Origin of the sequence: Nocardia sp. BMG111209, from assembly GCF_000381925.1 — a bacterium.
Classification (GTDB): domain Bacteria; phylum Actinomycetota; class Actinomycetes; order Mycobacteriales; family Mycobacteriaceae; genus Nocardia.
The window spans coordinates 976,456-1,899,201 of sequence record NZ_KB907307.1 but is presented as its reverse complement, the minus strand read 5'-3'; the positions used below and the strand labels follow the sequence as shown (position 1 = coordinate 1,899,201).

833 protein-coding genes, 2 tRNA genes and 10 pseudogenes (2 of these 845 cut by a window edge) are annotated in these 922,746 nt (G+C 69.7%); 390 read left to right on the top strand and 455 right to left on the bottom strand.

The genetic code is table 11. From position 1 onward, the window contains the following. Nucleotides 1–806, top strand: the 3' portion of a protein-coding gene (locus G361_RS46755; RefSeq protein WP_081635332.1) for a CopD family protein. Its footprint begins 352 nt before the window's first position; only the last 806 of its 1,158 coding nucleotides appear in the window; its start codon lies beyond the left edge, outside the window; the stop codon is at nt 804–806. A 9-nt stretch (nt 807–815) separates the two neighbouring features. Then, on the top strand, nt 816–1,397 hold the full coding sequence (locus G361_RS51580; protein ID WP_019926672.1) for a TetR/AcrR family transcriptional regulator: 582 nt from the start codon (nt 816–818) through the stop codon (nt 1,395–1,397). Between the two features lie 18 nt (nt 1,398–1,415). On the opposite strand, the gene G361_RS0108650 is transcribed toward G361_RS51580, so the two are convergent. Then, nucleotides 1,416–2,597 carry a cytochrome P450 gene (locus tag G361_RS0108650; RefSeq protein WP_019926671.1) on the bottom strand — a complete coding sequence of 394 codons (1,182 nt, stop codon included), beginning with the start codon at nt 2,595–2,597 and terminating at the stop codon, nt 1,416–1,418. Nucleotides 2,598–2,704: 107 nt separating this feature from the next. Here G361_RS0108650 and G361_RS0108645 point away from each other — a divergent pair, with 107 nt between their 5' ends. Further along, nucleotides 2,705–3,148, top strand: coding sequence for a VOC family protein (locus G361_RS0108645; protein WP_019926670.1), 444 nt, complete (start codon nt 2,705–2,707; stop codon nt 3,146–3,148). A gap of 8 nt (nt 3,149–3,156) precedes the next feature. Here the strand turns inward: G361_RS0108645 and G361_RS0108640 are convergent, their stop codons facing one another. Genes G361_RS0108640 through G361_RS0108600 form a run of 9 tightly spaced genes read right to left on the bottom strand, consistent with a single transcriptional unit; the run spans nt 3,157 to nt 10,435 of the window. Further along, nucleotides 3,157–3,570 carry a nuclear transport factor 2 family protein gene (locus tag G361_RS0108640; protein ID WP_019926669.1) on the bottom strand — a complete coding sequence of 138 codons (414 nt, stop codon included), beginning with the start codon at nt 3,568–3,570 and terminating at the stop codon, nt 3,157–3,159. 9 nt (nt 3,571–3,579) lie between these two features. Further along, nucleotides 3,580–4,353: an SDR family NAD(P)-dependent oxidoreductase gene (locus G361_RS0108635; protein WP_019926668.1), complete on the bottom strand. Its 774-nt coding sequence runs from the start codon at nt 4,351–4,353 to the stop codon at nt 3,580–3,582. Continuing rightward, on the bottom strand, nt 4,350–5,510 hold the full coding sequence (locus tag G361_RS0108630) for an aromatic ring-hydroxylating dioxygenase subunit alpha (protein ID WP_019926667.1): 1,161 nt from the start codon (nt 5,508–5,510) through the stop codon (nt 4,350–4,352). Before G361_RS0108630 ends, G361_RS0108635 begins: the two co-directional genes overlap by 4 nt. Beyond that, entirely contained in the window at nt 5,507–6,955 is a 1,449-nt protein-coding gene (locus tag G361_RS0108625) for an amidohydrolase family protein (protein ID WP_019926666.1), read from the bottom strand. The genes G361_RS0108630 and G361_RS0108625 overlap by 4 nt, the downstream gene beginning before the upstream one ends. A 55-nt stretch (nt 6,956–7,010) precedes the next feature. Beyond that, nucleotides 7,011–7,361 (bottom strand): nuclear transport factor 2 family protein, encoded by a 351-nt coding sequence (locus G361_RS0108620; protein WP_019926665.1) that lies wholly within the window; start codon nt 7,359–7,361, stop codon nt 7,011–7,013. After that, nucleotides 7,358–8,212, bottom strand: a complete 855-nt coding sequence (locus G361_RS0108615) for an SDR family NAD(P)-dependent oxidoreductase (RefSeq protein ID WP_019926664.1) — start codon at nt 8,210–8,212, stop codon at nt 7,358–7,360. Before G361_RS0108615 ends, G361_RS0108620 begins: the two co-directional genes overlap by 4 nt. After that, complete coding sequence (locus G361_RS0108610; protein ID WP_019926663.1) at nt 8,209–8,463, bottom strand: biotin/lipoyl-containing protein; 255 nt, start codon at nt 8,461–8,463, stop codon at nt 8,209–8,211. The genes G361_RS0108615 and G361_RS0108610 overlap by 4 nt, the downstream gene beginning before the upstream one ends. Beyond that, a complete protein-coding gene (locus G361_RS0108605) occupies nt 8,460–9,449 on the bottom strand; it encodes an alpha-ketoacid dehydrogenase subunit beta (RefSeq protein ID WP_036494768.1) in 990 nt (329 codons plus the stop codon). The genes G361_RS0108610 and G361_RS0108605 overlap by 4 nt, the downstream gene beginning before the upstream one ends. Nucleotides 9,450–9,454: 5 nt before the next feature. Continuing rightward, complete coding sequence (locus G361_RS0108600; protein WP_026342830.1) at nt 9,455–10,435, bottom strand: thiamine pyrophosphate-dependent dehydrogenase E1 component subunit alpha; 981 nt, start codon at nt 10,433–10,435, stop codon at nt 9,455–9,457. Nucleotides 10,436–10,610: 175 nt separating this feature from the next. Here G361_RS0108600 and G361_RS0108595 point away from each other — a divergent pair, with 175 nt between their 5' ends. The 6 genes from G361_RS0108595 (at nt 10,611) to G361_RS0108570 (ending at nt 17,196) form a co-directional block, all read left to right on the top strand. Continuing rightward, nucleotides 10,611–11,372 carry an SDR family NAD(P)-dependent oxidoreductase gene (locus tag G361_RS0108595; protein WP_019926660.1) on the top strand — a complete coding sequence of 254 codons (762 nt, stop codon included), beginning with the start codon at nt 10,611–10,613 and terminating at the stop codon, nt 11,370–11,372. Between the two features lie 35 nt (nt 11,373–11,407). Then, on the top strand, nt 11,408–12,874 hold the full coding sequence (locus tag G361_RS0108590) for an aldehyde dehydrogenase (protein WP_019926659.1): 1,467 nt from the start codon (nt 11,408–11,410) through the stop codon (nt 12,872–12,874). Between the two features lie 37 nt (nt 12,875–12,911). Further along, entirely contained in the window at nt 12,912–13,883 is a 972-nt protein-coding gene (locus tag G361_RS0108585; RefSeq protein ID WP_369797882.1) for a TIGR03619 family F420-dependent LLM class oxidoreductase, read from the top strand. After that, nucleotides 13,880–14,980, top strand: a complete 1,101-nt coding sequence (locus G361_RS0108580; protein ID WP_019926657.1) for a sucrase ferredoxin — start codon at nt 13,880–13,882, stop codon at nt 14,978–14,980. The genes G361_RS0108585 and G361_RS0108580 overlap by 4 nt, the downstream gene beginning before the upstream one ends. Nucleotides 14,981–15,055: 75 nt before the next feature. Continuing rightward, entirely contained in the window at nt 15,056–15,493 is a 438-nt protein-coding gene (locus G361_RS0108575; RefSeq protein ID WP_019926656.1) for a MarR family winged helix-turn-helix transcriptional regulator, read from the top strand. Further along, a complete protein-coding gene (locus G361_RS0108570) occupies nt 15,493–17,196 on the top strand; it encodes an MFS transporter (protein ID WP_019926655.1) in 1,704 nt (567 codons plus the stop codon). The genes G361_RS0108575 and G361_RS0108570 overlap by 1 nt, the downstream gene beginning before the upstream one ends. Here G361_RS0108570 and G361_RS0108565 read toward each other — a convergent pair. After that, nucleotides 17,174–17,995: a DUF3097 domain-containing protein gene (locus tag G361_RS0108565; protein ID WP_019926654.1), complete on the bottom strand. Its 822-nt coding sequence runs from the start codon at nt 17,993–17,995 to the stop codon at nt 17,174–17,176. The two genes, G361_RS0108570 and G361_RS0108565, sit on opposite strands and share 23 nt — an antisense overlap. Nucleotides 17,996–18,074: 79 nt before the next feature. On the opposite strand from G361_RS0108565, the gene G361_RS0108560 reads away from it, so the two are divergent. From G361_RS0108560 to G361_RS0108520, 9 genes are all read left to right on the top strand, one after another. Then, on the top strand, nt 18,075–18,506 hold the full coding sequence (locus G361_RS0108560; protein ID WP_019926653.1) for an NfeD family protein: 432 nt from the start codon (nt 18,075–18,077) through the stop codon (nt 18,504–18,506). Continuing rightward, entirely contained in the window at nt 18,506–19,774 is a 1,269-nt protein-coding gene (locus G361_RS0108555; protein WP_019926652.1) for an SPFH domain-containing protein, read from the top strand. Before G361_RS0108560 ends, G361_RS0108555 begins: the two co-directional genes overlap by 1 nt. A gap of 106 nt (nt 19,775–19,880) precedes the next feature. Beyond that, nucleotides 19,881–21,200, top strand: a complete 1,320-nt coding sequence (locus G361_RS0108550; protein WP_019926651.1) for a hypothetical protein — start codon at nt 19,881–19,883, stop codon at nt 21,198–21,200. Beyond that, on the top strand, nt 21,197–23,110 hold the full coding sequence (locus G361_RS0108545; RefSeq protein ID WP_019926650.1) for a hypothetical protein: 1,914 nt from the start codon (nt 21,197–21,199) through the stop codon (nt 23,108–23,110). Before G361_RS0108550 ends, G361_RS0108545 begins: the two co-directional genes overlap by 4 nt. Continuing rightward, nucleotides 23,107–25,620, top strand: coding sequence for a hypothetical protein (locus G361_RS0108540; RefSeq protein ID WP_019926649.1), 2,514 nt, complete (start codon nt 23,107–23,109; stop codon nt 25,618–25,620). Before G361_RS0108545 ends, G361_RS0108540 begins: the two co-directional genes overlap by 4 nt. Nucleotides 25,621–25,979: 359 nt before the next feature. Then, nucleotides 25,980–26,321: a transglycosylase family protein gene (locus tag G361_RS0108535; protein ID WP_019926648.1), complete on the top strand. Its 342-nt coding sequence runs from the start codon at nt 25,980–25,982 to the stop codon at nt 26,319–26,321. 197 nt (nt 26,322–26,518) lie between these two features. Continuing rightward, nucleotides 26,519–27,565 carry an alpha/beta hydrolase-fold protein gene (locus tag G361_RS0108530; protein WP_019926647.1) on the top strand — a complete coding sequence of 349 codons (1,047 nt, stop codon included), beginning with the start codon at nt 26,519–26,521 and terminating at the stop codon, nt 27,563–27,565. Nucleotides 27,566–27,590: 25 nt separating this feature from the next. Continuing rightward, the gene (locus G361_RS51730; protein ID WP_019926646.1) at nt 27,591–27,821 is read left to right on the top strand and encodes a ribbon-helix-helix protein, CopG family; all 231 of its coding nucleotides are present in this window, start codon (nt 27,591–27,593) and stop codon (nt 27,819–27,821) included. Continuing rightward, nucleotides 27,821–28,144 (top strand): hypothetical protein, encoded by a 324-nt coding sequence (locus G361_RS0108520; RefSeq protein ID WP_231387004.1) that lies wholly within the window; start codon nt 27,821–27,823, stop codon nt 28,142–28,144. The genes G361_RS51730 and G361_RS0108520 overlap by 1 nt, the downstream gene beginning before the upstream one ends. Here G361_RS0108520 and G361_RS0108515 read toward each other — a convergent pair. Beyond that, a complete protein-coding gene (locus G361_RS0108515; protein WP_019926644.1) occupies nt 28,141–28,815 on the bottom strand; it encodes a TVP38/TMEM64 family protein in 675 nt (224 codons plus the stop codon). The two genes, G361_RS0108520 and G361_RS0108515, sit on opposite strands and share 4 nt — an antisense overlap. Before the next feature lie 341 nt (nt 28,816–29,156). Here G361_RS0108515 and G361_RS0108510 point away from each other — a divergent pair, with 341 nt between their 5' ends. From G361_RS0108510 to meaB, 3 genes are read left to right on the top strand one after another with little or no spacing between them, the layout of a single operon-like run. Continuing rightward, nucleotides 29,157–31,016 carry a methylmalonyl-CoA mutase family protein gene (locus G361_RS0108510; protein WP_019926643.1) on the top strand — a complete coding sequence of 620 codons (1,860 nt, stop codon included), beginning with the start codon at nt 29,157–29,159 and terminating at the stop codon, nt 31,014–31,016. 2 nt (nt 31,017–31,018) lie between these two features. After that, nucleotides 31,019–33,286, top strand: coding sequence for a methylmalonyl-CoA mutase (gene scpA, locus G361_RS0108505; RefSeq protein WP_019926642.1), 2,268 nt, complete (start codon nt 31,019–31,021; stop codon nt 33,284–33,286). Continuing rightward, nucleotides 33,283–34,497 carry a methylmalonyl Co-A mutase-associated GTPase MeaB gene (gene meaB, locus G361_RS0108500; protein ID WP_019926641.1) on the top strand — a complete coding sequence of 405 codons (1,215 nt, stop codon included), beginning with the start codon at nt 33,283–33,285 and terminating at the stop codon, nt 34,495–34,497. Before scpA ends, meaB begins: the two co-directional genes overlap by 4 nt. Nucleotides 34,498–34,799: 302 nt before the next feature. On the opposite strand, the gene G361_RS0108495 is transcribed toward meaB, so the two are convergent. Genes G361_RS0108495 through G361_RS0108485 form a run of 3 tightly spaced genes read right to left on the bottom strand, consistent with a single transcriptional unit; the run spans nt 34,800 to nt 37,985 of the window. After that, complete coding sequence (locus tag G361_RS0108495; protein ID WP_019926640.1) at nt 34,800–35,681, bottom strand: amidohydrolase family protein; 882 nt, start codon at nt 35,679–35,681, stop codon at nt 34,800–34,802. A gap of 9 nt (nt 35,682–35,690) precedes the next feature. After that, nucleotides 35,691–36,731, bottom strand: coding sequence for a nucleoside hydrolase (locus G361_RS0108490; protein WP_019926639.1), 1,041 nt, complete (start codon nt 36,729–36,731; stop codon nt 35,691–35,693). Nucleotides 36,732–36,782: 51 nt separating this feature from the next. Further along, nucleotides 36,783–37,985, bottom strand: coding sequence for an FAD-dependent oxidoreductase (locus tag G361_RS0108485; protein WP_019926638.1), 1,203 nt, complete (start codon nt 37,983–37,985; stop codon nt 36,783–36,785). Between the two features lie 103 nt (nt 37,986–38,088). Between G361_RS0108485 and G361_RS0108480 the strand changes: the two genes are divergently transcribed. The 3 genes from G361_RS0108480 (at nt 38,089) to G361_RS0108470 (ending at nt 41,139) form a co-directional block, all read left to right on the top strand. Then, nucleotides 38,089–38,679, top strand: coding sequence for a TetR/AcrR family transcriptional regulator (locus G361_RS0108480; protein ID WP_019926637.1), 591 nt, complete (start codon nt 38,089–38,091; stop codon nt 38,677–38,679). Between the two features lie 121 nt (nt 38,680–38,800). Then, nucleotides 38,801–40,204, top strand: coding sequence for an IS1380 family transposase (locus tag G361_RS0108475; protein WP_019925568.1), 1,404 nt, complete (start codon nt 38,801–38,803; stop codon nt 40,202–40,204). Between the two features lie 182 nt (nt 40,205–40,386). Continuing rightward, the gene (locus tag G361_RS0108470; RefSeq protein ID WP_019926636.1) at nt 40,387–41,139 is read left to right on the top strand and encodes a thioesterase II family protein; all 753 of its coding nucleotides are present in this window, start codon (nt 40,387–40,389) and stop codon (nt 41,137–41,139) included. Nucleotides 41,140–41,145: 6 nt separating this feature from the next. Here G361_RS0108470 and G361_RS0108465 read toward each other — a convergent pair whose 3' ends face one another. From G361_RS0108465 to G361_RS0108420, 10 genes are all read right to left on the bottom strand, one after another. Beyond that, nucleotides 41,146–41,697, bottom strand: coding sequence for a DUF3291 domain-containing protein (locus G361_RS0108465; RefSeq protein ID WP_019926635.1), 552 nt, complete (start codon nt 41,695–41,697; stop codon nt 41,146–41,148). After that, nucleotides 41,694–42,560: a hypothetical protein gene (locus tag G361_RS0108460; RefSeq protein ID WP_026342826.1), complete on the bottom strand. Its 867-nt coding sequence runs from the start codon at nt 42,558–42,560 to the stop codon at nt 41,694–41,696. The genes G361_RS0108465 and G361_RS0108460 overlap by 4 nt, the downstream gene beginning before the upstream one ends. A 53-nt stretch (nt 42,561–42,613) precedes the next feature. Then, nucleotides 42,614–44,158 (bottom strand): class I tRNA ligase family protein, encoded by a 1,545-nt coding sequence (locus tag G361_RS0108455; RefSeq protein WP_019926633.1) that lies wholly within the window; start codon nt 44,156–44,158, stop codon nt 42,614–42,616. Between the two features lie 21 nt (nt 44,159–44,179). Then, complete coding sequence (locus G361_RS42815; RefSeq protein WP_019926632.1) at nt 44,180–44,761, bottom strand: serine O-acetyltransferase; 582 nt, start codon at nt 44,759–44,761, stop codon at nt 44,180–44,182. After that, the gene (locus G361_RS0108445; protein WP_019926631.1) at nt 44,733–45,914 is read right to left on the bottom strand and encodes an FAD-binding oxidoreductase; all 1,182 of its coding nucleotides are present in this window, start codon (nt 45,912–45,914) and stop codon (nt 44,733–44,735) included. The genes G361_RS42815 and G361_RS0108445 overlap by 29 nt, the downstream gene beginning before the upstream one ends. Further along, nucleotides 45,911–46,294, bottom strand: coding sequence for a cupin domain-containing protein (locus tag G361_RS0108440; RefSeq protein ID WP_019926630.1), 384 nt, complete (start codon nt 46,292–46,294; stop codon nt 45,911–45,913). Before G361_RS0108440 ends, G361_RS0108445 begins: the two co-directional genes overlap by 4 nt. 27 nt (nt 46,295–46,321) lie before the next feature. Continuing rightward, nucleotides 46,322–47,659 carry a SidA/IucD/PvdA family monooxygenase gene (locus G361_RS0108435; RefSeq protein ID WP_019926629.1) on the bottom strand — a complete coding sequence of 446 codons (1,338 nt, stop codon included), beginning with the start codon at nt 47,657–47,659 and terminating at the stop codon, nt 46,322–46,324. Beyond that, nucleotides 47,656–49,047, bottom strand: a complete 1,392-nt coding sequence (locus G361_RS42810) for an aspartate aminotransferase family protein (protein ID WP_019926628.1) — start codon at nt 49,045–49,047, stop codon at nt 47,656–47,658. Before G361_RS42810 ends, G361_RS0108435 begins: the two co-directional genes overlap by 4 nt. Nucleotides 49,048–49,086: 39 nt before the next feature. After that, nucleotides 49,087–50,391: a SidA/IucD/PvdA family monooxygenase gene (locus G361_RS42805; RefSeq protein WP_019926627.1), complete on the bottom strand. Its 1,305-nt coding sequence runs from the start codon at nt 50,389–50,391 to the stop codon at nt 49,087–49,089. 691 nt (nt 50,392–51,082) lie between these two features. Continuing rightward, nucleotides 51,083–52,366: an APC family permease gene (locus G361_RS0108420; protein ID WP_155981363.1), complete on the bottom strand. Its 1,284-nt coding sequence runs from the start codon at nt 52,364–52,366 to the stop codon at nt 51,083–51,085. A gap of 40 nt (nt 52,367–52,406) precedes the next feature. Between G361_RS0108420 and G361_RS0108415 the strand changes: the two genes are divergently transcribed. Then, nucleotides 52,407–53,381: a GlxA family transcriptional regulator gene (locus tag G361_RS0108415; protein ID WP_019926625.1), complete on the top strand. Its 975-nt coding sequence runs from the start codon at nt 52,407–52,409 to the stop codon at nt 53,379–53,381. Here the strand turns inward: G361_RS0108415 and G361_RS42800 are convergent. Further along, complete coding sequence (locus tag G361_RS42800; RefSeq protein WP_019926624.1) at nt 53,354–55,690, bottom strand: AAA family ATPase; 2,337 nt, start codon at nt 55,688–55,690, stop codon at nt 53,354–53,356. The two genes, G361_RS0108415 and G361_RS42800, sit on opposite strands and share 28 nt — an antisense overlap. Nucleotides 55,691–56,005: 315 nt before the next feature. On the opposite strand from G361_RS42800, the gene G361_RS0108405 reads away from it, so the two are divergent. The 3 genes from G361_RS0108405 to G361_RS0108395 all read left to right on the top strand — a co-directional run bounded on the left by G361_RS0108405 (nt 56,006) and on the right by G361_RS0108395 (nt 60,332). Continuing rightward, a complete protein-coding gene (locus G361_RS0108405; protein WP_196814445.1) occupies nt 56,006–57,259 on the top strand; it encodes a hypothetical protein in 1,254 nt (417 codons plus the stop codon). Nucleotides 57,260–57,642: 383 nt separating this feature from the next. Continuing rightward, nucleotides 57,643–59,901, top strand: coding sequence for a sensor histidine kinase (locus G361_RS42795; protein WP_052172634.1), 2,259 nt, complete (start codon nt 57,643–57,645; stop codon nt 59,899–59,901). A 62-nt stretch (nt 59,902–59,963) separates the two neighbouring features. Then, nucleotides 59,964–60,332: a DUF742 domain-containing protein gene (locus tag G361_RS0108395; protein WP_019926623.1), complete on the top strand. Its 369-nt coding sequence runs from the start codon at nt 59,964–59,966 to the stop codon at nt 60,330–60,332. Nucleotides 60,333–60,344: 12 nt separating this feature from the next. Here the strand turns inward: G361_RS0108395 and G361_RS42790 are convergent, their stop codons facing one another. Then, nucleotides 60,345–61,316 (bottom strand): LysR family transcriptional regulator, encoded by a 972-nt coding sequence (locus tag G361_RS42790; protein WP_019926622.1) that lies wholly within the window; start codon nt 61,314–61,316, stop codon nt 60,345–60,347. Between the two features lie 243 nt (nt 61,317–61,559). On the opposite strand from G361_RS42790, the gene G361_RS0108385 reads away from it, so the two are divergent. From G361_RS0108385 to G361_RS0108365, 5 genes are all read left to right on the top strand, one after another. Then, complete coding sequence (locus G361_RS0108385) at nt 61,560–62,198, top strand: NAD(P)-dependent oxidoreductase (protein ID WP_019926621.1); 639 nt, start codon at nt 61,560–61,562, stop codon at nt 62,196–62,198. Nucleotides 62,199–62,346: 148 nt separating this feature from the next. Beyond that, entirely contained in the window at nt 62,347–63,105 is a 759-nt protein-coding gene (locus tag G361_RS0108380) for an SDR family oxidoreductase (protein ID WP_019926620.1), read from the top strand. Between the two features lie 19 nt (nt 63,106–63,124). Beyond that, the gene (locus G361_RS0108375; protein WP_019926619.1) at nt 63,125–63,916 is read left to right on the top strand and encodes an SDR family NAD(P)-dependent oxidoreductase; all 792 of its coding nucleotides are present in this window, start codon (nt 63,125–63,127) and stop codon (nt 63,914–63,916) included. 62 nt (nt 63,917–63,978) lie between these two features. Then, entirely contained in the window at nt 63,979–64,719 is a 741-nt protein-coding gene (locus G361_RS0108370; protein WP_019926618.1) for a hypothetical protein, read from the top strand. Continuing rightward, on the top strand, nt 64,712–65,701 hold the full coding sequence (locus G361_RS0108365) for a sigma-70 family RNA polymerase sigma factor (RefSeq protein ID WP_019926617.1): 990 nt from the start codon (nt 64,712–64,714) through the stop codon (nt 65,699–65,701). The genes G361_RS0108370 and G361_RS0108365 overlap by 8 nt, the downstream gene beginning before the upstream one ends. On the opposite strand, the gene G361_RS42785 is transcribed toward G361_RS0108365, so the two are convergent. Then, nucleotides 65,676–66,551: a carotenoid biosynthesis protein gene (locus G361_RS42785; RefSeq protein ID WP_019926616.1), complete on the bottom strand. Its 876-nt coding sequence runs from the start codon at nt 66,549–66,551 to the stop codon at nt 65,676–65,678. The genes G361_RS0108365 and G361_RS42785 overlap by 26 nt on opposite strands. Before the next feature lie 270 nt (nt 66,552–66,821). On the opposite strand from G361_RS42785, the gene G361_RS0108355 reads away from it, so the two are divergent. Then, on the top strand, nt 66,822–67,499 hold the full coding sequence (locus G361_RS0108355; RefSeq protein ID WP_019926615.1) for a TetR/AcrR family transcriptional regulator: 678 nt from the start codon (nt 66,822–66,824) through the stop codon (nt 67,497–67,499). A 60-nt stretch (nt 67,500–67,559) separates the two neighbouring features. Here G361_RS0108355 and G361_RS0108350 read toward each other — a convergent pair whose 3' ends face one another. Next, nucleotides 67,560–68,345 (bottom strand): SDR family oxidoreductase, encoded by a 786-nt coding sequence (locus G361_RS0108350; RefSeq protein WP_036494749.1) that lies wholly within the window; start codon nt 68,343–68,345, stop codon nt 67,560–67,562. A gap of 276 nt (nt 68,346–68,621) precedes the next feature. Here G361_RS0108350 and G361_RS0108340 point away from each other — a divergent pair, with 276 nt between their 5' ends. Beyond that, on the top strand, nt 68,622–68,858 hold the full coding sequence (locus G361_RS0108340; protein ID WP_019926612.1) for a hypothetical protein: 237 nt from the start codon (nt 68,622–68,624) through the stop codon (nt 68,856–68,858). A gap of 48 nt (nt 68,859–68,906) precedes the next feature. On the opposite strand, the gene G361_RS0108335 is transcribed toward G361_RS0108340, so the two are convergent. After that, nucleotides 68,907–69,581, bottom strand: a complete 675-nt coding sequence (locus G361_RS0108335) for a hypothetical protein (protein ID WP_019926611.1) — start codon at nt 69,579–69,581, stop codon at nt 68,907–68,909. A 534-nt stretch (nt 69,582–70,115) separates the two neighbouring features. Further along, a complete protein-coding gene (locus tag G361_RS48135; protein ID WP_196814444.1) occupies nt 70,116–71,111 on the bottom strand; it encodes a LacI family DNA-binding transcriptional regulator in 996 nt (331 codons plus the stop codon). A gap of 325 nt (nt 71,112–71,436) precedes the next feature. Between G361_RS48135 and G361_RS0108320 the strand changes: the two genes are divergently transcribed. After that, nucleotides 71,437–72,369, top strand: coding sequence for a LysR family transcriptional regulator (locus G361_RS0108320; protein ID WP_019926608.1), 933 nt, complete (start codon nt 71,437–71,439; stop codon nt 72,367–72,369). 4 nt (nt 72,370–72,373) lie between these two features. Here G361_RS0108320 and G361_RS0108315 read toward each other — a convergent pair whose 3' ends face one another. Continuing rightward, the gene (locus G361_RS0108315; protein WP_019926607.1) at nt 72,374–73,762 is read right to left on the bottom strand and encodes an ABC transporter substrate-binding protein; all 1,389 of its coding nucleotides are present in this window, start codon (nt 73,760–73,762) and stop codon (nt 72,374–72,376) included. Between the two features lie 408 nt (nt 73,763–74,170). On the opposite strand from G361_RS0108315, the gene G361_RS0108310 reads away from it, so the two are divergent. Continuing rightward, entirely contained in the window at nt 74,171–76,600 is a 2,430-nt protein-coding gene (locus G361_RS0108310; RefSeq protein ID WP_019926606.1) for a beta-glucosidase, read from the top strand. On the opposite strand, the gene G361_RS0108305 is transcribed toward G361_RS0108310, so the two are convergent. Both G361_RS0108305 and G361_RS42780 read right to left on the bottom strand, forming a co-directional pair. Then, on the bottom strand, nt 76,528–77,712 hold the full coding sequence (locus G361_RS0108305) for an amidohydrolase family protein (protein ID WP_036494086.1): 1,185 nt from the start codon (nt 77,710–77,712) through the stop codon (nt 76,528–76,530). The two genes, G361_RS0108310 and G361_RS0108305, sit on opposite strands and share 73 nt — an antisense overlap. Then, nucleotides 77,697–78,734: a Gfo/Idh/MocA family protein gene (locus G361_RS42780; RefSeq protein ID WP_019926604.1), complete on the bottom strand. Its 1,038-nt coding sequence runs from the start codon at nt 78,732–78,734 to the stop codon at nt 77,697–77,699. The genes G361_RS0108305 and G361_RS42780 overlap by 16 nt, the downstream gene beginning before the upstream one ends. Nucleotides 78,735–78,818: 84 nt before the next feature. On the opposite strand from G361_RS42780, the gene G361_RS42775 reads away from it, so the two are divergent. Both G361_RS42775 and G361_RS0108290 read left to right on the top strand, forming a co-directional pair. Continuing rightward, the gene (locus G361_RS42775; RefSeq protein WP_019926603.1) at nt 78,819–79,448 is read left to right on the top strand and encodes a TetR/AcrR family transcriptional regulator; all 630 of its coding nucleotides are present in this window, start codon (nt 78,819–78,821) and stop codon (nt 79,446–79,448) included. 58 nt (nt 79,449–79,506) lie between these two features. Beyond that, nucleotides 79,507–80,139: a TetR/AcrR family transcriptional regulator gene (locus G361_RS0108290; RefSeq protein WP_036494746.1), complete on the top strand. Its 633-nt coding sequence runs from the start codon at nt 79,507–79,509 to the stop codon at nt 80,137–80,139. Nucleotides 80,140–80,152: 13 nt separating this feature from the next. Here the strand turns inward: G361_RS0108290 and G361_RS0108285 are convergent, their stop codons facing one another. Both G361_RS0108285 and G361_RS0108280 read right to left on the bottom strand, forming a co-directional pair. After that, nucleotides 80,153–81,133 (bottom strand): zinc-binding dehydrogenase, encoded by a 981-nt coding sequence (locus G361_RS0108285; protein ID WP_019926601.1) that lies wholly within the window; start codon nt 81,131–81,133, stop codon nt 80,153–80,155. Then, nucleotides 81,130–82,305 carry a sulfotransferase gene (locus G361_RS0108280; RefSeq protein ID WP_026342822.1) on the bottom strand — a complete coding sequence of 392 codons (1,176 nt, stop codon included), beginning with the start codon at nt 82,303–82,305 and terminating at the stop codon, nt 81,130–81,132. The genes G361_RS0108285 and G361_RS0108280 overlap by 4 nt, the downstream gene beginning before the upstream one ends. Before the next feature lie 79 nt (nt 82,306–82,384). On the opposite strand from G361_RS0108280, the gene G361_RS0108275 reads away from it, so the two are divergent. The 4 genes from G361_RS0108275 to cysN are packed head-to-tail and all read left to right on the top strand — an operon-like array spanning nt 82,385 to nt 86,930. After that, on the top strand, nt 82,385–83,611 hold the full coding sequence (locus G361_RS0108275; protein WP_019926599.1) for an alkyl sulfatase dimerization domain-containing protein: 1,227 nt from the start codon (nt 82,385–82,387) through the stop codon (nt 83,609–83,611). Then, a complete protein-coding gene (locus G361_RS0108270; RefSeq protein ID WP_019926598.1) occupies nt 83,608–84,069 on the top strand; it encodes a VOC family protein in 462 nt (153 codons plus the stop codon). Before G361_RS0108275 ends, G361_RS0108270 begins: the two co-directional genes overlap by 4 nt. A gap of 36 nt (nt 84,070–84,105) precedes the next feature. Then, nucleotides 84,106–85,008 carry a sulfate adenylyltransferase subunit CysD gene (gene cysD / locus G361_RS0108265; protein ID WP_019926597.1) on the top strand — a complete coding sequence of 301 codons (903 nt, stop codon included), beginning with the start codon at nt 84,106–84,108 and terminating at the stop codon, nt 85,006–85,008. Then, nucleotides 85,008–86,930, top strand: coding sequence for a sulfate adenylyltransferase subunit CysN (gene cysN, locus G361_RS0108260; RefSeq protein ID WP_019926596.1), 1,923 nt, complete (start codon nt 85,008–85,010; stop codon nt 86,928–86,930). The genes cysD and cysN overlap by 1 nt, the downstream gene beginning before the upstream one ends. A gap of 22 nt (nt 86,931–86,952) precedes the next feature. Here cysN and G361_RS0108255 read toward each other — a convergent pair whose 3' ends face one another. The 5 genes from G361_RS0108255 to G361_RS0108235 all read right to left on the bottom strand — a co-directional run bounded on the left by G361_RS0108255 (nt 86,953) and on the right by G361_RS0108235 (nt 92,943). Continuing rightward, a complete protein-coding gene (locus G361_RS0108255) occupies nt 86,953–89,298 on the bottom strand; it encodes a nitrate- and nitrite sensing domain-containing protein (RefSeq protein ID WP_019926595.1) in 2,346 nt (781 codons plus the stop codon). A gap of 24 nt (nt 89,299–89,322) precedes the next feature. Beyond that, the gene (locus G361_RS0108250) at nt 89,323–90,807 is read right to left on the bottom strand and encodes an alkaline phosphatase (RefSeq protein WP_255359790.1); all 1,485 of its coding nucleotides are present in this window, start codon (nt 90,805–90,807) and stop codon (nt 89,323–89,325) included. 212 nt (nt 90,808–91,019) lie between these two features. Further along, complete coding sequence (locus G361_RS42770; protein WP_019926593.1) at nt 91,020–91,478, bottom strand: VOC family protein; 459 nt, start codon at nt 91,476–91,478, stop codon at nt 91,020–91,022. Nucleotides 91,479–91,528: 50 nt separating this feature from the next. Continuing rightward, nucleotides 91,529–91,927, bottom strand: coding sequence for a VOC family protein (locus G361_RS0108240; protein ID WP_196814442.1), 399 nt, complete (start codon nt 91,925–91,927; stop codon nt 91,529–91,531). A 350-nt stretch (nt 91,928–92,277) separates the two neighbouring features. Then, nucleotides 92,278–92,943: a TetR/AcrR family transcriptional regulator gene (locus G361_RS0108235; RefSeq protein ID WP_019926591.1), complete on the bottom strand. Its 666-nt coding sequence runs from the start codon at nt 92,941–92,943 to the stop codon at nt 92,278–92,280. A gap of 47 nt (nt 92,944–92,990) precedes the next feature. On the opposite strand from G361_RS0108235, the gene G361_RS0108230 reads away from it, so the two are divergent. Both G361_RS0108230 and G361_RS0108225 read left to right on the top strand, forming a co-directional pair. Beyond that, nucleotides 92,991–93,632, top strand: coding sequence for a maleylpyruvate isomerase family mycothiol-dependent enzyme (locus G361_RS0108230; protein ID WP_019926590.1), 642 nt, complete (start codon nt 92,991–92,993; stop codon nt 93,630–93,632). 150 nt (nt 93,633–93,782) lie between these two features. Next, the gene (locus G361_RS0108225; protein ID WP_019926589.1) at nt 93,783–94,832 is read left to right on the top strand and encodes an LLM class flavin-dependent oxidoreductase; all 1,050 of its coding nucleotides are present in this window, start codon (nt 93,783–93,785) and stop codon (nt 94,830–94,832) included. Between the two features lie 37 nt (nt 94,833–94,869). On the opposite strand, the gene G361_RS42765 is transcribed toward G361_RS0108225, so the two are convergent. Then, nucleotides 94,870–96,342 (bottom strand): MFS transporter, encoded by a 1,473-nt coding sequence (locus tag G361_RS42765; protein ID WP_231386818.1) that lies wholly within the window; start codon nt 96,340–96,342, stop codon nt 94,870–94,872. Nucleotides 96,343–96,365: 23 nt separating this feature from the next. Here G361_RS42765 and G361_RS0108215 point away from each other — a divergent pair, with 23 nt between their 5' ends. Continuing rightward, nucleotides 96,366–96,821 carry a MerR family transcriptional regulator gene (locus tag G361_RS0108215; protein WP_019926587.1) on the top strand — a complete coding sequence of 152 codons (456 nt, stop codon included), beginning with the start codon at nt 96,366–96,368 and terminating at the stop codon, nt 96,819–96,821. A gap of 169 nt (nt 96,822–96,990) precedes the next feature. On the opposite strand, the gene G361_RS51430 is transcribed toward G361_RS0108215, so the two are convergent. Next, nucleotides 96,991–97,113 carry a hypothetical protein gene (locus G361_RS51430; RefSeq protein ID WP_019926586.1) on the bottom strand — a complete coding sequence of 41 codons (123 nt, stop codon included), beginning with the start codon at nt 97,111–97,113 and terminating at the stop codon, nt 96,991–96,993. 347 nt (nt 97,114–97,460) lie between these two features. Here G361_RS51430 and G361_RS0108205 point away from each other — a divergent pair, with 347 nt between their 5' ends. Then, nucleotides 97,461–98,663: an alcohol dehydrogenase catalytic domain-containing protein gene (locus G361_RS0108205; RefSeq protein ID WP_026342821.1), complete on the top strand. Its 1,203-nt coding sequence runs from the start codon at nt 97,461–97,463 to the stop codon at nt 98,661–98,663. Nucleotides 98,664–98,856: 193 nt separating this feature from the next. Here G361_RS0108205 and G361_RS0108200 read toward each other — a convergent pair whose 3' ends face one another. Then, nucleotides 98,857–99,357, bottom strand: a complete 501-nt coding sequence (locus G361_RS0108200; RefSeq protein ID WP_019926584.1) for an AAA family ATPase — start codon at nt 99,355–99,357, stop codon at nt 98,857–98,859. A 186-nt stretch (nt 99,358–99,543) separates the two neighbouring features. After that, on the bottom strand, nt 99,544–99,981 hold the full coding sequence (locus G361_RS0108195) for a helix-turn-helix transcriptional regulator (protein WP_019926583.1): 438 nt from the start codon (nt 99,979–99,981) through the stop codon (nt 99,544–99,546). A 332-nt stretch (nt 99,982–100,313) separates the two neighbouring features. Here G361_RS0108195 and G361_RS0108185 point away from each other — a divergent pair, with 332 nt between their 5' ends. From G361_RS0108185 to G361_RS0108170, 4 genes are all read left to right on the top strand, one after another. After that, on the top strand, nt 100,314–100,952 hold the full coding sequence (locus G361_RS0108185) for a fasciclin domain-containing protein (protein WP_019926581.1): 639 nt from the start codon (nt 100,314–100,316) through the stop codon (nt 100,950–100,952). 15 nt (nt 100,953–100,967) lie between these two features. Beyond that, complete coding sequence (locus G361_RS0108180) at nt 100,968–102,521, top strand: molybdopterin-dependent oxidoreductase (protein ID WP_081635324.1); 1,554 nt, start codon at nt 100,968–100,970, stop codon at nt 102,519–102,521. 113 nt (nt 102,522–102,634) lie between these two features. Next, nucleotides 102,635–104,119 carry a GAF domain-containing protein gene (locus G361_RS42760; RefSeq protein WP_081635323.1) on the top strand — a complete coding sequence of 495 codons (1,485 nt, stop codon included), beginning with the start codon at nt 102,635–102,637 and terminating at the stop codon, nt 104,117–104,119. 157 nt (nt 104,120–104,276) lie between these two features. Beyond that, on the top strand, nt 104,277–104,768 hold the full coding sequence (locus G361_RS0108170; protein WP_019926578.1) for a Dps family protein: 492 nt from the start codon (nt 104,277–104,279) through the stop codon (nt 104,766–104,768). 51 nt (nt 104,769–104,819) lie between these two features. Here the strand turns inward: G361_RS0108170 and G361_RS42755 are convergent, their stop codons facing one another. The 7 genes from G361_RS42755 to G361_RS0108135 form a co-directional block, all read right to left on the bottom strand. Continuing rightward, nucleotides 104,820–105,422, bottom strand: coding sequence for a TetR-like C-terminal domain-containing protein (locus tag G361_RS42755; protein ID WP_019926577.1), 603 nt, complete (start codon nt 105,420–105,422; stop codon nt 104,820–104,822). A gap of 131 nt (nt 105,423–105,553) precedes the next feature. After that, nucleotides 105,554–106,123, bottom strand: a complete 570-nt coding sequence (locus G361_RS0108160) for a TIGR03086 family metal-binding protein (RefSeq protein WP_019926576.1) — start codon at nt 106,121–106,123, stop codon at nt 105,554–105,556. 162 nt (nt 106,124–106,285) lie between these two features. Further along, nucleotides 106,286–107,521, bottom strand: coding sequence for an amidohydrolase family protein (locus G361_RS0108155; protein ID WP_155981360.1), 1,236 nt, complete (start codon nt 107,519–107,521; stop codon nt 106,286–106,288). Between the two features lie 129 nt (nt 107,522–107,650). Further along, complete coding sequence (locus G361_RS46745; protein WP_196814441.1) at nt 107,651–108,244, bottom strand: TetR family transcriptional regulator; 594 nt, start codon at nt 108,242–108,244, stop codon at nt 107,651–107,653. 188 nt (nt 108,245–108,432) lie between these two features. Further along, nucleotides 108,433–108,564: a hypothetical protein gene (locus G361_RS49215; protein ID WP_019926573.1), complete on the bottom strand. Its 132-nt coding sequence runs from the start codon at nt 108,562–108,564 to the stop codon at nt 108,433–108,435. Nucleotides 108,565–108,916: 352 nt separating this feature from the next. Next, on the bottom strand, nt 108,917–109,111 hold the full coding sequence (locus tag G361_RS50235; protein ID WP_019926572.1) for a GAF domain-containing protein: 195 nt from the start codon (nt 109,109–109,111) through the stop codon (nt 108,917–108,919). A gap of 276 nt (nt 109,112–109,387) precedes the next feature. Further along, nucleotides 109,388–110,266, bottom strand: coding sequence for an SDR family oxidoreductase (locus tag G361_RS0108135; RefSeq protein ID WP_081635321.1), 879 nt, complete (start codon nt 110,264–110,266; stop codon nt 109,388–109,390). A 447-nt stretch (nt 110,267–110,713) separates the two neighbouring features. Between G361_RS0108135 and G361_RS0108125 the strand changes: the two genes are divergently transcribed. The 5 genes and pseudogenes from G361_RS0108125 to G361_RS0108105 all read left to right on the top strand — a co-directional run bounded on the left by G361_RS0108125 (nt 110,714) and on the right by G361_RS0108105 (nt 116,057). After that, nucleotides 110,714–111,943, top strand: a complete 1,230-nt coding sequence (locus G361_RS0108125) for an MFS transporter (RefSeq protein ID WP_019926569.1) — start codon at nt 110,714–110,716, stop codon at nt 111,941–111,943. Between the two features lie 162 nt (nt 111,944–112,105). After that, a pseudogene (locus G361_RS0108120) lies at nt 112,106–112,744 on the top strand (DUF4389 domain-containing protein); the annotation flags it as partial. 257 nt (nt 112,745–113,001) lie between these two features. Next, nucleotides 113,002–113,259 (top strand): DUF1918 domain-containing protein, encoded by a 258-nt coding sequence (locus tag G361_RS0108115; protein WP_019926567.1) that lies wholly within the window; start codon nt 113,002–113,004, stop codon nt 113,257–113,259. Between the two features lie 366 nt (nt 113,260–113,625). Continuing rightward, nucleotides 113,626–115,566, top strand: coding sequence for an ATP-dependent zinc metalloprotease FtsH (gene ftsH, locus G361_RS0108110; protein WP_369797880.1), 1,941 nt, complete (start codon nt 113,626–113,628; stop codon nt 115,564–115,566). A gap of 248 nt (nt 115,567–115,814) precedes the next feature. Continuing rightward, nucleotides 115,815–116,057, top strand: coding sequence for a hypothetical protein (locus tag G361_RS0108105; protein ID WP_019926565.1), 243 nt, complete (start codon nt 115,815–115,817; stop codon nt 116,055–116,057). Nucleotides 116,058–116,099: 42 nt separating this feature from the next. Here the strand turns inward: G361_RS0108105 and G361_RS42740 are convergent, their stop codons facing one another. The 3 genes from G361_RS42740 to G361_RS0108090 form a co-directional block, all read right to left on the bottom strand. Further along, complete coding sequence (locus G361_RS42740; RefSeq protein ID WP_063711805.1) at nt 116,100–117,578, bottom strand: hypothetical protein; 1,479 nt, start codon at nt 117,576–117,578, stop codon at nt 116,100–116,102. Between the two features lie 74 nt (nt 117,579–117,652). After that, nucleotides 117,653–119,290, bottom strand: a complete 1,638-nt coding sequence (locus tag G361_RS0108095; protein ID WP_019926563.1) for an ABC transporter permease — start codon at nt 119,288–119,290, stop codon at nt 117,653–117,655. After that, nucleotides 119,287–120,207, bottom strand: a complete 921-nt coding sequence (locus G361_RS0108090) for an ABC transporter ATP-binding protein (protein WP_019926562.1) — start codon at nt 120,205–120,207, stop codon at nt 119,287–119,289. Before G361_RS0108090 ends, G361_RS0108095 begins: the two co-directional genes overlap by 4 nt. 189 nt (nt 120,208–120,396) lie before the next feature. Between G361_RS0108090 and G361_RS0108085 the strand changes: the two genes are divergently transcribed. The 5 genes from G361_RS0108085 to G361_RS0108065 all read left to right on the top strand — a co-directional run bounded on the left by G361_RS0108085 (nt 120,397) and on the right by G361_RS0108065 (nt 123,662). Continuing rightward, nucleotides 120,397–120,666 carry a metal-sensitive transcriptional regulator gene (locus tag G361_RS0108085; protein ID WP_019926561.1) on the top strand — a complete coding sequence of 90 codons (270 nt, stop codon included), beginning with the start codon at nt 120,397–120,399 and terminating at the stop codon, nt 120,664–120,666. An 18-nt stretch (nt 120,667–120,684) separates the two neighbouring features. Further along, a complete protein-coding gene (locus G361_RS0108080) occupies nt 120,685–121,101 on the top strand; it encodes a DUF302 domain-containing protein (protein ID WP_019926560.1) in 417 nt (138 codons plus the stop codon). A gap of 46 nt (nt 121,102–121,147) precedes the next feature. Next, entirely contained in the window at nt 121,148–121,831 is a 684-nt protein-coding gene (locus G361_RS0108075) for a response regulator transcription factor (protein ID WP_026342814.1), read from the top strand. 35 nt (nt 121,832–121,866) lie between these two features. Then, complete coding sequence (locus G361_RS0108070; protein WP_231386817.1) at nt 121,867–123,048, top strand: cell wall metabolism sensor histidine kinase WalK; 1,182 nt, start codon at nt 121,867–121,869, stop codon at nt 123,046–123,048. 83 nt (nt 123,049–123,131) lie between these two features. After that, nucleotides 123,132–123,662: a DUF2231 domain-containing protein gene (locus G361_RS0108065; protein WP_019926557.1), complete on the top strand. Its 531-nt coding sequence runs from the start codon at nt 123,132–123,134 to the stop codon at nt 123,660–123,662. A gap of 150 nt (nt 123,663–123,812) precedes the next feature. On the opposite strand, the gene G361_RS0108060 is transcribed toward G361_RS0108065, so the two are convergent. Continuing rightward, nucleotides 123,813–124,526 carry a hypothetical protein gene (locus G361_RS0108060; RefSeq protein WP_019926556.1) on the bottom strand — a complete coding sequence of 238 codons (714 nt, stop codon included), beginning with the start codon at nt 124,524–124,526 and terminating at the stop codon, nt 123,813–123,815. Nucleotides 124,527–124,690: 164 nt separating this feature from the next. Here G361_RS0108060 and G361_RS0108055 point away from each other — a divergent pair, with 164 nt between their 5' ends. After that, the gene (locus G361_RS0108055; protein ID WP_155981358.1) at nt 124,691–124,948 is read left to right on the top strand and encodes a hypothetical protein; all 258 of its coding nucleotides are present in this window, start codon (nt 124,691–124,693) and stop codon (nt 124,946–124,948) included. A gap of 74 nt (nt 124,949–125,022) precedes the next feature. After that, on the top strand, nt 125,023–125,436 hold the full coding sequence (locus G361_RS0108050) for a nitroreductase family deazaflavin-dependent oxidoreductase (RefSeq protein ID WP_196814440.1): 414 nt from the start codon (nt 125,023–125,025) through the stop codon (nt 125,434–125,436). A gap of 109 nt (nt 125,437–125,545) precedes the next feature. On the opposite strand, the gene G361_RS42735 is transcribed toward G361_RS0108050, so the two are convergent. From G361_RS42735 to G361_RS50230, 3 genes are all read right to left on the bottom strand, one after another. Next, nucleotides 125,546–125,794 carry a hypothetical protein gene (locus tag G361_RS42735; RefSeq protein ID WP_155981357.1) on the bottom strand — a complete coding sequence of 83 codons (249 nt, stop codon included), beginning with the start codon at nt 125,792–125,794 and terminating at the stop codon, nt 125,546–125,548. 5 nt (nt 125,795–125,799) lie between these two features. Next, complete coding sequence (locus tag G361_RS0108040) at nt 125,800–126,243, bottom strand: Hsp20/alpha crystallin family protein (RefSeq protein ID WP_026342812.1); 444 nt, start codon at nt 126,241–126,243, stop codon at nt 125,800–125,802. A gap of 1,606 nt (nt 126,244–127,849) precedes the next feature. Further along, nucleotides 127,850–128,269, bottom strand: a complete 420-nt coding sequence (locus tag G361_RS50230) for a CPBP family intramembrane glutamic endopeptidase (protein WP_196814439.1) — start codon at nt 128,267–128,269, stop codon at nt 127,850–127,852. 1,054 nt (nt 128,270–129,323) lie between these two features. Between G361_RS50230 and G361_RS0108020 the strand changes: the two genes are divergently transcribed. The 3 genes from G361_RS0108020 to G361_RS0108010 all read left to right on the top strand — a co-directional run bounded on the left by G361_RS0108020 (nt 129,324) and on the right by G361_RS0108010 (nt 131,867). Continuing rightward, nucleotides 129,324–130,298, top strand: coding sequence for an Acg family FMN-binding oxidoreductase (locus G361_RS0108020; protein WP_019926548.1), 975 nt, complete (start codon nt 129,324–129,326; stop codon nt 130,296–130,298). Nucleotides 130,299–130,468: 170 nt separating this feature from the next. Then, the gene (locus G361_RS0108015; protein ID WP_155981355.1) at nt 130,469–130,933 is read left to right on the top strand and encodes a hypothetical protein; all 465 of its coding nucleotides are present in this window, start codon (nt 130,469–130,471) and stop codon (nt 130,931–130,933) included. Between the two features lie 31 nt (nt 130,934–130,964). After that, nucleotides 130,965–131,867, top strand: a complete 903-nt coding sequence (locus G361_RS0108010) for a universal stress protein (protein ID WP_019926546.1) — start codon at nt 130,965–130,967, stop codon at nt 131,865–131,867. Between the two features lie 12 nt (nt 131,868–131,879). Here G361_RS0108010 and G361_RS0108005 read toward each other — a convergent pair whose 3' ends face one another. Next, on the bottom strand, nt 131,880–133,598 hold the full coding sequence (locus G361_RS0108005; protein ID WP_019926545.1) for a GAF domain-containing sensor histidine kinase: 1,719 nt from the start codon (nt 133,596–133,598) through the stop codon (nt 131,880–131,882). 296 nt (nt 133,599–133,894) lie between these two features. Here G361_RS0108005 and G361_RS0108000 point away from each other — a divergent pair, with 296 nt between their 5' ends. The 7 genes from G361_RS0108000 (at nt 133,895) to G361_RS0107970 (ending at nt 140,701) form a co-directional block, all read left to right on the top strand. Then, a complete protein-coding gene (locus tag G361_RS0108000; RefSeq protein ID WP_196814438.1) occupies nt 133,895–134,896 on the top strand; it encodes a universal stress protein in 1,002 nt (333 codons plus the stop codon). A gap of 49 nt (nt 134,897–134,945) precedes the next feature. Next, nucleotides 134,946–135,917: a 1-phosphofructokinase family hexose kinase gene (locus G361_RS42730; RefSeq protein ID WP_052172749.1), complete on the top strand. Its 972-nt coding sequence runs from the start codon at nt 134,946–134,948 to the stop codon at nt 135,915–135,917. A gap of 141 nt (nt 135,918–136,058) precedes the next feature. After that, nucleotides 136,059–136,850, top strand: coding sequence for a wax ester/triacylglycerol synthase domain-containing protein (locus G361_RS46740; RefSeq protein WP_196814437.1), 792 nt, complete (start codon nt 136,059–136,061; stop codon nt 136,848–136,850). A 118-nt stretch (nt 136,851–136,968) separates the two neighbouring features. Continuing rightward, nucleotides 136,969–137,886, top strand: a complete 918-nt coding sequence (locus tag G361_RS0107985; protein ID WP_026342810.1) for a universal stress protein — start codon at nt 136,969–136,971, stop codon at nt 137,884–137,886. 81 nt (nt 137,887–137,967) lie between these two features. Continuing rightward, nucleotides 137,968–138,732: an SDR family NAD(P)-dependent oxidoreductase gene (locus tag G361_RS0107980; RefSeq protein ID WP_019926540.1), complete on the top strand. Its 765-nt coding sequence runs from the start codon at nt 137,968–137,970 to the stop codon at nt 138,730–138,732. Nucleotides 138,733–138,743: 11 nt separating this feature from the next. Next, nucleotides 138,744–139,730 carry an Acg family FMN-binding oxidoreductase gene (locus G361_RS0107975; RefSeq protein ID WP_019926539.1) on the top strand — a complete coding sequence of 329 codons (987 nt, stop codon included), beginning with the start codon at nt 138,744–138,746 and terminating at the stop codon, nt 139,728–139,730. Nucleotides 139,731–139,768: 38 nt separating this feature from the next. Beyond that, on the top strand, nt 139,769–140,701 hold the full coding sequence (locus G361_RS0107970) for a universal stress protein (protein WP_019926538.1): 933 nt from the start codon (nt 139,769–139,771) through the stop codon (nt 140,699–140,701). 22 nt (nt 140,702–140,723) lie between these two features. Here G361_RS0107970 and G361_RS0107965 read toward each other — a convergent pair whose 3' ends face one another. The 7 genes from G361_RS0107965 to G361_RS0107930 form a co-directional block, all read right to left on the bottom strand. Continuing rightward, the gene (locus tag G361_RS0107965) at nt 140,724–142,457 is read right to left on the bottom strand and encodes a GAF domain-containing sensor histidine kinase (RefSeq protein WP_026342809.1); all 1,734 of its coding nucleotides are present in this window, start codon (nt 142,455–142,457) and stop codon (nt 140,724–140,726) included. 89 nt (nt 142,458–142,546) lie between these two features. Next, nucleotides 142,547–144,865, bottom strand: a complete 2,319-nt coding sequence (gene ppsA, locus G361_RS0107960; RefSeq protein ID WP_019926536.1) for a phosphoenolpyruvate synthase — start codon at nt 144,863–144,865, stop codon at nt 142,547–142,549. A 113-nt stretch (nt 144,866–144,978) separates the two neighbouring features. Next, the gene (locus tag G361_RS0107955) at nt 144,979–145,626 is read right to left on the bottom strand and encodes a response regulator transcription factor (protein WP_019926535.1); all 648 of its coding nucleotides are present in this window, start codon (nt 145,624–145,626) and stop codon (nt 144,979–144,981) included. A gap of 102 nt (nt 145,627–145,728) precedes the next feature. Next, nucleotides 145,729–146,871: a site-2 protease family protein gene (locus G361_RS0107950; protein WP_026342808.1), complete on the bottom strand. Its 1,143-nt coding sequence runs from the start codon at nt 146,869–146,871 to the stop codon at nt 145,729–145,731. Between the two features lie 109 nt (nt 146,872–146,980). Next, complete coding sequence (locus tag G361_RS0107940; RefSeq protein WP_019926532.1) at nt 146,981–147,535, bottom strand: flavodoxin domain-containing protein; 555 nt, start codon at nt 147,533–147,535, stop codon at nt 146,981–146,983. A gap of 92 nt (nt 147,536–147,627) precedes the next feature. Then, nucleotides 147,628–148,644 (bottom strand): Acg family FMN-binding oxidoreductase, encoded by a 1,017-nt coding sequence (locus tag G361_RS0107935; RefSeq protein ID WP_036494728.1) that lies wholly within the window; start codon nt 148,642–148,644, stop codon nt 147,628–147,630. A gap of 68 nt (nt 148,645–148,712) precedes the next feature. Further along, a complete protein-coding gene (locus tag G361_RS0107930; RefSeq protein WP_196814436.1) occupies nt 148,713–149,606 on the bottom strand; it encodes a GyrI-like domain-containing protein in 894 nt (297 codons plus the stop codon). A gap of 284 nt (nt 149,607–149,890) precedes the next feature. Between G361_RS0107930 and G361_RS0107925 the strand changes: the two genes are divergently transcribed. Together G361_RS0107925 and G361_RS0107920 are read left to right on the top strand one after the other, a co-directional pair. After that, nucleotides 149,891–151,645: a GAF domain-containing sensor histidine kinase gene (locus G361_RS0107925; RefSeq protein ID WP_196814435.1), complete on the top strand. Its 1,755-nt coding sequence runs from the start codon at nt 149,891–149,893 to the stop codon at nt 151,643–151,645. A 125-nt stretch (nt 151,646–151,770) separates the two neighbouring features. Continuing rightward, on the top strand, nt 151,771–152,058 hold the full coding sequence (locus G361_RS0107920) for a cation-transporting P-type ATPase (protein ID WP_026342807.1): 288 nt from the start codon (nt 151,771–151,773) through the stop codon (nt 152,056–152,058). A gap of 89 nt (nt 152,059–152,147) precedes the next feature. Here the strand turns inward: G361_RS0107920 and G361_RS42720 are convergent, their stop codons facing one another. The 3 genes from G361_RS42720 to istA form a co-directional block, all read right to left on the bottom strand. After that, nucleotides 152,148–152,411 carry a hypothetical protein gene (locus G361_RS42720; RefSeq protein ID WP_019925496.1) on the bottom strand — a complete coding sequence of 88 codons (264 nt, stop codon included), beginning with the start codon at nt 152,409–152,411 and terminating at the stop codon, nt 152,148–152,150. A gap of 73 nt (nt 152,412–152,484) precedes the next feature. After that, nucleotides 152,485–153,354, bottom strand: coding sequence for an IS21-like element helper ATPase IstB (gene istB / locus G361_RS0107910; RefSeq protein ID WP_019925495.1), 870 nt, complete (start codon nt 153,352–153,354; stop codon nt 152,485–152,487). After that, nucleotides 153,354–154,931: an IS21 family transposase gene (gene istA / locus G361_RS0107905; protein WP_231386987.1), complete on the bottom strand. Its 1,578-nt coding sequence runs from the start codon at nt 154,929–154,931 to the stop codon at nt 153,354–153,356. Before istA ends, istB begins: the two co-directional genes overlap by 1 nt. 265 nt (nt 154,932–155,196) lie before the next feature. On the opposite strand from istA, the gene G361_RS42715 reads away from it, so the two are divergent. Beyond that, entirely contained in the window at nt 155,197–157,653 is a 2,457-nt protein-coding gene (locus G361_RS42715) for a cation-transporting P-type ATPase (protein ID WP_019926527.1), read from the top strand. Between the two features lie 151 nt (nt 157,654–157,804). Here the strand turns inward: G361_RS42715 and G361_RS0107895 are convergent, their stop codons facing one another. From G361_RS0107895 to mgtA, 3 genes are read right to left on the bottom strand one after another with little or no spacing between them, the layout of a single operon-like run. Further along, nucleotides 157,805–159,301, bottom strand: a complete 1,497-nt coding sequence (locus G361_RS0107895; RefSeq protein WP_019926526.1) for an AAA family ATPase — start codon at nt 159,299–159,301, stop codon at nt 157,805–157,807. Further along, entirely contained in the window at nt 159,298–160,281 is a 984-nt protein-coding gene (locus G361_RS0107890; RefSeq protein ID WP_036494721.1) for an Acg family FMN-binding oxidoreductase, read from the bottom strand. Before G361_RS0107890 ends, G361_RS0107895 begins: the two co-directional genes overlap by 4 nt. Nucleotides 160,282–160,335: 54 nt before the next feature. Next, nucleotides 160,336–163,008, bottom strand: coding sequence for a magnesium-translocating P-type ATPase (mgtA, locus tag G361_RS0107885; protein WP_019926524.1), 2,673 nt, complete (start codon nt 163,006–163,008; stop codon nt 160,336–160,338). A gap of 120 nt (nt 163,009–163,128) precedes the next feature. Between mgtA and otsB the strand changes: the two genes are divergently transcribed. From otsB to G361_RS48125, 3 genes and pseudogenes are all read left to right on the top strand, one after another. After that, the gene (gene otsB, locus G361_RS0107880) at nt 163,129–167,136 is read left to right on the top strand and encodes a trehalose-phosphatase (protein ID WP_019926523.1); all 4,008 of its coding nucleotides are present in this window, start codon (nt 163,129–163,131) and stop codon (nt 167,134–167,136) included. Further along, entirely contained in the window at nt 167,114–167,458 is a 345-nt protein-coding gene (locus G361_RS50760) for a lipase family protein (protein WP_081635317.1), read from the top strand. Before otsB ends, G361_RS50760 begins: the two co-directional genes overlap by 23 nt. Nucleotides 167,459–167,548: 90 nt before the next feature. Next, nucleotides 167,549–168,844, top strand: a pseudogene (locus G361_RS48125) (APC family permease); the annotation flags it as partial. Here the strand turns inward: G361_RS48125 and G361_RS0107870 are convergent. Next, nucleotides 168,821–171,373: a cation-translocating P-type ATPase gene (locus tag G361_RS0107870; protein ID WP_231386816.1), complete on the bottom strand. Its 2,553-nt coding sequence runs from the start codon at nt 171,371–171,373 to the stop codon at nt 168,821–168,823. The pseudogene G361_RS48125 and the gene G361_RS0107870 overlap by 24 nt on opposite strands. A gap of 107 nt (nt 171,374–171,480) precedes the next feature. Further along, nucleotides 171,481–171,774 carry an SHOCT domain-containing protein gene (locus G361_RS42710; protein WP_019926520.1) on the bottom strand — a complete coding sequence of 98 codons (294 nt, stop codon included), beginning with the start codon at nt 171,772–171,774 and terminating at the stop codon, nt 171,481–171,483. Nucleotides 171,775–172,049: 275 nt separating this feature from the next. Here G361_RS42710 and G361_RS0107860 point away from each other — a divergent pair, with 275 nt between their 5' ends. The 12 genes from G361_RS0107860 to G361_RS0107800 all read left to right on the top strand — a co-directional run bounded on the left by G361_RS0107860 (nt 172,050) and on the right by G361_RS0107800 (nt 182,603). Beyond that, nucleotides 172,050–172,499 (top strand): hypothetical protein, encoded by a 450-nt coding sequence (locus tag G361_RS0107860; protein WP_019926519.1) that lies wholly within the window; start codon nt 172,050–172,052, stop codon nt 172,497–172,499. Beyond that, complete coding sequence (locus G361_RS0107855) at nt 172,466–173,413, top strand: hypothetical protein (protein WP_019926518.1); 948 nt, start codon at nt 172,466–172,468, stop codon at nt 173,411–173,413. Before G361_RS0107860 ends, G361_RS0107855 begins: the two co-directional genes overlap by 34 nt. Then, the gene (locus G361_RS0107850) at nt 173,397–174,770 is read left to right on the top strand and encodes a V-type ATPase 116kDa subunit family protein (RefSeq protein WP_036494084.1); all 1,374 of its coding nucleotides are present in this window, start codon (nt 173,397–173,399) and stop codon (nt 174,768–174,770) included. The genes G361_RS0107855 and G361_RS0107850 overlap by 17 nt, the downstream gene beginning before the upstream one ends. Continuing rightward, complete coding sequence (locus G361_RS0107845; RefSeq protein ID WP_019926516.1) at nt 174,764–175,183, top strand: ATP synthase subunit C; 420 nt, start codon at nt 174,764–174,766, stop codon at nt 175,181–175,183. The genes G361_RS0107850 and G361_RS0107845 overlap by 7 nt, the downstream gene beginning before the upstream one ends. A 1-nt stretch (nt 175,184) precedes the next feature. Then, nucleotides 175,185–175,403 (top strand): V-type ATP synthase subunit F, encoded by a 219-nt coding sequence (locus G361_RS0107840; RefSeq protein ID WP_019926515.1) that lies wholly within the window; start codon nt 175,185–175,187, stop codon nt 175,401–175,403. After that, a complete protein-coding gene (locus G361_RS0107835; protein WP_019926514.1) occupies nt 175,400–175,915 on the top strand; it encodes a hypothetical protein in 516 nt (171 codons plus the stop codon). The genes G361_RS0107840 and G361_RS0107835 overlap by 4 nt, the downstream gene beginning before the upstream one ends. Then, on the top strand, nt 175,912–177,654 hold the full coding sequence (locus G361_RS0107830; RefSeq protein ID WP_019926513.1) for a V-type ATP synthase subunit A: 1,743 nt from the start codon (nt 175,912–175,914) through the stop codon (nt 177,652–177,654). Before G361_RS0107835 ends, G361_RS0107830 begins: the two co-directional genes overlap by 4 nt. Next, complete coding sequence (locus G361_RS0107825) at nt 177,651–179,033, top strand: V-type ATP synthase subunit B (RefSeq protein ID WP_019926512.1); 1,383 nt, start codon at nt 177,651–177,653, stop codon at nt 179,031–179,033. Before G361_RS0107830 ends, G361_RS0107825 begins: the two co-directional genes overlap by 4 nt. After that, nucleotides 179,030–179,647 (top strand): V-type ATP synthase subunit D, encoded by a 618-nt coding sequence (locus G361_RS42705; RefSeq protein ID WP_063711804.1) that lies wholly within the window; start codon nt 179,030–179,032, stop codon nt 179,645–179,647. Before G361_RS0107825 ends, G361_RS42705 begins: the two co-directional genes overlap by 4 nt. Before the next feature lie 298 nt (nt 179,648–179,945). Next, nucleotides 179,946–180,755 (top strand): HPF/RaiA family ribosome-associated protein, encoded by an 810-nt coding sequence (locus tag G361_RS42700; protein ID WP_019926509.1) that lies wholly within the window; start codon nt 179,946–179,948, stop codon nt 180,753–180,755. Next, nucleotides 180,739–182,100 carry a YhgE/Pip domain-containing protein gene (locus G361_RS0107805; protein WP_019926508.1) on the top strand — a complete coding sequence of 454 codons (1,362 nt, stop codon included), beginning with the start codon at nt 180,739–180,741 and terminating at the stop codon, nt 182,098–182,100. Before G361_RS42700 ends, G361_RS0107805 begins: the two co-directional genes overlap by 17 nt. Before the next feature lie 80 nt (nt 182,101–182,180). After that, a complete protein-coding gene (locus G361_RS0107800) occupies nt 182,181–182,603 on the top strand; it encodes an Hsp20/alpha crystallin family protein (protein WP_026342805.1) in 423 nt (140 codons plus the stop codon). Nucleotides 182,604–182,667: 64 nt separating this feature from the next. Here the strand turns inward: G361_RS0107800 and G361_RS42695 are convergent, their stop codons facing one another. The 4 genes and pseudogenes from G361_RS42695 to G361_RS42690 form a co-directional block, all read right to left on the bottom strand. Then, on the bottom strand, nt 182,668–183,147 hold the full coding sequence (locus G361_RS42695; RefSeq protein WP_019926506.1) for a hydrogenase maturation protease: 480 nt from the start codon (nt 183,145–183,147) through the stop codon (nt 182,668–182,670). Next, a pseudogene (locus G361_RS50755) lies at nt 183,144–183,275 on the bottom strand (Ni/Fe hydrogenase subunit alpha); the annotation flags it as partial. The pseudogene G361_RS50755 and the gene G361_RS42695, both read right to left, overlap by 4 nt. A 23-nt stretch (nt 183,276–183,298) precedes the next feature. Continuing rightward, nucleotides 183,299–183,577 (bottom strand): annotated as a pseudogene (locus G361_RS48120) (acylphosphatase); the annotation flags it as partial. A 107-nt stretch (nt 183,578–183,684) separates the two neighbouring features. Continuing rightward, nucleotides 183,685–185,052, bottom strand: a complete 1,368-nt coding sequence (locus tag G361_RS42690; protein ID WP_019926505.1) for a phosphoribosyltransferase family protein — start codon at nt 185,050–185,052, stop codon at nt 183,685–183,687. A gap of 460 nt (nt 185,053–185,512) precedes the next feature. Here G361_RS42690 and G361_RS0107785 point away from each other — a divergent pair, with 460 nt between their 5' ends. Both G361_RS0107785 and G361_RS48115 read left to right on the top strand, forming a co-directional pair. Further along, nucleotides 185,513–186,865, top strand: a complete 1,353-nt coding sequence (locus G361_RS0107785; protein WP_019926504.1) for a DUF2254 domain-containing protein — start codon at nt 185,513–185,515, stop codon at nt 186,863–186,865. 31 nt (nt 186,866–186,896) lie between these two features. Then, nucleotides 186,897–187,592 (top strand): annotated as a pseudogene (locus G361_RS48115) (cation transporter); the annotation flags it as partial. 42 nt (nt 187,593–187,634) lie between these two features. Here G361_RS48115 and G361_RS0107765 read toward each other — a convergent pair. Next, nucleotides 187,635–187,943, bottom strand: a complete 309-nt coding sequence (locus G361_RS0107765; RefSeq protein WP_019926502.1) for a DUF1048 domain-containing protein — start codon at nt 187,941–187,943, stop codon at nt 187,635–187,637. A 1-nt stretch (nt 187,944) separates the two neighbouring features. Then, nucleotides 187,945–188,301: a DUF1048 domain-containing protein gene (locus G361_RS0107760; protein ID WP_019926501.1), complete on the bottom strand. Its 357-nt coding sequence runs from the start codon at nt 188,299–188,301 to the stop codon at nt 187,945–187,947. A gap of 275 nt (nt 188,302–188,576) precedes the next feature. On the opposite strand from G361_RS0107760, the gene G361_RS0107750 reads away from it, so the two are divergent. Next, nucleotides 188,577–190,871: a hypothetical protein gene (locus tag G361_RS0107750; RefSeq protein WP_026342803.1), complete on the top strand. Its 2,295-nt coding sequence runs from the start codon at nt 188,577–188,579 to the stop codon at nt 190,869–190,871. 29 nt (nt 190,872–190,900) lie between these two features. Here G361_RS0107750 and G361_RS47690 read toward each other — a convergent pair whose 3' ends face one another. Beyond that, entirely contained in the window at nt 190,901–191,770 is an 870-nt protein-coding gene (locus G361_RS47690) for a universal stress protein (RefSeq protein ID WP_196814434.1), read from the bottom strand. A 384-nt stretch (nt 191,771–192,154) separates the two neighbouring features. Here G361_RS47690 and G361_RS0107735 point away from each other — a divergent pair, with 384 nt between their 5' ends. The 3 genes from G361_RS0107735 to G361_RS42680 all read left to right on the top strand — a co-directional run bounded on the left by G361_RS0107735 (nt 192,155) and on the right by G361_RS42680 (nt 195,979). Then, the gene (locus tag G361_RS0107735; RefSeq protein WP_019926496.1) at nt 192,155–193,078 is read left to right on the top strand and encodes a universal stress protein; all 924 of its coding nucleotides are present in this window, start codon (nt 192,155–192,157) and stop codon (nt 193,076–193,078) included. Nucleotides 193,079–193,086: 8 nt separating this feature from the next. Next, nucleotides 193,087–195,513 (top strand): phosphoketolase, encoded by a 2,427-nt coding sequence (locus G361_RS0107730; RefSeq protein ID WP_019926495.1) that lies wholly within the window; start codon nt 193,087–193,089, stop codon nt 195,511–195,513. A 250-nt stretch (nt 195,514–195,763) separates the two neighbouring features. Further along, nucleotides 195,764–195,979, top strand: coding sequence for a GNAT family N-acetyltransferase (locus G361_RS42680; RefSeq protein WP_019926494.1), 216 nt, complete (start codon nt 195,764–195,766; stop codon nt 195,977–195,979). Between the two features lie 83 nt (nt 195,980–196,062). On the opposite strand, the gene G361_RS0107720 is transcribed toward G361_RS42680, so the two are convergent. From G361_RS0107720 to G361_RS48110, 4 genes and pseudogenes are all read right to left on the bottom strand, one after another. Next, entirely contained in the window at nt 196,063–196,509 is a 447-nt protein-coding gene (locus G361_RS0107720; RefSeq protein ID WP_019926493.1) for a GNAT family N-acetyltransferase, read from the bottom strand. A 369-nt stretch (nt 196,510–196,878) separates the two neighbouring features. Then, nucleotides 196,879–197,253 carry a DUF2784 domain-containing protein gene (locus G361_RS0107715; protein WP_026342802.1) on the bottom strand — a complete coding sequence of 125 codons (375 nt, stop codon included), beginning with the start codon at nt 197,251–197,253 and terminating at the stop codon, nt 196,879–196,881. 18 nt (nt 197,254–197,271) lie between these two features. Next, complete coding sequence (locus G361_RS0107710; RefSeq protein ID WP_036494704.1) at nt 197,272–197,919, bottom strand: HAD family hydrolase; 648 nt, start codon at nt 197,917–197,919, stop codon at nt 197,272–197,274. 183 nt (nt 197,920–198,102) lie between these two features. After that, nucleotides 198,103–198,396 (bottom strand): annotated as a pseudogene (locus G361_RS48110) (TetR-like C-terminal domain-containing protein); the annotation flags it as partial. Here G361_RS48110 and G361_RS0107700 point away from each other — a divergent pair. Further along, entirely contained in the window at nt 198,388–199,383 is a 996-nt protein-coding gene (locus G361_RS0107700; RefSeq protein WP_231386815.1) for an ecdysteroid 22-kinase family protein, read from the top strand. The pseudogene G361_RS48110 and the gene G361_RS0107700 sit on opposite strands and share 9 nt — an antisense overlap. Nucleotides 199,384–199,822: 439 nt before the next feature. Here G361_RS0107700 and G361_RS0107695 read toward each other — a convergent pair whose 3' ends face one another. Next, a complete protein-coding gene (locus G361_RS0107695) occupies nt 199,823–201,283 on the bottom strand; it encodes an SDR family NAD(P)-dependent oxidoreductase (RefSeq protein ID WP_052172748.1) in 1,461 nt (486 codons plus the stop codon). A gap of 374 nt (nt 201,284–201,657) precedes the next feature. Between G361_RS0107695 and G361_RS0107690 the strand changes: the two genes are divergently transcribed. The 3 genes from G361_RS0107690 (at nt 201,658) to G361_RS0107680 (ending at nt 204,248) form a co-directional block, all read left to right on the top strand. Further along, nucleotides 201,658–202,350, top strand: coding sequence for a TetR/AcrR family transcriptional regulator (locus G361_RS0107690; RefSeq protein WP_019926487.1), 693 nt, complete (start codon nt 201,658–201,660; stop codon nt 202,348–202,350). An 85-nt stretch (nt 202,351–202,435) separates the two neighbouring features. Next, complete coding sequence (locus tag G361_RS0107685) at nt 202,436–203,581, top strand: acyl-CoA dehydrogenase family protein (RefSeq protein WP_019926486.1); 1,146 nt, start codon at nt 202,436–202,438, stop codon at nt 203,579–203,581. After that, entirely contained in the window at nt 203,562–204,248 is a 687-nt protein-coding gene (locus tag G361_RS0107680; protein ID WP_369797879.1) for a TetR/AcrR family transcriptional regulator, read from the top strand. The genes G361_RS0107685 and G361_RS0107680 overlap by 20 nt, the downstream gene beginning before the upstream one ends. Before the next feature lie 232 nt (nt 204,249–204,480). On the opposite strand, the gene G361_RS0107675 is transcribed toward G361_RS0107680, so the two are convergent. From G361_RS0107675 to G361_RS0107655, 5 genes are all read right to left on the bottom strand, one after another. Then, nucleotides 204,481–205,542 carry a DNA polymerase domain-containing protein gene (locus G361_RS0107675; RefSeq protein WP_019926484.1) on the bottom strand — a complete coding sequence of 354 codons (1,062 nt, stop codon included), beginning with the start codon at nt 205,540–205,542 and terminating at the stop codon, nt 204,481–204,483. Next, the gene (locus G361_RS0107670) at nt 205,539–206,621 is read right to left on the bottom strand and encodes an ATP-dependent DNA ligase (protein WP_019926483.1); all 1,083 of its coding nucleotides are present in this window, start codon (nt 206,619–206,621) and stop codon (nt 205,539–205,541) included. Before G361_RS0107670 ends, G361_RS0107675 begins: the two co-directional genes overlap by 4 nt. A 129-nt stretch (nt 206,622–206,750) precedes the next feature. After that, nucleotides 206,751–207,128, bottom strand: a complete 378-nt coding sequence (locus G361_RS0107665) for a cold shock domain-containing protein (protein ID WP_019926482.1) — start codon at nt 207,126–207,128, stop codon at nt 206,751–206,753. A 55-nt stretch (nt 207,129–207,183) separates the two neighbouring features. Continuing rightward, nucleotides 207,184–208,284, bottom strand: a complete 1,101-nt coding sequence (locus G361_RS0107660; protein WP_026342800.1) for a flotillin family protein — start codon at nt 208,282–208,284, stop codon at nt 207,184–207,186. Nucleotides 208,285–208,312: 28 nt separating this feature from the next. After that, entirely contained in the window at nt 208,313–208,552 is a 240-nt protein-coding gene (locus G361_RS0107655) for an NfeD family protein (protein ID WP_026342799.1), read from the bottom strand. 176 nt (nt 208,553–208,728) lie between these two features. Between G361_RS0107655 and G361_RS0107650 the strand changes: the two genes are divergently transcribed. Then, nucleotides 208,729–210,267 (top strand): DHA2 family efflux MFS transporter permease subunit, encoded by a 1,539-nt coding sequence (locus tag G361_RS0107650; protein ID WP_026342798.1) that lies wholly within the window; start codon nt 208,729–208,731, stop codon nt 210,265–210,267. 68 nt (nt 210,268–210,335) lie between these two features. Here G361_RS0107650 and G361_RS0107645 read toward each other — a convergent pair whose 3' ends face one another. Beyond that, a complete protein-coding gene (locus G361_RS0107645; protein WP_019926478.1) occupies nt 210,336–211,817 on the bottom strand; it encodes an MFS transporter in 1,482 nt (493 codons plus the stop codon). A gap of 55 nt (nt 211,818–211,872) precedes the next feature. Here G361_RS0107645 and G361_RS0107640 point away from each other — a divergent pair, with 55 nt between their 5' ends. Both G361_RS0107640 and G361_RS0107635 read left to right on the top strand, forming a co-directional pair. Continuing rightward, a complete protein-coding gene (locus G361_RS0107640) occupies nt 211,873–212,586 on the top strand; it encodes a TetR/AcrR family transcriptional regulator C-terminal domain-containing protein (RefSeq protein WP_036494083.1) in 714 nt (237 codons plus the stop codon). Between the two features lie 202 nt (nt 212,587–212,788). Continuing rightward, nucleotides 212,789–213,091 carry a hypothetical protein gene (locus G361_RS0107635; protein WP_019926476.1) on the top strand — a complete coding sequence of 101 codons (303 nt, stop codon included), beginning with the start codon at nt 212,789–212,791 and terminating at the stop codon, nt 213,089–213,091. A 13-nt stretch (nt 213,092–213,104) separates the two neighbouring features. Here the strand turns inward: G361_RS0107635 and G361_RS0107630 are convergent, their stop codons facing one another. Both G361_RS0107630 and G361_RS42675 read right to left on the bottom strand, forming a co-directional pair. Next, nucleotides 213,105–214,565, bottom strand: a complete 1,461-nt coding sequence (locus tag G361_RS0107630; RefSeq protein ID WP_019926475.1) for an FtsW/RodA/SpoVE family cell cycle protein — start codon at nt 214,563–214,565, stop codon at nt 213,105–213,107. Nucleotides 214,566–214,734: 169 nt separating this feature from the next. After that, a complete protein-coding gene (locus G361_RS42675; protein WP_019926474.1) occupies nt 214,735–215,154 on the bottom strand; it encodes a hypothetical protein in 420 nt (139 codons plus the stop codon). A gap of 131 nt (nt 215,155–215,285) precedes the next feature. Between G361_RS42675 and G361_RS0107620 the strand changes: the two genes are divergently transcribed. Continuing rightward, the gene (locus tag G361_RS0107620) at nt 215,286–217,163 is read left to right on the top strand and encodes a Na+/H+ antiporter (RefSeq protein WP_019926473.1); all 1,878 of its coding nucleotides are present in this window, start codon (nt 215,286–215,288) and stop codon (nt 217,161–217,163) included. Between the two features lie 31 nt (nt 217,164–217,194). Here the strand turns inward: G361_RS0107620 and G361_RS0107615 are convergent, their stop codons facing one another. Next, a complete protein-coding gene (locus G361_RS0107615) occupies nt 217,195–218,646 on the bottom strand; it encodes a condensation domain-containing protein (RefSeq protein WP_019926472.1) in 1,452 nt (483 codons plus the stop codon). A gap of 574 nt (nt 218,647–219,220) precedes the next feature. On the opposite strand from G361_RS0107615, the gene G361_RS42670 reads away from it, so the two are divergent. Continuing rightward, nucleotides 219,221–220,030, top strand: a complete 810-nt coding sequence (locus G361_RS42670; protein ID WP_231386811.1) for a TetR/AcrR family transcriptional regulator — start codon at nt 219,221–219,223, stop codon at nt 220,028–220,030. A 237-nt stretch (nt 220,031–220,267) separates the two neighbouring features. Beyond that, nucleotides 220,268–220,969: an MgtC/SapB family protein gene (locus G361_RS0107605; RefSeq protein WP_019926470.1), complete on the top strand. Its 702-nt coding sequence runs from the start codon at nt 220,268–220,270 to the stop codon at nt 220,967–220,969. Between the two features lie 75 nt (nt 220,970–221,044). Here G361_RS0107605 and G361_RS0107600 read toward each other — a convergent pair whose 3' ends face one another. Genes G361_RS0107600 through G361_RS0107585 form a run of 4 tightly spaced genes read right to left on the bottom strand, consistent with a single transcriptional unit; the run spans nt 221,045 to nt 226,456 of the window. Then, entirely contained in the window at nt 221,045–222,385 is a 1,341-nt protein-coding gene (locus tag G361_RS0107600; protein ID WP_019926469.1) for a pyridoxal-phosphate dependent enzyme, read from the bottom strand. Further along, nucleotides 222,385–223,854, bottom strand: coding sequence for an alanine racemase (locus G361_RS0107595; protein WP_019926468.1), 1,470 nt, complete (start codon nt 223,852–223,854; stop codon nt 222,385–222,387). The genes G361_RS0107600 and G361_RS0107595 overlap by 1 nt, the downstream gene beginning before the upstream one ends. After that, nucleotides 223,851–225,176: a heavy-metal-associated domain-containing protein gene (locus tag G361_RS0107590; protein WP_019926467.1), complete on the bottom strand. Its 1,326-nt coding sequence runs from the start codon at nt 225,174–225,176 to the stop codon at nt 223,851–223,853. The genes G361_RS0107595 and G361_RS0107590 overlap by 4 nt, the downstream gene beginning before the upstream one ends. Further along, nucleotides 225,173–226,456: an aminotransferase class V-fold PLP-dependent enzyme gene (locus G361_RS0107585; RefSeq protein WP_026342795.1), complete on the bottom strand. Its 1,284-nt coding sequence runs from the start codon at nt 226,454–226,456 to the stop codon at nt 225,173–225,175. Before G361_RS0107585 ends, G361_RS0107590 begins: the two co-directional genes overlap by 4 nt. A gap of 288 nt (nt 226,457–226,744) precedes the next feature. On the opposite strand from G361_RS0107585, the gene G361_RS42665 reads away from it, so the two are divergent. Next, on the top strand, nt 226,745–227,827 hold the full coding sequence (locus G361_RS42665) for a hypothetical protein (protein ID WP_019926465.1): 1,083 nt from the start codon (nt 226,745–226,747) through the stop codon (nt 227,825–227,827). Nucleotides 227,828–227,854: 27 nt separating this feature from the next. Here the strand turns inward: G361_RS42665 and G361_RS0107575 are convergent, their stop codons facing one another. Then, nucleotides 227,855–228,391, bottom strand: coding sequence for a DUF2599 domain-containing protein (locus G361_RS0107575; RefSeq protein WP_231386809.1), 537 nt, complete (start codon nt 228,389–228,391; stop codon nt 227,855–227,857). Nucleotides 228,392–228,585: 194 nt separating this feature from the next. Here G361_RS0107575 and G361_RS0107570 point away from each other — a divergent pair, with 194 nt between their 5' ends. From G361_RS0107570 to G361_RS0107555, 4 genes are all read left to right on the top strand, one after another. Continuing rightward, on the top strand, nt 228,586–229,674 hold the full coding sequence (locus G361_RS0107570; RefSeq protein WP_026342793.1) for a TerD family protein: 1,089 nt from the start codon (nt 228,586–228,588) through the stop codon (nt 229,672–229,674). 211 nt (nt 229,675–229,885) lie between these two features. After that, the gene (locus G361_RS0107565) at nt 229,886–230,365 is read left to right on the top strand and encodes a hypothetical protein (protein WP_026342792.1); all 480 of its coding nucleotides are present in this window, start codon (nt 229,886–229,888) and stop codon (nt 230,363–230,365) included. A gap of 218 nt (nt 230,366–230,583) precedes the next feature. Next, the gene (locus tag G361_RS46725) at nt 230,584–231,906 is read left to right on the top strand and encodes a hypothetical protein (RefSeq protein ID WP_155981353.1); all 1,323 of its coding nucleotides are present in this window, start codon (nt 230,584–230,586) and stop codon (nt 231,904–231,906) included. Nucleotides 231,907–231,969: 63 nt separating this feature from the next. Then, a complete protein-coding gene (locus G361_RS0107555; RefSeq protein WP_019926460.1) occupies nt 231,970–233,280 on the top strand; it encodes a family 1 glycosylhydrolase in 1,311 nt (436 codons plus the stop codon). 127 nt (nt 233,281–233,407) lie between these two features. Here the strand turns inward: G361_RS0107555 and G361_RS0107550 are convergent, their stop codons facing one another. The 3 genes from G361_RS0107550 to G361_RS0107540 all read right to left on the bottom strand — a co-directional run bounded on the left by G361_RS0107550 (nt 233,408) and on the right by G361_RS0107540 (nt 234,896). Further along, entirely contained in the window at nt 233,408–233,830 is a 423-nt protein-coding gene (locus tag G361_RS0107550; protein WP_019926459.1) for a hypothetical protein, read from the bottom strand. Nucleotides 233,831–233,910: 80 nt separating this feature from the next. Continuing rightward, nucleotides 233,911–234,276, bottom strand: coding sequence for a DUF2218 domain-containing protein (locus G361_RS0107545; RefSeq protein ID WP_155981352.1), 366 nt, complete (start codon nt 234,274–234,276; stop codon nt 233,911–233,913). A 5-nt stretch (nt 234,277–234,281) separates the two neighbouring features. Continuing rightward, the gene (locus tag G361_RS0107540) at nt 234,282–234,896 is read right to left on the bottom strand and encodes a class I SAM-dependent methyltransferase (protein WP_019926457.1); all 615 of its coding nucleotides are present in this window, start codon (nt 234,894–234,896) and stop codon (nt 234,282–234,284) included. Nucleotides 234,897–234,986: 90 nt separating this feature from the next. Between G361_RS0107540 and G361_RS0107535 the strand changes: the two genes are divergently transcribed. Beyond that, the gene (locus G361_RS0107535) at nt 234,987–235,613 is read left to right on the top strand and encodes a TetR/AcrR family transcriptional regulator (RefSeq protein ID WP_019926456.1); all 627 of its coding nucleotides are present in this window, start codon (nt 234,987–234,989) and stop codon (nt 235,611–235,613) included. Here the strand turns inward: G361_RS0107535 and ligD are convergent. The 3 genes from ligD to G361_RS0107520 form a co-directional block, all read right to left on the bottom strand. After that, nucleotides 235,585–236,544 carry a non-homologous end-joining DNA ligase gene (ligD, locus tag G361_RS0107530; RefSeq protein ID WP_026342791.1) on the bottom strand — a complete coding sequence of 320 codons (960 nt, stop codon included), beginning with the start codon at nt 236,542–236,544 and terminating at the stop codon, nt 235,585–235,587. The genes G361_RS0107535 and ligD overlap by 29 nt on opposite strands. 30 nt (nt 236,545–236,574) lie before the next feature. Continuing rightward, the gene (locus tag G361_RS42655) at nt 236,575–238,410 is read right to left on the bottom strand and encodes an LCP family protein (protein ID WP_019926454.1); all 1,836 of its coding nucleotides are present in this window, start codon (nt 238,408–238,410) and stop codon (nt 236,575–236,577) included. Nucleotides 238,411–238,519: 109 nt separating this feature from the next. Then, entirely contained in the window at nt 238,520–239,233 is a 714-nt protein-coding gene (locus G361_RS0107520; RefSeq protein WP_019926453.1) for a TetR/AcrR family transcriptional regulator, read from the bottom strand. A 103-nt stretch (nt 239,234–239,336) separates the two neighbouring features. Here G361_RS0107520 and lexA point away from each other — a divergent pair, with 103 nt between their 5' ends. The 3 genes from lexA (at nt 239,337) to G361_RS0107505 (ending at nt 241,528) form a co-directional block, all read left to right on the top strand. Continuing rightward, the gene (gene lexA / locus G361_RS0107515; protein WP_019926452.1) at nt 239,337–239,999 is read left to right on the top strand and encodes a transcriptional repressor LexA; all 663 of its coding nucleotides are present in this window, start codon (nt 239,337–239,339) and stop codon (nt 239,997–239,999) included. A gap of 82 nt (nt 240,000–240,081) precedes the next feature. Further along, nucleotides 240,082–240,999, top strand: a complete 918-nt coding sequence (locus G361_RS0107510; RefSeq protein WP_019926451.1) for a sigma-70 family RNA polymerase sigma factor — start codon at nt 240,082–240,084, stop codon at nt 240,997–240,999. Nucleotides 241,000–241,057: 58 nt separating this feature from the next. After that, nucleotides 241,058–241,528 carry a carboxymuconolactone decarboxylase family protein gene (locus tag G361_RS0107505; protein ID WP_019926450.1) on the top strand — a complete coding sequence of 157 codons (471 nt, stop codon included), beginning with the start codon at nt 241,058–241,060 and terminating at the stop codon, nt 241,526–241,528. A 53-nt stretch (nt 241,529–241,581) separates the two neighbouring features. Here the strand turns inward: G361_RS0107505 and G361_RS0107500 are convergent, their stop codons facing one another. From G361_RS0107500 to G361_RS0107480, 5 genes are all read right to left on the bottom strand, one after another. Continuing rightward, complete coding sequence (locus G361_RS0107500) at nt 241,582–243,594, bottom strand: glycosyltransferase family 39 protein (protein WP_019926449.1); 2,013 nt, start codon at nt 243,592–243,594, stop codon at nt 241,582–241,584. Nucleotides 243,595–243,667: 73 nt separating this feature from the next. Further along, on the bottom strand, nt 243,668–244,726 hold the full coding sequence (locus G361_RS0107495; protein ID WP_231386807.1) for an alpha/beta hydrolase family protein: 1,059 nt from the start codon (nt 244,724–244,726) through the stop codon (nt 243,668–243,670). A 201-nt stretch (nt 244,727–244,927) separates the two neighbouring features. After that, nucleotides 244,928–246,253, bottom strand: coding sequence for a glycoside hydrolase family 1 protein (locus G361_RS0107490; protein ID WP_036494687.1), 1,326 nt, complete (start codon nt 246,251–246,253; stop codon nt 244,928–244,930). Between the two features lie 42 nt (nt 246,254–246,295). Next, on the bottom strand, nt 246,296–247,576 hold the full coding sequence (locus G361_RS42650) for an FAD-binding protein (protein WP_019926446.1): 1,281 nt from the start codon (nt 247,574–247,576) through the stop codon (nt 246,296–246,298). Then, on the bottom strand, nt 247,573–248,838 hold the full coding sequence (locus G361_RS0107480; protein WP_019926445.1) for an MFS transporter: 1,266 nt from the start codon (nt 248,836–248,838) through the stop codon (nt 247,573–247,575). Before G361_RS0107480 ends, G361_RS42650 begins: the two co-directional genes overlap by 4 nt. Before the next feature lie 77 nt (nt 248,839–248,915). Here G361_RS0107480 and G361_RS0107475 point away from each other — a divergent pair, with 77 nt between their 5' ends. The 3 genes from G361_RS0107475 to G361_RS46720 all read left to right on the top strand — a co-directional run bounded on the left by G361_RS0107475 (nt 248,916) and on the right by G361_RS46720 (nt 251,939). Continuing rightward, nucleotides 248,916–249,494 (top strand): ABATE domain-containing protein, encoded by a 579-nt coding sequence (locus G361_RS0107475; protein WP_036494683.1) that lies wholly within the window; start codon nt 248,916–248,918, stop codon nt 249,492–249,494. Nucleotides 249,495–249,948: 454 nt separating this feature from the next. Then, nucleotides 249,949–250,578 carry an RNA polymerase sigma factor gene (locus G361_RS50225; protein ID WP_196814433.1) on the top strand — a complete coding sequence of 210 codons (630 nt, stop codon included), beginning with the start codon at nt 249,949–249,951 and terminating at the stop codon, nt 250,576–250,578. Then, nucleotides 250,575–251,939: a pentapeptide repeat-containing protein gene (locus G361_RS46720; protein WP_019926441.1), complete on the top strand. Its 1,365-nt coding sequence runs from the start codon at nt 250,575–250,577 to the stop codon at nt 251,937–251,939. The genes G361_RS50225 and G361_RS46720 overlap by 4 nt, the downstream gene beginning before the upstream one ends. A gap of 40 nt (nt 251,940–251,979) precedes the next feature. Here the strand turns inward: G361_RS46720 and G361_RS0107455 are convergent, their stop codons facing one another. The 5 genes from G361_RS0107455 to G361_RS0107435 all read right to left on the bottom strand — a co-directional run bounded on the left by G361_RS0107455 (nt 251,980) and on the right by G361_RS0107435 (nt 257,437). After that, nucleotides 251,980–252,735, bottom strand: a complete 756-nt coding sequence (locus tag G361_RS0107455) for an alpha/beta fold hydrolase (protein WP_019926440.1) — start codon at nt 252,733–252,735, stop codon at nt 251,980–251,982. A 75-nt stretch (nt 252,736–252,810) separates the two neighbouring features. After that, nucleotides 252,811–254,262 (bottom strand): amidase, encoded by a 1,452-nt coding sequence (locus G361_RS0107450; protein WP_026342789.1) that lies wholly within the window; start codon nt 254,260–254,262, stop codon nt 252,811–252,813. Nucleotides 254,263–254,518: 256 nt separating this feature from the next. Further along, the gene (locus G361_RS0107445) at nt 254,519–255,751 is read right to left on the bottom strand and encodes a site-specific integrase (RefSeq protein ID WP_052172632.1); all 1,233 of its coding nucleotides are present in this window, start codon (nt 255,749–255,751) and stop codon (nt 254,519–254,521) included. Nucleotides 255,752–255,833: 82 nt separating this feature from the next. Beyond that, nucleotides 255,834–256,526, bottom strand: a complete 693-nt coding sequence (locus G361_RS0107440; RefSeq protein ID WP_019926437.1) for an SMI1/KNR4 family protein — start codon at nt 256,524–256,526, stop codon at nt 255,834–255,836. Beyond that, nucleotides 256,523–257,437 (bottom strand): DMT family transporter, encoded by a 915-nt coding sequence (locus G361_RS0107435; RefSeq protein ID WP_052172746.1) that lies wholly within the window; start codon nt 257,435–257,437, stop codon nt 256,523–256,525. Before G361_RS0107435 ends, G361_RS0107440 begins: the two co-directional genes overlap by 4 nt. Nucleotides 257,438–257,596: 159 nt before the next feature. Between G361_RS0107435 and G361_RS0107430 the strand changes: the two genes are divergently transcribed. Then, on the top strand, nt 257,597–258,475 hold the full coding sequence (locus G361_RS0107430; RefSeq protein WP_036494677.1) for a LysR family transcriptional regulator: 879 nt from the start codon (nt 257,597–257,599) through the stop codon (nt 258,473–258,475). A gap of 104 nt (nt 258,476–258,579) precedes the next feature. Here G361_RS0107430 and G361_RS0107425 read toward each other — a convergent pair whose 3' ends face one another. Further along, entirely contained in the window at nt 258,580–259,176 is a 597-nt protein-coding gene (locus G361_RS0107425) for a TetR/AcrR family transcriptional regulator (RefSeq protein ID WP_019926434.1), read from the bottom strand. A 69-nt stretch (nt 259,177–259,245) separates the two neighbouring features. Between G361_RS0107425 and G361_RS0107420 the strand changes: the two genes are divergently transcribed. Further along, nucleotides 259,246–259,965, top strand: coding sequence for an SDR family oxidoreductase (locus G361_RS0107420; protein WP_019926433.1), 720 nt, complete (start codon nt 259,246–259,248; stop codon nt 259,963–259,965). A 32-nt stretch (nt 259,966–259,997) separates the two neighbouring features. Here the strand turns inward: G361_RS0107420 and G361_RS0107415 are convergent, their stop codons facing one another. The 3 genes from G361_RS0107415 to G361_RS0107405 form a co-directional block, all read right to left on the bottom strand. Then, complete coding sequence (locus G361_RS0107415) at nt 259,998–260,471, bottom strand: DUF6294 family protein (protein WP_019926432.1); 474 nt, start codon at nt 260,469–260,471, stop codon at nt 259,998–260,000. 110 nt (nt 260,472–260,581) lie between these two features. After that, entirely contained in the window at nt 260,582–261,376 is a 795-nt protein-coding gene (locus tag G361_RS0107410) for a HugZ family protein (protein ID WP_026342788.1), read from the bottom strand. A gap of 28 nt (nt 261,377–261,404) precedes the next feature. Then, entirely contained in the window at nt 261,405–262,142 is a 738-nt protein-coding gene (locus tag G361_RS0107405; protein ID WP_019926430.1) for an SDR family oxidoreductase, read from the bottom strand. A gap of 117 nt (nt 262,143–262,259) precedes the next feature. Between G361_RS0107405 and G361_RS0107400 the strand changes: the two genes are divergently transcribed. Then, nucleotides 262,260–262,883 (top strand): TetR/AcrR family transcriptional regulator C-terminal ligand-binding domain-containing protein, encoded by a 624-nt coding sequence (locus G361_RS0107400; RefSeq protein ID WP_019926429.1) that lies wholly within the window; start codon nt 262,260–262,262, stop codon nt 262,881–262,883. Here G361_RS0107400 and G361_RS0107395 read toward each other — a convergent pair whose 3' ends face one another. Next, on the bottom strand, nt 262,884–263,297 hold the full coding sequence (locus G361_RS0107395) for a nuclear transport factor 2 family protein (RefSeq protein WP_019926428.1): 414 nt from the start codon (nt 263,295–263,297) through the stop codon (nt 262,884–262,886). A gap of 87 nt (nt 263,298–263,384) precedes the next feature. On the opposite strand from G361_RS0107395, the gene G361_RS0107390 reads away from it, so the two are divergent. Further along, nucleotides 263,385–263,825, top strand: coding sequence for a MarR family winged helix-turn-helix transcriptional regulator (locus tag G361_RS0107390; protein ID WP_026342787.1), 441 nt, complete (start codon nt 263,385–263,387; stop codon nt 263,823–263,825). On the opposite strand, the gene G361_RS42640 is transcribed toward G361_RS0107390, so the two are convergent. Further along, entirely contained in the window at nt 263,791–264,495 is a 705-nt protein-coding gene (locus G361_RS42640; RefSeq protein ID WP_019926426.1) for a TetR family transcriptional regulator, read from the bottom strand. The genes G361_RS0107390 and G361_RS42640 overlap by 35 nt on opposite strands. 102 nt (nt 264,496–264,597) lie before the next feature. Here G361_RS42640 and G361_RS0107380 point away from each other — a divergent pair, with 102 nt between their 5' ends. Further along, entirely contained in the window at nt 264,598–265,362 is a 765-nt protein-coding gene (locus tag G361_RS0107380) for an SDR family NAD(P)-dependent oxidoreductase (RefSeq protein ID WP_019926425.1), read from the top strand. A gap of 6 nt (nt 265,363–265,368) precedes the next feature. On the opposite strand, the gene G361_RS0107375 is transcribed toward G361_RS0107380, so the two are convergent. The 6 genes from G361_RS0107375 to G361_RS0107350 all read right to left on the bottom strand — a co-directional run bounded on the left by G361_RS0107375 (nt 265,369) and on the right by G361_RS0107350 (nt 270,660). Next, nucleotides 265,369–266,424: an acetamidase/formamidase family protein gene (locus G361_RS0107375; RefSeq protein WP_019926424.1), complete on the bottom strand. Its 1,056-nt coding sequence runs from the start codon at nt 266,422–266,424 to the stop codon at nt 265,369–265,371. Beyond that, entirely contained in the window at nt 266,421–267,218 is a 798-nt protein-coding gene (locus G361_RS0107370; protein WP_019926423.1) for a creatininase family protein, read from the bottom strand. The genes G361_RS0107375 and G361_RS0107370 overlap by 4 nt, the downstream gene beginning before the upstream one ends. Before the next feature lie 13 nt (nt 267,219–267,231). Next, nucleotides 267,232–268,086 (bottom strand): ABC transporter permease, encoded by an 855-nt coding sequence (locus G361_RS0107365; protein WP_019926422.1) that lies wholly within the window; start codon nt 268,084–268,086, stop codon nt 267,232–267,234. Further along, nucleotides 268,083–268,847 carry an ABC transporter ATP-binding protein gene (locus G361_RS42635; protein WP_019926421.1) on the bottom strand — a complete coding sequence of 255 codons (765 nt, stop codon included), beginning with the start codon at nt 268,845–268,847 and terminating at the stop codon, nt 268,083–268,085. The genes G361_RS0107365 and G361_RS42635 overlap by 4 nt, the downstream gene beginning before the upstream one ends. Before the next feature lie 6 nt (nt 268,848–268,853). Next, entirely contained in the window at nt 268,854–269,777 is a 924-nt protein-coding gene (locus tag G361_RS0107355) for an ABC transporter substrate-binding protein (protein ID WP_196814432.1), read from the bottom strand. 175 nt (nt 269,778–269,952) lie between these two features. Beyond that, nucleotides 269,953–270,660: a FadR/GntR family transcriptional regulator gene (locus tag G361_RS0107350; protein WP_019926419.1), complete on the bottom strand. Its 708-nt coding sequence runs from the start codon at nt 270,658–270,660 to the stop codon at nt 269,953–269,955. Nucleotides 270,661–270,913: 253 nt separating this feature from the next. On the opposite strand from G361_RS0107350, the gene G361_RS0107345 reads away from it, so the two are divergent. Further along, nucleotides 270,914–271,771: an NAD(P)H-binding protein gene (locus G361_RS0107345; protein ID WP_019926418.1), complete on the top strand. Its 858-nt coding sequence runs from the start codon at nt 270,914–270,916 to the stop codon at nt 271,769–271,771. Between the two features lie 11 nt (nt 271,772–271,782). Then, nucleotides 271,783–272,424, top strand: coding sequence for a hemerythrin domain-containing protein (locus tag G361_RS0107340; RefSeq protein WP_019926417.1), 642 nt, complete (start codon nt 271,783–271,785; stop codon nt 272,422–272,424). Nucleotides 272,425–272,440: 16 nt separating this feature from the next. On the opposite strand, the gene G361_RS0107335 is transcribed toward G361_RS0107340, so the two are convergent. After that, nucleotides 272,441–273,130 carry a TetR/AcrR family transcriptional regulator gene (locus G361_RS0107335; protein ID WP_019926416.1) on the bottom strand — a complete coding sequence of 230 codons (690 nt, stop codon included), beginning with the start codon at nt 273,128–273,130 and terminating at the stop codon, nt 272,441–272,443. Nucleotides 273,131–273,214: 84 nt separating this feature from the next. Between G361_RS0107335 and G361_RS0107330 the strand changes: the two genes are divergently transcribed. Then, complete coding sequence (locus tag G361_RS0107330; protein WP_019926415.1) at nt 273,215–274,339, top strand: NAD(P)/FAD-dependent oxidoreductase; 1,125 nt, start codon at nt 273,215–273,217, stop codon at nt 274,337–274,339. 246 nt (nt 274,340–274,585) lie between these two features. Here G361_RS0107330 and G361_RS0107325 read toward each other — a convergent pair whose 3' ends face one another. The 5 genes from G361_RS0107325 to G361_RS0107305 form a co-directional block, all read right to left on the bottom strand. Continuing rightward, nucleotides 274,586–275,347: an ABC transporter permease gene (locus G361_RS0107325; protein ID WP_019926414.1), complete on the bottom strand. Its 762-nt coding sequence runs from the start codon at nt 275,345–275,347 to the stop codon at nt 274,586–274,588. A 9-nt stretch (nt 275,348–275,356) separates the two neighbouring features. Beyond that, nucleotides 275,357–276,154 carry an ATP-binding cassette domain-containing protein gene (locus G361_RS0107320; RefSeq protein ID WP_019926413.1) on the bottom strand — a complete coding sequence of 266 codons (798 nt, stop codon included), beginning with the start codon at nt 276,152–276,154 and terminating at the stop codon, nt 275,357–275,359. A 3-nt stretch (nt 276,155–276,157) separates the two neighbouring features. Continuing rightward, on the bottom strand, nt 276,158–276,502 hold the full coding sequence (locus G361_RS0107315; protein ID WP_019926412.1) for a DUF1048 domain-containing protein: 345 nt from the start codon (nt 276,500–276,502) through the stop codon (nt 276,158–276,160). 2 nt (nt 276,503–276,504) lie between these two features. After that, nucleotides 276,505–276,834: a PadR family transcriptional regulator gene (locus G361_RS0107310; RefSeq protein ID WP_019926411.1), complete on the bottom strand. Its 330-nt coding sequence runs from the start codon at nt 276,832–276,834 to the stop codon at nt 276,505–276,507. Nucleotides 276,835–277,002: 168 nt separating this feature from the next. Beyond that, complete coding sequence (locus G361_RS0107305) at nt 277,003–277,593, bottom strand: TetR/AcrR family transcriptional regulator (protein ID WP_019926410.1); 591 nt, start codon at nt 277,591–277,593, stop codon at nt 277,003–277,005. Between the two features lie 86 nt (nt 277,594–277,679). Here G361_RS0107305 and G361_RS0107300 point away from each other — a divergent pair, with 86 nt between their 5' ends. The 5 genes from G361_RS0107300 to G361_RS0107280 are packed head-to-tail and all read left to right on the top strand — an operon-like array spanning nt 277,680 to nt 280,832. After that, nucleotides 277,680–278,534, top strand: a complete 855-nt coding sequence (locus G361_RS0107300) for an NAD(P)H-binding protein (RefSeq protein ID WP_036494082.1) — start codon at nt 277,680–277,682, stop codon at nt 278,532–278,534. Nucleotides 278,535–278,584: 50 nt separating this feature from the next. After that, entirely contained in the window at nt 278,585–279,043 is a 459-nt protein-coding gene (locus tag G361_RS0107295) for a MarR family winged helix-turn-helix transcriptional regulator (protein ID WP_019926408.1), read from the top strand. After that, nucleotides 279,040–279,606: an isochorismatase family cysteine hydrolase gene (locus G361_RS0107290; RefSeq protein WP_019926407.1), complete on the top strand. Its 567-nt coding sequence runs from the start codon at nt 279,040–279,042 to the stop codon at nt 279,604–279,606. The genes G361_RS0107295 and G361_RS0107290 overlap by 4 nt, the downstream gene beginning before the upstream one ends. Next, nucleotides 279,603–280,166: a YbhB/YbcL family Raf kinase inhibitor-like protein gene (locus tag G361_RS0107285; protein ID WP_019926406.1), complete on the top strand. Its 564-nt coding sequence runs from the start codon at nt 279,603–279,605 to the stop codon at nt 280,164–280,166. Before G361_RS0107290 ends, G361_RS0107285 begins: the two co-directional genes overlap by 4 nt. 3 nt (nt 280,167–280,169) lie before the next feature. After that, nucleotides 280,170–280,832 (top strand): cysteine hydrolase family protein, encoded by a 663-nt coding sequence (locus G361_RS0107280; protein ID WP_019926405.1) that lies wholly within the window; start codon nt 280,170–280,172, stop codon nt 280,830–280,832. Nucleotides 280,833–280,906: 74 nt separating this feature from the next. Here G361_RS0107280 and G361_RS0107275 read toward each other — a convergent pair whose 3' ends face one another. Then, on the bottom strand, nt 280,907–281,596 hold the full coding sequence (locus tag G361_RS0107275; RefSeq protein ID WP_019926404.1) for an SDR family oxidoreductase: 690 nt from the start codon (nt 281,594–281,596) through the stop codon (nt 280,907–280,909). A 153-nt stretch (nt 281,597–281,749) separates the two neighbouring features. Further along, the gene (locus G361_RS0107270) at nt 281,750–282,499 is read right to left on the bottom strand and encodes an SDR family NAD(P)-dependent oxidoreductase (protein ID WP_026342782.1); all 750 of its coding nucleotides are present in this window, start codon (nt 282,497–282,499) and stop codon (nt 281,750–281,752) included. A gap of 123 nt (nt 282,500–282,622) precedes the next feature. On the opposite strand from G361_RS0107270, the gene G361_RS0107265 reads away from it, so the two are divergent. The 5 genes from G361_RS0107265 to G361_RS0107245 all read left to right on the top strand — a co-directional run bounded on the left by G361_RS0107265 (nt 282,623) and on the right by G361_RS0107245 (nt 285,485). Beyond that, complete coding sequence (locus tag G361_RS0107265) at nt 282,623–283,282, top strand: TetR/AcrR family transcriptional regulator (RefSeq protein WP_019926402.1); 660 nt, start codon at nt 282,623–282,625, stop codon at nt 283,280–283,282. Between the two features lie 41 nt (nt 283,283–283,323). After that, nucleotides 283,324–284,163 carry a sugar phosphate isomerase/epimerase gene (locus tag G361_RS0107260; RefSeq protein WP_019926401.1) on the top strand — a complete coding sequence of 280 codons (840 nt, stop codon included), beginning with the start codon at nt 283,324–283,326 and terminating at the stop codon, nt 284,161–284,163. A gap of 38 nt (nt 284,164–284,201) precedes the next feature. After that, nucleotides 284,202–284,600, top strand: a complete 399-nt coding sequence (locus G361_RS0107255; RefSeq protein WP_019926400.1) for a VOC family protein — start codon at nt 284,202–284,204, stop codon at nt 284,598–284,600. A gap of 76 nt (nt 284,601–284,676) precedes the next feature. Then, on the top strand, nt 284,677–285,156 hold the full coding sequence (locus tag G361_RS0107250; protein WP_019926399.1) for a hypothetical protein: 480 nt from the start codon (nt 284,677–284,679) through the stop codon (nt 285,154–285,156). After that, nucleotides 285,153–285,485 carry a transcriptional regulator gene (locus tag G361_RS0107245; RefSeq protein ID WP_019926398.1) on the top strand — a complete coding sequence of 111 codons (333 nt, stop codon included), beginning with the start codon at nt 285,153–285,155 and terminating at the stop codon, nt 285,483–285,485. Before G361_RS0107250 ends, G361_RS0107245 begins: the two co-directional genes overlap by 4 nt. 19 nt (nt 285,486–285,504) lie before the next feature. Here the strand turns inward: G361_RS0107245 and G361_RS0107240 are convergent, their stop codons facing one another. Continuing rightward, nucleotides 285,505–286,443, bottom strand: coding sequence for a MerR family transcriptional regulator (locus G361_RS0107240; protein ID WP_019926397.1), 939 nt, complete (start codon nt 286,441–286,443; stop codon nt 285,505–285,507). 154 nt (nt 286,444–286,597) lie between these two features. Between G361_RS0107240 and G361_RS0107235 the strand changes: the two genes are divergently transcribed. The 4 genes from G361_RS0107235 to G361_RS0107220 all read left to right on the top strand — a co-directional run bounded on the left by G361_RS0107235 (nt 286,598) and on the right by G361_RS0107220 (nt 290,393). Continuing rightward, nucleotides 286,598–287,392, top strand: coding sequence for a hypothetical protein (locus tag G361_RS0107235; protein ID WP_155981345.1), 795 nt, complete (start codon nt 286,598–286,600; stop codon nt 287,390–287,392). 328 nt (nt 287,393–287,720) lie between these two features. Next, on the top strand, nt 287,721–288,776 hold the full coding sequence (locus tag G361_RS0107230; protein ID WP_019926395.1) for a DUF4185 domain-containing protein: 1,056 nt from the start codon (nt 287,721–287,723) through the stop codon (nt 288,774–288,776). A gap of 157 nt (nt 288,777–288,933) precedes the next feature. Beyond that, a complete protein-coding gene (locus G361_RS0107225) occupies nt 288,934–289,497 on the top strand; it encodes a dihydrofolate reductase family protein (RefSeq protein WP_019926394.1) in 564 nt (187 codons plus the stop codon). A 239-nt stretch (nt 289,498–289,736) separates the two neighbouring features. Next, on the top strand, nt 289,737–290,393 hold the full coding sequence (locus G361_RS0107220; RefSeq protein WP_155981344.1) for a GNAT family N-acetyltransferase: 657 nt from the start codon (nt 289,737–289,739) through the stop codon (nt 290,391–290,393). A 184-nt stretch (nt 290,394–290,577) separates the two neighbouring features. Here G361_RS0107220 and G361_RS42630 read toward each other — a convergent pair whose 3' ends face one another. The 5 genes from G361_RS42630 to G361_RS0107195 all read right to left on the bottom strand — a co-directional run bounded on the left by G361_RS42630 (nt 290,578) and on the right by G361_RS0107195 (nt 295,940). Beyond that, entirely contained in the window at nt 290,578–291,489 is a 912-nt protein-coding gene (locus G361_RS42630) for an STM4011 family radical SAM protein (protein WP_019926392.1), read from the bottom strand. A 3-nt stretch (nt 291,490–291,492) separates the two neighbouring features. After that, entirely contained in the window at nt 291,493–292,821 is a 1,329-nt protein-coding gene (locus G361_RS0107210) for an STM4012 family radical SAM protein (protein ID WP_019926391.1), read from the bottom strand. A 47-nt stretch (nt 292,822–292,868) separates the two neighbouring features. Continuing rightward, entirely contained in the window at nt 292,869–293,738 is an 870-nt protein-coding gene (locus G361_RS0107205) for an STM4013/SEN3800 family hydrolase (protein ID WP_019926390.1), read from the bottom strand. Nucleotides 293,739–293,826: 88 nt separating this feature from the next. Then, on the bottom strand, nt 293,827–295,002 hold the full coding sequence (locus tag G361_RS0107200; RefSeq protein WP_026342779.1) for an STM4014 family protein: 1,176 nt from the start codon (nt 295,000–295,002) through the stop codon (nt 293,827–293,829). Nucleotides 295,003–295,004: 2 nt separating this feature from the next. After that, nucleotides 295,005–295,940, bottom strand: a complete 936-nt coding sequence (locus G361_RS0107195) for an STM4015 family protein (protein WP_019926388.1) — start codon at nt 295,938–295,940, stop codon at nt 295,005–295,007. Nucleotides 295,941–296,128: 188 nt separating this feature from the next. Here G361_RS0107195 and G361_RS0107190 point away from each other — a divergent pair, with 188 nt between their 5' ends. The 4 genes from G361_RS0107190 to G361_RS51725 all read left to right on the top strand — a co-directional run bounded on the left by G361_RS0107190 (nt 296,129) and on the right by G361_RS51725 (nt 299,941). Further along, nucleotides 296,129–296,449: a hypothetical protein gene (locus G361_RS0107190; protein ID WP_026342778.1), complete on the top strand. Its 321-nt coding sequence runs from the start codon at nt 296,129–296,131 to the stop codon at nt 296,447–296,449. A gap of 41 nt (nt 296,450–296,490) precedes the next feature. After that, nucleotides 296,491–297,516 (top strand): DUF6745 domain-containing protein, encoded by a 1,026-nt coding sequence (locus G361_RS0107185; RefSeq protein WP_019926386.1) that lies wholly within the window; start codon nt 296,491–296,493, stop codon nt 297,514–297,516. 204 nt (nt 297,517–297,720) lie between these two features. Then, the gene (locus tag G361_RS0107180; RefSeq protein ID WP_019926385.1) at nt 297,721–298,455 is read left to right on the top strand and encodes an alpha/beta hydrolase; all 735 of its coding nucleotides are present in this window, start codon (nt 297,721–297,723) and stop codon (nt 298,453–298,455) included. 205 nt (nt 298,456–298,660) lie between these two features. Continuing rightward, a complete protein-coding gene (locus G361_RS51725) occupies nt 298,661–299,941 on the top strand; it encodes a VOC family protein (protein ID WP_369797877.1) in 1,281 nt (426 codons plus the stop codon). Between the two features lie 100 nt (nt 299,942–300,041). Here G361_RS51725 and G361_RS0107170 read toward each other — a convergent pair whose 3' ends face one another. From G361_RS0107170 to G361_RS42625, 6 genes are all read right to left on the bottom strand, one after another. Continuing rightward, a complete protein-coding gene (locus tag G361_RS0107170) occupies nt 300,042–300,950 on the bottom strand; it encodes a MerR family transcriptional regulator (protein ID WP_019926383.1) in 909 nt (302 codons plus the stop codon). A gap of 174 nt (nt 300,951–301,124) precedes the next feature. Continuing rightward, nucleotides 301,125–301,601 (bottom strand): DUF4279 domain-containing protein, encoded by a 477-nt coding sequence (locus G361_RS0107165; protein ID WP_019926382.1) that lies wholly within the window; start codon nt 301,599–301,601, stop codon nt 301,125–301,127. Between the two features lie 69 nt (nt 301,602–301,670). Beyond that, nucleotides 301,671–302,240: a ferredoxin gene (locus G361_RS0107160; protein WP_231386804.1), complete on the bottom strand. Its 570-nt coding sequence runs from the start codon at nt 302,238–302,240 to the stop codon at nt 301,671–301,673. A gap of 226 nt (nt 302,241–302,466) precedes the next feature. After that, the gene (locus G361_RS0107155) at nt 302,467–303,249 is read right to left on the bottom strand and encodes a class I SAM-dependent methyltransferase (RefSeq protein WP_026342776.1); all 783 of its coding nucleotides are present in this window, start codon (nt 303,247–303,249) and stop codon (nt 302,467–302,469) included. An 87-nt stretch (nt 303,250–303,336) separates the two neighbouring features. Then, a complete protein-coding gene (locus G361_RS0107150) occupies nt 303,337–304,125 on the bottom strand; it encodes an SDR family oxidoreductase (RefSeq protein WP_026342775.1) in 789 nt (262 codons plus the stop codon). Beyond that, nucleotides 304,122–304,736: a TetR/AcrR family transcriptional regulator gene (locus tag G361_RS42625; protein ID WP_063711839.1), complete on the bottom strand. Its 615-nt coding sequence runs from the start codon at nt 304,734–304,736 to the stop codon at nt 304,122–304,124. The genes G361_RS0107150 and G361_RS42625 overlap by 4 nt, the downstream gene beginning before the upstream one ends. Nucleotides 304,737–305,295: 559 nt before the next feature. On the opposite strand from G361_RS42625, the gene G361_RS0107140 reads away from it, so the two are divergent. Further along, nucleotides 305,296–306,234 carry a hypothetical protein gene (locus G361_RS0107140; RefSeq protein WP_019926377.1) on the top strand — a complete coding sequence of 313 codons (939 nt, stop codon included), beginning with the start codon at nt 305,296–305,298 and terminating at the stop codon, nt 306,232–306,234. A gap of 16 nt (nt 306,235–306,250) precedes the next feature. Here G361_RS0107140 and G361_RS0107135 read toward each other — a convergent pair whose 3' ends face one another. From G361_RS0107135 to G361_RS0107125, 3 genes are read right to left on the bottom strand one after another with little or no spacing between them, the layout of a single operon-like run. After that, the gene (locus G361_RS0107135; RefSeq protein WP_019926376.1) at nt 306,251–306,460 is read right to left on the bottom strand and encodes a hypothetical protein; all 210 of its coding nucleotides are present in this window, start codon (nt 306,458–306,460) and stop codon (nt 306,251–306,253) included. 7 nt (nt 306,461–306,467) lie between these two features. Continuing rightward, complete coding sequence (locus G361_RS0107130) at nt 306,468–307,460, bottom strand: sigma-70 family RNA polymerase sigma factor (RefSeq protein WP_019926375.1); 993 nt, start codon at nt 307,458–307,460, stop codon at nt 306,468–306,470. A gap of 10 nt (nt 307,461–307,470) precedes the next feature. After that, a complete protein-coding gene (locus tag G361_RS0107125; RefSeq protein WP_019926374.1) occupies nt 307,471–308,463 on the bottom strand; it encodes a zinc-binding dehydrogenase in 993 nt (330 codons plus the stop codon). 160 nt (nt 308,464–308,623) lie between these two features. Here G361_RS0107125 and G361_RS0107120 point away from each other — a divergent pair, with 160 nt between their 5' ends. The 4 genes from G361_RS0107120 (at nt 308,624) to G361_RS0107105 (ending at nt 310,995) form a co-directional block, all read left to right on the top strand. Further along, a complete protein-coding gene (locus tag G361_RS0107120) occupies nt 308,624–309,256 on the top strand; it encodes a hypothetical protein (RefSeq protein ID WP_155981343.1) in 633 nt (210 codons plus the stop codon). A 40-nt stretch (nt 309,257–309,296) separates the two neighbouring features. After that, a complete protein-coding gene (locus G361_RS0107115; RefSeq protein WP_019926372.1) occupies nt 309,297–309,719 on the top strand; it encodes a helix-turn-helix transcriptional regulator in 423 nt (140 codons plus the stop codon). A gap of 29 nt (nt 309,720–309,748) precedes the next feature. Beyond that, a complete protein-coding gene (locus tag G361_RS0107110; RefSeq protein WP_019926371.1) occupies nt 309,749–310,159 on the top strand; it encodes a VOC family protein in 411 nt (136 codons plus the stop codon). Nucleotides 310,160–310,389: 230 nt separating this feature from the next. Further along, the gene (locus G361_RS0107105) at nt 310,390–310,995 is read left to right on the top strand and encodes a DUF308 domain-containing protein (protein ID WP_019926370.1); all 606 of its coding nucleotides are present in this window, start codon (nt 310,390–310,392) and stop codon (nt 310,993–310,995) included. 1 nt (nt 310,996) lies between these two features. Here the strand turns inward: G361_RS0107105 and G361_RS0107100 are convergent, their stop codons facing one another. The 8 genes from G361_RS0107100 to G361_RS0107065 are packed head-to-tail and all read right to left on the bottom strand — an operon-like array spanning nt 310,997 to nt 319,629. Further along, the gene (locus G361_RS0107100) at nt 310,997–312,286 is read right to left on the bottom strand and encodes an MlaD family protein (protein WP_019926369.1); all 1,290 of its coding nucleotides are present in this window, start codon (nt 312,284–312,286) and stop codon (nt 310,997–310,999) included. Between the two features lie 16 nt (nt 312,287–312,302). Continuing rightward, nucleotides 312,303–313,409, bottom strand: a complete 1,107-nt coding sequence (locus G361_RS0107095; protein ID WP_019926368.1) for an MlaD family protein — start codon at nt 313,407–313,409, stop codon at nt 312,303–312,305. Then, on the bottom strand, nt 313,406–314,515 hold the full coding sequence (locus tag G361_RS0107090) for an MCE family protein (protein WP_036494081.1): 1,110 nt from the start codon (nt 314,513–314,515) through the stop codon (nt 313,406–313,408). The genes G361_RS0107095 and G361_RS0107090 overlap by 4 nt, the downstream gene beginning before the upstream one ends. Continuing rightward, complete coding sequence (locus G361_RS0107085; protein WP_019926366.1) at nt 314,512–315,558, bottom strand: MCE family protein; 1,047 nt, start codon at nt 315,556–315,558, stop codon at nt 314,512–314,514. Before G361_RS0107085 ends, G361_RS0107090 begins: the two co-directional genes overlap by 4 nt. A gap of 11 nt (nt 315,559–315,569) precedes the next feature. Continuing rightward, nucleotides 315,570–316,607, bottom strand: a complete 1,038-nt coding sequence (locus G361_RS0107080) for an MlaD family protein (protein ID WP_019926365.1) — start codon at nt 316,605–316,607, stop codon at nt 315,570–315,572. Then, nucleotides 316,604–317,905, bottom strand: coding sequence for an MCE family protein (locus G361_RS0107075; RefSeq protein WP_019926364.1), 1,302 nt, complete (start codon nt 317,903–317,905; stop codon nt 316,604–316,606). The genes G361_RS0107080 and G361_RS0107075 overlap by 4 nt, the downstream gene beginning before the upstream one ends. 3 nt (nt 317,906–317,908) lie before the next feature. Then, complete coding sequence (locus tag G361_RS0107070) at nt 317,909–318,763, bottom strand: ABC transporter permease (protein WP_019926363.1); 855 nt, start codon at nt 318,761–318,763, stop codon at nt 317,909–317,911. Further along, nucleotides 318,763–319,629 carry an ABC transporter permease gene (locus G361_RS0107065; protein WP_019926362.1) on the bottom strand — a complete coding sequence of 289 codons (867 nt, stop codon included), beginning with the start codon at nt 319,627–319,629 and terminating at the stop codon, nt 318,763–318,765. Before G361_RS0107065 ends, G361_RS0107070 begins: the two co-directional genes overlap by 1 nt. Before the next feature lie 287 nt (nt 319,630–319,916). On the opposite strand from G361_RS0107065, the gene G361_RS49205 reads away from it, so the two are divergent. Next, nucleotides 319,917–320,495, top strand: coding sequence for a DUF4232 domain-containing protein (locus G361_RS49205; protein ID WP_231386802.1), 579 nt, complete (start codon nt 319,917–319,919; stop codon nt 320,493–320,495). Here the strand turns inward: G361_RS49205 and G361_RS0107050 are convergent. The 3 genes from G361_RS0107050 to G361_RS0107040 all read right to left on the bottom strand — a co-directional run bounded on the left by G361_RS0107050 (nt 320,492) and on the right by G361_RS0107040 (nt 322,827). Further along, a complete protein-coding gene (locus G361_RS0107050; protein WP_019926359.1) occupies nt 320,492–321,439 on the bottom strand; it encodes a phosphotriesterase in 948 nt (315 codons plus the stop codon). The genes G361_RS49205 and G361_RS0107050 overlap by 4 nt on opposite strands. After that, nucleotides 321,436–321,855, bottom strand: a complete 420-nt coding sequence (locus tag G361_RS0107045) for a carboxymuconolactone decarboxylase family protein (RefSeq protein ID WP_019926358.1) — start codon at nt 321,853–321,855, stop codon at nt 321,436–321,438. The genes G361_RS0107050 and G361_RS0107045 overlap by 4 nt, the downstream gene beginning before the upstream one ends. Nucleotides 321,856–321,975: 120 nt before the next feature. After that, complete coding sequence (locus G361_RS0107040) at nt 321,976–322,827, bottom strand: helix-turn-helix transcriptional regulator (protein ID WP_019926357.1); 852 nt, start codon at nt 322,825–322,827, stop codon at nt 321,976–321,978. 86 nt (nt 322,828–322,913) lie between these two features. On the opposite strand from G361_RS0107040, the gene G361_RS0107035 reads away from it, so the two are divergent. Further along, nucleotides 322,914–323,696, top strand: coding sequence for an SDR family NAD(P)-dependent oxidoreductase (locus G361_RS0107035; RefSeq protein ID WP_019926356.1), 783 nt, complete (start codon nt 322,914–322,916; stop codon nt 323,694–323,696). 16 nt (nt 323,697–323,712) lie between these two features. Here G361_RS0107035 and G361_RS42620 read toward each other — a convergent pair whose 3' ends face one another. Next, on the bottom strand, nt 323,713–325,032 hold the full coding sequence (locus G361_RS42620; protein WP_231386800.1) for an MFS transporter: 1,320 nt from the start codon (nt 325,030–325,032) through the stop codon (nt 323,713–323,715). A 132-nt stretch (nt 325,033–325,164) separates the two neighbouring features. Here G361_RS42620 and G361_RS0107025 point away from each other — a divergent pair, with 132 nt between their 5' ends. After that, entirely contained in the window at nt 325,165–326,103 is a 939-nt protein-coding gene (locus G361_RS0107025) for a LysR family transcriptional regulator (protein WP_019926354.1), read from the top strand. A gap of 30 nt (nt 326,104–326,133) precedes the next feature. Here G361_RS0107025 and G361_RS0107020 read toward each other — a convergent pair whose 3' ends face one another. The 3 genes from G361_RS0107020 to G361_RS0107010 form a co-directional block, all read right to left on the bottom strand. Continuing rightward, nucleotides 326,134–326,982 carry a helix-turn-helix transcriptional regulator gene (locus G361_RS0107020; RefSeq protein WP_155981614.1) on the bottom strand — a complete coding sequence of 283 codons (849 nt, stop codon included), beginning with the start codon at nt 326,980–326,982 and terminating at the stop codon, nt 326,134–326,136. Nucleotides 326,983–327,091: 109 nt separating this feature from the next. Further along, nucleotides 327,092–327,658 (bottom strand): ABATE domain-containing protein, encoded by a 567-nt coding sequence (locus G361_RS0107015; protein WP_019926352.1) that lies wholly within the window; start codon nt 327,656–327,658, stop codon nt 327,092–327,094. A 41-nt stretch (nt 327,659–327,699) separates the two neighbouring features. Then, complete coding sequence (locus G361_RS0107010) at nt 327,700–328,602, bottom strand: LysR substrate-binding domain-containing protein (protein WP_019926351.1); 903 nt, start codon at nt 328,600–328,602, stop codon at nt 327,700–327,702. 91 nt (nt 328,603–328,693) lie between these two features. Between G361_RS0107010 and G361_RS49200 the strand changes: the two genes are divergently transcribed. Further along, nucleotides 328,694–328,843 (top strand): hypothetical protein, encoded by a 150-nt coding sequence (locus tag G361_RS49200; RefSeq protein WP_155981341.1) that lies wholly within the window; start codon nt 328,694–328,696, stop codon nt 328,841–328,843. Next, entirely contained in the window at nt 328,836–329,147 is a 312-nt protein-coding gene (locus G361_RS0107000; RefSeq protein ID WP_019926350.1) for an EthD family reductase, read from the top strand. Before G361_RS49200 ends, G361_RS0107000 begins: the two co-directional genes overlap by 8 nt. A 69-nt stretch (nt 329,148–329,216) precedes the next feature. On the opposite strand, the gene G361_RS0106995 is transcribed toward G361_RS0107000, so the two are convergent. Then, nucleotides 329,217–330,095: an SDR family oxidoreductase gene (locus G361_RS0106995; RefSeq protein ID WP_019926349.1), complete on the bottom strand. Its 879-nt coding sequence runs from the start codon at nt 330,093–330,095 to the stop codon at nt 329,217–329,219. 89 nt (nt 330,096–330,184) lie between these two features. Between G361_RS0106995 and G361_RS0106990 the strand changes: the two genes are divergently transcribed. Further along, nucleotides 330,185–330,760, top strand: a complete 576-nt coding sequence (locus tag G361_RS0106990; protein ID WP_026342770.1) for a TetR/AcrR family transcriptional regulator — start codon at nt 330,185–330,187, stop codon at nt 330,758–330,760. 18 nt (nt 330,761–330,778) lie between these two features. On the opposite strand, the gene G361_RS0106985 is transcribed toward G361_RS0106990, so the two are convergent. Both G361_RS0106985 and G361_RS42615 read right to left on the bottom strand, forming a co-directional pair. Beyond that, entirely contained in the window at nt 330,779–331,159 is a 381-nt protein-coding gene (locus G361_RS0106985; protein WP_019926347.1) for a nuclear transport factor 2 family protein, read from the bottom strand. Next, nucleotides 331,156–331,767, bottom strand: coding sequence for a TetR/AcrR family transcriptional regulator (locus tag G361_RS42615; protein ID WP_036494666.1), 612 nt, complete (start codon nt 331,765–331,767; stop codon nt 331,156–331,158). Before G361_RS42615 ends, G361_RS0106985 begins: the two co-directional genes overlap by 4 nt. A 90-nt stretch (nt 331,768–331,857) precedes the next feature. On the opposite strand from G361_RS42615, the gene G361_RS0106975 reads away from it, so the two are divergent. Beyond that, entirely contained in the window at nt 331,858–332,607 is a 750-nt protein-coding gene (locus G361_RS0106975; RefSeq protein WP_019926345.1) for an SDR family NAD(P)-dependent oxidoreductase, read from the top strand. Nucleotides 332,608–332,700: 93 nt separating this feature from the next. On the opposite strand, the gene G361_RS0106970 is transcribed toward G361_RS0106975, so the two are convergent. The 4 genes from G361_RS0106970 to G361_RS0106955 form a co-directional block, all read right to left on the bottom strand. Further along, nucleotides 332,701–334,194 (bottom strand): glycosyltransferase family 39 protein, encoded by a 1,494-nt coding sequence (locus tag G361_RS0106970; protein ID WP_019926344.1) that lies wholly within the window; start codon nt 334,192–334,194, stop codon nt 332,701–332,703. A gap of 108 nt (nt 334,195–334,302) precedes the next feature. Beyond that, nucleotides 334,303–334,905: a hypothetical protein gene (locus G361_RS0106965; RefSeq protein ID WP_026342768.1), complete on the bottom strand. Its 603-nt coding sequence runs from the start codon at nt 334,903–334,905 to the stop codon at nt 334,303–334,305. A 54-nt stretch (nt 334,906–334,959) separates the two neighbouring features. Further along, nucleotides 334,960–335,325, bottom strand: coding sequence for a VOC family protein (locus G361_RS0106960; RefSeq protein WP_019926343.1), 366 nt, complete (start codon nt 335,323–335,325; stop codon nt 334,960–334,962). 20 nt (nt 335,326–335,345) lie between these two features. Next, entirely contained in the window at nt 335,346–336,167 is an 822-nt protein-coding gene (locus G361_RS0106955; protein WP_019926342.1) for an SAM-dependent methyltransferase, read from the bottom strand. Nucleotides 336,168–336,354: 187 nt separating this feature from the next. On the opposite strand from G361_RS0106955, the gene G361_RS0106950 reads away from it, so the two are divergent. Further along, nucleotides 336,355–337,173: an alpha/beta fold hydrolase gene (locus G361_RS0106950; protein WP_019926341.1), complete on the top strand. Its 819-nt coding sequence runs from the start codon at nt 336,355–336,357 to the stop codon at nt 337,171–337,173. Between the two features lie 63 nt (nt 337,174–337,236). Here G361_RS0106950 and G361_RS48100 read toward each other — a convergent pair. Next, nucleotides 337,237–337,797 (bottom strand): annotated as a pseudogene (locus G361_RS48100) (SDR family NAD(P)-dependent oxidoreductase); the annotation flags it as partial. A gap of 240 nt (nt 337,798–338,037) precedes the next feature. On the opposite strand from G361_RS48100, the gene G361_RS0106940 reads away from it, so the two are divergent. Then, entirely contained in the window at nt 338,038–338,652 is a 615-nt protein-coding gene (locus G361_RS0106940) for a TetR/AcrR family transcriptional regulator (protein ID WP_019926339.1), read from the top strand. Between the two features lie 53 nt (nt 338,653–338,705). Here G361_RS0106940 and nuoN read toward each other — a convergent pair whose 3' ends face one another. The 14 genes from nuoN to G361_RS0106870 form a co-directional block, all read right to left on the bottom strand. After that, on the bottom strand, nt 338,706–340,355 hold the full coding sequence (gene nuoN / locus G361_RS0106935) for an NADH-quinone oxidoreductase subunit NuoN (RefSeq protein ID WP_019926338.1): 1,650 nt from the start codon (nt 340,353–340,355) through the stop codon (nt 338,706–338,708). Further along, nucleotides 340,352–341,965 (bottom strand): NADH-quinone oxidoreductase subunit M, encoded by a 1,614-nt coding sequence (locus tag G361_RS0106930; RefSeq protein WP_019926337.1) that lies wholly within the window; start codon nt 341,963–341,965, stop codon nt 340,352–340,354. The genes nuoN and G361_RS0106930 overlap by 4 nt, the downstream gene beginning before the upstream one ends. Then, nucleotides 341,962–343,875 carry an NADH-quinone oxidoreductase subunit L gene (nuoL, locus tag G361_RS0106925; RefSeq protein ID WP_019926336.1) on the bottom strand — a complete coding sequence of 638 codons (1,914 nt, stop codon included), beginning with the start codon at nt 343,873–343,875 and terminating at the stop codon, nt 341,962–341,964. Before nuoL ends, G361_RS0106930 begins: the two co-directional genes overlap by 4 nt. A 1-nt stretch (nt 343,876) precedes the next feature. After that, nucleotides 343,877–344,176: an NADH-quinone oxidoreductase subunit NuoK gene (nuoK, locus tag G361_RS0106920; RefSeq protein ID WP_019926335.1), complete on the bottom strand. Its 300-nt coding sequence runs from the start codon at nt 344,174–344,176 to the stop codon at nt 343,877–343,879. Continuing rightward, nucleotides 344,173–344,970, bottom strand: coding sequence for an NADH-quinone oxidoreductase subunit J (locus G361_RS42605; RefSeq protein WP_019926334.1), 798 nt, complete (start codon nt 344,968–344,970; stop codon nt 344,173–344,175). The genes nuoK and G361_RS42605 overlap by 4 nt, the downstream gene beginning before the upstream one ends. Then, nucleotides 344,967–346,736: an NADH-quinone oxidoreductase subunit NuoH gene (gene nuoH, locus G361_RS0106910; RefSeq protein WP_036494080.1), complete on the bottom strand. Its 1,770-nt coding sequence runs from the start codon at nt 346,734–346,736 to the stop codon at nt 344,967–344,969. The genes G361_RS42605 and nuoH overlap by 4 nt, the downstream gene beginning before the upstream one ends. Nucleotide 346,737: 1 nt before the next feature. Then, nucleotides 346,738–349,215: an NADH-quinone oxidoreductase subunit G gene (locus G361_RS0106905; RefSeq protein WP_019926332.1), complete on the bottom strand. Its 2,478-nt coding sequence runs from the start codon at nt 349,213–349,215 to the stop codon at nt 346,738–346,740. Then, nucleotides 349,212–350,552 (bottom strand): NADH-quinone oxidoreductase subunit NuoF, encoded by a 1,341-nt coding sequence (nuoF, locus tag G361_RS0106900; RefSeq protein ID WP_019926331.1) that lies wholly within the window; start codon nt 350,550–350,552, stop codon nt 349,212–349,214. Before nuoF ends, G361_RS0106905 begins: the two co-directional genes overlap by 4 nt. Next, on the bottom strand, nt 350,549–351,238 hold the full coding sequence (nuoE, locus tag G361_RS0106895) for an NADH-quinone oxidoreductase subunit NuoE (protein WP_231386798.1): 690 nt from the start codon (nt 351,236–351,238) through the stop codon (nt 350,549–350,551). The genes nuoF and nuoE overlap by 4 nt, the downstream gene beginning before the upstream one ends. A gap of 20 nt (nt 351,239–351,258) precedes the next feature. After that, on the bottom strand, nt 351,259–352,587 hold the full coding sequence (nuoD, locus tag G361_RS0106890) for an NADH dehydrogenase (quinone) subunit D (RefSeq protein WP_019926329.1): 1,329 nt from the start codon (nt 352,585–352,587) through the stop codon (nt 351,259–351,261). Continuing rightward, a complete protein-coding gene (locus G361_RS0106885; protein WP_019926328.1) occupies nt 352,587–353,351 on the bottom strand; it encodes an NADH-quinone oxidoreductase subunit C in 765 nt (254 codons plus the stop codon). Before G361_RS0106885 ends, nuoD begins: the two co-directional genes overlap by 1 nt. Continuing rightward, nucleotides 353,348–353,902, bottom strand: coding sequence for an NADH-quinone oxidoreductase subunit B family protein (locus G361_RS0106880; protein WP_019926327.1), 555 nt, complete (start codon nt 353,900–353,902; stop codon nt 353,348–353,350). Before G361_RS0106880 ends, G361_RS0106885 begins: the two co-directional genes overlap by 4 nt. A gap of 25 nt (nt 353,903–353,927) precedes the next feature. Next, entirely contained in the window at nt 353,928–354,308 is a 381-nt protein-coding gene (locus tag G361_RS0106875) for an NADH-quinone oxidoreductase subunit A (RefSeq protein WP_019926326.1), read from the bottom strand. Between the two features lie 349 nt (nt 354,309–354,657). Beyond that, nucleotides 354,658–355,077, bottom strand: a complete 420-nt coding sequence (locus tag G361_RS0106870) for a response regulator transcription factor (protein ID WP_019926325.1) — start codon at nt 355,075–355,077, stop codon at nt 354,658–354,660. 155 nt (nt 355,078–355,232) lie between these two features. On the opposite strand from G361_RS0106870, the gene G361_RS0106865 reads away from it, so the two are divergent. Beyond that, complete coding sequence (locus tag G361_RS0106865; RefSeq protein ID WP_019926324.1) at nt 355,233–355,661, top strand: CBS domain-containing protein; 429 nt, start codon at nt 355,233–355,235, stop codon at nt 355,659–355,661. A gap of 327 nt (nt 355,662–355,988) precedes the next feature. Beyond that, the gene (locus G361_RS0106860; RefSeq protein WP_019926323.1) at nt 355,989–356,495 is read left to right on the top strand and encodes a hypothetical protein; all 507 of its coding nucleotides are present in this window, start codon (nt 355,989–355,991) and stop codon (nt 356,493–356,495) included. Nucleotides 356,496–356,535: 40 nt separating this feature from the next. Here G361_RS0106860 and G361_RS49195 read toward each other — a convergent pair whose 3' ends face one another. From G361_RS49195 to G361_RS42600, 5 genes are all read right to left on the bottom strand, one after another. After that, a complete protein-coding gene (locus tag G361_RS49195; RefSeq protein WP_155981340.1) occupies nt 356,536–356,697 on the bottom strand; it encodes a hypothetical protein in 162 nt (53 codons plus the stop codon). A gap of 372 nt (nt 356,698–357,069) precedes the next feature. After that, complete coding sequence (locus G361_RS0106850) at nt 357,070–357,516, bottom strand: MarR family winged helix-turn-helix transcriptional regulator (protein ID WP_019926321.1); 447 nt, start codon at nt 357,514–357,516, stop codon at nt 357,070–357,072. 13 nt (nt 357,517–357,529) lie between these two features. Continuing rightward, nucleotides 357,530–359,305 (bottom strand): MFS transporter, encoded by a 1,776-nt coding sequence (locus G361_RS0106845; RefSeq protein ID WP_081635485.1) that lies wholly within the window; start codon nt 359,303–359,305, stop codon nt 357,530–357,532. Between the two features lie 181 nt (nt 359,306–359,486). Further along, a complete protein-coding gene (locus G361_RS0106840) occupies nt 359,487–360,197 on the bottom strand; it encodes a YoaK family protein (protein WP_019926319.1) in 711 nt (236 codons plus the stop codon). A 96-nt stretch (nt 360,198–360,293) separates the two neighbouring features. Next, complete coding sequence (locus G361_RS42600) at nt 360,294–361,250, bottom strand: patatin family protein (RefSeq protein ID WP_231386794.1); 957 nt, start codon at nt 361,248–361,250, stop codon at nt 360,294–360,296. Nucleotides 361,251–361,484: 234 nt separating this feature from the next. Here G361_RS42600 and G361_RS50745 point away from each other — a divergent pair, with 234 nt between their 5' ends. Further along, nucleotides 361,485–362,186, top strand: coding sequence for a carboxymuconolactone decarboxylase family protein (locus G361_RS50745; RefSeq protein WP_019926317.1), 702 nt, complete (start codon nt 361,485–361,487; stop codon nt 362,184–362,186). 84 nt (nt 362,187–362,270) lie between these two features. Here the strand turns inward: G361_RS50745 and G361_RS0106825 are convergent, their stop codons facing one another. Both G361_RS0106825 and G361_RS0106820 read right to left on the bottom strand, forming a co-directional pair. Beyond that, nucleotides 362,271–363,392, bottom strand: a complete 1,122-nt coding sequence (locus G361_RS0106825; RefSeq protein WP_019926316.1) for a nitronate monooxygenase family protein — start codon at nt 363,390–363,392, stop codon at nt 362,271–362,273. Nucleotides 363,393–363,494: 102 nt separating this feature from the next. Next, nucleotides 363,495–364,448, bottom strand: coding sequence for a helix-turn-helix domain-containing protein (locus tag G361_RS0106820; protein ID WP_019926315.1), 954 nt, complete (start codon nt 364,446–364,448; stop codon nt 363,495–363,497). 71 nt (nt 364,449–364,519) lie between these two features. Between G361_RS0106820 and G361_RS0106815 the strand changes: the two genes are divergently transcribed. Both G361_RS0106815 and G361_RS42595 read left to right on the top strand, forming a co-directional pair. Further along, nucleotides 364,520–365,713: an MFS transporter gene (locus G361_RS0106815; protein WP_019926314.1), complete on the top strand. Its 1,194-nt coding sequence runs from the start codon at nt 364,520–364,522 to the stop codon at nt 365,711–365,713. Between the two features lie 11 nt (nt 365,714–365,724). Then, a complete protein-coding gene (locus G361_RS42595) occupies nt 365,725–366,357 on the top strand; it encodes a TetR/AcrR family transcriptional regulator (protein WP_019926313.1) in 633 nt (210 codons plus the stop codon). 52 nt (nt 366,358–366,409) lie between these two features. Here the strand turns inward: G361_RS42595 and G361_RS42590 are convergent, their stop codons facing one another. Beyond that, nucleotides 366,410–366,685, bottom strand: coding sequence for a hypothetical protein (locus G361_RS42590; protein WP_019926312.1), 276 nt, complete (start codon nt 366,683–366,685; stop codon nt 366,410–366,412). An 18-nt stretch (nt 366,686–366,703) separates the two neighbouring features. On the opposite strand from G361_RS42590, the gene G361_RS0106800 reads away from it, so the two are divergent. Further along, nucleotides 366,704–367,366, top strand: a complete 663-nt coding sequence (locus G361_RS0106800; RefSeq protein ID WP_036494079.1) for a hypothetical protein — start codon at nt 366,704–366,706, stop codon at nt 367,364–367,366. On the opposite strand, the gene G361_RS0106795 is transcribed toward G361_RS0106800, so the two are convergent. From G361_RS0106795 to G361_RS0106780, 4 genes are all read right to left on the bottom strand, one after another. Then, nucleotides 367,356–367,952 carry a TetR family transcriptional regulator gene (locus tag G361_RS0106795; protein WP_019926310.1) on the bottom strand — a complete coding sequence of 199 codons (597 nt, stop codon included), beginning with the start codon at nt 367,950–367,952 and terminating at the stop codon, nt 367,356–367,358. The two genes, G361_RS0106800 and G361_RS0106795, sit on opposite strands and share 11 nt — an antisense overlap. Next, a complete protein-coding gene (locus G361_RS0106790) occupies nt 367,942–369,471 on the bottom strand; it encodes an MFS transporter (RefSeq protein WP_019926309.1) in 1,530 nt (509 codons plus the stop codon). Before G361_RS0106790 ends, G361_RS0106795 begins: the two co-directional genes overlap by 11 nt. Nucleotides 369,472–369,557: 86 nt before the next feature. Further along, nucleotides 369,558–369,941 (bottom strand): helix-turn-helix domain-containing protein, encoded by a 384-nt coding sequence (locus G361_RS0106785; protein WP_019926308.1) that lies wholly within the window; start codon nt 369,939–369,941, stop codon nt 369,558–369,560. A gap of 53 nt (nt 369,942–369,994) precedes the next feature. Further along, on the bottom strand, nt 369,995–370,912 hold the full coding sequence (locus G361_RS0106780) for a LysR family transcriptional regulator (RefSeq protein WP_019926307.1): 918 nt from the start codon (nt 370,910–370,912) through the stop codon (nt 369,995–369,997). Nucleotides 370,913–371,028: 116 nt separating this feature from the next. Between G361_RS0106780 and G361_RS42585 the strand changes: the two genes are divergently transcribed. Further along, nucleotides 371,029–371,916, top strand: a complete 888-nt coding sequence (locus G361_RS42585) for an SDR family NAD(P)-dependent oxidoreductase (protein ID WP_052172742.1) — start codon at nt 371,029–371,031, stop codon at nt 371,914–371,916. A 38-nt stretch (nt 371,917–371,954) separates the two neighbouring features. Continuing rightward, nucleotides 371,955–373,142, top strand: a complete 1,188-nt coding sequence (locus G361_RS0106770; RefSeq protein WP_196814431.1) for a hypothetical protein — start codon at nt 371,955–371,957, stop codon at nt 373,140–373,142. Nucleotide 373,143: 1 nt separating this feature from the next. Here the strand turns inward: G361_RS0106770 and G361_RS0106765 are convergent, their stop codons facing one another. After that, complete coding sequence (locus tag G361_RS0106765) at nt 373,144–373,674, bottom strand: MarR family winged helix-turn-helix transcriptional regulator (RefSeq protein ID WP_019926304.1); 531 nt, start codon at nt 373,672–373,674, stop codon at nt 373,144–373,146. An 81-nt stretch (nt 373,675–373,755) separates the two neighbouring features. Here G361_RS0106765 and G361_RS0106760 point away from each other — a divergent pair, with 81 nt between their 5' ends. Further along, on the top strand, nt 373,756–375,849 hold the full coding sequence (locus G361_RS0106760; RefSeq protein ID WP_019926303.1) for an MMPL family transporter: 2,094 nt from the start codon (nt 373,756–373,758) through the stop codon (nt 375,847–375,849). On the opposite strand, the gene G361_RS42580 is transcribed toward G361_RS0106760, so the two are convergent. The 4 genes from G361_RS42580 to G361_RS0106740 form a co-directional block, all read right to left on the bottom strand. Then, nucleotides 375,828–377,381 (bottom strand): MFS transporter, encoded by a 1,554-nt coding sequence (locus tag G361_RS42580; protein WP_231386793.1) that lies wholly within the window; start codon nt 377,379–377,381, stop codon nt 375,828–375,830. The genes G361_RS0106760 and G361_RS42580 overlap by 22 nt on opposite strands. Before the next feature lie 87 nt (nt 377,382–377,468). Further along, entirely contained in the window at nt 377,469–378,224 is a 756-nt protein-coding gene (locus tag G361_RS0106750; RefSeq protein WP_019926301.1) for a hypothetical protein, read from the bottom strand. Next, nucleotides 378,221–379,048 carry an ABC transporter ATP-binding protein gene (locus tag G361_RS42575; RefSeq protein WP_019926300.1) on the bottom strand — a complete coding sequence of 276 codons (828 nt, stop codon included), beginning with the start codon at nt 379,046–379,048 and terminating at the stop codon, nt 378,221–378,223. Before G361_RS42575 ends, G361_RS0106750 begins: the two co-directional genes overlap by 4 nt. Beyond that, nucleotides 379,041–379,244 carry a hypothetical protein gene (locus G361_RS0106740; RefSeq protein ID WP_019926299.1) on the bottom strand — a complete coding sequence of 68 codons (204 nt, stop codon included), beginning with the start codon at nt 379,242–379,244 and terminating at the stop codon, nt 379,041–379,043. Before G361_RS0106740 ends, G361_RS42575 begins: the two co-directional genes overlap by 8 nt. Before the next feature lie 88 nt (nt 379,245–379,332). Here G361_RS0106740 and G361_RS0106735 point away from each other — a divergent pair, with 88 nt between their 5' ends. Further along, nucleotides 379,333–379,881, top strand: coding sequence for a helix-turn-helix domain-containing protein (locus tag G361_RS0106735; RefSeq protein WP_019926298.1), 549 nt, complete (start codon nt 379,333–379,335; stop codon nt 379,879–379,881). A 31-nt stretch (nt 379,882–379,912) separates the two neighbouring features. Here G361_RS0106735 and G361_RS0106730 read toward each other — a convergent pair whose 3' ends face one another. The 3 genes from G361_RS0106730 to G361_RS49190 all read right to left on the bottom strand — a co-directional run bounded on the left by G361_RS0106730 (nt 379,913) and on the right by G361_RS49190 (nt 381,618). Further along, nucleotides 379,913–380,365: a DUF6640 family protein gene (locus G361_RS0106730; RefSeq protein ID WP_019926297.1), complete on the bottom strand. Its 453-nt coding sequence runs from the start codon at nt 380,363–380,365 to the stop codon at nt 379,913–379,915. A 1-nt stretch (nt 380,366) separates the two neighbouring features. Further along, entirely contained in the window at nt 380,367–380,960 is a 594-nt protein-coding gene (locus G361_RS0106725) for a TetR/AcrR family transcriptional regulator (protein WP_019926296.1), read from the bottom strand. Nucleotides 380,961–381,039: 79 nt separating this feature from the next. Continuing rightward, nucleotides 381,040–381,618, bottom strand: a complete 579-nt coding sequence (locus G361_RS49190) for a TetR/AcrR family transcriptional regulator (protein ID WP_019926295.1) — start codon at nt 381,616–381,618, stop codon at nt 381,040–381,042. 105 nt (nt 381,619–381,723) lie between these two features. Between G361_RS49190 and G361_RS0106715 the strand changes: the two genes are divergently transcribed. From G361_RS0106715 to G361_RS0106700, 4 genes are all read left to right on the top strand, one after another. After that, complete coding sequence (locus G361_RS0106715) at nt 381,724–382,659, top strand: aldo/keto reductase (RefSeq protein WP_036494653.1); 936 nt, start codon at nt 381,724–381,726, stop codon at nt 382,657–382,659. A 136-nt stretch (nt 382,660–382,795) separates the two neighbouring features. After that, nucleotides 382,796–384,019, top strand: a complete 1,224-nt coding sequence (locus tag G361_RS0106710) for a CaiB/BaiF CoA-transferase family protein (protein ID WP_019926293.1) — start codon at nt 382,796–382,798, stop codon at nt 384,017–384,019. Then, nucleotides 384,016–384,924 carry a hydroxymethylglutaryl-CoA lyase gene (locus G361_RS0106705; protein ID WP_019926292.1) on the top strand — a complete coding sequence of 303 codons (909 nt, stop codon included), beginning with the start codon at nt 384,016–384,018 and terminating at the stop codon, nt 384,922–384,924. Before G361_RS0106710 ends, G361_RS0106705 begins: the two co-directional genes overlap by 4 nt. A gap of 35 nt (nt 384,925–384,959) precedes the next feature. Continuing rightward, the gene (locus G361_RS0106700) at nt 384,960–385,601 is read left to right on the top strand and encodes a GntR family transcriptional regulator (RefSeq protein WP_019926291.1); all 642 of its coding nucleotides are present in this window, start codon (nt 384,960–384,962) and stop codon (nt 385,599–385,601) included. A gap of 13 nt (nt 385,602–385,614) precedes the next feature. Here G361_RS0106700 and G361_RS0106695 read toward each other — a convergent pair whose 3' ends face one another. The 3 genes from G361_RS0106695 to G361_RS0106685 form a co-directional block, all read right to left on the bottom strand. Continuing rightward, the gene (locus G361_RS0106695; RefSeq protein ID WP_019926290.1) at nt 385,615–387,987 is read right to left on the bottom strand and encodes a hypothetical protein; all 2,373 of its coding nucleotides are present in this window, start codon (nt 387,985–387,987) and stop codon (nt 385,615–385,617) included. 25 nt (nt 387,988–388,012) lie between these two features. Further along, nucleotides 388,013–388,081 (bottom strand) — tRNA-OTHER (locus tag G361_RS0106690). An 88-nt stretch (nt 388,082–388,169) separates the two neighbouring features. Then, nucleotides 388,170–389,132, bottom strand: a complete 963-nt coding sequence (locus G361_RS0106685; RefSeq protein ID WP_019926289.1) for a YafY family protein — start codon at nt 389,130–389,132, stop codon at nt 388,170–388,172. A 61-nt stretch (nt 389,133–389,193) separates the two neighbouring features. Here G361_RS0106685 and G361_RS0106680 point away from each other — a divergent pair, with 61 nt between their 5' ends. After that, nucleotides 389,194–390,348, top strand: coding sequence for an epoxide hydrolase family protein (locus G361_RS0106680; RefSeq protein WP_019926288.1), 1,155 nt, complete (start codon nt 389,194–389,196; stop codon nt 390,346–390,348). A 43-nt stretch (nt 390,349–390,391) separates the two neighbouring features. Here the strand turns inward: G361_RS0106680 and G361_RS42570 are convergent, their stop codons facing one another. From G361_RS42570 to G361_RS0106665, 3 genes are all read right to left on the bottom strand, one after another. Beyond that, complete coding sequence (locus tag G361_RS42570; RefSeq protein ID WP_019926287.1) at nt 390,392–391,705, bottom strand: lipoprotein LpqH; 1,314 nt, start codon at nt 391,703–391,705, stop codon at nt 390,392–390,394. A gap of 131 nt (nt 391,706–391,836) precedes the next feature. Then, complete coding sequence (locus G361_RS0106670; RefSeq protein WP_019926286.1) at nt 391,837–392,271, bottom strand: heme-binding protein; 435 nt, start codon at nt 392,269–392,271, stop codon at nt 391,837–391,839. Between the two features lie 10 nt (nt 392,272–392,281). Further along, nucleotides 392,282–392,848 carry a TetR/AcrR family transcriptional regulator gene (locus G361_RS0106665; RefSeq protein ID WP_019926285.1) on the bottom strand — a complete coding sequence of 189 codons (567 nt, stop codon included), beginning with the start codon at nt 392,846–392,848 and terminating at the stop codon, nt 392,282–392,284. Between the two features lie 46 nt (nt 392,849–392,894). On the opposite strand from G361_RS0106665, the gene G361_RS0106660 reads away from it, so the two are divergent. After that, nucleotides 392,895–393,233 (top strand): hypothetical protein, encoded by a 339-nt coding sequence (locus tag G361_RS0106660; RefSeq protein WP_019926284.1) that lies wholly within the window; start codon nt 392,895–392,897, stop codon nt 393,231–393,233. Between the two features lie 15 nt (nt 393,234–393,248). Here the strand turns inward: G361_RS0106660 and G361_RS0106655 are convergent, their stop codons facing one another. The 9 genes and pseudogenes from G361_RS0106655 to G361_RS46705 all read right to left on the bottom strand — a co-directional run bounded on the left by G361_RS0106655 (nt 393,249) and on the right by G361_RS46705 (nt 398,387). Continuing rightward, entirely contained in the window at nt 393,249–393,818 is a 570-nt protein-coding gene (locus G361_RS0106655; protein WP_019926283.1) for a hemerythrin domain-containing protein, read from the bottom strand. A gap of 93 nt (nt 393,819–393,911) precedes the next feature. Then, nucleotides 393,912–394,283 carry a hypothetical protein gene (locus tag G361_RS48085; protein ID WP_155981337.1) on the bottom strand — a complete coding sequence of 124 codons (372 nt, stop codon included), beginning with the start codon at nt 394,281–394,283 and terminating at the stop codon, nt 393,912–393,914. Continuing rightward, nucleotides 394,250–395,284, bottom strand: a pseudogene (locus G361_RS50740) (SDR family NAD(P)-dependent oxidoreductase). The gene G361_RS48085 and the pseudogene G361_RS50740 overlap by 34 nt, the downstream one beginning before the upstream one ends. A gap of 51 nt (nt 395,285–395,335) precedes the next feature. Beyond that, nucleotides 395,336–395,806, bottom strand: coding sequence for a class I adenylate-forming enzyme family protein (locus G361_RS50210; RefSeq protein WP_019926280.1), 471 nt, complete (start codon nt 395,804–395,806; stop codon nt 395,336–395,338). Between the two features lie 230 nt (nt 395,807–396,036). Beyond that, the gene (locus tag G361_RS50735; protein WP_231386792.1) at nt 396,037–396,240 is read right to left on the bottom strand and encodes a hypothetical protein; all 204 of its coding nucleotides are present in this window, start codon (nt 396,238–396,240) and stop codon (nt 396,037–396,039) included. Beyond that, nucleotides 396,240–396,797 carry an alcohol dehydrogenase catalytic domain-containing protein gene (locus G361_RS42565; RefSeq protein WP_231386791.1) on the bottom strand — a complete coding sequence of 186 codons (558 nt, stop codon included), beginning with the start codon at nt 396,795–396,797 and terminating at the stop codon, nt 396,240–396,242. Before G361_RS42565 ends, G361_RS50735 begins: the two co-directional genes overlap by 1 nt. Then, nucleotides 396,794–397,492 (bottom strand): O-methyltransferase, encoded by a 699-nt coding sequence (locus G361_RS0106630; RefSeq protein WP_196814429.1) that lies wholly within the window; start codon nt 397,490–397,492, stop codon nt 396,794–396,796. Before G361_RS0106630 ends, G361_RS42565 begins: the two co-directional genes overlap by 4 nt. 2 nt (nt 397,493–397,494) lie before the next feature. After that, complete coding sequence (locus G361_RS42560; protein WP_019926277.1) at nt 397,495–397,929, bottom strand: hypothetical protein; 435 nt, start codon at nt 397,927–397,929, stop codon at nt 397,495–397,497. Next, nucleotides 397,926–398,387: a wax ester/triacylglycerol synthase domain-containing protein gene (locus G361_RS46705; protein WP_019926276.1), complete on the bottom strand. Its 462-nt coding sequence runs from the start codon at nt 398,385–398,387 to the stop codon at nt 397,926–397,928. Before G361_RS46705 ends, G361_RS42560 begins: the two co-directional genes overlap by 4 nt. Nucleotides 398,388–398,932: 545 nt before the next feature. Between G361_RS46705 and G361_RS0106610 the strand changes: the two genes are divergently transcribed. From G361_RS0106610 to dinB, 3 genes are all read left to right on the top strand, one after another. After that, nucleotides 398,933–399,700 carry a PE-PPE domain-containing protein gene (locus G361_RS0106610; RefSeq protein WP_019926274.1) on the top strand — a complete coding sequence of 256 codons (768 nt, stop codon included), beginning with the start codon at nt 398,933–398,935 and terminating at the stop codon, nt 399,698–399,700. A 54-nt stretch (nt 399,701–399,754) separates the two neighbouring features. Next, nucleotides 399,755–400,768 (top strand): ketopantoate reductase family protein, encoded by a 1,014-nt coding sequence (locus tag G361_RS0106605; protein ID WP_019926273.1) that lies wholly within the window; start codon nt 399,755–399,757, stop codon nt 400,766–400,768. Nucleotides 400,769–400,851: 83 nt separating this feature from the next. Further along, on the top strand, nt 400,852–402,057 hold the full coding sequence (gene dinB / locus G361_RS0106600; RefSeq protein ID WP_019926272.1) for a DNA polymerase IV: 1,206 nt from the start codon (nt 400,852–400,854) through the stop codon (nt 402,055–402,057). Nucleotides 402,058–402,075: 18 nt separating this feature from the next. Here the strand turns inward: dinB and G361_RS0106595 are convergent, their stop codons facing one another. Beyond that, the gene (locus tag G361_RS0106595; RefSeq protein WP_019926271.1) at nt 402,076–402,336 is read right to left on the bottom strand and encodes a hypothetical protein; all 261 of its coding nucleotides are present in this window, start codon (nt 402,334–402,336) and stop codon (nt 402,076–402,078) included. Nucleotides 402,337–402,437: 101 nt separating this feature from the next. Then, entirely contained in the window at nt 402,438–402,854 is a 417-nt protein-coding gene (locus tag G361_RS0106590; RefSeq protein ID WP_019926270.1) for an NUDIX domain-containing protein, read from the bottom strand. 75 nt (nt 402,855–402,929) lie between these two features. Between G361_RS0106590 and G361_RS0106585 the strand changes: the two genes are divergently transcribed. The 4 genes from G361_RS0106585 (at nt 402,930) to G361_RS0106570 (ending at nt 407,861) form a co-directional block, all read left to right on the top strand. Beyond that, the gene (locus G361_RS0106585) at nt 402,930–404,465 is read left to right on the top strand and encodes an MFS transporter (protein WP_019926269.1); all 1,536 of its coding nucleotides are present in this window, start codon (nt 402,930–402,932) and stop codon (nt 404,463–404,465) included. A 118-nt stretch (nt 404,466–404,583) separates the two neighbouring features. Then, nucleotides 404,584–406,104, top strand: a complete 1,521-nt coding sequence (locus G361_RS42555) for an amidase (RefSeq protein ID WP_081635484.1) — start codon at nt 404,584–404,586, stop codon at nt 406,102–406,104. A gap of 76 nt (nt 406,105–406,180) precedes the next feature. Then, nucleotides 406,181–407,083 (top strand): alpha/beta fold hydrolase, encoded by a 903-nt coding sequence (locus G361_RS0106575; protein ID WP_019926267.1) that lies wholly within the window; start codon nt 406,181–406,183, stop codon nt 407,081–407,083. A gap of 40 nt (nt 407,084–407,123) precedes the next feature. Next, nucleotides 407,124–407,861, top strand: a complete 738-nt coding sequence (locus tag G361_RS0106570; RefSeq protein WP_019926266.1) for a MerR family transcriptional regulator — start codon at nt 407,124–407,126, stop codon at nt 407,859–407,861. A 16-nt stretch (nt 407,862–407,877) separates the two neighbouring features. Here G361_RS0106570 and G361_RS42550 read toward each other — a convergent pair whose 3' ends face one another. After that, nucleotides 407,878–409,302 carry an MFS transporter gene (locus G361_RS42550; protein WP_019926265.1) on the bottom strand — a complete coding sequence of 475 codons (1,425 nt, stop codon included), beginning with the start codon at nt 409,300–409,302 and terminating at the stop codon, nt 407,878–407,880. 143 nt (nt 409,303–409,445) lie between these two features. Between G361_RS42550 and G361_RS0106560 the strand changes: the two genes are divergently transcribed. Next, complete coding sequence (locus G361_RS0106560; RefSeq protein ID WP_019926264.1) at nt 409,446–410,210, top strand: helix-turn-helix transcriptional regulator; 765 nt, start codon at nt 409,446–409,448, stop codon at nt 410,208–410,210. A gap of 3 nt (nt 410,211–410,213) precedes the next feature. Here G361_RS0106560 and G361_RS0106555 read toward each other — a convergent pair whose 3' ends face one another. After that, nucleotides 410,214–410,654, bottom strand: coding sequence for an SRPBCC domain-containing protein (locus G361_RS0106555; RefSeq protein ID WP_019926263.1), 441 nt, complete (start codon nt 410,652–410,654; stop codon nt 410,214–410,216). Between the two features lie 33 nt (nt 410,655–410,687). After that, the gene (locus G361_RS0106550) at nt 410,688–411,269 is read right to left on the bottom strand and encodes a TetR/AcrR family transcriptional regulator (RefSeq protein ID WP_019926262.1); all 582 of its coding nucleotides are present in this window, start codon (nt 411,267–411,269) and stop codon (nt 410,688–410,690) included. Nucleotides 411,270–411,518: 249 nt separating this feature from the next. Between G361_RS0106550 and G361_RS46700 the strand changes: the two genes are divergently transcribed. The 5 genes from G361_RS46700 to mtnC all read left to right on the top strand — a co-directional run bounded on the left by G361_RS46700 (nt 411,519) and on the right by mtnC (nt 416,765). Further along, the gene (locus G361_RS46700; protein WP_155981332.1) at nt 411,519–412,370 is read left to right on the top strand and encodes a glycoside hydrolase domain-containing protein; all 852 of its coding nucleotides are present in this window, start codon (nt 411,519–411,521) and stop codon (nt 412,368–412,370) included. Between the two features lie 82 nt (nt 412,371–412,452). Continuing rightward, the gene (locus G361_RS0106540; RefSeq protein ID WP_026342760.1) at nt 412,453–413,694 is read left to right on the top strand and encodes a KasA/KasB family beta-ketoacyl-ACP synthase; all 1,242 of its coding nucleotides are present in this window, start codon (nt 412,453–412,455) and stop codon (nt 413,692–413,694) included. 114 nt (nt 413,695–413,808) lie between these two features. Further along, a complete protein-coding gene (locus G361_RS0106535; protein ID WP_019926259.1) occupies nt 413,809–415,458 on the top strand; it encodes a bifunctional S-methyl-5-thioribose-1-phosphate isomerase/methylthioribulose 1-phosphate dehydratase in 1,650 nt (549 codons plus the stop codon). Between the two features lie 30 nt (nt 415,459–415,488). After that, entirely contained in the window at nt 415,489–416,079 is a 591-nt protein-coding gene (locus tag G361_RS0106530) for an acireductone dioxygenase (protein ID WP_019926258.1), read from the top strand. Further along, nucleotides 416,076–416,765, top strand: a complete 690-nt coding sequence (gene mtnC, locus G361_RS0106525; RefSeq protein ID WP_019926257.1) for an acireductone synthase — start codon at nt 416,076–416,078, stop codon at nt 416,763–416,765. Before G361_RS0106530 ends, mtnC begins: the two co-directional genes overlap by 4 nt. Before the next feature lie 3 nt (nt 416,766–416,768). Here the strand turns inward: mtnC and G361_RS0106520 are convergent, their stop codons facing one another. From G361_RS0106520 to G361_RS0106485, 8 genes are all read right to left on the bottom strand, one after another. Further along, complete coding sequence (locus G361_RS0106520; protein WP_019926256.1) at nt 416,769–417,347, bottom strand: ATP/GTP-binding protein; 579 nt, start codon at nt 417,345–417,347, stop codon at nt 416,769–416,771. 9 nt (nt 417,348–417,356) lie between these two features. Continuing rightward, on the bottom strand, nt 417,357–417,731 hold the full coding sequence (locus tag G361_RS0106515) for a DUF742 domain-containing protein (protein WP_019926255.1): 375 nt from the start codon (nt 417,729–417,731) through the stop codon (nt 417,357–417,359). Then, nucleotides 417,728–418,153, bottom strand: a complete 426-nt coding sequence (locus G361_RS0106510) for a roadblock/LC7 domain-containing protein (protein WP_019926254.1) — start codon at nt 418,151–418,153, stop codon at nt 417,728–417,730. The genes G361_RS0106515 and G361_RS0106510 overlap by 4 nt, the downstream gene beginning before the upstream one ends. After that, nucleotides 418,131–420,521 (bottom strand): sensor histidine kinase, encoded by a 2,391-nt coding sequence (locus G361_RS0106505; RefSeq protein ID WP_019926253.1) that lies wholly within the window; start codon nt 420,519–420,521, stop codon nt 418,131–418,133. The genes G361_RS0106510 and G361_RS0106505 overlap by 23 nt, the downstream gene beginning before the upstream one ends. Before the next feature lie 170 nt (nt 420,522–420,691). Continuing rightward, complete coding sequence (locus G361_RS0106500) at nt 420,692–421,291, bottom strand: ATP/GTP-binding protein (RefSeq protein WP_026342759.1); 600 nt, start codon at nt 421,289–421,291, stop codon at nt 420,692–420,694. Continuing rightward, complete coding sequence (locus G361_RS0106495) at nt 421,272–421,643, bottom strand: DUF742 domain-containing protein (protein ID WP_019926251.1); 372 nt, start codon at nt 421,641–421,643, stop codon at nt 421,272–421,274. The genes G361_RS0106500 and G361_RS0106495 overlap by 20 nt, the downstream gene beginning before the upstream one ends. A 12-nt stretch (nt 421,644–421,655) precedes the next feature. Next, the gene (locus G361_RS0106490; RefSeq protein ID WP_026342758.1) at nt 421,656–422,084 is read right to left on the bottom strand and encodes a roadblock/LC7 domain-containing protein; all 429 of its coding nucleotides are present in this window, start codon (nt 422,082–422,084) and stop codon (nt 421,656–421,658) included. Then, complete coding sequence (locus G361_RS0106485; RefSeq protein WP_019926249.1) at nt 422,062–424,752, bottom strand: sensor histidine kinase; 2,691 nt, start codon at nt 424,750–424,752, stop codon at nt 422,062–422,064. Before G361_RS0106485 ends, G361_RS0106490 begins: the two co-directional genes overlap by 23 nt. A 113-nt stretch (nt 424,753–424,865) precedes the next feature. On the opposite strand from G361_RS0106485, the gene G361_RS0106480 reads away from it, so the two are divergent. Then, entirely contained in the window at nt 424,866–425,495 is a 630-nt protein-coding gene (locus tag G361_RS0106480) for a LysE family translocator (protein ID WP_026342757.1), read from the top strand. Nucleotides 425,496–425,621: 126 nt separating this feature from the next. Continuing rightward, on the top strand, nt 425,622–427,175 hold the full coding sequence (locus G361_RS0106475) for a succinic semialdehyde dehydrogenase (RefSeq protein ID WP_019926247.1): 1,554 nt from the start codon (nt 425,622–425,624) through the stop codon (nt 427,173–427,175). Nucleotides 427,176–427,181: 6 nt separating this feature from the next. On the opposite strand, the gene G361_RS0106470 is transcribed toward G361_RS0106475, so the two are convergent. Next, a complete protein-coding gene (locus tag G361_RS0106470) occupies nt 427,182–427,502 on the bottom strand; it encodes a hypothetical protein (RefSeq protein WP_155981331.1) in 321 nt (106 codons plus the stop codon). 167 nt (nt 427,503–427,669) lie between these two features. Between G361_RS0106470 and G361_RS0106465 the strand changes: the two genes are divergently transcribed. Both G361_RS0106465 and G361_RS0106460 read left to right on the top strand, forming a co-directional pair. Continuing rightward, nucleotides 427,670–429,073 (top strand): IS1380 family transposase, encoded by a 1,404-nt coding sequence (locus G361_RS0106465; RefSeq protein ID WP_019925568.1) that lies wholly within the window; start codon nt 427,670–427,672, stop codon nt 429,071–429,073. A gap of 228 nt (nt 429,074–429,301) precedes the next feature. Further along, nucleotides 429,302–430,039: a M50 family metallopeptidase gene (locus tag G361_RS0106460; protein WP_019926245.1), complete on the top strand. Its 738-nt coding sequence runs from the start codon at nt 429,302–429,304 to the stop codon at nt 430,037–430,039. On the opposite strand, the gene G361_RS0106455 is transcribed toward G361_RS0106460, so the two are convergent. Next, entirely contained in the window at nt 430,036–430,836 is an 801-nt protein-coding gene (locus G361_RS0106455; RefSeq protein WP_020647643.1) for a tetratricopeptide repeat protein, read from the bottom strand. The genes G361_RS0106460 and G361_RS0106455 overlap by 4 nt on opposite strands. Before the next feature lie 176 nt (nt 430,837–431,012). Then, complete coding sequence (locus G361_RS49165; protein WP_019926244.1) at nt 431,013–431,975, bottom strand: DUF4232 domain-containing protein; 963 nt, start codon at nt 431,973–431,975, stop codon at nt 431,013–431,015. A 285-nt stretch (nt 431,976–432,260) separates the two neighbouring features. Here G361_RS49165 and G361_RS0106445 point away from each other — a divergent pair, with 285 nt between their 5' ends. Continuing rightward, complete coding sequence (locus G361_RS0106445) at nt 432,261–433,103, top strand: hypothetical protein (RefSeq protein WP_019926243.1); 843 nt, start codon at nt 432,261–432,263, stop codon at nt 433,101–433,103. A gap of 19 nt (nt 433,104–433,122) precedes the next feature. Here G361_RS0106445 and G361_RS0106440 read toward each other — a convergent pair whose 3' ends face one another. Further along, the gene (locus tag G361_RS0106440) at nt 433,123–434,118 is read right to left on the bottom strand and encodes an LLM class F420-dependent oxidoreductase (protein ID WP_019926242.1); all 996 of its coding nucleotides are present in this window, start codon (nt 434,116–434,118) and stop codon (nt 433,123–433,125) included. Between the two features lie 122 nt (nt 434,119–434,240). Continuing rightward, nucleotides 434,241–435,425, bottom strand: a complete 1,185-nt coding sequence (locus G361_RS0106435; RefSeq protein WP_019926241.1) for a hypothetical protein — start codon at nt 435,423–435,425, stop codon at nt 434,241–434,243. Between the two features lie 222 nt (nt 435,426–435,647). Here G361_RS0106435 and G361_RS0106430 point away from each other — a divergent pair, with 222 nt between their 5' ends. The 4 genes from G361_RS0106430 (at nt 435,648) to G361_RS0106415 (ending at nt 439,402) form a co-directional block, all read left to right on the top strand. Next, a complete protein-coding gene (locus tag G361_RS0106430; protein ID WP_019926240.1) occupies nt 435,648–436,655 on the top strand; it encodes a LacI family DNA-binding transcriptional regulator in 1,008 nt (335 codons plus the stop codon). Between the two features lie 82 nt (nt 436,656–436,737). Then, on the top strand, nt 436,738–437,187 hold the full coding sequence (locus G361_RS0106425) for a MarR family winged helix-turn-helix transcriptional regulator (protein ID WP_019926239.1): 450 nt from the start codon (nt 436,738–436,740) through the stop codon (nt 437,185–437,187). Between the two features lie 2 nt (nt 437,188–437,189). Continuing rightward, nucleotides 437,190–437,612, top strand: a complete 423-nt coding sequence (locus tag G361_RS0106420; RefSeq protein ID WP_019926238.1) for an organic hydroperoxide resistance protein — start codon at nt 437,190–437,192, stop codon at nt 437,610–437,612. A gap of 173 nt (nt 437,613–437,785) precedes the next feature. Beyond that, nucleotides 437,786–439,402 (top strand): MFS transporter, encoded by a 1,617-nt coding sequence (locus G361_RS0106415; protein ID WP_019926237.1) that lies wholly within the window; start codon nt 437,786–437,788, stop codon nt 439,400–439,402. 4 nt (nt 439,403–439,406) lie between these two features. Here G361_RS0106415 and G361_RS0106410 read toward each other — a convergent pair whose 3' ends face one another. Further along, nucleotides 439,407–439,940: a TetR/AcrR family transcriptional regulator gene (locus G361_RS0106410; RefSeq protein WP_019926236.1), complete on the bottom strand. Its 534-nt coding sequence runs from the start codon at nt 439,938–439,940 to the stop codon at nt 439,407–439,409. Nucleotides 439,941–440,075: 135 nt separating this feature from the next. On the opposite strand from G361_RS0106410, the gene G361_RS0106405 reads away from it, so the two are divergent. Together G361_RS0106405 and G361_RS0106400 are read left to right on the top strand one after the other, a co-directional pair. Then, on the top strand, nt 440,076–440,978 hold the full coding sequence (locus G361_RS0106405; protein WP_019926235.1) for a UTP--glucose-1-phosphate uridylyltransferase: 903 nt from the start codon (nt 440,076–440,078) through the stop codon (nt 440,976–440,978). A gap of 139 nt (nt 440,979–441,117) precedes the next feature. Then, a complete protein-coding gene (locus G361_RS0106400) occupies nt 441,118–441,807 on the top strand; it encodes a DNA polymerase beta superfamily protein (RefSeq protein WP_019926234.1) in 690 nt (229 codons plus the stop codon). 4 nt (nt 441,808–441,811) lie between these two features. Here G361_RS0106400 and G361_RS0106395 read toward each other — a convergent pair whose 3' ends face one another. Next, the gene (locus G361_RS0106395; protein WP_019926233.1) at nt 441,812–444,433 is read right to left on the bottom strand and encodes an ABC transporter permease subunit; all 2,622 of its coding nucleotides are present in this window, start codon (nt 444,431–444,433) and stop codon (nt 441,812–441,814) included. A 130-nt stretch (nt 444,434–444,563) separates the two neighbouring features. Between G361_RS0106395 and G361_RS0106390 the strand changes: the two genes are divergently transcribed. From G361_RS0106390 to G361_RS0106360, 7 genes are all read left to right on the top strand, one after another. Continuing rightward, nucleotides 444,564–445,298 (top strand): ABC transporter ATP-binding protein, encoded by a 735-nt coding sequence (locus G361_RS0106390; RefSeq protein WP_052172630.1) that lies wholly within the window; start codon nt 444,564–444,566, stop codon nt 445,296–445,298. 39 nt (nt 445,299–445,337) lie between these two features. Further along, the gene (locus tag G361_RS0106385; RefSeq protein WP_019926231.1) at nt 445,338–446,537 is read left to right on the top strand and encodes an ABC transporter substrate-binding protein; all 1,200 of its coding nucleotides are present in this window, start codon (nt 445,338–445,340) and stop codon (nt 446,535–446,537) included. 61 nt (nt 446,538–446,598) lie between these two features. After that, nucleotides 446,599–448,278: a DUF885 family protein gene (locus tag G361_RS0106380; RefSeq protein ID WP_231386790.1), complete on the top strand. Its 1,680-nt coding sequence runs from the start codon at nt 446,599–446,601 to the stop codon at nt 448,276–448,278. A 107-nt stretch (nt 448,279–448,385) separates the two neighbouring features. Then, nucleotides 448,386–449,126, top strand: coding sequence for a trans-aconitate 2-methyltransferase (locus tag G361_RS0106375; RefSeq protein ID WP_019926229.1), 741 nt, complete (start codon nt 448,386–448,388; stop codon nt 449,124–449,126). Between the two features lie 90 nt (nt 449,127–449,216). Continuing rightward, nucleotides 449,217–450,026 carry a thioesterase family protein gene (locus tag G361_RS0106370; protein ID WP_019926228.1) on the top strand — a complete coding sequence of 270 codons (810 nt, stop codon included), beginning with the start codon at nt 449,217–449,219 and terminating at the stop codon, nt 450,024–450,026. A gap of 138 nt (nt 450,027–450,164) precedes the next feature. Beyond that, nucleotides 450,165–450,989, top strand: a complete 825-nt coding sequence (locus G361_RS0106365) for a patatin-like phospholipase family protein (RefSeq protein ID WP_019926227.1) — start codon at nt 450,165–450,167, stop codon at nt 450,987–450,989. 139 nt (nt 450,990–451,128) lie between these two features. Further along, nucleotides 451,129–452,214 (top strand): AMP-binding protein, encoded by a 1,086-nt coding sequence (locus G361_RS0106360; RefSeq protein ID WP_019926226.1) that lies wholly within the window; start codon nt 451,129–451,131, stop codon nt 452,212–452,214. A gap of 19 nt (nt 452,215–452,233) precedes the next feature. On the opposite strand, the gene G361_RS0106355 is transcribed toward G361_RS0106360, so the two are convergent. Both G361_RS0106355 and G361_RS0106350 read right to left on the bottom strand, forming a co-directional pair. After that, the gene (locus G361_RS0106355; RefSeq protein ID WP_019926225.1) at nt 452,234–453,112 is read right to left on the bottom strand and encodes an SDR family NAD(P)-dependent oxidoreductase; all 879 of its coding nucleotides are present in this window, start codon (nt 453,110–453,112) and stop codon (nt 452,234–452,236) included. Nucleotides 453,113–453,144: 32 nt separating this feature from the next. Continuing rightward, nucleotides 453,145–453,801, bottom strand: coding sequence for a TetR/AcrR family transcriptional regulator (locus G361_RS0106350; RefSeq protein ID WP_052172629.1), 657 nt, complete (start codon nt 453,799–453,801; stop codon nt 453,145–453,147). Between the two features lie 117 nt (nt 453,802–453,918). Between G361_RS0106350 and G361_RS0106345 the strand changes: the two genes are divergently transcribed. Together G361_RS0106345 and G361_RS0106340 are read left to right on the top strand one after the other, a co-directional pair. Then, nucleotides 453,919–455,268 carry a hypothetical protein gene (locus tag G361_RS0106345; protein ID WP_026342755.1) on the top strand — a complete coding sequence of 450 codons (1,350 nt, stop codon included), beginning with the start codon at nt 453,919–453,921 and terminating at the stop codon, nt 455,266–455,268. Beyond that, on the top strand, nt 455,265–456,695 hold the full coding sequence (locus G361_RS0106340) for an acyl-CoA reductase (RefSeq protein ID WP_019926222.1): 1,431 nt from the start codon (nt 455,265–455,267) through the stop codon (nt 456,693–456,695). The genes G361_RS0106345 and G361_RS0106340 overlap by 4 nt, the downstream gene beginning before the upstream one ends. A gap of 36 nt (nt 456,696–456,731) precedes the next feature. On the opposite strand, the gene G361_RS0106335 is transcribed toward G361_RS0106340, so the two are convergent. Together G361_RS0106335 and G361_RS0106330 are read right to left on the bottom strand one after the other, a co-directional pair. Further along, nucleotides 456,732–457,736 (bottom strand): DUF2889 domain-containing protein, encoded by a 1,005-nt coding sequence (locus G361_RS0106335; protein ID WP_019926221.1) that lies wholly within the window; start codon nt 457,734–457,736, stop codon nt 456,732–456,734. Next, the gene (locus tag G361_RS0106330; protein ID WP_019926220.1) at nt 457,733–458,668 is read right to left on the bottom strand and encodes an LLM class flavin-dependent oxidoreductase; all 936 of its coding nucleotides are present in this window, start codon (nt 458,666–458,668) and stop codon (nt 457,733–457,735) included. The genes G361_RS0106335 and G361_RS0106330 overlap by 4 nt, the downstream gene beginning before the upstream one ends. Before the next feature lie 231 nt (nt 458,669–458,899). Here G361_RS0106330 and mihF point away from each other — a divergent pair, with 231 nt between their 5' ends. Next, nucleotides 458,900–459,214, top strand: a complete 315-nt coding sequence (mihF, locus tag G361_RS0106325) for an integration host factor, actinobacterial type (RefSeq protein ID WP_026342753.1) — start codon at nt 458,900–458,902, stop codon at nt 459,212–459,214. 77 nt (nt 459,215–459,291) lie between these two features. After that, a tRNA-Leu gene (locus G361_RS0106320) sits at nt 459,292–459,376 on the top strand. A gap of 95 nt (nt 459,377–459,471) precedes the next feature. Here G361_RS0106320 and G361_RS0106315 read toward each other — a convergent pair. From G361_RS0106315 to G361_RS0106305, 3 genes are all read right to left on the bottom strand, one after another. Further along, nucleotides 459,472–460,212: an MBL fold metallo-hydrolase gene (locus G361_RS0106315; protein ID WP_019926218.1), complete on the bottom strand. Its 741-nt coding sequence runs from the start codon at nt 460,210–460,212 to the stop codon at nt 459,472–459,474. 169 nt (nt 460,213–460,381) lie between these two features. Beyond that, nucleotides 460,382–460,837: a hypothetical protein gene (locus tag G361_RS0106310; protein WP_019926217.1), complete on the bottom strand. Its 456-nt coding sequence runs from the start codon at nt 460,835–460,837 to the stop codon at nt 460,382–460,384. Nucleotides 460,838–461,003: 166 nt separating this feature from the next. Next, on the bottom strand, nt 461,004–462,038 hold the full coding sequence (locus tag G361_RS0106305) for an aldo/keto reductase (protein ID WP_019926216.1): 1,035 nt from the start codon (nt 462,036–462,038) through the stop codon (nt 461,004–461,006). Nucleotides 462,039–462,149: 111 nt separating this feature from the next. On the opposite strand from G361_RS0106305, the gene G361_RS0106300 reads away from it, so the two are divergent. Continuing rightward, nucleotides 462,150–462,788, top strand: coding sequence for a TetR/AcrR family transcriptional regulator (locus G361_RS0106300; protein WP_019926215.1), 639 nt, complete (start codon nt 462,150–462,152; stop codon nt 462,786–462,788). On the opposite strand, the gene G361_RS0106295 is transcribed toward G361_RS0106300, so the two are convergent. Beyond that, nucleotides 462,785–465,523, bottom strand: coding sequence for a LuxR family transcriptional regulator (locus G361_RS0106295; RefSeq protein ID WP_019926214.1), 2,739 nt, complete (start codon nt 465,521–465,523; stop codon nt 462,785–462,787). The genes G361_RS0106300 and G361_RS0106295 overlap by 4 nt on opposite strands. Before the next feature lie 230 nt (nt 465,524–465,753). On the opposite strand from G361_RS0106295, the gene G361_RS0106290 reads away from it, so the two are divergent. The 5 genes from G361_RS0106290 (at nt 465,754) to G361_RS0106265 (ending at nt 472,940) form a co-directional block, all read left to right on the top strand. Next, entirely contained in the window at nt 465,754–466,062 is a 309-nt protein-coding gene (locus G361_RS0106290) for a hypothetical protein (protein ID WP_036494629.1), read from the top strand. 94 nt (nt 466,063–466,156) lie between these two features. Further along, a complete protein-coding gene (locus tag G361_RS47680; RefSeq protein WP_081635481.1) occupies nt 466,157–468,742 on the top strand; it encodes a S8 family serine peptidase in 2,586 nt (861 codons plus the stop codon). 370 nt (nt 468,743–469,112) lie between these two features. Continuing rightward, complete coding sequence (locus G361_RS50205) at nt 469,113–471,329, top strand: hypothetical protein (RefSeq protein ID WP_196814428.1); 2,217 nt, start codon at nt 469,113–469,115, stop codon at nt 471,327–471,329. Between the two features lie 8 nt (nt 471,330–471,337). Beyond that, nucleotides 471,338–471,763: a hypothetical protein gene (locus tag G361_RS0106270; protein WP_019926210.1), complete on the top strand. Its 426-nt coding sequence runs from the start codon at nt 471,338–471,340 to the stop codon at nt 471,761–471,763. Nucleotides 471,764–471,899: 136 nt separating this feature from the next. Further along, on the top strand, nt 471,900–472,940 hold the full coding sequence (locus tag G361_RS0106265) for a diguanylate cyclase (RefSeq protein ID WP_019926209.1): 1,041 nt from the start codon (nt 471,900–471,902) through the stop codon (nt 472,938–472,940). A 24-nt stretch (nt 472,941–472,964) separates the two neighbouring features. Here G361_RS0106265 and G361_RS42535 read toward each other — a convergent pair whose 3' ends face one another. The 3 genes from G361_RS42535 to G361_RS0106250 form a co-directional block, all read right to left on the bottom strand. Beyond that, nucleotides 472,965–473,798, bottom strand: a complete 834-nt coding sequence (locus G361_RS42535) for a sulfotransferase (protein ID WP_019926208.1) — start codon at nt 473,796–473,798, stop codon at nt 472,965–472,967. After that, on the bottom strand, nt 473,795–474,379 hold the full coding sequence (gene cysC / locus G361_RS0106255) for an adenylyl-sulfate kinase (RefSeq protein WP_019926207.1): 585 nt from the start codon (nt 474,377–474,379) through the stop codon (nt 473,795–473,797). The genes G361_RS42535 and cysC overlap by 4 nt, the downstream gene beginning before the upstream one ends. 201 nt (nt 474,380–474,580) lie before the next feature. Next, nucleotides 474,581–475,951, bottom strand: a complete 1,371-nt coding sequence (locus G361_RS0106250; RefSeq protein WP_026342751.1) for an MFS transporter — start codon at nt 475,949–475,951, stop codon at nt 474,581–474,583. A 403-nt stretch (nt 475,952–476,354) separates the two neighbouring features. Between G361_RS0106250 and G361_RS0106245 the strand changes: the two genes are divergently transcribed. Continuing rightward, nucleotides 476,355–477,482 (top strand): sulfotransferase, encoded by a 1,128-nt coding sequence (locus G361_RS0106245; protein WP_019926205.1) that lies wholly within the window; start codon nt 476,355–476,357, stop codon nt 477,480–477,482. A 14-nt stretch (nt 477,483–477,496) separates the two neighbouring features. Next, a complete protein-coding gene (locus tag G361_RS0106240; protein ID WP_019926204.1) occupies nt 477,497–478,729 on the top strand; it encodes a pyridoxal phosphate-dependent aminotransferase family protein in 1,233 nt (410 codons plus the stop codon). A gap of 124 nt (nt 478,730–478,853) precedes the next feature. Here G361_RS0106240 and G361_RS0106235 read toward each other — a convergent pair whose 3' ends face one another. Further along, the gene (locus G361_RS0106235) at nt 478,854–479,651 is read right to left on the bottom strand and encodes a hypothetical protein (RefSeq protein ID WP_019926203.1); all 798 of its coding nucleotides are present in this window, start codon (nt 479,649–479,651) and stop codon (nt 478,854–478,856) included. A 487-nt stretch (nt 479,652–480,138) separates the two neighbouring features. On the opposite strand from G361_RS0106235, the gene G361_RS0106230 reads away from it, so the two are divergent. Beyond that, the gene (locus G361_RS0106230) at nt 480,139–481,116 is read left to right on the top strand and encodes a TIGR03564 family F420-dependent LLM class oxidoreductase (protein ID WP_019926202.1); all 978 of its coding nucleotides are present in this window, start codon (nt 480,139–480,141) and stop codon (nt 481,114–481,116) included. 147 nt (nt 481,117–481,263) lie between these two features. Then, entirely contained in the window at nt 481,264–481,899 is a 636-nt protein-coding gene (locus tag G361_RS0106225) for a TetR/AcrR family transcriptional regulator (protein WP_081635306.1), read from the top strand. A gap of 22 nt (nt 481,900–481,921) precedes the next feature. Here G361_RS0106225 and G361_RS0106220 read toward each other — a convergent pair whose 3' ends face one another. Further along, nucleotides 481,922–483,010, bottom strand: coding sequence for a CdaR family transcriptional regulator (locus tag G361_RS0106220; RefSeq protein ID WP_196814427.1), 1,089 nt, complete (start codon nt 483,008–483,010; stop codon nt 481,922–481,924). A gap of 365 nt (nt 483,011–483,375) precedes the next feature. On the opposite strand from G361_RS0106220, the gene G361_RS46695 reads away from it, so the two are divergent. Further along, nucleotides 483,376–484,128 (top strand): TetR/AcrR family transcriptional regulator, encoded by a 753-nt coding sequence (locus tag G361_RS46695; RefSeq protein WP_019926199.1) that lies wholly within the window; start codon nt 483,376–483,378, stop codon nt 484,126–484,128. A 39-nt stretch (nt 484,129–484,167) separates the two neighbouring features. On the opposite strand, the gene G361_RS0106210 is transcribed toward G361_RS46695, so the two are convergent. Continuing rightward, the gene (locus tag G361_RS0106210) at nt 484,168–484,698 is read right to left on the bottom strand and encodes a pyridoxamine 5'-phosphate oxidase family protein (RefSeq protein ID WP_019926198.1); all 531 of its coding nucleotides are present in this window, start codon (nt 484,696–484,698) and stop codon (nt 484,168–484,170) included. Between the two features lie 174 nt (nt 484,699–484,872). Beyond that, nucleotides 484,873–485,727: a LysR family transcriptional regulator gene (locus G361_RS0106205; RefSeq protein WP_019926197.1), complete on the bottom strand. Its 855-nt coding sequence runs from the start codon at nt 485,725–485,727 to the stop codon at nt 484,873–484,875. Nucleotides 485,728–485,844: 117 nt separating this feature from the next. Here G361_RS0106205 and G361_RS0106200 point away from each other — a divergent pair, with 117 nt between their 5' ends. Next, the gene (locus tag G361_RS0106200) at nt 485,845–486,534 is read left to right on the top strand and encodes an SDR family oxidoreductase (RefSeq protein WP_019926196.1); all 690 of its coding nucleotides are present in this window, start codon (nt 485,845–485,847) and stop codon (nt 486,532–486,534) included. Here the strand turns inward: G361_RS0106200 and G361_RS50730 are convergent. The 5 genes from G361_RS50730 to eccB all read right to left on the bottom strand — a co-directional run bounded on the left by G361_RS50730 (nt 486,524) and on the right by eccB (nt 495,923). Further along, nucleotides 486,524–487,201 carry a cupin domain-containing protein gene (locus G361_RS50730; RefSeq protein WP_019926195.1) on the bottom strand — a complete coding sequence of 226 codons (678 nt, stop codon included), beginning with the start codon at nt 487,199–487,201 and terminating at the stop codon, nt 486,524–486,526. The genes G361_RS0106200 and G361_RS50730 overlap by 11 nt on opposite strands. 64 nt (nt 487,202–487,265) lie before the next feature. After that, entirely contained in the window at nt 487,266–491,363 is a 4,098-nt protein-coding gene (locus tag G361_RS0106190) for a type VII secretion protein EccC (protein ID WP_019926194.1), read from the bottom strand. Between the two features lie 3 nt (nt 491,364–491,366). Then, nucleotides 491,367–492,881, bottom strand: coding sequence for a type VII secretion-associated serine protease mycosin (gene mycP, locus G361_RS42525; protein WP_155981327.1), 1,515 nt, complete (start codon nt 492,879–492,881; stop codon nt 491,367–491,369). Nucleotides 492,882–492,888: 7 nt separating this feature from the next. Then, on the bottom strand, nt 492,889–494,358 hold the full coding sequence (gene eccD / locus G361_RS0106180; RefSeq protein WP_019926192.1) for a type VII secretion integral membrane protein EccD: 1,470 nt from the start codon (nt 494,356–494,358) through the stop codon (nt 492,889–492,891). Nucleotides 494,359–494,429: 71 nt separating this feature from the next. Then, nucleotides 494,430–495,923 (bottom strand): type VII secretion protein EccB, encoded by a 1,494-nt coding sequence (gene eccB / locus G361_RS0106175; RefSeq protein WP_019926191.1) that lies wholly within the window; start codon nt 495,921–495,923, stop codon nt 494,430–494,432. 113 nt (nt 495,924–496,036) lie between these two features. Here eccB and eccE point away from each other — a divergent pair, with 113 nt between their 5' ends. Next, on the top strand, nt 496,037–497,728 hold the full coding sequence (eccE, locus tag G361_RS0106170; protein WP_019926190.1) for a type VII secretion protein EccE: 1,692 nt from the start codon (nt 496,037–496,039) through the stop codon (nt 497,726–497,728). Nucleotides 497,729–497,827: 99 nt separating this feature from the next. Here the strand turns inward: eccE and G361_RS0106165 are convergent, their stop codons facing one another. Further along, nucleotides 497,828–498,142, bottom strand: coding sequence for a hypothetical protein (locus tag G361_RS0106165; protein WP_019926189.1), 315 nt, complete (start codon nt 498,140–498,142; stop codon nt 497,828–497,830). A gap of 49 nt (nt 498,143–498,191) precedes the next feature. Next, the gene (locus G361_RS42520) at nt 498,192–498,509 is read right to left on the bottom strand and encodes a WXG100 family type VII secretion target (protein WP_019926188.1); all 318 of its coding nucleotides are present in this window, start codon (nt 498,507–498,509) and stop codon (nt 498,192–498,194) included. On the opposite strand from G361_RS42520, the gene G361_RS51720 reads away from it, so the two are divergent. Further along, on the top strand, nt 498,508–498,612 hold the full coding sequence (locus G361_RS51720; protein ID WP_155981326.1) for a hypothetical protein: 105 nt from the start codon (nt 498,508–498,510) through the stop codon (nt 498,610–498,612). The genes G361_RS42520 and G361_RS51720 overlap by 2 nt on opposite strands. Here G361_RS51720 and G361_RS0106155 read toward each other — a convergent pair. The 5 genes from G361_RS0106155 to G361_RS0106135 are packed head-to-tail and all read right to left on the bottom strand — an operon-like array spanning nt 498,566 to nt 502,379. Then, nucleotides 498,566–499,351 carry an ESX secretion-associated protein EspG gene (locus G361_RS0106155; RefSeq protein ID WP_019926187.1) on the bottom strand — a complete coding sequence of 262 codons (786 nt, stop codon included), beginning with the start codon at nt 499,349–499,351 and terminating at the stop codon, nt 498,566–498,568. The genes G361_RS51720 and G361_RS0106155 overlap by 47 nt on opposite strands. A 14-nt stretch (nt 499,352–499,365) precedes the next feature. Beyond that, on the bottom strand, nt 499,366–500,316 hold the full coding sequence (locus tag G361_RS0106150; RefSeq protein ID WP_019926186.1) for a PPE domain-containing protein: 951 nt from the start codon (nt 500,314–500,316) through the stop codon (nt 499,366–499,368). 12 nt (nt 500,317–500,328) lie between these two features. After that, nucleotides 500,329–500,625, bottom strand: coding sequence for a PE family protein (locus tag G361_RS0106145; protein ID WP_019926185.1), 297 nt, complete (start codon nt 500,623–500,625; stop codon nt 500,329–500,331). Nucleotides 500,626–500,634: 9 nt separating this feature from the next. Continuing rightward, nucleotides 500,635–502,065 (bottom strand): hypothetical protein, encoded by a 1,431-nt coding sequence (locus G361_RS46690; RefSeq protein WP_019926184.1) that lies wholly within the window; start codon nt 502,063–502,065, stop codon nt 500,635–500,637. After that, nucleotides 502,062–502,379 (bottom strand): type VII secretion target, encoded by a 318-nt coding sequence (locus G361_RS0106135; protein ID WP_026342749.1) that lies wholly within the window; start codon nt 502,377–502,379, stop codon nt 502,062–502,064. Before G361_RS0106135 ends, G361_RS46690 begins: the two co-directional genes overlap by 4 nt. Nucleotides 502,380–502,642: 263 nt before the next feature. Between G361_RS0106135 and G361_RS42505 the strand changes: the two genes are divergently transcribed. After that, nucleotides 502,643–505,228 carry a tetratricopeptide repeat protein gene (locus G361_RS42505; protein ID WP_019926182.1) on the top strand — a complete coding sequence of 862 codons (2,586 nt, stop codon included), beginning with the start codon at nt 502,643–502,645 and terminating at the stop codon, nt 505,226–505,228. Here G361_RS42505 and G361_RS0106125 read toward each other — a convergent pair. The 10 genes from G361_RS0106125 to G361_RS49150 form a co-directional block, all read right to left on the bottom strand. Then, entirely contained in the window at nt 505,225–505,542 is a 318-nt protein-coding gene (locus G361_RS0106125; protein WP_019926181.1) for a YbaB/EbfC family nucleoid-associated protein, read from the bottom strand. The two genes, G361_RS42505 and G361_RS0106125, sit on opposite strands and share 4 nt — an antisense overlap. Before the next feature lie 10 nt (nt 505,543–505,552). Next, nucleotides 505,553–505,882 carry a hypothetical protein gene (locus tag G361_RS0106120; RefSeq protein WP_369797876.1) on the bottom strand — a complete coding sequence of 110 codons (330 nt, stop codon included), beginning with the start codon at nt 505,880–505,882 and terminating at the stop codon, nt 505,553–505,555. A 66-nt stretch (nt 505,883–505,948) separates the two neighbouring features. Further along, nucleotides 505,949–506,227 carry a hypothetical protein gene (locus G361_RS0106115; protein ID WP_019926179.1) on the bottom strand — a complete coding sequence of 93 codons (279 nt, stop codon included), beginning with the start codon at nt 506,225–506,227 and terminating at the stop codon, nt 505,949–505,951. Further along, complete coding sequence (locus G361_RS0106110) at nt 506,221–507,057, bottom strand: ESX secretion-associated protein EspG (protein ID WP_019926178.1); 837 nt, start codon at nt 507,055–507,057, stop codon at nt 506,221–506,223. The genes G361_RS0106115 and G361_RS0106110 overlap by 7 nt, the downstream gene beginning before the upstream one ends. Before the next feature lie 14 nt (nt 507,058–507,071). Then, on the bottom strand, nt 507,072–509,279 hold the full coding sequence (locus G361_RS46685) for a hypothetical protein (RefSeq protein WP_155981325.1): 2,208 nt from the start codon (nt 509,277–509,279) through the stop codon (nt 507,072–507,074). A gap of 214 nt (nt 509,280–509,493) precedes the next feature. Further along, the gene (locus G361_RS0106100) at nt 509,494–511,020 is read right to left on the bottom strand and encodes a hypothetical protein (RefSeq protein ID WP_019926176.1); all 1,527 of its coding nucleotides are present in this window, start codon (nt 511,018–511,020) and stop codon (nt 509,494–509,496) included. A 236-nt stretch (nt 511,021–511,256) separates the two neighbouring features. Continuing rightward, on the bottom strand, nt 511,257–548,132 hold the full coding sequence (locus tag G361_RS0106090; protein ID WP_020647642.1) for a T3SS effector HopA1 family protein: 36,876 nt from the start codon (nt 548,130–548,132) through the stop codon (nt 511,257–511,259). 12 nt (nt 548,133–548,144) lie between these two features. Then, the gene (locus G361_RS0106085) at nt 548,145–548,657 is read right to left on the bottom strand and encodes a YbaB/EbfC family nucleoid-associated protein (RefSeq protein ID WP_019926174.1); all 513 of its coding nucleotides are present in this window, start codon (nt 548,655–548,657) and stop codon (nt 548,145–548,147) included. A gap of 25 nt (nt 548,658–548,682) precedes the next feature. Continuing rightward, nucleotides 548,683–548,988: a hypothetical protein gene (locus G361_RS42495; protein WP_155981323.1), complete on the bottom strand. Its 306-nt coding sequence runs from the start codon at nt 548,986–548,988 to the stop codon at nt 548,683–548,685. Nucleotides 548,989–549,142: 154 nt separating this feature from the next. Then, nucleotides 549,143–549,736, bottom strand: coding sequence for a GNAT family N-acetyltransferase (locus G361_RS49150; protein WP_155981322.1), 594 nt, complete (start codon nt 549,734–549,736; stop codon nt 549,143–549,145). A gap of 489 nt (nt 549,737–550,225) precedes the next feature. Here G361_RS49150 and hxsA2 point away from each other — a divergent pair, with 489 nt between their 5' ends. The 6 genes from hxsA2 to G361_RS51420 all read left to right on the top strand — a co-directional run bounded on the left by hxsA2 (nt 550,226) and on the right by G361_RS51420 (nt 554,941). Next, nucleotides 550,226–550,792, top strand: coding sequence for a His-Xaa-Ser repeat protein HxsA2 (hxsA2, locus tag G361_RS51715; RefSeq protein WP_081635304.1), 567 nt, complete (start codon nt 550,226–550,228; stop codon nt 550,790–550,792). Nucleotides 550,793–550,877: 85 nt separating this feature from the next. Continuing rightward, entirely contained in the window at nt 550,878–551,168 is a 291-nt protein-coding gene (locus G361_RS0106065) for a hypothetical protein (protein ID WP_155981321.1), read from the top strand. Between the two features lie 3 nt (nt 551,169–551,171). Next, entirely contained in the window at nt 551,172–552,626 is a 1,455-nt protein-coding gene (gene hxsB, locus G361_RS0106060) for a His-Xaa-Ser system radical SAM maturase HxsB (protein ID WP_019926169.1), read from the top strand. Beyond that, on the top strand, nt 552,623–553,786 hold the full coding sequence (hxsC, locus tag G361_RS0106055) for a His-Xaa-Ser system radical SAM maturase HxsC (protein ID WP_196814426.1): 1,164 nt from the start codon (nt 552,623–552,625) through the stop codon (nt 553,784–553,786). The genes hxsB and hxsC overlap by 4 nt, the downstream gene beginning before the upstream one ends. 274 nt (nt 553,787–554,060) lie before the next feature. After that, nucleotides 554,061–554,513: an aldo/keto reductase gene (locus tag G361_RS51425; protein WP_255359789.1), complete on the top strand. Its 453-nt coding sequence runs from the start codon at nt 554,061–554,063 to the stop codon at nt 554,511–554,513. Then, on the top strand, nt 554,441–554,941 hold the full coding sequence (locus G361_RS51420; protein ID WP_255359788.1) for an aldo/keto reductase: 501 nt from the start codon (nt 554,441–554,443) through the stop codon (nt 554,939–554,941). Before G361_RS51425 ends, G361_RS51420 begins: the two co-directional genes overlap by 73 nt. Before the next feature lie 88 nt (nt 554,942–555,029). On the opposite strand, the gene G361_RS42485 is transcribed toward G361_RS51420, so the two are convergent. Beyond that, nucleotides 555,030–555,983: an Lrp/AsnC family transcriptional regulator gene (locus G361_RS42485; protein WP_196814425.1), complete on the bottom strand. Its 954-nt coding sequence runs from the start codon at nt 555,981–555,983 to the stop codon at nt 555,030–555,032. Nucleotides 555,984–556,274: 291 nt separating this feature from the next. On the opposite strand from G361_RS42485, the gene speB reads away from it, so the two are divergent. From speB to G361_RS0106005, 8 genes are read left to right on the top strand one after another with little or no spacing between them, the layout of a single operon-like run. Further along, the gene (speB, locus tag G361_RS0106040) at nt 556,275–557,237 is read left to right on the top strand and encodes an agmatinase (RefSeq protein WP_155981319.1); all 963 of its coding nucleotides are present in this window, start codon (nt 556,275–556,277) and stop codon (nt 557,235–557,237) included. Continuing rightward, nucleotides 557,234–558,103, top strand: a complete 870-nt coding sequence (locus tag G361_RS42480; RefSeq protein WP_019926165.1) for a sugar phosphate isomerase/epimerase — start codon at nt 557,234–557,236, stop codon at nt 558,101–558,103. The genes speB and G361_RS42480 overlap by 4 nt, the downstream gene beginning before the upstream one ends. 31 nt (nt 558,104–558,134) lie before the next feature. Continuing rightward, nucleotides 558,135–559,157 (top strand): isopenicillin N synthase family oxygenase, encoded by a 1,023-nt coding sequence (locus tag G361_RS0106030; protein ID WP_019926164.1) that lies wholly within the window; start codon nt 558,135–558,137, stop codon nt 559,155–559,157. 49 nt (nt 559,158–559,206) lie between these two features. Beyond that, nucleotides 559,207–560,739 (top strand): cytosine permease, encoded by a 1,533-nt coding sequence (locus G361_RS42475; protein WP_019926163.1) that lies wholly within the window; start codon nt 559,207–559,209, stop codon nt 560,737–560,739. Beyond that, nucleotides 560,736–561,485: an SDR family NAD(P)-dependent oxidoreductase gene (locus G361_RS0106020; protein WP_026342747.1), complete on the top strand. Its 750-nt coding sequence runs from the start codon at nt 560,736–560,738 to the stop codon at nt 561,483–561,485. The genes G361_RS42475 and G361_RS0106020 overlap by 4 nt, the downstream gene beginning before the upstream one ends. Continuing rightward, nucleotides 561,478–562,536, top strand: a complete 1,059-nt coding sequence (locus G361_RS0106015) for an aldo/keto reductase (RefSeq protein WP_019926161.1) — start codon at nt 561,478–561,480, stop codon at nt 562,534–562,536. The genes G361_RS0106020 and G361_RS0106015 overlap by 8 nt, the downstream gene beginning before the upstream one ends. After that, complete coding sequence (locus tag G361_RS42470) at nt 562,530–563,405, top strand: polysaccharide deacetylase family protein (RefSeq protein WP_019926160.1); 876 nt, start codon at nt 562,530–562,532, stop codon at nt 563,403–563,405. The genes G361_RS0106015 and G361_RS42470 overlap by 7 nt, the downstream gene beginning before the upstream one ends. Nucleotides 563,406–563,412: 7 nt before the next feature. After that, nucleotides 563,413–564,582, top strand: coding sequence for an aromatic ring-hydroxylating dioxygenase subunit alpha (locus G361_RS0106005; RefSeq protein ID WP_019926159.1), 1,170 nt, complete (start codon nt 563,413–563,415; stop codon nt 564,580–564,582). 40 nt (nt 564,583–564,622) lie between these two features. Here the strand turns inward: G361_RS0106005 and G361_RS0106000 are convergent, their stop codons facing one another. Further along, nucleotides 564,623–565,591, bottom strand: a complete 969-nt coding sequence (locus tag G361_RS0106000) for a GlxA family transcriptional regulator (protein ID WP_026342745.1) — start codon at nt 565,589–565,591, stop codon at nt 564,623–564,625. Between the two features lie 130 nt (nt 565,592–565,721). Between G361_RS0106000 and G361_RS0105995 the strand changes: the two genes are divergently transcribed. Next, nucleotides 565,722–566,423: an NAD(P)-dependent oxidoreductase gene (locus G361_RS0105995; protein ID WP_019926157.1), complete on the top strand. Its 702-nt coding sequence runs from the start codon at nt 565,722–565,724 to the stop codon at nt 566,421–566,423. A gap of 95 nt (nt 566,424–566,518) precedes the next feature. Here the strand turns inward: G361_RS0105995 and G361_RS42465 are convergent, their stop codons facing one another. Continuing rightward, nucleotides 566,519–567,457, bottom strand: a complete 939-nt coding sequence (locus tag G361_RS42465; RefSeq protein ID WP_019926156.1) for an alpha/beta fold hydrolase — start codon at nt 567,455–567,457, stop codon at nt 566,519–566,521. A gap of 29 nt (nt 567,458–567,486) precedes the next feature. On the opposite strand from G361_RS42465, the gene G361_RS42460 reads away from it, so the two are divergent. Continuing rightward, nucleotides 567,487–568,095, top strand: a complete 609-nt coding sequence (locus G361_RS42460) for a TetR/AcrR family transcriptional regulator (RefSeq protein WP_019926155.1) — start codon at nt 567,487–567,489, stop codon at nt 568,093–568,095. 74 nt (nt 568,096–568,169) lie between these two features. Here G361_RS42460 and G361_RS50725 read toward each other — a convergent pair whose 3' ends face one another. Further along, nucleotides 568,170–568,640, bottom strand: a complete 471-nt coding sequence (locus G361_RS50725; RefSeq protein WP_019926154.1) for a MarR family winged helix-turn-helix transcriptional regulator — start codon at nt 568,638–568,640, stop codon at nt 568,170–568,172. Between the two features lie 84 nt (nt 568,641–568,724). Here G361_RS50725 and G361_RS0105975 point away from each other — a divergent pair, with 84 nt between their 5' ends. Beyond that, entirely contained in the window at nt 568,725–569,597 is an 873-nt protein-coding gene (locus G361_RS0105975; RefSeq protein ID WP_019926153.1) for an alpha/beta fold hydrolase, read from the top strand. 137 nt (nt 569,598–569,734) lie between these two features. Here the strand turns inward: G361_RS0105975 and G361_RS0105970 are convergent, their stop codons facing one another. After that, nucleotides 569,735–570,583: a helix-turn-helix transcriptional regulator gene (locus tag G361_RS0105970; protein WP_019926152.1), complete on the bottom strand. Its 849-nt coding sequence runs from the start codon at nt 570,581–570,583 to the stop codon at nt 569,735–569,737. Nucleotides 570,584–570,720: 137 nt separating this feature from the next. Here G361_RS0105970 and G361_RS0105965 point away from each other — a divergent pair, with 137 nt between their 5' ends. Next, a complete protein-coding gene (locus G361_RS0105965; RefSeq protein WP_019926151.1) occupies nt 570,721–571,500 on the top strand; it encodes an NAD(P)H-dependent oxidoreductase in 780 nt (259 codons plus the stop codon). A gap of 31 nt (nt 571,501–571,531) precedes the next feature. Here G361_RS0105965 and G361_RS0105960 read toward each other — a convergent pair whose 3' ends face one another. Then, nucleotides 571,532–572,095 carry a nuclear transport factor 2 family protein gene (locus tag G361_RS0105960; RefSeq protein WP_019926150.1) on the bottom strand — a complete coding sequence of 188 codons (564 nt, stop codon included), beginning with the start codon at nt 572,093–572,095 and terminating at the stop codon, nt 571,532–571,534. 110 nt (nt 572,096–572,205) lie between these two features. Between G361_RS0105960 and G361_RS0105955 the strand changes: the two genes are divergently transcribed. Beyond that, a complete protein-coding gene (locus G361_RS0105955) occupies nt 572,206–572,838 on the top strand; it encodes a TetR/AcrR family transcriptional regulator (protein ID WP_019926149.1) in 633 nt (210 codons plus the stop codon). 31 nt (nt 572,839–572,869) lie between these two features. Here the strand turns inward: G361_RS0105955 and G361_RS0105950 are convergent, their stop codons facing one another. After that, nucleotides 572,870–573,640: an SDR family NAD(P)-dependent oxidoreductase gene (locus G361_RS0105950; protein ID WP_019926148.1), complete on the bottom strand. Its 771-nt coding sequence runs from the start codon at nt 573,638–573,640 to the stop codon at nt 572,870–572,872. 108 nt (nt 573,641–573,748) lie between these two features. Here G361_RS0105950 and G361_RS0105945 point away from each other — a divergent pair, with 108 nt between their 5' ends. From G361_RS0105945 to G361_RS0105920, 6 genes are all read left to right on the top strand, one after another. Beyond that, entirely contained in the window at nt 573,749–574,930 is a 1,182-nt protein-coding gene (locus G361_RS0105945) for a cytochrome P450 (RefSeq protein WP_019926147.1), read from the top strand. A 105-nt stretch (nt 574,931–575,035) separates the two neighbouring features. Further along, nucleotides 575,036–575,785, top strand: coding sequence for an SDR family NAD(P)-dependent oxidoreductase (locus G361_RS0105940; RefSeq protein WP_019926146.1), 750 nt, complete (start codon nt 575,036–575,038; stop codon nt 575,783–575,785). A 107-nt stretch (nt 575,786–575,892) separates the two neighbouring features. Then, nucleotides 575,893–576,795 (top strand): NADP-dependent oxidoreductase, encoded by a 903-nt coding sequence (locus G361_RS0105935; protein ID WP_019926145.1) that lies wholly within the window; start codon nt 575,893–575,895, stop codon nt 576,793–576,795. A 41-nt stretch (nt 576,796–576,836) separates the two neighbouring features. Then, nucleotides 576,837–577,643 carry a hotdog domain-containing protein gene (locus G361_RS0105930; protein ID WP_019926144.1) on the top strand — a complete coding sequence of 269 codons (807 nt, stop codon included), beginning with the start codon at nt 576,837–576,839 and terminating at the stop codon, nt 577,641–577,643. Nucleotides 577,644–577,774: 131 nt separating this feature from the next. Continuing rightward, a complete protein-coding gene (locus G361_RS0105925) occupies nt 577,775–578,497 on the top strand; it encodes an SDR family NAD(P)-dependent oxidoreductase (protein ID WP_155981316.1) in 723 nt (240 codons plus the stop codon). 220 nt (nt 578,498–578,717) lie between these two features. After that, nucleotides 578,718–579,764: a fused (3R)-hydroxyacyl-ACP dehydratase subunits HadA/HadB gene (locus G361_RS0105920; protein WP_019926142.1), complete on the top strand. Its 1,047-nt coding sequence runs from the start codon at nt 578,718–578,720 to the stop codon at nt 579,762–579,764. 11 nt (nt 579,765–579,775) lie between these two features. Here G361_RS0105920 and G361_RS46680 read toward each other — a convergent pair whose 3' ends face one another. From G361_RS46680 to G361_RS0105905, 3 genes are all read right to left on the bottom strand, one after another. Then, complete coding sequence (locus G361_RS46680; protein ID WP_019926141.1) at nt 579,776–580,384, bottom strand: TetR/AcrR family transcriptional regulator; 609 nt, start codon at nt 580,382–580,384, stop codon at nt 579,776–579,778. A 115-nt stretch (nt 580,385–580,499) separates the two neighbouring features. Beyond that, nucleotides 580,500–581,747 (bottom strand): phytanoyl-CoA dioxygenase family protein, encoded by a 1,248-nt coding sequence (locus G361_RS42450; RefSeq protein ID WP_019926140.1) that lies wholly within the window; start codon nt 581,745–581,747, stop codon nt 580,500–580,502. Between the two features lie 154 nt (nt 581,748–581,901). Further along, on the bottom strand, nt 581,902–582,507 hold the full coding sequence (locus tag G361_RS0105905) for a dihydrofolate reductase family protein (RefSeq protein ID WP_019926139.1): 606 nt from the start codon (nt 582,505–582,507) through the stop codon (nt 581,902–581,904). Nucleotides 582,508–582,706: 199 nt separating this feature from the next. On the opposite strand from G361_RS0105905, the gene G361_RS0105900 reads away from it, so the two are divergent. The 4 genes from G361_RS0105900 to G361_RS0105885 all read left to right on the top strand — a co-directional run bounded on the left by G361_RS0105900 (nt 582,707) and on the right by G361_RS0105885 (nt 586,683). After that, nucleotides 582,707–583,720 carry a sigma-70 family RNA polymerase sigma factor gene (locus G361_RS0105900; protein ID WP_196814424.1) on the top strand — a complete coding sequence of 338 codons (1,014 nt, stop codon included), beginning with the start codon at nt 582,707–582,709 and terminating at the stop codon, nt 583,718–583,720. Between the two features lie 40 nt (nt 583,721–583,760). Then, the gene (locus tag G361_RS0105895) at nt 583,761–584,771 is read left to right on the top strand and encodes an SMI1/KNR4 family protein (protein WP_019926137.1); all 1,011 of its coding nucleotides are present in this window, start codon (nt 583,761–583,763) and stop codon (nt 584,769–584,771) included. Nucleotides 584,772–584,832: 61 nt separating this feature from the next. Then, the gene (locus G361_RS0105890; RefSeq protein ID WP_019926136.1) at nt 584,833–585,399 is read left to right on the top strand and encodes a TetR/AcrR family transcriptional regulator; all 567 of its coding nucleotides are present in this window, start codon (nt 584,833–584,835) and stop codon (nt 585,397–585,399) included. A 213-nt stretch (nt 585,400–585,612) separates the two neighbouring features. After that, nucleotides 585,613–586,683, top strand: a complete 1,071-nt coding sequence (locus G361_RS0105885; RefSeq protein WP_019926135.1) for a hypothetical protein — start codon at nt 585,613–585,615, stop codon at nt 586,681–586,683. 54 nt (nt 586,684–586,737) lie between these two features. On the opposite strand, the gene G361_RS0105880 is transcribed toward G361_RS0105885, so the two are convergent. Genes G361_RS0105880 through G361_RS0105870 form a run of 3 tightly spaced genes read right to left on the bottom strand, consistent with a single transcriptional unit; the run spans nt 586,738 to nt 589,123 of the window. Further along, nucleotides 586,738–587,511, bottom strand: a complete 774-nt coding sequence (locus tag G361_RS0105880; RefSeq protein WP_231386788.1) for an SDR family oxidoreductase — start codon at nt 587,509–587,511, stop codon at nt 586,738–586,740. A 40-nt stretch (nt 587,512–587,551) separates the two neighbouring features. Next, a complete protein-coding gene (locus G361_RS0105875) occupies nt 587,552–588,052 on the bottom strand; it encodes a nuclear transport factor 2 family protein (RefSeq protein ID WP_019926133.1) in 501 nt (166 codons plus the stop codon). 18 nt (nt 588,053–588,070) lie between these two features. Further along, on the bottom strand, nt 588,071–589,123 hold the full coding sequence (locus G361_RS0105870) for a zinc-binding dehydrogenase (protein ID WP_019926132.1): 1,053 nt from the start codon (nt 589,121–589,123) through the stop codon (nt 588,071–588,073). 168 nt (nt 589,124–589,291) lie between these two features. Between G361_RS0105870 and G361_RS0105865 the strand changes: the two genes are divergently transcribed. The 7 genes from G361_RS0105865 (at nt 589,292) to G361_RS0105835 (ending at nt 595,374) form a co-directional block, all read left to right on the top strand. Then, the gene (locus tag G361_RS0105865; RefSeq protein ID WP_019926131.1) at nt 589,292–589,888 is read left to right on the top strand and encodes a TetR/AcrR family transcriptional regulator; all 597 of its coding nucleotides are present in this window, start codon (nt 589,292–589,294) and stop codon (nt 589,886–589,888) included. 347 nt (nt 589,889–590,235) lie between these two features. Further along, nucleotides 590,236–591,303: a phosphotransferase family protein gene (locus G361_RS0105860; RefSeq protein ID WP_019926130.1), complete on the top strand. Its 1,068-nt coding sequence runs from the start codon at nt 590,236–590,238 to the stop codon at nt 591,301–591,303. Nucleotides 591,304–591,445: 142 nt separating this feature from the next. Next, nucleotides 591,446–591,715: a hypothetical protein gene (locus G361_RS0105855; protein WP_019926129.1), complete on the top strand. Its 270-nt coding sequence runs from the start codon at nt 591,446–591,448 to the stop codon at nt 591,713–591,715. Nucleotides 591,716–591,764: 49 nt separating this feature from the next. Beyond that, nucleotides 591,765–592,610, top strand: a complete 846-nt coding sequence (locus tag G361_RS0105850) for a slipin family protein (RefSeq protein ID WP_019926128.1) — start codon at nt 591,765–591,767, stop codon at nt 592,608–592,610. Beyond that, on the top strand, nt 592,607–592,783 hold the full coding sequence (locus G361_RS51710) for an RGCVC family protein (protein ID WP_019926127.1): 177 nt from the start codon (nt 592,607–592,609) through the stop codon (nt 592,781–592,783). Before G361_RS0105850 ends, G361_RS51710 begins: the two co-directional genes overlap by 4 nt. A 7-nt stretch (nt 592,784–592,790) precedes the next feature. Continuing rightward, complete coding sequence (locus G361_RS50195; protein WP_019926126.1) at nt 592,791–592,937, top strand: DUF6307 family protein; 147 nt, start codon at nt 592,791–592,793, stop codon at nt 592,935–592,937. Nucleotides 592,938–593,127: 190 nt separating this feature from the next. Continuing rightward, complete coding sequence (locus G361_RS0105835; RefSeq protein ID WP_019926125.1) at nt 593,128–595,374, top strand: MMPL family transporter; 2,247 nt, start codon at nt 593,128–593,130, stop codon at nt 595,372–595,374. Here the strand turns inward: G361_RS0105835 and G361_RS0105830 are convergent. After that, complete coding sequence (locus G361_RS0105830) at nt 595,352–597,301, bottom strand: NAD(P)/FAD-dependent oxidoreductase (protein ID WP_019926124.1); 1,950 nt, start codon at nt 597,299–597,301, stop codon at nt 595,352–595,354. The genes G361_RS0105835 and G361_RS0105830 overlap by 23 nt on opposite strands. Nucleotides 597,302–597,340: 39 nt before the next feature. After that, nucleotides 597,341–598,207, bottom strand: coding sequence for an SDR family NAD(P)-dependent oxidoreductase (locus G361_RS0105825; protein WP_026342742.1), 867 nt, complete (start codon nt 598,205–598,207; stop codon nt 597,341–597,343). A gap of 103 nt (nt 598,208–598,310) precedes the next feature. Here G361_RS0105825 and G361_RS0105820 point away from each other — a divergent pair, with 103 nt between their 5' ends. Next, nucleotides 598,311–599,225 (top strand): alpha/beta hydrolase, encoded by a 915-nt coding sequence (locus G361_RS0105820; RefSeq protein WP_019926122.1) that lies wholly within the window; start codon nt 598,311–598,313, stop codon nt 599,223–599,225. Nucleotides 599,226–599,644: 419 nt separating this feature from the next. Here G361_RS0105820 and G361_RS46675 read toward each other — a convergent pair whose 3' ends face one another. Together G361_RS46675 and G361_RS0105810 are read right to left on the bottom strand one after the other, a co-directional pair. Further along, entirely contained in the window at nt 599,645–600,061 is a 417-nt protein-coding gene (locus G361_RS46675; RefSeq protein WP_019926121.1) for a hypothetical protein, read from the bottom strand. A 135-nt stretch (nt 600,062–600,196) separates the two neighbouring features. After that, nucleotides 600,197–600,829: a glyoxalase gene (locus G361_RS0105810; RefSeq protein WP_019926120.1), complete on the bottom strand. Its 633-nt coding sequence runs from the start codon at nt 600,827–600,829 to the stop codon at nt 600,197–600,199. Between the two features lie 915 nt (nt 600,830–601,744). Here G361_RS0105810 and G361_RS49145 point away from each other — a divergent pair. Together G361_RS49145 and G361_RS0105800 are read left to right on the top strand one after the other, a co-directional pair. Next, on the top strand, nt 601,745–601,894 hold the full coding sequence (locus G361_RS49145) for a hypothetical protein (protein ID WP_019926119.1): 150 nt from the start codon (nt 601,745–601,747) through the stop codon (nt 601,892–601,894). Nucleotides 601,895–601,896: 2 nt separating this feature from the next. Next, the gene (locus G361_RS0105800) at nt 601,897–602,547 is read left to right on the top strand and encodes a UbiX family flavin prenyltransferase (protein ID WP_019926118.1); all 651 of its coding nucleotides are present in this window, start codon (nt 601,897–601,899) and stop codon (nt 602,545–602,547) included. Between the two features lie 215 nt (nt 602,548–602,762). Here G361_RS0105800 and G361_RS0105795 read toward each other — a convergent pair whose 3' ends face one another. The 4 genes from G361_RS0105795 to G361_RS0105780 form a co-directional block, all read right to left on the bottom strand. Next, the gene (locus G361_RS0105795; protein WP_019926117.1) at nt 602,763–603,578 is read right to left on the bottom strand and encodes a class I SAM-dependent methyltransferase; all 816 of its coding nucleotides are present in this window, start codon (nt 603,576–603,578) and stop codon (nt 602,763–602,765) included. Between the two features lie 34 nt (nt 603,579–603,612). Beyond that, the gene (locus tag G361_RS0105790) at nt 603,613–604,260 is read right to left on the bottom strand and encodes a response regulator transcription factor (protein WP_019926116.1); all 648 of its coding nucleotides are present in this window, start codon (nt 604,258–604,260) and stop codon (nt 603,613–603,615) included. 85 nt (nt 604,261–604,345) lie between these two features. Then, nucleotides 604,346–605,842, bottom strand: coding sequence for an AAA family ATPase (locus tag G361_RS0105785; protein WP_019926115.1), 1,497 nt, complete (start codon nt 605,840–605,842; stop codon nt 604,346–604,348). Beyond that, on the bottom strand, nt 605,839–606,831 hold the full coding sequence (locus tag G361_RS0105780; RefSeq protein WP_019926114.1) for an Acg family FMN-binding oxidoreductase: 993 nt from the start codon (nt 606,829–606,831) through the stop codon (nt 605,839–605,841). The genes G361_RS0105785 and G361_RS0105780 overlap by 4 nt, the downstream gene beginning before the upstream one ends. Before the next feature lie 149 nt (nt 606,832–606,980). Between G361_RS0105780 and G361_RS0105775 the strand changes: the two genes are divergently transcribed. Both G361_RS0105775 and G361_RS0105770 read left to right on the top strand, forming a co-directional pair. Continuing rightward, complete coding sequence (locus tag G361_RS0105775; RefSeq protein WP_036494589.1) at nt 606,981–610,154, top strand: HAD-IA family hydrolase; 3,174 nt, start codon at nt 606,981–606,983, stop codon at nt 610,152–610,154. 54 nt (nt 610,155–610,208) lie between these two features. Further along, complete coding sequence (locus G361_RS0105770) at nt 610,209–610,832, top strand: maltokinase N-terminal cap-like domain-containing protein (protein WP_026342740.1); 624 nt, start codon at nt 610,209–610,211, stop codon at nt 610,830–610,832. A 36-nt stretch (nt 610,833–610,868) separates the two neighbouring features. Here the strand turns inward: G361_RS0105770 and G361_RS0105765 are convergent, their stop codons facing one another. Together G361_RS0105765 and G361_RS42440 are read right to left on the bottom strand one after the other, a co-directional pair. Next, nucleotides 610,869–612,665 carry an FAD-dependent oxidoreductase gene (locus G361_RS0105765; RefSeq protein WP_019926111.1) on the bottom strand — a complete coding sequence of 599 codons (1,797 nt, stop codon included), beginning with the start codon at nt 612,663–612,665 and terminating at the stop codon, nt 610,869–610,871. 19 nt (nt 612,666–612,684) lie between these two features. Then, nucleotides 612,685–614,028: an NAD(P)/FAD-dependent oxidoreductase gene (locus G361_RS42440; protein ID WP_052172740.1), complete on the bottom strand. Its 1,344-nt coding sequence runs from the start codon at nt 614,026–614,028 to the stop codon at nt 612,685–612,687. A 173-nt stretch (nt 614,029–614,201) separates the two neighbouring features. On the opposite strand from G361_RS42440, the gene G361_RS0105755 reads away from it, so the two are divergent. The 5 genes from G361_RS0105755 to G361_RS0105735 all read left to right on the top strand — a co-directional run bounded on the left by G361_RS0105755 (nt 614,202) and on the right by G361_RS0105735 (nt 627,083). Next, nucleotides 614,202–614,840: a TetR/AcrR family transcriptional regulator gene (locus tag G361_RS0105755; RefSeq protein ID WP_026342739.1), complete on the top strand. Its 639-nt coding sequence runs from the start codon at nt 614,202–614,204 to the stop codon at nt 614,838–614,840. A gap of 22 nt (nt 614,841–614,862) precedes the next feature. Beyond that, the gene (locus tag G361_RS0105750) at nt 614,863–615,546 is read left to right on the top strand and encodes an alpha/beta fold hydrolase (RefSeq protein ID WP_019926108.1); all 684 of its coding nucleotides are present in this window, start codon (nt 614,863–614,865) and stop codon (nt 615,544–615,546) included. A 248-nt stretch (nt 615,547–615,794) separates the two neighbouring features. Beyond that, nucleotides 615,795–623,030 (top strand): non-ribosomal peptide synthetase, encoded by a 7,236-nt coding sequence (locus G361_RS0105745; protein ID WP_019926107.1) that lies wholly within the window; start codon nt 615,795–615,797, stop codon nt 623,028–623,030. 34 nt (nt 623,031–623,064) lie between these two features. After that, a complete protein-coding gene (locus G361_RS46670; protein ID WP_019926106.1) occupies nt 623,065–625,554 on the top strand; it encodes an FAD-dependent monooxygenase in 2,490 nt (829 codons plus the stop codon). A gap of 53 nt (nt 625,555–625,607) precedes the next feature. After that, entirely contained in the window at nt 625,608–627,083 is a 1,476-nt protein-coding gene (locus tag G361_RS0105735; protein WP_019926105.1) for a DHA2 family efflux MFS transporter permease subunit, read from the top strand. Between the two features lie 3 nt (nt 627,084–627,086). Here the strand turns inward: G361_RS0105735 and G361_RS42430 are convergent, their stop codons facing one another. Continuing rightward, nucleotides 627,087–628,391, bottom strand: coding sequence for an NtaA/DmoA family FMN-dependent monooxygenase (locus tag G361_RS42430; RefSeq protein ID WP_019926104.1), 1,305 nt, complete (start codon nt 628,389–628,391; stop codon nt 627,087–627,089). A 304-nt stretch (nt 628,392–628,695) separates the two neighbouring features. Between G361_RS42430 and G361_RS0105725 the strand changes: the two genes are divergently transcribed. The 11 genes from G361_RS0105725 to G361_RS0105675 all read left to right on the top strand — a co-directional run bounded on the left by G361_RS0105725 (nt 628,696) and on the right by G361_RS0105675 (nt 642,149). Beyond that, nucleotides 628,696–629,904 carry an LLM class flavin-dependent oxidoreductase gene (locus G361_RS0105725; protein WP_019926103.1) on the top strand — a complete coding sequence of 403 codons (1,209 nt, stop codon included), beginning with the start codon at nt 628,696–628,698 and terminating at the stop codon, nt 629,902–629,904. A gap of 11 nt (nt 629,905–629,915) precedes the next feature. Beyond that, a complete protein-coding gene (locus G361_RS0105720; RefSeq protein ID WP_019926102.1) occupies nt 629,916–631,283 on the top strand; it encodes an NtaA/DmoA family FMN-dependent monooxygenase in 1,368 nt (455 codons plus the stop codon). A 181-nt stretch (nt 631,284–631,464) separates the two neighbouring features. After that, a complete protein-coding gene (locus tag G361_RS0105715; RefSeq protein ID WP_019926101.1) occupies nt 631,465–633,123 on the top strand; it encodes an ABC transporter substrate-binding protein in 1,659 nt (552 codons plus the stop codon). Beyond that, nucleotides 633,123–634,082: an ABC transporter permease gene (locus G361_RS0105710; protein WP_019926100.1), complete on the top strand. Its 960-nt coding sequence runs from the start codon at nt 633,123–633,125 to the stop codon at nt 634,080–634,082. Before G361_RS0105715 ends, G361_RS0105710 begins: the two co-directional genes overlap by 1 nt. Then, entirely contained in the window at nt 634,079–635,143 is a 1,065-nt protein-coding gene (locus G361_RS42425; RefSeq protein WP_019926099.1) for an ABC transporter permease, read from the top strand. Before G361_RS0105710 ends, G361_RS42425 begins: the two co-directional genes overlap by 4 nt. Then, nucleotides 635,140–636,747 carry an ABC transporter ATP-binding protein gene (locus tag G361_RS0105700; protein WP_019926098.1) on the top strand — a complete coding sequence of 536 codons (1,608 nt, stop codon included), beginning with the start codon at nt 635,140–635,142 and terminating at the stop codon, nt 636,745–636,747. Before G361_RS42425 ends, G361_RS0105700 begins: the two co-directional genes overlap by 4 nt. 97 nt (nt 636,748–636,844) lie before the next feature. Next, nucleotides 636,845–637,750, top strand: a complete 906-nt coding sequence (locus tag G361_RS0105695) for a LysR substrate-binding domain-containing protein (protein ID WP_019926097.1) — start codon at nt 636,845–636,847, stop codon at nt 637,748–637,750. 40 nt (nt 637,751–637,790) lie between these two features. Further along, nucleotides 637,791–638,831, top strand: coding sequence for an aldo/keto reductase (locus G361_RS0105690; protein ID WP_019926096.1), 1,041 nt, complete (start codon nt 637,791–637,793; stop codon nt 638,829–638,831). Further along, nucleotides 638,828–639,865 carry an aldo/keto reductase gene (locus G361_RS0105685; RefSeq protein ID WP_019926095.1) on the top strand — a complete coding sequence of 346 codons (1,038 nt, stop codon included), beginning with the start codon at nt 638,828–638,830 and terminating at the stop codon, nt 639,863–639,865. Before G361_RS0105690 ends, G361_RS0105685 begins: the two co-directional genes overlap by 4 nt. Before the next feature lie 16 nt (nt 639,866–639,881). Beyond that, nucleotides 639,882–641,087: an acyl-CoA dehydrogenase family protein gene (locus tag G361_RS0105680; protein WP_019926094.1), complete on the top strand. Its 1,206-nt coding sequence runs from the start codon at nt 639,882–639,884 to the stop codon at nt 641,085–641,087. Between the two features lie 30 nt (nt 641,088–641,117). Next, on the top strand, nt 641,118–642,149 hold the full coding sequence (locus G361_RS0105675) for an aldo/keto reductase (RefSeq protein ID WP_026342736.1): 1,032 nt from the start codon (nt 641,118–641,120) through the stop codon (nt 642,147–642,149). A gap of 10 nt (nt 642,150–642,159) precedes the next feature. Here the strand turns inward: G361_RS0105675 and G361_RS0105670 are convergent, their stop codons facing one another. From G361_RS0105670 to G361_RS0105650, 5 genes are all read right to left on the bottom strand, one after another. Next, nucleotides 642,160–643,221, bottom strand: coding sequence for an LLM class flavin-dependent oxidoreductase (locus tag G361_RS0105670; protein ID WP_019926092.1), 1,062 nt, complete (start codon nt 643,219–643,221; stop codon nt 642,160–642,162). Between the two features lie 126 nt (nt 643,222–643,347). Next, nucleotides 643,348–644,397, bottom strand: coding sequence for an SDR family NAD(P)-dependent oxidoreductase (locus G361_RS50190; RefSeq protein WP_196814423.1), 1,050 nt, complete (start codon nt 644,395–644,397; stop codon nt 643,348–643,350). A 117-nt stretch (nt 644,398–644,514) separates the two neighbouring features. Beyond that, on the bottom strand, nt 644,515–645,717 hold the full coding sequence (locus G361_RS0105660) for a lipid-transfer protein (protein ID WP_019926090.1): 1,203 nt from the start codon (nt 645,715–645,717) through the stop codon (nt 644,515–644,517). Further along, on the bottom strand, nt 645,710–646,156 hold the full coding sequence (locus tag G361_RS0105655) for an OB-fold domain-containing protein (RefSeq protein ID WP_026342735.1): 447 nt from the start codon (nt 646,154–646,156) through the stop codon (nt 645,710–645,712). Before G361_RS0105655 ends, G361_RS0105660 begins: the two co-directional genes overlap by 8 nt. Nucleotides 646,157–646,279: 123 nt before the next feature. Further along, nucleotides 646,280–646,684: a DUF4383 domain-containing protein gene (locus G361_RS0105650; RefSeq protein ID WP_019926088.1), complete on the bottom strand. Its 405-nt coding sequence runs from the start codon at nt 646,682–646,684 to the stop codon at nt 646,280–646,282. A 62-nt stretch (nt 646,685–646,746) separates the two neighbouring features. Between G361_RS0105650 and G361_RS0105645 the strand changes: the two genes are divergently transcribed. Beyond that, a complete protein-coding gene (locus G361_RS0105645) occupies nt 646,747–647,349 on the top strand; it encodes a TetR/AcrR family transcriptional regulator (protein WP_019926087.1) in 603 nt (200 codons plus the stop codon). 141 nt (nt 647,350–647,490) lie between these two features. On the opposite strand, the pseudogene G361_RS50720 reads toward G361_RS0105645, so the two are convergent. The 5 genes and pseudogenes from G361_RS50720 to G361_RS0105620 all read right to left on the bottom strand — a co-directional run. Then, a pseudogene (locus G361_RS50720) lies at nt 647,491–648,047 on the bottom strand (hypothetical protein); the annotation flags it as partial. A gap of 14 nt (nt 648,048–648,061) precedes the next feature. Continuing rightward, a complete protein-coding gene (locus G361_RS0105635) occupies nt 648,062–649,129 on the bottom strand; it encodes a dihydrodipicolinate reductase (RefSeq protein ID WP_026342734.1) in 1,068 nt (355 codons plus the stop codon). Nucleotides 649,130–649,219: 90 nt separating this feature from the next. Then, nucleotides 649,220–649,588 (bottom strand): hypothetical protein, encoded by a 369-nt coding sequence (locus G361_RS0105630; RefSeq protein WP_019926084.1) that lies wholly within the window; start codon nt 649,586–649,588, stop codon nt 649,220–649,222. A gap of 157 nt (nt 649,589–649,745) precedes the next feature. Beyond that, a complete protein-coding gene (locus G361_RS0105625) occupies nt 649,746–651,476 on the bottom strand; it encodes a GAF domain-containing sensor histidine kinase (RefSeq protein ID WP_019926083.1) in 1,731 nt (576 codons plus the stop codon). Between the two features lie 118 nt (nt 651,477–651,594). Next, nucleotides 651,595–653,076: a hypothetical protein gene (locus tag G361_RS0105620; protein WP_019926082.1), complete on the bottom strand. Its 1,482-nt coding sequence runs from the start codon at nt 653,074–653,076 to the stop codon at nt 651,595–651,597. 222 nt (nt 653,077–653,298) lie between these two features. On the opposite strand from G361_RS0105620, the gene G361_RS0105610 reads away from it, so the two are divergent. Together G361_RS0105610 and G361_RS0105605 are read left to right on the top strand one after the other, a co-directional pair. Beyond that, nucleotides 653,299–654,867 (top strand): LVIVD repeat-containing protein, encoded by a 1,569-nt coding sequence (locus G361_RS0105610; RefSeq protein ID WP_369797873.1) that lies wholly within the window; start codon nt 653,299–653,301, stop codon nt 654,865–654,867. Then, nucleotides 654,864–655,517: a DUF305 domain-containing protein gene (locus G361_RS0105605; RefSeq protein ID WP_019926079.1), complete on the top strand. Its 654-nt coding sequence runs from the start codon at nt 654,864–654,866 to the stop codon at nt 655,515–655,517. Before G361_RS0105610 ends, G361_RS0105605 begins: the two co-directional genes overlap by 4 nt. An 11-nt stretch (nt 655,518–655,528) precedes the next feature. Here G361_RS0105605 and G361_RS0105600 read toward each other — a convergent pair whose 3' ends face one another. After that, the gene (locus G361_RS0105600) at nt 655,529–657,628 is read right to left on the bottom strand and encodes a catalase (protein WP_019926078.1); all 2,100 of its coding nucleotides are present in this window, start codon (nt 657,626–657,628) and stop codon (nt 655,529–655,531) included. A 201-nt stretch (nt 657,629–657,829) separates the two neighbouring features. On the opposite strand from G361_RS0105600, the gene G361_RS0105595 reads away from it, so the two are divergent. Genes G361_RS0105595 through G361_RS0105580 form a run of 4 tightly spaced genes read left to right on the top strand, consistent with a single transcriptional unit; the run spans nt 657,830 to nt 660,942 of the window. Beyond that, complete coding sequence (locus G361_RS0105595; protein ID WP_052172739.1) at nt 657,830–659,011, top strand: AI-2E family transporter; 1,182 nt, start codon at nt 657,830–657,832, stop codon at nt 659,009–659,011. A 41-nt stretch (nt 659,012–659,052) separates the two neighbouring features. Then, nucleotides 659,053–660,075: an iron-containing redox enzyme family protein gene (locus G361_RS0105590; protein WP_019926076.1), complete on the top strand. Its 1,023-nt coding sequence runs from the start codon at nt 659,053–659,055 to the stop codon at nt 660,073–660,075. Then, the gene (locus G361_RS0105585; RefSeq protein WP_019926075.1) at nt 660,072–660,722 is read left to right on the top strand and encodes a methyltransferase; all 651 of its coding nucleotides are present in this window, start codon (nt 660,072–660,074) and stop codon (nt 660,720–660,722) included. The genes G361_RS0105590 and G361_RS0105585 overlap by 4 nt, the downstream gene beginning before the upstream one ends. 40 nt (nt 660,723–660,762) lie before the next feature. Beyond that, complete coding sequence (locus tag G361_RS0105580; protein WP_052172738.1) at nt 660,763–660,942, top strand: CDGSH iron-sulfur domain-containing protein; 180 nt, start codon at nt 660,763–660,765, stop codon at nt 660,940–660,942. A gap of 22 nt (nt 660,943–660,964) precedes the next feature. On the opposite strand, the gene G361_RS0105575 is transcribed toward G361_RS0105580, so the two are convergent. Then, nucleotides 660,965–661,798, bottom strand: a complete 834-nt coding sequence (locus G361_RS0105575) for a SigB/SigF/SigG family RNA polymerase sigma factor (protein ID WP_019926073.1) — start codon at nt 661,796–661,798, stop codon at nt 660,965–660,967. A gap of 297 nt (nt 661,799–662,095) precedes the next feature. On the opposite strand from G361_RS0105575, the gene G361_RS0105570 reads away from it, so the two are divergent. After that, the gene (locus G361_RS0105570; RefSeq protein ID WP_019926072.1) at nt 662,096–662,407 is read left to right on the top strand and encodes a hypothetical protein; all 312 of its coding nucleotides are present in this window, start codon (nt 662,096–662,098) and stop codon (nt 662,405–662,407) included. A 98-nt stretch (nt 662,408–662,505) separates the two neighbouring features. Here G361_RS0105570 and G361_RS0105565 read toward each other — a convergent pair whose 3' ends face one another. The 4 genes from G361_RS0105565 to G361_RS0105550 form a co-directional block, all read right to left on the bottom strand. Next, nucleotides 662,506–662,835, bottom strand: coding sequence for a hypothetical protein (locus tag G361_RS0105565; protein WP_019926071.1), 330 nt, complete (start codon nt 662,833–662,835; stop codon nt 662,506–662,508). A 350-nt stretch (nt 662,836–663,185) separates the two neighbouring features. Further along, nucleotides 663,186–663,602, bottom strand: coding sequence for a hypothetical protein (locus G361_RS0105560; RefSeq protein WP_019926070.1), 417 nt, complete (start codon nt 663,600–663,602; stop codon nt 663,186–663,188). Nucleotides 663,603–663,689: 87 nt separating this feature from the next. Next, nucleotides 663,690–664,127: a MarR family winged helix-turn-helix transcriptional regulator gene (locus G361_RS0105555; protein ID WP_019926069.1), complete on the bottom strand. Its 438-nt coding sequence runs from the start codon at nt 664,125–664,127 to the stop codon at nt 663,690–663,692. Between the two features lie 4 nt (nt 664,128–664,131). Beyond that, nucleotides 664,132–664,731 (bottom strand): TetR family transcriptional regulator, encoded by a 600-nt coding sequence (locus G361_RS0105550; protein WP_019926068.1) that lies wholly within the window; start codon nt 664,729–664,731, stop codon nt 664,132–664,134. Between the two features lie 98 nt (nt 664,732–664,829). Here G361_RS0105550 and G361_RS0105545 point away from each other — a divergent pair, with 98 nt between their 5' ends. Next, a complete protein-coding gene (locus G361_RS0105545) occupies nt 664,830–665,792 on the top strand; it encodes an aldo/keto reductase (protein ID WP_019926067.1) in 963 nt (320 codons plus the stop codon). A 9-nt stretch (nt 665,793–665,801) separates the two neighbouring features. Here the strand turns inward: G361_RS0105545 and G361_RS0105540 are convergent, their stop codons facing one another. Both G361_RS0105540 and G361_RS0105535 read right to left on the bottom strand, forming a co-directional pair. Continuing rightward, entirely contained in the window at nt 665,802–666,761 is a 960-nt protein-coding gene (locus tag G361_RS0105540; RefSeq protein WP_019926066.1) for a helix-turn-helix domain-containing protein, read from the bottom strand. Between the two features lie 167 nt (nt 666,762–666,928). Beyond that, on the bottom strand, nt 666,929–668,020 hold the full coding sequence (locus G361_RS0105535) for an enolase C-terminal domain-like protein (protein WP_019926065.1): 1,092 nt from the start codon (nt 668,018–668,020) through the stop codon (nt 666,929–666,931). Nucleotides 668,021–668,283: 263 nt separating this feature from the next. Between G361_RS0105535 and G361_RS0105530 the strand changes: the two genes are divergently transcribed. Next, the gene (locus G361_RS0105530; protein WP_026342729.1) at nt 668,284–670,080 is read left to right on the top strand and encodes a thiamine pyrophosphate-requiring protein; all 1,797 of its coding nucleotides are present in this window, start codon (nt 668,284–668,286) and stop codon (nt 670,078–670,080) included. A 71-nt stretch (nt 670,081–670,151) separates the two neighbouring features. On the opposite strand, the gene G361_RS0105525 is transcribed toward G361_RS0105530, so the two are convergent. Then, nucleotides 670,152–670,457: a hypothetical protein gene (locus G361_RS0105525; RefSeq protein WP_019926063.1), complete on the bottom strand. Its 306-nt coding sequence runs from the start codon at nt 670,455–670,457 to the stop codon at nt 670,152–670,154. Nucleotides 670,458–670,482: 25 nt separating this feature from the next. Beyond that, nucleotides 670,483–670,956 carry a Dps family protein gene (locus G361_RS0105520; RefSeq protein WP_019926062.1) on the bottom strand — a complete coding sequence of 158 codons (474 nt, stop codon included), beginning with the start codon at nt 670,954–670,956 and terminating at the stop codon, nt 670,483–670,485. Nucleotides 670,957–671,165: 209 nt separating this feature from the next. Between G361_RS0105520 and G361_RS42415 the strand changes: the two genes are divergently transcribed. The 3 genes from G361_RS42415 to G361_RS42410 all read left to right on the top strand — a co-directional run bounded on the left by G361_RS42415 (nt 671,166) and on the right by G361_RS42410 (nt 676,450). Further along, entirely contained in the window at nt 671,166–672,341 is a 1,176-nt protein-coding gene (locus G361_RS42415) for a DoxX family membrane protein (protein WP_019926061.1), read from the top strand. Between the two features lie 14 nt (nt 672,342–672,355). Continuing rightward, the gene (locus tag G361_RS0105510) at nt 672,356–672,913 is read left to right on the top strand and encodes a DJ-1/PfpI/YhbO family deglycase/protease (RefSeq protein ID WP_019926060.1); all 558 of its coding nucleotides are present in this window, start codon (nt 672,356–672,358) and stop codon (nt 672,911–672,913) included. Between the two features lie 132 nt (nt 672,914–673,045). Further along, nucleotides 673,046–676,450 (top strand): serine/threonine-protein kinase, encoded by a 3,405-nt coding sequence (locus G361_RS42410; protein WP_155981314.1) that lies wholly within the window; start codon nt 673,046–673,048, stop codon nt 676,448–676,450. A 15-nt stretch (nt 676,451–676,465) separates the two neighbouring features. Here the strand turns inward: G361_RS42410 and G361_RS42405 are convergent, their stop codons facing one another. After that, nucleotides 676,466–679,885 carry a serine/threonine-protein kinase gene (locus tag G361_RS42405; protein ID WP_019926058.1) on the bottom strand — a complete coding sequence of 1,140 codons (3,420 nt, stop codon included), beginning with the start codon at nt 679,883–679,885 and terminating at the stop codon, nt 676,466–676,468. 78 nt (nt 679,886–679,963) lie between these two features. Between G361_RS42405 and G361_RS0105495 the strand changes: the two genes are divergently transcribed. Beyond that, entirely contained in the window at nt 679,964–681,442 is a 1,479-nt protein-coding gene (locus G361_RS0105495) for an SDR family oxidoreductase (protein WP_196814554.1), read from the top strand. Here G361_RS0105495 and G361_RS0105490 read toward each other — a convergent pair. Next, a complete protein-coding gene (locus G361_RS0105490; protein WP_019926056.1) occupies nt 681,429–682,445 on the bottom strand; it encodes a zinc-binding dehydrogenase in 1,017 nt (338 codons plus the stop codon). The two genes, G361_RS0105495 and G361_RS0105490, sit on opposite strands and share 14 nt — an antisense overlap. 75 nt (nt 682,446–682,520) lie before the next feature. On the opposite strand from G361_RS0105490, the gene G361_RS0105485 reads away from it, so the two are divergent. Both G361_RS0105485 and G361_RS46665 read left to right on the top strand, forming a co-directional pair. Further along, nucleotides 682,521–683,417 (top strand): LacI family DNA-binding transcriptional regulator, encoded by an 897-nt coding sequence (locus G361_RS0105485; protein ID WP_036494567.1) that lies wholly within the window; start codon nt 682,521–682,523, stop codon nt 683,415–683,417. A 192-nt stretch (nt 683,418–683,609) separates the two neighbouring features. Further along, nucleotides 683,610–684,725, top strand: coding sequence for a helix-turn-helix domain-containing protein (locus G361_RS46665; RefSeq protein ID WP_019926054.1), 1,116 nt, complete (start codon nt 683,610–683,612; stop codon nt 684,723–684,725). 9 nt (nt 684,726–684,734) lie between these two features. Here G361_RS46665 and G361_RS0105475 read toward each other — a convergent pair whose 3' ends face one another. Together G361_RS0105475 and G361_RS0105470 are read right to left on the bottom strand one after the other, a co-directional pair. Then, nucleotides 684,735–686,327, bottom strand: coding sequence for a GMC oxidoreductase (locus tag G361_RS0105475; RefSeq protein ID WP_019926053.1), 1,593 nt, complete (start codon nt 686,325–686,327; stop codon nt 684,735–684,737). Nucleotides 686,328–686,641: 314 nt separating this feature from the next. Next, nucleotides 686,642–688,378: a CocE/NonD family hydrolase gene (locus tag G361_RS0105470; RefSeq protein ID WP_019926052.1), complete on the bottom strand. Its 1,737-nt coding sequence runs from the start codon at nt 688,376–688,378 to the stop codon at nt 686,642–686,644. A gap of 152 nt (nt 688,379–688,530) precedes the next feature. On the opposite strand from G361_RS0105470, the gene G361_RS0105465 reads away from it, so the two are divergent. Continuing rightward, entirely contained in the window at nt 688,531–690,156 is a 1,626-nt protein-coding gene (locus tag G361_RS0105465) for a thiolase C-terminal domain-containing protein (protein ID WP_019926051.1), read from the top strand. A 3-nt stretch (nt 690,157–690,159) separates the two neighbouring features. Here G361_RS0105465 and G361_RS0105460 read toward each other — a convergent pair whose 3' ends face one another. Then, on the bottom strand, nt 690,160–690,981 hold the full coding sequence (locus tag G361_RS0105460; protein WP_019926050.1) for a helix-turn-helix transcriptional regulator: 822 nt from the start codon (nt 690,979–690,981) through the stop codon (nt 690,160–690,162). 84 nt (nt 690,982–691,065) lie between these two features. Here G361_RS0105460 and G361_RS0105455 point away from each other — a divergent pair, with 84 nt between their 5' ends. Next, on the top strand, nt 691,066–691,641 hold the full coding sequence (locus G361_RS0105455) for a bifunctional 2-polyprenyl-6-hydroxyphenol methylase/3-demethylubiquinol 3-O-methyltransferase UbiG (protein WP_019926049.1): 576 nt from the start codon (nt 691,066–691,068) through the stop codon (nt 691,639–691,641). Here G361_RS0105455 and G361_RS0105450 read toward each other — a convergent pair. Next, a complete protein-coding gene (locus G361_RS0105450; RefSeq protein WP_019926048.1) occupies nt 691,625–691,843 on the bottom strand; it encodes a hypothetical protein in 219 nt (72 codons plus the stop codon). The genes G361_RS0105455 and G361_RS0105450 overlap by 17 nt on opposite strands. Nucleotides 691,844–691,887: 44 nt before the next feature. On the opposite strand from G361_RS0105450, the gene G361_RS0105445 reads away from it, so the two are divergent. The 3 genes from G361_RS0105445 to G361_RS0105435 all read left to right on the top strand — a co-directional run bounded on the left by G361_RS0105445 (nt 691,888) and on the right by G361_RS0105435 (nt 693,413). Next, nucleotides 691,888–692,175, top strand: a complete 288-nt coding sequence (locus tag G361_RS0105445) for a hypothetical protein (RefSeq protein ID WP_019926047.1) — start codon at nt 691,888–691,890, stop codon at nt 692,173–692,175. After that, nucleotides 692,172–692,489: a hypothetical protein gene (locus G361_RS0105440; protein WP_019926046.1), complete on the top strand. Its 318-nt coding sequence runs from the start codon at nt 692,172–692,174 to the stop codon at nt 692,487–692,489. The genes G361_RS0105445 and G361_RS0105440 overlap by 4 nt, the downstream gene beginning before the upstream one ends. Nucleotides 692,490–692,555: 66 nt before the next feature. Further along, nucleotides 692,556–693,413 (top strand): class II glutamine amidotransferase, encoded by an 858-nt coding sequence (locus G361_RS0105435; protein ID WP_019926045.1) that lies wholly within the window; start codon nt 692,556–692,558, stop codon nt 693,411–693,413. Nucleotides 693,414–693,479: 66 nt separating this feature from the next. Here the strand turns inward: G361_RS0105435 and G361_RS0105430 are convergent, their stop codons facing one another. From G361_RS0105430 to G361_RS0105415, 4 genes are all read right to left on the bottom strand, one after another. After that, on the bottom strand, nt 693,480–693,899 hold the full coding sequence (locus tag G361_RS0105430; protein ID WP_196814421.1) for a nitroreductase/quinone reductase family protein: 420 nt from the start codon (nt 693,897–693,899) through the stop codon (nt 693,480–693,482). Between the two features lie 81 nt (nt 693,900–693,980). Continuing rightward, entirely contained in the window at nt 693,981–694,454 is a 474-nt protein-coding gene (locus tag G361_RS0105425) for a Dps family protein (protein WP_019926043.1), read from the bottom strand. Between the two features lie 136 nt (nt 694,455–694,590). After that, a complete protein-coding gene (locus G361_RS0105420) occupies nt 694,591–695,526 on the bottom strand; it encodes a M56 family metallopeptidase (protein ID WP_019926042.1) in 936 nt (311 codons plus the stop codon). Next, nucleotides 695,526–695,975 (bottom strand): BlaI/MecI/CopY family transcriptional regulator, encoded by a 450-nt coding sequence (locus tag G361_RS0105415; RefSeq protein ID WP_019926041.1) that lies wholly within the window; start codon nt 695,973–695,975, stop codon nt 695,526–695,528. Before G361_RS0105415 ends, G361_RS0105420 begins: the two co-directional genes overlap by 1 nt. 169 nt (nt 695,976–696,144) lie before the next feature. Between G361_RS0105415 and efeU the strand changes: the two genes are divergently transcribed. Genes efeU through efeB form a run of 3 tightly spaced genes read left to right on the top strand, consistent with a single transcriptional unit; the run spans nt 696,145 to nt 699,649 of the window. Beyond that, nucleotides 696,145–697,059, top strand: coding sequence for an iron uptake transporter permease EfeU (gene efeU / locus G361_RS0105410; protein WP_019926040.1), 915 nt, complete (start codon nt 696,145–696,147; stop codon nt 697,057–697,059). 11 nt (nt 697,060–697,070) lie between these two features. After that, entirely contained in the window at nt 697,071–698,300 is a 1,230-nt protein-coding gene (efeO, locus tag G361_RS0105405; protein ID WP_155981313.1) for an iron uptake system protein EfeO, read from the top strand. Between the two features lie 32 nt (nt 698,301–698,332). Further along, on the top strand, nt 698,333–699,649 hold the full coding sequence (gene efeB, locus G361_RS0105400; RefSeq protein ID WP_019926038.1) for an iron uptake transporter deferrochelatase/peroxidase subunit: 1,317 nt from the start codon (nt 698,333–698,335) through the stop codon (nt 699,647–699,649). Nucleotides 699,650–699,664: 15 nt separating this feature from the next. On the opposite strand, the gene G361_RS0105395 is transcribed toward efeB, so the two are convergent. Continuing rightward, on the bottom strand, nt 699,665–700,294 hold the full coding sequence (locus tag G361_RS0105395) for a TetR family transcriptional regulator (protein ID WP_019926037.1): 630 nt from the start codon (nt 700,292–700,294) through the stop codon (nt 699,665–699,667). An 84-nt stretch (nt 700,295–700,378) separates the two neighbouring features. Between G361_RS0105395 and G361_RS0105390 the strand changes: the two genes are divergently transcribed. From G361_RS0105390 to G361_RS0105380, 3 genes are all read left to right on the top strand, one after another. Beyond that, nucleotides 700,379–701,098, top strand: coding sequence for an alpha/beta fold hydrolase (locus G361_RS0105390; RefSeq protein ID WP_019926036.1), 720 nt, complete (start codon nt 700,379–700,381; stop codon nt 701,096–701,098). Nucleotides 701,099–701,177: 79 nt separating this feature from the next. Then, on the top strand, nt 701,178–701,333 hold the full coding sequence (locus G361_RS49140; protein ID WP_019926035.1) for a hypothetical protein: 156 nt from the start codon (nt 701,178–701,180) through the stop codon (nt 701,331–701,333). A 12-nt stretch (nt 701,334–701,345) separates the two neighbouring features. Continuing rightward, nucleotides 701,346–701,525, top strand: a complete 180-nt coding sequence (locus G361_RS0105380) for a hypothetical protein (protein WP_019926034.1) — start codon at nt 701,346–701,348, stop codon at nt 701,523–701,525. A 34-nt stretch (nt 701,526–701,559) separates the two neighbouring features. Here G361_RS0105380 and G361_RS42395 read toward each other — a convergent pair whose 3' ends face one another. Further along, nucleotides 701,560–702,813 carry a S1 RNA-binding domain-containing protein gene (locus G361_RS42395; protein ID WP_019926033.1) on the bottom strand — a complete coding sequence of 418 codons (1,254 nt, stop codon included), beginning with the start codon at nt 702,811–702,813 and terminating at the stop codon, nt 701,560–701,562. A gap of 158 nt (nt 702,814–702,971) precedes the next feature. On the opposite strand from G361_RS42395, the gene G361_RS42390 reads away from it, so the two are divergent. The 4 genes from G361_RS42390 (at nt 702,972) to G361_RS0105355 (ending at nt 707,871) form a co-directional block, all read left to right on the top strand. Further along, a complete protein-coding gene (locus G361_RS42390) occupies nt 702,972–703,709 on the top strand; it encodes a class I SAM-dependent methyltransferase (protein ID WP_019926032.1) in 738 nt (245 codons plus the stop codon). Between the two features lie 234 nt (nt 703,710–703,943). Continuing rightward, nucleotides 703,944–705,725, top strand: a complete 1,782-nt coding sequence (locus tag G361_RS0105365; protein ID WP_081635479.1) for an ABC transporter ATP-binding protein — start codon at nt 703,944–703,946, stop codon at nt 705,723–705,725. A gap of 255 nt (nt 705,726–705,980) precedes the next feature. Continuing rightward, the gene (locus G361_RS0105360; protein ID WP_019926030.1) at nt 705,981–707,003 is read left to right on the top strand and encodes a dihydrodipicolinate synthase family protein; all 1,023 of its coding nucleotides are present in this window, start codon (nt 705,981–705,983) and stop codon (nt 707,001–707,003) included. 4 nt (nt 707,004–707,007) lie between these two features. Continuing rightward, entirely contained in the window at nt 707,008–707,871 is an 864-nt protein-coding gene (locus G361_RS0105355; protein ID WP_019926029.1) for a hypothetical protein, read from the top strand. A 196-nt stretch (nt 707,872–708,067) separates the two neighbouring features. Here G361_RS0105355 and G361_RS0105350 read toward each other — a convergent pair whose 3' ends face one another. From G361_RS0105350 to G361_RS0105325, 6 genes are all read right to left on the bottom strand, one after another. Continuing rightward, nucleotides 708,068–708,877, bottom strand: a complete 810-nt coding sequence (locus G361_RS0105350) for an AraC family transcriptional regulator (protein ID WP_019926028.1) — start codon at nt 708,875–708,877, stop codon at nt 708,068–708,070. Nucleotides 708,878–708,896: 19 nt separating this feature from the next. Then, nucleotides 708,897–711,404: an arylsulfatase gene (locus tag G361_RS0105345; protein WP_019926027.1), complete on the bottom strand. Its 2,508-nt coding sequence runs from the start codon at nt 711,402–711,404 to the stop codon at nt 708,897–708,899. Nucleotides 711,405–711,485: 81 nt separating this feature from the next. After that, nucleotides 711,486–712,361, bottom strand: coding sequence for an SUMF1/EgtB/PvdO family nonheme iron enzyme (locus tag G361_RS0105340; protein WP_019926026.1), 876 nt, complete (start codon nt 712,359–712,361; stop codon nt 711,486–711,488). A 352-nt stretch (nt 712,362–712,713) separates the two neighbouring features. After that, the gene (gene rox / locus G361_RS0105335; RefSeq protein WP_026342725.1) at nt 712,714–714,138 is read right to left on the bottom strand and encodes a rifampin monooxygenase; all 1,425 of its coding nucleotides are present in this window, start codon (nt 714,136–714,138) and stop codon (nt 712,714–712,716) included. Between the two features lie 640 nt (nt 714,139–714,778). Then, complete coding sequence (locus G361_RS0105330; RefSeq protein ID WP_052172627.1) at nt 714,779–715,570, bottom strand: SDR family oxidoreductase; 792 nt, start codon at nt 715,568–715,570, stop codon at nt 714,779–714,781. 171 nt (nt 715,571–715,741) lie between these two features. Then, a complete protein-coding gene (locus G361_RS0105325; protein ID WP_019926023.1) occupies nt 715,742–716,380 on the bottom strand; it encodes a TetR/AcrR family transcriptional regulator C-terminal domain-containing protein in 639 nt (212 codons plus the stop codon). A 108-nt stretch (nt 716,381–716,488) separates the two neighbouring features. On the opposite strand from G361_RS0105325, the gene G361_RS0105320 reads away from it, so the two are divergent. Beyond that, a complete protein-coding gene (locus G361_RS0105320) occupies nt 716,489–716,710 on the top strand; it encodes a hypothetical protein (RefSeq protein WP_019926022.1) in 222 nt (73 codons plus the stop codon). After that, nucleotides 716,707–717,666 (top strand): zinc-binding alcohol dehydrogenase family protein, encoded by a 960-nt coding sequence (locus tag G361_RS0105315; protein ID WP_019926021.1) that lies wholly within the window; start codon nt 716,707–716,709, stop codon nt 717,664–717,666. Before G361_RS0105320 ends, G361_RS0105315 begins: the two co-directional genes overlap by 4 nt. Before the next feature lie 7 nt (nt 717,667–717,673). On the opposite strand, the gene G361_RS0105310 is transcribed toward G361_RS0105315, so the two are convergent. Beyond that, nucleotides 717,674–718,297 carry a TetR/AcrR family transcriptional regulator gene (locus G361_RS0105310; protein ID WP_019926020.1) on the bottom strand — a complete coding sequence of 208 codons (624 nt, stop codon included), beginning with the start codon at nt 718,295–718,297 and terminating at the stop codon, nt 717,674–717,676. A 146-nt stretch (nt 718,298–718,443) separates the two neighbouring features. Between G361_RS0105310 and G361_RS0105305 the strand changes: the two genes are divergently transcribed. From G361_RS0105305 to G361_RS0105275, 7 genes are all read left to right on the top strand, one after another. Next, nucleotides 718,444–719,622: a thiolase family protein gene (locus G361_RS0105305; RefSeq protein ID WP_019926019.1), complete on the top strand. Its 1,179-nt coding sequence runs from the start codon at nt 718,444–718,446 to the stop codon at nt 719,620–719,622. Between the two features lie 102 nt (nt 719,623–719,724). Further along, on the top strand, nt 719,725–719,907 hold the full coding sequence (locus G361_RS0105300) for a DUF6011 domain-containing protein (protein WP_019926018.1): 183 nt from the start codon (nt 719,725–719,727) through the stop codon (nt 719,905–719,907). A gap of 90 nt (nt 719,908–719,997) precedes the next feature. Beyond that, the gene (locus G361_RS0105295) at nt 719,998–720,942 is read left to right on the top strand and encodes a hypothetical protein (protein WP_231386786.1); all 945 of its coding nucleotides are present in this window, start codon (nt 719,998–720,000) and stop codon (nt 720,940–720,942) included. A 125-nt stretch (nt 720,943–721,067) separates the two neighbouring features. Further along, nucleotides 721,068–721,757 carry an HNH endonuclease family protein gene (locus G361_RS0105290; RefSeq protein ID WP_026342722.1) on the top strand — a complete coding sequence of 230 codons (690 nt, stop codon included), beginning with the start codon at nt 721,068–721,070 and terminating at the stop codon, nt 721,755–721,757. 97 nt (nt 721,758–721,854) lie between these two features. Next, nucleotides 721,855–722,292, top strand: a complete 438-nt coding sequence (locus G361_RS0105285) for a hypothetical protein (RefSeq protein WP_019926015.1) — start codon at nt 721,855–721,857, stop codon at nt 722,290–722,292. A gap of 15 nt (nt 722,293–722,307) precedes the next feature. Then, nucleotides 722,308–723,906: a hypothetical protein gene (locus tag G361_RS0105280; protein WP_019926014.1), complete on the top strand. Its 1,599-nt coding sequence runs from the start codon at nt 722,308–722,310 to the stop codon at nt 723,904–723,906. Continuing rightward, the gene (locus tag G361_RS0105275) at nt 723,903–724,334 is read left to right on the top strand and encodes a hypothetical protein (RefSeq protein WP_019926013.1); all 432 of its coding nucleotides are present in this window, start codon (nt 723,903–723,905) and stop codon (nt 724,332–724,334) included. Before G361_RS0105280 ends, G361_RS0105275 begins: the two co-directional genes overlap by 4 nt. A 6-nt stretch (nt 724,335–724,340) precedes the next feature. On the opposite strand, the gene G361_RS0105270 is transcribed toward G361_RS0105275, so the two are convergent. From G361_RS0105270 to G361_RS42380, 3 genes are all read right to left on the bottom strand, one after another. Beyond that, entirely contained in the window at nt 724,341–724,910 is a 570-nt protein-coding gene (locus tag G361_RS0105270) for a histidine phosphatase family protein (RefSeq protein ID WP_019926012.1), read from the bottom strand. A 124-nt stretch (nt 724,911–725,034) separates the two neighbouring features. After that, on the bottom strand, nt 725,035–726,090 hold the full coding sequence (locus G361_RS46660) for a C40 family peptidase (RefSeq protein ID WP_019926011.1): 1,056 nt from the start codon (nt 726,088–726,090) through the stop codon (nt 725,035–725,037). Nucleotides 726,091–726,135: 45 nt separating this feature from the next. Then, nucleotides 726,136–727,062: a LysR family transcriptional regulator gene (locus G361_RS42380; protein ID WP_019926010.1), complete on the bottom strand. Its 927-nt coding sequence runs from the start codon at nt 727,060–727,062 to the stop codon at nt 726,136–726,138. Between the two features lie 139 nt (nt 727,063–727,201). On the opposite strand from G361_RS42380, the gene G361_RS0105255 reads away from it, so the two are divergent. After that, nucleotides 727,202–728,014, top strand: coding sequence for an MBL fold metallo-hydrolase (locus tag G361_RS0105255; RefSeq protein WP_026342721.1), 813 nt, complete (start codon nt 727,202–727,204; stop codon nt 728,012–728,014). A 4-nt stretch (nt 728,015–728,018) separates the two neighbouring features. Here G361_RS0105255 and G361_RS0105250 read toward each other — a convergent pair whose 3' ends face one another. Continuing rightward, nucleotides 728,019–729,305 carry an aromatic ring-hydroxylating dioxygenase subunit alpha gene (locus tag G361_RS0105250; protein WP_019926008.1) on the bottom strand — a complete coding sequence of 429 codons (1,287 nt, stop codon included), beginning with the start codon at nt 729,303–729,305 and terminating at the stop codon, nt 728,019–728,021. 133 nt (nt 729,306–729,438) lie between these two features. On the opposite strand from G361_RS0105250, the gene G361_RS0105245 reads away from it, so the two are divergent. Continuing rightward, the gene (locus G361_RS0105245; RefSeq protein ID WP_019926007.1) at nt 729,439–730,026 is read left to right on the top strand and encodes a TetR/AcrR family transcriptional regulator; all 588 of its coding nucleotides are present in this window, start codon (nt 729,439–729,441) and stop codon (nt 730,024–730,026) included. 40 nt (nt 730,027–730,066) lie between these two features. Here G361_RS0105245 and rplL read toward each other — a convergent pair whose 3' ends face one another. The 6 genes from rplL to G361_RS51415 all read right to left on the bottom strand — a co-directional run bounded on the left by rplL (nt 730,067) and on the right by G361_RS51415 (nt 734,160). Next, nucleotides 730,067–730,450 (bottom strand): 50S ribosomal protein L7/L12, encoded by a 384-nt coding sequence (gene rplL / locus G361_RS0105240; protein WP_019926006.1) that lies wholly within the window; start codon nt 730,448–730,450, stop codon nt 730,067–730,069. Between the two features lie 139 nt (nt 730,451–730,589). After that, the gene (locus tag G361_RS0105235) at nt 730,590–731,375 is read right to left on the bottom strand and encodes an acyl-ACP thioesterase domain-containing protein (protein WP_019926005.1); all 786 of its coding nucleotides are present in this window, start codon (nt 731,373–731,375) and stop codon (nt 730,590–730,592) included. A gap of 116 nt (nt 731,376–731,491) precedes the next feature. Then, a complete protein-coding gene (gene crcB / locus G361_RS0105230) occupies nt 731,492–731,851 on the bottom strand; it encodes a fluoride efflux transporter CrcB (protein WP_019926004.1) in 360 nt (119 codons plus the stop codon). Further along, complete coding sequence (gene crcB / locus G361_RS0105225) at nt 731,848–732,363, bottom strand: fluoride efflux transporter CrcB (protein WP_019926003.1); 516 nt, start codon at nt 732,361–732,363, stop codon at nt 731,848–731,850. The genes crcB (G361_RS0105230) and crcB (G361_RS0105225) overlap by 4 nt, the downstream gene beginning before the upstream one ends. A gap of 161 nt (nt 732,364–732,524) precedes the next feature. Beyond that, nucleotides 732,525–733,286: an ABC transporter permease gene (locus G361_RS0105220; RefSeq protein WP_019926002.1), complete on the bottom strand. Its 762-nt coding sequence runs from the start codon at nt 733,284–733,286 to the stop codon at nt 732,525–732,527. Then, entirely contained in the window at nt 733,273–734,160 is an 888-nt protein-coding gene (locus G361_RS51415) for an ABC transporter ATP-binding protein (RefSeq protein WP_196814420.1), read from the bottom strand. The genes G361_RS0105220 and G361_RS51415 overlap by 14 nt, the downstream gene beginning before the upstream one ends. A gap of 32 nt (nt 734,161–734,192) precedes the next feature. Between G361_RS51415 and G361_RS0105210 the strand changes: the two genes are divergently transcribed. Beyond that, a complete protein-coding gene (locus G361_RS0105210) occupies nt 734,193–734,822 on the top strand; it encodes a TetR/AcrR family transcriptional regulator (RefSeq protein ID WP_019926000.1) in 630 nt (209 codons plus the stop codon). 161 nt (nt 734,823–734,983) lie between these two features. On the opposite strand, the gene G361_RS0105205 is transcribed toward G361_RS0105210, so the two are convergent. From G361_RS0105205 to G361_RS0105195, 3 genes are all read right to left on the bottom strand, one after another. Next, nucleotides 734,984–736,495 (bottom strand): FAD-dependent monooxygenase, encoded by a 1,512-nt coding sequence (locus G361_RS0105205; RefSeq protein ID WP_019925999.1) that lies wholly within the window; start codon nt 736,493–736,495, stop codon nt 734,984–734,986. A 95-nt stretch (nt 736,496–736,590) separates the two neighbouring features. Further along, on the bottom strand, nt 736,591–737,205 hold the full coding sequence (locus G361_RS0105200; RefSeq protein WP_019925998.1) for a TetR/AcrR family transcriptional regulator: 615 nt from the start codon (nt 737,203–737,205) through the stop codon (nt 736,591–736,593). Between the two features lie 78 nt (nt 737,206–737,283). Continuing rightward, the gene (locus G361_RS0105195; RefSeq protein ID WP_369797909.1) at nt 737,284–738,516 is read right to left on the bottom strand and encodes an Ig-like domain-containing protein; all 1,233 of its coding nucleotides are present in this window, start codon (nt 738,514–738,516) and stop codon (nt 737,284–737,286) included. 1,664 nt (nt 738,517–740,180) lie between these two features. Here G361_RS0105195 and G361_RS0105190 point away from each other — a divergent pair. Then, on the top strand, nt 740,181–742,475 hold the full coding sequence (locus tag G361_RS0105190; protein WP_155981312.1) for a CoA transferase: 2,295 nt from the start codon (nt 740,181–740,183) through the stop codon (nt 742,473–742,475). A gap of 159 nt (nt 742,476–742,634) precedes the next feature. On the opposite strand, the gene G361_RS0105185 is transcribed toward G361_RS0105190, so the two are convergent. The 4 genes from G361_RS0105185 to G361_RS0105170 form a co-directional block, all read right to left on the bottom strand. Further along, on the bottom strand, nt 742,635–742,949 hold the full coding sequence (locus G361_RS0105185) for a hypothetical protein (RefSeq protein ID WP_019925995.1): 315 nt from the start codon (nt 742,947–742,949) through the stop codon (nt 742,635–742,637). Then, on the bottom strand, nt 742,942–743,157 hold the full coding sequence (locus tag G361_RS42375; protein WP_155981311.1) for a hypothetical protein: 216 nt from the start codon (nt 743,155–743,157) through the stop codon (nt 742,942–742,944). Before G361_RS42375 ends, G361_RS0105185 begins: the two co-directional genes overlap by 8 nt. 33 nt (nt 743,158–743,190) lie before the next feature. Continuing rightward, nucleotides 743,191–744,396: a CaiB/BaiF CoA-transferase family protein gene (locus G361_RS0105175; RefSeq protein ID WP_019925993.1), complete on the bottom strand. Its 1,206-nt coding sequence runs from the start codon at nt 744,394–744,396 to the stop codon at nt 743,191–743,193. Nucleotides 744,397–744,485: 89 nt separating this feature from the next. Beyond that, nucleotides 744,486–745,205: an SDR family oxidoreductase gene (locus G361_RS0105170; protein WP_019925992.1), complete on the bottom strand. Its 720-nt coding sequence runs from the start codon at nt 745,203–745,205 to the stop codon at nt 744,486–744,488. Between the two features lie 101 nt (nt 745,206–745,306). Between G361_RS0105170 and G361_RS0105165 the strand changes: the two genes are divergently transcribed. Then, on the top strand, nt 745,307–746,140 hold the full coding sequence (locus G361_RS0105165; protein ID WP_026342718.1) for a helix-turn-helix domain-containing protein: 834 nt from the start codon (nt 745,307–745,309) through the stop codon (nt 746,138–746,140). A gap of 110 nt (nt 746,141–746,250) precedes the next feature. On the opposite strand, the gene G361_RS42370 is transcribed toward G361_RS0105165, so the two are convergent. Continuing rightward, nucleotides 746,251–747,963 (bottom strand): MFS transporter, encoded by a 1,713-nt coding sequence (locus G361_RS42370; RefSeq protein ID WP_019925990.1) that lies wholly within the window; start codon nt 747,961–747,963, stop codon nt 746,251–746,253. Nucleotides 747,964–748,193: 230 nt separating this feature from the next. Between G361_RS42370 and G361_RS0105155 the strand changes: the two genes are divergently transcribed. Together G361_RS0105155 and G361_RS0105150 are read left to right on the top strand one after the other, a co-directional pair. Next, complete coding sequence (locus G361_RS0105155) at nt 748,194–749,555, top strand: M20/M25/M40 family metallo-hydrolase (RefSeq protein ID WP_026342717.1); 1,362 nt, start codon at nt 748,194–748,196, stop codon at nt 749,553–749,555. A 22-nt stretch (nt 749,556–749,577) separates the two neighbouring features. Then, a complete protein-coding gene (locus G361_RS0105150) occupies nt 749,578–750,120 on the top strand; it encodes a YbhB/YbcL family Raf kinase inhibitor-like protein (protein ID WP_019925988.1) in 543 nt (180 codons plus the stop codon). 68 nt (nt 750,121–750,188) lie between these two features. Here G361_RS0105150 and G361_RS0105145 read toward each other — a convergent pair whose 3' ends face one another. Beyond that, on the bottom strand, nt 750,189–752,015 hold the full coding sequence (locus tag G361_RS0105145; protein ID WP_019925987.1) for a long-chain fatty acid--CoA ligase: 1,827 nt from the start codon (nt 752,013–752,015) through the stop codon (nt 750,189–750,191). A gap of 306 nt (nt 752,016–752,321) precedes the next feature. Between G361_RS0105145 and G361_RS0105140 the strand changes: the two genes are divergently transcribed. The 4 genes and pseudogenes from G361_RS0105140 to G361_RS51705 all read left to right on the top strand — a co-directional run. After that, complete coding sequence (locus G361_RS0105140) at nt 752,322–752,783, top strand: hypothetical protein (protein ID WP_026342716.1); 462 nt, start codon at nt 752,322–752,324, stop codon at nt 752,781–752,783. A 32-nt stretch (nt 752,784–752,815) separates the two neighbouring features. Further along, the gene (locus G361_RS0105135; protein WP_019925985.1) at nt 752,816–753,535 is read left to right on the top strand and encodes an NB-ARC domain-containing protein; all 720 of its coding nucleotides are present in this window, start codon (nt 752,816–752,818) and stop codon (nt 753,533–753,535) included. Next, on the top strand, nt 753,532–755,703 hold the full coding sequence (locus tag G361_RS0105130) for an HAD hydrolase-like protein (RefSeq protein WP_019925984.1): 2,172 nt from the start codon (nt 753,532–753,534) through the stop codon (nt 755,701–755,703). Before G361_RS0105135 ends, G361_RS0105130 begins: the two co-directional genes overlap by 4 nt. A 171-nt stretch (nt 755,704–755,874) precedes the next feature. Then, nucleotides 755,875–756,207: pseudogene (locus tag G361_RS51705) on the top strand (VOC family protein); the annotation flags it as partial. On the opposite strand, the gene G361_RS42365 reads toward G361_RS51705, so the two are convergent. Then, nucleotides 756,133–756,852, bottom strand: a complete 720-nt coding sequence (locus tag G361_RS42365; RefSeq protein WP_255359787.1) for a GTP cyclohydrolase II — start codon at nt 756,850–756,852, stop codon at nt 756,133–756,135. The pseudogene G361_RS51705 and the gene G361_RS42365 sit on opposite strands and share 75 nt — an antisense overlap. Nucleotides 756,853–757,088: 236 nt before the next feature. Next, nucleotides 757,089–758,513 carry a carbohydrate kinase family protein gene (locus tag G361_RS0105120; RefSeq protein ID WP_019925982.1) on the bottom strand — a complete coding sequence of 475 codons (1,425 nt, stop codon included), beginning with the start codon at nt 758,511–758,513 and terminating at the stop codon, nt 757,089–757,091. 418 nt (nt 758,514–758,931) lie between these two features. Here G361_RS0105120 and G361_RS0105115 point away from each other — a divergent pair, with 418 nt between their 5' ends. Next, nucleotides 758,932–759,225: a hypothetical protein gene (locus G361_RS0105115; RefSeq protein ID WP_019925981.1), complete on the top strand. Its 294-nt coding sequence runs from the start codon at nt 758,932–758,934 to the stop codon at nt 759,223–759,225. Nucleotides 759,226–759,362: 137 nt separating this feature from the next. Beyond that, a complete protein-coding gene (locus G361_RS50180) occupies nt 759,363–759,734 on the top strand; it encodes a hypothetical protein (RefSeq protein WP_196814419.1) in 372 nt (123 codons plus the stop codon). Between the two features lie 39 nt (nt 759,735–759,773). On the opposite strand, the gene G361_RS0105105 is transcribed toward G361_RS50180, so the two are convergent. Genes G361_RS0105105 through G361_RS42350 form a run of 3 tightly spaced genes read right to left on the bottom strand, consistent with a single transcriptional unit; the run spans nt 759,774 to nt 762,392 of the window. Further along, nucleotides 759,774–760,856 carry a quinone-dependent dihydroorotate dehydrogenase gene (locus G361_RS0105105; RefSeq protein WP_019925979.1) on the bottom strand — a complete coding sequence of 361 codons (1,083 nt, stop codon included), beginning with the start codon at nt 760,854–760,856 and terminating at the stop codon, nt 759,774–759,776. 7 nt (nt 760,857–760,863) lie between these two features. Beyond that, on the bottom strand, nt 760,864–761,145 hold the full coding sequence (locus G361_RS42355) for a DUF5703 family protein (protein ID WP_052172626.1): 282 nt from the start codon (nt 761,143–761,145) through the stop codon (nt 760,864–760,866). Beyond that, the gene (locus G361_RS42350; RefSeq protein ID WP_231386784.1) at nt 761,145–762,392 is read right to left on the bottom strand and encodes a YncE family protein; all 1,248 of its coding nucleotides are present in this window, start codon (nt 762,390–762,392) and stop codon (nt 761,145–761,147) included. Before G361_RS42350 ends, G361_RS42355 begins: the two co-directional genes overlap by 1 nt. 258 nt (nt 762,393–762,650) lie before the next feature. On the opposite strand from G361_RS42350, the gene G361_RS0105090 reads away from it, so the two are divergent. Both G361_RS0105090 and G361_RS0105085 read left to right on the top strand, forming a co-directional pair. Then, nucleotides 762,651–763,208: a hypothetical protein gene (locus tag G361_RS0105090; RefSeq protein ID WP_019925976.1), complete on the top strand. Its 558-nt coding sequence runs from the start codon at nt 762,651–762,653 to the stop codon at nt 763,206–763,208. Nucleotides 763,209–763,214: 6 nt separating this feature from the next. Beyond that, nucleotides 763,215–765,404: an MMPL family transporter gene (locus G361_RS0105085; RefSeq protein ID WP_019925975.1), complete on the top strand. Its 2,190-nt coding sequence runs from the start codon at nt 763,215–763,217 to the stop codon at nt 765,402–765,404. Nucleotides 765,405–765,408: 4 nt separating this feature from the next. Here G361_RS0105085 and G361_RS0105080 read toward each other — a convergent pair whose 3' ends face one another. From G361_RS0105080 to G361_RS0105060, 5 genes are all read right to left on the bottom strand, one after another. Beyond that, nucleotides 765,409–765,879 carry a cupin domain-containing protein gene (locus G361_RS0105080; RefSeq protein ID WP_019925974.1) on the bottom strand — a complete coding sequence of 157 codons (471 nt, stop codon included), beginning with the start codon at nt 765,877–765,879 and terminating at the stop codon, nt 765,409–765,411. A 256-nt stretch (nt 765,880–766,135) separates the two neighbouring features. Continuing rightward, entirely contained in the window at nt 766,136–767,089 is a 954-nt protein-coding gene (locus tag G361_RS0105075) for a heme ABC transporter ATP-binding protein (RefSeq protein ID WP_019925973.1), read from the bottom strand. Then, nucleotides 767,086–768,102, bottom strand: a complete 1,017-nt coding sequence (locus G361_RS0105070; RefSeq protein ID WP_026342714.1) for an iron ABC transporter permease — start codon at nt 768,100–768,102, stop codon at nt 767,086–767,088. The genes G361_RS0105075 and G361_RS0105070 overlap by 4 nt, the downstream gene beginning before the upstream one ends. Nucleotides 768,103–768,851: 749 nt before the next feature. Beyond that, entirely contained in the window at nt 768,852–769,904 is a 1,053-nt protein-coding gene (locus G361_RS0105065) for a hemin ABC transporter substrate-binding protein (protein ID WP_019925971.1), read from the bottom strand. Nucleotides 769,905–769,936: 32 nt separating this feature from the next. After that, the gene (locus G361_RS0105060; RefSeq protein ID WP_019925970.1) at nt 769,937–770,923 is read right to left on the bottom strand and encodes an aldo/keto reductase; all 987 of its coding nucleotides are present in this window, start codon (nt 770,921–770,923) and stop codon (nt 769,937–769,939) included. A gap of 232 nt (nt 770,924–771,155) precedes the next feature. Here G361_RS0105060 and G361_RS0105055 point away from each other — a divergent pair, with 232 nt between their 5' ends. The 4 genes from G361_RS0105055 (at nt 771,156) to mshC (ending at nt 774,853) form a co-directional block, all read left to right on the top strand. Beyond that, complete coding sequence (locus tag G361_RS0105055) at nt 771,156–771,914, top strand: histidine phosphatase family protein (protein WP_019925969.1); 759 nt, start codon at nt 771,156–771,158, stop codon at nt 771,912–771,914. A 47-nt stretch (nt 771,915–771,961) separates the two neighbouring features. After that, nucleotides 771,962–772,549, top strand: coding sequence for a DUF3090 domain-containing protein (locus G361_RS0105050; RefSeq protein WP_026342713.1), 588 nt, complete (start codon nt 771,962–771,964; stop codon nt 772,547–772,549). A 10-nt stretch (nt 772,550–772,559) separates the two neighbouring features. Next, on the top strand, nt 772,560–773,441 hold the full coding sequence (locus G361_RS0105045) for an SCO1664 family protein (RefSeq protein ID WP_019925967.1): 882 nt from the start codon (nt 772,560–772,562) through the stop codon (nt 773,439–773,441). A 173-nt stretch (nt 773,442–773,614) separates the two neighbouring features. After that, nucleotides 773,615–774,853 carry a cysteine--1-D-myo-inosityl 2-amino-2-deoxy-alpha-D-glucopyranoside ligase gene (mshC, locus tag G361_RS0105040; protein ID WP_019925966.1) on the top strand — a complete coding sequence of 413 codons (1,239 nt, stop codon included), beginning with the start codon at nt 773,615–773,617 and terminating at the stop codon, nt 774,851–774,853. Nucleotides 774,854–774,872: 19 nt separating this feature from the next. On the opposite strand, the gene G361_RS42345 is transcribed toward mshC, so the two are convergent. The 3 genes from G361_RS42345 to G361_RS0105025 form a co-directional block, all read right to left on the bottom strand. Next, nucleotides 774,873–775,397, bottom strand: coding sequence for an SRPBCC family protein (locus G361_RS42345; RefSeq protein WP_019925965.1), 525 nt, complete (start codon nt 775,395–775,397; stop codon nt 774,873–774,875). Then, nucleotides 775,394–775,738 (bottom strand): helix-turn-helix transcriptional regulator, encoded by a 345-nt coding sequence (locus G361_RS0105030; protein WP_019925964.1) that lies wholly within the window; start codon nt 775,736–775,738, stop codon nt 775,394–775,396. Before G361_RS0105030 ends, G361_RS42345 begins: the two co-directional genes overlap by 4 nt. Before the next feature lie 110 nt (nt 775,739–775,848). After that, nucleotides 775,849–777,714: an APC family permease gene (locus G361_RS0105025; protein ID WP_196814551.1), complete on the bottom strand. Its 1,866-nt coding sequence runs from the start codon at nt 777,712–777,714 to the stop codon at nt 775,849–775,851. Nucleotides 777,715–778,033: 319 nt separating this feature from the next. Here G361_RS0105025 and G361_RS0105020 point away from each other — a divergent pair, with 319 nt between their 5' ends. The 3 genes from G361_RS0105020 (at nt 778,034) to G361_RS0105005 (ending at nt 781,292) form a co-directional block, all read left to right on the top strand. Continuing rightward, nucleotides 778,034–778,693, top strand: coding sequence for a response regulator transcription factor (locus G361_RS0105020; RefSeq protein WP_019925962.1), 660 nt, complete (start codon nt 778,034–778,036; stop codon nt 778,691–778,693). A gap of 4 nt (nt 778,694–778,697) precedes the next feature. Then, complete coding sequence (locus G361_RS0105015; protein WP_019925961.1) at nt 778,698–780,110, top strand: HAMP domain-containing sensor histidine kinase; 1,413 nt, start codon at nt 778,698–778,700, stop codon at nt 780,108–780,110. Nucleotides 780,111–780,353: 243 nt separating this feature from the next. Further along, entirely contained in the window at nt 780,354–781,292 is a 939-nt protein-coding gene (locus G361_RS0105005) for a TAXI family TRAP transporter solute-binding subunit (RefSeq protein ID WP_019925959.1), read from the top strand. 66 nt (nt 781,293–781,358) lie between these two features. On the opposite strand, the gene G361_RS0105000 is transcribed toward G361_RS0105005, so the two are convergent. Continuing rightward, entirely contained in the window at nt 781,359–781,595 is a 237-nt protein-coding gene (locus G361_RS0105000; RefSeq protein ID WP_155981308.1) for a hypothetical protein, read from the bottom strand. An 896-nt stretch (nt 781,596–782,491) separates the two neighbouring features. Between G361_RS0105000 and G361_RS0104995 the strand changes: the two genes are divergently transcribed. The 3 genes from G361_RS0104995 (at nt 782,492) to G361_RS51410 (ending at nt 786,269) form a co-directional block, all read left to right on the top strand. Then, nucleotides 782,492–784,060 carry a serine/threonine-protein kinase gene (locus G361_RS0104995; RefSeq protein WP_019925957.1) on the top strand — a complete coding sequence of 523 codons (1,569 nt, stop codon included), beginning with the start codon at nt 782,492–782,494 and terminating at the stop codon, nt 784,058–784,060. Between the two features lie 323 nt (nt 784,061–784,383). Beyond that, a complete protein-coding gene (locus G361_RS0104990) occupies nt 784,384–785,637 on the top strand; it encodes an MFS transporter (RefSeq protein ID WP_019925956.1) in 1,254 nt (417 codons plus the stop codon). 140 nt (nt 785,638–785,777) lie between these two features. Continuing rightward, on the top strand, nt 785,778–786,269 hold the full coding sequence (locus G361_RS51410) for an ureidoglycolate lyase (RefSeq protein ID WP_019925955.1): 492 nt from the start codon (nt 785,778–785,780) through the stop codon (nt 786,267–786,269). A gap of 552 nt (nt 786,270–786,821) precedes the next feature. On the opposite strand, the gene G361_RS0104980 is transcribed toward G361_RS51410, so the two are convergent. Beyond that, nucleotides 786,822–787,286 carry a DUF4231 domain-containing protein gene (locus G361_RS0104980; RefSeq protein WP_019925954.1) on the bottom strand — a complete coding sequence of 155 codons (465 nt, stop codon included), beginning with the start codon at nt 787,284–787,286 and terminating at the stop codon, nt 786,822–786,824. A 101-nt stretch (nt 787,287–787,387) separates the two neighbouring features. Beyond that, nucleotides 787,388–788,128 carry an SCO6745 family protein gene (locus G361_RS0104975; RefSeq protein WP_019925953.1) on the bottom strand — a complete coding sequence of 247 codons (741 nt, stop codon included), beginning with the start codon at nt 788,126–788,128 and terminating at the stop codon, nt 787,388–787,390. Between the two features lie 161 nt (nt 788,129–788,289). Between G361_RS0104975 and G361_RS0104970 the strand changes: the two genes are divergently transcribed. From G361_RS0104970 to G361_RS0104960, 3 genes are read left to right on the top strand one after another with little or no spacing between them, the layout of a single operon-like run. Beyond that, nucleotides 788,290–790,563 (top strand): serine/threonine-protein kinase, encoded by a 2,274-nt coding sequence (locus G361_RS0104970; protein ID WP_019925952.1) that lies wholly within the window; start codon nt 788,290–788,292, stop codon nt 790,561–790,563. A gap of 45 nt (nt 790,564–790,608) precedes the next feature. After that, nucleotides 790,609–791,319, top strand: coding sequence for a metal-dependent hydrolase (locus G361_RS0104965; RefSeq protein WP_019925951.1), 711 nt, complete (start codon nt 790,609–790,611; stop codon nt 791,317–791,319). 22 nt (nt 791,320–791,341) lie between these two features. Then, the gene (locus tag G361_RS0104960) at nt 791,342–791,836 is read left to right on the top strand and encodes a phosphoribosyltransferase (protein WP_019925950.1); all 495 of its coding nucleotides are present in this window, start codon (nt 791,342–791,344) and stop codon (nt 791,834–791,836) included. Between the two features lie 57 nt (nt 791,837–791,893). On the opposite strand, the gene G361_RS0104955 is transcribed toward G361_RS0104960, so the two are convergent. From G361_RS0104955 to G361_RS0104940, 4 genes are all read right to left on the bottom strand, one after another. Continuing rightward, nucleotides 791,894–792,385 (bottom strand): peptidylprolyl isomerase, encoded by a 492-nt coding sequence (locus tag G361_RS0104955; protein WP_019925949.1) that lies wholly within the window; start codon nt 792,383–792,385, stop codon nt 791,894–791,896. Between the two features lie 203 nt (nt 792,386–792,588). After that, nucleotides 792,589–792,975, bottom strand: a complete 387-nt coding sequence (locus tag G361_RS0104950) for a VOC family protein (protein ID WP_026342710.1) — start codon at nt 792,973–792,975, stop codon at nt 792,589–792,591. Between the two features lie 227 nt (nt 792,976–793,202). After that, nucleotides 793,203–794,075, bottom strand: coding sequence for a fructosamine kinase family protein (locus tag G361_RS0104945; RefSeq protein ID WP_019925947.1), 873 nt, complete (start codon nt 794,073–794,075; stop codon nt 793,203–793,205). Further along, nucleotides 794,072–794,854, bottom strand: coding sequence for a helix-turn-helix domain-containing protein (locus G361_RS0104940; protein ID WP_019925946.1), 783 nt, complete (start codon nt 794,852–794,854; stop codon nt 794,072–794,074). The genes G361_RS0104945 and G361_RS0104940 overlap by 4 nt, the downstream gene beginning before the upstream one ends. A 98-nt stretch (nt 794,855–794,952) precedes the next feature. Here G361_RS0104940 and G361_RS0104935 point away from each other — a divergent pair, with 98 nt between their 5' ends. Next, nucleotides 794,953–795,462, top strand: coding sequence for a GtrA family protein (locus G361_RS0104935; RefSeq protein WP_026342708.1), 510 nt, complete (start codon nt 794,953–794,955; stop codon nt 795,460–795,462). 189 nt (nt 795,463–795,651) lie between these two features. Here the strand turns inward: G361_RS0104935 and G361_RS0104930 are convergent, their stop codons facing one another. The 3 genes from G361_RS0104930 to G361_RS0104920 form a co-directional block, all read right to left on the bottom strand. Continuing rightward, nucleotides 795,652–796,587: a hypothetical protein gene (locus G361_RS0104930; RefSeq protein WP_019925944.1), complete on the bottom strand. Its 936-nt coding sequence runs from the start codon at nt 796,585–796,587 to the stop codon at nt 795,652–795,654. Nucleotides 796,588–796,741: 154 nt separating this feature from the next. Beyond that, the gene (locus G361_RS0104925) at nt 796,742–797,092 is read right to left on the bottom strand and encodes a hypothetical protein (protein WP_019925943.1); all 351 of its coding nucleotides are present in this window, start codon (nt 797,090–797,092) and stop codon (nt 796,742–796,744) included. 98 nt (nt 797,093–797,190) lie between these two features. After that, nucleotides 797,191–797,484 carry a hypothetical protein gene (locus G361_RS0104920; RefSeq protein ID WP_019925942.1) on the bottom strand — a complete coding sequence of 98 codons (294 nt, stop codon included), beginning with the start codon at nt 797,482–797,484 and terminating at the stop codon, nt 797,191–797,193. A 268-nt stretch (nt 797,485–797,752) separates the two neighbouring features. Between G361_RS0104920 and G361_RS0104915 the strand changes: the two genes are divergently transcribed. Continuing rightward, nucleotides 797,753–798,739: a glycosyltransferase family 9 protein gene (locus G361_RS0104915; RefSeq protein WP_019925941.1), complete on the top strand. Its 987-nt coding sequence runs from the start codon at nt 797,753–797,755 to the stop codon at nt 798,737–798,739. A gap of 177 nt (nt 798,740–798,916) precedes the next feature. Continuing rightward, on the top strand, nt 798,917–799,579 hold the full coding sequence (locus G361_RS0104910) for a M23 family metallopeptidase (protein ID WP_019925940.1): 663 nt from the start codon (nt 798,917–798,919) through the stop codon (nt 799,577–799,579). Nucleotides 799,580–799,594: 15 nt separating this feature from the next. Here G361_RS0104910 and G361_RS0104905 read toward each other — a convergent pair whose 3' ends face one another. After that, complete coding sequence (locus tag G361_RS0104905) at nt 799,595–799,921, bottom strand: hypothetical protein (RefSeq protein ID WP_019925939.1); 327 nt, start codon at nt 799,919–799,921, stop codon at nt 799,595–799,597. A 196-nt stretch (nt 799,922–800,117) separates the two neighbouring features. On the opposite strand from G361_RS0104905, the gene G361_RS0104900 reads away from it, so the two are divergent. Then, on the top strand, nt 800,118–800,456 hold the full coding sequence (locus G361_RS0104900) for an RNA polymerase-binding protein RbpA (protein ID WP_026342707.1): 339 nt from the start codon (nt 800,118–800,120) through the stop codon (nt 800,454–800,456). 65 nt (nt 800,457–800,521) lie between these two features. On the opposite strand, the gene G361_RS0104895 is transcribed toward G361_RS0104900, so the two are convergent. The 6 genes from G361_RS0104895 to G361_RS0104870 form a co-directional block, all read right to left on the bottom strand. Next, nucleotides 800,522–801,301 carry an ABC transporter permease gene (locus G361_RS0104895; protein WP_026342706.1) on the bottom strand — a complete coding sequence of 260 codons (780 nt, stop codon included), beginning with the start codon at nt 801,299–801,301 and terminating at the stop codon, nt 800,522–800,524. Between the two features lie 80 nt (nt 801,302–801,381). Beyond that, a complete protein-coding gene (locus tag G361_RS0104890) occupies nt 801,382–802,395 on the bottom strand; it encodes a daunorubicin resistance protein DrrA family ABC transporter ATP-binding protein (protein ID WP_019925936.1) in 1,014 nt (337 codons plus the stop codon). Continuing rightward, nucleotides 802,392–815,981 (bottom strand): non-ribosomal peptide synthetase, encoded by a 13,590-nt coding sequence (locus tag G361_RS0104885; protein WP_026342705.1) that lies wholly within the window; start codon nt 815,979–815,981, stop codon nt 802,392–802,394. Before G361_RS0104885 ends, G361_RS0104890 begins: the two co-directional genes overlap by 4 nt. 465 nt (nt 815,982–816,446) lie before the next feature. After that, the gene (lnt, locus tag G361_RS0104880) at nt 816,447–818,009 is read right to left on the bottom strand and encodes an apolipoprotein N-acyltransferase (RefSeq protein WP_052172734.1); all 1,563 of its coding nucleotides are present in this window, start codon (nt 818,007–818,009) and stop codon (nt 816,447–816,449) included. Between the two features lie 282 nt (nt 818,010–818,291). Further along, complete coding sequence (locus tag G361_RS0104875) at nt 818,292–819,887, bottom strand: amidohydrolase (RefSeq protein ID WP_019925934.1); 1,596 nt, start codon at nt 819,885–819,887, stop codon at nt 818,292–818,294. Between the two features lie 50 nt (nt 819,888–819,937). Further along, on the bottom strand, nt 819,938–820,420 hold the full coding sequence (locus G361_RS0104870) for an FxsA family protein (protein ID WP_019925933.1): 483 nt from the start codon (nt 820,418–820,420) through the stop codon (nt 819,938–819,940). A gap of 162 nt (nt 820,421–820,582) precedes the next feature. Here G361_RS0104870 and G361_RS0104865 point away from each other — a divergent pair, with 162 nt between their 5' ends. Continuing rightward, nucleotides 820,583–821,350 (top strand): TSUP family transporter, encoded by a 768-nt coding sequence (locus tag G361_RS0104865; RefSeq protein ID WP_026342704.1) that lies wholly within the window; start codon nt 820,583–820,585, stop codon nt 821,348–821,350. Nucleotides 821,351–821,360: 10 nt separating this feature from the next. Here G361_RS0104865 and G361_RS42340 read toward each other — a convergent pair whose 3' ends face one another. Continuing rightward, nucleotides 821,361–822,023: a TetR/AcrR family transcriptional regulator gene (locus tag G361_RS42340; protein ID WP_155981307.1), complete on the bottom strand. Its 663-nt coding sequence runs from the start codon at nt 822,021–822,023 to the stop codon at nt 821,361–821,363. A 196-nt stretch (nt 822,024–822,219) separates the two neighbouring features. Between G361_RS42340 and G361_RS0104855 the strand changes: the two genes are divergently transcribed. The 3 genes from G361_RS0104855 to G361_RS0104845 are packed head-to-tail and all read left to right on the top strand — an operon-like array spanning nt 822,220 to nt 825,625. Then, nucleotides 822,220–823,746: a TldD/PmbA family protein gene (locus tag G361_RS0104855; protein WP_026342703.1), complete on the top strand. Its 1,527-nt coding sequence runs from the start codon at nt 822,220–822,222 to the stop codon at nt 823,744–823,746. A 2-nt stretch (nt 823,747–823,748) separates the two neighbouring features. Continuing rightward, nucleotides 823,749–825,134, top strand: coding sequence for a metallopeptidase TldD-related protein (locus G361_RS0104850; protein ID WP_026342702.1), 1,386 nt, complete (start codon nt 823,749–823,751; stop codon nt 825,132–825,134). A 14-nt stretch (nt 825,135–825,148) separates the two neighbouring features. After that, nucleotides 825,149–825,625, top strand: a complete 477-nt coding sequence (locus G361_RS0104845) for a hypothetical protein (RefSeq protein WP_019925928.1) — start codon at nt 825,149–825,151, stop codon at nt 825,623–825,625. Between the two features lie 61 nt (nt 825,626–825,686). Here G361_RS0104845 and G361_RS0104840 read toward each other — a convergent pair whose 3' ends face one another. After that, complete coding sequence (locus G361_RS0104840) at nt 825,687–826,160, bottom strand: nitroreductase/quinone reductase family protein (RefSeq protein ID WP_019925927.1); 474 nt, start codon at nt 826,158–826,160, stop codon at nt 825,687–825,689. Nucleotides 826,161–826,275: 115 nt separating this feature from the next. On the opposite strand from G361_RS0104840, the gene G361_RS50175 reads away from it, so the two are divergent. Both G361_RS50175 and G361_RS0104830 read left to right on the top strand, forming a co-directional pair. Next, a complete protein-coding gene (locus G361_RS50175) occupies nt 826,276–826,881 on the top strand; it encodes a TetR/AcrR family transcriptional regulator (protein ID WP_196814418.1) in 606 nt (201 codons plus the stop codon). Between the two features lie 96 nt (nt 826,882–826,977). Then, on the top strand, nt 826,978–827,937 hold the full coding sequence (locus tag G361_RS0104830; RefSeq protein WP_019925925.1) for a S1C family serine protease: 960 nt from the start codon (nt 826,978–826,980) through the stop codon (nt 827,935–827,937). Nucleotides 827,938–827,945: 8 nt separating this feature from the next. Here G361_RS0104830 and G361_RS0104825 read toward each other — a convergent pair whose 3' ends face one another. Continuing rightward, entirely contained in the window at nt 827,946–828,209 is a 264-nt protein-coding gene (locus G361_RS0104825; RefSeq protein WP_026342699.1) for a helix-turn-helix transcriptional regulator, read from the bottom strand. Nucleotides 828,210–828,286: 77 nt separating this feature from the next. On the opposite strand from G361_RS0104825, the gene map reads away from it, so the two are divergent. Continuing rightward, a complete protein-coding gene (gene map / locus G361_RS0104820; RefSeq protein WP_019925923.1) occupies nt 828,287–829,054 on the top strand; it encodes a type I methionyl aminopeptidase in 768 nt (255 codons plus the stop codon). Between the two features lie 38 nt (nt 829,055–829,092). Beyond that, nucleotides 829,093–829,485, top strand: a complete 393-nt coding sequence (locus G361_RS0104815) for a PPOX class F420-dependent oxidoreductase (RefSeq protein ID WP_019925922.1) — start codon at nt 829,093–829,095, stop codon at nt 829,483–829,485. A 42-nt stretch (nt 829,486–829,527) separates the two neighbouring features. On the opposite strand, the gene cobN is transcribed toward G361_RS0104815, so the two are convergent. Then, complete coding sequence (gene cobN / locus G361_RS0104810; RefSeq protein WP_019925921.1) at nt 829,528–833,214, bottom strand: cobaltochelatase subunit CobN; 3,687 nt, start codon at nt 833,212–833,214, stop codon at nt 829,528–829,530. Between the two features lie 302 nt (nt 833,215–833,516). On the opposite strand from cobN, the gene G361_RS49120 reads away from it, so the two are divergent. The 3 genes from G361_RS49120 (at nt 833,517) to cobG (ending at nt 835,370) form a co-directional block, all read left to right on the top strand. Further along, nucleotides 833,517–833,738 carry a hypothetical protein gene (locus tag G361_RS49120; protein ID WP_155981306.1) on the top strand — a complete coding sequence of 74 codons (222 nt, stop codon included), beginning with the start codon at nt 833,517–833,519 and terminating at the stop codon, nt 833,736–833,738. 62 nt (nt 833,739–833,800) lie between these two features. Beyond that, complete coding sequence (locus tag G361_RS42335; RefSeq protein ID WP_019925919.1) at nt 833,801–834,130, top strand: hypothetical protein; 330 nt, start codon at nt 833,801–833,803, stop codon at nt 834,128–834,130. A 52-nt stretch (nt 834,131–834,182) separates the two neighbouring features. Then, nucleotides 834,183–835,370 (top strand): precorrin-3B synthase, encoded by a 1,188-nt coding sequence (gene cobG / locus G361_RS0104795; protein ID WP_019925918.1) that lies wholly within the window; start codon nt 834,183–834,185, stop codon nt 835,368–835,370. Between the two features lie 52 nt (nt 835,371–835,422). Here the strand turns inward: cobG and G361_RS0104790 are convergent, their stop codons facing one another. After that, nucleotides 835,423–836,010: a TetR/AcrR family transcriptional regulator gene (locus G361_RS0104790; protein ID WP_019925917.1), complete on the bottom strand. Its 588-nt coding sequence runs from the start codon at nt 836,008–836,010 to the stop codon at nt 835,423–835,425. A gap of 67 nt (nt 836,011–836,077) precedes the next feature. Between G361_RS0104790 and G361_RS0104785 the strand changes: the two genes are divergently transcribed. Further along, the gene (locus G361_RS0104785) at nt 836,078–836,884 is read left to right on the top strand and encodes a bifunctional 2-polyprenyl-6-hydroxyphenol methylase/3-demethylubiquinol 3-O-methyltransferase UbiG (RefSeq protein WP_019925916.1); all 807 of its coding nucleotides are present in this window, start codon (nt 836,078–836,080) and stop codon (nt 836,882–836,884) included. Here the strand turns inward: G361_RS0104785 and ddaH are convergent. Next, a complete protein-coding gene (gene ddaH, locus G361_RS0104780; protein ID WP_019925915.1) occupies nt 836,881–837,762 on the bottom strand; it encodes a dimethylargininase in 882 nt (293 codons plus the stop codon). The two genes, G361_RS0104785 and ddaH, sit on opposite strands and share 4 nt — an antisense overlap. Nucleotides 837,763–837,892: 130 nt before the next feature. Between ddaH and G361_RS0104775 the strand changes: the two genes are divergently transcribed. From G361_RS0104775 to G361_RS0104760, 4 genes are read left to right on the top strand one after another with little or no spacing between them, the layout of a single operon-like run. Continuing rightward, complete coding sequence (locus G361_RS0104775; RefSeq protein ID WP_019925914.1) at nt 837,893–838,330, top strand: Lrp/AsnC family transcriptional regulator; 438 nt, start codon at nt 837,893–837,895, stop codon at nt 838,328–838,330. A gap of 49 nt (nt 838,331–838,379) precedes the next feature. Continuing rightward, nucleotides 838,380–839,024: a precorrin-8X methylmutase gene (locus G361_RS0104770; RefSeq protein WP_019925913.1), complete on the top strand. Its 645-nt coding sequence runs from the start codon at nt 838,380–838,382 to the stop codon at nt 839,022–839,024. Further along, on the top strand, nt 839,021–840,667 hold the full coding sequence (locus G361_RS0104765) for a precorrin-2 C(20)-methyltransferase (protein ID WP_019925912.1): 1,647 nt from the start codon (nt 839,021–839,023) through the stop codon (nt 840,665–840,667). Before G361_RS0104770 ends, G361_RS0104765 begins: the two co-directional genes overlap by 4 nt. A gap of 42 nt (nt 840,668–840,709) precedes the next feature. Further along, nucleotides 840,710–841,276 (top strand): PadR family transcriptional regulator, encoded by a 567-nt coding sequence (locus G361_RS0104760; protein ID WP_019925911.1) that lies wholly within the window; start codon nt 840,710–840,712, stop codon nt 841,274–841,276. Nucleotides 841,277–841,407: 131 nt separating this feature from the next. Here G361_RS0104760 and G361_RS0104755 read toward each other — a convergent pair whose 3' ends face one another. From G361_RS0104755 to G361_RS0104740, 4 genes are all read right to left on the bottom strand, one after another. After that, entirely contained in the window at nt 841,408–842,151 is a 744-nt protein-coding gene (locus G361_RS0104755) for a cobalt-precorrin-6A reductase (protein WP_026342697.1), read from the bottom strand. Then, on the bottom strand, nt 842,148–842,759 hold the full coding sequence (locus tag G361_RS0104750) for a hypothetical protein (RefSeq protein ID WP_019925909.1): 612 nt from the start codon (nt 842,757–842,759) through the stop codon (nt 842,148–842,150). The genes G361_RS0104755 and G361_RS0104750 overlap by 4 nt, the downstream gene beginning before the upstream one ends. A gap of 81 nt (nt 842,760–842,840) precedes the next feature. After that, on the bottom strand, nt 842,841–844,091 hold the full coding sequence (locus G361_RS0104745; protein ID WP_036494535.1) for a bifunctional cobalt-precorrin-7 (C(5))-methyltransferase/cobalt-precorrin-6B (C(15))-methyltransferase: 1,251 nt from the start codon (nt 844,089–844,091) through the stop codon (nt 842,841–842,843). Between the two features lie 11 nt (nt 844,092–844,102). Further along, the gene (locus G361_RS0104740; protein ID WP_019925907.1) at nt 844,103–844,864 is read right to left on the bottom strand and encodes an SDR family NAD(P)-dependent oxidoreductase; all 762 of its coding nucleotides are present in this window, start codon (nt 844,862–844,864) and stop codon (nt 844,103–844,105) included. A gap of 72 nt (nt 844,865–844,936) precedes the next feature. On the opposite strand from G361_RS0104740, the gene G361_RS0104735 reads away from it, so the two are divergent. After that, on the top strand, nt 844,937–845,341 hold the full coding sequence (locus tag G361_RS0104735; RefSeq protein WP_019925906.1) for a PPOX class F420-dependent oxidoreductase: 405 nt from the start codon (nt 844,937–844,939) through the stop codon (nt 845,339–845,341). Nucleotides 845,342–845,603: 262 nt separating this feature from the next. On the opposite strand, the gene G361_RS0104730 is transcribed toward G361_RS0104735, so the two are convergent. Then, nucleotides 845,604–846,731, bottom strand: a complete 1,128-nt coding sequence (locus tag G361_RS0104730) for a Xaa-Pro peptidase family protein (RefSeq protein ID WP_026342695.1) — start codon at nt 846,729–846,731, stop codon at nt 845,604–845,606. A 1,319-nt stretch (nt 846,732–848,050) separates the two neighbouring features. On the opposite strand from G361_RS0104730, the gene G361_RS49115 reads away from it, so the two are divergent. Both G361_RS49115 and G361_RS0104720 read left to right on the top strand, forming a co-directional pair. Then, nucleotides 848,051–848,665 (top strand): hypothetical protein, encoded by a 615-nt coding sequence (locus G361_RS49115; RefSeq protein WP_155981305.1) that lies wholly within the window; start codon nt 848,051–848,053, stop codon nt 848,663–848,665. 37 nt (nt 848,666–848,702) lie between these two features. After that, a complete protein-coding gene (locus G361_RS0104720; protein ID WP_019925903.1) occupies nt 848,703–849,665 on the top strand; it encodes a 5'-3' exonuclease in 963 nt (320 codons plus the stop codon). A 13-nt stretch (nt 849,666–849,678) separates the two neighbouring features. Here G361_RS0104720 and G361_RS0104715 read toward each other — a convergent pair whose 3' ends face one another. The 12 genes from G361_RS0104715 to dop all read right to left on the bottom strand — a co-directional run bounded on the left by G361_RS0104715 (nt 849,679) and on the right by dop (nt 863,136). Then, on the bottom strand, nt 849,679–850,413 hold the full coding sequence (locus G361_RS0104715; protein WP_019925902.1) for a DUF4333 domain-containing protein: 735 nt from the start codon (nt 850,411–850,413) through the stop codon (nt 849,679–849,681). A gap of 174 nt (nt 850,414–850,587) precedes the next feature. Next, complete coding sequence (locus tag G361_RS0104710; RefSeq protein WP_019925901.1) at nt 850,588–853,287, bottom strand: RNA helicase; 2,700 nt, start codon at nt 853,285–853,287, stop codon at nt 850,588–850,590. 3 nt (nt 853,288–853,290) lie between these two features. Next, nucleotides 853,291–854,274, bottom strand: coding sequence for a twin-arginine translocase subunit TatC (tatC, locus tag G361_RS0104705; RefSeq protein WP_026342694.1), 984 nt, complete (start codon nt 854,272–854,274; stop codon nt 853,291–853,293). 136 nt (nt 854,275–854,410) lie between these two features. Beyond that, on the bottom strand, nt 854,411–854,686 hold the full coding sequence (gene tatA / locus G361_RS0104700; protein ID WP_019925899.1) for a Sec-independent protein translocase subunit TatA: 276 nt from the start codon (nt 854,684–854,686) through the stop codon (nt 854,411–854,413). An 87-nt stretch (nt 854,687–854,773) separates the two neighbouring features. Then, entirely contained in the window at nt 854,774–855,829 is a 1,056-nt protein-coding gene (locus G361_RS0104695) for a 2-dehydropantoate 2-reductase (protein ID WP_026342693.1), read from the bottom strand. Then, complete coding sequence (locus G361_RS42330; protein WP_052172625.1) at nt 855,826–856,827, bottom strand: YafY family protein; 1,002 nt, start codon at nt 856,825–856,827, stop codon at nt 855,826–855,828. Before G361_RS42330 ends, G361_RS0104695 begins: the two co-directional genes overlap by 4 nt. After that, nucleotides 856,824–857,816: a YafY family protein gene (locus G361_RS0104685; RefSeq protein WP_019925896.1), complete on the bottom strand. Its 993-nt coding sequence runs from the start codon at nt 857,814–857,816 to the stop codon at nt 856,824–856,826. The genes G361_RS42330 and G361_RS0104685 overlap by 4 nt, the downstream gene beginning before the upstream one ends. 72 nt (nt 857,817–857,888) lie before the next feature. Beyond that, complete coding sequence (gene pafA / locus G361_RS0104680; RefSeq protein WP_026342692.1) at nt 857,889–859,247, bottom strand: Pup--protein ligase; 1,359 nt, start codon at nt 859,245–859,247, stop codon at nt 857,889–857,891. Nucleotides 859,248–859,453: 206 nt separating this feature from the next. Next, complete coding sequence (gene prcA / locus G361_RS0104675; RefSeq protein ID WP_019925894.1) at nt 859,454–860,233, bottom strand: proteasome subunit alpha; 780 nt, start codon at nt 860,231–860,233, stop codon at nt 859,454–859,456. 73 nt (nt 860,234–860,306) lie between these two features. Next, nucleotides 860,307–861,164, bottom strand: a complete 858-nt coding sequence (gene prcB / locus G361_RS0104670; RefSeq protein ID WP_019925893.1) for a proteasome subunit beta — start codon at nt 861,162–861,164, stop codon at nt 860,307–860,309. A 14-nt stretch (nt 861,165–861,178) separates the two neighbouring features. Further along, nucleotides 861,179–861,373, bottom strand: coding sequence for a ubiquitin-like protein Pup (locus G361_RS0104665; RefSeq protein WP_019925892.1), 195 nt, complete (start codon nt 861,371–861,373; stop codon nt 861,179–861,181). Nucleotides 861,374–861,636: 263 nt separating this feature from the next. Further along, on the bottom strand, nt 861,637–863,136 hold the full coding sequence (dop, locus tag G361_RS0104660; protein ID WP_019925891.1) for a depupylase/deamidase Dop: 1,500 nt from the start codon (nt 863,134–863,136) through the stop codon (nt 861,637–861,639). A 670-nt stretch (nt 863,137–863,806) separates the two neighbouring features. Between dop and G361_RS42325 the strand changes: the two genes are divergently transcribed. Both G361_RS42325 and G361_RS0104650 read left to right on the top strand, forming a co-directional pair. Next, nucleotides 863,807–864,757 carry a permease gene (locus G361_RS42325; protein ID WP_019925890.1) on the top strand — a complete coding sequence of 317 codons (951 nt, stop codon included), beginning with the start codon at nt 863,807–863,809 and terminating at the stop codon, nt 864,755–864,757. Continuing rightward, nucleotides 864,754–865,575: a TIGR03943 family putative permease subunit gene (locus G361_RS0104650; protein WP_019925889.1), complete on the top strand. Its 822-nt coding sequence runs from the start codon at nt 864,754–864,756 to the stop codon at nt 865,573–865,575. The genes G361_RS42325 and G361_RS0104650 overlap by 4 nt, the downstream gene beginning before the upstream one ends. Here G361_RS0104650 and G361_RS0104645 read toward each other — a convergent pair whose 3' ends face one another. After that, nucleotides 865,576–866,286 carry a TetR/AcrR family transcriptional regulator gene (locus G361_RS0104645; protein ID WP_019925888.1) on the bottom strand — a complete coding sequence of 237 codons (711 nt, stop codon included), beginning with the start codon at nt 866,284–866,286 and terminating at the stop codon, nt 865,576–865,578. Nucleotides 866,287–866,378: 92 nt separating this feature from the next. On the opposite strand from G361_RS0104645, the gene G361_RS0104640 reads away from it, so the two are divergent. Further along, nucleotides 866,379–867,281, top strand: coding sequence for a diiron oxygenase (locus G361_RS0104640; RefSeq protein WP_019925887.1), 903 nt, complete (start codon nt 866,379–866,381; stop codon nt 867,279–867,281). Further along, nucleotides 867,278–867,592 carry a DUF4873 domain-containing protein gene (locus tag G361_RS0104635; protein WP_019925886.1) on the top strand — a complete coding sequence of 105 codons (315 nt, stop codon included), beginning with the start codon at nt 867,278–867,280 and terminating at the stop codon, nt 867,590–867,592. Before G361_RS0104640 ends, G361_RS0104635 begins: the two co-directional genes overlap by 4 nt. Before the next feature lie 48 nt (nt 867,593–867,640). Here the strand turns inward: G361_RS0104635 and G361_RS0104630 are convergent, their stop codons facing one another. Together G361_RS0104630 and G361_RS0104625 are read right to left on the bottom strand one after the other, a co-directional pair. Next, on the bottom strand, nt 867,641–868,012 hold the full coding sequence (locus G361_RS0104630) for a nuclear transport factor 2 family protein (protein ID WP_019925885.1): 372 nt from the start codon (nt 868,010–868,012) through the stop codon (nt 867,641–867,643). A gap of 35 nt (nt 868,013–868,047) precedes the next feature. Further along, complete coding sequence (locus G361_RS0104625) at nt 868,048–869,220, bottom strand: S9 family peptidase (RefSeq protein WP_196814417.1); 1,173 nt, start codon at nt 869,218–869,220, stop codon at nt 868,048–868,050. A gap of 97 nt (nt 869,221–869,317) precedes the next feature. Between G361_RS0104625 and G361_RS50170 the strand changes: the two genes are divergently transcribed. Beyond that, nucleotides 869,318–869,752 carry a nuclear transport factor 2 family protein gene (locus G361_RS50170; protein ID WP_019925883.1) on the top strand — a complete coding sequence of 145 codons (435 nt, stop codon included), beginning with the start codon at nt 869,318–869,320 and terminating at the stop codon, nt 869,750–869,752. Between the two features lie 7 nt (nt 869,753–869,759). Here the strand turns inward: G361_RS50170 and G361_RS0104615 are convergent, their stop codons facing one another. Genes G361_RS0104615 through G361_RS0104605 form a run of 3 tightly spaced genes read right to left on the bottom strand, consistent with a single transcriptional unit; the run spans nt 869,760 to nt 872,150 of the window. Then, on the bottom strand, nt 869,760–870,119 hold the full coding sequence (locus G361_RS0104615) for an arsenate reductase family protein (RefSeq protein ID WP_019925882.1): 360 nt from the start codon (nt 870,117–870,119) through the stop codon (nt 869,760–869,762). A gap of 18 nt (nt 870,120–870,137) precedes the next feature. Beyond that, on the bottom strand, nt 870,138–871,679 hold the full coding sequence (locus G361_RS0104610) for a class I adenylate-forming enzyme family protein (RefSeq protein WP_019925881.1): 1,542 nt from the start codon (nt 871,677–871,679) through the stop codon (nt 870,138–870,140). Between the two features lie 60 nt (nt 871,680–871,739). Further along, on the bottom strand, nt 871,740–872,150 hold the full coding sequence (locus tag G361_RS0104605) for a MerR family transcriptional regulator (protein WP_019925880.1): 411 nt from the start codon (nt 872,148–872,150) through the stop codon (nt 871,740–871,742). Between the two features lie 81 nt (nt 872,151–872,231). On the opposite strand from G361_RS0104605, the gene G361_RS0104600 reads away from it, so the two are divergent. Next, entirely contained in the window at nt 872,232–872,684 is a 453-nt protein-coding gene (locus tag G361_RS0104600; RefSeq protein ID WP_019925879.1) for a VOC family protein, read from the top strand. A gap of 8 nt (nt 872,685–872,692) precedes the next feature. Here G361_RS0104600 and G361_RS0104595 read toward each other — a convergent pair whose 3' ends face one another. The 7 genes from G361_RS0104595 to G361_RS46650 all read right to left on the bottom strand — a co-directional run bounded on the left by G361_RS0104595 (nt 872,693) and on the right by G361_RS46650 (nt 879,655). Further along, nucleotides 872,693–873,439, bottom strand: a complete 747-nt coding sequence (locus tag G361_RS0104595; protein WP_081635292.1) for a GntR family transcriptional regulator — start codon at nt 873,437–873,439, stop codon at nt 872,693–872,695. Continuing rightward, nucleotides 873,426–874,262, bottom strand: coding sequence for an ABC transporter ATP-binding protein (locus G361_RS0104590; protein WP_019925877.1), 837 nt, complete (start codon nt 874,260–874,262; stop codon nt 873,426–873,428). Before G361_RS0104590 ends, G361_RS0104595 begins: the two co-directional genes overlap by 14 nt. Nucleotide 874,263: 1 nt before the next feature. Beyond that, entirely contained in the window at nt 874,264–875,046 is a 783-nt protein-coding gene (locus G361_RS0104585; protein ID WP_019925876.1) for an ABC transporter permease, read from the bottom strand. Further along, the gene (locus G361_RS0104580; protein WP_019925875.1) at nt 875,043–875,873 is read right to left on the bottom strand and encodes an ABC transporter permease; all 831 of its coding nucleotides are present in this window, start codon (nt 875,871–875,873) and stop codon (nt 875,043–875,045) included. The genes G361_RS0104585 and G361_RS0104580 overlap by 4 nt, the downstream gene beginning before the upstream one ends. Next, nucleotides 875,870–876,838, bottom strand: coding sequence for an ABC transporter substrate-binding protein (locus G361_RS0104575; RefSeq protein WP_019925874.1), 969 nt, complete (start codon nt 876,836–876,838; stop codon nt 875,870–875,872). Before G361_RS0104575 ends, G361_RS0104580 begins: the two co-directional genes overlap by 4 nt. Nucleotides 876,839–877,171: 333 nt before the next feature. Beyond that, entirely contained in the window at nt 877,172–878,689 is a 1,518-nt protein-coding gene (locus G361_RS0104570; RefSeq protein WP_026342686.1) for a hypothetical protein, read from the bottom strand. Nucleotides 878,690–878,860: 171 nt separating this feature from the next. Further along, nucleotides 878,861–879,655 carry a dienelactone hydrolase family protein gene (locus tag G361_RS46650; RefSeq protein ID WP_196814416.1) on the bottom strand — a complete coding sequence of 265 codons (795 nt, stop codon included), beginning with the start codon at nt 879,653–879,655 and terminating at the stop codon, nt 878,861–878,863. 150 nt (nt 879,656–879,805) lie between these two features. Between G361_RS46650 and G361_RS0104560 the strand changes: the two genes are divergently transcribed. Beyond that, entirely contained in the window at nt 879,806–880,702 is an 897-nt protein-coding gene (locus G361_RS0104560; protein ID WP_026342685.1) for a LysR family transcriptional regulator, read from the top strand. Nucleotides 880,703–880,705: 3 nt separating this feature from the next. Here the strand turns inward: G361_RS0104560 and G361_RS0104555 are convergent, their stop codons facing one another. After that, nucleotides 880,706–882,238 carry a glycosyltransferase family 39 protein gene (locus G361_RS0104555; protein WP_155981303.1) on the bottom strand — a complete coding sequence of 511 codons (1,533 nt, stop codon included), beginning with the start codon at nt 882,236–882,238 and terminating at the stop codon, nt 880,706–880,708. A gap of 151 nt (nt 882,239–882,389) precedes the next feature. Here G361_RS0104555 and G361_RS0104550 point away from each other — a divergent pair, with 151 nt between their 5' ends. Beyond that, nucleotides 882,390–882,878: a nitroreductase family deazaflavin-dependent oxidoreductase gene (locus G361_RS0104550; protein ID WP_019925870.1), complete on the top strand. Its 489-nt coding sequence runs from the start codon at nt 882,390–882,392 to the stop codon at nt 882,876–882,878. A gap of 37 nt (nt 882,879–882,915) precedes the next feature. Here G361_RS0104550 and G361_RS0104545 read toward each other — a convergent pair whose 3' ends face one another. From G361_RS0104545 to G361_RS0104530, 4 genes are all read right to left on the bottom strand, one after another. After that, nucleotides 882,916–883,305 carry a nitroreductase family deazaflavin-dependent oxidoreductase gene (locus G361_RS0104545; RefSeq protein WP_019925869.1) on the bottom strand — a complete coding sequence of 130 codons (390 nt, stop codon included), beginning with the start codon at nt 883,303–883,305 and terminating at the stop codon, nt 882,916–882,918. A gap of 45 nt (nt 883,306–883,350) precedes the next feature. Next, nucleotides 883,351–884,253: a biotin-dependent carboxyltransferase family protein gene (locus tag G361_RS42310; protein WP_196814415.1), complete on the bottom strand. Its 903-nt coding sequence runs from the start codon at nt 884,251–884,253 to the stop codon at nt 883,351–883,353. Nucleotides 884,254–884,476: 223 nt separating this feature from the next. Then, on the bottom strand, nt 884,477–885,106 hold the full coding sequence (locus G361_RS0104535; protein WP_019925867.1) for an allophanate hydrolase subunit 1: 630 nt from the start codon (nt 885,104–885,106) through the stop codon (nt 884,477–884,479). Next, the gene (locus G361_RS0104530; RefSeq protein ID WP_019925866.1) at nt 885,103–885,849 is read right to left on the bottom strand and encodes a LamB/YcsF family protein; all 747 of its coding nucleotides are present in this window, start codon (nt 885,847–885,849) and stop codon (nt 885,103–885,105) included. Before G361_RS0104530 ends, G361_RS0104535 begins: the two co-directional genes overlap by 4 nt. Nucleotides 885,850–886,181: 332 nt before the next feature. On the opposite strand from G361_RS0104530, the gene G361_RS0104525 reads away from it, so the two are divergent. Further along, nucleotides 886,182–886,709, top strand: coding sequence for an NUDIX domain-containing protein (locus tag G361_RS0104525; RefSeq protein ID WP_019925865.1), 528 nt, complete (start codon nt 886,182–886,184; stop codon nt 886,707–886,709). Nucleotides 886,710–886,726: 17 nt separating this feature from the next. On the opposite strand, the gene G361_RS0104520 is transcribed toward G361_RS0104525, so the two are convergent. The 7 genes from G361_RS0104520 to G361_RS0104490 are packed head-to-tail and all read right to left on the bottom strand — an operon-like array spanning nt 886,727 to nt 893,877. Continuing rightward, a complete protein-coding gene (locus tag G361_RS0104520; protein ID WP_019925864.1) occupies nt 886,727–887,872 on the bottom strand; it encodes an ABC transporter substrate-binding protein in 1,146 nt (381 codons plus the stop codon). After that, a complete protein-coding gene (locus G361_RS0104515; RefSeq protein WP_019925863.1) occupies nt 887,869–888,630 on the bottom strand; it encodes an ABC transporter permease in 762 nt (253 codons plus the stop codon). Before G361_RS0104515 ends, G361_RS0104520 begins: the two co-directional genes overlap by 4 nt. Continuing rightward, nucleotides 888,627–889,502, bottom strand: coding sequence for an ABC transporter ATP-binding protein (locus G361_RS0104510; protein WP_019925862.1), 876 nt, complete (start codon nt 889,500–889,502; stop codon nt 888,627–888,629). The genes G361_RS0104515 and G361_RS0104510 overlap by 4 nt, the downstream gene beginning before the upstream one ends. Before the next feature lie 26 nt (nt 889,503–889,528). Next, nucleotides 889,529–890,533, bottom strand: a complete 1,005-nt coding sequence (locus G361_RS0104505) for an ABC transporter permease (RefSeq protein WP_231386780.1) — start codon at nt 890,531–890,533, stop codon at nt 889,529–889,531. A gap of 13 nt (nt 890,534–890,546) precedes the next feature. Further along, on the bottom strand, nt 890,547–891,584 hold the full coding sequence (locus G361_RS0104500; protein WP_019925860.1) for a TIGR03842 family LLM class F420-dependent oxidoreductase: 1,038 nt from the start codon (nt 891,582–891,584) through the stop codon (nt 890,547–890,549). 32 nt (nt 891,585–891,616) lie between these two features. Next, nucleotides 891,617–893,038 carry a dihydropyrimidinase gene (hydA, locus tag G361_RS0104495; protein ID WP_019925859.1) on the bottom strand — a complete coding sequence of 474 codons (1,422 nt, stop codon included), beginning with the start codon at nt 893,036–893,038 and terminating at the stop codon, nt 891,617–891,619. After that, nucleotides 893,038–893,877, bottom strand: coding sequence for a nitrilase-related carbon-nitrogen hydrolase (locus G361_RS0104490; RefSeq protein WP_019925858.1), 840 nt, complete (start codon nt 893,875–893,877; stop codon nt 893,038–893,040). Before G361_RS0104490 ends, hydA begins: the two co-directional genes overlap by 1 nt. 122 nt (nt 893,878–893,999) lie before the next feature. Here G361_RS0104490 and G361_RS0104485 point away from each other — a divergent pair, with 122 nt between their 5' ends. Both G361_RS0104485 and G361_RS0104480 read left to right on the top strand, forming a co-directional pair. Beyond that, nucleotides 894,000–895,439: a PLP-dependent aminotransferase family protein gene (locus tag G361_RS0104485; protein ID WP_019925857.1), complete on the top strand. Its 1,440-nt coding sequence runs from the start codon at nt 894,000–894,002 to the stop codon at nt 895,437–895,439. A 130-nt stretch (nt 895,440–895,569) separates the two neighbouring features. Further along, complete coding sequence (locus G361_RS0104480) at nt 895,570–896,292, top strand: peptidylprolyl isomerase (RefSeq protein WP_019925856.1); 723 nt, start codon at nt 895,570–895,572, stop codon at nt 896,290–896,292. A gap of 66 nt (nt 896,293–896,358) precedes the next feature. On the opposite strand, the gene arc is transcribed toward G361_RS0104480, so the two are convergent. After that, entirely contained in the window at nt 896,359–898,119 is a 1,761-nt protein-coding gene (arc, locus tag G361_RS0104475) for a proteasome ATPase (RefSeq protein WP_026342680.1), read from the bottom strand. Between the two features lie 699 nt (nt 898,120–898,818). Here arc and G361_RS42305 point away from each other — a divergent pair. After that, nucleotides 898,819–899,262, top strand: coding sequence for a hypothetical protein (locus G361_RS42305; protein ID WP_019925854.1), 444 nt, complete (start codon nt 898,819–898,821; stop codon nt 899,260–899,262). A gap of 55 nt (nt 899,263–899,317) precedes the next feature. Here the strand turns inward: G361_RS42305 and G361_RS0104465 are convergent, their stop codons facing one another. Continuing rightward, complete coding sequence (locus G361_RS0104465; protein ID WP_019925853.1) at nt 899,318–900,151, bottom strand: tRNA (adenine-N1)-methyltransferase; 834 nt, start codon at nt 900,149–900,151, stop codon at nt 899,318–899,320. Nucleotides 900,152–900,243: 92 nt separating this feature from the next. Between G361_RS0104465 and G361_RS42300 the strand changes: the two genes are divergently transcribed. Beyond that, a complete protein-coding gene (locus G361_RS42300) occupies nt 900,244–901,152 on the top strand; it encodes a RecB family exonuclease (RefSeq protein WP_052172623.1) in 909 nt (302 codons plus the stop codon). Nucleotides 901,153–901,161: 9 nt separating this feature from the next. On the opposite strand, the gene hisG is transcribed toward G361_RS42300, so the two are convergent. The 11 genes from hisG to metH form a co-directional block, all read right to left on the bottom strand. After that, nucleotides 901,162–902,013, bottom strand: coding sequence for an ATP phosphoribosyltransferase (gene hisG / locus G361_RS0104455; RefSeq protein ID WP_019925851.1), 852 nt, complete (start codon nt 902,011–902,013; stop codon nt 901,162–901,164). 70 nt (nt 902,014–902,083) lie between these two features. Next, complete coding sequence (locus tag G361_RS0104450) at nt 902,084–902,347, bottom strand: phosphoribosyl-ATP diphosphatase (protein ID WP_019925850.1); 264 nt, start codon at nt 902,345–902,347, stop codon at nt 902,084–902,086. Nucleotides 902,348–902,402: 55 nt separating this feature from the next. Continuing rightward, nucleotides 902,403–903,215: a hypothetical protein gene (locus tag G361_RS0104445; protein ID WP_019925849.1), complete on the bottom strand. Its 813-nt coding sequence runs from the start codon at nt 903,213–903,215 to the stop codon at nt 902,403–902,405. Nucleotides 903,216–903,318: 103 nt separating this feature from the next. Next, nucleotides 903,319–907,773 carry a hypothetical protein gene (locus tag G361_RS0104440; protein WP_019925848.1) on the bottom strand — a complete coding sequence of 1,485 codons (4,455 nt, stop codon included), beginning with the start codon at nt 907,771–907,773 and terminating at the stop codon, nt 903,319–903,321. Nucleotides 907,774–907,814: 41 nt separating this feature from the next. Then, a complete protein-coding gene (locus tag G361_RS0104435; protein WP_155981300.1) occupies nt 907,815–908,264 on the bottom strand; it encodes a hypothetical protein in 450 nt (149 codons plus the stop codon). Between the two features lie 105 nt (nt 908,265–908,369). Then, nucleotides 908,370–910,181, bottom strand: coding sequence for a choline/carnitine O-acyltransferase (locus G361_RS0104430; RefSeq protein WP_019925846.1), 1,812 nt, complete (start codon nt 910,179–910,181; stop codon nt 908,370–908,372). Next, nucleotides 910,178–911,002, bottom strand: coding sequence for a class I SAM-dependent methyltransferase (locus tag G361_RS0104425; protein ID WP_019925845.1), 825 nt, complete (start codon nt 911,000–911,002; stop codon nt 910,178–910,180). The genes G361_RS0104430 and G361_RS0104425 overlap by 4 nt, the downstream gene beginning before the upstream one ends. A gap of 12 nt (nt 911,003–911,014) precedes the next feature. Next, entirely contained in the window at nt 911,015–911,899 is an 885-nt protein-coding gene (locus tag G361_RS0104420; protein WP_052172622.1) for an ArpA protein, read from the bottom strand. A gap of 225 nt (nt 911,900–912,124) precedes the next feature. Further along, a complete protein-coding gene (locus tag G361_RS0104415; RefSeq protein WP_019925843.1) occupies nt 912,125–912,802 on the bottom strand; it encodes an HAD-IA family hydrolase in 678 nt (225 codons plus the stop codon). 257 nt (nt 912,803–913,059) lie between these two features. Continuing rightward, nucleotides 913,060–914,715: a serine/threonine-protein kinase gene (locus tag G361_RS0104410; protein ID WP_019925842.1), complete on the bottom strand. Its 1,656-nt coding sequence runs from the start codon at nt 914,713–914,715 to the stop codon at nt 913,060–913,062. Between the two features lie 354 nt (nt 914,716–915,069). Continuing rightward, nucleotides 915,070–918,666 carry a methionine synthase gene (gene metH, locus G361_RS0104405; RefSeq protein WP_052172621.1) on the bottom strand — a complete coding sequence of 1,199 codons (3,597 nt, stop codon included), beginning with the start codon at nt 918,664–918,666 and terminating at the stop codon, nt 915,070–915,072. A gap of 348 nt (nt 918,667–919,014) precedes the next feature. Between metH and G361_RS0104400 the strand changes: the two genes are divergently transcribed. Further along, complete coding sequence (locus tag G361_RS0104400) at nt 919,015–919,899, top strand: PAC2 family protein (RefSeq protein ID WP_019925840.1); 885 nt, start codon at nt 919,015–919,017, stop codon at nt 919,897–919,899. Between the two features lie 69 nt (nt 919,900–919,968). On the opposite strand, the gene G361_RS0104395 is transcribed toward G361_RS0104400, so the two are convergent. Continuing rightward, complete coding sequence (locus G361_RS0104395) at nt 919,969–920,274, bottom strand: hypothetical protein (RefSeq protein WP_155981299.1); 306 nt, start codon at nt 920,272–920,274, stop codon at nt 919,969–919,971. A gap of 196 nt (nt 920,275–920,470) precedes the next feature. Between G361_RS0104395 and G361_RS0104390 the strand changes: the two genes are divergently transcribed. From G361_RS0104390 to G361_RS42295, 3 genes are all read left to right on the top strand, one after another. Beyond that, entirely contained in the window at nt 920,471–921,664 is a 1,194-nt protein-coding gene (locus G361_RS0104390; RefSeq protein WP_019925838.1) for a hypothetical protein, read from the top strand. Nucleotides 921,665–921,689: 25 nt separating this feature from the next. After that, a complete protein-coding gene (locus tag G361_RS0104385; RefSeq protein ID WP_019925837.1) occupies nt 921,690–922,487 on the top strand; it encodes a DUF2127 domain-containing protein in 798 nt (265 codons plus the stop codon). A gap of 181 nt (nt 922,488–922,668) precedes the next feature. Then, nucleotides 922,669–922,746: the 5' end (the start) of a TIGR02677 family protein gene (locus G361_RS42295; RefSeq protein ID WP_052172727.1), read on the top strand. Its footprint extends 1,443 nt past the window's final position; the window shows 78 of its 1,521 coding nt (coding positions 1–78); the start codon lies at nt 922,669–922,671; its stop codon lies off the right edge, out of view.

Genomic DNA, 922,746 nt, shown 5'->3' with positions numbered 1-922,746 from the left:
TGCTGCAACTGGGGGTGTGCCTGGTGCTGGTGTTGTCGCTGGTGCTGCTGCGCGTGCGCGGTGCGCGGTCCGCCGGGTGGGCCGTGGCCGTACTCGGGGTGCTCACCATCGCGGTGCCCCGGATCCCGTTCGGGCCGGTGCACACCGACGGTCTGGCCGAATCGGTGCTGACGACGGTGCATCTGGCGGGTGCGCTGCTGTGGGCGGGTGGGCTGCTGGTGCTGGCATTCATCGGTGTGACCGGTCTGCTGCGCAGGTCGCCGGTCGATGCGGAGACGACCGATCGGGTCGCCGCGGAGTGGAGCCGGATCTGGGCCCGATTCGGGTCGGTCGCGCTCGTCGCGGTCGGATTGTTGGTGGTGAGTGGTTCGTGGCTGGCCTGGACGCATGTCGGGACCCCGGCGCAGCTGTTCACCACTCCCTACGGCCGCTATCTGGCGATCAAGCTGGCGCTGGTGGCCGTGATGCTGGTCGCCGGTGGCTACAACGCGCGGGTTCTGTTGCCGCGCATCGAGGCGGCGCGGGCGGGTGGCGATCGTGTCGGGGTGCTGTGGCTCGCGGTCCGGCATTTTCCGAAAGTTGTTGCGGTGGAAGCCATTGCAGCGGTCGGAGTGCTACTGGTGGTGCCGTTCCTGGCGGGATCGGCGCGCACCGAAGCGGGCTGGGCGGCGGCGCGGTCGTTCGATCTCACCGTGTTCGGCACCGGAGTGGTGCTGGCCGGGCTCGTGGCGGCGGCGCTGTGGGCCGGATCCCGGACCGCACCGCGCGGGTCCGCCGATGCCCGGGAATCCGTGCGGGCTGCGTAATCTGGCGCTGTGACCACCGATCCCGCCACCACCGGTTCCCGGCCGCGTGGGCAGACCCGCGAGCGCATCCTCGAGGCCGCGATGGAGGTCTTCGCCGAGGTCGGTTTCTCCGGTGCCACGATCAGCGAGGTGGAGCGGCGGGTCGGGCTGGCGGTCGGCACGGGCAGCCTCTACCGGCACTTCCCCTCCAAACAGGCGCTGCTGGACGCCGCGGTGGAGCGCGAGGTCGCCTCGCTGCGAGCGGAGATGGCGCAGGCGCGGGCCGCGGTGGCCGAGGTGGCGGATCCGCTGGAACGGCGGCGGCTGGGATACGAGCAGTCGCTGCACGACTTCCGGCGCTTCGATCGGCTGTTCCGGCTGATGCTCACCGAGGGGGAGCGGGTTCCCGAACTGCGGCAGGCGATCTGGGCCGCGGTGCAGCGGGATGTGCCGGGCGCGCTGGGCGATCGGGACGTGGTGGACGCGATCGCGATGGCGGCTCTCGGTGGCTACCACCTCTTCTCGCTGATGCAGGGCCGGCCGTTCAACGGCATTCCGGAGGAACGGTTCCTCGCGGTGCTGGCCGGGCTGACCGGGCCTCCGGAGAACTGAATTCCGCGCTCGGCTCGGTCAGGCCGGAAGGAATTCCAGCGGAACGGATTTCGGTCCGCGGGCCTGGAGGCTGAAGTAGCCGACCTCGGCGCCGGCGGGAATCCGGAACGGGCCCAGTCGTTCCAGCAGCCGCCGGATCGCGATCCGGATCTGGAGCCGGGCCAGATTCGAGCCGATGCAGCGGTGCGGGCCGGCGCCGAACGACAGATGCCGGTTGTGCGGACGGTCCAGGATCACCTCGCCGGGGTGCTCGAACATGTCCGGGTCGCGGTTGGCGGCGCCGAAGAACAGGCCGACCTTGTCGCCTGCGCGGATCGGGCAGCCCGCGATCTCGACGTCCCGCACCGCGGTGCGGAACATCAGCGGCAGTGGGGTTTCCAGCCGCAGCGTCTCCTCGACGAGTGCCGGCACCAGCGACAGGTCCGCGCGCACCCGCTGTTGCAGTTCCGGCCGCTCGGCGAGAATGCGCATCGCGGCGCCGATGGCGCTGGCCGAGGTGCCGATACCGCCCTGGATCAGCAGTTGCAGGCCGGAGGAATACTCGTGGTCGGCGAACTCGAACCCGCTGTCGCCGAGCCGCATCACGGCGCCGATCACGTCGTCGATCTCCGGGCCGCCGGCCCGGTCCGCGAAAACCCCTGCGGCCCAGCGGCGTAGCGTCGCGGCCGCGGCGGCGGTGCGGTCCCGGTCGGAATCGAAGCTGATCACCTTCGCCGCCGGTTCGGCGATCCGGAAATCCGCGTCGGTGGCGCGGAGGAGCAGCCGGAACAGGATGGTACCGGGCAACTTCCGGGCGAAATCGGCGGCGATGTCACAGCGGTCGCGTCCGGCCAGCGGGTCGATCAGCTCGTCCACCACCGTCAGGATCGAATCCTCCAGTGCCGTCAGGGATTTGATGGTCAGGTGCGGGTTGACCACGGTCCGGTAGGCGCGCTGGCGGGGCGGATCCAGCTCGATCGGGACCAGGCGGGGCATCGCGTCGAAACCGGGACGGGTGATCGACACGCCCTCGGTGGAGGTGAAGGTCTGCCAGTCCTGCGCGATGCGCAGCACGGTGTCGTGCCGGGTGGCGGCCCAGTACCCGCCGCAACTCCGCACCCGGACCAGCGGGCCGAGGCGCTGCAGCTCGGCGATCGCGTCCCAGAAGCGGGGTCCCGCGACCTCGGGGGAGAGATGGTCGAACGTCGAGGTCGGGTTCACGGCATCGTGTCCTTCGGCCGGCAACGAAATATATGCAAGGGGTCTCTTACATTAATGAAAAGCAATGGTACGCTGGTGTTTTCGGGACGGTCAACCGGGGAGCGGGCATGGATGCCATTCCTTTCCACATCGGGATCAGCACCGGCGATCTGGACGGGTCCATGCGTGCGCTCACCGCCGCGCTCGGTGTGTCGTGGACGACGCCGACCGCCGGGCCGGGCGTACTGCACACCGTCGACGGCGTACCCCAGCCCCGGCCGACGTCGTGCGTCTCGCGCGGCGGGCCGATCCACCTCGACCTGATCGCCGGTGCGCCGGGCACCATCTGGGCCACCGACCGGCCGCGGCTGCACCACTTCGCCTACTGGACCGACGATCTGGCCGGTGATGTGCGGCGGCTCGGCGCCGAGGGCTGGCGGCTGGAGATGACCCGGCCCGGATCCGACGGCGCGCCCACTGTTTTCGCCTATCTCGTGCGCGCCGACGGCTTCCGGCTCGAGCTCATCGACGAGGCGGGCCGCGCCGACTATGCCGCCCGGCTCGCGGAATAGCGCCGCCCTCACGGGAGCGTCGCGAGCAGCGCGGCGGTGTCGTGCACGAACGCCTCCACCGCCACGATCCGGCCGTCGCGGACCCGGATCAGATCGATCATCGGCAGCAGCACCGAGCGTCCGGTGGCGCGGGCGGTCCAGCGGATGACGATCCGCAGCACGGCCCGGTCGGGTGCGCACTGCCAGTATTCGGCGCTCTCGATGCGCTGCTCCCACAGCTCGCGCATGCCCGCCTGGGCCGCGCGGAAGCCGTCGAGTCCCTGGTGCCGGCCACCGTGCGGCAGCGAATCCGGCTCGATCAGCACGATGTCCTCGTCGAACAGCTCCGCCCAGCGCTGCGCCGTCGCGGGATCGCCCATGGCGTCGGGATGCCATGTCGCCGACAGCAATTCCATGATCTGCAAGGGGGTCCGGGATGTCACGATGACCTCTCAGCCGAGGAAGTACTTGCCGCCGTCGAACGAGATCGTCTGGCCGGTCATATATCCCGACGCCTCGCTCGCGAGGAAGACGATCGGCCCGGCGACGTCGTCGGCGGTGGCGACGCGGGGGATGAGCTGCCGGGCGAAATCCGGTGTGCTCGTCATCTGTTCGGCACGTTCGAGCACGCCGAGTTCGATCGCCTCGACGGCCATGCTGCCGACGCACAGTGCATTGACCCGAATATGCTGCGGGGCAAGCTCTTTGGCCAGCGATTTGGTCATGCCGATCACCGCCGCGCGGGCGGTGCCGTAGTCCAGCCAGTTCCGCACGCCGTAGGCGGCCGCGGAGGTGTGGTTCACGATGGCCGGATGCGGTGCGCCGGCCAGCGCGGGTGCGGCGGCCTTGCACATCAGGAAGGTGCCGCGCACCATCACCGCCATGGTCCGATCCCAGTGCTCGATCGTCATGTCCGCCAGCGGGGTGTAGCGGGTGTCGCCGTAGCGATTCGGGTTGTTGACCAGCACGTCCAACCGGCCGAAGCCGTCCAGCGCGAGCGCGACGGTGGTGCGGACACTGTCCTCGTCGGTGACCTCGAGGGGCGCGAAAACCGCAGTGCCACCGGTCTGTTCGATCAGCTCGACGGTCCGCTTGCCCGCGTCGGCGACGCTGTCGGCCACCACGACCCGGGCCCCGGCCGCGGCGAGGGCCACGGCGTACCCGCGGCCCGCCGCATGTCCCGCACCGGTGACGATCGCGACCCGGTCGCGCAGTGGGCCGGTCACGGCTGCGCCATCGCCCGGCGCAGGACCAGCGCCATGTGCTGCATGACCGGCTCGTTGCGGCCGAACACCATCGTGTCTGGGGTGTAGGGGGAACGCATCGCCGCGCCGACCTTGGCGGCCATCGCGTAGTCCTCGTTGTCGACCACGGTCTGGCAGGCCCAGCGCACCTCCTTGTCCAGCGCGTCCGCCTCCTCCGGGGACGGCGCCGTGCGGCGGTAGGCGTGATGCCAGGCCACCGTCTCGTGCAGGGATTCACCGGGATAGATGGTGAAGATCTCCAGCCGATCGGCCACCACCGAGAAACTCAGGTTCGGGAACAGCCGGTAGTTCAGGTTGATCTGCCCGTCGTCGACCGGCCGCCACTGCTCCTCGGGCACCTCGCGCAACCGGTCCACGGTGCGCATGGTGGAGGTCATCAGCGCGTGGTCGCCGTAGAAGTCGGCGATCGAGGTGTTGCCGTGGACCAGCGGGCCCGCGGTGGCCTTGTGCAGATACGCGAAATGGTAGGTCTCCAGATGCGTGCCCCACGCCACCTTCCAATTCGCCCGCACCGGATGCGGATGCGGCGCGGCGATCGACTGCCAGCTCCGGAAACCGAAGGACGCGAACTGATCCGCCAGTCCGCCGAGATATTCGTCGACGGTGAACGCCGCGTCGGGATGGGCCGCCACGAACAGCATCCCGTGGCGCTCCTCGGCGGGCAGTTCGACCAGACCCCGCTCCTCCCGGCGCAATTCGGTGAAACCGTCGGGGCCGGTGACGCCGACCAGCGTGCCGTCGATGTCGTAGGACCAGGCGTGGAACGGGCAGGTGAAGCGGCGTGCCCGGGTGCCGCGGCCGGATTCCACCACGCGCACGCCGCGGTGCCGGCACATGTTGAGCAGGGCCCGGACCCGTCCGGACGCGTCGCGGGTGACCAGGATCGGGGTGCCGGTGGCGTCGAAGGTGAACCACGAACCCGGTTGCGGCAGATCGCAACTCAGGCCGACGAACATCGGGTACCGGCCGAAGATCAGCTGCCGTTCCCGCTCGAACACCTCGGCGGACCGGTAGCCCGCCAGCGGCTCCGCCATGATGTGCTCGGCCATGTCGGTGGTCCTGCCGTCGATCAGGGCCAGGGTGCGGCGGCCCAGTTCGCGTTGCATCTCGGGTGTCATGCCGTGCGCTCCCAGTGTGCGGATCGGATGCGCTCCACGTCGGCCGCGACCGCGGTCCCGGCGAAGAACGACGAACCGGCGCCGGCGTAGTACCGCACGGCGTTGGTGCAGGTGAACTCCTCGAACTGTGCGGGCGTGAGGATTGCGTCCTCGACGAGTTCGTACGCCTCGACCAGCGGCAGCGTGAACGACGGCACGTCCCAGTGGCCGAGGTCGGAGCCCATCATCGCGGGCAGCGTGGCGCCGAGCGGATTCACCCGATCGTCCCAGGCGAGGCCGACCAGCGGATCGTCACCCTCACAGCCCCAGAAGAAGTTGCGGGAGAACGCGTCCCGGATATCGGCCGCCGAGGTGACGCCGCTGGCGGCGAAATCGTCGACCTGCCCGTCGGGTGCGGAGGTGCCCGGGATCAGCTGTTCGGGTGTGTACCGGGTGAGGCCCGGCGCGTAGCGGCCGGCCAGCCGGTGCAGTTCCGCGCCGTCGAGCCGGGCCGGATCCAGCCGGCCCAGGCCCCGGCGGCCGCGTTTCTCGAAGCGCGACACCAGATCTCCGTACACCCGCACGCCCACGGCGACACCGCCCTCCAGCAGGGCGATCCGCAGGCCGGGGAAGCGGGTGGTGACGCCGCCGAGGAACAGCGATTTCGCGGTGCCCTCCCCGACGGCGGCGAAATGTCCTGCGGCGAAGGAATAGTTGGAGGGCGTGAAATGGCCGGGCAGTTTGAATCCGGAGGTGTGGCAGGACAGCGGCACATCCAGCTCCACCGCCTTCGCCCAGAACGGGTCGTAGTCGTATTCGCTGTCCAGGCCGAAGTTGTCGATGCGCTGCAACCGGGATCGGTACTGCGGCGGGGCATCCGCGAACGCCGGTATCGGCCGCCACACGAACGAGGGCATCAGCGCCGCGCGCAACCCGATCGCGGTGGCGTGCTCCAGCGCCGCGACGCCCTCGGCGGGGGTGTGTGCGGGGATCACCGCCACCGGCGACAACCGATCCCGGTAGGGCGCGTAGATCTCGGCGACGTACTCGTTGTAGAGCCGGGCCAGGCCGACCCGGGTGTCCTCGCGTTCCAGCGACAGCAGCGTCAGGCCGCGCGACGGGTACACCACCGCGAAGTCGATACCCGCCTCGCCGAGGCGTTCGTGATACAGCGCGGGCATCGTGACGCTGGCGTAGTCGAGGGTGTCGGCCGGGGTCCACCACACCGGCCGGGCCGAGATGTGCTGCCGCCGGCGCTGTTCCAGCGCCGGCACCTGCTCGCCGGCGGCGTCGGACAGGCCCAGGGCACGGACCGCCGGGTCGTCGAGCAGCGCGCCGCCGCCGTGGTCGCGGACGAAATCGGCGAATGCCACGCTGATCTCGACGTGATGAGCGTCGGCGTCGATGACGACGTGGCCGAGCGAATCCCGGATCCGCCGGGCGTCGTGGGTGCCGTTGGCGGTCACTGGTGCACCTTCTTTCGTAGGGATGTGCGCGCGAATCATGGTGTGGGGGTGATCGTCACGGCTCGGCGAAGACCAGCATCGAGGCGATGCGGCCGCCGTCGATGCGGATGATGTCGCAGCCCACCGCGATCGTGGCGGGGAACAGCCAGCGCACGATGCCGCGGCTGTAACCGTGGTGGGTGTCCGGTGGCCGGGCCAGTTCGAAACCGACGCCCGGGGGCCAGGCGGCGGTGTACTCGGTGACGTGCCGGGCGAGCGCCGCGCGGCCGCGGATCACCGGCCGCTCGTCCGGCGGCACGAATTCGATGTTCTCCGTACAGCATTGCTCGAACCGGCGCAGCCGCTCGGCGGGGTCGCGGGTGACCCAGGCGGCGCCCCAGGTGGTGAACAGGTCGGCGGGGTTCACGAATCCCCCGGCAGCCGCAGGCCCGCGAGCGCCACCGCGGGCAGCGTGACGCTCGCCCCGCCGTCGGCGGTGAGCACCTGACCGGTGATCCACTGCGATTCGTCGGAGGCGAAGAACAGTGCGGCCCAGCCGATGTCCCAGCCCGTGCCGACGGTGACGCGACCCAGCGGCAGGACGGCGGCCGCGGTGTCGCGGATGCGTTGCAGGTCCTGGCCCAGCTTCTCGGACGCGCCCTTGGTGCGCGGGGTCTGCACCGAACCCGGGACCACGACGTTGACCCGGATGCCCTGAGGTCCGTGCGCGGCAGCCATTTCCTGCGAGAGCGAGATCATTCCGCCCTTGGCGGCGGAGTAGGCGGCGAAGCCGATCGCGCGCAGCGCGCCGATCGAGGAGACGTTCACGATCGAACCGCCGCCGCCGGCGGTCATCGCCGGAATCGCCCGGCGCGACATCAGATAGACGGATTTCAGGTTGATCTGCTGCATCCGGTCCCAGGTCTGTTCATCGGTGTCGAGGATGCTCCCCGGTTGCGAGACACCGACATTGTTGATCAGTACGTCGAGCCGGCCGAAGCGGTCCAGTGCGGTGTGCACGGCCCGCGCGCAGTCGGCGCTGTCGGTGACATCGCCCGCGAACACCACCGCGCGGCCGCCGGCCTCCTCGATCTCCGCGCGGGTGAGTTCGGCGCGGGCGGGTTCGCGATCGACCAGGACGATGTCGGCGCCGTGGCGGGCCAGCAGGATCGCGGTGGCCTTGCCGGTGCCGATGCCGGGCCCGTCGGCCTGCCCGCCCCCGGTGACGATCGCGACCTTGCCCGCCACCCGGCCGGAATTGCCTTCGGCGCCGGTCACCGCTCCTCCCCGCCGTCGATGAGGGCGAGGGTGGTGAAGACCGGGACGGTCTCCCCGGGGGCGACGAGAATCCTGGTCAGCGTGCCGGATTCGGGCGCGATCACCATGACAGTGATCTTCTCCGCCTCCACCTCGGCGATGTCCTCGTCCTCGACGACCGGTTCACCCTCCTGCTTGAACCATTGCAGGACAGTGCCTTCGGTCATACCCATGCCGAATTGCGGGAGGTTGACCTCCACCGGCTCGCTCATGGCCCGACCAGCTCCTTCGGGGACGGCGCGCCGGTCACCAGCGCCTCGGCGGCGGCCGCGATGCGCGCGGGGGTGGGATACATCAGGCGTTCCAGCGCGGGACTGAACGGTGGGTGCACATCCGGGGCGACCACCCGCACGATGGGGGCCCGCAGGCTCGCGAAACCCTCCTCGGCCACCACGGCGGCGATCTCCGCCGCGGCGCCGCAGGTCCGGTGGGCGGGATCGGCGACGACCAGCCGGCCGGTGCGGGCCACCGACTCCAGGATCGCGGTGCGGTCCAGCGGCACCAGCGTGCGCGGATCGAGCACCTCCGCCTCGATGCCCCGGTCCGCCAGCGCCGCAGCGGCTTTCAACGCGGCGGGCACCGCGTCACCGATCGCCACGACGGTGACGTCGCGGCCCGCGCGCGCCACCGCGGCCCGGCCGATCGGGACCAGATGTTCGCCGTCGGGCACCTCGCCCTTGCTGCCCCACAGCAGCAGCGGTTCGAAGTAGACCACCGGATCGTCGTCGCGGATGGCCGATTTCAGCAATCCGAGCGCGTCGGCCGGGGTGGCCGGGACCACGATCTTGAGGCCGGGCACGTTCATCAGTTGCGGGTACGGCCGGTCGGAATGCTGTGCGGCGGTGGCGTTCGCGTACTTCATGGCGGCGCGGAACACGATCGGCACGCTCGCCTGGCCGCCGAACAGGTAGCGGTTCTTCGCGGCGTGATTGACGATCTGATCCCACGCCACGTACATGAGATTGGCGATGGTGTAGTCCACGATCGGCCGCACGCCGGTCATGGCCGCGCCGATCGCCGCACCGGTGAAACCCTCCTCGGAGATGGGCATGATCGGAACGCGATCCGGCCCGAACTCGTCGACGAATCCGTGCGTGGGCATGGTCCAGAAGCGCGCGTCCTCGCAGAACACCACGACATTCGGGTCACGGCGCATCTCCTCGAGCATGGCCCGGCGGATCGCCTCGCGGTAGCTCATCACGGTCACCGGGACACCTCCACCGGCGTGGCCCACAGATCCTCGAACAGTGCGGCGGGCTCGGGAAGTGGGCTGCGCCTGGCGAATCGGACCGCCTCGCGCACCTCCTCGGCCACCTCCGCCGCCATCTCGTCGAGTACCTCCGCGCCGACGCCGCCGGTCAGCAGCCGGGCCCGCAACAGATCCAGCGGATCGCGGGTGCGCCACTGTTCGAGTTCCTCGATCGCGCGGTGGCCCAGATCCATTCCGCCGTATTCGGCGTGGTCGCGGTAGCGGTAGGTGCGGGCCTCGATCAGGGTCGGGCCGCCGCCGTCGCGCGCGCGGTCGACGGCCGTGGCGGCCGCCTCGTACACGGCGGCCACATCCTGGCCGTCGACGCTCACGCCCGGCATCCGGTAGGCGGCGGCGCGTGCGGCGATACTGTCGGCGGCCATCGTGTCGGACAGTGCGGTGGACATCGCGTAAAGGTTGTTCTCGCAGACGAATACGACGCCGAGCCGCCAGGCCGCGGCGAGGTTGAGCCCCTCGTGGAAGGAGCCGATATTGGCGCCGCCGTCGCCGAAGAACGACAGCGCCACCTGATCGGTGCCGCGGATGCGCGCGGCGTAGGCGGCGCCCGCGGCCTGCGGGATACCCGCCCCGACGATCGCGGTCTCGCCGAGACTGCCGACCCGGAAATCGGCCAGATGCATGGAACCGCCCTTGCCGCGGCAGATTCCGGTGCTGCGGCCCATCAACTCGGCCATCAACGGCGCGAGCCGCGCGCCCTTCGCGATCGGATGACCGTGTGAGCGGTGGTATCCCACCATGAAGTCGTCTGCGCGCAGTGCCAGGCAGGATCCGACGACGGTGGCCTCCTGGCCGATACAGAGATGGACCGAGCCGGCGATGCCCTGGCCCTTGCGCACGATATCCATCGCGGCTTCCTCGAACCGGCGGATGCGCAGCATGCGGCGCATCGCGTCGAGCTCCTGCTGTCTGTTCATGGGCGAAACCCCTTGTGAAAACACCGAGTTCGTCGCTGTGGCGGGATCGCCGGCGAGTGCGGCGGTGGTGACCTCGAACACATCATGCGCTTGCTCCGGCCTACATGCAAGGGTAGTCTTGCATCTCGGGAACAACGAGGTCATGCGGCAGTGCCGCCGCGGGAGAGGTTTTCCTATGTCCGACTTCATCGGTCGCGTCGCCGTCGTCACGGGCGCGGGCAACGGCATCGGCGCGGAGTACGCGCGGCACCTCGCCGGTCGCGGAGCGCATGTCGTGGTCGCCGACATCGATGCCGCGGCCGCCGCCGCGGTCACGAAGGAGATCACCGAATCCGGCGGCGCGGCAAGCACTCTGGTGTTCGACATCGCCGATCCCGAAGCCTGTGTGGCCGGGCTCGACCGGGTCGTGGCCGAGCAGGGCACGCTCGACTTCCTGATCAACAACGCGGCCCTGTACCGTCATCGCAGCTTCGACATCGCCGAGAACATCGGCCTGGAGATGTGGCAGCGCAATATCGACATCAACATCAGCGGTACGTATTTCATGTGCCGCGCCGCGATCCCGCACATGAAGCGACAGGGCTTCGGCCGCATCGTGAATCAGAGTTCGGCCTCGATCTACGCGACAGTGCCCGGCTCCCTGCACTATTCGATGTCCAAGGCCGCCGTCGTCACCATGACCAAGACGCTGGCTCGGGAACTCGGCCCGTTCGGCATCACGGTCAACGCGGTCGCGCCGGGAGTGATCGATACCGAGGCCACGCTCGCCGCGGTGCCCCGGGAGGTGCTGGAGAAGGGGGTCGCCGGCGCTCCGCTGGGCCGCGTCGGCCACCCCGCGGATGTGGCGCCGGTGGTCGGCTTCCTCTGCTCGGCGGGGGCGGGGTACATGACCGGCCAGGTGCTCGTCGTCGACGGCGGCATCAACATGCCCGGCTGATCCGCCGGGACATCGCACACGGTGAGCGAGAGCGCATGAATCAGCAGTTGCTGTACCGCGACGCCTTCTGGATCGGCGGCGCGTGGACCGAACCCGCGGCGGCACACCGATTCCCGGTGGTGTCGCCGTCCAGCGAGGAGATCGTCGGCGCGGTGCCGGCGGCGACGGGACCGGATATCGATCGGGCCGTCGCCGCCGCCCGCGCCGCCTTCGACACCGGCCCGTGGCCCCGGCTGGATCCCGCCGAGCGCGGCGCGATCCTGGTGCGGGCCGCCGAGATCCTGCATCGGCGGGCCGCCGACATCGCGGCGATCACGGTCGAGGAGATCGCTTGTCCCGTCGGCAATCCCGGCTCGCAGACCGCGCTCGTGGCCCCGGTGTTCGAATACTACGGCCGGCTGGCGGGCAGTGTCGATTTCGAGCGCGTGGTGCGCGACGGTGGCCGGGCCGGGATCGTCACCCAGGAACCGGTCGGCGTGGTCGGTGCGATCATCCCGTGGAATTCGCCGGTCACGCTGGCGGCGTGGAAGACCGCGCCCGCACTCGCCGCCGGGTGCACGGTGGTGATCAAGCCACCGCCCGAGGCGCCGCTGAGCACCTTCGTACTCGCCGAGGCGCTGCACGAGGCCGGGCTGCCCGAGGGCGTGGTGAACGTGGTGCCCGGCGGCCGCGAGGTGGGCGAACATCTGGTCACCCATCCCGGGGTCGACAAGATCGCGTTCACCGGATCCACCGCCGCGGGTAAGCGGATCATGAGTCTCTGCGGCGAACAGGTGAAACGGGTCTCGCTGGAACTCGGCGGCAAATCGGCCTGCGTCCTGCTCGCGGACGCCGACGTGGCGACGGTGATCCCGGCCGTCGTCGGGATCGGCATGAACCGCTCCGGTCAGGTGTGCGCCGCCCAGACCCGAATCCTGGTGCACCGCAACCGATACGACGAGGCGCTGGCCGCTGCCGGAGCCACCGCGAGCGGAATTCCCGTCGGCGATCCGCACGATCCGGTGACGGTGATCGGGCCGCTCGTGGCGCAGCGGCAGCGGACCCGGGTCGAGGGTTACATCGGCGACGCGGTCGAGCACGGAGCGCGCGTCGTCACCGGCGGTAAGCGGCCCGCGCACCTGCCGCGCGGCTGGTATGTCGAACCGACGATCCTCGGCGATGTCGACAACGGTATGCGGGTGGCGCGGGAGGAGATCTTCGGCCCGGTGCTGTGCCTCATCCCGTTCGGCGACGAGGACGAGGCCGTCCGCATCGCCAACGACTCGCCCTACGGACTGTCCGGCGGTGTGTGGAGCGCCGACCCGGCGCGCGCACTGGCCGTGGCCCGGCGGCTGCGCACGGGTTCGATCAACATCAACGCGGACTACCCGCCCTACCCGCTGGTGCCGTTCGGCGGATTCAAACAGTCCGGGCTGGGCCGGGAACTGGGCCCCGAAGGTCTGGCGAACTTCCTCGAACCGCGCAGCATCGGTGTTCCGGCGTCCCTGCTGGGGGAACCGTGAGGTCCGGCGATCACCCCGGGATCCGGCGGATGCCGTTGTGCGCCAGAGCCGTCGGTCCCCGATGACGGCCGGATTCTCGATCCGCTACACCGCGATGTCGGCCGAGGATCCCGGATCGTGGCAGCCGCTGTTCGGCCGGGTGATCGGGGCCGATCGGGCGGGTGCGGACCGGGTGGTGCTGTCCGGCGAGCATGTCGTCTTCGGTGAGCGGCTGGACAACTACGCGCGGCCGGAACTGGGCGGCCGGGTCGGCGGACGGCAGCCGACCGGCTCCGACGGTCACTTCCTGGAACCGATGACGACCATGTCCTTCCTGGCCGGGATGACGACCCGGATCCGGTTCACCAACAGCATCCTGCTCGCCGCGCTGCGGCGGCCGATCGTACTGGCGAAGTCCGCGGCCACCCTGGATGTACTGTCCGGCGGCCGCCTCGACCTCGGCGTCGGAATCGGCTGGCAGCGTGAGGAATACGAGGCCGCCGGGCTGGACTTCGCGGCCCGGGGACGTTTGCTGGACCACACCCTCGAGGTCTGCCGCCTGCTGTGGCGGGAGCAGCGGGCCACCTACACCTCTCCGGAACTGTCCTTCGAGAACATCCACTTGATGCCGAAACCGGTGCAACCGCAGGGGATTCCGATCTGGGTGTCCGGCACCGTGAATCCGGGCGCGATGCGGCGGCTGGCCCGCTTCGGCGCGGGCTGGATCCCCTGGGGCAAGGCCTCCGACGTGACCGCCGAACTCCTCGACACGATCCCGCGGATGCGCGCGGCCGTCGCCGAATTCGGCCGCGACCCGGCGGAGATCGGCATCGCCGGAAAACTGCCGAATGTGCCCGGCCGCGACGGCGATCCGGATCGGGCCGCCACCCTCGGCGGCCTTCCGGCGCTCCTCGCGGCCGGGGTCACCGATGTCCGGCTGCAACTACCGGTCCCCGGCGACGCGGCCGCGGCCGAGGACTACCTGACCCCCTGGGTGCAGGGCTTCCACGAGATCGCCTGCGCCACATGACCACCGCGACGGACTACCGCTGTGCCGCCTGGACCCGCGACCAGGGCGTCGACCCGATCGGCACCGCACCCACCTGCGACACCCTGGTGCTGATCGAGGTCCCGCCACCGTGGCCCCGCGATGTGAACACACTCCCGGTGTTCGCCGACATCCTCGCCCGCGGCCTGCCGCGCACCCGCCTGCTCGCGGTCCGCCCCATCGCCGCGCAGCCGTCGACGAAAAGCACCGTGCCCGTGACCATCTGGCGTCGCACCGACCGCGGCCGGTTCGCGGGCACCGACTACGATCTGCCCGCCGAGCACCTCGCCGACGCTGTCCGGGTATCGCTGACAACGGCCGCTGCTCTCGACCCCGCCGCCGTCGACTCCGTCCGCGCGGGCGGCAATGCCGCCGCTGCCATCGACTCCGCCGCTGCGATCGACCTCGGCAACGATCACTCCGTAGCTCCGCGTCCATCCGGCCCGGCCCGAAGAGTCGGAGCACCGGACGATGCCCTCGCACCACCACCGAGCGACGAACGGTTCGCCGGAATGAACGGCCGCCCCGCACCCGCCGAGGTGCTGCTGTGCGGCCACGGGATCCGCGACAAGTGTTGTGGTCGTCTGGGTGCCCGCCTGGCGCTGGATGTCGGCGCCGGCGTACCCGGCGTACGGGTGCGACATTGCAGCCACACCGGTGGGCACCGATTCGCCCCGACCGGCTTCACGATGCCGGACGGGCTGGTGTGGAGTTTTCTCGACGCCGACCTGCTCGACGGGATCGTCCGGCACGCCGGCGCGCCCCCGCTGCGCGACGGTCACTACCGCGGCAACACCGCCCTGGACCGCTGGGGGCAGGTGGTGGAACGCGCACTGTTCGAACGCTACGGCTGGTCGTGGCTCGATCGGCGAATCACCCTCGCGCACACGGAGATCGGACCCGGCGGCCGGACCGCCGCGGTCGAACTTGCCTGGTCCGGCGGCAGCGGCCCGGGACGTGCGCGGGCCGAGGTCGAGGTGGTGCGCGATATCCCGGTGCTGGTCTGCGGCGAACATCCGGACGCGGCCCGCAAGGTCGCACCGGAACTGCAACTGCGGTCCCTGCACCTCGGCGACTGAATCCGGCTTCACCGGCCCGGGGCCTACCTGCGTCCGAATTGCTAAGTCGAAACTTATCAGTTTAGTATTAGCAATATGCCCGAACAGGTTGATGTCGAGGAGCTGGCGGTCGCCCTGCGCGCGAGTGTCGGACTGCTGGCGCGCCGACTGCGGGAGATGCCGGCCGCCGGTGAGCTGACGCTGTCCGAGCGATCCGCGCTGTCGCGACTCGAGGGCGGCGGTCCGGTGACCTCGAGCGCACTGGCGAAGCTGGAACGGGTCAGCCCGCAATCCATGGGTGCCACCGTTCGCGCGCTGGAACAGCGCGGGCTGGTCGAGCGCCGCGCCGATCCGGACGACGGCCGCCGGGTCCTGCTGTCCGCGACCGACGCTGCCCGGGAACTGGTGGGGCAGCGCAGAACTCAGCGCGCGGCACTGCTGGCCCGCGCGCTCGGCTCCGGATTCGACCGGGGCGAACTGGAATTGCTCGCGGCCGTCGTGCCGCTGATCGAGAGAATGGCGGAACGCATCTGATGGCAACGGAATTGGCGCCCCCGGACACGACCCGCGGTGACAACTATCGCTGGATCGCGCTGGCGAACACCACCACGGCGGTGTTCATGTCGGCCCTCGACGGATCGATCGTGCTCATCTCGCTGCCGGCGATCTTCCGGGGTATCCAGCTGGATCCCCTGTCCGGCGGCAACGTCGGCTATCTGCTCCGGATGATCATGGGCTACCGGCTGGTGCAGGCGGTGTTCGTGGTGACGCTGGGCCGGCTCGGGGACATGTTCGGGCGGGTGCGGATCTACAACGCGGGTTTCGCGGTGTTCACCGTCGCCTCGATCCTGCTGTCCTTCGATCCGTTCCTCGGCGGCCACGGGGCGATGTGGCTGATCGGGTGGCGGCTGCTGCAAGCGCTGGGCGGCTCGATGCTCACCGCCAATTCGGCGGCGATCCTCACCGACGCGTTCCCGCCGGATCGCCGCGGCTTCGCACTCGGGATCAACCAGGTCGCCGGGCTCGCCGGTATGTTCATCGGCCTGGTGCTCGGTGGCGTGCTGGCGATCTGGGACTGGCGTGCGGTGTTCTGGGTGAACGTGCCGGTGGGTGTGTTCATGACCGTCTGGGCCTACTGGACATTGCGCGAGACGGGGGAGCGGCACGCGGGCCGGATCGACTGGTGGGGCAACATCACCTTCGCGGTCGGCCTGGGCGGGATCCTCATCGGCATCACCGAGGGGCTGCAACCGTACGGCGGGCACATGATGGGCTGGACCAGCCCGAAGGTGCTGGTGCTGCTGATCGGCGGGGCGGTACTGCTCGCGGCGTTCGCGTGGATCGAGCACTCGGTTGCGGAGCCCATGTTCGATCTCGGGTTGTTCCGGATCCGGGCGTTCACGGCCGGCAATCTGGCCGGATTCGTCGCGCGGCTGGCCCAGGGCGGATTGCAGTTCGTGCTGATCATCTGGTTGCAGGGCATCTGGCTGCCGTTACACGGTTACGACTACGACCGGACCCCGCTGTGGGCGGGCATCTTCATGCTGCCGCTGACGGCCGGATTCCTGATCGCGGGCCCGGTGTCGGGATCACTGTCGGATCGGTTCGGTCAGCGCGGATTCGCCACCGGCGGCATGATTGCATTCGCTGCAAGTTTCGTGGGATTGCTGTTGCTGCCGATCGACTTCCCGTACTGGATCTTCGCCGTGCTGATCACGGTCAACGGCATCGGGCTGGGCATGTTCAGCTCGCCGAACACCTCTTCGATCATGGGCAGCGTGCCGTCGCGGACGCGCGGCGTGGCCTCGGGGATGCGGTCGACCTTCCAGAATTCCGGCACCTCGTTGTCGATCGGCGTGTTCTTCACGCTGATGATCGCCGGACTGGCGAGCAGCCTGCCGCACACCCTGACCAGCGGTCTGCAGGCCGCGGGCGTACCGCCGGACGTCGCGGCCCGGGTGGGGTCACTGCCGCCGGTGTCGTCGTTGTTCGCCGCGATCCTCGGGGTGAACCCGATCGGGAATCTGCTCGCCCCCTATCACGTGCTGCCGACGCTGTCCCCGGCGGATCAGCAGACCCTGACCGGCCGGGAGTTCTTCCCGCACCTGATCTCCGGGCCCTTCCACGACGGCCTGGTGGTGGTGTTCGCGGCGTCGGCGGCGCTGGCGCTGGTGGCGGCGGTGGCCTCGCTGCTGCGGGGCGGGCGGGCCGACGCTACCGCTCCGGATCCTCGGTGACGAAGTCGATCAGCCGCTCCACCGCGCCGATCAGCGGCGCCTCCAGATCCCGGAAGGAGCCGACCGCGTCGTAGACCCGCCGCCACCCCTCCTGCGGGGTGCCCCAGCCGAGGCGGCGGCAGATCCCGGTCTTCCAGTCCTCGCCGCGCGGAACCCGCGGCCAGGCCTCGATGCCGACCGCGGCCGGCCGCACGGCCTGCCACACATCGATGTAGGGATGGCCGGTGACGAGCACGTGCGGGCCGAGTCCGGTGGTCAGGCCGGTCTCCTTCGAACCGGTGACCAGATGGTCGACCAGCACCCCGACCCGCCGGCCGGAGCCGGGCCCGAATTCGGTGAGCCGCACGGCCAGATGATCCAGCCCCTCCAGCTGTTCGACGACCACACCCTCCACGCGCAGATCGTGGCCCCACACCCGCTCCACCAGTGCCGCGTCGTGCACACCCTCCACCCAGATCCGGTTGGTCCGGGCCACCCGGGCCCGCAACCCGTCCACCCGGGTCGAGCCGGACGCGGACCTGGTCGGCGCGCTCGCCGCCGCGGCCTTCGGGCGGACCAGGGTCACCGGCCGGCCGTCGATGAGAAACGCCGCCTCGCGCAGCGCGAACAGCCGCACCGCGCCGTGCCGGTCCTCCAGTTTCACGAACTCGCCGTCGTAGCTGCGATCGAATCCGACCACCGCACCGCAGAATCCGCTGGCGGCGTCCTCGACCACCAGATCGCGCTCGGCCACCACCTCCGGCACGGCCGGCCGCTGCTTGCGTGTGTGCCCCGTGTAGATATCGCCGTACTCCCGCACCCGGTCGAAACTACCGTCTCGGCAAGGATTTGCGCGTTCTTGCCCGCGTCGCCACCGCCGGAGCGGTTAGGGTGGAGGCGTGGCCGCTGTCGTATGGCTGATCGCGGGGGTCCTGCTCGCGGCGGCCGAGATGCTCACCGGTGATTTCACGCTGCTCATGCTCGGCGGAGCGGCGCTGGCCACCGCGGGCGTGGTCGGGGTGGTACACCTGCCGGTGGTCGGTGGTGCGGTCGTGTTCGGTGTGAGTGCGGTGGCGCTGCTGTTCCTGGTGCGTCCGATGTTGTTGCGGCGCTTCGCGACTCCGCCCCCCACGCTCACCAACGTGCACGCGTTGCCGGGTAAGTCGGCGCGGGTGCTCGAGACGGTCAACGAGCACACCGGCCGGGTGAAGATCGGCGGTGAGGTGTGGAGCGCGCGGCCGCTCGACCCCACCGAGGAGTACCCCGAGGGAGAGACCGTCTACGTGATGAAGATCGACGGCGCGCACGCCGTCGTCTGGAAGGGGCCGTGATGGCTGTACTGATCGTCGCGATAGTGCTCGTCATATTGGTCGTGGTGGTGGTGTTCCGATCGATCGCGCTGGTGCCGCAGGCCGAGGCCGCGGTGATCGAGCGGCTGGGCCGCTACTCCCGGACGGTATCGGGGCAGCTGACCTTCCTGGTGCCGTTCGCCGACCGGGTCCGTGCCCGGGTCGACCTGCGTGAGCGGGTCGTCTCGTTCCCGCCGCAGCCGGTGATCACCCAGGACAACCTCACCGTGCAGATCGACTCCGTCGTCTACTTCCAGGTCACCACCCCGCAGGCCGCGGTGTACGAGATCAGCAACTACATCGCCGCGGTCGAGCAGCTGACCATCACCACGCTGCGCAACGTGGTCGGCGGTATGACGCTGGAGGAGACCCTGACCTCGCGCGACGCGATCAACTCGCAGCTGCGCGGCGTACTCGACGAGGCCACCGGCCGCTGGGGTCTGCGGGTCGCGCGGGTCGAGCTGAAGGCCATCGATCCGCCGCCGTCGATCCAGGAGTCGATGGAGAAGCAGATGAAGGCCGACCGCGAGAAGCGGGCCATGATCCTCACCGCCGAAGGCACCCGCGAGGCCCAGATCAAGACGGCCGAGGGCGCGAAACAGTCGCAGATCCTCTCCGCGGAGGGTTCCAAGCAGTCGGCGATCCTGTCCGCGGAAGGTGAACGCCAGAGCCGCATCCTGCGGGCCCAGGGTGAGCGCGCCGCCTCCTATCTGCAGGCCCAGGGCCAGGCGAAGGCCATCGAAAAGGTCTTCGCCGCCATCAAATCCGGCAAGCCGACCCCGGAACTGCTTGCCTATCAATACATGCAGACCCTGCCGCTGGTCGCCAAGGGCGACGCCAACAAGGTCTGGGTGGTGCCCAGCGATTTCGGAAAGGCGTTGGAGGGCTTCGCGAAACAGTTCGGCAGCCAGGGCGAGGACGGTATCTTCCGCTACGAGTCCGCACCCGACGACGCCGGAAGTTCGCAGCCCGAGGACGATTCCGACGAGGTCGCCGACTGGTTCGACGTGAAGACCGATCCGGCCGCCGAGCGCGCGGTCCGGGCCGCCGAGGCCGCGGCGGCCACCCCGGTCGACCCGATCGCCCCCGCCGCCCCGGCACGGCCGCAACTGGCGCCCGGTGCGCAGCCGCCGCGCTTCCCGCAACAGTCACCCGACCAGCCCCCGTTGCAGACCCCGCCCCCGTCGCAGCCCTTGCAGCAGCCCCCGGCATTCCGCCGGCCACCGCCGGACTATCCGCCCGCGCGGTGAGTACCCGGCTCGGAATCTCGCATTTCGTCGCTGCGAACCCGTTGCGGCCGTTAAGGTTTCCCCTACAAGTAACACCGGCGTGCGTGGTATGCGGTGATGGGGGAATATGGTTTCGCGGCGGACGATTCTGCGTGCGGGGGTGCTGGCACCGGTCCTGACCGGTTGTGCGTCCCGCGTATCGAGTAGTGGCGGCTCCACGGCGGTCCGCATCGCGGTGCCGTGGAGCGGCGACGAGCTCCGGGCCTTCCGCAAGGTACTCGACGGTCTTCCGCGGGCGGCCCCCGGCGCCGATGCCGCGATCGAGGTCGTGCCCCTCGGCGACGAGATCGATACGGCGTTGTCGGCCCGCCGCAGCTCGGCGCCCGAGATCGTCATGCTGCCCACCGTCGGCGAGGTCAGGTCCCAGCCGATCGGGCGGTTGAAATCGGTTCCGGTGAGTCTGTGGTCCACCGACGGCCAGAACCACGTCGACGACGACGAACGGCTCAACTACACGAGACCCTGGCGGAAACTGCTCTGGCCGCGCGGCGAACCGCATGCCGTGCCGTTCAAGTCGGCCGCCAAATCGCTGCTGTGGTACGACCGGACGGCCTTCGCCGGCGGGGCCCTGCCGCCGGGCTGGACCGTAGCGGACTGGTCGGCTCGGGTCGCGCCCGGTCGCGCGCTGCTGGCCCTCGGCGCCGCCGACGGCTGGGTGCTGGCCGATATGTTCGAGAACGTCCTCGACAGCTGGTCACCCGAGGAGTATCGGATTCTCCAGGACGCGAGTTGGGCCGGTGATCCACGGAATTGGGACACCGAACTGATGAAGGATATATTCACTCGGCTGGGTTCCCTGTGGGGTGCGCCGGGTGTGCTCCCCGGTGGGGTCGGTCGCGCGCTGACCCTTCAGTTCCCCGACGCGGTACGCGCCGTCTTCGAACATCGGAAGGCCGCCATGGTGGCCGCCCCCGATTTCGCCGCGCCCATCGTGCGCAGTGCGATGGCCCGGGCCCGGCGGCCCGAACACGAGGTCGGCGTGACCTGGTTCCCGGCGGTTGCCCCGGACAAGGCCGCTCCGCGAATCGGCGGTGGCGACGTCATGGTGATGACCGCGAATGCCAGCACCGCCGCGGTGGACCTCGTCACCCGGCTGTCCGCGCCGAATGCCACCGCCTCCTGGGTTGAGAACCCGGGTGGATTCCTGGTGCCGCGCCGGGGGTCCGAGCCGCTGCCCGACTGGCCGATACTGACGGATCTGGCTCCGGATCTCAACAAATGGGACGCCTTCGGCCTCGCCGACATGATGGGCCCGGCCGGCCGCCGCAACGGCTTGTGGCAGGTCCTCACCGACCTGCTGAAGGACGTCGGAACCGGTCGTCACCCCGAGGAGGCGGCGCACCGAGCGGTGGACGGGATGGTCGCGGTCGAGAAGAGTTTCCGATGACCGACGGTGAGATCGTCGCGCACAACCTGAGACTGGAGGTCTCGACCCGCCGGATGGCGGGCCCGCTGCACGCCGGTCGCCGGTGGCCGTGGCTGTCGCTGCTGTTGTATATCCCGGCGGCGGTACTGGTGCTGTTGTTGCTCGTGGTCCCAGCGGGATTCACCGTCGAGCGAGCACTGCGGGCAGACCTTCGCCTGGTCGAGTGGTGCGCGGTGTTCGCACTCGCCGCGATCGCGCTGGTACTGCTGTGGCGGCACGACATCACGCCACGACTGGCGAAAGTCGGCGTCCCGCAGACGGACAGTGCAGAACCACCGGGAGAGAAGCCGGTACCGCAGGCGCGTCCTCGGCTCCGCGCCCTCGTGAGAGCGGGTCTGTTCGCAGCCTGGCCGTTGGCATTCGCGTTCGCGGCCCTCGCGGCGATCGAGGTGACGATCGAACTCGGGCCCGCGGGTCGCGGCGCGTACGGGCGCACCCTGCTGTGGGTGGCGTTGATGCTGGTCATGCTCTGGGTCGGATTTTGGGTGGCGTGGCAGTGGCGTAACACCTGGTGGATGTCCTGGCCGGTGGTACTGCCGTTCGGGGTGTCGGCCTTCGCCACCGGCGTGGCGGCCCGTCTCGTCGTCGGCTGGGCGGAGACCGCCGGATTGGTGAAAGGCATTGCCGGCGAATATGTCTGGTACATGGGTGCGCTGTTCATGGCATTCCTGTGGACGTGGTTCGGGGTGATCCTCGTCCTGTTCCGGGGCGCGGTCGCGGCGGTGGAGGCCGATCCGGTGCGCCGTGGGCATATCGACGGGCCGGGCGGCAGGATCTTGTGGTACCGGCTGGTGCTGATGGTGCGGCCGGTCGTTCTCGTGATCGGCCTGGGTTCGGTGATCGCCGCGGCCCGGGTATTCGACGCTGTACTGATCGCGGTACCCGGCGCACTCCAATATTCGCTGGACAGTGCGACCGTGCACTGGTGGCGGCTGGCTACCGGCGATCCCCACCCCGGCCGTGCGGCGGCCTACGCGATCCCGCTGGTCGTCATCGTCGGCCTGACCGTGTGGGTGTTGCAGATCGACGCGGGCAAGCTGCGCACCAGCTGGGTCCGGTCCGCGCCGCGCCGCGATCCCGTGCGGAAGCTGTTGCCGTGGTGGCAGCAACTGCGGGTATGGATTCCCACGGTGGTGGTGCTGTCGCCGCTGGTCCTGCTGCTGGTGGTCGGCTTCACCGGTACCGGTGGGCCGGGGTTCTACGGCGCCAACAGTATCTGGCACGACGAAACCTTGTGGCGCGCACTGCAGAACACCTTCGAGGTGGCGGCCTGGGCGACGGCGCTGACGCTCGGGGCCGCGCTGCCGGTCGCCTACCAACTCGCCGCGTTGCGGCCCGAACGACCCGCGGCGCGTTCGAGCGTGATCCTGCTGGTGGTGCTCGCGGTTCTGCCCGCGCAGTTGTACGTCGGCCCGATCCGGCAGGCGGCCGAATCGCTGGGCCTCACCGGATTGTCCCGTGCGACACTGATTCTCGTGCACGCCGCGATCGGATTGCCGATGGCGGTCCTGATCCTGCGCGGCGCCCTGCTGCCGCCGCCGGACAGTCCGGAGGCCGACGCGCCGCGCGGTTCGAGCGTCCCCGTATCGGATGTGCTGGAGATGATGTGGCGCGCCCGACCCGCGGTCGGCGCGGTCGCGGTGCTGGAACTGATCCAGGTGTGGAACGACTTCTTCGTCGGTCTGCTGGTCAGCGGCGCCGACGTCAGCCCGTGGTCGGTGCTGCTGTGGGGCGAGGCGCGCGAGTTCAACGAGAAGACGGGCTATCTCGCGGCGGGGGCGCTGATCTCGGCGGTGCCACCGGTGTTGCTGTTGCTGTTCACCTGGCGGCGGTTCCTGGTGCCCGGCCTCTCCGGCGGGGTGCTGCGGTGAGCCCGGACAACCGCACCGAGCACCGCTCCCGGGCCTCGCTGATCACTCCGCCGCGAACCCTGTTGTGGCTCGGCCTGATCGGCCCACCGGCCCTCCTCGGCGGTGAGATCCTGCTCGAATTCGCCGGCAAACTGGTCGAGGGCGCACTCACAGACAGCCCGTTGGCGGCGCTGTTCGGACAGGTGCGGCTGTGGGTTGCGGTCGCCCTCGTGGTGGCGGCGGTCGGCTATGTGATGTGGCGATGGGTCACCGATATCCGCGAACGCTGGCGCATCACGCAGGAACTGGCGTTGACCGCCGACCTGGTGCAACCACCGCCTCTGCCGAAAGGTATGCCGGCGGTGAGCGGAAACGACACAGTGCCGGAAAGCGAGGCGGAGGACGGCGACATCATCGCGGCGGTGCTGCGCGATCTGCCGGTGGACGTGTTCGAGGTCAGCGCGCTGTATGACGTCGTCGCCGCGATGCTCTCCGCGACGAGAGTTCTTCCCTACGAGCGAGGTTCGCAGCCGAACACCACCGTGCTCCGTGAGATCAATCGCCTGCGGGACAGTCACGTACTCACCGCCGCGGGCCGTGATCGCCTAACCCACTCCGGAAAACCGGAACTACCCGACGCCCTCGAAGTGGCCCGGACCGAACAGTGGCCCGCCGCACTACAGGAGTTGCTGCGCCACTACGCCGACCGCGCCTCCCGCTGGGCGGTGGCGCTCGACTCCGTCGAACTCAGCGCCGGTGCCCAGCGCTGGTTCCTCGCGGAGGCCGATGATCTGCGGCACTTGATCTCGGCCTGCGCGGAGAAGTACCCTGCGCCGAAACCGGTTGCTGCCGAACATGTTCGGAAGTGTCTGCGCCCGACGTTGCTGGAGTGGCTGCGCGCAGTGACGCGAACCGTGGTCGGCCCGGGATCACCGTTACGCCTGTTCGCCGGTACGGGTTCGGGTGATCGGCCGTCCGGGACGCCGGTCTCCGAGTCGGGCTCGGGCGGTCAGCCGTCCAAGGCTTCGGCCCCCGAGCAGGGTTCGGGTGATCGGCCGTCCGAGACATCGGCCCCGGAGTCGGGTTCGGGCGATCGGTCGTCCGAGATGCCGCCCACCGAATCGGGTTCGGTGGTGCCGACGGTTCGGTCCGCCGAGGGTCCGGCCGATCCGCCGGGGCCGGCGGAAACACCGGCGGAGGTGTCGGGCCCGGAGGCTGAGGAACCCTCGGCGACCGGGGCTTCGGAAGAGGAACCGACCACCGGCACGGGTCGGGTGCGCAGTGCTGGTGCTACCGGCCGGCCGGCCCTGTCCGAGGCGGCGGTGGTGGATCTGGCGCGGATCGCGGACGCGCTCGATCTGTGGCACGCGCGTATCGGGTTGGGCGAGGACGCTTACGGGATCGACTCACAGATGAAGTCGATCGTGGACGACACCCGCTTCCCCGAGATCGACGCGATGGTCCGGATTCGGCTGAACGACCCCGGAACTCGTCGCCGATGGATCCGGCCGTTCCGGTACCACTGGAGCCTGCGAGTGCGCTGGGAACATCGGAAGGCACGCGAACTGCTCGCCGACGCCACGGCTGCCGGACTCTTGGGAACCGCCCTGACCGACGCCGATGGAATGAGCGAAGTCCTGCGGCTGCGCGACGAGGTCCTGGCACATCTGGAGTACGCGTGGTCGCATTCGGTGCGCCCCGACGTACCGGGACAGGTGACGCTGCTGCTCGAGACGGCCACCCTGCACCTGCGACTCGGCCATCCGGATGCCGCGTGGAATCGCCTCACGCTGGCGCAGGCATTGACCGACCGAGGCCGGGACCCGTCGGGGCGAGCACACACCTTCGAGCTGATGGGCGTGCTGTGGTGGATGCGGGGCGAACCGCGTCGCGCGCTGCGCTGCTGGCAGACCGCACTTGACGGATACCGAGCGTTGGAACATCGGCTGGGTACCGCCCGCTGCCTGCAACATCTGGGTTCGGCGATGCTGGTGGTGCCGGAATGCGCCGGCCTGCTGCTGGACGGCGACCTCACCGAGGGGGAGGTGCTCCGGCAGGCGGCGGGCTGGCTTGCCGCGGCAGAGACCCAGCGCGCCGAACTGCGGGAAATCGTGTCGAGCGCGGCGAACCGGCGGGCCGAGGTGCGAGCAGGGATCTCGGAAGCGGATACCCGGCGTGCCGAGGCGCGGAAAGTCGCGACTGTACCGCCACCCGCCCCGGAGTCCGTGCCGCTGCCGAACTTGGAGACCGTGCCGCTGCCGGAGTCGGAGTCTGGGCCGCTGCCAGGTCCGGAGCCGGTACCACGGCCGGAGCCGGAGCCGCCGGAGCCGCAGCCGGTGCCCGAAACCGGTGCCGGGCCGGATTCGAAGAGCGGTACCGAAGACCACCTGCCGCTTCGCCTCGCCGGTGTGTATCTGACCCAGATCGAAGGTCGACTCGCGAAGATGTCCGGTGGCCTGCCCGAAGACCACCGACCAGGACGTCCCCGCTTCGGTCGCTGGCCGCTGCCGGAGCCCGGCGACCCGCAGTGACCCAGCTCACCGACCGACCTCTGAAACCGGTCTATTCCCGGCGTTTCGGGGTCGACACAGGTGATCTGTGTCACATTACATGGCTGTGATTACTGGAACGCCGGTGCCGTCGCGCACCCCGCGTCCGGCCGGGAAACGACCGGTTCGCCGGTGATTGCATTCAGCTATATCACCGTTATCGCCGCGTGATCTGCCGTGATTTGTTCGTTATCGTCGTCGGCAACCCGGACAACCGGGCCGTGACTCGAAACGCAGAACACCGGTGATCCCGTCCCGCGTCGAGTTCCGAACCGAGATTCCCGGGGACGGGAACCCGCTGGCAAATTCGTGCGGGTGGTGGGGTGCAGGCAGGAAATGTTATGACCAGCAACCGCAAATTCACCCCGCGTGCTCTCGGTCTCGCCGTCGTCGCCGGTGCGCTCGTCGTCGCCCCGCTGGCCCTGGCCGGCACCGCTTCCGCCGACGACGGTCACGACTGGGATGCCGTCGCGCAGTGCGAGGCCGGTGGCAATTGGAACATCGACACCGGTAACGGTTTCTACGGTGGACTGCAGTTCACCCAGGGTACCTGGGAGGCCAACGGCGGCGCGGGCAGCCCTGCGGACGCCAGCCGCGACGAGCAGATCCGGGTGGCCGAGAATGTTCTCGGCAGCCAGGGTATCGGCGCCTGGCCGGTGTGCGGACCGAACCTCTTCAATTAGTTCCACGTTACCGCGAAGAGATTCGAAGGACCCGTCGCGCGGAATTCCGCGCGACGGGTCCTTCGGTCGTTGATCGCGTGTCGTATCGCTCTCAGCAATTCCCCAGCTGGGTTGCAGACTGCCTTCATCCGGGTCGGGCAGCGTAGCCGCTGTAGTTCTCGAACCGTGAAAGCAACTGTTTCCGAAGGAGTTACGGCGTGCGACTGCCGAGATCACGAGCGAGCCTCGCACTGTCCGCAACCCTGGCGGTCGTGCTCGCCCTCGCGCCGCTCGTCGCCGGTCCGGCGTCCGCCGACCCCGTCGCGCTACCCGCGGCCGGCACCTCCGGCGACGGCTCCCGGATCGACAGTGTGCAGGCGGCCGACGGCGGCGGCCTGACCCTGCAGGTGTACTCCGCGGCGATGGACAAGGACATCGAGGTCTTCGTGCAACGTCCGGCCGATACCGGCACGCCGGCGCCGACGCTGTACCTGCTCAACGGCGCGGGTGGCGGTGAGGACACCGCCACCTGGAACGCTCGCACCGACGTCCTGGGCTTCCTCGGCGGGAAACACGTCAACGTGGTCGAGCCGATCGGGGGGCAGTGGAGCTATTACACCGATTGGCGCGCACCGGATCCCGTACTCGGCGTGAACAAGTGGAAGACCTTCCTCACCGAGGAGCTGCCGCCGCTGATCGACCGCTCGCTCGGCGCCACCGGCGCCAACGCGATCGCCGGGCTGTCGATGTCGGGCACCTCGGTGCTGCAATTGCCGATCGCCGCCCCGGGCCTGTACCGCTCGGCGGCCTCGCTGTCGGGATGCGCCCAGATCAGCGACCATGTCGGGCACGATTTCGTCACCCTGGTGCTCGCCGACGGCGGTGCCAGTCCCGACAACATGTACGGCCCGCAGGACGATCCGATGTGGGCGGCCAACGACCCGTACGTCCACGCCGACCAGTTGCGCGGCCTGAATCTGTTCATCTCCAACGGTTCCGGCCTGCCCGGCCGGTACGACACCCTGAACAACCCGTACGGCCTGCCCGGGGTCGGCGGGCTGGCCAATCAGGTCGCCGTCGGCGGCGTGCTGGAGACGGCGACCGACTACTGCGCGCACAATCTGCAGACCCGCCTCGACCAGCTCGGCATTCCGGCCACCTACGACTTCCAGCCGACCGGCACCCACTCGTGGGGTTACTGGCAGGACGAACTGAAGAAGTCGTGGCCGACCCTGGCGCGCGGGCTCGGGCTGCCCGGAAACTGACGGTCGCGCCCGTATCCTCGGCGGCATGGGCAAGACGACGCGGCTGACGGTGAGCCTGGACGCGACGGTCTACGAATGGGTGACCCGGGCGGCGGCGGCCCAGGGCCGATCGGTGTCGGCGGTGATCAACGAGGCCGTGCGCCGGGATCTGGTCCGCGACAGCCTCGCCCACATGCCCATCGTGCCGGAGGACGACGCGCTGACCACGACCGCGGCCGCGGCGGAACAGGCGCGGCTCGCGCACGGCGAGCGCTGATGGCGGAGCCACGCATGATGCGCGGCGAGGTCTGGAACTGCGCACCCACCAACCCCGAGGGGGAGGCCCTGCCCCGGCAGCGGGCCGTGATCGTGGTGTCCGATCCGGCGGTGCTCGACTCGCCCTACCGCTGGCTGCACGTGGTGCCGCTCTCCGAGGCCGATCCCGGCCACCTGCTGGCCACGCACACCGAGCACGGGTGGGCCGACGCACTGGAATTGCATCCGGTGTACCGGCCCTGGCTCAGCGGCCCGATCGGCACGCTCACCGAGGAGGAATCCGAGGCCCTCGACGCGCGGCTGCGCGCGGGTATCGGGCTCTAGGGCCGTACCTCGGCCGGTTCCGGGGCGACCTCGTCCACCGGCCACCGCGCGTCGACGATCAGCCCGATCACGCCGATCGCGATGCACACCCCCGACAGCACCAGCAGCGCCGGATCGGTCCGGCCGGTCAGCGCGTCGCCGAGTACCACCACGCCGATCGTGCCGGGCACGATGCCGACCACGGTGGCCAGGACATAGGGCAGCATCCGCACCGAGGACAGCCCGGCGCAGTAGTTGATCACCGAGAACGGCACCGGGGCGATCAGCCGCAGCGAGCCGACCGCGAGCCAGCCGCGTCGTGCCAGCCGCCGGTCCACCGCCCGCACCGCCGGATGCGTCAACCGCGCGGCCACCTGATCCCGGTCCAGTGCCCGGACCAGCAGCAGTGCCAGGATCGCGCTGATCGTGGTGGCCGTGAGCGCCACGGCGACGCCGAGGACCGGGCCGAACAGCAGGCCCGCGCTGAGCGTGAACACCGTGCGCGGGAACGGCGCGATCGTCACGATGGTGTGCACCGAGAGGAACACCAGCGGAAACAGCGGCCCGGCGGATTTCGCCCAGTCCCGGATCTGCTGCGGGGACGGATGCGGCGCCAGCAGCGCGACCGCTACCAGTGCCACCACCACCGCCAGCGCCACCAGCGTGCGGGGATCCCGGAACTTGCTCAGCACCGTGTCAGGTTACCGAGCCGCCGGCGGGCAGGTCCCGCGCGGTCGCCGATGCGCTCGACACGCCGTCGGACCCGGGGTGTCTTCACGCAGGGGGTGCGGGACCGCGACGGGCCGGGCAGGTCGGAGGCCTCCCGGACTAGCATCACAGTCGGCGGGCTTCCGGCGCCGGAACAGGCCGTCGAGGCCGATCGGGCCGGGTCCGTCACGGCGCGCGGTCGCTTGCACAGATTTGTGTAAGCACCACACACGACTCTGCGAATCCGGTGCGAAGGTTTGAGCCGACGCCACGGTATCCGGTAGAGCTGAACTATCGGACTTTAGTGGAATGAGGTACGCGAGCGATGGCGATTGCGTCAGATCCGAGTGCGGATCCGGTTCCCGAGTACGCCGCATGGCGTAAGGGCGTGGCCGGAGTACTGGCCAAGGCTCGCAGGGTCGAGGTGTCGGAGCTGCCGGCCGAGCCCGAGCGGCTGCTCGACGTCACCACCTACGACGGATTGACCGTGGCGCCGCTGTACACCCGCCGCGACGAGCTGCCCGAACAGGCGCTGCCCGGCGGGTTCCCGTTCGTCCGCGGTGGCGACGCGACCCGCGACGTGCGGCGCGGCTGGCATGTGGCGCAGCGTTTCGGCGGCCCCGATGCGGCCGCGGTGAACCGCGAGATGCTCTCGGCGCTGGACAACGGTGTGACCGCGGTGTGGCTGGGCGCCGGTGAGCGCGGCGTGCCGGTGGCCGACCTGCCGGCCGCGCTGAACGGTCTGCTGTTCGATCTGGCCCCGCTGTCGCTGGACGCCGGGGGAGACGCGGCGGCGGTCGCCGCGCAAGTGTTCGCGGTGCTCGACGAGTATCGCGCCGCGGAACCGGCGGATGTCCGGGTCGCGCTCGGCGTCACGCCGCTCACCAGCCGATTCAACGACACCTCGCACACCGATCTGGATACCGCGGTGGAGCTGGCCCGGCAGGCGATCGCGCGGCCGGAGACGATCCGCGCGATCACCGTGTGCGGCGTCGCCCTGCACAACGCCGGCGCCTCCGACGCCCAGGAACTCGGCGCCGCGATCGCCGCCGGGCTCGACTATCTGCGCGCGCTGACCACCGCCGGGATCGATATCGCGGATGCGCTGGGGCAGTTGGTGTTCCGGTTCGCAGCCACCGACGACCAGTTCGGGACCATCGCGAAATTCCGGGCGGGCCGCCGGTTGTGGGCTCGGGTGGCCGAGGAGCTGGGCGCACCGAATTTCGGCAACGCCCCCCAGCACGCGGTGACCTCCGCCGCGATGACGACCCAGCGCGACCCGTGGGTGAACCTGTTGCGTACCACACTGGCCGCCTTCGGCGCCGGGGTCGGCGGGGCGGATCTGGTCACGGTGCAGCCGTTCGACGCCGCGCTGCCCGCCGGGGAACTCGGTGTGTCGCAAGCGTTCTCGCAGCGGATGGCACGCAATACGCAGTTGCTGCTGCTCGAGGAGTCGCATCTGGGTCACGTCCAGGACCCGGGCGCCGGCTCCTGGTATGTGGAGAGCGTCACCGGCGCCCTCGCCGAGCGGGCATGGGCCTTCCTGCAGGAACTGGAGGCGGCCGGCGGGTACACCGCCGCGCTCACCTCCGGTCTGCTCGCCGATCGGATCGCCGAGGTCCGGACCCGGCGCGAATCCGATGTGGCACATCGCAAGACGGCCGTGACCGGTGTCAACGAATTCCCGGACCTGAATGAGAAGCCGCTGTCCGAAGGTGCCCGGACGCCGAGCCCGGTGGCCCGCTACAGCGCGGCGTTCGAGGCGCTGCGCGACCGGTCGGACGTCTATCTGGCCGCGCACGACAGCCGCCCGCGGGCGCTGCTGGTTCCGCTGGGCACGGTCGCCGAGCACAATGTGCGGGTCACCTGGACCGGTAACCTGCTGGCCTCCGGCGGTATCGAGGCGGTCAACCCGGGTCCGCTGACCGGCGAGACCATCGCCGGGGCCGTATCCGAGGCCGGGGTGACGCTGGCCGTACTGTGCGGTTCGGATGCCCGGTACGGCACCGACGCCGCCGCGGCGGTCGATCGGCTGCGCGCGGCCGGGGTGACCACGGTGCTGCTCGCCGGCCCGGAGAAGGCGGTGGCCGAGCTGTCCGGTGCGCAGCGCCCGGACGGATTCCTCGCCGCCCGCATCGACGCGGTGGCGGCCCTGTCCGGCCTGCTGGAAAAGCTGGGAGCATAGACATGACCGATATCAAGCATGTGATCGGCAGCTTCGCCGAGGTGCCGCTGGGCAGTACGTCCGACGCCGAAGTCACTGCCGCGCAGGTGGATTCGTTCGTCGCGGAGACGGCCGCGGCCACCGGTTACCCGCCGGAGCAGCTGGTCTGGTCGACCCCCGAGGGGATCGACGTGCCGCCCGTGTTCACCCGCGCCGACCGCGACGGCATCGTCGCCGAGGGCTATCCGCTCGACAGCGTGCCGGGTGTGGCGCCGTTCGTCCGCGGGCCGTACCCGACCATGTACGTGAACCAGCCGTGGACGATCCGGCAGTACGCCGGCTTCTCCACCGCCGCCGACTCCAACGCCTTCTACCGCCGCAACCTGGCCTCGGGCCAGAAGGGTCTGTCGGTCGCCTTCGACCTGGCCACCCACCGCGGGTACGACTCCGACCATCCGCGGGTGACCGGCGATGTCGGCATGGCCGGTGTCGCCATCGACTCGATCCTGGACATGCGGGAACTGTTCGATCGCATTCCGCTGGACCAGGTCTCGGTGTCGATGACCATGAACGGCGCTGTGCTGCCCATCCTCGCGCTGTACGTGGTGGCCGCCGAGGAACAGGGCGTCAAGCCCGAACAGCTGGCCGGAACCATTCAGAACGACATTCTGAAGGAGTTCATGGTCCGCAACACCTACATCTATCCGCCGAAGCCGTCGATGCGGATCATCTCCGACATCTTCGTGTACACCAGCGCGAAGATGCCGAAGTTCAACTCGATCTCCATCTCCGGCTACCACATCCAGGAGGCCGGTGCGACGGCCGATCTGGAGCTGGCCTACACCCTCGCCGACGGTGTGGAGTATCTGCGCGCCGGTCTGGACGCGGGTATGACGATCGACCAGTTCGCGCCGCGGCTGTCGTTCTTCTGGGCGATCGGCATGAACTTCTTCATGGAGGTCGCGAAGCTGCGCGCGGGCCGGTTGCTCTGGAGCGAACTGGTCGCGCAGTTCGAGCCGAAGAACGCGAAATCCCGCTCGCTGCGCACCCATTCGCAGACCTCCGGCTGGTCGCTGACCGCGCAGGACGTGTTCAACAACGTGGCCCGCACCTGTGTGGAGGCGATGGCCGCCACCCAGGGCCACACCCAGTCGCTGCACACCAACGCGCTCGACGAGGCGCTGGCGCTGCCCACCGACTTCTCCGCTCGTATCGCCCGCAACACGCAGCTGCTGTTGCAGCAGGAGTCGGGCACCACCCGGCCGATAGATCCGTGGGGCGGTTCGTACTACGTCGAATGGCTGACCCATCAGCTGGCGCAGCGGGCCCGTGCGCACATCTCCGAGGTGGAGGCGCACGGCGGTATGGCACAGGCGATTTCGGAGGGCATCCCGAAGCTGCGCATCGAGGAGGCCGCCGCCCGCACCCAGGCCCGCATCGACACCGGGCAGCAGCCGGTGATCGGCGTCAACAAGTATCAGGTCGACGAGGACACCCCGATCGAGGTGCTGAAGGTCGACAACACCCGCGTCCGCGCGGAGCAGAACGCCAAGCTGCAGAAGCTGCGCGCGGAACGCGATTCCGCCGAGGTCGAGCGGGCCCTGGCCGAATTGACCCGCGCCGCAGCCTCTTCCGACGGCGGTATGGAGAACAATCTGCTGGCCCTGGCCATCGACGCCGCGCGCGCGAAGGCCACCGTCGGTGAGATCTCCGATGCGCTGGAGAAGGTGTACGGGCGGCATCAGGCCGAGATCCGTACGCTGTCGGGCGTCTACCGTGAGGAGGCCGGCAAGGTGACCAACATCAGCAAGGCCATGGCCCTGGTGGAGGAGTTCGCCGAGGCCGAGGGCCGTCGTCCCCGCATCCTGGTCGCGAAGATGGGCCAGGACGGCCACGACCGCGGCCAGAAGGTGATCGCCACCGCCTTCGCCGACCTCGGCATGGACGTCGACGTGGGCCCGCTGTTCCAGACCCCGGAGGAGGTGGCGCAACAGGCGGCCGACAACGACGTCCACATCGTGGGTGTGTCGTCGCTGGCGGCCGGCCACCTCACGCTGGTGCCCGCCCTGCGGCAGGCCCTGGCCGAGGTCGGCCGTCCGGACATCATGGTGATCGTCGGCGGCGTCATCCCGCCCGGCGATTTCGACGAGCTGTACGCGGCCGGCGCCGCGGCGATCTTCCCGCCCGGCACCGTCATCGCCGATTCGGCGATCGACCTGCTGCAGAAGCTCGCCGCCGACCTCGGCCACGAAATCGGCACCGGCACAGAAGAACCCACCGGAGCCGAATGAGCGAGGACACACCGCCGGGCCCGGCCGAACACGCCGGCCCCCCGGCGGACCGTGATCGTGCCACGGACGCCGACGCCGTCCGGCCCGCTCCGGCAAGCGGCGGATCGGCCGAGCCGGCCGGAATCCGATCGGATTGGACGCCGGCCGGGCATCCCCGCCTCGCCTCGACAGCCGGCGTCGGTTCGGCCACATCCCGTGCGGCCGTGGCCCGTTCGTCCACCGGCCGCCGCGTGATCGATGTCGACGCACTGGCCGAGGCCGTCCGCAAGGGCGAACGACCGTCGCTGGCGCGGGCGATCACGCTGGTCGAGTCGACGCGCGGCGATCATCGGGAACTGGCGCAGCAGTTGCTGTTGCGGGTGCTCCCGGATCCCGGTGCGGTCGAGTCGAATCGGGTGGGGATCACCGGTGTGCCGGGGGTGGGCAAGTCGACGTTCATCGACGGGCTGGGCATGTATCTGATCGGGCAGGGGCACAAGGTCGCGGTGCTGGCCGTCGATCCGTCCTCGACCCGCACCGGCGGTTCCATCCTCGGTGACAAGACCCGGATGGCGCGGTTGTCGGTGGAGCGCGACGCCTTCATCCGGCCGTCCCCGACCGCGGGCACGCTCGGCGGCGTCGCCAAGGCCACTCGCGAGACGGTGGTCCTGCTCGAGGCCGCCGGCTACGACGTGATCCTGATCGAGACCGTCGGTGTCGGCCAGTCCGAGGTGACGGTCGCCAACATGGTCGACGTGTTCTGCTTCCTGACCCTGGCCCGCACCGGCGACCAGTTGCAGGGCATCAAGAAGGGCGTGCTGGAACTCGCGGATCTGGTCGCGGTCAACAAGGCCGACGGCCGCCACGAGCTCGAGGCGAAGGCCGCCGCCCGCGAACTCCAGGGCGCGATGCGGTTGATCCACCCGCGCGACAGCCTCTGGCGCCCACCGGTACTCACCATGAGCGGCCTCAACGGCACCGGCCTGGACACCTTCTGGGACACCGTCCTACAACACCGCCGGGTCCTGACCGAAGCAGGCGAATTCGCCGAGAAGCGCCGCCGCCAGCAGGTCGACTGGACCTGGACCATGGTCCACGACCAGTTGCTGCGCCGCCTCGCCGACAACCCGAGCGTGAAAGCCGTTCGCGCCCAAGTGGAACAGCAGGTCCGCAGCGGTTCGCTCACACCCGCACTGGCAGCCGAGGAGATCCTCCGCGCCTTCGACAGCTAGCCGTCCTCGGGCAGTCCGATCCGGAGCTGCCGGTCGGCATCGGGCTATCGATCCCGAGGCGATCCGTCGATCTCGGCCAGCCGGTCGGGCTGCGTCCTGCCGCTCAGCCGATTCCGAACAGCTGGTCGGGAGATCCAGCCGGTCAGCCGATTCCGCACAGTCGGTCGGGCGGCGTCCAGTCGGTCAGCGGATCCCGAACTGCCGGTCGGGGGATCCAGTCGATCAGCCGATTCCGAACTGCCGGTCGGGTGGCGTCCAGCCGATCTGCCGATTCCGAACTGCCGGTCGGGGCGTCCAGCCCATCAGCCGATCCCGAACAGCCGCGCTGCGTTGTCGTGGCAGACCGCGCGGAGCCAGTCGTCGCCGAGGTCCAGTCGTTCCAGTGCGTAGAGGGCGTGGCCGTAGGCGTAGGGGATGTTGGGGAAGTCGCTGCCGAACAGGATGCGGTCGCCGAGGTCGGTGAGGCGGGGGAGGGCGGTGGGCGGGAAGGTGTCGACGGCGTCGAAGAAGTCGGTGAAGGTCATGGTGGTGTCGAGGCGGACGTGCTCGTGGCGGTCGGCCAGGTCGAGGAACGCGGTGTACTCGGGGGCGCCGAGGTGGGCGATGATCAGGCGCAGGGCCGGGAAGCGGTGCAGGAGTTCGGCGATCGGCTCGGGGCCGGTGAAGCGGCCCGGTACCGGGCCGGAGCCGCAGTGGATCACCACGGGGGTGCCCGCGTCGGCCAGTAGTGCCCAGACGTCGGTGAGCAGCGGGTCGGTCGGGGAGAAGTCGCCGACCTGGATGTGCACCTTGAAGACCCGCGCGCCGGCGGTCAGTGCCGTCACGACGTAGTCGGCGGCGCCGGGTTCCGGGTAGAAGGTGGCGGTGTGCAGGCAGTCCGGGGTGCCGGCGGCGAATTCGGCGGTCCAGTTGTTCAGCCACGCCGCCATATCCGGCTTGTGCGCGTACACCAGTGCCGTGAACGCTCGAACGTCGAAGTCGCGCAACGTTTTCAGGCGCTGCTCCACGTCGTCGCGGTAGGTGATCGGCCACGGCCGGGCGGTCATCGGGCCGGCGGCGTCGAAATACGCCCACACCTTGCGCATCACCGGGTCCGGCATGAAATGTGTGTGCACGTCGATGATTCCGGGTAGGCCGAGGCGCCGCCGGAAGTCCGCGACGTAGCCGGGTTCTGCGCCGTGCATCCGAATCTCCTACTGCTCCGGCGGGTACACCGCGCGGGCGAACGCGCCGACCCGGCCGATCATCCGCTCGAAGAAGGCCGCCGGGTCGGTGCCGATCACGATGTCCGCGTTGGGTTCCCGGCCCCACATGCCGGCCCAGTCGGCGACGGTCGTTGCCCGGGTGAGGGTTCCGGTCAGTTCCACGTCCACGGTGGCGGGCCGGGTGACGGCCAGGCTCGGATCCAGCGCCACCGCCGCCGCGAACGGGTCGTGCATGTGGGCCAGATAGCCCAGGTCGTACTGCTGGTGGAATTCGAAATAGAACCGCACCGCGTTGGTCAGGAACCGGATGATCGGATTGCTCGCCTTGGAGCGGGCTCCCGGCGGATCGGTCTCCGAAACCTCGTGCGCGGGAAGGCTTTCCGCGACATCCGCGAGGCGGGTCAGATGGCCCGGAACCATCTCGATCGTCTCGGTGATGTCGAGCGCGCACACCAGCGGCCGCGGATTGGCGTGCGCCGCGCCGAAGGCGTCGAAGACCTCTTTCCACGCCTCCGGGTCGACGTGGACGTTCCATTCGTTGGTCGGGGTGGTGTTGCCGGGATGGTTGAACGCGCCGCCCATGACCACCAGCCGCTTCAGCAACAGCGGCAGTTGCGGCTCGATCCGCAGTGCGAGTGCGAGATTGGTGAGCGGGCCGGTGCACAGGCCGATGATCTCGCCGGGATGTTCCCGGACCAGATCCACCCACATCCGGGCGGCGGTCCGCGGTGACAACGGCCGCCGTGAGGGCGGGAATTCGGCGTAACCGATGCCCTGCGGCCCGTGCGTATCCTCGGTGGTCCGCAACGGGATCGCCAGCGGCGTCTCGGCGCCGAGCGTGACCTCGATGCCGGGCGCCCGGCACAGATCCAGCAACGCGAGATTGTTGGCCGCCACCTGCGGCGCGGGAACGTTGCCCGCGGTGGACGCGATGCCGACGATCTCGGCATCCTCGCAGGCGAGCAGGTAGAGCAGCCCGAGCGAATCGTCGATGCCGGTGTCGACATCCATGATGATCTTCTGGCGCACCCCGACAGCTTAGGCGCGTGGTCCCGGCGCACCGGCAACCGGGATACGCACTCAGTAGACGGGCAGTTCGAAGCCGCCGTCCTTCGGCATGAACATCTTCCGGGTCAGCGGCATCACTACCGGCGAGGTGAGGATTCGCATACTGAACCGGCCCATCGCGGCGACGATGCGGGAGGAGGGCAGCATCATCTTGATGCCGCCGCCGGGCAGCTGCTTGGCGGTCGCGAGGAACGGCGTCACCTTCTCCTCGTAGCGGGCCAGCGCTCCGGCGAGATCGGCTGGGGTGGCAGCGATTTCGCCCGCGAGCAGATAGGCCCCGACGATCGCCATCGCGGTCCCCATCCCGGTCATCGGCGATCCGCAGTAGCCGGCGTCGCCGAGCAGGACCACCCGGCCCGCGGCCAGCGACGGCATGTCGACGCGGGTGAGCGAGTCGAAGTAGAAGTCGGTGGCGTGCTCCATCGTCGCCAGGACGGCGGGTGCGTGCCAGCCGGCCTCGGCGAGCATGTCGCGGATCAGCTGCTTCTGCGCGCCGATGTCCCCGCGCAGCGCCGGATTCTCGGGGGTGCGCAAGGTGAGGATGGCCTTGGACGTGGCCGGATCGCGGTCGGGCCGGATCGCGACCGCCGCGCCGAGCACCGTGTGCATCGCCATCCAGCCGGGTTCGACGCCGGCCGGGGTGGGCAGGGTGAAGAACGAGCAGTACCCCTCGAGGTAGGTGGTGAACTGCTCCTCCGGCCCGAAGGCCAGCCGCCGGGTGGCCGAGTGCACCCCGTCCGCGGCGACGACCAGGTCGTATCGGCCGGTGCGGCCGGAGGCGAAGGTGACGTCGGCGCCGGCGTCGTTCTGCTCGATCGCCTCGATCCAGTCGCCGTAGCGGTAGTCCAGTTCGCCGCCGGCCTTGGCCACCTCGTCCAGCAGTACCTGATTGAGGTCACCGCGGGTGATCTCGATCTCGGCGACCGGCCCGGTGCCGTCCATCGACTCCATCGACATCCGGGCGTACTCGCGTCCGTTCCCGTCGACGTAGATCAGGCCGAGTTCGTGGAGCTGATGGCGCCGGATACCCGCCAGCAGACCCATCCGGTCGGCCGCCTCCTTGCTCGGCCCGCGCAGGTCGACGGCCTGGCCGCCCGGCCGCGGGGCGTCGGCCCGCTCGACGAGGGTGACCTGGATTCCGGCCCGGAGCAGTTGCAGCGCAACGGCATTGCCGGCGATTCCGCCACCGGCGACCAGTACGTGGGTGGTGCTCATGATGTCGTTCCTTCGTTTGGTTCGAACGTCTTAGACATATGTGTAACACGGTCTGGCACACCTGTCTAGAACAAATGTCTAAGACGCTGGTAGGGTGGCTGACATGGGAAACCGTGAAGATCTGCTGGCGGGCGCCCGCAAGGCCATCCTCGAACGGGGACTGGCCAAGGTGACCGCCCGTGACATCGCGAGCGCCGCCGGGGTCAGCCTCGCGGCCATCGGCTACCACTTCGGCTCCAAGGACCGGCTCGTCACGGAGGCGGTACTCGAGGCGATGGGTACCGAGATCGGCGACGATTTCGAGGAGGTGATCCGCGTGGCCGCGACCGGTCGCGCGCCGGCCGAATCGCTGGCCCCGACCATGGACGGGCTGCTGGGGATCCTCGAGCAGAATCGCGACCAGTTGCTGCTCGGGATGGAGAACGGCATGGTCGCCTCCCGATCCCCGGAGACCCAGGTCTACATGGCCGAGGCCACCGAGCGGGCCTGCTCGGAACTGGCTGTCAGCCTGCGGGAGTCGTTCCCGGACCTGGCCGAGGAAGATGCCCTGGCCGTCGCGAAGTTCTATTTCACGATGTTCCAGGGGATCGCGGTGATGTGGCTGATCGCCCCGGGCACCAACCTGATCACCGGCGCGGAGCTCACCCGGGTGTTCCGGGTACTCGGCGCGGACCCGACACCGCGGGCGGGCTAAGCCTGAATCCACCGATGAATTCGGTGTATTTGGGTGTGTCGAAATGAAGAAAGTGCCTTCTGACCTGGGATGATTGGAGTTACCACACAACAACCAAGACAAGTTCCGAAAGACACTTTCAGTGCGATTGTTCCACAGGTTCGCCGAGTCCTCGGCGAGGTTCGATGATGATGGCCTCGTGTCGGTGGCGGGGTTGGTTCCGGTGATGACCCTGGCCGAGCAGACGGGTCTGACCAGGCTGTTGACCGAGAAAATTGCCATCGACGCGCCACGAGTCAAGTCCGGGTCGGTGAACCCGGCACCGAAACTGGCCACGTTGATCGCCGGGATGTGTGCGGGTGCGGACAGCATCGACGATATCGGTCTGCTGCGCAGCGGCGGGTGCAAGACGCTGTTCAGTGGCGTGTATGCGCCCTCGACGGTCGGGACTCTGTTGCGGGAGTTCACATTCGGTCACGCCAAGCAGTTGGAGTCGGTGATGCGCGAGCATCTGCTGGCCTTGACCGCGCGCGCGGATCTGTTGCCCGGTGCGGCTGTGCGGACCTTCGTCGATATCGATTCGCTGCTGCGCCCGGTCTATGGCCACCAGAAGCAGGGCGCGTCGTACGGGCACACGAAGATTGCTGGGAAAAAGGTTCTCCGCAAAGGACTTTCACCCCTGGCAACCACGATCAGCACCGACCTGGCGGCACCGGTGATCGCCGGGATACGGCTACGCGCAGGTAAGACCGGCTCGGGCAAAGGTGCCGCATCGATGGTTACCGCCGCGATCGGCACCGCTCGTGCCGCCCGCGCCACCGGCATCGTGCTGGTGCGTGGGGACTCCGCATACGGCACCCGCAAAGTCGTGTGCGCCGCGTTGCGCGCCGGGGCACAGTTCTCGCTGGTACTGACCAAGAATTCGGCGGTCAACGCCGCGATCACCGCGATCGGCGAAGACCAATGGACTCCGGTGCGGTATCCCGGTGCCGTGCGTGATCCCGATACCGGTGAGTGGATCTCCGACGCCGAGGTCGCCGAAATCTCTTATACCGCTTTCGCTTCCACGAAAGACCGGACCACCGCGAGGCTGATCGTGCGCCGGGTGAAAGACGCCCGATACCCCGATGCCCTGTTCCCGGTCTGGCGGTATCACCCGTTCTTCACCAACTCCACCGAGCCCGTCGCCGATGCCGACATCACCCACCGCAAACACGCCATCATCGAAACCGTGTTCGCCGACCTGATCGACGGGCCACTGGCTCACATTCCGTCCGGGAAATTCGGCGCCAACTTCGCCTGGGTCCTGTGCGCCGCGATCGCCCACAACCTGCTGCGCACCGCCGGAATACTGGCCGGTGGCCGACTCGGCCGGGCCCGCGGATCGACCCTGCGCCGCAAAATCATCACCATCCCCGCCCGGCTCGCTCGCCCTCAACGGCGTCCCATCCTGCACCTGCCCCGCTGCTGGCCCTGGGCGGACGCATGGCTCACGTTGTGGCACAACACAATCGGTTACACACCACCACAACCCGACAGCATCTGACCATCCCCGCCCGACGGGCCCGAACCGAGGACTCACGTGGAAAAGCTGGCCAGGCCAGCGGCTACTCCACGCCCGAAACCCGCTGGTCCGCGCGCCGCAGGCGCGCGGACCAGCACGAAACCCCCGTCAGTGGATTCAGGCTAAGGTCTGCGGCGAGGAACCGCGCGTGGAGGGAGCGAAATATGGTGGGGCGCATACCCGCAACCGAGTGGCTGCGGCAATTGCGTTCCGCGGCAGAGCCCGGCACGGTGCTGGTGTGCTTCCCGCCCGGCGGCGGATCCATCGGCGCCTTCCGGGAGCTGGCCCGGGAATTCGATTCCGGCACCGCCGTATTCGCGGTGCAGTACCCCGGAAGGCAGGACCGGCTGGACGATCCGCCGCAACCGGGCCTGGTCGCCACGGCCGAGCGGATCACCGCGGACCTGCTGACCTGGCCGCCGGTGCGGCTGGCCCTGTTCGGGCACAGTATGGGCGCGACGATCGCCTTCGAGACCGCCCGCCTGCTGGCGGCGCGGGGCCGCGAGGTGACCACCCTGTTCGCCTCCGGCCGCCTCGCCCCCGATGAGCCCGCCACCGGCAGCGTCCACCGCGGCACCGACGACGACCTGATCGACGAATTGGCCCGGCTGGCAGACGATCCCGCCTCGGTGGAGATCCTGCGGACCGAACCGGCCCTCGCGGAACTGGTCCTGCCCGCGGTCCGCAGCGACTACGAGGCCGTGGAAACCTACGTGCACCGCCCCGGAGAACCGTTGCGCTGCACCGTGTCCGTGCTGCTGGGCGAGGACGACCCCACCGTCACCGTCGAACAGGCGCACCGCTGGCGCGCCCACACCACCGGCGAATTCGAGCTGACCACCTTCCCGGGCGGCCACTTCTACCTCGACACCCGGCCCGCCGAGGTGGCCCGCCTGATCGCCACCCGCCTCACCTGACGGCGTTCAGCGCCGCGCGCCGGAGCCGTCCGGGAGGAACGGCGACCGGAGGGTGAACGCATCGACGGTGGGGCCGTGGGTGTGCAGCCGCTCCAGGCGGGCGACCGCGTCGGACCAGCGCGGAATGTGCCCGGCCGGAATCCACCAGGCGGCGTGGTTGGGTGTGCCGGACTCCGGATCGGTCCACTCGTCCCGGCGTTTCAGCGCGTCGAGATGACGGCCCGAGTACACATAGTCGCGGACCGCGTCGACATCGCGCCAGATGCTCAATGTCGAAGCCCTGCGGTCGATTCCGGGGGCGACCGGTTCCCGGTGGAACGCGGGCACCGCGAATTCGCCCCAGCTGCCCCAATCCCGGTCGAAGTTGGTGATCTCCGACTGTGGAAGCTGTTCGGAATCCGCGTATCTCGCCCTGCCGATGAAGCCGTCGAATTCGTCGGCCTGGTCGAATATCGCCGGTTCGGCCGCCTCGAATCCGCGTACCACGGGATGCCCGTAGGGTTTTCGCAGCACGAAGAACGTGGTGAACGCGAGATGGTGGCCGCGGGTGGCCGTCACTGGGCATCGATCCTTTCGGGTCTTCCGATCGCCACCGGAAGGTAGAGGCAGGCGGTGGCCAGGGCCGGGCATACCAGGGGGAGCAGCACGGCCCGTGGCGCCGCTGCCACCAGCAGCAGTGCGAGAACCGTGTAACCCACTGCGGCCGTTGCCATTTTCGCTCGCCGGTGGCCGCTCGTCCCGAGCAGCCCCGCCAGGGTGTGGAGGTTGCGACCGGCGTAACTCGCGAGCACGACCGAGACGAGCACAGCGGCCGACGTCCGCATGGCATGCGGCCACTGTGCCGCCGCCGACATCCCGCCGCCCAGGATCACGACGAGCGTGACGACCAGGGTCGCCCCCACCCCGAGCAGGATCCGTTGTCTCGGTACCGGTTCCGCGGCGAGGCGTTCCCAGCCGACGACCGTCAGCGAGATCGGCAGACACGAGTAGATCGCCAGGAGAATTCGGTGCGGGCCGGGACCGCCGAGAACGGTATCGGTGATCGACAGGCCGGCGCCGGCGACGGCCACCAGCGCCACCACGAGCGCGGCGCCGATCACGGCGACCGGAATCTCGGCCCAGGCGAAGATCACCAGCGCCGAAACAATGGTGGCGCAACGGATCACCGGCGGAACCCCGGCCCGGGACATCAACAGTGCCGAGACCGCGGTGAGCGCCAGCGTGCCACCGGCGATCCCGAATACGTAGAGCCCGGTCCGCACCGCCGGATACCGTACCCAGGGGCCGGACCACCGCGCGAACCCCGCGGCCACGCCGATCGTCGAGACCACCAGCAGCACAACGAACACCGTGCGCTCCGGCACCGGAAGTCCCGGCGCCCACAGGCTTACGAGGATCGTGCCGGATCCCAGCACCGACATCACGATCGTCCACAACCCGGCAGTACGTGCCGGCGCCGGCGTACCCACGGGACTCAGAGGGTGAGCGTCCGCGCCGGATCGTGCGGGCTCGCGGTGGTCGCCGCCGTCGCGGGACGCACCAGCGCGTCGAGATCGATCGAGGGCACCCGGCCGAGCTGGACCAGTTGCTGCGTCGTCCAATAGGGCGACAGCGGATGGAAGGCCCGGACGAGCGCCTCGAAAGCGGCCCGGCGCGCATCGGGCCCGGCGGTCTCCAGCTGGCGCCGCAGGGTGTCGTCGTCGATGACGTGCTCGGTGAGGACCGTCGCGGCCGCCCTGGCGCTGAACGTGTGGGGCCGGTACGCCTGCTCGCACTGTTCGACGACGGCCTCGACCTGCGACGGCACGTCGGCGGTGGCCTCGGGACCGGCGTCGGCGGTGGCGATGCGGAACAGTTCGCCGATCGCGTGCCGGTACCTGCCCTCGAATTCCTGGTACGCGTTTTCGCTGAACGAGCTCGCGCGGGTTTCCGGCCCGGTCAGGGCCATGTAGAAGCGCAGGATGTCCGACGAGGTGGTCGGCAGGTAGTCCGCGCCCCAGATCGCGTGCCCGCGGCTGGTGGAGAATTTGAGCCCGTCGAGCTGATAGAACTCGTTGCTCAGATAGTTCAGGCGCACCGGCCATTTCGACAGCAGCGCCACCGCATTCCACAGGATGATGTGCGAGAACGAGCAGTCGAATCCGAACGCCTCGACCACGTCGACGTGTTCGTCCTGCCAGGGGCTGGCCGCGTCGAACCGCCGCCGGCGCCGATTGTCCAGGTCCGCGGCGTTGATGTAGCCGAAGACGCCGCTGAACCAGGTGTCCAGGAAATGCCCCTCCCAGTCCGGAAGCGGTACGGACACACCGTAATTGCCCAGCCGGCTGATCGGGACCGGCGCGAGCGGCCGGGACAGCTGATCGTGCAGATAGTCCACCGTGCGGGGGCGCGGCGTCACCGCGGTGAGGATCTCCCGCAGCTGCGGCCGCAGCGGTTCGATGTCGAGGATCAGCCGGCGATGCCGCGTCGTGGTGATTTCCGTTCCGCCGCAACGGGTGCACCGCGGATCGATCAGACCGGTGGGCAGCTGCGGGTTGCCGCACTGTTCGCAGTAGATGCCGTCCGAGGCGGCGTCGCAGAACGGGCAGATACCCCGGATCTCGCATTCGTAGAGCGGCCGCGAGCAGGTCGTGCAGGAGAACACCTGGGCCTCGGAATCGACCGTGATGTGCCCGGCGTCCCACAGCGTCGTGAAGCCTTCGTGCACCCGGCGATCGTGCGACGGATCGCGCAGCGGCCGGGCGACGGTGGCGGGCCGCATATTCGCCTGGGTGAGGGTCGTCTCGATCCGATCGCCGAGAACGGCTGCGGCCGTGTAGGGATCGGTCGACAGCTCACGCGCGCGCCGGACCACGTACGACGAATGTTCGTCGATGTATCCGACGTGACTGACCGCGTGACCGCGCAGCGCCAGCGCGCGGGCCACGATGTCGGCGGTCAGGAACGGTCCGGCGAGATGCCCGAGATGGAGGTCGCCGTTGGGGTTGGGGGGTGCGGCCGTCACGATGAAATTGGACATGATCAGTATCTCCGGGCTCGTTCAGAGGGTGCGCAGGAGGTGCGGGGCCGTCGCGGCGTCCCGCTGCCGGGCGGCCCAGACACTGCCGGCCGGAACATGGGTGTCGTCGGGGACGTCCGCGAGGACCACGGCATGCGCGCCGACGATGACGTTGGCGCCCACGGTGATCGGTCCCAGCACCGAGGAGCCGACGCAGAGGACCGTGTGTGGGCCGATCGTGGGATGGCGGACCGCGAATTCCCGGTCCTTCCACCATCCGATCGAACCGAGGGTGACGTGGTGGTACAGCATCGCGTCGTGTTCGATGGTGGCGGTCTCGCCGATCACGACACCGAGCGCGTGATCGATGAACACGGTCGGGTCGATGCGGGCGGCCGGATGGACGTCGAGGCCGGTGACGATGCGGGCCAGCGTCGCGACCAGGCGGGCGAGCGCGTGCTGCCCGCGGGTGTCGAGCCGGTGGGCGAACTGATGGGCCATCGCGGCCTGCACCCCGGGATGGAACAGCGCGTCGAGGACGGTGTTGGTCGCCGGATCCTTGGCGTACGCGGCGCGGATGATCTGCCTGATCGTGTCAGATATACGAGAACGCTCGGATGTCATGGTTATCGTCCTGATCGGGTCGGTCGTCGGATGCCGGGCGCGGGAGGGCGTAGCCGGACAGGATCGAGGGACGGCGGTCGGTGGACAGCCACTGGGCGGTCAGGCGGCCGATCTCCGGGGCGATCTTGGCGCCGCCGCCGGAGAAGCCGGTGCAGACGAACAGGCCCGGCTCGAGCTGCTCGACGATCGGCCGCCCGTCGACGGTCATCGCGTCGACGCCGACCCGGGTGCCCGCGGCCGGGGCGTCCCGGACCGCCGGCAGCCGGACGCTCACGGTCCCGCGGATCGCCTCGCGTTCCGCCGCGGTGAGGTCGTCGTGCGAATCATCCGGTGCGACACGGCCGTTCGCGCCGATCAGGATCGTATCCGCGCGGCAGATGGCGTAGCCGCCGGTGACATCGTCGATGAACGACAATCCGCCGGGGATGCCGGGGCCACCGCCGCCGAGGGCCGGCTCCACCACACCCATCCGGGCCGCGTGCAGGGGTAAGTCGTGGCCGCGGGACTCGCGTAGCAACTCGGCGCTGTGCCGGCCGGCCGCGACCACCACCGCGCCGACGCGATACGAGTTGCGTTCCTGCGTGGTCAGAATCCAGCGGCCGCCGGCCGCCGGGGTGAACGAGACGGCCGTCTCGGCCAGCACTGTGCCGCCGTGAGCGGACAGGCCCTGCCGGAAGGCACCGACCACCGCGCGCACGTCCACCGAACCGGAGGCGGGTTCGAACAGCCCGAGATCGTCGGTGCGCCAGACGATTTCGGGCCAGCGCCGGGAAAGCTGTTCGTAATCCAGCAGTTCCGCGGGATAGGACAGCGAATCCAGCAGGGCCACCCGGTCGGCCAACGCCTGCCGGTGACCGCGGTCGGTGATGAACACGAATCCGGCGCCGGTGTAGGCGACGGCCCCGTCCGACGCGATATCCATGCGGCGGTAGGCCCGGGACGAGCCGACGGTCAGCACCGTCTCCAGTCGCGCGGTGTGGACCGCCCGGACGATCCCGCCCGAATTGGCGCTGGCCTCGCGGGCACGGTGGCGCGGATCGGCGCAGGCGACCAGAAGCGTCGGAATGTGCTGGGCCTGGAGATGATGGGCGATACTCGCGCCGATCACGCCGGCGCCGACGACGGCCACGGCGACACCGTCCCCGGCGGTCACGACGGCTGCACCGGCGGCGGGGTCAGCGCGGGATCGTGGACATGCTGATCGTCGGTCCACCACACGGCCAGGAAGATCAGCTCGCCGGATCCGGTGTTGGTGATCGAATGGGTCACGCCGGGCGTCATGATCGCGGTGGTGCCGGGCCGCGCATCTATCCGTTCGGTGCCGTGGGTGAACTGCCCGGCACCCTCGACGATGAGGAACATCTCCTTCTCGTCGTGCGAGTGCGGGGTGGTGGTCTCGCCGGGGCGGACCTTCACCCACGAACCGCCCCAATTGATTTCGCGGAGGTTGTCCCACGGGAACAGTCGCCGGGACAGGGTGTTGAAGCTGTGCTCCTCGGCCCACGGTTGGTCGTCGAGGTCGAATACCAGCATCGTCGTCTCTGCTCTCTCTGTGGTCCGTTATGCGGATGCGGTGGCGGTGGGTAGCGGACGCGTGGCGGTGACCAGGGATTCGGCGATATCGCCGGACCGCACGGCGAGCAGGCTGAACGATGCCGCGCTGCCGATGCCGAGTTGCCGCTCGGCGACGCCGTGCAGATAGATCCCGGATTCGTGACCGCCGTCGAGATACCGGATCTGCCCGATCGGGTCGACGACGGGTTCACCGTCGCTGTCGACCGCGAACCCGGCCGCGATCGGGGCCAGAACCTCGGGAATCCGCGGCTGGACGTACCCGGTGCACAGGATCACCGCGTCGACGCCGATCCGGTCCCGATGCCCGCCGGTGTACCGGTCGGTGATGTCGAGTGTGATCGCCGCGGGCGAGGTCTCGATGATCCGCGACGCGCTGCGGATGTGCAGATGCAGGCGCTGCGCACCGAGCACCCGACCGCGATACCAGTCGTTGTACAGCGCCGTCGACACGTCCGGGTCGACGGCGGCGTAGTTGGTCCGGGCCTGACCGGCGTACACCTCCGCGCGAATCTCGGCGGGGTAGGCGGCGAACGCGGCCCGCTCGTGCGGCCAATAGGCCCGATTCACGAAGTGACCCAGGTCGTACATGCTGAACCCGTTGTTGCGGACGATGGAATGCACCGCCGCGTCCGGAAAGCGTTGCCGCAGATCGAGAATGATCTCGCCCGCGGTCTGCGCCGCGCCGACGACCGCGATCGAGCGCGGCGGCTCGAGTGCGGTGATGCCGCTCAGATACCGGTCGGAATGGAACACCCGCCGATCGTCCACCTCGAATTCCGCGGGAATGTGCGGTGCGTAACCGGTCGCGACGACCACGGCCGGCGTGACGATCGAGTGGTCCCGCCGCGTGGCCTCGTCGCGGTACTCGACGCGGTACGCCGGTCGCGCGCCGTTCGCCGCGGTGTCCCGGTGGACGGCCCGGACGGTGGCGCCGAAGTGCCGCAGACCGTCCACCCGCTCGGCGACCCACCGGCAGTAGTCGTCCCATTCGACGCGCTCCGGATATCCACTGCGCGCGGTGAATTCGTAGAACCGATTCTTCGCGTGCAGATAGTTGACGAAGCCGAATCGGGTGTGCGGATCGCGCGGGGTGCCGAAATCCCGGAGGTAGTGGTGCTGGATATCGGTGCCCGCGATCATCAGTTCGGGCTGCCAGGCGGCCTCGGCCTGCCGTTCCAGATACACCGCCTGCCCCGCCACGCCGCCCTCGTGGGGCTCCCGGTGCGGCTGGTAACTCAGATCGGTGAGCGCGGCCGCCAATCCGATTCCGGCGGGCCCGTATCCGATGCACACCACCGGGGCGGTGCCCTCGGGCGCGGTCATCGCACCGCTCCCGCCGTGAGGACCTCGTCGACCGCCGTCGCGATGACCGTGCAGGCGTCGGTGAGCAGGTCGAGGTCGATGTTCAGCGGGGGCAGCAGGCGCAGCACGCTGTCGTTGCGGCCGCCGACCTCGGTCACCACACCCCGGTGCACACACCGTTCCTGCACGGCGCGGGCGATCGGGCCGCCGGAATCGCGGCGGCCGGACTCGGCGACGAATTCGACACCCCACATGGCCCCGATCCCGCGGACCTCGTACACATGGGGGAACAGATCGGGCAGCGGGCCCAGCACCGCGGCGACGGTGCGCTCGATCGCCGCGACGTGGTCGAGGATGCCGTCCCGATCGAGGATGTCGAGGAATGCGCTGCCGGCGGCGAACGCGATCTGATTGCCGCGGAACGTGCCGGTGTGCGTCCCGGGCCGCCACACGTCGTGCTCGCTGCGGTACAGCAGGACCGAGACCGGGGTGCCGATCCCGGACAGCGCCTTGGACAGGCACACGATGTCGGGGCGGATCCCGTGCCGCTCGTAGGCGAAGAACGTTCCGGTGCGCCCGCATCCGGTCTGGATCTCGTCGATGATCAGCAGCGCGCCGAGCCGGTGCGCGAGATCCGCCACGGTCGCGAGGAAATGCGGATCGCCGAGGACGACGCCGCCCTCGCCCTGCACGATCTCCAGGATGATCGCCGCCGGCGCCGGGATGCCGCCGTTGGGATCGGTCAGCAGGCTCTCGATCAGGGTCGTGTGATAGCGCGCGTCCTCGGGCCGCTGGTCCGGATAGTTGCGGCTGTCGCTGTAGGGCAGGAAGGTCACCCCGTCACCGATGCCGGCGATGCCCGAACGCTGGGACAGCAGTCCGGTGATGCCCATCGTGAGGTGGGTGGTGCCGTGGAATCCGCCCTGGAAACTGACCACGCCGTGCCGTCCGGTGACGATGCGGGCCAGCTTGATCGCCGCGTCCACGGCGTTGGCGCCGGTGGGTCCGCAGAAATGGACCTTCCAGTTGGCCGCTTCGGCGTCGTAGCCGGGGATCCGGCGGAGCAGTTTGCCGGTGAACTCGGCCTTGATCGGCGTGGGCATGTCGAGCCCGTGCACGAGCAGTTCGAACTGCCGCTGGGCGATCGTGACCAGTTCGGGGTGCGAATGTCCCAGTGCCAGCACGCCGGCGCCGGCGAGCAGGTCCACGTAGTGGTTCCCGTCGACATCGGTGATGATCGAACCGCGCGCGGAGGCGATGCCGAACGGCAACCGGCGGGGATAGGTGCGAGCGTTGGACTCCTGCCGTTCCTGCTCGGCCAGCAGGTGCGCCGATCGCGGGCCCGGCACGGTGCGGGCGGCGAACAGTTCGACGTCGTTGTGATGCGAGGCATCGAGAATGGTGGTCATGAATACCTGCCTGTATCTGTCTTTCCCGCCTGCGGGTATCTAGGCGGTGACGGTGATCCGGGTCCGGTCGCGGCAGTCGATGATCGATCGGGCGATCACCTCGGCGCGCAGGCTCAGCAAGCTGAACGAGCCGGAATCGCCGATGCCGTGGGTGCTCTCGCACAATCCGTTGAGATAGATCGGCGCGGTCCCGGTGATCGGGCGGACGCCGTAGTCGCGGTCGACGATCAGGTCGCCGTCGGTGTCCGCGCGCAGTTGCCGGTGCACGCCGTCGAGCAGCGGGTGGTGGTGCTCGTTGTCCGCCGTGCCGCCCATATCGCGGAATCCGGTCGCGAGGATGATCCGATCGAAGACGAGTTCCTCGTGGTGACCGGTGGTCGTGTTGCGAATCGCAAGGGCGACAGTGTCGTTCGCGCGCCGGGCGGCGATGATCTCGGTGTCGCCGTAGATCCGGGTTCGGATCCGGTTGCTCAGTTTGTCCTCGTACAGGTCCACGTAGAGGCGTTCGAGGACGTCGAGATCGGCCGCGGAGTAGTTCGTCGGCCGGGTGAACCGGTCGAGCCGGCGGCGCGCGGCCTTCGAGGAGCCGTGGTAGTAGTCGGTGAACCCGGGGGTGTAGACCTCTTCGCTGAACGGGCTGTGGTCCTTGGCGCGCAGCGACCACGATCGCGTGAGGATGTCGACGCGGACCGACGGGAGCCGGTGGCGCAGATCCAGTGCCAGCTCGACGGCCGATTGACTGCCCCCGACGATGCCGATCCGGCCGTCGGCCAGCGGGTCGAAGCTGCGCACCGCCGGCAGATAGTCGGTCAGATGCACCACCCGCCGCCGGGTGTCGAGCAGTTCGGCGAATTGGTCCGGGATGAGCGGACTCCGGCCGGGGCCGAGCGAAATTTGCTGGGCGAGAAGCTCTTCCCCGCTGGTCGTGGTGATCGTGTAGAGGTCCGCGACCGGGTCGAAGGCGATGTCGAGTACCGCTGTCCCGTATCGGACCTCGGTGGTCAGGGTGTTGCGTACCCAGGACACGTAGTCCGCGTACTCGGTGCGCAGCGGGAACGGGGTGGGGAGGTTGAGATGCTCGATCAGCCGCCGGTTCTCGTGCAGATAGTTGATGAACGAGTACCGGCTGCGCGGATTCCGCAGCGAGACCAGGTCACGCACCGGATGATGCTGGATGTCGGAGCCGCCGAGCAGCATGTTCTCCTGCCACTGCGGGGCCGGTGACTTCTCCAGGAACACCGCGCGCAGTTCGGGATCCGCATCCTCTTCCAGCGCGATGGCCAGGGCGATGTTCGCGGGCCCGAAGCCTATGCCGATCAGGTCGTAAATCTTGGGATTGGTCATCGAATTTCCTCAACTGCCGTTTGTTACCAGGTGACGCTGCAGTGGCCGTATCGGATTTTCCGTGTTTCAACGATAGAGATTGTCGCTGCGTTGTCGGATGGCTGTGCTCATCGTGATCCGAAATATCGTTCCGGATTGCCGGAGGGAAACTGTCCATTCCGGCGATCTTCAGGCAATTTCTCGACTCCCGCACCGGAACCGGTTGCCGGCGTATCGGTCGACATGGCCGCACCCGGATTGCCGGAGGGATCGAGGGTGCATTACCGGTGGACCGGCCCGCCTGCCGCACAGCGGCGGGCAGACCGAGTTCACACCGTTGTGCACAGTGTCCGGTTCCGAATTCCGCACGTGTCGATGATTTCACCGTGTGTCCCTGGTCGGGAGGTTGTGATCTCGGACCCGAGCGCAATCGGTCACACCCGCGGCCCGAGGCCGACTCTCTCTCGGAGAGGGTTTCTCGACATGTCACGAATATTGCGCAGCGGCGCGCGATATCGTGCCTGCCGTGTGAAATGTGATTCCGTGTGGGTGACCCCATCACCCTGACGTGACGATTCAACACTACGGCTATGTAACTGTCAAGTTATAGTTCGATGTCCAATATGGTGATCGATCAGCAAACATTGGATAGGCGTGCACGTGCAGAGTTTGCTGTAAACCGGGCGGTAATTTATGGCCGGTGCGCCGGAACTCATCGTCGCGCCTCGTCCGGCCGGGTCCGGGCGCGTGTGGCGGCCCCGGCGGCGGCGACCACCGCGGCGATCGCCACGGGCAGCAGCAGATGCCATCCGGCGAAGGGAACCGTGATCAACAGCAGCGCGATCGTGATGGCGGCGAGCAACCGCAACCGGCCGCGGAACAGCCGGGCCGCCGCGGCCGCGCCCAGCAGATAGGTGGCCAGCACGAGCACGGACGGGACGAAGACGATGTCGTCGGTTCCCCAGCCGAACAGTACGGAACCGATCAGCCCCCCGGCGCCGATCGCGCCGACCGCGAGGACCGCCAGATGCGGTACGCCGTGCCGATTCTGGCGGGACAGAACCGGGGGCGCCCAGCCGTCGCGGGCGAGGGCGTAACCCAGCCGCGAGACCGAGGCGACGAACGCGTTGGTGGTGCCGAGGCAGATGACGACCGCGGCGACGGCCACGACGGTCACCGCCGAGACGCCGAGCCCGTGCTGGATGACGATCCCGAGCGAGATCCGGTCCAGGGCCCGCGCGCCGTACGAGCCGGTCCCGACGACGGCGAACGCCACGCCGAGGTAGAGGACGCTGACGATCAGGATGGTCAGCACGGTCGCCCGGGGCAGGTTGCGGCGGACGTCGCGGAACTCCGCCGACAGATGCGCGATCGCCTCCCAGCCGGCGAAGGCGAAGAACAGCACGACCACGGCCTGTCCGATACCGCTGATCCCGTGCGGTGCGAACGGGGTCAGCTCGCTGGTCCGGATCTGCGGCGCCGCGACCGCGATCACCGCCAGCAGGATCACCGCGACCCCGGCCGCGAGACCGATCTGCACCCGCGCGCCGAGGCGCAGCCCGACGAGGTTCGCGACGAGCGCGGCCGCGAGGATCACCGCCGCGATGGCGGGGGCCCAGGCCTGATCCGCGCCGAGCGCGTCGGCGACGTAGTATCCGGCGGTCAGCGGCACGATCGTCTGCCCGACCGAACCGGCGATGAAGTACCACCACCCGGCGATCCCGCCCGCCGACGGCCCGAACGCGCGCGCCGCGAACGTCGCGACGCCGCCCTCGTCCGGGAATCGGGAGGCCAGCGCCGCGAAGGTGAACGCCAGCGGAAGTCCCATCAGCGCGCTGAACCCCCAGGAGATCAGCGAGGCGGGCCCGGCCAACGAGGCTGCCTGCCCGGGGAATACGAGAACACCGGCGCCGAGGATCGCGCACACGTACAGTGCGACGCCCTGGACCAATCCGATCGTTTCGGCCGGAGGGGATGTCTGTTTCGTTGTCGTCACCGTCTCATCTCAGTCTCGCTCCGGCCCCAGGACGAGTGTCATGATCGACGTCATGCGCAAGAATTCCGACACCCATCGGGTCGCGGTGGCGGTTATGCCCGGAGCGCCCATCTTCGAGCTCGCCGTGCCGTGCGAGGTGTTCGGCGTCGCGCGGCCCGAACTCGCCGACCCCTGGTACGAGTTCGCGCTGTGCGCGACCGAGCCGGGGACGGTGATCGCCGGTGGGTTCGCCGCTCCCGCCGCCTTCGGTCTCGACGACCTGATCACCGCGGACACCGTGATCGTGCCCGCGTGCACCAACGTCCACGAGCGGCAACCGGCCGGTCTCGTCGCCGCGGTCGCCGAGGCGCACGCCCGGGGCGCGCGCATCGCCGCACTGTGTTCCGGCGCCTTCGTGGTCGCGCAGGCCGGTCTGCTCGATGGACGCCGTGCCACCACGCACTGGATGCACGCCGACGAACTGCGCCGCCGCTTTCCCGCGGTGATCGTCGACGAAACCGTCATCAGCGCGAGTGACGACCGGGTGCACACCTCCGCCGGGACCGCGGCCGCGATCGATCTCTGCATCGATCTCGTCCGGCAGGATCACGGGACCGCGGTCGCCAACGCGCTCGCGCGGCGCATGGTCACCCCGCCGCATCGCGACGCCGACCAGGCGCAGTACATCCTCAGCCCACTGCCCGCGGCGGCCGCCTCACCCCTGAGCAACATCACCGACTGGGCGCTCGCGCATCTGCACGAGCCGATCCGGTTGCGCGACCTCGCGGCCCGCGCACACCTGAGCGAGCGGCAACTCACCCGCCGGTTCCTCGAGGTCTACGGCCGCACCCCCGGCGACTGGCTCATCCGGGAACGGCTGCGGCGGGCCCAGGAACTGCTGGAACTGACGGATCTGACCATCGATCGCGTCGCCTCCCAGTCCGGTTTCGCCACCGCCGCCGGCCTGCGGGCCGCCTTCGCCCGCCACCTGCACCTGGCCCCCAGCGACTACCGCAACACCTGGCGCGCGGCCTGAATCCTGGTGCGGGACAACCGGACGAGCTCCGGCATGCCCGGCCCGATCGAATCGGGGAACCGGGGTATGCCGTGGTCGGCGCACTGCCGCAGCATCGGGACGGCGACGTTCCCGGCTTCGTCGCGGCGGCCGGCCGCCCACAGGCAGCAGGCGTACAGCAGGGTCGCCTCGAGGAGTGCGCGGGGACGCCGCTGGGGCGTGATCTCCCGAACGAGGATCTCCGCCCGGCCGATCGCGGTGGCGGTCGCGCGGGCGGTGCGGTCGGCCAGCAGTAGCCGGATCGCGGAGCCGTGTTCGAGTTCGGCGACGAGGGTCGCGATCCTGGTCTGCTGCCGCCGGTAGGGCGGCAGCTCGATCAGCCGGGTACGGATGTCGCCCGGGACGGGCAGGCCGAGCCGGATGCGCTCGTCGGTCAGGCGGGCCGCGAGGCGGGGCAGCGCGCGCTTCTCGGCGATCCGCGACCCGGTGGTCAGCAGATGTTCGGCTCGTTCCGGATCACCCAGGGCCGCGGCGACGCGAGCCCCGGCGCCGTAGGTGGCCGACAGGAACTCCACCGTGCCGACGTCGCGACGCAGTGCCGCGCTGGCGTCGAGCAGTGCGCGGGCCTCGAGCAGCCTGCCCTGTTCGTAGCGCAGTTCGCCGAGCAGCGCGCCGGCCAGCGTCGACGCCCGCGCCGCGGTATCCGAGCGGTGGACCACGGTCGTGGCCGCGGCGAAATACGTTTCCGCGCCGGGGATGTCGAGTTGCTCCAGCGCCGCGGCGCCGAGGATGCAGTGGCTGAGCAGCATCAGATACGGCCCGCGTCCGCGGCTGTGGCGCACGGCGACCCCGTGCCAGTGCCGGACCGCCGGGAAGTCGAACCGGTTCAGGGCATCGATGGCGGCCAGGTTGGCGGCCGTCACCGCGAGCGCGGGCGCGTCGAGGTCGTCGATGTGCCGGATCACCAGATCGGGAACGCCCTCGAAACGGTCGGACAGAAAGTGTTCCATGCCGACCATCAATGCGGCCTGCACCCGGATCGCGGTGGCCTCCCGGTCCGGCAGCGCGCCGCCCGCGTCGACGGTGGCGAGCGCCCGGCGCACGGCGGCATGAACCTGCTCCCGGCGCGCCAGCGACAGATTCGCCCATGCCACGCACAGCTGCAACCGTGGCCGCGACTCCGTCAGCGGTCGCGGCAATTTCTCCATCAAGCCGAGAAACGTTGCGATCCGCGAGGATTCGATCAAGGCCACGGCATGCGCCTCGACCACGTCGACCGCGCGTTCGGGCAGCTCCGCGGCCAGGGCGTGATCGACCGCCTCGGCGAACAGTTCCCGCTCGGCGAACCACGTTGCGGCACAGGTGTGGAGCGGGATCACCCGGTCGGGGTCCCAGTATCGGAGCCGGCGCTGCAGATGGCCCGCGAACAGCGGATGGAAACGGAACCACTCGCCGCGCTCGTCCAGGCGCTGGAGGAACAGATTCCGGTCGGCGATCTGTTCCAGCAGTGCGGCGCTGTCGGGCCGGCCGGTCAGCGCTTCCGCCAGATCGGCGCAGATCCGGGTGCCGATCGTGGCCGCCATCAGGAATTCGTGCAGCGCGGGCTCCAGCGAACCCAGCACATGTTCGGCCAGATAGTCACCGACGACATGATGGCGGCCGGTGAGATTGTCGATGAAGGCGGCCGGATCGTCGCAACCGGTCAGCGACAGCCGGGCCAGCTGCAATCCGGCGGGCCAGCCCTCGGTCGACTCCTGCAACGTGGCCACCTCGGCGGGGGACAGCGGCAGACCGCTCACCCCGACCAGGAAGTCGGTCACCTCGTCGTTGTCGAAACGCAGTGCGGTGGCGTCGATTTCGACGAGACCACCCGGGACGGTGGCCGGCACCGCGGGGCGGCCGCGGCCGACGATCGCGATCCGCAGCTGCGCACATCCGTGTTCGAGCAGATACGCCACGGCGTCCCGGGTCTCGTCGCTGCACACCTCGTGCCAGTCGTCGAGGACGAGCGCCAGTGGCCTTGCGGCGGTACGGATTTCGTCGATCAAGGCCGACAGGACCGGACCGGCCGAATCCGAGCAGTGCTCCTCCAGACGCGTGCGCAACTCGCCGCCGAGGTCGGGCCGGACCCGGTGGATCGCGTCGAGCAGATGGGTCAGGAACCAGACCACATTGCCGTCGTCCCGCTCGACGGTCAGCCACGCCACCGGCGTACCGCCGGCTTCGAGCTCGCGAACCCACTGCATCGCGAGGGTGGTCTTACCGAATCCGGCCGGGCCGTGGATCAGGACCAGCCGCGGTTGCCGATCGGCGCGCAGAACACTCAGCAACCGTGTGCGGGCAACTCCGGAGCGAGCCTCCTCCGGCGCCGGGCGATCCACCGCCCTCATACCCGGACCCCGATCCCGGACGGGCCCGTTGACCGATATCCGCCGGTCGAGCACGAATTGTTCCGGACCGCGGCGAGACCACCCGGGGCTGCCGTTGTCGAATGAGTGTCGATCCCGGACATGATGGCGGCCACGATACGCCCTCCGCCGGGGGGTAACTGTCTGTTTCCGGGAAATTGTCCGGGCTTGGGTCCGGTACGGTCCGCGACGGCCATTGCTGAGCGCGGGCAACGATGCTTTGAGAAAGTCGTGTACGTGACGTATCGGTATCGAAATCTGACCCACGCCCTCGAGGACCCCGCCAGCCCGTTGCGCGCCCACTTCCACCAGCGTTTCCCCAACGTGCGACCCGTGCAGGACGGCTACCGGCAGGCATCGGGTCCGATCGCGGTGGACACGGTCACCGCGAACCCCGGAACCGTCGGCGCCGCATTCGATCTCCTGCTGCGGTTCCGTCTCGATCCCGGATATCGTCCGCGCGACGCCGCCGCGGCGGAACCGATCGCGAGTGTGGCCCGCCATGTCGCCACGGTCTACGACGTTTCCGCGAAAGCCGGTGCGGCCGTTGGGCAGTCGCCGGCCGACGACTCCCTGGCGGTGGCCGTGCGGGCCTGCTGGGCGCTGGCCCTCACCACCGAGCTGTACCGCAATCCGCTGCTCCTGCTCGGCTCGCTGCCGGCCGATCTGATCCGCGCGGGTGATTTCACCACCGAGGCGCTGCTGGCGCTGGCGCCGGACGACGCGGTCGAACTGGTGGGATCGCTGTACACGCGGGCGGCCACCGAACTGGGCGAAATTCTCACCGGCGCGCACGACACGGTGGCGCTGGGCGCGACATTCGCCGCGTCGCAGTCGTGTCCCGGCGATGCGGACATCATCGTCGACGGCATGCTCATCGACGTGAAGACCCGGCTGGGGAATCGGAACAAGCGATCCGGCGTGCGCTCGGATTCGTTGCCGCGCAACGACATCTATCAGCTCATCGGGTACGCGCTGTTCGACCACGTGGACGAGTATCGGTTGACCGACGTCGCGGTCTACTCGGCCCGCTTCGCGACGCTGCACAGGTGGCCGCTGCAGGAGCTGCTGGACACCGTGGCGGGTGAACCGGTCGACCTCGCCACGGAACGAGCCGCCGTCCGGACCCTGCTCGGCGCACCCGCCGCCGACCCCGGCCCGAGTGTCGAGCCGCAACCGGCCACCGTCTCCGCTCCCGACGCCGTCTCCGCGCCGTCGGATATCGCGACATCCGATGCCGCCGAACCGGAGTCGGGCACCGTCTCGTCGGCGCCGGATACCGTGACGGCCGATGCCGCCGAGCCGGAGTCGGACAGCGACTCCGCGCCGTCGGATACCGATGCCGCCGAACCGGAGTCGGGCATCGTCTCCCCGCCGCCCGGCACGGCGGCGGCAACACCGGCGGAGCGCCGCGCCTGGGGACGCTTCACGCAGTGGAGCAGCCGCGTCGTCCGCTTGGGCAGGAGACGCCGCACACCCGGAGATCGCTGAGGCACAACAAGTTCCGGCTGTCCCGGCCGGGCTCTGCCATCAGGCATGCCGGATTCGCATGCGTCCATGCGACAGGCGCATATCAGCGAGGTCCGGATTCGCGTGGGGCGACAATCGGGTCGAATCGCCAAGGCGCTGAGCAGTTCACGTTCGCATGGACGGAGGGAGAGAAGACGCCCGTGACAACCCGATCGGTGTCGCGTCCGGAACCATGCTGCACGTGAAGACTACGTTCGCCACCACCTCCGCCTGGCTGTTCATGCGGCGAAGAGCCGAGCCTCGAATCCATAGGGACAGGTCACCGAAAATTCCGGCGAGGTGGCCGTGCCGCTCTGGCGGCAGACTAGATATTTCAGACGGGATTTCACGTGCAACGAGTCAGATTGTCGAGTGTTCGCACTCGCATTCTTGCGATCGCTTTCGTCCCCAGCCTGGCACTGTTCGGCATCGGCGCCGGTTACACCATCTATCTGAGCGATGAAGCCGGACATGCCGAGGATTATTCGCGCAACATGGTGGACAGCCTGGCCTACAGCGAGAACCTGATCAGCTCGGTCGAGCGGGAACGCCTGCTCTCGATGTCGCAGCTGTCCGGTCAGGACGCGAACGCGAAGGCGCTGGCCGAGGCTCGGGCCCGTTTGGACAAGGCGCTGGCGGCCTTCAACACCAGCGGCAAGAGCATGCAGAAGATCGGCGGTGAAATCCAGGCGAAACAGGCCGAGGCCTTCAACAATCTCATCCACAATCAGCTGCCGGCGCTGCGGCTCGGGGTCGACGCCGGCGCTGTGCAGGTCTCCGATGTGTATGCCTTCTACACCGGCCTTCTCAACGGTATCGACAACGGCGGCAGCAAGGTGGTCGGGCAGAACGCACCCACCATCGCCACCGCGGTCAACGACATGATCTCGCTGAAACTGGTGCAGTCGATCGAGGCGAATTCCCGGGGCAGCGCCCTGACCGTGGTGGCGGCCAGCGGCAGCCTGCCGCCGGCGCTGGCGGAGGAGTTCCGCAACACCATCGGCCTCTACCATGCGCTGCTCAATCAGCTGGTCAACGACCTCGACGGCCCCGATGTGAAACTCGTGCAGGACCTGCTGGCAAGTCCCGCGCTGGCGAAGGTGAGCACGATGGAGGAGACGCTGCTGCACCCCACGCCGACCAGAACCACTGCGACACCGCCGCTTCCGATGAGCATCGAGGACTGGCGGGCAGCGGCGGACTCGGTGAGCGAGCAATTGTTCGCACTGAAACTGCAACATGATTCGCGCTCGAGCCTGACGGCCGCGGATCTGGCGCATTCGCGGTCGCGGGCCGTGTTGGTCAGTGGTGGTAGCGCGATCGCGCTGGCGATCGTGGCGTTCGCGATTGCGGTGTTGCTGGCGAATCGGATCATCGCGCGGTTGCGTCGATTGCGTTCGGAGACACTGGCTCTGGCGGAGGTGCAGCTGCCCGAAACGATGCGCAAGATCGATGCCGGGGAACAGGTCGATCCCGCCGCGGAGGCCGCGCACCTGGACTTCGGCAACGACGAGATCGGTGAGGTGGCGCAGGCTTTCAATCGTGCGCATACTGCGGCGGTGTCGGCGGCGATCACCGAGGCGCGTACTCGTGAGGGTGTGCGGTCGGTGTTCTTGAATATCGCGCATCGGAGTCAGATCGTGGTGGCGCGGCAGTTGGAGTTGCTGGATCAGGCCGAGTCGAAGCAGGAGGATCCGGCGTTGCTGGACACCTTCTTCCGTCTCGATCACCTCGCGACCCGTGAACGTCGTAACGCCGAGAATCTGATCATCCTCGGTGGCGGTAAACCGGGCCGGCAGTGGCGGCGCCCGGTGCCGTTGATGGAACTGGTCCGCAGCGCCGTCGCCGAGACCCTGGACTATGCGCGGGTGAACACGCATCGTCTGCCGCGGGTGTTCGTGCTGGGCAATGTGGTCGCCGACCTCATGCACCTGCTGGCGGAGTTGGTGGACAACGCGACCGCGTTCTCCCCGCCGCAGTCCCGGGTCGACGTGACCGGCAACAGTGTCGGCAAGGGTGTGGTCGTCGAGGTCAGCGATCAAGGCATGGGCATGCCCGCCGACGAACTGGAACGCGTCAACGAGATGTTGCGTAACCCACCGGATTTCGGTCTCGCGACCCTGTCGGCGGATTCCCGTCTGGGATTGTTCGTGGTGGCGCAGTTGGCCACCCGTCACGGTATCTCGGTGCGGTTGACCGACTCCGATTACGGTGGGATCCGTGCGATCGTGTTGATCCCGGCGGGTTTGATCACCACCGACACCCCCGTCGCCGACCACCTGCGCGACCGGATCCCGGTCCGCCGCACACCGACCCCGGCGCCGACCCCGGCCGCGGTTGCCGGTTCGGCCCTGCTGTCCTCTCTCGGAACAGGTTCTCCGGTAAGGGCATTCGCGTCGGAGCGCGAACCCGAGGGAACCACCGTGCCACCGCTCGGCGAGCAGCAGGCAGAGCCGTCCTCTCCATCCGGGTACGGTGCGGATCAGGGCGAGGCGCCTGCCGCCCCCATCGAGCACGGGCCCCGCTACAGCCGGCATCCGCTCTCGCAGCCGTACCCCACGGGCTCGAATCCAGCCGTTCCGAACGATCAGAACGGCGAGGACGACTACTTCCACAGACGGTGATCCGGACCCGGGTCCCACCACGGAAACCTTCCAGCGAATCATCGTGATGACGGATTGCGACAATGCACAACGATCACTTCAGGTTCGACGAAAATGCTCCGCTGTTGCGGCCCTATGCCATGATCCGGGGCCGCACCGTCAACTCCCGGCCCGAACTGGACATGCTCACCTTCGTGGTGACCGTCGAATACGGGCCACGGTTGCGTCACCCGGAACCGGAGTACGCCGACATCATCGGACTGTGCCGCGTTCCGCAGTCGGTGGCCGAGGTATCGGCGAAACTGCGATTACCGTTGGCGGTCACCAAGATTCTGGTCGGTGACCTCATCGGTGACGGATACCTCGACTACCGGGCCCCGGCACATTCCGACGTGGGGCCCGTGGATCTGGGCATGCTGCGCGCGGTTCTCGGTGGTATCCGCCGACTCTGATCGAGCGCGAACCTACCCGTCGCCCTCGGTCGCGAGCACCGGGTTGCCGAGGACACCGTCGCCGACCGAATAGGCCGACGGCCAGCGACCGTCCTGGATCTCGCGGTGTACGACCCCGGTCAGCAACTGTGCGATGCGCTGCGCCGCGATCCGGGTCTCGTGTGCCGGAGAGGTCATCAGGACGATGCGCCGCGTGATCGCCGGATCGCGCAGGGGTGCGGCGCTGAGTTTCCCGGTCGCCAGATCACCGGCGACCGTGATCAGCGGAAGGATCGTCCACCCCACCCCGGCCGCAACCAGTTGCCGGAGCACGTGATGTGAGCTCGTGGTGGCCGCGATGCGCGGACCGCTGCTCGCGAAGCCCACCCGGTCGAGTGAGGACCGCAGGGCAGTGCCCGGTGGCAGCATCACCAATCGGTTGCCGACGACCTCACGCAGCGAGATCGGCGATTGCGCGCGCAGGCCGGCCGCTGCGGGAGCGACGACCCACAGTGGTTCGGCGGCAAGCGGACTCACGCGCAACCCCATCGTCCCGGTGATCTCGGTGGTGAGGCAGAGATCCAGATAGCCCCGCATCGCGTCGCGATGCAGGCGCCTGGCGTCGCCGGTGATCATGCGGAGGTCCACGGGTGGGCCGTGCCGATGCACGGCCGAAATCAACGTGACGCCAACGACTTCGGCCAGACTGTCCAACAGTCCGACGGTGACGATCTCGCTGGGCGTATCCGGCAGCGGGGTGATGTCCAGACGAGCGCGGCCGAGTTCGTCCAGGGCGCGCCGACTGCGATCCACCATGATCGCGCCGGCTCGGGTCAGAACCATGCCACCCGGTGTGCGATCGAACAGCGTGACGCCGAGTTCCTGCTCGAGCGCCTGGATCTGCCGGGTGACCGAGGACTGGATCAGATGCAGCACTTCGGCGGCGCGAGTGACGCTGCCCAGCTCGGCAACCGTCAGGAACGCGGTCAGGTGCTTGGTGTCCATGTCGACCCGCCGTGCTCCTCCGGACCGAGATGCCGACCGAACGAAACTTCCCGGCCATCGAGGTCAAACTGTGATGTCAGTCACCAGTAACCAGGTTACACCAAGCGCGCGATGCGGCAAAACCGAGCCTCTCCCTGCCGCGGAGACCGATGAGTTTCCCGGTTGGCGATCCTCCACCTATGTGGAGGCCCGGCGACCGCCGCGGCCGGCAGACGAAATTCATCCTGTCCTTCGAGGAGCGCAATGTCGACAATCGCGGTATTCGGCGCCACCGGATTTTCCGGCGGCAACATCGCCACCGAGGCGTCGGCTCGCGGGCATCGAGTCATCGCCGTCGCACGCAATACGGAAACGTTGACGGGCCGCAGCGAACTGGACATTCGTCCGGGGTCGCTGTTCGACGAGAGTTTCGTGCGCGATGTCGCATCCGAGACCGACACGCTGGTGGTTGCGCTGCAGGCGCACGGCACCGGACTGGCCGACTACATTCCGACGCTCGGCCGAATCGCATCCGAGAACACGGTGCGCCTCGGTTTCGTGGGCGGCGCCGGAAACCTGCGGGTCGCACCGGACGGACCGCGAGTACTCGACACCCCACTGTTCCCGGAGGAATTCCGGGACGACGGCAATGCCCATGCCGCGGTGATGGCACAGTTGCGCGCACTACCGGATGACGTGGACTGGTTCAGCCTGTCCCCACCGGCCGTCTACCACGCGGACAATCCCGGCACGCGCACGGGCACCTTCCGCGTGGGCGACGATGCCCTGCTGGTCGACGCCGCGGGAAATTCCTATATCGGCGGCGAGGACTACGCGATCGCCTTCGTGGACGAGATCGAGAAACCGACCCGGCACCGGACAGTGTTCACCGTCGCCTACTAGCCGCCGCGGATCGGGCACCGATCATTCTCGCGGCGAACTCCCCTCTACATGTACAGGAGGTGATCGGTATGACCGCAACGGTCGTGAGTCGGTACGAGGCACGCAGCCGATATCGGAAGTTCGGGTGGCGCGGCACGGGAGCGTCGCGATGAGCCCGGCGGACCGGCCGCCCACCACGGCGGTGGTCACCGGGGCAAGTCGCGGCTTCGGCGCGGCTGTCGCCGCCGCGCTGATCGGCCGGGGGCACCGAGTCGTCGGTGTCGCGCGCACCGCGGACGCGCTGGCGGAGGTGCGCCGGGAACTGGGCTCGGAGTTCGTACCGGTGGTCGCCGACGCGGCCGATGCGGAGATCGCCGGTGCCCTGATCGAGCGGTACCGGCCCACGGTATTGGTGCTCAACGCCGGCGCGACTCCCGGTATCGGACCGGTGCACGAACAGACGTGGGAATCGTTCAGCCGCAACTGGCAGGTCGATACCCGGCACGTTTTCCACTGGATCGGTGCGGCGCTGCGGTACCCGTTGGCGCCGGGAAGCCTGGTGGTGGCGATATCCAGTGGTGCGGCCGTAGGCGGCTCACCGCTCAGCGGCGGCTATTCCGGCGCGAAGGCGATGATCCGATTTCTCGCGGGATACGCCGCCGAGGAATCCCGCCGTGCCGGACTCGGCATCGGCTTCGTCACGGTGCTGCCGCAACTGACGCCCGCCACCGAACTCGGCGCCGCCGGGGTGGCCGCGTACGCGGGCCGCCGGGGAATCGACACGGCCACATTCACAGCGGCATTCGAACCGCTGCTCACCCCCGCCATCGTCGGATCCGAGATCGCGCGGCTGTGTCAGGACACCGGCGACCCGGACGAGCACCGGGTGTTTCGGATCGACGGCCACGGTCTTCACGCACCGGCGTGAACAACGGAAAGAGAAGGTCATGTTGTTGGAAAGCAAGAACGTCGTCGTCTACGGCGCGGCCGGCGCGGTCGGTAGCGCGGTCGCCCGCGCATTCGCCGACGAGGGTGCCAGGGTGTTCGTGACCGGTCGCAATCGCGATGCGGTCGACACGGTCGCGAAGGAGATCACGGCAGCCGGCGGCGCGGCCGAGGCCGCGGTGGTGGATGCCGGGGACGAGAGCGCGGTGAGCGAGCACCTGGCCGCGGTGGTCGCCGACGCGGGCGGAATCGACGTGTCGTTCAACGCGATCGGGCTCTCGCCGGTGGGATTGCAGGGAATTCCGCTCGCGGACTTGCCGGTTCGGGATTTCCTGCACCCGATCGAGACATATACCCGGGCTCATTTCGTGACCGCGAAATCCGCTGCCCGGCACATGATCTCCCGGGGTTCGGGAGTGATCATGATGCACACTCCCGAACCGGCCCGCCTGCCCATGCCGCTGGTGGGTGGGATGAGCGTCGGGTGGGCGGCGATGGAAGGTCTCAACCGGGCGCTGTCGGCCGAATGGGCCCAGCACGGCGTTCGCACGATCTGCCTGCGCACCACGGGCATGGTGGAGACGCCGGTCATCCACACCGTGTACGGGCTGCACGCCGATGCCATCGGTGTCACGAAGGATCAGATGATCGAGATGGCGGGTGGGATGACCCACCGCAAGCGCCTGACCGCACTGGCCGAACTCACACAGGTGGCGGTATTGCTCGCCTCCGATCGGGCATCGGCGATGACGGGCACCGTCGCCAACCTGACCGGCGGAATCATCGCCGACTGACCACCCTGCCCCGGCCACACCGTATCGGTGGCCGGGGCACCGTTCATGGAGGAGTAAGAACAGTGAACGATCTACTCGCGAACGCCGTCGCCGCGCACGGCGGCCTGGATCGATGGAACCGGATCCACACGATCACCGTCGACGCCGCCATCACGGGGGCCTTCTGGCAGATCAAAGGACAAGGCGACGCGCTGGGCGATGTCCGGTTCGAGGTGGACACCACGAAGCAGCGGCTGACCATGGACTTCGCCGGCCGGGACCGCCGGTCGGTCTTCGAGCCCGACCGGGTCGTGCTGCAACAGCCGATCGGCACCGTGGTCCGGACGCGCCACGACCCGGAACGGTCGTTCGACGGCCACCAGTTCGAAACCCCTTGGGACGAACTGCATCTGGCCTACTTCACCGGGGAGGCGCTCTGGACCTACCTGAACACCCCGTTCCTGTTCACCTGGCCCGGATTCGTTTCCGAGGAGATCGCCCCGATCGAGGCCGACGGTGAAATCTGGCGGCGGCTGAAAGTGACCTTCCCCGAACACATCAAGAGCCACACCCGCACGCAGGTGTTCTGCTTCGGGCCGGACGGGCTGCTGCGCCGCCACGATTTCACCATCGACATCGTCGGCCGGACCGTCGAGTCCCAGCTCTACGCCACCGATTATCGCGACGTCGAGGGCAGCATCATTCCCGCCACCCGACGCGCGTATGCCCCGATGGGCGATCGGCAGATCCTGTTCGTCGGCATCGACATGGCCGAGATCGCGGTGGCCTCAGCGGAATCGGTGGATCATGCACACCATGACTGAGGCCGAGGAGGACGAATTCTCGAGGCTGAGCGAACCTTTCCGGCGCGAACTGCTCGCCTACTGCTACCGGATGCTCGGCTCGGTCGACGACGCCGAAGAGGTGGTGCAGGACGTCTACCTCGACGCCTGGCGTGCCTACGACAGGTTCGAGGGCCGGTCGTCCCTGCGCACCTGGCTGTACCGCATCGCGACCCGGGCGTGCTTCAAGGCGCTCGAGAAGAGCAGACGCCGGCCGCTGCCCGCGGATCTCGGTGCCCCCCAAGCCGATCCGGATGCGAGGCTCCGCAGGACGGTGGGGGAGGTGCTGTGGCTCCAGCCGATCCCGGATTTCCTGTTCACCGCGGCGCCGGCCGATCCGGCGACGGTCGTGGTGGAACGACAGACCATGCGGCTGGCGCTGGTGGGAGCGCTGCAGCAGCTGCCGCCGCGGCAACGGGCCGTGCTCATCCTTCGCGATGTGCTGCAATGGCATACCGCCGAGGTGACGCAACTACTGGGGATGACGACAGCGGCGGTCAACAGCGCGCTCCAGCGCGCTCGAACCCAGGTACCGCTCAGCCAGGACAATCTGGCCGAACCCGCCGAACCACAGCAGCGGGCCCTGCTCGACCGATACGTCGCCGCCTTCGAAACCGCGAATGTCGATGAGCTCGTTGCGGTTCTGACCCAGGACGCGAGATGGGAGATGCCGCCGATCGCGACCTGGTTCGAAGGCCGCGACACCATCCTGGCCTTCCTCGCCCGGCAGATGGGCGTGATCGGACCTGCCACCCTGGTCGCCACATCCGCCAACGGACAGCCCGCCTTCGCGGTCTACGTCCGCGACGGCGCGGGCGGGTACCGGCCCCACGCACTGCACGTGCTGACATCCACCGCCGACGGTATCGGCCGCATCGTCGCATTCCATGGCGGAGAACTGTTTCCGCTGTTCGGGGTGGACCCGGACATGGCGGGTATCACTGTCGCTCGCCGGCCAGCCTGATCAAGGCGAGCAGGGCGATCGGGACCATGACGAACAGGCCGGCGGCCAGGGATCCGTCGTAGATGTCGGCGGTGACGAAGGTGCGGTTGCCGCGGGTCACCGTGGGGTCGTGAGGGTATGTCCGGGCCAGGTACGGGACGGCGGCGCTGATCAGCCAGACGATGGCGACCAGGTACCGCGGTATCCGGGTGGGAGTGGCCGGGCCGCGCCGCACGAGGGCGAAGATCTGGAAGATCAGCCAGCTCGTCAGCAGCCAGCCGAAGAAGTTGGACAGCGGGACGCCGAACAGGCCGCTCGGGGAATCGTACGAGTACAGGTTGCGCACCGTGCCGGCCACCGGATCGAGGACGAAGTCGTAACCACCGACGATGAAGGCGGCGACCAGCGGAACCAGATAGCGGCGGGTGGGCTCGCTCGCGGTGTCGGCGCCGGTCACCGTGCGGGCCAACAGCCACGCCAGCCAGGCGAGCACCACCCAGCCCACGACCACCGACGGCGGCACACCCAGCAGCTTCGGGCCCGGCTGGTGGTGAACGTAGTGCCCGAACGGGAATCCGGTTGCGATGCTGCATGATTCCGCGGCGAAGCTCACCACCGCGGCGATCACCGTGAACGTCGCCAGCCCCCGGCCGCCGTAGTGGAGCCACGCCGTGGTGGCGGCGAGGACGGCCAGTGCCAGTCCCGCAACCGCTTCCGCCGTACTCGCCACGGCGGAACGCGTGACCGGCACGGTGATCGCGGTGGCGATCAGCCACAGACCGGCGGCGCCGCACGCTACCGCGATCGGCCCCCGTGGGGTGTCCCGGGGCGATGCGCCGGGGGCGGTGCTCACGGCTACACGTTCGTTCATCTCGTCCGCCTCGGTCGACTTACACGCGACAACTATTATTGACGTCTGTCAAATATGAGATCCAGTATCGCACAGGGCAACACACGAACCGAACTGTCCGCGTAATCGTCGAGATACGACTCGATCTGGGAATGATGCGGAAAATCCGGATAGCCCACCGGCATCGGGAAATCACGGAACGACAACTGATACTTGGACGATGAATACCGGCGACCGGCCGGGGTGGCTGGGAAGGCCGCCGGGGAACAGGGCACACTCGGTACATGAGCCATGATCGTCGTGCCACCGGCCGCGGGCCTGCGGACTGACGTGTCCGGGGTCGAGCACAGTGAAGGGGTTCTGGATCGGCGCGCACCCAAGCGTGGTGATCAGCGCCGCCTGGCCTTGTTGCGGGCGTTGGACGAGCGGCTGAAGGTACAGTTGCTCGACGAGATCAACGTCGCGGACATCACCGCGGCCGCGGGTGTCAGCCGATCCGCCTTCTATTTCTATTTCGAGGACAAGGCCGCCTGCGTGGCCGCGCTCGGTACCCAGATGCATCAGGAAATCCTCACGGCCACACGGCTTCTCGTCGACGGTGACGGCTCCCCGCACGAACGGCTGACCGGCGCGATCCACGGGGTGTTCGCCGCGTGGCGCAGCCATCGGCACCTGTTCCAGGCCATGCTCACCGCACGGCAACGCAACCAGGCCGTCCGCGAACTGTGGGACCGGACCCGGAAATCGTTCGCCCCGCCGCTGGCCGCGCTGATCGACGCCGAACGCGCCGCCGGCATCGCACCCCCGGGACCGGACAGTCACGCCCTGGCCACCGTCCTGCTCGAACTCAACGAACGCGCCCTCGAACAATTCGGCGCCACCGGCCCACCCGACGACGAGCAACGCGTGGAAACACTGATCGTGATCTGGTGGCGCGCCATCTACGCCGTGGTACCGCCGGACCGGTGACCCAGGAACCGGAGGCGGAATCGAGAAACCACGCACGGATCAGCGACACGGCCCGCAGGTTCACAATTCGATCGGTGCCCCGACCGACAACGGGGCGACGAAGCCGCCGTCCACATGAATGTCCTGACCGTTTATCCAGCCCGCGTCCGCCGAACCGAGAAAAGCGATCACCGGGACGATGTCGTGCACGGTCGCATGCCTGCCGACGGCCGCCTTGACGACCTCGAGGGTGTCCTTGCCCATCGACTCCTCGAAATCCGGGAGAATCGGTGTTTCCGTCGGTCCGGGACTGACCGTGTTGACCCGCACACCGAATTCCCGCCACGCCGTCGGCGCCAGCCGCTTCGCGTAGACGATCACCGCCTGCTTGGAAGTGCTGTACACCGGATACGCCGGATCCTGCCCGGCCTGCCAATCCAGCACCGCCGCCCGGTCGGTCGCCTCCAGAAGCCCCGCCAGCTCACCCACACGTTGCTGCCACCCCAGCGCGGCCACCGAGGCGACACCGACGATCGCGCCGCCACGCCGCATCGACGGAAGCATCCCCTCGGCCATCAACCGCAAACCGAGATAGTTCACCGTCAGCACATCACCGGCGGGCGCGGTTCCCGGCACACCCGCGACATAGGCCAGCAGATCCCAATCCGGGCCCAGATCACGCAGCAGTCCCGCAATCGCCGCCGGGTCACGCAGATCGCACCGCTCGTGACGACCGGCCGGCGTGTCACCGGCCCGAAGATCCACCGCGGCAACGAAATCCCCGCGACCGTGGAAATACGCGGCAGTCGCCGCACCGATCCCCGACCCGGCACCGACAACCACGACCCTGCGTTGCTGAACTACCACGAACGTCTCCACCGATCCTGTGAACACCGCCGCCCCAGCACGCCGGCACCGACCCTACCGAAAGCTCGACAGTAAGAGTAACGATAAATCAATACGATGAGCGGGGCAATGCCGGATCGAACCGGGCCGCCATCGATGCGTCCGACCGCAGGTGGGCTGTCCGGCGGTCGTCGACGACGTCATCCTTGCCGAATTGAATTACGGCGGTGGCGATCTGGCGCGATACGCGGCGGTCGCCTGCAACGTCCCGGCGAACCGCTGACGGAGGTCACCGCGGTGACGGCGCGGGAAACCCTGGCCGGCCACGGGCTGGTGTCCGGTGTGACGCTGGCGATCGAACCCGGCAACCTCGTACTCGATGTCGACGTGAAAGGCCAAGCGCCGGTGCCGATCACGGCGGCCGAAGGCCGGGTCAGCCGATTCCTGCGGACCTGGGGAATCGTCACCACCACCGACGGTCGCCGCGGTGTGGGCTGGCTGGAATGCAATCAAGCCCCGCCACCTTCGGCGTGACCCGACTGCGGATCGCGCAATCGTGGACCCACGGCCAATAGGTGTGGACTATCCGCAGCTCGCGGACAATGCCGAGGTCAGCAGGCGGTGATGTTCGGCGACGGCCGGCGTCCGGTGCTCCGCCGCCGCGCCGTACGGGCGGGTGTTGCCGCGCTGCCACTGGCTCAGCAACGACTGCACCGTGGTGGCGTCCTCCTGCTCGCCGCTGCGCGGCCGTCCCGCGCGCGTCGGCCGTGACACCCGCTCGCGCAGCGCTCGCCAGAACATCGAGGCCGAGTCGAAGACCGGTGCGCCGCCGGCCGGTTCGGTGTCGAAACCGACGACGAGCAGGTCGTGGTGGACGCTGTGCGGTGTACCGAAGATCAACTGCGACGTCAGATGCTGAAGTCCCAGTGCGCGTTCGGTCGGCCGGCGATCCAATGTCGTACCCGCATCGTGGATCAGGACCTCGACCGGGCCCGCCAGCCACGCCGCGGTCTCCGAGAACGCGTTGACCGAGGCCGGGTCGGTCAGCTCGAGTCGAGTGCCGAACGCATCGGCGCCGAGATCGTGCAATTCCGCGACCGCGTCCTCCGCATCCTCGAGTCGCGGCATTCCGACGACGATGACATGACCGGCGAACGCGAGCTGTGTCACCGCGTTCCACACCTGCCCCGGGCCGGTCGCCGCGACCACGACCCCGAAGTGATTATCGCCGGCCGGCGGAAGTGCGGACGAAGTCATGGTGAGCCACCTGTCATGTCGAGCGTCACACGGTGAGAGGCGTGGGTGCGGAGTCCGAGTGACCGACGGCCTCGCCGCCCTGAGACTAACAGTCGATAGTGCTGGCTATCAACGATTTTCGCGCCGAGAGCCCGGTCGGTCCGGGTGATCGGCATGCCGACAGCGGCCCACGTCGGCCCGGTCGCGTCGCATCGGTCGCGGTGCTGTGGCAGCCCGTCTCCTCGAACCCGTGAGCACGCACCGTGAGGTACTATACGGTAGTACTTACAGTTGGTAGGGCGACTCTTCGGAAGACGATGGGCGGCATCATCTCCCGGCTGCTCGAGGCTCCCGAGACGCGCGTCCGGCGCTGCACCCGGCAGGCCGTCGTCATCGCCGGTCGGCGCCGGCCCGGCACACCCGAAGAAACTGCACGAAAGGTCATGTCGTGTGTACCGAGGCGCCGGACTCGACGAGACCCTGGACAAACTCCAGGCACAGACCGACCAACAACGACTCGCCGAACCGATCACCCGACCGGCCGACTGAGACCGGTTACGTCGATTCCCCCTCGACGAGATGCAGGGCGTCGTCGAGGGCCGGCCGGTCCGGCGCGATCGTCCCGTCGAGGATGGTCCGGACGTCCCGGGCCGCGGCATCCATCAGCACTCTGATGTCGACGTCGACCGTCGTCAGTCGCGGCTTCCACAGCTGACCGATATCCGTGCGGTCGACACCCACCACGGACACCTGTCCGGGCACGGCGACATCGAGTTCCCGGGCCGCGCTCAGCACCGTCAGCGCCGCGATGTCGTTGTATCCGGCGACTCCGACCGGCCCGAACGGCAGTTCGGCGCGCAGGACCGCGACCGCGTCCACCAGGACCGGCACGAGATCGATGGCCACCGGCGCCGGCAGCCCCCGTCGCGCGCACGCGGTCCGCAGCGCTTCCAGCCGGCGGGTACTCAGTGGGTTGCGGCCGGCCTCGGGCACCGCGCCGAAGAGGATCCGGCGCGGGCCGCGGGCGACCAACTCCGCGACCTGTAATTCGGCGATCGCGTGGTCGAGGGGGATACCACCCGCGGTGAACGGCCGTTCCAACTCCGGGACCGTGGGTACGCCGTGGGCCAGCAGGCGAGCGCGGGCCGGGATGGTCAGCGCGCCGAAATCGACCACCGCCAGGGGCCGGAGTTTCAGTACCGCATCCGCGGTCGCGTCGGAATCGTCGCCGGCGAATCGCAACACCACGTTCGATTGCAGCCCGGTCGTCTGCTCGGCGAGGCGCTCGAGCGCCTCCTGCATCCGGGACCCGACACTGATGTTCGGGATCAGGACGACGATCGTATCCCCGCGACCCCGCACCAGGGACCGGCCGGCCGGCGACGGCCGATAGTCCAGGCGCTCCGCGGCCGCCCGCACCCGGGCCCGGGTGTGTTCGGGGAAGCGTTCGTCGCGCCCGTTGAGGATATGGCTGACAGTAGCACGTGATACTCCCGCCAGAGCTGCGACGTCGGCAGCGGTTGCCGGGCGTGTGCCATCGGAAAGGTCCACGAGTTCCATAGTTGCACGTCGATGCAACTGCTTGACAGGTATCACGTGGCGCTGGCTATCCTGTGCCTTGGTATCACGTGATAGCACGAGTTCGGCGACGCGCCGGGCCCGATCGGCCGCCCCGGAATCGAGCGTCGGGTGGCGCCGGCGACGTCGCGCGCGAGGACCCACTGCGGTGGCGGAATACGTCGCGCGGGAGTTGATCGGCCCGGTTCGCTCGACGGTCGGACGACACTGCCGGCCGTCGGCCCGACCGGCGCCGGCTCGGGTGACGGATCCGGCGAACACGGCGTGACCGCATGAGCACCGAGAGCGAGGGAACGTCATGGATCTGCGGCAGTTGCGAGCGTTGGTGACCATCGCCGAACTCGGCAGTGTCACCAAGGCCGCCGAGGCGTTGTTCCTGGTCCAGACCACGGTCACCAAGCAGATCCAGGCGCTGGAGCGGGAACTGGGCGTGGCGTTGTTCGACCGCGCCCGCTACGGCATGGAGCTGACCGCGGCCGGCCGGATCCTGGCCGAGCGGGCCGACGGGGTGTTCCGGGATCTGGACCGGGTGCACGCCGACTTGCGACCGGCCGCGGCCACACCCGAGGTGGTGGTGATCGGATTGCCGGAGAGTACGGCCGCGCTGTGCGCCGGCCGGCTGCTCCCGGCCGTGCGGCAGTGGTCGCCGGTCCGGCTGCACTTCGTCTACGGGCACAGCGACCACCTGCGGCGCCGGCTCGTCGCGGGAACGCTGGATGTGGCGTTGCTGTGCGACGCGATCGACGCACCGGAGCTGGATCTGGCGCCGTTGCTGACCGAGCGACTGTGGGTCGTGGCTGCGCCGGAGCTCGGCCTGCGCACCGATACCGAGATACCGTTGTCGCTGATGGCGGGTCGGCCGGTGGTGCTGCCCGAGCCCGGTGACCCGCTGCGCGACCTCGCCGAACTCGGCGCGGCCGAGCAGGGATTCATCCTCGACGTTGTCGCCCAGGCGAATTCGATCGCGATGGTGAAGCAGCTCGTGCGGGCCGGCCGGGGCTGGGCACTGCTACCGGCGGTGAGCATCCTGGACGAGGTGGCCGCCGGTGTGGTGAGCGCGGCGCCGACCGGAGATTCGCGGTTGCAGCGGACGGTGTCCGTGGGCGTCTCCCGCTCCCGGCCCCTGTCGGCCGCGGCCGAGCGCGTGCGGCACGAGCTGGTCGACGATGTCCGCGCCACCGCGGCCGAAGGCCACTGGCCCTCGACCGCGGTGGCGGGTGTCCCGCGGTGAGCGACTATTTCAGGTCGCTGCTGCTCTTGCCGACATCGGCCAGCGTCAGCGGCTTGCCGTAGTCGTGCTGCAGGGCGAGGGTCGGAGTGTCGCACCGATACACCCCGCCGTTCTCGGGCCCGAAATCGGCGGCCTGCCAGCCCGCGGCCGTGGCAACCTGGACGTCGTAGCAGGTAGCGGCCTTACCGGACGGGGACAGATCCTGCGGTGCCTGCAGGCCGCCGCCGGTCCACGCCGTTTCCGCGAGCGCATGATCGAGTACGCACTTGCGGGTCGGCGCGTCGCCGCACGCGGAGGCCGACTTGGCGAACAACGCCCACGCGATGAACGCGTGCAGCGCCGGCTCGGTGACGTCGGCGCCGGGTGCGTACTTCTTGTACAGGTCCTTCACCTGGGCGACCGCCGGGATGGTGTCCGCCGCGCTGAGCGGCGCGACTCCCGCGAGGTTCACGTAATTGTGTTGCGCCGCAATCGAATGCGACGCCAGCTGGAGGAACGACGAGGAGTAGGCATTGCTGTTGGCGTCGATCCAGTCGAGCTTGTAGTCCATATCCGTCAGCACGTCCTCCAGCTTCGCCAGCTGATGGAAGTCGCCGAGGAAGATCAGGCCCTTGACGCCTTTGGCCTTGATCGATACGGCGTACGGCGTCCAGTCGGTGACGCCGGCGGCGGGGTAGAGGTCGTTGTACACCACCGTGTCACCCTGCGCGGCGAAGATCTCGCCGTACTGCTCGGCGATCGGCTTGGTCATCGGCGAATCGCCGTTGATGATCCCGATCGCCGCGCCGGAACCCGGGTATCGCGTCGCGAGCCACTTGTAGTAGCCGGCATTCGGGGTGGCCACCGGTGTGGTGGGTGTGCCGTAGCCGGCCTGCAGGTCCGAGCCGATGTTGGTCACCTGCACCGGCTGCGCGGGGAAGTCCGGCAGCAGGCACGACAGCCGGTCCTTCACGGCGAGCCCGTCCAGCGCGGCGCCACCGCCGACCAGGGCGAAGTCGTCGCGGCAGGCATCGAGCATGCGCTGGCGGACCTCCATGAGCTTCGCGTCGTGGATATCGGTGACCAGCCGCCGCCCGTTCACACCGCCGGCGTCGTTGCACCAGCCGGTGAACACCTTCGCCGCGTCGACCAGTTCCGGATTCTTGGTGAAGCCGACATCGGTGAACACGCCGAGTTTGATCTCGCCGGCGGTGACGCCCTGCGCGGGGGCACTCGTGGGCTTACCCGAATGGCAGATGTTCTTCAGGTCGCCGAAATCGCCGGACGCGGTGGCAGCGGCGGCGGACCCGCCGTCGGTGGCGCGGCCTTCGCTGTTCTCGCCACCTCGGCTGCATCCCGCGGCCAGCAGGACGACGGCCAGCGTCGCGAGAACGATCTTGTGTGGTCTCACCACATCTCCTCAGTCGTGAACAGGCAGACCGCTGCCTGGGGCGCGCGCGGGACGGGAGCACGGCGATGCTTTCCGTGCCGCACATTCGATTCCGCGAAATGATCATTGGTGACCGGGGACACGATTGGGAAATGAAAGCAATTCATACCTGGAGGACAGGAGGTGATGCGAAACTTCCGATGATGCATGAATTTTGGTGATGGCAGAAATTCCCCGAGGGTATTTCCGCAGCAGCTACGCCCGTCGTTTCCCATATCTGTTGTCGCTTTCGGACGGCCGAGTATCACGTGCTAGTGTGCCGATCACCGTCGAGCGGCCGGCACAAGAACCACCAGCCGGTCCGATCGCGCAGTGCTCGCACGCACTCCCGACGGCACTCCAGCACTCCCCGAACCGATGAGGAATACGGTCATGGATCCGACCCAGCGCGCGGACGCCCTCTTGGCTCGAATGACCTTGGAGGAGAAGACCCTTCAGCTGACATCGGTCATGGGCCCCAGCCTGTTCGGACCCGGCGGAGCCGACGCGGACCGGCTCGCGGCCCGGCTGGGCGGCGGGATCGGCCAGGTCTCCGGTCTGGCGAGCTTCGGCGCGCGGCCGCCGGCCGCCGTGGCCCGTGCGGTCAACCAGGTCCAGCGCTTCCTGGTGGCGGAGACCCGCCTCGGTATTCCCGCGATCTTCCACAACGAGGCACTGAACGGTGTCATGGCGCCCGGATTCACCGTCTTCCCGACCGCGATCGGCCTCGCCGCGGCCTGGGATCCGGACGCGGTGGAACGGATGGCGGCGCTCACGGGCCGGCAGCTGCGGGCGATCGGCATGCGTCAGGCGCTGTCCCCGGTCCTGGATGTGGCCCGGGACGCCCGGTGGGGCCGCGTCCACGAGACCTACGGCGAGGATCCGTACCTCGTCACCGCGCTGGGTGTCGCCTTCGTCCGCGGCCTGCAGCGCGAGGGTGTCCTCGCCACCGGGAAACACTTCCTCGGCTACGCCGTGACGGAAGGCGGCCAGAACATGGCCGCGACCGCGGTGGGTGCGCGGGAACTGTACGAGGTCCACGCCCGCCCGTTCGAAGCGGCGATCCACCTCGCCGGGCTGGGGTCGGTGATGAACTCCTATTCGGAGTACGACGGCGTCCCGATCGGCGCCAACCGCGCGATCCTCACCGAACTGCTGCGCGAGCGTATGGGATTCACCGGCACCGTCGTCGCCGACTACATGACCGTCGAGTGGCTCGCCTCCCGGCAGGAAATCGCCGCCGGCAACGCGGAAGCCGGCGTCCTGGCACTGGCCGCCGGCCTCGACGTCGAACTCCCCGATCCGGCCGGATACGGGCTCACACTCGCCGAGGCGGTACGGGCGGGCCGGATCGGCGAGGACGTGGTCGACCGGTCCGTACGCCGGGTACTGCGCGACAAGTTCGCCCTCGGTCTCTTCGACGATCCGTATGTCGCCGAGGATCCGATCGTCATCGAGCGCATCGCCACCGAGGGTACGGAGCTGGCCCGTGACCTGGCCGGCAGGTCCGTGACACTGCTGAAGAACGAGAACGGCATACTTCCGCTGAGGCCGGAGATCCGCAGGGTGGCGGTCGTCGGCCCGCACGCCGACGATGTCACCGCCGCATTCCCGACCTACACCTATCCGGCGATGCGGTGGATGCTCACCCGATCCGCCGCCGCCCACGCCATGCCGGGAACCGATGCCGTGGCGGAGGGTTCGGCCGAGTCCCTGGCAGCCGAGATGGCAACTGCCGCAACGCAGGACAGGAACACCTGGCTGCGTGGCGAATACGGTGCCCGGTCGCTGGCCGAGGCGGTCCGGGAAGCCCTGCCGGACGCCGAGGTCACCGTCGTGGCCGCGACCGGCCTGCTGGCCCCCGGACCCGACGGCGCCGCCGGGCCGGCCGCCGCGGTCGAGGCCGCGCGCGCCGCCGAGGTGGTGATCCTGGCGCTCGGGGGCCGCGGCGGCTGGCTGCCCGACGGCACCGAGGGCGAGGGCCACGACACCGCCGATATCGAACTACCGGCCGTACAGGTGGAATTGGTGAAGGCGATCGCCGCGACCGGCACCCCGGCCGTCGGCGTCGTGCAGACCGGCCGCCCGTTCACCGTCACGTCGATCGTGGACGACCTGGCAGCCGTCGTCTGGGCGTTCTACGGCGGTCAGTTCGGGACGCGGGCCGTCGCCGACGTCCTGACCGGCGCCGCCGAGCCGGCCGGCCGGCTGCCGTACAGCATTCCCCGCCATGTCGGCCAGGTCCCGATCCACCACGGCCAGAAGACCGGCAGCGGCTACCGGCGCACCGACCGGGACATGCACCGCGGCTACCTCGACCGGCCCGCGACCCCCTTGTTCGCGTTCGGTCACGGCCTGAGCTACACGACCTTCCGGTACGGCGAGCTGAGCCTCGACCGCACCGATGTCCCCGCCGACGCAGCGGTCACCGTGACCGTGCCGGTCACCAACACCGGCGACCGGGCCGGTGACGAGGTCGTCCAGTTGTACTTCCACGACACCGCAACCGGACTCACCCGTCCCGCACAGGAACTCGTCGGCTTCCGGCGGGTCCGTCTCGACCCCGGAGCCACGGCCACCGTCGAATTCACCATCCGGATGAGCCAGCTCGGTTACGTCGGACCGGACGGCGCGTTCATCCTCGAGCCGGGCCCGGTCGGCGTCATGGCCGGTGCCGCGTCCGACGACATCAGAAGCCGCGGCAGCTTCGAGATCACCGGCGACACCATCGTTCTCGACGGCCGCCGCAGCTACCTGTCGGAGGCCGTGACGCGGGTGACCCGGTCGATCACGGGTTGCAGTGCGGCGGAGTCGAATCCGTAGACGGTGACGGCGTTGTCGAACAGGAGGCGCCGGGTGTCGGCGGCGGTGACCGTCGGTTGTCCGGTCAGTTCGGCGATCTGCGCGTCGGTGTTCGGATAGATGGTTTCGAAGTGCGGATAGTCGATTCCCACCATGGCGCGATCGCATCCGATGACGAATTCGCCGTCCTCGGGTGTGTAGCCGGAGCCCATCCGGTCCATCGGGAGTTGATCGTGGTGGAACGGCGAGATGCCCGCATAGCAGTTGGTCTGCCAGTATTCGCTGGGCAGGCGGGTGAACCGGCGTTCCCGGCGCAGGTGCGCGGCGAAGCCGGTCCAGCTGTCGCCGCGGCGGAACCTGCGGTCGAAGCGGTCCAGGGCCGCGCCGATCCACCACGACTCGGTTTCCACGTAGGCGACGGTCAGATCGGGGAAGCGGTCGAAGACGCCGCCGACGATCATCTGCCACAGTGATCGTCCGGAGAAGAAGGAGTGCTCGTAGGCGAGGGTCAGAATCGCCGCCAGCCCCGGCGGGTCGTAGGCCGGCGCCCCGGTGCCGCCGTGCTGGCTGATCGGTAGCCCGGTCTCCTGGATCGCGGCCCAGACCGGATCCAGCACGGGATCGAAGAAGTAGGTGCCGCCGGGAATCAGCGCGGGCATCATGATGCCGCCCAAGCCGCGTTCCTTGGCCCGATACACCTCCGCGACAGCCTCATCGAGGCGATCGCGGTCGTCGAAGGACAGGAGCGCCTGGCCCTTCAGCCGTTCGGGGGCCTGCGCGCAGAAGTCGGCCAGCCATCGGTTGTAGGCGGTGATCCCGGCCCGGGTCAGTTCGGGGGTCGATGCCTCCGCGGTATCGGACACCGCCTTCGCCTGGAACGGAATACCGTTGGGGAACAACACTTCTCCGACGACGCCTTGACTCTCGAGATCACGGAGCCGTCGGTCGGCGTCCCACTGCGCGTCCACGAGGAGGTCCGGATGGATGTTCCCGGCGTCGGGCAGCCCGCGCGCCTCGGCCGCGCGCAGCCATTCGTCGAATTCGGGCCGGTACTCGGCGTCGAGGTATTCGCGGTAGCCGGCTCGGGGCGCCTTGACGTGGCCGTCCACCGAAATGATCACATGCTGGGGCATGAGGTACCTTCCTCGATCGTCTGGCTGTCATCGGAATTCGGTTCCGGCACAGGCACACAGGGCGGCATGCCGGCGGCGCGGTAGATGTCGTCGATCAGCCGCATGACTGTGGTGGCTTCGCGGGCGTCGGTCGGTATCGGTGTGCCCTCGAGGATCGCGTCGCGGAACGCCTCGAGCTGATAGGCGTAGGTGCTGCGGAATCCGCCGGGATCGACATGCTGCCCGTCGGCCGTCGTCAGGGTCAGTTGCCCGCGGATGTGCGGGTGGTACGGCATCCCGACGTCCAGCGTTCCCGCCGATCCGATGACCTGCAACGTGATGGACAGCGGATCGTCGGTGCGCATACTCGCCCGGACCTGCCCCGGAATGTCATCGGGGAAGGCCAGCTCGACCGTCATGGCCGCATCCACTCCGGACACCTCCGTGGCCCGGGCCGTCACGATTCCCGGCTCGCCGAACAGGTAGCGCAGCAGCCGCAGCGGGTAACAGCCGAGGTCCATCACGGCGCCGCCGCCGAGTGCGCGCTGCCAGCGGAAGTCCTCCGGATCGGGTTGCGGCACACAGAAAGTCGCCGTCGCCGAGAGGATCCGGCCGAGGACCTGCTGCTCGATCACCTCGGCCATCCGAGGCCACATCGGGTGATACCGGGAATGGAACGCTTCCATCACCACCAGATCGGAACCCGCTGCCAGCGCGGCGATTTCGGCGGCCTCGGCGGCGTTCGCGGTGAACGGCTTCTCGCAGAGCACATGTTTGCCGGCCTCGATCGCCCGCCGCATCCAGTACCCGTGCAGCGCAGGCGGACTCGGTATGTACACGGCGTCGACGCCGGGATCGTCGACCACCGCCTCGTAATCGGCCAAGACCCGTGGAATCCCGTGTGCCGCAGCGTATTCCGCGGCCCGCTCGGGATCGCGGGCGGCGATCGCGCCGACCTCGATGCCCGGCAGGCCGGCGGCGGGCTGCAGGAGACCGGACTCGACGATACGGGCCGTGCCGAGCACTCCGAGGGAGATGGCCATCGATGTCACCCCAAAACAGAACTGATTTCGAATTTCGTGCGGGCTCAACGTAGCACGAAAACCGAAACAAGTTAGGCTTTCGGCATGGAGAACCCCTCGGCAGCGGAGGTCGACCGCAAGGCGGGTAACGGCGAGACCCGGCGTGGGCCGTACGCCAAGACGGCGGCCCGGATCGAGGCGATCCTCGACGCGGCGCTGGACCTGTTCACCACGGACGGTTTCCGCGGCGCCACCATGCGCGAGCTCGCGATCCGGGCCGGGATGAGCCAAACGGGACTCATGCACCATTTCCCGACCAAGGACGACGTCCTGATCGCTCTGCTGCAACGCGGCGACCACCGCTACCGCACCCGGTCGCCCGAAACCGACGACCTGCCCCCGCTCGACCGGCTGGTGGCGGTGGTCGACGACGTCGTGCGGGATCCCGCGCTGACGGCCCTGCGCCGGGTGCTCGCCGCGGAGGCCGTCGCGCCCGACCACCCGGCCCACGCCTATTTCCGCGACCGCACCACCTTCTTCGTCGGCCGCGCGGTCACCGTGTTCACCGAACTGCAGGACCAGGGCCGCCTGCGCCCCGGCGCCACCCCCGCCGCCCTCGGCCGCTGCCTGGTCGCACTGCTCGACGGCCTGCAACTGCAATGGCTGTACGACCCGACCATCGACATCGCCACCGAACTCAGGACCGCACTGCTCGACGCCTGGGTCATCCGATGACGGCCGGCGGCCCGGCAGTGCGTCGGTGGTCCTGCCCGGTCGGATTACGATCGTTGCGGTGAAGAGGAGAAACGACGGCGACGCGAGGCGGCAGGAACTGTGCGACGCGGCGATCGAGTTGCTCGCCCAGGACGGCGCGCGGGGCCTGACGCATCTGCGGGTCGACCGCAGGGTCGGGGTGGCGGACGGATCGACGTCCTTCTATTTCTCCACCCGCGCGGCGTTGCTGCGTGCGGTGACCAATCGCGTGGTGGCCCAGGATATCGCCGACTTCGAGGCGGCGATGGCGGCGATGAAGGCGGCCGGGGACCGCGCGGCGACCCTGTTGTCGACGCTGGCCGAACAGGCCGTGCGGACCGCCGTCGAGCCGGACCGGTCTCGTGCTCGCGCTCGATTCGAACTGATGATGATGGCGCAGAGCGATCCCGAATTGGCTTCCGTATTCGACGATCTGATGGACCGTTTCACGGCGATCGGTGAGGAGGCCGTCGCGCGCCTCCAGCCCGCCGGCGCACCGCCGGACGCGGCGTTGGTCAAGGAGCAGGCGTTCGCGATGATCACCTTCCTGGGCGGATTCCTGTTCCGGTTGGCCAACGGCATCGCCGGGTCGACCAGCGCGCGCCAACTCGAGGGATATCTGCGTGCCGTCATCGCGGGGGTCGCCGCCGAGCATGCCCGTGACATCCACTGAGCCACCGCACGTTTCAGCGGGGCCCGACGAGGACCCGGCCGTGTACCCGGCCGCCGCGAACGAGGTCGAAGGCCTCGGCGAGCCTGCTCAGGTCGAGCAGGGGACCGATCATCGGCTGTGGGTCGATGACTCCTTCGGTGAAGGCCCGGATCACACTGCGGAACTCGTCGGGCCGGTAGCAGACCGAGTATCGGATCGTGAGTTCGTTGAGGAGGGCTGTCACCGGTTCGATCGGGGTCGGCGTGGCACAGGCTCCGGAGATCACGATGCGTCCGCGCGGGCGCATCGCGGGCTGACATTCGCGAAGCAGGCCGGGGTGGCCGACGCATTCCACCGCGACGTCGTACGCACCGGCCTCGATCTCGCTCAGCGCGGGTAGCGCGTCGGTGGCGCCCATCGCGAGCGCGAGCGCGCGGCGGTCCGGGTCGGGATCCACGGCGGTCACCCGCTGCGCCCGGCGCTGCGCCAGCCAGGCGATGGTCGTCAAGCCGACGCCGCCGGCGCCGACGACCAGGATGTCTTCGCCCGCAGTGACTTCCGCGCTGTGCACGGCGTGCAGGCCGACCGCGAACGGCTCGACCAGGGCGGCATGGGAGTCCGGCACGCTGTAGGGCACGACGAACGCGTGCCGCGCCGGGACCACGGCGAATTCGGCGAATCCGCCCGGCGGCCCCATGCCGAGGTAGCCGGACCGGGCGCAGTGGGTGACGACTCCGGCCCGGCAGTACCGGCACGTCCCACAGGAGACGACCGGAAGTACGGCGACGTTCACACCGACCTGCCGGTCACCTGCCTGCGGTCCGACCGCGACGATCCGGCCGCCCAACTCGTGGCCCATGATCCGGCCGGCGGGCACGAACGGCCGAGCCTTGATATCGGATCCGCAGACGCCGCACGCGGCCACCCGGATCACCAATTCGCCGACCCCCGGTGTCGGGTCGGGCAGGTCGACGAGTTCGAAGCCCTGGTCCGCGGTGGTGATCGCCGCCTTCATACGTCCCCCTCCAATTCGATGTCGAACGCCGAGAGATAGTCGTGGAAGATCGGATCCAGATCGGCGCGGGACACCCCGGATCCCGCCAGGGAGTACGCCGCGCCGCCGTGGCGGTTCTGCGGGTGTTGCGCCAGCCAGTCGAGCATCGCCTGTTCGGTGGATGTGGTCAGGTCGTCTCGGGCCCAGTCGTACAGGTCGCGCATCACGGCGATGGGATCGCGCATCAGTTCGGCGTAGTGCAGGTCGAAGAAGCGATCCTCGCCGATACGGTCCCTGGTCCGTAGCGGCCGGTCGACGTGTTCCCGGAGCTGGGCCAGGACGTTGGGCACGATCGTGTCGACGTCGACGCGTGCGCCGAGCACGGCACGCGACAGATAGTTCAAGCGCAGGAACGAGGCCGTGGCCCGGTACGGATCGCGGTGGGCCCACACGATCCGCGCGTCGGGAAACGCGGCGAGCAGGGCCTCGATGTGGACCGCGTGTGAGGGCATCTTCAGCGACCACACGCCCGGGGCCTGCGACTGGAGCATCTGCAGCACGGTCCGCTCGTAGGTGTAGGCGCTGGTCATATCCGTCTCGAGCAGCCATTGCGCATAGTCCACGGTCGGCATGAACGCCTCCCAGAGATAGGCCTTGAAATCCTGGTTGTGCACGAACGTGCATTCGGTGGGGCCGTCGGCCTCGTCCCAGTGGACCATCGGGATGCCGGCGGCTTCGAATCCGCGGGCCAGCGCGTCGAGTTCGGCCTTCTTCGCGAGGCACCGCGGATCGGTGCGCAGGGTGCCCGGCGGCGAGGGTGGCACCGAATCCTCGGCCTCCCAGGTCAGCAACGATCGCCGCGCCGGATCCCGGTCGAGCAGATAGCTGGCCAGCGAGGTGCCCGTGCGGGGGAGTCCCAGCACCACGAGCGGCCGTTCCACCCGCTCGTCGCCGACCTCCGGATGGTTCTTGACGTAGTCGACGACGCGCAGCCGATTGCGCAGGGCGTCGACGAACCGGGCGTAGACGTATTCGCGGCCACCGGCGTCGACACCCGGCACGGATTCGACGGAGTCGACGAGCAGCCGCAGGCCCTCCTGCCAGGAATCTTCGCCGAAGTCGTCGTATCCGTCGCGCTCGCTTGCGCGGGTGACCAGATCGCTGAACCGAGATGTGTGCTGCGAGAAGGACATCGGTGTCATACGTCGAATACTATACGGCCATAGAGAACAAATGGTAGGTTCGTCCGCGATCGGTCTGGGAGGTGCACGGATGGCTCAATCACTCGACGAACTAGTCAAACGGGGCGAAGGCGGACAGGATGCCGTCGATGTCGGCGACGGGATCTTCCTGTCGCGGGGCATCGCCAACTGCTATCTGGTGACGACGCCGGACGGCGATGTGATGATCAACACCGGGACGGACTTCGAGGCGGGTGAGATCAAAGCGCGTTTCGGCCGGGTGAGCACGGGGCCGCTGCGGATGATCACCTTCACCCAGGGTCATCCCGACCACGTCGGCGGCTGGAGTTCGTTCACCGGGCCGGACGTGCGGACGATCGCCCAGGCCGGCCACGGCGACGTCCGCGAGTACTGGCGGCATCTGCATCCGTTCTACGTGCGTCGCATCATGCGGCTGTGGGGTGCGTTCATGGATGTGGGGTCGGCGGCGGAGACGCTGCCGCCGGAGCCGGTGCTCACCGACTCGTTCATCGACAGTCACGCCGTCGAGATCGGCGGGCGCCGTGTCGAGTTCTACGCCACCCCCGGCGGCGAGACCACGGACGCGCTCGCGGTCTGGCTGCCCGAGCAACGGATCGCCTTCATCGGCAATCTCATGGGTCCGTTCTTCGGTCACGTCCCGAACCTGTACACCCTGCGGGGCGACAAGATCCGCAGCGCGATGGCGTTCGTCCACTCGGTCGATCGGGTCATCGACCTGGCGCCGGACACCTTGTTCAACGGCCACGACGTCTTCCGCGGCGCCGAGGAGATCCGCGCGACCATGACGAAGGTGCGCGACGCGACGTCCTACCTGCGCGACCGCACCATCGACGGCATGAACGCGGGAGCCGATCTGTGGACGCTGATGCGCGACGTCACGTTGCCGCCGGAACTGGCGCTGCCCCAGGTACACGGCAAGGTGCCGTGGATCATCCGGGCGATCTGGGAGGAGCACGCCGGGTGGTTCCGCTTCGAATCGACCACCGAGCTCTACGACGTGCCGGCGTCGTCGGTGTGGCCGGACGTCGTCGACCTGGTGGGTGGCACGGCGCCGCTCGTCGAGCGCGCCGCCGCCCATACCGAGGCCGGACGGCCGCTGCAGGCCCTGCACCTGACCGACCTCGTGCTGGCCCACTCGCCCGGCGATCCCGATGCGACGCGGGTGAAACACGCTGCGCTCGAACAACTTCTGCGGGCCGGTGGCCGGGAGAACCACAGCGAGGTGCAGTGGCTGGAGCAGGAGATCAACGGCGCCACACCGGAGCAGGACCGATGAAGCCCGAAAACCTCTACCACACCGGGATTGTCGTCGACGACCTGCGCGCGACCATGGACTGGTTCGGCGCGGTCGCGGGCTATGCCTGGACGGACGTCGTCGAGGTCGACCAACTGGTGGAAACGTCCGCAGGCGAGGTGACCGTCCCGATGACGATGGCCTACTCCGGCGCCGATCCACGGTTGGAACTGTTGCAGTCCGTCCCCGGAACACTGTGGACGCCTGCGGATTCGGGTGTCCACCACCTCGGCTACTGGTCCGACGACATCGAATCCGATCTCGCGATGCTCGTGGCCGGCGGCATGGACCTCGAGGCCAAGTCGTACAACCCCGGTGACCCCGCGTCGCTGTTGTGGGCGTACGCGAAGGGTCCGGCCGGTCCGCGGATCGAACTCGTCAGCCGCGAGATGGAACCCTTCATCGCCTACTGGTGGTCCACGGCCGGCTCCACGAAGTGAGCTCGACGATCGAGCCGGACCCGAGGAGGAGAACTCGTGCAGCAATTGACACATCTGCAGCGGCTGGAGGCCGAGAGCATCCAGATCTTCCGGGAGGCGGTCGCGGAGTGTGAGCGGCCGGTGCTGCTGTACTCGGTCGGGAAGGACAGTTCGGTGCTGTTGCACCTGGCGCTCAAGGCCTTTCACCCGGCGAAGCCACCGTTCCCGCTGCTGCACGTCGACACCACCTGGAAGTTCCGGGCGATGTACGAGTTCCGGGACGGGATCGCCGCGCGACACGGGGTGGAGCTGCTCGTGCACCGGAATCCGGAATGTGTTGCGCGGGGCATCAATCCGTTCGAGCACGGCTCGGGGGTGCACACCGACATGTGGAAGACCGAGGGGCTCAAGCAGGCTTTGGATCTGCACCGGTTCGACCTCGCCTTCGGCGGGGCCCGCCGCGACGAGGAGAAGTCCCGGGCCAAGGAACGCGTGTTCTCCATCCGGTCGGCGCAACATCGGTGGGATCCCAAGCAGCAGCGGCCCGAGTTGTGGCGGCTCTACAACGCTCGCACCGGCCCGGGGGAGAGCGTCCGGGTGTTCCCGCTGTCGAATTGGACCGAACTCGATGTCTGGCAGTACATCCATCGCGAGCGGATCCCGATCGCGCCCTTGTATCTCGCCGCGCCGCGGCCGGTGGTCGAACGCGACGGGACGCTGATCATGGTGGACGACGATCGGATGCCGTTGGCGCCCGGGGAGATTCCCGAGGACCGCAGCGTCCGGTTCCGCACCCTCGGCTGCTACCCGCTGACCGGGGCGATCGAGAGCACCGCCACGACGCTGCCGGACGTGATCCGGGAAATGTTGCTCACCACCAGCTCCGAACGCGAGGGCCGGGTCATCGACCACGACTCGAGCGCGTCGATGGAGAAGAAGAAGCAGGAGGGCTACTTCTGATGACATACCCGGTCGATGATCTGGCGTCCACCGATATCGAGGCGTATCTGCGCCGGCACGAACACAAGTCGCTGCTGCGGTGTATCACCTGCGGCAGTGTCGACGACGGGAAGTCGACGCTGCTCGGGCGGCTGCTCTACGACTCGAAACTCGTCTTCTCCGACCATCTCTCGGCGCTGGAACAGGATTCGAAGACCGTCGGAACCCAGGGCGGGGAACTGGATTTCGCGCTGCTGGTCGACGGCCTGGCCGCCGAACGCGAACAGGGCATCACCATCGACGTGGCGTATCGGTTCTTCGCCACGGAGAAACGGAAGTTCATCGTCGCCGACACTCCCGGCCACGAGCAGTACACCCGCAACATGGTCACCGGCGCCTCCACCGCCGACGCCGCGGTGATCCTCATCGACGCTCGCAAGGGCGTACTCACCCAGACCCGGCGGCACAGCTTCCTGGTGGCACTGCTCGGCATCCGTCACATCGTGGTCGCGGTCAACAAACTCGACCTGACCGGCTATTCGCAACAGGTGTTCACCCGGATCGAACGTGACTACCGCGCCTTCGCTGCGGACATCGGCCTGGAGACGGTCACGTGCATTCCGATCTCGGCACTGCGTGGGGACAACATCACCCGGCTCAGCCCGAATATGCCTTGGTACGAAGGTCTTTCACTGCTCGAACATCTGGAGACGATCGAGCTCGCCGACGATCTGTCCACCACCCCGTTCCGGTTACCGGTGCAGTGGGTCAACCGGCCCGACATCGACTTCCGCGGATTCGCCGGGCAGATCGCCGGTGGCACGATCCATCCCGGCGACCGGGTGCGAATCCTGCCCTCCGGCACCGACACCGCGGTGGCCCGGATCGTCACCGCGGACGGCGACCTCGCCGAAGCGGTGGCCGGGCAGTCCGTCACGCTCACCCTCGCCGATGAGGTCGATGTCAGCCGTGGTGACGTGATCGCCGCGCGCGCGGACCCGCCGCCGGTGGCCGACCAGTTCGAATGCCACCTGGTGTGGATGAGCGAGGATCCGATGCTGCCCGGCCGGCCGTATCTGGTCAAGGTCGGTACCCGCACGGCGACCGCCACCATCGTGACGCCCAAATACAAGATCAATGTCAACACCCTCGAACACAACCCCGCGCGCACCCTCGTCTCGAACGAGATCGGTGTCTGCAACATCAATCTCGATCGCCGGATCCCGTTCGACCCCTACACCAGCAACCGGGACATGGGCGGGTTCATCCTCGTCGACCGCTTCACCAACGCGACCGTCGCCGCCGGCATGCTGCACTTCGCGCTGCGCCGCGCGGACAATGTGCACTGGCAGGCGGTCGAGGTGACGAAAGCGGCCCGCGCCCGGCAGAAGGCGCAGCGGCCGGTGGTGGTGTGGTTCACCGGCCTGTCCGGCGCCGGTAAGTCGACCGTCGCCAATCTCGTCGAAAAGCGTTTGCACGAACAGGGTTTCCACACCTACCTGCTGGACGGCGACAACATCCGCCACGGCCTGAACAAGGACCTCGGATTCACCGATGCCGACCGTGTGCAGAACATCCGCCGGATCGCCGAGGTCGCGAAACTGATGGTGGATGCCGGGCTCATCGTGCTGTCCTCGTTCATCTCCCCCTTCCGCGCCGAACGGCAGCTGGCCCGGGAGCTGCTCGAGGCCGGCGAATTCATCGAAATCCACATCGACGCGCCGTTGGCCGTCGCCGAAGCCCGCGATCCGAAGGGGCTCTACGCCAAAGCCCGCCGTGGCGAGCTGGCGAATTTCACCGGCATCGACTCGCCCTACGAACCACCCGAGACGCCCGAACTGCGACTCGACGCCGGTGGCGCCGAAACCCCCGAGGCGCTCGCCGAGACCGTCGTGGCGTATCTGCGCAGCGTCGGCGTCGTCGGCCCGTCCGGAACCGACTGACAGCGAGCAGGTGGCGGCCGCCTCAGAAGGGCGAGGTCCCGAAGCCACCGGGATCGGCTGTGCGGCCGGATCCGGTACCGTCCTCGTCGGCGGACAACGGATCTCGCGTCTGTCGGGCCGCATACCACGGTGGTGCGGGCTCGTCGCGCTGATGGCCGCCGGCCGGCTCCGGCGCGAGACTCGCGCGGTGGAGGCGACGGGTGACCGCCGGCGGATTGCCCGCGAAGCTGCCCGGATCGTCCGTGCCACCCGGGTACCCGAGGTCTTCCGATCGTGTTGTGGGAGTGTCGAATCCGGGCGCCGGTGGCGCGTTCCGCGGGCGGTACCGGATGGGGACGGGCGGCGGTGCGGCGTTCGCCGGCAGCTCGACGGCACGCGGGTATCCGGGCTGGTCCGAGGTCACCATCCGGGCCGATTCCGGCTCGGCGCGCCGGCCGTCGGTCGGTGTGAACGGTTCGGCGACAAGCAATTTCGACGGAATCAGCACGATGGCGCGGACTCCGCTGTAGTCGGATTCGGTGAGCCGTACGGTGACATCGTTGCGGTACGCCAGTTGCGCGACCACGAATATGCCCAGTCGGGAGTCCTCGGACAGCGGGCCGACACCGAAATCCGGCGGATCGGCCAGCATGTCGTTGATCCGGGCGAACTCGCCTTCCAGCATGCCCATACCCTGATCGGCGATCTCGACGACCACACCCTTGCCCACGACGCCGCTGCGGACCTCGACCTGCGTCTGTGGCGGGGAGAAGTTGGCGGCGTTGTCGATGAGTTCGGCGAGCAGATGCACCAGGTCGGCCACGGAGCTACCGGTGAGCATCACCTCGGGTGTGCGCATGATCCGCACCCGGCCGAAATCGACAGCCTCGCTCACACTACTGCGGATGATCTGCACCAACGGCACCGGATTCCGCCACCGACGTCCGGGCTCACCGCCGGCGAGGATGACCAGGTTCTCGGAATTGCGGCGCTCGCGGGTGGTGAGATGGTCCAGCCGGAAGAAGATGTCGAGCAGCGCCGGATCCTCCTGATGGGACTCCGCCTCGTCCAGGATCTCGAGCTGCCGGTGGACCACCACCTGGCTTCGGTGCGCGATGTTCAAGAAGACGGCACGCACACCCTCCCGCGTGCGCGCCTCGGTGACGGCAGCGGCGACCGCGGCGGTCTGGGCGTGGTTGAACGCGTCCGCCACCTGGCCGATCTCGTCCGTGCCGAATGCCAGCGGCGCCGACTCGGCGGCGACGTCGACGTCCTCCCGGGCGCCGAGGCGCGCCATGATCTGCGGCAACCGGTCACTCGCCAGCGCCAGCGTCTGATCGCGCAACCGCTTCAGCCGGCCGATCATCCGATTGGCCAGCAGCAGCGACACCATGAAGGCGACGATCGCGGCGACCAGCAGCACGCTGCCGACGATCAATGCGGTCCGCGCACTGCGATCGGCGGCCTGTGCGGCCATTCCGTGCGCGTGCAGCATCTGCCCGTCCCAGAGTTCGAGCAGGGCGTTGTTGGCCTGGTTGGTGGTATTCGTCCAGTCCGCGGGGGTGAACGACATCGGCGCCGGCTCCGCGCCGGATTTGCCCGGCGCCGCGGTGAGCGGATCCAGCGCACGGGCCAGCAGCGTGTTCTCCATCATGATCAGCCGCAGCCACGCCGGACTCGTCGTGACCGCCTTGACGGCCGCGGATTGCGCCGCCAGCGATTCGATGCCGGTCCGGTATCCGCCGACCAGGCGTGAGTATTCGATGGCCAGTGGCGGTGTCAGTGTGCCGTTGTTCGCCAGAACCACACCCAAAGCCGCACTCCGCGAGAGCATTTCCGATGCCGACACGATCGTCAGCGCCGTGGATACCGCACTCGCGACCGCGGGCGTCGGCGCGTCGGCCTGGACGATCTCGCTGCCCACCGAGATCGCGTCGAGGAAATGACTGTAGTAGTCGTAGGCGTCCGCGATCGGGAGCGTCCCGGCGTCGACCTGCGCACGGACCGACACCAGCCGGGCTTTCGCCGTCTGGATTCCGCCGATGTCACCGGTCACCTCGGCATGCCCGGATCTGGCGAACGAATCGGAGGTGCTGTCGAGAATGCGGGAGGCGGCATCGAAACGGCTGCGCGCCTGGAGCAGTGGTCCCGGGTCGCCACCGCCACCGATGAGCCACACGATCGAATATTGCCGCTCGAGTTGATCCGCTGTCACGAGATCCCGTGTCGGCGGAGTGGCCGCGGCGAGCGCCTCCGACCAGTTCCGCGCGTGCCTACCCTGTGTCGCGGCATATCCCGCGCCACCCACGCCGATGATGAGCAGAACCACGCTCGGGACGAGGGCAACGGCGAGAATACGAGCCCGGACACCCAGCCTCGGTGTGAACATTTGTTTATCGGTTTCCTCGGCGATCTACTGCCGGCCGGCGTACTCGGCCGCCGACGGCGCCACAGCCGACGAATTGACCTCGGTTATCCGCCGCGCTCCGGATGCGACCGTGTATTCGGCGATCAGCTGTGCCGGTCTCGTGTGCTGCTCGGTGGCGGAGACCGACCAGATCTGCATCCGCAGTCGCCTCTCGTCCGCCAGCAGAACTCCGAAGCCCTGCGAACTCGGATCCAGGTGTCGGACATGGTCGTTCAGCGCGCTGACGGTCGATGTCACCGAGTCGGCCACTGCCGGTCCGAGATCGCCGACGACGGCGGCACTCACGGGAGGTATCCCGAACTGCGCTGCGACCGATCGGTCCCGCACGGGTACATCGCCTGCCCAGGACATGCGGCTGTCGCCGGCCACGAAGACGACGTTATCGGTTGCGCTCGAATCGATCTCGGTGAGCATGGCACGCCGGTCGTCGTCGAGTCCGTCCCATGGGTATGCGGTGACGTCGGTGTCGCCGGGAGGGAGTGACAGCAACTGTGCCAGCACCGATGCGGCGGCGGGATCCAGCGGCGTCACGTTCACCGGCGCGACCATCGCGGGGGATGCGACCACTTTCCACTGTGCCCCTAATCGTTTCAGGTTCGTGCTCGGCCACGATGAGGGATCGTGCGGGAGCTGCACTGCTCCGCCTTCGTCGCGCCGGGTGCCGGTCATGAACAGATCGACTCGTGAGCCGAATCCGATCGATCGATCGGAGGCTTCGCCGGTGCGTGGTTCTCGGACCGGCATCCATTCGAAGAACGCCTGTTTCGCGTTTCGTGCCACGTCATCGTCGGCGAGGGACGATGTGGTGCAGGGCGATGTGCAGATCCACGGCGCCGCGGAATGTGCCGCCTGCAGATCGGGGTCCGACCTGTGCAGCTCGTAGCGGCTGCGGAAGTCGGCCAGCGAGATCGGATCCGGTGTCGCCGGCTGGTGTCCGACCGACGCGCGCGACACTCCCGCCACAGCCGCCGATCCGAGGCCCAGGTAGTCCCCGATGTGCACGATCGCGGCAAGCTCGGGGCGGGTGGACAATTCGCGATAGGCCCCGAAACAGCCTGCGGACCAAGGCGAATGCGCGACGAAGCCGAGTTCCAGCGTATCGATGTTCGCGTCCGCCGCCGGCGCGGTTCGCGTTCGTCCGATCTCGGACATCGCGCCGTTGCTGGTGAACCGGTAGTGGTAGGTCGTGTCGGGTGCCAGTCCGTCCACGTCGATCTTGACCGTGTGATCGCGTTCGGCGCTCGTGATCGTGTAGCCGCTCCGGACCGGACGGGTCATGCCCGGGTCCGTCGTCACCTCCCACACCACCCCGGCGTGCGACGAGTGATCCGATCCCGGGGTGATTCGCGTCCACAGCACGACGGAGTCCGCAGTCGGGTCGCCCGACGCGACGCCGTGCCGGAATACCGACAGCCGGTCGGGGTCCGTCGGCTCTCCGGCCGGACGGGTGGCAGCGCGCTCGGCGATCACGCCCACGACACCGAGGCCCAGGGCCGCGGACGAGCCTCTGATGAATCCGCGCCGGGACAGCGATGAATGCCCCTCGCGGGAAGTGGAAATCGTTTTCTGTGGTCGATCGGCGCCGGCGCCTGTTTCGTTCAACGTACTTGTCCTCGATCGTCCGGAGGGCCGCTTGCCGGACGGGGTCTCGGCACCGGGCCCGAAAAGGGGAACCGTATTCGCTACGGCAGATCAGCGGTGGCGAAGAACAGCTCGACGAGCGGTTTCATCAAAGGCCCGACGAGTTCGATACGCGGGCCGACCGGACCCTTGCAATATGCCCACAGCGCAGGGCCGTTGGGCAGCAGCGCCTTCGCCTCGACCTTGATACCCTTGCGGTCGAGGACCGCGATATCCGCATCCACGTCCGCAGACCATCGGCCGTGATGATGCGGACCGGAATCGGTGGGGGTCCATACCGTTCCGGGTATGGTCTCGATGAGTTCGAGGCGGTGCGGCAGGTTCTCGCCGGAGTAGCAGATCTTGAGGAAGATGATCTTCTCTCCCTCCGGAGTCCATATGTATTGAGGTGCCTGGACAACCTTCGACCATTTGTAGCCGGCCGTGTCCGTGTACCATTTCTTCGCTGCTTCGAGATCGTCCACGACCATCCCGGTGTGGTAGAGATCCTTCGGTTCCATGGCGACCCTTCCTGGGTATCGCGATACACGCAGTGCTGGTGTGGCGGGGGTCAGAAGAGAATCGACTGCTGGGACCTGTCCACGAATTCGAGGCGAATTCCCGCAGGGCTTCGGCAATAGGCCCAGGCGGTGCGGCCGTCCGGCATGCGCGAGCGCACCTCCAGGGTCGCCCCGCTCGCTTCCAGCGCTCTGACATCGGCATCGACATCATCGGACCAATAGCCGTGGTGATGAAGTCCCGAATCGGCCGGCAGCCACATTGTCCCCGGGACCGACTGGATCAGCCTGACGCGGTGACCCAGATCCTCGGTGGAGAACGACCACCGCAGAACCACCGAGTTCGGACCGGTGGAGGTCTCGATCGGACAGCGGGACTCGGTGATGGCGTTCCACCGTTGACCGACCGTCTCGGTATACAACTGCTGCACCGCGATCAGGTCGTCGACCACATCGGCGGTGTAGAACAGGTTCGCTGGCCTCATGAGCACCCTTGATCATTTCGACGATTCGAGCGGAGTCGATTCGGACGCCGTACCGGTTCGACTGGCTCAGATGGCGGCAGCGACCGGGCGGCCGGCGGGGCCCTGGGGCCCGGCCGTGCTATTCATGGCGAAAGTGTGCCATGAATATCGGCGGGGTACAAGAGTGAAAAACCCGGCGCTCCCGAGGTGGTGCTCGGCGCCGTCACAGTGGGCGAATCGCCGGACGGGAAGCCGGTTTCCGGGCCATACGGGCTGATTTTGCCACGCGCGCAGCAGGATTCACCCGCACCGGGAGTCGCGTTGTGGCGGAAGTACTTTCAGCTGTCGGCGGCCGGGCGGCCCGCCGGTGGTTCACCGGTGCGGATGGCCGCCACCACCGCATCCAGCGCCCACTTCACGGCCCGCATGGCCTGCTCGCCGTCCAGTCCCCATTGCACGACGAGGCGTTCGTACGCGGGGACGTCCCAGAGCAGGTCGAGTACGGCGACCACGAGAGTGCGCTGTTCGTCGGACCAGTCCCCGGCGTACGGCACGGTGGCGTGCAGGAGCGCGTCACGCCGCATCCGATGCTCGGCCAGCAGGGCGGGTTGCGTTGTCCCCGGGCCCGATCGGGTCGATTCGGGGAATGTGCCCAAGGCGGCGAAGGTGCGCGAGGTGACCTCGGCGAGGTCCTCCAGTTTGAGGTCGTCGTAGTTGACGCCGGCCTCCTCCTTCAGGCGGCGGACGACCGCATCGTGCAGCTCTCGCTCGCTGCCGAAGTGCCGATACATCGAGCGCGCCCCGACGCCGGCCCGCTCGGCCACCGACCGGAAGGTCAGATCGCCCCAGTCCCAGCTCGGGAACTCGTGGGCCATATCGGCTGCGGCGTCCAGGATCTGGTCGCGCGTCTTCGCCGTCTGTGCCCGGCGACCCGAGTTGTCGTACTGGCGTCGCGATTTCGCCGGTGGGTCGTCGGACGGGTCCGGTGCGCTGGTGGCTGTCATCGTCGTCTCAGTCTAGGATGACGTCCCATTGGCCGAGAGGAGGGCCGATGCCGTTCGATCGTGAGCTCGTGTTCGCCACGGTCGCCGATCACCGTCGCCTGATCGCGAATACGCTCGAGGATCTCGATGACGACCGGTTGGCGACGCCGAGCCTGTGCGCCGGTTGGGACGTCGAAACGGTGGGTGCGCATGTGCTCAGCACCGTGGCCGACGGGTTGCCGGTATTTCTGGCCTCGGCGGTGCGCCGGGGGAGCCTGGCGCGCGCGATCGACGAATTGGCATGCCGCAGAGCGCAGTCGACGACGGCCGAGATCGTGTCCGGCCTGCGCGCGGTCGCCGACCGCCGGATCAGCCCCCCGCTGTTCGGGCCGCTCGACCCGCTCGCCGACGTCCTGGTGCACTACGGCGACATCGCCATTCCGCTCGGCCTGCCCTTCGAACCCGACCCGCACTCGGCGGCATCGGCACTCGATTTCCTGACCGGCCCGTGGCCCTTCGGCTTCGTGCCGCTGGGCCTGCTGCGAGGAATTCGATTGCGCGGCCTCGATATCGGACGTACCTGGGGCAACGGTGCCGAGGTGCGTGGTCCGGTCGCCGCGCTGATGATGACCGTCTGCGGTCGCACCGCGCTCCTCGACGACCTCGACGGGCCGGGACTACCGCTGCTGCGTCGCAGGCTGCGCATCTGACCCGCGCGGCCGACTCCCTTGTGAACCGAATATTCGTTCCGTACTCTGGCAATCCGGTCACCGATGGCCCGGAGCGCGGAGAGGGATCGAAATGAGCTGTGTGGCAGGCAGAGTCGCCTTCGTCACCGTGACCCGCGTCGGGGAGGTTTGATGTTCTCGTTGCGCCTCGACATGCGCGCACCGTCGATCGGCGCGCCGGCGCCGGAACTGTACGCGACCGCGCTGGAGATGTGTTCGTGGGCCGAGTCGCACGGCTGCCTGGCCGTGGTGATCTGCGAGCACCACGGGGCGGACGACGGGTACCTCCCGGCGCCGCTGGTGATGGCGGCGGCCGTCGCCGCCCGGACATCGACGCTGGCGATCAACACGGTGGTGATCCTCCCGCTGTACGACCCGGTGCGGCTGGCCGAGGAGATCGCCGTCGTGGACCTGTTGAGCCGGGGCCGGACATCGTTCACCCTCGGGCTCGGGTACCGGCCGGAGGAGTACGAACAATTCGGTGTCGACGTCCGGCGCCGCGGGCGCATCGCCGACGAGAAGCTCGACCTGCTGAGACGACTTCTGGCGGGCGAGGTCGTCGTTCGCGACGGTCGACGGATCAGGGTGACGCCACGCACCGCGACCCCCGGCGGCCCCCTGCTGATGTGGGGCGGTGGCTCGGTGGCCGCGGCCGAGCGGGCCGGACGCTACGGCCTGGGCCTGCTGGCCCAGGGCACGGTCCCGGGAATGCAGGAGGCGTACGAGAAGTCCGCGCGAGCCCACGGACACGAGCCGCTCATGACCCTGCTCCCGTCCCGGGACACCCACACCGTCCTGTTCGTCGCCCCTGACCACGGCATCGACCGCGCGTGGGCGGAACTGGGTAGCTTCCTCCTGCACGACGCCGTCAGCTACGCCGAGTGGAATCCCGCCAACGAGACATCGGCCGGCATCTCCACGGCCCGAACGATCGATGAGCTCCGGGAGACATCCCGCTCCCATCGCATCGTGAGTGTGAGCGAAGCCATCGAGATGGTCCGCCGCGGCGAGATGCTCAACCTCTCCCCGCTGTGCGGCGGCCTCCCTCCCGATATCGCCTGGCCCTATCTCGAGCGCGTGGGAGAAACCGTGCTCCCGGCGGTGGCCGCGGCATCCGCCGGCGAACGCTCGGGCCCCGACCTGGGCGGTGCCCTCGGCAGCCTGACCGCGACCCAGCCCTGAGTCCTCGGATACCATCTCGTGCCCCACGGCTACTCCGTCACCGTTGGACGGCGGATGCGATCCGGACCTCGGTGCCCCGGTCGATCTCTTCGAACAGTTCCGCTGCTCGGGTGGCGGTTTCGCCGGCGCGGCGGCCGGTGCTGAGCAGTCCGAGCAGCAGGACGCAGATGCCCAGACCCAGGACCGTCCACCATATGCCGCGTGCGGTCGCGGTGAATGTGGTGCCGCCGTGGGTCAGCGCGGGTCCGAGGATCGTTCCGGAGATCGCGACACCGAGGGTGGTTCCGGTCTGCCGTCCGACCGAGGCGAGGGAGGCGGCGACGCCGGTCATCGAGCGGGGCATTCCGGCGACGGCGGTGGTGGTGATCGGCGGGTTGACCGCGGTCAGGAAGATCCCGAACAACAGATACAGCGCCAGCACGATCGGCAGTGGGGTGGTCGGTTCGAGTCCGAGGGAGGCGAGACCGCCCAGGCTCAGTGCGGTCCCGGCGAGCAGCAGCGGCAGGCGTGGTCCTCGGGTGCCGACCAGTCCGCCGATCCGCCGGGAGAATGCCACGACCAGCAGCCCGACCGGGAGCAGGCACAGCCCCGCCGTGAGCGCGGACATGCCGCGGACGTTCTGGAGGTACTGCGTCGTGGTGAACAGGAACGCGCTGAATGCGCACAGCGCGCACAACGCGATCAGGATCGCGGAACCGAACGGCACGCTGCGGAACAGGCGCAGTTCCAGCAGCGGATCGGCGCGCCGGGACTCGTAGATCAGGGTGGCCGGCACGGCGAGCACAGCGGCGGCGAGCAGCACGAGGACGACCGGAGAACTCCAACCGAGCCATCGGGATTCGATGATCGCGTAGACGACGGCACCCAGCAGCAGGGCCACCAGGATCTGGCCCACGGGGTCGAATCTGCGTGCCCTGGGTGCACGGGACTCCGGCACGAACAGCGCGGTGCACACGATGGCGACGGCGACGATCGGGACGTTGATCCAGAAGACCGAATGCCAGCCGAGCCCGTCGACCAGCGCTCCACCGAGTATCGGTCCCACTGCCAGCGCCAGACCCGACATCGACCCGAAGACGCCGATGGCTCGGGCTCGCTGAGCGGGCTCGGGAAATGCGGTGGCGACGATCGCCATGGCCACCGGGTTGAGCATCGTGCCACCGATTCCCTGTACCGTCCTCGCCGCGATCAGCCACTCCATCGTCGGCGCCAGGCCGCACAGCAGCGAGCCGATCCCGAAGACCGCCAACCCGATCCGGAAGACGCGGCGGCGCCCGAATCTGTCGGCGACGGACCCGGCCGCCACCAGGAACCCGGCCAGCACCAGGGTGTAGGCGTCGACCGTCCACTGGAGACCGGACACCGAGGCATGGAGATCGTGACGGATCGCCGGCAACGCCACATTGACGATGGAGATGTCCATCACCACCACGACGATGCTCGCGCAGCAGATCGCCAGCACCAGCAACGGGTGCCGAACGTTCGGTGATCCAGGCATCTGTTCGGACATGCCGCAACGCTAGAATCTAGAGTGTGCTCGAAGTCAAGCCACAGTCGCCCGAACCCCGCCACGACCCGGGAGTGAGCATCGCGGAGGCGGCCCACCGCACCGGAATCAGCGTGCACACCCTCCGCTACTACGAGCGCGCCGGCCTGGTCGTCACCCCCGTCGACCGCACCCACAGCGGCCGCCGCCGCTACCGCGAGCAGGACCTGGAATGGATCAACATCTGCACCCGGCTGCGCGCGACCGGCATGCCGATCAAGACCATTCGCCGCTACGCCGAACTCGTCTCGGCCGGGCGAGGCAACGAAACCGATCGACTGGCCCTGCTGGAATCCCATCGGGCCGAGGTGATCTCGAAACTCACCGAGATTCAACAGAACCTCGAGCTCATCGACCACAAGATCGACGTCTACCGCAGCCGCGTCGTCGCAGGCGACGCCGACCGACTCTGGGCACCGCAAGGCCGGCCCCCGCGCGAATGAGCACACCGGCCTCCGGCTCGACTTCTTTGTAGGGCATGAGGATTCGCAGATCCGGAAACCGTTCACGGTCGGCGACCGGTGCCACTTCGCCTGCCACAGTGCACAGTTCGTACCGGGCCGCAGCATGCCGGCCGGAGCCGTGGCGAGTTCTCATCCGATCCGGCGAAGGTCACACGGTGATGTCGGTGGCGGTTTCGCCGATGTCGCCGCACAGGTGCGCGCGTCCGTCGGCGAGCCCGTAGGTGAGGAACCCGCCGGGGACCGCGCCGCCGTCGAGGGCGTCGATGGGCACCGCAGCTGTCGTGGCCGAGCACCACGATCAGCGGCCGATTCGCCACCGGGGCGGCAAGGTCGCTGTCGCTGCGGGCGGGTCGGTGGCCACGCGCGGCCGCGCGGATCGGTGGCCTCGTCCTGTTACAACGCCGCCTCGGGTGCGGGAATGGCGACTGATGCCCCGACGGTCGGGTAGTCCGGCCGCGATGGACCCTTCACGTGTTCCGGTACTCGACGCTCTGACTGCCCACCGGCGGGCCGGCTGCGACCGTGACCCCCTTCCGGCATCAGCAGGGTCGTGACGTGGCCCGGTATCGGGCAAATCGGTGATCGCACCCCGAGATACTCTGTGAGACAGGGGAGATGATGAAAGCAGTGACCTGGCAGGGCCGTCGTCACGTCGAGGTGACCGACGTACCCGATCCTCGGATCGAACAGCCCACGGACGTGATCATCAAGGTGACCGCGTCCGGGATCTGCGGCTCCGACCTGCATCTGTACGAGGTGCTCGGCGCCTACATGACCCCCGGTGACGTGCTCGGCCACGAGCCGATCGGATTCGTCACCGAAGTCGGACCGGAGGTCACCGAACTCGCCGTCGGTGACCGGGTCGTGATCCCGTTCCAGATCAGCTGCGGTGCGTGCGCCATGTGCGACGCCGGGCTGCCGACCCAGTGCGAGACCACGCAGGTCCGCGAATACGGTTGCGGCGCAGCCCTGTTCGGCTACTCCAAACTGTACGGCCGGGTGCCCGGCGGCCAAGCGGAATATCTGCGGGTCCCGCACGCCGACCACACCCACATCAAGGTCCCGCACGGCCCGCTAGACACCAGGTTCGTCTACCTCTCCGATGTCCTGCCCACCGCGTGGCAGGCCGTCGAGTACACCGGCCTGTCCGAGGGCGACACCGTGACGGTGCTGGGCCTGGGCCCGATCGGCGACATGGCCTGCCGGATCGCGGCCCACCGCGGACTGCGCGTGATCGGCGTCGATCGAGTGCCCGAACGCGTGGCGCGGGTCGCCGACCGTGGCATCGAGGTCATCGACACACGCGCCGCGAACGCATCGATCGGTGACGTCGTGCGGGACCGCACCGGCGGGCGCGGCTCGGACGCGGTGATCGACGCGGTGGGGATGGAAGCACACGGCTCCCCGGTGACCGCGGCGGCGCAGCACGCGCTCGGCCTGCTGCCGGACATGATCGAACGCATGGTGAACGACACCGTCGGCGTCGATCGGCTGTCCGCCCTGCACGCTGCGATCGATATCGTGCGCCGCGGCGGCACGATCTCGGTGATCGGCGTCTACGGCGGCGTCGCCGATCCGATGCCGATGCGGACCCTGTTCGACAAACAGATCCAGCTGCGCATGGGTCAGGCCAACGTGACCCGCTGGGCCCCGGACATCCTGCCGCTGCTGACCGACAACGACATCCTGGGCGTGGAATCCTTTGCCACGCATCGCCTTCCGCTGTCCGATGCCGCAGACGCCTACCGAATGTTCCAGCACAAGACCGACGGCGCGGTGAAAATCCTGCTCGACCCCGCCCTGTCCGCGGCCGCCGCCTGACGACGGTGAATGCCGCTGGATCACCGTCAGGAGATTGGTGACGACGGTGGTGGTGACCTCATCGTCACGTTGCCGGCCGGCCGCGATACCTTCGGCGCCGGAACGCTCGGCACTGTCGGTCGGCGCCTTGGGTCTGCGATCGCTTCGACAGACAATGTGGCCTGGCTCGCCGGATCGTCTGGGACCTACCTCGTCAGTGAGGAGGTAGGGATGGTGGTCCCGCGAGTGATACCAGTCGCTCCACCACGTCGATCAGCGGTCGGCTGGTGTCGATCTCGACTGTCGCCGCCGACCGCAGTAGCGGTTCGATCTCGGCCGTGTCGGCCATGATCCGATCGCGTTCTGCGGCAGCCTTCCCGAACGGATTCGTGTCACGACGCACGATGCGGTCGAGCAACAGTTCGATTGGGGCGCTGAGCAATACGATCTCGTCGAACCGCGGATAGAACGCGACCTGGTTGCTCACGGTGCCCGCGATGAACAGCGGTTCGCCCGACTGTTCATGGTCCGCGATCAGCGCCTCGATTCGCTGCTCGCACCACTGCGGCTCCGTGCCGGTCCCGTCAGGGTGCGGGCGGTCTTCGATCCAGCCTCCGTAGTCGGCGTCCACCACCCGATACCCCCGCTGCTGCAAAGCGATCAGCGCCGTCGACTTGCCGACGCCGGACATCCCCGTCACCAAGATCACCGGCATCAACGGATCGTACGAGAGAACGTGCGGTCGCGCTCGACGTGGGGCCGTCCGACCCGATTCTCGGAGTCGGCCGCATCGAATTATGCTGTGACGGGCAAAATCTCGGTGAATTCCGGCAACGACGGACGCGATGTGCCTGCTGCACCGTCGAACTCGTCCACGACCGGCGCCGAGCGCACGAAAAGGCTACTGGCGCAAGGTATGACCGGGGGAGATGCCGTAGCGGTGCCGGTAGGCCACGGCGAACCGTCCGGGGTTGGTGAAACCCCAGCGAGCAGCGATCACGGCCACACTGTCGTGCCCCGGGCTGGCGGCGGTGAGGTCGCGGTGGGCGCGTTGCAGCCGGATCCGCCGGAGGTACTGCAGCGGGGTGGTGTCGTAGGCGCGGCGGAACGCGTACTGGAGGGCGCGGGCGGAGACCCCGGCACGTCCGGCCAGTTCCGTGATGGTGATCGGACGGTCGGGATGCGCGTGCAGGTGATCGATCGCGCGCTGCATCGCCGGCCCGGACACGGGTGCGGCTGCGTCGGGCACCGCGACGTGGTCGTCGGTGTCCGTGTATGCGGCGGGTGCCGTCACCTCGCAGGGATCCCGGGCCGGTCGGTCGATCGATTCACGATTCATCGGATTTCTCCCATTCGCGGATGACGGTGAGCGGCTCACCACCGCGTGCTTCGCCGCGGATACCCCACTTCGCGGATAAATCGCGCCAGCGGCGACCGCCATCTCGGATGGTGGTCCGCAGCGGACTGTCCGCCGGTGCGAAGGGTGCCCACGGCGGCCGGTCGGAGCCGACGACGTTGCCCGCGATCGATCGGATTCCTCGCAAGACCAAACCCTTCCGCGGAGCTGAGCGAAGTCCCTGCGGTGCTCGACGGTCGCGGAAAGCGCCGACGAGGGCTTCTCGAATCACTCGTTCGTGACCACGTGGTCACGACGCCCGAAGGAGAACGATCATGAAAATCATCCGGCGTTCCGTCGTCGTCACCATCGCATTCGCCGCCGCGCTCGGTATGTCCGGGTGTTCCGGCGACAAGTCCGGGTCCAGTACCACCACGTCGACGACCAGCGCGTCATCCGCCGCCCCCGCCGCTGCCGCCGCCGCGACTCCGGTCGGGCCCGGCTGTCAGGACTACGCCCGGCAGGTGCCGACCGGTGCGGGCTCGGTCAGCGGCATGGCGCAGGACCCGGTGGCGGTGGCAGCCTCGCACAATCCGCTGCTCACGACACTGGTATCGGCTGTATCGGGCAAGCTGAATCCACAGGTCGACCTGGTGGACACGCTGGACGGCGGACCGTTCACCGTCTTCGCTCCGGTGGATTCCGCCTTCGCGAAGATTCCACCGGCGACGATCGATGCACTGAAGACCGATGCGGCCGGGCTCAGCAAGATCCTGACCTATCACGTCGTGCCGGGCCGGATCGCACCCGATCAGATCGCGGGCACGCACAAGACCGTCGAGGGTGGCGAGGTATCGGTGACCCGCAGCGGCGACACCGTGAAAGTGGGTGACGCGTCGGTGATCTGCGGCGGCGTGCAGACCGCGAATGCGACGGTCTACCTGATCGACACCGTGCTCATGCCGCCCGCCTGATCGAACGGCGCGATCATGCCCGAACCAGCAGTGCCCCAACGTGATACGTCGCCGCGGTCGATCCGATGGCCGCGCGCGGCGGTGGCGGGGCTGCTGGCGGCCGCCATGGCGCTCGGCGTCGGTCATCTCGTCGCGGTCCTGATCGATCCCATGTCGTCCCCGTTCTTCGTGCTCGGCGCGACCATGGTCGATCACACACCGCATCAGCTGAAGGACGCCGCGATCCGTCGGTTCGGCAGCCACGACAAGCAGGCGCTGTTCACCGCCATGGCCGCGGTGATGGCGCTCGGCGCGAGCATCGTCGCGGTGCTGGAACGCCGCCGGCCGCTGGGTAGCGCCCTGCTCGTGGCGCTCGGCGGCGTCACTGTCGCCGCCGCGCTCCAACGACCCACGGCCACACCATGGTTCGCGGTGCCGACCGTGGCCGGGGTGGTCTCGGGGATCGTGGTCCTGCGAATCCTGGTGACCGGCACACCGATCCACCGGAGCGGCTCCGCCGTCGGCGTGTCCCGGCGCCGTTTCCTGATCTCGGCGGCGAGCGTGGGCGCGCTGGCGGCGGGCGCGGGCGGGGCCGGGCACATTCTCGCGACGCGCCTGCGCGATATCGGCGTGGATCGAGCCCGCTTTCTCCTGCCCGCGGCCACACCCGCTTCCCCGGTATCGCCGCAGGCTCAACCGCGAATCGACGGCCTCTCGTCTTTCATCACGCCCGATCCGCGCTTCTACCGTGTCGACACCGCGCTGCAACTGCCCGCCCTGAGCAGCGCCGACTGGCGGCTGCGGATTCACGGAATGGTCGACCGGACCGTCGAATTGGACTTCGACCGGTTGCGCGAGCGTTCGGCTGTGGAACGGGTCGTGACCCTCACTTGCGTCTCCAACGAGGTCGGCGGCGATCTCGTGGGGACCGCGCGCTGGCTGGGGTACCCCCTGGCCGAACTGCTCGCCGAGGCCGGACCACATCCCGACGCCGACATGCTGCTGTCGCGCAGCATCGACGGATTCACCGCCGGCACACCGCTTTCCGCCGTGACCGACGGCCGGGACGCGCTGCTGGCAGTGGGTATGAACGGTGAACCGCTGCCCATCGAGCACGGCTATCCGGCCCGGCTGATCGTCCCCGGCCTCTACGGATACGTATCGGCCACCAAATGGGTGGTGGACCTGGAGGTTACCCGGTTCGATCGCTCCTCGGCCTATTGGACCGATCGCGGCTGGTCCGCGCGAGCACCGATCAAGACGGCGTCGCGTATCGATGTCCCGCGCGCCTTCGCGACCGTGGCCGCGGGTGACGTGCTGGTCGCCGGCGTCGCGTGGGCCCAGCACCGGGGGATCGCGCAGGTCGAGGTCCAGGTCGACGACGGCCCCTGGCAGGCGGCCGAACTCGCCGCCGAATATTCGATCGACACCTGGCGGCAATGGACCTGGCGGTGGCGAGCGGTGACCGGCACGCACACGCTGCGGGTGCGCGCCACCGACGGCACGGGTGCAGTACAGGATCAGGCCCGCACCACGCCGTTCCCGAACGGCGCCACCGGCCGGCACAACCGCGTCGTCACGGTCGGCTGACCGGAAAATTCGCCGGGGCTGCCGATCGGTACGTGGACGCGTAGACTGTTCCCGTCGCTCCAGATCCCGGTGACGCCGTGCAGCATTCAGCCACTGGCGAGAGGGTTCTGGTCATGAGCTTTCAATCGAGGGCATCGAAGTCGCAGGTACGACTGCAGGAGTTGCTCAGTGAACTTCAGTCCCGGCTCGAGAGCATCGTCGAAACCCGTGACCGGAGCGAGGAACTGGTCACGACCATCTTGATCCAGACTGCGGGACTCGACCTGGATCAGACGCTGTGCGTGGTGGCGCATGCCGCCGCCGAACTGGTGGATGCGCGCAACGTCAGTGTGGGGGTGTACCGGCACGACGACCAGCTCGAGCCCTTGTCGTGCCGGGATGCGCGATACGAGGACGTCCGCAGTGCCATCCGCGTGGAGATCCGCTCGATCCCCGGCAGGTACCCGGGACCGAGTCCGGTCGTCGAGCGGCCGGGCCCGGTCCGGGCGAACATGTCGATCGTTCGCCCCGGGCCGGCCGGCAGGTCCGTTCTCGAGGTTCCGATCCGGGTCCGGAATCAGGTTTTCGGCAACCTGTCGCTGACCGGCAAGGACGGGGAAGGGCAGTTCAGCGACGACGACGAGGCGGTCGTCGTCGTAGTGGCCATCGCGGCGGGCTTCGCGATCGACAATGCCCTGCGGGCCGAACAGGCGCGTATCCGCCGGGCGTGGACCGGCGCGGCCGGGGACATCGCGACCGCACTGCTGACCGATATCGACGCCGGCGTGGCATTGCGGCTGATCGCCGACACGGCGTCCAGCCTGAGCGACCCCGGCCGCTGTCTGCTGATCGTCCCTCGCGATCCCGAGACGTCGATGCCCGCGGTGGCGGAACTGGTCGTCGTCGATTCGATCGGATCTCGCCGCGTCGACCGCGACGAGGCGCCGGCGGTGCTGGATTCGGCGGTCAGGACGGTGTTCCTCGAGCGGGCGCCACTGCGCTTGGCGGCGCAGGACATCGAGAAGGCAAGCGAGCCCGCATCATTCGGCTCGGTATTGGTGCTGCCACTGCACGGGATCGACTGCCCGCTGGGTGTGCTGGTCGCTGTCCGGCCGGTGGGAGCACCCCCGTTCTCCGACGAGCACCTCGACATGATGACCGTCTTCGCCGATCAGGTCGCGGCGGCGTTGCGGTCGGTGAAGGCGCGCAGGCAATGGGAACTCGACGAACTCGACGAACGTGAGCGCATCGCCGATGATCTCCACGATCAGATGATGCAGCGGTTGTTCGCGGTGCGCGAGTTCCTGCGCGACGCGCTACCGGCCACCGCAGCGCCCGAGGCGCTACGCCTGGGCGGGGCGATCGATGAACTGGAACACGTGGTGCAGCGGGCCTGGATCGCGATGGTCGACGGCCCGCCGATCGACGGTGCGGCCGTCCGGCTCGACCGTGCGCCCGCCGCCGGGCTTTCCGCGGCGGCCCGGATCGGCGAGACGCGCACACCGCCGGCACTCGTGGGGGCGCCGCCTACCGTCACGTCGGCACCGGTCGAGCACCGTGCCGCAGATACTGCGCCGGGTGCCGATCGGATGCCCTGGGCGATTTCCGATTCCGGATAGGTTGCGGTGCGGTTGCTTGTGCGTCCGGCCCGATGCGATGCCCATATTGTCGAAGCGGCGCCGGGGGCGCCGTTCGCAAGGGTGACCTCGACCGGAAGGAACGAGCATGGCTGTGCAGGCTGCGAGCAAGTCGAATTCCAGCAGGTCTCAGACCACGATGAAATCGAAGCGTCGTTCGGAGGCGGAGCTCGGCGCGGGTTTCACGGCCTCCCGCCATCTCGCCGCGGCGTTGCAGCAGATGCTGGTCGATCTGATCGAGATGTCGCTCCAGGGCAAGCAGGCGCACTGGAACGTGATCGGCCACAATTTCCGTGACCTGCACCTACAGCTCGACGAGGTGGTGGCGGTGACTCGCGAATTCGGCGACACCATCGCCGAACGGATGCGATCGCTGCACGTGGCCGCGGACGGCCGCACCGATACCGTCACCGCCACCACCAGCCTCCCGCCCTTCCCGGCCGGTGAGCAGAACGTGGCCACGGTGGTGGACCTGATCACGTCCCGTCTGCACGCCACCATCGACACGGCCCGCAAGATCCACGACAAGGTCGACGCCGAGGACCCGTCCACCGCCGATATCCTGCACCAGGTCATCGACTCGCTGGAGAAGCTGGCCTGGATGGTCGGGGCCGAGAACCGGCGCGCCTGAGCCCGATCGTGAAATGTGCCGGTGGCCTCCGGGAAGTTCGAAGCCGTTGTGTCAGCCCGGGGACGAGGGCGCGCCTTTGCCCTGGGCATCGGCCAGGAGCCGCGCCACCTGCGTCCGGACGTCGGCGGCCGGGAGCGGCATTCCGAACAGCACCCGGATGTACAGCGGCGCCAGGATGAAATCCACCACGCTCAGCCCCGGCGGTACCTGCTCGCCGCGCGCCGCCGCGCGATCCAGCATCTCCTGCAACTGAATCCGGCGCCCGGCGACGAACGCGTCCCGGGCCCGCAGGCCGGGCTCGCCACCGGAGGACAGCGCGATCAGCAGCCGTAGTACCGCCAGACCTTGTGGTCCGAGAATGTCGTCGGCGACACCTGCGGCGTAGGCCTGGAGGTCCCCTTCCAGACTCCCCGTATCGGGCATCGAGGCATGTGTGGTCAGCCACGACGACACCACCTCCGCCGACAACGTCTCCAGATCACCCCACCGCCGATACACGCTGGTGTCGGCGACGCCGGCGCGGGCCGCCACCTCCGCGATCGTGAAATTGCCGTACCCGCGCTCGGCCACCAGCTCGGTCACCGCGGCATGAACGGCCGCCTGTACGCGCGCGCTGCGTCCGCCCGGGCGCCGGACCTTCTCACCTTCGGCCATGGCCCGACACTAACGCCGGATAACCCGGCGTTACCACATCCGATACCGGCCTCGGCGGGTCGGTACTGAATTATGAACGTGGACAGCAGGATTCGGGCCACCTCGACCGCCGGCCGACATCGGCGCACGGATCAGCGGCCCGCCGGATTCCGGCCGGTGAAGGCGAGCAGCCGACGATGGCCGGCGGCCTGTGGTGATTCCGCGATCTCGGCGCCGAACATGCCCGGCTGCCGGAAGCTGTCGAAGCCTGTGCTGCGCATGGTTTCCAGCAGCTGTCCACACAGTGTGTCGTCGATGCGATCGGTGTTGCCCACGGCGACCGCGAGATCGGCACTGTGAACCACCAGTTCGGTCAGATGAACGACCGCCGCCATCGCCCCGGGAACCGGCCCGAACCCCAGACGCACGGTCGATTCGAGCGCGTCGGGCCGATGCCACGCCGTCCCGTCGAGATCGGCCGCGATCGCGAAGGCCGCTCGATGATCGTTTCCGAGCCAATCGTCGTGATGGTCCCGATCGACCACCGCACCGGACAGTTCGGCAGCGAAAATCCGCATCCCACCGACCAGATGATTGAGCTCGAAACCGAGGCTCCACCCCGGACACAAGGAGGGCCCCGCAAGCCGATCGGCCGAGATGTCGATGACAATTCCGGCGGCCATCTCCAGGGCGGCGTCGATGCGATCGATCGGTGTGCTCATGTGCTGACCCAACTCCCGTCCGGGGTCCGGCACTCACCGACCCCACCACTAACGCAGTAATTACCACTTTAGTGGATACCGGGCGATCACGACGGCCCACTGTCCGTTGCGGACGAAGCTCAGGACACACTGCCGAACGCGGCGCCGACCACGGACTGTCGGTCAGATCGCCTTGGCGAGTGGGTCGATGCCCATCAGTCCGGCGAGGTTCGCGCCCATGATCTTCTTGCGGTCGTCGAGTTTCAGTTCTTCGAGTTCGTCGACCCAGGTCACCGGATCGAACATGCCCTCGGGATGCGGGTAGTCGGAACCGAAGACGACGTTGTCGACCCCGACCGCTTCGACCAGGCCGAGCACGTCTTCCTCGTGGAACGGGTGGACGAAGATCGATCGCTTGAATGTGGTGATGGGGTTCTCGTCGAAGGACTGGGGTGTCCGGTCGTAGACTTTCTGGAGGGTGTCGAGCAGGGGGAGTACCCACGAGCTGCCGTTCTCGACCGGCATGAACCGCAGTTTCGGGAATCGGGTGGCCAGGCCGTGTCCGATGATCGACGCGACCATGTCCTTGATGGTGCGGGATTCGGCGTGCAGGATCTCGTAGAAGGCCGAGTTGCGCCGCTTGAACGGCAGGAATTCGCCCTTGTTGCCTTCCCATTCGTTGAGGTAACGCTGGAAACCGTCGTCGGAGGCGTGCATGCCGACGAGTACACCGGCCTCTTCGACCCGCTTCCAGAACGGATCGAATTCCGGCAGCGCGAAGGACCGGCGGCCGCCGCGGGTGTCGGGTACGGGGGCGGGCCGGACGAGGATGACGCGTGCGCCGCGTTCGACGACGCGGTCGAGTTCGCGGATGGCTTCGTCGACGATCGGCAGGGTGATCACCGGGGTGGGGAAGATCCGGTCCTCGACGTTGAACGACCAGTGTTCGTACATCCATTCGTTGAGTGCGTGGACGACGATGTGGGTCGACTCGGCGTCGTCGGCCAGGCGTTCCTCGAGCAGGCTCGCCAGGGTGGGCCACATGAGGGCGCGGTCGAGGCTGAGCTCGTTCATCAGCTCGAGCCGGTCCTGCGGGTTGAAGAAGCCGGGCAGTGCCTCGATGTACCGGGGGGGATCGGTGAGGACCTTGTCGCCGGCCTTCGGCGCCTTGACGCGTGAGGACGGGTTCTTGAGCTTGAACTCCACCTCCTGCGCTCCCGGCGGCGCGACCTTGTTGAAGGTCGGGTTGGGGATGTATTCGCTGATGGTGTTGCGCAGCGCGATCTTCGTGCGCCCTTCGACCTGGACGTACTTCACCAGTCCGGCATGGCTTTCCGGCAGGTACTTGGTGAACGCGTCGGTCGTCTCGTACATGTGGTTGTCGGCGTCGAAGACCGGGAAATCCAACGTCCTGGACATCAGCGATACCTCCGGGGTACTCGGCATGGACTGTCCGGCCCCACGATAGCCACGTTACTTAACGATGTCTAGTTTTCCAGCTTAACGGCGTTGAATTACCGAAGGTGCGTTGAAAACCGTTGCGGCAGTTCAGGATTGCTCGGCGATCAAGGCCTTCCAGCCGGTCATCATCGCCTCGACTTCGAGTCGGAACAGCCTTTCGGGACTGTTCGGCGTAGCCTTTACGGCCTTCCTGAGATTCGGCTGTCCGCGTCGGCCGTCGAGTCCGAGGCGTTCGCGCAGCGGCTGGCGGCGGGAATATGTCATGGCGGAGCCGAAGGCGAGCATTTCTATGCTGTCGATGATCGGATAGCACAGTTGTTCGGGAACGCCGGCCTCGAACATCAGGGTCACGATGTACTCGCGGGAGGGATTGTCGAGGGCTTGTCCGTGTGGTCGCAGGAGCGGCGCCACGTTGGGATGCGCCAGCAAGGCGGAGTAGTAGCGTGTCACCGATACTGTGACGTATTCCTCCCAGGTCCCGCCGGTGATGGTGGGGAGTATCTCTCGTGCCAGTACCGATTCGACGACGCCGCGCAGGATCGCGTCCTTGTCCGCGAAATGGTGGTAGAGGGCGGTGCCGGTGACTCCGAGTTCGGTGCCGAGCCTGCGCAGACTCAGGGCGGTGAGTCCCTCGTCGTCGATGATCTGCAGTGCTGTGGTGATCACTTCTTCGGGGTCCACCAGGGGAACCTTCGGGCGTCCCATCCGCCAGTTGCCTCCAGTCGCCAGAATGTCGCCGCCGCGCGACGGCCCCCGAATCGTCGAATCCTGACAGGTTATAGCACCGAACGGCGCGCACATCCGGGGCTGCGCCACAGATGTCGCTCCCAGTTCCGACTCGCGCGCCGGGCGGCCGGGTGTGCAGAGAGTTACCGGAACAGTGCTGCGCCGGCGGCTTCGAGGTCTTCGGGTTGTGCGTCGCTGTAGACGGACAGTGTCATGGTGGGTTCGTGGCCGTGCCAGGCGGCGACGATGTGGACCGGGATGCCGCGGGCGAGCATCAGGGAAACCGAGGTATTGCGCAGGTGCTTCAGGGGGACGCGCGCGGAGTCGGTGAAATTCGCCGCTGTACCAGTCGGGGTCGACGGGTGTTCCGTCTTCGTGGACGGCGATCAGTTGATCGTCAGTCCAGGTCATGCCTCGTGCCCGGCATTCTTGTTGCTGCAAAAGTTTGAGTGCGTCGAGGGCTTCGATGATGTCCGCCGGTGGCGGAAGGTCCCGACGGCTGCGACGGGATTTGGGCAGGTTTTCCTCGATATCGGGTCGACTCGGACTCGTCCGCGTAGGACGACAGGATCCAGCAGGCGTAGAGGCGTTCGCCGCGGACATATTCCCGGAACTGCTGGACTTCGGTCAGTGTCCACGTTCGAGCGATGATCGCGTTGCGACCACCTCGTCGATCGCACTTCGCGCTGCCGCGAGGGTCGCGCGGTGGTGAAGTATGGCGTCGAGGGACATGAACTGTTTCGGAGTTCGCCCGAGGCCGATCACCGAATACGGCTCAGACTTTCCTCCGAACAGCTCGATCAGCAGCCAACGTGCGGCCATGGCCCCCTGCCCGTCCGGTCGATCTACTCGCTCGTCTGATCAGAGCGGCTCTGCGCCAACCGGATTGGTTGTCAACTGTACCGGGCCGAGTTGCACGGCGCAGAGTTCGCTCCTCTCGCGACCGGCGGCCCTGGTCTTCCGGAGTCTTTGTGCCACAGCGAATCTCGAACTCCGCATCGCTTCACTTCGATCGGATGGTCGATCCGGAGTCCCCGAACACTGTTCCTCAACGGTATAGGCCGGGTCTGCTGTCGAGACGGGATGGTGGATCGCGGCTCAGTCGGCCAGTACGGAAGCGAGTCGGATCAGGCGGTGGTACTGCGGGCCTGCGGTGCGGGCGGCGACGTCGGCGAAGACGGCGTCGGCTCCGATCAGGACGCGGGGGCGGCGGCGCTCGGCGCCGGTGAGTATCGCTTGCGCGGCAGCGGGGGCGGTGGTTCGAGCGACATGATGCTCGAATCGGTCGATCATGTCCGGTAGGTCGACATCCGGTGCGTGCAATGCCGATCGGGCGATCGAGGTGTGTACGCCACCGGGGTAGACGGCGGTCACCGATACCCGGGCCGGAAGTAGCTCCAGGCGTAGCGATTCGGCGAATCCTCGTACCGCGAACTTGCTGGCGGCATACGGTGCGTGGTCGGCGACCCCGGCGAGTCCCAGTGCGGACGACAGGACCACTATGCGGCTGGGGGCGGCGCTACGCAGGTGGGGGAGGAATGCTGACACCGAGTGGACCACGCCCCAGAAGTTGATGTCCATGACCGTCGCGAACTGGTCTGCGGGTGTCGATTCCACGCTGCCTACGTGCAGGACGCCCGCGGCGGTGACGAGCATGTCGGCTCGACCGAACCGTGCCACGGTCGCCGCCGCGAACGCCTCCACGGCGGACCGGTCGCGTACATCGAGCCGGGACACCTCGACTTCACCGGGGCCGCTGCACAGTCGGCGTGTCTCGTCGGCGGCTGTCGAATCTATGTCGGCCAGAGCAAGTTTCGCGCCTCGGCGGCTCAACTCCAGCGCGACCTGCCGCCCGATCCCGGAACCTGCACCCGTCACCGCGACCACCGCACCCGCGAACGGATCCCTCCGTGAGTTGTGCAGCACCCCTCGCGTCAGTCCACGCAACTTCTTGCCGACACCACCCCGAACACCCATGACCCCACGATACGGTCGCTGGCCGCTGATCTGCGCGCCGAAGTGCCTCCAGCAGGGCTGCAGACGGGTCAGTCGTAGCGACGCCACGACTTCGGTTGCCCCGCGGGGGTCACCGGCTCGGCGTGCTGTCTGGTCCAAGGCGCTGAGTACACCGACGGGCGATGACAGGATCCGACGTCGGCGACAGGGGTCGGCCGGATCCTCCGGGCACCGGTCTGCACGATGATGTTTACCGAATCCTGTTCCGCAACAATGCTTTCGGAGCGGATGTGTGGTCGGCACTGCGTGCCAGCAACGCGGTCAGCACCCGATACCGGTCATCGGTTGACCGCCCCGCGACCTACATCGTCCATCACCGGCCGAACCCGACCGAATCACCCACCCAATCGTTCGTCTCGAAATAACCCGGACGTGTGGCTGGTCACCCACCCTTCTACAATCACGGCGATGACAGCCGAGCGCACCGGCCGATGGCCGGTATGGCTGACGCCGAACCTGCGGGTGCTGTGTGCAGTCAGCTTTCTCGCCGACACCGCGAGCGAACTGGTGTACCCGGTCCTGCCGATCTTCCTCACCACCGTTCTCGGCGCGCCCGCGGCCGTGGTCGGCGGAGTGGAAGGAGCAGCCGAGGCCACGGCCGCGCTGACGAAGATCGTCGTCGGACGTCTCGGGGATCGTCGTCGTAAACGGCCGCTGATCGCCGTCGGCTACGCATTGGCGGCTCTGGGCAAAATTATCGTCGCCGCCGCGATGATCTGGCCGCTCGTACTGGCCGGCCGCTGCGTGGACCGCCTCGGTAAGGGTGTCCGCAACGCACCGCGTGACGCACTGCTCATGGTCGGCGCCGACCCCACCCGCAGGGGTCGCATCTTCGGTATTCACCGCGCCGCCGACACCGCGGGTGCGGTTGTCGGACCGGCGCTGGGGCTGGGCCTCTACGAACTGCTCGGCCACCACATCCGGCCGTTGCTGATGATCGCTGTCGTGCCGGCATTCGCGGCCGTTGCTCTCGTTGCCGCTGTTCGCGAAAAACCGCCCACCGTAACGACATTCGCTGCCGACTCGGCAGTGGTGGATACTCCTGGCCGGTTGTTGCCGGCACGGTTGCGTACGGTGATCACGGTTCTGACGGTGTTCTCACTGGTTAACTTCCCCGACTCCCTGCTGTTGCTGCGCGCTCACCAGCTCGGGTTGTCGGTGGCCGGGGTGATCGTCGGTTACATCGCGTACAACGCCGCCTACGCCCTGCTGTCGTATCCGGCGGGCGCCGTCTCGGACTCGCTGCCACGGCACTTCGTTTTCGCGGGCGGGCTGGTCTGTTTCGCTGTCGGCTACCTCGGTCTGGGCCTGGCGCATTCTCCTGCCTGGGTTTTCGTCGTCCTGCCCGTCTACGGCGGATTCGCCGCGGCGACGGACGGAGTCGGCAAAGCCTGGATCGCCGACCTCGCTCCCGCCGCTCACCAGTCCACCGCTCAAGGGGTCTACCAGGGGCTCACGGGCGCTGCGGTACTCGTCGCCGGGCTGTGGGCCGGTCTGTTCTGGCAGACCGACGGCCGCACGCCGCTGCTGATCTCCGGCAGTGTCGCACTCGTACTCGCCGTCGTGCTCGCCCTGACCGGCAGTCGTCTGTCGCGGGCGGGTGTAGCACACGGTGACGTGGCCCCGGTCGGCCGGTAGCCGGCGAAGCCGGATTCGATACGGGGCTTTCGGCCTGGTCGGCTCGGGCCCTCGTACTCCTGCGTACGGTACTGCCAGGGTACGAGACTCGATCCGTACGCCAGACCGATAGGTCCGGGTTGATCGAGGTGAGGACGGACCATCATGTCCGAGAATTTTCCTGTGTATCCGGTGGCGCTGCGAGGCGATCTCGACGAACCGCTGTCGCGGTGGCTGTGGCTGGTCAAATGGTTGTTGGCGATACCCCATTTCATCGTGCTGTTCGCATTGTGGATCGCCTTCACCGTGCTCACGGTGGTTGCCGGAGTAGTGATCCTGTTCACCGGACGGTATCCGCGAAAGATCTTCGACTTCAACGTCGGCGTCCTGCGCTGGTCGTGGCGGGTGCAGTTCTACACCTACGCCGCCCTGGGCACCGACAAATACCCGCCTTTCACGCTCGGTGCCGCCGATTATCCGGCAGATCTGGAGATCGACTATCCGGAGCGGCTCTCGCGGGGGCTGGTTCTCGTCAAATGGTGGCTGCTGGCGATCCCGCACTATCTGGTGGTTGCGGCACTGGTGGGTGGCGGCGCCACCCTGGGTGGCAACCACGACAGCAATACGGCGATTCCGCTGCTTGGTGTGCTGGTGATCATTGCAGCGGTGGCGCTGCTGTTCACCGGCCGCTACCCCGGTCGGCTGTTCGATTTCGTGATGGGCGTCAACCGATGGCTGTACCGGGTCATCGCGTATGCCGCTCTGATGCGCGACGAGTACCCGCCGTTCCGCCTCGACCAGGGTCCTCGCGAGCACGACTGAACGCACTCACGATTGCCTGCCCCGGCGAGGGCGGCCCTCGCCGGGATTCAGCCCCTTGCATCGAGCCGATCGCCCGAGTGGCTCGGAACCGGAAGTGCATGATTCGCATCGCGGGGAGGGCCAGGGACCAACGGCACTTGTTCCGGCGACCACCGGATCTGTGATCGGCGCCGGCCTACGAGGCAAGCTGAAGGTCACCTCCGCGATGGTGTTCTCGGCGGAGGGTTACCTCACAATTCGGACGAGGAGGTCGGGATATGCGTGCGAAGCCTGGTGACTGGCTGGTTGTCGAAGCCCGTATCGTCGACGGCCCGGCGCGCCGCGGTCTCATCGAGGAGGTGCACGGCATCGACGGCACGCCGCCGTTCCTCGTCCACTGGTCCGATACCGGCCACCGCGCGCTCACCTTTCCGGGACCCGACGCCCGTGTACTCACCAGCGGGGACCTGGACGTGGCGGAAGCGGAGGTGTGGGCACGCTACACGGCCGGGCAGCACAGCACTCGGAGCAGGTGAACGGTACCGATCCGAGCCGGACAGGGTGCAGCGGGCGTTGCCGAAACAGGCAGGAGGCGAACGCGAGAAACGTGCGAAAAACATTGCGGCCGAAGGCAAATCGCTTGCGGCCGTCGCGCTGGGTGAGGTGTCGGACACGATGGTGGTGCACTCGCTCGCAAATCAGCTGTACCACCGGCCGATCACGACGCGAACAGCGATTCCGGTCAGTGAGCCGAACCCCCCGAGGAGTTGTGAAAACGATGTCCGCCACCATGCCCCGAGAACTCGCCGGGATCACCGTCCGCCGGGCCTGCAGGGATTCGCCACCGAATCCGAACTCGTGCTTCGACTCCCCGACGACGGCGTGACGGGCGAGACGAGGCCATGATGAGCAGGCAAGCGGGTTCACCGCCGCCGAGTGACCGGCCGGTGGGTTCGCCACTGCCCCCGCATCGGCAGGGGCGGTGGGTGTGGATCATTCCGATCGCGATAATTCTCGTAGTGTTCGTGGGAACGGTGTGGCTGTCGGGCCTGCGTACTCCGGCGCCGAGTACGCGCACGCTGAATTACAGCGAGTTTCTGTCGGATATCGACTCGCGCCAGATCAAGACCGCCACGATCGAATCGTCCGGCAAGGTCACCGGAACCCTGAACGACGGAAAGGCATATACGACCGCCGTGCCGGCTCAGGCCGGCGCGGGACTGCTCGACCGGTTGGAGAAGGCCGGGGTTACCATGACGGCCACGCCGCCGGATACCGGCGGGTCCGTCGGCTCGCAGATTCTGACGTGGGTCCTGCTGCTCGGCCCGATCGCGCTGGTGATCTGGTGGTTCCGGCGCCTCGGTCGTGGCGCCGGACAGGCGGCGGGCGGGGCATTCGGGGGTGTCGGGAAATCCAGGGCCAAGGTGTTCGACACCGAGCGGCCGGCCACGACGTTCGACGACGTGGCGGGCTATGCCGGGCCCAAGTCGGAGATCAATGAGGTTGTCGATTTCCTGCGCGCGCCGGAGCGATACCGTCGCGCGGGTGCGGTTGCTCCCCGCGGGGTGCTGATGATCGGACCGCCGGGCACCGGCAAGACTCTGTTCGCACGAGCGGTGGCCGGGGAGGCCGACGTGCCGTTCCTGTCGGTGACCGGGTCGAGTTTCGTGGAGATGTTCGTCGGTGTCGGCGCGGCCCGGGTGCGGGACCTGTTCGCGGAGGCGCGTAAGCGCGCGCCCGCGATCGTCTTCGTCGACGAGATCGACGCGCTCGGGTCCCGCCGTGGCGGTACGACGGTAATGGTGGCCAACGACGAACGTGAGCAGACGCTGAATCAGCTGCTGGCGGAGATGGACGGATTCGATCCGGCTGTCGGTATCGTCGTGTTGGCTGCCACCAATCGGCCCGAAGTGCTGGATCCGGCGCTGCTGCGTCCGGGCCGGTTCGACCGGCAGGTCACCATTCCGCTGCCGACGCTCGCCGAACGGGCAGCGATCCTGGCAGTTCACTGCCGAGCCAAACACCTCGCCCCCGACGTCGACCTGCAGGTCGTGGCGCGTGGCACGCGGGGGTTCTCCGGAGCGGATCTGGCGAACCTGGCCAATGAGGCGGCGATCTGCGCAGTCCGTGACGACCGGGAGGTGGTTCGGGCGGCCGACTTCGACGCCGCCCGCGATCGGATCCTGCTCGGTCGTCGGGAAGGATCCAACGTGCTGCTGCCGGAGGAGAAATATGCGGTGGCCGTGCACGAGAGTGGTCACGCGCTGGTCGCCGCGCTGTCGGCGCATGCCGATCCGGTGGCCAAGGTCACCATCCTGCCCGCGGGCCAGACTCTCGGCACCACCGAGCAACTGCCGCTGGTCGAACGGCATCTTTACGGCGAGGATTACCTCACCGACAACCTCACTGTGCGTCTCGGTGGCCGGGCCGCCGAGCTGGCCGTCTTCGGGCACGGCTCCACGGGCGCGGCCAACGACCTGTCCCAGGCCACGGAACTGGCGATCAAGATGGTCCGCGAATTCGGCCTGTCGGCCGCGCTGGGACCGCTCGGATATCCGCAGGGCGGATCGGTTTTCCTCGGCGGCAACAATGCCCTCGACCGGCGAGACCGATTCTCGCCGGGTCCGCGGGACGAGCCGCGCGCGCCCGGTCACCGGTATCCCGAAATGCAGCCCGCGATCGGTCCATCGCACCCGCTCCTTTCCGGCGAATACGCCGATTCCATTTCCAGTGCACAGGACCGATCCCCGCCGCGACAGAGTCGCAATTCCACAGGCGGCGATGGCCTTCGGCCCCTCGCCTGCGACAGTCGTACGGAGGGTGCAATCCGAGGCACACCGTGAACCGCGCTCAGAACAGCACCATGGTGCGCGCGGGCTGTTTGCTCATGGCGGTGCCGGCGGCCCGACCGCGTCGCCGGGACGCCGCCGGGCCGAAGGTCCTTCCGAGGTGAGGGCCCATGGCCCTCACCTGCACCTCGGTGGATCGGCAAAGGTGGGTATGCCGGTAGCCGAGACGATGCCGGCACCAGGTCACCACTTGTGGACGGAACGATTCCGGCCCGGCCGAACGAAACAGGACAGACGCGATCATGGGAACCCTCACGGCATCTCGGCACGACGCGCGGACCTCCGACACGGAGATCGCACCGCTGGCCGAACCTGCGCTCGTACTGGGAGCCGGCATGCTGGCGGCCGCGGTCGCCTGCGTCGGCCGGATACCCGGGTGGGCAGACGATTACGGCGCGTTTCTGGTGTTCTTCGCGCTGATCCTGCACCTGGCGCTCGCGGTCGGGGTGCTGCGCTGGGGCTGGCAGTTGCGTCAGGGGCGGTGACCCTCGCCTCGAATCCGGTACTCGGGTCGGATCCGCCGGACGCTACTGACCGGTGGCGATACGGACCTCGGGGAACGCCGAAGACGGCCCGGCGAGCAGAGCAGCAGGTTGCGATCGCAACGTGCTGTCGAAGAAGGCCAGGGAATAGGCGTCGACGATGGTGAATCCACGCTGTCCGTCGATCGGCCCGGTGAGCCCGAATACCGAGGCCAGCGGTGACCAGTACGGCGCGTCGGTGAAGTTGACATGGAACATGCCGGGGATCTCGACGTAGAAGCGGCTGCGGTCCGGGCTCTCGGCGAAGACGGCTCGCATGGTCGTGAGGGTTCGGCTGATGTCCGTTTCGGTCCAGCCTCCGGAGCGTCGCCGCTCCAGCCGCATCGTGTCGGCGTCTCTGGTCAGCCACATCGCCGGTTGGTGCAGGCCGGAAGCAACGACGTCAGCGGGCATCGCGGCATCCATCATCAGGCAGGCATGCAAGCGGGGATCCTGATGGCACGCTTCGGCGGTCACCATCGCGCCCAGCGAAATTCCGGATGCCCCGAGGTGCCCCAGATCCAGCCGGTTGCCGAGAACGGAATCGGAGTGGTCGAGGTCGGTGAGTCGGTCGACAACGAACGAAACGTCTTGCGCCAGATAGGGAAGTATCCCGGTCGGCATCGGTGCGCCTTGCAGCGACGGGCTGTTCGGCTGTGGGTCGATGCTCTGGTCGATCAGTGGCTGCACCGCCGGCCTGAACCAGCCCTGTACGCGCCGGCCATCGGGAAAGCGGACCGACGCCGCAGTATAGGGCTGGTCCAGTCCGACGACGATATACCCATGGGAGACAAGGAATTCGACGTGAAATGTACTGGCCTGCCGGAAGCCGCCCTGCCCGGTCAGATAGATCAGCACGGGGAACCGTTGCGGGCCCGCTGGGGGAGCGGCCGGGACTGCGTTTGTCGTGACGTAACGGAACTGGTCGAAGAAGAACGGCGGTAGCCTGACCAGACCCGCTGAACCGAGATTCCCGGTTTCCGCTGCCGAGATACCGGCCGCGTCGTCCACATACGGTGCGCGCATCGCGGACTTCACCCCGCGCGTGGGGTACCACACCTGTGCCATGAGCTCTCGCGCTGCTGACGGATCGGCGCTGAACAACTCGTGTCTGCGTGTGTCCGTCCAGTGGTAGGTCACCGTGCCGATGCCGTATGGGCCGGTGGGTGCCGGGAACCGGAACACCGGAAAAACCACCGGCAGCGCCACCGCCGCCCCGAGCACGACCGTTTCGGCGATCGTGACCAGCGCCAGTAACACCGGCCGGCGCGATCGCCACACCAGTGCCGCTGCGACCAGCAAGGCGAGCAGATAGGCGGGGATCATCTGCCATCGTGGACCCTCCGACCAGAACTGAACTGCCGCGGCGGCGGGCGGAACCAACGCCGCGTAACGCCACAGACCAGCCACGCGTGCCGATGACAGCAACGCCAGACAAATACCGACCACGTCTATGACGCATACTGCAATTTCTCCGGGCCGCATTGCTCATGCCTCTCCTGGCTGACGCGCGGCGGTGCGGGCGGAGATATGACCGTTCGCACCGCCGCGCGGTGGGTTCAACGCAGATCCCGCCGCCTCAGCGCGATCAGGCCGATCGCCAGCAGTGCCGCGGTGACCAGTACCTCCCAGAGCAGCGGGACGGCGGTGAAGTGGCCACCGGGCAGCTTGGGCAGGTGGCTGTAGGGTTCGAGGTCGCGCGCCCACTGGGGGAATCTCGCGATACCGCCGAACATATAGATCAGTAGGAAGCCGACGTACACGGCCCACACGCTGGTCGCCCAGCGCGGTAACAGGCCGAAGAACGCTACCGCGACCGCCGCGGTCAGCCAGATCGCGGGCAACTGCACCGCGGCGCCCGCGACGCAGGCCGCGAGTTTGCCGCCCAGGTCGTGTGTCGAGTTGCCGTAGGCCAGGCCCGCGGCCGCACCCGCCGCCAGGACCGCGAGGCTGGGGCCGAGCAGCGCGTAGACGATATGGCTTACCGCCCAGCGAGTTCTGCCGACCGCGCCGGTGAGGACGGCCTCGGCCCGTTCGGCGATCTCCTCGGAGTGCAGCCGCAGCACAGCCGACACCGCGTACGCCGCGGCGGCCATGGCCAGCATGCTGATGGCGATGCCGACGAACATGTCATCGAGCTGACGTGCGCCGCCGATACGCTGCAAGAACTGCTGGAATGCCTCGTTGCTGCCCAACTGCTTGCCGACACTGGTCGCCGCGCTGCCGAACAGTAAGCCGTACAGCGTCAACGCCACAGTCCAGGCGAGCATGACGCCGCGCTGCATCCGCCACGCGAGCCCGAACGGACCCGACAGGCCACGCCCGGCACCGGCGGACCCGGCGCGTTCGGCCAGCAGACCGGAACCGACGTCGCGCCGCGCCAACAGCACATATGCGGCTGCGAGCAGCACCACGACTGCTGCGGTGTGCAACCCCAACGGCCACCAGCGTTCCTGTGCGAACGGCCGGATCAGCACGGTCCAGCCCAATGGTGACAACCACGACAATGTGCCCGAGCCCGCATCGCCCACGGCCCGCACCGCGAACGCCACACCGAGCGCCGCGAGCGCGTAACCGCGCGCAGTGCGCGCGCTGGGACTCACCTGGGCCGCCACCGCGCCGACGCCGGTGAACACCAGCCCGGCCGCGGCCAATCCCGCGCCGTACGCGATCGACCCGGTGACCGGGAGGTGGTAAACGCACAGCATCAGCGCGAACGCCGCGCCGATCACGATGGACGCGCCCGCCGACATCAGGACTGCGGCGGTGAGCCCGGCGAAGCGTCCCACCGACGCGGAGTCGACCAATTCGGTTCGCCCGACCTCCTCTTCGGCGCGAGTGTGGCGGATGACGGTGAGGATCACCGCCACAGCCAGAACCGCGCCCAGTGCCTGCGCCTTCCAGATGGAGACCGCGCCGAGACTGGCGTTGAACACCGGTCCGTACAAAGCGATTTCGGCACGGTTGGCGGAGGTGGCGGTGGCGAATGCTTGCAGATCCGCCGGGGTGCGGTATACGGACCGGATACTGCCCGCGTAGGTGACCGGCATCAGCACGCCGAGCACGAATGTCCACAGCGGCAACACGATCCGGTCACGCCGCAGGAACAAGCGCAGCGACAACCAGGTGCCGGCCAGGCCGGTCGACCGCGACCGCGGCCGACTCCGAGCAGCGGGGGCGAGGGCAACGGTGGTCATGCGGTCACCAACTCCGCGACCGGTGCGTCCGCCGAGGCGAGCCGGTAATGACGCAGGAACAGCTCCTCCAGCGTGGGCGGCTGGCTGACGAGCGTGCGGACGCCGATATCCCCGAGGCGGCGGATCAGCGCGCCGAGGCTCGCCCCGTCGACCTGGCAATGCAGTGTCGAGCCCTCGACGGTGAGGTTCTCGATACCGGGAATATCGCTCAAATCGCCAGGGGCGCCGAGCAATTCGGCAGTGATCGCAGTGCGCGACAGATGCCGCATACTCTCCAGCGACCCGCTGTCGACGGTGCGGCCGGACCTGATGATGGTGACACGCTCGCACAGCGCCTCGACCTCGGACAGGATGTGACTGGACAGCAGCACCGTCACCCCGCGATCGCGTGCCTCACGCACGCACTCCCGGAAAACCTGCTCCATCAACGGGTCCAGCCCGGCCGTGGGCTCGTCGAGCAGCAGCAGCCGCGCGTTCGACGACAGTGCCGATACCAGCACCACCTTCTGCCGGTTGCCCTTGGAATAGGACCGGGCCTTCTTGCGCGGGTCCAGGTCGAACCGCTCGATCAGCTCGGCCCGGCGCGTGGTGTCGATGCCTCCGCGCATGCGTGCGAGCAGATCGATGGTTTCCCCGCCGGTCAGCGACGGCCACAACGTGACGTCGCCGGGCACATAGGCCACTTGGCGGTGCAGTGCGACCGCATCGGCCCACGGATCACTGCCCAGCAGCACGGCATGTCCGGAACCGGCGCGCAGGATGCCGAGCAGGATACGGATAGTGGTGGATTTCCCCGAGCCGTTGGGACCGAGGAAGCCGTGGATCTCGCCCTCGTCGACGGTCAGATCGAGCCCGTCGAGGGCGTGGACATGTCCGAAACTCTTGTACAGATCCCGAATGTCGATGATTGCGGCCATGGAGTCTCCTCGATACACACGCCGGTCCGGAGCCTTGGTCGCACTCCGTGTGTCGAGAGTGCGCCGCACCCCGGCGCCGCGGCCACGGCCGCAAGTCCTCGGTACGAGGGGCAGTTGGGCCTCACCACCGACAGGGTGAGTGCAGCGAATGCGGGCGCGAATAGGTAGCCTGGGAAAGGACCAGCAACCATGGTCGGCAACGATCAGGCCATCGCTCCGATGCTGAACCGCCTGCGCCGCGCCCACGGTCAGCTTGTCGGCGTGATCGCGATGATCGAGCAGGGGCGCGACTGCAAGGAGGTCGTCACCCAGTTCGCGGCGGTATCTCGCGCTCTGGACCGCGCCGGATTCGAGATTGTCGCCACCGGCCTGCGTGAATGTCTCACCGATGAAGGCGCCGGCGGCTCGGAGTCGATGACCGAAGCCGAGCTGGAGAAATTGTTCCTCGCCCTTGCCTGATCGACCTGAGGAGGAAAAGTGGACCGCACCCTGAACCTGGCCCTGGCGACCACTCTGCACGAGACGAGCTTCGACGAGGCCGTCGACCTGACCCGCAACGCCCTGTCTGCGCAAGGATTCGGTGTTCTCACCGATATCGACATGAAGGCCACGCTGAAGGAGAAGCTCGGCGAGGACATCGAAGATGTCCGCATCCTCGGCGCCTGCAATCCGTCCCTTGCTCACCGTGCTGTTGATGTGAATCGTCAAATTGCACTTCTGCTGCCCTGCAATGTGGTCGTCCGTCGGGATACCACAGCCGACGGCACGATCATCGTCGAAGCGATGGACCCCGACCTGATGGTCCGGGTCACTGGCGAACCCGCACTCGAACCCATTGCCGCCGAGGCCGCCGTCAGACTTCGTGCGGCACTCGAATCCCTGCACGATCGGTGACGAGCCCGCCTCGGCGGGACAGGTCTCCGATGGCAGGCTGGAGAGCATGTCTATTTCGGGCACCGGCGCGGCGCGAGTGCTACTGGTCGAGGACGATCGTGCCCTTGCGGACTTGCTCGTGAGCCTGCTGACCGAGGAAGGGTACGTGGTCCGAGTCGCCGAGAACGGTCAGGTCGGTCTGCATCGCGGCTTGACCGAGCAGTTCGATGTGCTGGTCATCGACCGTGGACTGCCGATCCTGGAGGGACTGCAACTATTGCGGGCGCTGCGCGATCACGGCATTCTCACCCCCACTCTGTTGCTCACCGCCCGCGGGACGGTGGCCGATCGTGTCGACGGACTCGACGGGGGAGCGGAGGACTACCTGGTCAAGCCGTTCGAGATACCCGAATTCCTGGCCCGCGTGCGCGCGCTGCACCGCCGCCATCTGGCCACCGTGCCGGCCCTGCCGATCGGAACCCGCAGGCTGATCCCGGCGAACCGCACTGTGATCGACCCCGCCGGCGCGCATCGCGTGGTGGTGCTGTCGGAGCGGGAGTGTGCGCTGCTGGAGACGCTGGCCCGGTCGCCGCGGCAGGTGTTCACTCGTGCCCAGTTGCTCGAATCGGTCTTCGATCGCGCCGATACCGACGGGACCGTGGACACCTACGTGCACTACCTGCGCCGCAAACTCGGCCGCGATGCCGTCGACACCGTGCGTGGTCTGGGCTATCGGCTCGGCGCCCGATGAGGCGGCCGGTCGCGATATTCGCCGAGCCTGCGTTGTTGCGGCGCACAGCTCGCAACGCGGCGCTGCGCTCGGCGCTCGTACTTGCGGTCGTCCTGCTGGTCGCCGGGGTTGTGCTGGTCGTGGTGGATACCCGCACCGGCGACCAGCAGATGGACGCTCAACTGGCGCAGGTGGCCGCCCGGGTCGATGACGCCGACGACCCACCGCCGGGCATGGCGATCGGCATCGGCCGAGTCGGTCGGGACAGCAGTGTCAGCGACAACGCGCCCGCCTCCGCCGCCGCATTGCTGGCTGGGCCGGCCGGTTACTCGTCCGTGCGGTCGGGTGGTGTCGAGTACCGGGCGCTGGTGGTAGAGCGCTCCGATCGCAAGGTTGTTGTGCTGGTCGACACCCGGCCCTGGGAACAACGTCGGCACCGCGTGCTGGTGGCTTTGCTGGTGACCGAACTCGCCGGCCTGGCCGCTGCGGCCGGGGCCGCCGTGTCATTGTCCCGGCGCGCGATCCGTCCCATGCTCGATGCCCTCGCTGTCCAACGCGATTTCGTCGCCGACGCCTCGCACGAATTGAGAGCGCCACTGACGGTGCTGCATACGCGTGCTCAGCTACTGGCCCGGCGCGCCGCCGGTGCGCACCTCGAGCCGGTCTGGCGTGACCAGCTCGACGGTTTGGTCGCCGACACCCGCGCCCTCGCCGACATAGTCGACGACTTGTTGCTGACCGCGGCTGCCGAACACCGGACCGATCGGATCGAGCCGGTCGACCTGGCGGTGCTGTGTCGTGAGGTGGCCGGCAGTGTTGCCGCACATGCAGCCACCCTCGGTATTTCGGTCGAGGTCGTGACCGACGACTCTGCCGCTGCCCCGATCGCCGACGGCATCCGGCCCGCGCTGCGCCGTGCGGTGCTGGCCCTGATCGACAATGCCCTGCACCACGAAAAGCGTGGTGGCACAATCACTGTCCGCGCAGATCGCGGCGGCGGCGAGGTCACGGTGACGGTCCGTGACACCGGTACCGGGCTGGACCCGCGCGACGCTGCGCACCTGTTCCGGCGGTTCGCCCACGGGGACGGCCACAGCACCGGAACCCGGCCGCACGGAATCGGCCTGGCCTTGGTCCAGGCCGTTGTCGAGGCACACCACGGGCGTATCACCGTGGATGGTGCACCCGGCCGGGGCGCGTCCTTCACCCTGGCCCTGCCCGCCGTACGTGACCGGTGATCAGGTCCGAGAATTCTCCAAGAATTGCCGTCTACGCTCCGGGCGACCACGACCGCATCACCCCGACGAGGAGCCCGACCGGCATGGGACCCACCATCATCGACGGCCTGCCTGCCCACGTTCTGCTCGTGCATTTCGTGGTCGTGCTGGTACCACTGGCCGCCCTGCTGCTGATCCTGGCTGCGTGCTGGCCCGCCGCGCGGACCCGGCTCGGATTCCTGGTGCCGCTCACGGCCTTCACCGCATTGGTGACCGTCCCACTGACCACCCACTCCGGCGAATGGCTGGCACAACGAAGCGGCGACGACCCGCTGATACGCCGGCACGCGGACCTCGGCGACCAACTACTGATGTGGTCGGCCGGCACCTTTTTGTTGTCCGCTGTCTGGTGGGCCTTGCACAGCAGGCGCGCGGGGCAATGGTGGCGACCTCGATTCGCCAAGATCGACACACTCACCACGCGCCGTGCCGTCTCGATCGCCCTCGCCACGCTGGCAGTAGCCGTTTCGACCGGTTCGATGATCCAGGTTTACCGAATCGGCGACAGCGGGGCACGAGCCGCCTGGCACGACCGCGCCACCGACCCGCCCGCCGCCGGCCCCGTCCAGCGCTGATAACCCGAACCCACCGACATCGTCAACGGCGACGACTGTCACCCGAGCCTGTATCGACGCGCCGATCAAGGGACGCTCTGAGCGCATGACAGACATCCGCGGCGCGGTCATACCTGTAGCGCTCATCCTCCGGGACGGTCGCCGCATGGGCTACCGGGGTGTCGGTACGGTTGTCTCGTTGCGTATCGCGGACGCCGACGAATCCTCGAGCCCCGCCGGTGTCGGTGGTGTGGTTCGCTCGGCGCGGTTCTTGATGCCTTGCAACATCTTTCGTTCCATGATCAAGCTGCCGGGTTCGAGAAGGTAGCGGTTGAACAGCCGGGTCGCGAGGGATGCGTCCGCAGTGGAGATCCGGTTGCGGCTGACCAGGCGGGTGCCGCCTTCGATCGGGTAGAGGCCGAACGACCAGACCCAATTGTGGTCCTCGGAGCGAAATACGAGGGCGTGTTGTGGGTCGAGGGTTTCGACTCGCATGTGCGGGCCCTCCGGAGCGAGGGTGAAGATTTCGCCGACGGTGGGATGCTGGAATTCGGGGAGGATCGTGTCGGCGCTGTGCATCGGCACGCCGAGCAGGTTGTCGATCCAGTCGTAGCTGTATACGCCGCCTCGGCCGGGGCCGAATTGTGCCAGCCACGGCCAGATCTGCTCGGGGCCGGCGGAGATCGAGATGGCCCGCGTGGTGACGATCCCGGCTGTTACCAGCAGTTCATCGCCCGGCATCTGCCGGGCGATCTCCTCACCGCTCGCACCCCAGGTCAGGACTCTGGTGCGGGCGAAGAGGGGATAGCCGACGGCCAGCCCGGCGAGAAAACTCGCGCCGCCGACGACGGTGGCGGTGATCGTCCTTGTGATGGAAGAACTCATACGCCCAGGGTGCTGTGCTTTCGGCCGGGCAGCCAGGGTCGTTCGGCCCGGATTGCTCGGACGTGTGGCCGGTTGTCTCGAGCAGGCGCGGATGTACAGGCGGTGGTCGTCGGAGGGGCGAAGGTCCCATCGACTGAATGCCTGTGGCTCTGACCGTAACCGCTGTGATCGGACAGAGTCGAAGAGCCGGTTGTCAGGGCGGTGTCTCGCCGGTGCCGCTCGCGATCGTTGTCTGGAAGGCAGGAATCGTGAACAACGAAACACTATTTGCCGCAACGGTTATCGCCGAAACCACACCGAATTCCGGTGACCGTCCGGTGGTGGTCCACTGGCCCGATCCCAGTCCGCTGCGGGACTGGTGGGAACAGATCATGGGTATCGATCCCGGGCGAGCGACCAGCGGGCACCGGAGCGCGCGATGAAGTGGTACGACACGTATCTGCGGCGGATATATCGTGGCGGGCGGCCGAATCGGTGGGCTCGTTGGCAGAATCGGGTGTCGGCAAAGTTGTTCGCCGCAGGCGTGCTACCGCGACGCGCGGCGGCACTGGGCATCCGAGGCCGCCGCAGTGGCCGCCTGATCTGGTTTCCCGTTGTCGTCACCGAGAGCGGTGGTCATCGCTATATCGTGTCGATGCTCGGCGCGGGCACCAATTGGGTTCGCAACCTCACTGCGGTTCACGGTGCGGCGCTACTGCGGCACGGGCGACTGGAATCAGTGCAACTGGTCGAAATCGAGCCCGAGCACCGAGGACCGGTCCTGCGGGAATTTCTGCGCCGTGCTCCCGGCGCCCGCCCGCACATTCCGGTCGATCTCGACGCACCGGAGGCCGATTACGACCGCATCGCCGCCGACTATCCGGTTTATCGCGTCGATCCCTCGCTCCGCTCGGTTCCGGTCACCGGCTGATGTCTCCTCGTCGGCCACGGGCAGCACGCAGACGATCGACAGCCGCGATCGCCGCGTGCAACGGGGCAGGTCCGACGGTGACCGTCGAGTAAGCGGGCCGGACCCGCGATCAGCGGACGCCGCTCTTGTCGAGGTGGTGAGCTTCGTCGACGAAGTCTCGGCGTCCGTGCGCGTGCCCGCCGATTCGCGACTCGAAGACCACCCCGGCCGGAGTAGCGATGACAGCCGCGACGTGGTGACCACGGCCGCACCGGACCCGGAGCAGCACATGCTCGCCACGGCTGCGGCCGAGAGCATCGAGCGCTCGGGCCGCAGCCTGCTGCCGTTCGGCCGTACCGAGGTCGGTTCGGTTGTTCACGGGGTTCATTCCGCGCCCTTCGCTTCGGCGTTCTTCACCTCGACTCTTTTTGCCCGTTCGGCAGGCTCGTGCAGCGGAACGCTGACGGTGAGGATCCCCTTGGCGTAGCTGGCCTCCATGGCATCCTCGTCGGCGCCGGGCGGCAGCGGGACCGAGCGATAGAAGGAGCCGTAACTGAACTCGGAGCGGCCCTTCTCCTCGTGTCGTTCGGCGCGTTCGGCCTTGATTGTCAGCTGATGCTCCTGAACGGATACGTCCACATCTTCGGCCGGATCGATGCCGGGGATCTCCGCGCGTACGACATAGTGGCCGTTCTCGATCATGTCCTCGACGCGCAGTAGCCGAGCGCCCTTGGCCATGGACAGCGGGAAATGGCCCGAGGTGAGAGCGCTCCAGAGATCGCCGATATCGGGCAGTGTCGACTCGCGATGGGCAGGAAACAGGCTCATGATCTCCTCCTGGGAATCGTCGGATCCTTCGATTCCACTGCCGCCGGCTGCCGTATTCCAGGGCACGAGGTGGGGTGGCCGCGCTGACTTCGGTCCCAGGTCCTATGACAGAGGTCCCGCACCCGGCAGCGACATCGTTGTGTGCGAGCAGTGTGTCTACTGCATACGGGCACAGATCGATCAGCGATTTTATGAACCGAGTTACCACCTTGGCCTTTCCCCATTCGGAGTGGGGTGAGATGAGGGCCTCTATCGCGGTCACAAACAGCATCACGGCGACATCAGGCGTGGTTTGTTTGAACGCCGCATGATAAGCGAGCAGGGCACCGCGAACTCGGAGAACAGCGTCCGGGCCGCCCCGCATCGGAAGATCACCGAATATATCCAAGGAGATGAAATCTCTCGCGAGCCCCAAGATCTCCGGGCTGTGTCTGCGTGCAACGGCTCGTTCGGCGTAGGCATCTTCGGCTGGAAGCTGCGGCACCTGATATTCGACTGGACGACCGGTGGCAAAAGCGCAGATCGCCGCCGCAACTTCGGCGCATCCTGCCGCAGCGCGTTGGGACCACTCGCTGGGGCCAGGCCCCGGGGCGAAGATGGTCACCTGTACCTTGCTCGGCGGTGCCAAGAGCAAGCCTGAGGCAGGCGTATCGCTCAGGAGCCCGTCCTCGAAGTCGAGCAGGATTTCGCCACCGAGTCGGCGACTGCCCTCGATGTGGACCTGGTCGCCCAAGACGCGCGTGAAATGTACTGCGCCCGACACGAAGTCGAGCTCGGCCAGCTTCATCTCTACGCTGTAGATCACCGGCGTTCCGAGGTCCCGCGCGGCCACTCGCGTCGATGCGCTCTCGAGAATCGACTCAACGATGCCGCTCTCGATGCCGGTCGACGCCACTATCGAGATGTCCGGCCCCGACCAGCGCAGCACAAAATGGGCTCCCCTCTGATCACCGACCGTGAGGGTGCGTCCCTCGCCGTCGCCACCTGTCCCCCATCCCAGGTTGCCGAATCGCTCGCGGGACAGGTTCGAGAACCCACGCTTCGAACAGCACCTGGGTCGTATCGCCAGGCAGCCCGATCGAGTCGATGCGATACTGCGCAGCCGGCTTCATCCGCCAAGAGTGAACCAGCCTCCCTGGAACGGTCAAAACCCGCACGATCATCGGGTATGCGGGTGCGCTCGGGCTGCTGCTGCCGGTGTGTCAGACGTCCACAGCTGGCCGCCTGCGGGGAATCTTTGGTGGCCGCTGACAAGGACGAAAGCCATCGGAATCGAGGCCCTCGGCATCGGTTGCCGGTGTACCGGGGCAGGGACTTCGATACCGGCCGGGGCCTGGTTGAACAAGATCGAACGGCGCATCCTGGGACTCAACTGGCAGGTGTGGTGGGCCCCCGCGGACGCTGCCTACATCGCCTGCAGCCCAGAATTCCCCACGATCCTGCACAGTGATCCGTCCTCTCCGCTCGCGGCGATGAACGGTTTGGAGAACGACATCCGTCGCATGCTGGCGTCCTCCTCTACGCCGGCCTACAGGGGTTGCCAACCGTGAATGCTGCGGGGATCGCCGTGGCAGTGGTCGTGCCGGTGCTGGGCACTGTTGCCGATTCACGCCTTGTCGGCTGTGCCGGTCTGGTGCACCGGAGACACCCATAGGGCGGCCAGCACCGCTGCTGCGGTCACCGCACCGCTGACGATCGCGAAGGCCGTGCTGTCCAGACCGGGCGTGTAGGCCGCGGTGACGTTGACCATTGTGTGCAGCAGGATCGCGACACCGGCGCTACCGCCGGAGCGATCGTGCAGCCATACGATCAGGACGCGGACGGCAACAGTGCCCAGGAACCAGCCGCCGATCCACCGCATCGGATGCCCGGCCTGCCACAGTGGAACCAGATGCCACGCAGCCCAGAACACACCCAGTCCCAGCCCGGTTCGTATCAATCCGAACCTTGCTTGCAGTTCGTCGGTGGCATAGATCGTCCAGCCCAGCTCTTCGCAGGTTGCCGCGACCATGAACACTGCTGTCACACCGGGAATCGCAGCCAACGACAACGGTTGCGCCGGGCCGGTCTCGTTCGCGATCCTCAGGACCGCGACCGAAATTCCGCCGATCACCGGTGCCAATGCGATCGAGAGTACATACCAGCCCCACCGCGCTGGTGGGCGATCGACTGTCCGTCCCACCAATGCCGCTACGCCCGAGGCGCCGGATTCCCGCCACACAAGACCGGACGCTGCCAGGACCGGCACCGTCACCATCACCGCACTTGCGGGTAACCGCATCGCGCCGATGTGCACGCCAGTGTGGGCGGTGCCGAGCAAGAAGTACGGAATCGACACCACCGCAACGACACTCAAGAACAAGAAGGGGTGCCGCGAACCACGCACGCGGCAACCCTACCTCGCTTCGGTCGGCGCGTTGGCATGGCAGCAGCAACATCCGCCGCGCCGGCCAGACCACCGGATAGGGCAATGCGCGGGGTCAGGCCTCGGGGGTGATCCGGTCGAGGGTGACCCGTCAAATCCGGGCAGGCGTCCGCTCGTCGTCAGTGGTGGTAGCACCACCACGGGAGTGCACGCCGATCGGCAGCTCCAGATAGCCACGAGGGGAGGTGGTGGAGTTCCGGGTTGGGTATTTGAGCCGGCCTGCTCGGTCGCAAGCGGAGGGCCCGAGCATCGCGCAGTTCGGCGGCACCCTCGAGGTGGGCACCTCACCATTCGGGAGTGAGGATGTCGGTGCGTAGGTCCACCGGCTCGGCAGGATCGTGGACGCCGAGGGCCACCGCGGCTGCGTGACGGCAGCCCGACCGGCGATCACGGCTCGCCGCCTCCGCACTGATCGGTGAGCGAGGACCTCATCGACGACTCGATCGTGCCGTTTCCGGCCCAGCCGGCGCCGGTACCGCACGGCCATGATTGCCGGTGTCCGGACGGTGTCGCGGAGTCGGCCGACACCGCTGGACTCGTACCCGATGTCCCTCCTGCCGGTGACTTTCGGCCGTCCCGGCGAACGGGGTCCACGCGCGATGCTGAAACCCAGCGAAAACGACGATACCGAGGACCGACCCGGCCGTTGGAGGCCATGATGACCACTACACATCTCGAGCACGACACATTCCGCGCGGCGCTGGCGCTGGCGGCCCGTGCGCCGTCGGTGCACAACACACAACCCTGGTCGTGGCGGATGGGGGACAGTACCCTCCAGCTGTACGCCGATCCGAGCCGGCAGCTGATGCATACCGACCCGGACGGCCGTGACCTGATCCTCAGCTGCGGCGCTGCCCTGCATCATCTGCGGATCGCCGCGCGTGGGCTGGGCTGGGACTCCGTCGTCCATCGGCTGCCGAACCCGGACGACCCGGACCACCTGGCCGCCGTCGAATTCCACGCGGCGGAACCGACCATCGCAGCGCTGCGGCTCAGCCAAGCGATCTCCGACCGCCGCACCGACCGTCGGCGCTACACGTCCTGGGAGGTTCCCGCCGCGCACGTGTCGGCCCTCGCGGCCGCCGCTGCGGAGTGCGGGGTCGTCGTACGCGACATCGAAGACAGTTGGGCCAGAGCGCAACTGGTGCACGCCTTCGAACGTGCCGCGTGGCAGCACACCCGGGACTTCGGTTACGGTGCGGAACTGTCCCGATGGAGCGGGCGGCACGCCGCGACCGTGGGTGTTCCCGCCCGTAGCGCGGTCGCGGCGACCGATGCCACTACGCGGCCCTTCGCGGACCCCGGTCTGCCGCAGGCTGTTCTGCGCGACACCGAGGGCGCCGACCGGATGCTGTTGCTCGCCACTGCCGGCGACGACCGGCTGTCGCGGCTGCGGGCCGGCGAGGCCACCAGCGCAATCCTGCTCACCGCCACCATGTTCGGCATGGCGACCTGCCCGCTCACCGAGCCCCTGGAAGTACCGGCCACCCGCGCGGAGATCCGCGACCAGGTGATCGGCGACAGCGGATTTCCGCAGATGATCATTCGAATCGGCTGGGCGGCAACGAGTTCGGAGCCGTTGGCGCCGACACCGCGGCGGCCCTTGGACGAGTACGTACATCGGTTGTGAACCGATCCCGAGAGTTGAGAGAGGTGATCACCGTGCCTCGATATTCGTCGATGCCGGTGCGGATCTGGCGGCAGTTGCCGTGCAGCCGTAGTCCTTTGATGCGACCGTCCGACCGGGCGGAGGCGCTGATTCGTATCGCCGCCGCTGCGGTCATGCTGGCGGCGATCCCGGTGGCGGGCGCCGCCGGGACGGCGGAGTATTCGTCCGCCCAAGTGTCCATCGCCGCTGAGAACGCATCGAAAACCGATGTGGCGGCCACGATTTCGGATGATCCGGTAACTGTGGTCCGATCCGATGCGGCGGGGCAGGCGATCCCGCGGACCGACGCCACGGTTACCTGGACGTACGGCGGGCATACGGGCCACACGGTCATCGCTGTAGCCGGCCATGCTCATCGTGGAGACACGGTGCCGGTCTGGGTCGATCGCGACGGACGGCAGACCGATCCGCCGCTCGACGCGGATGCGGCCGCCTCGCGCGGTATCGGCGCCGGTGTCCTCCTCCTGGTTGCGATCTGGTCCTCGGCAGTCGCGCTCGTCGTATTCACCCATCGGCAGATACTGCGGCTGCACACCGCCGAATGGGCGCGGGAGTGGCGACTGCTGACCGACCACCCGCTCGGACAGGGCAGATAGGTCCCCGTCCAGCTCTCTCGAAGGAGATCCGATGACCGAGCAGAACACCTCCAACACCCCGGACCCGGAAGCGCCGATCATCGCGGCGGTCGACGGTTCGGCCGTGTCGTACAGCGCAGCCGCGTGGGCGGCCGCCGACGCCGCTCTGTACGGCAGCCGACTGCACCTGATCACCTCCATCGCGGTCCCTCCGGGCTTCGGTCCAGCCATGATGACCGAGCTGGACTGGCTGCGGGTCGAGGGTGAGCGGGTCCTCACCGAGGCCGAACGGATCGCGCGCACCGCCGTGCCGGGCGACGAACTGTCGATCACCAAGGAGATCACCGCCGGCCACATCGTGGGTGAACTCGTGGAACGGTCGCGGAGCGCGCGGATGATCGTCGTCGGCAGTCGCGGGCTGGGCGCAGTGCGCCGCGGACTGCTCGGTTCGGTCGGCGCCGCGACGATCAGGCATGCGCACTGCCCGGCGGCGATCGTGCACTCGATCTCCGCTACCGATCCGGTACTGATGGCCCGGCCGGTGGTCGTCGGTGTCGACGGCAGCGAAAACAGCATGCCGGCGTTGCGGATCGCATTCGAGGAGGCGTCACGCCGCAAGGTCGGCGTGATCGCGGTCCATTCGTGGAGCGACATGTCCGCCGCCCTGGACATCTCGGTCGACGGCTGGAAAGCCATCCGTGTGACCGAGGACGCCGTATTCGCCGAGAGCATGGCCGGCTGGACCGAGCGCCACCCGGACGTGACGGTACAGCGCATCCTGGTTCAGGATCATCCGACCCGCGCCATCCTGGACATCTCCGACCGAGCCCAGTTGGTGGTGGTCGGCAGTCACGGTCGCGGCGGGTTCACCGGCATGTTGATCGGGTCGACCAGCAGCGCGCTCGCGCATTCGGTGGAGTGCCCGATCATCGTCGCGAGGGGGCCCGGCGCGTGATTCCCGGGAGATTCACCGCAGCGGCGCCGACCACACCAGGTGGGTGCCGCTGCCGTCCTCGGTGACCGGCCGGACCGTACAGCTGCCCCCGCGGGACCGTGCCCGGCACTCCAGGTTGTCCAGGCCGCTGGCGGTGATGCCGGCGGGTATGCCGCAGCCGTCGTCGGTCACCGCGATGGTGAGGTCGTCGTCGACGGTGATGTCGAGGTCGATGGTGTCCGGCCGACCGTGGCGGACCGCATTGCTGACCGCCTCCCGGACCACCGCCTCGGCATGCTCGGCGAGTTCGGTATCGACGACCGACAGCGGGCCCGACACGCGCACGGAGGTCCGGATCGGTGCGTCGCCGACCTGCTGCCGGACCGCCTGTTCGATACGTTGCCGCAGATGCGCGCTCGGCAGCGTCGATCCGTGCAGGTCGAAGATCGAGGTGCGGATCTCCTGCACCACCTCCTGCAGGCCGTCGACAGCGTTGCTGATCCGCGTCTTCACGTCCGGAACTCGCGTGCGAGGTACGGTGCCCTGCAACGACATTCCGATCGCGAACAGTCGCTGGATCACATGGTCGTGCAGGTCGCGAGCGATCCGATCGCGGTCGGCGAGCACATCCAGTTCCCGCATCCGGCGCTGGGTTTCGGCCAACTGCATCACCAGTGCCGCCTGGTCGGTGAATGCCGCCGCCAGCTGCAGGATTTCGTCGTCATACGGGGAGGATCCGACGGAACGCACGGTGATCAATACGCCGGAGGTCGCCTCCGAGGCGTAGAGCGGCAGCACGAGCGCGGGGCCGGCGTCGGGGATCGGATTCGCCAGGTCGGTCCGCTGGGCATCATCGATGCGCTGCGGAGTGCGATCGGTGAAGGATTTGCCGATCACGCCGCCGGAAACGGCCATCGCCGTGCCGAGCTTCGCGCCCGCGCCCGAGATGTGCGTGATCCGCAGTCGATCGGAATCTCCGGGCGACAGGTCCGGATCGTCGGGCACGGCGAGCACCGCCAACTGCGACCCGGTCAGTACTCGGGCCTTGCCGACGAGGTGGGTGACAACCTCGTCGTATTCGGTGCATGCCAGGAACTCGGTGGTGAGCTCACCGATGGCCTCGATCCACGCCTGGCGGGTGCGCGCCGACTGGTACAACCGTGCGTTGTCGATCGCGATACCGGCGGCCGCGGCCAGCGCCTGGACGATCAGTTCGTCGTCCTCGGTGAACGGCTGACCGTCGGCCTTCTCGGTCAGATACAGGTTGCCGAAGATCTCGTCCCGGATACGCACCGGAACTCCGAGGAAGGTCCGCATCGGCGGGTGGTTCGGCGGGAATCCGACCGAGGCCGGGTGTTCCGTGAGGTCGTCCAACCGGATCGCCTCCGGCCTGCTGAACAGCACGCCGAGCACACCGTCGCCCTGCGGCAGGTCGCCGATTCGCGCCCGTGTCGCCTCGTCGATGCCGTGATAGATGAACTGGCTCAGCCGGTTGTCCTGGCCTCGTACTCCCAGCGCACCGTAGTGCGCATCCACCAGGCTGATGGCCGTGCGCACGATGGTGGTGAGTGTTTCCGACAGGTCCAGGCCCGCAGTAACCGCCAGCATCGCATCGATCAGGCCGTCCATCCGGTCCCGGACGTCCATGATCTGGTCGATCCGCAGCCGGGCCTCGTTGAGCAGTTCGCGTAGCCGTAGTTGTGACAGGGCGCCACGAGCGGAATACGAACTTCCCCCGTCGGGCTGGCTCATATCGGTGTCCGATCGTCCGATTGTCGATGCGGCTAACGGGCGTCCATCAGGCATTTTACCCTCGCAAGCCGATCGGTCCGGCCGGCGCCGGGCCGTCTACCCCGGGGCGGGGACCTCCGCCTCCGGCGGAGCGGTCATCGACCCGGGCCCGGAGCCGGCGATGGGACATGGTCCCGGCAAGGGGATACGCCCTGTGATCGAGGGCCCTTCGCAGCTGCGCGACTGTGGCCGATGGTCACCGGGACACGGTGAGTTCGGCTCTCCCGGCAATGGCCCGAACGCGCGATCGTGGGTCGATGAGCCCGGACCGGAACATCGGGGGACCTGTGGTCGTCGGAGTCGACGGATCCACCGTCGCCATGAACGCCCTCCGGTGGGCGGCCTACCTCGCCAACGGGCTGGATGCACCGCTGACGGTTTTGCATGCCCGGCCGGTGCCGCACGCGCGGCATCCGGCCGCGCCCGGCTCGCCGGCGGCCGCCGATGTCCTCGGGCATGCCGTCGCATTGGCGCGAACCTGTACCGACGCACTACATCTCGACGGCGTGTCCTGTCCCGGTCCGGCCGATTCCGCTCTGATCGAGGCGAGCGAGCGGGCACGGCTGGTGATCGTCGGGGCCCAATCCATCTACCACTCGCAGCTGATCGGCCCGACCACGATTCATGTCGTGACCGGCTCCCGGTGCCCGGTCGGGGTGTGGCGCGGGACCACCGGTCGGCCGATCCCACGGCAGGAACCCGTGCTCGTCGGGGTGGACGGAACCGAGATCGGCGATCAGGCCGTCGGTTCGGCATTCGAGTTGGCCGCCGCGCTGGGCGCGCCGCTGGCCGCTGTACATGCCTGGGCGCCGGGCATCGCGCCGCTGGGGCAGCCCGATGGCGCCGCAGTGGCGCGGACCTTGCTGTCTCGGGCCCTGGCACCGTGGCGGGAGCGATATCCCCGGGTTGCGGTCACCGCCACAGCCGCGGCAGGCAGCACGATATCGGTGCTGATCGCCCGGTCCGCGCATGCTCAGATGCTGGTGCTGGGTAGCCGGGGACGGCACAGCGCAGCTGCGGTCCTGCTGGGTTCGACGAGCCGCGACCTGCTGCATCGGTCGCTGTGCCCGGTACTCGTGTGCGGCCGCTCGCAAGGTGGCCGCGACACGATCGAGCCGGGCCGGCTGTCCGGTCGGCGCTCGCAGGGACTTCCGGCCCCGGCGGCGACGACCGCCGACCCTGCCGATGATGCCGCCGTCGGCGTGGAATCGACTGGGACGCAACCCGTATCGCGGGTCGAGGTGAAATCCGGCGAGTAGCCGGTCCGGAAGCCGTGTTCTGCTCCGGCCGATAGAAAGGCGGGTGGCGATGTCGGTCGTCACTGTGACAATGAATCCCGCGATAGATATCGCCGCCGGTATTCCGCAACTGCGGCAGACAGAGAAAATGCGCTGCGACACACCACGATTCGATCCGGGCGGCGGCGGAATCAACGTCGCGCGCACCGTGCTGGCCCTCGGCGGCGAGCCGACGGCGGTCTTCCCGTCCGGCGGGCACTCCGGACGTCTGCTGGAACAACTGGTCGCCGACGCCGGGGTATCGACGCACCCGGTGCAGGTGACCGGCTGGACCCGGGAGAGTTTCTCGATCACCGAGCGATCCACCGACCGGCAGTATCGGTTCGTGCTGCCCGGCGCAGCTCTGACCGCGGAAGAGCAGGATCGATGCCTCGATGCGGTAGCGAAGGCACTCGCTACGACGGGAGCCCGGTTCCTGGTGGCCAGCGGCAGTCTGCCGCCCGGCGTATCACCGGCTTTCTACCAGCGGCTGGTCGAGCGGGCCGCACTGCTGAGGGTCCCGGTGGCCGTCGACACCTCCGGCGAAGCGCTGCGGCATCTGCAAGGCCCGATCGAAGTGCTCAAGCCGAGCGTACGCGAGCTCAGTGAGTGCGCCGGACGGCCGCTACGCACTCACGACGATCAGATCGCCGCCGCACGCGAACTCATCGCCGCCGGTGTGGCTCGGATCGTGGTCGTCTCGCTCGGCGCCGACGGCGCGCTCCTGGTGACCGCGGACCTCGGGCGATGGTTCCCGCCGATCACGCAGCCGGTGGTCAGCGGTATCGGGGCGGGTGACGCGATGATGGGAGGCCTCGTCGTGGCGCTGGCGCGGGGATGGGATCTCGGCGATACCGTGCGGCTGGGTATCGCCGCCGCGAGCGCGGCGCTGGCGGTACCCGGGACCGGCCCGGGGCGCCCCGAGCACATCGCCGAACTGTATCGCCGGCTCACCGAGGACACGGCGGAGAGCACGCCTGCGCCGGCCTGGTCCGCCGATTGACACCGGCCATGGCCGGAAGTCTGTCCCGATGAGGACCAAGGTATCTGCCCAGACCCGCCGGATCACGACAGGATGGTGGCAACGGATCGGCAATTTCCCAGTCGCGCAACGCGTCGACGGTTGCCGGTGAAGGTCGCCACCATGGCCGGTTTGCACACGCTGGACACGGGCTTTCTCGAATTGGAGGAGGCCGATCGGCACGTCAGTCTGGGTATCGGCGTAGTGGCGGTGATCGCCGGCGCACCTCCGGCCCGGGATCGCCTGCGCGCCCGGCTGCTGGCGATCGCGGATCGACACCCGCGACTGAGGCAACGGGTACAGCGGGCGCAGTGGGATCTGGACGCTCCGGTCTGGGTGGACGACCCGGCCTTCGATCCGGACCATCACCTCCGCTGGATCGCGTTGCCCGATCCCGGCGACGAACAATCCTTGCGGGATGTGGTCGCCGACGAACTCGAACAGCGTCTGGATCCGGACCGCCCGCTGTGGCGCTGCGTGGTGATCGAACGTATCGTCGATGACCGCTGGGCGATGCTGATCCAGGCACACCATGCCATGGTGGACGGGATCTCGGGCTTGTCCCTGCTCGAAAGTTTCTGCGACCGAACCGATTCCGATCGGCCGAACCCGGCGGCACCGCGGTCGCCGCGCATCGACCCGCTGCGGCCGGCCGGTCATCTGGTGAGGTTGTCCACAGCGGCGCCGGGACGTGCGCTGTCGCTGGTGCGCAGCCTGGTGCCGGTCGTCTGGGCCGCGGTGGCCCCGGCCGCCCCGTCCTCGTTCAACGGTCCGATCGGATTCGGTATCACCGGCGACTACGACAGCACCCCCGACATCGACGTTCTGGCTGCCGGTATCGAGCGCGGCCTGGCCGAGTTGCTGCTGCGAGCGCGCGTCGCCGAACCGATGCGGGAGCTCGAATCCGGCGGCTGATGCCGAACAGGGCGATCGGACCACGAGTGCGGGACTTTGGACCGCATCGGTGGCGGCCGGTTCTTCCTACCGTGAGGACATCCGGCGCTCGGCCGGAATGTCTCCCGAGGAGGACGCGATGGACCGGCAGCACAACGACGACCCGCACCACCTGGCTTCGGCCGCAGTGGTGGTCGGTATCGACGGCTCGCAGGCAGCGGACCGGGCGCTGATGTGGGCCGCCGAGGTGGCCGACCGGCGCGGGCGCGAATTGCTGATCGTGCACGGCCTGCAGTTGGACCGGCTGGCAGAGGTGTACAGCCGATACGATGTGACGATCACTCCGGTGGTCGAGGCGATGCACGACCGCGGTGAGGTATACACCGGCACGGCCGTGGACAAGGTGCGGCAACGGTATCCCGCGCTGCGCCTGTCGTCCATGGTGGCCGACGGTGACGCCGGCTCGTTGCTGGTGCGACTGAGCGCGACCGCTTACCGGGTCGTGATCGGCGCCGGCGAGCGCCCGGCACACATGGGTTCGATCCTGGTGCCGGTCACCGGTCACGCGCACGGCGCGGTTGCGGTGGTGCGTGCGGATCCCGATGCCGATGACGCGGTGCGGACCGGCGGCCCGGTGGTCGTCGGGATCGACGGCGGCCCGGTCGGCGAGCCCGCGCTCGCCGTGGCCTTCGAGGAAGCCGCGGAGCGCGGCGCCGAACTGGTGGCCGTGCATGTCTGGGCGGACGCCAATCTCGGGCAGTACGCCGACTACCCGTACATCCTCGAGTCGGTGCCGTCCATCGCGGTGGAGGAGGAGGCGCTGCTGGCCGAGCGGCTGGCGGGATGGCAGGAGAAGTATCCCGATGTCGCGGTGACCCGGATGATGTATCCGTCCGATCCGGCGGATGTACTGGTCGACTGGTCGAAACGGGCCCGACTGGTGGTGGTCGGTAGCCGTGGGCGTGGCGGATTCCGTGGCCTGCTGCTCGGGTCGACCTCGAATTCGCTGGTGCAGCACGCGCACTGCCCGGTGATGGTCGTCCGGGACGAGGCGTGAGAACGAATGCTGCCCGAGGGCCTGCGCGCCGGGGACTTTCGGCCGTCTCGCGGGGCCGGGCCGGCGCGGGAAGCTGAAGTCATGACGAACTTTCACGGTAGAAGTGCACTGGTCACCGGCGGGGCGCGCGGTATCGGTGCCGCCGTCGTGGCCGAGCTGGCGAAGCAACAGCTCGGCGTGGTGATCGGGGATCTGCTCGAGCACGACGGCCGGGCTGTCGCGGACTCGCTGGGACCGTCGGTGACGTTCCGGCGGCTCGATGTGACAGACGAGAAAAATTGGCGCGCAGTGATTTCCGAGGCCGAAGCGGAATTCGGGCCGCTCGCGGTGCTGGTGAACAACGCCGGAATCGTGGATTTCGGCGGTGTCGACAGCGAAACTCCGACGGCTTTCCGGCATGTCCTCGATGTCAACCTGTACGGGGCGTGGCTCGGAATGCGAACGGCCGTACCGCGATTGCGCGCCGCGGGCGGGGGAGTGATCGTCAATGTGTCGTCGACCGCAGGCCTGGTCGGTTATGCGGACCTGGGCGCCTACGCGGCGAGCAAATGGGGCCTGCGCGGACTGACGAAGTCCGCCGCGCTGGAGTTGGGGCACGACGGTATCCGGGTCTGTTCGGTACACCCCGGACCGATCCACACTCCGATGACGGCCGGCATGGACGACTCGTCGGCGAGCACACAGCCGCTGCCGCGCTTCGGCGAACCGGAGGAGGTCGCGGCGATGGTGCGGTTCATCGTCACCGAGGCCACCTATTCGACCGGTTCCGAATTCGTCGTCGACGGCGGCGCCACCGCGGGGCAGGTCGTCACCGTTCCCGCGGAACGCCGCACCGAGGATTGGTGAGAGGTCCTGCGATGTCGGCTCAGCATCCCGATCGGGAAACCCTGTATGCCGCACTGGCGCTGGCCGTGCGCGCTCCCTCGGTACACAACTCGCAGCCGTGGCGGTGGCTGGTGGGCGACACCACTGTGCACCTCTACGCCGACACCTCCCGGCACCTGCTGTCCACCGACCCGGATCAGCGTGATCTGCTCGTGAGTTGCGGTGCGGCGCTGCATCATCTGCGGATCGCGGCGCTCGGGCTCGGCTGGGGAACCCGCGTCCATCGGCTGCCGGACCCGGCCGCTCCCGATCATCTCGCCGCGGTCGAATTCCACCGTGCCGAGCCGACTCTCGCCGATCTGCGAATGAGCCGGGCCATCGAGGACCGCCGGTGCGACCGCCGCCGCTACACCTCGTGGGAGGTGCCCGCGGCACACGTGGCCACCATGGTCGCGGCCGGAGCGGCCTGCGGGGTCATCGTGCGCGACATCGATGACGGTTCGGCGCGCGCGGATCTGGAGCGCGCCTTCGTCTCCGCGGCCGCACAGCATGCCCGCGACGACCACTACACGGCCGAATTGGCTCGATGGAGCGGCCGACACGCCGCGACGTCGGGAGTGCCGGCTCGCAGCACGGTCGCATCCACCGGCGCGACGGTGCGCCCGTTCGCGAATCCCGTACTGCCGCAAGCTGTCTTGCGAGACATCGACGGTGTGGACCGGATGCTGCTGCTGGCCACCGGCGCGGACGATCGCTTGTCGCGGTTGCGGGCGGGCGAGGCGACCAGCGCCGTGCTGCTGACGGCGACCATGCTCGGCATGGCCGGTTGCCCGCTCAGCGAGCCGCTGGAACTGCCCGGCACCCGCTCCGATATTCGCCGAGACATCCTCGACGACAGCGGATTTCCGCAGATGATCATCCGAATCGGCTGGGCGGCAACAAGTGCGGATCCGCCGCCGCCGACCCCCCGCCGCCCGCCGGCCGAAGTCATCGCGGCGCTCGATGCCGACCGACGATGAACCAGAACCCGACAAGTGACAGTCCGAGGAGAACGATCATGAGCCAGTCCCTTTCCCATCCGGTCGACCCCGATGCGCCGATCGTCGTCGGCGTCGACGGATCAGCGATGTCGTCCCGGGCCGTCGCCTGGGCGGCGGTGGAGGCCGCGCTGTACGGCTGCCCCTTGCACCTCGTCGATTCCGTGGCCGGGCCCGCGAGTATCGGCCCCGGCATCGCGTGGGCCGGAATCGACTACGAATGGCTGAACACCGAGGCCCAGCGTGTGCTCACCGAGGCGGCCGGGATCGCGCGGTCCGCGGTACCCGATGGAAATCTGCAGATCACCACAGAAGTGACCTACCAAATGGCCATCGTCGACCTGGTGCAGTTGTCGAAGACCGCGCGCCTGATCGTCGTCGGCGACCGTGGTCTGGGGGCGGTCGGCCGTGCGTTGCTCGGTTCGGTCAGTTCCGCGGTGCTGCACCATGCCTTCTCGCCGGTCGCCATCGTGCACTCGACGGCGGCCACCGGCGCCGAGGCGGCCGTCGCGCCGGTGGTCGTGGGGGTCGACGGCACCGCCAACAGCCTGCCCGCGCTGGAGATCGCGTTCGAGGAGGCATCCCGGCGCAAGGTCGGCCTCACCGCGGTCCATGCCTGGAGCGACATGTCCGCGGGACTGGAACCGTCCATCACCGGCTGGGACGCCATCCACGACTCCGAGCAGGCCGTCTTCGCCGAGAGCATGGCCGGCTGGACCGAACGTTACCCGGACGTCACCGTGCACCGGATCCTCGCGCGCAACCATCCGGCCAAGGCCCTGCTCGAAGCCGCCGAGCACGCCCAGCTGATCGTGGTCGGCAGTCACGGTCGCGGCGGCTTCACCGGCATGCTGCTCGGCTCGACCAGCAATGCGCTGGCCCATTCGGTGCACTGCCCGATCATCATCGCCCGCAGCCACCGGACCGGCCCCGACACCGGGGACGCGCGATAGCCGCGGCTGCCACGAAGCCGGCTCAGCGCAGCGGCGCCGACCACACGAGTCGAGTGCCGCTGCGCTTCTGCGTGCCGACCGTCGCGGCCGGCGACACCTCGAAGGTGCCGTCGCTGTCCGCGGCTCGGCGGGCCAAATTGGTGAGTCCGCTGGCGGTCACCGATTCGGGCATACCCCGCCCGTCGTCGGTGACGGTCACGGTGAGGTTGTCGGCGACCGCGATATCGACGTCGATGGTGGCGGCGCCGGAGTGCCGCACCGCGTTGCTGACCGCCTCCCGCACCACAGCCTCCGCATGGTCGGCGAGTTCGGGGCCGACGACCGACAGCGGCCCGGTCACGCGCAGCGAGGTGCGGATCCCGCTGTCGCCGGACTGCTGCCGGATCGCTTGTTCGATGCGCTGGCGCAGCCGGGTGTTGGACACGACCGATCCGTGCAGATCGAAGATCGCGGTGCGGATCTCCTGGACGACGTCCTGGAGGTCGTCGACGGCATCGCTGATCCGCACCTGAACTTCCGGGATCCGAGTGCGGGAAACCGTGCCCTGCAACGCCATTCCGATCGCGAACAGTCGCTGGATGACATGATCGTGCAGGTCCCGGGCGATCCGGTCCCGGTCGGTCAGCACATCCAATTCCCGCATCCGACTTTGGCTTTCGGCCAGTTGCCGAGCCACCGCGGCCTGATCGGCGAATGCGGTGGCCAGATCCGTGGTCTCGGCGTCGTAGGGCATGGCTCCGGTGTCGCGCACCGCGATCAGCACCCCGAATGCGGAATCCTGGGTGCACAACGGCAATGCCAGGGCCGGCCCGGCCACCGGGAAAACCGTCGCCAGGTCGGTGTCGCGCACATCTTCCAGGCATATCGAACCGCGACCGCCGAACACCCGGCCCGCCGTGCTGTCCGCCAGCGGCAGCTTCCGGCCGACCTGCGCCTCGCTGTCCGGACCGGCGGCGTAGGTGACCACCAGCACGTCGGTCTCGTCGCTGACGGCCGGATCAGGGCAGACCGCCAGCAGTACCTGCCGGGACGCCGTCAATTCCCTTGCCTGGCCGACCAATTGGGCCAGCACCCGATCGGATTCGGTGCCTGCCAAAAATTCCGTCGTGAGGTCCCGGATCGCCTCGATCCACGCCTGCCGGGTTCGTGCCGACTCGTACAGCCGGGCATTGTCGATCGCGATGCCCGCAGCCGCCGCCAGCGCCTGCACGATCAATTCGTCGTCCTCGGTGAACAACTGCCCGTCCGACTTCTCGGTGAGGTACAGGTTGCCGAAGATCTCGTCGCGGATGAGCACCGGTACGCCGAGAAAGGTGCGCATGGGCGGGTGATTCGCCGGGAAGCCCACCGAGGCGGGGTGTTCGGCGAGGTTGTCCAATCGGATCGCCTCGGGCCGGTTGAACAGCAGGCCGAGGACCCCGTGTCCCTCGGGCAGGTCACCGATTCGTGCACGAGTGGCCTCGTCGATGCCCTGGTAGATGAACTGGCTCAGCCGGTGGTCGCGCCCGCGGACACCGATTGCGCCATATCGAGCATCGACCAGGCTGATCGCCGTGTGCACGATCGTGGTCAGTGTCTGAGCGAGATCCAGGCCGGAGGTGACCGTCAGCATCGCGTCGACCAGACCGTCCATCCGGTCGCGGACATCGATGATCTGCTCGATACGATCCTTGACCTCACCGAGCAGCTCTCGCAGCCGCAACTGCGAGAGTGTGTCGCGTACCGAGTGAGGTTCTTCTCCCAGGTCTGCGGGCATAGCGGAAACTGTGGCCTCCCGAAGAGCCGGACGAGATATCGCTGAATTGTATCCGGCTCTTCGGAATCGAGGCATTTCGGACCCTCTCGTCACTGCCTATCGAGGTTGTCGTGCACGTTTTCCAGCAACAGCCGGCGTTCGGCGGCGGCGACGATGCGCCGGGTAGCCGCGACCGCGTCGGGGGTGACCGAGACCGAGGTGATGCCCATACGCACGAGGTGTTCGGCGAATTCGGGCCGGGTGGACGGCGCCTGCCCGCACAGCGACGAAGTGATCCCCGCGCGGCGTGCGGTGGCGACAATCTCGCCGATCGTGTGCAGAACGGCCGGATCGGACTCGTCGAACAGTTCCGCGCACTGCTCACTGTCACGGTCCACGCCGAGCATGAGCTGGGTCAGGTCGTTGCTGCCGATGGAGACACCGTCGATGCCCAGGCCGACGTATTCCGGCAGCCAGTGCACCACCGACGGTACCTCCGCCATCACCCAGCGGTGCAGACCGCGGTCGCGGCCCAACGGGCTCGCGTCCACCAGTTCCAGGCAGGCCTCGAGTTCCCAGCGGGTGCGCACGAACGGGATCATCAGATGCAGATTGGCAGTACGCGCCCGGACCCGCGCGAGGGCTGCGAGCTCCATCCGGAACAGTTCGGGCTCGCGGATGTAGCGGTAGCAGCCGCGATAGCCGATCATCGGATTGCGTTCCTCGGGCTCGTACCGGCTGCCGCCCTCCAGGGCCCGGAATTCGTTGCTTCGCAGGTCGGTCGCCCGGTAGACGACCGGGCGGGGCGCGAAGGCGGCCGCGATCCGGTACAGCGACGACGTCATGGTCTCGACGAAGACCTGTTCCTCGCCGCGGACGATCAGATCGCGCGGATGCCGGCCACCCAACGCCTGGGTGAGCAGGGTCTCCGCGCGCAACAATCCGACCCCGTCGACATCGGTCGCGGCGACTCGTTCGGCCACCTCGGGCAGGGCGAGATTCACATAGACACGGGTGGCCGTGATCTCGGTGGCGGCCGCAGGCGCGGATTCCCGCTCGTCGGCACGCACCGGAACCAGTGCGACATGCTGCCGGGCCGGGGTGTTGGACGCGGTGGCCGCGCGCACCTGGCCGGTTCGGCCGTCGACGCTGACCCATCGGCCGTCGGTGAGTGTCGTGGTGGCCGATCGGGTGCCGACCACACACGGCACGCCGAGTTCCCGGGCCACGATGGCCGCGTGGCAGGTCATACCACCGCTGTCGGTGACCAGCGCGGCGGCCCGGCTGATCGTCGGCAGCCAGTCCGGATTGGTCATCGACGCCACCAGAACCTCGCCCTCACGCAGCATCGCGCCGTCGGCGGGGGAATGCAGTACCCGGACCGGCCCGCTGACCACACCGGGGGCAGCGGCCAGACCGCGCAGCAGCAACTCGTCGCCGTCGACCGGGGTCGCCATCGGTTCCGGGCCGGTGGGCAGAGTGGTGATCGGCCGTGCCTGGACCAGCCACAGGTTGCGATCGTCGAAGACCCATTCCACATCCTGCGGCCGGCCGTGGTGTTGTTGTACCTGCTGTGCCAGTCGCGCGACTTTCAGCACCTGTTCGGTGGACAGGACCGTCCCGGCCGTTTCCGCTTCGGTCAGATCCACCCGCCGGTCGCCGTCGGGACCGGGCAGGATCGCGAAATCCTGGCTGCCGCGCCGGATGCTGAGCATCGTGGGTCCGGCGGGGTCGACGACGTAAGTATCGGGTTCGACCGAGCCGGACACCACCACCTCGCCCTGTCCGCGTGCCGCCTCGATCACGATGTGGTCGGCGCCGGTGGCCGGGTCGGCGGTGAACGCCACCCCGGCTTCTTTCGCGGCAACCATGCACTGCACCACCACCGCCATCTCGGGGCGCTGGTGCATGTGCCGCCTGGCCCGATAGGTCAGGACACGGGGAGTGAACAGGGACGCCCAGCAGTCGGTGACCGCGGCGATCAGCGCATCGTCGCCGTGCACGTTGGTTCGCGTCACGTTCATACCCGCGAAGGAGGCGGTGGCGCTGTCCTCGCCGACGGCCGAGGACCGCACCGCGACCGGCACTTCGTCACCGAGCCGGTGATATGCGGTCAGGATCGCCGTGCACAGTTCCGGGTCGATCATGCTGCTGTGCACCAGGTCCCGCATCTGCCGGCACAGCTCGTCGAGGTGCTGCGGCTGGGTGTGTGCCGTCGCCACCTGCAGGGCCTCGGTGTGCAGCGCGTACAGTCGGCGGCCGTGCGGTCCGTGATCGACGGCGTGCTCGTAGCCGGCGCGCAATATCACGAACCCTTGTGGCACCGGCAGTTTCGCGGCGACCAGCTCGCCGAGGTTCGCTCCCTTTCCGCCGGCGCGGTCGGCGTCGTCCAGTCGTAGATCCTCGAACCCGGCCACGTATTCGTTCATGACACTCTTCCGATCTGTCGGGAAAATGGTTCTGCTGGAACCAGATTCGCCGTTCGGCCGGTTCGGCGCGATGGTCGAAGGTCCCCGATCGGATGGGCCTCCGGCCGGGACTGTCACTGCACGGCGTCCTTGCCACTGCGCAATTGCGAGGCGTACACAGCGGCCTGGGTGCGGCGTTCCATACCGAGTTTGGCCAGCAGCCGGGACACGTAGTTCTTGACCGTCTTCTCCGCCAGGAACATCCGCTCGGCGATCTGCCGGTTGGTCAGCCCTTCACCGAGCAGATCCAGGAGTTTGCGTTCCTGATCGGTGAGTCCGGCCAGCGGCCCGTCCGGCTGGGTGCTGCGGCGCAGCCGATCCATCAATGCCGCGGCGGCCCGGTTGTCGAGCAGCGAACGGCCGCTGCCGACCACTTTGATGGCCGAGGCGAGCTCCATACCCTTGATGTCCTTCACCACGTACCCGCTGGCCCCGGCCAGGATGGCGTCCATCATGGCCTGCTCGTCGGTGAACGAGGTGAGGATCAGGCAGCGCAGGTCGTCGAGTTTGGTCAGGAGGTCGCGGCACAGTTCGATGCCGTTGCCGTCGGGCAGGCGTACGTCGAGGACGGCGACATCGGGCTGCAACGCCGGAATTCGGGCCAGTGCGCCGGCGACGTCGCCGGCTTCACCGACGACGGTCAGTTCCGGGTCGCCGGACAGCAGGTCGACCAAGCCGCGGCGGACTATCTCGTGGTCGTCCACCAGGAAAACCTTGATCATGACGGATCCAATCACTGTGAGGGTAGGACCACCATAGGCTTCCGCGACCCGCCGGCAATACGGACGAAAGTCCCTGGGCCGGTCGCCGTCCGGCCCGGATCGTCACGGGCTCGTACGGCCGACCGGCAGCCCGAGTGCGGAACGATCACACGCGGCGGCCATGTCGGTGGCCGTGACGATACCGATCAGCCGGCCCTGTTCGTCGACCACCGTGATCGCGTCCAGTTCGGGCCGCAGCACGATGCGGGTCACGGCGTCCGCCAGCGGTGTGGTCGCGGTGACGATCGCGCCGCGCGGCAGGCGCCGCCCGATGGTGGCCATCGAGGTGACCGGGCGGGCCTGCTCGGGGACCCGGGCCAGATCCGGCCAGGCCGCGATCGCGAACGGCCTGCCCGTGTCGTCCACCACCGGGAAGATGCGATGCCCGATGCCGGCGGCGCCGGAAGCCAGCAGATCTGTGATCGACCAGATCCCGGGCACCGCCACCACCGGACTGCGCATGATGTCGCCGACGGTGTTGCCGCTCAGCCGATGTCGCAGCCCTGCGGCGGCGAGTTCGCCGCCGGCGGAGGCGCGCAGGAACCAGCCCAGCAGCATCGGCCACATCCCGTCCAGCCGCCGGGTGAGGGCGATTTCGACGACGCCGAGCACGATGAGGACCGTGCCCAGCCGACGCCCGCTACGTGCTGCGGCGGTGGCCGCCCGCAGCCGGTCGCCGGTGCGCCACCAGATCACCGCTCTCAGCACCCGGCCACCGTCCAGCGGCGCACCGGGCAGCATGTTGAACACCGCCAGGACCACGTTCATGACCGCCAGCCACACCAGCGCGATCGTGATCGCGCCGTCCGGGCCGAGTATCGCGGTGATCATCGCGGCGATGTACGCGACGACCCCGGTCGCCAGGCTGGTCAGCGGGCCCGCCAGGGCGATCCACAGGTCGGCGCGCGCGTCCGGGGGCTCGTCGGTCAATTCGGAGGCCCCGCCGAGCAACCAGAACACGATGCGGTCCACCCGGACACCGTGGCGGCGAGCCACGATCGAATGGGCGAGTTCGTGCGCGACCAGCGCCGCGAACAGCGCCATCGCGCCGGATACGGCCACGATCCACACGAACACCGGGCCACCGTGACCGTCGAGTTCGGTGTGCAGGATCCAGGCGAACAAGCCCAGCGTGACCAGCACGGACCAGTGCGCACCGAGCCGAATGCCGGCGATACGGCCCAGAATCACGGTCTCAGACACCACGACCGGTCACCCCTCGGCAGATTCGGGAACAGGCGAGCACGGCGGCCACGATCGGCGTCGCGGTGAGGCCACCGGTCAGATATCGGAACATCATGAGGCAACCGGGCTTTCAGGGGTGAATGGTGGCCGACGACGGCTGCGGCAGGTTCAGTGCCGCGGCGATGAGCCCGGTCCAGTCGCGGATCGCGGACCAGTCGCGCAGATCGCCGTAGCGGGTTCCGCCGAGCAGACGGAACAGGATCCGGGCGGGCAGGTCGACCCCCGCTCGTTCGTAGTGGCCGGCGAATGCGCGATAGTCCAGGGGCTGGATCTCGTCCCGTACGGCTGCGATCCGCGACGGCACCTTGGTGCCGAGCAGCCGGCCGATCGGCCCGTGCAGGGCCGGGCCGAGGCCCACGCTGAACAGCCAGACATCCAATCCGGACAGCTGTTCCCGGTAGTTGTGTACGTAGTCGGACATCTCGGGCAACAGTGCGCGGTTGTGGACGGCGCTGCCGAGGACGATGCCGTCCACGGTGCTCGGGTCGGGCGCGTGCTCGACGTCGGACACCTCCACCCGGGCACCGCGCCCGGCCAGTTCGGTACCGATGAATTCGGCGATCTCACGGGTGGATCCCTGTGCCGTCGCATAGAGGACGGCGATGTGCGGAGTGTGTGTTTCCATGTGTTTCAGCCTGTTCCATCTCGGGGCCGGGTGTCCGGAGCCGTCGTGCCCGTGGTTCGGGGACCAACGTCATCCGGGCATGTGGGCTGGATTCACGGCGTGCCGGTCGGCATCGTCCGGATCTCCAGGTAGTCGTCGAGCGGCCGCCGCGGCGTCGGAATCGGCCGGGTGTCGTCCGGTGCGATGCCGATGCGGATCACCACTTCCGGCTGCGCAGGGTGCGGCAACATGGCAGCGATCATGCGCCGGCCGATCCCCGGCTCGGTGAGATGGGTGAGGGCACAGGTCGACAGCCCGGACGCGGCGCATTCCAGCAGAACCGCCGACAATGCCTCGCCGGTCCGGAGCCATTCCGCGTGGCCTTCGGAGGCACAACTGAGGACCACCAGCCGGGCCGCGTCGGTGAGTTCGCTGCGCCGGGCCGAATGCGCCGCAGCGGGAAACGCTCGCGCGACACCCGTGCGCGACGCCTCCTCCGCGGACACCAGTGCGGCCTCCGGGACACCCTCCACGACATCGGAATGCCCTGTCCACCAATTCAATTCCCGCTGATAGAACAGGTCGTCGCGATGCGCCTCCGCGGCCTGCTCGGAAATCTCCGCGAGCCGGGCACGGGCTTCCTCGGGGAGTACGTCCGACTCCACATGGTGCGGGCCGGCCAGACCGCGCAGCGCCCGGGCCGTGGCGTCGAAATCCGGCGGCGGCAGCATCGGGAGGCGGTCGCTGTAGCGCTCGCCGATCGCGCGCGCCCGGCGCGGGACTCCCGCGGGTGGATCGGGCCAGGGGCGGAAGTCGATGTCCGCCAAGTGATCCGGTCGATGCGGGTCGGGCAGGCGCTCGGTATCGGTGTGCCAGCCGGCGAGGGCGAACGCGGTGCGGGCGTGGTGCAATACCGCGCCGCAGCTGATCAGCTGCTGCCGCCCACGCGGATCGGCAGCGGGCAGGACCCGGTCGGGGTCGGCGTACAGATGCAGGCGGCGACCGTCGAAGACCCAACGCCACGGCTGGGTGTTGTGGATCGACGGAGCGCGCCCGGCCAGCCGAAGTGCCGTCCGCACGGTGGGCTGGTCCGGAATCGGTAACGTGGCGACGGGATCCGTAGCAGTCATACCGTCAGGATCGTCCGGGCAGGTCACCGCCGGATACGGGCTTCCGCCTCGACCGTGCGGGCCGATGGTCACATTCCCGCGGATCCGATCAGGTCGGCGGCCGACTTTTCGATCCGATCCAGTACGGCGACCAGCAAGCGACACATCTCGTCGGCGACGGCCTGCAGGCTGTCGTGCCGGGTGGCCTGGACCAGCACCGTCGGGTTGGCGGCCTCGATCGTGACGCACCCGGCCCGTTCGCGAATCGCGACGGCACGCGGCAGCATCACGCCGGCCTGCGGATCCGCGGCCAGCGCGCGGGTGAGCAGTTCCGGATGACAGGTGTCGAGGACGACGTGCCCGGTTTCCGGAACGCCGGGCGGGTCCGCCGGCGTGGCGCGCAGGTCCAGTTCGGCGAGGATGACGAAACCGTCGGCGAGCAGGGTTTCCCGGACCAGGGCGACGGTTCGGTCGAACGGGATGTGCACATCGACCGTGACGGCCACCGGTGGCGCGACCGGGATACGGATCTCGGTCAGCAGCCGCCGGGGATCGGTCACTTCGTCCGGACCGACCAGATAGACCTCGGTGGGTGGGCCGATCGGGCGGTGGCCCGAGCTGTACAACCATTCGTGCAGCGCTGTGTACGCCGCGCCGAGGCCCTCGTAACCGCCGCGATGGCAGGTACGCGCCACCAGCGTCCCCGGTGTGACGATCACCTCGGCGCCCGACCGCGGTCCCAGCGTGGCACCGGGTTCGACGGGCACCGCGAAATCCACCTCGGCCGCCTCGCCGTCCGGCAGCGGCCGTTGGTAGGTGATCGTCGGCGAACCGCATGCGACCAGTCCGGTCCGGTCCGCCATGATCGCCAGTTGCCGCATGCCGGCGGAGAGATCGGCGCCGAGCCGGTCTTGCCGGACCTCCCACGGCACCCGCAGCACCGCCTGCGGTACCGATTCGCACACTGCCACCCGGTACTCCATCACGACCTCCTTCTGTGTCCTGTAACCCCCGAGCATCACGCTGGGTGAGCCGGATTCCCAGAGCCGATGGACTCGCGCGTGAGGGTCGAAGGCACCCCCTTCTGGGTGCCGCTCGGTGCACCTGTCCGAAGCCGCACGGGGAACGGGAAGCTGTTGTGTCGCAAGTACTTCGACAATTGTCCCGAAAGGAGAGGACTTTCGGCGTGCAAGTGATCGACATCGGGCCCTAGACTGAAATACCAGCCGGTCAGCTGCCTCTGTGGGCAGGGAGGATGGGTAGTGTCATGGCTGGTTTCACCGAAGACGCCACCGTCGAACCGCTTGCGGGCGCTGGGTTGGTACGTAAGAGTCTGTCGCAGTTGCGGCTACGGGAGCTGCTCACGGAAGTGCGTGGCCGGGTCGACGAGATCATCGATGCTCGGGACCGGATGGACGGCCTCGTGGAGGCGATGCTCTCGGTCACCGCGAGCCTGGACCTCGACGACACGCTGACCAGGATCGTCCAGACGGCGATCGCGCTGGCCGACGCCCGGTACGGGGCGCTGGGGGTACGTAGTCATGACCAGCAACTTTCGCGCTTCATCCACCAGGGCATCGATGTGGACGCGGCGGGCGAGATCGGCCCGCTGCCGCAGGGCAAGGGCGTACTCGGGCTGTTGCTGGCCCAGCCCAAGGCGATTCGGCTCGACGATCTCGCGAGCCACCCGGATTCCGTGGGTTTTCCGGCCGGACATCCCCCGATGCACGGATTCCTCGGAGTGCCGGTGCACACCCGTGGGCGCATCTACGGCAACCTCTACCTCACCGAGAAGAACAGCGGGTTGCCGTTCACCGAGGACGACGAGATCCTGGTGACGGCTCTGGCCGCCGCCGCGGGTGTGGCCATCGACAACGCCCATCTGTTCGAAGCCGCTCAGGCCCGGCAACAGTGGATAGCGGCTACTCGCGACATCACGACCGCTTTTCTGGCAGGCGTCGATTACGACCGGGTACTCGTCCAACTCGTCGATCGAGTGCGCGAATTGTCCGGATCGCAGCGCGCGTGGCTGGCGATCTCCTCGGATCCGGACATCCCGGCCGATGAGGTCGTGGGACTGGTCGTCGCGCACCGGTCCGGTCCCGGCGGCCCGCCGGGCGGCGGGCTGGTGCCGCTCGACGGCACCGTGATCGGGCAGGCATTCACCGGACGTGCTCCCGTCCACAACGCCGTGGAGGATCTGGACCATGAGTTCGGCCCCGGCCTGCCGGTGGGCGCCGGGCCGGTCCTGATGATTCCGCTACATGCCAACGACACCACCCTGGGCGTGCTCGTTGTCGAGCACGAGCCCGGGCACGCTCCCTACGACGCCGACACCATCGAATTGATCGAAGTGTTCACCGGTCAGGCCGCACTCGCCATGCGCCTGGCTGCCACCCAGCAGCGCATGCGAGAACTCGACGTGCTCGCCGACCGGGACCGCATCGCACGCGATTTGCACGATCACGTGATTCAGCGGCTGTTCGCCGTCGGCCTGTCGTTGCAGGGCGCCGCCGCCCGCACCCGCCGCGACGACGTACGCGCGCGGCTGACAACAGCGATCGATGACCTGCAATCGGTGATCGGCGAGATCCGGGACTCCATCTACCAGCTGCATACCGGTGGTGAATCCCCTCGGCTGCGGCAACGCATCGATGAGATCATCCGCCAGCACACCGACGGCATCGACCTACGGGTCAGCACCCGCATCCACGGCCCGCTCGACGCGATAGACGCCGATCTGGCCGAACATGCCGAGGCGGTGGTCCGCGAGACGATCAGCAACGCAGTCCGGCACGCAGGTGCCGACACACTCATCCTCGACATCACAGTCGCGGACGACATCGACATCGTCGTGGAGGACAACGGCCGAGGTATGCCCGACGACCTCACACCCAGCGGACTGGACAACCTCGCCCGCCGCGCGCGCGGCGTCGGTGGCGAACTCACGTTCGACACGGCGCACGCGGCCGGTCCGCACGGTCCCGGCACCCGGATCCGCTGGACCGCACCACTGTCCTGACAACCTGTGGCGCAAGGCGGCGATCGGTCGTCTACACAGCGCGTCGCCCGGCGCTCAGAGGCCGAAAGTCCTTCGAGTCGGTGCGATCGGTCCTGTCACTGTCGCGCGCGAGTCGCGACCATCGAATGATGTCCACCCGTCAGGACCATCGCATCCACCCGCAGGAGCAACTGTTGGACCCTGAGGAGGCCGCGGACCGGTTGCTGCGGGACCTGCGTAGCGATCTGCGCGGATTGTCCGGCGTCGAGGCCCAGCGGCGGCTGTTGCAGTACGGGCCGAATCAGCTCACCCGCAGAGGCGGACGGCAATGGCCGTGGGCCCTGCTCCGACAGGTCACCCACCCGCTGGCGCTGTTGTTGTGGCTGGCCGCCGCGCTGGCCGTAAGTACGAATTCTGACACCACTTATCCGTGAATTCTGGCGTCAGTTGGGGCCGATCCGGGGTGGGTTTATCCGTGAATTTTGACGTCACCCCGGTCGGCGTGTCAGGTTCGCCGGGCGTGTCAGAAAGGTTCGGTGTGGGGGTCGTGGGCCGGGATCTGATGGCCGTTGAACAGGGTGGCGAACCGGTTCAGGTCGGCCTGCAGGTCGGTGAGTGTGTAGCCGTCCGTGCCGACGAACGCGTGGAAGGACCGCGCGATAGCCGGATCGCTGCCGGTTAGCCAGTCGTCGATGAACGTCAGCATTTCGGCGAGTTCGATCGCGTCGTCGACGGTGAGACCGGAAAAGAAGGGGCCGGGGTGGGCATGGGTGTCGTGTGTGGTCACGGGTTGTCGTGCTTTCCGGTGCCGGCGGGTTCGGGTGCCGGGGTGGTGTCGTAATTCGTGGATAGCCCGCTGGTCAGGGCACTATTTCCAGGGCCTGTTGCTGCGCGTCGGTGAATACGGGTTGCTGCGGCGGGGGCGCTGCCGCAGTGGCGGGTCCGGCGGCGCTGCCGAGGGCCGTGCGGGTGAGACGGTAACTGTCGGTGCCGGTTTCGATGATCTGCCCGCCGAAGGTGAGGCGGTCGACGATCGCGGCGCAGAGCCGCGGTTCGGGAAACGTGTTCGACCAGCCGGAGAACGCCTCGTTCGAGGCGATCGCGACAGAATTCTTTTCTTCGCGCTCGGTCAAGACCTGGAACAACAGCTCGGCGCCACGCTTGTCGAGCTCCATATATCCCAGTTCATCGATGCAGAGCAGATCGACTCGCCCGTAGCGGGCGATCGTCTTGGCCAGCACCTTCTCGTCCGCAGCTTCGACCAGCTCGTTCACCAGTTTCGTTGCCAGGATGTATTTCACGCGGTAGCCGCGCATCGCGGCTTCGGTGCCCAGCGCGATCAGCAGATGGCTCTTGCCGGTGCCGGAGTCGCCGATCAGGCAAAGCGGGGTGCCCTTGCGCACCCAGTCGCAGTTGGCGAGGGTGTTGATCACCGCGGGGTCGATGTTCGGGTTGGCGTCGAAGTCGAACGCCCGCAACGATTTATCGCGCGGGAACCCGGCTGCGCGGATGCGGCGTTCGGAGCGGCGGCGGCCCCGGTCGTCGCATTCGGCCAGCAGCAACTCGGCCAGGAATGCCCGGTAGGTCATCTGGTCACGGGTCGCGGTTTCGACGATGTCGTTGAACTGGGAGCGGATCGACGGCAGCCGCAGTATCCGGCATGCCTGGTCGACGGCGGCGTCGGCGGCCTGATCGGTCATGCCGTGACGGCGCGGGAGCGGGCTGATCATCAGGAATTCCCTTCTGCGGTTCTCGGTTTGGTGATGCGGAGCAGCTGGTCGTAGATGGCGACCGACGGCAGGGGCCGGGTGTCCGGTGGCAGTTGCGCCAGCCGGCGGGCGGTCAGCGAGGGAACCGGATCCGGATCCGGGCCGGGTTCGTCGAGGTCGACCACGCTGGCCAGCCGTGGAGAGGCTTCGGCGGCCTTGCGGGCCTCGAGCGCGACCGCGTCCGCGGTCAGCGCTCCCGCGCGCAGCGCGGCGTCCAGCCCGGCGACGACCTGGTCGTGGGGCATGCTGCGGTGCAGCAGAAGCACTTCGATGATCGCGCGGGTGCCGTCACGCTCGCCGTGGGCTTTGCGGACCGCCGCCCACCACGCGTCGTGGCTCTTGGTGAACTTCCCGCTCTGGCGGGCTTGCTCGAGGGCGGTGGCGCCGGCCATCGCGCCGGGCTTACGGACCAGCGCTTCGAGGTAGTGATCGAGTTCGACACGGGTCAGCGCCTTGCCGATCAGGCGTTCGTGGCGGGCGATCTCGGTGCGGCCGTCGTAGACGACCAGCCAGGAGGCGTGTAACAGGATCCGGACCGGGCGGCCGATGAACCGGATCGGGACACTGTATTTGTTGGTCCGCGCCGCCACCATCGAATACCTGTCCACCCGCGTGGACAGCCAGGACCCGGTCTCGAATTCCTCCTCGGGCAGCCGTTTCAGCGTCGGTGCCTCCAGCGCGAAATGCTCCCCGATCGTGCGCGCCCGCGCACCGATCCGCCGCCGCAGATCCTGGCTATCCCATTGCCCGACCAGCGTGTTGAGTTCCTCGAGGGACTCGACCTTCGGGACGGGGACGAAGTGGTTGCGCCGGTAGTACCCGATCTGGCCCTCGACACCACCCTTCTCGTGCGCGCCCTCGATGCCCGGGATGCAGTAGAACGGGTCGTCGATGCCGTAATGGCTGCGGAAGGTGGTCCAGCGCTGCGATTCGGTTCTGGCCCTGCTCAACCCGAGCACCTTCGCGACCGCGGCCTTCAAATTGTCGTAGCGGATCTTCCCGTGGGGCACCCCGCCCAGCACCGTGAACGCGTGCACGTGCCCCTCCAGGAACGCTTCCTGCCCGCCCGAGGCGAACACCCGCTGCACCGACCGGCCCGAGTACGACATCCGCAGCGAGAACAGGTAGAGCACGATCGGCTCGCCGCGCAGCTCGACGGTCACCTCACCGAAATCGACCTCGGCTTCCTCACCGGGGCGGTGGGTCTGCGGGATGAACACCTGCGGCGGTTCCCGGCCGGCCTCGACCCTGATCTGCGGCTTACGCTCCTCGACATAGTCGCGGACCCGCTGATACGACACATCTTCCATACCGTGCTCGTCGATCAGCCGCGCATAGATCCGCGTGATCGTGTGCCGCTGCTTGCGCGGCGCGTCCAGATCCGCCCGCAGCATCTCATCGATCAACGGCTTGAACGGGTCCAGCTTCGACGCCCGCGCCGGATACTCCTTGCGCGCCTCCGGGAACGCAGACGTCAGAGCAGCGTTGACCGTGCGGTAGCCGACGTTGTACTTGGCCTGTAGATCCCGGCCCGACATGCCCGCTCTCGAGTCCCGGCGGATCGCCGCGTACAACTGCGCCTTGGATTGGTTCGGCGGCACAGATCCACTCCTACGGGCCGATGCAGATTGATAGCAGGAGGATCTTGCCACCGCAACCCGTCCGGTGGTGTCAAAATTCGCGGATACCAACACCTTCCACGCCGAGAGTGGTGTCGAGATTCACCGATCAACGGTGTCGTAATTCACGGATAGAACCACCGCGCTGCTGCTGATCGTTGGATCGGGTGTCGTCGCGGCCGCGGTGATCCTGATCATCTTCCTCAACGCGGCCTTTTCGTTCATCCAGGAGTTGCAGGCCGAGCGGGCCGTGGAGGAACTGGCGAAATATCTGCCGCAGCGGACGAAGGTCGAACGGGACGGGACGGCGACCGAGATCGACGCGGTCGAACTGGTGCCCGGCGATATCGTCCTCGTCACCGAGGGCGATCGGATCGCGGCCGACATCCGATTACTGACCGGCGCGGTCGAGGTCGATATGTCCGCATTGACCGGCGAGTCCGTCCCGACGCTGCGCTCGGCCGCGCTGACCGATGTGCACACCCCGTTGCTCGACGCCCACGATCTGGTGTTCAGCGGCACCAGCTGTACCGGCGGCGAGGCGCGCGGCGTGGTGTTCGCGACCGGTATGGCCACCGAGATCGGCCGGATCGCGGCGCTCACCGAACGCGTCCGACCGGACCCGAGCCCACTGGAGCGGCAGGTCCGCCGGGTCGCCTGGCTGATCGCCGCCGTGTCGTTGCTGCTGGCATCGGGGTTCATCCCGCTGTCGATTCTCGCGGTAGGTCTGGGGCTCGTCGATGCGCTGGTGTTCGCCGCCGGCCTGCTGGCCGGAATGGTTCCGGAAGGGCTCCTGCCGGTGATCACCTTGGCGCTGGCGGTCGCGGTACGCTCACTGGCCCGCCGCGGGGCGCTCGTCAAGCGCCTGTCCGCCGTGGAAACCCTGGGATCGACCGATGTCATCTGCACCGACAAAACCGGCACACTCACACAGAACCGGATGACACCGGTGTGCGTGTGGACCACCGCCGGTCGCGTGGACCTCGATCCGGACCGGCCGGCACCCGATGCGCCGCAGCTGCGGCAGCTCGGCCGAGTGGCGGCGTTGTGCAACAACGGCCGGTTCGACGGTGCAGGTGGCGATCCTACCGAGCTCGCTCTGCTGTCCGCCGCCCGCGCGCTCGGCGCCGACGTTGCGGTGGCACCACGAGAAGCCAACCGGCAGTGGCTGTTTCATTTCGACCCGGTGCTGAAGCTGATGTCCACCGTCGACCGCGGCGACGGCGGCACGCTGACCGTGCACACCAAGGGAGCGCCCGAGGTCGTATTGCCGCGCTGCGCCGAGGTGCTGGATGAACACGGTGCGCGTGTGGCCCTCACCGCCACCGAGCGGTCGCGGATCGCCGCCGTCGTGAATTCCCTTGCCGCGGAAGGGCTGCGCGTGCTGGCCCTGGCACAACGGCAACTACCGCCGGGGCCCGCGCCACAGCGCCGCGACGACGCGGAGACGGATCTGTGCCTGATCGGGCTGATCGCGTTGCTCGATCCGCCCCGGCCGGGGGTCGCACAGGCCGTCGCGGACTGTCACACCGCCGGCATCCGGATCATCGTCATCACCGGCGACCATCCACTGACCGCCGCCGCCGTCGCCGAACGTATCGGCATCACCGGCCGGAATCCCACGGTGATCACCGGCGACGCTCTGGGCCATCTGACCGAGAAGGAACTCGCCGCACTCATCCGTGATGAACCGGAGGTGATCTTCGCGCGCGCGTCGCCGGAGGCGAAACTGCACATCGCCGAGGCGCTGCACGACACCGGCCACGTGGTGGCGATGACCGGGGACGGCGTCAACGACGCTCCCGCACTGCACCGTGCCGACATCGGGGTCGCGATGGGCCGCTCCGGCACCGACGTCGCCCGCGAGGCTGCCACCGTCGTCCTCACCGACGACGACTTCGGCTCCATCGTCGCCGCCGTCCGGGCCGGCCGCCGCATCTATGACAACGTACGGAAGTTCATCGTCTACATCTTCACCCACGCCACCCCGGAAATCGCTGCGTTCCTTGTGTTTGCGCTCGGCGGCGGCGCGATCCCGTTGCCGCTGACCATCCTTCAGCTGCTCGCGTTCGACGTCGGCAGCGAAACCCTTCCGGCGCTTGCCCTCTCGCGCGAACCGGCCGAACCCGGCATCATGTCGCGACCGCCACGCCCGCGCGACGAGGGCGTGATCCGCGGCTGGATGCTGGCGCGCGCATGGCTGTTCCTCGGCGGGATCGTCGCGACGCTGGCACTCGCGGGATTCTTCATCGTCCTGGTGCGGGCCGGCTGGCATCCCGGCGACGCGGTGGGACCAGGCACACCGTTGCATCTCGCCTATCGGCAGGCGACCACCATGACGTTCCTCGGCATGATCGCCGGCCAGATAGGCACCGCGTTCGCCGTGCGGGCCCAACGCGTATCACTGTGGTCCGTAGGCGTTTTCGCCAACCGCTACCTGCTCACCGCAATCGCCGCCGAACTCGTTCTGGCCGCAGTGTTCGTCTATACACCCCCGTTGCAAACGCTCCTGGGTACTGCCGCGCTGCCGTGGCGTGACCTGGCGATACTGCTGCCGTACCCGTTCGTGGTGTGGGGAGCCGACGAGTTGTGCCGATGGTGGCTCCGGTACAAGGACCGGCGGCACGCAGCCCGACAGTGAAACGGCCGCGGCATACCCGGGGATGGACGGACCATCCCCGGGCACACCTGGCGCAGGACCGCGCCGCATCGCGCAGTCCCGAGGTCTTGTCCACAGTCGGCATCGGCGGCAGGTTCGCACGCTACGGCGTACACGATGGTGGCGACGTGGGTCAGCGGTCGGCGGCGACGGCCCAGGCGAGTTCGGCCCGGCTCGTACAGTCGGGCAGGGGGCCGGTTGTGTCGAGGGGGATCGCCTCGGGCCACGGCGGTGCTTCGGCGGCCAGCGCGGCGGCGACGGCTGCGGTTGCGTCGGATTCGCTGTGCCCCCGCGCCTCGATTCGGGCGGCGGCGATGGATTGCGGTGCCCGGCATTGCAATTGGATGATTTCTGACGATGTCTCGGTCGCGAGGTCGAGCGCCGCGCGGCGGTGCCCGGCGTCGAGCCAGGAGGCATCGAGGATGACGTCTCGGCCGTGGACGAGGTGTTCGCGGGCTAGGGTGAGCAGTTCGCGGTACACGCGGTCGCGGGCCTCGAAGGTATAGGCGCCGCGGTCGTAGCTGCCGGCGGCGCCGGTGACGGCACCTGTCGCGCGCAGGCCGGTGCGGATGTGGTCGGTGGATAGTACTGCCGCGCCGGTGATTTCGGCGAGTGCGCGTGCGACGGTGGACTTTCCGGTGCCGGGCAGTCCGCCGACCAGGGCCAGCCGGACGGCTCCGGCGCGCAGGTGCCGCGCCGCGATGGCGATGTGGTGGTCGGCATGTGCGGCGGCCTGCGGGTCGCTTTGTTCGTACCGTAGGCAGTTGACCTTGGCGCGCACGATCGCACGGTAGGCGAGATAGTGGTGCCAGAGCGACGGTGGTGCCGGATCGGCGGTCCGGGCCCGGTACAGATCACCGAATTCGGTGGCGAGGCGCGGGTGTCCCAGGAACTCGAGATCCATGGCGAGGAAGGCGATGTCGTCGAGGCGGTCGACGCAGCGCAGCCGGTCGTCGAAGTCGAGGCAGTCGATGATCCGGAAGCCGTCGGGCAGCATGTAGATGTCCCCGGCGTGCAGGTCGCCGTGTCCGTCGATCACCCGGTCGCCGGCGATGCGGTCCTCGAACAGCGGCGCGCGACCGGCGAGGTACCGATCGACGAGACGCGCGAGTTGTTCGGTCGTGGCGGCGGGCACCGGGGGCTCGGTGAGCCCGTCCAGCAACGACTTCCAGCGTTCGCGCAAGGCGTCCACGGTTGCGGCCGCGGCCGCGTCGGCACTGCGGCGAGCGGTGTCGTGGAAGCCGGCCAGGGTCTCCACCAACACGGGAAGCAGTTCGGTTGCCTTCGCCGGATCGTCGATCAGCGTGCTGAGCCGGGTGTGTCCGGGCAGTCTGCGCATCATCAAGACCGGCTCGTCCGGCTCCGCACCCAGGCCGTGGAACTGCCCGATGCCCAGATATACGTCGGGCGCCAGCCGTCGGTTCAGCTGTAGTTCACGTTCCATGGCCTCGACGCGTCGTGCGCGGGTGCCGAAGTCGAGGAAGTCGGTGACGATCGGTTTCTTGACCTTGTAGGCCCGGTCGCCGCACAGCACGACCAGCCCGGTGTGGGTTTCGTGGAGCAGGGCGTAGGGCTCGTCCGCGGGCCCCCGCCCGGCCGTGTACACGCCGTGCGCCGTGGTGCCGGTCATGCCGGCGCCACCTCGAGGATCTGGGCCAGCGGCAGTCGCGGCGTGGGTTCGGGTTCGTCGCGATCGTCTGGTGCGGTGCCGATGCGGATCAGCGCCTGCGGCTGCGACGTGCCGCCGAGCAGGTTGCCGATGATCGCGCGACTGCGCGGATACTCGACGAGGTGGGTCAGCGGGCAGGTGGCGTACCCGGCGACCGTGCTCTCGAGCAGTACCGTCGACAGGGCCTGGCCGCAGCGCAGTACGTCCTCGGCGCTGTCGGTGTCGGTGGACAGCGCGACGAGCGCGGATTCGTCGATGGTCTGCTCGGTGCGTCGTGCGGGCCCGGTGGTGGCCGGAAGCCGGCGGCCCACCGGAACGCGCACCTGCTCCGCGGCGGTGGTCAGCGCGGTTGCCGGGATACCGGTGGCGCCGACGACATGTCCTGTCCACCATTGCAATTCGGCTTGATACCCCGAGTCGTAGCGCCGCAGCTCGGCGGTGAGCCGGGAGGCGTGGGCCAGTTCCGGGCGGCTGTCCTCGGGCAGCACGTCGAGGATCGCGTCCGCGGGGTCGATGATCGAGCGCAGTACCGTCACGAAGTCGTCCCAGTTCCCGGGCGCTGCGAAGGGCAATCGGTCGGTGCGGCGGCGGACGATCGCGTCCGCGCGATCGCGATCGGCCTCGGTGACGACGGTCGACGGGGCGAATCGGACCGTGGCCAGATGGTCCCGGCGGTTCGGGTCCGGCTGCCACGCGACGCCGGTCCGCCAGCCGTCCGCGGCCAGCGCGGCCCGCAGATGGCCCATGGCGATACCGCAGCCGAGGAGCAGTTGCCGTCCGCTGCTGTCGGTATTGGGCAGCGATCGCTCACGGGCAGCGAACAATTGCAGGGTGACGCCGTCGGACACCCACAGCCAGGGCTGGCTGTTGTGCAGTGAGGGGGCGCGGCCGGCGAGCAGGACGGCCTTCTCGATGATTTCTCCGGCAGGAACGCTGTTCATGTTCTTCACGGTAGAAGCCGGGATACGGCCGGGCCGAGAGTCTTCGGTCCTCGATCAGCGGGTAGCCCGGCCCGGCGTGGCGGACACAACGGCGTCGTCGGCCGCGGGTCCCGTGGTCGTGAACCCGGTCGCGCGGCGGCGAACCCGGTGTCCGGCCGTACGCGGCCGGTGCCGGGTGACCGTCGGCAGCCGCCGGAAGAACCAATGCTTCGCGATCTCGGCGAGGAAGAGGTACACCACGATCATCAGCGCGAGTACGGCGAAGAACCGGCCGGGCAGGGGAGTGAAACCCACATCCCGGGCCAGCGGTGTGGCGGGTAGCAGTGCGCCGACCGTGACCGCCCCCAGGGCGGCGAGCAGCATCGGGATCGAGGGATGGCTGCGGAAGAACGGGGTACGCCGGGTCCGGATGACGAACAGGACCAGCGTCTGGGTCGCCAGCGATTCGACGAACCACCCGGTGTGGAACAGGTTTTCGCCGGCGTGGAATCCCCATCGCATGACGCCGAAGGTCACGAAGTCGAACACCGAGCTGATCGGCCCGAACACCAGCATGAAGCGCTGGATCAGGCCGATGTCCCAGCGGGCCGGGCGCGCCAGTTGTTCGGGGTCCACGGTATCGGTGGGAATGGCGAGCTGGCTCGAATCGTAGAGCAGGTTGTTGAGCAGGATCTGCGACGGCAGCATGGGCAGGAACGGCAGGAACGCCGACGCTCCGGCCGCACTGAACATATTCCCGAAATTGCTGGACGTGCCCATCAGGACGTATTTCATGGTGTTGGCGAACACCCGTCGGCCTTGGGTCACTCCGTCGGCGAGCACGTCGAGATCCTTCTCGAGCAGCACCACGTCGGCGGCGTCCTTGGCGACGTCGGTGGCGGAGTCGACGGAGATCCCGACATCGGCGGCGTGCAGGGCCAGCGCGTCGTTGACGCCGTCGCCGAGGAATGCGACATCGACGTGCAGACCACGTTGCGCCCGGACGATCCGGGCTTTCTGTTCCGGACTGACCCGGGCGAATATTGTTGCCGCGGGCAGTATCTCGGCCAGCTGCCGGTCGTCGAGCCAGTCCAGGTCGGCGCCGGTCAGCGCCCGGCCGGGTGGCAGGCCCAGTTCCTCGCACACGCGCGCCGCCACCGCGGGATGGTCACCGGTGACGACCTTCACCGCCACACCCAGATCGGCCAGGCGCGCGATCGCGTCGCGCGCGGTCTGCTTCGGCGGGTCCAGAAACACCAGCAGGCCACGGAATTCGAGCCCGGCTTCGTCGGCGGCGGTGAGCTGCCGTGCGCCGGGCGTCGCGACGCGCGTGGCGACGGCCACGACGCGGTGCCCGGCGGCGAACTCCGCCGCCAGCATCGCGGGCACCGACTCCGGCACCCGATCGCAGCGGGCCAGCACCGCCTCCGGCGCGCCCTTCGTCACGATCAGTGACACGCCGTCGCGCTCGACGAGCACCGAGACCAGCCGCCGGAGGTGATCGAAGGGCAGCACCGCCGAGCGGGTGTAGCCGGCCGCCGCGTCGCGCGGCGCCCCGGGCGCGGTCCACAACGCCGTGTCCAACGGGTCGCCGCCGGCCAGCGCGCCGTCGCGGATCAGCGCATCGGTGCAGACCATGCCGAGGGCTGCGATCTCGGCGCCGGCCGTCTCGTCCGGTGTCACGGTGCGCATGAATTCGATCCGGCCCTCGGTCAGGGTGCCGGTCTTGTCGGTGAACAGCACCTCGACGTTCCCGAGGTCCTCGATGCAGACCAGCCTCTTCACCAGAACCTTCTGTTTCGCCAGCAGGCGCGACCCGGCGGCCAGACTGGTCGAGACCACCGCCGGCAACAATTGCGGTGAGATGCCGACCGCGATGGCCAGCGAGAACATCAACGCGTCGAGCAACGGCCGGTGCAGCACCAGATTCACCGCGAAGATGCCGATGGTGAGGATCGCGGCCACCCGCACCAGCAACATCGAGAAGCGGCGCAGCCCGATCTGGAACTCCGTCTCCGGGATGTGCTGCGCCAGACCGGCGGCGATCCGCCCGAATTCGGTGCGGGTACCGGTGGTGACGACGACTCCGCGCCCGTGGCCGCCGGCCACGATCGTCCCCATCAGCGCACAACAGGACAGGTCGGCGAGCGCCGTGTCGCCCGGTACCGGCGTCGTATTCTTGGTCACCGGCACCGCCTCGCCGGTGAGGACGGATTCGTCGCACTGCAGCCCGTTCACGTCCAGCAGCCTGAGATCCGCGGGAATCAGTTCACCCGAACGCAGTTCGACGATGTCGCCGGGTACGAGCGCGGTGAGGTCGACGGACTGCGCGGCGCCGTCGCGCAGCACCACCACCTGATGCCGGATGCGGTCGTGCAGTGCCTCGGCCGCCTGCTCGGCGCGGAATTCGTTGACGGTACCGAGACCGACCGACACGGCGACGATGACCCCGATCACCACCGCATCGCTGCGCTCGCCCAGGAAGAAGGACACGATCGCCGTACCCAGCAGCAGCAACAGCAGCGGAGATCGCAACTGCCGCAACAACACCGGCAACAGCCGGGCGTGATGGGACCGCACCGCATTGGGTCCGTACCGCCGCAGGCGCGCTGCCGCGTCATGTTCGGTGAGTCCGTCGCCGGAGGTTCCCAGTGCGGTCAGGGCGGCTGCGGCCGACAGTGCGCCGGCCGCGGTGGCGGTGAGTTCGCCGGCCCGTTCCGGCACAGCGGCGGATATCACGCGGTTCATCTGTCCATCCTCCCCAGCGAGCCGAGCCGCCCACCAGGGACCAATGGCTCACGGAGTGCACTCGGGAATCGAGGACCTGTGGCCCTAGGGCCGGCGTGCCCGGACGATGAGGGTGGAAGGATGCGATGCGACAGTGCACCGGTGGCGATCGACACGCGACGGTTCGATGCGGTGATCTTCGACATGGACGGAGTGGTCACCGACAGTGCGTCCATCCATGCTTCGGCGTGGGCGGAGCTGTTCGACGGATTCCTGTCGAGTCGTGCCGCCGGGCCCGGCCGGGATACGACGCCGTTCACCCGGGCCGACTATCTGCGCTGGGTCGACGGCAAACCGCGCTACTCCGGGGTCCGGGACTTCCTCGCCGCACGAGGTTTCACCTTGCCGTGGGGCGATCCGGAGGACACCGGCGACCGGCTGACCGTCTGTGCCCTGGGCAATCGCAAAGATCGCCTGTTCCTCGATCGGGTGGCACGCTCGGGCGTGCCGGTATTCGAATCCACGGTGGCGGTGGTACGGCAGCTGCAGGCCACCGGGCTGGGTACGGCCGTGTTCTCGGCCAGCCGCAACTGCGCGGAGGTACTGCGCGCCGCCGGGGTCGAAGATCTGTTCCCGGTCCGCGTCGACGGCCTGGTTGCCGAGGATCTGGCCCTGCCGGGCAAACCCGACCCGGCGATGTTGCTCGAGGCGGCCCGCCGGCTCGGCGCCGCCCCGGAGCGCACCGTCGTCGTCGAGGACTCCGAGGCCGGGGTGCACGCGGGCCGTGCGGGCGGTTTCGGGCTGGTGATCGGTGTCGATCGTGGCGGGCACGCTCAGGCGTTGCGCGCCGGCGGCGCCGATGTCGTCGTCGGCGATCTGGCGCAGGTCGATGTGCGCGGCGGCTTCGACCGCCTGTCCCGGTTGCCGGACGCATTGGATTCGTGGGACCGGATCGGTGATCTCCTGGACACCGAAAAGGTCGCGGTCCTACTCGATTTCGACGGGACGCTGTCGGAGATCGTGGCCGATCCGGCAGCGGCGGTCCTGGTGGACGGCGCCGCGCGGACACTGACGCGACTGGCCGCCGAATGTCCCGTCGCGATCGTCAGCGGGCGCGAACTGGCGGACCTCCGGGCTCGGGTCGGGGTGGACGGCGTCTGGTATGCGGGATGTCACGGATTCGAGTTGCTCGCGCCCGACGGCACCGTGCACATCCACGAGGCGGCCCCGGATGCCGAGCGCGCGCTGGCCGCCGCCGCCACGCAGCTGCGCGACGAACTTGCCGAGGTACCCGGAGTTCGGTTGGAGCACAAGCGATTCGCCGTCGCGATCCATTACCGGCAGGTCGAGCCGTCCCGCATCGCCGCGGTGATCGCGGCCGTGCACGGCAGGGCCGGCGACAACGGCCTGCGACTGACCTTCGGCCGGAAGGTGGCGGAACTGCGGCCGGACCTCGACTGGGACAAGGGCACCGCGCTGCGCTGGATGCTCGACCACCTCACGGCCTCGGTCCTGCCGGTCTATCTCGGCGACGACCTCACCGACGAGGACGCCTTCGACGCGGTCGCGGGGGACGGCCTGGGAATCGCGGTCCGCCACGACGAGACCGGTGACCGGCCCACCGCCGCTCGCTACGTCCTCGGCGGACCGCGCGAGGTCGGGCAATTGCTCGACGGCCTGGCAACCCTTCTCGCCGGGGAACCGGAACTCGCCGCATCGCCGTCCTGGCTGCTGACCTACGACGGATACGATCCGGGCACCGAACGACTGCGCGAGGCGCTGTGCACCGTCGGCAACGGATACCTCGCCACTCGCGGCGCCGCACCGGAATCCCTTGCGGGCGAGCATCATTACCCGGGAACCTATGTAGCGGGGATCTACAATCGGCTCACCGACGAGATCGACGGCCGGTCCGTCGAGAACGAGAGCCTGGTCAACCTTCCCAACTGGCTGCCGGTCACCTTCCGCATCGACGACGGCGCCTGGCTCGACCTCGATACCGTGGAAATCCTCTCCTACCGACAACAATTCGATCTGCGCCGAGCCCTGCTGACCCGGCGCTTCCGGATCCGCGACACCGCCGGGCGGGTCACCGCGGTAAGCCAGCGTCGTTTCGCGGCTATGCATGCTCCGCATCTGTGCGCGCTGGAAACCCTTGTCACTGCTGAGAATTGGGCCGGTAGGCTCGAAATCCGGGCCACGGTCGACGGCACCGTCCGCAACACCCTGGTGGCGCGATACCGCGAGCTGTCGGATCGGCACCTGGAACCGGTGGCGACGTGTGAGTTGTCGGCCGACACCGTCCTGATGACGATGCGCACCAACCGTTCCCGCATTCCCGTGGCCGTCGCTGCCCGCGACACCGTCCGCATCGAGGGTGGGAAGACAACAGCGTCGACATACTTCGTCGACGACGCGGGTGTGCTCGGGCACGGCCATGTAGTCGATGTCGCTCAGGGAGATTCGATCGCTGTGGAGAAGGTGGTCGCCGTCGTCACCGGCCGCGACCACGGTGTCTCGGCGCCGGACGACGACGCCGCGCGCCGGTTGGCCGACGCGGGCGATTTCGCCGAGCTACTCGCCGGTCACAGCCTCGCCTGGTCGCACCTGTGGGACCGGCTACGCATCGACCTCGACGACGGTGAGCACGCACTGCGGGTGATGCGCCTGCACATGTTGCACCTGATGCAGACCCTGTCACCGCACACCGCCGACCTCGACGTCGGCGTCCCCGCCCGCGGCCTGCACGGCGAGGCCTACCGCGGCCACATCTTCTGGGACGAGTTGTTCGTCTTCCCGCTGCTCAATCCCCGTTTCCCGGCGTTGACCAGGTCATTGCTGCGCTACCGCCACCGCCGGCTGCCGGAGGCCCGCCGAGCCGCTGCGGCGGCCGGCCTGAAAGGAGCCCTGTTTCCCTGGCAGTCCGGCAGCGACGGCCGCGAGGAAAGCCAGTCACTGCACCTGAATCCGCTGTCGGGACACTGGCATCCCGACCCGAGCCACCTCGCCTATCACATCGGGGGTGCGGTGGCCTACAACGTCTGGCAGTACTACCAGGTCACCGGCGACGTCGAATTCCTCACCGAATACGGGGCCGAACTGCTGGTCGAGATCGCCCGCTGCTGGGCGAGCCTCGCCGAATACGACCCGCGTACCGACCGCTACCACCTGCGCGCAGTGATCGGCCCGGACGAATTCCACTCCGGATACCCGGACGCCCCACTGAACGGCGTCGACGACAACGCCTACACGAACATCATGGCGGTCTGGACGATCTGCCGCGCACAACAGGCGCTGACCCGGCTGGCGCCGCGCGACCGGGCCCGGCTACTGGAATCCCTCGGCGTCGACCCGGGTGAACCCGGCCGCTGGGATGCGGTGAGCCGCCGCCTGACCATTCCGTTCCACGACGGTGTGATCAGCCAATTCGCCGGTTACGAGCAATTGGCCGAACTGGATTGGGACCGATACCGCACCACCTACCCGAACATCCAGCGACTGGATCGAATACTCGAATCCGAGGGCGACAACATCAACCGCTACCGCGCCGGCAAGCAGGCCGATGTCCTCATGCTGTTCTATCTCATGTCGGCCGACGAACTGCGCGAGATCCTGCACCGCCTCGGCTACGAACTGCCCGGGGAGATGATCCCCCGCACCGTCGACTACTATCTGGCCCGCACCTCACACGGCTCCACCCTCAGCGCGGTGGTTCATGCGTGGGTTCTGGCCCGCGCCAACCGAACTCGCGCCATGCAATTCTTCGAGCAGGTCCTCGACTCGGATATCGCCGACATCCAGGGTGGCACCACCGAGGAGGGAATTCATCTGGGCGCCATGGCCGGAAGCGTCGATCTGGTGCAACGTTGCTTCTCCGGCCTGGAGATTCGCGACGACCGATTGATCCTCGATCCCCACTGGCCCCCCGAACTGGGTGGCCTCACCTTCCCGATCGTGTACCGAGGCCATCGCCTCACCGTGCGCATCGACACCGCCCGGGTCGAGGTCCGTTCCGATCCGGGCGTAGCACCCGCGGTCGAGATCCATTGTGCCGGAGAGCAACAACGCTTGGCCCCCGGTGGTGTGGTGCGCTGGCCGGCGTCGGCTCCGGTGCCCGCGCAACCACATGCGCAGCTCGATTCCGCATAACCCTTTGGCCGGAGTGCCCGCAACCGGCATCACTGTTTCGGTACCCGGCCACGAGGGGCCGGACGGCCGGATCGGTACGGCGCGCGAACCGGGTTACCGTGTGCTGGAAGGGATTCGCGCCGCACAGCCGTTCCGGCCGTTGGCCCTGTCGACCGCGTCCCGGCTCGGTTTGTGGGGTTGTTCCGGAGGCGGTCTGGTTACGTCGTGGGCGGCCCGCCGCGCCGCTGTTCGTCGTCCAGGCGGTGCACGACCGAGTCATTCGCCCGTTGGCGGCGGGTGGGCGCATCCGATCGACGGCATGTCCGGGCCACATGGACGGTGAGTGAATTCTCTGCCGTACCGCGATATCGATCCCGAGATCACCTAGTCTCACCGATGTCACGGCCCGTGAACGTGTCAGGAGCCGCCTGCCATGACCTTGTCCAGTCCCCGGTTGGCGCGTCGGCTCGGTGTCGGTGACGCGGTGGTCATCGGGCTCGGGTCCATGATCGGGGCGGGCATTTTCGCCGCGCTCGCCCCGGCAGCGGCCGCTGCCGGGTCCGGGCTGCCGGTCGGCTTGGCGATCGCCGCTGTGGTCGCCTACTGCAACGCCACCTCCTCGGCGCGCCTGGCTGCCGGATACCCCGCCTCCGGCGGCACCTACGTCTACGGCCGCGAACGCCTCGGCGAATTCTGGGGCTACCTGGCCGGTTGGGGATTCGTGATCGGCAAGACCGCCTCCTGCGCGGCCATGGCCCTGACCGTCGGCGCCTACGCGTGGCCGAGCCGAGCCCACGAGGTCGCCGTCGCCGCGGTCGTGGCCCTGAGCGTGTTGAACTATCGCGGCGTCCAGAAGTCGATGCTGCTGACTCGCGTCCTCGTCGCTGTCGTCCTCGGCGTGCTCGCCGCGACCGCCGTCGCCGCGTTCACATCCCCGGCGGCCGATATCCGGCAGTTGTCGATCGGCGCCGACCTCTCGGTTTCCGGCGTGCTGCAAGCCGCGGCCCTGCTGTTCTTCGCCTTCGCCGGCTACGCGCGGATCGCCACCCTCGGCGAGGAGGTCCGCGACCCCGCCCGCACCATCCCGCGCGCGATCCCCATCGCGCTGGCCTCGGCGACGGCGGTGTACGCGGTGGTCGCCATCGCGGCGTTGACCGTGCTCGGTCCACACGAATTGAGCTCCACGACAACACCGTTGGCGGACACGGTACGCGTCGCCGGCATCCCGGAGCTGGTGCCGGTGGTCCGAGCCGGTGCGGTCGCGGCCGCACTGGGATCGTTACTGTCGCTGATCCTCGGGGTCTCCCGGACCACCTTCGCCATGGCCCGCGATCGGCACCTGCCGCACTTTCTCGCCGCCGTGCACCCCCGTTTCGAGGTGCCGCACCGCGCCGAACTGGCCGTCGGTCTCGTCGTCGCGACCCTTTCCGCGGTCACCGATCTGCGCGGCGCGATCGGCTTCTCCTCCTTCGGCGTCCTGGTCTATTACTCGATCGCCAACGCTTCCGCGTGGACACTGACTCGTGCGGAGGGCCGCCCGCCACGAACGGTCCCCGTCCTCGGCCTCGCCGGCTGCCTGACTCTTGCTGCCACCTTGCCCCTCACCTCGGTCCTGTCCGGCGTGGCGGTCCTCGCCGTCGGCGCACTCGCCTACCCGGTCCGACGCCGATTGGCCCGGACGGGCTTCAGTGTTCCTCCGGACACATCACTGGCGGGTTCTCCGACGTCCGCTGACGGGCGTCCGATCCCGGCGGCTGGGATGCAGGATCCGGTCCAGGCGGACGGCGGCATATCCGAGGGTCGACAGGCAGGCGACGATGAGCAGGTCGGTGCCGGCGAGCGGTTCGGTGCCGAGCAGGTCGCGCAGCAGGGGGAGGTACAGCGCGGCCAACTGCAGCGTCAAGGCGACAGCGACAGCGACGAGCAGCATCGGGTTGGCCAGTGAGCGGGGCCGGGCGCGGGAGCCGAGCGCGGCACCGAGCTGGGTCGCGCCCAGGGTGAAGAACGCCATGGTCTGCCAGGGCCGTCCGGTGTGGTCGGCCCATACCGCGACGCCGATGGTTGCGGCGGTCAGTACGATCGCGATGCGTACGACCCGTTGCCAGAGCCCGGCCCCGAGGATGCTCTGGGTCGGTGGGCGCGGGTCCTGACGCATGAGATTCGGATCCGCGGGCTCGCCGCCGAGTGCGACGCCCGGTAGTCCGTGGGTGAGCAGATTGATCCACAGGATCTGAGCGGGCAGCAACGGCAGCGTGAGACCCAGGAACGGTCCGGTGAGCATGACCGCGATCTCGGTCGCGCCGCCGGCCAGGCCGTAGACCAGGAACCGGCGGATGTTGGCATGGATGCGGCGGCCTTCCTCCACAGCGGCGACGACCGTGCCGAGATCGTCGTCGGCCAGGACGACGTCGGCCGCCTGGCGGGCCACCTCGGTGCCTCGGCCGCCCATCGCCACCCCGATGTCGGCGCGGCGCAGTGCCGGTCCGTCGTTGACCCCGTCGCCGTTCATCGCGACTATTTCGCCGCGGTCGCGGAGGTCGGCGATGATGGCGAGCTTCTGAGCCGGGGTGGCTCGCGCGTATACCGAACTCTTCGCCGGGACCTGCTCGGCCCGGCAGTCGACAACCGGGTCGCCGGCTTCGATGATGCCCACCTCGGTGGCGATCGCGCGGGCGGTACCGGGATGATCTCCGGTGATCAGGATGGGGTGAATTCCCGCTTGCCGGCATGCCGCGATGGTGTCGCCCGCGGTGGCGCGGGGTGGGTCGACGATGGCCATCAGGCCGAGCAGACGCAGCCCCTGCTCGGGGTCGGAGTCGGCAGGTGGCGGCGTCGCCAGGTCCGCGCAGGCCAGGGCGAGTACGCGGAAGCCCTTGTGCGCCAGATCATTTGCTCGTTCGGTGGCCCGATTCAGGAGTGCTGGGTCGTCGGCGAGCACGTCGGGGTTCAGGACCGCTTCCGGAGCACCCTTGCAGATCACCCGGACCCGCCCGGCGGGCAGGCGGTGGATGGTGCTCATTCGCTTGCGATCACTGTCGAACGGCCGTTCACCGACTCGCGGCAGGCGGTCCTCGACGTCGTCGCGATACAAGCCGAGTTTGCCCGCGGCGGACAGCAGCGCGATCTCGGTCGGATCACCGAGTGCACCCGGCCGGCCGTCGTCGGCCGGAGGCGTCAGATGCGCGTCGTTACACAGGGCGGCAGCGGTCAGCAGCATCGTGACATCGGCCCGGTCCGATGCGGTGAGAACCCGCTCGCCGACCCGGATCTCACCGGTGGGAGCGTAGCCCGACCCGGTCACGATCGCCTCGGTGCCGGGTGTCCAGATCCGCCGGGCGACCATCCGGCCTTCGGTGAGGGTTCCGGTCTTGTCGGTGGCGAGCACCGTCACCGCACCCAGCGTCTCGACGGCGGGAAGCTTGCGTATCAAGGCATTCCGTGCCGCCATGCGCCGGGCACCCAGCGCCAGCCCCAGAGTGACCACGGCGGGAAGCGATTCCGGGACGGCGGCCACCGCCAGGCTGATCGCCGTCACCGCCATCAATCCCACCGGCTCGCCCCGGACCAGGCCCGACACCAGCACGATCACGCACAACCCCACCGTCACCGCGGCGAGCAACCGGCCGACATCCACGAGCCTGCGTTGCAACGGCGTCGGTCCACTGCCCGAGTCCAGCATTCGAGCGATCCGGCCGGTGGCACTGGCCGCCCCGACGGCGGTCACCACCGCCCGGCCCCGGCCCTTCACGACGACGGTGCCGGCGAACATCGCATCGTTCCCGTGCACGGCTTTGTCCACCGGTACGGACTCACCGGTCAGCGCGGATTCGTCCACCCGCAGCGCCGCTGCTTCGATCACGGTCGCATCGGCGGCCACGATGTCACCTTCGGCCGGCACCAGCACATCACCGACCACCACCTCGGCGGCCGGTACCTCCTGCTGAACCCCGTCCCGGATGACGCCGGCGGCGGGCGCGGTCAACCGGGACAACGCCGCGATCGCGTGATCGGCACGGATCTCCTGCACCACACCGACCGCGGTGTTGGCTGTCACCACCAGCAGGATCACCGCCATATCGGTCCAGTCCGCGATTACCGCGGTCAACAGCGCCGCCACCAGGAGAACCACGATCAACGGGTCCCGCAACTGCGTCACGATCCGCTGCCACCAGCGCACCGGCGGCGGTTGCGGCAGGATGTTCGCGCCGTCACGAGCCAGCCGCTCGGCTGCCTCGACCGAGGACAGCCCGCTCGTCACGATCGATTCGATCGGACTCGTCACCATTTTCACCCCGTCCGTTCCGCGCTGCCGGCCCGGCGCTTGCCGCACCGAGCCGTGCCGATGGTTACCGCCCGGCTCGGATTTCAGGCCGTGGGTCCGGACGGACCCCGGGAAGTGCTCGGCGACATCCGGGCGTTCAATGTGTCCAGTCTCCGCACATACTCCTCGTCATCGATCTCTCCTCGTGCGTATCGGTCGGCCAGCACCTGCTGCGGGGTCGGCCCGGAGTGGGACGGCCCGTTGCCGGGGACCGGGCCGGCCGTGTAGCGGACCAGCGCGGCGAACCCGCCGATCACCAGAACCCAGAACACGACCATGCCGATCGTCATCAGGCCATAGCCCCAGCCACTCATGTCGTGTCCGTACCAGAACATCATCGCCGTCTCCTTCGGATGCTCAGCGGTTGTTCACCAAGCCTGTCCGCATCGACACGGATCCGACACGGGCGAACGGCACCGATCGCAGGGGACGAGAGTCGATTCCGGCCGTGACGGCGCCCGGGACAGGGACCGAGGTCCCCACCGTTGCGGTCTTTGCGCTCTCCCGCGAGTCCGGTCGACTGCCGTTGACTGGGATCGACACCTCGTATCGACTCGATCCCTGTTCGGAGGCGTGATGAACGGCAGGATCCATCGCCCGATGGGAGTGCGGGATGCCCGGCTGGCGTGACTTCCTGGATCGCTTCCGCCCCGCGGGCGCACCCGGGTCCGCCGTGCCGGGCGGAATTCCGGTGGACCGGGCGGCCGCCGCGGCCGCGGAACTGATGCCGCTGCTGGCCCGTCTCGACGACGACCAGCAGCGTGCCGATCAGATACGCCGCGCCGCCCTCGACCGGGCCGACCGGATTCGCCGGGACGGATCCGCCACCGCGGCCACGGTCCGGGCACAGGCCACGGAGAATGCGGAATCCGTTGCGGCGCAAACCGAGCAGATGGTCATCGGCAGCGCTGCGCCGACCGCCGGGGACGGTGCCCCGGATACTGCGGAGATCGCCCGGCAAGCTGCACAGCGGCTACCGGATGAGGTCGAGCGCGTGGTCGCGGCGGCCCGCGAGCTGATCGCGCAACTGTGCGCGCCGATCCCGGACTCGGCGGACCGATGAGCGCGGGCCGGGTGGCGGCCACCGTGCGCGCGGTCGCGCTGGTCCACGGCTGCCCGGGTGTCGCCGGCGCCCGCGATCTCGCCGCGGCAGGTTCGCTGTCCGCAGCACAACGGCTGCTCGGTTCCGGCCCCTACGGCCGTCACGTATCCATCGGAATGTCCTTGCCCGACAGCGAAACCGGCGTTTTCGCCGCGATCCTGTGGCAGTTGCGGGTCCTGGCGGGCTGGCAACCGCCGGCCGGTGCGCGCCTGATCCGTACGCTGGCGGGCGGTTTCGAAGTAGCCAACATCGCCGCACTGGCCGCCGCCACAACCGGCCTGCCGCGACCGCCCGGCTACGACGCCGGCGCGCTCACCTGGGCGTGGCCACGCCTGCGGGATGCCACTACCTTACCGGAACTGCGTGCGGCACTGAGCAATTCGATATGGGGCGATCCCGGCACGGACGTACTGCCCGATCTCGTCGACGCGGTCACGGCTGTCTGGGCCGGCCGGGTCGCCGCGCAGGTCGCCGCAGCCCGCCCGTGGGCCGCGGGCGGGCTGGCGTTGCTGGTGGCGCGCCGCCGCTTCGCGGAGCGTCGTTCTCTCCCGGAAGTGGTTGTCCGCGAATCCGATCGACTGCTGGGGGAGCGTGCCACCGCAGCAGCGGATCCATCGGCCTATATCTCCGCTCTGCCGGCGACGGCGCGGTGGGCGTTGTCCGACGGCACCGCAGAGTTGTGGCGCGATGAATTCGGCTGGTGGGGCAGGGTGGCTCGCGACGGCCGATTCATGCTGGGCGCCAAGCGTTTCGATGCGACGGTGCCGGTCGGCGCGGTCGCCGTGCTGGCCGCCGACGCGTGGCGGGTGCGGGCCGCGCTCCAGGTTGCCGCCGGGGCAGCGGACGAGGAGGCCTACGATGAGCTGGTCCGATAACTTCGCGCCGGTGCGGATGCGGCGGGTCGCGGTGGTGGCCCCCGTCGACGCGATCCGGCAGACGCTCGTCGAGGTCGCGGCCGCCGGTGTGCTGGAGTTCGATCACATCGCCGCCGGTGAACGGGTCGATACCGACACGGTCTCCCCGCTGTTGTCGCGGGCCGAACCCGATCTCGACGCACTGGAGCAGGCCGGCCGCGCCGATCTGCTGGTGGGTGAGCGGCAACTCGGTGGCCGGCTGGACGCCGCGGTGCACCGCGGCCGGATCGCGGCCTGGGCGGGCTGGTGCCCACAACCGGCGGTCGACGGACTGCGTGAACGACTCCGGCCGCTCGGTACGGCGGTCGTGCCGCTACCCACCCCCGCCGGCATCGATCCGCCCACCCTGCTGACCACGAGCCCTCGGGTGCGGCGGGCGTTCGCACCGCTGGTCGGCATCTACGGCACCGTGCCGTATCGGGACATCGATCCCACAGTTGCGGCCGGACTGGCCTACGTCGCGATGTTCGGCATGATGTTCGGTGACCTCGGCCACGGCCTGTTGCTGATCGCTGCCGCCGCGGTGTTGCGCTCGGGCCGTATCCCGAGACTGGCGGCACTGCGCCGATTGTGGGTGTTCGTCGCGGGCGCCGGTCTCGCCGCCGCCGTTTTCGGCGTGCTGTACGGAGAATTCTTCGGCCCCACCGGCCTGGTGCCGGTGGTGTGGCTGAATCCACTGGATCAGCCGGTGCGGCTGATGGTGGTCGCGCTGGCGGCCGGGGCGGTGCTGCTGGGACTGTCGTACGGATTCGGGACGGTGAACCGCTGGCGCGAGGGCGGGCTGCGGCTGGCGCTGTATTCCTCGGCCGGAATCGCCGGGGCGGCAACATTCCTCGGACTGGGAGCGGTCGTCGCGGCGGGCGTGCTGTGGCGGCTGCCGGCGATGCTCGCCGGTGGTGCGGCCGCCACCACGGCGGGGCTGGTGCTGTCCCTGATCGGCATGCTGGGGGAGTCCGGTGGTGGTGCGACGGGGGTGGTGCGCTCCGGGATCGGCCTGCTCGATGTGGTGATGCACATCGGATCCAACGTGGTGTCCTTCGCCCGGCTGGCCGCCTTCGGTATGACGCACGCGGCCCTGGGCTGGGTGGTCTGGCGCGGCACGCTCGCGGTCGCCGACCGCGGTCCGGCCGGAATCGTCTTCGCCGCAGTGTTTTTCGTGGTCGGCAACGTGCTGGCTTTCGCACTGGAGGCGCTGGTGGCCGGGGTGCAGGCACTGCGGCTCGAGTTCTACGAATTGTTCTCCAGGATCTTCGCCGGGACGGGACGACCGTTCACGCCGTGGCGGATCCCGATCGAGGAAACGGAGCAACCATGCTGACCTGGATAATCGCTGTTCCCGTGCTGGTGGTCACCGCCGCACTGGTCACTGCCGCACGCCGACACCGCGGCCGGTCCGCATGGCGGTTGTGTGCTGCCGCAGGCGCTCTCGCCGTCCTGCTGGGCGGGGCGTCCACGGTGTTGTTGGTCTCGGCCGGGCCCGCGCTGGCGGACGCCCAGGCGGCGGCCACCGGCGGCGGTGCGGGCTGGGCCGGCCTCATCGGCGCGGCCGTCGCGGTCGCGGGATCGTCCATCGCCGCCGGAATCGCCGTCGCCTACACCGGCGCGGCCGCGCTGGCGGCGCTGAGCGAGCGACCGGAATTGTTCGGCCGCGCGATGGTGATCGTCGGGCTGGCCGAGGGGATCGCCATCTACGGCCTGATCATCGCGGTGATGCTGATCGGAAAGGCCTGACATGGGCGGCATCGCGATCATCGGCGAGCCCGGCCGGGTGACCGGCTATGCCCTCGCCGGTGTCACCGTCCACGAGGCCGCGGATCCGGCGGCCGTGCGGCAGGCGTGGTCGGAGCTGATTCCCGGGACCGCGATGGTGATCCTCACCCCGGCCGCCGCCACCCACCTGAGTGCCGAGACCGCGAGTACGGCACTGCTGGTCGCGGTGATGCCGCAATGAGCACCGGAGAGGCCGAGGCGGCACTGATCGACCTCAGAGCTCACATCGCAGCCGACGCCGAGAACGAGGCGGAACTGACCGTGCGCGCGGCCGAAGCCGACGCGCTCGCGGAACAGCAACGAGCCGAGGCCGACGCGGCCGCGATCACCGGTCGCGCGGTCGCACTCGGTCGCCGGCGCGCAGAAGCCATGGTGACAGCGACCGAACATCGTGCGGCGCGGCAGCGACGCGCGGCGATACTCGCGGCCCGGCGCGCGGCCGACGACGGATTCCGTGCCGCCTCGACCGCGGCGGTGCTGGGTCTGGCCGACGAATCCGGCTATCCGGCGGTACTGGAAGCGCTGCGCGCCACCGCATTCGCGGTGCTGGGACCGGAGGCGGACGTGACGATCGATCCGGGCGGGGGCCTGATCGCCCGAGCCGGCGGACGGCTGCTGGATCTTCGGTTCGGTACCGTTGCCGCCCGCGCGATCGCCGAGACGACGGCGCAGATCGGCGAGGTACGGACATGACCGCTCCGCTGTCACGGATCCGCAGGGTGTCCGGGCCCCTGGTCGAGATCGACCGATTTCCCGGCATGGCAATGAACGATCTTGTGGCACTGGGTGATTCGAGGATCATGGCCGAGGTGGTCGGCATCGGCGCCGACCGGGTGACGGCGCAAGCCTACGAATACACCGGTGGATTGGGACCGGGTGCCGCCGTGACGCCGCTGCGGCGCCCGCTGTCGGCGCGGCTGGCGCCGGATCTGCTCGGCGGGGTTTTCGACGGCCTGCTGCGGCCGCTGACCAGCGCACCGACCTGGCTCGTTCCGGCGACGGAAATGCGAGAACCGGAGCAGCGCTGGCACTTTCGTCCTGTCGACGACGAGGGCTCGACAGTGCGGGCCGGCGCGGTCCTCGGCACAGTGCCCGGCGCCGGTCCGCTGCAATACCGGGTCCTGGTCCCACCCGCTGTGCACGGCCGGCTCGATTGGATCGCCGCCGAAGGCGAATACACAGCCGACGAGCCGGTGGCAGAGGTCGCCGGAGTCCCGGTGACGATCGCGCAGTACTGGCCGGTGCGGACCGCCCGGCCGGCTCGCCGCCGACGGCCGCCGACGGTGCCGCTCCGCACCGGTCAGCGCGCGGTGGATCTGCTGTTCCCGGTCGCGAAAGGCGCGACGGTGGCCGTGCCGGGTGGATTCGGCACCGGCAAGACGATGTTGCTGCAACAGCTCGCCAAATGGTGCGACGCGGATGTGATCGTCTACATCGGATGCGGCGAGCGCGGCAACGAGATGGCGGAGGTGGTCGCGGAATTGTTCGCGCTGACCGATCCCCGCACCAGGGGGAGGCTGGCCGACCGCACGGTGGTCATCGCCAACACCTCCAACATGCCCATGATGGCGCGTGAGGCGGGCATCTACACCGGCGTCACGGTGGCGGAGTACTTCCGGGACATGGGGTATCACAGCGTCGTGATCGCCGATTCGACCTCGCGATGGGCGGAAGCGCTGCGCGAGTTCGGTTCTCGTCTCGGAGCGTTGCCCGCCGAGGAGGGGTACCCGGCGGATCTGGCCTCGGCGCTGGCAGCGTTCTACGAGCGGGCCGCGATGGTGGACACCCTGGCCGGGCCGGTGGGGTCGGTGACGATCATCGGCGCGGTATCGCCGCCGGGTGGTGACCTCTCCGAACCGGTGACCGTCCAGACCGAACGTCTCGTCCGTTGCCGCTGGACCCTGGACCGCGATCTCGCTTATGCCCGGCATTATCCGGCGGTGTCCTGGTCGGCGTCGTTCTCCCACGATGTACAGGGGCTGAGCGCCGCGACCGGCACCGAGACGGCAGGCCGTCGCAGCCGCGTGCTGGGTCTGCTGGCGGAGGCCGATCGGCTCACCGCCCTCACCGAGCTCGTCGGAACCGGTTCGCTGCCTGCCGATCAACGGATGACACTGCTGGCGGGACGGCTGCTACGCGACGGTGTGCTGGCACAGAATGCGTTGTCGCCCAACGATGCTTATTGTTCGGAAGCGAAGTCGGACGCGATCGCCGATGCGACACTGGCCGTGATCGACTGCTGCCGCGCACTGGCGCGGTCCGGGGTCGCCCCGGAACTACTGGAGGCGATGGACTTCGGCCCGCTGATCCGCGCGCCCGAGGCCGCCGGTCCCGAGGACACTGCCGCTGTGGCCGCAATTCGCGATACCCTGCTGGCCCGTCTGGAAGAACTCGCACATCCGGCGCCGGCCGAACCGGAGGCTTTGCGGTGAACCCACGAGAATGGCTGCGCTACACGCAGATCAGTGATGTGCGGGGCCCGTTGCTGGTGGTGACCGGGGTCGAGGGCGTGGGCTGGGACGAATACGTTCACATCGAGTGCGCGGACGGCCGCCGCGCCGGCGTCGTCCTGGAGGTCTCCGGGGATGTGGCGGTGGTCGAGGTGCTGGAGGGCACGGCCGGCATCGATCCCGCCCGGACGGTCGTCGAATTCGTCGGCGCACCGTTCGAGATCCCCGTGGGCGACGGATGGCTCGGGCGAGTGTGCAACGGTCGCGGCGAGCCGTTGGACGGTGGTCCGGCGGTCACCGGGCCGAGGCGGCCGGTATCGGGTGCGCCCCTGAACCCGACCCATCGGGAGCCGCCCGCGGATCCCGTACTCACCGGCGTGTCGGTGATCGATGCCCTGACCACGCTGGTTCGGGGGCAGAAACTGCCGATCTTCTCGGTGCCGGGGTTGCCGCACCTGGAACTCGCCGGCCAGATCGCCGCCCAGGCCGAGGTGGCCGGCGAGCCGTTCTGTGTGGTGGTCGCCGCGCTCGGCCTCACCCATTCCGACGCCGACCGGCTCCGCGACACACTGGAAGAACGCAGCGCCGCAGGCGAACTCGCGCTGCTGTTGAATCTGGCCGATGATCCGGTGGTGGAGCGGCTGCTGACCCCACGGGCCGCGCTGACCATCGCCGAGGAGCTGGCCTTCGGCACCGAGGCAGGCCGGCACGTCCTGGTGGTGCTGGCCGATATGACCGACTACGCCGAGGCGTTGCGCGAGGTCTCGGCGGCTCGCAACGAAATTCCCAGTCGCCGAGCGTATCCCGGCTATCTCTACAGCGACCTGGCGTCGCTGTACGAGCGGTGCGGGCGGATACGCGGCCGATCGGGATCGGTGACGGTGCTGCCGGTGCTGACCATGCCGGGTGGGGACATCACCCACCCGGTACCCGATCTGACCGGATACATCACCGAAGGGCAGATCGTGTTGTCGGCGGAACAGCACGCCCGCGGTGTCTACCCGCCGGTCGACGTCCTGTCGTCGCTGTCCCGGCTGATGCGCCACGGCGCCGGTCCGGGGCGGACCCGCGCCGACCATCTACCGGTGGCGGCTCAACTGCTGGCCGCACTGTCCCGTGCCCGCCAGGTGCGGGACCTGGCGGAGCTGATCGGCACCGGCGCGTTGACCGATCTGGATCGTGCGCATCTGGATCTCGCCGACGCGTTCACTGCCGAACTGGTAGGTCAGGGCGCTGTCGAACGCCGCGGCCTCGACGACACGCTGGACCGGGTGTGGCGAGTCCTCGCCCGCCTGCCACGCAGCGCGCTGACCATGCTGCCGGCCGAGCTGCTCGACCGACATCTCGGTGACCCGTCGTGACCAGGTTACGAGTGCCACCGGGCCGAGCAGGGCGAGTGTGGCTGCGCGATCGGATCGAGCTCGCCGACTCCGCGCTGTCGCTGCTGGAACAGAAGCAGGCCATACTCGGCGACCGGCTGGCGGAGTTGCGCACCGAGGGTGAGCGGACCCGGGCAGACTGGGCGGCAGCTGCCGCCGCCGCCCGCATCCGGCAGACTCGGGCGGCTCTGCTCGGCGGTCAGTGGTCGTTGCTGCTCGCCGGAGCGGGGCAGTCCGCCGAACTGACCGTCGGCAGCGCCACGGTGGCCGGGGTGAGATATCCGGACGCGGTGCAGCTGTCCGTCCCGGACGATCCGTCCGGATGTGCGGCGACCGGTGCGACCACGGAAGCTGCCCGGGCCGCGACCATTGCGGCAGTCGACGCAGCCGCCCGGCACGCCGTTGCGACCGCCGCGGTACAAGCGGTCGAAGATGAACTCACGGCCACCGGGCTGCGGGTCCGGGCACTGCGGCATCGCCGCATTCCGGCACTGCATACCGCGCTGGCGGAACTGGACCTGGCCCTCGAGGAACGGGAGCGCACCGAGCGCGTGGTTCCGGGCCGCACCGATCGCCTCCTGGAACCGGGGAAGTGATCCCGGTCCACGCCGGTGCCGCAATGCCCGGTACCGGTGCCTTGTGCCTCTGTCCGAAGGTTGCGGCGGCCCGGGATCGTAGCTGTGATCGGACTGAGTTCGATCACCGATATCAGCGCATTCCTGAGCCGCGAGGTATCCGGAGCCGCGACAGTGTCGGCGCCCGTCTCCGACTGATCCGATCGACGATCGAATGTCCGGACGAGGGCGACCGCGCTGATCCGGGACTGCCGATCGTCCCTCCGCACAAGTGATTTCGGCCCTGTTTCGGCGAACACCCGCATCGCATCGTGGATCCATGACGAATGTGGAATGTGTGATCTCGGCCGACCGGCACGTGTCGGCGGCAGCGGCGGACTACGCCCGCGAGAAGATCGACGATGCCCTGCGGCACACCCCGCAGCCGGTGCTCGGTGTGTATGTCAGGTTGACCGGTCATCCCGACCCGGCGGTCGCGAAACCGGTTGTGGCGCATGTGAATGTGGACGTGGACGGTCGACCGGTCCAAGCCCGCACCGAGGCGGCGACCAGCCGGGAGGCCGTCGATCTGCTCGCCGAGCGGCTCACCGCCCGCCTGCGGCGGCTGCCCCGGCACGGAGACACCGCGCGCGGCAACCACGATCGGCACGCGGCACACGAATGGCGCCGCGACGACCCCCGGCGCGAGCCGCTGTCGTACTTCCCGCGCCCGCCGGAGCAGCGCGAGGTGTATCGCCGGGCCGCATTCGCCCCGGTCCCGCAGCTCTGCGACGAAGCGGCACAGGACATGGAAACGATGGACTACGAATTCCATCTGTTCACCGAATCCGGCAGCGGTGTCGACAGTGTGCTGTACCGCACCGACACGGGATTGCATCTCGCGCAGGCGAATCCACGCCCCGAGGCCATCGTCGCGGGTGACGTCGACTACACCCTCGACGCCGGCGCCGCGCCCGTACTGGACGAGGAGGCCGCCGTCGACCGATTGGAGTTGTCGGGCCGGTCGTTCGTCTTCTTCATCGGACCCGGCTCCGGCCGTGGCCGTCTGGTCTACCACCGGTACGACGGGCACTACGGACTGCTGACGGCCGCTGTCGCACCGGGGGCCGGCCATGTGGCGCAGCCGTAACCTTGCGGATGCCCGCCGGTGGGCCCGGACATGGGCGCTGCCGGCGCTGGTGGTGGCGCTGTTGACCGCATTGCTGGGCTCTACGTACCTGGCCTACGTGGCGGATCCGGAGCATCACCTGCACCGTTTTCCGGTTGCCCTGGTGGACTCGGATGTGGGTGCGCCCGGCGCGGCGAACGCCGGCCGAGGGATCGCCACCGCTCTGCTGCGCGAGGTACCGGCCGACGAGATCGAACTGCGTCCGATGGGCGTCGACGCCGCCGAACACGCACTGCGGCAAGGCCGGGTGTACGGAGCGATCATCATCCCCGGCGACTTCAGCCAGCGGCTGGAGATCCTGGCAGCGGCGGCCGTCGTACCCGGTGACGTGGAACAGCCGATCATCACGGTCGTCACCAATCCCCGGATGGGGCCGTACGCGACCGTCCTCGTGCAGAGCTTCGCCGAACGCGCCCTGACGGCGGTGAACGCGGACCTCGGCATCCGGCTCGGCGAGTTGATGCAAGCGCGCCTCGTTCCGCCGACCGCCACCGTGGGGGCGGCCCGGATCGTGCTGGCGAATCCGATCGACATCGTCACGGTGCCCGATCGTCCGCTGCCACACGGCCAGGGGCAGGGCCTGACGGCGTTCTTCTATGCCCTGGTGCTGGTGTTGGCCGGATTCTCCGGGGCGATGATCATTCACCTCATGGTCGACGCCGAGCTCGGGTTTGCGCCGATGGAGTACGGGCCGTGGTACCGCCTACGGCCCCGGCCGCCACGATCGCGGTTCGCCGTTCTGGCCCGGAAGTGGCTGGTGCAGCTGGCCGTGGCGCCCGTGGTATCCGCGGTACTGCTGGCCGTCTCCGCGGCCCTGGACATGCCCGACGACCGTCCGGCGGCGCTGTTCCTGTTCGGCACGCTCGCCGTCGCCGCGGTCGGGGTCACCGCATTGTCCGTGCTCGCAGCCTTCGGCACCGCGGGCCTACTGGTGAATCTGGTGGTGTTCATCGTGCTGGGCGTGCCGTCGGCCGGTGGGACCATACCGCTCGAGGCGGTACCGGCCGCGTTGTCCTGGTCGTCGAGTTTCGAGCCGCTACGGCAGGTGTACCTGGGCGTGCGGGCGATCGCCTTTTTCGACGGGCAGACCGAGGCAGGCGTCGCCCGAGGCACGTGGATGTCGCTGCTGGGTCTTGCCGTCGGCACGGTCCTCGGACTTGTGGCGGCGGGCGGCTACGACCTCCTCGGCATGGCCCGTGCCCCGGGCAAGCTCATCGCGCGTGCCCGGACCTCGCGGGGCGTTGATCGCCGCGGCCACGCTGTGTGCCGGCGTGGGACTTCGGTCCCGGTCGGCGACGACTCGTGACTCTGCCCGGCGTGCCGCGATCGGAGTGGAATCGATTCTGTCGGAATCAATCCGACGGAACCGAGTACGCAGGAGTGATCATGAGCAAGCTTCCGGCCCGCCGCCAGTCCGCGCTGCTGACGGATTTCGCCGATGTGTGGAGCGCCTTCATCCCCGGTCTGTCGCCGACGTTCGGTACGCACCTACTCCGGGTCGAGGACACCGTCGAGGACGACCGGTATGTGGTCCGTGCCGAGATCCCGGGCGTCGACCCGGCGAAGGATCTCGAGGTGTCGGTGCACGACGGCCAGCTCACCATCCGGGCCGAGCGCAGCGAGAACCGGGCGGAGAAGGGACGTTCCGAATTCAGCTACGGCTCCTTCGTGCGCACCGTCGCGCTGCCGGCCGGGGCGACGGACGAGGACGTCACCGCCGACTACACCAAAGGCATTCTCACCGTTCGCATTCCGCTGGCCGAGGCGAAGCAGCCGGTGAAGCGGGTCGAAGTCAAGTCGGGCGAGTAACCGGTCCGCATCTCGCGGGCCACGACGCGTGGATCGACCCGGTGGCGGCGCATCGACTGTGCGCCTACATCGTGTCGGAGCCGGTGTCGTGGCCCGCGCTCGCCGGTGCCGTCCGGACTCGTTCCACCTCGCGCATCGTCACCCGGATCGCTTCCGGAAGCGCCGCCGCCACCCGATCGGACAGTCCGGCACCGAGTTCGAGGGTTTGCGCCTCGACGGCGACGACCACGATTTCCCGGGGCAGCCGACCGAGGACCGCGCCCAGCGGGACCGCATCGGGAATGCCGAGCGCGTGCGAGCTGGCGGCGGTGGTCAGCCAGATCCGGCCCGGCGTGGCGGGCTCGCACAGCACCGCATCGACCACGACGGCGAGATCCGCCCCCGCCCAGGCATCCAGCAACCCGGTCGGCTCGCCGTCGCAGATCGTGGCGAGAACACCGGGCAGACAGAGCTTTTCGACGGCACGTGCCACGGCCGGACCGATTCCGTCGTCGCGGCGATAGTCGTTGCCGACGCCGACGACGACCGCGCGGGCGCCGGTCATCCGCGTTCCACGTCCAGGTGGAGGAAATGCGCCGCGCACGAGATGCACGGGTCGTAGTTGCGAATGGTGCGCTCGCACAACGCCGTGAGTGCCGCATCGTCGAGATCCAGATTGTCGGAGACGACCCGGCGCGGACCGCGGACAGGGTGGTCACCTCGACGCTGTCCACCCGAGCCGAGCTGGGAGCCGCGGCGACCAGCCTGCCGAGGAAATCGTCCACCGCGGCACCGGGTCCGGCGATCCGGATGTCGACCCGCCCGCCCGAGTTCCGCACGTCACCGGCAAGTCCCAGGTCACCGGCGAGGCGATATACGAAGGGGCGGAAGCCGACTCCTTGCACGACTCCCTCCACCACCACATGGGCACACCGCTGCTCGCCGGCGGGCTGCTCGCGGATGTGCACCCGTCTACGATGACGGCGGCCGACCATCCGGCCAAGGGCAGAAGGTCCCGATCTGGCAAGGAAGACGCTGCCCGGGCCCGCTCGGTCTCGGGCGTGCACGGACCCGGCTCGTGCTCGTCGGCAGCGCGCCTGGCTTACGTTCGAGCTCGTTCGCTCGGTGCGCAGCCTCCGACATCGAGGGCTCGGAATACGGGTCGGCCGAGGTTCGCGATGAACCAGTCGCTTGTCAGCGCGGCCACGATCTCGAGCGCGCCCGGTTCAGCGAAAAGGTGTGTGGCGTCGGGTACCACAGCAAGCTCGGTTTCGCCCGGCACGGCCTGTCGCGCATATTGATTCAGCCCGAGCACCACCGGGTCGTCGCCGCCGACGATGAACAGCGTCGGGGCATGGACGAGATCCAAGGCGGGGTCGGCGAGATCCGGGCGCCCGCCGTGCGATACCACTGCCGAGACTTCCAGTCGTGGGTCCGCCGCGGCCACCAGCGCCGCCGCGGCTGCGGTACCCGCGCCGAGATATCCGATCGGCAGATCCATCACAGAGTGCCGATTGCTCAGCCATCCAGTGGTTTCGATCAGGCGTGTGGCAAGCAGGTCGATGTCGGTGGTGTTGGCTCGGTGTATTTCCTCGGTCGGATGCAGCAGATCCAGTAGCAGCGTGCCCATCCCGGCGTCCTGCAGCGCCGCGGCGAGGCGACGGTTGCGGGGGCCGAGGCGGCCTCGTGCACTGCTGTGTGCCGAGATGACAACGCCGCGAGCGTTTTCGGGCATGGTGAGGCACCCGGCAAGTTCGACCGCACCCGCGACGATCCGGATCTCCTCGTCGCTCCGGTGCGGAGCCTCGAAGGAAACAGGTTGCGGCAGCGGCAATCCCGCGGCAACGAGGTCGAGCAGATCGGCCACCGTATCATCGGAAATGTATCGGAGGTCGCGGTAGACACGGCCGGCAGCGACGATGTCAGCCGAGGTTTCGAGGCAGATCACCAGATCTGCCTCATCTTCCATTGCCTTCGAGGCATCCCGCGCGGCCACTGGGACCGCCAGCACGACCCGGGCGGCGCCCTGCGACCGAGCAACACGACATGCGGTGCGTGCGGTGTCCCCGCCTGCGATGCCGTCGTCAACGATCACCACGGTCCGGCCCGTCAGCGGAATCCCGGCCCCACCGCGCCGAAAGTATTCCGCTGCACGAGAAAGTTGTTGACGCTCACGGTATTTCACCGCAGCGATCGCGCCCTGGTCGAGAGCAGCTTCCCGGATCACGGCATCGTCGAGGATTTGCACACCGCCCTCGCCGATCGTGCCGAACGGCAGGTCCGGCTGATAGGGCAGGCCGAGTCTGCGCACGGTGACCACATCCAGCGGGGCATGCAGCGCGGACGCCACCTCGGCAGCGACAGCTACTCCGCCGTGCGGTATCCCGAGCACGACCACGTCCTCGCCGCGCAGGAAACGTAGCCGCGACGCGAGCTGCCGGCCGGCGTCGTAGCGATCACGGAACAGCATGTGAGACTCCCTGGGAGGTTGCCGGGTAGAAATTGCACGGCATTCTCCCCGCAGCGCAGGAACTGCCGGCCGATCGCGACGAAAGCGCGCCGGCTCAGGTGGACTGCCGGGACGATTTCGACAGATCAAGCATGTACCGGGTGTCCGGCAACCACATCCGGCGAAGGTCCTCCGCCGAACTGCCGAAAGTCACGTTCCGCCGACCTCCAACCGGCTATGACCATCGCCACCACCGACGACGACGCCCAGCAGCTCCGGGAGATACTCGACCGCTTCGGTGGCGCCGCCAGATCCTCTACTGGGTTCGAACAGCATCTTTATGCCGGTTCGGGGAGCGGCGGCGCCATCGCGCCAGGCGGGACAGATCCCCGACGGCGGTGCCGGTAGCATGTGGGTTTGTATCGAGGAGAGCCGGGAAGCCTGGTCGGCGCAGCGACAATCAGCCGCGCGGAGGCCCGAAATGTCCGATATTGCTCTCGAATCCGATCGTTGGCGCGAGGCGCTGCGCACCAATCTGTGGTTCGCGCCGAGTATGGAAGTACTGGCCGCGGTCGCATTGTTCGTGGTGACCTATGTGCTCGACCGGGCGGTGTACCGGCACGGGTTCGCGCTTCCGTCCTGGGTCATCGGCGGCACTCCGGATGCGGCCCGGCAGGTGCTGACCGCGAGTGCGGCGGCGATCATCACGGTGGTGGGGGTGGTCTTCTCGATCACGATCGTCGCGCTGACGCTCGCGTCCACGCAGTTCGGTCCGCGGATGTTGCGGAATTTCATCCGGGATCGCGGCACTCAGCTCACCCTGGGCACCTTCGTCGGGACCTTCGTCTACGCGATCCTGACGCTGGTGTCCATCGGCGCGGATTTCGTGCCGCACATCTCGACCACGGTGTCGATCGTGTCACTGGTCGCGGACTTGGCGGTGCTGATCTATTTCATCAATCACATCGCGACGGCGATCCAGCTGCCCCACGTCATCGCCGGTATCGCGGGCGAGGTCTCCGCGGCCATAGACGCGAACCGGGAGCCGGTCCCGCCCGTGCCGCCGCGCGGCCCGTCCATGGACGAGTTGACGGTCCGTCTGGCGGAGTCCGGCGGCCCGGTCCACGTCGCGGGCAGCGGTTATCTGCAATACATCCGGTACGAGCGGTTGATCCGGTTCGCGACTGCGGCCGACGCGGTCATCCATCTGCCCTACCGTCCCGGTCATTTCCTCACCGAGGGGCAGATCGTGGCGACGGTGTGGCCGGCCGGGGCCGCGGCGCGGATCACCGCGGATTTCGCGCGTGGCCATGTCGTGGGGCCGATGCGCACGCTCACCCAGGACATCTCCTTCGGTATCGACCAGATCGTGGAGATCGCCCTGCGCGCGCTGTCCCCGGCCGTCAACGACACGTTCACTGCGCTGACCTGCATCGACTGGTTGGGTGACGCGCTCGCGCGGATCACCGTTTCGTGGGACCCCAGTCCGGTGCGCCGCGACGGCGACGGTTACATCCGGGTCATCGCCGCGCAGGCGAGCTACGAGCGCCTGGTGCAGCGCGCGTTCGAGAAGATCCGCCAGGCCGGGCGGGGTATGCCGGCGATCATGATCCGGCAGCTCGACGCGCTCACCGAGATAGCCAGTCGCACAGTGCATCCCGAACGGCTGCGGCTGCTGCTCGAACAGGCCGACATGATCGGGCGGGCCGCGCGGGAGTCGATATCCGAGGAGGCGGATCTCGACGACGTCCTGCGCCGCTATCGGATGCTGACGAGTGCGCTCGACAGTCCGATAGCGAAAGTATTTCCCGCTCCCGGCGCTAGGAGAACGTAAACACCCTGTCGATGTGCGAGCAGTGCTGCTGATGTCGCAGCTGGGGATGCCGCTGGTGCGGCCGGGGCCGAGTCCGGCGCGGCGGCAGGTGCTGTCGCGGCGGATCCGCTGGTTCGTGGCCGCGACGATCGGCTACAACGTGATCGAGGCGATCATCGCGCTGACCGAGGGCACCCGGGTGTCGTCGACCGCGCTGGTCGGGTTCGGTGTGGATTCGGTGATCGAGGTGTCCTCGGCGGCGGCGGTGGCCTGGCAGTTCGCCGGCCGCGATCCCGAGGCCCGGGAGAAGGTCGCGCTGCGGGTCATCGCGTTCTCGTTCTTCGCGCTGGCCGCCTACGTCACCATCGACGCGATCCGGGGCCTGGTCGGCCTCGGTGAAGCGCGGCATTCGCCGGTGGGGATCGGGTCGGCCGCAATCAGTCTGGTGACAATGCCGGTGTTGTCGGCCGCGCAGCGGCGCGCGGGGCGTGAACTCGGCTCCGCGTCCGCGGTCGCGGATTCCGAGCAGACCCGGTTGTGCACCTACCTGTCGGCGGTACTACTGGCCGGGCTGCTGCTCGACAGCCTGTTCGGCTGGTCGTGGGCCGACCCGATCGCCGCCCTCGCCATCGCCGGGATCGCGGTGACCGAAGGTGTGAACGCCTGGAAGGGCGAAACCTGCTGCGCTACACCACCTCCGGGTTCCGCACCGGCCGCGCGGTCAGGGCACGACTGCTCCTGCTGCGACGACCGACTTCGGTGCTGTCACCGATCTCGGTCAGGTATGCCACTACCCTTCCCGGGCGGACGCCTGGTAGATCTCCGCGTAGGTGCGCGAGTCCTTGATCAGGTCGTCGCAGAAGGCGGCGATATCGGGGCCCAGGAGTTCCAGGGCCGGTTTACCGTTGGCGGCACCCTCCTCGAAGAAATCGACGATCTCCGCGAGCAGGCGCCCGTCGGACAGGTCGACCGGTCCGACTTTGAACAGGTACTTCTGAATCTCCTGGTAGACGATCCGGTAGTCCGGCGGGAGCGCCTTGACCCGGGCCGTGTGCGCCCGCCACTGCCTCTTGCCCTCGATGATGTCGCGGATACTCATGTCAGCCTCCCAGCCTGCTCAATTTTCGTGCGACGTTCCGGTTCAACTGCTCGCGCCACCGATCGCGATAATCCCGGGCCCCCGCGCCACCGGCCAGCGCCGTGCAAAAGCCCGCGATGTCGTCGCCGAGCACCTCGTGGATGCTCTGCCCGTCCGTGGCCGCTTCCTCGAGCAGCCCCAGGGCGCTGTCGAGGATCGGCATCAACTCCCGGCCCGTGAAGCCCGAGTAGGGGAACAGGTGACCCTTCATCTGTTCCCACGCCGCTCGATAGTCGGCGGGCAATTCTTCGGCCCGCGCTTCGAACGCTTTCCATTCCCTGGTCAGATCACTACCGGTGACCGTCTCCCAGAAATTCATCTCCCGCCCTCCTCGAGCTGGTCGATCCGTGCGGAGAGGTACCAGCCCTCGAAAGTGCCTTTCAGCGTCTCCGTCGGGTCGTCCATCCGGGTACCTCCCCATTTGCGGGTACTCTGTACTGAAGAGTACTGCTACATAGTAACACAGAGTAGTGGCCGTGCAAGCGGCGATCGCAGACCACGGAGTCCGGTTGCCGGGCCGTGCGGTAGCGCGATCAAGGAACCGTAAGGGACAGGCGCGGAACACTTTCCGGTGTTGTACACAATGCCGTGCGCATGGTGTGGGGCAAGATCTCACGGTGGGTCGGCGAGCGAGTGGTGGCGGTACCGGATCGCTGCCGGGTCTGGGCGAATACCGCCTCGGTGCGGCGTTGCCTGTTGGCGATTCCGCTGCTCGTCATCGGTTTTCAGGCGGTCGCGGTGGTGCTCGGCACCGTCGCGGTGAGCCGGGCCGGTACCCAGGCCGGCAGTGGCGGCCCGACCGCGGCGATCGACGGTCTGGCGTGGACCGGCGTCAAGGACTCGTCAGGAATCCCGTTGTCGGACTACGTGTTCGCCACCGACCACGGCAGCCTGCTGCATCCCCGCAACACCGTGTTGTCGCTGGGGCTGGAGTCGGAGTTCACCGGTTTCATGGTCATCGTGATCAGCGCGATCTGGCTGGTCGGCTGTGTGGTGAGTTTCCGGTGGCTGGACCGGGTGGCCGAGCCGCTGACCGCCGTCGGCGACAGTCTCACCCGGCAGGTCGCCATCCCGATCGTGCTCGTGACCGCGGCGACCGTGGGCGCGTTCTGCGTGGCGTGGTTCGTTCTGCGCGGCCAGCACGCCCGCGCGGCGATCCAGGTGGCGACGATGCTGGCCGTGGCGGTGGCCGGCGCCACCTATCTGGCGCACCCGCTGGCGGATGTCCTGTCCTCGCACGGGCTGCTGGCCCACGCACGGGACGTGGGAATCGCCGTGGCGGCCGGCGTCAACGGCGACGACACTCCGCAGCCGGATGCGATCGTGTCCGGTCTGACCGCCACGCTGGCCGACAATTTCGCGCGGCATCCGGTGCAGGTCTGGAACTTCGGGCACGTCGTCGACACCGCACCCGCGTGCCGCGCGGCCTGGTCGGCAGGTGTTCTCGACGGCGACAGCGGGCGGATCACCGCGGGCCTGAGCGGCTGCGGTGACCGTTACGCACTGAACAAAGCCGACAATCCGAGTATGGGACAAGCCGGGACCGGTCTCGTGCTCCTGGTCTTCGGGACGATCCTGCTGCTGTTCCTGTGCTACCTGGCGATCAAGATCTTCCTGGCCGCGCTGTCCTCGGTGTACCACGGGCTGCTGGCCGTATTCGGTTTCGCGGCAGGAGGTTTCATCTACGGGCCGACCCAGGCGTTCCTGATCCGCAACCTCGTCGATATCGTCGCCGACGCCGCGGCGATGGTCGCCTATACCGTCTTCCTCGGCATATACACGCTGGTTCTCGACGACGTCTTCCGCGCCGCCGCGGGTGAGGAGATGGCGGTCGTCTTCGTCGGCGGCCTGCTACTGCTCACCGGGTTTGCACTGCTGCGCCGCCTGGACCTGGGACTTGTCGGGGGCCAGGTTCGCATCGCCGAGCAGATCCGTGGCGCTCTCGCCGGTCGATCCGCTGACTCGACCGGATCACCGAGCAGCACGGACCTGAGCGCGGCGAGTCTGCGCTACGCGCTGTCACCGGGTCAACTGGTCGGCAGAGGCACGAGCGGGCTGGAGAAACTCGCTGTCATCGATGCCAATCCGCTGACCTCGCTGCTGTTCCGGAGGCCGAATCCATTGCAGTACTGGTCGATCCGGCAGCAGCATCTCAACGATCTGAACTACCGGCTGTTGCGCGGTGAGGTGCCGGCGGAGGCCGTCGCGGGCTGGACCGGAGGGCTGACCCTCGGCAAGAACGCACAGGACGCCGCAGCACGCGAGGCGGTCCGGCGCTTCGGCGACTACTCATCCCGCTCCGCGGCCGCAGCCGCGGCGAACGTCTTCGAGATCGGCGCCACCGCCGCCGATGTTCAAGGCGCGCTGGTCGCCGCCGGATACTCTCCCGCAGTCGCGCTGGACGCGATCCGTGTACGCAACCGGGTCCACGACGAGACTCCGACCACGTCCCCGCTCGCTCGCACGACCACAGCCCTTCGCCTGGCGGCCGGTACCCGAGACCTCCCCGCCCCGCATCGAGCCCCCTACGCCGCTCAGATCGCAGAATCCGCGGCCGCGGCCGAGCGTGACACCCCACGACCCTTACGGCCGGATCTCGTCGACACCCCCTTCACCGACGACGTGATGCGATTGGTGGATCGGCGCGCTGCCCCTGCGGAATTCGAGCGGGTGATCCCGGCCGACCACTGGCACCGCATCGGCGAGGACACCCGCCGGCATCTCCAATTGCTTCTGGCGCAACGACTGTCGGTCGCCGCCGGTATCTACCTGCGTACCGACACCGCCACCGACCTCGCCACCGCGACCTCGCTGGCCGCTACCGCCACTGCTGTCGACACCCTCCTCCGACCGACCACCAGCCCGTGGACGACCGCCGCCGCCCACTGACACGGGTGACCGCAGCCGACTTGGTCGTGTCAACGATCCTGTTGCGGCATACGGGGGTGAATCGGCCTGGTCACGACGATGAAGGGGCAATCGACCATATTCGCGAGGGTGCGGTAGCTGGAGCCTATGAGCATGTCCGCGAATCCTCCTGGGCCGTAGCCGCCGATTACCAGCAGTTGCGCGTTGTCCGTTTCGTCGAGCAGTGTCTGGACAGGGCTGTCATCGGCCGCAGTGTCGTGGATTGTGACCTGCGGGTAGCGAGCCGCCCACCGGGCGATTTCGGCCGCGAAGGCGCTGTCCCGGCAGCCCGTACGGGTGTCACCGCCGACAGTGGCCGTTTCGCTGGACATATGCACGATGGTCAGGCCGACCTCGCGGAGGGCGGCTTCCTCGAAAGCGACACCGAGGGCGGGCATGTGGAGGGTGGTTCTGCCTACTCCGGCGAGAACCGATGTGGCCGAGAACGTATCGCGGGAAAGGGTGGTATGTGTGACCGCGATCGGGCAGTGTGCGCGCTGGATCAGTGTGGCTCCCACCGAGCCGACCAGCCCACCATCGACTGCTGCGAGGCTTCTACGGCCGAGCACGATCATCCGCGCGGTGTGCGACCGGCCCAGCAGTTCGTCGATGATCGGTCGATCGACCGTTTCGGCGGTTACAAGCGGGAATCGGCTGCCAGTGGCGCCCCGCACGATCCCGATCGCCTCGGCGAGAGTGCGGCGACTGTAGTACTGCAGAAACTGTGGGTCGAGATCGATGGACGGCTCGCATGGGCCGACGTCGGGCGTTGCCGCTGCTATCGACTCGACCAGCCGTAGCTCGCATCTGTGCAACCGTGCTTCCACCGCCGCCCACGCCACCGCGTGATACGAACTCACCGACCCGTTGACACCGACCACGATCGCCCCCGCCGAAGCCGACTGCGGGTGACCGGTCATGAGTCACCGCCTCCGCTGGCGCGTAGCCCGTGCTGTCTCGCACCGGGCAACGCTCGATCAGACCTTTTCTGTCTTCATACGGATCATACCGGGAAGAAAATACATGATCAGCGCGGTGCCGGTGATGCCTTGCTCGAACGAACACGGCCCGGCCGAGGTGCCGATGCGCGCGGGCGGCGGAGCCGGTCCGCCGGCGGCCGGGCTCGTGTGCGGCGGCTGAGTGTGGCAGTCGAACAGGGCGTTCGGACCCCGGAGGCGGGACTTTGTACCGCATCGGTAACGGCCCGGTTCTCTCTACGGTGAGGACACCGGCCGATCGGACGGTGTTCTCACGAGGAGGTTGCGATGGATCGGCAGCACAATGACGATCCCCATCACCTGGCATCGGCCGCAGTGGTGGTCGGCATCGACGGTTCACAGGCGTCGGAGAGGGCACTGATGTGGGCGGCCGCCACAGCCGACCGCTGCGGACGGGAGCTGTGCATCGTGCACAGCCTGGCGTTGAACCGGCTGGCCGAGGTCTACAACCGATACGACGTATCGATACCGCCGGTCGTCGAGTCGATGCACAAGATCGGCGAGGTCTACCTCGGCAAGGCCGTGAGCGCGGTGCGGCAGCAGTATCCGCACCTGCGAGTGTCGTCCGCGATGTCCGACGGGGACCCGCGTGAGTTGCTGGTTCGCTCGAGCGCCGACGCCTATCGGGTCGTGATCGGTACCACCGGCTCGGGCGGGTGGGCGGCGCATCTGGGGTCGATCGCGCTGGCGGTGACCAGCCACGCGCGCGGCGCTGTCGTAGTGGTTCGCGCCGATCCCGATGCCGAGGACCGGGTGCGGGCCGATGGGCCCGTCGTCGTCGGCGTCGACGGTGGTCCGGTCGGCGAGCCTGCGCTCGCCGCGGCCTTCGAAGAGGCCGCGGAGCGTGGCGCCGAACTGGTGGTCGTCCACGTCTGGGCGGACATCAATCTCGGGCAGTACGCCGATGACCCGTACCTCCTCGAATCGGTGTCGGCGATCGCGGTGACCGAGGAAGCGCTGCTGGCCGAGCGGCTCGCGGGCTGGCAGGAGAAGTATCCCGAGGTGACGGTGACCCGGAGGGTGTATCCGTTGGAGCCGGCCGGCGTGCTGATCGACTGGTCGAAGCACGCACAACTGGTGGTCGTCGGCAGCCGCGGGCGCGGTGGATTCCGCGGCTTGCTGCTCGGGTCGACCTCGAATTCGCTTGTGCAGCAAGCGCATTGCCCGGTAATGATTGTCCGCCCCGAATGATGAGAGCGATGTCGATGAACAACGATCCGGCGCGGGCTGCGCTTGCCGAAGACGATTTCTTCACCGGCCTGGACGCCTGGTGGCGTGCGGCGAACTACCTGTCCGCCGGACAGATCTATCTGCTGGACAACCCACTGCTGACCGAACCGCTTGCAGCGCAGCATATCAAGCCACGGCTGGTGGGACATTGGGGCACCGTGCCCGGCATCACACTCACTTACGGCCATCTGAATCGCATAATCCGGCAACGGCACCGCCGGATGCTGTTCATATGCGGCCCGGGACACGGCGCCGCGGGATTGAACGCCGCAGCGTGGCTGGAGGGCAGCTACAGCGAGCGTCACCCCGAGGTGGCGCAGGATGTGGCCGGGATGCGGGAATTGTTCCGGCAGTTCTCCTTTCCCGGTGGAGTGCCCAGCCATGCATCGCCGCATCTGCCGGGCTCGATCCATGAGGGCGGCGAGCTGGGCTATTCGCTGGCGCACGCCACCGGTGCGGCGCTGGACAACCCGGATCTGACGGTGGCCTGTGTCATCGGCGACGGCGAGGCCGAGACGGGCGCACTGGCGACCAGCTGGCACGCGCCGGCGTTCCTGAACCCGATCTGCGATGGCGCGGTGCTGCCGATTCTGCACCTCAACGGCTACAAGATCGCCAACCCGACCTTGTTGGCCCGCCTGCCGCGCGGAGATCTGGACGCACTACTGCTCGGTCACGGCTGGGAGCCGTGGCACGTGCGCGGCAGTGACCCACGGGAAGTCCACGAGGCATATGCGGCCGCGCTGGACGAGGTGTTCGACCGGATCTCGGAGATCCGCGACGAGGCCCGCCGCAGCCCGGGTACCGGCACCGCGCGGCTGCCGATGATCGTGCTCGCGACCCCCAAGGGCTGGACCGGTCCGGCGGAGGTGGACGGTGTGCCGGTGGCGGATACGTTCCGCGCCCATCAAGTGCCGTTAGCGGGGGTGCGCGACGATCCCGCTCATCTGGCGTTGCTGGAACAATGGCTGCACTCCTATCGACCGGAAGAGTTGTTCACACCCGATGGAACCCCGGCGCCGCTGGTCGAGTCGGCGAATCCCGTCGGTGAATTGCGGATGAGCGCGAATCCGCTGGCGCACGGGCGAACCCGCATCGAATTGCGGCTACCGGAAGTATCCGGGCACACCCTCGCCGTTCCGGCGCCGGGAGCGGTCGACGGTGAGGCCACCCGGGTACTCGGCGGCTACCTTCGAGATGCCCTCACCGCCAATTCCCATGACCTGCTGTTCTTTTCCCCGGACGAGCACGCGTCCAACCGGCTCGATGCGGTGCTGGAGGTGACCGGCCGGCGCTGGCGGGAAGGTCATCGGCCCGGCGACGACCGGCTCACGCCGGACGGTCGCGTATTCGAGGTGCTGTCGGAGCATCTGTGCCAGGGCTGGCTCGAAGGGTATCTGCTGACCGGTCGGCACGGCGTGTTCTCCACCTACGAGGCGTTTGCGCACATCATCGACTCGATGGTGGTGCAGCATGCCAAATGGCTGCATACCGCAGCCGAATTCCCATGGCGGGAGCCGATTCCGAGCCTGAACTATCTGGTCACATCACACGTGTGGCGGCAGGATCACAACGGTGCGTCCCATCAGGATCCGGGCTTTCTCGATCACGTCCTGAGCAAGCGGCCGGAGGTCTCGCGGGTGTATCTGCCGCCGGACGCCAATTGCCTGTTGCACGTGTTCGACCACTGTCTGCGCAGTCGAGGCCGGATCAATGTGGTGGTGGCCGGAAAGCAGCCCGCGCCACAGTATCTCGGTGACGACGAGGCGCGTCGGCACTGCGCTCGCGGGCTGGGAGTATGGCGGTGGGCCAGTTCCGACGCAGGAGGCGATACCGATGTCGTGCTGGCCTGCGCCGGTGACGTACCCACCCAGGAGACCCTCGCCGCCGTCGCGGTGCTGCGGGAACTGGCGCCGGAGGTGGCGGTCCGCGTCGTGAATGTGGTGGATCTGGCCCGGTTGTTCCCGTCTGATCGGCACCCGCACGGTATCTCCGATCGTGCCTACACCGAGATCTTCACTGCCGCACGGCCGGTGATCTTCGCATTCCACGGCTACCCGTGGCTGATCCATCAACTCGTCTATCGTCGTCCCGGTCACGACCGGATGCACGTGCGGGGGTTCCACGATCGCGGAACCACCACGACCCCGTTCCAGATGTGTGTGCTCAACGGCATCGATCGCTACCACCTCGCGCTCGCCGCGCTGGAGCAGGTGCCCCGGCTGGACGAGCGGATGGGACATCTGCGTGAGGAATTGCTGGACCGGCTCGACCGGGCCCGCACGCACGCCTACCGGTTCGGTGAGGATCCGGCGGAGATTCAGGACTGGCGCTGGGAAACACCGCATACGTTGCCGATCGTCTCGGGCGACGGCGTGATTGTCCCGAGTCGATAATCTCACTACCGGGGACTGTCCCTGTCTCAGGGAGCGGAGCCTGGGCAGCAAGCCGAGTGAGACCGGTAGAGCGGTTCACTGAAGCGACCGAACTCCCTCAGGGTGCGGGCCGCGTTCATCCCGGCCACCGCCGGGCCGGGCATGCTGTCCGGCCGCGCCTGCGCGGTAAGGATGGACGTCCGCCTCGTGGATGGCGTGAGCCGCTCCGCGTGGTCTTCGCAGCCCAGCCGCGCGGTATCTCATTGCGCCAGTGAACAAATCGGTCCTCGCCCAGCATCGCCGCCGAGGCCGCGCTATTCTGCAGCGCAGTCTCGACCTCGCGCACGAGATGGGCATCGAGCATGTGTTCATCACATGCGGCGACGACAACGAAGCAAGCAGCCGAATCATCGAATCATGTGGCGGCGTACTCGAATCGGTCGAGCCGTGGAGCGACGGGACGCTGATCCGACGCTACTGGATCTGATTCGAGGCGACCGGGCATCGGTACACGGACAGGCGGGCTCGGGCGCCGAACTGCTGTTCCATGTGCGTAGTGCCACCGAAGTTTCACCGGTTCCGGAGGGGTTGTTCTGGTTCTCGGTGGAGGTAGAACACTTCGGGGTCGCCGGAGTCGAGGTCGTGGAGCATTCCGACGGACAGCCAGCCGGCACGGTGGAGCAGTCGTTGCATAGCGTGGTTGGACAGGTTCGTCGAGGTGAACAGTTTCGGGGTGACGCATGCCGCGCGGGCGGCGCGCAGCAGTGTCGCACCGATCCCTCTGCCGCGGAAGGATTCTGAGACCATGAGCATGGTCAGGAAGCCGTGGTCGAAGAAGGTGTATTCGATGACGCAGTATCCGGCGGGTTCACCGTTGGCCTCCGCGACCAGGACCGCGTCCTGCTCGCACCATCGTGTGATGTGACCGGCTCGCGTGTTGCCGTGATGGGCGACTCGGTCGAGTGCGACGAGCGCATCGATATCGGTGCGGGTGCCGGCGCGGACGGTCGCGTGCACGGGTGTCCACCTTTCTCGGGGTTCGGCGGGAGGGTGTGGCCGGGGTGGTCAGCGAGATAAACAGTGTCGCTTGGGGATCCATGCCGAAGGCAGCGGCGGACACGCGCCACCCCGGTTCTGAAATTCGCGACCGGAAACGAGCCACCACCGCACCCAAGCGATGTCGAGGATCGCGATCAACCGACACCGGAATTCACGACCGAAGCTAGTTGCCAACGGTTGGACGATTCGCGCCGTCGGCCCAGGTCGGAGGCCGTGTTCGAGAGGGCGCCAGTGTGCCGAGACGGAGGCACACGGGCGGGACAGGACGGCATCAGCGGGACGAATCGGCCTCCCGGGCCCCGATCGAACCGCCGCTCGATGTGTGGATCACCCGACGGTCTGTGTACTTCGGTGGCGATACAACCGCAGGTACAGCACCCAGGACGCCACGACCACGATCACCACCAGCACCCGGACGAGCTCCAGGGCACTCCGCGGATACAGAACGCCGGTCAGGTAATGATCGATGAACCCCGACGGCGGCAACCCCGCCTCACCGGCGCGCCGGCGCGACCAGTTCTCCAGCTCGGTGAGCGGGCAGACGAATCCGAACAGCACCGTGCTGAATCCCCACACCACCGCCGGGACATGGGTCCAGATGGTCCAGCGCCACCGGCACGCGAGAAATCCACCCACCACCAGGTAGGCGACGAACAGGAAATGCACCCCGGCGGTGGCGTCCGCGAGCAGGCGGTACATCACCCTTCCAGAGTAGGCGGGTCACGCGGCGTCGGCGTCGACCAAGGCGGGCAGCTCGGTGAGGGCGGAGATGCGCCAGTCGGCCCGCGCGGCGTCGGGGGAGTCCCGCTGGATCCAGGCCCAGGGGCCGCGCACCACGAACGCGGCGCGCAGGCCGGTGTCCTTCGCCGGCACCACATCGTTGTCCACCCGATCGCCGACGTACAGCAACCGGTCGCGCGCGCAGGGCGCGATCGCGGCGATGCGATGGAAGAACTCCGGATCGGGCTTGCGCAGCCCCCATTCGTCGGAGGTCGCGATGTAGTCGACGGGCAGGTCCATCGCGCGCAGGATCGGGGTCGTGCGGGCCGGCTGGTTGCCGACGATCCCGATCCACAGGCCGCGGTCCCGCAACTGCTCCAGCGCGCGGCGTACGTCCGGATACAGGTCCGCCTCGGTGAAACCGTCGGGATACCCTGCGGCCGTTAATAATTCGGCATCGCGGCGGATGTCGAATTCGGGCCGGAACAGGCGCATCGCGTCGGTCCACTCCCGGCCGGTCGCGATCGCGGCTCCCAGTGTGGCCATCAGCGTGAGGCGCGGTACGCCGAACCAATCAGCCCAGTTCTGGTACCGCCCGGTCTCGTCTACCAGCGTTTCTCCGACGTCGAAAACCACGGCTTCGATCATGATCTCCACCCTAGGCGCGAACGTTTCACTGCCGTAACCCGTTTCCGACCGGCTACCGTTCCGCGGCCAATCGACCCGTCGAAAAGCACGGCCTCACAGCGATTTCCATGACCTGTCACAAATCATGGAGTCCGGATCCGCGAAATCCCGCGCGGGATCGGCCTGTTCGGTGCGCGCGGGCCGTCACGGAGAATGCCGGAGCGGACGTATGCCGCCGTGTCCGGCGGCCGGATCCGCGCGCGGCGGCGGAGCCTCGGCGGAGGTGATGCCGTGGAAGATGGCGGTGAGCAGTCGGTCGAACTGTGTCCTGTGGTCGCCGGTGCCCGGGGGCGTGAGGGTGCGGAGCAGCAGGGTGCCGATGAGGGTGTCGGCGACGGCGTCGATATCGGTGTCGGCGTGGATGTCTCCGGTGTCGGCGGCTCGCCGTAGGCGGGTGGTCAGTCCGTGGTGTTGCGGTGCGCTGAGTTGGTGGTAGAGCGCGTTGCCGTCGGCGGGGTTCGTGGCGGCCGCGGCGACGACGGCACCAACCGGCGTGCCCGGCTGGCACTGTCCTACGCCACCGGCGACGGGCCGGCCACGGTGTTCGTCAAGGCCGTCGATCCCGCGCATCGGGACCTGGTCCGGCTGACCAGTGGCCTGTTCCACGAGCCACGGCTGTTCGCCTCGGGCGTGTCGCTGCCGCTGGAACATCCGCGGGTGTACGCGGCGGTGATCGATGAGCCGGGGGAGGACTTCCTGCTGGTGATGGAGGATCTCACCGCCCGCGGCGCCGACCCCCGCGACGCCACCCGCCCGCTGACCCCCGCCCAGGCGATCAGCGGAGTCCGCGGACTGGGCCGCATGCACGGAAAATACTGGGACCAGCGTGTCCACACCGAACCCGCGTTGCACTGGCTCGAGCCGTTCGTGCCCTGGGACGGCATGGAAATCGCACCGCTGCCCTCCGCGCTCGAAAGCCTGGGTGATCAGGCCCCACCGGAGGTCCACGCGCTGACCATGCAGCGGCTGATCGAAGACGTGTGGAAGCCCTACATCCACAGCCTGACCCGGGCCCCGCAGACCCTGCTGCACGGCGATCCGCACATCGGCAACACCTACCTCACCACCGACGGGCAGGTCGGGTTCCTCGACTGGCAGGTCGCCCGGCGCGGCAACTGGTCGCTGGACCTCGGCTATTTCCTCCAGGGCGCGCTCACCACCGACGACCGCCGCGCCGCCGAGCCGGAACTGCTCGAGCACTACCGCGACGCGCTGGAACTCCCCGCCGACGAGCTGCCATCGATGGACGAGATCCGGCTGCGTTACCGCGCCTCCGTCGCCCACGGGCTCACGCTCTGGCTGGCCACCGCCAGCGCCGGTGAGCTCTGGCAACGCCCCGACATCGCTCTCGCTCTCGCGCAACGCTATTCGGCCGCGTACACGGACCTGGACACCGCCGGCGCGATCGCCCTCCTGGATCGCTGACACCGACGAGCCGGTACGGTTCGTCGTCGGCCGGGCGCGGGAACGCGCCCGGCACCTGCCTCCCAACCGCTCGGCAATCCCCTCCGAGCGAATTTTCGAATTCAGATACCCGGATATGCGCATCCAGCGATCTGTTGCGGACTGGTGCGCGTCGAGCCCGGCCCGGGGGAGTGGATCGCGCGAATATCACTGGGTAGCAGGTGATTACGCCTGTCAGGAGTACACGGTGGCGGGGTGCGGCAGGGAAGAGGGCCGGCCCACAAGCGGCGCCGATCGTCGATCGACACCGGAGTGAAGGGCCAGGTGAGGAGCCCGCCAAAGTCCAGGTCAAAATAATAATGGTACGCAAATATGCGCATCTATCTATGTGTCGCACATTGGGCATGTCGCGCCAGGATCGGACCAACACCGAAAGACGCATAGAGAAAAAGGGATCAGCTCACCAGTTGGCGGGTTCGTAGTCCTTGAGGAAGCAGCCGTAGAGGTCGTCGCCGTCCTCGCCGCGGACGATGGGGTCGTAGACGCGAGCCGCGCCGTCGACCAGGTCGAGCGGGGCGTGGAAGCCCTCGTCGGCCAGGCGGAGCTTGGTGTAGTGCGGCCGCTCATCGGTGATCCAGCCGGTGTCGACGGCGGTCATCAGGATGCGGTCGTTCTCGTACATGTCGAGCGCGCTGGTGCGGGTGAGCATGTTGAGCGCGGCCTTGGCCATGTTGGTGTGCGGGTGGCCGGGGCCCTTGTAGCCGCGGCTGAACACGCCTTCCATCGCGGAGACGTTGACCACGTACTTGCGGCGGGCGGGTGCGGCGGCCATCGCCGGTCGCAGTCGCGAGACGAGGATGAACGGCGCGACCGAGTTGCACAGCTGCACTTCGAGCAGTTCGGTCGGGTCGACCTCGGCGACGGTCTGGACCCAGCTGTTGGTGTGCGCGAGGTCGGGCACCAGGCCGCCGGCGTCGATCGCGATGCCGGCGGAGATGCGTTGCGGGGTGGCGGATCCGGCGACGAGGGCGAGTTCGGTGATCGCGGCGGCGGACAGGGTCGGGGTCAGCGAGGCGGTGAGTGCCGTCGGGTGGGCCTGGGTGGTCTTGCCGAAGTTCAGACTCTCGGGCAGGACGCCTGCGGGCAGCGGGCCGGATTCGGCGTCGGCGAGCGCGCTGTAGGCCCCGGCCGAGCGCCGGACGGTCTGGGCGGCGTTGTTGATCAGGATGTCGAGCGGGCCCTGGGCGGCGACGTCGTCGGCGAGGGCGACCACCTGGGCCGGATCGCGCAGGTCGATGCCGACGATCCGGAGCCGGTGGATCCAGTCGGCGCTGTCGGGTTGCGCCTTGAACCGGCGGATCGCGTCGTTGGGGAATCGGGTGGTGATGGTGGTGTGGGCGCCGTCGCGCAGCAGCCGCAGCGCGATGTACATGCCGATCTTGGCGCGGCCGCCGGTGAGCAGGGCGCGCCGGCCGGTGAGGTCGGTGCGCGCGTCGCGTTTGGCGTGGCTCTTGGCGGCGCAGTCGGGGCACAGCTGGTGGTAGAAGGCGTCGACCCGGGTGTAGCGCTGCTTGCACATGTAGCAGGGCCGCGCGCGGAGGAAGGTGCCCGCGCTGCCGTCCTCGGTGGCCGACGAGATCGGGACGCCCGCGGTCTCGTCGTCGATGCGGTTCGGGGAGGCGGTCGCGGTGGCGGCGAGTACGGCCCGGTCGGCGGCGGCGATCCGGTCGCGGGATTCGATCCGGCGGCGGCGCTTCAACGTCTTGAACATGTGTCCGACGGCGCGCTGCACGGCGAGGGAGTCGGGATGTTCCTTGTCGAGTTGCCCGGCCTGGTCGAGCACGCGCAGGCAGACGGCGAGCTCGTGGGGATCGATGGCCGGCACAGCGGTGTCGCTCGTGATCGAGTGGTGTTCGGCCATCGTGTTGCGGGTCAATCCTTCGTGCGAGACGGATACGGGTTCGCACCATTGTCGCATCGCCGGTGGTGTGGTCCGGCACACGGTTGCCGCGCACCCACCGCGCAGGGCCCGACCCCTCGGCCTTCGAGCCCTGCGCGCGGTGTGCGCGCGACCGGACGGAGGCGGTTGGGCCGCGGTTCGCGCCGAGTCGTACCGCCGGTACGTTAGTCGATACCGGCGGTTTCGCAGCCCGGTATCGGCAAATTTCGCGCTATGCGGTCGCTCACATATGGCGGCATGGGTGTATGGCCGGCGGGGACGGTCGGAAATCTGCCATCGCCGTGATACGTACCGGGGGTACGTATATGCTTCCGCCGGGAATTATTGACGTATTCATGGAGTCGAACATCGTGCCCACCACTCGGTCCGGAACGCCCCGGATCACCCGCGACGAGATCGTCGACGCCGCCGTGCGGGTGATCGACCGTGCCGGCCCGCGGCCGAGTATGGACGACATCGCGCGCGAGGCGGGTATCACCAAGCCGCGGCTGTATCGGCAGTTCGCGGACAAGGCCGATCTGTACACCGGAATCGCGGAACGGGTGTCGCGCAACGCGTTTGCCGCCACCGGTGAGGACATGACGGTGCTGCTGCAACCCCCGCGGGCCGCGTTGCAGCGGGTGCTGGGCGGGTACGCGTCGGGAATTCTGGCTCACCCCAACGTGTTCCGGTTCCTCGCGCAGACGCCGGTGCCGGCCGGGGCGGACGGTTCGGTGCTGCAGTTCGAGCTCGGCCGGGATGTGGCGCGGCGGTTCGAGAAGCTGGCGCGGGCGGTGGCGGAGGCGGTGGCGATCGAGAGCGCCGGGGTCGATTATCTGGCGCGCGCGGTGGTCGGTGTGGTGCTGGCGGTGACCGATCTGTGGCTGGCGCGGCCGGAGCATTCGGTGGACGAGTTCGTCGGTCAGGCAACGGAACTGGTGTGGGGACTGATCGACGGTTTCCTGCGGCGGCAGGGGGTCGTGGCGGATCCGCGGGTGCCGATCTTCGCGACCCTGGCGGAGGTGAATCGCGCTCGCGACGAGGACTGACGACGTCTTGTTGACATCCCGCCAACAGCGGTACAGGCTGGTGCCGGATGACCGGTATCGGGCCGGTGCGAGAGGTGGTACAGCGATGGCGCGCGCCGCATGGAGCGACGACGAGGTCGAGGCCGTCCGGGACCTGGCGCGGACGTTCTTCGAGAAGGAGGTCGTCCCGCACGAGGATCGGTTCGTCGAACAGGGCCATCCGGATCGGGCGCTCTACCGGCGCGCGGGGGAACTGGGTCTGTTGTGTGCGGCGATCCCGGCCGAATTCGGCGGTGGCGGTGGCAGTTTCGCGCACGAGGCGGCGATCGTGGAGGAGCAGGTCAACGCCGGTGACGGGGCGCTGGGCATGCCCGTGCACTCCTCGATCATCGCGCCGTACCTGTACCACTTCGGGTCCGACGAGCTGAAGCGGCGGGTGTTGCCGCAGGCGGCGAGCGGTGCGATGGTGCTGTCGATCGGGATGACGGAGCCGGGTACCGGGTCGGATCTGCAGAACATCGCCACCCGCGCGGTCCGCGAGGGTGACGAGTACGTGATCACCGGGTCGAAGATCTTCATCTCCAACGGCTGGTTGTGCGACGGCATCATCATCGCGGCCAAGACCGATCCCACGCAGGGTGCGGCGGGGGTGTCGCTGATCTTCGCCGAAGTCGGTGACGGCACACCGGGTTTCACCCGCGGCCGGATCCTGTCGAAGATCGGTGGCAAGGGGCAGGACACCGCGGAGTTGTTCTTCGACGGGCTGCGGGTGCCGGCGTCGAATCTGCTCGGCGAGGCCGAGGGCCGGGGCTTCTATCAGATGATGCAGATGCTGGCCCAGGAGCGGCTGGTGACGGCGATCATGGCGGTGGGCATGATGGAGAAGGCCGTCGCGCTGACCGTCGAGTACACCAAGGGGCGGCAGGCCTTCGGTAAGCCGTTGTTCGCGATGCAGAACACCCGGTTCGAGCTCGCGGAGTGCGCGACGATCGCGCGGGTGAGCCGTACCTTCCTCGACGATGCGATCGTCCGGCATCTGCGCGGCGAACTCGACATCCCCACGGCCGCAATGGCGAAATACTGGCTCACCGATCAATTGGGTATCGTGGTGGACCGCTGTCTGCAACTGTTCGGCGGTTATGGATACATGACGGAGTACCCGATCTCCCAGCTGTACACCGGGGCTCGCGTGCTGCGTATCCTCGCCGGCTCCAACGAAGTGATGAAGGATCTTGTCGCCCGGTCGCTCTGATACCCCTGCCCGGCCCGCACCCGTGGTCACGGTGCCCGCCGCCGAGCCGCCGGCGCGCCGGCGGCTCGAGCCGGACGCGCGGCGCGCGCAGATTCTGGAGTGCGCGATCGAGATGTTCGGGGAGCGGCCGTACGCGGCGGTGTCGACGGCCGAGCTGGCGCATCGGGCCGGGGTGGCGCGGGGGCTGATCAATCATTATTTCGGCAACAAGCGCGATCTGTATCTGGCGGTGGTGCGGCGGATGGTGACGTTGCCGCGCGAGGAGACCATGGTGGTGTCCGCGGGGTCGATGCGGGAGCGGGTGGAGGCGAGTGTCTCCTGGTTGCTGGACACCATCGGCGCGCACGGTTCGACCTGGGTGAAGGTGACCGGGCACGAGGGGATCGGTGACGATCCGGAGGTGCAGCGCATGCTGGACGAGGCCGACGATGTGGCCGCGGATCGGATGTTGCGGATGGTCGGGCTGGAGGATTCCCGGCACGGCGATCAGTTGCGCGGTCTGGTGCGGGCCTATGGGGGTTTGGTGAAAGCTGCTGGGCGGGAATGGATCTCGCGTGGCAGTCTGAGCCGGGAGCAGGTGCACGGCCTGCTGGTGGACATGCTGATGGCGTTGATCACAGAGTCGTTCCCGCGGATCGAGGGCCTCGCGGGTGGCGGTGTGGGCTGAGCGGGGCCCGGACAGCGCAGTCCCCGGTAGCCTTGGTCGTTGCCGTGAATCACAGTCGTCGCTGAGGTTCCGGTGTCCGTCCGGCTTGCCGGGGGCCTGGCCGGAGCCTGCGATCCCGTTTCGTACGGTCGGCAGACGTCTCTGCCGATGTTCGGAGCGTGACCCGGTGTTCCGGTGTAACTACGAGTTTACTCCCGGCGGCTTGTCGGTCAATAGTCCAGGTGGTGGCGGTTCAGTCTTCTTTGCGGGCGCGGCTGGGGGCGACCCGGGGTGGTTCGTCGGGCATCTTCGGGTAGACCGGTGGCCAGGGGGCGTCCATGAGGCCCGCGGCGAGGTCCTTGCGCGACATCTCGAGCAGCGGTTCCAGTGATTGCGGGGTGCGGTCGGCCCACGGGTCGCCGAGGGCGGCGAGGCGGTCGGGGACGGTGGCGAGGGTGAGGTCGCCGGGGTCGATGGCGTCGAGGTCGTCCCAGGCGACCGGGGTGGAGACCTGGCCGCCGGCTTTGGGGCGGACGCACCAGGCGCCGAAGACGGTGCGGTGGGGTGCGTTCTGGTTGTAGTCGACGAAGACGCGGCGGCCGCGTTCCTCCTTCCACCAGGCGGCGGTGATGGTGTCGGGGTGGCGGCGTTCGAGTTCGCGGGCGAGGGCGACCGCGGCGGCGCGGACCTGGTAGCCGTCCCAGTGTGGTTGCAGCAGGGCGTAGAGGTGCAGGCCGCGGGAGCCGGAGGTCTTCACCCGGACGTCGATGCCGAGGTCGCGGCACAGGTCGCGGGTGGCGCGGGCGGCGGCGCGCAGGTCGTCGAAGTCGATGCCGGGTGAGGGGTCGAGGTCGATGCGCAGTTCGTCGGTGACGCCGGTGGGTGGCAGCAGCGCGCCGGTGGCGTCGTGGACCGGTGGCGCGGTGCTCTCGGCGTCGGCGCCGGCGTGGGTGGGCCAGACGTGGAATCCCAAGCAGCCCAGGTTGACTGCCCACAGCAGGTGGGCGAGGTCGGCGGCGACGAGGGCGTCGCTGGTGGTGCCGTTGGGGGTGGAGACGACGGTGGTCTGCAGCCAGTCGGGGACCGATTTCGGGACGCGTTTCTGGAACCAGGATTTGCCGCCGGCGCCGTCGGGGTAGCGCTCGAGCAGGACCGGGCGGTCGCGGGTGGTGCGCAGCAGGGGTTCGGCGACGGCCTGGTAGTAGCGGACGAGGTCGAGTTTGGTCTCGCCGCGGGTGCCGAAGTAGATCTTGCCGGGGTTGCTGATGGTGACGGTGCGGCCGTCGACGTCGAGGTCGATCTTCTCGCTGCTCATCGGGCGGCCTCGGCGAAGATGTCGGCGAGTTCGGCGGGGGCGACCTCGTCGAGTTGGGCGTAGGTGCAGGATTCGGGGGTGCGGTCGTCGCGGAAGCGGACCAGCCGGCCCCCGTGGCGTAATCGGCCGGCCTGGACGTGTTCGTAGCGGACCTCGGCGACCAGTTCGGGGCGCAGGGGTTCCCAGGACAGGTCCTTGGTGCCGGTCCAGCGGCTGATGCCGCCGGGCATGCGGCCGTCGGCGCGGGCTGCGGCGGCGGCGTCGGCCCATTCGCGCCAGGGGTGGTCGTCGAGGGCTCCGGTGCGCAGGGGTTCCAGTTCGGTGACCAGTTCCTTGCGGCGGGCGGCGGTGAAGCTGGCGGCGACGCCGACGTGGTGCAGGCGGCCGTCCTCGTCGAACAGGCCCAGCAGCAGGGAGCCGATGCCTTCGCCGTCCTTGTGCCAGCGGAATCCGGCGATCACGCAGTCGGCGGTGCGTTCGTGTTTGACCTTGATCATCGCGCGTTTGTCCTGCAGGTAGGGCAGGTCCTTGGCCTTGACCATGACGCCGTCGAAGCCGGCGCCCTCGAAGCGGGTGAACCAGTCGCGGGCGGTGGCGGGATCGGAGGTGATCGGGGTGAGGTGGGTGCGGCCGGGGCTGGATTCGAGCAGGGTTTCGAGGATGCGGCGGCGTTCGTGGAACGGCTGCTCGGTGAGGTCGCGGTCGCCGAGGGCGAGCAGGTCGAAGGCGACGAAGCTGGCGGGGGTCTCGGCGGCGAGTTTGTTCACCCGGGAGGCGGCGGGGTGCAGGCGGTTCTGCAGGGTGTCGAAGTCGAGGCCGCGGTCGGTGACGAGGACGATCTCGCCGTCGACGACGCATTTCGGCGGCAGGGCGGTGGCGAGCAGCTCGACCAGTTCGGGGAAGTAGCGGGTGAGGGGGCGGTCGTTGCGGGAGCCGAGTTCGATCTCGGGGCCGTCGCGGAAGACGATGCAGCGGAAGCCGTCCCATTTCGGCTCGTAGTAGAGCTCCGGGTCGTGTGGCAGTTCCGATGCCGATTTCGCCAGCATCGGTTTCACCGGTGGCATGACGGGCAGGTCCACGCGATCCTCCTCGGGTCGATTCCGCGTAGCGGCTGCGGTGCGGGCCGTGTTGTTCGCGGCACACACGGCAGACGACGCGGGCGGGAGAGATTCATCGCCCGCGGCGTCCGACCGAGATCGTATCCCCGGTTAATTCTCCAGCCAGCCGTGCTGGTCGGCGAATGCCGTCAGCCGGTCCCGGATGGTGAGTATTTCCCCGGCGGTGAGGGCGGGGCTGGCGTCGAGCAACAATTCGGTGATGAGCCTTTTGTGCTCGGCGGTGGTGAGCTGACCGGCGGTGCGTTCGCGACCGCGGTTGTGCCGCGGCGCCGGTGGTGGCTGTCCCGCGGCCAGTGTGAGGTTGACCGCCTTGGGGCCGCGGTCGCCCTCGGTCACCTCGAATTCGAACACCCGGCCCTGCCGCAACTCGTCCTCGTCCAGTCCGATGTCGTTCACATGTACGAACACGTCGGGCCCGCCGTCGTCCGGGCGGATGAATCCGAACCCCCGCGAACTATCGAAGGACACCAATTTCCCGATAGCCACCTACACCTGCTCCTCGTAGCCGTCCCTTGTCAGCACTTTATCCGGCGTCGTGATCGGCGACCGGGGCAAGTGCCTTCTGCAACGAATTGAACACGGTGAGTCCCTGGCCCACCATCCCGTTGATGATCTCGCCGACGCCGTCGGGACCGTTGAGGACGGTGAGGTTGGCGCCGGACAACCCGCCGGCGGCCTGTTTCACGATCTCGGGCAGTTGCTCGATCAGCAACTGGTCCAGGGCGATCCGGTTGTTGGAGGCGGCGGCCTCGGCCTGGATGCGGGTGCGGTCGGCCTCGGCCTGGGCGAGGATGCGGACCCGTTCGGCCTCGGCCTCGGCGGGTTTGACGACCTCGGTCTGCAGCTGCTGTTCGCGCAGTGTGGCCTGTTTGCGGGCGCGTTCGGCCTGGGCGGTGAGCACCTCCTGCAGCGCGATCGCCTCGGCGAGCGGACCGGCTTGTGCCGCTTCGGCTTTCGCCTTGTCGATATCGCGCTGGTATTCGGCCTGCAGGATCGCGGTCTGCCGTTGGTATTCCGCGCGTTTGCGCAGTGATTCCTGTTCGGCGGCAGCGGATTCCTGTGCGGCGGCGGCCTGGGCGATCTGCGCGTCGCGCTGGACCGCGGCGTTGTGCGGGGCGGCGAGGGCGGTGATGTAGCCGAGGTTGCCGTCGTCGATGGACTGGATCTGGAACGAGTCGACCCACAGGCCGATATTGCTCATTTCGACCTTGGAGGCGACGAGGACCTCGTCGGCGAGTTTCTGGCGTTCGCGGATGATCTCCTCGACGGTCATGGAGCCGACGATCGATCGCAGATGGCCGGAGAAGATGCGGCCGGTGAGTACCGACATCTCCCGTTCCTGTTCGGACAGGAACCGTTGTGCGGCATTGACGATCGAGACGGTGTCGTTGGCGACCTTGAAGGCGATGACGGCCCGGACGTCGAGTTGCACGGCCTGTTTGGTGACGCAGCGTTCGCCGATTTCTGCTTCGAACATGGCCAGCGACAAATATCTGACCTTTCGGAACAGCGGCATGACCCAGGTGCCGCGGCCGATGACGACCCGAAACGGTGCATTGTCCCGCGCGCGGCCGCCGCTGACCAGCATGGCCTCGTCGGGCTCGGGCACGTGGTAGCCCAGCACGATGTCTGTCTCCTTGTTATTCTGTTTGTTACCTTGTTGTTTCCGCACCCGAGCCGGTGTCGAGGGGTATCCAGGGCACTACGTCGAGGATGCGGCCCGGGTTCACCTGTACCACCAGGACGGTGGTGCCGGCGGCCAGCGGCTCGTCGGATCGTGCGATGTAGATTTCTGTTCCCCCTCGGATCGCGACCAGGACCTCCCCGAGCATTCCTGCGCCACGGATCGGCGATGTGAGCGTACCGGTCATTCCGTGCACCGGGTCGGTCATCGCGTGGATCTCCTTGCGGGCCAGGGGAAAATCCTGTGCGGAAGTACGGGGATCCAGCCTACGCCGCGGGGCGGGTGCGGGCGTGGGTCGACGCCGGGCGACAATTGCTGAACAATAGCTGTCACCTCGGGCAAAACAAGCTGGTCATCCGGCTGCGAACATGGGAGGCTTAAGCGGTGACCCCTCCTCCGGATACCCAGACGGCGCAATCGGACCCGTCATCCGACAAGCTGGACGCGGCGGTGCTGAAAACCGCCGGCGTCGTGGTGCTCGGCGCGATCATGTCGATCCTCGACGTCACCGTGGTGAACGTCGCGCTACCCACATTCCAGCACGAATTCGACGCCAGCTACGCGATCGTCGCCTGGACGATGACCGGCTACACGCTGGCGCTGGCCACCGTCATCCCGCTGACGGGCTGGGCCGCCGACCGGTTCGGCACCAAACGTCTCTACATGGCGGCACTGGTCTTCTTCGTGGCCGGTTCGCTGCTGTGCAGTACGGCGACCAATATCGGGATGCTGATCAGCTTCCGCGTGCTGCAGGGTCTCGGCGGCGGCATGCTGATGCCGCTGAGCATGACGATCATGACGCACGCGGCCGGGCCGCAGCGCATGGGCCGGGTGATGGCCGTACTCGGTGTGCCGATGCTGCTGGGCCCGATCGGCGGCCCGATCCTCGGCGGCCTGCTGATCGACAACTTCAGCTGGCACTGGATCTTCCTGATCAACCTGCCGATCGGCGTGGTGGCGCTGGTGTCGGCGTTCCTGGTGCTCAAGCCGGACGCGCCGCAGCCCTCGGAATCCTTCGACTTCCTCGGCATGCTGCTGGCCTCGCCGGGCCTGGCGTTGTTCCTGTTCGGTGTCTCCTCGATCCCGGAGAAGCAGACCGTGCTCGCCGCGCGGGTGCTGATCCCGGCGGTGATCGGCATCGTGCTCATGGTGGCCTTCGTGTTCCACGCGATGCGCACCGAACATCCGCTGATCGACCTGCGCCTGTTCAAGAACCCGAGCCTGCGGGCGGCGTCGGTGACGATGCTGCTGTTCGCGATCGCGTTCTTCGGCGGCATGCTGCTGCTGCCCAGCTATCTGCAGCAGGTGCGTGGTGAATCGCCGCTGCACGCGGGTCTGCTGGTGGCGCCGCAGGGTCTCGGCGCGATGCTCACCGTCCCGATCGGCGGGCGGCTGGTGGACAAGATCGGTCCCGGCCGGATCGTGATGACGGGCCTGGCGGTGATCACGGTCGCCATGTCGTTCTTCATGTTCCTGCACGCGGACACGCCGTTCTGGCAGCTGTGCGTGGTGCTGTTCGTGGTCGGCATGGGTATGGGCTGGACCATGATGCCGACGATGACCGCCGCGATCCAGACGCTGACCCATCAGCAGGTGGCCCGCGGTTCGACGCTGATGAACATCGTCAACCAGACCGCCGGCTCGATCGGCACCGCGCTGATGTCGATGCTGCTGACCACGCTGCTGAAGAACGAGCAGTTCGCGCGGCCGGCGATCGCGTCGTGGTTCGATCCCTCGATCAAGACGCACCTGCTGCCGAGCCAGCTGACGGCGGGCTTCGAACAGGCCGCCCGGGCCTTCGGGCACACCTACATCCTCGCGGTCGTCCTGGTGGCGTGCACCCTGATCCCGGCGTTCTTCCTGCCGCGCAAGAAGGTACGTCCGGTCGACGCCGTCGATCAACCGGTCATGATGGGGCACTGAAACATTCGGACGCCGCCCGGGTGCCACGAGAAAATCGTGGCACCCGGGCGGCGTTCGTATTTCCGGGATCAGGACACCGGCGCGGTGTCGGGTTGTTCGTCGGCGACCGGTCGGCGGCGGCGCAGCAGCACCAGGCCCAGGCCCGCGGCCGCGACGCTGAATCCGGCGCTGATCCACGACCCCGCCGACATGGCGCTGGTGAACGCCGCCCGCGCCGGGGCCGCGTATCCCAGGGCGAAGGCCGCGCCGATCGAATCCCGCGCGGCCGCCGGGACGTCGGCGGGCATGTGCGAGGTGAACACGCCGGCCAGTACGCTGCCGAGCACCGCGATGCTGATCGCCATGCCGACCTGCTGGATGGTGTCGTTCATCGCCGAGCCGACCCCGGCGTGCTCGAGCGGGATGGCGCTCATGATCGCCGCGTACGCCGCGGGACCGGCCAGGCCGCCGCCGATGCCCATGACCAGCATGCCGGCCAGCACCCACGTGTAGTTGTCGGCCTGGGCCAGCACCGCGAACGCGGCGCCCATCACCAGCAGCCCGGACACGATCAGGGTCTTGTTGCTCAGGGTCTTGCCGAGTGTGGCGCCCAGGCCGTTGCACAGCGCCGCGGACACCGCGTACGGCAGCAGCGCCAGGCCCGCGCGCATCGGGCCGTAGCCGAGCACGAACTGCAGGTACTGGGTGAGCATCAGCAGGACCGCGCCCATGCCGAACACCATCAGCAGCAGGGTCAGGCAGGTGCCGGTGAAATCGCGGCTGCGGAAGACCCCCAGCGGGAGCATCGGATGCGGTGACCGGTACTCCCAGTAGGCGAACGCGGCGGCGGCGAGGACCGCCAGCGCGATCACCGGGATGTTCCACTGCCGCTGGATGATCACGTACACCGTGGCCGTGAGCGTCACGATCGACAGCAGCACCCCGATCGCGTCGACGGGCCGGCGGCTGCCGTGGGTCTCCGGCATCAGCGTCAGCGCGGCCACGATGGCCAGCACCGCCACCGGGATGTTCAGCAGGAACACCGAACCCCACCAGAAGTGCTGCAGCAGCAGCCCGCCCAGGGTGGGGCCGAGGACGACGCCGACCATCGCGACGGTGGACCAGCCCGCCATCGCCGTGCGGCGTTCGGTGTCGTCGAAGGTGGTCATCAGGATCGACAGGGTCGAGGGCATCAGCAGCGAGCCGCCGACACCCATCAGGGCGCGGGCGCCGACCACCTGCCAGGGCGCGTCGGCGAGGACCGCGACCAGGGAGGCGAGCCCGAACACCGCGAGCCCGGTGACCAGGGCGCGGCGGCGGCCGAATCGGTCGGAGAGGCTGCCCGCGGTCAGCAACAGCCCGGCGAAGACGAGGACGTAGGCGTCGAGGATCCATTGCACGTCCTGCGGGGTGGCGTGCAGTTCCCGGATCAGCGAGGGAATGGCGAGGTTGAGGACGGTGCCGTCGATCATCAGCACCAGCAGCGACAGGCAGAGGACCCCCAGGATCCACCAGCGGCGCGGATCGCGGACGGTGTCACCATCCGTTTCTCGTACAGTGTTCGATTCCACTCGCACACCGTACGAGGAAATCGAACATCGTGCCAGTGAATTAGAGTTACTCGATGTGACCAGGCCGTTTACCTCCGTGTGGACCCGCGAACCGCGGCAGCCGAAAAGCGCCGGACTGCGCCGCGAGCAGATCGTCGCCGCCGCGGTCGAACTGCTCGACGCCGAGGGCCTGGACCAGCTGAGCATGCGCAAACTCGGCAGCAGACTCGGCGCCGGCGCCACCAGCCTCTACTGGCACGTCGCGAACAAGGACGAACTGCTGGAACTGACCCTCGACGAGATCTGGGCGCTGGTCGAGGTGCCCGAATCCGACCTGGACAGCTGGCGGGAGATCGCCACCACCTTCGCCTACAGCATGCGCGGCGCGGTCCTCGCACACCCCTGGGCGGCGACGGTGGCCGGGCAGTTCCCCAGCGTCGGCCCGCACGCCTTCGCCCTCATGGAACGGCTGCGCCGGACCTTCGTGCGGGCCGGATTCACCGGCACCGACATCTACCTCGCCGCCGGCACCGTCATGAGTTACGTTCTGGGCCAGGTCATCCCGGAGATCAGCGCGCGCCGGATGCGCGGCGGCGGGGGCGAGTGGACCCTCGACGCCACCGTCGACTCCGCCGACCTGCTCGCCGCCGACTATCCGGAACTGCTCGCCGACTACCGCGCCACCCGCTACACCGACATGGACGCCGGATACGCGGTCGCCTTCGACTTCGGGCTGCTGTGCGTCCTCGACGGGCTCGCGGCCCGGCTCACCGCGCCCGGCGCTCGCTGACCGCACCCGGATCCGCCCCCGCGTGGCGCTCGCGTTACCGCAGGTGACCGGCCCGTGAACAACCGCGGTGCACCCGTACGGAGCGTTTGACGGCACGCCCGGGCGGGGACAACCTGGAAGGGACCGGCGACCGCGCGCCTTCGGTGAGCCCGGATCTCGAACGACCGCGAGGCGCAGACCGGCCCGATGAAGGAGTGGTTCCATGGCCGTCGTCGCCGTCCCGCGGCGGGGCGCCGCATTCTCCCCGGACACCCGGTACGACCGGACCGACCGCGGCGGCCCGCGCTCGGCGATGGCCACCGCACTGGTCCTCGCGCTCGCCGCACTCGCCGGCGCCGTCGCCACCGGCGGGGTATCGTCCGCGCCGCCGGCGCCACCGCCGGCGGTCGAGCACACCGACGGCGACGGCCTGGTCGACTGCGACGAACTCGCCGACGCCGACTACGACGACTGCATCGCGCTGACCACCGGAAATCTGCTGTGGCGCAGCGGAACCCGCCGCTGAACGCCGACTTCGGTCACCCGCGGCGGGTCGGCGACTGCCGGATGTGCTCGGTCATCGCCTCGGCGATCGGCGGCTGCGGCGGCGGCGCGGGCGCGGCCGCGGTCCGCGCGTCGTGCGAGATCCGCATCAGCAGCGCGATGATCACATAGTTCGCCAGCAGCGACGAACCACCGTAGGACATGAACGGCGTGGTGAGGCCGGTCAGCGGGATCAGTTTCGTCACCCCGCCGACCACCACGAACAACTGCCAGCCCAGCGAGAACGCCAGCCCGCCGCCGAGCAGCTTCCCGAACGCGTCGCGGGTGGCCAGCGCCGCGGTGAAACCGCGGAAGGTGATCATCGCGAACAGCAGGATGATCGCCGTCAGCCCGACCAGCCCCAGCTCCTCACCGATACTCGAGATGATGAAGTCCGTCTTCGCGAACGGCACCTCCTGCGGGCGGCCGCCGCCGAGCCCCGCACCCAGCAGGCCACCGGTGCCCAGCCCGAACAGGGCCTGCGCGATCTGATACCCGTTGGTGTAGTAGGTGGCGAACGGGTCCTCCCACACCTGCACCCGCACCCGCACATGCCCGAACCGGTTGTAGGCGATCACCGCGCCGACGGCGAACATCGTGATACCGATCAGCAGCCACGACGCCCGGCCGGTCGCGATGTACACCATCGCCAGCACCGTCCCGAACACCAGCAGCGAGAAGCCGAGATTCTTCTCGTACACCAGCACCAGCACCGACACGAACGTCACCAGCAGCAGCGGGCCCAGATCCCGCAGCCGCGGCACGGTGAACCCGAACACCCGCTTCCCCGCGATGGTGAACAGCTCCCGGTTGCTGACCAGGAACGCCGCGGTGAAGATCAGCAGCAGCACCTTCGCGAACTCGCCCGGCTGAATCGAGAAGCCGTGGAACAGGATCCAGCTCTTGCCGCCGTTGACCTCACTGAACCGCGACGGCAGCACCGCCGGGATCAACAGCAGCACCACACCGGCCAGGCCACAGGTGTAGGCGTACTTCGCCGGCTGACCGTGATTGCGGACGATCGCCAGCAGCAGCGCGAACAGCGCGATCCCCGCCGCGGTCCACACCAGCTGATGCGCGGCGTCCCCGGACGGCACCGGCTTGCCCAGCGCCGCCGCGGTGGCCGCCTCCGCCCGATCCAGCCGGTCGATGAGCACCAGCCCCAGCCCGTTGAGCAGCACCACGCACGGCAGGATCACCGGATCCGCCTTCGGCGCCAGCACCCGGACCGCCAGATGCGCCAGCAGCACCAGCACCGCGAACACCGTCAGCGACCACCGCAGTGATCCGGTGCCCCCGGTCGCCGACGACATCCCCAGCCCCGCGATCGCCACCAGCGCCACCGCGGCGGCGCACAGCACCAGCTCGCTGCGCCGCGGCCGCGGCCTGCCGATCGGACCGGAAATGGGCCCGATCGGCCCCGACGACGGATTGTCCCGAAACGCGCTCACGCCCATCAGTATGCGTGCCCGATATGAGTGACATGCACAGCCGACCCCCGTCCGCCCGGCCGAACTGCACACATCGCAACCTTGCCCACCTGGGCGGACCGGTCGGTTCGCAACCGTGGCCGACATGGCAGCGACTGCCGGACCGCAGCCGGTGCCGATCCGCGCGCGGGGCCGCTCATCCGCGGTCGAGGGCTCGAACCAGCATGTCCCTGATCTCGGCGAGGCTCTCCTCCACCGAACGGCTGCGCGCCTCGGCCGCACGGACCTGCTGCTCCACCTGCGCCAGACGCCGGTCCTGCTGATCCTGACGTTCCCGGGACTGGTCGCCGAGTGCGTTGATCGCCGTCATCAGATGCCGGAAACGGTCGCCGGACGCCGCCGCCGACTCGGCGAACCGCTTGTCGACCGCCTCGAACCGCGTATCGAGGGTGTCGAACCGCTGCTCGTGCTGATCGGACCGCTCGAAGATCCGGTCCACCTGCTCGCCGGTACGGGCGGTGGTCGCGGCGATCGCGGCCAGCGCCGCGGTGGTCTCCGCGCGATCGGCCTCCAGCGCTGCGACGCGGACCTCGAACTCGGGGACGGTGGGCGACATGTCGTGATCCTATCCGTGACCGGCCCGTGGCCGCATCGTGATTCGGCGTGGTGCCCAGGACACGTCTGTGATCATGGAACACGTCTGTGACGGTGGCCGCGATTGTGCTCCCGGCCGCCTGCGCTGGCACGATGACTCGGGTGGAGATCGCAGTCGGGCTGGTGGTGCTGGTCGCGGTCGCGGTGGCGCTGGCCGCGCTGGCGCGCCGAATGGGTGTGGCCGAACCGTTGTTGCTGACCGTCGCGGGCGTCGCCGCGTCCTACATACCGATGGTGCCGCGCGTCGACATCAACCCCGAGATCGTCATCCTGGGCCTGTTGCCGCCGCTGGTGTACACCGCCGCGATCGGTACCTCCCTGGTGGAGTTCCGGCCCAAGAAGGTGTCCATCGCGTTGCTGTCGGTGGGACTGGTGCTGTTCACCACGTTCGCCGTCGCGGTCGTGGTGTGGCGGATGCTGGGCGTGCCGTTCGCGACCGCGGTCGCCATCGGCGCGGTCGTGTCACCGCCGGATTCGGTGGCCGCCACCGCGATCGCCCGCCGCGTCGGCATGCCCCGGCGCATCGTGACCCTGCTCGAGGGCGAGGCCCTGTTCAACGACGCGACCGCGCTGGTCGCCCTGCGCACCGCGGTCGCCGCGTCCGCCGGAGCGTTCAGCATCTGGGAAGCGGGGGCGAGTTTCGTCTGGGCCACCGTCGGCGGCGCCGCCATCGGCGCCCTCGCCGCCGGCGTCCTGGCCGTGCTGCGGCTGCGCATCGTCGACCCGGTCCTCGACACCAGCGTGTCGCTGGTGGCGCCGTTCGCGGCCTACCTGCCCGCCGAGGCCGTGCACGCCTCCGGTGTCATCTCCGGCGTCGTGTGCGGGCTCATCCTCGGCCAGGGCGCACCCGTATGGCAGACCGCCGCCTCGCGGGTCGCCGAGCGGACCAATTGGCGCACCATCCAATTCATCCTCGAGAACGCGGTGTTCTTCCTGATGGGCCTGCAGGTCCGGCACATCCTCGAGGACGCCTGGCGCGGCGGGCTGCCGCACGCCACACTGCTGGTGACCTGCCTGGCCGTGCTGGCCACCGTGATCATCGCCCGCCCCCTCTGGTGCTTCCCCTCCACCTACTTCGCGTGGTTCGTCGAATCCCGGCCCCGCGGCCGACCCGCCCCGGCATGGACCGCGCCGGCGGTGGTGTCCTGGGCGGGCATGCGCGGCGTGGTCACCCTCGCCGGCGCCCTGCTGCTCCCGCAGAGCACCCCGCAACTGGCCACCCTGAAACTGCTGGCGCTGGTGATCGTCGGCGGGACGCTGCTGATGCAGGGCATCTCCCTGCCGTGGCTGATCCGGATCCTGCGCTTGCGCGGGCCCAGCCGCGCCGAGGACGCCCTGCAGAGCGCGAACCTGTTGCAACAGGCCACCTCCGCGGGCCTGGCCGCACTGCAGGCCGAGATCGCGCCGGAAACCCCGCCGGAGATCGTGACCGCGCTCGAGGACCGGGTCACCCGCCGCGCCAACACCGCCTGGGAACAGCTGGGCCGCTCGGAATCGCTGCGGATCACCCCCAGCGGCGAATACCGGCGGCTACGGCTGGCGATGCTGCGCGCCGAACGCGAAACCGTGCTGCGGGTCCGCGATTCCGGAGCCGTCGATCACGAGGTCCTCGTCTACGTGATGGCGCAACTGGACATGGAGGAATCCATCATCGACCGGGTGGCCGAGCCCAGCGAATTCGACGCCGCCGACCCCGCGGCCGTCCCCGCCACCGGCGCCTGCGAACATCTGCGCGAGGCCGTGCAGGTCCGCGTCCCCGACACCCCCGACCTGTGCGCGGAATGCGTTGCCGAGGGCCTGGTCTGGGTCCATCTGCGCATGTGCCTGACCTGCGGTCACGTCGCCTGCTGCGACTCCTCGCCGGGCAACCACGCCACCGGGCACTTCCACAGCACCGGCCACCCGGTGATGCGCAGCGTCGAACCGGGGGAGTCGTGGCGATGGTGCTACATCGACGAGATCCTCGGCTGAGCGCCTGTTGCCGCCGATCGGCGGTACGGGCCTACCGCCGCCGATCGGCGGTATCGCCGAGCAACGCCGACAACGGACCCTGGCAACCGTCGGCGAGCCGCTTCACCGTCTCGGCGAACAGATCCACGAAACCGGCCACCGTCGCGCGATCGAACAACGCCACCGGATACAGCAACCCGCCATCGATACCCGCCGGCGCCCCGGCGGCGTCGTACCGTTCGGCCAGGCCGAACTCGAAGTCGTGCTTGGCGAACCGCACACCGGCGGGCACCTCGGTGATCGACAGCCCGTCCGGCTCGTCACCGGTCTCGGCCGCGCCGCGCTGCAGGATCAGCGTCGCCTGGAACAGCGGCGCCGCCGCATCCTGCGCCAGACTGCGCAACAGCCGCGGATTCGGGGTGTCCGGATGCGCGAACCCGGCCAGGCTCAGCCGGCGCACCTGATCGATCAGATCGCCCACATCGGCCGCACGGTCCAGCCGCACCCGCATCAGCACATCGTCGGAGAAATTGCCCACCAGATCGGTCAGCAGCCGATGATCACGCCCGGCGACCGCGGTCGCCACCGTCACATCCGCGCACCCGGTGAACGCACCCATCGCCAGCGCGAACGCGGTCTGCAACACCATGAACAGGCTGCCGCGCGCCTGCTGCGCGCGATCGAGCAACCGCCGGTGCGTCTCCGCGTCGAACGCCACCGCGACACTGTCGCCGCGAATGTCGCGCACCGCCGGGCGCGGCCGGTCATACGGCATCGGCAACCGGCTCGGCCGCCCGGCCAGCGCATTGGACCAGTACCGCAACTGCTGCCCGGCCCGGCTGAACGGATCGGCCAGATCACCGAGCGACTCGTGCTTCCACAACGTGTAGTCCGGATAGTCGACCGGCAGCGGCGTCCACGCCGGCGGCTGCCCGGTCGCGCGCGCCAGATACGCCGTCACCAGATCCCGCAACAGCGGCTGGATCGACGCACCGTCCAGCGCGATGTGATGCACCACCAGCGCCAGCACCGCATCCTGCGCACCGAGCAGATGAACGGCCGCCCGGATCGGGGTCTCGGTGGTCAGATCGAAGTCGTGACAAGCGAATTCGGCCAGCAACGCCGGAAGCTCGGCCTCCGTCGACGTCCGCACCGGCACCTCGGGCAGCGTGTCCACCACCACCTGCGCGGCCCCGCGCTCGGTCAGCGGATGCAACGTCCGCAACGGAAGATGCCGCACGACCACATCGCCCACCGCCGCCACCAGCGCCGCCGCATCGATGGCCAGACCCCGAATCCGATAGGCGCGCACCATGTTCCAGTCCACCGACCGGCCGCGCTGCGAATCGTCCCAGATCCGTTCCTGCGCCGGGGCCAGCGGCACGTAATCCGGCCGCGGCCGGCGTTCGAGCAGTACCGGCCGCGTCGATGCGATCGACCGGCCCGCCGTGACCGGCCCCGATGCCGCAACCCCCACGCGCAGTTCCGTCCCGGGGTTGAACAAGTGCCGATCCCTTCACCACAACGCCATCACCAACGCTCCGGAAGCTAAGTTTCCGGTATAACGCTTTGGTTACCACCTGGTCGCAAACAAATCAAGAGCAGCCGGACGGAACCGATCGGCCCAGGCCGCAGGTCACCGCCGGGACACAGGTTCGCCAAGGTAACAGGAACGACAGCGGCTCGCTGGAGTCGGCCGACCCGAGATACCGATCGCGCGGCCCACCGACTCCGATCCCACCCTGCGATGTGGCGTCACCGGCCGTGCCGGACCGGCACCGCCGACAGATTTCACCACGCCGCGGACCGGCATCGCCGACAGATTCGCGCAACCGCCGGTCGACCGGAAGTTTTCCCTGGTCGATGCCGGGGGGACCGGACGGTATCGGCGGTCGATTCCGGCTCCGGGGCGGACCCGACGGTGTCGCCGCCGATTCCGGGCCGGGCGATCGATGCCCCCGCGGCCTGCGCGGATCGGCGGACGATCCGTTCAGCGTGTGCGCAACACCGGGCCGCGCTGCCGGGGATGCGGGGTCACGGCCGGGACGGTGGATTCGCCCGGGCATTACTGTGGGCTGGTGCACACCGGTCAGGATCCCGTCGATACCGACGTCGTCGTCGGCGCCGAGGCGAACTCGGACACCGCGGCGGGGAACGACCCCGGCACCGGGCGGGGATTCGGCACCGAGCCGGTGGGGGAACCCGGCACCGATCCGGATCAGCGCGGCGCTGCCGAATCGAACCGGCACAGCAACGGCGGCGAGGCACCGGGCGACCCCACCGGCGACAGCGGATCCCGGTTGTGGGGTGGCACCACACTCGCGGCCCGGCGGCAGGCCCGCCGCACCGCCCTGCTCGAGGCCGCCCTGGATCTGATCGGCGAGGCCGGCGCCGCGGCGGTCACGATGCGCGCGGTGTGCCGGCGGGCCGGGCTCACCGACCGCTACTTCTACGAGAGCTTCACCGGCCGTGACGACCTGCTCGACACCCTCTACCGGCAGGTCGCCGACGAATTCCTCGACCCCATGACCGCCTTCGCCGCCGCGGCCGACCCCGACCGGGACCGCCTGGTCGCCGCGGCCCTCGTCGACAAGGTGCTCGACGATCCGCGCAAATCCCGGTTGTTCCTGGTCGAACCGTATTCGTCGACCGGGCTGGGGCAGACCACGATCGCGGTGATGCCCGCCTTCACCCGGCTGCTGCAGGACCACCTGTTCCGCCACATCACCGACCCGGACCAGCGGCGGCTGGCCGCGGTCACGATGGCCGCCGGCAACGCCGGCATGTTCTCCGCCTGGCTCGGCGGATCCCTGAAGGCCGGTCGCGCGCAGATCGTCGACCACATCGTCGCCGTACTCACCGCCTACCGGTCGATGTACCGGGACTGACCGCAGACTGTGCACCTGCGGCAAACCCGCAGTCACTGCCGGATCGCCACGCAGTAGCGAATATGGGTGCCGGGTGGCGGCCCGGCGGGGCGGGAATGCACTGACCGGCTTGCCGCGCGATGGTGATCAGCGTCGATCAGCCAACAATTCGCCCGGAGATCGCCGTGGAAGCCCGTGGGATCCGGTGCCTGTCCGGTAACTTGCGGCGCGGAGGCACCGGCGAACCCGGAGGGCGTCATGACGATTCTCGAGATGCTGCTGCGGCTCGCGACCGGAGTGGGCCTGGGCGTGGCGATCGGCCTGGAACGGCAGTACCGCGCCCGGATGGCCGGCCTGCGCACCAACGCCCTGGTAGCCACCGGCGCCACCTTGTTCGTACTGTTGTCCGCCAACGGTTTCCACGGCGGCTCCGCCGATCCGACCCGGGTCGCGGCGCAGATCGTCTCCGGCATCGGCTTCCTCGGCGCCGGTGTGATCATGCGCGAAGGGCTGAGCGTCCGCGGCCTCAACACCGCCGCCACCCTCTGGTGCTCGGCCGCGGTCGGCGCGCTGGCCGGCGCCGGAATGTTCCCCACCGCCGCGGCCGGCACCGTCGCGGTCGTCGCCGTCAACACCGCACTGCGCTGGATCGGCCGCACGGTCGACCGCCACCCCGACTCCGGACGCGAACAGCAGGCCGGCTACCTGTTCACCGCGGTCACCGACGACGCACACGAACCACACGTCCGCGCCCTGCTGGTACAGGCCCTGTCCCGCACCGACTTCCGGCTGGTATCGATCGCCAGCCACAACAGCGGACCCGGATCGGTGGAGGTCCGCGCCGAACTGTCCGGCGACCAGCGCGACGACCGCCAGATGGAATCCGCGGTCAGCCGCCTGAGCCTGGAACCCTCGGTGACCAGCGTCGGCTGGCGCAACGTCGAAGAACCACGCGAATAACCCCGCCGCACACCGCCTTCGCGACAGCACGGCGACCGCGGTACGAAACCGCAGCCGGCCGGAGCCCGGCAGCGCTCAACCGCGCAGATCCGCCGCCGGCGCCGACTCGAGCGGCCTACCGGCATCGCGCCACGCCACCACCCCACCGGCCAGGCCCATCGCGTCGAAACCCGCACGGCGAGCCAGCGCCGCGAACCGCGTGGAGGCGTCGCCGACCGGGCACACGAACACCAGCGGCCGCGACCGGGAGAACGGGATGCCCTGCGCGAACATGTCGTCGAGCTGATCGTCGCGGATGTTCACCGCCCCCGGCACATGCCCGATCCGGTACGCCATCGCGCCACGGGTATCGACGATCGTGGGCCGCGCGGTGGCGTCGAGATCCGCCAGCTGCGCCGGCGACAGCACCGGCACCGCCGCCAGCTCCGCCGCCGTCGGCGCCGGGACACGGGCCGCGGTGCGGCCGAACAGATCCGGGCGGCGCTTGCGCAGATACGACAGATACGGTTCCAGCCGGTCACACACGATGAACACCGCCACCACCGGCGGCCCGTCCCCGGCGGTCTCGGCGGCGAGCACCTCCCGCGCCGCGGCATACGCGGCGCCGCTGGTCGGCCCCGCCAGCACACCGTGACCGGTGGCCAGCTCCACCGTCGCGTCCACCGCGCGCGCGGCGGTCACCGGCACGATCCGGTCGTAGAAGTCCGGCCGGAACAACCCGACATCCCACAACTCGGTCTCCGACCGGATCCCCGGCACGAAATCCGACCGCTCCGACACCACCGCGATCGTCCGCAACTCGGGATTGTGCTTGCGCAGATACGTCGCGGTCCCGCGGGTGGAACCGGTGGTACCCAGCCCGCCGATCAGATAGTCGACCCCGCCGATCCCGTCCCGCGCCAGATCCTCGTGGATCTCGCGACCGGTACCGTGATAGTGCGCCTCGATGTTCTTCTCGTTGGTGTACTGCGACAGATGCTGATAGGTGCCCGGCGACCGTGCCATCGTCGCCTCGATCACCGAATACACGTCGTTGGGTGTGGTCGGATCCGGGCATTCCGACAGGCCCGGCAGCTCCTCGATCTCGGTACCGAACAGCTGCAGCAACTCCCGCACCTCGGTCACCTTGATCCGGTTGGTCACCGCCCGCAACCCCACCCCGTGCAACGCGCCCAGGATGCGCAGCGCCTTCGCGGTATTACCGCTGGACGCCTCGATCAGCGTCCGCCCCCCGGCGACGATCCCGGCCAGATCGTCACGCAACATCCCCCACGCGACCCGATCCTTCACCGAACCGAACGGATTGAAGAACTCCAGCTTCGCGTACAGCTGCACCCGCGGCAGGCCGTGCACCGCCGGATCCAGCCGCAGCAACGGCGTATTGCCGATCAGATCGGTGATGTGGTCGTAGCGCATCACAACCTCCCGCCGGCACCCGGCACCGCACGATCGGACTCCGCCACCGCGGCCACCGGGTCGTACTCGATATCGCGGCACACCCGGTAACCGCCGTCACGATGCAGCACCGCCAGCTTCGGTGGCAGTGGATGCATCGATGCCGACGCTGCCGACAGATCCATGTGGTACGCGGCGGTATTGGGGAACACCACCAGATCACCGGAACGCGGACACCCCGGCAACCACACCTTGTGATTGGTGATCAGATCCCGCTCCAGGCACAACCGCCCCGCGAAGAACACCCCCACCGGCGCACCCCCGGACCCCGCACCCGAAGGCCCCGGCAGCACCACCGGATCGACCATCACCTCCTGATCGGCGGGGGTCACCGTGTCCCGGGACAGATCGACGTGCACCAGCACACTGCCGTCGGCGGCACGCTTGACGAACTCCACCCGCGCCACGGTGATCCCGGCGTGATCGACCAGCGCCTTCCCCGGCTCCAGCCACACGTCCAGCAGATTCTCCGCGACCACCTGCGCGACCGTGCGGCCACCGTGCGCGTCCAGCGGCGCCGCCAGCAGATCGGCGAGCATACCGGTCGCGGGCACCGTGTTGGCGTACTTGTGGAACACCGGCGTACCGCGCACCCCGGTGTCGTCGAGATGGAACCCGAAGGTGTTGCCGCCCCACGCCATCGGCTCACCGCGACCGCGCAGCGACTCCCGCAACGCCGCGACATACCCGTCGAACCGGTCCGCGTCCGCGGTGAACACCTGCCGGAACCCGCCTCCGATATCGAGCACCGACGGCGACAGATCCCGCGCACAGGCCCGCTCCACCAGCGCCAGGCACTCCTGCACCGCCGCCACCCGCTCCCCGAGCTCACCGGAATCCAGATGGAAGGAGAAACCCCGGAACGCCAGCCACGGCCGCTGCTCGGCCAGCACCGCCAGCGCCGCATCCACCTCCGCCAGCGGCACCCCGAACCGGCTCACCCCCGCCGCCGGAAATCCGGACACCCGCAACAACACCGGCACCCGGGTGTGCCCGCGCGCCAGATCCGCGATGCGATCCAGCTCCCACAGGTTGTCGACATTGATCGTGACACCCGTGCCCACCAGCTGCCGCAGGAACGACTCACCCTTCGGCCCGGTCACCTCGATCCGGTCCGCGGTGAATCCCGCGCCGACCGCGGCCGCGAGCTCCTGCGGCGACGCCGCGTCCACCGCGATCCCCGCGTACTCGCCGGTGCGCAACAACGCGCGCGACCGATTCGCCTTGTGCGCGTAGCAGATCCGATACCGGCGCACCTGCGCGTCGAGCACCCGCTGCAGCCGGTGCAGATTGTCGGCGAACACCTGCGGGAACAGCAGATGCACCGGCGACCCGAACCGATGCACCGCGCGCTGCGCCGCGCCGGGGGTGTCGAGGAAACCGCGCACCAGCGGATGCCACTTCGCCGGCAGCGCGGGCGGCGCGGTCATCGCGTGGTTTCCGGCAGCCGCGTGCGCACCGCCGCCCCGGGCAGCAGGCCCGGACCGCGCGGCCCCACCGGCGCGAGCACCGTCGGGTTGTATCCGCTGTCGCGCAACGCCTCGAAGGCGCGGTGCCGGTTGCGGGGGCTGCGGAAATCCGCGACCACCCGCTTGCTGATCAGGTCGATGTCACCGACGGTGATCCGCATCGACTCCAGCACCCCGGTGATCGTGCGGACGCAATGCTTGCAGTTCATGTCCGGCACATAGAACAGGTGATCGTCGACGGTGAGTTCGCCGCTGCCGGAATCGGTTCCGGCGGGGGTACCGGCCACCGACAGGGTCGCGGTGATCGCGGTGAACACCTCCACGAACCGATCCACCACCACCGGCAACAGCGTGTAATGACCCCCGTCGACCTGATGCGGCATCGCGGCCAGGCACGCCGGGCGGCTGCCCGGCGCCAGCAACGCGTACTGCCGGGAGATCAGATCCAGCTCGTCGTGGTACTTCTCGATCGCCGCGGCCACCGACAGGCCCTCGGTGGTGGTGGCGCGATGCATCACCGCGTGCGCGTCGGCGATCGTGGCGTCCTTCATCGCCCGCAGCGTCGCCACCGTCTCCGCGCTGTAGCGGACCGTGCGGTCGGGTTGTACGTCGAAGGCGACCGGGATCATCCCGCGGCGATAGGTCGACGCCTGCAACTCCCAGTACCAGCGCGTCGCCACCGCCGCGAAGATGCCCGAATCGCGCAGACCGCACGCGAATTCGGCCGGCGTCCGATACGGTGTGGACCCCGACAGCAGCGCGTGCTGGGCCAGCGCACGGCCGGTGGCCTCGATACCGACGCGGAAGATGTCGATGGGGTCCGCGTCGGTGGTGCTGCCCTCGAGCACCGCGCGGTCGCCGTCGCCGAGACCGGCGATGCGATGATGCAGCGCACCGTCCTCGGCCAGCGAATGCCACAGCGCCAGCACCGTTTCCCGCATCGCGATCGGGACGATCGGGCCCAGCCCGCCGGCCCGTACGTGACCGGTGTTGGGGATCCCGTCGCTGTCGGTCCACGTGATGCGATGGGTGGCGCCGGTGACCTGATCCGGCCGGCACGGCCGCATGTACCGCTCCAGATACAGCCGCTGCGACAACGTGAGATGACTGTTCGGCTCGGTCCGCATCGCCGTCGCGGTATACGCGATCGGCGCGGCCGCGGTCGCCCGCGCGGTGTCGAGCAACCCCGGCCGGGCCGTATCGAACAGCCCCGGCCGGGCCAGCTCGGCGAGAATGCGGGAGGCCGTACGCCGGTCGTACGGCGGCATCGGGTCGGAACTCATCGGACCTCCCTTGTCGTCGCCAGTTCGGTGGCGAGGGTGGCGACACACCGGACGAACCGGTCGACATCGTCGGCGCCGGTGTACACGTGGGTACTGACCCGCACCGAATCGTCGTCGGCCCCACCGTGATCCGGGACGCAGTGCGCGCCGGTGCGGACCAGGAAACCCAGTTCGGCCAGGACGAAACCCAGATCGGCCGCCGCGATCCCGGCGAGGGTGAACGACACGATCCCGTACCCGGTCTCGCACGCCGCGTGCGCCGGGCCGGGCAGCAACTCCACCCCGGGCAGCGGGCGCAGGCCCTCGATCAGCTGCCGGGTCAGCACCCGGTTGTGTTCCGCGACCGCCGCACGGCCGATGTCGTCGAGCACGTCCAGCGCCGCGCCGAGCGCGAGAATGCCCGGGATGTTGGGTGTGCCGCCCTCCATCCGCTCCGGCATCGCCGCGGGCCGCAGACCCGAATCGTCCACCGTCACACCCGAATTGCCGCCGGGCAGGAATGCGGTGAGCTGATCGTGCACCCGGCGGCGGCAGTACAGCACCCCGGTGCCGGGCGCGCCGAACATCTTGTGCGCCGCCAGCACCGCGAAATCCGCGCCGAGTTCGCCCACGTCCACCGGCAGGTGCCCGCCGCTCTGACTACAGTCGAAACACAGCAGCACCCGCGGATCCAGCCGCCCCCGCAGCTCCTCCAGCGTGGTCAGCGCCCCGAACACGTGATGCAGATGCGTGACCGCGATCAACCGGGTACGGCCGGTGACCTTCGCGAGGATGTCGGCGGTGTCGGCCTCGCCGTACGCGGTGACCCGGTACGGGACCAGCCGCAGCCGCCGCCCGAACCGGGCCAGCGTCGCCTGCAACTGCCGCCACGGATACACCGCCGAGGCGTGATCACGGGGGCTGTACAGGATCTCGTCACCGTCGTCGAGCGCGGCCAGCCCCCACGACAGGGCCACCGCGTTGAGCCCGGCCGTCGCACCGGCGGTGAACACGATTTCCTCGGCGCTCGCACCGAGGAAATCGGCCGTGCGTTCGCGCACCCGCGCCAGCTCACGGGTCCAGCCGGTGGCCCACGGATACGTGCCGCGACCGGCGTTGGCGGTGTGGTGGCGGTGATACCGGTCGATCGCCTCGATCACCGGCAACGGCTTCTGTGTGGTGGCCGCGCTGTCGAGATACACCTCGCCGGCCTCGGCGAGCGCCGGGAACAACGCCCGCCACGCCGCCGGGCCCACCGCCGCCGGCCGTACCGAAGGCGGACAAGGCGCAGGTGACCGCATCGCGACGCTCCCTCCGGGTCGTGCGCTCGACACCGACAACGATACGCACTTTTGCCGCGACGTTCGAAGCTATTCGCGGGCAACAGGTTTCACCGTCGGCGTGTCGAAAGCCGGAGCGTCCGGCCAGGTCGCGGCGCGACACTCGCGGAAATCGGCGCCGCCGCGCGGAAATCGGCTGTGCGACCGGCGATCCCCGCGGCCCGCCCGCGCCGCGATGGCGTCCCTGCGCCGCGATCGACACCCCCGGCAGGGGTGCGGACCAGGCGCCCAGTCGGTACGGTGTCGCCGATGAACAGTTCCCGCCGCCCGGCCGCGGCCGGTGCGGCGGCGCCGGACCGGCGCGGCCCCTGCACCGTCACCGCGGTCGACGCGGTGACCGCCGTCGTCACCGCGGGACCGGTCGCCGCCCTGGCCGGCTGGAACCGGCCACATCCCGCACCGGGCCCGTGGGGCCTGCCGTGGCAGGTGCTGCTCGGCGCCGCCTACGTCCTCGTCGCGCTGTGGCTGGCCGGCGTGGCCGGCGCCCGGCGCCGCGCCGGACGGCCCGCGGCCACCGCGATCCCCGCCGGATACCGCGGCGCCCTGGCCGCACTGCCGGTGATCCCGGTGTGCCTGGCCGCGGAAGTGCTGTGGCACAGCCGGTTCGGCGCCGAAACCGGACCGGCCGCCCTGTTCGAACCCGGCCACGTCGCACTGGTGACCGCGACCTTCGTCATCGTGACCACCCCGGTCCGATCCGCGGCCGCCCGCACCGCCACCGGCGGGCCGGTACCGCTGCGGCACCTGTGGCCCGCGATGCTGGCCGCCGGCACCGCCGCCGCGCTGGTCCTGCTGTGTCTCGGCTACGCGAACGCCGCCACCTATCCCGCCGCCACCATCGTGGACCTGCTGTCCCAGCCCGACGGCCCGCAGGTGCGCGGCCTGGCCGCCGCGATGGCCATCAGCGCCGTGGTCCTGCTGCTGCCGCTGCTGTACCTGGCCCGCCGCTGGCGCATCCCGTTCGGCGCCGCGACACTGACGATGCTGCCGCCGGTGGCCGTCTCCGCCGCCGGCGCGGGCGGCGGCAACCTCAGCGTCCTGGTCGCGCTGCTGATCGCCGCCGTGGTGGTCGACCTGCTCGCGCTGTGCCTGGACCCGTGCGCCGCCCGGCCCGTCGCCTACCGCGGATTCGCCGCCGGCGCAGCCTTTTTCACCTGGTCGCTGTACATCGGCGTCGCATCCGCCGCCGCCGGACGGGTACCGGACACCCTCAGCGTGTGGACCGGCGCGCCGCTGGTCACCGCCGCCCTGGCCTGGCTGCTCGCGGCCCTGCTGCTCCCCGAAACCGACACCCCCGGCGAACTGCTCGCCGGACCACCCACCACCCGCTGACCGCCGCGGGCCGGCACCGTCGCGCCCTCAGTTGCCCGCGGGGTCGGGGCCGCCGGGATTGCAACCGGCGGCGACGGTGGCCTCGTAACCGAACGCGGGCCGCCACGGCTCCAGATTCCAGCTCGGCTTCGCCGGAGCGACCAGCCGCGCCCACTGCCAATGACATTTGAACTGGTCGTACATGCCGGGACTGTCGGCATCGGGGGACCGGTCGAGCACCTCACCCCAGGCGCGGTCCAGCGCGGGCGCGAACCAGTCGCCGCGACCGGCGGTGCTCGGATACACGCGCAGGCGGCGGCCGTCGGGATCGTCGGTCCATTCGGTGCGCTCGATCAGCGGCTGCCCCGCGAACTGATCCGTCGGCTGCGCCGCGATCGGCGCCGCCGAAACCGGTTGCGGCGCAACCGGAACCGCGCTCGCCGCCGACGGCGCCGGGCCCACCGCCACCGGCGTCGACTCGTCCGCGGCGCCACAGCCGCTCGCCACGACCAGCACCAGCAGCAGCGCCACCGGCCCCCCGGCACGGCGGCCGGGCACCGGCCACCGGCCCTGCCGTGACCCCACTCGGCCCACCGCGAAACCCCTTCCGTCGGATGCCCCGGTCGCCGCGCATGCCGCACGGACCGGACGGACCCTGCCACGGTACCCGGCACGCGCGCACCCGGCCGCACGGCGGCGAACTCCTGGCGGGTCGATCACGGCGGCACCACCCGCGGTTCCTGCCCGCCATGTCGCCACCGCCCACGTACAGTGGACAGGTGGCCGCTCAACTGACCAAGGGACAAGTGGACCGCCTCGCCGTCGACGACATCACGGTGTCCGTCCGGCACAGCGAGCCCGTGGATGTGTCGGCGTTACTGCTGAACTCGGACGGGCGCGTGAACACCATGGGCGACCTCGTCTTCTACAACCAGCCCACCGGTCCCGGCGTGCAGCTGTCCTCCGGACAGGCCGGGCTGCAGATCGGGCTGCGCGCACTGCCCGCCACCGTCGAGCACGTCCGCGTCGTGCTGTCGCTGGGAGATCCGCAGGGCCACTTCGGCGATTACCCGCCCCCGCAGGTCCGCATCGAGGACAGCGCGCAGAATCCGGTGTACGAGTACGTGATCGACGGTCTCGGCGCCGAATCCACCGTCATCGCCTTCGATCTGGACCGCGTCGGCGGCGGCTGGCAAGTGCGCGTACAGGGTTACGGCTACCCCGCCGGATTCGCCGAGATGGTCAAGGCGCACGGCGTCACCGTCGGCGGCCCCGTCGAGGAGTACGGCTACCGTGGCCCCGCGGTCCTCGACCCCGGCCAGCAGGTCTCACTGCGCGACATGCGCAAGGGCGACCTGGCGATGGTCAAGATGGCGCTGGGCTGGGACCCGATGCGGGTCCACGGCCCGCGTGGCCTGCGCGACCTGGAGATCGACCTCGACGCGTCGGCGCTGCTGTTCATCGGCCAGAACCTCGTCGATGTCGCCTTCTACCAGCAACTCTCGTCCCGCGACGGATCGGTGCGCCACTCCGGCGACAACCTCACCGGCGAGGGCCGCGGCGACGACGAGGTCATCAGCGTGGACCTGGCGCGACTGCCGCAGCAGATCTCCAGCGTGGTGTTCGTGGTCAGCTCCTACGCCGGGCACACCTTCGAACGGGTCCGCAACGCCTACTGGCGGCTCGTCGACGGCGGCACCAACGTCGAACTCGCCCGCGGCAACCTGCGCGCCGGCGGCTCGCACACCGGCATGGTGGTGGCCAAGGTCGACCGCGACGGCAACAGCTGGCGGCTGACCGCGATCGGCGCCCCCATCCAGGCCGGTCACCCCGTCGAGGCTGTCCCACATGTGACGCCGTACCTGTGATCTGACACCCCGTGACCAGCGGGAACAGGTCGCGGGCAGAATGTCCGGCTGGTATTCGGCGATCATCGACCCTACTATGACCTCTCGCGGGCGCATCCCGGAAAGTAGGGGCTTGCATCTCGCGAGCGGTACCTGAATGGTAGCGGTGTGTCCGTCGGCCGTGCTTCCCGCGGTGGCCGGACCCCGCAGGAGAGTCGACCGTAGGGGCGAGATGACAGCACCGGCCGTGAAATGTCTTGTCTGGGAAGTGGACAACACGTTGTGGGACGGTGTCGTCTGCGATTCCACCAACGGGGTGCTGCGGCCGGACGCGCTACGCGCGCTGCGCACCCTCACCCGCCGCGGCATCCTGCACGCGGTCGCCAGCCGCGGCGAATGGGCCTGGACCACCGACACCCTCCAGCGGCACGGCCTGCACGCCGCCTTCGCCGCCGTCGAGGTCGGCTGGGGCCGCAAGTCCGCGGCCATCACCCGCATCGCCGGGCAACTGGGCATCGGCCTGGACGCCGTCGGCTACATCGACGCCGAACCGCTGGAACGCAGCGAGGTCGCCCACGCCCTGCCCCAGGTGCGCTGCTACGCCGGCCGCCACGTCGACGTCCTCGCCGACCTCCAGGAATTCCGCGCCCCCGTCACCAACGCGCCGCCGCCCACCTCACCGATGGGATTCGCGCACATCTCCGCGCAATAACCCGCTCCGCACCCGGCGCCACGCCGGGAACGCAACACACCACGCCCCGGCGTGGCGACACGCGACGATCGTGGCGTTGACGGCCGCCCCCGCAAACACGGTGCCGCCGTGTCCCGTTCAATTCCCGGCGCCGCCGCCGGCGGCGGGCATACTGTCCGGGCTCTCGTGGATCCACCGAACAACGTTCTACCCCTTCTTCTTTGAATCGAGGTAGTCAGATGTCGGTTGCAGCACGGCAGATTCCACCCGCGACACCCCGATGGCGAACCGGACTCGGCGCGACCGCCGTGGCCGCGGTGACGGCCTGCTCACCCGCCCACGCCGCCACCGCCGGCACCCTGGACATCGGGTTCGGCGCACACGGCAAGGTCTGGTCCACCGTCGGCCCGGAGAGCCGCGCCCGCGCGGTCGCGGTCCAGCCCGACGGCCGCATCGTCGCCGCCGGCACCACCCACGACGCGGTACGCGGCGACAACTTCGCGGTCGTGCGCTACCTGCCCGACGGCACCGAGGACCCCGGCTTCGGCGACAAGGGCATCGTCTCGGCCGATTTCGACGGCGGAGACGACGTGGCCGCCGCGGTCCTCGTGCAGCCCGACGGCCGCATCGTCGCCGTCGGCACCAGCCACGGCGACGGTGACACCGTCGCCGTCGCCCGCTTCCGGCCCGACGGCCGCCCCGACCCGGGATTCGGCGCCGCCGGACAGCTGTCCACCGACCTCGGCACCCGCGCCGACCGCGGCAACGCCGCCGCCCTGCAGCCCGACGGCAAACTGATCGTCGCCGGCTCCACCCGCGACCCCGAGCGCGGCGACGAATTCCTGCTGATCCGATACAACCCCGACGGCACCCCGGACCCGAGCTTCGGCCAGGCCGGCATCGTGTCCACCGACTTCGGCGGCCGCGCCGCCGCCGCCCACGCGGTCGTCGTACAACCCGACGGCCGCATCGTCGCCGTCGGCACCACCGCCGGCACCGGCACCGGCGACAACATCGCCGTCGCCCGCTACCGCCCCGACGGCACCCTCGACACCGCCTTCGGCGACGGCGGCCGGATCGCCACCGACCTCACCGCCAAGGACGACCGCGGCAACGCCGTCGCACTGCAACCCGACGGGAAACTCCTCGTCGCCGGCTCCACCCACGACATCGTCCAGGGCGACAACTTCCTGCTGGTCCGCTACACCGCCGACGGCCGCCTCGACCCCGCCTTCGGCCGGGCCGGCGCGGTCGCCACCGACTTCGGCGGCGCCGCCGACAGCGCCAACGCGGTCGGCATCGAAGCCGACGGCAAGATCGTGGTCGCCGGCACCAGCCACGGCGACGAGAACACCGACCGGATCGCCGTCGCCCGCTACACCCGCGACGGCACCCTCGACCCCGGCTTCGGCCGCAACGGCCAGGCGACCACCGAATTCGGCAAGAAAGCCGACCAGGGCCGTGCCGTCGCCGTCCAGCCCGACGGCCGCATCGTCATCGCCGGCGTCACCCACGACCCCGTCCTCGGCGACGGCTTCGCGCTGGTCCGCTACCGCGCCTGACCCGCGCGACACGTCCGATTCACCCGACCGGGATGCAGCAATCGGATAGCTACGCTTGCTGGAATGCGACAGTCGAAGCGCCGGCGGGTACCGGCCGGATGCGCCGCCACCCTGATCGTGCTCACCTGCGGCCTGGGATCCGCGACACCCGCCGCCGCCACCGCACCCCTCGGCGACGACTTCCTGTGGGGCGTATCGGCCTCCGGCTTCCAATCCGAAGGCGATGCGCCCGACAGCAATTGGACCCGCTACATCGCCGGCGGCGCGGCCGAACCGTACCGGCAGTCGGTCGACTTCCTCGGCAACTACGCCGCCGACATCGACCGCGCCGCCGGGCTGGGCGCGAAGGTGTACCGCATCAGCATCGAATGGGCCCGCGTCCAACCGGACCCCGCCGGCTGGGACGAACCGGCCCTGCGCACCTACGAGCAGATCGTCGACCGCATCATCGCCGCCGGCATGAAACCCATGCTGACCCTGGACCATTGGGTCTACCCCGGCTGGGCCGCCGACCGCGGCGGCTGGCGCAACCCCGCTATGGTCGCCGACTGGCTGCGCAACGCACAACAGGTGGTGCACCGGTTCGCCGGCCGCGACCCCCTGTGGGTGACGATCAACGAACCCGCCGCCTACGTCGGCACCGAACTGCGCATCGGCGCGATCACCCCCGACGAAGCACCGGTCGTGACCGACCGACTCGCCCAGGCGCACAACGCGATCTACGACACCATCCACCTCCTGCAACCCACCGCCCGGGTCACCAGCAACCTCGGCTACGTCCCCGCCGCCGAGACCGAAGTGAACCAGCCCTACGTCGACAAGATCGCCGCGAAACTCGACTTCCTCGGCGTCGACTACTATTTCGGCCCCACCGCCGAAACCGCCCTGGCCGGCACCGATGCCGGTGCACCGCGGATGTGGGAACTGCCCGAGCAAACCGAAGGCATCTACTACGCCCTCCGCCACTACGCCCGGCAGTTCCCCGGCAAACCCCTCTACGTGGTGGAGAACGGCATCCCCACCGAGAACGGCCGCCCCCGCCCCGACGGCTACACCCGCGCCGACCACCTCCGCGACACCATCTACTGGCTGCAACGCGCCCGCGCCGACGGCCTCAACATCATCGGCTACAACTACTGGAGCCTCACCGACAACTACGAATGGGGCAGCTACACACCACGTTTCGGCCTCTACACCGTGGACGTCGACACCGACCCCACCCTGACCCGCCACCCCACCGACGCCGTCACCACCTACGCCACCCTCACCCGCGACGGCGGCGTCCCCGCCGACTACCACCCCACCCGCCCACCCGTCCCCTGCTCCCTGGTCGACCCACCCACCAGCTGCGACGACCCCGTCCACATCCCCTGACCCGGCGGCCCGCCCCCCAGAGGGCGGGCCTGCCGCGACCACCTGCCGCGACCACCTGCCGCGACCACCTGCCGCGACCACCTGCCGCGACCACCTGCCGCGACCACCTGCCGCGAGGCAGCCAAGGTCAGCTAGGAGGCTGGCCGGCGGGGTCCGGTATCGCGGGTCTGCGCCGCCGGTGAAAGCTGCAGGCGGCCATCGCAGTCAGTTTGACGGCAACCATCACCGCGAGCATCCCGGCGGGTAGTTCCCAGCCGGTGACAACGAATCCGGCCGCCGCCGCGGCATGAAATATCAAGGCGGACAACAGAACCACCGCGATCAACCAGGCGGGCCGCCGCCATCGGCGCGAAGCCCTTCCGCGCGGGGCGGATTCATCACCGCCGGCCCGGAACAGCGCCGCCGATCCGGACTCCGACGACGCATTCCGCTCGCGCCGGAACGCCACGGCCGACCCGTGCCGGGAGGCCGCGGCCGTCTCGCGCCGAAAGAGCCCGGCCGAGCCATGCCGGAACAAATCAGCCGGTCCGTGCCGGAACAACTTGTCCACTCCGCGCCGGTGAACGGCAGCCCACCCGGACCCGGGGGAGGAAGTCCGGTCGGTTCGGATCGTTCGCCCTCGCCGATACCTCACGCGGGTTCCCCTGCCGCGGAATCCGGTTCGGCCGCAACCCATTCGACGGTGAAGCCGCCGAACCGGTGCAGATCCGCGGCGATGATCCGGCACAGCCGCCCGGCCGTGTCGTCGTCGGCCGCGTCCAGGCGGATCGACAGCGCGTCCGGTCCGGCGGTCAGATCCGCCCGGCCCCACGAATCGAATACGACCTGCCCGGTGGCGTCGTCCCACTGCGCGGTGACCCGCGGCACGGATTCGGCAGCGCCGTGACCGCGAAACCGGTGGGCTCGGCCGTCACCCATGGCGGCGGCGTGCCGGCAGAACTGGACCAGGTATCGGGCGGCCCGGCCGGTATCGATACGGGCATGCAGCACAGGCATTTCCGTCACCGCCTCGTCACCCGCGCGAACCACGCGGCGACCGAGCCGGGCCCGACGACGTCGATGGTGGCCGGCGCCAGGGTGTCCAGGCGCCAGCCGTCGGCGAACGCCGCCACGATCTCCTCCCGGCTCAGCCGGTGCGGTCCGAACGACCCGGGTTGCGCATCGCTGAAGCCCAGCATGAAAAACGTTCCGCCCGAAGGGATCACGGTGGCGAGCGCCTGCACGTACCGATCCCGGGCAGCGCCGGTGAACAGATGGAACAGCCCGCAGTCCAGCACGGTGTCGAAGCTTTCCCCCAGATCGGCCAGCGAGCCGGCATCGCACTGCGCGAATGTCGCGGTCAGCCCGCGCGTGCGGGCCTTGGCCTGCGCGGTGGCCAGTGCCGCCGCGGACAGATCCACGCCGGTGGCGGGCAGGCCCAGCCCGGCGGCGAGCAGCGCGTGTTCGCCTGTGCCGCACCCGGCGTCGAGTACCCGGCCGGTCAGCGCGCCGGATTCGGCCAGCGCCAGGAACACCGGCTGCGGCCGGTCGATATCCCACGGCGGTTTGGTCGCGTACAGGGTGTCCGGCCCGGGTGCGCCGTGATCCGGACGCGGGGAATGGGTGGGGGTGAACATCGGTGACTTCTCCTCGGACGAGCGTCGAATGCTGTCGCTGCCGAATTTATCCAGACACTGTGTCTCGATGCAAGACTCAATGTCTCGAGCATGGAAATCATGTATCGTGAGCGGGTGCCGAAGCTGTGGAACGACACCATCGCCTCGCATCGCTCCCAGGTGCGCGACGCGATCCTCGACACCACCGCGGCTCTGGTGTTCGAGCACGGGCTGCGGGCGGTCACGATGGCCCAGATCGCCGAACGCGCCGGCATCGGCCGGGCCACGCTGTACAAGTACTTCCCCGACGTCGACGCGATCCTGCACGCCTGGCACGGCCGCCAGATCGGCGAGCACCTGCGGCAGCTGGCCGCGGTCCGCGACGGCGTCGGCGATCCGGCACAACGCCTCGCCGCGGTGCTGACCAGCTACGCGCACATCGTCCGGCAAACCCGCAGCCACGACACCGAACTGGTGAAATTCCTGCACCCCGACCAGCAGATCGCCGACGCCCAGCAGCACCTGCGCGCACTGATCGGCACCCTCATCGCCGAGGGCGCGGCCACCGCCACCCTGCGCCGCGACATCGACCCCGCCGAACTGGCCAACTACTGCCTGCACGCCCTCAACGGCGCCGCGACCCTCACCGACGACGCCGCGATCACCCGCCTGATCGACCTGACCCTCACCGGCCTGCGCGACCCCGCCGTCACCGAGCCCCCGCCGTCGGCTCCCTGACCACCTCGCGCGGCGCCTTGTCCGGCCGCAACCCCCGCCAGGACGGATGACGCAGCCGCCCGTCACCGGTCCATTCGGTGAAGCTCACCTCCCCGACCAGTTCCGGCGCGACCCACACCACCTCCCCGACATCGGCTGCCACCGTGGGCTTCTCGGTGCGGAGCCGGGACAGGCTCGCCTGCAACGAGTCCAGCGTCGCCGCGCTGAACCCGGTCCCCACGTTCCCGACGTACCGCAACTGCCCCGAGGTGTCGTTGACCGCCAGCAGCAACGACCCGATCCCGCCGGACCGCCTGCCGTTGCCCGGTTTCCAGCCGACGATCACCACCTCCTGCGCGTTGACGTTCTTGACCTTCGTCCACAACGGGCTGCGCCGGCCGGGCAGATACGGACTGTCGAGCCGCTTGCACACGATCCCCTCGAGCCCGAGCCGCCCGGATTCGGCGAGCACATCCGCACCCGGCCCGCGCAGCCGCGGCGGCACCCGCCAGCAGCGGCCCTCGAGCCCGAGCTGTTCCAGAATCCCGCGCCGCTGCTCGTACGGCAGATCCACCAGCGACCGGGTCCCGATGTGCAGCAGATCGAAGACGAGATAGGTCGCGGGCACCGCCGCGGCCAGGCTCCGGATCATCGCGGGATTGCGTTGATGCATCCGCGGCGCCAGCGCCTCGAACGAGATCCGCCCGTCGGGGGCGATCGCGACGATCTCCCCGTCCACCACGAAAGGCGGTGTGCCGGGCGCGATCCCGGCGAATTCCGGCCACGCCGGGGTGATCTCGTTGCCGTTGCGCGAGTAGAGGCGCAGCGTCTGCTCGACATAGCCCAGCGCGCGGATACCGTCGAATTTCACCTCGTAGGCCCAGTGCCTGTCGTCGCGGGGCAGGCCACCCGCCGCCGCCAGCATCGCCGCATACCGAGGCAGTCCGGTCACGCCTCCAGCATACTTACAGCAAACAGCTGGTCAGTTCACGCAGGGTACGTCGGAGCCGATGCTGGTGGTGACCGGTTTACCGGAATCGGGCAGATCGTCGGAGGCGGCCGTGGTGGTGGCCGAGGTGCCGGTCCCGGCGCCGGTCGACTCCGCCGCCGCGGAAGACGTACCGGTGGGCGAGGAGGAGGTGCTCGAGGCCGATTCCTCCGGCAGGTTGAAGTCGGTGCCGATGACCACCTTCACATGCCCGGGGTCGACGTTCTTCGACGTCGCGGTCGGCAGCCCGCCCAGCGCGTCCGCGACCTGGGTCGCGTCGGCGTCGGCGCCGGTACCGAAGTACACCACCGAACTGGAACCGTCACCGTACCCGGCGTTACCGGTGGTGCCCTTCGGGAAACCCTTGGCGGACAACGAGGTCGACACCTTCGCGGCCATCCCGCCGGGCGCGCCGGCGTTGACCACGTCGACGGTCGAGGTCGGGGTGGTCTTCGGGGCCGGCGCGGTCTGCACGCCGAAGGCCGCGCGCACGGTCCGCTTGATCGCCGCCGGATCGACGACGTTCACGTCCTGCCCGTCGACATTGTCGTACCGCAGCACCGGCAGCGTCTGGAACGAGATCGGGATCGAGCCCGCCCGGCCCATAGTCTGCGCGAAATCGACCAGATTCCAGCCCTGCGACAGCACGATGTCGTTCTGCGCCAACGTGATCAGCCGCTGCAGGCCGCCGATGTTGGTGAGTGTGCCACCGTCCTTGAGCCGCTTCGCCGCCGCGGTGAGGAACGCCTGCTGCCGGTGGGTGCGATCGAGGTCGCCGTTCTCCAGCTCGTGACGCTGCCGCACGAACGCCAGCGAGTCGGAGGCGTCCAGATGCTGCGGTCCGGCCGGGAATACCGCACCGGAGTAGTAACTGTCGTCGACGGCGTGATTGAGGCAGACGTCGATGCCGCCGATCAGATTCGCGATGTCGTAGAAACCGACCAGCGACACCTCGGCGAACCGGTTGATCGGCACCCCGGTGAACGCCTTGACCGTGTTGACGATCGACTCGCGACCGGCCTCGCGGCCCTCCTGCTCCAGCTGGACCGGATCCTTCACGCCCTGATTCATCAGCTGCTGTTCCCGGTACGCCTTGCGCAGGCCGTAGGCCTCCTTGATCTTGGCGTGGTCGTAGCCGGGGATCCCGGTCACCGGCACATAGTCGTCACGCGGGATCGAGAACGCGGTGATCTGCTTCAGATCCTTCGGAATGTGCACCAGGATCAGCGAATTGGCGTTGTAGCCGCCCTCGCTGCCGTCACCGGCGTGCAACTGGTCGAGGATGTCCTTCGGCAGATCGTTGCCGTTGCGGTCCTTCCGGGTGTCCAACCCGATCAGCAGGATGTTCAGATCGCCGTCGAGGGCGGCGGCGTCCTGTTCGGAGATCGCCTTCGACCGGGTGAAACCCTGGTCCACACTGCGTTCGGTGTAGTACGCGGCGCCGGTACCGGTCACCACGATCACCGCGCCCGCGGCCGCCAGGATGCGGCCGGTGAGCCGGACCCGCCGCTGGGAACGGCGCCGCGAGTCGGTGCGCGCGGCGCGGCGGGTGGCCCGTCGCGGCGAGGCCGGCACCGCCGGGACGAACCGGTCGGTCGGCCTGTCGGCATCGGCGACGACCTCGCCGGGGGTGCCGGATGCCGGTTCCGCCCGAGTCCCGGAGGCCCGCTCCGCGCGAGCCTGCGCCCGGCCCGGGGTGGTGCCGCGGGAGCCGCGCGCCGCCTCGGACGGGCCACCGGCCGGCGTCTGCTCCGCCCGTTCGGGCCGAGCGTGGCGACCTCCCGGTCGCGAATCGGCAACGACCGGTATCGGTTGGGTTTCGTCGTTCATCTCGCCGTCAAGTCTCACATCACCGTGCTGTGGATACACTGAGAGTTGTCGTCATCAGGTTGTGACATCGTGCACGATCCCGGCACGGAATGCACATCCGCACCGTGTTCTAGCCGGTCGCCGCGCCGCCGATCCCCAGCATCGTGCACAGGGTGTCCAGTTGATAGTCGAAGACCGCGGACCGGTCGGTGAAGGTGTCGGCGCCGTACATGTCGAAGATGTCGAAGCTCACCGCGCCGAACAACGCCGACCACGCCGGCAGCGTCCGGGCCAGCGCCCACTCCGGCATCCGCAGCCCGAACTGATCCCGGATGACGGCGATATCGGCCCGCAGCGACTCCCGCGGCGGTCCGGATCCGGCGGGCTCGGTCAGCAGGCCCGCGGCCGCGGCCTCCTCGACCACTCCCAGCAGCGCCACGATCACCCGGGTGCCGGGGACCACGGTCTGCTCGGCCGGCGCCTCGTAACCGGGTACCGGGCTACCGAACAGCAAGCCGTAGCGGGCCGGTTCGGCCAGCGCCCAGTCCCGCACCGCGTGCCCCAGCGCTCGCAGTCGTGCGCGCGGATCGGCGGGCGCGGCGGCCAGCGCGGCGTCGACGACGTCGCCGAGTTCGGTGTAGCCGTCGACCACCAGCAGCGTCAGCAACTCGTCCCGGCTGCGCACGTACCGGTAGATCGCCGAGGACACCACTCCCAGATCACGCGCGACCGCCCGCAGCGACAGCGCCGCCGCGCCGTGCAGCGCCAGGTGCTCGCGGCCGATGCGCACGATGTCTTCCATGGTGCGGGCGCGTGCGCGGGCCCGGGGTGTGGTGGCGGCCATCCGTCCAGGCTGCCACTCGAGAGCAGCGTATGCAAATGTGATCGCTGCTCCGAACAGCCGGCCGCCCCCGGGCCGCGGCGGCGGGTGTGACTACGATTCCCCGGTGACCGGATACGACGACGCGTTCGAGCACCTCGACACCAGCATGCTGCCGCCGCGGCAACAGCGCATCCTCGGCGTGATTCGCGACTGGGTGGTGCGCCACGGCTATCCGCCCAGCACCCGGGAACTGGCCGACGCGGTCGGGCTGCGCTCCCCGTCGACGGTTTCGAAACATCTGAAAGCGCTGGAGGACAAGGGTTTCCTGCGTCGCAGCGACAGCGTCACCCGCCCGATCGACGTCCGGCTGTTCCTGCGCACCGCGGCCACGACCCGTGCGCAGGACACCGGCGATTCGGTCGCGGTGCCCGTGGTCGGCGACATCGCCGCCGGTACCCCGATCCTCGCCGAGGAGCACACCGACGACCTGCTCACCGTCTCCCGCAGCCTCGTCGGCCGCGGCACGGTGTTCGGGCTGCGGGTGCGCGGCGATTCGATGATCGACGCCGCCATCTGCGACGGTGACCTGGTCGTCGTCCGGCAACAGCACGAGGCGCACTCCGGCGACATCGTCGCCGCCATGATCGACGGCGAGGCGACGGTGAAGGTGTACCGCCGCCGCAACGGCCACGTGTACCTCGAACCCCGCAACCCCGCCTACCCGATCCTCGACGGCGATCAGGCGGCCGTACTCGGCAAGGTGGTCTCGGTGATGCGCCGGGTGTGACCGCGGCGGCTGTCACCTTTCCCGGCCGCGATTCGTCAACGGTGCGAACCGTGACGAGTCGCCCGGAGGAAGGAATGCCATCGTGACGCCCGAGGACCTGCTGGCCGCCGAGTTCGAATACCACCGCCCCCGGCTCACCGCGGTCGCCTACCGGATGCTGGGCTCGCTCGCCGAGGCCGACGACGCCGTCCAGGAAACGTGGCTGCGACTGTCGCGCAACGGTTCCGGCGACATCGCGAACCTGGCCGGATGGCTCACCACCGTCGTCGGCCGGCTGTGCCTGGACGTGTTGCGCACCCGCACCGCGCACCCCGAGCAACCACTGCCCGCGCACCTGCCCGACCCGGTCGTCGGCCCCGACGACGGCGGCGATCCCGAACATCAGGCGCTGCTGGCCGACGCGGTCGGCCTGGCCCTGCAGATCGTCCTGGAATCGCTGACCCCGGCCGAACGCCTGGCCTTCGTCCTGCACGACATGTTCGGACTGCCGTTCGAGCAGATCGGCCCGCTGGTGGACCGCACCCCCGGCGCGGCCAAGAAACTCGCCAGCCGCGCCCGGCAGCGCGTACGGGCCGCCCCCCACACCGGCGGAGACCCCGTCGAACACCGCCGCGCCGTCGACGCGTTCCGCAACGCCGCCGCCGGCGGCGATTTCGACGCACTGCTGGCGATCCTCGACCCGGAGGTCCTGCTGCGCGCCGACACCGGCGCCGAACCGCTGCGGACCCTGCGCGGCGCCGCGCAGGTCGCGAGCCAGGCCACCGCGTTCCGCCGCGCCAGCACCGGCGCCGGCGTCCGGCCGGTGCTGATCAACGGCGTCCCGGGCCTGGCCGGCGTCCGCGACGGCCGGCCGATCTCGCTGATGAGCTTCACCGTCGCCGCCGGCCGCATCGTCGGGATCGACATCCTGTCCGATCCGGCCCGCCTGAACCGCCTGGACCTGCCCGGATTCGACGATCGGCCCGACTCGGTCACCTTCGGCAGCCCGTCCCCGTCATAGCGGTGCGTCCCGGCACCGGCCGGACACGCATCCACCCACGATTCGTCCGGAGGACGACATGCCAGCACGTATCCCCGACGCCAACGCCCTCGTACCCGAGATCCAGGAGGTGGCCGCCGCCCTGGTCCGGGCCGTCGGCAACGGATCCGTCCCGGAGAACACCACGACCCTGATGTTCCTGCGCGCCGGCCAGATCGTCGGCAACAGCTACCAGGTCACCCGGCACACCGCCGGCCTGCGCGCGGCGGGGGAGTCCGAGGACCGCCTCGCCACCGTCGTAACCTGGTGGGACTCACCGTATTTCAGCGAGGCCGAACGCGCCGCACTCGCCCTCACCGAGGCCGTGTTCGGCCCCACCCCACCCGGCGCCGAACGGGTACCCGACGACCTGTTCGCCACGGTCGCACGGCATTACGACGAGAAGGCCCAGGCGACCCTGGCGGTCGTCCTCGCCTCGGCCGGATTCTGGATGAACATCGCCGTGGTGCTGAAGCCCCCGGCGATCGTCCAGCCCGCGACCGCCGCCTGAGCCGGCACACGGCCGCGGGAACCGATTCGGTGCCCGCGGCCGTACCGACCCGCTCAGTGCGGGTCGGCGGTCAGGTCGTAGACCGCCAGCCCGTCCAGGTGGCGGGCCGGATAGTGCGCCGAGACCCAGTCGTAGATGTCCTCGTCACCGACCGGATGCCACCAGCCCGCGGCCGGACTGTACGGCGCCGCATCGGGTTTCGGTGCGTTCTTGTCGGTGCGCCACCCGTCGGGCAGCTTCACCTCGGCGGCCAGGTAGTACGAGATCTGGTGGGACCGAACGAGATCCTGGAACCGCGACAGGGTCGGGGCCGGATCCTCGGAGGTGAATCCGCCGATCGCCATCACCGGCGTCCGGGTGGCCAGCTCGAGCCCCGCGGCCGGACCGGACCGGTCGACGGCCGCCGACCAGCGCGAATGCGTGGCCTGCAGCATCGACACCAGCTGCGGATCGTAATCGGTACCACCCATCAACGCGTTGAGCTGCTTACGGAACATCGCGAACATCCCGGACTGCGATTCCGGTCGCGCCGGGCCGACCGAGGGCCCGCCGCCGGTATGCGATTGCGGCAGCGTCGCCGCGGCGTACGCGGTGGACCCGGCCAGTCCCGCGATCAGCCCGAGCGCCAGCAGCAGCGCTGTCACCCGCGCGGGCACCCGCCGCGCTACCGGCGGCGCCACGGTGGCCAGCAGCGCCACCACCGCCGGCACGGTCACCGCCAGAATCGTCCAGCGCAGCCACGGCTGCCAGCTCGCGTTGCGGTGCAACAGCACGAAGCCCCAGACACCACCGGCGGCCACCAGCGCCGCGGCCCCGGCCCGGCCGGCCGCGGTACCGCGCCGCTGCCACACCTCGTGCGCGCCGAGCGCCGCACTGCCCGCCACGGCCGGGGCGATCGCCAGCGTGTAGTAGGCGTGCATACCGCCCTTCATCGCGGAGAACGCGGCCGCGTCGATCAGCAGCCACAACCCGAACAGCAGCGCCGCACCGCGCACGAGATCGGTGCGCGGCGCGCGCCACCGCAACACCAGCACCAGCAGGAAGGCCACCACCGCCGCGGGCAGCAGCCAGGAGATCTCGAAACCGATCTCCCCGGCGAACATTCGGGTGGGACCGGTCCCGTTACCGCCGAAACCGCCTCCGCCGCCACCGAATCGGGGGAACTCGTACCCCGGCGGCGCCTGGAACGGATTGCGGCCGTGATGGTTGTGACCGAGGTAGCGGGCGAAACCGTTGTAGCCCAGCACCAGATCCATGAACGTGTCGTTCGTCGACCCGGCCAGATACGGCCGCGAGGACGACGGCCACAGAATCGTCAGCAGCACATACCAACCCGAGGACACGATCAACGCGACCGCGGCGGCCAGCAGGTGCAGCACCCGCCTACCGATCGTGGCCGGCGCCACCAGCAGATAGGTCAGCGCCAGCGCGGGCAGCACCATCAGCCCTTCGAGCATCTTGGCCAGGAAGGCGAAACCCAGTGCGACACCGGCCCATACCAGCCACCGCACGCTCGCCTTCGGCAATGCCCGCACGGTGCACCAGGCGGCCGCGGTCATGGCCAGCACCATCGCCGCGTCGGGATTGTTGAACCGGAACATCAACGCCGCCACCGGCGTGACCGCCAGCGCCAGCCCGGCCAGCAGGCCCGCGCCGCGGCTGCCGGTCACCCCGGTGACCGCCGCGTACAGCAGCGCGACCGCGGCCACGGCCATCAGCGCCTCGGGTGCCAGCATCGACGCGCTGGAGAAGCCGAACAGCTGCCCCGAGATCCCCATCACCCACTGCGAGACCGGTGGTTTGTCGACGGTGATGAAGTTCGAGGGGTCCAGGGAACCGAACAGCACCGCCTTCCAGCTGCGCGAGCCGGCCCAGGCCGCGGCGGCGTAGAAGCTGTTGCCCATCGCGTTCACGGTGATGTTCCACAGATAGGCCACGGCGGTGCCGAGCAGCAGCACGATCAGCGCGATGCGTTCCCAGCGGCGGGCAGGTGGCGGACCTGCGGTGTCGATCGGGACGGAATCGGTCGATTCGGGCAGGGTCGTGTCGGCTGTCGTCGCTGTCACCGCGGGAGCCTCTCACCTCTGCCGGTGAGGATCCTGGCGCGAGCCTGGGAGAATTCTGAGAGTGCCGCGCCGATCACGACGCGTCGACGCCGAGCGCGTCGGCGAACATCGGCCACGAATCGTGCAGATCCTGCTGCCAATATCCCCAGGAATGCGTTCCGGTGGGCCGGAACTGGAAGGTCGCCGGAATCTGCAACGCCGCGAACCGGGCCTGCAACCCGTGCGTACAGGTATCGGTCACCGTCTCGAGCAGCGCGCCGCTGAGCATTTGCGCGATCAGTTTGACCGGATCGCCGCCGATACCGGGACCGTCCATCGTGTCCAGCGGCCCCGGCCACCCGGTCCCGCTCGACACGTAGATCGCGGTGCCGCGCAACAGATCCGCGTGCAGATAGGGATCCATCGCCGCCCAGGTCGGATCACCCGGCGGCCCCCACATGTTCACCGGATCACCGGACCAGCGGCCCACCACCGCGCCGACCATCGCCTGACCCTGCGGATTGCTGGTCTCCACGCACCCGCTGTAGGAGCCGATCGCCTTGTACAGGCCCGGCGCGGCCATCGCCAGCTGGAACACCGAGGTGCCCGACATCGACACTCCCGCGATCGCCGCCGCGCCGTCGGTGTGCAGCGCCGAGTCGATCACCGGCGGCAGTTCCTGGGTGAGGAAGGTGGTCCACAGCGGCCGGCCCAGCACCGGATCGGCATTGCGCCAATCGGTGAAATAGCTGCCCCGACCGCCGATGGGCACCACCACGTTCACCTGCTTGTCGGCGAAGAAGCCGACCATGTCGGTCTGGTCGGTCCACCCGCCGTTACCGTCCCCGTCGCCGCCGCTGGACCCGTTGAGCAGGTACAGCGTCGGCGCCGGTGTCGACGTGTCGGAGGCCCGCAGGATCTTCACGGTGATGTCGGAATCCATCGCCGCCGAGTGCACGGTCAGATCGATGAACCGGTCCAGATTCGGGACCGCCTTGGTCATCCGGGTGCCGTCGTCGGCCGGCCGGGCCGAGGCGATCACCGCCGCGGCGACCGCGGGCGGGCCGGGCTGATCCGCGGCCGCGGGCACCGCCGGGACGAGCGCGGCCACGGCCAGCAGCGGTGCGAACAACCCGACGACACGTCGACCCACGAATCCACCTCCGCCAATGTGTGGCCCCCGCTAGCGGTGACGGTAGGTCGGATCGGCGGGGACCGACAAGCTCGGGCGTAGGGTACTGGACAAGAAACCACCCGCCGACGGCGGTCCTGGGGCCGATCACAACCATGAACCGCTACCGTGCGCCGGCTGGGAACCCGCTGTGCGGCGGATGTGCGGGCGCTGGGCGCGAGATCAGTGCGGCACGGTCACCGGATCGGCACAGCTGTCCGGGGCGTCGACCAGCGAGCAGTCGTCCGGGCCGCGGGTGGGCCGGTAACCGGCCGGCACACCGCCGTCTCGGATCAGCGCGGTATAGGCGGCGACCGCGTCGGTGGGCCGCCGGGCCAATGCGGCGCCGTTGCGCACATCGACGCTGTAGAGCCCGAAACGCGGTGTGTAACTACCCCATTCGTAGTTGTCGGTGAGGCTCCAGTAGTTGTAGCCGAGGACGTTCAGTCCGTTGGCGACCGCGCGCTGCACCCAGTAGATCGTGTCGCGCAGATCGTCGCCGCGGCGGTATCCGTCCGCGCGGGGCTGTTCGTCGCGGGTCGGCATCCCGTTCTCCACCACGTACAGCGGCAGCCCCGGGAAGCGGTGCGCGTAGTGCCGCAGCGCGTAGTAGATGCCCTCCGGTTGCAGCGGCAGATTCCACAGCCGGTCGAAATCCGCCGGCGACACCTGCTGGATCGACTGCGGGGTGAACCCGTAGTAGTAGTCGATCCCGACGAAATCGAGTTTCGGCGCGATGGCGTCGAGCATCGGCCCGTTGACCGCCGGCTCGGCGGTACCCGCCAGATAGGCGATATTGCTGGTGACCAGAGCGCCGAGCTGCACCGCGTGGATGTGGTCGTAGGCGCCGTTGTGCGCGGCGATCAGCCGCTGCTGCATCTCCGGTACACCGGCGGCGGTCAGACCGCCGTTGGTGACCTCGTTGAGGACGTACATGGCCGGCTCGTTCACGGTGACCCACAACGGATCACGGCGCGCGTAGCGATCGATCACCGTGCGCGCGTTGGCAAGCCACGCGTCGAGCATCCCCGCGCCGGCCCAGCCGCCGCGATCGGCCGCCCAGCCCGGATACACCCAGTGGTCGAGGGTGATCATGGGCCGGATCCCGTACCGGGACAACGTATCCAGCACCCGGTCGTAGAACGCGAAACCGGTCTCGTCCCAGCCGTCCGGATGTGGTTGCACCCGTGCCCATTCCACACTGAACCGGTACACCCGGACCCCGAGCCCGGCGGCCAGCGCGATGTCCTGCTCGTAGCGGGTGAAGAAGTCCACCGAGTCGCGATACGGCTCGTGCGCCGAACTCGCCGCGTAGCGGGCCCAATTGCTGTCCGGCGCATGGCCTTCGCACTGGAAGCCCGCGCTGGCCACGCCCCACAGGAAGCCGTTGCCCAGCGCCGGCACCTCCGCCGGGGCCGGGGCCGCCGCGGCGGGCAGGGCGGGTGCGGCCAGCGCCGCGGCGCCCCCGGCGGCGAGGACGGCGAGGGCGTGGCGGCGAGTCAGGGGCATGGCATCCTCATCGGCGAGTGCGGGACCGGCGAGCGGCAATTCTCACCCATCAACTGATCGAATGTCCAGATCGGTTCCGGCCGCGGGCTCGCGCGGGAAGTAGCGATCCAGGAAGTCGTTGCGGAACTTGCCCGCCGGGTCGTACACCCCGAGCAACTCCGCGAAATCCGCCCACCGGTCGTAGCGTTCGCGCAGCCGCTGCGGCCCGGCGGTGAACACCTTGCCCCAGTGCGGCCGCGCCGCGAACGGCGCGAGCCGCTCCTCGATCGCCGACACCACCGACACCACCGCCTCGGCATCGTCGATCCAGGTGAAATGGAATGCGGCCGAATCCCGTCCGGCCGCCGGGCTCAGCCACAGCTCGTCGGCGGCGACGGTGCGGATCTCGCCGATCTGCAGCACCGGCGCGATCCGCGCCCGGATCTCGTCGAGGGCCGCGAAGGCGTCCACCACCCGGTCCGCGGGCACGAAGAACTCCGACTGGAGTTCGCGTCCGCTGCTCGGGGTGTACTCGAGCCGGAAATGCGGCAGCCGCCGATACCACGGACCGGGCATGCCCAGCTGCCCGGTGCAGTGCCGCGCCGCCATACCCGGCACCGGATGCCGTGCCGCCGTGGCGCGGGAAGCCCCGTGCCACACCGCCTCCGGGGTCTCGTGCGGACCCTTCAGCCACACCTGATCGATCCGGTCGCCGAGCCAGCGGGTGAACAGGCTCACGCTGTACCCGGCCCCGAGGATCGCGGCCGCCGCCGCGGTGAACCGGTCGACGGGCAGATCCTCGTACACGTACTGCGCGAGCTCGAACGCCGGAACCAGATCCAGGGTCACCGCGGTCACCACCCCGAAACCGCCGAGCCCGACCACCATCCCCGCGAAATCCCGCTCCCCGCGCCGGATCTCGACCACCTCCCCGGTCGCGGTGACCAGTTCCAGCCCCGCGACCACCGTCGCCAGACTCCCGTGACCGATCCCGGACCCGTGGGTGCCCGTCGCGATCGCCCCCGCCACCGAGATGTGCGGCAGCGAACCGAGATTCGCCAGCGCGAACCCCGCCTCGTCCAACTGCCGCACGAACGCTCCGTACCGCAACCCCGCCGATACGGTCACCGTCGCGTTCGGCGCGTCGATCTCGACCCGGGCCGGCAACCCGGCCACCGACACCAGATCCCCGGTGGTATCGGCGATCCGATTGAACGAATGCCCCGTCCCCAGGGCGCGCACCCGATCACCGCCGGCCACGATCCGGCCGAGTTCGGCCACGCTGCCCGGCCGGTGGATCCGCCCGCCGAACACGACATTGCCCGCCCAGTTGGTGTGCGTCACGCCACGTTCTCCGTCGCTGTCCCGGTCTCCACCCCGGTCACGGTAACCGCCGTCCGCGGCCGCCGCGCCAGGTGGACCACATGCCGCGCCGACGCCGCGACCGCGGCGGCCAGCACCACCACGCACACCCCGTTCCAGCCGAACCCCTCGTAGGCCCGCACCCCCAGCCACGACCCCACGCTGCCGCCGAGGAACGCGCACGTCATGTACGCGGTGTTGAGCCGGCCGCGGAACTCGCCGGGCAGCGCGAAGATGCGCGCCTGATTGGCGACCTGACCGGACTGCGTCGCCACATCCAGCAGCAGCATGCCCGCGGTCACCGCGACCAGACCGGCCGTCCCCCCGAGCACCCCCAGCCACAGCACGCCCACCGCCACGAACATCGCCGCCAGCGCCAGCGACGTCACCCGATCCGGCCCGCGCCGATCCGCGACCCGCCCCGCCCACGGCGTCACGAACATACTCGCCGCCCCGACCAGCGCGATCAGACCCACGACCGCGGTCCCCAGCCCGTACCGCGGCCCGGTGACCCACAACGCCAGCGCCGTCCACGCCGCGCTGAACGCCGCGAACACCACCGCCTGATAGGCCGCCGACCGCCGCAACGCCGGTTGGCTGCCCAGCAACCGCACCGCATCACCGAGCAACGCCGGATACGACCGCCGCGACACCGACCGCGTCCCCGGCGCCACCCGCCGCACCAGCGGCGTCAGCAGCAGCGCCGCCACCGCGGCCACCGCATACGGCGCCCGCCAGCCCGCCCACTGCGCCAGCGTCCCGGAGAACGTGCGCGCCAACAGGATTCCGCCGATCAGCCCGCTGAGCAACGTGCCGGTGACCGCCCCGCGCCGCTGCGGCGCGACCAGCCCCGCCGCCATCGGGACGAGGATCTGCGGCACCACCGTCGTGAACCCGATCGCCACCGCGGCCACCAGCAGCACCGCCGGTGACGGCGCCAGCGCCGCCAGCAGCGACCCGGCCGCGGTCAGCCCCAGCAGCGCGGTCAGCAGCGGCCGATACGGTACCCGGTCACCCAGCGGGACGAACAGGAAAATACCTGCGGCATAACCGATCTGGGTGGCCGTGACCGCCAGCGCGGCCGTATGCGGCGCGATGTGCAGCCCCGTCGCCACGGCCGGGGCCAGCGCCTGCGGGAAGTACACGTTGGCGACCGCCACCCCGCAGGCCAGCGCCAGCGCGGCGACCGCGGGCCGCGACAGCGACGGCTCGCCGCCAGGGGAGAAGGAATCGGGAAGTGACATGGGAACCTCACCAAGAACCGGTTTGAATGGTTCCCCGACGGTACCAGTCAAACCGGTTCCGGCGTAGGGTGGTCGGCGTGAACCCTCCCGCTCCCCGGTTCCGCTCCGGTGCAGGCCGCCTGTGCCTGGACCTCGTCCGCACCCTCCGCCACCGCGGCACCCCCGCCGAAACCGAGGAACTCACCGACGAGGCCGCCCTCACCGCCTGGATCGCCCACTGCGCCCCCCGCACGGTGGCCACCGGCACCCAACCCGCCCCCGCCGATCACGTGGCAACCGCGCGGCAACTCCGCGAAGCGGTCCACACCCTGCTCACCTGCGCCCGCACCGGCACCCCGGCCGACTGCCCACCCGCCGCCCGCACCCTGCTCAACGACCTCGCCGCCGCGAACCCCCCAGCGCCGCAACTGGATTCACGAGGCCACCTGCACCGCACCGCCCCCGACCCGATCGCCGCCACCCTCACCCTGATCGCCCGCGACGCCCTGGACCTCGCCACCTCGAATCTGATTCCGCGCCTGCGGATCTGCGAAGGACACGACTGCCAGGCCCTGTTCCTCGACCTGTCCCGCCCCGGCACCCGCCGCTGGTGCTCGATGGGCACCTGCGGCAACCGCGCCAAGAAACAGGCCCTGCGCGACCGCGCGGCGCGCTGACGCCGCGGTCACCGGCGCGAATCCGCACTGCGCGAATACGATTCGCGCGAATACGATCGATCCGAATGTCGGTGATGCGAACCTCCGCAGCGCGGAACCGCCGTCGCACATTCGCGGGCTCGACCTGCGAATCCTCATGTTTCGCAGCCCCGGTACGTTATCCGGGCATGATCGTGATTTCCTGGGTCCGGGAACTGTGGACCGTCGCGCCGCCGCTCGGGTTCGTACTCCTGGGACTAGCCGGAATCCGGCGCGGCACAGTCGATTCCATACTGGGCTTCGAGCGGTTCGCCACGACCCGAATGATCCTGCGCGAGGCGCCGGGCGGCAGCCGGGTCGTTCACCTGTCGCGGCGCGGAACGACGGCCTCGGCGTGTGTCGTGGTGGTCGGCCCGCGACCGTGGGAGCGTCCCTGCGTTGCGGTGTCACCGCCGACGCGGGGGATTCCGGCTGCATGAGACGGCGTCGTAATGAGTTGCCCCAGGCCGTTTTCGAGCGGATCTTCCGTACTCATCGCCACGAACTGCGCCGGCACCTGCGCATCGTCCTGCGCTGGAACACGCATCTGGTCGACGAATGTCTCAGTGAGGTGTTCCTGCACGTCCTCCGCCGATACCGCGCGGACAGTACGACACTCGCGCGGATGCCCGACGAAGAGGTCATCAAGGTGCTGAAAACCACGGCGGACAACTGCGTGACCGATATGTGGCGCAAGGACACCAGGCGGCTGATGTGGGAGAACCCCTGTGACGACGCGCCGGACACCGTCGCCGCGAACGTCCCCGATCACCTCGAGCAGATGATCCGGGGCGAATTCGACGACCGGTTCGCCGCGGCGGCCGCGGAACTGCTCACCGCCGCCCAATGGCGAGTGGCGGTGATGACGTGGTGGATGGACAAGTCGGACAAGGAGATCGCGACCGCACTGGGCACGACCGTCGCCACCGTTCGGACACACCGGTATTCGGCGCTGAAGCGACTCCGGGCAGCCGCGCACTGGGACGGAATCGAACTGACCTTCCCCGACCACGAGCCCAGCCGCAGTCCGTCCGCCACCGACGGGAGAGGAGAGGTCACGGTATGACCGGACACCACGAGCCGAGAACGAGAGCGCCCCAGCCGATCACGGCCCGGCACGCGTTCGAGAAACTCGACGGGCACTTCGCCCCGCTGATGGGCGACGGTGATCCGATCGCGGACTGGGCCCGCATCCGGTCCGCCCTGCGCGCCGATGCCGCCGCGGCGGAGGAACCCGACCGGATCCTGGAATGGATGACATCGCTGCAGGACCGGGTCGGGCGGCTCAACGCCCGCCACGGTCTGCAGGTCCTCAACGGCACGATCACCGCGGTCGCCGTATTCCTGGCCTGCCTGGGCGGCTGGTGGCCGATCCTGTCGGCCGTGCTCGGCGCGCTGCCGCTCTGGGGCTGGATCGAGATGCGCCGGGATCGGTATCGACGGCGGAGCGCGGCCGAAGCGCAGCGAAGACGGGCCGCGGCCCGGGAGACCGAGCACCGCGCCGCCCTCCGGCTCGAAGCCGAACGCCGCGACGCCGCGCTGTCCGCCGTCGGCCGTGGTTCCGGCCGCCCCGCCACACCACGGACGACCGGCGAGACCGCGGCCTCGGATGTGGTGGACCTGACCGGCGCCGACGTCCGCACCGTGGACCTGTTGTGCCTCAACCTGATCGGCGCGCAACTGGCCCGTGCCCGCATGCAGGGCAGCTTCCTGCGCGCAGCGAACCTGTTCGGCGCCGACCTCACCGCCGCCGGCCTGGCCTACGCCGAACTGTCCCGGACCGAGCTCACCTCGGCGATCCTGACCGGCGCGGACCTGTCCAGTTGCCGCCTCGCCGGCACCCGCATGACCGGTGCGACCCTCACCGGCGCCAATCTCACCGGCGCCGACCTGACCAGCGCGGTACTCATGCGGGCCGACCTCTCCTACACCGATATGACCGGCGCCATCCTGGCCAGCGCCGACCTGGCCGCCGCAACGGTCACCGGCGCCATCCTCACCGGCGCCTACCTCGCCGGCGCTCACCTGCACGGCACCGATCTCGCCGGAGCCGACCTGTCGGGGGCGAATCTACGCCGCTGCTACCTGTATCGCTGCAACCTCTCCGGCGCGAACCTCACCGGCGCGAACCTCACCGGCGCCGTACTCACCCACACCGTCCTCATCGACACCGACCTCTCCCGCGCCGCACTACCCCCACTGACCGAACTGACCGAAGTCATCTGGTCCGAACACACCCACTGGGGCCGACACCGCGCCGAAGCCCTCCGGCTGTCGGCGCCACTGGGCCGAGGCCGCTACAAACTCAACCCGCCACCCGGCACACCGACCGCAATCCCCACCCCGCCCGATCCGCGCGAACCGAACGAGACCACGACCCGGAAACCGTCCTCGGCCCTGCTCGGCGGCCACCCCACCGAGGAATAGCCCGGTCACCACTGCCGCGCCGCACCGGCGGCCCCCAGAGCTACGCCTCGGTCAGGAACGCCACGATCGCGGCAGCGAGTTCGGGTGCGGCCAAGGCACTTCCGTGATCACCCGGAACCCGGACGAACCGCGCATCACCCAGTAGCGCCGCCAACTGGTCCGCATCACCACGGTCGTCCCGATCGCCGATCGCGACCAGCGCCGGGACGATGATCCGGCGCAGATCGGCTTCGGATGTCGGGACGAGCGAGTCGAGCACACTCAGCAATGTGCGCGGTGGCGTACCCGCCATCGACAGCGCCCGCACGACGCGCGCATCCGGTGAATCCGGCTCGAAAACAACGCCGCCGACGAGTGCGGTGAGCACGCGATGATTCTCCCCACCACGCTGCGGGCCGCTGACCTTCGCCAGTCCCTGCCCGGCCACGATCGCGCGGCCCGGCCGGGCGCCACGCGCCAGCATGCGCACCGCGATCCGCGCGCCGAGCGAGTAGCCCCCGAGGTCGTACTCGCCGTCGCCGAACCCCAGATGCGCGACCAGCGCCAACCCGTCATCGGCGAGAACATCCGCCGGATACCCGGTGGAATCGTCCGGCGCCGCACTCTCCCCGGACCCGCGCGAGTCCGGAACGAGCACCCGAAACCCGTGCTCGGCGATCGCCGCGACCGGCCCGTATTCGACCATGAACGACCCGACACCCCCGAACCCGGGCAGAAAGATCAGCGGCCGGCCGGCCCCGATCTCGTGCCAGGCGAGCGGCGTGCCGTCGAAGCCGGTGAATCGATGAACAACCATGGTGCATCCGATCCTACAAACCCCGGTCGGGGACGGCGTTGTCCGCCAACGGATTCGCCGTCCGACCAGTGCCTGCTACTGCGGTGCGCGGAAGCCGCCGATCTTCTCCTCGAGCAGTTCGGCCAGCCGCAGCGGGGTGCGGTCCTCGAACATCGGGCCGATCAGCTGCACTCCCACCGGAAGGCCCTCAGGGGAGCGGCCCGCCGGGACGGCGGTCGCGGGCAGGCCGGGCATGGTGGCCACACCGGCCCAGACGAGCTGGTCGAAGAACGGGTACTCGGCGCCGTCGATGTCGATCCGGCGGGCCAGCAGGTCGGGGTCGTGGTCGTGCGGGAACGCGACAGTGGGCGTGATCGGGCACACCACGGCGTCGAATTCGGCGAACAGCTGCCGCCAGCCGTGGCGGTGGAGTTCGCGACGGTGGCTCGCCTCGATCCAGTCGCGGTGGCTGGACACCATGCCGCGCAACCGTGCCGCATCCAGACTCCGGTCGTCCGCGCTCAGGCCGGCGGCGCGCGTTCGCAGTTGCTCGTAGGTTGCGACGGGAAAGCGCGCGACGGAGCCCGAGAACAGCAGATGCGTGTAGAGCCGCGCGGCTTCGGCCGGATCGGGCAGCAGCGGGCTCTGCCGCGCGACGCGGGCACCGCCGTCGACCAGTGCGTCGGCCACCCGGTTCACCGCGGCCCGCACCGCGGACCCGGTCGGCAGCAGCGGATGCTCGTCGAGGACCAGGACACGGAAGTCGGCGAGCCGGTCGTGGCGTGCGGGCGGCAGCGTAACCTGGTGCGCCACAACGGATGTCAGGGGATCCGGTCCGGCCATCACGTCGAGCAGCAACGTCAGGTCAGCGGCGGTGCGCGCCATCGGACCGACGACGGCGAGGTCGAGGTCGGTCGGCAAGGCCGGGCCGGGTGGCGCGACCATGCCCCGAGGAGCCGCCAGACCGAGGGTCGGCTTGTGTCCGTAGACGCCGCAGAAATGTGCCGGGGTGCGCAGCGAACCGGCGATGTCGGAACCGATGGACAGCGCGCCGAATCCGGCGGCGAGGGCCGCCGCCGATCCGCCGGAGGACCCGCCCGGCGTGCGAGCGTGATCCCACGGATTGTTGGTGGTGCCGTAGATCTCGTTGAAGCTCTGCATATCCTGCAGCCCCAGCGGCACATTGGTCTTACCCAGGATCACCGCACCGGCCGCCTGAAGCCGTGACACCTGCACCGCGTCCTCGGCCGGGACGAAGTCGCGATACTGCGGCATACCCCAGGTCGTGGGTAGCCCGGCGATATCGTAGGACTCCTTGACCGTCACCGGAATTCCGAGCAACGGGCGATCCTCGCCCCGAGCGCGCACCTGATCGGCCCGCCGCGCGGCGACCCGCGCACGATCGAAATCCGGCACACAGATCGCGTTGATCACCGTGTCGTCGCGCTCGATCCGGGCGATCGCCTCCTCGGTCAGTTGCACCGAGGTCACCTCACCGGCACGCAATGCGGCCACAAGCTTGTCGGCCGAAACAAAACTCCACTCCATGAATCGGACCCTACCGGCGTACCGCACATGCCGAATCCTCGCACAAGGCGGCCATATTCACCGCGAGAAATCAAGATAGACGGGATCGATCGCAAAATCACGGGAATTACATACCATAACACCTGGTCACAGTGTCTGTCATGGGTTGAATACCTCGGCGGAGGCCATGAATTGCCGATCAGCGCAACGGGACGGATATCTCAATATCCTTCGACTCCGAGTGCTGCACCGAAACGCAATTCACCCGATAAAGCACTCACAACCCCAATTTGGTGACGGCATTGTCCTCCAGGGGATTCGCCGTCCGGATGTACCCGTGCACCGTGCGCGGATTGGACCACCGCCCCTGCCGCATGATCTCCCGGTCGCTGGCCCCACCCAACGCTGCCTGCGTGGCGAACCCCGCGCGCAGCGAATGGCCCGAGAACAACGCCGGATCGAGCCCGGCGCGCGCCGCGTACCGCTTCACCAGTTCCGCGACCGCCCGTCCCGACATCGCCGTCGCGCCGATCCCGCCGTGCCGCGAAATCGCCGGGAACAAGGGCAGTTCCGGATCGGCGAGGCTGGTCCCGGTGAACCCGTGACAGCGATGGATCGCCGGATCCCCTTGCGCCGCAAGCCCGTCCGACCACATGCGCACCCCGCGATCACTGTCGCCGGCGTGAATCTCGCGCAACCGCAGCCAATCCGCGAACGCGCAGACCGGGCACGTGTGCGGCCGCTGCCCGCGCGGCAACGCCACCCGCTGCGCCGCTGCGCCGGTCGGATCGGTCTTGGTGACCGGCAACTGGATCAACAGGATCGGCTCACCGCTGGCATGATCGAGATCCACCCGCGCGTCCCCGATCCGCAGCCCCGCCAGCTCACTGCGCCGCAACGCACCCGCGAACCCCACCAGCAACACCAGCGCATCACGCCGCCGCGCCGGTTCGGTCGGCCACCCCGCCGCCGGCAGCCCGGCGAGCAACTGCTCGAGCGTATGCAGCAGCACCGGCCGCTTCCGCGCCGGCTGGGTCCGCCGCGTCCGCCGGATACCGCGCAACGTCAACCGCACCACATCCGACCGCGTCGGCGACGGCAACCCGTTGGCCGCGTGCACCGCCGCGATCGCCGCACTCTTGCGCTCCAGCGTCGCCGCCCCGAACGCCCACGCTCCCGACTCCCGGCGCGCATCCGCCGCCGCCGCGAGATACACCGCGACATCCAGCGCGTCCGCGGGCAACGCCTGCCGCCCCTCCGCGGCGCACCACGCCGACCACCCGATCCAATCGGAACGGTAGGCGCGCACCGTGTTCGGCGACTGCGACGCCTCCAGATACCGCCGCAGCGCTCCCGCCTGCTCGTCGTCGAACCGCTCCCGCACCAGCCGCAACGCCACCGCGTCCACCAGGACACTGCGCACCCCGCGCCGCAATTCGGCCCGCACGGTCTCCGGCACGGCAACCACACCGGCCGGGGCATCCGGCGGCACCCGAGATTCGATCGTCATCCCCTCCACCTTCTCACCCCGGCCAGCACAAACCGCCCAGCGCCGTGCCGTGAATGCGGCCGCCGTCGCGGGAAGCCGGCGGTCAGCGACCGGACAGTGACACCGAACCGGTTATGCCGCAATCGATCTCACTGCGATCCAGCCACCGCCGATACCACTGCGCGAAACCCATCCGGTTTCCGTCGTCGTCGACCAGCGGCACGAATCCGCCGTAATCGGCGGAATTGTCGGCCCACATCTGCCCCCGCGACTCCCCACTGACGACCAGGGCCTCCCGCAGGGCACAACCGAGATGACACAGGTAGAGCAGCCCGACCGAATGCCGCCGCCCGTAGACGATCTCGTCACGCTGTTCCCAGTACTCGTCCACCGCGGCCTCGAAGGCCGCACCCGACTCGAAGGCCGCCTCCACGGGTGCGTCGGGCAGTCCGTCCGCGGGATTGAACTCCGCGGCATACGGAAACGGTTGCGCCAGCGCGTCGAGCTGGGTCAGGCCCGCCCCGTCACCGTCCCACCGCCACCGCCCGTCCACCCGCACCACCGGGAACAACCCGTACGCCGGCCCGGCCCCGCCCCGTCCGACTGCCGGCAGGAACGCTCGATACTCCTCCGGCAGAACCACTCCCAGTCGACCCTCGACCGCACCCGGTTCGGCTGTGCTCAGCGGTGGCTCGAGGCGCCATCCGTGTCCGGCGGCACCGAAGACCTTGTTCGCGTCCGGAACCGCGGCCAGGCGCGCGAGCCGCCCGGGAACATCCGACCAGTCATGCGTCACGACCGGCGCGGCACCCGCCGCGAGATCGCCACGCCCACAAGGCAGATCGTGCCACCGGCGAACACCACGGCGGTGGGGGCCTCGCCGAGCAGCAGCCACGACATCAGCGTCGAGATCGCCGGAACCGCATACGTGCTCGCGGCCAGGCGACCGGCGTCGGTGCGGCGCAACGCGAACGACCACAGGGTGAAACCCAGTGCGGTGGGCACCAATCCGAGATAGACGGCGTCGGCGATCGTACGCGCGGGTGCGGCGGCCAGTTCGGTGACCAACTGCGGGGCCCACGGCAGCAGCACCACCGTGCCGATCGCGCACCCCAGCCAGATCGCGGTCAGCGGATCCACATGGCGCAATGCGGGTTTCTGCACCAGCACACCCACGGCATAGAGGACCGCCGCCAGCAGGCACAACAGCACACCCAGACCGTCGCGATGCCCACCACCGGAACCGAACGCGATCAACGCGACCCCGGCCAGCGAGACCACCGCACCCAGCAGCAACCAGCGGGTCAGCCGCTCCCCGAACAGCGCCGGCGCGGCGACGGCTACCAGCAGCGGCGCCAGGTTCACCAGCAGCGCGGCGGTCCCCGCATCCACATGCCGCTCACCGGTGTTGAGCGCGACGGTGTACGCGGCCAGCCACAGCACCGCATACGCGACGACCAGCAACCACGGCCGCCCCGACCGCGGCAGCCGGGCCACCACCCCACCGCGGGCCAGCACCGGCACCGACAACGCCACGGCCGCCACCGCCAGCCGCAGCAACGCCATCGGCGCCGGCGACAACGCCGGACCGGCATCGCGGATCGCGACGAACGCCGACGACCAGAGCACCACGGTCACCAGCGCGGCCACCGCGCTGGGCACATCGATACCGGTACGCGGTGGCGCGATCGTGGATTCGGTGCTCACGCCGGTGATCCTCGCGGCGGAACCCTCGTCGGCACAAGCGATTATCGGACGCGGCGCCGGAGCGGAGTCTGTGATCATCTCGCCATCGTCACCGCCGCCATCGGACAGCACAAGCGAACGATCCGGCACAACTGTTCAGTGCCACTGTACGATTCGAGAATGCTCGACATCACGCGGCTGCGCCTGCTGCGCACGATCGTCGCGACCGGCTCGCTCCGCGCCAGCGCCGCCGCCCTCGGCTACACCCCGTCGGCAGCCAGCCAGCAACTCGCGGCCCTGCAACGGCAGACCGGCCTGCGACTGGTCGAACGATCCGGACGCGGCCTGCTACCGACCACCGCCGGGCGAGCCCTCGCCGCCGAATCCGACCGCCTGTTCGCGGAACTGACCCGGCTGGACACCATGGTCGGCGACCTGCGGGCCGGCCGGGCGGGCAGCCTGTCGATCGGCTACTTCGGCTCCGTCAGCGCGGCCTGGCTACCACCGGTGGTCGAGGCGCTGCGCAGCGAATTCCCGGACCTGCGACTGGAACTGCGCATGGCCGAATACGCCGAAGGCCAACGCGATATCGAGATCTTCGTGGAGGACCCGCAGTCCCCGCCCCCACCCGGCGTCCGGGTACACCACCTCGCCGCCGACCCCTACGTCGTCGGCCTGCACCGCGACGACCCGATGGCCGCCGAACCCCACGTGCGCCTCGCCGACCTCGCCGACCGCCCCTGGATCGACAACGAGCACACCGACGGCCCGTGCCGCCGCGTCCTGCTCGACGCCTGCGCGCGGGCGGGCATCACCCCCGCCTTCCAGGTCCAGGCCCCGGACTATCCCACCGCGATCGCGTTGGTGGCCACCGGAATCGGCATCACCGTGATGCCCCGGCTGGCCGCTGTCGACCTGCCCCCACAGGTCCTGGCCCGCCCGCTGATCGACCCGACCCCGGTCCGCCGCATCGCCCTCGCCATCCGCGAGGACCGCACCGCACACCCCGCCGCCCGCCGCGCCGTCGACCTGTTCACCACCGTCGCGCAGCAGACCTGATCGCTGTTCCGCGCAGCGGACCGATCACCACCGGGCACAAAGCAGACCCGATCACCACCACCTGCGCAGTAGGCCGATCACCACCACCCCCACCGCGGACCCGATCACGGTTGCGGCGCAAGGCTTCCCGTGATCGCGGTGACGAGTTCGTCGGCCAGCTCACCGGATACCGGCCGATCGGTGGCCAGCAGCCGATACCAGATGGTGCCGAACACGATGTCCGCCACGGTCTCCGGGCTCAGCCCCGGCGGCGTCTCGCCGCGCGCGCCGGCGCGTTCGACGATGACCAGCAGCGCGTCGCGCCGCCGCTGCAGGAATTCGCCACGCCACCGCAGCCCGAACTCGTTGTCCACCTGGGCATGTGCCATCAGTGCCCGCAACGCCGCCACCACGGTCTCGTTGCCGCCCAGCGCGAAACTGTCCGCCAGGAACTTCCGCAGATCGGCGGAATAACCGCCCTCGTCCGGAATCGGCACGTACAGATCGGCTTTGGTCGCCAGCGCATCGAGCAGCACATCGGCCTTCGACGGCCACCACCGGTAGATGGTCTGCTTGCCGACGCCGGAGCGGGCCGCGATGCCCTCGATCGTCAACCCGGCGTACCCGCGTTCGGCGGTGAGTTCGAATGCGGCGCCGAGGATCGCCATCCGGCTGTCCTCGCTGCGTTTGCGCCCGGGGCGGGCGGTGGGCTTGTCGTTCATCGGTACCGATGTTAGCGTGAATCGAACCGAGACGTACCGGTTCGAAATACCTCGGAAGGGAAAGACCTGATGAATGCCCCTGTAGCCCTCGTCGTCGGCGGCACCTCCGGCATCGGCCTGGCCACCGCCCGGCTGTTGCGGGAGCGCGGCGCGACCGTCCACATCGCCGCCCGCGGCGAGGAGCGCCTGGCCGCGGCCGCCGATAGCGACCCGGCCCTGATCGGTCACCGGGCCGACGGCGCCGACCGCGCCGCGATGGCGACCGTGGCCGCGGCGATCGGCAGTATCGACTGGCTGGTGGTCACGCTCGCCGGCAGCGAGGGCGTCGGCCCGATCGCCGACCTCGACCACTCGGTGCTGCGCCGCGCCTTCGACGCCAAGTTCTGGGGCCACCTCGCCACCGTGCAGGCGGTCCTGCCGCAGCTGGCCCCCACCGGCTCGATCACGCTGATCGGCGCCGTCACCGCCCGCGCGGGCATGCCCGGCACCGCCGGGATCGCCGCCGTCAACGGCGCGGTGGAGGCCCTGGTGAAACCGCTCGCCGCCGAACTGGCCCCGATCCGCGTCAACGCCGTCTCGCCCGGATTCGTCGACACCCCGTGGTGGAGCGCGCTTCCCGAGCAAGCCCGCCGCGACTACTTCACCCAGGCCGCGCAGCGGCTACCGGCGCGGCACATCGCCACCGCCGAGGACATCGCCGACATCACCGTCGCCGTCGCGACCAACCGCACCATCACCGGCACGGTCGTCGAGGCGGACGGGGGCGCCAGGCTGGTGTCGATGGCCTGAATCGAATTGCGTCACAACGCGATCCGCGAACGTCAGCAGTGGGATTGCAGATGGATGGTCTCCAGCTGTTCGAACACCTCGGAGACACCGTGCGGCCCCAGCTTGCCGACGTTGTAGGTGGCGTCGATGTGCCACGGATACTGACGGCGCTTGTCGGGCAGATTCTGGACGAAGCGCCCGATGTCGTCGACCCCCGGTTCCTGGGCGATGATGTTGCCGAGGTATTTCCCACCGGCGCCGATCAATTGGGCGTGCATCAGCCAGGCGTCGTTGTTGCTGCCGCTGGTGACCAGGCCGTCGAAATGCGCGGTACCGTCGGCGACCACCACCCAGGTCGCGCCGCGGAACATCGTGCAGTCGCCGGCGTGCATGTCGACGTTCCAGAGGTACTGCTTGCTCGGCGTGTCGTCGGCCTGCGCGGAGGCGGCCACGCCGGTGACCGCGGCCGCGGCCAGCACCGCGGCGGTTACGGATCGGGACAGGATACGGAGAAGGGAAACGGCCACGACGGCCTCCTGAAGTGCGGATCGAGGATCGGCATCCAGTATCGGACACGGGCTCGGCGAGCACCCGCGTACCGCACTACCCGAACGTGACCCACCCTCGCCGGAACAGCTCAGCCGGCCCGCGCGATCCTCGTCAATTCGACTGTGGCCGAGCGCAGTTCACCGGGTGAGGTGAGCGCAGCGGCATATCCGACGCGGGTCGCGGCGGGCCCGCGCGGCGTCTCGACGCGCAGATCCAGACCGTACCGGTCGGCGCGATCACACACGGCCGCAGTGGCATCCGGATAGCCGCCGAGGACCCGCGCCATGTCCAGCAGCGCATCGGCATGGTCGTCGTTGAGATGCGCGACGGCCCGCCCGGCGCCGGGTGTGATCGGATCCGGTGCGGCAGCGGCATAGTCCTCGGCGGTCACCGAATCCATCCGCCCGTAACCACCGACCCAGCGCACCCGCTCCACGCGCAGCACCCACAGCGTGAAATCGGTGAAGTCCACATAGATCGACGCGGCCGGGACCGCCGCCAGATGGGCCTGCCGGGCCGCGGCCACCTCCTCGCCCTGCGGTCGTTCCGCGATCCCGGCGAGCGTCACCCGCGCCGCGGCCAGCGGATCGGCCGGCATGTCCGGGGCCACGATCGCCAGGCTCGCCCGCGCGTCGACCTCCAGGTTGCGCCCGTGCTCGGCCATCCGCGACAGGCACAGCACCGGCTGCCCGTCGAGCAGGCCGAAGGTCACGAACGAGGCCCAGGGATCGCCGCCCTCGCCGGTGAGGGTCGCCAACGTGGCCGTATTCGTCGCCGCCGCAACGGTTCTCGCCTCCTCTGCGGGCGAGGGCCGCGCGGCGTCGGCGACGGAGGTCAGCGGGGTCGCGGGGGAGCGGGACGGCCTGCCGTGGTCGGATGACATGCCCTCCAGGCTATGGCAGCCCGGCGCGTCAGGCGATTCCGCCGTTGGCGTACAGGACCTGACCGTTGGTCCAGCGGCCGCCGGGCCCCGCCAGGAATGCCACGGTCTCGGCGATGTCCTCCGGTGTGCCCAGCCGCCCGAGCGGGGCCGCCGCGGCGATCCGATCGATCACCTCCGCACTCTTACCCTCGAGGAACAGCGGTGTGGCGGTCGGGCCCGGCGCGACCGCGTTCACCGTGACGTCCCGGCCGCGCAACTCGCGCGCGAGGATCAGCGTCATGGCCTCCACCGCGCCCTTCGACGCCGCATAGGCGGCATACGTCGGCTGCTGCAACCGGGTGACCGAGGTGGAGAAGTTGATCAGCGCACCCCCGGACCGCACCCGGCGCGCGGCCAGCTGCGACACCACGAAGGTGCCACGCACGTTCACCCGCAGTGTGCGGTCGAAATCGTCGAGATCCATCTCGGCCAGCGGCGCCAGCAGCATGATCCCGGCCGTGTTCACCACCACGTCGACCCCGCCGAACTCCCGCTCGGCCACCTCGAACAGGGCCGCCATCGCGGCGGGGTCGGCGACATCGCCACCGGCCGCCACCGCCTGCCCGCCCGCGGCCGTGATCTCCGCGACCACCTGCTCGGCCCGCGCGGCGCTACCCGAGTAGTGCACCACCACAGCCGTTCCCGCGGCCGCCAGCCGCCGGGCCGCCGCACCCCCGATACCGCCCGATCCGCCGGTCACGATCGCCACGCGGTCCACCGTGCTCATGATCTCTCCCGTCCCGAGAATATGTGTACGATCCGTACACTAATACGATATGGACGGTTCGTCTATATGATTCGGGAGGCGCCCGCCACGACGACGGGCCCGCAGCGGTCACGGAGTATGCGCATGAACGAGAGCACCCCCCGGCTCGAACCCGGTCGCGGCCGCCGCCGCGCCGCAGAGGTGCGCCGCGCGACCCTCACCGCCGCGGCGGACCTGCTGTTCGCGGAGGGCATCCGGCACGTCACCTTCGAGAAGGTCGCCACCCGCGCCGGCGTCAGCAAGATGACGCTCTACAAATGGTGGCCCTCGCCCGGCAGCCTCGCCTTCGAGGCGTATTTCGACGCCCTCGAACCGGTCCTGGCCTTCCCCGACACCGGCGACATCCGCGCCGACCTGACCGCTCAGTTGCACGCCTTCGTGGGCCTGCTGCGCGAGCGCGGCACGGCGATCGCGGAGATCATCGGCGCCGCGCAGAGCGATCCGGAACTGGCCGGGGCGCTGGCGGACCGGTACGTCCGGCCGCGGCGGCGACTGGCCGTCGACCGCCTGTCGCGCGCGCAGCGAGCGGGCCTGATCCGCGCCGGAACCGATCCGGAGACGATCGTCGACCAGCTGTGGGGGGCCTGCTACCACCGCCTGCTGATGCCGGCCCAGCCGTTGACCACCGACTTCGCGGATCGCTTGCTGGACAACCTGTTCGGCGGGATCGCGGCGCCGGGCCACGACCCCGCCGGAGGCTGATCAGCCCTCGCGCGTCCAGGCGAGCGTGATCCGGGATTCGTGGATACGCCAGCCCGCCGGCGTGCGGACGGTGGTGACCGCCAGCCGCAGACTGCTCACCTGATGCGGCGGCGCACCGTCGCGGAAGTACTGCACGAACGAATCGGCCGACGCGGTGGCCCGATCCCCGGCCACCTCCACCAGCGCGGCGACGGTCGTGTGCCGGGTGTGTTCGCCCTCGGCCACCTCGGTCCCCCGGATGAATTCGGTGACCTTGTCCAGCCCGTGCACCTGGATGCGCGGCGAGTGGACCGTCACATCCTCGGCGTAGACGGTGCCGATGTCGTCCCAGCGGCGCTCGTCGAGCAGGCGGTCGAGGCGGGTGAACAGCTCGGCGATGTCGAGACGGTCGGAAATCGCGGTGTCGGTGGACATATCGTCCTCTTTCGTTGGCGTTACCAATGTTGGCGCTACCAACCATATGTCAACTCGTTGGCGCTGCCAACTATGTATGGTGAGCGGGTGGAGAAGATTCCCGCGCGCCTGACCGTGAAGCCGACCTGGCTGCTCACCCAGCTGGCCGTACACGCCCATCGGCTGTCGACCGAGGCCTTCGGCGCGCTCGGCGCCCGCGGATACCACTATCGAATCCTGGCCGCGCTGCAGGAATTCGGGCCCGCCAGTCAGGCCGACCTCGGCCGGCACTGCAACATGGATCGCAGCGACGTCGTCGCGGCCGTCAACGAACTGGCCGAACCGGGTTTCGTCGACCGCACCCCGGATCCGGCCGATCGCCGCCGCAACATCGTCTCCCTGACCGAACTCGGCGGCCGGCAACTCCAGCGCATCGAGCGCAAGCTGGACCGGGTTCAGGACGAGATGCTCGCACCGCTGGCCACCGGCGACCGCGAGGTCCTGATCGGCCTGCTCACCCGTCTGCTCGCGCATCACCGGGCGGGCTGACCGGAGCGCCGGGCCCGTGCGCGCCGAAACCGATCACCAGCGCCGTGACGATCTCGCGCAGCTCGCGCTCGAACCGGTCCGGGCCGAGCCGATTGCCCAGCTCCGCGCTGGCCGTCGCCACGATCTCGTTGGGATTGGCGAAGGGCCACAGCCCGGCCACCGTGGCGACCAGCGCCCGCGCCACGGCGATACCGGCGGCCTCCGGCAGCGGCGCGGCGACGCCGAGCAGTTCGGCGAGCCGGGTGTTGTAACCGTAGGCGCGCCGCTTGAACGCACGCGCGGTGTCCAGCGAGACATTGGCCTCCAGCTCACCGGACATGGCGGCGAACAGGTCGCAGAGCACCGGCCGCGCGGTCAGCGTCGCGGCCAGCAGGCCGGCCAGCCATCGCGCGCGATCCGCGCCGCCGCCCGCCTCGATCCGCGCCGCGACCTCGTCCAGCCAGCCCGCCCAGTCCTCGATCAGCAGTTCCAGCAGGACCGCCTCCCGGCTGTCGAAATAGCGCAGCACATGGGATTTGGCGACCCCCGCACCCTCGGCGAGATCGCGCAGCGTGACCGCGCGCACCGAGCGGCCCGGCAGCGCCGCGCGCGCCGCGGCCAGGATCGCCGCGCGCCGGGCCTCGACCTGTTCCGGACGGCGTGCGCGCTGGAAGGACACCGTTTCCGACACCCCGCCACTTTAACAGAACGCCGGTCCGTTGATAACGGAACGAAGGTCCGTTAATATGGCGACGGGCCCCGATCCGGGCACTCCATCGAACAGAGGACCGATATGCAGGCAGTACTGGCAGAAACCGCGGCACTGATCACCGGCGCCGGCACCGGCATCGGCGCGGCCGTCGCGCGCGAACTCGCGGCCGCGGGGGCGGCGGTCGTCCTCGTCGGCCGCCGCAGCGGCCCGCTGGACGAGATCGCCGCCCAGATCCGCGACAGCGGCGGCGTCGCCGAGGCCTTCGCCGCCGACATCACCGACCGCGCGCAGGCCACCCGCGCGGTCGAGCACGCCATCGCCGCCTTCGGCCGGCTCGACATCGTCGTCAACAACGCCGGCGCCATGCTCGTCGGCCCGGTCGCCGACGCCCCCGAGGGCGAATGGGAACGCATGATCGACGTGAATCTCAAAGGGGCCCTGTACATCACGCAGGCCGCGATCCCGCACCTGGTGAAATCCGCCGCCGCCGAGCCGCGCCGCGTCGCCGATGTCGTCGTCGTCAGCTCCACCGCGGGCCGGGTCGTACGCCCCGGCAACGCCGTCTACAACCTCACCAAATTCGGCATCAACGCGTTCAGCGAGGCGCTGCGCCAGGAACTGCAACCGCAGCGGGTCCGCGTCGGCGTCGTCGAACCCGGCGCCGTCGCCACCGACCTGGCCTCGCACACCCGCGCCGAACTCCGCGAGAGCGTGGAGGCCCAGGTCGGCGCCATCGAACGACTCGAACCGGCGGATATCGCCGAGGCGGTCGCCTACATGGTCGGCCGGCCCCGGCGGGTCGCGGTCAACGAGATGCTGGTCCGCGCCGGCGACCAGACCTGGTGACCCGGTTCAGCCCCAATCCCGGAAATCCGCCTTCCGGATCACCGTATGACAGCCCTTCACCCGGTCCACCACCTGCGAGATCCGCACGTCCGCGGCCGCGCTGAGATACGCGTACCCCAGCTCGGCCGGGACGTCGTAGCGGTGGGCGAGCAGGTCGAGCGCGGCGCGCACGCTCTCCCGGCAGGCCTCGTCGAGATCCGCGTCCAGGCCGATGGCGATCAGCAGGTCCCGGGTCTCCGCATAGGGCCGGCCCCCGGCGACCCGGGCCGCACCGGGCACCACCTCCACCCGCAGCGTCGCGCGCAGCGGCGCCTCGAATGCGGTCAGCGCCACCTCCCCGTCACCCTGCGCGTAATGCGGATCACCCACGTACAGCAGCGCCTCGTCGACCTGCACCGGCAGATACAGGGTCGAACCGGCGGTCAGGCAGGTGATGTCCAGATTCCCGCCGTGCGGTCCGGGCGGAATCGAATTCGCCCGCACCGCACCGGATGTCGCGACGCCGATGATGCCCAGGAACGGCCGCAACGGAAACCGGATGGCCCGCCCGGCATCCCGATACGCCGACTCGTCCTGCCGCAACGGCATCGTCGCCGTATCGCCGGCCGCCCGGCAGAACACGCTGTGCACCGGCCCGGCCGGGAAACTGTCGGGCAGCGCGCCCCGGCCGTGGCGCGACGACACGATCCCGTAATCGGCGCGCCGGGTGAGATCCACGACCGTGACCGCGAGCAGATCCCCGGCCGCCGCGCCGCGCACCGCGATCGGCCCGGTCACCACGTGCGGCCCGGCCGCCGCCGACCGCGGCAGCGCCGCGGCGATCTCCACCGCGTCGGCGAGCACCGCATCGGCCGGAACTCCGAAGCGCGCGAAGAACTCCCGGGGGTCACGCCCCTGATCGGGCAGGATGCCCTCGTGACTCACGGTGTCCACGGTGATCGTCTCGCCCGCCGCGATCCGGGCCACCGCGGTGTCCGCCGCACACGGCAGCTCACCCCAGTACACCGTGCCCGGTGTCGAGGCCAGATGATGCGCGCCCAGCACGCTGCCGGCCCGGCTCACCGCGGACCGCCGAGGGCGGGAAAGGCGAAGGCGCGCACCTCGATCAGCGCCTCGGCCAGCTGCGCGGCCGCCGAATCCAGGAGCAGCCTGCCGATCTCGGCGCTGGCCGCGGTCGGATCGCCGACGGTGCCCGACCGGGAGATGTCGTCGGTGAGCCACGCGGTCGGCAGCACCCCCTCCAGCGTCAGGTGCCGGTAGCCCGCGAAGGCCGCCGCGGCCTGCTGCCCGTCGGGAAAACCACGCTCCTGATGCACCAGTTCCGGTGCGATCGCCAGCATCACCGAGGTCTCACCGAAACCACCGTGGATGTCGAAACCGTCGGCCGCCGGATCCACCTCCGGCGGCGGCGGGAACCGCATCGGCATCACCGGGAACACCTCCATCCCGGTCCGGTACCGGATGTCGCGCGCCACCACCTCCAGCAACCCCGGCTGCCCGCCGTGCCCGTTGACGAACACCAGCTTGCGAAAACCGCTGGCCGCCAGCGAATCACCGAGATCGATGCACACCGCCATCAGCGTCGCCGCCGACATCGCGATCGTGCCCGCCCGGCCCAGGTGCTCGGTCGACTTCCCGTAGTGCAGCGTCGGCAGCACCCAGACGTTCGCGTCGTCCGGCAGCGATTCGACTGCGGCACAAGCGATCGCCTCCGCGTGCAGCGCATCGGTGATCAGCGGCAGATGCGGCCCGTGCTGCTCCACCGCGCCGATCGGCTGCACGACCACCGCATCCTGTTTGCCGATCGCCGCCACCTCCGTCGTGGTGAGATGCGCCAGCCGAAATATCCGCGCCATGCGGGACTCCTTCCTATTCCTCGTCGGCCAGCGCCGATTCGTGCCACCGCGACAGCAGCAGCCGCTCCAGCAGGACCACCACCGCGAACAGCACCAGCGATACGACACTGGCCATCACCACCGCCACGAACAGCTGCGGGGTGCGCAACTGCACCGCGCTCTGCGTGATGATGTACCCCAGCCCGCCCTGACCGCCGCCGACACCGGCGACGAATTCGCCGACGATCGCGCCGATCACCGACGACCCCGCCGCGATCCGCATCCCGGTCAGGATCGACGGCGAGGCGCCGGGCAGCCGCAGCGAGAACAGCGTCACCCGCGGCGGCGCCCCCGCCATCGCATACAGCTGCACCAGATTCCGGTCGATCGACTTCAGCCCGTGCAGGGTGTTCGCCGCCACCGGGAACAGCGCGATCATCGCACCCACCAGCATGTTGGTGGTCTGCCCGGCGCCGATCCACACCACGAACAGCGGCGCGATCGCGACGATCGGAATCGTCTGCAACACAATGAGATACGGATAGAAACCGCGCTCGGTGAGCCGCCAGCGCGCCATCACCAGCGCCACCGCCACACCCGCGACGGTGGCCAGCAGGAACGCCAGATAGGACTCCCGCACCGTCACCCAGGTGGGCTGCCAGATCGAGCGGCGTTCGTCCCACAGGGTGTCCAGCAGCGTCCGCGGCGACGGCAACATGTAGGGCGGGATGTCGAACACCCCGATGATCAACTGCCACAGCGCGATTCCGAGCACGAACGCGCCCAGCGGCGGCAGCAGCCGCCGGACCCGGCCGGTGCGCGGGACACCGGCCCGGCCCCGCGGCGCGGAACCCGCGACCGCGTGGAAGATGTTGTCGATGACCGTCATTCGCGGAAACTCCCGAGCGTGACCGAGATCTGCTGCTGCAACGCGCGCAACGCGGCTTCGTCGCGCACCACCGCCGGATCGGCCGACGGCGGACCGGGCGAGTCGATCACCTCGACGATATGACCCGGCCCGGTGTCCATGATGGCGATCCGATGCCCCAGCGTGCAGGCCTCGTAGATGGAGTGCGTGATGAACAGGACGCTGAACCGCTTGTCGCGCCACAATCGCAGCAGTTCGGCGCCCATCTTCTCCCGGGTGAACTCGTCCAGTGCCGCGAACGGCTCGTCCATGAGCAGCAGCTCCGGTTCGCTGGTTACCGAACGCGCCAGCGACGCACGCATTTTCATGCCGCCGGACAGTTCCCGCGGATACGCGCCCCGGAAGTCGTCGAGCCCGACCATCCGGATCGCCGCCGCCGCCCGCGCCCGCCGTTCGGCGCGCGGGACGTGCTGCAGTTTCGCGACCAGTTCCACATTCGCCTGCACGGTGCGCCAGGCCAGCAGGGTGGGGTCCTGGAACACGTAGGACAGCCGGTCGGTGTCGCGGGTCATGGTCCCCGACGTCGGCTCCGTCAGGCCCGCCGCCATCCGCAGCAGCGTGGTCTTCCCGCAGCCCGACGGCCCCACCAGCACGGTGATCTCGCCACGGGCCACCTCCAGATCGATCGGCGCCAGGGCCCGGAAACCGTTGCCGTACACCTTGTCCGCGCCCGCGAACCGCACCAGGGTCGCGGTGCGCGGCTGCTCCGATGTGCGCGTCATGACGGCTCAGTACGATCCGGTCGGCGCGGCCGGCAGCGCCGGCGCCGCCACGGTCGGCAGCAGGCTCGCGTCGTACAGATCCGCCGTGGCCGGGGCCTTGCCGGTGAGCTGACCGAGCTTCTGCAACTGATCGATCAGCGTGGTCCAGCGCTGCTCGGTCATCGCGCCGAGTTGCTTCGCGCCGTCACCGGCGATCACGTACGGCCGCTGCTTGTCCCACGCGTACCAGACCGACGCGGCGGTCTGCTCGCTGTTCGCGGCGAGGATCGCCTTGTTGGCATCGGTGGCCACCGCGACGTCACCGAGATAGTCGTGCCAGCCGGAAAGGCTGGCCTGCAGGAACTTCCGCAGTTCGTCCTTGTGCGCATCGAAATAACTCTTCGAGGTGAACAACACGTCGTTATAGGGATTGAAACCCGAGGTCGAATACGGCGTGAAATTCACCGGCACGCCGGACTGCTCGGCCTGCCGCACCTCGTTGGTGGGCCAGCCCTGTTGCAGCAGTTTCGGATCCTTCAGGAAATTCGCGATCGAACCCTGATACTGCATCGTCTGCATCGGGACGCCGAGCTGCTTGTCCAGCCACACCGGGTACAGCGCGCCGGCCTGGCTGACCAGCGTCCGGCCCTTCATCTGGTCGAAGGTGGTGATGTTCTGATCGCTGTGCGACAGGATGCCGACCGGATTGTCCTGGTACAGCGCCGCCACCGCGATGATCGGAATGCCCTGCTGCTGCGCCTGGACGATGCCCGCGGCGTCGGTGTGCCCGATCTGGGCTCGCCCCGCGGCCACCAGCTGGGTCGCCGACACCTGCGGCCCGCCCGGCTGCAACGTGACGTCCAGACCGGCGTTGCGGTACAGGCCCTCGGCCTGCGCGGCGAAGTATCCGCCGCCCTCCGGATCCGCGTACCAGGGGAGTACCACGGTCATTTTCCCGGAATTCGAGGCCGAATTCGAGGAATTGTCACTGCATGCCGTCGCCGACAATGCCACGACCGCCGTGACGACCGCGATCGCGGCGCGTATCAGCCGCCGGCGGGAACCTGAAGAATGCATGGTCGAGCCTTCTCTGAAAGGGATGGTGAACGGTGCCGAGCGTCGTCGCTCAGAAGCAGGGGTGATGTTCGCGGGTGAGGTCCGCGACCTCGGCCAGATGCCGCAGCATCGCCACCCGCGCCGCATCCGGATCACGGTCGCGGACAGCGAGATAGATGCGCTGATGGCCCTCGTGGGACAGCTGCCGGGCCCGGGGATCGGCATGGGACAGCGCCCGGGTGGAGGTCGTCCACTCGCTCGCGAGCGTACCGACAGCGATCAGCAGCCGGTTCTGCGAGGCCTGCGCGATCAGCATGTGGAACTCGATATCCAATGCGATCGAATCGGCTTGTGACAGTGGGGATCCGGTCTTCGCCAGGACCGTCTCCAGGGCCAGCAGGGTGGCGTCGGTGATCCGGGACGCGGCGAGTTCGGCGAATTTCGGTTCGATCGTCTCGCGCAACTCGGCCACATCGCGCAACGTCCGCTCGGCCGCCGAGACCCGGTCGTACAGATCACCGGCCCGCGCACCCGGTTCGGCCACCACCGTGCCCCGGCCCGGCCGCCGCACCACCAGGTTCTTCACCTCGAGCTCGTGCATGGCCTCGCGCACCGAGGTACGCGAAACACCCAGCGTCAGAGCCAATTCCCGCTCCGAGGGCAGGCGCGCGCCGGGGGCGAGCCCGCCACCGGAGATCAGCCGCTCGAGGTGCGCGACGATCTCCGCGCCGACCGAGGTGGTCCGCCGCGGCGGGGGTGCGGGTGAATCCGGGTGCATCGCTTCTCCATTGGTCCGACTGGTCCGACCATCGGACACACCGATCGTATGGTCTCCGATGTCCGTTTCGCGCACCGGCAACGGTCCCGCAACAACCATTTAGCGTCGGCAACGACGCCGTAACACGGAGATTCGCCGCGCGGGTGCGGCCGAGTGGGATCCGCCGCGCCGGAGCACGGCCCGGTGGCGCAGCTCACCCTTTCGTACGAAAGTCATATGATCTATCGTATGGATCATATCCAACACGTAACATATGGGAGGACCCGTGAAGACCGTGCTCACCGGTGCGACCGGTCCCGTCGGACGCGCGACGACACAACTGCTGCTGGACACCGGGCACGAGGTGACCGCGATCAGCCGCACCCCGGAGCGGGCCGGACTGCCCGGCGGCGTGCGCGTCGCCCGGGGCGATCCGTCCCGGCCGCAGTCGCTGGGCCCGGTGTTCGACGGCGCGGATGCGGTGCTGATCAGCCCGCGCGCCGTCGGCGCCGCTGTTCCCGAACTCCTGGCGGCGGCCGTCGGTGGTGGGGTGCGGCGGGTCGTCGTGATCTCCGCCGCGACGGTCCAGTTCCCCGCCGGCGAGCCGCGCTTCGCCGCGGAGTTCCGGGCCGCCGAAGCTGCCGCGCGCGAATCCGGACTGACCTGGACGGCATTGCGCTGCACCGACTTCGACGCCAATGCGCTGGCCTGGGCGCCACAGATCCGCGCGGCCGGCGTGGTGCGCGGCGCGTATCCCGCGGCGGCGAGCTCACCGATCCATCACCGCGATATCGCCGCCGTCGCCGCGCGAGCGCTCACCGAAGCGGGCCCGGCCGATCGCGCGCATGTGCTCACCGGCCTGCAGTCGCTGACCCAGCTCGACAAGGTGCGCATTCTCGCCGCGACCCTCGGCATCGACCTGTCGTTCGACGAGGTCCCCGCGGATCGGGTCCGCGCCGCGATGCTGGCACAGGGCCTGCCCGAGGAGATTCCCGCCCGGCTGCTCGGCTCCCTCGCCGACTACGCCCGCACTCCCGGCCCGACCACCGGCACCGTCGAAGCACTGCTCGGCCGGCCCGCGCTGACCTTCGCGCAGTGGGTCGCCGAGAACGCCACCGCATTCCGGAACTGAAGGGAACCACCATGTCCGTCGAACCGGCCCGCCACTCCGGCCGCACCGAACCTCTCGACTTCGCACCGATGTACGCCACCCACAACGCCTTTCGCCGCGATCTCACCCGCCTGCACCGGGCCGTGGACGACGGCCGGACCGACACCCCCGGCGTCCGCGCCGGCTGGGCCAACTTCACCCGCCAACTGGCCGTCCATCATTCGGTCGAGGACGAGGTGCTGTGGCCCGCACTGCGGCGCGCGGTACCCGGCCGCCCGCGCGATCTCGCGCTCATCGCCGAGATGGCGGCCGAACACGCACAACTGGATCCACTGCTCGAGGCGATCGACCACGACTTCGCACACCGGAAAACGGCTCTCGCCGAACATATCCGAGAGTTGACCGACGTCCTGGAAACCCATACCCGGCACGAGGAGGACGCGGCGCTTCCGCTCATGCAGGAGGTACTGCCCGCCGCGGACTGGGCGGCGTTCCGGTCGGCGATGGCCGCCCGGCAAGGTCCCTCGGGTGCGGCCGTCTACGTTCCGTGGATTCTCGACGGCGCCACGGCCGAGCAGCGCCGCGATTTCCTGGCCGCCATGCCGAGGCCGCTCGCCGTCGTGAACACACTGCTGTTCCAGCCGCGCTACCGGCGCAGGCATCTCTGGGAATGAGCGGGGCCCGAGGTCCTCATCTCCGCGCGGCGATACCGGCGAGGACGAGTTCGACACCCGCGAGGAACTGTGCGCGATCGTCGTGCTCCCGCATCTGACCGGCGACGGCCCGCAGGAACGGGTACTCGGCCGCGTCCAACTCCGTCCAGGTCGCCGAGGCGGCGCCCAGATATTCGGTGCGGTCGGTCTCGAGCCCGGCGGCGCGGGCATTCGCGGCGTTCTGCCCGGCCGCGCCGAGGATGTAGTGCACCAGCACCGACGTCGTCGTGAACCAGTCGGCCTCGGGCGCGCCGAGTGCGCGGACCTGCCGGCCGATGCTCTCGAAGATCCGCGGCGTCACCGTCCCCTGCGGGTTGCGTGACAGTTGCACGGCGATCTGGGTGGCCAGCCACGGGTGGTCGTCGATCGCCTCGAACAGGCCCAGCGCGATCGCCCGGATCTCGCCCGGTGCGGCCTCGGGTGAGTCCGCCGACGCCGGGCTCACCACGGCCGCCACGACGGCCTCGGTGGCGGCGGCGAGCAGTTCGTCCTTGTTCGCCACATGCCAGTAGATCGCCCCCGGGCCGGTCGCGAGACGTTCGGTCAAGGCCCGGAAGGTGAGCCCCGCCGCACCGGCCCGGTCCAGCAGTTCGACGGCCGTGTCGATGATGCGCTCGCGGGAGAGCGCCTCGGTGCGCCGCGGTGACCGGCGCGCTCGCGTTGCCATGCCGCCATCTTGACATGGATGGAGCGCTGTTCCACCATTGGAACGGCATACCAGATTGGAACGCTGTACCAGAGAAGAGGCGACATGCGCATCCCCGTCACGATCGTCGGCGCCGGACTCGGCGGCCTGACCCTCGCCCGCGTCCTGCACGTGCACGGCATCCCGGTCACCGTGTACGAGGCGGAGACCTCCCCGGCGGCCCGCTCCCAGGGCGGCATGCTCGACATCCATCACCACAACGGCCAACCGGCCCTCGCGGCCGCGGGCCTGACCGAGGAGTTCCGGGCCCTGATCCTGCCCGGCCGCGAGGCCGGCCGGGTCTACGCCGCAGACGGCACGCTGCTGCTCGACGAACCCGACGACGGCACCGGCGGCCGCCCCGAGGTGCAGCGCGGCGAACTGCGCCGCATCCTCATCGAATCGCTGCCCGCCGACGCGATCCGATGGGGACACAAGGTGACCGGCGTCGCGGCCCTGGGCGGCGGCCGGCACGAACTCACCGTCGCCGGCGGCGATCCGGTCACCACCGAAATCCTGGTCGGCGCGGACGGCGCATGGTCCCGGATCCGTCCCCTGTTGTCCACGGCCACACCGGAATACACCGGCCTGTCGTTCCTCGAGACCTATCTGTACGACGCGGACACCCGGCATCCCGCCGTCGCGGAGACCGTCGGTGGCGGCGGGATGGCCGCCCTCGCGCCGGGGAAGGGGATCCAGGCCCATCGCGAGGCGGGCGGCACACTGCACACCTATGTGGCACTTACGGCGACGCCGGAATGGCTCGCCGGGCTCGGCGCGGCCGGGGAGAACGCGGCCCGCACCCGCATCGCGAGCGAATTCGACGGCTGGGCAACCGAACTCACCGCGCTGATCACCGGCGGCGACACCGCGCCGGTCGTGCGACCGGTGTACACCCTGCCGGTCGAGCACCGATGGGATCGCGTGCCGGGAGTGACCCTGCTCGGCGACGCCGCCCACCTCATGCCGCCGTCCGGCGAGGGCGCCAACCTCGCCATGTTCGACGGCGCCGAACTGGGCCGGGCGCTCGCGGCGCACCCCGGCGACCCCGAAGCCGCCCTCGCCGACTACGAGCGGGCCCTGTTTCCCCGCAGCGCCGAGGCCGCCGCCGAGGGCGCACGCATCCACGAGGCGTGCTTCGGCGCCGGCGCCCCGCGCAGCCTGGTCGGCCTGCTCACCGGACAGGCGTAGGCCGATGCCGACCCGTCCCTCTGGACGGATCGGCATCGGCCTCGGATTCTGTTGACTCCCTACACTTCCGGCCTATCGGACGGGCCGCGGTACGGATATGTTAGGCTCCTCTCGGGAGTGGTTGTCCCGGTGCGGAATTGCCGGAGACGGTGCTCGTCGGAGGCAGCGCGCGAGTGCGAGTCGTGCGTCCACCGGGGACTCGTGTCGTATCGTGAGTGGGCGGCCGAGCCCGAATACTGTGTCGCCTCAGGAGATCTTGCGACGGTAGGTGATCGTCGCCAGCGCATACGCGACGACGAGGATACCTACGCACCAGGCCAGCGCGATCCAGATACCGGAGCCCACCGGCTGCTGTGCGAACAGGTCGCGGATCGCGTTCACGATCGAGGTCACCGGCTGATGCTCGGCGAAGGCGCGCACCGGGCCGGGCATGGTCGCGGTGGGCACGAACGCCGAACTGATGAACGGCAGGAAGATCAGCGGATAGGAGAAGGCGCTCGCGCCGTCCGCGGAACTCGCCGTGAGCCCGGGGATCACCGCCAGCCAGGTCAGGGCCAGCGTGAACAGCAGCAGAATTCCCGCGATCGCCAGCCAGGCCGCGATATTCGCCCCGGAACGGAATCCCATGGCCAGCGCGACCAGCACCACGACCACCACCGAGATCAGATTCGCCACCAGCGACGTCAGCACGTGCGCCCACAACACCGACGATCGTGCGATCGGCATCGACTGGAAGCGTTCGAAGATCCCGTTCTTCATATCCAGGAAGAGGCGGAAGGCGGTGTAGGAGATGCCCGTCGCCACCGTGATGAGCAGAATGCCCGGCAGCAGATAGTTCACATACGACTTCGTCCCCGTATTGATCGCGCCGCCGAAGACGTACACGAACAGCAGCAGGAAGGCGATCGGCATGACCGTGGTCGTGATGATGGTGTCCACACTGCGCATGACGTGACGCAGCGATCGCCCCAGCAGTACGGCGGTGTCGGTGAAGAAATACTTGTTCATCGCAATTCCCTATTCGTCCGCGCCGGAAGCGCCGCGCGTGCCGCCGTCACCGACGACCGCGAAGAAGATGTCCTCGAGGGTGGGCTGTTTCTCGACGTATTCGACCTTCGCCGGCGGATGCAACTGCTTCAGCTCGGTCAGCGTGCCGTTCACGATGATCCGGCCCTCGTGCAGAATCGCGATCCGATCCGCGAGTTGTTCGGCCTCGTCGAGATATTGGGTGGTGAGCAGCAACGTCGTGCCGTGCCGGGCGAGTTCCTGCACCGCCTGCCACACCTCGATCCGGGCCTGCGGATCCAGGCCGGTGGTCGGCTCGTCGAGAAAGACGACCGGCGGATTCCCGATCAAGCTCATCGCGATGTCGAGCCGCCGGCGCATACCGCCGGAATAGGTCGACACCTTCCGCCCACCCGCGTCGGTCAGCGAGAACCGCGCCAGCAGTTCGTCCGCGATCCGGCCCGGCTCGCGCAGGTGCCGCAACCGGGCCACCAGCACGAGATTCTCACGGCCGGTGAGGATTTCGTCGACGGCCGCGAACTGCCCGGTGAGACTGATGGATTCGCGCACCTTGGCCGCCTGGGTGGCGACGTCGAACCCGTGCACCCCGGCCGAGCCCGCATCGGGCTTCAGCAGTGTGGACAGGATCTTCACCACGGTGGTCTTGCCGGCGCCGTTGGAACCGAGGAGGGCGAAAATACTGCCCGCCGCCACCTCGAAATCCACGCCGCGCAGTACCCGCACATCCCCGTAGGACTTCTCCAGGCCCTGTACCCGGATCGCGGAGGTATGTTGTCCGGTCATCGACATGTCCTACTTTCCTTCTCCGGCGGCACGCTCGATGGCGTTGTTCAGCCGGGTCCGTTCCCGATTACGCCACGATTCCTCCTCGTAGTTCCGGGCGAACGCCTCGATGAACTCCACGGGATCGTCGCCGACGACATCACGGATGGGAGTGTGGTCCGCCGCGCTCTGCTCGAACAGCTCGGTCAGATCCTCGAACAGCGACATGCCCCCGCCCGCCGCGCCGTACATCAGATACCGCTCGAACGCCTCGACCACGCTGCGATACGGCTCGGCGAGCTGCTTCACCCGCGACTTGTACTGCCACCACCGGCGCTTCTCGCCGAGGTCGCCGATCACTCTTTCGATGAACATGACTAGTTGTCTCCTTCGTGCAGTTGCGCCAGCCGATCGGAGAGGAAATTCCAGGTCTGCCAGAATTCCTCGAGGTATTCCCGTCCCTGCTCGTTGAGGGTGAACACCTTGCGCGGCGGGCCCTTCTCGGACGGAATCTTCTCCACATCGACCAGGCCCCGCTTCTCGACCCGGACGAGCAGGGCGTAGACGGTGCCTTCGGCGATATCGGTGAAACCCTGATCCCGCAGCCACGCCGTGATCTCGTAGCCGTAGGCCGGCCGCGCGAACAGGATCGCGAGAACGATGCCCTCCAATGTCCCCTTGAGCATTTCCGTCATCTGCTTGCTCATGGATCACCTCCCTCGTAGTACTCAGTGCTGCTGACTACCACTAGATAGTAACACTGAATAGCGGCGGCGCAAGGGTCCGGATCGGGCCGGTCCGGATCGGCGGGGGATCGCGCAAATGCTCGGTGCGGCAAGGTGTTCGATCGGCGCCGGCCCGGCGCGGATCGCCGGTTACGGGCGGAGCCGGCCGACCGCGGCGTCGAAGGCGGCGGCGAGATGATCGGGGCAGCCGGTGACCGTCGCGAGGATCGCGCCACCGTGCACGGCGGCGAGTACGGCGGAAGCCGCCCGGTCCGGATTCACGGTCGCCGTCATCGCGCCGTCGGCCTGCATCCGCTCGATACCGGCGCGAATGATGTTGTGCCAGTGCAGCATCAGCTGCCGGACGACGGCCGTCGCGCCGGGCGTGACGGTCGCGAGGTGGTGCAGCAGCGTCTGCATAGGGCAGTCGGCGTCGGTGCGGTCGAATTCACCCAGCAACTGCTCCCGCCAGCGATCCCACGCCTGCCAGGTGACCAGCGGGTCGACCCGCTCACGCAGGATGCCCAGGATCCGGTCGGCCTCGGTGGCCGCCACCTCGGTCAGCAGTTCGTCCTTGCCGCCGGGGAAGTAGTGGAACAACTGACTCTTGCTCGCCTGCGCACGTTCCCGGATGTCGTCGAGAGTCGTTGCGGCGACACCGATGTCGAGCACGGCACGGGTCGCGCCCGCCAGGATCCGGGCCCGGGTGTCGCGCCCCTTGGCGGTGCTGCGCGGCGGCATCGGCCCAGTGTAGATCCGCGCCGGAAACCGTACTTGCGGGTCCATTCCGCCCGGCGGAGCATCGGCAGCCGACGGAGGAGGACCCGATGGTGACACGACGACGAGTGCTGGTGACGGGAGCGACCGGGAACACCGGCAGCCGAGTGGTGGCGGGCCTGCGGCAGCACGGCATCGACGCCCGCGCGGCCGGTCGGTCGGGCCCGGTCCGTTTCGACTGGAACGACCCACTGACCTGGCCGGACGCATTGACCGGCGTCGACGCCGTCTATCTGGCGACGCCGATGACCGGCGAGGGTTTCGGCGCCGCCGCGGTCGCGGATTTCGTCCGGTTCGCCACGGCCCGCGGTGTCGAACGGCTGGTGCTGCTGGCCGGGCGCAGCGCGCGGGCCGACCCACCCAGTCCCTACATGAACGCGCTGGAGGAGCCGGTCCGGGCCGGTGGCGCCGAATGGACGATCCTGAGCCCCGGCGTCTTCCAGCAGAACTTCCGCGCACCCGCATGGCAGGCGGGCATCCGGGCCGGCGCGGTGGAGCGCGTGGAAGCCGCACCGGACGTACCGGTCGACTTCATCGATGTCGCCGATATCGCCGAGGTCGCCGTGCGGGTGCTCACCAGCGCCGGCCACGGCGGCGCGACCTACGAGCTGTCCGGTCCCCGGGTCCTGAGCTTCCGCGAGGCGATCACGATCATCGCCACCACCCTCGGCCGTCCGATCACCTATCACGCTGTGCCGCTGTCGGATTGGCTGGAACAGGCCCGCGAGCGCGGCCTGTCCGAGCGCGCGATCGACTTCGTGACCGTGAACCAGCTCGGCCAGGCCGGCGGCGCCTACAGCGTCCCGCATCCGGGCGTGCGGCAGATCCTCGGCCGCGAACCGGCCCCCTTCGAACGGTTCGTACGCGAGGCGGCCGTCTCCGGCGTCTGGGGGCGGCCACGGTGAGCCGGTTCTGCCGGATTTGCTAAGTCAAACTGATAAGCTAGGCTTAGTATATGACCGATCCGGATCCCGCCGCGGTCGCCGCGGTCCTGTTGACGAGCGTCAGCGTGCTGCTGCGGCGGGTCCGGCAGGTGCCCGCCGAGGGCGAACTGACCATGCCCGAGCGGGCCGCGCTGTCGCGGCTGGATCGCGGCGGCCCCGCCACATCCTCGGCGCTGGCCCGGGAAATGCAGGTCACGGCCCAATCCATGGGCACGACGATCGCCGCGCTGCGTGCCCGCGGCCTGGTCGAACGCCACCCGGACCCCGACGACGGCAGGCGGGTCGTGCTGACCCTCACCGCCGCCGGCCGCCGCGCACTACAGGACAAGCGCGACGCGCGGACCGAGCAGCTCGCGGCGGCCCTGACCAGCGGCGCGTTCACCCCGGCGGAGCTCGGCCGGCTCGCCGAGGCCGCCGCCCTGCTCGAACGACTGGCCCAGCACATCCGGCCCACAGGAGACCAGAAATGACACTGACGACGCTCGAGCCCACCGCCGCGCTGGTCGTGATCGACCTGCAGCAGGGCATCGTCTCGGCCCACCCCGCGCCGCCGATCGCCGCGGCGGTCACCCGGGCGACCCGGCTGGCCGCCGAGTTCCGCCGGCACGGCCTGCCCGTGGTCCTGGTCAACGTCACCGGCCGCGCGCCCGGCCGCACCGATGCCGGGACATCCACGGGCACAACGACATTCCCACCCGGTTGGGCCGACCTCATCGACGAACTCGACGTGTCGCCGACCGACCACCTGATCACCAAACGGCGGCGCAGCGCATTCCACGACACCGGCCTGGACACCCTGCTGCGCGATCTGCGCGTCACCCAGGTCGTGCTGGCCGGCATCTCGACCAGCTCGGGCGTCGAATCGACCGCCCGCTCGGCCTGCGACCACGGCTACCATGTCGTCCTGGCCACCGACGCCATGGGCGACCCGGACACCGAAGCCCACCGCCACAGCGTCGAACGCATCTTCCCCAAACTCGGCGAGACCGCCACCGCCGCCGAGATCACCGCGAGGGCCGGAGCGACCCGATGACCCTGCTCGGCCGAATCCTGAAGAACCGCAGGGCCGGAGACACCCACACCGCGTGGAACCTGCCCAACCTGCACGCCCCCGGACACCTGACCCTCACCAGCCGGCACTTCCGCGACGGCGAGCCCATCCCACGCGCCCACTGCGCGAAAACCATCGGCGGCGAAGACCTTTCACCCCACCTGTCCTGGACCGAACCGCCCGCCGGCACCGCGGCGCTGCTGCTGGTCGTCGAGGACATCGACGTCCCGATCGCGAAACCCGCCGTACACTGCCTCGCCCTCATCGACCCGTCGCACGCGCACCTGGATCCCGGCGCCCTCCATGCCCGGCAACCGGCCACCGGCGTACGCCTGCTGCGATCCACTATCGGCCGCGGCTACCACGGCCCCGCGCCGATCGAAGGCCATGGGCCACACCGGTATATCTTCCAACTGTTCGCCCTCGCCGACCCCGGGCTCGGCCACCCGGCCCCCGAGCGCGCACGCCCCCGCACTCTTCTTCCCGCCGTCCCCGCACCGGTCCTGGCCCGCGGCCGCCTCACCGGCACCTTCGAGCGCTGACCGATGCGCCATCTCCTCCGCCTCGCCGTCGCCGTCCTCGTAACAGTGCTGCCGGCAACAGGATTCGGTGTCGCCCCCTCGAACGCCGGCCCGGTGATCGATCCCACCCACACCGCGCTGCTGGTCATGGACATGCAACAAGGCATCGTTGCGATGTCCGGCGCATCGGCCGACCCGCTCACGGCCCATATCGCGGCCGCCGAACAGGCTGTGCGCCAGGCCCGTTCATCGGTCGTGTTCGTCCGCACTGCGTTCACACCGGGATACCCCGAGGTATCACCGCACAACAAGGCCTTCGCCGGGATCGCCGGTACCGGAAAGATGCTCGACGGCAGCCCCGAAACCGCCTTCGACCCTCGCATCGCCCCGGCCGGAGACGAACCGGTGATCACGAAACACCGTGTGGGCGCGTTCGGTTCGACCCCTTTGGACCGGACCCTGCACGCGCGCAATATCGACACCATCGTGCTGACCGGCCTCGCCACCAGCGGCGTCGTGCTGTCGACCGTGCGCGCCGCCGCCGATCTCGACTACCACGTCGTGGTCCTGTCCGACGGCGTGGCCGACACCGACCCTGAGGTGAATCGGGTCCTGCTGGACACGGTGTTTCCTCCGCAGGCCGACGTGATCGACACCACCGAATTCATCCGCGAACTGAACCCCTGACGGCGGGCGGTGTCCCGGGGCTACCGTCGGCGAGCAATCCCCGCGACACCGGCCTCGCCCGGGTCCGGTGGGGCTCAGGACGCGACGAGCTTCTCCACCGGCCCGGACAGGATCGACTTGACGTAACGGGTCACGTCGTCGACCAGAACCTCGGGCTCGTCGTTCTCGATCCCGGCGACGATGGCGGCCGCGACCTGTTCGGGAGCGGATTTCGGGGCGTCGATATCGCGGGTCATATCGGTGTCGACATACGCGACGTGCACACCGACGACCAAGGTGCCCGCCGGCGCCAGTTCCCGCCGCAGCGAGTTGGTCGCCGACCACAACGCCGCCTTGGAAATGCCGTAGGCCCCGAACCCCGGCATCCACGACAGCACCGAATGCATGTCGACCAGCGCACCGCCGCCGTTCGCGGCGAGGATCGGGGCGAAGGCCCGCGCGATCCGGATCGGGCCGACCACGTTCGCCTCGAACACCTGCCGCAATTCGTCGTCGGAGGTGGCCAGCAGGCCGTTGGTGCTCGCGATGCCGGCATTGTTGATCACGATGTCGGCGTCGTGGGCGACGGCGGCCAGGTGTGCGATCGACTCGGGGTCGGTGACCTCGAGCGGCACCGGCACAACGCGGGGATCGGTGCTGGGCTGAGGCTGACGTGCGGTGGCGTAGACGGTCGCGGCCCCGCCGGCGAGCAGCCGGTCGACGAGCGCCTTGCCGATCCCGCGCTGACCACCGGTGACGACCGCTACCGAATCCTGGATCTTCATCGCTCGTGTCCTTCCGTGGAGTATGACTCTCGGATCACTTCAGCCAACTAAAGTCAGCTGGAGCAAGTCTCTGGCTCCAGGGAAGTAAAGTCAAGTGGAGGGTCGTGTGATGTTCGCGGGTCGGCGGCCACCGGCACGCCGGTCGTCGGCGACCTAGGCGCCGAGCATGAGCAGCCCGCCGTCGACCGGTAGCAGTTGTCCGGTGATGAATCCGGACCCGGTACCCGCCAGGAACACCAGCACCGGGCCGAGATCCCGTTCGGGATCGCCGAGCGCGCCGCGCAACGGGATGGTGGCCTTCAATTGGGCATCGAGATGTTCCGCGGCCGGGCCGAGGAATTCGCGCAGCCGGTCCGCGCCGGGGGTCTGCACGGCGGGTGCGAGCGCGTTGACGGTGACCTGGTCCGCGGCCCAGGCCTTCGCCGCCGACCGGGTCCAGGCCTGCACGGCGGCCTTGGTGGCCGCGTAGATCGGCGACATCGGGCTGCCGAGCACGGCCTCGGCGGAGCCGAAATTGATGATGCGGCCACCGTTCTCGCGCATGACGGCGTGCGCGGCCTGATTGGTGAAAACCGTTGTCTTGAAGTTGGTGTCGAACAGCGCGTCGACGTCGGCGCCGGTGATGGCGCCGGGGAAACCGCCCCGCCACAACCCGGCCGCGTGCACGAGCACGTCCAGGCCGCCGAGGGTTCCGGCGGCGGACCGTACCGTCCCGGTGACCGCGGCCTCGTCGCGCAGATCGCAGTGCAGCCATGCGACCGGCAGCTCGGTGGCCGGCCGCGAATTGTGGTACGTGGCAGCGACTGTCGCGCCGGCGGCGTGCAGGACCCGGACGGCCGCGGCGCCGATGCCGGTCGCGCCGCCGGTCACCAGGATTCGGCGGCCTTCGAGGACGGGGGTCACGATCGGTTCCTTCCGGCTGGATTCCGGGCCCGCACACGCCGGCCCCACCGCAGCACGATAGGGAGTTGGTTGGACAGCCGTCAACTATGGATAAAGCCCGATATCTGTGTATATGGTGGAGTAATGCCCCAGAAAGCGCAGGTCGCAGGAGCTGTCAAGCGTCAGCGTCGCGCGACGTTCCAGCGATCCGGCTCGCAGCAGACCAAGGCCGCGCTGGCGCAATCCGCGACGGCCCTGTGGCGCACCAACGGGTACGCCGCGACCACCGTCGCCGACATCTGCAAGGCCGCCGGCGTGTCCCGGGCACTGTTCTACTTCTATTTCCCGAGCAAGGAAGATCTGCTGTTCGAGGTCGGGATCCAATCCACCCGTGCCGCACAGGATCTGGCCGCGAAGTTGAGCAACGGCGACCACCCGCTCGAGACGATCATCCATCGGGTACTCGATTCGCTCGGGCGATCGATGGCCCGCAACCCCGCCGACCTGGTCGTCGAAACGGTGCTGGAAGGCTACCGCCGCCAGCATCGACCGGCCGCCGATCCGCGCACCGAGCCGGCGAGCCGCCTGTTCACCGACGTGTTCGTCAGGGCGCGGGCCGACGGTCGGCTCGCGGCCGAGGTCGACGCGGACCATCTGTCCCATCTGGCCCAGATCCTCGTCAACGAGGGTGCGCGGCACTGGGCTTCGGGCGCGTACGGCGAGAAGTCCTATGCCGACGCGGTTTCGGCCGACATCCTCGCACTGGTCGCCGGGTTCGAGGCCGCCGCGGCGAAACGCGACTGACGCACAGGACATTTCGCCGCACCCGCGAAGGAAGGAAATCAATGTCGGACATCGGAATCGAACTGCTCAGCGTGTTCGGGATGCCACCGCTCGAATTCGTCCGCCTCGCAGCCGATCTGGGCTGCCGGCACATCTCGTGCGGGCTGGAGTCCGGGCCGCCGGGACCACTGGGATACCCGCCGTATTCGCTGCGCGAGGATGCCGCGCTGCGCCGGGAGATGATCGCGGCGATGCGCGACCAGGGCGTGAGCATCGCGCTCGGCGAGGGGATGAACATCCGGGCCGGCCTCGACATCCGCGACCGCGCAACCGATCTCGCGCTCATGGCCGAACTCGGTGTGCGGCGGATCAATACGGTGTCACTGGACCCGGACCTGTCCCGTAGCGTCGATCAGTTCGCCGCCCTGGCCGAACTGGCCGCCGCGCACGGTATGGAGACCACGGTCGAACCGAGCCCCGGCCTGACCGTCGGCGACCTGCCCACCGCCCTGGACGTCATCGACCGGATCGGCCGCCCCGACTTCCGACTGCTGATCGACAGCATGCACATCCTCCGATCCGGCGCCACGCCGGCCGACCTGGCCCGCGTCGACCCGGACCGCATCGGCTACATCCAGCTCAGCGACGCCCCGGTCGTGGCCACGGACCCGAACTATATGAACGAGGCCATGTTCGACCGCAGAATCCCCGGCGACGGTGAACTCCCCCTGCTCGAACTGCTGCGAGTGCTGCCCCGCGACCGCGTGATCGGCCTCGAAATCCCCCTGCGCGCCACCGCCGTAGCCGGCGTCGACGCCCACCACCGGCTCCGCCCGGCCGTCGACGCCACCCGTGCACTGCTCGCCGAACTCGCCGCGGACGACGACCGCACCCCGGTGTGAGCCCCGCGCGCCACGATCCCTCGGAAGGACGGAAACTCATGCGAGTCAACGCAATCGACCACGTCAACATCGTCACCGACGACCTCGACGGAACCTGTACCTTCTACGAACGGCTGCTCGGTCTCACCAGAACGACCTCGGCGGGACAGTCGATCGGTTACCGCAGCGCCTGGATGTCGGATACCCACGGCAACGCTCTGATCCACGTCCTGTGGAACGACCCCGCCAAACAGACCACCCGCGGCCACACCCCTGGCGGCCCGACCGGTGCGGTACACCATATCGCGTTGCGCTGCACCGATTTCGAAGGCATGCAACGGATCGCCGGCGAACTGGGAATCGAACACCGGGTCAACGACGGGCAGGCCGGACTGCGCCAGATCTTCGTCCACGACCCGAACAACGTCCTGTTGGAACTGATCTTCCCGGACGAGTGAATCCGGCCGCGGTACTTGCGATCCGGCGCCGCCTGCGAGTACTTTCCAATTAGGAAAGTACTTTCGAGGTGGGAACATGAACGATCGAATCGACCACGAGGACGCCGTACGCGCCCTGGACGAAATCGGCCGGCGCCGCGAACAGGCGATCCGGCGCAAGGTCTTCCCCGGCTGGTACTGGTGGGCACACGCCGCCCTGATCGTCGCGTTCACGGCAGCAATAGAATCCGGCCGCACCGTACTCCTCGCCATCGGCATCGCCGGATACGCGCTCGCCGCACTGATCATCGACCGCCCGGTATCCCGCGCGGCCCGCGCCGCCCCGCTACGCCGCGGACCCGACGGTCCGAGGGTCATGCGCAGGACACTGATCGGCTTGGCAGCCTTCGTCGCTGCCTTGATCGGCGCCCTGTCGGCAACGGCCTTCGGCCTGAAGGCGGCCGGAATACCTTGCCCCGCAACGATTGCCGCGGCGGTCACGGCGGTGGTGTTCGCGATCGGCGGCCGACTGCTCGTGCGATACGAGCAAACCGTGCTGACCCGGAGCCGCCCGTGATCACGCCGGAATTCGACGAGTTGATCCACGCCCCGACCCGACTGTCACTGGTCGCCTTCCTCACCGCGACCACCTGGGCCGACTTCGCCGTCCTGCGCGACAACATCGGCCTGTCCGACTCCGCCCTCTCCAAACAGCTCAGCACCCTGGAGGATGCCGGCTACGTGGAGATCCGAAAAACCTTCGTGGGCAAACGACCACGCACCTCGGCCCGCCTCACCACCGACGGCCGCACCGCCTTCGCCCGCCACGTACTGGCACTCCAGGAAATCGTCGCCCGCGCCGGCGCCTCGGTACTCCCCTCCGGCCGACCCCCGGAGCAGCCGTAACACACCCCAGTCCGGTCGGCTACTCGGTCGGGTAGCTGCGCAGGGCTCGGACGAACCAGGTGAACACCGGTTCCAGGTCCGCCATCGGCGGCCGGCCGTTGATGGTCGCCACCAATTGCCAATATCGCGTCACCCGAGCATCATTGGCGACTTCCAACCGCTCGAGCACCCACCGCCGCAGGTCCGCGTCATCGGGTCTGCCGAAGGTGCCGGCGTACCTCGCGGTCAGAATGTCGACGACGGCTACCGCTTCGGCGGCATCCGCAGCCGTCCCGGCGGCGAGCGCACGGCCGACTTCGTCGCACACGGTCTCGGTCAGATCGTGATGCAGCCCGCTGTCGTCCCCGTCGGCGCGTTCCTTCGCCTGGTATTCGGCCATGCGCCGCACCGCGGCCCGGAAGTCGTTGTCCTGCACCAGCCGTACCAGCTCCAGCCACGCCTCGACCTGCTCGGAGGTCGGTTCGTCGGGAAGGTCGGGCATGCTCGAGCGCAGCAACTCCACCATCGCCGGATTGGCATCGACACCACCGAAGGTGTCATCGATGAAGTCGTGGATGAAGCGGTGCCGTTCGGCTTGCGAGAGATTCACCAGTTTGTGCATCAGATCCATCTCCTGTGGGTTCGATTCCCGGTTCGCCACCGCCTGCAACACCGCGCGCCGTAACCGCAGCACCCGAATCTGCGCGTCGAGGGCAGCCGCGTGCGCCGCGGCGACGTCGGCCAACGAGGTCTCGCGAGCCAGAATGCGCCGCACCGTCGGCAGGCCGATGTCCAGCTCGCGCAGTGTCCTGACCAGCTCCAGACGCGTCAGAGCGTCGATGTCGTAGAGGCGATGGCCGGCCGGGCTGTGACCGGTCGGCGGGATGATCCCCTTGTCGGAGTAGAACCGAATCGTCTTGACCGTCAAACCGGTCCGCTCGGCCAGCGCCCCGATCGTCAAGAGCATCTCGTCGTCCATACCCCAAGCCTGCTGCCTCCCCTGGATGGAGACGCAAGTCGACACACCCGGACCGGAGTTGCAGCGGATAGTGGCCGGGATGCGCGCGGGACATCGGATTACCCGCACCCGTGATCGCGCCGGAGCGCTCGCGAACCAACGTAAGCTGCACGATATGGGGCGGATCCGGTACATCGCAGTCATCTTGGCGCTCGCCGTACTCGCGGCCTGCGGGCGCGAATCCGGTGGGAGCCACTCGACCACCGCCGGTCCGGCCGGTGAAACCGCACCGGCCGCGGTGGCCGCGCCGGGACCGATGGCGCAGGGCGTCCCGATGGTCATGCCGCGGTGTGACGGCGTCCGGTCCGGCGGAGCGGACGTTCCGCCGGACTGCACGCTGGTTTCCCGCGATCGTGCTGGGCTCACCTTCGTCGTGCGGCACACCGTCGACGGGAACGGTCGCGTCGAAAGCCTGCGTATCGAGATCACCGGGACCGACGGCAAGGTTCGGCAAAACCTCGACGTGCGACCGGGCGACGGTACGAGCATCACGTCGTCCGCCGAGCCCGCGCTGCTGGACCTGGCCGGTGACGGTCGCGATCAACTCGTCGTGCCCCTCGGCCTCGCGATCGTCGGAAATGTCACCTACGCCGTATATCGGGCAACGGACGCTGCGCCCGAATTCGCATGGGCGGGAGAAGTTGTCGGCTTCGGGATCGATCGGACCGCCGACGGTCTCATCGCGACGACGTCGAAAAGCGGTCCCGCCGACAAATACACCGATTTCTGGCATTTCGCCGACGACCGGCTTCGGCCGGTCGCCGGAATCGTCCGCACTTACACCGCGGACGGAGGCAGTACGTGCCGAGCCGATACCGAAGGGGTACGCGGAGATTCGGGACTGAGCGACCAGGAGGTCGAGCACAGATTCTGTAGCGCGACGCTGGTTGCCACGGGGCCCGTCCGATGACGTGACTCGGGCCGGCGGCTCACCGGTAATGCGGGGCCCGGATCGGTCGGCTTTCTGCCGCAGCCGCGCGGACCGCTGTCCGGTCCGAAACAGCGACATGCTCGCGGACTACGGGCTACTATGTGGCTAGTCGGATTTCGTCGCTCGGAGTAGGCGAAACCCGTGGCCGACAGCGTGAGTCGCATCGTTACGAGTGTGTCCGATATGTCCGGGCACATCTGCGGCGTGCCGGTTGGCTTCCAGCTCGCGAATTGCAGTTCGGTGGTCGGACCGGTTGCATGAGAATCATTGTGCGACACGGCTTCTCGGTGGATCGGGGAGGATCGGAATGTCTGCGCACTGGGGTACGGCGATCAACGGGTTCAGTGGCAGCACCGCACAGCAATTCGGGGTCGGGGGCTCCGATCTGGGTATCCCGTACGACCGGAGCCGGTTCGCGGCCGGGCACTCGGGGTTCGTGTTCGGCGACACGTTCACCGGTACCAATCAGGGCAGCGGGACCTGGCTCGGATCCCCGATCCTGTTGTATTCGGCGCAATCGCCCGATGCCACCACCGCATTCGATGCCGCATCGGGCGGGGCGCAGGCGGTGCAGGTGTTGAAATACACCCACAACGCCGACAACGGTTACGGGGTCGAGGTGTCCCGGATCCCGAACGATGCCTTCGTCGACCCCAACGGCCGAACCTGGTTGACCTACACCAGCGTTCACGACTGGAATGCCACGAACGACCGGTACGGCGCATTGTTCTGCGGACTGGCCTACTCCGACGACGACGGCCGGACGTGGACCGACTACGCGGCGGTATGGAAGAACGACGGCAGCGACGGCTACAACGGCTGGTCACCGCTGATGATGCAGTCGTTCGCCGGCATCGGCAACAACAACGGCGACGGCTACCTCTACATCGTGTCGAAGGAATGGGGTCGCAACCACAATCGCAACGGGCCGATCCTGATGAGAGTGCCGTGGCAGCAGATCACCACCAAGGCCCAGTATCAGTATTGGGGCTGGAACGGCAGCGCTTGGGTATGGGGCAATCCGGCCCCGACCCCGCTGTTCAACGGGCTGGGCCCGATCGGTGAGCTGAGTGTGAAAAATATTCAGGGCACCTGGGTGATGTCGTACTTCGACGTCACCGGCAGTTGCATCTCCACCCGTACCGCCGGTGCCGTCGACCAGGTGTGGACCGGCCCGAAACAGCAGATCCGCGGGCAGGTGCCGTGGTGGCAGTTCTGGGTGAAATCGTTCCCCCAGCTCTACGGCGGATACATCCACCCGCTCTCCGTCTCGCCGACCGACGTGACTCTCTATGTCTCGCAATGGAATACCTTCACCGGTAATCCCTATTGGGTCATGCAGTTCGACGGGATCACCCCGTAACCCCTCCTGCCGCTGCGCGATCCCGACACTCTCGTCGACGAGCGAACCCCGGCTGTCGGTGCCCAGCGCAATACTTGTCGGCGCTGACCTGACCGATGACTTTCTCGCGTCGTACCGGTCCGGTACATCGAATACCGACTCACGGGAGTGTGACGCTGTGCGGAAACTGACCTTCGGCATGAACCTGAGCCTGGACGGCTACATCGCCGCGCCCGGCGACGACCTCGGCTGGAGTGTGCCGAGCGACGAGTTGTTCCAGTGGTGGTCCGACCGGGTGGCAGCGACGGGCCTGGCGCTGTACGGGCGCAAATTGTGGGACGCGATGAGTTCCCACTGGCCGACCGCCGACCAGCAGCCCGGCGTGACACCGGCGCAGATCGAGTTCGCGCATCGCTGGCGTGACATGCCGAAGGTGGTGTTCTCCTCCACGATCAGCACGGTCGACTGGAACACCCGCCTGGTCACCGGCGACGCGGTCACCGAAATCGCCCGGCTCGCGGCCGAGGACGGCGGCCCCATGGATATCGGCGGCGCCACACTCGCCGCAGCGGCCATGCGCGCCGGGCTGATCGACGAGTACGCGATCGTCACCCACCCCGTCCTGGTCGGAGGCGGCACGCCGTTCTTCACGACCCTGGACAATTGGGTGAACCTGAACCTGGTGGAGACCCGGACGTTTCCCGACGGCGTGCTCCTGACCAGGTATGAAACCAAGCGCTGAGTACTCGTGGCCGGGCTGATACCCGCCTCGATCCGCCGGCGGTCGTAGACGAAATCGCTATCGGACCGGGTCGATCAAGCTGCTGAGCGTGCTGTCGTGCCGAAGCGTATTCCTGAGGATGTCCGGTGAAGCCGCTTGCGGACAGCAGCGCGTACTGGTATTGGTAGCGCCGCACAGAGATTCGACAGGAGCGTCCCGTAACGTGGCCTGCTGCTTGCGATCCCGCGATGATGGCGGGCATGAGCTTGATGGCGTACTGGCCGCTGGCCGGATTGCGGGTGCGGACACCGCGCCTGGAACTGCGGATCCCTGATTCGGCGGAATTGGGTGTGCTGGCCAGGCTGGCCGCTGCGGGTGTGCACGATCCGGCGGTGCAGCCGTTCGCCGTGCCGTGGACGGATGCGGAGCCGGAGGAGCGTGCGCGCCGGGTGCTGCGGTGGCATTGGCGGTGCTGGGCCGACTGGCGGGTCGACGAGTGGACACTCAACTTCGTCGTGCTCCGGGACGGGGAGGTCGTCGGCAGCCAGGCGATCAGCGCGAAGGACTTCTCGATCTGCTCGGAGGTACACACCGGATCCTGGCTCGGTTCGGCCCACCACGGCCGAGGTATCGGGACGGAAATGCGGGCGGCGGTGCTGGAATTGGCCTTCGCACGGCTCGGGGCCGGCTCGGCGGTATCGGCTGCGTTCGAGGACAACCTGGGTTCGCAGGGGGTTTCCCGCAAGCTCGGGTACGAGCACGACGGGCTCGCGATGCACGCGGTGCGCGGCAAACCTGCGGTGATGCGACGACTGCGGCTGACCCGTGTTCGATGGGAAGCCCATCGCAGCATTCCGGTGAAGGTGGCGGGGTTGGAGGAGTGTTTGCCGCTGTTCGGAGTGCCGCCGGCGTCGTGACGCGCGCCGAGGGCCCGGCGATTCTCGCCGTTTCCCGGACCGCTGTCGCGGGGCCCGATCCCTGTTCGCGTGCCTCGAGGCCAGTCCGTCGACGTGTGCGCGCCAAACACGCTGCGCCAGTCAGGCGTTCGTCTCGCTCATCGCACGATGTCGCGGAAGGACGCAACCGGGAGACGGGTGCCGGTCACCGAGAGATCCTCAGTGCCGCTGTGGAGTTGTGGTGTCCAGCCTGGACGGGTCCGGTTGTGTCCGGCCAGTGCTGCGGGATGCGTTCGAGTACGCCGCCGGCGAACACGTCGTACAGCGGCAGCGTCTCCAGGTGCACGTAGCCGATGTGGCAGTCGCACAGTTGGGCCGGGCAGGGACGCGGGCGGAGGTTCGCGCGGTACGAGCCGTCGTAGAGATTGCCGAGTTCCGCGCGGACGAAGTGGCACCGCCGGACGGTGCCCTCGCCGTCGACCGAGATCACCGATTCGCCGGTGCGGCAAGGTAGTCCGGCCGATCGGTGCGGGTGAAGGCTGTATTCGAAGAGGGGATCGAGTTCCGTCCACGCGGCAGCGTCGGCGTCCGAAAGCTGTTGTCCTTCGGGGGCATTCACCCAGAGGTACACGTGCTCGGGCAGGTCGGCGCGCAGGCGCCGGGCGGAGTCCAGGTGTTCGGGCAGGCCCACCACGCCGACGCTGAAGCGGATGCCGCGGCGGGCCAGGTCGGCGCACTTTCCGGCGAAGCGCTCGTAGGGGGTCTGGCCGGGGTGGTACGTGCACCACAGCGCCAGCGTGTCGCGGTCGGCCTCCGCCAGCCAGCCGGTGCGGCCGCTCAGGTTGGTCTGGATCGCGACGCGCCGGATGTGCGGCAGATGCGACAGGCGGACCAGGGTCTGCCGGTACCAGGACCGGACCAGGCCCTCGCCCCACGGGGTGAACAACAGTGACAGCCGGTCGTCGTGCTGGGCCGAGGCCCAGTCGGCGAAGCGGTCCAGTGCGGCGCGGTCGGCGCGCAGTTGCTCGCGACTGTCGCGGCGTTTGGCGAAAGGGCAATAGGGACAGTCGTAATCGCAGGAGGCCAGCGGGCCGCGGTACAGGATCGTGAGGTCCACGGGTCACCTCGGTTCGTAGGCGGTCATCGCCGCGCGCACCGCGGGTGAGAACAGGCGCGGGCCCAGTGCGTCGGAGTGGGCGAGACCGGTGGGGCTCAGCTTCAGCAGGTCCGGACCCGCTGCGGGATCGAGCCAGCCGGCCGCCTCGAATTCGGCCAGTTCGGCAGGGAAGTGCTCGTGCGGTGCCGCGCCGAACCGTGCCCGGTAGGCCGCGACGTCCATCCCCTCGGCTTGGAGCAGGGATTGCAGCAGGTAGCGGCGGCGCGCATCGTCGGCGGTGATTCGGTAGCCGACGGTCGCTTCGGTGAAATCCGTTGCGTGCGTGTAACTGTCGATGATGCCGCGGACCTCGCGCGGGGCCACCGCGTAGTCGAACGAATAGTGCAGGCGGCCGGTGTAGGAACGCGCGCCGCAGCCCAGTCCGACCATGCCGTCGGTCTGGCAGCGATGGTCACCGGGGCCGGCGTCCGGGGCGTCCGCGCGCCGGAACATGCGCATCGAGAGCTGCCGGTAGCCGTGCGCGAGCAGATGGTCACGGCCGGCGGCATACAGGCGCAGGCGCTGTTCGTCCCAGTCGGCCTCGGTGTCGTGGCGGCTCAGCCCGGTCAGGGGCCGCACGTACAGCGGGTACAGGTAGAGCTCCTCCGGTTGCCAGGCCAGGGCGGCGTCCAGTGAGGTGCGCCAGGTCCGCTCGGTCTGGCCGGTGATGCCGTAGATCAGGTCGATGTTGAGGACCGGGATGCGTGCGGCGCGGATCCGGTCGAGGGCCGCCTCGACCTCCGCGCGCCGTTGCGGTCGCACCGCCGCGCGCGCCTCGGCGTCGAGGAAACTCTGCACGCCGATGCTGATCCGGGTCGCGCCGCGATCGGCGAGCACGGCGAGACGGTCCGCGGTCGCGGTGGCCGGCGAGGTCTCCACCGACAGCGGGATCGATCGCAGATCCGCGCCCATCCGGCGTTCGGCGATGTCGCACAACCGATCCAGTTCGGCGGCGGTGAGGAAGGTGGGGGTGCCGCCGCCGAAGGCCGCCGTCGCGAAACGCACCGGACCGTGGTCGCCGAGGGCCGCGCGCGCCGCGATGGCCTGGCGGTCGAGGGCATCCAGATAGCGCTCCACCAGACCGTCCGGCGCGCCGACCCGGGTGAACAGATTGCAGAAGCCGCAACGATATTCGCAGAACGGTATGTGCGCGTAGAGCGAGAGCGCATCCGTCGGTTCGCCCGCCCAGAGGTCGCGCAGCGACGGCCGGTCGGTGAGCGGCCGGTAGGCCGTCTTGTGCGGATAGCCGTACACGTATCCCTGGTAGGGGCGGGTGCGGAGGATCGTGGTCATGTGCAATCCGTTCGGGTTACTCCGGTATGGCTGTGCGTCAACGGTTCTCATACCGCTCCGGGTTGCGGCCGCGCGGGCGCGGCCGGTTCGAGGAAGAAGTGGGCATAGGGCACCGTCCACACCGATTCGTGGCCGAGCCGGTGACCGGTGAACCCGTCGTCGCCGTAGGCGGTGCCGTGGTCCGAGCACACGATGGCGAAGCAGCGGCGCCGGCTGCTCGCGGCGGCGAACAGCCGGCCGATCCGGTCGTCGATGTGAATCAGTGCGGCGGCATGGGTTTCGCGGGTATCGCCGGTGGCCGCGGTGGCGCCGGGCAGGTGGAACCAGTTGGGCTGGTGCAGCGCGGACACGTTCACGAACAAGAACAGTCGGCGTTGCGCGGGCAACGCGGCCACGATGCGCTCGGCACAGTCGATCTGAGCGTCGAACGAACCGGGAGATGCGACCGAGAACGCCGGCTCCCAGTGACTGTCCCGGAACAGGCCCGGCAACACCGAGCCGACCTCGCTCTGCTTGTTGAAGAAGCCCACGCCGCCGATGCAGGCGGTGTGATACCCGGCGGCGGCCAGCGCGGCGACCAGGTCGGGAGCGTCGTAGACGAAGGTGCGGCCCACCGTGGTCTCACTGCCCGCGAATCGCGCCGCGAACAGCCGCGGATGCGGGCCGGGTGTGGCGGGGGTGGGCAGGAACCCCTGGAACATGGCGTGATGCGAGGCGTAGGTGAAATTGCCCGGGGCGTGGCGCTTTTCCCATCTGCCATCGGGCAGGTTTCGGCTCAGGGTGGGTAGTCGGCCGGCCGCGGCGAGTTCCGTGGCCACGTCGTACCGCAGCGTGTCGAGGGTGACGAACAGCAGGTCGTCGCGGCCGATCACGTCGTTCATGTCCGGCTGCCCGCTGGGGTCCGGCACGTCGTTCATGTCCGGTTGCCTGCTGAGGTCCGGGTGATCGGCCGAATCCTGTTGCGCAGCAGGATCTATGCGTCGGCCGGGATCCGGTGCCGAATACTCAGGCGGCATGTGAGCGCTCGTTTCCGGAGCGGCGGACGATCGCCGCGACCTGCGCGTCGTAGGCGTCGCCGTGTTCGGCGCCGGTGCCGGGCAGTCCGTTCAGGCCCGGCAGCAGATCGCCGAAGGCGTTGACCTCGCCGATCGCGAACCGCCGCCAGCCGATGACGGGAAGCAGGTCGACACCCACCCGCGAGAATCCGGGGAAGCACGCCGCTGCGCGCTCGCACAGTGTGAGCACCTCGGACCAGCGGGCGCCGGCGCTCTCGATCGCCAGGCGCGCCGCGGCCAGGTCGCCGCGTGCGCCGCCGAGGTGCAGATTCGTCATCGGTGATCGGCCGGTCCGCACCACCGCGTGGGTCGCGCGGCCGCCGACCACGACGATCCGCAGATCGGCGCTGCGCCCGTGCAGCGACGCCTTGGGCAGCCAGCGTTCCACGTGCAGGTTGTCCGGGGCCAGCGCGTCGACGATCGCGGCGACCTCGGCCTCGGTCGTATACCGGCGCACCCGTAGCGAATTGAACAACCGGCCTCGCTCGTCGCGTTCCACCGAGGTGGTCGCCTGCACCCGGCCACCGCTCGCGGTCTCCACCGCCAGCACGCCGGACGCGGACGAGCCGTGCGCGAGCTTGACGAATACCCGGCGCATCCCCGCGGCGGCCATCAACTGCCGGACATCGGCCCAGCCGCGCACCGGCGCGGCCACCCCGGAGGTCGGCGAGAACGGTACCGGCACACCGGCATCGGACAACATGGCATGACAACGGCGTTTGTCGAAGAGCACGGCGAGCTCGTCCGGATCGTCGAGCAGGCGTGCGCCGCAATCATTTACGCGGTCGGCGGCGAATCGAGCGGCGGCAAGGAATCGCTCGTACCACAGCGCGGTGCCTTCCGCGCGGACCGGATCCGCGACACCGCGCAGCGCCGCGTCCACCGCCGGATTCTCGCCCGGTGAGTCGAGCCGTACCAGCTCTCCCGGGCGGAATTCGGCACGGCCGGACAGTATTTCGTGCCAGGCGACCACCCGGGCCGGCGGGCGGCCCGCCCGGCTCAGTGCATCCTGGAACAGGGTGACCCGCCGGTTCTCCGGATTACCGATCAGCGCGAGGCGCAGTGCCGAGTTCCCTTGCGGCCCGGCCGTAGTGGCGCCGCGGTCGACCTCCGCCGAATCCGACATGGTCATTCCGCGACGGCGGTGTAGCGGTTCTCGGCGTCGGCGGTCTCCGGCTCCGAGACGTCGACGGTGACACCGGCCGGTTGCAGCGCCGCGACCACCCGATCGGCCATCGCCGACGTCATGAAGTGATGGTGCAGGTCGAGCGTGCGCAGGTGGGTCAGCGGCTGACCCGCCAGCAGGGCTTCGGCACCCACATCACCGAGCGTGCCCATCGACAGGTCCAGCGTGGACAGCCGGGCCACGACCGGCGCGCCGGCGACCGCGACGGCGATCTCGTCCTGAATCTCGCTGTTGTGCAGGCCCAGCGAGGTCAGGTGCGGCAGCCGCGTGCCGGACAGGAACGGCTCCAGATCGGCGACGGTGGCCGTGCCGCCGTACCAGGACGTGCCCAGCCACAGATCCAGGCGTTCGAGTGCGGGCAGGTCGCTGGCCCCGATACCGCGGACCACCTCGCCGCCGAGTCCACCGGTCTCCACGCTCAGTGAGCGCAGCGCGGAGTGGGTGATCGGCGGGAACACCAGGCCGTCGCCGCCACGCACACCGAATTCGGTGAGCGCCGGGAACGCCTCCAGCAGCGGCGTGACATCCGACTGGTTGATCCAGGAGATCTCACTCTCCTCGTAGGTGATGTCGCCGAGGAACAGCGCCCGCAGCGCGGGAAGCCGGTCCTTCGCCGCGACCAGCGCGGCGACCACATCCTCGGAGCCCTCGCCGGGTTCGTCGGCCCAGTTGCCGATCACCAGAGCCCGCACCGGGGCGGGGTCGACCGCGGCGAGGAAGCGTTCGAAGGCCTGCGGCCAGGTTTCGTCGGCGTCGTAGAACACCGAGATCCGCCAGGCCGCCGCCTCGGGTGCGGGCAACGCCGGTGATTCGCCGGGCTCCGGGAATTCGAAGATCGGCAGACCGTGGAATGTCTCCATGTGCTCGGAAATGGTCATGTCGCAGGCTCCCTGGGGGCGAGGTCGGTGCCGGTGACGATCCGGCCGATCCGAGGTATCGGGACGTTTCTACCAAGCCGGTCCGACAGCCACGGGCCGGGGTTCCATGCCTGTGGCGAACTGTCGGACCCCCGCGCTAGGTTCGTCCTCGAGCCGGCACACGGGTGACGGCGGGGAAGGGAGAGAACATGTTTCGGCAGGGAGATGTCCTGATCGTGCCCATGGCCGAGGAAGCGGTGCCGGGGCATCTGCGCGAGGCGCCGGGTGAACCGCGAGACGCGCGCGGCCGCATGGTGCTGGCGCTGGGCGAGGTCAGCGGCCACGCGCACGCGCTGACCGCGCCGGGGCGGCTGCTGCGTTCGGACCCGTCGGTCCGGCTGCTGCATCTGCCGGAAGGCGGGCGGCTGGTGCACGAGGAGCATGCGCCGATCGTGCTGCCGAAGGGCTGGTACCGGGTGGTCCGGCAGCGCGAGTACACGCCGGGTGCCGTCCGGATCGTCGCCGACTGACCTCTCGCACCGAATCCGTCTACTGCACAAGGAGTTTCAGCATGCCCGACATCGACGCCTGGCGGGCCGTCGCGGCCGCCACCGGCCCCGCCGACCGCGCGGCCGCCGACACCGCGGTGCGGCAGGCCTATCGGCTGGCCGGCCTCGCCGAACCCACCCGCTTCGTCTGGGCCGACTCACCGCTGAGCGGCGTACTCGCCCTCGCCGACCTCGAGGCCCCCGGCCGCTCGGTGCGCGAGGACATCCGCACCCGCCCGTGGGCCGCCGAACGCCGGCGAGTGCACGACGAACTCGGCCCGGCAGGCTGGACCGAACGGTGGCACGCGACCGGAGCCCACCTGTGGGACACCACCCGCATGCTCACCGACCGGCTGCGAGCCGGTGTGGTGGCGGCGATGCTCGAATCACCCCGCTACGCCGACGCCGACGCGACGGTAGCCGAGGCCGAGGTCCGCGGCCTCCTGCTGGACGCCGTACTCGGCCAGCACGAAGCCCCCTGGCTGGCGGCCTTCGACGACCGAGCCGGGCAATTGGCGGGCCTCGCGGCCGTCGCGCGGGCGACCGGCTGGTGGTGGCCGTTCGAACACGCGGTCGTGCTCTGCGAACGCCCGTCGCGGCTGCTGCGCGACGAGGCGGGCAGGTTGCACGCCGCCGACGGCCCGGCCGTACTGTTCCCCGACGGTTTCGCCCTGCACGCCTGGCACGGCATGTCCGTACCCACCGACTTCCTCACCGAACTCCCCAGCCTCACCCCCGCCCGTATTCGCGACGAGGAGAACGCGGAGCTGCGCCGAGTCCTGCTGGAGCACTACGGCTACGACCGCTACCTCGCCGAATCCGGCGCGCAACCGGTACACCGCGACGAGACCGGCATCCTCTGGCGCATCCCGATGCCCGACGACGAAGACGTCGTCATGGTCGAGGTCGTCAACTCCACCCCCGAACCGGACGGCACCCACCACACCTACTGGCTGCGCGTCCCGCCCGGTACCGAGACCGCCCGCGCCGGCGTCGCCTGGACCTTCGACCTCGCCGCCGAGGACTACGCGCCGATGAAGCAGACCTGAGCCGGGTCCCCGGCCACGGAGGTCTCCGGAAATCCCGTTGGCGGACGGCGGCGACCACTGCTAGCCTTCCGGGAGCCGTGCAGGACAACGAGGAGGTGGTACCCGTGAACGCAGTAACTACATGGGTGCTCCCCTCAGGGGTCACGGTCGGGCGATAGGTCGTCCGGGAGCGCCGTTTCACGAGCACTCCCGAAAGGCACGACCATGCAGTTCACTTCCGAACAGCACCTCGAAAACGACGTCCTGGAACGCGAATTCACCCTCGGCGAGATCCCCGGCATCCTGTGGACACCCGAATCCGCCACCGAACCGGTTCCGCTGATCCTGCTCGGGCACCCACCCCTCGGATTGACCAAGATGTACCCCCGGCTGGCAGCCCGAGCCCGCCGCGCCACGGCGGAGGGCTTCGCCGCGGCCACCATCGAACTCCCCGGAAGCGGCGACCGCCCCCGATGGGCCGCCGCCGAACAGGCTCGCGCCGACCTCCGCCGGACGCTGCAGGCCGGCGACCCGGTCAGCGACGAGATCATCGACGCCCTCATCCTCCCGCTGGTCGACAAAGCGGTCCCGGAATGGCAGACCACCCTGGACGCCCTCCTCGCACTGCCCGAGATCGGCGGCCCGGTCGGATACTCCGGCGGAGTGATCTCCATCGGAATCCGGCTGGCGGTGGTCGAACCCCGCATCGTCGCCGCGGGCCTGTTCGCCGGAAGTTTCGTGCCCCGCACCATGTTCGAGGAGGCCCGCCGGATCACCATCCCGGTACACGTCCTGCTGCAATGGGACGACGAGGGCAACGACCGGCAAGCCGCCCTGGACCTCTTCGACGCCTTCGGCTCGAAGGAGAAGACGCTGCTCGCCAACATGGGCGGACACACCGGCGTCCCCCAGTCCGCCGGGGAGGACGCCGCCGGCTTCTTCGCCCGGCACCTGAAGTGAGCCCGAACCTCTACTCCGGCAGCAGGCGATAGCAGTATGCCGACCGCTCACCGCTCATCGAGGACAGGTCCACCCTTCCTCGATGGCGGTGGGCAGTGCCGTAGTCGATAGGTTGCGCGCGAATGTTCCTCTGCCGGTGCGAATGTCGTCTCTCCGATCCTCGCCCGGCGGCCCGGTGGCCGGCCCACAGTTTCAAGGTGTTCCGATGGCATCGGTCAGACAGTTCCAAGTCACCTTCGACTGTCCAGAACCCCAGCGCCTCGCCCGATTCTGGTGCGAGGTACTGGGTTACGTCGCACCGCCGCCACCGCAAGGGTTCGCGACCTGGGACGATGCCGAGCGCTCACGACCACTCGAGCGCCAGGGTATGTCGTTCGCCTGCATCGACCCCTCGGGAGTAGGTCCGCGGCCGCTGTTCCAGCGCGTTCCCGAAGGAAAGGTCGTCAAGAATCGAGTGCATCTCGACGTCCGGGTCGGCACCGGCTTCGTAGGCGAAAAGCGCTCGGCCACAATCGAAGCCGAGTGTGCGCGCCTCACCGCGCTCGGCGCAGTACGCGTACGACTGCTGCGCGCCGACGGCTACAACGAATCGTGCATCGTGATGCAGGACATCGAGGCAACGAATTCTGCCTCGACTGAACAGGGTTCGCTGTCGATGGCGCGGCTACGAGCGCGGCGGACTCTCCGCGAGGATGGACGGATGTCGGAATTCCCCGAGTGGTCTGTGCAGTCATCGACCGGTGTCCGTTTCGATTGGGGGCCGGTGGGTGCGCAGGCGCTCGGTCCGCAGTGTGCGGCGCTGGTGGTGGTCGACGTCTTGTCGTTCACCACCGCGGTGTCGGTAGCCGTCGAGGCCGGAACGCGAGTTCTGCCGTATCCGTGGCGCGACGACACTGCCGCCGCCTTCGCTGCGGAACAGGGTGCGGAGTTGGCCGTCGGCCGCCGCGCAGTGTCACAGCAGCAACCGTGGTCGCTGTCTCCCGCCGCGCTACGCGCCGCTCCCGCACCGGAACGGCTGGTGTTGCCGTCGCCGAACGGATCGGCCATTTCCGCTGCTGCCGAAGGGATTCCGGTGATAGCGGCATGTCTTCGCAACGCCGGCGCGGTCGCCGACTGGATCATCGGGCAGCGGTGGGGCACCGTGGAACACCCTGTCGCGGTGATCGCCGCCGGCGAACACTGGCCGGGTCGCGCCACGCTGCGCCCGGCGGTCGAAGACTGGCTCGGGGCCGCTGCGGTGATCGCCGCGCTCGCCGAGCATGGTGCCCAGGCGCTGTCGCCGGAGGCATCGATCGCTGCGTCGGGGTACGCCGCCGTCAGCGATGTCCGTGCGCTGGTGCGCGACTGCGCTTCCGGCCGAGAGCTGGCCGCCGGAGGGTTCGGCGCCGACGTCGCCATCGCGATCGAGGTCGAGACCAGCCGCTCCGTACCGGTCCTCGTCGACGGCTGCTTCGTCGACGCAACCTGCGCGACGTCGATCCATTGATGGAAGGTACTGAAACTTCGCTGCTGTCAGCAGCTTTCAGTGAGTCCCCTGATAACCTCGTAGAGACCTCGGGTCGGCCACCTCACTTACACGTGGCGGATCATCGGTGTGCGCGCAGGGCGGCGGCGAGCCAGGTGAAAGCAGGCACGCTGGGTGGAGCGGGCGGGTGATCGTTGATCAGGCTCAGCAGCTGCCAGTAGCGTTCGACGCGAGGTTCGGCCACCAGGTTCAACCATTCGAGCAGTGCCTGCGACTCGGTGTCGCCGAGATCCGAGGGCACGATGCGGTCGAGAATCGCACGACCGGTGTCGGATTCCGCGGCGATTCCCTTCTCGACAGCGGGACCGGCGTGCTCGAGAACCAGTGGCCGGATGTTGAGGCCGAATTCGATGCGGTTGTCTGATTCGCCGCGCAGCACCATCTGTCGCATTGTGTGCCGGAAGTCGTCGTCCGAGACGAGTTCGGCCAGCTCTATCCAGGCATCCACCTGCGCGGAAGTCGGGTCGTCGGGCAGCTGCGGTGGCAGCTCTCGCATGAAGTCGGCGATGGCGATGGCGTCCGTATCGTCGACGCCGTCGAAGATCTTGTCGACGAAACCGTCGATGAGCTGTTGCCGTTCGCGGGCCGGGAGCCGGGCGAGTTCGTACATCAGGGACAGTCCTTCGGTCTTGTTCTCCCGGCGGATGGAGTTGCGGAGAACCGCACGATTCAGCCGCAACATCCGGATCTGGGTATCGAGGGCTTCGACATGGATCTCGGCGACCTCGGCCAACGTGGATTGCCGGTCGAGTACCTCTCGCACCGCATCCAGGCCGAAGCCGAGCTCACGAAGCGTGCGGACCAGATGCAACCGATCGACCGCGTCGGCGCCGTAGAGGCGATAGCCGCCCGCGGACCGTTCCGAGGGCGGTATGACTCCGCTGTCGGACCAGAACCGGATCGTACGTGCGGACAATCCGGTGCGGCGAGCGAGCTCTCCGATCGTGTAGCGGTCCGTCTCTTCGTCCATGCCACCAACCTGCACCTTCCACCCGCTGGAAGGTCAAACTGATCACCCTCGCCGCCGGAACCCCCACCGGCACAATCTCATTCCTCGCCGCCGCAAAAATGATCGGCATCCCCGAAATCCGCACCGCCCGAACGCTACTCACACCCTGAGCACAGCGGGCCCGACGAAAGCGCTTCAGGCCCGGGAATCGGCGGCTACGTCGTCGCTACAGTCGTATTCATCGACGTCGAGTTCGGTTCGCGTTGCCGACAGGAATTCGAGCACCGGCATCGACAGATGCCACCCCAATGGCCGGGGCCACTGCCTCGCCTGCTCCCACGAAGTTCCGCCGGGCGGCTCTCGGACTCCGTCCGGGTCATGGAAATACCGCACGACGTGCATCATCGAACCGATCTCGTCCTCTGCGCACAACGAAACCAACCCGGAACGGATGGTCTCCAACCGATCCACCACGTGCTGGATCTGGTCGGCGACACTCTCATCGCTGCGCCGGACGATCATCCACGCATGGCACCGCGGGATCACATGTTCGGCCGACCGGCTCCCTCGTACCCGTACCTCGTCCGGCTCCATCCCCAGTCGCGCCGCGATCTCCGCAGCAGACCGCGTGTCACTCCTGAGGGCGAAATAGCAGTACTGGCGGATATTCACGATCCCGATCCCACCACACCCCGAAACCGGAATTCGACCGGTTTTCCACCTGCAGCGCAATCGAATAGGTCAGTTCAGGGCCGGTAGCGTCTCGCCAGGTTGGGCGGCGCGGTGATGGTCGAGCCAGAATCCATGATTCCGTAAATAGGAGTCGAGCCCGTCGTTCAGGTAGGCGCGGTAGCCTCGCAGGCCCTGGGCGTTCTCACGGTAGATGTCGGAGCCGGCCGACTGCACAGAGATCGTGTTGTCGAGCCACTGCCCGAGACGGTCACGCGCGGACCACCATTCGCGGATCGCGTCCCAGGTCCACCGGTCGTCGCCGTCACATGCGTAGGCGCGGAAGGGATCCACCCACGCGGCGGTCAGGACCAGGTACGTCTCCTGCACGGTCCGTGGCTGGCGGAACACCACTTCGCTGTACTGATCGTCTTCGTAGACAACATGATCCGGTGCGATGCCCCGACCCAGCTGGCAGGTGTCGGTACCCGCACCGTAGAACGGTCCGGGAACGTTGCGCCAATCCCGCAACTCCCACTGACCACACAGATAGTCCTCCGGCGGCCCGAACAACCGTGGCTTGGAGCCGACAACAAGTTCGTTGCCGGAGGCTACGACGGTAGGCAGTGGATCCCAGTACACGCCCTCACGATATCGGGTACCGATTCGGGAACCCGGCTGGTCCGCGACCGGGAGACATGTCACAACCGACGCGCTGCGCGCGCCGGACGACTCGATCGAGCCCGGGATGGCGCTGCTGCAGCCCGAGTTGTTGCCGCGCCGTTGCGGTCACACCCCGGTCGTCGATTCCGGCCTCGGGGAGTTCGGCATCGGATCGGGGCACTCGAGGGATGGGCACCAGCGGCTCTCAGCGGCTGATCCGCCGGACGCGCAGCACGCATGTCAGCATCGGCAGCGTGAATTCCTCGTCGGCGGTTTCGGATCGGGTGGCGAGGTAGGTGCGGATCCGGCCCAGCGTGGCCTGGCGTTGTTGTTCCGGCATGACCAGCATTCCGGCCCTCGTTGCGAGTGTCGCGACGAGGGAGTCGGCTGTGCGGCGCTGGCCGTGTGGGAATTCGGCCTGTTCCGGTGAACCGAACTGTGCGGCAACGGATCTCGGGAGATGCAGGTCGGCTGTCTCGATGCGCCAGCTGTCGGGAGTGTCCCGTGGGCCGATGGCCGCGCTTCCACTGATCTGTGCGAGTCCATCGACCCAGTCGACGCGGTCGTCCATGACGTTCCACAGGCCGGCGAGGATGCCGGTGGGGGCGAGGACTCTGGCTATCTCGGGTCCCGCGGTATCCATGTGGAACCAGTGCATGGCGTTGCCTGCGACCACGGCATCGACCGAATCGTCTTGCAGGGGAATCGCTTCCGCGCTACCGGACAGGGCGTGAACATCCGGGAATGCGCGGCGCAGTTCGGTGAGCATCGCCGGATCGGGCTCGACCGCGACGACGTTCATGCCCAATTCGAGGAGTGTGGCCGTCAGCTTTCCCGTTCCGGCGCCGAGGTCGAGCACTCGCGGACCAGGCGCGTACTGGAGTGCCCATTGCACCGCAGCTCGCGCGTAGTGGGGGCGATGTTCGGCGTACGCGCCTGCCGCGCTACCGAACGACGAGCCGAGAACGCGCCGATCTTGTCCGTCCACTCGCTCATCTCTCCTTGTGGCTACCACTGTGCCGGTGAGGATCGTGGCGTCATGGGGAATCCGGCGGCGGTGGTGCTCCGTTGGCAGTCAACGCCAGTGCTGGTCTCCGATCAACGCCGTCTCCGCACCCCCGTCGGCGAAGATGATCTGACCGGTCACGAACCGGTTGCCCGCGCCGGCGAGCCAGCAGATGAGTTCGGCGACCCATTCCGGGTGCCCGGGAAAGCCACCGAACGGTTGCGGCGCTGCGGTTTCCACGGCGGTGCGGGTGTCCTCGTTCGCGAAGATCCAGGCGGCCGCCGGTGTGTCGACGACCCCGGGTGCGACGGCGTTGAGAGCGATGCCGGTTCCCGCCCACAGGGGTGTCGAGGCGGCTCGGCGTACCCAGCGATTCAGCGCGCGTTTGGCGATCCCGTAGGCACCCGTGGCGCCTCCGATGGACGGGTCCGCGTCGAGGTAGGCGATGGCGGCGGCTTCGTCGCCGTCGAGGCATGCTTGTACGACGCGCTCGTCTGCGGGTGCCAGCGACGAGGTCGAGGACACGACCACGGCTCGGGGTGCCGCGCTCTGCGCCAGCAGTGGCCGTAGCCCTTCCAGCGTCGCGACGGCGCCGAAGTAGTTCGTCTCGAGGAGACCTGTCCTGCCGCCGCCGGCGATGGCGAGCACCGCGTCGATGGGCCCACGCGCGGCCACCTGGTCGATCAGCGATCGTCGGCCCTCGGGCGTGGACAAGTCTGCCTGAATGTCGGCGTCGCCGAGGTCGCAGCCGATGACCTCGGCGCCGCGCTCGCGCAGCATCGTTGCCGTCGCGGCGCCGATGCCCGATGCGGAGCCGGTCACGACATATGTACGCCCGGCACCCTCTGAATGCGTCACTGCTGTTCCTTCCGTTCGCCGCCCGGCGGCGCGGGCTGTTCACTCGTCGCGCGGTCGAAGAGTTCGGCTATTTCGTTTCCGCAGAGGTCGGGGTCGAGTCCGGCGGAAAGGAGGGGGACGACACTGTCGATGGAGGCTCGCAGCGCCGCTGCCATGACCTGCGGATCGAAAGGGCGGAAGGCTCCGGTGCGCTGGCCCTCCGCGAACAGACGGGCCAGCCGGTTCAGCGATTCGGTGTGGTGACGTTCCCAGACACCGTGATCGCCGTTGAGAAGGATCTGCTGGAGTGCCCGCACCTGCGGCAGATGACCGGCGATGAACGCCACATTCACCCGGATGACGGTGGCGAGCAACTCACGAGCGCCGGTCGCTGCCTCGATGGCGGTCCGCATGTCGGACTCGGCGTCGGCGGCGATCTGATCGGCGACGGCCGCGAACAGTTCGTCCTTGCTGGAGAAGTGATAGGTGATCAGTCGTTTGCTGCTGAGCCCGGCCCGGTTGCGGATGGCCTCGAAGGTGGTGGCCTGGTAGCCGAACTCGCTCAGCAGGGCGATCGCGGTGCGGGTGATCTGTTGTCGGCGGGCCGCGGTCGCCGCCTGATGGATGGTCATGACCACTGCGCCTGCTTGCCGACCTCGGCGTGGCCCACGGGCCGATCGGCCGGGGGCTCATCGCGGCGGGAGACTGCGTTATCCATGTGTATAACATTATCCGTTCGGATAACAGCGAGCAACAGTCTCTGCAGACAGGATGAAAATCGCGATCTGGTACGAGAGTCTCAGCGAGCCTAGTTTTCGATGCGTTACGTCGCAGAATAGTTGCGTTGGCTGAAACCAAACGTAAACGTATTAATTCCGTCGACGAATGGGGAAGTGGGACAGGCTGACCGCCGATAAGGTTCACTTATCGGTGGTCAGGCACTTGCCGGTTCGGAACGGCCCCAACAGGTTTCGTTGCGTGTTGATTCGTTGGATTCGACGAAACCAACGCTACGATTTGCGGGTGTCGAACGTTTGCAACTACCCGGGATGTGCGCGGCCCATCACGCGCGGCGGTGGGCCGGGACGGCCGTCGGAATACTGTGACCACCCGGAGCACACTCGGTGGCGAGCCTGGCGGGAGCGACAGCGGCAACAGCAGGCGGTCGAGACACCGGCCACGAACGTCACTGTGACGCAACAGGGTCCGGCCACCACGGCTCGGCTGCGGGCCGATGAGCTGCTGGTTCAGTTCCGTCAGCTCGCGGGGCAGCTCGGGAACACACTGAATGCGGCGGTGGCCGAGCTGTCCACGCTGGCGGATCCGGCGGTCGCGGAGGCGCAGATCCAGGCGGTGCAGGCGGATGCCGCGCGGCGGATCGCCGAGGCGGAGATGGCCACTGTCGCGGCGGAGCAGGCGCGGCGCGAGGCGGAAGAAGCGCGGGATGGCGCGGAGGCCGCGGCCGAGGATGCCGCGGCCGCCGCCGAATCCGCGGAGGCTCGGATCGCCGAGGCGCTCGCGGCGCGCGACGATGCGATGCGCGAGGTGGAGAAGGTCACCCGGCAGGCGGCCGACGAGGTTTTCGAAGCTCGGACCGAGGCCGAAACCGAGGTGCGTACCGCTCGGCGCGAGGCCGCCGACGATGTGCAGCGGGCTCGGGAGCAGGCAGCCGAGGAAATCGAGCTGGCCCGGCAGAAGGCCGCGGCGGAGACCGAGCGCGTGAAACGAGAAGCGGCGCAACAGGTTACCGCTGCCGCCGCGGAACGTGATCTGGCCGTGCAGCGGGTCGCCGACGCGGAACGGGCCATCAGCCGGGCCGAGGCGGCGGTGGCCGAGCGAAGCCAGGCGCTGGTCGAGAGCAAGCAAGAATTCGCGCGGGCCCGCGCCGAGACCGACACCGCCCGCGCCGAACTCGCCGATCTGCGGAGACAGGCGGCCACCGATGTCGGCGCCGTACGCGCCGAGGGCGCCCGGGTACTCGAACAGGCGCAACGTGAATTCGCCGAACGGCTCACCGCCGCCGACGAGGCTCGGGCACAGACCCTCGCGCGCGCCGAACGCGCCGAGCGGCTCTTGGACGAACTCCTCGCCGACACTCGGCGAGCACGCCCGCAAACCTCGGACGGGTGACGTCGGTACGCACCAATCACCGATACCGCGCGTCCTCGCAGCCGTCGTAGCGAGGTTGCCGATACCGCGCGTCCTCGCAGCCGTCGTAGCGAGGTTGCCGATACCGCGCGTCCTCGCGGCCGTCGTAGCGAGGTTGCCGGTACCGCGTGTCCTCGCAGACGTCGTCGCGAGGTGCCGAACCGGTGGGTCGCGAGGAGCCGCACAGGTGGGTCGCGAGGAGCCGCACCGGCGGGTCAGTGCCCGAGCGCGTCCGGGAAGCCGAACGTCGTGACCAGCGCCGGATCGTGGAACTTGACGACGCGGGAGATACCGGTGGCGGTGGGTGCCAGCACCACGACTCCGTCGGCTTGCAGCACGCCGTCCGAATCCCGGTGGTACACGACGGCGGCCGGCTGTCCGTTGGCGGTGGTCGCGATCATCCGCCAATCGCCGGGCGTGCCGAGTACGTAGGTCCCGAGTATGTGGATACACATCGCCCGGCCCGACTGCCAGTCGCCGAACGGTGTCGCCTCCAGGCCGGCGTCGACGCGCAGCACCTGTTCGAGCAGGCCCGCGTCGGAGCGCTCGAACGCCGCGATATAGCCGTCGAGCAGGGCCCGCGCTCGGTGGTCGGTCGGCTCGAGCAGTTTCTCCGGCTCGGGCGCCAGCTCGTCCAGCCTGGCGCGGGCCCGCTGCAGGCCGCTCTTGACCGCCGCGGTGGTGGTGCCGAGGATCTCCGCGGTCTCGGTCGCCGAGAACGCCAGCACTTCGCGCAGTATGAGGATCGCGCGCTGGCGGGCGGGCAGATGCTGCAGGCTCGCGATGAGCGCCAGCCGCAACGATTCGCGTTCGACCACCACCGCGGCCGGATCGCCGTCCAGTGGGGCGACCCATGCGTCGGGAAACGGTTCCAGCCACGAGACCTCGCCCGGCGCAAGGGGACTCGGCGTACGATCGGGTCCGTCGCACGGACCGCTCAGACCCGACGGCAATACGCGGATCCGGCGCCGCTCCAACGCCTTCAGGCAGACGTTGGTGGCGATCTTGTAGAGCCAGGAACGCATCGACGCCCGGCCCTCGAATCCGGACCAGGACCGCCATGCTCGCAGGTAGGTCTCCTGCACCAGGTCCTCGGCGTCGTGCGCCGAGCCGACCATGCGGTAGCAGTGCGCCAGCAGCTCCCGGCGGAACCGTTCGGTCTCGACGGTGAACCGGTCCCGATCCGGCACGACTTCCACCACGATCATATTCGCCCTCTCAGGGCAGCAGCACCAGCTTGCCGACGGTGGCCCTGGCCTCCAGTTCCGCCAGCGCCTTCGGTCCGTCGGCCAGATCGTAGGTCGTGGGCCGGGTGGGGGTGAGCACACCGGCGGCGATCAGCGTGGACAGCTCGCCCATCACCTCGCCGAAGATCTGCGGTGCGGACCGGATCAGCACGCCGATATTGAGACCGATGAGCTGGACCTGATGCTTGTACACCAGATCCCAGTTGGTGATCCCGGCCGCACCGCCCGCCAGGCCGTAGACGACGACCCGGCCGGTGACCCGCTTGGCGGCGGCCAGTCCGGCCTCGAAGGTGGCACCGCCTGCGGATTCCAGCACCACGTCGACGCCGGCGCCGCCGGTCAGCCGCAACACCTCGGCGGCGAGATCGCCGCGGCGGGAATCCAGAACGTGGTCGGCACCCGAGGCAAGCACCGTCTCGTGCTTGGTCGGCGAGGCGGTGGCGATGACCGTCGCGCCGTAGTGCCGGGCGATGGCGACCGCGGCCCGGCCGGTTGCTCCCGCCGCGGCGTGGATCAGCACGGTCTGCCCGGCGGTGATGCCACCCAGCGGCTTCAGCGCGGCCAGCGCGGTGGGCCAGTTGACCATCAGCCCCAGCGCCTGCTGCTCCGTCCAGCCGGGTGGCACCGGCACCGCCGCGGCCGCGGGCAGCACCATGTACTCGGCGAAAGCGCCGTCTCCGATGCCGACGACCCGGGTCCCCGGCGGCGGGCCGGTCACCGCCTCGCCCACCGCGACCACCGCACCGGCAGCCTCGAAACCCGCCGGATAGGGTGGCCGCGGGCCGTCCCCGAATGTGCCGTGCGACTTCGAGATGTCGGCGAAATTGACACCGGCGGCGGCGACTCGGATCAGCACCTCACCCGGACCGGGGCTCGGTACCGGTGCGTCGGTGATCAGACGCATGTCCTGCGGACCGTCGAGGGAGGTCTGCTGTAGCGCGCGCATGGTCGCGGGGATGCTCATATCGGGCCTTTCTTTCTCGGCGTACACGATCGAGACCGGCCCGTCGCGGGCCGCGCCTCCGACAGGTAGATCCCGGCCGCCGCGAAAAGGAATCGGCGGTACCGAAAGGGGAGCCGGAAACCGGGGAGCAGTCCGCTCGCGGTCGGGTAAGGTCCTGCGCGTGAGGTTCGTGATGGGGTGCGCGTTGGCTGTCGTGGCGTCTGCGTTGAGTTCGCCTGCGGCGCATGCGGAGCCGACGCCGGCCTGTGCCGAGTCGGCGAACGGTTATACGGCGGAGTGGCAGGCCAGCTGGTCGATCTATCAAGCGGAGCAGCGGAATTCGAGCGATTCCCGGTCCGTGCTCGAGGCCGATCTGCCGATCACCATCGCCGCCGCGCCGGAGAAGGTCTGGACGGTGTATTCCGACATCCGCAACGATATCGGCCGCCATCCGTTCCTGAAGGATGTCGTCACCCACCGCACCTGCGACGAGGACGGCATTCAGGTCATTGATTTCACTGCGCTGGAAGACATTCCGATGGGCCCGGTGACCTTCCCCGGACACACCCAGGCGCAGCAGCGCATTCATGCCGCCGAGCACTACTACACCAGTGACAGCTGGGATGTCCCGGACATCATCACGCATCAGCGGATCACCTTCACCGACAACGGTGACGGGACCACGACGGTCGACGAGCGCCTGACCTTCCTCGCCGATCCGGCCCTGATCCAATTCACCGCCGACAACGGGACGGCCTCCCACCGGGCTTATCAGCTCGCGCTGAAGCGCGATATCGAGAACGGCGTGCTGTAGCCGCTGGCACGGCCCACTACCGCGTGGCACGATGTCGGGGATGACCAACAAGCCGACCGCCCAGCATCCCAGTGATCTCGTGCTGCTGCGCCGGGTCCGGGATCGGATCGATCGGGACTTCGCGCAGCCGCTGGATGTGGAGGCGCTCGCGCGGGATGTGCACATGTCGGCGGGGCATCTGAGCCGGCAGTTCCGGATCGCGTACGGGGAGTCACCGTACAGCTACCTGATGACCCGGCGGATCGAGCGGGCCATGGCGTTGCTGCGGCGCGGGGACCTCAGCGTCACCGAGGTGTGCTTCGCGGTGGGCTGCTCGTCGCTGGGCACCTTCAGTACCCGGTTCACCGAGTTGGTGGGGGTGCCGCCGAGTGTCTACCGGCGCGATCAGGTGGGCGACGTCGAGGGGATCCCGGCCTGCGTGGCGAAGCAGATCACCCGACCGATCAGGAATCGAGAAGCATAGGTTACCTTCCGGCACCTAGTCTGGTGCCCATGGATATCACCCTCCACTCGGCCTTCCTGCCGCATACCGACCCGGAGGCCACGCTGGCCTTCTACCGCGATCTGCTCGGGTTCGAGGTGCGCAACGACGTCGGATTCAACGGGATGCACTGGATCACCGTGGGGGCCCCCGGGCAGCCGGGGACATCGATCGTGCTGTATCCGCCCGAGGCCGACACCGGCCGCACCGACGACGAGCGCGCGACCATCGCCCGCATGATGGCCAAGGGCACCTTCGCCATCATGACCTTCGCCACGAAGGATCTGGACGCGATCTTCGAGCGGCTGCGCGGCGGGGGCGCCGATGTCGTGCAGGAGCCGACCGACCAGCCCTACGGTGTGCGCGACTGCGCGGTCCGCGACCCCGCCGGCAATCTGCTCCGGATCAACGAGGTGCACTGAGCGGCCGTCACGGACCGGTCACGATCCGGTCGCCGGTTGCGCACGAAACAGGCCCGGTAGCGGCCGGAACAATCGGAACGGATATTGCATGAATTCCGTGCAATTACCGGGTTGTTCGGCGAGAACGTACGGTCACCTGTCACACAACGGAAATCGTTCCGGTTTTGCGGCAGCGGAATTCGCCGAGAGCGAATGGACAGCTACCGCAATGCGGGTCATATCATCGAATCATGCCCATACTGCGAGACACCGGGCGCACCGATGTGTTCGACGGTGGCGCCTGGCAGGCGGCGTTCGTCATCGGCAGTGTGTCCCTGGTACTCGGCGTCGCGATCACGGTGTGGCCGGACAAGCCACCGCGACTGTCGGAGGCGCTGTTCACGCTCGCACTGTTCCTGCTGGCGGCGTGGGACTTCGTCGTCGCGCTGCGGGCCCGGATCGGCCGCGGCATACGGACATCGACCTTCGCGATCGGGATATTCGTTGCGCTGCTCGGTGTTTCGTGCATGCGCAGTAGCGAATGGGCCACGCTGCTCGCGGTCTGGATCGCGATGGCGTTCGTCGCCCACGGAATCGTGCAGGCCATGGTCGGCGCCTGGTCGGAGGATCTGCCCGACAGCGGCCGGCACGAGGTGTTCGGCCTGCTCACCATGGCCGCCGGCCTGGGGGTGCTGGTATGGCAGATCAAGACCGTTCCCGCGCTGTCGGTGCTGGTCGGCTGCTGCGTGACCCTCCTCGGCGCGGAACAGATCAGTCTCGCGGCGCGTTTCGATCGCGCGGCGGTGCGCGGTGGCGCGCGGGTGCGGGGCCTGCTGCCGCCGGGGCATCACGCCTGAGTCAGCGCGGCGGCACGTAGGTCGGAGCGTACGTGCCACCGTAGGGAGTCGGAATCGACAGCGGCCCCGACGGTGTCCGATCCGCGGTGGCCAGCGGATCGGAACCCGGTGCGGCATAAGCGGTCTCGTCACCGGGTGGCCGTGGAGCGTTGCGCGCGCCGCGCGGCAGCAGCGTCGGATCCGGATCGGTGCAGTGCGCGTTGAGATAGGGCTGCGGGAAATCCGGGACGGTACTCGGCTGCCGCGGCACGTTGTAATCGCAGGCCCGGCGCGGATAGATGCTCACCATGGCCCACACCACACCGCCGTGGAATGCCGAATCGACCGCGTCGAGCGTGGAACCCGTCCGTTGCTGTGGGAAGAAGAATTCCTCCAGCGCGGGAATGTGCACATAGGCCATCTGGGAAACGGTCGCGAGATTGCCCAGCAATTGCACCACGGTCGGTGAATTGTCGGCGATGATCGCGTCCAGCGCGGACATCAGTCCCGGCGTCTGCCGTACCAGGGTGTCGAATCCGTTCGTCATACCGGCGATACCGTTCGAGGTCGCGGCCAGATTCTGCGCGGTCACCCGCAGCCCGGGTGCGAGCTCGGCGGTCGTGTTCAGCACCACGGTGCTGTTGTGCAGCAGGCCGAGGGTCTGCGGCAGCACCGAATCCAGGGTCGACACCAGGAACATGCCGCCGTCGACGATCGACTGCAATTTCCGCGGCCCGTCCGGGCCGGCGCCGAGCTCCTTCGTGATGGCCTGCAATTTCGCCGGATCGACCTGGGCCAGCGTGCCGTTGAAATCACCGAGCATGGTGCTCAGGGTGACCGGTGTCGACGTGCGGTCGGCGGTCACCACCGAACCGTCCGACAGATACGGGCCGCCGTCGCCGGTCGGCACGAAATCCAGATACTGCTCACCGGCCGCCGACAGCGCCGACACCTGGACCGTGCCGCTGGCCGGGATGTGGGCGCCGCCGTCGATCTCGGCCTGCGCGAGCACGGTCTCGCCGTGCACCTCCACCGAGGACACCCGCCCGACCCGGACCCCGCGCAGCGTCACGTCCTGGTTCGGCAGCAGTCCACCGGACTGGGTCAGCTCCACGGTCACCCGGAAATGCGACCGCCACGGATCCCATTGCAGCGCACCCACCGACAGATACCCCGCGCCCAGGACCAGGATCACCACCAGGCCCAGCACCGACAGCGCGGTCCGGTGCCGGGTCAGCGCCCGCACGCCGTCGACGAACATCCGCGCCGCTCGTTCCCCGGCGCCGGGCCGGGCTCCCCGCGTCACCGTCATGCGCTCCGCCTCCCCGTCATCGGCCCGGTCCCGCGATCCGATCGTGCAACCGGCCCAGGTTGTATTGCAGCGATCCGATGAAGTTGATCCAGTCCGTCTGATCCGGTGGCCGCGCGCCGGGATCGCCCGGGAAATTCGGATCCGGCGCGGCGCCGATCGCGACCTGGGCGACATCGATGTCGGCGTGCGCGGAGGTACCGTCGAGGATCTTCAGGATCGGCGCGATGATGCCGTTGAGCGAGTCCAGATTCGCGTCCGGGCTCTGCGCCGCGTCGTTCAGTTCGCGGGCCAGCTGATCGACCTCGGCCATCAGGCTGTGGTCGTTGGTGCCCTGGACCGAGGGGAACCGCGCGAGCTCGGTGGCGATGACGGCGAGCTTGCCGACGAGATCCGTCAGGCCGCGGGTGTTGGCGGCCAGCGCGGCGCTGGCCGGCCCGGCCGCGGCGACCGCCGCATCGATCGACGACTGTTGCCGGGCCACGGTGGCGCCGAGCTGTTCGGCGGTCGCGACCACCTCCCGGATCCGGTCCGCGCGGGCCGCGAGCCCGTCGAGCAGTTCGCGGGTGTGCGTGATCAGCGCGGCCAGCTTGTCGCCGCGGCCGCCGACATCCTCACCGAGCGCGTTGAGCACCCGGGTGACGTTCTCGATGGTGCCGCCGTTGACCAGCAGCGCCGCGCGGGCCAGCACCTCCTCGATACTGGCCGCGTCGGTGGTCGCGGCGAGCGGGATGTTCGCGCCGTCGTGCAGCAGACCGGCGGCCGGATCCGGGTGGGCCGGCGGGCTCACCGCGACGAACACATCGCCGAGCGGGGTGGCCGAGCGCAGTTCGGCGGTGGTGCCGGCGGGTAGCAGCACACCGGATCCGATGCGCATCGTGACCACGGCCGTGTAGTCCTTCGCGGTCATCGTCTCGACCTCGCCGACGTCGGCGCCGTTGAGTTTCACCTTCGCCTTCGTCGGCAGGTTCAGCGCGTTGGCGAAGGTCGCGGTCACCGTGTAGGTGCCGCCGCTCGGACCGGGGGCCGGCAGCGGCAGCCGGTCGACGGAGACCGCGCATCCGGTGGCGGCGCCGGACAGCAGGACCAGCGCCGCGGTCGCGAACCGCCGGATCGGGGCCGTCATCGCGGAATCCCCGCCGCCGCGAGCAGGATCGCGGTGAGCCCGAAATCCGGGCCCATATCCTTCATCGATCCGGTGGCACAACCCAATTCGTGCAGGCCGAGCAGGTTGCAGATCTCCTTCACCATCTGCCCGTCCAGCAGCACCCGGTTCAGGTCCACCGAGGCGCGCAGCGCGCCGATGTCGTGATCTATCGCGTTGTAGGTGTTGTCGGCGACCAGCGGGAACACGTCCAGGAATTCCGCGAGGTTGTCCCGGTAGTCGGCCATCGACTTCGTCATGGTCGCCGAATCGGTGAGCAGTCCCGTCAGCGCGCCGCGATTGCGTTGCAGCAGATCGGCGACCTGCACGATGATCGCATTCAACTGCGCGCCGGTGTCGCCGGTGCCGAAATTCTCCTCGGCGAGCAGATCGCTCAATTGCCGCACCCCGGAACCGAAGTCGCGCAGCGTGCCGTCGTTGCGGGCCGCGGCGGCGGTGAGGGCGTCGAGATCGGTCACGACCTCGGTGATCGCCGCCCGGGTCGCGGCGCCGTTGTCGGGGCCCAGTTGCAGCGCCTGCGCGAGCGCGCTCAACGCATCCCGCATCCGGGCGCCGTTGCCCGCGGTGGCGTTCGTGCCGACGGTCAGCAGATCCGCGATGGGCCCGTTGCCGTTGCCGTCCCCGCCGAGCGAACCGGACAGCTTGTCCGCCATGGCGAGCAGGCTCTCGAATTCGACGGGCGTCTTGGTGTGCGCGAGATCGAGTACCGCCCGGTCGGGCAGGGTCGGCCCGCCGCGGTAGGGCGGCGACAACTCGACGTGCCGGTCGGTGAGCAGCGAATCGGAGACCGTGACCGCCTGCGCGTCGGCGGCCACCGGGACGTCGGCGTCGAGCGACATCGTGACGTCCACGCCGGTGCCGTGCGGGCGGATTGCGGTGACCTTCCCGATCGGCATGCCCAGCACCGACACCTTGTTGCCGGGGTAGAGGCCCTTGCCGTTGTCGAATTGCGCGGTGATCGTGCGGGTGTGGTGGGTGAGCCCGCCGTCGCCGGCGCAGCCCGCGGCGACCAGGACGCCGAGCGCCAGCAGCGCCACCCATTGCACCGCGCGCAGTGGCCCGCTCATCGGCAGTCCTTCAGGTAGGGCGTGAGATTCGCCTGCTGTGCCTTGGCACTGAGTGCGCACATGAACGAATCGATGAACGCGCCGTCGGGCGCGTTGCCGATCAGCTCCGCGCCGGTGCCGGTGGCGTCGGAGAAGTACCGCCACGGCACCGGCAGGATCTGCAGGATGTTGCGCAGCAGATCGTCGTGCGCGGCGATCAGATGCGTCATGGTGCCGAGATTGGTCAGCAACTGCTGGATCTGTGGCCGGTCACCGACCGCGATCGGTGCCAGTTCGTGCACGAGTACGGTGGCCGCGGCGATCATCCGCTGCAGTGCCGCGTGCCGGGTGGCGATCTCCTGCAGGACCGCGGTGCCCTGCCCGATCAGCCCGGCCAGATCGGCCTGTTGCGCGTGGATCACCTGCGTGACCTGCGCGGTACTGGTCAGCAGGGCGGCGATCTGCGCGCGGCGGCCGGCGATCACGGTCGACAGGTCCTGCACGTTGCGCAGCACCTCCGGCACGAGGGCCGGCACGCTCTGCAACTGCTGCGACAGCGTCGTCATCGAACTCGCGATGCGGTCCGCGTCGACCTGGGAGAAGGTGGTGGTGGCCGCCTGCAGCGCGGTCTCCAGATCGTAGGGAACCTCGGTGTGCGACACTGCGATCGTGCGGCCGGGCAGCGTCCCCGGCCCGGCCGGACGTAACTCGACATAGCGCGATCCGAGCAGTGTGGTCAGCTTGATCGCCGCGCGGGTGTCGGCCCCCAGCGCCACCCCGGAGCGGATCTTCATGGTGACGGCGACGTGGTCACCGGCCAGCCGGGTGCCGGTCACCGTGCCGACCTGGATGCCGGCATCGGTCACCGCGTCGCCCGCGCCGATCCCGGCGGCCTGCGCGAAATCGGCGCGGTAGGTCACCTCCCCGAGGTGCAGCGAGTTCACGTACACCGTGACTCCCACGGTCACCAGCAGGACGACGATCGCCGCCACGCCGAGCCGCACCCGGTCGTAGTCGGCGAGCGGCCGCCTGCGCGCCGACCGCCACCATGTCCGTACCGACATCGTTTTCCCCCTCATCGGCAGATCGCCGAATGCTCGACGGTTCCGCTCGGCCCCGCCATGGCGAGCAGATTCTCGATGATCGGATCCACCCCCGGCGCGATGCTGAAGCGGATGTTGCACACGTAGGCGTTCAGGTACGCGCCCTTGTCGACGATGCGGGTCATACCCTGCAACATCAACGGCAGGTTGTAGCCCAGATAGGCGAACTTGTACTGGTTGTCGAGGAAGTGCTGACTGAAACCCGGTTCGCGCGTGAGGAATGCGGACATCTGCGGTTGTGCGCCGCGCACCACCTGCGCGGCCCGATCCAGTACCCCCGACAGCGAATCGACCTGCTGGAACAGGGTGTCGCGCTGCGCCGCGAGGCCGTCGAAGATCTTGCCGGTCTGGGTGATCACGGTCTGCAGGTCGCCGCGCTGGCGCGCGAGGTCGGTGAGCACCCGCGCGAGGTTGTCGATCAGCTGCCCGAGGATCTCGTCCGGACCGGCGAATGTCTCAGCCAGCCGCGAGGTTTCGGCGATCAGCGCGGCGACGGAACCGTTGTCGCCCTGCAATGCCCGGATCACCGCCGCGGTGATGTTGTCCACGTCCTTCGGTTGCAGCACGCTGAACAACGGCTCGAAACCGTTGAGCAGCTTGGACAGATCGAAGGAGGGCTCGGTGCGGTCCGGCGGCAGTTGCGCACCCGGCCGCAGCATCGTATGGGTTCCGTTGCCGCGCAACGACAGTCCGATGTAGCGCTGGCCGATCAGATTCTGGTAGGTGACCGCCGCGACGGTGTCGGTGTACATCGGCTGGCCGTGCTGGACCTCGAAGGTCACCCGTGCGACGGTCCCGTCCAGATCGATCGCGTCGACCCGGCCCACCCGCACCCCGGCCATCCGCACGTCGTCGCCCGTCCGCAGGCCCGACACATCGGTGAAGATCGCCGAATATCGGTCGGAGCGGCCGGGCACCCCGCGTTGCAGCGTGGCGTAGACGGTCCAGGTCGCGGCGATCGACGCCACCAGGAACAGGATCACGCCGAACAGCGGTCCGCGCACGCTCATCTCGATCCTCCGTCGGGTGGGGCGGGGGTGACGCGAATATCGTTGCCGCGCACCAGCGGTCCGATCAGCAGATCGGCCGCGGAATTCGGCGGCCCGCCGAACGCGTCGGCGATGCGCTGCTGTTCGGCGCGGCTGCCGACCGGGCCGACGGCGCCGCCGAGCGCGCTGTCGTCGTCGTTCGGATTGCCGCCGGCGCCGATGATGCTCGGCCCGCCGACCGGCGCGGTCGCGCAGCTGGGCCCGGCCAGATCGCCGTAGCGGGGACAGTCGGCGCGGGTGTACTGCTTGTGCGGGGTCAGCTCGACGATGACCTTGGCGGTCGCGCCCTGGGTGTCGGTGTGCCAGAACTCGTTCCGGAACACGGTCGACAGCCGCGTCTCCGAGACGGCCATCTGGGTGAAGCCCGCCCCGCCCCGGGCCATCACATCCAGCACCGGGCCCATCTGACCGGTGATGCCGGTGATGGTATCGGTCTTGTGCTGCAACGCATTTGCGACCGTGGTGGAGGTCGCCAGACCACCGGAGAGCAGATCCGCGAGCTGGATCCGGTCGGCGGCCAGCGTCTGCATCGGGACGACGGCGTCGTGCAGCGCACCGAGCAGATCCGGTGCGGCGGACTGTAATCCGCTCAGCGCCTCGGACAGCGCGACCAGCATCGACGGGTTGCCGTCCGGCGCCATGGCGGCATCGAGGCCCCGGGCGATCCGGTCCAGCTGGGCGCCGGCGCGCAGCGCGTCCGCGCCACGGCCGCTGGTGGCCTGTGCCACGGTGGCGAGGATGCCCAGGGTCGGATCGGTGGGGGAGCGACCGGCGGCGGCGACGATGCGGCTCAGCGCCGTCAGCGAGGTCTGCAAGCGGACCGTCTCCAGGCCACGGTCCTGCGGTATCCGCGCACCCGCCGCCAGCGCCGGGCCCGGCCCGTTGTCGACCAGTTGCACCGAGGGGACCGCGAAGACGTTGCTGGGCACCACCCGCGCGGTCACCGTGCCGGGAATGCCCACGGCGGAGCGCGGGAACAGGTCGATCTGCACCTGATTCGGGCCGCCGCCGGTGGACGCGGTCACCGACCGCACCAGCCCGACCAGGACCCCGCGATATTTCACATCCGATTTGGCCGGGAGCCCGTCGCCGACGTCGACCAGATCCGCGACGACCCGCACCGGCCGCTGGAACACCCCCTCGGACCGGGCGATCATCAGGGCCGCCACGGCCGCGGCCACGACCAGGAATGCGATGCCACGCAGGAACAGTCGGCCGTCGGAGACCGGCTTACCGTCGGATTCGAACGCGATGGGCATCTCTCACCCGCTGATTCTCGAGCCGGAATCGAAACCCCAGAGCGCCATCGTCATCAACAGGTTCACGCAGATCATCACCGTGATCGCGGCCCGCATCGCGCGACCGGCGGCGACGCCGACGCCCTGCGGCCCGCCGGTGGCGTAGAACCCGTAATAACATTGGATGGTCGAGGTGATGACGACGAACACCACGGCCTTCGCCAGGGAATACAGCACGTCGCGACCGTCGAGCACCAGCCGGAAATAGTGTTGGTAGGTGCCCGTCGCCTGCCCGCCGGCCACGTCGACGAAGATCTCGACCGCGAGATAGTCGATCGCGAGGCCCGCCAGATACAGCGGCACCGCCGCGATCGCCGCGGCCAGCAATCGCGTCGTGACCAGGTACGGGATCGGCCGGATGGCGATCGAGTCGAGCGCGTCGATCTCCTCGGCGATCCGCATCGAACCCAGCTGGGCGGTGAACCGGCAGCCCGCCTGGGCGGCGAAGGCGATCGCGGCCATGATCGGCGCCAGCTCCCGGGTCGCGGCGGTCGAGGCGATCATGCCGGTCGCCGGTCCCATGCCGAGCAGTTTCAGCGCGCTGTAGCCCTCGATGCCGACGATGCCGCCCGCCGCGGCGCCGAGCACCAGCACCACGCCCGCGGTGCCGCCGCCGACCACCAGCGACCCGTTACCCCAGGTGACATCGGACAGGATGCGCAGGCATTCCTTGCGATAGTGCCGCAGCGCCACCGGGATCGCGGCCACCGCGCGGAGGAAGAAGCTCGCCAGATGCCCGAGCCGCATCACCGGGCCCGCCGGCATTCCGGCGATACCGGCCAGCGGCCGCAGCAGCGGGGGACGATAGGGGGCGGCCATCAGAGCGTCGTTCTCGGGAACAGCATGGTGTACAGCTGGGTGAAGCCGACGTTGACGACCATCAACAGCATGATCGACGCGACGACCGCGGCGTTCACCGAATTCGCCACGCCGCCCGGACCGCCCTTGGTGCTCAACCCCTTCTCGCACGCGACCACGGTGACGATCGCGCCGAACACCGCGGATTTGACCATCGCGAGATACAGGTCGCCGACGGTGGCGAAAGAGGAGAAGGTGGCGAGGAAACTGCCCGGCGTGCCGTTCTGCACGTAGACGTTGAACAGATATCCGGCGAGGAATCCGACGAAACAGCTTGCGCCCGTGAGCCCCATCGCCACCATCACCCCCGCGGCCAGGCGCGGCACCACCAGTCGGCGCAGCGGCGAGACACCCATCACCTCCATCGCGTCGATCTCCTCGCGGATGGCCCGCGATCCGAGATCCGCGCAGATCGCCGAGCCCACCGCGGCGGCCAGCAGCATGGCGGTCACCAGTGGCGCGGCCTGCCGGATCACCGCCAAACCGCTTGCGGCACCGGCCAATGCGGTCGCACCGACCTGACCGGCCAAGAGCCCGAACTGAATCGACAGCGTGGCGCTGATCGGCAGCGCGACCGCGAGGGTCGGCACGTAGGAGGTCTTCGCCATGAATGCCGCCTGCCGCAGGAACTCCCGGAACGGGAACTGCCCGGTGACGATGTCGGTGATCAGATATCGGACGGCGTGGATGCCCATCACGACCTGTCCGCCCACGGTGTGCAATGCCGCCAGTGGATGCCGGCCCAGATATCCGCGCATCCAACCGGTTATCTCGGCGGTGGCCGACCGTTCCTCGCTGCCGGCGGAGATGTTCTCGGATGTGCTCAAACCACACTCCTCACCCCTGCTGAACAGTCGTTCAGCGCAGTGCGTCGTGCTCATGAAAGCACATGGTCTTGAATGTGGTCAAGGTCACTCCGGGCCGTGAAAGTGGTCCAGGTCACCGGTAATACGCGTTTACATGACACGCGCAATCAATACGCAACCCGATCGGGATCGGGAAACGCCCGACTCCCGGATCGCGATGTCACAGTGGGGGGATCACTCACCGCTCGGAGAGGCGGAATGTCATGCGCATCGGTTCGTCGGTTCGGTCGGCAGTCGCGCTGTGCGGCTTGACCACGGTTCTGTTCGGATGTTCTCCGACTCCGTCCGCGCCACCCGGCCCGGTCGGGACTCCCGGGTCGGTCGGGTCCGCGCCCGATGCCCCCGGCGGGACGGCCGCACCCTCGGCCGGGCCGGGGTCCCCGGCGCCGTCCGGCACCGCACCCGCGCAGGTCGGCCAGGTGTGCCCGTCCGGCGCGGTCATCACCGGCGCCGAGGTGATGTCCCCGGCCACCCTGCATCGCGGTGTGCGACTGACCTTCTCGCTGGTCGGCGCCGCCGCGCCCTGCACTCTGAGCGGCTATCCCGGTGTGGACAGCGGGGCCGGTGGCCCACTGCTGCACGCCACCCGGACCCCGCGCGGCTTCATGGGCGGCCTGCCCACCGGCGACGACACCGCGCCGGTGATCCGGCTGGACGCCGACCATCTCGCGCACGCGATCGTCGAGGGGGTGGCCGTCGACGCCGCCGGGAACGGCTGCGCGCAGTACAGCAGTCTGCTGGTCACGCCACCCGACAGCACCGAGACGACCACCGTCACCGTCCCCATCGATACCTGTGCGCTGCAGGTGCATCCGGTCACGGATTAGCGCCACTCGGCGGCGAAGGCGCGCGCCGGATTGGCCACGAACACGGCGGTGGCGACGTCGTCGCCGAGTTCGCGGGTGATACGCGCGCGCAGCCCGCCGACCAGGAACGGCATCCCCGGCCCCGCGCCGGTGGCGCGCATCGACGGGGTGACCGTATCGGCGCCGAGCAGGATGCGGTCGGCGTGACCCGCGTCGACCAGGGCGGCGATACTGTCGAGCAGTCGCCAATCGGTGGCGTGGTGTACCCGCGAGGGCCCGTCGAACTGGACGTAGGCCCCCGCCGCGGCAACCTCCCGGTGAATCCTGGTGTCGGGGAAGCGATGCAGATGCCCGAGAATGACACTCTCCGGTGGCATATTGTGCTCGTCGCACAATACGGCCAGAACGTCCCCGGCGGCGGTCCCGGCCTCCAGATGGACGCCGATCGGGGCGCCGGTCGCGCGATGAGCGTCGGCGGCCGCCGCCAGCACATGCCGCGAATGCTCGCCGGCATGATGGAAATCCCCCGCCGCCTTGATCATTCCCGCGCGCACCGGCGGCTCGGTCAACTCCCGGACGAACAGCTCCGCGAGATCGCCGCAGACGGTGGACAATTCGGCCGGATCGTAGTGCGCGGCCTGATGCAGGCCCGTCGCCGCGACGAGGTGCACGCCGGTGTCGCGGGACAGCCCCGGCAGCTCCGCGCGCCGCCGGCCCATACCCCACGGCGTCCACTGCACCACGGCCCGGCCACCGGCGCGGGCGAACGAAACCAGTTCCGCCCGAGCGGCTTCCGCATCGTCGAGTTCCTGTCCCGGCAGTTTCGGGGTGCGGATGAACAGGTGGTCGTGGGCATCGCAGACACCGAGTTCGGCGGGCTCGATATCGCCGAGCACCGTACGGATGCGGCGAATCCCGGTCGACCCACCCCGGCCGACGCCGGAGGCCGCGCTCCGTCCGGTCACGGCTGCCCCGCCTCGGCCAGGGCCGCCGCCGCGACCCGCAGTCCCGCCAGCGCCTTCGGCACACCGATGTAGGGCGCGAGGTGCACGAACACCTCGATGATCTCCGCGCGGGACAGCCCCGCCCGCAACGAGGTTCGCACATGTCCGGCCAGCTGCGGATCGACCCCGCCGAGCGCGGTCAGCGCGGCCAGATTCGCCACTTGCCGGTCCCGCAACGACAGGCCCGGCCGCTGATAGGTGCCGCCGAACAGAGCGGTGACGACCCAATCGGCGAAGCCGGGAGCAACGGTCTCCAACCCGGGCAGGGTGGCCTGCTGAGTCGCATTGTCCTGCAACAGATCCAGCATCCGATAGCCCGCCTCACGGTCGAGCCGGGCGGGGGTGAGCTGCTGCGCGAGCGGTGGTGTGCCGGTCATATCCACTCCGATCAGATGTAACGGTTGAACCGTTACGACCGTACCGCAGTAACGGTCCAGGCGTTACATTGAGGGCACGCCGACGACCGCCGGGAGGTTCCCGATCCCCGATTCGGTGGATTACCGCAGGTAGGAGTCGGCGTCGGCGCCGAGTACGTTCAGCAGGGCCAGCGCCTCGGCGTCGGGTGAACCGACCGGCGCGGTGTAGAGCACCAGGTGCTGGTCCCGGTCCGTGAGGGTGAGCGAATCGCAGTCGACCGTGATCTCCCCGACGACCGGGTGGCGGAAGGTCTTGGTCAGCACCGTCGCGCCCTGGACGTCGTGGCGCTCCCACATCCGCGCGAAATCGGCACTGCCGTCACGTAATTCGTCGATCAGCCCGGTCACCTCCGGGTCGCGCGGATATCGGGCGAGCGCGGATCGCAGCTCCATGACGACGTGCTGCCGGAACTCCGCGACATCCGAAACCCCGTACAGCGTCGGCCCGAGACGCGCCGGGCCGAGGAATGCCCGGCGGGCGAGATTGCGGTCCGCCGGCGCGACGCCCGCGAAGTTCTCCATCAGCGCGGCCGCGAGATCGTTCCACGCCAGCACCTCGAAGATGGCGGAGGTGACGAACCCGGCGGTGAGCGGCAGCCGTTCGAGCAGTGCGAGGATGCTCGGCCGGACGTCGCGGCGGTGCAGACCGGTGCGGCTCGGCGCGGTCCCGGCCAGCAGATGCAGGTGATCGGATTCGGCGTCGGTGAGCCGCAGCGCGCCCGCGATCCCGGCCAGGACCTCGCCGGACGGTCGCGGCGCCCGGCCCTGTTCGAGCCGGACGTAGTACTCGGTGGAGATGTGCGCGAGGACCGCGACCTCCTCGCGCCGCAACCCGGGCGTGCGGCGCCGCGGGCCGGAGGGGAGGCCGACGTCCTCGGGCCGCAGCCGCTCCCGCCGGGTGCGGAGGAAGGCGCCGAGTTCCTGCTTGTCCATACTCCGAGTCTGCCCCGCGCGCGGCCGCGCATCCTGGTACCGCTTGTGCCTGAATCCGGGCCCGCGCACCGCCCGACACTGTCGTCATGACAGACACCATCGAATTCGCACCCCTCGGCCTGCTCACCGGCAAGGTCGTGTTCATCACGGGTGCCAGCCGCGGGATCGGGGCGGCGGCGGGCCGGTTGTTCGCACGGGAGGGCGCGGCCGTCGTACTCGCCGCGCGGGGGACGGCCGCCCTCGACGGCCTGGTCGCCGAGATCCGGGCCGCCGGTGGCATCGCCGACGCCGTCACCCTCGATCTGGCCGATCGGACGAGCGTCCGGGCGGCCGTCGACCGGGTCGGGGAGTTGCACGGTCGGCTGGACGGCGCCTTCAACAACGGCGCCGCGATCCAGCAACCCGGGCCGCTCGACACCACCGGCGACGAGGACATCGATCGCCAGTTCACCGTGAACTTCCGCGGGCACTGGACCGCGATGACCGCCGAGGCCGAGCTCATGCGCCGCAACGGCGGCGGCGCGATCGTCAACACCTCGAGCATCGGCAGCCGCCGCGCCAATCCGGTCCTGCCCGCCTACGGCGCGATGAAGCGCGCGCTGAACAGCATCACCGAATCCGCCGCGGTGAGCTGGGCCGCCGACGGCATCCGGGTGAACGGGATCACCCCGGGCGGCACGGTCACCGAGATGATGCGGGAGTGGGAGGCTGCGACCCCCGGCGTCGTCGCCCGGCTGACGACGGCGATCCCGCTCGGCCGCATGGCCGAACCCCGCGAGGTCGCCGAGGCGGCGGCCTGGCTGCTCAGCGATCGCGCCTCGATGGTGACCGGCGCGATCCTGCCCGTCGACGGCGGCGCGGGGGCCTGAACCGCCGCGACCGGCCCTACCCCCGCGTGTCCGGGCTCGTCGCCAGCGATGTCGCGGCCCGGCTCGCCGGAGACGGCCCGAATCCGGTGGTGGTCGTGTCCGGATTCTGCGGGGGCGTTTCCGCCGCATCCAGCGTCGTCCGCCGCGGCAGCAGCAGTGGGCTGGCGAGGATCACCAGGCCCACGACGCCGAGCGCGGTGCGGGGGCTGGTGGCGTCGGCGAGCAGGCCGGCCAGGGCGGTGCCGGTCGCGATGGCGGCCTGTCCGCCGATCGACCATGCCGACAGGGTGCGGGCGATGCGATCCTTCGGGGTCTGTTCCAGGCGATACGTGGCCAGGACCGGTGTGTACAGGCTCATGCTCACGATGATCGCCAGTTCGACGGCGATCACCGTGAGCAGCCCGATCGGGCCCGGCCGCAGGAAGACCAGGCCGATCAGCCACACGGCCCGCAGGGTGCCCACGATCCGGAACACCCGCAACACGCCCAGGCGGCCGACGACGAACCGGGCCAGTCGCGAGCCGACGAGCCCGCCGACGCAGGGGGCGGCGAAGGCGAGCGCGTACTGCCAGGGCGCAAAGCCCAACTGCCGCAACATGATCACGGCCAGTAGCGGTTCGGTGGCCATGATCATCCCGCTGACCAGCAGGTTGTTGAGGTACAGCGCGCGCAGGCCGGCATGGCCGAAGATGTGCCGCCAGCCGTCGAGTACCTCACCGACTCGGATCCGGCCGGCGCCGGCTCGCTCCGGAGCATCCTCCCGGTCGCGGATCGCGAGGATGCCCAGCGCCGAGAGCAGATAGCTGAGCGCATCGGCCACCACGGTGATCACCGGCCCGAACAGGCCGATCGCCGCGCCGCCCAGCGGCGGGCCGATCGCGATGGAACTCCAGTTCGTGGACTCGAACCGAGCATTGGCCACCAGCAGATCGTCCTTGCGGACCAGCGCCTTCAGATAGGCCCCGCTCGCCGCGTTGAAGGCGATCTTGGCCGCGGCCACCACCGCCGACACCACCAGCAACTGTACGAAGCCGAGCACACCGAAGGCGTAGGCGATCGGGATCGTCGCCATCACCGCGCATCGCAGCAGGTCCATCCCGATCATGACCGGTCGTTTGCGCCGGAATTCCACCCACGGCGCGAGCGGCAGCGCGATCAGCGCGCCGACCGCCGGGCCCACCGCGGACAACGCCGAGACCTGCCCCGGGCTCGCGTGCAACGCCAGCACCGCGATCAACGGGAAGGCGCCGAAGCCCAGCCCCGAACCGTAGGCGCTGACCGCGTACGCTGCCCACAACCAGCGGAACTCTCGCCCCAGGGATCTGCTTGCCGCCACACTCCACACCCTTCTCCCACAACACAACCCGTCGTTGAATCGCTACGCATCAAAGCAACGCTGACGTGCGGAATCAAACAACACCGACGGCGGCGTGCCACAACCGAAAGTTGTTCTCCTAGGCTTGCGGGTATGGATCTCGACGCCGTGCGCACCTTCGTCACCGTCGCGGACACCGGGCAGTTCCAGGAGGCCGCCGCCGCGTTGTCGCTCACCCAGCAGGCCGTCTCGAAGCGCATCGCGACGCTGGAGAAGGACCTCGCGGTGCGGCTTTTCACCCGTACCGCCCGCGGCGCCCGGCTCACGATCGACGGCCAGGCATTCCTGCCGCACGCCCGCGAACTGCTGCGGGTGGCCGAGCGCGCCGACGCGTCGGTCCGGCCCGGCCGGCGGGCACTGCGCATCGATGTCGTGAACCGGCGGATCGCCACCGCGGTACTGCTCCAGGACTTCTACCGGTCACGTCCCGATCTCGAGCTGGACGTGGTGACCCTGGACACCGATGTCGACGGGGCGATCGCCGCGGTCGAGGCCGGGACGATCGACGCCACCTTCCACGGCGTACCCCCGGACCGGAATCTGCCCGATACGATCGAGATCTCGCTCGCGATCGAGGAGCCGCACGAACTGTTCGTCGGCCCACGGCATCCGCTGGCCGGCGCGCGGACGGTCAGGCCGGAACAGCTTGCGGGCCACCGCATCTGGATGCCGGGACTGAGCGCGCGCGGCGAGGTGGCCGACTACTACGCCGAACTCGCGGCGGTGTTCGGGCTGACGATCGACATGCTCGGGCCGGTGTTCGGCAACGAGGCGATGCTCGACGAACTCGCCGACTCCGCCGATCTGGCCACCCTGGTCGGCGAGAATTCGCGCTACATGTGGCCGGACAGTTACGACCTGCGGCGCATACCGATTCGCGACCCGAGCCCGATCTATCCGCTGTCGATGATCCGGCGCACCGGCAATCCGCACCCGGCCCTCGCCGAACTCCGCGCCTTCGTCACCGCCCGGCGATCCCGCGCGGCCCGCACCGGCGTCTGGACGCCCGCCTGGACGCACCGCCGGTCCTGACACACGAAAGACCTTGCAGCCGAACGTGGTTCAGCGGTGTCGGCGATGCACGACCTCCGGCCCGACGGTGCGCAGCACCTCCAGCGCGGTATCGGTCCCGGTTCCGGGCGGCGGTGTGAACAGCCGCAGGCACTGGTCCGCGGCCCGGGTCTGCACCACCTCGTAGTCGAATTCGACGAGCCCGACCGAGGGATGCCGCACCCGCACCCGGCTGTCCCGCCGCACCGCGACCTCGTGCCGCTGCCACAGCTCCGCGAATTCCGTACTGGCCGTGGACAACCGGTCGACCAGGGCATTCGCGGGCCGGTCGTAGCCGCGCCGGGTCGCGGCGGCTCGCAGGTCCGCGACGTGCAGGCGGTCGAGGCGATCGTGTTCCTCGACGGGGTACGCCGACCGGACGAACGGATCGGTGAACCAGCGCCACACGATGTTCCGATCCGGCTCCTCGATCGTGCACACGCAGCCGAACAGGGCCTCCGCCAACGCATTCTGCGCGAGCAGATCACCGAGGTCGGTGAGCAGCTGCGCCGGGGTGTCGCCCAGCCGATCGAGCAGATATCGCATGGCGGGCCGGACCTGATTGCCCGCCCGCGCCCCCTCGGGCGGCCGATGCCCGGCCAGCAGGTAGAGATGGTCCCGCTCGTCGCCGGTCAGCCGCAGCGCCTGCGCGAGCGCGGACAGCAACTGGATCGACGGCTGCGAACTGCGCGCCTGCTCCAGCCGCATCACGTAATCCGCCGACACTCCGGCCAAGTGGGCCAGCTCCTCGCGCCGCAACCCCGGCGTGCGCCGCCGCGGCCCCTCGGTGAGCCCGACCTCCTGCGGCCGCAGCCGTTCCCGGGAACGGCGCAGGAAGTCCGCCAGCCTGACGCGATCCATCGTCACCCCATCCCTCCTCGGCGCCAGAGAATTCCGGGCAGCCGTTCCGATCCTCGCCACCGCCCGCGACGACAATCGCGCTCCCGGAACGGATCTCGCAATGTCCGGCTCACGACTCGGCCGCGGCCCGGCGCCGCTCGCGCAGCGCGCGCACCCGCCCGCGGCTGGCACACGCCGACGACGGGCACCAGCGCCGCCGGTCGCCGGCATTGACGAACACCGCGCGGCAATCACATTCGGGGCACACCGCGAGATCGTCGCGTTCGGGCCCGGTGAGATGATCGACGGCCTGGCGCGCGATGCGGGCCAGCGCGACGGAGGTGGTGGCGGGAGCCGAGCACAGCAGCCGATCGGCGGCGATCAGGCGCACAGGTTCGAATTCCGTCGTGAGGTAATACTCAAGGGCCGCAACGTTTTCCGGATCCGGCGGCGTAGCGGTCGCCACGGCCAGCGCCACCGGGCGCAGCGTCTCGCGCAGTTGCCGCGCGGCCTCGACATCGGCCGACGTGGGTTCGGCGAGCGGTCGCAGCCCGCTGAGTTCCAGCCAGTCGGCCAGCCGCTGCGGGGTCGCGAGGCGTTCGATCGGGTCGGCGCCGAAGGTGCGTCCGCTGGTCGCCAGCAGGTTCAGCCAGGTGGCGCCGAGATCGAAGCGAAACGCCGTACGGTCCTCGGTCACCCCACCAGTGTAACGCTACGGCCGTTACGATCCGCTGCCGGTCAGTCCGGCAACCAGTGCAGCTCGTGCGCCAGGGTTCTGGCGACGGCACGGACGCGGCGGTGCAGCGGCGACTGCTCGCGCGGAAGGACCAGGTGGATCGTCAGCATGGGTGCGCCCCGCAACGGTCGCCAGGTGATACCGGGCGAGGGTGCCGTGTCGGCGGCCGCACCGGCCGGGGCGAGGGTGCGCCCGTCGCGCAGGTCGCGCTGTGACATGTCGAAAGAGACTGCGGGCGTGTGGAATCGGGGATGCGGGCGGATATCGCGGAACACCGCGGCCAGCTCGTCGTGGACCACGGGGTTGGCCGTACGGTCGGGCAGTCGCAGCGGGTACGCGGCCGCGGCGGCGATCTCGATCTCCGGGTGTTCGGCCAGCGGATGATGCTGCGCCATTTGGACCCCGATCCGCTCACGCCGCAGCAGGTACCGGCGCACGCCCCGGCCCGGCTGCTCACCGCGGGTGATCCCGGCATCGATGCGGCCGTCGGCGACTGCGGGGGAGATCTCCGGTGTCGCTGTCGGGACCGCGCCGACCTCGAGTCCGGGACTGCTGCGAATCAGCTTGTCCACCAGGGCCGGAGCCGTCTCGGCCCCGGTACTGAGGCTGTATCCGATGCGGAGCGTGCCCAGCTCACCGGCCCCCGCCCGCCGGGCGGTGTCCCATGCCCGATCCAGGGCCGCCAGCGCCGCCGGCGCGGACTCCGCCAAAGCCGCACCGGCCGTGGTCAATACGACGCTACGCGTGTCCCGAACGAGCAGGGCGTTACCGAGTTCCGTTTCCAATCGGCGAATCCGGGCGCTGAGGGCCGGCTGTGCGATACCGATCCGGGCGGCCGCGCGGGTGAAATTCAACTCCTGCGCCAGCACCAGGAAGTACCGCAGGCTGACCGTATCCGGTGCCACGTGCCCTCCCCGCCGATTGATAACGATCCGTTCCGAGTCTATCCCGGACCGATCTTTCCCTCGACCACACGTCGGGCCCTAACCTGCGCATATGACGATTCAACCGACCGCGATCCCGGACATCGCACCCACGCGCACCGCCGAATTCGATTCCGCCGTCACCACACTCGCGACGATCTCGGCCACCGAGCCCGGCGTACCCGCCTCGGTCTCGTCCCGGGACGGAGGTCCTCGTGCATAAGTTGGTGGTCCTGTATCCCGAGCCCGCCGACCCCGGCCACTTCCGCGATTACTACGTGACCAATCACCTTCCGCTGGTCAGGGAGATGCCCGGCCTGCTCGCATGCCGCTACAGCTTCGACGTGACGGCGACCACGGGAGAAGCGCCGTATTTCGCGGTCTTCGAAGCCGACTTCGCCGACGCCGCCGCCATGGCCGCGGCGCGGGCGTCGACGCAAGGCCGGCGGGTGTCCGCCGATGTCGCCAACTACGCCACCGGCGGTGCGGTCGTCATCGACTATCCGGCGCAGGACGCCACCGGCTGAGGCAGGCCGGGGCACGTTCGGGTCGGCCGGTTGCGACCGGGTCCGAGATTCGGCCGCCACGGTGACCCCTCAGGGCCGGATGTTCTCCAGGTCGTCGAGAAGACCGGGATGGCGCGGCTGCCAGCCCAGGGTTTCGCGGGTGTAGGCGGCGGAGGACGGCTGATCCATCGCGAAGATCGGTCCGAACGGCCCGAACTCGTCCGCGGGCACGGCCTCGACCGGCAGGCCCAGCCGCCGCCCGATCACGGCGGCGATGTCGCGCACCGCATCACCCTCGTCGGCGACGGCGTGCCAGGACGTCCCGGCCGGCGCCGATTCGAGGGCCAGCCGGAACAGGACGGCCGCGTCGAGGGCGTGCACGGCCGGCCAGCGCTGGGAGCCGTCGCCCGGGTAGCCCGCGATCCCGGTCCGGCGGGCCCGATCGGTGAGCAGTCCGGCGAATCCGCCGGTGCCCTCGTTGTGCACGGTGCGCGGCATCCGCACCGCCGTGGCGCGTACCCCCCGCGCGGCCAGTTCCAGCAGTGCGCGGACGGATCTGCCCCGGCCGCCGACGGGCCCGTCGATCGGCAGCGGATCGCTCTCCACGGACGGCCGGCCCGGCACCCACGGCGTACCCGAGACGGTGACGATCGGCCGATCGCTCCCGATCAGCTCCGCACCCAGCGCGGCCAGCATCGCACTCTCCTGCGCGATGGCCCGCGCGAGATCGTCCGCGCCGCCGCGGTGGTCGAAGGCGAGGCTGATCACCCCCTCGGACCGTGCCGCACCGGCCCGCAGGACGTCCGGTTCCGCGATCTCCCCGCGCAACACCTCCGCGCCGGCGTCCGCGAGCGTCTTCGCGGACGAGTCGGAGCGGGCCAGGGCGAGAACGGTATGTCCGTTGCCGAGCAATTCGGCGACCACGGCGGACCCGATCGTGCCGGTTCCGCCCGTGACGAAGACGTGCATGATTGCTCCAGACGAGTGATGGGACTGTTGTCTCATCACCGTAGCAGAGGGATGGGGCACATGTCGCATCACTCTGCTACGGTACCGATATGGCTCGATGGGAACCCGGAGCGCGGGAGCGCATGGTCGTCGCGGCCGTGGACCTGTTCACCGAACAGGGCTACGACATCACCACCGTCGCGCAGATCGCCGAACGCGCCGGGGTCACCCGTAGCACCTTCTTCCGGCACTTCGCCGACAAGCGCGACGTCCTGGTCGCCGGCCAGGCGACCCTGAGCCGTCTGCTCGCCGAGGGCATCGAACAGGCCCCGGCCGATGCCGGTCCGCTGGCGGCGGTGGCCGCCGGCCTGGAGCGCGCCTCGAACGAAATGGGCCCGCTCAACCGCGATCTCGGCCCGCGCCTGAAGGCCGCTGTGGCGGCCAGCGCCGAACTCCAGGAGCGCGACGCGCTCAAGAACATCGGCCTGGCCGCCGCGATGGCCACGGCACTCCTCGCGCGCGGCGTCCCCGACCCGACCGCCCACCTCGCGGCCGAGATGGGCGTCCTCGCCTTCAAGCGCGGCTATGCCCGATGGTCCGAAACCCCTGCCGACACAACCGGACTCGCCCCCCACACCCTCGCCGCCCTGGCGGAACTGCGCGCCGCCGCCACGACCCTGGGCTGACCCGGCGCGCCGGCGGATTCACCCCGCGTCGGTGGCGGAGGGCTCGACGAAGGTCCACATCCGGGTGATCCGCCCGTCGGCCACGGTGGCGATATCGGTGCCGCGGGCTCGCACGATGCCGTCGGCGCCGCACAGTTCCCAGGCGATCCGGCCCAGATCACCGACCGCCGAGGGCGCACCCGCCGCGGCGAAGTGCAACTGCGGGAACAGGGTGAGCACCCGCTCGGCCGCGGCATCGATACCGGCGTGCCCGGTGACCGTGCCCTCGTGATCGGTGAATTGCGCATCGGGCGTGTACAACTCGGCGATCACCGCGCGCCGGGCGTCGCCGTCACGCTGGCCGAACACCTCGAACAGATTGCGCCGCACAAGATCTCCGATTCGGTCCGTGGTCGTCATGATCGATCGTCCTCCGTCGGTGGATGGTCGGCCGCGAGCATCGCCATCGCCGAGTCGGCGATCGCGCGCAGCGCGGATTCGGTGTGGCCGGCGCGGCCGAGGGCCTCGATTCCGCGCAGGACGGCGAGCAGCAGCGCGCCACCGCTGCCGGGTTCGAGATCGGCCCGCGCGTCGCCGGCGGCCTGCGCGGCGCGGAGACATTCGGTCAGCGCCTGCTCGTAACGCCGATAGGCGGCCGCCGAGATCCGCGCCACGTCCCGGTCCTCACCGGCGAGTTCCGCGGTCGCCTTGGCCAGCAGGCAGCCGCGGCGCGAGGCGGCGGGGTCGGCGGTCTTCGCGCGCAGATGACCCCGCAACCGCGCGAACGCTCCCTGCTCGGAGCCGGTCAGCTCGGTGCGGACCGCGGTCATCTCCTCGTCGCAGTACTGCTCGAACGCTCGCAGGAACAGGCCGTGCTTGTCGCCGAACGCGCCGTACAGGCTGCTGCGCGGCAGTCCGGTCGCCGCGGTGAGCTGCTCGACGGAGGTCGCGGTGTAACCGTGGTCGTGAAATGCCTCGCGGGCACGCCGCGCGACGAGCGCTTCGTCGAAGGTTCTCGGTCTGGCCACGACGCCGAGCATATCAGTTTTGGAATGATCATTCCGGCTATAGTGTTCGACATCGGGAATGATCATTCCAAAATTTGTGAGGAGTAGCGCATGAGCAAGATCCTGGACGGCAAGGTAGTGGTCGTCACCGGCGCGACCAGCGGCATCGGCCTGGCCATCGCCCAGCGGTTCGCCGCGGAGGGTGCGCGATTGTTCATCACCGGACGGCGCCCGGAAACACTGCGAGCCGCGGTCGAGCAGATCGAGGGCGACGTGACCGGCGTCCGCGCCGACACCGCGTCTCCCGCGGACCTCGACGCCCTCTACGCGACCGTGCGGGAACAGGCCGGCCGTATCGACGCGCTGGTCGCGAACGCGGGCGGCGGCACCTTCGTCCCGCTCGGGCAGATCACCGAGGAGCACTACCACGAGACCTTCGACGCGAACGTCAAGGGCACCGTGTTCACCGTGCAGGGCGCGCTGCCGCTGCTCGTGGACGGCGCCGCCGTCGTCCTGATGAGTTCGACGACCTCCGTCCTGGGCGGCGCGGCCTTCAGCGTCTACGCGGCCTCCAAGGCGGCGATCCGGAACTTCGCGCGCAGTTGGGCCCTGGACCTGAAGGACCGCCACATCCGCGTCAACGCCCTCGCCCCGGGCCCGACCCGGACTCCGGGCCTGCTCGGACTGGTTCCCGACGACCAGCAGCAGGGCCTCCTCGACAACCTCGCCGGTGACGTCCCCCTCGGCCGCGTGGCCGATCCGGCCGAGATCGCCGGCGCCGCACTGTTTCTCGTCTCGGCGGACGCCTCCTTCGTCAACGGCACCGAACTCTTCGCCGACGGCGGCCAGGCCCAGGTCTGACGCCGCGCCGGTCACGGTCTCGATCGGGGTGGCGCGGATCCGGCCGGTCGAGCCGTATCCGGCCCCCGCGGCGACTCCCCTTGTGCCACCGGCTCAATCGAGGTGGCGCAGGTCCGGCCAGAGTTGGGCCCAGGTGCCGTGGGGCGCGCGGCAGAGGTAGATGGCGGCGTGGTCGGAGGTTTCCTCGTTCGACAGTCCGCCCGGCAGGGTGATCGGCGCCAGCGTGGTGACATCCGACCAGAAGCGGTGCAGGTAGGCGGTGTTCCACTCGCCCACGCAGAGGACGGTGTCGGGGGTGCCCGGCGGTGGGCCCCACAGCAGGTAGTTGTTGTGCGCGCTCGAGACCGGATTGCGCAGGCCGCGTTGCGGTCCGAGGATGGTGAGCGCGCCGGCCTCGCCGTAATTGCTGGTGAAAATCATTGTGCCGGGCGGGAACTCGGCCGCGGCCCGGATCACCTGATCGGTGTAGCCGGGCCAGCCGTAGGTCTCCATCGGTTCCGGATCGATCGGTCGCAGGGCGGAGGAGACCGCGGGGGTCAGGACCGGCAGTCCGATCAGCACCGCGGCCAGTCCGCAGGCCACGGTCGCGATCGGCCAGGCGGTCCGCCCGTCGCCGTTCGCCTCGACGCGCACGGAGCCGGCGGCGAACAGGCCGATCAGCACCGGGGCGAGGTAGTAACCCTTGCCGCCGCCGAGCGTGAACAGCACCAGCGCCACCACCGCCACCGCCAGCAACCAGCGGTGATCCCGGCCGGCGTCGGACCGCAGCCGGCGCACCCCGGCCACCCAGAGCACCACCAGGGGAGGTCCGGCCAGCAACAGCAGCGTCAGCGGCAGCTGGGCCGCCGCGCCGAGGACGCCACCCTGCTTCCCCGAAAGTACCTGCGCCATCTGCACATTCACCCATCGATGGCGGGCGTCCCAGATCAGATTCGGCGCCGCGAGCAGTGCCGCCACGCCACCGGCCAGCCACGGTCCCGGGCCGCGCAGCGCCTCGCGGCGGAACAGGGCCAGGCCCACGAGGATTCCGAGGATCAGCACGGCCAGGGTGCTCTTGTTCTCCAGGCCGATACCGGCGACGAGACCCACGGCCAGCCAGGCGAGCAGGGTGCCGCGGCGCAGGGCCCGCGCCACCAGCACCAGCACCGCCGCCCAGGCCAGCTGATCCAGCACCGTGGTGCCGAACAGCAGCGAGCCGGCGACGAATACCGGCGAGGCCGCGACGGCCCCGGCGGCGAGGATCTGAGCGCGGCGCCGGCCGCCGAACTCCGCGGCCAGCACCGCCGCCAGCAGCACACAGCCGACCTGCGCCGCGATCGCCAGGATGCGCAGCGGCAGAACACCTCCGGGCAGGGTGGCCGCCGCGCGCGCCAGCAACGGGGCCAGCGGGGGCTGGTCGACGTAACCCCAATCCGGATGCCGTCCGCAGATCAGGTAGTAGAACTCGTCACGGTGCCAGCCGAATCGGGTGGCGACCGCCAGGTGGACGAGGCCGATCACCGCGGCCACCAGCGCCACCGGACGCCGGTGCAGGGCGGGGATTTCGCCGTCTCGGGTGTCCTGTTGCGGGGGTTCGGGTTTCGTCATCGGAACGGCACGACCGGGAAAGCCACACCCACGATCCCCGCCGACGGGCGGGCCCTCACCTGCCCGGACATCCCCACACCGTAGAACGGCCGGACCGGGCCGGTCAATCTACTGTGGCTGCGGGGGCCAGCTCGGCGGCTGATATCCGGGTGGCGGCACCGCACCCGGCGCCGGATAGGACTGTGGCGCACCGTAATTCGGGGAATATCCGAGGGCGGGCCACGGTGGCGGGGCCGCACCGGTCGCCGGCGGCGCGCTGGGCAGGGCCAGCAGCACGATGGCGACGGCGGCGGTGATGGTGGCCGGAATGAACAACCAGAATCCGTCGCGCGAGAAGGGCTCGTATTCCGAGAACTGGAGGCTGCCGATCACGCCGTTGAGCGCGCGCAGGAATATCGCGCCGGCCGCGGCCCCGGCGAGTACGCGACCGGCCGGCACCGCGGGCCGGATCAGCACCAGGATCGCACCGACCAGGCCGAGCAGGACGCAGAGCACATCCGGCAGCAGATACCAATCGGCGTGACCGCTGTCGGCCAGCTCCCAGATCGACTGTGCGGCAAAGCACAACAGCGCGAGTCCGACCATGACCGCACCCAGCAGCGGCCACGGCGCCCCGGACCGCGCAGCCGGCCCGGGGGCCGGATATCCCGGCGGCGGTGGCCACGGCTGCCCCGGATGGTGCGGCGGCCCCGGCGGATACGGGTTGACCATCGGTGAGACTCCTCGCTGCGGCGGATATCTCCGATGGTAGGTCGTCGCGACGACCTAGGGCTCGGCGATGTCGTACGCGGTGGGATGCCGTGGCTCGTACAGGCCGATCTCACCGGCGCCCGGCACCCGCAGGCTGGTCAGCAGTCCCCAGCGCTGTTCGCTGACGCCGGAGGTGAATTCGACACCCTTCGCCGTCAGCTCGGCCATGGTCGCGGGCAGATCGTCGCACATCAGATACAGCTCCAGCCGGCCGCTGCCGGACCCCTCGGCGGGGTGGACCGCCAGTTCGGCCGGCGGCGATCGGAAGATCAGCCAGTCGTGTCCGGCATCGACGTGCGGCAGGCCGAGCACGTCGCGGAAGAAGGCGCGCGCGGCCTCGGGGTCGGTCGCGTAGACGATGGTGTGGGCGCCGATGATCATGCGCCGAAGCTATCAGCCGGTCACGGCTTTTTCGCGACGCCGCAGGAGATCAGATATTCCCAGACCGTCATCTCCCGCTCCGCGGGGCCGATCTTGTCGATCCCGTCGGGGCTGGGCTCGGGCCGCCACCGGGAGCAGTGCACGAGGCCGGGCTCGATCAGTTCCAGCTCGCCGAACAGCGCCCTCAATTCCTCGTCGGAACGCCAACGGCCGCGGCCGAAGCTGGCCTGCAACTTCTCCTCGGCGGCCGCGGTCTCCTCGTTGTGCGCGGAGCGGAAGTGGGAGATGTAGACGTAACTGCCGGACGGCACCCGATCCACCCACCAGCGCACCAGCCCGGCCGGATCCTCGTCGTCGTTGAGGTGGTGCAGGATCGCGCTGAAGACGACGGCCACCGGCTCGTCGAAGTCGATCAGCCGCTGCACATCCGGATGTTCGTAGATCTCCTGCGGCCGGCGCAGGTCGGCATGGATGACCGTGGTGCGATCGTCGGTGGCGAGCAGGGCGTGGCCGTGCGCGAGTACGATCGGGTCGTTGTCCACATAGACCACCCGCGCGTCGGGCGAATTGCGTTGCGCCACTTGATGCACGTTGTCGGCGGTGGGCAGCCCGCTGCCGATGTCGACGAACTGCCGGACCCCCGCGCGGGCGATATTGCCGACCGCGCGGATCAGCGCCTGCCGGTTGGCGTACGCGATACCCACCGATCCCGGCAGATCCTTGATGAAGAAGTCCCCGACCTGCCGGTCGACGGCATAGTTGTCCTTGCCGCCGAGCAGGTAGTCGTAGACGCGGGCGATGCTCGGCTTCGACTGATCGATCTGCGCCGCGCTGTCGGACATGGGAACACCTCTGTATTCGAAGATCTTGTTGTGCGTTCAATCCTAGGAGAATCGGGCCCGCGGGGTACCGGGTTCGCCGATGGCAGCAAACCGCGAGCGGGATCGGGCGACGCGAGCTCGCCGATGAATTACGGTCGCGGGGACCGTCGGTTTCCGTGAGTACGTTCGACCGAACCCGGAGGAATCCATGACCACATCCGGCACCACCGCCGCCACCCTCGCCATCCCCGACGGCACGCTCTACTACGAGCTGCGTGGCAGCGGACCGCTGATCGCCCTGGTCGGCTCGCCCATGCACACGGCCCCCTTCGCACCGGTGGCCGACGCGCTCGCCACCGATCACACCGTGCTGACCACCGATCCCCGCGGCCATTTCGGCAGTGTGCTGGCCGACCCGCACAGTGCGTCCACCCCCGAGGTGCGCGCCGACGACCTGGCCCGGCTGCTGCGCCACGTCGACGCCGGTCCCGCAACGGTTTTCGGCTCCTCCGGTGGCGCGATCACCACTCTCGCGCTGCTGCAAGCGAATCCGGAGCTCGTGCACACCGCGATCGCGCACGAGCCGCCGGTGTCGGAACTGCTGCCCGATCGGGACCGGCAGCGCGAGGTCCGCGAGGACATCGTCGCCACCTACGTCGCCGGCGACACCGTGGGCGCGATCCGTAAATTCTTCGCCTCCGCGGATATCCAGATGCCGGAGCCGGTGTTCCAGCAGATGTTCGGCGGCGAGCGCAGTGCGGCGGCGATCGCCAACGACGACTACTTCTACCTCCACGAACTGCGCGAAACCTCCGGCTGGCAGCCGGATCTCGATGCCCTGCGCGCCGTCCCCACCCGCCTGATCCTCGGAATCGGGGAAACCTCCGCCGGTCAGTTCTGCGACCGCGCCACCCGCGCCCTCGGCACCGAACTGTCGATCGAACCGGTCCTGTTCCCCGGCGGCCACGGCGGTTTCACCGAGGACCCGGTGAAATTCGCCGACCGCGTGCGCGACCTGCTCGCCTGAAGCCGGGCCGCCGCAGCGCCTCCGGCGCGGGGCGGCGACGGCCCCCGCGCCGGGACCGCTCGATCAGCCGACGGTACGTTCGAATTCGGTTCGCTCGGAATGCAGATCCCAGGCGGCCTCGGCGAGGCGGGCCGGATCCAGCGGCTCCGGCAACAGCGCCGGATCCCAGTTCCGCTGCACGAACTCGGCGGATTCGCTGCCGCCGACCATACCCGCGACCTGCACCAGTCCCGCGTACACGCCGGTGCCGGTGAGGGATGCGTGCAGTGTGTGCAGATATGCACGCGCCGCCGCGGCCACGGTCGCGACGTTGCCCACCTGCGGGATCGGCGTTGCGGTGGTGGGCAATCCGAACAGGATCGTGCCGCGGTCGCGCGCGAGCATGCCCGGCAGCACCCGCCCGATGATCTCGATCGGGGTGCGCAGCAACATGTCCAGCGGGAATTCCAGCGAATCCACCGTGGCGGCACGGATATCCACCTGCCGGGGTAGCCATTCCGGTCCGGCGGGCGCGTATTCGAGTACGTCGATCTCGCCGAAGCGATCGGTGATCGCGGTCAGCAGCGCGGGCAGGGCGCTGCGGTCGGCGAGGTCGGCGGGGAATGCGGCGGCCTCGACGCCCGCGGCGGTGAGTTCCGGCGGTCAGCGCGTCGAGTTTCGCGGGGGTGCGGGCCACGAGCGCGACCCGGTAGCCCTCCCGCCCGAATCGGTGTGCGACGGACCGGCCGAAACCGGGTCCGGCGCCGAGTACGGCGATGGTTCGAGACATCGGTGAAACCTTCCGGATAACGTGACGTGATCGTCAACTTACGTCCGGAAGGCTACCGATATCATGACGGCATCGTCAACTTATAGAATCGGTCCGTGCCTTCCCCCGAATCCCGCGCACTGCGCAGCGATGCCCGCCGCAACCGCGAACTGGTGCTGCGCGCCGCCGGCGAGATGTTCGCCGAGCACGGCGTCGACGTCGCGATGGCCGATATCGCCCGGCACGCCGGGGTCAGCAACGGCACCCTCTACAACCGGTTCCCGACCCGGCAGGACCTGATCGACGCGGTCTTCCTCGACCGGCTGGAGACGCTGGCGGTACTCGCCGACCAGGCCGCCGCCGAACCGGATCCGTGGCAGGGCGTGGTCACCTACGTCACCGGAATGTGTGAATTGCAGGCCGAGGACCGGGGATTCAACGAGGTGGCGGCCCGGGGGCTGCGCTCGGACGCCGCGCGGGAGTTGCAGGTACGCGGGGCGAGCGCACTCGGGGAGCTGTTCACCCGGGCCAAGGCCGCGGGCGAACTCCGGCCCGATCTCACCCTCGGCGATCTGGCCTTCGTGGTGTGGGGTATCTCCCGGACCGTGGAGATGACCCGGGAGACGGCCCCGCACGCCTGGCGACGGCATCTCGCGCTGTACCTCGACGGTATGCGCGCGGCCGGCGCCCGGCCGCTACCGGACCGCCCGCCCGGCGCACACGAGTCCTGAACAGCACTGTGCCCCGGGCGATTCCACCCGGGGCACGTGCTGCCGGTCCGCGCTCAGCGCACGAACACCGCCGCCTTGTCGGCCAGATCCAGCAGTGGCTGCGGCACGATGCCCAGCAGCAGGGTGGCCGCCGCGGTCACCGCGATCACCGTCGTCGAGATGGCCGGGGTCACCACCACGGGTGCGTCCGCCGGCGCGTCGGTGAAGAACATCAGCACGATGACCCGGATGTAGAAGAAGGCCGCGATCGCACTGCAGATCACACCGACGATCACCAGGGCCGGCGCGCCACCGGCGGAGGCGGCCGAGAACACCGCGAACTTGCTGATGAAACCGCTGGTCAGCGGGATGCCCGCGAAGGAGAGCAGGAACAGGGCGAAGGTGGTGGCCAGCCAGGGGGAGCGGCGGCCCAGCCCGGCCCAGGCCGACAGCGCCGTCGCCTCCTCGCCGCCGCGATCGCGGACCAGCGTGACCACCGCGAACGCGCCGACCGTACTCAGACCGTAGGCGGCGAGATAGAACAGCGCGGCCGAGGCGGGCCGCGAGAACACCCCACCGGCCCCGTCGTTGTCGATCCCGGCGAGTGCGGTGAGCAGGAAACCGGCATGGGCCACCGACGAATACGCCAGCATCCGCTTCACATCCGTCTGGGTGACGGCCAGGATCGCGCCGACCGCCATGGTCGCGATGGCGACCGCCGCCACGATCGGCCGCCAGTCGTCGCGCAGACCCGGCACCGCGATCTGCAACACCCGCAGCAGCGCGCCGACCGCGGCGATCTTCGTGCCCGCGGCCATGAATCCGGTGATCGGTGTCGGCGCACCCTGATACACGTCGGGAACCCACGCCTGGAACGGCACCGCGCCGATCTTGAACAGCAGCCCGACCGCAAGCATCGCGACGCCCAGCACGGCCAGGGTCTTCGAATTCGGGTCCCGCGCTACGGCATCCGCGATCCCGGCGAATTGCACGGTACCCGCGTAGCCGTACAGCAGGGCCATGCCGTAGAGGAAGAACGCCGACGAGAAGGCGCCCAGCAGAAAGTATTTCAGCGCCGACTCCTGCGACTGCAACCGCTGCCGGCGGGCCAGCCCGCACATCAGGTACAGCGGCAGCGAGAGCACCTCCAGGGCCACGAACATGGTCAGCAGATCATCGGCCGCCGGGAACAACAGCAGCCCGCCGACGGCGAACATCGCCAGCGGGAACACCTCGGTGGTGGTGAAACCTGCACGCTCCGCGGCGACTTCGTCGCTGCTGCCCGGCATCGCCGCCGCCTGCGGGGTGAACCCGTCGAGTACGAGGGCGCCACCGGCGGTCGCGGCGGCCCGGCTCCACGCACCGGGACCGTCCCGCCGCACCCGCGCGAGTGCGGGGGCGATACCGCGCTCGGCGATCAGCAACAGGCTCAGCGCCGCCGCCACGAGGATGGTGCCCTGCAGGAACAGCGTCACCCCGTCGATCGCGACCGCATCGGCCATCGCGGTGGTCCGGGTGCCGGCCAGCCCGACCACCGCGCCGAAAGCGACTGCCAAACCGGCCAATCCGAGTACCAGGTGCAGCGGATACCGCCACGATCGCGGCAGGAACGCCTCCACCAGCACCCCGGCGACCGCCACCCCGAACACGATGAGCATCGGTGACAGGTCCCGATATTGGATCGACGGCGCCGGGATCGCCGCGGCGAGAAGCTGACTGGTCATCGCGTACCTCCGTGGGTCGGCGCGGCCTCCGGTTGTGGCACGGTCGGCGCCGGATCGTGTGCGCCGATCGTGGTGAGGGTCGACGCCACGGCCGGATCGATCCGATCCAGCACGGGTTTCGGATAGGCGCCGAGTACCAGCAGCGCCGCGAGCAGCGGCACCACCACGATCAGTTCCCGGGGCAGCAGATCGCGCAACTTCTCGTTGCCGTCACGCACCGGCCCGGTCATCATCCGCTGATAGAGCCAGAGCACATACAGCGCGGCCAGCACCAGCGCGCTGGTCGCGCAGATCGCCGCCACCGGATAGCGGGTGAAAGTGCCTGCCAGGACCAGGAATTCGCTGACGAACGGCGCCAGCCCCGGCAGCGACAGCGTGGCCAGGCCCGCGATCAGGAAGGTTCCGGCCATGACCGGCGCGACCTTCTGCACCCCGCCGAACGCCGCGATCGCGCGAGTTCCCCGGCGCGACACCAGGAATCCCGCGATCAGGAACAGCGCCGCGGTGGAGATGCCGTGGTTGACCATGTACAGCGTGGCCCCGGCGCCGCCCTGATTCGTCCGCGCGAAGATGCCCAGGATGATGAAGCCGAAATGCGAGATCGAGGTGTAGGCGATCAGCCGCATCACGTCGGTCTGCCCGAGCGCGAGCAGTGCGCCGTACACGATGCCGATCACCGCGAGCACGCTCACCAGCGGCGCGTAGGTGGCGGTCGCCGACGGGAACAGCAGCAGGCAGTACCGCAACATGCCGAATGTGCCGACCTTGTCCACCACCGCCATCATCAGGACCGCGCCGGCCGGCGTGGCCGACACCGCCGCGTCCGGCAGCCAGGTGTGCAGCGGCCACAGCGGCGCCTTCACCGCGAACGCGAACATGAAGCCGAGGAACAGCGCGTTCAGGACCGCGGGCCCCGCGCCGAGCTGCCCGGAATTGGCCGCCGCCACGACCGTCCGGAAATCGAAGGTGCCGTCACCGCCGAGATGCTGCCGCGCGGTGAGCACGTACAGGCCGATCACCGCGGCCAGCATGATCAGCCCGCCGAACAGGTTGTACAGCAGGAACTTCACCGCCGACCGGGCCCGCTGCTGCCGCACCGCGACGTTGTCCCCGTGCGGTCCGAATCCACCGATGAGGAAGTACATCGGGATCAGCATGACCTCGAAGAACACGTAGAACAGCAGGATGTCCAGTGAGGTGAACGAGATCAGCACCATCGACTCGACCAGCAACATCAGCGCCACATAGATGTGGGTGACCCGGGTTCCGCCGCCGGCCGCGCCGCCCACGTCGTCGTTCCACCCGGCGAGCAGCAGCAACGGCATCAGGCCCGCGGTCAGCAGGACCAGCACCAGGGCGATACCGTCCACGCCGAGGGTGTAGCCGGCGCCGAAAGCCGGTATCCAGCGGTGTGATTCGACCAGCTGGTACTGCGGGCCGCCCGGTTCGAACCGCACCGCGACCACGATCCCGATCGCCAGCGCGGCGAGCGCGAACGCCAGGCCGGTCCAGCGGGCCATCATGCGTGCTCGGCGCGGCAGCGCGGCCACCACGATCGCCCCGGCCAACGGCAGCACCCACAGCGTCGTGAGCCACGGAAACTCGTTCACAGCAACCTCACCGCGAGCAGGGCGGCGACCACCAGGGTCGCGCCGGTCAACATGGACAGGGCGTAGGAACGGACGTATCCGGTCTGGATCCGGCGGATCCGGGCCGACAGGCCGCCGATCACGGCGGCCGTGGTGTTCACCAGGCCGTCGATGCCGCGGGTGTCGACGAACACCAGCGACCTGGTCAGATGCTGTCCCGGGCGCATGAACACGGCCTCGTTGACGGCATCGCCGTAGAGGTCCCGCCGCGCGGCCACCGTGAGCGCCGACACCGCCTCCGGCGCGGGTACCGGCACCTCGCGCCGCCCGTACTGCCGGTAGGCGACCGCGACCCCGGCCACGACCACCACCAGCGCCATCGTGGTCACGGCCCAGGCGGGCAGGCCGCCCTCCGAATGATGTTCGCCGACAATCGGTTCCAGCCAGTTCACCAGTCCCGAGCCGTAGACCAGCAGGCCGCCGGAACATACCGAGCCGATCGCCAGCAGGATCATCGGCCCGGTCATACTCGCCGGCGCCTCGTGCGGATGTGCCGTTTCGGCCCAGCGCCGGGGGCCGAAGAAGGTCAGCAGCATCACCCGGGTCATGTAGAACGCGGTGATCCCCGCGCCGAGCAACGCCGCCACGCCGAGGGTGGTCCCCGCCGGGCCGCCGTATCCGAAGGCCGCCTCGATGATCCGGTCCTTGGAGAAGAAGCCCGCGAACGGCGGCACCCCGATGATCGCCAGATATCCGAGCCCGAAGGTGGCGAACGTGATCGGCATGACCTTGCGCAGGGCGCCGTAGCGGCGCATATCCGTCTCGTCGTCCATCGCGTGCATCACCGAACCGGCGCCGAGGAACAGTCCGGCCTTGAAGAAACCGTGGGTGAGCAGATGCATGATCGCCACCGCGTACCCGGCCGGGCCGAGCCCGGCGGCCAGCACCATGTAGCCGATCTGGCTCATCGTCGACGCCGCGAGGGCCTTCTTGATGTCGTCCTTCGCACAGCCGATGATCGCGCCGAACAACAGCGTGACCGCACCGACCACCAGCACCCCGGCGCGGGCCCCCGGCGCGAGGTCGAAGATCGGACCCGAGCGGGCGATCAGATACACACCCGCGGTGACCATGGTGGCCGCGTGGATGAGCGCCGACACCGGGGTCGGGCCCTCCATCGCGTCCCCGAGCCAGGATTGCAGCGGCACCTGCGCCGATTTACCGCACGCGCCGAGCAGCAGCAGTAATCCGATCGCGGTCAGCGTGCCGCCGCCGGCCTGCGGCGCGGCGGCGAACACCCCGCTGTAGTCGACCGATCCGAAGGTGGCGAACATGACGAACAGCGCGATCGCCAGCCCCATATCGCCGACCCGGTTGACCACGAACGCCTTCTTCGCCGCGGCCGCCGCGGAGGGCTTGTGCGACCAGAACCCGATCAGCAGATACGAGGCCAGGCCGACACCCTCCCAGCCCAGGTACAGCACCAGGTAGTTGTCGGCGAGTACCAGCACCAGCATCGCGGCCAGGAACAGATTCAGATAGCCGAAGAACCGCCGCCGGCCGGCCACGGTGTAATCGTCGTGTCCCGCACGGGGTTTCATGTACCCCACGGAGTACAGATGGATCAGCGACCCGACCCCGGTGATCAGCAGGACGAAGCACATCGACAACTGATCCAGCTGCAACGCGAAATCCACGTGCAGCCCGGCGACCGGCACCCAGCTGAAGAAGTGGTGGTAGACGGGCCGGTCGGCGGTCTGCCGGCCGAGCATCCCGGCGAAGGCCCACACCCCGACGCCGAACGACGCGACGGCCGCCAGGCAGCCCAGCCAGTGCCCCCACCGATCGGCGAATCGCCCGGCGAGCAACAGGATCGCCGCGCCGGCCAACGGCAGGGCCGGCAGCAACCAGAGTTGATCCGCGGTACCCATATCAGTACTTCAGCAGGTTGGCGTCGTCGACCGAGGTCGAGCGACGGGCGCGGAAGATGGTCATGATGATCGCCAGACCGACCACGACCTCGGCGGCGGCCACGACCATCGTGAAGAACGCGAACACCTGACCGTCCAGGTTGTGGTGCTCCCGGGCGAAGGTGACGAAGGCCAGGTTCACCGCGTTCAGCATCAGCTCGATGCACATGAACACCACGATCGCGTTGCGCCGCACCAGAACACCGGCCGCGCCGATGGTGAACAGCAGTGCGGACAGATACAGGTAGTTGTCCGGATTCACCGTGAGCCTTCCTCGTCCGGGACGGGGGTGGTACCGACGCCGACGACCGCGGCCTCGGTGTGGGCGCGATGCTTGCGCTGGCGCAGGATGGAACTGACCGACAGTTCCGCGAACGACCCGTCGGGCAGCCGGGCCGGCGAATCGACCGCGTTGTGCCGCGCGTACACGCCGGGCGTCGGCAGCGGGGTGACCTGATGTCCTTCCCGGAAGCGGCGTTTCGACGTCTCGCGCTGATCGGTGCGCGGTCCGAAGCGTTCCCGGTGCGCGAGCACCATCGCGCCGATGGTGGCGGTGATCAGCAGCGCGCCGGTCAGCTCGAATGCCCAGACGTAGCGCACGAACAGCAGTTCGGCCAGTGCGCCGATCGGATCCGCGGTGAAACCCGGACCGGTCTGCGCCACCGAATCGTCGCGTACGCCACGGGAGATCGCGGACATCAGCAGCAGGCCGAAGCCCAGACTGACCAGCACGACCGCGATCCGGTGCCCGCGCAACGTCTCTCGCAGCGATTCCGCCGAGTCGACGCCGACCAGCATGAGCACGAACAGGAACAGCATCATGACCGCGCCGGTGTACACGACGATCTGCACGACCCCGAGGAACAGCGCGTCCTCGGCGATGTAGAACACCGACAGCGAGATCATGGTGCCGGCCAGGCACAGCGCGGAATGGACGGCCTTGCGGGCGCACACCATGCCGAGGGCGCCGCAGACCGCGAGCACCGCGAGCACCCAGAACAGCACCGCCTCACCGCCGGAGGTCCGGGCCGCCGTCTCGGCCAGGAATGTGGTCATCGCACACCTCCACCGGCCGGCGCCGGATCCGCTTCGGGCGCAACCGGTTCCGCACCGGGAACGGTACCCAGGTAGTAGTCGGCCTCGGTCGAGCCCGGGGCCATCGCGTGCGGCGGCGCGGTCATCTCGGGGCCGAGCGGCGCGAGCAGCCGGTCCTTCTCGTAGATGAGGTCGCCGCGGTTGTCGTCGGCCATCTCGTATTCGTTGGTCATGGTCAGCGCGCGCGTCGGACAGGCCTCGATGCACAGGCCGCAGCCGATGCAGCGCAGATAGTTGATCTGGTAGATGCGGCCGTATCGCTCACCGGGCGAGAACCTTTCGCTCTCGGTGTTGTCGTCGCCCTCGACGAAGATGGCGTCGGCGGGGCAGGCCCAGGCGCACAGTTCGCAGCCGATGCACTTCTCCAGCCCGTCCGGATGCCGGTTGAGCTGGTGGCGGCCGTGATAGCGCGGGGCGGTCGGCGTCTTCACCTCGGGATAGAACTCGGTATTGGGCTTCTTGAACATGGTGGCCGCGGTGACGGCGAATCCGGCGAGCGGATCGAGCAGTCCGGACTTCTCGGGTTGCGATGCGGGCAGATCCGGCAGCGGCGGTACCGGGAAGATCGGAATCTCCTCGGCGGCAGCCGATTCGGTGTCGACGACCGGGCCGCGCGCCTTACCGGCGCGCACCGCCACCGCGATCAGCAGCAGCGAGAGGACGATCCCGGCGCCGACCAGGCCCGCGGTCTGCACGTGATACCCGTTGTCCTGCAACACCTTCAGCGTGGCGACGACCATCACCCAGAGCAGCGAGACCGGAATCAGCAGCTTCCAGCCCAGATTCATGAACTGGTCGTAGCGCAGTCGCGGCAGCGTGCCGCGCAGCCAGATGAACACGAACAGGAAGATCCAGATCTTCGCCGTGATCCACAACAGCGGCCACCAGCCGGAATTGGCGCCGTGCCACAGGCTGATCGGGAACGGCGCGTGCCAGCCGCCGAAGAACATGGTGCTGGCCAGCGCCGACACCGTACCCATGTTGATGTATTCGGCCATCATGAACATCGCGAACTTCAGCGACGAGTACTCGGTGTGGAAGCCGCCGACCAGTTCGCCCTCGGCCTCGGGCAGATCGAACGGTGCGCGGTTGGTCTCGCCGACCATCGCCACCGCGTAGATCAGGAACGAGGGCAGCAGCAGGAAGACATTCCAGGTGCCCCACTGCCGGTCGACGATGCCGGAGGTGGACATGGTGCCCGACAGCAGGAACACCGCGGCGAAGCACGCCGCTATCGCGATCTCGTACGAGATCACCTGCGCGGTGGACCGCAGCCCGCCCAGCAGCGGATACGTCGACCCGGATGCCCAGCCCGCCAGCACGATTCCGTACACGCCGATCGAGGCCATGGCCAGGATGTAGAGCACCGCCACCGGCATATCGGTCAGTTGCAGCGCGGTGTGGGTGCCGAACACCGACACCTCGGGCCCCAGCGGGATCACCGCGAACGCCATCACCGCCGGGATCAGCGCGATGACCGGGGCCAGCACGAAGATCGGCCTGTCGACGATCGCCGGGACGATGTCCTCCTTGAGGAGCATCTTCACGCCGTCGGCCAGCGATTGCAGGGTGCCGCGCGGCCCGACCCGGTTGGGGCCCACCCGCATCTGCATGTAGGCGACGATCTTTCGTTCGATCAGCACCGCCAGCAACGGGATCAGCAGCAGGTATACGAAGATGGCGACGGATTTCCCGACCACCAGCCACCAGGGGTCGTGTCCGAACATCTCACTCACCGTCGTCCTCCCGTCGGATGCTCACCGGTTGCCCGGGGGCGGCGGCGAGTTGCCGATACACCACCGACCCGGGGGAATTCAGCGGCAGCCACACGACCCGATCGGGCATCTCGGTGACCGCCAGCGGCAGCACGACCGCGCCGTGCCCGGTGCTCACCCGCACCGAATCGCCTGCGGCGGCGCCGATTTCGGCGGCCGTGGCCGGCGACAGCCGGACCACCGGCGGCCGGGCGGTACCGGCCAGCCCGGGTTCGCCGTCCTGGCCGCGGCCGCGGTCCAGCAACATTCGCCAGCCGGCCAGTACCGCGGTGCCCGCGGCCGGTCGCGGTTCGGGTTCCGGCGGCAGCGCGGGCAGCGCCGGCGGCGGGCCGTCCCACACCCCGAGTTCGGCGAGTTCGGTTCGCGCGGAAGCGATATCGGGCAGGCCGAGATCCGTGCCGAGTTCGGCGGCGAGGGCGTGCAGCACCCGATGGTCGGACAGCGGCGCGGGCGCGCGCCGCACGGTCGCGTCGGCGAGGGCGGCCGCGAACGGGCGCGCGCGGCCCTCCCAGGTGAGGAAGGTGCCGTCCTTCTCCATCGCCGAGGCCACCGGCAGCACCACATCGGCGCGTTCGGTCAGCTCGGTGCGCCGCAGTTCCAGACTGACGACGAAGCGGGCGGTGTCGAACGCGGCGAGCGCGGCCCGCGAATCCGGCAGATCGTCCACCTCGACCCCGCCGACGACCAGTGCGCCGAAATGTTCCGCGGCGCGCAGGATCGCGGCGGTATCGCGGCCCGGGGTCACCGGCAGATCGTCGATGTTCCAGGCCGTCTTCACCTGATGCCGGGCCCGCGGGTCGGCCAGCGGCCGTCCGCCGGGCAGCAGATCGGGCAGCGCGCCGGCCTCGATCGCGCCGCGTTCACCCGCGCGGCGCGGCACCCAGGCCAGGGCGGCGCCGGTCTCGTCGGCCAGTCGCGCCGCGGCCGACAGCGCACCCGGGAAGCCGGCCAGCCGTTCGCCCGCGAGGATCACCGCCCCCGGTTGCCGCAGCTGCCGGGCCAACTCCGAGCCGTCGTCGGTCCGCAGCGCCGCCAGTCGCGCGGCCTCGCCGCCGGGCACGGTGGCCAGCAGCCGGCCGGACATGTTCCGCAGGCCGCGGGTGGCGAACGGGGCCAGCGCGTGGATCGGCAACCCGCGCTTGCGGGCGGCCCGGCGCAGCCGGAGGTAGACGATCGGCGACTCCTCCTCGGGCTCGAATCCGGCCAGCAGCACCACCGGAGCGGTCTCCAGATCGGCGTACTCGACGCTCGTGCCCTGCCCGGCGATCCGGGCGGCGAGGAATTGCGCCTCCTCCGCCGAGTGCACCCGGGACCGGAAGTCGATGTCGTTGGTGTGCAACGCGATCCGGGCGAACTTGGCGTACGCGTAGGCGTCCTCGACGGTGGCCCGGCCGCCGACGAGGACGCCCGCGTTGCCGTGCGCGGCGGCCAGGCCCTCCGCGGCGCGGGCCAGCGCCTCCGGCCAGGAGGCCGGGACCAGATTGCCGTCCCAGTCCCGGATCAGCGGGGTGGTCAGCCGATCCGGCTCGGTGGCGTAGGCGAACGCCCACCGGCCCTTGTCGCAGTTCCACTCCTCGTTGACCGCCGGATCGTCACCGGCCAAGCGGCGCAACACCTTTCCGCGCCGATGATCGGTGCGCTGGGCGCAGCCGGCGGCGCAGTGCTCGCACACTCCCGGACTGGACACCAGATCGAACGGCCGGGCCCGGAATCGGTAGGTGCTGCCGGTGAGCGCGCCGACCGGGCAGATCTGCACCGTGTTGCCGGAGAAGTAGGAGTCGAACGTCTCACCGCCCGAACCGGTTCCGGCATCGGTGGCCAGCCCCATCGAGCCGGGGATGCCGACCTGTTGCAGCGCACCGCGATCCATCAGTTCGATGAACGGATCGCCGGCGATCTGCTCGGCGAAGCGGGTGCAGCGGGCGCACAGTACGCAGCGCTCCCGATCCAGCAGCACCGCCGTGGACAGCGGAATCGGTTTGGGGTAGGTGCGTTTCGCGCCTTCGAACCGGGATTCGCCACGCCCGGTGGACATCGCCTGGTTCTGCAGCGGGCATTCACCGCCCTTGTCGCAGACCGGGCAGTCCAGCGGATGGTTGATCAGCAGCAGCTCCATCACGCCCTCCTGCGCCTTCGCGGCGACCGGGGAGCCGAGCTGGGTGTGGGCCACCATCCCGTCGGAGACGGCGATCGTGCAGGAGGCCACCGGTTTCCGCTGCCCCTCCACCTCGACCAGGCACTGCCGGCAGGCGCCGACCGGATCGAGCAGCGGATGGTCGCAGAAGCGGGGGATCTGGACGCCGATCAGTTCGGCGGCCCGGATCAACAGGGTGCCCGGCGGCACGCTGACGGTGGTGCCGTCGATGGTCACGCTCACCATCTCGGCGGGGGTCACCCCGCCGGCGGCGCCGGTGCTCACGGTCGCGGTCATCCGGCGATCCCTTCGGTCGTGCCAGCGGACTCCGTTGCGGCGCTGTCGTTCCCGGCCCAGACCGTGGTGCGGGCCGGGTCGAACGGGCAGTGCCCGAGGCGGACGTGCTCGAGGTACTCCCCGCGGAAGTACTTCAGGGAGGAGAAGATCGGGCTCGCCGCGCCGTCGCCGAGCGCGCAGAACGACTTTCCGTTGATGTTGTCGGCGATATCGGTGAGCGTGCCGAGGTCGGCCTCGGTGCCCGCCCCGGCCTCGAGCCGCTCCAGCAGCTGGACCAGCCAGTAGGTGCCCTCCCGGCACGGCGTGCACTTACCGCAGGACTCGTGCGCGTAGAACTCGGTCCAGCGCAGCACCGCTCGCACCACGCAGGTGGTGTTGTCGAAGATCTGCAACGCCTTGGTGCCGAGCATCGAGCCGTTCGCGGCCACGTTCTCGTAATCCAGTGGTACGTCGAGATGTTCGGCGGTGAAGATCGGCGTCGAGGAGCCGCCGGGGGTCCAGAACTTCAGCGTGTGCCCGGCCCGCACCCCGCCCGCGTGGGTGAGCAACTCGCGCAACGTGATTCCCAGCGGCGCCTCGTACTGGCCGGGCCGGGTCACATGCCCGGACAGCGAGTAGAGGGTGAATCCGGGCGATTTCTCGGTGCCGAAGGACCGGAACCACTCCACCCCCTCGGCGAGGATCGAGGGCACGCTCGCGATGGACTCGACGTTGTTGACCACCGTCGGGCAGGCGTAGAGGCCCGCGACGGCGGGGAACGGCGGCCGCAGCCGGGGCTGGCCGCGGCGGCCCTCCAGCGAATCCAGCAGCGCGGTCTCCTCACCGCAGATGTAGGCCCCGGCGCCGGCGTGCACGATCAGCTCCAGATCGAAACCGGAGCCCAGGATGTCGCGGCCCAGGAAACCGGCGGTGTACGCCTCCTTGACCGCGGCCTGCAGCCGGCGCAGCACCGGAATCACCTCGCCGCGTACATAGATGAACGCGTGCGCGGCGCGGATGGCGTAGGCGGCGATGATCACCCCCTCGATCAGGGTGTGCGGGGTGGCCAGCATGAGCGGCATGTCCTTGCAGGTGCCCGGTTCCGACTCGTCGGCGTTGACGACCAGATAGTGCGGTTTGTCGTCGCCCTGCGGGATGAAGCCCCATTTCATGCCGGTCGGGAAGCCGGCGCCGCCGCGGCCGCGCAGTCCGGCGTCCTTGACCAGGCCGATGACCTCGTCCGGGCCCATCCGCAGCGCCTTGGTCAGCCCGCGGTATCCGTCGTGGCGCCGATACGAGGCCAGCGTCCACGATTCGGGTTCGGCCCAGTGCCGGCTGAGGACCGGGGTGAGCGTCATCGCGGGCCGTCCTGATCGGCGGCGGCGTCCAGACCGGCCACCGCGGCCGGGCCGAGCGGCCCGTCGTTGGCGCCCGGTCGCTCGTCCGGGAATCCGGCCAGAATGCGTTCGGTCGCACGGAAACTGCACAGCGGGGCGCCGCTGCGGGTGCCGGTCACCGGACCGCCGGCACGCAGCGCGTCGACCAGTTCCGTTGCGGTGCGCGGGGTCTGGTTGTCGAAGAACTCCCAGTTGACCATCACCACGGGCGCGGTGTCGCAGGCCGCGTTGCATTCGATGTGCTCGAGCGAGATCGCGCCGTCGTCGGTGATGCCGCCGTGCCCGATGCCCAGATGCTGTTGCAGGGCCGCGTAGATCTCGTCGCCGCCGAGCACCGCGCACAGCGTGTTCGTGCACACGCCGACGTGATAGGTGCCGGTCGGCGTGCGCCGGTACATGCTGTAGAAGGTGGCGACCGCGGTGACCTCCGCGTCGGTGAGGCCCAATCGCTGTGCGCAGAAACGGATTCCGGCGCCGGTGACGCGGCCGTCCTCGGCCTGCACCAGGTGCAGCAGCGGCAGCAGTGCCGAGCGCGGCTGCGGATAGCAGTCGACGATCTGCTTCGCGTCCAGCTCGAGCCGGTCGCTCACTTCTTTCGGATACGGTGTCGTCCGGGGGGTCAACTCCACGAAGACTTCGGATTTCATCGATTCGCTCCGCTCGGATGTCATCGGTCGACACCGCCCATCACCGGGTCGAGACTGGCCACGGCCGCGATCACGTCGGCGACCATGCCGCCCTCGCACATCGCCGCCACCGCTTGCAGATTCGTGAACGAGGGGTCCCGGTAGTGCACCCGGTACGGGCGGGTGCCGCCGTCGGACACCATGTGCACGCCCAGCTCGCCGCGCGGCGACTCCACCGCCGCGTACACCTGGCCCGCCGGCACCCGCATCCCCTCGGTGACCAGTTTGAAGTGGTGGATCAGCGCCTCCATCGAGGTGCCCATGATGCGCCCGATGTGCGCGGGGGAGTTGCCGAGCCCGTCCGGGCCCAGTTGCAGATCGGCGGGCCAGCCGATCTTCTTGTCGTCCACCATGATCGGGCCCGGCCGCAGCTTGTCCAGGCACTGTTCGACGATGCGCAGCGACTGCTTCATCTCCTCCACCCGGATCCAGTAGCGGCCGTAGCAGTCGCATCCGGTGTCGGTGATCACGTCGAACTCGTAATCCTCGTACCCGCAATAGGGTTGGGACCTGCGCAGATCGTGCGGCAGGCCGGTGGACCGCAGCACCGGGCCGGTGATGCCGAGCGCGATGCAGCCGGTGAGGTCGAGATAGCCGACACCGCGGGTGCGGGCCTTGAAGATCGGATTCTCGTTCAGCAGCAGTTCCAGATCGTGCAGCCGTTTCGGCATGAGCTGCAACAGATCCCGGATCTCGCCGACCGCGTTGTCCGGCAGGTCCTGCGCGACGCCGCCGGGCCGGATGTAGGCATGGTTCATCCGCAGCCCGGTGATGGTCTCGAACACGTCGAGCACCAGTTCCCGCTCCCGGAAGCCGAACAGCATCGGGGTCAGCGCGCCGAGTTCCATGCCGCCGGTGGCCAGCGCCACCAGATGGGAGGAGATGCGGTTGAGTTCCATCAGCAGTACGCGAATCACGGTGGCGCGCTCGGGAATCGCGTCGGTGATGTCGAGCAGCTTCTCCACCGCGAGGCAGTACGCCGTCTCGTTGAAGAACGGCGACAGGTAGTCCATCCGGGTCACGAAGGTGACACCCTGCACCCAGTTGCGGAACTCGAGATTCTTCTCGATGCCGGTGTGCAGATAGCCGATGCCGCAACGGGCCTCGGTGACGGTCTCGCCCTCGATCTCCAGGATCAGCCGCAGCACACCGTGTGTCGACGGATGCTGCGGGCCCATGTTGACGACGATGCGTTCCTCGGCGACCCCGTCCAGGGACTGCTTCACCTCGTCCCAGTCCTGGCCGACCACGGTCACGGTGCGCTCCGGCGCGGAGGCGCCCTCGGCGCCCCGGGTATCGATGTCGCTCATCAGCTGTACGCCCTCCGCTGGTCGGGCGGCGGGATGCGCGCGCCCTTGTACTCGACCGGGATCCCGCCGAGCGGATAGTCCTTGCGCTGGGGATGGCCCCGCCAGTCGTCGGGCATCGTGATCCGGGTCAGCGCGGGATGGCCGTCGAACACGATGCCGAAGAAGTCGTAGGTCTCCCGCTCGTGCCAATCCGTGGTCGGATACACCGAATACAGCGAGGGGATCCGCGGATCGGCGTCGGGCGCCGACACCTCGAGCCGCACCCGCCGGTTGTGGGTGACCGACAGCAGGTGGTAGACGGCGTGCAGTTCCCGGTCGGTCTCCTCGGGATAGTGCGCGCCGCTGACGCCGAGGCACAGCTCGAACCGCAGCGCCGCGTCGTCGCGCAGGGCCCGCGCGACCGCCGGCAGCCGATCCGGCCGCACGTGCAGCGTCAGTTCGTCACGGAACACCACGACCTTCTCGATCGCGAGGCCGAACTCCTTGTCGGACAGCGACTTCCGCAGCAGATCGACCAGCTCGTCGAAATATCCGCCGTACGGCGGCGCGCTGCCGCCGGGCAGGCTCACGGTCCGGACCAGGCCGCCGTAACCGGAGGTGTCGCCGCTGCCACTGACGCCGAACATGCCGTGCCGCAGGCCGATCACCTCCTCGCCGGTGCCGGCGGGCGGGGCCGCGGCGGCGTTCGTGTCGGTGGCCGGATCCTGGGCCGGGACGGCGCCGGTTTCGGAATCGCCGGCCTGGCCGGGAGTGTCGAACGTCATCGCAGCAGCCCTCCCATCCGGATGGTCGGGGTGGAGGCGAGCGCGGCCTCCTCGGCGGCCCGGACGGCCTCCACGCGATCGACGCCGAGCGGCATCTGCTGAATCTTCTCGTGCAGCTTCAGGATCGCGTGCAGCAACATCTCCGGCCGCGGCGGGCAGCCGGGCAGATAGATGTCGACCGGCACCACGTGGTCCACGCCCTGCACGATCGCGTAGTTGTTGAACATGCCGCCCGACGAGGCGCAGACCCCCATGGCCAGCACCCATTTCGGCTCGGTCATCTGGTCGTACACCTGGCGCAGCACCGGCGCCATCTTCTGGCTGACCCGGCCCGCGACGATCATCAGATCGGCCTGCCGCGGCGAGGCGCGGAACGCCTCCATCCCGAATCTGGCCAGGTCGTAGCGCCCGGCCCCGGTGGCCATCATCTCGATCGCACAGCACGCCAGCCCGAACGTCGCGGGCCACAACGAGCCCTTGCGCAGATAACCGGCGAACTGTTCGACCGTGCTCAATAGGAAACCGCTGGGCAGTTTCTCCTCGAGACCCATGCCGAACACCCACTTCCTGTAGTGATCAGTCCCAGCTCAGTCCGCCGCGCCGCCATTCGTAGGCGTACGCCACCGAGACGTTGAAGAAGAACAGCGCCATCGCGACGAGCCCGAACACGCCGAGCGCGTCGAGGTGTACCGCCCACGGGTACAGGAACACGATCTCGATGTCGAAGATGATGAAGAGCATCGCGGTGAGGTAGTACTTCACCGGAAAACGTTGTCCCCCAGCATTTCCCGGGCCACCGCCGATGGCGTGCGGGGTCGGCTCGATACCGCATTCGTAGGGCTCGAGTTTGGCCCGGTTGTAGCGCTTGGGGCCGACGACGGTGGCGAGGACGAGGGACATCAGCCCGAATGCCGCGGCGACCGCGCCGAGCACGAGAGTGGGCACCTCGGTATTCACAACTGCACTACCTCTCTCGTTGACAGCGGTGTGACGGCAGCAGCGGCCGAGACGGGCTGACGACGTCGTCTGCCGGGGCCAGTCGCGCCTCGAGGCGTGCTCAGCAGGGGGTGCGGAGATTCATATCACCGGGTGCACTCGTGTGAGCTACGGCACAGCCTACAACCGATCGTTATGGATGCCCGTGCTTTCGCCGCGGCATTTGATCGAAAACCGGACAGTCACTTATGACCGAAACGGCGCAATCGTCACGACCGGACAACGGAGCCGGGAGGCGGATCCGGGCGGCCGGGATCGGCGCGGATCCGCCGGCGCCACGGTGCCGGCGGCGAGTGCGGTGATTCGCGGGCTACGCCACCGAGCGGGTGTGGAGCGCGGTGACGACGGCCTCGGCGAGCCGGAACGGATCTATCGGATGCGAGGCGATCGCCTCCGCCCGGGACCAGTTCGCCAGCCAGGCGTCGTCGGGCCGTGCGGTGAGCACGACGACCGGTGGGCAGGAGGCGATCTCGTCCTTCAACTGCTTCGCCAGCCCGAGCCCGCCGGTGGGTGCGGCCTCGCCGTCCAGCACGACCAGGTCGATACCGCCGGCGTCGAGGTGTTCGAGCACCACCGCGGCGGTGGCCACCTCCAGATAGTCGAACGGCGGTAGGTCCGCCCGCGGGCGCGTGCCCAGGGCGGTCGTCACCTGGCGGCGCGTATCGGCGTCGCTCGAATACACCAGCACCCGCACCGCGGCGGAACGGTTCGCATCGGCCACCTTTCGCATGCTACGTCCGCGGCGGGCCGGGTGGGTGCAGGTTGGCGCAGCGCGCCGCCGGGCCACCGCTCGGTGATCGTGATCGGCCCTGGTCAGCGGGCCCGGAACGCGGGATATTGATACATACGCGAGGGCTGTGCTGGTCACGAGGAAGGGCGGCGGCGATGCGTATCTCGGAGATTCTGCGCCGGAAGGGCGCGGAGGTGGTGACGATCGTGCCGGAGGCGACGGTACGAGAACTGCTCGGTCTGCTGGCCGAGCGCAATGTCGGGGCGGTGGTGGTGTCGCGCGGTGGCGGCACCCTGGAGGGCATCGTGTCCGAACGGGACATCGTGCGGCGGCTGCACACCGTCGGCGCGGAGTTGCTGGACCGGCCGGTGGCCGACATCATGACCGCGGTGGTGCACACCTGTTCGCCGGACGACCGGGTGGAGGGCCTGCGTTCGACGATGACCGAACACCGGATCCGGCATCTGCCGGTGCTGCGGGACGGCCGGCTGGCCGGCATCGTCAGCATCGGCGATGTGGTGAAGAGCGCGATCTCGGAGTTGCAGACCGAACGGGAACAGCTGGTGCACTATCTCCAGCAGTGATCGTGCGATTTCATCATCTCGTAACACCGATCGATGAATAGAATGTCGGCGGCGGGCGCATTATTTCGATTGGACGCATCGTCCGATTCGGAGGCTCGCGGTGGACGACACCGCTGATCGGGTGGGGTCCGGGATGTGCACAGTCCCTCGGACCTCACCACCCGAAAATGACGATCACCGCAGCAGAAATTCCGGGCACACGGCATTTCGGGACGGTTTCCCTCGACCGGAGGCGGCAGTGGGGACCCCCGCCGTGCGGGCGCAGCGGCGCGCCGATAGGGTGCGTGGCGCAGCGTGCCGCCGACCCCCGACCTACAGAGGACATCCATGCGCCGCCCCGTCCCGACCGTGTTCGCCGCGGTCGTCTTCGTCTCCGTTCTCGTTGCCGGATGCGGTGATTCGGGCGGAGGCTCGAGTACGCCGGTGGCCTCGCGCGCGCAGGTCGCCGTGAGTTCGCCGGCGGCGGCGCCGAGGACATCGGCCGCCGCATCGAGTTCGGTTGCGGCCGCGCCGGATTCATCCACCACCGAGGAGGTGACCAGCAGCGCCCCTGCCGCGCCGACCACCGGCACGGTGGCCGCGCGGTGCGGCAGTCAGGGCTGGCCGCAACCGATTCCGGACTTCCGCGGCGCGCCACTGGGCACCACGGTCGTCGGAACCGGCCTGTGTTACGACATCACCGGGGTCGTCACCGCGGACGGGCACGACGTGATGCACGATCCGGCGAGTTTCACCGTCCCGTGGACGATTACGGGACAGGCACCGGATCCCGGCACCGCGGTTTCCGCGAACACCCCGGTCACGTTGACCGTCACCCGGGCAGTGAGGAACTAGGCACCCCGGAAATCCGTTGTGCCGCTGGATTATCCGTTCGTCACCCGGCTGCGGGCGGGACGGTCTGTTCGGCGGGGGTCTGCATGACCTGCTGCCACCAGGCGGTCAACGGACTGGGATCGGGCCAGACGACAGTGTCGGCGAGCGAATCATCGCTCTCACGTGGCGTCACCGGCGTGGTCTGCGGGCGGGAAATCATCACGAATCTCCTCCGGAATCCGTGTGGACCCCGAAACCCGCAGCGATCATACGTGTTCCGGGGCTGGTGCCTCCGGCTCACAACGCTGTGAGCGATCCAGATCTTGTCGGTAGAATTCCGACCTGTATACCAGCAACCGTAATTCCGAGCAAGGATCGTTGATATGACGGCGATTCTTTCGATGTGAACACCGATCGGGCCGACAGTTTGCTGATTCCCGTGATCACCTTTGTGCGCTCGACTGCGTCGAGTTGCCGAGGGCGATGGCACTTGACTGTGTTCCCGCGCAAAAGTTCCGGTAAACATCGGAAAAATAGGAATACCGACCGGCAAGTCGGGGATTTCGGCACAAATGTGCCGTCGTGGCGCGAAAGGTCAGTCGTCGAGCAGGCCCACGAGTTTCGTGAGTCCCGCGATGAGCGTACCCCGTTCGCTCGGCTCCAGGTGTTCCAGGGCGGCGGCGAAGCGCTGGATGCGCGCGGAGGTGAGGCCGTTGACGAGCGCGCTGGCCGGTTCGGTGACGGTGAGCAACTGAGCGCGGCCGTCGTCGGGATCCGCGCTGCGCTCGACGTAGCCGTGCCGCTCGAGCCCGGACACGATGCGCGACATGGTCGGCGCGGTGACGTGTTCGACGGCCGCGAGATCGCTGAGCCGCATGGGGCCCGACCGCACCAGCGTGCCGAGTGCGGCGGCGGACCCCTGGCTCAGCGAGCCCAGATCCCCGGAGCGGCGCAGCACGCGGGTGATCCGCCCGATGGCGAGGTACAGATCCGCTGCCTCGGCCAATTCCTCGGTGCTGCGCGAGCGCTCCTGCTGGATCATCGGTCGGCTGCTCCTACCCGGTTCTCGTCGACGACGCCGTCGACAGCTCGGCGCCGACGACATCGCCGTCGATGCGGTCCGTTTCGGAGATTATGCCCTCTCGGGCGGCCTCGGCGAGTTCGGCCCGCTCGTCCGTGGGGTTGCCGTTGCCGGCGAACCAGGACGCGATCGCGCCGATCAGCATCATCGCCGCGGCGGCCAGGAAGACGACCACCAGACCCGAGTGGAACGGGCCGGAGATCAAGTGCGGGAAGAACTCCTGTCCGGTGAGCACATCGCTGTGCACTCCCGGCCGGTTCAGCTCACCGCTCGGGCCGAGCAGCTCCTGGATCGGGTTGAAGCCGAGGAACGCCGCGAACAGGCTGCCCACCGGCGGCATATTCGCCAGCTGATCGGCCACCGGTCCGGAGACCCCCTGGTCCCGCAGTCCGGAACCGAGCGCGCCGGGCAGCGTGCCGGACAGGCCGACGATCATCAGCGAGAAGAACAGGCCGATCGACAGCGCCGAACCGCCGTTGAACAGGGTGCCACGCATACCCGAGGCGGCGCCGCGCTGGGCGGCGGGCGCGCTGGACATGATGGCCGCGGTGTTCGGCGAGGCGAAGACGCCGGAGCCGATGCCGTTGAGGAAGATCAGCGCGGCGAACAGCCAATAGTCGAAGTCGACCGGGATGAGGATCAGGCCGACGAAACTCAGCGCCACCAGCACCAGCCCGCCGACGGCGAACGGCCGCGCGCCGAACCGATCGGACAGGTAGCCCGCGATCGGACCGGCCGCCAGGAAGCCGATCGTGGTCGGCAGCATGTAGATGCCCGCCCACAGCGGGGTCGACTCGTAGTCGAAGCCGTGCAGCGGCAGCCAGATGCCCTGCAGCCAGATGATCAGCATGAACTGCATGCCGCCACGGCCGACCGAGGACAGCAGACCGGCCAGGTTGGCGAGGCTGAACGCGCGGTTGCGGAACAGCGCGAGGTTGAACATCGGCTGCGCCACCTTGGACTCGATCACGCAGAACGCGATCAGCAGCACGATGCCGCCGGCGATGGCCCCCAGCACCCAGGGGTTGGCCCAGCCGGTGTTGGCGCCGCCGTAGGGCTGGATGCCGTAGGTGATGCCGGTCAGCAGTGCGGTCAGGCCGACGGCGAAGGTCAGCGTGCCGGGCAGATCGAGGGATCCGGCGCTGCGCTGGCCGAAGTCCTGCAGCGAGCGGTACGACCAGATGGTGCCGATGACCGAGAACGGCACGCTCACCCAGAACACGGCCTTCCAGTCCCACTCCGACAGCACACCGCCGATCAGCAGGCCCAGGAACGAGCCCGCGATGGCCGCGACCTGGTTGATGCCCAGGGCCATCCCGCGCTGGTTGGCGGGGAAGGCGTCGGTGAGGATGGCCGCCGAATTGGCCATCAGCATCGCGCCGCCGACGCCCTGGATCACGCGCCACGCGATCAGCCAGATCGCGCCGCCGCCGTGCGAGAAGGGATCCAGGGAGGTCGCGATCGCCGCGATCGCGAAGACGACGAAGCCGTAGTTGTAGATCCGCACCCGGCCGAACATGTCGCCGAGCCGCCCGAACATCACCACCAGCACGGCGGAGGCGAGCAGGAAGCCCATCATCATCCACAGCAGATAGCTGACGTTGCTCGCCGACAGCGGATTCAGGTCGATGCCGCGGAAGATCGCGGGCAGCGAGATCAGCACGATCGACGAGTTGATGGTGACGATCAACATGCCGAGCGTCGTATTGGACAGGGCCACCCACTTGTAGTGCGGGTGGTCGCGGTCCATGCGCCGCCGGCGTTGGATGGTCTCGACGTCGCCGACGTCGAGAGCACCGGGTGTGGGTGCGGAAGCCAAGGGATTCCCTTCCGGATGATGAAATCGGACAGGTTCTCCACTTAGGATAGTTGCGTGAGGCTAACTAACTAAATTCTCCCGGCGCGAGATGCGTCACAGGACGAATCGTGGTTCAGATCCGATCGTGCCGGCGAACCCACCGCATATCGGCCCGCCAGGTGTAGCCGGCGACGATCGCCGACGCCACGGCCGCGGCCTCCAGCATGTCCGGGCCGTCGACGACCAGGGAGACCAGGCCGCCCAGCAACGCTCCCAGCGCGAACGAGACGTACTGCACCGCGTAGCCCAGCCACTCCCGGTGGGTGCCGCCCCCGAACAGATGCCGTTCGACACCCTGCGCGAATTTCACGAGCGTGCCGGTGACGTAGGTGACCGGGATCGATACCTCGCCGTTGCGCACGAACGAGGTGTTCAGGATGCCCATCGCGAACGAGACGAACAGGATCGGCACCAGCGCCAGATCGCGTTCGCGGGCGTACAGGATCCAGTCCAGCGCCACCGCGACGACCAGCGCGATCGTGGCCAGCACGGTCGATCCGTGCGGATGGTTGCCCCACCAGCGCCGGCGCCGGAACACCGAGCCGACGAACACCCCGGCGAGGAAGCAGAGGATCAGCCCCATCGCGCCGAGCGCGAGGCCGCGGTCGCCGAGGAATCCGCCGATCACCGCGCGCTCGGTGTTACCGGTCATGAAGGTGACGAAGTACCCCTCGGAATGCGTGTAGGCCGCGGCGCCGACGAATCCCGCCAGCACGAGCAGTACCGACGACAACTCGGTCTCCAGATTCCAGAACGGCGCGGGCGCATCCGAGGACGAGGTCACAGCAACAGGCTAGCAACAGGATTCGCCGATTCCGGCGTGTCGATTCCGGCGCGCGGACGACGGGCAGCGGCCGCACTCCGGCACCCCGTGCCGGGGTCAGCTCGCGCGGGAGGCGGCAGGCAGATAGGGGGCCAGTGCGTCGGCGGTCGTGGCGCGGCCGAGTGCGAGCGCGTGCAACAGCGTGCGGGAATCCCGTGCGACGCGGCCGATCGTCGGCGCGCCGAGCGGCGGCCGGATCTGCATGACGGCCGGGTGGCTCGCCATCAGCTCCTCGTCGCGGGCGTGGACGGCGACACGGGTCAGCCAGGTGTCGACCACGCCGGGGGCGTGCCGGTTCAGGAATCGGGTGACGATGCGGTTCTCCAGGCCCGAGGGGGCACTCGCATGCTCGTCGGTGCGCCGGGTGCGCAGGACCAGCACATGGGTCGCGCCCTGGGCCAGCGCGGTGCGGACCGGGACCGGTTCGGCCAGTCCGGCGTCGACGTAGCGGCGGCCGCCGAGTTCGACCGGATGTTCGGCGAGGATCGGCAGGCAGGTGGTGGCCCGCAGCGCGCGCTGCAACGCGGCCACATCGGTGAGATGCGGATGCAGATCGACCGCGGCGCCGGTGGCGGCGTCCGTGCCGAGCGGATGGAAGGTCACCGGATTGGCGAGGATCGCCGGGAAGTCCATCGGCACGATGTGCCCGTACACCGAATGCACCAGATACGGGGTGTCGACGACCCGGCCACCCCACAGCAGCCGCGCCGGGGAGATCACCCGCCGCACCACGTCCGGATGCCAGGCCCGCTCGGAGTGCCGGGCCCGGCCGCACAACAGCCAGGCGCCGTTGAGCGCGCCGGCCGACGAGCCGTACACCGCGTCGAAACAGGACAGCAGGCCCAGTACCTCGAGCGCCATGACCATGCCGTGCGAATACGCACCACGCGCCGAACCGCCCTCGACCACCAGCGCCAGCCGGGCCTCGTCCGTCCGCGCGCCCGGCACGCTCGCACCCGCCTGCCGCGCCGCGATCAGCTCCGCGACCGGCGAGCCGTCCACACTCCGCGACACCTGTCCAACCTTCCGCACGCCCCGCAACACCTGTCTCGTGTCTAACACAGCGGCTCCCGGCACGCGGTGCGGACCCGCATCCGGTGCACCGATCCGATCCGGGATCGCGCAGGTCCGGACGGCGGCCGCGGTGGGGTCGTATGCCATGATGAGAGCCTCGGAGTGTGACCCGATAGCTGCTGTTCTGCCGTGAGATTGCGTCAGTGCCGACCGACAAACGGACAGGGGACGGACATGGTCGACTGGTTACCCACTGCGGAGGTGCGCGCGGTCGCACCCGTCCTGGACAGGTACTCCCAATCGGTGCTGCTGGGCGAGGTGTGGAAACGCCCGGAGCTCTCGCCCCGCGACCGCAGCCTGATCACGGTGTCGGCGCTCATCGCGCGCAATCACCTCGCCGACCTCTCGTATCACATCTACTGGGCCCTCGACAACGGCATCACCCCGGCCGAGCTGTCCGAAACGGTCACCCACCTGGCCTTCTACGCCGGCTGGGCCGATGCGCTCGCCTCGGTGCCGACCATCAAGAAGGTGTTCGACCACCGGGGTATCGGCCGCGAGCAGTTGCCGCCGGTCGACGAGGAGCTGCTACCCCAGGACGCGGGCGCGGAGGCGCGCCGGGCCGCGGAGGTGGAACGGAATTTCGGCGCGACCGCGCCGGGCGTCGTGCAGTACACCACCCAGCTGGTGTTCGGGGATCTGTGGTTGCGGCCGGGGCTCGCGCCGCGCGATCGCAGCCTGGTCACCGTGGCCGCGCTGGTCGCGACCGGGCACGTCGAGCAGATCGCCTTCCACCTGGAACGCGCCCTGGACGCCGGGCTGACCGGGACCGAGGCCGCCGAGACGCTCACCCATCTGGCGTTCTACGTGGGCTGGCCGAATGTGTTCGCGGCGCTGCCGGTGGTCAAGGAGGTCCTGGCCGCACGCGCGCGGTGACCGGAGCGCCCCTCGTCGTCCCGACCGGGCCCGGTAAGGGTTCCGGCCGTGCCGGGCCCGGCACGACGAGGGGCGCAACGGGGCTCAGGCGTTGTTGAGCTTGTTCAGCCGCTCGCAGGCCGTCAGGTACTCCTCGATGAGGCGCTGCATCACGTCGGCGGTGCGTTCCACCTTGTTCAGCTGCCCGACCACCTGGCCGACCGGGTTGAAGTTCACGTCCTTGGCGGCCTCCGGATACCGATGACCGCGCTTGACGCCGTCGAGGGCGACCATCATCTGCAGCGGCATCGGCAGCGGATTCGGGGTGTCGGCCCGCTCCCAGGCCTCGGTCCACTCGTTGCGCAGCATGCGGGCCGGTTTGCCGGTCCACGCCCGCGACCGGACGGTGTCGTGGCTGGTGGCCTCGATATAGGTCTGCATCTGCGCGGGCGGCACATTCGATTCCTCGACGGTCAGCCACAGCGAGCCGGTCCACGCGCCCGCGGCGCCCATCGCCATCGCGGCGGCGACCTGGCGGCCGTCGCCGATCCCGCCCGCGGCCAGCACCGGCAGGTCGCCGACGGCGTCGATCACCTGCGGCCACAGCACCAGCGAGGAGACCTCACCGCAGTGCCCGCCGCCCTCGGTGCCCTGGCAGACCACGAAATCCAGGCCCGCGCGCTGATGGTTGAGCGCGTGCTTGACCGAACCGCACAGCGCGCCGATCAGCCGGCCGGAGTCCTGCACCTGCTTGATCACGTCGTCCGGTGGGGTACCCAGCGCGTTGGCGACCAGCTTCGCCTTCGGATGCCGCAGGATGACCTCCACCTGCGGACCGGCGGTGGTGGCGGTCCAGCCCAGCAGCTGGTTGTGGTGCTCGTCCTCGGGCAGGCGCGGGACGCCGTGGTCGGCCAGGATCTTCTCCGCGAAATCGCGATGGCCCTGCGGAACCAGTTCGGCGAGTTTGGCTTCCAGCTCGGCCGGGCTGAGTCCCTCGATACCCTTGCCCTCGTATTTGGACGGGATCACCAGATCCACGCCGTACACGCCGTGCACGTGCTCGTCCAGCCAGGCCAGCTCGATCTCGAGCTGTTCGGCGGTGAATCCGACCGCACCCAGCACACCGAGCCCGCCGGCGTTGCTCACCGCGGCGGCGACGTCGCGGCAGTGGGTGAAGGCGAAAATGGGGACGTCGATGCCCAGCCGTTCACAGATCTCGGTACGCATGGCGTAGTGGACTCCTCTACTAGAACACGTTTCATTCTTAGCCTAGAACACGTTCCATCTTGGAGGCCATAGTGCCACGCCCACCGGTCGTGACGGCCCGGTTCAGCCGGCCAGCCGGCCGGTGAAGGTGCGGCGGTAGCTGTCCGGGCTGGTGCCGAGCATCCGGCGGAAGTGCCGCCGCAGCGTGGCGGCGGTCGCGAAGCCGGAGCGCTCGGCGACCAGATCGATGCTGTGGTCGGTGTGCTCCAGCAGTTCCTGGGCCCGGCGCAGCCGCTGTTGTTGCAGCCAGGTCGAGGGATTGGTGCCGACCCGCTCCTGGAAGTGCCGGTGCAGCGACCGCGGCGTCAGGTGAGCACGGGCGGCCATGTCGTCCACGGTGATCGGCTCGCCGAGATGTGCCAGGGCCCAATCCAATACAGGAGTCAGGTTGTCCCGCACCGACTTCGGGACGCGGGTGGTGATGTACTGGGCCTGGCCGCCCTCCCGGTGCGGCGGGGTGACCAGCCGCCGGGCGAGTTCGTTGACCACCGCGGCGCCGTAGTCCCGCCGGACCACGTGCAGGCACAGGTCCATGCCCGCGGCCTTGCCCGCCGACGTCAGCACCCGGCCCTCGTCGACATAGAGGACCTCGGGGTCGACGGTGATCGCGGGATAGCGCCGGGCCAGCAGCCCTGCGGACTGCCAGTGGGTGGTGGCCCGGCGGCCGTCCAGCAATCCGGCCTCGGCGAGCACGAAGGCGCCGGTGCAGATCGACATCACCCGTGCCCCACGCTCGTACGCGGTCCGGACCGCGTCCACCAGATCGCGCGGCGGCCGCAGCGCGCCGTCGTGGCACGCCGGGACGATCACCGTGTCGGCGCGGGCCAGTTCGGCGTAGTCGTAGTCGGCGGTGAAGCGGAACCAGCGGTCGACCCGGGTATCGGCCGGGCCGCACACCCGGAACTCGTACCAGTCGGTGCCGGTCATGTCGGTACGGTCGGTGCCGAAAACGGTGCACGGCACGGCCAGTTCGTACATCGGCACACCTTCGGACAGGGCGACGGCGACAACGCTCATGTCCGAAACTGTACGCCTGTTGTCGGATCGGACTCTGTCGCCGGATTCGGCCGCGGCGCAGGGTTGATCACATGATCACGACACGAGAAGAGAAGTCGCCGATGGTGTCCCGGCGGGACTGGCTCGGCGCCGGGGTGGCGCTGGCGGCGGTCGGCTGGGGCGCGAACCAGTTCTCCCCGTTGATCGTGCTGTATCAACAACGACTGGGACTGTCCACGGCGACGGTCGACGCGATGTTCGGGCTCTACGCACTGGGCCTGGTGCCCGCGCTGGTCGCCGGGGGCCGGTTGTCGGATCGGTTCGGCCGCCGCCCGGTGATGCTGCCCGCGCTCGCGCTGTCGTTGCTGGCCTCGTGCCTGCTGATGGCCGGGGATGTCGGCTGGTTGTTCGCCGGGCGGTTCCTGGCCGGTGTCGCCAGCGGCGCGGCCTTCGGGACCGGCGCCGCGTGGGTGCGGGAACTGTCGGCCGCGGCGGGGGTGGCCGCCGCCGGTCCGCGGCGGTCGACGATCGCCATGACCGCCGGTTTCGCGGCCGGCCCGTTCGTGGCCGGTGTGGTGGCGCAATGGTTTCCGGCGCCGACGGTGACCGCCTACCTACCGCATCTGGTGCTGGTGGCGGCCGCGGTACCCGCCGCGTGGCGCACCCCCGAGCAATTGCGGGCCGCCCCGGCGCCGGTCGCGGAAGCGGCTGCGCCACAACGACTCACCCGGCACTTCCTGGTCGTCCTGCTGCCGTTCGCGCCCTGGGTGTTCGGCTCCGCGTCGATCGCGCTGGCCTATCTGCCGACCCTGGTCGCGACGCACGTGGACCGGCCGCTGCTGTTCACCGCGATCACGACCGGCGCCGGGGCGGTGGCCGGGATCGCGGCCGTGCCGCTGGGTAATGCGTTGCGGCGCCTGCGTTCCGACCGGATCCTGCCGGTGGCGATGGTCCCGGTGCTGATCGGGATCGCGGGTGCGGCCGCGGCGGCGTGGGCCCTGTCGCCGGCGGCGGTGCTGGTGACCTCGCTGGTCCTCGGATTCGCCTACGGCGTCACGCAGTTCTGCGGGCTCGCCGACATCCAGCAGGCCGCCGATCCGCGCTCGCTCGGCACCGCGACCGCCGTGTACCAGACGTTCACCTATCTCGGCTTCGCCGTCCCGTTCCTGCTCGCGGTCGCCCACGAGCGCCTGCGTCTGGCGCCGCCGACGCTGCTGCTCGTCCTGCTCGCCGTCGCCGCGCTCGCCACGGGCTGGCTCGTCCTGACCGGACGCGCACGCCGCTAGGCTCGACGCCGATGGTCAAACGCGGATTGACCCGCGACCGGCTGGTGGAGATCGCCCACGAGCACGTCGCGGAACACGGACTGGACGCCCTCACCATGCGCCGGCTGGCGGCCGCGGCGGAGGTGACGCCGGGCGCGCTGTACAAACATCTGCGGGACCGGAAGGACTTGCAGCGGGCCATGTCCGACGCGATCTACCGCACCGTCGACCTCACCGATATCGATACCGCGCAGCCGAGTGTGGACCTGGTGATCACCTGCTGCGAGCGGATGCGGGCGGCGCTGCTGGGCTTCCGCGACGGCGGCCGGATCGTCGCGGGATCGTATTCGCCCTTCGGCGCGGCGTCGCAGCTGTCGGCGGTGCTGCGGACGCTGCTCGCCGCGGTCACCCGGCCGCCGTTCGAAGCCGGCGATCTGGCCTCGGTACTGCGTTCCTACACAGTCGGTTTCGTCATCGAGGAACAGGCCTACCTGGAACTGGAGAGCGCCGGCGAATGGCAGCCGCTGGTGCGGACCCTGCTGGCGAACGGCGCACCGCGCGTGGACGAATCCGGCGACATCATCGCGATCATGACCGGCGACCGGGACCGCCGCTTCACCGCCGGACTGCGGACCGTGCTGAACGACGCCACCGTACGGGACTGACGGTCCGCACACCGACGAATGTGCCGATGCCGCACGGGGATTCGGCGGGCGCCTACCGGCGGCGGGCGGCCAGCGATCGCTTCACCTGCCGGGCGCGTTCCCGAATCACGAGGATTCCCAGCGCGATCGGTGATCGGGGCGCGGTGGCGGGTTCGAGCGCGGGGACCGACGGCGGCTGCGCCGCCTGCTCGGCCATCCGCGCGTGCAGCTGCTCCCGCACCTGATCCGGGGTGTATGCGCGACGTTTGCGTTCGGCCTGCACGATGACCACACCGGTCGCCGCGACCCCGGCCGCTCCCGCGAGACCCAATACTTTCCACCAGCGCATGCGTCTAGGCTAGTCGCCGTGCCACGCGAAGCGCCCACGAGCATCGACCTGGATGAAGCGGCAGAACTGGCCCGGACCGGAGATCTCTGGTTGTTCCGCGGGCACACGCCCGCCGACCGTGCGATTCGCGGCCTCACCAACAGCCCCGTGAACCATGTCGGCATGGTGGTGGCCCCCGACGATCTGCCGCCGCTGATCTGGCACGCCGAACTGGGCCGCGCCCTGCCCGACGCCTGGTCCGGCACCAATCACCGCGGCGCCCAGCTGCACGATCTGCGGGCCGCGGTGCTGCGCTGGACGCACGAATACGGGCAGCAGGCGTGGATGCGCCAGCTCGATCGCCCGGTCACCCGCGAGATGGAGGATGCGGCGCTGCGCGTGGTGGCCCGGCTGGACGGAATGCCGTTCCCGTCGACCAGCGCCCTCGCCGGCCGGTGGTTCCTCGGCCGGGTCCCGCTGCCCCGGCGATCGCGCCGGGACGACACCGAGGCCGCGGGCCTGGAGAACGCCTACTGCGCCGAGATCGTCGCCATGACCTATCAGGCGATGGGCCTACTGCCGGAGAAGCGCCCCAACTGGTACGACCCGGGCAAGTTCTGGAGCGGTGACAATCTGCGCCTGATCGGCGGTTACCGGCTCGGCGGCGAGATCGTCGTCGACATCCCCGACGTCACAGGCTGAGCCCGGATTCCAGCTGTTCCACGACCCGGTCGAGGAGTACGGCGATATCGGCCTGCGGATCGTCGGCCAGTTCGGCGAGCACCGCGGTCAGGGCGCCGACGATGGCTCCCGCGACCGTGCGCACCGCGAAATCGTGCGGATCGCGGCCGGCGCGTTCGGCCAGCGGAACCGCCAATTGCTGCATGGTGCCGAGCAATTGGTCCAGCATGGTGGCGCGCAGGGCCGGCACGGTCAGGATGAGTCCGGTCCGTTCGCGCAACTCCGCGCGCTGTTCGCCGGACAGGTCACCGAAGACCACGCCGAACGCCCGGCGCAGCGCGGTGATCGGCGGCAGGTCCGCGGGCTGGGCCCGCAGCGCCGCGATGATCCGCGGGTCGTACTCGTCCTGGAGGACGAGGTCCTCCTTGGTGGGGAAGTATCGGTAGAAGGTGCTCTCCGAGACCGCGGCGGCATCGATGATCTGCTCGATCGTGGTCGCCTCGTAGCCCTGTTCGCCGAACAGGCGCAGCGCGCAGTCCAGGATCGTGGCCCGCGTCTGCGCCTTCTTGCGTTCGCGCAGACCGGGTTTGGCGGGATCAGACGGCATGCGACTCCTGGGGCAGGTCGGATTCGGTGATACGCGGGCCGGGCAGGAACAGCAGCGCCGCCACCGCGCCCGCCACCGCGATCCCGGTGGCGACCAGCAACGACAGATCCAGTCCGTGCACGAAAGCATCCTGCACCATCGCCGCGAATCCGGGTGAGGGTGTCCGCCGCGACACCGCCAGGCCGCCGTGCACGCCGGTACGCGCGGCATCGGCGGCCGCGGGCGGCAGCCCGGCGAGATCGAGCCGATCGCGATAGCCGACGGCGAGCACACTGCCCAGGATCGCGGTTCCCAGTGGGGCACTGGTCTTCTGGAACGCCTGCACCACCGCCGAGCCGATACCGCTGCGCTCCGCGGTCAGCGTGGTGACCGCCACCGCGGTGAGCGCACTCAACGCCAGTCCGGTGCCCGCGCACATAATCGCCATCCACGCCGCGACGAGGCCGGTACCGGTCCCGATGCCGGTGGTCGCGCCGAGCCCCGACCCGGCCGCCGACAGCCCGAACCCCAGCACCACGGTCGCCTTCGCGCCGAGCGCACGGGTACACCACGCCGCGGGCAACGCCCCCGCGATCAGCCCGCCGACCAACGGCAGCAGCCGCAACCCGGATCCCAGCGCATCGACCCCGCCCACGGCCTGGAAGTACTGCGGCATCAGGAACAACAGGCCGACCATGCCCATCCCGACCAGCCCGCCCAGCGTCGCGCCGGCGGTGAACGCCCGGGACCGGAACAGCTCCGGATCGATCATCGGCTGCCCGCCGCTGCGGGCGAGATGCCGCTCCCACGCGAAGAATCCGGCCAGCGCCACCGCACCGGCGGCCACCGCGGATCCGGCGATCGCATCGGTCCAGCCACGCTGTCCGGCCGCGATCAACCCATAGGTCAGCGCGACCAGCCCGACCGCCGAGCCGGCGACCCCCACCGGATCCAGGCCCGGCCGCCGGGACGCCTTCGATTCCGGCACCAGCGCCGCCCCGACCACCAGGCCCGCCAGCACGATCGGCACATTCAGCAGGAACATCCAGCCCCACCAGAGATGCGACAGCATCCAGCCGCCCAGGATCGGCCCCAACGGCAACGCCAGGAAATTCGCCGCCTGATAGATGCCGACCGCACGACCCCGTTCGGCCTCGCCGAACAACACGGTCAGCGCCGACAACGCCATCACCGTGATCCCCGCACCGGCCACTCCCATGAGCAACCGGGCGGCGAGGAACCATCCGGTCGAGGGCGCGTAGGCACACCAGGCCGAGCCGATCCCGAACAACCCGAGCGACACCAGCATGGTCACCTTGCGCCCGAACCGATCCCCGATCAGCCCGGCGGGCAGCACCGCGGCCGCCAGCACCAGCAGATATCCGGCCGAGAACCACTCGAGATCCGATTCCGACGCGTGCAGCGCCCCGGCCAGCGTGGGCAGCGCCACCGACAACACCGTGCCGTCGAGACTCACCGCCAGCACGTTCAGGCTGACCGCCCCCAGCGCCCACCATCTCGCCGCTCCGAAAGAAAACATGGGACTCCTCCAATAGAAGGTAACCTTCTTTTGAAGGTTACCTCCATATCGCCGAGTCGTGTGCTCCTCCGCGAGCGACCGCGCCGCTACCGGTCGGCGCCGGCGTATCGGGCGCGGGCCGCCTCGATGTCGTCGATGTGGGTGTAGGCCCAGGCGCGTAGTACCGCGACGGTCTCGCTGAGGCTGCGGCCCAGCGGAGTGAGGGCGTATTCGACCGTCACCGGGACCGTCGGATACACGGTTCGTTCGACGATGCCGTCGCGTTCCAGGCCGCGGAGCGTCTGGGTGAGCATCTTCTGCGTGATGCCCTGGATGTGGCGGCGCAGTTCGGAGAACCGTTTGGTCCCCGGTTCCAGTGCCAGTAGCACGAATCCGGTCCAACGCTCGCCGAGCCGGTCGAACACCGCGCGCGATGGGCAATTGAGATCGAAGATGTCGTATTCCGTCGGCTCTACCTGCTCGGTATCCATGAGGTACCTATACCACTGATTGCCGCCTTCTTTCGATCGCATACCGCGTCCGGCTACGGTGTCGGCGGTGTTTCGATGGAAGCGGCGCGTAGGGCGGCGGACAGCCGGGCTACCGAGTCGGGCAGCGGTTGGGGAAGGCGGGCCAGCAGCAGGCGGCGGGATTCGTCGGCGCCACCGCGGACCGGAAGTGCCCGGACGCCCGGTGGCAGGGCCGCGCCGAGGCCGGCGGGGACCGTGGTGATGCCGCAGCCCGCCGCGACCAGGTGCAGCTTCGCCAGCCAGTCGCGGGTGGTGTGCGCGATCTCCGGGCGTTCGTCGACGCCGGGCCAGACACCCATCGTGTAGTCGCCGCGCGGACCGGCGATCCAGCGGCGGCCGCGCAGGTCGTCGATGTCGATGTAGTCGCCGCGGGCGAGGGGGTGGTCGGCGGGGACGGCCACCAGCAGGGTGCGCTCGGCCAGTACCTGCAGTCGCAGGGCGGGTGTCTCGGAATCCGGTGGGCGATACGGCGGCGCCGAGGCGAGCAGGGCCAGGTCGATCGTGCCCGCGCGCAGGGCCCGGACCAGCGCCGGCGTACTGCCCTCGCGGCCGACGACGGTGATTCCGGGATGGGTGCGGCGCAGTTCGGCCAGGGCCCGCGGGACCAGCCAGGCGCCGGCGCTGGTGAACCAGCCCAGCCGGACCGAGGCCGATTCCTCCGGGATGCCGGCCAATTCCCTTGCGGTGGCGTCGATCTGGTCGATCACGGCGGCGGCGCGGCGGGCCACGATCCGGCCGGCCGCGGTCAGCCGGACTCCGTCGTGGCGGCGCTGCAACAGTTCGGCGCCCGCGGCGCGTTCCAGGGTCGCGATCTGGCGCGACACCGCCGACTGGGTGTAACCGAGGGCCGCCGCGGCGGCGGTCAGTGTCCCGCGCTCGGCCACCTCCCGGAACACCCGCAGCGCGGTCAGTGAGGCATCGCCGAAGGTCATGACATTTACGCATACCAGAGTTGAGAAACTTTCGCTGGTCACATGGCTCGGACCGGCACAGCATGGACGGTGCGGACCGGGAACGGTTCGCGAAGGTCGAAATCAGGAAGGTCGAAATGACTACTCCCACAGTCGCTCTGGTCACCGGCGCCACCCAGGGTCTGGGTCTGGCCCTGGTCGAGGGGCTGGCCCGGCGGTTGGGGCCGGCGGACACCGTGTACCTCACCGGTCGTGACTTCGACCGGGTCTCCCGCGCGGTCGAAGCGATGCCGGCCGGCGGCGCCACCGTCCGGGGTGAGCTGTTCGACGTCGCCGATCCGCAGGCCGCCGCGCGGCTGGCCGAGCAGTTGCGGCAGCGCCACGGCGGCGTCGACATCGTCTTCGGCAACGCGGTCATGCGCGTCAGCCCCGACGACGACCCGCGCGCGATCGTCGATCGGTACACCGAGGTCAACAACTTCGGCACCACCCGGTTGCTGCGCGCGTTCGCGCCGCTGCTGCGCGAGCACGGACGGCTGCTGGTCGTCGCCAGTTCGCTGGGCACCCTGCACCAGCTCGCACCGGTCCTGCACGACCGGTTCGCGGCGCCGGCCTCGCTGGACGAGGTCGACGAGCAGATCGCCGCGTGGCGCGACGCCGTCGCCGACGGCAGTGCCCGCGCCGGCGCGTGGCCCGGATTCGTCAACATCCCGTCGAAGATCGGTCAGGTCGCGGCGGTCCGGGCGCTGGCGGCCGAGCGCCGCGACGACGATCTGGCGCGCGACATCCTCCTCGCCGCCGTCTGCCCCGGCATGATGAACACCCCGACCTCGGCGCTGTGGTGGGACGTCTCGGATCAGCCCACCCCGGCGGAGGCGGCCGTGCCGTTGCTCGATCTCGCGCTGCGCCCGGCCGATCCGGACCGGTACGGACAGCTGATCCGCGACGGAAAGGTGCTGCCCTGGTCCCCGTTCGAGTCCGGCGCCGCCGATCCCGTGCCTGCGCGCACATCTTCCCGGCGCTGAGGAGAGCGCGGCCCGGTCGGCGGCGCTACGGTGTCTGGATGACCGTTGAGACCGTCACACGTGTCCGGGTCGGTGGGGGAGTTGCAGTCGGGCGTGTGGTGTGCCATCCGCGACTTCCGTTGATCGCCGGCCTGGATTCCGGCCGTGGAGTCGTATACATCTGGGACGCAAGCGATCTGCGCACGCTCGGCATCGTCGAGGCGGCCGCGCCGGACGACGGCCGCACCCGCCTGCCGGCCGTCGCCTGGCATCCCGAACAGCCGGTGCTGCTGATCGCGAACGGCGGTCCGGTGCGGCGCTGGACCCCGTCGGGGATGTCCGCATTCGCCGGAATCCCGGCGGCCTATCGGAACGTGGCGTTCGGCCCGGACGGGCGCACGATGTGGGCGATCCCGACGGCGACGGGCGGCGACACCCGGGAATGTTCGGACGTCCTGGATCTCGCGACGGGGGCGCTCGGCACGGGACCGGGCTGGGACACCGGGGTCGCGGCCCATCCGGCCGGCGGACTGGTCCTCACGCTGCGCAGCAATCAGGGTGCGACCCTGGGCATCTTCGCGCGGGCCGGTGCGGCGGGAGCTGCGCCGAAAGTGCTGCGCCGCGCGCTGATCCTCGACGTCGACGGGTACGAGACGCCGATCTTCAGCCCGGACGGCCGGTATCTGGCGATCCGGGGCAACGCCTACGTGAATACGCTGGACGTCTTCGAATTCCCCTCGCTGGACAACGTGCTGTCGACGACGCTGGGCGAACCGAGCCCGGGTTACCCCTACCCGCAGGAGTGGCTGGATCGAATGCGGGCCTGGTCGCGGCACAACATCGCGTTCGGGACCCGGCCCGGAGTGCTCTGGATCGGCACGCCGACCGGCACTCTGGTCGAAGCCGACCTCGGCAATCAGCGCTCGGAGGGTCACGACATCCCGAGCGGCGCCGCCGTGACCGCCCTGGGCGCCACCGCGGGCGGGGATCTGGTGGTCGCCGACGCCACCGGCGAGCTGACCCTCCTCGCCACGTCCGCGGACCGCGCGGTGGCCTCGCGATCCGCGGTGCCGGACTTCCTCGCCGGTACCTCCGACGTGGATCCTCGTGCGGATCTCGAATCGCAACTGGTACTCACCGACGGGGCACGGACCTGGGAGCCGGGCGATCTCGGGACGGTCGACACCGCCACCGACAGCGATCCGACCTGGCTGCGGATCCAGGTGCAGATGAACCACGCCCGCTAGTTCAGGCGGATTCCGGATCCGGCTCGGCGGCGGCCGGCGGCAATTCGGCGTGGTAACGCCACATGGCCGCCACGATGGCCGTCAGCACCCGATGCGCGGCGGCCAGATCGGCGTCGGGTAGTTCGGCGGTCCCCTCCCGGTTGCGCGCACCCAGCGGCGTGAAGAAGTCCCGGGCCACCGCCATGCCGTGCTCGCTGTGATGCAGCAGCACCCGGCGGCGGTCGGCGGGATCGGTCGAGCGCCGCACATGACCCGAGTCGATCAGGCGCTCGACCAGGTAGGTGACGGCGGCCGGGGACAGGCCCATCCGGGCGCGCAGCCCCCCGGCGGTCAGCGGGGCGCCCTCGGTGTCGGCGGTGGCGATATGCATCAGTGCGCGGAAATCGTTGGGACGCAGACTGTTCGAGCGGGCGAACTGATGCCCGATCTGTTCCGACACCGCGGTGAGCGCCCGGATGTCACGGGCGATGTCGAGTTGCAGGCGATCGCGTTCGCGATCGTCCGGACCGGCCGGGCCGGTGCCGTGCGTCATGGCGTTCTCCTCTCCGCGTGCTGACACCCTAGCCGCCCGATGCGGTTGTCATTTATTTCAGTTTCTGAAATAGTTGGCCGCATGCGTCTCTGGGATCGGTACGCCGCCCTGGTCTCCGGCCGGAGGTCGTGGGCCCTGCTGGTGGGCCTCGTCGCCATCGCCGCCGCGTTGGCGGTCCTGATCGGAAGCAACGATTCGGCGAGCCGGTCACCGGACTCGCTGCCGTCGTCGGCGGAGTCGGCGATCGTGAAACAGCAGCTGCGGACGTTCCCCGACGGCGGCACCGCCACGGCCGTCGCGGTGCTGAGCCGGACCGACGGCGGCCCGCTGGACGCGGCCGACGAAGCAGCGACCGCCGCCGCGCTGACCCGGATGCGCGCCGCCGTCACCAGCACCCCACCGCCGAACGCCGCCCCCGTCCTCGCACCCGACCACCGGGCGGCGGTCGGCCCGGTTGCGGTCCCGGCCGACCTCAGCGGTTTCGCGCTGACCGACCGGATCCGGGACGTGCGGGCCGCGGGCCGCGACGGACTACCGGCCGGGCTGCGCCTGCAGATGACCGGCGGCCCGGCCTTCGGCGCCGATATCGCCGACTCGTTCTCCGGCGCGAACGTGCTGCTGCTGTCCATCACGGCGCTGGTGGTGGCCGTCCTGCTGATCGCCACGTACCGCTCGCCGGTGCTGTGGCTGATCCCGCTCGCGGTCGTCGCGGTGGCGGACCGGGTGGCCGGGGTGGTCGGCACCGGGCTGGCGAGCGCCACCGGCCTGACCTTCGACGGATCCACCTCCGGCATCACCAGCGTGCTGGTGTTCGGCGCGGGCACCAATTACGCCCTGCTGCTGGTCTCGCGCTATCGCGACGAACTGCATCGGATCGAGGATCATCGCCTCGCCTTGCGGGCCGCGGTGCGCCGCGCCGGACCGGCCGTGCTGGCCAGCAACGTCACCGTGGTGCTGGCCCTGCTGACCCTGTTGCTCGCCACCCTGCCCAACACCCGCAGCCTCGGCCTGCTGGCCGCGGCCGGACTGGTGGTCGCGGTGCTGTTCGTCCTGTTCGGACTGCCGCCGGCGCTCGCACTGGCGGGCCGGAAGGCGTTCTGGCCCTTCGTCCCCGCGGTGGACGGCCGCGACGCCGCGCGGACCGGGCCGTGGCATCGGGTCGCCGAGGCGGTGGTCCGCCGCCCGGTGCGGGTCGCCGCCGGCACCCTGATGTTCCTGATCGTCTGCGCCGCGGCCCTGCCGTTCGCGAAAGTCGGCCTCGCACAAGCGGATCAGTTCCGGGTGCGGGCCGAATCGGTCTCCGGCCTCGATACGCTGGCGGCCCACTTCCCTTCGGGCGCTTCGGATCCCACCGTCGTGCTGGCCGATCCCGTTGCCGCCGAAGAGGTGTCGGCGCTGCTCGCCCGGACCCCCGGGGTGACGCGGGCGCAGCCGACCGGGATCTCCGCCGCCGGCGTTGCCCGCTGGTCGGTCACCCTCGACGCGCCACCGTCCTCGGCGGCGGCCTTCGACACCATCCGGCAGCTGCGCGGCGGCCTGTCCGGTATCCCCGGTGCGGACGCGAAGGTCGGCGGCAGCGACGCGCAGGCCCTCGACACCCGGGCGGCGGCCGGCCGGGATCGGGGCGTGGTCATCCCGTTCATCCTCGCCGTCGTACTGCTGGTGCTGCTCGCCGTCCTGCGCGCGGTACCGGCGGCGGTCCTGCTGGTGGCGATCACCGTACTCAGCGCGCTCGCGGCGCTGGGGCTCGGGAGCTGGATCAGCGCGCACCTCTTCGGTTTTCCCGCCCTCGACGTGAACGTGCCGCTGTTCGCCTTCCTGTTCCTGGTCGCGCTCGGGGTCGACTACACGATCTTCCTGGTGACCCGGGCGCGGGAGGAGACGGCCGGGCACGGCACCACCGGCGGTATCGTCCGCGCGGTGTCGGCGACCGGCGCGGTGATCACCAGCGCCGGCATCGTGCTCGCCGCAGTGTTCTGCGTACTGGGCGTGCTGCCGCTGATCACCCTGACCCAGCTGGGGATCGTGGTGGGCCTCGGCATCCTGCTCGACACGTTCCTGGTCCGGACGGTCGTCATCCCCGCGCTGTTCCGCCTGATCGGCCCGCGGGTCTGGTGGCCGTCGGATCCGGCGCGGCAGCACCGGGCGGCGGACTACGCGGAGGCGTCCCGGTGAAGGATCGCGTCCACCGCCGTGAACGCGGCCGCGGCGAGGATCAGCACGGCCGAAACCAGCAGTGCCACATCGAGTCCGTGATGGAACGCGACCTTGCCGGTGTTGAGGACGTCGTTCACCTTCGAGAGGTATTTCAGGTACGGGGTGGTGTCGACGCCCTTCGGGATGCGGCCGCGTTCGACGGCGTCGATCGCGGCGGGCTGTAGCGCGCCCGGCAACCCGAGCTGACTCATCCGATCCTTCAGATCCGAGGTGAGGAACGAGTTCACCAGGGCGCCGAGCACCGCGACGCCGACCGCGGATCCGACCTGCCGCATCGTATTGGTCACCGCGGCGGCCATGCCCGAATGTTCGGCGGGCACCCCGGACAGCACTGCCGAGGTCAGCGGCACCACCGCGATACCGAAACCCAGTCCCGCCACGGCCATCACGGTCGCCAGCGGCCCGTCGTGCAGCGGCCCGGCGAGCTCGTGGCGGGTCAGCAGCAGGCCCGCGGCGCCGGCCAGGCAGCCGATGATCATCGGGGTGCGGGCGCCCCGGCGCGACACCCAGATACCCGCGGCCAGCGAGCCGAGGATGATCCCGGCCGCCATCGGCGCGAACACACCCGCCGTGCGCGCGGCCGAATACGATTGCATCACTTGCAGATACAGCGCGGTGAAGAAGAAGATCGAGAAGATCCCGAAGTAGACGGCGAAGGCCACCACCAGCGCGTCGCGCACCGCGGGCAGGCGCAGGTACCGGAAGTCGAGAATGGGTGCGCGCACCCGGGTCTCGACCACCACGAATCCGGCGAACGCCACCGCCGCGACCACGAACAGGGTGATCACCAGCGGTGAGCTGTACCCGCGGTCCTCCCCGCTGATCGCGGCGTAGATCACCGAGCCGAGGAAGCCCGCGCCCAGGACGATTCCGGCCCAATCGATCGGGCCCGGATGCGGGTCGGCGCTCTCCGGCACCGACCACAGCGCCGCGACCAGGGCGACCGCGCCGATGATCAGGTTGAACCAGAAGATCGAGCGCCACCCGTACGCGTGCACCAGCACCCCGCCGAGCACCGGCCCGGCCGCCAGCGCCAGCCCCGACACCGCCGCCCACACGCCGAGCGCCCGCGCGCGGACCCGCTCCTCGGGGAAGATGTGCCGCAGCACCGACAGCGTGCCCGGCTCCGAGGCCGCCGCGCCCAGGCCCATGATCGCCCGACCGGCGATGAGCACCGGCACGGTGGCCGCGGTCGCCGCGACCACCGAACCCGCGCAGAAGACCACCAGACCGGCGATCATCACCCGCTTGCGGCCCCACCGATCACCCAGTGACCCACCGGCCAGCATCAGCCCGGCGAAGACCAGCGTGTAGGCGTTGACCACCCACTGCAACAGCATCACGTCGGTGCTGAGTTCGTGCCGGATATCGCCCAGCGCGACACTGACGACCGTCGTGTCGAGGAAGGTGACGAACAGCACGGCGGTCACCGCCGCCAGTGCGATACCCGGTCGCGACGTTGTGCCCGGTGTGTCGTCCGTTGACCTCACCGCGCCAGGCTACCGCCGCGGGCCGTCGGTTCGGCGAAGGCGACGGAAACGGGCGATGTCCGTGCGGCGGGCAGCGCGGGCCGGAGGTCAGCGGGCCGTGGCGCCGACCGTGCGGATCGGCGCGGTCAGCGCCGCCGTGAGTGCGAGCACGACTGCAGCGGCCGGCCCGACCAGCGACTTCGCCGCGTCGACGACCGGCAGCCCGGCGTCGCCGATACCGGGCTGCAACGCGGCGGTCGGCAGGTACGGCGCAGCCGCGGGCACGGTCGCGACCGACAGGCAGAGCACGTACCCCGCCGCGACCACGGCCACCGCACGACCGGCCGAACCGGTCCGCGCCGCCACGGCCGCACCGAGCGCCGCGCACAGGACCAGCGCGATCCCCTGTACCGCAAGACAACTCGCCGCGGCGGCCAGGGGATACGGGCCGAACAACGCCCGGCACTCGTACAGCGCGATCACCGCCCCGAGCACGGCCGCCACCGCGACGATGCCGGCCGCGACCAGGATCCGCGGCAGGTACAGGCGTATCGGGGAGACCTCGCGGCTGAGGTAGTAGATGCCGATCGGATCGGTCCCGCGCACCGCGCATGCCTGCGCGGCGAGCACTACCGAAACAGCCGGGAGCAGCAGTCCCGCGTTCTTCACGTACTGCTGTATGCCGTCGCGCCAGTCGGGTGTGCGCAGCAGCCGGATCTCGGCGGAGTGCCCGATCAGGTCCGGCAGATATTTCGCGCCGAACAACGACAGGAAGGCGAACAACACGAAGGCCGCCACCAGCGCCACCAACCGGCGGGTGCGCAGCCATCGATACCATTCGACCCGGAATAACGTGGGGTTCAAGACTTTCCCCCGATCGCGGCGAAGAAGGCATCGGTCAGTGTCGGGCGGTCGATGCGGATGTCATCGATCTCACCGCTGTGCGCGGACACCTCGGCCAGTACCGGCCCCCACCGCGCGGGCCCGGCCTCGATGATCCGGCCGCCGGTCAGCGCGACCCGCAGCGTCGGCCCGGCGGTACCGGCCGCCCGGAACCGCGCGGTCGCGCCGGTGAAGATCGCCTGCCCGCGGTGCAGTACCAGCAGCCGGTCGGCGAGGTCCTCGACGTCGGCCAGCAGATGACTGGAGAACACCACGGTCATCCGGGCGCCCAACCTCCGGATCAGGGCCAGCACCGCGGCGCGGCCCTCGGGATCGAGCGCGCTGGTCGGTTCGTCGAGGATCAGGACCTCCGGATCGCGCACGAGTGCCGCGGCAATTCCCAAGCGCTGCAACATCCCCCGGGAGAATCCGCCCGCGCGCCGATGCGCGTGACGCTCCAGATCCACTGCTGCGAGGGCGGTGTCGATCGCGGCGCGATCGGTGCGGCGGGCCGGCCCGATCGCCATGGACTGCTCGAGCACTTCCCGCGCCGACAGCCACGGCTCGAAACCTGGTGTGTCCGGGCAGTATCCGACCGCGCCGAGCCCGATCGGCACCCGGACGACGCCGGCGGTGACCGGTTGCAGGCCCAGTACCGCGCGGATCAGGGTGGTCTTGCCGGCGCCGTTGAGCCCGATCAATCCGATGATGCCGGGACCTTCGACCCGCCAGTCGACCCGATCCAGTGCCGGGACATCGCCGAACCGGACCGACACCCCGGCGGCCTCGAGGCGCGGATCAGCCACGATCGGATCCCGGCTCCCGGCCGACCACGAGATAGACGAGCCCGCCGAGGGGGATGCTGATCAGGCAGATGATCGCCCAGGCCCACCGCGGCAGATAGCGCACCCGCGCCCGGGACAGGTCGTACCAGCAGAAACCCACGAATCCGACCGCTACCAGCACCAGCGGCAACAGCGCGGCTATCGGGACATGCGACATTCGGTTCCCTCCTGTTCGTCGGGGACCATTGTTCACATAGTCGGGAACATTATCAATAGTGATATCAATCGCTGCTACGGTCGGATCCATGGACTCCGTCGAACTCCTGTTGCACCCCGTTCGACTGCGGATCGTGCAGGCCTTCCTGGGTGATCGGACCCTGACCACGAGCGGGTTGAACGCCGAGCTCGGCGATGTGCCGCCGGGCAGCCTGTATCGGCACGTGGCGCGGCTGGTCGCCGCCGACGTCCTGGAAGTGGTCGTCGAGCGCCGCGTCCGGGGCACGGTCGAGCGCACCTACCGGCTGCGGCAGGCCGCCGCGCAGATCACCCCCGACCGGCTCGCGACGATGAGCACCGAGGAGCACCGCCGCGCCTTCATGGCGTTCATCGCCGGGGTCATGGCCGATTTCGATCGCTACCTCGACCGGGGCGAGGTCGACTACGTCCGGGACGGAGTCGGCTACCGGATGGCCGGAATGTGGCTGGACGACACCGAATTCGCGGACTTCGTCGCGGACCTGTACGGCGTGGTGGCGCCGCGGCTGGCGAACGCACCCCGGCCGGGCCGCATCCGGCGGATCCTGCGCACCGTCCATCTCCCCGACGATGCCGCCGGCCGGAGCGAAATCGGCTGAGCCCGAGCCGGTGCCGGGACCGGCCGCCGGATCAGCGGCGGCGCGGTGCCCGCGCGGGGAGCAGTACGGCGACGAGCAGCAGGGTCAGCAGGATCAGGGCCAGTAGTATCTGCGGGTGCAGGCGGGCGATCGAGGGGTTGTCGAATTCGGGATCCTCGACCGCGGTGCGGGGGAACAGGATCGCGCTCAGCATGCCCAGCCACGGCGCGGCCAGGACCGCGCAGGCCGTCCACAGTCGCGAACGGGTGGCGCCGCCGCGCAACGCCAGCAGCGTGAGCGAGACCCCGCCGAGCAGGAAGGACATGACGATGTATTGCGCGTCATGGAATTTCGCGTGCGGCGGCCACGCGTCGTTGCGCATGTGCTGGTCGGCGGTCGCCGGGATGACGAAATCCGCCAGCAGCGCGCCGAACATGGTGACGATGGCGACGAGGACGGCGAGAAGCCTCGGCGCGCGGGCCGTTTCGGTGGGTAGATCGGTCATGTCACGAAATTCCTTCTCGGGGTGGCGATTCGGTGTGATGGCAGCGCAGGAAGTCGTCGACGAGGTCGTGCACGTAGCCGAGGTCGAAGGTGCGGTGGGCGACCAAGCGCCGGAAGAACATCGGGCCGTACAGGCGATCCACGGCGAGGTCGATGTCCAGGCCGGCCGGCAGTTCGCCCCGCGCGACGGCGTCGGCGAGGATCGTTCGGGTCACGCGGGTGCCCGATCGGTACAGCGATTCCTTGACCTCCGCGAATGCCGGGTCCACGGCGGCCCTTTCGATCATCACGCGCATCGCCTGCTCGTCGGCCGGCTCGTGCAGCATCGCGTGTGACGCCGAGAGTTCGGCCAGCAGATCGGTGCGCAGGTCCCCGGTCGGCTGCGACTGCGCCAGGGTGATGTGCAGGGTGATCGCGGCCCGGACCAGGTCGGCGGGCTCGGCCCACAAGCGGTACAGCGTGGCCCGGCTGATCCCGCTGCGCGCCGCGACCGCGCCGTGGGTCAGCCCGGCCAGACCCTGTTCGATCAGCAGTTCCCGGGCCGCCGCGAGCGCGGTGTCCCGGCTGCGCACCGTACGCGGATCCAGTGCTCGCACGACACCCCTTGTAAGACAGTTTGTTTCGAATCTTCGAAACAAACTGTATCGGAGTTGGGTGGAGGCCTCAACCCCGAATTCAGCCGCGCAGCACGCCGTCGGCGAGGGTCGTCAGGAACCGGTCGTCCACGGGCTCGCCGGTGACGATCAGCCGGTAGGTGATGGTCGCCATGACCACCAGGGCGAGCAGGCCCGGATCGCGATCGGCGGCGATGCCGCCGCGCGCCTGCTCCCGCTCGACGGCGACCCGGATCGCCGCGGATCGGGGACCGAGGATCCGCCGCTGGACGGCGTTCGCGAGGTCCGCGTCCTGCGACAGCAGTGAGAGCAGGCCCCTCACCACCTTGAACTTCCGGGATTCGGCGGCGTCCCGGGAGGTGTCCAGCATCGCGGCGAGATCGCCTGCGAGACTGCCGGTATCGGGTGGTCCGGTGATCGGCTCGGCACGCAGGCTCTCCACGGCCTCGACGACGAGATCGGCCTTCGAGGGCCAGCGTCGGTAGATCGTCGCCTTGCTGGCGCTCGCGCGGGCCGCGACCATATCCGTGGTCATCCGCTCGTAGCCGGCCTCGGCCAGGACATCCAGCGTCGCCCGCAGGATCGCGTCGTCGCGCGATGCGTCCCGCTTGCGACCGGGACGATTGGGCTGCTCCGCCACCGCACACCTCCGATTCCTTGCCGAATATAGTACTTGCTGGTTTCGAAACTCGGCAGTACCGTAATGGTCGCCGGGGGGATTCGTGAACAAGGATCGGAGTATGTGATGACTCTTCCGAGCAGGACACTCGGCCGCACCGGGGTCGAGGTCTCGGTGCTGGGATACGGCGCGATGGAGCTGCGCGGCGCCGAATATATGGGCGGCCCGGACATTTCGGATGCGGACGCCGGTCGATTGCTCAACGAGCTGCTCGATGCGGGCGTCACCCTGATCGACACCTCGATCGACTACGGCCACAGCGAGGATCTCATCGGCCGCCATCTCGGTGCGCGGCGCGACGAATACTTCCTGGCCTCCAAATGCGGGTGCCCGCCGTCGCTGCCGCCGGGCGTCATGCCCATGCCCGACACCCACGATTTCGGCGCCGCCAACGTCCGGGCCGGGGTCGAGCAGAGCCTGACGCGGTTGCGCACCGACCACCTCGACCTCGTCCAGGTGCATCTGTCGCCGTCTCGGAGCGAGATGGCGACCGGCGGCACGATCGAAACGCTCGAGGCGCTGCGTGCGGAGGGCAAGGTGCGCTTCCTCGGGATGTCCGGCACGCTGCCGAATCTGCCGGGACATCTCGCGATGGACGTCTTCGACGAATTCCAGATCCCCTATTCGGCGCTGCAGCCCGAACACGACACCCTGATCTCGGATGCCGCGCGGGCCGGCGCCGGGGTCATCGTGCGCGGCGGCACCGCGCGTGGCACAGCGGCGGCGGACAAGAACTTCACCGTGCAGCCCCTGAGCGGTTCGGGGCCGTCGGCCCTGGACCGCTGGCAGGCCGCCCGGCTGGACGAACTGCTCGACGGGATGAGCCGGCACGAGTTCGTCCTGCGCTTCACCATCAGCCATCCGGCGGTGGCCAGCACCATCGTCGGCACCGCCGACCCGGAACATTTCCGGGCCAATGTCGCGATCGTCGCGCGCGGACCGCTGCCGGCGGATGTTTACGCCGAGGCCAGGAAGCGGCTGGACCTGGCGCCGATCGCCTAGCCCGGAGTTCACCGGCGTGGATCGCAAGTCGTATGCAATGTGAGGGTCAGGCTTGACATCATCCCGGTAGGATACGGAGGATTGTATGCAATACTGACGGCGCGACGCCGCGCTCGCCCGAAGAAGGGATACCCTCATGACTCCTCCGCCCGGCCCGCAGGGCCCCCTCGCCGGACTGCGGGTCATCGAACTCGGTCAGCTCATCGCCGGGCCGTTCTGCGGTCAGCTGCTGGCCGACTTCGGCGCCGACGTCATCAAGATCGAGCAGCCCGACCGCGGCGACCCGATGCGTCAGTGGGGGGTCGTGCACGAGGGCAATTCTCTGTCCTGGAATGTGATCGGACGCGGAAAGCGCTGTGTCACAGCCGATCTGCACACCGACGCGGGGCGCGAGTTCGTCCTCGGGCTGGCCGCCGGCGCCGACGCGGTGATCGAGAACTTCCGTCCCGGCACGCTGGAGCGGTTCGGGCTCGGTTTCGACGTGCTCAGCGAGCTCAATCCGGGCCTGATCCTGACCCGGGTCAGTGGCTACGGACAGGACGGGCCGTATTCCGGCCGGGCCGGTTACGGGTCCATCGGCGAGGCCATGGGCGGGCTGCGCCACCTGGTCGGCGATCCGGCGCACGCGCCGAGCCGGTTCGGCGTCTCGCTGGGCGATCTGCTGGCCGGCCTGCACGCGACGCTGGGCACCATGTTCGCGTTGCAGGAACGGCACCGGTCCGGCCAGGGCCAGGTGGTCGACGTGTCGATCTACGAATCGGTGCTCGCGCTGACCGAATCGCTGGTCTCGGACTACGCCGTCGCGGGGGTGACCCGCGAGCGGTCCGGATCGGTGCTGCCGGGTATCGCCCCCAGCAACGTGTATCCGACCTCCGACGGCAAGATGCTGCTCATCGCGGCCAATCAGGACACCGTCTTCCGGCGGCTGGCCGCCGCGATGGGCCGGCCCGAGCTGGCGGAGTCCGAGGAGTACGCCACCCATCGCGCCCGCGGCGCCCGGCAGGCCGAACTCGACGAACTGGTCGCCGGCTGGACCCGCACCCTGACCGCGGCCGACCTGCTGGAGCGGCTGAACGAGCACGGCGTCCCGGTCGGCAGCATCTATGTCGCCGCCGACATGCTGGCGGATCCGCAGTTCGCGGCGCGCCGCAGCATCGTCGAGGTACCGCACGAGGAGCTCGGCGCGGTGCCGATGCAGGCGGTCGCCCCGCGGTTGAGCCGCACCCCGGGCCGGGTCCGCTGGGGCGGGGCGCGGCACGGCGAGCACGACGCCGAGGTGCGCGAGCTGGTGGCGAATCGGTCCGGAACATCAACGGGCGCAGCCGAATCCGCCGCGGTGGAAGCGGGGCGGGCGCGATGACCACGGGACCCGCGATCGTCGACGTCTCGCTGCGCGACGGCCTGCAGAACGAATCCGTGTCGGTGTCGACCGCCGACAAGATCCGGTTCGCCGATCTGCTCGCCGAGGCCGGCGTGCGGCGCATCGAGGCGGCCTCGTTCGTCCACCCGAAACTGGTTCCCGCCATGGCCGATGCCGAGGCGGTGCTCGCCGGTATCCACCGCGTCGACGGTGTGCGGTATTCGGCGCTGGTACTCAACGATCGCGGCCTGGACCGCGCGCTGGACGCGGCCGTCGACGAGATCAACGTGGTGGTCTGCGCCAGCGACACGTTCAGCCGCCGCAATCAGAACATGTCCACCGCCGATTCCACCCGGATCGCGGCCGGCATCATCGAACGTGCCCGCGCCGCAGGCGTTTTCGCCACGCTGACGGTCGGCACCGCCTTCGGCTGCCCGTTCGAGGGCGAGGTGGACCCGGCGGCGGTACTGCGCATCGTCACCGCCGCGCACGCCGCGGGCGCGCAGGAGATCTGCCTCGCCGACACCATCGGAGTCGGTGTGCCGCCGCAGGTTTCGCTGCTGGCCGAGCGCACCCGGTCGATCACCGGCCCGCAGTCCGGCCTGCGCTTCCACTTCCACAACACGCGGAACACCGGCTACGCCAACGCCTGGACCGCACTCGCGCACGGAGCCGACACCCTCGATGCCAGTGTCGGCGGGATCGGCGGCTGCCCGTTCGCCCCGCGCGCCACGGGCAACATCGCGACCGAGGATCTGGTGTACCTGCTCGACCGCGGCGGGCAGCCGACCGGCCTCGATCTCGGGGCGCTCATCGCGGCCAGCGGTGAGATGTCGATGCTGCTCGGCAAGGAGCTGCCGGCGTTGCTCCCCCGGGCAGGCGGGTTCCCGGCCACCGTCGAATAGGTTCGGGGCGACCGGACCACAGCGAGGAGACGATCATGGCGGATGCGGCGGCCAACGCGTACACGGCGATCCGCGACGATATCGTCGCGGGCCGGCTGAATCGCGGGGAATGGCTGCGGGAGGGGAAACTCGCGCAGGAACTCGGTGTGTCGCGGACCCCGATCCGAGAGGCGTTGCGGCGCTTGGAGGCCGAGGGCCTGGTCGAATTCGCGCCCAACCGCGGCGCGCGGGTGACCGCGTGGTCGGCGCTCGGACTCGAGGATCTCTACCAGATCCGGGCCCGGCTGGAGAGCCTCGCCGCCCGGCTGGCCGCGACCCGCCGCGAGCCGGCGGATATCGCCGAACTCGAGTCCACGGCCACCCGGATGGCCGAGCTGGCCGCGGATCCGAACGCCGATCGCGAGGAGCTCACCGAACTCAACAACCACTTCCACCGCGCCGTCGTACTGGCCGCCCGCAGTCGGCATCTGGCCACCCAGCTGCGGGGGATCATCGATATCCCGTTGATCTCCCGCACTTTTCACAAATACGCACCCGAGCGCATCCGGATCAGCGCCGCCCAGCATCTGGAACTGGTCGCGGCGATCCGGGCCCGCGACGGCGACTGGGCCGACGCGCTGATGCAGGCCCACATCCTCGCCGCGCGCTCGGTGATGGTGCCCACGACGAACACCTGAAAGGGAAGTCCGGCTACGACATTCGGTGCGGCGATCGGCCGGAGCCCGTCGCGGCCGACCGGACGAGGTACCAATGCGGTCCGTCGGACCAGCCGAGGAGTCGGCGGCCGTCGCCGCCGGGGACGCGGCCGTCCGGGGTGAAGCGGCCGCCGCCGAGGATGTGGGCGAGGCCCGCCACCGCGGGCTCGAGCCGGGATGCCCCGGCCCGCTCGGAGATTCGTCGCAGTTCGGCACGCTGGGTGGCCGGGTCGCAGTAGCTCAGCAGGAAGATCGCCTGCCGCCAGGCGTACGCGGCGTTCTTCACCTGGATGCGAGCGGCGTGGCCGTGGGCCGGTTGGCGCAGTCGCCGCAGTATCCGATCGAAGGCGCGACGTGCCGCGTCCGGTGCGATATCGCGCAGCCGGTCACCGAGATCGAGCGCGTCGACCAGCGCGGCGAGATTGTGTGTGGTCAGGATCTGACTCTGTTCCAGCACCGCGCCGTTGTGCGCGACGTAATTTCCCTCGGTCCCGGCTTCCGTGGCGCGTTGTTCGCACAGCGCGGTGAACTCCGAGGCGATGGCCCTGTTCCAGCGAATCACGGCGGTACCCGGCGCGTTTCGGATCGGGGCCGCGGGCAGGTCGTAGTACGCCTGGTACAGCGTGCCTTCGAGGGTGCGGCTCGCGATATCGGCGGCGGCGCGCCACTTCTCGGTGAAGGCGCCGGTGAAGATGTCCGCGGCGAGTTCCTCGACCAGCGGTGGATCCAGACCCGCCTGCTGTGCCAGGGCATGGAATTCGCTGACCAGGGGATTCGGCAGCACGGTATGGGGGAAGTGCTCGATGGTCAGCAGGGTCGACTGCCGCAGCAGTTCGCGGGCGGCGGCGGCCGGCGCCGACGTGTCGTCGCGGTGGGGGCGCAACGGGTTCAGCGCGGCGACCCACGGCAGTTCCTCGAACCGGACCTGTCCCTGCAGCTCGGTCAGCAGCAGGCTGCGCCGGTTCCGGAACGCGGTGTAGAGCTGTGCGGTGAGTTCCGCGACCTCCGGGTCGGTGATGTCGGCGAACAGTACCCGCGAGGTGAGCTGGGGCAGGACGTCGGCGAGCAGTTCATCCGAGCCGACGACGCCGCGCCGGACCAGCTCGCCCACCGGCGCCTCCAGCGCACGCAACGCCTTGTGCTGCAGATGGTTCGGGATCACCGTACCGGGTGGAACGGCCGGGCCGATGGTGGCCGCCTCGGCGGTGGTGACCGGCGCGGTGACCGGATCGGGCGAGGGCAGGCCGCCGTCGGCGGGGAAAAGGTCCAGCCGGGTCGCCAGTACCGCGGCGAGATCGGCGAACAGCGGCGCGGACAGGCTCCGGGTCTGGGCGAGGCGCGCGGATTCGCGTGCGGCGCCGCCGGGTTCGCCGTGGCGGGCGATCGTATCGGCGAGCGCGCGGCGGACCCAGCCGATCTGCCGGGCACTCGGGCCGGGGTCCGCGGGATCGCAGCCGAGCAGGGCGTCGTGCAGCCGGGCGAAATTACTCTTCCGGTGCGCGTGCCGGCCGCGGAACTCGTGCGCGTCGCGTGCGGCGGCGAAATCGCCGAGCCAGCGGGCTCGTTCGTCCGCCCACCCCGGCGGCCGGATCCGGCCGGGCCACCCGCCGCGTAGCGCGCCGGCGTCGTCCGGTCGCGGCAGGTCACCGTCGACCGTCGCACACCACAGTTCCACCAGGCGGTCGTACAACGGCGTCCACACGTCGACGGTGGCGCGCATGCGCGTGAGCTGTTCCGGCGTGGACACCGCGCGCAGCGCCGCCGTGGCCGCCCCGACCGACGTCACCCGTACCGCGGTACCGGCCGGCCGGGGCGCGGCGAATGCGGCCGGGGTGAAGCGCAATCGCGCCAGGAACGGCCGCAGGTCGGCGATCAGGTCCAGCGCCTGTTCCGGGAAGCCGCGCTGCACCAGCAGGGCGACGACGGCCAGCGCCGCGTCCTCCGGCACCTCGATCCGGTAGCGGCCGTTCGCGATCGACGCCAGCAGGTCGGCCCGGCCGACGTCACCGAGGTACCACAGGTTCAGCCGTTCCCGGTCCGTATCACCGGGCACCTCCTCGGGCAGCCGCGCGATCAGCTCGGCTTCGGTTGCGCTCGAGGGGATTTCGGATTGCGCGCGGCCCGTGGCGAAACCGCCGTGCACCACCTCGAGGGTCACCCAGGCGGGCAGGTCCGCGACGGGGGTGCGGCTGCCGACCGTGATGTGCCCGATCGCCATGCCGCCGAGCACCTCTCGCCACCGTTGCGCCTTCCGCTGTGCTCGGGCGCGGGTCGCGCTGTCGCCCGTGCGCAGCGCGGTTTCCAGCGCGCGCTCCAACTGGCCGGTCACGTACTGTGCCGGGCCGCCGCGGAATTCCCGATCGGACAACCAACCCTCCGGATCTGCCGGTACGCCCTGGCGGCGAGGGTCGAACTCGCGCCCTCCCGGTCAGCCGGGTGCTCTGCCACTGAGCTACACCAGGATCGGCATGGGGCCGGAATCCGGCCCACACACCTTGTGGCACAGTGATGTTAGCCGACACCGGGATTCGGGTGTGCCGGGCCTCCCGCTCACCCCGGATTCGCGGCGCGGGTGAACCGTTCGGCGAGGGCGCGCAGGTGTGCCGCCAGTTCCGGCGGCGACTCGACCTCGAATTCGACATCGAGCATCCCGACCACCAGCGCGACCAATGCGTAGGAGTCCGAACCCATTTCGAGGCGGCAGGTGTGCTCGTCGATGGGGGTGACGATGCCCTCGATGCGGCCCGCGAGATCCTCGGCCGGGACGTGGACGCGCAGGACGGAACGGTACGGCCACATGGCGAAACCCATGGTGCGGCGCAGGTACGCGACGACATCGCCGTCCGGTGGCGGCCGATGGGTGAAGCGCGGCCCGTTGGGTGTCCGCAACGACATCCGGTCGACGCGGAAGGTGCGCCAATCGCCGCGATCGGTGTCCCAGCCGACCAGATACCACCGGTGGCTCCAGTGCGCGATGCGATGGGGTTCGACGCTGCGCCGGGATTCGTCGCCGGTATGGCTGCGGTAGTCGAAACGCAGGGTTTCGGCGGCACGGACGGCGGCCGAGATGGCGGTGAGCGAGTCGGCGCCGACCGGGGGACCCGGATCGTAGCGGGGCGGCATCGCGACCACCGCGCCGCGCAGCGCGTCGACCCGGTGCCGCAGCCGCGCCGGAAGGACCTGTTCCACCTTGGTCAGTGCGCGCAGCGACGCCTCCTCCAGGCCCGCGACATCGCCGGTCGCGCCCGCCCGCAGGCCCAGGGTGACGGCGACCGCCTCGTCGTCGTCCAGCAGCAGCGGCGGCAGCGCCGCCCCCGCGCCGAGCCGATAACCCCCGACCGGTCCCATCACCGCGTGCACCGGATATCCCAGCTCGCGCAGCCGATCGACGTCGCGCCGGATGGTGCGGGTCGTGACATCGAGTCGCTGCGCCAGTTCGCCGCCGGTCCAGTCCCGGTGCCGCTGGAGCAACGACAACAGACGCAGCAGGCGGACCGGGGTGGTTTGCGACATACCCCGATCATCGCGCACATGTAGGACCGATCGCGTCCTATATGTGCCCGATGCTGTCCGGGTGACCAAGACAACCTCCACGATCACCCCCTTCCACATCGACGTCCCGCAGGCGGACCTCGACGAGTTGCACGATCGCCTCGGCCGCACCCGGTGGCCCGATGCCCTGCCCGGCGTCGGCTGGTCCTACGGGGTCGACCGGGACCACCTGATCGAGCTGGTCGAGTACTGGCGGACCGGCTACGACTGGCGCGAGCACGAGGCGAGGTTGAACAAGGTGCCGCAGTTCACCACCGAAATCGACGGGCAGACAGTGCATTTCCTGCACGTGCGCTCGCCCGAACCGGACGCGACCCCGCTGATCCTCACGCACGGCTGGCCCAGTACGCCGGCCGACTTCCTCGGCATCCTGGGGCCGTTGACCGATCCGCGGGCGCACGGCGGTGATCCCGCCGATGCGTTCCACGTCGTGGCGCCGTCGGTGCCGGGATTCGGTTTCTCCGGTCCGACCCGCGACACCGGCTGGGATGTGCCCCGGATCGCGCGGGCCTGGGCCGAGCTGATGAGCCGGCTCGGCTACGAGCGCTACGGCGCCCAGGGCGGCGACTACGGCAGCCTGATCTCGCCCGCGCTGGGCCGGGTCGCGCCGGACCGGGTCGTCGGTGTGCACGTCAACGCGCTCGCCGACGCCGCGACCACCACCGGCTCCGGCCGGGAACTCGACGAGCTACCGGAGGCGGACCGGGCGAAGGTGGCCGCGAACCAGATGTGGTGGTACGGGCACAACGGCTACGCCACCCAGATGGCGCTGCGGCCGCAGACCATCGCCTACGCGCTCAACGACTCTCCGGCCGGCCAGCTGGCCTGGAATCTGGAGTGGTTCGTCGACTGGGATCCGACCGCCACCGACCAGGCCCCCGTCGACCGCGACATCGTGCTGACCGACGTCACCACGTATTGGCTGACCGGCACCGCCGGATCCGCCGCCCGGCTGTATCGGGAGTCCGGAAGCTCGTGGGGCAGTAGGCCCGCGCCCTCGGGCGTACCGACCGCGGTCGCGAACTTCCGGGGTGACCGCGCGGTCCGCGGCCTGGCGGAGCGGGCCAACACCGTCGTCCGGTGGAACGAGTATCCGGTGGGCGGCCACTTCGCCTCGCTGCAGGCGCCCGTCGAACTCGTCACCGATATCCGGGAATTCTTCCGCTCGGTACGCTGAGCCGTCGGATATGGGCAATACCGTAGCGGCCGAGCGGTTTCCGCTACGGGCAGGTCGCGGCGAATTCGAACGGCTTTGTGGTGGCGGCCGATCCGTTGCGCGCGGCGGTGCCGGTGATCCGATACGTGGTACCCGATTTCGTCACCGTCGCCGTGCCCGCGACACCCCGCTTGTACGACCAGGTTTCGGTCCCACCGACCAGACCGGCGACGGTGGCCTCCTCGGCCTGCGGCGGATCGGTGGTGGTGAGCTTCGCAGTGAGCAGGCTGCCGCTGATCCGGATCGTCACGAAACCGTCCGCGGTGGTGCACTCGACCGTGCCGCCGGCGTGCTGATCCACGCCGTCGAGGAGCACGGTGGCGTGGCCGGGGATCGCGGGTGTGCTGCTGCCCGCCGTGGTGGCGGGACCGGGCACCGCGGCGGCGTCGACGGCGGCGCGGGCCGCCGGGAGTTTCAGCACGGTCCGGTCGTCGCCGACGACGTAGACGTCGCCCGCGGCGTCGGTGGCGACACCGTCGGGTCCGGTCAGCCTGCCGAACGGGACCACCGTCGCGGTGGCGGCCCCGGCGGCGAGTCGTAGTACGCGGTTCGAATCATGGTCGGCGACATAGATATTGCCCGCGGCATCGACGGCCACGGCCTGCGGTGCGGTGAGGCCGGTGAACGGCAGCGCGGCCGGGGCGGTCGCGCCCGGCGCCAGCTTCTGAACCCGCTGCCGGTCCGCGACGTACACGGCGCCGGCGTGATCCACCGCCACATCCTGCGGGGAAACCAGTCCGGGGAAGGGCAATACGGTCTGCGCGTTGGTGCCCGCCGCCGATTCCAGTACCCGGCCGGTGGTCTCGTCGGTGATGTAGACGTTGCCCACGCCGTCCACGGCGACGCCCGCCGGCGCGGTGGTGTCGGCGAACGGCACGGTGATCGGGGTGTCCGATCCGGGGATCGCCTTCAGCACCTTGCCGACCCCGCTTCCGTACGTCACGTAGAGATTCCCGGCGGTGTCCAGGGCCACCTTCGCGGGGCTGCCCGGTCCGGCGGTGATCACGGGGACGGGTTTGTCTGCGCCCGTTGCCAATCCGAGCACCCCGCCGCTGCGGTCGGCGACGAAGACGTCACCGGTGGGGCTCACCGCCAGCCCGCGCGGTTGCTGTAATCCGGTGAACGGCAGGGTCGCCGGTTGCGAGGGGGACGCCGCGGACGGGGTGGCGGCGCCGGTGGTGGTCGCCGTGACCGGTCCCGCCTTCAGTGCCGGCCGGACGGAATCGCCGCTGCCGCAGGCGCTCACCGTCGCCGCGGCGAGGATCAGGACGGTACCCAGTACGGTCGTGGGCAGTCGGGTGCGACCGGCAGTGCGCATCGCGGCAGGTCCCCTCTGTGCGGCGGATGAGCGTCCGGTCGGCGAACAGTCCGGTGCCCCACAGCAACCGTCACCCGCGACGGTGAACGGCGCACCGGTTCTGCGGGAGTCGGCCGAAAGGCACCGGTTTACTATATCCCGGAACGGTGCTCGTGCCAGCGGCTCACCGCGGTCCGCACCGCCTCCTCGTCCTCGGTGGCGTGGCCGCCGGATGCGCCGATCACGCCGAGGATCAGCTCGCCGTCGGTCACCGGCAGCCCACCGGCATACGGGATGTAGTCGCCGCCGTGCAGATGCTGAATGCCGTCGACGATCGGGCCGGGCAGCGGCAGCGCGCCCGAGGGACGCAGGGTGAGCAGCGCGGTGCGGGCCTTGGCGACCGCGATCCGGCTCGTCATCGGCATGCCCCCGTCTGCCCGGCGGAGCGTGACCACGGCGCCGGTGACATCCAGAACGGCCACCGCCAGCGGCGGAAAGCCCTGCTCCGCAGCAACATTCAGCGCGGCCGCCACCAGGTGATCGGCATCGGCGAGGGACAGTCCGGGCAGCCGGGGGGTTTCGGTCATGCCACCGAAATTAGACCCCGGGCGGCCACACGGTGCTCAGCACCCGCTCGGGCCAATCGTCGGGGATGCCCGCGAGGGTGACGTAGCGCCCGTAGAACGAGCCGATGAGCATACTGCCGAGCGCGTCGAGGTCGGCGGAGCCGGGCAGCCCGGCGCCGGCCAGGGCCTGCCGCAGCAGTGCTCGCCGCGGCTCGACGAGGCGAGTCTTGAACAGCTGCAACAGTTCCGGGTGGCGTTCCTCCTCGGCGAGCAGTGAGCCGAGAATGGCCATCGCGGGGATGGCACGCAGATTGTCGTGGAAGTTCGTCAGGATCGCCAGGGCGTGGGCGCGCGGGGTCGCCGCATCGGCGGGCGGTTCCTCGACCCGCAGCGAATCGACCACGGCGGCAACCAGTTCGGCCTTGTTCCGATACCGGCGCCGGAGGCTGGGAGTGGTGGTTCCCGCCGCGGCCGCCACGGATTCCAATGACATGCGGGCGTAGCCGAGTTCGCCGAGCTGGCGACCGGCAGCCGACAAGATCGCCCGGTCCAGGGCCGGATTCCGGGGCCGGCCGGCCTTCGCTTGCGGAGTGCTCATTATATTGCGATAGTACATCGGAACGTAATCCACGAGGAGGGGTCCCATGCCGGAGTCGTTGCCCGAGAACGCGGTTGTCCGAGTGTCCCGCGTCACCTTCGACCCGGACCTGTACGACGAGGTCACCGTCGTGGACGGGAAGACCGCACAGTATCTGATCCCGGCCATTCAGCAGTTGCCCGGTTTGCTGCACTGGTTCGCGGGTGTCTCGGCGGAGGGCTCGTTCGTGCAGATCAGCGTCTGGGACTCCGAAGAGCATGCGGTGCAGATGGATCGGCTGACGGAGATGGCCGTCATCGCGCGCGGGGAGTTCCGGGAGGTCGGCGTGGAGTTCACCCCGGAGCACGCGTCGATCGTGAACTACCCGATCACCTGGACCATCTGATCGGCGGTTCCCGGGTCAGGGCCGTTTCAGGCTGCCGACGCTCAGTGAACCGCGTGCGGTGACCGGCGAATTCCCTTCCGCCACACGGACATAGGTCTCGGGGTCCTTGTCGACGGGGCGGACGCCGGCATGGTTGCGCGCCTCGAAGGCGGCGAAGGCGACGGCCAGTCGATGGCGGTGCGCGAGTCCGGTGAGGCGGCGGATGTCGGTGAGACCCTCGCGTTCCTCCTCGGCCATGTGGTCGCTGTTGGCCAGGTTCGCCGCGGTGACGGCCGCGTACCAGTCGTCGGTGCCGACCCGGTGCCGCGCCACCTCTGTGATCGCGTCCCGGATCTCGTTGTGATCGTGGATCGCGTCGAGCGTCTCGTCTTCCACGCCGGCCGTGCGCCGGGCGGCGATCCCGGCCTGCAGCAGCGCGGGGTAGAAGACGTCCTCCTCGGCCTGCGCGTGCAGTTCGAGGAAGGACGCCAGCCGGTCCCAGATCGCGGCGAGCACACCGGTGTCGGCGCGATCGATCTCCTCCAGGATCGCGAACAGCCGGCGCTGCTCGTGATGGTCGTCGAGGATCAACTGGGCGATGTCCACATTTCCTCCCTGGTACCGCACGTCCGATCACGGTGAACCGCCGACAACATACCGCCGCGACACACCCGCGCCCGGCGAGCCGCGCCGACCGCCTCAGTCCACGGCGGTCCACACGGTCAGCGCGGTCAGCACCGGGAGGTACAACAGACCGGTGACCGTCCCGGCCGCGGCCAGCCGCTCACCGAGCCGGGACGCCGCGGCGGATTCGCTGAGAATCGGGCTGAGCGGCCCGTTGTCGCCACCGTCCGGGAAGGTCAGCGCGGCGGTGAGCAGCAGCAGGTCGGCCACCACCAGCAGCGGCCGGGCCGCGGGCGGCGCCAGGAAACCGTCCGCCACCAGCGGCGCCAGCAGGACCACGGGCAGCAGTCCCAGCGTGAACAGCAACCCCATGAACAGCAACCATCCCGCCGCGCGCAGTCGCGCCACGATCACTACCGCGACCACCGCGACCTGCACCCATCCCATGACGACCATGGTCTCAGTGGATACGCGCCTCGTCGACCGTGACGCAGCGGCCGCTGAGATGGTCGGCCGCGCCGAGCGCCACATCGACAGCGCACGGGCGGATTCGCCGAGCGGGGTGAGTCCGCCGGTGTCGCGGGCCTGTTCGGCCCGTTCCAGGATTCCGTCCGCCCAGACGTCCCCGGTGCGGCCGCGCTCGAAATGGGCACGGGTGATGCCGATGTCGACCAGGCCGGGATCGAAAGCGACCGTGATGATTCCGGAGCCGCGAGGTTCGCGGTCAATGAGATCGTCGCGGCCTTGGACACCGAGTACGCCGAGGCGTGCGGCCGGCGCAACCGGCCCGCGCGGCTGACGATGTTGATCACGCGGCCGTGGCCCGCCATCCGGGGGAGGACGGCGCGGGTCGCGAGCAGCGTGCCGCGCAGGTTCACCTCCATCGTGCGCCACCATTCGTCCTCGTCGACCTACCATGACTTGCCCAGCGGGCCCGCCAGACCCGTGTTGCGGGCGATGATCGTGGGCGCGGAGGCGGCCAGTCCGGCGGGATCGAGGACATCGGCGACCGCGTGGTCGGCGGTCCCGCTCGCGTCCCGGATGCGTTTCACGGTGTCCAGCAGCGTCGCCTCGTCGCGGCCCAGGACCCACACCGTGGCGCCGGCCGCGGCGAGCGCGGCGGCCGGCGCCCGGCCCGGCCCCCGGCCGCCGCCGGTGATCAGCACCCGAATCGGCTGCGGCAATTGCGGTTTGCCGGTCGAGGACCGCGGAATCTCCGGCACCCGCTCGATCATCCGGATCCGCTGGGCCGGGGCGACGCGGTCGCTCACGAACCGCACGATCTCGGCGAGCGGCATATCGCCGTCGAGGACGACATGCGCCCTGGGCAGTTCCCCGGCGATCGGATCCGGGACCCCGGACACCACGGCCGCGCGCACGGCGGGGTGGGTGACCAGCACCTCCTCGAGGACGGCCGGGAAGACCTGGTGGCCCTTGTACTTGATCATCGCCCTTGATCCGGCCCACGATCCGGACGAATCCCTCGTCGTCGCGCACGATCAGATCACCAACAGCGTGCCGCCGGCCCGCAGCACCGGATTCAGCGCCGTCTGCATCCCGTAGATGTGCCGCAGCGGCGGCACCACCGCGACTGTCGTTCCCGGCGCGATGCGATGGATCGCGTGGATCTGGGCCAAATTCGCGACCGGATTGTGGTGGGTCACCGTGACCCGCTTGGGAATTCCGGCGCTGCCGCTCGAGGACAGCACCACCGCGCGCCGGTCGCCGCCGGCCACCGGTCCGGGATCACCCGCCGTGCGCAGCGCCTCGTCCCACGCGATGCCGCCGCGCGGGTCGGCACCGATGACGATCGTATGTGCCGGTGGCACAGCCGAATCCGGGATGCCCAGCGCGGATTCGGTGACCAGCGCCGCGGCGTCGCCGAGGACCGCCGTCCACCGGTGCGGATCGCGGGGATCCAGCGGCAGCACCACCGCACCCGCGGCGAGGATGCCGTGGTACGTGACCACGCGATGCTGTTCTCGGTGAGCACCCCCACGGTGTGCCCGGCCGCGCCGAACGCGCGCAGCCGGGTGGCCAGCCCGCGTACGGCGGCGGCGAGTTCACCGTAGGTCAGTGCGCGCCGCGGGCCGCGGGTGTAGTCCACGACGGCGACCGCGCCGGGATCCGGCGGCGACCCGAAGACGTAGTCGCCCAGCGCGATCGGGCCGGGATCGGTGAACCGGTACATCGTCGACTCCTACGGTCGGATCAGGACCTTGGCGGCCCGGCGATCGGCCATCAGGCGGTAGCCCCGGTCCGCCTCGGCCAGCGGTACCGTCGCCTCGAACACCGGCCCCGGATCCAGCCGGCCGGCCACGATCTCGGCGAGCAGGGTGGGCAGATACCGGCGGGCGGGGGTCAGGCCGCCGCTGACCGTGATGTTGCGGAGGAAGCAGCCCATCAGATCGATCCCGCCGTGCGGGCCGCCGACCAGGCTGACGACCCCGCCGTCGGCGCACACGGCGACCACCCGGGGTACGGCCCGGCCGGGTCCGGCGCCGGCGTGGTGACCGGTGGCCACCACGTCGGCGAGGGTGAGCACGGCCGGGATCCGCTCGTCGCCCGCACCAGCGTGCCGTCGGCGAACGGCACCCGCACCGCCTCGGCCTGCGCGCCGCCCGCGGCGACGGACCACATCCCGCCGGCGCGGCAGGAGGTGGGCACGCCGCGCACGCAGTGCACGCACACGCCGTCGGCGTACATGAACGGCGCCACCACCACGTCGCCGCGGCGCACCGTCACCACATCGTCGCCCAGATCGTCCACCACGCCGACGAATTCGTGACCACACGCCGGTCCCGGCACCGGACCCGGCCGACCGGCGTACGCGCGCAGATCGGTACCGCAGATACCGGCGGCGATCACGCGGACGACGGCGTCGGTCGGCGCTTCCAGTGCGGCATCGGGCACTTCACCGACGGTGATCGCGCCGGGGGCGTCCAACAGTACTGCTCTCATTCGCTTTCCTTCGCAGAGTGCTTGCGGGCCAAGGTGATTCCATCGGCGACCGGCAGCAGCACGGATTCCACCCGGGGGTCGGCGCGGACGTGATCGTTGAATTGCCGAATGGCGGCGGCATTTCCGGTCGCATCCGGCGACACCGCCGCACCGGCGTAGAGGACGTTGTCGGCGATCAGCAGACCGCCGGGCCGCACCCGCGGCACCAGCATCTCCCAGTAGCCGATGTAGCCGACCTTGTCCGCGTCGATGAACACCAGATCCGCGAACGGCTCGTCGGGCAGCGCGCCCAGGGTTACGGCGGCGGGGCCGATCAGCCGGCGGATCCGGTCGTCGACACCCGCGTCGCGCCAGGCCCGGTCGGCGATCGCGGACCAGCGATCGCTGATGTCGCAGGTGATCACCGAACCGTCGGGGCCCACCCCCTCGGCGAGGGCCAGCGTCGAATAGCCGGTGAAGGTGCCGACCTCGATCACGGTCCGGGCGTCGAGCAGGCGTGCGAGCAGGGTCAGCAGCACGCCCTGCTCCGGCGGGATCTGCATCTCGGCCGGCCCGCCGAGCGCGGTGGTCTCCTCGATGAGCCGGCGCTGCACCGCCGTCGGCGGGCCCGCCTGCGCGCGCACGTAGGCGGTGAGCTCCGGGGTCACGGTCAGGGTCTTGTCCGAATAGGGCTGGGGCGCTTCAGAAGTGGTCACGGTCACCGTTTTCCGTCGAGGAGCAGCGGCTCGCCGAGCCGCAGCGGCGTGGCGATGTGGTCGGCCGCGGCGGGGAGGAATTCCCGGATCGCGGCGTGTTCGTATTCGGCATATATCGGCAGCGCCGCGAGATCGGCGAGCACCGCCTCGGTGCGCGTGCGCAGCTGCGCGGCGAAGCCGTGCCGGCAGACCGGGTGGCGGCCGGTGCGGAAGAAGGCGTCGACGGTGTCGCTGTCGGCGGCCGTGGGCTGTTCGCGCAGACTCCGGCCGGAGTCCTGCAACAACGAACGACCCTCCGGCACGAGCCGCGCCGCCACCCGGATGTGCACCTGCCGGTTGAACCGGATCGCGGTCCACAGCGGCGAATTCGGCGCCACGGTCAGCCGGGACTGCAACTCGCGGACGCGGTTGAAGTCCCGGGCCCAGGTGCCGCTCATCCCGGGGTCGGTGCCATCATGCCGCACGCTCCACATCGACGACGGCCTCGACCACGTCGGCGGCCGCGCGGATGTCCGCGTCCAGCGCGCGGTCCACGTCGATCGGCGCAATCCGCTACCCACATCCGCCACAGCGGCCGGTCGTGGGCCGGCGGCGTGGGCATCAACTCCCGAATCGCCGTGGCGCGCACCGGCACATCGAGCAACCCGATGTGCTGCTCGATGTCGAAGTGCGGATCCGGCTCCCACGCGGGCTCATCGGTGAGGCGATGGGTGAGCGCGGGCACCGCGGCGAGCCGGCTCGCGACCTGCTCCCGCACCTCGCTCAGCGCCGGTGCCGTTCCGCCGCAACGGAGCAGCACACCGAAGTACACATCGCCGGGATCCGGGGCCACCCGCTCCATGGCCAGAAAGGTGTGGGTGAGCAGATCGGGCGCGGCTGGACTGGGCAGCGACATGGACTTCCTCGGAAGCGATCGAGCGATGAGACAACTGCGCGGAGGCCGGTGCACCGAGTCCGAACGGAGATCGAAACACCGGTTCCGAGCACGGACTCTGGCACGGCCCCCGACCCCGCGCAACTTTCGCGCGACCTCCCGCCGAGGCCGGCGACGAAACTTCACGCAACGGCAACCGGACATCCGCGACAGTTCAGCCAACCGTCAACAGCGAGAAAGCCTTTCGCTCCTTCGGGCAGGGCCGCGTTGTGCGCGGGCGCGCCGCGGCCACCACCCTGTCGGCGGGGACACGCGCGGCAGGAGCGACCCCGGATCGCGACCACGAGACCGCGGTGACCTCGAATGCACTCGCGGGCAATTCCGTTGAGAATTCGCCGCGCCACGACACGCCCGAATCGGTGCCGTTCGGAATTCGAGTACGGCCGATTTCGGTAACGCCGACCCGCCGCGATCGGTAGCGTGACGACTGCCGGCCACCCGCGCGGCTGCCGGCAACGTCCTCGGTTCCGCCCGAGTGCGACCGCAGCCCCTGCGAGAGGATCGGCATGACAACAGATGTCATCACGTGCCGCGGTACGGCCGAGCCGGCCGACGGGACGAGCAACCTGCTCTCCTATGTCACCGCCGACCTGGACCCGGTGGCCTATGCGCTCATCGGCGATCTGCCCTATCCGGCCTCGGTGGGACCGATCGGCCCCGACGGGAATCCGCTCGGTCCGTCGGAGGACGAATCGGTTCGCGAGGGCGTCGCGAATCTCGCGCAGATGATCCGGTCGGCGTCGAATGTCGTAGGCCTGCTGGGCTACTCACTCGGCGCCGAGGTGATCACCCGGTTCGCGGAGGCCCGCTCCCACGGCGAATATCGGGACTGCGAAGTGGCGTGGACCGCATGTGTCGCCAACCCGCTGCGGCGCGAAGGTGATTCGATGGATCCGAATCCACGGGGCTTCGGTATCAACGGCCGGGTGTCGTTCGATCCGCCGTATCCGCATGTCGAGTGCGCGAACCCGCTCGACGTGATCACCTCCTGCCCGGCGGATTCCCCATTGCGGAACCTGGCCGACGCCACGAGTGCGTTCTCCTTCGCCGAACTCGGCGGCTGGACCGAGGATCTGGTGGCGCGGCTGCGTGACGGCCGGTGGCAGCCGGGGGATCCGGCGTGGTGGCTGCACCCGATCCGGACCTGGCAGCGCTACGAGACCGCCGCCGGCGACGTGCTGGGATACCTGACCGGCCAGCACAACACCGTGTACATCACCGGCGGTTACCTGTCGCGCCTGGCCGCCGTCCTGAACGACCACGCGCCGCGGTGACGGCGGCGCCCCGGGATCTCACGCCGGGTCCGGCGGTGCGGGTAGGTTCTGATCATGGGCAACCCACGATTCGTCATCTACGGTGCGGGCGCGGTCGGCGGCGGGCTCGGCGCGCTCCTGACCCGCGCCGGTCACGAGGTGGTCCTGATCGCACGCGGGCCGCATCTGGACGCGCTGCGTTCCGGTGGCCTGCGGCTGATCACACCCGAAGGCGCCGAGACGATTCCGGTCACGGCGGTCGCCTCGCCCCGTGAATTGTCGCTGTCCGCGGACGATGTCGTATTCCTGACGATGAAGAGCAACGACACCGAGCCGGCGCTGAGCGAACTGGAAGCGGTCGCCGACCCGGACACCGCACTGGTCTGCGCCCAGAACGGCGTGGCCAACGAACGGGCCGCGCTGCGCCGGTTCTCGAACGTGTACGGCATGTGGACGATGTTCCCCGTCGTCCACCTGGAGCCGGGTGTCGTGCAACTGCGCAGCCGGCCCGTACCGGCGGTGCTCGATATCGGCCGATATCCCGGCGGAGTCGACGAGAGCGCCGAAACGATCGCCGCCGCAATCGAATCGGCCGGTTGCCGCTCCGTGCCGCGGCCGGACATCATGCGCTGGAAATACGCCAAACTACTGAGGAATCTGGTCAACGCCGTCGACGCGATCGCCGAGCCCGGCCCCACCGCGACGGAGATCATCGATCGGTTGCGGGTTGAAGGGCAGCAGGTCCTCGACGCGGCCGGTATCGAATACACCGGCGACGAGGAACAACAATTGCGGGTCGGTGAATTCCTGCGGCAGACCGATCCGGTCGAAGGGGCCGGGATCGCGGGCAGTTCGTCGTGGCAGAGCGTGGCCCGTGGCACCGGGCGCATCGAATCCGACTATCTCAACGGGGAAATCGCGCTGCTGGGCCGACTGCACGGGGTGCCCGCACCGGTCAACGAATTCGTGCGGCGGACCGCGAACGCGCACGTGCGCGCCGGTCGCCCTCCGAACTCGTTGTCCGGCAAGGATCTACGCGCCGGCTACGAAGCCGCCCGCCGCGGCTCGACGCTCCGGCCGGAGCGGTGACGGTGGGGTCGAACAGCCGAACCGGGGCTGCCACCCGCTGATCGGCGGTACACCGGACCGCCGGGTATGCGAACATATGTTCTATGACTGCGGTGCCGGATGCGACGGGTGCGGGGATCCTGCATGCCGATCTGGATTCGTTCTACGCGTCGGTCGAGCAGCGCGACGATCCGCGGTTGCGGGGCCGGCCGGTGATCGTGGGGGGCGGGGTCGTGCTGGCGGCCAGTTACGAGGCCAAGGCGTTCGGGGTGCGAACGCCGATGAACGCGCGGCAGGCACGGCAGCTGTGCCCGCAGGCGATCGTCGTGCCGCCCCGGATGTCCGCGTACGCACGCGCCAGCAAGGCGGTGTTCGAGATCTTCCGCGACACCACACCCGAGGTCGAGGGACTGTCGATCGACGAGGCCTTCCTGGATGTGCGCGGCCTGCGGCGCATCGACGGCACACCGGAGCAGATCGCGGCGCACCTGCGGGAGCGGGTGCGCCGCGAGGCGGGACTGCCCATCTCGGTGGGGGTGGCCCGCACCAAGTTCCTCGCGAAGGTTGCCAGCGCGGTCGCGAAACCCGATGGGCTGCTGATGGTTTCACCCGGCGAAGAGCTGGACTTCCTGCATCCGCTGCCGGTGGAACGGCTCTGGGGCGTCGGTGCGGTCACGGCCGCGACGCTGCACGAGTACGGCATCACCCGCATCGGGGAACTCGCCGCGCTGGGTGAGCGGCCGCTGATGTCGATGCTGGGGCCGGGTGCGGGGCGGCATCTGTACGCGCTGTCCTGGGCCCGGGACCCGCGCCGGGTCGATACCGGCCGCCGGCGGCGGTCGATCGGCGCACAACGCGCCCTGGGACAGCGTCCACGCTCGGCCGACGAGATCGATGCCTATCTGGCCGGACTGAGCGACCGTCTCGGCCACCGGTTGCGCGCCGCCGGACGGCTGTGCCGAACGGTGGTGCTGCGCTTGCGATTCGGTGATTTCACCCGGGCCACCCGATCGCACACATTACTGGAGGCCACCGACGGCGGGGCGATCCTGCTGCGCACCGCCCGCGCGCTGCTGTCCGCCGCGATGCCCCTGATCCGCGACCGCGGGCTGACCCTGATCGGCCTGTCGCTGACCAATCTCGACGATGCCACCGCCGTCCAACTGGCCCTGCCACTCGGGCCGCGGCCCGAGGCCACCCTCGATGCCACGCTGGACCGGTTGCGGGACCGCTTCGGCGCGGGCACCGTCACCCGGGCCGTGCTGCTGGGGCGCGGCGAGGGACTGTCGGTGCCGATCCTGCCGGACTGAGCGGAGTCCGGGCGCTGGTCAGACGATGGATCCGGAGCCCATGACGGCGATGTTCAACATCTCCTGGGTGCCCTCGGGCGTCTCGTAGGCCGACTGCCGGCGTGGCGGCGCGGTCGTGGTGGGGGTGGTCCCGGGCGCGGCGTGCTCGTCCTGCTGCTGCACCACCGCACCCGGACTCTGCGAGCCGGTCGCCACATCGTCGGGCGTCGCCGACGCCGTACCCGACAAGCCGGCCACCACCACGCCGGCGACCATCACACCGAGGACACTGGTCTTCATCCGCACGGGAAAACTCCTTCGAATTCTGTTGGGACACACACCAACAGCTACGAAGCCGGGTTACACACCACCGGTACGGAACTCGCGATCGGCCGGAACCGTCAGCGGGGGAGCAGGCCCCGGGCGACCAGATCGTCGAAGAGGATCCGGTCCACCGGCGGGACCCGGTCACGGTCCGCGTAACCGAACCAGGCGATCTCGTCGATCTCACTACTGGGGGCGAGGGTTCCCGCGAATTCGGCTGTGTAACAAGCCATCCGGACCAGCACGCCGGGTTCGCCGGGTACATCCGCGTCGTAGGTGCCGACGTGGGCGACCGTGCCCGGCAGCAACGCGACGGTCAGCTCCTCGTCGATCTCGCGCAGCAGCGTCTGCAGATCCGACTCGCCGGGCTCGCGCTTACCGCCCGGGATGTAGAACACATCCTTGCCGCGCGGCCGGGCGCACAGGATGCGGCCCTCCTCGATGAGCACCCAGGCCACGGTGTCGATGAGCCGCTCCACGGGTTCGCTGCGCATCCGGGCAGACTACCGTCCGGCGGAATTCCCCTCCGGTTGCCCCACATCACGACCGCCCGATGCGACGATGCGTCCATGAGTTCCGATATTCGGCTGTCGTCCCCCGCCGGGCGCTGGGTGCTGCTCGCCACCGTCCTGGGATCCGGGATGGCCCTGGTGGATTCCACCGTCGTCAACGTCGCCCTGCCGCGCATCGGCGCCGAATTCGGTGCGTCGATGGCCGGGTTGCAGTGGACGGTGAACGCCTACACGCTCACCCTCGCCGGATTCGTCCTGCTCGGCGGATCGCTCGGCGACCGGTTCGGGCGGCGGCGGGTGTTCCTGATCGGGGTGGTGTGGTTCGCCCTGGCCTCCGCGTTGTGCGCTGCGGCACAAGACATTCCGATGCTGATCGCGGCGCGCGCACTGCAGGGTGTGGGTGGTGCGCTGCTGACGCCGGGGGCGCTGGCGATCATTCAGGCATCGTTCACGCCGGACGACCGGCCCCGCGCGGTGGGTGCGTGGTCCGGGCTCGGTGGTATCGCGGGTGCGGCGGGCCCCTTCCTGGGCGGCTGGCTGGTCGGCGTGGCCGGGTGGCGCTGGGTCTTCCTGCTGAATCTGCCGCTGGCCGTGCTGGTGATCGCCGTCACCGCCCGCCACGTACCGGAGACCTCCGACGAGAGTGCCCACGGCCGCTTCGACGTGCTCGGCGCGGTCCTCGCGGCGGCGGCCCTGGCCGGGATCACCTACGCCCTGACCGAGGCGCCGACCCATACCGCCAACCGCGCGCTGGTGATCCTCGCGGCGGTGGCCGGGATCGCGGCGGCGGTGTGGTTCGTCCTGGTCGAACGACGACGCTCACACGCCACCACCGGACCCCAGCCGATGCTGCCGGCCCAGGTGTTCCGATCGCGGCAGTTCACCGCCGTGAACGCGGTGACCTTCGTGGTCTACGGCGCGATGGGCGTGGTGTTCTTCCTGCTGCCCCTCACCCTCCAGGTGGTGTCGGGCTTCTCGCCGATCCTCGCGGGTGCGGCGATGTTGCCGGTCACCGTCGTCATGCTGCTGCTGTCCTCACCCGCCGGCGGCCTGGCCCAGCGGATCGGCCCGCGCATCCCGATGACCGTCGGCCTGGCGGTCGCCGCGGCGGGCATGCTGCTGATGCTGCGCGTCGGCCGCACCTCGACCTACCCGGGCACGGTCCTACCGGCGGTACTGGTGTTCGGCCTGGGCCTCGCCGCGATGGTGGCGCCCCTGACCGCCACCGTGCTGGCCTCCGCCGACCCGCAACACGCGGGCATCGCCAGCGGCGTGAACAACGCCGTCGCCCGCGCCGCCGGCCTCCTGGGTGTGGCCGCCATCCCGCCCCTGGCCGGCCTCGCCGGCGAAGCCTACACCGACCCAGCGCTTTTCGCGTCCGGCTTCCACCGGGCGATCGTGGTCTGCGCGGTGACCATGCTGGCCGGCGCCGCCCTCACCGTACTGACCGTCTCCGACGACACCCTGCGTACGGCCCCGGAAAGCGCCGCGCCGCAATGCCGGACCCACTGCGCGATCGCCGCCCCACCACTGGACCGGGTACCCGCGCAGGATCGCGGGGATTCGGGAGGTGCGTCGCCCTCCCGGCCCTGAGGACCGCACCGTTCACTTCGGTTCGCGCGCAACATGTTCGCTTGCGATGGTGGGTGCGTCGGCGTCCCGTATCTCGCGGTCGGTCGAGTCGTTCCGGCGAGCCGGTAGGGTCGGAGTGATGGAGTGGAGTTTCCGGTCGGCGGAGGAGCAGCGGGCCGCGCTACGGGGTGGTGCGGTGAGCTCGGTGGAGCTGACCGAGGAGGCGATCGCCCGGATCGAGCGGGACGACAAGGCGATCAACGCGATCTGTGTCCCGGACTTCGATCGTGCGCGGGCCGCGGCACGGGATGCCGACGCGGCCTACGCGCGCGGCGAGGACCGGCCGTTGCTCGGAATCCCGGTGACGGTCAAGGAGTCCTACAACGTCGCTGGACTGCCCACGACCTGGGGGATGCCGCAGTACGCGAACCATCTGCCCGCCGAGGACGCGCTGGCGGTGTCGCGGATCAAGGCCGCGGGGGCGGTGATTCTCGGTAAGACCAACGTGCCGTTCATGTTGCAGGACTGGCAGAGTTACAACGAGATCTACGGCACCACCAACAATCCGTGGGATCACGAGCGCACCTCGGGCGGTTCCTCCGGCGGCTCGGCGGCGGCGCTGGCGTCGGGATTCGGCGCGCTGTCGCTCGGCTCCGATCTCGCCGGCTCCCTGCGTAATCCGGCGCATTTCTGCGGCGTCTATGCGCACAAGCCGACCCTCGGACTGGTCCCGGCCCGGGGGATGGTGCCGCCGCCCGCACCGGCGTTGCCGGTCGAGGGCGACCTCGCCGTGTGCGGTCCGATGGCGCGCACCGCGCGCGACCTCGCGCTGCTGCTGGACGTGATGGCCGGACCGGACCCGCTGACCCACGGCATCGCCTACGACCTGAGGCTGCCGCCCGCCCGGCACGAGCGGCTGGCCGACTTCCGGGTCCTGATCATCGACGAACATCCGCTCATGGCAACCGGTTCCGCGGTGCGGGCCGGGGTGAACCGGGTCGCCGAGGCGCTCGCCGCAGGTGGGGCGCACGTCGAGCGGCACAGCCCGCTGCTGCCCGATCTGACCGAAACCACGATCCTGTACGGGCGATTGATGATGTCCAACGTCGGCGCGCGCATCCCCGCCGAGGCGTACGAGCAGGTGCGGACCCTCACCGCCGGCCTCGCGGCCGACGATCCGAGCCTCGATGCCGCGCGGCTGCGGGGCATGGTCACGAGCCATCGCGACTGGATCGCGGCGGATATCCAGCGGGAACTGCACCGCCACCGCTGGCGGCAGCTCTTCACCGAGTTCGACGTCGTGGTGTGCCCGATCACGTCTATTCCCGCGTTCCCGCACGACCACAACCCCGACCGCGGAGCACAACGGCTCGACATCGACGGCGTCGAATACCCCTACATGGACCAGATCGTCTGGGCCGCACCGGCAACCATGTCCGGCCTCCCCGCCACCGCCGTACCCACGGGCCCGTCGCCCGAGGGGCTCCCGGTCGGCGTGCAGCTCATCGGCCCGCGATTCGAGGACCGCACTCCACTGCGCCTGGCCGAACTCCTCGAGCAGCAACTCGGCGGCTTCCGGGCCCCGGGCACCGCGGTCGGCGACGAATCGCCGACAGTGCGCCCACCACAGCGGAATTCGACGCCTGCCTCCGGCACATGACAAGCCTCGGCCGGGCCGCGATCGCACGATCCGCCCGCTTGACCCTGACGCTGCGTCGGGGTTGCACCCTTGGCTCATGACGAACAACACCGCCTCCGCGACTCGGCCCGCTCCGCCGGTCGGGAGGCTCCAGAAGGTCGACGGCCGACGCATTTTCGTACATCGGCTGGGCACCGGCGGGCCGCCGGTCGTGTTCCTGCCGGGTGCGGGCGCGGTCGGTCTGGACTATTTCGCTGTGCAGCAGAAGGTTTCACAGTTCTGCACCGCGGTGGTGTACGACCGTGGCGGCACCGGATACAGCGATCCGGTCCCGCTGCCACGCACCGCCGCCGCGGTCGCGACCGAACTGCACGAGGTGCTGCACGCCCAGAACCTCACCGCCCCATACGTTCTGGTCGCGCATTCGCTCGGCGGCGCCTACGCGCACCGGTTCACCCAGCTGTACCCCGGGGAGGTGGCGGGGCTGGTCTGGCTGGACGGCTTCCACCGCGACTGGGCCGATTTCCAGCCCGCTGCGGCGAATTCGACGGACCGGCAGCCGGCACCCGATCCCGGCCGGATGCGCCCGGCCCTGCGCGCGATGTTCACCGAACTGGTGGCCGACTATCCGGAACACCTGCGGCAGCCGCTGATCGACGCCCACACCGGCGACGAGTGGCTCCGCGCCGGCATCGCCGAGCGGCGCAGCCTCACGGCACTCGCCGACGAATTGCGCGCCGGGCCCGACCTTCCCGACGTACCGGTGGTGGCGCTCACCACCGAGGGCACCGACCCCGGCCCGCAGGCATCCATTCCGGAGGAGACCATGCGCGCGGTGCACCAGGGTATGCGGAAAATGGCTGCGGCCGTGGTGAGTACGGTGTCGTCCGGGGAACACCGCGTCGTCTCCGACGCCGGCCATCACGGATTGTGCTTCACCCGCCCGGATATCGTGGTCCGGGCGATCCGTGACGTCGTCGACCGGGCGGATCGCGCCTAGACTGGGCCGGGCCATATTTCCCGAGGTCCGGAGGCCGACGGTGCTCACGATCGGGCAACTCGCTGCGACCGCCCGGGTGACCGTGCGCACCGTCCGCCATTACCACCAGGTCGGCCTGCTACCCGAGCCCGAGCGTGACAGCTCCGGATACCGCCGCTACGGTGCGCAGGCGGCGGTGGATCTGGTCCGGATCAGGACTCTCGCCGAAGCCGGTGTGCCACTGGCCCGCATCGACGCACTGCTGCACGCTCAACCGGACGAATTCGCGGCCGCCGTCGCCGATATCGACATCGCGCTGCGGGCCGAGATCGACCGGCTCATCGAAAACCGCCGCCGCATAGCCGAATTGGCGAGCGGCGAGGAGCTCGTGCTGCCTCCCGAGATGGTCGCCGTGCTGGACCGGTTGCGCGGTCTCGGCGTCAGCGAACGGACGGTCCGGCTCGAGCGCGACTGGGCGATCCTGCTGCGGGCCTCGGACCCGCACGCGGTGCCGCAGTGGATCCGGGACAAGAGCACCGGCTTCGACGACCCCGAGAAGATGCGCCTGTACCTGGCCTGTGATCGCTCGGTCGACTGGGATCCGCACGATCCGCGGGTGGATCGGCTCATCGACGACCTGGAAACCTGGGAGATCGAACGCGAGGGCCACGGCAGCCGCCCTGAGCACCCGACACCCACCTTCGCCTTGATCGTCGGGGAATCACCGGCGTGGCAGCGCATCCTGGAGTCGCTCGCCCACCGCGCCGAGCGGCGCGGGACCGCCGGGCACGAGAACTGATCACACTCGGCGCGAGTCACTTCGATTGAGCGGCAAGCCCTTCCGGCGCCGGGATATCGTCCTCCGGCAGGCGTGTGGGGGCCGCGATCCCGTAGCGGGTGACGGCGAAGGCGCCAAGCAGGGCCACGCATGCCGCGACCGCGAGCGTGTGCACCCCGGCGAGGAAGTGCAGGCCGGTCGGGGCGCCGGCCACCGCGCCGAAGATCGCGACGCCACTGGCCGTGCCGATCTGCCGCGCGGTGTTCGAGACACCGGTCGCCAGTCCGGATCGGCCTGCCGGGGTCGCCTGTACCACGGCAGCCACCACCGCGGCCGTGATCAGTCCGGCGCCGCAGCCGAGCAACGTGAAACCGCCCAGCAGCCAGCCGAATCCGGCCGTGCGGGACAGGCCCGTCAACATGAGGGCCCCGATCGCGCCGGATACGCATCCGACGCTCACCACGCCGCGCGCACCCCAGCGGGCCGTGCAGCGGCCCGCGACCGGCGCGAGGGCCACCAGCGGAATCGCCAACGGCAGCACCGTCATTCCCGCGCGCACCGGCGACAGTCCCCGGACGTCCTGTAGATACAGCGTGCCGACGAACAGGATGCCGTTGAAGATCAGGTTGCCGGTCAGCGCGACCGCGTTCGGGCTCAGGAAGGCTTTGCGGCGCAACAGATCCAGCGGCAGTATCGGATTCTCGCTGCGGTTCGCGGACCAGCCGGCGGCGAGCAGCGCCACGACGGTGAGGGTTCCGGTGGCCGCGAGCGTGATCGGGCCGGCGCCGTGGCCCGCCGCGATGACGGTGAACACCAGCCCGCTCAGTCCCGCCACGAATCCGGTCAGGCCGAGCAGATCGAGGCGTCCGCTGCGGTCGCCCGGCCGGTCCGGCACCGTCCACAGTGACGCGGCGATGGCGACGGCCGTCAGTGGCACGTTGATCCAGAAGACCGGTCGCCAGCCGAACCAGCCGATGAGGAATCCGCCCACGAGCGGCCCGGCCGGTAGCGCCAGGGAGGAGAAGGCCGCCCAGGTGCCGATCGCCCGCGCCTGCTCGGAACGTTCCGGGAACACGTCGACGATGACGGCCATCGTGCTCGGCAGCAGCAGCGCGCCGCCGATGCCCTGCACCACCCGTCCGGCGATCAGGACGGAGACCGCCGGTGCGAGCGCGCAGACCAGCGACGCGGCGCCGAACAGGGCGAATCCGGCGACCAGTACCCGCCGATGACCGATCCGGTCGCCGATCGTGCCACCGGCCAGCAGCAGTCCGGCGATCGCGACCACATAGCCGTCGACCACCCATTGCAACGTCGCCACCCCCGCGTGCAGCCCGTGCGAGATGCTGGGCAGCGCGACATTGACGATGGTGACATCGAGCAGAACCAGGAACATGCCGGCGCACATCACCGCCAGGACGCGCTGCCGGGACGGCGATCGTGGCGAAATCGAGGAAACCATGTTCGTAGTGTTTCCCGCCGTTGTTTCGGTGTGCACCGAAACATGGCCGCACACTGCGGGTTCCGACTTGCGGAGCATCGGGATCCTGAGCTCACCGCGACATTTCGGTGGGCACCGAAGTGTCCGCGCGGCAGACTCGGAGTATGTCCGACACAACTCTGCACGGATATGCCGATATCGCCGCCGTCGGGACGCTGCTGGCCGATCCGACCCGGGCCCGGGTGCTCGCGGCGCTGGCCGACGGCCGCGCCCTGCCCGCCTCGGTGCTCGCCGCGGAGGCGGGGGTCGCGGCGTCGACGGCCAGCGAACATCTGTCACGGCTGGTCGGGGGTGGTCTGCTCGTGGTCGAACGGTCCGGCCGGCATCGCTACTACCGGCTGGCGAGTCCGGAGGTGGCGGCCGCGATCGAGGCGATGGCGGTGCTGGCGCCGGCGCCCCCGGTGCGCTCGCTGCGCCAGTCCACCCGGGCCGCCGCCCTGCGCCGGGCCCGCAGTTGCTACGACCATCTCGCGGGGCGGCTGGGTGTCGCGGTGACCGCGGCCCTGCTCGACCGGCAGGCCCTGGTCCGCACCGACGGGTACGCGGGAAACGAACGCGCGCAAGGGGATCCGATTTCGGCGCCGTTGTCCGAACATCCGTATCGGCTGGGTCCCGAGGCCGGATCGGTCTTCGCCGAGCTCGGCGTCGATCTCGCGGACGCGAATGACAGCCGACGGCCGCTGCTGCGGTTCTGTGTCGACTGGAGCGAACAGCGACACCACCTCAGCGGTGCGCTGGGTGCGGCGATCCTCACCCGGATGGAGTCGGCGGGCTGGGTCGCGCGCCAGGATTCCCGGCGCGCGCTGCGCCTGACCGAGCGCGGAGCGGACGAACTGGACCGGATCCTCGGGGTGGCGCTACCGGCCTGACCGTCAGGCCAGTTTCTCGGCCCGCTCCCGCAGTCCGGCGGTCATCCCCGCGAATCCGCGCCGCATCGCCGCCCCCAGCGAGGCGGCGACCACCGGTTGCAACCACCCGGCAAGTTCGAAGTGCGAGTGGTACCGGCAGTGGTCCGCCGAGACCGGGGTGACGGTCTGGGTGCGCAGACTGTGCAGCGCACCCAGCGGGATCGGCTTCATCGAGTAGCTGAATTCCGTTCCGGGCGTGTGGGTTCGGATGAACTCCCGCTGTTTGCGCGGCTGGGAACCGGTCAGCTGTACCAGCATGTCGATCGGCTCCCCGGGGCGCAAGGTGGTCCGGCACTCCAGCGCGAACGGATTCCACTCCCCGTACGCGCCGAAATCGGTGAGCACCTGCCACACGATCTCGGCGCTCGCCCCGATCTCGACGCTCTCATCGATCACAAAACCCATGCGGGCACAATAACTGAAACCTGTTCTATTGGACTATCGATCCGCGGACGGGCCGGGTGTGAGCATCCGGTCGATGAGCATGCGGGCGGCGCGGTCGACCCGGTCGTCGTCGCCGGTGACCAATCGGTCCTGGAGCAGGCCGCGGATGCCGGAGACCAGGACCGTGGCGGTGGATTCGGGGTCGGCTACGGTCGGGTGGAAGCGGGACAGGGTGGTGGTGAGGGCTTCGACCAGGACGTGGACGGCGTCCTCGGCGTAGCCGCGGAAGGGGCTGTCCGGAATCGAGGCGACGCCGAGGACCTGGAGGAGCACCCGGGTGCTCGAGATCCAGTCGGCGGTGGTGTTCACGCAGAACGATTCGCTCATGACCGTGCGCAGGGTCGCCAGATCCGGTATGTCCGCGAACATTCCGGCGATGTCCGGGCGCTGGGTCTCCAGCGCGGCGATCAGCATCTGCTCCTTGGTGCCGAAATAGTGGATCAGCATGCGGGAACTCGTGCCGAGGTACGCCGCGAGGGGACGTAGCGACAATTCGGTCAATCCGTATTCGCCGAGATAGCCGATGACGCCGGACAGCAGTTCGGCGCGGCGGACGTGGTCGGGGGGCCTGGGCACCTGTCGACTGTATACATGTCGCCCTACCTGCCGAAACCCGCGAGATGAGGGTTACGGATGAGCTACACTGGAAATCGCTGACCGGAACGACGAATTCGCCGTCCGCCCACTATGCGGTACCCCAAAAAAGAACTACTGCAGTGGCTGTCGCACGCCGGTCCCGCCTCGCGTTCGCCGAGTCCGATCGAATTCCCGATGCGCACTCCGGGTCGCCGCTGCCTTCCGCACTTCGCATCGAAGGAGGCCGTCATGCGGCTGGGACTGGACTATGCCGGTGGCCGCCCCGGCGGCGGCGCGATCGGCGCCGCCGGATACTCGTTCGTCGTACGTTATCTCAGCGACGGGGGGCCCGGACTACCCGGGAAACTGCTCACCCCGGCGGAGGCAGACGACCTGCGCGCCAACAACATCGACATCGTCGGCAACTGGGAGACCACGGCGACCCGGATGCTCGACGGCTACGACGCCGGCGCCCGCGACGCGCACGCCGCGCTCGGTCAGGCCCTGGCCTGCGGCGGCCGGGCGGACCGGCCGATCTATTTCTCCGCCGACTTCGATGCCACACCCGCGCAACAGGTTCCGATCGACGCCTATCTGCGCGGCGCCGGCTCGGTGCTGCAACCCGCGAATGTCGGTATCTACGGCGGATATTGGCCCGTCTCGCGGGCGTTGAACAACGGCACCGCGGCCTGGGCGTGGCAGACCGGCGCCTGGTCCGGCGGCAATATCGACACCCGGATCAACCTGTACCAGCGCATCGGGTTCGTCCGCGTCGGCGGGGTGGAATGCGATGTGAACGAGGCGCACACGAACGATTTCGGGCAATGGTCGGTAATCAGCAAGGGAGGCGAGATGCAGTTGACGGACACCCTGACCGATGCATACGGGAATCCGGTGACGGTCGGCGACATTCTGAAGTGGATCAGCTTTCATGCCGATCTCACCGTGGACGGGCTCGGCGGTCCCGGTTCGCGGACCGCCCTGCCGCCCGATCAGAAGATGACCGGCCACCCCGCACTCGGCGGCCGCACCATCGTCGGCGCGATCGCGGAGATCGGCCAGGCGCTGAAACTGCCGGGTTTCGATCCGGAGCAGGCCTGAGTCGCGCATTCCGGTGGCGGCGGGCCCGGCTCGCCGGTCCGCCGCTTGACTGTAGCGATCGTTACAGGTATCCCTGGACCGCATGACTGTAACGACTGCTTCACAAACGCGCGGTGTCGTCGTCACCGGGATGGCGGCGACCACCTCGCTGGCGGCCGATCTCGACGCGACCTGGGCCGCGCTGCTGGCCGGGCAGAGCGGAATCGGGCCGCTGGACGACGATTTCGTCGCCGCCTACGACCTGCCGGTGCGCATCGGCGGTACGTTGCGGCAGCCGCCGGGGGATCGGCTCACCCGCGTCGAGCAGCGGCGGCACTCGTTCGTGCAGCAGCTGGCGCTGGTGCTGGGCCGGGAGGTGTGGCAGCACGCGGGCGCACCCGAGGTCGACGGGGAGCGGCTGGCGGTCGCGATCGGCACCGGGCTCGGCGGCGGCGACGCCTTCGTGACCGCGGTCGACGCGATGCGCACCGGCGGCTACCGCAAGGTGCCGGCGCTGACGGTGCCGATGGTCATGCCGAACGGCCCGGCGGCGCGGGTCGGACTCGAATTCGGCGCCAAGGCAGGCGTTTACGCGCCGACCTCGGCCTGCTCGTCGGGGGCCGAGGCCGTCGCGCAGGCGTGGCGGCTGATCGCCACCGGCGAGGCCGATGTGGTGATCGCGGGCGGCGTCGAGGGCTTCATCGATGCCGTGCCGATCGCCGGCTTCGCGATGATGCGCGCGATGAGCACCCGCAACGACGAACCCGCCCGTGCCTCCCGGCCGTTCGACCGGGACCGGGACGGTTTCGTCTTCGGCGAGGCGGGTGCGCTGCTGGTGCTGGAGTCCGAGGGCTTCGCGGCCGCGCGCGGGGCCACCGTGCACGGCCGGGTGCTCGGCGCCGGGATCACCTCCGACGGCTATCACATCACCGGGTCCGAACCGGAGGGTGCGGGTGCGGCGCGGGCGATGCGGAAGGCGATCGAATCGGCGGGCCTGACCGGCACGGATATCCGGCACGTGAACGCGCACGCGACCGCCACTCGGGTGGGCGACGCGTCCGAGGCCAACGCCATCGCCGCCGTCGCCCCCACGGCCACGGTGTACGCGCCGAAGTCGGCGCTGGGGCATTCCATCGGCGCGGTCGGCGCGCTCGAGGCCATCCTCACGCTGTGCGCCCTGCGCGATCAGCAGGTCCCGCCGACCCTCAACTTCGAACACCCCGATCCCTCGGTCGAACTCGACATCGTGCACGGCGCGGCGCGGCCGCAGCGCATGGACCACGCGCTGAGCAACTCGTTCGGTTTCGGTGGGCACAACGTGGCCCTGGCCCTCGGCCGCGCCTGATCCCACGGCTCCGACCTGCGCCGGAATCACGGTGAACCCAAACCTGGTGCGGGCCGCGACGACGCGATTCGATACGGTTTCCTGAGGTAGTTGTGTCGAATCCCGAGGTTGCCGATGAGTGAAGTGTCGATCGCGTGGGTGGATGGTGCCCTGGAAACCATCGATCAGCGTGCGCTGCCGCAACAGTTGCGGCCGCTGCGGATCACCACGGTCGACCAGGTCATCGACGCCATCCAGACCCTGGCGATCCGCGGCGCCCCCGCGATCGGCGTCTCCGGCGCGTTCGGCGTGGTGATCGCCGCCCGGGCCTTCCCCGACGATCCGGCCCGGGTGCGGGCCGAGGCCGCGCGGATCGCGTCGGCCCGGCCCACCGCGGTGAATCTGGCCTGGGGAGTGCAGCGCGCGCTGACCCGACTGGACGGGGGTGCGCAGGCGGTGCTGGACGAGGCGCTGACCATGCTCGAGGAGGACGGCCGGGTCAACCGGGACGCCGCCACGCACGCCGCCGATCTGTTGCAGCGCCTGCTCCCGGATCGCCCGCTGCGGATTCTCACCCATTGCAACACCGGGCGGCTGGCCACCACCGCGTTCGGTACCGCGCTCGGCGCGCTGCGCGTACTGCACGAACGCGCGGCGCTGGAATCGGTGCTGGTCGACGAGACCCGGCCGCTGTTGCAGGGCTCCCGGCTCACCGCTTGGGAGCTGGCCGAGGCCGGCATCCCGCACCGGCTCACGATCGACTCGGCGGCCGCGTGGGCGATGGCGACCGGACAGGTCGACGCGGTGATCGTCGGGGCCGACCGGGTCACCGCCGACGGTTCGGTCGCGAACAAGATCGGTACCTACAGTCTCGCGCTGGCCGCGCATCATCACGGACTGCCGTTCGTCGTGGTGGCGCCGGAATCCACCCGCGATCCGGCCACCGCGACCGGCGGCGAGATCGTCGTCGAGCAACGGGCCGCGCACGAGATCACCCACGTGGCCGGAGTGGCGACGGCACCCGACGGCACCGCGGTGTTCAATCCGGCGTTCGACGTGACGCCGCCGGAATTGGTCACCGCCGTGGTGACCGAGAACGGTGTGGTCGGCCGGGTTCGTCCACCACGCGCCGGCAATGAGAGCGCCACACCCGGCAGCAACGGCACGTTTGCATCGAGTGCCATTGCCGAAGCGCACGATTCGGCCGGGGATCGGATCGCCGGGATCGCTCGCGAGCTCTACGCGCAGGGCTGGATGCCGGGTACGGCCGGGAATATCTCGGAGCGCGAAGGCGATACGGCCGTGGTGACCGGAAGTGGGCTGTCCAAGGGCGAACTCACCGCCGCCGATGTGGTGGGTGTACGCATCGCCGATTCCGTCGCGGTGTCCGGGACGCGGAAACCGTCCGCGGAGACCACGATTCACACGGCGGTGTACCGGGCCACCGGTGCGGCGGCGGTGGTGCACGTACACCCGCCGCATGCCACCGCGCGTTCGGCCGGCGCCGCGGAATCGTTGCGGTTCACCGGCTACGAACTCATCAAGGGTCTCGGCGCGAGCGAAACCATTGACATTCCGGTGTTCGCGAACCACCCTGACGTACCGCGTATCGGTGCCGACATCGAACGGTATCTGATCGAGCACCCCGACGCGCCGCCGGTGCTGTTCATCGCCGGCCACGGCATCACCGCGTGGGGTGCGAGCCTCGCCCAGGCCCGCGACCGCGCCGAATGCCTGGAAGCGATGTGCGAACTGGTGACGCTCACCGGCCGTCGCGAGATCTGATCCACCCGTCGTTCCCGAGGAGTATTGACCATGACGCTGCTGCAGATCATGTCCGACACCGACGCCGGTGGCGTCCGGCTGCGCACCACCGACGCCGAGGTGATCGGCGCCGAACTGTCCCGGCGCGGAATCCTTTTCGACCGCTGGCCGGCGCTGGAGAGCGTGACCGCGGCGACCACGAACGAGCAGTTGCTCGCCGACTACGCCGACCGCCTCGGCGAGCTCAACGCGGACGGCCGCTACAAGCACATCGATATCGCCCGCATCCACCCGGACGACAGCAACCCGGACTGGCCGGCCACCGCCGCGGGGGCCCGCGGCAAATTCCTCGCCGAGCACCGGCACGCCGAGGACGAGGTGCGATTCTTCGCGGCCGGCGTCGGCTGCTTCTACCTGCACCTGGGCGACGAGGTGCTGGCCACCGTCTGCTCCGCGGGCGATCTGGTCTCGGTGCCCGCGGGCACCCGGCACTGGTTCGACATGGGTACCCGGCCGGAGTTCGTGGCCGTCCGCTTCTTCGAGGAGGAGGACGGCTGGATCGGGGACTTCACCGGCGACACCATCGGCGAGCAGTTCCCGACCCTCGACGAGCTGGTCACCGGCACCACCACGGGCCGATGATCACGACGATCGTCGTCGACATCGAGGGCACCACCAGTCCGACCGCCGCGGTGCGCGAGGACCTGTACGGGTATACCCGGCAACGACTTCCGCAGTGGCTGGCTGCCGAGCGCGACGGTGCGGCCGCCGCCGTGATCGCCGCCACCCGGGAGCTGGCCGGACGGCCGGACGCCGAGGTCGGCGAGGTCGCGGAGATCCTCGTGGGCTGGCTGAATTCCGATGTGAAGGCCGAACCGCTGAAGACCGCGCAGGGCGTCATCTGCGCGGAGGGCTTCCGCGCCGGGGCGCTGCACGGGGAGTTCTTCCCGGACGCGCCCCCGGCGCTGCGGGCCTGGCACGCGGCCGGGATCGCCCTGTACGTCTACTCTTCCGGGTCGGTGCGCAATCAGCAGGACTGGTTCGCGCACGCCCGCGGCGGCGAGTTGGCCTCGCTGATCGGCGGCTGGTTCGATCTGAACAACGCCGGCGCCAAGCGCGAGGCGGCGTCGTACGAGAAGATCGCCGGCGCGATCGGCGTCGCCGGGGACCGGATCCTGTTCCTGTCCGACCATCCCGACGAGGTCGATGCCGCGGTGGCCGCGGGCTGGCACGCCGTGGGCGTCACTCGGCCCGGTGAGCCGAATTCGCCACGGCCGCCGCATCGTTGGATCGGCTCGTTCGCCGAGCTCGACCCCGCCGCGCGGTAATCCTCAGACCCGGGCCCCGGCCCGCGCGATGAGGTATTCGATCAGCGTGGTGAGAACCGTCTTGCAGGAGTTGCGATCCCGGGCGTCGCACAGCACGACCGGGATGTGCGCGTCGAGGTCGAGCGCCTCCCGGACCTCGTCGGGGGTGTAGATCGGCGCACCCGCGAAGCAGTTCACCGCGACGTTGAACGACAGCCCGCGGCGCTCGAAGAAGTCGATCGCGGAGAACGAGTTCTCCAGCCGCCGGGTGTCGGCGATGACGACCGCGCCGAGGGCCCCGCGGGCCAGTTCGTCCCACAGGAACCAGAACCGGTCCTGGCCGGGGGTGCCGAACAGGTACAGCACCAGGCTCTCGTCGATGGTGATGCGGCCGAAGTCGAGGGCGACGGTGGTGGTCTTCTTGTTCTCCACCCCCGCCAGATCGTCGACGCCGGTGGACAATTCGGTGATCATCTCCTCGGTGCGCAGCGGCGCGACCTCACTGATCGATGACACCATGGTCGTCTTCCCGACGCCGAATCCGCCGGCGATGAGGATCTTGACCGAGGCGGCCAGCACGGCCGCGGAGGTGGGTTCAGACACGGTGTGTTTCTACAGCTTTCGAATTCCGTCGAGTACGGCACGCAGGACGGTGATGTCACCGGCACCCGCGTCGGTGCGGTCGGGCGTCCGGAAGTTCAGATGCCCGTCACTGATCAAATCGCCCACGAGAATCTTGGTGACCGCCAACGGCAATCGCAGCACCGCCGACACTTCGGCCACCGACTGCGGCACATGGCACAGCCGCAGAATCTCCGGGTACTCCGGCTCAGGGCGCCGCAACGGGATCGACGACGACTTGGTCACGACCACCGTCAGCATGTCCAGTTCCCGGCCCACCCCGAGCGTGCGGCCACGCGTGACAGCGTACGGACGGACCAGCGGACCCGCCTCGTCGTCGAACCACGGCTGACCGAAACGCGTCATGACGTCCGGTGCTCCGCGTGTTCGGCCAGACCACGACGTGTCTCCGTCGACAGGTACGGTCCCACCCGCGCCACCGTCAGGTTCATCTCGTACGCCACCATCCCCACATTCGCATTCTCGCTGGCCTGCAACGCGATACACGCATTGTCACCCGCCGAGGTGACGAACAGCACCGCCCGGTCCAGTTCGATCACCGCCTGCCGCACACCACCGCCGTCGAACCGGTGACCCGCCGAACGCGCCAGCCCGTACAGCGTCGCCGACATCGCACCGAAATGCTCGGCGTCCTCCCGGCTCATGGACGTGCACCGCCCCAGCAACAGCCCATCGGTGGAGTGCACCACCGCGAACCGCACCCCCGCCAGGCGATCGACGAGATCGTCGAGCAGCCAGTTCAGATCACCTGCGTTGGAAGAGGTCACCTTCGCCTTCCTGTTGTTCCGGTCGAACGGCCGCGGTCGAGTCGCCGATGGCTCGCCGGCCTTGTCGGGTGCCGTTGTTGATGGCCGACATGAGATCTCGGGCCTGCTCGGCCGAACGTGGCCGCTCCGAACCGGATTCGCTGTTCGGCTGCTGCTGCGACAGCTCCGGTGCGAGGCTGGCCTGCTTACGGCGGCGCGGCAGCGGTGGCCGGTTCGGCACCACCCCGTAGTGCGGCACCGCCGGTGCGCGCCGGGGCGGTTCAGGCGCCGGCGGCGGGGCCGGGGCCGTGATCGGTTCGGCCGCCGGCAATCCGGCGAACGGGCGGGCGACCGGTGCGGCCACCGCGGCCGGCCGCGCGAACGCGGTCACGGCGGGCATCTCGCCGGTCATCGGCGGATCCGGGATGCGGGTGAAGCGGTCGGGCAGATGGTCGACGGCTGCGGTCTCCGCCGCGATCAGCGGCGTCGGCACCAGCACGATCGCGCGGACGCCGCCGTAGTCGGAGTCGGTCAGCCGCACCGAGATTCCGTGCCGGGTGGCCAGCTGCGCGACCACGAACAGGCCCAGCCGGGAATCCGCCGACAGTGTCGCGACACCGAAATCCGGTGGCTGCCGCAGCATTTCGTTGGACCGGTGCAGGGTGTCGGGCGGCATGCCCATACCCTGGTCGGTGATCTCGATGACCACGCCCTTGCCGACCACGGCGCCGGTGATGTCCACCCGGGACTCCGGCGGCGAGAAGGCGGTGGCGTTGTCGATCAGTTCCGCGAGCAGATGGATGAGGTCGGCGACGCCCGCGCCGACGATGTGCACGGCCGGCATCCGGGCGGTGCGCACCCGCGCGTAGTCCAGGGTCTCGCCGACGGAGCTGCGGACCAGTTCGACCAGCGGCACCGGCCGCCGCCACTGTCGGCCGGGCTGCCCGCCGCCGAGGATGATGAGGTTCTCGGCGTTGCGGCGCTCGCGGGTGGCGAGGTGATCCATCCGGAACAGCGTGTCCAGCATCGCCGGATCCTCCTGCCGCGATTCCGCGTCGTCGAGGATCTCCAGCAGGCGGTGCACCACGATCTGGCTGCGGTGCGCGATGTTCAGGAAGACCGCGCGCACACCCTCGCGGGTGCGCGCCTCGGTGATCGCGGCGGAGACGGCGGCGGTGTGCGCCCGGTTGAACGCGCGGGCCACCGCGCCGACCTCGTCGGTTCCGAAATCCAGTTGTGCCGCTTCGGCTTCCACGTCGATGTGCTCACCGGCGGCGAGGCGGCGCATCAGTTCGGGCAGCCGGTCCTCGGCCAGGGCAAGGGTTTCGGTGCGCAGCCGCTTCAGCCGCCGGATGAGCCGGTTGGCCAGCCACAGCGCGACCAGGAAGGCCGCCAGCGAGACCGCCAGCGCGCCACCGCCGGCCAGCGTCGAGTTCTGCGCGGTCCGGTTGACGGCGACCAGGGCCTCGCCGGTGCCCCGCGAGGCCTGTTTCAGCCACAGGTCGAGCACCTGTTTGGTGAGCTGGTCGTAGGCCGCGCGCCAGTCGGTCACGCTCAGCGGCGGGGGCGGGATCGCGCCGCCCGCCTTGGCCGGCGCCGGCGGATGGATGATGTAGTCCTCCATGGCCGACAGCTGCTGCCAGGCCGGGGAGGCGATCACGGCGGCGGCCGATTGGCTTTCGGCACCGGTCAATTCGTGTACCAGGCGGGGTAGTTCGGCATGGTAGAAGCCGACGTTGTCGCGGTACTCGGCCAGCAGCGGCGCGGGCAGCGTCAGGCCGTTGAGCACGGCCGCGGTGAGCGAGGCGCTGCGCGCCATCGACTCCATCGCCAGCAGTACCCGGACGCCCTTGTCGGTCTCCAGGGTGGCGGACACGCTCGGCGAATCCTTCATCACCACCTGGCTACCGGTCACCACGCCGTCGAGGATGCGGGTGTAGAGGCTGTAGACGTCCGGAACGGCCATGGCCCCGGCGTCCACGGCGGCCCGGATCTGGGGCAGCATCTTCTGGAGGGTGTCGAAACTGCCTGTGTCGTAAGCCATCTTGTCGTTGAACTTGTCGTTGATGGCTTTCTGGGTGGGAGCGATCGCGCGCAGGACCGCGTCGACCCGCTGGCGCGCCTGCGCCAGCCCGACCGGATCGGGCTGCTCACCGGCCAGCTGCCACAACGACAGCATCCGCTCCTGTTCGAAGGCGGCAACCATCTCGCGGCTGGTGTCGGTGGCATTGGAGAGCACCTGCAGCCAGTCGTGCGAGTCACGGCTCTCGTTCAGCAGGTAACCGGCTGTGCCGACCCCGATTCCGAACAAGGCCACGCTCGGCACGAAGGCAATCACGAGCACCCGCGCCCGGATGCCGACCGACCTGCCGACCGTCCGTTTGAACATCGGCACACCGTAACCGGTACCAGTCGGAAACGGACCCCGAATTCGGTATTTGAGACATATCTCAACCGGGGGTTGGGAACGAGCACAAGCGAATCCTCGAATCATTGGATTGCTTTATGCAAGAACCGATCAGAATTGTTCGCAGACCGATCGGCGTGTGCGGAAACCGGTCAGGGTAATGCCTGAGCGCTCGCTCGAGTAATGAGGTGTTCGACCAACGTCATCAGGACGTTCTTCACCCCATTGCGGTCGCGCGCATCGCAGAACACGACCGGGGTGTGCCCGTCGAGATCGAGCGCGTCACGGACCTCGTCGGTGGTGTAGACCGGCGCACCCTCGAAACAGTTGACCGCGATCGCGAAGCTGACCCCCCGCTTCTCGAAGAAATCGATCGCCGCGAACGAGCTCTCCAACCGGCGGGTATCGGCGATCACCACCGCACCCAGCGCACCCCGGGCCAGCTCGTCCCACAGGAACCAGAACCGATCCTGCCCCGGCGTACCGAACAAATACAGCACCAGACCCGGATCGATGGTGATCCGCCCGAAGTCCAGCGCCACGGTCGTGGTCTTCTTGCCCTCCACACCGGACAGATCATCGACCCCCACAGAGGTCTCGGTGATCATCTCCTCGGTGCGCAACGGCGCCACCTCACTGATCGCCGCGACCATGGTGGTCTTACCGACCCCGAATCCACCGGCGATCAGGATCTTCACGGAAGCGGCCAGCTGCTGTTGCCCGGCCGCGGGGTCAGAGTCTACGAATGCCATCGAGTACCGCTCGCAATAGGTTCACGTCGTTGGGGCCGATGTCGGTCTGCATCGGTGCCCGGAAATCGAGATAGCCCTCGCCGATGAGGTCGCCGACGAGGATTTTGGTGACCGCCAGCGGAAGGTGCAGCATGGCGGATACTTCCGCCACCGACTGCGGGACCTGACACAGGCGCATGATGTCCGTGTACTCCGGCTCGGTTCGTCGCAGCCGGGGCGCGCGGGGTGCGCACACCACGAGGGTGAGCATGTCGAGTTCATGACCAGCACCGACGGTACGGCCCCGGGTCACCGCGTAGGGACGCAGCAGCGGGGCGTCTTCGTCGAACCAGGAAGTGTCGTAGTGCGTCATGGCGTCCGCTCGTTACTGCCTTCGAGGTGGTACTTGCCCGGCCAGGCCACGAGTACGCGGCGCGGTGGACAGATAACTGCCCAGACGCTGCACGGTGATGTTCATCTCGTAGGCGACCATGCCCAGGTTCGCGTCGTCACCGGCCTGGATCGCCAGGCACGCATTCGCACCCGCCGCGGTCACGAACAACACCGCCGTCTCCAACTCGATCACCGCCTGCCGCACCGCACCACCCCGGAACCGCGTCCCGGCACTGCGCGCCAGACCGTACAACGTCGAGGACATCGCACCGAAATGCTCGGCGTCCTCCCGGGTCATCGAGGTGCAACGGCCCAGCAACAACCCGTCGGTGGAATGCACCACGGCATACCGGACACCGGCGAGACGGTCGACGAGGTCGTCGAGCAGCCAGTTCAAATCACCTGCGGTAGAAGAAGTCACCTTCGCCTTCCTGTTCGTTCGAGGCCACGGGATTCGCGGACGTCGGATACGGCTCGGGACGAGCACGACGCCCCTGCCGGGTACCGTTCTCGATCGCCGACATCAAATCCCGCGCCTGATCGGCACTACGCGCCGGCTCCGAACCGTACTCCTCGGCCTGTGGGTCGTCGGCGAGTTCGGGTGCCAGGCTGGCCTGCTTGCGGCGGCGGGGCAGCGGGGGACGGGTGCCGCCGCCACCGGCCGAGGGCGCCGACGGAGTCGGTCGTGCGGAGGGCCGCTGCTCGGGTTCGGGCTGCGGGATCGCCCGCAGATAGGCGGTATCCGGCTGATCGACCGGCCGGCCGTACGACGTTTCCGGCGGCGCGGCGGGCCGCAGGTACGAGGTGTCGGCCGGCTCCTGGTAGGACTGGCGCTCGTAGGTGGGCCGTTCCGGCGGCGGGGGCTGGTACGGCGGATCGGCCGGTGCGACATGATGGCGGCCCGTGTCGAAAACCGAACGATCGAAACCGAATTCGGCGTCGTCCTGGGCCGCGAAAGAATCGACCGGATCCGGCTCGGGCGCGTATGCCGGTTCGGGCGCATACGTCGGCTCGGGGGCGTACGACGTCGGTTCGGGTGTGTACGACGTCGGCTCGGGTGCGTAAGCCGGTGCGGCAGGACCAGATTCGAGCGACTGCATCGGATAGGAACCGGTCACCGCGGCGGGTGCGGGGGCCTGCCGGACCGGGACCCGGTCGCGGAGGTGGTCGGCCACCGGGGCGTCGGTGGTGATCAAGCCGACCGGGATCAACACGATCGCCCGAATACCGCCATAGTCGGAGTCGGTCAGCCGCACCGAGATACCGTGACGAGTGGCCAACTGCGCCACCACGAACAATCCCAGACGAGAATCCGCGGACAGGGTCGCGAGACCGAAATCCGGTGGGTTACGCAACATCTCGTTGACGCGCTCGAGTTCGTCGGCGGGCATACCCATACCCTGATCACTGACCTCGACGACCACACCCTTACCGACACTGTTACCGGTCACATCCACCCGCGACTGCGGCGGGGAGAACGCGGTCGCATTGTCCACCAACTCCGCCAGCAGGTGCATGAGGTCGGCGACCACATTGCCCAGCACGAACACCCGCGGCAGACGATGCGTGTTCACCCGCGCATAGTCCAGAGTCTCGGCCACAGCGCTGCGGACCAGTTCCATCAACGGGACCGGACGCCGCCACTGCCGGCCCGGCTTACCACCACCGAGGATGATCAGATTCTCGGCGTTACGACGCTCACGAGTCGCGAGGTGATCCAGGCGGAAGAAGGTGTCCAGCAACGCCGGATCCTCCTGCTTCGACTCCGCCTGATCGAGCAACTCCAACTGCCGCGCCACCACGATCTGACTCCGATGCGCGATATTCAAGAACACCGACCGCACACCCTCACGAGTCCGCGCCTCGGTGATCGCCGCCGACACCGCCGCAGTATGCGCACGGTTGAAAGCCTGCGCCACCTCACCGATCTCGTCGTTACCGAAATCCAGGTGCGCGGCCTCCGCGGCGGGATCCACCTGCTCCCCGGCATCGATCTTGCGCATCGTCTCCGGCAGCTGCACCTCCGCCAAAGCCAAAGTCTCCGAACGCAATCGACGCAACCGCGCGATGATCCGATTCGCCAGCAACACCGCAATCGCGAACGCCACGATCGCCAGCGCGATCGCGCTACCACCACTGACCAACACGGCCCGCGACCGCGAATGCGCCAGATCCGCGGCGCTGGTCATGCCCGCGGCGTTCTGCTGGATCGTCACGTTGAACAGCTGCTCGCTGACCGAGTTGGCGGCGGTCCGCCACTCCTCGATCGTCATCGGAAGCGGCGCCGGCGCACCGTTCTTCGGCGGCGCGGGATGCAGCAGCGCATCCTCCATCGTGGTCACCTGCGCCAGCGCCGGGCTGGCGAGCAGATCCTTGACCAGCTTCGCGTCGGCGTCGTCCAGATCGTTGCTGAGCTGGTTGAGCAGCGAGTGGTAGAGACCGACGTTGTTGCGGTACTCCGACATCAGCGCCGGCGGCAGGTCGCTACCGGCCACCGGTGAGGTGAGCGCGTTGGCCCGCGAATTGGCCTCGACGGCCTGGAACAGCTTCAGCGAGATCATCTCGTCGATCGCGGCGCTGATGGTCGGCGCGTTCTGGCCGACGATCTTGCTGCCCTTGTCGACGCCGTCGAGCAGCGCGGTATAGAAGGCATACACGTCGGGGATCTGCACCGCGCCGGCGTCGACACCGGTCCGCAGGCCCGGCAGCTGCACCGTCACAAGCTTGTTGAACGCGGCGACCTTCTGGTCCATGTCGGCGCCGCCGACCCGCTGCATCGACCGGCCGGTGGAACCGAGGCCGCCCAGGGCCTTGTCCACGCGCGCGCGGGCGGCGGTCAGCGCCTTGGCGTCGGCGTCCTGCCCGGACAGCTGCGCGATGGACAACAACCGCTCGTCCTCGACCGAGGCCATCAGCTCTTTGGTGAAGGAGAGGCTGCCCGCCATGGACCGCGAGAAGTCCTCGGCGTGGCTGGCCTCATCCTCGAGGTAGATGGTGTAGCCGACGCCGATTCCGAACAGTGCGAGACTCGGGACGAAGGCGATGGCGAGAATCCGAGTTCGAACCCCGGATAGTCTGACTCTCTGCACCGGCGAAGTGTAACCACATGTTGCGTTATATGTCATTCTTGTCCGATTAATTCTCTACCTGTACAGACGTCCAGCGCTGGGGATTGCCGGACCGTCGCTTGTAGGCTGATCGGATGATGTCGACGGCGCAGGTACTCGGTATCGGTGGCGCAATGCTGTTGGGGGCCATGGCGCCCGGTCCCGACTTCGTGATCGTGACCAGAAACGCCATGTTATCCGGCCGTCGCGCAGGCGTATCTTCGGCCGCGGGAATCGGACTCGGCGTCTTCGTCTGGGCCGCACTGAGTGGATTCGGGGTCGCGGGCCTGCTGGCCGCCTCGGCACGTGCCTTCACGATCGTAAAGGTGGCGGGCGCAATCTATCTGATGTTTCTCGGGATTCGCGCATTGCTGGCCGCTCGCCGCGGCGGTTACGCGAACCCGGACGCGACCTCCGCGCGGCCGGTCGGCGTCTCGGCCGGATTCCGTCAGGGACTGGTCAGCAACCTCCTCAACCCCAAGGCCGCGGTCTTCTTCCTCGCCCTGATGCCCCAATTCCTGCCCGCCGCACCGGCACTCGCCGACACTCTGGAACTGAGCACGCTCACCGCCCTCGTCACCGGGGCCTGGTTCGTGGCGCTGGCCCTGGGCATCGCCACCCTGCGGCACATCTTCACCCGCACCCGCGTGCGGCGCGCCATCGACGCCGCGATGGGTACCGTACTCGTGGCGCTCGGGCTGCGGATCGCGATCGCCGCCCACTGACACCGCCCTTGTGCACAAGCACAACCGGGCTCGCGCGACGCGGTGGCGGGTAATCAGGATCGGTCGCCGCGCCGACGGGGTAGATTGTCTGTATCCGTCGGTTACCGATAACTAGGAGGCGCGACCGTGCCCGCACCCGATGCCGCGACATTCGAACGGTTGAGTTCCTACGCGTCGATCCGGTCGCGCGCCGACCGGGACACCCGGACGATCACCGCGGTGTTCACCGGTGAGCCGCTGGGCACCGTCCCCGTCGGCACCGCCGAGGACGTCGCCGCGGCCGTCGAGACCGCCCGCACCGCGCAGCGGCAGTGGGCCGCGCGGCCCGTGCGGGAGCGGGCCGCGATCGTCGAGCGGTACCGGGCATTGCTGGTCGCCGAGCGGGATCGGCTGATGGACATCATCCAGGCCGAAACCGGTAAGGCGCGCTGGGCCGCCCAGGAGGAGATCATCGGAATGATCTTCGCCGCACGCTGGTTCGCCAAGGCGGCCCCGAATCTGCTGGCGCCGCACCGGGTTCCGGGCGCCTTCCCGGTGCTGAACCGGGCGACGGTCCGGCATCAGCCCAAGGGCGTCGTCGGCGTCATCGCGCCGTGGAACTATCCGATGCTGCTGGCCATCGGCGACGCGATCCCGGCACTGCTGGCCGGCAACGCCGTGGTGGTGAAACCGGACAGCCAGACACCGTATTCGGCGCTGGTGAACGTCGACCTGCTGCGCCGGGCCGGCCTGCCGGAGGGGCTGCTGCAGGTGATCCCGGGACCCGGCACGGTGGTCGGCACCGCGATCGTGGATTCGTGCGACTTCCTGATGTTCACCGGGTCGTCGGGGACCGGCGCCGCGCTGGCCCAGCAGTGCGGCCGGCGGCTGATCGGTTTCGCCGCCGAACTCGGCGGCAAGAATCCGATGATCGTCACGCGCAGTGCCGATCTCGGCAAAGCGGCCAAGGCGGCGGTGCGGGCCTGCTTCTCCAACGCGGGGCAGCTGTGCATCTCGATCGAGCGGCTGTATGTCGAGCAGTCGGTGGCCGAGGAGTTCACCACGAAGTTCACCGCGGCGGTCCGCGCGGCGAAACTCGGTGCGGCATACGACTTCTCCACCGATATCGGCAGCCTCATCTCCGAGGCCCAGCTGGAGACGGTCACCAAGCACGTCGCCGACGCGGTGTCCAAGGGCGCGACCGTACTCGCCGGTGGCAACGCCCGGCCGGATCTGGGCCCGTTGTTCTTCGAGCCGACCGTGCTCAGTGGCGTCACCGACGAGATGGAGTGCGGCCGCAACGAGACCTTCGGCCCGCTGGTGTCGATCTACCCGGTCGCCGACGTCGAGGAGGCGGTGGTCCGCGCCAACGACACCGAATACGGGCTCAACGCCAGCGTGTGGGCCGGTACCGCCGCCGAGGGCGAGGCGATCGCGCAGCGGCTGCGTACCGGCACGGTGTGCGTGAACGAGGGTTATGCACCCGCGTGGGCCACCACCGCGGCCCCGATGGGCGGTATGGGCATCTCCGGCGTCGGCCGCCGGCACGGCCCCGACGGCCTGCTGAAATTCACCGAGGCGCAGAACGTGGTGACCACGCGACTGTTCAATCTCGATGCGCCGTACGGGATCTCGCAGTCCACCTGGCAGCCCGCACTGATGGCGATGGCCCGCGCGATCCGGTTCCTGCCCGGCCGGTAGCCCGGCTCACTTGTTCAGGAAGATCCCGGCCACGTCCGCGTTCTTGATCGGGGTGCTCGCGTTGCGCTGGGTGCCGCACAGGAAGTCCACCGACACCAGCGTCGCGTCGACGGTCGTCCCGGCGGGTTCGTGCTGATCGCCGGTCTGCTGTTTGACGAACTTGGTGATCGTCATGCGCTTGGTGTCCTGGTCCTGCTTGACGTAATCGCTGCACGGGGTGTCACCACCCTTGTTGAGCGCCTGCTGCACCTCGGTGCACCCGGTGAGCAGTGCCGCGGCCACCGTCGCGACGGCGACACCCGCCATGGGCCAGCGCAGCAACCTCATCGACGCGTTCTCCTTCGTTCGTCCGGACTGTCACCTGTCAGCCTAAGCCTGAATCCACCGATGAATTCGGTGTATTTGGGTGTGTCGAAATGAAGAAAGTGCCTTCTGACCTGGGATGATTGGAGTTACCACACAACAACCAAGACAAGTTCCGAAAGACACTTTCAGTGCGATTGTTCCACAGGTTCGCCGAGTCCTCGGCGAGGTTCGATGATGATGGCCTCGTGTCGGTGGCGGGGTTGGTTCCGGTGATGACCCTGGCCGAGCAGACGGGTCTGACCAGGCTGTTGACCGAGAAAATTGCCATCGACGCGCCACGAGTCAAGTCCGGGTCGGTGAACCCGGCACCGAAACTGGCCACGTTGATCGCCGGGATGTGTGCGGGTGCGGACAGCATCGACGATATCGGTCTGCTGCGCAGCGGCGGGTGCAAGACGCTGTTCAGTGGCGTGTATGCGCCCTCGACGGTCGGGACTCTGTTGCGGGAGTTCACATTCGGTCACGCCAAGCAGTTGGAGTCGGTGATGCGCGAGCATCTGCTGGCCTTGACCGCGCGCGCGGATCTGTTGCCCGGTGCGGCTGTGCGGACCTTCGTCGATATCGATTCGCTGCTGCGCCCGGTCTATGGCCACCAGAAGCAGGGCGCGTCGTACGGGCACACGAAGATTGCTGGGAAAAAGGTTCTCCGCAAAGGACTTTCACCCCTGGCAACCACGATCAGCACCGACCTGGCGGCACCGGTGATCGCCGGGATACGGCTACGCGCAGGTAAGACCGGCTCGGGCAAAGGTGCCGCATCGATGGTTACCGCCGCGATCGGCACCGCTCGTGCCGCCCGCGCCACCGGCATCGTGCTGGTGCGTGGGGACTCCGCATACGGCACCCGCAAAGTCGTGTGCGCCGCGTTGCGCGCCGGGGCACAGTTCTCGCTGGTACTGACCAAGAATTCGGCGGTCAACGCCGCGATCACCGCGATCGGCGAAGACCAATGGACTCCGGTGCGGTATCCCGGTGCCGTGCGTGATCCCGATACCGGTGAGTGGATCTCCGACGCCGAGGTCGCCGAAATCTCTTATACCGCTTTCGCTTCCACGAAAGACCGGACCACCGCGAGGCTGATCGTGCGCCGGGTGAAAGACGCCCGATACCCCGATGCCCTGTTCCCGGTCTGGCGGTATCACCCGTTCTTCACCAACTCCACCGAGCCCGTCGCCGATGCCGACATCACCCACCGCAAACACGCCATCATCGAAACCGTGTTCGCCGACCTGATCGACGGGCCACTGGCTCACATTCCGTCCGGGAAATTCGGCGCCAACTTCGCCTGGGTCCTGTGCGCCGCGATCGCCCACAACCTGCTGCGCACCGCCGGAATACTGGCCGGTGGCCGACTCGGCCGGGCCCGCGGATCGACCCTGCGCCGCAAAATCATCACCATCCCCGCCCGGCTCGCTCGCCCTCAACGGCGTCCCATCCTGCACCTGCCCCGCTGCTGGCCCTGGGCGGACGCATGGCTCACGTTGTGGCACAACACAATCGGTTACACACCACCACAACCCGACAGCATCTGACCATCCCCGCCCGACGGGCCCGAACCGAGGACTCACGTGGAAAAGCTGGCCAGGCCAGCGGCTACCCCACGCCCGAAACCCGCTGGTCCGCGCGCCGCAGGCGCGCGGACCAGCACGAAACCCCCGTCAGTGGATTCAGGCTAAGGCGTGCGGCCGGTGCGGCGTTCCCAGCTCGGGCCATCGCGACACACGGGCGCGGCACAGCGAATCCCGATAGCCTTCGGGGCCGTGAACGCTTCGCAGTTGCCGGATCTGTCGCAGATCACCGGCCACCTGACCGCCGTATCCCCGCCACCACCGCTGTGGGTGGTGATCGTGACGGGTGTCGCGGCGTTGCTGCTGGTCGGCTATCCGCCCGTGTGGCGGGTGCTGCGGACCGGCGTGACCATCGCGCACGAGATCGGGCACGCGGTGGTGGCGGTGCTGACCGGCCGGACGCTGCGCGGGGTGCGGCTGCACTCCGACACGTCGGGGGTGACCGTCTCGCGCGGTAAGCCGTACGGGCTGGGCATGATCCTGACCACGATGGCCGGTTATCCGGCCCCGTCGGCGCTCGGGGTCGGCTGCGCGGCGCTGGTGGCGGCCGGACGGCTGACGCTGATGCTGTGGCTCCTGGTGGGGGCGCTGGTGGTGCTGCTGGTTTTCATCCGCAACCTGTTCGGGTTGCTCGCGGTGGTGTGCACCGGTGCGCTGGTGTTCCTGGTGTCGTGGTTCGGCTCGCCGGTGACCCAGAGCGTATTCGGTTACGCGGCCACCTGGTTCCTGCTGCTCGGCGGTGCGCGCGCGGTGGTGGAACTGCAGCGGGTGCACACTCGTGGCGACGGCTCCGACGCCGATCAGCTGGCGGGACTGACCCGGGTGCCGCCGCTGCTGTGGGTGGTGCTGTTCGGGCTGGTCGCGGTGGCGGCGCTGGCGTTCGGCGGACGGCTGCTGCTCGGGGCCTGGCCGCCGATCGGCACTCTCTAGATACCGCCTGCGTGGTCCCGCCAGGCCTGGGCCTCGGCGAGGTTGCCCTGCCGGCGCAGTATCGCGGCCAGGCCGGCCATCGCGCGCACGTCGCCGTGGTCGGCGGCCACCCGCCACCAGTGTTCGGCCTCGCGCAATTCGCCGCGGCGGTAGCGCAGCACACCCAGGTCGTAGGCGGCGCCGGCGTGACCGCGCGCGGCCGCCTGCGTCCACAATTCGCACGCCTGATCCAGGTCGCCACGGCCGTGCATCGCCACACCCAGTTCGTACAGCGCACCGCGATAACGACTCTCGCCGGTCGGAACGATCCGAACGGCGACTTCCACGACCAGATCGGCGAAACTCACCGGGCCCACGCCGATACTGCACCGCAACAACGGATTCCCGGTCGAAGTGCGATCTATCAGAACTCCGTAATTACCCGTCCAGGACATCACCTCGCCGCCGGCCTCCATCCATACCGGGGTGAGGGTGATCGCGGCCTCCGGGCTCGCCGCGCACACGTCCAGCGAAATCCCCGCGGCGATCGCGTCGGACCAGACGTCGACACCCAGCAACCGCCGCTCGCCCAGGGCGACATGGCCGCCGATCACCGACAATCCGATGCCGAGGCCGAGCAGTCCCGGTGGTGGCGAACTCTCGTGCAGGGCCAGATCGACGACCACCGGATCCGTGCCCAGCGCTTCCGAATACAACGGATGAACCGTCGCGCCGTGCCAATCGACCGGGTCGGCTCCGGCATATCGAGCAGCGAGTGCCGGCTCGTCGTATGTGCCGATCGTGGACGGCCGGGTCATCGTGGTCCGCCTTTCGGTAGAGCCGATTCGATGGCTGTCGCGATACCGTATCGCGTCCGTGCCGGAAAAACTCTCGAATTGTTCAGGGTCCGATTCGCCGCTTGTTTCCCGCGCCGGAATTCGGCAGGTGCGGAATCAATTCGGAAAATCGGTCGATATTCTCGAAAAGGGCAAATTCACAACGGACCGAAACCGTTCATCTGCAGGCTGCCGTGACAGTAGAGCGCGGTGCCGAACGGACCGGACACCGGTACCGGATCGTCGGGCAGGAATACCGCCACCGCGACCGCCCGCACCGGCTCCTCCGTACCGCAGGGCGATTCGTTCCCGGCGCCGGTCACCGCCCGGCCGCCGGCGGCCAGCACCGCACCCGCGGGTACCGCCAGCGCGAGGTCCGCGCCGGGCTGGCAGGCCGGGCAGTCGGCGCCACCGTGCCCGTCGTCGGGGCGCACGCGCAACCGGCCGCGCAGTGCGCACTCCCGGTCGGAGTGGTTGATCAGCCACACCTCGACCCCGCGATGCCCGGCGCCGTCGCCGGCCATGCTGTGGAACGCCTGCGCGGTGAAGTCGTCCGCGTGGCAGTGCGGGAGGTCGGCGACCGGATCCACATCCGCGCCGACCGCGTGGGCGGGCCGGGTCAGCGGATGGACCACCAGCCGATCGCCGCGGCACACGTGCAGTTCGTCGGCGGGCTCACCGCCCAGGGTCACCGCGGCGGTCAGCGGCGTGGTCTCGCCCGGCAGCGTGACCCGGGCGACGCCCGGCTGCGGGCAGCCCATCACCGCCTCGCCGGAATATTCGACGCGGACCACGAATTCGGCCGTACCGCCCGGCGCCAGCGCCACCGGACGCGGGGTCACGGCCGCGTGGCCGATCGCGACCTGCGGCAGCTCCGACAGTTCCACATCGGCGAATCCGGTCGCCACGCAATCGCGGATACCGGTGTTGTGCACCGTCACCAACAGGGCGTTCGAGCGGCTGGTGGAACTGGTGGTAGCCACCTCGGCGCTGAGATCGCCGGTGTGGCATCGGGCATCGGCCTCGACACCGGGTGGGCCGGAACAGGCGACCACGGCGGTGGCGACGACGGGCAGCAGTGCGGCCGCGGCCGCCGACCGGACGAGGTGCACGTTCCGCACCGGCGGTCCTCCTCTTCGAGTCACCTCATAGTGACACCTCACGGCGCAGCGGGCGGGCGAAATGTCAGGTCCGGGTTCGTTTCCCGGCGAGTTGCGCGACCCGCGCGCGGGCGGGTCGGGGCGCGGCGTTTCCCCGGCGACGAGACGCCGGCCGACCGCGGCGGCCACGTCGTCCGGCGGGAGTGCGCGCGGCGACCTGCCCCCGACCTCCCGCGAGCGGCGCCGGCGCCGACCCGCCGACCGCGGGTCCGGCCGCAGCCGCGCCGGGACAGCAGAATGTAAGCCGTGACCGGATTCCGACTGCCGCCCGCCCGCCGTGAGGAGCTGGCCGCGCTGCTGGCCGACGGCGTCCGGTTCGGCGCCGAATATCCCAGCGCCGCAGACTATCTCGCGGTGGCGCCGCGGCTGACGGGCAGCGGTGACGAGGCGGCCGACCGCGAGTTCGATCTGCGGATGCTGCACTACCTGGCCGGCGGCGAGAGCCCGAATCCCTACTGGGACATCGTCGCCCCCGCGGTCACCGGCGGGAACGGGCACCGGCGGGAGATCACCGGCGGCGCGCCGACCGGTAGCGCGCGGCTGGGCTACGCGCAGACGGTGCTGCAGGCCGCGTACGCCTACGCCGTCCCGTCACCCGCGACGCTGGCCTGGGTGGCGGCGGTGTGCGCGGGCCGACGGATACTGGAAATCGGTGCGGGGCGCGGATATTGGGCGCATCAGCTGGCCCGGTGCGGCGTCGAGGTGGTGGCGGCCGATTCGCAACCGCCGCAGTGGCAGGACAATCCGTCGTTCCCGGCGGTGTCCGGGCTGCCGGTGGCGTGGCATCCGATCGCGCATCCGGACGAATTGGCCGGGGAGTGGTCCGGCAGTGTCCTGCTGCTGTGCTGGCCGCCGGGCTGGGGCGCGCCGATGGCCTCGCAGGCGCTGGCCACCTTCCGGGCCGCCGGCGGCACCGATCTGATCTACATCGGGGAACCGCGCGGCGGCCGGACCGGCGACGACGCGTTCTTCGAGATGCTCGGCGCCGGCTGGGAACTCGCCGGCGCCGATCCCGGATTCGTGTCCTGGTGGAATCTGCGCGACCGGGCCGAGCACTGGATCGCCCGGACCGGCCCGGCCGCACCGTGATTCGGCGCGGGCCGACGATTCAGCGCAGCGCCGGGGCGATCTCGCGTTCGAACAGTTCGATGCCGGAGCGATCGTAGGCGGATTCGGGGAAGTTCAGGATCGCGTAGCCCAGGCCCAGATCCCGCAACTGCCGTAGATGCGCCACCACCTGTTCCGGGGTGCCGATCGCCTGGCCCGGGGTCCGCAGGATGTTCTGCACATACCCCTTCGCCGCGTCGGGCCCGATGATCGGCTCGTAGCGCGCGGTCAGCTCCGCCAGCCGCTGTTCCACCTCGGACTCGGTCTCGGCGATCACCGCGTTGAAGTTCGAGCTGCGCACGATGGCGTCGAAATCGGTTCCCTCCCGGTCACAGTGGCCGCGCAGGATCTCCGATTTGTGCGTGAACACCTCCGGCGCACCGGCGAAATTGGTGTACTGCGCGTACTTCGCCGCGATCCGCAGCGTCTTCTGCTCGCCGCCGCCGGCCACCCAGATCGGAATTCCGCCCGGCTGCAACGGCAACGGCCGCACGATGGCGTGGTCCACCTGATAATACTTCCCGGCCAGAGTGGCCTCCCCGGTGGTCCACGCCTGCCGGAAGATCTGCACGCCCTCGTCCAACCGGCCCAGCCGCTCGCCCGCCGAGGGGAAGCCGTAACCGTATGCGCGCCATTCGTGTTCGTACCAGCCGCCGCCGATACCCATCTCGACCCGGCCACCGGAGACGATGTCGACCGTGGCCGCCACCTTCGCCAGATAGGCCGGATTGCGATAGCTGATCGCGGTGCACATCTGCCCCAGCCGGACCCGCGAGGTGGACGCCCCGAAGGCCGACATCAGCGTCCACGCCTCGTGGGTGGCCTCCTCGGTGGGCACCGGGATCGTATGGAAGTGGTCGTACACCCAGATCGACTCGAAGGTGTCCCCGGCGTCCACGTACTGCGCCAGATCCCGCATCGTCTGCCACTGCGCCGCCGGGTCGATGCCGACGAGATCCAGTCGCCAGCCCTGCGGAATGAATATGCCGAAACGCACACCGTCTCCTTCACCCGTGATCGGAACCGGGCCGCAGCTCGGGCTGCGGTCCCGGACTCACTGTTCCGATCCGCCGCCGATCCCGCAACCGCCGGACGGCCGGAACCGATCACGGATACCGATCAGATGAGCGCGCGCAGCGGTCCCTCCGGTTCGATGCCCAGCAGCGACAGCGCCGACGAGTGGTAGTTGGGCCCCGGGACGTGGATGGCATGCTGCAACCCCACGTGCGCGTCGCGCCAGAACCGTTGCAGCGGATTGCCGCGCCGCACGGCGTTGCCGCCGGAGCGGGCGAAGATCTGGTCGACCGCGGTCACCGCCCGCCAGGCGCAGCGAATCTGGTTGCGCCGCACCAGGGATCGATCCTCGAAGCCGATCTCGCCGCCGGCCTCGATCCGGTCGTACAACCGGCTGATGCCGTCGAGCAGCTGGGTCCGCGAGGCGGCGATGTCGGCGGCGGCCTCGGAGATCGCGTACAGCGAATACGGATCGCTGCGGACCGGTCCGCCGATCGCACCCACCCGGGCCCGCTGATAGTCCAGGTGCGCGGCCAGCGCGCCCTCGCAGATGCCGATCACCGCGCCGGTGATCCCGAGCGGGAACATCGTCCAGAACGGCAGTTTGTACACGGTTTCGGTGCGCCCGGCCCGCTCCGCCGCCGCGGCGCCCTCGGCCACCTCGCCGGCGTCGATCGTGCGGTAGGCGGGGATGAAGGCGCCGTCGACGATCACGTCCTTGCTGCCGGTGCCGGACAGCCCGATCACATCCCAGGAGTCGTCGACGATGGTGTAGTCGGCGCGCGGCAGCACCACGTGCAGGCTGCGCACCGGCTGGGCCGGCTTGCCGTCGGGGCCCGCGACCAGCGCGCCCAGGAAGATCCAGTCGCAGTGGTCGGTGCCGGAGGAGAAGTTCCAGCGGCCCTTCAGGGTGTAACCGCCGTCGACGGGTGTGGCCAGGCCCTGCGGCGCGTACGGCGAGGCGATCCAGGTGTCGGGATCGCCGCCCCACACCTCGGCCGGTAGGCGCGGGTCCATCAGCGCCATCTCCCACGGATGCACCCCGCCGACCCCGCACACCCAGCCGGTGGAGCCGCACACCTTGGCCACCGCCATCACCGCCTCGGCGAAGTCGCGCGGATGGGCGGCGTATCCGCCGAATTCGACCGGCTGCAACATCCGCATCACCCCGGCCTGCCGGACCAGCGCGACACTCTCGTCCGACAACCGGCCCAGCCGCTCGGTCTCCGCCGCGGTCCCGGCCAGCTTCCCGGCGAGTTCCTCGACCCGTGCAACCACCTCGTGCGTCATCGCATACCTCCGAACGGTCGACCCAGCCGTCCCGGCGGCCACCGGCGCTGGGCTGTCTCCGCCGACGGTAGGACGCACCCACCCCGGCCACGGGCAAAAGTCCGCTCACCGGGATGCGATTCGGATGCGGGCGCCGACCCGGCGGCGAGGTAATCTCCCGACCGGCGCGGGATCATCGGGCACCGGCGCGCGGAGCCGGCACGAGCACAGGAGCGGATCCGTATGGCGGTGAGCATCAAGGACGTGGCCCGGCGGGCCGGTGTGTCGCTGGGCACCGTCAGCAACGTGCTCAACCGGCCCGATCACGTCGCCCCCGCCACGCGCGAGCGGGTCCGGCAGGCGATCGCCGAAATCGGTTACGTGCGCAACGATTCCGCCCGCCAGCTACGCGCGGGCCGCAGCCGCACGCTGGCGATGGTGGTGCTGGACATGGCGAATCCGTTCTTCACCGATGTCGCGCGCGGCGCCGAGGAGGAGGCCGCGGGGCAGGGCGCGATGCTGGTGCTGTGCAACAGCGGGTCCGACGCACGCCGGGAGCGCCGGCATCTGGAGCAGATCGCCGAGCAGCGGATGCGCGGCGTACTGCTCACCCCGGTGCTCGGTTCCGGTGACGATCCGCTGGAAATGCTTGCCGCCCAGAGCATTCCGGCCGTCCTGGTCGATCGGGGCAGTCCGCGACCGGATCGCTGCTCGGTCACCGTCGACGATGTGCTCGGCGGCCGGCTGGCCGCGCGGCACCTGCTCGAGCTCGGGCACACCCATCTCGGCTTCGTCGGCGGCCCGGTGTCGGTGACGCAGGTCGCCGATCGGCTGCACGGCGCGGCCGAGGTGGCCCGCGGTGCGGGTGCTCGCCTGGACCACGTCGCCACCGCCGCCCCGACTGTGGCCGCCGGTCGCGACGCCACCGCCGCGCTGCTCACCGCCGCGATCCGGCCGACGGCCCTGTTCTGTGCCAACGACCTGCTGGCCCTCGGCGCGCTGCAGGCGTTGATCCTGGCCGGGCTCTCGGTGCCCGGCGATATGGCCGTGATCGGCTACGACGACATCGACTTCGCCGCCGCGGCCGCCGTGCCGCTGTCCTCGGTGCGGCAGCCCCGCGAGGAACTGGGCCGCAGCGCCGCCCGCCTGCTGCTGGAGGAGGCCGACGGCACCGCCGACCACCGCCATCAGCACGTGGTCTTCATGCCGGAACTGGTGGTCCGGCGGTCCACCGACCCCGGCTGCCGATAGCCGGACGATCCGCGTGCCGGTTCGAATTCGGGCTCGCGGCAGCGTATTGCGCACAATTTAATTTGGCACTACAGTATCGAGGGTGACCGACCCGCTGGCGCTCGACAATCAGCTGTGCTTCCCGCTCTACGCGGCATCACGGGCGATGACCGCGGTGTACCGCACCGAGCTGGACGCGCTGGGCCTCACCTATCCGCAATATCTGGTGATGCTCGCGCTGTGGGAGCGCGACGGCCGCAGCGTCGGTGACCTGTGCGCCACGCTGGCGCTGGATTCCGGCACCCTCTCGCCGCTGCTGAAGCGGCTGGAGTCGGCCGGTCTGGTGGAGCGCCGCCGCAGTACCGACGACGAGCGGCGCGTCGGGATCACCCTCACCGAGACCGGCCGCCGGCTGCGCGAGGACGCCTGCGAGGTTCCGCTGCGGATCGCGGAGTCGACCGGCATGTCACGGGAGGACATGGTGACGCTGCGCGATGCGCTGCAGCGCCTCACTCGGGCACTCACGGCCCACACTCACCCGAAGGAGAACTGATCATGGCAGTCCTGTACACCGCCGAGGCCCTCGCCACCGGCGACGGCCGCAACGGTCACGGCCGCACCAGCGACGGTCGCCTGGACGTGGATCTGGCGATGCCGAAGGAGCTGGGCGGCAGCGGCGAGGGCACCAACCCGGAGCAGCTGTTCGCCATCGGATACGCCGCCTGCTACCACTCCGCGCTGCGGCTGGTCGGCCGCCAGGACGGGGTGAACATCGACGATTCCTCGGTCGGCGCCAAGGTCGGCCTCGGCCCCAACGAGACCGGCGGCTTCGCGCTGGAGGTCACCCTCGAGATCACCCTCCCGCACCTGCCGCACGACGAGGCGCAGGCGCTGGCCGACAAGGCGCACCAGGTGTGCCCGTACTCCAACGCCACCCGCGGCAACATCCCCGTCCACATCGTGGTCACCGACGACTGATCGTCCCCGCACGGTCCCTTCGGCGCGTCGCCCGGCTCGGGTGGCGCGCCGAGCCATGTGGAACACGTTGCAAAAAAGTTGCCACCGGCGCAGGTGAAACGGTCACGGCGGAGGCGAATCGGTGTCATGCTTCACGGCACTCGAATTCGTTTCGGATCCCGAAAGGGGTTGCCATGTCCACTGCTTCCACCGTCGAGGGCGCCGGTGTGTCCGATTCGACGGACGACACCGGCCGGCTCGACGGGGCCTCGCCGCGCCGAATCTGGTCGGTGCTACTTGTTATCGTTCTGTTCAGCGAGATCGCGCCGACGCAGTACACGATGGTCGCCGCCGCGCTGCAGAAGATCGCGCCGTCGTTCCCCGGCGTGGGGGCCAACATCACGTGGACGATGATCGCGTTCGGTCTCGTCGGCGCCTCCGCGTCGCCGCTGATCGGCAAGATGAGCGACGTCTGGGGGAAGAAGCGACTGTTCCTCATCTGCGGCGTGCTGTTCGCCGTGGGCTGCCTGCTGTCGGCGCTCACCTCGAACTGGTGGGTGTTCCTCGCCGGTCGCTGCCTGCAGGCCACCGCGATCGCGACCGCGGTGGTGTCCTACGGCCTGATCCGGGATCTGTTGCCGCGCAGGCTCGTTCCCGTCGGGCTGGGCCTGACCGCGACCGGTTTCGGCTTCTCCGCGGCGCTGGCGCCCCTGCTGGCCGGCTGGCTGGTCGACAACTACCAGTGGCGGGCGATGTTCTGGTTCCTGTTCGGCTTCACCGTGCTGATGCTGCCGGTCGTGGCCCTGGTGGTGCCGGATTCCAAACTGCGCGTACGGGAACCGATCGATATCGCCGGCGCGGCCCTGCTGTCCGGCGGCACCGCACTGGTCCTGATCTACATCGACAAGGGGCAGGACTGGGGCTGGGGACGGCCGCTGACGCTGCTGTGGCTGATCGGCGGTCTGCTGCTGCTGGCAGTGTTCGTCCTGGTGGAACTGCGGGTGCGGATCCCGGTGGTCGACATCCGGCTGCTGGCGCATCCACGGGTCAGCCTGGTGCTGATCACCGCGCTGTTCACCTCCTGCATGGTCGGCATCCAGGGCTACGCGATCGCCTACATGGTGCAGACGCCGAGTGAGGACATGCTGCGCGGCACCATCGTGAACAGCACCATCGACACCGCCGCCCAGCAGTACAAACTGCATCTGCTGCCGCAGGCCGTGCGGGTGATCATCGATCCGTCCTACAGCTACGGCGACGGGCTGACGCTGTTGCAGTTCGCGGTCCGGATCGCGCTGATCCAGGGCCTGCTCGGCATGATCTTCGGCGTGGTCGCGGGCCTGGTCGCCCGTCGTTTCGGTCCCTGGTACCCGCTGATCGCCTCGGTGGTGATCCTCGCCGGGGTCGGGGTGGCCGAGGTGTTCATGCCGCATCACTGGGGACTGTTCGCGCTGACCAGTGGGTTCTTCGGTATCGCGTTCGGGCTCTACTACGCTGCCGCGCCGACCCTGGTGGTCGAGGCGGTCCCGCAGGAGCAGCAGGGCATCAGCGTGGGGGTGCTGGGTGTGATGCAGAGTATGGGTGTCGCGATCGGCACCGCCGCGATCACCGCGTTCCTGAACAACAATCCGCTGCACGCGCAGGTGTCGGTGGCCGGGCAGACCCGCACCGCGCCCATCCCACAGGTGTTCGGCGAGCACGGATACGTGCTCGGATTCTGGTTCGCGGTCGCCACCTCGGTGATCGGCCTGCTGGTCGCGCTGTTCATGCGGCACGGGCGCACCCCGGCCACCGGCGGCACCGCCTTCTGACCGGTCATCGGCCGACCGGCCGCCATTCGGCGGCCAGGTCGGCCAGGAAGGCGTCGTCGACCGGGCGGCGGACCATCAGGGCCTGGAAGTAGAGCGGTCCGACGATGCGCGCGAAGGCCGCGTCGGACAGCGGGCCGACGATCTCGGTGAGCCGGTCGCGGCCCAGTTCCGCGATCCGGCGCAGTACCTCGCCCGCGGTCGGATCGTGTTCGGCGTGGGCCGCCAGCGCGGTGAGCGCGGCGGCGGTACCCGGCGTCGCCAGGTTGTCGCGCAGCGCGTGCAGGAATTCCAGCAGGTTCGCGGATTCGCCGGCGGCCGGCGCCTCCTGCAGCCGGTAGTACCGCAGCGCGGCATCGGTCAGCAGCTGATCGCGCGACGGCCAGTGCCGGTACAGGGTGTTGCGCGACACCCGGGAACGACGAGCGACGGCGGTGTACGTCACCGCCTCCGGACCCTCCGTGACGAGGATCTCCTGGGCACAGGCGAGTACATGCTCCTGGGTACGGTCGGCCCGCGGTCCGGGCCGGTCGTCGCGCATCACGCACCCGACTATAAAGCGGTGGGTCCGCGGTCCTCACAGCCGATTCCGAGGCAGTTCGCGTCTTGGTGCCAGTCGGTGCGAACAGGGTGGGCAATGGCCCGGCGGGTTCCGGGACGAACGAAGGAGAGCGATATGGACGCGAGCCGGCGCACACCCCGGCAGTTCCGCAGCGCGATCGTGCCGGCGGCCGGGCTGGGGACGCGATTCCTGCCCGCGACCAAAGCGGTTCCGAAGGAACTGCTGCCGGTGGTCGACACCCCCGGTATCGAACTGATCGCCGAGGAGGCCGCGCAGGCCGGAGCGGACCGGATGATCGTCGTGACCTCGCCGGAGAAGCGCGGGCTCGCAACGTATTTCGACGAGCAACCGGAGCTCGAGAACACGCTCGCGCAGCGCGGCAGATTCGGGCTGCTGGAGAAGGTCCGCAACGCCGCCAAGCTGCTGGATGTCGGCACCGTCGTGCAGCGCCGTCCGCTGGGCCTCGGACATGCTGTGCTGCAAGCGGAATCGGTCCTCGGCGCCGACGAGTCCGCGGTGGCGGTGCTGCTGCCCGACGATCTGGTGCTGCCGCACGGCGCCCTCGACGCCATGGCCACGGTGCGCGAGCGGTTCGGCGGCAGCGTGCTGTGCGCGATCGAGGTACCCGCCGACGAGGTGAGCGCCTACGGGGTCTTCGATGTCGCCGCCACCGGCGAGCCGGATGTGCTGCGGGTCCGCGGCATGGTGGAGAAGCCCGCCCCCGCCGACGCCCCCTCCACCTTCGCCGCCGCGGGCCGCTACCTGCTGGACCGCGCGATCTTCGGGGCCCTGCGCCGCATCACCCCCGGCGCGGGCGGTGAGCTGCAACTCACCGACGCCGTGGCCCTGCTGATCGCCGAGGGCCATCCGGTCCACGTGGTGGTGCACCGCGGAACCCGCCACGACATCGGCAACCCGGCCGGATATCTCCGCGCCGCAATCGATTTCGCGCTGCAACGCGAGGAGTACGCGGACTCGCTGCGCGGCTGGTTGCACGAGCGCCTGAACGCCCGCTGATCCGGCGACGAGGCCCGGGAACCGCTCGCGGCGGCCGAAATTCGCTGGATCGGCTCCGCCCGGCGGTGATACACCGGACGGGGAGCGCCGGGTGTGCGGACACCGTGGCGCGCACCGTGTTCCGCCGGGGAGGAGACCGATGAACCGGGATCAGCAGCTACTGCTCGAGGGTGTGGTCGGGTCCACCGCCTACGGGCTGAGTACGCCGTCCAGCGATATCGACTACGCCGGTATCTTCGTCGAGCCGACCGGTAGTTTCCTCGGCCTGCACCCGCCGGATCGGCACCGGGGCACGCGGACCGGGCGCGACGGGGCCGACGCCACCTATCACGAGGTGGGCAAGGCGATGGGGCTGATGCTGGCGTGCAATCCGACCGCGATGGATGTGCTGTGGCTCGAAAACTATGTGCTGCAGACGCCGTTCGGTGCGGAGTTGGTGGGGTTGCGGGGCTGCTTCCTGTCCGCTCCCCGAGTGCGCAACTCGTTCTTCGGGTATGCGACCGCGCAGTTGCAGGCGCTGGCGCGGCATCCGCGGCTCGGGGATCCGCGCCGGGCCAAGCACGCCCGGCACGTCCGGCGGCTGCTGTGGCAGGGTTTCCAGCTGTACACCACCGGTGTCCTGCCGATCCGGGTGCCCGATCCCGAGGTGTACTTCGCGTTCGGAGAGCGGGTGACGGCGGATCCGGAGGCCGAGGCGGTCCGGAATCTGATGGCGGAGTACGAGTCCCGCTTCGCCACCGCCACCACCGTGCTGCCCGCAGGCCCGGACGAACCGCCGCTGGAGGACTTCCTGCAACGGGTCCGCCGGGCCCATCTCGAGGCGTGCTGATCGCTCAATTGGCCAGGGACAGGCCGAGATACGCCTCCTGGACGGCGGCGTCGGCGCGGATCTCGCCGGGGGTGCCGTCGGCGATCACGGCGCCCTGGTGCAGGACCACGATGCGGTCGCAGGCCGACATGACCAGCGCCATGTCGTGGTCGACCACCAGCACCGCGAGACCGGTGCCGGTGGCGAGATCGCGCAGCGCCGTGGCGAGTTCGCCGATCTCGGTGATGGACAGGCCCGCGCCCGGCTCGTCCAGCAGCACCACCGCGGGATCGGTGGCCAGCGCGCGGGCGATGCCGGTGAACCGCCGCTTCGCCATCGACAGTTCGGCGGGCAGCCGCGCGAAATCGCCGGTGAGACCGAACTTCTCGACCGCCGCCTGTGCCGGTTCGGGCAGGCGGCCGTCGGTGTGCCCGGCGTTCTCGGCGGCCACCCGCAGATTCTGTGCCACCGTGAGGTCCTCGAACAGTTCGCCGCCCTGGAACACCCGGCCGACTCCGGCGCGGGCCCGCGCGTCGGGGGTGCGGCCGGTCAGCGACTGCGTGCCGAGCAGTACCTCGCCCGCATCGATCGGCGCGAAGCCGCCGAGGGCGTCGAGTAGGGTGGTCTTCCCGGCGCCGTTCGGGCCGACCAGGCCGGTCACCGCGCCGGGCCGCGCCGCCATGGTCACCGCCCGGACCGCCGTGACGCCGCCGAAGTGCACCGAGACGTTCGAGGCCGCCAGTTCCGCGCCCGCGCGCGGCGACTGCACGCCCGCGGGCAGCGGCGCGGGATCGAGTTGCGAATGTTTGCGCCAGGTCACCCCGTTCGGGTGGATCAGCACGGTGAGTACCAGCCCGGCGCCGAAGATGGTGGCGTAGTTGTCGGTCAGCCAGCCGATGTTCAGATCGGAGACGGCCAGATACACCAGCCCGCCCATGGCCAGGACGCCGCCGAGTAGTCCGCCCGCGATCGAGGTCACGCCCGCGATCACCGCCAGGCTCACCAGATTGATCGACTCCATGAACGCGAACTGGCCGAAGGTGACCGTGGAACTACGGAAGGCGAGCAGCACACCCGCGGTCCCGGCCAGCGCCGAGGACACCACGAAGGCCGCGAGTTTGGTTCGGGTGACGCTGATTCCGACGGAGGCGGCCGCCCGCTCGTTGGTGCGCACGACCAGCAGCCGACGGCCCAGCGCGGAGCGCCGCACCACGGCCACCACCACGCCGGCGAGGACGAGCCAGCACAGCGCGAACAGTCCGTAGCGCTCCGGATACAGCGCCGCGTCGATATCGAGTCCGAACAGGGTCGGCGAGTGGGGTTGCAGTCCGACCAGACCGCCGGTGAAGGTGGTGCTCTCGAACAGCACCACCGAGACCGCGATGGCCAGCGCCATGGTGAGGATGGCCAGATTGATCCCGCGCACCCGCAGCGCGGGCAGGCCCACCAGCAGCCCGGCCAGCGCGCCCACCGCCGCGCCGACCAGGGGCGCCAGCACGAACGGCAGCCCGAACGAGATGTCCAGGCGCGCGGCGACATACGCGCCGAGCCCGGCGACGGTCATCTGCGCCAGGCTGATCTGATTCGCGTAGCCGACCAGCAGCACCAGCGAGAGCACCAGGATCGCGAACACGATCGATACGGTCGCCGCGTCCCGCCAGTCCGGCGTGCCGAGGAACAGCACCGCGATCACCACCGCGGCGGCGATCACCACCGGGACGGGCCGGAACAGCCCGGCGGCCACCGGTTGTGCGGGCACCGCGGGCAGCCGGTTGCTCGCGCGGTCGCGGCGCAGCACCAGGATCAGCAGCACGGCGACGAACGGCACGGTCTGCGGCCAGCCCAGCTGCCACTGCTGCGGTACATGGTCGGAAACCAGATGGGTCACCACGCTCTCCCCGACGCCGAGGATCAGGCCGCCGGCCAGCGCGGACAGATAGCCGTCGAATCGGCCGGGCAGCGCGGCGGCCAGCGCGAACGCGGTCACCGTGAGCATCGTGGTGTCGAACTGGCCCACGATCGGGGCGACGAGGATGCCCGCCGCCGCGGCCAGGACCGAGCCCAGTGCCCAGTTGAGGCCGCCGAGCACATGCGGTGAGGCGCCCAATGCCTGTGCGGCGGACTCGTGTTCGGCCATCGCCTTGGTCATCAGCGGCAGCCGGCCCCACGCCGACCAGCCCGCCAGCACGGCGACCACCACCACCGCGATCACCAGGATCGCCACTCGTTCGGTCGGAATCGGTTGTCCCAGAATACGAGTCGTCGACGACGGCAGCGCGCTGCGCGGCACCCGCGGCACATCGGGGAAGACGGTGTGCGCCAGCCCGGTCAGGAAGCCGAGCAGGCCCAGCGTCGCGACCATCCGCGACAGCTGGGTGCGGCCGCGGATCGGCCGGATCACCACCAGATAGATCAGCGCCCCGAACACCGCCGCACCGGCGAGGGTCAGCGCGGCCGCCGCCGCGAAGGGCAGACCGGCGTTGTCACGCAACCGGTAACACAGCAGCGCACCCCAGAGCGCGATACCACCGTGGGCGAAATTGATCGTCCTGGAACCGCGGTGGATCGCCACGATCCCCACCGCGCTCACCGCGTACACGCCGCCGATACCCAGGCCCAGCAGCGCGAATCGCAGGGTCAGGTCCATCTCGACCCCTTTGCCGTATTCCGATGTTGCCGGCGCCCCTTGGCGAAGCGCCCGTGCCGACTGTATGTTTGTGAACACCTACTCGCAAGGGTGGGGCAACAGAGCGGTTGCGGAAATACGGTGGATACCGATGGGTGTGAGTGCGGCAGTGGACGTTTCGTCCGCGTCCGAGTCCGGGGACGCGATCCCCGCCGCGATCGCGGCGACCGGGCTGGCGGCCGGTTACGGCGCGGTGGACGTGCTGCGCGGGATCGATCTGACCGTCCGGCCGGGCGAGGTGGTGGCCCTGCTGGGCCCCAACGGGGCCGGTAAGACCACGCTGCTGCGCACGCTGGCGGGTTATCTGCGGCCGAGCGCCGGCGAGATCGAGCTGTTCGGCGCCACCTGTACCCGGCTGCCCGCGTATCGGCGCTGCCGCCGCGGCGTATCGGTCCTGGGGGAGGAGCGGCACATCTTCCCCGGCCTCACCGTGCGCCAGTCGCTGCGCCTGGTCGGCGCCGATGCCACTGCGCTGCAACTGTTCCCGGAGCTGACCGAGCGGATGCGGCACCGCGCGGGCCTGCTGTCCGGCGGCGAGCAGCAGATGCTCGCCCTGGCCTTGGCGCTGGCCCGCCACCCGCGGCTGCTGCTCATCGACGAACTCTCGCTCGGCCTGGCGCCGCAGGTGCGCGAGCGGCTGCTCGACGCGGTCCGCGCCACCGCCGACACCGGCGTCGCGGTCCTGCTGGTCGAGCAGAACGCGAAAGCCGTTCTGGCGCGGGCCGACCGGGCCCATGTGCTGCGCCGCGGCGAGCTCGTCGACGAGCGCCCCGCGGCGGCGTGGCTGCCGCAGCTGGAAGAGCTTGCGGCGCTGTATCTGTCGTGACCATCGTATTTCCGCCGTTCGCCTTCGAGAGGTTCGTCCATGTCGAGATCACCCGCGAAACTGCTGGCGCCGTTGGCCGCGCTGGCGCTGGCCCTGACCGCGTGCAGCAGCAGCGGCGGTTCGTCGAGCGGTAACGGGCCGCTCGAGATCGCCGCGATCGCCGCACTGTCCGGCGGGGTCAGCGCCAACCCGGAATACGCCGACGGCGCCCAGGCCGCCGTGGCGGAGATCAACGCGCACGGCGGGGTGAACGGACGGCAACTGCACCTGACCACCTGCGATATGCACCAGAACGCCACGGATTCCGCGACCTGCGTCCGGAAGATCCTGGCGGACAAGAAGATCGTCGCGCTGGCCGGCGGCTCCGACATCTTCCTCGACGCGGACAAGGCCCAGCTGGAAGCGGCGAAGATGCCGGTGATCGGGCAGTGGCCGGTGTCCAGCTTCGACATCACCGATCCGCTGGCCTTCAACGTGAACGGTTCGACCGTCGTCGGATTCCCGGGTATGGCCCAGGATGTCGCCGCGAGCGGCGCGAAGAAGGTCGGCCTGGTGACCCTGGACCTGCCCACCTCCGACGGGAACCGCAAGTCGATCATGCAGATCCTCGCGGCGGCCGGCGCGCAGGTGACCGCCGACGTCCGGCTGTCGGCCACCGCCGCGGACCTGAGCGCACCGGTGCAGCAGGCGATCGCGGGCAATCCCGACACCATCATCTGGCTGTCGTTCACCGCGCAGACCCCGGTGGCGGTGAATGCGTTGCGGCAGGCCGGATTCAAGGGCACGGTCGCCGTCGCCGGCGCCGCGTTCGAGAAGCAGGGTATGGAGGCGATGGGGACCGGCGGCCCGGTCACCCTGAGCCTGGTCTTCCCGCCGGCCTGGGACACCTCGACCGCGTATGGTAAGCAGTTCAACGACGATATGAAAGCCTATGCGCCGCAGGGCAAACTCACCGAGCTGGCGCTGAGCAGCTGGCTGGGGGTGCAGATGTTCGCGCAGGTCGCGGGCACCCTCCCGACGGTGGATCGGGCCTCGGTACTCGACGGCCTGCGCAAACTCGCGGCGGTCAAGACCGGCGGCCTGACCCCCGCGGTCTCCTTCGCCACCAAGAGCCCGCTGCCGTACGCGGCCATCTACAACCCCGCCTACACCGTGGTCCACGTCGCCAACGGCGCCGCCGGCTGGGACGGCAAGCTCTACGAGACCGGCAGCCACCGGGTCTTGCAACCGGCGCCCTGAGATCGCGGGCCCCGGCGCGCGGCCCGGCACCCGCGGCGGCGGGCGCGGCATGATGGTCGGCATGGACGCGCACGAGGAACTGATCGACCTGGCCGACCGGTATTGGGACAGCGTGCTCGAGGCGTCCCCGAGTACGGCCACCCTGCTCGGGGACCGGCGGTTCGACGACCGGATCGAGGATCTGTCCGAGGCCGCCGAACAGCGCCACCTCGCCACGCTGCGGGCTCTGGCGGCCGAGGCGGCCGCGCTGGACCCGGATCGCCTCACCGCCGTCGACCGGGTCACCCGCAGTCTGCTGGACACCGAACTCGGATCCGCGGTGGACCACCTGTCCTGGCGGCCGGTGGAGCTGGCCTCGGACCAGATGAGCGGCGTGCACGCCGAACTACTCACCCTCGCACCGCAACTCAACGCGCCGGAACCGGCGAACGCGCTCGCCCTGGTGCAGCGGTTCCGCCGGTTCGGCACGCTGCTGGACCAGGCGGCCGACCGATTCCGGGCCGGCCTCGCCGCGGGCCGCACCCCGGCCCGCCTGACCGTCGAACGGTCGCTGGGCCAGCTCGACGGCTATCTGGCCGGCGATCCCGCCGCCGACCCGTTCGCGAACTTCCCCGGCCCGGCCGGCTGGGACGGCGAAACACAGTGGCGCACAACGCTGTCGGATCTGGTCCGGGACGTGATCCGACCCGCGTTCGGCCGCTACCGCGACACCCTCGCCGGCGAACTGCTGCCCGCCGCCCGGCCCGACGACCGGCCGGGCCTGTGCTGGCTCGGCGCCGACGGCGAGGACATCTACCAGCGGCAGTTGCGCCGCCACACCACCGTCACCGACCTCACCGCCGACCGCATCCACGACCTGGGCCTGGCCGAACTCGCTTCGCTGCGTGCGGAATACGCCGAGGTGGGGGAGCGCCTGTTCGGGCTCACCGACCAGACCGAGATCTTCGCCCGGCTGCGCGGGGACGCCGCGCTGCGCTACGCCGACGAGAAACAGATCTTCGCCGACGCCGAACGCTGGCTGGCCACGGCCACCGACGCCATCCCGGACTGGTTCGGCCGGCTGCCCCGCGAGTCCTGCGCGATCGTGCCGGTCCCGGACTTCCTGGCCTCGGCGGTCCCCGCGGCCTACTACTTCCCGCCCGCCTCGGACGGTTCCCGCCCCGGCGTGTACTTCGTGAACCAGCACGAGCCGACCGGCCGCAACCGCTACGAGAGCGCCGCGGTCGCCTTCCACGAGGCGATCCCCGGCCACCACCTGCAACTCACCATCGCCAACGAACTGGCCCACCTGCCGCGATTCCAGCGCCAATCGTTCGCCAACACCGCGTTCGTCGAGGGCTGGGCGCTCTACACCGAACGCCTCGCCGACGAAATGGGTTTGTACCCCGACGATCTCGCCCGCATCGGCATGCTGGCCGCCGATTCCTGGCGCTCCTGCCGCCTGGTCGTCGACACCGGCCTGCACGCCAAGGGCTGGAGCCGGCAACAGGCGGTCGACTTCATGATCGCCAACGCGCCGGTGGCGATCGCGGAGATCCGCGTGGAGGTGGACCGCTACGTCGCGATCCCGGGCCAGGCCGTCGCCTACAAGGTGGGCCAGCTCGAGATCCGCGAACAACGCCGCCTGGTGACCGAGCGCCTCGGAAACCGTTTCGACATCAAGACCTTCCACGACACCGTCCTGGGTTCCGGCTCGCTGAGCCTGCCGGTGCTGCGGGAACTGGCGGCGACCCTGGTCTGACGCCCCACGCGTGTCGGCGCCGATTCCACCCGCGAACCCGGAAGAATCGGGCCTCGAATCCGGTCGGCGGCGCGACCCGGGCACGGGTCCCGAATCGAGGAGGTCCGGTGGACTGGGAGGCGTGGCAACAGAGCTGGGATCGGCAGCAGGAGCTGTACCTGCCCGATCGCGAGGAACGATTCCGTGTGATGCTCGATCTGGTCGAGGCGGCGGCCGGGAAGTCCCCCCGGGTACTCGATCTGGCCTGCGGGACGGGCACCCTCAGCCGCCGCCTGTTCGCCCGGCTGCCCGAGGCGAGTTCGGTTGCGGTGGACCGTGATCCGACGCTGCTCGCCATCGCGCGGGGCTCGTTCGGCGGCGACCCCCGCCTCGAGTTCGTCGTCACCGACCTCGAGGAACCCGGCTGGGCCGCGGACCTGCCCCCGCGCCTGTTCGACGCCGTGCTCACCGCCACGGCCACCCACTGGATGCCACCCCACCGGCTGGACCGCCTCTACCGGGACCTGCTGCCCCTGCTGCGGCCCGGCGGCATCCTCCTCAACGCCGACCACATGCCCGACCCGCACACCCCGCGCCTGAACGCACTCGACGAGATCGTCCAGCGCGCCCATCAGGAACGCAGCGCCGCCGACGGCGCCCGCGACTGGGAACAGTGGTGGGCCGAGGTCGCCGAGGCCCCCGAACTGGCCCGCGAATACGCCGCCAGCCGAACCATTTTCGACACCCGTGTCCCGGGCGAACCCCAAACCCTGACCTGGCACCGCGACCGCCTGCGCGCCGCCGGCTTCACCGAAACCGGCGTGGTCTGGCGCTCGGTCACCGACGCCGTGATCGCCGCCGTCCGCTGACCGGCACGCCGGGCCGCGGACCTCGTGAACGGCGGGCCTACTGCAACATGTTCTAATCTTGATCGGGGCACGACGGAGGGAGTCGGCGCGGTGGTCGCGTTCTTCACGGAGGTGGACGGCCGGTATCAGGCATCGGCGTTCGCGGTGGCACGGTGGTCGGCGAGGCAGATCGGCGGGCACGCGGTGTGCGGGCTGCTGGCCCGGGAGCTGGAGAAGTACTGTCCCGATCCGGAATTCGTGCCGGCCCGGCTGACCGTGGATCTGTTCACGCCGGTGATCGCCGAACCGCTGACGGTGGTGGGCGAGGTGGTCCGCCGGGGTAATCGGATCGTGGTCGCCGACGCGCGGATCGAGCAGGAGGGTAAGGTCCGCACCCGCGCGACCGCGGTATTCCTCCGGACCGGCGATACGCCGCCCGGCGAGATCTGGAGTTCGCCGCAGACCCTGCCCGACCCGCCGGATCCCACCGACCGGAATATGCGACTGTGGGTGCAGACCGGCGCAGACGACTGGACCATGGATTTCGGCGCCTGCCAGAACGCCGAGCGGAAGACCATCTGGCAGCATCAGCCGCCGCTGGTGGAGGGGGAGCAGACCTCCCCGTTCCAGCGCGCGGCCATCGTCGGCGACACCACGAACATGGTGTGCAACTGGGGTTCCCGAGGCGTCGGCTATATCAACTCGGATATGACCCTCACCCTGTCCCGGCTGCCCGTCGGCCCGGAACTGGGTCTGCAGGCCCAGGATCATCTCGCCCACGACGGCATCTCCGTCGGCACCGCGACCCTCTACGACCGCCTCGGACGGGTCGGTACCTGTGTGGTCACCGCCGTCTCGAATTCGCGCCGCCAGCTCGACTTCGCCCAACTCACCGCCGAACACGTCACCGCGCGGCCCTGATCGGGCGGCCCGGCCGGTCGCCCGGGACCCGCGGCGACGGCCCGTGCGGCATAATCTCGGCGCGAAGGGGTCCGCACTCGACGAAGGCTGATTCTCCATGACCCGACCGGTGATTCGCGGCGTGTGGGCAGGACGGCGATGAGCCGCGCGATCGTACTCGGGCCCGGTGGCGTACCCGGCACGGCGTGGCTGCTCGGCCTGATCACCGGGCTGCGCCGGGCCGGGATCGACCCGGCCGACGCCGACACGATCGTCGGCACCTCCGCCGGCGCGATCGCCGGTGCGCTGCTCGGTGATTCGCGGGACCTCGGCGCGGTGCGCATGCCCCGGCCGCGCCCGTACGCGGAGGCCGTGCAGGACTTCGACTGGGCCGTCCTGGATCAGGTGGCCGCCATCGTGGATGCGGGTGTGCTCGACCGCGCGGCGCGATCCCGCCTCGGCCGGCTCGCCCTGGACGCGGCCGTCCCGGACGAGACCGATCGCGTGGCGGACATGTACCGACTGCTCGGCGACTGCACCTGGCATCCGGGTCTCGTACTGCCCCTGCTCGACGCGGAATCCGGTGAGCCGGTGGTGTGGCGGGCCGGTGACGGTGTGCCGCTGCCGCTGGCCGTCGCGGCGGGCACGACCATGCCGGGTATGTCGGCCCCGGTGACGATCGAGGGGCACCGCTACATCGACGGCGCGTTCCGCAACCGCGCCAACGCCGATCTCGCGAGTGGAGCCACGGTGGTCGTGCTGGTCGAACCGATGGCCCACATCATCCCCACCGACTCGATCGACGCGGAACAGCTCGTCCGCATCGTTCCCGACGAGGCCGCCAGACAGGCTCTGGGCACCAGTCTTTCGGACCACGCGGTGTGGCCCGAGGCGTTCCTCGCCGGGATGCGCCAGGGCGTCGCGGCCGCACCCGAGGTCCGCGCGGCGGGCTGGACCCGCCGACCGGCCGGTAGTGCCCGGTGACCGGATCCGGTCGCGCACATTAACGCGAAACCGCTTGTCGCCGAACGGTTCATGACAACCCCCGGCCGGATCGACAGGCCCCGGCGCGCCGGTTAACCTCACCGCAGATGCTGGACCGTAACGGGAGGTCACCGTGCCGATGTCGATCCTCGATGTTGCTCTCGACACAGCGCATCTCGACCCGGACGAGTACGTGCGCGCACTGATGCGGTGGCATTTCCGTCCCGAGACCGGCACGCCGTACTGGCTGCGCCGCAGCGCCACACTGGATTTCGATCCGCTGACCGACATCCACGGAATCGACGATCTCACCCGGTTTCCCAATGTGGCCGACGAACTGCGCGATGTCGCCGTCGAGGATCTGATCCCTCGCGGCCTCGGCCCGCAGCCGCGGATCGCGGGGGTCTACGAATCCGGCGGCACCACGGGTGCGCCCAAACGTATGCTGCTGTTCCAGGATTGGCTCGATGTCCAGGTGCAGTGGGAGGACTGGACCTCCGGCTGTCCCGCGGGTGGTCCGGTCAACATCCTGGCCGTCACGCCGTCGGGTCCGCACATCATCGGGGAATGCGCGACCCAGGCCGCCCGGCGCACCGGCGGACTGAAATTCGCCCTCGACCTGGACCCGCGCTGGGTGAAAGTCCTGGTGGCGCAGGACCGTACGGCCGAGGTGGCCGACTACACCGATCACCTGCTGGCGCAGGCGGCCGACATCCTGCGCAGTCAGCGGGTGGACATGCTGTTCATCACCCCGCCGTTGCTGACGCTGCTCGCCACCCGCGGCGAACTGGTCGAGCTGATCAACAAATCGGTGCGCGTCATCCGATACGGCGGTGCGCGAATGGATCCCGAGAACCTGAGGTTCTACCGCACCTATATCTTCCCCGGTATCGAGTTCCGGGGAATGTACGGCAGCACCACGATCATGGGCTCGAGCCGGGAACGGTTGCACGAGAATCACGGCGGGGCAGTCATTTTCGACGCGTTCTCGCCCTATTCCTTCTACCGCGTGGTGGATCCGGACGACGGCGCCGACGTCGGATTCGGCGAGCGCGGCCGCGTCGTGATGAACCACCTCACCAAATACCTGCTCCTGCCGAACAATCTCGAACGCGACACCGCCTACCGGATCGCACCGCCGCCCGGCGCCGTCGGCTGTTCGGTCGCCGACGTCGCGCCGGTCGCCACGTTCGGCGGGCAACGCGTGATCGAGGGCGTGTACTGATCACCGCGGCGCCGGGTGCTCAGCGCACCGCGGGCTCGAAACCCAGTGCGGCCAGGAGATTCTCGCTCTCCACCCACAGCCGGGCCGCGGCCGCGTCGTCCAGGGCGAGATCGGCGGGCGCCTCCTCGGCGCGGCGGTGGAAGTACCGGCCCGGCGTGTGCCCGGCCTCGGGATCGGTGGCCAGCCACACCAGCGTATCGGCCGGTTCGTCGGGCGCGACGGTGTCCGCGGCGGCCATATGGGCCCGCATGGCGGCATCGCCGTGGGTGGCGAAGTTGCTGGCCACCACGCCCGGATGCATGACCTGGGCGACGATCCCGTCGGCCGCGCCGCGCCGGGCCAGTTCGCGGGTGAACAGGATGTTCGCGAGTTTCACCCGGCAGTAGGCCACGGTGGGATGTTCGACGCCGAGGCTCTGCACATCGTCCCAGTCCAGGCCCCGGCTGCTGCGGTGCGCGGTCGACGAGACGGCGAGCACCCGGACGGCGCCGGCCGGTTGCGCGGCCGCGGTGACGGCCAGCAGCGACCACAGTTCCCGGGTCAGCAGGAACGGCGCCAGGTGATTGGCGGCGAAGGTGGCCTCGGTACCGTCCGGGGTGACGATCCGCCGGTCCCGGACGCCGCCGGCGTTGTTGATCAGCACATCGAGTCGCTCGGTGCGGGAACGGATCTCGTCGGCGACCCGCCGCACCTCCGCCATCAAGGTGAAGTCACCGCGCAGCATGACCAGGCCGCCGCCCAGTTCGGCCGCCGCGGCGGCGCTGCGCTGCGGGTCGCGGCCCACGCCGATCACCTGCCAGCCCCGGGCCAGCAGTTCACCCGCGGTCGCCTTGCCGATGCCCGAACTGGCGCCGGTGACGACCGCGACCGGACGGGTGGGGTCGAGTGTGGATGTCATTGTCTCGCAATCTTTTCGGGAACACACTTCGGTTACGGCCGCGGCCGCAGGCCGTCGAGCAGCAGCCGCACGGTGAACCGCACCCGCTCCTCGAGCTGTTCGTCGGTCGGTGGCCGGCCCGCGACGATCGAGCGGACCTGCCCGCCGACCACCAGCGTCATGAACGCGCGCGCGGCCTGATCGGTATCGGTCGGGGCCAGGGCGCCGGTGGCGATCGCCCGGTCGAGCACACCCGCGACGAAGTCGACCACCGGCCCGGCGCTGAGGGTGTAGTTCTCCACGAAGATCTCGGGGAACCGATAGCTCTCGGTGTTGATGATCCGTTGCAGCCGAAGGCCGTTGACCGTCATCACCTGTCCGATGCGCAGCCGGGCGACCTGTTCCAGGGTGTCGGACAGATCCCCGTCGTCCATCCGCTCGAGCACGTCCTTCGGCACGATCTGCCGCTCGGTGGCGCGGCGCACGGCGGCCCGGAACAGTGAGGCCTTGTCCGGATACCGGGCATAGACGGTGCGCTTGGTCATGTTGACCCGCGCCGCGATCATCTCGACCGTCGCCAGCTCGAACCCGTGTTCCAGGAACAGGTCGAGGGCGGCGTCGATCAACTCCTCGTGCCGCGCCTCGGCCTGCTCCCGGGTGGGGCGACCCGCGCCGCGGCGCACCGGCGGGGCGTTCTGTGCTCCAGACAACTCGCTGACCTGGTCCTTTCCATTGCCACTTGCATCGTGACCCGAATCACGAATAATGATACGCACGGGTTGCTATTTGTCGAGGCCTTCGGGGCCGTGCAGGAAGGACGCTCCTCCGTGAGCTCAGCCACAGAAAAATTGACGAGGCTCGTCGACGCCGACGACCGCTTCGACCACTCCCATGCGGACCTGCGGGAGATCCAGATCGAGGCCGTGAACGAGCGGTTCCAGGACCGCCGCGACCGGATCAAACTGCTCGGTCACCGGGCGTCCGAGGCCGGTGTCACCGAGGTGCGCAGCTTCGACGACGTGGTCCCGCTGCTGTTCCCGCACACCGCGTACAAGAGCTATCCCGAGAGTTTCCTGATCGACGAGCGCTGGGACCGGCTGGGCAAATGGCTCGGCACCATCTCCCCGTACCCGATCGCCCCCATCGAGACCGCCGATATCGCCGGCATCGACGAATGGATCGCGCGGCTGCAGGCGAAGGGCCACTACGTGTCCTGCTCCAGCGGCACCACCGGCAAATCCGCGATGCTGCTCGCCTCCGAACAGGACATGACCTGGTCCCGCAAGGACACCGTCAACGTCTTCTCCTGGGGTTCGGGCGTGGTCCCGGCCCGCGACCGGCGGATGATGGGTATCGCCGCCACCGCCGCGGTGCCGAAGAACCTGATCAGCGGTGAGGCGCAGGAGGCCGCGTTCGGCGATCCGGACAAGCCGCGCTTCCGCCTGCCGATCCCGCCGCTGACCGTCGGCGCGCTCACCAAGATGGTCGTCCTCCGCAAGAAGATGGCCGACGGCAACGCCGGGCCGGAGGAACTGGCCGATTTCGAGCGCACGTCCAAGGAGCGGCAGGCCACCCTGGACCACGCGCTGGTGGCCGCCGCCGACGCGCTGATCGAGTACCGCGGCGACAAGCTCTACATCGCCGGCATGTGGAACGCGCTCTACCAGGTGGCGAAGCTGGTGCGCGAACGTGGTTACGCGGCAAAGGATTTCCACCCCGACAACTGCATCTACGTCGGCGGCGGCCTCAAGCGCGCCCAATTGCCCGACGACTACCAGCAATTCGTGCACGAGACGTTCAACATCCCGCACAGCCGCGATTTCCAGAACTACTCCATGCAGGAGCTGAACTCCGGAATGCCCAAGTGCCAGAAGGGCGATCGCTACCACGTGCCGCCGTGGATCGTGCCGTTCATCCTCGACGAGGCCGGCGACGCGCTGCTGCCGCACGAGGGCGGTGAGGTCGAGGGCCGCGCCGGCTTCTTCGATCTGTCCCTGGACGGCCGCTGGGGCGGCGTCATCACCGGCGACAAGATCTCGCTGGACTTCGACCCGTGCGCCTGCGGCAACAAAGGCGCCTCGATCCGCAACAACATCGTCCGCTACGCGGACATCACCGGCGACGACAAGATCGGTTGCGCCGGCACCGTCGATGCCTATGTGCGAGGACTGTCGTGACCACTGCCGAAATCCGTCATTCCGAGACCGCCGAGGCGGTCGTCTCCGCGCCGTTCTTCCTGCGCGGTGAACTGGTCGAACGCAACGACGTCACCCATCGCTCCCGCGATCTGGGCGTCACCTTCGCCACCCCGACCATCGACATGGACAAGGCGGTGCACCCCCGTACCGAGGTGCCGCCGCTGCTGAACGTGCCGCTGGCCGAGATCATCGACTTCCTGGTCGAAACCGGTGCGCGGCTGCGCGATCCGCACAATCCCTTCGTGCAGGATTGCATCGACCGCATGTCGTCGACCCACATCCTGCCCCGCGGCGTGCTGGAGGCGCAGGTCAAGGGTGCGGCCTCGTTCCTGGACAAGCGGCTGCTGGAGACCATCGTCGAGCAGAACTTCCCCGATCCGCGGGCCCTGGACGAGTGGATTCCCAAGCGGGACTTCACCGGTCGCAAGAGTTTCGTGCGGGCCTTCGCGCCGCGGTTGATCCACGTGCTGCCCGGCAATTCGCCCGGGGTGGCCGTGAAGTCGATCGCGCAGGGCGCAATGGTCAAGGCGGTCAACCTGTTCAAGATGTCGTCCAGCGATCCGTTCACCACGGTGGCGATCCTGCGCACGATGGCCGATCTCGATCCGGACCACGCCATCGTGCGCTCGATGTCGGCGGTCTACTGGCGCGGCGGCGACGACGCGGTGGAGCGAACCCTGTACCGGCCGCAGTACTTCGACAAGATCGTGGCGTGGGGTGGCGGCGACGCCATCAACAACGTGATCAAGTACCTCGGTCCCGGCTTCCAGCTGGTGTCCTTCGACCCGAAGACCTCGATCTCGATGGTCGGCCGGCAGGCGTTCGACTCCGACGAGGCCCTGGACGCGGCCGCCGAACTGGCCGCCTCCGATGTCATGGTGCTCAACCAGGAGGCTTGTGTCGCAAGCCGTTTCGTCTTCGTCGAGGCCGGCGAGGACGAGGTGGACCGCTTCGGGCAGCGCCTGCACGAGCGCATCGTCGCCAAGGCCGCCGACTCCGGCGACACCCGGCCGCTGGATCGTGATCTGCGCGAGCAGGTCGACATGCTCACCCTGCTCGACGACGAGTTCCGGGTGTTCGGCAAGACCGACGGCACCGGCCTGGTGATCCGCTCCGACGAGCCGGTCGATTTCCACCCGATCAACAAGACCGCCAACGTGGTTCGCGTGGATTCGCTCGACGACGCGGTGAAGTACGTGAACGTCGCGACCCAGACCGTCGGCTTCTACCCGTTCGACCGGATGTCCGACTATCGCGACCGGCTGGCCAGCGGCGGCGCGCAGCGCATCGTGCACTTGGGCGAGGCGGGGCCGAGCACCATCGGCAACCCGCACGACGCGATGTACCCGCTGCACCGCTTCGTGCACTGGATGGCACACGAGGACGGGGTCGACACCCCGCAGTGACCGGCCCGGGGCGGGTTCGCGCCCGCCCCACCGGGATCAGCGCACGTGATCCAGCAGCGCGCCGACGTCCTCGAGCGCCCGCAGCGTGTCGTTGAGATGGGTGCAGGTGCTCCGCCCGGTGAAGTTCCGGCGCACCTCGGTACGCAGGCCCGCGACCGGAAGTCCCGCCAGCCGCCCCGCACTGGCCGCGGCGACCGGGCATTCCGGCCAGGGCAGCGCACCGATCTCGGCCTCGGAGGTCAGGAACCGCCGGGTGTCGGGGTCGACGGTCGCGTGCACGGTGTACTCGTGCACGACGGTCTCGACGCCGTCGCCGCTGCGGTGACTGTCCCGGAAGAAGCCCTCCACCCGCACGATGCCGTCCGCGCGCCACACCTCCAACCGGCGCCGGCGGCGCATACCGTGCGGCGGCAGCGGATCGTGCTCGTGCCAGCCCAGCGGATCCGCCGGCTCCACCTCCGGGGCGAGCGGTCCGTCGGAGATCGGCACCACGCCGGTCTCGGTCAACCGGCTCATCAACGTGCCCTCGGCGATCCATCCCGCACAGAGATCCGGATATTGCAGGCCGGATCGAGGCCGGGGGACCGGTGCCGGTAACGGCGCCTGCCCCGCCGAGATCGCGTATCCGCTGACGAGCAGTGCGGTGGGCAGATCATCGAGCAATTGGAATCGCACCGACCCGGATTCCCGCTCACCGGGCAATGCCTCGGCTACCGCGCCGCGGAATCCGGCGGAGGCATTCACGCCGATGAGTTCCGCGAGCCGCGGCTGCGCCGGCTCGGCCACGATCCGCCGCACTTGCCGCCGCGGATAGTCCACCTCCACCTCGAGCCGGGCCTCGTCGAGAACCGTGGCCCCGCCGTCGATCTCGGTGCGCAGATCGCGGCCGCGCGCGAACAGGGTCACGGCCCCGAGCAGGCCGTCCGGCCGCAGCGAGTCGTGGGTCGTGGTGCGCCGCACCGAACCCGGCCGGCGCGGCGGCGTGACCGTCGCCGGCGCCCCTCGATATCCCTGCAACCGCCGCTGCTCCTGCGATGTCATGACGTCCCTTCCGCGAGCAGTCCGGCCAGCTGTTCGAGTGTCCGATCCGAGGCACGGTCGTGGGTGAACAGCACGACCTGGTCGAAACCGAGCTCCCGCAATTCCCGCAGCCGATCCGCGACCGCGGGCGCGGTACCCACCAGCCCGCCCTCGCGCAGCCCGAAACCCGGTGCGCCGAAACGCTTCTCGGCCAGCGCTCGCACCTCCGGCAGCGCGGCGTCGTCCGGCGCGATCGCGGTCACCGCCTCCACCGACAGCCGCAGCGTGCCCGGATCGCGGCCGATGTCCGCGCACAGCGACCGCAGCACGTCGAGTTTGCGCTCGATCTCACCGAGCGCGTAGGTCGGCACGTTCCACACGTCGGCATACCGCGCCACCAGCGGTAATGTGAACTTCTCGCCGACCCCGCCGACCACGATCGGCGGCCGGGGTTGCTGCACCGGACCGGGCACCACCGGCACCTGCCGCACCGAGTAGTGCTCGCCCGCGAAGTCGATCATCCCGTCGGCGAAGGCCCGGGTCAGGATCTCCAGCGTCTCGGCCAGCCGCCGCGACCGCTCCGGGAATCCGCCCCACTCGAATCCGGCCCGCAGATGCTCGTCCTCGATCGACCCGCTCCCGAGCCCGAGTTCCAGCCGTCCGTCCGACACCTGATCGAGCGTGGTGGCCATCTTCGCCAGCAATACCGGATGCCGAAACTGGTTGCACAACACCAGATGTCCCACCCGCAGCCGCTCGGTCCGGCTCAGCAGCGCGGTGGCCAGCGTCCAGCCCTCGAGCGACGGGAGCTGCTCGGCCCCCGGCCCGTAGAGATGGTCGTACAACCACACCGACCCGATCCCGAGCTCCTCGCAGCGCAGCGCGCGATGCAGAACATCCCGATAGGTGAATCCCAACTGCGGCACATAGACGCCGACGTCCAAACCGTCCATCACCCGAAATCCTCGCCGAGATCCATGTTCTCTCGGCCCGAGATTATCATTTCCGCGCGTCGACCCGGCCGATCGCGCCTCACCTCGAAATCCGGCAAATCACCCGCGAACCCCCTCTGCCCCGCATATGCCCCGGATTTTCTCGAGCGGTGTGTCGAAGCACGGCCCGGGCATCGGTGATGTTCAATCGGTGCCGTTGAGGTACCGGCGAACGAGTGAAAGGTAGTTGACATGGCTCTTCCCACCATGACCGCCGAGCAACGCTCCGAAGCGCTGGCCAAGGCGGCCGCGGTGCGTAAGGCCCGGTCGGAGCTGATCGAGCAGATCCGCAAGGGCTCGGTCTCACTGGCCGAGGTGCTCAAGCGCGCCGACAAGGAGGACTTGGTCAAGAAGACGAAGGTCGCCGCCGTCATCAAGGCCCTGCCGGGTATCGGCCCGGTCAAGGCCGCGAAATTGATGGACGAAGCGGAGATCCCCGTCGACCGCCGCATAGGCGGCCTCGGCTCGCGTCAGCGCGCCGCCCTGCTGGAGGCGCTGAACGCCTGAAAACCTACCCGGACCGGCCCCAATGCCAGCGATTTGGTCCTCATCGATCAATCGGATAATCTTTCTGAGCATCACCGGTCCGGGTGGCGGAATGGCAGACGCGCTAGCTTGAGGTGCTAGTGCCCGTTTAAGGGCGTGGGGGTTCAAGTCCCCCTCCGGACACAATCGGGACACTCACGGGCGGTCGTGGCAGGAAATCTGCTACGACCGCCCGTGTCCTGTTTCCGTGGTACCGAATGATGGTTGTGCGCAGGCGTTTATGCCAGTGCCCAGACCGATGGCGCGTGGATCGGGACGCCGTGTCCGGGGAGCAGGTGCTCGACCGGTAGTTGCCGAAGGCGGCTCGCGGTCTCGGCCGCTGCCTCGACATCGACTGTGTCGGGGGCGAATCGCGGTCGGCCGTTGATCGTCAGGACGGCGTCCCCGGACAGCAACGTCCGAGTCCCGGCGTTCCACAGGGCGATGCTGTCGTCGGTGTGGCCGGGAGATTGCAGCACCGTCCAGGCCGACGCGCCCGGCAACGGCCGCCCGTCCTCGAGACTGCCGACCGGCTGCGGACCCGGCCACAGCATACGGCGAGTCCCCCCGAAGCCTGCCGTCACGGCCGCGCGCACGAATCCGGTAGCGGCTCTGCGGTCGAACGGCTGCCCGAACAGCAACCGCCAGGTCCGAGCCAATTTCGCCGGACTCGGAGTTCTCGGCTCGACACCGTCGAGGTACGACAGTGTGACCGTCGGCAGATAGATGTCGGCGTTGTGCCGGCGAGCCAACGCCGCCGCGCCGCCGACATGATCACAATGCCCGTGCGTCGCGGTGACGACCCGAACCCGACCGGGCATGATCGCCAGGACCGGCTCGACATCCTCGGCCGAGGTCGGCATTCCCGGATCGATCACGACGATCGCGCCGTCGTCGCCGGCCAGCAGATAGCAGTTGAAACACCATCGGGAAACGCGCGTCAGCCCCAGTGCCGCAAGACGTTCGACCACCACACCCATGCCCACCCCGGTCTACGCTCGTCGAGACAGGTCCCCGGCGCAGCGACCCGCGGACGAGTCTACGTTCTACCGTCGACTCGAATCCGATCCCGACCTGCCGATCCGCGAACCCGACGACCGCCGGCCGAGATACTGCCGGGACACGCACGGGTGTCGATTCGGACTGTCGTCAGAGCTTGGCCAGTAGTTTCGGCGCCAAATTCTTTTCGGCCGAGACCTTGGCGCCGAGATCCGTGCCGGGGAGCAATGTCACCGCCACCATGAGGCCGTGGGTGCCCTTGCGGGCGTACAGGATTCCCCCCGGCGCCACATGTGCCTCGTCACCGATTCCGGGTACGAGCTGACCGGCCGGATACCCGATCCGGCTCCAATCGGCGATCACGACTTGGACTGTCGCCGTGGAGCCGGTGAACGTGCAGTGGTTGGGGTAGGTGTCCAGTCCCGAGTCGGTCCTGTGCTGCACGGCATCCGAGCCGGCCACGGGGGTGACCAGGTCTCTGGTCAGCACGTCGCATGCCGCCGGAACGCCACTGGATGTCGTGCTGCCGGAACCGCCGCATGCGACGGTGCACAGCAGCGGCGGCGCCAGTGCCACCGCGATCCGCCAAACGCGCGATCGTGTCATATCCCCCTCCGGACGGTTTCGGCGCCCGCCGTGCCCGCTTCCGCGGAATCTACGCCAGAGTCCCAGTGTCCGCCCGAAATTCGACCACCGCATCCTGGGTCGGGGCGGTGCCGGCGCCGACGGATCGACCGGGATGGGCCGCCGCCGAATCCCTTCGGGTCGGCGGTCAGGCGGCGGCGCGTGCGGTGGGAGGGCGGCGGCGCAGGCCGGGGTTCTCCAGGGCCGGGGGCCGGTATGCCTGGTCGAGGGTGCCGATGTCCGTGCCGGGCGGGACGATCTCGTCGATGCGGTCGAGGATGTCGTCGGTGAGCGCGACGTCCAGGCCGGCGAGCAGGTCGTCGAGGTGGTCCATGGTCCGGGCGCCCAGCAGGGCACTGGTGATGCCGGGATGGGCGATGGTGAACGCCATCGCGAGGTGGGTCATGCGCAGTCCCGCCTCGGCGGCGAGCGGGACGAGCTTCTCGACGACGTCGAGCCGATGCCGGTCGTCGAGGTGGCGGATCAGGCCGGCACGGCGTAGGTCGTTGTGCTCGTTCCTGCGCACGCGGCCGGTGAGCAGACCCTGGCCGAGCGGGCCCCAGACCATCGTGCCCATGCCGAAACGCTGTGTGGCGGGCAGGATCTCGCGCTCGATGCCGCGGTTGAGGATGGAGTACACGGGCTGCTCGGTGTGGAACCGCTCCAGGCCGCGCCGCTGGGCGACCCACTGGGCCTCGACGATATCCGCGGCAGGGGTCCCGGACGCTCCGATCGCACGGACCTTGCCACTGTGGATCAACTCGGTCAGCGCGGAAAGGGTCTCCTCGATATCGGTGGCCGGGTCGGGGCGGTGGAGTTGGTAGAGGTCTATGTAGTCGGTCTGCAGACGACGCAGTGAGTTCTCCACCGCGGTCACGATCCAGCGCCGGGATGCGCCCTGGCGATTGAGATCCTGCCCGGCCGGCGTGCCGTGGGCCGGGCGGCCGAACTTGGTGGCGAGTACGACGTCGTCCCGGCGTCCCTTCAGTGCCTTGCCCACGATGTCCTCGGAGTCGCCGTAGGCGTCGGCGGTATCGATGAGGTTGATACCGGCGTCCAGCGCCCGGTGGATGATGCGGGCCGACTCCTCCGGGGCATTGCCCATGGCCGTGGCGAACATCAGGGTACCCAGGGCATAGGGGCTGACCTGGATGCCGGTCCGGCCGAGAGTGCGGTACTGCATGGTTTTCTCCCTGTGATGGCCGGCGCCGGGCGGACGCCGTAGGCTGCACTAAACGGAAAGCTTTTCCGGAACTATACGGAAAGTTTTTCCGCTTACGCAAGAGGATGGGAAATGGCCGACTACAGCACGCCGGGCGACGGTCAACCAGCGCCGCGCCGACGCCGCGCCGACGCGCGCCGCAACGTCGATGCCTTGATCGAGGCCGCGCGGACCGTTTTCGCCACCTCCGGCGTGGACGCACCGGCGAAGGAGATCACCGACCTGGCAGGCGTCGGAGTCGGCACGTTGTACCGGAATTTCCCGCAGCGTTCCGACCTGGTCAAAGCCGTCGTGGAAAGCGGGATCGATGCCGTGGCCGACGCGGGCCACTCGCTGAGTGCCACGCACGAACCGGCACAGGCACTCACCGAGTGGATCCACCGGCTGACCGAACTGCTCGCCACCAAACGTGGACTGGCCTCGGCGCTGCACTCGGGTGATCCGGCATTCTCGGGGCTGCCCGGCTACTTCCTGCAGCGGCTCGGCCCCGTCCTCGCCGCGCTGCTCGACGCCGCGGTGGCCGACGGCACGGTTCGCGATGACCTCGGTGCCGAGGATCTCCTGCACGTCATCACTCAACTGTCCCAGCCCGTCCCCGGGCGAGGGCTCGACCACAACCAGCGCATCGTCGACGTCTTCGTCGACGGCCTACGTCACGGAGCCACGCGACGGCCTGCCGCACAACGACTTCGCCGGACCGGGAGTTCCTAGGTCCTGCTCTTCGCCAGACGCCGGGCGAGTTCGGCTTTGTTGCGGAGGCCCAGTTTCCGGTAGATGCGGGTGAGGTTGACCTCGACCGTTTTCGGGCTGATGAACAGCGTTGCGGCGATGTCCTTGTTGGTCATTCCCGAGGCGGCCAGGTCGGCGACTCGCTGCTCGGAGGCGGTGAGGATCGTATCGCCGTTGCGGCCGTTCGATATTCGCGCCAATTCGGCGTTCACCCGATCCGCCCAGAGGGGCGTCGCCAACGCCTCGAATGACGAAAGGGCTTCCTGGAGTACGGTCTTCGCCCGGTCCTTCTGTCGTGCTCGCCGGTGCAGTTGACCGCGCAGCAGTCGCGTGCGTGCCAGTTCGAACGGCATCGGCAACCGAGCATGAAAATCTATCGCCGCATCGGCCGCGGCGGCCGCACCGGGGAGATCACCTCGGGCGGCCGCCAGCATGGCGCGACAGCGCGCACCTGTCGCGAGCATCCACGGACGGTCGAGCCGTGCGCCGTTCGCCTCCAATCGGCGGACGATCGATTCGGCCTCTTCGAGGCGGCCCAGGTGGATGAGAGCCTCGGCCGCGTCGGGCAGGAACGGTGCGGTCAGGATTTCCGAGCTGCGCGGACTCATCGCCGCGACGGTCAGCAACGGCTCCAATGTGTCGACTGCCGCTCGATGGTTCCCGACCGACAGCTCGAGAAATCCGAGGGTGGCGATCGTCCACGGCAGCAGACTGGCCGACCCGGATCGCCGGCCCGCGTCCAGCGCATCGGCCGCATCGCGGCGAGCATCCTCGACCCGACCCCCATAGGCGGCGACCATCGCACGGATCGTCAGCCCGACGAACAGTGACGTATCTCCCCCGAGCTGCGCCGCCCGCTGTAGACCTTCCTCGTCGGCGCGTGCGGCACGGGTGTAGTCGCCGGACCAGATGTCGATGAGCGCGCCGTAGAACAGGGCGAAGATGATCTCGTTCTCGTCGCCGCGGTCGATGCACTGTTGCCGGGCCGGAGTCATCCGGTCCCGTGCACGGTCGAGATCGCCCGCACATGCGATCAACAAGGGGTATTGCAGGGTGGGCCGCAGCGCGATCGCCATCGGGGCATCGCCTTCCAGGTCGACCCCGCGCCGCAGGCTTGCTTCGTCGAGTCCGTCGCCACGGACGAGCGTGACCAGGGCGCGAATGCCCAGTGCCTGGCTCAGGACCGGCCCGGACTGCACGCTTTCGGCAGTCGCCACGGCTTGCTGGATACGGTCGGTGGCACCGTCGAGGTCGCCCAGACTCAACAGCGTGGAGGCCAGGATCAGCAGAGCCTGCGCACGCAGCGCCGGTTCCTGATCCGAATGGACCAGCGCCTGCTCCAGCAGGAGCTTCGCTTCGAGGTAGCCCTGACTCAGGACAGCGACCGTTGCGCGCAGCGCGAGCGCCTGGGCGCGGAACGGTCCGGTGGGCAGACCCGTGATCGCGTCGTCGAGCAGGCGTCCGGCGCGGGTGATGTCGCCGGCATCGAGGTGGTGCCGCGCCGACCGGAGTTGCCGCTGCGGAGTGTCACCACCCAGGCCGATCGCATAGTCCACGAGCTCCGCCGCGGCGGCGGGCGCGCCCCGTTTGCGCGCCAGCACAGCCGCGTCGTCGAGCGCGGCCAGGGTTTCCGGCGATCCGGTCACCGATCCCAACGCGAGGTGCCGGGCCCTGGACTCGGGATTGTCCACCACACCGGCGAGACGGCGGTGGGTTCGACGCCGATCCGCAGGCAACGCTCTGTCGTATACCCCACGGGCCAACAAGGGATGAGTGAAGCGCACGTATCGTCCGTCGAGTTCGACGATCGATTCCCGCTCGGCCTCCTCCAGCAACGCAACGACTTCCGTGACGTCCGACCCGACCGATCGCGCGACCGACTCGACCGTCGGCGCGGCGGCACACGCTGCGGCCAGCAACGTGGTCTGTACCGCGGTGGGCAGACTGCTGATCCGCGCATCGACCAGCTCGGTCAGAGTCGAGGTGAGCGGGACCCCGCCGGGCGCACCGTCGGGTAAGGCACGACCGAGTTCTATTGCGTAGAACGGATTTCCCCCGGACACCTCGTGGATCCGCACCAGCACCGGCCGCGGAAACGTCCGGCGCAGATGTTCGGACAGCACGGCGTGCAGAGCACCGATACTCATCGGACGCAACGATATTCGCTGTGCCGGCCGGTCGGCTCGCTGCAGCCAGGAGAAGAATTCGGTGCCACGGCTGCGGGTCGCGCCGAGCACACCCACCCGTCCCGCCAATCGGCGAGCAACGTAGGAAACCACGCGAACGCTCGACGGGTCGAGCCAATGCATGTCGTCGATCGCCAGGAGAACGGGTTTCTCGTCCGCCGAGCGTTGGATCGCGCCCAGACAGCCTGCCGCGACAGCTCTTTCGTCCGCGGGAACATCGCTGTCTCCGCTGTTCTCCCGTAGGAGCATGCGATCCACCGCACGCCGCTGCAATCCCGGTAGCTCGTCCCAGATCGCGGAATCGATCGGGCGGACCAGGTCGACCAATGCCGAGTAGGCGTAGTCGAATTCGGCAATATTGGGCTGCGCCGACAACACCCGGAAACCGAGGTCCCGCGCGCGGCCGACAGCCGACTGGATCAGGGTGGTCTTTCCGAGGCCCGCCTCACCCTCCACCAAGACCGCCGCCCCGTCGATACGTGCGGTAGCAAGGAATTCGTCGATCACCGACGACTTGTCGTCAGCCGCCATGACCGCCTCTCACCGGAAAATCGGCATCCGCAGGACCCGCTGCGCAAATATGACCCGGCTCCGAGTCTGCCCGGCCGGTGCGGACCGCGTCACGGGTATCGGACTACTCGGCTCTGTCCGGCGAGCGACCCGTCGGTACCCGAAAAGGTGGACAGGCATCGGATCGACCTGCAGAGGGGTTAGGGAAACACCGGATTCGCGCGGGGCCCCGGGCACCTAACGTGCGGTGGGTGGGTACACCTGCTCCGCCTCTGTCGTGCTATCTCGTCGAGTGGTACCGGCCCGGACTCGACGCCGAGACTTTCGACGGGATGACGGTCGCGTTGGCGACATGCGCCGCGTCGATGTCCGCCGAGGGCTCACCGGTGGAGCTGCTCCTGACGCTCTGTGTGCCCGAGGACGAATTCGCGCTGGGCGTCCTCACCGCCGGATCCGCGGACATCGTCACGCGGGTATGCCTACGGGCCGGGACCCCCGCCCAGCGGGTCACCCCGGCCGACGCCTACCTCAGCAGCCGCCGGCCATGGGGAAACCCCTGATTCCCACGCGGTCTCCGCTTCATAGCGTCGAACGCAGCGGGGTCGGACCGAGCGCCGTCCCCCATTTGTATCCAGGGGTGGACAGGAGATGAACATGTCCCAGGCAGGTAGCCGGTCGCCGGCCGGAAAGCGCGAATTGATTCTCATCGCCGACGCGGCGGCAGAAATCAGCATGACACCAGCGAGTATCACATCTCGATCCGGCCGAGACGTCACCGAGTTGGCGCGGGCCCTTTCCGCCGCCGGCGCTACCGTGCGGCCGCTGTTCGGCGCGACCGAGGACAGCGCATTCGAGCAGCCACCGGGACCGATGGAAGCCGACACCGGCGAACTGTCGCTGTATTACCACGTTCACGCCCCCGACGAGGCGCTCGATCGGTTGGCCGGACAGCTCGCGTCCTTGCCGGGCGTCGCGGCCGCCTATGTCAAACCGGCCGGCGAGGCGCCGGTGATTCTCGCCCCGGCCCCGCGGCCGGCAGGTACCACACCGGCGGCACCGACACCCGATTTCTCGGCCGGCCAGGGATATCTCGATGCCGCTCCCGGCGGAGTGGACGCCCGGCATGCCTGGACCCGGCTCGGTGGACGAGGCGCCGGTGTGGAAATCATCGATTGTGAATGGGCCTGGCACTTCGACCACGAGGACCTCTCGTTGAACCAGGGTGGGATCGTCGCCGGAACCCCGACCGACGATCAACGCGACGTGGACCACGGCACGGCAGTCCTCGGGGAATTTCACGGCACGCCGGATGCCGCCGGTGTCACCGGGATCAGCCCCGACGCGTTCGTGCGGGCATCGAGTTTCTCGCAACCCACCGCCACTGCGATCCGGTCGGCAGCAGACGCGCTCAGCGCCGGCGACATCATCGTGCTCGAAATCCACCGCCCCGGACCACGTCACAACTACCAGTTCCGCGACGACCAACTCGGTTACGTCCCGATCGAATGGTGGCCGGACGATTTCGCGGCCATCCGATACGCCACGGGGCGCGGCATCATCGTCGTCTCGGCGGCGGGCAACGGAGCCGAGGACCTCGACGACGTGATCTACCGCTCGCCCGCGCCCGGATTCCCCACGACCTGGACCAACCCGTTCGATCGCGCCAACCGCGACGCCGGGACGATACTCGTCGGCGCCGGCGCCCCGCCCCCGAACACCCACGGGAACAATTGGGGGCCCGACCGTTCACGACTCGATTTCTCCAACTACGGTGCGAGTCTCGATGTCCAAGCCTGGGGTCGCGAAGTCACCACCTGCGGCTACGGCGATCTGCAGGGAGGACCGGAGCAGACGAGGTGGTACACCGATTCGTTCGGCGGTACCTCCAGCGCCACGCCGATCGTCGTGGGCGTATTGGCGTGCCTGCAGGGCATATTGCGCGCCGCGGGCAAACCGATGCTGACCCCGGCGACCGCGCGGGCTTCGCTGCGCGCAACCGGTTCGCCACAGCAGGATACGACCGGCCGGCCCGCCGTCCAGCGAATCGGCAACCGCCCCGATCTCCGGCAACTCATCCGGATTCACGCACCCAGTGGAGTCGGCGAGCATGCGATCAACGACGGCCGGCCCTTCTGGATCGCTGACTTCGGCGGAACCGGCCACGACGAGGTCCTGTTCTACGATCCCGGTGACGACAACTGGTGGCTGGGCACCATCACCGACGACAAACAGAACTGGTCCCAGGTGGGCAACACCAACGGGTTCGGGCATGCGATCAACGACGGCCGGCCGTTCTGGATCGGCGATTTCTCCGGCGTGGGGCATGCCGAGGTGCTGTTCTTCCATCCTGGTGACGACAATTGGTGGCTCGGCACCGTCACCCATGGCCAGTTCCAGTGGTCATTGGTCGGTAATACCAGCGGGTTCGGGCATGCGATCAACAACGATCGGCCGTTCTGGATCGGGGACTTCTCCGGTATCGGGCATGCCGAGGTCCTGTTCTATTTCCCTGGAGACGACAATTGGTGGCTCGGCACTGTCGTCCATGGCCAGTTCCAGTGGTCGCTGGTCGGTAATACCAGCGGGTTCGGGCATGCGATCAACAACGATCGACCGTTCTGGATCGGGGACTTCTCCGGCGTCGGGCACGCTGAGGTCCTGTTCTATTTCCCCGGTGACGACAACTGGTGGCTCGGCACCATCACCCACGGCCAGTTCCAATGGTCGCTGGTCGGTAATACCAGCGGGTTCGGGCACGCGATCAACAACGATCGACCGTTCTGGATCGGGGACTTCTCCGGCGTCGGGCACGCTGAGGTCCTGTTCTATTTCCCTGGTGACGATAACTGGTGGCTCGGCACCGTAACCCACGGCCAATTCCAGTGGTCATTGGTCGGCAACACCAGCGGATTCGGGCATGCGATCAACGACGGCCGGCCCTTCTGGATCGGCGATTTTTCCGGTACCGGGCACGCCGAGGTCCTGTTCTTCCATCCCGGTGACGACAATTGGTGGCTGGGCACCATCGTCCATGGCCAGTTCCAGTGGTCGCTGGTCGGTAACACCGGCGGGTTCGGGCATGCGATCAACAATGATCGGCCGTTCTGGATCGGTGATTTCTCCGGTATCGGGCGTACCGAGGTCCTGTTCTATTTCCCTGGTGACGACAACTGGTGGCTCGGCACCATCACCCACGACAAGCAGAATTGGTTGCAGGTGGGCAATACCCGTCACCAATGACGCGGCCTCCGGCTCCGACACCGATCGGTGACCGCCCCGGCGCGGTCATCGATCGGTTTCACCGGACCGGATCGAGAACTGTTCCGCCACAAGTGGATCACGCGCAAACGGTGACAACCGCTCAGGCGCGGCCCGCTACCGGAGCGGCGTGATCGCGCTGAGGCCGTGGTGGCGGCACGGGGCGGTCCAGGCCCCTTACACATCCTGCGCTGGCCCGATCGGCGGGCCGCGCTGAATTCGCGCTGGTGACAAGGGATATCGCGACGAGGTGCGCGTGACCGCGCCGAACACGGTGGCCCCGTTCGTTTTCGGGTCGTGTGCCGATGATGCCCTGCTCAGTACACTTGTCGCGGGATTCAGGGAGGACATCATGGGCGGGGAGTCCGATTCCGTACGTCGATTACATGTCGGTGGTGAGGTATCCGGCCAGGTGGTGGTAGGCGACCACAACGTCGTCATCCACGCCGAGGGCTCGCGCATCGTGGTGCGCGAGGGCCCCGCTCCGGCGGTCACGCGCCGGGAGCGGCCGGTCGGGTTGCCGTTGCCGCGCGTCGGTGTCGAATTATTGGGCAGGGCAACGGAGTTGGCACTGCTGGCGCAGTGGGTCGAGGAGGGGGTGCCGGTCGAGGTGTGCGGCGTCGCGGGTGTCGGCAAGTCGGCGCTGTTGCGCCGCTTCGCCGCCGACCGCGCCGCGGCGGGCCGGGATGTGGTCTTCGTCCACGCTGCCGGGCTGACGATCCCCGACCTGCTCCAGGAACTTTTCCAATCCTGTTACGACGCACCGGATTACCTGCCCGACCCGCTGCGGTTGCGGCGGCTGATGGGGTCGATCCGGGCACTGGTCGTGGTGGACGACTTCGCGGGCGACGCCGACGATCTCCTCACCCTGACCGACGCGCTCCCGTCGAGCGATCTGGTGGTGTCGACCGAGCGGCGGCTCGCCTGGACCCAGGCCCGCTCCCTGCCGCTGCAGGGCCTCGACGAACAGCACGCGCTGGCGCTGCTCGCCCGTGAACTCGGGCACCGGCCCGAGGGGGACGAGGCGCCGATCAGGCAGTTGTACGAGGCCGCGCGGGGGCATCCGCGCGCGCTGATCCAGGCCGCGGCCTGGTTGCGCACCGGCGGTTCCGCCACAGTGGTGGCCGATCCGGCGCTGCTGCAACGCGCGATGGTGGCCGGGCTGGGCGAACTCGCGCAACGTGTGCTGATCATGTTGCACGCCATGGCCGGACTGCCCGTGCCGGTCGAGATGTGCGGGGTACTGACCGGCGACGCCGAGGTCCGGCCCGCGCTGACCGAACTGACGGAACTGGGACTCGCCGACAGCTCGGCCGCAGGATTCGAGCTGGCCGTCGATCCGGAGTCGGTGGCAGCGAGCGTGCCGGCCGCCGCGCCAGGCGCGGCCGCGTATGCCGGAGCATTGCTGGAATGGGTGACGCGGACCGCGGAACCCGGTGACATCGTGCGCGCCGCGCCGATCGTGGTCCGGGTACTCGATGCGGCGATCCGGTCCGGTGAGCACGACACCGCCTGCGCGCTGGCGCGGAAGGTGTCGCCGGTCTTCGGCTTCGCGCTGCGCTGGGGCACCTGGCGCAGTGTGCTGAAACTCGGCGAACAGGCCGCTGCCGCTTCGGGTTCCGGCGGTGACCTCGCCTACTTCCAGCACGAGGAGCGGATCCGCGGCCGCGTGCTGTCGGCCGTCACGACGGTGGCCGCGGCCGGCGTGGGAGTCGCGGGCGGCGTCGGCGCCGGGCAGGTGGTGGCCGCGCACACGGCCCGGCAGTCCGTACAGGCCGTGTTGTCCGCCCATCCGATCATGATCGCCGCCGCTGCCGCGGCGGTCGTGGCCGCCGGCGTCGCCGGTGCGACGGTCTTGTCCGGCGACCCCACCCCGGTCGACGCACAGGCGCCGTTCACCACGATCATCGGCCTGCCCACCACCGCGGCGGGTCTCACCACCATCCCCGCCGGCGTCACCACCTCGGGTCCGGCGCCGTCGACCGAGGCCCCGAGCAGCGGGTCGCCGATCTCCGCGCCCCGGCAGGAGCCACCCACGGCCGGACCCGGCAGCGGGTTCTGCCCGCCCGTCGCCGACAGCGCGGATTTCGGCTCCGTCGCATCCGGCGCGACGGTGCCCCGGGACGTCTCGTTCCCCCAACTCGCCTGCGACAACATCTCGGCGGCCCATGTCCAGGGCGATTCCGTGTTCACCGCCGTGCCCACCGCCTGTCCGCCGAACAGCGACGGGTCGTGCACCTTCCGGGTGACCTTCCACCCGACCGCACCCGGTACCTATCACGCGGCCCTGCTCGTACCCGACATCTACGGGAATCAGCAGGATGTCGCGATCTCGCTCAGCGGCACCTCGACGTCCGGTACCGGGCCGACGGGACCGACCGGCGGACCGACCGGTCCGACAACCGGGCCCACGACCGGTCCGACGACGGGGCCGACGACCGGGCCGACGGGTCCCACCGGGCCGACGAAGCCGACCGGCCCTGCCGGGCCGAGCACCGTCCCCTTCAGCAAACCGCCCACCACACCTCCGGCCACGAAACCGTCCGTCACCGCACCACCCACGTCCTGAGGAGAGCCATGCCCGACACACCGGCCGATCGGTACAACATCCATGTAGGCGGCAGCGTCAGCGGACAGGTCACCGTCGGACAGGGCAACACCGTCAACCGGATCGAGGCCGGGCGCGACGCCGCGCTGGTGTCCGAGAGCGATATCGCCGAACTGCGTGGCGAATTCGACCGTGTCCGGGCCCGGCTGCCCGCCGACGGCGCCATCGCCGACCAGGCCCGCGAACACCTCGACGATCTGGAGGAGGCCGTCACCGGCCCCCAGCCCGACCTGACCACCATGGAGTACGTCCGAAAGTGGTTCGCGCGGAAGCTTCCTCAGCTCGCGGGCGCGGTCACCGGACTCATCGTCCACCCGATCGTGGGCCGGCTGGTCGAAGCGGCGGGCTCGGCACTGGCCGCCGATTTCCGGCGCCGATTCGGACCGGACCAGTAACGGGTTCTCACGCCGGGTCCGGTCCGCACGCCTCGGCAACGACGCCACCTGCATGTCCCACCGAGGACGCTAATATTTGCCGACTGGTAGCCATTCGAGCGGATCGGTGGTGTCGGAGACCGTGGCAGGAACAGATGTGGCGACGAGGAATATCGTCAGCGCCTGGTGGCGTGACCCGGTGGATTATCGATGGCTGGTCGGGACCTTCGAGTCGCGGGGTGCGTTGCGTGCCTTGAAGATGGTCGTGGCGATCGCGGGATTGGCGATGGCCGTGACCGCGGTGTTGAACTGGCGGTACACGACCGGCGTGCTCAGCGTCGTGCTGATCGTCGACATCGTGGCCGGCGTGCTGTGGGCCGTGCGGTGGTCGGTCGCGCCCTGGCCGGGTGAGTGGACATCGCTGGTTCTGGTGGCGATCGCGGACCTTCTGATCACGTGCGGTTGTCTCGCGGACAGCGGCGGGTTCTTCAGTATCGTCAGCCTGTCCTGGCTGATCGTCACCGGAGGTTATCTGACGGTATTCCACGGGCCGCGGATCCTGGTTCTGCATGCGGGATGGTCGGTCCTCGTGGTCTTGACGATGTCCTGGTTCCGGCTGTTCGGTCAGGACGACAATCTCGTCCGGGCATCCATGGTGCTGACCATGGGGGGACTGATGGCGGGACTCATGCCCACCCTGCAATTCTGTTCGTGGGTGCTCCGGATCCACGCGCTGTCGGATCCGCTGACCGATCTGCTCAACCGTCGCGGCCTGGACTACTACGTGTCACGGTGGTTCGGGCCACACGACCGTGAGCCGATCAGCGTGATGACCATCGATGTCGACCGGTTCAAGGCGGTGAACGACACCCTGGGTCATGCCGAGGGCGACCGGGTGCTGCTTCGGATCGCGGACTGCCTGCGCGCCGAGAGTCCCCCGGGGGCGGTGGTCGTCCGAAGTGGCGGGGAGGAGTTCGTCGTCGCCGCGCATCTGAGCGGGGATGCCGCGGCCGGTGAGGCGGAGCGGTTGCGGCATGCCATCGAGGCGGCCGTGGGACCGGTGACGGCCAGTATCGGTGTGGGTGTCGCCGAACGGCGTTCGCCCGGCCGGGATCTGACCGCCTTGCTGCTGAGTTCGGATTCGGCGATGTACCGGGCGAAACAGTCCGGTGGAAATACCGTATCGGTGAATATCTGACGGTCGCGGCGTATTCCGAAGCGATCACCGGGTCGACACGCCGAGGCGGCCCCCGGGCTGTTGCCGGGGATCGCTGTCCGGCGGAACGGATCCAGGACTCACATTCCCGAGGTAACCCCACGCGCGGCACGCGGGCAGCAACGCGCCGGGAACGGCCGTACCGCTGGGTATCGGCCGGTGCGGCTGGATGACTCCGGAGCGGATGGTGTCGCTCCAGTCACCGATGCCGCGGACGTAGGAACCGTGGTCGAACCGGCCGTATTCGAGCATGCCGGGTTCCCACGCCACGCCCAGAAAGTCGCACAGGGCCCGGACCGTCGGCTCGGGCCGCGCGGTCAGATCCTCGTACCGGACATCGTGACCGGGCAATTCGGCGCGCGCCTCGGTCATCGCCGCGACGAACGTCATCGTCCGCTGCACCGGGTCGATATCCGTGCGGTGCGACCATGCCCGGCCCAGCGATTCCGCGATATGCGCCGGATGCCGGAACAGGAAGACGTAGCGGGCATCCGGCCAGCATTGCGAGATGCGCCGCCAGTTCATGACGCTGTTCGTGGTCTTGTTGACGATCAGGTCTTTACCGCTGCGAATCAATTCGTGGTGCAGCATGCGGTCCCACAGCAGGTGTTCGATATCGGTGAGGCTCATGCCGAGTTCACCGAGCGATATGCTCGCGTACTGCTCGGCGAACTCGCTCGCCTCCCAACTCCGCTCCTGGACGGTGAGCAGGGTCAGGTGCAGTTCGTGGGGTGCGTGCAGCCGGGAATGACTGTCCAGAATCGACCGCAGCAGCGTCGAACCGGATCGGGGCGGGGACAGCACGAAGATCGGCGCGGGGACCAGGCGGTGCACGGTCACCGTCCCGCGGTGGGCAGCTCGACCAGCCGGCAGGCGGTGAGCAGCGCGACGACCCGGTCGGCGGATCCGGACACGGTCTCATCCGAGGTGTCGAGCAGCAGGTGCGGGGACACCGGCACCTCGTAGACGCCGTCGATCCCGGTGAGCTCGGTCAGCTCCCCGCGTTCCCGGCGGGCGTACAAGCCCTTGACGTCACGCTCCCGGCAGACCGGCAGCGGCGTCGCGACGTGGACCTCCAGGAAGGCGAGACCCTGCTCGGCGTGTTGCGCACGCATCCGTGCCCGGTCGTCGGCATAGGGCGCGATGGCCGCGACGAGGACGACGACGCCGTACCGGGCCAGTAGCGCCGCGACCGTGGTGATCCGGCCGAGATTCCGGGCCCGATCCGCCCGGGACAGGCCCAGTTCGGGCCAGAGCCGGCGGCGGACGTCGTCGCCGTCCAGCACCTCGGCGGCGTGCCCGCGCTCGGCCAGCAGGCCGCGGGCGGCATGGGCCAGCGTGGTTTTACCCGAACTCGGGAGCCCGGTGAGCAGTACCGTGCCACCATTGTTTTCCGGTCCGGGTCGCGCTCCGTGATCCATGGGATATTTCTGACACGGCGAAGTGATGTCCGGGTAGCGAATTCGCGAACTCCCGCCGCCGATATTCGCGCCGCCCTGTTTCGACGCCGAGAATATCGCACCGATAATGGTGTCGAACTCCGCATATCCGCGGATCCCGGTTCTGCGTCATGAGTAATACCGATCGGGCAATTCGTTTCGGCAATTGATATGGACGGCGGCTCACCGTTCCCGCCGGACCGTGCCCGCCACGACGAAAAGGTAAGCGCCGCAAGCGGCTACAAGCAGCCAACCCGGACGGGTGGCGGCCGCGAGCCGGTCGGCGCCGGGACCGGCGACGAGCCCGCCGATCACGGCGATGCCGACTGCCGATCCGATGTGCCGGGCCGTCGCCGTGATCGCGCCGACGACCCCGGCCCGCTCGGGCGGCACACCACCGACAGCTCTGTCGGTGATCGGCGCGTTGGCGAATCCGATGCCGATGCCGAGCAACAGGTATGCCCCCAGCAGCGCGGCGACGGGCGTGTCGTCGCGCAGGCCCACCAGGCTCAGGGCGCTCGTCGTGATGAACGTCGCGGCGATCAGCAGTGCCGTGCGCGCCCGGCCGCGGCTCACCAGGATTCCCGCCGCCGGCGCGCACGCGGCCGCCGCGAGCGCCAGCGGCAGGATCGCGCAGCCGGTGGCCAGCGGCGTCCAATGCCGGCCGCGCTGCAGGTAATACGTGTTGAGCAGTAGCGCGGCGTTGAGCAGCAGCAGGACGGCCGCCGCGCCGAGCACTGCGGTGCCGAACGCGGGTCGGCCGAACAGCCGGGGGTCGATCAGGGGTTCCGCGGTGCGCCGCTCGGCCGCAACGAATCCCGTTGCGGCCGAACCGATCACGAGACAGCTGAGCAGAACGGCCGGCGACATCCAGCCGGCGGACGGGCCCTCGATCAGGACGAACACCGAGAGTCCCACGACAACGGTCAGCAACCCCTGGCCCGGCAGGTCGAGCGCCCGCCGCCGGCCGCGGGAATCCGGGACGACCGCGGCGCTCAGCACGAGCACGGCCACGACCACCGGGAGGTTGACCCAGAACAGTGCCCGCCAGCCGAAGAAGGCGAGCAGCACACCGCCGGACACCGGTCCCGCGGCCAGGCTCAGCCCGAATACCGAGGCCCACACCCCGATCGCGCGGGCCCGCTCGCGCGGATCGGGCAGCACGTCGACGATGATCGCCAGCGCGACCGGGCCCAGCATGGACGCGCCGGCGCCCTGCACCGCCCGCGCCGACACCAGCGTCGCGGCCGACGGGGCCAGCGCGCAGGCCAGCGACGCGGTCCCGAACATCACGAGCCCGAGCTGGAAGACCGGCCGCCGCCCGAACCGGTCCGCCGCCACCCCCGCCGTGATGAGCAGGCAGGCCAGCGCGACGGTGTACGCGTCCAGCACCCATTCGAGACCACGGGCATCGGCTCCCAGGCCGGCGCCGATCGCCGGCAGCCCGACATTGACGATGGTCGCGTCCACCCCGATCAGGAACACGCTCGAGGTGCAGACGGCCACCACCGCCCAGCGCCGGACGCTCCCGGACTGCCGGTGTGTCGTGGTCATCGGCGCCTCCGCGGGAACGAGATCTCCGGCAACCGAATCGGATTCGAGTGACGCCCGGGTGTCCGGCGGGCGGGCGGAGCCTGAAATCCCCTCGGCCGCACACATTTCCAATCGACTGATACGAATACGCGACCGGACCGCATGAACCGGCTCTCGCATGGTTCGATCACACGGGTGGCCCGGGAATACCGAGGGTGAATCGACGGGGTGATCCGGGGCCCGCGCGCGTACCGATATCCCTCCCGAGACGGTGGACGACAGACTGTCCGGAAACTGCCGACCGGCAATTTCCGATATCGACCCACTATCCGAACAGTGAGACGGGTTCTGTCTCGTATCGCGAGAATTCCCGGCAGGGCCACCGAAGAAATCGAAGCCGACGAATTCGAAGGAGTGTACTGAAGTGGACAAGCTCGGCACAGCGGAGGAATTGGAGGCAGCCGCTTCCGATCTCACCGGGCTCACCGACTTCGGCCCGTCGGAGTACCGGGAAGGCCTCGAGGTGCTCCTGGCTTCCTACCGGGAGGAGGCCGATCTGACCCCGGAGGGGACGGCGGCGGTTCGGGGCGAGCTGACCGGCATCCTCGCGTCCCGCCTGATCAGCCAGGCCCAGTTGCAGGCGCACCCCGAGCACGCCGAGGTCCCGATCGAGCGGCCGGTGTTCATCGTCGGCTTGCCGCGCACCGGTACGACGACCCTGCACCGGATCCTGACCGCCGACCCGGCGCATCAGGGTCTGCAGATGTGGCTGGGCTACGCGCCGCAACCCCGGCCGGCGCGCTCGGCCTGGGCGGCCGACCCGGTCTTCCGGATGGTGCAGAACGGCATCGACGAATTCGTCGAGCAGGTTCCCGGCTACCTGGGCATCCACAATCGCAAGGCCGCCGAGGTCGAGGAATGCTGGCTGCTGACCCGCCAGTCGATGCTCTCGCCGTATTTCGAGTTCACCGGGTACGTGCCGACGTACTCCGCCTGGCTGGCGGCCCAGGACTTCACCGAAACCTACCGGCGGTATCGCAGTAATCTGCAGCTGATCGGGCTGCCCGACGCCGGAAAGCGCTGGGTGCTCAAGTCTTCCAGCCACCTCGTATGCCTGGACGCGCTGCTGGCGACCTTTCCGGACGCCCTGATCGTCCAGACCCACCGCCGGCCCGCCCGCACGGTGCTGGGATCGGCGTGCAGCATGGTGAGCAAGATGGCCGCGGGCAGGTCCGCGACCTTCCGGGGCGAGGCGATCGGGCCCGTCCTGCTCGAATTCGCCGTCCGCACGCTCGAGCGTTACGCCGAGGACCGGGCCGAATACGACCCGGCCACGTTCTACGACGTCGAGTTCGCCGAGTTCACCGCCGACCCGCTGGCGATCGCCACCGACATCTACCGGCACCTCGGCCGGGAGCTCACCGACGAGGTCCGCACCGCGATGCGGGAGGTGGTCGCCGAGGACGATCTCCTCCGTTCCCATCGGTACGACGTGGCCGACTACGGCATCGGCGCCGACGAGGTCGACGCCCGGCTCGACGCCCTGCTCTGAAACGAGGAACGATCATGACGCCGTCCGCGGCCCCCGCGCTGGATCGCTGGGGTTTCTCCACTTGGCTCGACCACGCGCGAGGAAGTGGCGAATTCATCAAGTTGCCCGAACTCGACGGCGTCAACGACGCGGTCGTGAGCATCGAGGGCAGGAAACTGGTCAATTTCTCCGGCATCGGCATCCTGGGCTGGCAGCACGATCCGGAGGTGCGCAAGGTCTTCGCCGCGACGGCGGCGGAATACGGCCTGGTGGTCGGCGGCTCCCGGATCATCCAGGGCGTCTCGCGGCCGCACCTCGAGCTGGAAGCGCTCGTCGCCGAGATCACCGGCCGGGAGAAGGCGCTCACCTTCGCCACCGGAATGCTGGCCAACCTCGGTTTCGTCAACGCGATGAGCGCGCGGTTCTCGTTCGACAACAACGCCGGCGTGAACAACACCGACACCGTGCTCGTGCTCGACCGGGAATGCCACTGGAGCATGTGGAAGGCCGCCGAGCGCTTCAAGTTCGGCCGCAACCTGATCATGTTCGACCACAACGACACCGCGAGCCTCCGCAGTGAGCTGGAGCAACTGGCGGGCCGCAAGATCGTCGTCGGTTTCGAGGCCGTGTACTCCGCCGACGGCTCGATGGCCCCGGTCGCCGAGATCCTCGACCTGTGCGAGGAGTTCGGCGCGGTCAGCTTCGTCGACGACGCCAACGGTTTCATGGTCTACGGCAACGGCGGGCGCCGGTTCGCCGCCGAGTACGAGGCGCTGCGCCGGGCGACCTTCCTGATGGTGTCGTTCGGCAAGGGCGTCGGGCTGAGCGGCGGCGCGCTGGCCGGACCGGCCGACGCCCTCGACGCGTTCCGCTTCCTTTCCGGCACAACGGTGTTCACCACCAACATCCAGCCGCCGACCGCCGGCGCCATCGTGCACGTGCTGCGCACGATGCGCCGCGACCCGTCGATCATGGCGAACTACCTCGACCGCATCGACCGGCTGCGGGAGCGACTGCTCCGGATCGGCTGCACGATCAACCCCACGCCGACCTACGTGACCTCGATCCTGGTGGGCCCCAACGACATCGCCGTGAACGTGCGCCAGGAGTTCATCGACCGCGGATACCTGGTCCCGATGTTCGGCTACCCCGCGGTGCCGAAGGGCCGCGCCGTGATCCGGCTGCTGCTGAACAACCGGATCACCGACGAACAACTGGACGGCTTCCTCGACACCCTCGCCGAACTCCGGGAGAAGTACCGGTTCTGAGCGACCGTCGAGCCGGGCCGGGGTCGGCAATCAGCCCCGGCCCGGCTCGACGAGGTGAGGACGCCGTTGTCGTTCGGCCGGAAGGCCGATGCGGCATCCGGAATCGGCTGCGCCGGAACGGTTCTCACATCGTGTGCCGCGAGAGCTGGAGGTCGAGGTCGGGATACGCGCGCCGGTAGGAGTCGAGGTGGGATTCATAGTGGTCGCGCCCGCGAGTGGTGAGCACGATCAACGCGGGCAGCGGAATGGAACCTGTTGCGGCCCAAGGCAGCAGGGAGGTGACTTCCACGACTGCGACCAGTGGGCCGTCGGGATGTTGCAGGAGCCGGCTGATCGGCTTCCGGCTGTTCGCCAGTTTCTCCGCTTCCCGGTACAGCAATCCCGGTGGCATCGCACCGATCTCGGGTGAGGTACCGCGCTGGTATCGGCCGATCGGAGGTTTCTGCAGTCGACCGATTTCCCCGCCCTGCAACCGGATCAACGCGTCCAGGACCAGCACATCGGCCTCGCGCAGGAGGTTCCGGGCGGGATCGCGGTCGGCCCGGTGATCGACGAGCCCGCCGTGGGCGCCGTCGGTCGGCCGGGGAACCGGGGTGTCGATATCGGGATACAGTTCGCGATAGCAGGCATGGTGGTGTGCGTAATGCCGCCGAGCGCGGGCGGTCAGCCTGACCCGGTATTCGCCGAAACCGTCTGCCCACGCGGTGAATTCCTCGATGAACGCGCCGGTTCGACGGTCTCGCAGCCGCAACAGGGTGCTCCGCGACAGTGACCGGTGCGCGTCGAGGGCCAGGCCCTGCTCACCGGCGCTGTACAGCGTGCCCAGCACGCCGAACGATGATCGCGACGTCAGATCCTTGGGCCGCGTCGATCGCACGGCTGTTTCGGTGCCGCACGGCTCGGTGTCGGAGACACGACTCACAACAGTCTTACCTCTATCGGGGATCGGCTTGTGATGTCAGTCACCAGTAACCAGGTTACAGTAGGTGATTTGCCAAACGAGGCGGCCGGGAACCGTGCAATGTCCCAAAAATGATTGTGGGCCTCGCATTCGGAGGCGGCAGCGTGTCGATCGCCACGCAGCCGGTCGCACGGACCGAGTTACGTACTGCACTGGGACGAAATATTTCGGTGGGTGACGGAGGCCGGAGCGTCGACGGGCGGCCGTCACCGCTCGGGTGCGAGCGACTCACTTGATCTGCGCAGGTCACAGCCATTAATGGAAGCGGATAGCCGAGCTGTGGCGGAGACGGCGACCTCGGCGGCGAGTGATCCGGCCCTCGAATCCGGCAAACATATCGTACGGATGCAGTACGTAATATAGCCTCGGTGGAGTGCCGGTCGAGCGAAGCGGTCGCGATCGTGGCCCCGCGAGACCGGCTGTGCACCAACCGATGTCTGGAGGAACGATGCGTATCGGAGTGATGATCGGGCCCGAGCGCGGTGATACCGCGAGCAAGGCCGCCCGCATGGTGGACGATGTGGTGTGGGCCGAGTCGGCCGGTCTGGACACGGCCTGGATTCCGCAGGTCCCCGGCGATTTCGACGCACTGACGGCCATTGCGCTGATGGGCGCCGGGACCAACCGGATCGAGTTGGGCACGGCGGTGGTGCCGTTGCAGGCCCAGCATCCGATGACGCTGGCCCGACAGGCGTTGTCGGTCCACGCGGCGACCGGCGGGCGGCTGACCCTGGGTATCGGGCCCTCGCACCGCTACATCGTGCAGGACATGCTCGGTCTGCCCTACGACAAACCGGTGGCATACACGCGCGACTATCTCGAGGTACTGATGCCCGCACTGCGCGGCGCGGAATCGGTGGCGGTCGGCAACGCCACCTTCACCGTCCGCCATCCGCTGGACCTCACGCCGGTGGCTCCCCTGACCGTGATGACGGCCGCTCTGGCGCCGATGATGTTGCGGCTGGCCGGGGAACAGGCCGACGGCACCATTTTGTGGATGGCCGACGATCGCGCTGTCGCCGAGCACATTGCTCCGCGCATCACCCGGGCCGCCACCGAGGCCGGTCGCCCTGCGCCGCGCATCGTGGCCGGATTGCCGATATGCCTGTGCCGGCAGACGGACGTCGACGCGGCCAAGGCCCGCGCGAACCGGATCCTGGGCGTCGACGAGACGCTGCCCAACTACCGCCGGCTGCTGGAACACGGGAATGCCGACAACATCGGCGATCTGTGCCTGGCAGGCGACGAGGATGCGATCGTCACCGGGCTGCGACGATACGCGGCCGCGGGTGCGACCGACGTCTCGGTGCGATTGCTGCCTCTCGGCGACAACCGCGCGACGCTCACGGCATCCAAGCATCGGACCAGGCAGATGATCGCCGATATCGCCGACGAGTTGCGCGGTACGACGACCGTTTCGCGGTGATCGCCGCGGACTCGCCCGGCCGGACCTGAGCGCCCGGCCGTTGCCGGCGGCGGCGGATCGGCGTCGCCACCGCGGCTCTGCCCGATCCGGTGGACGGCGTCGGGTGGTGCGCGGAAGCCCGCGCCCGGGTCCAGGGATGATCGGGGCATGGAAAGGTCAGCTACCGGCTCGGGTCGATCCGTCGGACGCAAGCGCGACCCGCGCATCGAAACGTTGGCCCTCGTCGCGGCGATCGAGGTGTACGCACTCGACGGATGGCACGGCTTCACCTTCGAAGCGGTCGCCCGGGTATCGGGCGTCGGCAAGCCGGCGATCTACCGCCGGTGGCAGACCCGCGAGGCGCTGCTCATCACGGCCTTCAGCCGCACCAACATCCCGACGGCCCGCGATCTGGGCAGCCTCGAAGCAGATGTACGCGACTACACGAACCAGTGGGTGCGCTGGTATGTCACACCCTTCCTCGCGCAAGCCGCCAATCGTCTACTGGTCGACTGTGTCAGCAATACCGAACTCGACCGCCTGTACCGCGAGGAGATCTTCGACCCACTGGGAAAGGCGGCACGGCAGGTCACCAACAGAGCCTCGGCTCGCGGGGAGATCCCCCCGGGAACACCGGCCACCATCCTGCCGGACCTGATCCTTGGGGGCATGCTGATGCACTGGATGTTCGCCCCCTATCGCGACGACCGCGACGCGGAACAGTTGTTCCGAGCAGACTCCGACCGCCTCGCCGAGGTGATCCTCGCGGGCCTGCGAGCCCGACCCCGGACCACCTCGGCCTGACCCGGCCGCACGCCATCGGGCCTCACAGCACGCTGGTTGCCGTGCTGCTGTCGTAGGCGATCAGTGCCGCTTGGAGCCGGAACCGATCGTCGGGGTTTCTGAAGTCGAGACCGGTTACCTGTCCGATACGGGTGAGCCGGTAGTCGACGGTGTTGATATGGATGTGCAGCTGTCGGGCGGTCTGCTTCCGGTTGAGATGGTTCGACAGGTGCGCGCGCAGCGTGTCGAGCAGGTAGGGAGCGGTGGCCAGCGGCGCCACGATCGCGGCGAGGTGGTCGCGCGCAAGCCCCGGGCGCGCGAGCTGGTGTTCGATCACGAGTTCGTCCAGGCCGTACAACCGGGCAGGAAGCTGGTGGTTCCGGGCGAAACCCGCCAGCTGATGCGCCAGGTTCACCGAGGCCGGCAGCCGCGATACGTCACTGTGCAGAACGAGCAGATGAGTATCGTCGTCCAGTACCGCGGTGAGCCGGCCCGCGGCGGCGCCGGTCTCGGTGTCGGCCAGGTCGGCGGCGGGCACCAGCACTGTTGCTCCCCATCGCCCCGCCAGCGTGAGCACCGCCGGTGAGTACTCCGCCAGCGCGGTGCTCGCCCGGTCCCACCATGCCGTGACGTCCGCGCGGTCACGCAGCGGACGGCCGAATCGCAGCGCGAAAACCCAATAGGCATCGGCGAGAACGATGCCGTGCGCGCGGGCCAGGACCGCCGGGTCGCGACCGGCGAGCAGGGCGGCGGTGACCGCGTGGACCGCGCGGACCGGATCGCCGGTGACCTGCGCCGTCTCCCGCAGATAGGCACGCGAGACAGCGGCGGCGATGACGGTCCGCGCGACGAACACGCTCCGTAGCGTCGGCAGCAGGCCGGGCCCGCCGAGGGCACCGAGTTCGTCGACGACGACCTGCATGCCGGTGTGCACGCCGCGCACGATCGCCCCCAGCGAAATTCCGTTGTGGGCGCACCGTGACGCGTACTGCTCGATCGCGGTGACCCGGCCGGAAAATTTGCGCCCGGCCAGCAGATCCGCAGCCAGTGCCAGGCACAGCGCTGTCGCGTGCTCGATGTCGGTATCGAACCGATGGTCGTCGCCGTGGTCCGCGATCAATCGGCGTGCCACTGCCGGTGCGAGACCGGTGAGGTCGCCGGCGGGTGCTCGCCGCGGTGCCGGCGGTTCGGCGCGGGAGTCGTGCCCGGTACCGCCGGGCGGAGCGGCGGCCGGGCCACCGGGCCGCCCGCGGTGCGCCGGGACGCCGCGGCGAACCGGCGACGGTGCCGGGCGCACAGGAGTCCGCCGCTGAGGTGCGATATCCGGGCGGGCGTCCGCGCCCTCGGGGATCTGCGTCGAAACCATCGGCAACCTCGACCAATCACTTGGAAACTGTGTGGTTTTCAAGCGGACGGTATAGTTACTGACGAGTAACTTCAAGGTCGGGTTGTTACTCGCGGGTCTGCGGCGAGCTACGGGCTGCTTATGATCGCAGGGTGGTTCGTTTCCGGACCGGTGACCGGCCCTCGATCTTCGAGGCGGAGATCCGGTCTCTGCCCAGTGGCTACCGTGGCATCCCGCGACAAGTCGTCGAGGCTTCCCAGCTGCAGCGGCTGCGGCACGGTGTGCTGATGGCCGTCGCCGAACACGGCTACGGGCAGACGACCATCGCCGCGATCGCCGAGCGGGCCGGGGTGTCGAAAAAGACGTTCTACGAGCATTTCCCCGACAAACAATCGTGTTTCGTGGAGGCCTACGAATACGGCCGGATCGCGGTGCTCGACGACACCACCGCCGCGGCGGTCGCCGCCGTGGCCGCCGGCCGCGGTCCGGTGGAACAGATCAGGCAGGGGACCGGCGCGTTCCTGGACTTCATGACCCGCGAGGCCGACTACGCGAAGATCTTCCTGTTCGAGATCCTGTCCGCCGGTCCGGCCGCGGTCGACCGCTACCTGCGATGCCGCGCCGACTTCACCGCCGCGGTGGCCGCATGGCACCGCAAAGCCCGTGTGGCACATCCGGATTGGCCCGAGGTCCCCCCGATCGCCTACGAACAGGCAACCGCGGTGGTCCACGGGATCACCCTGTGCCGGGTCGCCGCCGACCGTGCCGCCGAACTCGGCGAATCGCTGGAAGAGCTGGTCGAGGGACAGTTGGCGGTATTACGGGTCCCGGCGAATGCGGTGGCCGACGAGGCTTCCGCCGCGCCCGGCAGTGACGCACCGGGCACGGCCGGACCACCCTGCTGAACGCGCAACCGGCTCGGCGCCGCGGGAAGCGAGCGTGCCTCAGAACGTCCAACGTGTGGTGCCGCCGGGCTCGACCGTGGACACCGACACCGCCGACCGGGGGGTGACCCGGTAGACGTACCACGGTGCCGGGCCGGTCGCGGGCGCGTTGAACGGTGCCGTCAGCCCTGTGCCGGATTCGTCCACCTCGCACGGCCAGCCACCCTCGGCCCAGACGGCCGCGATGCGCTTCACCGTCGTCGGGTCGGTGATCTTCTGGGCCGTCCCGTCGATCACGAGATCGAATTCGTTCGCCGAGACGCTGACTGCACAGCGCGGGTCACGCGCGACGTTCTTGCCTTTCAGCGTGGCGTCCCCGGTCTGGAACCAGTACGTGCTGTCGACCCAGACGGCGCCGATGGCGGTGACATGCGGCGTTCCGTCCGCGTTGATGGTGGTGAGCCAGGTCGTGTGCCGGCTGGGTCCGCCGCTTCCCGGCGCCTGGTCGATGTCACGGTCGAGTACCGCCGTCACGCTCTCCCAGTCCTGGACCTGCATCCCGTTGGAGTCGTCGAGGTTCTTGGCTTTCATCGCCCATCCCTTTCGTGGTTTACCCAGACAGACGGCTCCCGCCTGCCGAACTCATCGCACGACTCGGCCCCGAAATGTGCCGTATTGCCGGCGACCGCGCGAAAACCGTTGCACCGCTCGGCATCCGAGCACTGCGTGACACGAGGCGAAGAACACGGCCACCCCGGAATGCTGTCATTCTCCGTCCGCACGGATCGCCACGCTGGACCCGAGTCCGGCGGCGGCCTGCGCGGCGGCTCGGGTGAGGGCAGCGACGGACGGTGACGTGCTGTGCGCGGGCCACGCCAACAGCAGCACACTCGGCGCGATGTCGGTGACCACAACGGTGGTCAGGTCGTCGCGCAGCGGCGTGGTCAGCGACCGAGGCAGCACGGCGACCGTGCGCCGCAGCGCGATCAGATGCATCAATTCGCTGATGCTGCCCATCGCGTCGGCATCCGTGGGGTGCTTGTGCAGGTTCTCGCCCGCGAGGTCGGCCATCCGCAGATACGACCGGCGTGCGAGTGGGTGCGACGCCGGCAGCACCGCGACCGGTGCATCGCTCAGCAGCGTCTCGGTGTCCAGCCCGCGCACGTCGTCCGGCGGCGCGTACAACAACGCGGCGTCGGCCTTCCCTTCGCGCAGCATGCGGGCACGGTCGCCGCCGAAGACCACCTCGATCGGCAACACGTCGTCGTTGCGTTCGTAGGCGGTGAGGATGGCCGGGAGCAGCCCGGCATCGCCGCCGGGTTTCATGGCCAGGATCAGGCGCGGCTCTCGGGTGCCCGCCCGCTGTGCCCGGGCGGCCGCGGCGGATGCCGCCTCCAGCACCGTGCGCGCGTCGCGAGCGAGCACCCGGCCCGCCGCGGTCAGGGCGACCGCGCGACTGGTTCGTTCGAACAGGATGACGCCGAGGCGGCGCTCCAGACGCTGGATCGTCTTGGACAGCGCGGGCTGCGCGATACCCAGCAGGGCGGCGGCCCGGCCGAAGTGCAACTCGTCGGCGACCGCCAGGAAATACGCCAGTTCCCGGGTCTCCAACCGATCCATTCCCTCATGTTATCGATCACGGCCCGGACGGCCTTGGACGCGCGGCACCGGGCGGTGATCGGATGGGCTCATCCCGCTCGGGGATCGGAACGACCACGAATATCAGGAGGTAACACCATGCCCACGATCGCTCTCGTCGCAGCCGGGACACGCCTCGGTCTATCGCTCGGCAGAGTTTTCGGCGGTCACGGCTTCGACGTCGCCCTGATCGCCCGTTCCGAGGAACGACTCGGCGAACTCGTCGACACACTGGCCGCCGAAGGTGTCGAAGCGGCCGGATTTCCCGCCGACGTCACAGACCGCGCCGCGCTGGCCACCGCCGTGGACGATGCCGCGGAGAAATTCGGCGGAATCGACGTATTGCAGTACTCCGCGCCATACGTGCACGCTGCCGACGGCGACGGCCGGATGACCGGAGTGCTGGACGTGACCGTGGAAAACCTGCGGCCGCAGATCGAAGGTGCCTGCTACGGCGCGATCACCGCGACCCGCGCGGTACTGCCCGCAATGCTGGCCGCCGGTACCGGCACCCTGCTGTACACCACCGGCGCCAGCGCGGTCACTCCGACGCCGTGGGCCGGCACCGCCGGCGTGGCCGGCGCCGCCGTGCGCAACTGGGCCCTCAACCTCAACAACACCCTGGCCGACCGAGGCATCTACGTCGGCTACGTCGCCCTCGGCGCATGGATCGTGGGCACACCGGGCATGCCCGAGGACGCGTCACCGATGGAACCGGACGACATCGCCCGACGCCACTGGGACATGCACACCACCCGCAACCCCTCCGAACAGCTCATCACCCCCTGACCCTCGCGTATCGGGCCGCGCTCGCCCAGTCGATCATCACGCAGGTCTCGTCACCGAGCACCCATGCGTCGTGGCCGGGTGGGCAGAACAGGAAATCGCCGGGGCCGATATCGTTTTCGGTGCCGTCGTCCATGCGGATCCGCATCCGGCCGGACACGCAGTAGCCCGCATGCGCGGCCTGGCAGCTGTCGGTTCCGGCGATGGGTTTGACGTGTCGGGACCAGCGCCAGCCCGGTTCGAACACGGCACGGCCGATCGGGCCGTGTGGTGTCTCGACCACGTCCATGCGGCCGGTTCCGGCTTCGAACGGCCGTGATTCGTCGGGATGGTCGAGGCTGCGCACGAGCAGCTGCTGTGCCTGTCCGTCGGACATGTCGTCCTCGCGCAGCAGATCGAGATTGCGGAAGACCGCCGGGCTCGCACACAGCGCGGCCAGTTCCTCGGCGAATCGAGCGGTTTCGGGGAGATCGGAATTCTGCATGGCCTCCGTATAGGAGGGGAATTCGACCATTTCCAGATAGGTGTTCGCCCGGTCGCGATCCTTGGTCTCCATACCGCGTAGAGCAGTGCGTTTGCCCGCCGTCCCGGCGAGCCAGGCATCCAGTTTCTCGTTGACCTCGTCGATATGTGTGGTCTCGAACTCGATCGCCTGCACGAATCCTGTCATTGCTGGGGCTCCTTCGAAGAAGACACCCCTGTCGACAACGATACTCGTGGAGTTCCGGGTGTGATCACGGTGGCGGTAGGTAGGAGATCTGCACCATCCGGTTGTCGCCGGAGCGGGAGACCAGGGTGCCGCGGCCGGGTGGGAGTTTGGCCGAGCGTACGTCGCCCATCAGCTTGCCCTCGTCCTTCGGCGCCGACATCAGCAGTGTGTCGACCGAGAGGTCCTTCAGCATCGCGAGCACCTTGTCGCGCAGGGCGCGGGCGGCGCCGCCGGAGCGGCGGGCGACGATCAGGTGGAGGCCGATGTCGCGGGCGTGCGGCAGGAATTCCAGCAGTGGCTCGATCGGGTTGGCGGCACCGGTGGCGACCATGTCGTAGTCGTCGACCACGATGTAGATCTCCGGGCCCGACCACCAGTTGCGCTCGCGCAGCTGCTGCGGGGTGATGTCCGCGCCGGGGATGCGCTGGGACATGAAGGCGGCGACCTCCGCGAGCATGCCGACCGCGGTCTGGGCCGAGGTGGAGTACCCGGCCAGCCGATGGCCCTCGAGCAGGCCCAGCATGGTGCGCCGATAGTCGATCAGGATGAACCGGGCCTGCGTCACGGTCGAGTTCTCCGCGATGCCGAGCACGATGTTGCGCAGCAGGGTGGTCTTGCCGCATGCCACGTCGGCGAATGCCAGCAGATGCGGTTGCGCGTCGAAATCCAGTGCCAGCGGCGCCAATTCGTTCTCGCTGAGGCCGATCACCACGTGCTTCGCGTCCATGAGCAGGCCGTCGCGGGCGGCCGCCGCGAGCACCTGCGCGCGCGGGACCTCCAGCGGCAGCATCCGCACACCCGGGGCCCGGCGGTCGCCGTAGAGCTCGGTCAGCTGCCTGCGAGCAGTCGCGATGCTGTCGGACAGGGTCTGCGCGTCCGAGCTGGAGTCCAATCGTGGCAGCGCGATCAGCATGTGCAGCCGGTCCGGGGTGAGGCCGCGGCCCGGCCGGCCCGCCGGCACCAGAGTCGCTGCCCGGCGGTCCATCTCGGAGTCGCCGGGATCGCCGAGGCGCAACTCCAGCCGGGTACCGACGAGATCCTTGACGGCGGGCCGGATCTCGGGCCAGCGATTGGCGGCGATCATCAGGTGGATGCCGTAGGACAGACCCTGTGCGGCCAGCCCGTTCAAAGCCGGTTCCAGCAGGTCGAATTCGGCCCGGATGGTCGCCCAGCCGTCGACCACCAGGAACACGTCGCCGAACTGATCCTCCGACAGGGGATCCGACGCTTGCTGTTCCGGTGGCAGCTGCGCCGATTGTGCCTTGCGCTGCCGGAATTCGTGGATCGATTCGATGCCCAGCTCGCGGAACCGCTGCTCACGCTGGGCCAGCAGGGTGACCATCTCGGCGATCGTGCGGCGCACCCGGTCGGGGTCCAGGCGGCCGGCGACCGAGCCCACGTGCGGCAGGCCGGCCAGCCCGGACAGCGTGCCACCACCGAAATCCAGGCAGTAGAACTGGACCTGCTCCGGGGTGTGGGTGGCCGCGGTCGCCATGATCAGTGTGCGCAGCGTGGTGGACTTGCCGGACTGCGGGCCGCCCACCACCGCCAGATTGCCCTGGCCCGCCGAGAGATCCACGATCAGCACGTCGCGCCGCTGCTCGTAGGGCTTGTCGATGACGCCGATCGGCAGCCACAACCGGCCGTGCCGGTTGATCGGGGAGCGCCAGTCCGGATCCGGCAGCAGCATATCCACCGAGGGCGATTCGTCCAGCGGCGGCAGCCACACCTCGTGTGCCGGGCGGCCGTGCCCGCGCAGCCGCTCCACCACGACGGTGAGCAGGGTGCGCGGCATCGCCTCACCGGTGCTGCCGGACGGCGAGAGTTGCGGCGCCGCAGCATAATCCGGCGGCGGGGGCAGCTCCGGCAGGCCGGCGGGCGCCGCACGCGTCCCGGCCGGCCGGATCCCGGCCGCGGGCTGCCCGGTGGGCAGCGCCACCCTCGACGCGGTGAACACCACCGGATGCCGGGTGCGCAGTGGGGTACCGTCGGCGGTGTGGTCGACGTCGGCGACCGACGACAGGTAGGGCCCGGACACGTAGCAGGCGTTGAACCGCAACGGGTCGGCCGCGTCGCTCTTCAAGTAGGCGGAGCCGGGCACGCTGGGCAGGTGGTAGGCGTCGGTGATGCCGAGTACGGCCCGGGATTCGTTGGCGGAGAAGGTGCGCAGGCCGATCCGGTAGGACAGGTGGCTGTCCAGGCCGCGCAACTTGTTCTCCTCCAACCGTTGTGAGGCCAGCAGCAGATGTACCCGCAGCGACCGGCCGAGCCGGCCGATCATCACGAACAGATCGGCGAAATCCGGCTTCTGCGAGAGCAGTTCGGAGAACTCGTCGACGATGATGAACAGCGCGGGCATCGGCTCCAGCGGGAGACCGGCGGCCCGAGCCCGCTCGTATTCGGTGACATTCGCGAAGTTCCCGGCCGCCCGGAGCAGTTCCTGGCGGCGGGTCATCTCGCCGGACAGCGCGTCCTTCATGCGGTCGACGAGGGCGATCTCCTCTTCCAGATTGGTGATCACGGCGGCGACGTGCGCCAGCGACTCCAGGCCGAGAAATGTCGCGCCGCCCTTGAAGTCGACCAGCACCAGGTTCAGCTGATCCGGCGAGTGGGTGGTCACCATGGACAGCACCAACGTCCGCAGGAATTCGGACTTACCGGAACCCGTTGCGCCGATGCACAATCCGTGCGGTCCCATGCCGAATTCCGCGGACTCCTTGATATCGATCTCGACCGGGGTGCCGTCCGGCGTGATGCCGATCGGCACCCGCAATCGCTCCCGGTCGCTGCGCGGCCGCCACACCGTGGCCGGATCGATCTGCTCGGCGTCGGGAATCTTCAGCAGCTGCATCAGGCCGGGAACGACCCGGGATTCGTCACCGAGACTGACGATCTGGGCCGCGGTGGCGACCTGGAACCGGGCCAGGTTGCGCGACAGCTTCTCGGCCTCGGCACGGCTCAACGAGTCCGCGGTGGCGAAGCGTTCGACACCCGACGCGGATTTCGCGGCCACCATATCGTCGGTGACCACCAGTTGCAGGCCGCGGCGCACGGCCAGGCCGGCCTGCGGAGCGGTCAGGTCCAGCACCGTCACCGAATCCAGGCCGGCGTCACTGACGATGCGCTCGGTGCCGCTGACGAAGCCGTCGTCGATGATCACCAGCAGATGGATCCGCCCGGCGGCGGGCTGCGCGTTGCGCATGAACCGTCCACGCTCGAGCAGCTCCATGGCCAGCGCGGTCTCCAGTTCGGCCAGCGACCGGTACATCATCCGAACCGATCCCATACCATCGCGTTCCACCCGATGTTGCAGGTGCGGAAGCCATTTCGCCCAGGACCAGGCCGGGCCGTCCGGGTCGGCGCAGATGATCGCGACCGCGGCGTTGTCCGGGCCGTGGAAGACGACGAACTCCATCAGTATCGCCCGCACCAGCATGCGCGCGGCGGCCGGATCGCCCTCGATGTTGACGGCGGGGAAGGCGCGCAGCGAGATCGCGGTCGGCAGGTGGTGCACCACCGAGTGAGTGCGCACGAATCGGCGCAGCGCCACCGTCGACACCGGCTCCAGATCCTCCAGCGGGCCGGTCTCCGGGCGGGCCAGCCGGGTGGCCAGCCGGTGGCTGCCGACGCCGACCCGGACGTGCCCGAAATCGGCATCGCTGGGCCGGCGCTCCCACATCCGCCGGGTGCCGATCACGGACAGCAGATCCGACGGCGCCGGATGGCTCCAGATCAGCGAATCCAACTGGGCCAGGCCGGTTTTGCGGACATCGCGGCGAACCTGGTCGAGATAGCGGAAGTAGTCCTTGCGCTCCTCGTTGAGCTCGGCGGCCTTCTTCGGGCCGCCGGTGCTCCGCATGCCCATCATCATGCCGAACATCGACAACAGCATCATCATCGGGAACATCAGCATGAACGGGTTGGTCAGCACGTTGCGGCCCATCATGACCATCATCGCGATCATGCCGACGACGGCGACCACCATGACGATCGGCAACAACTGGACGATCAGCCCGGCCGGAATCGGCCGGGACAGCTCGGGCGGCGCGGTGAGGGCCACCTCGCCGCCGGGGGGATGGGGCGGTGCGATCCGCGGCCGGCGCACGAAACCTTCGGTGGGCATGTCCTACCGTCCTTCCGGCGAGCGGATCCCGGCCGCGGCCGGCGTTGCGGCGGAACCGGATTCGGGGTCGGCGGCCGGGTCGACCGAGCCGGCCGGATGCCGGCGGCGGTACGGGATCGCGGCCGCGTAGCCGAGGCCGAGCAGCGCCAGCAGCGTGATCGAGCCGGCGGTGGCGACCCGGCGCGGCAGCGGGTCGATGTACGGCGGCGGTGTCGGCGCCGGAATCGCTTGCGGCACATCGGCGCCCGCACCGGGTGCGCGGTCCGGCAGTTGCCCGGTGAGGGCGGCCGTCGGATCCACCAGGCCGTAGCCGAGCCGGTCGTCGCGACCGGTGGCCGGATTCTGCGCGGTGCGTTCGATCCGCTCGATCACCTGTGCCGCGGTCAGTGTCGGGAAGCGGGCCCGGACCAGCGCCGCCACCCCGGAGACGAAGGCGGCGGCGAAACTGGTGCCGTCCAGCGAAATCGGGCCCTGCTCACCGCGTTCGGCGTCGACCAGTCCGGCGCCACCCGGCCTGCTGTCCAGGGATACGATGCCGCGGCCCGGCGCCGCCACGCCGACCCACGGCCCGGCGATCGAGAACGGCGACGGCGATCCGTCCGGATCGGTGGCGGCCACGGCCAGGACGTACGGGGCGAACCAGGCGGGACTGATCGTCTGTCTGACCGCGCCCCAACCGGTTCCGGTGTTCTGCGCCGGGCAGGCGGCGGAGTCGATGTTTCCGGCGGCGGCCACCACCACCACGTTGCGGTCGTAGGCGTACTTCACCGCGGCACCCAGTGCGCCGTCGGCGGTGTCACCGCCTGCCGGGGTACAGGACACCTCCGACAGATTGATCACCGTCGCACCCAGATCGACGGCACGGACCACCGCCGCGGCCATCGTCAGCACGGTGCCGTAGCCGCCGGCGGCCACCTTGCCCGGCGCACCGGAGTTGTTCTGCCCCTTGGCCTCGTACTGCAGACTGAGCTGGCGGACACTGAGGATCGAGGCCTCCGGGGCGACCCCGGCGAAGGCATCGTCCGGGCCGGGACGCGCGGCGATCAGACCGGCCACCAGTGTGCCGTGCCCGTCGCAGTCCTCGGTGCCGTCGGTGGTGGACACGAAATCGCCACCCGGCTGCAGATCCGGCAGCCGGGGATGCCGGTTCACCCCGGTGTCGACGACGGCCACCTTCTGACCCGCGCCGCGACTGAACTGCCATGCCTGGTCCAGCCGCAGAATCCGTTGCGGCAGTGGCGGATCGCGCGGCACCGGACCGGCCAGGAACGGTTCCACGCACCGCGCGCGCTGCTGGGTCGGCTCCGGCGGGCCGTTCCCGGCGTTCACCGCGAGCGCCGGCCGCAGCGCGCCGTCGTCGACGGCCGGCGGGGGCACCGCCGGCGCCGGGGCCGCGGCGACGAACACGGCCGTGCCCAGCACGAGCGCGAGCACCGCCGACCGGCGGCCGATCGGCGCATGCGATCCCCGGCCGGATGTGGCAGCCGGGCAACGGATGTCGTGACGGTACGGGCTCATGGCGGCGTCAGATGTTCCGCGCCGCCGCGTAGATGCCCATCAGCCACAGCACCAGCGGCACGATGAGGATGATCAGCAGGTACTCGATCAGCTCGACGGCCCGGCGGACCACCGGGGACACCTCGGTGTGGGGGCCGATCACGCCGAAGCACGTGACCGCGGCGCCGGCGACGAGGACCAGGCCCGCGACGGTCGGCAGCCGGTCGTGCTCGCCGAGCCCCACCCCGGCGAGCAGCAGCACTCCGGCCAGTATGCCGCCGGCTATCAGGACAGCGGCCTGGGCGAGATCGGCGAAGGCGCGGCCGCGCAGGCACAGCACGACCGCGACGACCGCACCCAGGGCGAGGCCCTGCCAGCGAGCGGCGCCGAGTGGGTCGGCAGCCAGGAACGTGCCGAGGTCGACGGCCAGCACGGCGCCGAGGATGATGCCCGACTGGTACAGATTGGCCGCCTGCGCGCGCTGTTGCAGGCCGGCGGCCGACGGCAGCACCGTCGCGCCGATCGCCCCGATGTCCTCGATGGTGGGCCGCGGCTCGTGGTCCGCGGGATCGATCGCACCACCCGCGGTCGGCACGGGTGGGACCGGCAGCCGCGCGGCCGCCAGCGCCACCCGGGGCGCCATCGTGATCAGGATCAGCCCGGCGACCACCACGCCCGCGGCGATCGCGGTCAGCTCGAAGTCCCACACCATCCGCACCAGCGCGGCCCCGGCCAGGACGAGTCCGCCGGTGACGGCCACTGCGACCACCAGTGCGCCGGCCCGGCTCAGGCTGTGCACGGCCAGTGCCGTGACCAGCGTCGCCACGCCGGCGAAGAGGAGGTGCGCAGCGCTCAGCCGGCCCGGAGTGCTCAGTGCCGCAGCGGATCCCAGTAACAGGACGGCATCGAGCGACAGCACGGCGGCGGTCGGCCGCGCACCCGGATACCGGCGGCCGACGATCACCGCCGCGCCGGCCACCAGCAGGCCGGCGGCGGCCGCGATCAGGCCGCCGGTACAGCCGGTGCCCTTGGCCACCGCCAGCAGCGCCACCGCGACGACGACCGCGATGATGCTGCTGCCCAGGCCCATCCAGCGCGCGGCAGCCGGTGACCAGCTCCGGAAGCTGTCGGTGGTCAGGCGGGACACCGCGTCGATCACATCGTCGAACAGCGCCGGCGCCTCCTTGGCGGTCACCGAGCGCAGCACCAGCAGCTCGCCGTCCAATACCTCTGCGTCGGTGAGGGTTCGGTGCAGCGGGATCGGATCGTGGCCGATCCTGGCGAGCGTCCAGTGCTGGATGAGCAGCGTGCTGCCGTCGTCGTGCTCGGTGAGATCCGGGTTGCGCGAGTCGATCAGCTCGACGAGTTCGGTGATGTACGCGACGATGGGAACGGTGGCGGGCAGGCCGATGTCCAGCTGGGTGTTTCCACCGATCACCGAAACTCGGCACAGATCCGGTTCCACGGCTCCCGAGCCGCTGCTCGACAACTCGGTCACGGGTTGCAGAACTCCCTACGATCGTGGCACTCAACCATTTTCGACATGTCGAACCTATCCCTGTCCCGCGGTCAGTGCTCGGCGGGAGCGGGAATGGGCTTGGCGCAGGCGCCGGGGTGGTCGGCCGGGTTCGGGCACTGGGGCAGGCTGTCGTGGCTCGTCAGCGCGTCCGGCCGGGCGAGGGTGGGGCCGGGGGTGAGCGCCTCGAGGATCGGCGCGGGGGCCGGCTTCGGATCCTTGGCCAGGCCGAGTGCCGCGGCGGTGGCGCGGTCCGGGATGCCGTATCGAATTCCGTTGTCCGCCAAGTAGAACAGCGGTCCGCGATCGATGCTGCCGGGGGGCGCGCCGACCGACTGGACGTATTCGCCGGTGCCGGGCCGGACATAGACCTCGTCCACCCGGTCGCCGGCGCCGTCGGCCGTGGCGAGCCGGACCGGCCTGCCGTCGCCGGGCACCGGAACCCGCCGGCCGGCGAGCAGCGTGAGCGTGCCGGCCGGATCGTCGGCCGACCGGGACCAGGACACGCATCCGACCGGATCCGTATCGGCGGGAACGATTCTCGGCACCGGGCCGGGGAACTTGTCCACCGGCAGCCGGTTCACCACCGCGATGCCCACGATCCGGTCCGGGGGCACGGTGGTGACGTCCGTCATGTTCTGCGAGTTGGCGTTGCGGATCACCTCGGCGGCGAACGGTGACACCCGCTGGACACCGTCGGTGAGCACCACGTACAGCTCGTCGGTGTCCACCCGGTGCACCCGGACGACCGCCCCGACCGGTATCCCGGACAGCTTGCCGGGCCCGGGTGTGCCCACGTCGTCGATGTGCGGAGCCTGCAGCGCCGGAACGGGTTCCGCGGTGTCGAGCAGCGCGGCGCCGATCGGGCGGGCGGTGGCGGTGCGCAGGCCGAGCGAGCGGATCAGCACCGGATCGCCGGGATCCAGTTCGGCCCGCCGGCCGGCGAACAAGAGGTAGGTGTGCCCGGCGTGGGTCGCCAGGAACGCGTCGCCGGCACCCATCGGACGCGCGCCGGCCACACCGCCGGTGCCGGGCGAACCGACCACCGCCGTGGTCAGCACGCCGGTCGTGGCGGCCGGACTGCCCTGCACGGTGTCGCACAGTGTCCAGGTCGAGTGTCCGGCGTCGGCGGAGCCGGGCAGCGCGGCGGGCGCGCCGGGAATGCCCAGCAGCGGCCCACGGGGCATGGTCAGCTTGGCTTCACCGACCGGCGTGGGCGATGCCGGGTCGGCGACGATCAGTCGCGCCGACGCCAGGTTCAGGACCGGATGCAGGGTACCGTCGACGATCACGTACAACGCGCCGGATTGCTTGCCCATCACGATCTTCGCGTCGCCGATCGAACCCTGCGGCCGGAGGAAGGCCAGGATCGCGGCGCCGGCGACCACCAGGACCCCCAGCACCGCACCGATGACCAGCGAGCGGAATTGTGTGCGCATCGGATCGTGCAACATACGGATGTCCCGCCGCACCAGGGCGTGCTCGTAGCGATCGAGCAGGAACCGGTAACCGTTGACTTGGGCGCGCGTGGTCAACTGGGTCGGCACGTGAGCCTCCGAACGATCGAACTACCGGTATGTGCCTGTGCGACTACACGTCTCGCGCAGCCTGCGCCACGACAGACTAGCGAAGCCGGGCGGATCCGGTCCATGATGGGTGCGTGAGTTCGCCGGCCCCGCAATTGCGTTCCCCCGAATTCTGGCTGTTCCGCACATTGCCGCTGCGGCGGGTGTTGCCGGTTCTGGTGGTGGCGGCCGGCCTCGCCTACGTGGCGGAGGTGTGTGCGCCGCAGTGGTGGGTGCCGGTGGCGGCCGCGACGGCCGCCGTCGTGATCGGACTCGTTCCGGTGCACGGCAACTCGATCGCGAAGCGGATCGGCCAGGGCATCGCCTATCGCTGGCAGGCGGCGGGAAATCGGTCCGCCGCCGCTTCCGGCGCGCCGTTCGACGTTCCGCTGCCCGGCGGCGGCAGTTGCGGAATGCGCTGGGACGGAGACTGTCTGATCACGATGCTGCGCATCGACGCCCAGCCGCGCACGGTCACCCGGCTCAGCCCGACCGGGCTGCTCGCCGACGACATGCTGCCGCTGCCGATGATCGCGCGCTGCCTCGACCAGTTCGACATCGATCTGGCCACCATCGACATCGTCAGCACCGGCTCGCGCAGCGCCGGAACCGGTGCGGTGGCACGGATCTACGAGAGCGTGCTCGGCCCGCTGCCCGCGGTCGCGCACCGCACGGTCTGGGTGGTGCTGCGGCTGGATCCGCTGGCCAACGCGGAGGCCGCCCACCGCCGCGGCGGCGGCGCGGGAGGCGCGCTGCGCTCGGCGATCGTCGCCACCCGCCGGATGGCCAACCGGCTGGCGGTGCACGGTCTGCACGCCGCGGCGCTGTCGGCGGCGGAGATGACCTCCGCCGCACTGCAACTCACGCTCGGCGTGGGGATCGGCGAGTTCACCGAAACCTCGCGCAGCGTGGTCCACGACGGTATGCACCACACCAGTTACCGGATGACCCCGGCGGCGCTCGGGCCGCGCGGCATCGCCGCGGTGTGGTCCACGCCGACCGTCGCCACCACGATCACGGTCCGGCTGCAGCGGGCAGGATCCGGTGCGGCCCGGACGGCCGCGGCCGCGCCTGTCGCGGTCACCGCGACCGCGCGGTTCGTCACCCGCGACGCCCCGGTGCGGGTGCAGGCCCCCGGGCTGTTGCCGCTGCACGGGAAGCAGTGGCGCGCAATGCTGTTCAGCTTGCCGCTCGGCGCCGGCGCGGCCACGCTGCCGCTGGACGGCTACCTGGGCGCGCCCGACGCACTCGCGGATGTGCCGATGCCGATCACCGGTTGCGGACAGCTCATCGGCGCCGACGACTCCGGACAGGGTGTGGCGCTGCCGCTGGTGGGCAGCCATGTGCGCCGGGTGGAGATCGTCGGGTCCGTGCTGATGGCCAAGCAGGTGATCCTGCGCGCCATCGCGCTCGGCGCACATGTCGTGGTGCACACCGACCGGCACGAGGTGTGGCGGCCGATGCTCGCCCAGATCGCCGACGAGCAGGCGCTCACACTGGCGGCCCGGCCGGCGGGCTCGCAGCAGGCGAATTCGTATCGGCTCGCCACCATGGTCGTCTACGACGGCCTCACCCCGGCCACCCACCACTCCGACGCGACCGTGCTGGTGCTGCGCCGGAACGGTTCCGTGGCAGACGGTTTCGAGCCGAACGTCACGCTGGTCGAGAGCCCGGACACGGCCAACCTGGTCACGGTCCACACGAACTCCGGTGCGACACCGGTGTACATGGTCGCCACCCCGGAGGAACTGGCGTATGTCGGCGCCCCGGTGGGGGTTCCGGCCTGAGCGCGCAATTCCGCTGTCCCGCAGGGGAACTCGCCCGACGGTGCGCGACCGATGGCCCGAACCCGGCAACCGGGTTCGGGCCAGGGGTGCGGGCATCCCTCAGCCGCCGAAGCCGACCTGGACCTTGGTGTCCGCGGCCACGGCATTGTGCAGAGCGTCCTCGACCGCGGTCGACAGCGCCTTGACCAGGCCGATCGCGGTGGTCGGACCGGTGTCGCCGGGCAGACCGAACTGCTGGTCCCACGTGTGCTTGGACGTTCGGAAAGCGTCGAGACCGGCGTTGCCGTCCCACGCCTGGGCGAGGTTGGCGGCCGCGGTCTGCAGGTTCTCCGACTCCGTTTCCAGATCCCGGCCGAACTGGCCGAGCAGGTCGGACAGCTCCTGCAGGACGACTTTTTCGTAGACGAAAGCCATGATGGATCTCCTTCTCGAAGGGGGTGGCGGTCCGGGCGGATACGGCCGGTCAGGACGGCGCGGCGACACCCAGCGTGGTGAAGAACTGGGTGTTGTCGCCTTCCATACCGGAGTAGGTGTGGACGCTGGTGCCGACCTCGGCCTGGAGGTCGTCCAATGTCTTGTTCAGTGCGGTGGCCTCGGTTTCCCAGTTGTCGGCGGCGGTGTTGCACGCGTCGAAGGCATCACCCTGCCAACCGCGCTTGGCGTCCTCGACGGCCGTGGTGATGGCGTTGATCTTGGCGCGGATCGCGGCGACCGCGTCGGCCATGGCGGTCTGCGCACCGGACGCGGTACTTTCGTTCTGCTGAATCTGTGGTCCGGGCATGTCGGTCCTACTTTCTGTTGTCCCAGTTGGGTTTCCGTATTCCACGACGCTGTGGGTCAGGGCATCCACCTTCCGCCCGGCAGCGTCTCGACCAGGCGCGTGACGGCATGGGCGACCCGGTGATCGGTTCCGGGGGAGAACGTGGTCCAGATCGTGTGGTCCGCGGCGACATTCGGCCCGGCCACGATCCGGCCCCGGTGGGTGTCGTAGATCGCCACCGCACCGGGGGCGGCCCGGGTCGCGCCGTTCGCGTGGGTGTACGCGACGATCTCGGCGTGCGCCAGGCATCCGGACATCGCGAGACCGAATCCGATCGCCGCGCGCTCCTCGACGCCGAGGCCGTAACAGATCTGCGTGTAGTCGGCGGCGGTGCGCGCGGCGTCCAGCCGCTCGCGCAGCCGGTCGACAGGGGCGCTGAAGGTCGGGACGGCCGCGGGCGGGCGCGGACCGAGCGCGTCGAGCACCGGCCGGGCCAGGCCGGCGGCGTCACCACCCCATCCGGTTGCGAGCTCGAACGTGTCGTCGGTCCGCACCGCCACCACATGTCCGGTTCCCCTGCGCGCCAGGCAGATCCGGCGGACCCCGGACGCGGTGTGGATGCGCGTGGCCAACTCTCGTTCGGGCTGCGCCAGAATGTGCAGTGCCGCCGCCAGATCGGAATCCAGATCGCCGTACCGGTCGAGCAATCGGGCGGTGCGCAGGCCGTCCAGTGCGGCCGTGCGGGCGGCCAGGAAGGCATCGATGCGATCCTGGCGCGGCCCGACCCCGAGCACATGCGGCAGGGTCTGCACGCCGAGCAGTTCCGCGGCCGCGAGGATCGCGTCGTTGGTCAGTGCCGGCATCGGCCCGCCCTGCCTCATCCCGCCGCACCCGAGGACGCGGACCCGGTGGGCGGCGCGTCGTGCTCGCCCACCACGGCCGGCGCGGCGGCCAGGCCGGACTCGAATTGCCAAGAGCCGTATCCGGATTCGGCCGGACCGGCCCGCACGGTGCGTTCCTCCTCGGCAGCGCCGGCCGTGGGGGAGGCCGCGGCGGCCGGCGCCGACTGCCCGGTCGTCGTGGCCACCGGCGCCGCCGGCGACCGCACCGGGGCCGGTTCCCGCGACACCACGGCGACCCGCCGCACGCGGGCGCCGACCAGGGCTTCCGGCACCGGGAACGCGGGCAGCGGCACCATGATCGGCGGCGCCTCGGTGGTCGTCGGCGGCCGGGCCGGGACGGCCTGTTCGGCCGCGAGCGCGACCTCGGTGGACAGCGTCGGCGGTTCGGTCTGCGACCACGGCCGCGACAGCGGCTCGGCCGCCGATTCGTAGGAGCGCATCACGCGCGCCGCACTCGCCCCGGCGATGTCCTGATCCGCACCGATCTGCGCGGCCGCGCCGATCAGCGGGGCACCCAGCGCGGCCGCGGCGGCCGCCATCCCCTGCGCCGCCGCGGCCAGCGCCGCGATCTCGCCGATATGCGGCATGGCCAGCCGGGCCACCTCGTAGGCGGTGGCCAGGTCACCGGCGTGCACGGCATTGCGCCCGGCCGCGCCGGCCGCGTCCAGCAGCCATTCGCGCATCGTCGAAATGCGTTCGAGCACTTCGTCACTGGTGTCGGAATGCCAGTGGTCCCGGATCTCGCCGAGGATCCGGTCGTACTCCACCACGGCGGCGCCGAAACCGGCGGCCAGGTGGCCCCAGGCGACGGCGGCTTCGGCCGCCGGTACCGAGCCCGGGCCCGTGGTCAGATCGCGCGCCAGCCGGTCGGTGGGCCGGGCTTCCCAGACCACACCGGTGAATCCGGCGAACGGTGGTTCGATCATGATCGTCTCGCGTCAGCTCAGGGCGCCGAGGGCAGCCGCGTTGTCGCTTTCCATCCCGGCCAGGCTGCGCGACTGGGCGCGCAGCGTGGCGGCCAGTTTGCGCAACTCCAGCACGCCGGACGCGGCGCGGTCGCCGTAGTCGGCCGCGACCTCGCTCAGGGTCAGTGCGGCCCGCCGGGACACCTCGTCCGTCCCGGGAGCCGACACGGCGAGAGCCGGGCGCCGCACCCGCAGATCGACGTCCAGCCGGTCGGCGAGCGCGTCCAGATCGGCGGCCGCTCGGTCGGCCCGTACGGGATCGAATTCCATGACGACCTCCTAAAGGGTGAGTGCCTTGTCCGGCGAGTCGGTGTCCGGCAGCACGGCCATCGCGTCGGCCGTGCCGAGCACCGGCAGCGATGCGCCTTCGATGGGCCCGACGACGTCGTTGCCGTGCTGAGCGTTGATCAGGTGGCCGCGGACGCTGTCGCCGGTCGCGTTCCCGGTCGCGCGGGCGGCGCCGACGGCGGCCGCGGGTGACATCGGCAGCACGCCGGGGCCCGGACCCGGCCCCGGCGCGGACGCCACGGCCGGTTCCACCGCGCTGCCGCCGGCCATGGCGGAGAGGATGCCGTCGGTCCGCGCCGCGGTGAGGGGGACCGCCGATTCGGTGACGCCACCGGCGCCTCCGGCGATACCGGCACCCGCGCCGCCCCCGGCAGCGCCACCGCCCGCGACGGCTCCGGAAGGCGCCCTGCCCTGGGCCGAAACCTGTTGCGCCGCATGCTGTGCCGCCAGGGTGCCGGCGGTCTGGGTGGCGGTCTGTATTCCCTGGGTCGCCATCGAGGCGAGGGTCTGCACCATCTGCAGCGCCTGGGACAGGTATTGCGTCGGATCGGCCGAAGCGCCGGCGCTCGTGGCACCGGTGGTCGCCGGGGCAGCGCTGGTGCTCGCGAGCGTCTGCGCGACCTTCGCGGTCGCCTTCGCCGCGGGCAGCCGGGTGCTCGCCGACAGCTCGGCCGAAGGCGCGGTGCCCGACACCCCCCGAGGTATTTCGGTGATCTTCACCTTCTGACCGGTCTGCGTCATCTTCGCGCTGTGCGCGGACAGTTCGGCCCGGGTCCTGCCGACGATTCCCAGCGCTTCGGCCAGCGTTTCGGTCGACGCGGACAGCACGAACGCCTGTCCGGGCGGGGTCAGCAGGAACGGGCCCGCCGCGGCCAGCGATGTCAGGTACTTCGCGGTGAGGCCGGTCATCTGCGTGTTGCCGGTGAACACGCTGTCCGCCGCGGCGGTCGTGTCGGCGGAGATCCCGCTGCCCTGGGCGGCCAGCGCGGTGCCGTCACCAGCGGCCTGGGTGGCCGTATCCGACGCCTGCGCGGCGCCGGCGCCCTGCCACAGCGTCATCGCCAGCTGCAACGCGGACGTGCCGAGCTGGACCACGGTGGTCAGCACCGCGGAGATCTGGCTCAGCACCTGGGTGGGATCCATCGCGGGTGCGGCCGGGGTGCCGGGTGGATCGGATGAGGCCGGGGCGCCGAACCGGCCGCTGCCGAAACTCGCGGCCAGATCGGTGATCGGCTTGGTGAGTGCGTCCAGATCCAGCACCGGCAGCGCCGGAAGTTGCGGCAGCGGCGGTATCGCGGGCAGCTGCGGCAGGGCCGGCAGGCCCAGATCGCGCAACACGTCGCCGACCGGACGGTCCACCAGCGCGCCCAGCGCGCTCTGCCGGAGCAGCTCCACCACCGATTGATCCAGCGGAGAATTCATCGGGTGTTACCGATGGCGTGTATCGCCGCGGCGGTATCCGACTCGGAAACCTCGTATTCCGTGGCACTTTCGTACGCGGCCGCCGCGGTGCCCGCGTGTACCGCGGCCAGCTCACCGACCGAACTCAGGTGATTGGCTTGCGCGACAGCGAAACTCGCGAGGAAATCCTGTCCGATGAGACCGAAGACCGGTATCGCGGCCGCGACGGCGGCCGCCTGATCCACGGTGCCGGCGGCCAGGGTCCGTGCCGCCATCGTCGCGGCGACAGCGCCGTACCCACGGACGCCTTCGGGTGCCGCAACCAGGTCACTCATATGAAACCCCCTGCCCAGGAGGCGAAGTCATCGCTGCGCCCACGTCCGATCCGGACGATCGGTGGTCGAACGCGACAATTACACCGCTCGTCACCGGGCATCGACGTCGAGCCGGGACGGACCTGGACAAGCCTGGACGCCGACGCTTCGCGGCGCGGTCGGGACGGAGTCCGGATATGCTCACATCGGCCTGTCACGCAACACCCGGATGCCGATCAGCGGTGGGCGAGTGACCGATTCGCGACACGAGACGGACGGGGACCATGTCCCAGGGACAGCGCGCCGAGGGCGTGGTGAGCGGCGGCCCGGACCCACACCGGGTGGTCGATTCGACGAGCCTGGTGCGTGAGCTCGACCTGTTGCGGATCAGGGCCGCGCGCGGATCCCGGAAAACTCGAATGAGCATCGACGATCTGCATCGGAAGTTCACGGACGTGCCGCGGTCGACGTTGGCCAACTATCTGAACGGAAAGCACTTCCCGCCTGCCGATCTGTTCGACCGGATCGTGATCGCTCTCGGCGCGTCGGCGACGGAGCAACGGGCTTGGAGCGAAGCATGGTTCGCCGCGTCGGAGCAGCGGCTGAACGATCGATGGTCGTTCGGCCGGACGGCGCCGGCCGCGACGCCGCGTGAATTACCGGGCGCGGTCCCCGGATTCGTCGGCCGCCGGGAGCATCTGCGGATGCTCGGCGCGCTGCTCGACGGCGCGACCGCGGACATGACGATCGCGGTGATCACGGGCACCGCGGGTGTCGGCAAGACCGCCTTGGCCGTCCAGTGGGCACACTCCGTCTCGCCCCGATTCCCGGACGGCCAGCTGTATCTGGACCTGCAGGGCTTCGCTCCCGGTGATCCGATGTCCCCGTCCGACGCCTTGGCGGCCTTCCTGGGCAGCCTCGGCGTCCGGCCGGACGAGATTCCCCGGCACGAGGCCGAACGCGCGGCCCGTTACCGCACGCTGCTCGCCGAGCGGCGAATGCTGGTGATACTCGACAACGTTCAGTCGCCGGCGCACGTACGGCCACTGCTACCCGGGTCACCGACCTGCCTGGTCGTGGTGACCAGCCGCCACTCGATGTCCGGACTGGTCACCGGCGAGGGCGCCACCCGCATCACGCTCGACCCCATGCCCGGCGACGACGCGATCCGGTTGCTGCGCAACCGGATCGGTGCCCGAATCGACGAGGAACTCGACGCCGTCACCGAACTGATCGGCCGGTGCGCGCGACTGCCGCTGCCCCTGTGCATTCTCGCCGAGCACATGGCCATGAACCCGAAAGTCGCCTTCGCGGCGGTGGTTCACGAGTTCACGCAGGCGAATCCGCTCGATCTGCTCGATACCGGAGAAGATGCCCGGACCGATATCCGCTCGGTCTTCTCCTGGTCACTCACCCATCTGCAGGACGACGCCGCCACGGTATTCCGGCTCCTCGGCCTGCATCCCGGGCACGACTTCGATGCCTACATCATCGCCGCGCTCGCCGACGTGGATCTCGCACAGGCACGGAGGCTTTCGACAGCACTGCGGCGCGCACACCTGCTGGAATCTCGGGGTGATCAGAACCGTTACGGCATGCACGATCTGCTGCGCGCCTATTCGGTGGAACTCGCCGCAACCATTCCGGAGGCAGCGCGGCACGCCGCGATCGGCCGCCTGATGGACTACTACCTGCACGCCGCGATGAGTGCCGTCCAGATGATCGAGGCAGGCGACGAGGAGTTCCGGCCGCAGGCGCGGCCGATCTCCACCGTGTCACCGGAATTCGGCAGTTCCGCCGACGCGGACGACTGGCTGGCCGTGGAACGCGCGAACATCGTACGAGTCGCCGTCTACGCCGCCGAGCACGAAAACCACAGCCGCGCCATCGATCTCGCGCAGACGATGAACCGCCACGTGCACAGCGGCGGGTTCCACGCCGAGGTGGTGGGTATGCTGACTCCGGCGCTGCACGCGGCACGCCGGCACCAGGATGCCCGCGGCGAAGCGTACGCACTCACCCGGCTCGGCATCGTCCACGCGCACCTCGGCGACTATCGCGCCGCGCTCGACCACAGCAGCGCGGCGCTCGCCGTCTGCCGCAGAATCACGCAACTGCTCGCCGACACCGACCTCGCGGAATCGCGCCATTTCCGCGGCGGCCGGATCGAACCGGTGGCGATCACCCGGGCCGCCGCGTTCCGGTTCGGCGAAGCTGTCGCACTGAGCAACCTCGGCATCGTGTACACCCGGCTGGGTCGCTACGACGAGGCCCTGACCCATCAACAGCGGGCGCTGGAGCTCATGCGTCAGTCCGCGATACGGGTGATGGAGGTACCGGCGCTGGCGAACCTCGGTGAAATCCACCTCGGCGAAGGCCGATACCAGGAGGCGGTCCGGTACGGTACCGAAGCGCTGCAGCTCGCCCGGCAATCCGGTCACCGCGCCTTCGAGGGCACCGCGCTGACCTGCCTCGGCAACACCCACGAAGCTCAGGGGCGCCACGACGAGGCCGAGAACCTCTACCGCGAGGCACACACGATCGCCGTCCAGACCGACAATCTCCGGCTGGAAGCCGAGTCACTCGACGGACTCGGCCGCGTGCTGCACAAACGCGGTGAACACGCCAAAGCGCTCAGTTATCACACCGATGCGCTGCTCGTCGCCCGATCGATCGAACATCGACACGAATGGGCGACGGCGCTCACCGGCGCAGCCCACGCGCAGCGCGCCCTCGGCCTCGGCGAGCACGCCCGCCAGCTCCTCCGAGAGGCACTGACGATCTACACCGAACTCGGCGTACCGGAGGCCGACGTAATCCGCACCCGCCTGCACGAGGAGGAGTGCCGGGACACCGGCCGAACGAATTAGGTACGTCCGGTGCCCGGTCCCGATTCGGCTTCCCGGTTGAACGCGGTGATCAGCTCGCCCCGGCGGGCGAAGGCCGCGGCGGCGGCCCGGCGGGCGGTGTCCACCACGACTCGGTCGAATTCCGTTGGTGTCAAGCGGCTTATCGCGGCCGAGAGCGACAGGTCGAGCAGCGCGCCGTTGCCGTCCACCTCGACCGTGACCGCGCCGTCGGGCGACGTCTCGCGGGCCCGGACCCGCGCCGTCGCCTCGCCGAGTTCCCGCATCTGCTCCAGCCGGCGTTCGGCCCGTGCGACCAGCTCGTCCATGGCACCCATATCGCCCCCGTCACACCGACCGCAGCCAGCTCTGCGGTTCGACCTCGGACTCCTGCTCGTCGATCAGCTCCTGCCGCTCGACCTCCTCGGCCTTCGGTAATCCGGTGAGCGCCAGCAGATCAGCGCTCATACCGGCCTCCGCCAGCTGCTGCCGCCGGGCCGCTCCGGCCCGATTCGCCGCCCGCCGGCACAGTCGCAGCAGATCGGCCGCGAGATCATCCGGATTCCGGCGTAATTCGCCGGGTTCGACCGAGATACGCAGCGGTAGACCCTGTTCGGTGGTCTCGACGGATATCGAACCGTCCCGCGATGTCGCGCCGACCATACGGCCCCCTGTCACCCGTTCGTCCACGTCAGTGTACGGCAGCGGGAAATCGGTTCGGCCGCAGGATGTTACGGTGCCCAGTCATCCTCTGTCACGTTTCTCCGCGAGCAGCCGCCGGATGCGCTCGGTCCGGGCGACGGTGTTGGAGCCGTCGAGCTGCCCGGCGAATGCGCTGCGGGCCGCGGTGATCAGCTGGGTCTTGACGTCCGGATACGCGCGGGCGATCACGACCAGCGCGGCCTCGGTCTCCATATCCAGGCCGGATTCGCTGTGGATACCGGATCCGGCTGCGGCAGAGGCGAGTTCGGCCTCGAAGTTCTCGATCAGTTCGGCCCGGGTGGGCGGCCGGAGACTCACCATCTGCGCTGCCTTCCCGCCGGGCCGGAGTGGTTCACGATACTCGACTTCTCGTCCCGGATCGCGCGCACGACGACGGCGGTCTCGGCGTTGATCGCGGCGATCAGGCCGCGCCGGTCGGCGCCGGTCACGGTGACCGGCGGGCCGGGGGAGACGACGTAGCGGCCGTCGTCCGGCAGATCGCGCCACTCCAGACGCCGGACCGTACGTCCACGCGGACCGAACGAGGTGATGCCCTGGGCGATCTCGACGAGGCCGACGCGGTCGGGGACGATCCGCAGCAGCCGCTCGGCCGACGCGGCACCGGAGTGCTCGGCGGCGGCCGAGTCCCACAACCCGGACCTGCCGTAGCCGTGGTCCATCGCGTCCGGTCCCTGCGACGGGACCACCGTGAACGGCCCGGATCGGCCGGCGGGCTGCTCGGGCAGTGCGTCGGCGATCACGTCGGCCAGCCGCAGCGGATCGCATTCGGTGACGGTGAAGCCGGCCGCGTGGTCGACGGTCCGGCCGGGCAGCTGGGTCAGCAGGTAGCCGCGATCGGCGCGGCGCGTGGCGAGCAAGCGGACGGACGCCGCCGGATTCGTCGGCTCCACGCCGTCCATACCGCGTACCGCGATCGCGATATCCGGGCGGGCGACATCCCGCAGCACCTCGTGCACGGCCGGATCGGCGGTGCGCTGCAAGCGTTCCCGGATGCGGTCACGTTCACGCCGATAGTCGCTCGCATACCGGATGTCGGTCGTGAACATGAAGGGCCGCGGTAACCGGTTCTCCCGCAACTCCGCCCAGAGCACGACGAATTCCAGATCGGTGAAGTTCCAGGTACGGTTCATGATTCAGCGCGGTCTCACTGCGGCTGCTCGATGACCGGACGTACCACCTGCCGCGCCTCGCCGAGCCCTTCGTCCAGATGTTCCGCGGACTCCAGGTAGGCGGGACGCTTCCGCTCCTTCCGCTGCTGGGCCTGTGCACCGCCACCGGCGGCACCCGGCGAACCGGGCGAACCGGCCATCGGCGCCAGTCCCGCTCGCGGTGCGCCCGCGGTGGACCCGCCGAGTGGCTCGGGGAGGGCCGCGCGCGGGAACAGCCGCGCCGCAGCGCCCTCGCCAGGGGTCGCGGACAGGGCCCCGCCGGCGCCACCGAGTGCGCCGCCGAGTCCGGCACCGGCGCCACCCAGGGCGGGCATACCGGGGAGGCCGGGCAGACCGCTCAGGCCGGACGGATCGGCAGGAGCGCCGAGATCCGGAAACCCGCCGGGCTTCAACGCATCTGCTTGCTGCTGTGCCGCTTGCTGTGCCGCCTGCATGGCCTGCTGGGCGGCCTGCTGACCCGCCGACATCGCCTGCTCGGACTGTTGCTGTGCCTGTTGCTGCGCCGCGGACACGGCCTGTTGCTGCGCCGCAGCGGACGCTTGCTGCTGCGCGGCCTGAACGGCCCCCTGCTGCGCCAGTTGCTGCAGTGCGGCGCCGCCCGCCTGTCCCTGTGCCGCAGCCATATCCGCCGCCTGCTGCGCGGCCTGATCGACCCCCGGCTGCCCCACCTGCTGGAGGGCAGCGGCACCCGCCTGTCCCTGTGCCGCGGCGGCATCCGCCGCTTGCTGCGCCGCTGCCTGTGCCGCGGCCTGCTGCAAGGCGGCCGCGCCCGCTTGCCCCTGTGCCGCCGCCGCATCCGCCGCTTGCTGCGCTGCCGTTTGCTGTGCCGCCGCCTGTTGGGCAGCCGCCTGCTGCAAGGCAGCCGCGCCCGCTTGTCCCTGTGCCGCAGCCGCAGCCGCATCCGCTGCCTGTTGTGCCGCCGTCTGCTGCGCGAGCACCTGCTGCGCCGTCACCGGCTGTGCCAGCACCTCCGGCACGGCCTGCGTTGCCGGTAGGCCGCCACCCCCGGTAGGGCTCGGAATACCGGCTCCGCCACCGCCTCCCGACGCATAGGGATCGGTAGCGACCGGACCGAAGGATCCCGACCCATCGGGTAACGTCGGGAATTTTTCCGCCGACTGACTCATATAGGTGCCGTAGGAATCGTCGTAGTACTGGCGATAGATATACGTCAGGTCATCGATTTCCATCGCGGTCAAAGAGGTCGTCGGCGACGATCCGGTAGGCGATGTCGTCGGAGGGTATTCGGTCGGCGGCATCATGATTTGTGTCGCGTCGAGCCAGCCCGCCGTGAAGAACATGTTGTCACCTGCGGTCGTGATCCCGGTCCGGAGGTCGGGAATCGAGGAGGCATACGCCCCGATGGCCGCCACCGCGGTCTCGCTGCCCGGCCCTGTCCACTGATCCTGCGTGACCGAATCGACCTTGTTGAGAAAATCCGAGAACACCGTCCCGACCTGATTTGCGATGTACCACCACAAACCCGCCTGATCGGACAGATTGACAACGACCGCGCTGCTCCGAATGTAATCGCCGAGCGCCCAGAGGTCGTGCCAGCCCAGCGAATCCGATGCCTCCGCCTCGATCGTGGTCGGATCGAACTTCTTGTAGCCGTCGTCGTACATCGGCGCCGCGTCGGGGCCGGAAATGGCCAATACTGTTGCGAGCGGCGACGTTTCGAAGTTGTGCAGAAGATTCGGATAGTCATGGGGATTCAGTGGTGTGGTCGAGCTCGCCGGCGGAAGTGTCACCGGCAGGTCGAGCCCGCCGAAATCTCTTGCCGCAGTGGGCGAGCTGTTCACATTGCCCAGGCTCGCGAGCGCCACCGCATTGTTGTGATCCATGTTGCCGTAGGCCCGGCCGGCGGACTTGAAGGTCTCGATCATATCGCCGAGTATTTTCTTGTGCCCGTCGAGGACGTCGGTCAGATCGGTGGCCTTGTTGCCGAACTTCTTGCCCAGCGCCGTACCCGATTCCAGATCGGACACCGGCCGCTCGAGTACCTGCTGATCGATGAGGGCTTCCAGCCCGTTGATGCCCTCGATCACATTCGAGGCCGCGGTGGCCAGGTCCAATGCCGCCTGCGGATCGAACTTCAGCGCGAACTCCCCGCTGGGATGACTGCGCGCATAGTCCCTGAGCTGCGGCCACGGGTTGCCCATGGTGTTCGGGTCCGAAGACATCGATCGGGCTCCTCGTCTCCTCGGCGCCTACGCGAGCAGGACACACAGCTGACTCCAATCGAACCCGCATCGGCGTCCGGCGAGGTTGCCACCGCGCGAACAGCCTGGAAAATTCCGGTAACAGGCTGCGGCCCTGCCGATTTCGGCAGCCGCCGGGACCATTCGACCTCCCGCGCAACGACACTCGGCCACCGGGATGAGCGGACCTGCCGGCTCAGCGCAGGGCCTCGGTGCGCTCCCGGTACCGCTGCTCGAAGCCCTCGACATAACGGGACGGCGCGATCGACGACGAAGAGTGTTCCAGCAGGCCGTCGTCGGCGACGTAGAAGATGGCCCGGCCGATCGCGATCTCCTCGGGTTCGGTGGGCGCGAACACCATCCAGCCGACGGTGACCCGCTCCGCCCGCAGCCGGTCCAGCGGATAGTTCGAGGTGTCCAGGCCGTTGTCGGTGATGTGGCGGCGGACCAGTTCGACGGCCTCCTCCCGGCCGATCGGTTCGACCGCCGAGGTGGTGACCCCGGCGAGGGTCAGCTGGAAATAGGCCCGGTCGAGATCGAAGCCGGTATCGGGATCGAACACGTCGGCGAGCGTCTGCGGGGTGACCACGCCGGCCTCGGCCGCCGACACCAGCGTCGCCACCGTATCCCGCAGTGCCGCAGTCGGTTCCCTGGTCGCCAGGCCGGAGACCACGTCGGTCGCGGTGCCCGCGGTCCACATTCCCGGGACCGCCGCGGCCATCTCGCCGGGGCCCGGCGATTCGCCGCGATACCACCGGCCGCCCTCCCACCAATAGCAGAACGACAGCATGCCGCGCGCCGCCCGCGGATTCAGCACCGGATTCGCCACCCAGAACGGGGCGCCGGCATACAACCGGGGCAGTGGCGTGCCGTCGTTGTAGGCGGCATCGAGTTCCGGTGCGTCCCAGACGCCGCCGGACAACACGGCCCGGCCGCCGGGCAGTGCGTAGAGCGTGGAGCCGCTGCGCCGGGCCCCCTCGAACCAGCCGAGGGCGGGCAGCATCCGCGGGCCCCAGACGGATCCGGTGGCGACGAATGCCGCGGCGATCACCGACCAGCGTGCCCACATCACCGGGAAGGCGGGAAAGTCGTTCTCCGACAGCACGGCCCGCACACCCGCCGCGCGGTCGGCGCGGGCCTGACCGGCCGCCTCCTCCGGTGGGCGGGACTGCCGGTCGGCATGGCCGACATGGGCGGCCAGCCAGATCGGCAGGGTGTCGCGCGGAAACTCTTGCAGGTCGGCCAGATACGCGTCCGGAGGGAACACCTGATCGTCCGGGAACGGCTCGTCGCCGTAGTCGTAGTCGACCTCGATCTGCCCGGAAGCGGCCAGCGACATCAGCATTCGCCACCACGGTCCGTCACCGAGTTGTGCGGACAGCCGGCGATGCTCCCGCACCAGCTCCAGGGTCGTGTCGGCCGGTTGCACCGGGACCCGCCCCGGTCCGTCGTCGCGGAACACGACGTGCCCGCCCTCGGCGGCGACGGTCAACGCGAACACCGCCTCCATGCTGCGCCAGCCCTGCGGGCCGAGCGCGGCCAGTTCACGGGCGATCCGATGCGCCAGCTGCTGCGCCTGCGCGATCGGATCCTGCTCCGCCGCACCGAGATTGAAGCCGACGTCGGGCTCTTCGGCCGGCCGGGCATGCTCCGCCGCAGTGTCCGGGCCGGGCCCGGAAGCATCCTGCGGATGTCTGCTGCTGGCTTCGTCTGGGGTGGTCACGGCGCCGAAATTCTCCTCGTCTCGCCCGGACAGCGGACACGATGCCCGGCTGTCCGGGTCCCATCGTCACATATCGGGTCGTCGCCCACGGGTCAGTGCTGCCGCGGTCGTTCGGCATCCGCCGGGCCACCACCGCCGAGCACCGGCGGCAGCGCCTGCTCGACATCGCCTCGCAGTTCGTGGTCGGACGGGAATTGTTCGCGCACTTGCCCTCCGGTGTGCTCGTCGGTCGATGGTCATCCGCCGAAGATCCGCGCCCGGCGGTCCGGATCGTTGCAGACGTCGTAGATCAGCCGGCCCAGATCGCGATCGGCGGTGACGGCGCGATAACGGATTTCGATGCCGAGCCCGTCGCCGCCTGCGATCGCGAGCCGAATCTGCCGGTCCGGCAACATCTCCCAGTGCACACCGACCGAGGGAGCATCGAGATCGACGGACCGATCACCGATCCGCAGGCCGAGCCCTCCGGCGTGCCGGTAGAACACCACCGGATGGCCGCCCAGCTCCGCGTAGACGCCACCGGGCACACCCGCCTGCCGGTCGGCGGCGGACAGGCTGCCGCCCGCGACGTCGAACACGGCGTGCTCCCCGAACCCACCGAACGCCTGCACGAGGACCCGGCCACCGGGCGCCTCCCGATCCGGCTCGACACGCCGCGCGCCGTGGGATCCGCCCGCGCGGGGGAAGGCGCTGCCGTTGCCGGACACAACCGGTGACGGCGGTCCCGCAGGCGGCAGTGTGGGCCGGGAGGCCAGGGCCACGGCCGCGGCGTGCTCCGTCAGCAGATCGTTGAGCACATGCGCTGTCGGATCGGCCTCGGCACCGTAATGCCACACCCAGGCGAATGCCTCGGCCAGTACCTCCTGGATGTCGATATCGCCGGTCTTCAGGTTCACGCCGTAGGAGCTGAGTCGCTGGACCATCCACGAAACGGCCTCGATACCGACCGTCAGCCCGGCATGTGCCAGTGCCACGACACCTGCCCACTGCGCGGTCCGGTTCCCCATCGCATCGATCAGATGCCCGAACTCGTGCACCAGCACCCCGTACTCGGGGCGATCCTGATCGCCGACGGTGTGGCCGTCGATCACACCGGCCGCCCACTCGCGCCGGAACAGCGGCCGATCGGTGAGGTAACGCCGGTTCAACCCGATCAGCACACCACCGATGGCCGCATGGGTCTCCGTGTAACCGAACCAGTCGTCGCGCGGTGCGTCAGCGGTGATGTCGATCCGGGTCAGCGTGGCGTCCGGCCAGGCGGTGAACAATTCCGTCACCGCGCGGGCGATCTCGCGCATACTCTCCACCGCCACACCGGCCCGCGCGAAATCGGTGGTCTCGGCCCCGGAGAGCAGGATCCGGACGCCACAGCGCTCGCGTAGTTCGGCGGCGATAGCGGCCTGATCCGACAGCTGCGACCACTCGTCCGCTGATTCGGCGGGCACGAAAGACTCTGCTTCTGTAGGTGATTCGGCCGCGTCGGGATCGGCCCGACCGACTGCGAACGTGTACAGGATCCGCTGGCCGACCGTCGCCGCGTCCGGGTTCCCGAGCATGATCGCAACCGACTGCTGCAGTGCGTTCGTGACCTTGAATCCCCCGGGCGAACCGAAGGCTGTCGAGGTGAACTGCCGTTGCAGCCAGTCCGCGAACCCGTCCCGGTCCAGCGCCCCGTGCTCCGCGCGACACCCCTCGGCGAGCATTCGCATGGCACGGGCCTCGGCGCCGTCGGCGGCATCGACCAGCAATCTGCCCAGTGCGTACAGCGTCGCCCCGTAGGCCGCGCGATCGACCGGCCCGATCCGCCGGCCGAGTTCGGATCTCGCCCAGGAGTCGCGATATCGGTCCAGGTGCGGTTGCCGGGCGAAACCCTCGTCCACCCTGATGATCCGACCACCCCCGACCCGGACGCTGGGCAACGTGAGCACAAGGCGGCCACCACAATCCGAAGTCCGGATCACCGCATCGTCGAGGTCCGGGAACACCGTCGTGAATCGCTCGATCGCCCGCGCGACCTCCCGGGCGAACGCCACGTCCATATCACTGTCGAAGCCCATCAGATCGAACCCCGGGTAGCGGTTCCCGACCTCGGCAGCCACCTCGACGGCGGTGTCGTACTGCTCCCATTCGGCATCGAATCGACCCGTGGCGACCTCCGGTTCACCGGCACGGCCGATGACCGCTGGGCCGGCCTGCGAGGAGACCACGGGAGCGCGCAGGGCGATGTCGTCGACGGTCGGCCGCTGCGCGGCGGCGTTCGCCGTCTCGTAGCGCCGCGCCACGGCCTCGCGCTCGATCTCCGCATCCCACAACTGCTCTCGGCGGTCGGTTGCGGCCCGGACGGTGTCCTGCCAGCGCGACAGTTCGGGTCCGCCGGCGGGCCTGCGGGGGATCGACGCGTCGAGGGCAGTCAATTCCGCGTCGATCCGGGCTCCCAGCGTGGCCACCAGCTCCCGCGGTGTCGACCCGGTCGGGTCGACACCCCATCGCCCGGCAAGCGCAGTGAGGTCGCGTACGGCAGCATCGCGTGCGGCGACGATCAGCGCCGGCTGTGGTGGCCTGACGGATCGATCGGCGTACCGAGTCAGTACGTCGTTCAACAGATGTGCCACCGGATCGGCCTGCGCGCCGAAATGCCTTACCGCGGCGTATGCCTCGGCCAGTACCTCGATGAGGTCCACCGCCCCGGTCGCGAGATCCACACCGCGGGAACTGATCCGGTCGGCCAGCCATCGTCCACCGGCGGCGCCGGCCGGCATCCCGGCGCGGGTCAGCACCGCCGGAGCCGCCCCGCGCGCGGCATAGCCACCCATCTGATCGATCGCATGACCGAACTCGTGCACGAGCACGCTGTACTCGGGGCGTTCCGGGTCGCCCGCTGCATAGCCGCGCGCCACCAGAGCAGCCCAATTATGTTGTGCCAGAATATGATCGGTGATATAGCGCTCGTTCAACCGGATATGCACGCTGCCGGGTGCCGGCTTCATGATCGTGGTGGCCCACTTGCCGTCCGGCATCGACGTGATATCGATATCGGCCACTGGAGCGTTCGGCCGGTCGGCGAACAACTCCGCGACCGCCCGCGCCACCTCCCGCATACTCTCCACGGTCGCGCCGGGCAGCTCGAAGACAGCCGGCTCGACTCCGGACAACAGGATGCGGACCCCGTAACGCGCACGCAGGGCGGCGACGATCTGTGCCGACGTCTGCACCTGCGACCACTCGTCCGACCGGTCGGCGAGCACGAAAGATGCGTGCCCGGAAGGCAACTCGCTCCGGGTGCCGGGATGCGACCGGCGGACGGCGAGTTCGTGCAGAATCCGCTGTCCCCGGGTCGCCGCCTCGGGGGCCACGAGCATGACCGCGACCGCTTCCTGCAACGCCCGATGCACTCGGAACGATCCCCGCACGTTGTAGGCGAGAGGGGTGAATTGCTCCTGCAGCCACTCGGTGAATCCGGCGCGGTCGAGTGACCCGTTTGCCGCGCGATAAGTCTCGGCGAGCAACCTCATCGTCATTCGATCCGCCGTACCTTCGCCGGCATCGGCCACAAGCCGCGACAACATGTACAGCGTCAGCCCATACACCGCCCGGTCGGCCGGTCCGATCCGCCGTCCGCGCTCGGACTCCATCCAGCTCTGCTGGTATCGGTTCGGCGCCGCAGCAAAGCCCTTGTGCAACTGTATATTCCGGTGGCCGGCAGACACTGCTTCGGACACGGTGCGGGCGAGGTTGCGACCGGTGTCCGTGGGCTCCAACCGCACGGCACCGATGTGCGGGAATTCGGTCACGAACCGCTCGATCGCCCGCGCCACCTCCCGCGCGAATGTCACATCGACGTCGCGATCGAAGCCGCGCAGTTCGACCCCGGGATACCGGCTCCCGACCACGGCAGCCACCTCGGCCGCACTATCGTGTTGCTCCCACTCGTCGACGAATCGACCTGTGCCGACTCGCAATACCGCCGAGGCGAGGACCTCGCCGGTATCGGTGGACTCCGGGATTCCGGACGGCGCGCGGGTATCGGCGGGAGCGTGCCGATCCACCACCCGGCCGTCACGATCGAAGAAGATCGCGTAGGTACCGCGCACCTCGCTCGGATGTACCGCCGGCGAACCGGGTGCCCCGGACTCGGCCGCATCGCGGACCACGATCCGGCCGCCCTCGTTCACCAAGGCGTACGCATGCGCACCGACACCGTATTCGTCCGAGGCACCGCGATATTCGTCGACCACCAGTGCCGCGGCACCCGGACCGAGTGCGCGCAGCCGCGCCGTGATCGCGGCGAGGCCGGGGTAGCCGTGCAGCCGGGCCCCGGCGGCCTGCTCGATCTCCGCGACCGAGACACCGTCGAGGCCCACCGGGCGATCGAATGCCCGGATCACCGGACTGGCGGTCTGGTCCCGGATTGTCGCCAGGGCCAGTTCGGCACAGCGGCCGCGATTCGACTCTTGATGCGACACAGTAGGTTCCATCGCGTCGCTACCGGGGTAGGGCGACGAACCGTCGGTGGGTGGCGGCGCGGCAGACGGGAGGGCGCGCGGCGGCGCGGCGGACGGGAGCGCGGGTGGCGCGTCGAGCGGGCTCCGGGCCAGCCACCAGCCGTTGAAGTCGTCCGTCGAGCCGTCGACTGCGTGGGAACGCCCGCGATCGGCTCGCCGGTCTACCGGAGCTGCTCCGAGTCCGTCTCTGCCGCTGCCGGGGACGTTCACGGACTCGCTCGCGTAGGCGGGCAGGCGGGCGGGTCCGGGGAGGCGGGCGCGGCGCCGCCGGCGGGCGGGTTGTTCGGTCCGCAACGGGGCCGACGGATCGGTGAGGATTCGCGCGATCTGCCCGAGCAGACCGCGGCGTTCCGGATCCGCCAGACCCGGCAGGTATGTGGCCAGCAGGTCGGCGTTGTCGCCGTGTGAATCCGGTTGGGGCAGGCGCCATCCGCCCTGACCGTCCCGCTGCAGCCAGACATTCAGGCTGACCTCGGCGACGGTGAGCAGCGCGAGATCGTAGTGCACCTCGTCTCGATCCGGCACCCCTGCGGGCGGCAGGGGAATCCGGCGCTGCCGCAGATCACGCGCGACCCGGGCCGGATGGGTGTGCGGCAACGTCGGATCGGCCTCGACCAGCCGGGAACCGGCGGCCGTCAGCCGGGCAGCCAGGCCGCCCGCCGTGCCGAGCTTCGGCATCTCGAACGCCTTCTTGCCCAATTGCCGCAGCCAGCGATCGAATCCGACCGTGACCGCACCTTCGGCCCGGAACCGCAGATAATGCGCCAGCAGTTGGCCGACCACGTCGGAGTAGCCCGGATTCCGGAACGGTCCCTCCGCCTCGACCGCGCTGCGGAGGTCCACGCGCGGTCCGGTATTCGGCCGGAGATCGATTGCCAGATAACGTAGTTCGTGCGACCCGTCCCACAGCACGTTCGCGTATTCCGGCCGCAGCGCACCCAATTCCCGCAGTGCCTCGACATGTTCGCCCGCCGGCGCCACGATCGCCAGGCGTTCGCGCGACCGGGACGGATCGATGAGCCGGGCGACCCGGCCGGTGAGCAACTCACCGTTGCTGTGCTCCCGCACCTGTGCTGCCAGCGCGGTTCGGATCGCTTCGGCGAGTTCGGGTGTCGGCGCCGGCGGCGTGACCCGGTCGGTGGGTGCTTCGGTCACGCTGTCCGCCGCCACCCGCGGAGTTGCCCACCGCCAGCCGGGGCCGACCAGGGCGGCGCGTACCACGTCCACACCGACCTCGGCGTTCGCCGGGCCGACCTTGTCGATGTACTTTCGCGTCGCGGCCCGTCCGGCCCGGCGTCCGGCCTGATCGGGCGATTCGGTACCGGACCGCTCGGCCTTCCGATACGCCGCCCGATACGCCTCGGCATACACCCGTTCGGCGGGACCGACCGGGACATGACGGCCCGCATCGCGCAGTCGGCGGAAATGCTCGAACTCGCTCGCGTATTCGTCGCTACGCCGATCGCGGAGGTCCCGGGGGGTCTCGGGATCGGCGTAGCGGCCGGGAAGGTTGCGGCGGGCGTGACTCGCCCGGCCGTGCGCGCGATCCCACTCGTCCCCGTACCGGGCCGAATACGGCACGCCGTCGACCGGGCCGAGTTCGTCCACCCGCGCCCGGACCGCCCGCACCCCGGCACGATGCGCGGCCGCATGCCAGGGCTGCGAGGGCAGCACGCCGTAGTAGGCGTTGCCGGCGAATTTCAGGGCGTCCCGGTAGACCTCCGCGTAGATCCGTTCCAGCACACCGATGTCGTGGCCACTGACGCGATCGGCGCGACCGTGCCCGTACGCCTGGTCGAGCGCCAGCGCCCGCCCCCGGACGAAGGACAGCGCGTGCGCTTCGGCCTCCAGATCGAGCATCCGGTCGAGGTACCCGTCCCGGTCCGATACCAGCCGCGGGAGCGGTTCCCCGGCGCGCTGCCCGGTCAGGACCTGTACCGCCGCCCGCAGCAGGTCGACGCGCAGGCGGACCCCGCCGTCGGTGTGCGCCATCCGGGCGAGGTTGATCACCAGGGTGTGGCTGGGCCCGTCGTAGTCGGCCACCTTGCCCATCCCGGGCACGTCCGCCTCGATGGTGTAGCGGAGCCGCACCCCGCTGTCGTCCGATACGGAAGCCACCCAGTGGTTCGACACCGAGTCGTCGGGCAGGCGCGCGTAGTTCGGATCGATTGCGGCGGAAAGCAGTTCGCGCACCGTTGCCCAGCGGTCGGGTGGTTCGCTCACCATCTTCGACGCGTCCAGCGCTTCGGACCGCGCGGCGGCCTCGGCTTCGAACTCGGCCAGGACATCGACCGCCGGGGGCGGGGTGGTCCGCACCACACCGCCGGCATCGATGACCACCCGCACCCGCTCGGCCGCGGGCCCCCGGTCGTCGGCGACCTGGGCCGCCACGGCCTGCCGCAACCGCTCGACTTCCGCGGTCATCCGCCGGTGCCGGGCGCCCAGCTCCCCGGCGAGCCAGTGCGCGGTGTGCCGGGCGTCGTCGCCTTGGAAACGCCACGACTGCGCGGCCAGCCGAGCGAACCGGCCGGCCGTCGTGGGTGCCCGCTCCCATCCCTGGCCGACGGCGACGTCGTCGTACCGGCGATCGAACGCCTCCGCCAGCAGGTGCATCGACCGGGTCGCCGCCGCATGCTCGCGTACCAGCTCCTGGAGCACGCGCGCGGAATGCGGCGTCGCCGGAACATGTTCGGCCGGGCCGTCGCGAGGATCCGGCACTCGCGCGGCTGCCGATTCGGCCTCGGCGACGTCGGCAGCGCGCCGAGCGGCCTCGGACGACGCGAAGCGCGAATCGTCCAGCAGCACAGCGGCACCCGCCGCGCGGGCGCTCTCCCGCGCCCGGTCCGCCGGGAGGGTCTCCCGCGCGACGGCGAGCGCCGCGTCGTAGGCGTGGAGATAGACCGCGCGCAACTCGTATTCGTCGATCGGCCGGACCGGGCCGATCGGATCGTAACCCCCAGCGTGCAATTCGCGGTAGAACTCGGTTGCCCGACCGAAGCCCAGCGCCGCGACCCGCAGATGTGCCGCGGCGTGCACCGGCCGGTCCAGCTCCCGGATCCGGGCCGGCCGCACCTCCAGCGCACCCGACACCACCGCCTCGGCACGAGTCGCCGCCTGCACCACCGCCGCCGCCAGTTCCAGCTGATCGCGACCGGTCGTGTCGACGGCCACATCCATGATCCGACCCTCGAACCAGTCACCGCCGCGACGTTCGCCGAACCGCACCTCGGCACCGGCGGCCCGGAGCGTCGCGGCGGCCGCACGCCCGATCACAGTGCCAGACAACACCTCCCACACGCCGTCGCGTACCGGATCCGGTACGTGGGCCAGCCAGTCCGCGGGCTGGAGATCCGCCGCCCCGTACCGCACCGCCCGCATCTCGTCCCGGGCCCCGGCCGACGGATCGGCGGCCGGTCGGCCGCGCCGGGGCTCCGCGCCGATCGCCTCGTCGGGCTCCACACCGATCGTCCGGTCGGGCTCCGCGCCGATCGTCCGGTCGGGCTCCGCACCGATGGTTTCGTCGGGCTCTACACCGATCGGCTCGTCAGGGTCAGCGCCGATCGTCTCGTCGGGGTCCGCACCGGGGGCGTGATCGAGCAGCAGCCGGTACAACACTCGCGCGGGCTCCACGGCCCGCGCGCCGTTGAACAGGACATCCAGATACGAATCAGCCAGCGCCTCAACCGGATTCAGCACACCATCACGCACACCGAAACCGCTCAGCAGGCCCTGCCATGCCTGGTATCCCGGGCGATCGACCCACCCGCGCGTCGCCTCGTAGTGCGCGAGCAGGGTGTCTGCCGCGGCAGCCCGGGCCCGCATGTCACCGGCATAATCCAGGGCGTGCGCGAATGCGCGTACCACCGCCGCGTACACGGGCCGGTCCGCGACACCGCGCGGGACGAAGCCACGCCGTTCCGCCTCCACCATCCGGTCGCGCAACTCGTCGACGCGCGTCGCGAAATACGCACTCAGCGTAATGGATTCGGCGTAGTGACCACCGTTCGGCCGGTGCCGCCAGATCGCTTCCGCGAAGCGACCGGCGGCCGTCGGCCCGATCGCGATGCTCCGCACCGGGAGTCCCGGATGCCGGGTGAGCATATCGTCGACGGCCCGGGCGAATTCGCGCAGCGCGTCAAGGTCACCATGCTCGAATCCGTGCACCGCGAGCTCGGGGTACCGGCGGCCAAGCTCCGCGATGATCTCGTCCCGACCGACCCACCGCCACCCATCGCCGGACGGCACCAGCCGCGGATCCGGCGGGGTGGTGTTGTGGTCGGGCTCGAACTCGGCCCGCGAATCCGCAGGGGCGGCCGGGGGTTCGTCGACGGGATCGAGCGGCACACTGAGGTCGAGCAGGTTCCGGTAGGGTTCCGGCGACTCTGGCGCGGATTCCGGCGACTCGGCGAGCGCGGGTACGGGTGGATACGCGTGCCGATCCGGCACCAGGCGATCGCCGGGCGGTAGCGGGGCACGGTCCGGCGTCGGCTCATCGACGGGCGTCGCCGGAACATCGCCCGGCACGAGGTCACCGGTAGACCACGACTCGGCACGATCCGCCGCGCCCGGATCCGCCGGTAGCTCCGGGTCACCCGGTGCCCTCGGATCCTGCGACATTTCCGGATCGCCCGGCGCGACCGCATCCTCGTCCGGCGCACTCGGATCCCGCGACATCCCCGGACTGCCCGGCACGGCCGTATCCTCGCCCGGCGCACTCGAATTCCGCGACATTTCCGGATCGCCCGGCACGACCGCATCCTCGTCCGGCGCCCTCGGATCCCGCGACATCTCCGGACTGCCCGGCACGGCCGTATCCTCGCCCGGCGCACTCGAATTCCGCGACATTTCCGGATCGCCCGGCACGACCGCACTCTCGCCCGGCGCCCTCGGATCCCGCGACATCTCCGGACTGCCCGGCACGGCCGTATCCTCGCCCGGCGCACTCGGATTCCGCAATGTCTCCGGATCGCCTGGTACGACAGCCTTCTCGTCCGGCGCGATCGGATTCCGCGACATCTCCGGATTGCCCGGCGCCGCCGTATCCTCATCCGGCGCGATCGGATCCCGCAACATCTCCGAATCGCCTGGTACGACTGCACTCTCGCCCGGAATCGCCGAATTACGCGGCAGCGCAGCACGATCCAGCGGTACACCGCCACGCGGCAAGCGAACCCGGCCCGTCCCCGCCGCACCGGTCGGTGGCGCCGGTGCCCGGCGGCCCGGTGCGGCCTTATCGGTGGGCGGCGACTCGCTGCGCTCCGGCACCACCGCATCCCCAGCCGGCAACTCGGCGCGCCGCCGGTTCCAGGGCAGACGTCCGCGCTGCGCCGGGGCGGGTCGCCGGCGGCCGTGCGGGTCCACGGGGGTCAGCGTGGACCGGCCGTAGGTCAGCATCGTCGAGATCCGCTCGAGCAGGGCAGCGGCGTCGATGTCCCACATGCCTCGCAGGTGCTCGGCGATCATGTCCGCGCGGTCACCACGCCCGATCGGATCCGCGACCTGCCAGGTGCCGTCCTCGGCGCGCTCCAGTCGGACCGGAACGGCCATGTCCCGCACCGGGACATGGTGGGCGGACATGCCCGGGACGGTCGGCACGGGTGTGGCGGCGGCCGGTAGGGGCACGCGCCGGGTCCGCAGCAGGTGAGCCACGAAAGCCGGATGCGGCGACCTGATCTCCGCATCGGATTCGGCCTGGCGATAACCGAAGTCCAGGAAATCATCGGCGAGGCCGACGACGACCGTCGCTTCGGGCCGCGCCTCGTACGCGAGCGCACCGGCCAGTAGCTGTCCGAGCCATTCGTGGTAGCCGAGCTCGGTCCGGCCCTCGAGGCGATAGCGGAGGTAATGACCCAGCATCTGGGCGAACGACTCTTCCCGGCTGGGTTGCCGTTGCGCACCCTCGGCCGTGCGCGCATCGATGTGCCGTGTTCGCGGCCGGCCCATCGGATCGAGTTCGGCCACGCGATAGTGCAGGATGTGCGTGCCGTCCCACAGCACCGTGCCGAATTGCGGTGCCGCGAGCGCCAATTCCCGCAGCGCGTCGAGTTGTTCGCCTGGCTCGGCCACCACGAACAGATGCGGCGACGGATCCCCGGCGGCGTGGTTCCGGGCCCGGACCACCCGGCCGGTCAGCCGCTCGGCACTCCACCCGGAGCCGAGCCCCGCGACGAGTACGTCCAGTGCAGCCCGGGAGACGAGATCCGGCCCCGCTCGCCTCTCGTCGGAATTCTGGTGTGCGACAACGAGTTCCAATGGTTCGACGGGATCGTAGCGGAAGCTCGACCGGACCGGCCGGCCCCACCGCCAGTCGAGGCCGTGTGCGGCGCCGCGGGCCACGTCCATGGCGATCTCGGCGTGCTCCGGCGTGACGCGGTCGAGATGGCGGCGCACAGCCCGCAGCCCGGCCGAGGCGGCGGCCGTCGGAGGCAGCGTGCCGCTGCGGGCGCGCTGGGCCCGCCGGTACGCGCGATCGTAGGCCTCGGTGTAGATGCGTTCGGCCGGGCCGGCCGGAATGTAGTGGTGCCACTGCGCCCGCAGCCGGCGGAATTGCTCGATCTCCCGGACGTATTCGCGGGCAAGCTGGTCGCGACGCTCCGAGCTGTCCGCGAGCAGCAGGTCGTCGAATCCGGCCGAGCCCGGTTCCGCTCCGTGCGCACGATCCCATTCCGCCCCGAACCGGGCCGAGAGACTGTCGCGTGCGACCGCCGCGCCCTGCGCGTCCACGATGGCCCGGACCGCTCGAACCCCGGCGCGGTGCGCGGCCCCGCGCACCATCTCCTCCGTGACGCGATCCGCATCGAACAGCCCCTGCGCGAATCGCCATGCGCCGTGGTAAGCGTCGTGGTAGACGTCCCGAGGCGAGGCGGAATCCGGTTCGGGCAGCGCGGGGGCGGGCCGTCGCAGGTCCGCCTGCAGCCGGCTCAGCGGCAGGGCCACTGCCTCGGCGCGGTGGTCCAGCATCAGCCGGATGTATTCGTCGCGGGATGTGGTCAGCCGCTGCGGGGCAACGGCCGGTCCCGGATCCATGGACAGCAGTACCGCGGCCGCGATCAGCTCCTCGGGCCGCTCGTCACCGTGCAGCAACAGGGAATTCGTGGCGGGATCGTAGCCCAGCGACCGGGATTCCCGGTCCAGGGTGTAGCGCAGCACCACACCGCGCTCGTCCAGCACGCCGGCCGCCCACCACACCGGCGAGCCGGGTTCGTGATCCAGGTACTCGACCAGGCTCGAAACGGTCCGCGGACGCGTCGTCGCCCACTGCTCGTGGTCCAAGGCCGGGACGACCCGCGGCGTCGCCGGAGGCGCGTCGCCGGTCACCACCCGCACCACACCGGCTTCGTCGATACCAATCCGTACCGACGGACCGGCGATATCGGCGAGTGCGGCATCGATGCGAGCCAGCTCCGCCTGCGCCCGAGCGGATCGGGTCGCCAGCTCCCCGAGCATCCACACCCGGGAGTTGTCCACCGTGCCGTGCCGGGTCCACGCGGCCACACCGTCCAGGACCCGGCGGGCCTGCTCCATCCGGTTGCCGGACAACGCATCCGCCGGGACCGCGAGGTTCCGCCGGAGCTCGGCGTGGAGATCGTCGAACGCCGCATCCAGCCGTCGCAGCAGCCGGGTGGCGGCCGCGTGCTCGCGCACCAATTCCTGCACCTGCCGCACGACTTCCGTAGTCGGCGGGACGAATTCGGCGATCGAACCGGACTCGGCAACGTCCCATTCCTGGCCGGCGGCCGCGCGACGGCGGGTATCGCCGGGGCCGTCGACCCACTCGAAACGCGAATCGGCCAGCAGCGCCGCTGTTCCCGCCGCACGACCGAGCTGCCGCGCGGCCGCCGCCGACTCCCCGGAAGCCGCCGCAATCGAGCGGTCGTACGCGTCCAGGTAGATCTGCCGGAGGCCGATCCGGTTCTCTGGCACGGCCGGCCGCGTGAGCCTGCGCGGGACGCGGAATCCCTGGTCTCTCATGTCCCGGTCGAACCGGTCGTGCCAGGCCAGGAACTGCGCGACCACCTCGGCACGGACCACCGTCGGATCCTCGGGAACGCCGATCCCCACCGCCCCGAGTTCCCGGTAGAACTCCTCGCGCAGGCCATATGCCGCTGCCTCGGCCCAGATCCGCGCCGCGACATGCTCCATCCGCTCCGATCGGCGGATCTGCGTCGGCGACACCTCGACCGCACCGGACAACACCGTCTCGGCCCGCGCCGCGGCCTCCACGATGGCACCGGCGAGCGCTACTTCACCACGAAGGCCGACATCGATGACCACGTCCATGGTCCGGCCGTCGAAACGATCGCCGTCCCCGTCGTCCACCAGCCGCACGGCCGCGCCGGCGGCCCGCAGCAGCTCAGCGGCCGCTCGCCCGATCTCGTTGCGCGACAGAACCTCCCACGCCGCAACCAGACGCGGATCGATCTCCAGCACCGACCACCCGTCCGGCTGATCCGCGAAGACCAGCCCCCGCATCTCGCGTACGGCCGCGGCGGCCGACTCGTCCGAGATGCGAGCCGACTCGGGCCGAGTGGGCTCCGGTGTTCCCGCGGTGGGTGGTGCCGCGGGGAACGACCCGTCGTCCGACTCCTCCGCAGCGAGATCCGATGTCTCGCTGCGTTCTTCGATCGGCTCAGCACTGGGATCCATCGCGGATGCGTCGTCCACAGCGGACCCGGACGACCCTGCGACTAACGGATCGTCCTCGACGCCGTCCGGCTGCCGGGCTGAATCCCGTTGCCCAGCCGAGTCTTGTAGCCCAGCCGAATCCTGTAGCCCAGCCGAGCCCCGTTGCCGGGCCGAATCCCGTTGCCGGGCCGAGTCCGGTTGCCCAGCCGAGTCCTGTTGCCCGGCCGAATCCCGCTGCCCAGCCGAGCCCTGTTGCCGGGCCGAATCCCGTTGCCGGGCCGAGTCCGGTTGCCCAGCTGAATCCGGTTGCCCGGCCGAATCGGGCTGCTGCCCGGCTGAATCCTGTTGCCGGGCTGAATCCCGTTGCTGGGCCGAGTCCGGTTGCCTGGCTGGATCGGGTTGCCCGGCTGGATCCGGCGAGGCCCCGGGAGACAGCGCGACCGTACCCGGCTCTGCCGCAGCCGAATCTGTTCTTCCGCTGAGTTGTTCGGCCGAGCCCAGCACCAGTTCGGCTGGGCTCCTGATGTGGTCGTCCGCCGCCGAGCCGTCAGGCGAGCCGGCTTCGACGGCAGGGCCTACCGGTTTCGGGACAGATGGGATCGAACCTATCGCGGGCTCGGCCACATCAGCCACGGACCGAGCCTCATCGGTGGCGGACGGGGCCTCACCCGCCACAGACCGGGGCTCCTCGGCGACGGACCGGGCGTCACCAGTGACGGGGTCGGCCGTTTCCTCGGCGGCCCGAGAGGTATCAAGGGGATCCGATTCTCCTTCGCCGTCGGCCGATTCGACCGTGCTCCTGGGTTCGGCGAACCGGACCTCGCCTGGCGCGGGCTCGGCCTCGCCGGTCGCAGGATGGGCCGTGCTTGCGACGGGGTCGGTCGCCTTCGTGGCAGGCTGTTCCGAATCGGCGGCGTCCGGATCCGCGACAGCGCCTGTGTTTCCGGGCTGCCCGCCCGGATCCGGTATTCCGGCAGGCACTGTCGCCGAACCCGACGGGCCGTCCGGATTCTCGTCATCGGAATCCGTTGTGTTGCTGATTTGTTCGACCGCGTCGGCAGCAGATTGAGCTGCGTTCGAGGCATTCGGATCGGCTGTGCTGCCGACGTTGCCCGGAGGGTCGGCGGGTGCCCCTTCGGTCGGCAGGGCAGTCGCGGGCGAGTCAATGATCGGAGAACTCGTTGTCTCGCTGAACTTATCGGGAAGGTCGGCGATCTGTGGGGCAGCATCGCCGACAACCGGATCGGCCGCTGAGTCGAGGTTCCCGGGCTGCCCGTTCCAGTTGATCGTCGTGGGCGAGCCGCTGTTCGGAGAACTCGTTGTCTCACTACGGGTTTCGGCAGGCTCGGCGATTTGTCGGACAGCATCGGCGACGCCCGGATCGACCCTAGCGCCGGGCTCTCCGGGCTGCCCGTTCCGGCCGATCGTCGCGGCTGGGTCGTCATCCGAATTGTCGTCGGTGGAATCGGTTGCCCGGTCCGGTTCTTCGGCCGGGCCAGCCGCGACCAGGGCGTTCTGTGGTACGCCGGGGACGGGTTCGGCCGGGCCGACGGTGGCCGGGTTGTTGAGTGGTGCGCCCGGCTCGGGTTCCGCTGGGCCGACGGTGGCCGGGGTGTTCTGCGGTGCGCCGGGCTCGGGGGCGGGTGCCGGGCTGGCCGGGACCTCGGGTGGGTAGATCGACGAACCTGACGTGGCCGCAGCGGGCCGTTCCCCTTCGGGTACGGCAGGCGATTCCGACACAACCACGGCAGGCCGTTCCACTTCGGGTACGGCAGGCGATTCCGACACGACCACAGCAGGCCGTTCCGCTCCGGGGACGGCAGGCGAATCCGACACGACCACGGCAGGCCGTTCCACTTCGGGTGCGGCAGGCGATTCCGGCACGACCACGGCAGGCCGTTCCGCTCCGGGGACGGCAGGCGAATCCGACACGACCACAGCAGGCCGTTCCGCCTCGGGTACGGCGGGCGAATCCGACACGGCCGCAGCGGGCGTCGGGGTGTCCTCCGTGTCCGGGCCGGCCGCCGGATCCTGTTGCACCGGTGGGAGATTGCGGGCCGGGTCGTCCGGATCCAGACCGGCCCTGCGGAAACCGACCAGTACGGCGGCCTCGAAGGCGCCGAAATCCTCGGTCTGCAGCGCCGTCAGCGCCCGCTCAATGATGTTCGAGCGCAACGATCCGAAGGTTTCCCGGCCGTGGGTGCCACGCGGCGGTTCGGTTCCGACGCTTACGCCGGGCAAGACCTGTTCGGTCATCGGCGGGACCTGCCACCGGAAGGCGTCCGGGCGGCGCTGCTGAAGTTGCTTCAGCCATGCGACAACTCGCTCGACTGCCGCCGGCGACTCCACATAGACGACGATCCCGTCCGCGCGGGCCTGCTGTGGGCCCAGCACCCGCACGCCCTGGACGCCGGGAAATCCGGAATGGTGGTCCACCACCTCGTGCACGATCTCGCGAGCGATGTCCAGCATGGCTTCGCCGGTCGTGTTGATGTACACGCGGAGCCGCCGGTCGACGGAGCCGAAGCCGGCCCGCCAGAAGTGGACGAACTCGACCGCGTCCGGATCGAGGGTGGCGGCGTTCTCGGGGACGAATGCACTGCCCCCCTTCATGGTGGCGACCTGGTCCTGCTCCCGGAACCTGGCGGCCAGAATCTCGCCGAGCCGCGCCACATGGGCCTGCGGATCGCGGACCGCGTCCTTTCCTGGGTCCAGGCTGTAGCTGCGGTAGACGTCCGGGCCGCCCTCGACAGCACGCTCGTCCCAGATCCGGTGCAGGAAGTCGGTGAGGCTTTCCCGCGACAGCGTGGGCGGGACCTGGCCGTGCCGTCGATACGACGCCGCGCGGACTGTCAGCAGATCTTCGAAAGGGGTTCCGGCGCGCAATCTTTCGTGCAACTCCGCGAGTGTGCGCGGCCGCTCGAACACGTCCGGGAAATCCGCGGCCGCACGCGCCTCGACTGCGGAGATGTCGGCATCGGCACCCGGTCCCGCCGAGCTGACCTCGGACGGCGGCATTGCCGCACCAGGATTTGATGCCGCTGTATCGGGATCCGACGCTACCGCACTGGGATTTGGCGCGGCCACATCGGTATTCGGCGCGGTCGCGCCGGAATTCTGCCGCGTGTCGGGATTGGGTGCGGTGGCGCCGGGGTTCCGCCTTGCGTCGGGATTAGGTGCGATGGCGCCGGGGTTCCGCCTTGCGCCGGGATTAGGTGCGATGGCGCCGGGGTTCCGCCTTGCGCCGGGATTAGGTTCGGTGGCGCCGGGATTTTGCCTTGCTTCGGGATTCAGCTCTGTCGCAACATTATTCGTCGCCGAGGCATCGACGTTCGGCACCACTGCGCCGGTGGTCGGCTCTGCTGCATCGAGACTCCGCTCTGCTGCACCCGTATTCAGTGCGGAGGAATTGTCGTATTGCGCCGCCGCACCGGGGGTCGACTGTGCTGTGACGGGATTCAGCTCTGCTGCACCAGTGTCCGACGCCGAGGCAAAGTCGCTCGACGCTGCCACACCGGTGGTCGACTCTGCCGCAACGGGATTCGGCGAACCCACGGTGGACTTCGACTCATGCGCACCGGCATTCGCCACTGCGGCGCCAGGATCCGCCGCCGGGGTTGCGGCATCCGCGGATCCGGTAGGTGGAGTAGCCGAACCCGGCCCATGATCGGACGGGGCGGCGGGGGAGCCATGGGAATCGGAGGAGCCGGGGGCCGTGGTTTCCGGGCCGAGCGCGTAGGTCTCCGCGCGCAATCGCTCCTCGTCGGCGACGGACTCCCAGTAGCGCTGGGTGGCCGCACCCATGGCCTGGCGGACGACACGCAGGACAGCCAGGTCGTCGGCGACATCGGCACCACGCGTCCGGGCGGCCGCGAGCCGTCCGCGCTCGGCGGCCACCGCGCTCAGGCCGGCGCGGGCCAGTTCGGCACCGGCCGCCGTGCCGGGATCGACACCCAGGCTCCGGATCAACCGCACAACATCACCGAGCGCGGCCGCCTGCCGATCCCGCGCCAGCGCGATCGACTGCCGGTATTCGTCGGCCGGATGCGGCCGGATCACCGGCCGCGCGCCCGCGCGATCGGCCGCGACCACCGTGCCGCGCACCACAACCCCGCCGCCGGCCGAGCGGACCTCCTGGATCTGGACGACCAGATCGCGCGCGAGCAGCAGGCGCGGCGCGTCCAGTCCGGCCCGGAACATGTTCGCGGCACCGACGAACAGTCCCGGAGTGCCTTCGGGGACGGTCAGTTCCAGCCGGTAGGTGGGCGTGGCGACCCTCGTGCCGAGCATGACCTCCAGATGTCCGGGCACGTGATACACCCCGCCGGGCCGGCCACCGTCCGGTCCGAACAGCCCGTACCGGCCGTCGAAGGTCACCACCGTGACCTCCGGCAGCCGCTGACGTCGCAGTATGTCGTCGAGCACCGCGACGGTTTCCGGGGACGGCTGCGTGCCGTCGCCGTTCAGATAGTCGCGCAGCACTGCCCGCTCGTCGTCGGACAGGTTGTCCAGCACCGCATCCCACACCCGATGGCCGATCTGCACCCGGTCCGCTGCGTTCCTCGGTACAGCGGCGGCGGCCTGCTGCCGGGCCGGGCTGGGGTCGGGGGCGAGCCGCTCGCGGGCGGCGGCTCGGGCGACGTCGGCCTGCAGTGCGGTCGCCCGCGCGGCGGCCGCGTGATAGGCGTCCGCTGTCAGCTCCGCCTGCGCCAGCCGGTCGAAATAGGGGAGTGCGGTGCGGGCCTGGACCGGTGCCGTGCGCAGTTGCTGGAACAGTGCCGCGCGGGCCGCCGGATCCGCCTCGCGCAGCCGCGCCGCGGTCACCGGGAGCCCGGCCACGGCCGCCTCGAGCGACTCCGCCACACTGTCGCGCACGACGATCGCCTGCGCCGACCGCTGCCGCAGCCGTTCGAGGTCGGCGCGCTGGATCACCGGATCGTCGAGGAGGGCGCGCGGCGCCTCGCCCCGGCGGGGGTGGACGGCCAGCCGGGCGTCGACGCCGAGGCGGTCATCGATGATCTCGTCGAATCCGGCGACGTCGGCGTCGGCCTCGTGATAAGCGGTGGTGGCCGCCGCGAGCCGGTCGAGCTGTTCCCGGAACTCGGCCGGAACACGTTGCGCCGCATCGTCGAAGTACCGGGCTCGCCCGGAGTCGGAACTCGGCTCGGCGGAAAGCAATTCGTGCAGGCGCACGGGCAGGCCCGGCAGTTCGGCCCGCAGCTCGTCCAGTGCGGCGGCCCGCTCCAGCACGGACGCATCCCGTTCGGCGAACAGCCGGTTGACGACGGCCACCCGGACCGGCAAGGGTTCCGACTGCCCCTGCAGATCCCGCAGCCATTGCTCCAGGTCCCGTCGCCAGCGCCGGATAGTCGCGAGCCGTTCGGCCCGGCCGCCGTCGGCCGCCGCCGGTTCGCCCAGCCGGTCCGCCCACGGCCCGCGCGCGCCGGGCGTATCCGCCGCCGCGAACGCCTCCACCCGGCCGGCCCACACCGCGAGCTCCAGCCAGGGATCGTCGATGGCGTGGCCCACCCGCACCCCGGGCAGCCTGCCGTCGGCGGCCCGTTCCGCCAGCACGCGCAGTGCCTGCTCGGGCTCGTCCGGCAGACCGCGGATGTCGTACCGCGCCGTGATCTCGGGCAGGATCTCCGCCGCCCGCCGCGCCGGCGGCGACTCCCACTCGGTACCGACCGGCAAAGACTCAGGTGCGTAAGGGATCCGCATGAACAACACCTGTTTGTCCCAGGCGTTGAACAACATTCGTCGCGACCATCCGGGTAATGCTCTGGGCCGCAACCGTTCCGGCGCATCATCGGGCAGTTCGCCCGGATGCAGCAACTCGCCGCGGCGCAGCACGAAATGCTCGCTCAACCGCGGACGCACCTTGTCCCAATCGAAGCCGAGCCCGGCCGCGTACCGGTCCGCGTCCTCCCAGGTGCGACCCGGGTTCTTCGCGAGGAATTCGTGTTCGGCCCATGCGTCTTCGAGTAGCACCAGATCCTCGCGCAGCGGCGAGCGGCGGCCGATCCCGTCGCCGACGCCGGACAACCGATGCCAGGCGTCGGCGATGTGGGCCAGCCGCTCCACCTGCTTCCTGACCGGCAGTTCGTCCGGACTACGGTGGTCGCGGACCAGCAGTTCGTCCCGCATCAGATGGTTCTTGATCGCCACGATGCGGGCCCGCAGCTGATCGGCCGGCAGCAGGTTGCCCTCGGAGTCGTGCGCGAAGGTCAATCCGCCGAGGAAGCTGCCGCCGCCGTCCTGGTTGTCCAGCAACGGATCCCGCGGCTCGGCCAGGACGGCCCGGATCCGGTCGGCGTCGGTGTCGTGCTCGTCCGCGGCGAAACCCTCCAGCACTCGATCGGCCCAGCGCTGCACCGCGGCCCAGCGTTCCTGCCCGCGGACGGTCCGGGCCACCTGCAGCGCCGTGCGGTCCGCGAGCGGCAGGTGCTCGGCCTCCGTCTGGCTCCGGAACAGCTGCTGCCAGACGTCCGAACCGTGCCACTTGAACTTGCGGAAACTCCGCACGATCGGAATCTTGCGCAGCACAGGGTGATCCGGATCGAACGGGCCGTTCGGCAGTCCACGGCTGTGCGCCAGCGCCCACTCGCCGATATCGGGGCGGCCCTGGATCCACCGCAGCAGCCACGGATGTTTCTTGGCCTCCGCGCTGATCTGCACCCATCGCTTGCCGACGGTGTACAGCGCACCGTCGAGCAGCATTTCGTGATGCAGGTCCTCGTCCCAGCCCGGCGGCGGCTCGGGACCTCCGACCGGACCCTGGCTGGCCCACAACAGGAATCGGCCCTCGGGGGTGAGCGAGAGCTCTTCCTCGAAGCTCATCTCGGGCCATTGCCCGGTGAGGGCGTAGTACAGCAGCGGTTCGACCCCGTCCTGGAACGGGTCGATGGCGTAGTCGCCGCTGAATCCGTCCGGCATCTTCTCGTCGTAGGTCCGGGGGTGGACACCCCGGCGGTCCTCCCCACCGAACGGCGCCCACCCCTTCGGCGGCAATCGCCAGTCACCGGCCCGCAGACCCCAGTACTTGGCCAGCTTGACGCCGGGCGGCAGTTGCGGCTGGTACGCCCGATAGGCCCGCGCCTCGCGCTCGTGGATGTCGTGCCAGGTACCGTCGGAATCCGCCCAGCTCAGCATGATCTCGTCGGGCGGCACCGGTACGATCCGGCTCAGCTCGGCCGCCCGCCTGCTCTGCGACGGCAGCATCCGGCGGCCGTCCGGCCCGGCGGGAATTCCGGCGCCCTCGGAGATGATCTGCCGCCAGGCCACCGGATCGGGCACGAGTACCGATCGCTGGCCGGGGGCGAATCCGTCGGCCACCCAGCGTCGGATCGGCGGCGGTGGCAGCGATTCCGTCTCGGTGTCGCCGACGGCGTTCGCGGTCACCCGCAGATAGTCGACGACGGTGTCCGGCCGCAGGTCCAGCAGTCCGGCCAGGCCGCGGGGCAACCGGGCGCCCAGCGCGGGGGTGTACGGTAGCGCGGCGGCGAAGGCGGCGTCGTGATCGGCGGCATCCGGCCGCCCGAACTCCGCCCGGCCCGCCACCACGATGATCCGGGGCGGACGGCCGCCGGAACCGTCCTCGGCGACGGGCGCACCGAAGTCCACCCACACCTGCTCGCCGACCCGGTACAGCGGCGGCTGCGCACTGTCGCTCGCCCCGGTGACCTGCCGCCAGTGCTCGGCCGCGCGATCCCGCCAGGTGCCGACCAGCGCGGCCCGCCGATCGTCGATCCGGCCGATCTCGTTGTCCGTGCGGGCCACCACCTCCCGGGCATCCGCGAGCGCACGCAGATCGCCGGGGGTGAAGTTGTCCGGCTCCTCGAAATGCCGCATCTCCAGTTCGGCGAGGCGCCGGCGCACCGGCTTCGCCGCCTCGGCCACGGCCGCCCGCCGGCGAACCAGGCGTTCGGCCTCGTCGTGCACCCGGACCAGGTGCGAGGCGTCGTGCCGCGCGCCCTTCAGCTCGAGCTGGTGGATCCGCTCGTCCAGCTGCCGGATCGCGTCCTCGGCCCCGTACAGGGCCAGGGCCGCCGCGGCGATCGCGTCGATCTGTTCCTCGCGGCGACTGCGCTCGGCCTCACCCAGTTGTTCCCGGATCATCGTTCCGGGCTGGTCCGGCGCACCCGGTTCCTCGATGTAACCGGCGACTTCCTGCTTCAGCCGCGTGGTCGTCGCGGCCCAGCGGTCCCTGGACAACTCCGCGATCGACAGGTTGGGCACGAGCCCGGCCAGCTGCGCCAGCTCGTCGCGCCAGAACGCGTATCGGTCGGCCTCCCGGGCCCGGTCCAGGACTGCCCGGTCCATCTCCTCCTGATCCGAGGCGGGCGCCTTACCCGATGGACGCTGCGGACGCGCCGCGGGGGCAGGTGCCACGGGCGCCGCGGCCGGGAGGGCGGCCGGTTCGTCCCGGGCCGGATCGTATTCGCGCAGGTCGGTCAGCCAGACCCGGCCGTGCTCGTCCACCCGCGCCTGCCGGAACACGAATTCGCCGCCGCCGGCCAGTCCGCCCCGCACGTCCGGCGCGAGAATCCGGTCCGGGTTGCGGCCCGGGGACACGATCAGCAGCCGCCGATTCGGTTCCAGCCGAGCCACTTCCGGCGCCGTATGGTCGGCGTCCACCAGCCGGCCGTCCTTGCCCAGCGCTCGGCCACCGTGTGCGGCAAGCACATCGCGCGCCGCCGCCACGGCCGCGTCGGTCAGCGCGCGTTCCAGCGGCACGGCGAACCGCCGATGGTAGATCTCCATCGCCTTCAGCAGCGACTTACCGCTCTTCTCGACCAGCTGTGCGCGGCCTTCCAGTCGCCGTCGCTCGGCGAAGAAGTTCTCGAGTTCGGTGTGCGGTAGGTCGGCCCGGTTCCACAACTCGTTGGCCTCGGCCTGAGCCGCGGCGGTCCGCGAGCGGATCGCGTCGGCCAATTCGCCGGCCGTCATCTCGCGGCCGTCGATCCCGATCCGATAGGCGGTTCGCACCAGTTCGGCGAAGGCCTTGTCCCGGGCCTTCGCCAGCCGGCGGATCTCGTCGCCCGTCTGGCGCAACGCCCGGCGCATCATCCAGGAGTTCGGGCGGTGCTCCCGTTCTGCACCGGCGGGCACCCAGTCGCCGGGCCGGTGCGGCGCGGCCGGGCGGACCGCGGGTGGATCGGCCGGCGGGCGGTGGTTGCCGACCCAGATCCGCCCGTCCTCGTCCAGCCGGACCCGGCGGTAGACGATGTCGGTGTAGCCGCGCAGGGCCAGAATTCGGCGTTCCTGGGCATCCAGGTAGATGTCGGGATCGCCGGTGCTGCCGACCCCGATCGCGCGTACCGGCTGCCCGTCGTCGTCCACGGTGCGCACATGTCCGGGGCCGACCCGCATCCGGCGGTAGGAGACGCCCGGTACCCGATCGACCTTGTCGCTCTGATCGGTGCTGTGGAACATCACCTCCCGTTCGGCCTCCGCCTGGGCCCGGTCGCGGCGCACCGACTCGTTCGCGCGCGCCACCCGATACCGGTCCAGGGCCTCGATCGCGGTGCGATGCTGTGCGGCGGCCCGGGCGGCCCGCGCGTCGATCGCCTGCTGCAGTCGTTCGATCAGGTCGTCCCGGTCGTATACGGCAGGGTCGATGCCGAACTCGCGGGCCAGTTCCTCCCGCCGGGCACGCCTCGGCTTACGCTCGGACAACTCCCATCGGTGCGGGTCGATCCCCTCGACTGCCCGCAGTTCCGCGATCAGGACGGTGCGGTCCCGCCGGCCGGGCTCGAGCCCGTGTGCGCGGGCCAGTTCGCGCAGCAGCTCGATACTCGCGCGACCGCCGATCAATTCCTGGGAGAGGTCTCTGCGCTGCCGGTCCGACCGCGCGGCCCGCTCGTCGAGCAGATCCCGGATCGCCTGTTCCACTTGATGATCGGTGGGAACCTCGACCCCTTCGGCCGCGGCGGCGTGCCGGAGCAGCATGCCTGCCCCGGAGTCCGCTGCGCGGCGGAGTTCGCGCAATCGGTACGAGGCACCGGGCTGCTCGGCCGCTGCCGCGATCCGGTCCCGCAACATCCGGGACTGCATTCCGTCGGCGTCGATGTCCATGTCCCGCAGCCGCGCCGCCGCTCGGTGCCACGCCCGGGTCCGCGTGCCGGTGGCATGGGTCAGATCGCGCAGGGCCTGTCGCAGGCGGCGGGTTCGAGGGTGGAACTCGTGCTGGGCGCCGTCGGGTGTCCAGTTACTGCGGGACGGATCGCCGGAGTCCGGCGGGCCGGCGGGGGGTGGGGGGTCGCCTGGGTCGGCCGGGCCTTTGGGGGGCGGCGGGTGGCCGGGATCGGCCGGACCTCCCGGCGGCGGGTCGGCCGGACCTCTCAGCGACGGCGAGTCACCCGGATCGGCCGGATCTCCCGGCGGCGGACGGTCGCCTGGGTCGGCCAGGTCCTCGGAGGGTGGACGGTGGTCTGGGTCGGCGAGGGCTCCAGGTGGCGGACGATAGCCCGGGTCGGCCGCGCCTCCGGGTAGATGGTGGCCTGGGTCGGCCGTGCCTCCGGGTAGCCGATGGCCTAGGTCAGCCGCGCCTCCGGGTAGATGGTGGCCTGGGTCGGCCGCGTCTCCGGGTAGCTGGCGGCCCGAGTCGGACGTGTCTCCGGGTAGTGGCCGGTCGCGCGGGTTCGCCGGGCCTCCAGGCAGTGCGTGGCCGGGATCGCCGGATTCCGCCACGCTCGGAGTACCGGTGGCGGATGATGGCCCGGATTCCGAATTATGCTGTGCTGCAATAGTTCTGACAGATTCGCCGAGCGCAGAAGCTGCACCCTGATCGGCATTCTCCGCGACGGCCGAGCCATCCGGCGCCGAGGGCGTTTCGAGTCGGGACTGCTCCGCCGCCAACTCCTGTGCACGCCGCGCCGCCTCCGCGTACCGGCGGGCGAACGCCTCCAGCGCGTCGAGCTTGTATGTGTGGTCCGTCCGGGCATCCGTCGCCGGCGCCGTGCCACGCAGCGTCAGCATGGTGGCGTCCAGGGCCGGGCCCGGACGCAGCGCCACCCAGTCGTCCCGGTCATCGACCCGCAGCCTGTCCGCCAGCGCATTTCGCTGCCGGACCGCTGCGTCCCGCTCCGCTTCGGCGGACGCCCGCTCCACCACGACCCGGGCGTATCGGGCGCGGTCCGGCTCCGGCAGATGTGCCACCGGATCGCGGGCCTCAGCCGGGTCGGCCGCCCGCAGCGCCGCATCGAGACGCAGCCGGGCCTCCTCGGCGATCGACCATTCGTAGCGGGCCGCGGCGACATCGTGCCTGAACTCGGCGAGCCGCATCTCCTCGCGGCGGGTCGCCGCGGCCGGATACTCGTCCCGACGGGCGGTTTCATCGAGTATCGCCCGGGCGATCGTCCGGTCGGCGGCGACCCGCACCACATCGATCCGCGTCCGTACCGCCGCGGCCAGGGCGCTCGGATCCAGCCCTGCCGCATCGACATTCAGCTGCCGGGCCAGATCCTCCAGCGCCCGTTCAGCGGTCTCCCGTTCGGCGATCACCGGTGCCAGTCGGCGTGCCAGGTCCGGCGGGAGTTCGTCGCGACGGTCCACCGACGCGAGCAGTGCGCCGCCGCCCGGCTCCGCTCGGTCCGGTTCGGCCAGTCCTGCGTCATGGCCAGCGGGAGCGCCGGGTTCCGGCGCGCGTGCGGCGGCCCGCTCGGCGGCAACCACGGTGGCTCGCATCAGCCAGTGATCGTCGGATTCCGACAGGGAATCGATGCGGATACGCAGACCACGACCGAGCAGCAACTCCGCATAGGGGGTATCGAACGGCAACAGACCCGCGCTCACGAACAACGAGGGTGTCCCGGCCAGAATCACCAACTCCAGATGGAACGGCGCATCCCGCCGGAACGGCACCGTGCCCAGCACCACCGGCAGGAAACTCGCCTCGTCGTGGACACTGCCCGGAACAACCTCGGCCGGATCGAACAGCCATCCGTCCGCCAGGGTGACCTGAACCGTCTGGGGTATCGGATTACGTTGCAGCACTTCATCGATCACGTCGACGATGTGCCGGAGCTCGACGGTCGGCTGCAGCTCGCCGTGCAACATCGCCGCCACCTCCGACCACAGCGGCGAATCCTCGGTCAGCCGACCGGCCAGGAAGGTGCGCAGCACCGCACGCTCGTAGTCGGTGAGCTGGTTTCGCACCTCCGCCCACACCTCACCCGCGTACGCCATCCGCTCGGCGTGCGGAACGCCCGGATCCGCGAACAGCACCTGGTCGACCGGCTCCCCATGGGTCGGCGGCCCGGGCTCGAGCGCCGCTGCCCGAGTCGAGAGTCCTGTCTGCCCGGCTGGAACACGCTGCGGCGCAGCCGCTTCGAGTGCCGGCTCGCGGATCGGCCGGTCCGTCCCGGCGGCCGGAACGGGCTGCGGCGCGGCCGGTCCGAGCCCCGGCTCGCGGATTGCTTGATCCGCTCCGGCGGCCGGAACGGGCTGTGGCGCGGCTGGTTCGAGCCCCGGCTCGCCGATCGCCGGATCCGTCCCGGCGGCTGGAATCGGCCGCGGCGCGGCAAATTCGTGTACCGGATCGCCGATCGGCTGGTCCGTCCCGGCGGCTGGAACGGGCTGCGGCGCGGCAGACTCGCGTACCGGTTGGTCGACCCAGGCGGCTGGAACGGACTGTGGCGCAGCCGGTTCGAGTGCTGCATCGCGGGGGACCTCGGTCCGAGTGTCCGGGTCGGCCTGCTGGAGCAGGATCCGGTTGAGCAGATGATGCCCCTCGGTCGCCGCCGCCGGATCGTGCGCCACCGCCAGGAATGCCTCTGCGAGGGCATTGTCGACATCGAAATTGCCTGCGTCGTCGAAACTCTGCTCGCCGAACTGTTCGCTCAGCCATTCGCCGAACTCGTCCGCGGCGAACACGCCACCGTGGGTGGCGCGGTAGAACTCCGCCAGCCTGCGTTGCGCCGCCGGCTGTGCGGTACCGGCGCCTGCCACCCGCAACGCGAGTCCCATCAGGTGGACGGCCGCACCGTAGGCCGGCCGGTCGCGTGGGGCAACGGTCCGATCCGTCTCCACTCGCTCGGACCATTCACGCAGGAAGGCATCGGGATCCGTCGCGTACCGATCGCTGAGGACGAGCACGGACCGCCCACGCCTGTCCTCGGCGACGAATTCCGCGAACCGGTCACCGGACACCTCGCCGATGCGCAATTCGTCGATCATCACCGTCGGGAAATGGACCAGTACCGGTTCGATACCGCGTACGAAGTCGCGGGCGATCTCCACATCCACACCGGGAAGGTCGAATCCGATGACATCGATGGGAGTCCGGAACGGGAACCAGCCACGGTACCTCTCGGCGAACAACGCACCCACCGCGGCCGCGGTCTCGGCATGCGAGAACTCGTCGCTGATCACCGGTCGGGTCGGCGGATGCTCCGCTCCCGCGAGTTCGATCAGCGGGCCGGCATCCGAATCCGCTGGCCCTACAGTCGGATCAACCCAAGTATCTTGCACCGCAGGCATTTCGACCGCAGGTGTGCCGGGCGACACGGATGCGGGCGTCGCGACGGGCACCACCGTGCCGCGCAGCAGCATGTGACCGTCGTGATGCAGGTCCTGGACGGCGTCGAGGCGGACCCGCAGGCCGCGACCGAGTAGCAACTGCGGCAGGCCGCTTCCCGACAGCGCGAAATCGTCGCCGACGAACAAGGCGGGAGTGCCTGCAGGAACAGACAGTTCGAGATGGAACCGCTGGCCGATCGACGCGGGCAGCCGGCCGAGCCGACCTTCCAGGTAGCCGGGAATCTCGTGGACGTCACCGGCCTTCGGCATGCCGGATGCGAACTCGACCGGCGTCGCGAGGACGGTGACGACCATCGCTTCGGGCAGCGGATTGCGTTGCAGCACATCATCGATCACGACGATGATGCGCCGGTGTCCGGCGGTCGGCCCCGATTCGCCGCGCAGCGCCGCCTCGAGCTCGGCCGCCAGCGACGGTGTCCCGGGACGTCGGCTCGCCTGGTGGTCACCCAGGATGGCGCGCTCGGCCTCGGTCAATGCGCGGAGCACCTCGGCCCAGATCCGGCGGGCATAGTCGGTCCGCTCATCGAGCGACGCGGTACTGGTCTCGTCGAACAGCACGGCCGGTCCGTCCGCAGCGGGCAGGCGTAGCGCGGCAGGTAGCACAGGCGGTGACGACTCATCCGCCGCTGCGGCCACAGGCTGGTTGCCGAACGGGACGTTCGCCACGGCAGGGACAATCGGCATTGCGGCAGCCGAGGTTGCGGCAGCGCGCGTTCTGGCAGTCGGTGTTGCGGCAGCCGGGTTAGCGGCGGCTGGGCTTGCGGCAGCCAGCGTTACGGCTGGGTCTGCGGCAACCGGCGTTACGGCTGGGGTTGTGGCAATCGACGTCACGGCTGGGACTGTGGCACCCGGCGTTACGACTGGGACTGTGGCAGCCGTTGCGGCGGCCGCCAAATCGGCCGCGCGTGTCGTGTCGGACCAGCCGACACCCGCAGCGATCCGCCACATCCAATCGGCGTGGTCGAGGGCGGCGCGGGCGACCCATTCGGCGCTGTCGGCGCGGTCGCGCAGCGACCCGACATCGGGGTCGGCCGTCGCGGTGGCCTGATCTGCCACGTCTCCGAGCCAGGCGGCATGCTCGGCGGCCATCTGCGCGCTCCAGTCGGCCTGTTCGGCTCGCATCGCGGCGGCCCACTGCTGCACGCTGTCCGGGACCGGCTCGGCCGGAACACCTTCCGGCCGCCCGTCGACTTCCGGCCGCCCGTCGGCGATCCGGGCCGGGCCGCCGACGATGCCGTCGAGCGACTCGGTCGCCGGTCGGCCGAATTCGTCGTTGCCCCGGAACAGTTCCTCGGCCGCGAGCCTGTCGGCGCGCAGCGCCTCATCGATCTCGGAGATCAGGGCGGGCATCGGCCCGGCCTCCGGGGCGACCGCGCCGGTGGCCACACCCCGCAGCAGGTCGGCGTACCGCCACGACAGACGGGCATGCCGTTCCGCCTGAACCGCGAACTGTCCGGCCGCCGGGGCACTCGGAAGTTGCGCCGCCGCAGACCGATACGCCTCCTCGCGCAGGAAGGAAGCTCGCCGAGAAGCCCGTTCGGCGACCTGCTCGGCCGGATCCGCACGCCGACGCGCGGCCCATTGCCATGGTGTCTCCGCAACATCCGCGGCCGGCTGCATGGGGGACCGGTGCGCGCGGTCGTCGGCCACGTCGTGCGCAGCCGCAGCACCGCCCCGGTCCGCCGCGGAGTCCGACATCGCCGGACGATCGTGCCCTGCGCTCCGAACCGCCGAAACCTGCTGCGCTTCCGACGATTGCGGCACCACCGGAGCCTGCCCGTCCGCACTCCCGACCGCCGAGACACCCGAAACAGCCTCCGGCACCACCGAATCCACCGAGATCTGCCCGGCTCGATCATCCGCCGCCGCGGACCCCTCCAGCACCACCGGGCCTACCGAAATCTGCTCGGCCGAAACGTGAGTCGGGCGATCGGCTGCCGAATACCCCTCTGGCACCGCCGAACCCTGCTCGACCTGCCCTGCCGGGGACTCTCCTGATGCCGACGAATCCACAGAAATCTGCTCGATCGTCCCCCTGGCAGTCGGACCGATCACCGCCGCCGCAAATTCCCCGGGCACCACAGACTCCACCGAAATCCGGTCGATCGACTCCCCGGTAGCCGGACCGATCACCGCCGCCGCAGATTCCTCGGCCCCAGGCGACACAGATTCCACCGAAATCCCGTCGATCGACCCTGCGGCAGTCGGACCTATCACGGCCGCCGCAGATTCCGCCGGCGACACAGATTCCACCGAAATCCGGTCGATCGTCCCCCCGGCAGCCGGACCGATCACCGCCGCCGCAGATTCCCTCGGCACCACAGACTCCACCGAAATCTGTTCGGCCGGACCATGAATCGGGCCGTCTGCCGCCGCAGGAGCTCCCGGAACGACCGGACCTACCGGAGCCCGGTCGACCGAACCGGCCACCGCCGCCGGAGACCGCTCCGGCACCACCGACCCTCCTTGAGCCTGCTCTGCTGGGCCATCCACCGGCGGCATCGTCCCCACCTGGGGCGACGACTCCGAATCCCGCAACAGCGGAGCCTCTTCCGCATTCGGTATCGCTCGATCGAGCTCGTCTCGGCCGCGCGCCACGGGTGCGGCGTCCGGCGACGGCACCACGTCGCCGAGCCCGTCGCTGCTCGGCGTCCCCGAATCTGCCTGTGGTGGTGGCTGCGCGGGCTCCAGGAAGTCGGCGGGAGTGTGGTTCTCGGTGTCGTCCTGCGACTGGACGATCAGCAGATTCGACGGTGGTGGCCCGCGTGGCGCGCGGAGCCGCGCGGCGGCGACGTCCTGAAGTTCCGTCGGATTCAAGCGCTCGAAATCGGCGGCGGCGGAATCGAGTTCGGCCTGGGTGGCTTCCGAGACGGTGTTCGTTTCGCCCAACTCGACGGCGCTCGTTTCGGCGGCCTTCCGATAGCGGACCACCACCTCCTGCACATCCGGGTTGTCGCTGAGCGCGTAGAGTTCGTCGTCCGGCGAGGAGTAGTACTGCACGCTGCCGTTCTGGCCATTACGCGCGGCACGGTTCTCGGCCTGGATATCGATATCGCGGGAAGCCGCCGAGCGTGCGGTCATGAGCACGTGCAGGCCACCGCGCTCGTTCATCCGGTCCGAAATCTTGATATCCACGCCGCGCGCGCCCTGCATATTGATGATCAGAACCTTGCCCTCGGCACCGGCCTCCTTGATGATGTCCTGCAACATCTTCTCGGCCCTGGCGCCGTGTTCGGAGAACCATCTGGCATCCACCGCTCTGTACGGGAGCCCCTTTTCCTCGGCCATTTCCGCCAGCCTCGCGACCAAACTGTTGCGGTGCGCCAAGACCAGCTGCGGACGGCCTTTTCCGTCCGTACCACGGAGTTCCATGACGTCGCGGATAATTCGTTCCAGTGAATGCTGCTCGCTCTGGGATGCCCGGTCGTTCGTGCGCTCGTGCCCGGTCAGGCGGGACTCCGAGAATCGGTCCACCTCTGTGGTGTGGTCGAGGCCGCGCTCTCGCAGGCTGTCCGCCACGCCTTTGGCGGTGCCGGACGCGCCGCTGACCCGGTCGTAGTACTTCCTGGTACCGAAAATCTCCTCAGCGGTGATCTGTTTGGAGCCGCCGGGGTCGTCGCGGATGGACAGATTGTGCGCGGCCTCGAGTGCCTGCGCCAGACCGCCGTTCCACCGGCTCTCACTCGAGGTCTCGGGATCTTCGAGCAATTTGTGGGTGGTCTGGTCGATGATTTTGACCTTGCCCTGGTGCACGATGTAGTGGTCGTTCTCGACGTATTCCCAGTGGGCGGTGGCCGCCATGTTCAGCCGCCGTATCTCGTCGGCATTCATCGGTCTGCCGAGCAATTTCTCGACCTCGGTGCGGCCGGCCGCGGTCAAGCCGGCCTGCCCACCTCTCTGCTCGGGAACCCGGCCGAAGTCCTCCTCGGTGAGCGTGCGGGACGCCAGATTGTCATGGAGGAATGCATGAGCCGCGCGCACCTGTGCGGCGACCTCCGGTCGAGCATCGCGCCCGGCGCCTTCGGACAGGATGTAGCTGGTGTTGGCGTAGACCAGCATCTCGTCGATCTCGTCGAGCGCGACATGCCGGCCGGGCACATCGTTTCCGCGCAACATGGCGAAGCCGATGTCCTGCTGGGTTCCGATGTAGATCGTCGGTTCGCCCGCTACCGGTTCGGGATGCGGCGCATCGGGATTCATCCGGACGATCTCGAAACCGAGGTCACCGAGTACCTTCAGATAGTCGTCGACTTCGCGGTTGGCGAGATTGTCCCGGGTCGTCACCACGTGGGCCGAGCCGTGTTCCACTGCGTCGAGGGCCGCATGGGCCAGGAACACGTACGACTTGCCTTCTCCGGCAGCCATGTTCACCGGACCTTCGCGCATGGCCAGGACGGCCGTCACCTGCGTCCACCGCAGTACCTTGCCCTCGCCCTCATGGATGATCTTGATGACCGCCGCGAGTTTCTCCGCCGGAGAGCCGTCCGTCATCATCGCCAGCAGCGTCTCCTTCGGAACCTTCGCGGCCATCCGCAGGTTCGGGGGCGCATCCGGGTCGTTCCGGGCTTCGAAGTACTTCAGTGCCGTCCTGCCCGCAGTTTCGGCGGCGTCCTTGCGTGCCGCCGCGATGCCCCGGTAGGCCGGTTCCGACTCGATCAGACCGGCGTCGAGGGCGGTCGAGTATTCGGCGCCGGCTCCCTCGGCCTCGCCGACCAGCACGTCGGTCGCTTCCGCCAGCGTGTCCTGATGGTCCTTCAGTACCTGCTCGAATTCGGCGCGTTTCGCCGCGAGCGTCCGCTGTGCGGCCGGCGCCGGCTTCCCGGCCGCCTCCGCGGCCGTCCGCAGCGCGCTGCGGGCCTCCTCGACTCGCTCGGCGGAGGCGTCGATGCGCTGGTTGTGCTCCCGGCGGACCGCCTCTGCCCGCTGATCCGCCACCGCGATGCGCTGGTGCGCCTCGGCTTCGGCCACCGCCCGGTCGGCAGCCGTGCGGGCCCGCTCGATGCCTCGGTCGGCCACGTCCCGCTCGAGCCGGCCGTCCTCGTGGGCCCGCTCGTATTCGGTTCCCGCCCGGTCTCTTTCGGCGGCCAGGACGCCGGTCGCGTCCCGCAGCGCCGCCAGATGCTCGTCCTGCGCCGCATCGAATACGGTGCGGGATTCCCCGAGTGCCCGCTGCGCCTCCTCGACCGGCTTCGCTTCCGCGGCCGCCTCGGCCGCTCGCAATGCCTTGCGCGCGTCGCGGAGTCGTTCTTCGGCAGCCTCCCGCCCGCGTATCCGGGTCCGCGCGAGTTCGTCCGCGGCCGTTCGCGTCGCCTTCCGTGCCTCATCGAGTCCGGTGGCGGCCTCCTTGGCATCCGCCACGCCCCGCTCGGCCGCCCGCAATTCCGTGCGGGCAGCTCCGAGCCGCTCGACGGCGGCGTCGATGCGCTGCCGCTGCTCCCGGCGCACCGCGTCGGCGCGCTCGTCCTCGGCCGGAATGTGCTGGACCGCATCGACTTTCGCCGTCAGATCCCGCTCGGCCGCACTGTCCGCATCCGGCTGTTGCGCGGGCTTCGTTCCGCGGTCGGCAGCCGGCCGCGACTCGGCCGGGTCCTCGGTCCGATGCGCGATACCGCCCGGGACATCGTCCGCGGACGGTGGCCTGCCCGGTGCGTCCCCCGAGCCCGCTTCGATCCGCGGCCGCTCGTCCACAGCCGGGTGTTCCGCATCGAAAAGATGGAGGGCGGCCGCCTTCACCGAGGCGATGTGCTCCGCATCGCTGCCACCGACGTCGAGCACCAAGCGTCCGGCCTCCACGTGCAGCTGGTCGCGCGGGCCTGTGCCGTAACGGATTTCGACGTCCTGCCGGTCCAGCACGCCCTTCGCCCATCGCGCGGCATCGTCGCCGGACAGGGCCTCGTCCAGTGCGGCGAGCCGGTCGGCGAGCACTCGGCCGACCAGCGTGCGCGCTTCGACCGGCTCGGCACGGTCGGCGACCGGCCCCGGACGGTCACCGGATTCGGCACGCACCGCACCGGATTCGGCGACCTCGACATCGATGTACTCCTTGCGCACCGCCGGGTCGTCCAGAACCGCAGCGAGTTCGGACGCGTGGTTCTCCAGCACTCGTCCGTGCTCACCGGGAGCCGCCGCGATCACCAGGCGATCGGGTTCGCCGGGAATCAGGACGATCCGGTCGCCGTAGTGGACCGCGTCGTTACGGCCCTCGGCCGCACGGGAGATGTAGTCGCGCGCCGCGATACCGGTGACCTCGCGGTCCGCGTGCTCGGCGCTGTACCGATGGTTGGCGTAGTCGTCGGACCGATCGGAGAGCTCGCGCAGCCTCAGGTCGATCCGCCGCAGCCGGGCCGCGCGTTCCGGGGTGGTGTCCGGATCCCTCAGTTCGGCGTCCACTCGCTCCAGCCGCGAGTCGATCACCGCGCGCATGGTCTCGTGGTTCAGCCGCGGATCGATGCGCAGTGTCCTGGCCCGGTCGCGCACGTCCCGCCCGGCCCGCTGTGCGGCGGCTGCCTCGTGACCGGCCGTCTGCCGGGCGGTCTCCAGGCGCTCGGCGACATCCGGGGAGGTGGGGTGATGGTTCGGGTCATCGAGTGACACCTCCGCGAGTGAGCGGGGGCGATCGGAGTCGGCCGCCTCCGCGCCGGCGGGCGCGACACCGCCGCGCCACAGCTGGTCCGCGAAGTGCGCTCGCCCGTCAGGCGTGAAGACGACCGCCTTGATCTGTCCGATGTCGGCCGGCAAGCCGTCCGGATAATCGTAGGCACGGCCGGTGGCCGGATCCTCGAGGACAATCCTGCCATCGTCGTTTCGCAGTACGAAGGCATGCCCGCCGACGCCGTATTCGTTTACGGGACTGCGGAACTCGACGACCACCAAGGCAGCCGAACCCGGGCGGCGCAGCATGCGGACGAGCCGATCGAAGTTGCGGAACTTCCGCAGCGGACCGCCCGCGCTGATCTCCACCTCGCGGGGGCTCATACCGTCGAGGCCGACCGGTCGCTCCGGCGGGTGCACGTTCATGCCGAGCTTCGCCAGCAAGCGCAGGCTCAACTCGGCGCAGCGCGCCCGGTTGCCCTGCACGTTCGGACGGCGCGACTCGACCGGAGTGGCCGAGCGCTCGGCGGCCGGATCGGTGCTGCCGTCGGCTCCTGTCCGAGCCCGCGGTGCGCGCGCGTGCGGCTGCGCACCCGGATCCGCCAACGGCGGGAAGACCACCGGCTCCGCGCCGGGATCGTCCGGGTGCCGGTGTCCCGCGCGCTCTGGTCCGGGAGCCTCGGGATGCTCCCGGTCCGAACCGGAATCATGTTCGGGGGGAGTACTTTTCGCGTCATCATGCCGCCAGGCGCCCTGATCGGCGCCGGTCTCCCTGCTCCGGTCGTTCTCGCCGTCCGAACCGGCGTTCCCGTCGCGGGCGGCGGCCTCCCCGTTCTGAGCGGCCTCACTGCCCCGGGTAGCCTCCCCGTCCAAACCGGCCTGCCTGTCCCGGGCGGCCTCACCGTCCGGCCGATCGGCCCCGGCAACCGGCTGCACGTCCCTGTCAGCACCCCCGCTGACGACCCTCGGGTCGGCCGCACTGTGCAGTTGACGACCGGCCGCATCGGCCTCGGCGGAAAGTCCGGCCCGGCGTGGATCCGCCACGGCCCGATCGCGGCGCGCTGGCCCCGGGTTCGACAAATTCGATTGCCGGGCAGAGTCTTCGACCGCCCTCTCGGCACCGGAATCCGCGTCGCGCCGTCCACCAGCGTCGACACGACTCCCGGGCCGTTCCCCACGATCACCCAGCCCCCTGTCCCGAGCGTTGGGGGGCTGCGCACGGTCACCCGGCTCCCCATCGCGAGCGCTGGCCTGCTGCCCACGGTCACCCAGCCGCCCGTCCCGGGTGCTGGGGTGCTGCGCACGGTCACCCGGTTCCCCGTCGCGAGTGCTGGGGCGCTGCACATGGTCACCCGGCTCCCCATCCCGAGCGCTGGGCCGCTGCACATGGTCACCCGGCCGCCCGTCGCGAGCCCTGAGGTCCTGCGCACGGTCACCCGGTTCCCCATCCCGAGCGTTGGGGGGCTGTCCGCGGTCACCTTGCCCCCCTTCGCGAGCGTTGGGGTCCTGCGCACGATTGTTCGTGTCGTCGTTGCGAGCGCCCGGCCGCTCTCCGGCATCGCCGGATTCTCTCGCCGCAGCGGCGGGCAGTGGCTCGCGCTGGTCGGTGTGGGCACCGGGCGCGCTGTCGCCTTCCCGGGCTGCGCTGGCGACGACCTCTTCGCTTTCCCCGGGAGGTTCTCCCGCAGATCGCGATTGCTCGCGTGGTTCTTCCACCGAATCACGGCCCGCGGCAGCGTCTTCCGACATTCTCTCGGCGCCGCCCACGGGATCGGCGGCGAGATCCACGACGTCCGCATCGAGTTCCGGTGAACGATCGGCGACGTGCGCGCTACCCTCCTCCGGCGATCCCGGTTCCACCCCGAACCCGGTCGCCGGGTCGGCGGCGGATCGAGCACCCGCCTCGGGGCCGGGCTCCGTGGCAGGCCCGGCGCTCCGTCGCGGATCACCGGCCCCCGCGCGATCGGCCGCTCGCGGGGCCTCGGCGGCGCGCGCCTGCACGCGTGATCCGCCGTCGGTGGCCGCGGATCCCGATCGACCGCCCGCGGCGGCCCCGGCTCGGCCGGTGTCACCGGTGCTGCTGCGTCCACCGGCGGTATCCACGCTGCCGTTCGCCCGGCCGTCCGCGGCGGGCCGCGGTCCGGCCTCGCCACGCGAATCCGTTGTGCCGGTACGGAAATCCACTGCGTCGCCACGAGGCGCCTGGCGAACGTCGCTCGCGCCGGACGCCGGAGAAGATACGCCCCGCGCCTCGGGCGGCGCGGTACCCGCCACCGCGCCGGTCGGGGCGGACGCAGAGTTCGCCGGTGCGGCGGTCGCACCGCCGGCCGAGCCGGGCTGCGATGGGCTCGGCGCGGATTGCGTTGCGGCGTCATGGGTTCCGATGGGTGCGGCGGACTCGGCAGGTGCCGCGACCGACTGCGCACTGGCGTGGTCGGCTACCTCGCCGGACGAGGCGACCGGCGCGTGCCCGCCACTGTCCGCTGTCGCCGGGAACCCGGAGGCCGATGTCTGCTGCGCAGCCGCGAGTGACGAATCACGCACCGGCACATCGGGTTCCCCGGCGCCGGAGCCTGCTCTGCCCTCGACCACAGCCGCCGGTGGGTTCGCCGAGTTCGTCGCTGTGTCGTGATCCGTTGCGCCGGAATATGTTCGATCTGCGGATGCACCGGCGACCGGCTGCCCACCCGGATCCGAGATCGACGGTCGGGCCCGTGTCCCACCGCCGACCGGCGAGGCAGGAGAATCGCCACCGGCGGCAGTCACCGGATCGGTACTGCCGTCCATTCCTCCGGGCAGATCCGAAGGGAGAGAACCGATTCTGACTCCGTCGCCGGTCGAAAACTGCCGGCCGAGGCGGAAGTCGTGCGCGATCGAACGGTTCAGCCCGCCCACCCCGCCGGCGAGCGCCCCGCCGACGAGCAGCCGCGGATCGAACTGGGTGTGTTCGAGATTCGACCACGCCGCGCCGAAACCGTCCTTGCTCCAATCCTTGCCGAATTGGACGGCCACCCCGGTGCCGACCATGCCCGCCATCGTCAGCATGCCGCTGCCCGCACCGATCCCGAATTGCGCCATCGGTGCGGGTCCCCGACGTCCGAGCGCCTCGCCGAGATCGCCGGTGACCACACGGCCGAACCGCTTACCCAGTGCCTCGCCGAACGGGCCACCGAGCGCACCGCCGACGCCGAGCGCGAGGGCCGTGGTTCCGGCCTCACCCCAGTCGATACCGGCGCGACGCCCCTCCGCCACCTGGATGGCCTGGATTCCGGCATCCTGCACGCCACCCATCAGCGCGTTGACGGCCACATGCATGATCAGGAACTTCGCGAGGCGGCTTTCCGCCATCCGGCCGGCCAACCGCACCATCGCCGCTTCGGCCTCGTGGGAGATGATGCGCATGATCACCCGGCCCCAGCCGATGATGACCCCTTCAGCCTCCGGGGCCGTCGGCGGGAACAGCCAAGCCGCGGCAATCTCGGCCGCCAGCATCGACAGCATCGAGTAGAACATCATCTTCGTGTACTGGATCTGCGTGCCGGCGTCGTCGAGCGAACCCGCCACCTTGCCGAACTCGGTGATCAGGTCGTCGAGACCCTGCCCACCGGTCGCGGGCGCTCCGGTTATCGTCTCGTCGAAGGCATTCCCGATGGCCTCGCGCCCGTCACCCGCCGAGTAGGCGTCCAGCGCGGCCCGTTTGGCGGCATCGATCTGCGGCAGAATTTCGCGGAGGCTCGCGGTGGCGGTATGCCAATCCCCGCCCGCGCCCCACACTTCGTCCTCGTTGCCCTCGGGCCATTCCATCCCGGTGAGCCACCCGAGCCACGCCAGCGACTCAGGGAATTCCAGCATAGGGTTACCCGATCACCAACTGGAATCGGTGACGAAACCTCCACGCCGATTCTCGCGGTCGTAGGTCTCGGCACCGGTGGACGGCGACGCATCCGCCGCGACCCCACGGTTTCGTGTCGGCGAATTCGGCGGCGCCACAGACACTTTCGGCGGCTCACCCAGCTCTGCGCGGAAATCCGGCAGGCCGTCGATCATATCGCTCAGCTTCGGCATGCGCGTCCGATGCTGTTGCAACGGGGCGATCAGTTCCTGATTCTTGCGGGCCAGCTCGGCGGTGGCCCGTTGCGCGGCCTCGGTCACCGCGCGGGCGATGTCGGCGTATTCGAGATCATCGATGTCGTCGGCGAACCGGGTCTCGATCACAGTGCCGTCCGAGTTCACCGTCACCGTCACCATGCCGTGGCGCACCGACCCGGTCGCGGTCAATTCGGTTCGGGTACGGCGTATCTCGGCGACCATGCGCATCTGTTCGTGTGCCTGGTCGACCAGATCCGCCAACTCCTCGACAGTGGGCTTTTTCGTCATGGCTGTTCCGAACCCCGTTGCCGACTCACCGGAATCCATCGCCGCTGATGATGTCGGTCCGCTCCATCTGGTCGGCCGCATCGATCTGTCCGGTCGCAAGACCCTGGAACGTGCCGGAGAACGTTCCCGCACCGTCGATCAGGGCCTGCTTGGCGGGCTCGTACTGACTCGCGAGCCGACGACCCAGCGAATCGTTGCCCCAGGGTGCGCCACGACCCGCCAATGCCGCTGTGAGAGTGCTGATCACCGTGTCGATGGCGGTCTGCACATCAGTGGTCGAACCGGCTGCCGAGCGCAACTGCTCGGGATCTACCTCGACCTTGTCGGCCATGATCGGCACCCCCATCCGGACTGGAGTCTGGTTGTACCGACAATGCCAGCCGACCGCCAATCCGTGGTTGCGCCAACATGAACACACGGAAACGGGACTGTGCTCGAGTCCGCGCCATTGGTGTCGCCGGCCGTACACGCAGCAGGGAGTCTCGTCAATCGTCGGGTACGCTGATCTCTACGTTGATGTTTCGCCGCATCACGATCGCAGCGCAGTGGCAGGGCTTGCCGCAGACCGCGCAGTCGCCCTGGTAGTCGAGCACGCCGGACCAGTAGTCGGGGATGACACCCAACGCGCCGAATCCGTTGCGGGCCAACAGACCATCGGATTGTTGACCAAGTCCGGATATCCAGGAGACCGCATAGGCGGTTCGGCATCGCTTCTGCCCGAGGAAGTCCAGTCCGGCTTTCACTCCGCGGTCGCCGATACCTCGTCCACGGGCAGCCGGAGCGACGACTCCTGCCCGCAGCCAGCCGACCGTCTCGTCGCCTGTCAGGTCCTCGGCGATCCCCAACGCGGCGAGCGAGCGAGTCAATTGGGCGCGAACTCCCGCATCTGCGACCGCGACCAGGGAGATACCGAGTAGGCCCGAGGTCTCGTGGGCTAGGAATATTGCCGAGTTGTTATCGGCGGCAATGGATCTCAACTCGTCATCGGAAATGTAGCCGCTGCCGCAGGCCGCTCTGAGAAGGTCGCCGCCTGCGCCGACCCACCATGGCCGGTCCGGGATCGCTCGCTCGATGTGCATTATCGCCGTTCCGGGCTGTGATTCGCTTGCCGCCGGGCACTTTCCGTATCGAGCCCAGTATGACCGAACGACGGAGTCGGTTACCATCGGGACCACCGATCACCTTCTGCGCCAACACCTCCCGAAGTGTTCGACGGTTCCAGGTCATGCGGAGCCGCACGAGTTCGGATCCCGGATTCACGGCCGGGCGAATCGCGACGGATCAATGCGACTCGGGCCGAGGGAGTGGCGGGTGGGCTCTCCTGCCCGGGATTGCGTAGCTGCCAAGCTGGCGAGGAGTTCGAGCCGGACTTCCGGATCGCGGTGTGATTCGGTTCGTCGCTGGTAGTAGCTGTGGCGGGCGCGTGGGGCTTCGACGTGTAACGGTCCGGTGGCGGGCGAGATACTAGTTGCGGTAACAAGTTCGAAGCTCGTGGAGGGGAGTGACGTTGGAACGCACGGGCATTTCGTTCGCTGTGGTCGACTCGGGTTCGATTACGGGAGGTACGAATGCGTGAGACGCCGAAGATCGTGAGTCTGACGGCGGCCCTCGCCGCCCTCGCGATCCCCACGGCCGCACAGGCAGTCGCGGAGTCGTCCGTCTCGACGGGAACGGACGAACCTCGCGTCACGGCGGAACAGGAGGGGGCTCGGCCGGAGCCTCGGGTTGCCTTGCCGGACGACCTCGAGTTGATGAGCTTCACGACGTATCGCGCCAGCGATGGCAGGCTGTTCGCGCAGCATGGTTCTCATTCGTCTCATTCATCCCATTCGTCTCATGCATCTCATGCGTCTTCCAGTCCGGGGCTCGGCGGACCGAATGTGCCGACGCCGGGCTACATTCCACCGCCTGCCACGACCCCACCGGCCGCTCCGCCGCCTACCACGACCCCACCGACCAGCTCCGATCCGTTCTCTCTGGCGTGCACGATGGCAAAGGGGGGCCTCGGCCTGAATGAGATCGCGAGCGCGCTGCAAGAGGTCTACGGCCTCGCTGCGACCGAGGCCGAGGATCTTGCCCAGCGAGCATTGGACCTGTGTCCGGCGGTCGACACGACTGCGGTGCCCCCTCGGTGACCGATCAGTGCAGTTGCCTTCGAATATGTCAGATGCTCTCGGCGAGTGCGGGTTCCGCGTTCTGTGATGGGATCGAGTGATGTCAGTGTCTGATTTGGTTGTCGACTTCAGCAGGTCGGTGCAGTCGCTCGACGCGCTGCGGGAGGCCGCTTACCGTTTGATCGGGCAGGCGGCATGCCAGATCGATGAAGCGGACGGGCGATACGTCTGTCGGCTCTCACCAACGCAGTCACAGCTTCGGGGCGAGGAGTTGCGCACTCATTTCCTGAATCTCGTGACGGACGAGAACTTGCGCGAGAAGGTCGGTCGCGAGACCGGCCGTTTTCGCGATGTCATCGTCGCGTTGGCATTCGGATCGCTCGCCGAGGGGGAGTGACCGTTGGTCGGCTTCGCCTCAGCGGACTCGTTCCGTCCCGACACGTCCCGGCTGCGACTCCTGCCCATCAGGTTCGAACGGCTCGGTGCAGACCGCTTCCTCGTCGGCAACATGGTCGGCGACATGGCGGAAATGACGGCAAATGAGCTGGAGCGGTTGTGCGCGCTCGATCTCACCCCTGGTGACGGGCTCTATGAAAGGGCTTTCGAGAAGCTCTTCATCGGATCGGCCGATCAGCGCGCACCGCAGCAGCTTCTCGCCCTCCGTCTGCGTAGCCGCCTGAGCTTCCTGCGCGCCGCCACGCCATTGCACCTGTTCGTCGTCACGCTGCGATGCGAGCACTCCTGCCCGTACTGCCAGGTGTCGCGTCAGAGCAAGGACCGCGTCCGCTACGACATGGACAGAGCCACGGCGTCCAGAGCACTGGATATCGCTCTGTCCGCGCCGGCGCCGATGATCAAGATCGAGTTTCAAGGCGGCGAGCCGCTGCTGAATTTCGAACTCATCCGGTGGATCGTCGTGACCGCTGAGGAGCGGGCGATGTCCCTGGGCAAGCAGTTGCAATTCGTGATCACGACGAACCTGGCGCTCCTGGATGACGAAGTGCTCGAATTCTGCGCTGAGCACGATGTTCTGCTCAGTACGTCACTGGACGGGCCGCGCGATCTGCACAACAAGAATCGGCCCCGTCGTGGCCAGAACAGCTACGAGCTCGCGGTGGCCGGAATCGGGCGCATTCGAGAGCGGCTCGGCCCGGACCGGGTCGGTGCGTTGATGACCACCACCGAGGCGAGTCTGGATCGTGTGGAGGAGATCGTCGACGAATACCTCGCGCAAGGTCTCGACGGCATCTTCCTGAGGCCGTTGTCTCCGTACGGTCATGCGATCAAGACCAAACAGTTCCACAAGTACGATGCCCGAGAATGGCTCGAATTCTGGAAGCGCGGTCTTCGCTACATCCTGGAGATCAACAAGTCCGGCCGCCGGTTTCCCGAGTTCTATTCGGCTCTGATCCTGCGCCGGATGCTGAGTGATGAGCCCATCGGGTACGTCGATCTGAGAAGTCCGGCGGGGATCGGTCTCGGTGCGCTGGTCTACAACTATGACGGCACCGTATTCGCCTCGGACGAGGCGCGGATGCTCGCCGAAATGGGGGACCGCAGCTTCGAACTCGGCAACGTTCGTGAGCATGGTTACCGAGATCTGGTGTTGTCCGACACGCTGGTGTCGGCGGTGGCGGATTCGCTGACCCAGACGGCTCCACAGTGCTCGACGTGCGTATTCGAGCCCAACTGCGGCGCGGACCCTGTGTATCACCACGCGACGCAGGGGGACCTGCTGGGGATCAAACCGCTGTCCGAGTTCTGCGAGCGACAGAAGGGCGTGATCACGCACTTGTTCGAACTGTTGGAACACTCACCCGAAGACGCCGCCGTTCTTCGGGAGTGGGCGTCGTGAAACCTCTTCTGCTCGTAGGACGATCATCGGCGGCGGACAACGTCGGACTCGGTGACGAGAACCGGATCGTGCGGCTCCGCCCCCCGAACAGTGCCCCGTCGGATGATCGCGATGCCGCGCTGATCGTCGACGATTGCGACTGGACGGCGGCGCAGGCGAATGGATTCCGGATCGCGGTCGGGCGCGACGCGTGCCCGGACGGCGTATCGTCGAGCTACCTCCGACTTCCGGCGGGGTTCGCCGAGGTCGGCGATGGCGATGTGCTGAGCATCTACCCGCGGTCGGGTCGAGTGAGGCTGCTCTACCGTCGGTCGTCGCGACACAACTTCTTCCTCGTCACCGAACGCTGCAACAACTATTGCCTGATGTGTTCGCAGCCACCGAAGAAGGTCGATGACGGTTGGCTGATCGACGAGATCGCAGAGGCACTGCCACTGCTCGACCCGGCAACTCCCGCACTGACATTCACCGGCGGGGAACCGCTCACCGAATGGCGCCGATTCATCGGGCTGCTGGAGTTGTCGCGGGATCTGCTCCCGGGCACCGCGATCCACGTGTTGACCAACGGGCGCGCCTTCTCCGTTCCCGAGGTCGCGCACGCCTGGGCCGAGATCGGGCATCCACAGCTCTCAGCAGGTATACCGATCTATGCGGCGGTGGATCACATTCACGACTATGTGGTTCAGGCCGCGGGCGCGTTCGACGAAACTGTTCTCGGCGTGCTCCGACTCAAGAACCTAGGGCAACGGGTCGAGATTCGTATTGTTCTGCACGCCATCACCGCACCGCGCCTCCGTGAGACCTGCTCGTGGATCGCGCGTAACCTTCCATTCGTCGATCATGTGGCTCTGATGGGTATGGAAAACACCGGCTTCGCGGTCGCCAACGACGCCACACTGTGGATCGATCCCGTCGATTACCAGGAGCAGTTGAAGGCTGGTGTCGACGCCCTGTCCGCCGCCGGGGTGAACGTTTCGATCTACAACCTGCCCCTGTGCGTCCTCGATGCCGGCATCCGGCCGTTCGCGGTGCAGTCGATCTCGGATTGGAAGAACGCGTACGTCGCGGAGTGTGGCGACTGCTCGGTGCGTCACGAATGTGCCGGTTTCTTCTCGACAGGACGACCGAAGTTCAGTCGCGGGATAGCCGCTATCAAGTGAGGTTCCGACTGATATGTCCGGTTGCGGTTTCGCGGTCGGGGTGGCTCCCGCAGCGGCGTGACCGAAGAGAGGCATGACCACCAGCACGGGCAAGGTACCGGAAGTCGGATTGTCCGCCGCGGTTTCCGGGCTGCTGGTCCATCCCGTTCACGGTAGTCGCTGGTCAGGGTGCGAAGGGGGTTGAGGTCGTACCCCCGGTAGACGCGACCTTCTCCGAGGGCGGGTATCACGGTTTCCTGGAGATCGAACGTTTCCGAGACTGGAGGTGGGCGATATGACGAGCACGATCCTGACAACGCCGGCGGTGGCGCTGGGTACGTGGGCCTGGGGAGACAGTGGCGAGGTGGGCGACGGCTATTTCGGCAGCCGGCTGACCGCGGCCGGCCTGCGGGAGGTCGTCGAGAAGGCGCACGCGAACGGGTTCACCCTGTGGGACACCGCGGCGGTGTACGGCATGGGCCACTCGGAGACGGTCCTCGCCGAGGCGCTGAAGGGCTACGCCCGCAACGAGTATCAGCTGTCGACGAAGTTCACTCCGCAGATCGCGGGCGACGGCGACGATCCGGTCGCGGACATGCTGGAGCAGAGCCTGCACCGCATGGGCACCGACTACGTGGACCTGTACTGGATCCACAACCCGGCCGACGTGGCCCGGTGGACGCCGTTGCTGATACCGCTGCTGCGCAGCGGCAGGATAGGCATGTCGGCGTCTCGAACCACGACCTGAAGCAGATCGCTCTCGCCGATGAGATCCTCGGCGAGGACGGTTTCCGGGTGGAGGCGGTCCAGAACCACTACAGCCTGCTGTACCGGAGCTCGGAGCGTGCGGGCATCCTCGAGTACTGCCACGAGCGCGACGTGCGGTTCTTCTCCTACATGGTGCTCGAGCAAGGGGCGCTGACCGGCAAGTACAGCCCGGCCCATCCGTTGCCGGCGGGCAGCAGCCGGGCGGCCGTGTACAACCGCATGCTGCCCCGGCTACAGGCGCTGACGGACCGGATGGCAGCGATCGGCCGGGACCGAGACGCGTCCGCCGCCGACGTCGCCACCGCCTGGGCCATCGCCAAGGGGACCACCCCGATCATCGGGGTCACGAAGGCGGGTTATATCGACGGGCTGGTCCGAGCGCACGGCATCGGACTCGCCGGCGCGTAGATCGCGGAGCTGGAGGCGCTGGCGGACGCAACGGATGTCGACACGCGCGGCAGCTGGGAGCGGTAGATGTAGCGCGACCACAGCCGGGTCATACGACGGGACGGTACGACAGCGTCTCGCGTATCCGAATGTCCGTATCGGCGGGTGAAGCGGGTGAGTAGGACTTGCTGGTCAGGCTCTTGACCACCCGCAAGTGGTTGAATGCCTCGACCGACCGTACCCCGGGCACGCTGCGGACGGTTTCGAGATCGTGGAGCGCTTCGTCGACGGATCGGCTGGTCACGGTGCAGATCGCGTCGCAGCGGCCGAGTGTCGTGGCGAGGTAGTCGACACAGGGCAGATCCGCGAGTGTGGCCAGGGCGGTGTCGCGGCCTGCGCCGAAGGTGATGCCGAGGCCGCAGAGATGGTTCGAACCGAAGACGCCCGGCTGGATCCGGGCGCCTATATGGATGGTGCCGGTCTCGATGAGCCGGAGCACTCGTGCGCGGACGGCGCTGATGGACATGTCGATCTCGTTCGCCAGATCGGCATAGGAGACGCGGCCGTCGGCCTGCAGCCGGCGCAGCAGACCCAGATCGGTGTCGTCGAGCACATGTGTGCTGCGGCGTGGCGCCACGTGGTTGTCCTTGAGGATTTCCGTGTAGACGGCGGTTTCGATCCCGTGCACCGTCGGCAGTGCCGCGATGCGGTTGATCTCCGCGGCGAGGACAGTCTCGTCGGGGCAGTGCATCTGGACCACCAGCGAGTAGGCGCCGGCCACCACGGAGACGAATGCGGCGTGGTCGAAGCCGGCGATGTGCGCGGCCACCGGCGCCGCCGCTCCTTCGACCCGCACACCGATGTGACCACAGCAGTGCAGGCCGAACACCGAGGGGTGGACGATGCCGAGAACGGTGACCGCCCCACTGTCGAGCAGCCGCAACAGCCTGGTCCTGGCCGCGACGCGCGACAGGCCGACGGCCTGTGCCAGCGCCTCGTGGGTGGCGCGACCGTCACGCTGCAACGCAGCGACCAGTTGCCGATCCACGGCATCCACGGACATCTCACTCATTGCTGCGGTGACGCCTCTCACCTTCGATACCGGCGTCAGCGCACCGGCGAACCCGCCCGTCGCTGACGTCCCTGCCGAACCATCCATGGTAGTGCGGCCGGCGGGGAATCTGCCTGCCCGCCCGGTCGAGCGGCTGCCACCCGGCCGATCGGCCCGGTGTCGCATGCCGCACTCGTAGTTTCGTCAAGGTTAAAAGTGCGGCGCACGTGTAAATTAACCGCAAGATAGTAAGTCGTATCTCGATCTTCGTGACTTAATTGTCGCATGGATGACGATCTACCGATGAAGCTGCAATCACCGCGAGGGCAGCTCGACCCCACGGTGATCCCGCGCTACGCGGGCTTCGCCACCTACGGGCGGCTGCCGCGCCTGGAGGATGTCGACGCGGCCCGGATCGCCGTTCTCGGTGTCCCGTTCGACAGTGCGGTCACCTACCGTCCGGGCGCCCGGTTCGGGCCCGCCCACGTGCGCGAGGCATCGCGGCTGCTGAAGCCCTACAACGCCGACCTGGACATCTTTCCGTTCGCCGCGACCCAGGTGGTCGACGCCGGGGATGTGGCCTGCACGCCGTTCGACATCGGCGCCGCGATCACCGCGATCGAGTACCGGGCCGACGAACTGGCCGCCGCCGGGCTGCGCACCGCCGTCATCGGCGGCGACCACACCTGCGCCCTACCCATGTTGCGCGCGCTGCATCGCCGGCACGGGCCGATCACCGTGCTGCACTTCGATGCGCATCTGGACACCTGGGACTCGTACTTCGGCGCCGCCTACACCCACGGCACCCCGTTCCGGCGCGCCGCCGAGGAGGGGCTGATCGACCGGGAGGGCTCGCTGCACATCGGCATCCGCGGCTCGCTGTACAGCGCCACCGACCTGATCGACGATTCGGCCCTGGGGTTCGCGCGGATCACCTGCCCGCAGATCGAGGCCGACGGTATCCGCGCCGCACTCGAGCGCATGCACGCCCGGCTCGGCGGGCGGCCGATCTACGTCTCGATCGATATCGACGTCCTCGATCCCGCTCACGCGCCCGGCACCGGAACCCCCGAGATCGGTGGCCTGACCAGCCGGGAACTGCTGCTTTTCCTGCGCGAGCTGACCGGCTACCGGATCGTCGGGGCCGATGTGGTGGAGGTCTCGCCGGCCTACGACCACGCGCAGCTCACCGGGATCGCCGCCGCCAACCTCGTCTACGAACTGGTCTGCCTCATGGCCGCGACCGAACCGGCGGTGGCCGCATGACGCTGTCGGTGTTCCAATCCCTGTGGGCGATGGAGGATCTGCCGCTGCACGGCGCCCGGTGGACCGTGCCGCAGCGGGTCGAGCGGGTGGCCGAGGCGGGGTTCGACGGGGTCGGCATCGATACCTACACGCCGGGCAAGAATCCGCCCGCCGCCACGATGGCGCGGCTGCTCGACGCCGCCGGCCTGCGGTCCTCGGTGACCGTGTTCGTCACCGAGCAGCGACCGCTGTCCGAAGGGCTGCGGTACGCCACGGACGTGGGCGCCGAACTGGTGGTGGTGTGCGGTGAGGTGTTCCCCGATTCGGTCGCCGCGGCGGCCGAGCTGGTGGCCGACTGGATGGAGCAGAGCCGCCGCGCGGGCGTCGCGATGCAGCTGGAGACCCACCGCTACACGCTGACCAACGATCCCGCCTTCACCGCACAACTGGTGCAGGCCGTCGATGTTCCACTGGCACTGGACCTTTCGCACTACGTGGTCGGCAGCGAGCTGCCCGACCCGGATGCCGGCGGCGCCGAACGCCCGCGCGTGCAGCGACTGCTCGACATCCTCTACGAGCGGGCCGGGTCGGTCCAGGGCCGGGTCGCCACCCGGGAACAGATCCAGGTACCGCTGCACTGGCCGCCGCACCGGCGCGCGGAGCGGCGCTTCGAGACCTGGTGGACCGATGCCTTCCGCAGCCTGCACCGGCGCCGCCCGGACCAGGACTGCGTATTCCTCTGCGAACTCGGCCCCTACCCCTACGCCCTGGTCGGACCCGACGGCCGCGAACTCAGCGACCGCTGGGCCGAATCCCTGGACCTGGCCGCGCGCGCCCGGACGCTGTTCGCCGCCGCGGCGGACCACTCGCGCGCGACCGCGCGGTAGCCGCCGCAACCGAGACGAAAGGAACACTCGCATGCCCCATTTCACCGAACTTCCCGTCATCGACGTCGGTGGTCTGGCCGACGGGACGGCGCGGTCGCGGCTCGCGATCGCCGAGCAGGTCGGCGCGGCGGCCCGCGAGGTCGGATTCATGTACATCACCGGCCACGGGATCGACGAGAAGCTGTTCACCGACCTCACCGCCGCCGCCGCGGATTTCTTCGCCCGCCCGGCGGCGGAGAAGATGCGCTGCTACATCCGCGACTCGCCCAATCACCGCGGGTACGTGCCCGAGGGGGAGGAGACCTTCTCCGGCGGCGGAATCGACCACAAGGAGGCCTTCAACTTCGCGCTCGACCTGCCGCTCGACGACCCGGACCGGCTGTCCGGCATCCCGCTGCTGGGTCCCAATTCCTGGCCGGACATCGACGGCTTCGCCGAGACCGCGATGGCCTACTACCACGCGGTCCTGGACCTGGGGCTGAGGTTGTTCGAGGTGTTCGCCGTGGCCCTCGGCGAGGCGCCGGATTCCTTCACCCACCATGTCACCAAGGCGCCGAGCGCATTGCGCATGATCCACTACCCCTACTCGACCGACGTTCACGACCGGCCCGGTATCGGCGCGCACACCGACTACGAATGCTTCACCCTGCTGCGCCCGACCCGGCCCGGCCTGGAGGTCCTCAACGAGGCCGGTGACTGGATCGACGCGCCCCCGATCGGCGACGCCTACGTGGTCAACATCGGCGACATGCTCGAGCTGTGGACCAACGGTGAATTCGTCTCGACCACACACCGGGTGCGCCGGGTCGCCACCGAACGCTATTCCTTCCCTTTCTTCTTCAATGTCGACTACCACACCTACGTCGAACCACTGCCGCGCTTCGTCACCCCCGGACGTCCCGCACGGCCCGGAGTCGTTGCGGGAGAACATCTCTGGGGCCAGATCGTGCAGAGCTACCACTATCTGACCGACCGGGTCCACAGCGGCGAGATCGTGCTGCCGGACGGCGCCGCGGCGTTGTCCGCGGGCTTCGGCCGCAGCCTCACCCCGTGAACCGGTTCCACCCACCCGTCCCCGTCCCCGTCCCAGGAAGGACAACGCCATGACCACCGCTACCCGATCCGGCGACACGCCCACTACGAACAAGGGTTTCGAGACACTCGGCATCGACACCATTCCCGAATCACATCGCACCTATTCGCCGTGGCACGTGTTCCGGGTGCTGCTGCTGGGCAATCTCTGCCTGTCCGTCATGGTCACCGGCTGGCTGGCCGTGGGATTCGGGCTGGGATTCTGGAGCGCGCTGTCCGCGGTGATCCTCGGATCGATCGTCGGCGGCGTCGTACTCGCCCCGATGGGCCTGCTCGCCCCGAAGACCGGCACCAACAACGCGGTGTCCAGCGGGGCGCACTTCGGGGTCGCGGGCCGGCTCGTCGGCACCGTGCTCGGCCTGTTCAGCGCCATCGGGTTCACCGCGCTGACCATCTGGACCACCGGCGACGCGCTCGCGGGCGGCATCGGCCGACTGTCCGGCACCGCCATGTCCGACGGGGCGCGTGCGGTGTGCTACGCCGTGGTGACCCTCGTGGTCCTCGGGGTCGCCATCCGCGGCTTCCACATGGTGGTGCGGGTCAACCAGTACCTCGGCCCGGTGTGCGGACTGCTCATGATCGTCGGATTGTTCGCTTTCGCACCACATTTCGACGCCTCCTATTCCGGCGGCACGTTACTGCTGGGGAACCTGCCCGCGACCTGGGTGCTCGCCGCGCTGATGGCCGCGTCGACGGTCATCTCCTACGGCCCGTTCATCGGGGACTGGGCCCGCTACGTCGGGGAGACGCGGCGGCGATCGGCGAAGATGTTCGCCGCCACCGGAATCGGCTCGGCGCTGGGTATCGCGATTCCCAGCGTCTGGGGGGTCTACGTCGCGGTCGCCATGGCCGCGTCACCCAGCAGCGGTTCCTTCGCGCTCGATCTCGTTGCCGCCTCGCCGTCCTGGTATCTGTTCCTGTTCCTGCTGCTGGGCCTGGTCGCGGGTTCGCTGCAAGGGGCGATCGGACTCTACGGAACCGGGCTGGACACGTCGTCGCTGATCCCGGGCCTGTCGCGGGCGTGGGCGACCCTGGTGATCGCGGTGGTCGCCACCGCCTTCGTCTACCTGGGCTCGTTCGTCTGGCAGGCGCAGGCGGCGGTGTCGGCGTTCCTGGTGCTGCTGGTCATCGTGCTGGTGCCGTGGATGGTCGTGCTGACGATCGGGTACTGGTGGCGGCGGGGCTGGTACTCCCCGGCGGACCTGCAGGTGTTCACCCATCGCCGGCGAGGCGGAATCTATTGGTTCACTGCGGGATTCAACGTCCGTGCGCTGGCGGCGTGGCTGCCGGCGGTCGTGGTCGGCATGCTGTTCTCCGCGGCGCCGCCGCTGCTGACCGGGCCGTGGGCCCAGGCCGCGGGCGGCATCGACCTCAGCTTCATCAGCGCCGGTCTGGTCGCCGCCGTGATCTACACGATCCTGCTGCTCGTGTTCCCCGAACCCGCCACCGTCTACGGACCGCAGGGCCCGCGAATCCGGGCGCGAGTGCGCCCGGCCACGCCGAACCCGGCTCCGGCCGTGCTGGAAGCGGAGGCAGCCCGATGAGCGCGCCACGGGTGGTGCTGGTCACCGGCGCCGGTAACGGTCTGGGCCGTGCCCATGTGCTGCGGCTCGTCGGCGACGGCGCGGTGGTGGCGATGCTCGACATCGAAGACGAGGCGCTGGCCGGCACCGCGGCGGCCGCCGCGGCCGCCGGTGGCCGGGTGTGGAGCGCGGTGGCCGATGTCCGGGACCGCGTCGCCGTCGAGGCGGCGGTCGCCGCCGCGGGCCGCGCGCTCGGCGGTATCGACGCCGTGGTGTCCAATGCCGGAAATATGCACGCCCGCACCGGCATTCTCGACACCGACGACGACGAATGGGACAACATCTTCGCGGTGCACGTCGGTGGCACCCGCAACGTCGTGCGCGCGGCGGTCCCGCTGCTGCTGGCTTCCGGCAGCCCGCGCATTGTGCTCACCTCGTCGCTGTGGGCCCAGCGCGGACCCGGTTTCGGCCACGCCTACGCCGCCGCCAAGGGTGCGCTGATCGCCTTCGCCCGCAACCTCGCCGTCGAGCTGGGACCCGCCGGTGTCTGCGTGAACGCCGTCGCACCGGGTAGCGTGCCGACCAGGATGGCCTCGGACTACGGACCCGAGGACATCGCTGAGGACTGCAAGACCATCCCGCTGGGACGCTGGGGCGCCGCCGACGAGATCTCCGCCGTCGTCGCATTCCTCGCCTCCGCGGCGGCCGGATACGTGTCGGGACAGACCATCGCCGTCAACGGCGGACAGGAGTTCGGCGGTGTCTGATCAGCGCGACCACGGTGCCTCCCCGCTGACCTCCCGGCGCCGGTTCGGCGCCACCGGCCTGGCGGTCTGCCCGATCGTGCTCGGCACGATGCAGTTCGGCTGGACCCTGTCGAGCGTCGAGTCGATGCGGGTCCTGGACCGTTACCGGGAACTCGGCGGCAACGTCGTCGACACCGCCGACATGTACGGCGGCGACCAATCGGTCGAATCGTTCCGGCACAACCGGGCACACGTCGGGACGAGCGAGGAGATCATCGGCCGCTGGCTCGAAACCCGTTCCTGCCGTGACGAGTTCGTGCTCGATACCAAGGTCCGCGCCCGGATGTGGGACGGCCCCGACGGCGAGGGCCTGGGCCGCGCGCACGTGACCCGCGCGGTCGAGGACAGCCTGCGCCGGTTGCGCACCGACACCCTCGACATCCTGTGGGCGCACTGGCCCGAACCCGGCGACGACCTCGTCGAATTCCTGAGTGTGGCAGCCGATCTCATCGCCGCGGGCAAGGTCCGATTCCTCGGGACGTCGAACTTCTGCGATTTCGCCGGCAACGGCGACCGCTTGTCCCCGATGCTGCAGCTGGCCGCGGCCGACGCCGGACTGCCGTCCGTCGCCGCCGAACAGCCCCGCTACAACCTGCTCAATCGGGCCGAGTACGAGACGACCCTGCAGGCCCTGACACTGCGGCACGACCTCGGCATCATGACGTACTCGTCACTGGCCAGCGGATTCCTCGCCGGCGCCGCGACACCGGACGACACGGCCGGATCGGACGCCCGGGAACGGCAGCTGAGCCGGTATCGCACCCCGGCGGGCTGGGAGTTGCTGGACCGCATCACCGCGATCGCGGCCACACACGGCACCACCCGCTCGGCGGTCGCACTCGCCTGGACCCTGGCCCAACCCGGCGTGACCGCCACCATCATCGGGCCCCAGGCGATCGGCGAACTCGAGGACGCGGCACCCGCCGCCACGCTGACCCTCGACCGGCACGAACTGGACATGCTCACCGCGGCCTCCTGGTGGGCCTCCGAACCGGAGTTCGTCGTATGGTGAGCCCGATCCCGACCGGCCCGGCGGCGGCGATCTCGTGGCCGGGCCGGGCCCGCGCGGCGGCCGCGGTGACCTTCGACGTGGACGCCGAAAGCGCACTGCTGCACAATGTTCCGAAAGCGACAGCACACCGGTCGGCACTGTCGCAGGCAGGCTACGACCGCGTCGCGGTGCCCGCGATCCTCGAGATGTACCACCGGCTCGGGGTGCGCCAGACCTTCTTCGTCCCGGGCTGGGTCGTCGAACGGTATCCGTGGCTGGCCGAGGCCATCGTGACCGCCGGTCACGAAGTGGCGCTGCACGGCTACCGGCACATCGCGGCGCACGATCTGACCCCCGGCGAAGAGGCCGAGGACATCGAACGCGCCTGCGCCGTGCTCGGCAGCGTCCTCGGGCGCACGTCGCAGGGCTGGCGCGGCCCGAACTACGGCTACAGCACGCACACCACGAAACTTCTTCTGGCACAAGGAATCCGATACGACTCCACCTTGATGGGACATCACCTGCCCTACCTGATCCGGTCCGGCGACGCCACCCTGCTCGAACTGCCCGTCGACTGGACCAACGACGACTGGCCGCAGTACGCGCAGAGTTTCGAATTCGCCTACCACATGCCGATCGCATCCCCGGCCGCCGCGATGGCGGTGTACCGCGCCGAGATCGCCGCCGCGAAACAGGTCGGCGGACTGTGGATCGGCGTGTGGCACCCGTTCCTGAGCGGCCGCCCGTCGCGACTGGCCGCCATCGCCGACCTGGTGCGCGAGCTGCGCGACGACGACGAGATCTGGCTGGCCCCCCTGCACGAGATCGCCGCCCACGTGCGGGACCAGATCGCAACCGCCGGATATCGGCCGATGATCGACCAGGAGTAGGCCGGTCGTGACCACCGAGCCCCGGACCACCGTCGTCCTGCCCGGCCCACTGCCGGACCATCCGACCGGTACCGCGATCCTCAGCGGTGCGCACTACACCGGCCCCGACATCTTCGCCGTCGAACAACGCCGCATCTTCGGAAGAGGCTGGGTGTGGGCCGGATTCGAACACTGGCTGACCGAACCCGGCACGGTCCATCCCGCCGAAGTCGGCGGCCCGCCGCTGCTGCTGATCCGCGACCACGACGACCGGATCAGGGTGTTCCACAACGCCTGCCGCCATCGCGGCATGGCACTCGTGCACGAACCCACGACGCGCAACACCCGCCTGCGCTGCGAATACCATTGCTGGACATATCATCTCGACGGTTCGCTGGCGACCGCGCCGCTGTACCGGCGGCGGCGCGACGGCGGCATCGGCGAGGAGGATCGCCGCCGGCTCGGTCTGATCGAGGTGCCGTCGCGATGCTGGGCGGGCATGGTGTTCGTCGATCCGGACGGCAGCCGCGCCGACTCGTTCGAGGACGACCTCGGCCCCCTGCTGCGCCGATGGGACTCCGTCGACTTCACCCGCCTGCACCTCGCGGGCGAACGCCGCTTCGACATCGACGCGAACTGGAAACTGGTCGTGGAGAACTTCCTCGACTTCTATCACCTGCCGTTCGTCCATCCCCAGGTCGGGCCCCTGGCCGCCGCACTGGACGTCGACGATCTGGCACTCGGCGAGACCGTCATCGGCGCGGAGTATCCCTCCGGAGCCGTCGGGAAGGCCGAGAAGACCGATCGGCCGCTACCGCAATTCCCGGGTTTTCCGCCGGAGCGAACGCGCGGCCAGGACCTGTTCTGCCTCTTCCCGAACACGTTGCTGATCCTGGAAGCCGACTGGCTGCAGGTGATCGGATTCCACGCCGTCTCACCCACGCGCACCGTCGAACACCTGGCGGTCTTCGTCGACCGCGCCGCGGCCACACCGGAATTCGCCGGCACCCGGAAACAACTGTGCGACAATCTGTTCCACATCAACGAACAGGATCTCCCGATCCTCACGAAACTCCAGACCGGCCGCCGCTCACCCGCCGCGGACACCATCGCCCTGGTACCCCACTGGGACCAGGTGACGGCACTGTTCCAGCACCTGGTCGCCCGGCGACTCGCGGACCCGACCACCACGCGGTGAACCTTCTGCACCGACGGCGGAGCGGACGCGGTCGTTCGATTCAGCGCACCTCGGACAACACTGCGGCCCGGTTCTGGGTGAACGCTGCCCGGTAGGCGCTGGGGGTCAGTCCGGTCCGCCGCGAAATGTGCTGGCGCAGTGAGTCGGTGGTCGCCAGGCCACTGAGGTGGGCGACCCGGTCCATCGGCAGATCGGTGGTCTCGAGCAGCTCCCGCGCGCGGATGATGCGCTGATGCAGCAACCATTGCAGCGGGCTGAGCCCGGTCTCGGCATGGAAGCGGCGGGTCAGTGTCCGGACGCTGGTCCGGGCATGGCCGGCGAGGGAGGTACGGGTGAGCGGCTCGTGCAATCGGCCGAGCGCCCAGGCGCGGGTCGCCGCCAGCGAGGTGCCGGTCTCGGGTGGTAACGGCGCCTCGATGAACTGTGCCTGCCCGCCGGGCCGCACGGGTGCCGCCACCATCAGCCGGGCCACCGAATTGGCCACCGCGGCACCGTAATCGCTGCGCACCAGATGCAGGCACAGATCGATACCGGCGGACAGCCCGGCGGAGGTCAGCACATTCCCGTCCTCGACGAACAGCACCCCGGGCCGCAACTCCACCGCGGGAAACCGGCGAGCGAACTCCTCGGACTGCGCCCAGTAGGTGGTCGCACGACGTCCGTCGAGCAGCCCGGCCGCGGCCAGCACGAACGCGCCGGTGCAGATCGACGCGATCCGGGTCCCCGCCGCCGCGCCCCGGCGCAGCACCTCGAGCACCCGCGGATCGATATCGTCCCGCGCGCCCGTGCCGGTGACCACGATCGTGTCGGCATCGTCGGCGGCCGCCAATCCCTGCGAGACGGAGACCTCCAGCTCCCCGTTCACGGCGACCGGCCCGGGACATGCCGTGCACATGCGCACGTCGTAGCCGCTGCGGCCGTCGACCACCGTCGCACCGAGCACCAACTCCGGAATCGACAGATCGAAGGTCGTGGCCGGCGGAACGGCGATGACGGTCACTCGATGCATGGCCTGAACCTCCGGATATCTGGCATTCGGGCCACTATCCTACGGATCCGGCGAGGCAGAAGGTAGGAGACGGGTCGGCGCGACCATGGCGCCCGGCCCGACATCAGCCCACAACCCGACGAGGACAACAATGTTCATCGGCATCATCGGCGCCACCGGCAACATCGGCCAGAAGGTCGTCACCGAGGCACTGTCGCGCGGCCACCAGGTCACGGCGTTCACCCGCGACCTCGCCCGCGTCACTGCCACCCATCCCCGCCTCACCTGGGCCGAACTCGACATCTTCGACAGTGCGGCCGTCGCGGCACAACTCCCCGGGCTGGACGTACTGATCAGCGGCTATCAACCCGGCAGTGCGGCAAGAGATTTCGCGGACACGGTCGCTAAGTCGATCGCGGACCCCGGAACCCATGTCACCGTAGGCAACTCGCTGCTGCAAGCCCTGCACACCCATCCGCGCACCCGGCTGATCGTGATCGGCGGCGCCGGCAGCCTGGAATACGAACCGGGCCGGGTCCTCGCCGACAACGACGACCGCCTGCACCCACTGCTCGAAAGTATCGGCCTGCCGAAGGAATACGCGGCCGCGGTGCGCGGCGCCCGCGACGGCCTCGACGTACTGCGCACCTCGAACCGGCTCTGGACCTACCTGAGCCCCGCCGAGCAGATCGGCCCCGGCGAACGCACCGGCCGCTACCGGGTCGGCACCGACCAGCCCGTGGTCGACGCCGACGGCCGGAGCCGAATCTCCTACGACGACGCCGCCGTGGCACTCCTCGACGAGATCGAGATCCCCCGTTTCATCCAGCGCCGCTTCACCATCGGCTACTGAACCGAGTACGACGAGCACCCTGACTCACGGGCGGTTCTGGAGCTTCGCCCAACGGCTGCCCGATGCCGGGAGCCCGCCACCGGAAGGCTGGACCGTCACCTTTCCCGCATCGACCCGGGATCGGTGATCACCGTTCCCTCCGATCCGAGAGCTTCCGGATCCGTAAGTCGCTGCGCGGCAGACGAATCGGCGGTTGTCGACGCGGGTTGTTCGAGAGTGGTTTCGGACTCGGCGATGACGACCGGACGCCCGAGCAGTTCGAGCAGGGCCGCGGTCACCTCGGCGGGGCGTTCCTCCATGATGTAGTGGTCACCGCCGCGCAGCCGGGTCAGTGTGGCGGCGGGGATCCGGTCGGCCAGTTCCACGGCGGTGGCGGAGGGGATGTAGCGGTCGCGATCGCCCCAGATGATCGCGGTGGGGCAGGCGATTCGGGCCAGGCCCTCGGCGAGGCCGGGGATCGCGGGGACGCGGTAGTGGGCGAAGAATTCGATGAACGTGTCCCGGCCCTGCGGGGTGTCCATCCAGCCGAGATATTCCGATTCCAGTGTGGCGTCGAAACATCCGAGTTCCCGGAACGGTCGCAGGCCGCGCTCGTGGACTCGGCGGAGCGGTATCCGGCGCACCAGGGCGGGGCAGCGGGTCACCAGCGCTCGTTGGGCGAGTGAGAAGCGCTGGAACCACGGCCGGAAGTTCGCGTGCCCACGGGTGTTCAGCAGCGCCAGCCGCAATACTCGCCCCGGATGGCGCTGGGTGTAGCCGAGGGCGAGCAATCCGCCGTAGTCGTGGGCGATCAGGGTGAACCGGTCGAACCCCGACATGTCTGCGATCTCGTCGATCCGTTCGACCTCGTTGTCGTAGTCGGGGGGCGTCGACGGCGGCGCGGACCGGCCGAAACCCGGCCAGTCGACGGCAACCACCCGATGCCCGGCGGCCAGCGCCGGTATCTGATGCCGCCAGCAGGACGCGCTCTGCGGGTAGCCGTGCAACAACAGGACGGGCTCACCCTCGCCGGCGTCGATCCGATGCACCATCATTTTATGCAGAATAGTATAAAATTACGGTCGTGACCACACCGGCCAAGCGCCGCGGGCGACCGCGCGCCTACGACCCCGACGCCGCATTGGCGGCAGCACGCGACTGCTTCTGGCAGGCCGGCTACGCCGCCACCTCGCTCGAGGATCTCGCCGCGGACATGGGCATGAACCGGCCGAGTATCTACGCCGCGTTCGGCGACAAGCAGGCGCTCTATCGCGCAACGGTCGAGCGGTACGCGCGTTCCACCGGTGAGTCCGTGGACCGGGTCCTGGCCGATCCGCACCCGCTGCGCGACACCCTGCACACGCTCTACCGTGGAGCGCGCGACTTCTATCTGGCCGGCGAGGATGCTCCTCGCGGCTGCTTCCTGATCGGCACCGCGATCACCGAAGCACGCCACGATCCCCGGGTGCGCGAGATCACCGAGGCCACGTTCACCGGATTCACCCGCGCGTTCACCGAACGATTCGAACGGGCGGCCCGGGACGGCGAACTCACCGACCACCCGCCCGCCGCGCTCGCCGAGATCGCCACCGCGACACTGCACACCCTCGCCGTCCGCGCCCGCACCGGCGCTCCGCCCGCCGCCCTCGACGCCATCATCGACGCCGCCGTCGACCTGATCTGCCGACCCTGAGCGGCTGCATGTCGGTGCGTGAGTGGCATCGCTCAGCGGGAGCAATGCAGCCGGGCCGGAGCTGAACCGTCCGGTCAGCCGAGGTCTCGGGACAACCACCCGGGGGTGTCGAACCGTACAGGCGTGGCACCGACCAGCGCTACCAGATGCGCCTCGAGCTTCCCGAGTTCGACAGCGCCGATCCGCTCCTTCCATCTGTCGCGCAACTCGTCGAAGATCTCCTCGCCCTGACGCAGTACATCGAAGCCGAGTTCGGTGACCCGAAGGCGCTTGCGGCGGGCATCATGAGGGTCGGCGTCGCGCGCCACATATCCGCGTTCCTGAAGCACCGCAATGGTTTTCGCCGCCGCCTGCTTGGAGACCGACAGCCGGCGGCCGAGCTCGGAGGCATTGTCGGCACCCGCGGCAATAGCCCGCATGGCGAAGTCGTGCACCGGACGCACATCGTCGTAACCACGTCGAGCCAGCTCTTCGGTCGCATCGTCCACCAGCGAACGGAACCCTCCCAGCAGGAGCAGCGCAAGATCGGCACCGGAGCGAGACATGGCAGCAGCGTATGCCATGCCTGGACATCGACAACCAGGTTGGCTAATATTTCGACAATCAGGTTGTCGAATCGAGGAGAGACCATGACCACCGCACCAGCCGGCGCCACACTTCCGGAGATCACCCACCACCTCGTCGAGGTCAACGGAACCACGCTGCACTACGTCGCGGCGGGAACCGGCGGAACACCGATCCTGCTGGTCCACGGGTTTCCCGAAACCTGGTGGGCCTTTCACAAACTCATCCCGCTGCTGGCGGAACGCCACCACGTCATCGCCGTCGACCTACGCGGCTTCGGCGACTCCGACAACGGACCGGCCGAGTACGACAGCGCCACCTCGGCCGAGGACCTGCACCGACTGATCGGACACCTCGGCCTCGGCCCGGTCCACCTGACCGGGCAGGACATCAGCGGCCCGACCGTGTTCCGCCTGGCGACCGAACACCCGTCGGACGTACTCAGCCTGACCGCGATCGAGACGGGACTTCCCGGATTCGGCATGGAGGCACTGGCCGATGTCACCCGCGGCGGCGCCTGGTACATCGGCGTTCTCACCACACCCGGCGTTCCCGAGATGCTGCTGACCGGGCGTGAACGAGAGTTCTTGGGGCAGTTCGCATTCGCGGCGACGGGCGAGGATGCCGACATCGACGAATTCGCCCGCACCTACGCGCGACCCGACGGCTGGCGAGGAGCGACCGGCCTCTACCGATCGATGCTGCGCGAGGGCTCCGAGATCAAGGCGCTCGCCGAGGCACCGGGCCTGACCGTACCCGTCCTCGCGGTCGGCGCCGGCGGACGCACCTTCACAGCCACCACCATGGCCCAGGCCGCACCCGCGACCGAGGTCAGCTCGGCATCCCTCGACGGGGTCGGCCACTATGCCGCAATGCAGGCCCCCGACGAACTGGCGAAGATCATCCTCGAGTTCACCGGACGCATCGACGCGGCATGAACATGCCACCGCTCGCCGGAAGGGGAGCAGGTAGGCATGCCGGACCGTGACAGTTGTTGCAGGCCAATAACATTCACAACTACCGGGCCCAGGCCCGCCCGCCGATCACCTTCCCGACGAAGCCTCCGTTCGCGGGGCTACTCCCGGGCCGGGGCATTCATCGTGGAATGTGCCTCGTCGCTGTCCGCACCCAGGCCCGCGAGCAGGCGCAGTCCGTCCTCGGCGGGGGTGCCGCGGCCTGCGGACAGCACCACCAGCTCCATGCCCGATTCATCGGGTAGGGCGAAGTTCTCCTGGTGCAGTTCCAGCAGTCCGACCAGCGGATGCCGGTACGCCTTGCGACCGTGGGTGCGGGCGCGCACGTCCGCGCGGGCCCAGAGGCGGCGGAAACGCTCGCTCCCCATCGCCAGCTCGCCGATGAGCGAGGCGAGGCGCGGGTCCTCGGGGTAGCGGCCCGCGGCCAGACGTAGGTGCCCGACCACGTCGAGGGTGCACTGTGCCCAGTCGGCGTACAGGCCGCGTTCGGCATCCTCGAGGAAGAGGTGCCGCGCGGTGTTCAAACCCGGCATCGACCGGCCGAACAGCAGCCCGGCGAGGCGGTTGCCGGCGAGCACGTCCAGGCGATGGTCCATGATCAGCGCGGGCGCGTCGACGACCAGATCGAGGACGCGCAGCAGCTCCGGCCGAACCCGCCCGCTCGGCACCTTGGCGCGACGGCGGCGCTGCCGGGCGAGCCGGTAGAGGTGCCCGCGTTCGGTCTCGTCGAGACCGAGGACACGGGCGAGCGCGTCGAGGACCTGCTCGGAGGGCTGGGTCGCGCGGCCCTGCTCCAGGCGAATGTAGTAGTCGACACTGACACCGGACAGGTGCGCGACCTCTTCGCGGCGCAGCCCCTCGACCCGCCGGCGGCTGTCGGTGGGGATACCCGCGGCCGCCGGGTCGACCCGGGAACGCCGGGTCCGCAGGAAACCCGCGAGATCGTCCATGCGCCCAGTATCGCCCCGGTGACGCGGGTGAAGGTGGTCCTGCCGTTACCAGGAAGTCCGGTCCGATGGAAGCGGCGCCCCTGAATACCGGCCGCTGCGGCGGCCAGGCTCGAGGGATCCGATCCGAAGGAGTTCCCATGAAGACGCTGATCGTCCACGCCCACCCGGAGCCGACGTCGCTCAACAGTTCGCTGAAGGACCTCGCGGTGTCCACCCTGCGGACCGCCGGGCACGAGGTGCAGGTCAGCGATCTGTATGCGATGAACTGGAAGGCGGTCGTCGACGCCGCGGACTACGGCCCCCACGCCTCGAGCCCGCTGCAGGTGGCCCGGGACTCGGGCCGAGCCTTCGACGCCGGGACGCTCACCCCCGACGTGCGCGCCGAGCAGGAGAAACTGCTGTGGGCCGACACGATCATCTTCCAGTTCCCGCTGTGGTGGTACGCGATGCCCGCGATCCTCAAAGGCTGGGTGGACCGTGTGTTCACCTTCCACTTCGCCTACGGCGTCGGCGAGCACAGCGACACCGCATACGGCGAGCGCTTCGGCGAGGGCACCCTCGCGGGCCGCAGGGCGCTGCTGTCGGTGACCGCCGGCGGCCCCGAGTCGCATTACGCCGCACGAGGTATCAACGGTCCCATCGAGGATCTGTTGTTCCCGATCCAGCACGGCATCCTCTACTACCCGGGCATCGAGGTGCTGCCTCCGTTCGTGCTGTACGGCACCGACCGGATGACCGACGAGGACTACCCGCGCGTCGCCGAGGCATGGGAGCAACGCCTGCGCACCCTGGAATCGACCGAGCCGATCGCGTTCCGGCAGCAGAACTTCGGCGACTACGAGATACCCGAGCTGCACCTGAAGCAGGGCCTGGAGCCCTTGGGCCGCACAGGTTTCGGGCTGCATGTGCGCGGCTGAACCACAGGTAGAGCCGTTCACCCGCGACCGGTCACCAGTGGGCCGGAGCGGGCGTATCCATCGTCAGGGGCCGCTGATAGGACAGGTCGGTGTGGTCGCGGGTGCCGACCGGGAAGGCGCCCTTCTTGAAGAAGGAAGACTGGAGTGCCGAGGCGTCGGCGGTGAACATGGCCTCGACCGTGGATCTGCGGAGAGCGATCCGCCATTCGTCGTCGCGGCGTTCCAGTCGGTCGAGGTAGCGGCCGGTGATGATCTGGGCGGTGCGGCCGTCGCGGCCGAGGAGGATCACCACGACATAGCTTTCGGCGTGTGCGGTGTCGCCGTCGATCTCGCAGGTGTGGGTCGTGATGTTGTGGGTGTGCACCGTGGAGGTGGCCGCGTGGGTGTCGTTGGCCCAGGCCGCGTAGTGGGGGCCGGGGTTGACGGCGGCGCCGTGCTCGTCGATTCCGTCGGAATGGTATGCGGCGGTGATCAAGTCGGCGTCGTGCCGGTCGCAGCCGCGTGCGTGGCCGGCGATGCGATCGAGGATCCGGGTCCGGTCCATCAGATAGCGCACGTCGCGCTGGAGTGCGGCCACATCTACGTCGGTGGTCATTGATCGCTCCTCGGGGAGTGGCGGCCGGCGCCGTCGTGGATACTTTACGGTCGTATAGTTTTCGGCGGATGGGACAATACGCAATCGCCGGTAGGTACGGAGAGGTGGGTATGACGGAATCGCCGCGGCGCACCGGCGCCGAGACGTCGAAGACGCGAGATCTCCTGCTGGACTGCGTCGAACGGCTGATGCTCGACGAGGGATACGCGGCGGTGACCTTCCGGGCGGTCGCGACGAAAGCGGGTGTCACCCCGGGTCTGGTCCAATACTATTTCCGGACCCTCGACGGGATCTTCCTGGCCGCGATCCGCCGCTATTCCGAGCGCAACATCCGGCATCTCACCGAGGCGTTGCAGGGTCCGCCCGATCAGTTGCTGCGGGTCCTGTGGGAGTACAGCTGGGACGAATCGGCCGGCGCGCTGACCACTGAATTCATGGCGCTGGGCAACCATCGCAAATCGGTGCGCGCGGAAATCGCCGAGGTCACCGAGCAGGTCCGCAGGCTCCAGCTCGACGCGCTCGCCTCCTGTTCGGTGGACGAGGAAATTCTCGGCGGGCAACTCACGCCGGGCGGACTGTTGTTGCTGATCACGGGAATTCCGAAATTCCTCAGCCTGGAGGAGGGGATCGGAGTCACCACCGCACATCAGGAACTGGTGGACGCCTTCGACCGCTATCTGCACACGGTGGATTCCACCGGCCCGTCCGAGCGCCGGCGCGGCCGGACCCGGCGATCGGATTGACCAGCGCGTCATCGGGATTCGGCGCGCGTTCTCATACACCCGCCGGTCCCGGTCCGCCGTGGATCGACAGGGTCTGGCCGGAGCAGAAACTCGACGCGTCGGAGGCGAAGAACAGGACGCCGTAACCGATCTCGTCGGGTTCACCCAGGCGGCCGGTAACATTGGTGGCGCCGACGGTGTCGGGATCGATGTCGTAGCGGGCGAGGTCGTCGAGCAGGGTCGCGGCCCGGACGGCGCCGACGGCGATGGCGTTCACGCGAATTCCCTTGCGGGTCCAGGCCGCGGCCATCGATCCGGTCAGGTTGTTCACCGCCGCCTTCGCCGCACCGTAGGGGGCGGCCTGCGGCATCGCGAGCAGGCTCGCGCGGGAGGAGACGTTGACGATCGCGCCCTTGCGCTGCGCCAGCATCGGCACCGATGCCGCGCGTGAAAGATGCCAGACCGCACCGAAATTCAGCGCGACGACCCGATCGAACTCATCGTCGGCCCACGCCTTCATCGGCTTGGTCTCGGCGCCGCCGGCGCAGTTCACCAGGATGTCCAGGCGGCCGAACTCCCGCACCACGCGGTCGATCAGGGCCCGGCACGCTTCCGGATCGGTGACGTCCGCCGGGATCGCCGAGGACCGGCGGCCCAGTGCCGCAATCTCTTTCGCGGTCGAGGCCAAGGGATCCGGGCGGCGGCCGGTGAGGACCACGTCGGCGCCGTGCTCGGCGAGCACCAGCGCGCTGCCGCGGCCGATGCCGGTACCACCGCCGGTGATCAGGGCGACCCGCCCTGCCAGCGAAAACCGATCGTTCACCGTGCCTGCTCCTTCGCGAATTTCGTGCGCCCCGGCTGCCCGGAACTGAGGCTATACGAACGTACAGGGCCTGCTATATGTTTGTATAGCACCGACCGAGGAGAGACCTTGAGCGATCTGTATTACGACCCGTGGGATGTCGGTATCGACCTGGATCCGTATCCGGTCTACCGGCGGCTGCGGGACGAGTCGCCGGTCTATCACAACGAGCGGCACGAGTTCTGGGGCCTGAGCCGCTGGGCGGATGTCGACGCCGCATTGCGCGACCCACGGATTTTCAGTTCGGCCAGGGGCGACATCCTCGAGGTGGTGAAAGCCGACCCGGTGATGCCGCCGGGAGTGTTCATCAACGAGGATCCGCCGCGGCACACCATCCATCGCGCGCTGGTGGGGCGCGCATTCCTGCCGAAGACGATGAAAGGTCTCGAGGACAAGGTACGAGCCTTCTGCGTCGCATGTCTGGATCAGGTGGCCGACGGCGCGGATTTCGATTTCGTGCGCGATCTCGGCGCGGAATTGCCGATGCGGACCATCGGCATGCTGGCCGGAATCCCGGCTGCCGAGCAGCCGGCCGTGCGCGCGCACGCGCACCGCGTATTACGCAACAAACCCGGCGAACCGCTCCCGGTCCGCAAGGACCGTTACTTCGACGGCGACCTGTTCGCGGACTATGTCGCGTGGCGGGTCGACAATCCCTCCGACGATCTGATCACCGAACTGCTCCGGGTCGAATTCATCGACGAGACCGGCACGACGCGGCGGCTGACGACCGGCGAACTGCTGATCTTCCTCGCGGTCGTCGCGGGCGCGGGTGTCGAGACCACCGGCCGGCTGTTCGGCTGGATGGGCAAGGTGCTGGCCGAGCACCCGGACCAGCTCCGGGAGATCGCCGGGGACCGATCGCTGATCCCCGGAGCGATCGAGGAACTGCTGCGCTACGAGCCGCCGGGGCCGCATGTCGCCCGCTACGTCACCGAGGACATCACGCTCCACGGGCAGACCGTTCCGGCGGGCAGCGCGCTGCTGCTGATGCTCGCCTCGGCCGATCGCGACGAGCGCAAGTTCGAGGACCCCGATCGCTTCGACATCCACCGCCGCGCGGGCGGCCATCTGAGTTTCGGTCGCGGGGCACACTTCTGCCTCGGCGCGCCCCTGGCCCGCATGGAGGGACGTATCGCGCTCGAGGAAGTTCTGAAGCGGTTCCCGCACTGGGATGTCGACCTCGGCAACGCGCGCCGCTCACGCACTTCGACTGTGCGCGGCTGGGATTCGATGCCCGCCGTGCTGTGAGCGATCCGGGGGGATCGGCTCAGCGAGCCCCACTTCCGCTGGGGCGGAACATTTTCGACGTCGACCGCGACGGTCGGCAACCGAACACGGGAGTGAACGAACACCATGAACGAATCCGAGCGCGTGGCGATCGTCACCGGCGGCGCATCCGGCCTGGGCCGCTCGATCTGCGAACATCTCGCCCGTGACCATCGGGTCGGCGTGCTGGACATCGACGGTGCCGCCGCCGAGCGGGTGGCCGCCGAATTACGCAGTGGGGGAGCGCAAGCCGTGTCCGCGACGGTGGACGTATCGGATCCGGCGGCCGTCGGTGCCGCGTTCGCGCGGGTGCGCGCCGAGCTGGGCCCGATCGGAGTCCTGGTGACCAGTGCCGGAATCGGCGGATTCACCCCGTTCGAGCAGATCACCCTCGCCGAATGGGATCGGTATCTCGCGGTGAACCTGACCGGGACGTTCCTGTCCCTGCAGGCCGCGCTGCCCGATATGGTCGAGCGCGGGTGGGGGCGGATCGTGACCGTCTCCTCGGCGGCCGGGCAGGTCGGCGCACTGCGGCAGGGCCACTATTCGGCGTCCAAGGGCGGCGTGATCGCGATGACGAAAACCGTTGCGCTGGAATATGCCCGGCGCGGGATCACGGCGAACACCCTGCCGCCGTTCACCGCCGACACCCCGATGCTGCGCGCGGCCCAGGAGGCGAAACATGTTCCGGCAGCGGAGATGATGTCGCGGTTCATCCCGGCCGGCCGGGTCGGCACCGGCGACGAGATCGCCGCGGTGTGCGCCTTCCTCTGCTCGGACGCCGCGAGCTACATCACCGGCCAGGTCGTCGCGGTCAACGGCGGCGCGGTCCTCTGACCAGGCACGTCCCCGTCGCCGTGGTCTCCGGGATCGATTATCGGTCTTCCTACAAGAACGCTATGCTCCGATTCGGAGAGTGCAATTTCCGGGCAGAAGGACACGAAGTGAAGGTAGTCAGCCAGCGGACGCTGGGCGGTCCGGAGGTGCTCGAGACCGTCGAGGCGCCCCGGCCGGCGCCCCGGGCCGGGCACGTCGTGGTGCGATTGGGTGCGACCTCGGTGAACCCGGTCGACTGCAAACTGCGGTCCGGGGCGGTGACGTTCCTCGGTGAGCCGCCGTTCACCCTCGGCTTCGACGTATCCGGCACGGTGGTCGACGTCGGCGACGGGGTGACCGAATTCCGTTCCGGCGACGAGGTTTTCGGCATGGTGCACACCCGCACCGGAACCTACGCCGAATATGTCGCGGCCCGCGCCGGCAGTCTCGCGCCACGTCCGGCGAACCTGGACCACCGCACCGCCGCCGCACTGCCCACCGCGGCCCTGACCGCGCGGCAGGCCCTGGATCTGGCGGATCTGCGTGCCGGTGAACGGATTCTGATCCACGCGGCGGCCGGTGGGGTCGGGCATCTCGCGGTGCAGTTCGCCGCACTGCGTGGCGCACAGGTGGTCTGCACGGCCCGCGCGGCCAACCACGAATTCCTCCGCGAGCTCGGCGCCGATGAGGTGATCGACTACACGGCAACGGATTTCACGACCGCGGTCGGCGATGTCGATGTCGTCCTGGACCTTGTCGGCGGCGACTACGGGTCCCGGTCGTTGCGGGTACTGGGGCCGGAGGGCCGCTACGTCACCGCCCAGCAGTCCGATGCCGGCGAGGATCCCCGTGTCGCGCTGGTGAGCGGCGCCCCGTCCCCGGCGCAGCTCGAGGAGATCGGCGAACTCGTCGGCGCCGGTCGGGTGCGGGTGCACATCGATCGCGAACTCACGCTCGCGGAGGCCGGGCAGGCCCACCGGCTCAGCGAATCCGGCCGGGTCCGAGGGAAACTCGTCCTCACCCCCTGGTGAACCGAGTTCGTACGACCGACCGACCACGGGAATGGAGTGGTATGCACATCGAACCGGCCCCCTCGGCGGCCGCCGCCGAACCGACCGGCCATCGGCGACATCTGTTCCGCGAGTTGGGCTTCGCGACCACCATGGCCGGTGACGAACTGCACGGGTCCGCGGTCGTCACACCGCACATGCACGTCCCCGGCACCGCCCGGCTGCGGACGTCGATCCTCGCGGCCTGGGCCGATTCCGTCACCGGCCTGTTGGCCTCGCTGGCCCTGCGTCCCCGCGTCCCGGTCACCGTGGACCTCGACGTCCAGCTCATTCGGCCGGCGCCCGCGGACGGAAGGGTCGACGTGATCGGCGCGGTGGCGAAGACGGGCCGGTCGATCTTCGTCGCCACGGTCGAATTCCGCTGCGACACCGGTCTTTTCGGTATCGGCACGGCAACGTTCACGGCTTCCCCGAATCCGGCGGCGCGCATGCCGGACCGGCTCAGCATCGGCCTGCCGCCGGCGAGCGAGCGGCTGTCGGTCCCGCTCGCGCAGCGCGCCGGCTGCGAACGCCGCACCCCGGGCATCGCGACGCTGCCGAGAACCGTTGACGGACTGAACTTCTCGAACACCATCAGCGGCGGCCTGCTCGCGCTCGCCGCCGAGGAGGCCGTCCTGTCCCTGGCGCCGGGCCGGACCCTGTCCGGGCTGGGCCTGCACTACCTCCAGGCGGCCCGGGTCGGCCCCGTCGTCGCCACCGCCACCGTCCACCACGACCTCGGGCTGGTCGTCCTGCGCGACGAGGGCAACGACGACAAGGTGACGACCCGGGCCACCGCCAGACTGTTCGCTCACCCCGCCACGACCTGACTCGGCCGGGCAACCCGCCGGCGAACCCGCGTGGAGAAAAATTTCGGGGCCCGCGATGAGTTCCCGCACTGCTGATTGTCTTCATGGTCAGTCGTTCGGACACAGCAGGTTTCGAGAAGAGGATCATGAACATGGCGAAGATCGCGGGTAGTTCCGTACTGGTGACCGGAGGCAACCGGGGGATCGGCCGGGCCCTGGTCGAGGAGGCGCTCAAACGCGACGCGAGCCGCGTGTACATCGGAACGCGAAAGCCCCTCACCCATACCGACGATCGCGTCACCCCAGTGATTCTGGACGTGACCGACCCGGCGCACATCCGGCAGGCCGCCGCCGATGTCGAATCCCTCGACATCCTGATCAACAACGCGGGCGTGACCGCCTTCGACGACCTCGCGGATCCGGCGGTGCTCGAGCAGCAACTCGCCGTCAACCTCTTCGGCCCCTACGCCGTGACACAGGCCCTGCTGCCGGCGCTGATCCGCAGCGCCGGTGCGATCGTCAACGTCCATTCGCTCGCCGCCATCGCCCCCCTGCCGTTCAGTCCGTCCTACTCGGTGGCCAAGGCCGCCGCACTGTCCCTGACCCAGGTGCTCCGCATGCGTCTGGCCGGCGACGGCGTGACCGTCCACGCGGTCCTGCCCGGACCGGTGGACACCGAGATGAACACGAATCTCGAGATCCCGCTCCCGATGGCATCCCCGGAATCCGTCGCCCGCGCCATCCTCGACGCGGTCGAAGCCGGTACGGACGACATCTTCCCCGACCCGGTAGCGGCGGAACTGGCCGACGGCTGGCGCACCGGTGCGGTGAAGGGCCTCGAGGCCCAATTCGCTACTCTGCCGATGAGCATGTGACCGATTAGGCACGCCGGGCCGACCGGCCACGCAGCGACGCTCATCCGGTACCGCACCGATTCGGCCGAGATGAGTTGAGCCGAACGGCCGGTCACTCCGTGGTACATCTCGACACGCCGTGCACCCGCACGGCACGATGCGAAGAGTGACGCGACCATTCACGCGCACGGGAAGCCAACCGGCGCAACAGATGATGCGTGCCGGATAACGATGTGCTCTGATGAAGGAGGTCCGGGTGGAGACAGCATTCGATGTGGCTGGGCTGGTGGGGTTTCGCTACCGCACCGACGACTACTACGAGGTCGGACGGGAGAAGATCCGCGAATACGCGCGCGCGGTGCAGGATTCCCACCCCGTGCACCGGAGTGAGTCGGCCGCAGGCGCATTCGGGTACGCCGGCCTGATCGCGCCGACCACCTTCGTCTCCACCGCCGCGATGCTGGCCAACCGCAGGATGTCCGAAACCGTGCTGATCGGTTACGACGTCGTCGTGCAGACCGATCAGGTCTTCGAGATGTACAAGCCGGTGCTCGCCGGCGACCGGCTGATCAGCGACGTCGAACTCACGTCGGTGCGCCGTATCGCGGGCAAGGATCTGCTCACCATCACCAACACCTTCCTCGACCACACCGGTGCGGTCGTACAGATCATGCACACCACCGTGGTCGGTATCACCGGTGCGGACATCGACGCCGCCGCACGGGAGACGATCGAACGTGTGATCATGAGCGGACTCGACACGAGCTTCCGGCCACCGGCCGCGAAAGACGCGGTGGCGGCGGCGGATCCGGCGCCGGATACCGCCGCACACCTCTCGCAGATCTCACGTACCCGCGTCCCGCACACCGCATTCCGCTTCGAGGACATCGCCGCCGGTGACGAAATTCCCGCCCGCACGGTGCGCCTGACCCGCGGTGACCTGGTGAACTACGCGGGAGTCTCCGGCGACGTCAACCCCATCCACTGGCACGAGGGGGTCGCCGCTCTCGCGGGCCTTCCGGACGTGATCGCACACGGCATGCTCACCATGGGCCTCGGCGCGGGATACCTCACCGAATGGCTGGGCGATCCGGGCGCGATGATCAGGTACGGGGTCCGGCTGTCGAACTACACGGTCATCGAAACCACCTCTGCCGCAACCATCGAGTTCACCGGCCGCATCAAATCGGTCGACCCCGACACCCGGACCGCGATCGTCGTCCTCGTCGCGAAGTCCGGCGGCCGCAAGATATTCGGCCTCGCCACCGCCGAGATCCGCCTCGCCTGAACCGGTCGCGGTCAATCCCGTTGGTCGCCCAGGGAGTTCAGGGCGGTGCGCAGGCCCGTGCGCAGCCGCTCGAGGTCCGGCATCGGCGCGCCGGTGGCTTCGCGCATGCCGATGCCGAGGGACAGCACGAAGATCAGCCAGGTGGCGACGTCGGGGTCGGCGACCCCGACGATCGCGTTCCTGATCCAGTCGTGGCGTTCGCGGTGCAGTTCCTCCATGCCGGCGGCGATGTCGGGGTCGTGGCGCGCGGCCGCGGCGGCGTCGACGTCCAGCAGCCGGATCTCGCGCCCGGCCTCGTCGTACATCAGATCCAGGGCATGGTCCGGATCACCCAGTGCCGCAAGAAATTCGGGGGACTGTTCCCGTTCGGCATGCTTCCAGCGGATGACCTCGACCAGCAGCTGACCCTTGGAGCGGAAGTGGCCGTACACGGCGCCCTTGGTCAGGCCGGCCGCGACCGCGATATCGTTCATCGACACCGCGCTGTAGCCGCGTTCGATGAACAGCCGGGCGGCCAGATCCAGCAGCAGCCGCCGCGTTCCGGCGGCCTTCGGGGTCCGCGGGGGTGGCGGCGGGACGAATTGCCTGCGCGCGGCAGCCGGGACGCTCGACGCACTCATCTCTGCTCCTCACCTCGTCGCCGTCGGTTCTGCGGATCCACAGCGGGCGGCGGGAAACTACCGCAAGACTATATTCCCGGGACGGATCGGTCCTTCCCGACGGGCCGTGATCGGTTCACAGGTCGTGGCTGCCGAGCCGCACCCGGTCGCGGCGGTCGGTGGTGCGGCGTTCGATCACCCGATCGTTGAGCGCGGCCCGGCGACGGCGCACTTCGGCCCGGTCGGGGGCGGGCTCGTCGCCGCCGGCGAGTCGCAGACCGGTGTAGACCACGCGGCGTTCGCCGGTCACCGGCGGGCGGCTCATGTGCAGGGTGCAGGAACAGTGCACGGTCAGATCGCCGGCGTTCGTGGGCAGCGCCAGCCGGGGCAGATCGAGCCCCTCGATGCCCAGGGTCGCGATGTTGGCCCGGTGGGAACCCGGGACCACGCCGAGTTCGCCGGTCTCGCGCCCGGCGCTCGTCACCGAGATGCCGACGACCAGACCGGCGCAGTGGTGACTGTGGCCGCCCATCGTGCAGTCCTTGTGCCAGCTGACATCCGAGGCGCCCTCGACGACGCCGACCTTCTTCAGCAACCCTTCCGCACAGTCGTCCAGATCCGGATCGCCCTGGATCCAGTCGTCGTCGGTGAAGGTGGCCAGGGCACGGAAGCGGGAGTCGGTGAGGAGTTCGCGCAGCGCCGGGGACTTGTGATTGAAGCCGAGGATGCGCGCGGGGTACCAGCCGCCGGGTTCGGTGCGCGCCCACCAGGAGGCGCCGTCGTCGCGAGTGGCCTCGGCGATCGCGGCATCCAGTTCCGCGGAGACCTGCGCCATCTCCGGCTCGGTGAACACGTTCCGCAGATGCAGGTAGCCGACCTCGGCGAGGAAGTGGCCGATATCGGCGGGATCGTCTGCGAGAGTGAAGGATCCGGCCGGATCCAGCGGCCGGCCCGCGCGATCGCGGAAGTCGATACTGCCGGGTTCGTAGACCGGGCGGCCGTCGATCAGGCAGCGCAGCACCGGTTCCCATTCGACGAATGCGGCGACCGTACCGCGCGCGATCTCCGCGCGGCCGGTCATCTGCGCCCCGAAGGTGGACACCACATCCTGGACCAGGTCGGCGAAGGTCCGCGCGTCCAAATCGACGACCAGCGTGTCCGATTCGACCGTCCGCGCCGCGATCCGATCCCCGCCGGGTACGAGCGTCAGGAGTTCGTCGCCGACCCGGAGCGTCAGCGGGTGCAGGCCGAGGCGCCCGGCGGCCCGGCCCGCCTCGTGCCCGTGCCGGTCGAGCAGTGCGGGCAGGCGCGTCTCCCGGAAGGTGGCGAGATCTGTGAGGTCGGCCTCGCCGGTGGGCCGGGTACGGAAATCGACGCTGACCATGTGCGCTCCTGCTCTCTGGGCGGCGGATCTTTGCTACAAGTTTATCGACCGTCAGTATATTAATCCACCGGTAGAATCCGGTGCCACGGCGACCGTCCACGGCCACCGTGGCACCCGCAGGCCGTTTTCGATTCCGGCGCAGGCGAGTCGCTGCCTACCGCAGGAATTCGTAGCGCTGGAACACGAGGCCGTCACCGAGCTTCCGGGTGTCGACCAGGCGCAGCGGCTTCTTGTCGGTGATCTCGTCGAAGATGCGCCGACCGGTACCGACGACGACCGGGAAGACCACCAGGCGCAGTTCGTCGGCCAGGTTCTCCGCGATCAGCGTGGGCACGAGACGATAGCTGCCGTAGACGAGGATTTCGCCGTCCACCTCCTGCTTCAATGTCGAAATCGCCTGCACCGCATCGCCGTCCAGGATCGTGGCGTTGTTCCATCGAACGTCCTCGAGCGTCGACGACACGATGTACTTGGGGAGGGTGTTCATCCGGTCCGCCCACGCGCGGCTCACGCGGACCTCGGCGCCGCCGACACCGTCGTGCGGCAGCATCCGGGATGCGAACCACTCGCCGCTACGCTTGCCCAGCAGTAGCGCTTCGGCAGCGAGCAGTTCCTCGGTCTCGCGGGCGGCCCACGCCTCGAGGTCCGCGCTGCCCACGGACTGGTGGAACCAGCCGCCCAGCTCGAAGCCTTCGGCACCGTCCGGATCCCGGACCTCTCCGTCGAGTGTGAGATTGGCACTGATGACGATCTTTCCCATTTCCGTACTCCTTCGAGAATTCTGCGGTCCGGATGCCGCGCCGTCGATGCGGCTTCCGTCGATCGGGTAGACGCCGGCGCATGCGCGAATTGGGCGCGGCCACCGCCCGATTCGCGGGGCCGGCGGCGTCTGCACAGTCAGGAGACCGGACGCGGCTCCCCGCAGGACGAACGAAAGGCGAGAATGTATGCCGATGCCGATGGACACGACGGACCTGATCGCGCGGGCCCGGGCCGGCGATCACGACGCGTTCCGCGATCTGGTCGCGGGCCACTCGCACGAGTTGCAGGTGCACTGTTACCGCATTCTCGGATCGCTGCAGGACGCCGAGGACGCACTCCAGGAGACGCTGGTGTCCGCCTGGCGTAACCTCGGCGAATTCGGCCGGCGGTCCTCGCTGCGCACCTGGCTCTACAAGATCGCGACCAATCGCTGCCTGGACAAGCTGCGCGCGGACAGTCGACGACCCCGCATCGCCGCCCCGTATCCCGAGGACGCCCTGCCCGAATCCGCCGGCGCCGGCGACGCCCCGCCGTGGCTGGAGCCCTATCCCGACGCCCTGCTCGATCAACGGCCCGGACCGGAGGCCCGCTACGACCTCACGGAGGCCATCTCGCTGGCTTTCGTCACCGCCCTGCAACTGCTGCCGCCGCGCCAGCGGGCCGTGCTGGTCCTGCGCGACGTGCTGGGCTACCACGCCGCCGAAGTGGCCGAGATGCTCGATGCCACAAGCGAATCCGTGCACAGCGCGCTCAAACGTGCGCGGGCCGCGGTCGACGACCACCTGGCCGACTCCGGTGGCCGGGCGACAGCGCGGCGACCCGACACCGCCGCCGAGCATCGGCTCGTCGCCAGGTTCACCGACGCCATGCAACGTGCCGATCTGGACGCCCTGATCGACCTGCTCGTCACGGATGTGCGACTGTCCATGCCCCCGGCCATGCTCGAATACCGCGGTATCGAATCGGCCCGGCTTCTGCTGGCCGCCACCACTTTCCGGCCCGGCCGCCGCTACCGTGTGATACCCACCCGCGCCAACGGCCAGCCGGCCTTCGGCCTGTATCCGGCGGACCCGCACACCGGTGTCCACCGCGCGTACGCGCTCGTGGTCCTCACCATCGCCGGCGACCGTATCGCCGCCATCACCGGCTTCTTCGACACCACCGTCATGGCGCGCTTCGGCCTACCCCGGACCCTCCCCGGCGCGGATTGACAGACTGTGTGGCGAAAGGGATTTCGGAAGGAGTTCGGGAATGCACGAGTCGGTCGCGCGGCTGCGGGGAATCATGGCGCCGTCACCGCTGCCCGCGGCGGTGCCGCCGCCGTGGGACGACATCGAATCGGCCTGTGGAGTCCGGCTGCCGTCGGACTATCGGGATTTCATCGACAACTACGGGAACGGCCGGATCGCCGATCTGCATGTGCTGTACCCGGTCTCGCGCCGGAGCAACGGTCAGGTCCGGCTCACCTCGCTGATCGACAATGCGCAGGGCCTGATCGCCGACGAGGTGTTCCACGAGGACGACGAGGACGGCAATCCGCTGGTCGGCTATCCGGCGCCGGGAGGTCTGCTCCAGTGGGGCGGTAGTACCGGCGGCGATATGTTCTTCTGGGTCACCGAGGGTGCGGATCCCGACGGGTGGACGGTGCTCGCACATCTGCACGGGCCCGCGATCTGGACGAGATACGACGGCACCATGACCGACTTCCTGATCGGACTCGTGACCGGTGAATACCGTTATGCCCGTTCGGTATCGAACCCACCGGTCGCGCGGTGGACGATGATCGGTGATTGGACCCATCGCTACGGCGGGCCGCCGTCCGCCTCCCTCCACGGTGGCGACGATCGGGCCGGGGTGCGGCTCAGCGCGGGTGCGCCGCTGCCGTGGGACCGGGTCAGCGTCTCCGGTGGTGACCAGGACGTCTTCGGACGCACCGGCGAGGTTGTCCCGCTGATCGCCGCCGACGGCGCGACGGTCCGGCTCGGCGGCGGCGGTCTCGCGCCGGGTATCGCCTATCGACTGTTCGCCTGGGCGCGGACGGACGCGGACGCCGAGGCCGATCTGCTCGAAATAGAGTGCGACGGAGCGATTGTCGCACGCGGAGAACTGTCGGACTCACCGACGACGCGCATGGTGGAGACCCGGATTCTCGTCGCCGCGAACGCGCCGGATGCGGTGGTCCGGATCCGGGTCCGCAGCAGCAAGCCCGCGGTGAAGTTGCCCAGCTTCTACCTGACCATCAACGGGACGCTGGGGGATTGACCGGAATCCGAGTCGGCCAAAACCGGATAGCCCTCTCCGGTTTGATGCTAGGGTCGTGTGTGTGACATCACAGCCGCGAGTCAACCGCGGACCTGCGGCGGCCGCGGAGAACCGCGCGGCGCTGGTCGCGGCCGCCAGAGAGGTGTTCGCCGAGGAGGGCTACACCGCGTCGATGGCGCGGGTGGCGCGCGTGGCCGGCGTCGGGCAGGCCAGCCTGTACCGGCACTTCCCGACCCGGGAGACCATCGCGCTGGCCGTGTTCGAGGACGATGTCGACCTCCTCGAGCAGCGGGCCGCCGGGCCGGGCACCACCCTCGACGAGGTCATGGTGATGATCATCGAGCAGCTGGCCGCGTCGGCGGCGTTCATGGCGATGCTCGAACCCTCCAGTCCCGACCCGCAATTGGCGCGGATCGGGTTGCGGTTCAACACCCTGCTCGCCACCAAACTCGCCGACGAACGATTACGGGTGGGCTTCCGCCGCGACGTCACCCCGCAGGATCTGTTCCTCGCGGTGGGCATGGTGGCGGCGATGGTACTGAGGACGGCGCCCCCGACGCGACTGGTCGTCGCCGAGGAGTGCTGGCGCCTGCTGGTCCGCGGCCTGCACGACGCACCGGACCGCTGATCCGCCCGAAAATCGAATATGCGGTCGTGAAATATCCGCGCACCATTTCATTTCGGTGCCGCGGACTTTCTCCGTGCGAATTTTCGAGGCCGTCGCACCGGCCGTGAGTATATTCGGACAGATCCAAGAATGTTGTTCTTTATTTCCGGGAAGTCGGTTACCGTCGAGAGCGGCCGATATCTGCGGCCACGAAACGGATGTGACGAGAGAGTTATGACTGCCACCACCCCCGAACAGGCCGTATCACCGCGCAACCTGCGCGTCGCGCAGTGGGCGACCGGGACCATCGGCACGCACGCACTGCGGTCGGTCATCGAACATCCGGATATGACCCTGGTCGGGCTGCGGGTCTATTCGGACGGTAAACAAGGCAGCGACGCAGGCACCTTGTCCGGACTGGACACCGTGACCGGCGTGACCGCCACGGCTGATATCGAGACCATTCTCGCGGCGAAACCGGACTGCGTCCTGTATATGCCGATCCTGTGCGATCCGGACGATCTGTGCCGATTGCTCGCCGCCGGTGTCAACGTGGTCACCACCTGCGGTGATTTCCACAATCCCGGCACCATGGATCCGGCCCTGCGCGAACGGGTGGAGACCGCGTGCGCGACGGGCGGAACGTCGGTGTACAGCACCGGCAGCAGCCCCGGGTTCATCACCGAGGCGCTGCCGCTGGTGCTCGCCTCGGTCCAGCGCCGGCTGAATCATCTGACCATCAACGAGTACGCGGACGTGTCCCGGCGGGACTCGCCGATCATGATCTTCGACATCATGGGATTCGGCCGTCCCGCAGGCGCTTTCGACGAGAACATGCTCGGCTACATCGCCGGGAACTTCGGCCCGTCGCTGCGGCTGCTCGCCGAAACCCTCGGCCGCCCACTGGATTCGGTCGAATCCCGCGGAGAATTGGCCACCGCCACCCACGACGTCACCGTGGCCGCCGGCAAGATCGAGGCGGGCACCGTTGCGGGCCTGCGGATCACCGTCACCGGCATCTCCGGCGGCCGGCCGCTGATGACCTTCACCGCCAACTGGTACTGCACCACGGATCTGGACCAGCAGTGGGCCCTGCGCGGCGACGACGGCTGGCACGTCCATGTCGACGGCGATGCCCCCCTCGACGTCGACATCCGTTTCCCGGTGGCGCCGGACCGGCTGCCGGCGGTATCCCCGGGTTACACCGCGAACCGGGCCGTGAACGCGGTCGCCGCGGTGTGCGCGGCGGCGCCGGGCATCCGCACCACCGCCGATCTGCCGCACATCGTCACCACCCTGGCCTGACGCCCCCGCTGCCGGGCCGAGGTGTGATCGCCTCGGCCGGTAGCGGATTCGTGGTCAGTGCCGGGGCGCGCTCATCGCGAGCACCGCACTGCGCCGGTCCAGCGAGCCGAACGGTGAACCACCGGTGGGGTTCTCGCTGCCGTAGATCCAGGTGGGCCCGTCGGCGAGATGGTCCAGGGCCTGCTCGGCGACATCGTGCGGATCGGCCAGGGCACGATCGCCGGGGTCCATCGTCCGGTGCAGCGAGGGCGTGTCGGTGGCGCCGAGAACCAGCGACAGGACATGTACGCCGGTGTCGCGCCACTCGGCCCACAAGCCTTCGCCGAGAACGAGATCGAAGGCCTTGGTGGCGCCGTACGAGGACAGCGTGCGCCCGCCGGCCCACGCCGCGCCGGAGGTGATGAGGACCACCGCACCGCGGCCGCGGGCGACCATGGGGCCGCCGAAGCGATAGGCGGCCTCCAGCACGCTGATGCAGTTGCGGTGCACCAGGGAACGGTGATCGTCGAGGGTGCGCTCGAGGAATTCGGCGCTGCGGGTGTCCGCACCCGCGTTGTAGACGAGCATCCCGATCTCGAGGTCGGCGGTGGCCCGTTCCAGGTCGGCGATCGCGGTGTCGCCGGCCAGATCCAGGGTCACCGTGCGGACCTGCACGGGATACTCCGAGGTGACGGCGGCGGCGCACTCGTCGAGGACCGCGGCGCGGCGGGCGACGAGGACGAGGTTCATGCCGCGCGCGGCGAGACCGTGCGCGAACGCGGCGCCGACACCGTCGGAACCGCCCGCGATCACCGCCCAGGAACCGTAGCTGCGGGAGAAGTCGGTCACGATATATCCTTTCACGAGACCTGCTGTGCGAGTGCGTATTTCAGTTGTCCTTGGCGGGCGCCAGCATCTCGCGGTGGTCGGCGGTGCCGTCGAGGTTGGCGTTGATCCGTTCGCTGACCCGCCAGCCGTCCGGGGTGCGGACCCAGGTCCAGGTGTTGGCCGAGACGCGGGCGACCCAGAACCGGTCGGCGTCCGCGTCCCAGCGGATGTTGAGGGCGTAGCTGCGTCCGGTGGCCCGATCGCCGTCGATCTCGATGTGCGGCACGGTCAGCACGTGTGCGCATCCGTTGTGGATCAGGCTCTGATGCCCGGCGCCGTGCACCATCGCCCGGATGTCGGCCCGGCCCTGCATGGTGAGCTGCGGTACGGCGGCGAAAAGGCCGTCCTCGGTCCACAATTCGGCCGCGGCGTCACCGGACCCGCTGTCCACCGCGGGCCCGTACCGGGCGACCAGCTGGCCGATCTCCCGGTGGTCCTCCAGTTCTCGCACGCGCTCGGTCAGCGCCGCGACCGCGGCACGCAACTCTTCGATCTCACTCATGTTCGCTCCTCGGCACTTTCAGGGGACGACGACGATGCGGGCGGGGCCGGCGGCATCGCGGGCGGCATCCAGCGCCGCGGGTACCTCGCCGAGCCCGACCGTGGCACCGAGCATCGGGGTGACGTCCAGCCGTCCGGAGCAGACCGCCTCGAACGCGTCGTCCCAGTGCGCGGGCAGGGGACCACCGCCGAACTGGATGTTCAGGCCCTTACGTTTCGCCGTCAGGGTGTTGAGATGCTCGCCACCGGGGGGCCCGCCGACGGAGTAGACCCGGGTCCCGTACCGGCACCCGGTGATGATCGAATCCAGCACGCCGGGCACACCGACACATTCGAACACCACACACCCGGGTCCGCCGGCCGCGACCAGATCCGAAACCGATTGCGCGGCACCGGCAGCCACCTCACCCCAGGCCCGGAAGGGAGCGACCTCCGCCGGATCGACCAGGACGTGCGCCCCCATCGCCCGCGCGGTCTCCCGCCGCGAGGCCACGAAATCGACCGCCACGATCGGCCCGACGCCGAGCGCCGCCAGATGCGCGATCACCGACAACCCGATCGCGCCGCACCCGATGACCAGCGGCACCTCCCGGGTCGTGACCTGCGCGCGAGCGGCCGCCGACCAGCCGACCGAGATCGCGTCGGCGACGCAGACGATCTCGCTGGGCAGATCCGACACCACCACCCGGGCCAGCGCCTCGTCCAGCAGCAGATATTCCCCGAACCCACCCGGCGCGTCCGGATTCTGCCCGATGATCCTGCGGCCGTGGGCAGTTCGCAGAATCGGCAGGGAACTCACCCGGGTCCCCAGCGGGATCCGCCGCTCGGTATCGGGCCCGTAGCCGATGACCTCCGCACAGTATTCGTGGCCCATCACGATGTCGACGTCCCGGTCGTAGGTCGACATGCCACTGTCGTCGTCGGCGCCGGCCTCCGGATGGTCCATGAAATGCAGGTCCGAGGCGCAGATACCGCACGCCAGCGACCGCACCAGCAACTGCCCCGGACCCGGTACCGGATCGTCGATCACCCGCGTCTCGACCCGGCCGCCACGCAGAACCGCCGCACGCATAGTCGTCTCCTTCTCGCGGGACAACTCTTCCCGCAGGCCTCGACCATAACCACACACCCACCGAATACGGAAGAGAGTCTCCTATAAGTTACAGGAGACAGAGTACCGATTCATACACTCTGACCTGCAACTTGCCGTCCCGATCAGGAACCGGTTACGGTAGGACCCATGCCGTATCCGCAACAAGTCGGCCGCCCGCGCGACACCAGCATCGATGACCGCGCCCTCGCCGCCGCACGGGTCCTGTTGGTGGAGCGCGGATTCGAGGCCACCACCATGCAGGCGATCGCCGAACGGGCCGGGGTGCACGCCTCGGCCCTGTATCGGCGCTGGCCGTCGCGCATCGAACTGATCGAGGACGCGGCCTTCCCCGCCGCCGCCCCGGTCGAGGTCGCCCCCACCGGAGATCTGCGCCGCGACCTGCGCCGATTCATCCGCGCCTACATCGCCGTATTCGGCGAACCCGCCGCACGCGTCGCCGCCGCCGGTCTGCTCGCCCACCACCGCACCTCCGACAAACCCGGCGCCCCCTCGGTCTACCTGCGGGTATCCGCTCGCCCGCAGTTCCGTGCCATCGTCAGCGCCGCCCCGGCAGGCGGTATCGACCCCACGATCGACCCCGACGACGTCTTCGACATGCTGCTCGGCGCGATCTGGACCCGCGTCGTCCTGTTCACCGTCACCACCCGCCAACGACCGATCGAACGAACCGTCGACATGGTGCTCCGCATGCTCAGACCGATCCCACCCCCCGCCCACCCGTGAACCGAACCGCCCACGGCCACCCGTTCGGCCCCGCACAGGCGCCACCGCCGCCCGCGCCGCAGGCCTGTTCCTCGTCACCGTCCCCTCACTACCCGGCAGCACCATCGACCACGATCGGCTGCTCCCGACCCTGAACGACCCCACCCTGCTCGCGTGGGCCGGTGCGTTGTCGCCGATCACCGAGCCGCACTGAGGATTCCGGGACCGTCGACCATCCGGATACGCCGGCAACACTTCCCGGCCGGTTTGAGCGGTCGCCCAAGTATTGTCGGTGGCGCGTGCGGTGGGCCGTTCCCGGTCGATCGCGGCGGTATCGACCGAAGGCGCGACCACTGAGGAGCGGAAACATGTCCGGAACGAGTACGGTGCCGAATATCGAGCCGCCGGTCGGACCGTCCGGGGATTCGGCGGTCGCTGTGGTGGACGATGCGGCGCTGGCCGGATGGCTCACGGCACTCGGGGTGGCGCATCGCGGTCCGTTCCGTGGCGAACGGATCGGGCTCGGGCAGTCGAATCTGACCTATGTGGTCACCGATGCCGACGGGCGGCGGTGGGTGGTGCGCCGGCCGCCGCTGGGCACGTTGCTGGCGTCGGCGCACGACGTGGTCCGGGAGGCCCGCATCCTGAGCGCCGTCGCCGGAACCGCGGTGCCGGTCCCACGGGTACTCGGGGTGCTGGAGCACGCGACCGTGCCGATGGTGCTGATGGAATTCGTCGAGGGGACGGTCATCGACCGCCCCGACATCGCCGCCGCGCTGCCGGCCGAGCAGCGCCGGGCCGCCGGAATCGCGTTGCCGCGCACCCTGTCCGACATCCATGCCCTCGATCTGGAACGGATCGGACTGGCCGACCTGGCGAGTCACAAGCCGTATGCGCAACGGCAGCTGACCCGTTGGGCACGGCAGTGGGAACAGTCGAAGACCCGGGAGTCGCCGAAGCTCGACCGGCTCACCGAACGCCTGCGGGCCGCGATCCCGCCGCAGCACGAGATCACGTTGGTACACGGCGATTTCCACATCCGCAATGTGATCACCGAGCCGCGCGCCGGAACCATCACGGCGGTACTGGACTGGGAATTGTGCACGCTCGGTGATCCGCTCGCCGATCTCGGCAGCCTGCTCGCCTACTGGCCCGAGCCGGGCGAACGTCCCGGCGACAGCTTCGGCGTCTGCGCGCTGCCCGGATTTCCGAACCGCGAGGAGCTCGCCGCGGAGTACTTCGCTTGCAACGGAAGGGATCCGGGTGCGCTGAGGTTCTGGCACGCGCTCGGCCTGTGGAAGGTCGCGATCATCCGCGAAGGGGTGGTGCGCCGCGCCCGTGACAGCGCGGGCAACCGCGCGGCGGCCGGTGTGCCGACCACCGCCGGGGTCGATGCGCTGATCGACGCCGCGACGGCCGTGGCCGCCGGACTGTGAGCGCACACACCTTCACCATCGGCAGCGCCGACGGCACTCCCGACAGCGAAAGGCCGAATACGACGATCCCGTCTGTCTACGTTGTAGACATACGACGTGGACGCTCCTATACTCGCAGGTAACGCGAGCGACTGGAGTTGTCATGATCGTCCTCATCGGACTGATCGTCTTGGTCATGGGTGCCATCGGGCTGGGCGGGCTGGGTCTGCTGCTGGCAGGGCAGCGCCGCACCGCCCGTCGCGGCACCACCGCACACCGTGCATTCGAGCGGTCCGAGCGGGACGCGACCGCATTGGCGCGTGACCGGGACGAACATGCCGGTGGCTCGCGTCATATCCGCACGACGCCGAGCTGGCGGGACCGCCTGGAGCGCTGGACGGCCGCGGCGCCGGAGAAAGAGGCTGCGAAATGAGCATCGGAACGGCGAACCCGCCCAGCGCGACGAATGCGAGGACGGGTCCGTGCAAGCATTCATCGTGATCGTCGTGATCGTCGCCGTGGTCGCGCTGATCCTGCTGGCCATGTCGATCAAGGTCGTCGCACAGTACGAGCGGGGGGTGCTGTTCCGCCTGGGGCGTGTGGTCGCGGTGCGGGAACCCGGATTGCGATTCATCATTCCCGTCATCGACCGGCTGTCGAAAGTGTCGCTGCGGATCATCACGATGCCGATCCAGTCGCAGGGCATCATCACCCGCGACAACGTCAGCGTCGATATTTCCGCGGTCTCCTATTTCCGGGTCGTCGATGCGGTGAAATCGGTGGTGGCCATTCAGGACGTCTACGCCGCCATCAATCAGATCGCGCAGACGACCCTGCGCAAGGTGGTCGGACGCCACACCCTGGACGAGGCGTTGTCCGATACCGACGACCTCAATGCCGGTATCCGGGAGATTCTCGACACCACCACGCTCGAATGGGGCATCGAGGTCACCCTCGTCGAACTGAAGGATATCCAGCTGCCCGACAGCATGAAACGAGCGATGGCCCGCCAGGCCGAGGCCGAACGCGAGAAGCGAGCCAAAATCATTGCCGCCGAGGGTGAATCGCTCGCCGCCGCCGCGCTCGGGGACGCCTCCGACACCATGATGGCGCATCCGCTGGCCCTGCAGTTACGCAACCTGCAGACCTTGATCGAGCTCGGTGTCGACAAGAACACCACCGTCGTGTTCCCCGCACCGCTGATGAGCACGATCGGCGAACTCGGCACCTTCCTCGCCCGCGAATCCGCCTCCGCCACCACTATCGCCGGGCCGTCCGAACCCGGCGCCGCCCTCCGTCCGGTCGACTCCGAAGTGGTACCGAATTGACTTCCTCACCCATTGCCCTGCTCGAATTCGATTGCCCGGCATGCGATCACACGCGCGCGGCACACGGGGACATCGGCTTGCGATTCTGCGCCGCGACCGTGAGCCGCGGATTGCAGCGCGAATGCGCGTGTGCCCGCGAGACCACCGACCAGATCACCTACTACCGCCGATAGGAACGAAATGACCATCGAAACACCGTACGAGCGCCGCGTCGGACGTGTCCGGGACGCCGTGCGCGCACATTCCGAACTGGACGACCGCTCCGCATCCGAACTCGCGGTCCACGTGCTGCACGCCCTCGACACCATCCCCGAGAAGATCCGCTGACCTGAGGCGGGTAGTCGGACACGCTCCCCGACCACCCGCCACACACGCGACCGCGCACGATCCGGTAACCGGTCCGTGCGCGGAATGTCACATCACAGTGCCGGAAGGGCGCGCGTAGCCCGGGGGCGCTCGGGGCAGTGCACAGTGGAAGCCGCGGATTCGGGCTCGCACTTCTCAGGAGGGGCACGTGATGTCGCGTTATCTGTATGCAATCGGCGCCTTCGCCTACCGTCGCCGGTGGTTGGTGTCGGGCATCTGGCTGGTGGTCCTCCTGGGGGTGGCCATCGCCGGGCTGACCGCCGGTGGCCGGCCGACGGACGATTTCACGATTCCGGGCACGGAGTCCCAGCGGGCCGTCGAACATCTGCGGCAGACGATGCCGGAGTACGGCGGCGCGCAGACCCAGATCGTGTTCGCCGCCGGCGAGGGCGCCAAGCTCTCCGATCCCGGTCTCGCCGCCGGGATCGGCGCCGCGATGGCCGGTCTGCCCGCGGTGCCGCACGTGGCCGCGGCGCTGAGCCCACAGCAGACCCGGCAGGTGTCACCCGACGGCCGCGTCGGGCTGGGCACGGTGCTGTGGTCGTCGCCGCCGGGTGAGGTGGACGAATCGGACCTGGACGCGCTGCGCGCGGCGATGAAGCCGGCCGAGGCGGCCGGCGCGCAGGTGGAGTACTCCGGCAGCGCCTATCCGGGTTATCAGGTGAAGGTGCCCGAGATTCCGGAGATCATCGGCGTCGTCGCGGCGTTCGTGATCCTGCTGATCACCTTCGGAGCCGTCGTGGCGGCCGGACTGCCGATCGTGACGGCCTGTGTCGGCGTCGGGATCGGCGCGCTCGGGATCTACGCGGCGGCCGCGGTGGTGCACATGCCGTCGGCGGCCCTGTCATTGGCGTTGATGCTCGGATTGTCGTGCGGGATCGACTACGCGCTGTTCATCCTGAACCGATATCGCAACAACATGCTCCGGCACGTCCCGCTGGGCGAATCGGCCGCGCTCGCGGTGGGCACCTCCGGCGGCGCGGTGGTGTTCGCGGCGGTCACCGTGATCATCGCGTTGTGCGGTCTGGCGGTGGTCGGCATCCCGTTCTTGACCTACATGGGTCTGGCCGCCGCGGGTGCGGTGCTGGTCGCCCTGCTGATCGCGATCACGCTGCTGCCGGCGCTGCTGGGTTTCGCGGGCGACAAGGTCGCGAAGTTCATCCGCACGCCGTTGCGGCCCGGCCGGGCCCGCCAGGTGGCCCGGACCGCCGCGTTCACCCCGGAGCGGACCCTGGGTGCCCGGTGGGCCCGCTTCGTGGTCCGGTTCCGGCTGCCGCTGATGCTCGCCGGCGCCGCGGTGCTGATCGTGGCGGGACTGCCCACGCTGGGTATCCATCTGGGACTGCCCAGCGGCGCGTCCCAGCCGGAATCCAACACCTCACGCCGCGCCTACGATCTCACCGCCGACCATCTCGGTCCCGGCTTCAACGGGCCGTTGCTGGTCGTGGTGGATCTGCCGGCGAATGCCGATCCCGCGACCGCCGTGCCCGCCATCGCGGCGAAGGTGCAGCGCGAGCCCGGCGTCCTCGCCGCGGCCCCCGGCCCGGTCCGGGGCAGCACCGCGTTGCTGCAGGTCATCCCCACCACCGGCCCGAACGACCCGGCCACCGCGGATCTGGTGCGCCGGATCCGGCACGATCGCGCGAACGTCGCGGCCGGCACCGGCGCGACACTCCAGGTGACCGGTACCACCGCCTCCAATATCGACACCTCCGACAAACTCGGCTCGGCGCTGCCGATCTTCCTGGTGGTCGTGGTCGGACTCGCGTTCGTGCTGCTCACCGTCGCCTTCCGCGCGGCGCTGGTACCGCTGACGTCCATCGTCGGGTTCCTGCTGTCGGTGTTCGCGGCGATCGGCATCCAGGTCGCGGTGTTCCAATGGGGCTGGGGCGCAGGACTTCTCGGCATCACGCCGGGGGAGACGATCAGCTTCCTGCCGATCATCGTGCTCGGTATCGTCTTCGGATTGTCCAGCGACTACGAGGTTTTCGTGGTCTCCCGGATCAAGGAGGAGTACGGCAGGTCCGGTGACGCGCAGGCCGCGGTTCGCAACGGCGTCGGGCTGTCCGCGCGGGTGGTCACCGCGGCGGCGCTGATCATGTTCGGCGTGTTCATCGCCTTCCTCGCCGCCGGGGATCCGATCATCAAGTCGATCGGACTGTCCCTCGCGGTCGGGGTGTTCCTCGACGCGTTCGTCGTGCGGCTCACCCTGATCCCGGCGGTCATGAGTCTGCTCGGCGACCGAATGTGGTTGCACTCCAGGTGGTTCGACAGGTTCGTGCCCGATTTCGACATCGAGGGCAACGCCCTGCAGTCCGACCGCGGGTCCGCCGGTGACGGCGGGGGCGGGCGGCACGAGGCGTCGCGCGTGACAGTCAGCCGAGGATCACCTCGCTGAAGTCGGGGGTGCGCAGCCGATGCCACATCTCGTTGCCGGGGAAGGGACAGTTCACCGCGGAGCGGCCGTGTGCGTTGGTGTAGTAGCTGCTCGCCCGGGAATCGGTGTAGATCTTGAACTTCTCGCGGGCGTCGAGCTCGTCGTTGTACCGCTGGTAGCCCGCGTCGGTGACGTCGACCGTACGGTGTTGCCCGCGTAGCAGTTCCGCGAGGCAGGTGAGCAGGAAGCGGGTCGCCATCTCCTGGTGATTGACCACGCCGAGCCCGCCGTAGGGGTTCATATTGGGTCCGTAGATCAGGAAGAAGTTCGGGAAACCGGGCAGCATCGTGCCGAGATAGGCGCGCGGGCCGTCCTTCTCCCACAACCGGTGTACCGAAAGTCCCTCGCGGCCCACGACATCCATCGGCCACAGGCATTCGTTGGCGCGGAAACCGGTGGCGTACACGATGATGTCGGCCTCGTGCTCGACGCCGTCGACGGTCCGGATGCCGGTGGCGGTGATGCGTTCGATCCCGTCGGTGGTGAGGGTGACGTCCTCGCGCATGATCGCGTCGTAGAAGTTGTCGTGCGAGTCGACCTGCACCGGCCGCGCCGAGAACGGCGGATGCGGCGGGATCATCTTCTCCGCCAGATCCGGCCGGTCGGCCAGCTTGCGGCGGATGAACGCGACCCGCTCGTCGCGGATCTGCTTGTTCACCGCGCTGCGCGCGTGCGGATCCCGGAACTCGGGGTCGATCTCGCGCAACGGCCCCGAAAGGTACGGGCCCAGCATCCAATTCGCGCGGAACCGCATGAAATGCGGGTGGTAGGGCAGATTCCGGTCGAGCCACCGCACCTGGTCAGGGAACGGCGAGAGGTAGCCGTCGTGCTCGAACAGCCACTGCGGGGTGCGCTGGAACACCTCGACGTGTCCGGCGAGCTTCGCCAGCTCGGGTACCAATTGCACACCGGAGCAACCGGTTCCGATCACCGCGACCCGCGCGCCGGTGACGTCCAGGCCCTCGGGCCAGCGAGCGGTGTGGAAGGCGGGCCCGCGGAAATCGTCCATACCGGGGATGTTCGGCAGGCTGGGCCGCGAGAGCAGCCCGACGGCGCTGATCACCGCGTCGGCGGTGTGGACCTGCCGGCCGCCGGGCCCGGTCGCCACGATCTCCCAGGTGGCGGTGTCCTCGTGCCAGGTGACGGTCTGCACCTCGGTGTCGAAGACGATGTGCTCGCGGACACCGTATCGGTCGGCCAGCCAATCGAAGTAGCGCTGGTTCTCCGCCCGGGAGCACCACGGCGCCGCCATCTCGAAGTCGACCCCCAGGGCATGGGTGTAGGCGCGGCTGGGGGAATCGACCCGGGCGCCGGGATAGCGGTTCTCGAACCAGGTGCCGCCGACCCCGGAGTTCTTCTCCAGCACGGTGAATCGGATTCCGGCGTGCCGCAGTTGCACGGCCGCGTTCAATCCGCCCATACCGCTGCCGATCACGATCACCGAGAAATCCGCGAGCCGCTCCGGCGGCGGTTGCGGCGACCAGTCCAGGCCGCGGGCCCACGGATCGATTGCGAGTTCCTCCACCCACAGGTCGACGTCCTCGGGCGGTAGTTCCGCCACGCCACCGGCCAGTGCCAGGCTGCGGGGGATCCGGTCGAGCGGGCCGGGATCGATCGATCCCGCGCCGGAATCGCGGTGGCGCTTCAGGAAACGCGCGGCCTCGGCCCGCAGCAGCGCGACATCCGCCGGATCGGTCAACCCGAAGCCGAGATTCCCGCCGATATAACCGGGTACCGGCCCGATCGTCGTGGCCGCGATCGCCTCGTCGCCGGTGAGCTGGAACAGCAGGCCCCGCAACACCATCGGGTCCGCGTACCCGACCGCGTCGTCGATCTGCTCGTCGGTGGCGGCGTGCAGTTCACCGCGGATGTGCTGCTCGGCAACCATATTCGACTCCCTTGTCGTGAAACTTCGCGGTGGCGCCGCTCATTCGCCCGGGGCCGGCACCGCACGCAGGTGCGGCGCCATCATCAGCGGTGTCACCGTCGTCGCACCGGCGCCGACCGGCAGCACCACCCCGGTGATCCAGCGGGCCTCGTCGCTGGCCAGGAAGGTGGCGGCGCGGCCGACATCCCAGCCGTCACCGTTGGTGCCCAGCACCCCGGACGCCGCGGCCAGCCGCTGCCGGTACTCCGATTCGGCGTTCACGCCGACGACCGAGAACAACAGCGGGGTGGTGATGTGGCCGGGTGCGACGGCGTTGACCCGAATCCCCTGGCGCCCATGCGAATAGGCCATGTCGACGGTCAGTGCCTCGACCCCGCCCTTGGCGGCGGCGTAGGCGACGTAGTTGCCGCCGCGCGTCGCGGCGATCGACCCGATGTTGACCACCGCGCCGGAGCCCTCGGCGGCCATCACCGGAACCGCGGCCTGCGCGGCGAGGAACATGGTCTTCAGGCCGAGCCGGTGCACCCGGTCCCAGTCCTCCTCGCTGGTGTCGACGACGTTGCCGGCCACCGAGACCCCGATGTTGTTCACCAGGATGTCGACCGTCCCGAACGCGGCGACGGCGGCGTCGACCATGGCCGCACAGCCGTCGGCCCGGCTGGTGTCGCCGACGAACGGATGCGCGATACCGCCGCGGCCCCGGATGATCTCGCAGGTCTGCTCGGCGCGGTCACCGGCGATATCGGCGACCAGGACCGAGGCGCCCTCGTCGGCCAGCACGATCGCACAACCCCGGCCGGTCGCCATGCCCGGCCCCGGGGTGGAACCCGCGCCCGTGACGATCGCGACCTTACCCGCCACCCGGCCGCGCCGCGACGGGCCGGGACCGGTCGAATCCGTGTTCACCACAGGGAATCTAGATGAGACACCCATCTTCAAACAAGTAAATGCTTACTATTCATTGGCGGTCGGTCCGAGCTCCGGGCCGGCCACCGGAAGCGGAGATGTCATGAGCTATGCCTTCGATCCCGAGCTCGCCCCGTGGGTCGAGCTGATCCCGCGGCCCGACCTCAGCGATGTCGGGCGAGCGCGGGAGCTGGCCCGGCAGTTGGCGGCGCAACGGCCGCCGGTACCGGTGCCCGGCAACGTCACAGTCGCCGACGCCGACGCGGCGGGAGTGCCCGTGCGGATCTACACACCCGCCGACCGGCCGGTGCCGCATCCGGCGTTGCTGTACCTGCACGGCGGCGGATTCGTCACCGGCAGTGTGGAATCCGGGCACGAGGAGGCATTGCACCGGGCCGCGGACCTCGGCATCGTCACCGTATCGGTGGACTATCGCCTGGCCCCCGAACACCCCTTCCCGGCAGGGCTCGAGGACAGTTACGCGGCACTGGAATGGACCGCCGATCACGCCGGTGAACTGGGGATCGATCCCGGCCGGATCGCGGTCGGCGGCGACAGCGCGGGCGGCGGGCTCGCCGCGTCGCTCACCCAGCTGGTCCGTGCCCGGCGCGGACCGGCGATCCGCTTCCAGTATCTCGGCATCCCCGAACTCGACGACCGCCTCGACACCCCGTCCATGCTGGCCTTCCACGACACCCCGCTGTGGAATCGGCCGCTGGCGGAACTGAGCTGGACCTACTACCTCGGCGATGTCACCGAGCTGGACGGGGTCCCCGCGGCCCCCGCGCGGGCCGGGGACCTGACCGGACTGCCGCCGGCCTTCGTCGCGGTCTGTGAATTCGATCCGCTGCGCGACGAGGGACTGCGATATGCGCAGCGCCTGCTGGCCGACGGTGTGACCGTCGAATTACACCTGTATCCCGGGACCTTCCACGGCTGCGCGCTGGCCCGCGACGCCGCGGTCACCCGCCGGATGGCCGCCGACGCCGATGCCGCCCTGCGCCGGGCACTGGGGTGAACGATCAGCGTCCGACCGGGGTCTCCGGCCGCATCTCGTAGGACCGTTGCACGGTCTCGTGGCGGGTCCCGAGGCCGTCGGTGACCTTGCGTTCCCACGGCGCCCGCTGGAGTTGCTCGGTCTCCTCTCTCCCAGGTCTGGAACATGCGGTCGTTGAAACCGGTCAGGAACGGGCCCGGATTGACCGTGGCGACCTCGAACCCCGAACTCCTGCAATTCGTCGGCCATGGTCTCGGCGATGGCCTCGATCGCGTGTTTGGATGCCGAACAGAGACCGGTGAAGGGATTGACGTTGAGCCGCCGAAACCGCTGCCCGCGCCGGTGATCAGTATCCTGCGAAGCGCTGCATCGGACATGTCGAGAAGCGCCATTCTCTGTGCCGGCCGATTCGGCCGTTGCGAACGCGTCCGGGCGGTGGCTCAGGCCGGATGTCCCGTCCCGCCTCGTCCCCACCAGTGCCGCCGCTCGTGGCGGGTGGGTGGGTTCGCGAGGTCGGCGCGGGAGGTGGCGACCGGCTGATCCGCCCGGGCCATGGGATAGCCGCCGGTCGCGCCGTAGGGAACTCCGCTGCGGGCCTGCCCGAGTTCGAGCCGGGCCATGCGCTCGCGGCGGGCGGCGCCCCGGGCGCCGGCGAGGAGCAGGCTCAGACCGGCGAGTGCGACGGCTCCGACGACGATGCCGTAGAGAAACAGAAGTCCGGTCGATCCGGTGACGTGATAACCGAAGATACTGAAATCACCCTGTAATGCATGGGAGTCGCCGAGATTGGTCAGAACTCCCGCGACGCCGGCCACTGCGGCGATGATCAGGATGATGAGTCCGATGATGACACTCATGACTTTATCCTCGAATCTGTTGATCCCTCCGGTGAAAGCCCGACGATCTTGCTGTCCCTCCAGTAAACGCCGGTCGCCGGATCGGATCAACCGCCGTGACGCCCCGTGCGCACGGACGCGGATTCCGGGGCCGGGTCAGGCGGGGGTGATCTCCCATTCGAAGCCGTCCGGGTCGGCGAAGGCGCCGACGCCGCCGGTCAGGACGACCCGATGCGATCCGGAGCCCTCCGCCGGAACGCCGGCGTCCTTGGCCGCCGCGCGCCGGCCGTACAACGCGAGTTTGATCGTGGACGACGGGGTGTCGAATTCGACGTATTTACTGCCGAAGCTCTTGCCCGCGGCCAGACCGTGGTCGACATAGAACTGCTTGGTGTTCTTCACGTTCTCGACGCCGAGCAGGACGACGAAACTGTCGATCTCCCGGTTGGCCGGCGCGGTGTCCCTCTTCGCCGAGGTGGCGATTTTCCACAGCGTCCCGTCGGGCGCCTGCAGAACCGCGCCGTAACCCCAGAAACTCTTCTTGGCGGGTTTGATCACGGTCGCGCCGCCGGCGACGGCGGTGCCGACGAGGCTGTCGACGGTACTCGGCTGCGCGACGACCAGGGAGAGCACGAAGCCGCGGAATCCGGTGGTGGGGGCGTCGGAGGCCCGGACGCGGAGCCGGTCGCCGAGCCCGAAGGCGGCCTCGTAGAAGGCGGTGGCGGCGGTGGGGTCGGAAACTTCCAGGACGACGGAGTCGATGGTGGCTGCAGCGGTGATGTTGTTCATGGCTACGACGCTAATTCCGGCGGCACGACCGGCGCTTCTCGATTCCTGATCGGTTCGCGGCCCGTACCGCCGCGGGCCTCGGGCACGGGACCGCCCGCCGCGGATCCTGCGCGGCGGGCGGTCGGCCGGGTCTATGATGAGCAACGACTCTCGGGATGGCTCATGAGGGTCCTATCCGGTCGGTGGCCTGCTGACCAGCCACCGACCGGGCTCACAGTCCCCGGCGCCCAGCGCTCACAGCCCGATCAGGCCGAGCAGCGCTGCCAGCAATGCGCCGACGAATGTGATGATCATCGTCTTCACCCCCTCTCCCCATAGTTCTATCTTCGGTCGGGGCACCGATTGTGAATGTGTCCCACAGATACATAAAACACCTTTCGAAGCCTGGAGGTTATGAACTTCTCGATATTTACTGACAATTTGCTGAATCCTTTCCACGACGGGGTATAAACCGTACTGGACATTCCGAAAAATCGGGCGAATGCCTCCTTCGAGTACGACTCGGCAGAATTGGCTCCCGGAGCGGTGATCGCTGTGCGGAAATAATCCGAGGCCCGAATTCCTACCTGACACCGAGAAAAGGTGAGTGCCGATATTTCGCTCGAGCGACACTCGGTCCCACCCCAGGTAGGACCCGGTGCGAGGCCATCACCTGCTGGCGAACGGTCCGTCGCGCGTGGGTCACAATTCGCCGTCCGGCCGAGCTCGGTACCCCGTGCTACGAAAGTGTTCGGCGGGTCGCTGATTCGACCGTCGCGTACCGGGTAGTCGACGCGCGGTCCGCGCCCAGCGAATCGTCGGGAGGAGCGCGATGTTCGTCCAGCGGAAATTGCGGTTCGCGGTGCGCTCTCGGTTTCGTGCCCCGGCGGCGGTCGAAATACCGGCCGTGCCGCTACCGTCCGGATCGGGTGCGATATGAACACGGCCGACCCCACCCCGATCACCGATCCGCGGTCCACACTGGAACGGCTCCGCGCTCATCCCGGGCAACTGATCGAGACCGCCCAGACGCCGTGCCGGCAGGTGGTGCACCGCACCGACGCCCCCGACCTCGATCAGGAGTAGCCGTGACCACAACGACGAACGTTCCCGACCGGCTGATCGTGGGCATCACCGGCGCCACGGGCATCGTCTACGGCGCGCGTGCCCTGGACGTACTGCGCAGCCTCGGCATAGAGACGCATCTGATCGTGACCCGGGCCGCCGGCATCACCCGCGCCTACGAGACCGATCTGACCCGGCAGGATCTGAACGCCCGCGCGGACCAGGTCTGGAACATCAGCGATGTCGGTGCGCCGATGGCCTCCGGTTCGTTCCTCACCCGGGGCATGCTGATCGCACCGGCCTCGATGCGCACCGTGGGTGAGATCGCCACCGGCGTCTCGTCCTCGCTGCTGTCGCGCGCTGCGGATGTCGTGCTCAAGGAACGCCGCCGCCTGGTGCTGATGGTCCGGGAGGCGCCGCTGAACCTGATCCATCTGCGCAACATGGCGACCATCGTGGAGGCCGGTGGCACCATCTTCCCGCCGGTGCCCGCCTTCTACTTCCGGCCCACCACCATCGAGGACATCGTCGACCACTCCGTCGGCCGCGCCCTGGACCAGTTCGGTATCCACACCGACGTCTTCCCCCGCTGGGACGACGAACTACGCCACGCCGTGGCCCGCGAGGGCCTCGACAGCGACCACACGCTTCCCGCCGAGGACCCGCCGGACTGACCGGCGCGGCAGGATGAATACCCGTGTGTGCGGGCACATCACGCGCACGCGCGATGACGTGTCTCACACCGATGAACACCGCCGCGCCGGGTACGGCCGGAGGTGTGCCCGAAGTCGCCGGCACGCGAACCCGCGCAGCGCGTCCCGCCCGTCGCCGGAGCAGTCGCAGCGAGCCGGCTGACCCGGCCTCGTACGGACCCGCGAATACGGCGGGGTCAGAAGCGGAATTGCACGATGCGGGTGGACCGTCGCATGCCGGGTAGCAGATTCAGCAGGCGGAACATCCAGCGAATGTTGCCGGGCGCCTTGGCCATCAGGAGCGGGGAGTCGTTCATCGGCGCCTCGCCGACGTATTCCAGCCGCGGATCCCAGGTGGCCGGGATCGCCGGATCGTCGAAGCCGCTGTGGAAGCGGGTGTCGTACTTGCGCAGTGTGGGAAGCCAATTCGAACTGCGCCAGGCCCACACCGCCACCGTGTCGAACTGGATCTGCCCGGTGGGGAAGGCGTCGACGACGCCGATCAGCAACTGCCGCAGCTCGGTCTCGGTGAGATAGGGCACCAGGCCCTCGGCGATCATCAGCACCGGCCGGTCGCGCGGAATCCGTTGCAGCCAGGCCGGATCGGTGACGGCGGCGCCGATCAGCGTGTAGTGCTCGCGCGGCGGGAGCAGTTGCTGCCGCAGGTCGACGAGGGCCGGGTAGTCGAGGTCGTACCAGTCGACGGTCGGGGGCGGGTCGAGCCGGTACACCCGGGCGTCGAGGCCGCAGCCCAGATGCAGGACCACCGCATCGGGATGTTCGGCGAGGTAGTCGCGGGCCCAGTCGTCGTGCACCCGCGCCCGGACCACGGCGGCGAGGCCCAGCTGGACGGTGCCGAATCGGCCCTTGTCGTAGTCGGGGTCGAGGCGGCGCATCGTCCGCTCGGCGTATTCGTCGCCCAGGATCGGATCGGGTAGGAGATTGTCGAGCGCCTTCGCCCGCAGCACCGGCGCGGCGGTCTGCTGTACACCGACGAGTTCGGTATCGGCCATATCTGCCACGGTAATGGAATTCGCCCCCGACGGGTCAGTGCACACTGTCCTTGGCGCTGCGCAATTGCGAGGCGTAGACGGCGGCCTGGGTGCGGCGTTCCATGCCGAGTTTCGCCAGCAATCGGGAGACGTAATTCTTGACCGTCTTCTCCGCGAGGAACATGCGCTCGGCGATCTGCCGATTGGTCAATCCGTCGCCGAGCAGGTCCAGCAGTTTGCGTTCCTGCTCGGTGAGCCCGGCCAGCGGGCCGTTCGGCCGGGTGCTGCGCCGCAACCGGTCCATCAACGCGGCGGCGGCGCGATTGTCGAGCAGTGAGCGGCCGCTGCCGACCGCCTTGATCGCCGAGGCGAGTTCCATCCCCTTGATGTCCTTCACCACATAACCGCTGGCGCCGGCCAGAATGGCATCCATCATCGCCTGCTCGTCGGTGAACGAGGTCAGGATCAGGCACCGCAGATCGTCGAGTCTCGACAGTAGATCCCGGCACAATTCGATGCCGTTGCCGTCGGGCAGGCGCACATCCAGTACCGCGACATCCGGGCGCAGCACCGGAATTCGCGCCAGCGCACCGGCCACGTCACCGGCCTCGCCGGCGACGGTCAGTTCCGGGTCGCCGGCCAGCAGATCAACGAGGCCGCGGCGGACGATCTCGTGGTCGTCCACCAGGAAAACCTTGATCATGACGGATCCAATCCTCGGGAGGGTCGATCATCACCGTAGGGGCCGTGATCCGCCGCCGATACGGCCGAAAGTCCTCTTCTGCCGGTCAGCGGTCCGGCGCGTACCACGCGCGCAGCGCGGCGGCGGTGGTGTCCGGCAGTGCGGCGGTGGTGTCGAGGGGAAGTGCCTCCGGCCACGGTTCCGCCTCGGCGGCCATCGCCGCGGCAATGGCCGCGGTGGCGTCGGATTCGCTGTGCCGGCGCGCCTCGATCCGGGCCGCGGCTGTGGATTGCGGTGCACGGCAGAGTAATTCGACCATCTCCGCCGAGGTCTCGGCGGCGAGGGCGGTCGCGGCGCGGCGATGCGCGGCCGCCTGCCAACCGGCATCCAGCACGACGCTGCGGCCGTGGCCGAGGTGGTCGCGGGCCTGTGCCAGCAGTTCGCCGTACACGCGGTCGCGCGCGTCCCGGGTGTAGGCGCCGCGGCCGTAACTACCGGCCGCGCCGGTGACGGCGCCGGTCTCGCGCATCCGGGCGCGCACCCGATCACTGGCGATCACGACCGCGCCGGTGGCCTCGGCGAGGGCGCGCGCGACCGTGGACTTGCCGGTCCCCGGCAGCCCGCCGACCAGCGCGAGCCGGACCGTCCCGGCCGCCAGGTGCCGCAGCGCGATCTCGGTGTGCCGCGCCGCGCGATCGGCGGCCCGCGGATCGCCCTGTTCGTGCCGCATGCCGTCGACCTTGGCGCGCACGGTCGCGCGATAGGCGAGGTAGTGGTGCCACAGCGACGGCGGCGCCGGGTCGGCGGTGTGGGCCCGGTAGCGATCGCCGAGTTCGGCGGCGAGTTCCGGATGTCCCAGGAATTCGAGATCCATTGCGAGAAAAGCGATATCGTCGAGGCGGTCGACGCAGCGCAGCCGATCGTCGAAGTCGAGGCAGTCGATGATCCGGAAACCGTCGGGCAGTAGGTAGATGTCCCCGGCGTGCAGATCGCCGTGGCCGTCGACCACGCGGCCGTCGGCGATGCGGGCCTCGAACAGCGGAACACGCCCGGCCACATAGCTTTCCATCAGTCGCGTGAGCCGCGCGGTGGTCCCGGCCGGTACCGGAGGCTCGATCAGCCCGTCCAGCAACGATTTCCACCGGGTGCGCAGGGCGTCCGCGGTCCCGGCCGCGGCCACGTCCGCGTCGCGGCGGGCGGTGTCGTGGAAGCCGATGAGCGTCTCGACCAGGGCCGGAAGCAGTTCCGCCGCGCGGACCGGATCCTCGATCACGGTGCTGAGCCGGGCGCGTTGCGGGAGTCGGCGCATCACCAGGGCCGGTTCGTCCGGTTCCCCACCGGGCGGATGGAAACATCCGATTCCCAGATACACGTCCGGGGCCAGCCGCCGGTTGAGCCGCAGTTCCCGCTCGAGGGCCTCGGCCCGCAGCGCACGGGTGCCGAAGTCGAGGAAGTCGGTCACGATCGGCTTCTTGACCTTGTAGGCGCGGTCACCGCACAACACGACCAGCCCGGTGTGGGTTTCGTGCAGCACGGCGTAGGGCTCGCCGTCGGGTCCGCTCCGGGAGGTGTAGACCCCCTGAGCGGCGGCGGTGCCGCTCATCCGGGCACGATCCGCAGGATCTCCGACAGGGGCAGCCGCGGCGTGGGTTCCGGGGCCGGCCGATCCGCGGGCGCGGTGCCGATACGGGCCAGTACCTGCGGCAGCGCCGGGCCGCCGACCAGATCACGGATGATCGCGCGGCTGCGGTCGTATTCGGTGAGATGGGTCAGCGGACAGGTCGCGTATCCGGCGACGGTGCTCTCCAGCAGGACCGTCGACAGCGCCTCCCCGCAGCGCAGCACATCCCCGGCGGCGTCGGTATCGGTGGACAGCGCGATCACCACCGAACGGTCGGCGACCTCCTCGGTGTGCGGCGCGGCCGCGGCCGGGGCCGGCATCCGGCGGCCCACCGGAACCTTCTCCTGTTCCGCGGCCGCGGTCAGCGCGGCGGCCGGGATACCGGTGGAACCGATGACATGCCCTGTCCACCACTGCAATTCGGCCTGATATCCGGCGTCGTAGCGACGCAGGTCGGCGGTGAGCCGGGAGGCCCGCGCGAGTTCGGGGCGGCTGTCCTCGGACAGCACATCGATCACCGCGAACGAGGGATCGATGATCGACCGCAGCACGGCCTCGAAGCGATCCCAGTTCTCCGGCGCGGCGAACGGCAACCGGTCGGTGCGGCGGCGCAGGATCGCGTCGGCCCGGTCGCGGTCGGCTTCGGTGACGATCATCGCCTCGGCGAATCGGACCGTCGCCAGATGATCGTGGCGATTCGGATCCGGGAGCCGGTCGGCCTCGGTCCGCCACCCGGCCGCCGCCAGCGCGGCCCGCAGATGCCCGAGGGCGATACCGCATCCGAGGACCAACTGCCGCCCGCTGCTGTCGGTATTGGGCAGCGACCGCTCGCGGACCGCGAACAGTTGCAGCGTCACACCGTCGAAGACCCACAGCCACGGCTGACTGTTGTGCAGCGAGGGGGCCCGACCGGCGAGCAGGACCGCCCTCTCGATGATCTCTCCGGAAGGGACGGGGTTCATGTTCTCCACGGTAGAAGGCTCGGCGACCGCTCGCCGGAATCCTTTCGCCGCCGCCCGCCGTATCCCGGTCCGGACCTGGCGAAGTTCCGGACGGGCGTCGCCCGATCGTGATCTCGCGACGGCTCGCGCCCGGGTCCGGTGGAACAATGGACCGGGACATGGCACCGGCGACGATCGATGCGCGGCGATACGATGCGGTGATCTTCGACATGGACGGCGTGGTCACCGACAGCGCGGCCATCCATGCCGCCGCGTGGACCGAACTGTTCGCCGAGTTCTTCGCCTGCCACGACCCGCTGCCCGGCGAGGACACCCGGCCGTTCACCCCCGCCGACTATCTGCGGTGGATCGACGGGAAACCTCGCCTCGCGGCGATCCGCGATTTTCTCGCGGCCCGCCGGATCGCGCTCGCCGGGGACGACGCCGCGGTGCGTGCGCTGGGTGATCGCAAGAACGAACTGTTCCTGGGCCGGGTGGCTCGCGCGGGCGTGCCGGTGTTCGAGTCGACGGTGGCGGTCGTGCGGCGGTTGCAAGCGGCCGGGGCCGGTACCGCGGTGTTCTCGGCCAGCCGCAATTGCGCGGCGGTGCTGCGGGCCGCGGGGGTCGCGGAGCTGTTCCCGGTCCGGGTCGACGGTGTGGTCGCCGCGGAGTCGGCGCTGCCGGGGAAACCCGATCCGGCGATGCTGCTGGCGGCGGCGCATCGGCTCGGCGCCGCGCCGGAACGCACAGTGGTGGTGGAGGATTCGGAGGCGGGGGTGCGGGCCGGGCGGGCCGGTGACTTCGGCCTGGTGATCGGCGTCGATCGCGGCGCGCATGCGCGGCGGCTGCGGGATGCGGGGGCCGATGTCGTGGTGGGCGATCTGGCGGAGGTCGAGGTGCGTGGCGAGGATCGGTTCGCCTGTGGCGTGCCCGGCCACCGGCGGCCAGCCGAGGAGGCACCCTCGTGGGTCCTCGACTACGACGGGTACGACCCGGCCGCCGAGCGATTGCGCGAGGCGCTGTGCACGGTCGGCAACGGATATCTCGCGGTGCGCGGTGCGGCACCGGAATCCGTTGCGGGCGAGCATCATTACCCCGGCATGTATGTCGCGGGGATCTACAACCGGCGCACCGACGAGATCGACGGGCACACCGTCGAGAACGAGAGCCTGGTCAATCTGCCCAACTGGTTGCCGGTCACCTTCCGGATCGACGGTGGCGCCTGGTTCGATCTCGACGCGGCCGAGATCCTCTCGTATCGGCAGCAATTCGATCTGCGCCGGGCGCTGCTGATCCGCCGGTTCCGGGTCCGCGACGCCGCCGGGCGCATCACCGCGGTGCGTCAGCGGCGCTTCGCCGCGATGCACTCACCGCATCTGTGCGCGCTGGAAACCCTTCTCACCGCGGAGAATTGGGCCGGTCGGCTGGAGATCCGCACCACGATCGACGGTGACGTCCGCAATACGCTGGTGGCGCGGTATCGCGATCTGTCGGATCGTCATCTGGAACAGATCTCGGCGCGGGAACTGTCGGCCGATTCGGTCCTGATGACGGTGCGCACCAACGGTTCCCGGATCCCGATCGCGGTCGCCACCCGGCACGCCGTTCGCCTCGGCAACGGAACATCCACTGCCGCCGGTGAATTCACCAACGGCGGCGGCAGCGCCGGACATCTCTTCGCTCTCGATGTCGCGCAGGGGGATTCGATCACCCTCGAGAAGGTGGCCGCCGTCGCGACGGGCCGCGACCATGCCGTCTCCGCACCCGGCGAGGATGCGGCCCGCCGGTTGTCCGGGGCGGCCGGATTCGAGGAGCTGCTCGCGGCCCACACCGTCGCCTGGTCGCACCTGTGGGACCGCCTGTGTCTGGAACTCGACAATGGTGAGCACGCGTTGCGGGTGCTGCGCCTGCATCTGCTGCACGTGATCCAGACCCTGTCCCCGCACACCGCCGACCTGGACGTCGGGGTACCTGCTCGCGGACTGCACGGCGAGGCGTACCGCGGTCATGTCTTCTGGGACGAGTTGTTCGTCTTCCCGATCCTCAACCCCCGCTTCCCGGCCTCGACCAGGGCGCTGCTGCGTTACCGGCATCGCCGGCTGCCCGAGGCCCGCCGCGCGGCCGCGAGCGCGGGCCGCCGGGGCGCGCAGTTCCCGTGGCAGTCGGGCAGCGACGGGCGCGAGGAGAGCCAGTCGCTGCACCTGAATCCGCTGTCGGGCCGGTGGTATCCCGATCCCAGTCACCGCGCGCATCACATCGGTGGCGCGATCGCCTACAACGTCTGGCAGTACTACCAGGTGACCGGCGATATCGAATTCCTCACCGAATACGGCGCCGAATTACTGGTGGACATCGCCCGATTCTGGGCCAGCGCCGCGGAATACGATCCGGCGACCGATCGCTGGCACCTGAACGGGGTGATCGGCCCGGACGAATTCCACTCCGGCTATCCCGCGGCACCGCGGGCCGGGGTGAACGACAACGCCTACACCAACATCATGGCCGTCCGGACGATCTGCCACGCACAATCGGCGCTGGCGCTGCTGGCGCCCCGCGATCGGGCCCACCTGTTCGAATCGCTCGGGGTCGAGCCGGACGAGCCGGAACTTTGGGACGCGGTCGGCCGCCGCCTGGCGATTCCGTTCCACGACGGCGTGATCAGCCAGTTCGCGGGTTATGAGCAACTGGCCGAACTGGATTGGGACCGATACCGCCGCACCTACCCGGATATCCAGCGGCTGGACCGCATCCTGGAATCCGAGGGCGACGACATCAACCGCTACCGCGCCGGTAAACAGGCCGACGTCCTCATGCTGTTCTATGTGATGTCGGCCGCCGAGGTCCGGGAGATCCTGCAACGCCTCGGCTACGACCTGCCGGGGGAGATGATTCCGCGCACCATCGACTATTACCTGGCCCGCACCTCACACGGTTCCACCCTCAGCGCCGTGGTGCACGCCTGGGTACTGGCCCGCACCGACCGCTGCCGCGCGATGGAATTCTTCCTCCAGGTCCTGGACGCCGATATCGCCGATATCCAGGGCGGCACGACCGAGGAAGGCATCCATCTCGGCGCGATGGCCGGCAGTATCGATGTGGTCCAGCGCTGTTTCTCGGGCCTGGAGATCCGCGACGATCGCCTGTTCCTCGACCCGCGATGGCCGCCGCAGCTGGGCGGCCTCACCTTCCGGATCGTCTACCGCGGCCACCGGCTGACCATTCGGATCGACACCACCCGAGTGGAGGTCCGCTCCGATCCCGGCACCGCGGCCCCGGTCGAGATTCATTGCGCCGCAACGGCACAACGCCTCTGCCCCGGCGGCGTAGTGCGCTGGCCGACCCGCGGGACCTGACCGCGACCCCGGACGCCCTCGATGCCGCGCACCCCGCTCTGCGACGATGGCCTCATGGCGACCGTGCACCGCACCACCCTCGAGCCCTCGAAACTCGACCTGCTGACCCGATGGCTGCCCACTCGCTCCTGGTACGCGGGCGGCCCGCAACCCTCGCTGACCAAGGCGGGCGGATTCCGTATCGACGATCCGGCCGGTGCGGTCGGGATCGAATTCATGGTCGTCACCGACACCGCGGCCGCGGACCCGATCGCCTACCTGGTGCCCATGACCTATCGCGCCGAACCACTGCCCGGCGCCGACGACGCGCTGATCGGCACCTCCGAGCACGGAGTTCTGGGCACCCGGTGGTTCTACGACGCCACCCGCGATCCCGTCTTCGTCACCGAGACCGTCCGGCTGGCCACCGGCGCCACCGTCGCGCAGGATCAGAACACCAGCGACACCGCCGATCCGTCGGTGACGGTGTCGCCCGCCGAATATCCGGCCGATCCGCGGGCCGATTCGGTCACCGACACCGATCGCGACACCGTGCTCGGACTCGGCGCCGGACAGCTTGTCGTCCACCGAATCCTCACCGCGACAACGGGTTCGACACCCGGTCAGGTGTGCGCGCCGTGGCGGGTCCCGGCGGGCGGGCTCGCGTCCGGTGTGTTCGTCCAGCTGACGACGCACTGAGCGACACGAGCCCGGTGGTTCTTCCCGTCGGCGGCGTCACATATCCAGTAGGTGGGGTAGGCCGGAGCGGTAGCGGTCGGCGTCGAGTTGCCGCAGGGCGGTGAATTCGGCGGGTTCGACCAGGGGAAAGATCGTCGCGCGCGGGCCGGGATCGTGCGCGGCGTCCATCACCGCGTTGGCGGCGGCGCGGCCGGATTCGTTGGCGCCCTCCATGGTTGCCAGATCGATGGAGGTGCGGACGTGGTCGCCGCCGAAGAACAGATTGGGGATCGCGCAGTGTGCGTCGGGGCGGTGGTCGTACGAGCCGACGGTGTTGACCAGCAGCGGGGTGTCGTTGTAGGTGGATCCGCCGGACCAGCGCACACCCGGATCCAGATGCCAGGAGGCGAGATCCTCGTCGCGCAGCCAGTCGGTGGTGGTGTTCAGCCAGGCCTGCAACTGTGCCCACGTCTCCTGCGCGACCTCCTCGGCGGTGCACTGCTTGGCGGGTTTGCCGAGTCGGATGCCGGGTGAATCCCAGTCCGACACATCGACACTCAGGCATTCGATCACCGTGCCGTCGCCGTAGCGGGCGGGGAAGTCGACCGGCCACATGGGCGCCTGCCGCAGGGCGGTGAGTGCCCACGGGGTGCCGAGGGCGGCGATATGCCCCTCCGGTAATCCGGTGGGCCGGTTCAGGTAGAACTGGATGCCCACCATCCAGTCGGTCACCAGTTCACGCATACCCGCCAGCCGCGGATCGGCCGCGACGATATCGTCGTCGAGCAGGTCCACGACGCGGTCCACCGGCATGGCGCAGACGTACCAGTCGGCGGTCACCCGGCTCGCCACACCGCCGCCGTCGCGCACCGTCACGTCGCCGATCCGGCCGCCGTCGAGGTTCAGACCCGTTGCGCGCGTGCCCATCTCGAACCGCACGCCGCGCGAGCGGAGGTGGTCGACCCAGGGATCGATCCACACCTCGTTGGTGGGACCGTCGAGGATCCGGTCCGCACCACCCTGGTACTGCGGATACAGGCCGGTGCTCGCGAGGACGAGCGCCTCGCCGATGGTGCCGATGGTGCGGGCCGAACTCAGATGCGGTTTGGCGGCCACCGTGATCCGGGTCAGCGCGGACACCAGATATTCCTGGTAGACCTGCGATTTGCCGTCCGCTCGCAGCATGTCCCACCACGAGATGTATTCCAGTTGCCCGTAGCGCCGCTCGGTGGAACAGGTGAACCACAACGCCATCTGCCGTCCGAAGAAGGCCAGTTCGGCCGGCGGCAGCCCGGGGATGAACGACAGCGCCGACACGATCGAGGACTGCACCAGTTCCGGTGTGAGCCGGGTGATTCCGCGCAGACCGACCGGGGCGAAGATCGGCGGCTGGTCGCGGAATCCGACGACCGCCGACTCCACCCGGATCAGGTTGTCGCGGACACCGTTCGGATTGCCCCGGAACGGGATCCGGCTCATGGTGTCCGGCACGTGCTGATAGCAGCCGGGGAAGAACCGGAAACCGTGCTCGCCGGGCAGATCCAGCCGCCCGCCCTGTCCGGTCCCCGGCACGCCCATACTGCGCGCCTTACCGCCGAGGTGGGCCGGCTCGTAAACCGTGACCGCGTAACCGCGCTCGATCAGTTCGTGCGCGGCGGACAGGCCGGACATCCCCCCGCCGAAGACGGCGACGTCGCGGCCGGCCGGCGCCGGCGAGCGCCGCCGCGGGGTGGCGGCGGCGGGGCCGGTCGTCGCCGCGGCGGCCGCGATCGAGACGCCGGCCAGCGCGGCGCCACGCAGCACCGTGCGACGCCGGATACCTGCCGGGTCCGCGGCCCGAGTGTGTTCATACATGCGGATCTCCCTGAGGGCGTTACCGATTCGGCGACATGTGCGCCGTGATGAGATGTGCCGGGCGCTGCAGCCAGCCCTCGGCGATCCCGCGCACCTCGTCCGCGACCTGGGACATCAGATCGCCGCGGCGACCGCGGGAGTTCCGGTAGGCCCGCGCGGTCATGGCGACCAGCCGGGCCGGGTCGAGGATCCGCGACGGCGCCCGGGTGCGCGACATCACCTCGAGGGTGGCGGCGGCCAGCCGCGGATCCGCGGCGGCCGCACGGTAGAGCTCGATCTCCAACGGCCCCATGGCTTCTCCGCGCGCGAGCCGGTTGGTCCAGCGGTACATCGCGGCGCATTCCCGTTCCCGGCGCCAGGCCCAGTCGCGTACCGCCCGGTCCAGGGCGGCCGGCTCGCCGAGTACAGGAGCCACCGCCGCGCCGAGCAGCCGCCCGTAGCGCAGCGCGTCACGGATGCCCTGGGCGGTGACCGGATCCTTGAAATGACCGGAGTCGCCGGGCAATGCCCAGCCGGGCCCGCCGGACCGCCGGAACCAGGAGGTCAGGCCGGTAGCCGAGCGCACCCGGCCCACTCGCTCGCAGCCCTGTAATCGGTTGCGCAGCGCGGGTATTCCCGCGACGGCGGTGCGGTAGGCCGCCTCGGCGGCGCCCGGTCCGGTCCCGGCGTATCCGGCGGGCGGCTGCACCAGGCACAGCATCAGGCCGTCGTCGCAGGGGAACGCGGTTCCCAGCAGCGGGCCCTCGCGCCACTGCGCGGCGATCTGCCGCCGATCCTCGTGCGGGTCCGTCCAATACGCGAAATAGCAGTCGCGGCCGCTGGGCTCGCTGCGGTACGGCTCGAGCGCGGCGACGAGCCGCGCCACCGTACTGCTGCGGCCGTCGGCGCCGATCACCAAAGGGGCGCGCAGTTCTCGCTCGCCCCGAGCGCGATCGCGATACCGCACGCCGGCGATCCGGCCGTCCACCCGGATCAACTCGTGTACCCGGCATCGTTCACGCACCTCGGCCCCCGCCGCGCGCGCGGTCGCGACCAGCGCGGCGTCCAGTGCCGGGCGGCGCACGCACTGGGCGTAGTCGATGCCGGTCACGGCGGGGAACCGGGCACGGATCTCGAATCCTTCCCCGGCGGCCAGCGCCTCGGTCAGCCGGGGCGCACCGGCGTCCAGTACCCGGTCGAGCGCGCCGAGCCGGCGCAACTCGACGACCCCGGCGGGCCAGAGCAGATGCGTGGACAGGGTGTCGGACGGAAAGGCGGCCGCGTCGAGCACCACCACCCGGCGGCCGGCGCCGGCGAGTTCGATCGCCGTCGCACAACCGGCGCAGCGCGCGCCGACCACGATCACATCGGTGTGTTCGGGCATCGATCCCACCATCTCGGATCCGGATCCCACGAGAGTCCCGGTCACTATGTCTCGGACACTATGTCCGACTATGTTACGGCCGATTCACCCCGGTCCGGGCGCGATCGGCGGAAATCGACGCATCCCGCGCGGTGCGGGCAGAATGGAGCCATGACCGCGCCGGGAAGCACCGCATGGCGTCGCTGACGCGCGTCGCGAAGGAGCGCCGACCGCAGCCGGACGACGACCGCCGCAGCGAGTTCGAGGCCCGGGTGCTGCGCGCGCTCGAGGAGTTGATGGCCGACGGCACCCCGTACACCGAACTGGCCGTCCAGCGCATCGCGACCGCCTCGCACATGGCGCGCTCGACCTTCTATCGCTACTTTCCGGACAAGAGTCAGCTGCTGATCCGGATGGCGGATCTCGCCACCGCCGATCTGTTCGCCGCCGCCGAGAACTGGTGGCGCGCCGATCACGCGGAGGCCCGGTACACCGTGGTCGTCGCGATGACCCAGATGATCGGTGGCTTCCGCCGGCACAGCGCCCTGCTCAACGCGCTGACGGAGGTCTCCGCCTACGACCGCGACGTCGGCCGGTACTGGCACGAGCGGGTCCGGCGGTTCCGCACGGTGGTCTGCGAACGCCTTGCGGCCGAACAACGTTCGGGCAATATCGACGGCCGCTTCGACGTCACCGGCACGGCGATCGTGCTGACCTCCATGGTGGAGCGGACCATCTCGGTGGCGTGCTCCGGTCAATCGCTGGTCGATGACCAGGTGCTCGCCGAATCCCTCGGCCGCGCCATCTGGCTCGTGGTCTACGGTGCGGGCTGAGCGCGAGTCGCGGGGAGCGGCAATGGGTTTGCACATTCGCGAGTGGGGCGCGGGGGACCGGACCGCCGTCCTGGTCCACGGCATGACCACCGACAGCGGATCGTGGTGGGCGCTCGGCCCGGTACTCGCACGACGTGGTTACCGGGTTCTCGCCCCGGACCTGCCGGGCCACGGCCGCAGTCCCCGTGGGGATTACACCCTGCGGAGTATGGGTGATGCGCTGGTGGCGGCGATTCCGGCGCAACCCGAACTGGCGGTGGGCCATTCCCTCGGCGGCCTGGTACTCGCGGCCGGGGTGGAACGGATCCGCCCCGCCCGCGCGGTCTATGTCGATCCGCCCTGGGGCGTGCCGCCTGGTGCGGAGGTGGGTGAGTTCCTGCGCGCCCAGCAGGGCTGGACCGTCGAGGAACTCGCCGCCTTCCACTTCCGGTGGCAGCCGGAGGCGGTGCGCGAGAAATATGCCGCCCTGGCGCGCTGGGATCCGGAATCCCTGGTCACCGCGGCGGATTTCCCCGGCCACCGGCCCGTCCCGCCGCCGGTGCCGTCCCTGGTGGTGGCGGCCGACGAGCAGCCGATGATCCACCCCGCGCTGGCCGAGCACCTGCGCGCCGACGGTTACGAGGTCCGGGTGGCGCCGGGCACCGGACATGTCGTCCACAACGACAGCCTCGACACCTTCCTCGCGACCGCCGAGGGATGGTTGTAGCGCCGCCGAAGGTTGTGGCGCCGACCGATTTTCGCGATCCGCGCCGCCACCGTAGCCCACGGGCCGTACGCTTCCCAGCCCCGGAAATTCCCGTTGACACCACTCACCGATCTTCGGTTAGGCTGTGCGGTGGGGATCGAGCATTTGCTCGGTCGTGGGTTTCATTGCGACGCAAAGGGTTCGGACCAACGGGTCGAGCCCGGGCGTCGTTCGGCCGTCGGTCGCAAGGGTTCACAGTGGGGTTGCTCATGTCTGTTTCCACACGTCTGCCACTGACCGCCTACCAGCGTGACATCTGGGCGGTCGCCGAACAACATCCGGATCTGCCCAGCTATCTCTGTTGTGCGGTATGGCATTTGGCCGTCCCCGTCGACGTGCCGGCCATGGTGGCGGCGGCGGAGCGTACGCTGGAACGCAACGACGCCCTCCGGATGCGCTACGGCGTGTCCGACGGTGTGCCCTATCAGGAGTTGCCGGCCGGCCGGATCCCGCCGGTGCGGGTGCTCGACGTCACCGACGCCGAGGACCCGGAAGCGACAGCGCAGCAGTACATTCGGGAGCTCACCGGCTCACCGATCGATATCACCGGCCCGGAACCGTTCCGCTTCACCATCATTCGGGCCGGAGATGCCTCGTGTCATCTGGTCACCACCGCGCACCACCTGACGGTCGACGCGACCGGACTGCGCAACTTCCGCACCGAGCTGCTGACCGACTATTCGGTGAGCACGAGCACCGGCGCCGCACCCGCACTGCCGGGGTCGTCGTTCGCCGAATGCCTGAGCTACGAACACGATTACCGGGCGAGCGCGCAGTACGGTATCGACCGCGACGCCCTCGCGGCCCGGCTGCGCGGGGTCGGCCCGGTGCTGTTCGATCGGCGGCACGGCATCGAGGAACTCGCACCGATCGTCACCCGGGGGTTCACCCTCGAACGGGAGCTGGTCGACCGCATCCGGGCGGCGGGCCTGTCGCTGTATCCGTACCTGTGCGCGATGCTCGGCCGCTACCTGTCGCAGGTGCTGCGCACCGAGGACATCATCCTCGGGGTCCCGTTCAGCAACCGCAACAATCCGGTCGAACAGGTCACCGTCGGCAACTTCGCCAACACCCTGCCCCTGCCGATCCGGACCACCGCCCACCCGACGGTCGCGGCGCTGGTGGACGCGGTGAAAACCGATGTGCGGCAATTGAAGCAGCACCAGCGCTACCCGCTCGGCGATCTGGTGGCGGAGCTGCGCCGGTCCGGCGACCGGGTGCAGCAGCTGTTCGACGTCACCGTCTCCTACGTCCGGCTGCCACCCGCGCGCGGCCGGGTCGAGGGCGTGCAGCAACCGGGGCAGTCGTCGGTGTCGACCACGTTCGGCGGCTCGGACCGGCCCGCCTACAGCCCGAACACGATGGCCTGGACGATCATGGAGGTCGACGAGGGCCCGCTGCCGATCCGGCTGGACTACGCCGCGGACGTCTTCGACGCCGACTACACCATCGAATCCGTGGTCGACGGGCTGATCACGCTGCTGGACAGCGGGATCGGGATGCTCGATGCCGATCCGGCCACCCTGCCGATGATGCCCGCGGCCGAGTACGACCTGCTGATCGACCGGCAGCGGACCACCGATCGGCCCTACGACGACCGCGTGAACGTGGCCGGCGCGATCCTGGCACAGGCCGAGCGCAGCCCGGAGGCCGTGGCACTGTACCCGGCCGCCGGACCGGCGCTCACCTACCGCGAACTCGCGGATCGGACGGTCGCGCTGTCGGTGCTGTTGCGGGAGAACGGTATCGGGCCCGGTGATCTCGTCGCGGTCGTACTCGAGCGCGGGGTCGATCTGGTGGTCGCGATCCTCGCCGCCCTGCACGCGGGCGCCGCCTATGTCCCGGTCGACCCGGGCTATCCGGCCGAGCGGGTCGAATTCCTGCTCACCGACAGCGCCGCGGCCGTGGCGCTGACCGACGCCGCCGGTGCGGCGATCGTCGCGCGCGCCGGGGTGACCGTGCTGACCTCCGACCGCTGGCCGGTGCGCATGGCGCCGGACGCGCCGCGCCCCGAGCCGATGCCCGGCGGCGCCGAACCGGCCTATGTGATCTACACGTCGGGTTCCACCGGCCTGCCCAAAGGTGTCGAGATCGAACACCATTCGGTGATCAACCGGCTGACCTGGATGCAGCGCCGGTACCCGCTGCGGCCCGGCGACGTGATCCTGCAGAAGACACCGTCGTCGTTCGACGTGTCGGTGTGGGAACTGTTCTGGTGGGGGCTCGCCGGCGCCCGCGCGGCGCTGCTGAAGCCCGGCGGCGAGAAGGATCCCCGCGACATCCTGGCCGCCGTCGGCGATCTCGGCGTCACGGTACTGCACTTCGTACCGTCGATGCTGACCCCGTTCCTGGACATGCTGGAAGCCCGGCCCGCCCTGGTGTCCCGGGCGGCCGGTCTGCGGATCGTCTTCTGTAGCGGCGAAGCGCTGCTGCCGCATCAGGTTTCGCGCTGGAACCGGGCCTTCGCCCCGCTCGGCGCCGCCGCGCCGCGGCTGGTCAATCTGTACGGCCCGACCGAGGCCACCGTCGACGTCGCCGCCCACGACTGCCCCGCCGACCCGGAGCTGCCGGTGACGCGGGTGCCACTGGGCCGGCCGATCGACAACACCCGCCTGTACGTCCTCGGACCCGGCGACCGGCCCCAGCCCACCGGCGTCCCCGGCGAATTGGGTATCGCGGGCGCGGGTGTCGCTCGCGGCTACCGGAACCGGCCCGAACCGACCGCGCAGAAGTTCGTCGCCGATCCGTTCCACCCGGGCGAGCGCATGTATCGCACCGGCGATCTGGTCCGCCGGTTGGCGGACGGTGACCTGGAGTACCTCGGCCGGATCGACCGTCAGGTGAAGATCCGCGGCAACCGGGTCGAGCCGGGGGAGGTGGAGAACGCCCTGGCCGCCCTGCCCGGCATCACCGCCGCCGCGGTCATCGATCTGCACACCCCCGGCCGCGGCACGTACCTCGCCGCCTACTGCGTGTCCGAGACTTTGCCCGAACCCGCCACGCTGCGGGCCGCGCTGGCGACGACGCTGCCGGAGTTCATGATTCCCGCCGAGTTCGTCGGCATCGACGCCATACCCCTGACCCCCAGCGGCAAGACCGACCGGGCCGCGCTCGCCGCGATCCGGCCCGACGGCGCCGCCGCCGCGGACAGCGGGCCGCGCACCCGGGTGGAGGAGCAACTCGCGCACGTCTGGCGCGAGGTGTTCGGCCACGAGTCGATCTCGGTGACCGACAACTTCTACGACCTCGGCGGCGACTCGATCCTGTTGCTGCGGGTCCGCGCCCGCGCCGAGGCGCGCGGATTGACCTTCGCCGCACGCGATCTCGCCGAATATCCCACCATCGCCGAACTGGCGGACCGGGTCCGCGTCGCGGCCACCGCGACGACGGCGGTGGCGCCGTTCGAACTGGTCGCGGTGATCGACCGGGCCCGGCTCGGCCATGTCGCCGACGCCTATCCGCTGACCCGGCTGCAACTGGGCATGCTGTTCCACAGCCGCGAACGTGCCGAAACTCCGCTCTACCAAGACGTTTTCCGGTACTCCCTGCGCATGGACTGGGACGAGCGGGCGTTCCGGGCCGCGCTGGCGCGGGCCGTCGACCGGCACCCGGTGCTGCGCACCTCCTTCGAACCGGCCGCCTTCTCCGAGCCGTTGCAGCTGGTCCACCGCCGGGTGGAACCACCGCTGACGATCACCGACCTGCAAGGGGCCGGTCCGGCGGCGGCCGATACCGTCGTGGCCGGTCACATCACCCAACGCCGCTGGGAGCCCTACGATTTCGACCGGCCGGGCCTGTTCCACGTGGCGATCTTCCGGCATACGGACCGGATCGACCTGGTGTTGTCGTTCCACCACGCGATCCTCGACGGCTGGAGTGTGTCCACGCTGCTGTCGGAACTGCTGGCCGACTATCGCTCCCCGGACCGGGGATCCGGCGCCGAACCGGATCTCCCGTCGTTCGCCGAATACGTCCGGGCCGAACGGAACTCGATCGCCGATCCGGCCGACCGCCGGTACTGGACCGAACTGCTCGCCGGCGCCGAATCCACCCGTATCCCCGGTATGCGTCCGCACGTCCCGATCGACCCCGCCGCCGGACCCGCCGCGAATGCCCGGATGTCCGTGTCGATTCCGATCCCCGCCACCCTGCGGGACCGGGTGGACCGGCTGGCCGCCGACACGCACCTGCCCCTGAAGACCGTGCTGCTGACCGCCCACCTCTGCACCCTGAGCCGGTTGTCCGGCCGCACGGACGTCACGACGGGCGTCGTGACGCACGGCCGACCGGATCTGCTCGACGCCGAGCGCACGGCCGGGTTGTTCCTCAACACCACCCCGTTCCGGCTGGATCTCGCGCGGTACGGCAGCCGCCACGAGGTCCTCGCCGCCCTGTTCGCGCAGGAGCGGAACAGCGCGCCGCACAAGCGTTTTCCGCTCACCGAGATCCAGGGCGAGCTCGGCCTCACGGTGGACACGGCGTTCAACTACATCCACTTCCACGCCTTCGGCGCGACCCTGCGGGCCCTGGACGTGGAACTGCTCGGCGTCGACGTCCGCGAGGACACCAACTTCGCGTTGCTGGTCAACGCCGTCCGCAGCCCGTCCGACGGCAATCTGTCGTTGCGCATCGACGGCGATCCCGCGCACTACACCCACGAGCAGCTGATGCTGATCGGCAGCACCTACCTGTCGATCCTGCACCTGCTCGCCGACGATCCCACCGCCCCGGCCGATTTCGGCGCACCCGCGCCCGCCGTACCGCGCAGGGCCGCGCCGGACACCGGATCCGGCACTGTGATCGATCTGTTCGACGCCTGCGCGGCCGCAGCACCGGACACTGTCGCCGTCCAATTCGGTACCCGGACCATCACATACGCGGCACTGGCCGACATGTCCGGCCGGATCGCGGCGGCCCTGGTGGCCCATGGGGTCCGGCCCGGCGACCGGATCGCGCTGGCGGCGGACCGCGGCCCGGAATCGGTGGCGGCCGTACTCGGCATCGCGAAGGCCGGCGCCGCCTGCGTACCGCTGGACGTGAGCTATCCGCAGCCGCGCCTGCGCGCCATGCTCGACCAGGCCCGCCCGTTCGCGGTGATCACCGGTGCCGGATTCGAAACGGTGGTGCCGCAGCAGTATTCGCGCCTGAGCCTCGACGCGCTGCTCGACTCGGCCACCTCGGCCGAGCTGCCCGCGCTCGACCCGGCCTCGACCGCGTACGTCCTGTTCACCTCCGGCTCGACCGGCGCCCCGAAGGGGGTGGCCATGCCGCACCGCGCGCTGGCGAACCTGATCCGCTGGCAGCTGTCGGCGCCCACCGGCCGACTACCGGAGACCGGACGAGCCCCGGCGACAACGCAATTCGCGCCGCTGTCGTTCGATGTCTCGTTCCAGGAGATCTATTCGACGGTGTGCGGTGGCGGGCGGCTCATCCTGCTGACCGAGGAGCAACGCCGCGATCTGCCCGCCCTGGCCGGTCTGCTGAGCGCCACCGGCGCCGAGCGGATCTTCCTGCCCTATGTGGCCCTGCAACAACTCGCCGAGGCCGCCACCCGGCTGGGTACCGCACCGGCGACGCTACGGGTGATCATCTCCTCCGGCGAACAGCTCCGGATCACCGACGAGATCCGCGCCCTGTGCGCCGCCGGCACCGGCGTGATCCTGGAGAACCAATACGGCCCCACCGAAACCCACGTCGCCGCCGGTCACACCATGATCGGCGATCCGGCGCGGTTCCCGGTGCTGCCACCGATCGGCAAACCGATCGGCAACGCCGAGATCCTCATCCTGGACGAGCGATTGCGGCCGGTGCCCGACGGGGTGCCCGGCGAGATCCATCTCGGCGGCGCGGCCCTCGCCGACGGTTATCTCGGCCGGCCCGATCTCACCGCGGCCGCCTTCGGGCCGCATCCCGGCGCGCCGGGCGCCCGGCTCTACCGCACCGGCGATATCGGCCGCCGGCTGCCCGGCGGTGAGGTGGTGAGCGACGGCCGCCGCGGCGGACAGGTCAAGATCCGCGGCCATCGGGTGGAACCGATGGAGGTGGAACTGGCCCTGCAACGGGCCACCGCGGCGCTGCCCGGTGTCACCGAGGTGGCCGTCGTCGCGCACCACGGCGACGGCGATTCGAGTGCGCACACCCGGCTGGTGGCCTTCCTCGTCGGTTCCCGCGCCGGGGTGGACGAATCCGGCGTCCTCGCCGCGCTGCGGGAATGGCTGCCCGAGTACATGATTCCCGGCCGGCTGGTCTGGCTGGACGCGATGCCGTTGACGCCCAGCGGGAAACGCGCCGACGCCGTCCTGGCCGCCACCGCGCTCCCGGCCCCGGCGGCGGTCGACGCGGTGCCGCCGCGCACCCCGGTCGAATCGGTGGTGGCGGCACTGATGGCCGAAACGCTGGGACTGCCCGGAATCGGTGTCCACGACGACTTCTTCGCACTCGGCGGCACCTCGCTGACCGCGGTGCGGCTGATCGTGTCCCTCGAACAGCGCTTCGGGATATCGCTACCGGTCTCCACGCTGGCCACCGGTCCCACGGTGGCCGCGCTGGCCGCACTGCTGCGCGAGCGGCCGGACGCGGAGTTCGATCCGCTGGTCCGGTTGCGCGACGGCGACGGCGCCCCACTGTTCCTGGCGCCGCCGATCGGCGGAAATGTGCTCTGCTACGTCGAATTGGGCAAACTGCTGCCCGCGGGCAGACCGTTGTACGGGTTGCAGTCCGCGGGCCTGCAACCGGGCAGTACCGCATCCGCCTCGATGCGGGAGATCGCGCGCGACCATCTCGCGGCGATCCGGCGGATCCAGCCGGAGGGGCCCTATCACCTGGGCGGCTGGTCGCTGGGCGGGATGACGGCCTTCGAGATGGCGCGACAGCTGACCGAGGCCGGCGAGGAGGTGGGCACGCTGGTGCTGATCGACGCCATGACCGTCGGGCCCGGTGGCCCCGCGGCGCCGGTGTCGCAACGCCGGCTGCGGGAATTCTTCCTCTGGGAGTTGCTGTTACCGGCACGCGGCGGGGACGATGCGGCCGTCGAGATCCCCGCCGGACTCGAAAACGACGACGAGGTATTCGATTTCATGCTCGCGGCCGCCGTCGAGGCGGGTGTGCTGCCGGCCGTCGGCTCCCGGGCGCTGGTCCGGCGATTGTTCGACGTGTTCGTGAACAATTGGCGCGCCTTCACCGACTATCGCCCGCAGCCCTATCCGGGCCGGATCACGTTGCTGCGCGCCGCCGAACCGCTACCGGCGATGCTGCGCCTGTCCCACGACCGGGTCGGCACCCTGCATCGGGACCCGACCAACGGCTGGGACGCCTGCGCCGCCGGCGGTCTCGAGGTGGTCGAGGTATCCGGCGATCACCTCACCCTGATCCAGCCGCCCCGCGTCGCCGAGGTGGCCGCCCAGCTCGAACGGTTGCTCGGCCCGGCGGCGGCAGGTGTCTCGTGAATCGTTCCGTTCCCCGCTACAGCAAGGACATCTCGTGAATTCTCCCGTGCGCTCGGCCCTGGTCGTCGGAGCCGGTATCGGCGGCCTCACCGCGGCGGCGGCCCTGCGCCGGGCCGGTATCGAGGTCGTCCTGTGTGAACGCGGATCGTCCTTGCGCGCAGCGGGATTCGGCCTGTCGCTGCAATCCAACGCGATGAACGCGCTGCGCACCCTGGACGCGGGTATCGATGTCGATCTGCTGCGGGTCGGTGAGCGGGCCCGCTCGGCGAGTTACCGCCGCCCGGACGGCTCGGTCATGCGGCGGGTCGACGTCGCTCCGACCGAGGCCCTGCTGGGCGCGCCGGCGGTGGTCCTGGCGCGGCCCGATCTGCACGAAGTACTGCTGGCGCACTGCGGTTCCGGGCTGCGGGTCGAATCGGGCGCCGAGGTGCGCCGATTCACCGACACCGGCGACGCGGTGGAGGTGGAACTCGCCGACGGCCGCACGCTGAGCGCCGACGTGCTGATCGGTGCGGACGGTATAAATTCCACGATCCGGGCCCGCCTGCACGGTGCCGAACCGCCGCGGCCGGGCGAATTCGTGTGCTGGCTGGCGCTGGCGCGGTTCGACCATCCGGTCGTCGAGCCGGGTGAGTCGGTCCAATACTGGGGCACCGGACAGCGATTCGGCATCAGCGACCTCGGCGACGGCCGGATCTACTGGTGGGGCACGCTGACCACCACGGCGGAACTGGCGGCGGCCTGGCCACACGACAAGGCCGATCTGCTGGCCCGATTCACCGGCTGGGCGCCGGTGATCGCCGAGATCATCTCGGGGACACCGGAAGCCGACATCCTGGCGCTGCCCGCGCAGGACCGGCCGCCACTGCCGCAATGGGGACGCGGCCGGGTCACCCTGCTCGGCGACGCCGCCCATCCGATGCTGCCCAGCCTCGGGCAGGGCGCGAACGCCGCGATCGAGGACGCGATCGTGCTGGCGCACGCGCTGGCGACACACGACGACGCCGAGACCGCGCTGCGCCGCTACGAGCACCGCCGGATCGCCCGCACCACCATGTTCGTCGACGAATCGCGCAAGCTCGGCCACCTCGAACAGACCGTCGACCCCGCCGAGGTCGCCGCGCGCGACCGGTACATGTCCGAGCCCGGCGAGGAGGGCGGCCGGACCCGCATGCTCGAGCCGATGACCTGGCCGGGCTTCGGCGATCCGGAATCGGCCGGCGCCCTACCCCGGCCGCTGTCCCCGCTGGAACGCTGGCACTGGACCGTCGATCGGGTCGCACCGCTGCACATCGTGTCCCGGATCCGCGTCGACGGGGAGCTGACCGCCGACGCCGTGCGCCGCGGTCTGGCCGCGCTGGTCCGGCGGCATCCGATGCTGCACGCCACGGTCAGCAGCGACGAGGGCCGCGACCCGCGGTTCGTCCCGGTCGAGGCACAGCCGATTCCGTTGCGGGAGGTCATATCCGACGACTGGACCGGCGAGATCGACACCGAGTTGCGGGAACGGTTCGCCCCGGACGCGCCGCTGCTGCGCGCCACCCTGGTCACCGCCGCGCCCGGCAGGCACGATCTGATCCTGACCTCCGTCTACACGATCGCCGACGCGGTGACGATCCTGTCGTTCGCGCGGCAGGTGCTGGAATTCGCCGCCGCCGGCACGACGGGCTGGGTGCCCGAGATCCCGGCGCTGCCCGGCCCGGAAGCGCTGTTGCCCAGCGAATTCCGGGGAGCGGACGGTAAACGCGCGGCCCTGGACCGGCTGCGGGCCGACGCGCAGCGCGACGGGCGGCTGGCTCCGGTGCGGTTGGCCGCCGACGCCGAAGTGGCTCCCGCGCAACGGTTCACCAGAGCGGTGCGCGCGACCGTGACCGGCGCCGATTACCGGGCACTGCTGGCGGCCTGCCGGGCGCACGAGGTCGGGCCGCACAGCGTGGTGGCCGCAGCGCTCGCGCGGGCCGCCGCCACGGATACCGGTGCGCCGCAGGCGCATTACACCGTCGGGGTTTCGGTGCTGTTCCGGGAACATCTGGCCCCGCCGCTGGACGAGTCCCGGACCGGCGCGTATCAGGCCATGCTCGGCCTGCCGATTCCGGCCGGGCCGCCGCTGTGGGCCGTCGCCGCCGAGGTCGAGCGCGAACTCGGCGCGCGGGTGGCCGGACGCGCGCATCTGGCCGGCCTGGCCGGTATCGAATATCTGGTGCCCGAAACCCCGGACCGGGCCGGCGAGGTCATCGAGCGGCTGGACGCGCTCGGACCCGGCAATCTCTGCCTGACCTACCTGGACACCCGCGCATTCCCGGATCGGGTGGGCCAGTGGCGGATCTCCGGCGCCGAATTCGTCTCGGGCATGTCGATCAGCGGGATGACGATGCTGACCGTCGGAATCGGTTCCGACGCTTTATCATTGAACCTCGGTTACATCGAGGGCCTGTTGACGGCCGAACGTGCGGGGAATCTGATCACGGCGGTCACCACGGCACTGCGGAACGGCCTGCCCGCCACCGAGACCGCCGGGTCGTGAGTCGGCCGGACTCCGTGTCACGGCCCGCACTTCCTCTGCGAGAAGGGAAAACGATGTCGACGGAACGCAGCCCGTGGGGCGCGCTCGGCGCACTGTGCGTGGGCTACTTCATGATCCTGCTGGACATGACCATCGTCGCGGTGGCCAATCCGGCGATCATGACCAGCCTGCACACCGATATGTCCGAGGTGATCTGGGTGACCAGCGCCTACCTGCTCACCTTCGCGGTGCCGCTGCTCGTGACCGGCCGCCTCGGCGACCGGTTCGGGCCGAAATACCTGTATCTGGGCGGGCTTTCGGTCTTCACGGTGGCCTCGCTGTGGTGCGGCCTGGCGGACGGCATCGGATCGCTGATCGCCGCGCGCGCCGTGCAGGGGCTCGGCGCGGCGCTGATGGCGCCGCAGACGATGGCGGTGATCGGCCGGATCTTCCCGGCGGACAAGCGCGGCGCCGCGATGGGGGTATGGGGCGGCGTCGCCGGGGTGGCGACGCTGATCGGCCCGGTGTTCGGTGGCGCGCTCATCGACAACGGCGGCTGGCAGTGGATCTTCTACGTCAACGTGCCGATCGGCCTGGTCGCGTTCGCGCTGGGGGTGTGGCTGGTTCCGGCGCTCCCGACGAACCGGCACCGCTTCGACGTGCCGGGCGTGATCGTCGTCGCGATCTCGATGTCCGCGTTGGTGTTCGGCATCCAGGAGGGCAACAGCTACCACTGGGCGGGCTGGGTGTGGGCGCTGATCCTCGGCGGCCTCGTCGTCCTCACCGCGTACCTGATCTACCAGGGCCGCAACCGGATCGAGCCGCTGGTGCCGCTGGGCCTGTTCCGCGACCGCAACTTCGCGCTCGGCAACGTGGCGACCGGTGCGCTGGGCGCGGCGATGACGGCACAGATGGTGCCGTCGTATTTCTATCTGCAAGCGGTGCGCGACCTGTCCCCGACCGAGGCGGCACTGGTGTTCGCCCCGATGGCGGTCCTGTCCGGCGTGCTGTCGCCCGTGGTCGGCCGGCTCTCCGACAAGTTGCCGCCGCGGTACCTGCCGACCTTCGGCTTCCTGCTGTTCACGGCGGGTCTGCTGTGGTTCATCGGCCTCGCCACCCCGCACGGGTCCATCGCGCTGATCTGCGTGATGTCGGCGGTCTGCGGGATCGCCAGCGCCTGCATCTGGGCGCCGCTGCCCGCGACCGCGCTGCGGAACCTGCCGCTGAGGCAACTGGGTGCGGCCTCGGGCATCTACAACACCACCCGGCAGGTCGGCTCGGTACTCGGCAGCGCCGGGATCGGCGCGCTCATCACCGCCCGCCTGACGGCCCATGCGCTGCCCACCTCATCCGCCGACGCCGGGCACGTCGACGACGCGATCAAGGCGCCCTACGCCTCGGCCATGACCGACTCGCTGTATCTCACCGTGGGCCTGCTGGTGGTCTGTGCCGTCGCCGCGGCGTTCTTCGCCACGGGTGCGCGCCCCGCCGCGGCGCCGGCGCCGGCGCCGGCCGCCGACCGCGAGGAGCCCGCCGACCTGGCCGGCTGACGATCAGCTCGCCGACACCGCGGGTGCGACGGCCGGGACCGGATCGGGGAGGCCGAACCGGGAGCGGACCGTGGGCTCGGGGTAATCGGTGCCGAAGGCGCCGGCGGCGCGCAGCAGCGGGACCACGTCGCGGACGAAGACGCGCAGATCGTCGATGAGCACCGGCGGCTGCACGGTGTAGCCGTCGACGACACCCGCGCGCCACCAGTCCAGGATCTGTTCGGCCACCTGCTCGGCGGTGCCGACCACCAGCCGGTGCCCGCCCTCGGCGCGGCGGGCCAGCTCGCGCAGGGTCAGGGGTTCGGCGGCCACCAGATCGCGGACCGAGCGGGTGAAGCCGATGGGGGCCTGCTGGTCCTCGTCGTAGCCGAACGCGTCCGGTTCCAGGACGGTGTCGGGGCCGAGTTTCGTTGCGGAGAGGCCGAATCGGGCGGCGACGGCGGCGATCAGATCGGCCTCGCCGGTGTGGCCGTTGAGTTGTTCGTGGCGGCGGCGGGCCTGTTCTTCGGTGTCGGCGACGATGGGGACCAGGCCGGGAAGCAGCCGGATGTGCTCGGGGTCGCGGCCGTGGGCGACGGCGCGGGCCCGCAGGCGATCCCGGAAGTCGCGGGCGGCCTGTTTGCCGAGCAGGGAGGCGTAGACGATATCGGCGTGCCGGCCCGCGAGGTCGATCCCGGCATCCGAGGCGCCGGCCTGGGCGATCAGGGGATATCCCTGCGGGCCCAGCGGAACGTTGAGCGGCCCTCGGACATCGAAGAATTCGCCGTGGTGGTCGATCGGGGCGGCGGAGACGTCGTCCCACAGCGGATCGCCGACCCGCTCGGGTGCGGCGATGGCGCGCAGATCCCAACTGCGCCACAGCTTCTTGACCACCTCGACGAATTCGTCCGCGCGCCGGTATCTTTCGGCGCGCGGCGGCAGCGGGGCCGAGCCGAAGTTGGCGGCGATGTCCGGATTGAAGCTGGACACCACATTCCAGATCACCCGGCCGCCGGAGATGTGGTCCAGGCTGGCCAGCCGCCGGGCCAGGTTGTAGGGCGAGTTGTACGAACTCGACGCGGTGATGACGAACCCGATATCGGGGACGCGGGCCGCGAGGGCGGTGAACAGCACGATCGGGTCCAGCGAGTGCAGCGGACGGGCGGTGGCGACCGCTTGCAGGGCAGGATGATCCGACAGGAAGACCGCGTCGAAGGTGCCCTGATGCGCCAGCCGCGCCGCCTCCAGGTAGTGGTCGAACGACACGAATTTGTCCCAGCGGCCGGCCGGGTCGGGCCAGGACTGGCCGCTGTATCCGGTGCTGTTCACGCCGACGTTCAGAAATAGTCTCCGAGAACCCATCTCGCCTCGCCCCTTTCGGTCGAGACCCCACTGTGTTCTCCCGCCGGTCCCATCACAATGGCCGCGATCAGTCTGATCGCAAAGGACTTCCGGGCGGCGGGCGTATTCCCCCGGGCTCGAGCTGAACCCAAGGGTTGACAGCCCGGGGCGGGGCGCCGGAGCTGGGGTGATGCGGCGCTACCGGCGGCCGGCGCGACGCCGTGCGGGGAAGTTCGGCGGCGCGGCGCGTTGCCGGTACGGAATCCCTTGGTACACACAGAAATGAGGGACGATGGCATCGGAACCCTTGCACATCGGCGTCGCGCTCGACGGAGCGGGCTGGCATCCGGCCGCGTGGCGCGCACCCAATTCCCGTCCGGACGAGTTGTTCGGGGCGGGTTATTGGACCGATCTGGTCACCACCGCCGAACGCGGTCTGCTGGATTACGTCACCGTCGAGGACAGCCTGTCCGTTCCCGGCGACCGGTTCGGGCCGCCGCGCGAGGTCGTGGACGAGGTCCGGGCGCGGCTGGACGCGCATCTGGTGGCGGCGCGCGTCGCTCCGGTCACCCGGCACATCGGATTGATCCCGGTGGTCACCGCGACCCATACCGAACCGTTCCATGTGTCGAAGGCGATCGCCACCCTCGATATCACCTCGCGGGGTCGGGCCGGATGGCAGGTGCGCGTGTCCGGAACTGCCGGGGAGGCAGCGCATTTCGGGCGACGCACGCTGCCGGAGCCCAGTGCCGCCGAACTCGCGGCGGCGATCGGTTCGGGTGTCTTCCCCGAGGCGGTGCGGGAGCTGTTCGACGAGGCGGCCGACGTGGTCGAGGTGGTGCGCCGGTTGTGGGACAGCTGGGAGGACGGCGCGGAGATCCGCGACGTGGCGGCCCGGCGCTTCATCGATCGCGACAAGCTGCATTACGTCGACTTCGAGGGCCGGTACTTCAGCGTGCGGGGACCGTCCATCACGCCGCGGCCACCACAGGGCCAGCCCGTGGTCAGCGCGCTGGCGCACGCCCCGCTGATCTACGAATTCGCCGCCCGCGGTGCGGATCTGGTGTTCGTCACGCCGACCCTCGCGGACGGGCCCGCACCGATCGTCACTCAGGTGGCCGAGGCCGCGGCGCGGGTGGGCCGTACCGGCGAACCGCTGCGGGTCCACGCCGACCTCGTGGTGTTCCTGGACACCGGCGCGGCGACCGGACGGCAGCGCCTGGACAGCTTGCACGAGTACACCGAATTCACCTCCGATGCCGCCATTTTCGCGGGCAGCGCGGCGGAACTCGGTGATCTGCTGGCCGACTGGGCGGCGCAGGGGGTGGACGGATTCCGGCTGCGGCCCGGTGTCGCGGTCGACGACCTCACCGCGATCACCGCGCAGCTGGTGCCGGACCTCCAGCGCCGCAACCTGTTCCGCACCGGCTACCCGGACGGGCCGCTGCGCGCGGTACTCGGCCTGCCGGTCGATGTTCCCAACCGTTACGCGACCGTCTGAGCGAGGCCACCGTGAGCACACCCCGTAAGCAGGTCATCCTGGGCGCCTATCTCGGTGGCGTCAACCATCACACCTCGTGGTGGCATCCCGAGGCGGGCAGCCAGATCGACTTCGGCACCTTCGAGCACACCGCGCGCACCGCCGAGCGCGGGCGTTTCGACTTCTTCTTCCTGGCCGAGGGGCTCGCCCTGCGCGAGCGGGCCGGGAAGATCTTCGATCAGGACATCATCGGCCGGCCCGACACCTTCACCGTGCTGGCCTCCCTCGCCGCGGTCACCGAACATCTGGGGCTGGCGGGCACCATCAACACGACCTTCAACGAGCCCTACGAGCTGGCCCGGCAGTTCGCCAGCCTGGACCACCTCTCCGGCGGGCGGGCCGCCTGGAACGTGGTCACCTCCTTCGACGCCTTCACCGGGCAGAACTTCCGCCGCGGCGGCTTCCTCGACCCGGCCGATCGGTACACGCGCGCCGAGGAGACGCTGAAAGCCACACGCGCGCTGTGGGATTCGTGGCGCGAGGACGACATCGCCGCCGACCCGGCGACCGGACGCTATCTGGCCCGGCCGGACGCCGGCGCATTCGCGTTCCACGGCAGTCAGTTCGACATCTCCGGCCGGTTCACCGTACCGCGCAGCCCGCAGGGCCGGCCGGTGATCCTGCAGGCCGGGGTCTCGCCGCAGGGCCGGGCGTTCGCGGCGGCCAATGCCGACGCCATCTTCTCCCCGTACGGGAAACTGCCGCAGGCCGCGGACTTCTACCGCGACATCAAGTCCCGCGCGGTGGCGGCCGGACGGTCCGCCGACGACATCAAGATCCTGCCCTCGGCGAGTTTCGTACTCGGCGACACCGAGGCGGAGGCGATCGAGAAGTACCGCACCGTGCAGCGCGAACAGGTCACCGGACAGACGGCTCTGGTTCTGCTGGAACAGATCTGGAATCGTGATCTGTCCGGATACGATCCGGAGGGGCCGGTGCCCGATATCGATCCCGACCCGGAGGCGCCGCCGATCATCCAGGGGCGGGCCTTCGTCCATCAGGATCGGTTCGCCACCGCCGAACGGCTGCGCGAGGTCGCGGCCGCGAAGAAACTCTCGCTGCGCGAGGCGGTGATCGATCAGTACGAGCGCGGCGCAGTGGTCGGCACACCCGCCCAGGTGGCGGACCGGATCGTGGCATTCGTGCACGGGGACGGCTCCGACGGGTTCATTCTCGGCTCGCATCTGGTCCCCTGGGGGCTCGACGAATTCGTCGATACGGTGGTGCCGCTGTTGCAGGACCGCGGCGTGCTGCGGGCCGAGTACACCGGCACGACCCTGCGGGACAATCTGGGCATCCCGGTGCCGCGGGTGGATCCCGTAGCGAGCGTGGGACGTTGACCACCGTCCGTTCAGATTCCCTTCACCGAGGGTGTAGTCGATCTGGCCGATCGCAACCCTCGGATCGGGCAGGTGGGTCGGCCTAGCCTGGTCGAGACATCTGGTGCCGGCGTAATCAGGCGGTCGGTGCAACGACAGTCGTTGCACCGCAGAATGTTTCACTCATCTGAAACGAAATGTGATGCACAAGAGACGATCTCATCATCGATTCGGGGCGCTGGCCGCGGCGCTGCTCGCCGCGGCCGTGCTCGCCGGTTGCGCGGCGCCCGCCCGCCAGGTCGCCGCCACCGGTGACGACACCGCGACGCCGGTCGCGGGCGGCACGCTGCGATTCGGGGTGCTCGACGCCCCGGCGAATCTCGATCCCCATTCCGGCAGTTCCTATCCGGAGTCGCTGATCACCAGCAACGTCACCGACAAGCTGATCTATCAGAACCCGAAGACCGGGGCGCTGGAACCGTGGCTGGCGAAATCGTGGGAGTACAACGACACGCTCACCCAGTTCACCTTCCATCTGCGCGACGACGTGACCTTCAGCGACGGAACGAAATTCACCGCCGACTCGGTGAAGGAGAACTTCGACCTGCTCGGCCGCGGCGACAAGGCGCTGGGTGTGGTGCCGGTGACCGCCTACTGGGTCGGGTATCGCAACACCGACGTGCTCGATCCGCTCACCGTGCGGGTGAGTTTCGACCGGCCCAGTGCCGGTTTCCCGCAGGCACTCTCGCTGTACTTTTCCGGCATCGTCGGGCATTCCACGCTGCTGCTGCCCAAGGAACAGCGCAGCCTGGCGCAGAACGTGGTCGGCACCGGGCCGTTCACCCTCGGCGAGCACGTCTACCAGCAGAAGACGGTGCTGAAGAAGCGGCCCGGCTACCACTGGGCGCCGGCGAGCCTGAAGCACAACGGCGAGGCGTATCTCGACACCGTGGAGATCGATGTGATTCCGGAGGCCGGGGTCCGCACCGGGGCGCTGCGCGCGGGCACCGTCGACGCCATCCTGGACGTGAACAACACCGACGAGGCGCCGCTGTCCGCGCAGGGCTATCGCATTGTGCCGCAACTCATCCCGGGCCGCGACATCTCGCTGGACCTGAAGACCGACCGCTTCCCGACCGACGACGCGGCGGTGCGGCAGGCGGTGCGACTGGGCTGGAGCCGCGACGCCCTGGTGAAGACGGTGCTGACCTCGAGCTACAAGGTGTCGACCTCGGTGGTGTCGCAGCGGGTGCCCGGCTACGTCGACTTCTCCGCCGATCTGCGCGAGGATCAGGGCCGCGCCGAGCAGCTGCTGGAGGCCGACGGCTGGCACAAGGGTTCCGACGGCATCCGGGTCAAGGACGGCCGCCGGCTGCAACTGGATCTGCTCGGGATCGACAACCTGGTCAACAACAAACCGGCCTATCAGCTGATCCAGCAGGATCTGCGCAAGATCGGCATCGATCTGCAACTGAACGTGCTGCCGATCCCGGACTACACCGCCGCGAGCACCCAGCAGGGGCGGTGGAACATCCAGGTGGCCAACCAGAGTCGCGCCGACATCGCCGTACTGGAGCAGATGTACTCGCCGCAGTACGGCAACATCGCCAAGCTGACCCCGGGCACCCCGGTGGCCGACGAGGCGATCGCGAAACTCAGCGCGCTGAGCAGGACCCTCGATCCCGGCCTGCGGGCGAAGGCCGCCGAGGAGGCGCAGCGGTTCCTGCTCGACGAGCAGGTGCTCACCGTGCCGGTGTACAACCCGGCCCAGGTGACCGCGGTGAGTCCCAAGGTGCACAACGTCGGATACGAGGCGCAGTCCCGAAATGTGTTCTACGACACCTGGATCGATCCGAGGTAATGCCCGTGCTGCGCTATGTGGCGGCGAAGTTCGCCCAGGCCCTGTTCGTGGTGTGGGGCGCCTACACCGTCACCTTCGCGCTGCTGTACGTGCTGCCGTACGACGCGGTGGACGTGCTGTTCGATCCGAGCCAGGGTGATCTGCTCACCGCCGGGGACAAGCACGACGCCCGGGTGTACTACGGGCTGGATCGGTCGCTGTTCGGGCAGTACGCGCACCGCCTCGGCGCGGCGATCCACGGCGATTTCGGCCGGTCCACCCGTACCGGGCAGGACGCCTGGTCGATGATCGTCGGCACCCTGCCGCAGACCGCGTTGCTGGCGGTGACCGCGCTGGTGCTGGCCGTGCTGCTGGCGGCGGTGGTGGCGCTGGTCGCCGCCTACACCCAGCGGCGGTGGCTCGCGGAGTTCTTCGCGACCCTGCCCGCGGCCGGGGTGTCGGTGCCGGTGTTCCTGGTCGGATTGGCTGTGCTGCAAGTGTTCTCGTTCCGGCTGGGCTGGTTCCCGCCGATCGGCAACGACGGGCCGGCGACGCTGGTGCTGCCCGCGGTGACCCTGGCGATCCCGGTCGCCGCGCCGATCGCCCGGCTGCTGCTGGAGAATCTCGACAGCGGCCTGCACGCCGGATACGTGACGGTATCCCTGGCCAAGGGCGCGACCCGGCTGTGGGTGCTGGTGCGGGAGGTGCTGCGCAACGCGGCCCTGCCGGCGCTCACCATCGCCGGCGTCACCTTCGGCAATCTGCTCGCCGGCGCCGTGATCGTCGAAACCGTGTTCTCCCGTTCGGGTTTGGGCCGGTTGACCCAGACCGCGGTGCGCACCCAGGATGTCGCGGTCGTACAGGGCGCGGTCGTACTGGCGGCACTGGTCTTCGTGATCGTGAATCTCGTTGTCGACCTGATCTATCCGCTGCTGGATCCGCGCCTGCGGACCCGCCTGAACACGAGGAGTCCGGCATGAGCAGGTCGGGGCCGGAGGCGGCCGCGCAGCATCACCACGCAGGCCCCCTGCTCATGCCCGAGGAACACAGCATGAGCAGGTCGGGGCCGCAGGCGCGGCATCACCACGCCGGGCCCGATGCCGGCGAGGCGGAGTCGGGTGGGCTGTTGATGCTCGACGAACTGACCACGAGCGCAACGGATTCGGCGGATTCTTCGGTGCCCGGCGATCCGGAGCGGCCGACATCGGGGACCGGGTGGGCCGTCGGGCTGCGCCGGGTACTGCGGGCGGCCCGGACCCGGCCGGGACTGGCGCTCGCCTGGCTGCTGGTGGCGCTGGTGCTGGGCTGGGCGGTGGCGCCGTCCTGGTTCACCGGACGCGGCCCGGACGACGGGGATCCGGATTCGGGATTCCTGCCGCCGTCGCTCGCGCATCCCTTCGGCACGGACCGGCTCGGGCGGGATCTGCTGGCGCGGGCGATCTTCGGGACCTCGACGACGCTGGGTGCGACCCTGCTCGCCGTCGCGATCGGATTCCTGATCGGCTCGCTGATCGGGCTGCTCAGCGGGATCGTCGGCGGCCGGGCGGATGCGGCGATCATGCGCTGTGTCGATGTGCTGCTGGCGATACCCGGGTTGCTGCTGGCGATGACGGTGGTGACCGCGCTCGGCTACGGCACGATCAATGTCGCGGTGGCGGTGGGTATCTCGGCGGTGGCGTCGTTCGCGCGGGTGATGCGCGCGCAGGTGCTGACGGTCGCGGGCAGCGACTTCGTGGACGCCGCTTACGGTTCCGGGGCCGGCTTCGGCCGCGTCGTCTTCCGGCACGTGCTGCCGAATTCCCTCCGCGCGGTGCTGTCGCTGGCCGCGCTGGAATGCGGCACGGCGGTGCTGGCGGTCGCGGCGCTGGGCTTCCTCGGCTACGGAGCGCCACCGCCGCAACCGGAATGGGGGCTCGCGGTCGCCGAGGGCCGGGACTTCCTCGCCACCTATCCGTGGATCGCGCTGTGCCCGGGTGTGCTCATCGCCGTGGTGGTGCTGTCCGTCAACCGCATCGGCCGCGCGTTGGGAGAGAAGCGATGACGACGACCGCGCCGCTGCTGCGGATCCGCGATCTGACCGTGCACTACCGGGATTCGCCGGCCCCGGCCGTGGCCGGGGTCTCGCTCGAGGTGGCGGCCGGCGAATTCGTCTCCATCGTGGGCGAATCCGGCTCCGGCAAGAGCACCACCGTCCACGCCGCGCTGCGCTTGCTCCCGGCCTCGGCGCGGGTACGTTCCGCCGCACTGGAACTCGGCGGCCGGGATGTGTCCGGCTGGAGCGACCGGCGGCTGGCCCGGGTGCGCGGTCCGGTGGTCGGATTCGTACCGCAGGATCCCGGCACGTCGCTGAATCCGGTGAAACCGGTCGGCCGGCAGGTGCTCGAGGCGCTGCGGTTGCACCGGCGGCCCGACGCCGCGCGCGAACTGGCGATCGAGAAGCTGGCCGCGGCCGGACTGCCCGATCCGGACCGGGTGTACCGGCAGTATCCGCACGAGCTGTCCGGCGGGATGAAACAGCGCGTGCTCATCGCGATCGCGCTGGCCAACGATCCGGTCCTGCTGGTGGCCGACGAGCCCACCTCCGCGCTCGACGTCACCGTGCAGAAGCGAATCCTGGACCGGCTCAGTGGTTTACGGGAGAGTCTCGGGCTCGGGGTGCTGTTCGTCACGCACGATCTGGGGGTGGCGGCGGAACGCTCCGATCGCCTGCTGGTGATGCGGCGGGGGCGGATCGTCGAGGAGGGCGGCGCCACCGCGGTGCTCACCGCGCCGCGCCACCCGTACACCGCCCGGCTGGTGGCCGCGGCGCCCGCCGCGCACACCGGCCGGTTGCGGCCCTCGCCGGGAATTGCGCAACCGGCGACCGGATCCGAGCCCGCACCGCTGCTGCGGCTCACCGGGTTGATCAAGAGTTTTGCCGGAGTCCGCGCGGTCGACGAGGTGTCGCTCGCAGTCCGGACGGGCACCACCCATGCCGTCGTCGGCGAGTCGGGCGCGGGGAAATCGACGGTGGCCCGGCTGGTCGCCGGGCTGGCGCGGCCCGACGCCGGCGCGGTGTGGCTGGCCGGTGACCGGGTCGACGGCCCGGGACGCCGCCCGCGCCCGCTGCGGCGGCAGATCCAGCACGTGTACCAGAACCCCTACACCTCGCTGGATCCGCGCTTCGACGTCGCGGGCATCATCGGGGAGCCGTTGCAGGCGTTCGGCCTGATCCGGGATCGATCCGAACGGCAGCGCAGGGTGGCCGAACTGCTCGACGCGGTCGCGCTGGATCGCACCCACCTGCGCCGGCGACCGGCCGAACTGTCCGGTGGCCAGCGGCAACGGGTGGCGATCGCCCGCGCGCTGGCAGCCGGGCCCCGGTTGCTGGTCCTCGACGAGGCGGTCTCGGCGCTGGACGTGTCGGTCCAGGCGCAGATCCTGCAACTGCTGGTCGACCTGCAGGCCGAGCACGGGCTGACCTACCTGTTCATCACCCACGATCTGGGTGTGGTGCGGCTGATCGCCGACGACGTGACGGTGATGCGCGCCGGCCGGGTCGTCGAGAACGGCTCGGTGGCAACGGTTTTCGATGCGCCCGCCGCGGAGTACACCCGGACGCTGCTGGCCGCGGTGCCGGGCCGGGCGGCCGTGGCGATCGGCTGACCATGGCTGTACAGAATCCGCTCGAGCGTAAGGATTTCCTCGACGGTTGCGGACTTCGATGATGAACGGCGGACGTGCGCAGTCGAAACGAGGACCCATGTACGACATTCGACGGCTGATCCTCCTGCGTGATCTGGCCGAACACACGACGATGACGGCCGTGTCGGAACTGCACGGGATCACCACGTCGGCGGTGTCGCAACAGTTGCGGATCCTCGAGGACGAGGTGGGCATCGTGCTGACCCGGCGGGAGGGCCGGGTGCTGCGGCTCACCCATGCCGGGCGCGTCCTGGTCGACCACACGTTCCGGATCGTGGCCGCCCTCGAGGAGGCGGAATCGGCGGTGGCCGCGACCTCCGCGGCCGTCACCGGCGCGCTCACCGTCGCCACCTTCCGGACGGCGCAGGCCCGGCTGGCGCTGCCCGTCACGGTGCGGCTGCGCGCCGACCATCCGGGGCTGCGGGTGCGCCTGGTGACGCTGCGACCGGTGGATTCGATTCCCGCGGTGCGGCAGCAGGATGTCGATCTCGCGATCACCTACGCGTATTCGTTCCGCTCCCGGGATCTGCCGCTGGGTGTGGAGTCGGAGTACCTGTTCAGCGATCCGCTGGTCCTGCTGGTCCCGCCGGACTGGGTCGATCGCGCCCGCGCGGACGGGCTGCGCGTGCTGCGCGACGCCGACTGGGTCGCCGATCTCGACGGTGCGCCGTCGCTGGCATCGGTGCTGTTCGCCTGCCGCGAGGCCGGTTTCGCGCCCCGGATCGAACATCGCAGCAGCACCTTCGAGGGGATGGCCGAGATGGTCGAGCACGGACTCGGCGCGGCCATCGTGCCGGACATGTCGGTCGCCGACCGGCACCGGCCCCTGATCGCCCGCACCGTCGACAACGGCATCCGGCAGGTCGCGGTGACCTACCGGCAGGCCTCGCTGGAGCGTCCGGCGGTGGCCGCCGCGATCCGGATGTTGCGCTCGATCGCGCAGCCGCTGCATCCCGCGGCCTGACCGCTTTTCGGCCCACGAACAGAAAGTGATTCGGCACCATATGAATTCCCGTCATCTCGGCCGCACCGGAGTGCTGGTCAGCCCACTCACGCTGGGCGCCATGAACTTCGGCGCCTGGGCCAATCGCGACCACGACGAGGCGATCCGGATCGTGCACCGCGCCCTGGACGCCGGCATCACGGTGGTCGACACCGCCGACGTCTATTCGCAGGGAGAGAACGAGGAGATCGTCGGCCGGGCGCTCGCCGGGCGGCGCGACCGGGTGGTCCTCGCCACGAAATTCCACGGGCAGATCGGCACCGACCCGAATTCCCAGGGCAATTCGCGGCGCTGGATCCTGCGCGCGGTCGAGGACAGCCTGCGCCGGCTGGGCACCGACCACATCGATCTGTACCAGGTGCACCGGCCCGATCCGGACCTCCCGCTCGAGGAAACCCTGTGGGCGCTGGACGATCTCGTGACCGCCGGGAAGATCCGGTACTACGGCACCACCACCTTCGAACCGCATCAGCTGGTGGAGGCGCAGTGGGTGGCCGCGGACCGGCAGTTGCGCGGGCCGGTCACCGAGCAGCCGCCGTATTCGATCCTCGCCCGCGGCGCCGAGCGCGCCACCCTGCCGATCGCGCAGCAGTACGGGCTCGGCGTGCTCACCTGGAGTCCGCTGGCCGGTGGCTGGTTGTCGGGCCGCTACCGCAGCGGCACGGACGCACCGGCCTCCACCAGGCTGGGCCGCCAGCCGCATCGCCACGATCCGGCCCTGCCGGTGAACCGGCGCAAGCGCGCGCTCGCCGAGGAGCTGGGCAAGCTCGCCGACGAGGCGGGGCTGCCGCTGGTCCAGCTGGCGCTGGCGTTCGTCCTGCACCATCCCGCGGTGAGCACGGTGATCATCGGGCCGCGCACGCTCGACCAGCTCGACGGTCAGCTGGGTGCGGTCGACGTCCGGCTCGGAGCCGACGTGCTGGACCGGATCGACGAGATCGTCGCCCCCGGGGTCACCGTGAGCCCCGCCGACGAGGGCTATCTGCCGCCGTCGCTGACCGATTCCGCCCTCCGCCGCCGCGTCCCGGGAGCCCGCCGATGAGCCTGTCCGATCTGCGTACCCTCGGCCGCACCGGGGTGCGGATCAGCCCGTTCGTGTTGGGCGCCATGAACTTCGGCGCACGCGGCAACACGAGTCCCGACGAGTCGATCGCGCTGATCCAGCGCGCGCTCGACGCCGGGATCAACGCCATCGACACCGCGGACACCTACTCGCGCGGCGAATCCGAGACGATCGTGGGCCGCGCGCTGACCGGCCGCCGCGATCGGGTGATCCTGGCCTCCAAATTCCACAATCCGGTCGACGACGATCCGGCCCATCGCGGTAATTCGCGGCGCTGGATCGTGCGCGCGGTGGAGGATTCGCTGCGCCGGTTGGGCACCGACCATCTGGACCTGTATCAGGTGCACCGGCCCGAGGCGATCACGGCGATCGACGAAACCGTCGGCGCCCTGGACGATCTGGTGCGGGCCGGCAAGATCCGCTACTACGGCACCTCGGTCTTCGCACCGGCCGAACTGATCGAGACGCAGTGGGCCGCCGACCGCCGCCGGCTGCGCCGCGCGGTATCCGAACAGGTGCCCTACTCCCTGCTGGTCCGCGGCATCGAACGCGAAACCCTGCCGATCGCAAGGAAATACGGGCTCGGCGTGCTGACCTACGGTCCGCTCGCGGCGGGCTGGCTCAGCGGGAACTACCGGCTCGGCGCCGCACAACCCGTCTCGCAACGCGCCGATCTGATCCCCGGCCGGTTCGACATCGCGGCCCCCGCGAACGCCGCGAAACTGGCCGCCGCCGACGCACTGGCGCGGCTGGCCGGGGAGGCCGGGCTGAGCCTGGTGGAACTGGCCGTCGGTTTCGTGGCGGCGCATCCGGATGTGTCCGCCACCATCATCGGGCCGCGCACCCGGGAACACCTCGACGCCTATCTGCGCGCGGCGGAGGTGGAACTCGCACCGGACGTCCTCGATCGGATCGACGAGATCGTCCCGCCCGGAACGTATTTCCACGAGCGCGACACCGGCAAGATCCCGGACGCGCTCGCCGATCCGGCGCTGCGCCGGAGGGCGTCGTGAGCGCGCGGGTGACGCCGTGACCGCGGTGCGACCCGAGCGGGCGGCCGCGCCGACGGTCGCCGGGATCCGGGCGGCGGCCGCGCCGATCCTGCGGCGGCTCGGCGACACCGCGCGGGTGCGGGAGGAGACCCGCGACCACGCGTTCGATGACGTCCGGGCGCTGGGGGCCGCGGGGGTCGCGCTGACCGGCATTCCGCACCACGACGGGGGCGCCGGGGGCTCGGTGCGTGCGGTGGCCGACCTGGTGATCGCGATCGCCCAGGCGGATTCCAGTGTGGCGCAGGCACTCCGGAGTACGTTCCTGATCGCGAACCAGGTCGTGGACCGCGCGGATCTGCCGCATCGGAACGCCGTACTGGCGCGGCTGCGGCACGGAGATCTGTTCGCGGGCACCGCGAACGAGCGCAGCGGCGGCGCGAGCGGGCAGACCAACGCCACCGCGCGCCGCGCCGGTGACGACTGGATCGTCGACGGCGAGAAGTACTACTCCACCGGTGGCCTCTACGCCTCCTGGTTCTCCACCCAGGCCAGGGCCGAGGACGGCACGCTGATCCGGTTCACCGTGCCGGTCGACCGCGCCGGGCTCGACCGGCTCGACGACTTCGACGCGATCGGGCAACGGCTCACCGCCAGTGGCACAACACGTTTCACCGAGGTCCGGATCTCCGCCGACGAGGTGACCGGTATCGGCGAACCACCACCGGAGCAGCCGTGGCCGGGTTCGTTCGCCCAGCTGTATCTGGCGGCCGTCCAGGCCGGCATCGCCGCGCGCGCCCTGGACGACGCGGTCGGGTACGTGCGGGAGAAGGCCCGGCCGATCAAGCACAGCTCCGTGACCCGCAGTACCGAGGATCCGTACGTCCGGGAGACGGTGGGCCGCATCGCTTCCCGGGCCCGCGCGGCGCGGGCGGTCGTGCTGCTGGCGGCCGAGGCGCTCACCGAGGTCCGCGGCCTCGGCGGGCCGCAGGCGCGCGCACCGCGGGCCGCCGCGGCGGTGCAGGTCGCCGAGGCCGGGGTGATCGCCGCCGAATCGGCCTTGGCCGCAACGGAATTGCTGTTCGATGTCGGTGGCGGCTCGATCACCGACCGCGAGCTGGGATTCGACCGGCACTGGCGCAACGCCCGCACCGTCGCCAATCACAATCCGCGGCAGTGGAAACTCGCGGTGGCGGGCGCCTATCACCTCACCGGGGAAGAACCACCCACCACCGGACTCTTCTGAATGTACGATCGACCGATCCGAAAGGACGCCATGACCGAACGACCCGCCGACGCCCCCTATTCCGCCGCGGCGGACCGCTACGAGACGCTGCCCTACCGGCGCAGCGGCGCGAGCGGACTCGACCTGCCGGCCTTCTCGTTCGGGCTGTGGCAGAAGTTCGGCGCCGACTACCCGTTCACCACCCAGCGCGAGATCATCCTGCACGCCTTCGATCTGGGTATCAGCCACTTCGACAACGCCGACCGCTACGGTCCGCCGCACCGCGCCGCCCAGCAGACCTTCGGCGCGGTGCTCGCCAAGGACCTCACCCGCTATCGCGACGAGCTGATCCTGTCGACCAAGGCGGGCAACCCGATCGGCGCCAGCCCGTATCTGCGCGGCGGCTCCCGCAAGTCGATCCTGACCTCGCTCGAGCACAGCCTGCGCGACCTGCGCACCGACTACGTCGACATCTTCTACCACCACAGCCCCGATCTCGAGGTGCCCCTGGAGGAGTCGGTCGGCGCGCTGGTGAGCGCGGTCCACCAGGGCAAGGCGCTGTACGTGGCCATCTCGAACTACCTTCCCGACCGCGCCCACGCCGCCGCCGAACTGCTGCGCGCCGCGGGCGTACCCCTGCTGGTCCACCAGACCCGCTATTCCCTCTACGACCGGCGCCCCGAACACAACGACCTGTTCGACACCGCCCGGCGGGACGGCTTCGGGGTGATCGTGTATTCACCACTGGCACAAGGACTTCTGACCGACAAGTACCTGGAGGCCATCCCGCCGGGCGCCCGCGCCGAGAACAGCACCTTCCTGTCCCCGGACGTCATCGACGACATCTACCGTCAGCGCACCGCCGCCCTGAACAAACTCGCCGAGGCCCGCGGCCAGTCCCTGGCCCAGCTGGCATTGCAGTGGGTGCTGCGCCGTCCCGAGGTCACCTCCGCCCTGATCGGCGCGAGCTCCACCGAACAACTGGACCACAACATCGCCGCCCTGCGCTTCCCCCCGCTCACCGACGAGGAACTGGCGCTGATCGATGAGCACGGTGTGCACGGCACCGGCTCGAGGTTGTGAGCCGAGCCGGTCAGTCGCGCAGCAGGGGTAGCAATCGGGTTCCCTGGCGGGCGATTTCGGTCAGGTAGGGAGTATCGGACAGGACGAAGTGGGTGATGCCCAGATCCTGGTATTTCCGGAGGGATTTGGCGACGTCCTGGGCGGAGCCCACCAGCCAGGTGGTGCCGGCGCCGCCACCCCCGACTCGGCCGGGGGCGGTGTACAGGTTGTCGTCGAGTACGTCGCCGCGGGCGGCCAGGTCGTAGAGTCGTTGCTGGCCGACCGCGGTGCGGTGCGAATCCTGGCGGGGGGCCGTGGTTCCCCCGGCCATCGCGGCTACCCGGGCTTCGGCGTCGGCCCACGCTTCCGCGGTGGTGTCGCGGATCAGGGTGGTGACTCGCAGGCCGAATTCCAGTGGGGGCAGACGCCTTTCGTGTTGTTGCGCCAGGGCTCGCAGGCGCTCGATGCGGGTCGCGATGTCGACGTAGGGTTCGCCCCAGAACAATTGGACGTCGGCGAGGGTCGCGGCGACCCGTTCGGCCGCGGGAGAGGCGCCACCGAAGTAGAGGGTCGGGTGGGGGCGGCCGGGGCGTGGAGTGAGGCGGGGGACCACCGTCGAATCGGTGACCCGGTAGTACTCGCCGGTGTGGGTGACCCGTTCCTCGGTCCACAGTCTGCGGACGAGGGCGATGAATTCCGCGGTGCGGGCGTAGCGGTCGGCCTGATCCTCCTCGGATTCGCCGTAGGCGCCGAGGTCGTCCTTGCCGGAGACGATGTTGACCCGGACCCGGCCGCCGGAGAGGTGGTCGAGAGTGGCTGCGGCGGAAGCGAAATGGGCCGGGCGCCAGTAGCCGGGGCGGATCGCCACCAGCGGTTCGAAGGTGGTGGTCCGGGCGGCGAGTGCCGTTGCCACGGTGAGGGTGTCGGGCCGGCCCCAGCCGGTGCCGATCAGGGCCCCCTGCCAGCCGTGCCGCTCGAGCGCGAGCGCCTGGGTGGCCAGCGTGTCGAGGGTGTTGTGGTCGGCCACGACCGTATCCCCGCGGTGGCCCGGTGTGGCCTGATTCGGTATGTACCAGAGGAATTCGGCGCTCACCGGACGATTATCGACCCGGGACCGCGGCGCCGGCCGGTACGGTCGCCGCGCTCGGCCACCGAAACGGTGCCCGACCTGCGGCGACGGCCGTCGGTGGAGATAAATTCTGTCGGATTCGGTTGCGGGTCAGTGGCCCGCGGACGGGTTCGGCGCGGCGTGGTACTGCGCGATCCGCCACGTGGTCGCGTCCCGCCGGAGAACGACGGACAGGCGCAGTGCGCGCACCTCGCCGTCGGGATAGGTGAAGGTGGCGTCGGCGAATCCGGCGACGATGCCGTCCGCGACGGGTGCCGCGGCAGGCACCGTCACCGCGACGGTGGCGCCCTCGGTGACCGCGTCGTAGTACTCGCGGATCTGCGCCGGGCCGATCCGCAGGCGGGCATCCATGCCCTGGAACAGGGCGTCGGAGGTGTACAGGGTGGCGATGTCGGCGGTCCGGTGCTCGTCGAAGGCCGCTCGCCAGCTGCCGAGGGTCTCCGCGACGGCGGCGCGGGCCTGTTCGTGCGCTCCCTCGGCACCGGATTCGGTTCCGGTGTAGACGATTTCGCGTTCCCACTGCGCGCGGTCCTGGGTGTGCAGGCGCCAGTAGTATTCCGCGATGTCGTCGGGATCGAAGGCGGTGCCCGGTGCGACCGGACCGTCGACGGTGATGCTCGCGATGTGCACGCCGGCCGGGCCGAAGCGGTCGGCGAGCAGTTCCACGAGCGCGCGGACCCCGGCCTTGCCGAGGGAGAGGCTGACATAGTCCGGCTTCGCGCGCGGCATGCCGCCGGTGACGAGGAACGACCCGCTCCCGCGTTCCGCCATCGCGGGGACGACGTGCGCCGCGGTATTGATCGCGCCGACCACGTTCACCGCCCACGCCTGTTCGTGTTCGCGCACCGACAACTGACCCGGCGCATCCGACCGGACGATCGCCGCGTTGTAGACGACCACCTCGGGGACGCCGAAGGTCCGGTCGGCGGCGGTCAGGGCCTCGTGCAGCGCCGCCTCGTCGGTGGTGTCCGCCTCGAAGGTCGCGACCGGGATCCCGAGGGGTTCGAGCGCCTCGGCCGCGGCCCGCAGCGTCTTGTCCGACCGTGCCACCAGCGCGATCGGCAGGCCCGCTCGCGCGAACCGCCGGGCGACCGACGATCCGATTCCCGGGCCGGCCCCGATGATCACTGCTCCCGCCATCACTGCTCCTTCGTCCGCTTCGACGCCAACGATCGAACGCTAAACTCTGACATCAATGGCAGAGTCAAGCCGCATGACGGAGGTCACCGCGCGCGTCGGTGTGGCGACGGCGGCGGGTCAGCGGGTGGCGATGATCGCCGAACCGTGGCCGAACAGGCCCTGATTCACGGCGATGCCGGCGCGGGCGTTCTCCACCTGGCGGCCGTCGGCCTGCCCGCGCAGCTGCCAGGTGAGTTCGCAGATCTGCGCGATCGCCTGCGCGGGGATCGCCTCGCCGAAGCAGGCCAGTCCACCACTGGGATTGACCGGCACGCGTCCGCCCAGAGTGGTTGCGCCGCTGCGCAACAGCTGCTCGGCGCCGCCGACCTCGCACAGGCCGATATCCTCGTACCAGTCCAGTTCCAGTGCCGTGGAGAGGTCGTAGACCTCCGCGAAGGACAGATCCGCCGGACCGAGCCCGGCCTCCTCGTACGCGGCCTGCGCCAGAGCGGAACGGAAGGGCTGCGCCGCGGGTTCGACGGCCACCGCGGAATCCGTCGCGAAATCGGGCAGGTCGAGAACGGTTTTCGGGAAGGTCGGCGTGACCGTGGAGAGGGCGCGGATGCGGACCGGGTCGGCGATGCCGTGCCGGCGGGCGTACTCCACCGACGTCAGCACCAGGGCCGCGCCGCCGTCACTGGTCGCGCAGATGTCCAACAGCCGCAACGGATCCGAGACGATCGCCGAGGCCGCGACCTCCTCGGCCGAAACCTCCTTGCGGTAGCGGGCATTCGGATTGTTCAGACCGTGCCTGGCATTCTTCACCTTGACCGCGGCGAAATCGTCGAGGGTGGCGCCGTGCAGGGCCATCCGGCGGCGGGCGTAGAGGGCGAAGTAGATGGGGTTGGTGGCGCCGAGCAGGTGGAAGCGCAACCAGTCGGGATCGTCGCGGCGTTCCCCGCCGACCGGCTGGAAGAAACCCTTCGGGGTGGCGTCCGCGCCGACCACCAGGGCGACCTCGGTCAGGCCGGCGAGGATCTGGGCGCGGGCGTTGGCGATCGCCTGCGCGCCGGAGGCACAGGCGGCGTAGCTGCTCGAGATCCGGGCGCCCGACCAGCCCAGGGCCTGGGCGAAGGTGGCGCCGGCGATGAAGCCGGGATACCCGTTGCGGATCGTGTCCGCGCCGGCGATGTAGCCGACGTCGCGGTGGTCGATACCGGCGTCGGCCAGCGCCGCTCGCGCCGCGACCAGCCCGTATTCGATGAAACTGCGCCCCCACTTACCCCATTGGTGCATACCCGCACCGAGGACGGCGATATCGCGATCGTTGTGCTCAGGCATCGACCGGCCTCCACATCCACACCGTGTGTTCCGCGTCCTCGTCCTCGTACAGCACGCCCGTGGTCAGTTCGACCGGCATGCCGACGGCCAGATCGTCGACCGTGAAGCCGCGGGCGAGCTGCCCGAGGATCACCATCCGCTCGGCCTCGAGCTCCACCGCCACGACCACGTACGGTTCGAACGGATCGGGGGAGACGTAGGGCGGGGGCGGTTGATACCGCGCATCCGCGTACGACCAGATCCGGCCGTGCGTCGAGAACAGGTACTCGTCCAGCTCGGAGCCGTCCTTCGGGCCGGTGCACTGCGGATTGCGACAGGCCAGTGTGTTCCGCGGGAAATACGGTGTGCCGCAAGCATTGCAGCGACTCCCCACGAGACGTACCGCGTCGTCGACGGCGGTGAACCAGCCTGTCACCGCCGGGCGTTGTTCTTTCTGCACACTCCGACGGTATAGGAACACGTTCTATTTTGGAACCGGGGTCCGGTTCGCCGAACCCGGTTCGCGGCGCCGGAGCGCCGGACCGGGCGACCGCCGCCGGGTCCGCGCGCGCCGCATCGCCGATCAGCCCGCGGTGCCGGCCAGGCGCCGGCCGCGCGCGGCCCGAGCGGTATCGATCACCAGGACGACCGCGGCGAGGACGGCGAGCAGCGGGTGGACGATGTGGTCGCGCATGTCGACCGGGACGGCGCCGAGCAGATCGTCCGGGTGGAACAACTCCCATGCGGTGGCGGCGAGGTAGACGACACCGGTCGTCGCGACCGCCACGCGGGTCGCGCCCGGCACGGTGAATCCGATGATCAGGACGACGGTCAGGACCAGTTGCCAGATCGAGCGCCAGCCGTCGCCGGGGAGGGTGAAGTGCGCACCCGCGGCCAGCGTGGTGAGCGCGCGGATACCCAGGAAGAGGGCCACCACCAGGCAATACCAGTGCGTGGCGCGGTAGCGGCCGATTCGTTTCGCCGACATGAGGAATCCTTCCGGAGCTTTAATGCCATAGTGGCAGTAACGCCTAGCACTATACTGCCACCATGGCAGTAGCGGAAGACGGCGCTCGGCGCCGGCGGCGGCAACCGGCGGACGCGCGGCGCGAGATCCTCGATGCGGCAACCGAACTGCTGGCCGGCACGCCGCCGCACGAGGTGACGGTGGCGGCGATCATGGCGCGAACGACGTTGTCGCGCAAGTCGTTCTACGTGTACTTCCACGATCGGGCCGAATTGGTCGCGGCGCTGGTGCAGCCGTTGCGAGCCGAGGCCGACGCCGGGCTGGCGCGCTGGGCGGCCGCGCCGGATCCGGTGGTTTCCGGGCGGGCGGCGCTGCGCGCGGCCGCGGGAACCTATCGGCGGCACGGCGCGATTCTGCGGGTGGTGTTCTGGGCCGCGACCGGCGATCCCGACATCCGCCGGGTCCGTGACGATCTGACGGCGGCCCTGGTGGACGTGGCCACCGCGAAGGTGGCGCAGGCGGACGCCGGGCTACCCGACCCGCATGCGACGGCGGTGGCATTGGCGACCATGAACATTCATCGGCTGCTCGCGATGAGCGCCGACACCACCGATGCCGAACTCGACGAGATCGTCGAAACCCTCGCCACCATCTGGGAACGGACACTGGGGCTGGCGCCGCACTGATGCGGAACCCGTTGCGGGAGCGGACACAGAGCCGGTGTCGCGCCGATCCGAAACTGGTTGCGGGAGCGGCGAAGTCGTGGCCGGGCGATCCGGTTCCGCCTGCCGCCGTAGCCGGGTCGCGTGGGACCGGCCGCCCGTTGCTCAGTCGAGCAGCCAGTCGTCCGGGCTGAAGAGTTCGAAATGCACTCGCTCGGAGGGGATTTCGGCGGCGCGGAGCTGGGCGCGCAGGGCCTGGAGGAAGGCGGCGCCGCCGCAGAGGTAGACGTCCGCGTCGGCGGGGAGGTCGCCGATCGCGACCGTGGCGTGCAGCCGCGCGGAGACCTCGCCCTCGGGACGGCCGGGCTCGGCGGCCACCCGGCGGACGGCGAAGGCCGGGCGGCCGTCGCGCGGCGGGTTCACCAGACTGTACCGGCGCAGCTGGCGCGCCGTCGGGCAGTCGCACGCCGACCGAGACGTATTGTCCGGGAAGGAAATCCGGTAGCGCGTGGTCCCGGTCGGTCGATTCGACCACGAAGGTCACCACGCCGGAGGGGTCGGCGATCCGGTCGACGACCACGGTGTCGCGGAACACGTCGCCCGCGGCGACCCCGGCGCCGGCGTACAGCACGCGTTCCAGTCACCAGGTGGGTGGCGAAGGTCGCGATCGATGCGGCCAGGGCGCGCTGCTGGGCGCCCTGGGCCTGGTTGCCCCGATTGAAGGGTGTGGTGTGCACTACACCGGGCCCAGCAGTCGGGGGTGGGCCCGACCGGCGACCAGCGGCAGGTCGACGGCGGTGCGGATACCGGGCGGGGCGGCGCACACGTACGGGATCGAGTTCACCAGGTGCGCGGCGGTGGCGACGATGCCGGCGTTGCGGGTGAGGCCCGCGCCGACCGTCGCGGGATGCCAGCCGTGGATCACCACGTGATTGTCCGGATCGCCCGCGACCTGCATCTCGAAGCGCGGGCCCTGCGGGCCGAAAGTCCATGCGGGGTCGAGGTTTTCCTCGCCCATCAGCCAGTTGACGCCGATCCGCACGAGAGTGTCCGCGCCGACGGTCGCCTCCCAGTGGAAGCGCTGGGCCGCGACCCGGCCCGGTTCGATCACGCCGATGGGTGAGTCGATCGGGGCCGTCGCGACCGCGTAATCGTGGATGCCCCGGATCTCGGCGCGGTCCGCGGCGATGCCGAGCGTGTCCAGGATCATCCGCACCGACTGGCGGAAGCCGCCGTCGAGCAGTGCCAGCATCGGGCCGCCGGCCGCCTCGTCCGGGGTCGCGCCGAACAGCATGATGTGCCGGACCACATCCGGGGAATCGTAGGTGCGGATATCGGAGAACTCCTCGCCGCGGACGAAGGTCACCGCCGAGGACATCGCCGTCATCATCAGGGGGAAGATCTCGGTGACGCCGCCGGGGTCGATTCCGGTGCCGTGCAACGTCGTTCCGCCGTCGGCGCAGGCCTGCCGCAGCGTCTGCGCCTCGTCCGCAGCGGGATAGAACCACCCGACCGGGGTCACCACGTTCTTGCCCGAACGCAGCAGGGCCGCAACCTCTTCCGGGTTCGGCAGCAGCGGCGCGTACACCACGACGTCGGCGGGCAGCGCGAGAATCTCCGCGGCGCTGGAGGTGGCCACCACCCCCAGCGGATCGGTCCCGAGGATCTCGCCGACATCGCGGCCGTGCTTGCGCTCCGAATGCACCCAGCAGCCGACGAGTTCGAGTTCCGGATGCTGCCGGACGCATTCGATCGCCGCCCGGCCCACCGAACCGGTGGCCCACTGCACGACTCTCCACACCATCGGGATCCTCCTGAGACCGAAACCGTGTCCGGGAGTCTGTGCGCAGTCGGAACCGAGTGTCAAGATGCCGGTGCGCCCGGCCGGCGCCGGTCAGAGTTTGCGGCGGGTACGCCGGACCGGGTCCAGCCAGTCCGGCTGGACCGGCTCGTGCGGGATCCGGTCGATGGCGTCGGCGAGGATGGTCTTCCCGGTGTCGTGGAGCATGCTGCTCAACTGATCGAGGATGTCGCCGACCGCGCGGTTGGCGGTGCGGAGTTCCTCGACGGACGGATTCGGGCGGTCGAACACGGCGTGCAGGGAGTCCAGGCGCAGGCCGGCGTCGAAGAGTTGCCGTGCCAGCCGGCAGCCGAGTTCGGCCAGAGCCACGGAATCGCCGAAGGATTCGGCGGATTCCCCGACCCGGGGCACCGGGGTGAGGCGGGTACTGGGCGAGGAGGCGGGAGGCAACGTCTCGGTCATGGCTGGCCCTTCGAAGCGTCGTACGGTCGCCGGCGCGGATCCGGCGTTCGAGCCGATGCGGGCTCGTATGAAACGCACAGGAAACGCTACGGTTCCGGACCGGTGGCCGGGGAGGGCCATTGGTCCTCTCCTTGGTGACCGAGAGGTGGGCCCCGGGTCAGGGCAGCGGTACCGACCAGTGCACGATCGCGCCGCCGCCCGGCGCGGCGGCCAGGGTGACCCCGCCGCCGTGCCGCTGGGCCCGCGCCTCCAGATTGGCCAGGCCGCTGCGCCGGGTGACCGCGGGGTCGAATCCGCCTCCGTCGTCACCGATTTCGAGGGTCACGTCGTCGGTGACCGACACCGTGATGGTGACGGTCTCGGCGCCGGAATGACGGACCACATTGCTCAGCGCCTCGCGCAGCGCGGCCTCCATATCGTCGGCCAGTGCGCCGGGCACCACCGAGACCGGACCGCTGAACTGGGTGACCGTGCGCAGGCTGGTGGCCGAGGTCATATCGGAGACCACGTCGTGCAGCCGTCTGCGCAGCGGCGAGGCGCCGGATTCGTCGCCGTGCAGGTCGAAGATGGATTCCCGGATGTCCTCGACCACCGACTGCAGATCGTCCACGTTGCGGGTCAGGCGGTCGCGCATCTCGACCGACCGGGCCCGTTGCAGGGTGCCCTGCAGGGCCAGACCCGTCGCGAACAGGCGCTGGATCACCCGGTCGTGCAGATCGCGGGCGATGCGGTCGCGATCGGACAGCACATCGAGTTCCCGCATGCGCCTCTGGGTTTCGGCCAGTTGCAGGGCCATCGCGGCCTGATCGGCGAACAGGGCCATCATCGGCAGTGCGGCGTCCTCGAATTCGGCGGCCGCCACCACCCGCACCGCGACCAGGACCCCGATGACGGATTTCCGGGCACGCAGCGGCAGGATCAGTGTGGGACCGAATCGTTCGCGCAGGTCCGGAAACGGGTTCAGTGCCGCGGCCGACGCGGCGTCGCCGGTGCGGAATACCGTACCGGTGTGCGAACCGCGCACCGGAATTCGCCGACCCAGCAACTCCCGGGCAGGGGCGCCCGAACCGGCGCACACCATCAATTCCGCGTCCGGGTCATCGGAATTGTCCGGATCCTCCGGAAGTGCGATGAACGTGCACACCGAATCGGTGAGCACCCGGGCGTGGTCGGCGACCGTATCGAGCACTTCCGACGGTTCACCGCCGGCCAGCAGTTCGGTGGCGACGTCGCGGGTGGATTCCAGCCAGCGTTGCCGTTGCCGCGATTCCTCGTACAGTCGCGCGTTCTCCACCGCGATGCCCGCCGCCGCGGCCAGCGCCTGCACCACCGCCTCGTCGTCCTCGGTGAACTCCTGCCCGTTGGCCTTCTCGGTGAGGTAGAGGTTGCCGAACACCTCGTCGCGCACCTTGACCGGCACCCCGAGGAACGACTTCATCGGCGGATGGTTCACGGGGAAGCCGACCGAGGTCGGGTGGGTCGAAAGGTCGTTGAGGCGAAGCGGTTTCGGCTGTTCGATGAGCAGGCCCAGGACGCCGCCGCCGTGCGGGAGATCCCCGATGAGGGTCCGCGCCTGATCGTTGATGCCCTCGTAGACGAATTCGGCCAGATTGTGGCCGGTGCCGCGGGTCTCCCGGACCCCGAGCGCGCCGTAGCGCGCGTCGACCAATTCGATCGCCGTGTGCACGATGGAACGCAGCGTATCGTCGATGTCCAAACCGGCGGTGACGACCAGCATCGCGTCGATGAGCCGGTCGATCCGACTTTGCGCACCCACCAATTGCCCGATGCGATCCTGTACCTCGATCAGTAATTCGCGGAGTCGCAACTGCGACAACACGTCGCTCATGGTCGTACGGTCACCGATCGGCAGTTCCGGGACGGACATGCCAGCTATTCTCACACGTCGAAACTGCCGTGTCAGCAAACCGGATCGTCGCTTTCGCGCGGGAAAAGTTAGCTGGCCGGCAAACATTTCGCGGGCCGGAATCGATCGGCCCGCGAGGTCAGCGGTCGCGGACGGAGATCAGGCCGCCCAGTACGCCCAGATAGGCGGCGCCGTCCGGGCCCACGGCAATTCCGGAATAGTTGTTGTTGAATCCCGGGCCGGTGCCCGCCAATTGTTTCCACACCGTGGCGCCGGTGCGGAAGTCCAGTGCGGTCCAGTACCAGGGATCGGCGGGGCCCGCACCCTTGGTGTAGGTGTAGACCAGGCCGGTGGCCAGCGACAGTTTCGGTACCACGGTCGGCGCGGCCTCGATGTCGTTGTCCCACACCGCGTGACAGCCGTTGCCGTCGGTGTCGAGGTCGATGCGGGCGAATCCGGGGGTGGTGGTCCGGCCGAGCAGCGCGGCCTCCGGTCCGGTGTAGCCGAAGTTGTTCTCCACCACCAGCGAACGACCCGCGGCGATCAGCGAGTTCTCGGTGTCGCTCGCACCCGGGGCGAATACCGGCACCGAACAGACCTGTCGCCGCGCCACATTCGGCGCGGTGCGGTAGACGACGACATCCATCGGATCGGCGTTGTCGGTGACGGCGACGTAGCCGCCGGGCAGCAGCGCCGGGGTGGTGCCGGTGCCGTCGTCGACCTGGCCGGGCTTGTGGATGCCGTCGTTGGCGTAGGTGATCCGCCAGGTGATCGCCGGCGCACCGGCCGGGCCGGCGTCGAACCGCAGCAGTTCGCGGTCGGTGGCGATGTACACGTCGCCGTCGGCGCCGACTGCGAAGGAGTTCTCGATCTCGCCGTCGGCGCCGTCGCCGAGCCGGATCGCCTGCACCGCACCGGTTCCCGGATCGACGGTGCCGACGACGCCGTCGGTCTCGGCGACGAACCACAGGCGGCCGGTGCTGTCGGGCAGTACCGAGTTCACGGTCTCGGTGCCGCGCAGCACATCGCGCAGGTCGTAGTCGCGGTGCAGGACGAAACCGTCGGCGGTGGCGTTCTCGGCCAGCACCAGGATGTGGCCGTCGCGGGTGCCGATCACCGCGCGGTCGGCGTCGTCGAGATAGAAGTAGCCGCCGCCGGTGAAATTCGTGAACGCGTTGCCGCTCAGGTATTCCCCGGCGTCCCGGCGCGGCAGCGGATAACTGCCGAGCACCGTGAGATCCGCCGGATCGATCAGGTAGAGCGCGGTGGCGGCGCCGAGGCAGACGGTGACGATCCGCCCGGCCCGGTCGAAGGCGATCGAACCGCATTCGCTGCCGAGGAACAGCGAATCGGTGTGCGGCGCAACGCCGAGCGGGCCCGGCCCGGGGTAGGTGTTGGTCATCCAGCCGTCGTTGTGGATGTTGGAGGCGGTGCCCGGGGCCAGGAACGGATGCCGCGGCACCGCGGGCACCCCGGTGATCGGCTGCGCGACCGCCGGAGCGCCCAGGAATCCGGGCGCCGCCACCGGCTCCTGGGGGATGGGCAGCGCACCGGCGGCGCCGGCGCAGGCGGTCACGGCGACGGTCGCGCCGAGCGCGGCCCGCCGGATTCGGTCGAACATGCCCCGATTGTCCGATGCGCACCACCCGGACCGCGCACCGGGTGATCGTGCTACCGGCGGGTAACTGCGAGTTTCCGGACGGCGCCTTTTCCCATTCGGCGCGAGAATTGTTGCCCGACTTGCCGAATCGCGCCGGAACCGTCGGTTAAGCTCGGACCGCAGTCGCTCCGGACTGTCGTGCTGAGCTCAACCGGGAAGGCACCCTCATCGGCGAGGGAGAACATGATCGTGCAGCCTGTGTCTCGTGTCCGGAAAGCACTCGTGGCCGTCGCCGCGGCGGTATGCCTGATCCCGTTCGGGACGGTGTCCGCGCAACCCGCGGACGACAACGGCCTGGTCCAGGAGATCGACGGCACCTACGCGCAATCCGTGCCGACGGCGCAGTGCGGGCCCGGATCGCAGCCGGAGACCGGCCTGCAGGGCGACGTGAGCGCCGCCGACCGGGACAGCGGCCGCAGCACCGCCGGCTACTGGTGCAATCTCACCCGGCTCGGCGGATATGCCGGTCGCGGTGGCGGTATCACCTCCACGACCTTCGATCACTGCCTGTACATGGGCAGCCTGTTCCCCGGTGATCTGCTCGGGCCCGCCACCGGGGTGCAGGTCGTCGACGTGGCCGATCCGGCGAATCCGGTGCTGTCCACCACGCTGACCGAACCGGCGATGCTGGCGGGCACCTGGGAGAGCCTCAAGGTCAATCCGGAGCGGAAACTGCTGGTGGGCACCGGAGTTCCGCTGCTGACCGGCTTCGGACTCATCTCGGTGTACGACGTCTCGGACTGCGCGCATCCGCGGCTGCTCAATCCCGGACCGGGCACGAATATCGCGATGCCGGTACCGATCACGGCCCACGAGGGCGGATTCTCCCCGGACGGCAACACCTATTGGGCCTCGGGGGTGGCGCCGGGGATCATCAGCGCCGTCGATCTGACCGATCCCGCGAATCCCCGGGTGATCTGGCAGGGCCTGCCCGGATTGTCCATGCACGGCATGGGTGTGAGCCCGGACGGCAACCGGGTGTACCTGTCGGACAACTTCGGCGGTATCACCGTGCTCGACACCAGCGCGATCCAGCGCCGCGATCCGAATCCGCAGGTGCCCGTGCTGGCCGAAATGCACTGGAGCGACGGCTGGGCCACCCAGCACAGCATTCCGGTCGACTACGGCGGCCACCCGTACCTGTTCACCGTGGACGAGGCCGGGGCGGGCGGGGTGAAACTCATCGACGTCGCCGACGACCGCCACCCGCGCATCGTGAATTCGATCAAGCTGGCCATCGAACTGCCCGGCAACCAGGATCGGGCGCTGGCGTCCAGTATGGGCGGCTCGGTGTTCGCCTACGATTCGCACTACTGCGCCGCCGATCGGCCGGTCGATCCGACCGCGCTGGCCTGTGGCTGGGAGTCCTCGGGGATCCGGGTCTTCGATGTGCGGGACCCGTCGCGGGTACGGGAGATCGCGTACTACAACCCGCCGGCCCGGACCGGGCAGAACGCGCAGTTGTGGAATTCGCCGCACGCGCTGGCCTCGGTGATCGGCGCTCCGCTGCTCGACGGCCCGTCCATTGTCCAGTCCCTGGCGCAGGGATTGTTCGATCCGTCGCAGGCGCTCGGGCCGCGGTCCGGTGACCTGGTCGGCGGCGATCTGTCCACCGACTGGTGCTTCGCGCCGCCGGAATGGCACGGCAGCCAACTGTGGACGGCCTGCGCGGACAACGGATTCCTCGCGCTGCAACTGGCGCCGGGCACGTATTCGGTTCCCGCCGACCAGCATTCCACGGTCGGATCATGACGGTCCGCCGCGCCGGCGTCGCACTCGCCGCACTGGGTGCGGCCCTGCTACTGATGGTGATGGGTGCGGCCCTGCGCCCGCTGCTGTTCCCGGAGCATCCCACGGCCCCGAAGGTGCTGAGCGCCACCGAGATCGGCTTCGTCCAGGATATGACCGCGCATCATCAGCAGGCGCTGCTGCTGGTGCAGCGCCTGGATCCCGGCGCGGATCCGCTGGTGGTGCGGCTCGCCCAGCAGATCGCCGACACCCAGCGCGGTGAGATCGGCATGCTGCTGGGCTGGCTGCGGCTGGCCGGCGTCACCACGACCGACCCGCATCCGATGGCGTGGATGCACGACACCGCCGCCGCGGCGCATCATCCCGGCGGCCCGGCGACACCGGCCGCGAGCCCGGATGCCATGCCCGGCATGGCAACCCAGGCCGATCTGGACGCCCTGGCCCACGCCACCGGCCGGGACGCCGCGATCCTCTTCCTGAACCTGATGCAGCGGCACCACTACGGCGGCATCGCGATGGCCCAGGCCGCCGACCACCTGCTGACCTCCGGAGTGGTGAAACAGGCCGCCCGCGACATGATCACGACCCAGAGCCGGGAAACCGGCCTCCTCGGCCTGTTACTGGACAAGGAGACCGGCCCGCTCGGCCGCTGACCGCTCGTCGCTCAGGCGGGTACGGTATCGGTGGCGCGCGACCAGACCCGGTGCGCGGCAAGAAGTTCCGCGAACAGTTCGCTGAACCGGTCCGGTATGTCGGTACCTCCCACGGCCATGGCCACCACACCGTTGTGCCGGGACTGCTCGTCGTCGCCGGCGACGAGGCCGATCTGCCCCAGCAACTCCTCACCCTCGCCGAACGCGCCGATCGGCTTGCGGTGCTTGAAGGCTTCCAGTACGAAATGCAGTGCGGGACCGACGGTTCCGAGCGACTCCACGGCGTCGGCGCCGCCCGCGACGAGTACGCCGTCGTAGAGTACCGAGGCCACGGTGGTCAGGGCCCGGTCGACGGGCAGGGGCTGCCCGTCCGCACCGGTGATCGATCCGCCGTGCGGGGCGACGATCTCGGTGATCGCGCCGTGCTCGTCCAGCCAGGTCCGGACCCGCTGGATGCCGGGCACATCGGCGCCGTCGGCGGTCAGCACCGCGATCTTGCGGGTGGCGATCGAACCGGCGTCGGCCGTGTTCACCTGGGACAGCGCGGGTGATATCGGGGCGTCGTCGTCATCGCTCAGCGCGATATCGGGCACCCCGCGGCCCAGTCCGGTGGCGACGCGGTCGGCCAGGTCGCTGTCGATGCGGAGCAGATGCTCCAGCACCTTCTCCTGGATCGCCGGGCGGGTCACCTTGCCCAGTTCGAAGACGAACGCGCCGACGATGTGGTCGGCCTCCGGTTCGGACATGCTGCGCCAGAACATCCGCGGCTGGCGGTAGTACTCCCGGAAGCTGTCGGCGCGCTGCCGGATCGCGGTGCCCTGCAACTGATCCGGCTGATGCCGGAAGGCGCCGTCGCCGCCGACGACCGGGCAGCCGCCGCCGACGGTGTTGATCGTGTAGGCCGCCTCGCCCCGCGGGATCGTGTGCTGGCCGTAGCCGTCCTGCTGATGGTTGCGCACATCGGCCACCGGCCGGTTGATCGGCAGCTGCGCGAAATTCGGCCCGCCGAGCCGGATCAGCTGGGTGTCCAGGTAGGAGAAGTTGCGCAGTTGCAGCAGCGGATCGTCGGTGAAGTCGATGCCGGGCACCAGATTCGCGGTGTGGAAGGCGACCTGCTCGGTCTCGGCGAAGAAGTTGTCCGGGTTGCGGTCGAGCACCATCTCACCGACCGGCAGCACCGGGACCTGTTCCTCCGGAACGAGTTTCGTCGCGTCGAGCAGATCGAAGTCGAAATCGAACTGCTGCTCCACCGGGATCAGCTGCACACCCAGCTGCCAGCGCGGAAACCGGCCCGCGGCAATGCAATCCCACAGATCGCGGCGGTTGAAGTCGGGGTCGCGCCCGGCGACCTGCTGGCACTCGTCCCACAGCAGCGAATGCACACCCAGCTGCGGCTTCCAGTGGAACTTGACGAAGGTGGCGCGACCGGCCGCGTCGACCAGCCGGAAGGTGTGCACCCCGAAGCCCTCCATCATCCGGTAACTGCGCGGCAGCGCGCGGTCCGACATCAGCCACATGATGGCGTGCAGGGTCTCGGCCTGCTGCCCGACGAAGTCCCAGAGCGTGTCGTGCGCCGACGACGCCTGCGGAATCTCGTTGTGCGGCTCGGGTTTCACCGCGTGCACGAAGTCGGGGAACTTGATCCCGTCCTGGATGAAGAAGACCGGGAAGTTGTTGCCGACCAGATCGTAATTACCTTGCGCGGTATAGAATTTCGTCGCGAAACCGCGGACGTCGCGGACCGTGTCCGCGGATCCGCGGGAGCCGCCGACCGTCGAGAAGCGCACGAACACAGGCGTTTCCACCGACGGATCGGTCAGGAACCGGGCCGCGGTGTACTGCGCGAGCCGATCGTCGTACGGCTTGAACCGGCCGTACGCGCCGGCGCCGCGGGCGTGCACCACCCGCTCCGGGATGCGTTCGTGGTCGAAGTGGGTGATCTTCTCCCGGGCGTGGAAGTCCTCCAGCAGCGTCGGGCCGCGCTGACCGACCGACAGCGCGTCGTCGGTGCTTTCCACCGGCACACCCTGCTGGGTGGTGAGCCGGCCCTGCTCCCGATCGACGCGATACCGGTCCAGCTGTTGCTGCTTGGGGTCCGAGACATCGTCCACGATTCATCCTCCCGATCCAGGTGGCTGCGCAACCGCGTGCTACCCGTGGATTCGAAGGTCAATCACGCCGCGCTGCCCGGGGACGCATCGTGTCCGATCGGATGCCGTGCGGTGGCCCGCCGACCGCCGCCGGAATTGCCGGTGTCGAAATGGTCGGCGTGGGTATTGCCGCCGTGCCGGAACCCGTTCTCGAAGGTGGATATGAGCGATAGCGAACACAGCGAATGGGTGGGCCAGCCGCATCCGCAGGGGGAGCCCGAACCCATCACCGCCGCGGAGGCCGCGGCGGCCGAACTCAGCGACGCGGACCATCCGCTCGGCACGCCGGGCCGGCGGTTCGATCGGCGCTCGCCGTTCATGATCGGCGTCGCGGGGGCGGGCGGGGTGCTGGCGACGGTGTGCGCGGTGAAGGTGGTGTTCGCGGCCCACGAGGCGCTGCTGCTGGTCGTCGCGGCGCTGTTCCTGGCCATCGGGATGGAACCGGCGGTGTCGTGGCTGGCCCGCCACCGGATCGGTCGCGGACCGGCGGTCACGCTGGTGCTGCTGGTGATCGTCGCCGCGCTCGCGGGATTTCTCGCGGCCCTGATCACGCCACTGGTCGATCAGGGACAGGCCCTGGTCGACCACGCACCCGATCGGCTGCATCAGCTGGAGAATTCGTATCCGGCCTTCCGGTCGGCCGCCGACCGGCTGCATCTGGACGAGAAGGTCCAGCAGGGTATCGACACGAAATCCGCCGATCTGGCCCACGGGCTGGTCGGTGCGGGCAAGGTCGTGTTCGGCGCGGTGACCGGCACCGTCGTGGTCTTCGTGCTCACGGCCTATTTCTCGGCCTGTTTCCCGAGCCTGCGCGCGAATCTGTACCGATTGTTCCCGCAGCATCGGCGGCCGCGCGCGATCCTGATCGGGGATGCCATCTTCGCCAAGGTCGGCGGATACGTCCTGGGCAATCTGCTGATCTCGCTAATCACGGGTGTGCTGACCTTCATCTGGCTCGCGGCGTTCGGGGTGCCGTATCCGCTGGTGCTCGCGGTGCTGGTGGCCGTCCTCGACCTGATCCCGCTGGTGGGGTCCACGCTGGCCGGGATCGTGATCGCGGTGGTGGCGCTGACCGTCTCGATGCCGGTCTGCCTGGCGACCGTGGGATTCTTCCTGGTGCTGCGGCTGGTCGAGGACTATCTGCTCGCACCCCGGATCATGGGCCGCACGGTCGAGGTGCCCGGGGTGGTCACGGTCGTCGCGGTGCTGATCGGGGGATCGCTGCTCGGGATATTGGGCGCGCTGCTCGCGATTCCGCTGGCGGCCGCGGTGTTGCTGCTGGTCCGGGAAATCGTGTTCCCCGGCCTGGACAAGCAGCCGCCACCCGAGGTCCCGACGCCGTGAGCGGCCTGTGTCGGCGGCGTGCGGCGGGGTAGTCGGGCGATATGCCGACGTTTGCACCGATTTCGCTGCCGGCCCCACGCGGCCCGCTGTCCGCCGCGGTCGTGGCGCTGCTGCGCGACGGTACGGCCGCCGCCGCGGACCCTGCCGTGCCGGACGCGGATCCCTACGGCGACGATCTGCACCTGGCGCTGCACCTGTGTTACGAATTGCACTATCACGGTTTCGCGGCGGTGGATCCGGAGCGGGAATGGGATATCCGGGTGCTGACGATTCGGGCCCGGCTGGAACAACGATTTCTCGACGCCCTGCGCCGGGACGTGACCGGGGGCGCCGATCTCGATCGGGAACTCGCCGCATTGTTGTCCGAACCCGCCGAACCCACGGGAGTCGGCGCATTTCTCCGGCGGGACGGGCAATGGTGGCAGCTGCGTGAATATTTCGTGCACCGCTCGATCTATCACCTCAAGGAGGCGGATCCGTATGCCTGGGTGATTCCCCGGCTGCACGGTGACGCCAAGGCGGCGCTGGTCGCGGTGGAATTCGACGAATTCGGCGGCGGGCACGGGGAGCGGGTGCATTCCCGGTTGTACGCCGATCTGCTCGACGGGGCCGGGCTGGAGTCCGGCTATCTGCATTATCTGGATATCGTTCCCGCGCCGATGCTCGCGCTGGTGAACATGATGTCGCTGTTCGGATTGCACCGGCGGTGGCGGGGTGCGCTGGTCGGGCATTTCGCGTCGACCGAGATCACCTCCTCCCCGGCGTCGAAACGCATGGTCGACACCCTGCGGCGATGGGATGCCGCACCCGCCTGTGTGCGGTTCTACGCCGAGCATGTGGTGGCGGACGCCGTGCACGAACAGGTCATGCGCGCGGTGATCGGTGATCTGCTCCGGCAGGATCCGGGCCTGCTCGATTCGGTGGTCTTCGGAATTCAGGCCACCGAATTACTGGAGGGCCGGGTGGCGCGGCAATTACTGGACCATTGGGCGGCGGGCCGCAGTTCGCTGCGGGAACCGCTGCCCGCGGTGGATGCCGCGGCACAGGGTAGTCGCCGACCATGATCGTGTTTCGTGCGCCGGGGGTCTACCGGCCACAGTCGGATACCGCGATGTTGCTGACCGCCGCGGGCGCAGCCGTCCCCGCGGGTGGGCGGGTCCTGGACGTGGGTACCGGTTCCGGTGTGCTGACCGTCGCCGCGCTGCGGTCCGGCGCCGGACGGGTGACGGCGATGGACATCTCGCGCCGGGCGCTGCTGTCGGTGTGGCTGAACAGTCTGCGGTGGTGGGGCCGAGTCGAGTTGCTGCACGGCGATATTCGGCACACCCACCCCCGCGGTCGCTACGATCTGGTGCTCGCCAACCCGCCCTATGTGCCCGCCTGCGCCGCCGACGACGTCCGGCGCGCCGCGCGGGCCTGGGCGGCCGGGCCGACCGGGCGATCGGTGCTGGATCCGCTGTGCCGCTTGCTACCTCGGCTGTTGCGGGAATCCGGCGCGGGCCTCATCGTGCAGTCCGCCCTGGCGGATCCCGCGCTGACGGTCGAGATGCTCACCGCCGGGGGACTGGACGCGGTGGTGGCGGCGCGCAGCACGGTCGCCTTCGGTCCGGTGCTGCGCTCCCGGTCGGCCTGGCTGGCGGCGGCCGGTGTGATCGAACCCGGCCAGTGCGCCGAGGAATTGGTGGTGATCCGTGCCGGCCACCCCCGATGAGTCACCGGCCGTGGCCGATTCGGCCCGGCGCCGGGTGACGATGACCGCCGACGGCCCGATCCTGATCGAGGGACCGGTACGGTTGATCGCCCCCGACGGCCGCGAATTGTGTTGCGACCGTTTCCTGGTCGCGATCTGCACCTGTCACCGGTCGGGCAGCTATCCCCTGTGCGACACCAGCCACCGCCGCCGGCGCCGCGCCGACCCGGAGGCCGGATGAGCGGATCCGGTGACGGCCCCGTTCAGGGCGCGTCCTCCGCGGCGCCGACCTCGGCGAGCGCGTTGTCGCGCAGCTCGCCGAGGATGCGGGCGAGGATGCGCGACACCTTGACCTGGGACATCCCCAGCATCTCGCCGATCTGCTGCTGGGACAGCCGCGCGTAGAACCGCAGGATGAGCACGTGCCGGTCGTCGGCGGACAACGTCTCCAGATGGGGTGCGACCGCGAGCGCGTCCTCCAGCAGCTGGTATCCGTCCTCGTCGACGGCGAGTGTGCCGCCGACGGGCAGCGGGCCGACGCCCTCGTCGTCGGTGGCGAACGCCTCGAGGGATTCGGTGCGGTAGCAGTAGGCGCCGAGGGCCGCCTGATCCACGTCGTCGGCGGTGATCTCGAGGTCGACGGCGAGATCCTCACGGGTCGGGGTGCGGCGCAGTTGCTGGGCCAGGCGCGGGGTGGCGGTGGTGATCTTCTGCTGGAGATCCTGCAACCGGCGCGGGACCCGGACGGTCCAGCCGTAGTCGCGGAAGTAGCGCCGCAACTCCCCGGTGACGGTGGGGATCGCGAAGGCGAGGAAGGAATCGCCGCGCGCGGGGTCGTAGCGGTCGACGGCCAGGACCAGTCCGACCCGCGCGACCTGTTGCAGATCGTCGAAGGATTGGCCACGGCCGCGATACCGGGCGGCGAGATGGTCGGCCAGCGGCAGACAGCGGTCGATGACGTGCGCACGTAACCGGGCCCGGTCCGGATGCTCCCACGGCATGGCGTGCAGGGCGATCAGGTCGGGTTCGAGGTGATCGTAGGGGTCGCGGCCGCGGGCGGGATGTGCGGCCGGACCCTCGTTACGTCCGGTGTTCATAGTGACCGGGAGTCCCTTCTCCGGCCGATCGCCCGAACCCCTGACTGTCACGAGAGTGCGGAGTCGCCGCAGGGTCGTGCACGATCGGGAAGGCGGTATGGGCCGGTGCGAGAGCGGTACGGCCCCGAGCAGCGGCTGACTGTTCAACCAGCACCACCAGCATGGCACCCGGCGGCACGCCGGTGGGGCATCGCAACGATCTCGTGTCCTGCTCGTTCCGCATGTCCGCGGCGGACCGGGGTAAACCGCGCACGTGATCGAACGCCCGAGCTGTTCGGCCCGAGGAGAGGTGACTCGATGAACATCCACCCGGGTATGCGTCTCATGCGCACGACCGCGGACGGAGTAGCCGATATCGTGCTCGTCCACGCGGTCCGGTACGGGCCGTTGCCGTACGCGGAGATCTCGGACGAGCCCGACGGGAATCGGCGCTCGATTCTGCTCGCGGAGCTGGAACGGCAGTTCCCCGAACCGGTGGAACCGGGATCGGCGATCGCCGCCGGGAGTCCGGTCGGCGGGCAGCCGGTATCCGTCACCCCCGTATCCCGGGCGCCGCGCCGCCGGCGGCCGGCCGCCCGGCGGATGGTCCGGGTGCAGCGCCGCCGCTGAGGCGCTCGCCGATTCCGCGCACCGCCGCGCGGGATCGGCGAGCGGACGGAACGGGGCCGGGTGGCGAATATGCCACCCGGCCCCGTGTGTCGTCCGCGTTATCGTCCGAGCGCGCGGGCCAGTTCGCCCTTGGTCATCTTCGATCGGCCCTCGATGTTGCGCTGCCGGGCCTCGTTGTAGAGCTGGTCGCGGGTCGGTCCCTTGGGCCGGTCGGTCCCCGAGCGCAGACCACCGCGGCGCTGCGGCGACATGTCCTCGACGGACGTGCGGCTCGCGGTCTTCGATTCGCCGCTGCGGGCGCGATTCTTGTTCACCGTCCGGGCGGCGATCTCCTCGGCGCGGCGGGTGCTCGCCCCGCGCTCCTCCGCGGAATCCTTGATGTGCTCGTACTGACGCTCACGCTTGTCGCTCCATTGCTGCTGGGGCATGCCTTCCTCCGTTCGAGTCGAAACTGCCCGGATACCAGGGGTTCTCGGGCCGCACCGCGGCGTCCGGCGGTGGGTGCGGGGTCAGGCGTTGCAATACCCACTCGGCGCCGGGGCATTCCCCGGGCAACGCCGGCATCTCCCGTCCGCCGCCCTCGGTGAGGCACCAGTGACCGCGGCCGCAATCGCATTCGTAGTACCCGCGGGCCAGGGCGTTCTGACCCGGGCGGCATCGCACTACTTCTCGAATTTCCGGCATGTCCGGCGACTACCCGCTCCCGGCGCCACCACCCACCGTCGTTTCCGGAATGTCATGCGGCGCCGGGCCGGTCACCGTGCGCCGAGCACCGTGGTCACAGTGCGCCGAGCACGGCGACGATGTCACGGTGGTTGAGGTAGACCAGGATTCGCGGGCCCTCGTCGTCGCGGCGGATCAGATAGGTGGATTCGAGCCGGATCGGTTCGGCCCCGGCGCGCGGGGTGTCCCAGTCCGTCGTGACGAGGGCGTGGTGTTCGTCGAGATCGAGCTGAGCGGAGGCCACGCAGACCGCGTGCCCCAGCCCCGCCGATTCGAACAGGCGGCGGCGCATCGGCAGGGAACCGACGAGGGCCTCCCGGGTGACCACGATCGCCCGGTTGGGGTCCGCGGTGACGAACTGTTCGGCGAACTGCTCGCCCTGATCGGATTCCGGTGTGGCGGAACTACTTTCGAATGCGGTGAGGAATGCGGCCAGGTCGGGATCCAGCGGCTTCCAGGTAGCGGTGATCACTGCGGCTACTTTCTCGCGAACGGTGGCGCCGGAGATCCGGCACCGGCACCTAAATTAGGTTATCTAATCCAGATTAGGCAAATGCTTTCACAGCAGGCCGGCCACCTTGCCGAGCACCGGCAGGGCGGCGGCGAGCGCCGCGCACTCGGCCTCGTCGAGGTCGTCGCGCAGGACCGCGTGCAGGCGGGCGACCACGGCCTCGTTGCGGGTCCGCAGCCCGCGGCGGCCGGTTTCGGTGATGGTCACCACGACCCGGCGGCCGTCGGCCGGATCCCGGGTCCGCTCGACCAGGCCCAGTTCCTCGAGGTGGCGCAGCACCATGGCGATCGCGGGCGTGGTGACCTCCTCGTCCGAGGACAGTGATCCCGGGGAGGCCGGGCCGTCGCGGTCGAGCCGGTGCAGGACGGCCAGCTCGAGGAAGGCCACCCCCTCGTCGGCGTCGACCACCAGCCGGCGGATCCGGCGCGCCAGCCGTCCGGTCACCAGGCGCAGTTCGCGGGCCGTGCCCGCATCGTCCATCACCATGGGCTCAATCCAGGTCGGGGCCGGAATCCGGCCCTGCGGGCGGGAACAGGGTGCGCACCGCGGCGACGACCGCGGCCCGCCGGGCGGCGGGTTGCGCCGCCGCACCCGGCCGGTGCAGCAGATCCGGCCGGCCCGCCCAGGCGGTGGCGAGCTGGTTGACGAACATCAGGATGTCGAGCGGATCCCAGGCGGGATCGAGGTGCCCGGCCCGCTGCGCCTCGCGCAACTGCTCGGTCTTGCGGTGCACGGTATCCGTGGTGGCATTGCCGGGACCGTCGGCGGTGAGTTCCAGCTGCCCCCACTGCATCAGGCGGTGGTTGTCGGGGTGGGCCGCGAAATAGTCGTGCACGCGGCCCGCGTACGCCGGCAGATCGGTGGGATCCATCCGGGTGGCCTCGGCGATCGCGGCCAGCTCCTGGGCGGCGACGTACTGGTAGAGGTTCTCCTTGCTGCGGAAATACGCGTAGACGCGTTCCTTGCTCGTCTTCGCCGCCTTGGCGATCCGATCCACCCGCGCCCCGGCGATCCCGTACGCGGCGAACTCGGTCTTGGCCGCGGCCAGGATGCGATCGCGGGTGGAGTCCGGGCCGGTCGGAGGGGTCATCCGGGCAGTCTAGCAAACCGAACTGTTCGGTTTGACGGTCGCGAGGGGGACGCGTACGGTAAAACCGAACTGTTTGGTTTGACCAGAGAGGCGCATTCGTGGAACACAGGACACTCGGCAACCAGGGGCTCGCGGGGGCGGCGATCGGCTACGGCGCGATGGGGATCTCCCTCGCCTACGGTCCCGGCGACGAGCAGCAGGGGATCGACACCATCCGCCGTGCCCACGAGCTGGGCGTCACCTTCTTCGACACCGCCGAGCTGTACGGCTGGGGCGAGAACGAGAAGATCGTCGGCCGTGCGGTGGCCGGATTCCGGGACGAGATCGTGCTCGCCACCAAATTCGGATTCACCCGCGAGTACGGCACCGACAGCCGCCCCGAGCACATCCGGGAGGTCCTCGACAACAGCCTGCGGTATCTCGGGGTCGACCATGTCGACGTGCTCTACCAGCACCGGGTGGATCCGCAGGTGCCGATCGAGGACGTCGCGGGCACGGTCGGGGAGCTGATCGCGCAGGGCAAGGTCAAATATCTGGGCCTCAGCGAGGCCGGGCCGCAGACCATCCGCCGCGCGCACGCCGTACATCCGGTGTCGGTGTTGCAGACCGAGTACTCGCTGTTCGAGCGGGATGTCGAGCAGCTGTTCCCGACGCTCACCGAACTCGGCATCGGATTCGTCCCGTATTCGCCGCTGGGCCGCGGATTCATCACCGGCGCCGCGAAACCCGCCGGCGAATACGACCCGACCGATATGCGCAATCACGATCCGCGCTGGCAGCCGGGCAATTTCGAGAAGAACACCGAGGCCGTACGGCGGCTCGGCGACCTCGCGGCCGGCAAGGGCTGCACGATCTCGCAGCTGGCGCTGGCGTGGCTGCTCACCCGCGGCGAGCACATCGTGCCGATTCCCGGCACCCGCAGCCCGGCCCGGGTCGAGGAGAACGTCGGGGCCGCCGAGGTGGCGCTGACGGCCGCGGATCTGGCCGCGATCGACGAGATCCTGCCGACCGGCGGCTACGGCGCCCGCTATGCCGAGCGCTCCCTGCCGAACTGGGTCTGAGGCGCGGACCTAGCCGGCGGTATCGGGCGGATCCGGCCGGTCGCCGAGGGTGGCGGCGGGTGAGCGGCCGTAGTGCCGCCGGTACAGCGCGGCGAACCGGCCGGGGTGGCCGAATCCCCAGTCGGTCGCGATCGCCGAGACGGTCGCGCCCTTGCCGTCGGTGAGTTGTTCGTGCGCGCCCTGTAGCCGCAAGCGGGCCAGATGGGCCATCGGCGTGGTGCCGAGATGGCGGCGGAACGCCAATTGCAGGGCGCGCACCGAGATGTAGGCGGCCGCGGCGATATCGCCGACCGCGATGTCGTCGTGCACCCGGCCCTCCATGTACGCCAGCGCCCGGCGCAGGGCGGCCGGATGCGCGTCGGCCCGGTCGGTGGCGGTCAGCTCCGCGGACGCGGTGTTCGGGAAGGTGTCCAGCACGGTGGCGGCGAGGAACTGCGTGGCGGTCGCCGCCACCAGCGGCGGCACCTGCCCGTTGTAGTCGCCGACGAGCTGCCGCAGGTGCGCGAGCGTCGCGGCCAGCCGCCGACCGGCCGCGACCGAGACGGGCCGGTGGCCGGTCAACTCCACCGGAATGCCCGCCTCGACCTCGGCGACGCGCGTGAGATCGGCCGGATCGAACATGGTGATGCGATAACGAGCGGTGTGGATCACCCCGGAATACGGCAGATCCGGCGGGGTCAGGACGGCGATCTCACCCGATCCGAAGTAATCGGTGCCGGCGTCGTGGTAGTTCTCCTCCACCCAGCCGGTTTCGACCTCGCACAGGCAGATCCGGCCCAGCGGCTCGGCGTCGTAACTCATGTCGAAGCCGAGGTCCAGCCGATCCAGGTTCACATCGCCCAGCCGCTCCCGGACGACCGTGCTGCGGACCGGGCCGGATGTGTCGTTGCCGATCCGCATGGTGGTGTAGTTCCGGTTGAGGAACTCCTCGGTCGCCGCCAGGCTGGTGCTGTCGAACTCGATGCTCATACCGCTTGCGCTCCTCGCTGCCCGGACCCTCCCGCCGGACGGACATCGCGAACATCGCTCTTCCACACTTTCGTCAGGATACCCAGCCATGCTCGCGGCACGCCTGCCCGCGGCCGAGATATCCGTGAACGCCCGGCACGGGTATCGGCGCCGCGACCGCGCCGGGCTCAGATCCGGAATTCCGCCGCACTGGCCGCGATGGTCATGCCGTGACCGCAGTCACCGTGCTCGCCCGCGCGCGGCAGCAGGCCGTCGACGACCTCGGGGACGCCGTCGACGAGCAGCGGCTCGAGCCGGGCGTGGTCGATGAACCATTCCACGTGCCGGAGATTGGGCACGGCCGCGGCCACCGGCGCGTGCAGCGCGGGCGCGCAGTGGGCGGAGACCTCGAGGCCGTGCGCGGCGGCCAGTGCGGCGCATTCCAGGAATCCGCTGTACCCGCCGCAGCGGGTGACGTCCAGTTGCAGGCAGTCCACCACGTCGAGCAGGGCCGCGGCGCCCATCGGATCGTAGATGTATTCGCCTGCGGCGACATCACATTCGACACCGTCGCGGACCACCGCCAGGCCTGCCGGGTCCTCGCTGCGCACCGGTTCCTCGAACCAGGTCACACCCAGTTCGTCCAGCGCGGTCCCGACCCGGCGGGCATATCCGGTGGGGTAGGCGCCGGCGGCGTCGACCATGAGTTCGGCCCGGCCGGTGACGAGGTCGGCGGCGCGCACCAGGCGGTCCAGGTCGCGGGCGGTGTCGCGGCCGATCTTGATCTTGACCGCGGTACAGCCGGCGGCCAGCCAGGAGGTGATCTGTTCGTCGAGATCCTCGTCGGGCAGATTGGTGAAGCCGCCGGAGCCGTAGACCGGCGCGGCGGCGCGCACGCCCCCCAGCAGCCGTGCCAGTGAGGTGTCCAGCAACCGCGCCTTCAGATCCCACAACGCGATGTCGACGGCGCTGAGCGCCTGCGCGACGACCCCGGTGGTGCCGAAATCGCGGCAGGCCCGGCGCATTTCGAGCCGGCACTGCGGAATGTCCCAGGGCGAGCGGCCGATCAGGATCGGCAGCAGTTCGTCCCGGATGATCGCGGCCGCCGCGGGGGTGCTGTAGGTCCAGCCCAGACCGCTGCGGCCACCGGCCTCGAGCCGCACGGTGACGGCGGTGGTCGAGGTCCAGGCCAGGGTGCCGTCGGATTCCGGTCCGGGTGTCGGAAACCGGTACACCGCAACGGAACCCGGATCCTCGAGCCGGACCTCCCGGGTGGTCAACGCGCACCGCCGGCCGGGCTCTGCGCGACAGGCCGCAACCGATTCGTGGCCTTCGGGCCACGCGGCGGCATCGGGTCCGGCAGATCGACGGCCCGAGTGGACGGTACGGAATCGGAACGTGTCATGACCTGACCCTTCGTACGAGGTGGAGCCGGGGAATGTGCGGCGACTACCCCGTCCGGACCGGCACACACAGCTGATTGGGTGCGCGGCCGCCGGGTATCCGCCCGCCGACACGAGCAACGGACCGGACGGGAGACCAGATGACACAGCAAGTGGGTGACTATGTCCTGCAGCGCCTGCGGGAGTGGGGTGTCCGGCAGGTGTTCGGCTACCCCGGTGACGGCATCAACGGTTTGATCGCGGCGTTCGGGCGGGCCGCCGGCGAGGGTCCGGCCTTCGTCCAGGCGCGGCACGAGGAGATGGCGGCGTTCGAGGCGACCGGCTACGCGAAGTTCAGCGGCGAGGTCGGGGTGTGCGCGGCGACGTCCGGTCCGGGCGCGATCCATCTGCTGAACGGGTTGTACGACGCCAAACTGGACCATGTGCCGGTGGTGGCGATCGTCGGCCAGACCGCGCGCAGCGCGATGGGCGGCAGTTATCAGCAGGAGGTCGATCTCCAGTCGCTGTTCAAGGATGTGGCCAGCGAATATCTCGTCGAGGTGAACGTCGCCAGCCAGCTGCCCAACGCGCTGGACCGCGCCTTCCGGATCGCCCGCGCACGCCGCGCGCCGACGGCGGTGATCGTCCCGTCGGATCTGCAGGAGGAGCCGTATCGGCCGCCGGAACACGCCTTCAAACAGGTGCCGTCGAGCCCGCCGCAGGTGATGCACCCGACGGTGGTGCCCGCCCGGTCCGAGATCGAGCGCGCCGCGGCGGTGCTCAACGCCGGATCCAGGGTGGCGATCCTGATCGGCCAGGGCGCGCGCGACGCCGCGGATCTCGTGGTGGAGGTCGCGGACCTCACCGGCGCGGGTGTGGCGAAGGCGTTGCTGGGCAAGGATGTGCTCGCCGACGATCTGCCGTTCGTGACCGGGTCGATCGGCCTGCTGGGCACCCGGCCCAGCTACGAGATGATGCGCGATTGCGACACGCTGCTGATGATCGGCTCGAGCTTCCCCTACACCCAGTTCCTGCCCGATCTGGATCAGGCGCGGGCCGTCCAGATCGATATCGACGGCGCCATGATCGGCATGCGCTACCCGACCGAGGTGACCCTGCTCGGTGACGCGAAAGCCACTCTGACGGAACTGATTCCGTTGCTGACCGCCAAGACGGACGGCTCCTGGCGCGAGACGATCGAGGCGAACGTCGCCCGCTGGTGGAAAACCGTCGAACGGCAGTCGATGCTCGACGCGAAACCGGTCAACCCGATGCGGGTGGTGTGGGAGCTGTCGCGCTGCATCCCCGAGAACGCCATCGTCACAGCGGATTCCGGCTCGTCCACCAACTGGTATGCCCGCTGCCTGCGCTTCCGCGGCCGGATGCGCGGCTCGCTGTCGGGCACGCTGGCCACGATGGGTCCCGGTGTGCCGTACGCGATCGGCGCGAAGTTCGCCCACCCGGACCGGCCCGCGGTCGCCCTGGTCGGCGACGGCGCCATGCAGATGAACGGCCTGGCCGAACTGATGACCATCGCGCGCTATCGCGACCGCTGGAGCGATCCGCGGCTGGTGATCTGCGTCTTCCACAACAACGATCTCAACCAGGTCACCTGGGAGCTGCGCGCGATGGGCGGCGCGCCGAAATTCGAAGAGTCCCAGTCTCTTCCGGACATCTCCTACGCGGACGTCGCGCGCGGCTTCGGCGTGCCGTCGATCGCCGTCGACCATCCCGATCAACTCGCCGACGCCTGGCAGCAGGCCTTCGCCGCCGACGGGCCGATGCTGCTGGATGTGCGCTGCGATCCGGAGGTGCCGCCGATCCCGCCGCACGCCACCTGGGATCAGCTGGAGTCGACCGCCCAGGCCGTGCTGCACGGCGACCCCGATGCCTGGCATCTGATGCTCCAGGGCGCGAAAACCAAGGCGCAGGAGTTCGTCACCGCGGTGCGGCGCTGAATTCTGCATCCGGTGGACGGTGTGCGTCACCGCAGGGTCGGCGACGCACACCGTATTCGCCGGGACGGCGGTCAGTGCCCCTGGCGGTCGAATTCGGTGGCCCGGATGCGGCGGCGTTCGATCAGCAGCCAGGCGACGCCGCCGACGAGGCAGACCGCGCAGACGATCCCGGCGATCACCGCCCAGCCGGCGAAGCCGTAGCCCGCCGCGGTCAGCGCCGCTCCCAGGGCCACCACGCCGAGGAAGCACAGGACGAATGCGGGGATGTTCCGGTTGTCCTCGAGGCCCTGGCCGGTGTGGGTCCGGGCAGGGTCGGTGCGCCGGGCCCGATAGGTGGCGGGGATCCGGGCGAAGGGTCGTGCGTCGGGTCTCGTCATGTCGACGTCCTTCCGGGTAGCCGTACTAGGCCGATTGGGCCTGCCACATCCAGTGCAGTTGCTCCAGACGGGCGATGATGCCGAGCAGGAGATCCTGGGTGACCGGGTCCGCCTTCTCGACGGCCTCGCTGCGCTTGCGCAACCGGCGGATCACCGCCGTGAGGTTCGCGACGATCGCGGTGGTGACCTCGTCGTCGCGCTGCCAGCCGACCGGGAAGCCCTCGGCGCCGGTGCGTTCGGCGACCGTGCGGGCGCGGCCGTCCGGGCTCACCCCGACGGCGGTCGCGCGCTCGGCGGCGGAATCGGTGAATTCCCTTACCGCGAAGACCAATTCGTCCAGCGCCAGATGGACCGAGCGGAACCGCGGGCCGATGACGTTCCAATGCGCCTGTTTACCGATCAACGCCAGATCGATGAGATCGATGACGGTGTCGCACAAGGCGTCACCGGCGATGCGCTGTTGTTCCCGGTCCAGCTCCGTGGTGATCGGATGAGCCATCTCGGCGGTCTCCTCTCTGATCGAGTTCGTACGCAGGGCGAGCTACCCGTATTCGGGGCGGCGAATCAGGTACGGGCCACCGGCCCGGCGGCGGCGATTGCAGGTCGACACCCGGGTGCGTAGGCGGCCGGAATCGGGGTAGCCGCGCTTCGAACAGCCCGTCCACGACGCCCTCGGACGCCATCGCGTACCACCGAAAGGATCCCGTCATGCTCCGGCGCATCGCACGCCCGTTGTTGGCCACCACCTTCGTCGCCGACGGCATCGCCGCCTTCACCGATCCGTCGTCCCGGACCGAGGCCGCCACCCGGCTGGTCCGGCGTGGTGAACACGTGCTGCCGCGCGGTGTCGCCGGCTATCTGCGGGAGAACCCCGCGCGGATCGTCGAGATCAACGCGGCGATCCGCGTCGGCGGGGGTGTCCTGCTCGCACTGGGCCGGTTCCCGCGATTGTCGGCGCTGGCGCTGGCCGCGACGGCCGTGCCGACGACGATGACCGAACACGATTTCTGGAACGAGAAGGATCCCGAGCGCCGCAGCGTCAAGCGGGCCGGATTCCTGACCGATGCCAGCCTGCTCGGCGGCCTGCTGATCGCCTCGACCGACCGCGAGGGCCGGCCGTCGCTGGCGTGGCGCGGCCGGCGGGCGTTGGCCCGGCGCCGGGGCGAGACCGGGCCGCTGCGCGCCCAGCTGGCCGAGACCGCGGAGACCGTCCGCGAGCGCGGGCCGGAACTCGGTGCGGCACTGCGGGATCGGGGCGAACACCTCGCCGACACCACCCACCACCTCGCCGATTCCACCCGCGAATTCGGGACGCGGGCCGGCTCGGCCGCGACGCGCCGAGGCACACATCTGCTCGACGTCGCCCGCGACCGCGGCGCCGAACTCGCCGACAGCGCCCGCGACCACCGTCCGGCCCTGCTCGACACGGCACGCGATCGGGGCGGAGACCTGCTCGACACGGCCCGGGATCGGGGCGGAGACCTGTTCGATTCCGCCCGGGAGCGCGGCGGGAACCTGTTCGACGACGCGCGGGACCGCGGCGAAGACCTCCTCGGCAACGCCCGTGGTCGCGGCGGGCACCTGTTCGGCACCGCCCGGGGTCGCGGCGAGGACCTCTTCGACACGGCCCGGGACCGCGGCGGCGATCTGTTCGGCACCGCCCGCGACCGGGGGGCCGGTCTGGTCGACACCGCGCGCGATCGGGGCGGGAATCTGTTCGATTCCGCCCGGGACCGCGGCGAGGACCTGTTCGACAACGCTCGCGACCGCGGCGGCGATCTCCTGGGCACCGCTCGTGATCGCAGCGCGGAACTCCGCGAGCTGGCCCGCGACCGCCGCGACCAGCTGTCCGATGCGGCCCACCGCCGCGCACAGTCCCGATGAGGAAGGAAACGTCCATGTCCGGAGAGCTGCAGAATGCCCGTGTCCTCATCGTCACGTCCAACACCGGCGTGGAGCACGACGAGCTGGTGGTACCGCGCGACCGGCTGCGGGAGCGCGGCGCGCTGGTGATCCACGCGGCGGAACAGGACGCGCCCGTGCGGACCTACCGCCACGATCTGGAGCCCGACGAGGAGATACAGCCCGACACCACCATCGACGCCGTGGACGCGAGCCGGATCGACATGCTGATCGTGCCCGGCGGTACCGTCAACGCCGATCGGCTGCGGGCCAACGACGCCGCGCAACGGCTGGTCCGGGCCACCACCGCCGCGTGGAAACCGGTCGCGGCCGTCTGCCACGGCCCCTGGCTGCTGGTCGACGCCGAGGTACTGCCCGGCAAGCGGCTGACGTCCTATCCGTCGCTGAGCACCGATATCCGCAACGCGCGCGGTGATTGGGTGGACCGGCCGGTGGTCCGCGACGACAGTGACGGCTGGACCCTGATCACCTCCCGCGAGCCGGCGGATCTGCCGGACTTCGTCGACGCCATCACCCGGGAGCTCACCGTCTGACGTCGCGCCGGTCCGGCAGCCACGGTGGCGGGAGGCGGATACCCGGCCGTATTTCCTTCGCTCGCGTGGTATGCGGTTCGTTCGCTGGCTAGACTTGCCGTGAAGGCTCGGCGTCCGTCTCGAAGGTGAATAATGGCCGCTCACACTGCCGTGCTGAATGCCTCCCCGGCAGACAATGAAATTGCCGCCGAGTTGCTGGAGTTCGGCTTCGGGGAGGCCGAGGTGATCGGGCGCGGTGGTTTCGGGACGGTGTACCGGTGCCGGGAGCAGGCCCTGGACCGGGTGGTGGCGGTCAAGGTGCTCACCGCCGATCTCGGTGCCGACGGCCGGGCCCGGTTCGTCCGGGAACAGCGCGCCTGTGGGCGGTTCGCCGCGCATCCGAACATCGTCCAGGTGCTGCGGGTCGACGTCACCGCGCACGGCCATCCGTTCCTGGTGATGCCCTTCCACGAGCGCGGCACGCTGGATCGCCACATCCGCGACCGGGGCGCGCTGCCGTGGCCGGAGGTGCTGTCGCTGGGCATCAAGCTCGCCGGCGCGCTGACCACGGCCCATACCGCCGGGGTGCTGCACCGCGACGTGAATCCGGCCAACATCCTGATCACCGACTACGGCGAACCGCAGCTCGCCGATTTCGGCCTGGCCCGCACGGCCGACGCCTTCCGGACCGCCGACGGGATCATCGCCGGGACCCCCGCCTACACCGCGCCGGAGGTGCTGCAGGGCCGCCCGCCCGCCGCGGCCGCCGATCTGTACGGCCTCGGCGCCACCCTGTTCACGGCCCTGACCGGCCACGCCGCCTTCGCCCGCCGCGACGGCGAGACCATCGTCGCGCAGTTCGTCCGGATCGGCGCCGAGGGCGTACCGGATCTGCGCGCGACGGGTGTACCGGCGCAGCTGTGCTCGGCGATCGAGGCCGCGATGGAACATCGGCCGGAGGATCGGCCCGGCTCGGCCCGGGAATTCGGGACCGTCCTGCGCGATATCCAATTCGCCGCCGGACTGCCGGTCGACGCCCTGGTCCCGACCGCGGACCCACCGGCCTCGGCGCGCCGGTCGGCCGCCCGGCCCGGCCCGGTGGCGACGCCGAACACCCGGTTGCGGCCGCCGACCTCCTCCCATCGCCTCGTCGCCCGCCCGCGGCTGATCCGAGCGCTGCGCGCGGGGGGCCAGCGGCGGCTGGTCCTCATCCACGCGCCAGCCGGCTACGGCAAGAGCACCCTGGCCGCGCAGTGGGCCGCCGAACTGGCCGCCGACGACATCCCGGTCGCCTGGCTGAGCCTGGTACCCGACGACAACAACCTGGTCCGGTGCCTGACCCGCCTCACCGACGCGGTCCGCCGGGTGCAGCCGAATCTGGCCGGCGAACTGGCCCAGATGCTCGAGGAGGGGGCCGGCGAGGCGGTGCATCAGGTCGTCACGACGCTGATCAACGAGATCCACACGGGCGGGCGGACCGTGGCGATCGTCCTGGACGACTGGCACCGCATCCGCAACCCGCAGGTGTGCGAGGCGATCCGGTTCCTGCTGGACAACGGCTGCCACCATCTGCGGATCATCGTGACCAGCCGGACCACGGCCGGACTTCCGTTGGGGCATATGCGCGTCCGCGACGAACTGGTCGAGATCGACGAGACCGCACTGCGTTTCGACGATCCCGAGGCCGACCGGCTGCTGCGCGACGTGGGTGGCCTGCCGCTGGACCGTCCGGAGGTGGAACACGTCCGGCGCACCACCGAGGGCTGGGCCGCCGCACTGCAACTGGTCTGCCTGTCGCTGCCGGGTAAGCAGGATCCGGCCGCGCACCTGGGCCGGCTCTCGGGGCTGCACGGCGCCATCGGCGAATATCTGATGGACGATGTGGTCGGCGAACTCGAACCGGATCTGCTCGAATTCCTGATGCGCACGGCGGTGACCGAGACGGTCTGCGCGGATCTCGCGACCGTGCTGACCGAACGATCCGGGACCCAGGACCTGCTCGAGGAGGTCCGCTCCCGGAATCTGTTCCTGCGCGGTATGGATGACGACCTGCGCTGGTTCCGGTACCACAGCCTGTTCGCCGGCTTCCTGCGCAACCGGCTGGCCCGGCAGCATCCCGGCCTGCCGGAGCGGCTGCACGGACTGGCCTCGGACTGGTTCGCCGCGCACGACATGCTCACGGAGGCAGTCGATCACGCGCTGGCGGCGGATCGGCCCGACCGCGCGCTGCGCCTGGTCCTGGACAGCGCCGACGCGCTGCTCGCCGAATCCCGGATGTCCACCTTCCTGGCGCTGGTGGACAAACTGCCCCCGGCGCTCGCCGAGTCCGACGCGGAACTGCAACTGGCGGTCGCGTGGGCCAATATGCCGCTGTTCCACCACGATGTGATGCGCCGGACGCGGTGCCGGATCGATACCCTGCTCGCCGCCCGGCCGCCGGATGCGCACAGTACCGATCTCGCGGTGGAGGCCGAACTCATCCGGTCGGTGCACGCGTTGCAGTGCGACCGGTTCGACGATCTGTCCGTGGTGGCGCGGTGGCGGGTGCAGGGCCCGGTGCGGCCGTTCCTGGCCGATGTCGGTGCGGCGTGCGCGGCCTCACTGGCCTTCTACCGCTTCGATTTCGACGAGGTCCGCCGCTGGCATCAGCGGACCACGGCCCGCCGGGTCCGCAGCGGGACGTTCAACGTGGTGCTCAGCGATGTGACCGCGGCCATGGCCGCGTTCGAACAGCTCGATATCGAGGGGGCCGAGTCGGTGCTGCGCGGCGCGCTGGCGAAGGCGCTGGAGGCCGGCCTGCGGCCACACGCGGCCCGCTTCATCACCGCCGCCCAGCTTGCCGAATTGCTCTATTACACCGGGCAATTCGCCGAGGCCGGGGAACTCGTCCCGACCGGCGACGAACTGGACACCGCGATCGCCGAGGTACTGATCACCGCCTACGGCACCGCGGTCCGGCTGGCCGCCGTCCGCGGTGACCTGGCCGCCGCGGAACAGGCCATCGCCGACGGACGCGCTGTCGCACAGCGGCTTTCGCTGCCCCGGATGACGGCCCGGATGCTCAACGAGCGGATCCGGCTCGGCCTGCCGATCGGCGGCGACGAGCGCCGCCGGCTGGAACGACTCGGCCCCTACCTCCGCCAGCCCGACCACTTGCGTGCGGCCGCAGCGGAATTCGATCAGGATTCGATCATCCGGCTGTCGCTGGCGGAACAGTCCCCGGGTGCGATCCGGCGGGCGCTGGAGCGGTCGGAGACGATGTTCGAACAGTTGCGCCGCCAGCGCCGGCCCCGGGCGCAGTTGCAGGCGCAGCTGTTGTACGCCTGCTGCCTGGCCGCCGCCGGCCGGACCCGGGCGGCCGCCGATCTCGCGCTGCCGGCCCTGTCCACCTGTGCGGATCTCGGGCTGATCCGGTTCGCGATCGACGCCGGCTGCCCGGTCATCGCCGCCGTCGTGGAAACCCTGTACGGCGCACCGGAATCGCCGGGGACACCGCCGCGGCGGTTCCTGCAGCGGATGCTGGAACAGTTCCGCGCCACCCACCCGATGGCGCACTGACCGCTGCCCGAGCGCTCAGGAATGCAAGTGCGGCAAGCAGTTCGGGCCCACCGCGGCACTGATCTCGGTCATCCCCGGGCCCGCGTCCTGGGCCAGGCGGGGCACGCCGCGTTCGACGCACATCGTCAGCGCGGGCCGCGCGATCGCGCAGGCGGCGTCGTACTCGCCGGCGGCCCACCGGCAGCAGGCGTACAGCAGGGCCGAATCGACCCGGGCGCGTGGGCGATTCAGGGTCCGGATCTCCCGGTACATGACCTCCGCCCGTTCGCAGGCGGCGGCGATCGCGGCCGGGGTCCCGTCGGTCAGCAGCATCCGGATCGCCGACTCCTGCGCGAGTTCGGCCAGTGCGGCCCGAATCCTGATGTGCTGCTTGCGATACAGCGGAAGGTTCAGCAGCCGGGTGCGGACGTCGTCCGGGATCGGCAGGCCGATGCGCAACCGCTCGTTGATCATCCGCGCGGCCAGCCGGGGCAGTGACCGCTCCTGCGCCATCTGTTCCCCCATGCCCAGCAGTCGTTCCGCGCCGTCGCGGTCGCCGCGGATCATCGCGATCCGGGCGCCGGTGCCGAATCCGGCGAGCGCGACCTCGGCGCTGCGCGGTTCACAGTGCCGGCCCAGCGCCGTGTCCAGCCGTTGCTCGGCCTCCGCCAGCCGATCCTGCCGATATCGCAGATCGCCCAGGAAGGCGCCGGCCAGCTCCGTGACCCGGACCACCACCTCCGATTCCGGGGCCACCGACGCGGTCGCGGTGGTGAAATGCTCCTCCGCCACCCACGGATGCACCTGCTCCACCTCGGCCAGTCCGGCGATGCAGTGGCTGTGCATCACGGCCAGCGAGGGCAGGTCGCGGCCGTAGTGCAGCGCCCGCTCGTGCCAGTGCCGCACCCCGTCGAAGTCGAACCGGTTCAGCGCGTCGACCGCGGCGAGATCGGCGGCGTTCACCGCGATGAGCGTGTTGTCCAGCGCGGTGATGTGCTCGGGAATCAGCGCCGAGAGATTCTCCAGCCGGTCCCCGATGTACTCCTCCATCCCGGTCACCAGCGCGGCCTCCACCCGGTACGCGGTGGCCTGCGGTTCGGGCACACCGGAGGCCACGATCGCGGATTCGACCTTCCGGGCCGCGGTGTACACCCGCACGCCGCGTTCCAGCCCGACGTTCGCCCACGCCGCGCACAGCTGCAACCGCGGCCGGACATCGGTGAGGGAGGCGGGCAGTTTGGCGAGCAGACCCAGGATGGTCGCCATCCGGGTCGTCTCGATCAGCCGCACGGACTGCGATTCGACCAGATCCACCGCGCCCTCCGGATCGCCCGCGGCCAGCGCGTGATCGACCGCCTCGATCAGCCGATCGTGATCGGCGAACCAGGCCGAGGCGCGCGCGTGCAGCACCTGCGCCCGGTCCGGATCCCAATAGCCGAGCCGGCGTTGCAGATGATCGGCGAACAGCCGGTGGTAGCGGAACCATTCGCCGCTCGCGTTCTCCTCCACCCGGTGCAGGAACAGGTTCCGGTCGGCGATCTGGTCCAGCAGGACCCGGGCGTCGGCGCGGCCGGACAGCGCGGCGGCCAGGCTCGCGCAGATCCGGTTGGTGATCGTGGTCGCCATCAGGAAGTCCAGCAGCGGCGGATCCAGCGAGTCCAGCACGTTCTCGGTGAGATAGTCGCCGATGGCGTGGTGGCGGCCGCTGAGATTGTCGATGAAGCCGGCGGGATCGTCGCGACCGGACAGCGACAGCTGCGCCAGCCGCAGCCCGGCGGGCCAGCCTTCGGTCGACTCCCGGATCCGGGTCACATCCGCACCGCTCAACGGCAGATTGCTGACCCCGACCAGGAAGGTGCCGGATTCCTCGGGATCGAAACGCAGTGCGGCGGTGTCGATTTCGACCAGTTCGTCCTCGACCAGCAGTTTGCTCAGCGGCAGGCCCGCGCGCGTGCGGCCGGCCACCACCAGTTGCAGGTGGTGGCAGCCGTGCTCGAGCAGGTAGTCGACCGCGGCGAAGGTCTTGCGGCCGTTCACCTGATGCCAGTCGTCGATGACGAGCACGATCCGCTGACCGCTGTCGTGGATCTCGTCGATCAGCGCCGTCAGCACCGAGCGGGTGGCGTTGGAGGATCGCGCCTCCAGCAGGTCACCGAGTTCGCCGGCCAGTTCGGGGCGCACCCGGCGGATCGCCTCGATCAGATGGCTGAGGAACCAGACCACGTTGTCGTCGTCGGAATCGACGGTCAGCCAGGCCACCGGCACGCCGGTTGCCCGCAGTTCGCGGGCCCACTGCACCACCAATGTGGTCTTGCCGAATCCGGCCGGCCCGTCGACCAGGATCAGCCGCCGCTCACCGGCGGCGCGGATGACCTCCAGCAGGCGGGTGCGCTCGACCAGCGAGCGGGCCGAGGCCGGCGGGCGGAATTTGGTGGCCGCGATGGGCGGCGGTGGCGGGGTCACCGGCGCGACCGCGTGGGCGGGCAGGACCGTCGGCGTGGCATCGGCCCCGTCGACCGGCATCGCCATCGTGTCGATCGCCTGCCCGGTGTCGCGCTGCACCTCGCGCAGCAGTTCGCCGAATTCGACCGCCGAACCCGGCCGGTCCTCGGGATCGGGGGACAGGGCGGCGACGATCGCGTCGCGGGCCTCCTCCGGGACGCCGTAGGTGTGCAGGTCGGCGCCGAGGTCGCCCGTGTCACCACCGGGCCGGGACATCGGGGAGTGGCCGGTGGTCAGGTAGTACAGCGTGGCGCCGAGGCCGTACACGTCCGCGACCGCGTTCTGCACCGCGCCGCGCAGTACCTCCGGCGCGGTGTAGGCGGGAGTGCCCTGGACCAGCGAGGCCGTGCCGAGCGTCTCGTCCCCGAAGCGGGCGATGCCGAAATCCGACAGCTGCGGTTCCCCGTAGTCGGTGAGCAGGATGTTGCCCGGTTTGACGTCGCCGTGCACGATGCCGACCGCGTGCGCCGCGGCCAGCGCCCCGGCCATCCGCACCCCGATCGAGACCGCGTCGGGCCAGCGCAGCGGACCGCTCGCGCGCACCACCCGATCCAGCGATCCGCGGGTGAAATAGGGCATCACGATGAACGGCCGGCCGGTGGCCGTGAGGTCGATCCGGAGCACCTGGACGATGTGCGGATGGCCGGACAACCGGCCCAGCGCACGCTGTTCCCGGACGAATCGTCCCCGCTCGTCGCCGTGCACCTCGGATTGCAGCAGTTTGACCGCCACCATGCGCTCGAGCTCGGGTTCCCGGCAGCGGTACACGACGCCGAATCCACCGTGGCCGACCTCCTCCGGGCCGTCGAAACCACCGGCCACCAGTTCCCCGCGGACCCCGGTGGACACGTCCCGCTGTGTAGCGGCGATGTCGATGTCGGCCATCAATTTCTCATAGTGTGCGAGCGGATCATCGGCGATCCGGACCTGCGACACCACGATAGTCCCGATCATTGCTGAACGGTAGCTACGCTGCCCGCGGCCCGGCGGGGGCGGTTAGGGTGGGCGGACCACGAAGCCGTGCGGCAGGAGGTGGTTCGGGTGCGGTGCGTCGTATTCGGGGCGACCGGCTACATCGGGGGACGACTGGTACCGGAGTTGCTGGCGGCGGGCCACGAGGTGCGCGTGGTCGCCCGCACGCCGGGCAAACTCGCCGACGCGCCGTGGCGCGATCGGGTCGAGATCGTGCGCGGGGACGTGACCTCGGCGGAGGATCTGCGCGCCGCGGTGGACGGGCAGGAGGTCGCCTATTACCTCGTGCACTCGCTGCACCGATCCGATTTCGTCGCCGTGGACCGGCTCGCGGCCGAATCGCTGGCCGCCGAGGCCGCGGCGGCCGGCGTGCGGCGGCTGGTCTATCTGGGCGGCATCGTGCCGGTGGGGCAGCGCATGTCCCGGCATCTGGCCTCCCGGGCCGAGGTCGGCCGGATCCTCGCGTCGGGGCCGGTGCCGGCGGTGGTGTTCCAGGCGGCGGTGATCATCGGTTCCGGTTCGGCCAGTTTCGAGATCCTGCGCTATCTCACCGAGCGGCTGCCGGTGATGGTCACCCCGCGCTGGGTGCGCAACGCGATCCAGCCCATCGCGGTGCGCGACGTGCTGTACTACCTGACCCGGGCCGCGGACGTGCCCGGCGATTTCGCGGGGTTCTTCGACATCGGCGGCCCGGACGTGCTGACCTACGCCGGGATGATGCGCGGGTACGCGGAGGTGGCCGGGCTGCCGCGCCGCGGCATCGTGCCGGTACCCGTGCTGACGCCGTGGCTGTCGGCCCAATGGGTCAACCTGGTGACGCCGGTCCCGCGGTCGATCGCCGTGCCGCTGATCGAATCGCTGATCAACGATGCCGTGTGCCGGGAACACGATATCGCGCAACACATTCCGGATCCGCCCGGCGGGCTCACCGGCTACCGTCGCGCGGTCGCGCTGGCGCTGCGGCGAATTCGCGATCTGGATGTGCCGACCCGGTGGTCGGACGCGAATGTGCCGGGCGCGCCGTCGGATTCGCTGCCCACCGATCCGGACTGGTCCGGCGGCTCGCTGTACCGCGATGTGCGCAGCCGCCACACCACCGCCGATCCGGCCACCCTGTGGTCGGTGGTGGAGGCGATCGGCGGCGAGCACGGCTGGTACTCGTTCCCGCTGGCCTGGTCGCTGCGCGGCTGGATCGACCGCTTCGTCGGCGGGGTGGGGTTGCGGCGCGGCCGCCGCGACCCGCGCCGGCTGCACGAGGGTGAGGCGCTGGACTGGTGGCGGGTCGAACATCTCGAGCGCCCCCGCGTGCTGCGGCTGCGCGCGGAGATGCGGGTGCCCGGCCGGGCCTGGCTCGAACTCGCGGTGGCGCCGGACGGCGCCGGTGCGGTCTACCACCAGCGGGCCCTGTTCGAACCGCACGGCCTGGCCGGGCATCTGTACTGGAAGGCGATCGTCCCGTTCCACGCGATCGTCTTCGGCGGCATGGCCCGCAACATCACCGGCGCCGCCGAGCAACAGCGCGCGCTCAGTCGAACGTGATGACGACCTTGTCGGTGGCGCCCGGGGTCGCCGCGAGGGCGATACCGCGCTCGACCTCGGCGAAGGGGACGACATCGCTGACGATGTGCTGATACTTGTCCCAGTCCGCGATGATCGAATCGGTCACCTCGAAGATCTCCGTCGGGTAGCCCATCGACATCCGGATGTCGACCTCGGTGGTCAGGATCTCCTGGAAGTCGATCGGCACCGGCTTCTTGTGCACGGCAATGACGGTCAGCACGCCGCGGTGCCGCATCGCGCGCAGCGCGGTCTCGATCACCGCCGGGACGCCCGCGGCGTCGATGTAGACGTCGGTGGCCGGGCGGTTCGGCCGGCCCATGAATCCGGGTACCTCGCCGTGCAGTTGCTTCAGCCGCTCGATCACGTCCTCCTCGGCGGAGTTGATCACCGCGTCGGCGCCGACCTTCAGGGCCTTCTCGAGCCGGTTCGGCACCACGTCGACCACCACGACATGGTCGGCGCCCTTGGACTTCAGGCCGATGGCGGTGCCGAGGCCGACCGGGCCGGCGCCGAACACCACGGCCTTGGTCCCCACGCCGGCGCCGGACCGGTTGACGCCGTGATAGGCGACGGCCATCGGCTCGTTCAGCGCGACGACGTGCCAGGGGATCTCCTTCGGCACGACGCGGAACTGGACGCCGGCGCGCGCCTCGCGCAGCACCAGCACATCCGACAGCCCGCCCTGCGCGCCGCCGTTGCCGATCATGCCGTCGACCGCGGCCATCGGGTTGATCACCACGTGGTCGCCGACCTGCACGCCCTCGACCGCGGCACCGACCGACACCACCTCACCGGCGGGCTCGTGGCCGAGCCGGGTGTCGCCCTGACGCGGCGGGATGCCGCCGACGTGGATGTAGAGCGTGTCCGATCCGCAGATCCCGCACGCCTTCATCCGCACCACGACGTCCGCGGGGCCCACCTCGGGCTGCTCGACCTCGTGGATCTCGGTCCGGTCCGGTGCGGTCACGACCACCGTCTTCATCGACGCCTCCTGGGTTACTAAATCGATTTAGTTGGTAGGCTAGCATCGGCTGCCGGCGAAAATCGAGGGGTGTTCATGGCCACACGCGTCACATTGCGCGATGTCGCGGCGCGTGCCGGGGTGTCACCGGCGACCGTGAGTTTCGTGCTGAACGCGGCCCCCGGTCAGAGCATCTCCGCGACCACCCGGGATCGGGTGCGGCAGGCCGCCGCCGAACTCGGCTACGTACCGCATTCGCTGGCTCGCGCACTGCGCGAGGGCAATTCGCGGCTGGTGGTGGTGGAGGCGGGCGGGTTCCTCTGGGCGCGGCTGCTGGAGGATTTCATCCGCGGACTCGGCGAGGAACTGGCGAGTCACGGGCACACCCTGCTGGTCTCGTTCACCGGACCCGGCGAGGCCGGCCGCCGGGCGGCGATCGAATCCCTGAACCCCCGGGCCGTGATCGACCTGCCCGCCCTGTACGAACGCCCGGACCGCGCCACCGCCGACGGCGGCTGGATCGACGGGATGGCCGCGCACTACGCCACCCAGATCGGCTACCTGCACGGCCGCGGCCACCGCCGCATCGCGGTCGCGGCCGGACCGCCCGAGGATCGGCAACTGGCCCTGATGACCGAGCATATCCGTTCCGCCGCAACGGCTCTCGACATGGAAGTGGTCACCGTCCTGGCGCTCGGCCCGGACCACGAGCCGCCGGGTGCGGACCTGCCCCCGGAGGTGACCGCGGTCGCGGCGCTGACCGACGAGCTCGCGCTGGCGGTGCTGGCGGGCCTGGCCGACCGCGGCGTCCCGGCTCCGGCCGTCATCGGCCTCGGCGATTCGGTGGCCGGTGCGCTGCGGCGGCCCGCCCTGACCACCGTCCGCATCGACACCCACACCTACGGCCGGCGGGCCGGCCGCGACGTCCTGGGCCTGCCGATGGGGCAGACCCAACCGGCGGTCACCGAGATCGTCGTCCGCGCCACGGCCTGAACGCGAATTCGTCGGCGCGGCAGCGACATCTGCTTCTCTGCGCCGATCCACCGGGAACCCTTGACAGTGCCGGTGCACCTGCGCGACCGTGAGATTGTGCACTCGCCCAGGATCGGCTCCCGTCGCTGATCCCGGCGTCCGACACCGGCCGCGGAACCCGGCCGGCCCGAGTCGCGAACCGGCCGAGTCAGTATGGATAACACCCCACCCGGCAACGAACCCCGCCGCGTACCGGCCCGCCGGCGAGCCGGGTCGCCGCCACCGGATGCCCGCGGCGAGGCCCGGCAGTTGTACCGGCGATTCGTCGCGTCGATCGGAAACGACACCACCACCGGCGAATTGGCCGATCTCGTATACGCCGCGGCCAAGCGGTGGGCCGACGCGGGCCTGACCCATCTGGACGCGCACCACGCGCTGCAGGACGCTCTACACGAAGTGATCGAGCGGCTCGCCGCCGAGCCGACCGCGGCTCTGTCGCACCAACTCCGGGTGATCGTCGCCACCGCCGACGATCTGCCGCGCGAGGTGCTGCGGGCCTACTATCCTTGGCTGCGAACATATTTCGCGGCGCCACCGGAGACGAGCCGGTCGCTGGCCGCCTCGGTGCTCGGCCTCGGCACCCCGGCCGAGCTCACCGCCGGCCCGGCGGGGGAGGTGCGGGCCGTCGCCACCTACGAGGTCGTCGCCGTACAACTCGACTCCGCAGCACCCGCCACACTGACGCCGATGCGGCGGCTGCTGCGCGAGGTGCAGGCCCGCCGGGACGCCGTCCTGTCGGTCGTCGCCGAATCCGCCGGTACCGTCCTGATTCCGGCCGCGCCCCACGAACCGGAACGCGAACTCGACGGCCTGCTGGCGGCGGCGGCGACCGCCGCGGACCTCACCTTCACCGCGACAGCGGTCCGGGCGGGCATCCCCGAACTACCCGCGGCCCGGCAGCACGCGCACGAACTGCTCGATCTCGTCGAACAACTCGGCCTCGGTTCCGGCCTGTACCGCTTCGCCGATCTGGCCTTCGAACATCAACTCGCGCACGGCGGATTCGCCCGCGACCGGCTCGCCGCGATCCTCGATCCGCTCGAGGCGGAACCCGAACTGCTCGTCGCGCTCGACCGGCACATCCGGGCCGGCGGTATCGGCACCCGGACCGCGCAGTTGCTGGGACTGCATCCGGCGACCATCACCCGGCGGATGCGGCGCATCCGGGAGCTGACCGGGTTCGAACCCAACGACGTGTTCGGGCTCTGGCGGCTGCACGCCGCGCTGGTGGCCCGCACGACCCGGCCGATCGAGCCCGATCCCGGCTGAGGACCCGCCTCAGATGAGGCTGCCGACATCGGTGCGCACCAGTTCGTCCAGTGCGCGCTCGGCGACCGCGGCGATGGTCATCGACGGGTTGCAGGCCCCGCAGTTGCCGGGGATCAGCGCGCCGTCGAGGACGTAGAGGCCGCGCTGCCCGTGCACCCGGCCCACCTGATCGCATACCGGGCCCATATTCGCCCCGCCCAGCGGATGCCAGGTCGACGGCATCACGGTATTGGTGTCGAACAGCAGTCCGGCCGGTCCGGCCACCTGTCGCACCAGCGGCCCGATCCAGCCCTCCTGGGCCACGGCATCGCCTTCGTGCGTCCACTGCAATGTCGCATCGTCGGCGGCGGCGTCGTAGACGAAGCGGCCGCGGGCGTCGCTCACGCCGTAGCCGACCAGCATCGTGGTGTGCGCGTCCATACCCATCGGCGGGATCGACGCCTGGATGACGGTGGCCGCTCGGGCCGGGTCGTCCCAGTTCAGGCTGCCGTACACGACCGGACCGCCCTGTACCGCACCGAGATCGGCGTCCAGGCAGGTCCAGGTGTAGATGCGGTCGGCGTTGGTGCCCCAGCCGGCGCCGAGACCGTCGGGCAGATCCGGGATCCGGCCCTTGGCGCCGGCCCGCATCAGCAACCGGGTGGTGTTGAGGCTGCCGGCCGCGAGGATCAGCGCCGGGGTGGTGAGGATCTTGTTCTCCACCACCGTGCCCGCGGTATCGATGCGTTCCACGTGCACGGTCCAGCGGCCGTCCGGGGCCCGCTCGATATCGGTCACGTGGTGCAGCGGCGCCACCTCGGCCAGACCGGTGGCCTCGGCCGCCGCCAGATAGGTCACGTCGACGGAATGTTTGCCGCCGTTGTTGACTCCCAGCGCACCGTCGCCGTTGGTGTACGACGGCGCCATCCGGCCGTGGATCTCGTCCAGCGCATAGTTCCAGTCGATCGGCATCGGAATTTTCGACAGCGGCAGCCCGGCCCGGCGGACATGATCGGCGAACACCCGCACGGCGGTGTAGTTGGGGGTTTCGATCAGTTCGTCGGGGGCGACCTCGATTCCCAGCATTCGGGCCACCCGCGGATAGTGCACGCGGTTCATCGTGTCCCAGTCCAATTCCGCCGGGAGCTGGGATTCGAACACCTCCTTCGCGGGTTGCAGGGTCATACCCTGATAGATCAGCGACCCGCCGCCGACACCGGCCGCGCACAATGCCGTCATATTGTCGCCGAGTACGGTCTCCAGCAATCCCGGATACGGGTCGAATCCCACCGACCGGCCGAACAGTTCGGGGGCCGATTTGTACCAGAGCATGCGTTTGTCGGGCGAGGACGCGTGCGGGAAGGTCTGCGAGTCCGGGCCGGTCGGCCAGCGGCGCCCGCGTTCCAGGACCAGGACCGGAACCCCGGCCCGGGCCAGGCGCAGCGCGGCGACGCCACCGCCGAAACCGGAGCCGATCACGATCACCCGGTGATCCTCCCGGACCACCCGTATCCGCCCGATACGGGCGGCGACACCGCCGGCCGCGGCGCGTCCGGCGCCGGTCGCGGTGATTCCCGCGGCCAGCGCTCCGCCCAGGAAGGAACGACGAGGAATTGCGGACATGAAAAGCCTCCGTACCACATTCGAGCGAATGTCTCCATACGGCGGAATTCCGCCGCATCGCATGACACCGTCCGGTGGGTGGAGCACTCGAACGACAGGTCGGGCAATTCGAAATTAAACAGTCCCGGAAATTGTGTCAAGCATGCGGAAGCGCTATCACCGTTCTATCACGACGGGATGTGATCGGAAGCGCAGCGGTGGTGAACGCTTTTGTCGGACATCCCAATCCGGAGAAATTCGCTCGATCCGGCCCGGCCGCAGCCGATATCGTCGTCCGGGAGCCGGACGGTGGTGGAGACCGTCCGGTTCCGGGCTCAGTCCGGCCGGACGGGCAGATCGATGCGCGAGGCATCCGGTCCGGTATGCGAGATCTCTTGGTGCGCCACCACTGTGGTCGTCGCGTCGAAGGCGGGCTCGCCGGTGCCCGGATTGCGCGCGTAGCGCGGATGCGCGCCGGAGCTGATCTGCACGCCGATCCGATGCCCGGCGGCGAACCGGTGGAACGCCTGCCACAGCGGCACGTCCACCACCCGGAACCCGTCGGCGTCCGGCGCGGGCTCGGTCGCGGTGGTGGCGACCGAGCCGATCCGGCGGATGCCGTCGCAGACGGTCATCGCGCGGCCGTCGGGATGGACGTCGGTCAGCCGGACGAACACGTCGTAGCTCGGCGCACTCGATCGGATCCGGATGCGGGCGACCGGTTCCCCGGCGATGCCGACCGCGGCGGTCAGCGGTGCGGAGCGGAAGACCACGACGTCCGGGCGCCGTTCGTGCGCGGCGTTGTCGACCGGGTCGGTGTCGGGCAGCAGGCTCGGGCCGCCCAGCGCGGGAGTGGGCCGCTGCGGGTCGTAGGTGTAGGTGGTGGCGCCCTCGGGGCCGGGCGTGGCCGCGAGCCCGCCGCCGGTGTGCAGCGACCAGCCCTGCGCGGCCGCGTCCGCCGGCGGCCACACCTCGAGATCGTGCCATTGCCGCGCGCCGGTCTCGTACGCGCGGACCGGCGTGGCGCGCGCGGAATCCACGCCCGCGAAGACCTCCTTCAGGAAGGCGATCGAATCGGTGTGCGCCGGAACGGCTTTCCCGCGCGAGAGATGACCCCACGGCCCGATGGTCAGCCGCGGTGGATTACCCGCCTCGACCAGCTGCCGGTAGGTGCGCAACTGCCAGGGCTGGAAGATGTCGTACCAGCCGGCGACCATCAGCACCGGGGCGGTCACCTCGGGCACCGACGCGGTGTGCGACTGCCGGGTCCAGTAGTCGTCGGTGAGCCGCTCGTGCCGCACCCAGTCCTGATACCAGTGGATCGGATGGCCGGTCGCGGCCGAGTCGCCCCGGCTCAGCGGCAGCGCGCCGAAGGCGCGCCGCAGTTTCGGATCGGGCAGCAGGATGCCCGCCAGCGCGATACCGCCGCGCGACATCCGATCCATCATGCGGCTCCAGCCGAGCGCGTTGCGCAGCGAGAACGCGCCGTTGTCCCAGGTGATCGCGCCGAAATCGGGCATCGTGATCTGCAGGACCAGCGCCTCCGGCGCGTTGTCCGGATCGTCGCGCGACATCGCGCCGGCCACCGCCCACTGGGTGTAGCCCATATAGCTCTCGCCGAAGGTCGCGAGCCGGCCGGTGAACCACGGCTGCGCGCGCACCCAATGATGCGTCGCGATACCGTCGCGCTGATCGTCGATCTGCGGGGTGAACACGCCCTGCGAACCCCAGGTGCCCCGGCAGCTCTGGAAGAACACCGGGAAACCCTCGTAGGCGAGCACGCGGGCGGCCCCGCCCAGCGCCCCGCGGCGGCCGTAGGGGCCGCGGATCACGATCGTCGGCAGGCTCCCGTCCGCGCCGACGGGCCGGTACAGGTCGCCGAGCAACTCCACGCCGTCGGCCATCGGCACGCGCAGATCCCGGTCGATCTCGACCTGGTACGGGCCGGGTTCGATATTGCGCATACGGGCGTCGAGCACCCGGGTCAGCCGCTGCCGCAGCGTGGTCATGACGTCTCCTTGCCGGGTCCGCGCCGCCACGATGCGATGCGTGCCCTCGAACGATGCACGCATAATACAGGAATCCTGATAATGCCCGGACGGTCCTCGAATTGCCCTGCATCGCAATCGGATCGGCAGCGGCGGCCGACGGCGGACTTGACTGCGGACGGTCGCGCGGCGAAAGTAAACGAGACAGTTTCGTCTCACAACGTGAGGTGCCGAAGATGCCACCGCTGCCCGAACTGACGCCCGCGACCGAATGGTTCTGGCGCGCCGGAGCCGACGGGAAACTCCGGATCCAGGGCTGCACGGACTGCGGGAAGCTCGTCCATCCGCCGGCGCCGATCTGCCCGCGCTGCCGCAGCCGCTCGCACGCCCCGGCCGTGGTGTCGGGCCTGGCGACGGTGGCCGGATACACGATCAACGCACAGCAGTGGTCGCCGGATCTGCCGCCGCCGTACGTGATCGCGACGGTCGCGCTCGCCGAGGATCCCGATGTCCGGCTCACCACCAACATCGTCGGCTGCGAGCCGGCGGAGGTGCGGATCGGGCAGCAGGTCGCCGTCCGGTTCGACCCGCACGAGGACGTGTGGCTGCCGGTGTTCGCCCCCACCGGCGCGCCGGACGACGATATCGACGTCGGCGACCCGATCCGGTACACCCCGCGCAAACCGGTGAGCGACAAGCGATTCGAACACGATTCGGTGTTGTCGGGGATCGGACGCTCGCGGCTGGGCCGCCGGTTGCTGGTGGATCCGCTGGAATTGACCGTGGACGCCTGCCTCGAGGCGGTCGCCGACGCCGGGCTGCGCCTCGACGACATCGACGGATTGTCCACGTATCCGGGCGGTTTCGCCGGTGCGGGGATGAGCGAGGGCGGGGTCACCGCGCTCGAGGAGGCGCTGCGCATCCATCCCACCTGGCACAACGGCGGCGGTGATCTGCCCGGGCCCGGCGGCGCGCTGGTCGCGGCGATGCTGGCCGTCTCGGCCGGACTGTGCCGGCACGTCCTGTGTTTCCGGACGGTGTGGGAATCGACGTACCGCACCCTGCGGCTCGGCGGATCCGGTGGCCGCGCCGCCGGCTCGATGATGGCCTGGCGCTTGCCGTTCGGGGCGATGTCGGCCGCGAACTGGATCGGGATGAACGCCACCCGATATCTGCACCGCTACGGCGCCACGCGAGAGATGCTGGGCGCCATCGCGATCAACGGCCGCGCCAACGCCGCGCGCAATCCGGCGGCGATCTATCGTGATCCGCTCACCATGGACGACTACCTGTCCGCGCGGATGGTCTCCTCCCCGTTCGGCCTCTACGACTGCGACGTGCCGTGCGACGGGTCGATCGCGGTGATCGTCTCGGCCGCCGACGCCGCCGCGGATCTGCCGAAGCCCGCGGTGCGGGTGGTGGCCGCGGGCACCCAGATCCTCGAGCGCACCTCCTGGGATCAGGGCGTGCTGACCCACGAACCGCAGGTGCTGGGCCAGTCCGAACATCTGTGGAGCCGCACCGAATTGCGGCCCGACGATGTCGACCTGGCCCTGCTGTACGACGGCTTCAGCTTCAACGCCGTCTCCTGGCTGGAGGGCCTGGGTTTCTGCGGGTTCGGCGAGACGCAGGACTGGCTGGACGGGGGCCGCAGCATCGCCCCGGACGGCCGGCTGCCGCTGAATCCGCACGGCGGCCAGCTCTCCGAGGGCCGTACCCACGGCTTCGGCTTCCTGTACGAGGCGGTCGCGCAGCTGCGGCACGAGGCGGGGGACCGGCAGGTGCCGGACGTGCGGACCGCGGTGGTCTCCACCGGCGGTGGCACCCCGTCGGGCGTGTTCCTGATGCAGCGCGACGCCTGACGCCTACCGGCGTTCCCGGCGGAACGCGGACGGCGTTCGGCCGCAATACTTCTCGAAGGCGCGGGTGAACGCCGCGGCACTGTCGAAGCCGACGGCGGTGGCGATGCTCATGACGGTGTCGGTGGTCTGCACCAGCAGGGTGGTCGCGTGCAGCAGGCGGCTCTGCCGCAGATACTGCTGCCAGGTCATCCCGGTCGCCGCGTGGAACCGGCGGCGCAGTGTGCGCTCCGAGACGGCGACGGCCCGGCACACCTGCGGCAGCGTCGCCGACGCCAGATGCGCGTCGGTCCAGCGCATGATCTCCGCGCTCAACGGATCCCGGCCGACCGGCAGCCGGAACGGCTGCTCGTCGCCGAGCCATTCCAGCGCCAGATGCGCCATCGCCTCGAAGTAGACCTCACCGCCGGCCTCGGTGGCGGGCCGGTCGAGGGGCCAGCGGGTGGCGTGGATCATCATCTCCCGCAACAGCGGTGGCGCGTGCAGCACCCGGGCGCGCGCGGCGTTGTCGCGCACCAGAACCGGATCGAAGAACACCGACACCGTGCGCACCTCGTGCAGGATCGACCGATGGGCCAGGCCCGCCGGGATCCACACCGCCTGCCGCGACGGCGAACGATACCGGGCCACCGGCGTCTCGACCTCGATCACGCCCTCGACGGCGTACTCCAGCTGATGCAGATCGTGCCGGTGCCACGCGGCGTCGGCGATCGTGCCCGCGAACGTGTACGACCCGGCGCGGACCGCGGACCCGCCGCGCAGGCCGACGATCCTCGATTCGGCCGCCGCGAGCAAGGATTCGGCCGATGCGGCAGAGCCGGTCACCACCGCCCGAGCGTACCAATGGAATCGGGCCCACCGACACGAAATTCACCGGCGCACACCGGCTTCCACCCGAACGGAGCACATCCCGTGAACCAGTCCCATCTGACCTACCTGGCGAGCCCGGCCTGGGCGGACACCCTGCGCACCCGGCTGCTGCCCTGGCTGCGCGACCGGGTGACCGACCTCGGCGACGTCCTCGAGATCGGTCCCGGCCCCGGCCGCACCACCGACCTGCTGCTGGAACTGGGCGCCACCGTCACCGCGGTCGAGATCGACGCGGACCTGGCCCGCGACCTACGCCGGCGCCTGCCCGAGGCCACGGTGATCCACGGCGACGCGGTCACCGCGGACCTCCCGGCCCACCGCTTCACCACCGCGACCTGCTTCGCGATGCTGCACCACATGCCGTCCCCGCAACACCAGGACCGGCTGTTCACCCGGCTGCGGCAGGTGCTGCGACCCGGCGCCTCGCTGGTCGGCACCGACGCGATCGACTCGCCGGTCCTGCGGCAGGCCCACCACGACGACACCTTCGTCCCCGTCGATCCGGACACCCTCCCGGCCCGGCTCACCGCCGCCGGTTTCGAGCACATCGTCGTCACCCCGCACGACGAACACCATTTCCGGTTCTCCGCCACCACCCCGGTCACGACTCGTCGATGACCTCGACCCGGTCCCCGGTCAGCACGCGGCCCGCTCGATACCGTTGCAGCACAGCCTGTTCGACCCGCGACGCGGTCGCATCGCCCACCCCGGTGGCCCGCAGCCGGGACAACAGGCCGCGCAGTTCGTCCGGGAGGTCGCGGGCGATCCCGGCGTCCGATCCGCACGCCCGGAGAGACCCGTCCGGCCCGTACCGGAGCAACGGGGGACGCCTCGGGTAATACCCGGGTATTATCGTGTGACCCCGTGGAGTACGAGTGGTGGATCGGCTCGGGCCGATTCTTCGATCGGGCCGGGGTGCGGCGGTGGGAGGTGATGGACGTGTTGTACTCGTCCGATCGCTGGCCACGGCCGGTGACGACGCCGGAGGGTGCGCCCGCACTCACCGTGTGGGGGCGGACCGAGGAGGGCCGCCCGTTGGTGGTGCTGCTGCGCCGGCTGCACACGGATCTCGACACCTGGCAGATCCTGCTGGCGGCGGAGATGCGGCCGCATCAGCTGGAGGAATACACCGCATGGGAGGCGGAACGATGAGCAGGAACTACGAGCCGCAGCCTGACCTGGATCCGGCCGATATCCTCGATTCGCTGGTGTTCGACGACACCGCGGCGGTGCCCGCGCTGCCGCCGACGGCCGAGGAGATCGAACGCGGCATGGTGACCATGACGTTCAAGTTGCCGGCGGAGTTGCGGGAACGATTGCGCGACACCGCGGCCGATCACTGCGTCACGTCCAGCATGCTGGTCCGGCAGTACATCGAGATGGGCCTGGCCGCCGAACAGCCGCAGCGGATGATCCCGCTCTCGGACGCCATCCGGGTCCTCAGCAGTCTGCGTCCAACCGCCTGACCAGCAGGCGGGTTCCCAACCGCCTGACCCTTCCCGGCCGCGCACCACCGAATCCCGGAGAGTGCCATGTGTCGTCTGTTCGGTTTGTCGGCCGGCCCGCATCGGGTGCGGGCCACCTTCTGGTTACTGGATGCTCCGGACAGTCTGGCGGCGCAGAGCCACCGCGAGCCCGACGGTACCGGACTCGGCACCTTCGGTCCCGACGGTTCCCCGCTGGTCGAGAAGCAGCCGATCGCGGCCTACACGGATACCGCCTTCGCGCGGGAGGCCCGGGAGCGGGAGTCGGCGACCTTCGTCGCGCACATCCGCTACGCCTCCACCGGCGGCCTCAGCGATCGCAATACGCACCCGTTCCAACAGCACGATCGGTTGTTCGCGCACAACGGCGTGGTGCACGGGCTGGCCGAGCTGGAGGCCGAACTGGGCGACTATCGGCGGCTCGTCGCCGGTGACACCGACTCCGAACGGGTCTTCGCCCTGATCACCGCGCGCACCGACCGGCACGGCGGCGATGTCACCGCGGGTCTCGCCGATGCGGTGACCTGGATCGCCGACCGGCTCCCGGTCTACGCCCTCAACCTGATCCTCACCACCGCCACCGAACTGTGGGCGCTGCGCTACCCGGACACCCACGAGCTGTTCGTCCTGGAGCGCCCGGCGGCCGGTGACCACCTCGACCACATCGGCCACGGCGGTACCGTCCACGCGCACAGCGCCCACCTCGCCGAGCTGCCGGCCGTGGTGGTCGCCAGCGAGCGGATGGACGGTGATCCGGCCTGGCGGCCGCTGCGCTCCGGGGAACTGCTGCACGTCGACGACCGGCTGCGGACCCGATCCGAGATCGTCCTGGACGCGCCACCGCGCCACCGGCTTTCGCTCGCCGATCTCGGACAGGTCGCCGCGGCCTCCCAGTCCGGGATGTGACCCACCGCACTCGTTCGCCGGGACCACTACCGGACGGCGGCGCGGTGGCTACCGAACAGCGACGATTCAGCCGGCCGGATCGAGCCGGTGCAGCATCAGCAACGGGATCACCCGGCCGGCCCGGCCCGCGAACGCGGCCAGCCCCGGCGACGCCGACAGCATGGTCGACCAGAGCGGCTCGCGGGCCGCGCCGATCAGCTCCTCGGCCCGTACCGCGACCGTGTCCGCACCCACCTCGACCGTGGTCTCCGGATGCGCCACCAGATTGTGGTACCAGCCCGGATGCCGCGGCGAACCACCGTTGGCGGCGACGATCACGAAATCGCCGCTCTCCCGCGGAACGTACAACAACGGGGTGACCCGTTCGCGGCCCGAGCGGGCCCCCACGTGGTGGAGCAGCAGCATCGGCGCGCCGCCGAACGCCGCGTCGGGGCGGCCGCCGCCGGCCCGGAACCGGTCGACGATCTCGCGGTCGTAGTCAGTCACGTCCGATACCATAGGCCAGGCCGAGCATGCCGTGCGAAAGTTGTTCCACGGCGCGCAATTCCGGCGCGGCGCGTGCCGGTCTCAGGACGTTTGCGCCTGCCACATCCAGTGCAACTGCTCCAGCCGGGCCGTGATCTCGATCAACAGGTCCTGGGTGACCGGATCGGCCTTGTCCGTGACCTCGATACGACGTCGCAGCCGCCGGATCACGATGGCCAGATCCGTGGCGATCGTGACGCTGACGTCGTCGTCGCGCTGCCATCCGGCCGGGAACGCGTCGATGCCGGAGCGATCGGCGACCGTGCGCACCCGCCCGTCGGGGCTGACCCCGATCGCGGTGGCGCGCTCCGCCGCGGAATCGGTGAACTCCCTTGCCGCGTCGACCAATTCGTCGAGGGCGAGATGCAGGGACCGGAATCGCGGCCCGATCACGTTCCAGTGGGCCTGTTTTCCGATCAGGGCGAGATCGGTCAGGTCGACCACGGTGTCGCGCAACGCGTCACCGGCCAGTCGCTGCTGCTCCTGATCGAGTTCGGTGGTGATGGGATGAGCCATTGTCCGCCTCCTTCGTAGAACGTTGCCTCTACGGGACCTACCCGCCCGAGCGCGGATCTATCGCCCGGCGACGGGATCCGGCGGGTGCACCCGGGTGCGCGGGCCCGGATTCGGCTGGGTGTGAGCGGTTTTCGGCTCAGTGCGAAAGCCGGGCGTGTTCGAGCAGAATGTTCAGGTCGTAGATCGCGTGCAGACAGCTCGCGGCCGCGAATCCGACGACACCCACGGCCGCGGCGGCGAGTCCGCGGGTGCGGCGGACTTCGGGACCGGGGGCGAGCAGGGCCGCGACCCGGCGCGGGACGGGGCCGCCGCGGAGCGGATCGCGGCCGGTCACGGCCAGCGCGAGGGCCGGGCCGCCGGGCGCGTGGCGGGTCCGCAGGGCCGCCTTGCCGATGGCGCGGGCGACCACCCGGCGGTCGCCGATACCGGTGGCGGCCGATTCGTCGGCCCAGCGCTCGGTCGTGTACCGGACCCCGGCGGCCAGCGGGCGCAACAGCGGATTGGCCGCCGCCGCCAGATCGGCGGCCGCGACGAACAGATGGTGACGGCCGGTCAGATGGGCGCGCTCGTGGGCCAGCAGTGCCCGCCGCTCGCTCTCGTCCAGGGCGGCCAGCATCCCCGTGGTGACCACGATGCGGCCGGGCGAACCGGGGATCGCGTAGGCCTCGGGATTCGGATCGTCCAGCACCACAACGAGTTCCGTGCCGGGCATGGTCCGGGCGAACCGGGCGGCGGCCCGCACGGCCCGGGTCCGCCGGACCAGCGTCCACCCGGCCGCGCACACCCCGGCGCACAAGGCTCCGGCCGCCGCGAGTCCCACCAGCAGCGAGATCGGGCCGTCGTGGTCGGGCAGGTGGGTGGACCATCGGCCCCAGCGCGCCACGGCGGGCATCCGGCCGATCGGCACGGCGGTCAGCGCGGCCAGCGCCAGCGCGCTGGTGGCCGCCAGAACCGTTGCGGCACAGGTCAACAGCCAGCTCGCCAGGCGCGGGGGCAGCCACATCGCCAGCCGGCGCGCCGATCCGGCGGCCAGGATCGGCACGATCAGGGGCAGATAGACGGCGACATGCATCAGCGCGGCCGTTCGCCCGGGACGTCACCGTCGCCGGTGAGATCGGTGTCGAGCAGTTCGCGCAACAGTCGCTCGTCGTCGGCGGACAACTCGCGGACGAAGCTGGCCAGCACCGCGTCCCGGTCGTGCTCGGCGTCGAGCACCCGGCGCATCCGGCCCGCGGCCAGCCGGGCCGGATCGGCCACGGCCCGATAGGCATAGGCGCGGCCGACCCGCCGCCGCTCCAGCAAACCCTGGGAGCGCAGGCGGGACAGGATCGTGACGACCGTGGTGTAGGCGAGTTCCGGGGCGCCGGCCGCGCCGAGGCGTTCGCACACCTCGCCGGGAGTCAGCTCGCCGCCGGCCGCGCGCAGCACGCCGAGGATCAGGCCCGACAACTCGCCGCTGCGGCGGCGGCCGCGACCGGACCCGTCGGCCCCGCGTGACCCGTCGTCGTTTCCCTGTCGCACAGCCTCATTCAAGCACCGTCGACGTTTGCTGTAGAAATTCTACGCAGCGTGTAGTTTTCGGTCCGCCGCCCAGGTACTCTCACACCACAAGGATTGCCTACCCTTAGTAGGCGTCCGGTAACGAGTGTCGCGGCCGACCGGTTCGCGACGAGGAGTGGATCGAGGTGGTGTGGGCGTGTATCTCGCTCTGTCGACGCCCACGGTGACGACGCAGCTGTTCGGCAGCGGGCTGATCGGACTGCGCGAGGGCCTGGAGACCGGGATCGTGGTGATGATTCTGGCGGCCTTCCTGGTGAAATCCGGTCGCCGCGAGAATCTCAAGTGGTTGTGGCTCGGCGTTGCCGCGGCGGTGGTGATGGTCGTCGCGATCTTCGCCGGAATCCATTACGGCACCTCGACGATCAGCGGCATGGTCGCGGAGGCGGTCGCCGGGGTCGCCTCGCTGGTCGCGGTCTGCGTGGTCACCGGCATGGTGTTGTGGATGCGGGGCGCGGCGGCGCACATCTCCTCCGACCTGCGGCGCGGCCTGGCCGACGCGGTCGAGATGGGTGGGTTCGCGGTGGTGTCGCTGTCATTTCTCGCGGTCGGCCGTGAGGGGGTCGAAACCGCGTTGCTGATGGTCGGTTACGCCGAGAACACCTCCGGCAGCAACTGGCCGCTGGTGGGCCTGCTGCTGGGCATCGTGGTCGCCGTGGTGGTGACCATCGCGCTGTACTTCGGCGCGATCCGCATCGACCTGCGGAAGTTCTTCACCTTCACCGGCGCGTTGCTGGTGCTGGTCGCCGCGGGCATTCTCGGTTACGGCCTGCGAGCGTTGCAGATGGTCGGCTGGCTGCCCGGCAGTGGCACGCTCGCCTTCGACGCCAGTGCCCATTACGACCAGTCTTCTTGGTATGGAACGACATTGGCCGGTCTGTTCAATCTGCGCCCGGATCCCACGGTGCTGCAGCTGTGCGGCTGGGCGGTGTATCTGGTCGTGGTGCTGGCGCTGTTCCTGCGCCCGCGCCGGACCACCGGCGGGCCCGCCGCGGCCCCCGCGCAAACGGTTCCGGCCGGGTCGCCGGACGGAACTCCGGTCTCGTGAAGAGCCGGTGGATGAGAGGAAACACAGTGATACCGAAGTTGTCGCGCCGGCTGAGCATCGTCGCCGGGGTGCTGGTGACCACGCCGCTGGCCCTGGTGGCATGCACGGCCAAATCCGATTCCGGTGCCGGCGCCGTCGCGGTGACGTCCACCGATTCCGAGTGCAGCCTCGGCGCGACGACGGCCTCGACCGGTCAGGTGGTGTTCAACGTCACCAACAACGGGTCGAAGGTCACCGAGTTCTACCTGTTCGGCGCGAACAACCGGGTGCTCGGCGAGGTGGAGAACATCGGCCCGGGGGTGACCGGCAAGCTGGCGGTCGACGTCTCCGATCCGGGTCAGTACGACACCGCCTGCAAACCGGGCATGGTGGGCAACGGCATTCACCAGGCGCTGACCATCACCGGCGCGAAGAAGGCGAAGTCCGAGGTGCCCGAGGACGTGGTCCAGGCCAAGGGCCGCTACCTCGACTACGTGCGCGGGCAGCTCGACGGCCTGGTCGCGCAGACCACCGCCTTCACCGCGGCGGTGAAATCCGGTGACCTGAACGGTGCGCGTGCCCAGTTCGCGCGGACCCGCACCTTCTACGAGCGGGTCGAGCCGGTGGCCGAGTCGTTCGCCGATCTGGATCCCGCGATCGATATGCGCTGGGACGACACCGAGGACGGGAAGCAGCCGTTCACCGGATTCCACCGGATCGAGCGGTTCCTGTGGCCGCCGCAGCCGAGCCAGGTCGGCGAGAAGGGTGACGACATCACCAAATCCGACCTCGACAACATCAAGACCGATACCAAGGACGCGATCGCGGCCGAGGCGGACACCCTGCTGAAGAACGTCACCGCGCTGCGCGACGAGGTGAAGAAGCCCGATTTCGCCTTCGAGGACCAGTCCTTCGTGAAGGGCCCGCAGGGGTTGGTCGACGAGATCGCCCGGACGAAGGTCGGCGGCGAGGAGGACCGCTACTCGCGCACCGACCTGTGGGACTTCGCCGCCAACATCGACGGCTCCGAGGCCCTGATCGGTGAACTCCAGCCGATGATCGCGGCCAAGAACCAGGGCCTGACCGACAAGATCACCACCCAGTTCAAGGCCGTGCGCGACGCGATCAACCAGTATCGCCAGGGCGACGGCTATGTCGGCTACAACACGGTCACCGCGGCCCAGCGCAAGGATCTGTCGGACAAGATCGACGCGCTGTCGGCCGGCCTGAGCCAGGTCCCGGACCTGGTACTGGGCAAGTAGAGATATTCGCAGCGACGAGAACGGAACCCGCCATGACCGACGAACTCGCCACCGCCCCGGCGTCCACGCCGCGGGGCCGACTGTCCCGCCGCGCCCTGTTCGGCGGCGCGGCCGCGAGTGCGGGGGTCGTGGCGGGGGTCGCCGCCGGTGTCACGATCGCCGACACCGGCTCGGCCGGCGCCACGACCGCCGACCGGATCGTCCCCTTCCGCGGTACGCGGCAGGCCGGCATCATCACCCCGGTCCAGGATCGGCTGCATTTCGCGTCGTTCGACGTGATCACCGATTCCCGGACCGAATTGGTCAATCTGCTCAAGAGCTGGACGGCCGCGGCGGAGCGGATGACCCACGGCCAGGAGACCGTCGACGGCGGCGCGGTCGGCCACGGCCGCTACCTGCCGCCGCCGGATACCGGTGAGGCCCTTGGTCTTTCACCGGCCTCGCTGACGCTGACGATCGGGTTCGGGCCGAGCCTGTTCGGCCCGCCCCCCGGCGCGCCCGACCGCAAGGATCGCTTCGGGCTGGCCAAGCACCGGCCGGCGGCGCTCACGGAACTGCCGGTGTTCGCCAAGGACGCGCTCGACACCACGCGCAGCGACGGCGATCTGTGCATCCAGGCCTGCGCCGACGACCCGCAGGTGGCGGTGCACGCCATCCGCAACCTGGCCCGGATGGGCTTCGGCGTGGTCAGCGTCCGCTGGTCGCAGCTGGGGTTCGGCCGCACCTCGAGCACCTCGCGCAGTCAGCAGACCCCGCGAAATATGTTCGGGTTCAAGGACGGCACCGCGAATCTGACCGCGGAGCAGACCGATCTGCTCGACCACTGGGTCTGGGTGGCGCCGGAGGACAATCCCGCGGATGCCCAATGGCTCACCGGCGGAAGCTATCTCGTCGCGCGGCGGATCCGGATGAATATCGAGCCGTGGGACCGGGCCGCGCTGTCGGAGCAGGAGGCGGTGATCGGCCGCGGCAAGGGCGACGGCGCGCCGCTGGGCAAGGACAAGGAATTCGACAAGCCCGATTTCGTGATGACCTCGAGTGGCTCGCCGGTGATCCCGAAGACCGCGCACGTGCGGCTCGCGCATCCGGACAACCTCGGCGGCGTGCAGATCCTGCGCCGTGGCTACAACTTCACCGACGGCTCCGACGGTTTCGGTCATCTGGACGCCGGCCTGTTCTTCCTGGCCTACTGCCGCAACGCCGGAAATCAGTTCGTGCCCATGCAGCGCGCGCTGGCCGCCAAGGACGCGATGATGGAGTACATCACCCACACCGGCTCGGCGCTGTACGCCTGCCCCCCGGGCCTCGGCACGGACGAGTACTGGGCACAGCGCCTGTTCGAGGCCTGAATCGGGAATCCGGCGCTACGGCCGCGTCCGCGTGCTCGCGCCGGGTTCCGTCTCCGCTCGCCGCACCACCGCGGCGGTCGCCAGGTCGGCGTTGTCGGCGGTGAGCCGGTACACGGCCCGGTCGAGGGTGGGGAGGATGTCGGTGATGTCGATGGTGCCGTCGACGTAGCGGCCGATCAGGCCGTAGCTGAGATTGGTGAGGACATAGCCGATGTCCTCCAGATATCGCGGGTCGGCGCCGTCGAGCACCGCGGCGGCCGCCGGGAGCACCGCCACCAGACCCTGTGCGTCGAGCCGGTTCCCGCTGGGGCCGGTGCGGGCGCGATGGAAGGCCTCGAGCATCCGGGGACTGTGCTCCCAGGGTTCGAACACCCGGCGGAACAGGCGCATCAGCCCGTCGTACAGGGATTCGCCGGGTTCCGGGGCGGTGAGGTCGGCGTAGCTGGCGCCGGCCATCCACTGTTCCAGCGCCGCGACGATGAGTTCGTCGCGGGTGCCGAACAGTTTGTACATCGTCGCCAGCGACACCCGCGCGGTACGCGCCACCTCCTGGAGATTGACCCCCTGATAGCCGCCGCGTTCGAGTGCCTCGAGCACCACGGCCAGGATCCGTTGTGATGTCTCCGATTCCTGCTCGCCCGCCATCTCTCCAGAGTAATCTCATTACTTGAGTAATCGGATTACTCGCTATCCGACTCTCATTCTCGAGAATCACGTTTCAGGAGTGACATGGCAACGTTCGTACTGGTACACGGCGGCGGGCACGGCGGCTGGTGTTATCAGAAGGTGGCGCGGCGGCTCCGCCGCGCCGGGCACGAGGTCCACACCCCCACCCTGTCGGGACTGGCCGAACGCTCCCATCTGAACCTCGCCGGCATCGGGCTCGAGACCCATCTGCAGGATGTCGCCTCGCTGCTGCACTACGAGGATCTCGAGGAGGTGATCCTCGTCGGCCACAGCTACGGCGGCATGGTGATCACCGGCGCCGCCGACAAGGTCAGCGACCGGGTCGGCCGGTTGGTGTACCTCGACGCGGCCAATCCCGTGAACGGACAGTCGCTGGTCGACGTCGCGGGCCCGATCATCGAGGCGGCCCGGCCGTTCGGCACGGTCGCCGACGGTGTGGAGCTGGTCCTGCTGCCCGGCCCCGAGGCGCCGCTGCTCTACGGAATCACCGATCCCGCGGACAGCGCGTGGATGGCGGCGCGGCTGACCGGACATCCCTGGCGCTGCTTCGAGGACAAACTCGACCTGCGCAACGAGGACGCGCTGTGGCAGATCCCGCAGTACCACATCGTCTGCACCACCACCCTCGCCACCCGCGACCCGGAACTGATCGATACCGCCAGAGCCGAAGGGCGACTGTGGGATATCGACACCGGCCACGATCTCATGATCAGCGAACCCGATGCGGTGACCGCCGCACTGCTCGAGATCGCCGCCGCCTGAACGCGGAACATTGTTTGATCGGCCGGAATTCGGGAATCTCGCGACCGTAACGATCGGCACCACAGCGAGAGGACAACCCGTGAACAACGAAACACGCACCACCGCATCGCTTTCCGCGATCGTGACCACTCCGTCGGAGGACGACGTGGTGGTGAACTGGCCCGACCCGAGCCCGCTGCAGGACTGGTGGGCCGAGGTGATGTCCGGAAAGGCCGCCGGCGCCGACGCCGCCTGACCCAGATCGAGCATGCTCACACTTCTGATTTCCCTCGTCGCTGTTCCCGCCGCTGCCGCCGTCGCGGCCTGGGCGGTGCTGGCCGTCCGCTATCGGCGCCGGATCCGCCGGCAGTTCCGTGGACTGCCTGCGCAGGTCACACCGATGCGCCGGCCGGAGGACATGAACGCCGCCTCCGGCGCATCCGTGTGACCCGCCGGGGCGGGTCGGCCCCGGCGGACGGTGGTCAGGACAGATTCTCGACCTGAGCGGTGTGCAGCTGGTAGCGCCGCTCCGCCTCCGCGTAGCGCGACTCCCATTCGTCGCGCTGCTCGTCGTACCCTTCCAGCCACTCGTTGGTGTCCGGATCGAAGCCCTCGGGGAAGATGTAGTTGCCGTCGTCGTCGTAGCTGTCGGCCATGCCGTAGCGCGACGGGTCGAATTCGGCGTAGTAGTCCTCGTTGGCCTGCCGCACCGACAACGAGATCCGCCGCCGGTCCAGGTCGATATCGATGACCTTCACCACCGCGTCGTCGCCCACCGCGACCACCTGATCCGGCACCTCGATGCGGTGCCCGGCCAGTTCGGAGATGTGGACCAGACCCTCGAATCCGTCGTCGACGCGGACGAAGGCGCCGAACGGCACCAGCTTGGTGACCTTGCCCGGCACGATCTGCCCGATGGCGTGCGTGCGGGCGAACCGCCGCCACGGATCTTCCTGAGTGGCCTTCAGCGACAACGAGACCCGCTCGCGGACCAGGTCGACGTCGAGCACCTCGACGGTGACCTCCATACCCACCTGGACGACCTCGGACGGATGCTCGATGTGGGTCCAGGACAGTTCCGCGACGTTCACCAGGCCGTCCAGCCCGCCGAGATCGACGAATGCGCCGAAATTCACGATCGAGGACACCACACCCTTGCGGACCTGGCCCTTCTGCAACTGCTGCAGGAATTCGCCCCGCACCGAGGTGCGGTTCTGCTCCAGCCAGGCCCGCCGGGACAGCACCACGTTGTTGCGGGCCTTGTCCAGCTCGATGACCTTGGCCTCGATCTCCCGGCCCACATAGGGCTGCAGATCGCGCACCCGCCGCATCTCGACCAGGGAGGCCGGCAGGAAGCCGCGCAGGCCGACATCGACGATCAGGCCGCCCTTGACCACCTCGGTCACGGTGCCGCGGACGGCCTCGCCCTTCTCGTGCAGCTGCTCGAGCTCGCCCCACACCCGCTCGTTGCGCACCCGTTTGCGACCCGACCCGGAACGAGATTCCTTGTCGCCCTTGGCCTCCGGCTCGGGCTTGGCCTCCGGGTCCGCCTGCTCGCCCTCGGCCTCCTGCTCCGGTGGCTCGGCAACGGCATCCGCGGGTCCGCCCGCAGGCGGATCCGTCTCGCGCCCGGTGGGCGGCTCGACATCGGGGACGACATCGCCGGGTTCGGCGGCGCGCGGCCGCTCGATCCGGCCGTCGTGGCCGATGTGGTCGTTCTGATCGCGATAGGTCATAGTTCCCCTCGCCCGCAGTCTACCGGCCGATCCGCGTTATTCACCAACGACATTCGCGATCCGGCCACGGCGGAACATTTCTCCAAGACACCCGGTGGCACACCGGGCGACGCTACCGGTATGTCTGCAACGATGGTGGACGAGAGCAGGAGGCATGCATGGATGACACCGCGCCGACGAGCGACACCCTGCGCAATCTACGCCACCGCCGCGGTGATTACGGCGTCGACGGCGACTTCGCGGTCGTGTCGGCCCGTGGTCAGGCCGTCATCGTCGCGGCGATCCTGTTCGTGCTGGTCGCGGTGGCCGTCGGGGCCGCGGTGGCCGGGTCGTACGCCGGCGCGGTGGTCGCGGCGGTGCTGGCCGTGGCCTGGGCGCTGTTCGTGGGCTCGTATCTGTACACGACGCTGATCGGGAAGTTCCGGGTGTGGGCCGGTGTCCTCGCCGGGCTCGGGCTGCGCGGCGACGAGCGGGTGCTCGATCTGGGCTGCGGCCGCGGCGCCCTGCTGCTGATGGTGGCGGCGCTGCTGCCGCGCGGCCGGGCGGTCGGTATCGACGTGTGGCGCGCCGATCAGACCGGGAACGGGCCCGAGGCCACCCGGCGCAACGCCGAACTCGAGGGCGTGGCGGACCGGGTCGAGCTGGAGACCGGTGACATCACGCGACTGCCGTTCGCGGACGCGAGCTTCGACGTGGTGGTCAGTAATCTGGTGCTGCACAACATCTCCGACGCCGGCGCCCGGCGGGCCGCGCTCGACAAGGCGGTGCGGGTCCTGCGTCCGGGCGGCCGGGTGCTGATCGGCGATCTGATGCACACCGGCGAATACCGCGACCGGCTGCGCGAACTCGGGCTCACCGACGCCCGGCGGCGCGGCCTGGGCCCGCGCATGTGGTGAGGCAGCCCCTTCCTGCCCACCCGGCTGGTCACGGCGACCGGAGCACAACCCTGACGCGAGACCCCGACGCGCGCGCATCCCGGCCCGGCCGGGGACGCGCGCGGATCCGGCACGAACCGGCCGGACGGGACGAAACCCCCTGTACCGAACGATAATTCGGTGGCGCGGGCGGTGCCGGTCCGGCACCATGGCTGTCTCGTCTTGCTCGAACACGTGCGCTTCGAGAGGGGTTCCATGCCATCGCGGGGTTCTGCATTGCTGCTCGTATTACGTTATTACGGAAGGGAACTGGCGCGCCGAAAACGGCTCACGGTGCCGGCGTTGCTGGCGCCGGCGCTGGGCAACGCCTGTCAGCTGTACGCGGCGCCGCTGGTGGTGGCGGCGGTGGTGCAGCGGCTGGCCACCGGCGGGCCCGCGGGGCCCGGTGAGCTGGCGCCGTACCTGATCACCTTCGGTGCGCTGCTGTTGCTGGCGGAAGTGTTCTGGCGCATCGGCTTCCACTGTATGAACCGGGTGGACTGTTACGGCATCGAAAGTCTGTACATCATCGCGATGGACGCGCTGCTGGCCAAGGACGCGGCGTTCTTCCACACCAACTTCGCCGGATCGCTGACGAAACGGTCGCTGAGTTTCGCCTCCCGGTTCGAGGAGTTCGTCGACACGTTGTCCTTCGATCTCGTCGCCTCGGTGCTGCCGCTGGCGTTCGCGGCGGTGATGCTGTGGCGGTACGACCCGGTACTGGTGGCCGTGCTGCTGGGGCTGATCGTGTTCACGGGCCTGCTGATCGCGCCGTTGATCCGCCGCCGTCAGCGCCTGGTCGACGAGCGCGAGGCCGCGGTGGCCGCGGTCTCCGGGCACGTGGCCGACTGCGTAACCAATATGGCGGTGGTCCGCGCGTTCGCCGCCGAGGAGCAGGAGGCGGGCGAACATCGCCGCCGGGTGGCCGATCAACGGCGAAAGGCGCTGCGCTCCTGGGACTACGCGAATCTGCGCATCGACACACTGGTGACGCCGCTGGTAGCGGTCACCAACGTCGCGGGGCTCACGGTCGCGCTCGCCTCGCACGGCCGGCACGCGGGGGTGGAGATGGTGCTGGTGGCCTTCACCTACTACTGGAACGCCACCTCGATCATGTTCCGGTTCAACATGATCTACCGGCGGCTGGAGAGCGCGCTGACCGAGGCCGCGCAGTTCACCGAACTGCTGCTCACCCCGCCGGCCGTGGTGGACCCGGCCGATCCGGAGCCGTTGCGGTCCAACGGTTCCGAGATCCGATTCGAGCAGGTGGACTTCGCCCATCCCGGCACGCCGGCCCTGTTCCGGGGGCTGGAGTTGCAGGTGGCCGACGGCACCAAGGTGGGCCTGGTCGGCCGCTCCGGCGGCGGCAAGACCACGCTGACCCAATTGCTGTTGCGGACCGCGGATATCGGCGGGGGCCGCATCACCGTCGGCGGGCAGGACATCGCGCGGCTGCGCCAGGCCGATCTGCGCGGCCTGATCGCCTATGTGCCGCAGGATCCGTCGATGTTCCACCGCACCCTCGCCGAGAACATCCGGTTCGCGCGGCCCGGCGCCACGGATGCCGAGGTGCGGTCCGCGGCCGAGGCGGCCCACGTCCTCGAATTCGCCGACGCGCTGCCGCAGGGCATGGACACGCCGATCGGCGAGCGCGGGGTGAAATTGTCCGGCGGGCAACGCCAACGGGTCGCGCTGGCCCGCGCCATCCTGCGGGACGCGCCGATCCTGCTGCTCGACGAGGCGACCAGTGCGCTGGACTCCGAGAGCGAGGTGCTGGTGCAGCAGGCGCTGTGGCGGGTGATGTCCGGGCGCACGGCGCTGGTGGTCGCGCACCGGCTCAGCACGGTGGCGGGGATGGACCGGCTGGTGGTGCTGGATCAGGGCCGCATCGTCGAACAGGGCACCCACGAGCAGTTGCTGCGCGGCGACGGGAACTACGCGCAACTGTGGCGGCGGCAGTCCGGCGGCTTCCTCGGCGAACAGGTGACCGCGCGCTGATCCGCGCCGGGGCAGCGTGGCCCCGGCCTTCCCGGATATCTCGAACAGGTTGTGGCACAAGTGTTTTCGACGGTCGCCGGAGGCGCTCCGGACCGCTGTGCGGTCTTGACTTTAGGCGCGCCGGGGTCGAAAGTAAACGAAACCGTATCGTCCCGTTACTCCGGATGAGCGCCGTCGGCGACCGCATCGCGCCGCGTCGGACCGCGGCCGTATCCGGTTCTCCCCGTACCTGTTCCGACACCGGAGGATTCCGTTATGCCATCTGCACGGGAAGCGCGTGAGTGGGCCGCCGGTGGCGGACTGCACGGCATCGGCGATTCGCTGTACACGCCGTTCAGCGGCACCGACGGCGACGATATCGACTTCGACGCCTATCGGGCGCTGGTCCGGTACTGCGTCGGCGATCTCGGCCACGCCATGTTGTGGCTCACCAGCGGCCTGGCCGAATGGTGGGCGCTGACCGCCGGCGAGCGTAGACAGCTGGTCGAGGTCGCCGTCGACGAGGCGCGAAAGGTCGCGCCGGACACGGTGATCCAGGTGTGCACCAGCGCGATGTCGCCGAAGGAGGCGGTCGAACTCACCCGGCACGCCCAGGAATCCGGCGCGGACATCTGTTATCTGCAGACCCCGCCGATGGAGGTGCACGGCGGCGAGGGCACCCTGCGGTTCTTCCGCTACGTGGCCGATCGCACGGATATCGCACTGGGCATGTTCAATTCGCCGTCGTCGGGCTATGTGCTGACCCCACCGGAGATCGCCGACATCTACCGGGAGGTGCCGGCGGTGTGCGCGATCAAACAGGGCACCATGCACTACGCGGCCAGCCGGGCGATCCACGATCTGGCCCCGGGCCTGGTGATCTGGGAATGCGATCTGATCGCCTACCGCGCGGGCTGGCTGCAGCAGGGCATCCTCGGCCCGGCGCAACTGGGCACCGCCGGATATCTCCAGGAGACGCCGGAGAAGCGGCTGTGCAGCGAATATTGGGAACTGGTCTGGGCCGGCGCCCTGGACGAGGCGACCCGGTTCGCCGAGGACTCCGGATACGACCGGCTGTCGGCCGAACTCGGCCCCTGGTACACCGGATATCCCGGCCGCCCCGGCTATTTCACGCATTGGGGGGAGGCGTTCCGCTACGCCGCCGGGGTGCTCGGGCTGCCGCTGGGCGACTATCCGCACAGCCGCGCACCGCAGGGCCTGCTGCCCGAGGAGGGTAAGCGGCAGATCCGGCGCGCCTTCGAGAATGCCGGTATGGCACGGAAATCCGTGGCGGTGTAACCCGATGGTGCGCGACATCCGAGAACTGGCAGGCGATCCCGAGGCGTACGCGACCGAGCTGCGCACCCGCTGGACCGGTCTGCTCAGCTACCGCTACATCGGCCGCAACCACGGCTCGATGAACACCGGGCCGGAGGACAACACGGTCACCCTGCGCCGCGACATGCGCAATGCCGCAGGCGGATTGCTGGTGGCGCCGCTGTCGATCAGCGCACCGGAGGGCAATGTCGGCTCCGATCTGGAGACCGTGCCCAATCCGGTGGTGCACTCGTGCCAGATCCTCGACCCGGCCACCGAGGTGCGCCGGATCGAGGTGGTCGACGCGGAGATCCTGCATCCGGGAACACGCATGGGCTACAGCCGATCCCGCATCGTCGACGCCGACGATCCGAGCCGGGTGATCGCCCTCACCGAGGGGCAGGGCGTACGGATCGGCACCCCGCCGGGCGGTCTGGGGAAGATGGACGAGGACCCGCTCGAGATCGTCGACTCCCCGGATCTGCCGCCGCTGTGGCAGGCGTTCGGCGCTTCCCGCCGCGCGGACGGACACTGGGTGCTGCCGCCGCTGTCCACGGATGTGGCCTCCCCGGACGGCGCGCTGCACATCGGGCCGCAGCACGTCCTGCTGGAGACCGCGGCGATCGACCTGGGTGCCGCCCGCGCCGGTACGGACCTGCTGCAGATGCGGTCGTGGCATGTGATGTTCCTGGCTCGCGGCAAGACCGGGCCGTTCCGCGCCGACGGCGACGCCTACGCGGGCCCCGGCGGTACCGTCGCGGTCCGGCTGACCCTGCACGACGAGGGCAACGGCGGTAAGCGGATCACCGCCGCCTCGGCCCTGCTTCAGATCGTGGATCAGGCGGGCTGATACCGGCGGGGTTCGGCGCGCGCCGAGTCCACCGGTGGGCTCGTCAGCGGGTCGACTCGGACGAGCCCACCGGCGAGTTCGTCAGCCGGTCGACTTGGGCGAGCAGATCGGCAGGTTCGTCAGCCGGACGACGCGGGTGAGCCGACCGGCGAGTTCGTCAGCCGGTTGACCTCGGGCGAGCCGACCGCCGGGTTCGTCAACCGGTGGGTTCCGGTGAGCCGATCGGTTCCGCCCGGGTTCCCGTGGTACCTCCCGCGCCGAAATATGCGGCGGGGGTGGTGCCGATCTCGCGCCGGAACGCGGTGATGAAGGCGCTGGCGGTGCGGTAGCCGACGCGGTGGGCGACCCGGGAGATCGGCATGCCGGTGCCCAGTAGCGGGAGGGCGGCGTTGAGTCGTTCGAAGGTTCGCCAGCTCTCGAAGCTCACCCCGGTCTCGGTGCGGAACCGGCGCGACAGGGTGCGGGTGGAGGCGCCGACCGTGCGGCCCCAGTCCCCGATACCCCGGGTGTCGGACGGATCGCGGCGGATCGCGAGCGCGACCTGGCGGGCCTGCGGGTCGGTGGGCAGCGCGGTCGGGATCGTGGTGACCGCCATCGGGGTGAGCAGATCCCACAGCACGGCCTGGCCGCGGCGGCGGCGCTCCTCGTCCGCGTCGCCGAGGGCGGCCAGATAGGTCACCAGCGGGCCGACCAGGCCGGTGGCGTCGACGACCGTCGGGCCCTCCCAGCGCATCGGGCAGCGGTCGGGCTCCACATACAGCGACACCATGTCGCAGGCGGCGGTCGGGAGCACGGTGTGCGGGACGCCGCCGGGAATCCACAGTGCGCGCATCCGCTGCACCAGCCAGCGCGACGAACCGACCTCCATGGTCAGCACGCCGTCCGGCGCCCAGGTCAGCTGATGCTGGGGATGACTGTGCACCGTCACGCCGCTGGTGGCCTCCAGCGGGATGACGATGCTGGGGTAGTCCGCGTAGTCGAAGCTCGGAGATTGTCCGGCGGGCACGCCGCTGATGGTACCGGTTTCAGTCCCGGGCGAGGGCGACCGCGGCTTCGCGCTGCAGGTCGAGGAACGATTCCGGGCTGATGTCGACCATCACCACCTGCACGGTGCCGCCGGTGAACGGTCCCGGTTGCGGCAGTTGCGGCGAGATCGGGTCACCGCCGGCGTAGCCGACGCACAACCCGTCGCCGGCGAGGCCGAACGGGCCGATCTGGGCGCGCATCGGTCCGGTGGCGACCGGCCGGTCGTCCACGTACAGGGTGGTGGTACCGAGGGATTCGCCGTGCGGCCCGGCCTGGTCGCGGACGAATTCCATGCCGAGGGAATGCTTGCCGGGAGTCAGTTGCGGGGAGGCGAAATCCTGTTCCGGCGCGATGCCGAGGAAGTTGTAGACGTAGTGCAGCACGCCGCCGGTGATGAACAGGACGTGCCCGCCGAACCGGGAGCCCTGGGTGAACAGCACGCCCCGCGCGTCCCGGTCCACATCGACATTGGCGAGGATCTTGTAGGAACGGCCGCGGATGTTCACCGCCACCGCCTCGGGCACCGGTGCCGCGTCGGGATAGTAGAGGTAGCGGGTGCGCGGCGGTTCGGGCTGCGGCCGCGGCGACAGCAGGATCTCCACCGGGACCCGATCGTCCAGTGGCAGTACGAAATTGTCGCGGGCCTCCTCGTCCCACGCCGCGATCAGTTCCCGCAGTTTCTCCGGATGGCGGTCCGCGACGTTCACGGATTCGGAGCGGTCCGCGTCGACGTGGAACAGTTCCCATTCGTCCCGGTCGAAATGCCCTCTACCGCTGATCGGTGCGTGCAGGGCGGAGGCCTTCCAGCCGTCGGCCCAGATGCCGCGGGTGCCGAGCATCGCGTAGTACTGGCGTTTGCGGGTGGTGGGCGCGTCGCCGTCGTCGAAGCTGTAGCGCATCGAAATCCCGTTCAGCGGATACTGTTTCACGCCGCGATAGACCTCCGGCATCGTGACACCGGCGACGTCGAGAATGGTCGGGACGATGTCGACCGCGTGGTGATATTGGTGCCGGATCTGGCCCTTGGCGCGAATTCCCTTGGGCCAGTGGACGACCAGCGGATCGCAGGTGCCGCCGGAGAACTGGGAGTAGCGCTTGAACATCTGGAACGGCGTGGAGAACGCGGTGGCCCAGCCGGTCGGATAGTGGTTGTAGGTGTCGGGGCTGCCGAGCCGGTCGATGTAGCGCATGTTCTCGGCGAGATCGTCGGGATAGCCGTTGAAGAATTTGTTCTCGTTGACCGAGCCGTTCGGGGAGCCCTCCCCGGAGGCGCCGTTGTCGGCGCAGTAGAAGATGATCGTATTGTCCAGTTGCCCACTGTGTTCCAGGAATTCGACGACGCGGCCGATCTGGGCGTCGGTGTATTCGGAGAAACCGGCGAAGACCTCGGCCATCCGCGCGAACAGTTTCTTCTCGTCGGCGTCGAGCGAATCCCAGGGCCGGACCATGTCGGCGGGCAGCGCCACATCCGCGGGCAGCGGGTTGATCGGGGTGAGGGCGGTGCCCTCGGGCATGATGCCCTTGTCGATCATGCGGGCCAGCACCCATTCCCGGTAGGCCTCGTAGCCGTCGTCGAACCGGCCGCGGTACCGGTCGGCGTATTCGGCGGGACTGTGGTGCGGGGCGTGGTTGGCGCCGGGGCAGAACCAGAGGAACCAGGGTTTGGACGGATTGCTGGAACGCTGATCGCGCAGCATCCGAATCGCGTTGTCCGCCAGATCTTTCGACAGATGGTAGCCCTGGTCCGGACCGTAGGGCTGGTCGATGAACATGTTGTCCTGGGCCAACGCGGGATACCACTGGTTGGTCTCGCCGCCGAGGAATCCGTAGAACCGGTCGAAACCCATCTGCAACGGCCACTGCGATCGGCTGCCGCCGCCGGCGGCGTCGGAGACGGGCACGTTGTGGTCCTTGCCGACCCAGAACGTGCTGTAGCCGTTGTCCTGCAACACCTGTCCGACGGTCGCGCACTGGGCGGGCAGCCGGCCCGCCGAACCCGGGAATCCGGTGGTGCCCTCCGCGATCGACGCGAAGCGGTTCACGTGGTGGTTGCGGCCGGTCAGGAAGCAGGAGCGGGTGGGGGAACACAGGGCGGTGGTGTGCCACTGGGTGTAGGTGAGCCCGTTGTCGGCCAGACGTTGCATGACCGGCATCTCGATGCGGCCGCCGTAGGGGGACCAGGCCGCCATCCCGGTGTCGTCGTAGAGCACCACCAGGATGTTCGGGGCACCCTCGGGGGCGGTGGGGGTCTGGAAGGGTTTCCAGTCGGGGGCCGAATCGCGGACGTCGAGTGCGATCGTGCCGTCGAAGCCGTCGTCGATGCCGGTGCCGTAGCCGGGTGGACCGGCCGGGTCGCCGGAGGCGCAGCCGGCGGCCAGCGGGACGGTGGCGGCGCCCGCACCGGCGGCGGCGAGACCGCCGAGTATCGACCGCCGGGACAGCCCGCCCCGATGGTGGCGCGCGGGGGATTGCTGCGGCACGAGCTGTTCGTCCTCGAACGGCGTCATGGCAGCAGGCTAGGCAGGCGGTGGGTGCCGCCGGATCGGATAGCGCGAGCCGTTACTCGACCGTGGCTAATATTCAGCCAACTATTGATCGGGTGTCACGCACCGGAATCCGAGGTGGCAGGTGGCGGTGTCCTCGGCCTGGCCCTGCCGGGCCGCGGGCCGGTAGCGCAGGCAGTAGTCGGGGGCACACAGATACGAGCCGCCCTTGATCACCCGGCGTGGTTGCGGGTCGGTTGTCGGCCGTGGGGCGCAGCAGGAGTCCGCCGGGCCGTGGCCGGGACGGTAGGGGTCGGCGGTCCATTCCCAGACGTTGCCGGCCGTGTCGAACAGCCCGTAACCGTTGGGCGGGTAGGCGCCGACCACGGTGGTGCCGGGGCGGTCGGCCTGGCCGCGGCCGGGCAGGAATTCCCACGGGAACCGGCCCTGCCAGGTGTTGGCCATCCGCCGCCCGCGCGGCGCGAACTCGTCTCCCCACGGGTAGGTCGCCGCGGGCAGGCCACCGCGAGCGGCGAACTCCCATTGCGCCTCGGTCGGCAGCGCCTTGCCCGCCCACTGCGCGTAGGCGAGCACGTCCGGGTAGGCGAGCTGGGTGACCGGGTGGCGGGTCCGCCCGTCCAGCGTCGTGCCCGGCCCGCCGGGATGCCGCCAGTCCGCGCCGGGAACGTAGGCCCACCACCGCCGGAAGTCGTCCAGCGGCACCGGCCCGGCCGTGGGCCGGAACACCAGCGCGCCCGGGACCAGCGCCGCGGGGTCGGCGCCGGGGAACTCGGCCGGATCCGGATCGCGTTCGGCGACCGTCACATACCCGGTCTCGCGGACGAACCGGTGGTAGGCGGCGTTCGTCACCGGATGGGTGTCGATCCAGAACGGTTCCACGGTCGTCTCGCGCACCGGACGTTCCTCGGGGAAGTAGTCCGGCGAACCCATGGCGAACGTCCCGCCGGGCACCCGCACCATCCCTTTGCGGACCACCACCGACCCCTGCGCAACCATCCGCACCTCCTACCGGCCGACCGGAACTCCCCTCGCGCCGGGCCAACCTACTACGGGTCCGGACCCGCCCGGCGCTTCCGCCGCGCGCGTCTGCGGTAGGTATCGGCCCGCTGTTCGGTCGGGTATCGACGGATGCACCTCGGGCGGGACGGCACGCCGGGCCGCCGGGTTCAGCCGGACCGGGGCGGTCCGGTTCGGCTGAACGAGCGAGCAGGTCCGACTGGAACGAGCAGCGCGGTCCGGACGGAATGAGCCGCCTGGTTCGGCCGGACCAGGCCGCCGGGCTCGGCCGGATCAGGCGGCGGGTGCCGGCGGGTCAGGTGGCGGGGCCGAACCAGCGGGGGAGGTGGTCGCGCAGGTCCTGCTGGTCGTCGCCGATCCAGGCCAGGTGGCCGTCGGGGCGTAGGAGGGCGGCGGGGAAGTCCACTTCCTCGGTGGCGTCCACCACGTGATCGACCCGGTCGGCCCAGCCGTCCACCGACAGGCGGCCGGTGCGGTCCAGGAGCAGGCCGCGGCCGGTGCGCAGCAGTTCGAACAGGCGGCCCTGTTTCAGTTGCACGTCGCGCAACCGGCGGCCGAGCAGTGGGTGGCCGGTGCCGAAGTCGTAGCGGACGCTGATCGCGGTGATCTTCTCGATCAGGTACCGGTTCACCTCCTCGAAGTCCATCAGTTCGGAGACCAGCTTGCGGACGGCCTGCGCGCCGGGTTCGGTGGACAGCAGTTCCATCTGTGCGCGGGTGTTGTCGAGCACGTCGGCGGCCACCGGGTGCCGTTCGATCTCGTAGCTGTCCAGCAGGCCGGCGGGGGCGTGGCCCGCGATCTCGGCGGCCAGTTTCCAGCCGAGGTTGAACGCGTCCTGGATACCGAGGTTGAGGCCCTGGCCGCCGGTCGGCGGGTGGATGTGTGCGGCGTCCCCGGCCAGGAACACCCGGCCGGACCGGTAGTGTTCGGCCAGCCGGGTGGCGTCGCCGAATCGGGACAGCCAGCGCGGGCTGTGCGCGCCGAAATCGGTGCCCGCGACGGCCCGCAACTGGGTGCGGAACTCGTCGAGAGTGGGTGCGCTGCCGCGATCCTCGGCGAGTCCGGCGGCGGGCACCACGACCCGGTACACGCCGTCGCCGATCGGGCCGATGCCGAACCGCTTCTGGGTCTTGCGGATCTCGGTCATCACCTCGGTGAGGGTGTCCTGCGGTGTGGTCATCGCCATCTCACCGATCAGGGTTTCGACGCGGCTCGGTTCGCCGGGGAATTCGATGCCGGTCAGTTTGCGGACCGTGCTGCGGCCGCCGTCGCAGCCGACCAGGTACCGCGACCGCAGCCGGGTGCCGTCGGCCAGTTCGGTGGTCACGCCCTCGTCGTCCTGAGTCACGGCGACCACCTCGGCGCCGCGGCGGATCTCCGTGCCGAGTGCGACGGCGTGTTCGGTCAGCAGTTGTTCGGTGCGGGGTTGCGGGATGCCCAGGACGTAGCCGTGCGCGGTGTCCATCCGTTCCGGCCACGGCTTGCCCATCGCGGCGAAGAAGCCACCGGCCTCGTGCCGGGTGCCGAACTCCAGGAAGCGTTCCAGCAGCCCGCGCTGATCCATCAACTCGATACTGCGGACGTGCAGCCCGAGCGAACGCACGACCTTCGTCGGTTCCGGCTCCTTGTCCACCACGAGCGTGCGCACGCCGCGCATCCGCAATTCGCCCGCCAGCATCAAACCGGTCGGACCGCCACCGGCAATGATCACATCGAACATGAACCGCCCCATTCGTCGATTTCTCCTTCCGGCCGGCCGTGCCGCAGCATCGCGACACCTCCGTGCGAACATGCGTGAGAGCACGATTTCCGCAGGTACCGGCTTCGGCGGGAGATTGTGCCGCATCCCCCGGGCCTTGCCGCAAGCCCCCCTGTGCGCTATATATTGAAAAGGGAAGGAAAAACTTCCTTTTCTTCCGGTACCTCGGATGCGCCTGGCCGCTCCTGTCGAACTGGTGGATTCGGCGCATGCGGAATGTGATTCCAGCGCCGGGTTGCGGTCATATCCCCATGCTGAACCGGATGCGCGGCATGCCCGACGCTGAGCCGGTTCGAGCGGCGCACCGCGGTCACACATGCTGAACCGGACGCTCGGCGCGGACAAGCCCGACGCTGAGCCGATTCGAGCCGCGAGTCGCGGTCACACCTGCATACCGAACCGAACGAGCGGCGTGCCGTGAGCACGCCTGTACGTTGAGCCGGTCCGAGTGGCGTGCTGCGGTTATGCGTACTTGCCGAACATGATTCGGGTGCGTGCAGAGGCTACGCCGAGGTGCTGAACGCGATTCGAGCGCGGGCCCGCGGTCCTGGCCGGGCGGCTGTCGTCCCGAATATCCTGGCGTGCAACGGAATCGGTGCGCTCAGCGCCAGTGTGTGTCGCTCAGCAACGAGGCTTCCGAACCGCCGTCGGCGAAGACGATCTGGCCGGTGACGAAGTGGTTGTCGGGGCCGGCCAGCCAGCAGACGAGTTCGGCGATCCATTCCGGGCGGCCCGGAAATCCGCCGAACGGTTGTGGCGCAGCGGTTTCCACTGCCTTCCGGACGTCGTCGTCGGTGAGGATCCAGGCGGCGGCCGGGGTGTCGACCACGCCGGAGGCGACGACGTTGAGTGCGATTCCGGCGCCGGCCCATTCGGGGGTCGGTGCGGTGCGGCGCACCCAGCGGTTGAGTGCGCGTTTCGCGATGCCGTATCCGGCGCCGGATTCGGTGAGGGCGGGGTCGGCGGTGAGCAGGGCCACCGCGGTGCTCTCGTCACCGTCGAGGCAGGCCTGCACGATCTTCGCGTCGGCCGGGGCCAGCGAGGAGGTCGACGAGATGGCCACCGCGCGTGGGGCGGGGCTGCCGATCAGCAACGGCCGCAAGCCTTCCAGTGTCGCCACCGCGCCGAAGTAGTTCGTTTCCAGCAGGCCGGTCCGGCCGCCGCCGGCGATCGCGAGCACCGCGTCGACGGTCCCGCGCTCGGCCACCCGCTCGACCAGCGTGCGGCGGCCGTCGGGGGTGGACAGGTCGGCGATCACGTCGGCGTCGTCGAGATCGCAGCCGATCACCTCGAAACCGCGGGCGCGCAGCAGGGCGGCCGTCGCCGCGCCGATCCCGGAGGCGGCACCGGTCACCACATATCTGCGCCCGGTGTGCTCTGTCCGCGATGTCATCGAAACCTCTTCCCGGCCTTCGGTATTGCCGATCCTGTGCCGCGTGTGCCGGACCGACGGGTGCGGCGGCCGCGGGTCCGCGGCAACGACCGGCGATCGCTGCCGCGACCGCCACCATGCCACAGGTCGCCGGGACTGTCACAGCCGGCGACAGCACAGGCGCCCGTGCTTTCAGTCGGTTCCGGAGCGGGTCACGGCGCCGGCGACGACCACCTCCAGGCAGTCGCGGAACAGGTCGTCGACGGTGCGGCCGGGGGCGAAGTATTCGGTGATGGCCGCGACGACGGTGGGGTGCTGCGCGGTGAAGGTCGCCATGTCGAAGTCCTGCAGCGCGGCGGCGTCGGGGCGGGGGGCCTGTTCCTCGAGGACGTGGCCGACGGTGAACCGTTCCACGGTCAGGACGATGACGCGGGCGCGGTGCAACGGGACGCCGCGGGCGACCAGGGTGCTCATCGCCAGTTCGGACAGTTCGGCCATCTTGCGCGACAGTTGCGCCGCCGACAAGACGCGCGCGCCGTCGGGGTGGGCGAGCAGGGCCCGGCGCAGGCGTTCGGCGAAGCCGGTGAGCCAGTCCTGCCAGGGCCGGTCCGGCTCCGGCGGGGCCGGGTCGCCGAACTCGCGGGCCAGGATCTCGTCGGCCAGCGCGGTGATCAGGGCCGCCTTGTTGGGCAGATGCCAGTACAGGGTCGGTTGTTGCACGCCGAGGCGGGCCGCGAGTTTGCGCAGCGTCACGCCCTCGAGTCCGTCGGCGTCCAGCAGGGTGATCGCCTCGGCGACGATCCGCTGTCGATCCAATGCCAAATTCCGCACCTCCCCCGGCAGTCTATCAGTGATAGAGTTTTCCCTATCACTGATAGGGACGCGGCGGCCGCGGTCGCCGCACGGCACAGGAGAACGGTTATGGCACAAGGACAGTCGATGACGGACCGGCTGCATCGGGCGACCCATCGCATTCCGGGGGTACCCGCGCACGTCGATCGGGGGCCGGGGCATCAGGGCACGGTCCGGCACGAGACGCGGCTGCCGGGCGAGCGGCGTCGGCATGCCGAGGGGCGGTGGAACCATTCGCCGGCGCGTCCGCCGCGTGTGCTCGCCGGGTGGCAGGCCCGGATCGCGGCATTCTTCGGGCGGGAGCTGTGAAGGCAGCCGTTCTGCACGAGCTCGGGGGTGTGCCCCGCTACGAGGACTTCCCGGATCCGGTGGCCGGCGAGGGGGAGGTGATCGTGACGGTGCGGGCGGTGGCCGTCGAGAATGTCGACCGGGCGATCGCGGCCGGAACCCATTATGCGAGTGCGACATTCACCGGGCAGCTGCCGATGATCCCGGCCTTCGACGGGGTGGGCACGTTACCGGACGGCACGCTGGTCGGCTTCGGCAATCCGCGCGCGCCCTACGGTGCGCTCGCCGAGCGGACCGTGGTGCCCGTCGGGGCGTACGCCACGATTGCCGACGGTATCGAGCCCACGATCGCGCCGGTGATCGCCTCGGCCTTCACCGGTATGTCGATCGTCACCGCCGCGGGGTTCACGGCCGGGGAGACGGTGCTGATCCAGGGGGCGACCGGGGTGGCCGGGCGGCTGGCGGTCCAGGTGGCCCGGTTGCTCGGCGCGGGCCGGATCGTGGCGACCGGCCGCGATCCGGGCAAGCTGGCGGCGCTGCGGGAACTGGGCGCCGACATCGTGATCGACACCGCGGTCCCCGACGACGAACTGGCGCAGGCGTTCACCGCGGCGCGCGGCGAGGGCTACGACGTGGTGCTGGACTATCTGTGGGGGCGGCCCACCGAGATCCTGTTGCGCACACTGGTTCCCGGGTCGTTCGCGTTCCCGCGGCCGACCCGGCTGGTGCAGGTGGGTGAGGCGGCGGGATCCGCGCTCACCGTCACCGCCGACAGCCTGCGCACCTCCGGTGTCGAGATCTACGGCGCGGCAAAGGGTCTGGACGCGGCGACGATGGGCACGGTGTACGAGCGGATCGTGGACTGGACGCGGTCGGGGCGGCTGGTCTTCGCGGTGGACGTGGTCCCGCTCAGCGATATCGAAACCGCTTGGCGGCGAACCACATCGAACAGCAGGAGGTTGATCGTGACGCCGTGAGCCGGTGTCAGAGGCCGTCCGCGCGGGCGGCGGCCAGCGCGATGCCGACGTAGCGGCCGGCCAGTTCGCGCGGCTCCAGCGGGCCGTCGGGCTGATACCAGCGGGCGATCGACTGGCACATGCCGAGCAGGGCCCGGGCCGTCTCGTCCGGATGGGGGGTGGCGAAGGTTCCGTCGGCGACGCCGGCGGTCAGCACGTCGCGCAGGACCGTCTCGATCTCCTTGCGGCGGGCGGCGTAACGCTTGCGATTGTCGGGGGACAGGTGGCGCAGTTCCTGGTCCAGCGCCGCCAGGCGGGTCCGGTGCGTCATGTGCAGGACCAGCGCCTCGATCACGTTCGCGAACTGTTCCCGGGGGCCGGCACCGGCCGCCGCGGCGGCGCGCACCCGCCCGGCGGCCTCACCGGTGCCCACCTCGAGCAGCGTGACGAACGCCCCCTCCTTGCTCTCGTGGTGGTAGTACAGCGAGGGCACGGTCAGCCCGACCCGGCGGGCGATGTCGCGGACCGTGGTGCCGTGGAAACCGTTCTCGTAGAACGCATCCAGCGCCGCGGTCAGCAACGGGGTCAATTCCAGCGGCTCGTACCGCCGCCAGTCGGCGACGGTCGGCGCGGGAGTTTCGTGCGGCGTCATCAATCACCGGACAGTAGCCGGAATTTAGCGAGCGTTAGATAGTTTGTGACCCATCTCTCGATCGCCACCGTACGCCTTGACCCTCCCGTTCTATCTAGCGATCGTTAGGGAACTGTCGGCGTGTTGCCGAACTCGAGGAGGAGTCCATGACCACCGCTGTCATCGTCGATGCCGTGCGCACGCCGTCCGGTAGAGGCAAGCCGGGCGGGCAGTTGTCCGGTATCCATCCCGCCGCGTTGCTGTCGCATGTGCTGACCGCGCTGGTCACGCGCACCGGCATCGATCCGGGCCTGGTGGACGACGTCATCGGCGGCTGCGTCGGGCAGGCCGGTGAGCAGGCGCTGAACATCGCCCGCAGCGCGGTGCTCGGCGCCGGATTCCCCGAGCACGTGCCGGCCACGACGGTCGACCGCCAGTGCGGTTCCAGCCAGCAGGCCGCCCATTTCGCCGCGCAGGGTGTCATCGCCGGCGCCTACGACGTCGCGATCGCCTGTGGTGTGGAGTCGATGAGCCGGGTGCCGATGGGCACCGCGTCGATGGGCCGCGACGCCGCCGGGCCGCTGGTCGCGTCCCGGTATCCGGAGGGCCTGGTCAATCAGGGCATCTCGGCGGAGTTGCTGGCCGCGCGCTGGAAGCTGGACCGCGAGACGCTCGACGAGTACTCCGCCCGCTCGCACGCGCGGGCCGCGAGCACCACTGCGGCCGGTGGTTTCGACGCCGAGATCGTGCCGGTCGAGGTGGACGGCGTCGCCCGCACGGTCGACGAGACGGTCCGCCCGAGCACCACCGCGGCGGGCCTGGCGGGGTTGCCGGCGTCGTTCCGGGATCCGGAGCTGGGCGAGCGGTTTCCCGAGATCGAGTGGCGGATCACTGCCGGGAACGCCTCCCCGCTCACCGACGGCGCCGCCGCGGTGCTGATCATGAGTGAGGAACGGGCCGCCGCGCTGGGTCTGCGCCCGCGGGCGCGGTTCCACACCTTCGCCGTGACCGGCAGCGATCCGATGCTGATGCTCGACGGCGTGATCCCCGCGACCCGCCGCGCGCTGGACCGTTCGGGCCTGTCGATCGCCGATATCGACGCCTACGAGGTGAACGAGGCGTTCGCGCCGGTGCCGCTGCTGTGGCAGCGCGAATTCGGCGCCGATCCGGAGCGGCTGAACCCGCGCGGTGGCGCGATCGCGCTGGGCCACCCGCTCGGCGCGTCCGGCGCCCGCCTGCTGACCACCCTGCTCAATCACCTCGAGGCCACCGGCGGCCGGTACGGGCTGCAAACCATGTGCGAGGGCGCGGGCATGTCCAACGCGACCGTCATCGAGCGGCTGTAGGTCCCGCGCCGGTGCGCCCCGCGCGGTCGCATCGGCGCCGGAAACATGTCGGTACCGTGTGCGATCCTTCGGGAAGTAGCACCACGGCCGGAGGAGATCGACATGGCCGACACCGAAGACCACCCCGAGGTCCGGCTGGTCACCCACTGCCGCCGCTGTCACGGCTGGCTCGTCTCGCCGGCCTCGGTCGCCGACGGCATCGGCCCGACCTGCGCGATGCGCGAACGGGCCGAACAACGCGCGGCCGCGCGCGCCGAGCTGACCCTGTTCGACATCGCCGCCTGAGTCGCTCGCCCGGGACCGCTTGCGGCGGTGCACGATCCCGCCACCGGTACGCCGGTTCCGCAATCCGGGGGTTGTTGGCATGCTGATGTCGTGCCACGGCGAATGTACGGGAACCCCGCGATCGAGCGGTGGCCCGGGAGTGCGGACGAGCGGGCGGCGCTGGCGGTACGCGCGGAGCGGGATCGGCTGGCGCGGGCGCGGAGGGACGCGGCGCTGGAGTGCGCGGATTTCCCGGCGGCCCGCGCGGCCGGATTCGAGGACGCGGCGGCCCGGCGGCTGGCCGCGCTCGACGCCGAAACATCCGGTGATCCGGCCGATCTCGCCGATCGGCTGAACGAGGAGAGTGTGGCGCCGCGGGCGGGTGCGGTCTGGGACGCGGGCGAGGCGATGCGGTGCATCGGCCTGCTGTGGCCGGCGGAGGGCCGCGGGCAGTGGCCGCGGCGGCTCGGCCGGTATCCCGGCTATCTCGGGCCGTTGCGCGAAAGGCCGGATTTCCGTTCGGCATTCGATGTGACCGGGCCGGGCCGGCACCAATACGGTTGCGGGCGTTGCGGAGCGCAGTGGCCCAGCGGCTGGCCGGGCACCGGCAGCGGTCTGCGGGATCTGCGCTGCCCGGACTGCCTGTGTCCCGGTGGCGCGGACACCGCCGCCGACACCGAGCACAGTGTCATCGATCTGCACTGGCTGTTGTTCCGGTACGCGCCGCGGCCGGTGGGGCCGTGCCCGGTGTGCGGCGATGAGCGCGAACTGGCGCCGCGCGGCTGGGCTCCCGGCACCACCCGCCGGGTACTGCACTGGACCTGCGCCCGCGGCGACGGGTATCGGCGGGACGACCATTTCACGGCCGCGATCGAACCCGCGCAGTGGGAGTCCGACGGTGCGCACCACGCCTACTGGCTGGCAGCGGACTCGCTGCGCCGCGCCGAAATCGCCGGTGAAGTGGTCGAATTACCGGTCGGCGCCACCTATCTCGCGCTCGACGGATCCGGCGAACGCTGGGTGTTCGAGGAGTCCGGCTGGCGGCGTTCGGCCTGAGGCCGGGGTGGATCGGGCAACGATGGGTCGAATCCCACTGGTGTGATGCACAATTGGAGCTGTTCGGAGTGCGCTGCGAAAAAGGCGCTCCGGGAGCCGAATTGCTGCACGCCGAAGGATGTTCGATGAGGTCCGTCACCAAGCTGTCCATGAGTGTTGTGGCGGTCGCCGCACTGCTGAGCGGATGCAAGCCGAGCACCACACCGGTGAGCGCGCCGGCGCCCGCCGCCGGGCCGAGTCAGCCCGGGCCGATGAGCGGCGCCGACGCACAGAAGATGCTGGCCACCTTGGTGATCAAGGGCAGTGCGCCGATGAGCGGCTACAGCCGCGACCAGTTCGGGCAGGCGTGGACCGACGACAACGACGCCCCCGGCGGCCACAACAAGTGCGACACCCGTGACGACATCCTGCGCCGGGATCTGTCCGACATCCAGCCGGTCACCGGCTGCCAGGTCCAGTCCGGCACCCTGCACGACGCCTACACCGGCAAGACCATCGCCTTCGCCCGCGGGCCGAAGAGTACCGTCGTGCAGATCGATCACATGGTGCCGCTCGGCGATGCCTGGCAGTCCGGCGCCCAGCAGCTGCCGCCGGACAAGCGCATCGATCTCGCCAACGATCCGCGCAATCTGCAGGCCGTCGACGGGCCGACCAACGAGTCCAAGGGCGACAGTGACGCCGCGACCTGGCTGCCGCCGCAGGCCGGGTACCGCTGCACGTATGTCGAGCGGCAGATCCAGGTGAAGTCGATCTACGGGCTGTGGGTGACCCAGGCCGAGCACGACGCGATGGCAGGGGTCCTGCAGGGCTGCTGATCGTCCGCGCGGACTCACCGGTGCTGGGAACACCGGCGTCCACAGCGTTTCCACAGCCGCGTGCGAAGATCGAGACGGTCGGCGACGGGGAGACGGCATGGCGGTGGCGACGGGGGGCGGCAACGGCGGCTCCGACGGGAAGAACGAGACCGGCGGGACGGTGTCCCCGCCGGCTGTCGGAACCGGTTCGGGCGCACCCCTGTACGTCGATCCGAGTGAGCTGGAGACCCCGACCCGGGCGATCGCGGCAGCCGGTACCCACCTCGGCGATCTGCGCACCCAGCTGGCGATGATGCTGCCGGTGTGGGGTCTGCTCGGATTCGTGTTCCCCGGTTCGGATCAGGGCACGTTCGGCGACTCGACCGTCGAATCCGCCTGGCGCTCTTATCACACGGCGTGGCTGGCGGAGACCGGCGTCTCGGCGGCGGCGGTCACCGAGGCGGCAAAGCTGGTGTCCGACAGCAACACCGCGTACCGGGCCGGTGACGAGGCCGGCGGCCGGGTCGTCGGCGGGACGATCGGGCCCACCCGCTGAGCGGGGCGGGGACCCATGGCCGAGGCGACCCCGACGTCACCGACGGCCAAGGCCCTGCATTCGATCCTGTCGATCCTGGACGAGTTGCGCGCGAATCTCTGGATGCTGGACTGGTTTCCGGACCTCGGCCGGGAGGCGATCGGTGCGGCCCTGCGGCCACCGGGACCCGGCGGTGATCCTGCGCAGGTCGCCGACCTGGCGAGCCGGTACCACAAGGCGGAACGGACGACCGCCGGTGCGGCCGAGGATCTTTCGGCGGTCTCGACCTCGTCGCTGCCCGCCGCGTGGCGCGGCGGCGCCGGGGAGACGGCGGCGCAGGCGATCTCGGCGCTGGGCGGGCAGATGACCGAGGCGATCGGTTCCTATCATTCCGGCGCGGGTGCGCTGAGTACGTTCGCGGTGAAGCTGACCGCCGCGCAGAACCGGGATGCGGCCGGGGTGTCCACGTTGCAGGCGGCGTCGCGGCAGGCGACGGCGGGGTCGGTGTCCAAGCAGCAGTGGGTGAAGATCCTCGCCGACGCCGCGACCGGGTGCCACGGTCGCCTGACCGCCCGGCTGCTGCGCGACGGCGCCGCCGACGATCTGACGACCCTGTTGAACCAGTTGGCCGCGGACGCGCGGGCCCACACCGTCCGGGCGCCCGGTGTCGATCCGCTGACGGCGGTCGTGTTGTCCTATACCGGCGATTACGGTCCCTCCGCGGATGCCCTGTCCCAATTGCTCACGCCCGCACAGTTACAGCGCGCCTCGCAACTGCTCGGCGGGATGTCGGCGGGAGACCGGGCGGCGTTCGAGGCCATGCTCGCCGCCGCCGGATCCCCGCAGGAGGCCGCGTATCTGTGGAAGTCGCTGGCGGCGGGATATTCGCTGAAACAGATCCAGCAGTTCGACACCGTGATCCATCCGCACGGGAAGGATCTCGGCTGGCTGTCGGATCATCTGAATCCCCATCTCGACGATCCGAACACGACCCCGGGCCCGGACGGCAAATACACCCCCGGCTACCTGGGGCAGACGCATACGACGACACCGGATCACGACAAGCCGGGCTACGTGTACGACTGGGAGTTCTACAACCAGCAGGATGTCGGCGACTGTGTGGCGGCGTCCACGGTGATGGCGCGGGCGCGCAACGATCCGGTCTACATGCTGAGCCTGACCACCGGGCAGGGGCCGCTGGGCGGTTCGCATCCCGGCGACGATCGGCCGGGTACGGTCGCGCAGCGGGTGCAGGACGCGTACCGGGGCAATTTCGCGGCCTCGGGTACGGATCCGGCCCAGAATGCCAAGGTGTTGCTGAATACGACCACCGGCAGCACCTATACGACCGTCTCGACGAATTCGGTGACCGATCGGCAGTCGGTGCTGCCGCGGGTGGAAGCGGCGCTGAATCAGGGCAAACCCGTGCCGGTGGATGTGGTCGGCCCGAAGGGGGACGCGCATCAGATGATGATTCTCGCCGCGCAGGGCGACAAACTGGAGATCTACAATCCGTGGGGTTTCACGGAATGGGTGACCAAGGAGCAGTTCGTGGACGGGCAACTCGGTGATCTGACCGGTAAATCACCCACCGATGGGCTGCCCACCGCGTATCAGGTCCTGTTGCCGCAATGACGTCGATACCGGAACGCCCCGACGAGGATCTGTGGGAGCTCGATGTCGAGGCCGCGGTGCGCGCGGGGCTCGGTGACGACGAGCCCGCCCGGGAGTTCCTGTTCGGCGATGCGGCGATCGCGGCGGCCCGGGACGCGGAGGATTTCGGCGTCGGCCCGTATCCGATGGTGTTCCTGTCGGCCTGCGTGCGCAGTATGGGAATCGTTGCCGCACTGCGGTTGCCGGAACCGGTGATCGGGGACGAGGCGGTCGTGGCGGTGCGGGGCTGGATGAGTGCCGCGCACGCCGCCGCCGGCCCGGATCTGAACCGGGAGATGCGATTCGCGCAATGGCTGGAGGCGGTCGGCATGCTGATGGCCGCCCGGCGGTCGGCCCGCGACACCGGCGGTGCGGCCGCGGATCGCGGTGCCGGCCCGCCGGGAGACTGAACCGGATTACAGCGGATGCCCGGTGCCGCGCACGGTCCAGGCGCCGCCGCGGTGGTGCAGGGTGGTGGCGCTCAACGGCGGGATGTCCAACCGCCAGAACGACTTCGGGGGAGAGTCCAGCGCGGTCAGGACGGTGGCCCGGACGATCGCGGGATGGGTGACGGCGACGACGCGCCGCGGTTCCCGGGCCGTCCGGTCGAGCCAGTCGCGGACCCGGGCGATCAGATCGACGAGGGATTCGCCGCCGTGGCCGTGGAATTCGGGTTCGGTGAGCCAGGCGGTGAGGTCCGCGGCCGGGATCGAGTCCATTCCAGCACCGGCCCATCGGCCGCAGTCCAGGTCGGCCAGCGCGGGATCGATGTCACCCGGAAGATCCAGTGCGGCAGCGGTTTCCGTCACCCGAGCCTCCGGCCCCAGCGTGACCAGCTCGGGCCGTGTGGTGTCGGGCAGGCCCTCGGACCGTTCGACGCTGCGGTGCCCGAGCGCGTTGAGCGGTTCGTCCGCGGGGAACCGTGCGGCCTGGACCGCGTCGGTGATCGCGTGGGTGATCAGGGTCAGCCGGGTGATCGCACTCATACCCTCTCCGTCCGGTCGTGGTGAACGCACCACCGGCGCCCGGCGGTACCGGATGCGGACCGATCCCGCGAAACCGCCGCCCCACCATACGGAACCGGCCGGACCCGGCCGCGTCGGGGGTGACTCAGAAGCGGGTGGCGTGGTAGCCGCCGACGGAGGACAGCGTGATCACCTTGACGTGGTCGCCGGTGTGCGGCGCCTCGACGACCTGGCCGTTGCCGACGTAGATCATGACGTGGCCGGGACCGCCGGCCTCGTTGAATTGCGCGTCCGGGAAGATCAGGTCGCCCGGTTGCAGATCGGCGGGGCTGACCGGGTGGTTCCTCGTCGCGTAGTACTGTTCGGACGCCGTGCGCGGCATGTTCTTGATGCCGGCCTGCTGGGCCGAGTACTGGACCAGGCCGGAGCAGTCGAAGGCGTTGGGGCCCTCGGCGCCGTACACGTACGGGTCGCCGGCCTGTTTGAGCGCGGTGTCGAGGAACTTCTTCTTGGTGGAGTCGGTGACGCCACCGATCAGGCCCTGGATCTGCGAATCCGACAGCGGGGTCGTGTAGGTCGGGGTGGCGCCGGCGCCGGCGCCCCCGTCGCCACCGTGGTAGCTGGTCTGGACGACCGGTGGCTGGGTGCCGTCGACCTGGCCGGCGTGGCGCTGGATCTGGGTGGCCGCGTCCTGCATGTCGGTGTAGACGTCGTCCACGGCCTTGAAGCAGGCGTGGATGATCGGGCCCTCGTCCTTGTAGGAGATCGGGGTGGGCAGGCTCGTGGGGATGGCCGCGCGCAGGTCGCCGATCGATCCGTCGATGTTCTTGCAGGCGTTGCCCGCGATGCCGGCGACGTCGGACACCTGCCCGCCCACGCCCTTGTCGTAGCGGACCAGATCGGAGTTCACGTTCTCGACGTGTTTGACATTCTGGTTGTACACCGTCGACAGCTGGGAGGTGTCGGTGTTGTCGGCGAGGTTCTTGTAGTTGCCCTTGTCGTGCTCGCTGGTGGCCGGATTGGTGATCAGGTCGGAGAAGTCGGGGGCGGCCGAGGGGTCACCGGATCCGAGCAGATCCAGGCACCAGGTGATGTAGCTGCGGACGGCGATCACCAGTTGGGTGAGGCCCGTGGAGGCGTTCGCGGGGGCGCTCAGATCGGCGGCATCGCGTTTGGCTTGGTTGATGTCCGTGGTCGCCATCGACTTCCCGCACCTGCCTCCCATCCGATTCCCGGCTACGGATGACTATGAGGCATTCCCACCGGTGGCGGTATCCGGAATCGGTTCGGGGGTGAGGCATTCGAGGAAGGTGCGCACCAGCGGGCGGGTCTCGTCGGCGCGCCAGACCGCGCACAGTTCGACCGTCGGCACCGGATCGTCGAGGGTCAGCGCCGCGGTGGGCGCGTAACCTCCGGCGGCCGTGGCGAATCCGGCGCGCAGCGCGGAGGCGAACCCGATCAGCGGCTGCACCGACACCAGGATCGCGGTCGCATTCGAATCGTCTTGCCAGTGCGCCACATTCAAGGTGATGCCGCTGCGGCCGGCGGCGTCGAACAGCGCGTCGTACATCGCCGGGCTCTGCTCCCGCCGGAACAGTACGCAGGGCTGATCGGCCAACTCGCGGAACGACATTCGGGCCCGTGCCGCCCAGCGGTGGCCGGGCCCGACGATCGCGACCAGCGGGATCCGCAGCAGTGGGCGGCAGCGGTGTTCGGCGAGGGCGGGGCGGCCGTAGACGAAGGCGACGTCGAGTTCGCCGGTGGACAGGGCGGCCAGTTGCGGGCCGGTGCGCTGTTCCACGAGATTCACCTGTGCGGCGGGGGCGACGGTGGTCATGTGGGCCAGCGCGGCGGGCAGGATGCGTTGTCCCGCAGCGAAGTTGTAGCCGACGCGCAGGGTCCCGGCGTAGCCCGCGGCGGCGGCGCGCACCGCGGCGCGGGCCTCCTCGGCCTGGGCGAGCAACACACGAGCGTGGTCGCGCAGCGCCTCGCCGGCGGCGGTGAGGCGGACCTGATGGGAGGTGCGGTCCACCAGCCGCGCACCGAGATTGCGTTCCAGGCGTTGCAGTTGCTGGCTCAGCGAGGGCTGGGCCAGGTGCAGCCGCGCGGCGGCGCGGCCGAAATGCAATTCCTCCGCGACCGCGAGAAACGATTCCAGCAGCCTGAGTTCCACCGTCGGCTCCCGCCGGTCGTGAGTCGGGTCGGGGTCAGCCTATCGGCGCGCGGGGGACCGGCGATGAACCCGTGCTCGCATTCCGGTCACGACCGCGGGTACGGTGACGCGGGGCCGGACCGAGGCGGTGGAGGGCGACATGTGGAAGATCTGTGCCACCTGCGCGGTGGAACACGATGCGGCGGCGGAGATCTGCCGGATCTGCGCGGACGAGCGGCAGTGGGTGCCGGCGGCGGGGCAGCGGTGGATCGAGCCGGCGGAGTTGCTCGCCTCGGGCCGCAGTGCCGCGGTCCGGGAGCTGGAGCCGGATCTGTTCGGGCTGACGGTGACCCCGAAGGTGGGGATCGGCCAGCAGTCGCATCTGATCCGCACGCCGGCGGGCATCGTGTTGTGGGATGTCGTCGGTTATGTCGACGAGGCGGCGGTGGCGACGGTGCGCGAACTCGGTGAGGTGGTGGCGATCGTGGCCAGCCATCCGCACCACTACGGGACGCAGGTGCAGTGGAGCCGGTCGCTCGGCGGCGTGCCGGTGTTCGCCGCGGCCGCCGACCTGGAGTGGGTGGCCCGCCCCGATCCGGTGATCCAGCCGTGGCGCGATCGGCTGGAGCCGGTGCCGGGGGTGACGATCCGGCAGGTGGGCGGGCATTTCCCGGGCAGTGCCGTGGCGCACTGGGCCGCGGGCGCGGGTGGTGCGGGGGTGTTGTTCAGCGCGGATACCGTGCAGGCCAATCCGGATCGGACATCGGTGGCGTTCATGCGCAGCTATCCGAACCGGATCCCGTTGTCGGCGGCGGTGGTCGAGCGGGTGGCCGGTGTGGTGTCGGAATTCGCCTTCGACCGGGTCTACGACAATTTCGGCAACACGGTCGACGGCGATGCCCGCGCGGTGATCCGCGGCTCCGCGGACCGCTACATCCGCTGGGTCCGCGGCGATTTCGATCATCTGACCTGAACGGCTACCCGGTCGTGGTGGCGGCCGGTGTGCGGGCGGCGACGTAGGCGTTCACGTATTCGATCGCCTTGCCGTGCAGGTGCCGCAGCAGGATCTCCTGGTCGTTGAGCGGGAATTCGGTGATCACGCGGGAGGCGAGCATGGACTGGGTGGCTTCGAGGGTGTTGCAGTCCTGGAGGCCGAATTCCTTGAACGTCAGAGTCGCCAGTTCCTGGCGCAGCCGGTCGGTGGCGGTCCGCGCGGGGGCGAAATAGCAGGTGCCCTCGAAGATGTGGGTGTCGGGGCCGGTGGGCCAGTAGTGGTAGGTCAGGTACCAGCCCGGCGCCCACACCACGATCATGAAATTCGGGAAGAAGATGTAGGAGTCCAGGCCCCACGCGGGATGCCCGGAGGGGTTCAGGCCCGGCGGCAGGTTGTCCAGGGCGGGGATGTCGGGGCGGTCCCAGGCGCCGAAATTGCCGCTGCGCAGGGCTCTTTCGATCGGCTTGACCATGTTCAGGTCCTTCGGCGGGGCCATACCGCCCCAGGAGGAGACCATGCCGTGCGGGCCGTCGAGTTCATAGTGCAGCGCCTCGAAACCGTAACCCTGCAATTTCGACGATTCGCCGGAGACGTATTGTTTCGCGTGCAGGATCGGCGCGTGGTAGAACTCGGCGAACGCGTCGATGTAGAGCTTCCAGTTGCTGCCGACCTCGGCGCGGTATTTGTAGACCTCGGTCATCTCGCCGAAGGGGTAACCCTCGAGGCCCTTGGCCAGGGTGCCGAGATAGTCGTTCAGCGGTGCGGCGTCGTCGTCGAGGTTGACGAACACGAATCCCTCCCACACCTCGCAGCGCACGGATTTCAGGCCGTGGGTGCTCTTGTCGAGGTCGAAGAATTCCTGTTCCTGCTGGACGAAGGTGAGTTCACCGTCGAGGCCGTAACGCCAGGCATGGTATTTGCAGGTGAATTGCCGGCAGGTACCGGACACTTCCTCGCCGGGGTAGTCGTTCCAGACCAGTTTGTTGCCGCGGTGGCGGCAGATGTTGTAGAAGGCGCGGATCTCGTCCTGCGCGTCGCGCACGATCAGCAGGGAGGCGGCCACGACGGCCAGTTCCCGGGTGAAGTAGCTGCCCTTGCGCGGAAGTTGTTCCACGCGGCCGACATTGAGCCAGGTGCGGGCGAAGATCGCCTCTTGTTCGTGGGCGTAGTGCTCCGGCGAGATCGAATCCTCGAACGACATCGGGCCGGTGCCCAGGTGCGGATAGTGCTGCGTCCACGACCCCTCCGCGGGCTTCGCGAAATGTGGCATCCCGTGTCCTTTCCACTGCCGCCGGCTGCTGCGGCGGGCGCGTCACAACTATCCGTGACACTAGCCGTTCGGCAAGTAAATTACTAGCCGATCGTAAAGTAGAGATACGCCGGTCGACCAGTAGGATGCGGGCATGACGACCGCCGCGCGCCCGACCGCCTGGGACAACGACTCCCGTCAGCGCTTCCTCGAGGCCGCCGTGGCGCTGTTCGTACGGCACAGCTTCGCCGGCACCTCGCTGCAGATGGTCGCCGACGATCTCGGTGTCACCAAGGCCGCGGTCTACTACCACTTCCGCACCCGGGACCAGTTGCTGGTGGCGGTGATGGAGCCGATGCTGACCCGGTTGCGGGAGGTGATCCGGGCCGCGGAACAGCAGCGCACCGCGCGGGCGCGCGCGGAGTCGATGCTGACCGGTTATGCGGCGCTGGTGGCGGCCAGCCGCTCGACGTCGTCGGTGCTGACCACCGATCCCAGTGTGTTGCGGGTGCTGCGCCACCATCCGGAGTGGAGCGAGGTCATCGCCCGTCCCCCGGCCCTGTTGTCCGAAGCCGATCCCGGCCCGCTGGGCCTGGTGCACGCCACCACGGTGCTGACCGGCCTGGCCGGTGCGGCCTCCGGCGCGCCCGCCGATCTGGACGACGACACCCTCGCCGCCGCGCTGCTCGACACCGGCCGGCGCATCCTGGGACTGCGCGCGCCCCGGCGTCCCGGCGTCTGATCCGCCGTCGCGGGCCGGGCCGGATGCGTTGTGGGCCGGGTCATTTCACGACGGCGCGGGCTCCGGCGGCTTCGAGTTTCGACTTGCCGGCCTCGGCGGCGTCGCGGTCGACGCGTTCCAGGATCGGTTTGGGGACCGCTTCGACGAGGTCCTTGGCCTCCTTGAGGCCGAGGCCGGTGATCATCTCGCGGACCGCCTTGATCACCTGGATCTTCTTGTCCCCGAACGATTCCAGGATCAGGTCGAATTCGTCCTGTTCCTCGGGGGCGTCGGCGGGGGCCGGCGCGGCGAGCGCGGCGGGCACGGCCGCGGCGGCCGCGGTGACGCCGAACTGTTCCTCGAACGCCTTGACGAACTCCGCGAGTTCCAGCAGCGTCATATCTTTGAAGACATCGAGCAGTTCCTCGATGGACATCTTGGCCATGGTGTCCCCTTGCGCAACCGACCAGGCGATATATCCATGATAGGGATCACTTCGGCGGCACGGGGTTTCGATTCTGTGTCCGAATGCCCGGACCGCCCGGAATTCCGGGCGGTTCGCGAGTGGACGGCGGGCCGGCCGGTCAGGGGGCGCGGCGTAGTTGGGCGAGGGCGCGGACGTCGCGGTCGACGGCGAACCAGATGGTGAGGCCGTCGCGGCCGCGGTCGGTGTAGATGTCGACGTGTTCGCCCAGGCGTACGGGTTTGTGGCATTCGAGGATGTAGCGGTGCGGGCGGGCGGTGACATCGGCGGCGTCGGTGATGTATTCGTAGACCGCGGCCCAGTAGGTGACGGCGGCGAGTTGGCCGAGATGGTCGAAGTCGCTGCGCCGCAAGGGGAATCGGTCGCCGATGCTGGCCGGCAGCGGGGGGCGCAGCCACGGCCGCCACAGCAGCGGATCCGGTGCGGCGGTGGTGGCCATCAGTTGCAGGTAGCGGTCGGAGATGCGGGCGGGGTTGAGCGTGTCGGGGTTCAGGTGCACCCAGAAGCCCTCGGTCTCGACCAGGCCGCCGGTGTCGCTGTCCAGGCGCAGCCGCATCGCCGACCACATCGAGGCCAGGCCGGAACACCAACGGCGCAGCCGTAATTCGGCGGGGTAGACGATCGGCTCGATGATGTCGACGACGGTGCGCCGGACCGTCCAGTGCGGGTTGCCGGCGAGCAGGTGTTTGGCGGCGAGGTGTTCGATACCGGTCTCGTGCATGTGCCGGGCGACGCCGTCGGGGCGCAGGCAGTGGCCGCCGTCCAGATCGGTGGGGGTCAGGCGCAGCGTGCGGTCGAAGATGTGCCCGGCCGCCGGCAGTGGCGACAGCGGCTGGTCCACGGCGGGCTGGGATGCGCGGGATACGCGGGCGAACGGACTCGTCATCGGCACACCTCGTGGTCCTGGATCGATCGGCATGCGCGGCACGGTGATCGGCTGCCGCCCGCCACCGACAGTGGTTTCGAGGGTAATGCAGGATCGGCGCGGGTGGGGGCGACCGGTCAGCCCGCGATCGCCGCGGCGGCGGCGTAGCCGGCCAGCGCGGCGCCGAGACCGGCGATGATGCTGACGGCCACGTTCATCACCGCGTAGAAGTGGCTGCGCTGTTCCAGCAGCCGGATCGTCTCGTAGCCGAAGGTGCTGTAGGTGGTGAGCGCGCCGCAGAATCCGGTGCCGAGCAGGGCCAGTTCGGGGCGGCCGGCGGCGGCGCCGAGTGCGCCGAGGATCAGGCAGCCGATCACGTTGACGGTGAGGGTGCCCCACGGGAACACGCTGTCGTGGCGGGCCTGCACGGCCCGGTCGGTGAGGTAGCGGGCGGGTGCGCCGACCATGGCGCCGAGGAGGACGAGGACGACGGTCACGAGGCGTTCTCCTCGGTGCGGGTGGTGAGCCGGTCCGGGCCGGCGGCGATCGGCAGGACCGCGCGGCCGAGGGCGACCCCGGCGTACACGGCGAGCAGTGCGGCGGCGACGGTGCCGGCGAGATATCCGAATGCCAGTGGCGCCGTGCCGGGTTGCAGCAGGCCGCGGGTCTCGACGGCGTAGGTGGAGAAGGTGGTGAATCCGCCGAGGACCCCGACGCCGAGGAACGGCCGGACCAGCCGGTGCACCGACGCGGTCTCGGTGACGAACACCATGAGCACGCCGATGGCGAAGCAGCCGGCGACGTTGGTGACGAAGGTGCCCCACGGGAAGGCGCCGGGCCGGGTGGGCAACAGTTGCGCGATGCCGAAGCGGGCCAGTGCGCCGAGACCGCCGCCGACGGCGATCACCGCGAGGACCGCGCCGTGTTCGCGCGCGAGTTCGCCGCGCTGGGCGGGGATGTGGAGGTCGATATCGGGATCGACGGGCCGGGGCGGACGGTTTTCGGGCACGACGGACTCCTACTCGAACACAGGACTGCTGGTCAAGTAGGGACTGTTGGTGACACCGTCACGGTTGTTCCGGAGATACCCGGAAGCGGCGAGCCCCACCGCCGCACCGGAACAGGCTAACCGATCCGCCGGTGCCCGCGCAGTGATCGCGGTCACCGGGTTCAGAGGGCGACGAGCCGGCTGCTGCGGCCGCGCAGCCGTAGCGCCGCGGCGATCGCGCAGGTCGTCCCGAGGGTGAGCAGGGTGGCGCAGGTGGTGAGCGTGGCGGTGGCGTCGCCGGCGAGGGCGGCGTGCAGGCCGCGCGCGGCCCAGTAGCCCGGTGAGATCGGGGCGACGACGGCGACCCAGTGCGGGAGGACCGCCAGCGGGACCAGTGCCCCGCCGAGGCTGCTGAACAGCATGCCGCCGATGTCGTAGGCCGCCGACAGTTCACCCATACTGCGGGCCAGTACGCCGAGCAGGGTGCCCAGGCCCAGCAGGGTGACGCTCCAGCTGAGCAGCACCGCGGCCAGCAGGCCGTAGTGCTGCGGGCGCAGGCCCAGCACGGCGATCGCGAATCCGACGATGAGCGCCTGCTGGGCCAGCAGCGCGGTGAACGCGGGAACGGCCTTGCCGGCGAACAGTTCCACCGGATGGGCCGAGCCCGCGCGCAGCCGGTCCCAGGTGCGGGCGAGCCGCTCGGTGAGGATCGCGCTGCCGGAGATGCTCAGGGCCAGCAGCGAGAAGGTGACGACGGTTCCCACGACGGCCTGTTCGGTGCCGGCGCCGGGGCCCTGGGCGGCGGTGTACAGCGGCCGCAGCAGGGTGAGGAACACCAGGGGCAGGATCATCCGGCTCAGGATCGGACCGGGTTCCCGGCGCACCAGCAGGAGGTTGTGGCGTACGAGAGTGGTTGTGCGGGTGAAGGTTTCAGGCAACGGCACGGTCGGTCTCCGGATCGGTGGCGAGGGCGCGGTAGAGGTCGTCCAGGTCGGGGCGGCGCACGTCGACGGTGGCGGGGGTGCGGCCGGTGGCCAGCAGCGCGGCGAGGTCGGCGGCGGGGTCGCGGGTGCGCAGGCGCAGTGCGGGTTCGGCCGGGTCGGCGAAGGTGACGCGCAGTTCGCCGGGCAGGTCGCCGGTGAGTTCGCGCTGGGTGCCGCGGGCGACGATGCGCCCGGCGCGCGCGAGGGCCAGGGTGGCGCCGAGGTCGGCCAGTTCGGGCAGGTAGTGGGTGGTATAGAGGACGGCGGTGCCCGCGGCGGCGCGGGCCCGGACGGCGGCGAGCAGGGCGGTGCGGGTGTCGGGGTCGGCACCGGCGGTGGGTTCGTCGAGCAGCAGCAGCGGGGGTGCGGCGACCATGGCGGTGGCGGCCTGCACCCGCCGCCGCTGCCCGCCGGACAGGACGCCGGCGGGTTCGTCGGCCACCTCGCCGAGCAGCAGTTCGTCGAGGACGGCGGCGACGCGGGCCTCGCACCGCCGGCCGCGCAGGCCCGCGAGCCCGGCGAACAGGCGGATGTTCTCCCGTGCGGTGGCGCGGTTGTAGAGGGCGAATTCCTGGGGGGCGACGCCGAGCAGCCGCCGGGCCGCGCGTCCGTCCCGCACCGCGTCGCGCCCGCCGACGCGGATCTGCCCGGCGTCGGGCCGGACGAGTCCGGTGACGATCTCCACGAAGGTGGTCTTCCCGGCTCCGTTGTGGCCGATGAGCCCGGCGATCTCGCCGGGCGCCACGGTCAGGTCGAATCCGTCGAGTGCGGTGTGGGCGCCGTAGCGCTTCACCAGACCTTCCGCGACGAGCACGGCAGCCTCCCGTTTCCTCATGTCTACGCTGTATACGTCTACACTGTATACGCATGAGTGGCAGACGGGAAGAGATCCTCGACGCGGCCGTCGCGATCGCCGACGAGCACGGTCTGGACGCGGTGTCGATGCGGGCGGTGGCCGACCGGGTCGGGGTGACCCCGATGGCGCTGTACCGGCACATCGCGGACAAGTCGGCGCTGCTGGACGGGCTGGTCGGGCGGCTGCTGGCGAGCCTGCTGCCCGCCGACGCCGCGGATCTGCGGTGGGATCGGCGGCTGACCGCCCTCGCGCACGCGGCCCGCGCGCTGGCCCGCTCGCATCCGTGGGCGGCGCAGCTGTTGTTCAGCCGCCCGGCCACCACCCCCGACGGCGCCCGGGTCGTCGACGAGATCTATACGGCGTTGCTGGCGGCGGGGGTGCCCGATGCGGAGGTTCCGCGGCTGGAGCGGCTGGTGAGCACCTTCGTGCTCGGGTTCGTGGCCTCGGAGGCGTCCGGGCGGTTCGCCGCCGCCGACGATCGCCGGATCCGCCGCGGCGCGGTGGCGGACGGCCCGCTGACCGGCCACGCTCGGTTGACCCCCTGGCTGCGGCTGCCGGTGGACCTGACCGCCGAATTCGAGGCCGATCTGCGGGATCTGATGCATGTGATCGGCGCGGTCGCCGGTACCGGTGATCGGTGAGCAACTCCGCACGGCGTGATCGGTGCCGCGCGGCGCTGCGCGGCCTCCGGCGTGACGTCGTATCGGCTGTCGGGCAACGGTTTTCGACCGCAGCTCACCGGGACCGCGTGGCGGGCATCGCCGCCGGTGGTCCGGGTGACGTCCACCGGCGGCGCGGCGGTTCAGCCGGCGGCGGTGAGGTGGTGGGCCGGGCCGAACCAGCGGGTCAGGGCCGTGTGCAGGCCGTCGGTGTCGGATTCGGTTGCGGCCCAGGCGATGTAGCCGTCGGGGCGGATCAGCATGGCCGGGGCGCCGGTGACGGTCACGGTGTCGACGCGGTCGGACCAGGCGGTGGCGGGGGCGGTGCCGGTGGGGTCGAGCAGCAGGGGGCGGGCGGGGTGCAGTAGTTCGGCGAGGCGGCGGGGGCCGTCGGGGGTGGCGACGGTGCGGTCGGGGGCCAGGTGGCCGGCCAGGGGGTGGGCGCAGCCGGTGTCGTAGCGGGTGTCGGCGCCGGCCATCAGGGCGGCGAGGTGCTCGACGACGCCGGGGATGTCGAGCAGTTCGGTGAACAGCTGCCGCAGGGCGGTGATCTCCGGGCCGGGGTTGACCAGCCCGGATTGCGCGAGGGTCTGCATCATGACCCGTTCGGCGACCGGACGGCGTTCGCTCTCGTAGGTGTCGAGCAGGCCAGCCGGTGCGCGGCCGCGGACCTCGGCGGCGAGTTTCCAGCCCAGGTTGAGCGCGTCCTGCAGGCCGAGGTTGAGGCCCGGTCCGCCCATCGCGGAGTGCACATGGGCGGCGTCGCCGAGCAGCAGTATCCGGCCGTCGCGGTAGCGGTCGGCCAGGCGGGTGTTCTGGCCGACGACGCGGCGCAGTACCGGGGCCATGTCCGGGGGCAGCGGTTGCATCGGGAGTTCGGCGCCGAGGACGCGGGTGACGCTGTCGCGCAGTTCCTCGAACGTCATCGGGGTGTTCTCGTCGACGGGGTCGGCGTGGTGTTCGACGGTGGACACGATCGCGCGGCCGGGTTGCAGTTCGGCGAAGACGAAGATGCCGCGCTCGACACGGTTGTGGCCGAAGCGGAATCGACCGGCGCCGGGCACGTCGAGGCCGCCGTCGGCGGTGCGCAGTTCGGCGGGTACCGAGGCGTTGCCCAGCCGCGAGATCCGGTCGGTGGCGGTGAATCCGGGGAAGCCGATGCCGGATCGCTTGCGGACCGGGCTCTTTCCGCCGTCGGCGGCGACCAGGTTGGCGGCGGTGAGTGTCCGGTTGCCGGTGGGCCCGGCGACGGTGGCGGTGACGCGGTCGGCGTCCTGGGTGACGTCGGTGAGGGCGTGTCCCCAGCGGACCGTGATGCCCAGGGCGGCGGCCCGTTCGGCGAGCAGTGCGGTGAGGGCGGGTTGCGGGATCGGCCACAGGTACATCGGATTGTCGTGCAGGCCTTCGAAATTCAGGGTCATCGCGCTGAACAGGTGCGAGGGCACCGGATGCGGCGGGGTGCCGGGGTAGAGGCCGCGCATGTCCATCGCGCGGACCACCGAGCCGACCAGGCCGTTGGCCTTCTGCTCGGTGCTGGGCCCGGGGGTGCGTTCGAGCACGATCGGCACGACCCCGGCGAGGGCGAGCTCGCAGGCGAGCATGAGGCCGTTCGGTCCGGCTCCGGAAATGATGATGTCACAGCTGTTTTCGGGCATGGCGAAGCCACCTTTCCAGTGGGGCAGGGGTTTTCGGTGATTCCGGGCACGGCGCAGCGACCGGCGGGCCGGTGGCGCGCGGGGACCGGGTACGGTCAGGCCGAGGGGTCGGGCAGCCCGGCGGCGATGCGGGTGAAGGCCTCCTGCAACGGAACCGTCAGGAACACAGGCGGTTCCGCGCGGATGTAGACCTCGATGGCGGCCTGGTAGGCGACGACGACGGCGCCCGCGACCAGCCGCGGATAGAGGTCGCGCTCGGCGTCGGTGCCGGTGCGTTCGGCGACGGCGGCCACGAGATCGCCGGTCACCTCCCGGGTGAACGCGGCGTGCACCTCGGGCACGGCGGTGAGTTTGGCGGCCTCGGCCAGTTGCTCGCGGGTGGGTGGCCGCCGGTTGACGCCGTCGGCCAGCAGGGGCGCCAGGACCGCGGCGGTGACGGCCTCCCACAGCGGTTCGCCGGCCGGGCGGGCGCGCAACTCCTCGACGGTGCGGCGCATCCGCTCGATCTGCCGGTAGGCCAGGGCCTCGTACTTGTTGGCGAAATAGTTGGTGAAGGTGCGGACGGACACCCCGGCCTGTGCCGCGATGTCCTCACGCACCACATTGTCCAGGCCGCGCTCGAACATCAGGATCAGCGCGGCATCGCTGAGCGCCATCCGGGTGTCGAGTTTCTTGCGCTCCCGCAGACCGGGAGGCACCGATGCGGCCATGTCCCCCAGCATAGGCATTCGGGTGCCCGCTGGGCAATATTTCCTACAGGGCAATTTTTCCCTGCGGGCATGTTCCGGTCAGTCGGTGGCGTTGCCCGCCTGCCAGACGTCCCACGGGACCTCCCAGTCGCCGTAGGTGTCCCAGACCGGCAGCGTCGGGCCGCCGGAGTTGACGATCTCCACGACGTCGCCGATGCCGAAGTGGTCGTAGAACCACTGCGCGTTGGCGGGCGACAGGTTCACGCAGCCGTGCGAGACGTTGCTGGAGCCCTGCTGATTCACCGACCAGGGCGCGGAGTGCACGAATTCGCCGTCGTTGGAGATGCGCAGGTCCAGATAGACGGTCTCGCTGTAGTAGCCGGACTGGCCCGCGCAGACCCCGTAGGTGCAGGAGTCCATCACGATCGAGGGCTGTTTGCCGGAGATCACGTGCGGGCCCTCGTGCGAGGGGTGCCCGGGGTCACCGAGGCTCATCACCATGTCGTTGACCTGCACGCCGTTCTGGAAGATGGTCAGCTGGTCGGTGTTGCCGTCGGCCTTGGCGACCCAGGCGTCGTGGACGGTGTAGTCGGCCCCGTAGTTCTCGGCGCCGAAGATACCGTCGCCCAGGTCCACGCCGAGCACATCGGCCTGGATGTGGATCTTCGTGCCCGGCTGCCAGTAGTTGGGGCCGCGGAAGTGCACGTCGCGGTCGTCGACCCAGTACCAGGCGCCCGGCTGCGGCGGGGTCATCGTCACGTGCAGGTGTTTCTGCACCTCGGCCTTGTCGGCGACCGGCGCGGTGAACTGGAACACCATGGGCTGCCCGACCCCGATCCCGGTGTCGGCCACCACGTCCGGGGCGGGCACGACGTTGGCGTAGGCGGTGCGGCGGGGGGCGAGGGTGGTGACGGTGAAGTTCTGCTGGGTGTGCGCGCCCGCGGAGTTCACCGCGTCGGCGACGACGGTGTAGCTACCGGCGTAGTCCAGCGGTTCGGTGGTCGTCCACGAGGTCTTGTCTCCGGCGAGGGCGCCCGCGACGTCGCCGTGCGGGCCGTGCACGGTCACACCGACCAGGGTGCCGCCCGCGGCCTGCACCGTGATCGGCAGTGGCGCAACGGGTCCCGGCTGCGCGGCGGGCACCGTGATCGTCGCGGCGGGGACGGCCGGGTGAGTGCTCGAGGCCGGCGCTCCCGGCCGTTGCGCCGCGGGCGCGGTGGTGTTGCTGCCCCCGGAGAGGCCGAGCACCAGCGCCACGATCACGACCACCACTACCGCGGCGGCCCCGGCGAGTACCCACATTCCGCGCCGCGTTCGCGCTGTTTCCCACAGTGCGGCAGCACGATCTGGGGTACCGGCGGGGCGTGCGGCCGCCGGGATCACGACGGTCGGCGCGTCGGCTCCCCCGGTCGGTTTCGGTTGTGCGGCGGACTGTGCCCGGCTCGGATCCGCTTGCGCGCCTCGAGGCGATCCGGCAGTCGGTGTCTGCGCAGCGGGGTTACCCGATGCCGATGCCGATGCCGATGCCGGGATCACGACCGTCGGTGTCGCGTCCGCGCTGGGTTCACCCGGGGAAGCCGGGGAAGCCTCGCCCGTTTCCGGCTGCGGCACAACACCTTCGGTCGAAGCCGTGTCGGCTGCGGCCGCGGCCCGATTGCTCGATCGTGCCCCTGCAACTGCCGCTGCGACCCCCGCAGTCGGCGCGGTGCCGGCATTCGAGTCGGTCGCTGCGTCGCCGGTTTCCGGTTCCGGCGCAGTCGGTTTCGAGCCGTCGGCATCGGTGGTCGCACCGCCCGCAGCGGCTGCGGCGACCTCGGCGGCCGGGGCCGCGCGCTTCGTCTCCGATTTGCCGTCGGCGGTGTCGTCCGGGGACTCGGACTCGGACCGGTGACCGGATTCGGTCGGAGTGCTCGCTTCCGCCCCCGGTGTAACTGCTTCCGATCCGTGAGCGGCGGTTGAGTCGGCGACTGCGGCGGCCGCTCCCGCTTCGGCGGGGTCGAGGTCGGACTCCGCCGGGGAGTCCGACGTGGGTGACTGTGCGGCGCTTCGGGCGGTGGTGTCCGGCGCGGGTGACGCGGTGGCACTTCCGTCGGCAGCGTCAGAGGTTTCCGAGTGTGGCGGGGTGGCACCCGGCACCGCGTCCGAGCGGTCGGCCTCGCCGTCACCGGCCTGGGTGACCGGATCGGCTTCCGCGGCAGCGCTATCCGGGGTATCCGGGGTATCCGGGGTATCCGGATCGGTTTCCCCAGCGGCACGGTCCGGATCAGCGGATGCGTCCGAGGTGGCGTTCTCCTCGGACTCGGTCGCAGCAGAAGCGGTGGCGTTCTCCTCGGATTCGGTCGCAGCAGAAGCGGTGGCGTTCTCCTCGGGCTCGGTCGCGGCCGAAGTGGTGACGTTCTCCTCGGATTCGGTCGCAGCAGAAGCGGTGGCGTTCCCCTTGGGCTCGGTCGCGGCCGAAGTGGTGGCGTTCTCTTCGGATTCGGCCGTGGCGGAGGTGGTGGCGTTCCCGTGGGGTTCGGCCGCGGGGGAAGCGGTGGGGTTGCCGTCGGGTTCGGCCGGGGCTTGGGTGGAGCGTTCGCCGTCGGGTTCGGTTGTGGCGGCGGGGTTTTCGGTCGACGCTGCGGCCGGGGCGGTGGCGCCGGTTGGCGGTGGGGTTGCGCCGGGCTCGGGGTCGGTCGGCTGGTTGCGCGAATCGTCCGGCGCGGCACCCGATTCGGTGGACGCGGCTGCCGGGTCGGTCGGCACGGCCGAGTCGTCGGGTCGGTCGGCGATGGTCATACTTTTGTCTTTCCCCACACGGTCTGGCTGGGCGCGACGCGCTGCTCGTCGTCGGCGCTCTCAGGGTACTGGACCTTTCCCAGGTCGCCACTCGGAACGGGAGGTCGGGGGCGGGATCGGATCGGCGGCAGGGGTGTGTCGGGTGCGCCGGTGGATCGCATGTTAGTGAGTGTTTGCTTCTGTTAGGGTGCTCGTGGGCCGGACAGATCGGAGTGTCGATGCAATCGAGCGGAACGCCGCTGGCAGGTGTGCGGGTGGTCGAGGTGGCGCTCGGGGCGGGCGCGGTGGCGGCCGGTCCGGCCGGGAGTTTGCCGGGGGCGCTGCTGCGTGATCTGGGGGCGGAGGTGACGCGGGTACGGCCGTCGCGGCGTTCGACGCTGGATGCGGGGGTGGAGTACGAGCGTGCGTGGGATCGCGGGAAGGAATCGGTCGAGCTCGGCGACGATCCGGATGCGGCGGTGCGGCTTGTGACCGAGCTGGCCGCGGCGGCGGATGTGCTGGTGCTGTCCGGTGGGGAGGATTCGCTGGAGCGGCGGGGGGTGCGGTATTCGGCTCTGGCGCAGGCGAATCCGCGGTTGATCGTGTCGCGGATCCGGCCGGCGTTCCATGCGCTCGGCGAGATCCCGGATATCGAGTTGCTGGTGCAGGCGCGGGCGGGGCTGCTGACCCAGATCCGGGCGCATCGGGGCGGGCCGGCGTTCGGGGATCCGGCGGTGGCGGGGCTGGGGGCGGCGTTGTCGGCGACGGTCGGGGCGCTGGCGCTGCTGTACGAGCGGGAGGCGACGGGGGCCGGCGGCTGGGCGGAGACCTCGCTGTACGACGGGTTACAGGCGATCCTGCCGATGATCATCGGTAGCGTGGAACATCATTCGCCGTCGACGAGGCTGTTGTGGCAGCAGCAGGGTCCGGCCGAGGCGTTGTCGTATCGGTGCGCCGACGGGGAGTATCTGCAACTGTGGTTCGGCGCGAAGGGCGCCTACGAGCAGTTCCTCGAACATATCGGCGATCCCCCCTCGGAGCGGGGGTACAACGCGGATCTGATCAGCGGTGCGATGGTGGAGCGGGGCCGGCGCTGGGCGGCCACCTTCGCCACCCGCGATCGGGATCGGTGGCTGGAAAGCCTTGCCGGGCACCAGTTCCGGTGCGAGCCGGTGTGGCGGCCGGGTGAGGCGCTGCGCGACGGGCATGTGCGTGAGATCGGGCTGGCCGTCGACCGCGAGGATCCGGATCTGGGGCCGGTGACGATGCTGGGGCCGGTGCTGCGGGTGCAGCGGGCGGCCGAGGCATCGGCGCGCCCGGGTGCGGCGGGCACCCGGTTGCTGTCGGATGTGCGGGTGCTGGATCTGTCGGCGTATCTGGCCGGGCCGGTGGCGCCGCTGATCCTGGCGGAGCTGGGCGCGGATGTGGTGAAGGTGGAGCCGCGCACCGGTGACGCGCATCGCGCGATGCAGCCGATGTTCGCCGCGGGGCAGCGGGGTAAGCGGGCGCTGGCGCTGGATCTGAAGGCGCCCGGCGCGGCGGAGGTGTTGCGCCGGTTGTTCCGCGACAGCGATGTGGTGCACCACAATTCGCGGGTCGGCGCGGCGGAGCGGCTCGGTTACGACGAGGCGGCGGTGCGGGCGGCCAATCCGGCGGCGGTCTACAGTTTCGCCAGCGGTTTCGGCGAGCAGGGCCCGCGGGCGCTGTTGCCGGCCAACGATCAGTTGATGCAGGCGCTGGCGGGGATCGAGGCCGGGCAGGGCGGGCACGGGCAGCCGCCGACATATCTGGTGTGGGGCGCGATCGATGTGACCGGCGGCTGGCTGGCCGCGTGCGGGATCATCGCGGGCCTGTACGCGCGCCGCCGCGACGGGGGCGGGCATGTGGTGCGCAGCAGTCTGCTGGGTGCGGCGCTGACGATGAAGTCCGGCGCGTTCCTGGCCGGTGACCGGGTGCTCGGCGGTCCGGTGCTGGACGCGGGCCAGACCGGATACGGTGCGGCCTATCGCCTGTATCGCGGCGGTGACGACGCCTGGTTCGCGCTGGCGATCCCCGATCGGCCGGCCTGGGAGCGGTTGCGTGCGGTGGTCACGTCGGCGGATCTGCCCGCTGCGCCGCCGCCGCTGCGCACCGAATCCGGTGAGCCGCAGCCGGAAGAGGTTGTGCTGGAACAGATTTTCGCGACCAAGGACGCCGAGTGGTGGGTGTCGGCGCTGCGCGCGGCCACGGTCCCGGTGGAGCCGGTACCCGACGCCGATCGCAGCGCGTTCGCCGGCGGCTTCGTCGACGATCCGGTCAACCGGCGGCTGGGCCGGGTGACCGGCTACCGGTGGGACGACCTCGGCCGGGTCTCGCAGCCGTCCTTCCCGCCGCGGCTGGGCCCGGCGCCACAACCGCGCGCCCGCGCGGGCATCCCCGGGCTCGGTGAACACACCCGGGACGTGTTGCGCGAGACCGGTTTCGACGACGCCGAGATCGAGGAGCTGATCGGCAACGCAACAGTGGCGGCTCCCACACCACTGCCACCGACCTGATCGACCGACCCGGGCCGACACCTCCGAGCGATCGGTCACCCGGGGTCGGCGGCACCGTGCCGGAATCGCCGAGCCGTTCGGCGCACGGCGCACGGCGTGCGGCGTGCCGCACGCGAGAGACCTCGGCCGTGTCTCGCGGCCGAGATCTCCTGTGCCGGTTCAGAGTTCGAAGCGGGCGCGTAGGCAGACGTTCAGTTGTTCCAGTTCGGGGTCCGACAGCCTGCCCTTGTGTTCGAGGAAGCTGCAGCGGGTGAACGCGGAGACCTCGTGGACGCCGACGACCTGGTTGTCGCCGAGGGGCACGGTGAGCAGCGCGAGGCTGGAGGGGACTTCGCGGGCGGCGAGCACGCGGGCGCAGAGGACGGCCGGGCGTTGGCGCACCATGTGGGTGGAGTCGACCACCACGACCGTGAACTGCCGGCCCGCGATGGTGTGGACGAGCCAGATCTCGCCTTGACTGGTCGGTTCATTCATCGTCGAACCCGCGCTCGCTCTCCTCGTAGAACGTCAGGTCCGGCCCGCCGTGCTCGGCCTCCCATGCGGCGAGGTGCCGCAGGTCGTCCTCGAGCATCTTCTGCCGGACGGCTTTCGCGACATAGTCGCTCATCTTGCCTTCGCCCGCGACCGACTTCAGTCGCGTGGCGATCTCGTCCGGCAGGATGATGGTCATCCGTGTAGCCATGCGCACGATCGTATGTCCGATCGAACGCACGGCTCAACCCTCGGTGACCGCCCCGCCGCGCAGCAGTTCGTCGATATCGGTGGTCGCGATGCCCCAGTCCCGCAGTACGGCCGCGGGGTCCTGCGCGGTCGGTGGGCGCGGGGGTGCGGCGGGGGTGCGGTCGAAACGTGGTGCGGGGGCAGGCTGGACGACGCCGTCGACGGTGGTGAACGTGCCGCGAGCGCGGTGGTGCGGGTGGGCGGCGGCCTCGTCGAGGGTGAGCACCGGCGCGAAGCAGGTGTCGGTGCCTTCCAGCAGTGCGCACCAGTGGTCGAAGGTGCCGGTGGCGAACGCCTCGGCGATGCGGGCGGTCGCGGCGGGCCAGGTGGCGGGGTCGCTCTGGTGCGGCAGCAGTTCATCGGTGAGCCCGAGGCGGTCGAGAAGCTGTGCGTAGAACCGGGGTTCGCCGCAGCCGACGCTGACCCAGCGGTCGTCGGCGGTGCGGTAGACGTTGTAGAACGGTGCGGCCAGGTCGAGGACGTTGCCGCCGGGGGTGTCCGACCAGAGTCCCTCGGCGCGCATCCCGTGGACGACGGTGGTGAGCAGCGCGATCCCGTCGGACATGGCGGCGTCCACGACCTGGCCGCGGCCGGAGTGTGTGCGTTCCTGCAGGGCGGCGAGGATGCCGATCACCAGCAGCATGCCGCCACCGCCGTAGTCGCCGAGCAGATTCAGCGGCGGTACCGGGCGGCCGTCGTTGTGGCGCAACAGGTCCAGGGTGCCCGACAGTGCGACGTAGTTGAGGTCGTGGCCGGGCGTGCGGGCCAGCGGGCCGTCCTGTCCCCAGCCGGTGATGCGGGCGTAGACCAGTCTCGGGTTGCGCGCCAGGCATACCTGCGGCCCGATGCCGAGCCGTTCGGCGACCCCGGGCCGGTTGCCCTCGACGAGGACGTCGGCGTGGTCGGCCAGTCGTAGCGCGGCGGCGAGGCCCTGCGGGGTCTTGAGGTCGATCGCGAGGGTGCGGCGGCCGCGCTGTACGGGGTCGATCTGTCTGCGGCCGTTGATCATTCGCTCGGTGCCGGTCTCGCCCGGCGCGGCGGGACGGTCGGCGGCGTGCCGGGTGTCGGCGACCTCCGGGCGGTCGAGGGCGATCACCTGTGCGCCGAGGTCGGCCAGCACCATGGCGCCGAAGGGCCCCGGCCCGCGGCCGCGTAGTTCCAGCACTTTCACCTGCGACAACGGCCCGGCCATATTCATCATCCTCCTCAATAAAGAAAGCGTTCACTTACTATAGGGAGGGTGGTGGGGCCGGGCCGCCGGATCGCCGGGTCGCGTTGCCGCGCAGCGGGTTACACCAGGCGGTGCCCGCCGTCGACGTGGACGACCGTGCCGGTGAGGAATTCGTTGGTCATCACGGCCTGGAAGGCGGCGGCGATGTCGTCGGGCCGGCCGATGCGGCCGGCGGGCAGGCGGGCGGCCATCGCTTGCAGCCGTTCGGTTTTCGCGTCGCCGGCGAAGTCGTCCCAGATGGGGGTGTCGATCCAGCCGGGGGATACGGCGTTGACGCGGACCGGCGCCAGTTCCAGGGCCAGGGCGCGGACCAGTCCTTCGAGGGCGGCGTTGGCCATGGCGACGACGGCGCCGCCGGTGGCGGGCCGATAGGCGGCGATGCCGGAGGTGACCGTCAGCGAGCCGGTGACCTGCCCGGCGGCGTACTTGCCGACCAGCCAGGGCCCGAGCACCTTGACGTCGACGACGCTGCGGGCGCCGTCGAGGGTCTGGTCGCGGATCGGCCCGTAGCCGCGGGTCATGTCGGCGGCGGTGACGACGACGTGGTCGAGCGGGCCCAGCGAGGCGAACAGGCCGGCGACGGAGGTTTCGTCGGCGATGTCGGCCTGCCGGTGGTGCAGGCGGTCGCCGCCGCCGAGGGCGGTGACGGCGTCGTCGAGGCCGGTGCGGGAGCGGGCGGCGAGGGTGACCTCCTCGCCGGCGGCGAGCAGGCGGCGGGCCAGCGCGAGGCCCATGCCGGAGCTGCCGCCGATGATCAGGGTGTGTGCGATGTCGGTCATGACGCTCAGCGTCGGCCGACATCGCGCCGGTGGGGAGACCCCGTGTGGCCTGGTCCCGGTAGGGCCACCCCGGCCGCGGCGGCGCGGGGCAGACTGGGGTGGTGAGTGCACGTCGTGTTCTGGGGGATTTCCTGCGGACCCGCCGCGATCGCCTGCAGCCGGGGCAGGTGGGGTTGCCGGCGGGGACCGGTCGCCGGCAGACGCCGGGGTTGCGGCGGGAGGAGGTGGCGACGCTCGCGGGGCTGAGTGTGGACTACTACATCCGGCTGGAGCAGGGCCGGGACACGAATCCGAGTCTGGCGGTGCTGGACGCGCTGGCGGCGGCGCTGCGGTTGAGCGCGGACGAGCGTCGCCATCTCTACGATCTGGCGCGAGTGGTGGCGGGACGCCGGGCGGTGGCGGCGGCGCCGGTATCGGCGGTGCGCCCCGGACTGGCGACGTTGCTGGCGGCGGTGCGGCCGACGCCGGCGTTCGTGCTGGATCAGGTGAGCAATATGCTCGACGCGAATCCCGAAGGGCTGCATCTGTTGTCGGGGCTGGCGGCGACGGATCCGCAGCGGCGCAACCTGATCCGGTACGTGTTCACCGCGGATCCGGCGCGGCAGGTGTTCGAGGACTGGCCGGCGATGGCGCGCGATTGCGTGGCGCATCTGCGCACGGTGCACGGCACCGATCCGGAACATCCGGGGCTGGCCGCGCTGACCGGCGAATTATGTGCCGCCAGTGCGGAATTCGACGAGTTGTGGCGGACCTACGACGTGCGGGTCAAGTCCGGGGCACAGCGGGTGTTCCGGCATCCGTCGGTGGGGCGGTTGACGCTGACCTCGGAGATCCTGACCGCGCCGGACGGGCAGCGGTTCGTGGCGTTCCAGCCGCGGCCGGGCAGTCCGGACCAGGACGCGGTGACGCTGCTGGCGCTGGCCGGAGCGCAGTGATCCGCGGGCCTTCGCGTCGCGCTCGCCGCGGCGGGCGGCCGGTGGCGGCATCGAAAAGCGGTGTCCCGCACCGCCGGTGAGTGGCGGTGCGGGACGTACCGGGAAGGGGGTCACGCGGTGGCGGGGGCCTCCTCGGTGCCGGTCCGCGTCGTGGCGGGGGTGTCCCCGACCGCGACGATGCCGTCCCCGGCGCCGGCGCCCGCGTCGGCGATCAGGTTGTCACCGGCGGCGCCGCCGGTGGTGGGGGTGCGGCCGTGGCGCATGAACAGGGCGATGATCAGGCCGATGATCGTGGTGACCAGCACGAATACGAAGCTGGTGTGGTATCCGTGGTCGGCGAAGACCTGGGGGATCACCTGCTCGCTGCGGTGCCCGGCCACGTCCAGGTGGGCCTTGACCGGGTTGGCGTTGAGCATCGCGGTCATGACCGCCACGGCGGCGGAGGTGCCGATGTTCTGGACCACGCCGAGCATGCCGGTGCTGATGCCCTGTTGTTCGGCGGGGACCGCCTCGACGATCAGGTTGGGCACCGCGGCGTAGACGAAGCCGAAGGCGATGCCGCCGATCGCGGAGATCAGCAGGTAGACCGGCCAGCTGTAGGAGGCGAAGGTGTAGCCGAGCGCGGCGACGGCCAGCAGCGCCAGGCCGATGATGGCCGGGGTGCGGGCGCCGATGCGGCGGGTCAGCGCGCCGGCCAGCGGGCCGACGATCATGCCCATGACACCGGCCCAGATACCGAGGTGCACGGCGTACTGGACCATCGAGAATCCGTTGCCGTAGGTGTAGCCGGGGTCGAAGGCGACCTTGACCAGCGAGGCCGGCAGGGTCTGGCCGGTCATCTGGTGGGTCTGGGTGACCACGCCGTCGACGACGCTGTCACGCAGGTGGTCCTGGTCGGGGGTCTGGCTCATGTAGCCCAGTGCCACCGGTTGCACCGCGGTGAGGCCGATGCCGAAGAACGTCATCAGCAGCACGATGCTGACCTTGGGGTTGAGCAGCAGCTTCATATCCATGATCGGCTGCGCCACACGCAGTTCCACCACGAAGAAGCCGACCAGCAGCGCCACACCGGCGATCACGTAGGCCAGCGCCGAGGGGCGGGTCCAGCCCCAGGTCTGCCCGTTGTCCAGGTACAGCAGGATCAGCAGCGCGCCGCCGGACAGCATCACCGCGCCGAAGGGGTCGATGCGCTGTTTCACCCGCAGCGGGGATTCCGGCACGACCGCGATCACCAGCGGGGTGAGGACCAGGGTGAACGCGCCGAGGAACCAGAACATCGCGGGCCAGTCGAAGTGGTCGATCAGTACGCCGCTGATGAACGGCGCGATCACGCCGGAGAAGCCGAGGCCGGCGCCGACGATGCCGAGGCTGAGCGGAATGTACTTGCGCGGCAACAGGTCCCGGATGAGGCCGTAGGAGATGAACTGGCTGGCGATGGCCAGGGCCTGCAGTCCGCGGCCGATCAGGAACAAGGTCCAGTTCGTGGTCAGCGCGTCGATCAGGCAGCCGATCAGGAACAGCACGCCGCAGAGCAGGAACAGCTTCTTCTTGCCCCAGATGTCGCTGGCCTTGCCCAGCAGCGGGGTGGCCGAGGCGCCGATGAGGCCGAGGATGATGACGGCCCAGTTGATGTTGGCGCCCACGGTGGGGAACGACTTCGCCATCTTCTGCAGGGCGGCGCCGACCATCGTGAACTGCAACGGTGCGATCTCGGTGTACAGGACGATCACGGCGAGCACGGTGAAGATGCGTAACCGTGAGGCGCCGTCGAGGCGGCCGGTGTCGACGTCGACGCCGGACGGGCTCGAGAGTGAGGTGGACATTGGTAGTGCTCCCGGTTCGAGGACAACATGGAACGAGCCCGGTCACACGCGGTGATCAAGATCTCATTCTCGCTGGATGGTAACGGCATTCTCCTCAAATGTGACACCCGATCTTGACCGTTCGGTCTATGACAATCCGGTATGGCGCCACACGTCCCCGGCATAGCGGCCTTCCAACCACGCTGCGGCCAACCCTGGCGCCGGGCCGACCGGATGGTAGGAACTAGGACGTGTCCGTCTCCGGCGAAGAACTCCGATCCCCGTCCCCGTCGCGTGCCGTGTCGGAGGTGGTGGAGCTGGTCAGCACGCTGATCCGGTTCGACACCTCCAACACCGGTGAGCTGTCCACCACCAAGGGCGAGCGGGAGTGCGCGCAGTGGGTGGCGCAGCAGTTGCACGAGGCCGGTTACACCACCGAGTACGTGGAATCCGGCGCGCCCGGCCGCGGGAACGTGTTCGCGCGGCTGCCCGGCGCGGACTCCGCCCGGGGCGCGCTGATGATCCACGGGCATCTGGACGTGGTGCCCGCCGAGGCCGCCGACTGGAGCGTGCACCCGTTCTCCGGGGCGGTGCGCGACGGGTACGTGTGGGGCCGCGGCGCGATCGATATGAAGGATATGGTCGGGATGATGCTGGCGGTGGCCCGCCAGTTCAAGATCGAGGGCACGGTCCCGCCGCGGGATCTGGTGTTCGCGTTCCTCGCCGACGAGGAGAACGGCGGCCGCTGGGGTTCGCAGTGGCTGGCCGACAACCGGCCGGATCTGTTCGAGGGGATCACCGAGGCCGTCGGCGAGGTCGGTGGTTTCTCGCTGACGGTGCCGCGGCCCGACGGTAGCGAGCGGCGGCTGTATCTGGTGGAGACCGCGGAGAAGGGTCTGGGCTGGATGCGGTTGCGCGCCAAGGCCCGTGCCGGGCACGGCTCGTTCCTGCACGACGACAACGCGGTGACGCTGCTGGCGCAGGCGGTGGCGCGGCTGGGCACGCACACCTTCCCGCTGGTGCTGTCGGATTCGGTGGCCGAATTCCTCGCCGCGGTGAGCGAGGAGACCGGGCTGGCGTTCGATCCCGCGAGCCCGGACATCGAGGGACAGCTGGCGAAGCTGGGCACGATCTCGCGCATCATCGGTGCGACGTTGCGCGACACCGCGAATCCGACGATGCTGCAGGCCGGATACAAGGCCAACGTGATCCCGCAGACCGCGGAGGCGGTGGTGGACTGCCGGGTGGTACCCGGCCGGCAGGCGGCGTTCGAACGGGAGGTGGACGAGCTGATCGGGCCCGATGTGGAGCGCGAGTGGATCACGAAACTCGATTCGTACGAGACCACGTTCGACGGGCATCTGGTGGACGCGATGAACGACGCGATCCTCGCCCACGATCCGGCCGGCCGTACCGTGCCCTACATGCTGTCCGGTGGTACCGACGCGAAGGCGTTCGCGCGCTTGGGGATCCGCTGCTTCGGTTTCGCGCCGTTGCAGTTGCCGCCGGATCTGGACTTCTCCGCGCTGTTCCACGGTGTCGACGAACGAGTGCCGGTGCCGGCCTTGGAATTCGGTACCCGGGTGCTCGAACATTTCCTACTGCACAGCTGATTCCACGAAAGGACGGTCCTCCGTGCCCGACTACTCCTACAACCCGTACGCGGCCCTGCCGCAGGTGCCGACGTTCACCGTCACCTCCACCGACGTCGCCGACGGGGCGCCGTTCGCGATCGCGCAGGCCAGCAAGGCCTTCGGCGTGCCCGGCGGACAGGATGTGTCGCCGCAGCTGTCGTGGTCCGGATTCCCTTCGGAGACCAAGAGTTTCGTGGTCACCGTGTACGATCCGGACGCGCCGACCGCGTCGGGTTTCTGGCACTGGGCGGTGCTGGACATCCCCGTGGCCACGACCGTGCTGGATTCCGGTGCGGGCAGTGCCGGCGGCACGCTGCCCGCCGGTGCGGTGACCCTGCGCAACGATGCCGGTTTCCCGGGCTTCGTCGGCGCGGCGCCGCCGGCCGGGCACGGTTATCACCGGTATTTCGTCACCGTGCACGCCGTCGACGTCGACACGCTGGAGCTCGGCGCCGACACCAGTGCGGCGGTACTGGGTTTCAACCTGTTCTTCCACACCCTCGCGCGGGCGCAGTTCGTGGCGACGTTCGAGGTGACCGAGTAACACCGGCGGGCCCGGCACGGCCGTGCGCCGTGCCGGATCCGGCTGTGCCGCAGGCTTTTGCGGTGTGATCAGACCGAATGTACGTCCACCGGTTGCGGATCGGTGTAGAGCGCTTCGATCTCGGCGGCGTAGGCCGCCGCGATCGGGGCGCGTTTGAGTTTCAGGGTGGGGGTCAGTTCGGTGCCGCCGGGTTCCCAGGCCTGCGGCACGATGGTGAAGCGTTTGATCTGCTCGACGCGCGCGAGGCGGGTGTTGCCGGAGCGGACCGCGGCGCGGATCTCCTCGATGATCTCCGGGTGTTCGGCGAGGATCGCCGCGTCGGCGCCGGGCATGCCAAGGGATTTGGCGCGCAGCGCCGCCAGGTCGGCGTCGAGCACGATCAGTGCGGTGAGGTAGGCGCGGCCGTCGCCGAGGGCGACCACCTGCCCGGCCAGCGAGGACGCGGCCTTCACGGCGTTCTCGACGTTGGCGGGGGAGATGTTCTTACCCGCCTCGGTGATCAGCAGTTCCTTCTTGCGGTCGACGATGGTGACCCAGCCGTCGGCGTCGATGGTGGCGACGTCGCCGGTGTGCAGCCAGCCGTCGGCGTCGAGGGCCTCGGCGGTCTTCTCGGGCGTGCCGCGGTAGCCGTGGGTGACCACCGAGCCGCGGACCAGCAATTCCCCGTCGCCGCCGAGGCGCAGTTCCAGGTCGCCGAGCGCGCGGCCGACCGAACCGGGGCGCGGTGTGCGCAGGTCGGTGAAGGTGCCGACGCCGCTGGTCTCGGACATGCCCCACACCTCGGTGACGGTGAAGCCGAGGCCGAGCAGGAATTCCAGGGTTTCCGGCGGGATCGCGGCGGCGCCGGAGGCGGCCAACCGCAGTTCGTCGAGGCCCAGTGCCGCACGCAGTTTCGCGAGAACCAGGGTGTCGGCGAGCCGGTGCTGCACGGTCAGCAGCGGGCCGGGCCGTCCCCCGGCGACGCCGAGGCGTGCGGCGGTGACGCCGACCCCGATCGCCCACTGCGCCAGTGCATGCTGCACGGCGCCGGCCTCGGCGAGGCGGGTCTCAATGCCCGCCTTGACCTTCTGCCACACCCGCGGCACCCCGAAGAAGGTGGTGGGCCGCGCGTCGGGCAGGGCGGCGGCGATCTCGCGGGCATCGGCGACGCAGGTGATGGTCATGCCGGTGAACAGGTTGGTGCAGTGCCCCGAGATCCGGTCGGCGACGTGCGCGGCCGGCAGATAGGACACGCCGCGGTCGTCGAATCCGGCCCGCATGATGTCGTGCTGCTGCGCGGAGATCTGGGCGACGATGTTGGCGTGGGTGAGTTCCACGCCCTTCGACGGCCCGGTGGTGCCGGAGGTGTAGATGAGGGTGGCCAGATCCTGTGGCCGCACCGCCTGCCAGGCGGCGGCGAAGTCGAAGTCGGCGGCGGGATCGTCCTCGATGTCGTGCAGCGACAGCACGCCCACGGCGGTGGGACCGTCCACGACCACGACATGGTCCAGCGACACCCCCGCACCCTGGATCGCGGGCAGGAACACCTGTTCGGTGATCACGACCCGGTTGCCGGCGTTGGTGAACACGTGCGCGATCTGTTCCGGGGAACTGGTGTTGTACACCGAGAACGGGGTGCCGCCCAGATGCAGGACGGCGGTGTCGACGAGGTTGAACTCGGGCCGGTTGGTCAGCATCAGGCCCACGGTGTCCCCGTGCCGCACACCGAGTTTCGCCAGTCCCGCCGCGATCGCCGCGACCCGCTGCGCGTATTCCCGCCAGGTGATCTGCTGATTTCCGCCGACGGTCCGCAGCGCCACCTGATGCGGCCGCAGCGTCGCGGTCTGCTGGAACGCCGCCGGCACGGTGTCCACCGTGACGCCGGATTGATGGGTGAAGCCGATCTCTGTGCTCATACGTCCTTGTTCCCGATCCGTGCGGTGCCGTATCGCCTCGGGAACGCTGCGCCACCGGCGAGCATCGGCCCACCGCCGGCGTCGCGCCACCCAGTGACGCGGCCCACCCATCCTATCGGCGCGGCACGCCGAATGTGATGCGTCTTACACCGGGAAGATCACCGCGCGCATCCGTGCCGACATATTCGGGCGAGGCCCGGACCGTGTACGCACGTCGGCGCGTTCCTGTGCGATGGACGGCGTTGACAGGCCGGTTCGGCTGCACCAGTGTTGACGACGGGGTACCACGGGTGGGAGGACTTCGCGATGGACCCGACCCTCATCGCCGCGACGATTGCGGCGGGCGCTACCGCTGGACTGAAAGATGCAGCGGCAGAAGCTGTCCAGGATGCCTATACCCGGCTGGCACACACGATGTCCAGCCGGTACGAGAGAGTCGATCTCGTTGCGATCGAAGCAGATCCGGATTCGGTGACCAGGCGCGACGCGCTCGCCGAACAGTTGGCGGCGGCGGGCGCCGGCGACGATATCGAACTGGGGGAAATCGTGGCGCGACTCGCTGCCGCGGTGATCGATGCGGAGCCGAGCGCGGGGGCGACATTCGGGGTCGACCTCGCTCGGATCGCGGCGGGAATGTTGCGGGTGGGTGGCGTCGACTCGGACGGGACCGGCGTACGAGTCAGGGACGCACAGATCACCGGCGATATTGATATCGGGAAAGTCCGTGCGGGCGCGCCGGAGCCGCCACACCCTCCCGAGGCGCGGTAGCCGTATCCGATACCGCGCCGACCACCACCTCGATGTCGCATGTGCGGGCAGGCCGTGACATCACCACACACAACTACTTCCCGTATCCGGCCGCCGGCGCCGCCGATGCGAGTGCGTCCGGCGTGGATTCCGGTGCCGCCGAGGGTGGTTCGCTGTCCACCGAGCAATTCGTTCGGCACAATGTCGCGCCCCCGTTCGCGGACTTCGTGGACCGCAGGCGTGAACAGGCGAGAATCCATCGCGGACTTCGGAAGCGCGGTGCGATCATCTCGATATACGGCATGGCCGGGATCGGTAAGTCGGCACTCGCCAACAAGATTGCATGGCAGCTGACGGGAGAGTCGATCCGGTCCCGTCGCGGTGATGCGCACGCAACGACGCGGGCCGCGCCCGCATTCGACGCCGTCATATGGTGCGATCAGTCCGCACGTCATATGACCTTGGACGAGATCCTGAATACGATCTCGTTCGTGCTCGAAGACACGCGGGCACCCTTGCTCCCGGTCGCGAGAAAGGTCGAACATGTAGCTCGCAACCTCAATCGCGAGAGATGCCTCCTCGTCGTCGACAATTTCGACGACCGCTACAACAGTGACCTCCGGCATTTCCTGGCCAGAATCGGATCGCGCTCCAAGGTCATGATCACGTCGCGAACCGTCTACAGCCACGACGCCTGGCACGTGCGAATCGGCTCGCTGAACAACCGGGCACGCCTGAGCATGATCTCCAGGAGATCGATCGACTGGAGATGACCGCACAGGTACCGGAGAGCGATGTCCTGCTGCGCGCCTATTCCCACGCAACCGGGGGAAATCCGCTTGCGATCCGCCTCACCATCGGACAATTACGATACAGTGCCGGCGGGTTGGCGGAGATGATCGACCGACTGCATTCCGGCGCCGACCTCGAGGTGTTTTTCGATCCGATCTTCGAACACGCGTGGAGAATAGTTTTCAGTGCCCGGAACGCGGCCTATCTCGAGATCATGACCGTCCTGGCACTGCATCCGGCATCCGCCTCACCGAGCGCCGTGACCGCGGCACTGAATCCGGCGTACGTCCGGTTTCGGGACGACATCGCGTATCTGGCCGATTCGTCTCTGGTGGAGTTGGTGCACTCGAAAAGCCCCCGCGCACCCCGGCTGGGTCTTCATCCCCTCGTCCGTGCATACATCCTGTCCAAGGTTCGCGGAGATATCCGGACTCTCGAACTGGAGAACTCACTGATCGAGTACTATCTCGATCTGATCGGCGGCCCGGAGCCGCCGGGGCACAGCGACAAGCTGCGTGTACTGCAGCGCGAGTACCGCAATATTCTTCATTTCGCCGTTCGCTCGGCTCATACCGTCCCCGCGAGTGCGAATTCGCGTAATGCCCTTCGCCGATCGATCGGGTACTCCAACGGTTTGGCGGAATTCTTGTGGCATCGTGGATACTGGCGCGACAGAATTACGCTCTGCACGAACGCGGCGCGGGCCGCGAAACTGCTGGGCGACCGTGCGGAGCTGGCCGGGCAACTGGCACTGATCGGCCGGATGCACATCAGGACCGGCGATATTCCGCTGGCGCGCAAGTACCTGCGGTGGAGCAAGAGATCCTTGCCCAGGGGTGCCGCGGCCGACACCCGCCGTGAGACGACGCGACTGCGCGCGCATCTGGCCTTCGCCCTCGGCGATTACGGTACGGCCCAGTCGCTGTTCGAGGAAGTTCTCGCCGTGGCCCCCGACAGTATCGACTCGAACGGAAAAACCGCCACGCTGGTCGAATTGGGCATCTGCATGTATTCACGGGGCGACTTCGAAGCCGCCATAGCGGCCCTGACGCGAGCCGAGCAGAAGAACGAAGACGAGAACGCAGTGCAGGGCCTTGCGGTAACACTCAGTCATCTGGGGAACGCGGCGTACGAGGCAGGGGATCCGGAGCGGTCACGGCATTGCTGGGAACGTGGCCGGGCGATGGCCACCCAGGTCGACCGGCCCATGACCGAAGGGCGTTGCCTCCTCGGTCTCGCCAAGATCGGCGTGCTGAACCGTGCCGACCGGGAGGCCGAGTCGTATGCCTCGGCGGCCCGGCGCATCTTCGAACGGCTGGGAGTGGCAGAGGCGACCGAGGCACGCTCGATCCTCGAGAATCTGGCAGCGGAGAACGCGGACAACTCGGACCGGCTGTCCACTGTCCTGCGGCACTGCAGAGCAGTCATTTTCGACTTCGAGGACACGATAGCGGCCACCGCACACACTCGATGGCCGGTGATGCGGGATACCGCGAGAAAATTCGGCGTCCGGCTCAACGACTACAAGATCAAGAAGGTCTGGGGGCGGCGTCTGGACGAAATGTTCTCGGAACTGTTTCCCGACGACAGTATCGATGTGGAAGAATTCCAGCGAATCTACAAGCTGTCCATGCTGGAGACGAAACCGGTACCGACGGTCGGCGCGATTCCGTTGGTGACGAGGCTGAATCGCCTGGACATTCCGCAGATCATCATCAGTTCCGGTAGCAGAGATCTCATCGAGCAGGATCTCGATCAATTGAACATTCGCACGCTCTTCGACGAGATATTCGATCAGAAGAGCAGCCCGAGACCCACATCGCCGCATGCGGGACAACCTGCCGAGTATTTTTCCAAGCCGGACCCGGAGGTGCTGGACCGGCCGCTCGCGTACCTCGCGGGCAGAGGAATTCACGATGGAATCGTCTACCTCGGCGACAGCGTTCGCGATCTCATGACGACGCGGTCGCACCCGCTCGGCCGAACCGCAGTCACCTTCATAGCCGTTCTCAGCGGCTCGGAACAGGCTGCGAACTTCGTCGCGAACGGGCAGCCGGAGGGACTGATCGTGCCGAACCTGTCCATGGTGCGGATGTGGCTCGAACGCCACGATGCCGGCGGCGAGCCCCGACATCGGACCACCGGGTGACGCCTGATCGGCTCGGCGCGTCGAATGTGATGCGTCTTACATCGGGAAGATCACCGCGCGCATCCGGGCCGCTCGGACGCCGGCGATGAGGCATCCTGGGCGGATGCGTGCCGGCATTCCGCCGCGCGATCGCTTGCTCCCTGCACGGCGGGATTCCCGGGGAGGAACCTCATGACAGATGCACCGGCACCCTTGGGCACATGGGTCGAGCTGCACGTCCCCGACTTCGACCCGGTCCGCACCTTCTACACCCACCTCGGTTTCAAGGTGTTGTGGGAGCGACCTCCGGAGGAGAAGAAGGGCTACCTCGTCACACAGTTGGGGGCGAACATCCTGTGCTTCTGGTGCGGCAACGATCACGTGTACGACCAGAGCCATTTTCGCCGCTTCCACCGGGACACTCCGCCGGGATTCGGCGTGGAGATCGTGTTATCGGTCGACGATATCGACGAGCTGTTCGGCCGGGTGCACGGTGACGAGCGTGTCGTTCAGCCCCTGGAGCGTCAGCCGTGGTGTGGCGTCCGCGACTTCCGCATGATCGACCCATCGGGGTTCTATCTGCGATTCACCGAACCGTTCGACATCCGGGAATCGCGTTATGCCGTCGAATGAGACGCCGGGCAGCAGGTGCCCGCGGATGCGGCGCTTGGCGTCGAGGTAAGCACGGGCCCGCTCACTTCGTGCCTCGGTGATCAGCGGCACTCGTTCGACGGCAATACCTGCCGCATGGACGGCCTCGATCTTGTCCGGGTTGTTGGTGAGCAGTCGTACCGAGGTGAGTCCCAGTTCCGACAGCGCGATCGCCGCCTGCTCGTAGCTGCGGACGTCCGGTTCGTGCTGCAGCGCAGCGTAACTGGCGAACGTATCGACGCCGTGCTCTTCGCTGTGTCGCAGGCTGCGTGCCTTGACGATCAGCCCGGCGCCGCGGCCTTCCTGGTCGAGATAGACCAGCACCCCGCACCCTGCGGCCTGGATCCGGTCCATCGCCGTGTCGAGTTCCGGCCCGCAATCGCAATCGTCGGAGGCGAGCACGTCCCCGTACATACACCGCGAATGGATACGCACGAGACAACCGTCGGTGACCGGACCGACGACGATCATCGTGCCCCGATCGTCCCCGACGGCCCACTCCCGGACCCGGACTCTCATATCGCGCCCCTTGCGCGTGAGCGTATGCCCGGTGTCATCGAGAGCGGATGCCGCCGTCTTCACAGACCCATTCCTCCGATACGAGTGCACGGACGCCGAACACCTGTCGGCGCACACTCGATTCGCCCGGAACTCACCAGGTCTGCGTACACCAGGGGGTATAATGCCACAGCCTGGACGTGAATGTCAGATACTCCGAGTGCGATGTTCCGGCACCTGGACAGACCGGGATCTCATCAGTTCGGAACGGGCCCGAATCGGACCATCTGATCGACCTGTTCGACGGTCGGGAGCGGGTCCGGTACCGCGTAGAGCGATCCGGGTGCGATGTCCATCGCGGCTGTGGCCCAAGCGAAGTCGGACTCGTCGGCGGGGCAGCCCGCCTTCAGGACCCGGTAGGTCAGGGCCGCCGAGAACAGTGCGGTGGCACCGGGTTTGCTGCGGAACACCGCTGGATACGGTGCAATGTCGTATGTTTCGTTGCCGGCGCGGACCGTGCAGCCGAATTCGCGTATGGTGCAGACGGTTCGAGCGCCCATGACCTGTAGCCATTGCGCGGGGTCCGCGGTGGCCGCGCCTGCGCCGAACAGCAATCGGCCGAGTTCGGCCTCGGTGCCGACCAGAAAGTCCACGGCGTGCAGGAACGGATACAGGGCCTGCGGGTCCTTGAGCGTCGGTGAGGCGTGCACGATCACGATCGGCCGTCGCGCCAGTGTCTGTACGTGGGCCAGCACCCAGGCGAGGACGGGCTCGGGCTGCTCGAAGGTCAGCAACAGCACTCGGGCGTGGTCGATCGCGTTCTGCACGGCCGCACTCGTGAGATCGGCGGGATCCAGGGCCATCTGCTCGTTCTTGTCGGCGACGATCGCCGGGCCGTCGGGGCCGGTGATCACTGCGGTGATCGGAGTCGGGGCGCCCGCAACGGTTTTCATCAGAGAGGTGTCGACGCCGTGTCCGGCGAGATACTGCAGCAGCAACCGGCCGGCCTCGTCGCCGCCTACGGCGCCGAGCAGTCCCACCGATACGCCCCAGTTGGCGATGGCGACCGCGCGACCGAGTCCTTTGCCCCCGGGATGGGTGGTACGGCGGCTGTCGACCGCCGTACCCGGGGCCGGGTGCCGGTCGACGTCGTAGACATGGTCGTGGACCGCGTCGCCGATGACCACCACCTGGATGCCCCGGGCGATCGGATGCTCCGACAGTCGCCGGGCCAGTTCGAGGAAGGCCCGATCTTCCGGGGCGCCGCGCAGGGTACGCACGGTCGGCGGGAGCGGAATCCGTTCGACGGCCAGGACATGGTGCAACTCCACCCATCGGGCGCACAGGTAGGTACGGCGTGCGCCGAGGTCGGTGGCGTACAGCGCCGCCGGATCCACCTCGGATGTCAAAAGATCTTGTAACAGGCCGAGATTCAGTTCGGCATCGACGATCAGCCGTTCGGTGGGCGGCAGGTCGCGGGCGAGTTCCCGGACGACCGGCAGCACGGCCTGCCGAGGGGCTACCCGGTGATGATCGGCGTAACGCCGGATGACCGGCAGTTCCAGCAGTATCCCGGCATCGATCTCGGTGCGGTGCAAGCGATCCGGTTGCAGGCCGGCGCGTTTGCGCAGACTGGTGAGTACGCTTCGGATCGCGGCGACCGCCGCCTCGTCTCCGGTCATCGGGCCCGTCACCTCCGTGTCACTATCGTTGCAGACGATAGACGCGATCGCGGCATATTTCCGTTCACCTTCGGGTTTATCCTGGTCTCACTCGGGGAAATTTTCTCCACGAGGGGGCATTTGCCAGTATCCTCCGGGAAATACCACCTCGTGGAACGGCATTCGTACGCCGAGTGCCTCGGGAGGTCCCGAATGTCGGGAGTGGTCCTCTCGGGGTGGCGTAGTCACCGGCGGTCCCGCTCGCGCGACCGGTTACGGTGAGACCGACGCGGCCGCAATCGGTTCGGCCGCCTGACCCCTGTCTGCTTCGTCCGCCGCCCCGGTGCGGCCACCCCGTCCGGCCCGTGCCGGCGCCGAGCGGGGCGTTCGTCATCCCCGCAACACGTCGCGCCGCGACCCGCCCCTTCCGGAGGCAGCCGTGACACTCTACGAGAACAGCCGCACGATCACCGGTGCCCGCAGTGGCGAGTGGGCCACGCGGGCCGGTCGCGGGGGTTCGTCCTGGCGGCTGAGCTGGCTGCCGGAGGCGGAGCTGAGCGGGGATCAGGCCCGCGCCGGGGTCGTGATCGCCGAAATTCTGGCCGCGCCACGCACATTGGCCGATCCGGCGGTGTGGGACGAGCTGGGGCGATCCGCACGGCAGTTGAACATTACTGTGCCGCAGGCTCTTTCGGCTCTGTTGTATCGCACGCAGCAGCGGCGGTCGTCGTGACCGGCGCTGCGATGCGGCGGGCCGGGCGTGCTCGCCCGGTCCGCCGCCCGGGGGTTGTCCCCACCGATGTTGCGGATGTCCGTCCGGCGGATGCAGTGTCCTTGCTGCACCGGATGGGCCCGCGAGAGGAGGCAGTCGTGACCATCCACGCGACCGACCGGATCATGACCAGCGACCGTTCCCCGGAGTACGCCTATCGCGCCGGGGGCGGCGACCGGTGGCGGCTGACCTGGCTGCCGCAGTCGCTGTCGCGGGCGCAGGCGCTGGCGGGGATGCGGCTGGACGAACTGCTCAGCGATCCGGATGTGGTGCACGACGCGGTCACAGTGGATCGCATCGCCGAGCACGCGGCCACGGTCGGTATCCGATACGAGCAGGCGGTGATCGTGTTGTGGCGGCGGATGGAGAACCGGTCGCGGCGGCGGCCCCGGGCGCACGACGGCCCCGACGCGGCGGAGGGGGTGGCCGGGTACGGTCCGGCGCCGCGGTCGTTGCATCTGCTGGGGTGATCGGTGTCCGCGGGCCGCGCCGGCGGCCCGCGGACCGGGTCAGGCGCGGTTGGCGCCGTGGGCGGCGCCGACGGCGTCGGCGATGCCGGTGTAGCCGCCGGCGCGCAGCCGCTGGGCGATGCCGCGGTGGATGTGCCGGGCCCAGGCCGGGCCGCCGTAGATGAATCCGGTGTAGCCCTGTAGCAGGGTGGCGCCGGCGAGGATGCGTTCGAAGGCCTGGTCGGCGTTCTCGATACCGCCGACGGAGATCAGTACCAGCCGGTCCCCGGCCCGCGCGTACAGCCGCCGCAGCACCTGCAGCGACCGTGCGGCAACCGGCGGGCCGGACAGGCCGCCGGCGCCGATGGTCTCGACCTCGACCTCGGGGGTGCGCAGTCCGCGGCGGGCGATGGTGGTGTTGGTGGCGACGATGCCGGCCAGGCCGAGTTCCACGGCGAGGTCGGCGACGGCGTCGACGTCCTCGTCGGACAGGTCGGGGGCGATCTTCACCAGGACCGGTTTGTCGGTTTCGGCGAGGACTGCGGCCAGGATCGGGCGCAGCGATTCGACGGCTTGCAGGTCGCGCAGTCCGGGGGTGTTGGGTGAGGACACGTTGACCACGACGAAGTCGGCCAGCGGGCCGAGCAGTCCGGCGCTGTGCGCGTAGTCGCCGGCGGCGCGTTCGGGCGGGGTGATCTTGGTCTTGCCGATGTTGGCGCCCAGCGGCACGCCACCGGGCCGGCGGTCGCGCACCCGGTCGGCGGCCGCGGCGGCGCCGTCGTTGTTGAAACCCATCCGGTTGATCAGGGCGTGGTCGGCGGGCAGCCGGAACAGTCGCGGCGCCGGGTTACCGGGTTGCGGTTGCGCGGTGACGGTGCCGATCTCGGCGAATCCGAAACCGAGCGCGCCCCAGGCGTCGACGCCCTCGGCGTTCTTGTCGAATCCGGCGGCCAGGCCCAGTGGCGCGGGGAATCGCACCCCGAACGCGTCGACGGCGAGGATCGGGTCGTCGACGGCGAACAGTGCCGCCGCGAGCCTGCGGCCGGCCGCGAACCGGGTCGCCCACCGGATCGCGAGGAATGCGAGGTGATGGATGCGTTCCGGGGGCAGCAGAAACATCAGGCGCAGCAACAAGGAGTACATGCCCGCCTCACATTCCCGGTTCGGGGACCGGGTGGCTGGTCTTGCGGCGGCGCAGCAGCACGCGGCGGCTGCCGTCGGTGTAGGCGCGCACCCGCGACAGTTCCCAGCCGCCGTATTCGGCCTGGATCGTCAGGCGCATCGACGCGGTCACCCGGTTGACATCCGGTGGCAGTCGTAACGGCACGTACTCGTATTCTCCCTCGTCACTGGTGGTTTCCCACCCTGCTGGAACCGCGTTGCGACGCGAACGGTGCGGCTGGTGCGAACCGGTACCCGGGGCCGGAGCCATCACTGCCCTCTCTTCCTGTCGTCCGCGCCGATCCGCTGCAGACCGTCGCCGGTCGCGGATCCTACGAACATGTCGCCGGTGCGGTCGTCGATGGTCACCGAATCCGGTTGACGTACGGTCGCGAAGCGACCCACTTCTTCCGGTATACCCGTCGACAGATCGAATCCGGCGACTTCGTTACTGCCGGTCAGCGTCACCCAGACGGTTTCGGACCGCTGATCGTAGGCGAGTGCGTAGGGCGAAGAGCCTACCGGGAAACGCTGCCGCAGCACGAGTGGATCGGGAGTGTACACCAGCAAGGTGCCGCCGGCGGTGTCGGTGACCAGCAGCCGCTGATAGTGGTCGGCGATCAGTCCGGTGGCGCCGGTGCCCGCGCGCAGCGCCAGCCGGGGCTTGCCGTGGCCGAGGTCCAGTTCGGTGAGGCTGGTCTGCGCGAGGTCGAGCACGGCGACGGTGTCCCCGGCGGCGGCGACGGAATCGGCGCCGGTCAGGCCGGTCACGGTGTGCAGGATCCGGCCGTCGTCGGCGACGATCAGGACCCGGTGGTCGGTGAGCGCGACGGCCAGGGTGCCGTCGGGGCGGCGGGCGACCGCGCGGGCGGCGGCGCCGACGGGGGTGGCGCGGACGGTGCCGGTGGCGGTGTCGATGTGCAGGATCTGGGTTCCGGCGGCGGCGAGGATCTCACCGGGGCCGCCGGGGGTCAGGCCGGCGGTGCGGGCGGGCAGGGTGACGGTGCGGGTGCCGGCCGTGCCCGGGGCTGCCGGGTTCGCCGCGCCGCTCGCGGCCGCGGCGGGGGCGGAACCGGCGGGTGCACCGGGTGCGGGATTGCCGGGTGTGCCGGTCGGCGGGGCGAGGTCGAGCAGGTGGACGGTGCTGCCGTCGGTGTCCAGTTCGGCCAGCCGCCCCGCGCCGGGCACGGCCAGCAGGGCGGCGATCGGCGCCGCGGGGGTGACGGTGCCGGCGGGGGTGACGGTCGTCGGCGGGGAGACCGCGGCCGAGGCGGGGGCGGCGGCGGGTGTCTTGTCACCGGAGTTCTGGGTGGAGCAGCCGGTGAGCACGCCGACGGTGGCGACGGCCGCGAGCGCGCACCCGGTCCAGCGGACACGGCGTGCGAGGGCCGACGGGGTGGCGTCTGCGGGCCGGGGTGGCGTGGGTGTGCCGTCGGGTGTGGTGCCGTGGGGAGCGTGACGCGCCGGGGCCGGGCGTGCCGCTGCGCCGAGCGGAGCGGGGCCGTTGACACCACGCATGCACCGAACTCCTTCGCCACCGTCACGCCTGCTCACCGGGCCGCCCCGGCGAACCTCTTCCCTATCATCTGACCACGGTCGCGCTGCGGCCCGACGCGCCGGGGTCGTGGCGTCGGCGTGGCGTGTCGCGGCTGGCTGCCGCTCTCGTGCGCAGGCGTGGTGAACCGGCGGCGGGAAAGGGGCAGGTGGATCGCGGCGTCCGTGCGAGACTGTACGAGACTTACCGGTAACTTCTCGAAACGGGCACAGGGACGGCAGATGGTGGTGCGACGATCGGCGCTGAGTGCGCCGGTGTGGGGGCTGTGCGCGGCGGGCCTGGTGGCGGCGGTGACCGGCTGCGCCAGTGGCCCGGACGAGGCGGCGGTGGCCGCCGCGCGGTCCTCGGCCTATGCGGCGCTGACCTCGTCGGCGCAGGCGCAGGCACACGCGCCGGAGGCCGGTCGCGCGGCGCCGCGGCCGATCCCGACGGCCGCGGAGCTGGACGCGCAGATCAAACGCGCCCTGGATCCCGCACTGCCCGACAGTGACCGGACCGCGCTGATCGAGGACGGGGACGCGTTCACCGGCGCCATCCCCGACATGTACCAGGCGATGCACGACAATCCGCACGCGATCTACGGCGTCACCGACCCGGTGTTCGACAACCACGACGGCACGCTGACGGCGACGCTGCGGCTGGACAAGGACGGAACCGGCAGCAACATCCGGACCACGATCGTGCACTTCGTCGACGCCGGTGGGGTGTGGAAGCTGTCGCGGACCGACCTGTGCGGGATCCTGCGCACCGCCGACTACAAGACCCCGGCCTGCGGGTAGCGGCGGATGTTCGATCGGCAGTTGGCGCGGTGGGGGCGATGGGTCCACCGTCGTCGGTTCCTGGTGTGCGCGGTGTTCCTGGTGGCGGTGGCCGCGTCGGGTCTCTACGGCCTGGACCTGGGGTCGCGGCTGGCGCAGGGGGGCTGGTTCGACGAGCACAGCGAGTCGGTGGCGGCGTCGCAGCTGGCCGACCGGACCTTCGGCCGCGACACCGACGCGGACGTGATCATCGTCTACACCGCCCCGCCCGGCGGCACCGTCGACGATCCGCCGGTGCGCGCCGCGGTGACCGCGTCACTGGCCGAGCTACGCGCCCGCTACCCCGATCGGATCCAGAAGATCGACTCGTATTTCGACGGTTCGATGATGGGCCGGTTCGCCGACGCCTCCCGCACGCACGCCTTCGCCAGTGTCGGGTTGCGCGGCGCGGACACCGAATCGGTGAACAACTATCTCGCGATCGAGGACGCGCTGCGCGGCGGCTGCACCGGCGCCACCGCGCACACGCCCGCGGCGCACGGGCCGGTGGACGCCGCGGGGGGTGCGGCGGCGTCCGGGTGCGGGCCCGGCGGTACGACGGTGCAGCTGGCGGGTCTGCAACCGGTAGTGGAGGGCATCAACACCGGGATGCAGCGCGATATCCACCGCGCGGAGGTGATCGCGTTGCCGCTGGTGGCGATCCTGTTGTATTTCGTGTTCGGCGGGGTGGTGGCCGCGGCGCTGCCGGTGCTGGTCGGCGGGATGACGATCCTGGGCAGTCAGGGCATCATGCGGCTGCTGACCACGGTGATCGATGTGAACGTGTTCGCGTCGGCGGTGGTGACGCTGGTCAGCCTGGGACTGGCGATCGACTACGGATTGTTCGCGGTGACCCGGTTCCGGGAGGAGCTGGCCGGCGGGCGCAGCGTGGAGGAGGCCACCGCCGCGACGGTCGCCACCGCGGGCCGGACGGTGCTGTTCTCGGCGGCGATCATCGCGGTGAGCCTGGGCGCGCTGTTCATCTTCCCGATCGGGGTGCTGCGGTCGGTGCCCTACGGCGGGATCAGTTCGGTGCTGCTGGCGGCGGTGCTGTCGGTGACGGCCCTGCCGGCGATGCTGAGCATCGCCGGTGACCGGATCGATCTGCTCAACTGGCGCACCCTGCGCCGGCACCGCGAACACGGTGCGGCACAACCGGTTCCGGGTCACGGCGAGCGGGGGCAGCGGTTCTTCTCCGGGCTGGCGGTGTTCGCGATGCGGCGGCCGGTGCTGGTGATCGCGCCGATCGTGCTGGGGTTGCTGGTGTTGCTGATCCCGTTCCGGCACATCGAGTTCGGTGGTCTGTCGGAACGGTATCTGGCCCGCGACAATCCCGCCCGGGTCGCGCAGGAGCAATTCGATGCCCTGTTCCCCGGTTTCCGCACCGAACCGTTGAAACTCGTTGTGGTCGGCGCGAATTCGCAGCAGTTGTCCGATATCCGGTTCCAGGCCGATTTCACGCCGGGACTGACCGGGAAGTTCGAGGCCGCGGCGCCGACCAAGAACGGGGTGAACGTGCTCTCGGCGGGCCTGGTGGACGACCGGGCCACCGATACCGCGATCGCGACGCTGCGCGCGATCCCGTCCCCGCCGGGGGTCACGGTGATGGTCGCGGGGGTTCCGGCGCTGGAACGCGACAGTATCCACAGTCTGATCGAGGGGCTGCCGCTGCTGGGCGCGATCCTGGTGGCCGCGGCGATCGCATTGATGTACGCGGCGTTCCGGTCGCTGGTGCTGGCGATCAAGGCGGTACTGCTGAGCACGTTGTCGCTGGCGGCGACCCTGGGCATCCTGACCTGGATCTTCGTGGAGGGTCACGGTGCGGGGGCGCTGAACTTCACGCCCGGTCCGCTGATGTTCGCGGTGCTGGTGCTGATCGTGACGGTGTTGTTCGGGCTGTCCACCGATTACGAGGTGTTCCTGCAGTCGCGGATGGCCGAGGCCCGGCACGCGGGCGCCGCACCGGCGGAGGCGATCCGGTTCGGGGTCGCCCACACCGGTGGGGTGATCACCTCGGCGGCGGCGATCCTGATCGTGGTGACCGGCGCGTTCGGGTTCTCGGATCTGGTGCTGATGAAGTACATCGCCTACGGCATGATCGCCGCGCTGGTACTGGACGCGACGGTGATCCGGCTATTGCTGACCCCGGCGATCCTGAAACTGGTGTGGCGGCGCTGACCGGTCAGGGGTGCGGGTGGTGGGGGTCGACCCACGGCACCGGTTGCGGGTTCGTCTCGACCTCGGGGATGTCGAGGTTGATCACGATCGGCTCCTGGTCGGAGCGGACCACCACGCAGCGCAGGGTGTGGTCGTCCTCGGCGTTGATCTCCTGGTGCGGCACGTACGGCGGGACGAAGATGAAGTCGCCGGGCCCGGCCTCGGCGACGTATTCCAGTCGCGCACCCCAGCGCATCCGGGCGCGGCCCTCGACGACGAAGATCACGCTCTCGAGGCTGCCGTGGTGGTGAGCGCCGGTTTTCGCGCCGGGATCGATCGCGACGGTGCCGGCCCAGATCTTCTGCGCGCCGACCGTCGCGGCGCTGATCGCGGCCTCCCGATGCATGCCGGGTGTCTGTGCGGTGTTCGGGTCGAGCCGGTCACCGGGCACCACCCGCACCCCGTGCTGCCGCCAATCCCGCTCGGAATCTGCCACGCCGCCGACCCTACGCGCCGACCCCCGGGCCGCGCGGGGCGGAAACCGGTTTCGTCGATGACGATATCCGATCGCCGTCGATCGTCTCGAGGAGCACCGGAGCATGTGACCGGCGGCGGCCTGCGGAAAAGTCCCGGCCGGACCACGATCGCCGACCTCGAGGGGAATGCCGGTTCCGAGTACGTCGCCGGCGATGTCTGGACCGGGCCCGGGACGCCGCGGTGCTCGTATCCGGACCCGGTGCCGGTCGGGTGGCTCAGCGGCGGACCGGGAGGACGAGTTGGGTGCCGGTGCGGGGGTGGTCGAAGACTTCCACGGGGTGGCGGTAGACGTCGGTGAGCAGGCCGGTGGTGAGGACGTCGCGCGGGGGACCGGCGGCGACGAGGCGGCCGTCGGCGAGGACGGCGACGCGGTCGGCGTAGGCGGCGGCGACGCCGAGGTCGTGCAGGACCACGACGACCGCGGCGCCGGCGTGGGCGCGGCGGCGGGCCAGGTGCAGGACCTGTTCCTGGTGGCCGAGATCCAGTGCGGCGGTGGGTTCGTCGAGCATCATCGTGTGAGTGTCCTGGGCCAGGACGCGGGCGAGGGCGACGCGGGCCCGTTCCCCGCCGGACAGCGCGGGAAACGGCCGGTCGGCGAGGTGCCCGACGTCGGTGGCGGCCATGGCGGCGGCGATCGCGGCCTCGTCACCGTCCCGGCGGGCGGTGCGGGCCCAGGGGGCGCGGCCCATGGTGACGACTTCGCGGGCGGTGAACGGGAATCCGACGCTGTGGCTCTGCGGCAGGACCGCGCGGCGGCGGGCCATGTCGGTGTGGGTCCAGTCGGTCAGGGGGCGGCCGTCGAGTTCGACGCTGCCGCAGATCGGGTCCAGTTCCCCGGCCAGCGCGGCGAGCAGGGTGGATTTCCCGGCGCCGTTCGGCCCGACCAGCGCCAGGATCTGCCCGGACACCACCTCCAGGTCCACATCCTCGAGGACCGGGCGGCCGCCTCGGGTGATCGTGACGCCACGCGCCCGCAGCGTGATCGTCCCGGGGTCCGGCGCGGGCGGTACGTCGTGCGTCCGGCGCGCGATACGCCGCCACGCGCGCGTCACCCGGTTGCGGTCGTCGTGCCGACGCGCCGGCTCGGGCGCGGATGACCCGGTGGCCTGCGTGTCGCTCGGTCCGGTCGCTGCCGTGTCGGCCGGTGCCGGTGGGGTGGGGCCGGTCATGCCCAGCCTCCGGAGCGGGCGCGTGTGCGGCGCAGCAGCCAGAAGAAGAAGGGGGCGCCGACGAGAGAGGTGAGCATGCCGAGGGGAAGGTCGGCGTTGGCGACGAGGGTGCGGGCGCCGACGTCGGCGGCGAGCAGCACGATCGCGCCGAGCAGCGCCGACAGCGGGATCAGGACGCGGTGCCCGGGTCCGACGAGCAGGCGGACGACGTGCGGGACGACCAGGCCGACGAACAGGATGACGCCGGTGAAGGACACGCCCGCGGTGGCGAGGACGGCGACCACGAGGATCACGTTGCGGCGCAGGCGTTCCACATCGACACCGAGGTGGCGGGCAGCGGATTCACCGAGGGCCAGCAGGTCCAGGCGCGGGGCGAGCAGGATCGCGGCGGCGATACCGACGGCGGCCAGGGGCGCGACGACGGTGACCGATTGCCAGGTGGCGCCGTTGAGGCTGCCCAGCTGCCAGAACACGATCTGGTCCCGGGCGGCCGGGGAGGCGGTGAACATGAGGAACGCCATCAGTCCACCGGCGAACGCGTTGACGGCGACACCGGTCAGCACGAGCGTGACGGTCTCGGTGCGCCCGCCGGACCTCGACAGCAGATAGACCAGCAGCGTGGTGCCCAGCCCCGCGACGAACGCGCCGCCGGCGACCGACCAGGCGGCGGCGAACGCGCCGCCGGTGACGATGACGATGCCCGCGCCGACGGCCGCACCGGAGGACACGCCGATCACGCCGGGTTCGGCGAGCGGGTTGGCGAACACGCCCTGCAACAATGCACCCGCTGTCGCGAGCGCGGCCCCGACCAGCATCGCGAGGACCACGCGCGGGAACCGCACCTGCCACAGCGTCACTTCCCCGGCGGGATGGTGTGGCATCGGCCCCCAGTCCAGCCCGATCCGATGCGCGACACTCCCGGCGACCTCCGCCGGCGTGGTCGGCACCTGCCCGACCGCAGCGGAGAACAACGCCAGCGCCACCAGCACGACAACCGCCACCGTGAACGCGATCGCAACCCGCGACCACCGCCTCCGCCCGCCGGGCCCCCCAGCGCCGTCACCGCCAGCCGTCGCCGAACTCTCGGCAGGCCTAGCCGTGGCACCGCCACCATCCCCCAGCGCCGGTCTCTCGCCGGGACCTGCTGTGCCCTCGCCTCCCGCCGTCGCCGATCTCTCGGCAAAGCCCTCGACGGCACCGCCGCCGCCCGTCGCCGATCCTTCGGCCGGCCCCGCGACAACTCCGCCGGTCGGTGTCGAACCTTCGGCAGGTCCGGCGGCGAGCGGGCCCGGATTCGGCACCGGCTGCCGGGACGCATCCGCTGCCATGACGGCGGCAAAGGGGTGGTCCGTGGCCGCGGTGAGGACCCCCTCGGTGACCGGGTCCACCGCTGCCGCACCGGCGTCCCGCGTGCCCGCGACCGGCCCGCCGGTCGCGACCCGATCCGCCGCGCCGGTGGCGACGGCCGGGCCGGTTTCGACCCGGCCCGCCGGGCTGTCCGCCGATGTCTCGTCGGCTGCTGCACTGCCGTCGGCGGGTCGCGCGTTCGCCGTGGTGGCGACGCGATCGGCGCTCGCGTCGGTCCGGCGGTCGCCGTCGGCGGTTCGCGTGGCGGGCTCGCGCAGCTCCGGCGTGGTGCGGGGTCCGGTGACCGGCAGGGGATCGGGGGTCTCGGTGCCCGATCCGCCTGCGGTGGTCTCGTGGTCGCGGCGAATCGGTTCGGTGGCGGGTCGGTGTGCTGCGCCGGGGAGTCCGGGTCCGGTCATGCGGGGGTGGTGCCGTAGAGGGCTTTGCCGAGGGCGGCGACGACGCGGCCGGTGTTGGGGCCGAAGCTGAGGATCACCGAGTCGGCCATGTCGACGACGTGCCGGTCGCGGCCGGCGGGGGTCTGGGCGATGCCGGGGACCTTCAGCAGGCCGTCGAGGCCGCCGACGGAGGCCAGGCCGTCGGACATGACCAGCAGGATGTCGGGGGCGGCGGCGATCATGGCCTCGCTGGTGATGGGGGTGAACGGTTCCTTCAGGCCGGAGGCGGTGCCGGCGTCGGTGCCGTCGAGGGCGGTGACGAGGGCGTCGGCGCCGGAGCCGGGTCCGGCGAGCATGGTGATGGCGGTGCTGCGCAGGTAGACGAACGCGATCTTCGGGCGCGGGTCGTGTTTCGGGATGGCGGCGGTGGCGGCGGTGATCTCGTCGTGGGTGCGCCCGGCCAGCGCGTGCCCGGCGGCGGGGACGCCGAGGGCGGCGGCGACGGCCTCGATCTGCGGGCCGACGGTGTCCATGGATCGGTTCGGGTCGGCGTAGACGACGGTGATGCCGAGGGCCTTCAGTTGGTCGCGCATGGCGGGGGTGGCGCTGGTGGTGTCGGTGAGGAATACGGTGGGGCGCTGCGCGGCGACGGCTTCGATGTTGATGCTGCCGCTGCCGCCGGCCACGTTGGGCACGTCGCGGACGGCGGGGAACGCGGCGGAGGTGGAGCGTCCGACCAGGTGCGAGCCGAGGCCGAGGGCCCAGACGGTCTGCGCGAGGGTGCCGTAGCGGTCGACGGCGACGATGCGGGAGGCGTCGGTGACGGTGACGGTGGATCCGTCGAAGGAGTGCACCGTCGCCGGCAGCACCGGGACCGGCGCGGGGCCGATGGGCACGGGGTCGAGGTCGGTGAGGGTGGCGGTGGCCGGTCCGTGCGCGGTGGTGGCGCCGCCGGCGCCGGTGGTGGGCCCGCAGGCGGTGACACCGGCGAGCAGGGCGGCGGCGAGCGTCGCGAGCACGGCGCGACCGAGCAGGGTCCGCGGGGACCGGGAACGGGCGACACACCTCATGAGGGAAGCCTAAGTCGTGTCCGGTGCCGGGTTCAGACCCGGGTGACGGTGAGGCGGCTGACGTCGTCGAGGGCGGCGGCGATGGCGCGCGGCAGTTCCAGGGTTTCCGCGGCGAGGATGCCGGTCAGCTGGGCGATGTCGCGGGCGCCGACGATCATGCTGGCGACGGCGGGCCGGTCGCGGATCCAGGCGAGCGCGACGGCCAGCGGTGAGGTGCCCAGGCCGTCGGCGGCGGTGACGAGGGCGTCCACGACGCGGGTGGCGTTCTCGTCGAGCCGGTCGGTGATCTCGGCGGCGGTGGCCTCGTCGGCGCCGCGGGAGTCGGCGGGCACCCCGTCGCGGTATTTGCCGGTGAGGATGCCGCCGGCCAGGGGGCTGGCGGCGATCAGCCCGACCCCGTGGTGCACGGCGGCGGGCACGATATCGCGTTCGGGGCCGCGGCCGAGCAGTGAGTAGGGGGTCTGGGCGGCGGTGATCGGGGCGACCGCGGCGAGGGTGGCCAGTTGCCACGCGGTGAAGCCACGCACCCCCGCGTAGCGGACCCGCCCGGAGCGGACAGCGAATTCGACGGTGGCGGCGATCTCCTCGAGCGGCGTGTACGGATCCCACGCGGCGACGCTCCAGATGTCGAGATAGTCGGTGCCGAGGGTGGCGAGGGTGGCGTCGAGTTGCCGCATGAGGGTGCGCCGTGACGCGTCGACGGTCCAGGGGATCCAGCCGGTGTGGGTGACGGGCACGCCGTCGGGGTCGGTGACCGCCGGTACCGGGACCAGGCCGGCGCAGCCGCTGAGGACCAGTTCGTCGCGGGCGACGACCTCACCCATGAGGTCGCCGAGAATGCGCTGGGCGCCGCCGCCGTGGTAGGCCGGTGAGGTGTCGACGAGGGTGCCGCCGGCCTCGACGAACGCCACCAGTTGCACGGCCGCGGCGTCGGCGGCGGTCTCCCTGCCCCAGGTGTGCGTCGCCAGGCCGATCCGGGACACCCGCAGCCCGCTGCGTCCCACCGCCCGCTGCTCCATCACAACGTCCGCACTTCCGTCACGTACCGAAGCGTAAAGCGTGTGCGGCGTTTCACCGCTCGGCGACACCACCGGGCGGGCACATCCCCGGCACACCCGCGCGGTGGCGGTGTGGCGCAACCGTTCCCGCCCTCCCGGCGTCAGTGCCGTTGGCCTGGTGCGGGATTGCCGTTCACGATGGTGTCGGCCGACGACGGTGGTGAACTTCCCGTGATCGCCTAGGCTGGGCGTCATGACTGTGATCCTGCTGCGGCACGGGGTGTCGACGTCCAACGTCGCCGGCACGCTGGCCGGCCGCAGCCCCGGCGTCGATCTGACCGACCGCGGTCGGGATCAGGCGCAGGCGGTGGCCGATCGGCTGGCGGCGCTGCCGATCGAGCACATCGTGCATTCGCCGTTGCAGCGGTGCGTACAGACGGTGACGCCGCTGGCGGGCAAACTCGGTCTCGAACCGGTGCCCGAACCGCGGTTGCTGGAGGTCGACTACGGGCAGTGGACCGGCCGCCCGATCCGGGAATTGCTCGGCGAGCCGTTGTGGCGGGTGGTGCAGCAGCACGCGTCGGGGGCGGTGTTCCCCGACGGGGAGGGCCTGGCGCAGGTGCAGTTCCGGGCGGTGGCCGCGGTGCGGGAGCTCGATCACCGGTTCGCGGCCGACGCGGGCCGGGACGTGTTGTGGGTGGCGTGCACGCACGGCGATGTGATCAAGTCGATCCTCGCGGACGCGTTCGCGATCCATCTGGACGGTTTCCAGCGTTTCGCGGTGGAACCGGCGTCGATCAGTGTGGTCCGTTATGCCCCGACCGGCCCGTCCGTGTGGCGGGTAAACGACACCGGCACCGATCTGTCGGCCCTGGCGGCAAAACCGGAGCAACATTCGGGTCAGGCGGCGGCACCGATCCCCGGCGGGGAAATACCCACCGGTGACGACGCGACCGAATCCGGTCCTGATACGGATAATGGGAATGCGGATCGCCCCGATTCTCCTTCATAGGACGTGTCGAGTAGTGGACGTAGTGCAGTCGGTTTCAGGAGGTGCAGATGTCCCGAGCAATCCATGTGTTTCGCACCCCCGATCGTTTCGTCGCCGGAACAGTCGGTGAGCCTGGCGATCGTTCGTTCTACCTACAGGCTGTGCAGGAGCCGCGGGTGGTGAGTGTGCTGCTGGAGAAGCAGCAGGTGAAAGTGCTCGCGGACCGCATGGGTCTGTTGCTGGACGAGGTCGCGCGCCGGTTCGGCGCGGAGGTGCCGCCGCAGGCGGACGACGTCAACGACACCGCACCGCTGCAGACGCCGATCGACGCGGAGTTCCGGGTCGGCACGATGGGCCTGGGCTGGGACGCCGACGCCGGCGCGGTGGTGGTGGAGTTGCTGGCGATCACCGAGACCGAGGTGGACGAGTCGGTGGTCCTCGACGACACCGAGGAGGGCCCGGACGCGGTGCGGGTGTTCCTGACCCCGATCCAGGCGCGGGAGTTCGCGTTGCGGTCGACGCGGGTGATCGCGGCCGGCCGGCCGCCGTGCCCGTTGTGCGGGGAGCCGCTGTCCACGAAGGGGCATATGTGTGTCCGCACCAACGGCTACAAGCGTGGCGACATCTTCGGCGCCACCGACCTCGAGGAAGACTGACCCGGCGATCATGAACGCAGTCACGGCCCCCATCGGCGACGGGGCCGCCGATCCTTTCTATACCGGCGATCTGTCCGTACTCGGACAGGTCTCCACCGCGAGCAATCTGACCCTGGTGTGCGAGATCGGCGCCGACGGTGTGGTGCGCGACCGCCGGTCGCGGCCGCGGGTGTACCGCGCGACGGCGGGCGAGTCGACCGCGCGCGTGGTGTACAAGCCGGTGCGCGGGGAGCGGCCGTTGTGGGATTTCCCCGACGGCACGCTGGCCGGGCGGGAGGTGGCGTCGTATCTGGTGTCGCAGGCGCTGGGCTGGACGGTGATCCCGGAGACGATCCTGCGCGACGGCCCGTACGGGCCGGGGATGGTGCAACGCTGGGTCGACTCGCCCGACACCGTCACCGACGAGCAGGACCCGCGCCCGGATCTGGTGGATCTGGTCCCCGCCGGCGCGGTGCCGGCCGGGTTCCTGGAGGTGCTGCGCGCGGTGGACGGTACGGGTGCGGAGGTGTCGCTGGTCCATGCCGACGATCCGCGCCTGCACCGGATGGCGGTGCTGGACGTGCTGATCAACAATGCCGACCGCAAGGGCGGGCATGCGCTGGAGGGCACCGACGGGCACGTGTACGGGGTCGATCACGGGATCTGCCTGCACGCGGAGCCGAAATTGCGCACGGTGCTGTGGGGCTGGGCCGGTTCCCCGGTGGACGCGCCGCTGCTCGACGATGTCGCCGCGCTGGTGCCGAAGCTCTCGGGTGCGGTGGGTGACGCGCTGGCCGAGCACATCACCGAGGCCGAGATCGTGGCGCTGACCGCTCGCGCGCGCCGGTTGCTCAACGATCCGGTGATGCCGTTGCCGCGGTCCTCGCGGCCGATCCCCTGGCCGGCGTTCTGATCCGGCCGTCCGCCGCCGCCGGGGCGTGGTGATCGCACCGGCGGGATTGCAAGGGTTGACATTTCCGGTGGGCGGCGTCGGCGCAGGTCGGGCCCGGTGGTGCGGTGGATCGGTGACGGGGTTGTAGCGGGGGCGGCGGTAACGGGCGCCGATCACACCTTTACCCTCGATTCATGCAGTCCTGGTCCGAAATCGCTGTCCCGACCGTCCCCGGATCAGGACCGCCGTTGCGGTTGTTCGACACCGCCGACCGGCAGGTGCGCCCGGTGACCCCGGGGGCGACCGCCGGCATGTACGTGTGCGGCATCACCCCCTACGACGCCACCCATCTCGGGCATGCCGCCACCTATCTGGCCTTCGATCTGGTCAATCGGGTGCTGCGCGACGGCGGGCATCGGGTGCACTACGTGCAGAACGTGACCGATGTCGACGATCCGCTGTTCGAGCGCGCGGCCCGCGACGGGGTGGACTGGCGCGATCTCGGCGCCACCGAGGTGGAGTTGTTCCGGGAGGACATGTCGGCGTTGCGGGTGCTGCCGCCGGCGGACTACATCGGCGCGGTCGAATCCGTCGGCGAGGTGGTGGAACTGGTCGACAAACTGCTCGCCGGGGGTGCGGCCTATGTGGTCGACGACGCGCGGTATCCGGATGTGTACTTCCGCCACGACGCCACCGAGCAGTTCGGGTACGAGTCGGGCTACGACCGGGAGACGATGGAGCGGTTGTTCGCCGAGCGGGGTGGCGATCCGGACCGGCCGGGGAAGCGGGACCGGCTGGACGCGTTGCTGTGGCGGGCCGCGCGCCCGGGTGAGCCGTCGTGGCCCGCGCCGTTCGGGCCGGGCCGGCCGGGCTGGCACATCGAGTGCGCGGCGATCGCGCTGAACCGGATCGGGCCCGAGTTCGACATCCAGGGCGGCGGGTCGGATCTGATCTTCCCGCATCACGAGTTCTCCGCGGCGCATGCCGAGGCGCTGGTGGCGCATCGGCGGTTCGCCCGGCACTACGTGCATGCCGGGCTGATCGGCCTGGACGGGGAGAAGATGTCGAAGTCGCGCGGCAATCTGGTGTTCGTGTCGCGGTTGCGGCGCGGCGGGACCGATCCGTCGGCGATCCGGCTGGGTCTGTTCGCCGGCCACTACCGGCAGGACCGGCAGTGGACCGGCGACATCCTCACCGACGCGCTGTCGCGGCTGGACCGGTGGCGGCAGGCGGCCACGCTGGCGTCGGCGCCGGCCGCGGAGGACACCGTGGCCCGGGTGCGGCAGCATCTGGCCGACGATCTGGACACCCCGAAAGCCCTTGCGGCCGTGGATGCCTGGGTGCAGCAGGCGCTCGCGTACGGGGGCCCGGACGTGTCGGCGCCGGGCCTGGTCGCGGACGCGGTGGACGCGCTGCTCGGTATCCGCCTGTAGGCGGCCGGGTTTCGCGGGTTCAGGCCGCGGCGGCGCGCGCGGCGTGCGCGTAGTTGTCGTGGATCATGGGCCAGCCGCCGGGGGAGGCGATCGAGTCGCGCATGGTTTCCCAGCCGTCGCCGTGGCGGTCGAGTTCGGAGTGCACGAGGGTGACGGTGGTGTGGCCGTCGTCGACCGGGGTGAAGGTGACGTCGACGCGGCTGGTCAGTGCCTGGTCGGGCTGGAACTGCCAGTCCAGGGAGATGTCCCAGCTGAACGCGAAGTGGGTGGGCCGGTCCCAGACCAGCACGCGGCCCCAGGGGCATTCGGTGCCGTCCTCCTCGCGGCCGTAGAGCCGCCCGCCGGTGTGTGCTTCGACGACGACCTCGGCCAGCGGCCCGGAGCCGATGTGGTGGCCGCGCGGCCACCAGCTGTCCATACCGGTGGTGAACACGTCGAAGGCGGTGTCCGCGCCCGCGTCGACGGTGAGTTCCACCCGCACGGCGGCGCTGTCGGCCGGTGCGGCGCTGTCGGTGCCGGTGGAGTCGGCGGTGTGCTGGGTCATGGTTGCTCCTGTTCGGTTGCCGGTGTGCCGGTGCGGGTCTGCCGGTGCACCTGGTCGCGGTAGGCCGACATGGCTGTCGACCAGAAGTGGGTGAAGTACGCGCGCAGGGCGTCGATGCCGCGCGGGTCGAGCCGGTAGACGCGGCGGGTGCCGACGGCGGTGCAGGTCACCAGCCCGGCCTTCTCCAGGACCTTGAGGTGCTGGGAGACCGCGGGCCTGCTGACGGGCAGTTCCGCGGCCAGTTCCCCGACCGCGCACGGTCCCCGGCCCAGGCGTTCGAAGATCGCGCGCCGGGTCGGGTCGCCGAGCGCGTCGAGCGCCTCCGCTTGGTAAGTCCCCACGAACCGTAAGTGTAGACTTACCGATGGGGTTGGGGAAGAGGGAAACGCCCCCGGAAACGGCGATGCCGCGCGGCCCACTCGGCCACGCGGCATCGGGACCATCCCGTCGCTCAGCTGTCGACGTGCACGTGCGGCCGTTCGGCGATGTCCGGGACCGCGCGGCGCAGGATCTCCCGCGTCACGGGAGCGACCTCACCCTCACCGACGAACAGGAACTTCAGCAGGTTCGCCAGCGGATTGCCTTCGGTCCATTCGAAATACACGTGCGGGATCAGCCCGGTGCGGTCACGGATGGCCAGCAGGATCGCCGCGATCGAGTTCGGGATCGCCGCCGCGTCCACCGACAGGATCTTGTAACAGTCCAGCTCGACGGCGGTCACATGCAGATCGGTGGAGAATTCCGACGCGTCCTGCACCACCACCTCCAGGAACAGGATCGGTTCCTTGGCCGGGATGTGCGATTCCAGCCGCTGCGCGGCCTCCTTCTCCCGGTACTCCTCCGGCCGCCGATACTCCTCCAGATCGTGGGTGACGATCCGGATCGCGCCGTGCGCGGCGATCTTGTCGATCAGGAACGCGGCCTTGTCGTCGAAGGTCACCTCGATCGCCCGCAACTCGAACGCGCGCCGCACCCGCGACACCAGCGACACCACGATGATCGCCAGCACGAACAGCGACGCCAGCTGCACCCCCTCGGGCCGCTCGAAGATGTTCAGGATCGTCGTGTACACGAACACCGCCGCCACCAGCCCGAACCCGACCACCCGCAGCCGCTGCCGTTTCCGGGCCGCCGACAACGTCACCGCGATCGCCGCGGAGGTGATCAGCACCAGCACACCGGTCGCGTACGCACCGCCCTGCGCGTCGACATCGGCCCGGAAATACCAGGTGATCCCGAACGCGATCACCGCGAACACCAGCACCAGCGGCCGGGTGGTCCGCGCCCACTCCGGCGCCATCCCGTACCGGGGCAGATACCGCGGCACCAGATTCAGCAGCCCCGCCATCGCCGACGCGCCGGCGAACCACAGGATCGCGATCGTCGACACGTCGTACACCGTGCCGAACCCGTCACCGAGATACCGGTGCGCCAGATACGCCAGCGCCCGCCCGTTGGCCTGCCCACCGGCGTCGAACTCCTTCGCCGGGATCAGCACCACGGTGATGAAACTGGTGATCAGCAGGAAGACGCTCATGATCACCGCGGCGGTGGTCAGCAGCATCCGCGTCCCGGCGATCCGGGTGACCGGATCGGCCTCGGACTCGCCGGGCGCGCTCTTGATCTGCGGCATCACCGCCACCCCGGTCTCGAACCCGGACAGGCCCAGCGCCAGCTTCGGGAACACCAGCAGCGACACCCCGATCATCGCGAACACGCTGCCGTGCTGCGCGGTCATCGCATGCCCCCAGTCCACCACCAGATGCGACGCAGTGAACACCTGCCACAACCCGACCACCGCGACCACCGCGTTCAACGCCAGATACAGGCCCACCAGCACGACCGCGATACCGATCGCCTCCGCGAACCCCTTCAGGAAGATCGCCGCCAGCAAAGCCAGCAACACCAGCGTTATCACCATGGTGTGGCCGTGCAACGCACTGGGCACGAACGGGTTCTCCACGATGTGCGCGGCGCCGTCGGCCGCCGACAGGGTCATCGTGATCACGAAATCGGTGGCCGCGAACCCGAGCAGCACCAGAATGAACAGCTTCCCGGTCCAGCGGCCGAGGATATCGGCGAACATCGCCAGCGACCCACCCCCGTGCGGGCTCTCCCCGGCCACCCGCCGATACACCGGCAACGCACCCAGCAGCGTCAACGCCACCAGCACCAGCGTCGCCAGCGGCGACAACACCCCCGCGGCCAGCGCCGCGATCCCCGGCTGATAACCCAGGGTGGAGAAATAGTCGACACCGGTCAGGCACATCACCTGCCACCACGACCGCTGATGCGGGGAATGACCGGTCTTCACCATCGGGCCCGGATGCGGCGAATAGCGATCGTCGCCGGCGCCCTCCAACAGCCACTCGGAGAAACCGGAGCGGCGACGCCGTGCGGCGGTCGTGGTCACGTGCTCAATCCCCCTCGCAGGTCCGGCGACCGCCGGCAGTCGGCGGCGCCGGGGTCAATGTAGCGCCCCGAAACCACCATCGGATCCACCGATATCGGCGGTCAACCGCCTGATCCTGACGTTTTCCGTGCATCCGGCCCGTCACAGCGCCCGCATTCCTGACGGTTTCTTAACACCCGCACCCCCCGGATCCGGCGAACACCCGTTCCTGGACAATCACCCCGTGCGGTTGGCAGTGGTCGAGGACGACGATGGTGTGGGCGATGCTCTGGTGGAGGCCCTGTCCTCGCGCGGCCACCACGCCGACCGGATGCGCCGCGGCGCGGACCTGCTCACCTCGCACCGCGGCTACGACGCGGTGATCCTCGACCTCGGCCTGCCCGACGCCGACGGCCAGCAGGTACTGCGCCGGCTGCGCGAGGTCAGCGACATCCCCGTGCTCGTCCTCACCGCCCGCAGCGACGAACGATCCATCGTCCGCGGCCTGCGCGGCGGCGCCGACGACTACCTGATCAAACCCCCGCGCATCGCCGAACTGCTGGCCCGCCTGGACACCGTCACCCGCCGCGCCGCCGCCGCGACCCAGCCACCCCCGCAGATCGTGGCGACCGGCGACGTCCGCGTCGACCTGGCCGCCCGCCGCGTCGAGGTCGCCGGTGTACCGATCGCGTTGACCGCCAAGGAATTCGACATCGTCGCCGCCCTGGTCGAACGGCCCGGCGCCGCGGTCAGCCGCCAGCAACTGATGGACCGCATCTGGGGCGACGCGTTCGTCGCCGTCTCCCGCAGCCTCGACGTCCACATGACCGGCCTGCGCCACAAACTCGACCGCCCCGGCCTGATCACCACCATCCGCGGCTACGGCTACCGCTGGGGACAGTGACCGGATGCGGCGACGCCTGCTGGCGGCCCTGACCGTCTTCGCGACCATCGCGGTACTGGCCTTCGCGGTGCCGTTGTGCTCGATCGCCGCCACCAGCCGCACCCAGCAACTGGTCCTCGGCCGCTCCGGCGACGCCGACTGGTTCGCCACCCTCGCCGGCGCGGCCACCACCACCGGCGACAACCGGGCCCTGGCCATGGAGATCGACCGCTACCACCAGCTGTACGCGGAGAACGTTCTCGTCGTCGACGCCCGCGGCGCCACCGTCGCCGGCATCGGCGTCGACCCCACCGCCACCGGGGTCCAGACCGCCCTGGCCGCCGCCCGCCGCAACCAGTACCCGGCGACGGTCCCGCAACTGATGCCGTGGAGCCCGGCCACCGTCGTCATCGCCCGCCCGATGGGCAGCGGCGTCCAGGTCGACGGCGCGGTGGTGATCGAGGCGTCCACCGCCGACGCCCGCGCCGACATCGTCCGCACCTGGGACATCGTCGCCGCCGGCGCACTGGCGGCGATGGTGCTGTTCACCACCCTCGCCCTCGGACTGGCCCGCTGGGTGCTGCGCCCGCTGGCCGAACTGTCCACCGCGGTCGCCGCGCTCACCGCCACCCTCCCCACCGCACGCGACACCACCCGGGAGGCGACGATGACCCGCCGCCACGGCGGCCCCGCCGAGATCCGGGCCGTCGCCGAATCCTTCGACGCCATGGCCCTGGCCGTCGCCGGCGCCACCGCCGCCCAACGCCAGCTCGTCGCCGACACCGCGCACGCGATGCGTAATCCATTGGCCGCGTTGATCATCCGGCTCGACTCGCTGGAACCGGCGATCCCGGCCGGATCCGCGGCCACCTTCCGCGGCGCCACCGCCGAGGCCGAACGCCTCACCGGACTGCTCGACGGCCTGCTCACCCTCGCCGTCGCCGAGGGCGCCACCGACTTCGACCCCACCGGTGGCGCCGAATCCGCCTGCGACGCCGGACAGGTCGCCGCCGACCGCGTCGACGCCTGGCACACCGCCTTCGAACACGCCGGCCTCACCCTCACCGCCGACACCCCCGACCGGCCGGTCGACACCGCGATCCCCGCCGACGTGCTGGCCCAGATCCTCGACGTCGCCCTCAGCAACGCCTGCCGCTACGCCGGCCCCGGCGCCACCACCGTGCTGCGGGTCCGCGACACCGGCGACCGCGTCACCCTCACCGTCACCGACACCGGAATCGGCGTACCCGCCACCGAACTGGACCGCCTCACCACCCGTTTCTACCGTGGCACCACCGCCACCACCGGCGGCTCCGGACTGGGCCTGCCGATCGCCACCGCCCTGGTCAACGCCCGCCGCGGCCGCCTGACCGTCGCACCGGTACACCCCCACGGCCTGTCGGTGATCGTCGAACTCCCCGCCGGGGCACCGGCATGACCGGGCACCGCCGGGGCACCGGCATGATCGTGAATTGCTGGGGGACCGGCATGATCGGCCCCACCGCGGGGGGACCGGCATGAACGTGAACCGCCCGAAGCACCGGCACGATCGTGAACCGCTGGGGGACCGGCACGATCGGCCCCACCGCCGGGGGACCGGCATGAACGTGAACCGCCGGGACACCGGCACGATCATGAATCGCCGAAGCACCGGCACGATCGGGCAGAGCCGGGACGCCGCATGATCGGCCGCCACCCGGACGTCGGCATGATCGGCCGCCGCACCTTCCTCGGCGCGGCCGCCACCGCCGCGGCCCTCGCCGCCACCGGCTGCACCGGCGGCGGCCCACCGCTGATCCGGCTGGCCGCCGGCGAGGTCGGCGGCTTCTACCACGCGTTCAGCCTGCTGCTGGCCGCCGCGGCCGCCGACGCCGGCACCCTGCGCATCCAACCGGTCACCACCACCGGATCGGTGGCCAACCTGGACCTGCTGACCCGCGGCGACGCCGAGGCCGCCCTCACCCTCACCGACACCGTCGCCGACCGTCCCGACCACCTGCTCGCCATCGGCCGCGTCTACGAGAACTACCTGCAACTGGCCGTCGGCGCCGACTCCGACCTGCACACCGTCGCCGACCTGCGCGGCACCCGCATCAGCCTCGGCGCTCCCGGCTCCGGCGCCACCTTCACCGGCGAACGGATCCTGCGCATCGCCGGCCTGGAACCCGGCACCGACCTCACCGTCACCCATCTGCCACTGCAGGACGCGGTCACCGCCATCGCCACCGGCACCGCCGACGCACTGCTGTGGGCCGGCGGCGTCCCCACCACCGTCCTCGACGTACCGCACACCCTGCGCCTGCTGGACCTCGGCGACTTCGCCGGCGCCCTGCACGACCGCTACGGCTACTACTACGACCTGGTCGTCATCGCCGCCGACACCTACCCCGGCGCCCCCGCGATCCGCACCATCGGCGTCGCCAACCTCCTGGTCACCACCGCCGACCTCCCCGCCGCCACCGCCGCCGCCCTCACCGAACTCCTGCTCACCCACGCCGACCGCCTGGTCCCCACCGAAGCCACCGGCACCCAATTCCTCGACATCCGCAGCCTCATCGCCACCAGCGACCTACCCCTGCACCCCGGCGCCGCCCGCGTCTACCGCCGTCACCACGGCTGACCACGACGCGACCGAGGGCAACCTCTTCACCACGGCTGCAACCCTTTCCCACGGCTGCGGCCGCGTTCACCACGGCTGCGGCCGATCCGCAGGCACACCGGCCACCGGCGGCGCAGGCAACAGCGAGGTGACCGCGGGCAACGGCACAATCGGCCGCTCATCCGGCGCCGGAGCCGCGGCAGGCGGCACCCGGAACGCCACCAGCAACCCGACCACCACGAACAACACCGCCGCGGACGCCGCCACCGCGATCCGCCACCACGGCGTCCGCGCCCCACCCGCCCCCAACCGCCGACCCGGCACCGACATCCCCGCCCGGCCCGCTTCCCTCAATCTCTGTAGATCCGGAAGCGGCACCCCCGCTCGACCTGCTTCCACCGATCTCCGTTGATCCGGAACCGGCACCTCCGCTCGACCTGCTCCCCGTGACCTCCGTCGATCCGACATCGGCATCCCCATTCCGCGCGCTACCCCTGACCTCCGTCGAATCGCCGTGCACCCCAACCTGTTACAACGCCACGCGAACACCCGCGCACAGCACCGACGGCTCCCCAGCGCTCCCCGACATCGGGCGCACTCGTCGTTGCCGGGGCGCACTCGTCGATACCCGAGAGCACCCGTCGATATCGGGCGCACTCGTCAGGCACCGGGCGTACTCATCGTTGCCGTCACCGCGGTGAACCGGCCGACCACCCCGACGCCGCGCTGCTCCGAGACTCCGCGCTGCCTCGAAGGGCGGCTGCCCACCAGCCGGTCACCGTGTCGACGATCCGCCTGAACTCGTACGCGGCGAAGTGAGCCGCTGCCACACCGAGACAAGCCGACGTGATGTGCCGCGTTCCGCAGGGCGGTTTCGCACACCGCGCGGCTGTGCCCGTCCGGATCGGCCGACCACCGGGCGATCCCGAAGTCGATCATCGTCGGGCCGCCGATTCGGGCCGTCGATGGCGAGCCGGACGTTCGACGGTTTCCGGTCGTGCCGGATCACCGGCTATGACACGTCTCACCCCAGGCCCGCGGCGTGTTGCGTCCCGCGCGATACCCGCGATGTCCCCGGTGCCGGGACCACGGCACGGTGATGCCGAAACGAGGGGAGTGGCAGCGGTTTTCGCCGGGTTGCGCATTCCCGGCCGACTCGTGTGGGATCACAGGCAATCGGCGGCGACGCCGAGGCGTGGACACCGGAAGGACGAACACTCATGCGGCCGCTGGAATCCGACGACCCGACCGCCATCGGCCCCTACCGATTACTCGGTGTGCTCGGCGTCGGCGGCATGGGACGGGTCTACCTCGGCCGCACCGGCGGTGGCCGCACGGTCGCGGTGAAGGTGGTCCGCCCGGATCTGTCCGACGACCCCGAGTTCCGCACCCGGTTCCACCGCGAGGTCGTCGCCGCGCGCCGCGTCCAGGGCCGCTACACCGTGCCCGTCCTCGACGCCGACGTCGACACCGCCCGACCGTGGCTGGCCACCGGTTTCATCGCGGGCCTGTCACTGCGCGAGGCCGTCGAGAACTACGGGCCGTTACCGGATTCGTCGCTGTTGCCGCTGGCCGCGGGCCTGGCCCGCGCTCTGGTCGAGATCCACGCCACCGGCCTGATCCACCGCGACCTGAAACCGTCGAACGTGCTGCTGGCCATCGACGGCCCGAAGGTGATCGACTTCGGGATCGCCCGCGCCGCCGACGACAGCGCCCTCACCACCACCGGCAAGGTGATCGGTTCCCCCGGCTACATGTGCCCCGAGCAGATCACCGGCGACCCGCCGGTCGGACCGCCCTCGGACGTGTTCGCCCTCGGCGGCCTGCTCGTGTACGCCGCCGGCGGCACCGGCCCGTTCGGCGACGGCGACTCGATCAGCATGCTGTGGCGGGTGGTCCAGGAGGAACCGCGCCTGGACGCGGTACCCGACGGTCTGCGTCCGATCGTCGCCGCCTGCCTGGCCAAGGATCCCGCCCGCCGGCCCACCGCCACCGAACTCGCCGACCGCTTCGCCGCCCTGACCGGGAACGGCGCCACGGGCTGGCTGCCGGCGCCGGTCCTCGAGGACATCAGCCGCCGCGCGATCACCCTGCTCGATCTGGAGGCCACCGCACTGCCGATCGACGCACCGGTCACCGCGACCCGCTACCCGTCCGGTCCGCACCCGATGACGCCGCCCCCGCACTACCCGCCGGCACCGTATCCGGACCCGTCCCGATTCGCGCCGACGGTGCGCCACGACCGTCCCGCACCCGCGCGCCGCAACCTCGCGCTGCCGATCGCCCTCGCCGCGGGCCTGGTCGCCGTCGCCGCCACCGCGACCGCCGTGACGGTCGTCCTCGCCCACCACAACTCACCACAGCCCGCCGCGGCCACCACCACGACCGTGGCGCCCCGCACCGGCGCCACCACCGGCCGCGCCTCGTCCGCGGCGGTCGCGCCGGGCTCGGCGACGCTGCCTGCCGCCTACGTCGGGTCCTGGACCGGCAACGCCTCCGACGGCCTGGCCACCTTCGCCATCCAGCTCGACCTGAAAGCGGGCCGCGTCGGCGACGAACTGGGCACCGCCAGCAACACCGGGATGGTCAGCAAGCAGACCTGCTCGCGCGCGGAGACCCTCGCCGCGGTCGGCGCCGCCGACATCACCCTGCGCGCCCGCCTCACCGCCGGCTCGGGATGCGACGACGACGGCAAACCCTCCACCGTCCAGGTGAACGCCGACGGCACCGCGACCTACACGATGACAGGAATATTCGGCGACGTCACCGGAACCCTGCACCGCCACTGAACACCGCGCCTTTCCCCGCATTCCACACACTATTCATTGCGATCCCATGACGCATGCGGCAATCACCCAGTACTCGTATTGCGAATTCATGACCGCCACGCGATATCGGGGGAGAGCCATTCGAATCGCAGCCCGCATCCAGCACGTAATCGCAGGCAGCGCCCCCGGAAAACAGGGCTCCCACCGGCCGGAATTGTTTATGACACCCGCCGGAGGGTAATTATCTCCAACGCCAGCTATCTCCGGATATACAGGGCAGAGGAGGGCGTGTGAGCAACACCGACCAGCAAGGACAGCAACGACGATCCGTTGCCGCCGCAGCCATGGGTAACGCGACGGAATGGTACGACTACGGTGTCTACGCGGCCACCGCCACCTATCTGACCGACGCGTTCTTCCCCGGCCATCTGGGCACCCTCGGCACCCTGCTCGGTTTCGCGGTCTCGTTCCTGCTGCGCCCGCTCGGCGGCATGGTGTGGGGCCCGCTCGGCGACCGCGTCGGCCGCAAGACGATCCTGGCCACCACGATCCTGCTGATGGCCGGCGCCACCGGCCTGATCGGCCTGATCCCCAGCCATTCCGCGATCGGCGTCGGCGCCCCGATCCTGCTGATCAGCCTGCGCGTCATCCAGGGCTTCTCCACCGGCGGTGAATACGGCGGCGCGGCAACCTATCTCGCCGAGAGCGTCGACGACCGCCGCCGCGGCTTCCTCGGCAGCTTCCTCGAATTCGGCACCCTGTGGGGTTTCATCGGCGGCTCGGCGATCGTGCTGCTGATGCAGGTGGCGCTGACCGACGCCCAGATGCAGTCCTGGGGCTGGCGGATCCCGTTCCTGCTGGCCGTGCCGCTGGGCCTGGTCGGCTGGTACCTGCGTTCGCGCCTGGACGAATCGCCGGTGTTCACCGAGATCGCCGAACACGACCATCCCCGCGGCGGCCTGATCACCCTGATCACCGACTACCGCCGCGAACTGCTCACCCTCGCCGGCCTGGTCGTCGCCCTCAACGTCGTCAACTACACGCTGCTGGCCTACATGCCGACCTACCTGCACGGCACCATCGGCATCAGCGATTCCCGCACCACGGAGATGGTGCTGATCGGCCAGCTGGTGATGGCCCTGGTCCTGCCGTTGTCCGGCGGCCTGTCCGACTATTTCGGCCGCCGCCCGATGTGGCTGGTCTCGCTGGTCGGCCTCGCGGTCCTCGCCATCCCGATGTACTGGCTGATGGGGAAGGCGACCGGCTGGGCGATCACCGGTTTCGTGGTCCTGGGCCTGCTGTACGTGCCGCAGCTGTCCACGATCTCCGCCACCTTCCCGGCGATCTTCCCGACCCACGTCCGCCAGGCCGGATTCGCCCTGTCCTACAACGTCGCCACCGCGGTCTTCGGCGGCACCGCCCCGCTGCTCAACGAATGGGTCATCGACCGCACCCACTGGACCCTGTTCCCGGCCTACTACATGGTCGCCGCCTGCCTGATCGGCCTGATCGCCTGGACCTTCCTCCGCGAAACCGCCGGCGCCTCCCTCCGCGGCACCGAGGTACCCCACACCGGCGAACTGGAAGTGGTGCGATAGACGCACACCCACCGTCCGCGCGGTACCGGCCCGCCCGGCATCACAACCCGGTACCGCGCGGACCGTCCCGGTTGCCGCCCGCGTGCCCCGCGTGTTCGACTGAGGGCGCCGCCCACGTTTCCGATCCGGAGGACGCCCCGTTGGATTCCCCATCCGTCGCCGAAATCGGTTGCGAGAACATCACTTCCGAGAATTTCGCCCCCTTCGGGACAGTGGTCACCGCCACCCCCGACGCCCCCGCGTCCGGCCCCGCCGAATCCACCCTCGACCTCACCGCCGGCACCCCGCGGTTCTACATCATGCGACTCGAGGACCGGAAGCCCGCCTTCACCGGCATCACCCGCCACCGGCGCAGCACCCAGACCCTCATGAGCGCCGACGCCGGCGAATGGTTCCTCGCCGTCGCCCCACCCGACCGCGACGTCCCCACCGTCGCGGACATTCGAGCCTTCCGCATACCCGGCGGCGTTGCCGTCACACTGACGAAAGGCACCTGGCACGCCGGACCGTTCTTCACCGACCCCGCAATGAATTTCGCGAACCTCGAACTGACCGACACCAACACCGCCGACCACGACACCTACCACTTCGACCGCGAACTCGGCCTCCGGATAGTCGTCGACATCAGCTGACTCAGCTCAACCCGTGCGTCACGCGCACACGGCGCCATGCGAACACTACGGATCACACCAAATCTGGCTATTCCCAATAGAAGCCAGATGATCGATGCCGACAACCCAGCACCCCGACGCCAGCACGCCGTTGCACACGCGGGCCCGCTACGACCCACGCTCATACCGAAACGACGGAGCCCGCCACCCGGCCAGGGCCCCAGCGCACCACACACGCCAACAACCATGGCGCACAGTGAAGTTCAACCCCTTCCCCACCCGGCCCCAAACTACCGATAATTGATATTATGTCAACTAACGCCGCTCGGAGGCCCTTCCCCGGCCTCGAGGCAAGGCCGCCGTACACCGCCTCAGCGGTGTCCTACCGACCCGCACGGGTCGCCTTCCCCATCAGCCAGTACATCGGGATGGCGTCGCGACACCCCCGGGAGGCGACGAATCGCTGAGTGCTGTTGCGTCGCGCCACAACCGCTCACGACGAAAAGCCCGGCCGCGCAGACTCACTCACCGGCAGATCGGAACCCGTCCGCACCCGCGGCCCGCGGAACCGGATCAGGACTGGCTCGGCGCCGGATCGATGTGCTGGGTGTACTCCGCGGCGTAGTCCGACAACATCTTCTCCACGCTCGTCACGAACGCTGTGGCATTCGCCGGATTCGGCCCACCGGCATAGGCACCCGCCCCGGCGACGAACATCCACCCCTCCGCCAGCAGCGCCTGCTCTATCCGGCGGTTGACCACCACCCGCTGATCCACCCGGAAGATGCCGGGTGTACCGGTCGCCACCACCGCCACCCCACCGGCCAGCGCGGTCGCGATCCGGATCATGCTGCCGTCGAAACCCGCCAGCGCCGTCACCACCGCACTCGCACCCAGCGCGACGAACCGCAGGATCTGACCCCAGCTGCGGAACCGACCCGCCAGTACGCGCGCCACCGCCGCGTCCCGGCTGTAGGTGGAATCCCAGAAGGAACGGAACGCCGGGCTCAGCCCGTCCCAGGCGATCGCGGCGGTCATGGCATCGACCTGGCTACGGGGTGACGATGAGGACACGCGCTCAGTCTGTCACCGAAACCGCTGCCGCGCTTGCCGTCCCGGACCACCGGCAACCCGGCCGATCAGCGCGCGAACAGCTGCTGCTCCGCCGCACCCAGCAGCCGCACCAACTCCGCACCGCCGTCGGCGCCGAGCACCTCGAACGCGGGCGCGATCAGCGCATCGGTCACCGCCTCCGCGGCCTCCCACCGGGCCCGGACCTCGTCGGTGATCTCCTCGAACGGCTCCACCCACCCGAATGCCCGCGCCTGCACCGGCCCGGCACTCAACGGCGACCCCGAGATCAACACCGCCTGCAACGGCGCCAGGCCCGCGCTGAGCACCGCCATCAGATGCAACCCACCGCGCAACTCCCGCAACACATGCGCGTACTGCGACACCCGCGCGGGGGCATCCGCGGCCGCCGGCAACGCCCGCCAGCCCGCGAACAACGGCACCCCGGGCACCTCGGCCGCCCCGGCCACCGCCTGCAACAGCTCCGCCAGCGGTTCGGCGCCGGCGAAACCGGCCAGCTTGCGCCGCCCGAAATCCTGACAGGCGCCCAGATACGCCGCGGCCGCCTCCGCCGCCGGCACGGTCACCGAATTCCACGCCGCCCGAACCGTTTCCGGCGCCAGGAACCCGAACGCCGCGACCACCACATCCGCGTCCACCTCACCGAGCACACCGCCACGCCCCCGCGCGTACGGGCCGATGAACCCCGGCACCCCGGTCGACTCGCCGTACTTCCGCGCCTCCCGCGAGAACATGAACGAGCCACCGATCCGCTGAATCGGATCCTTCACCGCCGCCACCACCGACACGACGAACTCCCTTCCACGACGAAGACGGCCGAAGCATAGCTCGCTATCGCACGCTAATGCCAGCCAGCCCGAGCGGAACGGATCACCCCGGCCCCGGCGATCGCCTATCCTCAGGACCGGGCGCGGAAACTTCCGTATCGGATCAGTTCGGGGCAGCAACAATGGACGACCACCACGATGCCGCCGCACCACGCCCCGACATCGACCGCGCGACCGCCACCCGGACCGCACTGACCTCCGTCGTCGCCCGCTTCACCGAACGATGGCACGCGGACCCCACCCCACCGGACCTGTCCGCGCACCTCCCGGCCGAACCCGCCCTGCGCCGCACCGCCCTCATCGAACTCATCAAGATCGACCTGCACGAACGCTGGCAGCGCAGCGACGACGCCCCCCGCCTCGCCGACTACCGCCACCGCTTCCCCGAACTCGACGCCGCCGCCCTGCCCCCGGACCTCGTCTACGAGGAGATCACCGCCCGCAGCCGCCGCACCGCCGTCGACCTCGACGAATACCACGCCGACTATCCCACCCAGATGGCACGCATCGGCCACACCGTCCACTCCGGCGAAACCCGCACCCGCACCCGCGCCACCGGCCCCACCACCGTGCTCGCCGACCCCACCGCGCTCGACGCCCTCGACACCATCGACCCCGGCGCCACCATCGACGACTTCGACCTGCTGCTACCCCTCGGCCGCGGCGCCTTCGCCCGGGTATTCCTCGCCCGCCAGCGCACCATGAGCCGCCTGGTCGCCGTGAAGATCTCCCACGACCGCGGCGTCGAACCCGAAACCCTCGCCCAACTCGACCACGACCACATCGTCCGCGTCTTCGACCAGCGCCACCTCGCCGACCGGCACCTGAAACTCATGTACATGCAGTACATCCCGGGCGGCACCCTGCTCGGCGTCCTGCGACTGCTGCGCCACGTCCCACCGGCCCACCGCAGCGGCGCCACCCTGCTCGAGGCCGTCGACGCCGCCACCGTCACCGGCGGCGTCCTCGAACCGCAACCCTCGGCCACCCGCACCGAACTCGGCACCCTCAGCTGGCCGGAAACCGTTGCGTGGCTGGGCAGCCGGCTCGCCACCGCCCTCGACTACGCCGGCCGCCGCGGCGTCCTGCACCGCGACATCAAACCCGCCAACGTCCTGCTCACCGTCGACGGCCACCCCAAACTCGCCGACTTCAACATCAGCTTCAGCCGCCACCTGCCCGGCGCCAACCCCGTCGCCTACTTCGGCGGATCCCTGCCCTACATGTCACCGGAACAACTGCTCGCCTGCCACCCCGCCCGCGTCGCCTCCGCCGCCGACCTCGACACCCGCAGCGACCTCTACGCCCTCGCCGTCATGCTCTGGGAACTGCTCACCGGCCGAATCCCCTTCGACGACGAGGCCGGCGACGGCGAAACCGAGCAGACCCTCCAGGCCATGATCGAACGCCGCCACCGGCCCGTCGAACCACGCTTCCACGCCGAACTACCCGCCGACACCCCCGCCGTCCTGCGCCACGCCCTGCTCACCTGCCTCGCACCCGAACCCGCCGCCCGCTACGAACGCGGCGCCGACCTCGCCCAGCAACTCGAACTCAGCCAGGACCGCACCGCCCGCGACCTCGTCGACCCACCCGCACACAGCCTGCGCGCCCGGCTGCGCCGCCGGCCCATGCCCGTGGTCACCGTCTCCAGCATCTTCGGGCAACTACTGGCCGGGCTGTACCTCAGCGCCCACAACACCCGGCTCATCGGCCTGCAACTCGGCGCCGACGCCGCCGCGCACATCGCCCGCCTCGGCCTGTTCATCGCCGCCGTCGCCGCCCCGATCGCCGTCGCCGGCATGCTCTACTGGTGCCGCCGCGTCTTCCTCGTCCCCGACGGGCTGCGCCGCGGCCGCACCTTCGACGCCGCCACCCTCGCCCGCGCCCGCAGCGACACCCTGGCCTGCGGTGACCGCGTCGCCGCCGTCGCCTTCGCCGCCTGGATCGCGGCCCTGCCGATCCTGGTCGCCCGGCTGCTCACCCTCGGCCCGCTACCGGCCGGACTGCTCACCGACCTGCTCGCCTCCAACCTCATCGCCGCAGCGGTTGCGGTGGCCTACACCTACTTTCCGGTCACCTTCTTCGTATTGCGCTGGTACTACCCGCAATTGGTCGCCGCCGGACACACCACCGCCGCCGACCTCGACGGGCTGCACCGGCTCGTCCGCCGCAGCCGCCGGTATCTCGGTGTGGCCGCGTCGGTTCCGCTGATCGGCGTCCCCGCCGGACTGGTCTTCCTCACCGCCGGCCAGCAGCAGGCCGTCATCGGCGCCATCATCGCACTGTGCGTCGGCGGACTGTTCGGCTTCGCGATCGCGCTGCGCGCCTTCTACTCGCTCGAGTCGGATCTCCGTGCGCTGGAACGCATCATGGATCCACACCCACATCCCTGACCGATCCCGAATTCGGCCGACCAAGATCGGCTAGGCTCGTCGGCGATGTTAGGACATTCGCACGCAACGAGCGGCGCGCTCGCATGGTCGGGAGCCGCTGCCGCACTGCCAATTTCGTACCTCACCTTCCCGATCGTCAGCGGTGGCCATCTCGGCACCGTCGATCTGGTGATGGGCACCTTCCTCACCGCGGGCGCAGCGCTGCTGCCCGACGCCGACCATCCCGAGGGCACCATTTCCCATGTGCTGGGCCCGATTTCGCACGCCGCCTGCAAGGCGATCAGCTGGGCCTCCGGCGGCCACCGGCACGCCACCCACTCGTTCGCCTTCGTCGCCGCCGTCACCTACGGCACCTGGGCCGGTGTGCACTGGCTGGGACGGTGGTTCACCCTCGCCCTGGTGTTCTTCCTGCTGGCGCTCGCGGTCCGCGCGCTGAACCTGTGCCCACCCGGCGAGGGCTTCCGCTCCTACGCCACGGTCGCCATCCTCGCCGCCGCCGGCACGTTCGTCATGGACCAGTGGATCGCCGACAAACCGACCTGGTTACCGTTCTCCGTCGGACTCGGCGCCTTCGTCCACCTGTTCGGCGACTGTCTCACCGATCACGGCTGCCGCCTGTTCTGGCCGCTGAAGATCCGGACCGCCGTGCCGATCATCAGCCGCACCGGCAACAAGCTCGAAACCTGGGTGCTGTCACCGTTGTTCGTGGCCGGTACGCTCGCGGTGCTCTGGTACACCATCACCCATCATCCCTGAGCGAGACCACGAGGGAGTCCGCATGGCCGACCGCGAAGAACTGACCTGGGACCTGTTCGGCACGGCCAGCCGGGAACTCGCCGAGCAGGTCGCCGCGGACGGCTTCGAACCGGACCTCATCCTCTCCATCGCCCGCGGCGGACTGTTCGTCGCGGGCGCCCTGGGCTACGCCCTCGACGTGAAGAATCTGCACGTCATGAACGTCGAGTTCTACACCGGCGTCGACCAGCGCCTCGACCTGCCCGTGATGCTGCCCCCGGTCCCCAGCGCGGTCGACCTCGCCGGCGCCCGCGTCCTGGTCGCCGACGACGTCGCGGACACCGGCGCGACCCTGAAACTCGTGCGCGACTTCTGCAGCGACAAGGTCGCCGAGGTGCGCTGTGCGGTCGTCTACCAGAAGCCGCGCTCCGAGGTCGCCTGCGAATACGTCTGGCGCCACACCGACCGCTGGATCAACTTCCCCTGGTCGGTATTGCCGCCCGTGGCGCGTCACCGCCCCCGCGTCCTCGACGCCTGAAAACGCCGCCGGCGCCCGGCCCGCAGGCCGAGCGCCGAACACGACATCGGAACCGACTCAGATCAGCTGCGCCTCGACGATCGTGATCGCCTCGGTCGGCACGTCCTGGTGGCCTGCCTTCGAACCGGTCCGCACACCCTCGATCGAGTCCACCACCTCGACACCGTCGACGACCTGCCCGAACACCGCATACCCGAAGCCGTCCTGGCCCGGGTAGTTCAGGAAATCGTTCGACGAGGTGTTGATGAAGAACTGCGCGCTGGCCGAATGCGGATCCGACGTGCGGGCCATCGCCACGGTGTACTTGTCGTTGCGCAGCCCGTTGCTCGCCTCGTTCTCCACCCGATTCGGCGCCGGCTTCTGCTTCATGTCGGCGGTCAGGCCGCCACCCTGGATCATGAAGTTCGGGATCACCCGATGGAAGACGGTCCCGGCGTAGTGGCCGGACCGGACGTAATCGACGAAGTTGGCGACGGTCTTGGGCGCCTTCGCCTCATCGAGCTCCAGGGTGATGTCCCCGGCGGAAGTCTTCAGCAGCACTTTGGTCATTCGGCCATCGTATGGGACCGGGAACCGGTCCCGGACAACAGTTCATGGCCTGCGGTAATACGAAACTACCCCGTGACCGGTCCCTCCCCTTCCCCTCTCTGCTTCTTTCGAACCGGAGCGCTGGGAACTCTTCCGACACGCACTTCTGCGCGTTACATGCATCAATGCGCATATCCACATTTCCAAATTGTAACAATCCGTGATCACTCCTCGTACAGCTCCAGCGGCAGGCCGTCCGGATCGGCGAAGAAACCGAAGCGCTTCCCCGTGTACTCGTCCAGCCTGACCTCTTCGGTCAACACTCCCCTGGCCTGCAGCTCGGCCAGCGCCGCGGCCACGTCCGCCACCACGAAGGCCAGGTGCCGCAGCCCGCACGCCTCCGGCCGCGTCGGCCGCGCCGGCGGATCGGGGAACGAGAACAGCTCCAGCTGCGAGCCGTCGGGAAGCGCGAGATCCAGCTTGTACGAGTCGCGTTCGGCCCGATAGTGCTCCGCGAGCACCCGCAGCCCGAGCACCTCCGTGTAGAACTCCTTCGACCGCCGGTAGTCCGAGGCGATGATCGCCACGTGGTGGATCCGCCGCAAGTCCATGTACCGAACGTAGTCGGCGACACACCCGTCACCGGTCGACACTCCCCTCCTCTCCTGTGTGTTTTTCGGCCGGTGCGCCGGGTCGGACACGACGGCTTATTAATGCGTAGATGCGCATATCTAGATAGACACATCAAATTTAGGTCCGGACCGGCGGGTCCCGCGCCACCGGACGAGCGGTGCGGCAGAGTTCGCGAAATACGCGCTCCCGCAACACTCTGCGGTGGTTACTCCCCCAGCGCCGCAGCCGCGGCGGCGACCGTCCGGCCGACATAGGAGCCGCCGTACAGCACCACGTGGACCAGCAGTGGATACAGCTGGTGCAGCGGAACCCGTTCCTGCCAGCCGGCGGCCGGCGGCGCGACCTCGCGGTAGGCGGCGAGGATCCGATCCAGGTGGGGTGCGCCGAACAGGGCGAGCATGGCCAGGTCGGTCTCGCGATGGCCGCCGTGTGCGGCCGGATCGATCAGCCGCGCACCGCATTCCGTCCACAGCACGTTGCCCGACCACAGATCGCCGTGGATGTGGCTCGGCGGTTCGGCGGGACCGGCCAGCCGATCGATCTCGGCCAGGACGCGCTCGACCGTCCGCACTCCCCCGGGCCCCAGTCGCGGTGCCGCGATCGGCAGCAGCGGTGCGAGCCGCCGCCGCGCGTACCAGTCGCCCCATGCTCCGGTCTCGATCCGATTGTCCTGCGGCACAGTCGCGATCCAGCCGGGCCATCCGGCGCCGAAATATTCCGGCGAGGTGGTGTGCAATGCCGCGAGTTCGCGGCCGAACCGCTCCGCGGCCGCGGCGGTGGGTGCGGTTTCGGTCAGCCACGGCAGCACCAGGAGGCCGGAGTCGGCGGCCGAGACCGCCGGGACGAGGCCGTCGGGTGTGGCCCGGCCCAGCCAGCGCAGCCCGGCTGCCTCGGCGTCCAGCACGCCATCCGAATCATGGTGTCCGATTGCGGCTTTCACGAACAGGTCGCGGCCGTCGGCGGTACGGACGCGCAGCAGTGTCCAGGCGTGCGACCGGCCGAGGTCGGTGACGGCCGAGATCGTCGTGCCCAGCAGCGATTCCAGGCGAGCGGTCGGGGCGGGGCCGGCCACGGTCACCGTCCCGCGCGGCCGTGCAGATAGTCCGCGGTCGCGGTGTCGGCGGGGAAGAACGATTCGATGGCCAGTTCGGCGACGGTGATGTTCATCGGGGTCCCGAAGACCGAGGTGACGCTCAGGAACGACAGCTCCCGGTCCTCGTGCCGCAGCCGCAGCGGCACCACGGCCTGATCCGGCTCGGGCAGACCGGTGTGGTCGGCGCCGCCGGGATAGGCGCTCAGTTCGGCGTACAGCGCCGCGGCGTCGGCCGAGCCGGTGACGTCGATCTGCCGTTGCAGGCGGTCGAGCAGATGCCCGCGCCACTCGGCGAGATTGGCGATCCGGGGGGCCAGGCCGCGTGGGTGCAGGCTCAGGCGCAGCGCGTTCACCGGCGGAGCGAGCAGGTCGGCGGGGATGCCGTCGAGAAACAACGCGGCGCCGGCGTTGGCGTCGACCATCGTCCAGTGCATGTCGACGGCGAGGGCGGGATAGGGCTCGTGCCCGGTGAGGATCTGGCGGATCGCGGTGCGGACGGGTGCCATGGCGGTGGTGTCGAGGTCGGGTTCGGCGTAGACGGGTGCGAAGCCGGCGGCCAGCAGCAGTCGATTGCGTTCGCGCAGTGGGATGTCCAGGTTGTCGGACAGGTGCAGGATCATCTGCCGGCTGGGGGTTGCGCGTCCGGTTTCGATGAAGCTGAGGTGTCGGGCGGACGTGTCGGCGCGGCCGGCGAGCTCCAGTTGGCTGAGGCGGCGGGTGGTGCGCCAGTGGCGCAGCAGATCTCCCGCGGTCGGGCTGTGCATCCCGTGATCGTAGGAACAGCCCGTGCGCGGAACAATGACCTGGGAGGTAATGCCGTCGAGTGAGTGCCGGGACGGCCGGTGACGGTTATGGTGGGGGCGTGTCACTGGTACAACCTGTGCTCGACCGGCTTCCGGCCGGTTATCGCGCCGCCCTGATCCGGCATTCCGAGCTGATGAAGTTCGCGATCGTGGGTGGGATCACCTGGTTCGTCGATACGGGCACGGTCTACGGCCTGAAGCTCACGGTGCTGCAGGACAAGCCGTTGACCGCTCGTGCGCTCGGCGTGCTGGTCGCGACGGTCGTCTCGTACGTCCTCAATCGGGAGTGGTCGTTCAGCGGCCGTGGGGGGCGGCGGCGGCATCACGAGGCGGCGTTGTTCTTCGCGGTGAGCGCGCTGGCGATCGTGGTGACGCTGATCCCGCAGGCGGTGGCGCTGTACCTGTTCCACATCCGGGTGCCGCATGTGAGTGCCACTACGCAGGCGGTGTCGAATTTCGTGACCGGGCAGATCCTCGGCGTACTGCTGGCGATGGCGTTCCGGTTCTGGGCGTTGCGGCGCTATGTGTTCCCGGACCAGCTGCGCGTCGAGGACATCGACGTGCTCTGAGCCGCGCAGCGGGCCCTGATCCGCTCAGCAGGCCCTGACCAGCCCAGCAGGCTCTGACCAGCCCAACGGGCTCTGATCTGCTCAGCGGGCGCCGGATGTGCTCAGCGGCGCCGGGTGTGCCGAGCGGGCGCGTGGGTGTGCTCAGCGGGTGGCGCGTGCGTGTGCTCAGCGGGTGGCGGGTGCGTGTGCTCAGCGGGTGGCGGGTGTGCTTGCGAGCGCCGGTAGCGGCGCCGAGCGATGGTCGTGGATGACCGGTCCGGGCGGGACGAGTCCGGTGCTGCGATGCCGTTCGGGATCGGCCGCGACCGCGCAGGCAGCGGCGGTGAGCGCGGCCAGCATCCAGCCGTGCAGCGCGTCGGCGATCGGGTCCCCGGTGACGGTGCGTGCGACGAGTTGGGTGCGAGTGCGGTCGAGGTGCCGCAGGGCCGCGCGCAGTCGCAGCCCGGATCCGGTTGCCCGAGTGGGTGATTCGCCGAGGAGATCGGCGACGAGGTGACATAGCCGGCGGTCGACGGCCGCAGCGGGCAGCCGGGCGGCCAGGGCGACGGCCGAGCGCAGCGGGGTAGGGATCGCATCGACGCCGGTCGCGGCGAGCAGCTCGGCCAGCAGGTTTTCGGGACCGGCTGAGTCTCCGATACCGGTGTGGCCGGCGGGTCGACCGTTGCCGTTCCGGCTCGCGGGACTGTGGCGATCAGCCCGTACAGGGTCACCCGGGTCGTCGTGATGGGCCGAGGGGACGGTGTCGGCCGACATGGCCGGATCGGGCGGGGTGGCTCGATCGGACGGAAATCCGGCGCGGGGCAGGGTGACTCGGCCGGGGCGGTCTCCGGAGAGGGGTCTGCCCGGCAGGGTGGCGCGGGCCAGGGTTTCGGCGGACAGGCCGAGGCGGAGGGTGCGGACGAGGTCGGCGTGGCCGAGCCCGTGGCGCTGCCGGTCGTCCAGGCGCCACCACAGCCAGGTGGCCAGGACCCGGATGCGCTGTCCGGGGCGGATATTCAGGCCGGCGAGGGCGGGGTCGCCAGCCAGTGGGCCGGAAGTGGTTGGCGGTGTGGGTATTCCGGTGCCGTCGGGGGTCGATGGGTCCTCGCCGCGTGCCGCGGGCTGGTTGTCGTCATCACCGGACATCGTTGTCCCCCATCAGCTTTCGCCGATATGCCGGTCCGGTTGCGCCGGGATGGACAGCGCCCCGGATCCTGTGACGAGTGTGCGGCAGATCGGCGCCGATGTCAATGCGCTATGAAAGCCGCACGCTCGCATCGGATTCGGGCATGGGGACCGGTCAGTGCCAGAGGACGGCGACGAAGACGTTGGCGATGGCGAGCAGGCCGGCGGCGTGGGTCATCCAGGGCAGGGATTTGCCGCGTTCGGCGTCGGCGCGGCCGATCTCGGCGAAAGCCGCGACGGCGACGGCGATCACGAGTTTGGTGATGATCTTCGCGAGGTCGAGGTGTTTGTCCAGGGAGTGGACGGAGTCGGCGAGCCCGACGAGGATCAGGCCGGTGACGATCTGCGCCCGCGCACCCCACACCATCACCTCGGAGACCTTGGGCTGTCCGGCCGCGTAGCCACCGATGACGGCGGCGAGCCCGAGCAGGTGGGTCACGACCACGAGGTTGTAGACGACTGTCATGGATGCACAGCGTAGTGGACCCGGACGGGACAACTACACCGAGTAGTAGAAAAGCCGCCGCCGGGAAGCGGCGGCGGCTCGACGGTCCTCGCGGGCCGTTATTCCACGATCAGCAGGCTGCCGTTGGGCACCATGGTGATGCCCGCCGGATCGACCGTGCCCACGACCGGACCGGTGCAGTGCCGGCCGGCATGGACCTCCACGACCTTGTCGGTCGTGTTGCCGACGATGGTCTGGAACGAGTTGCCGGTGTCGATGCAGCCGGTCGGGTTGTCGTAGACCTTGCCGTTGATGCTGACGGAACCGTCCGCGGCCTGCGCCGGCCCCGCGACGAGCACGCCCACGGCTCCGGCTGCGACGACCGCCGCGGCGAACCCAGCGGTACGAAACATCTGTGCCTCCAATTTCTTTCGATCCCGACCCGTGAAAACCAGGCTAGCGGACCGGCAGGGCGGCTTGTGCCGTTAGGGCCGTTCCCCGCGATTCGGGGGTGATATCACGAACGTGATATCACAGATGGAATATCACCGATGGGTTCGCGTTTCGGCGGCGAGCGCGTCGGGTAGTCCTGTCGAAGTGACTTTTCGGCGGCCGGGCGGTCCACCGAAAGGTCGGGTCGGACGGACGTTGTCACTGTTGTGGATGGCTAGGAGAGCTGCGGTGGCGGTTGTACTCGTGCTGCGTGCGCGCGGGCTCGGTGATCTCCTCACCGCGGTGCCCGCACTGCGGGCGTTGCGGCGCGCCAGACCGCACGACCACATCGTCCTGGCCGCGCCCCACCGGCTCAAGCCGATCGTCGACCTGATCACCTCGGTGGACGAACTGACGCCGACCGCGGACGCCGAGAGTCTGCGCTGGGACGGCGAACCGCCCGAGCTGGCGGTGAATCTGCACAGCGGTGGCGCCGAGGGCATCGTCGAACTGGCGCGGACCGATCCGGCGCGCATCCTCACCTATCGGCATGCAGCGGTTCCGGCGGTCGGCGGGCCGGCGTGGCAGCCGGAGATGCACGAGGTGGATCGCTGGTGTCATCTGCTGGAGACCGACGGGATCACCGCGGATCGCCGCAATCTCGGGCTCGTGCCGCCGGTCTCGACGACCAGTCACCGGGATTGCGTGGTGGTGCACGCGGGCGCGGGGGCGGCCGCCCGGCGGTGGCCGGCCGATCGGTTCGCCGCAGTGGTGCGGCATCTGCTGGTGGCCGGACGTGAGATCGTGCTCACCGGCGACGAATTCGAACGGCCGGCGGCGCTGGAGATCGCCGCGCGGGCCGGCCTGCCGCAGCGACAGGTGCTGGCGGGCAAGCAGACTCTGATCGAGCTGGCCACGACGGTCGCCGAGGCGGGGCTGGTCGTGTGCGGCGATACCGGGGTGGCGCATCTGGCGACCGCGTTCGGGACGCGGACCGTGGTGCTGTTCGGGCCGACGTCGCCGAGCCGGGGCGGGCCGCCGCCGCATCTGCTGGGCCGGCACGTGGTGTTGTGGTCCGGTCGGACCGGTGATCCCGAGGCCGATGTGTGCGATCCGGGGCTGCTGGAGATCACGACGGAACAGGTGATCGCGGCGGTCGACGAGCAGTTGCATCGGCGAGCGCTGGCGAGCGCGGCCAGCGAGCGCCGCCGGGCGGGGTATCGCCGGGTCGGCTGATCCGCCACAGCGAACGGACAGCAACAAGCTGCGTTCGCACTTCCCGTAGCGGTAGCACCGGTTCTGATCTGCGTGTCGTTATCTCGCCGTGACGCCTCGGCTGGTACGTTGCCGCGCTGTGATGTTCACACGATGTTTGCGGGGAGCGCTGCCGGGTGTGCGCGGAGACCGGTGCCGGTGCTGAGGTCGCCCCGGCCGCGGGCGACCGCCCGGGCGATGGCCCTCACCGTCGCGGTGGTCGGCGCGTCGGTGACCGCGCTGGTGGCGGCGGATCGCCACGGCACCGGTCGCACCGGCGGTCTGGAGACGGCCGGGCACACGCTGGTCGTGGCCACCCGGCCGCTGGACGATCCGCCCGCGGAGGCGCCGGATGCGCTGCTCGAGCAGGCCCGGGACTTCCGGCCGCGCACGGTACGGCCGGTGGCCGGGATGCCGACCTCGTACTTCGGGATGCGCTGGGGTGTGCTGCACGCCGGGATCGACTTCGGCGAGACGCTGGGCACGCCGATCGCGGCGGTGACCGACGGGGTGGTGGTCGAGGCCGGTCCCGCCGCCGGATTCGGGCTGTGGGTGCGGATGCTGCAGGACGACGGCACGATCGGCGTCTACGGGCACGTCGACCGGATCCTCGTCGATGTCGGTGAGCCGGTACGGGCCGGGGACGTCATCGCGACGGTCGGCAACCGCGGGTTCTCCACCGGACCGCATCTGCACTACGAGGTCTGGGCCGACGAGCGCGGCGACCGGATGGATCCGGTGCCGTGGTTCGCGGCGCGGGGCGTGGATGTCGACGCCCCGCAGCCGCTGCCGGAGAATCGGCTCGACTGGGGTCCGCGCTGACCCGGCCGGTGCGGGTCAGCGCAATCGCTCGGCATCCTTGGTCAGCGAGACCAGCGCGGTGGTGAGCACGGCCAGTTCCCGCGCGTCGGCGCCCTCGGCGACGGCGATGGCGACATCCTCGGCGGCGCAGCGGGCGGCGAACCAGCGGTCCGCCAGATCGGCGGCCTCCTGGGCGCTGAGCACCACCGCGTCGTCGGGAATTCCGGTGCCCTCCAACCCCTTACGGTGCTCGTAGGCACGTTGCCGGCAGGACTGGCGGCAGTATCGACGGCGACGGCCGACGTCGGATTCGGCGATCTCCCGCCCACACCACAGGCAGGACAGCAGCAGACGGCGCGGCATGGTCCGACACCTTAACCGGAACGAAACCATTACGCTGGCGGCACGCCGACCCGATCGCCGAATGGGGTCGCCGCAACCGCACGGTGACACCTCCCAGTAAAATGTCGGGGTTGACCATCGCCGGGAACTGTTTTATAGCAGGGCACGTTCTACTTTCGTAGGGCGTTGCCGAACAGGCTAGAGAGGACCGCACACCATGGCAGATCGCGTACTCCGAGGCAGCAGGCTCGGAGCGGTGAGCTACGAGACCGACCGCGACCACGACCTGGCGCCGCGTCGGATGGCGCGGTACCGGACCGACAACGGCGAAGAATTCGATGTGCCCTTCGCCGACGACGCCGAGATCCCCGCGACCTGGCTGTGCCGCAACGGCCAGGAGGGCATTCTGCTCGAGGGTTCCAGCCAGGAGCCCAAGAAGGTGAAGCCCCCGCGGACGCACTGGGACATGCTGCTCGAGCGTCGCTCCAAGGAGGAGCTCGAGGAGCTGCTGCAGGAGCGTCTGGAACTGCTCAAGACCCGCCGCGGGCGGATCTAGGAGAACGAACGACGAAGCCGCGCCCATCCCGGACCGGGGTGGGCGCGGCTTCGTCGTTTCGGGTGTTACCGCGCGACGCGGCGGTACTGCATCAACGACAACGGGATCGCGACGGCGAGGATCACCAGCGAGCAGCCGATCGAGTACGCCACGCAGTGCTCGGCGGGCCAGCCGTGCGGCGGCGTGAACGACGGCGGGGAGCCGTTGCCGAACAGCTTGCGTCCCGAGGCCGCCACCGCGGTGATCGGATTCCACTGCGCCACCACGCGCAGCGGGCCGGGCAGGGTCTCCGCGGAGATGAACGCCGACGATACGAACGTCAGCGGGAACAGCCAGATCAGCCCGGCGCTCTGGGCCACCTCCACGCTCGGCGACAACAGCCCGGTCAGCGCGCCCACCCAGGACATCGCGAACGCGAACAGCAGGATCACGCCGAAAGCCAGTGCGGCATCGGCGAATCCGTCGTTGATCCGCCAGCCCACGACATAGCCGCAGCCGGCCATGACGGCCAGCGCCAGCACGTTGACCAGCAGATCCGACAGGGTCCGGCCCGCGAGTACCGCCAGCCGCGACATCGGCAGGGTCCGCATCCGGTCGATGATGCCCTGCTGCATGTCGTTGGCCAGGCCGACGGTGGTGAAGGCGGCGTTGAACGCCACCGTCTGGGTGAAGATGCCGGCCAGCAGGAATTCCCGGTACTGATCGCCGCCGAGCGAGGCGCCGAAGATGTAGGCGAACAGGAAGACGAACATCAGCGGCTGGATGGTCGCGGTCACCAGCAGCGTCGGCACCCGCAGGATGGTCAGCAGGTTGCGGTGGGCGACGATGGCGCTGTCGCGGAACAACCGCATCGGCGGGGTCGGCAGGGCCGGATGCACCGGCGTCTCGGCCAACGTGTTGGTGTCCACCGTCGCGTCAGCGGACTTCACGACATGATCTCCTCTGCAAGGTCGTCGATCTCGGAATCGTCGGCGCCGGTCGCGCCGGATTCGGCGGTGTCGGTGGCGGGGGTGCCGGTCAGCGACAGGAAGACGTCGTCGAGGCTGGGCCGGTGCACGGTCGCGTCGACGACGACCACATCGGCGTCGTCGAGGCGGCGCAGCGCCTCGACCATGGTCCGGGTGCCGTCGCCGACGACGATCGACACCTCGTCGGTGCCGGGCTCGTGGCCGGGCTCGCCGATGCCGATCTGGGCCAGGACCTGTTCCGCGCGGGCCGGATCCTGGCCGGCGGCCAGGGTGACGGTGAGGCGGTCGCCGCCGATCGAGGTCTTCAGCTCGTCCGCCGAACCGCGCGCGATCACTCGGCCGCGGTCGATCACGGTGATCCGGTCGGCCAGCAGATCGGCTTCCTCCAGATACTGCGTGGTCAGCAGCACGGTCGTGCCGTCGTCGACGAGTTCGCCGATGACCTGCCACATGTCCAGGCGGCCGCGGGGATCCAGTCCGGTGGTGGGTTCGTCGAGCACCACCACCGGCGGACGGGCCACCAGTGCCCCGGCCAGGTCCAGCCGGCGGGCCATTCCGCCGGAATAGGTGCCCGCGCGGCGGCCGGCCGCGTGGTCCAGCCCCAGCGCCGACAGCAGTTCGGTCGCCCGGTCCGACGCCCGCCGCGGGCCCATGCCGTACAGCCGGGCGACCATGCGCAGGTTCTCGAAACCGGACAGGTTCGCGTCGACGGCCGCGTACTGCCCCGACAGGCCGATGCGGGTGCGGGCCCGCGAGGGATCGCGCAGGACGTCCACGCCCGCGACCCGGACCTCGCCGGCGGTGGGTTTGAGCAGGGTGGTGACGATGCGCACGGTGGTCGTCTTGCCGGCGCCGTTCGGGCCGAGCAGGCCCATCACCGTTCCCGACGGGATCGCCAGATCGATCCCGTTCAGGACCCGTACTCGGCCGTAGGCCTTCACCAGGCCCTCGACCTCCACGGCCAGACTCATCCTCGGAGCTCCTTCGATTCGACGTTGCCGAGCAGGTGTTCTCGCAGGACCGGGCCGATCACCGCCAGCGCCTCGGGCGTGGTCATGCCGGAGTGGCGGCACCGCACCAGCTGGTCGTGGACGGTCCCGGTCACGTAGGGCGTCCAGGACTTCGCGCAGCGGTCCGGGTCGGCCCGGTTGATCTCGTCGTCGGCGGCGGTGAAGAACAGCAGATCGCCGTCGAAGACCTGGGGCCGGAAACGGTGCGCGAGGTCGGCGCCCTGGGTGTAGCCGGTGTAGAGCCGCTGCAGGTGGTCGACCGTCAGCGCGGCGAACGGGCCGGGCCGGTTGTGCAGCAGTTCCGCGGCGTCCTGCAGGGTCAGCCGCGGATCCAGATCGGTGTCGCCGCCGAGCAGGTCGCTGCCGAATTCGCCGATGATGTCGGCGATTCCGGGGACGGCGTGCTCGACCCAGCGGTCGGTCAGTTCGTAGCTGTCCATCATGGCCAGCAGCGCGACCCGCTCCCCCGCCTGCTGCAACTGGACCGCCATCTCGTGGGCGATCAGGCCGCCCAGCGACCAGCCGAGCAGATGGTACGGCCCGTGCGGCTGCACCGCGCGCAGCTGCGCCACGTACTCCCGGGCCAGCGCCGCCATCGACGGGGATTCGGCGGCGCCGGTCACGTGCGGGGCCTGCAGACCGTAGACGGGCCGGTCGGCGGGCAGATGTGCCAGCAGGCCGGAGTAGCACCACGCCAGCCCGATCGCCGGATGCACGCAGAACAGCGGCGGGGTCGCCGAGGCCGGTGCCGATCGGATCGCCAGCAGCGGTTGCAGGGCCGCGGCCAGCACGTCACCGGCCTCCGCGGCGAGCCGGGCCGCGATCGCCGCGGGGGTGGAATCGCCGAACATCGCCTGCACCGGCAGGTCGATCCCGGCCGAGCGCACCTGCGACACCACCTTGGTCGCCAGCAGCGAGTTGCCGCCGAGATCGAAGAAGCCGTCGTCGACGCCGACCTTCTCCACGCCGAGGACCTGCTCGAACGCGGCACACAGCGCCTTCTCCACCGGTGTGCCGGGTGCGCGGTAGTCGTGCCCGCCACCGAACGACGGCGTCGGCAGCGCGGACCGGTCCAGCTTGCCGACCGGATTCAGCGGTACCCGGTCCAGCAGCACGATCGCCTGCGGGACCATGTAGTTCGGCGCGCGGTCGGCCACGTGCGTGGTGAGGTCCGCGGCGGTCACGGCGGTGCCGGGGCGCGGCTTCACGTAGGCGACCAGGGCGGTCGCGCCGGCGGGCGTGCGGTGTCCCACGGTGGTGACGAATTCGACCGCCGGATGCGCGGCCAGGACCGCGTCGATCTCGCCGAGTTCGATGCGGAACCCGCGGATCTTCACCTGATGGTCGCTGCGGCCGACGTATTCCAGATCCCGGCGGTCGTCGTGCTCGAGCCAGCGCACGAGGTCGCCGGTCCGGTACATCCGCTCGCCGGGCTTGCCGAACGGGTTGGCGACGAACCGGCTCGCGGTCAGTCCGGGCCGGTGCAGGTAGCCGCGGGCCAGTGCCGGTCCGGCCAGGTGCAGTTCGCCGGTGACGCCGGCCGGGGCCGGATGCAGCCGCGGATCGAGCACGATCGACTGCACCCCGCGGATCGGTCCGCCGATGGTGATCGGCACACCGGGCCGCATCGGCGGCGACATCACCGTGACGATGGTGGTCTCGGTGGGGCCGTACACGTTGTAGAGGGTGCGGCCGGGCACGTTCCAGCGGGTCACCAGATCCGGCGGCAGCGCCTCGCCACCGACGAGGATGTGCCGCATATCGGTCACCTCGGCCGGGTCGACCGTGCCCAGTGCGGAGGTGGTGATGAACGCGTGGGTGATGCGTTCCTCGGACAGCACCCGCGCGAGATCGGCGCCGCCGTACACCCCGGCCGGGGCGATCACCAGCGTGGCGCCGCCGCCGAGGGCGAACAGCAGATCCAGCATCGCCGCGTCGAAACTCGGGGTGGCGAAGTGCAGGACGCGGCTGCCGGGCCGTACGTCGAACCGATCGGCGGTCTCGGCGGCGAAGTTCGACAGGCCGCCGTGGCTGACCGCCACACCCTTCGGTACGCCGGTCGAGCCGGAGGTGTAGATGACGTAGGCCAGGTGGCCCACCCGCACCACGCCGCGCAGTTCGCTCGCGGCGATCGGGGCGTCGGAGGTGCGCAGCACCCGCCGCCGGAACGACGGCGCGTCCAGGACGGTCCAGCTCGCCCCCGCGGGCATCCGCTCGCGGTACGCCGACATCGTGATCCCCACCGCCGCACCGGAATCGGTGAGCATGTGGGCGATGCGGTGTTCGGGGTAGTTCGGGTCGACCGGGACGAACGCGCCGCCGGCCTTGGCCACCGCCAGGGTCACCGCCACCGATTCCGCCGAGCGCGGAATGCCCACGGCCACCAGGGTTTCCGGGCCGACGCCGAGCGAGATGAGGACCCGGGCCAGGCGGTTGGTCCAGCGGTCGAGCGCGTCGTAGGTGACCTGGGTGCCGTCGCAGCGCAGCGCGACCGACTCGGGTGCGAGGGCCACCGATTTCGCGAACACCTCGGCGAGGGTGACCGGGCGGTCCGCGATGGCGCCGCGCACCGGGGCCAGGCTCGACCATTCGGTGGCGTCGAGCAGTTCCAGATCGCCCACGGGCAGCATCGGATTCGCCGCGGCCGCGGTGAGCAGCCGGACCAGGCGCTTGCCCAGATCGGTCGCGGTGGGCTCGTCGAACAGGTCGCGGGCGAAGTCGATCGACACCGTGATGCCGTCGGGCTGCCGCTCGCCGCCGGTGGTCCACTCCTCGGTGAGGGTGAACTGCAGATCGAACTTCGCGATGCCGGGATCGGTATCGGCGGGCTCGATGCGCAGATCGGGCAGGTCCAGGACCCGCACCGGCTGGTTGCGTACCGACAGCATCACCTGGAACAGCGGGTGATGCGCCTGCGACCGCGCCGGATTCAGCACCTCGACCAGCCGCTCGAACGGCACGTCGGCGTTGGCGAACGCCTCCAGATCGGTCTCCCACACCGCGCGCAGCAGTTCGGCGAAGGAGGCGCTGGCGTCGATGCGGGTACGCAGCACCAGGGTGCCGACGAACATGCCGATCAGTGGATCCAGGGCCGGCTGTCCGCGTCCGGCGATCGGGGTGCCGACGGCGATGTCGTCGACGGCGGTGAGCCGGTGCAGCAGGGTGGTCAGCGCCGCGTGCAGCACCATGAACATGGTGACGCCGTGTTCGGCGGCGATGGCCTGCAGTTCCCGGTGGGTCTGCGCGTCGAGGCGGCATTCCACGGTGCCGCCGCGGTAGCTCGGGGCCGGCGGGCGGGGCCGGTCGGCGGGCACGGTGAGCAGTTCCGGCAGGCCGGCCAGCGTGTCGCGCCAGTAGTCGAGCTGGCGGCTGATCGTCGAGTCCGGATCGTCCTCGCCGCCGAGCAGTTCCTCCTGCCACATCGTGTAGTCGGCGTACTGGACCGGCAGTTCGGCCCACTCCGGCTCGGCGCCGGTCAGCTGGGCGCGGTAGGCCAGGGCCAGGTCCGCGGCCAGCGGGTCCAGCGACCAGCCGTCCATCGCGATGTGGTGCAGTACCAGCACCAGGACGTGGTCGGCGGGGGCCAGGCGCAGCAGCCGGGCCCGGATCGGGGCCGTGGTGGCGAGATCGAATCCGGGCGTGGCGAACCGCCGCACCTCGTCGTCGATATCGGCCTCGGTCACGTCGGCGACCTCGAGGGTGATCGCGGCCGCGGCCGGGGTCAGCACCCGCTGATAGGCGCTGCCCTCGAGTTCCGGGAACACCGTGCGCAGCGTCTCGTGCCGCACCTGCACCGCGCGCAGCGCCGCCTCGAGCGCCGCGGGGTCCAGGGCGCCGCGCAGCCGCAGCGCCGCGGGGACGTTGTAGATGCCCTCGGTCTCCGGTCCGGTGCCGTTGAACCGCTCCAGGAACCACAGCCGGCGCTGGGCCGCCGACAGCGGCACCCGCTGCGGGCGGGTGCGGCGGCGCAGCCGCGGCCCGGCGTCGCCGTTGCCGGAACCGGTGTCCAGCAGTGCGGCCAGGCCGGCGACGGTCGGGGTGGTGAAGACCGTGCGCACCTCCAGCCGGGTGCCGGTGGCGGCGGTGAGCCGGGCCACCAGCTGGGTGGCCAGCAGCGAGTTGCCGCCGACGTCGAAGAAGCTGTCGTCGGCGCCCACGGCCTCGGCGCCGAGCAGCTCCGACATCACCTGCGCCACGAGACGTTCGGCGTCGGTCTGCGGCTCCCGCGCCACCGCGACGGTCAGCTGCGGCTGCGGCAGCGCGGCCAGGTCCAGCTTGCCGACCGGGGTCAGCGGGATCCGCTCCAGCACCGTGACGCTGCTCGGAACCATATGTGCGGGAAGGTGTTTTGCGACGTGGCCGCGCACCTGCTCGACATCCAGCGCGGCCGCCTCGACCGGCTGCACGAAGGAGACGATCCGCGCCGCGCCGGCGATGCTGCGCACCTCGGTGTGCGCGAACCGGATCTCCGGATGCCCGGTCAGCACCCCGGAGATCTCGCCGAGCTCGATCCGGAAACCGCGCACCTTCACCTGATGGTCGCTGCGGCCCAGGTACACCAGTTCGCCCGCGGCGTTCCAGCGGACCACGTCACCGGTGCGGTACAGCCGCCCGCCCGCGGGACCGAACGGATCGGCCACGAACCGGGTCGAGCTCAGCGCCAACCGGCCGAGATAGCCGCGGGCCACGCCCTGTCCGCCGACGTACAGCTCACCGGGCACCCCGACCGGCACCGGCCGCAGCCGCTCGTCGAGCACCACCGCGCGGGCGCCGCGGACCAGGGTGCCGATGGTGACCGGGACGCCGGGGGTCAGCGGGCCGGCAATCGAGGCGGCGACCGTGGCCTCGGTCGGGCCGTAGCAGTTGAACATCGCGCGGTCCCGGGCCCAGCGCTGGACCAGTTCCGGGCCGATCGCCTCACCGCCGGCGGCGAGCGCGCGCAGCCGCGGCAGCGGCCAGCGGTCCGCGTCGATGGTGGCCAGCGCGGCCGGGGTGATGAAGGTGTGCGTGATGCCCTCGGCCTCGAGCAGCGCTGCCAGTTCGTCGCCGCCGTAGACATCCGTCGGGCAGATGACCATGGTCGCGCCGGCGCCGACGGCCAGCAGCAGATCCAGCACCGCGGCGTCGAAGCTCGGCGTGGAGAAGTGCAGGGTGCGCGACTCGCGTTCGATCCGCATCCGATCGCGCAGTTCGTCGGCGAAGTTGGACAGCCCGGCGTGGGTGACGGCGACGCCCTTGGGCTTTCCGGTGGATCCGGAGGTGTAGATGACGTACGCCAGATCCGTGGTCCGCACCGGCCGCACCCGCTCGGCGTCGCCGATCGCCCCGGCGCCACGGGCGTCGAGGTCCGCGATCAGCTCCGCGTCGTCGAGCAGCAGCCAGTCGGTGCCGGTACCGGCGGCCGCGGTCAGCCGCTCGGCGTCGGCGGTGACCGTCAGGCCGACCCGGCACTGCGCGTCGTCGAGCATGTGCCGCACCCGGTCGGCGGGATAGTTCGGGTCGACCGGCACGTACGCGGCGCCGGCCTTGGTGACCGCGAGCACCGACAGTACCGAGCGCAGCGACCGGGTCAGGCCGAGCGCGACCCGGTCCCCCGGGCCCACCCCGGCGGCGATCAGCTTGCGCGCCAACCGGTTCGAGTAGGCGTCGGCCTCGGCGTAGGTGGTGTCGGTCGCGCCGGAGCGGAACGCGACCCGATCCGCGTGCAGATGCGCGGTGGCGGTGAAATATCCGGCCAGCGTGCACGCCGGGGTCGGCACCGGCCCGTAGGCCGGGGTGAACCGGGCCCGTTCGAGATCGGTGCGGGCATCGATGTCGCACACCCGCGACCGCGGCGCGGCGGCCACCGCGGCAAGTACCAGCGCCAGCCGCTCGGCCAGGGTACGGACCGTGTCGGCCTCGAAAAGCTCTGCCGCGTAGACGAATTCGAAGGCCAGATCGGCGCCGCCGCCGCGACCGGCCGGCAGCACCCGCAACTCCAGATCGAATTTCGCCAGCGCGATGTCGAGTTCCTCGGCGCGCAACCGCAATCCGGGCAACTCCAGCGTCGGCGCCGGGCCGTCCTGCACGGTCAGCGCGACCTGCAACAGCGGCGCGCCCGGTCCACCGGAGCGGCCGTCGCGCGACAGCACCTCCACCACCCGCTCGAACGGCAGCTCGGCATGCGACATCGCGGCCAGTTCGCCGTCGCGATCGGCGTGCATCTGCTCGAGGAAGGTCCGGTCCGGATCCACCCGCGACCGCAACGCCAGGGTGTTGACGAACATGCCGACCAACTCGTCGAGGCGGCTGTCTCCACGCCCGGCGACCGGGGTGCCGACGACCACGTCGCGGCCGCCGGTGACCGCGCGCAACAGCACCGCCAGCGCCGAGCGCAGCACCATGAACACGCTGACGCCTTCGGCGCGGGCCAGCTCCCGCAGCCGCTGCTGGACGGTCGCGGGCACCGCGAACCGCACGGTCCCGGCGCGGTGGTTCTGCTCCATCGGCCGCGGCCGGTCGTAGGGCAGGGGCAGTTCCTCCGGCAGCGCCGCCAGCGTCTCGCGCCAGAAGCGCAGCTGCACCGCGGCCGGGCTGCCCGGATCGTCCTCGTCGCCGAGGCAATCCCGTTGCCACAGACTGAAATCCGCGTACTGCACCGGCAGCGGCGCCCACGCCGGGGACGCGCCGCCGCGGCGGGCGGCGTAGGCGGTGGCCAGATCCCGGGTCAGCGGCGCCAGCGACCAGCCGTCGGCGGCGATGTGGTGCAGCACCACACCCAGCACGTGCCGCTCCAAACCGATGCGCAGCAACCGGATTCGCAGTGGGATCTCCCGGGTCAGGTCGAATCCGCGCTGCGCCAGCGTGCGCAGCGCCAGCCGCGCGCCCTCCTCGTCGGCGGCGATCGGTTCCACCACCGGCATGCAGCGGCGGGTGTCGAGCACCAATTGGTAAGCGCCGGAACGATCCTCAGGGAACAGGGTGCGCAGCACCTCGTGCCGGTCGACCAGGTCGGTGAGCGCCGCCCGCAGCGCCGGCGCGTCCAGATCGCCGTCGATGCGGATCGCGAAAGCGATGTTGTAGGCACTGGATTCGGGCGCGTACCGGTTGAGGAACCAGACCCGCTGCTGCGGCAGCGACAGTGGGATCCGCGCCGGACGCGGGTTGCGCGCGGCCAGGGCCACCCGCTCGGCCCGCGGCGCCTCCGCCAGCCGGGCCGCCACACCGGCGATCGTCGGCGCGTCGAAGATCACCCGCACCGGCAGGTCGACACCGAATTCGTCGTACAGCGCGGCGGTCAGCCGGGTCGCCAGCAGCGAATTACCGCCGGCGTCGAAGAAACTGTCCTCCGCGCCGGGCACCGCGTGGCCGAGCACCGTGGCGAACACCGTCGCGACCCGCAGCTCCCATTCGGTCTCCGGCGCGCGGGTCGGGCCCGCCGCGGAGAACACCGGCGCGGGCAGATTCTTGCGGTCCACCTTGCCGGCCGGGGTGGTCGGCACCGAATCCAGCACCGTGACCGCCGCCGGGACCATGTAGCCCGGCAGCTGCTGCCGCGCGGCGGCCAGCAACTCCGCCGGATCCACCTCGGTGTCGGCGGTGACGTAGGCGGCCAGGCGGGGATGCCCGCCGTCGCCGGTGTGCACCACCGTCAGCGCGAACCGCACCCCGGGCTGTGCGCGCAGGACGTGGTCGATCTCGCGCAGCTCGATCCGGAAGCCGCGGATCTTCACCTGATCGTCGGCGCGGCCCACGAAGCGCAGCTGACCGGTCGTGGCGGCCACCACCACGTCGCCGGTGCGGTACATCCGCTCGCCGCGGCGGCCGTGCGGATTGGCCGGGAAACGTTGCCCGGTGAGTCCGGACCGGCCGAGATAGCCGCGCGCCAGGCCGGGCCCGGACAGGTACAGCTCCCCCGGCACCCCCGGTGGCACCGGCTGCAACCGGTCGTCGAGGACGAACAGCCGCATCCCGCGCACCGGCAGGCCGATCGGCACCGGCCGCCCGGCCACCATCGGGCCGGTGGCGGTGGCGGCCACGGTCGCCTCGGACGGGCCGTACATGTTGTGCATCCGCCGGCCGCCCGCGGTCCAGGTTGTCACCAGCTCCTCGGGGCAGGAGTCGCCGCCGACGATCACCGCCTCCAGCTCGTCGAGCCCGTCGACCGGCACGGTGGCCAGCGCGGCGGGGGTGACGAAGGCGTGCGTGACATGTTCCTCGCGCAGCAGCCGGGCCAGTTCGGCGCCGCCGTACAGGCCCGCCGGCGCCACCACGACGGTGGCCCCGGCCGCGAAACCGAGCAGCATCTCCAGCACCGACGCGTCGAACGACGGCGACGAGAAGTGCAGGGTGCGGGCCGAATCGGTCACCCCGAACAGGTGCATCTGCTCCTGCGCCAGCGAGGCGATACCGGCGTGGGTGATCACCACGGCCTTCGGGGTGCCGGTGGAACCGGAGGTGTAGATCAGATAGCCGGGATGCGCGACGCGCAGCGGATAGTTCCGCTCGGCGTCGGCGATCGGCGTGGTCGCGAACCGGTCCATCGCCGCGGTCAGCGCGGGCGAACCCAGCAGCAGCCAGTCGACGTACTGCTTGCGGTGCCGGCCGCGGCGCACCGGCCAGTCCGGCATGGCGGCATGGCACCGCGCGTCGGTGAGGCCCAGCATCGCACCGGAATCCGACAGCATGTGCGCGATCCGGTCGGCCGGATAGTCCGGATCGATCGGCACGTAGGCGGCGCCGGACTTGGCGACCGCCCAGATCGCGGTGATCGCGGCCGGTCCGCGCGGCAGCGCGATCGCGACCACGACCTCCGGGCCGGCGCCGTTCTCGATGAGCACCCGTGCCAGCCGGTTGGAGGTGTCGTCCAGGTCGCGATAGGTGGTGTCGTGGCCCAGGTAGCGCACGGCCACCGCGTCCGGCACCCGCTGCGCGGTCTCGGTGAACAGCCGCGCCAGCGTCAGCGCCGCCTCGGCGGGTGCGCCGATGATCGGCACCAGCTTGCCGATCTCGCGGGCGTCCAGCAGCGGCAGATCACCGACCGGGGTCTCCGGCGAGGTCACCGCCGCGGCCAGCAACCGGACGAACCGCTGCGCCAGCCCGGCCACCGTCGTCTCGTCGAGAACATCGGTGGCATAACCGAATTCGCAGGACAGCACGGTGTCGGCATCGGCGCCGGCCGGTTCGTGCACGGTCAGCTGCAGGTCGAACTTGGTGACACCCGCCGCCAGCGGCAGCACCCGCGCCGACACCCCGGGCAGCGCGATCTGCGGTTCCGGCGCCCGGTCGTAGGACAGCATCACCTGGAACAGCGGATGCCGGCCCGCGTCACGTACCGGATTGACCACCTCGACGAGCCGCTCGAACGGCACGTCGGCATTGGCGAAGGCGTCCAGGTCGATCTCCCGGACCCGGTCCAGCATCCGCGCGAAACCCGCGGCCGGTTCGACCCCGGTGCGCAGTACTAGCGTGTTGACGAACATGCCGACCAGCTCGTCCAGCGCCGGATCGGACCGGCCCGCGATCGGCGTGCCGATCACCACGTCGCCGGTGTGGCACATCCGGCCCAGCAGCGTCGCCAGCGCCGCGTGCAGCACCATGAACGTGCTGACGCCGCGCTCGGCGGCCAGCGCCGCCATCGCTCTGCGGGTGTCGGCGGGCACGGTGAACTCCACCCGCCCGGCGCCACCGTCGCGTTGCAGCGGCCGCGGCCGGTCCAGCGGCAGATCCAGCTGATCGGGCAGTTCCACCAGCGCCGTACGCCAGTAGGCCAGCTGCCGCGCGAGCGCGGAGCCGGAATCGGTCTCGTCGCCGAGCAGTTCCCGCTGCCACAGCGCGAAGTCGGCGTACTGCACCGGCAGCGGCGTCCATCCCGGCGCGGCGCCCTCGGCGCGGGCGGTGACCGCGACGGTCAGATCGCGCACCAGCGGCGCCACCGACCAGCCGTCACCGGCGATGTGATGCAGGACGACGAGGAATACGTGCCGGTCCGGGCCGGTCGCGTAGAGCGCCACCCGGATCGGCGCCTGGCTGCGCAGATCGAACCCGTATCCGGCGAATTCGGTGGCCAGCGCGGATACGTCGGCGTCGGTGGCGTCGATCGGATCGAGGGTGAGCGGGATCTCGCTCGCCGGATGGACCCGCTGCACCGGGCCCTGCGGGGTGTCGGGGAAGGTGGTGCGCAGGCTCTCGTGCCGCTCCAGCACGTCGACCAGCCCGGCGCGCAGCGCGGCCACGTCCAGCGGGCCGGTCAGCTCCACCGCCAGCGGCATGTTGTAGGCCGCGGCCTGATCGGCGAACCGGTTCAGGATCCACAGCCGCTGCTGGGCCAGCGACAGCGGAACCCGCTCCGGGCGCGCGGCGGCGACCAGCCGCGGCGAGGCGGTGTCCGGGTTCTGGGCCTCGAACCGCGCGGCCAGCGCTCGCACGGTCGGCGATTCGAACAGATCGCGAATGGTGAGTCCGGCCCCGAGGGCCGCGTTGACCCGGCCGACCGCGCGGGCCGCCGACAGCGAGTTGGCCCCCAGGTCGAAGAAGTTGTCGTCGATCCCCGGCGCCTCGATACCGAGTACGTCGGCGACGATGCCCGCCAGCCGGCGCTGTACCTCGGTCTCGGGCTGCGCGCCGACGGCCGGTTCGCGGCGGGCCACCGGCTCGGGCAGCGCGGCGCGATCCACCTTGCCGTTGGCGCTCAACGGTAGCTCGTCGAGCACGATCAGATGGGCGGGGACCATATAGCCGGGCAGGGTGCGGCGCAGCGCGGCCGTCAACTCCTCGACATCGGGCTCGGCGCCGGGTGCGGCGACCAGATATCCGGCCAGTTCCGCATCCTCGCCGCTGCCGCGGGCGACACAGACCGCGCGCGCGATCCGGGTGTCGGCCAGCAGTTCGGCCTCGATCTCGCCGAGTTCGATCCGCAGGCCGCGGATCTTCACCTGGAAATCGCTGCGGCCCAGGTATTCCAGCGCCGCGTCGCCACCGACGCGCCAGCGCACCAGATCGCCGGTGCGGTACAGCCGCGCACCGGGCCGGTACGGATCGGCGACGAACCGGTCGGCGGTCAGCCCCGGCCGGCCGAGATAGCCGCGCGCCAGCTGCACACCGGCCAGATACAGCTCGCCGACCACCCCCGGCGGGACCGGCCGCAGCCGCTCGTCCAGGACGTACACGCGAGTGTTCCAGATCGGCGCGCCGATCGGGACGCTGTCCGCGGTCGGCTCGCAGGCCCACGCGGTGACGTCGACGGCGGCCTCGGTGGGGCCGTACAGGTTGTGCAGTTCCGGCGCCGAATCCCCCAGCGCCGCATGGAAATCGCGCACCGTCGCGGCCGGCAGCGCCTCACCGCTGCAGAACACCCGGCGCAGGCCGGCGCAGCCGCTGACATCGGTGTCGGTGACGAACACCGACAGCATCGAGGGCACGAAATGTGCTGTGGTGACGCCCTTCTCGGCGATCACGCGGGCCAGATAACCGGGATCGCGGTGCCCGTCGGGCACCGCGACCACCAGTTTGGCCCCGATCTGCAAGGGCCAGAAGAACTCCCAGACCGAGACGTCGAAGGTGGCCGGCGTCTTCTGCAGGACCACATCCGTCCCGTCGAGCGGATACGCGTGCTGCATCCAGCGCAGCCGGTTCACGATCGCGGCGTGGCCGACACCCACACCCTTCGGCCGTCCGGTGGAGCCGGAGGTGAAGATGACGTACGCCAGATGATCCGGGCGCAGCGGGCCGCGCCGGTCCGCATCGGTGATCGGCGAACCGTCACCGGCGGACGGGTCCAGGGTGTCCACGTCCAGGCGCGCGGTACCGGACGGCAGTTCCAGCTCGTCGCGGGTGGCGGTCAGCACGCACACCGGCCGCGCCTGCGCCAGGATGTTGCCGATCCGCTCGGCCGGATGGTCCGGATCCAGCGGCAGATACGCCGCCCCGGCCGCGACGATCGCGTACATGCCGACCACCAGGTCGACGCTGCGCCGCATCGCCAGGCCCACCACCGTGTCCGGGCCGGCGCCGCGGGCGATCAGATCCCGGGCCAGCCGGTTGGCGCGCGCGTCCAGTTCGGCGTAGGTCAGGGTCTCGTCCTCGAATTCGAGTGCCACCGCGTCCGGCGCGGCCGCCACCCGCTCGGCGAACAGTCCGGCCAGGGTGCCGCCGGAATGGGCCGCGTCGGTCGAATTCCGTTCCCGCAGAACCTGTTCGCGCTCGACGGCGGTGATCACCGGTACCGCCGCCACCGGGGTGTCGGGGGTGGTGGCCAGCAGTCGCGGCACGAAGTCCAGGAAACGCGCGTGGTGCGCGGCGAGGTCCGCGTCGCCGTACAGCTGCGGATTGGCCTCGAAGTCCAGATGGATGCCCTCGCCGGTGCCGTTGTACAGGTTCACCGACAGGTCCTCGACCGGACCGGTGGACAGCACCCGCAGCGCACCCGGCAGCTCGCCGAAGCGCAACTCCCGATGGAACAGCATGATGTTGACCATCGGCCCGAAGAAGCCGCGGGTGTCCCGGGAGTAACCGCAGTCGCGGCGGATGTCGTCGTGCCGGTACCGCTGATGCTGCAACGCCCCGGTGATCTGCTCCTCGACCGCCGCGACCACCGCGCCGACGGTGGTCGACGGATCGCAGCGGATCCGGATCGGCACCACATTCGACACCACACCCGCGGAACGGCGCAGCGACTTCGAGGTGCGGGCCGAAACCGGCAGGCTGAGCACCACATCCGGATTGCCGGTGACCGCGTGCACGTAGCAGGCCAGCGCCGCCACGAACAGCGCCGCGCTCTTCTGTACCTGGAAGGTGGCCGCGGCCTGCAGTAACTGGGCCTGCACGGCCTCCTCGACCAGACCGGCCGCGATGCGGCGGTCACCGGTCGGCGCCGCGGACGCCACCGGCGACAGCGACAGGCTCACGGGCGCACCCACACCGGTGAGCTGCCCCGTCCAGTACTCGCGGTCCGCGCCGAACTGATCCGAATCCCGGTATTCGGCCTCGCCGGCGTAGATCTCGGCCAGGCCGTCGGCGCGGGAGACCGACGGTTCGGCCCGGTCCTCCAGCGCGGTGTAGATCTCGGCGGTGCGGTTGGTCGCGTTCATCGCGCCGTAGCCGTCGATCACGATGTGATGGGCGCGCGAGTACCAGATGTAGTCCAGATCGCCGACCCGCAGCACCGCGTGGAAGATCAGCGGATCACGTTCCAGATCCATCGGGGCGCCGGCGTGCGCGGTCATCCAGCTGCGGGCCGCCGCTCGCGGATCGGCCTCGTGCCGCAGATCCAGCCGAGCCCATCCCGACCGCCGCGCCGGATCGATCAGCTGATGCGGAGCGCCATCGATCTCCACCAATCGCACCTGATTGACCTGAGCCTCCGCGCCGAAGCGTTCGACGGCGTACAACAGACGACCGACGTCCAGATCACCGTGGATCTCCACGTACTGGGCGATCGTCAAGGGCACCTCGGGATGGATGCGCTGCGCGTACCAGAGGGCCGTCTGGGCAGGTGACAGGGCGAAGGGTTGTGCCGAAAGTTCGCTCGAAGAGCATTGGTCGACGTGGTCGGTGGCCAATGAGCTCATCCATCACTCCGTTCTGCCGCTGTTGACGCACAATCCCCGAGCTGGTGAATCGGACAACGCCGTGCACGCGCACGCGCAAACCACGGGACGTCGATCCACGCCCTATGATTCGGAGCCTCGAGTCGGCCGGATCGGTAGTGATCTCGAGTCTTTTCACCTCGAACGCCATTGGCGGCGAGTGCATTTAGACGGCTATCTCAGTGCAACACGGCTTTTGGTCGGCTATAAGAGCTGATCGAGCGGTAACGCCAAGAGACAGAAGCGGAAACGCGAACCAGGCGAGAACCCCCCGCTACACGCTGGCGAACAGTACAGTACCCCATCGGTCATTGCACGCAAATACGCTTTGCCGGACCGCATCGCGCGCAAGGGGTATCGCGGATCATCAGCGGGGCCGGTCGTCACGGCGCGTCGCGTCGCGCGAAGAGGGATCGTCACAATTCGGCGACGCCCTGCGACCTGGGGTTATGTTCGCCGTCGAATAACTGTGGCACCGGCGATGATCACGGCGAACGCCGAGACCGCCCATTCCGGCCACGAACCGGCCCGGGTGGCGAGGGTGGTCGTACCGCGCAGGGGGATCCGCGCTTCCAGCGCCGCGGGAACCAGCTTCGGGGTCTGCTGCCGCACCACGCCGTCGGCGGTGATGATCGCGCTCACCCCCGTGGTGGCCGATACGACCACCGCGCGACCGTGTTCCACGGCGCGGATCCGCGACATCGCCAGCTGCTGATAGGTCATATCACTGTCACCGAAGGTGGCGTTGTTGGTCGGCACGGTCAGCACCTGCGCACCTGCGTGCACGGCCTGCTCGAAGGCCCGGTCGAAGGCCACCTCGTAGCAGGTCGCCACCCCGATCGCGACCGGCGCGCCACCACCGGCCGGGCGGACGTGCACCACCCCGTCACCGTGGCCCGGCACGAAATACCCGGCCCGGTCGGCGTACTGCGAGAAGTGCCGGAAGAAGCCGCGCAGCGGCAGATACTCGCCGAACGGCTGGATGATCTTCTTGTCGTGCCGCTCGCCGGGCCCGCCGGCGCCGTCCCACACGATCACCGAGTTGCTGGTGGTGTCGTCGGAGTTCACCAGGACCGCGCCGACCAGGATCGGCGCGTGGATCCGCTGGGACGCCTCGGTGATCTCCGCGTACGCGTCGGCATTGCGCAACGGGTCGATATCGGACGAATTCTCCGGCCAGATCACGACATCCGGTGCGGGCGCGCGCCCGGCGGCCACCTCGTCGGTCAGTTCCTCGGTGCGGCGCACGTGATTGTCGAGGACGGCCCGGCGCTGTGCGTTGAAATCCAGCCCCAGCCGCGGCACGCTGCCCTGGATCGCGGCGACCGTGATCGTCCGGTCACCGGCGTCCGGGGCGGGCAGCGTGGTCGCGAGGATCACTCCGGCGACCGGAACGACAACCACGACCGCCGCGGCGACACCGATCCCGAGGCGCCACCGGGGCTTTCGCCGATCCGCCGCGAACGCGTCCGCGATCCGCAACGCCAGCGCGGCCAGCGCCGTACCGGTCAGCGCCACCGCGAAACTCACCCCCGGCGCCCCGGCCAGTTGCGCCAGCGGCAGATACCAGCCGTCGCCCTGGCCGAAAGCCAAACGCCCCCAAGGGAATCCGCCGAACGGGAATACCGACCGCAACCATTCGGCCAGCGTCCACATCATCGCCGCCCACAGCGGCCAGCCCGGTATCGCGCCGATCAACCGCACCAGCAGCCCGAACACCCCGAGGTACACCGCGCACGCCGCCGACAACGCCAGCCACGGCACCGGCCCCACATAGATACCCGTCCACGGCAGCAGCGGCAGGAAGAACGCCAGCCCCGCGACGAAACCGTATCCGAACCCCCCGCGCAACCGGCCGGGCCCGCGGACCGCCACGGTCAGCAGCGCCACCCCCACCGGCGCCAGATACCAGCACGTCCGGGGCGGGAAGCTCACATAGATCAGCAGCCCCGCGACGACCGCCGCCGCGAGCCGCCACCACACCGGATGCCGCCGCACCCGGGCCGGCAGCCCCGAGTCCCCCTGGACCTCGGCCGGATCCGCGGTGGCCCGCTGCTGCGTCACGACACTCCCTCGTACATCCCGCGCCCGCCCGCACCCGGTACGAGTCCCGGCGACCGGCACCACATCCGGCTGACCATCGGCTCGATGCTACCGAGGCCGCCGGTAATGCCCGAACCTGCGTCCGCCACATTTCACCGGCGCTTCACCTCGGGACTCCGGGCCGATGCCCGCGACGTCCGGCGCGGCTGTCGTGCGGCGGGGACGCGCCGATCGCCCGGTCCGCCGGGTTCAGGCTTCGAAGATCGTCACGCCGCGGTGGACGGTGCGCAGGCAGCGCGGCAGGGGGGTGTCCGCGTCCAGGCGCGGCAGGCCGGGGACGCGGGAGCGTGGATCGGTGGACCAGCGCTGAACGGAATCGGAGGCGGCGGCGACCACCAGATCACCGGCCTCCCACAGCGCGTACGAGGCGGGAGCGCCCGGGACCAGGGTGCCGGCGATGCCGTCGCGGACCCCACCGGCCCGCCACGCGCCGCGGGTGGCGGCGGCGAAGGCCGCACGCGGGGACAGCTGGTGTCCCGGAGTGCGGTGCAGGACCGCGGCACGGATCGCCGTCCACGGATCCAGCGGGGTCACCGGCGCGTCCGAGCCGATCGTCAGCGCGACACCCGCGGCGGCGAGCGCCGCGAACGGATTCAGCGCGGCGGCGCGCCCGGCGCCGAGGCGGTCGGCGTACATCCCGCCGGGACCGCCCCAGGCGGCGTCGAATCCGGGTTGCACGCTGGCGATCACCCCGCACGCGGCGAGTTTCGCGATCTGCTCGGCGTCCAGCAGTTCGGCGTGCTCCACCCGGTGACCGCGACCGGCCACCGCGGGCGCGCCCAGCTCGGCGACGACCCGCTCGAAGCCGTCCACCACCGCGTCCATCGCCGCATCGCCGATCGCGTGGAATCCGGCCTGGACCCCGGCCTCGGTGCAGGCGCGCACATGGGCGGCGACCGCGTCGGCGTCGAGATAACGGGTGCCGTGGGTGTCGCAGTCGGTGTAGGGCGCGCGCAGCCAGGCGGTGTGCGAACCGAGCGAGCCGTCCACGAACAGATCACCCGCCAGCCCGTGCACACCCAGCTCCCGCACCAGTTCCCGGGCCCGGTCGGCGCTGCGGACCGCCTCACCCCAGTAGGCCCGCACCTCGACACCGTGGTCGAAACCGAGCAGTTCGGTCACGTCGGCGCGACCGCTGATCTCCGGGCCCGCGCATTCGTGCACGGCCACGACGCCGTGCGCGGCCGCGTGATCCAGGGCGACGCTGCGGGCACGGTCGCGGTCGGCGCGGTCCAGGCTGCCGAGCGCCGCGGCGCGGACCAGGTGATGGGCCGCCGCGCGCACCGGTTCCCCGGGGGCGAATCCGGCCGCCGCCGTCACCGCGGGCACCGAATCCAGCAGGGCCGAGGAGGTGACGGCGGAATGCGCGTCCACCCGCGCGAGATACACGGCCCGGCCCGGCCCCGCGGCCGCGTCGATCTCGGCCACCGTCGGGGGGCGGCGTTCCGGCCAGCGGGTCTCGTCCCAGCCGTCGCCGAGGATCGTGCCCGGACGCGCCGCCGCGTGGTCGCGGACCAGCTCGAGGCAGTGGGCCAGCGAGGTGGCCCGCGACAGATCCAGTCCGGTCAGCTGCAGGCCCAGCGCGGTGACGTGCACATGGGGATCGACGAAGGCCGGCGCCACGAACGCGCCCTCGACATCGAGGATCTCGGCGTCGGGGTACAGCGCCCGGCCCGGCCGCTCGGCCCCGAGCCAGACCACGATCCCGTCGGTGACCGCCATGGTCGTCGCGTCCGGGGAGCTGGAACTGTGGATGCGGCCGCCGACCAGCAACTGGGTACTCACGGACGTCCATCCTGCCCCACCGGCCCGGCCCGGCCGCCGGGGACCTCGAGTCAGTGGTCGCCGAGCATGGGGCGCGCGCCGCCCTGGCCGTCGTCGTAGTACTCCCGCACGACCACGCCGTCGACGACCTCACCGCTCGGCTCGACCACGGTGCCGCGGTAGCCGGTGGTCATCACCAGCCGGTCGATGCGGCGAGTCGCGAAGGCCGAGACCAGCGGCCGGAACAGCACCCGGGTCGGGAGCAGCAGCAACAGTCCGGCCACCGAGGTGAGCAGGCCGGGCACGAACATCAGCACCGCGCCGAGCGCCATCAGCGCGCCGTCGGCGACGGCGGTGCCGGGCGTGATCTCCCCGCGGCGGGCCCGGCGGAATCCGTCCAGGACCCGGCGGCCCTGCGACCGGACCAGGATCATGCCGAGCGCGGACCCGGCGATCAGCAACAGAATGGTCGGGACCACACCGAGAAAGTGGCCGACGACGACGAGCGCGGCGATCTCCGCGACCAGGTAGAGGGCGAACAACACGGCGGGCATGACGATCCTTTCGACGATCCACTCCGTTCAACGCGCGAGCGGCCCGTTTTTCTCCCGGGATCCGGATTCGCGCCGGAATCCGCCGGATCGGGACGAGTGTCCTCGATCACCCGGTCGGCGGCCGATTTGCCCGAGTCATCCCATGTCTGGTTGTCTCGCTCGGTGAGTGTCGCAGACTGGGCCGCGCTGCTGGCGGCGGCCGCCGCCGCGGGCTGGGTCGACGCGGTGGTCGGCGGGGGCGGGCTGATCATCCTGCCGACGCTGCTGCTGGTCGCGCCGAGCCTCGCACCGCAGACCGCGTTGGGGACGAACAAGGTCGCGGCGCTGTCCGGCACCACCGCCGCGACCCTCACCTTCGCCCGCCGAGTCCCGCTGCGGCTGCCGCTGCTGATCCCGGCGGCGGTGCTGGCCGCGGTGGCCGCGGCGCTCGGTTCGGCGGCGGTCGGCCTGATCGACCGGCGCTACTTCATCCCGATCGTGATGGCGGTGCTGATCGCGGTCGCGATCTTCGTCACCGCGCGGCCGTCGATCGGCCGCGTCGCCGACGGTGAGCCGCCGACGCGACGCCGGGTGATCCTGGTCGTCGGCCTGGCCGCCGGGCTCATCGGCTGTTACGACGGGCTGCTCGGCCCGGGAACCGGCACCTTCCTCATCATCACGTTCGCCACGCTGCTGGGCACGGAGTTCGTGCGGGCCGCGGCGATGGCGAAGGTGATCAACTGCGGATCCAACCTCGGTGCGCTGCTGTACCTGGCCGCGACCGGCCACGTGCTGTGGGGTCTCGGCCTGGCCATGGGGGTGGCCAACATCGCCGGGGCGGTGGTCGGCTCCCGGATGGCGCTGGCGCGCGGCGCCGAATTCGTGCGGGTGGTGCTGCTGGTCGTGGTGACCGGCATGGTGCTGCGGCTGGGCTGGCAGCAGTTCCTCTGAAATCCGTGCGTCAGCAGGCCGCTTCGGCCATCAGCAGCTGCGGCCGGCCGTGCGCGGACAGCCAGGGCGCCAGCACCCGCGAGGTGGTCTCGCGGATCCTCAGGTGCAGGCGCTCACCGTCGTCGATGCCCTGCCGACCGGCGAACAGCACGGTCAGCGCGCCGGATACGGCCCCGACGACCGCGCCGACCAGGGCCGCGGCACTGACCTCGTCGAGTTCGTCGGGGAACGCCGCGCGCAGTTGCCGGGCGATCTCCTGCTGCGCGGCCAGCTGCGCGTGCGCGGCGCGGCCGCTGACCGCGGGCACCGTGCGCGACACCTGTGCGCGCAACACCGCGATCCGGGCGGCCAGATCGTCGCCGAGATGTTCGCCCGGATTGTCGCCGGCCGCCCGCAGCGCGCGCAGCAGCACCTCCACCGGACGCTCCTCGGGCCGGCGGGTGGCGATGGCGCGCACCGCGGATTCGACCCGTTCGTCCGGCTCGGGGAAGAGTAGTTCCTCTTTGCTCTCGAAGTAGTTGAAGAAGGTGCGGGTTCCCACCTCGGCGGCCGCGGCGATGTCGGCGACGGTCGTGGCCTCGTAGCCGCGAGTCTCGAACAGCTCGACGGCGGCCTCGAGGAGGGAGCGGCGGGTACGTTCCCGCTTACGGTCTCGGAGAGCGGATGGCGGCACGCGGCGACACAGTACGGCATTCACCTCGAACCACGCGGTAGGCAGCGTGTCGTCGCGCGTATTTCCGGCGGTGCCACAGCGCATTTCGTGCGTCTTTGCAGTCGATGCAGAGTCGCACGGCGTGTCGCGGATGAACCGGGTGCGGGAACCACCGCGGTGTTGTCGTGGCAGCCGGCGAGCAATTAGCGTAGTCGCCGTGAGCAACGCATCCAGGGTCGTGGACGAGCAGTTCCGCGCGCTGCCGCTGGCCGCCTGTGCCGACGCCGCGCTCAGCGCCGCACGCGCCGCCGGCGCCCAGCATGCCGATCTGCGCGTGCATCGGCTGGTGAGTCAGTCCATCCGGCTGCGCGACGGCCGGGTCGAGGCCGTCGACAATTCCACCGACGTCGGTTTCGCCGTCCGCGTCATCGTCGACGGCACGTGGGGTTTCGCCTCCCACGCCGACCTGAACCCGGCCACCGCCGCCGAGGTCGCCCGCACCGCGGTCACCGTCGCCACCACCCTGCGCGCGCTCAATCGCGAACAGGTCGCGCTGGCGCCGGAGCCGGTCTACGCGGGCGCCGAATGGGTGTCGCCGTATCTGGTCGACCCCTTCGACGTGCCCACCCCGGAGAAGGTCGCGCTGCTGCAGGACTATTCGGAGCGCCTCACCGCCGCCGACGGGGTCGACCACGTCACCGCCTCGGTGCTGCAGGTCAAGGAGCAGACCTTCTACGCCGACACCGCGGGCTCGCGCATCACCCAGCAGCGCGTCCGGCTGCATCCGGTGCTCGAGGCGATCACCGTCGACCCGTCCGCGGGTGCGTTCGAGACGATGCGCACGCTGGCCGCGCCGGCGGGCCGCGGCTGGGAGTACGTCACCGGCGCCGACGGGGTGTGGGACTGGAACACCGAACTGGCCCGCATCCCGGAGTGGCTGGCCGAGAAGGTGAAGGCCCCCACGGTCACCGCCGGTCCTGCCGATCTGGTGATCGACCCGACCAACCTCTGGCTCACCATCCACGAATCCGTCGGCCACGCCACCGAATACGACCGCGCCATCGGCTACGAGGCCGCCTACGCCGGTACCTCCTTCGCCACCCCCGACCAGCTCGGCACCCTCCGCTACGGCACGCCCGTCATGCACGTCACCGGCGACCGCACCCAGGAATACGGCCTGGCGACGGTCGGTTACGACGACGAGGGCGTGGCCGGGCAGCGCTGGGATCTGGTGCGCGACGGCGTCCTGGTCGGCTACCAGCTGGACCGGGTCTTCGCGCCGCGGCTGGGCCTGGAGCGCTCCAACGGCTGCTCCTACGCCGATTCGGCCCACCACGTACCCATCCAGCGCATGGCCAACGTATCGCTGCAGGCCGATCCCGAACGCGACACCAGCACCGCGGATCTCATCTCACGGGTCGAGGACGGCATCTACATCGTCGGCGACAAGTCCTGGTCGATCGATATGCAGCGGTACAACTTCCAGTTCACCGGGCAGCGGTTCTTCCGGATCCGCAACGGGCAGTTGGCCGGTCAGCTCCGCGACGTCGCCTACCAGGCCACCACCACCGATTTCTGGGGTGCGATGGAAGCCGTCGGCGGCCCGTCCACCTGGGTGCTCGGCGGCGCGTTCAACTGCGGTAAGGCCCAGCCCGGGCAGGTCGCGGCGGTCAGTCACGGCTGTCCGTCGGTGCTGGTGCGCGGGGTCAACATCCTCAACACGAAGTCGGAGGCGGCGCAGTGAGCGTGGTACACGGCGGCGAGGTCGTCGAGCGGGCCCTGGCGGCCGCGGGGGCCGACGAGACCATCGTGATCGTCACCGACGCCGCGGAGGCGTCGCTGCGCTGGGCCGGCAATTCGATGACCACCAACGGCTCCTCGGTGTCGCGCAGCTGGGCGGTGGTGTCCATCGTGCGCGAGGGCGACGGCACCGCGCGCGTCGGCAGCGTCACCTCCACCAGTGTCGACGAGGCCGATATCGCGCCGGTGGTCCGGGCCGCCGAGGAGGCGGCGCGCACCGCCGCCCCGGCCCGCGACGCGATGCCCCTGATCGACGGCGAAGACGCCGCCGCCCACGGTGATCCGGACTGGGCCGCCGCCGTCCCGGTCACCGATGTCGGGGTGTTCGCCGGTATCACCGGCGATCTCGCCGCCGGCTTCGACCGCGCCGACCGCCTGTACGGCTTCGCCCACCACCAGTTGCACACCGTGTGGCTGGGCACCTCCACCGGCATCCGGCGCCGCTGGACCCAGCCCACCGGCTCGATCGAGATCAACGGCAAGCGCGGCGACCGGGATCCGGCCAGCGCGTGGACCGGGGTGAGCACCACCGACTTCACCGATGTCGACGTGGCCGACCTGCTCAGCGATCTGGGCCGCCGCCTCGACTGGTTCGGCCGCCGCGTCGAACTGCCCGCCGGCCGCTACGAAACCCTGCTGCCCCCGTCGGCGGTCGCCGACCTCATGATCTACCTGTACTGGACCATGGAGGGTCGCGGCGCCCACGAGGGCCACACCGCCTTCTCCCGCGCCGGGGGCACCCGCATCGGCGAACGCCTCACCGACCTCCCGCTCACCCTGTACTCCGATCCCCGGGCACTGGGCCTGGAATACCAGCCGTTCGTGGCCACCTCGTCCTCCTCGGAGGCCCTGTCCGTCTTCGACAACGGCCTGCCCGCCCGCCGGGTGGACTGGATCCGCGACGGCAGCGTGGAGAATCTCGTCTATCCGCGCGCCATCGCCGCCGAATTCGACGCGCCCGTCACGGTTCCCGTCCCGAACCTGCTGCTCACCGGCGGCGCCGACACCGGCCTGGCGGAGATGATCGCGCGCACCGAACGCGGCCTGCTGCTCACCTGCCTCTGGTACATCCGCGAGGTCGACCCCGCCACCCTGCTGCTGACCGGCCTCACCCGCGACGGTGTCTACCTGGTCGAGGACGGCGAGGTCACGGCCGCGGTCAACAACTTCCGCTTCAACGACAGCCCGCTGGACCTGCTGCGCCGGGTCACCGAGGCCGGCGCCACCGAAACCACCCTCCCCCGCGAATGGAAGGACTGGTTCACCCGCACCGCCATGCCCGCACTGCGCATCCCCGACTTCCACATGTCCTCGGTCAGCCAGGCCACCTGACCCGCGGGAGAACCATGGGCTACTCGACCCGGTTCGAGGGCTCGGTGTCCGTCACGCCGCCCCTCAACCGGCACGAACGCACATACCTGCGAAAGTTCGCCGGTACCCGGCGGACCGACCGCACCAGAGGCCCCTACTTCGTCGGCGGCAGCAATATCCACGGCCGCGGCGACGACTCCGATGTCCTCGACCAGGATCGCCCGCCCGCCGGCCAGCCCAGCCTCTGGTGCGGCTGGATCCCGGCCCGGGACGGATCCGCCCTCGCATGGGACGGCATCGAAAAGTTCCACGACGCCGACGTCTGGATGCGGTACCTCATCGACCACTTCCTCCGCCCCGGCGCACACGCACAGGGCCGGAACGGATTCGGCCGCTTCACCTTCGATCACGTCATCGACGGCACCATCCATGCCCAGGGCGAGGATCCGGACGACATCTGGGACCTGATCGTCACGAACAACGCGGTCCGGGTGACGTACGCCGAGACCTGATGTCCCGCAACGTAACCCGGGCCGACGCGCTGGATGCGATGATCGCCGCCCAGCGTGACGATCAGTTCGCGCGAGGACGCAGCCGCAGCACCACCACACCCCGGTCGAGGGCGCGGCGGAGGTCGGCCCGGTTGACCTCACCGTCCGGTTCCAGGGCGATCTGGACGAAGCGGCCGTGGGTGGCGTTCTTTACGAGGATCACCTTGTACAGGTCGGCGGCCTGCTCCTCCTCGGACACGATGTCCCAGTCGGCCGCGACGGTACGGCCGCGCAGCGTGACCTCCACCGGCGCGCCGGGCCGGAGGTTGCGCCGCCAGGCGGCGGAGGTGCCGACGAGCAGCGCGCCGTCGTGTTCGGCATAGGCCACCGGGACGGGGATCCGGCGGCCGGTCTTGCGGCCGATCACGGTGACCACCAACAACTTTCCACTGATCGGCCGGTGCAGCGGCGAGCGCAGCACGGCCCGCATCACGGTATCGACCGTGCGCTGGGTGCGGGATGCCCGCGCGGGGCGGGCGGGAGCGGGGCTGGACATGACGAGCACCTCCGGATCACCGAATTACTGAGTTGATACTCAGAAAATACGTCGGGATCCGGCGCGGTGCAACAATCGGAGTTCACGACGGATATCGGAGCAGGTGGGAGGTGTGGTGACGGCGGATCCGGGCAAGCGCGCCCGCGGGCGTCCGCGCACGGGGGTGCGCGAGGCGGTCATCGCGGGTGCGCAGGAGGTGCTCACCCGATCGGGGGTCGCGCGGCTGTCGACGAAGGAGGTCGCCGCGCGGGCGGGCGTCGCCGAATCCAGCATCTTCTACCACTTCGGCGATCGAATGGGGTTGCTGCAGGCGGTGATCCGGCATCATCTGCAACCGCTGAAGGACATCGTCGCCGACAGCGACCGGCCCGGCGACCCCGACCTGCGCGAGGATGTGCGCACCCTGCTCGAGGCCTTCGAGGAGTTCTTCCACGCCGCCCTGCCCGTCATCGCCGCCATCGGGGCCGACGCCGACCTGCGCGCGATCTATCAGCAGCGCAGCCAGGACCTGGACCTCGGCCCGCACCGCGCGATCGAGGTGGTGATCGCGCGGCTGTCCCGGCACGCCCCGCCGGACGCCGACCTGCGCCCCTTCGCCCTGCTGCTGGTCGGCGCCGCCCATCAGCGCGCGCTGCAACGTCAGCTCAGCCCGCCCAGCACCCGGGCCGACCTGCCCTCGCCCGCCGTCCTCGCCGCGACCCTGTTACCGGCCTTCCCGTGAGGCCCGCTGCGCTGTCGGCGAACGAGACTGCCGCACCGGCGTTCCGGGCGCATCCTGGGAGCAACACTGTAATCAGGTAATCCAGGTGGTGGTCAGGTGACCGAGCGGATCGAATACCCGGGCAGACAGGCCGATTCGCGCGACGAGACGGCGTTGGACGCGTACTCGCGGACCGTGATCTCGGTCGCGCGCGCCGTCACGCCCCACGTCGCGAGCGTGCAGACCTCCCGCGGCGGCGGGTCGGCGGTCGTCTTCACCGGCGACGGCTTCCTGCTCACCAACGCGCACGTGGTGGGCTCGGCACGGACCGGGACGGCGGTGTTTGCCGACGGCACCGAATCGCCGTTCGACACGATCGGCACGGATCCGTTGTCGGATCTGGCGGTGCTGCGGGCCCGGGGCGGCGCGCCGGCCGCGGTGACGCTCGGGGATGCCGACGCGCTGGTGGTGGGACAGTTGGTGGTCGCGGTCGGCAGCCCGCTCGGACTGGCCGGGTCGGTCACCGCCGGGGTGGTCAGCGCGCTGGGCCGCTCGGTACCGGTCGGCAGCCGGCGGACCGCGCGGGTCATCGAGGATGTGATCCAGACGGACGCGGCGCTGAATCCGGGCAATTCCGGTGGCGCACTGGCCGATTCGGCGGGCCGGGTGGTCGGCGTGAACACCGCGGTCGCGGGAATCGGCCTGGGCCTGGCCATTCCGATCAACTCCACCACCCGCCGCATCGTCAGCACCCTGCTGTCCGAGGGACGGGTCCGGCGGGCCTATCTGGGGCTGGTCGGCGTGCCCGCGCCGCTGCCCGACGCGGTGGCCGAGCGCACCGGGCAGCGGGCCGCGCTGCGCGTGATGGAGGTGGTCGCGGGCGGCCCGGCCGACCGGGCCGGATTACGGCGCGGCGATCTGGTACTCAGCGTGGATCGCTCGGAAATCCATGACGCGCAAGGGATTCAGCGGCATCTGTTCGCCGGCGCGATCGGCCGGCCGCTGCCGGTGACCGTCCTGCGCAACGGCGCGATGGTCGACGTGATCGCGGTGCCGATCGAGCTGAGCGCGGACTGACCGCGGCCTCAAGCGGATTCGGCGAGGGTGCCCGCCTGCCAGACGTCGGCCAGGTCCTGTAACGGCACCCCCAGCGCCCGGCTCAAACCGACGACGGTACCGAAGGCGGGACTGGGCAGGCGGCCGGTCTCGATCTTGCGCAGCGTCTCCGGGGAGATGCCCGCGGCGGTCGCGACGGCCGCGAGGTCACGGTCGGCGCGCAGTGCGCGCAGCTGCGCACCCAACCGGCGACCGGCCTCGACCTGCGCGGGGGTGAGCGGGACTCGCACCATGGCCGCCAGCATACGAGTGGTATTTGAATACCGCAATCACTATGGTGGTATTTAAATACCGAAGGTGGAGGTGTGCAGTGGTGGAGTTGAAGACGCCCGCGGAGATCGAGCGGATGCGGGTGACCGGGCAGTTCGTCGCCGATGTCCTGGCCGATCTGCGCGAGCGCGCCCGGGTGGGAGTGAACCTGCTGGAACTGGAACAGCATGTGCGCCGGCGCATCGCGGACCGGGGCGCGACCTCCTGCTACTGGGACTACGCCCCCTCCTTCGGCAGCGGCCCGTTCCGCAACACCGTCTGCCTCTCGGTGAACGACGCGGTCCTGCACGGCCTACCGTTCGACTATCCCCTGTGCGACGGCGACGTCCTGACGATGGACCTGGCGGTCTCGATCGACGGCTGGGTGGCCGACGCCGCCAGCACGGTGATCGTCGGCACCGCCGACGCGGAGGATCTGCGCCTGGTCCGGGCCACCGAGGAGGCGCTCGCGGCGGCGGTCGCGGCCGCGCGGCCCGGCGCCCGCATCGGTGATCTCTCCGCCGCCATCGCCGCCGTCGCCCACGCCCACGGCTATCCGGTGAACACCCAGTTCGGCGGGCACGGCCTGGGCCGGACCATGCACGAGGATCCGCACATCCCCAACGCCGGCCGCCCCGGCCGCGGTTTCCCGTTGCGCCCGGGCCTCACCATCGCCATCGAACCCTGGTTCGCCCGCACCACCGACCGCATCGTCACCGATCCCGACGGCTGGACGATCCGCTCCGCCGACGGCTCCCGCACCGCGCACAGCGAGCACACCGTCGCGATCACCGAGGACGGCCCGCGCATCCTCACCCTCGCCGCCTGAATCGGCCCCGCGGCCCGGCGCCGGGTTAGGCTGCCGGGGTGGACAATCCCTTCGGCGTCGCCGGTACTGCGAAATACGTTCTGCTGACCACCTTCCGCAAGGACGGCACCCCGGTCGGCTCGGCGCTCTGGGCCGCGCTCGACGACGGCAAATTGTATTTCTGGACGGTCGCCGACAGCTGGAAGGTGAAGCGGATCCGGCGCAATGCGGAGGTCACGGTGCAGGCCTGCAGCGCCTCCGGCACCCCGCAGGGCGACGAGGTGGTCCGGGCCACCGCCCGCATCCTCGACGACGCGGGCAGTGATCGCGTCCGCACCCTGATCAAGAAGCGCTACTCGCTGCCGGGCTGGGTGATCGTGACCGGCAGCGTGCTGCGCCGCGGCCGCCGCGGCTCGGTCGGCCTGGAGGTCACCGCGAGCCCGGCCGCCTGACGGACCGTCCGGCCGCCGCACCCGGCGGCCGGATCCGGCGGGCTATTCCAACTCGCCCTCGGTCTCCAGGTAGATCTGCCGCAACTGCTCCAGGGTCTGCGCCTGCGGATGCTCCCACAGCCCGCGTTCGGCGGCCTCCAGCAGCCGTTCGGTGATGCCGTGCAGTGCCCACGGATTCGACTGTGCCATGAACTTGCGGTTGGTCTCGTCGAAAACGTAACTCTCGGAAAGCTTCTCGTACATCCAGTCCGCGACCACGTTGGTGGTGGCGTCGTAACCGAAGAGGTAGTCGACGGTCGCCGCCATCTCGAACGCGCCCTTGTACCCGTGCCGGCGCATCGCCTCCAGCCAGCGCGGATTCACCACCCGGGCCCGGAACACCCGGGTGGTCTCCTCCGAAAGGGTGCGCGTGCGTACCGAATCCGGCCGCGTGCTGTCCCCGATGTAGGCCTCCGGGTTGCGGCCGGTGAGCGCGCGCACCGCGGCGACCATGCCGCCGTGGTACTGGAAGTAGTCGTCGGAGTCGGCGATGTCGTGCTCGCGGGTATCGGTGTTCTTGGCGGCCACCGCGATTCGGCGATAGGCGGTCCGCATGTCGTCGGCCGCCGGCGCGCCGTCCAGGTCGCGGCCGTACGCGTAACCGCCCCAGGCGGTGTACACCTGCGCGAGATCGTCGTCGGTGCGCCAGCTGCGTGAGTCGATCAGTTGCAGCAGGCCCGCGCCGTAGGTGCCCGGCTTGGAACCGAAGATGCGGGTGGTGGCCCGACGCTCGTCCCCGTGCCCGGCGAGATCCGATCGGGTATGTGCCCGTACGTAATTCGACTCGTCGGGCTCCGCCAGCCCCGCCACCAGCCGCACCGCGTCGTCCAGCAGGGCCAGCACGTGCGGGAACGCGTCCCGGAAGAATCCGGAGATGCGGACCGTGACGTCGATGCGCGGCCGGCCCAGCTCCGCGAGCGGGATCGCCGCCAGCGTGGTCACGCGCCGGCTGGCCTCGTCCCACACCGGCCGGACACCCAGCAGCGCAAGCACTTCCGCGATATCGTCGCCGGAGGTCCGCATCGCAGAGGTGCCCCAGACCGACAGGCCCACCGAGCGCGGATATTCGCCGTGGTCGGCGTGGTAGCGCTCGAGCAGCGAATCCGCCATGGCCTGACCGGTTTCCCAGGCCAGCCGCGACGGCACCGCCTTCGGGTCGACGGAGTAGAAATTGCGGCCGGTGGGCAGCACGTTGATCAGGCCGCGCAGCGGCGATCCGCTCGGGCCGGCCGGCACGAATCCGCCGTTCAAGGCGTGCAGGATCCGCTCGATCTCCACCCCGGTCTGCCGCAGCCGCGGCACGACTTCGGTTGCGGCGAAACGCAGGACGGCCCGCAGGGTGTCGATCCGGCTCGCGGGCACCAGGATCGGCGCCGACACGCCGGCCGACGGGCCGTCGCCGGCCGATGCCGAATCACCCACCGGCACAAGATCACTCACGACCACGTACCGGCCCAGCACCTCGTCGACCGCGTCCGCGGACCAGTCCGCGGCCTGCAGCGCGGCCACCAGCGTGCGCGCCCGCGCCTCCACCGCGTCGACCCGCTCCCGCGATTCGCCACCGGACTCGTCGAGGCCCAGCGCCTCCCGCAGGCCGGGCACCGCGACCTCACCGCCCCACAGCTGGCGCGCGCGCAACATCGCCAGCACCAGATCCAGCTCCGTCTCCCCCATCGGCGCCTGCCCCAGGATGTGCAGGCCGTCGCGGATCTGCACATCCTTGATCTCGCACAGCCAGCCGTCGACGTGCAGCAACATATCGTCGAAGGCGTCCTCGTCCGGACGATCGGACAATCCGAGGTCGTGGTCCATCTTCGCGGCGCGCATCAGGGTCCAGATCTGCTGCCGGATCGCCGGCAGTTTGGCCGGATCGAGCGCCGAGATGTTGGCGTGCTCGTCCAGCAGCTGTTCCAGCCGGGCGATATCGCCGTAGGTCTCGGCCCGCGCCATCGGCGGGATCAGGTGATCCACCAGGGTGGCGTGCGCGCGGCGCTTGGCCTGGGTGCCCTCGCCCGGATCGTTGACCAGGAACGGGTAGATCAGCGGCAGATCGCCGAGGGCCGCGTCGGTGCCGCAGGCCGCGGACATGCCGACGGTCTTGCCCGGCAACCACTCCAGATTGCCGTGCTTGCCCAGATGCACGACGGCATCCGCCCCGAAGCCACCGTCGTTGTCCGCCATGGCGATCCACCGGTACGCCGCCAGATAGTGGTGGCTCGGCGGCAGATCCGGATCGTGGTAGATCGCGACCGGATTCTCGCCGAATCCGCGCGGCGGCTGCACCATCAGCACCAGATTGCCGAAACGCAGTGCGGCGATGACGATTTCGCCCGCGGGATCGGCGGACCGATCGACGTACAGTTCACCCGGCGGCGGTCCCCAGGCCGCGACGACCGCCGCGCGCAACTGCTCCGGCAGCGTGCCGAACCAGCTCGCGTAGCGCGCCGCGGAGATGCGAATCGGGTTGCCCGCCAACTGTTCCGCGGTGAGCCAGTCCGGATCCTGCCCACCCGCGGCGATGATCGCGTGGATCAGCGCGTCGCCGTCGCGCTCGTCGAGACCGGGCACCTCGCCGGGCGCGCCGATGTCGTAGCCGGCCGTCCGCATCGCCGCCAGCAGCCGGATCGCGCTGGCCGGGGTGTCCAGGCCGACCGCGTTGCCGATCCGGGCGTGCTTGGTCGGATAGGCCGACAGCATCAGCGCGATCCGGCGCCGCGCGGGCGGGATGCGGCGCAACCGGGCATGCCGCACCGCGATTCCGGCGACGCGCGCGGCGCGCTCGGGATCGGGCACGTAGCTCGACAACCCGTCGGCGTCGAATTCCTTGAACGAGAACGGCACCGTGATCAGGCGGCCGTCGAATTCCGGGACCGCGACCTGGGTCGCGACGTCCAGCGGCGACATCCCGTCGTCGTTGCCGGCCCACTGCGCACGACTGCCGGTGAGACACAGGCCCTGCAGGATCGGCACGTCCAGATCGGCGAGCGCGCCGATGTCCCAGGCCGCGTCGTCACCACCGGCGGAGGAGGCGGCGGGGATGCTGCCACCGGCCGCGAGCACGGTCACCACCAGCGCGTCCGCGCCGCGCAGGGTGTCGATCAGGTCCGGTTCGGCGGTGCGCAGCGATGCGCAGTACAGCGGCAGCGGGCGGCCACCGGCGGTCTCGATCGCCGCGCAGAGCGCCTCGATATAGGTGGTGTTGCCGGCCAGGTGCTGCGCGCGGTAGTAGAGCACCGCGACGACCGGCCCCTCGACCTCCCGGGCGGTCCGCTCCAGCACGCCCCAGGACGGCAACTGCACCGGCGGTTCGAAACCGTGGCCGGTCAGCAGCACCGTATCCGACAGGAAGTGGTGCAACTGCCGCAGATTGCCGGGCCCACCGGCGGCGAGGTAGTTGTGCGCGTCGGCGGCCACGCCGCCGGGCACGGTCGACAATTCCATCAGCTCGGCATCGGGCGCCATCTCGCCGCCGAGCGCCACCAGCGCGATACCGCGGGCGCGCAGCGCGTCCAGGCCCTCCTCCCAGGCCCGGCGGCCGCCGAGCAACCGGACGATCACCAGGTCGACGCCGTCGAGCAGGGCGGGCAGATCGTCGGGTAGCAACCGGGCCGGGTTGCCCAGCCGGTAGTCGGCGCCACTGGCCCGTGCGGACAGCAGATCGGTGTCGGAGGTGGACAGCAACAAGATCACGGTGAGCCTTTCCTCGGGTCACGCGCCCATCGGTGGTCGTGCTCGCCTGGAGGGTCTGACTGTCACAGTGGCGCGACCGCCCGGAATCACACCGGTTTCCTCGTTCCGGCAAGCCCACGGATGCTACCGCGCACCCGTCGCGCCACCCGTGCGCCGGGTGGGCCCACCGGCGGCCACGACACAGAACGACCAGTTCGTTTCATCTCCCCGGAACCGGCACGCAGGCGTACGCTCAAAGTATGCCGAACTCACCAGGGTGGGCCAGGCGGAATCGATTCGCTGCCTGGTCAGGGATAACAAGCATGATGGTTGCTGTTGCTTTGCTAGCAATGGCGCTGGCGGCGGCTGCCGGTGATCGAAGCACGCTGGCGGTGGTGGCCGCGGTCCTGTGCGTGGTGGTGGCCATCGGCGGTCTGCTGGTCTTCGAATCCACGGTCCGCCGCGATCACGCGGAGCGCCACACCACTCCCAAGCTGCTGTCCGACAGCTACGTCCGAGTTCCGCGGCTGCGCAACCGCAACTGACGATCCGATCCCGGATCCGCTCCGACGACCCCCGTGGACCGACGACACGGAAGGACGCTCCCATGCGCGCAACGCCGACCTGGGCTCGCCGCAACCGACTGGTCGCCTGGACGAGTTACCTGGCCGTTCTGGCCGGCTTCGCCACCCTGGCGATGGCGCTGACCGCCGCCGCCAGCGGGCACACCCGCTGGGCGATGGTCGCGGGCGGCATCTGCGCCGCGATCGTCGTCGCCGACATCATGTTGCTGACCATGACGGTGCACCGCGATCACGCCCACCATCACGACGGCCCGAATCTGCTCGACGACGAATGGGATCAGGCCGCCGCCGCCCGCGCCCGCCGCCGCGCCGAGGCCCGCGCGGTGGCGCCGCGCACCTGGCCGGGTATCTGAGGCCGCGCACCGTCGCGGCACGCCCGGTTCGCGCCTCGTAGGCTGGGGGATCATGACCCGCTCCCGGCCCGACTCCTGCCCCGGTGTGCTGCGGCTGCACGACGCGGCCGACGGCCCGCTGGCCCGTATCCGGTTGCCGGGGGGCCGGCTGCGGCCGGATCAGTTGCAGGTGCTCGCCGAAGCGGCCCGCGACCTCGGCAACGAGGCCGTCGAACTGACCTCGCGCGGCAATGTGCAACTGCGGCAGGTCCACGACGCCGCCGCGCTCGCCGAGCGGCTGGCCGCCGCCGATCTGCTGCCCAGTCCCACCCACGAGCGGGTGCGCAACATCGTCGCCTCCCCGCTGTCCGGCCGGGTCGGCGGCTGGGCCGACGTGCATCCGCTGATCCCCGCACTGGATGCGGGCCTGCAGGCCGCGCCGGAACTGTCCGGCCTGCCCGGCCGCGTGCTGTTCACCCTCGACGACGGCCGCGGCGACGTCAGCGGGCTCGGCGGCGACATCGGCGTGCACGCCACCGGTGACGACGAGTACGCGCTGGTGCTCGCCGGCCGCGACACCGGGGTCCGGATGTCCGCGGATTCGGCGGTGGCGACGATGCTCGACGCCGCGCACGGCTTCCAGCGGGTGCGCGGTGACCGCTGGCGGCTGCACGAGGTCCCCGACGGCGCTGCCCGGATACTCGCGCACCTCGGCCGCACCCCGGCCAGCGAACCGCTGGAATTCGGTGCCCGCCACGACATTCCGATCGGCTGGCTGACCCAGGACGACGATCGGGTGGCCCTCGGTGCGGGCGTCCCGCTGGGCAGCCTGCCCGCGCGCACCGCCGAATTCCTCGCGGCCGTCGACCGCCCGCTGGTGGTGACGCCGTGGCGCAGCCTCGTCCTCGGCGATCTGGACGAATGGGTAGCCGAACAGGTCGTCCGGGTGCTGGCCCCGATGGGCCTGATCTTCGACGCCGCCTCCCCCTGGCTGCTGGTCACCGCCTGCGCCGGGCAGCCCGGCTGCGCCAAGTCCCGCACCGACGTCCGGGCCGACGCCGCCGCCGCGGTCGCCGAGGGCCGCGTCCACGACGGCCCACCCCCCTCACCCGAGCACGCCCGCACCGCCGCCGACCCGGACGTATCCGGCCGTCAGCACTGGTCGGGCTGCGAGCGACGCTGCGGCCGCCCCCGCGTTCCCGTCACCGATGTGGTCGCCGAACCCGACGGCTACCGGATCACCCCGCCCACCGGCGACTGACTCGGACCACACGCACCCGGCCACGGCCGCACACCCTGCCCCACAACGCTTCTCAGCGCAGAACGCCGGCCACCACATTCGTCACCGCGCGCCGGACCGCGGCCGGGTCGGGGCGCTGTCCGGTGCGGTCGGCGAACAACAGGTGACCGGTGCCGATCAGCATGGGAGCCAGGGCGTCGACCTCGGCGGTGGGGGCCACCCGGCCGAGTTCGACCTCGGCCGTGAGGTAGTCGGCGATCATGATCGCGCCCTCGGTCAGGATCGGCACGCCCGCGGGCCAGCTCTGCCGCAACCGGCCGCGCAGTTCGTCGCGGAAGGTGACGAGCGCGACGACCGCGACCGCGACCGATTCGAACAGGGCGGTCAGCGCGTCGGTCAGATTGCCGACGACCGTGCCGGTGCCCGCGGCGTCGCGCAGCACGGCGGCCTGAGCGTCCATCCGCTCGGCCCGGTCGAGCACGAAATCGGCGAGGAACGCGTCGAAATCCTCGAAGTGCCGGTGCAGCACACCCTTCGCGAAGCCCGCCTCCGCCGTGACGGCCCGGCTGGTCAGCCCGCTGGGACCCTCGCGGAGCAACACGCGCTCGGCGGCGTCGAACAGCTGTCGGCGCACATCTCGAATCGCCACTCCGGTCGGCATCGCTCGATGGTATCGCCCAGGGCGAACACGCCTTGTCCAGTGGGCACATGCCCACTAGTGTGGGCGCATGCCCACTCCGAGCACGCCCCCGCCGATCGTCCCCCACGAGCAACGCCAGGTCGCCGAATCCTTCGGCACCGATGCCGCCCGCTACGACCGGGCCCGGCCCCCGTATCCGGACGCCATGATCCAGCGGATCCTCGCCGCGAGCCCCGGCCCGCGGGTGCTCGACGTCGGCTGCGGCACCGGCATCGCGGCCCGGCAGTTCGCCGCCGCCGGCTGCGCGGTGCTGGGTGTCGAACCCGATGCCCGGATGGCCGAATTCGCCCGGCACACCGGAATCGAGGTCGAGGTCGCCACCTTCGAGACCTGGGACGCCGCCGGCCGGCGGTTCGACCTCGTGGCCGCGGGTACGGCCTGGCACTGGATCGACCCGGTCGCCGGCGCGGCCAAGGCCGCCGAGGTATTGCGGCCCGGCGGCCGACTGGCGCCGTTCTGGCACGTGGTCGAACTGCCCGCGCCGGTGAAACACACCTTCGCCGAGGTGTACCGCCGCGTGGTACCGGACCATCAGTTCGACCTCCGGACGGATCGCAGCGCCCTGGAGATCTATCGGGCGGGCTTCGACCGGGCCGCCGAGGGGATCGCGGCGGCCGGCGCCTTCGACGCGGCGCACCAGTGGCGTTTCGACTGGGAACGCACCTACACCCGCGACGAATGGCTCGACCAACTGCCCACCCAGGGCTCCCTGACCCGCCTGACCCCCGAGCAGCAGCAGGCGGTGCTGACCGAGGTCGGCGCCGCCATCGATGACCTCGGCGGCAGCCTCACCGCGGACTACACCACGATGGTGGTCACCGCCGTCCGGCGTTAGCCGCGCGGATATCCGTGCCACTCCAGCGTGCAGCATTTCACGCTGCCGCCGGACTTCAGCAGTTCCGACAGATCGACGCCGACCGGGTGGTATCCGCGCTCCCGCAACTGCCCGGCCAGGCGCACCGCGCGATCGCTGAGGAATACGTGGTAGCCGTCGCAGACCCCGTTGAGCCCCAGCACCTCCGCATCGTCGGCGGAGGCCAGCACGGCGTCCGGATACAACCCGGCCAGCAGCCGCACACTGTCCGCGGCGAAGGCCGCCGGGTAGTACGCGATCGTGTCGCCGAGCACCATGAGCGCGGTGTCGAGATGATAGAAACGCGGGTCGACGAGGTCCAGCGACACCACCTGCCGCCCGAAGTACCGTTCGACCTCGCGATGCGCCGCCCGGGTGCTGCGGAATCCGGCGCCGGCCAGGATGCGGCCCCCGGCCACCGCGAAATCGCCCTCGCCCTCGTTGTATTCGGCCGCCGCGGTCACCCGGCCGAAGCCGCGCCCGGCCAGCCGGTCGTGAAAGGCCGGGCCCTCGGCGGCCCGCTCGGGGGTGGCGAACCGCGCCGACAGCGCGCGATCGCCGATCACGAGCCCGGCGTTCGCGGCGAACACCATATCGGGCAGTCCGGGCACCCCGTCGATCGGATCCACCCGGTGCCCGTGCCGGCGATAGGTCGCGCACAGCGTCTCCCACTGCGCCACCGCCTTCGCCCGGTCGACCGGCGCACCGGTGTCCATCCACGGGTTGATCGCATAGGTGACGTCGAAATGATCGGGGCGGCACATCAGGAACCGGCGCGGAGTCGGGCGGCGAACCTCGGCATCGGCGCCGAGATCGGCGGGCGCGGTGGCCGGGGCGGGGGTCGTGGTCGTGAGCGTCAACGGGAGCTCCCTGCGGTCGGCGCGACAAGGCTGATTCGACGGTAATAGGCGTAGTGTTGCGCCCGGAACAGCGAATCATTGCGTAGTCGATCTCCAATACGGCGAATCGTTGCGTCTCGGAGGAGTGGGAATGGACGAACCGGACCGGCGGATCCTCGCCCATCTGCTGCGACAGGCGCGCGCCTCCTTCCAGGAGATCGGCGCCGGGGTCGGGCTCTCGGCGCCGGCGGTGAAGCGGCGGGTCGACAAGATGGTCGCGGCCGGTCAGATCACCGGATTCACCGCCCTGGTCAATCCGGCGGCACTGGGCTGGCGGACCGAGGCGTACGTCGAGGTCTACTACCGCGACAACATCTCCCCCGCCGAACTGCGCCGCGGCCTGGAACCGATTCCGCAGGTGGTGGGCGTGTGGACGATCGCCGGCGAGGCCGACGCGCTGGTCCACGTGATGGCCACCGACATGGCCGAGATCGAGTCGACCGTCGAGCGGATCCGGGAGAACACGCGCGTCGGCCGCACCCGCAGCAGCATCGTGATGTCGCGGCTGCTGGAGCGGCCGCGCACCTGATCACGACCCGCCACCGGATCCCGGGAATCGCACTTCTACTGTGGTTCCCATGTCGGACCCCACCCGGACACGCGCCAGCTATCTCACCGACGGCGCCGAGATCTATCGGCGATCGTTCGCGACCATCCGCGCCGAGGCCGACCTGGCCCGCTTCCCGGCCGACGTCGCGCAGGTGGTGGTGCGGATGATCCACGCCTGCGGCCAGGTGGATCTGACCGCCGACGTGGACCACAGCCCGGATGTGGTGGCGAAGGCCCGCGCCGCGCTGCGCTCCGGCGCGCCGATCCTGTGCGATGCCACCATGGTGGCCTCCGGCGTGACCCGCAAGCGCCTGCCCGCCGGCAACGAGGTGCTGTGCCTGCTGGCCGACCCGCGGGTGCCCGAACTCGCCCGGTCCATGGGCAACACCAGATCCGCTGCCGCGCTGGAACTGTGGCGCGATCGGCTCGACGGCGCGGTGGTGGCGGTGGGCAACGCGCCGACCGCCCTGTTCCATCTGCTGGACATGCTCGACGCCGGGGCGCCGCGACCGGCGGCGGTGCTCGGTATCCCGGTGGGTTTCATCGGCGCGGCCGAATCCAAGCAGGCCCTGGCCGGCTACGGCGGCGTGGAATTCCTGACGGTGCACGGCCGCCGCGGCGGCAGCGCCATCACCGCCGCGGCCCTCAACGCGATCGCGAGCGAACAGGAATGACCGCACAGCACGGCAAACTCTGGGGAATCGGCCTCGGTCCCGGCGATCCGGAGCTGGTGACGGTGAAGGCGGCGCGGATCATCGGCGCGGCCGACGTCATCGCCTTCCACAGCGCCCGGCACGGCCGCAGCATCTCGCGCGGCATCGCGGCGCCGTACATGCGGCCGGGGCAGCTCGAGGAACACCTGATCTATCCGGTGACCACCGAGACCACCGACCATCCCGGCGGCTACCAGGGCGCGATGGACGAGTTCTACGCGCAGGCCGCCGAGCGGCTGGCCACGCATCTGGCCGCCGGGCGGTCGGTGGCGCTGCTGGCCGCCGGCGATCCGCTGTTCTACAGCTCCTACATGCACATGCATCGCCGCCTGGCGGACCGGTTCGAGGCCGAGATCATCCCCGGCGTCACCTCGGTGAGCGCGGCGTCGGCGGCGCTGGGCACCCCGCTGGTGGAGGGCGAGCAGGTGCTGACCGTACTGCCGGGCACCCTGCCTCCCGACGAGCTCGCCCGCCGCCTCGCCGAGACCGACGCGGCCGCCGTGATGAAACTCGGCCGCACCTATCCCGGTGTGCGGCAAGCACTCTCGCAGTCCGGCCGCCTGGCCGACGCCTACTATGTGGAACGGGCGAGCACCGGGCGCCAGCGCGTGCTGCGCGCCGCCGACGTGGCCGACTCCGATGTCCCGTACTTCGCGATCACCCTCGTCCCGGGCCCGCAGCCGACCACCCCGCTGCCCCTCACCCGGCCCGGCGCGGCGCGGACCGGTTCGTCCGCCGTGCGGGGACCGGCCGCCGCCGAGCAGCCCGACTCCGCGGTGATCGCCACCGGGACGGATTTCCGGGGCACGATCGACGCGGACGCGACGGCCGACGGTATGCCACGACACTTCCCGGCGACAGGTGGCGTCGTGGTCGTCGGGCTGGGTCCCGGCGACACCGCTTGGACCACACCGGAAGTCGCGGAGGTGCTGGCCGAGGCGACCGATCTGGTCGGCTACACCACCTATGTGAACCGGGTGCCGGTCCGGGACGGGCAGCAGCGGCACGCCAGCGACAATCGGGTCGAATCCGAGCGTGCCGCAATGGCATTGGATCTGGCCCGGCAAGGTGCGCGGGTGGCGGTGGTATCCGCCGGCGACCCCGGGGTGTTCGCGATGGCGGCCGCGGTGGTCGAGGAGTCCGCGGATCCGCAGTGGCGCGCGGTCCCGGTGCGCGTGCTGCCGGGTGTCACCGCCGCCGCCGCGGTCGCCGCTCGCGTCGGCGCGCCGCTCGGGCACGATTTCGCGATGATCTCGCTGTCGGATCGGCTGAAGCCGTGGCAGACCGTCGCACAACGCATCTCGGCCGTCGCCGCCGCCGATATGGCGCTGGCCGTGTACAACCCCGCCTCCTCCCAGCGCACCTGGCAGGTCGCCGCGCTGCGCGACCTGATGCTGGAGCACCGCAAGCCGGACACGCCGGTGGTGCTCGGCCGCGATGTGGGCGGCCCGGCCGAATCGGTGCGCGTGGTCGCCCTCGCCGACCTGGACCCGGCCGAGGTCGACATGCGCACCCTGCTCATCATCGGCGCGTCGACCACCACCGCCTTCGGCACTCCCGGCGGCACCCGGGTCTACACTTCCCGGCGCTACCACGGCGCGTAGCGTTCGACATTCCAATGTAGAATGTAGGGGACGGAAGGAGCGGTGGTGGCCGACGATGCGGCACAACGCGGGCTCAACTCGACGGCGGCGTCGCTGCTGGGCTTCCTGCACGAGGGACCGATGTCCGGCTGGGATCTGGTGAACCTGGCGCAGAACCGCATCGGTGATTTCTGGACGATCACGCAGAGCCAGGTGTACCGCGAACTGGCGACGATGGACCGATCCGGCCTGGTGACCAAGGGTGAGACCGGGGCCCGGGAACGCACCCCGTATCACATCACCGACACCGGCCGGGAGGCGTTCGCGCAGTGGATCGCGCGCGATCCGGGGGCCGAAACCATCCGGGTGCCACTGCTGTTGACGCTGTCGTTCGGCCGATTCGTCGATCCGGAACGGCTGCGGCGCATCGTCGCGGCCAACCGGGTCGTGCACGAGCAGCGGCTCAGCGGCTATCTGACCGAACTGTCACAGCTGTCCGGCATGTCCGTGCAGATGTCCCGATTCGACCGCGCCACAGTCGAATTCGGCATCCGATACGAACGCGCGGTCCTCGACTGGTTCGACCGGTTACCGGCGCTGCTCGCCGGGGAGTCCGGCGACATGAACTGAGCGCACGGCACGCGGCGGGCCGAGCGCCGCGGTGAGACGGGGGCGACCACCGAGGCAGCGCGAACCGCGCAGTGCGGCGATGCGGGCCGAGCATGCCGCGACGCGAACCGCATCGGCACGACCCGGGCCGGCTACGCGTCCCGCCGCTCGATCAGCCAATCCCGTGCCGCGGCAACGGAATCGGCGGTCAGCGCGCCGGACGGCAGCGGCGGCCGGTCGATCATCACCACCGGGACGCCGCGCTCGCGGGCGGCGGTCAGTTTGGCGGCGGTGAGCTCGCCGCCGCTGTCCTTGGTCACCAGCACCTCGATCCGGTGCCGGGCCAGCAGTCCGCATTCGTCGTCGACGGTGAAAGGTCCACGCGCGAGCAGGATCTCGTGCCGCGGCGGCAGTGCCGCCGTCGGCGGATCGATCGCGCGGATCAGGAACCAGGGCTCGGTCAGGTGCGCGAACGCGCCGACACCCTGCCTGCCGATGGTGAGGAAGATACGGTCGCCGAGCTCCGCCGCGACGCCGGCGGCGGCGGTGTTGTCCGGCACCCGCATCCAGCGGTCCGCCGACTGTGCCGACCAGCCGGGCCGCCGCAGGTGGATCAGCGGCAGCCCCGCCGCCGCGGCCGCAGTGGCGGCATGTGCGGACATCGTGCCCGCGAACGGATGAGTGGCATCGACGATCGCGTCGACAGCGTTGTCCGCCAGCCAATCCCGCAGTCCGCCGACCCCGCCGAAACCGCCGACGCGGACCTCGCCGACCGGCAGCACGGGCGCGCGGACGCGACCGGCGAGCGAGGAGACGATCTCGAATCCTCGCTCGCCGGTGACGATATCGGCCAGCTCCCGGGCCTCCCGGGTGCCGCCGAGTATCAGAACCCTCAGGGCTGACCGCCGAAGTAGGCCGCACCCGCGTCCAGCAGCGACGGGCCGCCGGCCACCAGCAGGCCGATCACGCCACCGAGCAGCGCGGCCGGGATCAGGCCGACACCGAAGAACCAGATGCCGATCAGCGCGCCGAGGAGGGCGCCGACCGCGGCGCCCAGCGACGCGTGCTGCAGTTCGGCGAAGAACCAGTCCTGCGCCGAGATGTCCTTCACCGCACCGACATGCGCGGCGTGCGGGGTGAGGGTCAGCTGCGAGCCGTCGGCGGAGATGTCCGCGGCGACCTCGCCCTTACCTTCCTTCGACACGACGACCAGCGGGTACTGCATGACGACCTGGCCCGCGTCGTTGGTCAGGGTGACGTTCTTGCCGACGGTGTCCAGCGCGAACCGGCCACCGGTGACGGCGGTGACGATCGACTTGCCGGCGTCGGCGAGGGTGGTGGTGTAGCCGACGCCCTGGTCCGTGCCGTGCACGGCGGGGGTGGTGGACTGCGTCTGCACCTGATCGGGGGCCGTCACCACCGGATCGGCGGCCGCGGTACCCGCCGCGATGCCGGTGGCGGCGATGGCCACCAGAGCGGTGGCGGTGAACGTGCTGATTCTCATCTGGTTCCCATCGAGTTCGAGCAAGTCCGATATAACAATCGGATTACGCCGAACGACCATACCCGGTGACTCGTCCACGTTTCATCTCGAATCGTCGGACTTCTCATCGAACCGTGCATTTTTCACCACCGACCACTGCGTGACCGGCAGCTGCGGGCGCCACGCGGTGAATCCGCCGAGCGGTTCCGCGCGGTACACCTGCACCTTGCCCAGCCGGCCGCCGCGGGCCGCGGCCCAGGACAGCAGCAACGCTTCGGATTCCGCGGTGACCGCGTTGGCGACCAGCCGGCCGCCCGGACGCAGCCGCTGCCAGCAGGTCTCGAACAGCTCCGGCTGAGTGAGGCCGCCGCCGAGGAAGATCGCGTCCGGCGCGGGCGGTTCGGTGGCCCGCAGCACCGTGAGCACCTCGCCGCGCACCTCCACCCCGGGCACACCGAGTGCGGCGGCATTGGCGGCGATCTGCCGGCGGCGCGCCTCGCTGCGCTCGAAGGTGATCGCCCGGCAGGCCGGATGGGTGCGGCACCATTCGATCGCGATGGTGCCGGAGCCGCCGCCCACATCCCACAGCAGCTCTCCGGGCGCGGGCGCGAGCGCCGCGATCGACAGCGCGCGCACCTCGGACTTGGTCATCTGGCCGTCGCCGCCGTACCGTTCGTCCGGCAGACCGGGCAGCCGGGTCGATCGCGGCGCGTCCGGATCGGCGCGGCATTCGATCGCGACCACGGCCAGCGGATCCCCCGGCGGCCGCGACCAACTCACCGCGACCCCGGCCACCATCCGCTCCGCCGGCCCGCCCAGCTGTTCCAGGACGGACACAGTGGAATCGCCGAACCCGTTGCGCGCCAGCAGTTCCGACACCTCCGCGGGCCCGTCCGCATCCGGTACCAGCACCAGCACCCGGCGGCCGTCGGCCAGTTCCGGCAGCACCGTCTCCAGGTGCCGCCCCACGATGCTCACCACCGGCGTCTCCGCCAGCGCCCACCCCAGCCGCGCACACGCCAGCGACGCCGACGACGGCTGCGGCAGCACCCGCAACGCCTGCGGCCCGACCAGTTTCGCCAGGGTCACCCCGATGCCGTAGAACATCGGATCCCCGCTGGCCAGCACGCACATGCGGGTATCGGCATGCGCGGCAAGCACATCCGGCAACGCCGGCACCAGCGGCGAGGGCCACGGCACCCGCCGCGGACCGCGCACCGCCGCGGGCAGCAACGCCAACTGCCGCGCCGACCCGAACACCACCTCGGCCGTCTCGACCGCCGTCCGGGCGGCGCCACCCAGGCCGTCCCACCCGTCGGCGCCGATCCCGACCACCGTGATCGGTTGCCGCACCGGCGAATCCGTCACCGGGGCATCCGGCGCCACACCGGCTGCGGGAGGAAGCGGGCCACCGTGAAGACCGCGCGCAGGATGCCCGGCACCCAGACCCGATCCGCGCGGCGGTGCAGCGCCGTCACGACCGCGGCGGCCACCTGCTCCGGAGTGCTGGAGAACGGGGCCGGCGCCATCCCCTCGGTCATCCGGCCGATGACGAAACCGGGCCGGACCAGCAGCAGATGAACACCGCTGCCGTGCAACGCATCACCGAGCCCGCAGGCGAACCCGTCGAGCCCGGCCTTGGCCGACCCGTAGACGTAGTTGGCCCGCCGCACCCGCACACCCGCCACCGAGCCGAACACCACCAGATGCCCGGAACCCTGCGCGCGCAACAACTCGGCGGCCACCGTGAGCACGCTGATCTGCGCGACGTAATCGGTGTGCACCACCGCCACCGCGGCGGCCGGATCGCGTTCGGCGCGAGCCTGATCGCCCAGCACCCCGAACGCGAGCACCACCGCACCCAGCCGGCCGTGCTCGGCGGCGAGCTTCTCCAGCAACGGCTGATGGTTCGCCAGATCGTCGGCATCGAATTCGACCCGATGCACCGCCGCGGCGCCGGCCTGCTCGACGACCGCCTGCTCGGCGTCCAGGTCGGCACTGCGCCGCGCCGCGAGGATCACGGTCCGGCCCGCCGCGATCCGGCGGACGACGTCGAGACCCATCTCGCTGCGGCCGCCCAGCAGCAGAATCGCACCCTCGTCCAGTTCCCGCGCACGCACAGCCATGGCCCACAGTCTGCCATCGCGGCAGATCCGGCCACTGCGGGCACCACCGGCTCCACTTGGTAGCGTCGGCGCATGACCAGCACGGGCACCCGCATCGAACTGTCCCCCGCCGCCCTGGAGTTCGTGACCGAACGGCACCTCGCGACCCTGACGACCCTGCGCGCCGACGGCACGCCCCACGTGGTCGCCGTCGGCTTCACCTGGGACCAGGAAGCCGGAATCGCCCGCGTGATCACCTCCGGCGACTCGGTGAAGGCCCGCAACGTGCGCCGCGGGGCCTACGCGGCGGTCAGCCAGGTCGACGGCGCGCGCTGGCTGACCCTCGAGGGCCCGGCCGAGGTACTCACCGAACCCGGCGACGTCGCCGACGCCGTCCAGCGCTACGCCGGCCGCTACCGCACCCCCCGGGAGAACCCGGCACGCGTGGTCCTCGCCATCCGCGCCACCCGCGCCCTCACCGGCAGCCAATTACGCTGAGCCACAACGGTTCCGCCGCGAGGTAGGACAGGCGCACGGCACCCGGAACACCCGAATCCCACGCGGGGCATCCGAGTCCACTCGAACTCCGCGCTGGGCATCCGAGTCCGCCCGAACCGCACGCCGAGCGACCGAACCCGCCGAACCCGCACGCCAAGCGACCGAATCCACGCGCTGAGCGACCGAGTCCTGCCGAATCCACGCGCTAAGCGCCCCAGTCCTGCCGAACCCACGTGCGAGCGCCCGAGTCGTGCCGGTGCGCTCAGAGCACGGTGAGCCCGTGCGGCCGGTGGTTGACCGCCTCGCCACCGTCCTCGGTGACGATCACGATGTCCTCGATGCGGGCACCCCACTCACCGCCGAAATAGATGCCCGGCTCCACGCTGAACGCCATCCCCGGCTCCAGCACCAGATCGTTACCGGCGACGATATAGGGCTCCTCGTGCACGGACAGCCCGATCCCGTGCCCGGTCCGGTGGATGAACACATCCCCGAAACCGGCCTCCGCCAACGGGTTCCGAGCCGCGGCGTCCACCGCCTCGGCCGTGATACCCGGCCGCACCGCCGCCACGGCGGCCGCCTGGGCCGCCGCCAGCACCGCCACCCGCTCGGCGATCTCCGCATCCGGCTCACCCAGCGCGTAGGTGCGAGTGGAATCGGAGAAGTAGCCGGGCTCGACCGGCCCACCGATATCGATCACCACGATGTCCCCGGCCTCGACGACCCGCTGCGACACCTCGTGGTGCGGATCGGCCCCGTTGGGCCCACTACCGACGATCACGAATTCCGCCCCGGTATGCCCCTCCTCGACGATCGCCGCCGCGATATCCGCCGCGATATCCGCCTCGGTACGCCCGGCCCGCAACCACTCACCCATCCGCGCATGCACCCGATCGATGGCGGCGCCGGCCCGCCGCAACGCGTCGATCTCGGCGGCATCCTTGGTCATCCGCAACTGCCGCAGCACCGGAGTGGCCGAAACCGGCAGTGCGGTCAGCGAATCCGCGATCGGCAGTAGATGCAACGCGGGCATCGACTCCGCGACAGCCACCCGCGCACCCGCGTTGACCACCGACTTCACCACCCGATACGGATCCACCCCGTCGGTCCAGTCCAGCACCTGCAAGCCGAGCTCACCGGCCGCCGAACCCCCCAACCCGGCCAGCTCCAGCTTCGGGATCACCACCGAGGCCGTCTCCCCGCTCGCGGGGATCACCAGACAGGTCAGCCGCTCGAACGACTGCGCGCGCGAGCCGATCAGATACCGCAGATCCGGCCCCGGCGTGATCAGCAGCGCGTCCAGATGCGCCGCCCGCGTCAACGCCGCCGCCCGCTCCAACCGCCTGCCGTACACATCCGCCGAGAATCGAGACTCCGTATGCGCACTCATGCCCACCGACCTTACAAGCCGCCGAGGTTGCTCGCCGGTCGCGCCGCCCGGCGCGCTGATCCGGATCTCCGACGCCCGGCGCCACCCGAACCACCCGACTAGGCTGCTGGACGCTCCGGTCGACACGGGAACCCGACAACGGGCCCCTGCCCGCGCCCTTCCCGCCACCGAGCAGCGACACCGGACACCGGAAGGACCAGCCAAGCATGACGGACCCGGACACCGGCAAGCACACCGGACACCCCCGCCCCACCCCCGAACCCACACCCCCACCCGAGGCCGCCGGATCCGGCCTCACACCGCAGCGAGCCGCCCCCGCCGATCCGGACTCGAAACAACCCGCCGAACACCGAGTCGAACCTTCCGAATCCGCACAGCCACCGGCCACTGCACCGGAATCCGACACCCCGGCCGTCGCAGTGTCGCCAACCGTCCCGCCCCAGGCCGACCTCCCCGCCACCGCGCTGTCACCAAGCGTCGCGCTCCAGGCCGACCTCCCGACCGTCACGCCGTCGCCCGCAACCACACCCAGGGCCGACCACACCACCATTGCACTGTCTCCAACCGCTGCACCCGAGACCCACCGTCCCACCACCGCACTATCGCCAGACGCCGCACCCGAGACCGACCAGCAGGTCGACACGCCGACACCGGCCGGCGCCGTCAAGGCTGACCTTCCTGCCACCGTGCTGTCGCCAGACGCTGCGCCTCGAGCCGACCTTCCCGCCGTCGTGCCGCCGCCGGCAACTACACCCGATGCCGACCGCCCCACGACTACCGATCTCGAGTCGCCACAACCCGCTTCACACCGAACCGAACCGGCGGGGTCCGAACGGCCGCCTGCGACCGCAACGATGCCCGACCTCCCGGTCATCCCTCTGTCACCAGGTGTCGCGCCCAAGGCCAGCCTCCCCACCGTCACGCCATCGTCCGCAACCACACCCTTGACCGATCTCCCCGCCGACGCACTGTCTCCGGGCGTGGCACCCCAGGCCGACATACCTCGCTCGGCGTTGTCGCGCACCGGAGCGGCAGAGGCTGTCGGGCCCGAATCCGCGCCATCACAGATCATCACGCCCGACTCCAGCCGACCGGGACACACACTGCCGCAGGCGATCTCGCCCGGAACCGACTCGACCCACCCCGAACCGCCGCAGACGCCCGAGGCCGACTCGGCCCGGCCACCGCTCGAACCGCCCACCGGTATCGATCACAACTCACCCGGATCGGCACTGCCGCAAGAGGTTACGCGTGACTCGGATGCGGACCGATCCACGGTAGGCGAGTCCGAAGGACACGAGCCCGACGCCGGATACGCTGTGCCACCGGCAGCTTGGCTCGAAGACGCCGACTCGGTCGCGGAACCGCCCCCGCCGCAACAGAATTCGTTCTTCCATCGGCTCACTCCCGCCGGTGGCGCATTCGGGCCGCCCCGGCACGCGTACCGCCGGGACGAGATCATGCCGCACGAACCGGGCTACGGGATCGATCTCGATCTGCTGCGCCCGCCACGCGGGTCGGTCCCGCCCGCTTCGGTGCGGGCCGCCCGCGTCATCGCCTGGCTGGATGCCGCTGTCGCCGCGCTGCTGGTCTTCGTCACGGCGCTGACCACCGGTGCGGAGGCCGCCGGGGCGGTGCTCGGGATCCAGCTCTGCGCGCTGATCCTCGGCGGTCTGGCGTTCCGTTTCGAGCACTCGGGCGTCGGGGTGCGCGACGGCGCTGCCGTCGTGGCGGTCATCGCGGTGCTGATCGGCGCCGGTGGGCTGTTGCATCCGCATCCGACGGGTGTGGTCGGGGTGGCGGCGGGTGTCGCGGTCGTGGCGTTGTTGTTCCGACCCGACGCCACCGCGTGGTTCCGGCGTCCGGAGGTGAACGCGGGCCGGCGGCCGTTGCCGTTTCCCGATCGGCGACCGCCGTGGACCCGGCGACATTGACCCCGGCTGTCGGCGCGTCCCTGTAGCGTGGGCAGCCATGAGCTCACCTGCCGCGGGCCCGTTGCTGCTGCTCGACGGGGCCAGTCTGTGGTTCCGGGCCTTCTACGCCATCCCGGAGAAGATCACCGCACCGGACGGGCGGCCCGTCAACGCGCTGCGCGGCTTCACCGACATGGTGGCGGCGTTGATCAAGCAGCACACGCCGAGCCGCCTGGTGGTCTGCCTGGATCTGGATTGGCGGCCGAGTTTCCGGGTGGATCTGGTGCCCTCGTACAAGGCGCACCGGGTCGCCGAGGAGGGCGGGCCGGCGCTGGGCAGTATCGAGGAGGTTCCGGACACCCTCACCCCGCAGGTCGACATGATCCTGGAGGTGCTCTCCGCGGCGGGTATCGCCACCGCGGGCGCCGACGGCCTGGAGGCCGACGATGTGATCGGGACTCTGGCCGATCGGGAGCGGACCGATCCGGTGATCGTCGTCAGCGGCGACCGTGACCTGCTGCAACTGGTCCGCGACGAGCCCGCGCCCCCGGTGCGGGTGTTCTATGTCGGGCGCGGGCTGGCCAAGGCGGAACTGTTCGGACCGGTCGAGGTGTCCGCGAAATACGGTGTGCCACAAGTGAATGCGGGCCCCGCCTACGCCGATATGGCGACCCTGCGCGGCGACGCCTCCGACGGCCTGCCGGGCGTGGCCGGGATCGGGGACAAATCCGCCGCCACCCTGATCTCCCGCTTCGGCACCCTGGAGAATCTCGTTGCCGCCGTCCAGGATCCGGACGCCGATCTGGCGAAGGGCGTGCGCGCCAAACTCGCCGCCGCCGACGACTACCTGAAGGCCGCCGCACCGGTGGTGCGGGTGGTCCGCGACGCCGAGGTGGAACTCTCCCGGCCGGACCCGCTGCCCGCGGCGCCCGCCGACCCCGGCCGCCTGCAATCCCTGGCCGCCGCGTACAACGCCGAGAGCCCGGTGAAGCGCCTGATCACCGCCCTCGGCAAGCGGTGACGCCCGCGGGCCGTCAGTTCGGGCGGCCGACCTCGTAGGTGCCGTCGGTCTTGGTGACCTTCACGGTGACGTGCTTCTGCTCGCCGCTGACCTTCAGATCGCAGGTGAAGGTCTTGCCGACCGTGACCTTCTCACCGGAGGGGCAGTTCACATCCTGGACGTCGTCGATGCCGTAGGAATCCTTCAGCACCTTCGCCACGCCGTCCTGCACGGCCTTGTTGTCCAGCTTGTCGCTGCTGTTCAGCACGAACGCCAGCACCACGCCGACCACCACGACGAGGGCGATGATCGCGCCCAGGACCGCGAACAGGCCCTTGTGCGACTTCTTGCGCGTGGTGGTCAGCGAATCCAGCGAGGGCGCCTGGCTCGGCGGCTGCCCCCACTGCTGCCCCCACGACTGCTGCTGGCCCCACTGCTGTTGCGGCTGCTGGCCCCAGGACTGCTGCGGCTGCTGGGCCCACTGCTGCGGCTGCTGCTGGGTGGGCTCCCACTGGTGCTGCGTGGTCGGCTGCGCCCAGGTCGGCTGACTGGGCTGGTTGCCCCACTGCTGCGTCGGCTGCTGCTGGGCCCACTGCGGCTGGGACTGACCCCAGGGTTGAGCGGGCGGCTGCTGCTGACCACTCGGATTCTGCTGGGTGGGGGCCGCCTGACCACCGGACTGCTGCTGACCGCCCCAGACCTGGGTCGGATCGTTGCTGCGCCCCTCCCCTGGGCCGGGGGTCTCGCTCGGGCCGAACGGGCCGCTCATCTGCCTGCCTCCACTCGCACTCGTCCTACAACATGTTGCCCCCGCGTGAGAACACCCGCTCACCACGGCCGGTACACGAAGCCATCCAATCACAGTCCAGCTGTGTTTGATGCCTCCGTCACCCACCGGCGGGTCCGGTGGCGGACGGGTCCGCCACCGTCCCGGACGGCCCGGCTACGCCGCGTCCACCGCGACGACACCGCGCCGGATGGCTCGCACCGCCTTGGCGGCGGTGGCGGCGACCTCCACATCGTCGGCGGTGTTGTGAATCTGGTCCAGCAGGTCGATCACCTGACGGCACCAGCGCACGAAATCCCCCGCCGACAAAGCATTTCCCTGATCTCCGCTGGCCAGCAGTGATTCGGCCAGCCCGTCACCGCGCGCCCACTTGTGAATGCCGGTGACGAAACCGAGATCCGGTTCCCGTGTGGGATCAAGCTTGAACCGCGCCTCGTCCGTGCGCAACTCCCCCCAGACGGCGATGGTGTCGGCGACTGCGCGCCGGATCGGCGCGGTGGGCCCGGTGGCCCCCAGAATGCCGCCCTCCGAACGGGATTCGTACACGAGGATGGAGACCACCGCGGCCAGCTCGGCCGGGCCCAGCCCCCGCCACCGGCCCTGCCGCAGGCATTCGGCGACGACCAGATCGGCCTCGGTGTAGATGCGCGCGAGCCGGCGGCCGTCGGCGGTGACCTCACCGTCGGCGACATAGCCCCGGTCCGCCAGCAGGGCCACGATCCGGTCGAAGGTGCGCGCCAGCGAGTTGGTGGTGGTGGCGACCTGCCGGCGCAACGATTCGGTCTCGCGCTGCAACCGGCTGTAGCGCTCCCCGGTCCGCGCCAGCTGCTCCCGGTCCGGCCGGCCGTGCGCCGGATGCGAGCGCACCGCGCGCCGCAGGGTCATCAGCTCCCGATCGTCGGCCGCCTTGGCCCGCGCGCCGCGGCGCTGCCGGCCGGGCGCGATGAGACCGGTGTCGCGCAGCGCCGACGCCAGATCGCTGCGGGCGCGGGCGGTGCGGTGGTCGACGTGCCGCGGCAGCCGCATCCGGCCCAGCGGCTGGGCCGGGGTCGGGAAATCGGCGGCCGAGACGCGCCCGGCCCACTTGTCCTCGGTGAGAACCAGCGGACGCGGATCGCCGGGCGTCGCATCCGGCTCCAGGATGACCGCCAGCCCCTGGCGGCGGCCCGCCGGGATCGCGACCACATCGCCGCGGCGCAACGCGGTCAGCGACGCCACCGACGCCCCGCGGCGATCGGTGCGGGCCTGCCGCTCCAGATCGCGCTCGCGCTGCTTCAACCGGTCGCGCAGCGACAGGTACTCGAAGACCGAATCGTCGCCGATCTGCGAACGCAGCTTGCGCATCTGGCCCTCGTTGCGCTCGATGCCACGCACCAGGCCCACCACCGACCGATCCGCCTGGAACTGCGCGAACGACCGCTCCAGCAACTCCCGCGACTGCTCGGCGCCCATCCGGTCGATCAGGTTGATCGACATGTTGTACCCGGGCCGGAACGAGCTGCGCAGCGGGTACGTGCGGGTGGAGGCCAGACCGGCGACGGCGCTGGTGTCGACGTCGGGATGCCACACCACCACCGCGTGCCCCTCGACATCGATCCCGCGACGACCGGCCCGGCCGGTCAGCTGGGTGTATTCGCCGGGAGTGAGCTCGGCGTGCGATTCGCCGTTGAATTTGACCAGTCGTTCCAGCACCACGGTCCGAGCCGGCATGTTGATACCGAGCGCCAGCGTCTCGGTGGCGAACACCGCGCGCACCAGCCCGCGGACGAACAACTCCTCCACGGTGTGCCGGAACGCGGGCAGCATGCCGGCATGGTGTGCGGCCAGGCCGCGATGCAGCGCCTCGCGCCAATCCCAGTAGCCGAGCACCTCGAGATCCGCACGCGGCAGATCACCGGTGTGCTTCTCGATGATCGCGTCGACCTCGTCGAAATCCTCGGTGCGGGACAGATCCAGCCGCGAACGCAGGCACTGCGCGAGCGCGCCGTCACAACCGGCCCGGCTGAAGATGAACGTGATCGCGGGCAGCAGTCCCTCGTCGTCCAGCCGGGACAGCATCTCCGGCCGCGGCACGGACCGCCCGTCGCGGCGCGGCCCGCCACCGCCGCGGTACCGCGGCCCGCCACCCCAGCCGTTCATCCGGTCGGCGGTCTCGCGGTGCTCGATGTAGCGCACGAGCTCCTTGTCGACCATCACCTTCTGATCGCTGGAGTGCTGATCGAACAGATCGAACAGCCGCCGCCCGACCAGTACGTGCTGCCACAGCGGCACCGGCCGGGTCTCGTCGACGATCACCGCGGTGTCGCCGCGGACGGTCTCCATCCAGGCGCCGAACTCCTCGGCGTTGCTGACCGTCGCGGACAGGCTCACCAGCCGCACGTCGGGCGGCAGATGCAGGATGACCTCCTCCCACACCGCGCCGCGGAACCGGTCGGCCAGATAGTGCACCTCGTCCATGACCACGTAGGACAGGCCGATCAGCGCGTCCGAGCTCGCGTACAGCATGTTCCGCAGCACCTCGGTGGTCATCACGACCACCGGCGCCGTCGGATTCAGCGACTGGTCGCCGGTGAGCAGGCCGACCGTGTCCTTGCCGTACCGCTCGACCAGGTCGGCGTACTTCTGATTGGACAGCGCCTTGATCGGCGTGGTGTAGAAACATTTGCCGCCCGCCGCGAGCGCCAGATGGACCGCGAACTCACCGACCACCGTCTTGCCGGCTCCGGTGGGAGCGCATACCAGCACGCTGTGCCCGCTCTGCAGCGATACACAGGACTGCTGCTGGAACGGATCCAGGGTGAAGGACAGTTCGGCGGCGAATGCCGCGAGTTCGCCGGTCAGCGACTGTTGTGCCACTCCTCAGAGCGTATCGGACCAGTCCGACACAGAGCGCATGGTTTTCTCCGACTGCAAGGTCGCGGCCGAGGTGACCGGCTGCGCGGACGAGACGGGATCGGCCGCGGAGATCGCCTCGGGAGTGCCCGACAGCGGCGACGCCTCCTCGTCGGACAGCGCACCCCAGTTGTCGCCGCGACGCTGCTTACGCCGGTCGTTGAGCCGCGAGATCTGCACCGCGACCTCGAACAACAGCGTCAGCGCGGCGGCCAGCGACAGCATCGAGATGGGGTCCTGCGGGGTGACCACCGCCGCGAACACGAACATCCCGAAGATCAGCCCGCGCCGCCACTTCTTCAGGCGCTCGTAGCTGAGGATGCCGATCATGTTGAGCCCGACGACCAGCAGCGGCGTCTCGAAACTGACCCCGAAGATGATCAGCAGCTGAATGATGAAACCGAAGTACTGCGAACCGGACAACGCGGTGATCTGGACGTTGCTGCCGATCCCCATCAGGAAGCCGAGCGCGTGCGCGACCACCCAGTACGCCAGCACCGAACCCGCCACGAACAGCACCGCGCCGAAACCGACGAACGACAGCGCGTACCGCCGCTCCTTCGCGTACAGCCCCGGGGTGATGAACGCCCACAGCTGATACAGCCAGATCGGGCAGGCCACCACCACGCCGGCGGTCAGGCCGACCTTCAGCCGCAGCATGAACTGTTCGAACGGCGCGGTCGCCAGCAGGCGGCAGGCGCCGTCCTGGCTCAGGACCGCGCGATGCGACGCGGGCAGCGAACAGTACGGCCCGCGCAGGATCTCACCGAGACTCTCGATGCCCAAGAACGAGTGCGAGTACCACAGGAATCCCAGAACCGTCGTGACCGTCACCGCCAGCAGCGCCTTCAGTAGTCGCGAGCGCAGCTCCTGCAGATGCTCCACCAGCGACATGGTGCCGTCGGGATTGACGCGACGGCGACTGCGCCGGGGGTCGAACGGAATGCGGATTCGCATGGATGTGTCTGCCTCGTCGATGGGCGGCCGGTCTGGACATACTCATCGGGCACTGTCCGGCATGCCTGCCCGGCATGCGACAGCGCCCATCGCGGACGGTCCGTCGGCCGTCCTGGCGTGCTCGGCCCGATCAGGCCTTGTGCAGATCCGGGTTGGCCTGTGCCGCGGGTGCGGCGGTCGGCTGCGCGGACGGCAGCTCGGCGGGGGCCTGGGTGGTGCTCGCGGTCGGAGTGCCGGTCGACGACGCGGACTTGCCGCCCTCGGTCTGCATCTCCTGCATCTCGCTCTTGAAGATCCGCAGCGACCGACCCAGACCACGGGCCGCGTCCGGCAGCCGCTTGGCGCCGAACAGCAGCACGAACACCAGCGCGATCAACAGCCAGTGCGTGGCGCTCAGAGAACCCATCGAAAACCTCCAGAAGACGTGGTCCATTCGATGCTACCGGACCGTGATTCGGCGAACTCGCCCGTCAGCTCCCGTTGGCCCGGTGTTTCATCGCGGCGCCGACACCGCCGTGCGGGCCGCGCGTAATTCCGCGAGCAGTTCGGGGCCCGCCCAGGTGCGGGGGTCACCGCGTTCGGCGATGGCGATCAGCTCCGTCAACCGGCTGTTCACCGGGGTGGGCACGCCGACCATCGTGCCCAGGCCGACGATCTCCCCCGACAACCAGGCGATCTCCGTGGGCCGGCCCAGCGCCAGATCGTCGGCCATCGAGGAGCGGGCCATCGGATCCACCGCGAGTACCGACCCGGCCAGCCGCCGGAACAGGCCGTCCGGCACGGTCAGCAGGTGGGCGAGCGCCCGCGGCGGCAGCAGCGTGAGCCGGGCCGGGCGGATGTGGGCCGCCCGCATCACCGTCAGCGCCTCCAGCTGCGTCAGGGACAGGCAGCGGCGGTAGTCGCGATGAGCGAGTTCCTCCCGCAGCGACCGACCGGACAGGGCGTTGATCGGGTTGTTCAGATTCAGCAGCAGCTTCGCCCACTGCACCGGCAGCAGGTCGGCGTGCCGGTTCAGCGGCAGGCCCGCGCGGCGGAACAGCGGCGCGAACCGTTCCAGCGCCGGATCGTCGGCGACGGCCAGTCCGCCGTCGGTGCCGCGATGGAAGTGCCCGTGCCCATGGTGCACCACGTTGAACATCACCATGCCCGCGAGCACCACGCACGCGGGCAGGAGTTCGCGCAGCACCGCGTCGTTGCCGATACCGTTCTGCAGGCTCAGCACCACCGTGCCCGGCCGCACCCGGTCGGCCAGCGCACGGGCCGCGTCCGCGGTCTGGCCGGACTTGACCGTCACCAGCACCAGATCGGCCGATTCGCCCGGACTCGGCGCCGGCCCGTCGGCCTCGAGCGCGGTCACCGCCCGGAACGCCGCGGACGCCACCCGATCGTCGCCGCCGTCGAGATCCGACAGGCGCAGTCCGGACGCGGTGATCTCGTCCAGCAGCCGCGGCCGGCCGACGAAGGTGATCTCCGCACCCGCGGCCGCCAGCTTCCCGCCCACGAAGATGCCGATGCTGCCGGCGCCGAACACCGTCACCCGGAACGTCAAGCGGGACCGACCTCCTCGATCGCGGGCCGGCCGAGATCGGTATCGGCCAGCGTCCGGTAGGCCTCCAGCGCGGCGCCGGACCGCTCCCGCACCGCGGTGACCAGCTCGGGCGGCCCCAGCACGGTGACGCCCGCACCGAATCCGAGCAGCAGCCGGGCCATCCAGTCCAGCGTGGCGAACCGCATCGTGGCCTCCACGCTGCCGTCCGGGTGGACCGCGATCCGCTGCATCGGGTACTGGTCCAGCACCCAGGCGTAATCGGGGTGAATTCGCAAGCGCGCCAACGGGACCGCCGGATCGCCGGAGAACAGGTCGAGCGCCGCGGACTCGTCGGTGGCATGGCTCGGCGGTCGTGCCGGTTCGGGCAGTTCGGCGGCCTCCTCGATCCGGTCGAGCCGGAACAACCGCACCCCCTCGGCCTGCCGGCACCACGCCTGCAGATAGGAGTTGTTGTCCACCAGCACGATTCGGATCGGATCCACCACCCGCTCGGAGACCACGTCCCGGCTGGCCGAATAGTAGACCAGCCGCAGCGCGCGATTGCCGGCCAGCGCGGACCGGACCGCCGTCACCGCGGGCGCCTCCACCCGCGCCACCGGGGCGGTCGGCGCGTGGGCCGTCACCCCGGCGATGGCCGACTCGATCTTGGCGCCCGCCGAATGCGCGGCCGAGGGATCCACCATCCCGGGCAGATCGGCGAGCGACCGCAGCGCCACCAGCACGGCGGTCGCCTCGGTGGAGGTCAGCCGCAGCGGGCGGTCCATCCCGGCGGAGAACGTGACCTCGATGCTCTCCTCGGAGAACGACAGGTCGATCAGGTCGCCCGGCCCGTAACCGGGCAGGCCGCACATCCACAACTGATTCAGATCGCTCATCAGCTGCTTGGTGGTGACCCCGAGATCCTCGGCCGCCTCCGCGGCGCTGATGCCGGGATGCGCGAGGAAATACGGGACCATGTTCAGCAGCCGTGACAGCCGCGTCGACAACCGTCCGCTCAACTGAGCCGAACCTCCTGCAGCACCGATTCCAGCCTGGTGATCACATCCGTGCGCAGATCGGCGGGCGCCAGCACCAGCGCGTCGGCGCCGAGCCCGGTGATGAGCCGCGCGAGCCAGCCGCGCGAGCGCACCGGCACCTCGACGATCGCGCCCGGCCGGCCCCCGACCTGCCGTTCCTCCACGACGACACCCATCCGGCGGATCTCCTGCCCGCGGCCGTCGGCGACCCACACCGTGGCCGACCCGGTCACGGGTGCGGCGCCGGTGACCTCGGTGACGATCCGGCGCAGGTCCACGCCCTCGGGTTTGTGCACGGCATTGTCCGGGCCGTATGCGGTGACGTCCTCGCCGATGCGGGACAACCGGAAGGTTCGCGGCGCGGCCCGGACCCGGTCGTAGCCGACCAGGTACCAGCGCCCGTGACGGGTGACCACACCCCACGGCTCCACGTCCCGCATCACGTACGGTTCCCGTTGCGAGACCCGGTGCTCGAACCGCACTGCCCGGCCCGCGTCGATGGCCGCCAGCAGTTTGCCCAGCGCGGCGTCGGAGCCGCGGGTGCGGGCCGGTACCGACGGCACCGAGGCCACGGCCGCCTCCGGCTCCACGTAGATACCCGCCGCCCGGAGCTTCAGCAGCGCGCCCTCGGCCGCCGCCGCCAGCTCCGGCGATTCCCACAGCTGGACCGCCACCGCGACCGCGGCGGCCTCTTCACTGGTCAGATCGATCTCGGGCAGTTCGTACGCGTCACGGTTGATCCGGTACCCCTCCTGCGAGGTGTACCGGCTGACCGGCCCGACCTCCAGCGGAATACCCAGATCGCGGAGCTCCGCCTTGTCGCGCTCGAACATCCGGCTGAACGCCTCGTCGCTGGCGGAGTCGTCGTATCCGGCCACGCTGTCGCGAATCCGCTCCGCGGTCAGGAACTGCCGGGTCGACAGCAGCGCGATGACCAGATTCATCAGCCGCTCGACCTTGGATATCGCCACCCGATAGAGAGTAATCGGCCGGTGCGCGCCCCGCCGTCCCGGTGGGTGTCGGCGACAGCGGGGCGTGTCGGACTACATCGAGGCGATCAGCCGGTCGACGCGCTCGTCGACCGAGCGGAACGGGTCCTTGCAGAGCACCGTGCGCTGGGCCTGATCGTTGAGCTTCAGGTGCACCCAGTCCACGGTGAAATCGCGGCCGGCCTCCTGAGCTGCGGTGATGAAGTCGCCGCGCAGCTTGGCCCGGGTGGTCTGCGGCGGCGTGGTGACCGCCGCGTCGACCGCCTCGTCCTCGGTGACGCGCTTGGCCAGACCCTTGCGCTGCAGCAGGTCGAACACGCCGCGGCCGCGCTTGATGTCGTGATAGGCCAGGTCGAGCTGGGCGATCTTGGGATCGGACAGCTCCATGTTGTAGCGATCCTGGTAGCGCTGGAACAGCTTGCGCTTGATCACCCAGTCGATCTCGGTGTCGACCTTCGCGAAGTCCTGCGCCTCGACCGCGTCCAGGGTGCGGCCCCACAGATCCACCACCGCGTCGACCTGCGGATCGCGATCGCGATTGCGCAGATGTTCGACGGCCCGGGCGTAATACTCGCGCTGGATGTCGAGGGCGCTGGCCTGTCGGCCGCCGGCCAGCCGCACCGGGCGGCGGCCGGTCAGATCGTGGCTGACCTCCCGGATCGCCCGGATCGGATTGTCGAGGGCGAAGTCGCGGAACGACACGCCGGCCTCGATCATCTCCAGCACCAGCGACGCGGTGCCCACCTTCAGCATCGTGGTGGATTCGGCCATGTTCGAGTCGCCGACGATGACGTGCAGGCGCCGGTACTTCTCCGCGTCGGCGTGCGGCTCGTCCCGGGTGTTGATGATCGGCCGCGACCGGGTGGTGGCCGAGGACACACCCTCCCAGATGTGCTCCGCCCGCTGGGACAGGCAGAACGTCGCGGCCTTCGGCGTCTGCAGCACCTTGCCGGCGCCGCAGATCAGCTGGCGGGTGACCAGGAAGGGCAACAGCACGTCGGAGATCCGGGAGAACTCCCCGGCCCGCACCACGAGGAAGTTCTCGTGGCAGCCGTAGGAGTTGCCGGCCGAGTCGGTGTTGTTCTTGAACAGATAGATGTCGCCGCCGATACCCTCCTCGGCGAGCCGCTGCTCGGCGTCGATCAACAGCTCCTCGAGCACCCGCTCACCGGCGCGATCGTGCGTGACCAGCTGCACGAGCGAGTCGCATTCGGCCGTGGCGTACTCCGGATGGGAGCCGACGTCGAGGTAGAGGCGGGCACCGTTGCGGAGGAATACGTTCGAGCTACGGCCCCAGGAAACCACCCGGCGGAACAGATACCGGGCCACCTCGTCAGGGCTCAACCGACGGTGGCCGTGGAACGTACACGTCACCCCGAACTCGGTCTCGATCCCCATGATTCGTCGCTGCACACCATCGACATTACCGCGCTCGAATGCCGTGACGGGGCTGTCGGCGGGACCCGTTATATACGGGTTCACAACGATTTGGCGTGTCGAGTGGACATACCAGGCCCTGCACCTGCGTAAACACCGTCTACGACCACGTGAACGAATCCGGCCCCTCGGCACTCGGTGGTAACGAGTGCCAGGGGCCGGATTCGGATTCCGTATGCGCGCTACGGGTTGGAAGGGTCTCCCGCCGAAGGGGTTTCGGACTCCTCCGCATCGCCGCCGGCCGCCTTCTCGGTGCCGGCGCCCAGCAGGGACTCCAGCGCCGAGCCGTCGATGCGGCGGAACGCCCGCCGTGGCCGGGACTGCTCCAGCGTCGCCACCTCCAACGAGGCTACGCCGAGCGAGCGCTTCTCCTTGTCACTCTCCGGGCTGACCTTCTGCAGCGCCTGCAGGGCGACGCCGATCGCGCCGGGGAGATCGAGGCCGGACCGGTACGACGACTTCAGCGCGGTGACGATGGGATCGGTGTTGCCGCCCATCACCACGTACTGCCGCTCGTCGACGATGGAGCCGTCGAAGTTGATCCGGTACAGCACCGAATTCTCCGACTCCCCCGGGTACCCGACCTCACCGATGCAGATCTCCACCTCGAACGGCTTCAGCTGATCGGTGAAGATGGTGCCCAGCGTGGACGCGTACATGTTGGCCAGCGCGCGGCCGGTCACATCGCGACGGTCGTACTGGTACCCGCGCAGGTCGGCCTGGAGGATGCCGCCCCGGCGCAGGTTCTCGAACTCGTTGTACTTGCCGACCGCGGCGAACCCGATGCGGTCGTACAACTCACTCACCTTGTGCAACGTCGCCGACGGGTTCTCCGCGACGAACAACACACCCTTGTCGTACACCAGCACCACGACACTGCGTCCCCGGGCGATACCCTTGCGCGCGAGTTCCGTCTTGTCGCGCATGATCTGTTCGGCCGACGCGTAGTACGGCAGTGTCATGCTGCATCTCCTTCCCGCACGCCCGGGCGGCCTGCGTGGTTACGCTCCGCTGCCGCCTCCGGCCGCTGACCGGTCATGCGGATGCGCTCCCTTCCGAAGACGATGCGGTCTCATCGGCCGACCGCTCGTCGACGATCGACCGGGCGAGCTCCGCCAGCCGCTCCTCGGACACTTCCTCCGCGCCCTCGGCGTCGATCACGATCGCTGTGGGGTAGATACCCCGCAGCATGTCCGGACCGCCGGTGGCGGTGTCGTCGTCCGCGGCGTCCAGCAGCGCCTCGACCGCGATCCGCAGCGCGCGCTCCTGATCGAGGCCGCGGCGGTACGTCTTCTTCAGCGACGACTTGGCGAACAGTGAGCCGGAGCCGACCCCGGTGTACCCGAAGCGCTCCTCGCTGCGGCCACCGACCACGTCGTACGACACGATTCGACCGGACCGGTCGGGATCGGTCGCGGCAGGGTCGTAACCGACGAGGATCGGGACCACCGCCAGGCCCTGCAGGGCGGCGGGCAGGTTGTCGCGCACCATCTTCGACAGCTTGTTGGCCTTGCCGTCGAAGGTGAGGGAGACGCCCTCGATCTTCTCGTAGTACTCCAGCTCCACGGCGAACAACCGGATCATCTCGACCGCCACGCCCGCCGTACCGGCGATACCCGCGGCGGAAAAGGTGTCGGTGATATAGACCTTCTCCACGTCCCGGCTGGCCAGCAGGTTGCCCATGGTGGCCCGCCGGTCGCCGGCGATCAGGACGCCGCCGCGGTAGGTGACGGCCACGATCGTGGTGCCGTGCGGAGCGATATCCGGCGACGCCGCCCCTCGCGGGGCGGCGTCGGAGATTGCAGCGAAACCGTTGGCGGGCAACAGTTCCGGTGCGTGCTCTCGCAGATGTTCGGAGAAGGATGACAGGGCGTACCCCGGATGGAGACGCATGGGGTCACCGGATGTCACTGGCCGCCTTTCTGAACGTATGCGCGCACGAAGTCCTCGGCGTTCTCCTCGAGCACGTCATCGATCTCGTCGAGCAGGTCGTCGGTTTCCTCCGCCAGCTTCTCGCGACGCTCCTGTCCGGCCGCGCCGTCCCCGATCGGGCCCTCGTCCTCGTCGCCGCCACCGGCGCGCTTGGTCTGCTCTTGTGCCATAGCAGCCGACCTCCTCGTGTACTGATCTTCGGCGAGCACCGGTGAAGACCCGGTACTCGTACCCCAACACTACCCATCAGCGGTGACAAGATGCAGTAACTTTGGCCTCCGCATCGCTGCGGCGGGTTCGCGGCCCCTGAGCCTCGGGCCTTCCCTCCTGCGCTCCTCCGCTTCGCTCCCTCGCTGCGTCGGTCCGGGATCGAGACGGGCCGCGAACACTTTGTGCGCCTTTGTTTGTCCGGGATCGAGACGGGGGTGTGCGCTCAGTGGGTCAGCTGTTCTACCAGTTCCGCGGCGGTTTCGACGCCGTCGAGCAGCTTCCCCACGTGGGATTTGGTGCCGCGGCGTGGCTCCAGGGTGGGGATTCTCACCAGGGAGTCGCCGCCGAGGTCGAAGATCACCGAATCCCAGCTGGCGGCGGCGATGTCGGCGCCGAAACGGCGCAGGCACTCGCCGCGGAAGTAGGCGCGGGTGTCGGTGGGCGGGTTGGTCATCGCGTCGACCACCTGCTGCTCGGAGACCAGGCGCTGCATCGAACCGCGCGCGACCAGGCGGTTGTACAGGCCCTTGTCGAGCCGGACATCCGAATACTGGAGGTCGACCATGTGCAGTTTCGGTGCGGCCCAGCCCAGGCCCTCACGCTTGCGCATACCTTCCAGCAACCGCAGCTTGGCCGGCCAGTCCAGCAGATCCGCGCACTCCATCGGATCGCGCTCCAGCAGATCGAGGACGTGCGCCCACTTCTCCAGCACATCGGTGACACGGGCGTCGTCGGTGCCCTGCCTGGAGTGGAACTTCTCCGCCCGATCGAGGTAGATCCGTTGCAGCGCAAGGCCGGTCAGCTCACGGCCGTCGGAGAGCGCGATCACCGCCCGCAAGGTCGGGTCGTGACTGATCTGATGCACCGCGGTGACCGGCCGGGCCAGTTGCAGATCCGACAGATCCTCACCGGCCTCGATGAGATCCAGCACCAGCGCGGTGCAGCCAACCTTCAGATAGGTCGACCACTCGGCCAGATTCGCGTCCCCGATGATGACGTGCAGGCGACGGTACTTGTCGGCATCGGCGTGCGGCTCGTCCCGGGTGTTGATGATGCCGCGCTTGAGCGTGGTCTCGAGGCCGACCTCGACCTCGATGTAGTCCGCGCGCTGGGACAGCTGGAACCCCGCCTGGTCGCCGGACTGACCCATCCCGACCCGGCCCGAGCCGCAGACCACCTGGCGGGACACGAAGAACGGGGTGAGCCCCACGATGATCTGGTTGAACGGGGTGTCCCGGCTCATCAGATAGTTCTCGTGGGTGCCGTAGGAGGCGCCCTTGCCGTCGACATTGTTCTTGTACAACTGCATCCGCGGCGCGCCGGGCACACTGGAGGCGTAGCGGGCCGCGGCCTCCATCACGCGCTCACCGGCCTTGTCCCAGATCACCGCGTCCAGCGGGTCGGTGACCTCGGGCGCGGAGTATTCCGGATGCGCGTGATCGACGTACAATCGCGCGCCGTTGGTGAGGATCATATTGGCCGCGCCGACCTCGTCGGCGTCGATCACCGGCGCCGGGCCGTTGAGCCGGCCGAGGTCGAAACCGCGCGCATCGCGCAGCGGCGACTCGACCTCGTAGTCCCAGCGCGTGCGCTTGGCCCGCGGCACGCCCTCGGCCGCCGCGTAGGCCAGCACGGCCTGGGTGGACGTGAGGATCGGGTTGGCCGACGGCTCGGAGGGCGTCGAGATGCCGTACTCGACCTCGATTCCGATGATGCGCTGCATATGTCGAGACTAGGCGACGACAGGCCGAACCCGCAGATGCCCCCGGGCGGTTCGCCGCTGCGGAAACGACTCCACTCATGCACGGTCGGCAATGTTTGTCGGGCCCGGCTCGTACTGTTCGCGGTGATCGCGTTCGAACATCGGTGATCGCTCGGCCCGCACGTGTACCGATCACCCACCGTACGCTCGAACCGATCGCTCGCCGCACTGCCACCGAACGCGCGCCCTGCCCGGCCGCACTGCGCGCACTCGGTTCACAGCTCGTTCGCCGCGTCACCCGCTCGCCCGGTTCGCCGTTCGAAATGTTCGATGGTTGTTCCCGCCGGGGATCGTCCGGCACTCGGGGTTCGCTCGTAAAGTCTGTTCTCGGCGGCGGTTTCGGCTCGCCGCCCCGAACTCGCCGTCCGCAGGTGTTCGCCGTCACGAAACGGGGGTAAGGATCGTGTCGATTCCACAGGTCGGGTCGGGGCCGCACGCTGCCGGAGACGCCGATCACGGCACCGGCCATCGGGAAACCGATACGGCAGTACACCGATCCGGCGGCGTTCGCGCGGCCGTCGGGAAACCGACGGCACCGGCCCGGCCGGGACCGATATCGGCCCACCCCGGCCCGGGGAAGCCGCGCGAGCCGGCGGCGACGGCTCGGTGGTGGCAGGGTTCTTCGGCGTATGTGCTCGCCGGGCTGCTGGCGGTGGGCCTGGCGCTCGGACCCGTACTGTCGCGATGGCTGGCGGGGGCGCCGCGGGTACAGACCGGCATCACCATCTTCACGGGTGTTTTCGTGCAGGCGGTGCCGTTCCTGGTGCTGGGTGTGCTGATCAGCGGCGCGATCGCCGCGTTCGTATCGCCGGAGATCCTGCGGAAGTTGTTGCCGCGCAACGAATCCGCCGCCGTGGTGGTTGCCGGGGCCGCGGGCGTCGCACTACCCGGCTGCGAATGCGGGGTGGTGCCGGTGTCGCGCCGGCTGATGGATCAGGGCGCACCCAGCGCGGCGGCCTTCGCATTCCTGTTGTCCGCGCCGGCGGTGAATCCGGTGGTACTGGTGGCGACCGCGGTGGCGTTCCCCGGGCAGCCGGGCATGGTGGCGGGCCGATTCACCGGGTCGCTGGCGACGGCCTTCGTGATGGGCTGGCTGTGGGCACGGTTCGGGCGGCCCGAGTGGTTCTCCGTGCAGCCGCGCGGTCACGAGCACCGTGCGCCGGGGCGATCGCGGTGGGTGATCTTCAGCGAGGCGGCTCGGCACGATTTCCTGCAGGCCGCCGCCTTTCTGGTGATCGGGGCAGCGGCCGCGGCCGCCCTGCACGTACTCGTCCCGGCGCAGTGGTATCGCTCGCTGGCCGGACAGCCGGTGCTGTCGGTACTGGTGCTGGCCCTGCTGGCAGTGGTGCTGGCCCTGTGCTCGGAGGCGGACGCCTTCGTCGCGTCGAGTATGTCGAGCCTGCCGCTGTTGCCGCGCTTGGTATTCCTGGTCGTCGGTCCCGCCGTCGACGTGAAACTGTTCGCGATGCAGGCGGGTACGTTCGGGCGCCGGTTCGCGTTACGCTTCGCACCGGCGACGTTCGTGGTCGCCGTCGTGTGCGGCACCGTGGCCGGTCTGATCTTCCTGGGAGGGGCGCGATGAACCGCGTCGCACAGAATTTCGTCCTGCTGCTCATCGGTATCGCGGTCGTGAAGATCGCCGCCGACGGGACCTATCTCCGCTACGTGAAACCCGCACTGGGACCGTTCCTGCTGGTGAGTGGGACGATTCTCGTGCTGCTGGCCCTCACGGCGATCGTCCGTGACCTACGGCGTCCGCGAACCGCGGCGGTCACCGAACCCGCTACAGTCGGTCACGGCGCGACGAATCGGATTGCGGCCGAACAGGATCCGTCGCTCGACGAAGACGAACACGGTCATTCGGACCGCCCGCACTGGTTGCTGCTCGCACCGATCGCCGCACTCCTGATCGTGGTACCGCCGGCGCTGGGTGCCGGGTCGGTGCAGTCGGGGACCACCGCGCAGGCCAGCGTCGGTCAGCCGGGCGCCACCGACGACGGCAAGTACGACTTCGGGCCGCTGCCAGCCGGATCGGCGCCGACGGTCCGGATGTACGACCTGATCGACCGGGCCTCCTACGATTCCAGTGGGGCGCTGGACGATCACGACGTCACGGTGGTCGGTTTCATCGTGCGGACCGCGGCCGACGGTGCGCCGCGCACCGACGGCAGCCGGGGCGGCGTCGACCTGGCCCGGCTGGTCATCACCTGTTGCGTCGCCGACGCGCAGACCATGCGGATACATCTCGCCGGTGATTTTCCGCTGCCCGCCGACGACACCTGGGTATCCGTGCGCGGCCGGGTGCAGCCGGATTCGGCTGTCCCGCAGACCCGGATGACACCCACGCTCACGGTCGCGGATCTGCACGCGATACCGGCACCGGCGCGCGTATACGGCTGATCAGGCCGGGTGCGGTACGACGCGGCGCGAGAGCAGGTCGGCGACCGGGGTGTCCCGGGTGAGCGGCACACCCAGGCTGCGCGCGTTGCCCTCGAACAGCCCGAGGATCGACTCGGTGAGCATGCCCACCACCTGGTCGGAGGTCAGCGTGGCCGGGTCGCCGCGCCAGCTGTCGACCACGCCGTCCACCAGCCCGATCACTCCGAAGGCCATCGGGCGCGCCCGATGCGGGTCGATGTCGTAGACCGACAGCGCGGTGGCGAACAGGTCGGCGAGCCGGCCACCGATGCGGTTGCGGGCGCCGCCGAGCCCGTGCGATCCGTCGCCGTCGGCCGCGTCGCCGGTCAGGAAGAGATGCAGATTGCGGTGCCGCTCCACCCAGCCCACATAGGTGCCGACCGCGCCCCGCACCGCGTCGCGGACCGAGCCCTCGGTGCGCAGCATCGGCATGACCTCGTCCAGCAGCGATTCCTGGATGCGGCGGCGGATCTGCTCGTCGAGATCGGTCCGGCCGTCGAAGTGGCGGTAGACCACCGGTCGCGGTAGCCCGAGCCGATCGGCGATCTGCTGCACCGACACCTCGGCGCCACACTCCTCGATCACCTCGAGGGCGGCATCGAGCACCTCGGTGCGGCGTTGGCGCTTGTGATCCTCCCAGCGGGTGGCGCGGCCGTCCACGGCCGCCTGTGATTTCCCGCCGGTCTCGGACACAGCGGCAACTGTACTCCGCGACCCTATTGACCGGTACAAGGTGTCACACTAATCTGACTGTTACACCTTGTAGCATTAACTGGAGAGCCGCCATGGGCAATGAAGCCGCGCTGGCGCCCCGCGACCGTTTCGCGGACCGCCTGCTGACCGGATCGGTGAAGAAGTCCTACGACCCCGTGGTCGATGTCGACTGGGACGCCCCGCTGGATCCGGAAAAGATGTTCCTGCCGCCGGAGGTGGTGTCGCTGTACGGCACCGCGCTCTGGGAGGCGATGACCCCCGAACAACGCCGCGAACTGTCCCGGCAGGAACTCGCGAACCTGCTGTCCACGGGTATCTGGTTCGAGAATCTGCTGAACCGGATTCTGTTGCGGGAGTTGATGAACGACACCCCGACCAGCGCCTGGTCGCACTACACGCTCACCGAGATGGGCGACGAGTGCCGGCACATGATGATGTTCGGCAAACTGATCGACCGCATCGAGGCCCGCCCCTACTGGCCGAAACCCCCTGCCCGCCTGCTCATCTCGGCGCTGGAACAGATACTGCGCGGCTCCATGACCTGGGTGGCCGCCCTGGTCGGCGAGGAGATCTTCGACGCCCAGCAGCGCCGCACCCTCGACGATCCCGAGTTGCAGCCGGTGGTGTCGCGCGTGATGCGCATCCACGTCACCGAGGAGGCCCGGCACATCGGCTTCGCCCGCGACGCGCTGGCCCGCCGGGCACCGGAGATGTCGGCGGCCGAACTGGCCTTCACCCGGGCCTGCGTCGCGGTGGCGGCGCCGCTGTTCGTCTCGCTGCTGGCCAACCGGCACATGTACCGCCGGGCCGGCCTGGACGGCCCAGCCGCCCGCCGAATCGCGTTGCGCAACCCGCATTTCCGGCGCAACCTCGCGGTCGGCGCGGCGGACCTGGCCGCGGTACTGGACCGGAACGGGCTGTTCGGCCCGGCCGGGAAGGCGATCTGGCGGATGGCGGGGATGCTGCCGCGATGATCGAACTTCCCGCGGAACTCGTTCCGGCACCGGACTATTCCGGCCCGGCGGTGCTGGACGTCCCAGGTGCGGAGGTGCCGGTGCGGGTGACGCTGTCCGGACATCTGGACCCGATCGACGGCCGCTTCCATTGGTACGGCCGCGTCACCGCCGACCCCGGCGTCGAACTGCCCGATCCCGGGCGCGGGCAGGTGACGCTGATCCTGCCGGACGGCGCCGCGGCGGCCGGTCGGCTGCAGGAACGCGACCCGTGGGGCAACCTGCGCATCGTCGGCCTCGGCGCACCGCCGTTCGCGTCCGGAAACCGTTAGGGCACAACGACCGGCGGCGGCACGGGACACCGTGCCGCCGCCGCGGCGTCAGGCGGGCACCTTGTCCAGGAATCCGTGCACATGCGCGATCCGCCCCTGCTCCAGCACGATCACGTCGAAGCCGACGACCAGCGGCTCCGCACCCGGCGCGCCGAGCTCCCAGGTGAACCGCGCCAGATCGTGATGGCCGTCGACCGGGCCCGCGCCGAGGCCGAAGCGCAGCCCGGCGAACTGCTGCTGGGCGCCGCCGACCACCCGGTCGATCTCGCCGGCGCCCGCGACCGCGGCCAGCGGATCGGTGTAAGTGGCTCCGGCGGTGAACAATTCGTCGATCAACGCGCGGCGCTTGCCCGGGTCCTGCTCGTTCCAGACGTCGATGTAGCGGCGGGCGATGGTCTCGTGGTTCTCGTATTCGCTCATGTATCGAGCATGTTCGACATCGGCGCGGGAGTCGATTACCCGCGGGGTAACCGGATCCAGTCGAAGATCTGCTCGTGCGCGAGATGCAATGCGCCGTTCTGGCAATGCAATTCGCCGCCCTCCGCGGCGGTGAACTCGCGCAGCGTCACCGACCGCGCGCCGGTGAGGCGCTCGGCGAACCGGTAGGCCAGCGACTTCGGGTAGAAGTGCTCGCGCTCGGCGACCAGCAGCAGCACATCCGCGGCGATGTCGGCGGCCCACTCGTCGTCACCGTCGGCCGCCAGCTTCGCCACCAGATCCGGGAGATCCGCCGCGCCGAAGGTCCAGCGCGCGTTGGCCAGTGCCCAGCGCGTCTGGGTATCGAAACGCCCTGCGGCGCTGACGATTCGGGCCAGCCACCGCGGCATGGTGGCGGCGGCCGAGCGCAGCGGCCACGGGATGCTCGCCGTGAACGCGTCCAGCATTCGGGGGAAGTAGTCGAACAGTACGATCCGGTCGTAGCGCGGATCCTTGGCGGCGGCTCGGGCCAGTAGCCTTCCGCCGTAACTGATTCCGATACCGGTGATCGACTCGGCCACGATATGCGTTGCGGCCCAGTTGAGTACCGCCGACGACGGAACCTCCCACCGATGGTCGAACGGAACGCCGTACCGCCGCAGCAGATTACCCTGTCCCGGACCCTCGTAGACCAGAACGGCGAAGCCGCGGTCCAGGGCCGCCCGGGCCACGGTGAACCACAGCTCGTCCGGCACGGAGTCGAAGCCGCCGCACACCACCAGCAGCGGCGCGCCCGGCGCGCGCGGAGGGAAGTACATGACCTCCAATTCCGCTTCCCCGTAAGGGATCTCGGCGCGCACCAACTCCACACCGAGCGCGGACAGCCCGGCGTCGAAACCGGCCCGCGCACGATCGGCGGTGCCCGGCCGGCGGGTATCGGCGGGATCGAGGAAGAACTCCGCGGTCCGCAGATAGTTCGCCGCGCGCAGCAGCGCATTACCCTTCGACAGCTCGTCGCGCAGGCCGTCGGCACGGTCGAGCAGCATGGTGCCCAACCGATTCCATTCGCGGAACCAGGAATCGGTGTCCCCGCCGCGGATACGCCGGGTCGCCGACAGTACCTCCCCGAGGTCGGCCCCGCCGACCGGGGCGTACCACATCACCCGGACGGTCTCGAAGTCGAAAGCTTTGTCCCGGAAGAAAATTCCCAACCGTTCCACCTCGCGTGCGGCGCTGTGCAAAGCATCCTATGGTGGACACCACCGCTCTCACAACACAGCCGGAACCACCGGCACCGAGGAGTTCAGCATGGCAGAGCAGTCCCACATCGAGTTGGTCCGTCGCGCCTTCGAGGCGTTCGAGAAAGGTGACCTGGACACCGTCAAAGAATCGTTCAGTCCCGACGTCACCTGGTTCTCCGCCGGACGCAACTGGCTGGTGGGCACCTACCAGGGGATCGATGCGGTCATCGGTTTGCTGGCCACGATCTTCGCGTACTCCGAGGGCACCTACCGTGCCGAGATCACCGACATCCTCGCCGGTGACGACGTCGTGGTCGTACTGCAGAAGGTCGAGGCGTCGCGGTCCGACGGCCGCAGCATGAGCGTCGGCGCCGTCCTGGTGGCCGAGATCGCCGACGGCCGGATCGGCAATGTGCGGGCCTGGCCGGACGACCTCTACTCCGAGGACGAGTTCTACGGCGCCGAGCCGCCGGCGGGCTGGACCGCCCCGGCCCGCGGCTGATCGCCGGCTACCGCAACGATCGCAGCGCCTCGTCGTCGCGAGCGACCACGGCCCGGCCGTCGGCGGTCGCGACGATGGGGCGCTGGATCAGCCTGGGGTGCGCGGCCAGCGCCTCGATCCAGCGCTCCCGCTCGGTATCGGTGCGCGCCCAGCCGGACAGGCCGAGTTCCTTCGCCTCGTCCTCGCCGGTGCGCGTGATGTCCCACGGCTGCAGTCCGAGCCGGGTCAGCATGTCCCGCAACTCGGCGGCGCTCGGCGGATCCTCCAGGTAGCGCCGCTCGGTGTAGGCGATACCGGCCTCGTCGAGGAACGCCTTGGCGGTGCGGCTCTTCGAGCACCGCGGGTTGTGCCAGATCTCGGTCGTCATATCTCGTACCCTAACGATTCACTTCAGCGTGCCGTCGGTGACCAGCCCGCGCAGGCCGCGCCGGTCCAGCTTGCCCGAGGGCAGTGTGGGGATGTGATCGGCGGTGGTGACGATCCAGCGCGAGGGCACCTTGTAGCCGGACAACTGCTCGCGGGCGCGAGCGGCCACGGCATCGAGATCCAGCGGCCCGGCGGCGGGCACCACGACGGCGCACACCTCCTCGCCGCGCGCGGGATGATCGATGCCGACGATCACGCACTGCGCGATGTCGTCGAAGGTCTCCAGCACCGATTCCACTTCCAGCGGAGACACATTCGCGCCCGCGACCTTGATGAGATCACCGGTCCGGCCGACATAGAACAGCCGCCGATCGCCGGGGTTGCGGTAGACCCGGTCGCCGGTGCGGTACCAGCCGTCGGCGTCGAACACGTCGTGCCGTTCCCGCTTGTTGTATCCGGCCATCACGCCGATCCCGCGGATGTGCAGTTCGCCGACGGTGCCCGCGGGCACGGGCCGGTCCTCGGTGTCGACGATGCGAATCTCGGTGTGCGCGAAGCTACCTCCGGATTCGGTCAGGCTGCGGTGGATCGGGAAGCCGTCCGGCACACCGATCATCGCGAGATCGGCCGGGCCCGACAGCATCGGCGCGCTGCTCAGATCCCGATCCGGGAAACTCGGATGCGCGCGCAGCCGCTGGGTGAACGCGGGCCAGCCGACCAGGCCCTGCCCCCGCTCCCGTTCGATGAGATCCAGTGCGGCACCGGCTTCCAGCCGCGGCAGCACCAGCAGGGTGGCCGGTTCGTGCAGCGCACCCATCGCCGCCAGCACGCCCCCGATCCAGAAGAACGGCATCGCGCACAGGATGCGCGGCGCGGATTCGGCGCCGGTGATGTTGCGGATCGCCGCGGGCCACGTCGCGGTCTGCCGCACCAGCGTGCCGTGGGTGTGCAACACCCCCTTCGGATCGGCCGTGGACCCCGAGGTGTGGATCATGATCGCCGGGTCGGCCGGGGACACCTCGGCCTCCACCGCCGCCAGCAGCTCCGCGGGCACGATATCGCGCTCGTCGCGGGCGGTGGCCCACGGCCGGTCACTGTCACCGGTGAGCACGATCCCGCGCAGATAGGGCGCGGCGGACAGCCGCAGGGTCGTGGATTCCTGGTCCGCGAGTTCCGGCAGCGCCGCCTCCAGCGTGGCGGCGGTCTCGGTGGCGAGCACCCGCACCGGCGCGATCAGCAGCGCCACATCCGCCAGCCGCAGCACCTTGCCGAGTTCGACCGGCGCGTACAGCGTGCTCAGCGGGACGGCGACCGCGCCGATCCGCGACACCGCCAGCCACCACACCGCCCATTCGTCGCTGTTGGGGAAGTACAACCCGATCCGGGCGCCCTTGCCGAGGCCGCGATGCAGCAGCCAGCGGGCGAGCAGTGCCGAACGCCGATCGGCCTCGGCGTAGTCCAGCCGCTCCTCGGGGGTGATCACGTAGTGCTGGGCGCCGAACTCCCGCACACTGCGGGCCAGCAGCGCACCGATGGTCGGTTCCGTGGTCGTCGACGACATCCGCCCAGGATAGATGATCATTCTCCGAAACGGAGAGGCATCCTCTCGCTACCCGCCGGATCAGGCCGACCGCGCCGGGGCCACCTCGATGCCATCCGGAACACCTTGTGCCGCAAACTCTTCCGGAGCCGCGGCGATCACGGTGTCGAGAATCGCGCGCGAGGTCTGCAATTCGGTGATGGCCGCGGTGATGCGGTCCCGCTCCCGGTTCAGATCGGCGACCAGCGACGAGCAGTTCGGTACCAGGCGTTGCTCGTCCTCGCGCAGGCACGGCAGCACGGTCGCGATGGTGGCGGTGTTGAGCCCGGCGGCGAGCAGGCTGCGGATCCGCCGCACGGTGGTGACATCGCCCTCGCCGTATTCGCGGTACCCGCTCGGGCGGCGCAGCGGCCGCAGCAGACCCTGCTGTTCGTAGTACCGCAACAGGCGCTCGGGCACGCCGGTGCGGCGGGACAACTCCCCGATACGCATGTGGACCTCGCTCGGCCGGTCTCGGTACCGGCATGGGCACGCCAGTCTAATCTGTCGGTGGTGCCGGGTAGGTTCCGGTGGGTGGCACTGAACTGGAAACTCGTCATCGACGCAGGCAACGCTCCCGTCCTCGCCGACTTCTGGGCCGCGGCGCTGGAGTACGAGGTGGAGGATCCCGGCGCGCTCGTCGAGCGGCTGTCTGCGGCCGGACAGCTGGGGGCCACCGAGGTCGCGGAACATCACGGCCGCAAGATCTTTCGCGGTTTCGCCGCGATCCGCCACCCCGACGACCCGTTCGACCCCGTCAGCGGCGTCGGCCAGGGCAGACGGGTGCTGTTCCAGGAGGTACCCGAGGCGAAATCCGGCAAGAACCGCCTGCACATCGACGTGCACAGCGGTGCCACCGGGCTCGACGCATTGGTCGCCCGGCTCGAGGAGCTCGGCGCGACCCGCGTCCGCGAGATCGACCGCGGCCCGGCCGGGCACTGGTGGATCATGCGGGATCCGGAGGGCAACGAATTCTGCGCGGCCTGATCCGCCGCTCACGCCGATCCGGGCACCGTCGCCCGCAGCGCCGCGATCACGCTGACCAGGTGGCCGCGCGTCGCCTGTTCGGCGCGGCCCGGGTCGCGGGTACAGATGCCCTCGATGATCGCCAGATGTTCGGCCACCGACACCGACGGTCGGCCGGGCACCAGGGCCAGCCGGAACTGGTGGCGGACGTTCTTGGCGCGCAACCGTTCCAGCACACCCGCGGCCGTGGCTTGACCACTGATCTCGACCACCCGCCGGTGCAGTGTCTGGTTGAGCTCCGAATACCCGAGCACATTGCCCCGGGCGACGGCGGTGCGCATCGCCGCACCCAGGGCACGCAACTCGGTGATCTCGGCGTCGGTGACCGATTCGGCCGCCTTCGCCGCGCACAACCCCTCCACCACCATCCGCACCTCGGAGATCTCGATCGCCTCCGCGACCGTGACCGCCCGCACCCGGGCGCCGCGGTTCTGGATGCGTTCCACCAGCCCCTCGTGCGCCAATTCGACCAGGGCCGTGCGTACTCCGCCGCGGCCGGCCCCGAACTGCTCGGCCAGATCCGATTCGACCAGCCGCTGATTGGGTGCGAACTCACCCCGGACGATCGCCTCGCGGATCGCGGCCGTCACATCCCGGTGAACCGGATCCTGCTCGTGCCGGGTCCAGTGCGCGCCGGCCCCGGACGGACTCCCCGGGGCAGGCGCGACGGGAGCCGGTCGCGCCGCTCCGCCGGACTGCTGCTCACGCGGTGGCATCCGGGCGCCGGCCCTCCTTCGCCTGCTGGATCAATGTGTAGATGCGCGAACGCAATTCGGCGAAGCGCGGCGCCGAGCGGGTGGTGAGCTGATCGCGCTCACCCGGCAGATCCACGACCACCTCCGCCATCACCACCGTCGGCGAACCGGACAGCACCACGACCCGCTGCCCGAGGTACACCGATTCGTCGATGTCGTGGGTGACGAACAGGATGGTCACGCCCAGCCGCTTCCACAGCGTGAGCACGAGATCCTCCAGATCGGCCCGGGTCTGCGCGTCGACCGCGGCGAACGGCTCGTCCATCAACAGGATCTGCGGCTCGTAGGCCACCGCGCGCGCGATCGCGACGCGCTGCTGCATACCGCCGGACAACTGCCACGGATGCGAATCGCCGACATGGCCCAGGCCGACCGCGTCCAGGGCCTCCTGCACCAGCCGCTGCCGTTCGGCCTTGCGAATCCGCTTCTCCTTCAACGGAAGTTCGACGTTCTGCCGCACGGTCATCCACGGGAACAGGCTGCGGCCGTACTCCTGGAAGACCACTGCCATCCCCGCGGGCGGTCCGGTGACCCGGTCGCCCTCCAGCAGCACCTCACCGGAGCTGGCGCTCAGCAGGCCGGCGATACATTTCAGCAGGGTGGTCTTGCCGGAGCCGGAAGGTCCCACGATGCAGACCAGTTCGCCGGTTCCGACCTCGAAGGTCAGGTCCCGCACGGCCTCGACGCCGCGGCCGCCGCTCTGGTAGATCTTCTGCAGCCCGCGCACGTCCAGCAGCGTCGTGCCGGTCCGCTCGCCGTCGGTCTCGATCGGTGTGGAGGTCATCTCAACTCTCTCGTTGTGACCGGCGCAGGCCGGTGTACCAGCTCAATGCCCGGGATTCCACGATCTGGAAGATGATCGACAGCACGTTGCCGATCAGCCCGAGCAGGATGATTCCCGTCCACATCTGCGGAATCGAGAAGCTGCGCTGGAACTGGACGATGGTGAAGCCCACCCCGCTGTTGGCGGCGAACATCTCGCTGATGACCATCAGGATGATGCCGATGGACAACGCCTGCCGCGCACCCGCCGCGATCTGCGGGCTCGCGCCGCGCAGTACGAGGTGGATCAGCCGCGAATGCGGGCGCATCCGGTAGCAGCGGGCGGTGTCGGTGAGCACCTCGTCCAGCCCGCGCACCCCCTCGACGGTGTTCAGCAGGACCGGCCAGACACAGCCGGACACGATCACCAGGATCTTCATCCCGTCGCCGATTCCGGCGAACAGCATCAGGATCGGGACCAGCACCGGCGACGGGATCGCCCGGAAGAATTCCAGCACCGGTTCCAGCAGCGCGCGCAACCAGCGCAGCGAGCCGATCGCCACGCCGAGCCCGACCCCCAGGATCAGCGCCAGGAAGTAACCGGCCAGCAGCCGCGCCACGCTGGGCAGCACGTCGGCGGTGAACCGGCCGTGGAACCAGGTGTCGCCGAAGGTGGCGAGGATGTCGTGCAGCGGCGGCCAGAAGAAATTCGTGCTGTGTGCCGTCGCGAACCACCACGCGGCGATCAGCACGACGGGAACGGCCAAGAGCAGCAACATCTTTCGCGCCACGGAGAGTACGCTCACGAGATCATCTCCCGGCGGATCGACGGATGCCAGCGCAACGCGCGGCGCTCGAGCGCGCGGACCACCACATTGACGAGCACGCCGAGCAGGCCGACCACGATGACCAGCGCGTACATCGAGGGCACGGCCTCGGAGTTCTGTGCGACCGCGATCTGCTGACCGAGACCGGGCGAGCCGATCACGAGTTCACCGGTGATCTCCAGGATCAACGCGACCGCCGCGCCGAGCCGGAACCCGGTCACCACATAGGGCAGCGCGGTCGGCCAGATGACCGTGCGCACCTGGGTCAGCGGACGGAAACGGTAGGAGCGGGCGGTCTCCCGGGCCACCGGATCCACGTCCTGCACCCCGTACAGCACCTGCACCAGCACCTGCCAGAAGGAGGCGTAGACCACCAGCAACAGCGTGGAGCGCGGGGTGGGACCGTACAACAGCACGGCCAGCGGGATCAGCGCCACCGACGGGATCGGCCGCAGGAATTCGATGGTCGAGGTCAGCGCCGCCCGGACCGCGGGCAGGCTGCCGATCACGATCCCGAGCAGCACCCCGGCCACCAGCGCGATCGCCAGGCCGATCGCCCAGCCGCGCAGGGTGTCCAGCAGCGACTGCCAGAACGTCGAGGTCTTCGCCTCGTCCCCCAGCGCCGCCATCATGTCGCTGAACGGCGGCAGGTAGCGCCGGGACACCAGGCCCGCCCGAGGCGCGAGTTCGGTCAGCAGCATCAGGCCGGCGAGCCCGATCAGCCCGAGAACCCAGGCGGGCAGCGCACGGGGACGGCGGCCGCTGGTCGCGGCCGCCGTCGCACCTGTGGTCGTGGTTGCCGTCACGGCAGCAGCGCCGCGAGATCCGGTGCCTTGGTGATCAATCCGTCCTTGACGGCGAGATCGGTCAGCACCTGCGCCGAGTTCTTGTCGACCCGATCGGGGAACTGCGGCAGGACCAGCGCGGCGGCGACCGCCGGATCGATCTTGGTGTAACTGCTCAGCACCTGCCGCACGGCATCCGCGTGGTCGGCGGAGTACTTCAGCGATTCCTGCATCGCGGCCGCGAACCGCTTCACCAGATCCGGCTTCGCCTTCGCGGTCTGCTGCGAGGTGAAGTAGCCGGCGATCGTCAGATTCGCCGCGGTGTCCACGTAATTGGAGGCGATCAGCCGGTCGCCGTTCTTCAGCGCGGTGGTCAGGAACGGCTCCACGACCTGGGCCGCGTCGACGTTGCCGTTGGACACCGCGGGCAGCATGTCCGGGAAGCCGAGTTCGGTGAACTTGACGTCGGCGGCGTCACCGCCGGCCGCCCGGATCGAGGCCCGGACGGTGGTGTCGTTGATGTTGTTCAGGGTGTTGACGGCGACCTTCTTACCGACGAGATCCTTCGCCGACCGGATCGGGCTGTCGGCCTTGACGACCACCCCGCCGAAATCCTTGCCCGGCACGCCGGTCGAGGCGTTGCCGGGCGCGACGATCTTCAGCGGCAATCCCTTCGAGGCGCCGACGATCAGCGAGGTCAGGTTGCTGAATCCGAAGTCGACCTGCCCGCTGACGACGGCGGGCACGATCGCCGCGCCGCCCTGCGCGGTGCTGAGCTGCAGGTCGAGCCCCTGGTTCTTGAAGAAGCCCTGTTGCTGACCCAGGTAGATCGGCGCCACGTCGACGATCGGGATGATCGTGACCTTCACCGTGGTGGGGCCACTGTTGGATGCGGTCGAGGAACCGCCGCCACTGCCACAGGCGGAAAGCGCGAGGGCGAGCAGGAGTGCGGATGCGGATGCCAGGGCCGCACGGATTGTGGTCACGGGTTTCTCCGGAATCGGTAGAGAACGAGCGGACGGCAGCCGGTCCGCCGCCGGACGGGAAGTATCCGGACCGGCGCGACCGCGGCCGCGACACCGAGACGGAATATGTTGTGCGACAACCGATCCGAGACTGGATGTCCCGATCGGCAGCCGACGCCACCGCTGGTGTGGCATTGATGTTATGAATCTCACACAAGATTGTCAACGATCAAGTTCGCCGAATTGTCCTCATATTCATAGGGCGTGCGGGATCGCGGAGCGGGGTGGACTACCCGGCGGGTCCGCCGCGTGCGCCTCGCTCGTTCGCGGCAGGCGCCTCGGGAGTCGGCGGTTTCAGCAGTTGGGCTGCAAGGGGTAACACGGTGCGGCGCCGGGACCCAGCACCGACAGCTCGGCCGGGATCGGGGCGGGAGCGGGGCCGGGCGGGGGCGCCACCGGAAGTCCCGCGGCCGGGAACGGCGGCGGCACGACGCTGGTCGCGACGACCGGCGTATTCGCATCACCCGGATGCGCCTGCGCGTGATGGGTGTCGACCAACGTCCAGACACCGGCGATCAGTACCGCGAAGGCGCCGGCGGCCCGCAACATCGCCACGACGTCGCGATGTTTCCGGGACTGCACGGGCGGACGCGGCACCCCGGGCAACCGCCGCGGCGGCGCGGACGGTCCGGGGACCGAATCCGCCGGTCCCCGACCTGCGATGTGCCGATCGATGCCGACGAGCGGATCGTCCTCGGATGATTCCGCTGCGGGGATCGGTTCCCCGGCAGGGGACGATGGAAGCGAATGTGACGTGTCAACAACGGAATTCACCGGCTCGTCGGCAATCGGGTTCTGCGCGAGCGGTTCTCCCGCCGACTCGGCAACGGTTTCTTCCGCGACCTCGTCCTCTCCCGGTAATTCCTCGACCGCGGCGTCTCCGAATACGGACTCCTCCGGCGGCGTCCCGAAGGCAGGCGCGACCATCGGCGGTGAATCCGGCTCTGCCTCATGTGTTGCCGGGCTCCCCACCTCGGCGGGGACCGAAACGGACGGCACGGCAACCGAAGCCGGTACCTCCGGCGCACCGGCGACGGGCTCGGCCGAGACCGCCGCGTCGACAAGATCACCGGCCGGTGGCTGCGCGAAAGGCGCCCATACGACGGGAAATTGCGGCGCCGGAAGAGGCCGGGCAGCGTACGCCGGCGCCCCACCGACCCGGGAACCCGCGACGGGCTCGGCCGGAAAACCGATACCGATCAGATCACCCCAGGTGATCTCCGTGATGTTCAGCGCCGCGAGCACGACGAGCAGCCGATCGGCCGTCCACGCCTCGGCATCCCCGTAGGCGTGGGCATCCAGCCATCGGTACAACTCCCCGGAGTTGTTGCCGAGCAGGACGTCACAGCCGACCGGCATCGCCGTGGTGACCAGTTCGATCGGGTACCCGTACTGCGGGACCACCAGCACCACGACATCCACGAGCAGATCGGCGGCCGCCTCGCACAGCTTCTGCTCCAGGACACCGCGGAGATCGTCCCGGCTGTCGGCGGCGGGATTCAGCGGGTTCGAATCACCCTTGCGCCGCAACGCGATCGGGTCGCCGACCACGTCCGGCAGACTCCACGGTCCGTCCCCCGGGCACGACAACGTACCCGACACCCGGAACCGCACACTCTCGACGGCGACGATCACGCACACGTGCGGGGTGAAGACCAGCAGGTCCACCTCGGATCCACCGCGCCGATACCGCCGCCGGCCCGGAATGTGCACCCCGGGAACGACGAGCCCGACACCCTCGAATGCCGCGAGCCATGCGACAACCCGCCGCTCGGCGCCCGGCCTGCGGCTACCGGCGTTGATGACCAACATGGCCCAGAGCCCCTGAACATCCAGTTTTCGACAACCCCTCAACGATACCCTGAGCGGAGCCTCTCGCCGAATGCGGAACCGATTGCCGTACAGTGACTTTGGCCGGTGAATTCAATGCCGGGCGGTCGGCACGCACCACCGCGGCCGACGGTCACCCGACCGTTCGTTCGGTCACCCGTCCGTTCGTTGCGAATCGGCGTCCGCCAGTTCTCGTTCGATCAACGCCCAGGTGAATTCCGCAGCGGCGGGCGAATACCCGGCCGTTCCCTCGGCGAGGAACGCATGTCCCGCGCCGGGCACGACCACCAGGTCGTGGGACACCCCTTCCGCGACAAGACGATCGGCGATCACCCGGCGATCCGCCGGCGGCACCACCGGATCCTGCTCGCCGACGACGTACACCAGTCGCCCGGTGATCCCGCCGGTCAGCTCCACCGTCGGTTCCGGTGTGCTCACCGGGATCTCGGTGCCGGTCAGCCAGCCCGCGTACAACACCAGCGTCACCGGCACCGCGAGCCGGGCCGCCGCCAGATAGGCGAGATGACCACCGAGACTGACCCCGAGCACCCCGGTCACCGCGCGCACCTCGCCACGAGCGCGCAGATACGACATCGCCGCGCTCATATCGGACACCACACCGTCCCGGGACAATTCGCGCATCAACGCGAACCCGCGCGCTCGTCCCTCGTCCGTCACCGGCAGTTCGATACCGGCCCCGCTGCGGTGATGGAACTCCGGCGCGATCGCCACCCGGCCCTGTCCCGCCAGCCGGTCGGCGATCCCACGCACATCCGCCGTCACCCCGAACAGCTGATGCGCCACCACCACACCGGGATACCGCCCCGGCGCACTCGGCCGGGCCAGATAGGCGCCCATCACCTCGCCCCCGACCTCGACCCGAACCCGTTCACCCACGTACTCGTTCGCCATATCCCATCGGACGGCCGCCCGGCGTGCTCGCCGCACCGCCACCCGCCTCCTCTCGATATCGGTACTCCCACCGGCAGAACCACGGCCACCGGGCCGAATTGCCTTGCCGCACAACCGAGCATGTCCCCCACCCGGCCATACGTCGAATACCGGGTCGCGATCGGCTCGATCGGATTTACTTATGATGTGGAACTCCGGCAGCTGATCTACTTCGACACCGTCGTCCGCGAGGGCGGATTCACCCGCGCGGCCCAGCATCTGCACATCGCCCAACCGGCGATCTCGGCACAGATCAAACTGCTGGAAACCGAACTGGGCGTGGCGCTGCTGGACCGGACCACCCGCCCACCGGCCCTCACCCACGCCGGCGAACTCTTCCGGCTACGGGTCCGCCGCATCCTCGATCACGTCGACGCGGCCCGCACCGAGATGACCGAACTCGCCGACCTGGTCCGCGGCACCCTGCGCATCGGCGCGACCCCCGTCCTCGGCCCGATAGACCTGATCGCGGTCATGGCGACGTTCCGGAGCGCCCACCCCGGCGTCACCCTCTCCTACCGCTCCGGCCTGCTCGACCCCCTGGTCGCCGACCTGGACGACGGCCGACTCGACCTCGTGATCGGCCCCGAACACCCCGGCCTCGCCACCGGCCACCACCTGGAACACCTCGCCGACGAACACTTCGTGCTGGCCCTCCCGCCCGGCCATCCCCTGACCGCTTGCGCCCGAGTCGATTTCACGCAGACCCGCGACGAACTCTTCGTCTGCCTCCCCCCGGCGAGCGGTATGCACACGCTGCTGCACGAAACGGCCGCGCAGGCCGGCTTCACCCCCCGCGTCGATTTCGTCGCCGACACCCCGGCCACCGTCCGCGCCTTCGTCGCCGCCGGACTCGGCATCGCCGTCATGGCCGCCTCCACCACCACCACGCCGGGCCCCCTCATCACCACCCGCCCCATACTGACCCCGCCCCACCATCCCCCGATCACCCTCATCACCGCGAAACATCCACTGGCCCCGGCCATCCGCGCCTTCGCCGACCAGCTGAAGGCCGCGCTCACGACCCCGGAAGCCGCGCCGTAACGATCACAGATGCATCCAGTCCGGCCAGACGTCGGCCCAGGACTTCAGCAGGCCCGTGCACCGCCACAACGTCACCTGCTGGGTGTTGCCCGGGAACCCCAGGCGGGTGTCGACCAGGCCGATCGGGGTCACCTCGCCGAACTGGCTCTGCAGCACCAATTCGTAACTGCCCACCACCAGATAGACGGAGGCGTCGTCCGGCGGTGCGCCGAAATAGCCCCAGCCGCGGCTGGGACTGTAGATCGGGGGCAGCCGGTCGCGCGCGAGTTCGTCCAGAGCGCTTGCCTGCCAATAGGTATCGGCGATGATCACCGCATGAGCACGGTCCGCGTCGGGCAGCCGGCGGTAGGCGTCGACCACGGCGTCGGACAGCTCCGGCCAGCCGAATTTGCCGTACACGCTGATCGCGATGGCGGCCTCGGAATTGCTGCGCGGCGGCTCGACCCGTTCGGCGGGTAGCCACGGCGTCGCGCGCAGGACATAGAACGCCGCCCCTCCCACGACCGTGAGCACCCCCGCGGTCAGCAGATGCCGCGGCACCGCGGGCTGCCCCCCGATCGCCGTCACCACCACGATCGCACCGGCGGCGATCGCGACCGCGTCCAGTCCGGCCGAATAGTAGATCCGGCCGCCGGTGATCATGAACACCAGCTCCAGCACGATCCATGCCACGCCGAGAAAACGGTACGGCCGCAACGACTTCCGCAACAGGAACCCCACCAGCCCGCACACCAGCAGCGGCCCGGCCAGCCAGCCGGCCAGCTCCAGGGTCATCGGCACGAACAGCAGCCGGCCGCCGAGGATGCCCTGCTCCCCGCCGATCACCTGGGTCATCAGAATCTCCGGCCAGCCGCGGCGCGATTGCCACAACAGTTCCGGCACCGACAACAGCACGGCGACCCCCGCACCGGCCCACAACATCGGCCGCAGCACCAGTCCGCGCGGGCCGCACAGTACCGCGGAGACGGCGAGCGCGATCCAGAGGAACGGGACCAGCCACTTCACCTGGACATCGATCGCCGTGACGATCGCGGCCGCGAGCAGCAGCAGATCGTTGCGGGTGCGCACCCACCGGGCCACCAGCCACGTGATGATCACCCACAGCACCGTGTCCACCGCGTTGGTGGTCAGCAGCGCGCCCTGCAACAGCAGAAACGGCGACGTCGCATAACCCGCGGCGGCCAGCGCCTGCGCCGTCGCGTTCCCGCCGAACTCCCGGGCAAGCATGGCGCACAACACGATCGCCGCCACCGTGAGCGCCACCGCCGGCAGTCTCAGCACCAGATACGACCCCGGCGCGAGCGTATCCATCAGGCGCGCCAGCATCGGCACCACGGGACCCTGATCGGCGTACCCCCAGGCCGGGCGCCGACCGGCCGCCAGGAAGTACAGTTCGTCGCCGAAGTAGCCGTAGCGCGAGGCCGAGAACAGCAGCACCGCCGCCGCGACCACCGCGATCGCAGCGACCGGCCGGACCGCCAGCGGCGGACGCCGGGTGGATACGGTTTCAGGGGCACGCTCCACCACGTCGGTCACCGGCACACTCCTGAGCACGTCGGATCCAGCGGACAAGTGCCGAATCTATCCGGCGCGGGCCCGCCACCCGCGCAGCCGGCGGGCGCGTCGCCGCCGCGCGGTTGCCGGGCGGGGCGGCGCGGCGCAGGATCGAGTGGAAAGGAGGTATGCGATGACCACCAACCCGTACGGCACGCCGTCCACCTCCGGCCCGATGCCGATGAACGGCCGCCAGCACCTCGTGAATCGTTTCGTGCGCGGACTGTTCCGCCTGCCCGTACTCGGCGGCCTGGTCGGACGGCGCCTGCTGATCCTGTACGTGGTGGGTCGCAAGACCGGCAAGGAGTACGCGATCCCGCTGGCCTACACCCGCCACGACGGCGCGCTGGTGATCGGCGCCCGCAAACATCCGTGGGTGCGCAATCTGCGCGCGGACGTACCGGTACAGATCTCGACCGGCGGCCCGCGCCGCACCGCCGACGCGAAGGTCTTCACCGACGCCGAGAACGTGCAGCGGCTGTACGAGGTCGTCGCCCGCGACAACCGGCAGAACGCCAGGTACAACGGCATCGGCTTCGACGCCGACGGCAACCCGAACAAGGCCGATCTCTACCAGACCTGGCAACTCGGCGGCGCGATCGTCCAGCTGACCCCGCGCTGATCACGACTCACGCGAAATCCACTGCGCACGAACCGGATCAGGCCGGCGCATCCCCCCGGCGGGCCTCCAGGAAGTCCGGCGCCGACACCGCGCCGAGCACCTGCCGCACCCCGATCGGCGCCCAGCGCGAATCCGGATCGTGCTGCACGACCGGGTCGGTGAGCGTGAGGGTGTGCCCGGCGGACTCGAGCTCGAATCGCCCGGCGGCCAGCACATTCCGGACCCAGTCCGAACCGGGCCCGTAGGTCAGTGCGATCCGGTACCGGCCGTCGTGGACGAACACGTTGACCGGTGTCCGGTAGACCCGGCCGGATTTCCGCCCGGTGTGTACGACGATCCCGAATCCGGGCAGCCGACCGGCGACCACCCCGGTGATCTGATTGGTCACGACCCGGTTGAACTTCGCCAGACCCTGCGGCAGCGGCATGTGCGTCCCCTCTCGATGACTCGAGTCTCGGTGTCACAGCACCTCTCACGGTACGCGAACCGGACCGCCGCCACGCCGCGGTTGCGTGTCGTTCCGGAATCGCACCAGTTGCCCCGGCCGCACCTGGGCGAACAGGTCGACGTCCGCGTCCACGACCGTCCCCACCACCGGATAACCGCCGGTGATCGGGTGATCGGCGAGGAAGACGACCGGCTGCCCCGAGGGCGGCACCTGGATCGCCCCCAACGGCATCCCCTCGGTCGGCAGTTCCGTGGTGTCCCGGCGGACCAGCGGCGGCCCGTCGGCTCGATCCAGCCGCACCCCGACCCGATCGATATCGGCGGACACCCGCCAGGTCCCGGCACACAGATCGCCGGGCCGGGTGAACCGGTCGTCGCGCGGACCGATCCACACCCGGGCCGTCACCGTCCCCGTCGTCATCGGCGCGACCGGCGCGACCGCCACCTCCGGCCAGCCCCGCGGCGCCGTGCCGACCGGGAGTTCGGTATCGGCCGCGAGCGGCTCCGGCCCGATCCCGGCCAGCGTGTCGCGACTGCGCGACCCCAGCACCGCCGGCGGCTCGAACCCACCACGCACCGCCAGATAACATCGCAACCCCGCCGCCGCCGTACCCAGCCGCAACCGGCTACCCCGCCGCAGATACAGCACCGACGCCGGCGGCTCGGCCCGCCCGTCGACACTGATCGGCACCGGCGCACCGGTCACGGCCGCCACCATCGGCCCGTCGACCTCCACCCACAGCCCACCGAGCACACATTCGATCGCGGCGGCCGATTCGTCGTTGCCCACCAAGCGATTCGCCAGCGCGAACGACGCCCGATCCGCCGCCCCGGACACCCCGACCCCGGCGTGGAACCACCCGGCCCGCCCCCGATCCTGGATCGTGCTGAACACCCCCGGCGCCACCACCCGCACCCTGCCGCTCACCGCACCGACCGCACAGCCGTGGCCCCCACCACATCCGAAATCGACACCGCACCAACCGATCCCACCCGGCTCCGCGGCCACCCGCCACCCGGCCGCGGGGGCCACGCCGGGTCCACACACCCGCCACTCGCCGGCCGACGGCAACGGCACCCGTCCGGCCTGCGGGCCGACCACCCGGCGGCACCCCGCCGCGAGCGGCGCGACCCGTCCGGATTTCGCGCACTCATCGATCGGCCACGGCGAAGCGCACCCGGCTGCCGGGGCGGAGCAGGGCCGGGTCCGGGCGGGTGAGGTCCCAGAGGACGGTGTCGGTGTGGCCGATGAGCTGCCAGCCGCCGGGTGAGCGGCGGGGGTAGACGGCGCTGTAACCGCCGGCCAGGGCGACGGATCCGGCGGGTACCGCGGTGAGCGACCGATCCCGGCGCGGGACCGACAGATTCGCCTGCGGCGCTTCGAGGTAGCCGAATCCGGGGGCGAAACCGACGAAGGCGCAATGCCATTCGTATCCGGCGTGGCGGGCGATCAGCTCCTGCTCCGAAATACCCAGCAGCCGTGCGGCATCGGGGAGATCGGCGCCGTCGTAGTGCACCGGGATCACGATCGGCTCGCCGCTGTCGTGGTCTCCGCCGGGAGGTGCGCTCGCCGCCGCCTCCCGCAACAGCTGGGCCACGGCGTCGGGGTCCGAGCCGGGCGACAGGGTCACCAGGACGGTCCGGGCGGCCGGGAGGATGTCGGCGACGCCGTCGACCGTCCGCTCCCGCAGTCGACCGGTCAACGCCGCCAGCGCATCCCGGTCCGGTGGTTCCAGCAGCAGTGCGCGATCACCGGCCGGGCGGATCCGCAATCCGGTCATGTGAAGGCCCGCAACTCGACGCCCTCGCCGGTCAGTACGTCCCGGATGGACCGGGCCATCGCCACCGCGCTGGGCGAATCGCCGTGCACACACAGGCTTCGGACCGCGACCGGCACGTCGGCGCCGGTCGCGTCCCGGGCCGTGCCGCCGACGGCGATCGAGAGGGCCTGGGCCACCGCGTCCATCGGGTGCAGGATGTCGCCGGGTGCGCCGCGCGGCACCAGGGTTCCGGCCGGCGAGTATCCCCGGTCGGCGAATCCCTCGGCGTGGAAGGGGATTCCGGCCGCGGCGGCCGCGTGCTCGAGTTCCGAGCCCGGCGGTCCGAGCAGGGCGAGGCCGCCGAACGCGGTGAGCGCCGACACCACCGCCGTCGCGATCTCCGGATCGGCGGCGGCCGAATGGTACAGCGCCCCATGCGGTTTCACATACCGGACCCGATCTCCGGCCGCCCGCGCGCACGCGTCCAATGCCCCGATCTGGTACAGGTTTTCGTCGGCCAGTTCCCTCGGCGACACCGCGATCGCGCGGCGGCCGAATCCGGCGAGATCCCGGTAGGAGACGTGCGCGCCGATCCGCACCCCGCGTTCGACGGCCGCCGCACAGGTCCGCCGCATGATCGACGGATCCCCGGCGTGGAAACCGCAGGCGATGTTCGCGCTGGTCACGACGTCCAGCAGGGCGATGTCGTCACCCATCGACCAGGCGCCGAAGCCCTCACCGAGGTCACTGTTCAGATCGATCATCGCCGCTGTCCGCCTCTCCACGCCGTCCTCGCCCCGGTCCGGTCCGTGCCCGCGCGTCTCGGCCGGGCCGAACCGCGCGCACCGCGACCGCGTATCCGACCGCTGCGAACAGCATGGCACTCTCGGGGCGCGACGGTGTCGAGGCCGGGTATCCGGCGCCGAGCGGGGAGCAGGTGAACGTCCGAGCACCCCGAACGGATCGTTCGGTCGGCCCGGCATTCCCCGGTAACCTCGGGCGGGAAATACGACCGGCAGACGAGGAGACCCGGGATGACGACGCCGTCCGGCACATCCATCGACGGCGACGGGACCCGGGCCGCCCGGGGTGACCGATGAGCGAGGTGATCGCGGTCTACGACGCCGCCGGTCGGCCCGTCGGCGCCGAGGAACGCGCGGTCGTCTACGAGCGCGGACTGTGGCATGCCAGCGCCGGGGTGCTGGTGCGTTCCCGCGACGGCGACCGGGTGTACGTGCACCGCCGCACCGAGACCAAATCCGTGTTCGCCGGTATGCACGACTGCCTGGCGGGTGGCGTGGTCGGGCCGGGCGAGGATCCGGCCGTCGCCGCGGTGCGGGAACTGGCCGAGGAACTCGGCGTCGAACTCGGACCGGGCGACGAGACCCCCGCGCCGCGAGCGCGCGTCGCCTGGGACGGGCAGTGGGCCGGGCGGCCGATGCGCTGTCACGTGTTCGCCTACGAGGTGCGTCACGACGGGCCGTTCCGGCATCAGCCCGAGGAGGTCGCCGACGGTTGGTGGTGGACCGACGCGGAATTGCTCGAACACCTGGCGGATCCGCGGTGGCCGTTCGTGCCCGACACCCGCGTGGTCCTCCCGGAGGTGTTGCGCGCACCCCGTTGAGGTGCGCGCTCGGCCGGCTACTTGCCGCCCTCGGCCAGCGTCACCGCCTGTGCCTGGAATCCGGTGCCGGTGACGTCCACGCCCTGGGTCTTCAGCAGATCCAGCGCCTTGGTGACGTACTCGTTCGTATAGGCGTCGGCGTCCGGCGCCTTCGTCAGCACCGTGTGGCCCTCCTGATTCTTCGTCTGCTCCGCGATCCCGACCGTCCGGTCCCAGGCGTCCTTATCGATCGTGCCGACCCCGCCGGGCGCCGGCCAGATCAGCTTGTTGACCTCGTTGATCTGCCACTGCTGATGGCTGGCGCCCAGCGTCGAGCCGGCCGCGACCGTGATGTCGCGGCACTTGTCCACATGATCGCGGCAGAACGCCCAGCCCTTCAGCGACGCCGCGATGAATTTCACCGTCCGGTCCTGATAGGCGCTGTCCTTCAGCTTCGCGGTGTTGGCCCAGATCGCGTCCTGCAACATGGCCACGCCCTGATCGTTCCAGTCGATCGTGGTGAAATCGTCTGCCGTGTACAGCTTTCCGGTGGCCGGATTCTTCACCTCGAGCAGCTGCGCGTACTCGTTGTACGACATCGCCTGCGCGGCATCGATATCGTGCGACAGGAAGGCGTTCATGTCGAACTGCTGCTGCACCAGGGTGACATCCTTCGCCGGATCCAGCCCCGCCTTCGTCATACCGGCGAACAGCTCGAATTCGTTGCCGTAGCCCCAGTTTCCGACCTTCTTACCCTTCAGGCCGGCGGGCCCGGTGATGTTCGCGGACTTGAACGCCACCTGTTTCGTACCCGAACGCCGGTACACCTGAGCGACATCGGTGATCCCGGCCCCGGCCTCGCGCGAGGCCAGCGCCTTCGGCACCCACGCGATCGCGTAGTCGGCCTGGCCCTGTGCCAGTACCGTCTGCGGCACGATATCGGTACCGCCGTCGAGGATCCGGACGTCCAGCCCCTGCTCCTTGTAGAAGCCCTGGTCGACGGCCGCCAGATAGCCCGCGAACTGGCCCTGTTTGAACCACTGCAACTGCAACTTCACCGTGGTGAGGCCCGACTGCGAGGTCGCGTTCGTGGTGTCCGAGGTGGTACTACATCCGGTGAGGGTGGCCAGGCCGATGGCCACCACCCCCAGACAGGCGCGCAATGTCCGTGTGCGGGTGATCATTTCCTTCTCCATCCGATGATGCGGGGCCGACGGGTGAGTCGTTCGAGGAGCAGCACGGCCGCCAGGAACAGCAGGCCGAGCACCATCGCGGCGGCCACATAGGCCCACGCCCGCGGGTAGGCGGTATTCGCCGCCGCGGAGGTGATCCGGCTGCCCAGGCCGTGTTGCAGGCCGCCGAAGTATTCGGCGATGAGCGCGGCGATGACCGCGCCGGGTGCAGCGATCCGCAGCCCGGTGAACAGATGCGGCAGCGCCGCCGGCAGCCGCACGGTACGGGTGATCTGCCAGCCGGTGGCGGCGTAGGCGGTCATCAGATCCGCGTGCACCCGCGGCACCTGCCGCAGGCCCTTCAGCGTGCTGACGTAGACGGGGAAGAACACCACGATCGTCGCGACCAGCCGCCGCGGCAGATCGGTGGTGGTGGAATACATCGAGTTCAGCAGCGGCGCGAGCGCGACGATCGGCACTGCGGCCGCCGCGGCCGCCAGCGGCCCGAGCAGCCCGTCCACCGGCGCGAACCGCACCGCCAGCGCCGCCGCGACGATGCCGAGCAGCGCGCCGGCCACCAGCCCGACCAGCGCGTTACCACCGGTGGCGAGCGCGGCCGCAACGATGTTGTGCCCGTTGTCGCCGATCGCCGCGGCGATGGCGCTGGGGGCGGGCAACAGGAACGACGGCAGCCCGGCGGCGACCGTCAGCAGCTGCCACACGGCCAGCAACAACACGCCCACCGCGATCGGCGGGAGCCACACCTTCATCGAACATCCCTGCCCGACACAGCGTTTCGTTCGGCCGACACGAGGGATTCGGCACCCGATGCCGAATCCGGCGCCGGGTCGTGCCCGCGACGCAGTGCCTCCCGGACCGCCGCCACGGCCTCGAAGAACGTCTCGTCGGCGCGGATGTCGACATCGGCGGGAGCCGTGCGGCCCGGACTGCCGGTCTCGATGATCGCCGTGATCCGGCCCGGCCGTGGCGACATCACCACGACGCGGTCGGACAGGAACACCGCCTCCGGAATCGAATGCGTCACGAAGACCACGGCCGCACCGGTTTCGCCGGTGATGCGAAGCAGTTCGCCCTGCATGCGTTCCCGGGTCATCTCGTCGAGGGCGCCGAAGGGTTCGTCCATCAGCAGCAGCGGGGGTTTGCGGGCCAGCGCGCGGGCGATGGCCACCCGCTGCTGCATACCGCCGGACAGCTCGCCGGGAAATCGGCGAGCGAAGTCTGCCAGACCGGTCATCTCCAGCAATTCCGCACTGCGGGCACGCCGTTCGCGCTTGGCTACCCTGTGCAGTTCCAGCGGCAGTTCGACGTTCTCCTGCACCGTCCGCCAGTCCAGCAGCCCGGCCTGCTGGAAGGCGATGCCGTAGTCCTGGTCCAGCCGCGCCCGATGCGGCGACTTGCCGTGCACCGCAACGGTTCCCGAGGTCGGCTGCTCCAGATCGGCGACGATCCGCAGCAGGGTCGACTTGCCGCACCCGGACGGACCGATCAGCGAGACGAACTCCCCCGCCGCCACCGTCAGCGTGATGTCGCGCAACGCCGTCACCGCACCGGCGGGATACACCTTCCCCACCCCGCTCAGCTCGACGGCCGCGACCCCGGCCGGGTCCGTATTCACTTCCATGACAACACTTTCCGTGACGAGCGAATTCATCGAGCGGCGCCGGCCGGGCGGCTGTACCGGCGCAGGGCCAGTTCGGCGAGCGAGACCAGGCCGGTCAGCAGCACTCCGAGCAGGGCCGCGGCGAACACGGCCGCGTACAGCCGGGCGGCGTTCCCGGTGGACTGCTGCGAGAAGACGATGATCTGCCGGCCGATACCGCCGGCGGTACCGGTGGAGATCTCCGCGACCACCGCGCCGATCACCGACGCCGCGGCCGCCAGCCGCAGCGCGGGCAGCAGATACGGCACCGCCGCGGGCAACCGCAGCCGCAGCAGCGTCGCCCACCGGCCCGCCGCGAAACTGTGCAGCAGTTCCACGGCCGCCTGCGACGGCGACTGCAGGCCACGCAGCGTGCCGATGGCGACCGGGAAGAACACCAGATAGGCGGCGATCACCACGATGCTCATCCAGGGCTGCCACGGCTGCCCGCCGATCGCGATCCGCCCACCCCAGCCCGCCACCAGCGGCGCCAGCGCGATCAACGGAACCGTCTGCGACACCACGACATACGGCAGCAGCCCGCGCTCCACCCAGGCGAACCGCTGCATCACCACCGCCAGCGCCACCCCGACCACGGTGCCCAGCACCAGCGCCAGCAGTGCCAGCCCGAAGGTGAAACCGGCGGTGTGCAACAGTGTTTCACCGACGGTCCGATGCCCGTCCCGCTCCCCCAGCACGGTGAGCACCGCCCACATGTGCGGCAGCGCCCCGTCGGTGGTGCGCGGCAGCACCCGCTGCCCGCCGACGCTCACACCCTGGGCGGGCACCAGATCCTTGATCAGCTCCCAGACCACCGCCACCAGCACGAAAGCGGCCACCGGATACAGCCACCGCACGAACCGCCGCCCGACGCGCCCCCGCTCGTTCGCCGATTCCTGCTGTGCCACCACGATATCGACGACATCGTCCACCACGGTCATGGCACGCCCCCGAGGCCGCGCGCCGACGCCGCGGACCAGGCCGCGCGACTTCCCGGCAGCGCTACGCAACACGAGTGGACCTCGCTCATGACGCGCTCTCGGTCGCGGTCACCGGCGCGGGCAGGCGCGGCAGGATCTGCTCGCCGTAGGCCTCCAGGGTGGCGGTCTTGGCGTCGTGCTGGAGGTAGACGGCGAACTGGTCGACGCCGAGGGCCTCCAGTTCGCGCAGCCGGGCCAGGTGTTCGTCGGGGGTGCCGAGCAGGCAGAACCGGTCCACGATGGCGTCCGGCACGAAGTCGGCATGGGTGTTGCCGGCCCGGCCGTGCTGGTTGTAGTCGTAACCGGTACGGCCGGCGATATATTCGGTGAGCGCGGCCGGAACATCGCTGTCCGCGCCGTATTTCGCGACGATGTCGGCCACGTGGTTGCCGACCATGCCGCCGAACCAGCGGCATTGCTCCCGAGCGTGTTTCAGCGCGGCGACCGAACCGTCGGTCACGTAGGCGGGGGCGGCCACACAGATCGACACCGCCGCCGGGTCGCGACCGGCGCGTTCGGCGGCGGCCCGGACCCGGGCGATCGTCCACGCAGCGATGTCCGGATCGGCCAGTTGCAGGATGAAGCCGTCGGCGACCTCACCGGTGAGATCCAGTGCGCGCGGGCCGTATCCGGCCGCCCACACCTCGAGCCGGGAGTCCGCGGCCCACGGGAACCGGACGGTGGTGTCGCCGACGCGAGCGCTGCGGCCGTTGCCCAGTTCCCGGATCACCGCGATGGATTCACGCAGCGTCGCCAGATTCGCGGGCCGGCCGCCGAGGGTACGGACCGCCGAATCGCCCCGGCCGATACCGCAGATGGTGCGATTGCCGTACATCTCGTTGAGGGTCGCGAACGTCGACGCGGTGACCGTCCAGTCCCGCGTCGACGGATTGGTCACCATCGGCCCCACCATCACCTTGCGGGTGACGGCGAGGATCCGGCTGTAGATGACGTACGGCTCCTGCCACAACAGATGCGAGTCGAACGTCCACACGTGCGAGAAACCGTGTGTCTCCGCCACTCTCGCGAGCTCGACCACCCGCGACGACGGCGGTGTGCACTGCAACACCACGCCGATGTCCATGGGACGCCCTCCTTCTCGGTTCCGGTGGTTGCTCAGAGGAGGTTCTGGGACAGGTCGCGGCGCACGAAGCGGCCGTACCCGGCGTTACCGAGATAGGCGCCGCCGTCGACGATCACCCGCCCGCGCGACAGCACCGTGTCCACATGACCGTCGATCTCGAAACCCTCGTAGGCCGAGTAGTCCATGTTCATGTGATGGGTCCTGCCGAGCCCGATGCCGGTGTGCCCGTTGGGGTCGTACACGACCAGGTCCGCATCGGCGCCCGGCGAGACGACACCCTTGCGCGGATACATCCCGAACATCCGCGCCGGGGTGGTGCAGCAGACGTCCACCCAGCGTTCCAGGCTGATCCGGCCGTCCTTGACGCCCTGGAACATCAGGTCCATCCGATGCTCCACGCTGCCGATCCCGTTGGGGATCTTGCTGAAATCGCCGATCCCCATCTCCTTCTGATCCTTCATGCAGAAGGGGCAGTGATCGGTGGCCACGCTGGTGACGTCACCGGTGCGGATGTAGCGCCACAGTTCGTCCTGATGCCCCTCGGCGCGGGACCGCAGCGGCGTCGAGCACACCCACTTGGCGCCCTCGAAACCCGGTGCGCCCAACTGTTCCTCGAGCGACAGGTAGAGGTACTGCGGACAGGTCTCGCCGAAGACGTTCTGCCCGTTGCCGCGCGCCACGGCGATCTGCTCCAGGGCCTGTTTCGCCGAGACGTGCACCACGTACAGCGGCGCCCCGGTGACGTGCGCGAGCATGATCGCCCGGTGCGTGGCCTCCTCCTCCAGCTGCCACGGCCGCGAGGTGCCGTGGAAGTACGGCGCGGTGTCGCCGCGCTGCAACGACTGCGCGACCAGCACGTCGATGGCGATCCCGTTCTCGGCGTGCATCATCAGCAGGGCGCCCAGATCGGCGGCGGTCTGCATGGCGCGCAGGATCTTGCCGTCGTCGGAGTAGAACACCCCCGGATAGGCCATGAACAGTTTGAAGCTGGTGACGCCCTCGCTCACCAGTTCGGCCATGCCCTTCAGGGATTCGTCGGTGACGTCGCCGACGATCTGATGGAAGCCGTAGTCGATCGCGCACTTCCCGTCGGCCTTCTCGTGCCACGAAGCCAGCGAATCCTGTACCCGGATACCCGGCGTCTGCACCGCGAAGTCGACGATGGTGGTGGTGCCACCGAAAGCCGCTGCGCGGGTGCCGGTTTCGAAGGTGTCGGACGCCTCGGTGCCGCCGAAGGGCATCTGCATATGGGTGTGCCCGTCGACGCCGCCGGGGATGACGTACTTCCCGGTGGCGTCGATCACCGTGTCGGCGACGGCGGCCGGGTCGGCGCCGAGCACGGTGGCGCCCGGACGCAGCACCGCGGCGATGGTCTCGCCGTCGATCAGGACGTCGAGAAGCTGAGATCCCGTGGCGGACACCACCGTTCCGCCACGAATCAGGGTCGTGCTCATCAGGGCTCCACCAGTGGTCCGTAGGCGTCGGGGCGGCGATCGCGGTAGAAGGCCCAGCGGTCGCGCACCACCTTGATCAGATCCAGGTCCAGATCCCGGATCACCAGTTCCGGATCGGTGCCGGAGGCGACGTCACCGACGAATTTGCCCTCCGGATCGACGAAATAGCTGGTGCCGTAGAAATCGTCGTCGCCGTACTCGCTCTCGACGCCGACCCGGTTGATCGCGCCGATGAAGTATTCGTTCGCGACCGCGGCCGCCGGCTGTTCCAATTTCCACAGGTACGAGGACAGTCCCCGCGAGGTCGCCGACGGGTTGAAAACGATCTCCGCACCCGCCAGGCCCAGCGCTCGCCAGCCCTCCGGGAAATGCCGGTCGTAGCAGATGTACACCCCGATCCGGCCCACCGCGGTATCGAAGACCGGCCAGCCCAGATTGCCGGGCCGGAAATAGAACTTCTCCCAGAAGCCCTGGACGTGCGGAATGTGATGTTTCCGGTACTTACCGAGATATCGGCCGTCGGCATCGATCACCGCGGCGGTGTTGTAGAGCAGTCCGGGTTGCTCCTGCTCGTACACCGGCACGATCATCACCAGGCCCAGTTCGGCCGCCAGCGCGGCCATCCGGTCGACGGTGGGCCCGGGGACCGATTCCGCGTACTCGTAGTACTTCGCGTCCTGTAGCTGGCAGAAATACGGCCCGTAGAACAACTCCTGGAAGCAGATCACACGAGCGCCCTGCGCGGCGGCCTGCCGCGCGTAGTCCTCGTGCGCCGTGATCATGGACTCTTTGTCGCCGGTCCAGTTCGTCTGGACGAGCGCTGCTCGAACGATCGCCATGCTTTGTGATATTGCCCCCTGAAGCGCGTTCGTTGTGTAACAATCTGACGGAAACAGTTTCGCGGCCGTTAAAACTCCCGGCGGTCCTGGTCCGGCCCCCGCCCACACCGCAGAATTACGCTGTGCCAGCCGAATTCGGGCCTCCGGAAACCGGTGGTGAGATCGGCGCCGCGGCGGGTTCCGGACCGTCCGCCGGTTTCACCGCCGGACTCACCGATCGCACCGCCGCGGGTATCGCCGCGGCCGTGCGCCACGAGATCCGGTCGGGCGCGCTGCCGCCGGGTGCGCGGCTGCCCACCGTGCGGGAGGTCGCCCGGGAACTGCGGGTGTCACCGGCCACGGTCACCCAGGCCTGGCGGGCACTGGCCGCCACCGGCGCCATCGTCGCCCGGGGCCGGGCCGGTACCTTCGTCGGCGGGCCGTCCCCGGATCCGCCGCCCGGCGGCCGGTACCAGCGCCTGCACCCGTCCTCCGACGACGCCTTCGCCATCGATCTGTCGCGCGGCGTACCCGATCCGGCCCTGTTGCCGGATCTCACCGCCGCGCTGCGGGTACTCGCCCGCGACCCCGCCATCGACCGCCTGTCCGCCACCTATCTCGGCACCGCGATCCTGCCCGAGATGGAGGCGCTGGTGCGCAGCGATTGGCCCTGGCGCGCAGAGCGTTTCACCGTCGTCGACGGCGCCATCGACGCGGTCGACCGGCTGCTGGCCGCGCACGTCCGCTTCGGCGATGCGGTTGTCGTCGAAAATCCTTGTTTCCCACCGTTTCTCGATCTGCTCGCCCGGCTCGGCGCCCGGACCGTGCCGGTGGGCCTGGACGAATCCGGGCCGCTGCCCGCGGAATTGGCCGCCGTCGTGGCGTCGCACGCACCCGTGGCGCTGCTGCTGCAACCGCGCGCCCAGAATCCGACCGGCGCCGCGCTCACCGGCCGGCGCGCCCGCGAACTCGCCGCCGTCCTGGCCGGTACCGCGGTCGTGGTGATCGAGGACGACCACAGCGCGGGCATCGCGGCGGGGGCGCTGCGTTCGCTGGGCTCCCGGCTGCCGCAGCAGACGGTGCACATCCGCTCCTATTCCAAATCCCACGGCGCCGATCTGCGGCTGGCGGTGGCGGCCGGACCGGCCGCGCTGCTCGATCCGGTGATCGAGCGGCGCATGCTCGGCCCGGGGTGGACCAGCCGGCTGTTGCAACGCGTACTGGTACACATGCTCACCGACCACGACGCGCGCCGGGCCGTCACCACCGCCCGCGCGGTGTACCGGGCCCGCGGCGACGCCCTGCGCGCGGCGCTGGCCCGCCACGGGACGGTCCTCCCGCGCGCCGACGGCATCAATCTCTGGCTCCCGGTCGCCGACGAGAACGCGGCCCTGATCTCGCTCGCCGCGGCCGGGATCAAGGCCGCGCCGGGCGGTCCGTTCGAGGTCACCGACCGTGCCGCGGTCGCCCACCTGCGCCTCACGGTCGCGGCCGTCACCGAGCCCGGGGTCGATCGGCTGGCCGGCCGGCTGGCCACCGCGGCCGCCGCCGCGCCCGCCTACCGCCGGGTGCGCCGGGCCTGACCGGGCGAAAACGGCAAATCGACTGTGCGAGCATCGATCCGGGGCTTCGCTGCACACGCTTGCACCCGACCTGGAATGATGCCGGGCAAACATCAACCGTTCGCGACAGGATGCAAGGAGACCTTCCCAGGTGACCACCGATTCACAGGCTCCGCAGTTCGACGTCCAGCCGCTCCGCCACCGCCGGCCGACCCGCGCGCTGCGCCGGCTCGGCCTGGCGACGGCCGGCCTCTCGATCGCAATTCTGGGGGCGGGCCACGCCGCCGCCGCCCCGGCGCCGCTGCACCAGGCGGTCGCCGGTTGCGGAGCGCCGGTCGACGGGCAGCCCAACGGCAAGCAGTTCCCGGGCGAACCCCCACTGTCGATCGATCCCGGCTCCGGCTATTCCGCCACCCTGCAGACCAATTGCGGGCCGATCACCGTCTCCCTCGATGCCGCGAACGCGCCCCACACGGTGAACTCGTTCGTCTTCCTCGCCGGGCAGCAGTATTTCGACCACAGCCGCTGCCACCGGCTCACCACCGCGGGCATCTTCGTCCTGCAGTGCGGCGATCCGACCGGCACCGGTCACGGCGGGCCCGGTTACCGCTTCCAGGACGAGAACCTGGCCGGCGCGGTCTATCCCGCGGGCACCCTGGCCATGGCCAACTCCGGCCCGAACAGCAACGGCAGCCAGTTCTTCCTGGTCTACAAGGACAGCCAGCTGCCCGCCAACTACACCCCGTTCGGCCGCGTCACCGGCGGCATGGACGTACTGCAGAACATCGCCGGCGGCGGCACCGCCGACGGCTCGCCCGACGGCGCTCCCGCCGCCGGCGTGGTGCTGGATTCGGTTGCCGCCGACCAGAACTGAGCCACCCCGCACAACGAGCAACGGCCGCGCTCCGAAAGGAGCGCGGCCGCCTGCGTTCTCGGACCCTTACAGGTACTGACCCGTGTTGGACTCGGTGTCGATCGCCCGGCTCGCCGAGGCGTTCTTGCCCGTGACCAGCGTGCGGATGTAGACGATCCGCTCGCCCTTCTTACCCGAGATGCGGGCCCAGTCATCGGGATTCGTGGTGTTGGGCAGGTCCTCGTTCTCGGAGAACTCGTCCACGATCGAATCGTAGAGATGCTGGATGCGCAGGCCCGGATTGCCGGTCTCGAGCACCGACTTGATCGCGTACTTCTTGGAGCGGTCCACGATGTTCTGGATCATGGCGCCGGAGTTGAAGTCCTTGAAGTACAGGACCTCCTTGTCACCGTTGGCGTAGGTGACCTCCAGGAAGCGGTTGTCCTCGCTCTCGGCGTACATCCGCTCCACGACCCGCTCGATCATCGCCTGCACGCACTTGGCGCGGTCGTCGTCGAACTCCTGGAGATCGTCGACGTGCAGCGGCAGGGTTTCGGTGAGGTACTTGGAGAAGATGTCCTGCGCCGCTTCGGCATCCGGCCGCTCGATCTTGATCTTCACGTCCAGGCGGCCGGGCCGCAGGATGGCCGGATCGATCATGTCCTCGCGGTTGGAGGCGCCGATGACGATGACGTTCTCCAGGCCCTCGACGCCGTCGATCTCCGACAGCAGCTGCGGCACGACCGTGGTCTCCACATCGGAGGACACGCCCGAACCACGGGTCCGGAAGATCGAGTCCATCTCGTCGAAGAACACGATCACCGGGGTGCCCTCGGAGGCCTTCTCCCGCGCGCGCTGGAAGATGATCCGGATGTGCCGCTCGGTCTCGCCGACGAACTTGTTCAGCAGCTCGGGGCCCTTGATGTTGAGGAAGAACGACTTGGCTTCCTTGGCGTCCTCGCCACGGGCCTCGGCGATCTTCTTCGCCAGCGAATTGGCCACCGCCTTGGCGATCAGCGTCTTACCGCAGCCGGGCGGGCCGTACAGCAGCACGCCTTTCGGCGGCCGCAGCGCGTACTCCTTGAACAGATCCTTGTGCAGGAAGGGCAGCTCCACCGCGTCGCGGATCTGCTCGATCTGCCGGCCCAGGCCGCCGATGTCCTCGTAGTTGACATCCGGCACCTCCTCGAGCACCAGATCCTCGACCTCGGCCTTGGGGATCCGCTCGAACGCGAATCCGGCCTTGGTGTCGACCAGCAGCGAATCACCGGGCCGCAGCTTGCGCACCGGGCGATCCGGATCTTCGACATCGTCGACGTCGACCAGCCGGCTCAGCGGGCCCGACAGCCACACCACCCGCTCCTCGTCGGCGTGGCCGACCACCAGGGCGCGGCGGCCGTCGTCGAGGATCTCGCGGAGGGTGCCGATCTCACCGGTGCGGTCGAACGCGCCGGCCTCGACGACGGTGAGCGCCTCGTTCAGCCGGACGGTCTGGCCGTAGTGCAGGGTGGCGGTATCGATATTCGGCGAACACGTCAGCCGCATCTTGCGCCCGGAGGTGAACACATCGACCGTCTGATCTTCGTAGACATCGAGTAGAATGCCGTAGCCACTGGGCGGCTGGCCCAGCCGGTCCACCTCTTCGCGGAGCGCGACCAGTTGCTGACGGGCTTCCTTCAAGGTGTCCATGAGCTTGGTGTTGCGAATGGTCAGCGAATCGATGCGGGCTTCCAATTCCCTTGCGCGATCCGGCGAGTCGGCGAGTTGCCTGCGCAATGCAGCCAGCTCTGCCCTAGTCGCTTCGAGTTCCCGCCAGGCCGCCGAATCGGAATGTTCGTTGGGGCTCATGATGCTGCTCCTCCCAGTCCCGGTCTATCAACGCTACCGGGCGCGAACCGTTCTCGCTTTCCGACATGGTTTCGTCGTGATCACATCTAGGCTGCGGTCGGCGACCGGACCACCATGTTAGCTTCACCTAACCCGTTTCCGGCGAGTTAATTTCACCGCATCGAGTGGAAAGCGCTCTCGACAACGCTCCTTCCTGGTTCTTTTCCCGGTTCCACCTGTTCTACAGGTAATCGGTGGTCTCGCGCTCGCGTTTCGGCGGCAACCTCGCGCGCGGAGCCCGGCCCGGCAGGGCCGGAAACCGCTCCGATCGGGATGTATCGGCGATTTCGGACCGGTCACGGCGCCTCAATGGTTCACCGGTGCCACTCCCGTCCCACCGGGCACTTTGTCACCAGTCGGAAATCGGTGCGGCGAATCGCGGGTTCCGGCCCGCCCGGACCGCATTTCCACTCCCCCGGCGAGCGCCGCGCAACCGCCGCGTACGTTACACACCGGAAAGCGGGCGGTCACGATGCGATCGACGCCGTGACACGGCCGTCGTGACCGACGTCACGGGCTCGCCGGCGCCGGCCGCGGACCTGCGATTCCGCCTCGCGGCGGCCCCCTCCCGGCACCGGCGCGGACGCGGTGTTAGGGTCACCTAACCAATTGCGGTGGGCAGTCACCGGCTGCCCAGCTCGATCGAAAGGCGTGTCGACCATGCTCAACTCCACCCACCGTTCCGTCCGGGCCGTGCGGTTCGCCCTGGCCGCCGCGGGCGTCGCCGTCGCACTGACCGCCGGTGGCACCTTCGCCGCCGCCGACACCCCCGCGCCCGCGCCCGCGGAGTTGCAGGCCACGCTGGATCAGTTCGTCGATCCGGGCATCTCGACTCCCGACAAGGAGAAGCTGGTGGTCAGCGGGGAGCAGCGCGCCGCCAACATCGAGACCATGACCGGCAAGCTGGCCGGTTACGGCACGATCGGCTTCGTCGTCACCGACGTGCAGGCCACCGGTGACAACGCCGATGCCTCGGTCGCGATCTCCTCGCCGCACGGCACGATTCCGGGCTTCCACATGAGCTGGCAGCACAGCGACGCGGGCTGGCAGCTGACCGACGGCAGCGCGTGCACCATCCTGGCGCTCGGCCGGGCCGCCTGCTGATCGCCGCCGCCGGCCCCGCACCCCGTGCCGGCGCGCGGGGTGCGACCGGGTCGGCTCAGCCCTTCGACGGGCGGCGCTGCGGCTTCGGCGGCACCACGCCGTCGGCGAGGCGCCGCGCGCTCACCAGGAACGCGGTATGTCCCTGCATACGGTGTTCGGGGCGCACCGCCAGGCCCACCACATGCCACGGCCGCACCAGCGATTCCCAGGACCGCGGCTCGGTCCAGCACTGCTGCTGCCGCAGCGCCTCCACCACCTCGGACAGCTGCGTCACGGTCGCCACGTAGATCACCAGCACGCCGCCGGGGACCAGCGCCTTCGACACCGCGGGCAGCGCGTCCCAGGGCTTGAGCATGTCCAGGACGGCCCGATCGACCTGGTCACCGGTGTAGTCGGCGACATCGCCGAGGGTCAGCGACCAGTTGTCCGGCCGCTCGCCGAAGAACCGCTCGACATTGCGCACCGCGTGCTCGGCGTGATCGTCGCGGATCTCGTAGGACAGCACCCGGCCCTCCGGCCCGACCGCGCGCAGCAGCGAACAGGTCAGCGCCCCGGATCCGGCGCCGGCCTCCAGCACCCGCGCACCCGGGAACACGTCGCCCTCGTGCACGATCTGCGCGGCATCCTTCGGATAGATGACCGCCGCGCCCCGCGGCATCGACAGCACATAGTCCACCAACAGCGGCCGCAACGCGAGATACGGTGTGCCGTTGGCGGATTGGACCACACTGCCCTCGTCGCGACCGATCAGATCGTCGTGCTTGATCTGACCCTTGTGGGTGTGGAAGTCCTTGCCCGGGTCCAGCACAACCGTGTGCTGGCGGCCCTTGGCGTCGGTCAACTGCACCCGGTCACCGGCGGCGAAGGGGCCGGTCCGTCTGGCCGTCATGAATCTCCTGTTCTGCTGGGCGTCCGCGGTCGGCGGCGAACGGTGATACGGGTGTACCTGTTTTGTCGGTACCCCCGATTAGCCTGCCAGGTATGACAGCGGACTCGACGCCGACCCCAGCCGACTCCGAAGCCGACTCCGAGACCCCTCCCGGCACCGCCACCGACATCGACTCCGGTAGCGCCGCCTCTCGTGACCGAGCGGTGCGCGCCCCCGCGCTCTCGCCCTCGCGGGCTAAAGATTTCACCCTCTGTCCGCTGAAATATCGATTACGCGCGATCGATCGGATTCCGGAAACGCCGGATCGCGTGCTGGTGCGCGGAACACTCGTGCACTCGGTGCTGGAATCGCTGTACGGGCTACCGAGCGGCGAACGGGTGCCCGACCGGGCGGCGGCCCTGGTCGAGCCCGCCTGGCAGCGATTGCTGGCCGATCGCCCCGAACTCGCAACCCTGCTCGAGCCGGGTGAACTGCCCGATTTCCTGGACCAGGCGCGCGGACTGCTGCGGGTCTACTACCGGCTCGAGGATCCCACCGCGTTCGATCCCGAATCCTGCGAGCATCTGGTCGAGGTCATGCTCCCCGACGGATCCCCGTTGCGCGGCTACGTCGATCGGGTCGACATCGCCCCCACCGGCGCGCTGCGCGTGGTCGACTACAAGACCGGGCCCGCCCCCGCCCCCGGCCGGGAGAACCGGGCGCTGTTCCAGCTCAAGTTCTACGCCGCGATCATGTTGCGCACCCGCGGCCGCGCACCCACCCAGTTGCGCCTGCTGTACCTCGCCGACGGGCAGATCCTCACCTACTCCCCCGACGAGCCGGAACTGCTCCGCTTCGAACGCATCCTGTCGGCGCTGTGGGCGGCGATCAGCGCCGCGGGCCGGACCGGCGAATTTCCGCCCAGTCCCGGCCCGTGGTGCCGATATTGCGACTACCGCCCGCTGTGCCCGGCGCACGGCGGCGCCGCGCCGCCCTATCCGGGCTGGCCCGTCGCCGCCTGATCCGCCGGATCAGAAGGCGCGGCAGGTGCGGATGTCGGTGGCCAGGATGGCCTTCGCGCCGAGGTCGGCGAGCTGATCCATCACCTCGTTGCCCTGTTTGCGGGGCACCATGGCCCGCACGGCCACCCACGCGGTATCGGCCAGCGGCGAGACCGTCGGCGATTCCAGGCCGGGGGTGATCTGTACCGCGCTGTCCAGCAACGTCTTCGGGCAGTCGTAGTCCAGCATCAGATACTGCTGCGCGAACACCACACCCTGGATCCGGGCGACCAGTTGATTGCGGGCCTTGTCGTGCGGCTCGGCGCCGGCCCGCTCGATCAGCACCGCCTCCGAATCGCACAGGGTCTCACCGAACGGCACCAGGCCGTGCTGGCGCAGCGTGCGACCGGATTCGACGATATCGGCGATCGCGTCGGCGACGCCGAGCTGGATGGAGATCTCGACCGCGCCGTCGAGCCGGATCACCTCGGCCTCAATGCCGCGGCGCGCCAGATCGGTGAGCACCAGATTCGGATAGGCGGTCGCGATGCGCTTGTCGTAGAGATCCTCGACCTTCCAGTCGTGGCCCGCGGGGGCGGCGTAGCGGAACTTCGAGCGGCCGAATCCGAGGGTCAGGCGCTCGTGCACCTGCGCGCCGGAGTCCAGGGCCAGATCGCGGCCGGTGATGCCCAGATCCAGCTCGCCGGAGCCGACGTAGATGGCGATGTCCTTGGGCCGGAGGAAGTAGAACTCGACGTTGTTGGCGGCGTCGAGGACGGTCAGGTCGCGGGAGTCGACACGCTTGCGATAACCGGCCTCGGCGAGGATCTCGACCGCGGCCTGGGACAACGCGCCCTTGTTGGGTACTGCGACGCGGAGCATGAGGTGGTGTCCTTTCGGGACGAGTGACGGATTCGGAGTACGGCCCGCCGGGCATCCGGCGGGTTATCCGTCACAGATGTCGGTACACGTCCTCGAGCCGCAGACCGCGGCCGACCATCAGCACCTGCACCCAGTACAGCAGCTGCGAGATCTCCTCGGCCAGCGCGTCGTCGCCCTCGTGTTCGGCGGCCAGCCACACCTCACCGGCCTCCTCCAGCACCTTCTTCCCCTGCGCGTGGACGCCGGCATCCAGCGCTGCCACGGTGCCCGACCCTTCGGGCCGGTTGACCGCACGATCCTGGAGCTCGGCGAACAGGGTTTCGAAAGTTTTCACGGGTGGTCATTCTCGCAGATACGGGCGCACCGCCCGCAACCGAGTATCCGGGCCGTCAGGCCGGGCGATCCTCCGGGCGCTCGGCCCCGGCGGGCGGCATCGGGAGGTTGGCGATCCGATCCGCCAGGGTGTCGACGGCGTCGGCGTCCATGTACGCCTCGAGGGTGAGTTCCAGCATGCTCGCCCAGCGGTCGATCCGGGGCTTCCAGCGGTTGACGTAGGCCCGCGCGTAGGCGGCCTCGACCTCGTCGCCGCGGTCGCGGGCGGCCTGCTCGGCGCCCATCGCCGCCGATACGGTGTTCTCCGCCAGCGCGAGCTGTTCACGGCAGTGGTCGGGGGTGAAGATCTCGTCGCGGACCGTATCCGCCTCGACGCGCAGGGTGCCGACCACCTGCCGCAGCCCGGGATCCGCCGACACCGCCTTCGGGCCGGGCGACTGCCGGGCCGTGGCGCGGGCCCGCCGCGACCGCCGCGCGGTGTCGCGCCGCTCCCATTCGGCCAGCTGCTCCCGGTAGTGGTCGATCGCCTCGCCGGTCACCGTCCGATACACCAGATCCGCTGCGAGCGAGACCTTCTCGGCGCCGGCGCCGTCCCGCACGACCAGCGCCACGCGCCGCACCGGGATCTCCGGTTCGAGCCGTCCCTCGATCCGCGCGTCGAGCACGTCGTAGAAGTGGCCCTCGGTCACCTCGTCGCACTGGAGATCGAACAACGCGGTGCCGACCTCGACGAAGGTATCGCAGGTGCGGCCGGTCAGGGTGTCGGCCTTGCCGAAACGGCCTGTGCCGGAATCGATCCGGTCGGTGCCGTCGGCGCCGGAATAGGTCGTCTCCCAACGGTACGAATCGTCGATCTCGGCAGCGTTCATCCTGTCCCTCATTCGAGGCGTGTATGCGAACCACGCGCGAATCCCTCAGGGCAGAGTAACCGGTCGCGCCTGCTCCGCCCGGCGAATCGGCGGACCCGCGAACTCACTCGTCCGGAATCACCTCGACTCCGTCCGGAAGTCGACAACCCAGCCGCGCGAGGCGCCGCGCGACCTCCGGCGGCGGCAGTGTGAGCCGTTCGGCGGCCGTCAGGACGGCGAGGGCGGGCAGCGGGCGGCGGGGGTCCGGCCAGTGCGTCGCGCCGTCGGAACGCTTGCCGAGCAGGATCAGATCCCGGGCCGGCCGATCGGTGCCGCCGCCGACCCCGGACCAATCATGCTGCGGCACAACGACTCCGAGCTCGGCCAGCCGGGCCGCCACGGCGCGCGCGGGTCGCCCGGTCACCACGGCCGCCGCGATCACCTGCCCAGCGGGGATCTCGGCATCGACGTCGTGGAACGGGAATTCGCCGTCCGCCTCGGCGCTGAGCAGTACCCGGTCGGCGTCGGTGAGCACCGGCCACCCCGCCGGGGCCGTGATCCGCACGCCGGCGGATCGCAGCCGGTCGGCGACGTCGGCCGGACTGCGGTGCAGCGCCGCCGCGGCGAGGACGACCTTCACCGCCGGTACCGGCCGGTGGTGCAGTAGCCACGCGGAGTCGGCGATCCCGCCGCCCAGCGGCACGTCGAGGTCGTCGAAGGGATCCGCGCTGCGCGGGTTGAAACCGAACAGCAGCAGATCCGGATTGCGGATGCCGACCATCGCCGTGTCCAGGGTCCGCCACCGCAACGGGTCCACCCGCAGCCCGAGCCGGATCAGGCGGTCGGCGACCTCGGCCGGCGAGATGTGCACCGCCGTCGCGATGGCGAAGACGCGCGGGACGCCGACCAGGCGATCCGGGCCGCCGATATCGTGCAGCGCGTCCGAGAGGAAATCCAGCATCCGCCGGTCCACATCGTCGAGATCGGGCCAGCCACCGGCCGGTTCGCGCACCTCGAAGCCGAGGGCCGCGCAACGGTCGGCGATCCGCCGGCACGACGTCCGCTGTGGGGCGGCCGCGGCCACCGCCACCACCTGCGCGGCCGGCAGCGGCAGGCCCGGATCCAGCCAGGGCGCCCGGGCGTCGCGGTAGCGGCTGATCAGCGGGCCGTCGGCCGCCTGCGGATGCGGCCACGGGCCCGGCGGCACGCGATAGCCGAGCAGGCCGAGCGCCTCGGCCACCTCGCCGCAGCCGCGGCCGAGTCCGACGGCGGCGAGGACGACCCGGCCGCGCGGCACCTCGGCATCCGGATCGTTCCAGGCGGTCTGCGCACCGAACCGGAACCGGATCAGCCCGCGGTCGAATCGTTCTCGCGGGAGCGCGATCTCCGGCCAGCGGCGCGGCTCGACCCGGAAACCCGACCGGCGGAGGTGGTCGGCGATCGCCGCGCAGGTGGTGTCCAGTTGTGCGGCCGCCCCGATGACCAGTCCCGGTGGCACGGGTTGCGCGGGATCGGTCCACGCGCGGGTGTCGCGGATACCGGCGGTCAGGGCCACCCGCATGTCGAGTTCGGCCCGCTCCGCGATCGGGGGCCAGACCCGTTCGGCCACAAGGTAACCCGCGCAGCGCAGCCACCGGGCGATCTCGTCGCAGCCGTGGCCGAATCGGCAGGCGGCCGCGACGACGTGGCCCGCCGCCACCGGATCGCCGGGATCCAGCCAGCTCTGGTTCTCGTCCGCATCGGCGTGCAGGATCGCGAGCAACCGATCGAGGTGCCGCGGCGGGAGGGCGTCCAGGGCGCGCCAATCCGCCGGGGGCGCAGGATGTCCCAGCACGGCGAGCCGATCGGCGAGTTCGCCCGCGGGCCGGCCCAGACCCCGCGCGCGCAGCAGCAGGTCGGCCACCGGGGGCGGCTCCTCGGCGGATTCGGTGCGCGCCGGCGGCGCGGTGAGGGTGTGGTCGGTGGGCAGGGCCGGCGGCGGTCCGGTCGCCGCCGTCCAGCGGAATCCCGGGACCAGCCCGGCCGCCACCCAGGCGGCGAAGCGCCATTCGATCCAGGGATCGGCCAGCGCCTGCCGCAGCCGAGCGGTGGGACCGAGGAAGGTGGCGTTGCGGTGCCGCCAGTGCGTCAAGGCCCGTACCAGCAGTTCGTCGGCGGGGAAACAGCCGATGCGCGACATCGGCACCACCGTCTCCCCCACCGTCCAGCGAATCTCCGGATCGGCGATCACCGCCGCGCCGATCAGATCCGCCAGGCGCGGATCGTGCTCGGCGACGATGCCCAGCCAGGGCAGTGTGCCGGTGCGGAATCCACGGGCCACCAACTCGGGGATGCGGTCCCGCAGCAGACCGTCGATGGTGTGCTCGTCGACGGGATCGATCGTCATGACGCGGCGGTCGACGCTCAGCCGGGGGACGTGCGGACCGGTCAGATTCACCACGGCCCCGTACCGGCTGCGACCGGCCCACACCCCGTCGGCCAGCAGCGCGCCCATCGTCGGGCACCACCACACCCCGGCGCCGCCGAGCAGTTCCGGCGGGCCGGACGGGAGCGGGCCGGCGGCGAAGACGTCCACCGCGCCGACCGGCGCACTCGACGCCAATTCGCCCGCGGTCCACTGCAATACGTCCGAGCCGTGCCGCGCGGTGACATCGGATTCGGAGATCCACAGCACGCGCCGCAGCAGATCCGTGCAACTGACGTCGAGGCGGTCCCGGCGCAGGATCAGCCGGATCCTGGTGCCCGGCTCCCAATCCCACGGTTTCGCCGGTCGCCGCCGGATCCGCGCCAGCGAGTCCGGGCCGCCGATGCTCACCTCCAGCGGATCGTCGACGCGACCGTCGGCGTTCATCCGCCGGGTGGTGACGATCAACTCGTCGGCGAGCATGAAATAGCTCAGCACGCCGATGCCGAAGCGGGAGTTCGGATAGACCACGATGCCGTATCTCGCCCACTCGTACTGTTCCTCGAGGTAGCCCGGCAGATCGGTGAACCGCACCCCGGCACGGGCGAAGGAGTTCACGATCTCGTTGCGGCCCATGCCGATTCCGTTGTCGGCGCAGTCCAGATACGGCCGGCCGTCGTCACCGATGCCCTGTTCGAAGTGGATCGTGCCGCGCCACGGCGGCGGTGTCTCGCCCTTCGCGCGCAGGCATCGCAGTCGCGCGTCGCGATATCGGCAGGCGTCCAGCGCGTTCTGGTACAGCTCCCGGATCGCCAGGGCCGGGTCGCCGTACAGGCTTGTGCCCATGAGCAATTCGCGCACGCGCTCGTCCGCGAGCCGGAACTGGAAGTAGCCGCCCTCGTCGTAGGCCGGGCCGTCGGCCAGGTCCCCCGCACTGACCGACTCCGCCGACAACTGCGCGGGCAGCCGGGACAACAGGCGCAGCGGCCCCTCCGGCCGGCCGTCCGGCGCGGCGGCCCGATGACAGCCCCGCACCAGTTCGTCGGCCTCCCGGACCCGGTCGTGCAGCGCGGATTCCAGTGCGGGATGGCGGCATTCGGCGACCAGGACGCGCGCGCCGCCGCCCCCGGCCCGCCAGGTCGCGGCGCGGACGGTGGCCAGTACGCTCGCCGGATCGATCGGGTCGGAGGTGCCGACGTGATCGGGTACCACCTCGGGCATCCCGGCCGGATCCAGCGCCATGCGGTCGGCGAGGGTGAGGATCAGGCCGATCAGGCGGACGCGGACCTCGGATTCCCCCTCCGCGATCGGCCAGATCACCCCGACCGGATGGCCGGCGTCGAAATCCGTTGCCTGGTCGGCGCCGTACCGATGCAGCCGCAGCAGTCCGGCCAGTTGTGCCACCACCGGCGCGGCGGGCAGGCCGAGGATCGTGCCCGCCGGGTCCAGGTCCAGTGCGCGGGCGACCTGCCGCGGCTCGTAGATCCCGGGCTGCCGGGCCAGCCAGCGATGGAAGATCCACCAGCGGATCGCCTCCGCGGCCGGCTCGTCCTTCGGCGCGGACGTCGTCTCGTCCCAGGCGCGGCGGTACAGCCGCGGGAAGGTCCGGGCGAAGTTGCGGAACTCGCGCGCGGCGAAGGTGCCGGTCTCGCCCTCCGGTTGTGGCTGCGGCGCAACACCTTCCGGATCCCCGCGATCGTCCGGTACCGCGCGGCAGGCGGCGATCCAGTACAGCCGGAACACCCGGTGCACGAACGGGAATGCGGCCAGCAGACCGGCCTCGAGCCGGGTCGGCCGGTCGTCGGGCGACTCGGCGAAGACGGTCCGGGCCAGGAAACCGGCGCGCCTGCCGACACGTTCGGGCAGTTCGGCGTCCCACCACGGATCTCCGGCGGCCTGCCGCTCGCGCGCCGCGGCGAGATGGGCGAGCCCGCCGACGAATTCGACGACCTCGGGGTCCGCCGCACCCTCGGCGGTCCGGGTCCATATCGGATGGGCGCGAATCTCGTTGCGCCAGCGGCCGGTCGGGCCCGGCGGATCCGCGCGACCGGTCGCGGCCGACGGCGGGACCGGCGCCGCGATCATCTGGAAATAGTTGATGAGAGTGACACTTCCGGCCCGCCCGGCCGCGACCGAACCCGGTGCGACCGCGGTGATTCCCGGGGCCGACGGCACCGATCCCGCACCGGAGCCGGTCGCCGGCTGCCCCGCTCCGGTCAGCGGGGGTCCGATGGCATACCGATGGTGATGTCGCCGATGGTCACGTCACCGACGGTGACGCCCGCGACCGAGCCCGGACCCGACGCCGTCACCGTATTGGTGACGGTGCCCGGCGGCGGGAGGTCGCCGCGCTGCTTCGCCACCTGCTCGGCGCGGCCGAGGATATCCCGCAGTGCCGCAGCAAAATTCGGATCTCTGGCGCAGGCCCGCTCGATCGCCGACCGGGCCCGTTCCCGGGCGCCGGAATCGTCGGATTCGGACCAGGCCTCGTCCTGGATGCGGGTCAGATCCTCGTCGTCCAGCTCGCCGGCGACGAGTTCGACCAGTTCCCGCAGCGGTAGCCGGCCGGTCACGAGTGCGCCGACTCCTTCGGACAGACGGGCCTTGTGCCGCCACATCCAGATCAGATACATGATTGTCAACGCACCGATTTCGATGCCCGTCATCGCCACCACCCCGGACAATGCGCTCGACCAGGACTCCAGGGTAGCAGAGCGGCCCGGCGGCCGGATTTTCGGCGGCTGCCGATCGACCGGTCGCCGGGCCGTCGCTCAGGCCGCCGCCAGCAGCGCCGACAGCTCGGCGACCGCGGTGCGCAGATGTGTGGCGAAATCGTGCATCTGCGGCGCCACCGAGGTCGGCGTGGCGAGGTAGAGGTTCCAGCGGTCCGGCAGCAGGACATAGGCGACGCCGATGCATTTCGCACTGGTGCAGCCGAATCCGAAGTACTGGATGTTCACCGACGGGGCGGAGCTGGTACTGAGGTAGTCGTCCCGGGCGATCTGCCAGCCCGGACTGTCGAAGAACGGCATCGGCTCATCGGCGCCCAGTTCGGCGCCGCGGCGGCGCTGGATCCATTGCAGTTCCCAGAGATGCTGTTCCGGGGCCTCGCCGCGCTGGCACTGCTGCGCGCGGGCGACGTGCGCCGCGGCGGCGGTCTGCGCCGCGGCCCGCTTGGCGTCGGTGTCGGCGGCCGGATCGTCCATGGCGGCAACGAATTCCAGGATCTCCGGGGTCACCACCCGCATCGCCTCGGTGCGGCCGCCGCGGTACTGCCGGGTGGCGATCGACTCGTAGGTCGCCCCGATCAGGCCCTTGCTGCGCTGGTGCGCGAGCTGATAGCAGAGCTGGGCGAAGGCATCCGGCGAGATGCCCAGTGCCTTGGCCCGATCGGTGCCGAAATCGTCGAACGACACCGCGGTGGTGGCGTTGTCGGCGGCGTACCGCGCGAAATCGGCTCCGGCGGCGGCGATCCGGGCCCGCAGCGCGGCATCGAGGGTGAACTCCAGCGCGGCGAGCGCGGGCAGCCCCTGTGCGGTGGCGCCGGAGCGGGTCTCGTGCTCGGTCACCGGGGTGCGCAGCAGGGTGTCGACGAAGGACAGGATCGTGGTGCCGTCCAGGCCGCAGTGTTCGACGTTGATCCCGGCGCTGCCGTCGGCGAACACGATGAACGACACCGACTTGTCGAACCAGCGGTTGGCGCTGTCGCCGTGCAGCAGCTGATCGCAGGCGTGCTGGGTGTCGGTGGGCGCGAAATCCTCCAGGCAGACCGTGAACAGGGCGGTCTCCAGCACGTCGAGGGTGGCGCTGTTGCCCGGATCGGCGATCAGCTCGGGCCGCAGCGGCGCCCAGTCGGCGCGGGCGAGAGTGGTGAGGTGGCCGACTGCGGTGTCCGCGGGCGCGCGCACCGCACCGGCCTTCAGCACCTCGCGCAGGCCGTCCACCAGATCGCCCTGCGCGTGCGGTACCCCGTCCGGTCCGATGACATCGAGCCGGAAGATGTTGCCGCGGAAGAAGACCGCGATGTGCCGCGCCGGTGACGGGCCGGGCTGCCCGGCGCTGTAGGGCACCCGGACGGTGTCCTGGCCCACGCCGGGAATCCTGGTCTCGGAGAACAGGAATCGGTTCTGCGCCATCGACAGCGGGCGGCCGCGCTGCACCACCGGCGGGACGGCCTCGTCGTCGAGCAGCAGTTTGTAGTTCACCGCAGCGGTCACGACGGCCGCCGCCCGCTCCACCTGATCGGCGGAGGTCGAACGGGCCAGCGGGGTGTCGTCGCGGAACAGGAAGAAGAAGTTGGCGTTCAGCGCGATCCGGTCGCGGCGGCCCAGGTAGCGCGACGGCCAGAACTCGTCGAGCCAGCTGTCCACGCCCGACCGGTCGAACCGCTCCAGATCGGCGTGCAGGATCCGGGCCGGGCCGTCGGCGCGGAGCAGGTCGGCCACCGCCGCCTCGGTCTCGGCGTATTCGTCCGGCGTCAGCAGCGGTGCGCTCCACGTCAGGAAACGGGAGCAGCTGTCCTCGAGTGCGGGCAGCGGGACACGCGGCAATTCGGCGTCGTGGGCGAAGGTCCGGTCGGTCACTGGCGATCCTCGGCGGTCGGAGTGGATGGTGTGGGTACGGAGACGAACAGTTCGGCATGCAACCAGCCCTGCGCCTCGTGGCCGGACGGGTCGATACCGTTGGCGGACAACGTGTTCACGATCTGCGCCTGTTCGGTGGCCGAGGCGAACCGGCGCTGCCGGAAGGTGCCGGGCACCCGCTCGGTGCGGTAACCCAGGCGGTGCAGCGACTGCTCGATCGGACCGAAGTCGAACATGCGCAAGACGAAGTGTGCCATCCACGGCAATCGGCGGCCATGGGCCGTCACCACTTTCAGCAGCGTGCGCTCGGTGACGTACCCGATACAGCCGGTCGAGATCACCAGATCCGCGGACGCCAGCACCCGGCGCTGGCGGTCGGTCGGCGCCCCCGATTCCAGGTCGGCGTGCACGATATCGGACAGCAGCCCGGTCGACGCCGCGTACCCGAGTGCGGGCGCCGAGGCGTCCATCCCGAGGAAACGGACATCGGGCATGGCGTCCGCGCTCGCCAGCCGGGAGCGGTCGCGCGCGGCGCGGTCGGCGGTGTCGCCGTAGCGGTAGTGCTCCGCCAGTTCGCCGACGGTGGTGTCCAGCCGCAGCACGGCCGCGTTCACCCCGTAGGAGCAGCCGATGTCGAGCACCGTGGGCGCGGATCCGGTGGCCGTCCGATATTCGGCGATCAGCCGTTGGAAGTGTGGTTTCGCCAAATCCGGTATGCAGTAGTCCAATTCGGCCATTCGACGGTAGTAGTCGCTCGGATCGGAGCGTTCGTAGATGTCGTCGAAGGAGGCTTTTCCGGTGTTGTCCAACGAAACCGGCACGTAGTGTCCTTGTCAGTCGAGGAGTCGGTCGCCGCGTGCGGATCGGCCGGCCGCGGCCACATGCTCCGGCAGCACGCGCCCGAACAACTGCCGGGTGCGTTCCACGCTGCCGATGACACCGGGATGCTCGCTGTAGGCGAAGATCGCGGTGTGCCGCGGGGTGTTTCCCTCGACCGGAGATACCCGATGCAGGGAGAAGCGGCCGCGGAACAGTTGTAGATCGCCGGGCCGCAGGGCGAGGCGGCGGACGAGGTGATCGCCCCCGCCGGTGAGAACCGCCCGCACGTCGTCGAGATTCTCCGCCTCCGGGGTGCGGATGTTCGGGCAGTATTCGAAGAGTCCGCCGTCGTCGGACGGCTGGGTCAGCATGCTGACGGTGAATTCGTTGGTGTCGAAATGCCACGGATGCGACAGTCCGGGAGCGACCACGTTCAGGCACAGGCCCGCCAGCGGATCGGCGTACTCGTACAGCGCCGGCCGGCCGAAACATTCGGCGACGAAACGACGGAACCGCGCATCGGTGTAGAGCAGTTCGACCGCGGCCGTGGCCGGAATGCGATCCCGCGCCACGAAGGCGTTGCCGCGGTCCATCACGATCCGGCCCGGATGTCCGGCCGGCAGTTCGGTGTCCAGTGGGATGTTGTACGCGTTCACCCGCTCGACGGTGTGATAAGCGAAGGGCGCCAAGTCGTTTCCCTCGGCGCGCAACCGCGCGCCGAGCGAGGGCCGCACGAAGCCGCGCAGTACGCTGCAGCCGACGGCGGCCAATTCGGCGCGAACTCGTTCGACCACCGATTCCCTTGCCGCACTGCCAGTTTCGTCGATCGGATAACGATCGAGGTCGACGAGCTGTTCGAGGTCGTCCGAGACCCGCTCTCCCCCACAGCCTTCAGCCATTCGCCACCTCCGCTGACTGCCCCGTTCACTCCATTCTCGCCGGGCCCGGCACGGTCCGCCGAGCATTCGGGCAATCCTCGTGAACAGTCACAAACCGACGGGTTGTCCGGTGTCACGGTGGTGCATGTCGGTTCGGTACCGTATCTGCCTGTTCTGCTGTACAGCATGGACAGTATTGCGCGGCAATCCTTTACATGATCGTCCGACCGGCCCGAGCCGGGCGGGTCAGGACACCGGGACGGCGAGGACCGCGTGCAGATCCGCCACAGTCAGGCCCACCAGCGATTCGCGGAACACCCGGCCCGGGCCGGACGGTACGGCGATCTCGCAGGGCACCACCAGGACCCGGCAGCCCGCGGCCGCCGCCGACTGCGCGCCGGTGGGCGAATCCTCGACGGCCACACAGTGTTCCGGCGGAACGCCGAGCAGTTCGGCGGCCCGCAGATAGGGGTCGGGCGCGGGCTTGCCCTCGGGCACCTCGTCACCGCACACCGTGGCGTCGAACCAGTGCCGGCCCACGGTGTCCAGGCACAGTTCCGCGACCGGCCGCTGGGTATTGGTGACCAGCGCGGCCGGAATACCGGCCGCGCGTACCGCGGCGAGCGCCTCCTGTGCGCCGGGCCGCCAGGGCACCGGGCCCGCGAACAGTTCGGTGACCCGGCGCTGCAACCATTTCCCGGCCGCGGCCACGGCCTCGGGACGCTGCTCCAGCCCCAGGCCCTCGAAGACGATACGCAGCGCGTTGGGACCGGAGGCCCCGATCAGGGCGTGCCGGAGTTCGTCGGACATCGTGCCGCCCAGTTCGACCGCCAGCTCACGGACGCCGACGTCCCAGATCTTCTCCGAATCCAGCAGGGTCCCGTCCATGTCCCACAGGACACCGGCCAGCGTCACCGAGCGCACCTTTCGTCACGATTGCGGGCCGGACCCCTGCTCCGGCCGGGCGACGAGCCGATCCGCGGCCCGCTACGGTCCGAAGGGAACGGCCCGCAGCCAGCATATCGGCCGTGATCGACCACCGGCGGGCCCGCCGACCGTGATCGTTCTCGCAATGGACCGCGGGCGAGCCGGGGCGATGATCGCCGCCGGAGCGGATCGACCGACCGGCCGCCGTCATGCCCCGGCAGTGGTCGCCGGACCGGCTATGGTGGGCGATCCGCTCAGACCCCGGACGCGGAGATGAGCATCCGGCCGGTGGACGAGTCGACCCGGAACCAGCGGCTCTCGCTGGACGTGGAGCCGTTGCGCAGGGTGTACGTGAGGTTCGCGACCACGCCGTCCGGGCCGTTCGGCGTCACCGACCCGACCCGCACCGAGCTGATACCCGACCAGAATTTCGCATACGCCTGGTAGCCGCCGGTCTGACCTTGATAGGCCGGCGACAGCTGCGACCAGGCGCCGTCGATATTGCCGGGCAGCATGCCGTAGTAGCCGGTGACGAACGAGGTCACGCTGGCGGGCTGGGCGGCGGGTGCGGCCGGGGTGAACGTCGTGGACGCCAGCGGACTCGGCGGCGGGGTGGCGCCCGGCGGCGGCGGAGTGCTCGCGGACGGCGGCGTACTCCCCGGCGCTGGGGTGGCCGGCGCGGGCGCCGCGGCGCCGGACGAGGTCGCGGCGGCCGAGGTGCCGGGTGCGGCCGAGGCCGGCGGCGCGGCGCCCGCGCTCGTCTCGGACGGCGGCGCGGCCGGTGCGGACGAGGCACCCGGCGAGACGGGACCCGCGGTGTTCTCCCCCTTCTTGCCGCCGGAGGTCGCCAGCACGACCACGGCGATGATCACCAGCACCAGCGTCACGCCCGCGGCGACCAGGACCAGGATCCGCTGCCGGGCGGCCCGATCCCGGGGCGGCCGCGGCGCCGCGGGCCGGGGCGGCGTCGCGAGCATGGGCGATTCGACGGGCAGCACCTCGTGCGGGGGCAGCACGGTGGTCGGGGAGACCGCGGGTTCGGGCGCGGGCGCCGCGAGCACCTTCGTCTGCGCCTCCGCGAGTTCCGGGGTACGTCCCTCGGCGACCGCGGCCAAGGCCTCCTGCACCTCGCGCATCCCCGGCCGATCGGCCGGTTCGGAGGCCAGCAGCCGCATCAGCACCGGGCCCAGCGTCCCGGCCCGGGCGGGGGCCGGGACATCGGCACGGGCGACCGCGTGCAGCGTCGCGAGCGGATTCTCCCCCTCGCCGAACGGCGGCGCACCCTCGACCGCGGCGTACAGGGTGGAACCCAGCGCGAACACGTCCGAACTCGGCGAGGAATCCTCACCGCGCGCGATCTCCGGGGCCAGATAGGCCGGGGTGCCGGCCAGGAAGCCGGTCGAGGTCACCGTGACGTCGCCGACCGCACGGGAGATGCCGAAGTCGGTGATCTTCGCGGTCCCGTTGTCGGTGACCAGCACATTGGCGGGCTTCACGTCGCGATGCACGATGCCCGCGTCGTGGGCGGCGGCCAGCGCGTCGGCGACCTGGGCACCGATGCGCGCCACCCGCCGCGGTTCCAGCGGACCGGTGTCACGCATGAGGGCCGCGAGGCTCGGCGCGTCGACGAACTCCATGACCAGCCACGGCTGGCCGTCCTCCTCGGCGACGTCGAAGACGGTCACCGCGTTGGGGTGATGCAGCCGGGCCGCGATCCGGCCCTCGCGCATCGCGCGCAGTTTCGCCTCCATGGCCTGCACCCGGGTCAGCCCCGGATTGAGCAGCAACTGCTTCACCGCGACGGTGCGCCGCAGCCGGACATCGTCGCCCCGCCACACCACGCCCATGGCGCCGGTACCGATGGGGTCTCCCAGGCGATACCGCCCCGCGATCAGCCGGTCTGCCGTCATGCTGTCGAACCTCTCCTGGCCTCGCACGCCGAGCCACCTACCACTGCTGCGTGAAAGCCCGGAAACACTGTGAAAATCTTACGCGGTACGTCCGGTGATCACATTACCGGCCCATGACACGGATTCCGACAAAGACTGTCGCGCTGTGTAATTCGTGGTTCCCGGCACATTTCCGCGACACCGCCGCGAGCGCCGGGAGCTCGATTTCACAGATACGCCAGCGCCATTCCGCGACGGTGCGGGAACGCCGTTGTGGCACAGTGGTACCCGAATTCCGGCCCGAATCACCGACGACCGCGCCACAACACGCGCGCCCGCCGGCGTCGTGGCGGGCGCGGATGTCGTAGCGCAAGGTCAGGCGCTGAAATACTTCGCTTCCGGGTGCAGCAGAACGAAGGCGTCGGTGGACTGCTCCGGATGCAACTGGAGTTCCTCGGAGAGCGTCACGCCGATCCGATCGGCCGCCAGCAGCTCGACGAGTTTCGCGCGGTCGTCCAGATCGGGACAGGCGCCGTAGCCGAACGAGAAACGGGCGCCCCGGTATCCGAGCTTGAAGTACTCCTGGACATCGGCCGGATCGTCGTCGGCGACCGAATGACCCTCCAGTACCAGTTCTTCGCGGATGCGCCGATGCCAGTATTCCGCGAGCGCCTCGGTGAGCTGCACGCCGATGCCGTGTACTTCCAGATAGTCGCGATAATTGTTGTCCGCGAACAGTCGATTGGCGAAATCGGCGATCGGCTGTCCCATGGTGACCAGCTGGAACGGCCAGACGTCCACCTGACCGGTCTCGGCGGCGCGTTCGCGGGAGCGCAGGAAATCGGCGATGCACAGGAACCGGTCCCGCTGCTGCCGCGGGAAGGTGAACCGATACCGTTCCGCCGCAGCCGGATTCGGCTCGGCCAGCACGATCACGTCGTCACCCTCGGAGACGGCCGGGAAATAGCCGTACACCACGGCGGCGTGTTGCAGCACACCTTCGGTGGACAATCGGTCCAGCCAGTACCGCAGCCGGGGGCGGCCCTCGGTCTCGACCAGTTCCTCGTAGCTCGGGCCCTCGCCGCCGCGCTGCCCGCGCAGACCCCACTGGCCCAGGAACAGCGCCCGCTCGTCGAGCAGGCCGGAGTACTCCGGCACCGCGAGCCCCTTCACGACCCGGGTGCCCCAGAACGGCGGCACCGGAACCGGCAGGTCGGCGGCCACATCGGAACGGGCCGGCACCGCCACCGGCACCTCGGCGGCCCGGCGCTCCTCGGCGATGCGCTGGGAGCGCTCGTGCCGGGCCTTGCGCTCGGCGGCCTTGGACCGGGCGGCGAGCGCCTCCGGGCTGTCCGGATCGAGGCCGCCGCCGCGTTTGCGGGTCATGATCTCGTCCATCAGGCGCAGACCCTCGAACGCGTCGCGGGCGTAGTTGACCTCGCCCTCGAACACGTCGGTGAGATCGTTCTCGACGTAGGCGCGGGTCAGCGCGGCGCCGCCGAGCAGGACCGGGAACTTCTCCGCGAGCCCGCGGGAGTTCATCTCCTGCAGGTTCTCCTTCATGACCACCGTCGACTTGACCAGCAGGCCGGACATGCCGATGACGTCGGCCTTCTTGTCGGCGGCGGCGTCCAGGATGGCCGTGATCGGTTGTTTGATACCGAGATTCACGACCTCGTAGCCGTTGTTGGACAGGATGATGTCGACCAGGTTCTTGCCGATGTCGTGCACGTCGCCCTTGACCGTCGCGAGCACGATGCGGCCCTTGCCCGCGTCGTCGGTGGACTCCATGTGCGGTTCCAGATAGGCGACCGCGGTCTTCATCACCTCGGCGGACTGCAGGACGAACGGCAGCTGCATCTGCCCGGAGCCGAACAGCTCGCCGACGGTCTTCATACCCGACAGCAGCGTCTCGTTGATGATCTGCAGCGGCGGCACCGTCTGCATCGCCGCCTCGAGGTCGACGTCGAGACCGTTGCGGTCGCCGTCGACGATGCGGCGCTCGAGCCGTTCGAACAGCGGCAGCGCGGCCAGCTCGTCGGCCCGCGACGCCTTCGCCGAGGCCGCGGACACGCCCTCGAACATGGTCATCAACTGCTGCAACGGGTCGTAGCCTTCGCGGCGGCGGTCGTACACCAGATCCAGCGCGGTCTCCCGCCGATCCTCCGGAATGCGGCTGATCGGCAGGATCTTCGAGGCGTGCACGATCGCGGAATCCAGTCCGGCCTCGACACATTCGTGCATGAACACCGAGTTGAGCACCTGGCGGGCCGCCGGATTCAGGCCGAAGGAGATGTTCGACAGACCGAGGGTGGTCTGCACCTCCGGATGCCGGCGCTTGAGTTCCCGGATGCCCTCGATGGTCTCGATGCCGTCGCGGCGGGACTCCTCCTGGCCGGTGCCGAGGGTGAAGGTGAGGCAGTCGACGATGATGTCGGACTCGGCCAGCCCCCAGTTGCCGGTGATGTCGGCGATGAGCCGCTCGGCGATCGCGACCTTGTGCTCCGCGGTGCGGGCCTGGCCCTCCTCGTCGATGGTGAGCGCGACCACCGCGGCGCCGTGCTCGGCGACCAGCCGCATGGTCTGCTGGAAGCGGGAATCCGGTCCGTCGCCGTCCTCGTAGTTGACCGAGTTGACCGCGCAGCGCCCGCCCAGATGCTCGAGCCCGGCGCGCAGTACCGGCGCCTCGGTGGAGTCGAGCATGATCGGCAGGGTGGAGGCGGTGGCCAGCCGGGAGGCCAGCTCGGCCATGTCGGCGGTGCCGTCGCGGCCGACGTAGTCGACGCACAGGTCCAGCATGTGCGCGCCGTCGCGGGTCTGATCCTTCGCGATGTCGAGGCACCGCTGCCAGTCGCCCGCGAGCATCGCGTCGCGGAAGGCCTTGGAGCCGTTGGCATTCGTGCGCTCACCGATCATCATGATCGACGCGTCCTGCTCGAACGGCACCGCGGTGTAGATGGAGGACACGCTGGGCTCGTGCCGCGGCGCGCGCGCCGCCGGCTGCACCTCGGCGACCGCCTCGGCCACCTGCCGGATGTGCTCCGGGGTGGTGCCGCAGCACCCGCCGACCAGCGCCAGCCCGAATTCGGTGACGAAACCGCGCAACGCCGCCGCCAGCTCCGCCGGGCCCAGCGGGTACTCCGCGCCGTTCGGGCCGAGCACCGGCAGGCCCGCGTTCGGCATGACCGACACCGGCAGCTGCGCGTGCTTGGACAGGTGGCGCAGGTGCTCGCTCATCTCCTCGGGGCCGGTGGCGCAGTTCAGGCCGATCATGTCGATACCCAGCGGCTCGACCGCGGTGAGCGCCGCGCCGATCTCGCTGCCGACCAGCATGGTGCCGGTGGTCTCGACGGTGACGTGGGTGATGATCGGGATGCGCCGGCCCGCCCGTTCCATGGCCCGGCGGCTGCCGATCACCGCGGCCTTCAGCTGCAGCAGGTCCTGGCAGGTCTCGATGAGTACCGCGTCGGCGCCGCCCTCCAGCATGCCGAGCGCGGATTCGGTGTAGGCGTCGCGCAGCGCCGCGAAGGGGGCGTGGCCGAGCGTCGGCAGTTTGGTGCCGGGGCCCATCGAGCCCAGGACGTAGCGTGGGGTACCGTCGGCGGACGGACCCATCTCGTCCGCCACCTCGCGGGCCAGCCGGGTGCCGCGCTCGGACAGATCGCGAATACGGTCGGAGATGCCGTAATCGGCCAGATTCGGCAGGTTGCAGCCGAAGGTGTTGGTCTCGACCGCGTCGGCGCCGGCCTCGAAATACGCGCGGTGGATACCGCGCAGCACGTCCGGCCTGGTCGCGTTGAGGATCTCGTTGCAGCCCTCGAGCCCCAGGAAATCGTCCAGGGACAGGTCCGCCGCCTGCAACATGGTGCCCATGGCGCCGTCACCGATCAGCACACGCCGGGCGAGCGTGTCGAACAACGTGGTATCGAACGTCGGCGGCGTCCCGGACGCGGCATGGGAGGGCACTGGCATTCTTAAAGAGTAAAGGTCCCCGCCGACAATCCGCCGTCGCGCACACTGTTCAGGGGCCGGTCGTGAGCCGCGCCACAACCTGAGCCACAACCGGCGCCCCGACCGGAGGTCGCCGACATTGCCGACCGGAGGTCGCCGACACTGCCGACCGAAGGTCCTCGACGCCGCCGACCGAAGGTCCTCGACACCTACGGCCGGAGGTTCGCCCACGCCGCCGACCGGCCGCCGCGGATGCCGCCGTCCGGCGGTCACGGACACGCCGACCGGAACGAGGCAATCGGACCAGCACACGGCCTGCATCGGCGATATGCAGTGAAAGGAACTGCCACCACACCGTAGGCTGACCGGGTGAACGCCAGTGCATCACCCGATCCGGATCTGCCGACGTTGCGTGATCCCGTCCTGGTCGCTGCCTTCGAGGGCTGGAACGATGCCGCCGACGCCGCCAGCGGTGCCGTCGAGCATCTGGAGCTGATCTGGGACGCGGAACCGCTCGCCGAGCTGGACTCCGAGGACTACTACGACTACCAGGTGAACCGCCCGACGGTTCGTCAGGTCGACGGCGTCACGCGCGAGATCCAGTGGCCGTCGACGACCTTGTCGGTCTGCTCGCCACCGGGCAGCAACCGCGACGTGGTCCTGTTGCACGGCATCGAGCCCAACATGCGCTGGCGCAGCTTCTGCAACGACATCCTGGAACTGATCGATCAGCTCGGCGTCACCACCGTCGTCATCCTCGGCGCGCTGCTCGCCGACACCCCGCACACCCGTCCCGTCCCCGTCACCGGCACCGCCTACAACAAGGAGGCGGCCGAGCAGTTCAGCATCGAGCAGACCCGGTACGAGGGCCCGACCGGGATCACCGGGGTGCTGCAGGACGCGTGCGTGCGCGCGGGCGTACCGTCCATCTCGTTCTGGGCCGCGGTGCCGCACTACGTGTCGCAGCCGCCGAATCCCAAGGCCACCATCGCCCTGCTGCACAAGGTCGAGGACGTGCTCGACATCGAGGTCCCGCTCGGCGAGCTGCCCACCCAGGCCGAGGAGTGGGAGAAGGCGGTCGACGAGATGACCGCCGGCGACGAGGAGGTCACCGAATACGTTCGCTCCCTGGAGGAGCGCGGCGATCAGGTCGATCTCAACGAGGCGATGGCGAAGATCGACGGTGACGCGATCGCCGCCGAATTCGAGAAATACCTGCGCCGCCGCGGCGGACCGGGCGGTTTCGCACTCTGATCGGATCGAGAACCGCGCCGCCGCCGGATGATTCGGCGGCGGCGTCCCGGTCCGCGGCGGCCGGCCGATTCAGCACTGCACCGTCCAGACCTGCGCCGCGGCCTCCTGGGCCAGTTTGGCGATCAACAGGTCACGCGGAATGGTCTGTCCGGCAAGGTGTTCCAGGGACGGCACCACGACATGGTGGGCCTCGGCCCGTTTCAGTTCGGCGGTGAGCTCCGCGAAGGCGGTGCCGTCGCCGGGATCGGACTCGTGGAACGTGGCGGCGAAGCACAGGCCGGCGGCGCGGGCGAGATCGCACATGGCGTCCTCGAGTTCGCCGAGCCGGCCCTCGGCCAGATCGTCACGCAGGTACCCATAGATCAACGCTTCCACCCGAACCTCCATGCGATTTGGGAGACAGCATCGGACACAGCAAACCGTTTCCTACGAGGATCCTCCACCCCGGAATGCCAGTGCAGATGTCAAACCGGTGACATCGGATTGCCCTATCCCGGACCATGCGGAGTTTGCTGGTGGGATACTAGAAGATATGGCCGCCGGTGACGAACGCCCAGTCTGGGCAGTGCGAATGCGCTCCGAACGCGAAGCCCGCGGCTGGTCGCAGGCCGAGGCGGTCCGGGCCATGCGCGCCAAGTCCTCACACAACCTGCCGACCGACAGTACGCTACTTCGGAATTGGCGGCGCTGGGAGTCCGGCGAGTCCCGGCCCGACGAGTTCTACGCACCGATCATCGCCGCCTGCTTCGACACCGTGACCACGGCGTTCTTCCCGAAGGCCAGGCCCAATCGGGACGACGAACTGCTCTCGTCCACGGGCATGGACACGCTGGAATTCATCGGGCGCCTGCGGATGTCGGACGTGTGCGGCGCCACCCTGGACGCGCTGCGGATCACCGCCGAGCGGTTGTGCTGCGAATACCCTTGCGGCGACGCGGCGGTACTGCATGCGGAGGGCACCGCCTGGCTGCGCCGGATCACCTCGCTGCTGGACGGCCGGCTCACCCTGGCCCAGCATCGCGAGGTGCTGGTGCTGGCCGGTTGGGTGGCGCTGCTGGTCGGCTGTCTCGACTACGATCTGGGCCGCCGGGCCGCCGCGGAGGTCACCCGGCGCGCCGCGACCTCGCTCGGGCACGAGGCCGAACATGTCGAGATCGTCGGCTGGGGTGCGGAAATGGCCGCGTGGTTCGCACTCACCCAGGGCAATTACCGCGGCGCGATCGAGGCGGTCGACGGTGTCGCGGCAAGTACCCAGCGACTCGGCGTCGCGGTGCAGCTGTCCGCGCAGCAGGCGAAGGCGTGGGCGCGGCTCGGCGACCACGGCCGGATGGAGGCGGCCCTCTCCGAAAGTCGGGCAATTCTACAGCGATTGGACCATCCGGCGAATCTGGACAATCACTTCGTGGTCGATCCGGAAAAGCTGGATTTCTATGCGATGGACTGTTTCCGGGTGGCGGGCGACGATCGGCGCGCCGAAGCGTATGCGCGCCGGGTCATCCGGTCGGCCACCGCACCCGACGGCACGGTCCGCAGCCCGATGCGGGTGGCGGAGGCCCAGCTGACGCTCGCGGTCGTCGCGGTCCGCGACGGCGATCTGGAACGCGCGCTGCACGAGGCGTTGCGGGCCTTCGACGGGCACCGCCGCTCGCTGCCCTCGCTGCTCTGGATCGCCGGGGAGACGGCCCGGGAGATGATCGGGCGGTATCCCGGCGATCCCCGCACCCGAACCTATCTCGATCGGCTGCGGTCGCTGTCCCCGTCCTGAGCCGTCGGCCATTATTGTGCGACGAATGGATTTCAGTCTGCGTACCTGCTCGTGGCGGGGGCACGCCACGTACGCGCCCGACGAGACGGAACTGGCCGCGCGCCTGCACGTCTCGACGCCCGCCGGCGAGGCGTGGCGCTGCCTGCGCTGCGGCGATTTCGTGGTCGGCGATCCGCGGCAACGCGGCCCCGCCGACGCCGCCCCGGAGGTGCCGCGCGGGCGGCTGCTGCGCGACCGGTTCATCATGCGGCTGCTGGCGGTCGAACGAATCCTGCGCGGATTGGTCTTCATCGCACTGGCATTCGGCGTGTACAAGGTGCGCAACTCGCAGTCGCAGCTGCGTTCGGCCTTCGATCGGGAGATGCCGCTGATCCGCCCCCTGGCCGACCAGATCGGCTGGAACCCGGACAATTCGAAGATCGTGCACTTCATCGAGAAGGGCTGGCAGCTGTCGCCGACCACCCTCACGCTGATCGCGGTGGGGTTGCTCGGATATGCGGCGATCGAATTGATCGAGGCCGTCGGCCTGTGGCTCGTCCAGCGCTGGGGTGAGTACTTCGCCGTGGTCGCGACCGCGCTGTTCCTGCCCTTCGAGATCTACGAACTCACCGAGCGGATCACCGTCGTGCGGGCGGGCGCGCTGCTGATCAACGTGGCCGCGGTGCTGTGGCTGCTGTGGTCCAAGCGCCTGTTCGGCATCAACGGCGGCGGGCGGGCCTACCACGCCGAACACAGCGAGGAGAGCCTGCTCACCGTCGAGCGGGCCGCACTGGCCGACCCGGCCGCGGCCGCCGCCCGGCCGGTCGCCGAGACCGGGAGCTGAGGCCGCTCGGCACGCCGATCCCGGGTACGCCACCGGCACCCGCGGCGACGGTACTACTCTCGACCCGGTGACCGAGTCCGCTGGAGGATTGCTGCCCGGGGCGCCCGGCCTGTTCGACGCCGCCGGCGTCACGGGTCGCGCCGGCGTACTCGGGGGCGGCGGCGCGGGAGCCGACGATCGGCTGCGGCTGTTCTCCTTCGCGGTGGCGGAGAAGCGCGGCGAATACCTGTGGGTGCTGCGCGCATTCGACCACGCGCGC

Bases quoted from the DNA above. Each gene is read 5' to 3' on its own strand.
- G361_RS42350 (WP_231386784.1), bottom strand. From the start codon at position 762,392: ATGCGTGGTGTCAACGGCCCCGCTCCGCTCGGCGCAGCGGCACGCCCG.
- G361_RS47680 (WP_081635481.1), top strand. From the start codon at position 466,157: ATGTCCCAGGCAGGTAGCCGGTCGCCGGCCGGAAAGCGCGAATTGATT.
- G361_RS0105675 (WP_026342736.1), top strand. From the start codon at position 641,118: ATGACCGAACGACCCGCCGACGCCCCCTATTCCGCCGCGGCGGACCGC.
- G361_RS0104435 (WP_155981300.1), bottom strand. From the start codon at position 908,264: ATGACGGGCATCGAAATCGGTGCGTTGACAATCATGTATCTGATCTGG.
- G361_RS0104840 (WP_019925927.1), bottom strand. From the start codon at position 826,160: ATGTCCAGCCCCGCTCCCGCCCGCCCCGCGCGGGCATCCCGCACCCAG.
- G361_RS0107250 (WP_019926399.1), top strand. From the start codon at position 284,677: ATGAACGATCGAATCGACCACGAGGACGCCGTACGCGCCCTGGACGAA.
- G361_RS0105900 (WP_196814424.1), top strand. From the start codon at position 582,707: ATGGACACGACGGACCTGATCGCGCGGGCCCGGGCCGGCGATCACGAC.
- G361_RS0105465 (WP_019926051.1), top strand. From the start codon at position 688,531: ATGCCACCGCTGCCCGAACTGACGCCCGCGACCGAATGGTTCTGGCGC.
- G361_RS0105755 (WP_026342739.1), top strand. From the start codon at position 614,202: ATGGCGTCGCTGACGCGCGTCGCGAAGGAGCGCCGACCGCAGCCGGAC.
- G361_RS0106560 (WP_019926264.1), top strand. From the start codon at position 409,446: ATGTCCGACACAACTCTGCACGGATATGCCGATATCGCCGCCGTCGGG.
- G361_RS0106665 (WP_019926285.1), bottom strand. From the start codon at position 392,848: ATGAGCACTCCGCAAGCGAAGGCCGGCCGGCCCCGGAATCCGGCCCTG.
- G361_RS42405 (WP_019926058.1), bottom strand. From the start codon at position 679,885: ATGATCGGGACTATCGTGGTGTCGCAGGTCCGGATCGCCGATGATCCG.
- G361_RS0105775 (WP_036494589.1), top strand. From the start codon at position 606,981: ATGGCACCGGCGACGATCGATGCGCGGCGATACGATGCGGTGATCTTC.
- G361_RS0108125 (WP_019926569.1), top strand. From the start codon at position 110,714: ATGACAGCCGAGCGCACCGGCCGATGGCCGGTATGGCTGACGCCGAAC.
- G361_RS0107940 (WP_019926532.1), bottom strand. From the start codon at position 147,535: ATGGAAACACACACTCCGCACATCGCCGTCCTCTATGCGACGGCACAG.
- G361_RS0108435 (WP_019926629.1), bottom strand. From the start codon at position 47,659: ATGACCGCGCCCGAGGGCACCGCCCCGGTGGTGTGCATCGGATACGGG.
- G361_RS42570 (WP_019926287.1), bottom strand. From the start codon at position 391,705: ATGCGCACTGCCGGTCGCACCCGACTGCCCACGACCGTACTGGGTACC.
- G361_RS0106950 (WP_019926341.1), top strand. From the start codon at position 336,355: ATGACCACATCCGGCACCACCGCCGCCACCCTCGCCATCCCCGACGGC.
- G361_RS0105105 (WP_019925979.1), bottom strand. From the start codon at position 760,856: ATGTACTCCTTGTTGCTGCGCCTGATGTTTCTGCTGCCCCCGGAACGC.
- G361_RS0107240 (WP_019926397.1), bottom strand. From the start codon at position 286,443: ATGGACGACGAGATGCTCTTGACGATCGGGGCGCTGGCCGAGCGGACC.
- G361_RS0106305 (WP_019926216.1), bottom strand. From the start codon at position 462,038: ATGCAGTACCGCACTCTCGGCCGGACCGGCATCCAGGTCAGCCCCTAT.
- G361_RS0105530 (WP_026342729.1), top strand. From the start codon at position 668,284: ATGACACAGCAAGTGGGTGACTATGTCCTGCAGCGCCTGCGGGAGTGG.
- G361_RS0107275 (WP_019926404.1), bottom strand. From the start codon at position 281,596: ATGAAGATCCAGGATTCGGTAGCGGTCGTCACCGGTGGTCAGCGCGGG.
- G361_RS0106790 (WP_019926309.1), bottom strand. From the start codon at position 369,471: ATGTTTTCTTTCGGAGCGGCGAGATGGTGGGCGCTGGGGGCGGTCAGC.
- G361_RS0105390 (WP_019926036.1), top strand. From the start codon at position 700,379: ATGGCAACGTTCGTACTGGTACACGGCGGCGGGCACGGCGGCTGGTGT.
- G361_RS0107345 (WP_019926418.1), top strand. From the start codon at position 270,914: ATGGGAGGACCCGTGAAGACCGTGCTCACCGGTGCGACCGGTCCCGTC.
- G361_RS42395 (WP_019926033.1), bottom strand. From the start codon at position 702,813: ATGACCTATCGCGATCAGAACGACCACATCGGCCACGACGGCCGGATC.
- G361_RS0106030 (WP_019926164.1), top strand. From the start codon at position 558,135: ATGCCCCATTTCACCGAACTTCCCGTCATCGACGTCGGTGGTCTGGCC.
- G361_RS0106380 (WP_231386790.1), top strand. From the start codon at position 446,599: ATGGACGCGCACGAGGAACTGATCGACCTGGCCGACCGGTATTGGGAC.
- G361_RS0105905 (WP_019926139.1), bottom strand. From the start codon at position 582,507: ATGGGAAAGATCGTCATCAGTGCCAATCTCACACTCGACGGAGAGGTC.
- G361_RS0107395 (WP_019926428.1), bottom strand. From the start codon at position 263,297: ATGTCCACCGACACCGCGATTTCCGACCGTCTCGACATCGCCGAGCTG.
- G361_RS0108115 (WP_019926567.1), top strand. From the start codon at position 113,002: ATGCGTGCGAAGCCTGGTGACTGGCTGGTTGTCGAAGCCCGTATCGTC.
- G361_RS0104955 (WP_019925949.1), bottom strand. From the start codon at position 792,385: ATGACCAAAGTGCTGCTGAAGACTTCCGCCGGGGACATCACCCTGGAG.
- G361_RS0108010 (WP_019926546.1), top strand. From the start codon at position 130,965: ATGACCGAGCAGAACACCTCCAACACCCCGGACCCGGAAGCGCCGATC.
- G361_RS0107125 (WP_019926374.1), bottom strand. From the start codon at position 308,463: ATGAGCATCCCCGCGACCATGCGCGCGCTACAGCAGACCTCCCTCGAC.
- G361_RS0105510 (WP_019926060.1), top strand. From the start codon at position 672,356: ATGTCCGGAGAGCTGCAGAATGCCCGTGTCCTCATCGTCACGTCCAAC.
- G361_RS0107045 (WP_019926358.1), bottom strand. From the start codon at position 321,855: ATGACCGGCACACCACCGCTCGCGCAGCAGCTCACCCCCGCCCGGCTC.
- G361_RS0106705 (WP_019926292.1), top strand. From the start codon at position 384,016: ATGACCACGGGACCCGCGATCGTCGACGTCTCGCTGCGCGACGGCCTG.
- G361_RS0104920 (WP_019925942.1), bottom strand. From the start codon at position 797,484: ATGTTTCGTACCGCTGGGTTCGCCGCGGCGGTCGTCGCAGCCGGAGCC.
- G361_RS0107840 (WP_019926515.1), top strand. From the start codon at position 175,185: ATGGGCGGCATCGCGATCATCGGCGAGCCCGGCCGGGTGACCGGCTAT.
- G361_RS0104550 (WP_019925870.1), top strand. From the start codon at position 882,390: ATGACCACCAACCCGTACGGCACGCCGTCCACCTCCGGCCCGATGCCG.
- G361_RS0107095 (WP_019926368.1), bottom strand. From the start codon at position 313,409: ATGACGGCCCCGATCCGGCGGTTCGCGACCGCGGCGCTGGTCCTGCTG.
- G361_RS0107075 (WP_019926364.1), bottom strand. From the start codon at position 317,905: ATGCCCATCGCGTTCGAATCCGACGGTAAGCCGGTCTCCGACGGCCGA.
- G361_RS0104650 (WP_019925889.1), top strand. From the start codon at position 864,754: ATGAACCGCGTCGCACAGAATTTCGTCCTGCTGCTCATCGGTATCGCG.
- G361_RS0105855 (WP_019926129.1), top strand. From the start codon at position 591,446: ATGATCGTCCTCATCGGACTGATCGTCTTGGTCATGGGTGCCATCGGG.
- G361_RS0107985 (WP_026342810.1), top strand. From the start codon at position 136,969: ATGGACCGGCAGCACAACGACGACCCGCACCACCTGGCTTCGGCCGCA.
- G361_RS0108255 (WP_019926595.1), bottom strand. From the start codon at position 89,298: ATGTTCACACCGAGGCTGGGTGTCCGGGCTCGTATTCTCGCCGTTGCC.
- G361_RS0108520 (WP_231387004.1), top strand. From the start codon at position 27,821: ATGGCGGAGCCACGCATGATGCGCGGCGAGGTCTGGAACTGCGCACCC.
- G361_RS0105975 (WP_019926153.1), top strand. From the start codon at position 568,725: ATGACCACCGCACCAGCCGGCGCCACACTTCCGGAGATCACCCACCAC.
- G361_RS0106795 (WP_019926310.1), bottom strand. From the start codon at position 367,952: ATGCCGTCTGATCCCGCCAAACCCGGTCTGCGCGAACGCAAGAAGGCG.
- G361_RS0106965 (WP_026342768.1), bottom strand. From the start codon at position 334,905: ATGGTCAACCCGTATCCGCCGGGGCCGCCGCACCATCCGGGGCAGCCG.
- G361_RS0104950 (WP_026342710.1), bottom strand. From the start codon at position 792,975: ATGGACTTGCGGCGGATCCACCACGTGGCGATCATCGCCTCGGACTAC.
- G361_RS0108000 (WP_196814438.1), top strand. From the start codon at position 133,895: ATGAGCCCGGACCGGAACATCGGGGGACCTGTGGTCGTCGGAGTCGAC.
- G361_RS0105630 (WP_019926084.1), bottom strand. From the start codon at position 649,588: ATGACCGAGACGTTGCCTCCCGCCTCCTCGCCCAGTACCCGCCTCACC.
- G361_RS0104390 (WP_019925838.1), top strand. From the start codon at position 920,471: ATGCGCTCCGAACGCGAAGCCCGCGGCTGGTCGCAGGCCGAGGCGGTC.
- G361_RS0108460 (WP_026342826.1), bottom strand. From the start codon at position 42,560: ATGTCGGTGCTGGGATCCGGCACGATCCTCGTAAGCCTGTGGGCGCCG.
- G361_RS0105605 (WP_019926079.1), top strand. From the start codon at position 654,864: ATGACGGTCCGCCGCGCCGGCGTCGCACTCGCCGCACTGGGTGCGGCC.
- G361_RS0105210 (WP_019926000.1), top strand. From the start codon at position 734,193: ATGAGTGGCAGACGGGAAGAGATCCTCGACGCGGCCGTCGCGATCGCC.
- G361_RS42665 (WP_019926465.1), top strand. From the start codon at position 226,745: ATGAACAGTTCCCGCCGCCCGGCCGCGGCCGGTGCGGCGGCGCCGGAC.
- G361_RS0105870 (WP_019926132.1), bottom strand. From the start codon at position 589,123: ATGCGTGCGGCGGTTCTGCGTGGCGGCCGGGTCGAGACGCGGGTGATC.
- G361_RS0107835 (WP_019926514.1), top strand. From the start codon at position 175,400: ATGAGCACCGGAGAGGCCGAGGCGGCACTGATCGACCTCAGAGCTCAC.
- G361_RS0105075 (WP_019925973.1), bottom strand. From the start codon at position 767,089: ATGACCGGCCCCACCCCACCGGCACCGGCCGACACGGCAGCGACCGGA.
- G361_RS0104465 (WP_019925853.1), bottom strand. From the start codon at position 900,151: ATGACGGCCAGACGGACCGGCCCCTTCGCCGCCGGTGACCGGGTGCAG.
- G361_RS0106125 (WP_019926181.1), bottom strand. From the start codon at position 505,542: ATGGGTGCCATGGACGAGCTGGTCGCACGGGCCGAACGCCGGCTGGAG.
- G361_RS0106730 (WP_019926297.1), bottom strand. From the start codon at position 380,365: ATGACCGATCTACCCACCGAAACGGCCCGCGCGCCGAGGCTTCTCGCC.
- G361_RS0107370 (WP_019926423.1), bottom strand. From the start codon at position 267,218: ATGGCGCGGATATTTCGGCTGGCGCATCTCACCACGACGGAGGTGGCG.
- G361_RS0107730 (WP_019926495.1), top strand. From the start codon at position 193,087: ATGTCGATGAACAACGATCCGGCGCGGGCTGCGCTTGCCGAAGACGAT.
- G361_RS0108600 (WP_026342830.1), bottom strand. From the start codon at position 10,435: ATGAACAGACAGCAGGAGCTCGACGCGATGCGCCGCATGCTGCGCATC.
- G361_RS0107620 (WP_019926473.1), top strand. From the start codon at position 215,286: ATGACTCGGGTGGAGATCGCAGTCGGGCTGGTGGTGCTGGTCGCGGTC.
- G361_RS0107085 (WP_019926366.1), bottom strand. From the start codon at position 315,558: ATGTCGGTACGGACATGGTGGCGGTCGGCGCGCAGGCGGCCGCTCGCC.
- G361_RS0107210 (WP_019926391.1), bottom strand. From the start codon at position 292,821: ATGACCACGATCCTCCGCACCCGCCCCTACCAGGGATACGTGTACGGC.
- G361_RS0105930 (WP_019926144.1), top strand. From the start codon at position 576,837: ATGCACATCGAACCGGCCCCCTCGGCGGCCGCCGCCGAACCGACCGGC.
- G361_RS0107410 (WP_026342788.1), bottom strand. From the start codon at position 261,376: ATGTCATCCGACCACGGCAGGCCGTCCCGCTCCCCCGCGACCCCGCTG.
- cobG (WP_019925918.1), top strand. From the start codon at position 834,183: ATGACCCGCTCCCGGCCCGACTCCTGCCCCGGTGTGCTGCGGCTGCAC.
- G361_RS0108160 (WP_019926576.1), bottom strand. From the start codon at position 106,123: ATGAGCACACCGATCGATCGCATCGACGCCGCCCTGGAGATGGCCGCC.
- G361_RS0106985 (WP_019926347.1), bottom strand. From the start codon at position 331,159: ATGACGACCACGGACCGAATCGGAGATCTTGTGCGGCGCAATCTGTTC.
- G361_RS42555 (WP_081635484.1), top strand. From the start codon at position 404,584: ATGGAGTGGAGTTTCCGGTCGGCGGAGGAGCAGCGGGCCGCGCTACGG.
- G361_RS42810 (WP_019926628.1), bottom strand. From the start codon at position 49,047: ATGACCACCATTCTCGATGCCTCGCATCACAACGACGTCGAACTGTTC.
- G361_RS0104605 (WP_019925880.1), bottom strand. From the start codon at position 872,150: ATGCGTATCGGGGAGTTGTCCCGCCGCACCGGCGTGCCCGAGCGCCTG.
- G361_RS0106020 (WP_026342747.1), top strand. From the start codon at position 560,736: ATGAGCGCGCCACGGGTGGTGCTGGTCACCGGCGCCGGTAACGGTCTG.
- G361_RS0106575 (WP_019926267.1), top strand. From the start codon at position 406,181: ATGACGAACAACACCGCCTCCGCGACTCGGCCCGCTCCGCCGGTCGGG.
- G361_RS0104930 (WP_019925944.1), bottom strand. From the start codon at position 796,587: ATGTCCGGTGATGACGACAACCAGCCCGCGGCACGCGGCGAGGACCCA.
- G361_RS0106335 (WP_019926221.1), bottom strand. From the start codon at position 457,736: ATGACATCGCAGGAGCAGCGGCGGTTGCAGGGATATCGAGGGGCGCCG.
- G361_RS0107850 (WP_036494084.1), top strand. From the start codon at position 173,397: ATGAGCTGGTCCGATAACTTCGCGCCGGTGCGGATGCGGCGGGTCGCG.
- G361_RS42655 (WP_019926454.1), bottom strand. From the start codon at position 238,410: ATGAACGACGAAACCCAACCGATACCGGTCGTTGCCGATTCGCGACCG.
- G361_RS0104500 (WP_019925860.1), bottom strand. From the start codon at position 891,584: ATGGACATCGGCGTGGTGTTGCAGTGCACACCGCCGTCGTCGCGGGTG.
- G361_RS0105015 (WP_019925961.1), top strand. From the start codon at position 778,698: ATGCGGCGACGCCTGCTGGCGGCCCTGACCGTCTTCGCGACCATCGCG.
- G361_RS0107970 (WP_019926538.1), top strand. From the start codon at position 139,769: ATGAGCCAGTCCCTTTCCCATCCGGTCGACCCCGATGCGCCGATCGTC.
- G361_RS0104535 (WP_019925867.1), bottom strand. From the start codon at position 885,106: ATGACCGGATTGCGGATCCGCCCGGCCGGTGATCGCGCACTGCTGCTG.
- G361_RS0107805 (WP_019926508.1), top strand. From the start codon at position 180,739: ATGTGGCGCAGCCGTAACCTTGCGGATGCCCGCCGGTGGGCCCGGACA.
- G361_RS46740 (WP_196814437.1), top strand. From the start codon at position 136,059: ATGGCCGGTTTGCACACGCTGGACACGGGCTTTCTCGAATTGGAGGAG.
- ftsH (WP_369797880.1), top strand. From the start codon at position 113,626: ATGATGAGCAGGCAAGCGGGTTCACCGCCGCCGAGTGACCGGCCGGTG.
- G361_RS0105235 (WP_019926005.1), bottom strand. From the start codon at position 731,375: ATGACGAGTCCGTTCGCCCGCGTATCCCGCGCATCCCAGCCCGCCGTG.
- G361_RS0105250 (WP_019926008.1), bottom strand. From the start codon at position 729,305: ATGCCACATTTCGCGAAGCCCGCGGAGGGGTCGTGGACGCAGCACTAT.
- G361_RS0105710 (WP_019926100.1), top strand. From the start codon at position 633,123: ATGCCCGTGCTGCGCTATGTGGCGGCGAAGTTCGCCCAGGCCCTGTTC.
- G361_RS0106390 (WP_052172630.1), top strand. From the start codon at position 444,564: ATGGGTGTGAGTGCGGCAGTGGACGTTTCGTCCGCGTCCGAGTCCGGG.
- G361_RS0105320 (WP_019926022.1), top strand. From the start codon at position 716,489: ATGACGGACCGGCTGCATCGGGCGACCCATCGCATTCCGGGGGTACCC.
- G361_RS0107590 (WP_019926467.1), bottom strand. From the start codon at position 225,176: ATGAGTTCCGACCCGATGCCGCCGTACGACCGGCGTACGGCCTCCCGC.
- G361_RS0107555 (WP_019926460.1), top strand. From the start codon at position 231,970: ATGCGACAGTCGAAGCGCCGGCGGGTACCGGCCGGATGCGCCGCCACC.
- G361_RS0106505 (WP_019926253.1), bottom strand. From the start codon at position 420,521: ATGTTCAAACGGACGGTCGGCAGGTCGGTCGGCATCCGGGCGCGGGTG.
- G361_RS42450 (WP_019926140.1), bottom strand. From the start codon at position 581,747: ATGGTCAGCGTCGATTTCCGTACCCGGCCCACCGGCGAGGCCGACCTC.
- G361_RS50225 (WP_196814433.1), top strand. From the start codon at position 249,949: ATGAGACGGCGTCGTAATGAGTTGCCCCAGGCCGTTTTCGAGCGGATC.
- prcB (WP_019925893.1), bottom strand. From the start codon at position 861,164: ATGCGTCTCCATCCGGGGTACGCCCTGTCATCCTTCTCCGAACATCTG.
- G361_RS42335 (WP_019925919.1), top strand. From the start codon at position 833,801: ATGCGCGCAACGCCGACCTGGGCTCGCCGCAACCGACTGGTCGCCTGG.
- G361_RS0106995 (WP_019926349.1), bottom strand. From the start codon at position 330,095: ATGCACGTCTTCGTCACGGGCGGAACCGGCACGATCGGGTCCGCCGTG.
- rplL (WP_019926006.1), bottom strand. From the start codon at position 730,450: ATGGCCAAGATGTCCATCGAGGAACTGCTCGATGTCTTCAAAGATATG.
- G361_RS42675 (WP_019926474.1), bottom strand. From the start codon at position 215,154: ATGTCGCCCACCGTCCCCGAGTTCGAGGTCCGCGTCGCAGCGCTGGAG.
- G361_RS0108385 (WP_019926621.1), top strand. From the start codon at position 61,560: ATGTCGACAATCGCGGTATTCGGCGCCACCGGATTTTCCGGCGGCAAC.
- G361_RS0108065 (WP_019926557.1), top strand. From the start codon at position 123,132: ATGGGACCCACCATCATCGACGGCCTGCCTGCCCACGTTCTGCTCGTG.
- G361_RS0107520 (WP_019926453.1), bottom strand. From the start codon at position 239,233: ATGGCCGCCACCACACCCCGGGCCCGCGCACGCGCCCGCACCATGGAA.
- G361_RS0105770 (WP_026342740.1), top strand. From the start codon at position 610,209: ATGGCGACCGTGCACCGCACCACCCTCGAGCCCTCGAAACTCGACCTG.
- nuoD (WP_019926329.1), bottom strand. From the start codon at position 352,587: ATGAGCGACATCGATACCCGGGGCGCCGAGGGCGCCTCCGCGCCGGAG.
- G361_RS0104510 (WP_019925862.1), bottom strand. From the start codon at position 889,502: ATGGAAGTGAATACGGACCCGGCCGGGGTCGCGGCCGTCGAGCTGAGC.
- istB (WP_019925495.1), bottom strand. From the start codon at position 153,354: ATGATCAGCCCGCTCCCGCGCCGTCACGGCATGACCGATCAGGCCGCC.
- G361_RS42760 (WP_081635323.1), top strand. From the start codon at position 102,635: ATGAGCTTTCAATCGAGGGCATCGAAGTCGCAGGTACGACTGCAGGAG.
- G361_RS42785 (WP_019926616.1), bottom strand. From the start codon at position 66,551: ATGAACGAACGTGTAGCCGTGAGCACCGCCCCCGGCGCATCGCCCCGG.
- G361_RS0104750 (WP_019925909.1), bottom strand. From the start codon at position 842,759: ATGAGAATCAGCACGTTCACCGCCACCGCTCTGGTGGCCATCGCCGCC.
- mycP (WP_155981327.1), bottom strand. From the start codon at position 492,881: ATGAGCCCGTACCGTCACGACATCCGTTGCCCGGCTGCCACATCCGGC.
- G361_RS42755 (WP_019926577.1), bottom strand. From the start codon at position 105,422: ATGGCCGAAGGTGAGAAGGTCCGGCGCCCGGGCGGACGCAGCGCGCGC.
- G361_RS0104845 (WP_019925928.1), top strand. From the start codon at position 825,149: ATGGGCTACTCGACCCGGTTCGAGGGCTCGGTGTCCGTCACGCCGCCC.
- G361_RS0106785 (WP_019926308.1), bottom strand. From the start codon at position 369,941: ATGGATACCGAGCAGGTAGAGCCGACGGAATACGACATCTTCGATCTC.
- G361_RS0105765 (WP_019926111.1), bottom strand. From the start codon at position 612,665: ATGTATGAACACACTCGGGCCGCGGACCCGGCAGGTATCCGGCGTCGC.
- G361_RS42345 (WP_019925965.1), bottom strand. From the start codon at position 775,397: ATGACCCAGCACACCGCCGACTCCACCGGCACCGACAGCGCCGCACCG.
- mtnC (WP_019926257.1), top strand. From the start codon at position 416,076: ATGATCACGACGATCGTCGTCGACATCGAGGGCACCACCAGTCCGACC.
- G361_RS0107115 (WP_019926372.1), top strand. From the start codon at position 309,297: ATGACCAACAAGCCGACCGCCCAGCATCCCAGTGATCTCGTGCTGCTG.
- G361_RS0106360 (WP_019926226.1), top strand. From the start codon at position 451,129: ATGTCGATCCTCGATGTTGCTCTCGACACAGCGCATCTCGACCCGGAC.
- G361_RS0105610 (WP_369797873.1), top strand. From the start codon at position 653,299: ATGATCGTGCAGCCTGTGTCTCGTGTCCGGAAAGCACTCGTGGCCGTC.
- G361_RS51720 (WP_155981326.1), top strand. From the start codon at position 498,508: ATGTCGGTCCTACTTTCTGTTGTCCCAGTTGGGTTTCCGTATTCCACG.
- G361_RS0104900 (WP_026342707.1), top strand. From the start codon at position 800,118: ATGGCAGATCGCGTACTCCGAGGCAGCAGGCTCGGAGCGGTGAGCTAC.
- G361_RS0105435 (WP_019926045.1), top strand. From the start codon at position 692,556: ATGTGTCGTCTGTTCGGTTTGTCGGCCGGCCCGCATCGGGTGCGGGCC.
- G361_RS0106975 (WP_019926345.1), top strand. From the start codon at position 331,858: ATGAGCAAGATCCTGGACGGCAAGGTAGTGGTCGTCACCGGCGCGACC.
- G361_RS42495 (WP_155981323.1), bottom strand. From the start codon at position 548,988: ATGGCCGACAAGGTCGAGGTAGATCCCGAGCAGTTGCGCTCGGCAGCC.
- nuoF (WP_019926331.1), bottom strand. From the start codon at position 350,552: ATGACGCTCACCCCGGTCCTCAGCCGGCACTGGGCCGAACCCGAATCG.
- G361_RS0105620 (WP_019926082.1), bottom strand. From the start codon at position 653,076: ATGTTCGACCGAATCCGGCGGGCCGCGCTCGGCGCGACCGTCGCCGTG.
- G361_RS0104640 (WP_019925887.1), top strand. From the start codon at position 866,379: ATGGGCAATGAAGCCGCGCTGGCGCCCCGCGACCGTTTCGCGGACCGC.
- G361_RS0108395 (WP_019926623.1), top strand. From the start codon at position 59,964: ATGCACAACGATCACTTCAGGTTCGACGAAAATGCTCCGCTGTTGCGG.
- G361_RS0106765 (WP_019926304.1), bottom strand. From the start codon at position 373,674: ATGACGCACGGCACCGGCCCGGCCGGTCCGGACGATCGCGAACGCGAT.
- G361_RS0107690 (WP_019926487.1), top strand. From the start codon at position 201,658: ATGGAGTCGAACATCGTGCCCACCACTCGGTCCGGAACGCCCCGGATC.
- G361_RS0105185 (WP_019925995.1), bottom strand. From the start codon at position 742,949: ATGAATGAACCGACCAGTCAAGGCGAGATCTGGCTCGTCCACACCATC.
- G361_RS46660 (WP_019926011.1), bottom strand. From the start codon at position 726,090: ATGGCGACCACGGACATCAACCAAGCCAAACGCGATGCCGCCGATCTG.
- nuoL (WP_019926336.1), bottom strand. From the start codon at position 343,875: ATGGGTACCGCGGATCAACTCTGGTTGCTGCCGGCCCTGCCGTTGGCC.
- G361_RS42740 (WP_063711805.1), bottom strand. From the start codon at position 117,578: ATGCGGCCCGGAGAAATTGCAGTATGCGTCATAGACGTGGTCGGTATT.
- G361_RS0105575 (WP_019926073.1), bottom strand. From the start codon at position 661,798: ATGAACACCGGACGTAACGAGGGTCCGGCCGCACATCCCGCCCGCGGC.
- G361_RS42625 (WP_063711839.1), bottom strand. From the start codon at position 304,736: ATGACCATCCATCAGGCGGCGACCGCGGCCCGCCGACAACAGATCACC.
- G361_RS0106435 (WP_019926241.1), bottom strand. From the start codon at position 435,425: ATGACGCACGAGGTGGTTGCACGGGTCGAGGAACTCGCCGGGAAGCTG.
- G361_RS0104520 (WP_019925864.1), bottom strand. From the start codon at position 887,872: ATGATCACCCGCACACGGACATTGCGCGCCTGTCTGGGGGTGGTGGCC.
- otsB (WP_019926523.1), top strand. From the start codon at position 163,129: ATGCGATGCGACAGTGCACCGGTGGCGATCGACACGCGACGGTTCGAT.
- G361_RS0104785 (WP_019925916.1), top strand. From the start codon at position 836,078: ATGCCCACTCCGAGCACGCCCCCGCCGATCGTCCCCCACGAGCAACGC.
- G361_RS0108415 (WP_019926625.1), top strand. From the start codon at position 52,407: ATGATCGACGTCATGCGCAAGAATTCCGACACCCATCGGGTCGCGGTG.
- G361_RS0107445 (WP_052172632.1), bottom strand. From the start codon at position 255,751: ATGACGATCGAATCTCGGGTGCCGCCGGATGCCCCGGCCGGTGTGGTT.
- G361_RS0107405 (WP_019926430.1), bottom strand. From the start codon at position 262,142: ATGAGCACGGTGGACCGCGTGGCGATCGTGACCGGCGGATCGGGCGGT.
- G361_RS0108485 (WP_019926638.1), bottom strand. From the start codon at position 37,985: ATGAGCACCACCCACGTACTGGTCGCCGGTGGCGGAATCGCCGGCAAT.
- G361_RS0108510 (WP_019926643.1), top strand. From the start codon at position 29,157: ATGGCGATTGCGTCAGATCCGAGTGCGGATCCGGTTCCCGAGTACGCC.
- G361_RS0106685 (WP_019926289.1), bottom strand. From the start codon at position 389,132: ATGTCGCAAACCACCCCGGTCCGCCTGCTGCGTCTGTTGTCGTTGCTC.
- G361_RS42730 (WP_052172749.1), top strand. From the start codon at position 134,946: ATGTCGGTCGTCACTGTGACAATGAATCCCGCGATAGATATCGCCGCC.
- G361_RS0104740 (WP_019925907.1), bottom strand. From the start codon at position 844,864: ATGGCTGTGCGTGCGCGGGAACTGGACGAGGGTGCGATTCTGCTGCTG.
- G361_RS0107205 (WP_019926390.1), bottom strand. From the start codon at position 293,738: ATGAACGACGTGCCGGACCCCAGCGGGCAGCCGGACATGAACGACGTG.
- G361_RS0107490 (WP_036494687.1), bottom strand. From the start codon at position 246,253: ATGCCCCTGACTCGCCGCCACGCCCTCGCCGTCCTCGCCGCCGGGGGC.
- G361_RS0106210 (WP_019926198.1), bottom strand. From the start codon at position 484,698: ATGAAAGCCAAGAACCTCGACGACTCCAACGGGATGCAGGTCCAGGAC.
- G361_RS0105540 (WP_019926066.1), bottom strand. From the start codon at position 666,761: ATGAGCATCGAGTTCGACAGCACCAGCCTGGCGGCGACCGAGGAGTTC.
- G361_RS0105270 (WP_019926012.1), bottom strand. From the start codon at position 724,910: ATGAGTGCGATCACCCGGCTGACCCTGATCACCCACGCGATCACCGAC.
- G361_RS0105940 (WP_019926146.1), top strand. From the start codon at position 575,036: ATGAACGAATCCGAGCGCGTGGCGATCGTCACCGGCGGCGCATCCGGC.
- G361_RS0104570 (WP_026342686.1), bottom strand. From the start codon at position 878,689: ATGTTGGTCATCAACGCCGGTAGCCGCAGGCCGGGCGCCGAGCGGCGG.
- G361_RS0106225 (WP_081635306.1), top strand. From the start codon at position 481,264: ATGGAAAGGTCAGCTACCGGCTCGGGTCGATCCGTCGGACGCAAGCGC.
- G361_RS0106085 (WP_019926174.1), bottom strand. From the start codon at position 548,657: ATGACGAAAAAGCCCACTGTCGAGGAGTTGGCGGATCTGGTCGACCAG.
- G361_RS0108155 (WP_155981360.1), bottom strand. From the start codon at position 107,521: ATGTCCAGGACGTTGGATTTCCCGGTCTTCGACGCCGACAACCACATG.
- G361_RS0107380 (WP_019926425.1), top strand. From the start codon at position 264,598: ATGCAGGCAGTACTGGCAGAAACCGCGGCACTGATCACCGGCGCCGGC.
- G361_RS0105275 (WP_019926013.1), top strand. From the start codon at position 723,903: ATGACGTCGATACCGGAACGCCCCGACGAGGATCTGTGGGAGCTCGAT.
- G361_RS0104890 (WP_019925936.1), bottom strand. From the start codon at position 802,395: ATGAGTCTGGCCGTGGAGGTCGAGGGCCTGGTGAAGGCCTACGGCCGA.
- G361_RS0107505 (WP_019926450.1), top strand. From the start codon at position 241,058: ATGCCAGCACGTATCCCCGACGCCAACGCCCTCGTACCCGAGATCCAG.
- G361_RS0105200 (WP_019925998.1), bottom strand. From the start codon at position 737,205: ATGGCCGCATCGGTGCCTCCCGGTCTGCGGGAGCGCAAGAAACTCGAC.
- G361_RS0106355 (WP_019926225.1), bottom strand. From the start codon at position 453,112: ATGACATCCACACTCGACCCCACCCGTCCGGTCGCGGTCGTCACCGGC.
- G361_RS46680 (WP_019926141.1), bottom strand. From the start codon at position 580,384: ATGAGTGCGTCGAGCGTCCCGGCTGCCGCGCGCAGGCAATTCGTCCCG.
- G361_RS0105175 (WP_019925993.1), bottom strand. From the start codon at position 744,396: ATGATGAATATGGCCGGGCCGTTGTCGCAGGTGAAAGTGCTGGAACTA.
- G361_RS0105045 (WP_019925967.1), top strand. From the start codon at position 772,560: ATGAACGCAGTCACGGCCCCCATCGGCGACGGGGCCGCCGATCCTTTC.
- G361_RS0105830 (WP_019926124.1), bottom strand. From the start codon at position 597,301: ATGGTTGCCGAGCAGCACATCCGCGGTGAACTGCACGCCGCCACCGAC.
- G361_RS0107975 (WP_019926539.1), top strand. From the start codon at position 138,744: ATGTCGGCTCAGCATCCCGATCGGGAAACCCTGTATGCCGCACTGGCG.
- G361_RS0105140 (WP_026342716.1), top strand. From the start codon at position 752,322: ATGGACCCGACCCTCATCGCCGCGACGATTGCGGCGGGCGCTACCGCT.
- efeO (WP_155981313.1), top strand. From the start codon at position 697,071: ATGAGAGGAAACACAGTGATACCGAAGTTGTCGCGCCGGCTGAGCATC.
- G361_RS0106700 (WP_019926291.1), top strand. From the start codon at position 384,960: ATGGCGGATGCGGCGGCCAACGCGTACACGGCGATCCGCGACGATATC.
- G361_RS0107760 (WP_019926501.1), bottom strand. From the start codon at position 188,301: ATGAATTTCTGGGAGACGGTCACCGGTAGTGATCTGACCAGGGAATGG.
- G361_RS42470 (WP_019926160.1), top strand. From the start codon at position 562,530: ATGGTGAGCCCGATCCCGACCGGCCCGGCGGCGGCGATCTCGTGGCCG.
- G361_RS0104385 (WP_019925837.1), top strand. From the start codon at position 921,690: ATGGATTTCAGTCTGCGTACCTGCTCGTGGCGGGGGCACGCCACGTAC.
- G361_RS0105205 (WP_019925999.1), bottom strand. From the start codon at position 736,495: ATGCCCGAAAACAGCTGTGACATCATCATTTCCGGAGCCGGACCGAAC.
- G361_RS0105660 (WP_019926090.1), bottom strand. From the start codon at position 645,717: ATGCCTGAGCACAACGATCGCGATATCGCCGTCCTCGGTGCGGGTATG.
- G361_RS0105570 (WP_019926072.1), top strand. From the start codon at position 662,096: ATGAACATCCACCCGGGTATGCGTCTCATGCGCACGACCGCGGACGGA.
- G361_RS42305 (WP_019925854.1), top strand. From the start codon at position 898,819: ATGCTCAACTCCACCCACCGTTCCGTCCGGGCCGTGCGGTTCGCCCTG.
- G361_RS0107400 (WP_019926429.1), top strand. From the start codon at position 262,260: ATGCGCATGAACGAGAGCACCCCCCGGCTCGAACCCGGTCGCGGCCGC.
- G361_RS0107335 (WP_019926416.1), bottom strand. From the start codon at position 273,130: ATGGCAACGCGAGCGCGCCGGTCACCGCGGCGCACCGAGGCGCTCTCC.
- G361_RS0106660 (WP_019926284.1), top strand. From the start codon at position 392,895: ATGCCGGAGTCGTTGCCCGAGAACGCGGTTGTCCGAGTGTCCCGCGTC.
- G361_RS0108105 (WP_019926565.1), top strand. From the start codon at position 115,815: ATGGGAACCCTCACGGCATCTCGGCACGACGCGCGGACCTCCGACACG.
- G361_RS0108185 (WP_019926581.1), top strand. From the start codon at position 100,314: ATGAAAATCATCCGGCGTTCCGTCGTCGTCACCATCGCATTCGCCGCC.
- hisG (WP_019925851.1), bottom strand. From the start codon at position 902,013: ATGCTCCGCGTCGCAGTACCCAACAAGGGCGCGTTGTCCCAGGCCGCG.
- G361_RS0108365 (WP_019926617.1), top strand. From the start codon at position 64,712: ATGACTGAGGCCGAGGAGGACGAATTCTCGAGGCTGAGCGAACCTTTC.
- G361_RS0107935 (WP_036494728.1), bottom strand. From the start codon at position 148,644: ATGACTGCTACGGATCCCGTCGCCACGTTACCGATTCCGGACCAGCCC.
- cysN (WP_019926596.1), top strand. From the start codon at position 85,008: ATGACATACCCGGTCGATGATCTGGCGTCCACCGATATCGAGGCGTAT.
- G361_RS0105795 (WP_019926117.1), bottom strand. From the start codon at position 603,578: ATGGCCGATACCGAACTCGTCGGTGTACAGCAGACCGCCGCGCCGGTG.
- G361_RS0106710 (WP_019926293.1), top strand. From the start codon at position 382,796: ATGACTCCTCCGCCCGGCCCGCAGGGCCCCCTCGCCGGACTGCGGGTC.
- G361_RS0108095 (WP_019926563.1), bottom strand. From the start codon at position 119,290: ATGACCACCGTTGCCCTCGCCCCCGCTGCTCGGAGTCGGCCGCGGTCG.
- G361_RS42770 (WP_019926593.1), bottom strand. From the start codon at position 91,478: ATGGAACCGAAGGATCTCTACCACACCGGGATGGTCGTGGACGATCTC.
- G361_RS42595 (WP_019926313.1), top strand. From the start codon at position 365,725: ATGGTCAAACGCGGATTGACCCGCGACCGGCTGGTGGAGATCGCCCAC.
- G361_RS0106405 (WP_019926235.1), top strand. From the start codon at position 440,076: ATGGACGCGAGCCGGCGCACACCCCGGCAGTTCCGCAGCGCGATCGTG.
- G361_RS50735 (WP_231386792.1), bottom strand. From the start codon at position 396,240: ATGGGCTGCTTCCTCCGCAACATCACGGTCAGCGGCGGCCTGACCCCC.
- G361_RS0107025 (WP_019926354.1), top strand. From the start codon at position 325,165: ATGGATCTCGACGCCGTGCGCACCTTCGTCACCGTCGCGGACACCGGG.
- G361_RS0107595 (WP_019926468.1), bottom strand. From the start codon at position 223,854: ATGACCGCGCCGCCCGCGCTGCCGGCGAAGTGGCATCCGCTGGTGCGC.
- G361_RS0105380 (WP_019926034.1), top strand. From the start codon at position 701,346: ATGCTCACACTTCTGATTTCCCTCGTCGCTGTTCCCGCCGCTGCCGCC.
- G361_RS0107040 (WP_019926357.1), bottom strand. From the start codon at position 322,827: ATGGACAAGCAGGAACTCGGCGCCTTCCTCCGCACCCGGCGGGAGCGG.
- G361_RS0105995 (WP_019926157.1), top strand. From the start codon at position 565,722: ATGTTCATCGGCATCATCGGCGCCACCGGCAACATCGGCCAGAAGGTC.
- G361_RS0104885 (WP_026342705.1), bottom strand. From the start codon at position 815,981: ATGAGCTCATTGGCCACCGACCACGTCGACCAATGCTCTTCGAGCGAA.
- G361_RS0106870 (WP_019926325.1), bottom strand. From the start codon at position 355,077: ATGCGAAAGGTGGCCGATGCGAACCGTTCCGCCGCGGTGCGGGTGCTG.
- G361_RS42815 (WP_019926632.1), bottom strand. From the start codon at position 44,761: ATGACATCCGAGCGTTCTCGTATATCTGACACGATCAGGCAGATCATC.
- G361_RS0105300 (WP_019926018.1), top strand. From the start codon at position 719,725: ATGGCCGACACCGAAGACCACCCCGAGGTCCGGCTGGTCACCCACTGC.
- G361_RS50195 (WP_019926126.1), top strand. From the start codon at position 592,791: ATGACCATCGAAACACCGTACGAGCGCCGCGTCGGACGTGTCCGGGAC.
- G361_RS0108645 (WP_019926670.1), top strand. From the start codon at position 2,705: ATGGATGCCATTCCTTTCCACATCGGGATCAGCACCGGCGATCTGGAC.
- G361_RS0106670 (WP_019926286.1), bottom strand. From the start codon at position 392,271: ATGACCGAAACCCCCCGGCTGCCCGGACTGTCCCTCGCCGATGCCGAT.
- G361_RS42690 (WP_019926505.1), bottom strand. From the start codon at position 185,052: ATGCTGTTCCGTGATCGCTACGACGCCGGCCGGCAGCTCGCGTCGCGG.
- G361_RS0104765 (WP_019925912.1), top strand. From the start codon at position 839,021: ATGACCGCACAGCACGGCAAACTCTGGGGAATCGGCCTCGGTCCCGGC.
- G361_RS0104980 (WP_019925954.1), bottom strand. From the start codon at position 787,286: ATGACCGCCGCGATCGCCTGGGACGGGCTGAGCCCGGCGTTCCGTTCC.
- G361_RS48085 (WP_155981337.1), bottom strand. From the start codon at position 394,283: ATGGGATGGGTGCAGGTCGCGGTGGTCGCGGTAGTGATCGTGGCGCGA.
- G361_RS0105290 (WP_026342722.1), top strand. From the start codon at position 721,068: ATGAGGTCCGTCACCAAGCTGTCCATGAGTGTTGTGGCGGTCGCCGCA.
- G361_RS0106270 (WP_019926210.1), top strand. From the start codon at position 471,338: ATGCCCGACACACCGGCCGATCGGTACAACATCCATGTAGGCGGCAGC.
- G361_RS0105025 (WP_196814551.1), bottom strand. From the start codon at position 777,714: ATGGTGAAGACCGGTCATTCCCCGCATCAGCGGTCGTGGTGGCAGGTG.
- speB (WP_155981319.1), top strand. From the start codon at position 556,275: ATGAAGCTGCAATCACCGCGAGGGCAGCTCGACCCCACGGTGATCCCG.
- G361_RS0105960 (WP_019926150.1), bottom strand. From the start codon at position 572,095: ATGACCACCGACGTAGATGTGGCCGCACTCCAGCGCGACGTGCGCTAT.
- G361_RS0106535 (WP_019926259.1), top strand. From the start codon at position 413,809: ATGAGTGAAGTGTCGATCGCGTGGGTGGATGGTGCCCTGGAAACCATC.
- G361_RS0107190 (WP_026342778.1), top strand. From the start codon at position 296,129: ATGTTTCGGCAGGGAGATGTCCTGATCGTGCCCATGGCCGAGGAAGCG.
- G361_RS0105955 (WP_019926149.1), top strand. From the start codon at position 572,206: ATGACGGAATCGCCGCGGCGCACCGGCGCCGAGACGTCGAAGACGCGA.
- G361_RS0107305 (WP_019926410.1), bottom strand. From the start codon at position 277,593: ATGCCGCCGCGCAGCACCGCCAAGGGGCGCGACACCCGGGCCCGGATC.
- G361_RS0106845 (WP_081635485.1), bottom strand. From the start codon at position 359,305: ATGGACCGCGACCACCCGCACTACAAGTGGGTGGCCCTGTCCAATACG.
- G361_RS0104530 (WP_019925866.1), bottom strand. From the start codon at position 885,849: ATGATCGATCTGAACAGTGACCTCGGTGAGGGCTTCGGCGCCTGGTCG.
- G361_RS0106820 (WP_019926315.1), bottom strand. From the start codon at position 364,448: ATGAGCGTTGTCGCCGTCGCCCTGTCCGAAGGTGTGCCGATGTACGAA.
- G361_RS0105475 (WP_019926053.1), bottom strand. From the start codon at position 686,327: ATGTCCGCAATTCCTCGTCGTTCCTTCCTGGGCGGAGCGCTGGCCGCG.
- G361_RS0107685 (WP_019926486.1), top strand. From the start codon at position 202,436: ATGGCGCGCGCCGCATGGAGCGACGACGAGGTCGAGGCCGTCCGGGAC.
- G361_RS0105835 (WP_019926125.1), top strand. From the start codon at position 593,128: ATGTCGCGTTATCTGTATGCAATCGGCGCCTTCGCCTACCGTCGCCGG.
- G361_RS0107710 (WP_036494704.1), bottom strand. From the start codon at position 197,919: ATGATCGAAGCCGTGGTTTTCGACGTCGGAGAAACGCTGGTAGACGAG.
- G361_RS0105470 (WP_019926052.1), bottom strand. From the start codon at position 688,378: ATGCGTGCATCGTTCGAGGGCACGCATCGCATCGTGGCGGCGCGGACC.
- G361_RS0106760 (WP_019926303.1), top strand. From the start codon at position 373,756: ATGCGTCTCTGGGATCGGTACGCCGCCCTGGTCTCCGGCCGGAGGTCG.
- G361_RS42480 (WP_019926165.1), top strand. From the start codon at position 557,234: ATGACGCTGTCGGTGTTCCAATCCCTGTGGGCGATGGAGGATCTGCCG.
- G361_RS0106540 (WP_026342760.1), top strand. From the start codon at position 412,453: ATGACTGTAACGACTGCTTCACAAACGCGCGGTGTCGTCGTCACCGGG.
- G361_RS0106610 (WP_019926274.1), top strand. From the start codon at position 398,933: ATGACAACAGATGTCATCACGTGCCGCGGTACGGCCGAGCCGGCCGAC.
- G361_RS0106400 (WP_019926234.1), top strand. From the start codon at position 441,118: ATGAACCGGGATCAGCAGCTACTGCTCGAGGGTGTGGTCGGGTCCACC.
- G361_RS0107860 (WP_019926519.1), top strand. From the start codon at position 172,050: ATGCCCGGCTGGCGTGACTTCCTGGATCGCTTCCGCCCCGCGGGCGCA.
- prcA (WP_019925894.1), bottom strand. From the start codon at position 860,233: ATGACACTGCCGTACTACGCGTCGGCCGAACAGATCATGCGCGACAAG.
- metH (WP_052172621.1), bottom strand. From the start codon at position 918,666: ATGCCAGTGCCCTCCCATGCCGCGTCCGGGACGCCGCCGACGTTCGAT.
- G361_RS0107655 (WP_026342799.1), bottom strand. From the start codon at position 208,552: ATGACCGACCCGGTGCACGGAATGACCGGTACGCTCACATCGCCGATC.
- G361_RS0106295 (WP_019926214.1), bottom strand. From the start codon at position 465,523: ATGGCGGCTGACGACAAGTCGTCGGTGATCGACGAATTCCTTGCTACC.
- G361_RS0107450 (WP_026342789.1), bottom strand. From the start codon at position 254,262: ATGGAGTGGAGTTTTGTTTCGGCCGACAAGCTTGTGGCCGCATTGCGT.
- G361_RS42370 (WP_019925990.1), bottom strand. From the start codon at position 747,963: ATGTCCACCTCACTCTCGAGCCCGTCCGGCGTCGACGTCGACACCGGC.
- G361_RS0105170 (WP_019925992.1), bottom strand. From the start codon at position 745,205: ATGACCGACATCGCACACACCCTGATCATCGGCGGCAGCTCCGGCATG.
- G361_RS50170 (WP_019925883.1), top strand. From the start codon at position 869,318: ATGGCAGAGCAGTCCCACATCGAGTTGGTCCGTCGCGCCTTCGAGGCG.
- G361_RS42710 (WP_019926520.1), bottom strand. From the start codon at position 171,774: ATGATGTTCTGGTACGGACACGACATGAGTGGCTGGGGCTATGGCCTG.
- cysC (WP_019926207.1), bottom strand. From the start codon at position 474,379: ATGGATCACGGAGCGCGACCCGGACCGGAAAACAATGGTGGCACGGTA.
- G361_RS0105065 (WP_019925971.1), bottom strand. From the start codon at position 769,904: ATGAGGTGTGTCGCCCGTTCCCGGTCCCCGCGGACCCTGCTCGGTCGC.
- hxsA2 (WP_081635304.1), top strand. From the start codon at position 550,226: ATGCGTGAGACGCCGAAGATCGTGAGTCTGACGGCGGCCCTCGCCGCC.
- G361_RS42635 (WP_019926421.1), bottom strand. From the start codon at position 268,847: ATGACGCGCACATCGGAGCAGCCGCGCACCGCGACCCTGGTGCGGTTC.
- nuoN (WP_019926338.1), bottom strand. From the start codon at position 340,355: ATGACCAGTCAGCTTCTCGCCGCGGCGATCCCGGCGCCGTCGATCCAA.
- G361_RS0108545 (WP_019926650.1), top strand. From the start codon at position 21,197: ATGACCGACGGTGAGATCGTCGCGCACAACCTGAGACTGGAGGTCTCG.
- G361_RS0104445 (WP_019925849.1), bottom strand. From the start codon at position 903,215: ATGAACGCTGCCGAGATCGACGATTCGTACCGTTGGGAGACGACCTAT.
- G361_RS0106205 (WP_019926197.1), bottom strand. From the start codon at position 485,727: ATGGATCGGTTGGAGACCCGGGAACTGGCGTATTTCCTGGCGGTCGCC.
- G361_RS0104515 (WP_019925863.1), bottom strand. From the start codon at position 888,630: ATGAAGGTGTGGCTCCCGCCGATCGCGGTGGGCGTGTTGTTGCTGGCC.
- G361_RS0108555 (WP_019926652.1), top strand. From the start codon at position 18,506: ATGGCTGTACTGATCGTCGCGATAGTGCTCGTCATATTGGTCGTGGTG.
- G361_RS0107185 (WP_019926386.1), top strand. From the start codon at position 296,491: ATGCCCGACATCGACGCCTGGCGGGCCGTCGCGGCCGCCACCGGCCCC.
- G361_RS0108375 (WP_019926619.1), top strand. From the start codon at position 63,125: ATGTTGTTGGAAAGCAAGAACGTCGTCGTCTACGGCGCGGCCGGCGCG.
- G361_RS0105790 (WP_019926116.1), bottom strand. From the start codon at position 604,260: ATGATCAAGGTTTTCCTGGTGGACGACCACGAGATCGTCCGCCGCGGC.
- istA (WP_231386987.1), bottom strand. From the start codon at position 154,931: ATGTCGGGCCGGGATCTACAGGCCAAGTACAACGTCGGCTACCGCACG.
- G361_RS0106430 (WP_019926240.1), top strand. From the start codon at position 435,648: ATGGCGGTGAGCATCAAGGACGTGGCCCGGCGGGCCGGTGTGTCGCTG.
- G361_RS0105700 (WP_019926098.1), top strand. From the start codon at position 635,140: ATGACGACGACCGCGCCGCTGCTGCGGATCCGCGATCTGACCGTGCAC.
- G361_RS0106955 (WP_019926342.1), bottom strand. From the start codon at position 336,167: ATGTCCGACAGCGCGGCGCAGATCGATCAGTCGAAGCCGAGCATCGCC.
- G361_RS0105305 (WP_019926019.1), top strand. From the start codon at position 718,444: ATGACCACCGCTGTCATCGTCGATGCCGTGCGCACGCCGTCCGGTAGA.
- G361_RS0107675 (WP_019926484.1), bottom strand. From the start codon at position 205,542: ATGAGCAGCGAGAAGATCGACCTCGACGTCGACGGCCGCACCGTCACC.
- G361_RS42475 (WP_019926163.1), top strand. From the start codon at position 559,207: ATGACCACCGCTACCCGATCCGGCGACACGCCCACTACGAACAAGGGT.
- G361_RS42585 (WP_052172742.1), top strand. From the start codon at position 371,029: ATGACTACTCCCACAGTCGCTCTGGTCACCGGCGCCACCCAGGGTCTG.
- G361_RS0108275 (WP_019926599.1), top strand. From the start codon at position 82,385: ATGGCTCAATCACTCGACGAACTAGTCAAACGGGGCGAAGGCGGACAG.
- G361_RS0105190 (WP_155981312.1), top strand. From the start codon at position 740,181: ATGCAATCGAGCGGAACGCCGCTGGCAGGTGTGCGGGTGGTCGAGGTG.
- G361_RS0105695 (WP_019926097.1), top strand. From the start codon at position 636,845: ATGTACGACATTCGACGGCTGATCCTCCTGCGTGATCTGGCCGAACAC.
- G361_RS0107955 (WP_019926535.1), bottom strand. From the start codon at position 145,626: ATGATCAAGGTTTTCCTGGTGGACGACCACGAGATAGTCCGCCGCGGC.
- dop (WP_019925891.1), bottom strand. From the start codon at position 863,136: ATGCAGCGCATCATCGGAATCGAGGTCGAGTACGGCATCTCGACGCCC.
- G361_RS0108270 (WP_019926598.1), top strand. From the start codon at position 83,608: ATGAAGCCCGAAAACCTCTACCACACCGGGATTGTCGTCGACGACCTG.
- G361_RS42780 (WP_019926604.1), bottom strand. From the start codon at position 78,734: ATGGCCATCTCCCTCGGAGTGCTCGGCACGGCCCGTATCGTCGAGTCC.
- G361_RS50745 (WP_019926317.1), top strand. From the start codon at position 361,485: ATGGTCGACTGGTTACCCACTGCGGAGGTGCGCGCGGTCGCACCCGTC.
- G361_RS0104635 (WP_019925886.1), top strand. From the start codon at position 867,278: ATGATCGAACTTCCCGCGGAACTCGTTCCGGCACCGGACTATTCCGGC.
- G361_RS0107425 (WP_019926434.1), bottom strand. From the start codon at position 259,176: ATGAACGACAAGCCCACCGCCCGCCCCGGGCGCAAACGCAGCGAGGAC.
- G361_RS0105860 (WP_019926130.1), top strand. From the start codon at position 590,236: ATGTCCGGAACGAGTACGGTGCCGAATATCGAGCCGCCGGTCGGACCG.
- G361_RS42775 (WP_019926603.1), top strand. From the start codon at position 78,819: ATGGAGAACCCCTCGGCAGCGGAGGTCGACCGCAAGGCGGGTAACGGC.
- G361_RS0105745 (WP_019926107.1), top strand. From the start codon at position 615,795: ATGTCTGTTTCCACACGTCTGCCACTGACCGCCTACCAGCGTGACATC.
- G361_RS0104870 (WP_019925933.1), bottom strand. From the start codon at position 820,420: ATGCCCGCCGTGTTGTTCGCCCTCTACCTGGTCGCGGAGATCGCCGCG.
- G361_RS0107565 (WP_026342792.1), top strand. From the start codon at position 229,886: ATGACAGCACCGGCCGTGAAATGTCTTGTCTGGGAAGTGGACAACACG.
- G361_RS0104410 (WP_019925842.1), bottom strand. From the start codon at position 914,715: ATGACGGCAGACCGGCTGATCGCGGGGCGGTATCGCCTGGGAGACCCC.
- G361_RS0107200 (WP_026342779.1), bottom strand. From the start codon at position 295,002: ATGTCGGATTCGGCGGAGGTCGACCGCGGCGCCACTACGGCCGGGCCG.
- G361_RS42365 (WP_255359787.1), bottom strand. From the start codon at position 756,852: ATGAGAGTCCGGGTCCGGGAGTGGGCCGTCGGGGACGATCGGGGCACG.
- dinB (WP_019926272.1), top strand. From the start codon at position 400,852: ATGACTGCGGTGCCGGATGCGACGGGTGCGGGGATCCTGCATGCCGAT.
- G361_RS0107605 (WP_019926470.1), top strand. From the start codon at position 220,268: ATGACGATTCTCGAGATGCTGCTGCGGCTCGCGACCGGAGTGGGCCTG.
- G361_RS42805 (WP_019926627.1), bottom strand. From the start codon at position 50,391: ATGACCAATCCCAAGATTTACGACCTGATCGGCATAGGCTTCGGGCCC.
- G361_RS0106150 (WP_019926186.1), bottom strand. From the start codon at position 500,316: ATGATCGAACCACCGTTCGCCGGATTCACCGGTGTGGTCTGGGAAGCC.
- G361_RS0105280 (WP_019926014.1), top strand. From the start codon at position 722,308: ATGGCCGAGGCGACCCCGACGTCACCGACGGCCAAGGCCCTGCATTCG.
- tatA (WP_019925899.1), bottom strand. From the start codon at position 854,686: ATGGGTTCTCTGAGCGCCACGCACTGGCTGTTGATCGCGCTGGTGTTC.
- G361_RS0107800 (WP_026342805.1), top strand. From the start codon at position 182,181: ATGAGCAAGCTTCCGGCCCGCCGCCAGTCCGCGCTGCTGACGGATTTC.
- G361_RS0105255 (WP_026342721.1), top strand. From the start codon at position 727,202: ATGTGGAAGATCTGTGCCACCTGCGCGGTGGAACACGATGCGGCGGCG.
- G361_RS0106530 (WP_019926258.1), top strand. From the start codon at position 415,489: ATGACGCTGCTGCAGATCATGTCCGACACCGACGCCGGTGGCGTCCGG.
- G361_RS0106815 (WP_019926314.1), top strand. From the start codon at position 364,520: ATGATCACGACACGAGAAGAGAAGTCGCCGATGGTGTCCCGGCGGGAC.
- G361_RS0108040 (WP_026342812.1), bottom strand. From the start codon at position 126,243: ATGAGCCTGTTTCCTGCCCATCGCGAGTCGACACTGCCCGATATCGGC.
- G361_RS0106415 (WP_019926237.1), top strand. From the start codon at position 437,786: ATGTCCACTGCTTCCACCGTCGAGGGCGCCGGTGTGTCCGATTCGACG.
- G361_RS46690 (WP_019926184.1), bottom strand. From the start codon at position 502,065: ATGAATTCTCCGCTGGATCAATCGGTGGTGGAGCTGCTCCGGCAGAGC.
- G361_RS0104545 (WP_019925869.1), bottom strand. From the start codon at position 883,305: ATGCCGCTGCCGCAGGGTCTGGCGAAGTTCAACCGGGTCGTGACCAAT.
- G361_RS0107420 (WP_019926433.1), top strand. From the start codon at position 259,246: ATGAATGCCCCTGTAGCCCTCGTCGTCGGCGGCACCTCCGGCATCGGC.
- G361_RS0106970 (WP_019926344.1), bottom strand. From the start codon at position 334,194: ATGACGAAACCCGAACCCCCGCAACAGGACACCCGAGACGGCGAAATC.
- G361_RS0108335 (WP_019926611.1), bottom strand. From the start codon at position 69,581: ATGACTTCGTCCGCACTTCCGCCGGCCGGCGATAATCACTTCGGGGTC.
- G361_RS0105550 (WP_019926068.1), bottom strand. From the start codon at position 664,731: ATGACCCCTCCGACCGGCCCGGACTCCACCCGCGATCGCATCCTGGCC.
- nuoE (WP_231386798.1), bottom strand. From the start codon at position 351,238: ATGAAATCCGAAGTCTTCGTGGAGTTGACCCCCCGGACGACACCGTAT.
- G361_RS0106850 (WP_019926321.1), bottom strand. From the start codon at position 357,516: ATGATCCAGCAGGAGCGCTCGCGCAGCACCGAGGAATTGGCCGAGGCA.
- G361_RS0105885 (WP_019926135.1), top strand. From the start codon at position 585,613: ATGACTGCCACCACCCCCGAACAGGCCGTATCACCGCGCAACCTGCGC.
- G361_RS0108305 (WP_036494086.1), bottom strand. From the start codon at position 77,712: ATGCCCCAGCATGTGATCATTTCGGTGGACGGCCACGTCAAGGCGCCC.
- G361_RS0108610 (WP_019926663.1), bottom strand. From the start codon at position 8,463: ATGAGCGAGCCGGTGGAGGTCAACCTCCCGCAATTCGGCATGGGTATG.
- mihF (WP_026342753.1), top strand. From the start codon at position 458,900: ATGGCTCTTCCCACCATGACCGCCGAGCAACGCTCCGAAGCGCTGGCC.
- G361_RS0105865 (WP_019926131.1), top strand. From the start codon at position 589,292: ATGCCGTATCCGCAACAAGTCGGCCGCCCGCGCGACACCAGCATCGAT.
- G361_RS0104960 (WP_019925950.1), top strand. From the start codon at position 791,342: ATGGCCGACCGCGAAGAACTGACCTGGGACCTGTTCGGCACGGCCAGC.
- G361_RS0104825 (WP_026342699.1), bottom strand. From the start codon at position 828,209: ATGGTGCGAGTCCCGCTCACCCCCGCGCAGGTCGAGGCCGGTCGCCGG.
- G361_RS0106605 (WP_019926273.1), top strand. From the start codon at position 399,755: ATGGGCAACCCACGATTCGTCATCTACGGTGCGGGCGCGGTCGGCGGC.
- G361_RS0108005 (WP_019926545.1), bottom strand. From the start codon at position 133,598: ATGAGCCAGCCCGACGGGGGAAGTTCGTATTCCGCTCGTGGCGCCCTG.
- G361_RS42520 (WP_019926188.1), bottom strand. From the start codon at position 498,509: ATGCCCGGACCACAGATTCAGCAGAACGAAAGTACCGCGTCCGGTGCG.
- G361_RS0106000 (WP_026342745.1), bottom strand. From the start codon at position 565,591: ATGCATCGAGTGACCGTCATCGCCGTTCCGCCGGCCACGACCTTCGAT.
- G361_RS0108090 (WP_019926562.1), bottom strand. From the start codon at position 120,207: ATGGCCGCAATCATCGACATTCGGGATCTGTACAAGAGTTTCGGACAT.
- G361_RS0107600 (WP_019926469.1), bottom strand. From the start codon at position 222,385: ATGCGCTACGACCACATCACCGATCTGATCGGCAATACGCCGTTGCTG.
- hydA (WP_019925859.1), bottom strand. From the start codon at position 893,038: ATGAGCACGACCCTGATTCGTGGCGGAACGGTGGTGTCCGCCACGGGA.
- G361_RS49150 (WP_155981322.1), bottom strand. From the start codon at position 549,736: ATGCACATCGAGCGAGCGATCCCGGACCGGCCATGGTGGGTCGGCGCA.
- G361_RS50730 (WP_019926195.1), bottom strand. From the start codon at position 487,201: ATGACAGGATTCGTGCAGGCGATCGAGTTCGAGACCACACATATCGAC.
- G361_RS0106385 (WP_019926231.1), top strand. From the start codon at position 445,338: ATGTCGAGATCACCCGCGAAACTGCTGGCGCCGTTGGCCGCGCTGGCG.
- G361_RS0106905 (WP_019926332.1), bottom strand. From the start codon at position 349,215: ATGACCGCGACCGTGAGCACCGGCGCCGCCGGCGGGGTGACCCCCGCC.
- G361_RS0108380 (WP_019926620.1), top strand. From the start codon at position 62,347: ATGAGCCCGGCGGACCGGCCGCCCACCACGGCGGTGGTCACCGGGGCA.
- G361_RS0107930 (WP_196814436.1), bottom strand. From the start codon at position 149,606: ATGGAGTACCGGGTGGCAGTGTGCGAATCGGTACCGCAGGCGGTGCTG.
- G361_RS0107845 (WP_019926516.1), top strand. From the start codon at position 174,764: ATGCTGACCTGGATAATCGCTGTTCCCGTGCTGGTGGTCACCGCCGCA.
- G361_RS0105345 (WP_019926027.1), bottom strand. From the start codon at position 711,404: ATGACGCCGTTCGAGGACGAACAGCTCGTGCCGCAGCAATCCCCCGCG.
- G361_RS0105895 (WP_019926137.1), top strand. From the start codon at position 583,761: ATGCACGAGTCGGTCGCGCGGCTGCGGGGAATCATGGCGCCGTCACCG.
- G361_RS0108495 (WP_019926640.1), bottom strand. From the start codon at position 35,681: ATGCACGGCGCAGAACCCGGCTACGTCGCGGACTTCCGGCGGCGCCTC.
- G361_RS42425 (WP_019926099.1), top strand. From the start codon at position 634,079: ATGAGCAGGTCGGGGCCGGAGGCGGCCGCGCAGCATCACCACGCAGGC.
- G361_RS0107695 (WP_052172748.1), bottom strand. From the start codon at position 201,283: ATGGCCGAACACCACTCGATCACGAGCGACACCGCTGTGCCGGCCATC.
- G361_RS0105355 (WP_019926029.1), top strand. From the start codon at position 707,008: ATGGTGCGCGACATCCGAGAACTGGCAGGCGATCCCGAGGCGTACGCG.
- G361_RS42415 (WP_019926061.1), top strand. From the start codon at position 671,166: ATGCTCCGGCGCATCGCACGCCCGTTGTTGGCCACCACCTTCGTCGCC.
- G361_RS0104990 (WP_019925956.1), top strand. From the start codon at position 784,384: ATGGGTAACGCGACGGAATGGTACGACTACGGTGTCTACGCGGCCACC.
- G361_RS0107325 (WP_019926414.1), bottom strand. From the start codon at position 275,347: ATGAACAAGTATTTCTTCACCGACACCGCCGTACTGCTGGGGCGATCG.
- G361_RS0105735 (WP_019926105.1), top strand. From the start codon at position 625,608: ATGTCGACGGAACGCAGCCCGTGGGGCGCGCTCGGCGCACTGTGCGTG.
- G361_RS0106825 (WP_019926316.1), bottom strand. From the start codon at position 363,392: ATGCGTACCGAGATCTGTGAACGGCTGGGCATCGACGTCCCCATTTTC.
- G361_RS0107785 (WP_019926504.1), top strand. From the start codon at position 185,513: ATGTCCGATATTGCTCTCGAATCCGATCGTTGGCGCGAGGCGCTGCGC.
- G361_RS0105635 (WP_026342734.1), bottom strand. From the start codon at position 649,129: ATGGTGTGGAGAGTCGTGCAGTGGGCCACCGGTTCGGTGGGCCGGGCG.
- G361_RS0106395 (WP_019926233.1), bottom strand. From the start codon at position 444,433: ATGGACCTGACCCTGCGATTCGCGCTGCTGGGCCTGGGTATCGGCGGC.
- G361_RS0104720 (WP_019925903.1), top strand. From the start codon at position 848,703: ATGAGCTCACCTGCCGCGGGCCCGTTGCTGCTGCTCGACGGGGCCAGT.
- G361_RS0107230 (WP_019926395.1), top strand. From the start codon at position 287,721: ATGTCTGCGCACTGGGGTACGGCGATCAACGGGTTCAGTGGCAGCACC.
- G361_RS0108135 (WP_081635321.1), bottom strand. From the start codon at position 110,266: ATGGGTGTTCGGGGTGGTGTCGGCAAGAAGTTGCGTGGACTGACGCGA.
- G361_RS0106410 (WP_019926236.1), bottom strand. From the start codon at position 439,940: ATGCGCGACGACCGGCCCGGACCGCGGGCCGACCGTACCCAGGAGCAT.
- G361_RS0105360 (WP_019926030.1), top strand. From the start codon at position 705,981: ATGCCATCTGCACGGGAAGCGCGTGAGTGGGCCGCCGGTGGCGGACTG.
- G361_RS0108535 (WP_019926648.1), top strand. From the start codon at position 25,980: ATGACCAGCAACCGCAAATTCACCCCGCGTGCTCTCGGTCTCGCCGTC.
- G361_RS0105485 (WP_036494567.1), top strand. From the start codon at position 682,521: ATGGCCACACGCGTCACATTGCGCGATGTCGCGGCGCGTGCCGGGGTG.
- G361_RS0108550 (WP_019926651.1), top strand. From the start codon at position 19,881: ATGGTTTCGCGGCGGACGATTCTGCGTGCGGGGGTGCTGGCACCGGTC.
- G361_RS0107195 (WP_019926388.1), bottom strand. From the start codon at position 295,940: ATGACCATTTCCGAGCACATGGAGACATTCCACGGTCTGCCGATCTTC.
- G361_RS0107285 (WP_019926406.1), top strand. From the start codon at position 279,603: ATGACCCTGCTCGGCCGAATCCTGAAGAACCGCAGGGCCGGAGACACC.
- G361_RS0106250 (WP_026342751.1), bottom strand. From the start codon at position 475,951: ATGACCACGACACACCGGCAGTCCGGGAGCGTCCGGCGCTGGGCGGTG.
- G361_RS0107585 (WP_026342795.1), bottom strand. From the start codon at position 226,456: ATGCGGTCACCTGCGCCTTGTCCGCCTTCGGTACGGCCGGCGGCGGTG.
- G361_RS0107130 (WP_019926375.1), bottom strand. From the start codon at position 307,460: ATGATCGTGGTGGAAGTCGTGCCGGATCGGGACCGGTTCACCGTCGAG.
- G361_RS0106555 (WP_019926263.1), bottom strand. From the start codon at position 410,654: ATGGGTTTTGTGATCGATGAGAGCGTCGAGATCGGGGCGAGCGCCGAG.
- G361_RS42765 (WP_231386818.1), bottom strand. From the start codon at position 96,342: ATGTCCGAACAGATGCCTGGATCACCGAACGTTCGGCACCCGTTGCTG.
- G361_RS42790 (WP_019926622.1), bottom strand. From the start codon at position 61,316: ATGGACACCAAGCACCTGACCGCGTTCCTGACGGTTGCCGAGCTGGGC.
- G361_RS0108285 (WP_019926601.1), bottom strand. From the start codon at position 81,133: ATGAAGGCGGCGATCACCACCGCGGACCAGGGCTTCGAACTCGTCGAC.
- G361_RS0108280 (WP_026342822.1), bottom strand. From the start codon at position 82,305: ATGTCCTTCTCGCAGCACACATCTCGGTTCAGCGATCTGGTCACCCGC.
- G361_RS0105820 (WP_019926122.1), top strand. From the start codon at position 598,311: ATGAGCTATGCCTTCGATCCCGAGCTCGCCCCGTGGGTCGAGCTGATC.
- G361_RS0106480 (WP_026342757.1), top strand. From the start codon at position 424,866: ATGATGTCGACGGCGCAGGTACTCGGTATCGGTGGCGCAATGCTGTTG.
- G361_RS0105145 (WP_019925987.1), bottom strand. From the start codon at position 752,015: ATGAGCACAGAGATCGGCTTCACCCATCAATCCGGCGTCACGGTGGAC.
- G361_RS0104790 (WP_019925917.1), bottom strand. From the start codon at position 836,010: ATGCCGACCGGAGTGGCGATTCGAGATGTGCGCCGACAGCTGTTCGAC.
- G361_RS0107965 (WP_026342809.1), bottom strand. From the start codon at position 142,457: ATGCCCGCAGACCTGGGAGAAGAACCTCACTCGGTACGCGACACACTC.
- G361_RS51415 (WP_196814420.1), bottom strand. From the start codon at position 734,160: ATGAGGAAACGGGAGGCTGCCGTGCTCGTCGCGGAAGGTCTGGTGAAG.
- G361_RS42550 (WP_019926265.1), bottom strand. From the start codon at position 409,302: ATGGTTTCCTCGATTTCGCCACGATCGCCGTCCCGGCAGCGCGTCCTG.
- G361_RS42375 (WP_155981311.1), bottom strand. From the start codon at position 743,157: ATGGCTACACGGATGACCATCATCCTGCCGGACGAGATCGCCACGCGA.
- G361_RS0106115 (WP_019926179.1), bottom strand. From the start codon at position 506,227: ATGGTGAGTCTCCGGCCGCCCACCCGGGCCGAACTGATCGAGAACTTC.
- G361_RS42505 (WP_019926182.1), top strand. From the start codon at position 502,643: ATGTCCCAGGGACAGCGCGCCGAGGGCGTGGTGAGCGGCGGCCCGGAC.
- G361_RS51730 (WP_019926646.1), top strand. From the start codon at position 27,591: ATGGGCAAGACGACGCGGCTGACGGTGAGCCTGGACGCGACGGTCTAC.
- G361_RS0105425 (WP_019926043.1), bottom strand. From the start codon at position 694,454: ATGGCTCATCCCATCACCACCGAACTCGATCAGGAGCAGCAGCGACTG.
- G361_RS0105920 (WP_019926142.1), top strand. From the start codon at position 578,718: ATGAAGGAGGTCCGGGTGGAGACAGCATTCGATGTGGCTGGGCTGGTG.
- G361_RS0105060 (WP_019925970.1), bottom strand. From the start codon at position 770,923: ATGGAGCAGCGGGCGGTGGGACGCAGCGGGCTGCGGGTGTCCCGGATC.
- G361_RS0107630 (WP_019926475.1), bottom strand. From the start codon at position 214,565: ATGGGCGTGAGCGCGTTTCGGGACAATCCGTCGTCGGGGCCGATCGGG.
- G361_RS0107295 (WP_019926408.1), top strand. From the start codon at position 278,585: ATGACCGATCCGGATCCCGCCGCGGTCGCCGCGGTCCTGTTGACGAGC.
- G361_RS0106315 (WP_019926218.1), bottom strand. From the start codon at position 460,212: ATGGGTGTGGTGGTCGAACGTCTTGCGGCACTGGGGCTGACGCGCGTT.
- G361_RS0105565 (WP_019926071.1), bottom strand. From the start codon at position 662,835: ATGCCCCAGCAGCAATGGAGCGACAAGCGTGAGCGTCAGTACGAGCAC.
- G361_RS42700 (WP_019926509.1), top strand. From the start codon at position 179,946: ATGACGAATGTGGAATGTGTGATCTCGGCCGACCGGCACGTGTCGGCG.
- G361_RS0108455 (WP_019926633.1), bottom strand. From the start codon at position 44,158: ATGTCCAATTTCATCGTGACGGCCGCACCCCCCAACCCCAACGGCGAC.
- G361_RS0106860 (WP_019926323.1), top strand. From the start codon at position 355,989: ATGCGCCGCCCCGTCCCGACCGTGTTCGCCGCGGTCGTCTTCGTCTCC.
- G361_RS0107320 (WP_019926413.1), bottom strand. From the start codon at position 276,154: ATGTCGATGACCGGACAACATACCTCCGCGATCCGGGTACAGGGCCTG.
- G361_RS0108205 (WP_026342821.1), top strand. From the start codon at position 97,461: ATGAAAGCAGTGACCTGGCAGGGCCGTCGTCACGTCGAGGTGACCGAC.
- G361_RS0105135 (WP_019925985.1), top strand. From the start codon at position 752,816: ATGTCGCATGTGCGGGCAGGCCGTGACATCACCACACACAACTACTTC.
- G361_RS0107280 (WP_019926405.1), top strand. From the start codon at position 280,170: ATGCGCCATCTCCTCCGCCTCGCCGTCGCCGTCCTCGTAACAGTGCTG.
- G361_RS0107070 (WP_019926363.1), bottom strand. From the start codon at position 318,763: ATGGCCGCCCCCTATCGTCCCCCGCTGCTGCGGCCGCTGGCCGGTATC.
- G361_RS0106885 (WP_019926328.1), bottom strand. From the start codon at position 353,351: ATGACGTTCGACACTCCCGGCCAGGCCGGCGATTCCGAAACCGGCGCC.
- G361_RS0105120 (WP_019925982.1), bottom strand. From the start codon at position 758,513: ATGACCGGAGACGAGGCGGCGGTCGCCGCGATCCGAAGCGTACTCACC.
- efeB (WP_019926038.1), top strand. From the start codon at position 698,333: ATGACCGACGAACTCGCCACCGCCCCGGCGTCCACGCCGCGGGGCCGA.
- G361_RS0107265 (WP_019926402.1), top strand. From the start codon at position 282,623: ATGCCCCAGAAAGCGCAGGTCGCAGGAGCTGTCAAGCGTCAGCGTCGC.
- G361_RS46685 (WP_155981325.1), bottom strand. From the start codon at position 509,279: ATGTCTTCGGACCCGAACACCATGGGCAACCCGTGGCCGCAGCTCAGG.
- G361_RS0105285 (WP_019926015.1), top strand. From the start codon at position 721,855: ATGGCGGTGGCGACGGGGGGCGGCAACGGCGGCTCCGACGGGAAGAAC.
- G361_RS0108225 (WP_019926589.1), top strand. From the start codon at position 93,783: ATGTTCTCGTTGCGCCTCGACATGCGCGCACCGTCGATCGGCGCGCCG.
- G361_RS0107895 (WP_019926526.1), bottom strand. From the start codon at position 159,301: ATGACCGGCACCACGGCGCACGGCGTGTACACGGCCGGGCGGGGGCCC.
- G361_RS51425 (WP_255359789.1), top strand. From the start codon at position 554,061: ATGACGAGCACGATCCTGACAACGCCGGCGGTGGCGCTGGGTACGTGG.
- G361_RS0105395 (WP_019926037.1), bottom strand. From the start codon at position 700,294: ATGGCGGGCGAGCAGGAATCGGAGACATCACAACGGATCCTGGCCGTG.
- G361_RS42605 (WP_019926334.1), bottom strand. From the start codon at position 344,970: ATGACCACATTCCTGGCCGAGACGGCGGCCCGGACCTCCGGCGGTGAG.
- G361_RS0104730 (WP_026342695.1), bottom strand. From the start codon at position 846,731: ATGAGTGCGCATACGGAGTCTCGATTCTCGGCGGATGTGTACGGCAGG.
- G361_RS0105810 (WP_019926120.1), bottom strand. From the start codon at position 600,829: ATGAACAACATCACCGCTGCAGCCACCATCGACTCCGTCGTCCTGGAA.
- G361_RS50725 (WP_019926154.1), bottom strand. From the start codon at position 568,640: ATGTCTCGCTCCGGTGCCGATCTTGCGCTGCTCCTGCTGGGAGGGTTC.
- G361_RS0107545 (WP_155981352.1), bottom strand. From the start codon at position 234,276: ATGCCTGTGCTGCATGCCCGTATCGATACCGGCCGGGCCGCCCGATAC.
- G361_RS0107110 (WP_019926371.1), top strand. From the start codon at position 309,749: ATGGATATCACCCTCCACTCGGCCTTCCTGCCGCATACCGACCCGGAG.
- G361_RS42355 (WP_052172626.1), bottom strand. From the start codon at position 761,145: ATGGCTCCGGCCCCGGGTACCGGTTCGCACCAGCCGCACCGTTCGCGT.
- G361_RS0107430 (WP_036494677.1), top strand. From the start codon at position 257,597: ATGCTCGACATCACGCGGCTGCGCCTGCTGCGCACGATCGTCGCGACC.
- G361_RS0106495 (WP_019926251.1), bottom strand. From the start codon at position 421,643: ATGACGCACTACGACACTTCCTGGTTCGACGAAGACGCCCCGCTGCTG.
- G361_RS0108235 (WP_019926591.1), bottom strand. From the start codon at position 92,943: ATGACAGCCACCAGCGCACCGGACCCGTCCGACGACCCACCGGCGAAA.
- arc (WP_026342680.1), bottom strand. From the start codon at position 898,119: ATGAGCCCCAACGAACATTCCGATTCGGCGGCCTGGCGGGAACTCGAA.
- G361_RS46700 (WP_155981332.1), top strand. From the start codon at position 411,519: ATGCGGCTGGGACTGGACTATGCCGGTGGCCGCCCCGGCGGCGGCGCG.
- G361_RS0108310 (WP_019926606.1), top strand. From the start codon at position 74,171: ATGGATCCGACCCAGCGCGCGGACGCCCTCTTGGCTCGAATGACCTTG.
- G361_RS0107255 (WP_019926400.1), top strand. From the start codon at position 284,202: ATGCGAGTCAACGCAATCGACCACGTCAACATCGTCACCGACGACCTC.
- G361_RS0107340 (WP_019926417.1), top strand. From the start codon at position 271,783: ATGTCCGTCGAACCGGCCCGCCACTCCGGCCGCACCGAACCTCTCGAC.
- G361_RS42300 (WP_052172623.1), top strand. From the start codon at position 900,244: ATGACAGCGGACTCGACGCCGACCCCAGCCGACTCCGAAGCCGACTCC.
- G361_RS0106155 (WP_019926187.1), bottom strand. From the start codon at position 499,351: ATGCCGGCACTGACCAACGACGCGATCCTCGCGGCCGCGGAACTGCTC.
- G361_RS0108180 (WP_081635324.1), top strand. From the start codon at position 100,968: ATGCCCGAACCAGCAGTGCCCCAACGTGATACGTCGCCGCGGTCGATC.
- ppsA (WP_019926536.1), bottom strand. From the start codon at position 144,865: ATGAACGAATACGTGGCCGGGTTCGAGGATCTACGACTGGACGACGCC.
- G361_RS0105085 (WP_019925975.1), top strand. From the start codon at position 763,215: ATGTTCGATCGGCAGTTGGCGCGGTGGGGGCGATGGGTCCACCGTCGT.
- G361_RS0106770 (WP_196814431.1), top strand. From the start codon at position 371,955: ATGACCGTTGAGACCGTCACACGTGTCCGGGTCGGTGGGGGAGTTGCA.
- G361_RS42695 (WP_019926506.1), bottom strand. From the start codon at position 183,147: ATGACCGGCGCCCGCGCGGTCGTCGTCGGCGTCGGCAACGACTATCGC.
- G361_RS50235 (WP_019926572.1), bottom strand. From the start codon at position 109,111: ATGGCCGCACGTTGGCTGCTGATCGAGCTGTTCGGAGGAAAGTCTGAG.
- G361_RS0106230 (WP_019926202.1), top strand. From the start codon at position 480,139: ATGCGTATCGGAGTGATGATCGGGCCCGAGCGCGGTGATACCGCGAGC.
- G361_RS0108075 (WP_026342814.1), top strand. From the start codon at position 121,148: ATGTCTATTTCGGGCACCGGCGCGGCGCGAGTGCTACTGGTCGAGGAC.
- G361_RS0105875 (WP_019926133.1), bottom strand. From the start codon at position 588,052: ATGAGTGAGATCGAAGAGTTGCGTGCCGCGGTCGCGGCGCTGACCGAG.
- G361_RS0107925 (WP_196814435.1), top strand. From the start codon at position 149,891: ATGGCTGGTTTCACCGAAGACGCCACCGTCGAACCGCTTGCGGGCGCT.
- G361_RS0108230 (WP_019926590.1), top strand. From the start codon at position 92,991: ATGCCGTTCGATCGTGAGCTCGTGTTCGCCACGGTCGCCGATCACCGT.
- G361_RS46705 (WP_019926276.1), bottom strand. From the start codon at position 398,387: ATGTCGCTGCCCAGTCCAGCCGCGCCCGATCTGCTCACCCACACCTTT.
- G361_RS0108590 (WP_019926659.1), top strand. From the start codon at position 11,408: ATGAATCAGCAGTTGCTGTACCGCGACGCCTTCTGGATCGGCGGCGCG.
- G361_RS0105245 (WP_019926007.1), top strand. From the start codon at position 729,439: ATGACGACCGCCGCGCGCCCGACCGCCTGGGACAACGACTCCCGTCAG.
- G361_RS0107090 (WP_036494081.1), bottom strand. From the start codon at position 314,515: ATGAGCGGGCCACTGCGCGCGGTGCAATGGGTGGCGCTGCTGGCGCTC.
- G361_RS0105050 (WP_026342713.1), top strand. From the start codon at position 771,962: ATGTCCCGAGCAATCCATGTGTTTCGCACCCCCGATCGTTTCGTCGCC.
- G361_RS0107355 (WP_196814432.1), bottom strand. From the start codon at position 269,777: ATGACCGTGGTACTCCCCTGGTACGCGGATCCGGAGGGCGGCGGATAC.
- G361_RS0105925 (WP_155981316.1), top strand. From the start codon at position 577,775: ATGGCGAAGATCGCGGGTAGTTCCGTACTGGTGACCGGAGGCAACCGG.
- G361_RS42560 (WP_019926277.1), bottom strand. From the start codon at position 397,929: ATGAGCGGCACCTGGGCCCGGGACTTCAACCGCGTCCGCGAGTTGCAG.
- G361_RS42485 (WP_196814425.1), bottom strand. From the start codon at position 555,983: ATGTCCGTGGATGCCGTGGATCGGCAACTGGTCGCTGCGTTGCAGCGT.
- G361_RS49200 (WP_155981341.1), top strand. From the start codon at position 328,694: ATGACGATTCAACCGACCGCGATCCCGGACATCGCACCCACGCGCACC.
- G361_RS42465 (WP_019926156.1), bottom strand. From the start codon at position 567,457: ATGATGGTGCATCGGATCGACGCCGGCGAGGGTGAGCCCGTCCTGTTG.
- G361_RS0105690 (WP_019926096.1), top strand. From the start codon at position 637,791: ATGAATTCCCGTCATCTCGGCCGCACCGGAGTGCTGGTCAGCCCACTC.
- G361_RS0104715 (WP_019925902.1), bottom strand. From the start codon at position 850,413: ATGAGCGGCCCGTTCGGCCCGAGCGAGACCCCCGGCCCAGGGGAGGGG.
- G361_RS0108570 (WP_019926655.1), top strand. From the start codon at position 15,493: ATGGCAACGGAATTGGCGCCCCCGGACACGACCCGCGGTGACAACTAT.
- G361_RS0108480 (WP_019926637.1), top strand. From the start codon at position 38,089: ATGGGAAACCGTGAAGATCTGCTGGCGGGCGCCCGCAAGGCCATCCTC.
- G361_RS0107750 (WP_026342803.1), top strand. From the start codon at position 188,577: ATGGTGTGGGGCAAGATCTCACGGTGGGTCGGCGAGCGAGTGGTGGCG.
- G361_RS0106585 (WP_019926269.1), top strand. From the start codon at position 402,930: ATGAGTTCCGATATTCGGCTGTCGTCCCCCGCCGGGCGCTGGGTGCTG.
- G361_RS0107455 (WP_019926440.1), bottom strand. From the start codon at position 252,735: ATGGTTGTTCATCGATTCACCGGCTTCGACGGCACGCCGCTCGCCTGG.
- G361_RS0108060 (WP_019926556.1), bottom strand. From the start codon at position 124,526: ATGAGTTCTTCCATCACAAGGACGATCACCGCCACCGTCGTCGGCGGC.
- G361_RS42565 (WP_231386791.1), bottom strand. From the start codon at position 396,797: ATGAGAGCAGTACTGTTGGACGCCCCCGGCGCGATCACCGTCGGTGAA.
- G361_RS0107035 (WP_019926356.1), top strand. From the start codon at position 322,914: ATGACAGACACCATCGAATTCGCACCCCTCGGCCTGCTCACCGGCAAG.
- G361_RS0104665 (WP_019925892.1), bottom strand. From the start codon at position 861,373: ATGGCACAAGAGCAGACCAAGCGCGCCGGTGGCGGCGACGAGGACGAG.
- G361_RS0108320 (WP_019926608.1), top strand. From the start codon at position 71,437: ATGGATCTGCGGCAGTTGCGAGCGTTGGTGACCATCGCCGAACTCGGC.
- G361_RS0108200 (WP_019926584.1), bottom strand. From the start codon at position 99,357: ATGCCGGTGATCTTGGTGACGGGGATGTCCGGCGTCGGCAAGTCGACG.
- G361_RS0105715 (WP_019926101.1), top strand. From the start codon at position 631,465: ATGCACAAGAGACGATCTCATCATCGATTCGGGGCGCTGGCCGCGGCG.
- G361_RS0105590 (WP_019926076.1), top strand. From the start codon at position 659,053: ATGCCGACGTTTGCACCGATTTCGCTGCCGGCCCCACGCGGCCCGCTG.
- G361_RS50205 (WP_196814428.1), top strand. From the start codon at position 469,113: ATGGGCGGGGAGTCCGATTCCGTACGTCGATTACATGTCGGTGGTGAG.
- G361_RS0104525 (WP_019925865.1), top strand. From the start codon at position 886,182: ATGAGCGAGGTGATCGCGGTCTACGACGCCGCCGGTCGGCCCGTCGGC.
- G361_RS0104615 (WP_019925882.1), bottom strand. From the start codon at position 870,119: ATGACGACCGAGATCTGGCACAACCCGCGGTGCTCGAAGAGCCGCACC.
- G361_RS0108575 (WP_019926656.1), top strand. From the start codon at position 15,056: ATGCCCGAACAGGTTGATGTCGAGGAGCTGGCGGTCGCCCTGCGCGCG.
- G361_RS0105650 (WP_019926088.1), bottom strand. From the start codon at position 646,684: ATGTCGGCGAAACGAATCGGCCGCTACCGCGCCACGCACTGGTATTGC.
- G361_RS0104775 (WP_019925914.1), top strand. From the start codon at position 837,893: ATGGACGAACCGGACCGGCGGATCCTCGCCCATCTGCTGCGACAGGCG.
- G361_RS42440 (WP_052172740.1), bottom strand. From the start codon at position 614,028: ATGCCCGAACACACCGATGTGATCGTGGTCGGCGCGCGCTGCGCCGGT.
- G361_RS0105580 (WP_052172738.1), top strand. From the start codon at position 660,763: ATGACCGCCGACGGCCCGATCCTGATCGAGGGACCGGTACGGTTGATC.
- G361_RS0105310 (WP_019926020.1), bottom strand. From the start codon at position 718,297: ATGACGCCGCACGAAACTCCCGCGCCGACCGTCGCCGACTGGCGGCGG.
- G361_RS0105970 (WP_019926152.1), bottom strand. From the start codon at position 570,583: ATGGACGATCTCGCGGGTTTCCTGCGGACCCGGCGTTCCCGGGTCGAC.
- G361_RS0107980 (WP_019926540.1), top strand. From the start codon at position 137,968: ATGACGAACTTTCACGGTAGAAGTGCACTGGTCACCGGCGGGGCGCGC.
- G361_RS0106470 (WP_155981331.1), bottom strand. From the start codon at position 427,502: ATGAGGTTGCTGCGCTGGCCCATGGCGGGTGTCGCCGTCGCGACGGTG.
- G361_RS0107315 (WP_019926412.1), bottom strand. From the start codon at position 276,502: ATGTTCATCGAAAGAGTGATCGGCGACCTCGGCGAGAAGCGCCGGTGG.
- G361_RS0104420 (WP_052172622.1), bottom strand. From the start codon at position 911,899: ATGGCTGAAGGCTGTGGGGGAGAGCGGGTCTCGGACGACCTCGAACAG.
- G361_RS46665 (WP_019926054.1), top strand. From the start codon at position 683,610: ATGGATAACACCCCACCCGGCAACGAACCCCGCCGCGTACCGGCCCGC.
- G361_RS0106865 (WP_019926324.1), top strand. From the start codon at position 355,233: ATGCGTATCTCGGAGATTCTGCGCCGGAAGGGCGCGGAGGTGGTGACG.
- G361_RS0107310 (WP_019926411.1), bottom strand. From the start codon at position 276,834: ATGAGCAAGCAGATGACGGAAATGCTCAAGGGGACATTGGAGGGCATC.
- G361_RS0106515 (WP_019926255.1), bottom strand. From the start codon at position 417,731: ATGACGCGTTTCGGTCAGCCGTGGTTCGACGACGAGGCGGGTCCGCTG.
- G361_RS0106715 (WP_036494653.1), top strand. From the start codon at position 381,724: ATGACTCTTCCGAGCAGGACACTCGGCCGCACCGGGGTCGAGGTCTCG.
- G361_RS0105490 (WP_019926056.1), bottom strand. From the start codon at position 682,445: ATGAAGACGGTGGTCGTGACCGCACCGGACCGGACCGAGATCCACGAG.
- G361_RS0105525 (WP_019926063.1), bottom strand. From the start codon at position 670,457: ATGACGAGACCCGACGCACGACCCTTCGCCCGGATCCCCGCCACCTAT.
- G361_RS0107170 (WP_019926383.1), bottom strand. From the start codon at position 300,950: ATGGACGAAGAGACGGACCGCTACACGATCGGAGAGCTCGCTCGCCGC.
- G361_RS0105365 (WP_081635479.1), top strand. From the start codon at position 703,944: ATGCCATCGCGGGGTTCTGCATTGCTGCTCGTATTACGTTATTACGGA.
- G361_RS0106780 (WP_019926307.1), bottom strand. From the start codon at position 370,912: ATGACCTTCGGCGATGCCTCACTGACCGCGCTGCGGGTGTTCCGGGAG.
- G361_RS0107635 (WP_019926476.1), top strand. From the start codon at position 212,789: ATGGCCGTCGTCGCCGTCCCGCGGCGGGGCGCCGCATTCTCCCCGGAC.
- G361_RS0104490 (WP_019925858.1), bottom strand. From the start codon at position 893,877: ATGGCGATCGTTCGAGCAGCGCTCGTCCAGACGAACTGGACCGGCGAC.
- G361_RS0104590 (WP_019925877.1), bottom strand. From the start codon at position 874,262: ATGACCTCCACACCGATCGAGACCGACGGCGAGCGGACCGGCACGACG.
- G361_RS0106990 (WP_026342770.1), top strand. From the start codon at position 330,185: ATGGCTCGATGGGAACCCGGAGCGCGGGAGCGCATGGTCGTCGCGGCC.
- G361_RS0105130 (WP_019925984.1), top strand. From the start codon at position 753,532: ATGACCGCACAGGTACCGGAGAGCGATGTCCTGCTGCGCGCCTATTCC.
- G361_RS50190 (WP_196814423.1), bottom strand. From the start codon at position 644,397: ATGGCGGGAGCAGTGATCATCGGGGCCGGCCCGGGAATCGGATCGTCG.
- G361_RS0107540 (WP_019926457.1), bottom strand. From the start codon at position 234,896: ATGTTCACCCCCACCCATTCCCCGCGTCCGGATCACGGCGCACCCGGG.
- G361_RS0105090 (WP_019925976.1), top strand. From the start codon at position 762,651: ATGGTGGTGCGACGATCGGCGCTGAGTGCGCCGGTGTGGGGGCTGTGC.
- G361_RS0107890 (WP_036494721.1), bottom strand. From the start codon at position 160,281: ATGAACAGCGTTCCTGCCGGAGAAATCATCGAGAAGGCCGTCCTGCTC.
- G361_RS0105625 (WP_019926083.1), bottom strand. From the start codon at position 651,476: ATGTCCGTCCCGGAACTGCCGATCGGTGACCGTACGACCATGAGCGAC.
- G361_RS0104735 (WP_019925906.1), top strand. From the start codon at position 844,937: ATGACCAGCACGGGCACCCGCATCGAACTGTCCCCCGCCGCCCTGGAG.
- G361_RS0107830 (WP_019926513.1), top strand. From the start codon at position 175,912: ATGACCGCTCCGCTGTCACGGATCCGCAGGGTGTCCGGGCCCCTGGTC.
- G361_RS0108470 (WP_019926636.1), top strand. From the start codon at position 40,387: ATGGTGGGGCGCATACCCGCAACCGAGTGGCTGCGGCAATTGCGTTCC.
- G361_RS0108595 (WP_019926660.1), top strand. From the start codon at position 10,611: ATGTCCGACTTCATCGGTCGCGTCGCCGTCGTCACGGGCGCGGGCAAC.
- G361_RS0104905 (WP_019925939.1), bottom strand. From the start codon at position 799,921: ATGCCGCGCCGTCTGCTGCTGTCCTGCCTGTGGTGTGGGCGGGAGATC.
- G361_RS0108085 (WP_019926561.1), top strand. From the start codon at position 120,397: ATGGTCGGCAACGATCAGGCCATCGCTCCGATGCTGAACCGCCTGCGC.
- G361_RS0106500 (WP_026342759.1), bottom strand. From the start codon at position 421,291: ATGGCATTCGTAGACTCTGACCCCGCGGCCGGGCAACAGCAGCTGGCC.
- G361_RS0107365 (WP_019926422.1), bottom strand. From the start codon at position 268,086: ATGACGGTCATCGACAACATCTTCCACGCGGTCGCGGGTTCCGCGCCG.
- G361_RS0105055 (WP_019925969.1), top strand. From the start codon at position 771,156: ATGACTGTGATCCTGCTGCGGCACGGGGTGTCGACGTCCAACGTCGCC.
- G361_RS0104610 (WP_019925881.1), bottom strand. From the start codon at position 871,679: ATGTCGTCGACGACCACGGAACCGACCATCGGTGCGCTGCTGGCCCGC.
- G361_RS0108355 (WP_019926615.1), top strand. From the start codon at position 66,822: ATGATCGTCGTGCCACCGGCCGCGGGCCTGCGGACTGACGTGTCCGGG.
- G361_RS0107920 (WP_026342807.1), top strand. From the start codon at position 151,771: ATGATGTCCACCCGTCAGGACCATCGCATCCACCCGCAGGAGCAACTG.
- G361_RS0107105 (WP_019926370.1), top strand. From the start codon at position 310,390: ATGCCCATACTGCGAGACACCGGGCGCACCGATGTGTTCGACGGTGGC.
- G361_RS0107260 (WP_019926401.1), top strand. From the start codon at position 283,324: ATGTCGGACATCGGAATCGAACTGCTCAGCGTGTTCGGGATGCCACCG.
- G361_RS0105595 (WP_052172739.1), top strand. From the start codon at position 657,830: ATGAGCGATAGCGAACACAGCGAATGGGTGGGCCAGCCGCATCCGCAG.
- G361_RS0106135 (WP_026342749.1), bottom strand. From the start codon at position 502,379: ATGAGTGACCTGGTTGCGGCACCCGAAGGCGTCCGTGGGTACGGCGCT.
- G361_RS0106595 (WP_019926271.1), bottom strand. From the start codon at position 402,336: ATGAAGACCAGTGTCCTCGGTGTGATGGTCGCCGGCGTGGTGGTGGCC.
- G361_RS0105555 (WP_019926069.1), bottom strand. From the start codon at position 664,127: ATGGTGATGGACGATGCGGGCACGGCCCGCGAACTGCGCCTGGTGACC.
- G361_RS0106330 (WP_019926220.1), bottom strand. From the start codon at position 458,668: ATGGACGGTTTGGACGTCGGCGTCTATGTGCCGCAGTTGGGATTCACC.
- G361_RS0105340 (WP_019926026.1), bottom strand. From the start codon at position 712,361: ATGGTGCGGGTGCCCGGCGGGACGTTCGCCATGGGTTCGCCGGACTAC.
- G361_RS0104995 (WP_019925957.1), top strand. From the start codon at position 782,492: ATGCGGCCGCTGGAATCCGACGACCCGACCGCCATCGGCCCCTACCGA.
- meaB (WP_019926641.1), top strand. From the start codon at position 33,283: ATGAGCGAGGACACACCGCCGGGCCCGGCCGAACACGCCGGCCCCCCG.
- G361_RS0108440 (WP_019926630.1), bottom strand. From the start codon at position 46,294: ATGCTGGTATTCGACCTCGACGACCAACCGTGGGCCGAGGAGCACAGC.
- G361_RS0107290 (WP_019926407.1), top strand. From the start codon at position 279,040: ATGACACTGACGACGCTCGAGCCCACCGCCGCGCTGGTCGTGATCGAC.
- G361_RS0104770 (WP_019925913.1), top strand. From the start codon at position 838,380: ATGTCGGACCCCACCCGGACACGCGCCAGCTATCTCACCGACGGCGCC.
- G361_RS0106420 (WP_019926238.1), top strand. From the start codon at position 437,190: ATGGCAGTCCTGTACACCGCCGAGGCCCTCGCCACCGGCGACGGCCGC.
- G361_RS0106365 (WP_019926227.1), top strand. From the start codon at position 450,165: ATGAGCCGCGCGATCGTACTCGGGCCCGGTGGCGTACCCGGCACGGCG.
- G361_RS49215 (WP_019926573.1), bottom strand. From the start codon at position 108,564: ATGCTCGCCCGCGGCATCCCGGTCCACATCGTCGCCGCCTGGCACGGC.
- G361_RS0106190 (WP_019926194.1), bottom strand. From the start codon at position 491,363: ATGCCCACCGAAGGTTTCGTGCGCCGGCCGCGGATCGCACCGCCCCAT.
- G361_RS0105750 (WP_019926108.1), top strand. From the start codon at position 614,863: ATGGGTTTGCACATTCGCGAGTGGGGCGCGGGGGACCGGACCGCCGTC.
- G361_RS0104940 (WP_019925946.1), bottom strand. From the start codon at position 794,854: ATGCACAGCCCGACCGCGGGAGATCTGCTGCGCCACTGGCGCACCACC.
- G361_RS0107180 (WP_019926385.1), top strand. From the start codon at position 297,721: ATGCAGTTCACTTCCGAACAGCACCTCGAAAACGACGTCCTGGAACGC.
- rox (WP_026342725.1), bottom strand. From the start codon at position 714,138: ATGTTCGATGTGATCATTGCCGGTGGCGGTCCGACCGGTTTGATGCTG.
- G361_RS0105585 (WP_019926075.1), top strand. From the start codon at position 660,072: ATGATCGTGTTTCGTGCGCCGGGGGTCTACCGGCCACAGTCGGATACC.
- G361_RS0108580 (WP_019926657.1), top strand. From the start codon at position 13,880: ATGACCACCGCGACGGACTACCGCTGTGCCGCCTGGACCCGCGACCAG.
- G361_RS0108195 (WP_019926583.1), bottom strand. From the start codon at position 99,981: ATGAATCGTGAATCGATCGACCGACCGGCCCGGGATCCCTGCGAGGTG.
- nuoH (WP_036494080.1), bottom strand. From the start codon at position 346,736: ATGTTCGGACACGACCCCTGGTGGCTGGTGGTCGGGAAATCCGTCGCC.
- G361_RS0104630 (WP_019925885.1), bottom strand. From the start codon at position 868,012: ATGAGCGAATACGAGAACCACGAGACCATCGCCCGCCGCTACATCGAC.
- G361_RS0106960 (WP_019926343.1), bottom strand. From the start codon at position 335,325: ATGATCATCGGCGCCCACACCATCGTCTACGCGACCGACCCCGAGGCC.
- G361_RS51725 (WP_369797877.1), top strand. From the start codon at position 298,661: ATGGCATCGGTCAGACAGTTCCAAGTCACCTTCGACTGTCCAGAACCC.
- G361_RS0107020 (WP_155981614.1), bottom strand. From the start codon at position 326,982: ATGGATCGCGTCAGGCTGGCGGACTTCCTGCGCCGTTCCCGGGAACGG.
- G361_RS0105520 (WP_019926062.1), bottom strand. From the start codon at position 670,956: ATGGCTCATCCGATCACCACGGAGCTGGACCGGGAACAACAGCGCATC.
- G361_RS49120 (WP_155981306.1), top strand. From the start codon at position 833,517: ATGATGGTTGCTGTTGCTTTGCTAGCAATGGCGCTGGCGGCGGCTGCC.
- scpA (WP_019926642.1), top strand. From the start codon at position 31,019: ATGACCGATATCAAGCATGTGATCGGCAGCTTCGCCGAGGTGCCGCTG.
- G361_RS42410 (WP_155981314.1), top strand. From the start codon at position 673,046: ATGGCCGCTCACACTGCCGTGCTGAATGCCTCCCCGGCAGACAATGAA.
- G361_RS0107220 (WP_155981344.1), top strand. From the start codon at position 289,737: ATGAGCTTGATGGCGTACTGGCCGCTGGCCGGATTGCGGGTGCGGACA.
- G361_RS0108170 (WP_019926578.1), top strand. From the start codon at position 104,277: ATGAAATCGAAGCGTCGTTCGGAGGCGGAGCTCGGCGCGGGTTTCACG.
- G361_RS0106880 (WP_019926327.1), bottom strand. From the start codon at position 353,902: ATGGGTCTCGAGGAGAAACTGCCCAGCGGTTTCCTATTGAGCACGGTC.
- G361_RS0106090 (WP_020647642.1), bottom strand. From the start codon at position 548,132: ATGCTGGAATTCCCTGAGTCGCTGGCGTGGCTCGGGTGGCTCACCGGG.
- G361_RS0106455 (WP_020647643.1), bottom strand. From the start codon at position 430,836: ATGACCCGGCCGTCCACGATCGGCACATACGACGAGCCGGCACTCGCT.
- G361_RS46675 (WP_019926121.1), bottom strand. From the start codon at position 600,061: ATGAGTGTCATCATCGGACTCATCATCCTGATCATCGCCGCAGTGGCC.
- G361_RS0107080 (WP_019926365.1), bottom strand. From the start codon at position 316,607: ATGAGCGTGCGCGGACCGCTGTTCGGCGTGATCCTGTTCCTGGTGGCG.
- G361_RS46720 (WP_019926441.1), top strand. From the start codon at position 250,575: ATGACCGGACACCACGAGCCGAGAACGAGAGCGCCCCAGCCGATCACG.
- G361_RS0107235 (WP_155981345.1), top strand. From the start codon at position 286,598: ATGGGGCGGATCCGGTACATCGCAGTCATCTTGGCGCTCGCCGTACTC.
- G361_RS0106240 (WP_019926204.1), top strand. From the start codon at position 477,497: ATGACGCCGTCCGCGGCCCCCGCGCTGGATCGCTGGGGTTTCTCCACT.
- G361_RS0106145 (WP_019926185.1), bottom strand. From the start codon at position 500,625: ATGGAATTCGATCCCGTACGGGCCGACCGAGCGGCCGCCGATCTGGAC.
- G361_RS0105785 (WP_019926115.1), bottom strand. From the start codon at position 605,842: ATGAGCGGCACCGCCGCCGCTCAGGGGGTCTACACCTCCCGGAGCGGA.
- G361_RS0107765 (WP_019926502.1), bottom strand. From the start codon at position 187,943: ATGAGTATCCGCGACATCATCGAGGGCAAGAGGCAGTGGCGGGCGCAC.
- mgtA (WP_019926524.1), bottom strand. From the start codon at position 163,008: ATGAACCGCGTGATATCCGCCGCTGTGCCGGAACGGGCCGGCGAACTC.
- G361_RS49145 (WP_019926119.1), top strand. From the start codon at position 601,745: ATGAACACGGCCGACCCCACCCCGATCACCGATCCGCGGTCCACACTG.
- G361_RS0105685 (WP_019926095.1), top strand. From the start codon at position 638,828: ATGAGCCTGTCCGATCTGCGTACCCTCGGCCGCACCGGGGTGCGGATC.
- G361_RS50760 (WP_081635317.1), top strand. From the start codon at position 167,114: ATGCGCAGCTCGATTCCGCATAACCCTTTGGCCGGAGTGCCCGCAACC.
- G361_RS0106300 (WP_019926215.1), top strand. From the start codon at position 462,150: ATGGCCGACTACAGCACGCCGGGCGACGGTCAACCAGCGCCGCGCCGA.
- G361_RS42390 (WP_019926032.1), top strand. From the start codon at position 702,972: ATGGATGACACCGCGCCGACGAGCGACACCCTGCGCAATCTACGCCAC.
- G361_RS0104970 (WP_019925952.1), top strand. From the start codon at position 788,290: ATGGACGACCACCACGATGCCGCCGCACCACGCCCCGACATCGACCGC.
- G361_RS0107330 (WP_019926415.1), top strand. From the start codon at position 273,215: ATGCGCATCCCCGTCACGATCGTCGGCGCCGGACTCGGCGGCCTGACC.
- G361_RS0106310 (WP_019926217.1), bottom strand. From the start codon at position 460,837: ATGACACGATCGCGCGTTTGGCGGATCGCGGTGGCACTGGCGCCGCCG.
- G361_RS0105420 (WP_019926042.1), bottom strand. From the start codon at position 695,526: ATGCATGTCGCCGTCTATCTGCCCCTGATCGTGCCGATCCTGGCCGCC.
- G361_RS0106165 (WP_019926189.1), bottom strand. From the start codon at position 498,142: ATGGCTTTCGTCTACGAAAAAGTCGTCCTGCAGGAGCTGTCCGACCTG.
- G361_RS42590 (WP_019926312.1), bottom strand. From the start codon at position 366,685: ATGCGCTGGTGGAAAGTATTGGGTCTCGCGGGAGCGGCCGGGGTCGCG.
- G361_RS0105330 (WP_052172627.1), bottom strand. From the start codon at position 715,570: ATGACATCGCGGACAGAGCACACCGGGCGCAGATATGTGGTGACCGGT.
- G361_RS0104925 (WP_019925943.1), bottom strand. From the start codon at position 797,092: ATGACAGTCGTCTACAACCTCGTGGTCGTGACCCACCTGCTCGGGCTC.
- G361_RS0105645 (WP_019926087.1), top strand. From the start codon at position 646,747: ATGGCAGTAGCGGAAGACGGCGCTCGGCGCCGGCGGCGGCAACCGGCG.
- G361_RS0107535 (WP_019926456.1), top strand. From the start codon at position 234,987: ATGGAAATCATGTATCGTGAGCGGGTGCCGAAGCTGTGGAACGACACC.
- G361_RS0108630 (WP_019926667.1), bottom strand. From the start codon at position 5,510: ATGACACCCGAGATGCAACGCGAACTGGGCCGCCGCACCCTGGCCCTG.
- G361_RS0106590 (WP_019926270.1), bottom strand. From the start codon at position 402,854: ATGCGCAGCGAACCCGTGGAGCGGCTCATCGACACCGTGGCCTGGGTG.
- G361_RS0104965 (WP_019925951.1), top strand. From the start codon at position 790,609: ATGTTAGGACATTCGCACGCAACGAGCGGCGCGCTCGCATGGTCGGGA.
- G361_RS0106735 (WP_019926298.1), top strand. From the start codon at position 379,333: ATGGACTCCGTCGAACTCCTGTTGCACCCCGTTCGACTGCGGATCGTG.
- G361_RS46725 (WP_155981353.1), top strand. From the start codon at position 230,584: ATGTCGGTTGCAGCACGGCAGATTCCACCCGCGACACCCCGATGGCGA.
- G361_RS0104595 (WP_081635292.1), bottom strand. From the start codon at position 873,439: ATGCCACCGCGTGAGCAGCAGTCCGGCGGAGCGGCGCGACCGGCTCCC.
- G361_RS0108020 (WP_019926548.1), top strand. From the start codon at position 129,324: ATGATGACCACTACACATCTCGAGCACGACACATTCCGCGCGGCGCTG.
- G361_RS0105725 (WP_019926103.1), top strand. From the start codon at position 628,696: ATGGCATCGGAACCCTTGCACATCGGCGTCGCGCTCGACGGAGCGGGC.
- G361_RS0107100 (WP_019926369.1), bottom strand. From the start codon at position 312,286: ATGACGGTGACGCGGGGAGCCCGGCCCGGCGCCGGGGAACGAGCGGCG.
- mshC (WP_019925966.1), top strand. From the start codon at position 773,615: ATGCAGTCCTGGTCCGAAATCGCTGTCCCGACCGTCCCCGGATCAGGA.
- G361_RS0106740 (WP_019926299.1), bottom strand. From the start codon at position 379,244: ATGTCGCATGTCCCGATAGCCGCGCTGTTGCCGCTGGTGCTGGTAGCG.
- G361_RS0107480 (WP_019926445.1), bottom strand. From the start codon at position 248,838: ATGTCACTTCCCGATTCCTTCTCCCCTGGCGGCGAGCCGTCGCTGTCG.
- G361_RS0106110 (WP_019926178.1), bottom strand. From the start codon at position 507,057: ATGAACCGTACCTGGAACTTCACCGATCTGGAATTCGTCGTGCTCTGG.
- G361_RS0105440 (WP_019926046.1), top strand. From the start codon at position 692,172: ATGAGCAGGAACTACGAGCCGCAGCCTGACCTGGATCCGGCCGATATC.
- G361_RS0107350 (WP_019926419.1), bottom strand. From the start codon at position 270,660: ATGCACCCGGATTCACCCGCACCCCCGCCGCGGCGGACCACCTCGGTC.
- G361_RS0107735 (WP_019926496.1), top strand. From the start codon at position 192,155: ATGGATCGGCAGCACAATGACGATCCCCATCACCTGGCATCGGCCGCA.
- G361_RS0105005 (WP_019925959.1), top strand. From the start codon at position 780,354: ATGATCGGCCGCCACCCGGACGTCGGCATGATCGGCCGCCGCACCTTC.
- G361_RS0108605 (WP_036494768.1), bottom strand. From the start codon at position 9,449: ATGAGCTACCGCGAGGCGATCCGCCGGGCCATGCTCGAGGAGATGCGC.
- G361_RS0107300 (WP_036494082.1), top strand. From the start codon at position 277,680: ATGGTGACACGACGACGAGTGCTGGTGACGGGAGCGACCGGGAACACC.
- G361_RS0106200 (WP_019926196.1), top strand. From the start codon at position 485,845: ATGCCCACGATCGCTCTCGTCGCAGCCGGGACACGCCTCGGTCTATCG.
- G361_RS0105965 (WP_019926151.1), top strand. From the start codon at position 570,721: ATGAAGACGCTGATCGTCCACGCCCACCCGGAGCCGACGTCGCTCAAC.